The sequence below is a fragment of the Streptomyces sp. SudanB182_2057 genome (assembly GCF_964272715.1).
GTDB classification, from domain to species: domain Bacteria; phylum Actinomycetota; class Actinomycetes; order Streptomycetales; family Streptomycetaceae; genus Streptomyces; species Streptomyces rubradiris.
In genome coordinates this window covers 2,638,515-3,554,504 of the sequence record NZ_OZ186798.1, presented here as the reverse complement: position 1 = coordinate 3,554,504, position 915,990 = coordinate 2,638,515, and the positions used below count along the sequence as shown (strand labels likewise).

Genomic DNA, 915,990 nt, shown 5'->3' with positions numbered 1-915,990 from the left:
TGGCAACTACACCTTCGGTCTCACGGAGCAGGTCATGTTCCACGAGATCGACCAGGACAAGATCGACCGCGTCCGGGGTATGGACATCACCGTGGTCACCACGGCGACCAACGACGAAGAGGGCCGTGCCCTTCTCCGTCACCTCGGCTTCCCGTTCAAGGAGGCGTGAGCGAGATGGCGAAGAAGGCTCTCATCGCGAAGGCTGCTCGCAAGCCCAAGTTCGGTGTGCGTGGCTACACCCGCTGCCAGCGCTGCGGTCGTCCGCACTCCGTGTACCGCAAGTTCGGCCTGTGCCGCGTGTGCCTCCGTGAGATGGCTCACCGTGGCGAGCTGCCGGGCGTGACCAAGAGCTCCTGGTAATCCCCTCATTTAGGGATTCCTGGACCTCTCGGTAAGCAACCGGGACGGCAGGGCCCTAACTCCGCATGCCGTAGGCTGGTGGGGTTGGGCTCTGCCGCCCTGAACGACTTACTACGCCGTAGGTCCCCGCGCCGCACCCGTCCCGTCTGCACAAGTACGGGGAGAGGGATGGCGCATATAGGAAACCCCGGCGAGAAAGGCCACAGGCCAATTCATGACCATGACTGATCCGATCGCAGACATGCTGACGCGTCTGCGGAACGCGAACTCGGCGTACCACGACTCGGTGTCGATGCCGCACTCCAAGATCAAGTCTCACATCGCGGAGATCCTCCAGCAGGAGGGCTTCATCACGGGCTGGAAGGTCGAGGACGCCGAGGTCGGCAAGAACCTCGTTCTCGAGCTGAAGTTCGGCCCGAACCGTGAGCGCTCCATCGCGGGCATCAAGCGGATCTCGAAGCCCGGCCTCCGGGTCTACGCGAAGTCCACCAACCTGCCGAAGGTGCTCGGCGGCCTGGGCGTGGCGATCATCTCCACGTCGCACGGGCTCCTCACCGACAAGCAGGCCGGCAAGAAGGGCGTGGGTGGGGAAGTCCTCGCCTACGTCTGGTAGCAGAAGGGAACGGAGGAAACAGCTATGTCGCGCATCGGCAAGCTCCCCATCGCGGTTCCCGCCGGCGTGGACGTCACCATCGACGGCCGTACGGTCTCGGTCAAGGGCCCCAAGGGCTCGCTGACCCACACCGTTGCCGCGCCGATCGACATCGCTAAGGGCGAGGACGGCACCCTGCAGGTGCTGCGCCCGAACGACGAGCGTCAGAGCAAGGCCCTGCACGGCCTCTCCCGCACGCTGGTGGCGAACATGATCACCGGCGTGACCCAGGGTTACGTGAAGAAGCTCGAGATCAGCGGTGTCGGTTACCGAGTGACCGCCAAGGGTTCCAACCTGGAGTTCGCTCTCGGTTACAGCCACCCGATCGTGGTCGAGGCCCCCGAGGGCATCACCTTCAAGGTGGAGTCCCCGACCCGTTTCTCGGTCGAGGGCATCGACAAGCAGAAGGTCGGCGAGGTTGCGGCCAACATCCGCAAGCTGCGCAAGCCCGACCCGTACAAGGCCAAGGGTGTCAAGTACGAGGGCGAAGTCATCCGCCGCAAGGTCGGAAAGGCGGGTAAGTAAGCCATGGCATACGGGCAGAAGATCCTCAAGGGCGACGCCTACAAGCGCGCCGCGATCAAGCGCCGTCACATCCGGATCCGCAAGCGGATCTCCGGGACGGCGGAGCGCCCCCGTCTGGTCGTGACCCGCTCCAACCGCCACATCGTGGCGCAGGTGATCGACGACCTGAAGGGCCACACCCTGGCGTCGGCGTCCACGCTGGACGCGTCGATCCGCGGTGCCGAGGGCGACAAGTCCGCGCAGGCCAAGCAGGTCGGCGCCCTGGTCGCCGAGCGTGCCAAGGCCGCCGGTGTCGAGGCCGTCGTGTTCGACCGTGGTGGCAACCAGTACGCCGGCCGCATCGCGGCCCTGGCGGACGCCGCCCGCGAAGCCGGGCTCAAGTTCTGAGCCGCTTGTAGCTAGCGGAAAGAGAGAGGTAATCCAATGGCTGGACCCCAGCGCCGCGGAAGCGGTGCCGGTGGCGGCGAGCGGCGGGACCGGAAGGGCCGTGACGGCGGCGCTGCTGCCGCCGAGAAGACCGCGTACGTTGAGCGCGTCGTCGCGATCAACCGCGTCGCCAAGGTTGTGAAGGGTGGTCGTCGCTTCAGCTTCACCGCGCTGGTCGTGGTGGGCGACGGTGACGGCACCGTGGGTGTCGGTTACGGCAAGGCCAAGGAGGTGCCGGCCGCCATCGCCAAGGGCGTTGAGGAGGCCAAGAAGCACTTCTTCAAGGTCCCCCGTATCCAGGGCACCATCCCGCACCCGATCCAGGGTGAGAAGGCTGCCGGCGTCGTGCTGCTCAAGCCCGCGTCGCCCGGTACCGGTGTTATCGCCGGTGGCCCGGTGCGTGCCGTGCTCGAGTGCGCCGGTATCCACGACGTGCTGTCGAAGTCGCTCGGCTCCGACAACGCCATCAACATCGTGCACGCGACCGTGGAGGCCCTGAAGGGCCTGCAGCGTCCCGAGGAGATCGCGGCCCGCCGTGGTCTGCCGCTCGAGGACGTCGCCCCCGCGGCTCTTCTCCGTGCGCGTGCCGGGGCGGGTGCGTAATCATGGCGCAGCTCAAGATCACGCAGGTCAAGTCCTACATCGGCAGCAAGCAGAACCACCGTGACACCCTTCGGTCGCTTGGTCTCAAGGGGATCAACACCGTGGTCGTCAAGGAGGACCGCCCCGAGTTCCGCGGCATGGTGCACACCGTCCGCCACCTCGTGACGGTCGAGGAGGTCGACTGATCATGGCGGAGAACAACCCGCTGAAGATCCACAACCTCCGTCCGGCCCCCGGCGCCAAGACCGCCAAGACCCGTGTCGGTCGTGGTGAGGCGTCGAAGGGTAAGACGGCCGGTCGTGGTACCAAGGGCACCAAGGCCCGCTACCAGGTTCCGGAGCGCTTCGAGGGTGGCCAGATGCCGCTCCACATGCGCCTCCCGAAGCTGAAGGGCTTCAAGAACCCGTTCAAGACCGAGTACCAGGTCGTGAACCTCGACAAGCTGGCCGCGCTGTACCCGGAGGGTGGCGAGGTCACCGTCGAGTCGCTGGTGGCCAAGGGCGCCGTTCGCAAGAACAGCCTCGTCAAGGTCCTCGGCCAGGGCGAGATCTCCGTGGCGCTGCAGGTGACGGTCGACGCCGTCTCCGGCTCCGCCAAGGAGAAGATCACCGCCGCCGGCGGCACGGTCACCGAGCTCGTCTGAGTCCCTCAGGCGGAGCGTCGATGACGTAAACGAACCCGACCGGGGATACCTCACAATGAGGTATCCCCGGTTGGTCGTTCCTAGGGGGGCATGGTCGCCGGTAAGGTGGCCTGCACTGTTCTTTTTCGTATTCGTCGAACCTCAGACCGTCACCCTTGACGCAGTTGCGCGGGGGTCGCAGGAGGCACCGTGCTCACCGCGTTCGCCCGGGCGTTCAGGACGCCCGACCTGCGCAAGAAGCTGCTCTTCACGCTGGGCATCATCGTGGTCTACCGGGTCGGTACCCACGTTCCGATCCCCAACGTCAACTACCAGGCCGTCCAGCAGTGCGTGAAGGAGGCCGGCGCCAACCAGGGCCTGTTCGGCCTCGTGAACATGTTCAGCGGCGGCGCGCTGCTCCAGATCACGGTCTTCGCGCTCGGCATCATGCCGTACATCACCGCGAGCATCATCCTTCAGCTGCTGACCGTGGTGATCCCGCGTCTGGAGGCCCTGAAGAAGGAGGGCCAGGCCGGCACGGCGAAGATCACGCAGTACACCCGCTACCTGACCGTGGCGCTCGCCATCCTCCAGGGCACCGGCCTCGTGGCCACCGCCCGCAGCGGCGCGCTCTTCAACGGCTGTTCGGTCGCCACGAGCATCGTCTCGGACCAGGCGATCTTCGCGACCATCACGATGGTCATCTGCATGACCGCCGGTACGGCCCTGGTGATGTGGCTCGGCGAGCTGATCACCGACCGGGGCATCGGCAACGGCATGTCGATCCTGATGTTCATCTCGATCGCCGCGACCTTCCCGTCCGCGCTGTGGGCCATCAAGAAGCAGGGCTCGCTGGCCGGCGGCTGGATCGAGTTCGGCACCGTCATCGCGGTCGGCCTGGTCATGGTCGCGCTCGTCGTCTTCGTCGAGCAGGCCCAGCGCCGCATCCCGGTGCAGTACGCGAAGCGGATGATCGGACGCCGGTCCTACGGCGGTACGTCCACGTACATCCCGCTCAAGGTGAACCAGGCGGGTGTGATCCCCGTCATCTTCGCCTCGTCGCTGCTCTACATCCCGGCGCTGATCGCGCAGTTCGCGGGGGGCAACTCGGGCTGGAAGACCTGGATCGAGCAGAACCTCACCAAGGGCGACCACCCGATTTACATCACTTCGTACTTCTTGCTCATCGTTTTCTTCGCGTTCTTCTACGTCGCTATCTCCTTCAACCCCGAGGAAGTAGCCGACAACATGAAGAAGTATGGTGGCTTCATCCCGGGCATCCGGGCTGGCCGACCGACCGCTGAGTACCTGAGCTACGTGCTCAACCGGATCACCTGGCCGGGTTCGCTGTATCTGGGTCTGATCGCTCTCGTACCGACAATGGCGTTGGTGGGCTTTGGGGCAAGCCAGAACTTCCCCTTCGGCGGGACCAGCATCCTCATCATCGTGGGTGTCGGCCTCGAGACGGTGAAGCAGATCGAGAGCCAGCTCCAGCAGCGCAATTACGAAGGGTTCCTCCGCTGATGCGTATCGTCCTCGTCGGGCCGCCGGGTGCCGGTAAGGGAACGCAGGCCGTCCGGCTCGCAGAGAAGCTGGGCATCCCGCACATCTCCACGGGCGACCTGTTCCGCGCCAACATCAGCCGGCAGACGGAGCTGGGCAAGCTCGCCAAGTCCTACATGGACGCCGGCAACCTCGTCCCCGACGAGGTGACCATCGCGATGGCCAAGGACCGCATGGAGCAGCCGGACGCGGAGAAGGGCTTCCTGCTGGACGGCTTCCCGCGCAACGTCTCGCAGGCGAAGGCCCTGGACCAGCTGCTCCAGGACGAGCACATGACGCTGGACGCCGTCCTCGACCTGGAGGTCCCCGAGGACGAGGTCGTCAAGCGGATCGCCGGCCGGCGCATCTGCCGCAACGACTCCTCGCACGTCTTCCACGTGACCTACAGCCCGGCCAAGCAGGAGGGCGTCTGCGACGTCTGCGGCGGCGAGCTGTACCAGCGCGACGACGACTCCGAGGACACCGTCCGCAAGCGGCTGGAGGTCTACCACACGCAGACCGAGCCGATCATCGACTACTACAAGGCGCAGGAGCTGGTCGTGACGATCTCCTCCCTGGGTCCGGTGGACGAGATCACGCAGCGGGCGCTGGAGGCCCTCAAGCGCGAGAAGGCCGAGAAGTAGATCCCGGCCCTTCCGGCCGCGGTGCCCTCCCCGGGCGCCGCGGCCGTACTGTTGTACAGGTACCCCAGTCGACGTGAGTGACGGAGAGCGCAGGCCCCCCATGGTGCAGATCAAGACCCCCGAGCAGATCGCGAAGATGCGGGCGGCGGGCCTGGTCGTAGCCGCCATCCACGCGGCCACGCGTGAGGCCGCGGTGCCCGGCGCGACCACCCGGGACCTGGACGAGGTGGCCCGCAAGGTCCTCGCCGAGCACGGTGCGAAGTCGAACTTCCTCGGCTACGGCGGCTTCCCGGCCACCATCTGCACCTCCGTGAACGACGTGGTCGTGCACGGCATCCCCTCCGACGACGTCGTCCTGAAGGACGGCGACATCATCTCCATCGACTGCGGCGCGATCATCGACGGCTGGCACGGTGACGCGGCCTACACGGCCTTCGTCGGCTCCGGTCACTCCCCGGAGCTGATCGAGCTGTCCCGGGTGACCGAGGAGTCGATGTGGGCCGGCATCGCGGCCATGAAGCAGGGCAACCGCCTGGTCGACATCTCCCGGGCGATCGAGACGTACATCCGCCGCCAGCCGAAGCCGGGCGGCGGTCGCTACGGCATCATCGAGGACTACGGCGGCCACGGCATCGGCACCGAGATGCACATGGACCCGCACCTGCTGAACTACGTCGACCGGCGCCGCGGCAAGGGCCCCAAGCTGGTCCCCGGCTTCTGCCTGGCCATCGAGCCGATGGTCTCCCTCGGCACCCCGAAGACCGAGGTGCTCTCTGACGACTGGACGGTCATCACGACCGACGGCACGTGGTCCTCGCACTGGGAGCACTCGGTGGCCCTGACCGAGCAGGGGCCGCTGGTGCTCACCGCCCCCGACGGCGGCAGGGCGAAGCTCGCCGAGTTCGGCATCACGGCGGCGCCGGACCCGCTGGCGTAAGCGTTCGCCGTTCGTTCTTTCGCCGGCCGGCCGCCCCGCGCGGCCGGTCCGCGCCGTTGTGCCGCCCCGGGTCGCGTAAGGATCACCCCCATGGGGCAGACTTCCTCGATTCGCCTTTCCGGGTGCGCCGACGTAGACTGACTCGTCGGCTCTTGTGCACCCGCATGCCTGCATGCTCACAATCGGTGCACGGCGGAGTCGATCAAGGTAGTCGATTCGAAGGGCGAAGCGTGGCCAAGAAGCAAGGTGCCATCGAGATCGAGGGCACTGTCGTCGAGTCTCTGCCGAACGCCATGTTCAAGGTCGAGCTCCAGAACGGCCACCAGGTCCTGGCACACATCAGCGGCAAGATGCGTATGCACTACATCCGCATCCTCCCTGACGACCGGGTCGTGGTGGAGCTGTCTCCGTACGACCTGACGCGTGGCCGGATCGTCTACCGGTACAAGTAGATCTTGCCCGCGCCCCGGGCCCGCCCGGAGCGATGGCACTGACCCGGAGAACCTCACCCCATGAAGGTCAAGCCGAGCGTCAAGAAGATCTGCGACAAGTGCAGGGTGATCCGCCGTCACGGCCGGGTCATGGTCATCTGCGAGAACCCGCGCCACAAGCAGCGCCAGGGCTGACGCACGACCGTTTCCCTCTGCACCTCTATCGCAGAGTTTCGCGCGACGCGAGCTGAATATGTTCATACGCAGAGCCCGAGCCATCCAGCTCGACACCCCCGGTTCGGAGGCCGGGGACCCGGTTCGTACCTGGTACGGCGGCCGGGAGCCGGTTCTGCGGAAGACCTCCGAAGATTCACCAGGAGCCATTGAATGGCACGCGTTTCCGGTGTTGACATCCCGCGCGAAAAGCGCGTGGAGGTCGCCCTCACCTACGTGTTCGGCATCGGCCGGACCCTCTCCAAGGAGACGCTGGCTGCGACCGGCGTCGACCCGAACACCCGCGTCCGCGATCTGACGGAAGAGCAGCTCGTCGCGATCCGCGAGTACGTCGACAACAACATCAAGACCGAGGGTGACCTCCGTCGCGAGATCCAGGCCGACATCCGCCGCAAGGTCGAGATCGGCTGCTACCAGGGTCTCCGTCACCGTCGCGGTCTGCCCGTCCGCGGTCAGCGCACCAGCACCAACGCCCGTACCCGCAAGGGCCCGCGTCGCGCCATCGCCGGCAAGAAGAAGCCGGGCAAGAAGTAGTCCGCAGCGGACGCCTGTCCACGGTCTTCGCTGTAGGACCGACCACCTCCCGTAGGAGTTAATAGATGCCCCCCAAGGGTCGTCAGGGCGCTGCCAAGAAGGTGCGCCGCAAGGAAAAGAAGAACGTCGCTCACGGCCACGCGCACATCAAGAGCACGTTCAACAACACGATCGTCTCGATCACGGACCCGTCCGGCAACGTGATCTCCTGGGCCTCCGCCGGCCACGTCGGCTTCAAGGGCTCCCGGAAGTCCACGCCGTTCGCCGCGCAGATGGCCGCCGAGTCGGCTGCCCGCCGCGCCCAGGAGCACGGCATGCGCAAGGTCGACGTGTTCGTGAAGGGTCCGGGTTCCGGTCGCGAGACCGCGATCCGTTCCCTCCAGGCCACGGGCCTCGAGGTCGGCTCCATCCAGGACGTCACCCCGACCCCGCACAACGGCTGCCGCCCGCCGAAGCGTCGTCGCGTCTGACGCACGCCTTCGACTGGCTGGGGTTCCGGGCGGTACGGCTCTTTCGGGTCGTGCCGCCCGTACCCTTGCAGTACCCGCGCTTTTCCCGGGCGCGGTCTCCGTCGGACGTCAAATAGCGGGCGTCCACGAAAGAAGGATCTGATCCACACATGCTGATCGCTCAGCGTCCCTCGTTGACCGAAGAGGTCGTCGACGAGTTCCGCTCCCGGTTCGTGATCGAGCCGCTGGAGCCGGGCTTCGGCTACACCCTCGGCAACTCCCTGCGCCGTACGCTCCTCTCGTCGATCCCGGGTGCCGCCGTCACCTCGATCCGGATCGACGGTGTCCTGCACGAGTTCACCACCGTGCCGGGCGTCAAGGAGGACGTCACCGACCTGATCCTCAACATCAAGCAGCTGGTCGTCTCCTCGGAGCACGACGAGCCGGTCGTGATGTACCTGCGCAAGCAGGGCCCGGGTCTGGTCACCGCCGCCGACATCGCGCCCCCGGCCGGTGTCGAGGTGCACAACCCCGACCTCGTCCTCGCCACGCTCAACGGCAAGGGCAAGCTGGAGATGGAGCTGACCGTCGAGCGCGGTCGCGGCTACGTCTCCGCCGTGCAGAACAAGCAGGTGGGCCAGGAGATCGGCCGTATCCCGGTCGACTCGATCTACTCGCCGGTGCTGAAGGTCACGTACAAGGTCGAGGCCACGCGTGTCGAGCAGCGCACCGACTTCGACAAGCTGATCGTCGACGTCGAGACCAAGCAGGCGATGCGTCCGCGTGACGCCATGGCCTCCGCCGGCAAGACCCTGGTCGAGCTGTTCGGTCTCGCCCGCGAGCTGAACATCGACGCCGAGGGCATCGACATGGGCCCGTCCCCGACGGACGCCGCCCTGGCCGCGGACCTGGCGCTGCCGATCGAGGAGCTGGAGCTCACCGTTCGGTCGTACAACTGCCTCAAGCGCGAGGGCATCCACTCCGTGGGTGAGCTGGTCGCGCGCAGCGAGGCCGACCTGCTGGACATCCGCAACTTCGGTGCGAAGTCCATCGACGAGGTCAAGGCGAAGCTGGCCGGCATGGGCCTGGCCCTGAAGGACAGCCCGCCCGGATTCGACCCCACGGCCGCTGCGGACGCCTTCGGCGCGGACGACGACGCGGACGCGGGTTTCGTGGAGACCGAGCAGTACTGAGTGCTCCGCGGGGAGGCCGTACTGCGTCTGCGGACCGGCTGTGGCCGGTCGCGCAGTTCCCCGCGCCCCTTCCAGGCCCTTCGGGGCCTGGATCTCCGACGGGCAACCGCTCGCTCGGATACTGACCCCGGTACCTGATACGGCCGGGGCAGAGACACAGGAGAGACAACATGCCGAAGCCCACCAAGGGTGCCCGTCTGGGCGGCAGCGCCGCGCACGAGAAGCTGCTCCTCGCGAACCTCGCGAAGAGCCTCTTCGAGCACGGCAAGATCACGACCACCGAGGCGAAGGCCCGCCGCCTGCGCCCGTACGCCGAGCGTCTGATCACCAAGGCGAAGAAGGGTGACCTTCACAACCGCCGCCAGGTGCTTCAGGTGATCACGGACAAGAGCGTCGTCCACACGCTCTTCACCGAGATCGGCCCGCGCTACGAGAACCGTCCCGGTGGCTACACCCGCATCACCAAGATCGGTAACCGCCGTGGCGACAACGCGCCCATGGCCGTCATCGAGCTGGTCGAGGCGCTGACGGTGCAGCAGAACGCCGTGGGCGAGGCCGAGGCCGCGACCAAGCGCGCGGTCAAGGAGGCCGAGGAGGCCAAGGCCGAGGAGACGAAGGCCGAGGAGACCGAGGCCGTCGAGGCTCCCGCCGAGGAGTCCAAGGACGCCTGAGGCTCTGCCTGAACGCGGGAAGCGGGTCCGCCCTTGAGGGGCGGGCCCGCTTTCGCGTTTTTCCCCACGGCACAGCCCTGAGAGGATCTGCACGTGAGTGACGAAGTGCAGCCCGGTTACGTCCGTGTCCGTCTTGATCTGTCCTACGACGGCTCCGCCTTCCACGGCTGGGCCAAGCAGGCCGGCGGGAGGCGGACCGTGCAGGGGGAGATCGAGGACGCGCTGCGGACGGTCACGCGGTCCCAGGAGACCTACGAGCTGACCGTGGCCGGCCGCACGGACGCCGGGGTGCACGCCCGGGGGCAGGTGGCGCACGTCGACCTGCCCGAGGAGCTGTGGCGCGAGCACCACCAGAAGCTGCTGAAGCGGCTGGCCGGCCGGCTGCCGAAGGACGTGCGGGTGTGGGCGCTGCGCGAGGCGCCGAGCGGGTTCAACGCGCGGTTCTCGGCGGTGTGGCGGCGCTACGCCTACCGGGTCACCGACAATCCCGGGGGAGTGGACCCGCTGCTGCGGGGTCACGTGCTGTGGCACGACTGGCCGCTCGACGTGGACGCCATGAACGAGGCCGCGCGGGCGCTGCTCGGGGAGCACGACTTCGCCGCCTACTGCAAGAAGCGCGAGGGCGCGACCACGATCCGTACGCTCCAGGAGCTGAGCCTGGTGCGGGGCGAGGACGGGATCATCACCGCGACCGTGCGGGCGGACGCCTTCTGCCACAACATGGTGCGCTCGCTGATCGGCGCGCTGCTGTTCGTCGGGGACGGGCACCGCGGGCCGGAGTGGCCGGGGAAGGTGCTGGCCGCGGGCGTACGGGACTCCGCCGTGCATGTCGTACGGCCGCACGGGCTGACGCTGGAGGAGGTCGGCTATCCGGCCGACGAGCTGCTGGCGGCTCGGAGCAGGGAGGCCCGGAATAAGCGCTCGCTTCCCGGACTTCCGGGATGCGAAACCTGTTAGTTACGTCGCATTTCGCGTCGCTTACGCCCCATATCCGGACTTGCAGGGCCTATTCGCCCTTACCGACTCTTACGCGTTTCATACCTCTCGGATACAGTTGCGCGTCCCGGCCACACGTTCGATCACGAGGCCGGGTTTGGCTGGGGGGTCGACGGGCCGGTAGGGCCCGGGGTGGGACAACGGAATGACTTCAGTGGATTCCGTGCGGGCCGGGGGGCGTCGTGCGGCACGGCAAAGTGGTGGGCGGCGACGGGCCGGGCGGGGCGGAACGGCCGCGCTGGGGCTGCTGCCGCTCCCGCCGACGGACAAGGAGAAGTACTCCTACGCGCGACGGCACCTGTGGATCCTGACGATCAGCTCGCTGATCAGCTTCTGCTGCCTGGTGCTGAGCCAGTTCAAGCTGGCGGCCTCCACCCCGGTGCTGTGGATCTACACGCCGCTGCTCGCCTTCACGGTGATCTACTACCTGGTGTCGCTGCGGGTGAACGGCTTCACCCGGGACTTCGACATCGCCCACCACCGGCGGCTGGTGCAGAACTGGCGGCCCGAGGTGTACCCGACCGTGGACGTGTTCCTGCCGGTGTGCGGTGAGCCCATCGAGGTGCTGCACAACACCTGGCGGCATGTGCGCGCGATGGCCGACCGGTACCCCGGGGTCTGTGTGCCGTTCGTGCTGGACGACGGCGCGAGCCCCGAACTGGCGGCGATGGCCCGGGACTTCGGCTTCCGCTACGGCACCCGGGAGAACCGGGGCTGGTTCAAGAAGGCCGGCAACCTCCACTTCGGCTTCGCCCAGTCCGACGGCGAGTACATCCTCATCCTGGACGCCGACTTCACCCCGCGCGCCGATCTGCTGGAGGAACTGCTGCCGTACATGGACGACGATCCGCGGATCGGCATCGTCCAGTCCCCGCAGTACTTCCGGGTGCTCGACTCGCAGAACTGGATCGAGCGCGGCGCGGGCGCGGTGCAGGAGCTGTTCTACCGCTCCGTGCAGGTCTCCCGGCAGGGCAGCGACGGCGCCATCTGCGTCGGCTCCTGCGCGATCTACCGGCGGGCGGCGCTGGAGACCAACGGCGGCACGACGCTGATCGAGCACTCCGAGGACGTGCACACCGGGTTCGACCTGCGCGGGCTCGGCTGGGACCTCAGATATGTGCCGGTCGCGGTGTCCACCGGGGTCTGCCCGGACAACGCGGGCGCCTTCTTCAACCAGCAGTACCGCTGGTGCTCCGGCTCGATGAGCCTGCTCGGCAGCCGCAAGTTCTGGCAGGCGAAGATCAAGCTGTCCAGCCGGCTGTGCTACATGTCCGGCTTCTTCTACTACATCCACACCGCGCTGTTCACCTTCGCGGCCCCGGTCATCCCGGTCGTGCTGCTGCTGGTGATGCCGGAGAAGCTCAAGGTCGAGCACCTGCTGCTGGTGCTGCCCAGCATCCTCTACACCACGATCATCTTCCCGATGTGGCACCGGGCGCCCTACCGCCTGGAGGCCTGGGCGACCCGCATGATGTACGGCTGGGCGCACGTCTTCGCCATCTGGGACATCCTGCGCAAGAACCGCATGGGCTGGCAGCCGACGGGCTCCTCCGGAGCCAAGAAGAACAAGACGCGGCGGTTCTGGATCGGCATGTGGGTCTGGAGCGGCGGCACGGCGCTGGTATGGGTCACCGCGGCGGTGTACCGGACGTTCACCATGAACGCCCCGGACTTCGCCCTGATCCTGTCCTCGGGGTTGTTCTACGCGCTGGTCGTCGGCCGCGTGCTGGTGCAGCCGCGGTCCGGGGCGGAGGCCGCCTGATGCGACTGACGGAACGATTCCGCATGACCGGTGCGGCCCTGGCCTGCGCCCTGGCCGGCGTCCTCGCGCTCGGCGGCTGCTCGCTCCTCGGCGACGACTCCGGGGGTTCCTCGGAGTCCGGCGGCGCGGGTGCCCCGCGCTCCTCGGCGAGCCCCCAGGACATCCCCTACGACGTCACGCCCCTGATCAAGCCGGCGAAGAAGTACTACGGGGCGGCCGTGCCGGGCGCGCCGATCTCCATGAAGAACATCGACGTGTACACGTCGAGGACCGGCAAGCAGCCCAACCTGATCGAGTACTACGCCGCCTGGGGCGACGGCTTCGACGCCACCGGTGTGCGCAACGCCTGGGCCGAGGGCGCCCTGACGCTGGTGTCCTGGGAGCCCTTCGACACCCCGCTCGCCGACATCGCGGCGGGCAGGTCGGACGCGTACATCAAGGAGTACGCGACCGCGGTGCGCAAGCTGAACCTGCCCGTGGTGATCGACTTCGCGGACGAGTTCAACGGCCACTGGGAGAAGTGGGGCACGAAGCACGCGACCCCGGCCCAGTACGTGGCCGCCTGGCGCCACATCCACCAGACCTTCGTCGACGTCGGCGCCACCAACGTCATCTGGGCCTGGACGCCCAACATCGTCAACCCGGTGAAGAACGTACGGCTCAAGCCGTACTACCCGGGTGACGCCTATGTGGACTGGATCGGTCTGGTCGGCTACTTCACCACCGGCCAGGACAACGCCTTCGACAGCGTCTTCGGGCCGACCCGCGACGAGATCCGCACCTTCACCAAGAAGCCGATGCTGCTGCTGGAGACCGCGGCCATGCCCGGCGAGCGGCGGCGGGCCGATGTCCGCAACCTGTTCGCGGGCGTCGCGGCGGACGACGACATGCTCGGGTTCATCTGGTTCGACTACAAAAAGCGCGCCGACTGGCGGCTGGAGGCGAGCCCGCTGGCGCTGAACGAGTTCAAGCGCCTGGCCGCCGACGACCGTTTCGGCTTCGACGTACGGAAGCCGTCATGACCTCTCGTCCCGAGTACTACACCCCGCAGCCCTACGATCCGTACGCCGAGGAGGAGCAGCAGGGCGGCTGGTTCAACTCCGACGGCTACCTCCCGCGCCGGCCGCAGGGCCACGACATCCCGCAGGGCTACGAGGTCCCGCAGGGGTACGACACTCCGCAGGGCTACCACCAGGTCCCCCAGGAGTACGACACCCCGCAGGACTACGGGGTCGCCCAGGGGCACCCGGTCCCGCAGGGGTACGACACCCCGCAGGGCTACCACCAGGTCCCCCAGGAGTACGACGCCCCGCAGGGCTACCAGCAGGTCCCCCAGGGGTACGACCTGCCCGAGGGATACGGGTACGACCCCGGGGTCCAGGCGTACCAGCAGCCGGCCGACCCGTCGGCGTACCTCACGCAGCCCGCCGAGGAGGAGCCGGCCGCACCCGCCGAGCCCGGGTACCACGTGCCCGACACGCCCGAGGTCGGCTGGGACATGGCCGCCAGCCGGCGGCGCGCCTGGGTCAGCCGGGCCGTGCTGCTGTGCGTGCTGGCCGTCCAGGCGGTGCTCTCGCTGCGCCTGGCCAACACCGCGTTCCAGGACGAGGCCCTCTACCTCGCGGCCGGCCACGCCGAGCTCCAGCACCTGCTGCACGGCACCCCGCTGCCCATCGACTACGCGGCCTACTTCTCCGGCTCGCCGCAGCTGTACCCGGTGCTCGCCGCCGCCGTGGACGACGTGCTCGGACTCACCGGGGCGCGCCTGCTGAGCCTGGCGTTCATGCTGGGCACCACCGGACTGCTGTACTCCTTCACCCGGCGGCTGTTCAACGAGCGGGCCGCGCTGGCCGGCGCCGCCCTGTTCGCCGTGGTGCAGTCCACGGTCGTCATGGGCTACTTCGCCACCTACGACGCCGCCGCGGTGTTCCTGCTGGCCCTGGCCACCTGGATCGTCGTACGCACCGACCGGGCGCCGGTGGCCGCCGTGCTGCTCGCCGTCCCCGTCGCCGTCCTCGCCGTCGGCGTGAAGTACGCGGCCGGCCTGTACCTGCCGACCATCGTCGTGCTCGCGCTGCTCACCGGCTGGCCGCACCAGGGGCGCAAGGCGTTCCTCCGGATGCTGCTGCTCGCGCTCGGCATCGGCGCGGTGCTGGGGGCCGGCATGTACGGCACCGACCTGATGGACGGTGTGCGGCAGACCACCACCGACCGCGACCACGGCTCCGACAGCACCGCCTTCCTGCTCCAGCGCTCCGGCGAGTGGGGCGGGCTGATGTTCCTCACCGCCGTCGGCGGCGCGGTCTCCTACGTGCGGCGCAGCCGGATGAACGAGTCCCCGGCCGCCCAGCGGCTCGGCAACCCCGGATGGCGCTGGCGGGCGCTGCTCGGCCTGCTGCTGTGCGGCACCGCGCTGCTCGCGCCCGCCTACCAGATGCACCTGGGCACCGTCGTCTCGCTGTTCAAGCACGTCGGCTTCGGCCTGCTGTTCGCCGCCCCGATGGCCGGGGTGGGCGTCACCCGGCTGATCGGCGCCCACTTCCGCTACCCCCAGCTCGGCATCATGCTGTGGACCGCGACGCTCTGCCTCGGCATCTCGCAGGCGGACTGGCGCTTCGGCGTCTGGCCCGACTCCTCGAAGATGATCCGGGTCATCGACTCCCACGTGGACCGCGAGGGCCACTACCTCGCCTCCACCCCCGAGGTGCCCGTCTACTACCTGCGGGACAAGACCACCCACCGGCAGTGGCAGGGCGTGTTCGCCCTGGAGTACACGGACAAGAAGGGCACGTACCACCAGGGCGACGACGCCTACCGGGCGGCGCTGCGCGACGGCGAGTTCGACCTGATCGTCCTGGACGGCCTCACCAACCCCCGGGTGGACGCCATCGTCACGGACGCGGTCAAGGGCAACCCGCACTACCGGCTCCTGGCCGACCTGCCCTTCCGCAACTCCAGCGGCACCGGTCACTACCGCATCTGGACCAAGACCTCCTGACAGCGGGTCCGAAGCGAGAAAGGCCGTCCTCATGCGGCTCACCGTCATCGGCACCGGCTATCTCGGTGCCACCCACGCCGCCTGCATGGCCGAACTGGGCCACGAGGTGCTCGGCGTCGACGTCGACCCGGAGAAGGCCGCCGCGCTCGGCGCCGGGCGGGTGCCCTTCCACGAGCCGGGCCTGCCCGAGCTGATCGCGCGGCACACCGCGAGCGGCAGGCTGCGGTTCACCACCTCCTACGCGGAGGCCGGGGCCTTCGGCGAGGTCCACTTCGTGTGCGTGGGCACCCCGCAGCGGGCCGGTAGCGACGCCGCCGACCTGAGCCAGGTGGACGCGGCCTTCGCCGCCCTGGTCGCGCACGCCGCGCCGGACGCGCTGCTCGTCGGCAAGTCGACCGTGCCCGTCGGCACGGCCGGGCGGCTGGCCCGGACGTACGACGCGGAGATCGCCTGGAACCCGGAGTTCCTGCGCGAGGGCTTCGCCGTCCAGGACACGCTGCGCCCGGACCGGCTGGTGTTCGGCGTCGCGTCACAGCGCGCCGAGGCCGTGCTGCGCGAGGTGTACGCGCCGGTCCTCGCCGCCGGCACCCCGCTGGTCACCGCCGACTTCCCGACCGCCGAGCTGGTCAAGACGGCCGCCAACGCCTTCCTCGCCACCAAGATCTCCTTCATCAACGCGATGGCCGAGGTCTGCGAGGCGGCCGGCGGCGACGTGCGCACGCTCGCCGAGGCCCTCGGCCACGACGACCGGATCGGGGCGAAGTTCCTGCGCGCCGGCGTGGGCTTCGGCGGCGGCTGTCTGCCCAAGGACATCCGCGCCTTCGCGCACCGGGCCGGCGAGCTGGGCGTCCCGCTCGGGCTGCTGCGCGAGGTGGACGCGATCAACATGCGGCGCCGGGACCGGGTGGTGGAGCTGGCCCGCGAGCTGTGCGGGGGAGCGGTGCTCGGCGCCCGGGTAGCCGTCCTCGGCGCCGCCTTCAAGCCCGGCTCGGACGACATCCGCGACTCGCCCGCGCTGGCCGTGGCCGCCCGGCTGCGGCTGGAGGGCGCCGACGTCACCGTCTTCGACCCCCAGGCCGCGGACAACGCGCGCAAGGCGTTCCCGCTGCTGGGATACGCGGACACCGTCGAGGACGCGCTGCGCGGGGCCGACCTGGTCCTGCATCTGACCGAGTGGCCGCAGTTCCGGGAGATCGATCCGGAGCGGGCGGCGACGCTGGTGGCCCGGCCGCGGATCGTGGACGGGCGAGGGGGGCTCGACGCGGACCGCTGGGCCGCGGCGGGCTGGTGGTTCCGGGCACCGGGCAGGCCGGTGCCCGCAGGGGAGGGACAGTGATGGCACAGAGCGAGGCGGCCCGGATCACCGTGGTGATGCCGACCTACAACGAGGCGGCGAACCTGCCGGGCGTGGCCGAGGCCGTGCTCGGGCTGGAGCTGGACGGGCTCCAGTTGAAGATCGTCGACGACTCCAGCCCGGACGGCACCGGGCGGATCGCCGAGGAACTGGCCGAGAAGTACAACGGCGACGGCCGCACCCGGATGAGCGTGCTGCACCGCACCGAGAAGGACGGGCTGGGCCGGGCGTACACCGCCGGGATGTCGGCGGCGCTGGACGAGGGCGCCGAGTACGTCGTCCAGATGGACGCCGACGGCAGCCACCCGGTGGAGGCGGTGCCCCGCATGCTGCGGGCGGCCCTCGACTCCGGCGCCGGGCTGGTGGTCGGCAGCCGTTACGTCGAGGGCGGCTCGCTGGACGAGGAGTGGGCCGCCCACCGGGTGCTGCTGTCCCGGTTCGCCAACCGGTACGCGCGCGCCGTCCTCGGCACCGACATCCAGGACATCACGGCCGGGTTCAACCTGTGGTCGGCGCGGACCCTGCGGGACGTCGGCCTGGCGTCCCTGGACAGCGCCGGCTACAGCTTCCAGGTGGAGCTGAAGTACCGGGCCGTCCGGGCCGGGCACACGGCCGTGGAGGTCCCCATCCGGTTCGCCGAGCGCACCGAGGGCGAGTCCAAGATGACGCTGCGCACCCAGCTGGAGTCGGCGGTGCTGCCGCTGCGGCTGCGGCTGAAGCGGTACTAGCGTTCCGGGCGGTTACCGGGCGGCGGCTTCGGCCTGCTGCTGGCCGCGGCGGTGGATCTGGTTCACGGTGAACTGGGCCAGGCTGTTGCCGGCGCCGAAGACGGCGGTGTCCTTCTTGGTGACGTCCTTGCCGGTGGTGAAGCCGGAGATGGTGAAGTAGGCGTAGCGGCCGTAGGCATTGCGCGTGGAGCGGCAGAAGGCCCCGTCGCAGAACGGCTTGACGCCGCCCTTGCCGTACAGCGAGCGGACGATGGACCGGTCGTCGGTCTGCGCCTTGGCCCGGCCGGCCCGCGCCGCGTCGTCGAAGACGGCGACGCCCACGGTGACCGCGATGTCGCCGTGGGTGTAGGTGGCGCGCAGCAGGCGGGTGCAGCCGTTGGCGGTGAGGATGGGCGGCAGGGTGCCGCCGGCGACGGAGGCGCAGCCGGAGGTGTCGTCCGTGGCGCCCTTCGTGTACACGGTGTCGCCGAGGGTGAGCTGCTTGCCGGGGAAGAGCGTGTCGGGGCCGAGCGGAGCGGTGTCCTTCCCGGCGCTGGATATGAAGTCCGCGGGGTTCAGCGGCGGTGGCGCGCTGGTCGGCTCGAAGGACGGCGTCGCGGTGCCGGTGCCGGGTATGGAGGCGGTGGCGGGCAGGTTGCTCGGGCCGGCCTCGGGGTCACCGCCGTTCGCGGAGACCACGGCCACGGCGACCGCGGTGCCTATCGCGACCGTGGCCAGCGCCCCGCCGGCTATGAACAGCAGCTTGCGGCGCTTGTTCCGGGTCTCGGAGGCCTCGGCGAGCGCGGCCCAGTCGGGCGTCCCGTCGTCTTCTCCGCTGTTCCACGGCTGCTGGGAATGCGGTTTCCAGGGATCCCACTGAGACTGGGGTCCCCCCTGCCCGTAACTCATGGGGCGCATCTTAGACGGGGGCCCGGGGACACGGGGGCCGTCCGGCGGCCCGCCTCGTTTTGACCCGCCCGGGGGCCAGCCGGTAACCTGCTTCTTCGTTGTGTATTGGCTTGCTCATTCTCACGGGACGGGCCCTTACACCGGTCCACCGGGCCGATGACCAGCGACCCCACGCACGCGGTTTGCGTCGCCGCCGTGGGTCAAGGCTGTCGTGATCGTTTCGGTGACCTTGTTTAGGACCATTCACTCGAAGCGAAGGCTACGAACCGTGCGTACGTACAGCCCCAAGCCCGGCGATGTGACGCGCCAGTGGCACGTCATCGACGCTCAGGACGTTGTCCTGGGCCGTCTCGCCACCACTGCCGCGACCCTCCTCCGGGGCAAGCACAAGCCGATCTACGCGCCGCACGTCGACGCTGGTGACTTCGTCATCATCATCAACGCCGACAAGGTGCACCTGTCCGGCAACAAGCGGACCCAGAAGATGGCCTACCGCCACTCCGGCTACCCGGGTGGTCTGCGCTCCGTCCGTTACGACGAGCTGCTGGACAAGAACCCGGAGAAGGCCATCGAAAAGGCCGTCAAGGGCATGCTCCCCAAGAACTCCCTGGGCCGTCAGATGCTCTCGAAGCTGAAGGTCTACAAGGGTGACCAGCACCCGCACGCGGCCCAGCAGCCGGTGCCGTTCGAGATCACCCAGGTCGCGCAGTAAGTCCGGCCACCCCCTAAGACTGAAGAGAATCTGAGGAGAATCGTGGCCGAGACCACTGCCGAGCAGCCGCTCGAAGAGCTTGACATCGACAGCTACACCACCGAGTCCGAGGTCCCCGTCGAGGGCGAGTACACCTCGGAGTCCCTGGCCTCCCGCTTCGGCGAGCCGCAGCCGGCCGCCGGCCTGGGCCGCCGCAAGAACGCCATCGCCCGCGTCCGGATCGTCCCGGGCACCGGCAAGTGGAAGATCAACGGTCGCACCCTCGAGGACTACTTCCCGAACAAGGTGCACCAGCAGGAAGTCAACGAGCCGTTCAAGGTCCTGGAGCTCGACGGCCGTTACGACGTCGTCGCCCGCATCGCCGGTGGCGGTGTCTCCGGTCAGGCCGGTGCGCTGCGTCTCGGTGTCGCCCGCGCGCTGAACGAGGCCGACGTCGACAACAACCGCGGCCCGCTGAAGAAGGCCGGCTTCCTCAAGCGCGACGACCGTGCGGTCGAGCGCAAGAAGGCCGGTCTGAAGAAGGCCCGCAAGGCTCCGCAGTACAGCAAGCGCTAAGCTTCGCTGCCTGCTCGTACGTGGTACGGGCTTCGGCCCCGCGTACTCCGAACGCCCCGGCGGCACGCCACATGTGCCCCCGGGGCGTTCGCTTATCCCAGCCAAGGGCGTATAACGGCACAAGACGCTCAAAGGCTTGTGTGATCGGATACCGGGTTCGCCTGCCACCCCGACGCGGCGCGGACCGCTTCCGACAACGATGCTTCCTCAGGAGGACAAGTGGGACGACTCTTCGGCACGGACGGCGTGCGCGGTGTCGCCAACGCGGATCTGACGGCCGAGCTGGCGCTGGGCCTCTCCGTCGCCGCGGCGCATGTGCTGGCCGAGGCGGGCACCTTCGAGGGCCACAAGCCGACGGCGGTGGTCGGACGGGACCCGCGCGCGTCCGGGGAGTTCCTGGAGGCCGCGGTGGTGGCCGGGCTGGCCAGCGCGGGCGTCGACGTCCTGCGGGTCGGCGTGCTGCCGACGCCCGCGGTGGCGCACCTGACCGGCGCGCTCGGCGCCGACCTCGGCGTGATGCTCTCCGCCAGCCACAACGCCATGCCGGACAACGGCATCAAGTTCTTCGCCCGCGGCGGCCACAAACTCGCCGACGAGCTGGAGGACCGGATCGAGGCGGTCTACGACTCCCACCGGCACGGAGAGCCCTGGGAGCGGCCGACCGGGGCCGGCGTCGGCCGCGTACGGTCGTACGACGAGGGCTTCGAGCAGTACATCGCCCACCTGCTGGCGGTGCTGCCCAACCGGCTCGACGGCCTGAAGATCGTCCTGGACGAAGCACACGGCGCGGCCTCGGGGGTCTCGCCGGAGGTGTTCGCCCGCGCGGGCGCCCAGGTCGTCACGATCGGCGCCGAGCCGGACGGGCTCAACATCAACGACGGCTGCGGCTCGACCCACCTGGACCTGCTCAAGGCCGCGGTCGCCGAGCACGGCGCGGACCTCGGCATCGCGCACGACGGCGACGCGGACCGCTGCCTGGCCGTGGACCACACCGGCGAGGAGGTGGACGGGGACCAGATCCTCGCCGTGCTCGCGCTGGCGCTGCGGGAGCGGTCCGCGCTGCCCGCCGACACGGTGGTGGCCACCGTGATGTCCAACCTCGGCTTCAAGCTGGCGATGGAACGCGAGGGCATCCGGCTCGTGCAGACGTCCGTGGGCGACCGGTACGTCCTGGAGGAGATGAAGGAGCACGGCTACGCCCTCGGCGGCGAGCAGTCCGGGCACGTCATCATCCTCGACCACGCCACCACCGGTGACGGCACGCTGACCGGCCTGCTGCTGGCGGCGCGGGTCGCGCAGACCGGCCGTACGCTGCGGGAGCTGGCCTCCGTCATGGAGCGGCTGCCGCAGGTCCTGATCAACGTGCCGGACGTGGACAAGTCGCGGGTGAAGACGTCGGCGGACCTCGCCGCCGCGGTCGCCGAGGCGGAACGCGAACTCGGCGAGACCGGTCGGGTGCTGCTGCGGCCGTCGGGCACGGAGCCGCTGGTGCGGGTGATGGTCGAGGCCGCGGACATCGAGCAGGCCCGGTCGGTCGCGGGCCGGCTGGCCGACGCGGTGAAGGCGGCGCTCGGGTAGTACCGGGTCCGGGGCGGGGGCCCGGACCCGCGCCCCTCACGGGCGTTGGCGCCGGTGCTCCCAGAAGTACTTCTGGGTGAGCAGGGTGACGGTCGCCGCCAGCACGATGCCCAGCAGGTTCAGCAGGAGCTGGACGGTCGAGCCGCTGGTCTGTGACGTGTCGCCGTAGGCCAGCGCCACCGCCGCGTTGGCCGCGGCCGGGACCGTGGTCACCGAGATGGCCACGCCCACCAGGGCGCCCGACTTGGCGGAGGTCAGGGACAGGATGCCGGCGATGCCGGCGAGTACGGCCACGACGAACGAGAACCAGTCGGGGGCGTAGATGAACCCGGTGTTCGGCCGGGCGCCCTCCAACTGGTCCTCGCTGAACAGCCCGACCGCGTCCATGAGCAGGCTGAACGCGGAGGTCAGGGCCATGGCCACCGCGAAGCCCACCAGCAGCGCGAGCAGCGAGCGCCAGGCCAGGCGCGGACGGCGCCGCACCAGGGCCGTGCTGATGCCGGCCAGCGGGCCGAACTCCGGGCCGACCGCCATCGCGCCCACGATCAGGATCGCGTTGTCCAGCACCACACCGCAGGCGGCGATCATCGTGGCCAGGGTGATGAAGGCGAGGTAGGTGACCGAGAGCGTCGACTCCTCGTGGGTCGCCTCGATCAGGCCCTCCCACAGCACCGCGTCCGCGCCCTCGCCGGGGGCCTCCTTCTCGGCCTCCTCGGCCCGCCGGGACAGCGACAGACCGATGTCCTCCACGGCGATGGAACCGGTGTCCTCCAGGCCCAGCCGCCGCAGTCCGGCGATGAGTTCGTCGCCCGCCTCGCGCGCCACGTCGCACAGGACGAGGTCGCCGACGGGGTCGCGGGCGGTGCCGGGCAGGACGACGAGGTGGGTGGTGCCGACCGTCCGCTCGATCAGCCGCACCACCTCCTCCGTCTGCCCGGCCGGGGTGATCAGGCGCAGATGCAGCATGCGCCCATCCAACCGGACGGGCTACAGCTTGCGCAGCCGCAGCCGCTGCACCTTGTGGTCCGGGCCCTTGCGCAGGATGAGGCCGGCCCGGCCGCGGGTCGGGGCGATGTTCTCCACCAGGTTCGGCTGGTTGATGGTCCGCCAGAGCATGCGCGCGTAGTCCAGGGCCTCCTCCTCGGAGACCTGGGTGTACTTGCGGAAGTACGACGACGGGTTCTGGAAGGCGGTCTGCCGCAGCTTCCGGAAGCGGCTGAGGTACCAGCGCTCGATGTCCTCGGTGCTCGCGTCGACGTACACGCTGAAGTCGAAGTAGTCGGCGAGACCGACCCGGGTACGGCCGTCCTTGCCGGGCAGCGCGGGCTGGAGGACGTTCAGGCCCTCGACGATGAGGATGTCCGGGCGGCGGACGACGAGGCGTTCGCCCGGCACGATGTCGTAGATCAGGTGGGAGTAGACCGGCGCGGACACCTCGTCCTTGCCGGCCTTGATGTCGGCGACGAAACGGGTCAGGGCGCGGCGGTCGTAGGACTCGGGGAAACCTTTCCGCGACATCAGGCCGCGGGCCTCCAGCTCCCGGGTGGGCAGCAGGAAGCCGTCCGTCGTGACCAGTTCCACGCGGGGGTGCTCGGGCCAGCGGGAGAGCAGGGCCTGGAGCAGGCGGGCGACGGTGGACTTGCCGACGGCCACGGAACCGGCGACGCCTATCACGAACGGGGTGCCGGACTGGGAGCCCTTTTCCCCGAGGAAGGTGTTCAGCGCGCCGCGCAGACCGTCCGTGGCGCCGACGTAGAGGTTGAGGAGCCGGGAGAGCGGGAGGTAGATGTCCCGCACCTCGTCCAGGTCGATGACGTCACCCAGACCGCGGAGCTTCTCCACCTCCTCGGCGCTGAGCGGCAACGGCGTCTTGTCGCGCAGCCCGCTCCACTCGGCGCGGGTGAGATCGACGTAGGGAGTCGCCTCCGGCCTGTGCCGGTGGGCGCTCCGGGGCATCGAGGAGACCGGTGAGATCACAGTCCATTGTTAACGGAGTTTGAACGGGCTGGGGGGTGGGGTGGGTCACGTGGCCCGTCACGACGAGATCGCCGTACCGGAGAGCCGACCCGGCGGCCTCCAGGAGAGCGTGCCCCGACGACCCTTCGTACGGCGGTGGGAATTTCTGATTTCGGGCAAGGTGCGGCCGTTTCTGATCGGTTGTGGACCTTAGGCTGCCGCTCATGTGCGGAATCGTGGGATACGTAGGGTCACAGTCGGCGCTGGACGTCGTGATGGCCGGGCTGAAGCGGCTGGAGTACCGGGGCTACGACTCGGCCGGGGTCGCCGTGCTCGCGGACGGCGGGCTGGCCGCCGCGAAGAAGGCCGGGAAGCTGGTCAACCTGGAGAAGGAGCTGGCCGAACGGCCGCTGCCGGCCGGCTCGACCGGCATCGGGCACACCCGCTGGGCCACCCACGGCGGCCCCACGGACGCCAACGCGCACCCGCACCTGGACAACGCGGGCCGGGTCGCCGTGGTGCACAACGGCATCATCGAGAACTTCGCCGTGCTGCGCGCCGAACTCGCCGAGCGCGGGCACGAGTTGGCCTCCGAGACGGACACCGAGGTCGTCGCCCACCTGCTCGCCGAGGAGTTCTCGGTCACCGCCGACCTCGCCGAGGCGATGCGGCTGGTGTGCCGCCGCCTGGAAGGCGCGTTCACCCTGGTCGCGGTGCACGCCGACGCACCGGACGTGGTGGTCGGCGCCCGCCGCAACTCCCCGCTGGTGGTGGGCGTCGGCGAGGGCGAGGCGTTCCTGGCCTCCGACGTCGCCGCATTCATCGCCCACACCCGCTCCGCGATCGAGCTGGGCCAGGACCAGGTGGTCGAACTGCGCCGGGACGGCGTCACGGTGACCGGCTTCGACGGCCGCCCCGCCGACGTCCGCTCCTACCACGTGGACTGGGACGCCTCCGCCGCCGAGAAGGGCGGCTACGACTACTTCATGCTCAAGGAGATCGCCGAGCAGCCCAAGGCCGTCGCCGACACCCTGCTCGGCCGCATCGACCCCAGCGGCTCGCTGACCCTGGACGAGGTGCGGATCAGCCCCTCCGAACTGCGCGAGGTCGACAAGGTCGTCATCGTCGCCTGCGGTACGGCCTTCCACGCCGGCCTCATCGCCAAGTACGCCATCGAGCACTGGACCCGCATCCCCTGCGAGGTCGAGCTGGCCAGCGAGTTCCGCTACCGCGACCCGATCCTGGACGGCCGCTCCCTGGTGATCGCCATCTCCCAGTCCGGCGAGACCATGGACACCCTGATGGCGCTGCGCCACGCCCGCGAGCAGGGCTCCAAGGTGCTGGCCATCTGCAACACCAACGGCTCGACCATCCCCCGCGAGTCCGACGCCGTGCTCTACACGCACGCCGGTCCCGAGGTCGCCGTCGCCTCGACCAAGGCGTTCCTCACCCAGCTCGTCGCCTGCTACCTGGTCGCCCTGTACCTCGGCCAGGTGCGCGGCACCAAGTGGGGCGACGAGGTCCACGCGGTCATCAAGGACCTGTCCCGGATCTCGCACGAGGTGGAGCGGGTCCTGGAGACCATGGAGCCGGTCCGGGCGCTGGCCCGCACCCTGGCCGCGAAGAACACCGTCCTCTTCCTCGGCCGGCACGTCGGCTACCCGGTGGCCCTGGAAGGCGCGCTGAAGCTCAAGGAACTCGCCTACATGCACGCCGAGGGCTTCGCCGCCGGCGAGCTGAAGCACGGCCCGATCGCGCTGATCGAGGAGGACCTGCCGGTGGTGGTGGTCGTACCGTCCCCGCGCGGCCGGTCCCTCCTGCACGACAAGATCGTGTCCAACATCCAGGAGATCCGCGCGCGCGGCGCCCGCACCATCGTCATCGCCGAGGAGGGCGACGAGACGGTGGTCCCCTACGCCGACCACCTGATCCGCATCCCGGCCACGCCGACGCTGCTCCAGCCGCTGGTGGCCACCGTGCCGTTGCAGGTCTTCGCCTGCGAGCTGGCCACGGCCCGGGGCAACGAGGTGGACCAGCCCCGGAACCTGGCGAAGTCCGTCACCGTGGAGTGAGGGGGACGGCGCGGGGCGCCCGGCCGGACGCCGTTCGCCCCGCTGCCGTTCCGCCCGGCGGGGCCGGGCCGGTGGTCACCAGTTGATGCAGGTCTTCGGCACCCAGCCGGTCTTCTTCTCGCCGCCGTAGTACCACAGGTTGCTCTTCTTGCCGCAGGCCGTGTACGAGCCGCCCTTGTACGCCTTGCCGTCGTTGCAGATCGTGCCCTTGCGGCCCTTGCCCCAGATGCCGACGGCCGTGGCGGTCGTCTTGGGCGAGGTGCGGACGTTGACGGTCTCCTTGGCCTTGACGTTGACGATGGCCTTGCCGCAGTCCTTCGGCAGGGACGCCGCGGAGGCGGAACCGGCGCCGGCGACGGTCCCGGCGAGGGCCGTGCCGACGAGAACGGCGGTGGTGAGCGCGCTGCCCAGGAACCTCGACTTCAAGGTGCTGTCCTCCCGTTGTGTGCGTCGGCGTCGCGCTGACGTGCGCGACGCCGGTCACCGGGAAGGCTACTGGGCCACCGCCCGGCCGTGATCTTGAGGGCGGTGCGCGCGGCCGCTCAGTGGACGGACAGGCCGCCGTCCACGTGGATCGACTGGCCGGTGACATAGGCGGAGGCACCGCTCGCCAGGAACACGGCCGCGCCCGCGAAGTCCTCGGCCAGGCCGTTGCGGCCGGTCATCGTGCGCGCGGCCAGGGCCGCCACCCGCTCCGGGTCCTCCGACAGCCGCGCGTTGAGCGGGGTCATCACGAAGCCCGGCACCAGGGTGTTGCAGGTGACCCCGTACGGCGACCAGGCCTCGGCCTGGGAGCGGGCCAGCGACTCCAGCCCGCCCTTCGACACGCCGTAGGCACCGCTCTGCACGAACGCCCGGTGCGCCTGCTGGGAGCTGATGTGGATGATCCGGCCGAAGCCCCGCTCCGCCATCCGCGGCCCGAACCGCTGCCCCAGCAGGAACGGCGCCTCCAGGTTCACCGCCATGGTGGCGTCCCACACGTCCTCGCCCAGCTCGCCCAGCGGCGGACGCAGGTTGATCCCGGCGGAGTTGACGAGGATGTCGGGCTCCCCGAACACGGCCGCCGCGTCCTCGGCGGCCGCGCGCACCCCGTCCCGGCTGCCCAGATCACCGCTCACCCAGGCCGCCCGGCAGCCGTCGGCCGTCAACTCCTCCACCGTGTCGGCGAGTTCCCGCTCGCGCCGGGCCACGATCACGACGCTCGCCCCGGCCCGCGCCAGCGCCCCCGCGACGGCCCGGCCGATGCCCGAGCTGCCGCCGGTCACCAGCGCGACCCGGCCGTCCAGCGAGAACAGGCCGGAGAGATAGGCGTTCGATGAGGTCATGTCCGCAGCGTAGGCGACGTGGTGTCGCCGGTACGCCGTCGGCCCGGGCCGTAGGGTGCTCGGCATGAGCATCATCGGGGTGGGCATCGACGTCGCCGAGATCGACCGGTTCCGGGCGTCCCTGGAGCGCACGCCGGGGCTGGCCGACCGCTTGTTCGTACGGCACGAACTGCTGCTGCCCAGCGGCGAACGGCGCGGCATCGCCTCGCTGGCGGCCCGGTTCGCCGCCAAGGAGGCACTGGCCAAGGCGCTGGGGGCACCGCCGGGACTGCACTGGACCGACGCCGAGGTGTACGTGGAGGACAGCGGCCAGCCCCGGCTGCGGGTGACGGGCACGGTGGCCGCGCGCGCGGCCGAGCTGGGCGTGCGCGCCTGGCACGTGTCGCTCAGCCACGACGCCGGGGTGGCCTCGGCCGTGGTGGTCGCCGAGGGCTGACCGGGCCGGCGCCGCGGGTGTGGACGGCCCGGCTCCGGGGGCAGACTCGGTGTCATGCGTACTGCGTACAGCGTGGAGACGGTGAGGGCGGCCGAACGGGCCCTGATGGAGCGGCTGCCGGAAGGCGCGCTGATGCTGCGGGCCGCCGCCGGGCTGGCCGCCGCCTGCGCCGGCCTGCTCGGGCGGGTGTCCGGCAGCCGGGTGGTGCTGCTGGTGGGCAGCGGGGACAACGGCGGGGACGCCCTGTACGCGGGGGCCCGGCTGGCCCGGCGCGGCGCCGGGGTGACCGCCGTCCTGCTCGCGCCCGGACGGACCCACGCCGCGGGGCTCGCCGCGCTGCGCCGGGCGGGCGGCCGGGCGGTCACGGCGGACCGGGGCGAGGCGGCGATCGCGCGGGCCCGCCTGGTCGTGGACGGGATCGTCGGCATCGGCGGCAAGGGCGGGCTGCGGCCGGACGCCGCACGGCTCGCCGAGGCGGTCGCGCGGTCCGGGGCCGCCGTCGTCGCCGTGGACCTGCCCAGCGGCGTCGACGCGGACACCGGGGAGGTGCGCGGGGCCGCGCTGCGCGCCGACCTGACCGTCACCTTCGGCGCGTACAAGCCCGGGCTGCTGGTGGATCCCGCGCGGGAGTACGCCGGAGCGGTACGGTTCGTCGGCATCGGCATCGAACCGCCGCCCGCCGACGCCGTCCTCCAGGCCCTGCAACACGCCGATGTGGCACGGCTGCTGCCGACTCCGGCGGCGGAGAGCGACAAGTACCGGCGCGGGGTGGTCGGGATCGCGGCGGGCTCGGCACGGTACCCGGGCGCGGCCGTGCTGGCGGTGTCCGGGGCGCTGCGCGGCGGGGCCGGGGCCGTACGGTACGTCGGCCCGGCCGGGGACGCGGTCCTCGCGCGCTTCCCGGAGACCCTCGTCTCCGACGCCGGACCCGCCAAGGCCGGCCGGGTGCAGGCGTGGGTGACCGGGCCGGGCGCCGGGGACGACGCGGCGACCGTGGCCGAGGTGCTGGCGACGGACGTGCCCGTACTGCTCGACGCGGACGGGCTGCGGCTGGCCGACCGGGACACCGTACGGGGGCGGACCGCGCCGACCCTGATGACCCCGCACGCGGGCGAGGCCGCCGCGCTGCTGGGGGTGCGGCGCGAGGAGGTCGAGGCCGCCCGGCTGGCCGCGGTGCGCGAACTGGCAGCGGCGTACCGGGCGACGGTCCTGCTGAAGGGCTCCACCACCCTGGTCGCCGGCCCCGACGGCGGACCCGTACGGGTCAACCCCACCGGCACCCCCTGGCTGGCCACGGCCGGCAGCGGCGATGTGCTCTCCGGCCTCGCCGGCTCCCTGCTGGCGGCCGGCCTGGACCCGCTGGACGCCGGGAGCGTGGCCGCGTACCTCCACGGCCTGGCGGGCCGCTTCGCCGCGCGGGACGCACCGGCGGGGGCCCACGACGTGGCGACCCGCATCCCCGAGGCGTGGCGGAACGTACGGGGTTGAGCCGCGCGACGACCCGAAACCGGGGCGCGTCGCGGGTACGGGGTCCCCGGGCGGGCTGGACGTGTTGCGGGTCCGGTTCGCCGGCCCGGTCGGGCGTGCTGTGGATACCGGTCCCTGTGCTCGGTCGGTCGTGCTGCGGGCACGGGGTTTCCGGGGGCCCGGCGTGTTGTGGGTGCCGGGTTCGCGGGCGGGCCGGTCGTGCCGTGGGTACGGCGTTGCCGGGCGAGCGGGTGCGCTGCGGGCACGGGATTCCTGGGCGACCGGGTGCTTGCGGGTACGGGAGTTCTTCGCGGCCGGACGTGCCGTGGGCACCGGGGTTACGGGCGGGCCGGGCGCGTTGCGGGTGCCGGGTCCGTGGGCGGCCGGTGGTGTCGCGGGTCCGGCCTGACGTGCCGCGGATGCCGGACCCCGGCCCGGTCGGGCCTGCCGGGAGGCCGGGTTGGCGTCGGTGGCCCTTGGTGGCCGTCGGCGGGCCGGGTGGTCGTGGGGAGCCCGGTCGTCGGGCCCGGGCCCCGGGGGCCCTCGGCGGCCTCTGAGAGACTGGGGCGCGATGACTGAGACAGCAGCTGAGCCGACCGCCGCCCTGCGCGCCCGCGCCGAGATCGATCTGGGCGCCCTGCGCGCCAACGTGCGCGCCCTGCGCGCCCGGGCGAAGGGCGCCGCCGTGATGGCCGTCGTCAAGTCCGACGCGTACGGCCACGGCGCGGTGCCGTGTGCCCGCGCCGCCCTCGCGGCCGGTGCCACCTGGCTCGGTACGGCCACCGCCGAGGAGGCCCTCGCGCTGCGTGCCGCCGGGCTGTCCGGCCGCCTGCTGTGCTGGCTGTGGGTGCCGGGCGGCCCCTGGCGGGAGGCCGTCGAGGCCGACATCGACGTGTCGTTGAGCGGCATGTGGGCGCTGCGCGAGGTCACCGCCGCCGCCCGCGCGGCGGGCCGCCCCGCGCGCGTGCAGCTCAAGGCGGACACCGGGCTCGGCCGCAACGGCTGCCAGCCCGGCGCCGACTGGGCCGAACTGGTCGGCGAGGCGCTGCGCGCCGAGGCCGAGGGGCTGGTCCGGGTCACCGGGCTGTGGTCGCACTTCGCGTGCGCCGACGAGCCGGGGCACCCCTCCGTCGCCGCCCAGCTCACCCGGTTCCGGGAGATGGTGGCGTACGCCGAGGAGCGGGGCGTACGGCCCGAGGTGCGGCACATCGCCAACTCGCCGGCCACCCTCACCCTGCCCGAGACCCACTTCGACCTGGTCCGCACCGGCATCGCGATGTACGGCGTCTCGCCCAGCCCGGAACTGGGCACCCCGGCGGACTTCGGACTGCGCCCGGTGATGACGCTCAGCGCCTCGCTGGCCCTGGTCAAGCACGCGCCGGGCGGCCACGGCATCAGCTACGGCCACCACTACGTCACCCCCGGCGAGACCACCCTCGGCCTGGTGCCGGTCGGCTACGCGGACGGCATCCCGCGGCACGCCTCGGGCACCGGCCCGGTGCTGGTCGACGGCAAGTGGCGCACGGTCGCCGGGCGGGTCGCCATGGACCAGTTCGTGGTGGACCTCGGCGGCGACGAGCCCCCGGTGGGGACCGAGGCGGTGCTCTTCGGACCGGGCGACCGGGGCGAGCCCACCGCCGAGGACTGGGCGCAGGCCTGCGGCACGATCGCCTACGAGATCGTCACCCGCATCGGCACCCGGGTCCCGCGCGTCCATGTGAACGAGCGGGAAGCCGGGTAACCCGTCCCGGAGCGACGGCTCAGGACCACCGGCCGCACCGGCGGGCGGTCCGGGACCACCGGCGTCACCATCCGTTTCACCCGTCCAGGCGAACTCCAGCAGGGGAAGAGGAGCGGCACGTGAGCGAGAGCAGCGCGGAGACCGTGGCGGACCTCGTCGCCTCGGCCGCCTCCGCCTCCGCCGCGGGGGCGGCCGGGAGCTGGCGCAGGGCGACCGGCATCGCCGGTGCCGCGCTGGGCGTGCTCGCCGCGGGCGCGGCGGCCGGCGTCGCCGTGGAGCGGATGACGGTGGGGCGCGAGGTGCGCCGCAAGGCCCGGCTGGCGCTGGACGCGGCCGGTCCGTACGGCACCCTGCGGGGCACCCCCGGCACGGCCTACGCCGACGACGGCACCGAGCTGTACTACGAGGTCGACGAGGCCGAGCCCGACCAGGGCGCGGACCTCTCCCCGCGCCGGCGCCGGCTGTTCGGCCGCAAGGCGCCCGCCCCGGTCACCGTCGTCTTCTGCCACGGCTACTGCCTCAGCCAGGACTCCTGGCACTTCCAGCGGGCCGCCCTGCGCGGGGTCGTCCGGACCGTGTACTGGGACCAGCGCAGCCACGGCCGGTCCGGGCGGGGCGTGGCCCAGACCCGGGACCGGGTGCCGGTCACCATCGACCAGCTCGGCCGGGACCTGAAGGCCGTGCTGGACGCCGCCGTCCCCGACGGCCCCGTGGTGCTGGTCGGCCACTCGATGGGCGGGATGACGGTGATGGCGCTGGCCGCCCAGTACCCCGAGCTGATCCGGGACCGGGTGGTCGCCACCGCCTTCGTGGGCTCGTCGTCCGGGCGGCTCGGCGAGGTCAACTTCGGGCTCCCGGTGGCCGGCGTCAACGCGGTGCGCCGCATCCTGCCGGGGGTGCTCCGGGCGCTCGGCCGGCAGGTGGAGCTGGTGGAGAAGGGGCGCCGGGCCACCGCCGACCTGTTCGCCGGGATCATCAAGCGGTACTCGTTCGCGGGCGGAGAGGTCGACCCGTCGGTGGAGCGGTTCGCCGAGCGGATGATCGAGTCCACGCCGATCGACGTCGTCGCCGAGTTCTACCCGGCCTTCACCGACCACGACAAGACCGAGGCGCTCGCCCGCTTCCGGGACCTGCCGGTGCTGGTGCTGGCCGGGGTGCAGGACCTGGTCACGCCCAGTGAGCACAGCGAGGCCATCGCCGGCCTGCTGCCCGACGCCGAGCTGGTGCTCGTGCCGGACGCCGGGCACCTGGTGATGCTGGAGCACCCCGAGGTGGTCACCGACCGGCTCGCCGACCTGCTCACCCGCGCGGGAGCGGTGCCCGCAGGGGCTACCGTAAGTGGCTATGGAACGACCAGCAGCACCAGCAGCGCACGCGGCCGCTGAGATCCGGCTGACGATCACCTCCCCCGAGCGGATGCGGGAGCTGGGCCGACGGCTGGCCGGGCTGCTGCGCGCGGGCGACCTGGTGATGCTCAGCGGGGAGCTCGGCGCGGGCAAGACCACCCTGACCCGGGGGCTCGGCGAGGGGCTCGGGGTACGCGGCGCGGTCACCTCGCCGACCTTCGTCATCGCCCGGGTGCACCCGTCCCTCGGCGACGGCCCGCCCCTCGTGCACGTCGACGCCTACCGCCTGGGCGGCGGCCTGGACGAGATGGAGGACCTGGACCTCGATGTCTCGCTGCCCGACTCGGTGATCGTCGTGGAGTGGGGCGAGGGCAAGGTCGAGGAACTGACCGAGGACCGCCTCCAGGTCGTCATCCACCGCGCGGTCGGCGACACGACGGACGAGGTCCGGCACCTGACGCTGACCGGGCTGGGGGAGCGGTGGGCCGGGGCGGGCCTGGAGACGCTGGCGGGCTGAGCGCCCGGCGGGCCGCGCCCGGCCGGCGGCACGGCGCCTTACCGGATCACCACCACCGGCACCCCGATGGTGGCGAACCGCCACAGCGCGTCGCCGTCCGCCCGGCTCTCCCGGATCCCGCCCGTCTTCACGTTCGGGTCGGCCACCGGGCCGGCCTCGCTGTGCACGGCCGCGCTGAACCCGATCACCACCCCGTCCACGCTGGTGAACCGCACCACGTGCTCGACGGGCAGGCCGTCGGTGCCGGTGGCCGTGTTGGAGCGGGAGGTGACCCAGTACGTGCCCGGCGCGGGATCGACGCTGCCCGGACGCACGGTGAAGGTGTGCCGCACCCGGTTGCCGGCGGCGACCAGCCAGACCCGGTCGTCGTCCACCGAGTACACCACCCGTTCACCCGTCCCGGACCCGTCCGGCAGGGCGGTCGGGTGGTGCCGGTCCCGGGGGGCCTTCGCCTTCGCCGCCGCCGACGCGCTCGCCGCCGGCCCGTCGCGCAGCGCGGCCGGCACGGTCGCCTGGGCTCGCAGCGCCAGGAAGCCGACCGTTCCCAGGGCCGCCGCGGTGAGGCCGGCCACGATCACCGAGCTGGTCCCTGCCACCTGCGCCCACCTCTGCTTCGCGTCCGCTACAAGCCTGGTTTGAGGCATATGTCGTATTCGTGGAGACCGTAGCAGCCGGTGGCCGTTCGTCCCGGGCGGCCGTGCGCGAGCCGCGGGCGCCGTAGGCTGTTCGCGTGCTCTTGCTCGCTCTGGATACCGCAACACCCGCCGTCACCGTCGCGCTGCACGACGGCACGGACGTCATCGCCTCGACGAGCCAGGTGGACGCGCGCCGGCACGGAGAGCTGCTGCTGCCGGCCGTCGACCGGGTCCTCGCCCGGGCCGGACTGAAGCTGGAGTCCGTCACCGGCATCGTCGTCGGCACCGGGCCCGGCCCCTACACCGGCCTGCGCGTCGGCCTGATGACCGCGGACACCTTCGGCCTCGCGCTCGGTGTCCCGGTGCACGGCATGTGCACGCTGGACGGCCTCGCCTACGCCGCCGACATCGAGAAGGGCCCCTTCGTCGTGGCGACCGACGCCCGGCGCAAGGAGGTCTACTGGGCGACGTACGCCGACTCCCGCACCCGGCTGACCGACCCGGCCGTGGACCGCCCCGCCGACATCGCCGAGCGGGTCGCGGGCCTGCCCGCGGTCGGCGCGGGCGCGCTGCTCTACCCGGACACGTTCCCGAGCGCCCACGAGCCCGAGCACGTGTCCGCCGCCGCGCTCGCCTCGCTCGCGGCGGAGCGGCTGGCCGCGGGCGGCGAACTGCCCGCGCCCCGGCCGCTGTACCTGCGCCGCCCGGACGCCCAGGTCCCCAAGAACTACAAGGTGGTCACCCCCAAGTGACACAGCCGGCACCTCCCCGACTGCGCGAGATGCGCTGGTGGGACATCGACCCGGTCCTGGAGCTGGAGCGGGACCTGTTCCCCGAGGACGCCTGGTCCCGCGGGATGTTCTGGTCCGAGCTGGCCCACGCCCGGGGCCCCGAGTCCACCCGGTGCTATCTCGTCGCCGAGTCCGCCGACGGCCGGATCGTCGGGTACGGGGGCCTGGCCGCGGCCGGTGACGTGGCCGACGTCCAGACCATCGCCGTCGCCCGCGACCACCAGGGCACCGGCCTCGGCGCCCGCCTGCTGGCGGAACTGCTGCGCGCGGCGACCGCGTTCGAGTGCCCCGACGTGATGCTCGAATGCCGGGTCGACAACGTCCGCGCCCAGAAGCTCTACGAACGCTTCGGCTTCGTCCCCGTCGGTTTCCGGCGCGGCTACTACCAGCCCGGCAACGTGGACGCCCTGGTGATGCGCCTGACCACCGGATCCGACAGCGGTACCGCCGCCGGGTCCGACCCAGTACAAGGAACCGAGATCAATGACTGACGAACCTCTCGTCCTCGGCATCGAGACCTCCTGCGACGAGACCGGCGTCGGCATCGTCCGCGGCACCACCCTGCTGGCGGACGCCGTCGCCTCCAGCGTCGACGAGCACGCCCGCTTCGGCGGTGTCGTACCGGAGGTGGCGTCCCGGGCCCACCTGGAGGCGATGGTCCCCACCATCGACCGCGCGCTGAAGGAGGCGGGGGTCAGCGCCAGGGACCTGGACGGCATCGCGGTCACCGCGGGCCCGGGTCTCGCGGGCGCCCTGCTCGTCGGCGTCTCGGCGGCCAAGGCGTACGCCTACGCCCTGGGCAAGCCCCTGTACGGCGTGAACCACCTCGCCTCGCACATCTGCGTGGACCAGCTGGAGCACGGCCCGCTGCCCGAGCCGACGATGGCCCTGCTGGTCTCCGGCGGCCACTCCTCGCTGCTGCTGTCCGCGGACATCACCTCCGATGTGCGGCCGATGGGCGCGACCATCGACGACGCGGCCGGCGAGGCCTTCGACAAGATCGCCCGCGTGCTGAACCTGGGCTTCCCCGGCGGTCCCGTCATCGACCGCTACGCCAAGGAGGGCGACCCGGCGGCCATCGCCTTCCCGCGCGGCCTGACCGGCCCCCGCGACCCGGCGTACGACTTCTCCTTCTCCGGCCTGAAGACCGCCGTGGCCCGGTGGATCGAGGCCAGGCGCGCGGCCGGCGAGGAGGTCCCGGTCCGCGATGTCGCCGCCTCCTTCCAGGAGGCCGTGGTCGACGTGCTGACCCGCAAGGCCGTCCGCGCCTGCAAGGACGAGGGCGTGGACCACCTGATGATCGGCGGCGGTGTCGCGGCCAACTCCCGGCTGCGCGCCCTCGCCCAGGAGCGCTGCGAGGCGGCCGGCATCCGGCTGCGCGTGCCGCGCCCCAAGCTGTGCACGGACAACGGCGCGATGGTGGCCGCGCTGGGCGCCGAGATGGTCGCCCGCGACCGGGCCGCCTCCAGCTGGGACCTGTCGGCCGACTCCTCCCTGCCGGTGACCGACCCGCACGTCCCCGGGCACGCTCACGACCACGACCATGTGCACGAGGTCAGCAAGGAGAACCTGTACTCGTGACCGTCGCACTGATGTGGGAGGCGCGGGCCGTCGAGGGGCGGGGCGCCGACCTGCTCGCCTGGGCCCGCGCCCAGCGCCTGGCCGCCGATCCGCTGCGCCGCGAGACCTTCCGCGCGCCGCAGGACCGGGTGCTGGTCGTCACCTGGTGGGACGCGCCGTACGACGCCCCGCTCCCGGAGCTGCCCGAGCCGGATCCGGAGCTGGTGACGCGGACCGTGCACCGGTGGCGGTTCGAGTCGGTGGCGGACGACTGACGCCAGGGGGGGGCTGATGCTGGTGAGGCTCCTGTGACTGGAGTTGCGGAGGCACCCCCTTCCTGCGCTATGATCATCACACAGCGAACGGCCGGAACACCGGCCCGGAGCCAGTGCGTTGGTGGTCCAAGGAAAGACGCCCCGCTTCCTGCGGGGAGATGCAGGTGCAAGGCCTGCCCGGCGCTCCACTCGACACCCCGCCCCCGGGACACCGGAGGCGGGGTGTCCGCGTTGTGCGGGCTGCGAAAGTTTCGGCTCAGTTTTCGGACTCGGTTCCGAAAGTTTCGAGGGCTTCGCGGATGCACAGTTCTTCGTCGCGGGCTCCCGCGCCGCTACGATCGCCCGTATGAAGCCTCCGAAGCCCGCAGCAGCACAGACGGCGACCCTCGCCGAGATCGCCCGGGAGGCCGGGGTCTCCGCCCCGACTGTTTCGAAGGTCCTCAACGGCCGTGCCGACGTCGCCCCGGCGACGCGCACCCGGGTGGAGGAACTGCTGCGCTCCCATGGCTACCGGCGCCGACGTGCCGAGGCGTCCCGCTCACCGCTGATCGACCTCGTCTTCCACGAACTGGAGAGCGCCTGGGCGCTGGAGGTCATCCGGGGCGTGGAGAACGTGGCCAGGGACGCCGGGCTGAGCGTGGTGCTGTCCGAGTCGGCCGGCCGGCTCACCCCCGGCCGCACCTGGGCCGACCAGGTCGCCGCCCGCCGCCCGCACGGCGTGGTGCTGGTGCTGTCGGACCTCGACGAGTCCCAGCGGGCCCTGCTGACCAGCCGCTCCGTGCCGTTCGTGGTGATGGACCCGGCCGGCGACCCGGGCCCGGACGTGCCCTCCATCGGCGCCACCAACTGGCAGGGCGGGCTCGCCGCCACCCGGCACCTGGTGGAACTCGGCCACACCCGGATCGGCGCCGTCAGCGGCCCGTCCCGGATGATGGGCAGCCGGGCCCGGATGGACGGCTACCGGGCGGCGCTGGAGACGGCCGGGCTGCCCGTGGATCCCTCGCTGGTGCTCGCCGGAGACTTCCACCACGACGCCGGGTACCGCCTGGGCCTGGAGCTGCTGCGCCGCCCGGACCGGCCCACCGCCGTCTTCGCGGGCAACGACCTCCAGGCCCTCGGCCTGTACGAGGCCGCCCGCGAGCTGGGCCTGCGCATCCCGGAGGACCTCAGCGTGGTCGGCTTCGACGATCTGCCGGTGGCCCGCTGGGTGGGCCCGCCGCTGACCACCGTGCGGCAGCCGCTGACCGAGATGGCCGAGGCCGCGGCCCGGCTGGTGCTGGAGCTGGGGCGGGCCGAGGACGAGCGGGCGACGACCCGGGTCGAGCTGGCGACGAGCCTGGTGGTGCGCTCCAGCACCGCCGCTCCCGCGCGGACCGGAAGCTGACGTACCGAGGCCCCCGGTCCGGCGTGGCCGTCTCCCGCGCCGGCACCTCGTCCAACGGTCCGGCGCCGACCGCAAGATGAGAATTTCACAAGAAAACCGGCTTGCGCCGAAAGCGCTAACAGCCCGTTCATCATTCGGACTTATGTTCCTGTCGTGACGCGACACGAGGAGCAGGACGAGACGGGCAGACGGACGGGCCGGCGGCCCAGGGCGCTCCGGATTGCCGGCCTGACCCTGGCGGGCACCCTGGTGCTGGCCGTGGCGGCGGCGGGCTGGGCGTACTGGCATCTGAACCACAACATCACCAGCGTCGACATCGACAGCGCGCTCGGCGACGACCGGCCCGCCCGCGCGATGTTCACCCCCGCCCCGGCCGCCTCCGCCGACGGCTCCCCGGTGCCCACCGGCTCGCTGAACATCCTGGTCCTCGGCTCGGACTCGCGCAGCGGCGCGGCCAACCGGGAGCTGGGCGGCGGGGACAGCGAGGGCGCCCGGTCCGACACGGCGATGGTCGTGCACCTCGACGCGGGCCGGACGACGGCGACCGTGGTCAGCATCCCGCGCGACACGCTTGTCACCCGCCCGTCCTGCCCGCTCGGCTCGGGCGGCACCTCGGCACCGGCGTACGGCGCGATGTTCAACAGCGCCTACGAGGTGGGCGGTCCGGTGTGCGCGGTGAAGACCGTGGAGACCCTCACCGGTGTCCGCATGGACCACTATCTCGAGATCGACTTCTCCGGCTTCGCCCGGCTGGTCGACGCGCTCGGCGGGGTGGACGTCACCACCGACCAGGACATCGACGACGACCAGAGCCACCTGCGCCTCCCGGCCGGCACCCACCACCTCGACGGCACGCGGGCCCTGGCGCTCGCCCGCACCCGGCACGGCATAGGCGACGGCAGCGACCTGGGCCGCATAGGGCTCCAGCAGACGCTGGTGAAGGCCCTGCTGGAGCAGGTCTCCGACGCCGGACTGCTCACCGACCCGGCCCGGCTGTACCGGGTCGCCGACGCCGCCACCGCCGGCCTGACCACCGACACCGGACTGGACTCCCTGGGCGAGCTGATGAGCCTCGGCCGGAGCCTGGAGGGCCTCACCGCCGACCGGGTGACGACGGTGACGATGCCGGTCGTCACGGCCCCCTCCGACCCCAACCGCGTGATCCCCGAGGAACCCCGGGCGAGCGAACTCTGGGCGTCCCTGCGCTGAACTTCGGCGGTTCTGGGGGTGTTCGGGGTGCACGGAGCGGGCGGCGGAGAAATCTCCCGGGATTTTTTCCGGTCGCGTGTCGATCCTGGCGTCTCCCGTTCGACGTACAGGTGTGCGGCGGGGAACGGCCCCGCCGCCCGACCGAGGGAGACACCATGCCCCGCTACCTGTCGCTCGTGCGCATCGACGAGTCCACCGCGCCCGCCGGGGGCCCCAGCCCGGAGCTGATGCGGCGGATGGGCGAGCTGATCGAGGAGATGACCAAGGCCGGGGTCCTGCTGGACACCTCCGGGCTGACCCCGGCCGCGCAGGCCGTCCGGGTGGCCTGGGACGGCGAGCGGACCTCCGTGACCGACGGGCCGTTCGCCGAGTCCAAGGAGGTCGTCGGCGGCTACGCTTTCATGCAGTGCAAGGACCGCGCCGAGGCCCTGGAATGGACCCGGCGTTTCCTGAGCATCCACGGCCCGGAGTGGACCATCGCCTGCGAGCTGCGGGAAATCGTTGAGCACTGAGTACTGAGCCACTTGGCCGAAAGCCTCGCGCGGTGTTGCATGTGGGCTGTGCGATCACAGCCCACGGCAGACCGGCCGACCCCCGCCCAGGCCATCGAGACCGTCTTCCGGCTCCAGGCGCCGCGAGTGATCGCCGTCGTCACGCGGATCGTGCGGGACGTCGGCATCGCCGAGGAACTGGCGCAGGACGCGCTGGTCGCCGCGCTGGAGCAGTGGCCCCGGGACGGGGTGCCCGACAACCCCGGCGCCTGGCTGACGGCCACCGCCCGGCGCCGGGCGATCGACCTGGTCCGGCGCCGTGAGGTCTACGCCCGCAAACTCGCCGAGATCGGCCGGGACCTGGAGACCACCGCGCCGCCCGAGGAGCCCGCCGACCCCGACGGCATCGACGACGACCTGCTCCGGCTGGTCTTCACCGCCTGCCACCCGGTGCTGACCCCGCAGGCCCGCACCGCGCTCACGCTGCGCCTGCTCGGCGGCCTGACCACGGCCGAGATCGCCCGCGCCTTCCTGCTGCCGGAGCCGACGGTCGCGCAGCGGATCGTCCGCGCCAAACGCACCCTCGCGGCGAAGAACGTCGCCTTCGAGGTGCCGTACGGACCCGACCGCGCCGCCCGCCTCGGCTCCGTCCTGGACGTCGTCTACCTGATCTTCAACGAGGGGTACGCGGCCACCGCAGGCGACGACTGGCTGCGCCCCGGCCTGTGCGAGGACGCCCTGCGGCTGGCCCGGCTGCTGTCCGGGCTGATGCCCGGGGAGCCCGAGGTGCACGGCCTGACCGCGCTGCTGGAGTTCCAGGCGTCCCGCACCCCCGCCCGGACCGCCCCCGACGGCACACCGGTGCTGCTGCGGGACCAGGACCGCCGCCGCTGGAACCGCATGCTCATCGCGCGCGGGGTGCACGCCCTGGAGCGCGCCGGAGCCACCGCGGCGGGACCGCCGGGACCGTACGCCCTCCAGGCGGCCATCGCCGCCTGCCACGCGCGCGCGTACACCTACGAGGAGACCGACTGGCGGGCCATCGCCGCCCTGTACGGACTGCTGGCCGCCCGCGCGCCGTCCCCGGTGGTCGAGCTGAACCGCGCGGTCGCCGTGTCGATGGCCGAGGGCCCGCGGCGGGGCCTGGAACTGGTGGACGCCCTGGCCGCCGAGCCCGCGCTGCGCGGCTACCACCTGCTGCCCAGCGTCCGCGGCGACCTGCTGTCGCGGCTGGGACGCGCCCCCGAGGCCCGCGAGGAGTTCCTGCGGGCGGCCGGGCTGACCCGCAACGAACGCGAACGCGCGCTGCTGCTGCGCCGGGCGGATCAGCCCAGCGGCTGACCGATCAGCATCGTCGGCGCCCCCGCCACCCGAGTGAGGAAGACGGTGGCCGCGTTCGGCCCCTGCGGCCGCACCTTGCGGCGCAGCTCCTCCGGTTCGACGGCCGAGCCGCGCTTCTTCACGGTGAGCGTGCCGACCTCGCGCTCGCGCAGCAGGGCTTTGAGCCGCTTGACGTTGAAGGGCAGCCGGTCGGTGATCTCGTAGCCGGTGGCGTAGGGCGTGGGCCGCGGCTCGTCGGCGGTGACGTAGGCGATGGTCGCGTCCAGCAGCCCGCCGCCGAGTTCCTCGGCCACCTCCGCGACCAGGTGCGCGCGGATGACCGCGCCGTCCGGCTCGTACAGGTACCGCCCCACCGGCCGCACCGCCGGGTCGGGCAGCCCGCGGCCGAGCAGCGTGCGCGGCCCCGGCAGCAGGGTGGCCCGTACGGCGCCCGGTGCCCCGGTGCCGAACCACAGCACGGCCTCCTTCACGTCCCCGCCGTCCGAGATCCACTCGGCCTCGGCCTCGGCCGGAACGATCTCGTGCGGGATGCCGGGCGCGATCTTCAGCGCCGCGCGGGGCGCCCGGCGGGCCGTCTCGACCGCCCAGGACAGCGGCGGCGAGTACGCCTCCGGGTCGAACACCCGGCCCCGCCCGCCGCGCCGGGCCGGGTCCGCGAACACCGCGTCGTACCCGGCGGTGTCCACCTCCGTCACATCGGCCTCGCGCACCTCGATCAGCTCCGCGAGGCCCAGCGCCTCGGCGTTGGCGCGGGCCGCCGCCGCGGTCAGCGGGTCGCGGTCCACGGCCAGCACCCGGATCCCGGCCCGCGCCAGCGCGATGGCGTCCCCGCCGATGCCGCAGCACAGGTCGGCCACGGAGGTCACGCCCAGCTCCGTCAGCCGCCGCGCCCGGTACGCGGCCACGCTCGCCCGGGTGGACTGCTCGACCCCGTTCGGGGTGAAGAACATCCGGCCGGCGTCCTCCGCCCCGAACTTCGCCACCGCCCGCTGCCGCAGCCGGGCCTGGCCCAGCGCGGCCGAGACCAGTTCGGCGGGGTGGTCGCGGCGCAGCCGGGTGGCCACCGCGAGTTCCCGCGCGGGCTCGGTGTCGCGCACCTCGTCGAGGAGGGCGCGGCCTTCGGGGGTGAGGAGCAGAGCGAGGTCGTTCACCGGCTCATTGTGGGCCAGTCGGTGGATGGTGCGCCCGCGGCGGCGGTGTCGGCCCGGCGTGCGGGCCGGGGCCTGGGAGGATCCGGCACCATGCGAGCAGTAGTACAAAATGACAAAATTCGGGCGCGGGTCGCGAAGACGGCCGCGGCCACCACCGCCCTCGCACTGGCCGCCCTCCTGACCGGCTGCGCCAAAGACCCCGCCCCGGCCCCGGCCCAGGGCGGCCCCGCCCGCCCCCTGGACCCCCGCGCCCGCCAGGCCGCCGAACACGCCCGGCTGGCCGCCGCCGCCCGGCGCTGGGGCCTGGAGCGGCCCCCGCTCACCCCTCCGGCTCCGCCCGCCGAAAAACCCCGGATCACCCCCCGGGACGGCTTCGAGGTGGACGGCCAGGAGGAGGAGAACCTCCCCCCGGTCTTCACCACCGTCCCCACCCGGCAGAAGGTCGTCTTCCTCACCATCGACGACGGCGCCGAGAAGGACCCGGCCTTCCTGCGCATGATGAGCGAGCTGAAGGTGCCGTACACCGCGTTCCTCAGCAACTACGTCATCGAGGACGACTACGGCTACTTCCGCCGGATGCGGGACCAGGGCGTCACCCTGAACAACCACACCCTGACCCACCCCTACCTGCCCGGCCTGTCCTACGAGGAGCAGCGCGCCGAGATCTGCGGCATGCAGACCGTCATGAAGAAGCAGTTCGGCAAGGCGCCCACCGTCTTCCGGCCGCCGTACGGCAACTACAACGGCGACACCCTGCGCGCCGCCAAGGAGTGCGGCATCAAGTACGCGCCGATCTGGGACGAGGAGGTCTTCGTCGACCACTGGGAGTACCGCGACTGGGACCGCCGGCTGCACCCCGGCGACATCGTCCTCACCCACTTCCGCGGCCGGGACGACTGGGACGGCACGATGGTGGACGACATGCGGAACTTCCTGGACAAGGTCACCCGCGAGGGCTACGCCGTCGCCCGCCTGGAGGACTACCTGTGAGGCGCCTGCGGGGCCCCGCCGCGGTCCTCGCGTCGGCCCTGCTCCTGACGGGCTGCGCCCAGTCCGTCGACCCCATCGAACGCCTCGGCAAGAAGGCCGCCGAAGGGGTGCACCCGCACGTCGCCCCCGGCCGGGAGCACCGGCACCGGGGGCTGGCCCGCCCGCTCGCCCGTCCCCCCGCCCACCCGGCCCGTCCCTTCCCCCGCCCCCCGGCCCGCCCGCTCGCCGGACACCCGGCGGTCACCGCCCCGCCCCCGGTGGTCGACCGCGTCCCCACCCGCGACCCGGTCGTCTTCCTCACCTACGGCGACGGCGCCGAACGCGACCCCCGCTTCGTCGACATGGTCCGCGCACTGCGCCTGCCGGTCACCCTGTTCCTCACCGGCAGCGCCGCCGCCCCCGGCCACCGCCACTTCGCCCGCCTGCGCGCGCTCGGCGCCGGCATCGGGAACCACACCCTCGGCCGCCGGGCCCCGGCCGGGCTGCCGTACGCCGGTCAGCGCGCCGAGATCTGCGGCCAGCAGGACCGCCTCCGCGCCCGCCTGGGCGTCCGCCCCCGCCTGTTCCGCCCGCCCCACGGCTCCTACGACCCGGCCACCCTGCGCGCCGCGGCCGACTGCGGCATCTCCGCGGTCGTCCTGTGGCGCACCGCCCTCACTCCGGCCGGCCTCACCCGCGGCCTCGCCCCCGGCGACATCGTCCTCGTGGACCCCGACGCGTCGGGCGGCGTCCCCCTGCGCGAGCGCACGGCGCGGGTCCTCAGAGCGGCTCAGGAAAGGGGCCTGACGGTGGCCCGCCTGGAGGACTACCTCTAGGAGAACCGGCTCCCCGGGCCCGCCGGTCAACGCGGGGACGGCCGATTCACCGTCGACGCGCCGCACGGGATTGGCACTCCGCTTGACCGAGTGCTAACCACGGTCATAGTCTCAGGTCTGGCACTCCGCAGGTGAGAGTGCCAACAAACGCGACGGGCAGGTCCGGCACCCGCGACGACGGATCGACCTGGTCGCCACCTCAGACAGTTAACCCCGTGAGATCTCCGAAGGGGGAGGTCGGATCGTGACGACCGCCAGCTCCAAGGTTGCCATCAAGCCGCTTGAGGACCGCATCGTGGTCCAGCCGCTGGACGCCGAGCAGACCACGGCCTCTGGCCTGGTCATTCCGGACACCGCGAAGGAGAAGCCCCAGGAGGGCGCCGTCCTCGCCGTGGGCCCGGGCCGGTTCGAGAACGGTGAGCGCCTTCCGCTCGACGTCAAGGTCGGCGACGTCGTCCTGTACAGCAAGTACGGCGGCACCGAGGTGAAGTACAACGGCGACGAGTACCTCGTCCTCTCGGCTCGCGACGTGCTCGCGATCATCGAGAAGTAATCACCTCAAGCAACTCTCCGCTTGAGCTGCGCCCCTGGCCCCCGCGACAGATAAGAAGCCGGGCGCCCGGGGCGCGGCGTTTTTCACCTACAGATTTCCGAGAGGGCTCCCGCTGTCATGGCGAAGATCCTGAAGTTCGACGAGGACGCCCGTCGCGCCCTTGAGCGCGGCGTCAACAAGCTTGCCGACACCGTCAAGGTGACGATCGGCCCCCGCGGCCGCAACGTCGTCATCGACAAGAAGTTCGGCGCCCCCACCATCACCAACGACGGTGTCACGATCGCCCGCGAGGTCGAGATCGAGGACCCGTACGAGAACCTCGGCGCCCAGCTGGTGAAGGAGGTGGCGACCAAGACCAACGACATCGCTGGTGACGGCACCACCACCGCCACCGTGCTCGCCCAGGCGCTGGTCCGCGAGGGCCTGAAGAACGTCGCCGCCGGCGCCTCCCCGGCCGCCCTGAAGAAGGGCATCGACGCCGCCGTCAAGGCCGTCTCCGAGGACCTGCTCGCCACCGCGCGCCCGATCGACGAGAAGTCCGACATCGCCGCCGTGGCCGCGCTGTCCGCCCAGGACCAGCAGGTCGGCGAGCTGATCGCCGAGGCGATGGACAAGGTCGGCAAGGACGGTGTCATCACCGTCGAGGAGTCCAACACCTTCGGCCTGGAGCTGGACTTCACCGAGGGCATGGCCTTCGACAAGGGCTACCTGTCGCCGTACTTCGTGACGGACCAGGAGCGCATGGAGGCCGTCCTGGAGGACCCCTACATCCTCATCAACCAGGGCAAGATCTCCGCCATCACCGAGCTGCTGCCGCTGCTGGAGAAGGTCATCCAGGCCGGCTCCTCCAAGCCGCTGCTGATCATCGCCGAGGACATCGAGGGCGAGGCCCTGTCGACCCTGGTGGTCAACAAGATCCGCGGCACCTTCAACGCCGTCGCGGTGAAGGCCCCCGGCTTCGGCGACCGCCGCAAGGCGATGCTCCAGGACATGGCCGTCCTCACCGGCGCCACCGTCATCTCCGAGGAGGTCGGCCTCAAGCTCGACCAGGTCGGTGTCGACGTGCTCGGCTCCGCCCGCCGCGTCACCGTCACCAAGGACGACACCACGATCGTCGACGGCGCCGGCAAGTCCGAGGACGTGCAGGGCCGCGTCGCCCAGATCAAGGCCGAGATCGAGAACACCGACTCCGACTGGGACCGCGAGAAGCTCCAGGAGCGCCTCGCGAAGCTGGCCGGCGGCGTGTGCGTGATCAAGGTCGGCGCCGCCACCGAGGTGGAGCTGAAGGAGAAGAAGCACCGTCTGGAGGACGCCATCTCCGCGACCCGCGCCGCGGTCGAGGAGGGCATCGTCTCCGGTGGTGGCTCCGCTCTGGTCCACGCCTCCAAGGTCCTCGAGGGCAACCTCGACAAGACCGGCGACGAGGCCACCGGTGTCGCCGTGGTCCGCAACGCCGTGGTCGAGCCGCTGCGCTGGATCGGCGAGAACGCCGGCCAGGAGGGCTACGTCATCGTGTCCAAGGTCAAGGACCTGGACAAGGGCCAGGGCTACAACGCCGCCACCGGCGAGTACGGCGACCTGATCAAGGCCGGCGTCATCGACCCGGTCAAGGTCACCCGCTCCGCCCTGGAGAACGCCGCCTCCATCGCCTCCCTGCTGCTCACGACCGAGACCCTGGTCGTCGAGAAGAAGGAAGAGGAAGACCCGGCCGCCGCGGGCCACAGCCACGGCCACGGCCACGGCCACTCGCACTGAGGCCGACGCCCGTGAGTGAAGGCCCGGTACCCGCCGAGGGTGCCGGGCCTTCGCCCTGTCCGCCTACCGCTCCAGCTCGTCCAGCGCCCCCAGCTGCTGCATCAGCCCCAGCTGGTCGTGCTGCCACCACAGCTCGGTGATCTTCCCGTCGGGACCGAACCGGAACAGCGTCATCCCGGTCATGGCGACCTGCCGTCCGGTGGGCGCGATCCCCAGGAAGTCGCCCCGGTGCGTGCCGCGCCAGGACCAGCGGGCACAGGCCCGGTCGCCCTCGGCGACCACGTCCTCGACCGTGAACGCGAAGTCGAAGGCGCCGCGCCACATCCGGAACTCGGCGCGCGCGTTGTCCAGCCCGATGGTGTCCTGCGGGTTCATCGGATCGCGGCCGTGGACGTCCTCGTCCAGCAGGTCGTTCAGCGGCGGCAGCCCGCCCGCCGCGCCCAGCGCCCGGAAGAACCGGCGCACGGCACGCTCCGCCGGCCGCTCGTCCCGCACGATGTCCAGACCGGTGAACGTGGGCCGCTCCTCGCACAGCGCGGCCAGCTCCCCGAAGAGCCGCTCCGCCTCCGGGAGCCCGGTGTCCCGCCGCGCCTCCTCGTACGAGGGGAACTCCACGACCTCCACCACGTGCGACGCGTCCGCGCGGTCCCGGCCCACCACCGCGTGCGTCGCCGTCCGTCTCCCGTGGGTCCGCCGGAGCCAGTCGTCCATCAGCCGGTTCATCTCGTCCAGCCGGCTCGTCCTGCACTCGATGAGCTGTACGAAGGTCATGGCGCCGCCTCCGGCCCCCCTGGTCCGGTAACCGTCCCGCCCATTTTCCCACCGGGACGGCGGCGCCACCCGCGCTCGTCAGCCCGTCACCGCGGCCCGTACTTGCGCCCCGTACGGGAGCTGATCCCGCCCAGCAGCCCGCGCGGCGTGACCTTCACCAGCCCCATCAGCGCCTTGTACCGGGGATCCGGGATGGACACCGTCCTGCCGCGGGCCAGGTCGGCCAGGGCCGCCGCCACCAGCTTGTCGGCGTCCAGCCACAGCCAGCCGGGGATGTTGTCCGTGCCCATGCCGGCCCGCTGGTGGAACTCGGTGCGCACGAACCCCGGGCACAGCGCCATCAGCCGGACCCCGCTGCCCGCCAGGTCCCGCGCCGCGCCCTGGGTGAACTGCACGACCCACGCCTTCGACGCGCCGTAGGTGCCGCGCGGCACGAAGGCGGCCACCGAGGCGACGTTCACCACCCCGCCCCGGCCGCGCTCGCGCATCGCCCCGGCCGCCGCGGAGGTCAGCCGCAGCACCGCCTCGCAGTGCACCTTCAGCATCCGCAGCTCGTCCGCCATCGAGACGTCCAGATAGCGGCCCTTGTTGCCGAAGCCGGCGTTGTTGATCAGCAGGTCGACCGGGTTCTTCCGGTCGCCGAGCCGGCCGGCCACCGCCTCGATGCCCTCGTCCAGGGAGAGGTCGGCGGGCAGCACCTCCACCTCGACGCCGTGCCGGTCGTGCAGTTCCGTCGCCTGCTCGCGCAGCCGCCCGGTGTCCCGCGCCACCAGCACCAGGTCCTGCCCGTCCGCCGCCAGCCGCCGCGCGAACGCGGCACCGATCCCCGCGGTCGATCCCGTAATCAGAGCCGTTGTCATGGCCCAAGCGTAGTGACCCGGACCGACAGCCTCCGCCGACCGCGCGGGGCCGTCCCGCGCCGGCCGACGGCCGGTCAGTCCCGCTGCCCGGCCACGTACTCGCGGGCCTTCGCCAGCGTCTCCGAGTGCAGCGCCTCACCCGCCGCGAGCAGCCGGGGCAGCAGCTCGCGCTCGGTGGTGACCGCGCGGAACTGCATCGCCGCCGTCACCCCGTGGTCCGGCCGGTGCACGATCTCCACCGCGTCGCCCGAGCGGATCTCCCCCGGCTCGATCACCCGGAGGTAGGCACCCGTCGCGGCCTTCCGGGTGAACCTCTTGACCCAGCCGCGTTCGCCCATGTGGCCCTGGAACGTGGCGCACGGGATGCGGCCCGCGGTCACCTCCAGCACCACCTGCCGGCCGATCCGCCAGCGCTCGCCGATCAGCGCCCCGGAGACGTCCAGACCCTCCGTCGTCAAATTCTCGCCGAAGCAGCCGTTGGCCAGGGCACGGCCGAGCTCCCGCTCCCACGTATCGAGGTCCTCGCGGGCGTACGCGTACACCGCCTGGTCGTCCCCGCCGTGATGGCGTGTGTCGCACACCGCGTCCCCGGCCAGCCCGCTCGCGCCGACCCCCCGCGGCCCGGGTGCCGCCACCCGCACCGGCCCCTCGGCGGGCTGCTTGTCGATGCCGGTCACGCCGTCCGGCTGGCTCGTGTAGGGCACCGGCCGGGGGCGGCCCACATTGACGGAAAGAAGCTTCATCCCAGCACGCTAAGCGATGGACGCCCAAAGCGGCGAGGCATTATCGGGCGCACCGCCCAAAGCCTGCCTTATGCTCGAAAGGTGATCGAGGCTCGTCATCTCCGCGTCCTGCGCGCCGTCGCCACCACCGGTTCCTTCTCGGCGGCCGGGCGCGAACTGGGCTGCACCCAGCCCGCCGTCAGCCAGCAGATGAAGGCCCTGGAGGCATCGGTCGGCACCCCGCTGCTGGTCCGCAACGGACGCGAGATGCGCCTCACCCAGGCCGGCGAGGCCCTCGTCCGGCACGCCTCCGGCATCCTCGCCGGGCTCACCGCGGCCGAGGAGGAGGTCGCCGCCATCGCCGGCCTGCGCGCGGGCCGGGTCCGGCTGGTCTCCTTCCCCAGCGGCAGCTCCACGCTGGTCCCGACGGCCCTGGCCGCCCTGCGCGCCGCCCACCCCGGCACCCGCGTCTCGCTGGAGGAGGCCGAGCCCCCGAAGTCCGTGGCACTGCTGCGGGAAGGCGACTGCGACCTCGCCCTGGCCTTCCGCTACGAGGGCGCCGCGGTCGCCGAGGACTGGGACGACCTCGTCGTGCGCCCCCTGCTGACGGACCGCCTGGTCGCCCTGGTGCCCGAACGGCACCGGCTCGCGCGCGCGGAGGCCGTCGCCATCGGCGAGCTGGCCCAGGAGCCGTGGATCGCGGGCTGCCCGCGCTGCCGCGGCCAGCTGGTCGAGGTGTGCGAGGGAGCCGGGTTCACCCCGCGCATCGACTTCGCCACCGACGACTATCCCGCCGTGGTCGGCCTGGTCGGCGCGGGTCTCGGGGTCGCGGTGCTGCCCCGGCTGGCCGTGGAGTCGGTACGGCCGCGAGGCGTGCGCGCGGTACGGCTGGAACCGGCGGTACGACGCGAGATCGTCGCCCTGACCCTGCCCGACCTGGCCCAGGTGCCGGCCGTGGCGGCGACGCTGGATCAACTGGCCCGGGCGGCCGGGCGGATGTAGCGCGCCGGGCGCACACGGCGGCCGGGCGCGCTCGGGAACACGAGCGGCGTCGGCCCGTCCTCGGCGTAGGCGGCGGCCGGGCGCGCGCGGGAGCGCGGCGCGCCGTCGGCGCGGCCGGGCGCGTGCGGAGGGAAGGCTCGCGTCGGCACGGGCGCGTGACCCTGCGCGGGGGACGGTGGGTAGCGCCCGGGTGGCGGACCCTGCCTAGAGAAACGTTCCTTCAGTGATCCTGAGCGGTGTCCCCGCTGGTGGTGGAGGCCGTCACCAGCCGGTTGCGCGCCCGCCCCATCAACTCCTCGCGCTCGTCCTCGGTCAGGCCGCCCCAGACGCCGTACGGCTCGCGCACCGCCAGCGCGTGCGCCGCGCACTCCGCGCGGACCGGGCATCTCATGCAGACCTCTTTGGCCGAGTTCTCGCGAGCGCTCCGGGCCGCCCCGCGCTCGCCCTCCGGGTGGAAGAAGAGCGAGCTGTCCACACCGCGGCAGGCAGCCAGCAACTGCCAGTCCCACAGGTCCGCGTTCGGCCCGGGAAGGCGGGAGAAATCTGCCATTACGTGACCCCTTGTCGCCGATCTGGGCGGGTACGGTGCCAACGACCGTACATCTCCGGTCTAAGGAGATGAAAATATGACTCATTGCGAATCTAGCCCCGGACACTGCGAAACGGGAAGAAAAGGGGCCAAATGGGTCATAGGTTGTGATGAAAAGTTGAGAGTCCGACGAGCATGTCTGCACCGTGTCCGTCCCCTCACATAGAGTGCCGAATACGGCACGCGGGCCCGTAACTCTTTCGAGTGACCGTCGTTGAGAGTGCGGAGGCGGTTGAAAGAAGAAGCGCTCGGGCAGGCGTCCGAGACGGTCGACCGCACAGGTGACGATTCCGTACCAGCCTGGAGGCTCAAGGTGACGCGCATCAGCTGCGGAGGGCGGTCATGACTTCCGTCCTCGTCTGCGACGACTCCCCGCTTGCCCGAGAAGCGCTCCGCCGCGCGGTCGCGACCGTGCCCGGTGTCGAGCGTGTGACGACGGCGGCCAACGGCGAGGAAGTCCTCCGCCGCTGGGGCGCCGACCGCTCCGACCTCATCCTGATGGACGTGCGCATGCCCGGACTGGGCGGCGTCGAGACCGTGCGCCGGCTGCTCTCCGCCGACCCGGGCGCGCGCATCATCATGCTCACCGTCGCCGAGGACCTGGACGGCGTGGCCCTCGCGGTCGCCGCCGGCGCCCGTGGCTACCTGCACAAGGACGCCTCGCGCGCGGAGCTGCGGGCCACCGTGACCCAGGCGCTCGCCGACCCGACCTGGCGGCTCGCCCCGCGCCGGCTGCGCTCGGCGGAGATGGGCGCGGCGCCCACGCTCACCGCGCGCGAGATCCAGGTATTGGAGGGGATGAGCCACGGCCGCTCCAACGCCGAGATCGGCCGCGAGCTGTTCCTCTCCGAGGACACGGTCAAGACGCACGCCCGCCGCCTGTTCAAGAAGCTGGGGGCCTCCGACCGCGCCCACGCGGTGGCGCTCGGGTTCCGCTGGGGCCTGGTCCGCTGACACGCGCGACGGGTGTCTGGCCCGGTGACATGCCGGGGCAGGCGCTCGGGGTGACGGGCCGGGCCTGACGCTCGGGTGACGGGCCGGGCCGCGCTCGGGGTGATGGGCCGGGGCCCGGTCACCTCGGCCGAGGTGCCGGCCCGGGCTGCCCGCTGCCTGCCGTCGCTGCTGCTGCCGCGGCTGTCGCCGTCGGCGGTGGCCGTGCCCGAGCCCTCGTCGGCGTACGTCCCCGCCGTACGCGTCGCCGCCGTACGCGCCGTCGTCCACCCCGGCGTGCGGGGCCCGAGGGTGGTGCTCCGGCGCAGGTGGGCGCCCCCGGCGCGGGGCGCGCGGTCGATCGGCGTACGCTCTGCCGGGCCCCCGGAAGGGCGTGCGCGAGGCGGCCCGCCGGACGCGCGACGCTCGTTTCGGCGCGGATGCCGCATCCTTGAGATGTGGAGTCTCTCGGGGACGAGTCGGTCGAGCGGAAGGGGAGGGCGCGGGGAATGAGTGCCGGCGCACCTGCTCATAACGCTTCGGTGCACAACCACGAGCACGATGCGACGGACCGCGCGGCCACAGGGCACCATGGACCGATGCGCGACGACGAGGCGGGCACGGCCCCTGGGGCGATCGGTGCGCTCGTGCATCGTGCCGTCGACGGGGACGAGCAGGCCACGCACGACCTGCTGGCCCGGGTGCACCCGCTGGCGCTGCGCTACTGCCGCACGCGGCTGTCACGGCTCCCCGGTGACGCCCGCCACTTCGTGGAGGACCTCGCCCAGGAGGTCTGCGTCGCGGTCCTGCTCGCGCTGCCGCGCTACCGGGACACCGGCCGGCCCTTCGAGGCGTTCGTCTTCGCCATCGCCTCCCACAAGGTCGCCGACCTCCAGCGCGCCGCCATGCGCCACCCGGGGTCGACGGCGGTGCCGTCCGACGAGATGCCCGAGCGGCCCGACGACTCCCTCGGCCCGGAGGAGCGCGCCCTGCTCAGCAGCGACGCCGAGTGGGCCAAGAAACTGCTGGCCAACCTCCCGGAGAACCAGCGGGAACTGCTGCTGCTGCGCATCGCCGTGGGCTTGACCGCGGAGGAGACCGGGCAGATGTTGGGAATGTCACCCGGCGCGGTCCGCGTGGCCCAGCACCGGGCGCTGAGCCGCCTCAGGGCGCTCGCCGAGCAGTAATACCCCTGGACGGAGCGGCCGTAGCCCCGTCCCCCTACACGCATAGCGATGACTTCGTACGAAGATACGAAGCCTGAAGCAAGCCGTTACCGTGGAATTTGCTAGCGATGCTTCCCGTTAGCATGGACATCCGCACCGATCAAGGCCATTTGGGGAAGGTGTCATGACTGCCAACGTCGACGGAGTGCCCGGTAAATTCGCGACACTCGGGCTGACCTACGACGACGTGCTGTTGCTGCCGGGCCCGTCGGACATGGCGCCCGACGAGATCGACACCACCTCGTACGTCTCCCGCAACGTGCGGGTCAACATCCCGCTGCTGTCCGCCGCCATGGACAAGGTGACCGAGTCCCGCATGGCGATCGCGATGGCCCGCCAGGGCGGTGTCGGTGTCCTGCACCGCAACCTCTCCATCGAGGACCAGGCCAACCAGGTCGACCTGGTGAAGCGCTCCGAGTCCGGCATGGTGACCGACCCGATCACCATCCACCCGGAGGCCACGCTCGCCGAGGCCGACGCGCTGTGCGCCAAGTTCCGCATCAGCGGCGTCCCGGTGACCGACGGCGACAAGCGGCTCCTCGGCATCGTCACCAACCGTGACATGGCCTTCGAGAGCGACCGCAGCCGCCGCGTGCACGAGGTCATGACCCCGATGCCGCTGGTCACCGGCACGGTCGGCATCTCCGGCCCGGAGGCCATGGAGCTGCTGCGCAAGCACAAGATCGAGAAGCTGCCGCTGGTCGACGACGACGGCATCCTCAAGGGTCTGATCACGGTCAAGGACTTCGTCAAGGCGGAGCAGTACCCGAACGCGGCCAAGGACGCCGAGGGCCGTCTGCTGGTCGGCGCGGCGGTCGGTGTGGCCGGTGACGCCTTCGAGCGCGCCCAGGCCCTGATCGAGGCCGGTGTCGACTTCATCGTCGTGGACACCGCGCACGGCCACTCCCGGCTGGTCGGCGACATGATCGCCAAGATCAAGTCGAACTCCTCCGGCGTCGACGTCATCGGCGGCAACGTCGCCACCCGCGACGGCGCCCAGGCCCTGGTCGACGCGGGCGCCGACGGCATCAAGGTCGGCGTCGGCCCCGGCTCCATCTGCACCACCCGCGTCGTCGCCGGCGTCGGCGTGCCGCAGGTCACCGCGATCTACGAGGCCGCGCTCGCCGCCAAGGACGCCGGTGTCCCGGTGATCGGCGACGGCGGTCTGCAGTACTCCGGCGACATCGCCAAGGCCCTGGTCGCGGGCGCCGACACGGTGATGCTCGGCTCGCTGCTCGCGGGCTGCGAGGAGTCCCCGGGCGAGCTGCTGTTCATCAACGGCAAGCAGTTCAAGTCGTACCGCGGCATGGGCTCCCTCGGCGCCATGCAGACCCGTGGCGACCGCCGGTCCTTCTCCAAGGACCGCTACTTCCAGGAGGGTGTCGCCTCCGACGAGCAGCTGATCCCCGAGGGCATCGAGGGCCAGGTGCCCTACCGGGGCCCGCTGTCCTCCGTCGTCCACCAGCTGGTCGGCGGCCTGCGCCAGTCGATGTTCTACGTCGGCGGCAGGACCGTGCCCGAGCTCCAGGCCAACGGCCGGTTCGTGCGGATCACCTCGGCGGGCCTGAAGGAGAGCCACCCGCACGACATCCAGATGACGGTCGAGGCACCGAACTACAGCGGCAAGAAGTGACGCGCGCGCACGCGTGAGGCTCTTCGAGGGCGGCTCCGGAGGAACCCGGGGCCGCCCTCGCCGCATGGGTGGGGGCCGCCGTCACAGCCGTCGGCGATACTGGAAGACGCTGAAACGCATCAGGGAAAGGCCAAGACGTGACTGAGATCGAGATCGGGCGCGGCAAGCGCGGCCGCCGGGCGTACGCCTTCGACGACATCGCCGTCGTCCCCAGCCGCCGTACGCGGGACCCGAAGGAGGTCTCGATCGCCTGGCAGATCGACGCCTACCGCTTCGAGCTGCCGTTCCTGGCCGCCCCCATGGACTCCGTGGTCTCCCCGGCCACCGCGATCCGCATCGGTGAGCTGGGCGGCCTCGGCGTGCTGAACCTCGAGGGCCTGTGGACCCGGTACGAGGACCCGCAGCCGCTGCTGGACGAGATCGCCGAGCTGCCCGCCGAGCAGGCGACCCGCCGCCTCCAGGAGATCTACGCGGCGCCGATCAAGGAGGAGCTGATCGGCGCCCGCATCAAGGAGGTGCGCGACGCCGGTGTGGTCACCGCCGCCGCGCTCTCCCCGCAGCGCACCGCCCAGTTCTCCAAGGCGGTGGTGGACGCGGGCGTGGACATCTTCGTCATCCGGGGCACCACCGTGTCGGCGGAGCACGTGTCGTCCTCGCACGAGCCGCTGAACCTCAAGCAGTTCATCTACGAGCTGGACGTGCCGGTGATCGTCGGCGGCTGCGCCACGTACACCGCCGCGCTGCACCTGATGCGCACCGGTGCGGCCGGTGTGCTGGTCGGCTTCGGCGGCGGCGCCGCGCACACCACGCGCAACGTCCTCGGCATCCAGGTCCCGATGGCGACGGCCGTCGCCGACGTGGCCGCGGCCCGCCGGGACTACATGGACGAGTCCGGCGGCCGGTACGTGCACGTGATCGCGGACGGCGGTGTCGGCTGGTCCGGCGACCTGCCCAAGGCGATCGCCTGCGGCGCCGACGCCGTCATGATGGGCTCCCCGCTGGCCCGCGCCACGGACGCGCCCGGCAAGGGTCACCACTGGGGCATGGAGGCGGTCAACGAGGAGCTGCCCCGCGGCAAGAAGGTGGGCCTCGGCACGGTCGGCACGATCGAGGAGATCCTCACCGGTCCGTCCCACACCCCGGACGGCTCAATGAACTTCTTCGGCGCCCTGCGCCGCGCCATGGCCACCACCGGCTACAGCGAGCTGAAGGAGTTCCAGCGGGTCGAGGTGACGGTGGCGGACAGCCAGCACCGGCGGTAGTCGCCGGACGGTCCCCGCGACGCCCAGAGGGCCGGTCGTTCCTGGTGAACGGCCGGCCCTTTCGCATGCCCCGATCGCTCTGCGCGGGGGCGCACTGCGTGAAAGGGGGCGCACGGTTGTGTTCGGGGCGAATGTGGGCCGAACGGGCGTAGCGGGCCGGTAATGTCCGTGACCGGCGACCCGAGCTCTCTGGGCCGCCCCCTTCCAAGGATCTGGACCGGGCTCCCGCCCTCGGGGCCCGGCCCGAATTCCAACGCACCGCCCACCGGGCCAATGGGCGGCTCGTGGAAGGGGGCGCCCATGGGACGCCACCGCAAGCCCAACCGATGGGACCGCACTCGCCTTTGGCTGGTGAAGTTCCGGAGGAGGTGGATCTTGCGGATCTTCGGATGGTGAGCGGCCACCCCTAAGAGACATAGGGGTGGACATTCCGTGATCCATCCAGGAGCCTGCCGCAGTGGCCGCTGCGGTGGGCTCCGCCCTTTTCGGATGGTGAGCGGCCACCCCTACGAAGCTTAGGGGTGGACACTCCGTGATCCATCCAGGAGCCTGCCGCAGTACCCCCTGCGGTGGGCTCCGTCTGCCCCCAAGGTACCGGCGGGGAATTTCCGACGCCACCAGTCCCCGGCCCCCACACCCCCGCGCGCCCCCTTTCACAACCGGTGCGCCGCCCCCGTGGGTGTGGCGCCCCGGGTGTCGAGCAGCAGCTGAGCCTTCACCGACAGGCCCTGCAAGTCGTACGTGCGGTGGTGCTGGAGCAGGATCGTGAGGTCGGCGTCGGCGGCGGCCTCGTAGAGGGAGTCGGCGCGCGGGACCGGGCGGTCCAGGACGTTCCAGGCGGGCACGTACGGGTCGTGGTAGCTCACGGACGCGCCGAACTCCATCAGCCGGACGGCGATCTCCCGCGCGGGCGTGCCCTGGAGATCGGCGAGGTCGGGCTTGTAGGTGACGCCGAGCAGCAGCACCCGGGCTCCGCGCGCGGACTTGCCGTGCTCGTTCAGGAGCGTGGCGGCGCGCTGGACGACGTACCGGGGCATCCGGCTGTTGACCTGCTGGGCCAGCTCGACCATGCGCAGGGTGCGGGTCGCGTGCCCGGTCAGGTCCTGTGCGGCGCCGTGCCCGCCGACGCCCGGGCCCGGCCGGAACGCCTGGAAGCCGAAGGGCTTGGTCTCCGCGCACCGGATGACGTCCCACAGGTCCACGCCCAGCTCGTGGCAGAGCACGGCCATCTCGTTGACCAGCGCGATGTTCACGTGCCGGTAGTTGGTCTCCAGCAACTGCACGGTCTCCGCCTCGCGCAGCCCGCGGGCACGGACCACCTTGTCGGTGAGCCGGCCGTAGAACGCGGCGGCGGACTCGGTGCAGGCGGGAGTGAGGCCGCCGATGACCCTCGGGGTGCAGGCGGGCGTGTGGGCGCGGCTGCCGGGGTCGACGCGGCTGGGGGAGTAGGCGAGGTGGAAGTCGCGGCCGGCCCGCAGGCCCGAGCCGTCCTCCAGCAGCGGGCGCAGGAACTCCTCCGTGGTCCCGGGCAGTACGGGGGACTCCAGGATGACCGTGGTGTGCGGGCGCAGGTGCGCGGCCAGGGTGCGGGCGGCGGCCTCGACCTGGCCGAGGTCGAGGCCGCCGTCGGCGCCGCGCGGGGTGGGCGCGCAGATCACCGCGGTGCGCACCCGGCCGAGCTGGGCCGGGTCGGTGGCGAGCCGGAAGCCGGCGGAGTGCATCCGGCGCAGCTCGGCGGCGCTGAGCGGGCCCGCCTCGGGGCCGGTGGAGTAGCCGGCGGTGCGGACGCCGGCGGCGACGGCGGCCTGGGCGAGCGGCAGTCCGTAGGGGCCGAGTCCGATGACGGCGAGGTCTGCGGGCATGCGTGGGCCGTCCTTCCCAGTAGCCGAAGCGGGACAGGTGCGCAACCGCTGTGGACAGCGAGAGCGCGCGCACTGACAGACTAGGTACACATATGACCGTTATGTGTGATTGTGTTTGTGTGTCTTCCGATGGTTGTGCGCGAGTTATCCACAGGTGGGAAGTCCGTGGTGGCTGAAGTGGCGCATCGCGGTCATCATTTGGGCATGAGGAGGGCATGACGGGGCTACGCCCACCGGGTGCGGCCGACGCGAGCGAGTCAGCGACAGCGGGAGGCAGCGGTGAGGACAGCGACACTGGGGCCGGCGCAGCGCGCCGAGGCACTGGCGGCGATGGCGGAACGCGAGCTGGACGTGCTGGTGGTCGGCGCCGGTGTGGTCGGCGCCGGCACCGCGCTGGACGCGGTCACCCGCGGTCTGTCGACGGGCCTGGTCGAGGCCCGGGACTGGGCGTCCGGCACCTCCAGCCGGTCCAGCAAGCTAATCCACGGCGGCCTGCGCTATCTGGAGATGCTCGACTTCGCCCTGGTCCGCGAGGCCCTCAAGGAGCGCGGCCTGCTGCTCGAACGCCTCGCCCCGCACCTGGTCAAACCGGTGCCGTTCCTCTACCCGCTCCAGCACAAGGGCTGGGAGCGGCTGTACGCGGGCTCGGGCGTCGCGCTGTACGACGCGATGTCGATGGCCCGCGGCCACGGCCGAGGGCTGCCCATGCACCGCCACCTGACCCGCCGTCACGCCCTGCGCGTGGCCCCCTGCCTGAAGAAGGAAGCGCTCGTCGGCGCCCTGCAGTACTACGACGCCCAGATGGACGACGCCCGCTTCGTCGCCACCCTGGTGCGCACGGCGGCGTCGTACGGCGCGAAAGTGGCCAACCGCGCGCGCGTGACCGGGTTCCTGCGCGAGGGCGAGCGGGTCGTGGGCGCCCGGGTGCGGGACGTGGAGGGCGGCGGGGAGTACGAGATCCGCGCCCAGCAGGTCGTCAACGCCACCGGTGTGTGGACCGACGACACCCAGGCCATGGTGGGCGAGCGCGGGCAGTTCCACGTCCGCGCCTCCAAGGGCATCCACCTGGTCGTGCCCAAGGACCGCATCCACTCCACCACCGGACTGATCCTGCGCACGGAGAAGTCCGTCCTGTTCGTCATCCCCTGGGGCCGGCACTGGATCATCGGCACCACCGACACCGACTGGGACCTGGACAAGGCCCACCCCGCCGCGTCCAGCGCCGACATCGACTACCTGCTGGAACACGTCAACTCGGTACTGGCCGTCCCGCTCGCCCGCGACGACGTGCAGGGGGTGTACGCCGGGCTGCGCCCGCTGCTGGCCGGCGAGTCCGACGCCACCAGCAAGCTGTCCCGTGAGCACACGGTCGCCCATCCGGCACCGGGACTGGTGGTCGTGGCGGGCGGCAAGTACACGACCTACCGGGTGATGGCCAAGGACGCCGTCGACGAGGCGGTGCACGGCCTGGACATGCGCGTCGCCGACTGCGTGACCGAGGAGACCCCGCTGCTCGGCGCGGAGGGCTACCAGGCGCTGTGGAACGCGCGGGCGCGGATCGCCGCCCGCACCGGACTGCACGTGGTCCGCGTGGAGCACCTGCTGAACCGCTACGGCTCGCTGGCCGAGGAACTCCTGGAACTCATCGCCGCCGACCCCGCGCTCGGCGAACCGCTGCAGGCCGCCGACGACTATCTGCGCGCCGAGGTGGTCTACGCAGCCTCGCACGAGGGCGCCCGGCACCTGGACGACGTCCTCACCCGCCGCACCCGCATCTCCATCGAGACCTTCGACCGGGGCACCCGCAGCGCCCGGGAGGCGGCCGAGTTGATGGCGCCGGTCCTCGGCTGGGACGCGGACCGGATAGCGCGCGAGGTCGAGCACTACGAGAAGCGGGTGGAGGCCGAGCGCGAGTCCCAGCTCCAGCCGGACGACCAGACGGCGGACGCGGCCCGGCTGGGGGCACCGGACATCGTGCCGCTGTAGGTCCGGCGGGTGCCGGGGCGGAACCGTGCCTGGGCGCCGGGTCCGAGGGCGGCGGCGAGCCGAGTCTGTGCGGCTGTGCCCCTGGTCGCGGCCCGGACCCCGGTATGGACAGGACTGTCCGAAGCGTCGGCGGACCGGTTCCTCCGCTCTTACGGACCCTCGTCCCGATAAGCGGAACGCCCGCTTCAAGAGGGCTTCCGCAGTGGGGAGGGCGGGGCCCGGCCAGGGGCACCCTGGGCGCCGGGCACTTGCCGGGTGAGAGACAATGGAGGCTCTGTCAGGGCGGGTTGTATGAGGGGACGCATGTCGGAGGCGGAGCGGGCGGGTACATCTCGTCAGGAGACTCGTCAGGACAAGAGCGAGCGGCGTCTCCTCGCCGGGCGGTACCGGCTGGGGGACGTGCTGGGCCGGGGCGGCATGGGCACGGTCTGGCGCGCCGAGGACGAGACCCTCGGCCGGACGGTCGCCGTCAAGGAGCTGCGGTTCCCGTCGAACATCGACGAGGAGGAGAAGCGGCGCCTGATCACGCGCACCCTGCGCGAGGCCAAGGCGATCGCCCGGATCCGCAACAACAGCGCGGTGACGGTCTTCGACGTGGTCGACGAGGACGACCGGCCCTGGATCGTCATGGAGTTGGTCGAGGGCAAGTCCCTGGCCGAGGTCATCCGCGAGGACGGGGTGCTGAAGCCGAGGCGCGCCGCCGAGGTGGGGCTCGCCATCCTGGACGTGCTGCGCTCCGCGCACCGCGAGGGCATCCTGCACCGTGACGTGAAGCCGTCCAACGTGCTCATCGCCGAGGACGGCCGGGTCGTGCTCACCGACTTCGGCATCGCGCAGGTCGAGGGCGATCCGTCCATCACCTCCACCGGCATGCTCGTCGGCGCCCCCTCCTACATCTCCCCGGAGCGCGCCCGCGGCCACAAGCCGGGACCGGCGGCCGACCTGTGGTCGCTCGGCGGCCTGCTGTACGCGGCGGTCGAGGGCACGCCGCCCTACGACAAGGGCTCGGCGATCGCCACGCTCACCGCGGTGATGACCGAGTCGCTGGAGGAGCCCAAGAACGCGGGCCCGCTGCGGGACGTCATCTACGGCCTGCTGACCAAGGACCCGGCCAAGCGGCTCGACGACGCCGGGGCCCGGGCCATGCTCAACGCGGTGATCCACGCGCCCGAGCCGGAGCCGATGGACGCCACCCGGGTGGTTCCGCTGCCGGTCCAGCCCGGCGGGCCGGACGGCAAGCGGGGCGAGGAGGCCGGGGAGAAGCTGCGCGGCGCGCTGCGTTCGGTGCGCAAGGCGGCGGGGGCGGCGACCGGCGCGGCCACCGCGCGGACCAGGAGCGGGAGCGCGTCCTCCACGCCGCCCGCTCCCGGCGCGCCACAGACTCACGGAGCGCTGCCGGGCACCGGCGGAGCGCCCGGGGCCGGGGGGGCCGGCGGGGCGCGGCCCGGTGCCGGTGGTTCCCTCGGCGGGGCGCGGCCGGGTTCCCCCGGTGGGGTGCGGACGGGTGCCATAGGGGCGCCCGGGGGCGCCGCCGGGCCGAACTCCAGCGCGAACAAGCCGGCTTCCGGCTGGCCCGTGGTGCCGCCGCCGGACCTGGACCTGCCGCCGCGGCCGGTGCCGAAGGCTCCGCTGACCGATGTGGTGCCCAAGCGCACGCTGGTGGTCATCGTCGCCGTGGTCCTCCTCGCGGTGCTCGGGACCGTGCTGGCCTTCGCCCTGAGCAATAGCGGCGACGACGGCAAGAGCAGCGGGGCCAAGCCCGCCGCCGGTGCCGGCGCGTCCGCCGAGCGGGACAAGGACGCCACCGAGGACCCGGGCGGCGGGCCGCGGACGGACGGCGCCTCCTCGGCGTCCACCGCCACCGGTGCCGCCACGGACAGCGGCGCGAGCCCGTCCGCCGGCTCCCCGGACGGCTCCGGCTCCGCCGCTTCCAAGGACGAGGACGGCGGGAGCGCGCCGGTCGAGAACACCCGCAAGGGCGACCAGGGTTACTCGATCGGGCTGCCCAAGGGGTGGAAGTACCAGACCACCGGCCGGTCCGGGGACCGCTACACCGGCCCCCGGGGGCAGAAGCTGCTCGTCGCCTGGACCGGTACGCCCAAGGACGACCCGGTGGCCGACTGGCGGAACCAGGAGCGGTACATGGTGCGCCCCGGCTACCACAAGGTCCGCATAGAGAAGGTGGATTACCGCGGCTGGAACACGGCCGACTGGGAGTTCACCTACACCGACGACGGCACCGGGTTCCGCACGATCGACCGGGGTTTCGTGGTGAACGACCACCTCGGCTACGCGCTGATGTACACCGCGCGGGACGCCGACTGGCACGGTGACCTGCGCAAGGACACCTGGAAGACGCTGACGAAGTCCTTCCGGCCCAAGTCGTAGACGGCGCATTCCGGTTCGGTGCCGGGGAACACTCCGGTTCGGTGCCCGAGAATCCGTCATCCGCACCGTACGGGTTGCCTCTGGCACGTATCGTGAAGGGTCGCGGACCGTACGCGGCCGCGGGCGTGTGCGAAACGGGTCGTGAGACGAACGGACATGACCAGCCGGGCGGCCGAGGGAGGCACAGTGGACGACTACGCGGGTCGGGTGCTCGCCGACCGCTACCGCCTGCCGTTGCCGCCCGCCGACGCCTACGAGTTCACCGAGAGCCGCGCCTTCGACACCTACAGCGGTCAGGAAGTCCTCGTCCGGCAGGTGCCGTTGCCGGAGGTCGTCGAGGCCGAGGTGCTCGACGCCGAGGGGCTGCCCGAGGGGTTCACCGCACGTGAGCGCCCGTCCCGCCGGTCGGCCGAGGCCAGGGGCGCCACCCGGCGGCCCGCCGACCCGGCGGTGCGGCGCGCCGTCGAGGCCGCGCAGGCGGCGGCCCGCGTCCCCGATCACCCGCGCCTGGACCAGGTCTTCGACGTGTTCGCCGAGGGTGGCTCGCTGTGGATCGTCAGCGAACTGGTGGCCGCGCGTCCGCTGGCCGCCCTGCTCACCGAGCGGCCGCTGACGCCGTACCGGGCGGCCGAGGTCGCCTCCGACGTGCTCATGGCCCTCCGGGTGCTGCACGCCCACGGCTGGGTGCACCGCAACATCACCGTCCGCACGGTCCTGGTCTGTGACGACGGCCGGGTGGTGCTGACCGGTCTCGCGGCGGGTGCGGCGGAGGAGGCGCTCTGCGGGTACGACCCGGTGCCGGCCACCGAGGACCCGGCGGGAGACGGGGGCTCGGGGGAGGCCCTCGGTACCGGCCCGGCCGGGCACACGGGCTGGGCGGAGCCGGAGGCGGACGCGGGCGGTTCCGGGGGCCTCGCCGGTTCCGGTGGTCCCGGTGACTCCGGTGGTGTGGCGGACGTCGATCCCGAGGTCGCGCGGCGGGCCGCCATCCAGGCGCGGGCCGCCGGAGCGCTGCCGGCGCCCGGTGGGGACGGGCTCCCCGGCGCGGCGGGGCAGCCGGCCCTGGAGACCGGTTCCGACGTCCGAGCCGCGCGGGCCGGGGCCATCGCCGCCTACCGCGCGGGCGCCCGGGCCGCCGCCCGGGTGCACGAGGCGGAGCACAGCGGGCGCCCCGCCCTGCCCGGCGCCCGCCCGCCGGCCGACGCGGCCGCCGGTACCCGCCGGACCGACGACCAGGCGGAGCCGTCGTACCCCTCGGACCCGGGCGGCGCGGTCCCGCCCGGCCGCATAGCCGACCCGTACGGTGTGCGCGGCGCCCCCTGGCACGGCGCCGCGCCGCGCCCCGGGGCCGACGGCACCTCCCAGGGCCTGGAGGGCGGTACGCCTCAGGACGCCGGTACCCCCCACGCCCTGGACGGCGGCACCCGGCGGCTGGGCCTGTCCCCGGCCCAGCCGCAGCCCGGCCGTGTCCCGCCCCAGGCACGCGACAGCCGGCGCCTGCCTGCCGAGGGCCCCGGCGGACTGCCGGTTTCCGGCTCCGCCCGTACGGCGTCGGCTCCCGCCCACCCCGGAGCACTGCCGGCACCCGGCTCCGGTCGCTCCTTCGACCCGTACGGCCCCTCGGAGTCCGGGCCCGTTCCCGGTCACCCCTCCGAGCCCGACGGTCCCTCGGAGTCCGGCCTCGCTCCCGTCCGCCGGTACGGAGCTGACGCCCCCGCACATTCGGCTCCCGTCGCCGGCTGGGACACCCCCGGGGCCGTGCGCCGAGGTCCCGGCAGTGCGCTCGCCGCCGAGCGGGCGCGGCAGGTGCGGATGGCCGTGGTGGGGCCGGTGACCGAGCGGTGGGCGCCGGAGCAGGCCGGGCCCGTGCACGAGAACTGGCAGCTGGCCGCGCCCATCGGCCCCGCCACCGACCTGTGGGCCCTCGGCGCGCTGCTGTTCCGCGCCGTACAGGGACACGCGCCGTACCCGGAGGAGTCCACGGCCGAGCTGGTGCAACTGGTGTGCGCCGAGCCGCCCGCCTTCGCCGAGGAGTGCGGACCGCTGCGCCCGGTCGTGGAGTCGCTGCTGCGCCAGGACCCCACCGAGCGGCCGGACGTGGAGGAGCTGAGCGGCTGGCTGCGCTCCCTGGTGCGGTCCGCGCCGGAGCCGGAGGCCGGTACCCGGGTCGTCCCCGTGCCGCCCGCCGACCCGAGCCGGCTGCCGATCGTGCGGCGCCGGGGCGAGCTGGTGCGCCGCCGCCGCGCGGGCGCGGTCGTGGCGGGCCCGCACGGCCGGCACAAGAGAGCCCCCGAGGGCGCCCGTTCGCCGCGCAGCCTCGGCCGGACCCTGCTCCTGCTGATACTGCTCCTGCTGGCGGGCGGGATCGCCTACGCGATGCTCTTCATGCCCAAGCAGGAGACCGGCGGCGACCGTACCGGCGACACCGGGCGGACCGGCCCGCTGCCCGCGCGCACTTGGGAGCCCTCCGCCGGGCGGAGCACCCCGGACGAGGGCACCTCCGCCCCCGCGACCGAGACCCAGACCGGCGGCGACCCCTCCGTGCCCGACGGGTTCACCCTGAGCAAGGACCCCGACGGCTTCCGGGTCGCCGTCGCCGAGGGCTGGGACCGCAGCCCCAGGAACGGCAGCGGCCAGGTGGTCTACGCCCACGGGGACTTCGAGCTGATCGTCGTACCGGGCCGGGACGGCGCGTCCGCCTACGGCAGCGACCCGATGGCCTACCAGCGGGACAAGGAGCGGGAACTCCAGCCGTACCGCGACTCCAGCTGGTCCACGGCGAGCGGTCTGCGGACCATTGAGGTGGGCGGACGCACCATGGCCGAGGGGCAGTTCACCTGGACCGACGGGCAGGGGCGGGACCGGTTCGTGCGGAACATGGCGCTGCTGCTGAACGGCCGCTACCACATCGTGCAGGTGCGCGGCCCGGAAGCCGAGCGGGACCAGGTGACCCGGCTGTACGAGCAGGCCGTGGCGACGTATCGCTACATGGGCTGAGGCGCGCGCACGCACGGACCGCGGTTCCCGCTGTCGCGTGGAAACGACCATCGTCACAGTGCGGTCACCGGTGCACCCCGCCGGTTCCCCGGGGGGAGGCCGGTCCTTAGTCTGGCCCTGTCAAGAGCATTGCGGGGCAACGTGAATCAGAAGCAGGGTCTGCTCGTAGCAGGCCGCTACCGGCTCGCCGATTCCATCGGCAGCGGCGGCATGGGCCGGGTGTGGCGCGCCCACGACGAGGTGCTGCACCGGATGGTCGCCGTCAAGGAACTGACCGCCGCGCTCTACGCCTCCGACGGCGACCGGGCCGTGCTGCTCGCCCGGACCCGTGCCGAGGCCCGGGCCGCCGCGCGCATCAACCACTCCGCCGTCGTCACCGTGCACGACGTGCTCGAACACGACGGCCGGCCGTGGATCGTGATGGAGCTGGTCGAGGGCGACTCGCTGGCCGACGTGGTCAAGGAGCGGGGCCGCGTGGAGCCGGCGGAGGCCGCCTGGATAGGGCTGTGGGTGCTGCGGGCGCTGCGCGCCGCGCACGCCGCCGGTGTGCTGCACCGGGACGTCAAGCCCGGCAACGTCCTGCTCGGCAAGGACCGCCGGGTGCTGCTGACGGACTTCGGCATCGCCCAGATAGAGGGCGACTCCACCATCACCCGCACCGGGGAGGTCGTCGGCTCCGTCGACTACCTGGCCCCCGAGCGGGTGCGCGGGCACGACCCCGGCCCGGCCTCCGACCTGTGGGCGCTCGGCGCCACGCTGTACACGGCGGTCGAGGGCCGCTCGCCGTTCCGGCGGACCTCGCCGCTGAGCACCATGCAGGCGATCGTCGAGGAGGACACGGACGAGCCGCGGCACGCCGGTCCGCTCGAGCCGGTCATCGCCGCCCTGCTGTGCAAGGACCCGGCCGGGCGGCCCGGCGTCGAGGAGGCGGAGCGGATGCTCGCCGAGGCGGCGGAGGGGCGCACGCCCGGCACCACGCGGGACACGCGGGCGTTCCCGCAGGCCCCGGGCGCGGGCGGGCACATCCCCGGGACGGCCGGTCCGGGCCATGGCACCCTTCCCGGCGGGGGCCCGGGCGGCAGTACGCTCCCCGGCGGCCCGGCGGGCGCGACCGGTGCCGTCACCGGCCCGACGGCCGTGGCCCCCGTGCCGTCCGGCCCGGCAGGCGTACCGGTCCCGGCCCCGGCCCGGCCCCGCCGCCGGCTGCGCACCCTCGCGCTCGTCGTCGTCCTCGCGGCCGTGCTCGGCGCCGGCGCCGCGGTGGCCGTACAGAAGTGGAGCACCACCCGGGACGGCGGCGGGCCGAACGGAGGCCCGGCCACGCCGTCCGCCTCCGCGAGCGGCAGCGCCACGCCCGGCACCGACGGCACGATCCCGGCTTCCTGGCGCCGGTACGACGACGAGTGGGGCTTCGGCCTCTACCTGCCCGAGGGCTGGTCGCGCAGGGTCGTCGGGGAGCCCGGCGACCTCCGGCAGGTCGACTACACGCCCGACGGCGGCGAGCACTTCGTCCGCATCGCCATCGACACCTCGCCCGACTTCAGGGACGGCTACTCCCACCAGCTCGACCTGGACGGCCAGCTCTCCCGGCGGCTGGTCGACTACCGCCGGGTCCGGCTGGAGAAGAACGTCTACCGCGACCTCGGCGGCTCCGTGTGGGAGTACACCTGGACCGCGCTGGCGAAGGACAGCGCCTTCCCGGGGCCGCGGCGCGCCGCGGAGGAGACGTACATCTCGCGCGACGGCACCGAGTACGTGATCTACATATCCTCGCCCGCCGCGGACTGGGACCGCACCAGCAAGCAGTTCAAGGCGGTGCTCCAGGGCTGGCAGGAGCCGCGCTGAGCCCGGCGCCCCGGACTGCGCCGTCCGCGCCGGGAACGGCTGTCCGAGCGGTGATCCGCGTACCCCCGGGCCGCGACCGGATTTCGAGGACACGGGCGCCCGCTGCGGCATGATGGGGCGCATGGGGACCGAGGGAGCCGGCGGCTTCCGGCTGATCGCGGGCCGTTACCGCCTGGAGGAACGCGTCGGGCGCGGCGGCATGGGCGTCGTGTGGCGGGCGAGCGACGAGGTGCTGGGCCGTCAGGTGGCGGTCAAGGAGTTCCTTCCGGACGACTCGCTCCCGGACGACGACGCGCGCCGCCGCCGCGCCCGTACGTTCCGCGAGGCCCGCGCGGTCTGCCAGTTACGGCATCCGCACATCATCGTCGTGCACGACGTGGTGGAGCACGACGACCGGCCGTATCTCGTGATGGAGCTGGTCGACGGCCCGTCGCTCGCCGAACGGATCGCCCGGGACGGCCCGGTCGACGCCGACGAGGCCGCGCGGATCGGCATCGCCCTGCTGAGCGCGGTGCACACCGCGCACGCGGCGGGCGTGCTGCACCGGGACATCAAGCCCGCGAACGTCCTGATCGAGTCCGGCACCGACCGGGTCGTGCTCACCGACTTCGGCATCGCCCAGGTCGAGGGCGCCACCACGCTCACCGAGACCGGTTCCTTCGTGGGCTCGCCCGAATACACCGCGCCGGAGCGGATGTCCGGGTTGCGCACCGGCCCGGAGTCCGACCTGTGGTCGCTGGGCGCGCTGCTGTGCACGGCGCTCAGCGGCGAATCGCCGTTCCGGCGCGACTCGCTGGGCGGCATCCTGCACGCCGTCGTCTCCGCCGACATCCACCCGCCGACCCAGGCCGAGCCGCTGCTGCCCGTCGTCCTGGGGCTGCTGGAGCGCGATCCCGACCGGCGGCTGGGCGCGGCGGACGCCGAGTGGATGCTGCGGACGTACCTGGAGACCGGCCGGACCCCGGCCGCGCCGGGCGGCCCCCGTCCGGCGGGGACGCACGGCGTCGGGCGCCTGCACCGGATCGGCGGCGGCCGGACCCACAAGACGCCGGTGGCCTACTCGCCGACCCGGCCGGACCTGCCCCAGGGCGGGCCGCCGCCCGGCCCGGCCCACTCTCCGACGGCACAGCAGCCCCCGGCCCGCCCGGCCCCGCGCGGGGCGCTGGTGGCGGCGCTGCTCGTCGCCGCGCTGGCCGGGGCGGGCGTGTCGGCCGCCACGCTGCTGCTGCACCAGAGCGGGGACGGAGGCGGCGGCACCCCGGGCGGCACGGCCACCACCCCCGCGACCGGCACCGGCACCACGGGTACGACACCCTCCCCGACCGCGGCCCCAACCCCGGCCACCCCCTCACCCGGGCCGACCACCGCGCCCGGCACCGGCTCGCGCACCGCGCCCTCCGGCTACCGCACGGCCCACGACCCGGCCGGCTTCTCCCTCGCCGTCCCGGAGGGCTTCACCCGCAGCGCGCACGGCGAACGCGTCTACTACCTCTCGCCGGGGCAGACCTTCCGCCTCGGCGTCAAAATCACCGGCCCGCAGCCGGGCGGCCCCCTCGGCGTGCTGGAGCGCTCCGCCGCCGCCGGACCCGAGAACAACCCCGGTTACCACGACGGCCGGGTCACCCTCACCACGCACGCCGGACACCGGGCCGCCTTCTGGGAGTTCACCTGGAACGGCTTCAGCCCGGCGGAGGGCCCGCGGCACACCTACGACCTGTGCTGGGAGGAGAACGGCAGGCTGTACGACGTGTGGGTGTCGGCGCCGGTCGGCAAGGTCCGCGAGGCGCGGGAGTACTTCGACGTGGCCGTGGACACCTTCACGGCCGGCGGGTGAGGGCCCGCCCGCTCCGACGGCGGTGAGGTACGCGGTCGTCCCCGCCGCCGTACCTCCCAAGCCCCCGCCGCCGTACCTACCAAGCCCCCGCCGCCGTACCTCCCGGGCCCCTGGCCCCGTCGCCGTGAAAAAACCCTGTGCCGGCTGATCGTCCCCCGCCAACGCCCTGATCAGCGCATTCTCTGCCAGTGATCACTGGCGGGATGTGAGCGGTCGGTGAATCCGCGTTACCGACGGGTACACAAAGGCCGCGCCGCGGCATACCCTGCGCGTCATGACGGACACGCAGGCCCCGGACATCGCCGGTACCAACCCGCTCGCGCCCGCCCCCGACGGCGCCCGTACCGCCGCCGACGTGGTCACCCCGCAGCTGCTGGCCCGGCTCACCAAGGGCGTCACAGGCTCCGGCCGTACCGCCAGCCACGCCCCCTTCACCGGTGAGAAGCTGGCCGACCTGCCCGAGTCCACCCCGGACGACGTCCGGGACGCCTTCGCGGCGGCCCGCGCCGCGCAGACCGCGTGGGCGGCGACCCCGGTACGGCAGCGCGCCGCCGTGCTGCTGCGCTTCCACGACCTGGTGCTGGAGCGGCAGGCCGAGGTCCTGGACCTGATCCAGCTGGAGACCGGCAAGGCCCGCCTGCACGCGCACGAGGAGGTGCAGGCCGTCGCCGTCGCCGCCCGGCACTACGGCCGCCGCGCCGCCGCCTATCTGCGGCCCAAGCGGCACACCGGCGCCGTCCCGGTCCTGACGAAGGTCACCGAACTGCGCCACCCGCGCGGGGTGGTGGGCCAGATAGCCCCATGGAACTACCCGCTGGAGCTGTCCGTCGGCGACGCCCTGCCCGCCTTCGTCACGGGCAACGCCGTGGTGATGAAGCCGGACACGGAGACCTGCCTCACCGCGCTGTGGGCGCGCGACCTGCTGATCGAGGCCGGGCTGCCCGACGGCGTCTTCCAGGTCGTCCTCGGCGAGGGCCCGGTCGTCGGCCCCGAGCTGGTCAAGCACGCCGACTACGTCTCCTTCACCGGCTCCACCCGCACCGGCCGCGAGGTCGCCGTCGGCGCCGCCTCCCGCCTGGTCGGCGTCTCCCTCGAACTCGGCGGCAAGAACGCCATGCTGGTCCTGGACGACGCCGACATCGAGAAGGCCGCCGCCGGTGCCGTCCGGGCCTGCTTCTCCTCCGCCGGCCAGCTGTGCATCTCCATCGAGCGGCTCTACGTCCACGAGTCCGTCGCCGACGCCTTCCTGGACCGGTTCGCCGCCCGCACCAGGGCCATGCGGCTCGGCAACTTCCTCGCCTACGGCGCCGACATGGGCTCGCTGGTCGGCGAACGCCAGCTGAAGACCGTCCGGCTGCACGTCGAGGAGGCCGTCGCCAAGGGCGCCAAGGTGATCGCGGGCGGTGTGGCCCGCCCCGACATCGGCCCGTACTTCTTCGAACCCACCATCCTCGACGGCGTCGAGCCCGCCATGACGGTCTGCGAGGAGGAGACCTTCGGCCCGGTCGTCTCCGTCTACCGCTTCCGGACCGACGACGAGGCGGTGGAGCGTGCCAACGCCACGCCGTACGGCCTGAACGCCTCCGTGTGGACGACGAACGCCCGCCGCGGCCGGGACCTCGCCGCCCGCCTGCGCACCGGCACCGTGAACGTCAACGAGGGCTACGCGCCCGCCTACGGCAGCGCCCAGTCCCCGATGGGCGGCATGAAGGACTCCGGCCTCGGCCGCCGCCACGGCTCCGAGGGCATCCTCAAGTACACCGAGGCCCAGACCGTCGCCCAGCAGCGGCTGCTGCCGATGGCGCCCTCGCTGGGCATGGACGACGAGGCGTACGCCCGGTTCATGAGCACCAGCCTGCGCCTGATGAAGGCCTTCCGCTTCAGGTAACCGGCCTCAGGGGCGCGGGGAACCGCACGCGAAACCACAGACCGTCCGCACGCACCACTCAACGAGGAGAACACGTGCCCCAGGACGCCTACGATTACGATGTCATCATCGTCGGCTCCGGCTTCGGCGGGTCGGTGTCCGCCCTGCGCCTGACGGAAAAGGGCTACAAAGTCGGTGTACTGGAAGCGGGCCGCCGCTTCACCCGCGCCACCCTCCCGAAGAACTCCTGGGACCTGAAGAACTACCTCTGGGCGCCCCGGCTCGGCATGTACGGCATCCAGCGCATCCACCTGCTGGGCAACGTCATGGTGCTGGCCGGCGCGGGCGTCGGCGGCGGCTCGCTCAACTACGCCAACACCCTCTACGTACCGCCGAAGGCATTCTTCGACGACCCTCAGTGGGGGCACATCACCGACTGGCAGGAGGAGTTGAAGCCGTACTACGACCAGGCCCGGCGCATGCTCGGGGTGCGGCTCAACCCCACCATGACCCCGTCCGACGTCCATCTGAAGGCGGCGGCCGGGCGGATGGGCGTCGGCGACACCTTCCACCCCGCCCCGGTGGGCGTGTTCTTCGGGGACGGCGAGGACGCCGACGGCAGGACGCGGGCCCGGCCCGGCGAACGGGTGGCCGACCCGTACTTCGGCGGGGCCGGGCCCGACCGGCGGGCCTGCACCGAGTGCGGCGAGTGCATGACCGGCTGCCGGCACGGCGCGAAGAACACCCTCAACGAGAACTACCTCCATCTCGCCGAGAAGGCGGGCGCGGTCGTCCACCCCATGACCACGGTGGTGTCCGTCACCGACGACTCGCGCGGCGGCTACGCGGTGGCGACCCTGCCGACGGACCGCAAGCGGAAGGCCGAGGGCCGTATCCTCACCGCCCGCAGGGTCGTCCTGGCGGCCGGCACCTACGGCACCCAGACCCTGCTGCACCGCATGAAGGCGGGCCGCCAACTGCCGTATCTGTCGCCCCGGCTCGGCGACCTGACCCGGACCAACTCCGAGGCGCTGGTGGGCGCGCTGACCGACGACCGCCGCTACCGCCGGGCGACCGGCGAGCCGAGGGCCGACTTCACCCGGGGCGTCGCCATCACCTCCTCGATCCACCCCGACGAGAACACCCACATCGAGCCGGTCCGCTACGGCAAGGGCTCCAACGCGATGGGCGGCCTGTCCATCCTCCAGGTGCCGTACACGGAAGGGCACTCGCGCGTGCTGGCCTGGCTGGCGAACGCGGCCCGGCACCCGGTCCAGGTCGTCCGCTCGCTGTCCAACCGGCGCTGGTCGGAACGGACCATCATCGGCCTGGTCATGCAGTCCCTGGACAACTCCCTGACCACCTACCTGAAACCCGCCGGGCCCGGCAGGGGCCTGCTCACCGCCCGGCAGGGGCACGGCGCGCCCAACCCCAAGCAGATCAGGGCCGCGACCGAGGCCGCCTCCGCGCTCGCCGCCGAGATCAACGGCTTCGCCGGCAGCAACATCGGCGAGCTGATGGGCACCCCGCTCACCGCGCACTTCCTCGGCGGCTGCCCCATCGGCGACTCCCCGGAGACCGGCGTGATCGACCCCTACCACCGGCTCTACGGCCACCCCGGCATCTCGGTCGTGGACGGCGCCGCGGTCTCGGCGAACCTGGGCGTCAACCCGTCGCTCACGATCACCGCGCAGGCGGAGCGGGCGATGTCGTTCTGGCCGAACAAGGGCGAGGAGGATCCGCGTCCGGCGCAGGGAGCGGCGTACGAGCGGCTGGCACCGGTGGAGCCCAAGGCACCGGTGGTCCCGGCGGACGCGTTCGGCGCGCTGCGGCTGCCCTTCCTGGGGATGCCGGCGGTGCCGCCGAAGAAGTGACCGGCACGGTGGGCGGGACCTGCATCCCCCTCCGAAAGCAGGTCCCGGCCGCCGCTTCTTGATCCGGCAGGTTTGATCAGCCAAGAGCCGGAAGGGTTGCCCGCCAGGGCCGCGATTGACCTGTGAGGTCGGTCACATCCGGATGTGCGGGCGGGGCCCGGGCAGGGCGAAGGGCCCCGCGGGACGGAGGGGCCGCGGGGCCCTTGCTCGAATCGGCGCCGATGCCCGGGACCGGCGCCGCGCCACGTACTGTCTGCGGTTCTCCGTGTACTCACTCGCTCGCGGCTTCCGCGTACTGCCCGCGGCTTCCGTGTGCTGTGCGGTTTTCCGCCGGCCGGCCCCGGGCGTCCCCGGAGCCGGCCGTTCTCTTGGATGACCGGGCTGCTGTCCCCTGCCGTCCGGTCATGTCCCGGAGCGAGGTCCCACGGCGTACGGCACGACCCGTACACCTCATCGCTCCGGTGAGCCACGCGTGGTTCTGCCGCCCGCCCCTGGCTGGCGCGGACACACCCCTCAACGAAGCGGCGCGCGGGCCGGTCACGGCGCCGTACGGGTGAGAGCGGGATAGAACTCAGATGCGACCCCGGCACAGCTCCAGCAGGGTCATGGCGAGGCCGGTGCCGGGCTTGCCGAGGGCGTCCCGGTAGCGGGCGAGGATCTCCATCTCGCGGGACAGGTGCACCCGCCGCCCGCCGGAGGCGATCCGGGTCTGCTGGACGACGGCGGAGACGGCCATCCGCTCCTGGATCAGGCCGATGATCCGGTCGTCGAGCGCGTCGATGCGCTCGCGGGCGTCGGCGATGGTGGCTTCCGGGGTGGTGGTGGCTTCCGGAGTGGTGGCGGCTTCCGGGGTGGTGGTGGTCATCCGGTGCTCCTCGAAGGGGTCGGCGGAAGCCCTGGGACGACAGAACCCGGTACACGACAGGCGCCCCGGGCCTTGTCGGCCCGGGGCGCCTGGTAAGTCGCTTGGCGGTTGGCTCAAGCAGCACGACCATGGCAGCCGGCGGGCCGGGTGCCATAGGTAAAGACGAAGGTCGAGTGCTTGCGCATGCGGTCAGTATGCCACGGTGGCTTGCCTCGGAGGTCCGGCGGCCACCCCGTTAGAATCGGAAGCACAGACCCCCGCCCGACCACCAGAAGGCACCCCGTGTCATCAGCGACCCAGTCTGCCGCCACCCCCGACACCGTCCTGGTCGTCGATTTCGGCGCGCAGTACGCCCAGCTCATCGCCCGTCGCGTCCGCGAGGCGCGGGTCTACAGCGAGATCGTGCCGAGCACCATGCCGGTCAGCGAGATGCTCGCCAAGAAGCCCGCGGCGATCATCCTCTCCGGCGGCCCCTCGTCGGTGTACGAGGAGGGCGCTCCCCGCCTCGACCGCGAAATCTTCGAGTCCGGCGTCCCCGTCTTCGGCATGTGCTACGGCTTCCAGCTGATGGCGCAGGCCCTCGGCGGCACCGTCGACAACACCGGCGCCCGCGAGTACGGCCGCACCGACCTGCACGTCTCCAGGGCGTCCTCCACCCTCTTCGAGGGCACCCCGGAGGAGCAGCACGTGTGGATGTCCCACGGTGACGCCTGCTCCGCCGCCCCCGACGGCTTCACGGTCACCGCGTCCACGGACGTCGTCCCGGTCGCCGCGTTCGAGAACGACGCCAAGAAGCTCTACGGCGTCCAGTACCACCCCGAGGTCATGCACTCCACGCACGGCCAGCAGGTGCTGGAGCACTTCCTCTACCGCGGCGCCGGGCTGCGGCCGGACTGGACCACCGGCAACGTCATCGACGAGCAGGTCCAGGCCATCCGCGAGCTGGTCGGCGACAAGCGCGCGATCTGCGGCCTGTCCGGCGGCGTGGACTCCGCCGTCGCCGCCGCCCTCGTGCAGAAGGCCATCGGCTCCCAGCTGACCTGCGTCTACGTCGACCACGGCCTGATGCGCAAGGGCGAGACCGAGCAGGTCGAGAAGGACTTCGTCGCGGCCACCGGCGTCCAGCTGAAGGTCGTCGACGCCGAGGAGCGCTTCCTGAAGGCGCTCGCCGGGGTGACCGACCCCGAGGAGAAGCGCAAGATCATCGGCCGCGAGTTCATCCGCGTCTTCGAGCAGGCGCAGGCCGAGATCATCGCCGACGAGGGCCCGGCCGTGGAGTTCCTCGTCCAGGGCACCCTCTACCCGGACGTGGTGGAGTCCGGCGGCGGCACCGGCGCCGCGAACATCAAGTCGCACCACAACGTCGGCGGTCTGCCCGAGGACCTCGAGTTCAAGCTGATCGAGCCGCTGCGCAAGCTGTTCAAGGACGAGGTCCGCATGGTCGGCAAGGAGCTGGGCCTGCCGGAGGAGATCGTCCAGCGCCAGCCCTTCCCCGGCCCCGGCCTCGGCATCCGGATCGTCGGCGAGGTCACCAAGGAGCGGCTGGACCTGCTGCGCGAGGCCGACGCCATCGCCCGCGAGGAGCTGACCGCGGCCGGCCTGGACCGCGACATCTGGCAGTGCCCGGTGGTCCTGCTCGCCGACGTCCGCAGCGTGGGTGTCCAGGGCGACGGCCGCACCTACGGCCACCCGGTCGTGCTGCGCCCGGTCTCCTCCGAGGACGCCATGACCGCCGACTGGTCCCGGCTGCCCTACGACGTCCTGGCCCGCATCTCGACCCGGATCACCAACGAGGTCCGGGACGTCAACCGGGTCGTCCTCGACGTGACGAGCAAGCCGCCGGGCACGATCGAGTGGGAGTAGGCCCTAGGCGCGCTTGAACGTGCGCAGGGGCTCACCGGGCTGCCAGACCTGGACGACCAGATACCTGTCGTCCTCGACGTAGGTGCGGACGACCTCCGTCAGCTCGGTACGGAAGAGGTGGAACGGCTGCGGCGGTTCCACCTCTTTCACATAGGCGGCCTTGGCGGCGCTCTCCCCGACCTCGTACGCCCGTCCGCTGACCCGGATGTCGCCGCTGCCCGGGTCCGCGCCGTCGCCGGGGTTGGCCTGGAGGGTGAAGCGCGGGTCGCGGAGCAGGTCCAGGGCCTTCAGGGAGCGTGGCATCATGCCGAGCCACAGCTCCCCGTCCAGGAACCTGACCTCCAGGCCGGAGGTGCGGGGCGAGCCGTCCCTGCGGAGGGTCGCGAGGACGTGGTGCCGGTGGGCGCCGAAGCGCTCCTCGGCGATCCCCGCCAGTTCGGGTACGGCGGTACGGAAGGCTGTCCAGTTCATGCGCGCCAGCCTGCCGCCCAATCCCGACATCCTCTGTCGGGTATGCAGCGCGCACGTCATCTTTACCGGACGGCCCTGCCTTTTTGCACCGGCCGGCGGTACCTTCCGGCCGTACGGCAATTCCCCCGCTGGAGGATCCATGCACGGGCCCACCCCGCCCCTGCCGCTGCCCACCGACCGGTTGCACTTCGCCATGCCGCCCCTGCACGAGTCGGCCGAGGACGAACGCGGGCACCGCAAGGAGCGGCTCGCGGGCGCCCTGCGGATCTTCGGACGGGCGGGGTTCGAGGACGGGGTGTCCGGGCACATAACGGCTCGCGACCCGGAGTACACCGACTGCTTCTGGGTCAACCCGTTCGGCGTGCCCTTCAAGCACGTCACCGTCGGCGACCTGGTCCTCGCCAACCAGGACGGACAGGTGATCGAGGGCCGCTACCACGTCAACCAGGCCGCGTTCACCGTGCACGCCCAGGTGCACGCCGCCCGCCCCGACGTGGTCGCCGTCGCCCACTGCCACTCCGTGCACGGCCGCGCCCTCGCCGCCCTCGGCGACCTGATCGACCCCATCACCCAGGAGAGCTGCGCCTTCTACGAGGACATCGCCCTCTACGATGCCTACACCGGCGTCACCGTCGACGCCGAGGAGGGCCGCCGGATCGCCGCCGCGCTGGGCTCCCGCAAGGCACTGGTGCTGCGGAACCACGGGCTGCTCACCGTCGGCGACTCGGTGGACGCCGCCGCCTGGTGGTTCCTGTCCCTGGAACGGTGCTGCCAGGTGCAGCTGACGGCCAAGGCGGCGGGCCGGCCGGTGCTCATCGACCACAAGGCGGCCGTCGCCACCCGCGAACAGCTCGGCGGCGACCTGGTGGCCTGGATCAACTACCAGCCGCTGTGGCAGGACATCAGCCGCGCCGAACCGGATCTGCTCGGCTGAGCCGTCCGCAGGGCGGGATTCCCGCGACCGGGTCAACGCGGCGGTCCCGGGTTCACCCGCACTGACCCGGACCGGCCGCCTCACCGGCCCCCTGGTACGGCACAATTCGCTGTCGTCACAAGGGAGTTGCCGGACCGTCGCGTGTACCACGTGTGACCTGTGTGCCGCCTGTGGCACGCGGGACGCCGACGAGGCCGGCGGGGTCGGCAGGACGTGGGGAAGGCGGGCGTCGGACGTGACGGTGCGGGAGGCGGGAGCGGACACGGGTGCCGGGGGCGCCCACGAGGGCGGCTGCGTCTGCGGGGACTGCCCGCACGGCGCCCGGGAGGGACACCGGCGCGCCGTCGCCGCGTTCCTGCGCCGGCGCGACGAGCTCGCCGCCGGGCGGGGGCTGCCGGCGGCCGTGGCGCACTCGGCCTCGGCGACCCGCCAGTGGGTGTCCGAGGAACTCACCCAGCGGGCCGAGGCCGTCGCCGAACAGGGCCGCGCCGAGGGCGCGGTGCGACTCGCCGGGCTGTGGCTGCGCACGGTGTGCGTCGTGTGGGGCGCCGTCACCGCGCTGCTGCTGGCCGAGGCGCTCACCGCGACCGGCGCGGGCTGGACCGGTGCCCGCACCGCGGCCCTGCTCGCCGCGCTCGCCGTCGCCGGCGCGCTGACCGCCGCCTGCCTCCTCCACCGGGCGCGCGGCGGAGCGCTCGCCCCGGTGATCGGCGAGGACAACCGCATCTCCACCTCCCGTACCGTCGCCGCCTGCTGGGTGCTGTTCATCGGCTATGCCGTCCTGCTCCTCTCCTTCCGCCTGGCCGCCGCCTCCGGCCACGCCGAACGCGACGCGCTGATCAACGGCCTCGCCCTGGCGCATGGCGCCGGCGCGGTGACCGTCCTCGCCGTCGTGTGCGCCGTCGCCGTCCTGGTCCGCCGGATCGTGGCCTCGCGCGTCCACGCCCAGCGGCTGCAGAAGGTGCCGGCCCACCGGCCGCGCGCCGCCGACCTGCTCACCGACGACTCCGGCCGGGGCGCCTTCACCGACATCCAGTACATCGCCATCACCGCCGTCGCCCTGCTGTTCGCCGCTGTACGGCTGGCCCGCCGCCCCGACCGGCTGCCCGACCTGCCCTGGGGTCTGGGCGCGGTCGTCCTGATCTCGGCGGCGACCTACCTGGCCGGCAAGTACGCCGAGGGCGGCCGTCCGGTGATCCATTCGGTGGTCCGCGCCCGGGAGCCCGGCGACCTCGACGGTCCGGTCCGCACCGGCGACGACATCGAGATCCGCGGCAGCGGCTTCGTCCCGCCCGGCGCCCAGAGCGCCGACCGGCTTTCCCGGACGGTCGTCCGCATCGGCGCGGTCGACGTCCATGTCCCCCTGATCCCCGTCACCGGCGGCTTCCGCAATCCCACGGACACCACCCTGACCGTGCCCGTACCGGCGGACGTGGAGCCCGGAGCGGTGGACGTCCAGGTGGTGACGGCGGCCGGCGTGACGACGAACCGGTATCCGCTCCTGGTGTCGGAGTGAGGGGCGGGCTCGCCGCGGGGGGCCGAAATCCGGAAAATCATCCAGGACAGGATTGAACGCGCTCCCTTCGTCATACGTATCGTCACATCAGGGGGCACGGCGGGTGAAAGGCGGCTTGTAGCGATGACTCACGGCATGCGGACGGATACGCGCATTCCCCGGCTGAGCGAGCCCCGCAGCCTCCGGGACACCGCCACCCACTACGCCCTGCTGCCCCTGCGCCTCTTCCTGGGTGCCACCTTCGTCTACGCCGGCCTGGACAAGCTCACCGACAACGCCTTCATGCAGTCCGCCGGTGTCGGTTCGATCGGCGACACCATGCGCGCCGCCCGCGGCTCCGCCGCCTTCCCGGCCCTGATCGACCTGGCCCTGAAGAGCCCGGTCGGCTTCGGCTACGCCATCGCGCTCGGTGAGCTGGCCGTCGGCATCGCCACCCTGCTCGGCCTCCTCGGCCGCCTCGCCGCGCTCGGCGGCGCGCTGATCTCGCTCAGCCTCTGGCTGACGGTGAGCTGGGCCACCACCCCCTACTACTACGGCAACGACCTCGCCTACCTCATGGCCTGGCTCCCCCTGATCCTCGCCGGCGCGCCCTACTTCTCCGTGGACGCCGCCTGGCGGGCCCGGCGGTGGCCCGGCGGCTACCGCTGACCTTCCTCTGTGCCGCCCCGTCCGCGTATCGCCCGGGCCAGCACGGACGTGGCGCCGGCCAGACACAGGCCGCCCACCACCAGCGGAACCACCAGGAACCACGGGGCGTCCCACAGCCCGCAAGCGTCCCCCCCGTAGGCCACGGCGGTGGCGGTCAGGAAGAGCCCGGCCACCAGCTTCCCGGGCTGGAACTCATGACGCGGCACGGCTGACCTCCACCTGTCCCACTCCAACGCCGAGCGTGAGTTCCAGCGTGCCCGGCTTCCCGGACACCCCGGCCGTGCCCTTGTCCGGTGCCAGCGTCACGTTTCGATGCCTGCCGGGCCGCACGTCCACGTCGTCTCCACGGTCTCCGGGCAACCGGATGTCGCCCACGCCCACGTCCAGATCCATCCGCACGGTCACATCCGCCGGCACGATCACCTTCAGGTGTCCCGCGCCCACCCGGGCGTCCGTGGCGACCGTCCGCCCGGGGGACGGGTGCACCCGGGTCAGGTCCAGCGTGCCCCGCCCCGTGCCGAGGTCGTACTCGGACCGCACCTGGGCCGCTGCGGCCGGCTTCCAGCTGGCTTCCCTCCAGTCGGTGGTGATGTCCCGGGGCAGCGCCGCCGCCCCGGCGAGCAGGGCCGCCGTGACCAGCGCCCAGAACACCGTCCCGGCTCCCGTCCGGCCCAGGAACGCGCTGAGCGCTATGCCCAGTCCGAACACCGCCAGCGCGCAGGCCAGGCCGGTCTGGAGGCTGGTGCCGAGCGGGTGGCCGTGCCAGCCGGACCAGGTGCCCAGGCCGCCCGCCAGCAGGGCGAGCAGGAACACCCAGCCGCCGATCCAGCGCGGGCCGCGCGGTCTCGGGGGCTCGGCCGCCGGCACGGGTATCGCCCCGGGGTGTGTCCATGGGGTGGCGAGGCCGACGTCCAGGACCGAGGCGAGGTCCCGTCCGCGGGCGTCGCCGGGCCCCCACAGATAGCCGGTGCCGCCGTCATGGGTGCCGTCCTTGACGATCGGGTCCCGCCACCAGGAGGGGTAGGAGGTGACGACCGGCGGCGCCTGGGCCTCCGGCGGCGCGTCGGCGGCGGCCTGCGCCGCCAGCGGATCGTGGTCGGCGGCGTCACGGCGTCTCGACCAGTACCCCGCGCCCGCGAGCAGCAGCGAGAGCACCGTCCCGAACGCCAGCACCCCGCCGTTCCTCAGCATCGTCAGGAAGATCCCGCAGCCGACCAGCGCGAACAGGACCGCGGCCAGCGCCTGGCCGTCGACCCGGCCCGTAAACAGCTTGCGGACCTCGTTCTCCTCCTCGTCCTCGTACGGCACCAGCAGCCAGGCGAAGCCGTAGAAGATGAGGCCCAGGCCGCCCGCCGCGGACAGCACGGCCAGCGTGATCCGGTAGATCACCGGGTCCATGTCGGTCTGCCGTCCCAGACCCGCGCACACGCCCGCGATCATCTTGTGCCCCCGGTCCCGCCGGAACCGCTCGGGAAGCCGGGGGCTCTCCTGCCGCTCCGGTTCCTGCGCGGGGGAAGGGCCGCCGCCCCTGGAACGGGGGCGGAAGCCGGGGTGGGCGGGGGAGCCGGGGCCGGCCGCTCCGCTCTCTCCCGTCGCGGCGGGCGCGGCATCCGTCGGCCCGGTGCCCGGGGCCGGGCGTGGGCCGGGGCCGGGTCCCGGACCCGTCGCGGCGTGCTCGTGATCGGTCATGCGTCCATGGTGACCGCCCGGCCGCGCCGGCGGCAGTCGGGATGACCCTGGGCCAACCCTGAAATCGCCCCTGAGGCGGGGCGGGGAAGCGTTCGAACGGCACGGGCCGCCGGGAGACTTCGCACGAGCCGCCTACCCGGACCGGCCCCGACGGAAGATCAGGGGTGTCTCCGGGGCCGACCCTGATGCTCCGCCCTGCCGCCCATGTGAACATCGATGGCATGCCGGAAGCCGCAAGCCTGCCACTCGACGATCCGCGGCCCCCGCGCAAGCTCTACCGCAGCAGCGACGGACGCTGGCTCGGCGGAGTGGCGCGAGGGCTCGCCGGGCATCTCGGGCTGCCCGTCATCTGGGTGCGGCTCGTCTTCGTCGGCCTGCTCATGGCCGACGGGCTCGGAGCGCTGCTCTACGCCGCGTTCTGGTTCTTCGTCCCGCTCGGCGTCGGCGGCGTCGGCGACCAGAAACACTCGCTGGTGGGAGCGGAGACCACACCGGACGGCCGGCGCAGACTGATGGCCCGCAGACCGGACCGGGGGCAGATCGCCGCCCTGCTCCTCATGGTCATCGTCTCCATGATCTTCGTGCGCAGCGTCAACCTCGGCAGCGCGACCAAGGCGTATCTGGTGCCCACCGTGCTCGTCGCGGCCGGTGTCGCCCTCGTCTGGCGCCAGGCGGACAACGCCCGCCGGGCCCGCTGGGTCGAGGCCGGCCGGCGGCGCCGCACCCTCACCCTGCTGCGCTCGGCCGGTGGCGTCCTGCTCGTCACGGCCGGGGTCACGGCCGTCTTCGTCCTCCAGGGATCGACCGCGCACCTGGGCGCGGTCCTGCAGGCCGCGCTCGCCGTGCTCGTCGGCATCACCCTCCTCGCCGGTCCCTACCTGGTCCGCATGACCCAGGACCTCTCCGAGGAGCGCCTGATGCGCATCCGCGCCCAGGAGCGCGCCGAGGTGGCCGCCCACGTCCACGACTCCGTGCTGCACACCCTCACCCTGATCCAGCGCAACGCCGAGAACGCGGGCGAGGTGCGCCGCCTCGCCCGCGCCCAGGAACGCGACCTGCGCACCTGGCTGTACAAGCCGGAGGGCACCGGCAAGGACGAGGACGACGAGCCGGACACGGTCGCCGAGGCGGTGCGGCGCAACGCCGCCGAGGTGGAGGACAAGCACGGCGTGCCCATCGAAGTCGTCATCGTCGGCGACTGCCCGCTGGACGAGAGGACCGGAGCACAGATGCAGGCCGCGCGCGAAGCCATGGTGAACGCCGCCAAGTACGGTGGCGAGGGCGGTGCCGTACAGGTCTACGCCGAAGTCGAGGGGAAATCGGTCTTCGTGTCCGTGCGGGACCGAGGTCCCGGCTTCGACCTCGACGCGATACCCGCCGACCGCATGGGTGTCAGAGAATCGATCATCGGCCGCATGGAGCGCCACGGCGGCACGGCCCGGCTGCGGGCGGTGCCCGGCGGCGGCACCGAGGTCGAGCTGGAGATGGAGAGGGCGGAGAAGACGTCATGAGCGACGCGACCGAGGCGAACGGCACGGTGGGGGCGGCGGAGGATCTGTCCGGTGCCGGCGCGGACGGGCGGCACGTGCGGGTGGTGCTCGTGGACGACCACCGGATGTTCCGCACCGGCGTCCAGGCCGAGATCGGCCAGACCGCCGAGACCGGCGTCGAGGTGGTCGGCGAGGCGGCGGACGTCGACCAGGCGGTCGCGGTCATCACCGCCACCCGGCCCGAGGTCGTCCTCCTCGACGTACACCTCCCGGGCGGTGGCGGGGTCGAGGTGCTGCGCCGGTGCGCGGCGCTGACGGCCGACGCCGAGCGACCCGTCCGCTTCCTCGCGCTGTCCGTGTCGGACGCCGCCGAGGACGTGATCGGGGTGATCCGCGGCGGCGCCCGCGGTTATGTCACCAAGACCATCACCGGCGCCGACCTGATCGACTCGATCTTCCGCGTCCAGGAGGGGGACGCCGTCTTCTCCCCGCGGCTGGCCGGGTTCGTCCTGGACGCCTTCGCCTCCACCGACGCCCCGCCCGTGGACGAGGACCTGGACCGCCTCACCCAGCGGGAGCGCGAGGTGCTGCGCCTGATCGCCCGGGGCTACGCCTACAAGGAGATCGCCAAGCAGCTGTTCATCTCGGTGAAGACGGTCGAGTCCCATGTCTCGGCGGTCCTGCGCAAGCTCCAGCTGTCCAACCGCCACGAGCTGACCCGCTGGGCGGCCGCGCGCCGGCTGGTCTGACCCCTACGGGCCCGCCCGCACCCGTCCCTCACATCACCCTGGTCGCCCCCGCGAAGGGCATCTGGTCGATGGGGTCCAGGCGGACCGGAGCCGACGGGTTCGGGGCGTGGATCATCCGGCCGCCGCCCACGTAGATGCCGACGTGGCTGATGCCCGGGTAGAAGAACACCAGGTCGCCCGGGCGCAGTTCCGAGCGGGAGACCCGCCGGCCCGCGCCGATCTGGGCGTAGGAGGTGCGCGGCAGGGAGAGACCGGCGGCGCGGTAGGCGGCCTGGACCAGGCCCGAGCAGTCGAAGGCGTTCGGGCCGGTGGCACCCCACACATAGGGGCTGCCGAGCTTGCCGTAGGCGTAGGCGACGGCCACCGCCGCGCGCCCGCTGGGGGCCGGGACGGATCCGGCCCGTGCCAGTGGCTCCCGCGGATCGGCGGCCGACCGGGAGACGCGGTCCGCCGGGGCGTCGGCGCCGGTGATCTCGCCGCGTTGGCGCGGAGCCAGCCGGGCGAGCAGCCGTCGGGCCTCGTCCAGCTTGCCGGTGACGGTCTTCTTGTGCCGGCGCAGTTCGGCCTGCCGGGACCGCAGTGACTTCACCTCGACGCGCGCGGCGCCGCGCAGCCGCTCGATCTCCCGCAACTGCCGGCGGACCCGCGACACGGCGGCGGCCTGCCGGTCGCCGGCCCGCTCGGCGAGGGCGGCACCGTCCAGGTACCGGTCGGGGTCGCTGGAGAGGGCCAGTTGCCAGGCCGGGTCGATGGCGCCGTCCCGGTACTGCGCCGCCGCGATCGAGCCCAGGGCGTTTTGGGCCGTGCTCAGCCGCTGCTGCCTGCGGGCGGTCTCGTCCTGCAGCGCGCTCAGCCGCCGCTGGGCCGCGTCCGCCTCCTCCTTCGTGCCGTTGTACTTCTCGGTCGCGGCCTCGGCCTCCCGGTACAACGCCGCCACCCTGGTCTTCACCTGTGACGGAGTCGGCTGGGGTTCGGCGTGTCCCGTCCCGTCGAAGCAGGTCACGGCGGCCGCGCCCGCCAGGGCGAGAGTGGCGGCCGTCCGGACCGTATGGCCGGTGAGCGGGTGTTGTGGGGGCTTGCGGTGGGCTGCCACCTGGAACCGTCACGTCCTTCCTGCGACTCGTACGACCGAGTGGTCGTACGTGCCCCGCGGCGGCCCGTACAGGGGGAGTGGCCGCCGCCGGGCCCTTCTCGGCGGTGGTGGCCGGTTGCCGCGGGCGGCAATGGGGAGCCGGTCACCTGGGGGAGGACGCTAAAACGGTGGTGACGGGTGGGTAACGCGGTGTGCGGAACTGGCCCCCGTCGACCGCTGCGTGTCCGTATGCGATCACATGGCTGCTCCGGAGTCGTCGCCTTCACGGAGCGTGGTGATCAAAGAGGGGAAACGGTTACTGGGGCGGGTGGTGGGGTGCTATGGGACGCATTTATGCAGGATCAGTGCGGGGCTTGGGAGGCGGGGGAGGGGGTTGGCGGCGGGCCGTCGGCAAGATCGCTCAGGGACGGCAGTAGGGGTGGAACCGGGCGTATCGGCAAGCCGGGTCGGTGTGTTTCGGTGTGTCGCCAGGGCGCTGGTCGGGGTTGTCGGCAGGGGTCGGTGACGGGACAGTGGGTGGGCGCTCGTTAGGCTCCGGCTCCATGGACGTACTCATCCATCTCTTCGTCGGCCTGCACATCATCGGAATCGCCGCGCTGCTCGGCGGTTTCCTCACCCAGATGAAGGCGATGGGCCAGGGCACGGCCCGGTTCGTGCCCGGGATGCTGCACGGCGCGCTCACCATGCTGGTCACCGGCGTGGTGCTGATCGGGCTCAACCAGGCCGACGACCACCACCTCAACAACATCAAGCTCGGGGTGAAGCTGGCCCTGCTGATCGTGATCCTGGGCCTGGTCTATGTGAAGCGCGACGAGGAGCGGATCGACAAGGGTGTCTTCGGGCTGGTCGGCCTGCTGACCATGGCCAACATCTTCATCGCCGTCCTCTGGACCTGATCTCCGGCACGCCCTGTCGCGACTCCGGCGTCCGGGTGGCGGCCGTGGGCTGGTCAGACGTCCAGGAGACCGCGGACGTCCTTGACGAGGGCGGCCTTGTCGAGGGGCCGGCTGGTGTCGATGGTCAGCAGTGGGCCGCCCAGGCGTAGGGGGCCCGGGTAGGTGGCGCGGATGGCGGCGACGCGCTCGGCGACTTGCCCGGGGGTGAGCCGCGGGTCGAGGTGGCCCGGGTGGCGGCTGCGTCGCAGGAAGCGCTCCGCGGCGAGCGCTGGATCGCAGTCGCAGAAGATCTCGATCAGGCGGGCATCGAGCTGACGCAGGCGTTCGGGCGCGGTGTCGTGGTGCCACCAGTTGTCGAGAACGGCGCGTTTGGCCTGGCCGGCGAGGGTGATGAGGATGTCGTCGCTGGCCCGGCTGAGTCGGTGCCGCCATGTGTGGTCGCCGACGCCGAGGGAGTCGAAGAGGGTTTCGAGGATTGCGTCCTTGGCGATGACGGGCCAGCCCAGTTGATCGGCGAGGCGGTAGGAGACGGTGCTCTTTCCGCTGGCGGGAAGGCCGGACACGATCATCAAGACGTTGTCGGTCACAAGGTCAGTGTGGCGTGAGGCTGCGTCTGGCCGCCCCGGGCCGTGGGGAGCGTCACGGCGTCTGATGTCGAACCCGCGTCGGCGTCAGCCCGGCCGGACCACGCTGTGCACGGCCGCATCGCCGAGGGCGGAGACCGGTTGCTCGCGGACGTACGCGCCTGGCCTCGGCGCGTGGATCATCATGCCGTCGCCCGTGCAGAGTCCTACGTGGTCGGCGTCGTCGTGGAAGAAGACCAGGTCACCGGGGCGGGCCTCGGCGGGCGGTACCGGGATGCCGACGCCGGCCTGCGCGGACGCCGTGCGCGGGAGGGTGACACCGGCGGACTTCCAGGCGGCCCGGGTGAGCCCGGCGCAGTCGTAGGAGCCGGGGCCGGCGGCGCCCCACACACATGGTTTGCCGAGCTGGGCTCGGGCGAAGGCGACGGCCTTGCCGGCCTTGGTCGCGTACGTTCCCGGGGGCGTGCCGAGGGTCTGGATGATCCGCTGATGCCGATACAGCAGCACGCGCGCGTGGGTGAGCTTTTCCCTCGTGACGACCTTGACGGCCTTCGGCCCGCTGGCGGGGGCGCCCGACCGGGGGGTGGTGGCGTCCGACCGACGGGCGGTGGGCGTGGGCTCCAGCCGACGATTGATGGGCTCCAGCCTGCTGCCCGTCGGTGCTGCCACGCTGACGGTTTCCTGAGCGGTCGGCGGGTTCTGCATGGCTTGACAGGGCGCCGTGGGCTGGAGAGGTGGGGCGAGGGCCGCCGGGCTTCCGGCGGGGAGGGGGGCGCGTTCGACTTCGCCGGTACGGCGGCTGACTTGGCCGGTGACTTGAGCGGTGCGGCCGGTCCCGTGCGTGACGTGGCCACTCCCGAGCGGTACCTGGCTGGGGCCGGGCTCGGCCTGTGTGGTGCCGGGCTCGGCCTGTGCAGTGTCAAATCCGGCCTGGCCCATGCCCGGCCCGGACTGCCTGGTGCCGCGCTGCGCCGGGACCATGCCGCGCGCGCCGGGCAGACTCCGCTGCCGGGCCCGCCGCGCGATCTCGTCACGGAGCCGCTGGAGGCTGCCCTCCGCAGTAAGCGAAATCCCGGCACGTTCGGCCGGCACGGCCCACTCGGCCGGTTCCCGACGCCCCTTCTGTCCGACGTCTCCGCCCTGTCCGCCGCCCCCGCCCTGTCCGCGGCTCTCGCCCTGCTCGGCATCCCCGTCCCGCCCGGCGCTTCCGTCTCGTGGCCCGCCCCCGGCCGTGTCGGCGCGCCGGGCCCACTCGCCCCGCTCACTGCCGTAGGCCCTCCCGCCCCGCTCCCCAGGCACGTCCTGCGCCGCGTATGTCCCCGACTTCCCACGCCCGTCCCCATCCGCGAACCGCGCCCGCTCAGCCTCACTCCCCCCGACCCGTTGCGCCCCAGGTCCACCCTGCGCCGCGCGCACCCCCTGCTGCCCCCGCCCACCCCGTGCCGTACGCACCCCCCGATCCCCCCGCCCCCACCGCTCCCCAACCCCGTTCCCCTCAGCGGAGGCGGCGAGCGCCGACTCCGCCTGGCGGTAGAAGTCGTCGACCTTGCGGGCGATCTCCTCCGGAGTCGGGACGCCCTGGCCGGGCGTGGGGGCGGTTTCGGTGGGGCGGGAGAACACCGCCATGGAGGTCATGGTGGGGGTGGGGACGACTGCCGGCCGGCTGCCGCCGGGGCGCGGCTTGCGGTGCGACGCCAAGGGGGGCCACTCCTTCCGTGCTGCCGCCGGCACAGGGCGCCCCACGGCTTCGACCCGGGCGGGAGTCGGCCGATTCGGCCCGGGATCGGTGGGGCCCCGGCTCCGGGCACCGCGCGGGGCGCGCCGGGCTCGGCGGAGGCCGTACGGCCCGGCGAGGTTCGCCGGAGGGCGGTCGTGCGGCCTGACGGCAACCTAGCCAACTCGTGAGGCTTGTGTGAAGGTTGGCGCACACCATGTCCGATACCTTTCCGTAACCTGGGGGCCGGCCGCGCATGGGTGACCAGGTGTTTCCGCTGGGTGACGCGGTGCGCAGGGAAGATCAACCGCCCCGGGAACGGGCCATGTTCCGGGGACGGCGACCGGTTGTCGGTGGGGCGCCCTAGACTCGGAGAGCGATGAGCAGCCTCTTTGACGACAGCTTCCTGGCGGACCTCCGGCCCCCTCGCGGGCACGAGGAGGAGCCCCCGCCGCCGCCCGAGGACGATCACGCTCCGGAGTCGATTCCGGACGATCTGTTCGGCGGGAAGTTCGACACGCCGCCGGACCGGGACACCCACTACCGCGACGGCGCCCCGCGCCCCGCGCTGGACCCGGCGGCCCTTCTGGAGGGGCTGAACGAGAACCAGCGCGCCGCTGTCGTGCACGCCGGCTCCCCGCTGCTCATCGTCGCCGGCGCCGGCTCCGGCAAGACCCGGGTGCTCACCCACCGCATCGCCCACCTGCTGGCCGAGCGGAACGTCCACCCGGGCCAGATCCTCGCGATCACCTTCACCAACAAGGCCGCGGGCGAGATGAAGGAGCGCGTCGAGCAACTCGTTGGCCCGCGCGCGAACGCGATGTGGGTGATGACCTTCCACAGCGCGTGCGTGCGCATCCTGCGCCGGGAGAGCAAGAAGCTCGGCTTCACCTCGTCGTTCTCGATCTACGACGCCGCCGACAGCAAGCGCCTGATGGCCCTCGTCTGCCGCGACCTGGACCTCGACCCCAAGCGCTTCCCGCCCAAGTCCTTCAGCGCCAAGATCAGCAACCTGAAGAACGAGCTGATCGACGAGGAGGACTTCGCCGCCCAGGCCGCCGACGGCTTCGAGAAGACCCTGGCGCAGGCGTACGCGCTCTACCAGTCGCGGCTGCGCGAGGCCAACGCGCTGGACTTCGACGACCTGATCATGACGACGGTCAACCTGCTGCGCGCCTTCCCGGATGTCGCCGAGCACTACCGCCGCCGCTTCCGGCACGTCCTGGTCGACGAGTACCAGGACACCAACCACGCCCAGTACGCCCTTGTCCGGGAACTCGTGGGCACGGGGGAGCGCGCCGCCGGCGAGGGGGAGACCCCGCCGGGCGAGTACGATGTCCCGCCGGCCGAGCTGTGCGTCGTGGGTGACGCGGACCAGTCGATCTACGCCTTCCGGGGCGCGACGATCCGCAACATCCTCCAGTTCGAGGAGGACTACCCGGACGCGACGACGATCCTGCTGGAGCAGAACTACCGCTCCACGCAGACCATCCTGTCCGCCGCCAACGCGGTCATCGAGCGCAACGAGTCCCGCCGCCCGAAGAACCTGTGGACCAACGCGGGCCAGGGCTCCCGGATCGTCGGGTACGTCGCCGACACCGAGCACGACGAGGCCCAGTTCGTCGCCGACGAGATAGACCGCCTGGTCGACGCGGGCGAGGCGCGCGCCTCGGACGTCGCCGTCTTCTACCGCACCAACGCCCAGTCCCGTGTCTTCGAAGAGGTCTTCATCCGGGTCGGCCTGCCCTACAAGGTCGTCGGCGGGGTCCGCTTCTACGAGCGCAAGGAGGTCCGGGACGTCCTCGCCTACCTGCGCGTCCTCGCCAACCCCGAGGACTCGGTACCGCTGCGCCGCATCCTCAACGTGCCCAAGCGGGGCATCGGCGAGCGCGCGGAGGCGATGATCGACGCCCTCGCCCAGCGCGAGAAGATCAGCTTCCCGCAGGCCCTGAAGCGGGTGGACGAGGCGTACGGCATGGCCGCGCGCTCCACCAACGCGGTCAAGCGGTTCAACACGCTGATGGAGGAGCTGCGCACGATCGTCGAGTCCGGTGCCGGACCGGCCACCGTCCTCGAAGCGATCCTGGAACGCACCGGATACCTGGCCGAACTCCAGTCCTCCACCGACCCGCAGGACGAGACCCGGATCGAGAACCTCCAGGAACTCGCGGCCGTCGCCCTGGAGTTCGAGCAGGAGCGCGGGGAGGGGGAGCAGGGGACGCTGGCCGACTTCCTGGAGCAGGTCGCCCTGGTCGCCGACTCCGACCAGATCCCCGACGAGGAGGACGGCGGCGGCGTCATCACGCTGATGACCCTGCACACCGCCAAGGGCCTGGAGTTCCCGGTGGTGTTCCTGACCGGCATGGAGGACGGCGTCTTCCCGCACATGCGGGCCCTCGGCCAGACCAAGGAGCTGGAGGAGGAGCGGCGCCTGGCGTACGTCGGCATCACGCGCGCGCGGGAGCGGCTGTACCTCACGCGCGCGGCGCTGCGCAGCGCCTGGGGCCAGCCGTCGTACAACCCGCCCTCCCGCTTCCTGGAGGAGATCCCGCCCGCCCACGTGGAGTGGAAGCGGACCGGCGCCACGGCGCCGGCGTCCGGGGTCGCGGCCTCGCTGTCCTCGTCCCGTTCGCGTTCCTCGGCTTCGGGGGCGTCCGGCTTCGCCACCCGGCGCACGGCGGAGAAGCCGGTGGCCGCGCTGGCCGTCGGGGACCGGGTCACGCACGACCAGTTCGGGCTCGGCACGGTCGTCGCGGTGAAGGGCACGGGCGCCAACGCGGAGGCGACGATCGACTTCGGCGACGCCAAGCCCAAGCGGCTGCTGCTGCGGTACGCGCCGGTGGAGAAGCTGTAGCCCGCGAGAAGAAGGGCCCCGCCGGGAAGCGGGGCCCTGTCGGCTAGGTGGGGTCCAGGCCGTGGCTGCGCAGCCACGACAGGGGGTCGATGGCCGATCCGCCCGCCGGCCGTACCTCGAAGTGCAGGTGCGGGCCGGTGGAGTTGCCCGAGTCGCCGGAGTAGGCGATGGGCTCGCCGGCCTTGACGGTCGTACCGGGGGCGACGCGGTAGCTGGACAGGTGGCAGTACCAGGTCTCCGTGCCGTCCTTCGCCGTCACGATCATCATGTTGCCGTAGGCGCTGTTCAGCTTGGTGGTGACGGTGCCGTCGGTGGCGGCCAGGACCGGGGTGCCGTAGGCGACCGGGAAGTCGATGCCGGTGTGCACCGACATCCAGTTGATGCCGGCTTGGCCGTAGTAGGCGCTGAGCCCGTGCTGCGCGACCGGCAGCGCGAACTTGGGGCGCAACCGCTCCTTGAGCGCGGCCGCTGCCGCCGCCTTCTTCTTCTCCAGTTCCTGCTGTGCCTTGAGGTCGATCCGCTCCTGGGTGCGGCTCGCCCGGTCGGCGAAGTCGTCGGCACCGGCGGAGAGGGTCTGGAGCTGGGAGTCCAGCTTGCTGTTGGCGACCGCGGGCTTGACCGGCTGCGCGTCCGCGGCGGTGGTGGAGGTGTCCTTGGGGTCGTCGCTGAGCGCGCCGACCGAGGCGGCGGCGATCCCCGCGACCCCCATCACGCAGGCCGAGGGCACGGCGACGGTCAGCAGCGCCGAGCGCTTGGCGGGCGTACGGCGCCGGGAGCGGGCCGCGCCGCGTGAGCCCGTGCGGGCCGCCGGCACCGGGGTGATCTCCTCCTGGCCGTCCAGCAGGTCGCCCAGGGCGGGCAGTTCGCCGGTGGCGTCCGCTTCGCCGGAGGCGGACGGCGGCTCGGTGAGCCCGGCGTCGCCGTACGGCTCCCGCGCGAAGGCCGTGGGCGTGGCCGGTCCGCCCGGGGCGGGGACGCCGACCGCCTCGAACGTCGCGGTGGGCTGCTGGTCGAACGGCTCCCCGTCCTGCTCGGGTTCGGCCGGCGCGGTCTGTCCGGCGGAGTTCCACTGCGTGGCGTCGTACGCGCCCGTGTCGAAGGACTGGGTGCCCCACGTCCACTGCTGGGTGGTGTCGGCGGTGCCCGAGGGACCGGTCTGCTGCCAGGTGCTCGTGTCCCACTGGCCGCTGACATCGTTTCCGGTGGCCTGCGCGGGGACGCTCCAGGCGGTGCTGTCGTAGACACCGGAGTCGTAGGCGCCGGCGTGTCCGGCCGCGTACGCGTCGTAGGCCGGGAACTCGCCGGTGCCGGTCTGCCACTGGCCGGTGCCGTACGCGCCGGTGGTCGGCTCGCTGCCCGGGAGGCTGCCGAAGAGCGGGTCCGTGTGGAAGGCCGTGCTGCCGGAACCGTCGGTAAAACCGGTGGCGTCGTAGCCGCCGTACGTGGTGAGGTCGTCGTAGGAGGCTTCCTGTGCTCCGTACGGCGCGTAGTGCCCGGTGGAGGCGTCGGAAGCCGGGGCCGGGGTGGTCATCGTCCCCGACGGGTGACGGTCGTTCACCAACTTCTCTTTCGCCTCGACAACAGGGGCTGCCAGAGCAGTGCGGCGACTGTACCCGGCGGTACCTGGGCGCGACAATCTTCGGACGGTTTCGCGTGGGCCGTAAACGGGCATTCGGCCGTGTTTCGGGGGCTCCCAACGCGACTTTGGCCTTGCGTTCGAAGAATGTTCGATGTCGAGCGGCGATTTGTGCCGACTGTGTACGTCCTGTGAGGCGCCCGTGCGCGTCTCCGCGCGGCCTGCCCCAGGTCGTCGTCAGGCCACCGTCAGGCCGCCGGTGGACCGGTCCCCGGGACGCGGGGCGTCGAGTGCCTCGCGTATGACGGCGGCCACGGCCGGGTGCACGGGCAGGGCGAGATGACCGATGCCGCTGACCCGGACGTTGTGCGCGTCCAGGTCGGGATGGTCCAGGCAGGCCGTCTCCAGCGGGTCCATGAGCGAGTCCAGGTCGCTCCAGAAGCTCACGAACCGGGTCCGGCAGCCGGGCGCGGGCCGGGCCAGTTCCTCGATCACCGCCGAGCCCGGCCGCATCTGCCGCACGATCGGATGCGCGTCCGCCAGCGGTGCCACCCGGGTCCCCGAGTGCGGGGTGCCCAGCGTGACCAGCGTGCGCACCCGCAGGTCACCGCCGAGGCACTGGGCGTAATAGCGGGCGATCAGGCCCCCGAGGCTGTGCCCCACGATGTCGACGCGCGGGCTGCCGGTGCGCGCGCAGATCTCCTCGACGTGCCGGCCGAGCAGCTCCGCGGCGGTGCGTATGTCGCAGGTGAGCGGAGAGTAGTTCAGTGACTCGACGCGCTGCCGGCCGTGCTGGGCGAGGGCGCGGCGCAGCAGGACGAACACCGAGCGGTTGTCGATGAAGCCGTGCAGCAGCACGACCGGCGGGGCCGGCCGGACCGGCAGCCGGGCGGTGCCGTCGCCGGGGGCGGGCAGGGCGGCGGGGTGGCGTTCCCGGATCAGGCCGGTCGGATAGAGCAGGAGGTGGCCCGCCAGGATCGCGGCCTCCAGGGCCGTCGCCCGGAGCAGCGTCAGGGACAGTCCGGCCAGTCTGCCCGGCCACAGGCGGCGGCAGGACGGGAAAAAGAGCGGCAGTACCCCGGTGACCTTCATTGGCCGACCTCCTGTCGGCACGCGAGAGTCGTCCTCGACCCCCGTGTGCCTCATGTCCCACCATGTGATTTCCCCCTCGCCGCGCACCGTAAAACCGCCCGGTGCGGGATGCTGGGGATAACGTTCGTTCACTTCGACGATGGCGGGACGCGCCAAAAGTGCGGTACTTGTCGGTACGAACGGAAGCCATCGCTTCCGTGGTCGCTTGATGGAGGCAGTGATGGGTGTGGCAGCCGGTCCGATCCGCGTGGTGGTCGCCAAGCCGGGGCTCGACGGTCACGATCGCGGGGCCAAGGTCATCGCGCGGGCGCTGCGCGACGCCGGTATGGAGGTCATCTACACCGGGCTCCACCAGACGCCGGAGCAGATCGTCGACACCGCCATCCAGGAGGACGCCGACGCGATCGGCCTGTCCATCCTCTCCGGCGCCCACAACACGCTGTTCGCCGCGGTCATCGACCTGCTCAGGGAGCGCGACGCCCAGGACATCCTCGTCTTCGGCGGGGGCATCATCCCGGAGGAGGACATCGCGCCGCTGAAGGAGAAGGGCGTCGCGGAGATCTTCACCCCGGGCGCGACGACCTCGGCGATCGTGGAGTGGGTGCGGGAGAACGTCCGTCAGCCGGCCGCGTCCGGCGGCTGAGCGACCTCCTCCCGCGGCCCGGCGGGCGGCATGAGCTCCCGCGTCATCTCCGCCCGCAGCCGCAGCGTGGTGACCAGCCGCTGGAACGCCTCCGCCCAGTACCCGCCGGCGCCCGGCGCGGCGTCCTCCGGTTCGTCGGGCACCGCCAGAAGCGTCTCCAGGCGCGTGGCCTCGGCCGGGTCCAGGCAGCGCTCGGCCAGCCCCATCACCCCGCTGAAGCTCCATGGGTAACTGCCCGCGTCCCGGGCGATGTCGAGGGCGTCCACCACCGCCCGGCCCAGCGGCGGGGCCCACGGCACCGCGCACACCCCGAGCAGCTGGAACGCCTCCGACAGGCCGTGCGTGGCGATGAACCCGGCCACCCACGCGGCCCGTTCGCCCGGGTCCAGCGCGGCAAGCAGCTTCGCCCGCTCCGCCAGGGACACCGCGCCCGGACCGCCCGCCTCCGGTGCCGACGGCGAGCCGAGCAGCGCCCGCGACCACGCGGCGTCCCGCTGCCGGACCGCCGCCCGGCACCAGGCCGCGTGCAGTTCGCCCTGCCAGCCGTCCGTCACCGGCAGCGCCACGATCTCCTCGGGCGTCCGCCCGCCCAGCCGCCGGGGCCAGGTGCCGAGCGGAGCGGACTCCACCAACTGCCCCAGCCACCAGGACCGTTCCCCCCGGCCCGCCGGGGGTGTGGCCACCACGCCGTCGCGTTCCATGTCCGCGTCGCACTCGGGCGGCGCCTCCACCACGATCGCCGGCGCGTCCCCGGTACGGTCCAGGGCCACGCACGCCGTGGCGCGTACGGCCATCCGCGCGGCGAGCGCCGAGCCCGGCAGCGCCGACAGCAGGTCCGCCGCCGTGGCCCGGACATTGCGGCTGCGGTCGCCCAACGCCTGTTCCAGGAACGGCTCGTCCGCGTCCGACAGGCCCGTGCGCAGCGAGTCCAGGAACATCAGCCGGTCCTCCGCCCGCTCCGTCGCCCATGTCGACGCCAGCAGCTCCCGCCCCCGCGCGGGCGTACGGGCGCGCAGGGCGCCGAGCAGCGCCGCCCGCTCCGCGAACAGCCCCTCCTGCCACAGCCGGCGCACCGCCTCCGCGTCCTCGGTGTCCGGCAGCGCCGCCCCGCCGCCAGGGGCCGCGCGCAGGGCGAACCGCCAGTCCGGGTTCAGCCGGGCCAGCCACAGCGCGCGCGGGCCCGCGAACGCCAGCGCCGCCGGACGCAGGTCGGTGCGGCCACGGGCCGCGTCCAGCAGGGCGGGCAGCGCCTGCGGGGGCGCCGCGTACCCGTGCGCGTTGGCCGCCGCGAGCCACTGCGGAAGCAGCTCGATCAGGTCCGGGGAGCTGCCCCGGCGTCCGCCGCCCGCGCCGCCGGACCGGTCCGCCAGCAGGGTGGTGAGCCGGCGTGCCGCCGGGGCGGGCAGCGGCGGGCGCGGGTCGGCGGGCGCGCGCTCGGGCCGACGGGCCGCCCGCCCCGGGCGCAGCCCGGCCCGTCGCCGTACGGTGGCCACGGCCGCCGCGTCGAGCAGCGCCGCCGGTGCCGTACGACCGGGCGGGAGGTGCGCCGGGGCGCGCCGGTCGGTGCCGAGGAGCGCGGTGGTGACCAGGTCCTCCCAGGTGTCCTCCGGTATCGCCGTGTCCCCGCCGCTCGGTGTCCCGTTCATCGCGCTCCCTTCCCTTCGCCCGCCTGCCCTCGTGTCCCGCATACCGCCGGTCAGCACAGCGGCACCGCCTCGCCCGTCCCCTCCGGCCAGGCCGTGAGCGGGGTGAACCCGCGGTGGCCGCACTCCCCGAACACGGTGACGGGGGCGCCGCCGGACAGCGCGACCAGCCGCCACAGGCCGGGCCGGGAGCGGGCCTGCCCGGTCAGCGGCAGCGCCGTGTCCGTGTCCGCGTCGGCCAGCTGCCACCGGTCGCCGTCCGGGACCGGTATCACCCGGTCCAGGGTCACCGGGACCGACTCCAGCCAGGGGTCGTCGCACAGCGCCTCGCCGTAGCGGGCCGCCGCCTCGGCGGTGGTCGTCCCCGGCGGGCGGAACGCGGCCGGTGCCGGCGCGGCGAACCGCTCGCCCAGGGCGGCCCGGGCCCGGCCCCCGCCCGGATACGCCGTCAGTTCCGCCTCCAGCGCCAGCCCGACCGGCAGGGACAGCTCCGGGGCCCGGCCCGCCGCGCCGTAGGACAGCAGCTGCCGGGTCCGGCCGGAGGCGGCGCCGTGCAGCCATATCCGGCGGATCGTCAGTTTCGGGTCCACCGTGTCGTACTGCGCGAGGACCAGCCAGCGGTCGCGCAGCGGCGGGCCCTCCGGCGCCGTGGGCAGGCCGATCCGGGAGCGCACCGTGGCCGCGAGACCGTCCGGCAGCCGGGCCTGGCGCAGCCAGCCCTGGCCGAGCAGGTGCAGCAGCGCGCACTCCTCCAGCAGCCGCGCCGGCCAGCCCGCGCCGGACGCCGGGACGGCCCCCAGCTCCCGGACGCGTGCGGCCAGGCCCGGCGCCTGGGCGTCGACCATGCGGGCCGCCGTCTCGTCCCACCATCCGTACCCCGCCTGCTCGGCCGCGGCCAGGCCGCCGCGCAGCAGGTCCGCCAGGCGCTGCTCCAGCTCGGTGGTGCCCGCCGTGACCCGCCCGGCCCGGCGCTCGGCCCGCCGCCGGGCCGCCTCCGGATCGGCGGGACCACCGGCCGCACCCCCCTCGCCCCCGGTTTCCTTGGCCTCCTCCCGGCCCCGGCGGCCCGCGAGCCACTGCCCGGCCCAGTCCGGCGGCCGCTCGCCGGCCGGCACCGCGTCCTCGTCGCCCGCCCACAGCAGGAGCAGGCCGAGCGCGTGCTTGCACGGGAACTTACGGCTCGGGCAACCGCACCTGTATCCCGGACCGGCCGCGCCGGCCAGGTCCACCACCGTCTGGTACGGCCTGCTGCCGCTGCCCTTGCACCGCCCCCACACCGCCCCCTCTCCGCTCCCGGTCCCGGACCACGGCCCGGCCACCCCGAGCTTGCTCCCCGCCTTGCGTGACGCGGCGTCAGGCGCCAGTGCCAGCACCTGCTCCGCGGTCCAGCGCACCCCCTGCTCAGTCATGCCACCGACGGTAGGCCCCACCACTGACAATCGCCCCGGCGAGTGCGTTTGCGCAGGTCACAGTGATTGTCAGTGGCGTGGTGCACGGTGGATGCCAGAACCGAACCGGCCGAGCTGGAGGGGGCCTCAGCCATGACTGTGTCCGTGGAACCGACGACCGCCACACCCCACCGCGACCAGACCGAGCAGGCGCTGCGACCGCACGCCGAGGACGCCTTCGCGGCCGAACTCGCCGCGCTCGCCGCGCAGGACGACCGCCCGCGCCCGGCCCGCTGGAAGCTGTCGCCGTGGGCGGTGGCGACCTATCTGCTCGGCGGCACCCTGCCGGACGGCACGGTGATCACACCCAAGTACGTGGGCCCGCGCCGCATCGTCGAGGTCGCCGTCACCACGCTCGCCACCGACCGCGCCCTGCTCCTGCTCGGCGTCCCCGGCACCGCCAAGACCTGGGTGTCCGAGCACCTGGCCGCCGCCGTCAGCGGGGACTCGACGCTGCTGGTGCAGGGCACCGCCGGCACCCCGGAGGAGGCCATCCGCTACGGCTGGAACTACGCGCGGCTCCTCGCCCACGGCCCCAGCCGCGACGCCCTCGTGCCCAGCCCCGTCATGCGGGCCATGGCCGAGGGCATGACGGCCCGGGTGGAGGAGCTGACCCGGATCCCGGCCGACGTGCAGGACACGCTGATCACGATCCTGTCCGAGAAGACCCTGCCCATCCCCGAACTCGGCGAGGAGGTCCAGGCGGTCCGCGGCTTCAACCTCATCGCCACCGCCAACGACCGCGACCGCGGGGTCAACGACCTCTCCAGCGCCCTGCGCCGCCGCTTCAACACCGTCGTGCTGCCGCTGCCCGAGAGCGCCGACGCCGAGGTGGACATCGTCACCCGCCGGGTCGAACAGCTCGGCCGCTCCCTGGACCTGCCTGCCGCGCCCGACGGCATCGAGGAGATCCGCCGGGTCGTCACCGTCTTCCGCGAGCTGCGCGACGGCGTCACCGCCGACGGCCGCACGAAACTCAAGTCCCCCAGCGGCACGCTGTCCACGGCGGAGGCCATCTCCGTCGTCACCAACGGCCTCGCCCTCGCCACCCACTTCGGCGACGGCGTGCTGCGCGCGGGCGATGTCGCCGCCGGCATCCTCGGCGCCGTCGTCCGCGACCCGGCGGCCGACCGAGTCGTCTGGCAGGAGTACCTGGAGACGGTCGTGCGCGAGCGCGAGGGCTGGACCGACTTCTACCGCGCCTGCCGCGAGGTGAGCGCGTGACCGGCGCCCGGGAGAGCGCGGCCTACGAGGCCGGGCCGCTGCTGCTGGGCGTACGGCACCACGGACCCGGTTCCGCGCGCGCGGTGCGGGCCGCGCTCCAGGCCGCCCGGCCCGCCGTCGTCCTCATCGAGGGCCCGCCCGAGGCCGATCCGCTGATCCCGCTCGCCGCCGACCCCGGTTTGCGGCCCCCGGTCGCCCTGCTCGCGCACGCCGTGGACGAGCCCGGCCGCTCGGCGTTCTGGCCGTTCGCCGAGTTCAGCCCCGAGTGGGTGGCCATCCGCTGGGCCCTGGAGCACGACGTCCCGGCCCGCTTCATCGACCTGCCGGCCACGCACACGCTGGCGTGGGCGGGGGGAGCGGGGGAATCCGGGGCCGGTGGGGGTGAGGCGGGTGGCGGCGACCACCACCCAACCGGCGCCGCCGACGACGCGACCGACGTTGACGACGCGACCGGTCCCGACGACCACGTCTCCGGTCGCGACGGCCACGCGCCCGGCCCCGACGGCCACGCGCCCGGCCCCGACGGCCAGGGTTCGGGCCCCGACGGCCAGGCGTCCGGTCCCGGCGGCCGTCCGTTCGGTCCCGACGACGTCGGGGAAGTCCGCGTCGATCCGCTCGCCGTGCTCGCCGAGGCGGCCGGGTACGACGATCCGGAGCGCTGGTGGGAAGACATCGTCGAGCACCGGGGACCGGGCGCCGACGACCCCTTCGCGCCGTTCACGGCGGTGGGGGAGGCCATGACGGCACTGCGCGAGCGGTACGGCGCCGGCGGGCACCGGGACCTCGTCCGCGAGGCACACATGCGACTGCGGCTGCGGGCGGCGCGCAAAGAGTTCGGGCACGCCGTGGCCGTGGTGTGCGGGGCCTGGCACGTACCCGCGCTGCGCGAGAAGACCACCGCCACCGCCGACCGGTCCCTGCTCCGGGGCCTGCCCAAGGTCAAGACCGACATGACCTGGGTGCCGTGGACGCACCGCAGGCTCGCCCGGTCCGGCGGGTACGGCGCGGGCATCGACTCGCCCGGCTGGTACGGGCACCTCTTCCAGGCCCCCGACCGGCCGGTGGAGCGGTGGCTGACCAAGGTGGCGGGACTGCTGCGCGAGGAGGACCGGATCGTGTCCTCCGCGCACGTCATCGAGGCCGTCAGACTCGCGGAGACGCTGGCCGCGCTGCGAGGGCGCCCGCTGCCCGGCCTCGGCGAGACCACGGACGCCGTGCGCGCGGTGCTGTGCGAAGGCTCGGACGTGCCGCTGGCGCTGGTCCACGACCGCCTGGTGGTCGGGGACGCGCTGGGGGAGGTGCCCGAGTCGGCGCCCGCGGTGCCGTTGCAGCGCGACCTTGCCCGGCGGCAGCGCTCGCTGCGGCTCAAGCCCGAGGCGCTGGAGCGCGACCTGGAGCTTGACCTGCGCGGCGACACCGACGCCGGGCGCAGCAGGCTGCTGCACCGGCTGCGGCTGCTCGGCGTCGACTGGGGCGAGCCGGCCCGGTCCCGGGGCGGCACGGGCACCTTCCGGGAGACGTGGCGGCTGCGCTGGGAACCGGAGCTGTCGGTGCGGGTCGCCGAGGCGGGCGTGTGGGGGACGACCGTACAGGCGGCGGCCCGGGCCAAGGCCGAGGCGGACGCGGCGGCGGCCCGCACCTTGGCCGACGTCACCGCGCTCGCCGAGCGGTGCCTGCTGGCGGGGCTGCCGGAGGCGCTGCCGGTGGTGATGCGGGTGCTCGCCGACCGGGCCGCCCTGGACACGGACGTCGGCCACCTGGCCCAGGCCCTGCCCGCCCTGGTCCGCTCGCTGCGCTACGGCGACGTGCGCGGCACCGACACCGGGGCGCTGGCTGAGGTCGCCGCAGGGCTCGCCGAGCGCGTCTTCGTCGGCCTGCCCCCGGCCTGCGCCGCCCTCGACGCGGACGCCGCGGACGAGATGCGCGCCCACGTGGACGCCGTACACACGGCGGTGGGCCTGCTGACGGAGAGCCTGGCCGCGACGAGCGGGCCGGCCGGCGGCGCAGCCACTGGAGACCGGCCCGCGGACGGAACCGGCGGGGATGAAGGCGCCGGTCAGGAGGGGGATGTCCAGGCCCCCGGCAGGAGGGGGCTTCGCGGGGGCGGGCCGGGGCGTGCGGTCGGCGGTGGGCTGCGGGAGCGCTGGCGGGGGGTGTTGCGGGCGCTGTCGCAGCGGGACACCGCGCCCGGTGTCATCCGGGGGCGGGCCGCGCGGCTGTTGCTGGACGACGGCGCGTCGCGGCCCGAGGAGGCGGCCCGGCTGATGGGGCTCGCGCTGTCGCCGGGCACGCCGCCCGCCGCTGCCGCCGCCTGGATCGAGGGCTTCGCCGGCGGCGGGGGCGGACTGCTGCTGGTCCACGACGAGCGGCTGCTGGGTCTGCTCGACGCCTGGCTGACCGGGGTGCCGGCGGACGCCTTCACCTACGTGCTGCCCCTGCTGCGGCGCACCTTCGCGGCGTACGAGCCGGGGGTGCGCAGAACCCTCGGCGAACTGGTCCGGCGCGGCCCCGGTGACCGTCCGGGCGGTGCCGCCCAGGCGGCCGCGGTCCCCGGCTTCGCCGCCGAACCGGACACCGCGCGCGCCGACGCCGTGCTGCCCGTGCTGCGGCTGCTGCTCGGCCTGGCGCCGGACGACGGCACGCACCCGACGGACCCGACGCACCCGACGGACCTGACAGACCACGAGAGCCTCGCGGGGGTGGGCACATGACGGACACGACGGCCGGACAGGCACCGGCACTGGTACAGGCACCGGCACCGGCACCGGCACCGGTACCGGCATCGGCCGACCCCGCGCGGGAGCGGTTGCGGCGCTGGCGGCTGGTGCTCGGCGGGGACCAGGCCGACGGCACCGGATGCACGCTGTCCGGCCGGGACGCGGCGATGGACGGCGCACTGGCCGCGCTCTACGGCAAGGGGGACAAGGCGCAGGCGGGGCGGGAGCGTTCGGCCGGGCTCGGCGCGTCGGCGCCGTCCGTGGCGCGCTGGCTCGGGGACATCCGCGACTACTTCCCGTCGTCCGTCGTCCAGGTCATGCAGCGCGACGCCATCGACCGGCTCGGCCTGGCCTCCCTGCTGCTGGAGCCGGAGATGCTCCAGGCGGTGGAGCCCGACGTGCACTTGGTCGGCACGCTGCTCTCGCTGCACAAGGCGATGCCCGAGACGACCCGGGAGACGGCCCGCGCGGTGGTGCGCAAGGTGGTCGAGGAGCTGGAGAAGCGGCTCGCCACCCGCACCCGGGCCACCCTCACCGGCGCCCTGGACCGCAGCGCGCGCGTCCAGCGCCCGCGCCACCATGACATCGACTGGAACCGCACCATCGCGGCCAACCTCAAGCACTACCTGCCGGAGTACCGCACGGTGGTACCCGAGCGGCTGATCGGTTACGGGCGGGCCGCGCGGTCGGTGAAGAAGGAGGTCGTGCTCTGCGTCGACCAGTCCGGGTCGATGGCGGCGTCCGTGGTCCACGCGTCGGTGTTCGGCGCGGTCCTCGCCTCCATGCGGTCGATCAGCACCCGGCTCGTCGTCTTCGACACGGCGGTCGTCGACCTCACCGACCAGCTGGACGACCCCGTCGACGTGCTCTTCGGCACCCAGCTCGGCGGCGGCACGGACATCAACCGGGCGCTCGCCTACTGCCAGGAGCGGATCACCCGGCCGGCCGAGACCGTCGTCGTGCTGATCAGCGACCTCTACGAGGGCGGCATCCGCGACGAGATGCTCAAGCGGGTCGCCGCGATGAAGGCGTCCGGGGTGCAGTTCGTGGCGCTGCTCGCGCTGTCGGACGAGGGCGCGCCCGCGTACGACCGGGAGCACGCGGCGGCGCTCGCCGCGCTCGGCGCACCGGCCTTCGCCTGCACCCCCGACCTGTTCCCCGAGGTGATGGCGGCGGCCCTGGAGAAGCGCCCGCTGCCCATACCCGACCCGGCCTGACCCCGGACGGCCGCCCGCTCTCACCGGGCCTGCCCCCGCCCGGTGAGAGCGCGCAGACCGCGCAGACCACCCGTGGGTACGCATCCGCACCCATACGGCGGCACCCCGTGCCAGTGAACGCGGCATCATGTGACAGGTATCACCGCGCGTGTGTGACCCTCGATTTAGGGAGCCCCCTCCAGCGGCGATAACCTGCGAGACGGACATGCCGCGCGCTCGGACACCGTGTGCGCCTCCCTTGTGACAAGCGGACGTCACGTTGCCCTTCGCGGCACGCCCACGCATCCAACGAACCGCGAGATCACTGATAGGGACGGAAGCGCGTGGACCTGTTCGAGTACCAGGCGAGGGACCTCTTCGCCAAGCACGATGTACCGGTGCTGGCCGGTGAAGTCATCGACACGCCTGAGGCGGCGCGCGAGATCACCGAGCGGCTCGGCGGCAAGTCCGTCGTCAAGGCGCAGGTGAAGGTCGGTGGCCGCGGTAAGGCCGGTGGCGTGAAGCTGGCCGCCACCCCGGACGAGGCCGTCGCCCGTGCGACGGACATCCTCGGCATGGACATCAAGGGCCACACGGTCCACAAGGTCATGATCGCCGAGACCGCGCCGGAGATCCTCGAGGAGTACTACGTCTCCTTCCTCCTCGACCGCGCCAACCGCACCTTCCTCTCCATCGCGTCCGTCGAGGGCGGCATGGAGATCGAGGAGGTGGCGGCCACCCGCCCCGACGCCGTCGCCAAGATCGCGATCGACGCCATCGACGGCGTGGACGAGGCCAAGGCCCGCGAGATCGTCGAGGCCGCCAAGTTCCCGGCCGAGGTCGCGGACAAGGTCGCGAACGTCCTGGTCAAGCTGTGGGACACCTTCATCAAGTCGGACGCCCTCCTGGTCGAGGTGAACCCGCTGGCCAAGGTCGCCTCCGGCGAGGTCATCGCCCTCGACGGCAAGGTGTCGCTGGACGACAACGCCGAGTTCCGCCACGACTGGGACGAGCTCCACGACAAGGCCGCCGCCAACCCGCTCGAGGCGGCCGCCAAGGAGAAGGGCCTCAACTACGTCAAGCTGGACGGCGAGGTCGGCATCATCGGCAACGGCGCCGGTCTCGTCATGAGCACCCTGGACGTCGTCGCGTACGCCGGTGAGAAGCACGGCGGCGTCAAGCCCGCCAACTTCCTGGACATCGGTGGCGGCGCCTCCGCCCAGGTCATGGCGAACGGCCTGGAGATCATCCTGGGCGACCCGGACGTGAAGTCCGTCTTCGTGAACGTCTTCGGTGGCATCACCGCCTGCGACGAGGTCGCCAACGGCATCGTGCAGGCCCTGAAGCTCCTGGAGGACCGCGGCGAGAAGGTCGAGAAGCCGCTCGTCGTCCGCCTCGACGGCAACAACGCCGAGCTGGGCCGGAAGATCCTCACGGACGCCGCCCACCCGCTGGTGCAGCGCGTCGACACCATGGACGGCGCGGCCGACAAGGCCGCCGAGCTGGCCGCCGCCAAGTAAGCACGAGGACGAGGACTCAAACCACCATGGCTATCTGGCTCAACAAGGACAGCAAGGTCATCGTCCAGGGCATGACCGGCGCCACCGGCATGAAGCACACCAAGCTCATGCTCGGTGACGGCACGAACGTCGTGGGCGGCGTGAACCCGCGCAAGGCGGGTCAGACCGTGGACTTCGACGGCACCGAGGTACCCGTCTTCGGCACCGTCAAGGAGGCCATCGAGGCCACCGGCGCCAACGTCTCCGTCATCTTCGTGCCGGAGAAGTTCACCAAGGACGCGGTCGTCGAGGCCATCGACGCCGAGATCCCGCTGGCCGTCGTCATCACCGAGGGCATCGCCGTGCACGACTCGGCCGCGTTCTGGGCGTACGCCGGCAAGAAGGGCAACAAGACCCGCATCATCGGCCCGAACTGCCCCGGCATCATCACCCCGGGCCAGTCGAACGTCGGCATCATCCCGGGCGACATCACCAAGCCGGGCCGCATCGGCCTGGTGTCGAAGTCCGGCACGCTGACGTACCAGATGATGTACGAGCTGCGCGACATCGGCTTCACCACCGCCGTCGGCATCGGTGGCGACCCGATCATCGGCACCACGCACATCGACGCCCTGGCCGCGTTCCAGGACGACCCCGAGACCGACCTCATCGTGATGATCGGTGAGATCGGTGGTGACGCCGAGGAGCGTGCCGCGGCGTTCATCAAGGAGAACGTGACGAAGCCGGTCGTCGGTTACGTCGCGGGCTTCACCGCGCCGGAGGGCAAGACCATGGGTCACGCCGGCGCCATCGTCTCCGGCTCCTCCGGCACCGCACAGGCCAAGAAGGAGGCCCTGGAGGCCGCCGGCGTCAAGGTCGGCAAGACCCCGACCGAGACGGCGAAGCTGGCCCGGGAGATCCTCTCGGCCTGACCCGCCCGGTCGACCATCGGCAGGCCCGCCCCGTCGCCCGGGGCGGGCCTGCCGACGTTTCACCGGACGCCCCGAAGGGGCCGCCCGGCCGTACAGCCCGCCACCCCGCCGTACCCCGCCGCCCGGCCGTACCCCGCCGCCCGGCCGTACCCCGTGCCCGGCAGTACAGCCGGACGCCCGGCCCGGCCCGGCGCCCGGGCGGCCCGTGTTCACCGTGGCTCCGGGAACACCCTCTCCGGGCCGCTGGTCTCCGCCCGCCTCAGCTTCTCGCGCAGTTCCCGCTCCTCCCGCGACAGCGGACCCATTCCGCTGACCGCCGGCACCCCCCGCACCGCCTGCGCCGGGGCGATCGGCGGTTCGTAGCGCGTCGGCGCCGTCCGCAGCGTGAGCGTCGTCGCGCCGACGATCGTCACCGTGAAGGCGATGGCCGCCCGGGTCCAGAAGACGATCCGGCGCTCGGAGCCGGTGCGCACATGCGTCGGCCGGGCCGAGCTCAGCCGCTCGGCCGAGGCCAGTTCGAGCAGCCTGCGGTGGAGCGTGGCCGGATCGGCCAGCTCCGGCACCCGCGCGGCCACCGCCTCGCGCGCATGGGTCAGCCGGCTGGCGGCGGCCGGGGTGCTGGCCTCCGTCTCCGCCGCCGTCTCCGGCAGATCGAGCCCCACACCGTCGTACAGGACGAGCGTGCGCCGGTACGCCGACGGCAGCGTGAGCAGCGCGTGCAGCAGCTCCCGGTCGGCCGGGTCGGCGGGCGGGGGCTCCGGGGACCGGTGGCGGGGGCGGAAGCGGTGCCAGGGCGAGAGCGCCCAGTCGTACGCCACCGCCCGCACCCAGCCGGCCGGATCCCGGTCCCGGGCCACGTCCGGCCAGCGTTGCCAGGCCAGCTGGAAGGCCCGTTCCACCGCCTCGCGGGCCAGTTCGCGGCGCCCGGTGAGCAGATAGGTCTGGCGTACGAGGGCGGGGGCGCAGAAGGCGTAGAGGGCGTCGAAGGCTTGATCGGGCGTCAACTGCCGTGAGGACTCGGACGGGACGTCGGGCGGGTCGGCCCGTCGGTCCGGTTCCGGGTCCGCGGTGGCGGGGGCCGTCCGTCCGGAGGGCTTCTGAACCGGCGTCAGCGGCCGGGACCGGCGCGGGCGTCGGCGGCTGCCCGACGGTGGCGGGCCGGCAGGGTTCTGCGTCGTCACCATGCACCCTTTCGTACGAAAAAGAACATAAACATATATTGAGCGACACATCGGTGGTTCGCCTGTTACACCGGGAAAGCGCGTGTCGTTGGGAGCATGGCGTGCGTGATCCGGATGACCGTGCGCCCCTCGTCGTCACCCGCCCTCTCCCGGCTGCGCGACCGCTCGCCCGGACTCGCCGCGAGTCTGCTGGCCGGAGCCGTCGCGGCCGGTCTGGGCCTCGGTGCCATGGCGGTCCTCGTCATGGCGCTGTGGGTCAGCTCGCCGTACCCCGACAGCGGACCGGCCGGCGCGCTGCACGTCACCGCCGCCCTGTGGCTGCTGGGGCACGGCGTCGAACTGATCCGCGCCGACACGCTCTCCGGCACCCCCATGCCCGTCGGCGTCACCCCGCTGCTGCTCCTCGTCCTGCCCGTGTGGCTGCTGTACCGGGCGGCGCGGGACGCCACCGACGCGCCCGCCGAACCGGACGGCCCGCCACCGGTGCCCGCGCGCACGGCGTGGACCGGCGTGGTCCTCGGCTATCTGGGCGTCGGCGTCGCCGCGGCGCTGTACTGCTCCGGCGGCGAACTGCGCCCTCACTGGGGCTGGCTGACGGTGTGTCTCCCGGCCGTGGTGGCGGGCGCGGCCGGTGCCGGGGTGTGGGCGGGCCACGGCTGCCCGGCCGAGCCCCTGCTGCGGGTCCTCGCGGTGCTGCCGGAACGGGTGCGGCGACCGTTGTTCGGCACGGACGAGCGGGCCCGGCTGAGCGCGGCGGCACGGGCCGCCGGTGCCGCCACCACCGTGCTGCTCGGCGGTGGCGCCCTGCTGGTCGGGGTGTCGCTGGTGTGGCACGGCGCGGCGGCGCGGGCGTCGTTCCTCCAGCTGACCGAGGGCTGGACGGGCCGGTTCGCCGTGCTGCTGCTCGGCATCGCGCTGATCCCCAACGCCGCGCTGTGGGCCGCCTCCTACGCCCTCGGCCCCGGGTTCGCCCTCGGCGCCGGGCACCTGGTCGACCCGTTCGCCTCCGACCCCGCCCCGCTGCTGCCGCCGTTCCCGCTGCTGGCCGCGGTGCCGGAACCGGGTGCCGGTACGCCGCAGCACTGGGTGGTGGGCGTGGTGCCGGCGGTGGCCGGGATGACGGCGGGGTGGTTCGTGGCGCGGGCGGCGGTACGGCCACCGGGGCCCGGGGAGCCGGCCCGGGCCCGCTGGTCGGTCGGCCAGACCGCCGGGGTGGTGCTGCTGACGGGGGCGGTCTGCGCGGTGGCCGTCGCCCTGCTCACCGCGCTGGCCGGCGGCCCCCTGGGCGTGTCCGCGCTGTCCCGCCTCGGCCCGCCGTGGCCGCGCGCCGGGGGAGCGGCCGGGCTCTGGACGCCGGTGTTCGCGCTGCCCGTGGCCCTGCTCGTGCGCGCCTGGCGGCTGCTGCGCGGCCGGCGCCCGGGTGCCGTCGGGGGACCGGCGCAGGGGGCGGAGAGTACGGCGCCGAAGGGGACGCGAGGGCACGAGGGCGGCGGCACGACGGTGGCCGTCGTGCCGCCCGGTCCGGTGAAGGCGGGGGCGGCCGAAGAGACGCCGGACCCGGACCCCGGCCGGACGGCGGAGGCGGGCACGGGCGCCGCCGGGGCACCCGCTCGGGCCGGTGCGGTGCCGGAGCCGGGCGGCCGTGGGAGTGGCGCGGGCAGCGGACGGTGGGGCTGGGGCAGGAGGAAGGTTCCCGTGCAGGCGGAGGCCGCGGCCGAGGCCGCCGAGGAGGACCTCTACGACTTCCTGCCCGCCGAGGACCCGTTCCCCACGCCGTTCACCGAGTCCCGCGCCGGGGACTGGCACGACGACGTGGCCCGCGCCTCCCGCTGGGCGGCCTTGAGACAGGCGGCGTCCGGCCCCGCAGCTACCGACCAGCCCGCCGACGGGCCGTCACCTGCCGGCCGGCCCCTCACCGGGCAGCCGTCCGCCGACCCCGAACCACCGGAGCACCGCCCCGGCTCCTCCGGGTGAGCGGCCCCGGGCGCGAGGCGGCCTCAGCCGTCCTGGTCGCCCAGTACGCCCCGCAGCTGGCTCGGCAGCAGGGTCTCGCAGGACTGCTTGGCCTCGTGGGTGAGGGCGTCGCCGACGCACGTGTAGTAGTCGCGGTAGACCAGCTGCACCGTGAACGTGGAGGCCACCAGGACCAGCGCCAGGGACGCCGTGATCAGGCCGCCGACGGCCGCCGTCGTCTGCGGCCGGCCGGGCGGGGCCGCCGGGGCGTCCGGGGCCTGGGAGCGCGGCTTGGCGCGCAGCGCGCTGCTGCCCCAGTACAGGGACAGCGCGCCCAGCAGCAGCGCCACGTACGGCCAGCTGAACAGGACGAAGAAGACGGCCCACATGCCGGACAGCAGGGCGTACCGCGCGCGGCGCTGGGTGGGGTCGCTCGGGTCCCAGCGCATGCCGGGGCCGGTCGGTCCGCCGGGCCGCTGCGGTCCGCCGCCGGGCCGCTGGCCGAAGCCGTCGGGGGAGCGGCCGGGCTGCCGGTCGCTCCACTGACTGCCCCAGGGCGCCCCGCCCCCGGGACCCTGGCCCTGGCCCTGATCGGGACCCTGACCCGCACCGGCCCCCGGCCACGGGGCGTACCCGTGACCCTGACCCCGCTGGTCCGTGCCGGAACCCTGCCCCGGCCCGTACCCGGGGCCGCCCGCGCCCCCCGGATCTCCCGCGTTCCCCGGGGTCCGGGGCCGCCAGGGCCGGTCCGGAGTGCCCTCCGGCGGCGGCGCGAACGGATTGTCGTCCTGCCGCTCGCCGCCCTGCCCGGAGCCACCGTGCCCCGAGCCGTCGTACCCGCCCTGCCCGGAGCCGCCGTGGCCCGAGCCGCCGGAACCGCCCTGGCCGAAACCGCCCCGCCCGGAGCCGTCGCCCCCGCCTCCCGGGGTGGGGGCCGGCGGCGAGGACGGGCGCTCGCGCAGCAGTGCGGCGCCCCGCTCGCCTCCCTGGGCCGGGCGCGGCGGGAACGTGAGGTGTCGCAGGCTGCGATCGGGCATCAAAAGAGCGTCTTCCCCTAGGTGACTACGGCAGTTCCGTCGTGAGCTTCCTCTTCCGTGAACGCACCGCACGACGACCGCGTTCCCGAGGTTGCTCTTTCGTGATTCCCCGCGAACGCTACCGTCCGGCCGGACACCCGTCCCGGGGGGCCCGTCCGGAGTGCCGGTATCGTTGCTGACGGCCGGCCGCTTCGTAGACTTCCCCGTATCCGGGGGCGTGAAGCATTCGTACGACCGTACAAACCGGCCGAACACGGATCGCACCCCCGAGAAAGGGCCCCATCGTGGCCGCCACCTCCGCCGGCCCGGCAGTCAAGCGCCTCGTCGTGCTGGTCTCCGGCTCCGGCACCAATCTGCAGGCGCTGCTGGACGAGATCGCCGCCGTCGGCCCCGAGGCGTACGGGGCCCGGGTCGTGGCCGTGGGCGCCGACCGCGAAGGCATCGAGGGGCTCGCCCGGGCCGAGCGCGCCGGCATCGCCACCTTCGTGCGAAAGGTCAAGGACCACGGCACCCGCGAGGAGTGGGACGCCGCCCTCGCCGAGGCCGTCGCCGCCCACGAGCCCGACCTCGTGGTCTCCGCCGGGTTCATGAAGATCGTCGGCAAGGAGTTCCTGGCCCGGTTCGGCGGACGCTTCGTCAACACCCACCCCGCCCTGCTCCCCAGTTTTCCCGGAGCCCACGGCGTCCGCGACGCGCTCGCGTACGGCGCCAAGGTGACCGGCTGCACCGTCCACTTCGTCGACGACGGCGTCGACACCGGGCCGATCATCGCCCAGGGCGTGGTCGAGATCCGCGACGAGGACGACGAGAGCGCGCTGCACGAGCGCATCAAGGAAGTCGAGCGAAGGCTGCTCGTAGAGGTCGTGGGACGGCTCGCCCGCCACGGCTATCGCATTGAGGGACGAAAGGTAGTTATCCAGTGACCGCCGAGAGCAACGCCAAGCGGGCCATCCGCCGTGCGCTTGTCAGCGTCTATGACAAGGCCGGGCTCGAAGAGCTGGCCCGCGGGCTGCACGAGGCCGGTGTGGAGCTGGTCTCCACCGGCTCCACGGCCGGCCGGATCGCCGCCGCCGGCGTCCCCGTCACCAAGGTCGAGGAGCTGACCGGCTTCCCCGAGTGCCTGGACGGCCGGGTGAAGACCCTGCACCCCAAGGTGCACGCGGGCATCCTCGCCGACCTGCGCCTGGACAGCCACCGGGAGCAGCTCGCCGAGCTGGGCGTGGAGCCGTTCGACCTGGTCGTGGTGAACCTCTACCCGTTCCGCGAGACCGTCGACTCCGGCGCGTCGCCCGACGAGTGCGTGGAGCAGATCGACATCGGCGGCCCCTCGATGGTCCGCGCCGCCGCCAAGAACCACCCGTCCGTGGCCGTGGTCACCAGCCCGGAGCGGTACGCCGACGTCCTGGCCGCCGTCAAGGACGGCGGCTTCGACCTCGCCGCGCGCAAGCGGCTGGCCGCCGAGGCGTTCCGGCACACCGCGGAGTACGACCTCGCCGTCTCCTCCTGGTTCGCCGCGTCCTACGCCCCCGCCGACGACTCCCGCTTCCCGGACTTCACCGGCACCACCTTCACGCGCAAGGCCACCCTGCGCTACGGCGAGAACCCGCACCAGGACGCCGCCCTGTACGTGGACGGCACCGGCGGTCTCGCCGAGGCCGAGCAGCTGCACGGCAAGGAGATGTCGTACAACAACTACACGGACACGGACGCCGCCCGCCGTGCCGCGTACGACCACGACGAGCCCTGTGTCGCGATCATCAAGCACGCCAACCCCTGCGGCATCGCGGTCGGCGCGGATGTCGCTGAGGCGCACCGCAAGGCGCACGCCTGCGACCCGCTGTCCGCGTTCGGCGGTGTGATCGCGGTGAACCGGCCGGTCAGCAAGGAGATGGCCGAGCAGGTCGCCGAGATCTTCACCGAGGTCATCGTGGCCCCGGACTACGAGGAGGGCGCGCTGGAGGCCCTCGCCAAGAAGAAGAACATCCGCGTGCTGAAGGCCCCGGGCGCCCCCGCGAACGCGGGCGAGGCCAAGCACATCGACGGCGGTGTGCTGCTCCAGGTCACCGACCGGCTCCAGGCCGACGGCGACGACCCCGCCAACTGGACGCTGGCCAGCGGCGAGGCGCTGTCCGCGGCGGAGCTGAGGGAACTCGCCTTCGCCTGGCGGGCCTGCCGCGCGGTGAAGTCCAACGCGATCCTGCTCGCCAAGGACGGCGCCTCGGTCGGCGTCGGCATGGGGCAGGTCAACCGCGTCGACTCCTGCAAGCTGGCCGTCGAGCGGGCCGGTGAGGAGCGGGCCCGGGGTGCCTACGCGGCCTCCGACGCCTTCTTCCCCTTCCCCGACGGCCCGCAGATCCTGATCGACGCCGGCGTCCGGGCGATCGTCCAGCCGGGCGGCTCGATCCGCGACGAGCAGGTCGTGGAGGCCGCCAAGAAGGCGGGCGTGACGATGTACTTCACGGGCACGCGCCACTTCTTCCACTGATCCCCACGCCCGAGCGTGCTCCTGCCCTGCCGGTCGGGGGCGGGAGCACGCCTGCGTTCGCACACGGGACTTCGCCGTCCGGGACGGGGACCGTACGGCACAGGCCGCGTTCCGCCCGGTGGACGGAACGCGGCCTGTGGAGTTCGTGCCGGTGTGTTGTCGCGGCTCAGTACCGCGGGCGGTTGAACCAGGCCGAGCCCTTGGAACCGCCGACGAAGCAGGCGATCAGGATGGCGAGCACGGTGTGCACCAGGCCGACGACGATGAACGGGTAGATGCCGAGGATCGCGGTGATGATGCCGTAGACCAGCGTCGTGACGCGGATGCCGTTGCCGCCGTTGCCGAACTTGAGCGCCAGCACGATGGTGAGCACCGCCCAGGCCACGGCGAACAGCGTGAGCCCCCACAGCAGGCCCGAGGAGTAGTCGGCGAGCTGCTGGAAGGCGGCGTCGTCCTTGAGTTCGTCGTCGTTCTTCGCGGCGTTCACGCTGATGGCGCTGAACGCGAACAGGGCGACGCCGATGATCTGCAGGGCGGCGATCACCCACATCATCACCCGGGCCGCGCTGACGGTGCCGGGCATGGTCTCGGGCGCCGGCGGCATGCCGTACGCGCCGACGGGCGGCGCCTGCGGGTAGCCGTAACCGGGCTGCTGGCCCTGCTGCGGATAGCCGTAGCCCGGCTGCTGCGCCTGCGGGGCGCCGTAAGGGTTGTTCGGGTCGCCGAAACTCATGGCGGACTTCCTCCGTCGTGTTGCTCAAGTGCGGGGACGACGCGCGGCACGGTGCGGAGGAGAGTTCTACAGAAATGCGGTCCGTCCCCCCGGTACTGCCCGCGGCACTGTCTGCTCATCGTTCTTTAACAGCGTCTTACTTGTCCAGCCGGGTCAGGAGGCGTTGTGCAAGTGCAACATCAACGCGCGGGCCGTGGCACCCGGATTGGAACCGGGGGCGGGTCATCCGCGAGGATGGGGACATGACCGCCCAGATTCTCGATGGCAAGGCCACCGCAGCCGAGATCAAGTCCGATCTGACCGCCCGCGTGGCGGCGCTGAAGGAGAAGGGCGTCACGCCCGGCCTCGGCACGATCCTGGTCGGGGACGACCCCGGCAGCCAGAAGTACGTCGCCGGCAAGCACCGCGACTGCGCCCAGGTGGGCATCGCCTCCATCCAGCGCGAGCTGCCGGCCACCGCCACCCAGGAGGAGATCGAGGCGGTCGTCCGCGAGCTGAACGACGACCCGGCCTGCACCGGCTACATCGTCCAGCTCCCGCTGCCCCAGGGCATCGACGAGAACCGCGTCCTGGAGCTGATGGACCCGGCCAAGGACGCCGACGGCCTGCACCCGATGAACCTCGGCCGGCTGGTCCTGAACGAGCCCGCCCCGCTGCCCTGCACCCCCAACGGCATCCTCACCCTGCTGCGCCGCCACGGCGTGGAGATCAAGGGCGCGGAGGTCGTGGTCGTCGGCCGCGGTGTCACCATCGGGCGCCCGATGCCGCTGCTGCTCACCCGGCGCAGCGAGAACGCCACCGTCACCCAGTGCCACACCGGCACCCGTGACCTGTCCGCCCACCTCAAGCGCGCCGACATCGTCATCGCGGCGGCCGGTTCCCCGCACCTGATCCGCGCCGAGGACGTCAAGCCCGGCGCGGCCGTCCTGGACGTCGGCGTCTCCCGCAACGCCGAGGGCAAGATCGTCGGCGACGTCCACCCCGACGTGACCGAGGTGGCCGGCTGGATCTCCCCGAACCCCGGCGGTGTCGGCCCGATGACCCGGGCCCAGCTGCTGGTCAACGTGGTCGAGGCGGCGGAGCGCAGTGCCGGCTGAGAACGCCCGCGGGCACGCGGAACCGGCCCCGCGGGAGAGGGGCGCCGGTCCGGGCCGCGCGCGCCGCTTCCCGCGCGGCGGCGCCGGGCGGATACCGCCCAGGCGATGGCGTACGAAGGACACCGCCCGGCCCGAGGGCGGCGGCCGGGCCGCGCCCGGCGACGCCCCGGCGCCCGCCCGGCAGTGGCCGCTGCTCGCGGTCGTCGGCCTGGTCGCGCTCGGCCTGCTGGTGACCGCGCTGGACGCGTTCCGCGCGGGCACCCTGATCATCGGACTCGCGCTGCTGGGCGGCGCGGTGCTGCGCTGGCTGCTGCCCGACGTCGGCATGCTCGCCGTACGCTCCCGCTTCACGGACATCGCCACGTACGGTTTCCTGGGCCTGGCGATCGTCCTGCTGGCGCTGATGATCCAGCCCGACCCGCTGCTGAAGCTGCCCTTCCTGAAGGACATCCTGCACTTCACGCTCACCAAGTAGCGCCCGTCGTACGGCCGGTGGCCCGTGTCTCCCCGCCCGGGGGCGCGGGCCACCCGCCGTATCTCCCCGTTCCCGCACGGCCGTCGGCCTTCGCGGGTGTGCGTCCGGCTCCGGGAACTGGGATCCTTGGTCAGCGCATCCCTGTGGGTGGCCGGGATGCGCGGGATCGACAGCACGACCGGGGGAAGAGGGGGAACCCATGCCTCGATGGAAAGCCTTGCCGGACGATCTGGACCCGCAGATCAGGGAGTTCACCGACGAACTGCGGCAACTCGTGGACCGCAGCGGTCTGGGCGTCGCGGCACTGGCCGACCGGACGGGCTATGGCGCGACGTCCTGGGAGCGGTACCTGGGCGGCCGGCTGCTGGCGCCCAAGGGCGCGGTCATCGCCCTCGCCGAGGTCACCGGCACCCCTACGGGGCCGCTTACCACCCTGTGGGAACTGGCCGAACGCGCTTGGCGACAGGCGGAGTTGCGGGACGGCAGCACGTTGCAGGCGCTGCGGATCGCGGAGGGGCAGAGCGACCGGAAGAGCGCCGGCCAGGGCGCTGGTCCGGGTCTCGGCAAGGCCGTGGGCCAGAGTGCCGGCGTCAGCGCCGGTCAGGGTGTCGGCAAGGGGCTCGGCAAGGGCTCGGGGAAAGGTTTCGGTACGGGGGGCGCCGGTACCGGCGTGGTGCCGGGGAGCGCCGGCCCCGGCTGGGTGAAGCCCGCCATCCCGGCCCAGCCGTCGGCCCGGGACGCCGACACCGGCGGGGGCACGGCCGGCGGCGAGGGTTCCGGTGGACGTACGGCCGGTGGCGAAGGGTCCGGTGGGCGTACGGCCGGTGCCGACGCGGGCACGGCCTCCCGGGACGGGTCCGGCTCCGGCGGAGGCACGGCCGGTGACGGCGGCACCGGTGCGCGTACGGCCGTCGGCGGCGCGGCCGGCGGTGCGGACAAACCCGTCAAGAACTCCTGGGGCGTGGCCGGTTACCGGGGCCCCTCCCCGGCGAGCGCCCGACCGGGTGCCCGGTCCCCGGGCCTGCCGAACGCGGCCGCGGCCGCCACCCCGGCCCCGTCCGGTGCCGTCGGCGGTCCGGCCGGACTCGACGCCACCCGCGCCTTGGACGCCCCGCCCGCCGGTGCCGTGCCCGGGCCCGCCCGTACCTCCGAGGGGCGTCCCGTGCCGGGGGAGCGGTGGGCCGCGCGCCGTCAGCAGGTGGTGATGTTCTTCGCGGGGCTGGTCGGCGTGCTCGCCCTCATCGGCGGGGTCTTCTACCTCACCCACCGCGACGGCGACGGCTCGGCCGCCTCGGACGGGTCGCCCTCCCCGTCGGCCTCCGCCCCGGCCACCCCGCCGCCCGGCGTCAAGTGCGCCGGGTCCGCCTGCACCGGCAAGGACGCCGAGGCCATGGGGTGCGGCGGCGACCTGGTGTCCACCGCCAAGACCGCCACCGTCGGCACCACCACCCTGGAGGTCCGCTACAGCAAGGTGTGCGGCACGGTGTGGGGCCGGATCACCAGCGGCGAGCCGGGCGACACCGTCCGGGTCACCGCGGGCAAGGACCGGCAGAAGGGCGACATCACCGCCGCGGGGGACACCATCGGGTACACCCCGATGGTCGCCGTACGGAACCCGGCCCAGGCCAGGGCGTGCGCCACGCTCGCGTCGGGCCAGACCGGCTGCACGGAGTGAGAAATTCCGGTAGGCGCGCATAGTCGGCCGGATCCCGGGCACGCGAACCGTACCCCCACGGGAGTCCGGAACTCCGGCCCCCACCGGCGGCCGCCGTCGTCCTGCCTCTCCCGGACGGCGGACGGCCGCCGTTCGTACGTGCGACCGCACCGCCGGCCGGGCGTTACGCCCCACTGGTCCCCTTGTGGGGTGAGCCACACGGCCCTGGGGGTCTCACATGCCGGATGCGCGATAGCCTGACCGCTGATCTCTCTTGATACCAAGAGATCGATCATCCGCCCGGGGCAGGGACGCCCCACCGCCAGCTGTCATACGGAGAACGCCATGACCCGCACTCCCGTGAACGTCACCGTCACCGGCGCGGCCGGCCAGATCGGTTACGCCCTGCTCTTCCGCATCGCCTCGGGCCAGCTGCTCGGCGCGGACGTTCCGGTCCGGCTGCGCCTCCTGGAGATCACCCCGGCGCTCAAGGCCGCCGAGGGCACCGCGATGGAGCTGGACGACTGCGCCTTCCCGCTGCTGCAGGGCATCGACATCACCGACGACCCGAACGTGGCGTTCGACGGCGCCAACGTGGCCCTGCTGGTGGGCGCCCGCCCGCGCACCAAGGGCATGGAGCGCGGTGACCTGCTGGAGGCCAACGGCGGCATCTTCAAGCCGCAGGGCAAGGCCATCAACGACCACGCGGCGGACGACATCAAGGTGCTCGTCGTCGGCAACCCGGCCAACACCAACGCGCTCATCGCGCAGGCCGCCGCGCCGGACGTCCCGGCCGAGCGCTTCACCGCGATGACCCGCCTGGACCACAACCGCGCGCTGACCCAGCTCGCGAAGAAGACGGGCACCTCGGTCGCCGACATCAAGCGCCTGACCATCTGGGGCAACCACTCCGCCACCCAGTACCCGGACATCTTCCACGCCACGGTCGCCGGCAAGAACGCCGCCGAGGTCGTGAACGACGAGCAGTGGCTGGCCGACGACTTCATCCCGACCGTCGCCAAGCGCGGTGCCGCGATCATCGAGGCCCGTGGCGCCTCGTCGGCCGCCTCCGCCGCCAACGCCGCCATCGACCACGTCCACACCTGGGTCAACGGCACCGCCGAGGGCGACTGGACCTCCATGGGCATCCCGTCGGACGGCTCCTACGGCGTCCCGGAGGGCCTGATCTCCTCCTTCCCGGTCACCTGCAAGGACGGCAAGTACGAGATCGTCCAGGGCCTGGAGATCAACGAGTTCTCCCGCACCCGCATCGACGCCTCCGTCAAGGAGCTGGCGGAGGAGCGCGAGGCGGTCCGCGGCCTCGGCCTCATCTGAGCGTCCGGATGTGACTCCGGCGGCCGGTGTGGGCTATAGTTGATCACACACCGGCCACCGGAACTCCCGGAAGCCGACTGTGCGTTGGTGGTCCAAGGAAAGACGCCCCGCTTCCTGCGGGGAGATGCAGGTGCAAGGCCTGCCCGGCGCTCCACACACGAAGCCCCTTCCGCTGCGGCGGGAGGGGCTTCGTGGTTCCCGGCCCCGCTGACTGGGGCCCTACGCCCGCCTCAGCAGCGCGATCCCGGCCCGGTCGGTGTCGTCCGGCCGCCCGTTCAGCCGGTGCACCACGGCCCACCGCCCGTCCGCCATCGCGCCCGCGAACACGGATGCGTCCCGGGTCGCGCCGTTGTGCCAGTACAGCGGCCCCGCCGTCTGCCACCCCGGGCCCGGCTCGCCCAGCCGCCGTTCCACCAGCAGCGCCACGACGAGCGCGGCGACCGCGCGCGGTGTCGCCCACAGGCCGCCCGCCGGGAGGATCGCCCCGTCCATCGTCCAGGGCTCGCGCCGCGTCCCCGGCAGCAGGCCGGGTGCCGTCAACCGCCGTGCGGGGGCCGGGCGGACGGTCACCTCGGTGACGCCCGCCGGGCGCAGGACGTGCTCCTCCAGCAGTTCCCCGTAGGCGGCGCCGCCCGCGGCGGCCAGGGCGGCACCGAGGACGGCGTACCCGAGATTGGAGTACTCCTCGTCCCCCGGCGGGCGCACGGCGACGGCGTCCAGGCGGCGGACCAGCCGCTCCAGCTCCGCGTGGCCGAAAGTCGCGTACGGGTCCCGGCGGCCGAGGCCGGGCGGCAGCCGGGGGAGGCCCGAGGTGTGCCGGGCCAGGTGCAGCAGGGTGATCCCGGTGCCGGGCGGGGCCGGGAGCCACCGCTCGACCGGGTCGCCGGGTGCGACCACGCCCGCCTCCGCCAGCCGGGCCAGCAGGGTGCCGGTCAGCGCCTTGGTGAGGGAACCGATCTGTACGAAGCGGTCCACCGCGTGTCCGCCGCTCACCCGGGGCGGGGCCGCGTCGGTCAGCACACAGGTCGGGATACGGCGCACGGCGGGTCCTCTCGGTCGGGTCCCGCATTGTGTGCCGCCGACCGCGGCCCCCTGTACGTTTCAGGCCACCGGCTCCCGTGCCGCCGGGGCCGCCGGAGCCGTACGGGACGGGCGGCCGGAGGAGCGGTGGCCGATGACGACCAGGGTCGTCGCCGCCAGGACCGTCAGCCCCACCACCCGCAGCGCCGGGCCCATGCCGCTCGCGAAGTCGGCGTGGCCCGCCAGGGCGGTACCGGCGACGGCGACGCCCAGGGCGGCGCCGGTCTCGCGGGCCGAGGTGCCGAGGCCGGAGCCGAGGCCCGCCTGGTGCGCGGGCAGGGACACCACCACGCCCAGGGTGAGCGCCGGCATGGCCAGGCCCGTGCCCGCCGAGATGACCAGCAGCCAGCAGGCGTACAGCGGATAGGGGGTGTGGGCGTCCGCCGTGGACGCGGCCAGCAGGCCGAGGCCGATCAGCGCCAGCCCCGTACCGACCACCGGACGCGGACGCGCCGACCAGCGGGCCGCGAACCTCGGGACCAGGGCCATGCCGACGATCAGCGGCACGATCGCGACCCCGGTCACGGCCGGGCCGTAGCCCTTGACCTGTTGCAGGTACTGCGAGTTGACGAAGAACAGCGCGAACAGGCCGAAGAAACCCGTGGCCAGGCCCAGCACGGTCGCCCGCAGTCCGGCGGAGCGGAACACCCGCGGGTCGAACAGCGGGGCGCGCGCCCGCAGGGCGTGCCCGGTGAACGCGGCCAGCAGCAGGGCGCCCGCCGTGAACGCGGTCAGGATGCGCGCCGAGGTCCAGCCGTGGCCGGGCCCCTCGATGATGCCGAACAGCACCGCGACCAGCCCTGCGGTGAGCAGCAGGGTGCCGGCCGGGTCCGGGCTGCCCTGCGCCGAGCGGGCGGTGCGCGGGGTGGTCACCGCCACCGCGGCGGCGAGCACGGCCGCCAGCGGCACCATCGCGGCGAACAGCGCCCGCCAGGACAGGTACTGGCCGGCCAGCCCGCCTCCGAGGTTGCCCGCCATGCCGCCCAGCCCGATGGCCAGCGTCCAGGACGCCATCGCCCGGGCGCGGCGCTCCGGCCCGGCCAGGTGCACCAGGATCGACATCGTCGCCGGGGTGATCAGCGCGGCCCCGGCCCCGGACAGGCCCCGGCCCGCGATCAGCAGCGCCGGGCCGGGGGCCAGCGCGCTGGTCGCGGAGCCCGCGGCGAACAGGGCGAGGCCCGCCAGCAGCGCGCCCTTGCGGCCGTGGCGGTCGCCGAGCGCGCCGGCCGGGACGAGCAGGCCCGCGAAGACGATGACGTAGGCGTCGACCGTCCACAGGATTTCGGTGTGCGAGGGGTGCAGGCCGGACGAACTCAGTTGCGGTATCAGCAGGTTGACGGCCGCGACCATGCTCTGCGCGACCAGGACGCAGGCGCACAGGGTGAGCAGGACGGGGCGGGTCAGGGCGTGCGCGGGCACGGCTCCTCCCGGGAGCTGGTGGGTGGTGTGGGATGCGTCCTCACCGTAGGCTCGCCGGCGTCATTACTTCCAGTGCAACCTTCGCAAGGAATACCTGCACATGACGCAATCCACCGACCTGGACCTGAACCTGCTGGTCGCGCTGGACGTGCTGCTGGAGGAGGAGAGCGTGCAGGGCGCCGCCCGCCGGCTGCACCTGTCCGAACCGGCCATGAGCCGCACCCTCGGCCGGATCCGCAAGGCGCTCGGCGACCCGGTGCTGGTCCGCGCCGGCCGCCGGATGGTGCCGACGCCGCACGCGCTCGCGGTGCGCGCCGAGGTCGGCGCGGTGGTCGAGCGGGCCCGCGCCCTGTTCGCGCCGGGCCGGGACACCGACCTGCGCACGGTGACCCGCACCTTCACCGTCCTCGGCCACGACATGATCGCCGCCACCCACGGCGCCGTCCTCCTCGACCGCGCCGCCCGCGAGGCCCCCGGCATCCGCCTGCGCTTCCTGAGCGAGAGCCACACCGACGCCCCGTACCTGCGGCAGGGCATCGCCGACCTGGAGGTCGGGGTGATCGACTCGGCCGCGCCCGAGGTGCACGTGGAGACCGTGCACGAGGACCGCATGCTCGGCGCCGTACGGGCCGGACACCCGCTGCTGGAGGGCGAGGTGACACCCGAGCGGTTCGCCGGGGCGGCGGGGCACCTCGTCGTCTCCCGGCGCGGCAGACAGCGCGGCCCCGTCGACGACGTCCTGGCCGGACTCGGCCTCCAGCGCCGGGTGGTGGGCAGCGTCGGCAGCTACCCGGCCTCCCTGTTCGTGCTGCGCGACACCGACCTCATCGGGCTGCTCCCCGAGTGGGGCCGGCCGCTGGCCGACGCCCTCGGACTGGTCGCCTTCGAGATCCCGCTGCCGCTGCCCACGATGCCGGTGGGCTTCGCCTGGCACCCGCGCCACGACGCCGACCCGGCCCACGCCTGGCTGCGCGGCTGCGTACGGGACCTGCTGGCACCGGGGCCGGTGAACGGGTAGCCGGCGTCGGCCTTCCGTTTTCGTCCGTTATCACCCCCGTTTTTCGTGACCCCGAGCACGTTCGGCCACGGATTCCGCATGCCGGACCGAGGCCCTGGGCAGGCGGCGACGGTCCCCGAGCGTGACACGCGTGTGACACAGGGGTACCGAACAGGAACGGAAGGCAACACCGATCATGGCGGACAGAACGGAACGACAGCCCCAGGCGACCATCCACGCGGACGGCGCGTGGCTGGCAGCGGTCTCCGGCGCGACCCGGGAGATCCTCGACCCCGCGGACGCCCGGCCGTTCGCCGTGGTCGCCGAAGGGGACGAGAAGGACACCGACCGCGCGGTGGCCGCCGCCCGGCGGGCCTTCGACGACGGCCCCTGGCCCGGCACCCCGGTCGCCGAACGCGCCGCGCTGCTGCGCCGCGTCGCCGACCTCCTCGTGCGCGACCGCGAGGAACTCGGCCTGCTGGAGAGCCGGGACGCGGGCAAGACCGTCGAGGAGGGCCGCGTCGACATCGACTGCGTCGCCGACGCCTTCCGGTACTTCGCCGACCTGGCCGCCGCCGAGGCCCCCGGCCGGGTGGTCGACGCGGGCTCACCCGACATCCACAGCGTGGTCGTCCACGAACCGGTCGGCGTCTGCGCCCTGATCACTCCCTGGAACTACCCCCTCCTCCAGGCCAGTTGGAAGATCGCCCCGGCGCTCGCGGCCGGCAACACCTTCGTGATCAAGCCCAGCGAGATCACCCCGATGACCACCATCGCGCTGATCGAGCTGCTCACCGAGGCCGGTCTGCCCGCCGGTGTCGCCAACCTCGTCACCGGCCCCGGCCACACCGTCGGCGCCCGGCTCGCCGAGCACCCCGACGTCGACCTGGTCTCCTTCACCGGCGGCCTGGCCAGCGGGACCAAGGTCGCCCGGGCCGCCGCGCCCACCGTCAAGAAGGTCGCCCTGGAACTCGGCGGCAAGAACCCCAACGTGGTCTTCGCCGACGCCTGCGCCACCGAGGAGGGCTTCGACACCGCCGTGGACCAGGCCCTCAACGCGGCCTTCATCCACAGCGGCCAGGTCTGCTCGGCCGGCGCCCGGCTCATCGTCGAGGAGTCCGTCCGCGAGCGCTTCGTCGCCGAACTCGCCCGCCGCGCCCAGCGGATCAGGCTCGGCCGCGGCACGGCGGACGGCGTCGAGTGCGGTCCGCTCGTCTCCGAGCAGCAGCGCGCCAAGGTCGAGGCGTACGTCGCCTCCGCCCTCGAGGAGGGTGCCGTCCTGCGCTGCGGCGGCAAGCGGCCCGAACCGTCCCCCGAGCGCCCCGCGACCGGCTGGTTCTACGAGCCCACCGTCCTCGACGCCTGCCACCGCGCGATGCGCGTCGTCCGCGAGGAGGTCTTCGGCCCGGTCCTCACCGTCGAGACCTTCCGCACCGAGGAGGAGGCCGTCCGCCTCGCCAACGACACCGAGTACGGCCTGGCCGGCGCGGTCTGGAGCGCGGACACCGCGAAGGCCCGCCGAGTGGCGTCCCGGCTGCGGCACGGCACCGTCTGGATCAACGACTTCCACCCCTACCTGCCGCAGGCGGAGTGGGGCGGCTTCGGCAGGAGCGGCACCGGCCGCGAGCTGGGCCCCGCCGGGCTCGCCGAGTACCGCGAGACCAAGCACGTCTACGAGAACCTCGCGCCGAAGCCGGTGCGCTGGTTCGCGGGCTGACCCCCGGCCCGCCGGCTGGACCCCGGCGCACCGGCTGACCCCCTTCAGCCCGTGCGGCCCGCCGGCCGACCCCCCGCCCCCTCAGCCCACCGCTGGCCCTCCTTCAACTCCCCTTCAGCTCACCGCTGTACCGAGTCCCTGGAGTAGTACCCCCATGTCCGACAGCACCCCCCACGTCTACGACTACGTCGTCATCGGCGGCGGCACGGCGGGCTCCGTCATCGCCTCCCGCCTCACCGAGAACCCGGATGTCACCGTCGCCGTCATCGAGGGCGGCCCGAGCGATGTCGGCCGCGACGACGTCCTCACCCTGCGCCGCTGGATGGGCCTGCTCGGCGGCGAACTCGACTACGACTACCCGACGGTGGAGCAGCCCCGCGGCAACTCCCACATCCGGCACAGCCGTGCCCGCGTCCTCGGCGGCTGCTCCTCGCACAACACCCTCATCTCCTTCAAGCCCCTGCCCTCCGACTGGGACGAGTGGGAGGCCGCCGGCGCCAAGGGCTGGGGCGCCGTCCCCATGGAGGCCTACTTCGCCCGCCTGAAGAACAACATCGTCTCCGTCGACGAGAAGGACCGGAACGCCATCGCCCGCGACTTCGTCGACGCCGCCCAGGCCGCACTCGGGGTACCCCGGGTCGAGGGCTTCAACCGCGCGCCGTTCACCGAGGGCGTCGGCTTCTTCGACCTCGCCTACCACCCCGAGAACAACAAGCGGTCCTCGGCGTCGGTGGCGTACCTCCACCCGGTGATGGACGAGCGCCCCAACCTGACGATCCTGCTGGAGACCTGGGCGTACAAGCTCCAGCTGGACGGCACCCGCGCCGAGGGCGTGCACGTGCGCACCAAGGACGGCACGGAGCTGCTGATCCGGGCCCGCGAGGAAGTCGTGCTGTGCGCGGGCGCCGTCGACTCCCCGCGCCTGCTGCTCCACTCCGGCATCGGCCCCCGGGCCGACCTGGAAGCGCTCGGCATCCCCGTCGTGCACGACCTGCCGGGCGTCGGCGAGAACCTGCTCGACCACCCCGAGTCGGTCATCGTCTGGGAGACCCACGGCCCGATCCCGGAGAACTCGGCGATGGACTCCGACGCGGGCCTGTTCGTGCGCCGCGACCCGGAGCACGCCGGACCGGACCTGATGTTCCACTTCTACCAGATCCCGTTCACCGACAACCCGGAGCGCCTCGGCTACCGGCGGCCCGAGTTCGGCGTCTCGATGACCCCCAACATCCCCAAGCCGAAGAGCCGCGGCCGGCTGTACCTGACCAGCGCGGACCCCGCCGTCAAGCCGGCCCTGGACTTCCGCTACTTCACCGACGAGGACGACTACGACGCCCGGACCCTGGTCGACGGCATCCGCGTCGCCCGTGAGATCGCCAGGACCGAGCCGCTGGCCGGCTGGCTCAAGCGCGAGGTGTGCCCCGGCCCGGAGGTCACCGGGGACGCCGAGCTGAGCGAGTACGCCCGCAAGGCGGCCCACACCGTCTACCACCCGGCCGGGACCTGCAAGATGGGCGCGGTCGACGACGAACTCGCCGTGGTCGACCCGGAGTTGCGCATCCGCGGGCTCGACGGCATCCGCATCGCCGACGCGTCCGTCTTCCCGGCCATGCCCGCCGTCAACCCGATGATCGGGGTGCTCATGGTCGGGGAGAAGGCCGTCGACCTGATCGGAGGTGACCTGCGATGACCCTCACCGTCCCCACCCGCAAGCCGCCCACCACGGCCGAGCCCGTCTTCTCGGTCTCCGGCCTGTGGAAGGTCTTCGGCCCGAAGCCCGAGCGCGTCCCCGCCGACCCGGAGCTGAGCGCGCTGACCCCCGCCGAGCTGCGCTCCCGCACCGGCTGCACGGCCGCCGTCCGGGACGTCTCCTTCGACGTCCGCAAGGGCGAGGTCTTCGTCGTCATGGGCCTGTCCGGCTCCGGCAAGTCCACCCTGGTGCGCTGCCTGACCCGGCTGATCGAGCCGACGGCGGGCACCATCGCCATCGACGGCGAGGACGTCCGCGCGATGGACCGGGCCCGGCTGCGCGAACTGCGCCGGCACCGGGCCGCGATGGTCTTCCAGCACTTCGGGCTGCTGCCGCACCGCACGGTCCTCGACAACGTCGCCTACGGCCTGGAGATCCAGGGCGTCGGCCGCTCCGAACGCCGGGAGCGGGCCGCCGAGTTCGTCGCCAAGGTCGGTCTGGCCGGCATGGAGAAGCGCCGCCCCGGCCAGCTGTCCGGCGGCCAGCGCCAGCGGGTGGGGCTGGCCCGGGCCCTGGTGGTGGACCCCGAGGTGCTGCTCTTCGACGAGCCGTTCAGCGCCCTGGACCCCCTCATCCGCCGGGACATGCAGGACGAGGTGGCCCGGCTGCACCGGGAGGAGGGCCGCACGATGGTCTTCATCACCCACGACCTGAGCGAGGCCCTGAAACTCGGCGACCGCATCGCCCTGATGCGCGACGGCCGCGTGGTGCAGCTCGGCACCCCCGAGGAGATCGTCGGCGCCCCGGCCGACGACTACGTCCGCGAGTTCGTCCGGGACGTCCCCCGCGAGCAGGTGCTGACCTGCCGTACCGCCATGCGCCCGGCGTCCGCCGAGGACGCCGCGCACGGCCCGGCGCTGCGCCCCGAGGCCACGGTCGCCGAGGCCATCGAGGCGGTGGCCCGGGCGGGCGCCCCGGCCCGGGTGATGGACCAGGGCCGCTGCCTGGGCGTGGTCGACCACGACCGGCTGCTGGGCGTCGTGGCGGGCGTCACCCCCGAAACCCCGGCCACAACCGCCCCGGCACCCGCCACTGCGGCGGGCGACGCTCCCGCCCCGGCTGTGGACGCTCGTGCCGCCGGGAACGCACCCACCCAGGCCACCGGGAACGCTCCCGCCCCCGGAACCGCCCCCGCCCCGCCCGGAACCGCCCCCGGCGAGCACCCCCCGGCGTCCGAGGACCCGGCCGGCAGCACCCGGGAGGCCGTCTGATGGCAACGCTCAGTCTCCCGACCGCCCGGGCCAAGGCCCCCCGCCTGCTCAGGAACCGGGCCGCCGCGAAGCTCCTCCTGCTCGCCCTGCTGACCGCCGTCCTCCTCCCCGTGCTGAACCGCTGGGGCAACGGCACCTGGCCGCACGCCCTGACCGTCAGCCTCGACCGGCCCCTCGCCTCCGCCAGCGACTGGGTCATCGACAACCGGGACAGCCACCCCCTGTTCCTGTACTTCCTCGGCCACCTCAGCAACGCGGTCGTCATCGCCGTACGCGCCGTCTACCTCACCCTCCTCGCGGCGGGCTGGGCCGGCGTCACGGTCTTCGGGGCCCTGCTCGCCTGGCGTCTCGCCGGTCTCCGCCTGGCCGCCGGCACCGCCCTGGCCTTCCTGGCCTGCGGAGCCCTCGGCATGTGGGTGCCGACCATGCAGACCCTCGCCCTGATGGTCGTGGCGGTCCTCGCCTCCGTAGCCGTCGGCATGCTCCTCGGCCTCGCCGCCGGTCTCTCCGACCGGCTCGACCGCGCCCTGCGCCCGGTCCTGGACACCATGCAGGTGCTCCCGGCCTTCGCCTACCTCCTCCCCGTCGTCCTGGTCTTCGGCATCGGCGTGCCCGCGGCCGTCCTCGCCACCGTCGTCTACGCCGCCCCGCCGATGGCCCGCCTCACCGCGCTCGGCCTGCGCGGGGCCGACCCCGAAGTCCTGGAGGCCGTGGAGTCGCTCGGCGCCACCCGCCGCCAGCGGCTGCTGACCGCCCGCCTCCCGCTGGCCCGCCAGGAACTGCTGCTCGGCCTCAACCAGACGATCATGATGGCGCTGTCCATGGCCGTCATCGCCGCCGTCATCGGCGCGGGCGGCCTCGGCGACCGCGTCTACCAGGCGCTCGCCTCGGTCGACGTCGGCGCGGCCCTCGCCGCCGGCATCCCCCTGGTGCTGCTCGCGATCGTGCTGGACCGGCTCACCGGAGCGGCGGGCGACGGCACCGCCCGCCCTGGGACCGGCGGCCGGCCGAGGCTCCTCGCCTGGGCCCTCACCCTGGCCGGCACCTCCGTTGCTGCCGTCGCCGCCCGGCTGCTCGGCGCGACCGACTGGCCGGCCGGCTGGACCGCGGACATCGCCGCTCCGGTCAACCGGGCCGTCGACTGGATGACCGACCACCTCTACTCCGGCGTCCCGGTCGTCGGCGGCACCGCCGACTGGGCGGGGCACTTCACCACCTGGGTCCTGGACCCGGTCCGCGCCGGACTGCAGGGGATGCCCTGGTGGTCGGTGCTGCTCGTGGTCGCCGCCCTGGCCTGGCCGATCGGCACCTGGCGCACCGCGCTGACCGCCGTCCTCGCCATGGCCGCGATCGGCGTGCTCGGCGTGTGGGAGCCGTCGCTCGACACCCTCTCCCAGGTGCTGGCCGCCGTCGCCGTCACCCTCGTGCTGGGCCTGGCCACCGGCATCGCCGCGGCCCGCAGCGCCCGCGTCGACCGCGCCCTGCGCCCGGTCCTGGACGTCTTCCAGACCATGCCGCAGTTCGTGTATCTGATCCCGGTCGTCGCCCTGTTCGGCGTCGGCCGCGCCCCCGCCGTCGCCGCGGCCGTCGTCTACGCCCTCCCGGCCGTCGTCCGGATCACCGCGCAGGGCCTGCGCCAGGTCGACGAGGCCGCGCTGGAGTCCGCGCGCTCGCTCGGCGCGACCGGACGGCAGCAGCTGTGGCAGGTGCAGCTCCCGCTCGCCCGGCGCGCGCTGCTGCTCGCCGTCAACCAGGGCGTGGTCCTGGTGCTCGCCGTCGTCATCATCGGCGGCCTGGTCGGCGGCGGCGCCCTCGGCTACGACGTCGCCTTCGGCCTCGCCCAGGGCGACCTGGCCACCGGTCTGGTGGCCGGTGCCGCCATCGTCTGCCTGGGCCTGATGCTCGACCGGGTGACCCAGCCGGCCCGGCGCCGCCCGGGGAAGGGAGCCTGACATGCGCCGTACCGCGATCACGGCCGCCGTGGCCGCCCTGGCCCTGACCACCGGCTGCGGCGCCGCCGACATGACCAAGCAGGCCAGCCCGTTCGCCAACGCCCGGGGCGCGAAGACGGTCACCCTGTCCGTGCAGTCCTGGGTGGGCGCGCAGGCCGACGCGGCCGTCGCCCAGTACATCCTGGAGCACAAGCTCGGCTACCGCGTCGACACCGTCCAGGTCGACGAGGTGCCCGCCTGGGACGCGCTCAGCCAGGGCCGGGTCGACGCCCTGCTGGAGGACTGGGGCCACCCGGAGCAGGAGGAGCGCTACGTCCGCCAGAAGGGGACGGTCGTGTCCGGCGGCGGTCTCGGGGTGACCGGCCACATCGGCTGGTTCGTGCCGACGTACCTCGCGAAGCGGCACCCGGACATCACCGACTGGCGGAACCTGGACAAGTACGCCCCGCTGTTCCGCACCGCGGAGAGCGGCGGCAAGGGACAGCTGATGGACGGCTCCCCGTCCTACGTCACCAACGACAGGGCCCTGGTGAAGAACCTGAAGCTGGACTACCAGGTCGTCTTCGCCGGCTCCGAGGCCGCGCAGATCACCCAGATCAAACGGTTCGCCAAGGAGAAGAAGCCCTTCCTGACGTACTGGTACGCGCCCCAGTGGCTGTTCGAGAAGGTCCCGATGACGGAGGTGAGGCTGCCGCCGCACAAGGAGGGCTGCGACGCGGACCCGGACAAGGTCGCCTGCGGCTATCCGCACACCCCGCTGAAGAAGTACCTCAACGCGGACTTCGCGAAGTCCGGCGGCGAGGCGGCGGCCTTCCTGAAGAAGTTCCGGTGGACCACCGAGGACCAGAACGAGGTGTCGCTGATGATCGCCGAACAGAAGCTGTCCCCGGCCGAGGCGGCGAAGAAGTGGGTGGACAGCCACCCGTCCGTCTGGAAGAAGTGGCTGTCCTGACCGGACGTCCCCGGCCCGCGGCGGCGGGCCCGGCCGGCTCCGCCGCGCCAGGGCCTACGGCAGCAGCCCGGCCGCGATCTCCCGCAGCGCGGCCGTCGCCCGCCGCTGGAGGCCCGGCCCGAACGTGACCCGGGTGGCCCCGAGTTCGCCGAGCGCGGCGGGCGCGGGGCCGTCCGGCCGGGCCAGCAGGTTCAGCGGGCCCTCGATCCCCGACCGCAGCAGCGGTACCGACTCCAGCGGGGCGAGGATCGGGTACACGCAGTCGGCGCCCGCCGCGCGGTACAGCGCGGCCCGCTCGATGACCCGTTCCGGGTCGCCGTCGCCGTGCGCGAACACGTCGACGCGGGCGTTGACGAACAGCCGGTCGGCGGCGGCCTGCCGCACCCCGGCGAGGAACTCGGCGTGCGCGTGCGGGTCCTTGAGGACACCCCCGTCGGAGTCCTCGATGTTGCAGCCCACGGCACCGGCCTCCAGCAGCCGTTCGACCAGTTCCTCGGGCGCGAGCCCGTAACCGCCCTCCACGTCCGCCGAGACCGGCACGTCCACCGCACGCGCGATCCGGGCGACGGCCGCGAACATCTCGTCGGCCGGGGTGGCCCCGTCCTCGTACCCCAGGGAGGCGGCCACCCCGGCGCTCGGCGTGGCCAGCGCCGGGAACCCGGCCTCCGCGAAGACCCGCGCGGCGGCGGCGTCCCAGGGCCCGGGCAGCACCAGCGGGTCGCCCGGGGCGCGCCCCCGGTGCAGGGCGCGGAACTCCTCGGCCTTGCTCATGGCTGCCGGCCTCCCGGTGGCACCCGGCGGCTGACCATCAGGCGGTTCCAGCCGTTGATGACGGTGATCAGGGCGATGAGGTGGGCGAGGGCCGCCTCGTCGAAGTGCTTGGCGGCCCGCTCGTAGACCTCGTCCGGCACGAAGCCTTCCGTCAGCACGGTGACCGCCTCGGTCAGCGCCAGCGCGGCCCGCTCCCGCTCGCTGTAGAGGTCCTCGGTCTCCTCCCAGGCGCTGAGGAAGTGGATACGGTCCTCGGTCTCCCCGTGCTTGCGGGCCAGGCCCAGGTGCATGTCGAGGCAGAACGCGCAGTGGTTGATCTGCGAGGCGCGGATCATCACCAGTTCGGCCAGGACCGGATCGCCGAGGCCCTTCTTGGCCGCCGCGCTGACCGCGGCCATCGCCCGGAAGACCTCCGGGTCCAGCAACTGGGTACGGTTCACTTGTGCTGCCCCGGGTGGTAGTGGCCCGCGGGCGTCCGGGTGGACACGCCGAACCGGTTCCAGGCGTTGATCACGGCGATGGCGGCGATCAGCTGGGAGAGCTCGGCCTCGTCGAAGTGCTCGGCGGCCCGCTCGTAGACCTCGTCCGGCACGAACCCGTCCGTCAGGACGGTGATCGCGTCGGTCAGCTCCAGCGCCGCCAGCTCCTTCTCGGTGTAGAAGTGCCGGGACTCCTCCCACGCGCCGAGCTGGATGATCCGCTCCACGCTCTCGCCGGCCGCGAGGGCGTCCTTGGAGTGCATGTCGAGGCAGCGCGCGCAGTGGTTGACCTGGGAGGCGCGGATCTTGACCAGCTCGCGCAGCCGGGGGTCCAGGCCCTGGTTGGCGACGGCGTCCAGCTGGATCATCGCCTTGTAGACCTCGGGCGCGTGCTGGGCCCAGCGCAGCCGCGCCGGCTCCTCGGGGGCGTAGGTGACGGGTTCTTCCTGAGTGCTCATGTCCTCGACCCTAGAACTGAGGCAGCCCAGGGGTATGGTCCATTCCCATGGCAGAATCCTGGGCCACTTTGGGCGTCGACCTGCATCTCGAACCGGCTCTCGCGGGGGGCCTGCGCCGGGGCCTGACCGACGCCCTGCGGGACGCGGTGCGCACCGGCCGGCTCGCCCCCGGCACCCGGCTGCCGTCCTCCCGGACCCTCGCCGCCGACCTCGGCATCGCCCGCAACACCGTCGCCGAGGCGTACGCCGACCTGGTCGCGGAGGGCTGGCTCACCGCCCGGCAGGGCTCCGGCACCCGGGTCGCGGACCGGGTGGTGGCCCCGCCGCCCGCCGCGGCCGGGCCGGGCCGCCGGGAGCCCGGCCGCCCCGCCCACAGCCTGGTGCCCGGCACCCCCGACCTCGCCGCCTTCCCGCGCGCCGAGTGGCTCAGGGCCGCCCGCCGGGCGCTGGCCACCGCCCCCTCCGACGCCCTCGGCTACGGCGACCCGCGCGGCCGGCGCGAGCTGCGCACCGCCCTCGCCGGATACCTCGCCCGGGTCCGGGGCGTGCGCGCCACCCCGGACACCGTCGTCGTCACCGCCGGTACCTCGCACGCCCTGCGCGTCCTCGGCACCATGCTGCGGGCGCGCGGGGCGGACACGGTCGCCGTGGAGTCCTACGGCCTCGACGTCCACTGGCGGCTGCTGCGCGCGGCGGGCCTGGCCACCCCCGCGCTGCCCTACGACGCGCGCGGCACCGACCCGCGCGCGCCGGACGGCGCCGCGGCCGTCCTGCTCACCCCGGCCCACCAGTTCCCGACGGGCACCCCGCTGCACCCGGACCGGCGGGCCGCCGTCGTGGACTGGGCGCGGCGCACCGGCGGTCTGGTGCTGGAGGACGACTACGACGGCGAGTTCCGCTACGACCGCCAGCCCGTCGGCGCCCTCCAGGGCCTGGACCCCGACCGGGTGGTGTACCTGGGCACCGCCAGCAAGTCCCTCGCGCCCGGGCTGCGGCTGGGCTGGATGGTGCTGCCGCCGGCCCTGGCGGAGGAGGCGGTGGCGGCCAAGGGCCACGTCGACACCTGCGGGTCGCTGGACCAGCTGACGCTGGCCGAGTTCCTCACCTCCGGCGCCTACGACCGGCACGTCCGCTCCGCCCGCCTGCGCTACCGGCGCCGCCGGGACGCCCTCGCCGCGGCCGTGGCGGACCGGGCGCCGTCGGTGCGGGTGACGGGCATCGCGGCCGGACTGCACGCGGTGCTGCGGCTCCCGCCGGGCCTGGAACAGCCGGTGGTCCAGGCGGCGGACCTCCAGGGCCTGGCCCTGCACGGCCTGACCTACTACCGCCACCCCGACGCCCCGGCCGACCCCTCGGACGCCCTGGTGGTCGGCTACGGCACCCCGTCGGACAGCGCGTGGACAGGCACCCTGGAGGCACTGTGCCGGGTGCTGCCGTAAGGCGGCGGGGGCGGCCGGAAGTCACCCCCGGTTGGGCGCGGGCGCGCCCTTTCTCTAGGCTGACCGCCGAACAGTCGTTTGACGGGGGAGACACACCATGGCGCACACCGGCAGGCAACTCCGCTCCACAACGGTCGTCCTGGGCGGTGTGGGCCTGCTGGCCGCCGCCCTCACGGCCTGCTCGTCCGACCCGGACAAACGCTGTGTGGACCGGGACAGTTACGACGTCTCCAAGGGCTACAAGGTCGTCTCCGACAAGAGCTGCAAAACGACGAGCGGGAGCGGGGGCTCCTCCTCGGGCCGGAAGAAGCCCGTCAAGAAGGGCGCCAAGCGGCCGGTCGACGCCGCCTGGTACTACGACGGCAAGGAGAGGAACGGCTGGGTCGACGGCGGGTCCTTCACCAAGTCCGGCGGATCGGGTGGTGGTTCGGGCGGCTCGGGCGGAAGTTCGGGCGGTTCGTCGTACAACGACGGGACGAGCGCGGGGAGTCACGGCGGGGTCAGCCGCGGCGGCTTCGGCGGCGGCTCGGGCAGCTCCGGCGGCTGACCGGACGACGCGCATGGAACGCCGCACCACGACCCCCCGCCCCGGCTGGCAGCAGACCGTCGAGGCCCAGGGCCTGATCTACCCCCTCACCCGCCACCCCGACGGCTCCCTGCGGCCGTACTGGGACGAGAGCGCCTACTACGTCTTCTCCCTGGAGGAGGTCGAGGCGCTGGAGGAGACCGTCGCGGAACTGCACCGCATGTGCCTCGCGGCGGCGGACCACATCGTGGCGGAGGACCGGCTGGCCGATCTCGGCATCACCGACGCGCGGGTGGCCGCCGCGGTCACCGAGTCCTGGCACCGCCGCGCCGAACTGCCGTCTCTCTACGGCCGTTTCGACCTGCGCTACGACGGCACCGGCCCGGCGAAGCTGCTGGAGTACAACGCCGACACGCCCACCTCGCTGGTGGAGGCGGCCTCCCCGCAGTGGTTCTGGATGGAGGAACGTTTTCCCGGCGCCGACCAGTGGAACTCCCTGCACGAACGCCTGGTGGACGCCTGGCGCGCCCAGGCCGCGCTGCTGCCGCCCGGCGCCCCCCTGCACTTCGCGCACTCCGCCGCCGACGAACTCGGCGAGGACCTGATGACGGTCGCCTACCTGAAGGAGACGGCGGAGCAGGCCGGCCTCGCCACCGACTGGCTCGCCATGGAGGAGATCGGCTGGGACTCCCTCTCCGGCCGCTTCGTGGACAACCGGCTCCGCTTCATCCGGGCCATCTTCAAGCTCTACCCCTGGGAGTGGCTGACCACGGACGCCTTCGGTCCCCAGGTCCTGGACACCCTGGACAACGGCGGCGGCACCGGCAGCACCCTGTGGATCGAGCCGGCCTGGAAGATGCTGCTGAGCAACAAGGCCCTGCTGGCGGTCCTCTGGGAGCTGTACCCCGGCCACCCCAGCCTCCTGCCCGCCTACCTGGACGGCCCCCGCGAGCTGGCCGCCACCACCGGCTACGTCGCCAAGCCCCTGCTCGGCCGCGAGGGCGCCGGCATCACCGTCCACGAGCCCGGCACCCCGCCCGCCCCCCGCGAGGACCCCTGCTGCTACCAGCGGCTGGCCCCCCTGCCCGCCTTCGACGGCAACCACGTCGTCCTCGGCGCCTGGGTCGTCGCCGGCGAACCGGCGGGCCTCGGGATCCGCGAATCCACCGGCCTGATCACCGACGAGTACGCCCGCTTCCTGCCGCACGTCATCCTCTAGCCGTCCGCGCCCCGAGCAGCGCCTCCACCGCCTCCCGCGCGTGCCCCGCCGCGGCCGGGTCGCCCGTGATGCCCGCCGTGACCATGGCCCCCTCGGCCAGCAGGTGCACGGGTTCGGCGAGCGGGAGTCCCGTGGCCCGGACCCAGACCGCCAACTGGGCGCGGAAGGCTTCCTTGTGGGCGCGTACCTCCCGCAGCACCGCCTCCGAGGACGCGCCCAGTTCCCCGTGGGCGTTGATCCAGGCACAGCCGCGGAAACCGGGCTCGGCGAACCACGCGGCGAGCCAGTCGAAGACCGCCAGCACCCGTTCGCGCGGGTCGGCGACGCGCTCCACGTGCGCGGCCAGGCTCTCCCGCCAGCGCCGGTCGCGCCGCCGGAGCACGGCGACGACCAGGTCCTCCTTGGTCGCGAACAGCCGGTAGATCCGCTTCAGGGGCAGCCCGGACGCCTCCCGGACCCGGTCCATGCCGACCGCCTGGACGCCGTGTGCGTAGAAGAGCGTCTCGGCGGTGTCCAGCAGGGTCTCGCGGTCCAGGCGGTCGCGTTCCTCGGTGGCGGGGGCGGGCATCCGGGCTCCTCATGTCTCCTTGACGCCGAGAACGGTCGTTCTCTACCTTAGTCGCAGCGATGGAGAACGACCGTTCTCGACCTGGCCCGTCCCCGAGGAGGCCGCCGTGCCCGAAGCCCGCCCGCCCTACCCGCCGTTCACCCTGGAGACCGCCCGGCAGAAGGTCCAGGCGGCCGAGGACGCCTGGAACACCCGCGACCCCCACCGGGTGGCCCTCGCCTACACCGAGGACTCCGTCTGGCGCAACCGCGACCGGTTCCTCACCGGCCGGGAGGAGATCGTCGCCTTCCTCACCGACAAGTGGCGCCGCGAACTGGACTACGCGCTGCGCAAGAGCCTGTGGAGCTTCCACGAGGACCGCATCGCCGTCCGCTTCCAGTACGAGCACCGCGACACCGACGGCCAGTGGTGGCGCTCCTACGGCAACGAACTGTGGGAGTTCGACGCGCACGGCCTGATGCGCCGCCGCGAGGCGAGCATCAACGACGTGGCCATCGAGGAATCCGACCGGCGCATCCTCGGCCCCCGGCCCGCCGGCGAGCACGGCACCGACATCCCCCTGCGCTGATCAGGCCCCGAGCAGCACCGCCCGCAACTGCTCCACGCCCCAGTCCAGATCCTCCTCGCCGATCACCAGCGGCGGAGCGATCCGGATCGTCGCCCCGTGGGTCTCCTTGACCAGGACCCCACGGGCCAGCAGCCGCTCGGCGACCTCCCGCCCGGTACCCACCGCCGGGGCGACGTCCACCCCGGCCCACAGCCCCCGCCCGCGCACCGCCGTCACCCGGCCCGTCCCCGCCAGCTCGCCCAGCAGCCGGTGCAGCCGCTCGCCCAGCCGCGCCGCCCGCTCCTGGTACTCCCCGGTCCGCAGCATCGCGATCACCTCCAGCGCCACCGCGCAGGCCAGCGGATTCCCGCCGAACGTCGACCCGTGCTCACCCGGCCGGAACACCCCGAGCACCGCCGCGCTCGACACCACCGCCGACACCGGCACGATCCCGCCGCCCAGTGCCTTGCCCAGCACGTACACGTCCGGCACGACCCCCTCGTTCTCGCACGCGAAGGTCCGCCCGGTCCGGCCCAGCCCCGACTGGACCTCGTCGGCGACGAAGAGCACATTCCGCTCCCGGGTCAGCTCCCGCACCCCCGCCAGATAACCCGCCGGCGGCACGATCACCCCCGACTCGCCCTGCACCGGCTCCAGCAGCACCGCCACCGTGTTCTCCGTCAGCGCCCCCCGCAGCGCGGTCAGGTCGCCGTACGGCACGATCTCGAACCCCGGCGTGTACGGCCCGAAGTCCGCCCGCGCCTCGGGATCCGTGGAGAAGCTGATGACGGTCGTCGTACGGCCGTGGAAGTTGCCGCCCGCCACGACGATCTTCGCCATCTCCGCGGGCACCCCCTTCACCCGGTAGCCCCACTTCCGGGCCGTCTTGACCGCGCCCTCCACCGCCTCCGCGCCGGTGTTCGCCGGCAGCACCATCTCCATCCCGCACAGCCCCGCCAGCTCGGCGCAGAACGCCGCGAACCGGTCGTGGTGGAAGGCGCGGGAGGTCAGCGTCAGCCGCTCGAGCTGCCGCCGGGCCGCCTCCACCAGCCGGGGATGGCCGTGCCCGAAGTTCAGCGCCGAGTAACCGGCCAGCAGGTCCAGGTACCGCCGCCCCGACACGTCCGTCAGCCACGCCCCCGCACCGGTGGCGAGCACCACCGGCAGCGGATCGTAGGTGGGCGCGCAGTGCGCCCCGGCGAGGGCGATGAGGTCTTCTTCGGCAGCGGTCACGGACACTCCCGGCTCGGCCCGGATACGACGACGACCTCCTTCTTAACCCCGCTCGCACGGTGGGCGCGGGATCTTCCGCCCGGCGCGCCCGGTACGCTGACACCCGGGCCGTGACTGGCGCGCTGGGATGGGACAGACCATCAGGGAGCGGCCCGAGCGGTAAGAGTGCCGTGCGCCTGGGCCGAACGTGAACGCTGTACGCACACCGTCCGGAGGTCCCCATGCCAGAGAACGCCGCCCCCCTCTCCACCGAGTCCACCGCCTTCCGCGCGGCCCTCGACGTCATCCGCGCCGTGGAGCCGCGCGTCGCCGACGCCATCGGCCAGGAGGTCGCCGACCAGCGCGGCATGCTCAAGCTGATCGCGTCCGAGAACTACGCCTCCCCGGCGACCCTGCTCGCGATGGGCAACTGGTTCAGCGACAAGTACGCCGAGGGCACCATCGGCCGCCGCTTCTACGCCGGCTGCCGCAACGTCGACACCGTCGAGGCCCTCGCCGCCGAACACGCCCGCGAACTGTTCGGCGCCCGCCACGCCTACGTCCAGCCGCACTCCGGCATCGACGCCAACCTCGTCGCCTTCTGGGCCGTCCTCGCCGACCGCGTCGAGGTGCCCTTCCTGGAGAAGGCCGGCGCCCGCCAGATCAACGACCTCACCGACGCCGACTGGGCCGAGCTGCGCCAGGCCTTCGGCAACCAGCGCATGCTCGGCATGTCCCTGGACGCCGGCGGCCACCTCACCCACGGCTTCCGCCCGAACATCTCCGGCAAGATGTTCGACCAGCGCTCCTACGGCACCGACCCGGCCACCGGCCTGATCGACTACGACGCCCTGCGCGCCCAGGCCCGCGAGTTCAAGCCGCTGATCATCGTCGCGGGCTACTCCGCGTACCCCCGGCTGGTGAACTTCCGGATCATGCGGGAGATCGCCGACGAGGTCGGCGCCACCCTCATGGTCGACATGGCCCACTTCGCCGGGCTGGTCGCCGGCAAGGTGCTCACCGGCGACTTCGACCCGGTCCCGCACGCCCAGATCGTCACCACCACCACCCACAAGTCGCTGCGCGGCCCGCGCGGCGGCATGGTGCTGTGCGACGACTCCCTCAAGGACCAGGTGGACCGCGGCTGCCCGATGGTCCTCGGCGGCCCGCTCCCGCACGTCATGGCCGCCAAGGCCGTCGCCCTCGCCGAGGCCCGGCAGCCCGCCTTCCAGGACTACGCCCAGCGCATCGTGGACAACTCCCGCGCCCTCGCCGAGGGCCTGACGCGGCGCGGCGCCACCCTCGTCACCGGCGGCACCGACAACCACCTCAACCTGATCGACGTCGCCACCTCCTACGGCCTCACCGGCCGCCAGGCCGAGGCCGCCCTGCTCGACTCGGGCATCGTCACCAACCGCAACGCCATCCCGGCCGACCCGAACGGCGCCTGGTACACCTCCGGCATCCGCGTCGGCACCCCCGCGCTGACCACCCGCGGCCTCGGCACGGCGGAGATGGACGAGGTCGCGGCCCTGATCGACCGCGTCCTGACCACCACCGAGCCGGGCACCACCAAGTCCGGCGCCCCCTCCAAGGCGAGCCACGTCCTGGACGAGAAGGTCGCCGACGAGATCGCCCGCCGCGCCACGGACCTGGTGGCGGGCTTCCCGCTCTACCCGCAGGTCGACCTCGGCTGACACACCCCGTAGGGAGCGCGGGGCCGCACGCGCCGTGCGGCCCCGCCGCGCGGGCGCGCCCGGCCGCGGCGGGCCCGCGGTTCCCCACCCGCCCGACCCGCCCCGTGCCTCTGCGACAATGAGGGGTATGGCAGACCGACCTCGCGTGCTCTCCGGCATCCAGCCCACCGCCGGCTCGTTCCACCTCGGCAACTACCTCGGCGCCGTCCGCCAGTGGGTTGCCCTCCAGGAGTCCCACGACGCCTTCTACATGGTGGTCGACCTGCACGCGATCACGGTCCCGCAGGACCCGGCGGAACTGCGCGCCAACACCCGCCTGGCCGCGGCCCAGCTGCTGGCCGCGGGCCTGGACCCCGACCGCTGCACCCTCTTCGTGCAGAGCCACGTCCCCGAGCACGCCCAGCTGGCCTGGGTCATGAACTGCCTCACCGGCTTCGGCGAGGCCTCCCGCATGACCCAGTTCAAGGACAAGTCCGCCAAGCAGGGCGCCGACCGGGCCTCCGTCGGCCTGTTCACCTACCCGATCCTCCAGGTCGCGGACATCCTGCTGTACCAGGCCCACGAGGTGCCGGTCGGCGAGGACCAGCGCCAGCACATCGAGCTGACCCGGGACCTCGCCGAGCGCTTCAACGGCCGCTTCGGCGACACCTTCACGATCCCGAAGCCGTACATCCTCAAGGAGACGGCGAAGATCTACGACCTCCAGGACCCGGCGGTCAAGATGAGCAAGTCGGCGTCCACGCCGAAGGGCCTGATCAACCTCCTGGACGAGCCGAAGGCCACGGCCAAGAAGGTCAAGAGCGCCGTCACCGACACCGACACGGTGATCCGCTACGACGCCGAGAACAAGCCGGGCGTCTCCAACCTCCTCACCATCTACTCCACGCTCACCGGCAAGACCGTCGCCGAGCTGGAGCAGGAGTACGAGGGCAAGATGTACGGCGCGCTCAAGACCGACCTCGCCGAGGTCATGGTCGACTTCGTCACCCCGTTCCGCGAGCGCACCCACCAGTACCTGGACGACGCCGAGACGCTGGACTCGATCCTCGCCAAGGGCGCCGAGAAGGCGCGGACCGTCGCCGCCGAGACCCTCGCGCAGGCGTACGACCGCGTGGGCTTCCTCCCGGCCAAGCACTGAGGCGTACGACCGCACGGGCCCACGCGGGCAGAGCGCTGCACATCACTTCCGCCGCGCCTGCCCACGGGGCACCCGTGGCCTTACAGTCGATGCCAACGGCCGGGCCAGGCGGCCGAGACGACGACAGACGCGACGACAGGAGACGACGTGGGGACCGTAACGATCGGCGTGTCGATCGCGGTCCCGGAGCCTCACGGCAGCCTGCTCCAGGAGCGGCGCGCGGGCTTCGGCGACGCCGCGGCTCATGGCATCCCCACCCACGTCACACTGCTGCCGCCGACCGAGGTGGACGAGGCCGACCTGCCCGCGGTCGACAAGCACCTGACCGAGGTCGCCGCGGCGGGCCGGCCGTTCCCGATGCGGCTGTCCGGCACCGGCACCTTCCGCCCGCTGTCGCCGGTGGTCTACGTCCGCGTGGCGGCGGGCGCCGAGGCGTGCACCCGGCTCCAGCAGCGGATCCGGGAGGCGTCCGGGCCGGTGGCGCGCGAGCTGCTCTTCCCGTACCACCCGCACGTCACCGTCGCGCACGGCATCGAGGAGGCGGCGATGGACCGCGCCTTCGAGGAACTCGCGGACTACGAGGCGGAGTGGTCGTGCACCGGCTTCGCGCTGTACGAACAGGGCGCCGACAGCGTCTGGCGCAAGCTGCGCGAGTACACCTTCGGGGGACCGGTCGTCCCGGTCCAGCCGGGGCACGCGCAGGTGTACGCCCCGCGCGTCGCGCCGTGACGCGCCCCCGGCGGGGCGCTACAGCGGCAGGCGCCTGAACAGCGCCCGGGGCGCGTGCCGCAGGACCGTCGTCAGCAGGCGGAGCGAGCCCGGCACCCACACCGTCTCCGCGTCGCGGCGCAGGCCCAGTTCGACGGCCGTGGCCACCGCCTCCGGGGTGGTGGCGAGCGGGGTGCGCGGGCGGCCCGCCGTGGCGCGGGTGCGGACGAAGCCGGGGCGCACGACCATGACCCGTGCGCCCGTCCCGTACAGGGCGTCCCCGAGGCCCTGGGCGAACGCGTCCAGCCCGGCCTTGCTGGAGCCGTAGATGAAGTCGGCGCGGCGGGCGCGTTCGGCGGCGGCGGAGGACAGCACGACGAGCCGGCCGTGGCCCTGGGTCTGCAGGGCGCGGCCGGCGACCAGACCCGCCGAGACGGCCCCGGTGTAGTTGGTCTGGGCGACCCGGACCGCGCGGACCGGGTCCCGTTCGTCGTGCGCCTGGTCGCCGAGGATGCCGAAGGCGAGCAGCACCATGTCGACCGGCCCCTCGGCGAACACCTTGCCGAGGGCGCCCTCGTGGGACTCGGGGGCGAGCGCGTCGAAGGCGACGGTGTGGACGTCCGCGCCCAGCGCCCGCAGGCTCCCGGCCGCGTTCTCCAGCGCGAGGGAGGGGCGCCCGGCCAGCCAGACCGTGCGGGTGCGACGGGCGATCAGACGGCGCGCGGTGGCCAGCGCGATCTCGGACGTGCCGCCGAGGACGAGCAGGGACCGGGGCAGTTCGGTGGCATCCTTCATGACAGATGACCGTATCGCCCACATATGACCCTTCCGGCGGCGAAACGCGGTGTTGACATCCCCGCGCAGCGGGCAGAGACGGATCATGGACTGGCTGAAGAGGCTGCCCGGCATCGGGCCGTTCGTCACCCGCCTGACGATCACCCACGCGTGGCGGTGCTACGAGCGGCTGGACCGGGTGAAGTGGGCCCGGCTGGCCGCCGCCATGACGTTCGTCAGCTTCGTGGCGCTGTTCCCGCTGCTGACCGTGGCCGCCGCGGTCACCGCCGCCACCCTCAGCCCGGCCCGCCAGAAGACCGTCGAACAGCGGATCGCCGACCAGTTCCCGGGCCTGTCCGACCAGTTGGACCTGACCTCGCTGGTGCAGAACGCGGGCACCGTCGGGGTCATCGCGGGCGCGGCGCTGCTGTTCACGGGCATCGGCTGGGTCGGCCAGGTGCGGGACTGCCTGCGCGCGGTGTGGGAGCTGCCGGACCAGGGGGACAACCCGGTGCTGGCCAAGGTGAAGGACACCGTGATCCTGCTCGGCCTCGGCGGCGCCCTGCTGCTCACGCTCGCCGCCTCCACCCTCGCCTCGGCCGCCGTCGGCCTGCTGTCCAGGCAGTTCGGCCTGGACGAGCACGGCTGGGGCACCGCGCTGCTGCAGGTCGCCGCGTTCGCCGTCGCCGTGCTCGCCGACTTCCTGGTCCTGCTCTACGTCCTGACCCTGCTGCCCGGGGTCGAGCCGCCGCGCCGCCGCCTGCTGATCGCCGCCCTGCTCGGCGCGGTCGGCTTCGAACTGCTGAAACTGCTGCTCAGCGGCTATGTCCAGGGCGTTGCCGCGAAGAGCGTGTACGGCGCCTTCGGGGTCCCCGTCGCCCTGCTGCTGTGGATCAACTTCACCGCGAAACTCGTGCTGTTCTGTGCCGCCTGGACGGCGACGGGCAGCAAGGAGACCGAGGTCGCCGGGGTCAGGGACGGGACCGGCGGCGCATCAGGTCCGGCAGCGGCCACCGGCGGTTGACCAGGAACGCCCCGCCGCCGAGCAGCACCAGCAGCCCGCCCGCGATGGCCAGGGCGGTCCCGACGCCGCTGGAGCCGGAGACGGCGGGGACGCTCGCCGCCGCCTTCGACCCCGCCCCGCCGCCCGTGCCGGGCGACTGCCGGGGGCTCGCCCCGGAGGTGGACCCGGCCGGCGCGGCGCTCCTCGGCGGCACCAGCTCGCCCACCGGGTTCACCTTGCCGACCGCCTGGAAGCCCCAGTCGAACAGCTTCGCGGTCTCCTTGTAGACCTCGTTGTGGTCGTGCTTCTCCGGGTTCATCACCGTGACCAGCAGCACCTTGCCGCCCCGCTCGGCCACCCCGGTGAAGGTGGCGCCCGCGTGGGTGGTGTTGCCGTTCTTCACGCCCGCGATGCCCGGGTAGACCGGCACGTCGCTGTCGCCGGCCAGCAACCGGTTGGTGTTGCGGATCTCGGCCGTGCCGATCTTGGCGCTGACCGTCGCGCAGTAGTCGCGGAAGTCCTTCTTCTGCAGGCCCGAGCGGGCGATCAGCGTCAGGTCGTACGCCGAGGAGACCTGGCCCGGCGCGTCGTAACCGTCGGGCGAGACCACCCGGGTGTCCAGCGCCTGGAGTTCCTCGGCGTGCTTCTGCATGTCCTCGACGGTGCGCCGCACCCCGCCGTTCATCGCGGACAGCACGTGCACCGCGTCGTTGCCCGACTTCAGGAACACCCCGAGCCACAGGTCGCGGACGGAGTAGGTGACCCCCTCCTTGATCCCGGCCACGCTGGAGCCGTCACCCACCCCCTTGAGGTCGGCCGGGGCCACCTTGTACCGGGTGTCCTTGGGGAACCGGGGCAGTACGGTGTCCGCGAACAGCATCTTCAGCGTGCTCGCCGGGGGCAGCGCCCAGTGCGCGTTGTGCGCGGCCAGGACCTGGCCCGACTCGGCGTCGGACACGATCCACGAGCGGGCCGTCACCCCCTTGGGCAGCACCGGGACCCCGGGCGCGAGGTTGACCTGCGTACCGGGCATCCCGAGCCGGGCGCCGCCGAGGGTGGACATCTGCGCCGGGGGCGTGGCCGTGGGGCTCGTGGTGGGGGAGGGGGCGGCGAGGGCGGCGGGCGCGGTGACGGAGAGGGAGAGCGCGGCGGCGGAGACGACCAGCAGGGACCGCCGGGGGAGCGTGCCGGCCCCACCCCCGGCACGGACCCGGGCCCCGGACGGCGATACTGGACTCATGAAGCTCAGCCGCCCTGTCTCCTGGTTCCTGCTCGCCTTCGGGGTGTGGAGCTGGGTCATCTGGGTCACTTTCGTCAAGAATCTCGTCAAGGACAGCAGCGGTCTGGCCTTCGACGACGGTCACCCGACCGCGTACTTCTGGGTGCACCTGCTGCTGGCGGTCGTTTCCTTCGTATTGGGGACGGTCATCGGCGTCATCGGGTTGCGCGGACTGCGCGCACTGCGCCGAAACTCATAGCGGACACACGGAAACCCCCGCGTCCGGATGGGGCGCGGGGGTGTTCGGGCTGGGGCTGATCCGCTCAGTCGGACTTCTTCTGACCGGCCCTGATGATCTGCTCCACGTCGAGGGCGACCTCGGCACCGACCGAGTCGGGCAGCGTGACCGACTCGCCGGGGGCGTGCACGCGGTGGCTGGTGTACTCACTGCCGTCGGGTTCGGTGAGCACGTGGAGTCGCTGGTGCTTGCGGTCGACCACCATGTACACGGGCACCTTGGCCTCGGCGTACGCGCCGACCTTCGTCTTCAGATCGTCCCGCCAGTTGCTGGAGGTGACCTCCAGGACGAGGCGGAAGCAGACCGGGTCGTAGGCGTTGTTCTCGATGAAGTGATCGTCGATGTCGGCGTCCACGACCACCAGGTCGGGGATGCAGTAGTCCTCGGCGCCGGTGGGAATCTTGATCGCGACGCTCTGGAGAACCTCGGTCTCCTCACCGTGCAATCCGGCGGCGAGGAAGGGGATCATGAGGCCGGTCAGGGCGCGGGCGTGCGGGGCATCCGGTGAAGGGGTCACGAGGAGGTGGCCTCCGATGATCTCGACGCGGTAGCCCGGATGGCGCTCCATGATCTCGTCGGCGATGGCCGTCAGGGAGAACGGCTCGTCGGCGTCGAAGGGCTGCTCGACGGATGCAGCGGACATCGCGTGCCTCCTAGGGGCTGGTGTCGAGAGCATCATCGTAGGCAGTCCCCAGACCATGTGTCGCGTTTCCGCGCCTTCACCCGAAAGTGATCACCCGCTCTCCCGCCCCCCGCGCCCCGGGTCCGGCAGGACCCTCGTCATGCCCGGCAGGAAGTCCGTGAACAGCTCGTGGACCTCCATGACCAGCGGCCGCAGCACCCGGAAGCGGGCCAGGGCCACCCCGCGCGCGGTCAGCCGGGCCCCGCGCCGGGCCAGCCGGTAGCTGCGCTCGCGGTCCTCCGTGCGGTCGAAGATCCAGTACAGCACCAGGCCCATCTGCGAGAGCCACATCAACTCCGGCAGGACGTCCCGCAGTTCCGGGGCCACCTTGGCCTTGGAACCGGCCAGCACCTCCCGGTGCACGCTGATGGCCTGCTCGCGGGCGTGCTCGCTCTCCGGGGAGAAGGGGCTGAGCGGGCTGTCGGGGTCGGCGGCGTTCTTGAAGAACTGCACCGCGAACTCGTGGTACGGCCGGGCGATGTCCAGCCAGGCGGTCAGCACCCCCGCGAGCCGCGCCTCCAGGTCGGTCTCCCGCTCCAGCACCGACCGGACCGCCGCCTGGTGCTCGGCGGCGATCCGGTCGTAGAAGCCCTGGATCAGGTGTTCCTTGCCCTCGAAGTAGTAGTAGGCGTTGCCGACGGAGACCCCGGCCTCCTTGGCGATGGCCCGCATCGTCGTCTTGTCGTAGCCGCGCTCCTGGAACATCCGCATCGCGGTCTCCAGGATCAGCGCGCGGGTCTGCTCGGACTTGCTGCTGTGGGGGCCGGCCGCCTCGGGGCCGTCGTTCTTCGCGGGCACGGTAGAAGAGCCTAACGACTGGCCGGGACGGTGCCCGCCCGGGACGGCGGCGCGTGGGTCCAGCCCGTGACCGGGTGGTAGGACCAGCCGTCGGCCCGCTGGTGGACCAGCCCGCCCCACGGGGCGCCGGGCCGCCGCGGGCCCCGCCATCCCGCCGCGGTGAGGACGGCGTCGCGGGCCGCCCCGGCGCCGGCCGGGCCGGCGAGCCGGTGGGCGAGCGGGCGGTGCTCGCGCAGGGCCCACAGGAGGACGATCCAGGCGGGCGAGCCCCGGTAGACCTGTCCGGAGTCGCCGACCACGGTGATCTCGTCCAGGGGGTCGCGGGGGCCGAGTCCGGGACAGCGGGCGCGGGCCGCGGCCGAGCCGGCCGGCAGCACGTCCAGCGGCACCAGCCGGGGCCGGCGCGCCAGCCAGTCGCGCAGGTGGCGGCCCACGGGGGACCGGTCGTCGTACAGGACGGTCAGCGCGCGGACCGGGATGCCGGCGGCGTCCCGGTCCGGTGCGGGGGCCGGGCCGGTCACGCCCCGGCCCTCGGCGCGATCCACTCCTGCGGGCGGACCGGGGGCACCTGCTCGCGCTCCAGCATCCCGCGCCGGCGGATCCGGTTGAGGACGTACACGTTGCCCAGGTGCATCGCGCCGAGGACGAGGAGGACCACGCCCAGGTTGGCGGACAGGGCCTCGAAGACGCCCCGGGTGTCCGAGATCGTGTCGTCATCGCTCAGGTACAGCGCCACGAAGCCGAGGTTGACGAGGTAGAAGCCGACCACCAGGAGGTGGTTGACGGCGTCCGCGAGCCTCTCGTCGCCGCGCAGGACGTCGGCCAGGAAGATCCGTCCGTTGCGGCTGAGCGTGCGGGCCACCCAGACGGTCAGCGCGATGCTGACCACCAGGTAGATGACGTAGGCGATGACGGTGCGGTCCATGCCCCACCCCTTCTTGAACGCGTTCAAAACGCTGACAGGGACGACTGTAGACCTGTTTTTGAACGCGTTCAACCGAGGGGATGGAGGGCTCAGCCCCTGCGGGCCAGGGCCGGGCGCTTGGTGTAGTCCGTGAAGCCCAGGAGGTTGCCCCAGGGGTCGGCGATCTCCACCGTCCAGCCGGTGACGCCCTGGGCGATCTCGTCCAGTGGCGGGATCCCGGCGGCGGCCAGCTCCCGCGCCGCCGCCCGCGCGTCCGGCACCTCCAGCCAGACCCGCGGCGAGGGCCAGTGCGGCGGCCGGCGGCCCAGCCCCTCCTCGGCGCGCAGCAGGATGCCGGGCGTCTCCGCGCCGATCTTCAGCAGTGCGATGCCGGCCTCGTCCAGCCGGAAGCCCACGGTGAACCCGGCCCGCTCGTAGAAGGCGACGGCCTCGCCGAGGTCGCCGACGGGGAGCAGCACGTTGTCGAAGCCGAGCAGTTCGTACGACTCTTCGTCTGACATGTCGTCAGATTAGGATCCCGGCACCCGGGAAGCGAGGAGCCCCACCGGACCGCACGCACAAGGGCCCCCGCTTCCCGGAGGAAGCGGGGGCCCTTGGCGGTGCCTCGGCAGGTCAGTAGCGGCGCGTGATGAGGGCGCGCTTGACTTCCTGGATGGCCTTGGTGACCTCGATACCGCGCGGGCAGGCGTCCGTGCAGTTGAAGGTCGTACGGCAGCGCCACACGCCGTCGCGGTCGTTGAGGATCTCCAGGCGCTGCTCGCCCGCCTCGTCACGGCTGTCGAAGATGAAGCGGTGGGCGTTCACGATCGCGGCCGGACCGAAGTACTGGCCGTCGTTCCAGAACACCGGGCAGGAGGAGGTGCAGGCCGCGCAGAGGATGCACTTCGTCGTGTCGTCGAAGCGCTCGCGGTCCTCCGGGGACTGGAAACGCTCCCGGGTGGGCTCGTTCGTCTCGTCGACGACCAGGAACGGCATGACGTCCCGGTACGCCTGGAAGAACGGCTCCATGTCCACGACCAGGTCCTTCAGGACCGTCAGGCCCTTGATGGGCTCGACCGTGATCGGCTTCTCGGGGTTGATGTCCTTGATCAGCGTCTTGCAGGCGAGGCGGTTCTTGCCGTTGATCCGCATCGCGTCCGAGCCGCAGATGCCGTGCGCGCACGACCGGCGGAAGGTGAGGGAGCCGTCGATGTCCCACTTGATCTTGTGCAGACCGTCGAGGACCCGCTCCTTGGGGTCGATCTCCAGCTGGAAGTCTTCCCAGGTCGCCTCGGCCGAGACCTCCGGGTTGAACCGGCGGACGCGGAAGGTGACCGTGATGTAGGGGGAGTCGGCGAAACCGGGCTCGGGCCGGCCGGCCGCGTCCGCCTTGTCCAGAACAGGGGTAGCCATCAGTACTTACGCTCCATCGGCTGGTAGCGGGTCTGGACGACCGGCTTGTAGTCGAGACGGACGGTTTCCGAGCCGTCGGCGCCGACCTCGCGGTACGCCATGGTGTGGCGCATGAAGTTGACGTCGTCGCGGTTCGGGTAGTCCTCGCGGTAGTGACCGCCGCGGGACTCCTTGCGGGCGAGGGCCGAGACGGCCATGACCTCGGCCAGGTCGAGCAGGTTGCCCAGCTCGATCGCCTCAAGGAGGTCCGTGTTGAAACGCTTGCCCTTGTCCTGGATCGCCACGTTCTTGTAGCGCTCCCTGAGCTCGGCGATCTTCTCGACCGCCGTCTTGATCGTCTGCTCGGTGCGGAACACCATGACGTTGGCGTCCATGGTCTCCTGCAGCTCGCGGCGCAGCGTCGCCACCCGCTCGTTGCCGGTGGAGGTGCGCAGCCGCTCGATCTGCTCGACCACGAAGGACTCCGGGTTCTCCGGCAGCTCGACGTAGTCGGCCTTGGCCGAGTACTCGGCGGCGGCGATGCCCGCGCGGCGGCCGAAGACGTTGATGTCCAGCAGCGAGTTGGTGCCGAGCCGGTTGGCGCCGTGCACGGAGACACAGGCGACCTCGCCGGCCGCGTACAGGCCCGGGACGACCGTGGTGTTGTCCGCCAGGACCTCACCCTCGACGTTCGTCGGGATGCCGCCCATCGCGTAGTGCGCGGTCGGCTGGATCGGGATCGGGTCCGTGTACGGCTCGATGCCCAGGTAGGTCCGCGCGAACTCGGTGATGTCCGGCAGCTTGGCGTCCAGCTGCTCCGGCGGCAGGTGGGTCAGGTCCAGGTACACGTGGTCGCCCTCGGGACCGCAGCCGCGGCCCTCGCGGATCTCCGTGTAGATGGAGCGGGACACGACGTCACGGGACGCCAGGTCCTTCATGACGGGAGCGTACTTCTCCATGAAGCGCTCGCCGTCCTTGTTGCGCAGGATGCCACCCTCGCCGCGGGCGCCCTCGGTGAGCAGGATGCCCATGCGCCAGATGCCGGTCGGGTGGAACTGGAAGAACTCCATGTCCTCCAGCGGGAGCCCGCGCCGGTAGACCGCCGCCTGGCCGTCACCGGTCAGGGTGTGGGCGTTCGACGTCACCTTGAAGAACTTGCCGCAGCCGCCGGAGGCGTAGATGACGGCCTTCGCCTGGAAGACGTGGATCTCGCCGGTGGCCAGCTCGTACGCCACCACACCGGCGGACTTCTTGACGCCGTCGACCTCGGTGATCAGCTGGTCCAGGACGTAGAACTCGTTGAAGAACTCCACGCCCTCCTTGACGCAGTTCTGGTACAGCGTCTGGAGGATCATGTGGCCGGTGCGGTCCGCGGCGTAGCAGGACCGGCGGACCGGGGCCTCGCCGTGGTTGCGGGAGTGACCGCCGAAGCGGCGCTGGTCGATGGTGCCGTTCGGGGTCCGGTTGAACGGCAGGCCCATCTTCTCCAGGTCGAGGACGGCGTCGATGGCCTCTTTCGCCAGGATCTCGGCGGCGTCCTGGTCGACCAGGTAGTCACCGCCCTTGACCGTGTCGAAGGTGTGCCACTCCCAGTTGTCCTCCTCCACGTTGGCGAGCGCGGCGGCCATGCCGCCCTGCGCGGCGCCCGTGTGGGAGCGGGTGGGGTAGAGCTTGGTCAGGACCGCGGTGCGGCTGCGCTTCGTCGCCTCGATGGCGGCGCGCATGCCCGCGCCACCGGCGCCGACGATGACGGTGTCGTACTTGTGGATCTTCATGATTCTCGCAGCCCCGTGCCTAGCGGATGTTCGGGTCGAAGGTGAAGATCACCAGCGTGCCCAGCAGGATGGTGAACACCGTGGCGGTGTAGAGCAGTGCCTTCAGCCACAACCGGCTGGTCGGCCGCTCGGCGTAGTCGTTGATGACCGTGCGCAGGCCGTTGGCGCCGTGCAGCATCGCCAGCCACAGCATCACCAGGTCCCAGACCTGCCAGAACGGCGACGCCCAGCGGCCGGCCACGAAGGCGAAGCCGATCTTGGAGACACCGCCGTCCAGCACCAGCTGGATCAGCAGGTGACCGAGGACGAGGACGACCAGCACGATGCCGGACAGGCGCATGAACAGCCACGCCGCCAGCTCGAAGTTGCCCCGGGTCGACTTCGGGGTCTTCTTGGTGCGCTTGCGCGGGGCCTCGATCAGCGGGGCCGGGTGGTCGACGGTGTAGACGGGGGCGCCCTCCACGGGGCCGACTCCGGAAGCGGGGGTTTCAGTCGTGGACATCGGCGTCAGCTCCCAAAGAGTGCGCGGTACGCGTGGCCGAGGACCGGGTAGATCGCGCCTGCCATCAGGACGATCCAGACACCCATCACGGTCCAGAACATCTGCTTCTGGTAGCGCGGGCCCTTCGACCAGAAGTCGACGGCGATCACCCGCAGGCCGTTGAGCGCGTGGAAGAGGATGGCGGCGACGAGGCCGTACTCCAGCAGCGCGACGATCGGCGTCTTGTACGTGGCTACGACCTTGTCGTAGGCCTCGGGGGAGACACGCACGAGAGCGGTGTCCAGCACGTGAACGAACAGGAAGAAGAAAATGAGGACGCCGGTGACTCGGTGAGCCACCCAGGACCACATTCCTTCCCGGCCGCGGTACAGCGTTCCAGCCGGCACGGAAGAACCCTCCGGGAGCGGGGACTAGGGCCGCGCCGGCTTCTCTGTCGGTCGGGCCCGGCCGGGTACGGTCCACCGGCCCCCAGCATCGTAGCGAGGCGACGCGCTGTGCCTTACGGGGGGCCTACCGGTGTGATCAAAGTGGCACGCGGTTGGGCTAGCCCGGCGTGGTGTGTCCGGTTATCTGCCGGGTGCGGACGCGTTGGTGCTGGTCGCGCGGTTCCTCGCGCCTCGGAGAAATGCCGCGATTCTCCCTTTCGCGAGGCGCCGGAGCTGCTCCGCCGCCACCACCCGCTCGTCCTCCGGATCGTTCGCCAATCGTGATCGGATCGCCTGGAGGAGGTGGTCGATGACCTCGTCGGCGGGGACGTCGCCCAGGTAGATGATGAACGTGTGGCCGAAACGGGCCTCGTAGGCGGCGTGGGCGGCGCCGAGGGCCATGTGGGCCGCCGAGTACGTGTCCTCGGGCAGTTCGGGGAGGCACTCGCCGGCCAGGGCCTCGGCGAGGTCGGCGGGGGAGAGGTCGTACGTCGCCTCGTCCGCCGCGGCCAGCAGGGAGTCCAGGTCGGGGTAGGGGCGGTGCGCGGCGATCCGGTCGGACCAGCGCGGGCTGCGCAGACAGCGCAGCAGGAGGGCGCGCGCCTCGTCGGCGGACGCGGTGTTGAAGGCGTCGAGCGGCTTGGGGAGATACGGCAGAGGGTGGGCGGGCAGCGTCGGACCTCGCGTCACGTGTGGTGCGGCAGGGGATTCTGTGAAGGATGTGAGTGTCGTCAGGTTATCGAGAGTGGTCATACGGTGTCCGAGCGATAACGGAATTTCACTCGAACGGCAGAGTTTCGCTTCGTCCGGCTGACCGCTGATCCGGGGAACGGTCGTACGTTGGCAGGGTGACCCAGCACAGGCGCAGGCGCCGGGGACCGGCGCGACAGGTGATACGGAAGCGGGCGGTGACGGTCGCCGCGTTCGCCGGGACGGTGGCGCTCGGCACGGGCGTCGGCCTGTGGGCAGCGGCGGACGGCGGCAGCGCACCGCCGGGCACCGGCACGCGCCAGTCCGCCTCCGGCCGGGTGGCCGGTACCGGCACCGGTGAGGGGCCCAAGGCACCGGACACCCCATCGGCGGCGCCGAGCCCGAGCCGGACGTACCCGCTGTCGAAGGCGCCGCGCACGATACCCGCGGTCCGCTCGCACACCCCGGAGCGCGGCCCCGGCTGGCGGCCCCGGCCCGGCGCGCGGGTGGTGGTGGCCGACCCGGCGCTGGCCGACGAGGGCCGGCTGACAGCCGGGGAGCTGGGGCTGTCGTACGCGGGGGAGCGGAACGACGCGCGGCCCGGCGACGTACGGCTCGCGCTCGGCGGGGGCGGGAACCGGGAGTCGTACACGCTGACCGTCCGGGACGGACGGGTCGACATCACCGGGCCCGGCGAGGCCGGGGTCTTCTACGGCACCCGCACCCTGAAGCAGGAGATCCGCGGCGGCGGCACGGCAGCGGAGGGCGTCGTGCGCGACCAGCCGGCCAAGCCGGTGCGCGGGTTCATGCTGGACATCGCGCGCAAACCGTTCACCGCGTCCTGGATCGAGGACCGGATACGCGAGCTGGGGGACCTGAAGTTCAACGAGCTGGGCCTGCACTTCTCCGACGACCAGGCCTTCCGGATCGAGTCCGACAGCCACCCCGAGATCGTCTCCCCGGACCACCTGACCAAGGCGCAGGTCAAGAAGATCGTGGCGCTGGCGAACAGCCGGCACATCACCGTCGTCCCCGAGATCGACTCCCCGGGACACCTGGGCGCGGTCCTCGCCGCCCACCCCGACCTGCGGCTGCGCAAGGCGAACGGGGTGGTGCTGCGCGGCGCCGTCGACATCTCCAAGGACGCCTCGGCCCGGCTCGTGGACGACCTGCTGAACGAGTACGCGGGCCTGTTCACCGGCGGCCGGTGGCACCTCGGCGGGGACGAGTACCAGGCGCTGATGGCGCGCGACCCGCAGACGTCGTACCCGCAGCTGGCCGCCGCGGCCAAGCGCAAGTATGGCCCCGGCGGCACGGTCGCCGACCTCACCACCGGCTGGCTGGACGACCGCGCCGCCACCGTCCGCGCCCACGGCAGGACCGTACGGGCCTGGAACGACGGCTTCTTCCGGGGCACCTCCGTACAGCCCGACCCCTCGCTCCAGGTCGCCTACTGGACCGGCAAGGAGATCGGCGCCCGGCCGCCGGCCGAGTACCTGAGCGCCGGCCGGCAGCTGCTCAACTACAACGACGAGTTCCTCTACTACGTGCTCGGCCAGCCGCAGACCTTCGTCTACCCGACCGGACGGCGCATCTACGAGCAGTGGACCCCGAGGGTGGTGCGCGGCACGACCGCCGTGCCCGCGCGCTACGACGGGCAGATCCTCGGCGGGTCGTTCGCCGTGTGGTGCGACTTCCCGCACGCGCAGACCGAGGCGCAGGTCGCCGCCGGGATCCGGATGCCGCTGAAGGCCACCGTGCAGAAACTGTGGGACCCGCGCCGGCCCGCGCTGTCCTGGACGGACTTCCGGAAACTGGCGGACCGGCTGGGCTGAGGTCCGCGCGGCGGAGCGGCTGAGCCGAGGTCCGCGCGGTGGAGCGGGCGGGCGCCGTAACCGGGTGGACGCGCGCGGGCGTCCGGCCGTATGTTCCGGTGTCCGCGCACGTCGGCGACGTATGTTCCGGTGTCCGCGCACGTCGGCACGTGTGTGCCGGTGCCGTCGGCGGCGCTCCGGTTCGGGGAGGACCAAGCGCCGTCCCGCCTCTCTCTTCTCTTCTCTTCTCGGGGGAACCTCGTCATGACCTCGCCCATGCCCGTGCCGCCGTACCCGCACCCGGCCCCGCCCGGCGCCTGGCCGCGCTCACCGGCCGCGCTCGCCCGGGCCACCGCCGTGCTGCTCGGCCTGGTCATCGCCACCGACCTGTTCGCCTGCTACGCGGACCTGCTGGAGATGGACGTCACCAAGGACGTCGTCCACGGCACCGTGGGCGGTGACATCGTGGACCGGGCCGACCGCGCGGACGCCCTCTACGGTCTCTCCGGCATCCTGCAGGGCGTGGCGCTGCTGGCCACGATCGTCGTCTATCTGTGCTGGCTGTGGCGGGTGCGGGTGAACGCCGAGGTGTTCGACGCCTCCCGGCACCGCATGAGGCGCGGCTGGACGATCGGCGGCTGGTTCTGCCCGGTCGTGAACCTGTGGTTCCCGCGCCGGATCGTCGCGGACGCCTGGGACGCCAGCGGGCCCTGGGGCGCGCGGTCCGGGCACGCGCTGGTCAACGCCTGGTGGACGCTGTGGCTCGTCGATCTCCTGCTGGGCCGGTTCGCCGACACGAGTTCCCGGCGCGCCGAGACGGCCGAGGAACTGTACGAGGCCGCCAAGGCGATGCTGCTCTCCCACGCGCTCGACATCGTGGCCGCGGTCCTCGCCGTCCTGGTGGTGGTCCGGCTGTCCCGGATGCAGGAGTGGAAGCTGCGCTCGGGCGAGATGCCGTTCCCGGCCCCGCCGCCGGCTCCGGCGCTCGGCTGAGAACCGACCGCTCGCGCGCGGGCGGGCGGGCCTGTGACCTTCGTGCGATGGTCGTAAGGCGGTCCTGCGGCGGTTGGCGAAACGTTTGGCGAAACAGGCCGGAACCCGGTGACGCGACCCCGCCCCGGAGCGCTCTTCCCTATGTGACAGCCCACGTGACAGCCGAAGCGACAGCCCATGTGACCGCCTGCGCCACCGGCCCGGTGCCGGCCGGTGCGACAACCCGCCCGATGGCCCCGTACGGGCCGGCCCGGCCGGAGACCAGGCCGCGCGCCGCGGTGAAACCCGCGCGCTGGGCGGCGGACGCGGTGGCGACGATGCGCGAGGGCGCCCGGGTGCGGCTCGACTACTCGGCGCGGAGCCTGTGGCGGGTGGACCGGATGATCGAGGAGATACGCCGGGAGCGGGCACCGTACGCGGCCGTCCGCAGCGTCCTGCGCGGCTTCGGCGCCTACGCCGGCGAGGTCATCGTCCGCCGGACCGGCGCCGAGTGGTGGGCGACGGGCGGCGAGCACTGGGTGCGCACCCCCGACGGCCGGCTGTGGGACCCCATCGACGAGGCCCGCCGCTGCTACGGCGGCCACGGCTCACTCCGGCTGCTGTGCCGGGACGCGACGGCGGAGGGGTGAGGCGGGCACCGAGGCTCGGAGCCGGCCGGGCCGATCGGGGACCGGGTCGGACCGGTAGGTGACGGTATCGGACCGGTCGGTGACCGTTTCCGGGTCAATCCCGGGCCGATCGCGTGCCGTTCGGGGGCTGCTCCCCGGCCGTCTCATACCCGCCCCCGGTCGCCGTCCGGCTGTGACACTTCCGTCGGGGCCGACGCTGATGAGCGTGGAGGGCGACCGACACGGCCGGAGCGTGTCGCAACCGTGAGGTCAGGCGCCACGCAGTGGCCAGGAACCCGGCACGAACGAGGACGGTCTTGGGCCAGGGAGTCGGACCCCGCCGCCCGCAGCCGCGGGACGGGGAGCTGGGCGCGGCCGTGGCGCGGGCCCAGGACGGCGACGAGACCGCCTTCGCGGTGGCCTACCGGATCGTGCACCCCGGACTGCTGGGCTATCTGCGGGGCCTGGTCGGCGAGGAGGCGGAGGACGTCGCCTCCGAGGCATGGCTGGAGATCGCCCGTGACCTCGACCGGTTCCGGGGCGACGGGGCCGGCTTCCGCGCCTGGACCGCGGCCATCGCCCGGCACCGCGCGCTGGACCACCTGCGCCGGCAGCGGGCCCGGCCCCGGCCCGTGCCGCTGGAACAGGACGCTCTGGAACTGCCCGGCCGGCACAGCACCGACGACCAGGCCCTGGAGTCGCTGTCCACCGAGCGGGCGCTGGAGCTGGTGCGCGCGCTGCCCCGGGACCAGGCCGAGGCGGTGCTGCTACGGGTGATCGTCGGCCTCGACGGCCCGGCCGCCGCCCGCCTCCTCGGCAAACGCCCCGGCGCCGTCCGCACGGCCACCCACCGGGGCCTGCGCCGCCTGGCCCGGCACCTGGGGGACACCGGTACCGGGAATGGGGAGGACAGGTGCGGACGTGGCTGACCGGGGCGGCGGCCGTCGGCGGGGGTACGGGGTCGTCGGGCAGGGAGCCGTCGGGCTGGACGGCGCGCGGGCAAGGGGGGAGGGGGTGATTCAGTGGCCGGTAAGGGGCTCCCGCTCAGCCGTGGGCGGAGCGATGAATTCCTGCAGTCGTGCCGTGAGGTCACGGTAGGAGCGACGAGCCGACACCAGCTTCTCGAACGCTTGGGTGAGCACGGTCTCCTTGCCGTATTCCATGCCGTGCAGACACATGGTTCCTCCTTCGTAGGCGTCTTCGGTCAGGTTCGTCCATAGAGTGTCGAGCGCGGGGATACCCGGGCCCGGGAATTCTCGCGCCTTTCGGCCATGGGAAGCCCAGCTCTCGCACATATCGTGCACAGCGACCGGATCCAGGTGTTCACCGCCGCGCCCGAGGTCTGCGTAAGCCGATACCAACTCGTCCGCATCGTTGCGGAAGTTGTCCATGAGCAGGGTGCCGCCATCGGCGAGCCACCTCCTGGCGACCTGTTGTCCGTGAGGGATCTCGCCCGGCGGCTTCGTCGGCTCCGACGGCTGGAACCAGTTCTGCCAAGCCGAGAGCATCAGGACCGACGTGCTGACGGCCAGCGCGATGTAGATCCGTCGGAGCAGGAGCCTGTTCCGCGGCCGGGGTGCGGGTGCGCTCGGCCGGGGCTTCCCGCCCCGGCACCTCCGGCGCGGGGCTTGGGCGCGAAATGCGCGGACCTGGACGCCCACGGCGGTGCCGACCGACGCGAAGACCAGTGCGACGAAGGGCCCGACCCCTACCGCGGGGGCCGCTATCTGCTCGTACGCCCCGCTCCACGCCGTCGCGGGGTCCACGCGACACTCGCGCGGCACGATCTCGATCCCTGACAGGCATCCCTGCGTGGCGAGGACGGCGAAAGTGCCGGCCAGCCCGATGAACAGGCTCGTTCCGGCCGCGACCAGCGCCAGCGGGAGCGGGAAGCGGCGACCTGTCAGGCCTGCCACGAACGCGGTGACGGACGCGGTCGCGAACAGGCAATAGGTGGTGGCCACCCAGAGGAGAGCGAGTAGCGTCGTGAGTTCCTCCAACCGCGTCGGGGGCTCGCCGCGCAGCAACCACATCCACGTCGCCATGATCGCGCCGCACCCCAGCGTGCCACCCGCGGCGGCCACGGCAAGCGCCCGGCGCAGTCGCGGGAGCGAGTCCGTGGCGACCGGCCACGCACCGTGTGGATGTGCCATGAGTTTCCACGGTGGCGGTCCGTCGCCCGGTTCCGCCGGCCTTCTCGCCCACACCAGCAGCGGGAACAGCCATAACAGCACCCCACCGACCAATAAGGCCGGGTCGTCCAAGAGAATGATCGCCTTGAAGGCGGTGCGGAATTCGGGATACTCATCCGCAGCCCCCGGAAAGGCGAGGTCGACTTTCTCGTCGATCGACACACCGGCCACGATGTTGCCCGCCTGGAACAAAAAACCCGTCGAATTCCACCACGCGAACCATGCGCCGAATACGAGGAGCAGCGCTGCCAGTCCCGCGAGATGACTCACCAGCAGTGAGCGGCCGCGGCATGTCACGATCCACGCCTCGGCACACCGCGCGACCCACTCCATGAGTACGGCACATCCGGCCACCACGAGCAGCAGGAGGTGCGGTTCCGCCGGGAGCCAGCCCCGTCCGGCGAGGCGGAACGACAGCAGCTCACCGCTCGCGACACCGATCCCCAGCCACAGCCCGGCGCGCAGACCTGAAGGGGCCTGTTGGCCGGTGAGAGCGGCATAGGCGGTGGCCCGCCAGAGGGCGGTTCCGGTGATTCCGGTGATCAGGACCGCCACCGCCCACTCGGGGGCGCCCAGTTCCAGGACGGCCATTCCCTGAGCCGTCATGGCGGCGATTCCGGTGAGGAAAAGGGTGAGGGCGCTGACACCGAAGAGTGGGCCGGGCGAGAGCAGGGACTCGGCACGTCGTGCCCACACAGGATGCGTCCGCCAGAGCGCGCCGAGACGGCGCAGGCCTCGGCCCGGCCTGTTCGGGCCGGGCTCGTCGGCCAGGGTGCGCAGCCCCCGGTCGCTCCCGCTCCACCGGGCGGCGTCCAGATCCGCGTACAGCTCACGCACCCGCAGCACATCGGCCCTGATGAGCAGTATCAGGATCAGGAGCACGGAGACCCGGACCAGTTCCGCCAGCAGTTGTTGCCCGTCGGTACGCCACTGGTCGAGCAGGCCGGAGAACGACGGCGGCCAAGGACGCGGTATGAGAACCAGCACGGTGTAGGGCAGGAGGACCAGCGCCGCGAAGACCCGCCACAGTGCCTCTGTGGCGTATGCGATGTCTACGTCGCGGTTCCGGATGTGCGCCAGTTCGTGCAGGATCACGAAGCCGAACCCTTCGGGGTCCCGGGCTCGTCGGGCGATGAGGCCACCGTGCAGACTGACCGTGGGACGGCGCCAGCGGCCGAAGACCGCCGCGCTGGGGGTGGCCGCCGCCCAGTCGAGGACATAGTGCGGCTGTCGGGTGAGTCCGGCCCGTGCGGTCAGGTGGGCCAGCTCCGAGGACAGTTCACCGGGCGGAACGGGAATGAGCCGGCCCCGCCACGTCTTCCACGCCGGCTGCAACCAGTAGATGAGGAACGCCACAAGGAAGAGGGCCGCCGTCCCGGCGATACCCCAGGGGCCGGACCCTGTCGCGTAGTGCTCGGTGCACGAGTCGAATGCCTCCCGCTGCCGTGCGGTGAAGCGGGCCAACGGTTCGATGGAATCAGACGGTGCGCCATTCACCACGGCCAGGCAGTGAGCGGTCGCGCCGTTCCCGTCCTTGCCCGCGAGGTGGGGCAGCAGCACTCCCAACAGACCCAAGGAGCTTGTCGCGATCAGCGTGACCAGCAACAGGAAGCGCGGCGTCGTCCCGGCGTTCAGTATCCGGCGGTCGACGTCCCGGCCGCTGTCGTTCACTGGACCGCGGGAGCAGGGGGCTCGGCGTTGCCTTCGTCCGCCGAAGTCCCCAGCGCCAGCTCCACGGCGACCGCGTCGGCGAGCGCTTGCGCCCGGTCCTCGGTGATCCCCGCTCGCAGGCACTCGGTCCGGACGCGTAGGCGTACGTCGGCGATCTGCTCTGTCGTGAGCGGCGGAACGGCCCGCTCGACCGCCGGTACGGTGGCTCTCCGCTCCCGCCAGCGCCGCAGACGGCTCGTGGCACCGTCGAGCACGGTCTCGGTGGCTCTGCGGGCGAGGTCATTGAGGATCAGCAGCAGGACAGGGGTGGCGAGGGCCACCACGTCCTCCAGCCCGTAGCCGAGGGGTTCCCGCGCCCCGGATCTGCGGTCCAGCACCCTGACCACCTGGTGCTCGCTCAACCCCGCCAGCCCATCCAACAGCGGTAATTCTTCCGGAGCCGCTCTGGTGATCGCTCTCCGGAGGATGTCGGCCACGGTCATCGTCATAGGGGTGCCCTCGCAGACGGGAGACGGGAGCGGGCGACTCACAGGGGCTTGAGCCGGGGCAACGCGCCGGCCGGCCGAGGAGCCACCAGCAGGTTGTAGCAACACCTCGCCGACTCGCACCCGGATCGGGGGCACTCTGGCCGATCTCGCGCTCTTGACTGACCGGTATCGGCATCCGCGGCTTCATCCACAGTGCGGAGTGATCCTGGACAAGTGGGGTGCGCCGAATTCTGTCGAAGTAGAGTTGAACGTAACCCCCGCACAGTGTGAAGGAGCTCCTGGTGACGCGGAACCCGCTGGCGAAGCCGGACGACGTGGTCGATCGGGACCGGGAGTGGGGTCTGCTCACGGAGTTCCTCACTGATCCGGATCCGGCGATGCGGCTCGGCATCGTGTCCGGGCGGCGGCGGCACGGGAAGTCGTACCTTCTTCAGGCCCTGTCCCAGCAGGTCGGCGGCTTGTACGTCACAGCGGTCCGGGAAGAGGGACGGTTGCCCGCGATCCAGCGGTTCAGTGACGCCGTCGCCGCCCACGCCGGCCTGCGGCCAGGGAGTCTACGGCTGACCGACTGGCGTGACGTCCTGTCCAACGCCCTTGATGTGACCGCACGTTCGCCGCACCCGCTCCTGGTGATCGACGAGTTGCCGTACTTGCTCCAGCACTCGCCCGAGATCCCGGGGCTGCTGCAACAGCTCTACGACGAGCGCCAGCGCGGCGCTCAGCCCGGTGCCGGGCCGGGGCCCCGGCTGATCCTGTGCGGTTCCGCGATGAGTGTCATGCACGAACTGCTCTCGGGGACCAAACCGTTGCGGGGCCGTGCCGTGGTCGATCTACGGCTGGGTGCCTTCGACTACCGCGACAGCCGGGCCTTCTGGCAGATCGCCGACCCGGTGACCGCACTGAAGGTGCACGCGGTCCTGGGCGGAGCCCCCGGATACCGGCCGGTGGCCGGCCGGCCGCATCCGGACGACGGCTTCGACACCTGGCTCACCCGGACGCTGCTCGACCCGGGGCGTGCGGTGTACTCGCGTACCGAGACCGAGTACCTGCTGCGCGAGGACCCGAGGATCACGCAGCACACGCTGTACTACGACATCCTCACTGCGATCGCGCAGGGCGCCACCACCCCCAGCAAGATCGGTGCCGCCCTGGAACGCCCGCGCAACGCCGTCGCTCACCCGCTTGGGGTGCTGGAATCCACCAGTTACATCCGGCGGGAACAGGACATCCTCCGCTCCAGGCACCCCGTCATCACGCTCGCCGATCCAGTCATCCGTTTCAACCAGCTCATCACCCTCCCGCAAGCCGCCGCTGTGGAGCAGGGCTTCGCCGAGCAGGTGTGGCAGCAGGCCGCTCCGACGTTCAACTCCAAGATCCTCGGGCCGCACTTCGAGGACTTGGCCCGCGACTTCACCCGGCGTTACGCCCACGCCCTGCTGCCCGGTGGACTGCCCGGCCCAGTCGGTACCACCGAGGTCGCCGACCGGGCCGCCCGGACGAAGTACGAGGTCGATGTCATCGCCCTGGCCGCCGGCGAGCGCCCGCAGGCTGCCCGTGCGAAGATCGCGCTGCTGGGCGAGGCCAAGGCAACCGCCGCCCGCCGTGGGACCGGTGACCTGGAGCGCCTGGAACGTATCCGTGCCCTGCTCGCGGATCAGGGGTACGACACCGCTGCCACCACCCTGGCCCTGTACTCCCTGCACGGCTTCTACCCTGACCTGCTCGACCTGGCCGACCGCCGTGACGACCTCCTCCTGGTCGATCTGCCCACCCTCTACGGCCGCTGACCCGAAGAGCCGCCAGTCTTCGGGGCCGATCACACGAGGCGTTTGGCATGTTGTTCACGCGTTGGTCACGTCGGCCGCCAAGTCCGTGCATCGCCCCAGCTCAGAGCGGTAGACAGCAGGGCAACGACCGGGGCCGCCACCCCCCACAGGAGAGGCCCCGGCCGTCGCGTGTACGGGTCGCGTGCGGCCCGTACTCTCTTCAGCGCCGTGCGTGCCGTTTCTGTCACACCCGGCCACATCGGGTCCTCACCGTGCGCACACCCGCACCCGGTCACGAGTTAGTTGCATCTTCTATGGACATGGACGAGCGGCCCTTTCACGCCGTAACGTGCCTTTCGCGCCGACCGGAGGACAGGCGTAAAGGGAGTGCGGTGCTGGGGGACGACGCGGAGCTGACCGCCGCGGTGCGCGCGGCACAGGGCGGGGACGAGACCGCGTTCCGCACGATGTACCGCGCGGTGCACCCCCGGCTGCTCGGGTATGTCCGCACCCTCGTCGGCGACCCGGACGCCGAGGACGTCGCCTCCGAGGCATGGCTTCAGATCGCCCGTGACCTGGACCGCTTCAGCGGCGACGCCGACCGGTTCCGCGGCTGGGCCGCCCGGATAGCCCGCAACCGCGCCCTGGACCACATCCGCATGCGCGGCCGGCGTCCCGCCATAGGCGGCGACGAGACGGAGCTGGCCGGCCGGCCCGCCGAGTCCGACACGGCCGGCGAGGCCATCGAGGCCCTGGCCACCGACAGCACCCTCTCCCTGATCGCCCGGCTCCCGCAGGACCAGGCCGAGGCCGTCGTCCTGCGCGTGGTCGTGGGCCTGGACGCCAAGACCGCGGCCGAGACGCTCGGCAAACGCGCGGGCGCGGTCCGCACCGCGGCGCACCGCGGTCTAAAACGGCTCGCGGAGCTGATCGGCGCGGATCCGGAATCGGCGGGCGGACTCGACGCCCTCCCGCCACAGCGAGAACCGCGCCGCGGCGCGGTGACGTCCGCAACAGTGACGCATACGCGTACGCGGACGCAGAAGGACATGTGATGGCCGACGAGCAGGACAAGTGGCTGGACCGTGGGACGGCGGAACGTCTGCTGCGCGGCGAGTCGCTGGAAGCCGTCGACCCCGCCGCCCGTGACCAGGCCGAACGCCTCTCCCGGGCGCTCGACGCGCTGTCCGCCCAGGCGGCCCCGGCCACCGGTGAACTCCCCGGCGAGCAGGCCGCGCTGGCCGCGTTCCGCAAGGCCCGCGAGGCCGCCGGGGCGGAGCGCACCGCCGCCGCGCACGCCCCCTCCGCCGCCCGCGCACCGGCGTCCGGCACCGACACGGGCCTGATCCGCATCGCAGCGCCGCCCCGTACCGGAATCCCGGCCCGGCGCCCCCGCCGGGCACGCCCGGCGCGCCTCGCGCTCGCCGCCGCGCTGACCGTCGGCACGCTCGGCGGGGTCGCCGTGGCCGCGGGCGGCGGAGCGCTCCCGACGCCGTTCGGCGACGCCCGGCCCCGCCCCGCCGCCACCGCCGGTACGACCACCGGACGGCCGCTCGCCTCCCCGTCCGCGCGGGCCGCGCCGGACACCGGCAAGGGGACCGGCGCCCCCGGTACGGCGGGGACTCCGGGCGGCCGGGCCGAGGGCGACCGTGGCACCGGTCCAGGCGGGACCGGCGGGCAGGGTGCCGATACCGGTCGCGACACCGCGCCCGGCACCCCCACCGCGAGCCCCGGCACCGGACGTCTCCGCGACGCCGACGCCTGCCGCGTCCTGCGGGACGGCGAGAACCTGGACACCGGCCGCCGCCGCGCCCTGGAGCACCTGGCCGGCGGGGCCGCCCGCGTGACCCGGTACTGCGAAGTCCTGCTGTCCGCCCGTGGCCCTGCCCCCGGTACCGGGTACGGGGAGGGCAGGAACAGCGGTAGGGGCAAGGGGGGCGCAGAGGGCAACGGGGGTAATGGGGGTAACGGGGGTAAAGGGGACAGGGGGCGGGGCACGCCCGGCCGTCCGGACCCCGGTCACGGCGGCGGGCGCCGCGACGGTGTCGTGCGCGCCCCCTCCGCCGCCGCCCCGGACCCCGGCGGACGGGACGGCGGGCAGCAACCGGACCGTGCGGAGCCGGACCGCGCGGAGCCGGGCGGGCAGCGGGACCGTGGGCAGCGGGACCTCGCGCCGAGCCCGGCGCACTCCGCCCACTCCGCCCACTCCGCCCGCTCCGCACTCTGACCGCCCCACCCGCACACCCCTCTGACCTGCGGTTTCGGCAGAGCGAGAAAATTTTTCCGCGTCAGGTGTGACGTTTTCGGAGCCCGTGACGCAGTACTAGGTGAGCCGACTGGTCATCGGCCGTCGCACAGAGCCGGGGTTCCCCCCGTACCCAGGGCTCGTGCACCTGGCGCGGGCGGGACACGTTCCCCCGGTCCCGCCCGCGCCCCGCAGCCTCACCGGGAGACGACGACCTTGTCGCCGACCTTCACCTGTGCGAACAGCCGCGCGATCGCCGCCTCGTCCCGCACGTTGACGCAGCCGTGCGAACCGCCCGCGTACCCGCGCGCCGCGAAGTCGGCCGAGTAGTGCACCGCCTGGCCGCCGCTGAAGAACATCGCGTACGGCATCGGGGAGTGGTAGAGCGTCGACACATGGTGCCGTGACTTCCAGTAGACCTTGAACACACCTTCCCGGGTGGGCGTGTACTGGGTGCCGAACCGGACGGACAGCGTGTCGGCCGTGTGCCCGTCGATCATCCAGCGCAGTGTCCGGCTGGTCTTGTCGATGCACAGCACCCGGCCGGTCATGCAGCGCGCGTCGGGCGCGGCGGCCGGCTGCCCGCCCATCAGGTACAGCTCCCACCGCGTCGGCCGGTGCGTCATGGCGAGCAGCCGCTGCCAGGTGACGGTGTCCAGCCTGCCGGTCGCCGGCAGTCCGCGCTTGCCCTGGAAGCCGAGGACGGCCCGTACGGTCTGCGGGCCGTACGTGCCCGTCGGCGCGGCGGACAGCCAGCCCACCTGGCGCAGCCGCGCCTGGAGTTCCCGTACGGCCGGTCCGCTGCTCCCGTGCGCCCACAGCACCCGGGGCGGGGGCGCGGGGGGTGCCGGGGGTGTGGCCGGGGCGGTGGGTGTGACCGGTGTGAGGGTGGTGGCCCGCGGGGGTGGAGTGGCCGGTGTGGTCCCCGCCGTCCCGGTGGGCGCGGTAGCGGGGCTGGAGGGGAACTGGATGTGGACCGGCAGGCCGCGCTTGCCGTCGGTGCCCTGCGGCTGCACGGTACAGCCGACAAGGGCGGCGAGCGCGGTGACCGCGGCGGCCGACGCGAGCAGGGCGGCGGGTCTCCCCGTAATCCTCATGCCCGGGATGCTTCCCCGCCTGACCGCCGCCGAACTCCGTCCGTCCGCGCGCCCCCCGCCAGAGGCCGTTTCCGGCCCAACTCCCCAGCCGCCCGACCGCCCAGCCACCCAGCCGCCCGACCGCCTAGCCATCCAGCCGTCCGACCGCCAAGCCGCCCAGCCGCGCGACCGCCCAGCCGCCCAGCCGCGCGACCGCCCAGCCGCCCGACCGTTCGCCAGACGACATCCTTTGTGACAGGGCATGGCCGAATGGGTACGCGTCGTACCGCGGAGGCGGTCATGGCACGTGAGTCGGAATCGGGTCTGCCCATCGAGCCGGTCTACGGTCCGGACGACCTGGCCGGGTGGGACCCGGGGCGGAAACTGGGCGAACCGGGCGCGTACCCGTTCACCAGGGGTGTGTACCCCACCATGTACACCGGCCGCCCCTGGACCGTGCGCCAGTACGCCGGGTTCGGCACGGCGGCCGAGTCGAACGCCCGCTACCGGCGGCTGATCGCCCACGGCACCACCGGCCTGTCCGTGGCCTTCGACCTGCCCACCCAGATGGGCCACGACTCCGACGCCCCCTTGGCGCACGGCGAGGTCGGCAAGGTGGGCGTGGCCGTCGACTCGCTGGAGGACATGCGGGCGCTGTTCGACGGCATCCCGCTGGACCGGGTCTCCACCTCGATGACGATCAACGCCCCGGCGGCCCTGCTGCTGCTCCTCTACCAACTGGTCGCCGAGGAGCAGGGCGTCGCCGCGGACCGGCTCACCGGCACCGTCCAGAACGACGTGCTGAAGGAGTACATCGCGCGCGGCACGTACATCTTCCCGCCCAAGCCGTCCCTGCGGCTGACGGCGGACATCTTCCGCTACTGCACCGCGGAGACCCCGAGGTGGAACACGATCTCGATCTCCGGCTACCACATGGCCGAGGCGGGCGCGTCCCCCGCGCAGGAGGTCGCCTTCACCCTCGCCGACGGCATCGAGTACGTCCATACGGCGATCGCGGCCGGCCTGGACGTGGACGACTTCGCGCCCCGCCTGTCCTTCTTCTTCGTGGCCCGTACGACGCTGCTGGAGGAGGTCGCCAAGTTCCGCGCGGCGCGCCGGATCTGGGCGCGGGTGATGCGGGAGGAGTTCGGCGCGCGCGACCCCAGGTCGTGGATGCTGCGCTTCCACACCCAGACGGCCGGGGTCCAGCTGACGGCACAGCAGCCGGAGGTGAACCTGGTCCGGGTCGCCGTGCAGGCCCTGGCGGCCGTCCTCGGCGGCACCCAGTCCCTGCACACCAACTCCTTCGACGAGGCGATCGCGCTGCCCACGGAGAGGAGCGCGCGGCTGGCGCTGCGGACCCAGCAGGTGCTGGCCCACGAGACGGACGTGCCGGCGACGGTGGATCCGTTCGCGGGTTCGTACGCGGTCGAGCGGATGACGGACGGCCTGGAGGAGGCCGCGCTGGACCTGATGCGGAGGATCGAGGAGACCGGCGGGGCGGTCGCGGCGATCGAACGGGGCTTCCAGAAGGCCGAGATCGAACGGAACGCGTACCGGATCGCGCGGGAGACCGAGTCCGGTGACCGGGTGGTCGTCGGCGTCAACCGGTTCCGGCTCGACGAGGAGGAGCCGTACGTGCCCCTGCGGGTGGACCCGGCGATCGAGTCCCGGCAGTGCGAGCGCCTGGCCCGGCTGCGGGCCGGCCGGGACCGGCGGGCGGTGGAGGCGGCACTGGGCGCGCTGCGGACGGCCGCCGAGGGGGAGGACAACGTGCTGTACCCGATGAAGGAGGCGCTGCGGGCCCGGGCGACGGTGGGGGAGGTGTGCGGGGCACTGCGGGAGGTCTGGGGGAGCCACGTCCCGTCGGAAACGTTCTGAGCGGGGTGGTGCGCGTCCTGCCGACGTACCCCGCGTACCGTCCTTTGGACCGTCCGGGTCCGTTGTCGTACCCGCGTGCGACACTCCCCCCATGTTCGGTGTCATCGACCTCCCCACGTACCTCGCGGGCCTGATCCTGATCATTCTGCTGCCCGGCCCCAACTCCCTCTACGTCCTGTCCGTCGCCGCCCGCCGTGGCGTACGGGCGGGGTACACCGCGGCGGCGGGCGTGTGGTGCGGGGACACCGTGCTGATGACCCTGTCCGCCGCCGGGGTGGCCTCCCTGCTCCAGGCCAACGCCGTGCTGTTCGGCATCGTGAAGTACGCCGGTGCCGGCTATCTGACCTGGCTGGCGATAGGCATGCTGCGGGCGGCCTGGCAGATGTGGCGGACCCGCCGCGCACCGGCCGCCGAGGACATGGCGCCCGCGAAGGCCGCCGACGAGCGCCCCTTCCGCCGTGCCTTCGTCGTCAGCCTCTTCAACCCCAAGGCGACCCTGTTCTTCGTCGCCTTCTTCGTGCAGTTCGTGGACCGGGACTACGCCTACCCGGCCCTCTCCTTCGTCGTCCTCGGCACCCTCGCCCAGGTGGCGAGCTGCCTCTACCTCAGCGCCCTGATATTCGGCGGCACCCGCCTCTCCGCCGCCTTCCGCCGCCGCAAGCGCCTCTCGGCGACGGCCACGTCGGCGGCGGGCGCGCTGTTCCTGGGCTTCGCGGTGAAGCTGTCACTGGCGAGCGCGTGACGCTACGGCGCCGTCAGGCCGCCCACGCGTGAGGCGTACTCCGTCAGGCCCCCGGTCGTCTCGCCCGCCCAGCCCACGTACCCGTCCGGCCTGATCAGGAAGATGCCCGGGCCGTAGGAGTCCGGAGCCGACGGGAGGGAGCGGACGCCCGGCACCGACGCGCCGAGCAGGGTCCAGTGCGGCCCGCGGAACACGTCGAACAGCCGGGCGCCGGCCACTCGGCCGTCCGGGGCCCGGTCGCCCGCCCGCGGCCCCGCCGGGGCCGGGCGACCCTCCACGCTGAGCGACGACTCCCGGTAGCCCAGGCCCAGCTGCACCGTCGCCGCTCCGCGCCGCACCTCCCCGCGGTGCACCGCCGTGGACAGGCCGAGCACGCCGGCCGCGGCGGCCCGGCGCTCCTCCTCGTAGGTGTCCAGCAGCGCCCGCGGCGCCCCGCCGCGCAGCACCGCGCCCAGCTTCCACGCCAGGTTGTAGGCGTCCTGGACGCTGGTGTTCAGGCCCTGGCCGCCCGCCGGCGAGTGCACATGGGCCGCGTCACCGGCGAGGAGGACCCGGCCCACCCGGAACCGGTCCGCGAGCCCGGTGCGCGGCCGGAAACCGGAGATCCACCGCAGCCCGGTGACGCTGTCGGCGTCCAGATGGGTGAAGGCGGCCACCAGCGACCGGACGCCGTCCAGGGTGGACTCCGGCTCGGTGCCCTCCGGCAGGCGTGCCTGCAACTGGAAGTCGTCCGTTCCGGCCAGCGGGCACAGTGCGAGGCCGGTCTCCCCGGCTCCCCGGAACATGTGCCAGTGGTCGCGGTCGAGGCCCTTGACCTGGACGTCCGCCACCAGGAACGAGGCCGGGTCCACCGTCTCCCCGGCCATCCCCACGCCCAGCGCGCGCCGGATCGTGGAGCGTCCGCCGTCGGCCGCGACCACGTACGCCGCGCGGAGCGCCGTACCGTCCGAGAGTTCCACGGTCACGCCGTCCGCGTCCTGCCGCAGTCCGGTCACCTCGTGGCCGAAGGCGACCTCGCCGCCCAGTGCGGTCAGCCGGGCGTGCAGGATCTGCTGCGTCCGCCACTGCGGGATCATCAACGGCTCGGTGTACGGCGTGCCCTCGTCCGCCGGGACCGGGTCGAACATGGGCGCCGCGCCAAGGGGGTCGCCGTCCTGCCAGACCAGCCGGGGCGGGTAGGGGCCGCCGGCCGCGCGGACCTCGGCCAGGACGCCGAGGTCGTCGAAGACCTCCTGGGTGCGGGGCTGGATCCCCTTGCCGCGGGAGCCGGGGAACAGCCCGTCCGCCCGCTCCACGACCAGCGCGTCGACCCCGCGCCGGGCGAGGTCGATGCCGAGGGCCAGACCCGTCGGACCCGCCCCCACGATCAAGACATCCATCTCATATCTCCTTAACGTCGTTAAGTTCCGCCCGTCCGCGAGCATGTCCTTAACGGCGTTAAGCTGTCAAGTGTGAAGCCGGAGAAACGCGCACCCCTGGACCGTGGACGAGTCGCCGGTACGGCGCTGCGGCTGCTGAACGAGGTCGGCCTGGAAGGGCTGACCCTGCGGGCCATCGCACGGGAACTGGACGTGAAGGCGCCCGCGCTGTACTGGCACTTCAAGGACAAGCAGGCGCTGCTGGACGAGATGGCCACCGAGATGTACCGGCGGATGGCCGCCGGGGCCGCGCTCGACCCCGCCGACACCTGGCGGGAGCGGCTGCTGAAGACCAACCGCGGACTGCGCGGCGCGCTGCTCGGCTACCGCGACGGCGCCCGGGTCTTCGGCGGCTCGCGCTTCACCGGCACGGAGCACGCCCGCGAACTGGAGGCGAACCTGCGGCTGCTCACGGAGTCCGGCTTCACCCTCGCCCAGGCCGTGCACGCGGGCCGCACGACGCACCTGTACACCCTCGGCTTCGTCGCCGAGGAGCAGGGGGTGCGGCCGCTCCCGGACGAGCGCCGCGAGGGGTACGACCTCGGGGAGCGCGCCCGGCGGCTGGCCGGGTACCCGCTGGCCGCCGAGGCCGGGAAGCTGCTCTTCGCCGACTTCGACGAGCAGTTCGAGGAGGGACTGGCGCTGCTGATCGAGGGGATCGCGGCACGGTACGGGGTCGGCTGAAGGGAACACCGCCACCTCGCGTTCACCCGGTGTTCCGGCGGAAGTCGCCCCCTGGCGTCGAGCGCTTTCTACGGTCGCTCCGACCCGCCCCTGAGAGAGCCCAGGTGTCCGTGTGACCAACCGTTCCCCGCGACTGTCGGTGATCATCCCCTGCTTCAATGTCGAGGGCTATATCCCGGAGACCGTCGCCAGCTGCGTCAACAACGCCCGCGGTGACTTCGAGTTCCTGTTCGTCGAGGACCGCTCGACCAAGGACCACACGTACGAGGCGTTGCTGGAACTGACCAAGCGGCTGCCGAACAGCAGAGTGATCCGGCACGAGCAGAACGGCGGGCTGGCCACCGCGCGCAACACCGGCATCGACGCCGCGGAAGGCCGTTACCTCACCTTCCTCGACGGCGACGACTGGCTCGCCCCCGGCTACCTGGCCGACCTGGTGGAGTGGATCGAACGGCTGGACGTCGACTTCGTGCGCACCGACCACGTTCAGGTGACCGGCGTCAACCGCATGGTCCACCGGGCCCCGGAAGGACGCCGGCACACCCCGCTCGACCCCCGTACCTCCATCCTCCCGGTGGACGACACGACGATGGTCGACTACCCCTACGCCTGGGCCGGCGTCTACCACCGCCGCCTCCTCGACCGCGGGATGCTGCGCTTCCACGACGGGCTGCGCACCGCCGAGGACCGGCCCTGGATCTGGGAGCTGCACCGCAGGGCCGAGTCCTACGCCGTCGCCAGCCTGCGCGGCGTCTTCTACCGCAGGGGCGTGGCGAGTTCGCTGACCCAGATCGGGGACGTACGCCAGCTGGACTTCTTCCGCTCCTTCGACCTGGTCCTCGGCGAACTCGCCGACGACCCGGAGGCGCACCGGCTGCGCAAGAAGGCGCTGCGCAACTACTGCGTCGTCATCGCCCACCAGCTCCTGCAGCGCGACCGGTTCGAGCGGAACGTCGCCGCCGAGCTGCGCCGCCGGGCCGCCGAGGTGCTGGGCCGGATGACGGAGGAGGAACTGAACGAGGCCCTCCTCGGCATGGGCGAGGAGCGGGTCGACGTCCTGCGGCGCATACGCGGCGGAATGAAGGGAGTCGCGGCATGAGCGGCACCACCCAGATCTTCTTCTCGGCCACCCAGTACGCGGCCGCCACCGTCACCGCCGCCCTGCGCGCCGGACTCTTCGGCCCCCGCTCCGAGCACCGCCGGATCCTCGTCGTCAGCAACACCGCGGCCGTGCCCGAGGTCGGCACCCCACTGGACCGGATGGCCGGATTCGAGCGGATACGACCGGAGTTCGACGAGGTCCGCTCCTGGAACGAGTTCATAGCGCCGCACCACCCGGCGGGCTGGTCACCGCGCGGCCAGGACCTGGTGATGTGGGAGAAGGCCGTACGCCTCGCCTGGAACCTCGGTGACGAGCCGGTCGAGATAGCCTGCGAGTCCATCCAGGCCAACCCCTCCCGCGCGGTCGCCGACATCTTCGCTGACAGCCCGATCCATGTGTACGCCGACGGCCTGATGAGCTACGGCCCCACCCGCAATCGCATCCCGCACGGCATGAGCAGCCGCATCGCGCGTGTGCTGCACCTGGACCTGATACCCGGGCTGCGCCCGATGCTCCTGGCCGAGTACGGGGTCCGGCCCGAACCCGTGCCGAACGAGGCCATCGTGGACGTGCTCGCCCGGATCGGGGAGGAGGGCGCCGGAATCCTCGCCGACCGCGTCCCCGCCGAGGGCCGCCCCACCGCCGTACTGCTCGGCCAGTACCTCTCGGCCATCAACCTGATCACCCAGGACGAGGAGGAGGAACTCCACGTCCGCATGGTGCGCGCCGCCGCCCGCGCCGGGCACCGCGCCGTGCTCTTCAAGCCCCACCCCAGCGCACCCGCCGTCTACAACACCTCGCTGGAGGCGGCGGCGAGGGAACTCGGGATCCGGCTGACCGTCCTGAGCGAACCCGTGCTCGCCGAGACCGTCTTCGCCCACCTGAAGCCGGAACTGGTCATCGGCTGCTTCTCCACCGCGCTGATGACGGCCGCCGCCTTCTACGGCATCCCGGTCGCCCGGGTCGGCACCGAACTGCTCCTGGAACGCATCACGCCCTACGAGAACAGCAACCGCGTTCCGCTCACCATCATCGACGCCGCCCTGCCCGACGCCGAACGCGACACGATCGGGACCCCGCTGCCGCTGGACACGCTGGGCGAGGAACTGGGCCCGCTGGTGCGCGCCGTCGGCTACTGCATGCAGTCCCGGAAGCACCCGGGCCTGCGCGAGGAGGCGGCCGCCTGGCTCGCCGCCCACCTCGCCGGGCATCACCGGTACTTCAAGAAGCGCCGCCTGACCAGCCTGCGCCTGCCCGGCGGCAGCCCCGTGCGGGCCGAGGCACTGCGCCGCCACCCCGCCGTGCGCAAGGCCGTGAAGCAGATCCGCGCACGCCGCCGGTAGGCTGGAGAGGGACCCCGGTGCGGGCGCCGGCCGACGGCGCGGACAGCGCCCGCTTCAGCCACGGCCCCACCGGCCGTTCCACGAACCGGTGCAGCAGCCAGGCCAGTGCCAGCAGCCCGGCCACCGTCACACCGAGCGTCGGCCACGGGCCGAGGCCCAGGTCCTGGCGCACCACCCGGATGACGAACCAGCCCAGGTGCTCGTGGATCAGGTAGAAGGGGTACGTCAGCGCCCCCGCCACCGTCAGCCAGCGCCGGTCCGCCCACCGTGCCCAGCCCAGGGCCACCACCGCCACGGCCGCGAAGGCCAGCGTGACGACCGCCTGGATGACGTACGGGTCCCGGTGGAGGTCACCGCCCTGGGCGCCGGGGTGCCACAGGCCCGTCACGCTGTAACGCTGGCCGAGCAGCCAGGACACCGCGACGATCCCCCACAGCAGCGGGTCGCCGCCGTGACGGTGGACGAGGTACAGCGCGAGACCGCCGATGAAGAAGGGGGCGTGCTCCGGCATCACCAGCTCGTCGACGAGGGGAGCGTGGGCGGCCCGGGCCAGCACCCCGGCCAGGGTCCACAGGCCGCAGAACAGCACCACCCTGCGGTAGGTGACTCCGCGCCAGACCACGCACAGGGCGAACAGCACGTAGAAACGGGCCTCGGCCCACAGGGTCCAGCACACGCCCAGCACCCGGGGAGCGCCCAGGGGCTGTTGCAGCATCGTCAGGTTGACCAGGAACTCGTCCGGCCGCGGCGGCCGCACGACGGCCGGCAGCAGCAGACAGGCGCCGGTGACCAGCAGCAGCGCGGCCCAGTACGCCGGGTACAGCCGGGCGGCCCGGGACCGGAAGAACTGGCCGGGGGTCCGGCCCCAGCTGCTCATGCAGATCACGAAGCCGCTGATGACGAAGAAGAACTGCACGCCCAGGCAGCCGTAGACGGCGGCCCGGGAGAGCGCGGGGAAGAGCCGGCCGGGGGACTCCTGCCACGCGTCGGCCACCGGGCCGTTGCGCCCGGCGAGGTGGTAGAGGCAGACCATCAGCGCGGCCAGCAGCCGCAGACCGTCCAGCGCCCGCAGCCGGGAGGCGGGCCGGTGCGGCCCGGCGCCGGCCGCGTCGGCGGGAGCGGGGTCCTTCGGGGTGGCGGACAGGGCGAGGTCGGGCGCGTTCATCGCGGGACCCTCCGCGTGGGGGACGGGCGGGGCCTCGTACCGCGCGGGTACGAGGGCGCCGGACCTCTACCCGGCTACGCGCGGTCCCTCTCGCCGACCGCACACCTGTCGCCGGGATGACGTAACGCGCCCGGCGGTGACGCGGGACCGGAAAGCCCCGGCCCCCGGGTGTCCGGGGGCCGGGGCTCGGCTCAGCGTTTGGTGCGCGGGGTGAGCGCGCGGGCCCGGCGGGCGAGCCTGCGCACGGTCGCGTTGCGCGGGATGAACGCCAGCTGGGCGGGCACCGCACCCGGCAGGGCCAGCGCGGTCAGCCGGCGGCGCTTGAAGTACCGCCAGGTGTCCGTGTCCAGGTTCCGGGCGAGGTAGCTCTCGGCGGCACCCCGAAGCCCCGGGTAGATCTTGGGCTGCATGGCGAAGCCCACCGCCCCGAGCAGCGCGGCCAGTTCGTCCACCCGCTTCCCCGAGGGCGGGCGCCAGCCGGACACGGCGGCGGCGTCACCGAGGTCGGGCAGCAGCGCGTCGGCGATGGTGACCGGGACCCGGTTGCTGTTCTGGTAGGGAGCGAGCCGGGCGAGGACGGTGTCCGTGCCGACCCGGGCGACGGGCAGGCCGTAGAACGTGGCCGCCGTGAACAGCGCGGTGGAGAAGCAGCCGACGACCAGCGCGGGACGCAGCCGCTGGAACGCCACCTCGGCGAGCACCGGCACGTTCAGCAGGGTCAGTTCGGCGCCGAGCCGGTCCGCCTCCTGCTGGAGCATCCGGGACCAGCGGGCGGGCGCCACCGGGTGCGGCTTGAAGACCAGCCTGCGGTGGCCGAGCGCGACCGCGCCGCGCACCATCCTCAGGTGCAGCTCCTCCTCCTCGGCGGCGCCGAGGATGTCCAGCGCGGAGAGGTACTGGCCGAGGAGCAGGGCGGGCCGTGGCTCCCCGGTGCCCGGCAACTCGGTGCCATCGTCCGCGAGTTCGCCCAGCACCTTCAGGAATGCCTCGGTGGGCACCAGTTCCGGGGGCACCCCGAACTCGGTGAGCAGCAAGGGGGTCAGCCCGGGGACCAGGTCCAGGTGGAGCAGGCGTTCGATGCGCGTGCCGACCAGCGGGTCGATCTTGTCGCGCGTGGGGCCATAGCTTATGAGGCCGTCCGCGTAGACGTCGACGGGGGCGCCGGTGAACAACTGGCACAGCGCGAGCGCCGGGTTGACCTGCACCGACTCCACGGTGAGCCGGACCTGGTCGTCGCCGAGCCCCCACAGCAGCCGTACGTACCGCTCCCACATGGGGATGTCGTTGGCGCGCGGGCCCCATCCGCTGGGGTGCAGGGGCGCGATGGCCTCGTTCCAGGACAGCACCCCGTCGAAGCGGTCGCCGATGCCCGCGAAGCCCGGCATCCGGTCCACGGACGGCGTGGTCTCGGGATTCGCCGCGTTGTTGGTGATCAGCAGCAGCCGGCGGTCGGCCGGCCCGAACAGGCCGGCGTCGAGGGCGGCGGCCAGGGTGGCCGCGCCGTACAGCGTCGACGCGCAGAAGATGTGGGTGGTACGGGGCATCAGACGGTCACCGTCCGGGCGGTGGCCGTGGGCCGGCGTCGCAGCCGCCGCAACCGGCCCGCGCGCTGCGCGTCCATCGAGTCCATGACCTGCGCCAGCACGTCCTGCGGGAGTCTCTTCAGCGCGGCGGCGCTCAGCGACCGCAATTGTCGGGCCACGGCGGGTTCGAACCTCTCGATCGATCCGAGGTGATGGGCCATGATGGCGCAATAGGTGCGCACGGCCTTCGGCAGCAGCTTATCGGCCTCGGGATCGCGCGCCGTTTCCTCGATCACCTGGTCGAACGCGCGAATGAAATCCAATTGCCGGACGTCGCCGATCTGGGTGAGCGACGAGGCGACGCCGCGCCGGTAGTACACGCCGAGCAGACCGAGCGCGGCGAAGGAATCCGCCTCGCGGTGCAACTTCCAGATCCACGGCCGGTCCTCGGCCGTGCGCAGCCCGTGGGTGAAGTGCAGCAGGCCCCGGTCGACCAGCCGGCGGTGGTAGATGCCCGCCCAGGCGTACGCGTAGTCGACGGAGGTGGAGCGGTCGGCGGGCAGGATCGCCTCCCGCGGGTTCAGCACCACACCGCGGCGGCCCTGCGGCACCCGGTGGATGGCGCGGGCCCGGCCGGTGCACTGGACGTGGTCGGTGCGGACGAAGTCGCATCCCAGCTCGTCCATGGCCGCGACCAGTTGGGGGTAGTAGCCGGGGGCGAGCCAGTCGTCGCCGTCGAGGAATGTCAGGTACTCCCCGCGGGCCCGGTCGATGCCGGTGTTGCGCGCGGTGGCCAGCCCTCCGTTCTGCTCGTGTCTGACCAGGACCGCGCCGGGGAGCTCGCGTTCCGCGCGCGCGAGGATCTCCGGTGTCTCGTCGCGCGAACAGTCGTCGACGAGCACGAATTCGAAATCCTCACGTGCGTTCGCACGCAGACTCTTCAGCGTGTCTGGCGCGTAGTGCTGGACGTTGTAGAAGGGCACGATCACCGAGAGCTTCACCACGCGGACGACGGTAGAGGGAAGCCCGGCCCGCATTCTGGCTGACTGCTTGATTTCTGGTGAACTGCGCGTGGCAATGCCGTGAACCACGCTGTTTTTTCACCCGATCGCGCGCCGGTTCGCCTTTCGGCGATGTGCTGTTAACCGTTTGTTGTATTCCGGTTGGGCGGTTCCTCTCCCATGCTTCCTAGCGTCTTCGACGTGCCAGCAAGTACTCCGAAGTCCCTGCGGGTCGCCGTCCTCGCGGACTCCGACACCCGGTGGAAGTGGGGCGCGCTCACCGCGCGCCGGCTCACTCCCCCGGCTGCCGAGGTCCGGCTCGACGGCTACCTCCTGCGCGGACGCGCCACGCCGACCGCCCGCCAGCTGGAGGAGGTCGGCGTCCGCGCCGACTCCCTGCGCGAGGTCACCGGCGTCGAGTTCCTGCGCGAGATGGGCGAGACCGCGCCCGACGTCCTCGTCCTCGCCCTGGTCGGCGGCGGCGTCCAGGCGATGCTGCACGGGCTGCGCGCCGCCTGGGGCACCGGGAAGCGGCCCGTGGTCGTCACCGGCTACGTCGGCGTCGTCTACGAGAAGCTCGCCGACGGACTGCTGCTGCGGCACGGCGCGGACCTCGTCCTCGCCAACTCCCGCCACGACGCGGACCGGTTCAGGGCCGTGTACGAGGGCGTGGGCGCCGACGCCTCCGCGGTCACCGAGGTCGCGCTGCCCTTCCTCGGCGGGGCGCCGTACACCGGCGAGCACGACCCGTACACCGTGGTGTTCGCCGCCCAGCCGTCCGTGCCGGACAACCGCCGGGACCGCACCTACCTGCTGGACCGCCTCGTCGAGCACGCCCGCCGCCACCCCGAGCGGGAGGTGCTGCTCAAGCTGCGCTCCAAGCCCGGCGAACACACCACCCACATCGAGGAACTGCCGTACCAGAAGCTGGCCCAGGGCAAGGACCTGCCCGCCAACTTCCGGCTGGTCTACGGTCACATGGGCGAGGTCCTCGACCGTACCGACCTGCTGGTCACGGTCAGCTCCACCGCCGCCCTGGAGGCCCTGCACCGCCGTGTCCCCACCGCGGTCCTCACCGACCTCGGGGTGCGCGAGGTGCTCGGCAACCACCACTTCACCGGCTCCGGCTGCCTCGCCTCCTGGGACCAGCTGGACGCCGGGCACCGGCCGGTGCCCGACGAGGAGTGGGTGGCCCGGCAGGGGGTGGCGGCTGGGGGTACCCCCTCTGGGGGAGGGTCGTACGCCACCGCCTTCGACGCGGCCCGCGAACGCATCGCCAAGCTGCTCGTGCGGCCCGGCGGACTGCCGCCCCTCGCCCCCTACTACACCCCCGAGACCGCGCCCGGCTATCTGCCCGGCATCCTCGCCCGCCACCACCTCGGCCCCGACGGCGTCCCGCTGCCCGGCGCGCCCGCCGCCGACAAGTCGCCCGGCCCCGTCCGGCAGATCGTGCGCCGCGCCGCCCGCGGCGCCTACCGGCACGGCGTCCAGCGGGTCGCCCCCGTGATCCGGCGGATGGGTGAGCTGTGACCTCATCGCAAGGAGTAGAGCCCATGTCCCACTCGGAAGCGGACCCGGGCGCCTCGGTCCGCCGGGTGCTCGCCGTCATCCCCGCGCGCGGCGGCTCCAAGGGCGTGCCCGCGAAGAACCTCGCCCCCGTCGGCGGTGTCCCGCTGGTGGCCCGCGCGGTCCGCGAGTGCCGGGCCGCCCGGCTGGTGACCGACGTCGTCGTGTCCACCGACGACCAGGCCATCGCCGCCGCCGCCCGGGAGGCCGGCGCCGAGGTCGTGCTGCGGCCCGCCGCGATCGCCGGGGACACCGCCACCTCGGAGGCCGCGGTCCGGCACGCCATGGACACCCACGAGGCGCTGCACGGCTCGGCCGTCGACGCGGTCCTGCTCGTGCAGTGCACCAGCCCCTTCCTGCTCCGGGAGGACATCGACGGGGTGGCCGCCGCGGTCGTCGAGCACGGCGCCGACACCGCCGTCACCGTCGCCCCCTTCCACGGCTTCGTCTGGCGCGACGGCGACACCGAGGCCGAGGGCGGGGCGGGCGTCAACCACGACAAGTCCTACCGCCCGCGCCGCCAGGACCGCCCCCAGGACTTTCTGGAGACCGGCGCCGCCTACGCCATGGACGCGGCCGGCTTCCGCGCCCACGGCCACCGCTTCTTCGGCCGCACCGAGCTGGTCCGCACCGACCCCGCCCGGGTGCTGGAGATCGACGACCCGCACGACCTCGCCCGGGCCCGGGCCCTCGCGCCGCTCTTCGACGCGGACCGCCCCGGCGCGCTGCCGACCGCCGCCGACGTGGACGCGGTCGTACTGGACTTCGACGGCACCCAGACCGACGACCGGGTGCTGATCGACTCCGAGGGACGGGAGTTCGTCGCCGTGCACCGCGGTGACGGCCTCGGCGTCGCGGCCCTCCGCAGGAGCGGCCTGAAGCTGCTCATCCTGTCCACGGAACAGAACCCGGTCGTCGCCGCCCGCGCACGCAAACTGAAGATCCCCGTGCTGCACGGCATCGACCGCAAGGACCTCGCACTGAAGCAGTGGTGCGAGGAGCAGGGCATCGCGCCGGAGCGCGTGCTCTACGTCGGCAACGACGTCAACGACCTGCCCTGCTTCGCCCTCGTGGGCTGGCCCGTGGCGGTCGCGAGCGCTCACGACGTCGTACGCGGCGCCGCACGCGCGGTCACCACCGTCCCCGGCGGTGACGGCGCGATCCGGGAGATCGCCAGCTGGATCCTCGGCCCTTCTCTCGATTCCCTTCCCAAGTAAGGACACCCCCTCATGAGCACCCACTCCCGTCTGCGCACCTTCGGTACGCGCGAGGTCGGCCCCGGCAAGCCCGTCTACATCTGCGGCGAGATCGGCATCAACCACAACGGTGAGCTGGAGAACGCCTTCAAGCTGATCGACGTGGCCGCCGAGGCCGGCTGCGACGCCGTGAAGTTCCAGAAGCGCACCCCCGAGATCTGCACCCCCCGCGACCAGTGGGACATCGAGCGCGACACCCCCTGGGGCCGGATGACCTACATCGACTACCGCCACCGGGTGGAGTTCGGCGAGGACGAGTACCGGCGGATCGACGCCTACTGCAAGGAGAAGGGGATCGACTGGTTCGCCTCCCCGTGGGACACCGAGGCCGTCGCCTTCCTGGAGAAGTTCGACCTGCCCGCCCACAAGGTGGCGTCCGCCTCCCTGACCGACGACGAGCTGCTGCGCGCCCTGCGCGCCACCGGCCGCACGGTCATCCTCTCCACCGGCATGTCCACCCCGAAGCAGATCCGCCACGCGGTGGAGGTCCTGGGCAGCGACAACATCCTGCTCTGCCACGCCACCTCCACCTACCCGGCCAAGGCCGAGGAGCTGAACCTCCGCGTGATCAACACGCTGGAGAAGGAGTACCCGAACGTCCCGATCGGCTACTCCGGCCACGAGACCGGCCTGCAGACCACCCTCGCCGCGGTCGCGCTCGGGGCGACCTTCGTCGAGCGCCACATCACCCTGGACCGCGCCATGTGGGGCTCCGACCAGGCCGCCTCCGTGGAGCCGCAGGGCCTGCAGCGCCTGGTCCGCGACATCCGCACCATCGAGGCCTCCCTCGGCGACGGCGTCAAGAAGGTCTACGACTCCGAGCTGGGCCCGATGAAGAAGCTGCGCCGGGTCCCCGGTGTGGTCGCGGACGCCGAGATCGCCGCGGCGGCCGGCGAGCCGGTCACGGTGTGAATCCAGGTCACTGACGACGGGACGGTCGTACGCCGATGAGCCCCCGCGCCGGTCAGTCCGGCCACCCCGCCCGCACGCTCGCCTTCGTGGAGAGCCCGGTGCAGCTGCTGAACGTACTGGAGTGGGCCCACCTGCGCGCCGCCCGGATACCGGCCGAGGCGCGGGAAGCGGTAGGAGCGGAAGCGGCGGAGGGAGCGTACCGCGCGGGGCCACCGGGCGTCGGCGGCACCGGCCCGGCCACGGCGGCCGGGCCGAGCGGTGCGGGCGGTACGGACGCGGCTACGGCGGCTGAGGCGGGCGCTGCGGAGGGGGCTGAGGCGCCCCGTCCCCTCGGCGCAGATCCGGCCACCGCCCCTCGTCCCGCCGGCACGGATCCGGCCCGCGCCCCTCGTCCCGTCGGCGCGGATCCGGCCGCGGCGGGCCGGCCGCCGGGCGACGCCGATCCGGCCACCGCCTTGATGCCGGGGCAGGCCGTCCCCGCACCGGCCCTGCCCGCACCCGCCGCGCTCGGTGCCGTGCCCCCGCAGTCCCGGCGGGCCGCGGTCCGCCGGGCGCTGGGCCGGCGGGCGGCGGGGGACCGGGCGCCGGCGGCCGGCGCGGAGCTCACCATCGTCGTGCTGGCCCCGACCGACCCCATGACCCGGGGCCAGTTGCGCCGCATGGCCGACCTGGCCCGGGAGGAGGGGCACCGGGTGCGCTGGGAGGAGGCGCGGGGCGGCACGACCGCGCCCTTCCACACCATCGGCGGACTGGCCGGGGTGCTGCGCCGGGCCGACCGCATCGTCATGGGGGACCCGTTCTCCCGCTACGTACAACTGCTGCTGACGATCACCCGGGCCAAGGACCTGGTCGTGGTCGACGACGGCACCGCGACGATGGAGTTCGTCGCCCAGCTGGCCCGCGGCGAACGCCTGGTCCGCTGGCACCGCAAGGGCGGCCGGCCCGGCGCCCGCGACCTGCTCTTCGCGCCGGTCTCCTCCTCCGCCCGGCGCCGCCTCACCCCCAGCGCCCGGCGGCGCGTCGAGGTGTTCTCCTCCATGCCGGTGTCGGAGATCCCGGACGGCGTCACCGTCACCGCCAACGACTTCGGCTGGACCCGGGCCCGCTTCGGCCCGCCCGCCGTCACCGCCGGCGCCGACATGGTCGGCACCTCGCTGGTGGAGACGGGGGTGGTGGACGGCGAGCGCTATCTGGAGGCCGTCCGCACCCTGGCCAAGGCGCACGGTGCCACCCGCTACTTCGCCCACCGCCGCGAGCACCCCGACAAGCTGCGCCGGCTGGCCGCCGAGACGGGTCTGGAGATAGTGCGCCCGGAGCTCCCGCTGGAGCTGATCGCCCGGCGCGGACCGGTCGGCCGGACGATCCTGAGCTTCCCCTCCACGGTCGTCCACACCCTCCCGCTGGCCCTGGCCGGCACGGGGGTGCGCGTGGCGGTGTGCGACATCGACCCGTCCTGGCTCACGGACACCGCCTCCCCACGCGCCCAGGGCTTCCTGTCCGGAGTAACCGGAACGGCCCGCGACGTGCACCGCCTGACGTCGGTGACGAGCCCGGCGTAGTACTCCCCACTCCCCGGCATTCGGTCACGAGTTTCATTTGATTCCCGCCTCGGCCTCAGGGAGCATGGCGTGCACCGGTGATCGCTGCCGGTGCAACGGGGTAGCGGGGTAACGGGGAGGACTACACCCATGTCCTGGGACGAGTGGGAGCGGTCGAAGGCGGACGCCGCCGATCGCGGGTCCTCCAGGAGCGCTTCGACTCGACCGGCATGGCCGACGACAAGGATCACAAGGGCCTGCCGGAGGCGTACCTGCTGGGGTCTGACCCGGAGGGAATCGGCCGGGCGATCGTCGCGACGGCAACTCGGAAGTGCACCCGTTGGGCAGAGCGAGGCCCGACCATTGTGAAACGCCACCTGAGCGCCTCCGCGCTCCTCGTGTCCACCGTTCTCACCACTCTCACCGGATGCAGCATGACTTCCAGCACGGAATCCGGCGACGTCCCCTCCGCCGGCACCAGCACGTCCCAGGACGCGGCCGCCGAGGTGCAGAAGGTGTCCAGTCGGCTGTACGACCTGATCGGCGTCAAGGGGAAGGCCTCCGAGGGCAGCCCCGGCGTCCAGGACTGCGGGGACAAGGACCGGGAGACATACTTCCGGGTCTTCCACAAGTGGAGCTTCTATCCCGCGTCGGCGGACGACCTCGACGTCGCCATGCGGAACCTCAGGGAGGGGCTGCCCAAGCAGGGCTGGAAGATCGTCGAGTACGGCCCCGACAGCAGCGCCAACAAGAACCTCACCCTGGTCGCCGACAACGACGAGCGGAAGGCAGGTGTCCACATCACCCAGATGAAGAAGAGGAACCCGCCCAAGCTCAGCCTGATGCTCGTCTCCGGCTGCTACCAGGTCCCGGACGGGCAGCAGGTCGAGCGCTTCTAGCACCGCGACGGCGTCACGCCGCCGCGGGCCAGGTCCCCCGGGCAGCCGGTTTGTGGATATGGCGCGCGTGATCGCTGTGATGCGTGGTATCCGTGGAGGAGGAAAACAAAAGGTTTACCCATCACAGTCCGCCGCCATGCGCCCGCCGGTCAGATTTTCGTCCCCTAACGGGCTGAACTTTTGTTGTTCCGGGGGCAGTTGATCAGTGGGCGTCCTACCCTTCAGAGGGTGAAGCAATTGATGTCCCTAGAGTCCGGGTCCGGCCTTCCGGGGGATGTGCTCCCCGGCGTGCTCAGCGAGTCGCTGCACGCCGAACTCGTCGCGTTCCGGCGCGACTTGCACATGCACCCCGAGCTGGGCAACCAGGAGTTCCGTACGACCGCCGCGATCAAGGAACGGCTGGAGCTGGCCGGGCTCAGGCCCCGGGTGCTCGGCAGCGGCACCGGACTCGTCTGTGACATCGGGCTCGCGGAGGGTGAGCGGCCCGAGGAGCCGCTGCTCGCGCTGCGCGCCGACATCGACGCGCTGCCCATCCCGGACACCAAGGACGGCTGCGCGTACCGCTCGACCGTGCCGGACCGGGCGCACGCCTGCGGTCACGACGTGCACACCACCGTCGTCCTCGGCGCCGGGCTGGTCCTCGCCGACCTGCACGCCAAGGGCCTGCTGCCGCGCCCGGTACGGCTGGTCTTCCAGCCCGCCGAGGAGGTGCTGCCCGGCGGCGCCCTGTCCTCCATCGCCGACGGCGTGCTGACCGATGTCGGCCGGATCCTCGCCGTGCACTGCGACCCGAGGGTGGAGGCCGGGAAGATCGGGCTGCGGCACGGGCCGATCACCAGCGCCTGCGACTGCCTGGAGGTCGCGCTCGACGGCCCCGGCGGGCACACCGCCCGCCCGCACCTGACCACCGACCTGGTCACCGCCGCCGCCCGGGTCGCCGTCGACGTGCCCGCGCTGATCGCCCGCCGGGTCGACACCCGCGTCGGCCTGGCCCTGACCTGGGGCCGGATCGAGTCCGGGCACGCGCCGAACGTGGTCCCGCAGCACGCGGAGCTGTCCGGGACCGTGCGCTGCCTCGACCTGGAGACCTGGCGGGAGGCCCCCGACATCGTGCACGCGGCCATCGACGAGGTCGCCACCCTGCACCGGGCCAAGTCCGAGATCACCTATGTGCGCGGGGTGCCGCCGGTCGTCAACGACCGGGCGTCCACCGAGCTGCTGCACCGGGCCATGGTCGCCCGGCGCGGCACCAAGTCGGTGGAGACCACCCAGCAGAGCCTCGGCGGCGAGGACTTCTCCTGGTACCTGGAGCACGTGCCGGGCGCGCTGGCCCGGCTCGGCGTGCGGCGGCCCGGCGAGCACCGGGTGCGCGACCTGCACCAGGGCGACTTCGACGCCGACGAGCACGCGATCACGGTGGGCGTGGAGATGTTCACCGCCGCCGCCTTCCTGGACGCGACCACGGCGGAGAGGTGACGGACGGCTCCTGAGGGACGGCCCCTGAGGAACGGCCCCGACGGGCAGGTCGTACGGGGTCCGGCGGGCCGGCCGGACGGCCCCCCGGGGCCGTTCCCCCCTCCGGCGCAACACGGACGCGAGCCATTCGCACGCGGACCGCGGCACGGCCCGTATACGACCCGGAGACCGAGTTCAGACGGTGTTTGCCTCGAATCGATAACGGCTTCGCGAGAGGGTTTTTTGCGACATCTACGCGCGTTACGATGCCGCGAAGCCGACGCCGAAGGGGCGACTCGGCCGGAGCACTGACATGGTGCTCCCATCAAGCGCCGACATGGCGCTCAGGTCAGGTGAAGGAGCCTTCCCGTGCGCCGGGTAGCCAAGCTTTCTGCTGCGTGTATCGCGTCCGCAGCTCTCGCCGTGACTGCCACTGCCTGTGGCAGCACCTCCTCCGAGAAGGAGACCTCCTCGTCCTCCGGTGGCAAGGGGGCCGTCAAGGTCGGCCTCGCCTTCGACGTCGGCGGCCGCGGCGACCGCTCCTTCAACGACTCCGCCGCGCGCGGCGCCGACAAGGCGAAGGCCGAGTTCGGCGGCGAGATCAAGGAGCTGACCGCCAAGACCTCGGACACCGAGGCCGACCGCGAGCAGCGCCTGTCGGACCTGGCGGAGGCCGGCTACAACCCGATCGTCGGCATCGGCTACGCCTACGCCGCCTCCATGACCAAGGTCGCCGCGCGGTACCCGAAGACCAGCTTCGGCATCGTCGACTCGGTGGTGGACGGCAAGAACGTCAACAGCATCACCTTCACCGAGGAGCAGGGCTCCTACCTGGCCGGTGTCGCCGCCGCGCTGAAGAGCAAGTCGAAGCACGTCGGCTTCATCGGCGGTGTCGACGTCCCGCTGATCAAGAAGTTCGAGGCGGGTTACCTCCAGGGCGTCAAGGACACCGACCCGAAGATCAAGGTCGACACCCAGTACCTGTCGCACGGCTCGGACACCTCCGGCTTCGCCAGCCCCGACAAGGGCAAGGAGGCCGCGCAGGGCATGCTGGACAACGGCGCCGACGTCGTCTACACGGCGGCCGGCTCCTCCGGCAACGGCGCCATCGAGGCCGTCGCGGGCAAGAAGGGCGCCTGGGCGATAGGCGTGGACTCGGACCAGTACAACGTCCCGGGCCTGGCCAAGTACAAGAACTCGATCCTGACCTCGATGGTCAAGAACGTCGACCTCGGCGTGTACGACTTCGTCAAGTCGGTCCACGACGGCAAGCCGCTGAGCGGCACCCACACCTACGCGCTCGCCCAGGACGGCGTGAAGCTGTCCCCGAGCGGCGGCTTCATCGACGACATCCAGGCCAAGCTGGACGCGGCGAAGAAGAAGATCGTCGACGGCTCCATCAAGGTCAAGTCCACCCCGTGACCTGATGGGTCCGCTCGGACCCCGGCTCGGCGCGGGGGCCTCCCCAGCCCCCCGCCGAGCCATAACAATGTGTCAACTCTACGCGTGTAGCGCGGAGTTGCCGCGCTAGCGTCGCCGACGCCTGCCCCCTCCCCGCAGCCTCTTTCCCCGAGGAGAGTGCGCCATCAACGCGTCCAGCCCGCCCGCTGCCGTCGAACTGCGCGGCATCACCAAGCGTTTCCCCGGCGTCGTCGCCAACCGCGACATCGACATCACCGTACGCTCGGGCACCGTCCACGCCCTGTGCGGCGAGAACGGCGCCGGCAAGTCCACCCTGATGAAGATCCTCTACGGCATGCAGCAGCCGGACGAGGGCACCATCACGGTCAACGGCGAGCAGGTCGTCCTGCACAACCCCGGCGACGCCATCGCCCGCGGCATCGGCATGGTGCACCAGCACTTCATGCTCGCCGACAACCTCACCGTGCTGGAGAACGTCGTCCTCGGCGCGGAGAAGCTGCACGGCATCGGGGGCCGGGCCCGCGCCAGGATCAAGGAGATCTCGGACGCGTACAGCCTGAACGTCCGGCCCGACGTCCTCGTGGAGGAACTGGGCGTCGCCGACCGCCAGCGCGTGGAGATCCTCAAGGTCCTCTACCGCGGCGCCCGCACCCTCATCCTCGACGAGCCGACCGCCGTGCTCGTGCCGCAGGAGGTCGACGCGCTCTTCGACAACCTGCGCGAGCTGAAGGCCGAGGGCCTCACCGTCATCTTCATCTCCCACAAGCTGGGCGAGGTGCTGTCGGTCGCCGACGAGATCACCGTCATCCGGCGCGGCACCACCGTCGGCACCGCCGACCCGCGCACCACCACCCCCAAGCAACTGGCCGAGCTGATGGTCGGCAGCGAGCTGCCCAGCCCGGACACCGAGGAGTCCACCGTCACGGACGTCCCGATGCTGGAGCTGGCGGGCCTGCACCTGACGCAGACCGGCCTCGACGGCATCGAGCGGGTCATCCTCGACGAGATCTCCTTCACCATCCACAAGGGCGAGGTCCTCGGCATCGCCGGTGTGGAGGGCAACGGCCAGTCCGAGCTGGTCGAGGCGATCATGGGCATGCGGCACCCCGACGCCGGCGTCATCACGCTCGACGGCGCCGACATCTCGCACGCCGCCACCCGCGACCGCCGCCTGGCCGGCATCGGCTACGTCCCCGAGGACCGCCACCGCCACGGCCTGCTGCTGGAAGCGCCGCTGTGGGAGAACCGCATCCTCGGCCACGTCAGCGAGCGGCCCAACTCGCGCGGCGCGCTGCTCGACATCAAGGCGGCCCGCGCCGACACCGAGCGGATCGTCACGTCGTACGACGTCCGCACCCCCGGCATCGACGTGACCGCGGCCTCGCTGTCCGGCGGCAACCAGCAGAAGCTGATCGTCGGCCGCGAGATGAGCCACCACCCCAAGCTGCTCATCGCCGCCCACCCCACCCGCGGTGTGGACGTCGGCGCCCAAGCGGCCATCTGGGACTACATCCGCGAGGCCCGCCGCGAGGGCCTGGCCGTCCTGCTGATCTCCGCCGACCTGGACGAGCTGATCGGCCTGTCCGACACCCTGCGGGTGATGTACCGGGGCCGTCTGGTCGCCGACGCCGACCCCGCCACCATCACCCCCGAAGAACTGGGCTCCGCCATGACGGGTGCGGCCACCGGCCACCTGGAGCACACAGAGGACGACGAGCGATGAACAAGCTGACCTCACGCATCGACAAGGAGCGGCTGGCCCTCGGCATCGCCGCACCGCTGCTGGCGGTCGTCGCCGCGCTCGTCGTCACCGCCCTGGTGATCCTCGCGACCGGCAAGAACCCCGGCGCCGCGTTCAGCGACATGATGAGCTACGGCTTCGCCAGCGACAGCCAGGTCTACATCCTGAACAAGGCCACCACGTACTACCTCGCCGGTATCGCGGTCGCCGTCGGTTTCCGGATGAACCTGTTCAACATCGGTGTGGACGGCCAGTACCGGCTCGCCGCGTTCATCGCCGCCGTCCTCGGCGGCGCGCTGGCCGTGCCCGGCTGGATCGCCATCCCGCTGATCATGATCTGCGCCATGGCGACCGGCGCCCTGTGGGCGGCCATCGCCGGTGTGCTGAAGGTGACCCGGGGCGTCAGCGAGGTCATCGCGACCATCATGCTGAACTCCATCGCCACCGCCGTCATCGGCTATCTGCTCCAGCCCGAGCGGCTCGGCGAACTCCAGCAGGGCGGCACCCTGGTCTCCACCGAGCCGCTGCCGTCGTCCTCGTTCTTCTTCAGCATCGACACCGGCCCGGCCGGTGTGCTGGACGGCTTCATCGTCGTCGCCGTGATCGTCGGCCTCGCCTACTGGTTCGTGCTCGGCCGCACCCGGTTCGGCTTCGACCTGCGCACCGTCGGCCAGTCCGAGAGCGCCGCCGCCGCGAGCGGTGTGTCGGTGAAGCGGATGGTCGCCACCAGCATGATCATCTCCGGTGCGGTGGCCGGTCTGATCGGCATGCCCACGCTGCTGAACGAGAGCCACCAGTACGACAACAGCTTCCCCACCGGGATCGGCTTCACCGGCATCGCCATCGCGCTGCTCGGCCGCAACAACCCGATCGGCATCGCGCTCGGCGCCCTGCTCTGGGGCTTCCTGGAGCGCACCACCAACCACCTGGAGTTCCAGGGCTACGACAAGGAGATCCTCGGCGTGATCCAGGGCGTCATCGTCCTGTGCGTCGTGATCGCCTACGAGGTCGTCCGGCGCTACGGCCTCAAGCGCCAGCAGCAGCGGGTCGGCGCGGAACTCGCCGCCCAGGCCGCCGCCCCGACGAAGAAGCAGGAGGTGGCGTGATGACTGCCACGATGACCGACACGCCGCCGCCCGCGGCGCCCAAGGCACCCGGCGCGCCCCAGCGCTCGGGCCGCTCCCTCGGCCAGGTCCTCATGATCGTCGCCGGCGCCCTGCTGCTCCTCGCGGCCGTCCGGATGATCACCGACTCCAACCAGCTGGACTCCTCCGGCCAGGTCGCCGCCGCGCTCGGCCTCGCCGTGCCGATCGGCCTCGCCGGACTCGCCGGCCTGTGGTCCGAGCGGGCCGGCGTGGTCAACATCGGCCTCGAAGGCATGATGATCCTCGGCACCTTCGGCGCCGGCTGGGTCGGCTGGCAGTCCAGCCCCTGGCTCGGCCTGCTGTGTGGCGTCGGCTTCGGCGTCCTCGGCGGCCTGGTGCACGCCGTCGCCACCATCACCTTCGGCGTCGACCACATCGTCTCCGGTGTCGCCGTCAACCTGCTCGCGCTCGGTGCCACCCAGTACCTCGCCAAGCTGTTCTTCGCCGACGGCGGTGCCGCGGAGGCGGGCGGCAACCCCAAGCAGTCCCCGCCCGCGGACTCGCTGCCCGACTTCACCGTCCCCGGCCTGTCCGACGGCCTCGCCTCCATCGAGAAGCACCACTGGTTCCTGGTCTCCGACCTCGCCGGCATCGTCGGCGGCCTGGTCACCAACCTGTCCGTGATCACGATCGTGGCCGTGCTGCTGTTCGTCGGCAGCTGGTGGCTGCTGTGGCGCACCCCGTTCGGGCTGCGGCTGCGCTCCTGCGGTGAGAACCCGGTCGCCGCGGAGTCCCTCGGCGTCAACGTCTACCAGTACAAGTACGCGGCCGTCGCCGTCTCCGGCGGTCTGGCCGGCCTCGGCGGCGCGTTCCTCGCGCTGGTCACCTCGCACACCTACCTGGAGGGCCAGACCGCGGGCCGCGGCTACATCGGTCTCGCCGCCATGATCTTCGGCAACTGGCGGCCCGGCGGGCTGGCCATGGGCGCGGGCCTGTTCGGCTACTCCGACGCCCTCCAGCTGCGCAACGGCGGCGTCACCGTGCACGCGCTGCTGCTGCTCCTGGTCGTCCTGCTCGCGCTGCTGGCCGGCTGGAAGCTGTACAAGAAGGCCGTGGTCCAGGGCGTGGTCAGCGCCGTCATGGCCGCGCTGGTGCTGGTCTGGTACCTGCTCACCGACGAGGTCCCGAGCGACTTCGTGGGCGCCACCCCGTACGTCGTCACCCTGCTGGTGCTCTCGCTGTCCGCGCAGCGGCTGCGGATGCCCAAGGCGGACGGCATGCGCTACCGGAAGGGCCAGGGCAAGTGACCCGGGACGACACCGCCTTCGACTGGGAGCCGCTGCGCGCCCGGGCGCGGGAGGCCATGTCCCACGCCTACGCCCCCTACTCGGGCTACCCGGTCGGGGTCGCGGCCCTGGTCGACGACGGCCGCACGGTCACCGGCTGCAACGTGGAGAACGCCTCCTACGGCCTCGGCCTGTGCGCCGAGTGCGGCCTGGTCTCCGAGCTCCAGCGCACCGGCGGCGGCCGGCTGACGCACTTCACCTGCGTCGACCGGGCCGGCGCCCTGCTGGTCCCGTGCGGGCGCTGCCGCCAGCTGCTGTACGAGTTCGGCGGCCCCGACCTGCTGCTGGACACCCCCGCGGGCGTCCTGACGCTCGCCGAGATGCTGCCGCAGGCCTTCGGCCCGGACCATCTCACCCAGTAACGCCGTACGGCCCCCCTGCACCCTCCGCAGGGGGGCCGCACACTTCGCACCTCCCGGAAGGAAGCCCCAGCCATGGCCATGGACGCCATCTCCGTCATCCGTACCAAGCGGGACCGCGGCGAGCTGACCGACCAGCAGATCGACTGGGTCATCGACGCGTACACCCGCGGCGAGGTCGCCGACGAGCAGATGTCCGCGCTCGCCATGGCGATCCTGCTGAACGGCATGAACCGCCGCGAGATCGCCCGCTGGACGGCGGCCATGATCGCCTCCGGCGAGCGCATGGACTTCTCCTCGCTGTCCCGTCCGACGGCCGACAAGCACTCCACGGGCGGTGTCGGCGACAAGATCACCCTGCCGCTGGCCCCGCTCGTCGCGGCCTGCGGTGCGGCCGTCCCCCAGCTCTCCGGCCGGGGCCTCGGCCACACCGGCGGCACCCTGGACAAGCTGGAGTCCGTCCCCGGCTGGCGTGCCCTGCTCTCCAACGAGGAGATGCTGAACGTCCTCGACACCACCGGCGCGGTGATCTGCGCGGCGGGCGACGGCCTGGCCCCCGCCGACAAGAAGCTCTACGCGCTGCGGGACGTGACCGGCACGGTCGAGGCCATCCCGCTGATCGCCTCCTCGATCATGTCCAAGAAGATCGCCGAGGGCACCGGCTCGCTGGTGCTGGACGTCAAGGTGGGCTCCGGCGCCTTCATGAAGACGATCGAGGACGCCCGTGAACTGGCGTCCACGATGGTCGGCCTCGGCACCGACCACGGGGTGAAGACGGTCGCGCTGCTCACGGACATGTCCACCCCGCTGGGCCTGACGGCGGGCAACGCGCTGGAGGTCCGCGAGTCCGTGGAGGTCCTGGCGGGCGGCGGCCCGGCGGACGTCGTGGAACTGACGCTCGCGCTGGCCCGGGAGATGCTGGACGCCGCCGGGCTGAAGGACGCCGACCCGGCGCGGGCGCTGGCCGACGGCTCGGCGATGGACGTCTGGCGCCGGATGATCGCGGCCCAGGGCGGCGACCCGGACGCCTCGCTGCCCACGTCGAAGGAACAGCACGTGGTGAAGGCCCCCGCCGCCGGTGTCCTGAGCCGTCTCGACGCCTACGACATCGGCATCGCCGCCTGGCGCCTGGGCGCCGGCCGCGCCCGCAAGGAGGACCCGGTGCAGGCGGCGGCGGGCGTCGAACTCCACGCCAAGCCCGGCGACCGGGTGACCGAGGGCCAGCCCCTCCTCACCCTCCACACCGACACCCCGGAACGCTTCGAGTACGCCCTCCAGGCACTCACGGACGCCTACGACATCGCGACCCCGGACACCACCTTCCAGCCCACCCCGGTGGTCCTGGAACGCATCGCCTGACCTGCGGTTTCCCCATTCGGGTGAACGGGACCGGTGGACCCGCACCGGTCCCGTTCGGCATGCTGGGATCGGTGACGCACCGATAGGAGACCGCCATGAGCGCACTCACCGTCAGCCACGACGCCGAGCAGAGCTGGGACGACCTCGTCCGGTTCTGGGAGGAGATGGAATGGCCTGAGGGCAGCAAGGTGGAGATCATCGAGGGGATCGTCACCGTGTCACCTTCTCCAGCGCCACGTCACAACGTGATCGCGGAACTAATTCAGCGTCGCCTCTACCCCACGATTCCCGACGATCTGGGGATCTACCAGACCGTGGCCATCGCCGTGCCCTCGCGGCTGGGCATGCTCATCCCGGACCTGTTGGTGGTGCCGGTGCAGGCTTGCCGGGAGGCGGATTCCCATGTCCCCGCCGCCCTCGCCGAACTCGTCGTCGAGGTCACCTCCAAGTCCAACGCCCGCCACGACCGCGTCAGCAAGCCGGCCGCCTACGCCACCGCGGGCATCCCGCTCTACCTCCTCGTCGACCGCTGGGCCCCCGGCGGCCCGACCGCCACGCTGTACGGCGAGCCGAAGGGTGAGGTCTACCGGGTGCTGTCCGCCGTGAAGTTCGGCGACCCGATCAAGCTGCCGGAGCCGTTCGGGGTCGTCATCGACACCGGGGAGTTCCCCGTGGACTGACGGTCTTCAGCCGGGGCGGCGATGAGTTCCGGCCGTCCCGGCGGTCTACCCGCACGTGGATGCCAAGTCGCCCGTCGTCGTGCTCGTGCTGAGCGGTCCCGTTCGTCCCGATGCGGTGGCGGGGTGGTGTGGCGCCGTGCGGGAAGCGCTCGCGGGTGGCGCGGGCGGGGTGGTCGTGTGTGACGTGGGCGGGCTCGGGCCGCCGGGGTTGGCGGCCGTCGAGCTGCTCGCCCGGCTGGAGCTGACCGCCCGCCGGGCCGGCGGGCGGATACGGCTGCGGGACGCCGGTCCCGCGCTAGTCGCCCTGCTGGACCTGGTCGGCCTCCGCTTCCAGACGGAGGGGCAGGCCGAAGAGCGGGAACCACCGCTGGGTGTCGAGGAAGCAGTGGAAACCGGTGATCCGGCCGGCTGAGAGCTCCAGCACCTGCACCGCCCACGGCACGAACCCGCCGTTCTCCGGGTCCGGCTTGTAGTGCGCGAACGCCGGCAGGCCGTTGGCCTGGACCGGCACCAGCCGGGACCCGGCGCAGGAGGCGCCGATGGTGGTCATGAAGCCGGTGATGTCGGCCGTGCCGCGCAGCCACAGGTCGAACGGCGGCATCGTCATGATGGCGTCCTCGTGCAGCAGCGCCGTCAGCGCCGTCATGTCGTAGCCCTCGAATGCCTTGACGTACCGCTCCAGCAGCTTGCGCTGCTCCTCGTCCAGCGGATCGGACACCGCCCCCTCGGGCCCCGCGTCCGACCGCTCCGCGAGCGTGGCCCGGGCCCGCTGCAACGCGCTGTTCACCGAGGCCACCGAGGTCTCCAGCAGCTCGGCCACCTCGCTCGCCCGCCACGCGAGCACCTCGCGCAGGATCAGCACCGCCCGCTGCTTGGGCGGCAGTTGCTGGAGCGCCGCCATGAAGGCGAGCCGCACCGACTCCTTGGCGACGGCCGCCTCCGCCGGGTCCGCCACGGCCGGCAGCACCCGCGCGTCCGGCATCGGCTCCAGCCAGGTGTGGTCCGGCCGCGGGTTGAGCGCCGCCTGCGCGAGCGGGGTGGCCTCGGACAGATCCATCGGCCGGGCCCTCTTGTTGCCCGCCGACAGCATGTCCAGGCACACGTTCGTCGCGATCCGGTACAGCCACGACCTGAGCGAGGAACGGCCCTCGAACTTCTCGTAGTTGCGCCAGGCCCGGACCAGGGTGTCCTGCACCGCGTCCTCGGCCTCGAAGGAGGAGCCGAGCATCCGGTAGCAGTACCCGGTCAGCTCGGTCCGGTGCTTCTCCAGTGCGACATCGAGGTCCGCCGTCGCCGTTCCGTTGCCCATCGTCCACCCACCCCTGTGGCCGTCGAAGTGGCGCACCGTCGCGCCCCAGCACCTCGGAAGCTACCGCAGCCCACCGACAATGACCGCCGGAGTCGGAAAATGCCCGGTGCGAGGGGGCGCCGCCCCCGGCGCGGACGCCTCAGTGCGCCGTGGCCCGTACCGAAGCCCGCGCGGGGTTCGCCACCGCCCGCCGTGCCGCCACGGAACCGAGCACGGTGATCGCCACCACGCCCAGCACCGCCAGCAGGCCGACGCCGACCGTGCCCGCCCAGCCGCCCGTGCGGAAGGCCAGCGCGCCGACCGTGCTGCCCACGCTGGAGCCGATGTAGTACGCCGACTGGTACAGCGCCGACGCCTGGGCGCGGCCGTGCGTGGCCGTCTTGCCGACCGCCGAGGAGGCCACCGCGTGCCCGGCGAAGAAGCCCGCCGTGATCAGCACCAGGCCCAGCAGGACCAGCGGCAGTGACGCGGCCAGTGACAGCAGCAGCCCCGCCGCCGTCGTACCGCCCGCCAGGTACAGCGCGCCCCGGCGGCCGAACCGGCCCACCAGCCGGCCCGCGGCCGAGGCCGACACCGTGCCCACCAGGTACACCAGGAAGATCGAGCCCACGATGCCCTGCGGCAGCCCGAACGGCGCCGCCGTCAGCCGGTAGCCGATCACCGTGTAGACCCCGCCGAACACCGTCATGAACAGCGCGCCGATCGCGTACAGCCGGCGCAGCAGCGGATCCGCGAGGTGGCCGCGGACCGTGCCGAGCAGGACCCGGGGCCGCAGCGAGCCGGGCGTGAAGTGGCGCGGGGCGGGCAGCAGCAGCCGGAACGCCACCGCGCACGCGACCGCGAGGGCGCCGATGACGCCGACCGAGACCCGCCAGCCCCACTCCTGCGCGACCCAGCCGGTGATCACCCGGCCGCTCATGCCGCCGACGCTGTTGCCCGCCACGAACAGCCCGATGGCGGTCACCAGCGCCTTCGGCCGGACCTCCTCGGCCAGGTAGGCCGTGGCCGAGGCCGGCAGACCGGCCAGCGCCGCGCCCTGCACGCCCCGCAGCACGACCAGCGCGCCGATCGACGGCGCGAAGGGCACCAGCAGACCGACGGCGACGGCGACGGCCAGCGAGGCCGTCATCACCGTACGGCGGCCGAACCGCTCCGACAGGGCGCTCATCGGCAGCACGAACAGGGCCAGCCCGCCGGTCGCCGCCGCCACCGTCCAGCTCGCCTCGCTCGCCGCGACCCCGAACTCCCCGGAGATCAGCGGCAGCAGCGCCTGGGTGGAGTACAGCAGCGCGAAGGTCGCGACCCCGGCGAGGAAGAGGGCGAGGCTCATCCGGCGGTAGCCGGGGCCGCCCGGAGTCATACGGGAGTCGGAGCCGGTGACGTCGGAGCCGGAGGAGTCGGGGACGGGAACGGACGGTACGGCGTCCACACGGGTGGACGCCCCGGTACTGGCGGGAGACATGCCTCGACCGTAAGGACGACACGGCTCATGCGTCCAATGCATGGAACGGCCATAATCGTTCCCATGGCGCATCAGCGAAGCTCACAGGCTCGGCTGTCACCGTTCAGTGACACAGAAGACACGGCGCTGTTGCTCGCGCCCCGCCTCGCCTACTTCGCCGGGGTGGCCCGCACGGAGCACGTCACCCGGGCCGCGCAGGAGCTGAACGTCCCCCAGTCCACCCTCTCGCGCGCGATGGCCCGCCTGGAACGGGACCTGGGCGTCGAGCTGTTCGCCCGGCACGGCCGCACGGTCTCCCTGACCACCGCCGGGCGCACCTTCCTCGCCTCCGTGGAGCGGGCCCTCGCCGAGGTCGAACGGGCCGCCGAGGAGGTCCGCGCGGACGCCGACCCGGCCACCGGCAAGGTCGCCTTCGGCTTCCTGCACACCATGGGCGCGGAGACCGTACCCGGTCTGCTGCACGCCTTCCGCGCCGACCATCCGCGCGTCCGCTTCAGCCTGGTCCAGAACTACGGCGAGGCGATGCTGGAGCGGCTGCGCGCCGGCGAGCTGGACCTCTGCCTCACCTCGCCGGTCCCCGACGCCCCCGACCTGGTCGCCCGCCGCCTGGACGAGCAGAAGCTGCGCCTGGTCGTCCCCGCGGAGCACCGGCTGGCCGCCCGCCGCCGCATCCGCCTGGCCGAGGCGGCCGAGGAGACCTTCGTGACCCTGGAGCCCGGCTACGGCCTGCGCCGCATCACGGACGACCTGTGCCGCCAGGCGGGCTTCCGGCCCAGGGTCGCGTTCGAGGGCGAGGAGGCCGAGACCCTGCGGGGCCTGGTCGCGGCCGGTCTCGGCGTGGCGCTGCTGCCCCCGCCGACGGTCCCCCGCCCCGGCGTGGTCGAACTGACGGTGACGGCCCCGCGAGCGGCCCGGGAGATCGGCGTGGCCTGGCTGGCCGGCCGCCCGGACACCCCGCCGGTGGCGGCGTTCAAGAAGTTCCTGCTGTCGAGGAGGGGCAACCTCCTGCCCTGAGGGCTCTCCCGCTCCCGGGGGCCGGAGGAAACCCGGTGGCCGCCGCGCGTCGGCCGTCGGTACCGTCGGCCCCGGCCGGCCGTACGACCGGTCGCCGTGACGAGGAGCGATTGCCATGACCAGCCCGCGAGCGACGACGACCCTGTGGCGCCCCACCGGCCCCAGGGAACTGGAGCTGGTGCGCGAGCTGGACTGGCGTGCCTGGCCGCCCCGGCTTCCCGAGCAGCCGATCTTCTACCCGGTGCTCGACGAGCAGTACGCCGTGAAGATCGCGCGCGACTGGAACGTCAAGCACGACGGCGCCGGCTTCGTCACCCGCTTCGACGTCGACTCCGGCTTCCTGCGCAGGTACCCGGTCCGCCAGGCCGGCGGACGCACGATTCTCGAACTGTGGGTCCCGGCCGAGGAACTGGACGGGTTCAACGCCCATATCGTCGGCCGGATCCGGCTGGTCCACGAGTTCCGCTGAGCCCCCTGCGGCGCTACCGCCGCAACGACCGCCCGAACCCCGCCGCCAGCGGCATCCGCAGGCCGATCGGCGGGGGAGCGGCCAGGGCGTCCTCCACCGGGCGGGAGACGGGGTGCCCGAACAGGGCACCCAGGACGAAGTCGGTGGTCAGGGCGAGGACTTCGGAGCGGTGGCCGTGCAGCGCGTGGCCGTCGGAGTGGACCTCGAAGCGGCACACCTCGCGGTTCGCCTTCTTCGCCCGCGCCGCGTAGCGGAAGGACAGCTCCGGGTCGGTGCGCTCGTCGTTCGTGCCGTGGGCGATCAGGACCCGGCGGCCCGCCAACTGCTTCACCGGTTCGGCGGGAGCGGCCACGTCCTCCTCGGGCAGCCAAGGCGCCAGCGCCACCACGGAGTTGACGGCCTCGTGACCGCCGGAGCGCAGCGCCGCCCGGCCGCCCATGTCGACGCCGACCAGGCACACGGGGACGTCGCCGTAGCGGCGTACGACCTCCTCGGTGGCCCACTCGGCGTCCGCCGCCAGGTGCGCCTCGCCGCCGTTCCAGCCGCGGTAGCGGTAGCGGACGCGGTGCACCGCCAGCCCCTCGGCGCGGCCCGAGCGGGCGAGGGCGCGGCCCAGGGAGCGGATCAGGGAGAGGGGCCGCACGGGCGATGGCCGGCGGGTGGAGACCTCCTGGCCGTCGGGGAGCAGCAGCACCGCTCCGCACACCGGTGTCGGCGCCGGGCCGACCGCCTTTCCCAGCCCGGCCGTTCGCACCGGCGTCGCTTGCTGTCCCATGACAGAACAGTGTCAGAAGGGACGGTGGACGAAACCCGTACGACGGGTCACCGTTGCGTATCGACGGAAAAGCGCCGGTCGGCCTTCCCACACCGGTTTCCGTCAATGCGATGAAATCGGCGTTCATCCCTTTCGATGAAAGACTCGCGGTGATCGACGGTGTCACCGAACCCGGAACTGCCGAGCCGAAATCCGAATGGCTGTTCCGGCGGACCGCGTCTACCAGCGGTTCCGGCCGCTCGCAGGACCGACCGCCGCGAGCCGGACGGTGGGGGACGCGGGCGCGCTTTCCCGTGGTGTCCGTATTTCGGTGTTTGCGGTGGATGGTGTGTGGTGTTTACGGTCGTGGACCGCTCAGATCGTTTGTGATCCCCCGTCTCCGCACGCAAGGACGCATGCACCATGAAGCAGTCTGCTGCCAAGACCCTCGGTGTCGCCGCCCTGGGCGCCGCCGTCGCCGCCGTCGGCGCGGGCGCGGCCAACGCGGCGCCGGCCGCCCCGGACGCCGCCCACACCCTGGACACCGTCACGAAGCTGCTGCCGCCCGAGCAGGTCGTGGACGCGCTGCCCGACAGCGGTGCGGTGAAGACGCTCAAGCCCCTGGCCAAGCGCGGTGTCGCCGCCGCGGTGCCGGTCGCCCGCAAGGGGCTGGTCGCCGCGCAGCCCGTCGCCGAGCGCGCCGTGGCCGAGAGCCCGACCAAGCCGGTCGCCGGCCTGCTCGGTGGACTGCCGGTCAAGGGCCTGCCCACGAAGGGCACGCCGGTCAACGGGCTTCCGCTCGGCTGACCCCCGTCGCGGGACACGCGGGGCGCTCCGGCAGGTCCGGACGCGCCCCCGTGGTGTGCCCGGGCCGCCATCGCTCACCGGGCGGGGCCGCGCGTCACCAGGCGGTGCGGGCCTTGTCCTCGGACGGCAGCAGCAGCCACAGCGCTATGTACAGCAGGAACTGCGGGCCCGGCAGCAGGCAGGACACCAGGAAGATCACCCGCATCGTCGTGGCCGACGTGCCGAAGCGCCGGGCCAGTCCGGCGCAGACTCCGCCGATCACGCGGCCTTGGGTGGGGCGGGAAAGGGCGGTCATGTCGGCTCCTCCGTGGTCGTCGGCTCGCTCCCGAGCCGGTGGCGGGGCCCTGGGCGAGCCCCTCAACTGCCATCCACGGTAGGCGGACGAAGAGGACGAAGCATCACTCTAAGGGGCGATACCGACCCTGGGAATCGTCGGGGTACGGCCCTGAGACAGCTCCTCCGTGACGCTGACGGCCGGCCCGGCCGCGGCCACCGGTTCCCGCTCCGCCCGCCGACGCAGCCAGGAGCGGCCCGCCGGTACGACGGCCAGGTGGGCCAGCACGACCCCCGTCGTGTTCAGCAGCAGCGAGTCGACGTCCACCACCCGGCCCGGCACCCCGGTCTGCAACAGGGCGATGCCCAGGGAGATCAGCGCGCCGGCGGCGGCCGTCCTGAGCAGCGAGGCGAGCGGGGAGACGGTGAGCCTGCCGTGCGCCGCCGGCAGCAGCACGCCCAGCGGGGCGAGCAGCCCGAGACCCTCGCCGAGCGGCCGGGCGGCCCCGGGCCAGCCCAGCGCCAGATCGGCCCGGATGCCGGCCAGCGGGCGCAGATTCGGGGGCGTCACCCAGGGGACGTCCAGGGGGCGCAGCATCAGCCAGGCGACGAGGGCGAGGTGCGTGGCGAGGAGGACACCCCCCGTCACACGGATGCGGATCGCGGCGTTGCCGCCGATGGAGCCTTGACGCTGCACGCCCCCCTAGACGCGGCCACGGTGCGGAACGGTTCCGGGGTGAAAACGTTTCGCCTCCGCCACGACGCCGTTCCGTCACGCCACGCCACGCCACGGCATGTCACGTCACACCACGCCACGGCACACGACGGCACATCACGCTCGGCACGCCACGCGCATCACGCCCACGGCACGCCGACGACCGGCCGACGTGGCCACCGCCGTCGCACACCCGTAGGGGAGCACCCGTAGGGGAACCCCCGTAGAGGTCACCGGGCGGGCCGCCCCGTCTACCCCGTGACCTCGCTGGACGGTGGCCGGGTGCCGGCCGGGCGGTCGCGGACTTCGTCCGTGCACTCGTACCGCCGCGGCGGGCCCGCGTCCGGGCCGCCCAGGATGACCGAGCCGTCGCCCTCCGTGGCCGCCGAGTCGGACAGCGTGCACACGAGCTGGGCCAGGGCGTAGGAGGTCAGGCGCGAGGGCGCCGTGCTCAGCCGGAGCGCGTCCTCGGGGTCCTTGGGGCCGGGCCCGCGCACACCGAGCGCACCCGGGACGTACGTCGTATAGCCCGCGGAGCGCTCCGCGGCCGACGGCGACGCGGCGAGCTGGTCCAGCAGCCCCTGCGCCACGATCACCCGGCGCTTGGCGTCCGGGGTGCCCTCCGGGACCGGCACCGTGCGGTCCACCGCGACCAGGGACGCCCCGCACAGCAGGAAGACCTGCACCGGCACCCCGCGCGAGGACTGCGTGGACCGGTCCGGCCCGGTCAGCGAGCACGGCACCCGGGACGGCGCCGCCCCGAAGTCGGTCGGCACCTCCGTGGCCCGGATGCCGCAGCCGGTGAGCAGTACGGCGAGGAGGGGCAGCGCCACCAGGCGTCGTATCGTCATGCCCGCTCCTTCCCCGCGCCGTCCCGCTCGGCCCTCGCGTCCTTGCCGCCCGAGCCTTCCTCGCCGTTTCCGCCGCCCTCGCCGTCCTCGCCGTCCCGCTCGGTCAGCAGCGAGGCGTCCCGGGGCAGCCGGAGCGTGAACACCGCGCCGCCCTCCGCGGAGTTGGCGGCGGTGATCTCGCCGCCGTGGATGTGGGCGTTCTCCAGGGCGATGGACAGGCCGAGCCCGCTGCCCTCGGAGCGCGGCCGGGAGGCGCTCGCCTTGTAGAAGCGGTCGAAGACGTGCGGCAGGACGTCCTGAGGGATGCCCGGCCCGTGGTCGCGGACCCGGATCTCGACCGAGTCCTCCGCCTCCCGCACCGACACCCGCACCGGCGACCCGCCGTGCTTGAGCGCGTTGCCGATCAGGTTGGCGAGGATCACGTCCAGCCGGCGCGGGTCCAGCCGGGCGTGGATGCCGCGCTCGGCGTCCAGCTCGACCGCGTCCAGCCAGGCCCGGGCGTCGATGCAGGCGGTGATCTGGTCGGCGACGTCGACGTCGTCCAGGACCAGCCGGGCGGTGCCCGCGTCGAAGCGGGTGACCTCCATCAGGTTCTCGACCAGGTCGTTCAGCCGCCGGGTCTCGCTGACCACCAGCCGGACCGCGGGCTCGATCATCGGGTCCATGCTGCCGGTCTCCGCCTCCAGCTCCTCCTCCAGCACCTCCGTGACGGCGGTGATGGCGGTGAGCGGGGTGCGCAGCTCGTGCGACATGTCGGCGACGAACCGGCGGGACGCCTCGTCCCGCGCGGCCATCTCCGCGACCCGTTTCTCCAGCGCCTCGGCCGCGTTGTTGAACGTCCGCGACAGATCGGCGAGTTCGTCGGTGCCGGAGACCCGCAGCCGGGTGTCCAGCCTGCCCTCGCCGAGCCGCCGCGCGGCCACCCCGAGCCGGTGCACCGGCTTCAGCACGGTCGTGGCGGCGGCCTGCGCGAGCAGCGCGGCGCCGATCAGCGCGAGCCCGGTGGCGATGCCCAGCGACCAGGCCAGCGAGTTGAGGTCCTTGGCCTCCGGCTCCAGCGACTTCGCCATGTAGCCGGTCGGACCACCGCCGATGACGCGCGTCCCGGCCACCAGGAACGGCGTGCCGTGGTCCACGACCCGCTGCCAGTACAGGTGGTACGGCTCCTTGTTCTGGTCGGTCACCCGCTGCCGCTCGGCCACGGCCGCGCGCAGCGACGACGGCACGTCCTCCAGCGCGAAGCCGTTGATGCCGCCCGAATTGCCGTACACCGTCTTGCCGTCGGCGTCCGTGGCGACCAGCAGCACGCTGAAGCGCTGGCTGCTCGCGGCCATCTGGCCGGCCGCGCGCTGGAGTTGGTCCTGGCTCGGGTGCTCGGGCAGCGCGCCCGCCCGGTTCTGCATCTCCTGCCGGAAGTCGCGCAGCACCGCGTCCTGGGCGCGGGTGAGCACCGCCTCCCGGTTGAGCCAGTAGGCGATGCCCGACGCCGACACCGCGGCGGTGAGCGCGACCAGCGCGAACACCACCACCAGCCGCAGCCGCAGACTGGTGAACCTCAGCCGCGACAGACCTCCGCCACGCCCCGCGGCCCAGCCGCGCAGCCTCCCACGCGTACCGGTCACTGAGGGGCGTCCAGGCGGTAGCCGACACCACGGACGGTACGGATCAGCGTCGGGGACGACGGGACGTCCTCGACCTTGGCGCGCAGCCGCTGCACGCACGCGTCGACCAGGCGCGAGTCGCCCAGGTAGTCGTGCTCCCACACCAGCCGCAGCAACTGCTGCCGGGACAGCGCCTGACCGGGCCGCCGGCTCAGCTCCAGCAGCAGCCGCAGCTCGGTCGGGGTCAGCTGGAGGTCCTCGCCGTTCTTCGTGACCGTCATCGCCGAACGGTCGATGACGAGGTTGCCGAAGGTCGCCGAGTCGCTGGACTCGCGCTCGCCGCGCCGCAGCACGGCCCGGATCCGGGCGTCCAGCACCCGGCCCTGCACCGGCTTGACGACGTAGTCGTCCGCCCCCGACTCCAGTCCGACCACGACGTCGATGTCGTCGCTGCGCGCGGTCAGCAGGATGATCGGGAGCTGGTCGGTGCGCCGGATGCGGCGGCAGACCTCGAACCCGTCGATGCCGGGCAGCATCACGTCCAGCACGATCAGGTCCGGCCGCTGCTCGCGCAGCAGCTTCAGACCGTCCTCGCCGCTGGCAGCGGTGGCCACCCGGTGTCCCTGGCGCGTCAGGGAGAGCTCCAGGGCCGTACGGATGGCGTCGTCGTCCTCGATCAGCAACAGGGAAGGCACGGCCTCATTCTGGCCCATGGACGGGGTGTCGTACGACCGGCCCGCACCGTCGCTCGCGCACCGCCACGCAGTGTGCGCGACGGGTGACGGGCCCGGCCGGGGCCCCGCCGCGCCCCTGTGACAGGTCTGTGACAGTCGGCGGACACGGCCATGAAGTCGCCCCGGCAGGCTTTTCGTCACGGGCCGGACGGGGAGCCGAGCCGGTCCGGCAAGACCGATTCACCGGAAGTCCACGACGGGGAGCGCGAGATGAACACGCTGCACAGCATCAGCACCAGCGCAGTGGTCACGCGTCTGCACGACGTGCACCGGGGATCAGAGAAGTCCGGTGCCGCGGGCATGCGGGGGTGCGCTCGCGGCACCGGGCGTCAGCATCCGGCCTACATGTCGGTGGTCGACGCGCACACGGGGGAAACGCACGGGGGAACCGCGTACCGGGAGGTCCCGGGGGAGCGCCGTTCGCTGACGGAGGCGGAGTTCACCGCCTACGTCCAGGAGCGCCGCGCCTCCCTGTACGCCACCGCCTACCACCTGACCGGCGACCGCCACGAGGCCGAGGACCTGCTGCAGAGCGCGCTGTTCTCGACGTACCGGGCGTGGGACCGGATCAGCGACAAGGCCGCGGTCGGCGGATACCTGCGCCGCACCATGACGAACCTGCACATCAGCGCCTGGCGGCGGCGCAAGCTCAACGAGTACCCGACCGAGGAACTGCCGGAGACGCCCGGCGAGACGGACGCGATGCGCGGCACCGAGCTGCGCGCGGTCCTGTGGCAGGCGCTGGCCCGGCTGCCCGAACTCCAGCGCACCATGCTGGTCCTGCGCTACTACGAGGGCCGCACGGACCCGGAGATCGCCGACATCCTCGGCATCAGCGTCGGCACGGTGAAGTCCAGCATCTGGCGCTCGCTGCGCCGCCTGCGCGACGACGAGGTCCTCAGCTTCGGCCGGGACGAGGAGACTGCCTTCGGCGAACTGGTCGCCTGAAGGCAGGGCCACCTGGGGAGTGGCCCGATGGGGGGGGAACACGGGGGATACCGGGGGACCACTGGGGGGTGGGCCCACGGGAGAACACGGGGGAACACGGGGAGAAACAGGAACGGGACTGGCGGACCGGGGGGACCGGCCAGTCCCGTTTCGCATGCCCGCCACCCGGCTCTTCCGTGCCCGGTACGACGCTCAGGCCGGCGTCTGCTGCCGCGCCTGACGGCCCGCCGCCGCTGCCGCCAGCCGGCCCAGAGCCTCGTCCCGGTCGCAGCGGTGCGCGCCGAGGGACACCTGGCGGGCGACGATCGACCGCTCCGCGCGCATCAGCCGCCAGCCGCGGCGCAGCAGGAACGGCACCGACTTGCGGCCCTCCTTCAGATCGCGCAGGAAGCGCCGCCGGAAGGTGGTGAACGCGCCGCGCGACAGGCACAGCGCGTCCGCCAGCACCCCCAGCTCCCGGCAGCGCCCGACGATCTCCGCGGCGAAGATGCCCTCCGCGATGAACAGCGGGGTACGGCCGATGCGCAGCGTCTCCTCGCCGGTACGGGCGCTCAGCGCGATGTCGTACACCGGCACCGGCGTCGATCCCGTGGCGCACAGCCGGGCGATGGCCTCGACCGCGACGTCCGCGTCCCAGGACCGCGGGTGGTCCCAGTCGATGTCCGAACTCCCCTCCACCAGCGGCAGAGTCGGGTCGTCGCCCTCCTTGTAGAAGTCGTCCAGGCGCAGCACGGGGAGCCCGGAGCGGGCGGCGACGAGGGACTTGCCCGAGCCCGAGGGGCCGCACAGCAGCACGACACGGGCGGGAGACGGGGGATGAATGCTCACGGAACACCAGTTTGACGCATGCCGGGCCGCCTGCCGACCCTGCGGGTCGGCTTTTGAGCGTGGGCCCCGCCTCAACTACCCTTCGTGCCGACACGGTTACCCAGTGCAGCAGAAGGTGGCATCAATGAAGGACCGACACGCCTCTCCCCAGCACTCCGCCGCGCAGCGCGCCCTGGTCGTCCTCGCCGCCGCCGGCGCGGCCCTGGGCGCGGGAGCGGCCACGGCGTCCGCCGCGACGGTCCCCGGCACCGGAGTGACCTACCGACCGGTCGACGCCGGCAATATCGACCCCGAGGCCGGCCTGCGTGCCGTGACGGGCATCGTCGGCTACGTCACCGGCCCGGTCACCGGCCTCAAGCCCAACCCGCTGGCGGGCACGGGCGTCGACCCGCTGGACAACGGCGTCGGCACCCAGGTGGCCGACTTCCAGCCGGTCGGCACCCAGACACTGACCCGCCCGCTGGCCCAGGCCCGGTCGCTGGGGAGCATCCCCGTGCTGGGCCAGCTCCTGGGAGCCCTGGGGCACTGAGAGCGCCCCCGAAGGGGCGCGGGGAACCACGCGACGAGCCACGGACAACCCGCGCCCGGCGACCGGCCGCGGTTCCCCGCCGTGGCCCGTCAGTAGGAAGACCCTCCGGCACCCAGCGACCCCGTCGGGTGCCACACCGTCTTCGTCTCCAGGAACGCCGTCATCCGGTCGATGCCGGGCGTCTCGAAGTAGTCCACAGGCTGTGGACGCAGCACCCGCTTGAGGTTGTCGGCCGCCGCGATCTCCAGCTCCTTCGCCAGCACCTCGTCCGCCCCCGCGAGGTCGATCGCGTTGACGTCCTGGTGCGCGGCCAGGGGTGCCGCGAGCTCCGCCGTACGGCCGGACAGGACGTTGACGACACCGCCCGGGACGTCGGACGTGGCGAGCACCTCGCCCAGGGACAGGGCCGGCAGGGGGGACTTCTCGGAGGCGATCACGACCGCCGTGTTGCCGGTGGCGATCACCGGGGCCACGACCGACACCAGACCGAGGAAGGACGACTCCTGCGGGGCCACGACGGCGACCACACCGGTCGGCTCCGGGGAGGAGAGGTTGAAGTACGGGCCCGCGACCGGGTTGGCGCCGCCGGTCACCTGGGCGATCTTGTCGGTCCAGCCCGCGTACCAGACCCAGCGGTCGATCGTCGCGTCCACGACGGCCGCCGCCTTCGACTTCGACAGGCCCTCCGCGTCGGCCACCTCGCGCGTGAACTGCTCGCGCCGGCCCTCCAGCATCTCCGCGACGCGGTAGAGGACCTGACCGCGGTTGTAGGCGGTCGCGCCGGACCAGCCGCCGAACGCCTTGCGCGCGGCGACCACCGCGTCCCGGGCGTCCTTGCGGGACGAGAGGGGGGCGTTGGCCAGCCAGTTGTCCTTCGAGTCCGTCACCTCGTACACCCGGCCGCTCTCGGAACGCGGGAACTTCCCGCCGACGTACAGCTTGTAGGTCTTGAAGACACTCAAACGGTCAGACATCGAGGTACGCCTCCAGGCCGTGGCGGCCGCCCTCGCGGCCGAAGCCCGACTCCTTGTAACCGCCGAACGGCGAGGTCGGGTCGAACTTGTTGAACGTGTTGGACCAGACGACACCGGCGCGCAGCTTGTTCGCGACGGCCAGGATGCGCGAGCCCTTCTCGGACCAGATGCCGGCCGACAGGCCGTACTGGGTGTTGTTGGCCTTGGCGACGGCCTCGTCGGGCGTACGGAAGGTGAGGACCGACAGCACCGGGCCGAAGATCTCCTCGCGGGCGATGGTGTGCGCCTGGGTGACGTTCGTGAACAGCGTCGGGGCGAACCAGTAGCCGGAGGCGGGCAGTTCGCAGGCCGGGGACCAGCGCTCGGCGCCCTCCGCCTCGCCCCGCTCGGCCAGCGCGGTGATCCGGGCCAGCTGCTCGGCGGAGTTGATCGCGCCGATGTCGGTGTTCTTGTCCAGCGGGTCGCCGAGGCGGAGCGTGGACAGCCGGCGCTTGAGGGCGTCCAGCAGCTCCTCCTGGACCGACTCCTGCACCAGCAGGCGGGAGCCCGCGCAGCAGACCTGGCCCTGGTTGAAGAAGATGCCGTTGACGATGCCCTCGACGGCCTGGTCCAGCGGCGCGTCGTCGAAGACGATGTTGGCGCCCTTGCCGCCCAGTTCGAGCGTCAGCTTCTTCGCCGTACCGGCGACCGTGCGGGCGATCTCCTTGCCCACCGCCGTCGAGCCGGTGAAGGCGACCTTGTTCACGTCCGGGTGGGCGACCAGCGCGGCGCCCGTCCGGCCGTCACCGGTCACGATGTTGACCACGCCCTTGGGCAGGCCGGCCTGACGGCAGATGTCCGCGAAGAACAGGGCCGACAGCGGGGTGGTCTCGGCCGGCTTCAGGACGACCGTGTTGCCGGTCGCCAGTGCCGGGGCGATCTTCCACGCCAGCATGAGGAGGGGGAAGTTCCAGGGGATGACCTGGCCCGCGACGCCCAGCGGCCGCGGAGCGGCGCCGAAACCGGCGTGGTCGAGCTTGTCGGCCCAGCCCGCGTAGTAGAAGAAGTGCGCGGCGACCAGCGGGAGGTCCGCGTCGCGGGTCTCCTTGATCGGCTTGCCGTTGTCCAGCGTCTCCAGGACGGCCAGCTCGCGGCTGCGCTCCTGGATGATGCGGGCGATGCGGAACAGGTACTTGGCGCGCTCGGAGCCGGGCAGCGCCGACCACTTCTCGAACGCCTTGCGGGCCGCCTTGACCGCCCGGTCGACGTCTTCCGCGTTGGCCTGGCTGTACTCGGCGAGTACTTCCTCGGTGGCCGGAGAGACCGTCTTGTTGAGATCCCCACCCGAGCTTTCGACGAACTCCCCATCGATGAACAGGCCGTACGACGGGGCGATGTCGACGATCGCGCGCGATTCGGGCGCGGGAGCGTACTCGAATGCCATGTTTCAGTCCACCGTTACGTAGTCGGGGCCGGAGTAGCGGCCCGTGGCCAGCTTCTGGCGCTGCATCAGCAGGTCGTTGAGGAGCGAGGAGGCACCGAAGCGGAACCAGTGGTTGTCCAGCCAGTCCGCGCCCGCGGTCTCGTTGACCAGCACCAGGAACTTGATCGCGTCCTTGCTGGTGCGGATGCCGCCGGCCGGCTTCACACCGACCTGGACGCCGGTCTGCGCCCGGAAGTCGCGCACCGCCTCCAGCATGAGCAGGGTGTTCGCGGGGGTGGCGTTGACGGCCACCTTGCCGGTGGAGGTCTTGATGAAGTCGGCGCCGGCCAGCATGCCGAGCCAGGAGGCGCGGCGGATGTTGTCGTACGTCGACAGCTCGCCGGTCTCGAAGATGACCTTCAGCCGGGCGCTCGTCCCGCAGGCCTCCTTCACGGCGACGATCTCGTCGTACACCTTCAGGTACCGGCCGGCCAGGAAGGCGCCCCGGTCGATGACCATGTCGATCTCGTCGGCGCCGGCGGCGACGGCCTCGCGCACGTCGGCCAGCTTCACGTCGAGCGCGGCCCGGCCGGCCGGGAAGGCGGTGGCCACCGAGGCGACCTTCACGCCGGAGCCGGCGACGGCCTCCTTGGCGACGGCCACCATGTCGGGGTAGACGCAGACCGCGGCCGTCGTGGGGGTCGTGCGGTCGGTGGGATCGGGGTGGACCGCCTTGGCGCCGAGCGCCCGGACCTTGCCCGGGGTGTCCGCGCCTTCCAGCGTCGTCAGATCGACCATCGAGATGGCGAGGTCGATGGCGTACGCCTTCGCGGTGGTCTTGATGGAGCGGGTGCCGAGGGACGCGGCGCGCGCCTCCAGGCCGACCGCGTCGACGCCGGGCAGCCCGTGCAGGAAGCGGCGCAGCGTGCTGTCGGACGCGGCGACGTCCGAGAGAACGTGGGCTGAGGATGCGGTAGTGGGCATGGTCACCAGACGAGCATATCTACGCGCGTAGCGGATGGGAAGCCCCGGGACGGCGCACACGGGGCGGGGCCCGTCACAGGGGGACGGCGGCGGCTGCCGCGCGGGGAACGGCGGCGTTCGCGACACGGGTGACACCGGGCGCCGGACGAGTCGCGTGGGGCGCGGGGGCGGAGGATCCCGGGCCGGGCGGGGGCGTCCGGGCGAGGCCGGGGCGTGCCGTGGAGGGGGCGGTGGTGTCCGGGCGAGGCCGGGGTGTGCCGTGGAGGGGGCGGTGGTGTCCGGGCGAGGCCGGGGTGTGCCGTGGAGGGGGCGGTGGTGTCCGGGCGAGGCCGGGGTGTGCCGTGGAGGGGGCGGTGGTGTCCGGGCGGGGCCGGGTGCCGTCGGCGGAGGCGGAGGATCCCGGGCGGGGCTGGGGCCCGCCGTGGGTGTGGGGCAGAATCGGCCCATGACCACCCCGGATCACCCGTCACCCGCGTCACAGCCCCCGGTGCCCGCCGGCAAGGACCGGATCTACCGCTCACCCCTGGGGCTCGCGGGGGGCGTGCTGCTGCTCCTGGTCGTGCTCTGGCTGGGCTTCGACGCGCTGTTCAAGGGCCACGGCCGCACCCCGTGGCTGGCGCTGGCCGGCCTGATCCTGGTCGTGCCGCTGATCTGCGCCTTCACGCTCCGCCCGGCGGTCTTCGCCAACGAGGAGCGGCTGCGCGTGCGCAATCCGTTCCGGGTGATCAGCCTGCCCTGGGGGGAGGTCGCCGGCCTGCGCTCCGGCTACACCAACGAGGTCCTCGCCAGGTCCGGCACCAGGTACCAGCTGTGGGCGATCCCCGTCTCGCTGCGCGCCCGCAAGAAGGCGGCCCGCCGGCAGCAGCGGGCGGCGGCGGACGCGGCCCGGGGCGGGACGCCGGGCGGCCGGGGCGGCGGGCTCGGGCCGAGCGGCCTGGGCCTCGGCGGGTTCGCCCTGCGCGGCCCGGACACGGGGCCGACCCGCGCCGACACCGACAAGGTGATGGACGACCTGCGCGACCTCCTGGAACGGCACGGCGCGGCCGAGCCCGCCGAGGGCGGGGTCGGCGTGCGGTGGGCCTACGAGGTGGTGGCGCCGGCGGTCGCGGGAGCGGTACTGCTGGCGATCCTGCTGGCGACCGGCTGAGCGGGACGGACCACCGGGTCCGCCGGGACGCGCCGGAGGGTGCCCACGGCCGGAGCCATGGGCACCCTCGGAACTCGCGGCTCAGATGCCGGCGGCCGCCGACAGGTCGCGCTTGACGGCCGTCAGGAGTTCGGCCGCGCGGGCGCGGGCGGACGGGAGGCCGGCTTGGGCGGAGACCGGTACGACGACTTCCAGATAGCACTTGAGCTTGGGCTCGGTGCCGCTGGGGCGGACGATGACCCGGGCGCCCTCCAGGGTGTAGCGCAGGCCGTCGGTGGGCGGCAGCTCGGCCGTGCCCCGCGCCAGGTCCTCGGCGTTCGTGACGGGCAGGCCGGCCAGCTCGGCCGGCGGGTGCTCGCGCAGCCGGCGCATCGCGTCCGCGATCAGCGACAGGTCCTGGACCCGGACCGACAACTGGTCGGTGGCGTGCAGGCCGTGCTCCACGGCGAGGTCGTCCAGGAGGTCGAGGAGGGTGCGGCCCTGTTCCTTGAGGACCGAGGCCAGCTCCGTGATCAGGAGCGCCGCCGTGATGCCGTCCTTGTCGCGCACGCCCTCGGGGTCCACGCAGTAGCCGAGGGCCTCCTCGTAGCCGTAGCGCAGGCCGTCCACGCGGGCGATCCACTTGAAGCCGGTCAGGGTCTCCTCGTACGGCAGCCCCGCCTTGCCGGCGATCCGGCCGAGCAGGGAGGAGGAGACGATCGACTCCGCGAAGGTGCCGGTCGCGCCGCGGCGGACCAGGTGGGCGGCGAGCAGGGCGCCGACCTCGTCGCCGCGCAGCATCCGCCAGTCGGCGCCGTCCTTGACGGCCACCGCGCACCGGTCGGCGTCGGGGTCGTTGGCGATGACCAGGTCCGGCCCGGTGGCCCGGGCCCGGGCGAACGCCAGGTCCATCGCGCCCGGCTCCTCCGGGTTCGGGAAGGCGACCGTCGGGAAGTCCGGGTCCGGCTCGGCCTGCTCGGCGACCAGCACCGGCTCGGGGAACCCGGCCCGGGCGAAGGCGGCCAGCAGCACGTCCTTGCCGACGCCGTGCATGGCCGTGTAGACCGTGCGGGCGGTGCGCGGGGAGTCCGCCGCGAGGACGGCGTCCGTACGGGCCAGATAGGCGTCCAGGACCGAGTCGTCCAGGACCTCCCAGCCGGCGTCCGGGCGCGGTACGTCGTGCAGGGAGGCGATGGCGTCGATCTCGGCGGCGATCTCCGCGTCCGCGGGCGGCACGATCTGGGAGCCGTCGCCCAGGTAGACCTTGTAGCCGTTGTCCCGGGGCGGGTTGTGGCTGGCGGTGACCTCCACGCCGGCCACCGCGCCGAGGTGGCGGATCGCGAAGGCCAGCACGGGGGTGGGCAGCGGGCGGGGCAGCACGGCGGCGCGCAGACCGGCGCCGGTCATCACGGCGGCGGTGTCCCGGGCGAAGTCGGCCGACTTGTGCCGGGCGTCGTAGCCGATGACCACCAGTCCGTCGCCCTGTCCCCGCTTCCTCAGGTACGCGGCGAGGCCGGCGGCGGCGCGGATCACGACGCCGCGGTTCATGCGCATGGGGCCGGCCCCGAGTTCGCCGCGCAGGCCGGCCGTGCCGAACTGGAGCGTGCCGGCGAAGCGGTCCGACAGCTCCGCCGTGTCACCGGCGTCGATCAGCCCGGCCAGTTCGTCGCGGGTCTCCTGGTCGGGATCCTCAGCGAGCCAGGCCTTGGCCCGGGCGATGAGATCGTCGTGCACCTTGGGATCAACCTCTCCTAGTCGTCGCTCGGGGCTTCGCCCCCGGACCGCGTCCGTCCGCCCGCCCGTCCGGAACCGTCGGACGGGCGGACGGACGGGGGTCCCGTCACCGGCGCCGCGGCGCCCGCGTCCGCTTACAGCTTGCCCAGCACCTGCGCCAGCAGCTGGCCCATCCGGGCCGCCGAGTCACGGCCGGCCTGGAGGACCTCCTCGTGGTTGAGGGGCTCGCCGGTCATGCCCGCGGCCAGGTTGGTGACCAGGGAGATGCCCAGCACCTCGGCGCCCGCCTCGCGCGCGGCGATGGCCTCCAGGACGGTGGACATGCCGACCAGGTCCGCGCCGATGACGCGGGCCATGCGGATCTCGGCCGGGGTCTCGTAGTGCGGGCCGGGGAACTGGGCGTAGACGCCCTCCTCCAGCGTGGAGTCGATCTCCTTGCACAGGGCGCGCAGGCGCGGCGAGTACAGGTCCGTCAGGTCGACGAAGTTCGCGCCGACGATCGGGGACGTCGCCGTGAGGTTGATGTGGTCGCTGATCAGCACCGGCTGGCCGGGGCGCATGCCCTCGCGCAGACCGCCGCAGCCGTTGGTGAGCACCACGGTCTTGCAGCCGGCCGCCACCGCGGTGCGCACGCCGTGCGCGACCGCCGCGACGCCACGGCCCTCGTAGTAGTGGGTGCGGCCCAGGAAGACCAGGGCGCGCTTGTCACCGAAGGAGTACGAGCGGACCTTGCCGCCGTGGCCCTCGACGGCCGGCGGCGGGAAGCCGGGCAGCTCGGTGACCTGGAACTCGGCGTCGGGGGCGCCCAGCGCGTCGACGGCCGGAGCCCAGCCGGAGCCCATCACGAGGGCGACGTCGTGGGTCTCGGCGCCGGTGAGGGCGCGCAGGCGCGCGGCGGCGGCGTCGGCGGCGGCGTAGGGGTCGCCCTGGATGTCGTCCGGAAGAAGAGATGCGTTCACGCCGATGAGGGTAACCGCTCTTCGCCTACGCGCGTAGATGACAGAGCGCACGGGATTGGGTTCGTTGCTTTGTCGTTTTCCACAAAGGACGGACGAAACGGGAGGTAAGGGGCGGGGTGCCGGACTCAGCAGGGGCGCTTGCGGAGTTCCATCACATAGTCGTGCGGGGCGCCCGCCGACTCCGCCGCGTCGGCGATCTCGCCCAGATAGCGCGCCGACGGCAGCCCGCCCTCGTAGCCGTTGAGGACGTAGGCCCAGGCCGGCTCCTCGCCGTCCAGGGTGTGCGCGCGCACCCGGACCCGGCGGTACAGATCCAGCCCCACCCCTTCCCACCGGTCGAGCGACTCCTCGTCCATCGGCGCGATCTCGTACAGGCCGACGAACACCTGGGCCAGCGGGTCCTCGACGATCGTCGCCAGCGCGCCCTCCCAGCCGAGCTGCTCGCCGCCGAAGGTCAGCCGCCAGCCGCCCAGCCAGCCGGTGGCGCGCAGCGGGGAGTGCGGGGCGCGGCGGGACATCAGACGCGCGTCGAGGTTGCCGGCGTAGGCGGCATAGAGCGACATGGGGAGAGGGTACGGCAGACGTCCCGGGCGCCCCGCGCGTCACAGGAGCGACCCGGCGGCGCCCCCGGGCAGTAGCACTTTGAAGCGTGCGGGACAATGGAGTACGTGACTCGGATCGTGATCATCGGTGGCGGACCCGGCGGATACGAGGCGGCCCTGGTGGCCGCCCAGCTCGGCGCGGAGGTGACCGTCGTCGACTGCGACGGTCTGGGCGGAGCGTCGGTGCTGACCGACTGCGTGCCGTCGAAGACCCTTATCGCTACGGCCGAGGTGATGACCACCTTCGACTCCTCCTACGAGGAGCTGGGGATCATCGTGGCCGACGACACCCCGCCGCTGGAGCGGTCGGCGCGGGTGGTCGGGGTGGACCTCGGCAAGGTCAACCGCCGGGTCAAGCGCCTCGCGCTCGCCCAGTCCCACGACATCACCGCGTCCGTCACGCGCGCCGGCGCCCGGGTCATGCGCGGGCGCGGCCGGCTGGAGGGCATGCAGGCCCTGGACGGGTCCCGCAAGGTCGTCGTCACCGCCGCCGACGGCACCGAGGAGACCCTCACCGCCGACGCCGTCCTCATCGCCACCGGCGGCCACCCCCGCGAGCTGTCCGACGCCCGCCCCGACGGCGAGCGCATCCTGAACTGGACCCAGGTCTACGACCTCACCGAGCTGCCGGAAGAGCTGATCGTGGTCGGCTCCGGCGTCACCGGCGCCGAGTTCGCCGGCGCCTACCAGGCCCTCGGCTCCGAGGTCACCCTGGTCTCCTCCCGCGACCGCGTGCTGCCCGGCGAGGACCCGGACGCCGCCGCCGTGCTGGAGGACGTCTTCCGGCGCCGCGGCATGAACGTCATGGCCCGCTCCCGCGCGCAGTCCGCCAAGCGCGTCGGCGACCGGGTCGAGGTGGCGCTGGCCGACGGCCGGGTCATCACCGGCACCCACTGCCTGATGGCCGTCGGCGCCATTCCGAACAGCGCGGGCCTGGGCCTGGAGGAGGCCGGCGTCAAGCTGCGCGAGTCCGGGCACATCTGGACCGACAAGGTCTCGCGCACCACCGCCCCCGGCGTCTACGCGGCCGGCGACGTGACCGGCGTCTTCGCCCTCGCCTCCGTGGCCGCCATGCAGGGGCGGATCGCCATGTACCACTTCCTGGGCGACGCGGTGGCCCCGCTGGACCTGAAGGCGGTCTCCTCCAACGTCTTCACGGACCCCGAGATCGCGACCGTCGGCTACACGCAGGCGGACGTGGACGCGGGCAAGATCGACGCGCGCGTGGTCAAGCTGCCGCTGCTGCGCAACCCGCGCGCCAAGATGCAGGGCATCCGGGACGGCTTCGTGAAGATCTTCTCCCGGCCGGGCACCGGGATCGTTGTCGGCGGTGTCGTGGTGGCGCCGCGCGCCTCGGAACTGATCCACCCCATCTCGATCGCCGTCGACAACAATATGACGGTCGAACAGATCGCGAACGCCTTCACCGTGTACCCCTCTCTTTCGGGGTCGATCGCGGAGGTCGCCCGGCAGCTGCACACCCGCAAGGCGAGCGCGGAGGGCTGACGGCACCGGCCGGCTTCCCGCTGGTCACACGCGCCGGGGCGCCGACAGGTGGCGAAACCGCACCGATCGGCGCCCTATACCACTTCGCGTCCCACACTGCGAACAACTTCTGCTATTCGCCGCAAACTGCTGAAAGCAGACGGTCGCTGGGGTTACTGTCAGTTTCGTGTTCGCTGCTGAACGTCGCCAATTGATCCTCGAAATGGTGCGAGCGAACGGTGCCGTGTCGCTCCGTGAGCTCGCCCGCGTCGTCCAGACCTCCGAAGTGACCGTACGGCGGGACGTGCGCGCGCTGGAGGCAGAAGGACTCCTCGACCGCCGCCACGGCGGTGCGGTACTGCCGGGCGGGTTCACGCGGGAGTCCGGCTTCCCGCAGAAGTCGCACCTCGCGACCGCCGAGAAGACGGCCATCGCCGACCTCGCCGCGGGCCTCGTCGACGAGGGCGAGGCCATCGTGGTCGGGGCGGGTACGACCACGCAGGAGCTGGCCCGCCGCCTCGCGCGCGTGCCGGGCCTGACGGTCGTCACCAACTCCCTGCTGGTGGCCCAGGCGCTCGCCCACGCCAACCGGGTGGAGGTCGTGATGACCGGGGGCACCCTGCGCGGCTCCAACTACGCCCTCGTCGGCTCCGGCGCCGAGCAGTCCCTCCAGGGGCTGCGCGTCTCCAGGGCCTTCCTCTCCGGGAGCGGCCTGACCGCCGAACGCGGCCTGTCCACCTCCAACATGCTCTCGGCGTCCGTCGACCGGGCCCTCGTGCAGGCCGCCGCGGAGGTCGTGGTCCTCGCCGACCACACCAAGCTCGGCACGGACACGATGTTCCAGACCGTGCCGACGGACCTGATCACCCGCCTGGTCACCGACGAGCCCCCGCCCCACGACGACCGCGCGGTCACCGAACTGCAGGCCCTCGCCGACCAGGGCGTCCAGATCGCCGTTGCGGGGGCGAGCGGGAACCCGGGGGGTGACCAGGTCCCGGCGGGCCGCCGCACCTCCCTGCCGGGACCCCGCAGGAGCCACGTACCGGGCGCCTCCCCCCTCCGCTCCACTACGGCGCTGCCCGAACCGGCCCCGGCCGAACGCGGACGCGTGGCGGACCTCCGGCGGCGCTGACCGGCCCGCACGGCGCTGCCGTGGACGACGGCGGCCCTGGTGGTGTGCGGCCGCCGAGCCGGGCGGAGCGCCCCCGGAACGCGGCCGGCCCCCGGCGACGTGCGCCAGGGGCCGACTCGGTTCGGTGCCGTACGGCTGCGGTTCAGTCCTTGATCTCGCAGATGGCGGCGCCGGAGGTGAGGGAGGCGCCGACCTCGGCGGTCAGGCCCTTGATGGTGCCCGCCTTGTGAGCGTTGAGGGGCTGCTCCATCTTCATGGCCTCCAGGACGACGACCAGGTCGCCCTCCTTGACTTCCTGTCCCTCTTCGACGGCGATCTTGACGATGGTGCCCTGCATCGGGGAGGTCAGGGTGTCGCCGGAGGCGACCGGGCCGGACTTCTTCGCCGCGCGCCGCTTGGGCTTGGCCCCGGCCGCGAGTCCGGTACGGGCCAGGCTCATGCCCAGCGAGGAGGGCAGGGAGACCTCCAGGCGCTTGCCGCCGACCTCGACCACGACCGTCTCACGGGCCGTCTCGTCCTCCTCCGCGTCCGCGGGGGCGGTGAAGGGCTTGATGTCGTTGGTGAACTCGGTCTCGATCCACCGGGTGTGGACCGTGAACGGCTCGTTGGAGCCGGTGAGTTCGGGGGCGAAAGCGGGGTCGGTGACGACCTTGCGGTGGAAGGGGATCGCGGTGGCCATGCCCTCGACGCGGAACTCCTCCAGGGCACGGGCGGCCCGCTGGAGGGCTTCCTTGCGGGTGCGGCCGGTGACGATCAGCTTGGCCAGCAGGGAGTCCCAGGCCGGGCCGATCACACTGCCGGCCTCCACGCCCGCGTCCAGGCGCACGCCGGGGCCGGTGGGGGCGTCGAAGACGGTGACGGTGCCGGGGGCGGGCAGGAAGTTGCGGCCCGGGTCCTCGCCGTTGATACGGAACTCGAAGGAGTGACCCCGCAGCACCGGGTCGTCGTAGCCGAGAGGTTCACCGTCGGCGATGCGGAACATCTCGCGGACGAGGTCGATGCCGGCGACCTCCTCGGTGACCGGGTGCTCGACCTGGAGGCGGGTGTTGACCTCCAGGAAGGAGATCGTGCCGTCCTGCCCGACCAGGAACTCACAGGTGCCCGCGCCCTCGTAACCGGCCTCCTTCAGGATGGCCTTCGACGCCCGGTACAGCTCGGCCATCTGCTCCTCGGACAGGAACGGGGCGGGGGCTTCCTCGACCAGTTTCTGGTGGCGGCGCTGGAGGGAGCAGTCGCGGGTGGAGACCACGACGACGTTGCCGTGCTTGTCGGCCAGGCACTGCGTCTCGACGTGCCGGGGCCGGTCGAGGTAGCGCTCGACGAAGCACTCGCCGCGTCCGAATGCGGCGACGGCCTCGCGGACGGCCGAGTCGTAGAGTTCGGGGACTTCTTCCAGGGTGCGGGCGACCTTGAGGCCGCGTCCGCCGCCGCCGAAGGCGGCCTTGATCGCGATGGGCAGGCCGTGCTCCTTGGCGAAGGCCACGACCTCGTCCGCACCCGACACGGGGTCGGGGGTGCCGGCGACCAGGGGGGCGCCGGCGCGCTGGGCGATGTGGCGGGCGGCGACCTTGTCGCCGAGGTCGCGGATGGCCTGCGGGGGCGGGCCGATCCAGATCAGCCCGGCGTCCAGGACGGCCTGGGCGAACTCGGCGTTCTCGGACAGGAAGCCGTAGCCGGGGTGGATCGCGTCCGCGCCGGACTCGCGGGCGGCGTTCAGGATCTTGTCGATGACGAGATAGCTGGTGGCCGGGGTGTCACCGCCCAGGGCGAACGCCTCATCCGCGGCGCGGACATGCAGAGCGTCCCGGTCCGGGTCGGCGTAGACGGCCACGCTCGCGATCCCGGCGTCCCGGCAGGCCCGGGCCACGCGGACAGCGATTTCGCCACGGTTGGCGATGAGCACCTTGCGCACGATTGAGGCTCCCTCCTTGAAACAAGCCGAGTTTAGGGACTGCCGACACGGCACTTCGACCCGTCCCCAATGGTGAGCTTGCCCACACGGAGCGTGATCCGAGGCTCGCCCGACCAGAGAAAGCCCATGTCGCACCTGGGTACGCAGGACTCCTGGGGAAAACCCTAGCCCTGCCATGTGGTCAAGGTCTCTGTGCGGGCGTGCTGCGGCCCACTCCGTTTCTTTGTCGAGTCCCTACGAATGGCCCAATGATTCTTTGCTTCGGTCGGAACCCTTGTCCCGTGGTTTACCCGTTAGTAGCGTGCCCGATGTCTCGGACGTACCTGGGGTAACAGGCTGTCGGCGTGAGAGTGGGTGGGGCCCGGTGGTACGCAGACCGGTGGCATGGGTCGTGGCGGTCGTCCTCCTCGTGGAGGCGTTCTCCGTCGTGGCGGTGAACTGGTTGCTCGGGGTCGTCGTCGACCGGCAGAAGATGTCCCTGGCCGGCCTCGACCCCGACGTCATGGCGATGTCTTCGAAGGCGGGCGGAGTCGTCTTCGGGCTCTACTTCGCGCTGTGCGCGCTGGTGGCCGCGCTCGTCGCGGTGCGCGACCGCGCCCCGGCCGGCTTCGGCCGCGTGGTGCTGATCAGCGCGGCCGTGGTGCACGCCCTGCTCGGCGCGTTCGCCTGGGGACTGTTCGGCGTGGCGGCGTTCGTGTTCATGATCGCCGTCCTCGGGCTGATCGTGCTGCTCCTGATGACGTACGACCGTGCGGCCGGCCCGCAGGGCGCGGTCCCCGGCGGTACGCCCGGGCAGGGGGCCGGGCCGGCGGCGGGCCCTGAGCCGGGTGCGGAACCGGAACCCGTCGACGGGGACGCGCCGGCGGGCCGTACGCACGAACCTCAGGACAGCGACGAGGAACCCCAGGACTCCATCCCGTCCCAGGGCTCCGCCCACGCCCGGGTCAGCGCTCCGGCGCCCACAATTCCGTGATGCCGACGCCCAGTTCCGCCAGCAGCCGGCGGATCAGGGGCAGGCTGATGCCGATCACGTTGCCGTGGTCGCCGTCGATGCCGTCGATGAACGGTGCCGAACGGCCGTCCAGGGTGAAGGCGCCGGCCACGTGGAGGGGCTCCCCGGAGGCCACGTAGGCGGCGATCTCGGCGTCGCTGGGTTCACCGAACCGGACGACGGTGGAGGCGGTCGCCGACACGTACCGCTTGGCCTCCGTGTCCCACACGCAGTGGCCCGTCTGGAGCACCCCCGCCCGGCCGCGCATGTTCTTCCAGCGGGCGGTGGCCTCCTCGGCGTCGGCCGGCTTGCCGAGCGCCTTGCCGTCCAGCTCCAGCACCGAGTCGCAGCCGATCACCAGGGCGCCCTGCACCTCGGGCCGCGCCGCCACCACCGACGCCTTCGCCTCGGCCAGGGCGAGCGCGAGCTCCGCCGGGGTGGGCGCGGTGACGGCGTCCTCGTCGACGCCGCTCACGATGACCTCGGGGTCGAATCCGGCCTGCCGGAGCAGGCCCAGCCGGGCGGGGGACTGGGAGGCGAGCACGAGTCGCCTGCGGCGATTGGCAGTCATGCGGTCAGGTTAGCCACGGTGCGCCGGGCGGCTCACCTCAGGCCGATCACGATCATCGCCAGGATCATGGCCAGCGCCATGAGGAGACCGAGCCGCCGGAGCATGTTCTGCGCCTCGCGCAGTTCCTCGGGCGGCTCGTTCTCCGGATCTGACCACAGCATGCCTCCCAGCGTGCGGCCGGACCGGGTGCGGGTGCCTGAGTAGGCGTACTCAATTCGGCACGCGGGGTTCCGGTCGGCGGACGGTCAGCCCCGGCCCGGCCAGTAGGTGCGCGTCCACGACGCCGGACCCGGCGCCGGGACGTGCCGGGCGGCGACGCGGGCCGGGTCGGACCACGCGTCCCGCGGGCCCCGCGCGCCGGACGGCGCGGTGGCCGCCGCCGCGGCGCGGGCGCGGACCACCGCCAGGGCGGCGGCCAGCTCCTCCGGGGTCGGGTTGCCTCGTACGACCTTGATGTTCATGACCGCTCCCGGGGTCGGCGGGGCCTACAGGGGGATGTTGCCGTGCTTCTTCGGAGGCAGGGATTCCCGCTTGGTGCGCAGCTGACGCAGGCCGCGGACGATGTGCGCGCGGGTGTCGGACGGCATGATCACCGCGTCGACGTAACCGCGCTCGGCCGCGACGTAGGGGTTGAGGAGGGTGTCCTCGTACTCCTGGATCAGGCGGGCCCGGGTGGCCTCGGCGTCGTCCGCCTCGGCGATGGTGCGGCGGTGCAGGATGTTGACCGCGCCCTGGGCGCCCATGACGGCGATCTGGGCGGTGGGCCACGCCAGGTTGAGGTCGGCGCCCAGGTGCTTGGAGCCCATGACGTCGTAGGCGCCGCCGAAGGCCTTGCGGGTGATGACGGTGATCAGCGGGACGGTGGCCTCGGCGTAGGCGTAGATCAGCTTGGCGCCGCGCCGGATGATGCCCTCGTGTTCCTGGCCGACGCCGGGCAGGAAGCCGGGGACGTCCACGAAGGTCAGCACCGGGATGTTGAAGGCGTCGCAGGTGCGTACGAAGCGGGCGGCCTTCTCGGAGGCGGCGATGTCCAGGCAGCCGGCGAACTGCATCGGCTGGTTGGCGACGACGCCGACCGGGTGCCCCTCGACCCGGCCGAAGCCGGTGAGGATGTTCGGCGCGAACAGGGCCTGGGTCTCGAAGAACTCGGCGTCGTCCAGGACGTGCTCGATCACCGTGTGCATGTCGTACGGCTGGTTGGCGCTGTCGGGGACGACCGTGTCCAGCTCGCGGTCCTCGTCGGTGACGGAGAGGTCCGCCTCCTCGGGGAAGACCGGGGGCTCGGAGAGGTTGTTGGACGGCAGGTACGACAGCAGCTGCTTGACGTACTCGACGGCGTCCTTCTCGTCGCCGGCCATGTGGTGGGCCACGCCGGAGGCGGTGTTGTGGGTGCGGGCGCCGCCCAGCTCCTCGAAGCCGACGTCCTCGCCGGTGACGGTCTTGATGACGTCCGGGCCGGTGATGAACATGTGCGAGGTCTGGTCGACCATGACGGTGAAGTCGGTGATGGCCGGGGAGTAGACCGCGCCGCCCGCGCAGGGGCCGACGACCAGGCTGATCTGCGGGATGACGCCGGAGGCGTGGGTGTTGCGGCGGAAGATCTCGCCGTAGGCGCCGAGGGAGGCGACGCCTTCCTGGATGCGGGCGCCGCCGGAGTCGTTGATGCCGATGACGGGGCAGCCGGTCTTCAGGGCGAAGTCCATCACCTTGACGATCTTCTGGCCGTAGACCTCGCCGAGGGCGCCGCCGAAGACGGTGAAGTCCTGGGAGAAGACGGCGACCGGGCGGCCGTCGACGGTGCCGTAGCCGGTGACCACGCCGTCGCCGTAGGGGCGGTTGGCGTCCAGGCCGAAGTTCGTGGAGCGGTGCCGGGCGAACTCGTCCAGCTCGACGAACGATCCCTCGTCCAGCAGCAGCTCGATCCGCTCACGGGCCGTCAGCTTGCCCTTGGCGTGCTGCTTTTCGACGGCGCGTTCCGAACCGGCGTGCGTCGCCTCGTGGATGCGCCGCTGGAGATCCGCGAGCTTCCCCGCGGTCGTGTGAATGTCGATCCCTTGGATCTCGTGACGCTCTTCCGGCTCGGACATCGGGATGCGGCTCCCTGCCTGCTCAAAAGGGGGGACGGTTACTCATTCGTAGAGTAGTGGTGGGGCTACCGATCAGCAGTGCGTCGTTTACCACACCTAGGGTGGCTTGCATGACGCCGCAGAATCCATCAGACGACAGCCGCTGGTCCGACCTCGAACGCCCGCCCCTGAACGCCGCCGCGCTGCGGCGCGGGCTGGTCCGGGACGGGGGCCTGTACCGGGACATCGAGGTGGTGCCGCGCACCGGTTCCACCAACTCCGACCTCGTGGCGCGGGCCGCCGCCGGGGATGTCGAGGAGGGGGTGGTGCTGGTCGCGGAGGAGCAGTCGGACGCCCGGGGGCGGCTGGACCGGCGGTGGAGCGCGCCGCCGCGGTCCGGGCTGTTCTTCTCCGTGCTGCTCAGGCCCCGTGAGGTGCCGGTGGCACGGTGGGGGTGGCTGCCGCTGCTCACCGGGGTCGCGGTGGCGACCGGGCTGGCGCGGGCGGCGGGCGTCGACACGGCGCTCAAGTGGCCGAACGACCTGCTGGTGACCGTCGGCGGCGAGGAGCGCAAGGCCGGGGGGATCCTCGTGGAGCGGGCCGGGGACGACGGCGTCGTCGTCGGCGTCGGCATCAACGTCAGCCTGCGGGCGGACGAGCTGCCGGTTCCGCGGGCGGGGTCGCTGGCGCTGGCCGGGGCGGTGGGGACGGACCGGGATCCGCTGCTGCGGGCGGTGCTGCGGGGGCTGGAGGACTGGTACGGGCGGTGGCGGGCGGCGGGGGGCGATCCCTCGGTGTGCGGGTTGCAGGAGGCGTACACGGCCGGGTGCGCCACGCTCGGGCGGGCCGTCCGGGCGGAGTTGCCCGGGGACCGTTCGGTGGTGGGGGAGGCCGTGGCGCTGGACGGGGACGGGCGGTTGGTCATCGCCACGGGGGAAGGGGCGCGGGAGGCTGTGGGGGCGGGGGACATCGTTCATCTGCGTCCCGCGTGACCCTGGCCGGGGGTTTGGCGGGGGGCTTCGGGTGTGGTGCGGCGCCGTGTCGGGGTGCGGGTGCCTGCGGCGCTTGTGCGGGGTGTGTTGTGGTCTCTTCGCGTGGTGATCCGGGTGCGGGTTGTGTTGGGTGCCTGTGGTTCCCTCGCGTGGTGTCTCGGGTGCGGGTTGGGGGCCCGATGCCTGCGGCGCCTCTGCGGCTTTGTGGGGGTGCGCGTCGCGCACCACGTGCGGGGGAGTCGGGGCCGCGCCGGGGGGGGTGTCCGTCCTCGGAACGGCGCGGAATCGGTTGGCCGTAGAGGTCCTCGGGTTGACGCGCCAACCGCTGCGGGCGGACACCCCCCGACACGTCCCCTTCCCGCCGTGCGCGGCCTCACCGCCGTCTCGCGTCGAGGCCCGTCGGCCCAACCCGACGGAGTGAGCTGGCGCACACCTGCCGTAGAGTTGAGGCCGGTCGATACCTGACCGCGGCAGATCGGAAGGGCAGCAGGCGTGACCGTCGACGACACGGGCTCCGGCGCTGGCGGGGACGGCCGGGTGGATCCCCACGCCCCCGACAGCGGCGAGGACCCGCTGGCCCTGCGGCTCGAACAGCTCATTCTGGGTGCCGAGCGCCGTTACACCCCGTTCCAGGCGGCCCGTAGCGCCGGTGTCTCCATGGAGCTGGCGTCCCGGTTCTGGCGGGCCATGGGGTTCGCGGACATAGGGCAGGCGAAGGCGCTCACCGAGGCCGACGTGCTGGCCCTGCGGCGGCTCGCCGGTCTGGTGGAGGCGGGGCTGCTCAGCGAGGCCATGGCGGTGCAGGTGGCCCGGTCCACCGGGCAGACCACGGCCCGGTTGGCCGAGTGGCAGATCGACTCGTTCCTGGAGGGGCTGACCGAGCCCCCGGAGCCGGGCATGACCCGTACCGAGGTGACGTACCCGCTGGTCGAGCTGCTGTTGCCGGAGCTGGAGGAGTTCCTGGTCTACGTCTGGCGGCGCCAGCTCGCCGCCGCCACCGGCCGGGTCGTGCAGGCCGCCGATGACGAGGAGATGGTCGACCGCCGGCTCGCCGTCGGCTTCGCCGACCTCGTCGGTTTCACCCGGCTCACCCGCCGGATGGAGGAAGAGGAGCTGGGCGAGCTGGTCGAGGCATTCGAGACCACCGCCGCCGACCTGGTCGCCGCCCGTGGCGGCCGGCTGATCAAGACCCTCGGTGACGAGGTGCTGTACGCGGCGGACGACGCCGGTGTGGCCGCGGACATCGCGCTGCGCCTGGTGGAGACGCTGGCGAACGACGAGACGATGCCCGAGCTGCGGGTCGGTATGGCCTTCGGCACGGTGACCACCCGGATGGGTGATGTGTTCGGTACGACGGTCAACCTGGCCTCCCGGCTGACCTCGATAGCGCCCCGGGACGCCGTCCTGGTGGACAGTGCCTTCGCCGAGGAACTGATCCGCACCGGCGAGGCGCCCGTCTCCGAGGCGGAGGCCGCGGCCGCCGAGAAGGAGGGCGAGGAGACGCCGTCGTACCGCTTCGCGCTCCAGCCGATGTGGCAGCGGCCGGTGCGCGGGCTCGGTGTCGTCGAGCCGTGGCTGCTCACCCGTCGTGAGGGGCAGTCCTCCTAGCCGCGCTCGCCGGGTCGCCCAGTACGTCCACGCAGAGGGCGATCACGGGCAGGCACATCCCGGTCGGGGTCGGGGCCGTCCTGTTCGGGGTGGTGGTGGGCGTGGGCGTGGTCGCTGTCGGGGGTGGCGGTGGCGGCTCGGGGGGCCTGGAGGTGGGTGCCTTCGGCCTGGGGTGTGGGGTGATGCTGGTGGTGGGCCGGGGTGTCGGGGGCGTCGTCCGGTGTGCGCGGGGGGTGGCCGGGGGAGTCGATCGGCGTGTGGTGGCGGGCCGGGGGGTCGGCGGTGCCGTCTCGGTGGCCGGGGCCGGACGGGGGGCTGCCCTCGTCGTACCGGGGGTGTGCGGGGTCTCCGGTGTGCCGCGGGCCAGGGCGAGGAGGGTCGCGGCCAGGGTCAGGGCGGTGGCGGTGAGCAGCAGGCGGCGGGGGCGGGGCTTGCGGTGGCGGCCGCGGTGTGCGCCCGGCGTGCGCTCCCTCTGCGTACCGGACCGTAAAGGTGTCGATGGCATGGTTCCCTCCCCGCCGCGCGCCATGGCCGGCGCACGCTACGCGCCGGCGTGGGCGGTGCGCGGGGGGACGGCCGGGATGTCACTCGAACGGGCGTGGCCCCCCGGTCTTTTCCCGGATCGGGTACGGCTGCGATGATCGGACCCACAGTGTGTTAACCCGCGTTAACCGGAGGGTGTCATGAGCGAGGAGCGGTACGGGGAGTTCGTGCTGGTGCGGCGGCACGGGCATGTCGCGGAGCTGGTGCTGGACCGGCCCAAGGCGATGAACGCCGTCTCCACGGAGATGGCCCGCTCCCTCGCGGGCGCGTGCGCCGCGCTCGCCGGTGACCCCGCCGCGCGGGTGGTCGTGCTGACCTCGTCGCACGAACGGGCGTTCTGTGTCGGGGCGGACCTGAAGGAGCGGAACTCCTTCACCGACGCCGACCTGGTCCGGCAGCGGCCGGTGGCCCGGGCCGCGTACACCGGGGTGCTGGAGCTGCCGATGCCGACGATCGCCGCGGTGCACGGCTTCGCCTTGGGTGGCGGATTCGAACTGGCCCTCTCCTGTGACCTGATCGTGGCCGACCGTACGGCCGTGGTGGGGCTGCCGGAGGTGTCCGTGGGCGTGATCCCGGGCGGCGGTGGTACGCAGCTGCTGCCCCGGCGGGTCGGGGCCGCGCGCGCCGCCGAGCTGATCTTCTCGGCCCGCCGGGTGGAGGCGGAGGAGGCCGCCCGGCTGGGGCTGGTGGACCGGTTGACGGAGGAGGGCCGGGACCGCGAGGAGGCCCTGGCGCTCGGGGAGCGGATCGCCGGGAACTCGCCGGTGGGGCTGCGGGCCGCCAAGCGGGCGCTGCGGCTGGGCCACGGGCTGGATCTGCGGGCCGGCCTGGAGGTCGAGGACGCGGCGTGGCGCTCGGTGGCCTTCTCGGGCGACCGCGCGGAGGGCGTCGCCGCCTTCAACGAGAAGCGCAAGCCGGAGTGGCCTGGGGAGTAAGGGGAGGCGGGCGGATCGGGGCCCGGGGGGTGCGCCGGCCACCTGATCGCCGCATCGATGTCCCTTGTGTCCCCATTACTCCCTAACCTGGAGTAATGGGTGAGGACAAGCGGCTCGCCGCGGTCGTGGCGCTGGCGCAGGGCATGGCGGCGGCGCACACCCCCCAGGAGTGCTGGCAGGCCGCCGCCCTCGGCGCCTGTGGTGCGCTGGACGGCAGCTTCGCCGCGCTGTCGGTCTGGGAGCGCGAGCTGGGCCGGCTCCGGGTCCTCGTGAACGTGGGGGACCGGGCCGCGGACGAGGAGGAGTTCCCGGAGGCCGAGACCTATCCGGTGCACCAGTTCCCGGAGATCACCGAGTTCCTGCACGAGCGGTGGGCCGGCGGAGGGGGGCCCAACGCCTGGGTGGAGACCGCCGAGGGCGCCGCCGCCGGCAGCGCCGGGTACTTCCACCAGCGGGTCACGGCCCTGCGCCGCCGGGGGCGCGGGTGCTGTGTCGTCGCCCCCGTCGTGCTGCACGGCCGGGCCTGGGGCGAGCTGTACGTGGCCCGCGCGGCCGGTGCGCCGGTGTTCGCGCGGGCCGACTCCGACTTCGCCACCGTGCTCGCCGCCGTCGTGGCCGCCGGTATCGCGCAGACCGAGCGGCTGGAGGAGGCCCGCCGGCTCGCGTACACCGACGCCCTCACCGGCCTGGCCAACCGCCGGGCCGTGGACGTGTGCCTGGAGGAGGCCGTCGAGCGGCACCGCGCGGAGGGCGCGGTGGTCAGCCTGGTCGTCTGCGACCTCAACGGGCTCAAGCGGGTCAACGACACCCTCGGGCACGCCGTCGGCGACAGGCTGCTGGAGAGGTTCGGCTCGGTGCTGTCGCTGTGCGGGGCGATGGTGCCGGGCGCGCTGGTCGCGCGGCTGGGCGGGGACGAGTTCTGTCTGGTCGCGGTGGGGCCGCCCGCCGACGACGTGGTCAAGGCGGCGGACGAACTGTGCCGCCGGGCCGGCGAGCTGGAGCCGGGGGAGGGGGTGGCGTGCGGGGTCGCCTCGACCGCGGAGGCGATCGGCGAGGTGCGTGACGCCCGGCGGCTGTTCCGGCTCGCGGACGCCGCCCAGTACCGGGCCAAGGCGCTGCGCCTGGACCGGCCGGTGGTGGCCGGCCGGGAGGGTGCCGCCGATCCGGTCGTGCGGCTGGCCGACGCGCCGCCGCCCTCGCGCGCCGAGCGGCGCCGGTTCCGGGGGCGCCGGCCGTGACACCCGAAAGCGGCACCGATCGTGAGGCGAAACCCACACCCTGAGGTAAGGGGTGACTCCGGCGCCCACTAGTGACACCACCGCATTCAATGCGTACGCTCCTGAATATGGATATGCACACTGTGGTGGTGGGGACGTCCGGGGTCACGGCGTCCGACGTTCTCGCCGTGGCGCGCGGCGGTGCCCGCATAGAGCTGTCGGCGGAGGCGGTGGCGGCCCTCGCGGCGGCCCGGGAGATCGTGGACGCGCTGGCGGCCAAGCCCGACCCGGTCTACGGCGTCTCCACCGGCTTCGGCGCCCTGGCGACCCGGCACATCAGCCCGGAGCTGCGCGCCCAGTTGCAGCGCAACATCGTCCGCTCGCACGCCGCCGGCATGGGCCCCCGGGTGGAGCGCGAGGTCGTCCGGGCCCTGATGTTCCTGCGGCTGAAGACCGTCTGCTCGGGGCACACCGGAGTGCGGCCCGAGGTCGCGCAGACCATGGCCGACGTGCTGAACGCCGGGATCACCCCGGTCGTGCACGAGTACGGCTCCCTGGGCTGCTCCGGCGACCTGGCCCCGCTGTCCCACTGCGCGCTCACCCTCATGGGCGAGGGCGAGGCGGAGGGTCCCGACGGGAGCGTCCGGCCCGCGGGCGAGCTGCTCGCCGAGCACGGCATCCGGCCCGTCGAGCTGCGCGAGAAGGAGGGCCTGGCGCTGCTCAACGGCACCGACGGCATGCTCGGCATGCTGGTCATGGCCCTCGCCGACCTGGACACCCTCTACAAGTCCGCCGACGTCACCGCCGCCCTCACCCTGGAGGCGCTGCTCGGCAGCGACAAGGTCCTCGCGCCCGAGCTGCACGCCATCCGCCCGCACCCCGGACAGGGCGCCAGCGCCGCCAACATGCTCGCCGTGCTGAAGGGCTCCGGGCTCACCGGGCACCACCAGGACGACGCCCCGCGCGTCCAGGACGCCTACTCCGTGCGCTGCGCCCCGCAGGTCGCCGGCGCCGGACGCGACACCGTCGCGCACGCCCGCCTGGTCGCCGACCGGGAGCTGGCCTCCGCCGTGGACAACCCCGTGGTGCTGCCCGACGGCCGCGTGGAGTCCAACGGCAACTTCCACGGCGCGCCCGTGGCCTATGTGCTGGACTTCCTCGCCATCGCCGCCGCCGACCTCGGCTCCATCGCCGAGCGCCGCACCGACCGGCTGCTGGACAAGAACCGCAGCCACGGCCTGCCGCCGTTCCTCGCCGACGACGCCGGTGTGGACTCCGGGCTGATGATCGCCCAGTACACGCAGGCCGCGCTGGTCAGCGAGCTGAAGCGGCTCGCCGTACCGGCCTCCGCGGACTCCATCCCGTCCTCCGCCATGCAGGAGGACCACGTCTCCATGGGCTGGTCGGCCGCGCGCAAGCTGCGCACCGCCGTGGACAACCTCACCCGGATCATCGCCATCGAGCTCTACGCGGCCACCCGCGCCATCGAGCTGCGCGAGGGACTCACCCCGGCGCCCGCCACGCGGGCCGTGATCGACGCCGTGCGCGCCGCGGGCGTGCGGGGCCCGGGCCCGGACCGGTTCCTGGCGCCCGACCTGGCCGCCGCCGACGCCTTCGTGCGCGGCGGGGAGCTGGTGGCGGCCGTGGAGAAGGTCACCGGCCCGCTCCAATGAACGACGGCGGGGCCCCGGCCGGGGCCCCGCCGCATGGGTGACCAAACGTCACTTCAGCTTGGCGGCCTGCGCCTTCATGACCGGAGCGGAGACCGTGTAGGGCTTCTTGGTCATCATCGCGCCGATGTTGACCGTGGTGTACACCGCGAGGGTCCTGCCGTGCCGCACCACCTCGGAGTGCAACGGCAGGGCGCCGTCCTCGCCCTCCTCGTCGGTCGCGGTGAAGGCCACCGACGCGTCACCCGCGCCGGACGACTTCTCCTCGGCGACCTTGGTGAACTTGCCCTTCTCGCCGTCCTGTTCGCCAGAGAAGCCGCCCGCGCACGCCTTGACCGCGTCCTTGACCGAGGCCAGGGCCCGCTCGGCGCCGTCCCCGTCGTACGAGGCCAGGGTGACCACGGTGACGTCCAGGTCCATGGCCTTGGTGAACTCGTCCTTGAGGGCGCCCTCGGACAGGTCCTCCGGGGAGCTGGGCTGAGCCGTGGGGACCTTCTTCTCCTGCGTGGCCATGCGGCTGGTGTTCGCCGCCGGGGCGCCGGGCGCGATGCCGGTGAAGGCCTGGAGCACCGGCTCGCACTTGGCGTCCCCGGCCTTGACCTTGGAGCGGTCCGGGACGCCGCCCTCGACCGGCCCGACCTCGTGCCCGGGCACGTCACCCTTGGCGATGACCAGCTTCTGCAACTCCGCCGCGCTCAGCGTCTTCGCGGCCGGCTTGGCGGCGTCCTTGCCCGAGGCGTTCCCCGAGCCCTTCGACTTCTCGTCGCCACAACCCGTGACGAGGGCGAGCGACAGCACGCTCACAGCTGCGGTGGCGCACAGCCGCACGCCCGATGATCTCTTCATGGGCGAACTATGTGCGGACTGTCAAGACATAGTCAAGACAAATCAAAAACCCGTACGTTCGCGACGCACCGAATACACGACGAAACCGGCGCCCACCGTGAGGAACAGGCTGCCGCCGATGACGTACGGGGTGGTGTCGAAGCCGCCGGTGTCGGCCAGTTCGGCCTCCACGGCCGCCCGGTCCGTGCCCGCGGCGGGCGCCGACACCGCTCTGACCTGTGCGACGTGTGTGACCTGGGTGACGCGGGTGGGCGTCGAGGCGGTCGCCGTCTCTCTCGCCGGGGCGTTCTGCGAGGCGTTCGCGGACGGGACGAACCACAGTGCGCACAGCAGGGTGCCCGCGGCGGCGGCGGTCAGCAACGGGCGGCGAGCGGATGACACGGAATATCGATCCCCTTGTGACGCTGGCGAATTGGCCGTGTGGGGCGATGTTAGTGAAAGGCGCGGGTCACAGGAAAGTCACGGGAGGTTTCGGCCGTACGCTCCCCCCATGAGCACAGAAGAGACATCACGTTTTGTGCGGCTTCGGGTGGAACTGGTGCTGGAGGTGCTGGACGAGGACGAGGTGGCCAAGGCCGCACTGGGCCGCCTCGCCGGGGACACCGCGCTGCCGGAGGCGGAGCGGGCGCACGCCGAGGCCGCTGTGACGGAAGACACCGCGGAGGCCCTGGCCTATCTCGTGGATCCGTTCGACCTGGTCAGCGAGGTGCCCGGGGTGGAGCTCCAGCAGGCGTCCTGGTCCAGTGAGCGCGTCGACTACGACCCCGATTCGCCCGAGTGGGACCTGGACGAGGATGATGGGGAGGACGACGAGGAAGAGGACGGCATCGGCTGAGCGTCCCGGGGCACCCAGGGCCCCGGACGGCACCCGCCGTCCGGGGCCTTCGTCGTCCCGGGGGACGCGGGGACGGGCGTCCGGCCCCGTCCGTGACCAAGGAGCGCGCCACGGACGTGGGATGCCCCACAGATCCACGGGGCGGGAACGGGACGAACCGGCCGTAGCGTTGATGGTTCTTGACGGGGGACTCGGGGTTTTCGCGACTCGGCAACGATGGAGAAGCTTGTGATGACGGTCAGTAAGCGGCGCGGGCGCCTGGCGGCCGCTTCCGCTCTGCTCGGCGGTGTGCTGGTGCTCACGGCGTGTTCCGGCGGCGACGCCGACGCCTCCGGCAGCGGCGACGGCGACACCTCGCAGGCCAAGGTCGACGAGGCGGCGGCCAAGAAGTCCTCCGAGGCGCAGATCACGATCACGCCGAAGGACGGCTCCGCCAACGCGTCGATCAACAACTCCGCCGCCGTCACGGTGAGCAAGGGCACCCTCACCGGCGTCACCATGACCACCCAGGACGGCAAGCCCGTCGCCGGGCAGCTGTCCGCCGACAGCAAGAGCTGGAAGCCCGGCACCGCGCTGGAGCGTTCCACCACCTACAAGGTCGCCGCGGAGGCCAAGGACTCCGAGGGCCGCATAGCCCACGAGAACGCCTCCTTCACCACGGTCTCCCCGGCCAACAGCTTCATCGGCACCTTCACCCCGGACAACGGCTCCACGGTCGGCGTCGGCATGCCCGTGTCGATCAACTTCGACAAGGCGATCACCAACAAGGCGGCCGTGCAGAAGGGCATCACGGTCAGCTCCAGCAGCGGCCAGGAGGTCGCCTGCCACTGGTTCAGCGCCAACCGCATGGACTGCCGCCCCGAGGAGTACTGGAAGGAAGGCTCCACCGTCACCCTGAAGCTGGCGCTCGACGGCGTCCAGGGCGCGAGCGGTGTCTACGGCGTCCAGCAGAAGACGGTCACCTTCCACATCGGCCGCAACCAGGTCTCCTACGTCGACGCGAAGACCAAGCAGATGAAGGTCACGCAGGACGGCAAGGTCGTCAAGACCATCCCGATCTCCGCCGGCTCCCCCGACAACAAGACGTACGAGGGGCAGATGGTGATCTCCGAGAAGTTCAAGCAGACCCGCATGAACGGCGCCACGGTCGGCTTCACCGACGACGACGGCAAGGGCGAGTACGACATCAAGGACGTGCCGCACGCCATGCGCCTGACCACCTCGGGCACCTTCATCCACGGCAACTACTGGGGCGCGCCGTCGGTGTTCGGCAGCGCCAACACCAGCCACGGCTGCGTCGGCCTGCGGGACGCGAAGGGCGCGAACGACCCGAGCACGCCTGCGGCCTGGTTCTACAACGGCACGCTGATCGGTGACGTCGTGGTCGTCCAGAACACCGGCGACAAGACGGTCTCGCCGGACAACGGCCTCAACGGCTGGAACATGGACTGGGCGCAGTGGAAGGCCGGTTCGGCCGTCTGACGCTCCGTCATCACTTCGCGCGATGCCGCTCCTCCGGGGGCGGCATCGTTCGTTGACGGTCCATAACACCCCCTGGTTCCAAGGGACTTCGCGGTTGTGTAACGGTGTCCCGGACGGCACGTAACAGTTTCCTGTCGTGCTTTCTCACCGTTCTCTCATCTATTGAGCGCCTGATCGCCTCCCGGAATACTTCGGTGCCCGGGAGGCCGACGCGCACGTGTGCGAGTCCGCCCCCGGCCGGGTGAACGGGGAATTCACCCGGTACCTCGTCTCCAGGGGGAGAACTTGCGCGCACAAGTGAAAAGAGCGGCTGCGGCCACCGTGGCAACGGCCGCGGCAGTCGCCCTCGCAGCGGGTATGACCAGCCCCGCGTCGGCGAAGCCCGCCCGCACCTCCGCGGGCGCCTCCGCGCTCACCGCCCGGCACCACGTCACCCTGATCACCGGTGACCGCGTCGCCCTCGACGCCAAGGGCCGGGTCGTCGGCCTGGAGCGGGCCAAGGGCCGCGAGCACATACCCTTCCAGGTCCGCAAGGCGGCCGGACACACCCTGGTGATCCCCGCGGACGCGGGCCGCCTGGTGGCCTCCGGCACGCTGGACCAGCGCCTCTTCGACGTCACCGAGCTGAACAAGGCCGCCACCCGCAAGGCCCAGAAGAACGGCCTGAAGGTCATCGTCGGCTACCGCGGCACCGCGGGCGCCGCCAAGGCCGGGGTCCGCGACGCGGGCACCCTGCGCCGCAGCCTGACCGCGCTCAACGCGGACGCCGTGCAGACCCCGGCCGAGGACACCGCCGGGCTGTGGGACGCCGTGACCAACGACGGCAGGACCGCCTCCGGCATCGCGCACGTCTGGCTCGACGGCGTCCGCGAGGCCAGCCTCGACAAGTCCGTACCGCAGATCGGCGCCCCCACCGCCTGGAAGGCCGGTTACACCGGCAAGGGCGTCAAGGTCGCCGTCCTCGACACCGGCGTGGCCACCGATCACGCGGACCTGAAGAACCAGGTGATCGCCTCCCGGAACTTCACCCCCGCCGCCGACGCCGTCGACCGCTTCGGCCACGGCACGCACGTCGCCTCCATCGTGGCGGGCACCGGCGCCAAGTCGGGCGGCAAGTACAAGGGAGTGGCCCCGGACGCCAAGCTCCTCAACGGCAAGGTCCTGGACGACAGCGGCTTCGGCGACGACTCCGGCATCCTCGCCGGCATGGAGTGGGCGGCCGGCCAGGGCGCCGATGTCGTCAACCTCAGCCTCGGCGGCTACGACACCCCCGGCATCGACCCGCTCGAGGCCGAGGTCAACAAGCTCTCTGCCGAGAAGGGCATCCTGTTCGCGATCGCCGCGGGCAACGACGGCCCCCAGTCGGTCGGTTCGCCGGGCAGCGCGGACGCCGCGCTCACCGTCGGCGCCGTCGACGACAAGGACACGCTGGCGGACTTCTCCTCCACCGGCCCGCGCGCCGGCGACGGCGCCGTCAAGCCGGACGTCACCGCGCCGGGCGTCGACATCACCGCCGCCGCAGCCGCCGGCAGCGTCATCGGCGAGGAGGTCGGCGAGAAGCCCGAGGGCTACCTCACGATCTCCGGCACCTCGATGGCCACCCCGCACGTCGCGGGCGCCGCGGCCATCCTGAAGCAGCGGCACCCCGACTGGGGCTACGCCGAGCTGAAGGGCGCCCTGACCGGCTCCGCCAAGGGCGGCAAGTACACCCCCTTCGAGCAGGGCTCGGGCCGTATCCAGGTCGACAAGGCCATCGGCCAGTCGGTCGTCGCCGACCCGGTCTCGCTGAACTTCGGTGTGCAGCAGTGGCCGCACACCGACGACACACCGGTCACCAAGAAGCTGACGTACCGCAACCTCGGTGACAAGGACGTCACGCTCAGCCTGGCGAGCACCGCCACCGGCCCCAAGGGCGCGGCGGCCCCGGCCGGCTTCTTCAAGCTCGGCGCGGACCAGGTCACCGTCCCGGCGCACGGCACGGCCGCGGTCGACCTCACCGTGAACACCAGGCTCGGCGGCACCGTCGACGGCGCCTACTCCGCGTACGTCACGGCGACGGGCGAAGGCCAGAGCGTCCGCACGGCCGCCGCGGTGCACCGCGAGGTGGAGTCCTACGACGTCACGCTGAAGTTCATCGGCCGTGACGGCAAACCGGCCCCGTACTACGACGCCGGCCTCACCGGCGTGACGGGCCTGGCCACCGGCACCTCGGTGACCCCGTACGACAAGTCCGGCACGGTGAAGGCGCGCGCGCCCAAGGGCACGTACATCCTCGACACCACCGTCTACGGCGACCCGGAGAACTCCGCCAAGGGCACCGACTGGCTCGTGCAGCCGAAGCTGACCGTCGACAAGAAGCAGACGATCACCCTCGACGCGCGCAAGGCCAAGCCGGTGGACATCACCGTCCCCGGCTCGGGCCTGAAGTCCGCGTTCGCCGCGCCGAGCTTCGGCATCACGGTCGGCGACAGCGAGTACGCCTACATGATGTTCCTGGACTCGTACAAGAACTTCCGCACCGCTCACCTCGGCCCGCAGCCGCCCGCCGGCTCGCTGACCCAGCAGTGGGACGGCCACTGGACCAAGGGCGCGACCGAGGAGTACGCCGTCACCTCCGGCGGCCCGGTCAAGCAGCTCGCCACCGGCTACACCCGGCACTACAAGGCCGGCGAACTCGCCACGGTGAAGGTCCGGATGGGCGCGGCTGCCCGCGGCAAGACGGGCACCGTCGACGCCCTCGGCTGGCTGCCCGGCGGCTCCGGCGCCTCCTCCATCAGCGTCCCGCAGAAGCTGCCCGGCACCCGCACCCTGCACCTGTCCACCACGGGCGGTGTGCGCTGGGGCCTGGAATTCGGCCAGCTCGGCGGGGACGAGTACGACGCCGGCTACTCGCTCGGCGAGTTCACCTTCAAGGGCGGCAAGACCTACACCAAGACGGTCAACACCGCCGTCTTCGGCCCGCACCTGACCAAGGACACGGGCCTGTTCCGGGAGGGTGACGAGATCTTCGGCGCGCTGCCGCTGTTCGCCGACTCGGCCGGGCACGCCGGGTACTCGGAGTTCGACGCGGTGAGCACCACGCTGTACCGCAACGGCACCAAGATCGGCAGCAACAAGGACCCGCTGTTCGGCGGCGAGACCTTCAAGGTCCCGGCCGGTGACGCGGCGTACAGGCTGACCACCTCGGTCAAGCGCAAGGCGACGGTGTCCGAGGCATCCACCCGGATCGACGCGGCCTGGACCTTCCGCTCCAAGAAGCCGTCCGGCGACATGGTCCAGCTGCCTGCCTCCACCTTGCGCTTCGGTGCCACCACCGGCCTGGACAGCCGGGTCGCGGCGGGCAAGAAGGCCACCTTCCCGGTCACCGTGGAGGGCGCCGCCGCCGGCCGCAACCTGAAGTCCCTCGCCGTCTACGTCTCCTACGACGGCAAGAACTTCAAGAAGACCGAGGTCAGGAACGGCAAGATCACCGTGAAGAACCCGGCGAAGAACAAGGCGGTCTCGTTCCGCGCCAAGATCACCGACAAGAAGGGCAACACGTCGGAGATCACGATCTACAACGCGTACTTCGGCAAGTGATCCCTCGCTAGCCGACCGTCCGCACGAGCGGCCCGCGGCGGGTACCCACCCGCCGCGGGCCGCTCGCCCGTTTCCGGGCTACGCCGAGGGAACCGCCCGGGTGGCGTCCGCGCCCCAGCTGGCCAGCAGGCGCAGGGACTCGGCGGTGGGGGAGTCCGGCTCGGCGTGATAGGTGACCAGGGACTGCTCCGAGCCGTCCGTCAGACGGAAGCTCTCGAAGTGCAGCGCGAGGTCGCCCACCAAGGGGTGGTGCAGGTGCTTGACGCCATGGCTCTTCTCCTTGACGTCGTGCGTGGCCCACAGCCGGCGGAACTCCTCGCTCTTCACCGACAACTCGCCCACCAGCGCCGACAGCTTCGGATCGTCCGGATGGCAGCCCGCGTCCATGCGCAGGGCGCACACGATGTCGATCGCCTTCTGCTCCCAGTCGACGAACAGCTCCCGGTACTCCGGGCGCAGGAACACCAGCCGGGCCCAGTTCCGCTCGGCCGGCGGCACCTCGCCCCAGTCGCCGAAGAGGGCCGCCGCCATCCGGTTCCAGGCGAGGATCTCCGAGCGCCGGCCCACGATGTACGCCGGCACGGACTCCATGGTCCCCAGCAGCTGCCGCAGCGCCGGGCGCACCTGCTGCTGGCGCGCCCCCTGCTTCTTCTTCAGCGCCTTCGGCTTGGCCAGGTGCGTCAGATGGGCGTGCTCGGCGTCCGTCAGCCGCAGGGCCCGCGCGATCGCGTCCAGCACCTCCGCGGACACGTTCCGTCCGTTGCCCTGTTCGAGCCGGGTGTAGTACGCCACCGACACCCCGGCCAGCTGTGCCAGCTCCTCCCGGCGCAGCCCCGGCACCCGGCGGTGCCGTCCGAAGCCGGAGAGCCCCACGTCCTCGGGCTTCAGCCGGGCCCGCCGGCTGCGCAGGAACTCGCTCAGCTCCGCCCGCCGGTCCAGGGCCCGGCCCGTGGTGGCTGTGGTGTCCGGCTGCTCGTCCCTGCTGTCCATACGTCCAGTATTCCTGGTCGTATGCCGGCGAGCCTGACCTCGCTGGTGGTACGCACAGCGGTCGTACGCAAAGGCGTGGTCTGGGTAGGCCGCCCGGCGTGCGGCAGGCTGGACGCCGTGCCCGGCACCAGGACCCGGGCGCGCGAACGACCGCTAGGAGAACCCCGGCATGACCACTGTTGCCGCATACGCCGCGCCCGCCGCGAAGGCTCCGCTGGAGCGCACGACCATCGAGCGACGCGCGGTCGGCGAGTCCGACGTCCTGATCGACATCAAGTTCGCCGGTATCTGCCACTCCGACATCCACCAGGCCCGGGAGGGCTGGGGCGAGGCGATCTTCCCGATGGTCCCCGGCCACGAGATCGCCGGCGTCGTGTCGGAGGTCGGCCCCGGCGTGACGAAGTTCAAGGTCGGCGACCGGGTGGGCGTCGGCTGCCTGGTCGACTCCTGCCGCGAGTGCGAGAACTGCCGGGCCGGGCAGGAGCAGTACTGCCTGAACGGCGGCTTCGGCTCCACGTACAACGCCATCGGCCGGGACGGCACGCCCAACCACGGCGGCTACTCGGAGAAGATCGTCGTCGACGAGAACTTCGTCGTCCGCATCCCCGACGGGCTGTCCCTGGACGTGGCCGCGCCGCTGCTGTGCGCCGGCATCACCACGTACTCCCCGCTGAAGCGCTGGAACGCCGGCCCCGGCAAGAAGGTCGCGATCCTCGGCATGGGCGGCCTCGGCCACATGGGCGTGAAGATCGCGCACGCGCTCGGCGCCGAGGTGACCGTGCTGTCGCAGTCCCTGCGCAAGAAGGACGACGGCCTCAAGCTGGGCGCCGACCACTACTACGCCACCAGCGACCCGAAGACCTTCGAGGAGCTGCGGGGCTCGTTCGACCTGATCCTGTCCACGGTGTCGGCCCCGCTGGACTTCAACGCCTACCTGTCGCTGCTGAAGACGGAGGGCGCGCTGGTGAACGTGGGCGCCCCCGAGGAGCCGGTCTCGCTCAACCTCTTCTCGGTGATCGGCGGCGGCAAGACCCTCGCGGGCTCCATGATCGGCGGCATCCGCGAGACCCAGGAGATGCTGGACTTCTGCGCGGGGCACGGGATCGGCGCCGAGATAGAGCTGATCGCCGCGTCCGAGGTCAACGAGGCGTACGAGCGGGTGCTGGCCAGTGACGTCCGCTACCGCTTCGTGATCGACACCGCCACGATCTGACCTGCGGTCCGCTTGGCCGTCGTCCTCGCCGGCCGTAGTCCTTGCCGGGCTACGGCCGGCGGCGGGTCGGCTGCCGGGGGTTGTCTGTCGGCTGCGGGTTCGTCGTGGTTGCTCGCGCAGTTCCCCGCGCCCCTTTGGGGGCGCTGGCCTTCGGCCTGCTGGGGGTTGTCTGCCGGCCGCGGGTTTGTCGTGGCTGGTCGCGCAGTTCCCCGCGCCCCTTACGGGGCGCTGCCCTTCCCTCTACTGGAGGGCGAAGCTCTCCCCGGGGCTGTACGGCCGTACCGTCACGCTTCCGTCCGGGGCGGGACGCACCACGTGTACCCGGCCGGCACCGGACACCCGGGCCTCGCCGTCATGGACGCCGAGCAGCGTGTTCTCGTCCACGGCGACCCCGTACGGCGCCTGCCGCCGCCCGACCGCCGCGACCAGCCGGGCCAGCGTCCCCCACTGGGCGGCGTGTACGTCCACCGCGAACGGCACCAGTCCGAGCCCCGCCCGGACCTCGACCTCCGCCAGATCCTCCCCGGTCTCCTCCGGGCATACCGGCGCCCCGTCCACCAGCCAGCCGCCGACCACGGCCCGCCGCGCGGCCACGGCGGCACCGGCGGAGAATCCCGCGTACGGCAGCCCGCGCTCGGCCAGCAGCCCCGGCAGCCGCTCCAGGCACTCCGCGAGCGCCTCCTGGTACGCGGGCGTGAGCCCCCCGCACACCAGCAGCCCGTCGATCCCGTCCAGCGCGGACTCCGGCGCGAACCGGCCGCCCAGCGGTATGAGCAGCGGCACCGGCACGCACGCAGGCCCGGCCTTCCCGAGCGCCTCCGCGTACCGCGCGAACTGCGCCGCCCCGTCCCCCTCGTCGACGATCAGACACCCGATCCGCCGCGCGCCGCGCGCCCGGCGCAGGAACGGTTCGTACACCTCGGCGCGGTCCCAGCCGCCACCGATCAGAAACACCGGACTGCCCATGCCCTCCCCTTCAACAGACACAAGGGGCGAATGTACGGGCCGCGAGCCGGGGCCGTCGCCCGATTTACCGCTCCCGGCCGGCGACCGGTGCGGGGCGGGAGCCGTCAGCTCCCGGTGCGGGCGATGCCGACCGGGCAGGACACGCCGGTGCCGCCCAGGCCGCAGTAGCCCGCCGGGTTCTTGTCCAGGTACTGCTGGTGGTACGCCTCGGCCGGATAGAAGGCGCGGCCCTCGGCCGGGAGGATCTCCGTGGTGATCATGCCGTAGCCGGAGGAGGTCAGGACCTTCTGGTAGGCGTCGCGGGAGGCCTCCGCCGCTGCGGCCTGCTCCGGGGTGTGCGTGTAGATCGCCGAACGGTACTGCGTACCGACGTCATTGCCCTGCCGGAAGCCCTGCGTCGGGTCGTGCGACTCCCAGAACGTCTTCAGCAGGCCGTCGTACGAGATCTGCCGCGGGTCGTAGACCACCCGGACCGCCTCCGTGTGACCGGTCAGGCCCGAGCAGACCTCCTCGTACGTCGGGTTCTCCGTGTAACCGCCCTGGTATCCGACCAGGGTCGTGAACACGCCCGCCGGGAGCTGCCAGAACTTGCGCTCGGCGCCCCAGAAGCAGCCCAGGCCGAAGTCGGCGATCTCCAGGCCCTCGGGGTAGGGGCCGAGCAGCGGCGTGCCGAGCACGGTGTGGCGTTCCGGGACCGCGAAGGCGAGCGCGGGGCGGCCCTTGAGCGCCTGCTCGGGGGTGGGCAGCTGGGGTGTGCGGCCGAAGAGCATCGGGTCTCCCTGTCGGTCGGGGCTGGGCGCCGGCCGCCTCGGCGGCGCCGGCACCCGTACAACGTCCCTCACACCTCGCGCATTCCGGTCAGACTCCCGCCGCGGCCGATTCCTCCGCCAGCTGGACCGCCGTGTTGCGGACCCGGCAGTAGTAGTCGGCCATGTCGCCGCGGTAGCGCCACGGCAGCGCGTTCACATGCCCGTCGACCAGCCGGAACTGCTCCAGCGCCGCCTCGTTGCGGCCCTGGAGGTGCAGGTAGTACGCCAGCAGGTGACGCAGTTCCGGCAGCCGCGGGTGGGACGGGTCGGCCGCCGCCGCGTCCGCGAGCGCCGCCTCGACCCGGGCCCGCATCTCCGGCGTGTTGTCGGCCTCGGTGTCGTCCGACTCGTCGTGCTCGAAGTGCGCGATCAGCGGCAGCGCGGTCAGCAGGCCGCCCAGCGGCGCGCCGGCCGCCGCCCGCTCGGCGAACTCGCGGGCCAGCCGCTCGGAGCCGCGCCACTTCGCGCACCAGTACTGCAGCGCCGAGAAGTGCGCCTCGTAGTGGTGCGGGGCACGCGAGGTGATCTCCGTCCACAGCTCGTCCATCCGCGCGTTCGGGTAGCCGAGGCCCAGCGCCACCCAGATCTCCGCGACGAACGGGGTCGGGTCGTCGGGGTTCAGCGCCGCCGCCCGCGCGATCTCCTCGCGCGCGGAGACCAGCGTGCGGTGGAAGCCCTCGGCCTGCTCCTGGGTCGTGTACTTCGCCGTCTTCGCGCCCCTGATCTTCCAGGCCAGGATCACCGTGCTGCGCGCGCGGACCACGGCCGCGTCGGGGTCGTCGGGCCGGGCCGCCTCCCAGGCCAGCAGCCACGCGTCCTCCTCGGCCGCGCGGTCGGCCAGCAGATAGGCGAGCGCCGAGCGGCGCTCCCAGTCCCGGCCCACCGCCGCGAGCAGGTCGGCGGCGGGCCGCCAGTCACCGCCGCGCACGGCGGCCAGCGCGGCCGTCCACGGCTCCGGCAGCGGCGCGGCGAGGTCGGTGTCCTGCCGCTCGGCGGGCAGCAGACCGAGCTTCGCGGCGGCCTCGGCGGCCTGCGCTGCCTCGGCGTCGGTGTCCCCGTCGTCGTCGGGGCTCGGCGAGAAGAGTTCCTTCAGGAACACCCAGAGCAGCCACAGCAGGAAGATCGCCGTGGGGACGGCCAGGGTCCCGAGGATCCAGAAGAGGACGGTCATGCGGGTCGGTCCGTTCGTGTCGAAAGGGGCTTGCGGGGCCGGTGGGTCCGGCGAGACCGGCGGGCCGTGGGGGTGTGGTGGGTCCGGCGGGTCGTGCAGGGCAGGTGGGCCTTGTGGTCCTGCCGGGTCTGGTGACGGGCCACGCGGGTCTGGCGGGCGGTGCGGGCCGCGCGGGCCAGGCGGGCGGTGCGGGCCGCGCGGGTCGGGCGGTCAGGCGTTCTGGACCGCCGGCGGCAGCAGCGCGCGCAGCCGGCCGGTGTCGGGGTGGTCGGCGACCGCCGCCTCCAGGGCCGCGTCCAGCTCGGCCTCGGGGCTGTCGTCCCCGGCGCCCGCCTCCCAGCCGGGCAGCCGTACCGCCGCCGGGCCGGTCCAGGAGAACTCCCAGCTCAGCAGCGAACAGGCGCTGAACTCGGCCAGCACCATCGTGCGCAGTGAGCGGAGCAGCGCCGGGCGTACGAACTCGCGGAACGCCCGCCCCTTCGCTGCCGCCGCCTCCTCCGACAGCGGCAGCCGCTCCGCCAGCCGCCACAGCCGGCCGTCGTCGATGACGTCCAGCAGCGCGGGCAGGGAGGCCGGCTGTCCCGTGTACGCGGTCAGCGCCCGGTGCAGCGGGGTCCGCGTGGCGGACAGGCCCGCGGCCATCGAGGCGTTCAGCAGCTCCTCCCAGCCGGCGGCGCGCGGGCAGGCGAGCAGCTCGTCCAGGAGGACGGCGTCCTCCAGCGCGCCCAGGGTGCGCTCCGGGTCGGTCAGCAGCGTCAGCGCCGCGCCCCGGGCCTCGTCGGTGCGACCGTCGGCGGGAAGTGCCTCGATCCGGCGTACCCGGTCGGCGATCGGCGGGTGGGAGTCGTACGGTCCCGTCGGCGTCTCCGGCAGCTCCGCGCGCAGCCCCGCCAGGTCCGGCTCCCGGGCGGTCAGCAGCCGGCCGAAGCCGCCGAAGAACTCGCCGCGCGGCGGCAGCAGCCGGGCGTGCACCCCCAGCGTGGCGTAGGAGTCCAGGTAGAAGTCGTGGGAGGCGGACAGCGCCGGGATCTCGCGCAGCGCCGACGCGGTCGCGTCCCGCCCGGCGATCCGGGCGGCGGTCAGGTCGGCGGCGTACTCCTGGCCGCGCGCGGTGGTCAGGGAGGCACGCAGGTAGAGCTTGCCGTAGGCGGTGTAGATCCGCGCCATCGTCCGGTACGTCGCCCCGACACCGGTGGTGTCGATCTCCTTGGCCTTCCGGCCCTTGGCGACCCGCTTGGCGGAGGCCCGCTCCTGCCGGGCCCGGTCGGCGGCCACCTTGCCGTCCGCCTTGGCGTGGAACTGCCCGATGACCCGGCCGATCTGCACGCGCCCGCGCACCACCAGCGCGGACAGCCGGGTGTCGCCGCCGGTGAAGTGACCGAACTCGTGGGCGAGCACGGAGCGCAGCTGGGCCTCGGTCAGGCCGATCAGCAGCGGTACGCCGAGCGTGAGGCGGCGCGGGCCGGGCAGCAGGCCGAGCAGCCGCGGCTCCTCGCTGACCGAGGCGTTGACCTCGCCGGTGAGCAGGATGCGGTCGGGAGCGCGGGTGCCGGCCGCCTCGGCCAGCTCGCGCACCAGCGCCCACAGCCGGGGTTCATCGGCGGCGGTGACCGGGAGGCCGGGCGGGTCCTCGCCCTTCGGGGTGCGCAGCATCAGCATGCCCCGGACCACGGGGATGGCCAGCAGCACGGTGACGAAGCCGACCTTCGCCGTGAGCGCGCCGTGTCCCCAGCTGAAGACGAGGACGTCGACGCCGGCCAGCGCGGCGAGCAGGACGAGGCTCAGCGCGTAGAAGCCGAGCAGCAGAACGAGAGCGCGCAGTGCGCGCAGCGTTGCGCCCATCGGGCAGATCCCCCCACAGGACCCCGGAAAAGGGACATGACGAAGCGGTGAAAAAGGACAGGAAGGTCGCACCGGGCCGATGGCCGGCCGGTACCGGTGGTGCCGGTGGCGCCACTGGCGCCGACGGTGCTGGTGGTGCTGGTGGTGTTTTTGAGGGTGGTGCTGCTGTGTGGGGGGAAGCGGAGTATGCCTTACCGCAGGTCAGGAGGGCAATGTGAGCGGCGCGTAAAGGGTGGACGCGAGGGGGTACGGCCGCGGGGAAGCGGGGCGACCGCCGGACGACTCAGGGTGGCGACCCGGTGTTCCCCCGCTCGGGCCGGCCCCGTGCCTCCCTGTGCCTCCCCGTGCCTCCTCAGCCGGGTAGGCCCGCCGGGCTGCCGCCGTTGGCCTCGTAGCCCGCGACCGCCAGTGCGCGGTGGAGGGCGAACGCGGCGGCCGGGTCCTCGGACAGCGTCCACGGCAGGGCGCCCACATGGCCGTCGACGTGTATGAGCTGGTCCATGGCCTCCGCCCAGCGCTCCGCGCGGACCAGGAAGAAGACCAGCAGATGCCGGACGTGGGGGAGGGTCGGGTCGTCGTGGGCGGCCGAGTGCACCGCGTGCAGCGCGCCGTGGATCGCCTTGGCGACGACCTCGCTCTGGTAGAAGCTCGCGACCAGGTTCACCTCCGGGAGGTGCTCGAACACCGCGAACAGCGGCAGCGCGGCGAGCGGCGAGCCCTCCGGGGCGCGGGCCGCCGCGCTCTGCGCGAAGGAGTACGCCTGCTCACGGGAGCCGTGCCACTTCTCGCACCAGTAGTGCAGCGCGGCCAGATGCGCGCCCATGTGATACGGCGCCCGGTCGAGGACCTTGCCCCACAGCTGCTCGAACTCAGGGTGGGGATAGGCCAGCCCGCGTGCGACGGACAGCTCTATGACGTACGGCACCGGGTCACCGGGCGCCAGCAGGGCGGCCTCCGCACAGGTCTTGCGGGCCTCCTCCATGATGATCCGGAACTCGTCCGTGCCCGGCGTCGCCGTCCGCCATGCCTGCTGCACCAGGAACTCCGCGTGCACGGCGGCACCGCCCGCGTCCTTGGGCTGCTCGGCCCGCCACACCCGCAGCCACTGGCCGCCCGGCGTCTCGTGCACCCCGCCCGGCCGCTGCCGTAGCTCCAGCGAGGCGGCGCCGGCGAAGGCCTGCACCCGCTGCCAGCGCAGCTCGCCCTCGGCCTCGGTGCCGGCCAGCAACTGGGCGGCCGCCCGGTAGTCCTGCGTGCGCTGCACCAGCTCCAGGGTCCGCAGCAGATCCTCGTCCGGACCGGGCAGGCGCACGTCCAGTTCTTCCTCGCGCAGGAAGCCGTAGGCCGCCGGGTCGGCGGCGTCCGGGTGTCCCGCCGGAACGCGCTGGATCCCGCCGCGCCCGCGCCGCAGCACCAGGAGCAGGACGAGGCTCAGCATGAGCAGCGCCATCAGCAGCCAGAGAATCGCCATGTCTCAAGCGAACCAGACCCCGCCGACAATTGGCCAACCCCGCCGCGAGCCTGTGGAAAACTCTCGATCAGAGCATGACAGCAACTCCGATCACAGCGTGACAGCAGCATTGCAGAACCTGGCGAACTCCTCTCGCCGGGCGCCAGGAACCGGCCGGGCGCATTACGCTCGATGCACATGAGCGACAGGCACATCAGCGACCACTTCGAGACCCTCGCAATCCACGCGGGCAACACCGCCGACCCCCTCACCGGCGCGGTCGTCCCGCCGATCTACCAGGTGTCGACCTACAAGCAGGACGGCGTCGGCGGGCTGCGCGGCGGCTACGAGTACAGCCGCAGCGCCAACCCGACCCGGACCGCGCTGGAGGAGAACCTCGCCGCGCTGGACGGCGGTCGCCGCGGCCTCGCCTTCGCCTCCGGCCTGGCGGCCGAGGACACGCTGCTGCGTACGCTCCTCGGCCCCGGTGACCACGTGGTGATCCCGGACGACGCCTACGGCGGCACCTTCCGGCTGTTCGCCAAGGTGGCCACCCGCTGGGGCGTGGAGTGGTCCGTCGCCGACACCGCCGACCCGGCCGCCGTACGGGCCGCGATCACCCCGAAGACGAAGGCCGTCTGGGTGGAGACCCCCTCCAACCCGCTGCTCGGCATCACCGACATCGCCGCCGTCGCCCAGGTCGCCCACGACGCGGGCGCGAAGCTCGTCGTCGACAACACCTTCGCCACCCCCTACCTCCAGCAGCCGCTGGCGCTCGGCGCGGACGTCGTCGTGTACTCGCTCACGAAGTACATGGGCGGCCACTCGGACGTGGTCGGCGGTGCGCTGGTCGTCGCCGACCAGGCGCTGGGCGAGGAGCTGGCCTACCACCAGAACGCGATGGGCGCCGTGGCCGGCCCCTTCGACTCCTGGCTGGTGCTGCGCGGCACCAAGACCCTCGCGGTGCGCATGGACCGGCACGGCGAGAACGCCACGAAGGTCGCCGACATGCTGACCCGGCACCCGCGCGTGACGCAGGTGTACTACCCGGGCCTGCCCGACCACCCCGGCCACGAGGTCGCCGCCAAGCAGATGAGGTCGTTCGGCGGCATGGTGTCGTTCCGCGTCGCGGGCGGCGAGGAGGCCGCGCTGGAGGTGTGCGCCCGTACCAAGGTGTTCACCCTCGGCGAGTCCCTCGGCGGTGTCGAGTCCCTGATCGAGCACCCCGGCCGGATGACCCACGCCTCCGTGGCCGGCTCCCAGCTTGAGGTCCCCGCCGACCTGGTGCGTCTGTCCGTCGGCATCGAGAACGTCGAGGACCTGCTGGAGGACCTCAAGCAGGCCCTCGGCTAGTCACCGGGGTCACCAGCCGGTGACCGGTGGAGTCGTCCGCGGGGGCGGCTCCGCCCAGGGGCGGGCATGCGCCGCCCACACGGTGAACGCGAGGACCGCCGCGCACACCAGCAGCCACAGCGCCCGGCGCGCGAGCCGCCTGCGCCGCAGCAGACGGTCCCCGCGGAGCACCGCTTCCGCGTACAGCTCGGGCGGCACCGGCGCCCCGCCCCGCTCCATGACCGCGCGCACGGCGGCCTCCCGCTCCGCCCGCCTCACCGGGACCTCCGGCCCCGGCCGGGCGGCGACGACGTTGACACCACACCGTCGGCCGGTCCGGGCGACGGTACGGCACCGTGTGCGGCCCCGGGTGGTACGGCACCGTGCGCGGGTCTGGGAGGCAGGGCACCCTTCGCGGGTCTGGACGGCGACGTGGCTCTGGGCGCGGGTCCGGGCGGCGGTAGGGCATCGTCGGCCCGGCCGGACGGCCGTACGGCACCGTCCACGGTTTCGGGTGGCAGCACCGCACCGACCACCGGCCCGGGCGGCAGCACGGCCGCGCCGCCCCTGGGCCTTCCCGCGCCCGGGCACGCGCGCCTGGGGCAGCGGTGCGTCGAGGGGCTGCGCGACCGCATCCAGCAGCCCGGGCACGCGCGCGTGGGGCGGCGATGAGCCCGCTCCGCCGCGCCTCGCACGCCCCGCGCGACGGCGCGTTCCCCCACCGGCCCCAAGGGGCACCCACATGCCCGTCCGTTCCCTGCGGACCGGCCGGGCAGGCGGTGGCGGCCGGTTCCGGCGGAGCCGGTCATGACGGGGCCAGTCATGACGGAGCCGGTCATGACGAGGCCGCCTTCGTGGCCGCCCGGCCCGCCGAGGCAGGCCGAGCGGGGTGCAGCACGGTCGCCGTCGCGCGGTCGCAGATGGCGTGGACGCGTTCCGCCGGCAGACCGAGCAGCGCCGCCGTCTGCTCCTCGGTCACTTCCTCGTAGATCCGCAGGACCAGCACCAGCCGCTCTCGCGGGGTGAGTCCGGCGAGCGGCCCGCGCGGACCGGACCGGGCGGGGCCGAAGGCGCCGTGGCGGTGCCAGGTGGTGTGCGCGAAGCGGGTGGCGAGGTACTGGCGGGCACAGTCGTACGGGTCCTCGCCGCGCAGCCCGTCCCAGCGGGCGTAGGTGTGGGCCAGGGCGAGCGTCAGCAGACGCCGCGCGCGCGGGTTGGCGTCCGGCGCCTCCGCGGTGAGCAGCGTGGCCGCGTGCAGCAGGCGTCCCGCCGCGCCCGCCACGAACGCCTCGAACTCCCGGGCCCGGCGCTCACCGCGGGCCGGCTGCCGATCACGCACCGCGCTTCCCCCTGACGGGGCCCGTCCGGACCCGGTCTCATATCAAGCCAGGGGCGGCCCGGGGTCAAGACGTCGGACCCTCCGGGTGCGATGCGCGGCTCAGGAGGCCGAAGGCTGCTCCGCCACCGGAACGCCCTGTACCGCCATCCGCGCGGAGAGCGCGTCATTGAAGCGGGTCAGGAGCGCGCAGAACTGCTCGCGCTCCTCCGGCGCCCAGTCGTGTGTCAGCTCGGCCATGAGCTGACGCCGGGACGAGCGCACCTCCTCCAGCCTGGCGGCGCCGCGCGGCGACAGCTGGAGCACCACCGCCCGCCCGTCCTCCGGGTGCGAGGTGCGCTTGACCAGGCCGGTGTCGACCAGGGGCGCCACCTGCCGGGTGACCGTGGAGGAGTCGATGCCCATGCTCGCCGCGAGCGCCTTGACCCCCATGGGGCCTTCCTTGTCGAGGCGGTTGAGCAGCAGATACGCGGCTCGGTCCATGGAGTTGCGCACCTGGCCCAGGCCGCCGAGCCGCGTCTGCTCGGCACGGCGGGCGAACAGCGCCACCTCGTGCTGAAGGGTGTCGAGAAGACCGGTGTCACCGACGGTCGTCATGTCCATCGACATTCCTGGTGTTGTGGGCATGGCCGGAGGCTCACTTCATGAGGGCTGCTGGGGTTGGGGGACAGGGTACGCGGCCGGGAGCCGGGCCGTACCGGCGCTGGGCGAACCGGTCTCGCAGCTTGGTCACATCCGTCGTGCGCGAATGTGAACTGCGATGCTGGTGATATGAGCTACCGCACGGCCGATTCCTTGCGTTCCGTCACCCTCGACGATGTACGCGGTGCCCGGAAGATGCTGTCGGGCGTGGCCCGGGTGACCGCGCTGGAGGGCAGCCGGTACCTGTCCCGGCTGGTCGGCGCGCCGGTGCACCTGAAGTGCGAGAACCTCCAGCGGACCGGCTCGTTCAAGCTGCGCGGCGCCTATGTGCGGATCGCCGGGCTGCTGCCGGAGGAGCGGGCCGCCGGGGTGGTGGCCGCGAGCGCCGGCAACCACGCGCAGGGCGTGGCGCTGGCCTCCTCGCTGCTGGGCGTGCACGCCACGGTGTTCATGCCGCAGGGCGCGCCGCTGCCGAAGGTGAGCGCGACCCGGGACTACGGCGCCGAGGTGCGCCTGCACGGCCAGGTGGTCGACGAGACGCTGGCCGCCGCCGAGGAATACGCGGCCCGGACCGGCGCGGTGTTCATCCACCCCTTCGACCACCCGGACGTGATCGCCGGTCAGGGCACGGTCGGCCTGGAGATCCTGGAGCAGTGCCCCGAGGTGCGCACGATAGTCGTCGGCATGGGCGGCGGCGGGCTCGCGGCGGGCATCGCGGTGGCGGTGAAGGCGCTGCGGCCGGACGTCCGGATCGTCGGCGTGCAGGCGGAGGGCGCCGCCTGCTACCCGCCCTCGCTGGCCGCCGGGCGCCCGGTGTCGCTGCGGAACCCGGCGACGATGGCCGACGGCATCAGGGTGGGACGGCCCGGCGCGGTGCCGTTCGGGATCGTCGGCGAGCTGGTCGACGAGGTGCGCACGGTCAGCGAGGACGAGCTGTCGGCGGCACTGCTGCTGTGCCTGGAGCGGGCCAAGCTGGTCGTGGAGCCGGCCGGGGCGAGCCCGGTCGCCGCGCTGCTGGCAGCTCCGGAGAGCTTCGAGGGACCGGTCGTGTCGGTGCTCTCCGGCGGCAACGTCGATCCGGTGCTGATGCAGCGCGTGCTGCGGCACGGCATGGCCGCGCAGGGTCGCTACCTGGCCGTACGGCTGCGGCTGACGGACCGGCCGGGCGCCCTCGCCACGCTCCTCGGAGTGCTGTCGGCGGCCGACGCCAACGTCCTCGACGTGAGCCACGTCCGCACCGACCCGCGCCTCGGGCTCACCGAGGCGGAGGTGGAGCTGCACCTGGAGACCAAGGGCCCGGCGCACTGCGCGGAGCTCGGCCGGGCCCTGCGGGACGCCGGCTACCCGGTCATCGCCTGACACCCGGGCGGCCGGCCACGACGGCCGATCACCGACGGCATCACGACGGCCGATCACGACGGCGGCTCTGACGGCCAACCACCCTTTCGGGTGAGGTCTCTTGAGAGTCGCGATACATCGCGTTACGGTATCTCGTGTGGTCGCCGGGCTGCCTGCCTGTACCCGAGCCGGGGGTGCCCGCGCCGGTAAGGGAAAAGGGGGCGCGCGTCCGGGCGAACACGCCTAGCTTTTGCGAAGAGTCCGTCCCGAAAATCCCCGACGAGGTGGAGACACACATGCCAGGGGCCATCTATGCCGAGGGCCTGGTGAAGACCTTCGGCGACGTAAGGGCGCTGGACGGCGTCGACCTGGACGTGCCCGAGGGCACCGTCCTCGGCCTGCTCGGGCCGAACGGCGCCGGGAAGACGACGACGGTCCGCTGCCTGACGACACTGCTGCGTCCCGACAGCGGCAAGGCGGTCGTCGCGGGCGTGGACGTGCTGCGCCACCCCGACACCGTGCGCCGCTCCATAGGCCTGTCCGGCCAGTTCGCGGCGGTGGACGAGTACCTGACCGGCCGGGAGAACCTGCAGATGGTCGGTCAGCTGTACCAGATGAGGGCGAAGGCGGCCAAGGCCCGCGCGGCGGAGCTGCTGGAGCAGTTCCACCTCGCGGACGCCGCCGACCGCCCCGCCAAGACCTACTCCGGAGGCATGCGCCGCCGGCTGGACCTCGCCGCCGCCCTCGTGGTCTCCCCGCCGGTGATGTTCATGGACGAACCGACGACGGGCCTCGACCCGCGCAACCGCCAGCAGCTGTGGGAGGTCATCAAGCAGCTGGTCTCCGGGGGCACGACCCTGCTGCTCACCACGCAGTACCTGGAGGAGGCCGACCACCTGGCCCATGACATCGCGGTCGTCGACCACGGCCGGGTGATCGCCCAGGGCACCTCCGACCAGCTCAAGGCCCGCACCGGCGGAGAGCGCGTCGAGGTCGTGGTGCAGGACCGCGAGCGGATGGCGACCGCGGCGGAGGTGCTGCGGGGCTTCGGCAAGGGTGAGACCGCGGTCGAGGAGCACACCCGCCGGCTCACGGTGCCCGTCACCGGCGGCGCCAAGCTGCTCGCCGAGATCATCCGCGAGCTGGACATCCGCGGGATCGGGATCGACGACATCGGGCTGCGCCGCCCGACCCTTGACGACGTCTTCCTGTCCCTGACGGGACACGCGGCCCAGGGTGTCGACGAGGACCGGCCGGACGCGCCGGACGAGCGGAAAACCCGCGATGAGCGAAGCGAACGGAACGAACCGAACGGCAAGGAGGCCGTGAAATGAGCGCCGTCACCGAGGCCGCGCCCGCCGCCGCACCCGGCAACGCCGTCGGCCGGTCCGTCAGGGACTCGCTGATCGTCGCCCGGCGCAACCTGATCCGCATGTCCAGAATCCCGGAAATGTTAATTTTCGGGCTGATCCAGCCGATCATGTTCGTGGTGCTGTTCACCTATGTGTTCGGCGGCTCCATGAAGATCGGCGCCAGCACCAGCGCGCTCGACTACAAGAACTTCCTGATGGCCGGCATCTTCGCGCAGACCGTCACCTTCGCCACCGCGGGCTCCGGCGCCGGCATCGCCGACGACATGCACAAGGGGCTCATCGACCGCTTCCGCTCCCTGCCCATGGCGCGCGGCGCGGTGCTGACCGGCCGCACCCTCGCCGACCTGGTGCAGACGGCGCTCACCGTGCTGGTCCTCGCGATCGTCGCCCTGCTGGTCGGCTGGCGGACCGGCTCCGACGGCGGCACGAACCCCGGCCGCGTCCTCGCCGCGTTCGGACTGTTCCTCCTGCTCGGCTACGCCTTCACCTGGATCGGCGCGCTGATCGGCCTGAGCGTGCGCACCCCGGAGGCGGCCACCTCCGGCGGGCTCGTCTGGCTCTTCCCGGTCACCTTCATCTCCAACGCGTTCGTGGACACCGCCAACATGACGCCCTGGCTGCGCCACATAGCCGAGTGGAACCCGTTCAGCGCCACCGTCCAGGCGGCCCGCGTGCTCTTCGCCAACCCCGGGCAGTCCACCTCGGGCGCCTGGCCGATGCAGCACCCGGTGTGGGCCTCGCTGATCTACTCGGTCCTGATCGTCGTCGTCTTCCGCACCCTCGCGGTGCGCAAGTACCGCTCCGCGACCGCCTGACCACCTGCCCGGCGGCGGCCACGGGTCCGCTTGACGGGCCCGCACATGACAAAGCCCCCGGCCGCCCCGAAGGGCGCCGGGGGCCCGAAGCGGACCGAGTGGCCGGGTCAGCCGGTGTAGGGCTCGGCCCTCAGGATCCGCACGGAGGCCTTCTTGCCGTTGGGCAGCTCGTACTCCGCGTCGTCACCGACCTTGTGGCCGATGACGCCCGCACCCAGCGGGGACTGCGGGGAGTAGGTCTCGATGTCGGCGCTCGCGTACTCGCGGGAGGCGAGCAGGAACGTCAGCGTGTCGTCCTCGTCACCGTCGAAGGCGATCGTGACGACCATGCCCGGCGCGACGGCACCGTTCGCGGCCGGCGGCTCACCGACCTTGGCGTTCTCGAGGAGCTGGGTCAGCTGGCGCACGCGCAGCTCCTGCTTGCCCTGCTCCTCCTTGGCCGCGTGGTACCCGCCGTTCTCGCGCAGGTCGCCCTCCTCACGCGCAGCCGCGATCTTGGCGGCGATCTCCGTGCGCGCAGGACCAGTAAGGTACTCAAGCTCGTCCTTGAGCTTGTTGTACGCCTCCTGGGTCAGCCAGGTGACGTTCTCGCTGGTCTGGGTCACAGGGTGCTCCTCGTCGGTACTGGGAATACAAAGCATCGCCCTACCCAGAAGAATGTTCCCTCATGGATGGGCGAAACCACGAGCCTAACAATTCGTGGGCGAAAGGGGGAGGACATAAGCCGTATAAATCTCGTCAACGCAGGTCAGGGGCTGCGTATTCCGGGTGGCGCCGGGGAGTGTCCGCCGGCCGGCCGTCAGTCGGCGTGGCAGCCCAGCAGCTCGGCCGTCGTTCCCCGGGCGGTCGTACGGAGCGTGACGACCTTGTCGATGCTCGTGTCCGACCCGGAGAACCGGAAGTCGGCCCGGCCCACCTCGGCGCCGTCCTCCGACTGGGACCGCACGGTGCAGTAGCCGGACATGCCGGCGTCCTTGTGGACCTCCAGGTGGACCTTCACCGCGTCGTCGGACGCCTGGAAGGTGATGACCTGGGCGCTGATCTCGCTGCGCGCCACGTAGTGGTAGGCGAAGTAGCCGACCAGGGCCAGCAGGGCCACCCCCAGCACCGAGGCGGCGATCCTGAGCTTGCGGTCGGCGCGCTCGTCCGAGGAGCGGCCGTAGCGGCCCTCGGGCAGCCGCGTGCTCGCGGTACTCATGATCGTCCTCTCCGCGGAATTATTCGCCCCCCGATTGAGTCACTATAGAAGCCGCCGACTGCGCCCGGAGCCACGGGGGCGCCGAGTTACCGAGGATTGAGTCTTGACTGACCAGTTGCGACTGATGGCCGTTCACGCGCACCCCGACGACGAGTCGAGCAAGGGCGCGGCCACCATGGCGAAGTACGTGTCCGAGGGGGTGGACGTGCTGGTGGTGACGTGCACCGGCGGAGAGCGCGGTTCCATTCTCAACCCCAAGCTGCAAGGTGACGCGTACATCGAGGAGCACATCCACGAGGTGCGCAAGAAGGAGATGGACGAGGCCCGCGAGATCCTCGGCGTCAAGCAGGAGTGGCTGGGGTTCGTGGACTCCGGACTGCCGGAGGGCGACCCGCTGCCGCCGCTGCCCGAGGGCTGCTTCGCCCTGGAGGACGTCGACAAGGCGGCCGGCGAGCTGGTGCGGAAGATCCGTTCCTTCCGCCCGCAGGTGATCACCACCTACGACGAGAACGGCGGCTACCCCCACCCCGACCACATCATGACGCACAAGATCTCCATGGTGGCGTTCGAGGGCGCGGCGGACACCCGGAAGTACCCCGAGGACGAGTACGGGCCCGCCTACCAGCCGCTGAAGCTGTACTACAACCAGGGCTTCAACCGCCCCCGCACCGAGGCCCTGCACCAGGCCATGCTCGACCGCGGCCTGGAGTCGCCGTACGGGGACTGGCTCAAGCGCTGGGACGAGATGGAGCGCACCGAACGCACGCTGACCACGCACGTTCCGTGCGCGGACTTCTTCGAGATCCGCGACAAGGCGCTGATCGCCCACGCCACGCAGATCGACCCGGACGGCGGCTGGTTCAAGGTGCCGCTGGAGCTCCAGAGGGAGGTCTGGCCCACCGAGGAGTACGAACTCGCGAAGTCTCTGGTCGATACCTCCCTCCCCGAGGACGACCTCTTCGCGGGCATCCGGGACAATGCCTGACATGAGCGCAAGCGTGAGCCTCGCAATGACGCACCTGGTCCCCCTCGCCAAGGAGGTGGACCAGAACAAGGTCACCCCCGGTGTCCTCGGTTTCATCGTCTTCGCGGTGATGGCCGTGGCCGTCTGGGGGCTGATGAAGTCGATGAACAAGCACATGCAGAAGGTCGACTTCAAGGAGGCCCCGGACACCGGGGCGGAGCCGACCGCAAAGCAGGCCGGCTCCCCGGCACAGTAGGTCCGGCGGGCTCACCGCCACACCGGCACCGCCACCCCGCCGCCGCACGGCAGTGGCGGTCCGGTCCTCCCCGCGCGCCGGTCGCCGTGGGCGCTACGCGCCGCCGGAGCCCGTGGGAGAGTGGAACGGTGAACCGACTGGCCCATGAGACGTCCCCGTATCTGCTCCAGCACGCCGACAACCCCGTCGACTGGTGGCCGTGGTCGGCCGAGGCCTTCGCCGAGGCCCGCCGGACGAACAGACCCGTCCTGCTGAGCGTCGGGTACAGCAGCTGTCACTGGTGCCACGTCATGGCCCACGAGTCCTTCGAGGACCAGGGCACCGCCGACTACCTCAACGAGCACTTCGTCAGTGTCAAGGTCGACCGTGAGGAGCGGCCGGACGTGGACGCCGTGTACATGGAGGCGGTGCAGGCGGCGACCGGGCACGGCGGCTGGCCCATGACCGTGTTCCTCACGCCCGACGCCGAACCCTTCTACTTCGGCACCTACTACCCGCCCGCCCCGCGTCACGGCATGCCCTCCTTCCGGCAGGTGCTGGAGGGCGTCCAGCAGGCCTGGACCACCCGGCGCGACGAGGTCAGCGAGGTCGCCGGGAAGATCGTCCGGGACCTCGCCCAGCGGGAGATCGTCCGGCAGGCCGCCGAGGCGCCCGGGGAGCAGGAGCTCGCCCAGGCCCTGCTCGGCCTCACCCGCGAGTACGACCCGCAGCGCGGCGGATTCGGCGGCGCGCCCAAGTTCCCGCCGTCCATGGTGCTGGAGTTCCTGCTGCGCCACCACGCCCGCACGGGCGCCGAGGGCGCGTTGCAGATGGCCGTGGACACCTGCGAGCGGATGGCGCGGGGCGGGATCTACGACCAGCTCGGCGGCGGGTTCGCCCGGTACTCCGTCGACCGCGACTGGATCGTGCCGCACTTCGAGAAAATGCTGTACGACAACGCCCTGCTGTGCCGGGTCTACGCCCATCTGTGGCGGGCCACCGGTTCGGACCTCGCCCGGCGGGTCGCGCTGGAGACCGCGGACTTCCTCGTCCGCGAACTGCGCACGCCCGAAGGCGGGTTCGCCTCCGCCCTCGACGCCGACAGCGACGACGGCACCGGACGGCACGTGGAGGGGGCGTACTACGTGTGGACGCCCGCGCAGCTGCGCGATGTCCTCGGTGACGACGCCGAGCTCGCCGCCCAGTACTTCGGCGTGACCGGGGAGGGCACCTTCGAGCACGGCCAGTCGGTGCTGCGGCTCCCGCAGACGGAGGGCGTGTTCGACGCGGAGCGGATCGCGTCCGTCCGGCGCCGGCTGTTCGACGCCCGTGCCCGGCGGCCCGCTCCCGGCCGGGACGACAAGGTCGTCGCCGCCTGGAACGGGCTCGCCGTCGCCGCGCTCGCCGAGACCGGCGCCTACTTCGGCCGGCCTGACCTGGTCGAGGCCGCGCTCGGTGCCGCCGACCTGCTCGTCCGTGTCCACCTGGACGAGCACGCCCGGCTCGCGCGCACCAGCAAGGACGGCCGGGTCGGTCCCAACGCGGGCGTGCTGGAGGACTACGGCGACGTGGCCGAGGGCTTCCTGGCGCTCGCGTCGGTCACCGGCGAGGGTGTCTGGCTCGACTTCGCGGGTCTGCTGCTCGACCAGGTCCTGGTCCGGTTCACCGACCCGGAGACCGGCGCCCTGTTCGACACCGCCTCCGACGCCGAACGACTGATCCGCCGGCCCCAGGACCCCACCGACAACGCGGCCCCCTCCGGCTGGACCGCCGCGGCCGGGGCCCTGCTCGGCTATGCCGCCCACACCGGTTCCGAGGCCCACCGGGTGGCCGCCGAGCGGGCGCTGAGGGTCGTGAAGACCCTCGGGCCGCGGGTGCCGCGGTTCATCGGGTGGGGGCTGGCCGTCGCCGAGGCGCTGCTCGACGGGCCGCGCGAGGTGGCCGTCGTGGGACCCGGCCCGGACGACGAGCGGACGGCCGCCCTGCACCGTACGGCCCTGCTGGGCGCCGCCCCGGGCGCCGTCGTCGCCTGCGGCATCCCGGACGGCGACGAGTTCCCGCTGCTGGCCGGCCGCACCCTCATCGACGGCGCCCCGGCCGCGTACGTCTGCCGGGGCTTCGTCTGCGACCTGCCGGTGACCGATCCGGAGGCGCTGCGGGCGAAGCTGGCCTGAGCCCCGCCGGGGGGAGCGGGCGTCGGCGCCGTACCGCTGCGCCGGGCTGAGCGGGCGTCAGCGCCGTACGGCTCCGCGCCGGTTCAGGGCGCGTGCCACGATGGCCTCCAGCTGATCGTGGTGCGCGCCCTTCCAGTACGCCCGACCGCACTCCGCGCACTGGGCGAACACGTCGTACGTGCGCCGGGTGCCGCCTTCGAGCTGGTCGGCGACCTCGTCCTTGGCGGCTTCCCGCAGCAGGCCGTTGCACGCGGTGCAGCGGGTCCAGGGCCGCAGCCCGGGGGCGAAGCGGTCCAGGACGTCGTCGAGCTGGTCGTCGGGGCGGGTGCTGTAGACGAACGCGCCGGCCCACAGCTCCCGACGGCGCAGCAGGCCCCGGTCGCGGCTGAGCAGGACCCGCTTCTCGGCCGCCGAGCGGGCGGCGAGCGCGGGGTCGCCGATGTCCGTCGACTCGTACGCCGTGTCCACGCCGAGCAGCCGCAGCCGGCGGGCGAGCGTGCCGAGATGGACGTCGAGGAGGAAGCGCAGGGGCGCGCCCGGCACCCGCTGGGGGCGCTCCACCGGGCGGACGGCGACCCGCTCGGCCGCGCCCGGGATGTGTCCGGGCGGGACCGGGCGGCCGTCCACGATCAGGGTGCCGACCTCGGTGAGCGGGATGCCGAGGGACTCGATGACGTGGCCGAGTGTCGAGACGCCGTCGGTGGCCAGCACCGTGGCCCCGCGCCGGCGGGCGGCGGGTACGAACAGGTGCAGCGCGGGGTCGACTTCGACGTGGATCTCGGTTGCGTTCACCCGGCCAGCATCGCACGGGACCTCGCGTGGACCTCGGCGTTTTTTCCCGGGGGGCGGCTCACGCGTGCTGGTAGGCGACCAGCGAGATGCCGACGTAGTGGACCACGAACGCGGCGAGGGTGAGGGAGTGGAAGACCTCGTGGAAGCCGAACCAGCGGGGTGACGGGTTCGGGCGCTTGATGCCGTAGATCACGCCGCCGGCGCTGTACAGCAGGCCGCCGACCACCACCAGGACCAGGACGGCGATGCCGCCGGCGCGCAGGAAGTCGGGCAGGAAGAACACGGCCGCCCAGCCCATCGCGATGTAGCAGGGCGTGTACAGCCAGCGAGGGGCGCCGACCCAGAAGACGCGGAAGACGATGCCGGCCGCAGCGGCGGCCCAGATGCCCCACAGCAGCCAGCGGCCCTTCCCGTCGGGCAGGAGCAGCAGGGTCAGCGGGGTGTAGGTGCCCGCGATGATCAGGAAGATGTTGGCGTGATCCAGGCGGCGCAGCACGCCGTCCATGCGGGGGCTCCAGTTGCCCCGGTGGTACAGCGCGCTGACACCGAAGAGCAGACACGCCGTCAGGACGTAGATGCCGCAGGCTATGCGGCCTCTGGTCGAGTCGGCGAGGGCGGTGAGGACGAGGCCCGCGATGAGTACGGCCGGGAACATGCCGAGATGCAGCCAGCCGCGGAGGCGGGGCTTGACCGGATGCGGCAGGGAAAGCGCGACGGGACCGCGGCCGGCGGCCGGCGTGTCCGTGGGCGCGTCGGGGACGGACGCAGTCATGCGGGGCATGGTACCGACGGCTTCGTAAATCAAACGTCAATGCGTACGCATCCAGGTCACTCCCGCGTGGTTGGCAAAAAGTCCTTCAGCTGAACCCAACGTGGACGCAAAACAACCTGGACACCGTGGGATTCCTCACGCCGCTCACCTGTGATGCCCTCTGGACAGATGGGCACTAGACTCGGATGATCAAATGAGTGCGGTCGGCACCGGATGAGCGGCTACGAAGCGTCCGGGTCGCGGCCCCCACGGGGCGAACACACCTGAAAACCCTCACTTAGGAGCAATCGTGGCGCGCGACAACGCGGCTCCCACCGTCGTCCCCACCAACCACCGGGAACTGATCTCGTGGGTCAACGAGATCGCCGAACTGACGCAGCCGGACAGGGTGGTCTGGTGCGACGGCTCCGAGGCCGAATACGAGCGGCTGTGCGAGGAACTGGTCGCCAAGGGAACGTTCAAGAAGCTGGATCCGGTCAAGCGCCCGCACTCCTACTACGCCGCCTCGGACCCGACCGACGTCGCGCGGGTCGAGGACCGCACCTTCATCTGCTCCGAGAAGGAGGAGGACGCGGGCCCGACCAACCACTGGAAGGCCCCCGCCGAGATGCGGGAGATCTTCACCGGAGACCAGGGCCTGTTCCGCGGCTCCATGCGGGGGCGCACGATGTACGTCGTCCCGTTCTGCATGGGCCCGCTCGGCTCCCCGCTGTCCGCGCTGGGCGTGGAGATCACCGACTCCGCGTACGTGGCCGTCTCCATGCGCACGATGACGCGCATGGGCCAGGCCGTCCTCGACGAGCTGGGCGAGGAGGGCTTCTTCGTCAAGGCCGTGCACACGCTGGGCGCCCCGCTGGAGCCGGGCCAGGAGGACGTCCCCTGGCCCTGCAACCAGACCAAGTACATCTCGCACTTCCCCGAGACCCGCGAGATCTGGTCCTACGGCTCCGGCTACGGCGGCAACGCCCTGCTCGGCAAGAAGTGCTACGCGCTGCGTATCGCCTCGGTCATGGCGCGTGACGAGGGCTGGCTGGCCGAGCACATGCTGATCCTGAAGCTCACCCCGCCGCAGGGCGAGGCCAAGTACGTCGCCGCCGCCTTCCCCTCCGCCTGCGGCAAGACCAACCTCGCCATGCTGGAGCCCACGATCTCCGGCTGGACGGTGGAGACCGTCGGCGACGACATCGCCTGGATGCGGTTCGGCGAGGACGGCCGCCTGTACGCGATCAACCCCGAGGCGGGCTTCTTCGGCGTCGCGCCCGGCACCGGCGAGCACACCAACGCCAACGCGATGAAGACCCTGTGGGGCAACGCGGTCTTCACCAACGTCGCGCTCACCGACGACGGCGACGTGTGGTGGGAGGGCATGACCGAGGAGCCCCCGGCCCACCTGACCGACTGGAAGGGCAACGACTGGACGCCGGAGTCCGCGACCCCGGCCGCCCACCCCAACGCCCGCTTCACCGTGCCCGCCTCGCAGTGCCCGATCATCGCGCCCGAGTGGGAGAACCCCAAGGGCGTGCCGATCTCGGCGATCCTGTTCGGTGGCCGCCGGGCCTCGGCCGTGCCGCTGGTCACGGAGTCCTTCGACTGGAACCACGGCGTCTTCCTCGGCGCCAACGTGGCCTCCGAGAAGACCGCGGCGGCCGAGGGCAAGGTCGGCGAGCTGCGCCGCGACCCGTTCGCCATGCTCCCGTTCTGCGGCTACAACATGGGCGACTACATGGCCCACTGGATCGACGTGGCCAAGGACAAGGACCAGTCCAAGCTGCCCAAGATCTACTACGTCAACTGGTTCCGCAAGGACGACGAGGGCCGGTTCGTCTGGCCGGGCTTCGGCGAGAACTCCCGTGTCCTGAAGTGGATCGTGGAGCGGCTGGAGGGCAGGGCGGAGGGCGTCGAGACCCCGATCGGCATCCTGCCGGCCAAGGGGGCGCTGGACACCGACGGGCTCGAACTGCCCGAGGCGGACCTGGACTTCCTGCTCACCGTGGACAAGGACGTCTGGCGCGAGGAGGCCGCCCTGGTCCCCGAGCACCTGAACACCTTCGGCGCCCACACCCCGAAGGAGCTGTGGGACCAGTACCACGCGCTGCTGGACCGCCTGGGCTGAGCCCCGTACCCGAAAGACTCCGCGGCCGGTCCGGATGTGCCCTGACCAGCGATCGTCACGACCGGCCGCGGTGACCACCCGCCCGGGGCCCCGCACAACGGCGTGCGGGGCCCCGGGTCTTCGGCGGCGGTGCCGGCCGGAGCCGGCGAGATGGATGGCGCCCGGTCCGCGCGTCGCTGCGGGTGCGCGCGGACCGGGGCCGACTGGGGACCCCTCGGCGGGGTCAGTGGGCCGGGCTGAGCGTCTTCGGGTCGGTCCCGGCGCCGGCGTGCGCGTCCATCCGCTCGGCCGCGAGGATCGCCACCGCGGTGTCCGCGCGGGAGGCGGCGACCACGAGGGCGCGTCCGGCGAGCGTGTGCGCCCGCCGGTGCAGCGCGGCCGGATCGCCCGCCGCGGCCGGTGCCGCGCGCAGCGGCGTACGGCCGCCGCGCAGCCGGGCCACCTGGGCCGCGAGGCGTTCCGCGGCGGTGTCCAGGTCGGCGGACGGGGTCAGGGCGCGCAGTTCGTCGGTGACCGCGAGCAGCGCGGCGAGGTGTCCGGCGAGCTGGATGTCCAGCTCCTCCTCGCGCGACCGGTGGGGGAAGTCGCAGGGGGCGCCGGCCATCGTGCTGTGGACCGACTTGGAGCGGATCGGTTCGTACATGGGGGATGGCCTCCTGTGCTCTGACAGGAAACCATCCTACATTGGATTTCGTCTAAAGTTGAGTCGAGTACGGAACGCGGTCCGCCGGCTACGGCTGGCCGTATCCGTCCAGGAAGGTGCCGATGCGGGTGACGGCGTCCCGGAGATCGCCGACCGTCGGCAGGGTCACCACCCGGAAGTGATCGGGCTCCGGCCAGTTGAAGCCGGTGCCGTGGACGACCATGATCTTCTCCTGCCGCAGCAGGTCCAGGACCATCTGCCGGTCGTCCTTGACCTTGAAGACCTTGGGGTCCAGCCGGGGGAAGAGGTACAGCGCGCCCTTGGGGCGTACGCAGCTGACGCCCGGGATCGAGGTGAGCAGGTCGTAGGCGACGTCCATCTGCTCCTTCAGCCGCCCGCCCGGCAGCACCAGGTCGTTGATCGACTGACGTCCGCCGAGCGCGGCGACCACCCCGTGCTGCCCCGGCATGTTGGCGCACAGCCGCATGTTCGCCAGGATCGTCAGGCCCTCGATGTAGGAGTCGGCGTGGGCGCGCGGGCCGGAGACCGACATCCAGCCGACGCGGTAGCCGGCCACCCGGTACGCCTTCGACATGCCGTTGAAGGTGAGGGTGAGCAGATCGGGGGCGACCTTCGCGGTCGGGGTGTGCGTGGTGCCGTCGTAGAGGATCTTGTCGTAGATCTCGTCCGAGCAGACCAGCAGGTTGTGCCGGCGGGCCAGGTCCGTCAGCCCCTTGAGCACCTCCTCGTCGTACACCGCGCCCGTGGGGTTGTTCGGGTTGATGACGACGATCGCCTTGGTGCGGTCGGTGACCTTGCGCTCCATGTCGGCCAGGTCGGGCATCCAGTCGGACTGCTCGTCGCAGCGGTAGTGCACCGCCGTGCCCCCGGACAGGGAGACGGCCGCCGTCCACAGCGGATAGTCCGGGGCCGGCACCAGGACCTCGTCGCCGTCGTCCAGCAGGGCCTGCATCGCCATCACGATCAGCTCGGAGACGCCGTTGCCGATGAAGACGTGCTCGACGTCCGTCTCGATGCCGATGGTCTGGTTGTGCATCACGACCGCGCGGCGGGCGGCGAGCAGGCCCTTGGCGTCGCCGTAGCCGTGCGCGGTGGAGACGTTGCGGAGGATGTCCTCCAGGATCTCCGGGGGGCACTCGAAGCCGAAGGCGGCCGGGTTGCCGGTGTTGAGCTTGAGGATGCGGTGGCCCGCCGCCTCCAGCCGCATGGCCTCTTCGAGAACCGGGCCCCGGATCTCGTAACAGACGTTGGCGAGCTTGGCCGACTGGATCACCTGCATGCCCGTGAGCTTACGGCCCCCTCGCGCCTCATGGGCGGTGTTTTCCACCACCCGGTACCCGGGGTTGCCCGGAAAGGGCCGCCGAATGTCTTCCGGGAGCCTTGCGTCCCTAGAATCCGCTGACATGTCCACGGAACGGGAGTACGAGGCGGAGGCGCACGTGCCGCAGGGAGCGGACGGCACGCCCGGTGTCCGGCCGAACGTGTACCACCCGCTGCCGGCTCCGGCCCCCGCGTACGAGCAGTACGCCGACCCGGCCGCCGCGCACGGCTGGCAGAACGACTACGACGCGACACGCGAGCTGCCTCCGGTGGCCGGGGCGCCCGACGGGCCGGCCGCGCCCGCGCCGCCGGAACGTCCGGGGGCCGGGGCGCGCCGGGCCGGGCGCGGGCGGACGCGGCGCCGCGCGGGCGGACGCCGTCGGGTGGTGGTCGGCGGCGGTGCCCTCGCGGCGGTGGCCGGCACCGTCGCGGTGATCGCCGCGCTGTCCGGCTCCGGCTCCCCGGACGGGTCCCGCCCCGCCGGCGGCGGCCGGACCGCCGACGCCCCCACCACGCACGGCGAGGGCGAGGGCGCGGGCACGGGCGGCGAGGGCGCCGGTGACGCCGTGCCGTCCCCGTCGGCCCCGGCCGCCGCGACCCGGCCCGCCGCGGCCGTGCCGTCGAGCGCGCCCGCCCGTCCCGCCGCCCCGCGCCCGAGCGCCACCGCGAGCGGCCCGGACAGCGGTCGGCCGGCCGCCACCACGTCGCCCCCTGTCTCCCGGCCCGCCGCCCCCGCTCCCACGACCTCGCCCACCACCTCACCCACCGCCTCGCGGACCTACCGCCCGGGCGGCCCCCACCACGGCCACGGCCCGAGATGGCCTCGCTGGACGGAGTGAGCGGAGGCGGCCCCGGGTCTCTGCGCGGGGTACGGCGTCCGGCACGGAACCGCCCCGACACGCCCAACCGCTGTTCCTCCTAGGGGAGTTGCCCGCCATGGAAGAGTGTTCCCATGGGTGAACAGACGTACGGCACCGACCGTGCCGGGCAGGCGGGACCCGGTCGCGACGTGCTCGTCTCCGAGGAGGAGCGGGAGCGGGTCGTCGAGCGGGTGCGGGACGCCGTGGCGGACGGTCGGCTGCCGCTGGACGAGCTGGACGGCCGACTGGACCGGATCTACGCCGCCCGGACGCACGGCGAACTGCGGGCGGCCGGGAGCGGGTTGCCCGTGCCCGGGCCCAGGGACGCGCCGGTGGTGGACGACGCGCCGGCGTCCGGGTTCGCGCTCGGCGTGTTCGGCGGGTTCCGGCGGGACGGCGGGTGGGTCGTGCCGCCCCGGTTCACCGCCTGGTCGATGTGGGGCGGCGGCCGGCTCGACCTCACCGAGGCCCGTTTCGCCGCGCGGGAGACGGTGATCCGGGCCGTGGCGCTGTGGGGCGGCACCGAGATCGTGGTGCCGGACGACATCGACCTCGAGGTCAGGGGGTTCGGCCTGTTCGGGGTGTTCGGTGGACGCGAGGCACGGGCGCGGCGTGGCACGGCCGGCCCGGCCGCCCCGCGTGTCGTCGTCAAGGGCCTCGCCCTGTTCGGAGCCGTCGTCACGAAGCCGCACCGGAAGTGAACCCTCTCCCGGTCAGCGCACCCGCCGCCGGGGGCCACGCACCTCAGGCGGCGGTGAACTTGAACTGGCCGAACTCCCGGAAGTTGGGAAGGACCGAGGCGAACATCTTGATCCAGCCCTTTCCGCCCACGGGGTAGGTCGCGTAGTTGGCACCGCCGGAGACGGGCTGGCCGATGTAGTAGCTGCCGTCGCCGCGGGCCTTGAGCGTGAAGTGGGTGGCGCAGCTGCTCGGCTTGTCCAGCTTCACGCCATCGCCGACCGCGCACCAGGTGGTGTAGCCGCCCCAGTTGGAGCTGGTGGACCTGATCGTGTAGGTGCCGTCGCTCTGCTTGTCGAAGACCAGGGGCGTGCCGCGGCCCGGGGAGTTCGTCAGCAGGACGTAGTCCCAGTTCATGTACGGCTCGAAGGTCAGGCCCCGGTCGGTCCTGGTGTCGACCGTGTAGTACGGCTTCCCGGACTCGACCGGATCCGCGGCGACGGTCCGGGCGGCCGCGGTGCTCGGGGCGGGGGAGGCGGACGCCGGGAGGCAGAGGGCCAGCAGCGCGCCGCAGCCGGCGGCGGCGACGGACAGGGCGCGGACCGGGCGGCGGAACAGCCTGGGCTTCATGCGTTCTCCTCCTGCGGTGACAGGTCCATCGGTCTTGTGTACAAGATCAGGGTTCCTGTCATGCATCACCCGCGACCAGCCTCCCGCGACGGAAGCACTCCGAAGGGCGACCAGTCGAACAGGCGGGCCAAGTCGTCCTGCCGGTCGATGGCCACCCGTGACACCCGGCACGCCCCACGCGGCGGCGGCAAACCTCCGGTGGGCGGCCCGAGGGAAACCCCTATGACCTGTCGTGGCTTCTTGTCGGCTCCCCTCCGCGCTGTCGACAATGCGCATGACAACCGTGTGGGCGGCCGGACGAACCTCCGGTCGCCCCCGTCGTAAGAGGGGACCCCCACGTGAACAAGCCTCTCCTTGCCGTGCTCGCGGCCGTGGCGACCGTCGGCCTGGGCGCCACCCCGGCGCTGGCCGCCCCGCAGACCACCGCCCCACAGTCCACCGCCCCGCACTCCGCCAAGGCCGCCGCGGTCACCGTCGACTTCGCCGGCACCGTCTCGCTCAGCAACTGCTCCGGCTCCGTCATCCGCTTCCCCGGCTCCGCCGACACCGACCCGGCCCTCGTGCTGACCAACGGACACTGCCTGGAGACCGGCATGCCGAGCGCCGGCCAGGTCATCACCGGCCAGTCCTCCAGCCGTACCTTCGGCCTGCTGAACTCCGCCGGCACCAAGATCGCCACCCTCCGTGCCAACCAGATCGTCTACTCGACCATGACCGACACGGACGTCACGATCTACCGCACCACCACCACGTACTCGGCGATCAAGAGCTCGTACGGCATCAGCCCGCTCACCGTGCAGGACACCCACCCGGTGGCCGGCACCGCCATCAAGGTGGTCTCCGGCTACTGGAAGCGGATCTACAGCTGCAACATCGACGGGTTCGTGTACCGGCTGAAGGAGGGCGACTGGACCTTCAAGGACTCGGTCCGCTACACCTCCGCCTGCAACACCATCGGCGGCACCTCGGGGTCCCCGGTCATAGACGCCACCACCGGCAAGGTGGTCGCCGTCAACAACACCGGCAACGAGGACGGCGCGCGGTGCACGGTGAACAATCCGTGCGAGGTCGACGCGAGCGGCAACGTCACCGTCCGCCAGGGCATCAACTACGCCCAGCAGACCTACAACATCCCGGCCTGCTTCACCACCGGCAACAGGCTCAACCTGAGCGCCGCCGGTTGCACGCTGCCCAAGCCGTAAACACGGCTCACAGCGGTGTACGGCGGACGGACCGGCCCGGCAGGGCATCCGTCCGCCGGCCGTCCTCGATGACGAACCGGCCGTCGACCAGCACGTACGGGATCCCGGTCGGCAGCCGGCGCGGCTCGGCGAAGGTGGCGCCGGGCGCGACCGTCCGCGGGTCGAACAGCACCAGGTCGGCCCGGTACCCCTCGCGCACCAGCCCGCGGTCCGGCAGCCGCAGCCGCGCGGCCGGCCGGGAGGTGAGGTGGGCCACGCACTCCTCCAGCGTCAGCACGCCCAACTCCCGCACGTAGTGCCCGAGATAGCGCGGGAACGTGCCGTACGCCCGCGGGTGCGGCTTGCTGCCGCGCAGGATGCCGTCGGAGCCGCCGGTGTGCGCGCGGTGCCGCATGATCGCGCGGACGTTCTCCTCGTGGCCGACGTGCTGGAGGATCGTCGTGCCGAGCCGGTCCCGCACCAGCAGCCGGCGGGCCGTGTCCCAGGGGGCCTCGCCGCGCAGGTCCGCCGACTCCCGGACGGTACGGCCCACGAGGTCGCCGAGGGCCGGGTCGGCCACCCCGGAGATCTCGATCGTCTCCCACTCCACGGGCACGCCGTGGCAGCCGTCCGAGCCGGTGACCTCCAGGTCGTGCCGGATCCGCCCGGCCGTCGCCGGGTCGGTGAGCCGGGCCAGGATCTCCTCCGGGCCGCCCTCGCTCGCCCAGCTCGGCAGCAGCGCGGCGAGGGTGGTGCAGCCGGGGGTGTAGGGATAGGTGTCCAGGGTGATGTCGGCGCCCGCCTCCAGGGCCCCGTCCAGCAGCGCCAGCAGCTCGGGCGCCCGGCCCTTGTTCACCCCGAAGTTCATCGTCGCGTGCGCCAGGTGCAGCGGGCAGTCCGCCTCCCGGGTGAGGGCGACCATCTCGGCGTACGCCTCCAGCGCGCCGGCGCCGTAGGAGCGGTGGTGCGGGCAGTAGTAGCCGCCGTAGGAGCCCACCACCCGGCACAGCTCGGTCAGTTCGGCGTCGCGCGCGTACATCCCCGGGGTGTACGTCAGCCCCGAGGACAGGCCCACCGCGCCCTGCTCCAGCCCCTCTGCGACCAGCCGGCGCATCCGGTCCAGCTCGCCGGGGGTGGCCGCGCGGTCCTCCCAGCCGACCACGAGCGCCCGGACCGTGCCCTGGGGGATCAGGTAGGCCGCGTTCACGGCGATGCCGCGGTCCAGCCGGTCCAGGTACCCGCCCACCGACCGCCAGTCGAAGTCGATGTCGTCGCCGTACCCGTTCCACCCGGTGATCGCCCGCCGCACCTCCTCCAGCGTGCGGTCGTCCACCGGGGCGTACGACAGTCCGTCCTGGCCGAGGACCTCCAGCGTGACCCCCTGCGCGGCCTTCGCGCTGTGGTCGGGGTCGCGCAGCAGGGCCAGGTCGGAGTGGGCGTGCATGTCGATGAAGCCGGGGGAGAGGACCAGGCCCTCCGCGTCGATCTCCCGCCGGGCGCGCGGGCGCTGGCAGCCCGCGGCGGCGGCCTCCTTGACGATCGAGACGATGCGCCCGGCGTCGATCACGACATCGGCGCGGTAGGCGTCCGCCCCGCTGCCGTCGACGACGTCGGCGTCCCGGATGACCAGGTCCTCCACGTGGGCCTCCTAGAAGAACGTACGGATGTAGTCCACGACCGTGCCGTCCGCCTCGGCCACCGGGATCAGCTGCCACTTGTCGAACGACGTGCACGGGTGGGACAGGCCGAAGCCGATCCAGTCGCCCACCTCGACGTCCGCGCCCGGGTCCGTGCGCAGCCAGGTGTGCTGGTCGGACAGCCCGGTGACGGTGATTCCGGCGGCCGGGCGCTCCGCGCCGTCCCGGCGTACCACCTGGGCGGCCGGCAGGTCCAGGTCGTAGGCGGCGTCGCGCTTGCCCGCGTTGGCGAAGGCCTGCTCGGCGGTCGGCCGGGAGACGACCTGCGCCCACAGCCGGAAGGCGGGCTCCAGCGCGCCCTCCTCGGGGACCCGGCCGAACGGGGTGAGCCTGCGGTAGTGCCCGTCGTCGTGCGAGACGTACGCGCCCGAGCGCAGCAGTTTCAGCACGGGCTTCGACAGCTCCGGAATGTCGGCGAAGACGTCGGCGACCGCGTCGAACCAGGCGCTGCCGCCCGCGCTCACCACGATCTCGTCGGCCTCGCCGAACCGTCCCGCCCGGTCCAGCCCTGCGGCCAGCGCCACCAGCCGCCGCAGATACGACCGCACCCGCTCGGGGTCGGCCTCGGGCACCTCGCCCTCGTACCCCGCCACGCCGACCAGGCGCAGGGTCTCTACGGCGGCCACGGCGGCGGCGACCCGCTCGGCCTCCGCCTCCGTACGCACCCCCGTGCGCGCCCCGTCGCCCGCGCCCAGCTCGATCACGACGTCCACCGGGCGGGCCGCGCCGCGCAGGGCCGCGTCCATCAGCTCCACGCCGCGCACCGAGTCGACGTAGGCGACGAGCCGGAAGTCCGGGTCGGCGGCCAGTTCGGCGGCGATCCAGCGCAGGGCGGGGGCGTCCACCAGCTCGTTGGCGAGGAAGACCCGTCGGATGCCGAACGCCCGGGCCACGCGCACCTGGTGGGGCACCGCGAGCGTGATCCCCCAGGCGCCGTGCTCGAGCTGGCGGTGGAAGAGCTGCGGGGCCATGGAGGTCTTGCCGTGCGGCGCGAAGGCCAGGCCGTGCCGGGTGGTGTACGTCTCCATCAGCGCCAGGTTGTGCTCCAGGCGCTCGGCGGACAGCGCGAGGACCGGGGTGGTGAAGCCGTCGGCCTCCCGGAAGAGATTGCGGCGCTGGGCGGCCAGCTCGGCGACCGTCAGCCCGTAGGCGTCCGGCGGGAGGCCCTTGAAGCGGTGGTCGACGTGTTCCTCGGCGAGGCGGGTGAGCGCTTCGGTGCCCATGAAGCCCCTCTCAGGCGTTGCGTATTCTGCAACGACCATTGCGTCTAGTGCTTACTGGTGTCTAGCATCTCGCCGAACACCGGGTCAACGGATCCGCCGTCCTGGCGATCGACAGGAGTCATCATCAACGACGCTGCTTACGCCTCGGTCGTCGCGCCCACGCGGCCCGTCCCGGACGTGGACGTGGCGGCGCTCGGCGAGTCCATGGTCACCTTCCTTCCCGCCCGCCCCGGCCGCCTCGCCGACGTCCCCTCCTTCCACCGGGCCATCGGCGGCGCCGAGTCCAACGTGGCCTGCGCCCTGGCCGCCTTCGGGCACCCGGCCCGCTGGGTCAGCCGGGTCGGCGCGGACGGCTTCGGCGACCACCTGGTGGAACGGATCGCCGGGTACGGCGTCGACGTCACCGCCGTCCGCCGGGACCCCGGCCGGCCCACCGGCGTGTACTTCCGCACCGCCGGCGACCGGGGCACGGGCGCGCACGAGGTGGCGTACTACCGGGCCGGATCGGCCGCCTCCGCCATGTCCGTGCGGAACGTGGACCTGGCGGCGGCCCGCGCGGCGCGGGTGCTGCACCTGTCCGGGATCACGGCCGCGCTGTCGGCTCAGTGCCGGGAGCTGCTGTACGAGCTGACGGCCCCCGGCCCCGGACGCCCGCTGGTGTCCTTCGACGTCAACCACCGGCCGGGGCTGTGGCGGGACGGCGCGGGCGCCGAGGTCCTGCTGGAGCTGGCCCGGCGCGCGGACCTCGTGTTCGTGGGCGAGGACGAGGCGGACCACGCCTGGGGGATCACCGGCGGACCGGCCGCCGTCCGCCGGCTGCTGCCCGAGCCGCGCGTCCTGGTCGTGAAGGAGGGGGCGCGCGGCGCCACGGCCTTCACCCCGGAACGGCCCGAGGGCACCTTCCAGCCCGCCCTGCACACCGCCGTCGTGGCCACCACCGGCGCCGGAGACGCCTTCGCCGCCGGCTTCCTCTCCGCCACCCTGCGCGGACTCCCCGACCGGGCCCGCCTGAAGTACGGCCACCTCTTCGCCGCCGCCGCCCTCACCGCCCCCGGCGACCTGGCCGCACCCCCCGCCCGCGACCACGCCGACCGCCTGGCCGCCCTGAACGACGGCGCATGGGAGAGACTTCGACTCGGCCCCGGCTGGACACGAGCCGAGCAGGCCGAGGAGGAGGCGAACATCCCATGAGTCAGACCGTCGACCGCGCCCTGAGCATCCTGCCGCTGCTCGCGGAGGGCCCCGCCGACCTGGGGCAGGTCGCCGACCGCCTCGGCGTGCACAAGTCCACCGCCCTGCGCCTGCTGCGCACCCTGCACGAACACGGCCTGGTCTACCGCCAGTCCGACCAGCGCTACCGCCTCGGCGCCCGCCTCTTCGCGCTCGCCCAGGAGGCGATGGAGAACCTCGACATCCGCGAGATCGCCCACCCCCACCTCGTACGGCTCAACGAACAGTGCGGCCACACCGTCCACCTCGCCGTGTACGAGGAGAACGAGGTGCTGTACATCGACAAGGTGGAGAGCCGCTACCCGGTCCGCATGTACTCCCGGATCGGCAAGCCGGTGGCCATCACCGTCGCCGCCGTCGCCAAGCTGCTCCTCGCCGACCTGCCCGAACCCGAGCGCCGCGCCCTCGCCGAGCAGCTCGACTACCCGCTGTACACGGCCCGTTCGACCCCCCATGCCGAGGCGTTCCTGAAGGAACTGGCCACGGTGCGCGAACAGGGCTGGGCCACCGACCTCGGTGGCCACGAGGAGTCCATCAACTGCGTCGCCGCCCCCGTGCGCGGCGCGGACGGCCGGGTGGTCGCCGCCATGTCGGTCTCCGCGCCGAACGTGGTCGTCACCGCCGAGGAACTCCTCAGTCTGCTCCCGCTGGTCCGCCGCACGGCGGACGCCATCAGCGGCGAGTACTCCGGAAGAACGCCAGTGAAGGGCACCCCCGCATGACCGAGAAGACCGCGCTCACCCCGAAGACCCACACCACCCCGCCCGCGAAGTTCTCGCACGGCGTGAAGAAGGGCAACATCCTCCAGGTCGCCGGCCAGGTCGGCTTCCTGCCCGCCGAGGAGGGCAAGCCTCCGACGCCGGCCGGCCCCACCCTGCGCGAGCAGACCCTCCAGACCCTCGCCAACGTCAAGGCGATCCTGGAGGAGGGCGGCGCGACCTGGGACGACGTGATGATGATCCGCGTCTACCTCACGGACGTGGACCACTTCGCCGAGATGAACGACATCTACAACGCCTACTTCGAGGAACAGGGCCTCACCCAGCCGCCCGCCGCCCGCACGACGGTCTACGTCGGCCTGCCGGCCGGCCTCCTCATCGAGATCGACGCGCTCGCCGTACTGGGCTGACGCCCGCCGCGCACCGCTGCCCGCCTCCCGTACGTCCACACGGCACGGCACCCTCCGGGGTGCCGTGCCGCGCTCCCCCCTGCCCGAAAGCACCATGCATTTACGAAGAGGACCCCCGTATGTCCTTTCCGCTCGCCGCGCCCACTCCCACCGCGCCACCCCACACCGGGGGCCTGCTCCTCCTGATCGACGGCACGCCCGGCCTGCTCACGGTCGCCGCCCTCGGCATGGCCCTCCTGCTCTTCCTGATCATCAAGGTCCGGCTCCAGCCCTTCGTGGCCCTCCTCGCCGTCTCCATAGCCGTCGGCCTGCTGGCCGGCCTCTCGGTCACCGAACTCTTCGGCACCGTCCAGCGCTCCGACGCCGTCTCCACCATCGAGTCCGGCATGGGCGGCATCCTCGGCCACGTCGCCATCATCATCGGCCTCGGCACGATGCTCGGCGCGATCCTCGAAGTCAGCGGCGGCGCCGAGGTGCTGGCCGCGCGCCTGCTGGCCCTGTTCGGCGAACGCCGGGCCCCGCTCGCCATGGGCCTGACCGGCCTGCTGTTCGGCATCCCGGTCTTCTTCGACGTGGGCATCTTCGTCCTCGCGCCCATCGTCTACGCGGCGGCGAAGCGGTCCGGCAAGTCGGTGCTGCTCTACTGCCTCCCGCTGCTCGCCGGCCTGTCCATGACCCACGCCTTCCTGCCGCCGCACCCCGGCCCGGTCGCCGCCGCCGGTCTGCTGCACGTCCAGCTCGGCTGGGTCGTCCTCATGGGCATCGTCTGCGGCCTGCCCGCCGTACTGGCCGCGTGGGCGTACGCCGCCTGGGCCGGAAAGCGGATCTTCGTCCCCGTACCGCAGGACATGGCGGAGGCCGCGGAGGAGGCGAAGCGGGCGGTGGCCGCCGAGCAGCGCGCGCAGGGCGTGACACCGAAGGAGACGCCGGTGCCCCTGGCCACGGTCCTGACCATCATCGGCACACCACTGCTGCTGATCCTGGCGGCCACGTTCTCCTCGATCGCCCTGGATCCCTCTCCGACGCGCTCGGTCCTGGAGTTCTTCGGCAACCCCTTCGTGGCCCTCACCCTCGCGCTGCTGCTCGCCTACTACCTCCTCGGCGTCCGCCGCGGCTGGTCGCGCAAGTCGCTGGAGACGGTGTCGACCGCCTCCCTGAAGCCGGTCGGCAACATCCTGCTGGTGGTCGGCGCGGGCGGGATCTTCGGCGCCGTGCTGAAGGCCGGGGGCGTCGCCCAGGCCCTGTCGGACACCTTCCACGACGTCGGCCTGCCGGTGATCGTCCTGTCGTACCTGATCGCGCTCGTCCTGCGGGTGGCCCAGGGCTCGGCGACGGTGGCGATCGTGACGACGGCGGGCATCGTCGCCCCGCTGCTGGCGGAGGGCGGGCACTCGCAGGCGTTCTCCGCGCTCGTCATCATGGCCATCTCGGCGGGCTCCATCTTCGCCTCGCACGTCAACGACGGCGGCTTCTGGATGGTGGCCAAGTACTTCGGCATCAGCGAGCGGGACACGCTGCGCAGCTGGACGGTGCTGGAGTCGGTGTTGTCGCTGGCGGGGTTCGCGGTGGCGGTGGTGGCCGGGGTGTTCGTGAGCTGACCGGTTCCACGGCGTGTTCGTGAGCTGACTGGTTACGGCACAGGGAAGTCGTCCATACTGCCGCCGTGGAGCAGCGCATAGGATCGAGCAGCAAGCCGACCGGGGCCGGGGAGCCGTCGAAGGCTGAGCCGGTGAAGGCCGAGCCCGTGTTGGGCGCCGGTTTCGACCCGGCCTTCGTGCCGGGGATCACGGGACCGACGCCGACCGAGGCGGGCCCGGTGTCCAAGGAGCCGCCGGGCCCGGAGGCCACCGAGGAGGCCCTCGGGGAGGCTTCCGGGGAAACCGTCGCGGAGACGCCCGAGGAGTCCGTCGGGGAATCACTGGAAGCCGCGGACGGCGACGGTCCGGACTCCGGCGAGCCGGACCCCGACGGGCCGGTCTTCGAGGCGGCGGACCGCCGGGCGCGGATCGTGGCCGACCGCAGGGGCGTCCGCCTCAGCCTGGACGAGGAGGCCTGCGACTTCCGCTGGGACGAGATCGCCGCGGTGGAGACGGAGACGCCCCGCTTCGGCAAGCGGTACACCGTCACCGTGCACACCCCTGACCGCCGCTGGTTCCCGATCGAGATCGAGGCGCCGGCCAGGGCGCGCTTCAAGGAGTGGGACGAGCGACTGGACGCGGTGCTCGACGCCTACTTCGAGGAGGCGTAGCCGCTAGGAGCAGTACTGGGCGGCCTTGCCGATCGACCGGTACATACAGTCGGCGTTCTCCAGCAGCTGCAACACCGCGTCCTTGTTCCGGGAGGTCTCCCGCTCGATGACTTCGTCGGGCGGGTAGAACCCGCCCCCGGAGGACGACGCCGGGTACATCTCGAAGGTGTAGCTGAAGATCTTCTGCGTACCCCACAGATAGTCGTCGATCGTGCCGTCGGTGATGTACAGGTCGCTGGACTGCTCGGCGGTGTACCCGTTGCTGGCGGCCATCTTCCGCCCGACGGCCTGGAACGCGGCGGCGTCGTCTGCGGTCATCCCGGTGGCGGTGTCCGCGTAGGTGTACCCGAACGGCCACAGCACCAGCTCGCTGTAGGTGTGGAAGTCGATCCCGGCCGTGATCTGCTGCTTGCCGCCGACGACCCGGCCGCGCACGAAGTCGGCGACCACCTTCACCTCGGGCGCCGACTCGGCGGCGGACCCGCGGTAGGTCTCGGAGGACGTGGACCCCGACGACCCGCCGCAGCAGCCCCACTTGTAGTTCCAGTTCCGGTTCAGGTCCGTACCCACGTTCGTGGAGCCGGAGTTGGGCTGCCGGTTCTTCCGCCACGACCGGTACGACCCGCTGGCGATGTCGTACTCGCCGCCGTCCGGGTTCAGATCGGGCACGATCCAGATCTCACGGCTGTTGACGAGGCCGGTGACGCGTGAGTCCGACCCGTATCCCGCGCCGAGTTCGCGCAGCAGGTAGAGGGCCATCTCCACGGTGAGGTGCTCCCGGGCGTGCTGGTGCGCGGTGAACAGCACCTCGGGCTCGTTCTCGTCGGTGCCGACGTTGTCGCTGACCTTGATGGCGACGATGTCCCGCCCTTGGTACGACTTCCCGATCACCCGCTTGTTCATGATGCCCGGGTAGGCGGCGAGCCGCTGGTCGATCTCGGCGTTCGCCTCGGCGTAGTTGTGGTACTTCGCGTCGGCGCTCGGGAAGTCGTAGAGCCGGGCCTGCCCGCGCTGCGGAGCGGCGCCCAGGGGCTGGACGTCGTACCCCATCCGGCGGAGCTTCTCGGCCTGCTCCGCCCGCCCGGAGACGACGACGCTCTCCTCGTCGGCCTCGTCGACGGTCACACCGGCCGACTGGATGGCCGTACGGGTCACGGGCGTGGTGCGCTGATGGATCTCGTACTGCCGGATGTCGTCGTCGGCCGCCTGGGCCCTGCGCGCACTGTCGGCGCCGGCCTGGTCGAGCCCGGCCGAGACCGGCGCGGCCAGCGCGAGGGCCAGCAGCGCACCGAGCGCGGCGGTCCGTCTGCGAAGTCGCATGAACGCTCCCTGTGGGGGTCGGAGTGGGTGTTCCCGTGCGACGTGCGATCACGAACCTCCGGGGGCCGTTCGTGGGGCTCCCTGCGGGCTCGCTGTGCGGGTGGCGCTCATGGTGCGGGCCGGGCATGCACAGGTCAAGTACACCGACGGGTACCTGACGGAAACCGGCCGGACCGCTTCACCCTTTGGGGGAGCGGCCCTTCAGCGCCTCGACGAAGGGGACGGATGACTCCTGCCAGGTGTCAGGGGTCAGCATGCTCACAGCTCCTTCGCCGGCCTGTGGATGAAGTCACGCGACCGGTCGGGTTCGAGTGACACCGCTTCTACCGCGGGTGATCCTGACGATGCGTTGGGGCGGTCGGTGGAGGCGGAGGGAGGGGCGGGGTCTGGGGCCGGTCGTGGCGTGCGCGGAGTACTGGGGGTGGCAGCCGTCGGCGAGGTTCGGGGACCGGGGGGAAGTACGTGTGGTGCGTGTTGTCCGCCCGCTGAGCGGAGGGCCATCAGCGGAACGGGATCGTGAGCCACGGGCTGCCGGGGTCGGACATCAGGATGCGATGCGCCGAGACCATGTTCTGGTACCAGTCGCCGAACTCCTCGTCGTCGAAGTGGAGGCAGCGGCCCAGGATGTAGCCGGCGGAGAAGTCCTGCCAGGACTTGTAGGACAGGGCGGCGGCCCGGCCGGCCTGGAGGACGGCGGACTCGGCCTCCTGGAGCGTGCCGAGGCGGGCTCCGAGCCCCCACCGGGCCATCTTCGAGGCGCGGCCGAGATCCCAGGCGTCGACGGACGAGACGTACTGGTTGCCGTCGAGCACACCGTCGGCACGCATCCGGGCCTCGTAGCGGGTCATGCGCCCGATGAGCCGCTGTACGCCCTCGATGTGCGCCTCGACCTCGGACGCGGGCCGGGGTTCGGTCTTGGTGACCCCGTCCTCCCCGACCACGACCGACCCCTCGGACCGGGCGCGGATGACGTTGGCGGCGGCCTGGCGCCAGTAGCCCGCGTCGACGTGGCCGCCGAAGTCGCGGGCGATGGTGCGGCGCAGGCCGAGGGCGAAGTCCCAGACGGAGCTGTGCTGTTCGCAGGCGAGGAGGTCGCGGAGGTAGTACTGCCACTGCTCGCGGGTGGTGATGCCCCACCACTCGTTCAGCCGCTTCCGCTCGTCCGGGTAGCCGGTGCCGTGCCAGGCCATGCTGTTCCAGAAGGAGCCGTTGTTGACGCAGAGGAGGGCACCGCAGGCGAGGCCGTGGGCGACGGGGCCGTGCAGGGGGCCGCCGACGCGGAGGGTGCGCAGCCGCATCGACCGGTCGCGCGGCGGGGCTTGTTCTCCGTACTGTGCCCAGGCCGCGGAATGCGGTGGCGCGGAGGGGAGAAACGCCTCGCACGGGCTGCCCGGATTGACGACGATCATCGGCGGATCGGTCGGCTGCCAGACCTTGGCGAACCACTCCAGGTGGTTCCAGTCGAACACGCGATGGGGCTCCGGGACGGGCAGCATGCCCTCGGTGTACACGGCCCAGATCCGCCCGCCGGCGACGCGCGGGTCATACCCGAACACGGCGTACGTAGCCCTGGGCGAGGCATCCGCCCCGCCCTTCTCTATCTCGAAGAACAACCGAGCCTGAGCAAGCGTCCCGAAGTACGCGACCCAGTCCCCCCGCCCCTTGGCCTCGAACAGGGCCTGCTCGACCTCCGACGGAGGAGTCCAGACGGGACCGGCAACAGGAGGAAAACCGGCAGGTGGCGGCCCGAACGACATGAAAACTTCCGCTCCTCTTTCCAGCTGTGGCGAGCCCAGGGTACTGACTGGAGACCTGGGTCGAGCGGGCCGTACACGTTCGTTGACGACGACGCGCGACCCAGTCCCGATGGATGGGCAGGGTAACGGGTGGGGATCGGCGCGAAGACCTGATGGCCCGGGTCTCATAGCACGTCCGACAACGCGGTTCGAAAGTCGTCCACCTCCCGCTGAATGTACGGTGATAGGTCGGTAAGCATGCGCACCGTCCCATCGAGATGGCGCGCCAGTTGTGGTGCGTTCCTCCAAACCGATTCCCGTCGAGTCAGCACCGCCGAGAGCAAGTCGTCGTCATACCAGCCGGCAGCCGCTTCCTGTGGTGCCGTTTCACGCAGGAAGTCCAAAGCAATAGGAAGCAGCCAATGAAGGCCGATATCTTGAGCGATCAGCCGACGTAGGTCCTCTACGGTGAGATCTTCGATGGCTCGCCGCCTCAGGTCGTGCACGTTGCGCACCATGGTCGTACTGTCTGCTGGAGGGGCAGGCCATCGATTGCCCTCCAGTTCTTCGATGGATCTGTTTCTGTCCACAAAATCCGAGAGCATGTGAACTCCAATCTCGGCCAGCTTAACGATGTCCAATCGAATGCAAGAAGCCGTTGAGGCGGTCGAGCTCTCCAATTACCTCTTTCCGTTTGGCGATCAGGACGTCGACTCCTCGGTCCGTCAACGTTTCAGGAGGACTATCAATTTCACGTTCAAGGACTCTTCTCACCCGATCCAAGCCGTCCCGCGCCTGCTTCAATTCCGCTATGTGATCGAACGGCGTTCCGTCGGCTTTCCGGGCGACCACCTCTCCGTTTGCCTCTCGCCTGGCCGCATCATAGTGGTTATGATTCGGTTGCGAGTTCACATCGCCAAGGGGGTCCTTCCTTATATTCTCGTATTTTTCAATGGCTCGCTGCGCAGCCGGTGACAGCCCCAACTTACGGCATTCATCAGGTGCGAGGCCCAGGGAGTCGGCCCAGCTGTGCGGGTTATGGACGTATGTGGCGGGGTTGCGCGCCGGGCCAAGACCGAGGGGGTCCGGCGTCAGATATCGGGCCGTTTCGGGGTCGTAGTGGCGGAAGTAGTTGTAGTGGAGGCCGGTTTCGGGGTCGTAGTACTGGCCTGGGAAGCGTAGGGGGGTGTAGGTCGTGCTGTTTGTTGACCACGCTGTTGTGCCCCAGAGGGTGCTGCGGGTGTGCCAGGCGATCTTGCCCTGTTCGTCCAGCAACTCGGTTGGGGTGCCGACGAGGTCGGTGATGATGGCGAAGAAGCGGGAGTCGATCTCCTCTTGGGATGCTTCCGCTGCGGTGATGCGTTCCGTTTGGGCGAGGGGGCGTAGGCCCTGGTGGTCCCAGGTCAGGGTGATCGGGTGGGGGAAGGCTTCAGAGGTTGTGGTTTGTTCGCAGAGGGTGGTGCCGTCCCAGGTGAAGTCCACCCGTTCCACGACCGTTTCGCCGTCCTCCGCCAGGCGGAGTTTGGCTGTGCGGCGGCCCAGGGGGTCGTAGGTGTAGCGCCAGCGGGTGCCGTCGGGGGTCACCACTGAGGTGAGGCGGTCTTCGGCGTCCCATTCGTAGTGCCAGGTGTCCGGCTTGCGGGACAGGCGGGTTTTCTGGCGCAGGGTGATGCGGCCGAGGGCGTCGTGTTCGTAGCGGACGTTGCCGGCCCGGGTGATGCGGGTGCCGGTGTAGGTGCGGGGGCCCGTCGACTCAGCTCCCGGGTGGGTCGCCGGCCAGGCGGCTTCGGTTTGGTTGCCTGCTTCGTCGTAGGCGTAGCGTTCCGTCCAGCCTGCCGCGTGGACCGCCGTCACCCTGCCCGTCGCGTCGAGGTCGAAGCGGCGGGTGCCCGACAGGTCGTCCTCGATGCCGGTGACGTTGCCGTCGGCCCGGTAGGTGTACGCCCGGTGCTGGACCCTCTGGCCCTGTGTGCCGGTCACCGACTGGGTCGTCAGGCGGCCCAGTGGGTCGAAGGTGTGGTGCAGGGTGATGGCCCCGGCGACCAGGCGCCTCAGTTCGTGTCCGGCCTCGTCGTAGGTGAAGTCGATCGGGCGCCCCGATGCCTGCATGCCTGTGACGCGGCCTGCCGCGTCGTAGGACCAGGTGGTCTTCGCTCCGGTCGGGGTGACCCGGCTGGTGCGGCGGCCCATCGTGTCGTAGGTGTACGTCACCGTTCGGCCGTCGACCGTTTCCGAGCGCAGGTTGCCGTGGCGGTCGCGGAGCAGGGTCAGGGTGGTGCCGTCGGGGCCGGTCGCGTGGGCGAGTTGGTCGGTCAGGTCGTAGGCGTACGTCGTGGTGCCGCCCGGCGTGGTCTTGCGGATCACCTGGCCCAGCGCGTTGCGGCTGAACGACGTCACTTCGCCGAGGGTGTTCCGCCTTGCCGTCAAGCGGCCTGCCGGGTCGTGCTCGTACGTCAGGGTGCGGTCGTCGAAGTCCGTCTCGGAGAGCAGGCAGCCGGCCGGGTCGTAGGTGTACTCCCAGGTCAGGCCCTGTGGGTTGGTGACCTTGGTCAGGCGTAGTTCGGTGTCGTGGGTGAATTCGTAGCGGTCGCCGTCCGGGCCGGTGCGGGCGGTCAGCAGGTCGAAGTGGGTGTATTCGAAGCGGGTGACGCCGCCGAGGGGGTCGGTGTGGGTGGTGCAGTTGCCCTCGCCGTCGTACGTCCAGGACTCCGTGGTGCCGTCGGGGGCCGTGCGGCGGGTCAGCCGGCCTTCGAGCGTCCACTCCAGGCGGGTGATGCCACCGAGTGGGTCCGTGATGGCGGTCGGGAGGCCGAGGGCGTTGCGTGCGTAGTGGGTGGTTGCGCCGAGTGGGTCCGTGACCCGCACGGGGAGGCCCGCGCGGTCGCAGACGACCGTGGTCGTGTTGCCCAGGGGGTCCGTTACGGAGGTCAGGTGGCCGGCCTGTGTGTAGGTGAAGCGGGTCGTCCGGCCGGCCGGGTCCGTCACCGACGTGCGGTTGCCCCGGGTGTCGTAGGTCTGGTGGATCGCCGTGCCGTCCGGGTGCACGACCTTCACCGGCAGGCCGAGGGTGTTGTACTCGGCTCTCGTCTCGCGGCCGTCCGGGCGGAGCACCCGCGTGGGGTTGCCCGTCTCGTCGTACTCGAACGCCGTCGTGTGGCCCAACGGGTCCGTCGTGGACAGCAGGCGGTTGTAGCGGTCGCGGGTGTAGCGGGTGGTCGCGCCGAGTGCGTCGGTCTCGGCGATCACTTGGCAGCGGTGGTTGATCAGGTAGTGGGTGGTGTGGCCGTGTGAGTCGGTGATGGTCGTGGTGTGTTCGCCGGTGTCGGGGTCCACCGGCGAGTAGGTGAAGGTGGAGGCCAGGTGGCCGGCGGCGCCGGACTGGTGGGTGCAGCGGTCCTGGTCGTCGTAGGCGTAGGTGAAGTGGCTGTCGTTGGTGTCGGTCCAGGAGGTCAGGCGGCCCTGGTCGTCGTAGCCGAAGACGGTGGGGCGGCCAGAGGAGTTGACGACCTCGGTGAGATGGCCGTCGGTGTAGCCGTAGCGGACGAGTACCTGGTCGGTGCCGTCGGTTGCCGCGCCCGCCAGGTGCAGCGCGGTGATTCTGCCCTCCGAGCTCGACAGCAGCAGCCGGTGACCGGCCGAGGAGGCGATCGCCAGCGGGGTGCCCCCGGTGTCGTACTCGAAGGTCAGCCAGTTGCCGTTGCGGTCGTCCAGTTGCTCCAGTACCGCCAGGTCCTCGGAGCGGTCGGCGAAGTGCCGTACCCGGCCCGACTCGGGGTCTGTGAGGGTGTAGCCGTCGTCCACCCGGTCCAGCGGCCAGCGCGGGCCGTGGCTGGGCAGGGTCGGCACGCCCGGGGCGGGGTGCGGGTAGGCGAGCGTCACCCCGTCCTCGCCCACGAAGACGACACCCGCCGCGTCGATCTCCAGGCGCTGGTCGAGCGTGGAGGACCACGTTGGGCCGAACCAGCCACCGAGCCGGTACGAGGACTCGAACTGGCGCTTGACGACCAGGGGCAGAATGCCGGGAAGCGAGACGTCGGTCTGCGGCAGCACCATCCGGCCGGTGGCGACATCGACGGGGTCCTTCTCACAGACCTTGTCGACCGGGCGCCGGGAGACATCCTCCGCGTTCTCCTCGACCGCGTTCCGGGCACCTTTGCGTGCCCCCTGCTCAGCGGCTTCCTCCATGCCCTTCTTCAACCCGAGGCGCAGCCCGCCGCGCGCCAGTCCCGCGCCCTTGCTCCCGACGAGTTCGGGAACGAGACGGCCGAGGAACTCGGCAGGGTCCTTGCGGAAGCTGTCCCACATGGCCTTCGCCGCCTGGTCCGGGTGGGCGGCGGTGGTGACCAGGCCGGTGAGCGTCATGCTGACGTTCTGCAGGTAGGCGGCGGGGTGGGTGAGGTTGTAGGGGTCGAGGGGATTCACGCCGCGGACGAAAGTGACCACACCGGCCGTGCCCTTGATCATGCCCCCGGCGAAGTGGGACAGCTCCAGGCTCGTGGCCACGGCCCCGTCCACCACCTCGGTTTTCAGCCGTTCCAGCGGCGGGGGCTCGGCCGGAGCGTGCGCCATAGCCGAGCGGACCTTGCCCTGCGCCTCGGTGGCGACGGTGTTGCGCTGCTCGCGGGCCTGGGCCAGCTTGTGCCGCGCGGCCTGGACATCGGCCTTGCCCGGGTCCTGGAATTCGGCGGGCCTGGACCCGGGGTCCTCGCCCGCCTCCGCCTTCGCGTTGTAGGCGGCGACCTTCTCCTTGTGGGCCTCGTACGCGTCCTTGGACGCCTTCACGCCCTTCTTGTAGAGGCGGACCGCTTCCTCGGCCTGGCCTTGCGCCCACTTCACCGTGTCGGCGTACGACTCCAGCGCGGCCGCCGCCGTCTCACATGCCTCCGCGGCCTGCGCCCACTTCGCGGGGTGCACGGCGAACTTCTCCCGGAACGCGTCCCCGCCCTCACCCCGCCAGCCGGAGGAGTCGACCTTCTTCAGCCCCTGGCCGACCTTGTCGAAGGCGCTGTGGAAGTCCCGCAGGTGCTTCGCGGCCTCACGGATCTTCGCCGGGCTGCCGTGGACGAGCTCGTTCGCCTCTTCACTCTCACCGAGCTGCTGCTCACCCGGCGTCGCTCCCAGGTCGGAGGCGACCCCGTCGCCCCAGTCCTCCACGACATCGGCCCACTCGTGCACCCCGAGCCGGTCGAGGCCGTCACCGATCTTGTCCGTGGTGTAGTCGACCCCTTTGCCCAGCAGCTTCTTCCCGCCGTCGACCAGGTCCTCCCCGCCGTCGAGGAGCTTGTTGGTGAGGTCTCCCAAGCCCATCAGCCCTCACCCCCCGGCTGGCCGGCAGCACGGGCACGAGCCTCGGGGGACGCGTCGAAGGCCTCGGCCAGCATCTCCTCGTACCGCTCACCCGAGATGCCGAACTTCTCCTGCATACCGGCCCGGTCCAGGCCCGGCAGGGCGGCCTGGTCCGAGGTCAGCATCTCGTACGAGGCGTCCTTCCAGCCCTGCCCGCTGTTCGCCCACGCCTGCCGGAACGACTCCTCGCTGTAATCCACACCCGAACCGGAGTCCACGATCTGATCCCAGCTCCTCTTCTGCACCTCTTCCTCGGAGGCGTAGGGATCGCCCACCACCGCGTTCCCGGCGACCTTGAAGGCACCCTTCACGTACTGGTCCGTCTCGTGGTACGTGCCCGCGGCCAGACCCGTCCCGGCCGCGAAATCGTTCCCCTCATTCACCAGCGCCCGAACCCCCCACTCCCAGCGCTCGCAGAACGACTGGAACTCATCCGTCAGACCCTGATGACCCAGCTCCAGACCCGACAACGCCAGCCCGGAAAAACCACGGCCGGCCCCCGCCCGGCTGTCCAAGCCCAGCTCCCGCAACTCCCCCAGCGCCTCGGTCAGCCCCTTCGCGATCAGATCCAGCCCCTGCGTCGTCAGGTCCTTGCCGCCGCCACCGGTCACCGCACGCCCCCCGTCCCGCCGTCGACGTCCACCGCCACCGCATCCGGCACGATCCCCCGCACCGGGGGAAAGAGCACCCCGTCCGCACCGTCCGCACAGTCCAGCGCCACCCCGCACGGCACCCCCACCGCCGGCACCGCCGCGTCCAGCAACCGCGCCCCCAGCCACCGCTGGTACACCCACTCACGCGCGCCCTCACCCCGCGCCAGGGCGAATCGCGCCAACGCCCCCTCGTCCGAGAACGCGTAGAACCAGCGCACGCCGCCGAAATCCGCCGTCAAAGGCGCGCCGTCCTCATCCACCGGAACGAGCACCGCCGTACGCCGGAACTCGCCCAGCAGCACCGCGAACCCACGCTTGCCGCGTGCGGTCCCCTCGGTCCGCTCCGGCCGGCCGGGCCCGGGCGTGTCCATGTAGTCGTACAGGCGTGACCTGCGAGCATGCTTCGCCGAGACGGCTTCTCCCCCGTGTTCGGACATGACCGGGATCATCACACCCGTCCCGTGGCGGGTCCAACGCGACAGCCGGCCGAGGGATCGAGTCCGGCCACCCCAGGGCACGCGACGGCGCCCGGACCGTGGGGTGGTCCGGGCGCCGGGGGAGGGGCAGGGCTGGTTACGGGAGGGCGTGGACGTGGGCTCCCACGCTGTTGGACCAGGCGTTGCCCGAGGTCGCGTCCCAGTTGGTGGACCAGGTCATCGCGCCGCGCAGGTCGGGGTAGGTCTTGGACGGCTTGAAGGTGCCGCAGTTGACGGCCTTCGTCAGGCAGTCCAGGGCGTTGTTGACGACCGCCGGGGCGACGTAGCCGCCGCCGGCCGCGCGGGTGGAGGCGGGGAGGCCGAGGCCGACCTGGGACGGGGACAGGCCGCCCTCCAGCTGGATGCAGGCCAGCGCGGTGAGGAAGTCGACCGTGCCCTGGCTGTAGACCTTGCCGTCACAGCCCAGCATCGAACCGCTGTTGTAGTACTGCATGTTGACGACCGTCAGGATGTCCTTGACGTTCAGGGCCGTCTGGAAGTACGAGTTCGACGTCGACTGCATGTCGATCGTCTGCGGGGCCATCGTGATGATCAGGGACGGGCCCGCCTTCGCCGACAGCGACCGCAGGGCCTGCGTCATGTACGTCGCGTTCAGGCCGTTCTCCAGGTCGATGTCGACGCCGTCGAAGCCGTACGTCTGCATCAGGCCGTACACGGAGTTCGCGAAGTTCGTGGCCGAGGCGGCGTCGTTGACGGACACCGAGCCCTTCTCGCCGCCGACCGAGATGATGACCTTCTTGCCGGCCGCCTGCTTGGCCTTGAGGTCCGCCTTGAACTGGTCGACCGTGTAGCCGCCGAGGCCGGCCGAGTCCAGGTTGAAGGTCACCGCGCCCGGCGTGGACGTGGCGTCCGCGAAGGACACCGCGATGATGTCGTAGGCCGACGGGACGTCCGACAGCTTCTGGACCGTGGCCCCGTTGTTGAAGTTCTGCCAGTAGCCGGTCACCGCGTGCTTGGGCAGGGAGCCGCCGCCCCCGCCGCCCGGGCCGGCGGTCGTCGCGCCCTTGACCGCCGCCGACTTCGCCGACTCGCCCGCCGCGTTGGTCGCCGTCACCTGGAAGGAGTACGACGTCGAGGCCGCGAGGCCGGTCACCGTCGCCGACGTGCCCGACACCGCCGTCACCTTCGTGCCGTCGCGGTAGACGTTGTAGCCCGTCGCACCGGACACCGCCGACCAGGACAGGGAGACCGAGGAGGACGTCGAGGAGGACACGGCGAGGCCGGACGGGGCCGCCGGGATCGTCGGGTTCGGGTTGCCGCTCCCGCCGCCGTCGGGGCCGTAGACGGAGAGGTCGTCGGCGTAGTAGGCCGCCTGGCCGTACCAGCCGTGGGTGTAGACCGTGACCGAGGTGGTGGAGGAGCCGGTGGTGAACGACGTCTGGAGCTGCTTCCAGGACGGTGTGTCCGGGGTCCAGGTGGAGACGTCCGTGGTGCCCGTGCCCGTCACGCCCAGGTAGGAGTAGCCGCCCTGGACCCACGCGCTCAGCGTGTACGTCGAACCGGGCTTGACCGCGACCGTCTGCGAGCACTTGGCGGTGTCCTGGCCTGCCGGGGTCGCCTTCAGGGCGCTGCTGCCGCCGTGCACGGGGGAGGTGACCGTCGCGCCGCTGCCGGCCGTGCACGTCCAGTCGGCGAGGCCCGACTCGAAGCCCGCGTTCCGCACGTTGTTCACGTCCGCCGCCGAGGCGGGGGAGGCCGCGGCGAGGCCCGCGACCGAGAGGGCCAGGGCGGTGGCGGCGGACCATGCCGCGAGGCGTCGTCCGGTGGGTCTGGGTATGCCTGGTGCGCGGTCCACTGAAGCCTCCGGTGGGGAGTCGGACGGGGAGAGAAGGGGGAGAGAGAGGACGGTGGCCACCGCTTGCCCTACAAGTTGGTCCAGACCAATCGGGGTGTCAAGAGGTCCAGACCAAGTTGGTTCCGGGTCGGCCGCTCAACCTGTCCTGGTTTGGCGGGGCTTGCGGCGGGAGAGTTCCCCACCGGCTTCCCTCACGCTGTTCTCCCGGTCATACGGCCGTGGATACAGTGCTCGGGTAGTCACGCAATGAAGTCGTCCCGGCGCACCGGAGTGACCCCCGGTGGGCCGACGGATGTGAAGAGCGGAGAGCTGCGCGTGCCAACAGCCATTGCCGTGACCAGCGCCGACATGGCGCTGCCGGCGCAGGACGAGCGGACCGTGCCCGCCGTCGTGCTGACCGGACTCGACCGCGGGCCGCTCGACGAGGGCCTCGCCGGACTCCACCGGCTCACCGAGCAGCACGGATACGTGGTCGTCGTCTGTTCCGAGGCCACCCCGGAACCGGTCGTCCGGCGGCTGCACACCCTGCGCGCGCTGCTGGAGAGCGACCGCGTCGCCCTGTTCCGGCCCGCCCTGCCCCCGCTCGGCGTCGCCGTCCTGGCCCGGCAGTTGCGCCAGCTCGCCTCCTGCGACCTGAGTCCGGGCGTGCTCGCCTGCGCCGGACGGCTGCTCACCCACTACATCCACGCCGGCGCCGTCCTCGGCTCGGTCGCCCGGCTGGACCGGGTCCCGGTCGGGCTGAAGGCACACGCCAGGTCCTGGGTGCCCGGCAGCCAGTTCGCCGTCCTCGCCCACCCCGAACCGCAGGTGGTCAGGGTCGGCCCGGAAGCCACCCTGAAGGGGCCGGACTTCGGCACCTGGATGCTGGTCGCCAAGGGGCAGGCGCACAGCGACTGGGTCGCCGGCCTCGGCACCCGGTGGGGCGTGCACGGGCTGCGCGAGGCCCCGCTGCCCGCCGAGTCCCCGGTGTGGTGGGGGACCGGCCGCCTGGTCGAGTTCTGCGGCTACCTCGCCGACCTGTCCGTCCTCTACCAACTGGTCACCTCCGTACGGCAAACCCGCTGTCACTGGTGCGGCCTCGACGTCATCGGTGACCGCTGCGTCTTCTGCCGCGCCACCGCCCGAGCCCCTGCGACACCCCGCGCCCTGGAATCGCGAACGCCCGCCTGACCCGCGCGAACCCGTCCCGTCCCGCCAGAGCCGATTCCCCCGATGAGGTTGCACGGTCCATGAACTCCCGTCAGCGCCGCGGCGTGTTACTGCTGATCCTGTCGGCCCTGTGCGCGCTGGGCGCGTTCGCCGGCGTGCTCTCCTTCGTCCACGACGTCAACACCAAGGTCGGGCCCGAGACCACCGCCTACCGGGTCAGGTCCGAGGTGAAGCCGTACACCACCCTGGACGCGGACCAGTTCGAGAAGGTCGAGATGCCCCGGCGGTGGCTGTCCGGCAACGCCGTCACCGACCTGGCGCAGATCCGCGGCAAGATAGCCGTGACCACCCTGCGCGCGGGCTCCCTGCTCCAGACCGACATGATCGTGGACCGGCCCGCCCTCCAGCCCGGCCAGCAGGAGGTCGCCATCATGGTCGACGCGGCGACCGGCGTGGCCGGGAAGATCACCCCCGGCTCGCGCGTCAACGTCTACGCCACCTTCGAGGGACGCAAGGAGGGCGACCCCGACCAGTCGAAGATCATCGTCACCAACGCCCGGGTCCTCGACGTCGGCCGGATCACCGTCCTCGACCCCGACGACGACAGCCGCCGCCGGCCCACCGACGCCGTCCCCATCACCTTCGCGCTGTCCACCCTCGACGCCCAGCGCATCACCTACGCCGAGTCCTTCGCCCAGCGCGTCCGGCTCGCGCTCGTCGCCCCCGGCAGCGAGACCAGCGTCCCCGACCAGGACCGCACCTACGAACTCGCGACGGACAAGTGAGAGGCGGCCATGCCCACCAGGATCCTCCCGGCCGGCGCGGACCCGGACGCCGTCCGCTCCCTCACCACCCTGCTCGGCCAGCTCCCCGACGCCGAACCGCAGCCCCCGGTCACCGACTCCACCCAGCTCGTGGACACCCTCGCCCGGCTGGCCGCCGAGTCGGTCGAGGAACTGCCCGAGGTCGTCGTCGTCCACGAACGCATCGGCCCCGTACCGGCACTGGAGCTGATCCGCGAGGTCGCCCTGCGCTTCCCGGCCGCCGGCGTCGTCCTCGTCACCAGCGACGCGAGCCCCGGCCTGTTCGCCGCCGCCATGGACTCCGGCGCCCGCGGCCTGGTCGGGCTCCCGCTGTCGTACGAGGAACTGGCCGGCCGGGTGCAGGCCGTCGCCCAGTGGTCGGCGGGGGTACGCCGCCACCTCGGGCACGGCGCCGAGACGCCCGCCGGGCCCGGCGGCACCGTCGTCACGGTCAGCGGCGCCAAGGGCGGCACCGGCGCCACGCTGACCGCCGTCCAGCTGGCCCTCGCCGCCCAGGCGTCCGGCCGCGCCACCGCGCTGGTCGACCTGGACCTGCAGAGCGGTGACATCGCCTCCTACCTGGACGTGCAGTTCCGCCGGTCGGTGGCCGACCTCGCCGCCATCACCGACATCTCGCCGCGGGTCCTGGCCGACGCCGTCTTCCGCCACGACACCGGGCTCGCCCTGCTCCTCGCGCCCGCCGAGGGCGAACGCGGCGAGGAGGTCACCGAGCGGGCCGCCCGGCAGCTGGTCGGCGCCCTGCGCTCGCGCTACCAGGCCGTCGTCGTGGACTGCGGCGCCCAGCTGAGCGGGGCCGGCGCGGCGGCCGTCGAGACGGCCGACACCGCGCTGCTGGTCACCACCCCCGACGTGATCGCCGTACGCGCCGCCAAACGCGCCGTACGGATGTGGGACCGGCTCCAGATCCGCAAGGCCGAGGAGACCACGGTCGTCGTCAACCGGCACACCCGCGGTACGGAGATCCAGCCCGCGCTGGTGCAGCGCATCACCGGCACCGCGCTCGCCCGGACCGCCGTACCCGCGGCCTACAAGGAGCTGCAAGGGGTCGTGGACGCCGGACGGCTGCACGATCTCGACGGCAGGAGCACGGTGAGGCAGGCGCTGTGGGCGCTCGCGGCGGAGCTGGGGCTGGCCGAGCCGGGGCAGCAGCCCTCCCACCGGGGAACCGGCCGGGCGGCGGTGACCTTCAGGCGGCGGAAGGAATGAGCGGCGCCATGAGGAGACCGGACGGGGACCGGGGGCAGGTCAGCGTCGAATTGCTCGGCATGACCCCGCTGATCCTGCTGACGCTGGTGCTGATGTGGCAGGCCGTGCTGGTGGGCTACACCTTCACGCTCGCCGGGAACGCCGCCGACGAGGCGGCGCGGGCCGCCACGGCGGCACCCCGGGGCGGCGCCCGGCAGGCCGCCTGCGCCGAGGCCGGGCTGAGACACCTGCCGGGGGCCTGGCGCGGGGCCGCGTCGGTGCGGTGCGGCACCTCCGGGTACGTCACCGCCGACGTCTCCGTGAAGGTCCCGGTCCTCTTCCCGGGCGTGATCTCCTTCCCCGCCACCGTGCACGGCCACGCCGGGGCCGTGGAGGAGGTGACGCGCTGAGATGCCGTACCGCCGGGCAGACACCGGGAGACGGCCCCGCGACCGGGGTCAAGTCGCCCTCGAGTACCTCGGGTTCATCCCCGTCCTGCTGATCGTCGGGCTCGCCGGTGTCCAGCTCGGAGCCGTCGCCTACGCCGCCGAACAGGCCGGCACGGCGGCCCGGGCCGGGGCCCGCGCCGCGTCCCTGGACCAGCCCTACGCCCGGGCCTGCGCCGACGCGGTGAGCGGCGTGCTGGACGTGTCCTGCTCGGCCGCCGAGGGCGCCGGCACGGTGACCGTCACCGCCACCGTCCACATCCCCGCCCTCGTGTGGGACCTGGGCGATGCCACCAAGACCGCGACCATGCCGCTCGACCACTGACAAAAGGAGGCGACGAACCCATGAGCCTGCGGGCACGCATCAGCGCTCCGGAGGAGCACGGCAGCCGGGGCGAGGACGGACGCCTGGTCGCCTCCTACCGGGCCAAGCTGCTGGAGGAGATCGACCTCGCGGAGATGGGCGCGCTGGCCGCCGCCGAACGCCGGGCGCGGCTGGAGCGGGTGCTCGGGCACATCATCAGCCGCGAGGGACCGGTCCTGTCGACCGTCGAACGGGCCCAGTTGATCCGCCGGGTGGTGGACGAGGCGCTGGGCCTCGGCATCCTGGAACCCCTCCTGGAGGACGCGTCCATCACGGAGATCATGGTCAACGGCCCCGACGCGATCTTCGTGGAGCGCGGCGGCCGGGTCGAGCAGCTGCCCCTGCGGTTCGTCTCCGCCGACCAGCTGATGCAGACCATCGAGCGGATCGTGTCGACCGTCAACCGCCGCGTGGACGAGACCCACCCGATGGTGGACGCCCGGCTGCCCTCCGGCGAGCGGGTCAACGTCATCATCCCGCCGCTGTCCCTGACCGGCCCGGTGCTCACCATCCGCCGCTTCCCGCGCTCCTTCACCCTCCAGGAGCTGATCGGCTTCGGCTCGCTGGACGAGCACATGGTGTACCTGCTGGCCGGCCTGGTGCAGGCCAAGTTCAACATCATCGTCTCGGGTGCCACCGGCACCGGCAAGACCACGCTGCTGAACGCCCTGTCCGGGCTGATCCCGCCGCACGAACGCATCATCACCATCGAGGACTCCGCCGAACTCCAGCTCCAGCAGAGCCATGTGGTCCGCCTGGAGTCCCGGCCGCCGAACGTGGAGGGCAAGGGCCAGGTCACCATCCGCGACCTGGTCCGCAACTCGCTGCGCATGCGGCCCGACCGGATCGTGGTCGGCGAGGTCCGCGGCGGCGAGTCCCTGGACATGCTCCAGGCCATGTCCACCGGCCACGACGGCTCGCTGGCCACCGTGCACGCCAACAGCGCCGAGGACGCCCTCACCCGGCTCCAGACCCTCGCCTCCATGTCCGACGTCGAGGTGCCCTTCGTCGCCCTGCACGACCAGATCAACAGCGCCGTCGACGTCATCGTCCAGCTCACCCGGTTCGCCGACGGCGCCCGCCGCATCACCGAGATCGCGCTGCTCGACAGCCACGGCGGGGAGCCGTACCGGCTGGCCACCGTCGCCCGCTTCGAGGCCCGGCCGATGACCCCGGACGGCCGGGTGCACGGCGCCTTCCGGTACTTCCCGCTCCCGCGCCGCACCGCCGACCGCCTCTACATGGCGAGCCAGCCCGTCCCGCAGGCCTTCGGCGTGGCCCGCTCCGCCGACCAGCTCGCCACCAGAGAAGCCAGGTAGGACCCCCACCATGTCACCGAGCACCCTCGCCCAGCTCGCCACCGGCACGACCCTGCTGGCCTGCGCCCTGGCCGTGGCCGGCGTGCACGCCTACGCCTCCGGCCGGGCCCGGCGCGCCGCCCTCGTCGACCGCCTCGCGCACACCGGCCCGCCCCCCGCGACCGGCCGTGGACACCGCTTCGCCGCCCTGGACCGGCGGCTGCGCCGCACCCGCTTCGGCCGCTGGCTGGAGCGGCGCCTGGCGGCCACCGGCCTGGGCGTCACCCCCGGTGAGTTCTTCGCCGCCATGCTCGCCGCCGTCGCCGCGCTCTGGCTGATCGGCCAGGCCGCCCTGGCGCCGTTCTTCGGTCCGCTCGCCGGGCTCCTCGGCGTCGGCGCGGCCCTCCAGTTCCTCAACTGGCAGCGGCAGAAGCGGATCGAACGCTTCATCGGCCAACTCCCCGAGCTGGCCCGCATCCTGGCCAACGCCACCCACGCCGGCCTCGCCCTGCGCACCGCGATCGGCATGGCCGCGGAGGAGCTGGAGGCCCCGGCCGGCGAGGAACTGGCCAAGGTCGCAGACCAGTTGGCCGTCGGCCAGTCCCTGGAGGACGCCCTCGGCGAGCTGGCCGACCGGCTGCCCTCCCGGGAACTCGTCGTCCTGGTCACCACGCTGGTGCTGTCCAACCGGGCGGGCGGACAGGTGGTCTCGGCGCTGCGCAACCTGACCGAGACGCTGGAGGAGCGCAAGGAGACCCGGCGCGAGATCCGCACCCAGCTCTCCCAGGTGACCATGACCTCGTACGCCGTACCCGTTCTCGGGGTCGGCGCGTTGTTCCTGATGAACGGCGTCAAGGACGGCGCGCTCGACCGCATGACCGGCTCCCCCGTCGGCCAGGCGTGCGTGCTCGTCGCGTTCGTCATGTACGCCGTCGGCTTCGTCCTGATCCGCCGGCTCAGCCGGATCGACGTCTGAGGGAGGTGACCCGTGGAGTTCCTGCTCGCCCTGCTGACGGGCGCCGGCGTCTGGGGCGTCTTCGCCGGCCTGCGCATGTACCGCGCGGACGCCCGGCTCCCCGCCGACCTCGCCGTCGCCCTGGAGGTCGGCGCCACCCGCACCGGCGTGGTCGGCTCGGTCGTCGACCGCCTCGGCATGCGCTGGGCGCCGCTGGTGCTGCGCCTGATGGGCCCGCGGCTGGTCGCCCGCTACCGCCGCAGGATCGACCTCGCCGGCAACCCCGGCGGGCTGACCATCGACCGCTACGCCGCCCGCCGCGCGGTCTACGGCGTGCTGGGCGGCGTCGGCTTCCTGGTGTTCCTGCTGCGCGGCCAGTGGTTCGTGGCGCTGCTCCTGCTGGCCTTCGGGGCGCTGTGGACCGAGGTCGGCCTCTGGTCGGCGATCCGGGTCCGCAGACAGGTCATCGAACGCACCCTGCCCGACTTCCTGGACGTGCTGGCCGTGGTGGTCAGCGCGGGCCTCGGCTTCCGGCAGGCCCTGGACCGCGTCGCCGCCCGCTACGAGGGCCCCTGGGCCGACGAACTGCGCATCACCCTGCGCCAGATGGACCTCGGCATGAGCCGCCGCCAGGCCTTCGCGGAGCTGCGCCGGCGCAACGACTCCGAGCAGGTGGCGATGTTCGTGACGGCGTTGCAGCAGGGCGAGGAGCTGGGCGCGCCCATCGTGGACACCCTGGTCTCCCTGGCCAAGGACATGCGCCGCACCGACGCCCAGAACGCCCGCCGCAAGGCCGCGCGGGCGGTGCCCAAGGCCACGCTGATGATCACCACGTTCATGGTCCCGGCGACGATGCTGCTGCTGGGCGCGGGCCTGCTGCTCGGCTCCGGCGTCGACTTCGGCTCGCTCACCGGGAAGTGAGGACGGACGTGACGACGATGGGGGCGACGGGCAGGGGGGCGCGCTTACTGGAGCGGTTACGAGGAACGGGCCGCGGCCACCCCCGGGGAGGGCCGGGGTGCCCTGGGGGCGAGGGCGCCGGAGCGCGGCCGGAGGGCCTGGGCGGCGGCCTTCCGGGGGAGCGGCGGGGGGAACGGCCGGGAAGGCGCGGCGCCGGAGCTTCCGGAACGCGGCCGGGGCGTCCGGGTGGCGGAGGCCTTTGGGCGGGGCGGGGGCGTCCGGGCATCGGTGGCCTTTCGGCGCGGCCGTGGCGGCTCGGTGTCAGCGGCCTCTTCGCGGGTCTCCTGGTCCGGCCGTGGCGCGCGGCGCGCCAGGGCGCCGCGTCGGCCGAGCCCTCCGAGAAGCTCCAGGTCAGTGCCCTTCAGGCGATGTGCCGGCAGGTCTTCGGGTTCCGGCTGGCCATGATCGTCGTATCGGCGCCCGCCGCCCTGCTCAACGCGGCCCCCGGCCTCGGCGTGCGCCTGGCCGGCGCGGCCGTGGTCGTCACCGTCATGGTGTCCTACGTCCTGTTCCGCGACTGGGAGCGCTTCGGCCCCCTGCTGCTGCGCCACCCCAGCCTGCTGGCCGCCGACACCCTCTTCGGCTCCTTCCTCCTGGTCTCGGCGGGCCCGGACACCACCCTCGCCTATGTCAGCGTCTGCACCCCGCTGCTGGCCGGCCTGGTCTACAGCTGGCGCGGCGCGGCCTGCTTCGCCTCGCTGCAGGCCCTGATCCTGCTCCTGGTCCACACCACCCTGAAGGCCGGCCGGCCCGAGCCTGTCGCCGAGGCCCTGCTGCTGCCCGGCCTGTGCGTCGTCGCGGGCGCCATGGGCTCGACCCTGCGCAACCTGATGCTCCGCTTCGGCGCCGCGACCGAGGCCCTGACCACGGCGCGGGCCCGGCTCGCGGCGGCGGAGGCGGTGAGCGCCGAACGCGCCCGGCTGGCACGGGAGATGCACGACTCCGTGGCCAAGACCCTGTACGGCGTGGCCCTCGCCGCCGACGGACTGGCGGCGACCGCGTCGGCCGGCGCCCCGGACCCCGCCCGCATCCGGCAGCAGGCGGAGCTGGTGTCCCGCTCGGCGCGGCGGGCGGCGGCGGAGTCCCGGGAGCTGCTGGCCGACCTGCGCCGGGAGCCCGCCCGGGCGCCGGAGGAGATCCCGTTCTGGCGGCTCCTGGCCCACCGCGCCGAGGAGTTCACCCGGCGCACCGGCCTGACGGTCACCTGCCACTGGCCGGCGGACCACCCCGCCCGCTTCCCGCCCCTGCCCCCGCCCGTGGCCCGGCACGTCCTCGCCATCGTCACCGAGGCCCTGGAGAACGCCCACCGCCACGCGTCCGCCGGCCGGGTGGACGTACGGGCGACGCTCGACGGACACCTGCTCGGCCTCGTGATCCACGACGACGGCACCGGCCTGCCGCCCGGCACCACCCTGGAACAGCTGCGCGACCGGGGCCACTTCGGGCTGCTCGGCATGGTCGAGCGGGCCGCGCAGGCAGGCGCCCGCATCCGGATCGGCAGGGGCGCGCACGACCGGGGCACGGAGGTACGCCTGGACATCCCCCTGCCCCGGCCCGCGCCCCGGACCCCCGTCACCCCCTGAGAGGAGGCACCATGCGGCCCTTGCCCGGCACGTCCCGGACCGGCTTCCCGCCGCCGGCCCCGGCCGCCCCGCCGCTGCGGCTGCTGATCGCCGACGACAACCCCGTGGTCCGGGCCGGCCTCGCGGCCCTGCTCTCGGACGGCACCGGGACCACGGTGGTGGCCGAGGCCCGGGACGGCCGCGAGGCGTACGAGGCGGCGCTGCGGCACCGGCCGGACGTCATCCTGCTCGATGTCCGCATGCCCGGTGTGGACGGGATCTCGGCGCTGCCCCATCTGGTGCGGCTGGCCCCCGTCATGATGCTCACCTACAGCCACGAGACCCGGACCGTACGGGAGGCGCTGCGGCTCGGGGCGGGGGGATACCTGGTGCACGGCGAGTTCACGACGGAGCAGCTGGTGCGGGCGGTGCGGGACGTGCGAGAGGGGCGCCCGCAGGTGACGCCCGGGGCGACCAAGGCGCTACTGGAGGCGATCCGGTCCGATGCGTCTGCACACACCGATCCCAACTTCCTTGACACGACACCGATTTCCGAACCCCAAACTCTTTCGCAGTTGCAATCACCTGTGGGACAGTCGTTCCGCGCGCGGTTCCGGCTGAGCGAGAGGGAGGCGGAGATCATGGACCTCATCGCGTCCGGCATGACCAACCAGCAGATCGCCGCCGCCTGCTTCATCACCGAGAAGACGGTCAAGAACCACATCAACCGCATCTTCGCCAAGCTCCACAGCGCCACCAGGTCCCAGGCGACCGCGAAGTGGCTGGGGGTGGCGTGAGATGACGGCGTGGCGGAGCGAATGGGTCCGCGGTTGGGCCCGGGGACCCTTCGGGGGCGGGAGCGCCCGGCCGTACGGTGCCCGGACCGGAGGCGAAGCTGGAGGGGAAGACCGTGAGCAAATGGTTCCGCACCACCGTCGCGTATCTGCAGTCCCGGGCCGCGCGCGGCGACAGGGGACAGACCGCGGTGGAGTACCTCGGCATCATCGCGGTGGTCGTCGCGATCGTCCTGGCGATCACCGGCACGAGCATCGGCCAGTCGATCTACGACGCGATCACCAACAAGATCGCCGAGGTCACCGGCGGCTGATCCGCGCACGGCACGACACGGGGCAGGCCTTCCCCATCTACCTCACGGTGGTGGCGGGCCTGCTCTTTCTCGCGTTGGCGTACCTCGCGGTCGGCCAGGCGGCCGTGAACCGCGGCGGCGCCCAGACCGCGGCGGACGCGGCGGCCCTGGCGGCGGCGCAGGAGACCCGCGACCAACTCGCGGACCTGTGGCGGGAGAACCTGGACGACCCGGCGAGCTGGCAGGCCATCTTCGAGGGGGCGGGCGCCGGCGACTCCTGCTGGCGCGCCGACCAGCTCGCCGCGCTGAACGACGCGGCGGTGCGCTGCGCGTTCGACGCGCCGCTGAGCTATGTCGTCGACGCCCGGACGAACAAGTCCGTGGGCGACTCCGTCGTGCCCGGCACCGAGAACGTGCACGCGACGGCGCACGCCAGGGCCGTCATAGAACCGCTCTGCACGCCGCCCGAGACGTGGCCCGGGCCGCCCGGGGAGCCGACGGCGCCCCCGGGAGAGGGCTCCGCGCCACCCGGAGAGGGGTCCCCGCCACCCGCGGAGGGCTCCCCGCCGCCCGGGGACGGGCAGCGGCCCCCCGCCCCCGACGACACCCCGCTGCCCCCGCTCACCTGCGAGGACAAGGTCTGGCATCCCGAGCCGGACGACACCACGGAGCTGCCGGGGCCCGAGGACCTCTTCGACGTCCACCTGGCCGACGCCCCGGCGAACGACCGATGACGAAGGAAGCGACAGTGATGAGCATGCGGTTCGCTGCGAACGCCCGCAGAGGGCTGACCGCCTTGACCGTTGCGGCCGGACTGGCCGTCGCGGTCTCCGGCTGCGGGGGAGGCGGGGGCGGGGACGGCAAGCCGAGCGGACCGGCGTCCGCCGCCTCCGCCGACGACCTGGGCCCGAGCACCCAGGAGGGCGACTCCGAGCAGCCGCTGGCCGAGCTGCGCGGGTCGGACGGCCTGCTCCTGCGGATCACCTCCGCCCAGCGCGACTCGGGCGGCTTCGTCACGGTCGACGGCACGCTGAAGAACGACGGGGCCCGGTCCGCCGTCATCCCCTCCGCGCTCAGCGGCAACGAGACCGAGATCATCAAGAACGGCAGATCGCTCGGCGGGGCCACGCTGGTCGACCCGAAGGGCAAGAAGCGGTACTACGTGCTGCGGGACACCGAGGGCCGGCCGCTGACGACGACCGGCTTCAGCACCCTGAAGTCCGGCGCCACCCTGGCCGTCTTCATGCAGTTCCCGGCGCCCCCCGCCGACGTGACCGAGGTGGACTTCCAGCTGCCGACGTTCACCTCCGCCGGCATCAAGGTCTCCGGGTGAGGCACACGTGACCACCACGCCCCGCCTCGCCCTCGCCGGCGCCCTGCTGCTGTGCGTCCTGAACCTGCCCGCCGCCCCGGCCGCCGCCGACGGCACCGGCCCCGGCGAGCCGCCCCTCACCGAACCCACCGCCGCCGCCCCCGTCGACGTCGACCCCACCGACCCCGACCTCAAGCTCCCCGAGGGCGCCACGCTCGCCGAGGCCAAGGTGCTGGACATCAAGCTGGTCGTGGAGGAGCAGAGCGGGGACGAGCGGCGCGAGGACACCAACGCCGACGTGACCTTCGCCCTCCAGTCCGAGGTGCTGTTCGGCAAGGACAGCGCCAGTGTCGGCGAGGAGGCCAGGACCCGCATCGCCGCCATCGCCGAGGAGATCAGGAAGCAGCGCGCCACCCGGGTCCGCGTCTTCGGCTTCACCGACAGCCTCGGCACCACCACCCACGGCGTCGCCCTGTCCAAGCGGCGCGCCAACGCCGTACAGGCCGTGCTGGACCAGGACCTGAACACCCCGTCCGTCACCTTCGACGTCCGCGGCTACGGCGAGCAGTACCCGATCGCCGACAACGCCACCGAGGCCGGCCGGAAGAAGAACCGCCGCGTCGAGGTGTCCTTCCCCCGCACCGGCCAGTGACGTGACCGGCGGCCACCGGTCACCCCTCCGCCGCCACCTCCACCCGTACGCCCGCCCGTAGCCCCCACCCCGCCATCGCCCCGGCCGCCGCCTCCAGCACGTGCCGGGCGCGCGGGCGCGGCAGGCCCAGGCGGCCCGGGGGCATCGTGCGCACGGCGATGACGGTGAGGCGGCGGTCCAGGTACGCCACGTCGATCGGGATCCGCATCCCGAACGTGTGCACCCCGCTCGCCGGCGACAGCAGCATCGCCCCGTCCACCGCGTCCCGGCCCAACAGGCCCCTGGTGCGCGCCCGGTAGGAGGCCGAGATCTCCAGGGGCACGGACGCGGCAGGCACCTCCCCGGTGTCCGTCCGTACGGTCAGCAGCCCCCGCCCGTCCCGCCAGCGCCCCATGACCCGCCCTCCGCCTTCCGTGGCCGCCAACCACCCACGCCGGTAATTGTGTTGTCCTTTCCCGTCCTCCCCACTAGGAAGGGCGCTATGACAGGACTCGGCGCCGTATTCCGCCCCCAGCTTCCTCCCGAGCGCCTCCGGGCCGTCGCCCGCGTCGCGGACGGGGCGGGGCTCGACGAACTGTGGCTGTGGGAGGACTGCTTCCTGGAGGGCGGCGTGTCCACGGCCGCCGCCGCGCTCGCCTGGACCGAGCGGGTACGGGTCGGCATCGGGCTGCTGCCCGTGCCGCTGCGGAACGTGGCCGTCACCGCGATGGAGGCGGCCTCGCTGGAGCGCATGTTCCCCGGGCGGGCCGTCCTGACGGTGGGACACGGCGTGCAGGACTGGATGGGCCAGGTCGGCACCCGGGCCGCCTCGCCGCTCGGCCTCCTCGGCGAACACCTGGACGCCCTGCGCGCCCTGCTGCGCGGGGAGCGCCTCAGCGTGCGCGGGCGGTACGTGCGGCTGGACGACGTCGCCCTCGACTGGCCGCCGCCGCACCCGGTCGACGTCCTCGCGGGCGCCACCGGACCCCGTACGCTCCGGCTCTCCGGCGAGAAGGCCGACGGCACCCTCCTCACCTCCGCCACCCCGCCGGACGGCGTACGGCGGGCCCGGGAGCTGATCGAGGAGGGGCGCCGGTCGGCCGGCCGCACCGGCGCGCACCGGGTCGTCGTCTACCTCCTGACCGCCACGGGCCCCGACGCCGGGTCCCGGCTGCGCGCCGAGCTCGCCGCCGAGGGCCTGACGTCGGTGCCGGACCTGGGCGTCGCCGGGGACGCGGAAGCGGTGGCCGACGCGGTACGGCGCCTGGCCGAGGCCGGTGCGGACACCGTCGTCCTCCAGCCGACGGCCGACGAACCCGACCCGGAGGGCTTCGTACGCTTCGCGGCGGAGCAGGTCGCCCCGCTGATCCGCTGATCCGCTGATCCGCTGATCCGCTGGTCCGGGCCGGCCCACGCAGGTCGCCGGCGCGGGAAACCCGCGGGTCCCCGCGCCGCCTCCCTGGGATCATGACCGTATGAGTACCGAACGTTCCTTCGAGGACCTCGTGGCCGAGGGTGCCGCCGTGCCCACCGAGGGGTGGGACTTCTCGTGGTTCGAGGGGCGGGCCGGTGAGGCCCGGCCGTCGTGGGGGTACGCCCGGTCGGCGGGGGAGCGGCTGGCGGAGGCCGAGGCCGCGCTGGACATCCAGACCGGGGGCGGGGAGGTGCTGGACTTCGCGTTGGGGCGGGCGGAGCCGGCCTGGCCGGTGCTGGTGGCGGCGACCGAGGGCTGGCCGCCGAACGTGGCCAAGGCCACCGCCCTGCTGCGGCCCCGCGGTGTCGTCGTGGTCGCCGCCCCGGACGACGCGCCGCTGCCCTTCGCCGACGAGGCGTTCGACCTGGTGCTCAGCCGGCACCCGGTGCGCCCGCACTGGGCCGAGATCGCCCGGGTGCTGCGGCCCGGCGGGACGTACTTCGCCCAGCACGTGGGGCCCGCCAGCGTCTTCGAACTGGTCGAGTACTTCCTCGGCCCCCAGCCGGAGGAGGTGCGCCGCGCCCGTGACCCCGAGCGGGAGCGGGCCGACGCCGAGGCGGCGGGGCTGGAGGTGGCCGGCCTGCGGGCGGAGCGGCTGCGGATGGAGTTCCACGACATCGCCGCCGTCGTCCACTTCCTGCGCAAGGTCGTCTGGATGGTCCCGGGCTTCACGGTCGAGGCCCATGAGCCACGGCTGAGGGAATTGCACGAGCGGATCCGGCACGAGGGGCCGTTCGTCGCGCACAGCGCCCGGCACCTCTTCGACGTGCGCAAGCCGGAACGCCGACCCGTACGCAAGCCGTGACGCCCGGGGAACCGGGTTTCCACATTGTTATCGCCCGGGGTTCACACGCGCCCCACCGGTCACGTAAGTTCAGACCAAGGTAATTCGCGTCGGCAAAGCCGCGCGGTGGGCACCGCGCGGTGGAGGGGGCCGCGCGGTGCCGCGAAGCAGCCCCGGGCCGCCGCCGGGCACCGGCCCCGGCGCCGTAGCGGAACGGTCAAGTCCGCCCCTCGCCGGCGGGGTCGCCCGTCGGAGGGACCCGGGGCGACATCCCGCTGATTCCCCCGGGACGGCCTAATCCCTGCGAAACCATTTGCACCCGGCCGAATTTTCCTGGGAATCCACTGTGAACCGCCCCCGCAGCACCCCGGAAACCCGCATTCCGTGACCGCCCCGGTGTCGTCGAGCGATTCCGGAGAGTAGTTGTTGGGCGCCGATGCACCCACCAGCCCTTACGAAGGGTTATGGTGGAAACCCCCCCTCGGGCCGGTCCGTCTCCCCCCCACGGACCGGCCCGTTTTTTCATGGCGGAGGACGGCCGGGTTCCGGAACCGTCCGGCCCCGGCCCGGCGTCCCCCCGAAGGGGCGCGCCCCCGGCGGTGTACGACACCGCCGCGCGGCCAAACCCCGGGCCGGACCGGGCCTCCGACGGCGGTAGGCTCAACGACTCCGGCTCCCCCTACGGCTCCGGCACCCCCCTACTCCGCGCCCAACCCCCGGAGGGTCACGTGAACCTGCGCGACAAGCTGCGCAGTCTGCTCGTCAGGCTCTACGCACGCCGGGTGGAAGGTCACCTGGATCACAGCCAGGTGCCCAAGCACATCGGCGTCATCGTGGACGGCAACCGCCGCTGGGCGAAGGCGTCCGGCTCCAGCACCGAGCACGGGCACCGGGCCGGCGCCGACAAGATCACGGAGTTCCTCGGCTGGTGCTCCGAGACCGACGTCGAGGTGGTCACGCTGTGGCTGCTGTCCACCGACAACTTCGAACGGCCGCAGGCGGAACTGGTCCCCCTGCTCGGCATCATCGAGGACGTCGTGCGCACCCTCGCCACCGACGGCCGCTGGCGGGTGCACCACGTCGGCGCGATGGACCTGCTGCCCGCCGGCATGCAGCGCACGCTGAAGGAGGCCGAGGAGGCCACCGCCCACAACGACGGCATACTCGTCAACGTGGCCATCGGCTACGGCGGCCGGCAGGAGATCGCCGACGCCGTGCGCTCCATGCTGCACGAGGCGCAGGACCGGGGCCTGTCGATGGAGGACCTCGCCGAGTCCGTCGACATCGACATGATCGGCCGTCACCTCTACACCGGCGACCAGCCCGATCCGGACCTGGTCATCCGCACCAGCGGCGAACAGCGGTTGTCCGGATTCATGCTCTGGCAGACCGCTCACTCCGAGTACTACTTCTGCGAGGTCTTCTGGCCGGCCTTCCGGAAGGTCGACTTCCTGCGCGCCCTGCGCGACTACGCCGCACGTCACCGCCGTTACGGCGGCTGACCGGCCCGCACCGCCCCGTCGCCGCCCGGTGACGGGGCGTCGTCGTGTCCCCCCGATTGGCACGGACGTAACAAGGAGTTCACCGGTCCGCCGGTGGCCGCATTTGCATGGCGGCGCTCGTTCGAGGGCATAAACCCAACAGGTCGACACCCGAACCACGGGCGTCGGTTCTCAGCGGGCGGCTCGGGGCCGTCCGCCCGGGAGGCCCTTTGCACCAGCCCGACCGTGCGGTCACGGCACGGAATCAGCCGCGGCGGGCCGGTTCACGGCCCGCCGTGCGCGGGGGCCAGACACCGGTCCAGCAACTCCTCGTCGCTCCCCGACCACATCCGAGGGGGTACGTCCTTCCGTGGTGACCAGCACAAAGCGCCACAAGCCCGACCGGCGCACCTATGTTCTCGACACCAGCGTCCTGCTGGCCGACCCGAACGCCCTGACCCGCTTCGAGGAGCACGAGGTCGTGCTCCCCGTCGTGGTGGTCACGGAGTTGGAGGCCAAGCGGCACCACCCCGAACTCGGTTACTTCGCCCGGCAGGCCCTGCGCCTGCTGGACGACTACCGGGTCCGGCACGGCCGCCTCGACGCCCCCATCCCGACCGGGGACCTCGGCGGAACGCTCCGGGTCGAGCTCAACCACTCGGACCCCAGCGTGCTGCCCACGGGCTACCGACTGGGCGACAACGACTCCCGCATCCTCGCGGTGGCCCGCAACCTCCAGGCCGAGGGGTACGACGTCACCGTCGTGTCGAAGGACCTGCCGCTGAGGATCAAGGCGTCCTCCGTCGGCCTCCTCGCCGAGGAGTACCGGGCCGAACTCGCCATCACGGAGAACTCCGGCTGGACGGGGATGTCGGAGCTCACCCTGCCCGGCGAACAGGTGGACGTCCTCTTCGAGGAAGGACACGTGTACGTCCCGGAGGCGGCCGGGCTGCCCGTGCACACCGGCCTGACCATCCAGTCCGAGCGCGGCAAGGCCCTCGGCCGGGTCACCGCCGAGGGCAACGTCCGCCTGGTGCGCGGCGACCGGGAGGCGTTCGGCATCAAGGGCCGCAGCGCCGAGCAGCGCATCGCGCTCGACCTGCTGCTGGACCCGGACGTCGGGATCGTCTCGATGGGCGGCCGGGCCGGCACCGGCAAGTCGGCGCTGGCGCTGTGCGCGGGCCTGGAGGCGGTGCTGGAGCGCCGTCAGCACCAGAAGGTGATGGTCTTCCGGCCGCTGTACGCCGTCGGCGGGCAGGACCTGGGCTATCTGCCGGGCACCGAGGCGGAGAAGATGAGCCCGTGGGCGCAGGCCGTCTTCGACACCCTCTCCGCGGTCACCAGCCGCGAGGTCATCGAGGAGGTCACCGCGCGCGGGATGCTGGAGGTGCTCCCGCTGACCCACATCCGCGGCCGCTCGCTGCACGACGCGTTCGTGATCGTGGACGAGGCGCAGTCGCTGGAGAAGAACGTCCTGCTGACCGTGCTGTCCCGGATCGGCGCGGGCTCCCGGGTGGTCCTCACCCATGACGTGGCCCAGCGGGACAACCTGCGCGTGGGCCGCTACGACGGAGTGGTCGCCGTGGTGGAGAAGCTGAAGGGGCATCCGCTGTTCGCCCACGTCACGCTGACCCGGTCCGAGAGGTCCCAGATCGCCGCACTGGTGACCGAGATGCTGGAGGACGGCCACATCTGATCCGGCCCCGGCCCCGGTTGGCGCCGCCCGGCAAAGGCTCAAGAGCCTAGCCGGGCGGCGCCGTCGTGCGTGGGACTTTCCTGAAATCCCCAGGGCCAAACGGGATGTGAGCTTTCACACGCAACACAGAATTGCCACGCGGCGTCCGGTTACGGCAGAGTCTCGTTCCTGTCAGGCCCCGCATACGACACAGTCGTGCCCCCAGCGGCACGGCGCCCCGCAGGCCCCACCAACTCCATAGAGTCGTCGTATGCCGCCCGAGCACCACGCGGCGCTCCCCGCAGGGGAGTTGCCCACCGGGCCCGTGCCTCCCGTGACCCCGCAGTTGGGAGGCCTGTGTCAGGGGCACGATCGCGTCCGCCAGGGTCACCGAAGCGGGCGATGCTGGAAGGAAACCGTGTGAGCCGGATTTCGGTCCGGGGACTCGCAGTGGCCTCGGCCACCGCGGTCACCGCTGTCGGAAGCGTCGTCGGCGTTGCCTCGGGCAGCACCGCGCAGAACAACGACGCCGCCGAGGCGACGGCAGCCGACACCACGCTTCTCGCGGACATACCCGCGGGTCAGCAGGCGCAGGTGCAGACCGCGTCCCTCACGCAGCAGGCCGACGCACAGGCCATCGCCGCGGACGCGAGCGCCAAGAAGGACGCCGAGGAGGCGGCCCGCAAGGCAGCCGCCGACACCGCGTTCGCGAAGAAGGAGGCCGCCGAGAAGAAGGCCGCCGAAGCCGCTGAGGCCGCCAAGGAGGCCAAGGAGCGCCTCGAGGCCAAGGCCACGGCCAGCCGTGGCGGCATCGACGTCCGCGACTCCTCCAGCTTCCCGGTCCAGAGCAGCTACAGCGTGGCGCAGATCCAGGCGATGGCGCGTCAGATGGTGGCCGGCAGCCAGTTCCAGTGCTTCAGCAACATCGTGGACCACGAGTCCAGCTGGAACTACCAGGCGGTCAACGCCTCCTCCGGTGCCTACGGTCTCTTCCAGGCCCTGCCCGCCGGCAAGTACGCCTCGGCCGGCGCCGACTGGCGGACCAACCCGGCGACCCAGATCAAGTGGGGCCTCAACTACATGAACGAGCGGTACGGCAGCCCCTGCGAGGCCTGGACGTTCTGGCAGGGCAACCACTGGTATTAAGCCGCCAGCCGGTCCGTCCGGCCCCGGCTCGGTCTCGCGCAGCCCTTCCCCGTCCCAAGGGGAAGGGCTTTCGCCCTGTACGGTCTTACGCGGACGACTCCACGGGGGAGTGGTGAGCACGCGGGGACGCGGGGGAAGAGGACGGAGCATGGCGCGAGTGCCACGATGGCTGGGCCGGATCGGACGTGGTCTGGCCGAGATGAGCGAGCGGCTGGACGAGCGGCGCGCGGAGGCGGAGAAGGAGCGGGACGATCCCGCTCCCGGGCCGGCGGCCGGTGTGTCCGCCGCCGAGTCGGCGGACCCGCCCGCCCGTCGGACCGCGCCGCCCGCCCGCCGGGCCACGCCCGGCCGCCGCCCGGATCCCGCCGAGGCCGTGCCCTGGGGCGTCCGGGTCGCCGCCGAGGCGGGCTGGCGGCTGCTGGTGCTGGCCGGCACCCTGTGGGTGCTGATGCGGGTCATCAGCGCGGTCCAGCTGGTGGTGTTCGCCTTCGTCATCGCCCTGCTGGTCACCGCCCTGCTCCAGCCGACGGTCGCCCGGCTCACCCGGCGCGGCGTGCCGCGCGGCCCGGCCACCGCGCTCACCGCCATCAGCGGCTTCGTCGTCATCGGCCTCATGGGCTGGTTCGTGACCTGGCAGGTCATGGAGAACATCGACACGCTCTCCAACCAGATCCAGTCCGGCATCGACGACCTGCGCAACTGGCTGCTGAAGAGCCCCTTCCACGTCACCGACAAGCAGATCAACCAGATCGCCAAGAACCTCCGTGAGGCGATCGGCGCCAACGCCGACCAGATAACGTCCGCGGGCCTGGAGGGCGTCCAGGTCATCGTGGAGGCCCTCACCGGCATACTGCTGGTGTTCTTCTCGACGCTCTTCCTGCTCTACGACGGCAAGCGCATCTGGGAGTGGTTCCTGAAGCTGGTGCCCGCCGCCGCCCGCCCGGGCGTGGCCGGCGCCGGCCCGCGGGCCTGGAGCACGCTGACGGCCTATGTGCGCGGCACGGTGCTGGTCGCCCTCATCGACGCGATCTTCATCGGTATCGGCATCTACTTCCTGGACGTGCCGATGGCCGTCCCGCTGGCCGTGTTCATCTTCCTGTTCTCGTTCATCCCGCTGGTCGGCGCGGTGGCCTCCGGCGCGCTCGCGGTGATCGTCGCACTGGTCACCCAGGGCGTGTTCACGGCCCTGATGACGCTGGTGGTGGTGCTCGCGGTGCAGCAGATCGAGGGCCATGTGCTGCAGCCGTTCATCCTCGGCCGCGCGGTCCGGGTGCATCCGCTGGCGGTGGTCCTGACCGTGGCCGCCGGCGGCATGGTGGCCGGCATCGGCGGCGCCGTGGTGGCCGTACCGCTGGTGGCGGTGACGAACACGGTGGTGGGGTATCTGCGGACGTACGCGCAGCAGCAGTCCGGCGTGCCCGTGGAGGACGGGGCCGCCGGGGAGGAGGGTGCTCCGGCCCCCGGCGAGGGTCCCGGGAAGACCGTCGGCAAGGACGACGGGGATGCCGAGGACACCGGGGACGCCGAGGGCAAGGGTGCCAAGGACGCCGAGGGCAAGGGCGCCGGAGACGACGAAGACCCCGCCCACAAGGAGTGAGCGGGGTCTTCGACAGGGGTCCTACTCGGCCAGGACGGCCTCGGTGTCCACGGTGACGGCGATCGCCTGCACCACGGAGGCGATCTTGAACGCCTCCTGGACGGTCTCGCGCTCCACGCCGGCCTTGCGCAGTACCTGCTCGTGCGAGTCCAGGCACATGCCACAGCCGTTGATCGCGGAGACCGCGAACGACCACAGCTCGAAGTCGACCTTCTCCACGCCCGGGTTGCCGATGACGTTCATCCGCAGGCCCGCGCGCAGGGTGCCGTACTCGTGGTCGGACAGCAGGTGCCGGGTGCGGTAGAAGACGTTGTTCATCGCCATGATGGCGGCGGCGGCCTTGGCGGCCTGGTACGCCTCCGGCGACAGGTTCGCCTTCGCCTCCGGCTCCAGCTCACGCAGCACGATCGGGGAGCGGGAGGCGATCGCGGTCGCCAGCACCGTGCCCCACAGCTGCTGCGCCGGCAGCTCCGAGTTGCCGATGACCGAGCCCAGGTTGAGCTTCAGGTCCTTGGCGTAGTCCGGGATACGGGACTTCAGGGAGTCGAGCGACATGGGTCACTCACCAGCCAGCAGCGCGACCGGGTCGAGGGTCTCGTCGCCCTTGGACCAGTTGCACGGGCACAGCTCGTCGGTCTGCAGGGCGTCCAGCACCCGCAGGACCTCCTTGGGGTTACGGCCCACGGAACCGGCGGTGACCATCGTGAACTGGATCTCGTGGTTCGGGTCGACGATGAAGACGGCGCGCTGGGCGTAGCCGTCCTCGCCCTCGATGCCGAGGTCGCGCATCAGCTCGTGCTTGGGGTCCGCCATCATCGGGAACGGCAGGTCGGTCAGGTCCGGGTGGTCCTTGCGCCAGGCGTGGTGCACGAACTCGGAGTCACCGGAGAAGCCGAGGATCTGGGCGTCGCGGTCGGCGAACTCGTCGTTCAGCTTCCCGAACGCGGCGATCTCGGTCGGGCACACGAACGTGAAGTCCTTGGGCCACGCGAAGACCACGAGCCACTTGCCCTCGTAGGACTTGTGGTTGATCTGCTCGAACTCCTTGCCCTTCTCGAGCGAGACGCAGGCGGCCAGATCGAACTCGGGGAACTTGTCACCGACAGTGAGCACAGGCTCTCCTTGCAGCGAAGAAACTTCCCTTTTAGGGCGTTTCCCATGGGGTTGGACTCTGTCGATGGTGGCACAGGGTGCATTGATTAGGGAAATAGCTACACTCGGTCGTGTTGATTGGAGGTGCTTATCAGTGACGATGGGCAACGGGAAGCGACGGCAGCCGACCCTGTCGCAGCTGCGGGCGTTCGTCGCCGTCGCCGAGCATCTGCACTTCCGGGACGCGGCGGCGGCCATCGGAATGAGCCAGCCCGCCCTGTCCGGCGCCGTCTCCGCGCTGGAGGAGACCCTCGGGGTGACCCTCCTCGAGCGTACGACGCGCAAAGTACTGCTCTCGTCCGCGGGGGAGCGGCTGGCCGTGCGGGCCAAGGCGGTGCTGGACGAGGTCGGCGCGCTGCTGGAGGAGGCCGAGGCGGTCCGGGCGCCGTTCACGGGCGCGCTGCGCCTCGGGGTGATCCCGACCGTCGCGCCGTATCTGCTGCCGGCCGTGCTCCGGCTGGTGCACGAGCGCTACCCGCAGCTCGACCTCCAGGTGCACGAGGAGCAGACCGCCAGCCTGCTCGACGGCCTGCACTCCGGCCGGCTCGACCTGCTGCTGCTCGCGGTGCCGCTCGGTGTCCCCGGCGTGGTCGAACTCCCGCTGTTCGACGAGGACTTCGTGCTCGTCACCCCGCTCGACCACTGGCTCGGCGGCCGGGAGGGCATACCCCGCGAGGCCCTGAAGGAGCTGCATCTGCTGCTCCTGGACGAGGGCCACTGCCTGCGCGATCAGGCCCTCGACATCTGCCGGGAGGCGGGCCGCGAGGACGCGCCGGTCACCACCACGGCCGCCGGACTGTCCACGCTGGTGCAGCTGGTGGCGGGCGGCCTCGGCTGCACACTGCTGCCGCGCACCGCGCTGAAGCTGGAGACCTCCCGCAGCAGCCAGTTGCTCACCGGTTACTTCGCCGACCCCGCCCCGAGCCGCCGGGTCGCCTTCGCCATGCGCGCGGGCGCGGCCCGCGCGGCGGAGTACGCGGAACTGGCGGCGGCACTGCGGGACGCGCTGCGGGCTTTGCCGGTACGGGTGCTGGACGGTTCCTACGAGCAGACCCGCGCCCCTTAGGGGCGCGGGTCCGTATCGGCATGCGGCTCCGCCGCGCGGGCGCGGCCGGCGACCACGGAGCCGCGCCCGGCCGACGGCGGATTCACTCGGTGCGCAGGCCCTCCGGCCGCATCATGCGCAGCAGCGGCGGCAGGCTGAGCAAGGTGACCACCAGGACCACTCCGGCTCCCGCGCCCGCCATCGACAGCACGCTCGCCCAGTCGACGGTCACCGTCGTGGCTGTCATCCGCAGCAGCACCGAGCCGAGGGCCAGGCCCACCGCCGAGGCCAGCAGCAGGCCGAGCGCGATCGGTACCGCCGTCTGCCACAGCACCGACAGCCCCAGCGTGCGGCGCCGGGTGCCGAAGGCAACCAGTGACGACAGCAGCTTGCGCCGCTCGCGCAACTGCTCCAGCTGGGAGACCAGCAGGCTCGCCCCGATCAGCGCGAGCACACAGACCGCGCCGAGGAACAGGCCGTTGCGCAGGGAGGTGTACTTGCGGGACTGGGTGGTCGCCGCCCAGTGCCAGACGGACGAGAGCCGGTCCACCCGCGCCGCCGTGTTGCGCACGTACTGCTCGGCTTCCGGCACCGACAGGTCCAGACGGGCGTAGACCTGGTGGTACAGCGTCGGCGCGGCCGCGGCGGGCAGCGCGGACGGGGTGACCAGCAGGCCGTTGACGTACGACTGGAGCGCGTCCTTGCGCGCGCTGACCTGGCGCACTCCGGCCGGTACCGTCCAGGGGATCTCGCGCCCGCGCACGCCGTCCGAGTAGGTGGCGTCGATGAAGCCGTGCCGGCCCGGCCGGGTGAGGGTCAGGTCGTCGGGCTCGTCGCGCGCGTCCGGGACGACGAACACGTCACCCTCCCGGCAGGACGGCAGCTTGGCCAGTTCGCGCAGCGCGGCGCAGGTGCCGACGGTGAGGCCCACCGTGCTGTCGGGGTCGCGGCGCCGGTCGCCCATCGAGCCGGAGGAGATCGCCACCGCCGCCTGTACGCCCTTGGTCCGGGGGAACTCGCGGGCCGCTGCGGACAGCGCGGACCCGTCCGAGAGGTTGATCTCCACCGACGCCCGCTGCGGATCCTTGCCGGTGTCCTTGGTGTACTGCCCTTCCACACCGGCGAACAGCATCTGCAGCGCGATCGCCCCGGCCACCGCCACGGCGATGCCGTTGACCATGCGGGCCGCCGTGCCGCTGCTCAGCTGGAGCCGGCGTACGGCCAGCTGCCAGGAGACCGGGCCCGTGCCGAGCCGGGCCACGACCGCCTCCACCAGCCAGGGCAGCAGCGCGGTGATGCCGACCAGGAGCAGCAGCACGCCACCGACGACGAGGTACTTGTTGAAGTCGCCGTTGGACCGGCCCTTGCCGATCATCGGGTACAGCAGCGCGAGACCCACCAGGGGCAGCAGCAGCCGCCACCACAGGCGCCGCCGGGCCTGCCTGGCCGTGCGCACCACGCCGAGCGGCTCGACAGCCACCTGGCGCATCGCGAACAGCGTCACCCCGACCGCGGCGGCCGGGACCGCCACCGCGACCAGGACGACCAGCGCGGGCGAGGGGTTCAGATAGCTGGGGAAGAAGCTCTCGCCGAGCACCTCCACCGAGCCCACCGCCTGCCGTCCGGCGAGGAAGAACACCGTACCGACGGCCAGGCCGAGCACGGCTCCGGCCAGCGCCTCGCCCGCCGCGATCCGGCGGGTCATCCGGCGGTCGGAGCCGACCAGCCGCAGCGCGGCCAGCCGGCGGTCGCGCCGCTCGCCGCCGAACCGCACGGCCGCGGCGATGAACACGGCGACCGGGGTGAGCAGGGCGACGAACACCACCAGCGTCATCATGATGAGCACCGGGTCGGTGCGTTCGGTCGTCGGGTGCCGGTCCCCGAACGCGGTCAGCCGCACCACGTTCGCGCTGTCCTTCTTGACCACCAGACGGTCGGTGCCCGCGTAGTAGGCCAGTTCGTGCGAGCCGATCAGCCCGGGCTCGCCGATCGTGCCGGTGATCCGCTCCGTCAGCCGCTCCCGCAGCAGCCTGCCCTCGTCGGAGGTGAGCAGCCTCTTCAGCGCGGGGGAGACCACCATCTCGCCCGGCGCGGGGAAGCGGTCCACGCCCGGCGGCAGCGGCGCCCGCGGGCCCTCGGGCTGGAGGAAGCGGCCCCGGACGTCCTTGTCGTGCCACCTGGTGTCGGCCATGCCGACCAGCACGGTGTTCTCGCCCTTCGACGGCACGGCCGCGCTGTAGGTGAGGTCCAGGCGGGCCTCTTCGCGCTGGTGCCGTGCCGTCAGCACGTTCGGCACCGCGGTCGTCAGCAGCAGCAGCGCCACGCCCAGGCCGACGCCGACCGCCGTCAGCACCATCCGGACCCAGCCCTCGCGCCCGCCGGTGACGGCGAACCGGACGCCCATGCCCAGGTCCCTGGACCACTGCCGGAGGTTCATATGGCGCGCTCCATGTCCCGGGACCTGCCGTCGCGTACGACGATCTCCCGGTCGGAGTAGGCGGCCACCCGGGCCTCGTGGGTGACCAGGACGACGGCCGCGTTGGTGGAGCGGGCCGCGTCGGTCAGCAGCTCCATCACCCGTTCGCCGTTGAGGGAGTCGAGCGCGCCGGTCGGCTCGTCGGCGAACACCACCCGGGGGCCGGTGACCAGTGCCCGCGCCACGGCGACCCGCTGGCCCTGGCCGCCGGAGACCTCGCCGGGCCGCTTGCCCTTGAGGTCGTCCACCTCCAGGCGCTCCATCCAGGTGAGCGCGGCCCGCTCGGCCTCCTTGCGGGGGCTGCCGTTCAGCCTCAGCGGCAGGGCCACGTTCTCCACACAGGTCAGCTCCGGGACCAGCTGGCCGAACTGGAAGACGAACCCGAAGTCGCTGCGGCGCAGCGCGCTGCGTTCGGTGTCGCTCAGGCCGGAGAGTTCGCGGCCGTCGTAGGTGATGGAGCCGGAGTCGGGCGGCACGATGCCGGCCAGGCAGTGCAGCAGCGTCGACTTGCCGGAGCCGGAGGGGCCCATCACGGCGACGACCTCGCCGGGGTGGATGGAGAAGCCGGCGCCGTCGAGCGCGACCGTGGGGCCGAAGCTCTTGCGCAGGTCCTCGGCGACGAGCAGGGAGCCGGGGGGAGGGGTCATCGGGTCACCGCCGCACGGAGCTTGTCGAGGCGCGCCGCGGTGAGTTCCAGCCAGCGCAGGTCGGCCTCCAGGTGGAACAGGGCGTGGTCGCAGATCAGCTGGTCGGCGAGGTCGCCCTTGCGCTTGCGGTCGGTGAGGATGCGCATGCTGCGCAGGTGCTCGGACCGCTGCGTGTCGAGGACGTCGGCGGCGTCGCGGTGGGTGAGGAGGGCGAGGACGACCTTGGTGTAGAGGGTCGACTGGAGGTACTCCTCCGGCTTCTCCGGGGTGGCGAGCCAGCGTTCGACGTCGGTGATGCCGGCGTCGGTGATGGCGTACCGCTTGCGCTCGGGGCCGCCGCCGGCCTCGATGCCGTCGACCTCCACGAGGCCGTTCTTCAGCAGCCGGGACATCGTGGAGTAGACCTGGCCGTAGTGCAGCGGCCGGTCGTGACCGAACTTCTCGTCGAAGGCGCGCTTGAGGTCGTAGCCGTGGCGCGGGCCGGACTCCAGGAGTCCGAGGAGGGTGTGACCGATGGACATGGCGGCACTCTACACAGCGTGTATACCCACCATGTATACACCCGGTGCAGAGTAGGCCCACAGGAGTGTGTCGGCGCAGGTGAAGCGCCATTGTCAGGGTTTCGTAACAGCCATGGGCGCCAGGTACGCCGTCACGACCCCGGGTGCTGGGTACGACGACGGCCGGGCCCCTGTGCGGGAGCCCGGCTCAGGCCGGCGGGGTGCCGGGGCCGGAGTCGCCGGGCGGCCGGCCCCGGCGGGGCAGCGGACCCGCGTCCCCCGGCAGCCGCCCCGCCTCCGCGAGGGCGCGCCGCAGCAGGAACTCGATCTGCGCGTTCGCCGACCGCAGCTCGTCCCCGGCCCACCGGGCCAGCGCCTCGTACACCGCCGGGTCCAGCCGCAGCAGCACCTGCTTGCGCTGCCGCGGCCGGTTCCCGGGGGTCTGTGCCGGGTCGGTCACTGGTAGAGGGTTCCGGTGTTCAGGACCGGCTGCGGGGCCCGGTCACCGCACAGCACCACCATCAGGTTCGACACCATCGCCGCCCTCCGCTCCTCGTCCAGGTCCACGATGTCCGCCTCCGAGATCCGGGCCAGTGCCGCCTCCACCATGCCCACGGCGCCGTCGACGATCTGCCGCCGGGCCGCGACGACCGCGCCCGCCTGCTGCCGCTGGAGCATCGCCGAGGCGATCTCGGGAGCGTACGCGAGATGCGTGAACCGCGACTCGACGATCTCCACTCCGGCCGTCTCCACCCGTGCCTGGAGCTCGCGGGCCAGCTTCTCGGTGATCTCCTCGGCGTTGCCGCGCAGCGAGAGGCCGTCCTCGTCGTGCGAGTCGTAGGGGTACTCGATGGCGATGTGCCGCACGGCCGTCTCGGTCTGCGTGGCGACGAACTCGGCGAAGTCGTCCACCTCGAAGGTGGCCTGGGCGGTGTCGCGCACCTTCCACACCACGACCGCGGCCAGCTCGATCGGGTTGCCGTAGGCGTCGTTGACCTTCAGTACGGCGGTCTCGTGGTTGCGCACCCGGGTGGAGATCCGGGTCCGGGAGGTGAAGGGGTTCACCCAGCGCAGGCCGTCCTGCCGGATCGTGCCCCGGTAGCGCCCGAAGAGCTGGACCACCCGGGCCTCGCCCGGCGCCACGGTGTTCAGGCCGCGCATCGCGATGAGGGCGGCGAGCAGTACGACGGCACCGGCGGCGATGAGCCCGCCCCGGACGCCGGCCGAGGAGACGGCCCCGGCGGACGCGAACAGGGCGGCCGCGACGCCGAGCCCGAGCAGGCCGAGCAGCAGCGCGAGCCCGCCGCCGATGCTGTGGGCCTGGAACTCGCGCACGCGCGGGGTGGGCATCTCGGGTATGTCGGACATGGGTGTTCCCCGTTCGTTGGAGCGTCTAGCGTTGGTCTAGCTAAGTGATATCACTTTTTGCGGCGCAGGCAACCCTGAACTCCCCTCGAACGTCGGTTCCTTAGGGGCGGGTGCTGATTGTCACGTCCGTAAAAGACCGGATCGGTCGCCCTTTGTCATATAGACGGGTGTTAGCTTTCGGAGCTGACCCCGAGACGGAAGCGAGCGTAGGGACCCATGGGACGAGCGGAAGAGAGACGAGCGCGACAGCGCGGCGGTCACCGCGCGGCGTCCAAGCGCCGCCGCTCCGAACCCGCGGCGGCCGGCAAGCCCACCAAGAGCCTCCTGCGCCGGATGTTCACCTGGAAGAAGATCCTCGGCACCGTCTTCGGAGTGTGCCTGCTCGCCATCCTCGGCTTCATCGGCCTGTACCTGTACGTCGACATCCCCGAGGGCAATGCCGCCGCCCGGCAGCAGAGCAACGTCTACAAGTTCAGCGACGGGACGCTGCTGGCCCGCAGCGGCAAGGTCAACCGCGAGATCGTCGACCTGTCCAAGGTGCCCCGCAAGGTCCAGCTGACCTTCGTCGCCGCCGAGAACAAGAGCTTCTACAGCGACTCCGGCGTCGACTTCAAGGGCACCGCCCGCGGCCTGCTCAACACCCTGCGCGGCCGGGGCAAGCAGGGCGGCTCCACGATCACCCAGCAGTACGTCAAGAACTACTACCTCAACCAGGACCAGACCGTCACGCGCAAGCTGAAGGAGCTGGTCATCTCGTTGAAGGTGGACCGCGAGAAGTCCAAGGACGACATCCTCGCCGGCTACATCAACACCAGCTACTACGGCCGCAACGCCTACGGCATCCAGGCCGCCGCCCAGGCCTACTTCGGCGTCGACGCCGAGGACCTGACGGTCGAGCAGGGCGCCTATCTGGCCGCGCTGCTCCAGGCGCCGAGCCAGTACGACTGGGCGGTGGCGACCGACACCGGCAAGCGGCTGGTCACCGAGCGCTGGAACTACGTCCTGGACAACATGGTCGAGGAGGACTGGCTCACCAAGGCCCAGCGCACGGCCATGCGCTTCCCCAAGATCAAGGAGCCCAAGCGCGCCCCCGGCCTCGACGGGCAGAAGGGTTATCTGGTCGAGCTGGCCAACCAGCAGCTCGAACAGCAGCTCATGGCGCAGGAGGGCCTGACCCAGTCGCAGGCGGAGAACGCGGTCGAGGGGAAGGGCTGGACCATCACCCTCAACATCGACCGCAAGAAGCAGGCCGCGCTGGAGCGGGCCGTCCGCAGCGAGCTGACCAGCAAGCTCGACAAGACCAAGCGCAAGGTCGACGGCGACATCCAGCCCGGTGCCGTCTCCGTGGACCCCGAGACCGGCAAGATCGTCGCGCTCTACGGCGGCCAGAACTACTACGAGCACTGGACGAGCAACGCGACCCGCAGGGACTACCAGCCGGCCTCCACCTTCAAGCCGGTCATCCTCGCCGCCGCCCTGGAGCGCGAGGCCACCACGCAGGCCGGCAAGCCCATCACCGCCAACACCCTCTACGACGGGGGCAACCGGCGCCCGGTGGTGGACCACGGCCGCCCGGTCGGCTTCGCCCCGCCCAACGAGGACGAGGCCGACTACGACGAGATCACCGTCCAGGAGGCGATGAACAAGTCCGTCAACTCCGTCTTCGCGCAGATGGGCGTGGACGTCGGCATGGACGACGTCATGAGCACCGCGAGCAACCTCGGCATGGACACCAAGGGCATGCCGGCGGTACCCGCCCAGACGCTCGGCTCGATGGGCGCGAGCCCCCTGGAGATGGCCGGCATCTACGCCACCTTCGCCAACCACGGCCACAAGGTGACCCCGACCATCATCAAGTCGGCGGAGAGCCAGGGCCGCTCGGTCGACATACCGGACCCCGTCGGCGGCACGGTGCTCAGCCGCACGGTCGCCGACACGGTCACCTCGGTGCTCACCGGCGTGGTGGACGACGGTACGGCCAAGACGTCCGTGGCCGCCAACCCGCTGCGCGACGGCCAGCAGGTGGCGGGCAAGACCGGCACCTCCGACGAGAACAAGTCGGCCTGGTTCACCGGCTACACCCCCGACCTGGTCACCTCCGTCGGCCTGTTCGGCGAGGACCCGAAGACCCACGGCCATGTGTCCATGGAGGGCGCGACCGGACTGATTCCGGGGCGCGGCCGGATCAACGGCGGCGGCTACCCGGCGGAGATCTGGGCCGCCTACACCTTCGGCGTCACCGACCGGTCCGCGTTCGACCTGGACACCACGCAGGGCGCGGCCGTCGCGCCGCCCCCGCCGCCGACCCGCAGCGCGCCGCCGACCCCGTCCACGACGCCGTCGCAGACGCCGTCCGAGACCCCGAGCGAGACGCCGTCCCGCACGCCGTCGCAGACGCCGTCCGAGACGCCTAGCCAGACGCCGTCCCGCACGCCGTCGCAGACGCCGTCCGGGACGCCCAGCACCGGGCTGCCGACGGAGCCCACCACCGAGGACTCGCCCGACCCGGACGACGACGAGGGCGGCGGCTTCCACTTCGGCCAGTAGGGCCCGTACACGCAAAGGGGCGCCCGGAGGAGACTCCGGGCGCCCCTTTGCGTCACAGCGGCTGACGGCTCAGCGGTTCAGCTCGAACCAGACCACCTTGCCGGTGCTCAGCCGGGTCGCGCCCCAGCGCCGGGCCAGCTTGTTGACCAGGTACAGGCCGCGTCCGCCCTCGTCGGTGGCCCGGGCCTGCCTGAGCCGCGGCAACTGCGGCACGTCGTCGCCGACCTCGCAGCGCAGCACGTCCGTGCGCAGCAGCCGCAGCGTCACCGGCCGCGACGCGTACCGCACCGCGTTCGTCACCACCTCGCTGACCAGCAGCTCCACCGAGTCCGACAGGTCCTCCAGGTCCCACCGGGCGAGCGCCCGGCGGGCCAGCCGGCGGGCCTGGCCGGGGGCGGTGCGCTCCGGCTCCAGCGTCCAGTACGCGACATCGCTCGGCGCGATCCCGTCGAACCGGGCCGCCAGCAGCGCGATGTCGTCGTCCCGGTCGCCCGGGCCGAGCATGTCCAGCACCTCGTCGCAGAGCGCTTCCAGCGGCGGCGGATGGTCCGGCCCGGTCAGCCGGGCGGTCGCGGCCAGCCGCTCCCGCAGCTGCTCTATGCCGGTCCACACGTCCCGCAGCCGGGACTCCACCAGCCCGTCGGTGTACAGCAGCAGGGTCGCCCCGGCGGGCGCGTCCAGCTCCACCGCCTCGAAGTCCACCCCGCCGACCCCGATCGGCGCGCCCGGCGGCACCCGCAGCACCTCGGCCCGGCCGCCCAGGTGCAGCAGCACGGGCGGCGGATGGCCGGCGTTGGCGATCGTGATGCGGTGCGTCACCGGGTCGTAGACCGCGTACAGGCAGGTCGCCATGCGGTCGGTGCCCAGGCGCTGCGCCTGCTCGTCCAGGTGGTGCAGCACCTCCTGCGGCGGCAGATCGAGCCCGGCCAGCGTCTGCGCGGTGGTGCGCAGCTGGCCCATGATCGCCGCCGAGGTCATCGAGTGGCCCATCACATCGCCGACGACCAGGGCGACCCGGCTGCCCGGCAGCGGGATCGCGTCGTACCAGTCGCCGCCGACCCGCGCGGTCTCCGCCGCCGGCAGGTACCGCGAGGCCAGCCGGACGCCGGTGGGCCGGGGCAGGGTCTCGGGCAGCATGGTGCGCTGCAACTCGTCGGCGATGTACGCCTCCCGGCCGTACAGCACCGCCTTGTCGATGCCCAGCGCGCTGTGCGTGGCCAGTTGCGCGGCCACCAGCAGGTCGTCCGCCTCGAACGCCGGCTGGTCCGGGCGGCGCAGGAACAGCGCCGCGCCGATCACCCGGCGCCGGCCGCGCAGCGGCGCGAGGATCGCGTGCTGCCCGCCCGGTACGACGCCCTCCCCGCTCTCGCCGAGCAGTTCGGGCAGCGCGGCCCGGGCGGCGGGCGCGTCGGCGAACACCGGGCGCACCCCGCGCAGCACCTCGTTCAGCGCGCCGCCCGGCCGTACCTCGCACAGCTCGGTGGTCAGCGCCGACAGGTCCGCCAGCACCGACGGCTCGGGCTCCGGCTCGAACGCCGCCGGCAGCAGCACTCCCTCGGTGTCCCGCTCGTCCGGTATCCGGTCGGTGCGGCGCAGCCGCAGCACCACCGGGCCGGTGGGCCGCTCGTCGCCGACCGGCAGCGGATCGCGCAGGTAGACCAGGATCGCGTCGGAGAACGTCGGCACGGTGGCCCGGCACAGGCCCATCACGATCTCGTCCAGGTCGAGCCCGCGGGCGATGCGCCGGGTGGCCGCGCCGACGAACCTGAGCCGGTCGCCGTCCCGCCGCATCGGCATCGGCCGCCCCGACGGCACCGCCCGCCCGGTACGGCGCTCGGAACCGCCCGGCGCGCGCTCCGGATCGGTGCCGGGCTGCGCCGGGATGCCGTCCGGCGCGGGCCGCGGGCGCAGCGCGTCGGGTTCGGTGACGGCGGGCTGGGAGTGTTCGGGGCCGCCCACCGGGTGCTCCTTCCCCATGCCGTCCTCTCCCTTGCCACGGGACGTGGCCGTGCCCGGGCCGGCGGGCGTGATGTCGGCGCGGGCCTGCGCGGGTAAGGCCGGCTCGACGGGGTGCCGCGCGGACTGCTCCGGGGCACACAGGAACGCCCCGCGGGCCTCCGCGGGGTCGGCGCCCGGCTGGGGGCGCTCGATGGAGGTGGGCTGCTCCGTCACGCGTGTCGCATCCGTCCGTCCGGGGCTGCGCGCCGGATGCGCCGGGCGCGCAGTTGGTCCCGCCGAAGTCCCGATACCCGCAATACGTGCCCAGGGAACGGAATTCCCGCGGGGCCGGCTTTCGTGGTGGTGCCCTGGTACCCCTCGCTCACGTCCTGCCGTCCCTCGGTGACGATCGGTCAGCCCCGGCGCATGCTCCGGTGGTTGCGTTCACGCGCCCTTGCGGAGGACGATCCTACGTTTGCCGTCCGGGGGCGCATCAAGGGTCTCATGAGGACACATGCGCGGGCGTGCGGTCCCAGTCCTCGGGTAGAGAAGGTACTCCCCAGGAGGGATCCGGGCGCCAGTTCTGCCAGCCGTCCGGGAACGGCGGTCCCCACGCCCGGATCACGTCGACCGCCTCCCGGCCCGCCGCCCGCACCCGTTCGGCGGTCGCCGGGTCCATCAGCCCGTCCCGCTGGGCCTGCGCGAACTCGTCCTCGTCCCGCCAGCGCCAACTGCGGTCCGGGCCCACGGTGATGTCCAGGAAATGGTCCTCGGAGTCCACCCCGCCCGCCCAACGCGCGAGCGGCTGCTCCAGATTGACGTACCAGTTCTTGAACCGCCAGCCCGGCTCCCAGAACAGCCACACCGACCAGGGCCGGCCGGGCTGGGCCAGCTTCAGCACGCCGGTGCCGAACCAGCGGTCCCGCTGCACCGTGCGCGGCTTGGTGTAGCGGGACTCCAGCGGCTCCAGGTGCACGGGCGTGCCGTCGGCCAGGACCGGTCTCACGCACTCGGTGCCGGGGGCCAGCCACACCGCCAGCAGGTCGGCGTCGTCGCGTACGACGGTGACGGGCCGGGCGATGTGGAACTGCTCGCCCCCGTTCTCCCGGTAGCGCCACAGGATGTGCGTCCCCGGGGTCCAGTGCGCCGCCGCTCCCGCCGTCACTCGTGCCATCGCTCCGTCGTCCGTCATGGACAGATTTTAGGTGCCGTCGGCATGCGTCGCTGCGGCGCGCGTCACGGCCGCCCCGGGTGGCCGGAAACGTTCGCCGCCGTCAGGGGCGCGTCATCCGCAGGACGTCCAGCGCCTCGTCGAGCTGCTCCAGCGTCAGGTCGCCGCGCTCCACGTACCCGCTCTCCAGGACGACTTCGCGGATGGTCTTGCGCTCGGCGAGGGACTTCTTGGCGACCTTCGCGGCTTCCTCGTAACCGATGTACTTGTTCAGCGGGGTGACGACGGACGGGGACGACTCGGCGTACTCGCGGGCGCGTTCGCGGTCGGCGGTGATGCCGTCGACGGTCCGGTCGGCCAGCAGCCGGGAGACGTTGGCGAGCAGCCTGATCGACTCCAGGACGTTCTTGGCGAGGACCGGGAGCATCACGTTCAGCTCGAAGTTGCCGGCGGCACCGGCGGTGGTGATGGTGGCGTCGTTGCCGATGACCTGCGCGGCGACCATCAGCACGGCCTCGGGGACGACCGGGTTGACCTTGCCCGGCATGATCGAGGAGCCGGGCTGGAGGTCGGGCAGCCGGATCTCGGCCAGCCCGGTGCGCGGGCCGGAGGACATCCAGCGCAGATCGTTGGCGATCTTCGTCAGGCCGACCGCGATGGTCCGCAGCTGCCCGCTGGTCTCCACGATGCCGTCGCGGGCGCCCTGGGCCTCGAAGTGGTCGCGGGCCTCGGTGAGCGGCAGCCCGGTGACCCGGGCGACCTCCTCGATGACGGCGGCGGAGAACCCGGGCGGGGTGTTGATGCCGGTGCCCACCGCCGTGCCGCCCAGCGGCAGCTCGGCCAGGCGGGGCAGGGAGGCGTGCAGGCGCTCGACGCCGTGGCGGACCTGCGCCGCGTACCCGCCGAACTCCTGGCCGAGGGTCACCGGGGTGGCGTCCATCAGGTGGGTCCGTCCGGACTTCACCACGTCCGCGAACTCGGCGGACTTGCGCTCCAGGGCCGCGGCCAGGTGCTCCAGGGCCGGGATCAGGTCGTGGGTGACGGCCGCGGTGGCCGCGATGTGGATCGAGGACGGGAAGACGTCGTTGGACGACTGCGAGGCGTTGACGTGGTCGTTGGGGTGCACGGCACGCCCGAGCCGCTCGGTGGCCAGCGTCGCGATGACCTCGTTGGTGTTCATGTTGGACGAGGTGCCGGAGCCGGTCTGGAAGACATCCACCGGGAAGTGCTCGTCCCAGCGGCCGGCGGCGACCTCTCCGGCCGCCTCCTGGATCGCCCCCGCGATGTCCTCGTCCAGCACTCCCAGCTCGGCGTTCACCTTGGCCGCCGCGGCCTTGACGCGGGCCAGGGCCTCGATGTGGGCCCGTTCGAGGCGCTGTCCGGAGACGGGGAAGTTCTCGACGGCGCGCTGGGTCTGCGCGCGCCACTTGGCATGGGCCGGGACCCGGACCTCGCCCATCGAGTCGTGCTCGATCCGGTACTGCGGCTCTTCGGTCGTCATCGTCGTACCTCCGAAAACATGAGCACGTGTCGCGTCACGCGTATTCCCTATCTGACTACCCGCCAGTAAAAACCGTGGGTAACACCTGCATCGGGGAGGCGTCATGAAACGCGTCGGATCCATCGGGTCCAGGATCAGAGGTACGGCCGCCGCTGTCGCGACGGCCGCCACCGTGTTCGCGGGCCTCGCGGCCCCCACCGCCCACGCGGCCCCCGCCGCCGCGGCGGCCACCCCGCTCCCGCCCGACCTGGAACGCGTCCGGGCCGCCGAGGCCACCGCACTCTACGGCGACCCGGCCGAGCGGCCCCTCGCCGACCGCAAGACCTCGCTCATCTCCCTGGGTGACAGCGAGATCTCCGGCGAGGGCGTCGGCTCGTACGAAGCGGGCACCAACGGCCCGGACAACTGGTGCCACCGCTCGCCCCAGGCCGCCATCCACCGCACCGGCATCCCGGCCGACGTCACCTACAACGTCGCCTGCTCGGGCGCCTACTCCGGCAACATCCGCATCGGCGGCGCCAAGCAGTACGCCGACGAACTCGTCCAGAGCGACAGCCTCGCGGTCAAGGCCCGCACCACCCGGATCAAGATGATCGTCCTCGTCGCCGGCGCCAACGACGACCTCCAGTTCGGGCCCGTGATGACCGACTGCGTCACCCGCTACCTCACCCTCCAGGGTGCCTGCGAGCCGAAGTACGCGCCCGGCTGGCAGGCCCGGGTGGACGCCCTCGTGCCCAAGGTGGAGGCCACCGTCGCCGACCTGAGGACGGTGATGCGGGACGCCGGCTACGCCGACGGCGACTACAAGCTGGTCCTCATGGGCTACCCCAGCCCCATCGGCCCCGACATCCACGACAACCCCGATTTCCCGGGCAAGCTCCCGGGCGGCTGCACCGGCTACGACTCCGACAGCGCCTGGGGCCGCGACAGCGCCGTCCCGCTCTTCGAACGCGGCATGCGCGAGGCGGCCCGGCGCAGCGGCGCCTCCTTCCTGGACAACTCCCGGCTCTTCCACGGCCACGAGGTCTGCATGGAGGACACCTGGGCGCGGGGCCTGTCCGTCGACCTGGCCAACCCCTTCCCGCCGGACGCCAACTCGGTCCGGCAGTCCTTCCACCCCAACGCCCGCGGCCACGCCGCCTTCGCCGCGTGCCTGACCCGGTTCTACGGCTCCGGACTGCGCGAGGCGGGCTGCGCCGACCCGGCGAGCACCGGCACCCCCGAGCTGTACCCGGGCGCCTGGGACGACGCGTTCCGCCCGCTGACCGGCCAGGCCACCGGCGCCTGCCTCGACGCCTCGGGCGGAGCCAGCGCCGACGGCACCGAAATCCTCGGCTGGGACTGCCACGGGGGCCGCAACCAGGGCTGGTGGTACGACACCGGGCGGGGCGCGCTGCACCTGGAGCTGACCCACGACCGCTGCCTGGACGTGCCGGACGGCTCCTACAGCGCCGGTACGGGCCTGGTCCTGTGGAACTGCCACGGCGGCGCCAACCAGCGGTTCGTCCGCCAGGCGGGCACCCTGCGCCCGGCGGCGGCACCGGGCCTGTGCGTGACCCTGACGGCGGCGAAGGAGCGGGCCAGGCTCCAGACCTGCGACGGCTCGGCGGCCCAGCGCTTCAGCTGACCGCAGGCCCGGGGCGGGCACCCCTCGTACGGCGCCCGCCCCGGGTTCTCGCGTGCGGACCGGGCCGGCCCGGTGCGTGACTAGGCCAGGCCGGGACCCCGTACCGGGATGGTGGTGAACGTCGGCTGGGGGGCCGGGTCCTGGAAGAAGTCGTTGCCCTTGTCGTCCACCACGATGAACGCCGGGAAGTCCTCGACCTCGATCTTCCAGACGGCCTCCATGCCCAGCTCCTCGTACTCCAGGACCTCCACCTTCTTGATGCAGTCCTGGGCCAGGCGGGCGGCCGGGCCGCCGATGGAGCCGAGGTAGAAGCCGCCGTGCGCGGCGCACGCGTCGGTGACCTGCTTGCTGCGGTTGCCCTTGGCGAGCATCACCTTCGAGCCACCCGCCGCCTGGAACTGCTCCACGTAGGAGTCCATGCGGCCGGCCGTGGTCGGGCCGAAGGAACCGGAGGCGTAGCCCTCGGGGGTCTTGGCCGGACCGGCGTAGTACACCGGGTGGTCCTTCAGGTACTGCGGCATCTCCTCGCCCGCGTCCAGCCGCTCCTTGATCTTGGCGTGCGCGATGTCACGGGCCACGACCAGCGGGCCGGTCAGCGACAGCCGGGTCTTGACCGGGTACTTGGTCAGCTCGGCGAGGATCGTGTCCATCGGCTGGTTCAGGTCGATCCTCACCACGTCGGACGACTCGTCCAGGTGCTCGTCCGTGGTCTCGGGCAGGAAGCGCGCCGGGTCGGTCTCCAGCTGCTCCAGGAAGACGCCCTCGGCGGTGATCTTCGCGACGGCCTGGCGGTCGGCGGAGCAGGAGACGGCGATGGCGACCGGGCAGGACGCGCCGTGCCGGGGCAGCCGGACCACGCGGACGTCGTGGCAGAAGTACTTGCCGCCGAACTGCGCGCCGATGCCGATCTTCTGCGTCAGCTCGAAGACCTTCTCCTCCAGCTCCTTGTCCCGGAAGCCGTGGCCGAGCGGCGAGCCCTCGGCCGGCATGTTGTCCAGGTAGTGCGCGGAGGCGTACTTCGCGGTCTTCAGCGCGTACTCCGCGCTGGTGCCGCCGACGACGATCGCCAGGTGGTACGGCGGGCAGGCGGCCGTACCGAGCGAACGGATCTTCTCCTCCAGGAACTTCATCATGGAGGACTCGTTCAGGACGGCCTTGGTCTCCTGGTACAGGAAGGACTTGTTGGCCGAGCCGCCGCCCTTGGCCATGAACAGGAACTTGTAGGCACCGCCGTCGGTCGCGTACAGCTCGATCTGGGCCGGCAGGTTGGAGCCGGTGTTCTTCTCCTCCCACATGGTGAGCGGAGCCATCTGCGAGTAGCGCAGATTGAGCTTGGTGTAGGCGTCGAAGATGCCGTGCGAGAGGTGCTTCTCGTCCTCGCCGGCCGTCAGCACGTTCTGGCCGCGCTTGCCCATGACGATCGCGGTGCCGGTGTCCTGGCACATGGGCAGCACGCCGGCCGCCGCGATGTTCGCGTTCTTCAGCAGGTCGAGCGCCACGAACTTGTCGTTCGCCGACGCCTCGGGGTCGTCGATGATGCGGCGCAGCTGCGCCAGGTGGGCCGGGCGCAGGTAGTGCTGGATGTCGTGGATGGCCTCCTCGGCCAGCTTGCGCAGCGCCTCCGGCTCCACCTTGAGGAACGTCCGGCCGTCCGGGCCCTCCACGGTGGACACGCCTTCGGAGGTCACCAGCCGGTACGGGGTGGTGTCCTCGCCCTGGGGGAGCAGATCGGTGTACGCGAACTCAGGCATCTCAGCCCATTCCTCACTCTGACGGACGGCGGCCCGCCGACGCTGGCGAGCCTCCCCAGCGTAGAACCTGCCGCCGGACGTGAATCTGTGAGGTGGCGCTCAGTCAGGGCTGTCGCGATCTATCGCGTTTCGGTACGCTGCCGTCGTGGACCTACACAAGCAGACCGCACCCACACCCGCGACCGGCCTGCGCGCCTCGGACGCCGACCGCGACCGGATCGCCGACATACTGCGCGAGGCCCTGGCCGAGGGCCGGCTGACCGCCGACGAGCACGCCGAGCGCGTGGACGGAGTGCTGCGCGCCAGGACGGTGGGCGAACTGGAGGACTTCATCCGGGACCTGCCCGCCGCCCATCAGCCACCCGCCGCTCCCGTTCCGCCCCGCCCCGGGCCGGGCGCGATACCGGCGGCGGCCGACGCCAACGTGGTGGCGGTGTTCAGCGGCGCCGTGCGCCGGGGCCGCTGGCGCGCCGGGCGCAGGCTGCACGCGTACGCGGTCTTCGGCAGCGTGGAGATCGACCTCAGCGAGGCGATCTTCGAATACCAGCACGTGGTCATCAAGGCCGTCTCCGTCTTCGGCGAGGTCCGGATCCGGGTCCCGGAGAACATCGCGCTGCGCGGCACCGGGGGCGGGGTGCTCGGCAGGTTCGAGGTGAGCACGCTGGACTCCGCCGACCCCGCGGCGCCGGTCGTCCACGTCGACGGCTGGGCGGTCCTCGGCGCCGTGGAGGCGCGGCCCCGGCGCGGCCGGACCGTCTCGGACATCCTGGAGCGCGTCCAGGACAAGGTCGACCGCAAGCTGAGCGGCTACCTGGGCCGTTGACGGTCGTGAATCCGCCGGTGACCGGAACGTTCCGGTCCGTCGGTGCCGCCGGGGCGGGGGCGGGAACGAGCCGCCGCGCGCTCGCCGGCGCCAACGCTGTGCATAGGCGTACGCACAGCGGGTAGGCCTTGCTGCATCGTCTCTCGCTCGCGAAGCCGTCGTCAGGAGTAGACCGTGCTGCAACCGCCGCATTCGTCCCTGCAGGTAGCTGGCGTTCCGGTCCAGCGGGTGCCAGCGCGAGACAGGGACCAAGACGCACCCTGGCACACCGAGGCGGTGTGCCGGCGCGACGAGGCCGGGCTGTTCTTCGCCCCGTCGAAGGAGCCGACCGCCGCCCGGCTGTCCCGCGAGGAGGCGGCCAAGCGGGTCTGCGCCCGCTGCCCGGTCATGGTCGAGTGCCGCGAGCACGCCCTGCTCCAGCCCGAGCCCTACGGCGTCTGGGGCGGGCTGACGGCGGCCGAGCGCCGGGTGGTCCTGGCGCGCCGGCGCCGCCGCGAGGTGGAGCTGAAGAAGGCGGCGCGGGCGGCGGCGAACCGCATGGCGGGCTGAGACGGCCGAAGAAGGGGCACCCTCCGCGCGGGAGGGTGCCCCTTCTCTCGGGTGCGGCGTTCCCTACTTGGCCCGGTCGAAGTCGATCGCGCTGTAGGCCCGCAGCTTCCGCAGCCGGTGCTCGGAGTCGATCCGGCGGACCGTCCCCGACTTCGACCGCATCACGATGGACTCGGTCAGCGCCGTCTCCGAGCGGTACCGGACCCCGCGCAGCAGCTCCCCGTCGGTGATGCCGGTCGCGACGAAGAAGACGTTCTCCCCGGCGACCAGGTCGTCCGTGGTGAGCACCCGGTCCAGGTCGTGCCCGGCGTCGATCGCCCGCTGCCGCTCCTCGTCGTCCTTCGGCCACAGCTTGCCCTGGATGGTCCCGCCGAGGCACTTCACGGCACAGGCCGAGATGATGCCCTCGGGGGTGCCGCCGACGCCGAGCAGCAGGTCGACGCCGGTGCCCTCGCGCAGCGCGTACACCGAACCGGCCACATCGCCGTCGGAGATGAGCTTGATGCGCGCGCCGGCCTCCCGGACCTCCCGGATCAGACCCTCGTGCCGGGGCCGGTCGAGGATGACGACGGTGACGTCCTCCGGCGCGGACCGCTTGGCCTTGGCGATCCGGCGGATGTTCACCTCGACGGGCGCGTTGATGTCGACGAAGTCGGCCGCCTCTGGTCCGGTGACCAGCTTGTCCATGTAGAACACGGCGGACGGGTCGAACATCGCGCCGCGCTCGGCGGCGGCGAGGACGGCGATCGCGTTCGGCATGCCCTTGGCGGTCAGCGTGGTGCCGTCGATCGGGTCGACGGCGATGTCCACCTCGGGGCCGGTGCCGTCGCCCACGTGCTCCCCGTTGAAGAGCATCGGGGCCTCGTCCTTCTCGCCCTCGCCGATGACGACCACGCCGTTCATCGACACGGTGGAGACGAGGGTCCGCATGGCGCGCACCGCGGCACCGTCGGCGCCGTTCTTGTCGCCGCGCCCCACCCAACGGCCCGCGGCCATGGCGGCGGCCTCGGTCACCCGGACCAGCTCCAGGGCGAGGTTGCGGTCGGGAGCCTCCGAGGGAACATCGAGCTCGGACGGCAGGTGATGGTGTTCGGTCATCGGAGCGCACCTTTCTGATACGACGACGGCCGGATGAGGGTCTTGGCCTCGACTCTATCGTTAGGCATACAAAATGAGCAGGGGACCCCACGGATGAGCGCTTGGGACACCTGCGACGATAGGGGGCGTGGCAGGTTCGAACCGCAAGCAGAAGACGGCCCGGGACATGGTGCTCTCCCTGGCCCTGATCGTCATCGCGTCGCTGGTCGTGTACTTCTTCACCATCCCGCACGACGATCACGCTCCCGAGATCCAGCGGGTCGACTACCGGGTCGAGCTGCTCACGGCCCGTCGCGCGGCGAGCTACCCGGTGGCCGCGCCCGAGGGCCTGCCGAGTACCTGGAAGCCGACCTCCGTACGCTCCGAGGGCAAGGACGCCAACCGCTGGCACCTCGGCTTCCGGACCCCGGACGGCGAGTACGCCCAGGTCGAGCAGTCCACGCGCAAGCGCACCGACTTCATCGCCACCGCCACGCAGGGCGGCTCGGCCACCGAGCGGACCGAGCGGATCGACGGCCGCACCTGGACCCGCTACACCGGCGGCCGGTACGACGCCCTGGTCCTGGAGGACACCCCCGGCTCCACCACGGTGGTGGCCGGCACCGCCTCCTTCAAGGAACTGACGACCCTGGCGGCGGCCCTGAAGGCGGAGTGACCGCAGGCGCGCTCCGGTAGCATCGCCGCGAACTTTGACGCCGGGGGTAGTGGCGACGGAGGGGGAAGGCCGTGTCCGACGAGGTGACGCGTTGGCTGGCCAGGGCCGCCTTGCCTCTGAGCGGTCTGACCGCAGGTGTGTCCACCGCCGACCTCCAGCCGCTGAAGAGCATCCTCGACGGCGTGCGGATCGTGGGCATGGGAGAGGCCACCCACGGGACGAGCGAGTTCTTCCGGCTCAAGCACCGCCTGCTGGAGTTCCTCGTCGAAGAGATGGGGTTCTCGGTTCTGGCCATGGAGGCCAGCGCATCGGCCGGTCCGGCCGTGGACGCCTACGTCCGCCGAGGCGTCGGTGACGCCGCGGAAGTGCTCGCCGGGCTGCGGTTCTGGACCTGGCGCACCCGTGAGGTGCTCGGGATGATCGAGTGGATGCGCGCGTACAACCGGGGGCGCCCGGAAGGCCAGAAGGTGCGTTTCGTAGGTATCGACCCGCAAAAGTGCGGCGGATCCCTGGCCGTAGTCGGCTCCTTCCTGCGCGAGGTGGCGCCGGATCGCGAGGCCGGTCTTCTCTCCCCGCTCCGCGTGCTCGCCGAGGCATACCCGGGATCGCACCCCGATCCCCGGCGGCGCCTGGTGCGCGATGCGGAAGAACTGCTGGTGTTCCTCCGCGGACACGGCCCTGAAGCGGCCGACGCCCTCCGGCACGCCCGCATCCTGGTGCGGGCCGCCGACCTGGTGACGGGCGCCAGGCAGCACACGAACCCCGAGCAGACCGTGTTCGCCGCACGCGACCGGTACATGGCCGAGGCCGTCGGGGAACTTCTCGCCGATCCCTCCGTCAAGATCGCCCTCTGGGCTCACAACGGGCACATCACCAAAAGCCGCTACGGCGGCGCGGTACCGGCGATGGGGCGGCACCTGCGCACACGGTTCGGCGACGCCTACTACGCGCTCGGTCTGCTGTTCGGCAGCGGCTCCTTCCGCGCCCGCCGGATGTGGCCCGGCCCTTGGTCCCGCCCCGGAGCCGGCGCCCTCGGCACCCACCGGATCGGTCCCGCCCACCCGGGCACCGTGGAAGCCCGGCTCGCCACGGCCAGCCCGGGCGACCATCTCGTGGACCTGCGCGGTGCGGCCACCGCGCCGACGGCGGTACGGGAGTGGCTCGACGGCCGGCACCACATGCGGAGTTTCGGCGCCGTGGTGCCGCGCTGGACGTACCGCTTCCACCTGAGCCCCGTCTCCCCGGCCGAGGAGTACGACGGACTGGCCTACGTCGCGGTGTCGACCGGCTCCCGGCCTCTGCCGGCCTAGAGGGGCGGAGCCGGCATCGGCCGGCAGGCACTCGTGTGCGGCGACACCGACGGCCCCCGAACACGACGCCGGCCTCCACGACCACAACGGGTCATGAAGGCCGGTGTCACGTTCGCCCCGGGACGCACCGACGGTGTCGCTTCGGCGCCGGGGCCTCCTCGTGCGTACGGGAGCGTCAGACGCTGGTGACGACGTCCTCGTAGGCCAGGCGCGGGGAGCGCGGGAACCAGGCGTCCGGGCCCGGCTTGCCGATGTTGACGACCATCAGCGGGGTGTGGTCGTCGTCCAGGAACTCCTTGCGGACGCCCTCGAAGTCGAGGCCGGTCATCGGGCCGGCGGCCAGGCCCGCGGCGCGGACGCCGATGATGAAGTACGCGGCCTGGAGGGTGGCGTTCATCGCGGCGGCGCCCTCCCGGACCGCACGCTCGCTGAAGAAGGCGTCCTTGGCCTGCGGGAAGTGCGGGAAGAGGGCCGGCAGCTCCTCGTGGAACTCGTTGTCCGCGGACAGGATCGCGACCAGCGGGGCGGCGGCGGTCTTGGGCTGGTTGCCCTCGGCCATGAGCCGGACCAGGCGCTCGCGGGCCTCGGGGGAGCGGACCAGGGTGATGCGCAGCGGGCTCTGGTTGAAGGCGGTGGGGCCGTACTTGACCAGGTCGTAGATCGCCTGCACCTGCTCCTCGGTCACCGGCTCGTCGGTGAAGGAGTTGGCGGTACGGGCCTCGCGGAACAGCAGGTCCTGGGCGGCGGCGTCAAGAACGAGAGACATGCGTGTACTTCCTGGGGTGCGCGTCCGGTCCGGCGGGAGGCCGGATTGGCTGACGCGGTCGACCCTACGCCAGTGAGGTTTAACGTTCAACTAAGAGGGGGGCGCGGTGACCCGCCTCACAGCCCGCACCGCACGTACCGCCTACTCGTCCGACCCCTCGGAGCCCTCCTCCTCGGCCAGCGCCGCGTCCAGCCGGGCCCGGGCCCCCTCCAGCCAGCGCCGGCACACCTTGGCCAGCTCCTCGCCGCGCTCCCACAGCGCCAGGGACTCCTCCAGCGTCGTACCGCCCGCCTCCAGCCGCCGTACGACCTCGATCAGCTCGTCCCGGGCCTGCTCGTAGGAGAGCGCCTCGTCCACCTTGCTCGTCATCCGTCCACCTTCACCGTCAGTTCACCGTCGGCGACGCGGGCCCGCAGCGCCTCGCCCGCCGTCACCTCGGCCGGATCGCGCACCACGTGCCCGTCCGCCCGTTGCAGCACCGCGTAGCCGCGCCGCAGCGTCGCCGCGGGGGAGAGGGCCACCACGCGCGCGTGCGTGTGCGTCAGCTCCGAGTCCGCGCGGTCCAGCAGATGCCCCAGCGTCCGCCGGCCGCGCTCCAGCAGGGACAGCACGTGGTCGCCGCGCTCGTCGAGCATCCGGTGCGGATCCTGTATCGCCGGCCGGGCCAGGGCGTGCGCCAGCCCGCGCTCCTCCCGCTCGACGAACGCCGCCGCGCAGCGCCGGGCCCGGTCGCGCAGCATCCGCACCCGCTCCAGCTCCTCGCCCACGTCGGGCACGACCTTCTTGGCCGCGTCCGTCGGCGTGGAGGCGCGCAGGTCGGCGACGTAGTCCAGCAGCGGGGTGTCCGGCTCGTGCCCGATCGCCGACACCACGGGCGTACGGCAGCCGGCCACCGCCCGCACCAGCTGCTCGTCGGAGAACGGCAGCAGATCCTCCACGCTGCCGCCGCCCCGCGCGACGATGATCACGTCCACCTCGTCCATCGCGTCGAGCTCCTTGACCGCCTGCACGACCTGCGGGACGGCGTGCACGCCCTGCACGGGGACGTTGCGCACCTCGAAGCGGACGGCGGGCCAGCGGTGCCGGGCGTTCTCCAGCACGTCCCGCTCCGCGGCGGAGGCCCGGCCGCACACCAGCCCGATCAGCTGCGGCAGAAACGGCGGCGCCGTCTTCCGCTCCGGCGCGAAGAGCCCCTCCGCCGCCAGGGACTTCTTCAGCTGCTCCAGCCGGGCCAGCAGCTCACCGACGCCGACGGGCCTTATCTCGGCGGCGCGCAGGGACAGCTGGCCGCGGGGCGCGTACCACTCGGGCTTCGCCAGTACGACGACACGGGCGCCCTCGCCGACGACGTCCGCGACCGCGTCGAAGACCTGGCGGTAGCAGGTCACGCTCACGGAGATGTCGTGCGACGGGTCGCGCAGCGTGAGGAACACGACACCGGCGCCGGGGCGGCGCGACAACTGCGTGATCTGCCCTTCGACCCACACCGCGCCGAGCCGGTCGATCCATCGCCCGATCAGCCGCGACACCTCGCCTACGGGCAAGGGGGACTCCGGGGACGTGTTCACAGCCATGCGGTCGAGAGTAACGGCCGGTACTGACAGCGGGGTGGCCGTGCGGGTCCGGCTGCCCGCGTCCTTCGGGGCGCACAGGCCGCCTATCCGGGAATCCGTCGCCGCTGCGTCACCAGCACCCCCAGGCCGATCACCAGCCACACCGCCCCCACCACCTGGGCCACCCCGGACGCCGCCACGATGACGGCCACCGTGATGCCGGCCCCGGCCACCGGCACCAGCACGTGCCGCCACCAGCTCACCTCCCCCCGGCGCCGTACGAAATAGCCCACCACGCTCGCGTGCAGCAGCGTGAACGCCGACAGGGCGCCGATGTCGACCACCGAGACCAGCTTGTCCAGCCCGTCGTCCCGCCGTGCCGCCCACCCCGCCGCGACCAGCGTGACCACCGCCGCGCACACCAGCGCGACCCGCGGTACGCCCCCGTCCGTCCGGGACAGCCCGCGCGGCAGCCGCCGGTCGCGGCCCATCGCGAACAGCAGCCGTCCGGCCGCCGCCTGCCCCGCCAGCGCCGCGAACGCCGCTCCGAGCGCCTTGCTCGCGGCCACCAGGTCGTGCAGCCACGTGCCGACCGAGGAGTCCACCGCGTCGTAGAAGGCCGACCCCTGCCGCCCCGGGTCGCGCGCGAGCTCCGCGGAGGACACCGGCTCCAGCAGCGCCACCAGATACGTCTGCGCGACGAACAGCACCCCCGCCAGCGCCAGACAGAACAGCAGCGCCCGCGCCACCCGCGCCGAGCCTCCGGTGACCTCCTCGGCGAACGTCGCGATGGCGTCGAAACCCAGGTAGGACAGGACCGCCACGGACACCGCGCCGAGCACCGCGGCCGCCGCGAAACCCCCCTGCGTACCGTCCCCCGTCAGCGGCGACAGCGGCCCCCGCTCCGCCCCGTCCCGGGCCAGTACGACGACGGCCGAGACCACGAACACCAGCAGGACCGCGATCTCCAGGGCCAGCACGGCGAAGCCCACGCGCGCGGCGGCCCGTACGCCCCACAGGTTCAGCAGGGTCGTCAGCACCACGGCCAGCGCCGTCCACACCCACCGGGACACCTCCGGGACCAGCGCGTTCATCGCGATCCCGGAGAAGAGGTAGGCCACCGCGGGGATGAGCACGTAGTCCAGCATCGCCATCCAGCCGGCGACGAACCCGGCCCCCTTACCGAGCCCCACGCGCGCGTAGGCGTACACCGACCCCGCCTGAGGTACGACCCGCACCATCTGCGCGTAGCTGAACGCCGTGAACCCCATGGCGACCGTCGCCACCGCGTACACCAGCGCCACCGCGCCGTGCGATCTGGCGTCCAGCGCCCCGAACACACCGACCGGCGCCATGGGGGCGATGAACAGCAGCCCGTAGACCACGAGGTCCCGCAGGCCCAGGCTGCGCCGGAGGCGATGGCCCGCGTCGGCCTCGGAGGTTGTCGTTCCGGTGTCGGACATACACACAAGTCTTCCCCGCGCGGTGTGGGGAAGCGATCTCTGCGCTTGTGAACGCGGCCTTACGATGGGACGCATGACCGCTTCGTCTGGCCGCCGTGTCCTGCTCGCCGCCCCCCGGGGCTACTGCGCCGGCGTGGACCGCGCCGTGATCGCCGTCGAGAAAGCCCTGGAACAGTACGGGGCCCCGATCTACGTCCGGCACGAGATCGTCCACAACAAGTACGTGGTGCAGACCCTGGAGAAGAAGGGCGCCATCTTCGTAGAGCGCACGGAGGAAGTGCCGCCCGGCAACATCGTCATGTTCTCGGCGCACGGCGTCGCGCCCGTGGTGCACGACGAGGCCCGCCGCGGCCGGCTCGCCACCATCGACGCCACCTGCCCCCTTGTCACCAAGGTCCACAAGGAGGCCGTCCGGTACGCCGCGGAGGACTACGACATCCTCCTGATCGGACACGAGGGCCACGAGGAGGTCATCGGCACCTCCGGCGAGGCCCCCGACCACATCCAGCTGGTCGACGGCCCCGAGGACGTCGAGAAGGTCGAGGTCCGCGACCCCTCCAAGGTCGTCTGGCTCTCCCAGACCACCCTCTCCGTCGACGAGACCATGGAGACCGTCGACGCCCTGAAGACCAAGTTCCCGGGCCTCGTCTCCCCGCCCAGCGACGACATCTGCTACGCCACCCAGAACCGTCAGCTCGCGGTGAAGCAGATGGGCGCCGAGGCCGAGCTGGTCATCGTCGTCGGCTCGCGCAACTCCTCCAACTCCAAGCGGCTGGTCGAGGTCGCCAAGCTGGCCGGCGCCCGCGACGCCCACCTGGTCGACTTCGCCGACGAGATCGACGAGTCCTGGCTGGAGGGCGTGACCACCGTCGGCGTCACCTCCGGCGCCTCCGTGCCCGAGGTGCTGGTCGAGCAGGTCCTGGAGTGGCTCGCCGAGCGCGGCTACGGCGACGTGGAGCTGGTCAGGGCGGCCGAGGAGACCATCACCTTCTCGCTGCCCAAGGAACTGCGCCGCGACCTGCGCGAGGAGGCGGCGGCACTGGTGGCCGAGCGCGGCGGGAGCGGCACACCCGCGGCGTGACTGTCAGTGGTCCGTCGTAACGTGGAGCCATGCAGATCTTCGGCGTGGACATCGGCGGATCCGGGATCAAGGGCGCTCCCGTGGATCTCGGCCGGGGCGACCTGGCACAGGAGCGCCACAAGGTGCTCACCCCGCATCCGGCGACGCCCGGCGCCGTCGCCGACGGGGTCAAGCAGGTGGTGGACCACTTCGGGTGGACCGGGCCGGTCGGCCTGACCTTCCCCGGAGTGGTCACCGGCGGCGCCACGGTGCGTACGGCCGCGAACGTGGACCCGAGCTGGATCGACACGGACGCGCGCGCGTTGTTCGCCGACCGGCTCGGCGGCCTGCCGGTGACCGTGGTGAACGACGCGGACGCGGCGGGCGTCGCCGAGATGGAGTTCGGCGCCGGCCGGGGCCGCCGCGGCACGGTCGTCCTGCTCACCTTCGGCACCGGCATCGGCAGCGCCGTCTTCGTGGACGGCGTCCTGCTCCCCAACACGGAACTGGGCCACCTGGAGCTCAACGGCCACGAGGCCGAGAAGCGCGCCTCCAGCAAGGCCAAGGAGGACCACGACCTCAGCTGGGAGCGGTGGGCGCGCCGCGTCCAGCGGTATCTCCGGCACGTGGAGATGCTGTTCTCACCGGAACTGTTCATCATCGGCGGCGGCGTCAGCCGCAAGGCGGACAAGTTCCTGCACCTCATCGAGGACGTCAAGGCCGAGATCGTCCCGGCCCGGCTCCAGAACAACGCGGGCATCGTGGGGGCGGCGATGAGAGCGGCGCAGTCGGCCTGAGCCGGAGGGCGAAGGCCGGAGGGCAGAGGGCGCAGGGCGGAGCCGTTGGCGGCTTGCGGTCCCTTCGGGAGGGTCGCTGCCTGCCGGGCCAGGGTTGACGGGTGCCGGCCGGCGACAGTCACAGTCCGGGCCGGCCTCCGGGCTCCGGCTCCGGCGGTGGGTGCCTCTGGGCTCCGGCTCTGGCGGGGGGGCCTCTGGGCTGGCTCCGGCGGGGCGGCTGCGGGGTGCGGGCTGGCTGCGGACTGCGGCTCCGGCGTCCGGTGGGGGAGCGCTCCTTGGTTCTGCTGGGGAGCGGCTCGCCCGGCTGACCGGGAATACAGGCTTCCGGGGGCGTCAGCCGCACCGGGAGCGGGGAGGGGGCATCAGCCGCGCCGCTGTCGTCCCCGTACCCACCGCACCCGGCGGACGAGCACGATCGCCGCGGCCAGCACCGTCCCCCCGTACAGCCACCCGGCCTGGGTGGCGAGCCCGGTGACCAGCCCCATCAGCCGCCCGAGCAGCCCCCCGCCGCCCTCCGCGACCGGCAGCAGCCCCACCGCGAACGCGATCGGCAGGACCACGGGCGCGCTCAGCACGTCCCCGCCGCGCACCCACAGCGCGGTCAGCACGCACACCGGGAGGAACAGCACGCCGTAGACCGCCGGGGAGGCGCCGAACAGCAGCTGGTCCAGGCAGCCGAGCAGAAACATGGCCACGGCGCAGAACAGACCGCTGCCGAGCCCGGTCAGCCGGGGATTGGGCAGCCGGGGCCCTGGGGCCGCGGTCGCGGGCGCCACCCGGGGCCGCCGCCCGGAGCGACCGGCACCCGCACCACCCCCGCTGCCGCCGCCGCTCGCACGGGCGCCCCCCGGCCGTCGTCGGCCCTGGGAGGGCGTCGGAGAGGAAGGACCCGGCGGAGCCGTAGGAGGGACAGGAGCCTCCGAGGCCCTGGGACCCGGCGACGACGCGGGGGCCGACGACGGCGGGGGCTGCCGCAGGCCTCTGGGGCGCTGGGGCGGCATGCCGCGTCGCGGTCCGTCGTTCGGGGGTCGCTGCCTGTGTTGCTCCACAGGGACCAACCTAGGTCTGTTTATGTGCTGAATCAGCCCCCAGACACGCCGGGCGGGGGAGCTTGGCCGGGCGTCCGGCACTCTCGCGAGGCGGGCGCGCGGGACGCCGTAAACTGGTGGATCGGCCAGTGTCGGTCTCTGGCCCCTGGCAGCCCCTGGCCCACTCAACTACGGGAAGTCGCAACGTGTCGCTCACGATCGGAATCGTCGGCCTGCCCAACGTCGGCAAGTCGACCCTGTTCAACGCCCTGACCAAGAACGACGTGCTGGCGGCCAACTACCCGTTCGCCACGATCGAGCCGAACGTGGGCGTGGTCGGCGTGCCCGACGCCCGCCTCGCCAAGCTGGCCTCGATCTTCAAGTCGGAGCGCATCCTTCCGGCCACGGTGGACTTCGTCGACATCGCCGGCATCGTGCGCGGCGCCTCCGAGGGTGAGGGCCTGGGCAACAAGTTCCTGGCGAACATCCGCGAGTCGGACGCGATCTGCCAGGTCATCCGCGCCTTCAAGGACGAGAACGTCGTCCACGTCGACGGCAAGGTCTCGCCGAAGGACGACATCGAGACGATCAACACCGAGCTGATCCTCGCCGACCTCCAGACCATCGAGAAGGTCCTGCCCCGCCTCCAGAAGGAGTCGCGGATCAAGAAGGACATCGCGCCGAAGGTCAAGGCCGTCGAGGAGGCCAAGGAGATCCTGGAGAAGGGCGAGACGCTCTTCGCCCACGGCATCGTCCAGGGCAGCGAGCGCGCGGAGCTCCTCCACGACCTGCACCTGCTGACGACGAAGCCCTTCCTCTACGTCTTCAATGTCGACGAGGACGAGCTGGTGGACGAGGACTTCAAGAACGAGCAGCGCGCCCTGGTCGCCCCCGCCGAAGCGATCTTCCTCAACGCCAAGCTGGAGGCGGACCTCGCCGAGCTGGACGAGGAGGAGGCCCTGGAACTCCTCCAGTCCGTCGGCCAGGACGAGCCGGGCCTCGCGACCCTGGCCCGTGTCGGCTTCGACACCCTGGGCCTGCAGACGTACCTGACGGCCGGCCCCAAGGAGTCCCGCGCCTGGACGATCAAGAAGGGCGCCACGGCCCCCGAGGCGGCCGGTGTCATCCACACCGACTTCCAGAAGGGCTTCATCAAGGCCGAGGTCATCTCCTTCGACGACCTGGTGGAAACCGGCTCCGTCACCGAGGCCCGAGCCAAGGGCAAGGCCCGCATGGAGGGCAAGGACTACGTGATGCAGGACGGGGATGTGGTGGAGTTCCGCTTCAATGTGTAGCGGGTGACTTACCACTACTTCGCTGATCTGGCAAATGTGCAGGTCAGATGGGGTCCGATCCTCCGGGGTCGGGCCCCTGGTTTTTTCCCGTGCTGGGATGGTGCTGGGAAATCTGACCCGCCGTCACCTGATATCGCCCCTGCTCATCCCTACCGTGCTGGGATCGTGCTGGGATGCCGGTGGGGTTCCGTGCTGAATCATGGGCTGCGGCTCGGAGAGGCGTGAGGTGGTTACTGTCTATCCGTCGGACCGGGTGATGAAGCCGTGCGCGGCCAGAGCAGCGATGACCTCTTACTGATCCATGTCTATGCGCAGCGGCCCCAGGGGGGCGCCTGGGGACGTAGTCCCACTGAACCCGTTCTACGTCCGGTGGTACCGGCCACATGCCTGTATCCATCACACGGTGATTGAGACTGCAGCAACCGCCCGCTCCTGCACGACACCCCGCATCTGATTGGCGTGGAAGAGGGCCGGAAGGGCGAGCTCTCGCACTGCGGAAGAGAGTTGCGAGGACACCGGCTCGTACGCGGCACCACTAGTACCTAAGCATTACACCGGCTCCCAGCGCCGCAGCGACTGTCAGTGCTGTGTGCCACGCTCTACCTCATGACCACTACACGGATGGAGGGCTCCTGCCTGCCCTCGTACCGAACCCTGGCCACGCTCGCGTTATCCGAGCCTGAGGACCATGTCCGTGAACTCACCGACTGGGTGGAGCATGCCTCCGTCGTCACCGGAGTTCCCGGGGCGCAGAAGGTCTGGAACACGGCCTACAAGTGGCTGCGCCTCGCTCAGGGCCTGCGCGCAATGACGTTCGACATGTCGTACGACGATGGCGGTATGTGCTCAGCGGGCCTCGCCTTTGATGCCGTCTGGACCGAGATGATGGAGGAGTCGCAGCAGCACCAGGTCCGCCTCGGCTACCTGCGTGCGGCACTTGAAGGATTCGTTCGGCTGCTGCACCCGGACGCCACGGAACCCGGGATGGCCGTCGAGGCCGCCGAACGACGGCTGCGTCACCCCGCTGAGGAATGGCTCGTCCATGCTCGTGCGGTTGCCGACCATCTGCGGGCGCATGCCCCGGACGGCGTGCCGGGTGCCAGCACGCCGGTGGCGGCAGCGGTGGCCCAGGTGATTACCCTGCACGAGATGGTCGTCCGAGGTCGTGCCGCCATCCCTGAGCCGGACAGTGACGCGGATGGGAACGTCTTTCCCACCGGGCGCGCCGAGGTTTGCACGCTGAGGGAAGCCTCCACGGTGCTGCTGCTGGGAATCCAACTGCTGATGGCGGCAGCGGTGCAGGAGGGCTGCGTCGCCGTCTTCGATGACAAGTACCTTCTCGACGGCATGTGGATCCCCGATCCCTCGGGCAGTCGCTGGGTGGACGAGGAGATGCCCTACGGCGAGTACCTCGCCGTCCTCCACCTTCAGCCCGGTGAGCCGCCCGAGCTCTGATTTGTCACCGGCAGCGCCCTGCGGCGGCCACGTCGGCAGGGGCAAACGATGGGTGGGCCCGAAGCCATGACTTTCGGGCTCCACCGCTCGCGGCCTGCTCGGCACGTATCAGGTCATGCACCAGCCGGAGTCGCAAGCCCCCTCATCCTCATCGGCGTCACCTACCCCCGGGCTCTGGTCGGGGATGGCCTGGGTGAGCGGGACGCCGTACCTCGTGAGATACACGGCATCCCGCCCCAGTGCGGCCCGTCGACGGTTGATCATCTCCTCCAGCAGGACCGACTGAGCGAACAACTCGGGCTCGTGCCGGCGCTGGTGGCGCCAGGCGTCGACGGTGCGGAAGGGGCAGAAGAAGCAGGAGCTCTTGGGCGGAACCGGCAGGCCGGCCTCGACGATGATGCGCTCGCAGTCGTCCCGGCGCAGCCCGAGGTCGAGCAGTGGGTACTCGATGATCTCGTGGGCTTCCCTCCGCCGGCGGTTGGCGCGATGGATTTCGTCGAGCGATATGCCAATGCCGACCGCAGCCGGGGCCTCGGCGGTGGCGCCATGCTCCCGGAGCCACCGTCCGACCACCTTGATCTTGAAGTCGGCTGTGCAGTTGCGGCGGCCAGGAGCACCGTTGGCCATGCGGACCGGGATGGGGATCGACCGGGTGTCTGGCCGGTTCAGCCGCTGCATGAGCGTTTCGGCGGCCCCATCGCGTCGACGCCGCCTGAGCTCGTGGACATCTAGTCCCGCACGTGCGGCGTACGGGATGGCGATCTCGCGAACGTAGGTGAGCGTTGCCGGGTGCTCGCTGTCGTCACCGACGTTGGCGAAGAGGAAGGTACGGAAGCCGATCTCTCCACGGGCGGCCAGCACTAGCAGCGCCGTTGATTGCACGCCGCCTCCGTAGGAGACGACCTTCATCGGGTTGTGGTTCGGCTGGCAGAAGGCGGCCTGTGGGCCGGTGTCGGTTGAGTCGGTGTTATGGGCGCCACTGGTGCGCTGCAAGATCGACATGTGAGAGAGAGTATGGATGATCCATCCACTCATCAAGTGTTTCTCTCACGGCTGTCAGCGAACGGGGGTGCAGCCAAGCGGCGTTGGACGCTTGGGATCGTTAGTAGAGAGGGTCAGTTGAGTCAGGTCTGCGGCTTGATCACGACGGCGTAGCCGTGGGCCAGTATCGATTCCAGGAACTCCACGGCGGTATCCTGCTCGTCGCTCGTGAAGGTTCGTGCTGCTGGCGCCACCGCCTTTGGCGTGCGCACGGTGGGGTTGCCTGACCTGCGACCGCGCGGCTTCTGCGGGGCACGCTGTCCTGCGCGGACCAGGGCGATTTCGGCGGGGACGACGGATCGCTGCCGCTGATACGCATCCGCGGTGATCGTTTCCAAGAGCCAGAGCGGAGAACCAGAGAGAACGAGGTCTGGCTCGGCGATACGTCGACGGTTACGCCACCGGGAGACGGCCTGGGCATCTCGACCTAGGACGCGAGCCACCTCCTGGATGCCGATGATCACGGGTAGTTGTTCATCCTCCCGCGGGACGTAGCCGTGGGAGATGGCGCCCTTGTAGGCGTCGAGTTGGCGCTCATCAACCTGCCGGTCTCCGATGCCGCCCAAGCCCAACACTGTCGTCAACAACCAGTACGGATTACCAGAAGCGACCAGGTCGGGCTCGGGAAGCGTGCCCTCCGTACGCCACTTCTGAGATGTCTGGCGTTCGATTCGGAAGAGAGAAGCGATCTCAGCATGCCCGAGCAGGTAGGGGACCCGCGCTTGAGCCATGAGAACCTTCCCGCACCTGACTTCCTGGCTTGAGACCGCCAGGTAGGGCGCTGCCGCCACAGCTGGCTATCCGAACAGATCCTAGGCGAGTCCGCGGTTCATGTTGGCGGGTCCGGCGGCAGCTCGCCGGCGATCAGATTCCGGTGCGGGCCGGCCTCGGTACCGAGGCCAGCGTCACGTCAGGCGAGCGGTTACGACAGTTCTTGTCCGTGCCTGATTTCCCATGTTCCCACGTCGGTGTAGAAGCGGCCGAAGTGTCGAAGCCACGCGGCGATGGTTTCGGTCGCTCTCTTGGCCTGCTCATCGGTCAAGCCCGCCTGCTCCTGCAGTGCGTGCTGCAGCTCGACGTTGGTCAGGCGATCACCCTGCACCAGCGTTTGGAGGGCAGGAATCTGGCGCAGGCGGCTTTCGACCCAGTCCGTGAACTCGGCCTCGTCCAAGCCCGCCGGTACGCCCAGGAACGCAAGGTCACGGAGGATGGCTGCTTCCACGGATCGCCCGAATTGGGACCTTCCGCAGTAGTACGGGTACACAGTCTCCGGACGTCGCGTGACCGGGTACCAGCCCTGCTGTGCTTCTCCTCGTGGCTGGTCGGAGGCAGCAGGGCGATGCGCTTTCAGCAGCTCCGCTTGTTGTCTCACCAGGGCGGCCATGTGGGGCGTCGCCTCGATCGCACGAGCCTCGATCTCGCTGAGCACTCGTGAGACTTCGGGATGGGCTGCTGACGCCTCGACCAGGATCTCGATATTCGAGTTCGGGACCCGCCCGGTGGCCTTGCCTGTCAGGTTGGCCGACCCAATCAGGCAGCGTTCACCGGTGAGGTAGAGCTTGGCGTGCAGGCTCGAGCACAGGGCAACGCGCAGCCGCTTGTCGTCCTCCGCGAGGGTAATGATCTCAGGGTCCGAAACCCCCGCCGCCACCTCCTCGGGGACCCACCGCGTGATGCAGTCGATGGTCTCCACTGAGTCGGAGACAGCGGCGAGGGCGGCTGCCAGCACCTCGCGCTTGATGAAGGGCGCCACAACGGTTACGCGTCCATGAGCGCCCGCCATCAGTTCTTCGATCTGCCGCCAAATGTGGGCGGGCTCGGTCACGCGCCGCCAGCCTTTCCATCCACGAAGTCACGGGCGTAGCGGCCCCACTCCCGACGCGCGTCGGCGATGCGTTCGCGCTCGCGGTCGGGGTAGGTCTCGTCCTCCATGCGTGCCCAGGAGAAGAGCAGCAGCTTGAAGGTCTCGGCGGCCTGGTTGAGCCGGTCACGCAGTGCGTCCGCGTCCGCGTCTTCCGGTACGTCCTCGAGAACGGTCATCAGCTGAGAGTGCAGGGGATGCCTCTCGTTGAAGATCACCTGCAACATGCCGGCCATGAGGTCGATGCTGAAGAAGGCGGAGGTGTCCTGGAAGCTGGAGATCCACCGCGCGCGGAGTTCCTTCTCCAGAGCCTCCTCGACCATGGTCTGCGCGGTGTCCTCGTCCAGGTTGTGCCGCTGGGTGAGGGCTTCGACCTGTTCCTGCCGCTTGGCCTCGGTGGTAGCGCCTTCGTCGAGCTCGTCGGTCTTGCCGGTGTAGCCCTCCTCGCTGCGGCGCTTGACGGTGTCCGTGACCTTGGAGGCGACGTCATCGTCATGCCGTTTCTTGCTCTTTCGGGTTCCGATCGTCTGCTGCTTGAGCTGACGCCGGATGGCTGGCAGCAGCTTCTCTTCCAGGTAGAGCACAAGGTCGATCAGAGGAAGTCGCGGATCGCCGAGTTCGGCCAGACGCTCCTTGAAACCCTTGAAGGATTCGCCGGCCTCGGCGTGGGCCTTCCAGTCGAAGTGGGCGAGAGACGAGAAGACGGTGGCGCTCTGCTTGTTGTTGGTCACGCCGAAGATGGGGTCGAGGTCCGGCGGGAACTCCACCTCGACGCCCCACCACCGCTCCGTCGGGTCGTACCCGATGGCCCAGGAGGCGTCGAGGTCCAGTTCCCTGCCCTGGCGTACGAGCGAGATACCGACATTTCGCCGGGCGTGCTTGCCCCACGGCAGGATGCCGGAGTCAGTCGTACGGCTGATGCCGTCCGGCCACGGATGGCCCTCGACGTCGGCACGACGGGCCTCCGGGCGGGCGATGGAGGCCCGGACCGTGATGTTGTGCCGCTTACCCTCGTGGACCACGGGGAAGTGCATCACACCAGGCTCGGATTCGCTGCCCATGGAGAAGGGCATGAACATTGGCTTGTCCGAGAACGGCTCCGGCGTGGAGGTCGGCGCCATCAGATAGAGCGGATCGTTGGGCACCGCGTGGTACTCGCCGTCAACGACCTTGCCCTCGCGGACCGGGGCCATTCGGATGTCGACGCGTCCCTTGTCGAGGTAGTGCCGGTAGACCCGGCCGATCAGGTCGGCGGTGTTCTTCAGGGTGGCCGCGGCCCCGTACCAATTGACCTTGTCCAGGTTGGTCCAGACAACGAGCGTGCCGGTGTCGCCGAGCCCGTCACTGAGGTCCCGCCAGTACTCGGGCAGCGGGTCGTGTGTGGGATCGGGGACGTCGTCGATCAGCCCCTTTTCGATCTCTTCGAGGCTGAGGTAGGTGTGCATGGCGTTGCCCGCGCCGTTGGTCCAGGACCAGACGTCGAGCCGCGTGCACTGCGACATGCTCGAATTGGGCAGGCCCATGCCGAAACGCCCAATGCGGCCCGGGTCGGCGCCCTGCCCATCACCGTACTTCAGGGCACGTCGCAGCTGCGGAGGTTCCATGCCATGACCGTTGTCGAGGACGGCGATGGTCTCCACCCGGTGGCTGGTCCGGGAACCGACCTGCACGGGGTTCTCGCACGCGAAGACCTCCACGAGCGTGGCCTTGGCGTCGATGCTGTTGTCGATCAGTTCGGCAAGGGCGTAGGCGGTGTTCTTGTAGCCGCTGTCCCGCATGGCCTTGACGGTCAGCGAAGGGCTGACGATCCGGTAGTTGCTGCCGTCGCTGGTCACGCTGTCTCCCATACGTCTTCCCAGTTGGTGAATGCTTCTGCCACATCGCCGAACCCGGGGAGGTCCGGGTTGACGACGGTGACAATCTCGCAGGTGGGGGTACCGCCAGCCTTGGGGCCGCGGATAACTCGGCCGACCATCTGGCTGTAGAGCACCAGTGACTTGGTCGGGCGGGCGATGACCGCCGCACTGGCGGCCGGGGCGTCGAAGCCGGTGGTCAGGACGCCGAAATTACACAGAACCATGGGGCGTCGACCGGACCCCTTGAACCGAGCGATAATCTGGCTGCGGTGCCGGGGGGAGGACTCGCCGGTGACGAACTCGGCATCGATGCCTGCGGCGGACAGCACGGCCGCGATCAGCCGGCAGTGGTCGACGGACGCGGCGAAGACCAAAATCCGGCGGTGCTGCTGCTCGAGCAGCTCCATGATCGTCTGGACAACTTTCAGGTTCCATTGCTCGTCCCCCGCGAGCTCGGCCATCAGCGTGGCCGGAATGTCGAATGACCGTGCAAGGAGCTGCTGGTCGCGGGCCGACAGTTGTACGCCCGGCTCGGAGGCCACGGTCCGCATGAGCGGCTTTGCCAGGTAGCCCTGTTCGATCAAGGCCGTCACCGGGTTGGTGTAGCCCTCGATCTCCAGCATGACCTTCTGCCGGGAGAAGTAGTCGGAAAGCTCCTCGTCCTTCGAGATGTCGGCCCACGTGCGCCCGGGCGTGGCCGTCAGCCCGAGGAGGCTTGCGTCATGACGAATCGTCAACTGATCGACGACTCTCTGGAAGGTGGGAGCGATGATCTGATGAGCCTCGTCGAACACGGTCAGGGTGCTACGTGCCGCGAGGGTGGCCAGGAACTGAGGGTCCGACTTCGCTGTCGACACGGCCTTCTCCAGGCCGAGGACGACCAGCCCGTCAGTCATGCCTGCGAGTTCCACCGGGGCACTGCCCCATGCCCTGAGAACGGGAAGTGGACGGTCACCGACTTTGGCCCAGGCGCGCTCGAACTCGGCAGCGGCCTGCTCCAACAGTTCCTGCCCGTGTGCCAGCCACACCACCATGGTCGGTTCGTGCTGCCGCAGGTGATCACAGATTAGGCTCATGCCCGTTCGGGTCTTGCCGACGCCGGTGGGCAGATGGAGAACTGTTCGCCGCGTGCCCTCGTACAACAGTTCCTTGACCCGGGCCGCAGCGTGTCGCTGATGCGGGAACAAGCCGTACTCGGGCGCCGCCTCCTGCTTAAACGCCAGCGGGAGGGACGGCGCCCGATCGATTGTGAAGCCCAAGAACTCCAGCAGCTCGCGCCGCTCGTCCGCCGTCCACTTCAGGTTCTGCAGGTAGTTCAGCGGGGCCGGTTCATCACCTACGGAGCCGAGTCGCTGCGCCAGCTCGGCCTGCTTGGGGCCCGGAAGCAGGGCTATGAGAGCGGAGCGCTCGGTCTCCTCGGCGACCAGGCGCTCGGCGTCAATGGCGATGGGCGCTACGGCACGCAGCCGGTCATCTGCCGCCGTGCCCCCCTCGATCAGATCAAGCAGGGAGCACAGCTGCTCGCCCAGATGTGCACGGATGTACGACATGGACGCATCGGCCAGAAGCGCCTTGAAGGACATCCCCGGTGACCACGTCATCACGGCACCACCTGCCCGATGCGTTGTGGGCAAGAGCCCGCACGCGCCTCGGTCAGCACAGTCGTCATGAACCCACCCCCAGCTCGAGCACGCCAAGCACCGCTCCAACGGACAGGTACTGCCACGTCGCAGCGTTCGAACCACCCTAATCGGGGGCACTGACAGTCAGCGCATCATCAGACGAAAACCGCAGTCAGAGCCGGGATTTGTCGCCTCATGATCAGGTTCCGACTCCTCGTGCGGATCGTGCGAAGGGCGAGTTGCGCGCCCTTCGCACGAGATAGAACATTCGTTCGGTGGGCGGTCTGCGACACCACGCTTCTGAGTGATTCGGCTAGTGGATCTCGCTGCGTGACTAGGATCGCTTTGTGCTCCTGGTGGAACCCCGGATGCGGGAGGAGCTTTCCACCAGCAGTACATTGGTGTGCGACACGAGCGAGACGGGGTGGCAGATGGTGAATGAGTCCGATGGGTCATTTATGTCCTATTTTGACTACAATGCCACCGCTCCGATCCGGCCGGAGGCTGCTGCGGCCGTCATCGAAGCCATGCAGTCCGTCGGAAACGCCTCAAGCATGCATCAACCGGGACGTCAGGCGGCGCACCGGGTCGACCTTGCTCGTCGACAGCTAGCCGACCTGCTCAACTGCTCACCCGGCGAGATCATCTTCACGTCCGGGGCGACGGAGGCGAACAATCTAGCCCTACGTGCTGCCTACACGGCTGGAAGTCCCCTCATTACGAGCCCCGTGGAGCATCCTGCTGTGCTGGAGACGGCCCGGATGGTGACCGCCGAGCGGCCCGAGGATCTTGTGCTGTTGCCGGTTGGTGCCGACGGCCTGGTGGATCTGGACAATTTGGAGCAGGTCTTCTCCGCCCGCAGCGGGGGCTTGGTCTCCTTGATGGCAGCTAACAATGAGACCGGCGTCCTGACCGACCTTCGAGTTGCGGCGAAGGCGGCCCGCGAGGCCGGTGCCCTCCTTCATACAGACGCCACGCAGATCGTCGGCCGGCTGCCCGTAGACGTTTCCGAGCTTGATGTCGACCTGCTGTCCTTGTCGGCCCACAAGTTCGGCGGCCCGCAGGGCGTTGGTGCGCTGTACGTGCGGCGCGGGACGTCGCTGCCACACAGACCGCTCCTGGTGGGTGGTGGACAGGAGCGTGGCTGGCGTGCCGGCACTTTGAACGTGGCGGGGATCATCGGTCTCGGTGCCGCGGCCGACGCCGCGCGACGCCGCCTCGGTGAAGAAGCCAAGCGTGTTGCAACGCTGCGTAATCGCCTCGAAAGCCTACTGACCGACGCTCTGCCTGAGTGCCGTATCAACGGCAGAAGGGACCAACGACTCCCTGGGGTGACCAGTATCACTTTCCCGGGAGTGCCTGCCGATGCTGTCCTGGCCGCCATGCCCGATGTCGCCGCTTCGGAGGGAAGCGCCTGCGCGTCCGGTGCCCCGACGCCGAGCCACGTGCTCCTGGCCATGGGGCTGACTCGGGACGATGCCGACAGCACGATCCGCTTCTCGCTGGGCTACGCGACTACGGACGCCGAAATTGAGTACGCGGCACAGGCTGTCGTACGGGCCGTGACGCAGGTTGGTTCCGCGTTGGCCGCAGCCGATGGTCCTCGTTGACCGTTACCCCGTTTAACACCTCGTTAGAGCAATCGCATAGGACACAGAGAGGTCCCTGATGTCAGACAGCCGGCTTGGGGAAGCCGCCCATTTTTCTTTCGCGCGACATGAGACCTTCGCGCCCCGCTTCGGCTGGCTGCACAAGGCGTACATGCAGGTCAAAGACGACCCGAGTGCCTTCCTCGCGGATGACGCGCCAGTGCTGTTCGGCGTGGGCAAAAACATGGTCAACGCCATGCGTTACTGGTCGCGGGCCTTCAAGCTGACGCGCGAGCACTACCCGACGACCGGGGCGCGCTCCAAGTACTCCTATCCGGCGTGGGAGGCTCGCTGGCTGCTCGACGAGGACGGCGCAGACCCCTATCTAGAGGAGAACGGCAGCCTGTGGCTGCTGCACTGGTGGCTCGTCTCTTCCCGTCCCGGGGCCAAATGCTGGGCGCCGACCTGGTACACGGCCTTCCACCTCGCGCCGTTCTCCCGGTTCACGGTGGCCGACATGACCCAGGTCGTCACCCGGCACGTGAACTTCTCCTACAAGGAAAGTCCGGTCGAAGCGTCGATCGTGCGCGATATCGACTGCTTGACCAAGATGTACGCGCGTAGCGCTCCGGAGAAGGCCGGCTCCCCGGGTAGCTATGAGGATCTGCTCGCCTGCCCCTTCCGTGAGCTTGACCTGCTGACCTTCGTCGGCACCCGTGGCAAGCCGGAGTGGCAGTTCACCAGCGGACACCGCACCACGCTGCCAGCGCGCGTCCTGGCCTACGCCTGCCTCGATTACGCCGCTAAGTTCTCCCGCCAGGCGAACTCGATCTCTGTTGCCCGGCTCGCCAACGAGCCAGGTTCCCCGGGGCGCGCATTCCGGGTTCGGGAAAACGAGATCGTCACGGCGCTGCAGAAGGTCGCCGCGGACCACCCACAGCTCAGCCTGACCGAGGCCGTGGGACAGCGCAGCCTCGCCTTCACCGCCGACCCCTTCGACCTGGCCTGGGAGGTACTTGACGAGCAGTACGACTTCGTCACCCGCCGCCCGGGCTTCCCGACCCGCGAGGAATGGGCCAGCAAGTTCCCCAGGCTCGCCGAGGCCGAGCAGAAGGAACTCACCGCCAACACCGCCGAAACCACCGAGCCACTCTTTGAGGAGACCGCGTGACCACCGCAACCCCCACGCGGACCCTCAGCAGCGCCGCGAACTCCGCCCCGCAGTACCCCGCCGGCATCGAACTCGTCGGCTCCCAGATGCGCTCGACGAACCTCGAACGCGACGTCACAGACGCCCTGCACGACCCCTACGTCGGCGCCCGGGCAGTCGACGTTTTGGAACGCATCGCCAGCGCCCTTGCCGACCAACGCCGCACCCGCGCCTGGTCCTTCACTGGCCCATACGGATCCGGCAAGTCAACTCTGTCCAACTTCATCGACGCCCTGCTTGGGCGGGACGCCAAGCGACGCAGCGAAGCCGAGCGCATCCTCGACGAGGCCAGCCCTGCCCTCGCCCAGCGCCTGGCCGCAGCGCGCGACGCCATCGCCCCCGAAGGATTCCTCGGCGGCGTAGCCACCGCACGCCGTGAACACCTCGTCGCCACACTCGCCCGGTCCCTGCACACGGCGGCGGAGCGACGCTGGGGCAAGCGCGTCCCGAAGGCCATCGCCGCGGCTCTCGCTGCATGCGCCGATCCGGACAGCGCCGGCGCCAAGAACATCCTCGACGCCGTTACGGCACTGACGGCGGATGGCCAGCAGCCCCTGCTGCTCGTCATCGACGAGTTCGGCAAGACCCTCGAACACCTCGCCAGTCACAACGAGTTCGCCGACGCTCAGAACGACCTGTTCCTTCTGCAGGAACTCGCCGAGAAGTCGGCCGGCCCAAATGGCCTGCCCGTCTACGTGATGACCCTGCAGCACCTCTCGTTCATGGACTACGCCTCACGGTCCAGCGAACTGAAGACCCGCGAATGGGCCAAGATTCAGGGCCGTTTCGAAGACATCACCTTTGTGCCCCACCACGGTGACTCTCTGCACCTGCTGCGTCGCCGACTCGATCATTCAGCCGTCAGCCCCGCGGGCAAAGACTTGATTGCCGCATCGGCCCACGCCTCTGCGGAGATTTGGTCAGAGCATGGTCTCGGGGTCTTGGCTGAGCTTGGTGCCGAACACTTCGCCGACCTGTATCCGCTGCATCCGATCACGGCCCTCGCTGCACCGATTCTCGCTGCCCAGATCGGCCAACACGATCGCAGTCTCTCAGGCTTCCTCAACAGCGGCGAACCCAATACCGTCCGTCACTCGCTGGCGCGGCACAGCAAAGAGGAAGTCGACCATGCCAGCACGGTTCGGCTGCCGCAGCTGTACGACTACTTCCTCAACTCCGGACGCACCACCCTGCTCGCTTCCGCCAACGCGAGCCGGTGGATCGAGGTCGATGCGCGCATCCGGGACGCCAACGGCCTCCCGGACACCGATCAAGACATTCTGAAGACGATCGGTGTCCTCAACCTGATCGACTCCGACGGGGCCCTCAGCGCCACCGCCCCGATGATCCACTTTGCTCTCCACGACCCCACCGACGTCGCCGACCCCGACGCCTTCACGGCGCTCGAAGAACGGCTCGCCGACCTCGTCCGCCGGGGTTTCGTGGTCCATCGCGAGTTCAGTGGCGAGTACCGGGTCTGGCAGGGCACGGACATCGACATCGACGGCCGACTCAAGGAAATCATCAGCCACTTCGATGACGCCTCGGTCATCGACCGTCTCGGCGGGTTGGTCCCGCAGGCATTCGTGGCCGGCCGTCACAGCCAGGTCACCGGCATGATGCGCGTGTTCTACACCGCGGTCAGTGGTCCGGAGACCAAGACAGTCGCTGCCCCAGACGAGCTGAGGGAGCCTGCCGACGGTCTCGTCGTCTTGCACCTTGGCACCGACGCCAACCGGCCGAACGTCGATTCGCCCCTGCCCGTGCTCGTCGGCACCACGCCGCAGCCCGACGTGGTGCTCACGACGGCCACTTACCTGGTCGCGCTCAAGGAACTGAGCAACGACCAGGGCCTCGACCACGTCGCCCGGCGCGAAGTCACCGAGCGGATCGTGCAGGCCGAAGCGGAGCTGCTGGAGCTGATGCAGGACGCCTTCTATCCGCCGTCCTCCGACGCATCGTGGAGCCTGTGGCACAGCGGCATCGCCCCGGGTGAAGAACCCGCAGCCTCCAACCTGACGGCCCGGAGCCTCAGTGGACTGGTCTCCCTGGCCTGCGAGTCGGTGTACCCGCACACGCCTCACATTCGCAACGAGATGCTCGGTCGCCACGTCCTGACCAGCCAGGCGGCCCAGGCCCGCGGCATACTGCTGACGGCCATGCTCTCGGCGTCCGGTCAAAAGAACCTTGGCTTCAAAGACGGTTACAAGCCCGAGCGCGCCATGTATAGCGGCGTGCTTGCCTACCTCGGACTGCACCGCGAAAACGGCGTGGCCCAGGCCGAGAGCCAGCAGGAAAGCTTGCTTCCGTACGGCTTCTCGTCGCCTGGCGAGGGCCACGAGCACGCCCAGCCCGCCTGGAACGCGCTGAACGAGGTACTCACCGGCGCCACCGAACGACTGAGTATCGAGGAGGTCATTCGGTCTCTGATGAGCCCGCCCTTCGGGCTCAAGGCCGGAGTCGTCCCGGTGTTCCTAGTGCCGGCGCTCGTCATCCGCCGGCACGATGTCGCCTTGTTTGAGGAAGGTACCTACCTGCCCCGGCTGACCATTAACGTGGTCGAGCGCCTCGTCAAGGGCCCGGGACGCTTCTCCGTGAAGTACACGCCGGCCGGAGACGGCCAGCGCGGCACCATCATCAAGAAGCTGATGGTCTCCCTCGGCGTGGAAGCGCCACGCTCCAAGGCTCTGCGCAACCCCGACCTGCTCGCGGTTGCAAGCGCCTTGATCACCCGGGTGGCCGACCTCAACAAGTACGCGCGCACCACCAAGAACATCTCCGCCGATGCCCGCGCCGTTCGTGCCACCATCGCCAAGGCTGTAGACCCCGACGAGCTGGTCTTCCACGCACTGCCCAAGGCTCTTGGACTACCCGAGGTCCCGGCACGCACGCGCACCAGCGCAGAAGCGGCGATCACCTATGTGGAACGCCTCACTGCGGCAGTGGACGAGCTCGTCGCGATCGAGAGCCAGCTGCGCGCGGAAGTCGTCGGCGTCCTGGCCAAGGAGTTCCGCCTGCCGGCTGAACTGTCCGAGCTGCGCACTCAGCTGGCGGCCAGGCTGCGAGGCTTCGCGGAGGCTGTACTGACACCGGAACTGCGGGGGTTCGTCGACTTCGTCCTCAGCGACAGCCTCGAAGACGACGACTGGCTTGAACCCATCGTCGTACGCCTCACCAACTCCGCTCTCGGAGACTGGGACGACCACGAAGCCAAGGTCTTCCCCCAGAAGGCCCGGGCGATGGCTGCAGCTCTCGATCGCGTAGGACACCTGCACCACGCCGGACATGAAGTCCGGAGCCGGGAAGAGAAGCTCGACGCCCAGTTGTTGACCTTGACCGACAGCGCCGGCGTGGAGCAGCGCACGCTGATCTACGTACCCGAGCAGACACGCGGCGAGGCCGACACGCTTGCTGCGGACGTCCTGAGGCGGGCAGAGAAGGCACTCGGGCCGGACGGGGCACGGATCCTTCTCGCTGCCCTCGCCCAGCGCGTTACCGAAGCCGCGACAGCGGCGAGTGAAAGGAAGGCACAGGGATGACCGACGAAGCCGACACCAAGAAGGTCCGGCACGTGCTCGGCATCTCCGGCGGCAAGGACTCGTCTGCGCTGGCCGTATACATGCGCGACCGAGTCCCGGAGATGGAGTACTTCTTCTGCGACACCGGCGCCGAGCTGCCTGAGACCTACGAGTACCTCAACCGGCTCGAGGCCGCGCTGGGCAAGTCGATTGTGCGGCTCAACGCCGACCGCGACTTCGACCACTGGATGGAGGTCTACCAGGGCACCCTTCCCAGCCCGCAGATGCGCTGGTGCACCAAGAACCTCAAGATCAAGCCTCTCGAGGACTGGGTCGGCGACGACAAGGTCATCTCCTACGTCGCCATCCGCGCCGACGAGAACCGCCTCGGCTACGTCAGCACAAAGCCGAACATCGAAGCCGTCTTCCCCTTCCGAGAGGACGGCATCGACAAGGACGGCGTCATGCGGATCCTGGACGAGGCCGGCATCGGCCTGCCCGACTACTACGAGTGGCGCACCCGGTCTGGCTGCTACTTCTGCTTCTTCCAGCGCAAGCACGAGTGGGTCGGCCTCAAGGAGCGCCACCCCGACCTGTTCGAACGGGCCATAGAGTACGAGGAGAAGGTCCGGTACCGGCACACCGCCATGAAGGGCCGCAACTACACCTGGTCGCAAGGCGAATCCCTCCAGGAGCTGATCGAGCGCAAGGAAGAGATCGAGGCCAAGCACCAGGCGGCCTTGGACCGCGCTGCCAAGCGCGTCAAGCCCAACCGGCCCCTCCTGGAAGTCCTCACCGACGCGCTCGACTCCGACGATGACGAGGCTGGCTGCTCTGTCTGCCACCTTTAGCCAGATCACTCCGGCCGCTTGACCGACCTGGGCCCGCCCTGCGGACGCGCACCGCAAGGCGGGCCTCTGTCGCAGCTCCATGAACGACCGTCAGCCTTACCTGTCACACTGGAGGTGCCACAGTCGCAGAGTCGTGTACGGGGGGCTGCCTGCATGTCGGTATCGAGTATGACCGGTCGAGACGCGCTGACCCGCATGGTGCAGAGGCACCGTGAGGAGGACAGCCCGGGGTTGCCTATCGAGGTCGGTCTGCTGCGGATGCTGGACGGGGAGAGCTGTCGACAGCTTGATCAGGACCTCCGTGAGTTCGCCTCGCCGTGGGAGGTCCACCAGGCCACCGATAACCTCGCGCCTGCACTCCCTGACGAACCGGGCCTGTACATGTTCGTCTGGCGGCCTCAGTTCCAGTTCACGGTCGATAGCCGTCCTTCCTACGGAAGCTTCCCGCAACTCCTCTATGTTGGGCAGGCGGGAGCCTCCAAGTCCGACTCCGGGAACACGATCCGGCAGCGCTACAAGGAGTACCGCAGGTACCTGCGCGCCAACCCTGAAAGCCTGTGGACCGACAGCGATCCGAAGACCCGCGAGCAGCGGCTGAGCCGCTACCTTCCGCTGCGTCCCATGGAGTTCTGGTGCACCACGGTGATGGACCGAAACCGGATCCGGGGACTGGAGAAGAGACTCATCCGTTTGTGGAACCCCCCTCTTACTGATCTTTTCGTAAGTTCGGTGGGCAGATGGTCAGGCCGGTATGGGCGAGGAAAGACCATGGCAGTCGGGGGTCGGCGGTGATGCGGTGGATGCCTTGCTCGGTGGCGTCGGCGACATCGGCGAGGTGGTCGCCGGCGAGGTTGGCGAGTTCACGCTTCTTGAGCGAGGACCACAGCAGTTCCACCGGGTTCAGCTCGGGAGCGTAGGCGGGTAATCGTTCCAGGGTGAGCCAGTCCTGTTCGGCGACCCAGGCCCGCATCGCCCGGCTCCAGTGGGCGGACAGGCCGTCCCAGACCAGGACCACTCGCTCGCCGCAATAGAACACCTTCACCTGCTCCAGGACTTCGATGAGCCCGGCGGTGTCGTAGCTGCCGGGCTTGAGGTGGAAGCACAGGCGGGCCCCGCGATCGGGATCGGCGGAGTGGTAGCCCAAGGCTCCGGCCATCGACGCGCGCTTCCAGTTCAGACGGTGCCGCAGGAGCGGAGTCCGCCCTCGGGGCGAGTAGGTGCGGCGGATCTGGGGGAGCAGGGAGACGCCTGATTCGTCGAGGAAGACGATCCAGGCACGTGTGTTCACGGCCCCTTTTTGATGCGCGGCCACTCGTGCGCGATCCACCGGGCGATCTCCGACTCGTCCCGCTCGACCGCCCGCCGCTCGGGCCGTTGCAGGCTCCATCCGAGCCGGCCGGTCAGCAGCCGCCACACCGACGCCCTCGACAACACCACCCCCGTTGCCCGGGTGACGACCGCGCCCACTCGTTCCAGGGTCCACAGATCAGCCTCGAAACCATGAGCCTGGGCACCTTGCTCCAACGCGGCCCGGACCATCTCGACCTGGGTGTCGTCCAGCTTGGGCGGGCGTCCGGTGGCCGCCCGTCTCCGCAGGCCCGAAGCACCGTCTTGCTCCCACACCCGCCGCCAGCGCCGCACACTCTCGGCACATACCCCCACCGCCCTCGCGATCTCCGCATTCGAGACGCCGCCCTCGAACAACTCGACTGCCCGAACACGACGCGCCTCCGCCAACTGAGGCCGCGACAAGGGAGGAAGGGAGGAGCCGACAACCGAAGGGGAAGGTTGATATGCCACCCCAACAGCCTCCCACTCACACGGCCACCACACCCACCGAACTTACGAAAAGATCAGTAACGACTCTGATCGCCCCAAACTGCGTGGGCGGCTCGGTGCTCCACGAGCCGCCTGGACGTCCTGATCGCCGCAGCGCAAGAAGAGGTACCTATGCCCTCCAAAACGTTCGTTCCTGCCTTCGAGGCGAAGGTAGGAAACTGGAAGTACTACTCGTGCCTCATGAGCTACGCAGCGGTGGCGCGTGAGATCAGCTTCGCGCATGAGCTAGGCGGCAATCAGGATCTGGGGACGATGATTCAGCGTGGCGTTGGAGCACGTACAACTGAAATTACCGATTACCTATTGACGAACGAGAATCGCTTCCTCGGTGCCATCATTGTCGCGGCCTGGGGAGGGGCTCCGGAATACATCCCTCTGGAGATGGAGAAGAACTCCGAATACGGTGATGTCCTAGCTGGTGTGGACCGTAACTTCGGAGTTCTCACCTTCGACGGTACTCATCAATTCTTCGCTCTGGACGGCCAGCATCGGTTGAAGGCCATTAAGGATGCTGTCAAGCGGAACCCGGAGTTGGGCCGCGAAGATATTAGTGTAATTGTAGTGCCGCATTTTGATGACGAAGCGGGACGTCGTAGAACTCGCCGCCTATTCACTAACATCAACCGCAACGCCGTCAAGACCACCGCGCAAGAGAACATCGCCCTCGATGAGGACGATGGTTTTGCGATCCTGACTCGCCGCCTGCTTGACGATCACGAGTTCCTCGGGCGTAAGGGCGTGGTTCAGGTCTTCAGTAAAGTCGGCAGCGAGGGTGAACTCAAGCTCGCCACTCGTCAGGTCGGTGTGACCGGCACCGCCTGGACAACGATCGGCGTTCTGTACGACTTGCTCACCGACCTGGGGTTTGGTCTGCATGAGAGCATGAACAAGACGTCTCAGCGAGCTACGGACGACATCCTTGATGAGAGTTACGAGGTACTTGCCAAGCGTATTGATGAGCTGCTCGCCGCCTGCGGCAACATGCGCGAGCGCTATGAGGCGCATGCAGCGCCGAAGGATCTCCGCGCGCCTAAGGGGCGAGATGGGGACGGGCATCCGTTCATGCGTCCTGCTGTACAGGTTCAGGTTGTCCGGGCTGCCCGCCACATCATCGAACAGGACCTCCTGGAATGGCCGGAGCTCCTGCGCCGCTTGAGTGAGCTGGAGTGGAAGATGACTGCTGCGCCGTTCTCTGCGGTGTGGCAGGACACTCCGGATGGAAGCCGGAAAGGGAAAATGATTCCGGCCAAGGATAACAATCAGGCTCTTTACGAACTGCTGCTCGCCCATCTTGCGCCAGCATCTCGTGCGCAGATCGACCGTGCCATCCGTGCGTACCGTACGGTGAAGAACGAGCGTTATGACGTGTCGGCTGATGAGCTGGCACGGCGGCTGCCCCTGGCTGAGTAGGTAGTCAACCCTTGGAGGCAAGCTGGAGGGCTGCCTGCTTGCCTCCGTCAGGCGTGCTCTGCTCCGAGGGTTCGCTGGTTTGTCCAAACGGTTGTTCTCCGGTGCGCCTCTCCCCGGCCGTTCTGGTCACAACCGGCCGCGTCCGGATCCGGTCCGGGTATGTGCCTGGCCGGTGGTGCGGCCGGCTGTGCGCTCGGTCCGGCGGTCGATGACCACCGTGTTGCTGGTGTCGGCGGGCAGGTCGGCGCTGCGGCGCAGGCGCCACACCAGCACGTCGCTGACGGACTCGGCGGTATCGAGTTCCCTGCGCCCAGCGGCGTCGGTGAGGAGCGCGACGGGATCACGGCCGGCGGCTTGGATGTCGGCGAGGGTCGCGGCGAGCGCGTACCAGCCGGGCTCGGCCAGGACCTGCTCCGCCAGCTCCGGCACGGCCTGACGCAGCACGGCCGTCTGCTGTTGCAGGAGCGGGCGGCCCAGGCGCCGGCCGCGCCGGTAGAGGGCACCCAGGGGCTGGGCGGCGGCGGCCTGGTAGGCGGCACAAATGTGCTCGGCCGCCTGGCGGGCGGCGGCGGCCTGCTGAGCGTGGCCCTTCTTCGCGTGCCAGTGGAGGGCGGCGGTGACGAGGAAGAACAGCATGTCGATCGCCATCGCGGTGGTCGCGCCGTCCTCCCCGCGGCCGAGCGCGAGACCGCCCTGGACGAGGTCACGGGCGGCCTGCCGCAACGCCCGGCCGTGACCACGCTCGGCCCGCACATGCGACCTGGAAGCCCGCTCGAAGGCGATGGCAGCCTCCCGCAGCTCAGCGCGGGTGTGCGCGGCGGATGTCTTCGCGAGCGCGTCCAGGACCTCACCGGCAGAAGCGATGTACGCGGCGGCAACCGCGTCGTCCTCCTGCTCGATGACGAGCAGCGCCTGCCACGCCGCCGAAGCCGTCTGGCGGCGTGCGGCGGACGGACCGCCTGGCCCCGTAGGCGAGGGCGGCTCGACGGGCGTAACGCTCTGGCCGTCATCGAGGGCGCTGGTGAAGCGCTCCCGGATCCGGGGCAGGGAAAGGTCCGGAGCCAGACGTGCGCCCGGGTAGAAGACCGGCTCGCCATCCTTGTTGCGGTCATCGGGCAGGGCTGCCTTGTAGCCGAGCAGGTCACCCGAGGGCGCGGTGCGCTTGCGGACGAGCAGGCCGGCGGCGGCCAGCCGGTCGAAGAACTCCTCCTCGCCCGCCGCGCCGGCCACCGCGCGCCGTACGGTTTCGCGCAGTTCCTCGCGGGCGGTGCGTTCGCGGCCCTGCTGGGCGGCCTTGTGCCGCTCAGCGCTGGTGGGTCGCTGGGCGGCGGTTCCGTCGCCGGGCGCGACCTGGTGCAGGCCCAGCTCCTGTTCGATCAGGCGGCACTCGGCCTGGGCGCGCTTGCCGGAGCGGTAGTCGTCGGGGCTGCTGCCGTCCTCGCACACCAGGGTGGCGACGATGTGGATGTGATCGTCGGCGTGGCGTACGGCGGCCCAGCGGCAGCCGGGCCGGCCGCCACCGGGATCGATACCGGTGGCGGCCACGATCCGGCGGGCGATCTCGCCCCACTCCTCGTCGGTGAGGATCCGGTCGTCCGCAGCCGCGCGCACGGAGGTGTGCCACACGTGCTTGGCGGGACGGGCATGCCGGGGGAGGGCCATCACGGGCTGGTCGAGGAGCTGCTGGAGGTCTTTGAGGGTGGCGGCTGGGTCGCGGCCGGGGTCGGGGGACATGCCGTCGGACGAGGCCACGAGGTGCGGGTCGGTGTATTCCTCGTGCCTGCCTGGCCCGTAGAGGTAGGCCAGCAGGCCGATCGTCCGGGAGCCGGACTCGTTGACGCTGGGGATCACGACGTGCGCTGCTCGATCAGCTGTGTGGCGGCGGCGTGGACGGTCTCGGCGGCCCGGCGGACGGCGGCGATGGCCGCTTGGAGCTGAGGGGCTTCGGCGCCGGAGTTGAGAGTTTTGACCGCTTGGTTGAGGTTGCTGCCGGCCCAGCCGAGCTTGCGCCGGCTGTCGAACAGGGCGGTGATCACTTCGCGTTCGTCGGCGATCTCGGCGCTGGTGCGGTCGAGATCACGGGCGGCGGCGAGCGCGGAACGGGCGAGGAACCCGGCGACGGACAGGTTGCACCGGGCGGCGGCGGACTTGATCAGGTCGAACTCTTCGTCGTTGAAACGGGTGTTGGGCTGGTGCAGGCGCTTTTTCTCGGGCGGCTGACGCGGACGCTGACGGGCGCGGACAGCGCGGTCACGGCGGCTCTGGTGGTCGGGCGGTTTCTCCTCCTGCCCCGGCTTCGACCCGCCCCCGGTCGAAGCCTCCAGGACCTGCGCCCCCTGGTGCAGGTCCCCTCGCGCCCCCTCGGGGGCGGGTTCGGCGGAAGCTACGCTTCCGCCCCAACTTGCTCGCCCCGAGACCGGGGTGGGGTTGGGAGAGTGCGTCGGGGTGTTGTCGTTGTGCTTCAGGTTCGTCATTGGGATTCGGGTCTCGTGAAGCGGTCATGGGCTGGGTAGTCGCGGCAGTTCGACGGCATTGGTCTAACTCGCGAGGGTCGAGATGGGCCCGTCGGGTTGGACGAGCCACTGGCTGGTCGACGCGGCGTGCTTCGCGGTGGATGCCGCCTGCGGGTGGGCCTCGTGCCGCTCGGGGCGCGGGATCTGAGCTGATCTCCCACGTGAACTCCGCACGGATGGCGTCGAACTCGCTGCATGTCTTGTCGGCGGGCGCTCCTTGTCTCGGTGACGTCCTCGTTCCGCAGTTTCTGCGGAACGAGGCTCAGTGGTCGTCCCGACCGCCTGGCAGCCCCTCACAGGATGATCGGTTGGACGAATTGGTCTGCGGACTGTGCCGGCTCGCGGGGCGGATGCTGTGCCGATGGGCTTTTGGCCGGGACCAGCCGCTTGCTTCCTCTTGCCCTCTGGACTCGGCGTTCGAGGTCGGCCCCGTGTCGGTGGTAGTTGGTCCCCGGTCCCCGTGGGTGATGGTCCCCGGATGGGGGTCCCCGGTCCCCGACTGGTCGGTCCCCAAATACGGTCCCCGTCGGTCCCCTGTCCCCGGTCCCCTGTCCCCTGTCCCCTGTCCCCGTCGGTCCCCGGTCCCCGTCGGTCCCCGGTCCGGTCCCCGTCGGTCCCCGGTCCGGTCCCCGGTCCCCGGGTGGGGTCGGTCCCCGACTTGGTGCCTCTCGGTCCCCGGTACGGTTCAGGCCCCTGAGCAGCCACTTCCGCGGTAAGGCAGCGGTTCGTCGCGCTGGCATCGTCTCGCTCGGCAGCATCCGGCTTAACGGCTCGGTCCCCGCGCCGGTCCCCACTTCGGGGACGTCGGTCCCCATATCGCTGCTCTCGGTCCCCGTGACTTCCTGCGCGCCGCGGTCCGGTCCTGGGGACCAGACCCTGGCTTACGCGGTCGCCGGTCCCCGATCAGGTCGACGTGGCCGCGGGGACCGATCGCGCGCTCGCCACGGTCCCGCTGCCCTCTCCCCACCACACGACAGTGAGGTGATCAGCCGTGTCCCCCTGTCGAGGACGTGACCGGGACGGTCCCCGTCTCCCGCAGCTTGCCGCCCGCTCCGGGCCCCATCCCTCGTGACCGCCGGTGATCATCTGGGACCCGGAAGAGTCGGCCGGGGTGCGTGCCCGGAGCACGGTGCGCACGCCACTTCGAGTCGGTGACGCGCAGACCGTCCTCGCCGAGGTGGTCGAGGTGACCGTGCTGGCGGGCCGAGGCGTGGCTGGCTGGGTCGACCCTGCCAGTCGGTAGCCGAGCGACGGCGGCACCACACTACTGCCTTTACGGTTCAACTTAGGTTCTCTACGGTTCTGGGGGTCGGATTCCGTACCGTGCTGGGGTCGGATTCCGGCACGTCGAGGGGTCGGATTCCGTTACGAGGGGTCGGATTCCGTACCGGTCGGATTCCGGCGAGAGGGGTCGGATTCCGTACCTTCCCAGGGTTAGATTTCGTACCGTCGCAAGTCGCCTTCTCGGCTTCCCGGGCGTCGACACTCATGGTCCCCTGGACGCAAGGATCGACCGGCACCTCGTGGACGACAGTGGTTCATGCAGAGTGGAAGGCATGTAATAACTCCTTCGCAGTGTTGCCATGCTGACGCGGCCGGTGGACTGGGATCAGTGTGGTGGTGGCTGGCGGACGGCGCCTTACCGGGGCGGGTCATGCCGTTCACTAACTCGACGCCCGGGGCAACGAGCATACGCACGGAACCGCGTCAAGATCCAGAGTTGACTCTCAAACTCTGTACTAGTCGCAGAGAGTGATGCGGGGGTGCCCCGGGTTCGACGCTGAGGTGTGCCGATTTGGGCCACCGGACAAGCGTTGTCGCAATCATCCAGAGCAGTCGGCGGGTGCCTATCGGAAGGGGGCGCGTGAGGCAGGGTGCGTCTCTCCTGGCATTCGCTCACGGCAGACAAGAAAGAACCCCGAAAGACTGGACCCTCGGCCGGGATCATGTCAACGTACAACACCTCGGCACGCACCAAGCCAGATGGTGCAGTTACTGCGTCGGGGCCAGGGGGGCGACAGGGTGCGAGGTTCCGCACACCGAGGCAGTTCTGCTGTCGTGGACTTGATAGGCTCGTTCGTCTGATTCCGCTACTCGATCCCCCTCCCTTCATTCCGCTCGCTCTCTCTGCCCTTGGCCCTCCTCCAAGTGGTGGCCACTACGGTGTCGTCTCCACCAGGCTGCCCTTCCGACTCTGCGTCACCGGCCTGTCAGTGACGGCGATCCCAGCTCTGTGCTCATTCCGGCTGGCTCCCTGGTTGCCGGCCCGTGACGCTCGGGTCCGTCCGGCGCGGCGCGCAACATAGACCATGATCGCCGGTTAGCCAAACCGGCGATCACCGCGACCATTGATGTGTTCGCGCTCGGTCGCGCTCGGCGGCGGAGTTATGGCGAACGCAGTGAGTTACGCGTCAACTCCCATGGGGAGAAGGACGCGCCCTCTGCTGCACAGATGACCGTGGTGCCCGTCGCTGAATTGCAACGGTACCTCAGCCGTTGGAGGGTGATGCAAATACTCTTTGGGACCCGGGGGTTCGCCGAGCGAGCGGGCAGGTGGTGAATTGACCGCTGGAGGGAGCAATCGACTGCTGACCCCGGAAGAGGTGGCCGAGTGGCTTAGGGTCAGTGAGATCACCGTCAAGAACAAGTACCGGACGTGGGGACTCAAGGCTCAGAAGGTCGGACGTCTCCTGAGATTCCGTGAGCGCGACATCATCGCCTACCTCGATGACAACTACAGGTAACGGCTGCCCGGCCGTGCCTCAGAACACGAAAGGCTGCGTTTGGCTACCGTCTTCCAGCGCTGCAAGTCCGACCCCAAGGTCTCCACCTATCCGTGCACGAAACCCCGGTGCGGTCATCCGTGGACCGTGCGGTATCGCGAGCCCGGCGGCAGGACCGCGCGTCAGCGGGAGAAGACCTTCGACAAGAAGACCGGGCCGAACGGAGCCGACGCCTTCGCCGCAAGGGTCGAGGCCGACAAGGACGAGGGTCTCTATATCGACCCCAACGCGGGAAAGATCACGGTCCGCGCCTACGCCGAGGACTGGCTCGCCCGCCGAATCGTCGCGGAGTCCACGTACGCGAATTACAAGGGCTTCATCGACAACCACCTCATACCGAGACTCGGCCGCAAGACGATCGCAGGGGTCACGAAGAGGGACATCGAGCACTTCAAGGCGGCCATCGCCAAGGAACTGGCGGCCAGCACGGTCTATGACCGGATGAAGATGGTGAAGCACATCTTCTGGTCCGCGAAGGAGGAGAAGCGGATCCGGGAAGACCCGACCAAGGAGGTGAAGAACGCCCCCGGAAACCATGCGGTGGACGAGGACGAGATCCCCACCCTGGCCGAGGTCCGCCTCCTGCACGAGCACATGTCTCCGCAGTACAAGCTGACCGTCTGGCTCCAGGCAGGGGCCGGTCTTCGAGTCAGCGAGACCCTGGCCTTCCACGTCGGCTGCCTGCGGAACGACGTGATCCGCATCCGCTGGCAGATCAGCTCGAAGGCTCACCGCGAGGACTGCAAGACCCGCCTCGTCCCCCTCAAGCACCGTGAGGAGGGCGAGTACCGCGATGTGCCCGCCGCAGGTTTCCTCTGTGCCGAGATCGACGCCCACGAGGAACTGTGGAAGCCGGTTCCGCTCACCTTCCAGACCGCAGCGGGGAAGACGCGGCAGGTCGAAGTGTTCTTCGCGCCCCGCGAGCGCGGGAAGGGCATCATGCCCACAGCCAACACCTACACGTACCACTTCAGGAAGGCGTGCGTGGCGGCCGGGCTGGTGGACGCCGAGGGCAAACCGAAGTACCACCCCCACTCGTTGCGGCACTTCTTCGCCTCGACCGCGTTGGCGGCCGGTATCCCGATCCACGAGGTCTCGCGCTGGCTCGGCCACAAGTCGATCAAGACCACGGTCGACATCTACGGGCACCTGGTCCCGGAGTCATGGGACCGATGCCGCGACATCATGCAATCCGCCTTCGCGTCCGCAGCCTGAGCGATCGCCCGTGCCGGGTCCGGCCCCCGCCCGCCCCCTCGCCGCCGACTCAGTAGCGCGCTCCCAGAGCGGCACTGAGCATTCTGCGGGCGGGTTGTGCCTGAGCGCCGGCCTTGCCGGGCACCGTCATCCTCCCTTGCGCCGGTGCGGCGGTGCGACGAGGGATGTAGACGCGTGTGACCTCGATGGTCATCGCGCGGGGCAGAACGTAGGTGTTGCCGTCCTCGAATCGAAGGAGCTTGCGCCGACCGTTGACCTCGCGTACGTCGGCCACGACATGAGGGATGCCGCCCACGCTGATCACATCACCACGGCGGACGCTGTCGCCAGTGATGTTGACGGTCTGCACGATCTCTTGCGACATGTCGAGCTCCCGGTCTAGATGAGGTGGTTGGGGTGTGGAAGCCGCTTCCTGCTTGGGGCCGCGATCGCGACAGGTGGCCATCGGTCGGCCCTCTGGGCGGCCGGCGAAGCCGTCCAACGGCTGACTCGCCGCTGTCACGCCGTAACTCCGCCAGACGCCATGAACGGCAGGCAGGAAGGAGGCGGCTGGAGGAGGAGAGGGTAGTGGTGCTTGCGGCTGACGAACGCGGTGACGGTGATCCTCCTCGGCGCGTCCGAGAGTGACGTCGAGGGGGCGAGTCCCCCTTGTCGCGTTGGTCAGCATCCGATCACCACCGACGTCTCGACCAACCCGGTTACGCTGTCGGCCTTCTCCAGGCGATCGGCCAGTTCGAGGGTGACCTCGCCCAGCCGCCGGAGGAACCCCAGTGCCTGCCGCGGGTCAGTGGGCAACCGTTCTGATTGCAGTGTGCGCGCCCGTTCGATCAACCCGGTGATGTCCGGATGCTTTCGTTCGACCTCGTCTCGTCGGCCCCGGTGTACGAGCTGGGTGATTGCCGCGCGGAAGCGCTGGGCGAGTTCGACAGGGTCCTCGTAATCAGGCGCCGCGACGCTGCACTTCCTCCGTCTGAGAACGCCGACGGCGTGATGGCTGACCTCGTCGCCGAAGATCGTGTCGAGGCCGTCGAACACGGAGTCCCAGTCCACCGGGGTCCAGCCACGCATCTTTTCCAGTACCTGCTGGTAGCCCTGCACACCGAGCGATGGCTCGGCAGGGGCAGCGGGGACGGTGGGGTCCTTCTCCCGTACCGGCAGGGGTGAGCGGCATCCGGCCTGGTCCCGTAGAGCGGCGTGCGTCATCGGCTCACCGCCACGCTCAGCTCACACCAGGTGGCGGTGCCGTCGCAGCTGACTCCCCAGGTCCCCTGTCGGTTGTCCGCGATCGCCTTCACAAGCAGCAGGCCACGGCCGTGCTCGTCGTCATCGCGGGGCCTGCGGAGAATGGGCCGGTGCCTGGTTACTTGGTGACGGACGTCAATCCGGAGGACGCCGTCCTGGACCGCCATGGACAAGGTGATCACGTCGGTGCCGCTGTGCAGGAAGGCGTTGGTGACCAGTTCGGACACGACGAGCCGGACGTCGCCGGTCAAGAGCGAGGGGACAGCCCACTTCCGCATCAACGCATCGGCGATACGCCTTGCCTGGCCGGCGCATGTCGGAGACGGGGGCATGGCGACCTGGAACTCGGCCGGAGACTGGGCGCCGTGTTCGCCAGTAGAGAGGTGCATGCGGGTGCTCCGCTCGTTCGAGTAGCTGGCTCTACAAGAGCGAACCGCTTAACCCGGGAGCCCGGCATGGGGCCAAGGGGTCGGGGGTGGTCAACGTGGTCAAAGATCGTCTACGGGGGTCCTGCAGACGGTCCCCGCCGGAAACCGGCACGGGATCAGGCGGAAAGTGCCGACGTCGGCCGGGACGCGTCGCGCGGAGGTGTCCGTTCCCGGTACGGCGGCCGAGGACCGTCTCGGTGCTGGCCCTGCCCATCCGAAGCCACCACTGAGTGACGTTCCGCGGTCTTACGCATACCCAACGGCAGGCCCGCATCTACGGTGGACGCGTATCTGGTCCCGCCTTGCCACTGTTGAGCGGGCCGGACAACCTGGTCGGAGATCGCTTTCAATGCTGGGGGCGCAGGATGGCGCGCGAGAGGAACGAGCGGTTAGCCGCGCTCTTGCTGGAAGCCGGTTGGACACGGGCGCAGACGGCCACCGCGTACAACCGTGTCGCCGCCGAGACGCTGAACGGCGAGGTACGGGAGAACTCCAGGATCGGGCGCTCGCACGTGAGCATGTGGGTGGGAGGAGCGCGCCCGTCGGGCATCGCGCCCGCTATCTTGTGCGAGGCGCTGTCCCGTCGTCTGAAGCGTGAGATCACGCCCCAGGAGGCCGGGTTAGCGGCCTCCACCTCACCGGCGCACGGAGCACTGGACTGGCACGTCGACCCTTTGACCGCGCTGAAGGATTTGGGGAGCGGATTGGACACGGACCGGCGTCGGCTGCTGAGGAACGGGGTCTACTCCGCCGCGGCATTGGTCCTTCCGGACGAGACCTGGTGGGAGGCGATGTCCCGACCGCCGGCGGACGCGGGAGCCGGGGGTAGACGTGTCGGTCAGGGAGACGTCGAGACCGTTCGGGAGCTGACTCTCGCGTTCTCGCGCATGGACCAGCGGCGCGGTGGCGGCCACGGGCGCCGGGCGGTTGACGAGTACCTGCGTCATGAGGCCCTGGGCTTCCTTCGCGGGCGGTTCACCGACGAGCAGAGCCGGCGTGCCATGTTCTCCGCTACCGCGGAACTGGCCTACGTGTCGGGCTGGATGGCCTTCGACAACAGCGAACACGCCGTGGCACTCCAGCGCTTCAACACCGCGGTGAAACTGGCGGCGCGGGCCGGCGACGCTCCCTTGAGCGGGCACATCCTGCGGGCGATGGCGCACCAAGCGCTCGACCTGGGGTTCCGCCGCGAAGCCCTCCAGATCGCCCAGGCGTCGGTGCACGGCCAGCGGTACGCGGCTGCCACCCCGCGCGAGCGAGCCCTGCTCGGTGTGGTGCACGCCCGCACGCTGGCCGCCAACGACCGCCGTCAGGAAGCCGCCCAGGCGCTGCTGCGGGCCGAGGATGATCTTTCGGGCGCGCACGACGGTATCCGGGAGCCGGACCGGACGTTCTTCTTCGGCGAGGCTTCCCTGGCCCATGAAACCGCCTGCACCCTGCGAGACCTTGGCGACCATCAGCGTGCGGTCAAGCAGTTCCGGCGGTCTGTGCGGACGCGCGGAGCGGCGTTCCGGCGCACCCACGCCGTCACCCTCGGGTACATGGGTGCGACCCAGATCGCCCAAGGTGCCGTCGAGGAGGCGTGTGCGACCTGGACCAGCGTCCTGGACGCTATGGAAGACGGCATCTACTCCGGCCGGGCCCGGCAGACGGTGGTCGACATGCGGCACCTGCTGTCGCCCTACCGCAAGCGCGGGATCCGCGCGGTCAGCGCTCTCGACGCCCGCGCGGCCACGTATCTCGCCCAAGTAGATTGATCAGGCGCGTCGTTCAGGGCGAGTCGGAGGGTTGGTGCCGTGGTGCTGGAGATCAGGCCGATCGGAACGGTGGTCGAAGGGCGCACCGAGGTGGCGGACGACTACTGGGGTGGCGTCGAGTCCGTGATCCAGCTCGATGAGTCGGAGTTCCCTCTCGACTCCGTGCAGGGACTGGACGAGTTCTCGCACCTGGTGGTCGTGTGGCACTTCGACAAGGCATCGCCCAGTGACGTCGAGTACCACGCGCGCAGTCCGAGGGGGAACCCGGACTGGCCGGCCACGGGAACGTTCGCGCACCGCAATCACCGCCGCCCCAACCAGCTCGCGCAGAGCTTCCCCCGGCTCCTCAGGGTCGACGGGCTCAGGCTGCATGTGACCGACCTGGACGCCGTCGTCGGCACGAAGATCTACGACCTGTCGCCGTACTTCGAGGAGATGGGACCGCGGGGACCCGTGCGGGAGCCGGCCTGGCCTGGGGAGATGCTGAAAGACTACTGGGCCGACAAGTCCTCTTGAGCGCCCTGGGCAAGGCTTCGGGCGCCGGGACCGTCACGTTCTCCACCCGGCACCCGGAGTGCACTGCCCGGAGTGGAACTGGTTCTGGGCCGGCTGTCCGATCGTGTAGCGGACGGTGTTGTCCAGGCGGGTGGTGAAGTTGCCCGCCGGGTCCCGAGTGAGCAGGAGCAGGGGCTCGGTGGCGGCCAGGTCGGGGGTGTCGGTGATGCCGCCGACTTTGCGGGTGGCGGTGACGGCGACGAGGTCATCGCCGGATGCTGCGGTGTCGAGGTACGCGGTGTTGCGACGGCCGCGCTCCCCGTTGAGCAGGCACTTGGCGGCGCCGAGGACGCCGAGGGTGAGGCAGCCGCCGATCAGGACCACGGTGGTGCCCTGGTCGAGGGTGAGGCGGGTGATCACGCTCAGGTCGGCCAGCAGTTCGCCCTCGGGTGCCCACAGAGGGGCCAGGCGGATCTCCTGACCGTCGGGAAAGGTGATGGCCGGATCCGGGGGCGGGGCGAAGCGGTAGGGCAGGTGGGGTCCGAACTCGGCGTACGCGGAGTTGCGGTCCGGGGCGCCCAGGATGATCAGGCTGTCGGGTTCGGCGTTGTAGTACTCGCCGGGGCGGAAGTCGCGGATGGTGGCCGCAGGGAATCTCTGGGCCAGGTGGACGCGGACGTAGAACAGCGCGTCCAGGTCGGCGAAGCCGGCGTATCTGGCGTACAGCGGGTCGCTGGGGTGTTGCCTGGGCCGGTCGGTGGCGGGGAGGGCGGAGCAGATCACGTCCACGCGGGAGCCGGTGGTGATGCCGAAGAACCGGCTCGTCCCGTCGTCCGGGGTTGTCCCGGTGGCGGGGGAGGCGCTGGCCGGTGCGGGTGTCTCGGTGACGTAGCTGCCGTCGGAGATGAACAGGGCGAGCGTGTCCAGTGCCTGTCCAGCGTGACGGCGTACGGTCTTGGCCGAGCAGCCCAGCACCCGGGCGAGGGATTCCTGCCGCTCGGTCAGCGTCGGCCAGGAGTGCTCACCCAGCAGGTTGAAGTCCGCGGCGGCATAGCGGCGCTCGTGCGGGGTCAGCGCGTCGATCGCCCTGCGCAATGCGGCCACCAGACGTGTGGTCTCGCTCGCTGTGTGAGACAGCGTCGGGGTCCGGGCGAGCAGCAGCGTCTTCAGAGGAACGCTGAGCGCGGTGACGGCTCCGGGGTGGCCGAGAGCGGGGCCTTGGCGGAGCCGCAACAACTCAGCACGGACTTCCTCCGGGGAGAGCCGGGTCGGGGGAGTGGCCATGTGTCCAACAGACGGCCAGCGGCCGGAATCTGCCTTGTTTTTGGGGCAGTTGGCGGGATGTCCCGTCAAAGGGGTGCGTGGGGATGGTAGGGGCCTTCCTTCTCACCGCTGGAGGTGAAGATGCACGCCGCCGTCATTCCGGCCCCCGCTCGGGGGCCGCAGCCCCCGCCCCCTCCACCACCCCCTCCTCCGTCTCCGCCGGCCCCGCCGCCTCCGGGCGGTGGCAACTGAGGTCGCCGCTGGCTGACAGCTCCTGAGCGCCCGGTGCCGGACGGAAGAACGCCGGCACCGGGCCTCCCCCCCATGCCACCGAAGGAGATGACGGTTGTGAACCGAACGCCGGCCAACATCCTCGTGCTCAACCCCGACGAACTCGGCCCCGACCCGGTGCCGGGCATGGACCTGGCGGTGAAGCTGGGCATAGGGCATCTGGAGATCCGCTCGGCCGCGGGCGCCAACGCCGTGACGCTGCCCGCCGACCAGCTGCGGCACATCCGAGCCCTGGCCGACGAGCGCGGCCTGAAGGTGGCGGCGCTTGCCTCACCGCTGTGGAAGTGGTGCCGTCCCGAAGCCACGCCAGGGAGAGTCGACACCTTCGGCTTCCCCACCCAGGTCCCGCCCGAGGACCGGCTGGGCTGGATCGAGCGGACCATTGAGGCAGCGCGCATCCTCGGCGCCCCGGTCGTGCGGATCTTCTCCCACCTGCACGTCGAGCCGGAGCTGACCGAGCAGCTGCTCGGTGACCCGCTGCTGGCGAAGGCCCTGGAAGCGGCAGCCACGGCCGGGGTGCGGTTGCTGCTGGAGAACGAGCCGGTGTGCACCGTCGCCCACACCGAACCGCTCCTTCAGGTCTTGGACCGATACAGCGGGCAGGGACTGGGTCTGTGGCTGGACGTGGCCAACCTCCATGAAGTCGGCCAGGCCACCCGCGGCACGGTGAAGGCCCTGGCCCCCTACGTGGGATACGTGCACGTCAAGGACTACCAACCCACCGACGGCGGCGGCCGGTCCTTCTGCCCGGCCGGGGAGGGCGTGGTGCCGTACGACCAGGTGCTCCCGTTGCTGCACGCCGTTCACCCGGCGCTGCCGTACGCGCTGGAGACCCACGTGCGCGACGCCCCCGCCAAGGCGCTCACAGCGGGTGCCGCGTTCTTGCGCTCGGCCGTCCCGGGCGGCGTCGCGTGAAGCGGGTGCTGCTGGCCGGGGCGGGGGAGGTCGGTGCCAAGCACCTCGCTGCCTTCGCCGGCACGCCTGGCGTGATGGTCGCGGGGGTCGCCGACCCTGCCCCGCGCACCGACGTCCCGAGGGGCGTTCCGGTGTTCGCCTCCTGGCGGGCGGCACTGAAGTCGCTGGAGCCGGACCTCGTAGTGGTGGCGACCCCACCCGGGACCGCCCTGACCGTAGCCCGGAACGCCGCCCAGGCCGGGGCCATGGTGCTCGTGGAGAAGCCCGCCACCACCGACCCCGCTGCCCTGACATCCCGGCCGGGCGACGAACGGATCTTCGTCGCGTTCCAGCCGCACTTCGCCCCCGGCCTCGATCACCTGCTCACCTCGCCTCCGGCCGTCCTACGCGCGGACGTGATGCTGGCCGTGCGACGCGATCCCGGCTACTTCCGCGGCTGGCGCCGTACCTACGCCACCGCCGGCGGAGTGCTGCACCAGCAGGCCATCCACGGCCTGGCACTCGCCCTGCGGATCGTCCCCGGCGACATCGAGACGGTCGACGCCGAGGTCGCGCACCGCCGGGGCCTGGCCGAGACCGAGGACCGAGTCACAGCCGTTGTCACCCTGACCGGCGGGACCACGGTGCGCATCGACGCACGCGTGGACCACTCCGGCCCGGCGGCCCACGAACTCACCCTGTACCTCGCCGACGGACGCCTCCTTCAGGTACGCGGCCGGAACCTCGAAGCCGGACTCGGCACCCCGGCCACCGCTCTCAGCCATGAGGAACTGCGGCGCGCGATGTACGCCGCAGTGCTGGACGCCGCCGACGGGCGTCCAACCCATCTCTGCCTGTTCCCGCTGACGGCGCTGCGGCGCCCACTGGAGGTGATCGACCGTGTCTACCGTGACGCCCGCGTCGTACGGGTTACGGACTCCGCTGCCGCATGAACTGCCCGTCGAGGTCGTCGAACGCAAGGGCATCGGCCACCCCGACACCCTCGCCGACGGCATCGCCGAACTCGCCTCCATCCGCTACAGCCGGCACTGTCTGGACGTGGCGGGGGCGGTACTGCACCACAACCTGGACAAGGTCGCCGTGCTCGGCGGCCGGGCCGCGTTCACCGACACCGACGGCGTCTACGACCGGCCGCTGCGGGTCGTGTTCGGCGGCCGGATCTCCACCACCTTCGCCGGGCGCCCACTGCCGGTGCGGGACATCCTGGAACAGGCGGCCGTCGACCACCTGCGCACCGCGCTGCCGGGCTTCGACCGCGTGAGGCTGGAGGTCCGGCACGAGACGACCGACTCCTCCAAGTTCCCGCACTGGTTCGCCCCACGATCGCTGGAGGATCTGCCGGAGCGGCCTCGGGCGTTCTCCAACGACACCGCCTACCTCGTCGGCTCCGCCCCGCGCACGGCCACCGAGACAGTGGTGCTGCTGACCGAGGCGTGGTTCCGCCGCCTGCCCTGGGCGGGCAGCGACATCAAGGCCCTCGCCGTCCGCGACGGCGCGACCTGGACGGTGACCGTGTGCGTGCCCGCTCTGGCCGGACAGCTGACCAGCGCGGCCGAATTCGACGACGCGGTCACCGCCGCGGCCGGCGAACTGACCGAGCTGCTGGCCGAACGGCTGCCGGGCAGGGCGACGGTGGTGTGCAACACCCGCGGCAGCCGCACCGGCCCGATCTCCGGCCAGTACTTCACGCTCTCCGGATCGGCCGTCGACTACGGCGAGGACGGGCTGGTCGGCCGGGGAAACGCCCGTACGGGAGTGATCAGCGGCGCCCACCTCGCGGGCAACGAGGCCACCGCCGGGAAGAACCCGGCCTACCACGTCGGCAAGGTGGGCGGATGGCTCGCCGATACCGCCGCCCGCACGGTGGCCGCCGAGTTCGGCCCGTGCCGCATCGGGCTGCTGTGGCGCAACGGCGCCGCGTACGACGACCCGGCCTCGATCGAGATCACCACCGGCCACCAGGCACCGCCCGGGGCGACGGAGGAACTGGTGCGGGCCACGCTGTCCCGGACCGACTGGATGGATGACCTGCTGGCCGGCCGCTACCTGCCCACCATCGAACCGGTCGAGCATCTGCTCGTTGAACTGGAACGGGCTGCCGGATGACCACGCACCGACTCACCACCGGCCACGTCTCGGCCCTCCTATTACTGCCCGAGGAACTGGACACCGCGCCCGCGCAGGCCGCCGACCGGTCCCTGCCCGGCGGCTGGACCCTGAAGGCCACCCCGGACACCAAGACGGCGGCCGACATCGAGATCACCACAGGAGCGGCGGCCGTCACCATCGGGAAGGACACCGTGCGCCTGCGACTTCCCACCGCCGTGGCCGCCTCGGACACCCTGGCCTACGCCACCTACACCGCGACCGAACGCATCCGCCAGCAGCAGCGCAGGGCCACCGTGCACGCCACCGCCCTGATCGCGCCCGACGGCCAGGCGGTACTGCTGATCGGAACGAAGGGCGCCGGCAAGACCTCCACCGCGATCGCCCTGGCGGGCCGCGGCTGGACCCACGCCGGTGACGACCTGATCGTCCTCGGCGAGTGGGGCGACGGCGGCCTTGCGGTGTGGCCGGGGAAGCCCACCGCAGCCATCCGCGACCCGACCCGGCCCCTCGCGCCCAAGACCCACTACCTTCTAGAGCCGTTCGCCACCGGCCCGGCGTCACTGGCGAGGGTCGTGCGCGTGGCCGTCCACCCGACTCTTGCCCAAGCGTCGATGACGCCCGCAGTGCCGCTCTCGGTGAACGAGCGGCTGCGGCTGCACGAGATGCTGGCCCGCTACATCTCCGGCCTGCCCACTCCGGTGACCGGCGTCTCCGGAGTGCCGTACGGACCGGTGTGGCCGCTGGACACCCCCGACCTGGCCTGCTGGCGCAGTCACCTCATTACCGCGCTCGCGGGCTGCCGGTTCGACTACCTGCACGCCCCCGACCCCGAGACGGCCGCCGACCTGCTGACCGAAGAGGGGACCACATGAAGGCTGCCGCGATCCTGCCCAGCCGCTACGAGCCGGCCACCATCAGCGCCGTCACTGCCGCCGTCGACACCGCCCTCGGCAACGTGCCGGCGGTCATCGTCAACGCCGACTCCTCCGACACCCCGACCACCACCAAGAACTTCGCCGCGACCGGCACCCGGGCGAAGAAGGCGCCGCTGGCCAGCCTGACGCGGGGCAAGGGCGCCCAGATCCTGGCCGCCGCCCGCCGTCCAGAACTCGCCGACGCCGAGGTGGTACTGATCGCGGACACCGACACCCGCAACCCCGACCCGGCCGTCTACGCCGCCCTGCTGCACCACGTACGGGCCGGAGCCGCCCTGGCGATCGCCGACTACCCGAGACACTGGGACGAAGCCAACCTCACCAATCACCTCGCCCGGCCGTTGATCGCCGCCACCACTGGCCACGACGTCCCCCAGCCTCTCGCAGGCGACCTGGCCCTCTCCCGCCAGGCACTCGCTGCTGTCCTCCGCGCCGTCGAAGCCCTGCCACGGGAACTGTCGGAATGCGTGGACGGCTACGGCATCGACGCGTTCCTCCTGCTCACCGCCACTGCCATCGGGCCCCTCGCCTCCGTACGGATCGACAGGCCCAAGCAGCACGCCGGCTCCTTCCCCCACCTCCCGGCCATCTACCACCAGGCCGTCCCCGTCCTGCTGCACCTGACCGCGACGCGGACGCCACCGCCCGTACCGCCGGGCGGTGAAGCGACCGCGTACCGCGCTTCCCACCGCGCGGTCGAGCCCGCCCGCCTCCAGACCATGCTCACCACGCTGGAGAGCCTTGGCCAACACCCAGACGGATACGATGAACACCCGTGGCCGCAGCCCGCCGTAGACGCCTGGCACGCCGTCCGCTCCGGGGTTCCAGTGGTGGAAGCGGCCCGCCGGCTGTGGCCGCATTACCTCCGCCGCGTGGCCGACTGGCTCACCACCGGACAGTACGCCGCGCCCCGGCAGCGGGCCGAGATACTCGCCACCGCGCACACCCGCCTGCACACCGCCGTCCTCACCGCCGCAGGAGCCCGCCGATGACCGCCGCCCCGACCTCCAGTTTCTCCGCCTTCGCCCTGGAGCCCTTCCCCGAACTCCAGCCGGGCGACGATCTCGCCGGCACCATCATCGGCGTCCTCAGCCGCACCGGCACCGAACTGCAGGACGGGGACATCGTCGTCGTCGCCAGCAAGGCCGTGTCCGTGGCGGAGAAGCGGTACGTCGACCTGGCCGACGTCACCCCCGGCCCCGAGGCACTCGCCCTGTCCGCCAAGACGGGCAAGCCAGCCGAGATCGTGCAACTGATCCTCGACTCCTCCACCGAGCACTTCCTGGCCACCGACAAGGGGCCGATCATCGCCCGCCACACGCTCGGCTACCAGCTCACCTCCGCCGGGATCGACCGGGCCGGCACCGAAGGCGCCTGGCTGCTACCCGCAGACCCCGACGCCTCCGCCCGCTCCCTGCGCGACGCCCTGCACACCTACTCCGGTACCACCGTCGCCGTGGTCATCGCCGACTCCGACGGCCGCGCCGACCGGCACGGCGCCACCGTCATCTCCATCGGCGCGGCAGGCGTGGCGCCCCTCCGGGTGACGGAGCACGGCGGCAAACGGCAGGAGGAGACCTTCACGGACCTCATCGCCGCGGCAGCCGGCATCATCCTCGGCCAGCGCGGCCGTGGCGCCCCGGTCGCGGTCCTGCGCGGCATCGCGTACGACCCCAGTGATGACGGTGTGGCCGCGATGCTCCATCACCGGCCGTAAGCTCGCCGTCCTCGGCTCGCCACCGGACAGATCTCGTGTGCGTGCTACACCAAGCTGCGTACACCGAGTTCTGCTTTAGACGTTGGCGGCGGTCCCGGAGCCAACGCCCACTGGCTCGCCGCAGACGGATACACAGCGCAGGTTGTGGGCCCCGTACCCAAGTACGTTAGCCAGGACGGCGCGTGAGTCGGCGACTCACCGGGGGGCGGTGGTGAAGCGCTGGAACACGCGGAAGTAGTCGTTTTGTTCCACGACCAAGGTCTCAGACCCGGATCGCTCAAAGAGGGTGTTCTCGAAAAAATAGGGTTGCGTGCCCGACGACACGTGTAGAAGTGCAACCATGCGGCCTCGGTAGTTGACCAGCTTGGATTCTGCGGTCACCCTTCCTGCGAGATCAGGATCGAGACCGCTGCTTTTCAGGAGCTGGCACAACCACATCCAGTAGTCGTTAAGGGACTTGGATACAAGCGGGGCTTCCCTCTCGATGCCGACTACGTGAAACCCTCGAAATCTCTCGGATTGAACAGAGTCGAGTTCCTTCACTCTTTCCGCGTGTTGCTCGTTGTCTGCGATCCCGACCGCTACGTAGCCGGTCACTCTGGGGCCAGTATTGGCGATCGCCGTGATAGTGCGACAGATTTTAGTGAAGGACTTCTCGTCGAATTGGCGCGAGGTGTCAAGCCTGAGGAAACCCTGCTTGCAGTCGAACGACTGCTGTTCGACAATCGCGTTTCCCATCAATTTTTCGAGCTGGCTGGCCCACCCGTATCTGCCGAGGTTGTGTGCGGTCGCCTCCCTCATTTCGAACGCGTTGCGGAGTATTCCCTTTATGGCGTCGATCGTTCGCCTCTTCGGGGCCGGCTGCCAGTCGTCGTCATGCATCGGAAGAGCTGTGGCTGTCATAAGTGCTCCGATTCCGCTCAGATGTCCCCAAGCGGTGCGCGGAGAGCTGAGGCGCATCCCTTCCTTGTAAGTGAGCTCATAGATCGCCAGGAAGGTGGCGTGGAAGCATCTTCGCGAACCGGACTCAGTCGCGCAGTTGACGAGGCTCGCGAAGGTACTGGAGTCCTGCGCCAGTATGGACCGCACGATGTCGTACACGTGCATGAAGTGGTCCTCGACGGCCCGTGGATCGTATGCCTCGATGGCCGAGTTGATTTCTGTGTATGACGGTGTGGTGGGATGCTCGTGATCAATGCTGGTGTAACCGTAGTACTGGTCCCGCATCCTGGTGCTGGTTTCAGTCAGGGGATCCATCAAGAAGTCGGCGATGATGTCTAGGACGAGCTGTTCATCGGCGGACTCGCGGACTTCTGTGGGTTGCAGCAAGTCTTCGCGAATCCAGAAGATATCGTCAACTTGGACGCCATAGTCGAGACCGCGGTTTGTGATGCTTAGCTGAGGCATCACCCGAAAGGCGACAGCGTCCCCGGGGGATATGTCACCCCGGATCCGCGAGGAAATGACACGGACGAGGTCAGCCAGTGGGGAGAGTGTCCCGGCTTGTCGAATATTCTGGCGTGAGAGCCGACGTCCGCCAGAATTGATCCTTCGGAAGACCTCGGTTACGGCTGCGTATTCTTTCGAGCGGAATACGGAAAGAGCGAGCGTATAGTCGAGAAGTCGCGTGCAAGCCTCTTCGGGCATGATTGGCTCGCGCTGCTGAACCTTTGAGGTTCGAGCAACTCTTGTGGCGGATGCTCCAAGGGAGGTGAGATTGAAATAGGCCCCGTTGGTTGAGAATTTATTCTCGATGAAGGAAAATATGGCGTCTAGTCGCTGCATCCCGTCGATGAGTTCAAGTTCGATAGCCCCGTCCGTCGACTCAGTCGACGCCATCAAGAACAAGGGAACCGGGAGATTCTCCAGCAGTGAGTCAACCAGACGCTGTTTCTCCTCCACATTCCATACCAGCTTCCGCTGGTAGCGGCGGTTGACGCGAATTCGGTCGGAGAGGTACAGATCGTACAAGTGCCGAACGCTCGCGCCCGAAACGGTGAGCTCTCCGGCCGATGGGGTCGTCATGCCCTGACGGTACTGCAGCCTGCCGTAACCTAGTGGCCATTTGTCGCACGTAGTTGTATCAGTGAGCGTTTTCAGCGTGGCCGCTGATGGGATCACGCCGGTGAGGTTGAGGTGAGGGCCGTAACGCACGAGGCCCCCCTGCCGTTGGGGGAGGTGTTCGAAGTCTCAGCTGTCGGCGCAGGAGCCCTGTTGCTTCCCTACCCTGCCGCACTCGACCTCCCGCATGCCCTTGTCGGGTGGGTCACGATGCTCGTCGTCACCCGTGAGGGTGACCGACGGTGCAAGCTCCCGTCGCACCAGCGTGCGCTCGTCGCTCTGGTGTTCCTGCGCCGCCACGACACCCTCACTCGGATCGCGGCCGACTTCGGGATATCCGGTCGGCACTGCCCACACGTATGTCACCGCTGTGACCGCCTTGCTCGCCGACCGGGCCCCGAGCCTGCTCAAGACTCTGCGCGAGCGTGATCCGGAGTTCGTCCCACTGGATGGGACGTTGGCCGAGTGCGACCGCGTCGGCGACAGCCGGGCCGAGCACTCGGCCAAGCATCGCCGTCACGGCGTGAATGTGCAGGTCGTCACTGATCCGCCGGTGAGGTGCTGTGGATCTCGCCCGCGCTGCCGGGCCGCACCACGACCTGACGGCGGCCCGCACCCACCGCCTAATCCGGCTCTGTGAATGCCAGGGCGTCCCAGTTCTCGCCGACCGCGCCTACCAGGGCGCCGACCCCTGGGCGACCACCGGACTCAAACGCCCCCCAGGCGGTGAGCTCGCCCTCACCCAGCGCACCGTCAACCGGGCCCTGGCCGCGGTGAGGGCACCAGTCGAACGCGGCACGGCACGGCTGAGGTCCTGGCAGATTCTTTGCAGATCCCGCATCAGCCCCGATCGCGTGACCGTCGTCGCCAAAGCTGTCCTCACCCTGGAGAGGCAACGCTGAAAACGCCTCACTCCGTCGCGGGTCCGGGGTTGGCGGTACGTGTCCGCCTTGCTACCCCCCGTGCGTTTGGCTGTTGCCCGCAGTCCCCGACGCTTCCGCCCGCTCCCTGCGCGACGCCCTGAAAACCTACTCCGGCGCCACCGTAGTCGTGGTCATCGCCGGCTCCGACGGCGGCGCCGACCGACGCGGAGCCACCGTCATCTGCATCGGGGGCAGGCGTAACGCTCCTCCGACTGACGGAACGCGGCGGTAAACGGCAGGAGGAGACCTTCACCGACCTTATCGCCGCGGCAGCGGGATGGTGCTGGGTCGGGGCTCCCGTGCTGGGATGGTGCTGGGATGACCGGCTCGAAGGAGTCGTTTCCGCAGGTCACAGCACTGTGCTAGACGTTCCAGTTCAACGTGTAGTCATGCACATACTCCACGCTGGGTGCTGAGTCGAACGTGCACGTCAAAAGGGGTCGGGCTCTGTCGAGTCCGACCCCTTCGGCGTCGCCGCGCTGGACGGACGCTGGACGTTCTGACGTGTGGTCTGCAACTGATCAGGTGTCGTCGGCGGCGGACCGGTACCCCAGTTGAACGACCCGGATCACCAGTTGCTCAGGAGGTGGTCGTGGCGAGGGCCGCCGAGGAGGCGATCTGCTGGGCGAAGGTTGCCACGGCCGTCCTGTCAAGGTGGGGGAGGACCTTGACGAGGTGCTCCTCCCAGTCCGGGCGGAAGTCGTACACCAGCAGGTACCGCCCGCGGGGAGTGGTCGGACGGAAGGCGAACAGGGAGTCCACATCGGGTGCGGGGAAGACCACGGGACGCAGGAAGACCTCCCGCTCGTCGGTGCCCGCAGGGAACCGGACCTGGGCGAGCAGCAGGACCGGGTCCACCAAGCGGCCGGCCTCCTCGCACCAGAGGGTGATGTGTCCGCGGACCTCGCCGGTGGGCGTGAGCGTCGGCTCGGCCGCCTGATCTGGGAGGTCGAGGGGCATGCCGTCGAGCATTACCTGGAGCGTGGTGGGGATCATGCGGCACGTCAGGCCCAGGGTGCGCGCCGCGGCGGTGACCGCCAGGGCGACGAAGGCGGGTGAGGGTGCCGTTCGCTCACCAAGGTGGTAGGAGGTGGCTCCGAGCAGGGCGTACAGCGAACGCGCGTCCGGCGGTGCAGCCCGGACCCAGGCCAGGGCGTTCTTCCAGGGGAACGCGGAGATCGGGTGCGCCCCCTTGCCCCCCGATGGTCCAGGGGCGGAGCGAGGAGGCCCGTCCGTGACCGTCCGATCCACAGGGTCGTCGTCCTCCTCCCCGTCGCTCGCCAGGAACTTGCGTGTGGTGACCGCCAGCGGCACGTGGACCTGCCCGGCCGCCTCGAACATCTCCAGGCTCTCGTGCATGAGGGCCCGCGATAGTTCCGGGTCGCCGCCGGGGTGCCCGAGCGTGTGCCGGGTCCAGGCCAGTACTGCGAACCGTTGCCGAACGTGGGCCAGTACGTCCGGTCCTGCTTCGGTGTGTGCTTCGAGTAGGGCCTCGGCCCTGTCGAGCAGGGACTCGACGGCGTTCAGAATCCAGACGTCGGTCGGTATCCCCTCCTCGTGCCGCTGGAGGCTGCCAGTCATCACGGCGTGGGCCATGTCCACCATCTGGTCCGCGTGATGACGCATGATCGTCACGGCTGTGTGTTCCGTGGGCTCTGGGATGCCCGCGGTGATGGCCAGGGCCTCCTCCAGACGTCCCGTGGACGCCTTCACCATGGCGTCCAGGAACAGCAGCTCCGCGTTCGGCTCGTCGTCGGGGCCGATGAGCCCCTTGGCTACGTCGACCGTCATCGCAGCGGTGTCCCAGTTTTTGATCCACACGAGCGCCTGCGCCTGTTCCAGCCGAACCTTCAACTCGACCGGTGCGGCCACATGCTCGCGCCTCAGTACCGCCTCCAACCTCAGGGCCGCCCGGGCCACATCGGCGAAGCGGTCCGTCGCCACGGCCGCGCGCATGTCGGTGGCGTGGGCCAGAAGCAGGTGCTCCACCCCGTCGGGGCTGAGCATGTCCAAGCCTTCAAACAGGGACCAGGCGGTCTGTGCCGCCTCCGCCGCCTCGTCGAACCTCTGCTGGTTCTGCAGGCACTGGGCCAGCGTGGTGGTCGTCGCCGCCCTCCGATACACGGCGTCGTCCATCACGGCGTCGTCGAATAAGTCCACGACGGCCAACGCCTCGCGCAACAGGCCCTCACTGCGCGCCAGGTCACCGTGCACATTGGCGATAGCCCCGGCGGTGTTGGCCAGCAACGCGACGGTACTGCCATCCACGCGGCCGCCCTCGCGCACATGGTGCGCCACATGCACCGCGTGTTCGACCAGCGTCGCAGCCTCGGCCCACCGGTTCTGCCTTTGGCAGGCGACCAGCCGTGTCACCAGCTCGTACTGGAAACGGCCGTACATCGACTCGACGGCCTCGCCGTCCATCAGGGCCCGGACGACCGCCTGCACGATCCGGTGGATGGCCAGCATGCCGTCCTGGGGAGCGGCCAGAGAGAATCTGCGCAGCTCCGCCACGGCACCGTAGACGGCGGTACCGATCGGCATGTCGAGTGCCGCGAGGTGCAGAGGGATGAAGTCCGGGGCGAGCAGGGCGCAGCGAGCGAGCAGTTCGGCGGCGAGCTGTTGTTCGGACCCTTCGGGTGAGCGCAGGGCGTGGGACAGCACCCGTCCCACACTGAGGGTCACTGCCGCCGTCAGCGTCACTCCCGCAAGGTAATCGAAGGGGACGAAACCGGGGTTGTCGAGCAGGCGGGCCCGGCACTCCGAGAGCTCCGCCAGATAGACGTCCACCGGGCATTCGGTCGCGGCGATGTAACCGGTGGCCTGGGCGATCCCGAGCGGGATGCGTTCCACCGCGTCGACCAGCGCGGACACTTCGGGCTCGGACACCCGAGGCAGCCGTTCCGCTGCCCAGCGGGTGGCCTCCTCCATGTCCATCTGCCCCACGACCAGCCCGCCTTCCGCTGTGGCCCAGGTCGAGTCGCGGGTGGTGACCAGCACGTGAGCGCCCTCGGCGGGCAGAAGTCCCCGGAGCTGGTCGCGGTTCGAGACGTTGTCGTAGACCAGCAGGAGTCTGTTGCCCAGGTGCCCCAGACGTCGGCCGACACGCTCGATGATCTCCGCCTCGGTGGCGGGCTCGGCCTCCTGCTGTTCCTCTGCCACCAACTGCCGGTACGCAGCAATCACGTCCTCCCGGGTGTCGGACGGGATCCACCAGGCGAATTCGTACGCTTCCCGGTTCCGGTGGGCGTACAGGCGGGCGACGCTCGACTTGCCGATGCCGCCGAGCCCGGACACCACGACCCGTGCCGTCCCGGTATCGGCCCCCTCGTCGAACAGCTTTTTGAGCGCGGCCAGTTCCGCGGTCCGCCCGCGCAGACCGGTGGCTGAGGGGATTCCTCGGAACAGGGCGCGGCGGGGCCCCAGGGAAACGTCTGCCCCGTGCCCGGACGTGGTGCGGCGCCCGCGCAGGAGCCCTGGGAGCTCGTCCAGCCGGATCGTACGCCGGTCGATCCGCCGTTCCCCGGACCACTGGAACATTTTCACGAACAGCGCGTCGATGGTGGCGTCGATCTCGGCCGACGCCATGGCGGTGGGGGAGAGCCGCAGCAGCTCGAGTCTGGCTTCATCGAGGATCTGTTCCCACGGGCCGGTACGGGTGTTGATCTCCAGCCTGCGCATCAGCGCGTGATCCTTGGCGGTGAGTTCGATCGAGGTTCCCAGACCTGCACACCCGGCCAGCCACTGCTCGGGATCGGGAAGGGCGCGGGCGCGTTCCGCCGCGTCCCGCACGGCCTGCCCCGACGCCTGAACCGGTCCGTCGGAGAGGAACCGCAGCACGGCCGTACCGCCGGGGTCGGCCTCGCCCCAGCGGCGGGCGAGCCGCACCAGCTCGGGTCCCGACCAGGTGCGCGGTTCCACCCGGGTCTTCGCCTGAGCGAGCAGCAGCGGTTTTCCCCGCGCGTCCCTCACCTCGAAGTCGATGGCCTCGTCGGCGCCCTCCACCCGGAAGGTCTCTGCCTCCGGATACTGGTCCGGGGTGCGGATCAGCTGGAGAATGGCGCACGCCGTCTGGAACCCCATGCCCCGTGCCGTGTCGACTCCACCCATGTGGTGCATCCTCCTTGGCCTCGTCTCGCCCCCTAGCATGCAGGGCAACACTGACAGTCTCCGTAATGGGCCATCAAACGCGTGCTATAGCAGATGACTTGATGTACGCGCGTTCCGGGTCATAACAGCACCAGGAGTCACGAGATCGTCCCGCGTCTTCCAGGGGGACACCTGGGCGTGGTCGGCGAGGTCGCCAATGATCTCGGTGAAGTGGGCTGAGGCCAGCCAGGGGCGTCCTCTGCGGCGGTGGCCCGTAGGTGCGCGGTGGGGGGTGGGACGACAAGGCTGCGGGCGCCGAGGTTGCTCAGGGCACATCGGGTCGACGGACTCGTTCCAGTCCGGTGGGATCGCCCGTCCCACGCAGGCGGGGTAGGCGCGGCCAGGGCCTCGACCGCGCCCTCGATCTCCAGGCTCGCCAGGTCCATGGCCGCCCATTCGCGGAGGGTCGGGCTATCGCTGTCCAGCAGGCCGATGAGAGTGGGGCCGCAACGGGGATGCCCACCTCCTCGAAGACCTCAATGACGGTCGGCCGGCCGAAGCCGCCGAGGGGGCAGGCCGTTGACCACGGCGGGTATGGCGTCGGCGCCGATCCAGATCAGCTCCGCACGGGCGTCGTAGGACTCGTCGGCCTTGCCGTCGAGCTGCTGGACGAGTGTCTCGATGTGGGAGGTCATGACGGGGAGTAGTCCCGGCGCCAGGAAGTGGGGAGCCACCAGCAGAGCACCGAGCTGTCGTCGGGACACGGGGCGCGGTCCTCGGCTGCCCAGTCCTCGAAGGAGCCCCGGATCAGATCGATGGGGCGCCAGACGGGGGCGAGCGGCTCGTCGTCGGCCGGCGGGCGGACGAACCGGCGGCCGTGCTCGTCGCAGGCGCCGGAGTCCTGGTAGTTGCGCTGGGCCTCGAACAGGGAGACCTTGTTGGTCCCGCCGGCCATGGTCGGCCAGCGGAACTGGATCCCGTCGTCCCCCCAGAAGCAGACGGGGCAGATCTCGTGCGAGCCGGGCATCTCGCCCAGCACGCGGTGCCCGCAGCATGGGCAGGGGTAGCGGTCGCTCACCTGGGCAGTCTCCTTGCCGGTCCCGCCGGTGCGCCATGGATTTCTCGGCCTCCGCCTGCCCGGCCGGTCCGCAGCCAGTCCGCAGGGACACTCGTAAACGGCCGTCGGGAGCCAACGCATGCCAACGAGGAAACCCCAGGTCAGGGCCCTGTGTGGGACTCCGCCGCAGGTCAGGATCAGACCATAGACATTCCGCTTCAACTTGTAGTCATCTCATTACCGTTTGTGAGATCTTCGGTCGCCATGCGGTTCCGGAGAGGCCGGACTCCCGCGAGTCCGGCCGCTTCCACGTTCAGGCGCTGACCTGGTGCTGATTCTTCAGCCGCTCCGGGGAGGTGTGAGCTTGTCGAGGTCGACACTGATCTCGAAGGGCACCGGGCGCCGGAGGGCGCCCCGGAAGATGCCGGCGGGCGCGTAGGCGCCCGTTGGTTCGTCGAGCTCGTACACGTGGACGACGGGTGCGCCGTCCTCGTTCTCGATGCACCAGTAGTGCGGGATGCCGGCCTCCGCGTATTTGCGGAGCTTGACCGTGCGGTCGCGGTGGGCGGACTCAGGAGAGACGACTTCCACGACGAGGTGCACGTGATCGGGGGCGTACCAGGTGCGGTCGGGGTCGTAGGGCAGGTCCGCCAGCAAGAGGTCCGGCTCGATGCGGTTGCGGGCATCGAGGCAGATCGTCATCTCCCGCTCGACCTCAACGCCGGCCGGCGCCTGCGCCATGAGCGTGGTGGTCAGGGCAGTGAGGAGGCGGCCGTGCCAGGACCGCTGGGGCGACATCATGAATACGAGGGCTCCGTCGATCAGCTCCGTGTGGCGCGGTGCCTCGGGGAGGTGATCCAAATCCTCCGCGAACCAGCCTTCCGCGCGGGGCGGGCGCATCCAGTCGGGTAGTGCGGTCATGGCTTCACGGTAGCGGCTGTGGCGGCGGCGAGCCGGGTGCTCCTCCGGAGCCGCCGATCCACGCCTCGCCACGGCCGCGAGTTCCTACGGCGTGGGGAGGATGCCTCCGTCCAGCGCGTCATGACGGATGCGTTGCGTCAGGGCGAGCTGTTCGCGCAGCAGGCGCTCGTGTTCGTCCAGTCGCTTCATCGTGTCGGCGATCGCCTGCTGGGTGGCAAGGCCGGGCAGTACCACGGGCAGCTCGCGGAGCACGTCGAGGGAGATGGTCTTCATCTTCATGCTCCCGGTGGAGTGGGCCTTCAGCCACGTACGTGCCTCCAGACCCCGCAAGTACGCGGCGAAGTAGTCGGCGTCGAGCCCGGCGGGGGGACGCAGCAGGAAGCACCCTGTGCCGCACAGCCAGCCATTCTGTTCCTCACGGACGACGGCGGCTCGTCCCAGCTCTCCCCGGCGCGCCATGACGACATCGCCAGGGCGGAGACGGAAGCGCTCCAGCCCCATGGCCTGTCGCTCGCTGATGCACCGGATGCTCGCGGTGCTGAAGCCACTTCCGGTCAGGTCTTTGGGCATCACCACGGGTACACCGCCGACGTCGACGTAGTGGTCGGCGCGGATCAGGCTTCCCGACGGTCCCGCGAGCAGCAGGCCCGGGGCCTCGAGTAGCCCTTCTGCGGAGCCCTCCACCAGGTGCCGGAGCGGCACGCGCGGGGCTTCCGTCTCGCCGCGCGCCACCCGCTCGCTCCGGTCGAAGCTCTTGCAGAGGTGGGCCGTCGCGCCCGCGGTCGATTCGGCGCGACTCACTAGCTCGTCGAGCAGGCGGCGTGTGTCCAGCGCCGCGGTTGGCTGCTCCCGCGCAGGTGCCACGTACAGCCGGGGGTCGAGGGGGCAGCCGTCGTTCTCCAGGATCTCGTCGTAGGAGACCGAGCAGGAGAATCCGGGCTCGTCGGGAGTCGCGCGGGGAGACCGCAGCCAGGCGTGGAACCGGCTGCTGATGCGGTCCCTGTCCGCCGGGCCGAGCTCACAGGCTCGGCGCGGAGCCTGCATGCCGAGTTGGCTCGCGTCGATGAAGAGGACGGACTCGGTTTCACCGACGGGGACGTGGCGGGATTTGTCACGGGCGAGTAGCCAGAGGTGCACAGGAACCGTCGTGTGCGAGAAGAGATCGGCCGGTAGTGCGACCACGGCGAGAAGCGCGCCTTCGGCCAGTATCGCCTTGCGGATCTCCGCTTCGCGACCGCGTACGGAGGCAGCGCCCGACGGCATGATCAGGGCGGCCTTCCCCTTTTCGCTGAGCCGGGTCAAGGCGAGTTGAATCCAGGCGAAGTTCGCGTTCGACTCGGGGGGCGGGCCGAAGGGCCAGTCGAGGTGTTCCAGACCCTGGACGCGCTGGTTGAACGGCGGGTTGCAGAGCACGAGTTCGGCCATGCCGTTGCCCGGACTCCGGAAGAGTGACTTGGGATCGGAGGCACGTACCAGGGGCCGGTCGATCCCGTGCAGGGCCAGGTTCAGCATGGCCAGCTGGGGGTTGCGGTGATCCATGGCGTAACCCTCGAACGAGGCGCCGCCAATATGACCCTGCTGTGCGAGGTGCCGCGCGGCGGCGGCGAGGAACCCCCCGGTGCCGCAGGCGGGGTCGAGTACACGATCGCCGGGCTGGGGGGACAGGCATTCCGAGATCAGTCGCGTGAGCGTGTGCGGGGTGTGGTACTCGCCCGTCTGAGCGGTGCTCTCCGCGACGTACCGTTCCAGGAGCAGGTCGGCGACCTCTTCGACTCCGGCCTCGGCGGCTGTAGGGGGCTGTTGGAGCGCGGCGAGGAAGGCCGCCACCCATGGCAGGTCCTCCGCCCCGCCTTCGCCGGCGAACACATTCCTCGGATTCCAAGGCGCGAGCACGGGAAAGCGGTCGTGCCTGGAGGCTAGGAAGAGCGCGTCATTCAGGTCCCTCAGCGGTGGGTACCCGGTCTGTGCCTCCGCAACGGCTCTGGACCACCGTTTGACCAGTTCGTCACCCGGGTCGTTCGCAGAGTCGATGAACCTTGCGAGCACCAGGACGGCGAGCATCGCGGTGAGGTCGCGCTCCGTGCTCCGGCCCCGCTGAAAGGGTGCATACGCTCGCCACAGGCGGTCGACGACCTCTGCGGCGGGGCCATGCGCATCCGTGCTCTCCACTGGGAACTCCTCGCTAGGGCATTTCACTTCGGTCGGCTGATCGCAGACGTGGCTGCTGGTATCAGCGTGAGCAGCCATGCGCAGTGTGGCTGCGCAGTGGACACGGTGCTGATGTGGCGTGCCTCCTCCGGCGTCCTCTTCTGTCGAGGCGTCATAAACCTAGCAGCTCGCCGAGGTTGATATGGCGCGCCAATCGTTCTTATCGCCGAACGAACGACAAGTGCGCAGTCAGACTGCGCGACTGAGTTGTCGCGTTTTTGCTGCTGGAGTGGTTCGGTGACGAGTCGCCGTGTGGGGGAGGTCGCCGCACGGAAGGTCTGGGTAGTGACTCATGTCACCATCGCCCTGACGTGCCGACCCTGTAAGCGTGGTCGGCGACGCCGGCGGCTTTGGGGCGCGTCTGCCCGTCGCCTCGCCGTGCGCTGGCGCCACGCCCCCGGGCTGTCTCCCCGTCAGAAAGCGCACCGGGACCTTGTCGTGCCGCCCGTGCGCCTTCTTCACGGCACCGCCGAGAACCGGCCAGTTTCGCCGCATTGGCCGGGTGTTGAGGCGCGGCGCTCAAGGCCGGGCGCGGGAATCACCCTGAAGGGTGGTGTGAGTGACACGAACGGGTGACGGAAGCTCTCAGGGCGTCCGGGGTCGCCTCGCGGTTGGTGGACTCGCCGTTGTCAGGTTTTTGTCACTCGCACGGGACTCCGATGGAACGGGGAACGTATGACGGTCCTGCCCGACGGCGTGCAACAGATCGCCTGCGCGTCCGCGAGCGGTAGCGAACCCCGTGGTTCGACGCGCTGTGCCGCGGCGCGGCGCTGTGGCTGGTGATCGGTCCTGACGGCCTCCCGGCCGCTTCATGCCTGGGCCGCTCAAGGAGCCGCGGTTGGCCGTGATGCCCTGTCCGCGTGCCTCACGCCATTTCGCGGCCCAGCGCTTATGTGAGGTTCGGAATCCATTGACAGCCGCCCGTAGTGGGCGGCCGGTGAACGGTGAAGGGACGAATGATGAGCACTGCCCCCGCAGGCGCGAACAACGAGAATTCCGTGCCGCCGATCAGTACGGTCGCGGGTACCGGAGTCGCGGGGTTCAAGGGAGACGGCGAGGCCGCCGTTTCGGCTCAGTTATACCGCCCGTACGGAATCGTGGTGGACAGCACCGGAACTCTCTACTTCTCCGATTTCCAGAACCACCGGGTCCGGAAAATCGCGACCGACGGCAAAATCAGCACGGTCGCCGGCACCGGGGTCGCGGGGTTCGGCGGGGACGGTGGTCCTGCCGTCTCGGCCCAGCTGAGCTGGCCGCGTGAGCTGGCGCTGGACAATGAAGGCGCTCTCTACGTCGCCGATTCCAACAACCATCGCGTCCGGAAGATCACGGCCGACGGGAAGATCAGTACGGTCGCGGGCGCGGGCGTCGCTGGGTTCAGCGGTGACGGCGGTCCCGCCACCGCCGCCCGGTTGAACCTCCCGATGGGGGTAGCGGTGGACAGTACCGGCACTCTCTATGTCAGCGAGTACCACAACAACCGGGTTCGGAAGATCACGACGGACGGGAAGATCAGCACGGTCGCGGGGAACGGGGCCGCGGCGTTCGGGGGAGACGGCGGGCCGGCGGTTTCGGCCCCGCTGAACCGCCCCCACGCGGTGCTGGTGGACGGTGCGGGCGTCCTCTACATCGCGGACGGCGAGAACCACCGGGTCCGGAAAGTCACGGCCGATGGGAAGATCAGCACGATCGCGGGCACCGGGGTCGCGGGCTTCGGCGGCGACAACGGCCCGGCGGCCTCGTCGCAGTTGTATCTCCCCGTGGGGATGGTGCTGGACAGCGCGGGAAACCTCTACGTCTCCGAGTTCCGCAACCACCGGATCCGGAAGATCACGACGGACGGGAAGATCGGCTCGGTCGCCGGCACCGGGGTCGCGGGCTTCGGCGGAGACGGCGGTGCGGCTGCTCCGGCCCAGCTGAACCACCCGTTCGGGCTCGCCGTGGACTGCGTCGACACCCTCTACATCGCCGACTACAACAACAACCGCATTCGCAAGATCGCTTCGGCGAGGCTGGCCGGGCTGCCGGATGCGGGCACGGTGGTCTCCTGGGCCAATGTCCGCAGCAGGCTGCGGATGGGGGTCCACCAGGAGTCGACCAGGGACGGGGCCGAGATCCACCAGGTCCTGGCCGGCCCGAGGGATCACCAGCGGTGGCGGCTGATCCCGACGGGTCAGCACGACGGTGCGGTGCTGTACCGGATCGAGAACGTGCGCAGCGGCAAGGTCCTGGAGGTCGCCGGCGCGCAGGAGAGGGCAGGTGCGGCGGTCGCGCAGCGGGCCTATGAAGGCGTCGACGCACACCACCAGCACTGGCGGCTGATCCCGGTCGGCTCCGCGACCGACACACCTCGGGTCTTCGAGATCGCCAACCACAACAGCGGTCTGCTGCTGAGGGTCGACACCAACGCCCGTACACCGGTCAAGCAGCACGGGGCGGAGGGCGACCACCGGGGCCGCCAGTGGCAGTTGCTTCCCGTATGACGGAAGGGAGGGGGAGGAAGGAGTGATCTCCTTCCTCCCCCTCCCGCGAGTCCGGCCCTACTCGGACCGGGACGGCTTCTCCGTGGTCGCCTTGGGTGCCTTGGGCGCCTCCGGGGCTGTGGGTGCCTCCGGTGTCTTGGGAGCCTTCGCGTAGTCGCTCTTCTTCGGCCTGCTCTCCAGGTCCTCGTCCTTCTGGAGGTCGCCGTGCTCCTTCACCGTCGTACTGGCCTCCCGCATCCCGGCGGACGCCGCCTTGGTGACCGAGCCGGGATCCTGGTTGTACCGGGCCTGTGTGTCGGCCGACGCCTGGGTGGTCTGGACGAAGGAGCCGAGGAAGCCCAGGACGGCCCGCGCTTCGGGCGACGTCTCCTGTACGACCTTCGCGCGGGAGGAGGCCCCGTGGATCGCGTTGTTGAACAGGCTGCCGCTCGTGTCGTCGTACGTACCGTCGTCGGCGTCCTCGAAGTCGACGTCCGCTCCGGGCTGTGGTTTGGAGCTGTCGGTGGTCACGGAGAAGAGCCCGGCGCTCTTGCCCGCGGAGTTGAAGATGTTGTCGAACACCATGGTCGTCACCTCTGGTCGTCGTCGTGGCGGTGGTGCCGCGCGGTCAGGGCTGCTTGTAGAGCGTCTGCTGCCTCAGGGTCAGGCCTTCGACATCGAGCATGGTGTGGTCGACCTCCAGGGCGGAGACGACCTCGGCCAGTCCCTTCATGCGGAAGCCGCCGGGCGCCAGGTCGATGTCGCCGATGTCGCGGGCGACGACCTGGTCGAGACCGGGGTAACCCCCTGGCTGCGGAGGGGACAGGACCGCCACCGGCACGGCGTACTGCACCGCGATCAGACCGGAGAAGGTCACAGGGATCTCGTAGGTGTACTGCTTGCGGGTGCGCCGCTGCGTGACGAGGGTCTGCACGCGGGAGTTCGCCGGCACCGTGCCCGAGATCTGCGACTTCGAGGCCCAGCTGGTGGTCAGGGAACCCCCGACGGTGGCCGCGATGCCCAGAGCCAGCGATGCGTTGAGCGACGCGTTGCCGGTGGCGCTGCCCGATGTCGTGAAACCCACCGAGTTGGTCATTCCGTTCGTCGAGGAGCTCGTCGCCGAGCTGCTCGCGGACGTCTCGCCGGTGTTGGCGTTGTCGACCCCGATGTTGTCCTTGCTGTTCTTGTTGGTCACCGTGTTCGCGTTCTTGTTCGCCGTCCCGGTCTGGCTCGACGCCTGCAGCTGGGACTGGAGGTCCAGGCGGAGCTGGTTCTGCAACTGCAACTGGAGCGAGGCACCGATGCTGCCGCCGAAGGTGAGCTTGGCATCCCCGTGGAGCGACCACGTGACCCCGTTGGAAACGGTGAAATCGACCGAATCGGTGAAGGTCATGTCGGACTGGCTGCGGTTGACGTAGGAACGCGAGGAGAACGTGTCGGGCGGGGGCTGGCCGATGTCGCCCCGCTCCTCGATCAGCGGCTCCCCGAGTGTCATGTAGGCGAGCCAGCCCCGCTCGAACGCGGTCCCGGAGAACGTCCCGAAGCTCGACTTGTTCACCGAGAAACCGACGGGCTTGTGCTTGACGCCGTTGTTGTCGACATAGACCAGATTGGGGTGGTTCAGGACAACCTGCCAGGTCTGCTCGATATCGAGTTCCCGCAGGTTCTTCTTCGTCAGCGGCTGGCGCTTGGCGCGTTCCAGGATGTACGCGGTGGAAGGCATTCCCCGTCCTCGACTGATTCCGGCCGAACCATGCCGGATGAAATGGAAGCAGGTATCTGCGCGCGGTCTGACAATCGAAGCTAGCACGGGCTCGATTCACCGGTACGGCGTCTTCCCTCATCCCGCTCAATCGGGTGATGAGTGTTCCCTTTCGATACTCAACTCGTCGCTCGATACGGTAACTTGAGATTCGGTCGGCCACTCGGTCGGCGGCATCCGGACGCCCTGTCCGGGAATTCCGTGACCTCGGATGTCTGCCGTAGAAGACCTGACTCATTTCAGCCGTTCACATTTCCGGTGAGGGCTGGCAAGCCCGGCGGAATTCGACGTGACAGGCCAGGGCGCTGAGTGTCCGACGCGTTTTTCACCACTTCCAGAACAGGTGAGGTTTCCGCTATGTACACCCAAGAACGCACGGCGATGACGAACCTGGTGGTCGGCGGTCCGGTCGCGGTGAACAGTTATGACAACGCGATCGTGGCGGCGTTGGTCGAGAACCGGCCGGTCATGCTGGTCCACGCCTTCAACGGCGGCTACCTGCGGCCCGTCGAACTGAAGGAGGAGAGTCACGACAAGGGGGTCCAGTTGGCCACCGCACTCGATTCGGCCACCAAGGAGGCGAAGGGGCACCTCTGGCACATCACCCCCGCCGGCTTCTTCGGACAGCGACCGCTGTACTTCATCGAGAGCGCCGCGGGCCAGGTGACGCCCAAGCCGCCCGCCGCGGGGCAGGCCGACGCCGGGCGCGGCGACGACGGCACGCCCAAGCCGCGGCGCAGGCGCATCACCGTCCACCGGGACGCGCCCAAGAGCACGTGCGACACCGTTCAGGTGGGCCTGCCGGACAAGGTCGGGGACAACTGGCGCGGGAAGAACGGCGCGCCCGAGGACACCCAGCTCTGGGTCGTCACGGTGACGCCGTGGGGCGGCATCACCTTCGTGCCGATCACCCACCCCGACGCCATCCTCGGGTTCAAGGACCACGCGGTGACGGCCAACGGCGAGGTTCGGGTCACCTACAACTGGGGCGGGGACTTCACCGGCACGGTGATCAACACCTTCTACCCGCGGCTGCCCAACGAGTGGGACGTCCCGTACCACCACGTCTTCACGTGATCCGCGGCCGCCATCCCGCCGCGACCGTCCCGAGCCAACACCCCCACCGCCTGGAAGAGGCATCGCGATGCCCGTACCCACGGAAGAACTGAAACTTCACATCGTCAACGCCGCCACCGGCAAGACCCTCGGCGCCAGGGCCGCGCCGAGCGCGGACGGGGCGCTCGTCGTCCGCGACTTCCCCGACGAGGGCCCGCGCCCGGAACAGTGGCAGCTCACGCCCGTGCAGAGCGGGCAGGCACAAGCGGACCAGACCTACGTGATCCGCAACGCGGCCAACGGCAAGGTCTTCGACAACCCCGCCGCCGCGGACCAGGGCGTCCGCCAGTGGGACGCCACCGCCGGGAGGAAGGGCCAGCAGTGGCACGTCGTCCCCGTCGTGGGCGAAGCGGGCCTGTTCTTCATCGAGGCCGCCACCGGCGGGGCCGTTCTCGACCTCGCCGACCCCGGCGCGGAGGAAGCCCGTGTCGTCCTGCGTGAGTACGACGACAACTCGGAAAGCCAGCGGTGGCGGTTCGTCACGGCCGCTCCCGAGCGGACCAGCGATCCCGTGCTGCGCTGGGCGTCCCTGAGCCACTGGAACGGCCGCCGGTCCTGGCGGCTGGCCCGCTCGGCCGCGCTGCGGCCGGCACCCGACGCGACGCCGTCCTTCAGCGACATGCTGCTGGTCCTCGAACGGTTCGGGAGCGACCAGGCCGCCGGCGGGTGGAGGAGCGACGGGCCCAGCCCCTCGGCCGGCGGACGAACGGGCTGGTGGGCCGGGCTCGGTGCGCGGTTCCTCGCCGACACCTCCGGAACAGGGCGGGCGGACGTCGTCGGGCTCAAACCCGCGAAGGGGGCCGTGACCTCGTCCGGCAGGGGCGACGGTACCTTCGACGACGAAGAGCGCGTTCTGCACCCCTCCGCGCCCTCCTCGAACCCGGCGGACCTGTGGACCCTCGCGGACCTGACGGGAGACGGCAGGCCCGATGTCGTCGTGCTCGCCTCCGACGGCGTCCGGGTGTCCGCCCGGGACCAGACGGGGGCGTTCGCGCCGGCCGGCGGCAAGCAGGTGCTCAAGGCGTTCGGGCACGGCCAGCAGGCCGGCGGCTGGCTGGCCGACGAGCATCCCCGTTTCCTCGTGGACACCACCGGTGACGGACGCGTCGACATCGTCGGCTGTCACGAGGACGGCGTGTGGATCTCGCTCCAGGGCGAGGACGGCACGTTCGCACCCCTCGCCGACCAGCCGGTGCTCAGGGCGTTCGGGCACGGCGAGAAGGCGGGTGCCTGGCTGGCCGGCAAGCATCCCCGTTTCCTCGTGGACACCACCGGTGACGGACGCGTCGACATTGTCGGCTGTCACGAGGACGGCGTGTGGATCTCGCTCCAGGGCGAGGACGGCGCGTTCGCCGAGCCCCTGTACATCCTCGACGACTTCGGCGTCGACCAAGGATGGATCTCGGTCGAGGAACACCCCCGCTTCCTGCTCGCGACCACCGACGGCGGAGCGGCGGACCTCGTCGGCTTCGGCCCGCAGGGCGTCGTCGTGGCACGCGGTCGCGGCGACGGCACGTTCGAGCCCGCCCACCTCGTCCTGAACGACTTCGGGCACGCCCAGGGGTGGACGAGCGAGAAGCACCTCCGCTTCCTCGCCGACGTCACCGGCGACGGCACCCCGGACATCGTCGCCTTCGGTGACGAGGGAGTCTGGGTGTCGCACAACCGCGGCGACGGCCGGTTCGAGCACGCCCAGCTGGTGTGCCGCGGGTTCGGGTACGACGACGACGCCGGCGCCTGGCGGGTCGACCGCCACCCCCGGTTCCTCGCCGACGTCACCGGTGACGGACGCGTCGACATCGTCGGCTTCGGCGGCCCGGGGGTCTACGTGGCCCGGAACCTCTACCGACGCTTCCGCACCCGGTAACCCTTACGGCTTTCTGCCGTGACTCCCGCAGACGGTCCGGTGGGCACGGGCGGCGAAGCACCGGTACGCGCTCGACCGTGGTCCCGCCGACCGGCTGTGGGAGTACGCCGGAGCCGGCTCTGACCGGCGCCGACCTGTCGGGGACTTCTCCGGGTGGTCGCGCGGGGAGGGCGGGCCGGACGGAAACGGGCCGCGGCCCGGGCACGCGTGGGGCGTGGCCGGGCCGCTTGGCCGGGCTCCGTGTTGGCCTTGGTGTCAGGCGGCGAGGGCCTTGTGGAGGGCATCGAGGCCGTCGCGGTAGATGCCGGTGAACAGGTCGACGACCTCGTCCTCGCTGGCGCCGTTCGGGTTGAAACGGCCGGACCACTGGACCTCCGCGGCGTTCTCCTGGCCCGGGACGGCGTGGACCCGGAGGGTGGAGACGTAGCCGTCGACGGGGAACGGGGCCTGGAGGATGGCGTAGCTGTAGTGGCGCTCGGCCTCGTTGAAGTCCACGAGGCGTTCGATGATGACCTCTCCCTCGGGGTTCGTCAGCCGGCGCACCCGGCCGCCTTCGAGCGCGGTGCTCTCGGGGATGTAGGGGAGCCAGTCGGGCAGGGCGTCGAAGCCGCCTATGAGGCTCCAGACCTTCTCGGGCGAGGCGGGGACTATGCGGCTGACGGAAGTCGAAGCCATGGTCTTGCTCCTGGGTCTTGCTGTGGGGGGAGGGTGGGGGTGCCGGGGTGTGGTCAGGCGGCGTCGGGCAGCGGGGCGGCGGGGCTGACCAGGTCGGCGGCGCGCAGGTCGTGCCAGAACGCGGCCGGGACGGTCTCGTTCAGGGCGGCGAGGTCCTCGGCGATCCGGCTCGGGCGGGTGGCGCCGGGAATGACCGCGGCGGTGACCGGGTGGGCGAGGGAGAACTGGAGGGCGGCGGCCTTGATGCTGATGCCGTGCTTCTCGGCGAGGGCCTTGAGCTTGCCGACGCGCTCGATGATCTCCGGCGGGGCCTGCTGGTACTCGAAGTGGCTGCCGCCCGCGAGGATGCCGGAGCTGTAGGGGCCGCCGACGACCATCTCGACGCCCTGCTCCTGGGCCATGGGCAGCAGTCGCTGGAGGGCGTGCTCGTGGTCGAGGAGGGTGTAGCGGCCGGCGAGGAGGAAGCCGTCGGGCCGCGGCTCGTCCAGGGCGAGGGTCAGCTCGATGGGCTCGGTCTTGTTGACGCCCAGGCCCCACGCCTTGATGACGCCCTCGTCGCGCAGGCGGGACAGGACGCGGAAGGCGCCGGTGCGGGCCTCCTCGAACTTCTGGATCCAGGCGTCACCGTGGAAGTCCTGGGCGATGTCGTGCACCCAGACGATGTCGAGCCGGTCGACGCCCAGGCGCTTCAGGCTGCCCTCGATGGAGCGCTCGGTGGCCTCGGCGGTCCACTCGTGGAGGATCTTGTTGGGGTTGCCGTGCTCGAAGAGGCCGCCCTTCTCGCCGAAGTCGGGGACATCGGTCTCGATCTCGTCGAGGATGACGCGGCCGACCTTGGTGGACAGCACGTAGGCGTCGCGGGGCTTGTCGGCGAGGACCTGGCCCAGGCGTTCCTCGGCGAGGCCGGCGCCGTAGAAGGGGGCGGTGTCGTAGTAGCGGATGCCCTGGTCCCAGGCGGCCTCGACGGTGGCGCGGGCCTCGTCGTCGGGGATCGCGCGGAACATGTTGCCCAGCGGGGCGGTGCCGAAGCCGAGACGGCCGGGAAGGAGGTTCTTCAGTGACATGGTGGTGCCTTTTTCGATCAGTTTTCGATCAGTGTCTCCGCGCCGGGGGTTTCCCTGGCGCGGATCGGGTGAGGCGTCGTCGGTGGACAGGCGCCTCGGTGGGCTGCCGGCTCTGCCGACGGGGCCGCGGCACTCGGTGCACGGCCGCGCCCTGCGAAGCCGGACGCACGTCCCAGGTAATTGCAGACGCGCTTTGTTGTCAACGACGATAGTTGCAGGCGCGGGGTAATGCAAGTGGTGGTCCTGTGGCGCCGAGAACGAGGGCCCGGGACACGGTCACTGGCCATCGCGAGCCGCGCGGTTCTCCGCCGGACGACGCCGCTCCTGCTCGTCCGGGTCGAGGGGCCCGTCACCCCAGTACCTGAGACCGCCTGGGCCATGCCACGCGACACGGCGAGCTGCGCCGTCTTGGTCTTCCCGTGGCGGACCATGTCCGCCGGTGTCTGCACGCCGGCCTCTCTGCTGACGAGGGTCGGGCGGCTTCGAAGGGGTCGGTTTCCTTCGGAGCCCGGTCCCTTTGTCGCGGGGCTATCGGGCTGCGTGGAGGGTGCGCGAGCGGGTCAGTGGGGTGAGGGCGGCCATGAGGACGAGGGCTGCCAGGGGGAGCAGGTCGAGGTTGACGGTTATCAGGAGGAAGAACGCGAACACCAGGGCCGGGCTCCAGATCGGGAGCTGCCTGGGGCGTGTGGTCACCAGCATGATCAGGAGAGTGAGCAGGCCCAGTTGGAAGACCAGGGGGCCTGCCAGTTCCAGTGGGGTGGGGAGCGGGGCCGTGTCGGAGAGGGCGGGGAACAGGTCACCCAGGATCACCCACACGAAGCAGGCCGCGCCGAACAGGCCCGCGGCCGTCGCGGCACCGGCTGCGGTTCTCATCCGGGCCGTGGACGTGGGGATCAGGGCGCGTAGTTCCCACAACAAGGCGCCTAGCAGCAGGAACGCGGCCAGGAAGCATAAGTGGCCCGCGTTCCAGGCCGGGCCTGGGCCGTGGTGGCCGTCCATTCCGTCGATCAGGCGCAGCACGCCGTACGACAGCAGGAGGAGGGGCGCGAGGGTGCAGCACAGTCGGGACAGCCGGGACGCGGTGGATGTCGAGGTCATGTTTCCACGGTGCCGGTCCGGGGCGCGTACGGATATCCGGACCGTCCCCCAGCGGCCCCCAGCAGGCCCCCTAAGGGGTGAGCGGGTAGAGCGCCGGGATGGTCGGGGGTGCGTGGGCGCGGGGCCGATGGGCGCACTGTCTGGAAGGCGGCCCGGTGCTCACCGGTCGCTGGGCACCAAGCGGGGTACCGCGCCGCGACCGGTGGTCGAAGGGGCCTTGCGCCGCATTGAGTTGGGGCCAGTCCCCCCGTCCGCCGGTCCCCAGCTCTCCGGTAGCACTCAGAGAGTCGGCGGAATGCCTGGACTCAGGTCCAAGCCCAGGCCCAGGCCCGTCGCCGGGTACGGGGCCGGGTCCGTGACCCAGCCCGCCGCCAGCACCAGGCGGGAGTCGCGGTCGGCGGCGAGGAAGCCGAAGGGGCGGTCGAAGGCGACCCGGACGACGGTGGTCTCGTAGCGGAACTCCGGAAGGCCGCCCGGCGTCATCGGCACCGCCGTCACCGCCGCCGCCCGGAAGCCCAGCGCGCCGAACTGGGCCACCGCCGACTGCCGGGCCTCGCCGACGGCCAGCGGACGGTCGCTCACCCCCGGGAAGTGCCCGGTCCCGGCGTTCATCGCCGTGGTGAGCCCGAACAGGCCGGACAGGGCGGACAGATCGTGGTCGGCCCGGACCTCGTACGCCACCGTCCGCACGTCCAGCGTCCTCGGCTCCGGTGTGACGGCCGGCTCCTGCTCCACATGCAGGCCGGGGCCGACATGCCCGTGCGGCAGGGCGCCGCCCGCGGTCAGCGGCAGGCCGCGCTCCACGATGCCGACCCCGGCCGCCAGCACCTGGCCCGGTGCCATCCGCTCCTCGCCGAGGACCAGATGGACGTCGACGCCGTTGTCCCCGGGCACCGTCAGCGCGGTGACGAAGCCGTCCGGGGTGCCCGTCACCCCCACCCGGTCCGGCCGCACGCTGCGCCGGTGCAGTCCGCGCAGGGTACGGCCCTGCCAGGGCCCGGAGTCCGGCAGCAACCGCAGCTCCGTGAACGGCTGGCGCCACCGGGTCCGCAGCGCCAGCGCGCCCGCCAGCACCATGCGGGAGTCGCGGGCCAGCGTCACCGGCATCCGCTCGACCAGCCCGCCGGTCCGCTCGGCCGCCCACGCGTCCAGCCGCTCCTGCGCGGTGACCAGGTCGTCCCCGAACCGGCCGTGGGCGCCGGCGGGCAGCCCGGCCCGCCACTCCTCGCGCAGCACCAGCCCGTCGTGCGTCCACAGGCCGAGCGCCGCGTCCAGCCCGGGCACCGACGCGAGCGCCGCCAGCAACTCCCGCGCGGCCCCGGCCGCCTGGTCCGCCGGCACCCCCAGGGCGCCGGCCAGCTCCGCGCGCGCCGGGCCCGCCGCGCCGTCGGCCAGGAAGGCCAGCAGGGGCCACACACCCGGCGCCGAGAACACCGTCTGCCCGGTCAGGGCCTGCGCCCAGCGGGCCGTCAGTCCGTTGACCCGCCGGACCGTCTCCTCGGCCACCCCGCTCACTCGTGCCCCTCCCGGCCCGCCCTGCTCATTCCCACCCGGCCCCCCGGCTCGTCCCGTGCCTGTCCGGGGCCGTGTTCCGCCCCCGCGCGGGCCCCGCTTACGATGCGGCCAGTCGTACGTCAGTCCAGCCGCCGGCCGCCCGCCGGTCCTGTGCTGCCGCCGCCCGACCCAGGAGCACGGTACCGGTGTCCATACCCCCGCCTTCCGGCCCCCACCAGCCAGAAGGGTCTGTTCCGCCGCCCCAGGGGCCGTACGGCCCGCTGGCTCATCCCCAGCCTCCAGGAGTTTCCCCGGGGTTCCCCGCGTATCAACCGTGGGCTCAGGGCTACCGCCCGCACAACGCACCGGCCCCGGTCAACGGTCTCGCCATCGCCTCCCTGGTGCTCGGGGCGCTGTGCTTCGTGCCCGGCGTGGGACTGGTGCTCGGGCTGGCCGGGCTGCGGCAGATCCGCCGGCGCGGCGAGCGCGGCACCGGGCTGGCCGTGGGCGGCGCGGTGCTCTCCGGGGTGGGACTGCTGCTCTGGGCGCTGCTGTTCGCCACGGGCGGCGCCTCGGCCCTGTGGCACGGAATCAGAGAGGGCGCACGCGACGAGGCCACCGTCTCACTGACGGAAGGCCAGTGCTTCAACGCGCCGGGCGGTGCGCTCACCGGTGTCACCTACGACGTGGACACGGTCTCGTGCTCCGGCACGCACGACGGTGAGGTCTTCGGGACCTTCCGGCTGCCGGGCGGCGGCCCGTACCCGGGGGACGACGCGGTCGGCGACACCGCCGACGAGCGCTGCCAGGCCCTGCGGGACGGCTACGCGATGGACGGCTGGGCCGTGCCGGAGTACGTCGAGGTGTACTTCCTGACGCCGACCGAGGAGAGCTGGGCCGCCGGGGACCACGAGGTCACCTGCGTGTTCGGGCACACCGACGAGGGCGGCGACCTCACCGGTTCGCTGCGCAACGACGAGACCGACCTGGACGCCGACCAGGTCGCCTACCTGAAGGCCGCGCACCTGCTGAACGCGGCGCTGGAGACCGCCCCCGGCGAGGAGTACGTGGAGGACGACCTGCCGGGTCACAAGGCGTGGGCCGGCCGGGTGGCGGCCGCGCTCGGCGAGCAGGCCCGGACGCTGCGCGCGCACTCCTGGCCGGCCGACGCCGCCGGGCCGGTGGAGGGGCTCGCCGCCGGCCTGGACAGGGCACGCGCGGAGTGGACGAAGGCGGCCGGGGCCAAGGACGCGGACACCTTCTCCGCGCACTACGAGAACGGCCTGGACCTGATCGACCCGGTCCGTGCGGTCATCGTCCGGTCGGTCCTGGGGCTGGCCACCACGCCGCCCACGGCGGGGGACGACGAGGGAAGCGGCACCCGCATGCAGGTGTGAGCCGGTGCGGACCGAGGGCACCTATACGTGAGGAAAAGTGCCTGCGTAAAGGCCTACCCGCCGCCACGTCATCACATCGAGTGATTCTCTGGCCTCTGCTTGCACCGCTGAACCCACGGTTGCCAGGCTGTTGCTGTCTGTACAACCTGAGGGGAGTGGCCAGTGGCTTTCGGTGAGCAGCCGGCGTATCTGCGTGTCGCGGGTGATCTCCGCAAGAAGATCGTCGACGGCTTGCTGCCGCCCCACACCCGGCTGCCCTCGCAGGCCCGCATCCGCGAGGAGTACGGCGTCTCGGACACGGTCGCGCTGGAGGCCCGCAAGGTGCTGATGGCCGAGGGGCTGGTCGAGGGCCGCTCCGGCTCGGGCACCTATGTGCGCGAGCGGCCCGTGCCCCGGCGGGTGGCCCGCTCCGGATACCGCCCGGCCGGCGGCGCCACGCCGTTCCGGCAGGAGCAGGCCGACACCGCGGTGCGCGGCACCTGGGAGTCCAGCAGCGAGCGGACCGAGGCCGGCGCGGACGTCGCCGAGCGGCTCGCGATCCAGGTCGGCGACCGGGTCATGCGCACCCGGTACGTCTTCCGGGAGGCCGGTGAGCCGATGATGCTCTCCACCTCCTGGGAGCCCCTCGCGGTCACCGGCCGCACGCCCGTGATGCTGCCCGAGGAGGGTCCGCTCGGCGGGATGGGCGTGGTCGAGCGGATGCGGGCCATCGACGTCATCGTGGACAACGTCACCGAGGAGGTCGGTGCCCGCCCGGGCCTCGCCGAGGAACTGCACCTGCTCGGCGGCGTCCCCGGCCATGTGGTGCTGGTCGTCCAGCGCACCTACTTCGCCTCCGGCCGCCCGGTCGAGACCGCCGACGTGGTCATCCCGGCGGACCGTTACCGGGTCGCGTACCACCTGCCGGTGAAGTGACCCCCGCCCTGCCCCGGCCGTACCCGTGACATGGGCCGGCCCGGCCCGTCCGACTGCCTCGACCGGTCCGGTCGGAGGGCGGCCCGCACGGAACGCCATGCTCCGCTCGGAGTGAGCTAGCGCACACCCCCGCGCGCCGCCGGGCCGGGCCGACGGCTCCCGCCGGTCGTCGCCGCCCTCTCCCGGGGTCCGCTGATCCGCCCGTCTCCCCAGGTGGGCGCCCGGTGGTCCCGGCGGACCCGCGTGGCGGGGCGGTGGCGTCCCCGGCGGCGCGTTCGGCGGCGCGCGCCCCCTACGTTCCGGCCGGTTGCGTACCTCTTTGTGAAAAGCCGTATGCGCAGCGTGAAGGTAGGGCGTACGCTCGGGCATATGCGGAGTGCGGTTTCCTTGTCCGCGGAAGGCGGGTGGAACGGTGCGGGAAGGGGCACGGGCGGTGGGGGCGATGAGTGAGGGGGCGGTTTCCCTGCCCTGGATCGTGATACGGCAGGACGACAACGGCAATCGCTACCGCGTCGGCCGGTACGCGACCCGCGCGGAGGCGCAGAAGACCGCCGACAGCCTCGGCGGCCAAGGCCGGGAACAGCTCTACTGGGTGGAGCGCATCGGTCAGAACGGGGACAGCGCGCAGAACTGACCGGGCGCGCGCTCCCGTAGGCTCCCCTCCATGACGCGCACGACTGCCCAGGCGGAACCGATCGTGGTGGTGGGAGCCGCCCTGCTCGACGGCGGCCGGCTGCTCGCCGCGCGCCGTAGCGCGCCCGCCGACCTGGCCGGGCGCTGGGAACTGCCCGGCGGCAAGGTCGAGCCCGGTGAGCGGCCCGAGGACGCCCTGGTGCGCGAGCTGCGCGAGGAGCTGGGTGTCCACGCCGAGCCGGTCGAACGGGTGCCGGGGCAGTGGCCGCTGCGCACGCCGTACGTCCTGAGGGTGTGGACCGTCCGCCTGCGCCCCGGCTCGCCGGCCCCCCGGCCCCTCCAGGACCACGACGAGCTGCGCTGGCTCACCCCGGACCAGGTCTGGGAGGTCGACTGGCTCGACCAGGACGTCCCGGCGGTACGCGAGGTCGCCACCCGCTGGACCAAGAGCCCCGACCACCCCTGACGAGGCCGACGACCACGCGCGGACCCGCCCTCCGGGCTCCCGGCACTTCGGGACCCACGGCCTCCGCACCGAACCCGCTCTAGGGCCCCTGCGCCCCCGGGTTGACCTGGTCCCCGGGGTGTCCGTGGGCTCGGCGTCGAACCGGCCCCAGGCCCTGCGGCGTCCGCACCGGTCTGGCATACCGGGCTTCCGTGGCCTCCGTGTCGGCTCCGCCCCAGGGGTCTCTGTCGCCTCGGTGCCGATTCGCGCCGATGTGGGCCTCCATGGCCTCGGTGTCAAGCCGGGCCCCTGCCCCTTGCGTCCCCGCGCCGCCCCGGCCCCCGGGCTCCTGCGGTCTTGGTACCGGCCTGGCCCCAGGGGGTTCCGTGGCCTCCGTGTGGACTGGCACCGATCCGGGCCTCCATGGCCCCGGTGCCGAGCCGGGCTCCTGTCCTCCGCGAACCCGCGCCGCCCCCCCGGAGTCCCCGTGCCGCCCCACCCCCGGCCCCCGCCACGCCCCGTGGAGCACCCCGTACGCCGTTCGTGCCACAGTGCGCCGTCTCTTGCGGTACTGGCTGCTGGATATCGGGTATGTCCCCATTAACCCCACGAAACCGGACATGGTGGGCTCCGCTGGCCTGGGAAGTGATCGGCGTGATCGACACCGATGGCGGCTGCGCCGAGTGGACCTTTCCCGCGGAGCCGGGCGCCGTGCGCTCCGCCCGTGCGGTGGTCCGGGGCCAGTTGCACGGCTGGGACCTGGACTCCGTCGCCGACCTCGCCGCGCTGCTCGTCAGCGAGCTCGTGACCAACTCGCTGCGGCACGCCACCGGCCCCATCGGGGTACGGCTGTTGCGCCCCGCCACACTGGGCGACACCCTGCGGGTGGAGGTCTCCGACCCGCTCCCCGACCCCCCGAGGGAACGCGTCGCCCACCCCGAGGACGAGAGCGGACGCGGCCTCCAGTTGGTCGCCGGCTCCTCCCGCCGCTGGGGCACCCGGCCCGGGGCCGAGGGAAAGACGGTCTGGTTCGAGCTGGCGGTACCCGGGTAGGCGGGGCACCCATGGGGCACGGGGGTGTACGGCCGTCGACGTGCCGTACGACGTGCGCGCCGGGGGCGCACATGGTTCGGCGGCGTGTGGTTCGGCGGTGTGTTCCCTGGTTAGAAGAGTGGGAGTGTTGTCACGGACCGGTCCGAAAAACATCTGGACCGACCTGTGATCGTGAACACCGTGTCCTGTGGCGCCGTAGTGCTGGATACTGCGGGCAGCCGCCCCCGGTGACCGGTGCCGGACGCGGTGAGCTGGAGGGGACGGTTCGCGTGAGCGAGATACCAGCGAAGGCCACGGAGTCCGAGGACCCGTCGGACGGCGCGAGGAGTCAGGCCGCACAGGCAGAGGCGGCGGCCGGCGACGCCATGTGGCAGAGCAGTCCGCCCGGTTCCATCTACGACTACATCCGGGTGGCGTCCTTCTCCATCAGCCCCGGCGGCCTCGTCGACCAGTGGAGCCTGCGCGCCGAGCAGCTGTTCGGCATCCCCGCCGACCGCGCCGTCGGCACGGATCCGATAGAGGCCTTCGTCGATCCCGACCTGCGCGAGCGCGGCCAGCGGAAGATGGCCGAGATCCTCGACGGGCGCGAGTGGACCGGGGTGGTGCCGTTCCGGATGCCGGACCGGCCGGACGGCACCCGCGGCGAGGAGGGCCTGGCCGAGGTGTACGTCATGCCGACGCGCACCGCCGAGGGCGAGAAGGCCGCCGTCTGCATCGTCGTGGACGTACGCACCCTGCGCAGCATCGAGACCGATCTCGCCGCCTCCCAGGCCATATTCGGCCAGTCGCCCTTCGGCTTCCTGCTGATCGACACCGACCTGCGGGTCCGCCGCGCCAACGAGCGCTTCGCCTCCATCTTCGGCGGCACCCCCGACGACCACCGCGGCAAGGGTGTGCACGACTATCTGCCGCGCCCCGAGGCCGAGCGGGTCTCGGCCACCCTGCGGCGGGTGCTGGAGACCGGCGAGTCCATCACCGACATGCACGTCACCGGGTACGTGCCCGGCTCCGAGGAACGCCGCCACTGGTCCATCAACCTCTACCGCGTGCACAGCGGCAGCGGCCGGCCCATCGGCGTCGCCTGGCTCGGCACGGACATCACGGCCCGCCGGGCCGCCGCCCGCGAGGCCGCCGCCGCCCGCCGCAACCTCGCGCTGCTCAACGAGGCCGGCGCCCGCATCGGCAACTCCCTGGACCTGGAGACCACCGCCCGGGAACTCCTCGACGTGGTCGTCCCCGGCTTCTGTGACCTGGCCACCGTCGACCTCTACCAGGGTCTGCTGGCCGGTGACGAGACCCCGCCCGGCCACGCCGACGGCAGCGCGGAACTGCGCCGCGTCGCCTTCGCCAGCGCCGTCTCCGGCGCGCCCTTCAGCAGCGCCGGGAAGCCCGTCGACGTCGGCGCGGTCCACCACTTCCCGTTCCACTCGCCCTCCGCCGAGGCCCTGCGCACCGCCCGCCCGCAGCGGGTGCCCGCCGAGGAGGGGGGCCTGGTGCAGTCCACGCTGGCCGTGCCGATGGTCGCCCACGACACGGTCGTGGGACTCGCCCAGTTCGCCCGCACCAAGGGCAGCGAGCCGTTCGGCGACCGGGACCGGGACCTCGCCGTCGAACTCGCCGCGCGCGCCGCCGTCTGCATCGACAACGCGCGCCTGTACCGCCGGGAACACGAACGGGCGCTGATACTGCAACGGTCCCTGCTCCCGCCCGGCGACCCCGAGGCGTCCGGCCTGGACATCGCCTGCCGCTATCTGCCCGGCAACGCGGCGACCGAGGTGGGCGGCGACTGGTTCGACGTCATCGAACTGCCCGGCCACCGCACGGCGCTGGTCGTCGGCGACGTGATGGGCCGGGGCCTGCGCGCGGCCGTCGCGATGGGTGAACTGCGCACCGCCGTCCGCACCCTGGCACTGCTGGACCTGGAACCGGCGGAAGTGCTCTCCGCGCTGGACGAGATCGCCCGCGGCCTCGGCACGCCGGGCGGGGTCCAGCAGGCCACCCGCACGGCCCGCCAGCCCCGGGACGCCGACCTGTCCGAGGTGTACCTCGCGACCTGCGTCTACGCCGTCTACGACTCCGTCACCAGACGATGTACGTTCGCCAACGCGGGCCATCTGCCGCCGGTGCTGGTCGAGCCCGGCGAGCCGGCGCTGATGCTCGACGTGCCGCCGGGCATGCCGCTCGGCGTGGGCGGCGAGCCGTTCGAGGAGGTCGAGGTCGAACTGCCGGAGGGCGCGCTGCTCGCCCTGTACACGGACGGCCTGGTCGAGTCCCGGGACCATCCGCTGGACGAGGGCCTCCAGGCGTTCATCGGGGCGCTCACGGATCCCTGCCGGCCGCTGGAGGACGTCTGCGACCACGTCCTCAGCACCCTCGACACCCACCACGGCGAGGACGACATCGCCCTGCTGATGGCCCGGGTGCAGGGGCTGCCCGAGGACTCCGTCGGGGACTGGACGCTGCCCCGCGAGCCGCGCAGCGTGGGCCGGGCCCGCGAGTACGCCCGCAACCGGCTCCAGTCCTGGGACCTGGAGCCGCTGATCGACACGACCGAGCTGCTGGTCAGCGAGCTGGTGACGAACGCCCTGCGGTACGGCGAGGGGGAGATCCGGCTACGGCTGCTGCTGGACCGCACGCTGGTGTGCGAGGTCTGGGACTCCGGCCTGGTCCAGCCGCGCCGGCGCCGGGCCCGGGACACCGACGAGGGCGGCCGGGGCCTGCAACTGGTCGGGCTGCTCAGCGCGGCGTGGGGGTCACGGCGTACGCCGCGTGGCAAGACGGTGTGGTTCGAGCTGCCGCTGCCCGGCGGAGAGGGCGGCCTTACCGACCCGGCGGAGGCCCTGCTGAGCCTTTTCTGACCCCCCTCGCCCGACCGCCCAGCGGCCGCCGGGCGCCGCCACCCCGGCGGTCGACGTCCCCTCCGGTCGCGGGAACCGGATCGGGGGCCTCGACCGTCATCAGCGGCAACACCAGCCACGCGGTCCCCGACAGGACGCCCGGCAAGGCATGGACATCACTTGCGGAGCGGAGGAGTGGAGGAGCGGGGCGACGGCCCGGCGAGCGGGGCGGACACGGGTGGGGACCCAGCCACACGAGGGGGCGGAATGGGCGAGAGACGGACGGACGGAACCCGGGGCGACGACGGCCACGCGGACGGAAACCCGGCCGGGCAGAACCACACACCGGCCGAGCGAACCCCCGAAAGCCGACCACCCGAAACGCCCACGGACCACAGCGACACGACCACACCGCCCCCACCCCCCGAGCCCGCCCCGGTCCCTGGCCCCGACCCCGACCCCACCTCGGACCCCGAGCCCCAGCCCGCCTCCGACCCGGCCCCCTCCCGCCCCCGCAAGCGCCGCGTCCTTCGGCGTTTGGTCGGGGCCCTTCTCGCGCTGCTCCTGATTCCGTTGCTCACCGCCGAGGCGGCGTTGTGGGTCAACTACACCGGTGATCCGGCGTCCGGCACCCGTACCCGGGGCCGGGACGCGCTCTGGCTGGGGCATGCCTGGGTGGACGGGCGGAAGGGCGAGCGGGACGTGCGGGACCTCGCGCGGCGGCTGCGCGGCACCGGTATCCGGGACCTCTACGTCCACTCCGGCCCCTTGGAGCACGACGGCACCCTGCCCGCGTCGGCGTACCGGAAGGCCCGCTGGTTCACCGCGGCCGTGCACCGGGAACTCCCCGGCGTCCGGGTGCAGGCATGGCTCGGTGACGTGCTGGCCACCGAGACCCCCGACGGGCTGCGCCTGGAACGCGCGGCCACCCGGACCGCGATCCTCGCCTCCACCCGGGCCGTCCTCGACGCCGGATTCCAGGGCGCGCACTTCGACCTGGAGCCCCTGCACTCCGGCGACCGGAACTACCTCGCCCTCCTCGACGACCTGCGCGACCTCACCCGCGCCCGGGGCGCGGCCCTGTCCGTCGCCGCCCACCAGATCGACCCGCTGCCCGCCTTCCACTCCCTCGCGGGTACGGCCACCGGCCACCCCAAGTGGTGGTCGCAGGCGTACTTCGCGCAGGTGGCCCGCCGGGTGGACCAGATCGCCGTCATGTCGTACGACACCATGCAGCCGTCGCAGAGCCTGTACGGCGGCTATGTGGCCCAGCAGACGAGCCTGGCCCTGGAGGTCACCCCGGACGGCACCGACCTGCTGATGGGCCTGCCCTTCTACCACGAGAACCGGTTCGGCCACTGGGGCCACGCCGAGACCGTCCCGGCCGCCGTGCGCGGGGTCCGGCTCGGCCTGAGCCGCACCGACGCCGGCCGCGCCCGCTTCGGCGTCGCCCTCTACGTCGACTTCGCGGCCACCGAGGCGGACTGGCGGGCGTACCGGGACGGCTGGGCGGCTACGCCCCCGACCGCCTCCTGATCTTCGAACCGAGCCACACCAGCGGGTCGTACTTGCGGTCCACGGCCCGCTCCTTCAGCGGGATCAGGGCGTTGTCGGTGATCTTGATGCCCTCGGGGCACACCTCCGTGCAGCACTTGGTGATGTTGCAGTAGCCCAGGCCGTGTTCGTCCTGCGCGGCGCGCCCGCGGTCCAGTCCGGCCCCGGCCGCCGCGTCCAGCGGGTGCATGTCGAGCTCGGCGACGCGCATCAGGAAGCGCGGGCCGGCGAACGCCCGCTTGTTCTCCTCGTGGTCGCGCACCACATGGCAGGTGTCCTGGCACAGGAAGCACTCGATGCACTTGCGGAACTCCTGCGAGCGGTCCACGTCCTCCTGGAACATGCGGTACTCGCCCGGCCCCAGCCCGGCCGGCGGCACGAAGGCCGGGACCTCCCGCGCCTTCTGGTAGTTGAATCCGACGTCCGTCACCAGATCGCGGATCACCGGGAAGGCGCGCAGCGGGGTGATCGTGATCGTCTCGGCGCGGTCGAAGACCGACATCCGGGTCATGCACAGCAGCCGCGGGCGGCCGTTGACCTCCGCCGAGCAGGAACCGCACTTGCCCGCCTTGCAGTTCCAGCGCACGGCCAGGTCGGGTGCCTGGGTGGCCTGGAGGCGGTGGACGATGTCCAGCACCACCTCGCCGTCGTTGACCTCGACGGTGAAGTCCTCCAGACCGCCGCCGTCGGCGTCACCCCGCCACACCTGGAAACGGGCCTCGTAGCCGCTCACTCGTACAGCTCCTCTTCGGCGAGGTACTTGACCAGCTCCTCCTTCTCGAAGAGGGCGAGCAGGTCCGGGCGGATGGGTTCGGTTCTCTCACGGGTGAGCCGGATCTGCGCCCGCGCGGGGTCGGCCGCCGCGAGGGTGCCGGAGGGGTCGGCGAGGGCGCACAGCAGGTTCACGTTGCGCCAGGCGCGGTCCATCGCCGGGTGGTCCTCGCGGGTGTGCCCGCCGCGCGACTCGGTGCGCTCCAGCGCTGCCCGCGCCACGCACTCGCTGACCAGCAGCATGTTCCTGAGGTCCAGGGCGAGGTGCCAGCCGGGGTTGAACTGGCGGTGGCCCTCCACCCCGGCCCGCCGGGCCCGTACCCGCAGCTCGGCCAGCCTGCGCAGGGCCTGCTCCATCTCGTCCTCCCGGCGGATGATGCCGGCGAGGTCGTTCATGGTCTGCTGGAGTTCCTGGTGCAGGGTGTACGGGTTCTCCGGCGGACCCGCCTCGCCCCCGGCCCCGGCGGAGCCCCCGGCACCCGCGGGACCCCCCGCCCCCACGGCGGCCCCGGCGGCGAACGGGCGCAGCGCCTCCGCCGCCGCCGTGTCCACCTGGGCCTCGTCCACCGGCGGGCGCCGGTCCGCGAGCCCGTGCGCGTACTCGGCCGCGTGCCGGCCCGCGCGGCGGCCGAACACCAGTAGGTCGGACAGCGAGTTGCCGCCCAGCCGGTTGGAGCCGTGCATGCCGCCGGCCACCTCGCCGGCCGCGTACAGCCCCGGCACCCCGCGCGCCGCCGCCGAGTCGGAGTCGACCGCGACCCCGCCCATCACGTAGTGGCAGGTCGGCCCGACCTCCATCGGCTCCGCCGTGATATCGACGTCCGCCAGCTCCTTGAACTGGTGGTACATCGACGGCAGCCGGCGCCGGACCACCTCGGCGGGCATCCGGGTGGAGACGTCGAGGAAGACCCCGCCGTGCGGGGAGCCCCGGCCCGCCTTCACCTCGGAGTTGATCGCGCGGGCCACCTCGTCGCGGGGGAGCAGTTCCGGCGGGCGGCGGTTGTGGTCCGGGTCCTCGTACCACCGGTCGGCCTCCTCCTCCGACTCGGCGTACTTGTCCTTGAAGACGTCCGGGACGTAGCCGAACATGAACCGCTCGCCCTCGGAGTTCCGGAGCACCCCGCCGTCCCCGCGCACCGACTCGGTGACCAGGATGCCCTTCACCGACGGCGGCCAGACCATGCCGGTCGGGTGGAACTGCACGAACTCCATGTTCACCAGGGGAGCGCCCGCCAGCAGTGCCAGCGCGTGGCCGTCCCCGGTGTACTCCCAGGAGTTGGAGGTGACCTTGAAGGACTTGCCGATGCCGCCGGTCGCCAGCACCACGGCCGGCGCCTCGAGCACCAGGAAGCGGCCGGTCTCGCGCTCGTAGCCGAAGACGCCCGAGACCCGCTCGCCGTCCTTGAGGACGCGGGTGACCGTGCACTCCTGGAAGACCTTCAGCCGGGACTCGTAGTCACCGGTCTCCCGGTGGTCCTCCTGCTGGAGCGCGACCACCTTCTGCTGGAGGGTGCGGATCAGCTCCAGCCCGGTGCGGTCGCCGACGTGCGCCAGCCGCGGGTACTCGTGGCCGCCGAAGTTGCGCTGGGAGATCCGGCCGTCCCGGGTCCGGTCGAACAGCGCCCCCCAGGTCTCCAGCTCCCACACCCGCTCCGGGGCCTCCCGGGCGTGCAGCTCGGCCATCCGCCACTGGTTCAGGAACTTGCCGCCGCGCATGGTGTCGCGGAAGTGGACCTGCCAGGTGTCGTTCTCGTTGGCGTTGGCCATCGCCGCCGCGATGCCGCCCTCGGCCATCACCGTGTGCGCCTTGCCGAACAGCGACTTGCAGATCACGGCCGTACGGGCACCCCGCTCCCGGGCCTCGATCGCGGCCCGCAGCCCGGCGCCGCCGGCACCGACGACCACGACGTCCCACTGCTGCCGTTCCACCGCTGCCATCAGAAGAACCTCGGATCGTCGAAGACACCGGACGCGACCAGGTAGACGTAGAAGTCCGCGAGCGCCACGCTCAGCAGCGAGGCCCAGGCCAGCTGCATGTGGCGGGCGTTGAGCCGCCCGACGAACTGCCAGGCCCGGTAGCGCGCCGGGTGCTTGGAGAAGTGCTTGAGCTTGCCGCCGACGATGTGCCGGCAGGAGTGGCAGGAGAGGGTGTACGCCCAGATCAGCACGATGTTGGCCAGGAACACCAGGGTGCCCAGGCCCATGTGCCCCCACCGGTAGTGCTCGTCCCGGAAGGCCAGCACGGTGTCGTAGGTGAGCACCCCGGCCACCAGCAGGGCGGCGTAGAAGAAGTACCGGTGGACGTTCTGCAGGATCAGCGGGAAGCGGGTCTCGCCGGTGTACGACCGGTGCGGCTCGGCCACCGCGCAGGCGGGCGGGGACGCCCAGAAGGCGCGGTAGTACGCCTTGCGGTAGTAGTAGCAGGTCAGGCGGAAGCCGAGCGGGAAGATCAGGATGATGATCGCGGGCGAGATGCCCCACCAGCCGCCGAACAGGTCGGCGTTGGGACCGGCGCGCATGGCCCGGCAGTTCTCCGCCAGGCACGGCGAGTAGAACGGCGAGACGTACGGCGCCGCGTAGTAGTGCGCGTCGGCGAAGGCCCGCCAGGTCGAGTAGACGACGAAGGCGAGCAGACCGGCCGCGGTGCAGGCGGGCGCCAGCCACCAGCGGTCGGTCCGCAGATGCGGGGCGGTGATCGCGGCGCGCGTACCGGTGCGTACGCCGCCGCGCTGCTGGGGGGATTCCGTACCAGTGGCCAAGTCGGGACTCCGGTCGGTAGCGGGTTCAGGGGGCGCGGCGGTCGCGGGCGCCCAGGCCCTCGTCGTCCGAGTCCGTCCACAGGCTGATGTCGTAGGGCGCGTCGGAGATGGTGACGAGGTCGGGCCGGTGGGGCGCGGCCGGGGCGGTGGCGGTCTCCCGCAGCAGGGCCACGCTCTCGCGCAGGTGTGCGGCGTCCAGCCGGACCCGCCGTATCTCCAGGCCGCCGCGGCCCAGCTGGTGCTCCAGGCGGCTCAGCGACCGGTTGAGGTCGTCCAGACAGCGCTGGACGGCGGTGATGTCGTCGTGCACGGACATGACTTGCCCTCGCTTCCACGGGACCGGCGGGCCATGGGCGGCAACGTTCATGCGCCTTGGAGTGTCGCGCCTCGGCCTGCCGGTGTGAAGGGATGTGCGGCGATTGGCCGGGGCGTACGGATGCATCGTCCGGGCGGTGTGCGCCGCATGGGTGGGCTTACCGGCTGTCGCCGCCGTGTCGCCCGCCGTTGCCGGATCCTTTCCTCTTCAGTGGCGGCATAGATCTGATCAGCTCCATATACCGCCAAATGCGAGCATAAGGCCCGTGGCTCCCCGGAGGTAGCAGAGATGTCCTACGACGGCGACGCCCCCCACGCGGTCGCGGCGGGGCAGCGCCCCACCGGCGCGCGGCCGGCCACGACCCGCCCCCGGCCGCACCGCACCGCGTCCCGGTCCCTGCGGCGGGGCGCCCTGCGCTCGGCCGCCTTCCTCACCGCCGGCACCCTCGCCGTGCCGCTGCTCGCCGGCTGCGGTGAGGACGAGAAGCCCTCCGCCCCCCTCGCCGGGCAGGACATCGCCCCGGTCGCCCGGAGCCTGGTCGCCGAGGGCTCCACCCTGAAGTGGGCCGTGGACGCCCTGCCGGAGACGCTCAACACGTTCCAGGCCGACGCCGACGCCGGCACCGGCCGGGTCGCCCAGGCCGTGCTGCCCTCGATGTTCCGGCTCGACGCGAACGGCCGCCCGGTGCCCAACCCGGCCTACCTGGAATCGGCCGAGGTCATCGAGACCGAGCCGCGCCAGGTGGTGCTGTACAAGCTGAACCAGCAGGCCGTGTGGAGCGACGGCCGGGAGATCGGCGCCGCCGACTTCGTCGCCCAGTGGCGGGCCCTGTCCGGCCGGAACAGCGCCTACTGGACCGCCCGCAACGCCGGCTACGAGCGCATCGCCAAGATCGAGCGCGGCGACAGCGACCTCCAGGTCCGGGTCACCTTCTCGCGTCCCTACGCCGACTGGAAGTCGCTGTTCTCCCCGCTGTACCCGAAGGACGTCACGGGCACCCCGGACGCCTTCAACGACGGCGCCCGCCGCAAGCTGAAGGTCACCGCCGGCCCGTTCCGGGTGGAGCGGGTCGACACCGCGAACAAGGACGTGGTGCTCACCCGCAACCCCCGCTGGTGGGGCAGGCCGGCCAAGCTGGAGCGGATCGTGCTGCACGCCGTGCCCCGCGACCAGCGGGCCGCCGCGCTCGCCGACGGCAGCGTGGACCTGGCCGAGGTCGACCCCGCCGACGCCCGGCGGATCGGGCTCGCACACCGCCCGGGGGGCACCGGCACCCCGCTCCAGGGCGGCGGCCGCACCTCGGTGAAGAAGCTGCGCGACTGGGCGCTCGCCCACGGCCTGGACGCCGGGGAGGACGCCGGCCGGGGGCAGCTCGGCCGGACCATCGGCCGCTACCTGGAGCAGCAGCAGGCGCTGCGGGGCGTGGAGCTCCGCAAGTCGCTGGAGCCCGCCTACACCCAGCTCGCCCTCAACGGCGCCGGCGGCCCCCTGGCCGACGAACGGGTGCGCCGGGCCGTCGCCCGCGCCCTGGACCGGGTGGAGCTGGCCCGGCTGGTGCTCACCCCGCTGGGGCTGCCCGCCGTGCCCGTCGGCAGCCACCTGGCACTGTCCGGGCAGGCCGCCTACGCCGACAGCAGCGGCGCGCTCGGCGCCCCGGACGCCAAGGAGGCCCAGGCGCTGCTCGCCGACGCCGGCTGGGTGCGCGGCGGCCCGCTGAAGGAGCAGCACAAGACCCAGAAGGCGGCGGGCTCCGAGCGCCATGGCGAGGACGTCTCCGAGGGCGGCGAGGACGGCGCGTACATCGTCGGCGAGGACGACAAGGGCCACCGCCAGGAGACCGCCGGCGACCAGCGCGAGCACACCGACCCGCACCTCGCCCGGGAGGGCCGGTCCGGCGGCGCCCCCGGCGCCTACGCGCCCAAGGGCACGGCCGCCCCGGCCGCCGCGCCGGCCGGGCCGCTCGCCAAGGACGGCAAGCCGCTCGCGCTGCGCTTCGTGCTGCCCTCCGGCCCCGGCTCGGACACCCTGAACTCGGTCGCCGAGCGGATCTCCGCGATGCTGGAGCAGGTCGGCATCCGCGCGACGATCACCAAGGTCTCCGACGAGAGCTACTTCAAGGACCACATCGCCGCCGGCGACTACGACCTCGCCCTGTACTCCTGGCCCGCCACCGCCTTCCCGGCGACCGACGCCCGGCCCGTCTACGCCAAGCCGCTGCCGGCGGCGGACGGCTCGGTGAACGTCGAGCAGAACTACACCCGGGTCGGCACCGACCAGGTGGACCAGCTCTTCGAACAGGCCGCCACCACCCTGGACGAGGACGAGGCGCGGGACCTGATCAAGAAGGCCGACTCCCGGATCTGGGCGGCGGCCGGCTCCATCCCGCTCTACCAGCGCCCGCAGCTGGTGGGAGTGCGCGAGAACGTCGTCAACGCGGGGGCCTTCGGGTTCGGGACGCCGGTCTACGAGGACATGGGCTTCCTGAAGAAGGGGGCGAAGGTCTCGCCCGCCCCGGACAAGGGGTAGGACGGGCCGGGCGAGCCCCTTCGGCGGGGGCCACGTACCATGGGGTGAGGCCGTGGCGTGTCCAGCCCGGCAGGACCCGCGCGGCACGGACGTACGCGCAGGGCAGACCGCACACTCCGGGAGTACGCCACAATATGGCCACGCGCCACGACATCCGCAACGTCGCCATCGTCGCCCACGTCGACCACGGCAAGACCACCATCGTCGACGGCATGCTGAAGCAGGCCGGTGCCTTCGCCGCCCACCAGCTCGACCAGGTCGACGACCGGGTGATGGACTCGAACGACCTGGAGCGTGAGAAGGGCATCACGATCCTCGCCAAGAACACGGCGGTCAAGTACCACCCGAAGGACGGCGGGGACCCGATCACCATCAACATCATCGACACCCCCGGCCACGCCGACTTCGGCGGCGAGGTCGAGCGTGGTCTGTCGATGGTCGACGGTGTCGTCCTGCTCGTCGACGCCTCCGAGGGCCCGCTGCCGCAGACCCGCTTCGTGCTGCGCAAGGCGCTCCAGCAGCGGCTGCCGATCATCCTCTGCATCAACAAGACGGACCGGCCGGACTCCCGGATCGACGAGGTCGTCAACGAGACCTACGACCTCTTCCTCGACCTGGACGCCGACGAGGAGCAGATCGAGTTCCCGATCGTCTACGCCTGCGGCCGGGACGGCGTCGCCTCCCTGACCAAGCCGGAGGACGGCACGGTCCCCGCCGACTCCACCAACCTGGAGCCCTTCTTCTCCACCATCCTGGAGCACATCCCGGCCCCGACCTACGACGAGGACGCCCCGCTCCAGGCGCACGTCACCAACCTGGACGCCGACAACTTCCTCGGCCGTATCGCGCTGCTCCGCGTGCACCAGGGCGAGCTGAAGAAGGGCCAGACCGTGGCCTGGATGAAGCGCGACGGGTCCGTGAGCAACGTGCGCATCTCCGAGCTGATGATGACCGAGGCGCTCACCCGCAAGCCCGCCGAGAAGGCCGGCCCCGGTGACATCTGCGCGGTCGCCGGTATCCCGGACATCATGATCGGCGAGACCCTGGCCGACCAGGAGAACCCGGTCCCGCTGCCGCTGATCACGGTGGACGAGCCCGCGATCTCCATGGTGATCGGCACCAACACCTCCCCGCTGGTCGGCCGCGGCGCCACCGGCAAGGGCGCCGACAACAAGGCGGCCGTCAAGGACCGCAAGGTCACCGCCCGCCAGGTCAAGGACCGCCTGGACCGCGAGCTGATCGGCAACGTCTCGCTCCGCGTCCTGGACACCGAGCGCCCGGACGCCTGGGAGGTGCAGGGCCGCGGTGAGCTGGCGCTGGCCATCCTGGTCGAGCAGATGCGCCGCGAGGGCTTCGAGCTGACCATCGGCAAGCCGCAGGTCGTCACCAAGGAGGTCGACGGCAAGACGTACGAGCCCGTCGAGCGCATGACGATCGACGTGCCCGAGGAGCACATGGGCGCGGTCACGCAGCTCATGGGCGTCCGCAAGGGCCGCATGGACAACATGTCCAACCACGGCTCCGGCTGGGTCCGCATGGAGTTCGTCGTGCCGTCCCGCGGTCTGATCGGGTTCCGTACCGAGTTCCTGACCCAGACCCGCGGCACCGGTATCGCCCACTCCATCCACGAGGGCCACGAGCCCTGGTTCGGCACCCTGCAGACCCGGAACAACGGCTCCCTGGTCGCCGACCGCTCCGGTGCCGTCACCGCGTTCGCGATGACGAACCTCCAGGAGCGCGGCGTGCTCTTCGTGGAGCCGGGCACCGAGGTGTACGAGGGCATGATCGTCGGCGAGAACTCCCGCTCCGACGACATGGACGTCAACATCACCAAGGAGAAGAAGCTCACCAACATGCGGTCCTCGACGGCCGATGTGACCGAGTCGATCGTGCCGCCGCGCAAGCTGTCGCTGGAGCAGTCGCTGGAGTTCTGCCGCGACGACGAGTGCGTCGAGGTGACGCCGGAGGCCGTTCGCATCCGCAAGGTCGTGCTCGACCAGCGGGACCGCGCCCGCGCCGCGAGCCGCGCCAAGCACGGCTGATCTCCCGGCCCCCTGAGCCCGGGTGCCCCCGTCATGGGGGCACCCGGGCTTTTCGCAACCCTTTTTTCGGGGCCCGATGTCCGACATGCGGTGATCGGTGCCCGATAGCCATGTAACAAGTCCGTTTCGTGCCTTCTTCCGGCGAACAGTTTGTCCAGATTTTGGAAGGTCTACGCGCGAGCCGTGACTGAATTGAGATCTACGAGCGGTGGTCGGTAGTCGGCCCATGGCAGATAGTTAGCGGCGTAGCGCTCGGGTCAATGGGTCTCGCGCTGTGGGGACGGCGCCCGACTCACGAGCACCAGGGGGTGTCTGACCCTCCGTCAGGGGTGTCGGAGGGTGGACGGGAACCCCCTCCTGTTGGTGGACACGTGAAGTCATGAGGAGGGAACCCCAGTCGTCACGCGCGTCCGGCCGCGGTCACGCGCGTCCTCGGAGTACCCGGGTATCTCTCACACTCATACCTGTTGAAACGGACGAACCGTGACAAGTCCTATCGATACAGAGGGCGGCGGGGCGTCGGCCGTCGTCTCCGGCGCGTTACGGCCGGGGCCGGGGAGCCAGGCCGCCGAACTCGCGGGCCGGTCGCCCGGCCGGCTGATGTGGCTGCGCTTCAGGCGCGACCGCACGGGCGTGATCTGCGCCGCGGTGGTGATCGGCTACTTCGTCGTCGCGCTGCTCGCGCCGCTGCTGGTGAAGCTGCCCGGCACCGATCCGTACACCCTCTACGGCCAGGATCCCACCTACGCCGACCGTCCCGTGCTCGACGAATTCGGGCTTCCGCTCGGCTACTTGGGGGGTGTCTCGGGCGAGCACTGGTTCGGCGTCGAGCCGCAGTACGGCCGCGATCTCTTCGCCATGCTGGTGTACGGCATGCGCACCTCCCTGTACATGGCGCTCGGCATCACCCTCCTCATCATGCTCACCGGGGTCGTCATCGGCCTGGTCGGCGGGTACTTCGGCGGGCGCACGGACTACTGGATCGGCCGCGGCACCGACTTCTTCCTCTCCTTTCCGCAGCAGCTGTTCTTCATCGCGTTCATGCCCGTCGTGACGTCGTTCTTCGTGGACCCGCGCGAGGAGACGCCGACCTACTTCCGCGCCATGGCGATGCTGATCGTGCTGTGGCTGCTGGGCTGGATGGGCATGGCCCGGCTGGTGCGCTCCACCGTACTTTCCCTGCGCGAACGGGAGTTCGTGGAGGCGGCCCGGGTCTCGGGCGCCTCGCCGTGGCGGATCGTCCGCAAGGAGATCCTGCCCAACGTCGTCACCCCGATCCTGGTGCAGTTCACGTACCAGTTGCCCAGCACCATCCTCGGCATCGCCTTCCTGTCCTTCGCCGGGGTCGGCTTCGTCGAGCCGACGCCCGACTGGGGACGCCTCTTCGCCGCCGGCGCCCGGTACGCCGAACAGGACCCGGCGTTCATGTTCTTCCCCGGGGTGGCGCTGGTGATCTTCGTCCTGTGCTTCAACCTCCTCGGGGACTCCGTACGGGACGCGTTCGACCCCAAGTCCGGGCGCTAGCACGTCCGTTGGGTGGGGGGTGGCTGCCGCCCCCGCCGGCCCGACCGGCCGGCGCCCGGCAGATCTCACGGATAACAGACCCGACAGGTAGGTGGACAGCCCACATGATGTCTCAGCGTGCCCGCGCAGCGCGTGCCGTCGTGATCGCCCTCGCGGCCGGCTCCCTCGCTCTCACGGCCTGCTCGAAGAACGAGGGCGGCAAGTCCGGGAAGGACACCGACGAGGACCAGAAGGAGGCGGCGGTCCAGTCCCAGCCGGTCACCTACGCCGACGCCGCGGGATCGACCGGACCCGCCGAGGACGTGCCCGGCGCCAGGCGCGGCGGCACGATCACCGTCTACCAGGAACAGGGCCTGTCCCACCTGGACCCCGGCCAGATCTACGTCAACGACTCCGGCCAGGTCGCCAACCTGCTCTTCCGCCGCCTGACCCAGTTCAAGGAGGACGACAAGGGCAACGTCTCGGTCGTCGGCGACCTCGCCACCGACTCCGGCAAGTCCTCCGACGGCGGCAAGACCTGGACGTACACGCTGAAGGACGGCGTCAAGGACGAGAACGGCAACGCCCTCACCTCGGCCGACGTCCGGCACACCGTGGAGCGCCAGTACGCGAAGTTCATCTTCGACGGCCCCACCTATCTGCAGACCTGGCTGAGCGGCACCGACTACCGCAAGGCCCTGCCCGGCGGCGGCTTCGACGGCAAGCACCTGCCGGCCTCGGTGCTCGACACCCCCGACGACAAGACGGTGGTCTTCCACTTCGACCAGCCGCGCCCGGACCTGCCGCAGACGCTCGCCATGCACGGCTACGCCGTCGTCCCCGAGAAGGGCGACACCAAGGAGCGGTACGAGAAGAAGCCGGTCGCCACCGGACCGTACAAGATCGCGGAGAACAAGGCGGGAAAGACGCTGAAGCTGGTGCGGAACACCGGCTGGGACCCGAAGACCGACTCCGTGCGCCTCCAGTACGTCGACGGCTTCACCATCCAGTTCGGCGTCACCGAGTCCACCCAGACCAAGCGGCTGCTCGCCGACGAGGGCGACAACAAGAACGCCATCCAGCTCACCGGCGGCATCGACGCCACCCAGATCCAGGACGTCATCAAGAACCCGGAGGCCAACAAGCGCACCGTCAGGGGCTACCAGCCCTTCGTCATGGCGCTGACCTTCAACCTCGACCGGGTCAAGAACAAGAAGGTCCGTGAGGCCGCCGCCTACGCGGTCAACTCCAAGTCCCTCATCGCCGGCGAGGGCGGCGCCTACGGCGGTGAGGTCGCGCCGAACCTCTTCGCGCCGACGCTGCCCGGCTACGAGCCCTCCTACGACCCCTACGGCCGGCTGAAGACCCCGCAGGGCAACCTCGCCAAGGCCAAGGAGCTCCTCGCCGAGATCCCGGCCGCCGAGAAGAAGCTGGTCCTCGCCTACACCAACAGCGAGCAGGGCCAGCGGCGCAAGGTCGCCCTGGAGGACGCGCTGAGCAAGGCCGGGTTCGACATCGTGGCCAAGGAGATCGACGCGGCCAGCTACTACGAGCAGATCGGCAAGCTCGACAACCCCTACGACATGTACATCACCGGCTGGGGCCAGGACTGGCCGTCCCCGGGCACGGTCGTCACCCCGATCTACGACGGCTCGCAGGTCTTCGACGGCTCCTCCAACTACTCGCACGTGAAGGACCCGACGGTCGACGCCCTCATCAAGAAGGCGCTGACCCAGCAGCCGGCCGAGGCGGCCAAGACCTGGAAGGAAGCCCACCACCACCTGCTGGAGAACGTCCTCCCGGCGGCCCCGCTGTGGTACGCGAAGCAGTTCCAGCTCTCCGGCTCGAACGTGGGCGGCGCCCGCTACGGCACGGTGTCCAGCCTCATCGACATCAACCGGCTGTACCTGAAGTCGTGACGTCCGGCCGGGGCGGCGGAGCGCGCCGCGCGGCGGGCGCCCCGCCGCCCCGGCCCCGGTCCGCCCACCGTCTCCCACCGACTCCGCAGAGAGCAGCCAGCCCGCCATGGTCCAGTTCATCCTCCGGCGCACGGTCGGCGCCTTCGTCACGCTGTTCCTCATCGGGGCGGCGACGTTCTTCCTCTTCGTGGCCGCACCCTCCGACTACGCCTCCCTGGCCTGCGGCAAGGACTGCTCGCCCCAGCGGCTGGCGGACATCAGGGAGGCGCTGGGGCTCGACCTGCCCCTGGCCCGGCAGTTCTGGGACTTCATGTCCGGCATCGTGACGGGCCGGGACTTCCCGACCGGTCACTGCTCGGCGCCCTGCCTGGGCGTGTCGTTCTACTCCGGGGACATGGTCTGGAGCACCATCATGGACCGGTTCCCGCTGACCCTCACCCTGACCGCCGGCGGCGCCGTCGTCTTCCTCCTCGTCGGGATCGGCGCCGGCATGATCGCCGCCTACCGGCGCGGCACCCTGGTGGACAAGGTCGCCACCGGCACCTCCATGGTGCTCAGCTCCTTCCAGATCTACTTCCTCGGCCCGGTCGTGCTGACGATCCTCGTCTACAGCACCGGCTGGATGGAGGACCCGAAGTACGTGCCCCTCACCCGGGACCCGGTCGGCTGGTTCGTCGGGATGTCGATCCCGGTCTGCGTGCTGGCCACGATCTTCACCGCGCAGTACACCCGTATGGCCCGCTCGTCGATGATCGAGCAGCTCGCCGAGGACCACGTACGCACCGCGCGCGCCAAGGGCATGTCCCGCAGATACGTCTTCCTGCGCTACGCCTGGCGCGGCTCGCTCATCCCCATCGTCACCATCCTCGGCATCGACGTCAGCTCCATGCTGGGCGGCGCCGTCGTCACCGAACTGACCTTCTCCCTCCAGGGCATCGGCCGGCTCGCCGTGGACGGCGCGGTCAACAAGGACCTGCCGCTGACCATGGGAGTGATGCTGTTCGGCGCCTTCTTCATCCTGCTCATCAACATCCTCACCGACATCACGTACGCGTGGATCGACCCCCGCATCCGGCTCTCCTAGGAAGACCAGCCATTGTGACCACAGTGACCAAGGCCGGGGGCGCACCGGCCCCGGCCGGGCCGGGCGGATTCCTCTCGGTGCGCGATCTCCGGGTGACGTTCTCCACCGAGGACGGGCCGGTCCGGGCCGTCGACGGGCTCTCCTTCGACGTCGACCGCGGCCGGACCCTCGGCATCGTGGGCGAGTCGGGCTCGGGCAAGTCGGTCACCAACCTGACCGTCCTCGGGCTGCACGACCCGCTGTTCACGACCGTCGACGGGGAGATCGTCCTGGACGGCAAGGAGCTGATCACCGCCGGCGAGAAGGAGCTGGAGCGGCTCCGCGGCAACCGGGTGGCGATGATCTTCCAGGACCCGCTCACCGCGCTGTCGCCCTTCTACACCATCGGCCGGCAGATCGCCGAGCCGTACATGAAGCACACCGGCGCCTCGAAGAAGGCCGCCTGGGCACGTGCCGTGGAGATGCTCGGCAAGGTCGGCATCCCGAACCCCGCGGAGCGCGCCCGGGACTATCCGCACCAGTTCTCCGGCGGCATGCGCCAGCGCGCGATGATCGCCATGGCGCTGGTGTGCGACCCGGACCTGCTGATCGCGGACGAGCCGACCACCGCGCTGGACGTGACCGTGCAGGCCCAGATCCTGGATCTGCTGAAGGACCTCCAGCGGGAGTTCGGCACCGCGATCGTCTTCATCACCCACGACCTCGGGGTCATCGCCGACATGGCCGACGACATCATGGTGATGTACGCCGGGCGGGCGGTGGAGCGGGGCACGGTCGACGAGGTGCTCCGCGCGCCGCGGCACCCGTACACCTGGGGCCTGCTGAACTCCATGCCCCGGCTGGACTCCGACCTCGCCACCCCGCTGGCGCCGATCCCCGGGACACCGCCGAGCCTGCTCCACCCGCCGTCCGGCTGCCGCTTCCATCCCCGGTGCGCCTTCCGGGACCGGGTCGGCGGCGACCGTTGCGTCACCGAGAGCCCCGCGCTGGCGCCGGGCCGCTCCTCGGCGTGCCATCTGGGCGCCGAACAGAAACGCACCATCTTCGCCGAAGAGATCAGGCCCCGACTGGGCTAGGAGGACAACCGCCATGAAAGAGGACCTGGTCCTCCCCGCCGCCCGCGAGGCCGCCGCGGACGCGCCGCCGGAACCCCTGCTGGAGGTCTCCGGGCTGGTCAAGCACTTCCCGGTGAAGGGCGGCTTCCCCATCAAGCGAACTGTCGGCGCCGTGCAGGCCGTCGACGGGCTGGACTTCCGGGTCGCGCCGGGCGAGAGCTTCGGCCTGGTCGGCGAGTCCGGCTGTGGCAAGTCGACCACCGGCCGGCTGATCACCCGCCTGCTGGAACCGACCGGCGGGACGATCACCTACCGCGGCCGGGACATCAGCCACGCCACGCGCAGGCAGCTCGCCCCCGTCCGCTCCGAGATCCAGATGATCTTCCAGGACCCGTACTCGTCACTGAACCCGCGGCAGACGGTCGGCAAGATCATCTCCGGGCCGATGGAGATCAACGGCATCGACCCGGAAGGCGGCCGGGAGAAGCGGGTCCGCGAGCTCCTGGAGATCGTCGGCCTGAACCCCGAGCACTACAACCGGTTCCCGCACGAGTTCTCCGGCGGCCAGCGCCAGCGCATCGGCGTCGCCCGGGCGTTGGCCCTGGAGCCGAAGCTGATCGTCGCCGACGAGCCGGTCTCCGCCCTGGACGTCTCCATCCAGGCCCAGGTCGTCAACCTGCTCCAGAAGGTGCAGAGGGAACTCGGCATCGCGTTCGTGTTCATCGCCCACGACCTCGCCATCGTCCGGCACTTCTCCCAGCGCGTCGCCGTGATGTACCTCGGCAAGATCATCGAGATGGGGGACCGCGACTCCATCTACACCCGCCCCCGCCACCCCTACACCCACGCCCTGCTCTCCGCCGTCCCCGAGGTGACCCTGACGGAGGGCGAGGCGCCCCGGCGCGAGCGGATCCGGCTGGCCGGTGACGTGCCGTCGCCCATCTCCCCGCCCTCCGGCTGCCGCTTCCGCACCCGCTGCTGGAAGGCCCAGGACAAGTGCGCCGCCGAGGAACCGCCCCTGCTCCGGCTCTCCGGCAACCGCGACGGCCACCTCACGGCCTGCCACTTCCCGGAGGAGCCGACCACCGGCGCCCGGGCCGAGGACATCGTGCTGGACCCGGCACTGACGGCGCTGGAGGAGGAGCGGACCGACCGGGCCTAGGGACCGCCGCCCCGTCCGGGGAGCGGTGCGCGGCGCCCCGCCGGGACGTCCGGACGGCGGCGGGGAACCGGCACGGCCGTGCGGCCGGCGCCGGGTCGAGCGGTCGACGCCCGGCCGCTGCCGCCGCACGGGCCGTCGGCAGCGGGCGTCCCCGCCGCGCGGGGCTCAGGCGGCCAGTGTCTCCATCGCCCGGTCCAGGAGGACGGAGACGGGGGTGGCCCCGTCGCACGCCAGCCACGCGGCACCGGCCGCGTCCAGGCACGCGAGCGCGGCGCCGACGAGCGCGTGCGCCCGGGAGTCCCGGGTGTCGGCCGGGTCCACGCCCAGCCGCCGGGAGACCTCGGGCACCAGCAGGGTCTGCCAGCGCAGCTGCTTCTCCCAGTGCCGGGCCCTCAGCGACGGGGTCTCGCAGAGCATGCGGAGCAGCTTCAGGGTCCGCTCGGGCGACTCTTCCTCGTCCCGGATGATCACGTCGAAGGCGCGGCGCAGTGCCTTCCAGGGCGGCTCCTCCTCCGGCCGGGCGGCGAGCGCCTCCGCGAGCGCGTGGCCGTACTCCTCGAGGTGGCCGAGGACGATGTCCTCCTTCGTGCCGAAGTGGCGGAAGAGGCTGGCCCGCGAGAGCCCCGCCTCGGCGGCGATCCGGTCCACGGTCGTGCCGTCGAACCCGTGCTCGGCGAAGAGCCGGATCGCCACCTCTGCGACCTCGGCGCGCATCGCCTGCCGCATGCGGTCACGCAGGGCGGGCGGCCGGGGACCGGCGTCACCGGGAGTCGTCAAGGCCAAGACCTGGTTCATCACGGCCTCGTCCCGCGGCTTCGGCCGCCGGTTCGCGGAAGCGGCCCTCTCCCGGGGCGACAGGGTCGCGGCCACCGCCCGTGACACCACCGCGCTCGCGGACCTCGTCACCGCCTACGGGGACGCCGTACTGCCGATAGCCCTGGACGTGCGGGACAAGGGCGCCGTCGGCACCGCGGTCGAGGAACTGGGCGAGGAGCAGGTCCGGGACCAGTTCGAGACCAACTTCTTCGGCGCGCTGTGGGTGACGCAGGCCGCCCTGCCGTTCCTGCGCGCCCAGGGCGGCGGCCACATCGTCCAGATCTCCTCGTTCGGCGGAGTCACGACCTGGCCGAACATGGGCGGCTACCACGCCTCGAAGTGGGCCCTGGAAGGGCTGACCGACACCCTGGCCCGGGAAGTGGCCGGGTTCGGCGTCAAGGTCACGCTGGTCGAGCCCGACAACTTCGCCACCGACGCGGCGGGCCCCTCCGGTGTCCACGCCCGGCCCCTGTCCGTCTATGACGGGATGCGAGCCGCAGTGGCCGCCGCTTTCAGCGGTGCCCCGGCCGGCGACCCCGCCGCGGCCGGCCGGGCGCTGCTGGAGATCGTCGACGCGGAGAACCCGCCGCTGCGGGTCTTCTTCGGCGCCTCCTCCCTCCCGGCCGTCGCCCAGGTCTACGCCGAGCGGCTGAAGACCTGGGAGGACTGGGCCGACGTGTCCGCGCTGGCCGAGGGCGGGCGGCGGTGACGAGAGGGCCGTACGTGTCCCAGGGGCCCTCGGGCCGCCCCCGGGGCACGGCACCTCCGGGACCGGCGGGCCTCCGTGACGGTCTCCGGGGCCGCGACCGGACCACGTGAGGGTTCGCCGTCCGAACCGGTGGGGTACGAAGGAGGGCCCGCGCCTGGGCAGGCGCGGGCCCTCGTCCCCTGGACCGGACGTTCATGGGCTCGGGTCAATGGGCCGGTGAAAGTCCGTTCCGCGAAGGGGCGGCCGACGGAAAGGGGTGTGTCAGGCCGCCGCCTCGGGGTCCTTGGAGAGGCGCGGGGCGGGCACGGTGTCCGCCGTCTCCGGGTAGTGGCAGGCCGTCAGGTGGCCCGGCTTGTTGCCCTCCACCCGCACCAGCGGCGGCGCCTCCGACGCGCACTTCTCGGTCGCCTTCCAGCAGCGGGTGCGGAAGCGGCAGCCGGAGGGCGGGTTGATCGGCGACGGCACGTCACCGGTCAGCCGGATGCGCTCGCGCGGCTCCTCGTCCACCGTCGCCTCGGGCACGGCGGACAGCAGGGCCCGCGTGTAGGGGTGGCGCGGGTTGCCGTACAGGTCCTCGCGGTCGGCGATCTCCACGATCTTGCCGAGGTACATCACGGCGACGCGCTGGGAGAAGTGCCGGACGATGGCCAGGTCGTGGGCGATGAACACGAACGCGATGCCGAGTTCCCTCTGCACCTTCTGGAGCAGGTTGACGACCTGGGCCTGGATGGAGACGTCCAGGGCGGAGACCGGCTCGTCGGCGACGATCAGCTTCGGCTCCAGGGCCAACGCCCGGGCGACGCCGATGCGCTGGCGCTGGCCGCCGGAGAACTCGTGCGGGAACCGGTTGTAGTGCTCGGGGTTCAGGCCGACGATCTCCAGGAGCTCGCGGACCCGCTTCTCCCGGCCGCCTTCCGGATTGATGCCGTTGATCTCCATCGGCCCGGAGATGATCTTGCCGACCGTCTGCCGCGGGTTCAGCGAGGCGTACGGGTCCTGGAAGATCATCTGGATCTCGGAGCGGATCGGCGCCAGTTCCCTGCGGCCGGCGTGCGTGATGTCCTGACCCTGGTAGGTGATCTTGCCGGCGGTCGGTTCCAGCAGGCGGGTGATCAGCCGGCCGGTGGTCGACTTGCCGCAGCCGGACTCGCCGACCAGGCCCAGGCTCTCGCCCGGGGCGACCTGGAAGTCCAGCCCGTCGACGGCCTGCACGGCGCCGACGGTCCGCTTGATGGGGAAGCCGCCCTTGATCGGGAAGTGCTTGGTGAGCCCGGAGACGTCCAGGAGGGGGGTGGTGCTGCTCATGGTGGTGAAGTCCCGTCTGAAGACCGTCAGTGGGTGCGGGCCGCGGCGTGGTCGGAGAACAACTCGCGCTTCTGCTCCGGCGTCAGATGGCAGGCGGCGGCCCGCCCGTCCACGAACTCCAGCGCGGGCCGCTCACTGGAGCACCGCCCGCCGGCCACCTGATCGGCGAACGCGCACCGGGGGTGGAAGCGGCAGCCGGACGGCGGGTTGAGCAGGGAGGGCGGCGAGCCGGGGATCGGCGACAGCGGTACGTCGACCGGCCCGTCCAGGCTCGGCATGGAGCCGAGCAGCCCCAGCGTGTACGGGTGCTGCGGGGTCTGGAGCACTTCCTTCTTGGTGCCGCGCTCCACGCACCGGCCGCCGTACATCACCAGCACGTCGTCCGCGATGTCCGCGATGACGCCCAGGTCGTGCGTGATGAAGATGATCGCGGTGCCGAACTCCTGCTGGAGGTCCTTCAGCAGGTCCATGATCTGCGCCTGGACCGTCACGTCGAGGGCCGTGGTCGGCTCGTCGGCGATCAGCAGCTCGGGGTCGCACACCAGCGCCATGGCGATCATCGCGCGCTGGCGCATACCGCCGGAGAACTGGTGCGGGTAGTCGTCCACCCGGACGTCGGGCTGCGGGATGCCGACCCGGCGGAGCATCTCGACCGCGCGCTCCCGGGCCTCCTTCTTGGAGCAGCCGGTGTGCTTGCGGTACGTCTCGCCGATCTGCGCGCCGATGGTGTGGTACGGCGACAGCGAGGCCAGCGCGTCCTGGAAGATCATCGACATCTTGTTGCCGCGGAGCTGTTCCAGCTCCTTCTCGGTGGCGGTGACCAGCTCCTTGCCGTCGAGCAGGATCTCGCCGTCGAGGGCGGTGTTGCGCGGGTCGTGCAGGCCCAGGATCGCCATGTTGGTGACGGACTTGCCGGAGCCGGACTCGCCGACGATGCCGAGGGTCTTGCCCTTCTCCAGGTCGAAGGAGAGCCCGTCGACGGCCTTGACGACGCCGTCCTCGGTGGAGAAGTGCACCTTGAGGTCGCGGACGGAGAGGAAGGGGGTGCTCATGGGTCTCTCCTTAGGCGAGGCGCACGCGCGGGTCGATCAGGGCGTACACGGCGTCCACGAGGATGTTGAAGACGATGATCGCGGCGGCGGCGACCATGATGACGCCCAGCAGGATCGGCAGGTCGTTGGTGCCGACCGCCTTCACCGAGAGCATGCCGAGGCCCTGGAGGCTGAAGGTCGACTCGGTGATGATCGCGCCGCCGAGCAGCACACCGAGGTCGAGACCGAAGATGGTGATGATCGGGCCCATGGCACCGCGCCAGGCGAACCGGAAGAACACCGTGCGGCGGGACAGGCCCTTGGCGCGGGCCGTGCGCACGTAGTCCTGCGTGAGCGATTCGACCATCTGCGAACGGGTCATACGGGTGTAGTTCGCGGTGAAGATCAGCGACAGCACCAGCCACGGCACCAGCAGGCCGGAGAACCACTTGCCGGGGTTGTCGGTGAACGGCGTGTAGCTGGCCCGGTCCAGCAGGTGCAGCTGGTCGACCAGGAGGTAGGTGGCGAACACACCGACCACGTAGATCTGCATCGAGGAGGCGATCAGCGAGGCCGAGCTGGCGATCTTGTCCAGCGCCTTGCCCTGCTTGACGGCGGCCAGCATGCCGGTGCCGACACCGAAGATCAGGAAGACCACGGCCGCGCCGAGGGACAGGGAGATGGTGGTGGGGAAGCGGTCCAGGATGGTGTCCAGCACCGGCTCACGGCTCTGGAACGAGTACCCCAGGCAGGGCGCGTCGCAGTGCCCGTACGAGGTGTAGTCCCGCCCCACGAACAGGCCCTTGAGCCATTCCCAGTACTGCATGGGGAGCGGATCGGAGATCCCCAGGTTCTTCTTCACCAACTCCAGGGTCTCCGGGGTGCAGACCTTGCCGCAGGCGATGCGGGCGGGGTCGCGCGGAGCGGCGTAGAACAGGACGAACACCAGGGCGCTGATGATCAGCAGAATCACCGCGGCGCCGAGGATCCGGCGGACGAGGAAGCGGAACATGGCAGTTGGGATTTCCTGACGGATGCCGTAGGGGGGAGAGACGGCGGGGCGGCACCGGGGCCGCCCCGCCTAGGGGGCCGTACGTCAGGCCTTGACGAAGGTCTTGTACAGCAGCGTGGCGGAGAAGTTCGGGTCGAACTGCGCGCCGCCGACCTTGTTTCCGTAGACGTAGAAGCGGCGGGTGAACGTCTCGGGGATGACCGGGGCGACCTCCTCCATGATCCGCTTGTCGAGGGCCATCCAGGCCTTGCCGGCCTCGTTCTGGTCGCTGATGACCGCGTTCTTCTTGATGCCCTCGTTGATCCAGTCCACGTTGGTCTGCGAGACGTTGTTCTTGCCGTCGCCGATGGCATCGCCGTCGTACAGCGGCTGGAGCATCGTGTAGGCGGTCGGCCAGTCCGGGGACCAGCCGCCCCACATCACGTCGTAGCTGTTGTCGACCTGCTGGACCTGGTCGTAGTAGGACGTGGAGTCGATCGGCTTGATGACCGGGGAGAAGCCGGCCGCCTTGAGCGCGTTCTCGATGACGACCTTGGTCTTGTTGTAGGTCGGGTCGTTCGGGAAGGCGTAGACGATCTTCTGGCCTTCCTTCCCGGCCTCCTTCAGCAGCTTCTTCGCGGCCTCCGGGTCGCCCTGCGGCTTCTTCAGCTTGCCGTACACATCGGACTTCTCGTAGCCGATGATGTCGGGGCTGAGGGTCGTCGTGGCGATGTCACCGGCGGACGGGCCGCCGTAGATCTGCCGGATCTGCTGGAGCGGCCAGGCGTGGATCAGGGCCTGGCGGACCTTCAGGTCGGTGACCCGCTTGGTGTTGATCCAGTAGAAGTAGGTGCCGCCGATCAGGCCGTTGAAGGTGCGCTTCTTCAGCTCCGGGTCGGTCAGGACCTTCTGGATGCGCTCGGCCGGGACGCCCTTGTAGATGGAGACCGCGTAGGCGTCGTTGCCCTGGGAGGCGATGAGGCGGTCGGTGGAGTCGAGGATCTCCACGCCGAAGCGGAACTCGAAGCCGTCCGGGTAGGCGTTGCGGATCGGGTCCGTCTTCGGGTCCCAGTGCTTGTTGCGGGTCAGCACCATCGACTTGTCGGTGGTGTGCGCCTTCACCATGTACGGGCCGGAGGCGACCGGCTTCTTGTCGTACTTCTCCTTGGTGTCCAGCTTCGCCGGCACCGGGGCGTAGGAGTGCATCGCCAGGGTGAAGTTGAAGTCCGGCTTGGACTCGGCCAGCTTGAAGGTGATCGTCCGCTTCGCCTTGTCGGTGACGATCGAGTCGAGGTGCTTGCCCTTGTACGGGCCCTCGTAGGCGTCACGCCACTTGCCGGCCTTGCCGGTCAGCGCGCGCTGGACGTAGTCGGCGCCCTCGGTGACGAACGTGGCCCAGGAGCGCTCGATGCCGTGGCGGACGTCCTCGACGGTCAGCTCGCTGCCGTCCTCCCACTTCAGACCCTCCTTCAGCGTGAAGGTCCAGGTCTTGTTGTCGGCGGAGGAGGTGCCGGTGTCGGTGGCCAGGTCGCCGACCAGCTTCTGCCGGCCGTTGGCGTCGATCTTGTAGCCGGTCAGGCAGCGGTGCAGCACGTTCGCGACGGTGGAGTTGTACGCGTAGTAGATGCGCTGCGGGTCCAGGTGCGAGAAGTCGTCCGGGGCCAGGCCGTAGATCGTCCCGCCCTTCTTCGCGCCGGGGACCTCCGGGGCCGGGCCGGTGGAGTCGGCCTGGGTGCCGATGGTGACCTGGGCGCCGGTGTACTCCGTGGCGCCGGCGCTCGGGGTGCCGCCGCCGCCCGCGTCACCGCTGCTGCACGCGGACAGCACCGTGGAGCCCGCGGCCGCGACGGACGTGGCGATCAGGAAGTTTCTGCGGGAAAAGGACATGGCTGGCCTGTTCTGCTGGAGGAACGAAGTGGTGCTGGGACCCCGGCCGGGCCCCGTCGCCGTGGCCGGGGATGGAGCTCAGCGCTTGGTCTTGGGGTCCAGGGCGTCGCGGACCGAGTCACCGAGGAGGTTGAAGGCGACCACGAAGACCACCATCGACAGGCCCGGGAAGAGCATGAAGGTGATGTCGTCCTGGTACACCTTGGCGCCGTTCTGGATCATCACGCCCCAGTCGGGGGTGGGGTCCGTCAGACCGACGCCGAGGAAGGCGAGGCCCGCTTCCGCCGTGACGTACGCGGGCAGCAGCAGCGTCGACTGGATGAGGATCGGTGTCCACAGGTTCGGCAGCAGTTCCTTGAAGATGATGCGTGCCGGGGACGCGCCGGTGACCTTGGCCGCCTCCACGAACTCCCGCTCGCGCAGCGCGAGCACCTCGCCGCGCAGCAGCCGGGCGATGGAGGCCCAGCCGAAGGCCGTCATCACGAGGATGAGGCTGGTGACGGTCAGCCAGACCGGGGTGTTCTCCTCCGGCGAGACGAAGATGGCCATCACCACGGGCCAGAAGGCGATGAAGAAGAGGGTCTGCGGGAAGGCCAGCAGGATGTCGATCACCCGGCCGACGAAGTAGTCCGTCTTGCCGCCGAGGTAACCGGCGGTGATGCCGACGACGACACCGAGCAGGGTCGTCAGCAGGGCGGCCGCGGTCGCGATGAGCAGCGAGTTGCGGATGCCGTAGAGCAGGAAGGTGAAGACGTCCCGCCCGAGTTGCGGCTCGATGCCGAACCAGAAGTCGGAGCTGATGCCGCCGTTGGGCTTGACCGGGTAGTTGAACTCGTTCAGCAGGCCCGGGATGTTCATGCCGTAGGTGGTGTACGGGTCCTTGCCGTACAGCTTGGCTATGAGCGGGGCGAGGATGCCGACGACGAAGAAGAGGATCACCACGAAGGCGGATATGACGCCCGTCCGGTCCCGCTTGAAGCGGATCCAGGCCAGCCGTCCCGGAGAGCGGCTTTCGGTGCCCTTGGGGGTGCCGGGCTTCGCCGATGCGGCGCTGTCTTCGTCGGTCACCTCGAGCGAGGCGGCCGGGGAAGGGGTTGCGGGGGTCATGATGCTCCGTGCCTTGTGGGTCAAGGCTCCGCAGGGCGCTCCCCTACGGGCTACGCCGGACTTTTTCAACGCAATTCATTCAAGGTCAATAAATTCTCGGACGCCTTGGTGTTCTCTTTACCTTCTTTACGTTTACTTGACCGTTCCGTAGCTACGCGGGTAGCGCGCCGTAATCAATCCGTGCTTCACATCGGACCAACTACGCAAAACAGGCAAGAAGTTCGATATGCGGACGGTGGAGTGTCGACATGCGTACATCGCCCCGTCCCAATCCAACGTTTCGGCATCGTTACGCGGAGATCTATTGCGCTGGACGGTCAAGATCATCAGTGGCCGGGCGCCGGGTGCCTGCAATCGGATGACGCGTCCCCCTAAAGGCCGTCTTTTCGGGCGGTACGCGGCAGTCGCACGCGGTATGTGTCCCTCGACCCGTACTCGTTTTCCCGCTCACGAGGAGGCATGCCATGCGGCGCAGCACGCACGCCCGACGGGCCGCCGGCGCGGCGGCGGTCCTGGCGCTCACCGCCGTGGGCTGCGCGGGCGCGGGCGCCGGCGGCAACGGCGGCGCGGTGCTCAGCTCCTCCTGGGCCGACCCGCAGAACCCGCTGGAGCCGGCCAACACCAACGAGGTGCAGGGCGGCAAGGTCCTCGACATGATCTTCCGGGGCCTGAAGCGGTACGACCCGAAAACGGGCAAGGCCCACGACTTTCTGGCCCGGTCCATCGAGACCCGCGACTCGCGCACCTTCACCGTCCGCCTGAAAAACGGCTGGATCTTCTCCAACGGCGAGAAGGTGACCGCCCGCTCCTTCGTGGACGCCTGGAACTACGGAGCGAGCCTGCGCAACAACCAGAAGAACGCCTACTTCTTCGGCTACATCGACGGCTACGACGAGGTCCACCCCGCGAGCGGACGGCAGCGCGCCGACACCCTGAGCGGACTGAGGGTGGTGGACGACCACACCTTCACCGTCCGGCTCAACCAGAAGTTCTCCGGCTTCCCCGACACCCTCGGCTACGCCGCCTTCGCTCCGTTGCCCCGCGTCTTCTTCACCGACCACGCGGCCTGGATGCGCAAGCCGGTCGGCAACGGCCCGTACACCATCGCGTCCTATACAAAGGGCGCGCAGATGTACCTGAAGAGGTGGGACGGCTACCCCGGCCCGGACAAGGCGCGCAACGACGGTGTGACCCTGCTCGTCTACACCGACAGCAACACCGCCTACACCGACCTCCTGGCCGGCAACCTCGACCTCGCCGACGACATCCCCGCCGCCCAGCTGAAGAACGTGCGGAGCGATCTCGGCGAGCGCTACCTCAACACCCCCGCGGGCATCATCCAGACCCTCGCCTTCCCCTACTACGACGAGGCCTGGAGCAGACCCGGCGCGGAGAAGGTCCGCACCGGGCTGTCCATGGCGATCAACCGACGGCAGATCACCGACACCATCTTCCGCGGCACCCGCACCCCGGCCACCGACTGGACCTCCCCGGTGCTCGGCGCGGCCGGCGGCTACAAGAAGGGCCTGTGCGGCAGGGCGTGCGAGTACGACCCCGGCCGGGCGCGCGAGCTGATCGAGGAGGGCGGCGGCATCCCCGGCGGCCGGCTCACCGTCACCTACAACGCGGACTCCGGCTCGCACCGGCAGTGGGTCGACGCGGTGTGCAACTCCATCAACAACGCGCTCGGCGACGACCGGGCCTGCGTCGGCAACCCGGTCGGCACCTTCGCCGACTTCCGCAACCGGCTCGGCAGGCACCGGATGACCGGCCCGTTCCGGGCGGGCTGGCAGATGGACTACCCGCTCATCCAGAACTTCCTCCAGCCCCTCTACTACACCGGCGCCTCCTCCAACGACGGCGCCTGGTCCAACGAGGAGTTCGACCGGCTGGTGGACCGGGCCAACGCCGAGACCGACCCCGCCCGGTCCGTCGCCCTCTTCCAGCGGGCCGAGGAGGTCGTCCGGGACCACATGGCCGCGATCCCCCTGTGGTACCAGAACGGCAACGCCGGCTACTCCGAGCGGCTGTCCCACGTGGCGCTCAACCCCTTCAGCGTGCCCGTCTACCACGAGATCAGGGTCGGCTGAGGCATGGGACGCCATGTCCTGCGGCGGCTGCTCCAGATGGTCCCGGTGTTCGTCGGGGCCACGCTGCTGATCTTCCTGATGGTCAACGTGATGGGCGATCCCGTCGCCGGCCTGTGCGGCGAACGGGCCTGCGACCCGGCGACCGCCGCCCAGCTCAGACGGGAGTTCGGCCTCGACCAGCCGGTGTGGCGGCAGTACCTCACCTATATGGGGAAGGTCTTCACCGGCGACTTCGGCACGGCGTTCAACGGACAGCCGGTCACCGAGCTGATGGCGACGGCGTTCCCGGTCACCGTCCGGCTGACCGTCGTGGCCGTCCTCTTCGAGGTCGTCGTCGGCGTCACCCTGGGCGTGGTGACCGGGCTCAGGCGCGGCCGGCCCGTGGACACCGCGGTGCTGCTGGCCACCCTGGTGGTCATCTCCGTGCCGACCTTCGTCACCGGCCTGCTGCTGCAACTGCTGCTCGGCATCAAGTGGCAGTGGATCAGGCCCTCGGTGCGCGCCGGCGGTTTCGACGAGCTGATCGTGCCCGGGCTGGTCCTCGCCTCCGTCTCGCTCGCCTACGTCACCCGGTTGACCCGCACCTCGCTCGCGGAGAACCGGCGCTCCGACTACGTCCGCACCGCCGTCGCCAAGGGCCTGCCCCGCCGCCGCGTCGTCACCCGGCACCTGCTGCGCAACTCGCTCATCCCCGTGGTCACCTTCATCGGCACCGACATCGGCGCGCTGATGGGCGGCGCCATCGTCACCGAGCGGATCTTCAACATCCACGGCGTCGGCTACCAGCTCTACCAGGGCATCCTGCGCCAGAACAGCCAGACCGTCGTCGGCTTCGTGACCGTGCTGGTCCTCGTCTTCCTGGTGGCCAACCTGCTCGTCGACCTGCTGTACGCCGTACTCGACCCGAGGATCCGCCATGCCTGAACAGCCCTACGAGCCCGAAGGCGCGATCGCCGGCACCGGCATGGGCGGCGCGATGGACCTCGGCGCGAGCGAGGCCGTCACGCTGGAGGGGACACCGGGCGGACCACCGGCGCCCGGACCGGCCGGCCGGCCCTGCTCGCTGTGGTCCGACGCCTGGCACGACCTGCGCCGCAACCCCGTCTTCCTGCTGTCGGCCCTGGTCATCTGCTTCCTGGTGCTGATCTCCCTGTGGCCCTCGCTGATCGCCCCCGGCTCCCCGCTGAGCTGTGACCTGGCCAGATCCCAGGACGGCCCGGCCCCGGGCGCCCCCTTCGGCTACGACGGCCAGGGCTGCAACGTCTACACCCGCACCGTCCACGGCGCCCGCACGTCCGTCACGGTCGGCCTGTGCGCCACGCTCGGGGTGGCGCTGCTCGGCTCGGTGCTCGGCGGACTCGCGGGCTACTTCGGCGGGATCTGGGACGCGCTGCTGTCCCGGCTCACCGACATCTTCTTCGCCATCCCGGTCGTCCTCGGCGGCCTGGTCCTGCTCTCCATGGTCACCTCCACCACGGTCTGGCCGGTCGTCGGCTTCATGGTGCTGCTGGGGTGGCCGCAGATCTCCCGGATCGCGCGCGGCTCGGTCATCACCGTCAAGCAGAACGACTACGTCCAGGCCGCCCGCGCCCTCGGCGCCTCCGACGCCCGCGTCCTGCTGCGGCACATCGCCCCCAACGCGGTGGCGCCCGTCATCGTCGTCGCCACCATCGCGCTCGGCACCTACATCGCCCTGGAGGCGACCCTGTCCTACCTCGGCGTCGGCCTCAGACCGCCCAGCGTCTCCTGGGGCATCGACATCTCCGCGGCCTCCCCCTTCATCCGCAACGCCCCGCACGCCCTGCTGTGGCCCTCGGGCGCGCTGGCCGTGACGGTGCTGGCCTTCATCATGCTCGGCGACGCGGTCCGCGACGCCCTCGACCCGAAGCTGAGGTGACGGCGCCGTGCTGCTCGAAGTGCGGGACCTGCACGTGGAGTTCCGGACCCGGGACGGCGTCGCCCGGGCCGTCGACGGGGTCGGCTACGCGGTGGACGAGGGCGAGACCCTGGCCGTGCTCGGCGAGTCCGGCTCCGGCAAGTCCGTCACCGCGCAGGCCGTGATGGGCATCCTGGACACCCCGCCCGGCCGGATCACCGGCGGGCGCGTCCTGTTCCAGGGCCGGGACCTGCTCGCCCTCAAGGAGAAGGAGCGGCGCCGGATCCGGGGCGCCGCGATGGCGATGATCTTCCAGGACGCGCTGTCCGCCCTGAACCCGGTGCTCACCGTGGGGGACCAGCTCGGGGAGATGTTCGTCGTGCACCGGGGGATGTCCCGCAAGGACGCCCGGGCCCGGGCGGTGGAGCTGATGGAGCGGGTGCGCATCCCGGCGGCGGCCCAGCGGGTGCGGGACTACCCCCACCAGTTCTCCGGCGGGATGCGCCAGCGCATCATGATCGCGATGGCGCTGGCCCTGCGCCCGGCCCTCGTCATCGCCGACGAGCCCACCACCGCCCTGGACGTCACGGTCCAGGCCCAGGTCATGGACCTGCTGGCGGAGCTGCGGCGCGAGTACCGCATGGGGCTGATCCTGATCACCCACGACCTGGGCGTGGTCGCGGACGTCGCCGACCGGATCGCGGTGATGTACGCCGGGAGGATCGTCGAGTCCGCGCCCGTGCGCGACCTCTACCGGGCCCCGGCCCACCCCTACACCCGGGGACTGCTGGACTCGGTGCCCCGCCTGGACCGGAAGGGCCGGGAGCTGTACGCCATCAAGGGCCTGCCGCCGAACCTGACGCGCGTCCCGCCCGGCTGCTCCTTCCACCCGCGCTGCCCGATGGCCCAGGACGTGTGCCGCACCGACGAGCCCCCGCTGTACGAGGTGCCCGGCGGCCGGGGCAGCGCCTGCCACTTCTGGAGGGAGTGCCTGCGTGGCTGAGCCGATCCTGGAGGTGACCGGACTGGTCAAGCACTACCCCCTCACCCGGGGCGGGCCGCTGCGCGGGCGGACCGGCGCGGTGAAGGCGGTCGACGGCGTCGACTTCGCGCTCGGCCGGGGCGAGACCCTCGGCCTGGTCGGCGAGTCGGGCTGCGGCAAGTCGACGGTGGCCCGGCTGCTGTGCCACCTGGAGCGTCCGACGGCCGGCACCGTCCGGTTCAAGGGCGAGGACGTCACCGGGCTGTCCGGCCGGGCGCTGAAGGCCGTGCGCCGCGCCGTCCAGATGGTCTTCCAGGACCCCTACACCTCGCTCAACCCCCGGATGACGGTCGGGGACATCGTCGGGGAGCCGTACGAGATCCACCCCGAGGCGGCCCCCAAGGGCGACCGGCGCCGCAGGGTGCGGGAGCTGCTGGACGTGGTCGGCCTGGACCCGGAGTACGCGGGCCGCTACCCCCACCAGTTCTCCGGCGGCCAGCGCCAGCGCATCGGCATCGCCCGGGCGCTGGCGCTGCGTCCCGAGGTCGTGGTCGCCGACGAGCCGGTGTCCGCCCTGGACGTCTCGGTGCAGGCCCAGGTGGTCAACCTGCTGGCCCGGCTCCAGGCGGAGTTCGGCCTGTCGTACGTCTTCATCGCGCACGACCTGTCGGTGGTCCGGCACATCTCGGACCGGGTCGGGGTGATGTACCTGGGCCGGATCGTGGAGAGCGGCCCGGCCGACGCGATCTACGACCACCCGACGCACCCCTATACCCAGGCCCTGCTCTCCGCGGTGCCCGTGCCCGACCCGGCGGCCCGCGACCGGCGCGAGCGGATCATCCTCACCGGGGACGTGCCCTCGCCGGCGGCGGTCCCGTCCGGGTGCCGCTTCCGCACCCGCTGCTGGAAGGCGCGCGAGCGGTGCGCGCGGGAGGTCCCGGCGCTGGCGGTGCCGGCCGTCTTCCGGGACGCCGCCGGCCCCGCGGCCCACCCGTCGGCCTGTCACTTCGCCGAGGAGCGGCGGCCCGTCCCCTCGGGGGAGTCCGGGGACGACGGGAACGGGCCGGGGTGACATGGCGCACCCCGGCCCGTTTACGGCACCCGCACGGCCGTACGCGATTCAGGCTGCCTTGTCCGTATATCGGTACCGCTTCCGTGAAGTTGCCTGCGTGTTAACGGAGTTCACGGGCGTTTCACCGGGGGCAGGGAGCGCCGCAGGAAGTCCAGCTGGAGGCGGAGCAGGTTCTCCGCGACCGTCTCCTGCGGGGTCATGTGGGTGACCCCGGACAGCGGCAGGACCTCGTGCGGGCGGCCGGCGGCCAGCAGGGCGGAGGACAGCCGCAGCGAGTGGGCGACCACCACGTTGTCGTCCGCGAGCCCGTGGATCACCATCATCGGGCGGTGCGGCGTGGTTGCGTCGACCAGCCCCGCGTCGTCGATCAGCGAGTTGCGGCGGTAGACCTCCGGCCGCTCGCCCGGGTCGCCGAGGTAGCGCTCCTGATAGTGGGTGTCGTAGAGCCGGAGGTCGGTGACGGGCGCGCCGACCACCGCCGCGTGGAAGACGTCCGGGCGGCGCAGCACCGCCAGCGCCGCCAGATAGCCGCCGAAGGACCAGCCCCGGATCGCCACCCGGTCCAGGTCCAGCGGGTACCGCTCGGCGAGCGCGTGCAGCGCGTCCACCTGGTCCTGGAGCACCACGGCCGCCACGTCGTCCCGGATCGCCTTCTCCCAGGCGGGGGAGCGGCCCGGGGTTCCCCGGCCGTCGGCGACGAGCACCGCGAAACCCTGGTCGGCGAACCACTGGGAGGTGAGGTGGGCGTTGTGCGCGGCCACCACCCGCTGGCCGTGCGGGCCGCCGTAGGGGTCCAGCAGGACCGGCAGAGGAGTGTCACCGGGGTAGTCCCGTGGCATAAGCACGGCGCATGGAATTCGGCGTGCGCCCCCTTCGGTGAGCGTGACCCGCGGACGCAGCCCCGGATCCTCGGCGTACGACCGGATCGTGGCCGCCGGCTCCCCGTCGCACAGCACCCGGGCCCGGGTGCCCGGCCGGTCCAGGGCGGCGGACACCAGGACGGTCACGCCTCCGGCGCGCACCGCGGAGTGCACACCGGGCCCGTCCGACACGCGTTCCACACCCAACTCGTTCACCCTGTACACATGAACTTCGCAATTTCCGGCACCGGGGCCTCCGGACCGGAAGAGGCGGAAACCAGTACGTCCCGCGAACCGACGTCCAGAACCGCACGAATGTGCAACTGTGCGCTGGTCAGCGGCCGTTCTCCGACCGTGAGCACCCGGGCGCCGCCTTCGTCCGCGATGCGGACAAGCCGCCCCGAGGGGCTCCAGCAGGGCACACCGGCGAAAAGTTCAAGCCAATCTGGATCTTCATCGGCGTGCACCATCCGGGTGGCCCCGGTATCGGGGTCCACGGCCAGGAAGAGCTGGCCGCGCTGGTCCCGCGCCTGCACCAGCAGCAGCGGCGCACCCGCCGCTGACCAGTGCACACGTGCCAGGTAGGGGTAGCGGGCCCGGTCCCAGACCACCTCCGTGCGACTGCCGTCCAGCCCGAGGACGAACAGGTGTACGTCCGCGTTCGGGGTGCCCGCCGCCGGGTACCGGATGTTGAGTGGCTCACGTTCCGGACGGGCCGGATCCGCGATCCACCACCGCCGCACCGGCGTGTCGTCCACGCGCGCGACGAGCAGCCGGTCCGAGGAAGGAGCCCACCAGAAGCCCCGCGAGCGCCCCATCTCCTCGGCCGCGACGAACTCCGCGAGCCCGTAGGAGACGCCCTCCGACTCCGGCTCGGCCAGCGCCCGGTCGCCGTCCCCCTCGGCGCCCACCACCCGCAGCGCGCCCCGCGCGACGTAGGCGACGTGCCGCCCGTCGGGGGCCGGACGGGGGTCGATCACGGGCCCCGGGACGGGGAGTTCACGTGCCGTCCCGGCCCGTAGCTCCGCCGTGAAAAGCCGCCCTGACAAGGCGAAGGACGCCAACTCCACGGAAGTGTCGGTGGCATAACCGACGATGCCGCCGCCCCCCTCCCGGCTGCGTTCGCGGCGGGCCCGCTCCTCGGGCGGCAGCTCTTCCGGGGAGCCCTGGAGCAGCACCCCGGGGTCGGCCGCCAGGCGCTCGGTGCCGTCCGGAAGATCCATGACCCACAGGGAGTTGGCCCGGTCGGTGCCCGAGCCGGAGCGCAGGAACGCGACGCGCGTGCCGTCGGGCGCCACGGTGAACGAACGCGGCGCGCCGAGCGTGAACCGCTGGGTCCGGGCGTGCCGGCGGGGGAAGGAGTCAGCCTCGGTCGTCATACCCCGACCATATTGGCCATGCGCCCCCTTGTGCGGCTGTGCGCCGAGCGATGCGCGCACACGGATAGTTATGATCACTACCGCTGTGTGGGTATCAACCTGCTGACATCCGCATGGATTTGCTCAACTGATCTAGAACCCGCGTCCCTGGGATCTTTGGAGGTGAGCCGCCGTGGCACTCTCGATTTCGGCGGTGGTGCTGCTGGCGATCATCGTCTTCCTGTTGATCAAGAAGTCAGGACTGAAGGGCGGCCACGCGGTCGTCTGCATCCTGCTCGGCTTCTATCTCTCCTCCTCGACCATCGCGCCCACGATCAGAGAGCTGACGACCAACGTCGCCGGCATGATCGGCAGCATCAAGTTCTGAGGGCCGGTGTCGCCGGGGGCGGTGCGCGGGACCTCGTAGGGTGGTGCCATGACGGAACTGCCCGCGCGGCGTCTGCTGCTGGTGCACGCGCACCCGGACGACGAGTCGATCAACAACGGCGCGACCATGGCCAGGTACGCGGCCGAGGGTGCCCACGTGACCCTGGTCACCTGCACCCTGGGCGAGCGCGGCGAGGTCATCCCGCCGGAGCTGCGGCACCTGACGGGTCCCGCGCTGGGCACCCACCGGCGCGGTGAGCTGGGCGCGGCCCTGGCCGCGCTCGGCGTCACCGACGGCCGGCTGCTCGGCGGCGCCGGGCGCTACGGCGACTCCGGGATGACCGGCACCGCCGACAACGACGACCCCGGCTGCTTCTGGCAGGCCGACGTCGACGAGGCCGCCGGCCACCTCGCCGAGGTGATCCTCGAGGTCCGCCCGCAGGTCCTCGTGACCTACGACGACAACGGCGGCTACGGCCACCCCGACCACGTCCAGGCCCACCGCGTCGCCATGCGCGCCGTCGACCTCGCGGCCGAACGCGGCCACGGCATCGCCAAGGTGTACTGGAACCGCGTACCGCGCTCCGTCGCCGAGGCCGCCTTCGCCCGCCTCCGGGACGAGCTGGACACCCTGCCGTTCGACAAGAGCGCGGCCGTGGACGACGTACCGGGCGTGGTCGACGACGAGCGGATCACCACTGCGGTCGACGGCACGACGCACGCCGCCGCCAAGGCCGCCGCGATGCGCGCCCACGCCACCCAGATCGACGTGGCCGGGCCGTACTTCGCGCTCTCCAACGCCCTCGCCCAGCCGCTGTTCACCACCGAGTACTACGAGCTGGTGCGCGGCACGGCCGAGCCCGGGGAGACCGACCTCTTCGCGGGTGTCGAGGGGGCCTCATGAGCGACGGCGGACCGGGCCCGCTGCTCGCCCAGCCGCTGCGCCCGCCCTCTCCCGGCCGGGCCGCCGCCCTCGTCGGCCTGTTCGTGCTCGGCGCGCTCGTGGGCGCGGCCGGCGCCCTGGTGCAGGCCGCCTGGTTCCCCGGCGGGCTGCTGCTCGCCCTCGCAGGCGCCGCGGGGGCCTTCCTCGGCGGCTCCTACGCCACGCGCAGCCGCGGCGGGGCGGTCGCGCCGGCCGTGGGCTGGCTCGTCGCCGTGGTCCTGCTCACCACCACCCGCGCGGAAGGCGACTTCCTGTTCGGCGCGGGCGGCGGCTCCTACCTCTTCCTGCTCGGCGGCATGGTGCTGGCTGTGATCTGCGCCACCGTTGGCGCCGGACGGCAACCCGGCGGCGGCCCCGCCCGACTTGGCAAGTGACGTACCACTTCGCCGTGCGGCGCACGTGCGAGTCCCGTGTGGGTTTCCCCAGCGGTCATGGGATGCGCGTCGGAAGTGGCCAGTATGGTGGTGCGCGCCGCCGAGCCGCCCGAGCAGTCAGGTCGTAAGGGCGGCGGAGCCAACCGGGAGAACCTGCCTTGAGTCGTGAAACTGACACTCCGTCCTCCGGGCCCAACGGGCGCGGCGGAGCCGCATACCCCTCCGGCACACCGCCGTACGGGACCCCCCTGGCTTCCGACGACGGTACGGGCGCGGGCCGTTCGGGCACGCGGCCGGACGAGAAGAAGACCGAGACCACGCTGACGACCCGGATCCGGATCAACATCCCCGGATCCCGGCCCATCCCGCCGGTCGTCGTGCGCAAGCCCGTCGCGGACGGCGAGGGCGGCGACGAGACGCCCGCCGCCGAGGAGCGGCCCGCGGACCGCGCGCCCGCCGCCGACGGCGGCGCCGAGGTCCCGGCCGGGCCCGCCGGCCAGGCGGAGGAGAAGGCCAGCGACTGGTTCGCGCCCCGCAAGGCCGGGGCCCCGAAGGGCGGTCCGGGCGGCGGTGGCACCAACGGCGCCGGAATCCAGGGCGGTTCGGCCGCCCCGGCTCCCGCCTCCGGCGCGGCGGGCCCCCGTAAGGGTGGTCCGGGCGCGTCCGGCGCGTCCGGTGCCACCGGCGCGCGCTCCGGCGGACGTCCCGGCGGTGTGGTCGGCGCCATGAGCGCGCCGGGCGGCTCCCGCTCCGGCGGCCGCAAGGGCGGCGCCGCGAACGGCAAGGGCCTGCCCGGCGCCACCGGCGGCCCGGTCGCCCCGGGCCACGGCGGCGGCACCGGCTCCTTCGACGTGACCGAGGCGCTGGCCGCGGGCCCCCTGGGCGGCGGCTCCCGCCCCGGCACCCCCGAGTCCGGCGCGCCCGGCTCCGACGAACACCGCCGCGACGACCTGCCGTACTTCTCGGCCCACGACGGCCGGGACGGCTACGGCGCCGGTGCGAGCGCCCCCGACGGTTACGGAGCCGGTGCCGGCGGTTACGGCGCCGCGGCCGGTGCCCCCGGGCAGGGCGGCGCCGGTGACTTCACCGGGCACGGCGGCCCCGGCGGCCCGAACGGCCACGGCGGCGCCAGCGGCTTCGACGGGCGCGGCGGATCCGGCGGCCCGCAGGGCCCGGCCGGCCCCACCGGCGGCCCGGTCACCGGCGACGGCACCCTCGTGCCGCCCGGCCCCGGCGCGGGCGGCCCCTTCGACGGCCCCTCGGGCACGGGCGCCGGCCACCCCGGCCAGGGCACCCCGCGCAGCGCCCTGACCGACCTCGCCGACCTCGACGGCCCCGGCGCCGGACCCGCCGGTGCGGGCACCCGCCCGGCCGGCCGCGGTCCCGGCGGCGGGCTCAGCGACGACACCGCGATCCTCACCCCGCAGAAGCCGGCCCCCGAGCCCGGCACGCCCGGCTACCGCTCGCCGGCCGCAGGCAACGTCTCCGGGCAGACCGTGACCAGCGGCATGCCGGTCGTCCCCGGCGCGGGCGGCGGCACCCCGTTCGGCACCACCGGCGGCGGCCCGGCGGCACCCGCCGCGCCCGCGCCCAAGCCCGAGCCGGCCCCCGCCCCCAAGGCGGCCAAGCCGAAGAAGAAGGGCCGCAGCAAGCTGGTGCTGCTCGCCGCCGCCGTGATCGTCGTCGCGGGCGGTGCCTACGGCGCCGGACTGCTGATGAACCACACCGACGTGCCCAAGGGCACCACCGTGCTCGGCGTCGACATCGGCGGCGGCACCCGCGACGACGCGGTCAAGAAGCTGGACGACGCCTTCGGCAAGCGGATCGACAAGCCGCTGAAGCTCTCCGTCGGCGGCAAGACCGTCACCCTCACCCCGGAGAACGCGGGCCTCCAGTTCGACTACCAGGCCACCGTCAGCGAGGCCGCGCACAGCGACTACAACCCGGTCCACGTCGTCGGCTCCCTGTTCGGGCAGAAGCGCGTGGTCGCCCCGGTCATGCCGGTGGACGAGGAGAAGCTGCACGCCGCCCTCCAGCAGGCCGGCGGCGGCTCGGAGGCGGGCGCGGGCGTGGCCACCGACGGCACCATCGAGTTCAAGTCCGGCAAGGCCGTGCCCGTCTACGGCAAGGCGGGCAAGGCCGTCGACGCCGAGCACTCCGCCCAGGCGGTCGAACAGGCCTACCGGGCGCTGGTGGAGACGGGCAGTGCCACCCCGGTCGCCGTGCCGACCACCACCCGGCAGCCGACGGTCTCCGACGCCGAGGTCGACCGGATGATGAAGGCGTTCGCCGAGCCCGCGATGTCGGGCCGGGTGACGGTCCAGGTGGACCCGGCCCACTCGGTGCCGTTCAGCCCGCAGAACTCGCTGTGGAAGTTCCTCCGGGTCACGGCCGTGGACGGCAAGCTGGTCGACAAGCCCGACCTGGCCGCCCTGAAGGAGCTGTACGGCCAGGCCTTCGACGGGGTGCTCATCACCCGGGGCAACGGCAAGAAGACGGCCGTCACCCCCGAGGACGTCTACGCCGCGCTGCGTCCGGCGCTGATGAGCAGGACCAACCGGGTCGGGATCATCGAGACGAACCCGAGCTAGGTACCACCGCGAGCGGGGGCGTCTCCACCACGGGGGCGCCCCTCGCCGTACCGTCACCCGCTGGGCATGACATCTGTCATCCGGCGTTCAGGACCCACGGCACTGCCGGGCCGCCACCCCCCGCGGCCAGCATGGACGCCATGACGACGACAGCGGTGCCGGCCACCACCACCCCGGTGGTCGGGTTCGACCAGGTGACCAAGACGTACGGGAGCGTGCGGGCCGTGGACGGCCTGTCGCTGCGGCTGTACCCGGGCGAGACCGTCGCCCTCCTCGGCCCGAACGGGGCCGGCAAGTCCACCACCCTCGACCTGCTCCTCGGGCTGAGGCAGCCCGACAGCGGCTCGGTCGGCCTGTTCGGCACCAGCCCGCGCGAGGCCGTCGTGGCCGGCCGGGTCGGCGCCATGCTCCAGAGCGGCGGACTGATGGAGGGGGTCACCGTCGCCGAACTGGTGGGGCTGGCCTGCTCGCTGCACCCGCGGCCGTACCCAGCCGCCGACGTGCTCGCGCGTGCGGGCCTCACCCGGATCGCCGACCGCAAGGCAGGCAAGCTGTCCGGCGGGCAGACCCAGCGGGTTCGGTTCGCCCTCGCCACCGTGGGCGACAGCGACCTGATCGTCCTGGACGAGCCGACCACCGGCATGGACGTCTCCGCCCGCCAGGCCTTCTGGGCCACCATGCGCGAGCAGGCCGACCAGGGCCGCACGGTGCTGTTCGCCACCCACTACCTCGAAGAGGCGGACGCCGTCGCCGACCGCGTCCTGGTGCTGCACCGGGGCCGCCTCCTCGCCGACGGCACCGCCGCCGGGATCAAGGCCAGGGCGGGCGCCCGCCGCGTCTCCTTCGACCTGACCGGCGACATCGACGCGCGCGCCCTCGGCGCCCTGCCGTCCGTCACCCGGATCGACGTCTCGGGCCGGACCGTCCGCATCCGGTCCGCCGACGCCGACGCCACCGTCCACGCTCTGTACGGCCTCGGCCTCCACCCCCGCAACCTCGAAGTCGCCGGCCTCGGCCTGGAGGAGGCCTTCGTCGCCCTCACCGCCGCCGAGGAGGCGAAGCAGCGGTGAACAGCCTGATCAAGCTGGAACTCGTACGGGCCCTGCGCAACCGCAAGTTCCTGTTCTTCACCGTGATCCACCCCTCGGTCCTGTTCCTGCTGATCGCGGGCAACGCCGACAGCCGCACCGAACTCGACGGCACGGGGCTGACCCTGCCGACGTACATGATGGTCTCCATGGCCTCCTTCGGCGCCCTGACCGCCACGCTCATGGGCAACAGCGAGCGCATCGCCAAGGAACGCGAGAGCGGGTGGGTACGGCAGCTGCGGCTGACCCCGCTGCCCGGGCGCGGCTATGTCCTCGCCAAGACCGCGGGCGCGGCCGTGGTCAGCCTGCCGTCCATCGTCATCGTGTTCGCGGTCGCCGCCGCGGTGAAGGACGTACGGCTCGACGCCTGGCAGTGGCTCGCGCTGAGCGGCGCCGTCTGGGCCGGCAGCCTGGTCTTCGCCGCGCTCGGCGTCGCCCTCGGCTACCTGGCCACCGGCGACGCGGTCCGGCCCCTCACCATGATCGTCTACTTCGGGATGTCCATGCTGGGCGGCCTGTGGATGCCCACCACCACCTTCCCGCAGTGGCTCCAGGACATCGCCCGGTGGCTGCCCACCCACGCGTACGCTGCCCTGGGACGGGCCATCGAACAGAGCCGGGCCCCGCACGCCCAGGACATCGCCGTGCTCGTCGCCTCCTTCGTCCTGTTCGCGGGCGGCGCGGCCTGGCTGTACCGGAAGGACACGCTGAAGGCGTGAGCAGCACGACGACGGAAGACCGGCACACCGCGGTGCCGCGGCAGATCCCCGTGGGCCGGCCGCCCACCAGCCGGCGCGGCCTGCTGGCCAAGTCGCTGTGGATCGGGGTCTGGCTGGTCTTCCTCAGCTCACCGGTCGAGGACCTGGCCCTCGGCAACCACTCCACCGCCGCCACCGCGGCGGGCTCCTGCGGCCTCGCCGTCTTCGTCGGGATCTATCTGGCGTTGGTCTTCCGCAACATCGGCCGCCCGTTCTCCCGGGGCGTCGTGTTCGGCCTGGGCGGGGTCCTCGGCATCCTCGCCCCCGTCCTGGCCTACACCCTCGGCAGCGCCTGGCTGGGCCTGTTCGTCTACCTCGCGGTCGCCTACGGCGCCACCCTGCCGCTGCGCGCCACCTACTGGGCCGTCCCGGCCTCCGCCCTGGTGATGTACCTGATTGGCCTGCGCTCCGACGAGCAGGAGGCGCGCGGACTGGTCGTCCTCGTCGTGCTCATCGGGTTCGCGATGACCGGCGTCGGCCAGCTCGTGCGCACCACCATCGAACTGCGCAAGGCCCGGGCCACCGTCGCCCAGCTCGCCGCCAACGAGGAGCGCCTGCGCCTCGCCCGCGACCTGCACGACCTGCTCGGCCACTCGCTCTCCCTGATCACGCTGAAGAGCGAGCTGGCCGGCCGGATGCTGCCCGGCGACCCGGAGCGGGCGGCCCGGCAGGTCGCCGACATCGAACAGGTCAGCCGGCAGGCCCTGGTCGACGTACGGGAGGCCGTCACCGGCTACCGGCGGCCCCGGCTGGCCGCCGAACTCGCCGGCGCCCAGGTCGCCCTGACCGCCGCCGGGGTGGTCGCGGAGGTGCCCGCCGAGCCCGACCTCACCGGCGTCCCCGAGGAGGCCGAGTCCGCGCTCGCCTGGGCGCTGCGGGAGGCGGTCACCAACGTGGTCCGGCACAGCGGCGCCGACCGCTGCGCGGTACGCCTGCTGCGCCAGGAGACCCTGGACGGCCCGGTGCTGGAACTCACCGTCGAGGACGACGGCTCCGGCGGCTCCGGCACGGGCCCCGGCAACGGTCTGACCGGCCTGACCGAGCGGCTCCAGAAGGCCGGCGGCACCCTGTGGGCAGGGCGGGTCAGGCGGGGATTCCGGCTGGTCGCCCGCGTGCCGGCGGCCCGCCCGGCGGACGTAGGATCCGGGGCATGACGCGCACGATCAAGGTCCTGCTGGCCGAGGACCAGTCGATGGTCCGCGAGGCGCTGGCCGCGCTGCTCGGCCTGGAGGACGACATCGAGGTCGTCGCCCAGGCCGCGCGCGGTGACGAGGTGGCCGACGCCGTCGGCGCGCACGGCGTGGACGTGGCGCTGCTCGACATCGAGATGCCCGGCTGCACCGGCATCGAGGCCGCGGCCCGGGTGCGTCGCGCGTACCCGGACGTGAAGCTGGTCGTGCTCACCACCTTCGGCCGGCCCGGCTATCTGCGCAGCGCCATGGAGGCCGGCGCCGACGCCTTCCTCGTCAAGGACGCCCCCGCCGCCCAGCTCGCCGAGGCGATCCGCAAGGTGCTGGCCGGCGAGCGGGTCATCGACCCCACGCTGGCCGCCGCCGCGCTCGCCGAGGGCGCCAATCCGCTCACCGGGCGCGAACGCGAGGTGCTCCGCGCGGCGGCCGACGGCTCCACCAACGCCGAACTGGCCCAAACCCTGCACCTGTCCCCGGGCACGGTCCGCAACTACCTGTCGACGGCGATCCAGAAACTGGCGGCCCGCAACCGGGCGGAGGCGGTGCTGATCGCCCGCGAGAAGGGGTGGCTGTAGGGGCGCGCTCGGTCAGTTGAGCCGGGCGCGGGCGGTGCCCGCCTCCCGCCGGATCCCGCGCGCCGCCGCCTCGTCCACCACCTCGATCAGGTCGGCGTAGTGCTCCAGCTCCTCGGCGCCCTCCGTGAACCGCCCGCTCCGGACCAGCAGTTGCCCGCGCTCGTAGCGCAGCCGCGCCGGATGCGCGGGGATGAGCAGCGCCAGCTCCACGGCCCGCAGTCCCACGTCCGACCGCTCCGGCCGCGCCGCCGCCCACGCCCGCATGTTGTTCAGCACCCGCTGCACGACCTCCAGCGGCGGCGCCGGCTCCAGCATCGAGGGGTCCGGCGGCGCGCCCGTGGCGCCCACCACCAGCAGCTCGGCGTCCGTCCCGGTCAGCATCCGCCCGCCCTCGAACGGATCGGCCAGCACCCTCTCCTCCGCCGGTCCGAAGCCGACCACGAAGTGCCCCGGCAGCGCGACCCCGTACACCGGCGCCCCGGCCCGGCGCGCGACCTCCAGCCACACCACCGACAGCAGGATGGGCAGCCCGCGCCGCCGCCGGAGCACCTCGTGCAGCAGGGAGGACTCCACCCGCTGGTAGTCGCCGGGCGTGCCGTGGAAGCCGTGGCGGTCGCCGAGCAGCCGGCGCACCGCCTCCGCCCACGCGCGCGGCCCGCCCGGCCGGTACGGCAGCTCGCCCGCCAGCCGGTCCAGCTCCGCCTGCGCGGCGTCGATGCCGGCGTCGTCCAGCGAGCCGTCCGTCTCGGCGCCGATCAGCAGGCACAGCGCCGACAGATCCGGCCCCTCGGCCCGCACCTCCTCGGCGAACCGCCGCCGCACCTCGGCGGAGCGTTCCGGCGGCGGCGGATACGGCGGCGGCAGATACGGCTGACGCATGACGGTCTCAGCCCCTTCCACGACGGCCGGGGGACACGGCCGGCTCTTCCGGTTCGGCGTCCGGCGCGACCGGGTCTCGCGGCGCGTGGTCGGGAGTGGCGGGCGCGGCCGGTTGTTCCGGTACGTCGAGGACGGCGGGCGCGGCCGGTCCTCCCGGCGTGCGGACCGGGGCGGTGGGCGGGACGGGGGCTCGCGGTGTGCGGGCAGGCGCGGCCGGGGCCTGCGGTGCGTCGCCGGGTGTGGCGGGTGCGGCCGGGTCTTCCGGCGCGGGGCCGGGCGGGGCGGGTTCTTCCGGTGTGCGGTCCGGGGTGGCGGGTGCGGCCGGGTCTTCCGGCGCGGGGCCGGGCGGGGCGGGTTCTTCCGGTGTGCGGTCCGGGGTGGCGGCCGCGGCCGCGTCCTCCGGTACGGCGTTCCGCGCGGACGGGTCTTCCGGGGCGCGGTAGTGGTGGTAGGCGTGGTGCGGCTGGAAGCCGAGGGCGCGGTAGAGCGCCCGGGCGCCCTCGTTGTCCGTCTCCACCTGGAGCCACGCCGCCGAGGCGCCCTCGTCCAGGGCGCGCCGGGCCAGCGCGGCCATCACCTCGGTGGCCAGCCCCTCCCGGCGCCGGGCGGGGTCCACCTCGACGGCGGCGAACCCGGCCCAGCGGCCGTCCACGACACACCGTCCGATCGCCGCCGGCGGCTCGCCGCCCCCGGCACCGGGCACGGCCGCGAACCACACCGACGGTCCGCCGTGCAGCACCCGCAGGGCCGCCCCGGTCATCCCCTTGCGCCGGTACCGGGCGAGCCACGCCTCGTCCGCCGTCCGGGACAGCACCACACCCTCGCCGCCGGCCCGGTCCGCGACCGGCGCCAGCGCCCCGGTCCACAGTTCCGCGGTCACCTCCCGCACCCAGCCGCGTCGCTCCAGCTCCGCGCACAGCAACTCCTGCGTGCCCTCGGCGCCGGTCGCGGTCTGCACCCGCGCCGGCAGGCCGCGCGCGCCGTACCAGCGTCGTACGGCGTCCAGGGCCGCGTCGAGCCCGAGCCCGGGGTCGCCCAGCGGCAGCACGCTGTTGGCGCGCCGGGTGAACCCGGCGGCGGCCCGCAGCTCCCAGGCGCCCAGCGGCTCGCTCTCCACCGGCGGCCAGGCGCGCGCGGTGATGCGCGCGAGTTCTGGGTAGGAAGCGGCGGGGCCCCGGCGGCGCGCCGGTGCGGCGGGAATCACTTTGCCCGCGACCAGCGCGGATTCGGGAATCCGGACACTTTCGCCGTCCCGGCGTGTGATCATGAGCACGCCACCGTCCCAGGATGTGAGAACACCCACCGTGTCAGTGAACTTCTCCGGTCCGGCACCGGGTTCGCCCAACCGCCGTACAGAGACCCGTTTCCCCACGTCAGCAGGGGTGATTCGGACCTCCAGGCGTCCTGTCGCCGAGATTTCCACTGGTCAGTTCACCCCTCCTGTTCGGATCATGCTCCGGAACGGAGATACTAGGGGCGGGCATCGACGACGCCGCGCTCCCGCGCGCCAGGCGGCGGGCCTGAGGAGGCTCGCCAGCGCCCTATCGAGGAGGAACGACAGCGTGACCTACGTCATCGCGCAGCCTTGTGTCGACGTCAAGGACAAGGCGTGCATCGAGGAGTGCCCGGTCGACTGCATCTACGAGGGCCAGCGGTCCTTGTACATCCACCCGGACGAATGCGTCGACTGTGGTGCCTGTGAGCCGGTCTGCCCGGTCGAGGCGATCTTCTACGAGGACGACGTCCCGGAGGAGTGGAAGGACTACTACAAGGCGAACGTCGAGTTCTTCGACGAGCTGGGCTCGCCCGGCGGCGCCAGCAAGCTGGGGCTGATCGAGCGCGACCACCCCTTCGTCGCCGAGCTGCCGAAGCAGGGCTGACCGCCCGCCTGAGCGCCAAGCGGCCGCAGCCGCGCCGCCTCGGTCCCGTACGGCCCGATCCCCCGGATCAGCGCCGCACGGGACCGAGGCGTTTGCCGCACCGTACGAAAGTGAGCCACTGATCGTGTCCGCAGTCTCCGACCGGCTCCCGGTCTTCCCGTGGGACAAGCTGGAGCCGTACAAGCAGACGGCCGCCGCCCACCCGGACGGCATCGTCGACCTCTCGGTGGGCACCCCGGTCGACCCGGTGCCCGAGCTGATCCGCAAGGCCCTGGTCGACGCGGCCGACTCGCCGGGCTACCCGACCGTCTGGGGCACCCCCGCCCTGCGCGACGCGATCACGGGCTGGCTGGAGCGCCGGCTGGGCGCCCGCGGGATCACCCACCGGCACGTCCTGCCGGTCGTCGGCTCCAAGGAACTGGTGGCCTGGCTGCCCACCCAGCTCGGCCTCGGCCCCGGTGACAAGGTCGCCTACCCGCGCCTGGCCTACCCCACCTACGAGGTCGGCGCCCGCCTCGCCCGCGCCGAGTACGAGGTCTACGACGACCCGCGCGACCTGGACCCGGCGAACCTGCGGCTGCTCTGGCTGAACTCCCCGTCCAACCCGACGGGCCGGGTCCTGACCAAGCGGGAGCTGACGGACATCGTCGCCTGGGCCCGCGCCCACGACGTCCTGCTCTTCTCCGACGAGTGCTACCTGGAGCTGGGCTGGGAGGCCGACCCGGTCTCGGTCCTGCACCCGGACGTCAACGGCGGCTCCTACGACGGCATCGTCGCCGTGCACTCCCTGTCCAAGCGGTCCAACCTGGCGGGCTACCGCGCGGCCTTCGTCGCCGGTGACCCGGAGGTCCTCGGCCCGCTGCTCCAGATCCGCAAGCACGGCGGCATGATGACCTCCGCTCCGACGCAGGCCGCGGTCGTGGCCGCGCTCGGCGACGACGACCACGTGCGGGAACAGCGCGAGCGCTACGCGGCCCGCCGCGAGGCGCTGCGCTCGGCCCTGCTCGCCCACGGCTTCCGCATCGAGCACAGCGAGGCGAGCCTCTACCTCTGGGCCACCCGGGACGAGTCCTGCTGGACCACGGTCGCGCACCTGGCCGAGCAGGGCATCCTGGTGGCCCCGGGCGACTTCTACGGCGAGGCGGGCGCCCGCCACGTGCGGGTGGCCTTCACGGCGACGGACGAACGCGTCCAGGCGGCCGTCTCCCGCCTGACCCGCTGACCGGCCCCTTGCCGACGCGGGCACGAGACGGCGAACGGGGTCCAGGGAACTCCCTGGACCCCGTTCACCGGTGAAGGCGGTCTCAGCCGAGCGGCAGGCCCTTCGTCGGCAGGGAGTCCGTCGGCAGACCGCCCTTGGTGAGCGAGTCCGTCGGCAGGCCGCCCTTCGTCGCGCCGACCGCGGCCTCGCCGAGGACGCCCCCCGCGGCCCCGGCCGCGTCGCCCACGGCCTTCTGCGCCACCGGAGTCGTCCGCTTCACGGCGCTGCCGCCGGTCTTGCCCGCGGCCGGCACCGCCTGCCCGACCGCCTTGCCGCCCGCGTGGCCCGCGACCGAGGTCACCTGCCGCGCGGCACTGTCGACGGCGTCACCGGCGTGCGCCCCGTCCAGCGCGGTCAGCCCGCTCAGGTTGGGGCCGACGTCGGGCAGGTTCGTGGCCGCACCGGCGGAGCCGGCCGCACCGACCCCGGCGGCCGCTCCCGCTGCGACGAGCAGCGCGGCACGGGCGATCCGGCGGGTCAGAGGGAGGGACATGATGCTCCATTCGACGGGAGAGAACGGTGTCTGCGTCCGAGCCCGTCTCCGGCTCGGACGCCGTGACTACCGCTCGAAGCCCGCGAAGGTTGCGGACGCCCCGGGTAAAGAATGGATAACGCATCGCATTATCGGGTGTGGATAAAAACGGGCAAAGGACGTTCGGCGCACGCCGCGCGGAAACCTTCCAGCCCCTGGTTTCCCAAGGGTTTCCGCGCCCGGAGGCCCACCCGCGCCGACCGCCCCGTCACTCCGGCGGAGTACAACCCGCGGGAGTGACCGGCCGTACGGCTGTGCGCCCTGCCGCGCGACCGGGTGTGCGGCTCACCGCGCGGCTCACCGCGCGGCCTACTGCGCGGCGACGATCCTGACGGCCCCGCCGGACCGCTCCGCCCCGGCGGCCCCCTCGGAGGCGACGGGACGCCACTCGTCGGAGTCGCTCCCCACGGTCCACTGCCGCCCCGCGTACGTCACCCGCTCGATGCGCAGCGCCGAGGAGTTGGCGACCGCCCAGTGCGCCAGCTGCCAGCCCCGCTGGAGCTCGTCGCGCCCGGCGGCGTCCTTCTTCGCGCCCTCGGGCACCGGAACCGTCACCGTCCGCCCGCGCGCGGTCGCGGTCACGCTCGGCGAAGGGGACGGCGACGGCACGGGCGTCCCGCCCACCACCGCGCCGGTCTCCTGGAGCGCGTCGCGCCCGAAGTCCCGTACCAGCGCGGCCCGTACCGCGTCCGGGCCGGTCTCGGGCGCCGTGTGCTGCGGGCGCCCGTCACAGGTCAGCGTGGCCGCCGCGCGCCCGGTCAGGGCCGCCGCCAGCAGCGTGGCGTCCGACTCGTGCTTGGCGTACGCCTCCGGATAGCCGCTGCGCTGCACCCGCTGCGCGGCCACCGTCAGCGGCAGGTCCGTGTAGTGCGGCACCTTGGCCAGGTGCGCGTAGAAGATGCCCGCCGCGTACGACGGGTCCATGATCTGCCGCTCGCTGCCCCAGCCCTGCGAGGGGCGCTGCTGGAACAGGCCCAGCGAATCCCGGTCGCCGTGCCGGATGTTGCGCAGCCCCGACTCCTGGATGGCGGTGGCCAGCGCGATCGTCACGGCCCGCTCCGGCATCCCGCGCCCGGTGCCCACGGCCGCGATCGTGGCCGCGTTCTCCGCCTGTTCGGGCGTGAACTCGTAGGCGGCCCCGTCACCGGAGGCCGGGACCACCGCGCAGCCGCGCGCCCCGCCGCCTCCGGCGACGTACTGGACCACGAGGTACGCGGCGACACCGCACAGGACCAACAGGGCGGCCGTGAAACGGAAACGGCGGCCACGGCGCTCGGGAGAGGTGGGGGACGGCTCTGGCACGCGTACAAGGTACTGGAGCCGGGGCGGTGCCCCGCGCGGGGTCCGCGCCGTCGGTCCGGCGGTGTTCCGGCAGGTGGCGCGCTAGGGTCGAGGGCATGCCCGACACCTCCCTTGACCTCACGCTGGACGCCGCCACGCTCACCGCGCGGCTCGTGGACTTCCCGTCGGTCAGCGGCACCGAGAAGCCGCTCGCGGACGCCATCGAGACCGCCCTGCGCGCCCTGCCGCACCTGACCGTGGACCGGTACGGCAACAACGTGATCGCCCGGACGGACCTGGGCCGGGCCGAGCGCGTCATCCTGGCCGGCCACATCGACACCGTCCCGATCGCGGACAACGTGCCCTCGCGGCTCGACGACGACGGCGTGCTGTGGGGCTGCGGCACCTGCGACATGAAGTCGGGCGTGGCGGTGCAGTTGCGCATCGCGGCCACGGTCCCCGCCCCCAACCGCGACCTGACCTTCGTGTTCTACGACAACGAGGAGGTCGAGGCCGAGCGCAACGGCCTCCGGCATGTCGCCGGGGCTCATCCGGAGTGGCTCCAGGGCGACTTCGCGGTGCTGCTGGAGCCGTCCGACGGCGAGGTGGAGGGCGGCTGCCAGGGCACGCTGCGGGTGCTGCTGAAGACCGCGGGCGAGCGGGCGCACTCGGCGCGCGGCTGGATGGGCTCCAACGCCATCCACGCGGCGGCGCCCATCCTGGCCCGCCTGGCGTCCTACGAGCCGCGCCGGCCGGTCATCGACGGGCTGGAGTACCGCGAGGGCCTGAACGCGGTGCGCATCGGCGGGGGAGTGGCGGGCAACGTCATCCCCGACGAGTGCGTGGTGACGGTCAACTTCCGCTACGCCCCCGACCGCACCGAGGAGGAGGCGATCGCGCACGTCCACGAGGTGTTCGCGGACTGCGGCGTGACGGAGTTCGTCGTCGACGACCACAGCGGGGGCGCGCTGCCCGGGCTGTCCCACCCGGCCGCCGCGGCCTTCATCGAGGCGGTGGGTGGCACCCCGCGCCCCAAGTACGGCTGGACGGACGTGTCCCGGTTCTCCGCGCTCGGCATCCCGGCGGTCAACTACGGCCCCGGCAACCCGCACTTGGCGCACAAGCGGGACGAGCGGGTGGAGACCGCGAAGATCCTCGCGGGCGAGGAGCGGCTGCGGAACTGGCTCACCGCGTGAGGGCGCCCGGGGTGCCGGTGCCTGCCGGACACGCCGGGGTCCCCCTTACGTAACCCGGATGGATCTAGGCTGAGAAGGAACTACCGGCAAGCGGAGGGAGCGCACATGGCGACCGGAAACCCCGAGGGGAAGAAGCAGCCGCCGGACGAGCAGCGGCTCGGCCCGGTCCTCCGGCGGCGGGGCCAGGTCACCGCCAGCACGACCGACCAGCGGCTGCTGGACGAGCGCGCTCCCACCGACTGGGTCCACACCGACCCCTGGCGGGTGCTGCGGATCCAGTCGGAGTTCATCGAGGGCTTCGGCACGCTGGCCGAACTCCCGCCCGCCATCAGTGTCTTCGGCTCGGCGCGGACACCGGCGGACTCACCCGAGTACGACGCGGGGGTGCGGCTCGGCCGGGGGCTGGTGGAGGCCGGCTTCGCGGTCATCACCGGCGGCGGCCCGGGCGCGATGGAGGCGGCCAACAAGGGGGCGTGCGAGGCGGGCGGCATCTCGGTGGGCCTCGGCATCGAGTTGCCCTTCGAGCAGGGCCTCAACCCCTACGTCGACATCGGCCTGAACTTCCGCTACTTCTTCGTCCGCAAGATGATGTTCGTGAAGTACGCGCAGGGGTTCGTGGTCCTCCCCGGCGGCCTCGGCACCCTGGACGAACTCTTCGAGGCCCTCACCCTCGTCCAGACCCAGAAGGTCACCCGCTTCCCGATCGTCCTCTTCGGCAGCGAGTACTGGGGCGGCCTGGTGTCCTGGCTGAGAAACACCCTGGTCGCCCAGGGCAAGGCCGCCGAGAAGGACCTCCTCCTGTTCCACGTCACGGACGAGGTGGAGGAGGCTGTGGCCCTGGTGTCGAAGGAGGCGGGACGCTAGGAGCCCCCGGACCCACCGGCCGCACCCGCGAGTGACCGGCGGCAAGCACCGTCGCAGTACTAGGCCAGGCCCCGCCGGGCCACCGTGGGTGGCCGGTGACCGGCGATGGCGGTCACCATGTCGAGCACCTGCCGGGTCTCGGCGACCTCGTGCACCCGGTACACCTGCGCCCCGAGCCACGCGGAGACGGCCGTCGTGGCCAGCGTGCCGATCAGCCGCTCCTTCACCGGCCGGTCCAGGCTCTCGCCCACGAAGTCCTTGTTGGACAGCGACACCAGCACCGGCCACCCCGTGGCCACCATCTCGCCCAGCCGCCGCGTCGCCTCCAGGCTGTGCCGGGTGTTCTTCCCGAAGTCGTGCCCCGGATCGATCAGCACCGACTCCCGCGGCACCCCCAGCGAGACCGCACGCTCGGCCAGCCCGAGGGTCACGTTCAGGATGTCGGCCATGACGTCGTCGTACGTCACCCGGTGCGGCCGGGTCCGCGGCTGCGCCCCGCCCGCGTGCGTGCACACCAGCCCCACCCCGTACCGCGCCGCGACCTGGGCGAGCCCGGGGTCGACGCCGCCCCACGCGTCGTTCAGCAGGTCCGCGCCCGCCTCGCACACGGCCTCGCCGACCTCCGCCCGCCAGGTGTCCACGCTGATGACCACATCGGGGAACCGGCGCCGTACCTCCGCGACGAAGCCGACCGTCCGACGCGCCTCCTCCTCGGCCGAGACCTCCTCGCCGGGCCCGGCCTTGACCCCGCCGATGTCCACGATCGCGGCGCCCTCGGCCACCGCCCGCTCCACCCGCTCGAGGGCCGGCTCGTCGCGGAACGTGGCCCCTTGGTCGTAGAAGGAATCCGGCGTCCGGTTCACGATCGCCATGATCACCGGCTCGTGCGGCCCGAATTCCCGCTTGCCCAGCCTGAGCATCCGCCCTGCCCTCTCCTAGTACGTCCCGCTGTACGGCCGCCTGTGACCCTAACTGTCAGACTCGCATGGCACGATCGGAGCCTGACAGATACCGCTGCCGGCACAGCGTCCGGTACGAGCGTGGGGACCCTGAGGCGATGGTGATGTTCTTGTTCCTGGTCGTCGCGCTGGCCATCGTGGTCGCCGCGGTGACCCTGGCCGTGGTCGGCGGCGGGGAGAGCGCCCCGCTGCCGGAGGCGGCGCCGGAGCGGCTCCAGGACCCGCTGCCCCCGGACCGCCCGGTGGACCGCGCGGACGTGGAGAGCCTGCGCTTCCCCCTCGCGCCGCGCGGCTACCGCATGGCCGACGTGGACGACGCGCTCGGCCGGCTCGCCGCCGAACTGGCCGAGCGGGACGCCCGCATCGCCGACCTGGAGACCGCGCTGGCCGGCGCCCGGGCCGCCGCGCGGCAACAGCCGGCCGAGCACCCGCGGACGGGCCCGGACCAGGGCCGGGAGGAGCAGCGATGACCAGCCGAACCGCCGTCGCCGGGCCGGACGGCGCCCCGCGCTGCCCCTGGGCCCTGTCCACCGACGACTACGTGGCGTACCACGACGAGGAGTGGGGCCGCCCGGTCCACGGCGACGACGCCCTCTTCGAACGGCTCAGCCTGGAGGCATTCCAGTCGGGCCTGTCCTGGATCACCATCCTGCGCCGCCGCCCCGGCTTCCGCGCCGCCTTCGCCGGCTTCCGCATCGAGAAGGTCGCCGCGTTCACCGACACCGACCGCGAACGCCTGCTGGCCGACCCGGGCATCATCCGCAACCGCGCCAAGATCGACGCCACGCTCGCCAACGCGCGCCTGCTCGCCGACTGGGCCGAGGGCGAGCTGGACGAGCTGATCTGGTCCCACGCCCCGGACCCGACGGACCGCCCGGCCCCGAAGACCCTGGACGACGTCCCGGCGGTGACTCCCGAGTCCACGGCCCTGTCCAAGGCCCTGAAGAAGCGGGGCCTGCGGTTCGTCGGCCCGACGACGGCGTACGCCCTGATGCAGGCGTGCGGCCTGGTCGACGACCACCTGGAGACCTGCGTGGCCCGCTCCACCCCGTAGCGGACGAACCCGCCGGCCCCGCGGCGCGCTACCGCCCCAGGTACTTCGGCTTCTCCTTGGCGACGAACGCCTGGACGGCGATGTGGTGGTCCTCGGACCGCCCGGCCCGCGTCTGCAGCTCGTCCTCCTTCTCCAGCGTCTCCTCCAGGGAGTGCGTCAGCCCGTAGGCCACCGCCTCCTTGATCGCCGCGTACGCCACCGTCGGCCCCTCGGCCAGTGCCCGCGCCACCTTCGCGGCCTCGGCGCGCAGTTCGCCCGCCGGTACGACCCGGTTGGCGATGCCCAGCTCCAGAGCGTCCTGGGCGTCGATGCTGCGCGGGAAGAGCAGCAGGTCGGCGGCGCGGCCCGGGCCGACCACCCGGGGCAGCGTCCAGGAGATGCCGGAGTCGGCGGTCAGGGCGACGCCCGCGAAGGAGGTGTTGAACTTGGCGGTGTCGGCCACCAGCCGGTAGTCCGCGGCGAGCGCGAAGCCGAACCCGGCGCCGGCCGCGACGCCGTTCACCGCCGCGACCACCGGCTTCGGCGCCCCGGTCAGGGCCCGCACGATCGGGTTGTAGTGCTCCTTGACCGTGCTCATCGTCTGCCCGGCGCCGGTCTCCCGGTCGCCGGCCAGCAGCCCGATGTGCTCCTTGAGGTCCTGGCCCACGCAGAAGGCCCGGTCCCCGGCGGCGGTCAGCAGGATCGCCCGGACGGCCGTGTCCCCGGCCGCCGATTCCGCCGCCTCCCGCAGGGCCGCCTTCGTCGCGATGTTCAGCGCGTTCATCGCCTCGGGGCGGTTCAGCGTGATCGTCGCGAGCCCGTCGCTCACCTCGTAGAGCACGGTGTCGGCCATGGCGTGTCCCCTCCGGAGTAACCGCTGGTGACGTACCGCTCAGTACGTCCATGTCTGAGGACAGCATGGCGGAGATCACCGTCCGGCGGCCGGAGCGGACGTGTGACCTGCGTCAAAGAAATCCGGGACGGAGTCGGCCGACGGGGCCTGGCGGGGTGGCGAAGTATCGCAGGCACATCGCCGAATTGGGTGGTTTTGCTCGCGCGCGTTGCCCAAGCGATGCCGACCGATGTTGGTCATCGGGTCCTGCCATGCGGGATAATGGCCAGGAAGCAATGTGTTCGATGCCGGTGTCGCGTGTCCGTTTCGGATGGCGGGTGCCCCCTGCCCGGGGGTACCGGCAGAGACGATGAGCTGGTTTCAGGAAGGGGAACGAGCATGGCGGCCATGAAGCCGCGGACGGGTGATGGCCCGCTCGAGGTGACCAAGGAGGGGCGGGGCATCGTCATGCGCGTTCCGCTCGAAGGCGGCGGTCGACTCGTCGTCGAGCTGACCCCTGACGAGGCGGCGGCGCTCGCCGACGCCCTCAAGAACGTCGTCGTCTGACGTTCCGATTCTGTCCTCGCAGCTGCCCCGGCATCGTACGCGGTGCCGGGGCAGCCGCGTCTCCGGGGGCGGCCGGCGCCGTCCGTCCCGCCTGTTCCGCCGTCATCGCTTGACGGCGCACAGCAGTCCGTCGCCCACCGGCAGCAGCGACGACACCAGCTCCTGGCTCTCCCGCACGGTGCGCAGCAGCTCCCGCAGCCGCAGCACCTCGGCGGGCTGGGGCCCCGAGTCGACCGTACGGCCGTCCGCGAAGACGCCCTCGAAGACCACCAGGCCGCCCGGCCGCAGCAGGCGCAACGATTCGGCGAGATAGTCCGGGTACTCCAGCCGGTCGCCGTCGCAGAACACGAGGTCATAGCCCGCGTCGGCGAGGCGCGGCAGGACCTCCAGGGCGCGGCCGGGGATGAACCGGGCCCGGTTGCTGGCGAAGCCGCAGCCGCGGAAGGCCTGCCGGGCGAACTGCTGGTGGTCCGGCTCCGGGTCCACCGTCGTGAGCACCCCGTCCGGCCGCATCCCGTGCAGCAGATGAATGCCGGACACCCCGCAGCCGGTGCCGATCTCCGCGACCGCCTTCGCGTCCACGGAGGCGGCGAGCAGTCGCAGCGCGGCGCCCGTGCTGGGCGCCACCGAGCGCAGCCCTGCCTCGCGGGCCCGGTCGCGGGCCCAGCGCAGCGCTTCGTCCTCGGCGACAAAGGCGTCGGCGAACGCCCAGCTCGTCTGCCGGTTGGCGGTAATGACCCTCTCCTGTCCCCGTGGTTGCCTGGGCGTGACTGTATCCGTTGGCGGCGGGAACCCGCAGATGAGCCCGTGCGTTTACAGGGATGAGACGGTGACCGGCGACGCGACGGGGGGCGAGCGGTGGGGCAGGACGCCGAGCAACTGCTGACGCAGCCGGACGAGCCGGATCAGCGAGTATCAAATTCTCGTAAAACCGCTTATCCGGAGCTAACGGGCGAGGTGGCTATGGTAGGGGCTCCACTGGACACCACCAGAGCCGACAGGGGAGGTGCGGCTGCGCCCGGGGACCGGGGCGGAGTGCTGCGGCGCTTCCTCGGGTCGGCGGGCAGGCCGAAATCCGTGACCGACACCGCTGCTGACAGCCACGCCGCCGGGATCGCCGCGGGCGAGACCCCGACCGCGACCTTCACCACCGACGCGGACGGGCAGGCGTGGACTCCGCCCACGTGGGACGAGATCGTCAGCACGCACAGCGGCCGGGTCTACCGACTGGCGTACCGCCTGACGGGCAACCAGCACGACGCCGAGGACCTCACCCAGGAAGTCTTCGTCCGCGTCTTCCGCTCCCTGTCGACGTACTCGCCGGGCACCTTCGAGGGCTGGCTGCACCGCATCACCACCAACCTCTTCCTGGACATGGTCCGGCGCAAGCAGCGCATCCGCTTCGACGCCCTCGGCGACGACGCGGCCGAGCGGCTGGCCAGCCGGGAGCCCACCCCGCAACAGCTGTTCAACGACGCGCACTTCGACGCCGACGTGCAGCAGGCCCTGGACACCCTGGCGCCCGAGTTCCGCGCCGCCGTCGTCCTGTGCGACATCGAGGGACTGTCGTACGAGGAGATCGCCGCCACCCTCGGCGTGAAGCTCGGCACGGTCCGCTCCCGTATCCACCGCGGCCGGTCCCAGCTCCGCAAGGCGCTCGCGCACCGCTCCCCGGAGGCCCGCGCGGCCGAGCGGCGCTCCTTCCTGGCCCGGGTCCCCGCGCTGGGAGGAGGGGGCGCGACCGCGTGAGTGGATCTCGGTCGAAACCTGCCGAGGAGGCACACCTCGCAGAGCAGCACCTGGGAGACCGGCTCTCCGCCCTGGTGGACGGGGAACTCGGTCATGAGACGCGTGAGCGGGTCCTCGCGCACCTGGCCACCTGCGCCCGGTGCAAGGCCGAGGCGGACGCCCAGCGCGCGCTGAAGAACGTCTTCGCGGAGGCCGCCCCGCCCCCGCCCTCGGCGAGCCTCCTGGCCCGCCTCCAGGGCCTTCCCGGGGGAGACCCGGACGGCGGCGGCAGCACGCCGTCACCCGGGCCCGGGCCCGGCACCTCCGGCGGCCTCGGGCCCTTCGGGTCGCGGCGCGGCGACCGCCTGCCGTTCGGGTACGTCCCGGCCCGCCCGCACGGCCTGCTCCCGGCCGGCGCGGACGGCGCCGACGGCCCCCGCGGCGACGGCTTCCGCATCCATCCCGTCGGCCGCCCGGACGACGCCCGCACCGCCTCGCGCGGCCGGCGGTTCGCGTTCGCCGCCGCCGGCGCGGTGTCACTGGCCGCGCTGGCCCTCGGCGGCGTGACCACCGGCTTCCCCGGCGATCCGGCCACGGACGCCCGCAGCGGCTCCGGGGTCGTCCCGGTGCGCTCGGCCGGCTCCGGCACGGGCGGCGGCGCGGCCACGCCGGACAGCCAGCGCCGACGGCCCGTGGGACCGCTGCTCGCCCAGGGCGGCGCGCTGCTCGGCTCCGCACCGGTGGCGCCGACCTCGCTCTCCGCGCCGCTGCTGCCCGGGGTTCCCGCCCCGGCCTCCGGGCACGACCGAGCGGAGGCGGTACGCGCGCTGACCGCGCCGGTGTTCGCCGGTGCGGCCGCCATCTCCCCGCTGATACGCCCGCTGGACGAGACGGTGGCCCTCCCGCTCACCGACTGGCCCATGCCCCCCGGGGCCACCGGCTCAGGCCGCCTGTCCGCCCCCGTCCCCGACACCACGCCCTCCCCGCGTCCCTCGCCCTGACCGTCACCGCGCCACGGCCCGCGGACCTGGTTGAATCCTGGGAGCCGCGCCCGTGGCGCCGACCCGGGGCGGCGGCCGATGTCCCGTGACCAGCCGTGGGGGGAGCATGAACGAGGGGAACGGCGTGCCGCCGACGGAGCCGCCGACGGACGGACCGCAGGGCACGACGGGGACACCACCGACCGCTCCGACCCCCGACGGCGACTTCGAACTGCCCAAGCCGACACCGACCACGCCGTCCGGCACCTCTGGGGAGACCGGGGGAGAGGCTGGGAGGGAGACCGGGGAGATGGGCGCGGGTCCTGCGCGGCCCGTGGCGACGGTGAACGCGCCGGAGGGGGCGGGAGCCGCCGGGCGGCGCGAGGTGGCGTCACCCGAGTCGGGCGCGGTGGCCGGTTCGGCCGGTGTGCCCGAGGCGGTCGCCGTGTCTGCCGGGGGTTCCGGTGGTCCGGGCGGGGAGGCCGTCGTACCGGACTCCGGTGAGCGGGCCGGGGCCGAGCGGATCACGCCCCTGCACGATCCCGACCCCTACAGCACCCCGCCGTACGGTGAACCGGGCCCTTGGGCGCCCGCGCCACCGGTCCAGCATCCGGCGTTCCCCCCGGCGTACGGCACGGCCCTACCCGCGCCCCCGGCCCCGCCGATACCCACGGCCCCCGGAGCGCCCGCACCCCCCGTACCGCAGGACGCGCCCGCGCCGCAGGCACCGGGCCCAGCCGTGGCCCCCGCGCCGCAGACGCCCGCGCCGGTCATGGCCCCCGCACCCCCGGCGCCGGCTCCCGCCACGGCCCTCGCCCCCCAGGCGCCGCACCCCACACCGTCCGCAGACCCCGCGTTCCCCCCACCCCACGGCACCCCCGCCCCGCAGCCGCAGGGACCGGAGCCCACAACGATGCCCGGGGCCGCCGTACTCCCCGGCCCGGAGCCCGTGCCGGTGCCCGATGTCGCCGCACTCTCCGGCCCGGCGCCCGAGGCCGCCCCACCCCCCAGCCCGCAAGGCGGTGCCGGTGCCGATCCCTGGGCCGGTTATGACCCCTGGGTCGCGGCTCAGGAGCGGGAGCCGTTGCAGCAGACGGGGGCCAAGGTGCTGACGCGGGCGCAGCGCAGGCGGCGGGCCTGGCGGTGGGTCATCGGGTGGACCCTCGCCGTCGCCGTGGTCTCCGGCGGCATCGGCGGAGCCGTCGGCGCCTACGTCGAACACGAGCGACTCGGCGGCGTACGGCTGCCGCGGCCCGGCAGCGTGCCGGCCGGCCGCGCGCCGGACAGCGTGGCCGGGATCGCCGCCCGCGCCCTGCCCGGCGTGGTCACCCTGCACGTGCGGGGCGACGACGGGGCGGGCACCGGCACCGGCTTCGTCCTCGACACCGAGGGGCACATCCTCACCAACAACCACGTGGTCGAGCCCGCCGGGCCCGACGGCGAGATAACCGTGACGTTCGACAGCGGCGACACCGTGGAGGCCGAGGTGGTCGGCCGCGACGGCGGCTACGACCTCGCCGTCGTCCGGGTGCACGGCGTCCACGACCTCACCCCGCTGCCCCTCGGCGACTCCGACGACGTGCGGGTGGGCGACCCCGTCGTGGCCATCGGCGCCCCCTTCGACCTCGCGGGCACGGTGACCTCCGGCGTCATCAGCGCCAAGGAGCGGCCCATCACGGCCGGCGGCGAGAAGAGCGACGGCAGCGACACCAGCTACGTCGACGCGCTCCAGACCGACGCCCCCATCAACCCGGGCAACTCCGGCGGCCCGCTGCTCGACTCCCACGCCCGGGTCATCGGCGTCAACACCGCCATCCGCTCGGCCGGCGGCGGCTCCGACCCCGACGGCGACCGGTCCGGCTCCATCGGCCTCGGCTTCGCCATACCCGTCAACCAGGCCGAGCGGGTCGCCGGGGAACTGATCGACCACGGCCACGCCACCCACCCGGTGATCGGCGTCACGCTCGACATGGGCCACCCCGGCGACGGCGCCCGCATCGGCGGCAAGGGCGCCGACGGCGGCCCCGCCGTCACCCCGGGCGGGCCCGGCGACCGCGCCGGACTGAAGGCGGGCGACGTCATCACCGAGGCCGACGGCGCGCGCGTGCGCACCGGCCGGGAGCTGATCGTCAGGATCCGCGCCCACCGGCCCGGCGACCGGCTGCGCCTGACGGTCGAACGGGGCGGTACGGAGCGGGAGGTGTCACTCGTGCTGGGCGCCTCCGAGCAGAACTGACAGAAGTCTCACCTCGGGACGGTACCGGTCGGACGGGATGGCCGGGTACCGTTGAGCGACCGAGGACATCGCAAGGAGCGTCAGGTGTTCAATGACATAGGGCCACTGGAGCTGGTGACCATCATCGTGCTCGCCGTGCTCGTCTTCGGTCCGGACAAGCTCCCCAAGGTCATCCAGGACGTCACGCGCACGATCCGGAAGATCCGTGAGTTCTCGGAGAGCGCCAAGCAGGACATCCGTGAGGAACTGGGCCCGGAGTTCAAGGACTTCGAGTTCGAGGATCTCAATCCCAAGACCTTCATCCGCAAGCAGCTGGACAACGAAGATCTGGGCCTGAAGGAGATCCGCAACGGCTTCGACCTGAAGAAGGAGATGGCCGAGGTCACGGACGCCGTCCACGGCCGCGACAGCGAGGCGCCGTCCTCCCCGCCCCCGGCCTCCGGCGGACGCGTCGACATGACCAAGAAGCCCGAAGGCCCCGGCGACGACCGCCCGCCCTTCGACATGGACGCCACATAAGCCACGCCCTCTCCTCCCGACACGCAGGCGGGCGTACGCCGCACACGTGACGTGTTTCATAGCGCGCACCCGTCGCGCACGGCGTGAACAGGCCGTTCGCGCGACCCACGCATCCAGCGCCTGCCCTGCCGCTGTCAGCGGTGTGGATATGCTGCCGAGTTGTTGTGCGGACCTGGCGCGTACGCCCGAAGGGGGGCGGGCCGGCCGGTCCGACGAGAGCGAGGAGGCGTCCGGGCAGATGGAGACGACGAGTCGGGTGGGCGCGCAGGCGCCGGCCGCGGAGGGCGGACAACAGCTCCCCTCCGCCCGGCGTACGGTCGACGGTTATCTGCGGGCGCCCTTCCCCTGGTACGGGCTCGACGAGGCGTTCACCGGGCCGCGCTGGCTGATGCAGGTCGGCATGACGTCCGACGGTGCCGTGGAGCACGGCTCGATCGGGCACGGGGACGAGCCCTCGCTGCGGGGCGAGACCGGTTCCGGCGAGCCGCGGGAGAAGTTCGCGGTGGTGGTGACCGTCGCCGAGCAGCCCTCCCGGCGGAGCGCCGACGGCACCGGGCTGCTGGAGGCCACGTCGGTGTCCTCCGCGGCGTGGCTGGCCGGGGTCGGGCTGCTGTCGTTCACCTGGCCCGGGCAGATGGACCACAGCCTGCGGGACGACTGGCTGGAGCAGCAGACGGAGACGGCGTGGGCCCTGGCCGACGACCTGGACGGGCCGGAGTGGTCCCGGCTCTCCCTGCCGGTCGACGGGGTCGCCGCCTCGTTCCATTACCGGGAGTCCGAGTTCGGGTGGGTGCTCGCCGGTACGACCGGCGCGGGGGTCCATCTGGGCGCGTACGGGCGGGGGATGAGCGCGTACGGGCTCGGGTTCGCTGTGGTGAAGGACATCGCCGCTTACGCGTGAGCGAGGGGGCGCCGGGTGATTCCGGCGCCCCCTCGTCGCAGGGCCCTGAGCCGTCCGGCGGGTGCGGCGCCCCTTCCGGGACGCGGCCCCGTCGCCCGCTGAGAACCCCTCAGAACTTGTTCTTCGGCGTCAGGCCCAGCGACAGGCCCGACAGACCGCGCTGCCTGCCGCCCAGCTTGCCGGCGATGGCGCGCAGGGCCGAGCCCGCCGGGGAGCCCGGGTCGGTGAGCACCACCGGCTTGCCCTCGTCGCCGCCCTCGCGGAGGCGGACGTCGATGGGGATGCTGCCGAGGACCGGGACCGTCGTGCCCGTGGTGCGGGTGAGGCCGTCGGCGACCAGCTGGCCGCCGCCCGTGCCGAAGACGTCGACCATCTCGCCGCAGTGCGGGCAGGGCAGGCCGGACATGTTCTCGACCACGCCGACGATCTTCTGGTGGGTCTGCACGGCGATGGAACCGGCGCGCTCGGCGACCTCGGCCGCCGCCTGCTGCGGGGTCGTCACGACCAGGATCTCGGCGTTCGGGACGAGCTGGGCCACGGAGATCGCGATGTCACCCGTGCCGGGCGGCAGGTCCAGCAGCAGCACGTCCAGGTCGCCCCAGTAGACGTCGGCGAGGAACTGCTGGAGAGCGCGGTGCAGCATCGGGCCGCGCCACACGACCGGGGCGTTGCCCGGCGTGAACATGCCGATGGAGATGACCTTCACGCCGTTCGCGGACGGCGGCATGATCATGTTCTCGACCTGGGTGGGCCGGCCGTCGGCGCCCAGCATGCGCGGCACGCTGTGACCGTAGATGTCGGCGTCCACGACACCGACCTTCAGGCCGTCGGCCGCCATCGCCGCCGCCAGGTTGACCGTCACCGAGGACTTGCCGACCCCGCCCTTGCCGGACGCGACCGCGTAGACGCGGGTGAGGTTGCCCGGCTTGGCGAAGGGGACCTCGCGCTCGGCCTGGCCGCCGCGCAGCGCCGCCGCCAGCTCCTTGCGCTGCTCGTCGCTCATCACGTCCAGGGTGACGTCGACCCGGGTGACGCCCTCGACCCGGGAGACCGCCTCGGTGACGCGTTGCGTGATGGTGTCCCGCATCGGGCAGCCGGACACCGTCAGATACACGGTGACCGCGACCGCTCCGTCCGGGCCGATCTCCACGGACTTGACCATCCCGAGTTCGGTGATCGGGCGGTTGATCTCGGGGTCGTTCACCGTCGCCAGTGCCTCGCGCACCGCGTCTTCCGTAGCCATAAGGACGATGGTACGGCCCGCCGAGGGGCCTGCGGGATGCCCTTCAGCGGTCGTCTGTGTCACGTCCCGGCGGGCGTTCCGCCCGTTCCGCCGGGAATACGACATGACCTGCGCGTCCGTCGGGACGGCGGTGCTCCTCCAGCTCCTTCAGCAGGTCCTGGAGCTCGGAGCGGATCCAGTCGCGGGTGGCCACCTCGCCCAGCCCGGTGCGCAGCGCGGCCACCTCCCGGGTCAGGTACTCGGTGTCGGCGATGGACCGCTCGTTCTGCTTTCGGTCCTGCTCCAGGTTGACCCGGTCCCGGTCGTCCTGCCGGTTCTGCGCGAGCAGGATCAGCGGGGCCGCGTAGGACGCCTGGAGGGACAGCATCAGGGTGAGGAAGATGAACGGGTACTCGTCGAACCGCAGATGGCGGGGCGCGGCGATGTTCCACAGCACCCACACGATGATGACGACCGTCATCCAGACGATGAAGCGCCCCGTGCCCAGGAACCGGGCGATCTTCTCCGACAGCCGGCCGAAGGCCTCCGGGTCCCACTCGGGCAGGAACCGGCGCCGGGGCGGGCGCGGCTGGTCCAGCCGGGGCATCCGGGGCCGGCCGGCGGCCGTGGCGCCCGCCGGGTGGCGCTCGCGGGTCACGGACTCGCGCTCAGGAACCATGCGGGGGCGCCTCCTCGCCGTTGTCCAGGTGGAACTCCGTCTCCCGCCAGTCGTCGGGCAGCATGTGGTCCAGTACGTCGTCCACGGTCACCGCGCCGAGCAGCGACCCCGACTCGTCCACCACGGGCGCCGCCACCATGTCGTAGGCGGCGAAGAACCCGGCGACGACGGGCAGCGCCGCGTCCGGGTCCAGGGGCTGCAGATCGTGGTCGACCAGCGAGCTGACCAGGGTGTACGGAGGGTCCCGCAGCAGCCGTTGGAAGTGCACGGTGCCCAGGTACTTGCCGGTCGGGGTCTCGTCGGGCGGGCGGCAGACGTAGACCTGCGCGGCGAGGGCGGGGGAGAGGTCCGGGTTGCGGACCCGGGCGAGCGCGTCGGCGACGGTGGCGTCCGGGCGCAGCACGATCGGCTCGGTGGTCATCAGACCGCCGGCCGTGTGCTCCTCGTACGCCATCAGCCGGCGCATGTCGGCCGCGTCGGCGGGCTGCATCAGGCTCAGCAGCCGCTCCTTGTCCTCCTCGGGCAGCTCGCCCAGCAGGTCGGCCGCGTCGTCCGGGTCCATCGCCTCCAGCACGTCCGCCGCGCGCTCCTCCTTCAGCTTGCCGAGGATCTCGATCTGGTCGTCCTCCGGCAGCTCTTCGAGGACGTCGGCGAGCCGGTCGTCGTCCAGGGCGGCGGCCACCTCGGCGCGCCGCTTGGGGGACAGGTGGTGCAGGACGTTGGCGAGGTCGGCGGGGCGCAGCTGCTCGAAGGTGGCGAGCAGGCTCTCGGCGCCCTGCCCGTGCTCCTCCAGGGAGAAGCCGGTGACGGCCGACCACTCGGCGGTCAGCGTCTCCCCCTTGGCCCGCCGGAAGGCGCCGCCCTTGCGCCCCTTGCGCAGGAAGACCCGGTCGACCTCCCAGTCCCGGCGGGCGGGCAGCTGCTGCACGGACACGTCGAGGACGGTGACCTCCTCGCCGGTCTCCACCAGCGTCACCCGCCGGTCCAGCAGTTCGCCGAAGACCAGCCGCTCGGTGGGCCGCTGCTCGAAGCGCCGGACGTTGAGCACGCCGGTGGTGATGACCTGGCCCGACTCGATGCCGGTCACCCGGGTCATGGGCAGGAAGATGCGGCGCCGGGTGGACAGCTCCACGACCAGTCCGAGGACCCGCGGGGGCCGCCGCCCGACGCGCAGCATGACGACCACGTCGCGGACGCGGCCCACCTGGTCGCCGGCCGGGTCGAAGACGGGCACCCCGGCGAGGTGCGAGACGAAGATCCGGGGAGCGCCGGCTGCCATGACTGTGCTTCCTTTGCGTGAGGATCGTGGGATTTGCTCGGACATGCCCGCACGTGTGCGCTTCAGGCTAGCCCGTCCCGGTCGGATACGCCCTGGTGGGCGGTCCGGACGGACCGGCTCCGCCGGGTGGGCGGCGCCCCGGTACCCTGCGGTACGCCGCTCAGGAACCGTCAGAAAGGCAGCTCCCTTGGTGACTGCGATTCCCCGGGGCCGTACCCGCCGCACCGCTTGGGTGACCGCGGCCCGCGCACTGGCCGTGACGGGAGCGCTGGTGCTGTCGGGGTGCGGCGGCAACGACGATCCCGACGCCGGGACCAACGGGGTGGGCAAGCTGACCCCCGACCGGATCCAGGCCAGGACGCGGGCCGCGGCGGACGCGGCGAGCGCGGTACGGCTGTCCGGGACCGTGGTCACCAGCGGCCGTACGTACCGGCTGGACATGCGGCTCAAGGACGACGGCGGCACCGGGTCGGTGACCGCGCAGGGCACGACGTTCCAGCTGCTGCGGGTCGGCGAGGACCTGTACCTCAAGGCGGGCGCGGACTTCTGGAACCACGCCGACGGCGGCGACGGCGCCTCCGGCAAGCTGGACGACAAGTACGTGAAGGTGCCGCGGCAGGATCCCGCGTACCGGAAGTTCAGCGGCTTCACGGACAAGGACGACCTCCTCGACGGTCTGCTGACGCTGCACGGCACGCTGGCGACGGACGGCCGGCACGCCGACGGATCGGGTACCCGCACGATCCGGATCACCGGCGACCGCGGTTCCGGCGGCACGCTGGACGTGTCCCTCCAGGGCACGCCGTACCCGCTGCGCCTGGTCCGGGGCGGGCAGGCGGGGACGCTCCGCTTCTCCGACTGGGGCAGGAACTTCACCGTCGAGGAGCCGGCGAAGTCGGAGACGGTGGACTACGGCAGACAGCTGCCGGCGTCGTAGCGAGCGGGCCGGACCGGGGGCGGCGCGACACCGCGCACGGACGGTCAACCGCGGGTGTCCGCCGCGACCGCGCTCAGCCCTTGTCGTTACTTCTTCTTCCGCTTCACCAGCAGCTTCGGTAGGCCCGCCGGTACCGGACCGCGCGTGGTCACCGGAGTCGGCACCGGGCGCTCCGCGAGATTGCCGTCCGGCAGCGGGGTCACCGGGCCGGCCGGCACCAGGCGCAGCACCCGGCACTCGCGCGCCCAGCGGGCCGGCATCCGCTCGCCGTCGGGGGCGTTCAGCCGCTTGCCCTTCAGCTCGGCGACCGCCGACTCCCACTCCTCGGACCCGGACGCCAGTTCGCTCACGGCGGCCGGGAACGTCACCAGCCGGCCGCCCTTGTCCTTGCTGCGCACGCTCACCTCGGCGAGGCCCCCGTCGGCCAGCCCCGCCAGCGGCTGCTCGCCCGGCCCGTCGCCGACCACGCACACCGCGCCCTCGTGCCACACGTGCCACAGCGCCCGCGCGGCCGGGGCACCGGCGCCCCTGACCCAGATGAGGCCGGACTTCTTCGCGGCCTCCTCGATGAGGGCCCGGTCGAGCAGCTCGCTTGTCATGGGCCCCAGCCTAACCAGGCCGCACCGGGCCGCCGACCGGCCCGCACCGGCCGCTCACAGCCAGCCGTTGCGCTTCAGCGTGCGGTGGATGCCCAGACAGATCGCGGCGGTGATGCCCATGATCACCGGATAGCCGTACCGCCAGTGCAGCTCCGGCATGTGCTCGAAGTTCATGCCGTACACCCCGCACACCATCGTCGGTACGGCGATGATGGCCGCCCATGCGGTGATCTTGCGCATGTCCTCGTTCTGCGCGACGGACGCCTGGGCGAGATTGGCCTGGAGGATGGAGTTGAGCAGTTCGTCGAAGCCCATGACCTGCTCCTGGACCCGGGCCAGGTGGTCGGCCACGTCCCGGAAGTACTTCTGGATGTCCGGGTCGATCAGCCGCATCGGCCGCTCGCTCAGCAGCTGCATGGGCCGCAGCAGCGGCGCCACCGCGCGCTTGAACTCCAGTACCTCGCGCTTGAGTTGGTAGATCCGGGCGGAGTCCACACCGCGCGAGACCCCGCCCTTGCGGCCGGGCGAGAAGACCTCGGTCTCCACCTCGTCGATGTCGTCCTGCACCGCGTGGGCGACCGCGATGTAGCCGTCCACCACATGGTCGGCGATGGCGTGCAGCACGGCCGAGGGGCCCTTGGCCAGCAGCTCCGGGTCGTCCTGGAGGCGGTGGCGCAGGGCGCGCAGCGAACCCTGGCCGCCGTGCCGGACGGTGATGAAGAAGTCCCGTCCGGTGAAGCACATGACCTCGCCGGTCTCCACGACCTCGCTGTTGGCGGTCAGCCGGTCGTGCTCGACGTAGTGGATGGTCTTGAAGACCGTGAACAGCGAGTCGTCGTAGCGCTCCAGCTTGGGCCGCTGGTGCGCCTGCACGGCGTCCTCCACGGCCAGCGGGTGCAGCCCGAACTCACCGGCGATCCCGGCGAATTCCTCCTCGGTCGGCTCGTGCAGGCCGATCCAGACGAACCCGCCGTCGCGGCGCACCTGCCGCATCGCCTCCTGCGGGCTCAGCGGCCCGGCGCTGGGCACGCGGGCGCCGTCGCGGTAGACGGCGCAGTCGACGACGGCCGAGGGCGTCGACGGGTCGCGCGTGGTGTCGTACGACGTCGTCCCGGAATCCTTGCGCAGCGAGACGCGGGACGAGGGGCGGACCACGGCGCGCAGGTCGCGGATCATCGACATGGGCAGACTCCTTCGCGGGCGGGCGGCGAAAACGCGCGCGGCGACGGGTGGAACTACCCGGAATGGGGACGTCCTGGCTGTGCGTGCGTGGCACGTCCACAAAGCGGGGAGCACCGCACCGTCGCGGTGGCGGCTTCACTGCCGATGCAGAACTGATTCAGATCAGACAGATCAGGCAAAGCGAAACGAGATGCTCTTCCGAACGACGACGCGCAAAGGAAGACGGCGGCCAGCCGGTAACGGGATTCAGCGGCCGGAAGAGCGAGTGGTACTGCACGGTCGACTTCGATCCATGGCAGCCCCACCTCCTCCGGCCGGTCCCTCGTAAGGGAGTCTCAACGGTGTCGGGACTTGACAGCGACGCTTCCGCGTGTCGCCCCGAACCCCCGGCTCAGAGTACCAGCCGCCGATACTGTCAAGGTGCCCCTTTGCCCGCTACTGACGAGTTCTATGCTCGCCGCATGGCTGATGTTCTTCCTCTGGTCGAGGCCCGGTTGACCACCGCGCTGGGCGAGCCGGACGCGCGCGCCGCCGTCACCTTCCTCGGCACGGACCGCATCGAGGTGCTCCGCTTCCACGAGGGGGACGTCGTCCGGTACGCCACCCTCGGGATGTCCCGGCAGCCCATGACGGACCCCACGGCGGTGCTCGCCGACCCGGTGAAGGGACCCCGCGCCGAACTGGTGCTGTCCGTCCGCGCGGGCCTCGCCGACACCGACAAGCTGCTCCGTCCGCTCGCCGTCCTGGCCGCCAGCCCGCAGGTGGAGGGCCTGGTGGTGGCCCCCGGAGCCTCCTTGGACGTGGGCGGGCCGCTGTGGCCCGGCGCCCCCTTCACCTCGGTCCTGGTGGGCGAGCCCGGCGGGCTGGTCGAGGACCTGGAGCTGGACGCCCCGCTGGACCCCGTACGGTTCCTGCCGCTGCTGCCGATGACCCCGAACGAGGCCGCCTGGAAGCGGGTGCACGGCGCCCAGGCCCTCCAGGAGCGCTGGCTGGCGAACGGGACGGACCTCAGGGACCCGGCCCGGAGATCCGTCCCGCTGGATTGACCCGCCACGGCCGCCGGGAGTGACCGATCTCACCAACACAAGGCGGGATCCGGTCAGTTGGCGAAGACCCCGACGCCGTCCTCGGTCGCGTGCCCGGGCCGGAGCTCCTCGGCTTCGTGGACGAGGGCCCGGCGCCGGACGAGGACCACGAGCGCGCCCAGCAGCGCGGTGACGGCCGCCACCACGAACGGGATGTGGATGTCGGTCCACTCCTCGATCTTGGGCGCGAAGTAGGGCGCCGCGGCGGCGGCGAACCAGCGCACGAAGTTGTAGCCCGCGCTCGCCACCGGGCGCGGGGCGTCCGACACGCCCAGGGCCAGCTCGGTGTAGACGGTGTTGTTCACGCCGATGAAGGCGCCGGACAGGATCGTGCACACGACGGCCGCGGTGTGGTCGCCGTAGCCGAGCACGAGCACGTCCGCCGCGAGCAGCACCAGCGAGCCGCCGAGCACCTTCAGCGAGCCGAACCGCTCCTGCATGCGCGGGGCCACGATCACCGAGAAGACGGCGAGCAGCAGGCCCCAGGCGAAGAACACCGCGCCCGACCGGTACGGCGTCATGTCCAGCACGAACGGCGTGAAGGCCAGCACCGTGAAGAACGTGTAGTTGTAGAAGAACGCGGAGACCGCCGCCGAGGCCAGACCGCCGTGGCCGAGCGCCTTGAGCGGGTCCAGGACCGAGGTCTTGCGGGCCGGCCTGGGCTGCTCCTTCAGGAACCCCGCGATGCACAGGAAGCCGACCGCCATCAGCGTGGCCGTGCCGAAGAACGGGTAGCGCCAGCTGGCGTTGCCGAGGACCGCGCCGAGCAGCGGGCCGCAGGCCATGCCGAGGCCGAGCGCGGACTCGTAGAGCAGGATCGCCGCCGCGCTGCCGCCGGCCGCCGCGCCGACGATGACCGCGAGGGCGGTGGAGACGAACAGCGCGTTGCCGAGGCCCCAGCCGGCCCGGTACCCCACGAGCTGGCCGACCGAGCCGGAGGTGCCGGCCAGACCGGCGAACACCACCACGAAGGCGAGGCCGAGCAGCAGCGTCCTCTTCCCGCCGATCCGGCTGGAGACGAAGCCGGTCAGCAGCATCGCGACGGCCGTGATCAGGAAGTACGAGGTGAAGAGCAGGGACACCTGGCTGGGGGTGGCGTCCAGGCCCCGGGCGATCGACGGCAGGATCGGGTCGACGAGGCCGATGCCCATGAAGGCGACGACGGAGGCGCCTGCCGTGGCCCAGACCGCCTTGGGCTGCCGCAGGATGCCGCCGGCTCCCGCGTCTAGGGGGTCCATGTGCTTCTCCCGTCCTAGATAGTTGGGTTATGCACATAGTAAGTTAGTGCACCTAATTAATGCAAGCTACATCTATCTCGGTGTGCCGGGCACATGGTCGGCTCTTCCGTCCGGACGGGTGATCATCCTTGACGTGGGCGGTCGGGGGTAGGACCGTGGAGCCCTATGAGGGGCGAACCCAGTTGCCCGAGATGCGGTGGCCGGGTCAGGGCTCCCGGACTCTTCGCCGATGCGTGGCAGTGCGATGTGCACGGCACGGTGTATCCGCTGCAGCCCGTGATCCCGCCCAGCGTCGAGGCGCTCAACGTCGTCGTGCACCGCACACAGGTACCGGTGTGGATGCCGTGGCCGCTGCCGGTCGGCTGGCTCTTCACGGGCGTGGCGTACGCCGGGGACGACCGCAGCGGCGGCCGTGCGACCGCGGTGGCCTGCTCGGGCCCCGGACCGCTCGGCGGACCCGGCGAGCTGATCCTGATCGCCGAGGAGCTGGGCGTCGGCCTGGGCGCGCGCTACGCCGGCATCGACGGCCCGGACCCGGGCTCGTACATGAACGTGGAGAAGCCGCCGCAGACCAAGGTGCTGGCCGCCGGCCGCCCGACCCCGCTCTGGCATGTCTACCGCACCCCCGACGACCGCGCCGTCTTCGCCGGGGAGGCGCTCGGCATGTGGTTGTGGGCGGTGATCTGGCCCGAGCAGTCCGGGCTTCTGATGTACGACGAACTGGTGCTGACGGATCTGCGGGACGCGGGGGCGGAGATAGACCTGGTGCCGTGCGGAGCGCTTTCGCCGCGCTTGCTTCGGCCGTGACGCCCACGAGGGTGCCGGGTTCTGCGCGTCGGCGGGTGCGGGTTCGTTGTGGCTGGTCGCGCCCGCGCGGTGGAGCCGCATATTCGGGACAGCCCCGCGCCCCTGGGGTCGGCTGCCGTAGGGGGCGCTAGGCGTGTGCGGGTATGACGGTCGGGGTGGAAAACACCGGTATCCTTAGGTGTCCGTGTCCCTTACGTCCGTCTGGCTGGAGTCGTCGTGCGCATCGATCTGCACTGTCACTCCACGGCCTCCGACGGTACGGACACCCCGGCCGAGCTGGTGCGCAACGCCGCCGCGGCCGGACTGGACGTCGTCGCGCTGACCGATCACGACACCACCCGGGGCTACGGCGAGGCCCTCGCCGCGCTGCCCGAGGGGCTGACCCTGGTCACCGGCGCCGAGCTGTCCTGCCGGATCGACGGCATCTCCATGCACCTGCTGGCCTACCTCTTCGACCCCGAGGACCCCGCCCTGCTCGCCGAGCGGGAGCTGGTCCGGGACGACCGGGTGCCGCGGGCCAAGGGCATGATCGCCAGGCTCAACATGCTGGGCGTGCCGGTCACCTGGGAGCAGGTCGAGCGGATCGCCGCCGGCGGCTCCGTCGGGCGCCCGCACATCGCCAGCGCGCTGGTGGAGCTGGGGGTCGTGCCGACGGTGAGCGACGCGTTCACCGAGGAGTGGCTCGCCGACGGCGGGCGGGCCTTCGTGGAGAAGCACGAGACCGACCCCTTTGAAGCGATCCGGCTGGTCAAGGCCGCGGGCGGCGTCTGTGTGTTCGCCCATCCGGCCGCGTCCAAGCGGGGCCGCACCGTGCCGGACTCCCGGATCGCCCAGCTGGCGGAGGCCGGACTGGACGGCATCGAGGTCGACCACATGGACCACGACCTCGACGCCCGGGCGCGGCTGCGCGGCCTGGCGAAGGAGCTGGGCCTGCTGGTCACGGGCTCCTCGGACTATCACGGCAGCCGCAAGACCGTGACGCTGGGCGCGTACACGACCGACCCCGAGGTGTACGGGGAGATCATCCGGCGGGCGACGGGCGCGTTCCCGGTGCCGGGCGCCGGCGGAGCCTGAGGCCCTCCGGGGCCGGTCCGCCGCATCCCCTCACGCCCGTACTTCCTCTTCGCGCAAGGCCTGCACTTCCCTCATGTTCGACATCGCCGTCTTCGGCTCCCTGTTCCTGACCCTTTTTGTCATCATGGATCCCCCTGGGATCACCCCGATCTTCCTCGCCCTGACCGCCGGACGGCCGGCCAAGGTACAGAAGCGGATGGCCTTCCAGGCCGTCTGCGTGGCGGGCGGGGTCATCGCCGTCTTCGGTGTCCTGGGCCACCAGATCCTGAACTACCTGCACGTCTCCGTGCCCGCGCTGATGATCGCGGGCGGACTGCTGCTCCTGCTGATCGCGCTGGACCTGCTCACCGGCAAGACCGACGAGCCGAAGCAGACCAAGGACGTCAACGTGGCCCTGGTGCCGCTGGGCATGCCGCTGCTGGCGGGGCCCGGCGCGATCGTGTCCGTGATCCTGGCCGTGCAGAAGGCCCACAGCGTGACCACGCAGATCTCGGTGTGGTCCGCGATCCTCGCGATCCATGTCGTGCTGTGGCTCGTGATGCGCTACTCGCTGCTGATCATCCGGGTCATCAAGGACGGCGGCGTCGTGCTGGTGACGCGGCTCGCGGGCATGATGCTCTCCGCGATCGCCGTCCAGCAGATCATCAACGGTGTCACTCAGGTGATCCGGGGGAGCTGACCCTCGTCGGCTCGGCTCCCCCGGAAAGCTTGAGTGGCGAACGCCCGCGCGCGGGCTACGAGGCCTGGGCCTCGGCCGGGCGGATCCACAGGCGCTGCCCGACGGCGGCGGCCTGCTGAACGATCCGGTTGACGGAGGCGGCGTCCACGACGGTGCTGTCCACGGCGGTGCCGTCGACCTCGTCGAGTCGCATGATCTCGAAGCGCATGGGCTTCTCCCTTCGTCTGGTCATCCTCCTGCGGAGAACTACTGGTGTGACTGCCGGTGTCCCCGGTGTCGTACCTAGCCAACGCTCCCTTTGTTACGAACATTCCCTACGCTAAGGAAATTTTTCGAACGACTAACAACTGACCGGAAGACAGAGCGGGAGGGACCGACCGGGACCGGTTGTGTCCGCATTGTGACCACCGGGACAATGAAGGCAATGAACGACGACCTGGCCGCCGCCCTCGAGGCCCGCATCGACCGCACGAACGAGCTGCTGGAACGCATGCTCGCCGAGGTGGCGAAGACGCCCTCGACCCACGCGATCTTCGTGGACGCCGGCTATCTGTACGCCGCCGTCGGCCGGCTGGCCGCCGGAACCGAGGACCGCCGCGCCTTCGACCTGGACGCCGAGGGCCTGATCGAGGCGCTGATCGACCGGGCCCGCGTGATCTTCGCGGACAGCCGGCTGCTGCGCGTCTACTGGTACGACGGCGCCCGGCGTCGTATACACACCGCCGAACAACAGGTCATCGCCGAGCTGCCCGACGTCAAGGTCCGCCTCGGCAACCTCAACGCCAACAACCAGCAGAAGGGCGTCGACTCGCTGATCCGCACGGACCTGGAGTCACTGGCGAGGCACCGCGCGATCAGCGACGCGGCCCTCCTGGGCGGCGACGAGGACCTGGTCTCGGCGGTCGAGGCGGCCCAGGGCTACGGCGCCCGCGTCCACCTCTGGGGCATCGAGGCACCCGAGGGCCGCAACCAGGCCGAACCGCTGCTCTGGGAGGTCGACAGCCAGCGCACCTTCGACCTGGACTTCTTCAAGCCGTACGTCTCCCGGCGCACGGCCGCCGCCTACGACGCCACCGGCACCGCCCGCCCCACCCGCGAGGACGTCCGCTTCGTCGGCGCCCGGATCGCGGCCAAGTGGCTCGCCTCCCGGGGCCGCGAAGCCCTGGTGGAGCTGTTCCCCGGCCACCCCTACCTGCCCGGTTCCGTCGACCAGGACCTGCTGGTCGAGGCCGAGGAACTGCTCCAGTACTCCCTGCGCGGCCAGGCGGAGCTGCGCCGCGCGCTCAGGGACGGCTTCTGGGAACACCTGCGGACCCAGTACTAGGCCGGTATCAAGCCCGGTTCCGGCGGGCGTCCGCGGTGTCGTCCCAGAAGGCGGCGAGCGCCCGGGCCGTCTCCAGGGGCCGGTCGGTGTTCGGGGAGTGCTCGGCCCCCTCGACGACCGTGCGCCGGGCCCTCAGCCGTACGGCCATGTCGTCCAGGAGCGGCAGCGGCCAGGTGTCGTCCCGCGCGCCCGACAGCACATGGAACGGCAGCGGCACGGCCGCCAGTTCGGCGACCCGGTCCGGTTCCGTGCACAACTGGCGCCCGGTGGCGAGTAGTTGGGCGGGCTTGGTGGACAGCCAGCGGCGCCGCAGGTCGGCCCGGTCGTCCAGCCCGGCGTCGAGCGCCGGCGCCTCCGTCTCCTCCGGCGGCTCCATCGCCTGGAGCGCCTCCCACACCTCGGCCATGCCGAGCACCGCCAGCGCGTCCCGGAGCAGCTTCACGCGCTCCTGCTGGGGTGCCGAGATCTGCGCCGGGCCCGAGGCCATCAGGGTGAGCGACAGAAAGGGCGAGCGGTCGAGCAGCACGGCCGCGCGCGCGATCTGGCCGCCCAGCGAGTGGCCCAGCAGATGCACCGGGCCGCCGATCGCCTCCGCCTGCGCGAGGACGTCCCGCGCCAGCTCCTCCTGCGCGTAGGCCGACTCGTCCGTCTCCGGGCCGTCCGACTCGAACTGGCCCCGGCCGTCGACGGCGACGGTCCGGTAGCCGCGCTCGGCCAGCGGCACGTGCAGCGGATTGAAGTCCTCCTTGCTCCCGGTGAACCCCGGCAGCAGCAGCGCCACCCCCCTGGGCTCGACACCGGCGGCCACCGGAGCGTCGACCACGGCGAACTCCCCACGCGCCGTCCGCAGGGGGTAGGCGCGGGCACCGGGAGGCGGGACGAAGGTGGCGGGCCTGCTCATGGGGGAGAGGCTATCGGGAGGGGGCGGGGAAGGGAGCGTGCGGGTTCGGGCCACCGGAGCGGAGGCCCGGGCGGCGCGCCTCGCCGGGAGAAGGGGGCGAGGGGCCCGGCCCGGGCTGCGGAAACGCCGATGGCCGGGCCCACTGTCGTGGACCCGGCCATCGGACCGGAGCTGATGCCCTGCCGTCGCCGCGCGTGCGGCCCCGGCTCAGGCCTCGGGCGCCTCCGCGGCGGCCGTGGCCTTACGGGTCCGGCGCGGCTTGGGCGCCGTCGTACCGGCGCTCTCACCGGCCGCCTCGACGGCGGGCTCCGCCGCCTTGCGGGTCCGGCGCCGCGGCTTGACCTCCGGCTCCTCGGTGGACTGCGCCGGAATCTCCGGAGCGGTCGCCTCGGCGGCGGTGGCCTTACGGGCCCGCCGCGCCTTCGGAGCGGCCGCCGCTTCCCCGTCACCGGCGTCGGCGGCAGCGGCCGTCTTGCGGGTACGGCGAGGCTTGGCCTCGGCCTCCGCCTCGGCGGTTTCCGGTGCCGCAGCGGCGGTCTTCCGGGTCCGGCGGGGCTTGGCCTCGGCTTCGGCCTCGGGGGCTTCCGGCGCGGTGGCGGCCGTCTTGCGCGTCCGGCGCGGCTTGGTCTCCGCCTCGGCCGCAGGGGCCTCGGCAGCAGCCGCGGTCTTCCGGGTGCGGCGCGGCTTGGCCTCGACCTCGACCCCGGCCTCGGCGGGCTCCGGCGCGGTGGCGGCCGTCTTGCGGGTCCGGCGCGGCTTGGCCTCGGCTTCGGCCTCGGCGGGCTCCGGCGTGGTCGCGGCCGTCTTGCGGGTGCGTCGCGGCTTCGCTTCGACCTCGGCCTCGGCGACTTCCGGTGCCGCAGCCGCGGTCTTCCGGGTCCGGCGGGGCTTGGTCTCCGCTTCGGCCTCGGGGGCCTCTGCGGCGACCGCGGCCTTGCGGGTCCGGCGCGGCTTCGTCTCCGTGCCTTCCGCGGTGTCCGTGGCGGCCTCGGCGGCAGCGGCGGTCTTGCGGGTGCGGCGCGGCTTGGCTTCGACCTCGGCCTCGGCGGTTTCCGGTGCCGCAGCCGCCGTCTTCCGGGTCCGGCGCGGCTTGGTCTCCGCCTCCGCCTCGGGGGCGTCGGGCGTGGCCGGCTCCGCGGTCTTGCGGGTGCGGCGACGGGGCTTGGGCTCCTCCGTGGCCTCGGTCGCGTCCACGACCGCTGCCACCTCGGCGGCCGGCTCGGCCGTCTTCCGCGTACGGCGGCGCGGCTTGGCCTCCGTCGCCGGCGCGGCCTCGGGCGCGGGCTCCGCCACCGGAGTGGCCGCGACCACAGGCTCGGTCACGGGCTCGGCCACCGGAGCCGTAGCTTCCACAGCCTCCGTCGTCACCGGCGCGGTCGCCGTCGACTTCCGCGTGCGGCGGCGGCGCGGCTTCTCCGGCGCCTCCTCCACGACCGCAGGAGCCTCCACCTCAGCCACCGGCTCGGCGGCGGGCGTCTCCTCGGCCGTCGTGACCGTCGTGGTCGCCGTCGCGGCCGTCACCGGCTGCGGGGCCGCTCCGCCGCGCGTGCGGCGACGACGGCGCGGGGTACGGGCGGCGGCCTGGGCCTCCTCCGTCCCGGCGACCTCGGCGGTCGGCGCCGACGCGGCCGAGGCCGCGTCCACCGGCGCTCCGCCGCGCGTACGGCGGCGTCGGCGCGGCGTACGGGCCGGACGCTCGCGCTCGGCCGGCTGGGGTCGGTCGTCGCGGCCACCGCGGCCACGGCCGCGCGCACCCCGTCCGCCGGTCTCGCCCAGGTCCTCCAGCTCCTCCGCGTCCAGACCGGCACGGGTCCGCTCGGAGCGCGGCAGGACACCCTTGGTGCCCGCGGGGATGCCCAGGTCGGTGAAGAGGTGCGGGGAGCTGGAGTACGTCTCCACCGGGTCGTTGAAGTCCAGCTCCAGCGCCTTGTTGATCAGCTGCCAGCGCGGGATGTCGTCCCAGTCGACGAACGTGATCGCCGTACCCTTGGCACCCGCCCGGCCCGTACGGCCCACGCGGTGCAGGTAGGTCTTCTCGTCCTCGGGGGACTGGTAGTTGATGACGTGGGTGACGCCCTCGACGTCGATGCCGCGCGCGGCGACGTCGGTGCAGACGAGGACATCGACCTTGCCGTTGCGGAAGGCGCGCAGCGCCTGCTCGCGGGCGCCCTGGCCGAGGTCGCCGTGGACCGCGCCGGAGGCGAACCCGCGCCGCTGGAGCTGCTCGGCGATGTCGGCGGCCGTCCGCTTGGTACGGCAGAAGATCATCGCCAGTCCGCGGCCCTCGGCCTGCAGGATGCGGGCGACCATCTCCGGCTTGTCCATGTTGTGCGCGCGGTAGACGAACTGCTTGATGTTCGCGACCGTCACGCCCTCGTCGTCCGGCGCGGTGGCGCGGATGTGGACGGGCTGCGACATGTAGCGGCGCGCGAGGCCGATGACCGCGCCCGGCATGGTCGCCGAGAACAGCATCGTCTGGCGCTTGGCCGGCAGCATGTCGATGATCTTCTCGACGTCGGGCAGGAAGCCCAGGTCGAGCATCTCGTCGGCCTCGTCGAGGACCAGGCTCTTGACGTGCTTGAGGTTCAGCTTCTTCTGGCCCGCGAGGTCCAGCAGCCGGCCCGGGGTGCCGACGACCACGTCGACGCCCTGCTTCAGGGCCTCGACCTGGGGCTCGTACGCCCGGCCGCCGTAGATCGCGAGCACCCGGACGTTACGGACCTTGCCCGCCGTCAGCAGGTCGTTGGTGACCTGGGTGCACAGCTCGCGCGTGGGGACGACGACGAGGGCCTGCGGGGCGTCGGTGAGGTCTTCGGGGGTGGCGCGTCCGGCCTCGACGTCGGCGGGGACGGTGACGCGCTCGAGGAGCGGAAGGCCGAAGCCCAGCGTCTTGCCGGTGCCGGTCTTGGCCTGGCCGATGACGTCCGTGCCGGACAGGGCTACGGGGAGCGTCATCTCCTGGATGGGGAAGGGGTTGATGATGCCGACGGCTTCCAGGGCTTCGGCGGTCTCGGGAAGGATCCCGAGGTCTCGGAACGTCGTAGTCAGGGTGCTGCCTCTTCTGTGTGCGCGGTGCGAGGCGAGCGCGGGGGTCATGTCTGACCGTGCCGGGGACGTCGGCTGCCGTACGGACGAACCACTCGGGCAAGCCGTAAGACACGGGACCTCTGCCGACGCTCTAGCGCTCGTACCGCTGAGGGTCTCTCCCGTTGTCGTACGGTCTGAGCCGTACGGTCGTGGAGAGCTGTCGGGTCGGAGCCGATCGGGCCACCGACCGGGCATCCTCATGCGTGCGGCCCGTCGGGACACGTCGAACACCGTCGACGCACTCAGCAGGCGCATTACCACCATACCCCGGATCGGCGCACATGCGATGGCCGATTCGGTCACGTAGTGGTGGTCACACTGATCGGCCGGGGTTTCACGGTGATCGGCCGAGGGCTTGAGCGAGCCGCCGAGCGGGCTATTGTGCGCCTCATGACTAGCTCTGACAAGCCTGAGAACGCGTCCGCCGCACCTTCCGGTCCCACCGGTGTCGCCGCCCAGGACTGGGCGCAGGCGTCCGCCGACCCGCAGTACCGCGCCGCCGTCGTGGACCTGCTCGGCGCGCTCGCCTACGGAGAGCTGGCGGCGTTCGAGCGGCTCGCGGAGGACGCCAAGCTGGCGCCGACGCTCGCGGACAAGGCGGAGCTGGCGAAGATGGCCTCGGCCGAGTTCCACCACTTCGAGCGGCTGCGGGACCGGCTGACCGGGATCGGCGAGGAGCCGACGGCCGCCATGGACCCGTTCGTGGCCGCGCTCGACGGCTTCCACCGGCAGACCGCGCCCTCGGACTGGCTCGAGGGCCTGGTCAAGGCCTACGTCGGCGACTCGATCGCCAGCGACTTCTACCGGGAGGTCGCCGCGCGCCTCGACTCCGACACGCGGGAGCTGGTGCTCGCCGTGCTGGACGACACCGGGCACGCCGACTTCGCGGTGGAGAAGGTGCGGGCCGCCATCGACGCCGACCCGCGGGTGGGCGGCCGGCTGGCGCTGTGGGCGCGGCGGCTGATGGGCGAGGCGCTGTCGCAGTCGCAACGGGTGGTCGCCGAGCGGGACGCGCTGTCCACGATGCTCGTGGGGGGCGTGGCCGACGGCTTCGACCTCGCCGAGGTCGGCAGGATGTTCTCGCGGATCACCGAGGCGCACACGAAGCGGATGGCCGCGCTGGGTCTCGCGGCCTGAACCGGATGAGCCTGGTGAGCCCCGGTACGGCGCCGGGCCCGCGGCCCGGGCTCCGGGGTGCCGGGCACCGGGGCGCCGGGACCCTCAGGCCGGTGCCGATCGCCGGCGCAGGTGGCCCGCCGGGCGCAGCAGCAGGGACAGCGACGCCACCGAGATGACCGCGGCGCCCAGCAGGCTCAGCAGAGCGGTGCCGGGACCCAGGGCGGTACGGGTGACGAAGTCGCCGAACAGGGCTCCGGCGACGCCTGTCGAGTACAGCAGGGGGCGGGCCGGCAGCCGGTGGGCGAGCCGGTGCGCCCCCGCCCAGGCGAGGATCAGACCGAGCACGGCGGAGCCGAGTACTTCCAAGATCATGTAGGGGTCCCTCCCACGGCCGGTCCGGCTCGACGGTCGTAGCCCGTCATACCCGTGACCTGCGAATTGCAATCATCGGCTGTGGAGAAGTTGTGCTCCGTATGTGTGTACGGACGCGTGTGCGCGGCGCGGGCGGACCACGCGAAGGGCCCGGCGGCAACGGCCGCCGGGCCCTTTCGACGATTCCGGCTTCAAGCGCGAGGCTTTCCGCCCGGATTCATCCGGTTCGAACGCGAAGCTTTCCGTTCAGAGCGCGCCGAAACCCACCTTGCGCACGGTCGGCTCGCCGATCTCCACGTACGCCAGCCGGTCCGTCGGCACCAGGACCTTGCGGCCCTTCTCGTCCTGGAGGCTGAGCAGCCCCGTCTTGCCGGCCAGCGCCTCGGCCACGATGGCCTCGACTTCCTCGACGCTCTGACCGCTCTCCAGAACGATCTCGCGGGGCGCGTGCTGCACGCCGATCTTGACCTCCACGGCTATGTCCCTCCGACGGTCAGTGATGTGCGCGATCAACCGCGCCGTACCCAGCACACATTAGCCCGGTGAGGGGATCCGCACGCCGCGGGAGGGAACGCCAGGAGCGAACACCGGGCGGGAACAAACCGGGACCGGACCCGGAAGGACCGGGAAGGGCCCGCGAGGGCGTCCTCAGTGGTGCTCGGTGCCGTGCAGCGGGAAGCCGGCGATGCCCCGCCAGGCCAGCGAGGCCAGCAGCTGCACCGCCTGGTCGCGCGGGACGCTGCGGTCGCTGTGCAGCCAGGAGCGGGCGACCACCTGGGCGAGCCCGCCGAGGCCGGAGGCGAGCAGCATCGACTCCGCGCGCGACAGACCGGTGTCCTCGGCGATCACGTCGCAGATCGCCTCGGCGCACTCGTTGGTGACCTTGTCCACGCGTTCGCGCACCGCGGGCTCGTTGGTCAGGTCGGACTCGAAGACCAGCCGGAAGGCCCCGCCGTCGTCCTCCACATAGGCGAAGTAGGCGTCCATGGTCGCCCGGACGCGCTGCTTGTTGTCGGTGGTCGACGCCAGCGCGCCGCGCACGGACTGGATCAGCGACTCGCAGTGCTGGTCCAGCAGGGCGAGGTAGAGGTCGAGCTTGCCGGGGAAGTGCTGGTAGAGCACCGGCTTGCTCACCCCGGCCCGCTCGGCGATGTCGTCCATCGCCGCCGCGTGGTAGCCCTGCGCGACGAAAACCTCCTGAGCGGCGCCCAGCAGCTGGTTCCGCCGGGCTCGGCGCGGCAGACGGGTGCCGCGCGGGCGTGCCGCCTCAGTTTGCTCGATGGCTGTCACGCCGCCTCCCAAAGTCGTCCACATGCGGTCTCGGCCGCGCGGCCATCGTACTTTTCGGTAACCGTGGTGTGCGCGGTGCGAGCGCAGAATTTCACGTACCGGACGGCGGCGAAAGCCGTGCGGCACCCCGAGGCGGTCGGCGGGGGCCCGCGAGGTCAGCGGTAGTCGTCCTCGTCGAGCGCGACGACGCGCGCCTGCTCCATGAGATCGGCCTCGTTCCCATGGGCGGGGTCCAGACCCGTCAGCGGGTCGTCGCGGTCCGGCGCGATGTCCGCGTGCTGCTCGGCGGCGTCCCCTTCGGGCGCCTCGACGCCGAACTCCGGGACCGCTTCGGTCTCCAGCTCGTCGATGTCCTCGATCGCGTCGGGCTCTGTGGGGTCATAGGCCATGGTGGGCTCCCTTCCTACGAACGTCCCTGGAAACAGCAGGGGCCACACGCGGGTGCCCTCTGTACGAGCCTAGGAGACTGCTGATCCGGACGCCATGCCGTCAGGCCCGTCCGCTGACCGGTTCTCCGTCCGGATCCGGTTCACTCTGTGATGGCGAACACATGAATCCGGACGTGATCACCTCGTAACATTGCCGCATGTCTTCGACCGAGTCGCCGTCCGTGCCGGCCGCCAGTGTTCTTCCCCGAGTGGCGCCCGTCCGGGTCGGTGAGGGCGAGCGACTGCGGTCCGTGGGCCTGCCCGGCGTCACGCTGACGATCCGTTCCCGCCGTCCCGCGCGCGAGGGCCTGCCGCCCGCGCTGTTCGTCCACGGACTCGGCGGTTCCTCGCAGAACTGGTCGTCGCTGATGGCCGAGCTGGCCGACGCCGTGGACAGCGAGGCCGTCGACCTGCCGGGCTTCGGCGACTCCCCGCCCCCGGACGACGGCGACTACTCCGTCACCGGGCACGCGCGCGCGGTCATCCGCTACCTCGACTCCTCGGGCCGCGGCCCGGTGCACCTCTTCGGCAACTCGCTCGGCGGCGCGGTCGCCACGCGCGTGGCCGCCGTGCGCCCCGACCTCGTCCGCACCCTCACGCTCGTCTCGCCCGCCCTGCCGGAGCTGCGCATCCAGCGCACGGCGGTGCCGACCGGGCTGCTCGGCGTGCCCGGGATCGCCGCCCTGTTCACCCGGCTCACCAAGGAGTGGACCGCCGAGCAGCGGGTCCGCGGGGTCATGGGGCTGTGCTACGGCGACCCCGGCCGGGTGACGCCGGAGGCGTTCCAGCTCGCCGTGGAGGAGCTGGAGCGGCGGCTGCGACTGCCGTACTTCTGGGACGCGATGGCCCGCTCGGCGCGCGGCATCGTCAACGCCTACACGCTCGGCGGACAGCACGGGCTGTGGCGCCAGGCCGAACGGGTGCTGGCCCCCACCCTGCTGATCTACGGCGGCCGGGACCAGCTCGTCGGCTTCCGCATGGCCGCCAAGGCCGCCCGCGCCTTCCGCCACTCCCGGCTGGTGACCCTGCCGGACGCCGGGCACGTGGCGATGATGGAGTACCCCGACGTCGTCGCCGGCGCGTTCCGTGAGCTGCTCGCGCGGCCGGCCGACGCCGACGGCACCGCCCCGGACCCGAGGAGCTGAGGGCCAGGGTGGGACGCCACAGCCGCCGCGGACCGGCCCCCAGGACCGAGACGACGGACATAACACCGGAACGCACCGGCAGACACGGCAACCCTGCCGACGGCCGGCAGCACACCGCCCCCGGGGCCCCGGCCGACGGCATGCCCGGACCGGGGGCCCACGGGCTGCCCGACGGCACTCCGGCCAGGGGCGCGCGGAGGCGCGCGGAGGGCTCCCGGACCCAGGGCGCGCCCGGGTTCCCCGGTGACGGCTCCGCGCAGGGCCAGCCGGGGGTCACCGGCGGTGCCTGGGCACCCGACGGGTCCCGGCAGACCGACGGGAGCCCCGTACAGGGCACGTCCGGCTTTCCTGCCGGTTCGCGGGCGCAGGGCACCGCCGGGTCCCCTGCCGGTGCCCGCGCGCAGGGCGCACCCGGGTTCCCCGCCGGTACTCCCGGGCACGGCATGCCCGGGTTCGGCGCCAGCGCTCCCGCGCACGGCGTGGCCGGTGGCAGCGGTGGCGCTTCCGCGCATGGCCTGGGCGGCGGCCACGGCGCCGCTTCCCCTCACGGCGCGCCCAGGGTTGTCGACGGCACCCCCGCGCGCGGTGTGCCGCGTTCTGCCGAGGGCGGTTCCGCGCGGGGCGGGCACCCCGAGCAGCGGGAAGCCGGGGGTGGCTGGGGCGAGTTGGGCGGCCGTCCGGCCGGGGACGGCGGGCCCGGTGTGGTGCTGCCGCGGCAGCGGCAGGCGGAGCCGGCCGATACGCGGCGCGGCTCCGGGCCGGGTCCCCGCCAGGAGTACCTCGAAGCCTTCGACGGCGCCGGCGCCGGCCGGCGCGCCGGTCGGCGCGGTGCCGGGCCCGAGAGCGCCGGCGGCTCCGCGTCCGGCAACGGCGCCGGTACTGGTGAAGGCACCGGTACCGGCAAGGGCCCAGGCGACGACCCCACGCCCCCTACGGCCGGACAGCCGGCCGAGGCGCCGCAGGCGTCCGGTACCGGTGTGCCCGGACCGCGCGCCGGCGGCAAGGGGCGGACCTTCACCGGCATCGCGGCGGCCGCCGTCACCACCGTGCTCGCGGTGATGGTCGCCGGTCAGGTGACCAAGGCGCGGGACGACGGCGACGTACGGTCGCAGTCCGCCACCGGCCACGCCCACGACACCCGGACCTCCGGCGACTCGGCGCCCTCCGCGGTGCCGAGCGCGACGCCCCTGACGTACGACCAGAAGATGAGCCGTACGTACCCGCTCGGCGCCACGCTGAGCGGACCGGGGAAGTTCGACGTCGTGCCCGGGTTCGACAAGGCGCCCGGCACCGGGCAGAAGTACCGCTACCGCGTCGATGTCGAGCAGGGGCTCGGACTGGACGGCGCGCTGTTCGCCGAGGCCGTGCAGAAGACGCTCAACGACCAGCGAAGCTGGGCCCACGGCGGTGCCCGCACCTTCGAGCGCGTCTCCTCCGGCACGCCGGACTTCGTGATCACGCTGGCCAGCCCCGGCACCACCGCCACGTGGTGCGCCAAGTCGGGCCTGGACACGACCGAGGACAACGTTTCCTGCGACTCGGCCGCGACCGAACGCGTCATGATCAACGCGTACCGGTGGGCTCAAGGAAGCACGACCTACGGTGACCGGATCCACGCGTACCGGCAAATGCTGATCAACCATGAGGTCGGCCACCGGCTCGGCCACGGACACGTCACCTGCCAGAAGGACGGCGAACTGGCGCCGGTGATGCAGCAGCAGACCAAGTTCCTGGACCACGACGGGATCCACTGCCGGGCCAACGCCTGGCCGTTCCCGGGGAGTTGACAGGCGGCGCTTATGTCACATTGACATAAGCCCGTATGGTCATCCATATTGCTGCGCATGTGGTCCCGTCATGCCGCCCCTGCGAGCGCCGCCATCGAGCTGGCGCTCATCGGCGTGACCGCACTCTGCGTGGCCGACATCCACTGTCGCTGACGCCGCCTGCCCGGCGTTCGCGTCGCGACTGTTCACCCTTCTCTCCGTGACCGCGTCACGGATTTTTCGACGACCCGACGCCGGGGCCGACGTCTGTCCGCAGTCGTCTCACTCCTCGTCCACATGTCTCACGTGTCGAGAGAATCCTCGATTCACTCGCCGAGAAACGTCGATCAACCCTTGATCAACCCTGATTGGCTCTCGGTCAACCATGGATCAACTCGACTCGGTTCCGACTCGTCATCCCGAGAGGTCGTCATTCCGATGCGTCAACCGTCCGTCAGAGCGCGCCGCGTGGCAGCGGCATCCGTCAGCCTGGTCGTGGCAGCGGGCGTCGCCGCCTGCGGCCCCGAGGACAGCGATGCCAAGGGCTCCGGTGGCGACTCCGCGCCCCACAAGGGCGGCACGCTCACGATCCTGAACTCCCAGCCGCAGAGCGACTTCGACCCCGCGCGCCTGTACACCTCCGGCGGCGGAAACGTCCCTTCGCTGGTCTTCCGCACCCTCACCACGCGCAACCGCGAGAACGGCGAGGCCGGCGCGAAGGTCGTCCCGGACCTCGCCACCGACACCGGGCGCCCCAACAAGGACGCGACCGTGTGGACGTACACCTTGAAGGAGGGCCTCAAGTACGAGGACGGCACGCCGATCACCTCGGCCGACATCAAGTACGGCATCGAGCGCTCCTTCGCCCCCGAACTCTCCGGCGGCGCCCCCTATCTGCGGGACTGGCTGGCCGGCGCCGCCGACTACCAGGGGCCGTACAAGGACAAGAAGGGCCTCGCCGCGATCGAGACGCCCGACGAGCGGACCATCGTCTTCCATCTGGACAAGCCCGAGGGCGAGTTCCCGTACCTCGCCACGCAGACGCAGTTCACCCCGGTGCCCAAGGGCAAGGACACCGGCACCAAGTACGAGTCGCACCCGGTCTCCTCCGGCCCGTACAAGGTCGTCAAGAACGAGAACGACGGCGAGCACCTGGTCCTGGAGCGCAACCCGCACTGGTCGGCGGCGACCGACGCCGAGCGCAAGGCGTACCCGGACACCATCGACGTGCGCTCCGGGCTCGATTCCTCGGTGATCAACCAGCGGCTGTCCGCGTCCCAGGGCGCGGACGCCGCCGCCGTCACCACGGACACCAACCTCGGCCCCGCCGAACTCGCCAAGGTGAGCGGCGACAAGCAGCTGGCCGCCCGGGTGGGGACCGGTCACTTCGGCTACACCAACTACCTCGCGTTCAACCCGAAGGTGAAGCCGTTCGACGACCCGAAGGTGCGCCAGGCGATCGCGTACGCCGTCGACCGCTCCTCCGTGGTCAACGCGGCCGGCGGCAGCGCCCTCGCCGAGCCCGCCACCACCTTCCTGCCGAACCAGAAGTCCTTCGGCTACACGCCGTACGACCCGTTCCCGGCCGGCGCCTCCGGCAACCCGGAGAAGGCCAGGGAGCTGCTCGCGCAGGCCGGTCACAAGAACGGCCTCACCGTCACGCTGACCCATTCCAACAGCAAGGACTTCGAGACCAGCCCGGAGATCGCCACCGCCGTCCAGGACGCGCTCAAGAAGGCCGGCATCACGGTCAAGCTCCAGGGCCTGGAGGAGAACGACTACCGGGACAAGATCCACAGCGTGAAGACCGAGCCGGGCCTCTTCCTCTCCCGCTGGGGCGCGGACTGGCCGTCCGGCGGCCCCTTCCTCGCGCCCATCTTCGACGGCCGGCAGATCGTCAAGGATGGAGCGAACTTCAACACGGGCCTGCTGGACGACAAGTCGGTCAATGACGAGATTGACGCGATCAACAAGTTGACCGACCTTGACGCCGCCGCCCGGCGCTGGGGTGCGCTGGACAAGAAGATCGGCGAGAAGGCCCTGGTCGTGCCGCTGTTCCACCCGGTGTACAAGCGCCTGTACGGCTCGGACGTCAAGAACATCGTCATCAGCGACTGGACCGGTGTCCTGGACGTCTCCCAGGTCGCGGTGAAGTAGCACCGTGAGCGAGGCACTTGCCGCCGTCGGGACCGCCGGGACGGACACCACCGTCCCGGCGGTCCCGGGGGCCCGTCAGTTCTGGCGGCGGCTGCGGGCGCAGCGCGCCGCCCTCGTCGCCGCCGTCGTGGTCGCGCTGCTCTTCCTGGTCGCGCTCGCCGCGCCGCTGCTCACCGCCCTGGAGGGACAGGACCCCACCACCTACCACCCCGCCCTGATCGACTCCGCCCGCGGCGGCGTGCCCATCGGCTCCTTCGGCGGCGCGAGCGCCGACCACTGGCTGGGCGTCGAGCCGCAGACCGGACGCGACATGTTCGCCCGGCTCGTCTACGGCGCGCGGGTCTCCCTGGGCGTGTCGCTGGCGGCCATGCTGGTCCAGGTCGTCCTCGGCGTGGCCGTGGGCGTGGCCGCGGGGCTCGGCAACCGCTGGGTCGACCTGGTCCTGAGCCGGATCACCGACATCTTCGTGTCGCTCCCACTGATGATCATGGCGCTGGCCCTGCTGGCCGTCGTGCCCGACGGCTTCCCGCGGCCGGTCCTGGTCGCGCTGATCCTCTCGCTGGTCGCCGGATGGTCCACGATGGCGAAGATGGTGCGCGCGCAGACACTGGCCCTGAAGAACCTCGACTACGTCTCCGCCTCCCGGCTCAGCGGCTGGAGCACCTGGCGGACCGCCGTACGCGAACTCCTCCCGGGCCTCGCCGCACCGGTCATCACCTACGCCGCGCTGATGGTCCCGGCGAACATCAGCGCCGAGGCGGCCCTGTCCTTCCTCGGCGTCGGCGTGAAGCCGCCCACCCCCTCCTGGGGCCAGATGCTCACCAGCGCCGACGTCTGGTACCAGGCGGCCCCGCAGTACCTGCTGCTGCCCGCCCTCGCCCTGTTCGTCACCGTCTTCGCGATGACCGTCCTCGGCGACGGCGTCCGCGTCGCCCTCGACCCGCGCGCCGCCTCCCGGCTGCGCGTCGGCACCGGCCGCAAGCGGGAGGCCCGCGCCCAGGCGGCCGTACCGGCCACCGCGCCGCGGACCGCGCCGAAGAAGGAGGAGGGAGCGTGAACGGCTTCCCCGGTTTCGTCCTGCGCCGGCTCGCCGGTGCCGTGGTCACCCTGCTCGTGCTCTCGGTGATCATCTACGTGGTCTTCTACGTCACCCCCGGCAACGTCGCCCAGATCACCTGCGGCCCGCGCTGCTCCCCGGCCCAGGTCCACCAGGTGGCCCAGCAACTCCACCTCGACGACCCGCTGTACGTGCGCTACTGGCACTTCCTCCAGGGCGTCTTCGTGGGCCAGGACTACTCCACGGGCACCTCCGTGGAGCACTGCGCGGCGCCCTGCCTGGGCCAGTCGTACCAGACCGGCCGGGAGGTCACCGACATCATCTGGGCCAAGCTGCCGGTGAGCTTCTCGCTGGTGCTCGGCGCGATGGTGATCTGGCTGCTGCTCGGCGTCGGCACCGGCGTGCTGTCCGCCTGGCGGCGCGGCCGGCTCTCCGAGCGCGTGCTGACCGCGGTCACCCTCGCGGGCGTCGCCACCCCCGTCTTCGTCATCGGGCTGATCCTGATGATCGTCGTCTGCGGCGAACTCCGACTGCTGCCCTTCCCGCAGTACGTGGACTTCACCGACGACCCCGAACAGTGGGCGTGGAACCTGCTGCTGCCCTGGCTGTCCCTCGCCCTCATCGAGGCGGCCGGCTTCGCCCGGCTGACCCGGGCGTCGATGCTGGAGACGCTGGCCGAGGACCACATCCGCACCTTCCGCGCCTACGGCGTCGGCGAACGCGCGGTGATCGTCCGGCACGCGCTGCGCGGCGCGACGGCCTCCGTCATCGCGCTCAACGCGGTCACCGTCGGCTCGGCCGTCGGCGGCGCCGTCCTCACCGAGACCCTGTTCGGCCTGCCCGGCATCGGCCAGGAACTGGTGCGCGCGGTCAAGGTCGTCGACCTGCCGGTGGTCGTCGGCATGGTCCTGGTGACCGGCTTCTTCGTGGTCCTCGCCAACGCCGTCGCGGACGTCCTGTACGCGGTGGCCGACCGACGGGTGGTGCTCGCATGAGCCTGGTGGAAGTGACGGACCTGACCGTCGAGTTCGGGGCCCTGCGCGCCGTCGACGGGCTCTCCTTCAGCCTGGCGGAGGGCGCCGCCCTCGCCCTGGTCGGCGAGTCCGGCTCCGGCAAGTCCACGGTCGCGGGCGCCCTGCTGGGCCTGCACCGGGGCACCGGCGCCCGGGTCGGCGGCTCGGTCCGGGTGGCCGGCACCGACGTCCAGGCGGCCTCCGACGAGGAGCTGCGCCGGCTGCGCGGCGCCAAGGCGGCCATGGTCTTCCAGGACCCGCTGTCCTCGCTCGACCCGTACTACGCGATCGGCGACCAGATCGCCGAGGTCCACCGCGTGCACGCGCGCGTGACGCGCCGCGCCGCACGCGCGCGTGCCGTCGAGGTACTGGACCGGGTCGGCATCCCGGACGCGGCCCGGCGGGCCCGGTCCCGGCCGCACGAGTTCAGCGGCGGCATGCGCCAGCGCGCCCTCATCGCGATGGCCCTGGCCGGCGAGCCGGACCTGCTGATCGCCGACGAGCCGACCACCGCCCTCGACGTCACCGTCCAAGCCCAGATCCTCGACCTGGTGCACGCCCTGCGCGCGGAGACCGGCATGGGCCTGCTGCTCGTCACCCACGACGTGGGCGTGGCCGCCGAGAGCGCGGACGACATCCTCGTCATGCGGCACGGCAGAGCCGTCGAGCGCGGCCCGGTCGGCGCCGTCCTCGCCGCGCCCGCCGAGCCGTACACCCGCGAGCTGCTCGACGCCGTCCCGCGCGTGGACGCCCGCCGGACCGCTTCCCCGGCCACCGGCGAGGTCGTGCTGGAGGCGAACGGGGTGCGGCGCGAATTCGGGCGCGGCAAGCGGGCGTTCGCGGCCGTGGACGACGTCTCGGTGACCGTCCGGCGCGGGGAAACCCTCGGCGTGGTCGGCGAGAGCGGCAGCGGCAAGACCACGCTCGGCCGCATGCTGGTCGGGCTGCTGGCGCCGACCGCCGGCGGGATCCGCTACGAGGGGCGCCCGCACACCGGGGTGAACCCGGCCGTCCAGATGGTCTTCCAGGACCCCGTCTCCTCCCTCAACCCCCGACGCAGCGTCGGCGAGTCCATCGCCGACCCGCTCCGCGCGCGGGGCGAACGCGACGAGGAACGCATCCGGGGGCGCGTGTCGGACCTGCTGGAGCGCGTGGGGCTCGACCGGGCGCACTACGACCGCTACCCGCACGAGTTCAGCGGCGGCCAGCGCCAGCGCGTCGGCATCGCCCGCGCCCTCGCCGCCGAGCCGCGCGTCCTCGTCTGCGACGAGCCGGTCTCCGCGCTCGACGTCACCACCCAGGCCCAGGTGGTCGCCCTGCTCGGCGAACTCCAGCGGGAACTCGGCCTGGCGCTGGTCTTCATCGCGCACGACCTCGCCGTGGTCCGCCAGGTCAGCGACCGGGTCGCGGTGATGCGGCGCGGCCGACTCGTCGAGTACGGGCCCGCCGACCAGGTCTACGACAGCCCGCGCGAGCCGTACACCCAGCAGCTGCTGGCCGCCGTACCGGCGCTCGACCCGGAGCTGGCGGCCCGGCGGCGCGCCGCCCGGCGCGAACCGGCGGCGGCCTAGCGCCCGCTTTCGCGTCCGCTCGACGCTGTAACGTTTCGCGCTCGCGCGGTCACCCTGTGACGCATTAGCGCGGCCGAACGCGACCCGCACGCGAAAGTTACGAGCGTTCACCCCTTTTGGTGGTGCGACGGACAACCGTCCGTCGCACCACCGCCTCGTCCCCTTACGTTCGTCCCGCTGCGAGCCGCCGGCCCGACGGCGGCTCCCCAGACGGGAGACCGGGGGTGCACACGTGCGCATAGCGCTGCTTACCGAGGGTGGTCATCCGTATGTGAGCGGTGACGCCCGGCTCTGGTGCGAACGGCTGGTGCGCGGACTGGAGCAGCACGAGTTCGACCTCTACGCGCTCGGCCCCGGCCCGCACCAGGAGGCCGGTGGCCTCCCTGTCCCGCTGCCGCCGCAGGTGCGCCGGGTCCGTACGGCGCCGCCATGGCCGGCCGAGGGCCCCGGGTACGGCCGACGCGCCCGCCGACGCTTCGCCGAGTGCTACGAGGAGCTGGCCGGGGCGGTGTGCACGCGCGCCGGAGCCGCCGGGGCCCTGCCCGGGGCGGAGGCGCCGGGCACGCCCGGGAGCCTGACGGACCGTTTCGGCAGCGCGCTGTACGGACTCGCCGAACTCGCCCGGGAGAAGGGCGGACTGGCCGGCGCCCTGCGCTCGGACATCGCCGTACGCGCCCTGGAGCGAGCCTGCCGCGCTCCCCGCGCGCTGTGCGCGGCGCATGAGGCGCGGGTATCCGACCTGCTCACCATCGCCGCACACCTCGAACGCGCCCTGCGCCCCCTCTCGCTCGACTGGTACGACGACGACACCCTCGGCGCGGCCGACCTCTGCCACGCCACCACGGGCGGCCCGCCCGCCCTCTGCGGGCTGCTCGCCCGGCACTTCCGCGGTGTGCCGCTGCTCGTCACCGAGTACGCCGTGCACCTGCGCACGCACTACCTGACATCCGGCCCGCACACCGCCGCCCCCGCCGTACGCGCCGTCCTCGCCGCCTTCCACGGCCGGCTCACGGCCGAGGTCTACCGCGCGGCCGAACTCATCACCGCGGGCGACGCGCACGCGCGCCGCTGGCAGGAACGGTGCGGCGCCGACCGCGCCCGCATCCGCACGGTGTACCCCGGCACGGCGGCCGGACCATTCGCGGAGGCGGCCGAGCCGGCGCTCCGGACCGACCCGGGCACGCTGGTCTGGGCCGGGCCCGTCGGCCCGGGCAAGGACCTGGAGAACCTGCTGTACGCCTTCGCCGTGGTCCGCCGGGAGGAGCCCGAGGCACGCCTGCGCGTCCTGGGCACGCCGACCGGCCCCGAGGGCGCCGCCTGCCTCGGCCGCTGCCGGACGCTGGCCGCGCGGCTCTTCCCGGAAGCGGCGGAGGGAGACCACCCCGTCTCCTTCGAGGAGCCCGGCCCCCTGGAGGAGACGGCGGTGTCCGACGCGTACGCCGCCGGCGCGGTCGTCGTCCTCTCCGGAGGCGCGGAGGGCTTCCCGGCCGGCCTTGTCGAGGCCATGCTCAGCGGCCGGGCCACGGTGTCGACGGACGTCGGAGCGGTCGCGGAGGTCATCGGCGGCACGGGACTGGTCGTACCACCGCATGACTCCGAGGCGCTCGCGGAGGCGTGCGTGGCGTTGCTGCGCGACCCGGAGCGCCGTGCGCGCCTTGGTGCCGCCGCGCGCGCCCGGGCGCTGGAACTGTTCACCGTGGAGCGCAACACCATGGCTTTCCACGGCCTCTACCTGGAGATCGCCTCGCGCTGCCCGGTCCGCCGGGCAGCGCCGGACGAGCCCCGTCCCTTCGCGGCCCCCGCCGAGTCCCTCGTCCCCGGCCACTGGACCGGTCCGGAGGACCGCGCCCTGCCCCGCGGTGTCCCCGCGTGGGCCGCGGACAGCACCCAGCCATCGGCGGAGGAGGCACGATGAGAGACCCGGAGGGCCGGAGGCCCGGCAACGGACCGGGCCCGGACTCGGGCCTGACCGCCGAGTCCGCCGCCGGGCCTCAGGAGGGGCGCGGCACGCCGAGCACACCGGCCGCCGCGACGACGGACGACCCGGGTGAGGGCGCCCTGGCGGGGAGAGGGAGCGCGGGGAGAGACCTGGGGTGGACGGATCCGGCGTGGGCGGACGCGGCCCGGAGAGACCCAGACTTGGCGGGCCCGGCCTGGAGAGACCTGAACTCGGCGGGCCCGGCCTGGGCGGGTCCGGTCGGGAGCGGCTCGGCCTGGACGGACCCGGTGGGTTCGGACCGGCCGGGGATGCCGGGTGGCGCGGACCCGTGGGACGCGCGGTCGGGGGAGTGGGTGCCGACGGGGGAACTGTCGGGAGGCGGACGGTCGCGACGGTCGCCACGGGAGCGGCTGCCCGAAGGTCCGCCGCCCGTGGGCTCGGTGTCTGCGGGAGCGCTGTCTGAGGGTCTGCCGTCCGCGGGCTTGCTGTCCGAGGGTCCGCCGGCCGCGGGGCCGTCGCCTGCCGTGGGTCCGCCGTCCGTCGGTCCGCAGGGGACCGGGCCCGCCTTCGGCCCGTTGGCCGGTCCGGCCGGGACGGGTCCTGGGAGCGGTCCCTCGCCCTCGCCCTCGCCGTCACCCTTGCTGTCGGCGTCGGTGCCGTGGGCCGGGCTCGGTGGGCCGTCGCAGGGCGGGCGCGTTCCGTACGAGTCAGGGGACCCGGTGAAAGCCCTGCTGCACCGGCACCGGGAGCTGTGCGAGCGGGCCGTGGACCCGTTGGAGATCGCCGTGGGGCTGGAGGCGCAGGGCGTCACCGACCGGACCGCCGCCCGCTGCCGCCACCGTGACGTCTTCTCGCTCGCCGAGGAACTGCACGCGCGCGTGCCGCGCGACACCGAGCGGCCCTCCCCGGAACCCCAGCCGCTGCCGGTGCCCCGCGTCCGCGCCGGTTGGCTCCTGCTCACCCTCCTGCCCGGAGCGCTCGGCGCGGCCACGGTGGCCGGGCTGGGCCTCACCCACGGGACCCCCCGCCTGCTGGTGGCACTCGGCGGCCTTCTCGCCGTCGCCCTCGCCACCCGCGCGGCACTGCGCCACAGCCCGCTCGCCGGCCCGCCCGGCACGCGCGCGGGGAGTACCGCGCCGAATGCGCGCGTGGGGCGCATCCCGCCCGGCGCGCACGCGGGGCGCACCACCATCGGCACGCGCGTCTGGACGCTCTGGCTGCTCGGGTACGCCCTCCTCGGCGACGGCCTCCTGCACGCCGTACTGGCGGGCGGCCCCGACGCCCCGCCCACCGGCGCACCGGAAGGCCCCTGGCCCACGGCCACCGCGCCCGCCCTGGCCCTCCTGCTGGCCTGCGCTCCCGGGGCCTGGTGCGCCCACGTCCTCGCCGTCGGCGCCTACCGGGGGCTCACCGGCAGCCGGACCCTGAGGCAGTTCACGGCCGCCGTGACACCGCCGCTGCTCGGCGGGTACGCCCTCTTCCTGGCCGCCCTCGCCGCACTCCTCGGACTGTGCGGCACCGTCCTGCACCAGCCCGCGGCCTATCCGCAGGCCCTCACCCTGGGCGCCCTGCTGCTGTCCGCCCGCCTGCTGACCGCGCACCGCCACCGGCGCGCCCCCGCCCGCGCGCTGGGAGCCGCCGTGTTCCTGGAGGCGCTGGCGCTCGCGCTGCCGACGGTCGGACGGCTGCCGGGCTGCGCGTTCCTGGCGGTCCCGGTCCAGACCCTCGTGGACGCCGGGGGCGAGGCCGCCGTGCCGGTTCTCGCCTGCGGCACCGCGGCCACGGCCCTGCTGTGGCACGCCGGCCGCGCCCTCACCCGGGCCTCGGCCCACGCTCCCACGGGAGCACCCGAGTGAATCTCCCGCCCGCCGGCCCGACCCACTCGCCGCAGGCATTCGCACCATCCCTCTGAAGGAGAACACCAGATGACCACCTCCCGACCCGGAGCGTCCGGAGCCGCCGGAGCCGCCGGAGCGTCCGGAGCAGCCGCACGAGCCGTCGAAACGTCCGGTACCACCGGCGCGCACGCCCCGGGAGCCGCCCGATGAGGGTCCTGCTGATCGGAGCCAACGGATTCATCGGCCGCTTCGTCGCCGACCGCCTGCTCGCCGACCCGGCTGTCCAGCTCACCGCGCTCGGCCGCGGCGACGACGCCGACGTCCGCTTCGACCTCGCCACCGGCAGCCCGGGCGCGCTCACCCGCTTCCTGGACGCGGTGCACCCCGGGGTCGTCATCAACTGCGCCGGCGCGACCCGTGGCGGGGCCCGCGAACTCACCCGGCACAACACCGTCGCCGTGGCCACCGTCTGCGAGGCGCTGCGCCGCAGCGGCTGCGGCGCCCGCCTGGTGCAGATCGGCTGCGGCTCCGAGTACGGCCCCAGCCAGCCCGGCTCCTCCACGCCCGAGGACGCCGTGCCGCGCCCCGGCGGCCCCTACGGCGTCAGCAAGCTCGCCGCGACCGAACTGGTCCTCGGCTCCGGACTGGACGCGGTCGTCCTGCGCGTCTTCTCGCCGGCCGGTCCCGGCACCCCGGCCGGCTCCCCGCTCGGCCGGCTCGCCGAGGCCATGCGCCGCGCCATGCAGTCCGGCGACGGTGAGCTCAAGCTCGGCGGCCTCGGCGTCCAGCGCGACTTCGTGGACGTACGCGATGTCGCCCGGGCCGTGCACGCCGCCTCGCTCTCCGCCGCGCAAGGCGTGATCAACATCGGCTCCGGCCGTGCTGTCCGCCTCAGAGACGCCGCCGCCGTGCTCGCGCGCGTGGCCGGGTACGGCGGTGCCCTCCACGAACTGGACGCCCCGCCCGGGCCGCTGCGTACCGCCCTCGGGCACCCCCGCGCCGACGCCGACCACGCGCCCCCGGTGGCCTACCCCTACCCGGACGGCTGCGGCAGCTGGCAGCAGGCCGACGTACGCACCGCTCGCGACCGCCTCGGCTGGCGGCCCCGCATCAACCTCGAGGAGTCCCTGGCCGACATCTGGATGGAAGCGGCCTGCCGCATCTGACCACGGCCGGCGCCCGCGCGGACCGGCCCCTCGGGGACGGTGCCCGGCTGCTGGGACGCATCCGTCTCGCGCCTCGGAACGGGTGTCTCGGAATGAAGAAGGGCGTGGCAGTGTTACGAGGAGAACAACTGTAGTGATTGACCGACCAACGGAGTCCCCGTGTCGCTGCCACCCCTGGTCGAGCCGGCTTCCGAGCTCACCGTAGACGAGGTTCGCAGGTACTCCCGCCACCTGATCATCCCCGATGTGGGCATGGACGGGCAGAAGCGGCTGAAGAACGCCAAGGTGCTCTGTGTGGGCGCCGGCGGCCTGGGCTCGCCGGCGCTGATGTACCTGGCCGCCGCGGGCGTGGGCACCCTCGGCATCGTGGAGTTCGACGAGGTCGACGAGTCGAACCTGCAGCGCCAGATCATCCACAGCCAGTCGGACATCGGCCGCTCCAAGGCCGAGTCGGCCCGTGACACCGTCAAGGGCATCAACCCGTACGTGAACGTGGTCCTTCACGAGGAGCGGCTCGAAGCCGACAACGTGATGGACATCTTCAGTCAGTACGACCTGATCATCGACGGCACCGACAACTTCGCGACCCGCTACCTGGTCAACGACGCGTGCGTGCTGCTGAACAAGCCGTACGTGTGGGGCTCGATCTACCGCTTCGACGGCCAGGCGTCCGTCTTCTGGTCCGAGCACGGCCCCTGCTACCGCTGCCTGTACCCGGAGCCGCCGCCCCCCGGCATGGTCCCCTCCTGCGCCGAGGGCGGCGTGCTGGGCGTGCTGTGCGCGTCCGTCGGCTCCATCCAGGTCAACGAGGCGATCAAGCTCCTCGCCGGCATCGGTGACCCGCTGGTCGGCCGCCTGATGATCTACGACGCCCTGGAGATGCAGTACCGCCAGGTCAAGGTCCGCAAGGACCCGAACTGCGCGGTCTGCGGCGAGAACCCGACCGTCACCGAGCTGATCGACTACGAGGCCTTCTGCGGCGTCGTCTCCGAGGAGGCCCAGGCGGCGGCGATCGACTCCACGATCACTCCCAAGCAGCTCAAGGAGTGGATCGACGACGGCGAGAACATCCAGATCATCGATGTCCGCGAGCCGAACGAGTTCGAGATCGTCTCCATCCCGGGCGCCACGCTGATCCCGAAGAACGAGTTCCTCATGGGCACCGCCCTGGAGAGCCTCCCGCAGGACAAGAAGATCGTCTTGAACTGCAAGACGGGCGTCCGCAGTGCGGAAGTCCTCGCCGTCCTGAAGTCCGCCGGCTTCGCCGACGCGGTCCACGTCGGCGGCGGAGTCATCGGCTGGGTCAACCAGATCGAGCCGCAGAAGCCGGTCTACTGATCACCGCTTCCGCTTACCAGCGGGCCTGAGAAGCCCACGGCTCCGACCTGACCGGAGCCGTGGGCTTCTGTCGTCACCAGTCGTGTCGACGGCAGGTATGGCCCTGGCCCGAGGTTCGGGCCGTCGTGGGAAGGGCTGGAAGAGGCAGTAGTCGGTGCGGTACGGCGTTATGAGCAGACCTTGTTGTCCTTCGGTGGCGTTCCCTTCAGCAGATACGTGTTCACCGTCGTGTCGACGCAGTCGCTGCCGTTGCCGTACGCTCCGTGGCCCTCGCCCTTCCAGGTGAGTTGGATGCCTACTCCGCGGCCCAGTTCGTCGGCCATGTTGCGGGTGCCCTCGTAGGGGGTGGCCGGGTCGCCGGTGTTGCCGATCAGCAGGATGGGGGCAGCGCCGGGAGCGGCGACCTCTGGGGTGTCGTACTGGCCCGGCACCGGCCAGTCGTGGCACCAGCCCGCCGTGTCCCAGCCGAGGTAGGTCCCGAACACCGGGGAGATCCGCTCGAAGCGGGCCAGTCGGCGCTTGGCCTCGGCGGGTGCCGGCCGCTGCTTGTCGTCCAGGCACGAGATGACCCGCTGGGAGTGGGACGTGGTGCCGTATCGCCCGGAGGCGTTCCGCTCGTTGTACTCGTCGGCGAGCGCCAGCAGTCCGGAACCGTCGCCCTGCCGGACCGACTTGAGCGCGCTGGTCAGTTCGGGCCAGCTCGACTCGCTGTAGAGCGGGAGGATGATCCCGGTGGTCGCGAGGGTCTGGGTCAGTTTCCGCCCGGACGAGGCCGGCAGTGGTGCGGCGTCGAGCCGCTTCAGCAGGTCGGCTATCTCCCGCGCACCCCGCGCCGGGTCCTGGCCGGTGGACTCGAGGTAGTCGTCCAGGGCTCGCTGGAAGCCACGGGCCTGGTTCTCGGCGTGCCCGATCATGTCCGCGGCCGGGTCGACCACCGCGTCCAGGACCAGCCGGCCCACTCGCTTGGGGAACAGGTGGGCGTAGACACCGCCGAGTTCGGTGCCGTAGGACATGCCGAAGTAGTGCAGTCTGTCGTCGCCGAGGACCTGGCGCATCAGGTCCATGTCGCGTGCCGTGTCGGTGGTGGACACATGGGCCAGCAGCGCGCCGGCGGCCTTCTGGCAGCCCTTGCCGAAGTCGGCGGCATCCCGGAAGAACGCCTGCTCCTCGGCCGGGGTGTCCGGCGTGGCGTCCACGGTCTCGGCGGCCTGTATACCCCGGTCGTCGCGGCAGCGCACGCCCGCGCTCGCGCCCACGCCGCGCGGGTCCCAGCTCACCAGGTCGTAGCGCTCGTGGAGTTCGGAGACGGCGGAGGCGAAGTACGGCATCGCCGACACTCCCGAGCCGCCGGGGCCGCCGAAGTTGAACAGCAGCGAGCCGATGCGGTCGCCGCCGGTCGCCCGGGAGCGGATGAGGGAGACACCGATCGTCTTGCCGTCCGGATCGGACCAGTCCAGTGGCACCTTGAGCGTCGCGCACCGCCAGGCGCCGCCCGGTGCGGGGGAGCTACCGGTGGCCTCGCACCGGTGCCAGTCGAGCCGCTGGGAAGTGAGCGAGGCGGGAAGGGCCGTGGCGGACGGCGTGGCCGGGGAACCCGGTGCCGACGGGGGAGCGGAGCCGGTCGCCTTGCCCCCGTCGCCCTTTCCGTCCCCGCCGGACGAGCCGCCGCAGCCGGCCAGCAGCAGTCCTGCCGCCACCGCGGCCGTCCACCGTAGAAAACGCCTCATACGCACCCCCCGTAACAGGCCCGCCGCGTCGTGCCGCGCCGGTCGTCCAAGCCATGGTAGGCGTCTTGGGCCCGGTCCGTGGCGGCCTGTGGATAACGTTCTGACCTGTGGTTTCTCTCCGGTTCGGGGAGATGTCAGGAACAGACCAGGCCGGCTTTCGGCACCTTCCCGTCCAGCAGGTAGCCGTTCACCGCCCGCTGCACGCACTTGTTCTTGCTGTCGTAGGCCCCGTGCCCCTGGCCCTTGTATGTCAGCTCGACGCCGACGCCCTTGCCGAGCGCGTTCACCATCTTCTTCGCGCCCTCGTACGGGGTGGCCGGGTCGCCGGTGTTGCCGACGACGAGGATGGGCGCCGACCCCCGCGCGCTCACGTCGGGATGGTCGGCGGCGCCGGGCACCGGCCAGTCCGTACAGCTGATCATGCCCCAGGCCAGGTAGTCCCCGAACAGCTCGGACGCGGCGCGGAACCGGGGGAGTCGCCGCTGGACGTGGTCCACGGTGTACCGCGCCTTGTCGTCGGAGCAGTTGATGGCGGCGTTCGCCGCGGTCAGATTGCTGTACTCCCCGTTGTCGCTGCGGCCGTTCATCGAGTCGGACAGCAGCATGAGGATCCTGCCGTCGCCGTCGTATGCCTCCTCCAGCCCCTCGGTCAGGTACTCCCAGAAGTCCTTCGAGTACAGGGACTGCGCGATGCCGTTGGTGGCGGCGGTCTGGGTCAGCTCGCGCGGGGAGATGCCCGGGATGGGCTTCTTCTCCAGGTCGGCGAGCAGTCGCGCGATGCGTTCCTTCACCTCCTGCGGGGTGTCGCCGATCGGGCATTCCGTGGTCTTGGAGGTGCAGTCCTCGGCGAAGTTGTCCAGGGCGAGCTGGAAGCCCTTCGCCTGGCCCAGCGCGCTCTGTTCGGCGTTCTGGGTGGGGTCGACGACGGCGTCGAAGACGGCCCGGCCGACGTTCTTGGGGAACAGGTGGGCGTAGACGCCGCCGAGTTCGGTGCCGTAGGAGATGCCGAAGTAGTGCAGTTTGCGGTCGCCGAGGATCTGGCGCATCAGGTCCATGTCGCGGGCCGCGTCGGTGGTGCGTACATGCGGCAGGATCTTCCGGGAGTTCCGCTCGCAGGCCGCGTTGAACTGCCGGGTGCGCCGCAGCAGCTCGGTGCGTTCGGCGCCGTCGTCCGGGGTGGCGTCCTGCTGGAAGAACTCGTCCAGCCGGGCGTCGCTCTCGCACTTCACCGGCGCGCTGCGGCCGACTCCGCGCGGGTCGAAGCTGACCAGGTCGTAGCGGGTGCCCAGGGTCGCGTAGTCCGGGCCGAACGCGGGCAGCGTGGTGACGCCGCTGCCGCCGGGGCCGCCGAAGTTGAACACCAGCGAGCCGATCCGGCGGTCTGCGGGGCCGTCGGCCCGGGCGCGGATCAGGGCGATGCCGATCGTGTCGCCCTCGGGCTCGGCCCAGTCCAGCGGCGCCTTCATGGTGGCGCACTGCCACTCGGTGCCGTTCGGCAGCGGCGAGGGGGCGCTGCCGCCGCCCTCCGCCTCGGACGGGGCCGGGCAGTCCTTCCAGTCCAGCCGCTGGTGGGTGAGATCCCCGTCCTCGGAGTCGTCGCCGCAGCCGGTGAGCGCGGCGAAGAGCAGCACAGCGGAGGTGGTCAGCGCGGTGGCGCGCAGCCGGGAGGGGTTCGCCATGCTCCCCATCGTGAGCGTGCGCACGCCGGCTCGCGCGGGGCGCGGGCCGTCCGGGCTACATCACCGGGCGCTCAAAGGACTCCCTCTCGGGCCTCAGAGCTGCTTCCTCTCGGGCCTCAGAGCCGCTCCCTCACGGATCTCAGACGCTCCCTCGCGGGGCTCGGAGAGCCGCCCTTCTATGGGTCACAGAAGGCTCCCCCTACGGGTCTCAGAGCGCTCCCTTGCGGGTGAGGTGGTTGAAGGCCAGCCAGCCCGGCAGCACCGGCAGCCACAGGGTCAGCAGCCGGAACAGCAGGACGGCCGGGGCGGCGACCTCCTTGGGCAGGCCCACGGCGATCAGACCGACCGTCAGGGTCGCCTCGACCGCGCCGACGCCACCGGGGGTGGGGGCCGCGGAACCGAGCGCGTTGCCGGCGAGGAAGACGACGGCGACGCTGGCGATGCTCAGCGACACCGAGCCGTCGCCGAACGCCCGGATGGAGGCGTCCAGGCACATCACGAAGCAGGCGGTCAGCAGCAGCATGCCGCCGATGCCGGTGATGAGCTTCTGGGGCCGCTGGAGCACGTCGAGCATGCGCGGTACGACACCGGCGAACAGCGACCTCACGCGCGTGACGACGAATTTCCGCATGAACGGCACCGACGTGACCACGAGGACCAGGACGGCCACGGTCAGCAGGCCCGCGATGACCGTGCGGGACGGCGACAGCGACGGCGTCTTCTCGGTGCCCGTCAGATAGCCGAAGGACAGCAACATCAGGATGTGGCAGCCGAGCCCGAACAGCTGCGAGGCGCCGACACTCGCCACCGCGAGCCCCGGGCGCACGCCCGCGCGCTGGAGGAACCGCGTGTTGAGGGCCACCCCGCCGACCGCGGCCGGTGCCACGATCTTCACGAACGATCCGGCGACCTGCGCCGCCACGGTCCGCGGGAACGGCACCCGTTCCGGTACGAACCCCAGCAGCGACATCGCCGCGGCGACGTAACTGAGCGCGGAGAACAGCACCGCGGCGGCCACCCAGCCCCACTGGGCCTTCGCGAACAGCGTGCCGAACTCGATGTGGGTCAGCTGCGACAGCAGGAAGTACGCGCCGATCGCGCCGGCGATGAAGCTGATCAGCGTGCGCGGCCGGATCCGCTCCAGGCGGGCCGGCTCCACGGGTGCCTGGGGCCTGATCCGCAACACCTGGTGCCGGATCTGGGTGAGCAGGTCCTCCTCGCGGGCTTCCTCCAGGGCCTCGTCGATGGCGCGTTTCTCCGCGCGCTGCTCGGCCCGTACCGCCTTCTTGTCAGGCTTTTCGGCGGCTGTCCCGGCCGTCCCGGACGCTTCTTCCAGACGGGCCAGCTTGGCCTGGCGGGAGGCTTCCAGTACCGCCTCGCGCTCGCGCTGGGCCCGCTCCCGGGCCAGCCGGCGCAGTGTCGCGCGCGTGGAGCGCGTCAGCGCGATCGGCTGGAGCATCGGCAGGCAGTCGGCGACCGCGTCCGGCCCGAGCACGCCGACCGCCGAGGCCACGGCGCGCTCGGCGCCGACCCGCAGGCCGAGCGTGGTGACCAGCTGGGCGACGTCCATGCGCAGCAGCAGTTCCCCGGCCGCGATCTCGCCGCCGCGCAGGTCGGTGAGGATCACCCTGCCGGAACGATCCACCAGAATCGCGTCACCGGCCAGCCTGCGGTGCGCGATGCGGCGGGACTGGAGCGCCCGTACCTGGTGCCAGGTGTTGCGCAGCAGCTCGTCGGTGATCTCCTCGCCGGCCAGCGAGTCGAGGGTGCGGCCCCCGGTGTGCTCGTAGACGAGCATCACCGCGTCGGGGCCGAGTTCGGAGGTGGCGATCAGCTTCGGCGCGTTGGCGCCGGCCGCGATCGCCGCGTACGCCAGCAGCGCCTCCTGCTCCAGCGCCTGGCGCAGCGACTGGAGACTGGAGCGGGTGGCGAAGCCGCGCAGGGTCAGATTGCGCCACGCGCGGTAGAAGAACCCCTGCGCCTGCTGTTCCCGGTCGACGACCGTGACGTCCAGCGGCGGGCCGTCCTCCAGGGCGACGAAATAGCGCCGGCCCCGGTCACCGCTCTCGGACTCCGAGGCGTCCTCCCGGGAGGCGCTGACGGGGCGGAAGCCGACGTGCCGGAGGCCCGCCATCAGGGTCTGGCCGGTGGGGCGGACGTTGGGGGAGCCGACCGCGTAGAGGGTGCCGTAGGCGACGGACCAGCCGATCAGCACCGTGAGGAAGATCGAGAAGGGCGTCGTGTAGCCCGTGACCAGCATCGAGAACGCGTCGAGCAGCAGCACGATCCACAGCACCGCGCGCCATCTGGGCCTGCGGGACATGCCGACGGCCGACATGTAGGCGATCACGGGCGCCAGATAACCGTGCACCGGGTCGGTCAGGGCGTGGACGTCGCCCGGCGAGGGCTGGGTGAGCGCCTCCTGGATCGAGTCCGGGGCGGCCCGGGCGACCCACAGGTCGGTGGCGAGGGTCACTCCGTGGGCCAGGACGGCGGCCAGGACGCCGTCGGCGATCCGCAGGCCGTCGCGTTTGACCAGCCGTTCGATGGCGAAGGCGACCGGCACCAGCAGGATCGCGATGCTGGACGCCAGCCCCGCGATCTTGATCAGCAGGTCCGGGGCCTGTCCGGTGCCCTTGTTGATGTCCTGTTCGAAGCCCGAGGTGGTGCCGTGCGCGAACGCGGCGATCGCGAGGAGCACCACGATGGCCAGGACGCCCACCAGGAGCCGCATGAGGTCGGAGGGGCGGTGCACGCGCGCGGGGAGCAGCGGTTCGTCGACCGCCACCCGCTCGGCGTGCGGGTCGTCGTCGTACGGCGGGTGATCCGGGGGGGTGTGCTCCGCGCCGGGCGCCCCCTCGGGGGTCATGTCGCCTTCGCGCGCGCGTGTGACGGAGTCCTCACCGACTGCGGACGCGCCCGCACGCGCGCGCGTGCCGTCGTTTTCCTCGCTTGAGGCGTCGTCGCCTGTGCCGTCGTCCTCGCCTGAGGCGTCGTCGGGCGTGCCGCCGGCCTGGGGCGCGCTGTCGTCCTCACGCGCGCCGTCGTTCCCAGGCGGGCCGGTGTCCTTGGCCGCGCTGTCGTCGCCGCGTACGGCGTCGTCAGCCGCGCCGGCGCCCTCGCGTACGGCGTTGTTCTCGGGCGGACCGGTGTCCTCGCGCCGCGCGCCGGTGCCGGCGTCGCCCGTGCGGGACGCGTCCGGGTGCGCGGAGGCGTCAGGGGTGCCCGCCGCTCTTTCGGGGTGCGCGCCCTGCTCGTTCATGGTCTCTTCTTGGTCTCGTATCACCAGTCACCGCCCGCACGATGGTGGCATGCCCCACCGGCACACCGGGGCATCAGGGTGCGGATGCGCGGGCGCACAGTCTGCCCGAAGCGCCGCCCGGGGGCGAGGGCGCCGTGCGCCCCGCACCCCGCCGGGGTGCCGGAGCGGTGCGGCAGGATGGGGTGGATGAGCGAGCAGAGCCCTCCCGAAGACGCCCGCGCCGGGCACCCGGACGCACTGCCCGAGTACGCCGAGCGGGTCCTGGAGGTCGCCGAGGGGATCCCGCCGGGCCGGGTCATGACCTACGGCGACGTCGCCGAGTGGCTGGAGGAGGGCGGCCCGCGCCAGGTCGGCCGGGTGATGGCCCTCTACGGGGGCGCCGTTCCGTGGTGGCGGGTCGTACGCGCCGACGGCGTGCTGCTGCCCGGACACGAACTGCGCGCGCTGGCGCACTACCGCGCGGAGGGCACCCCGCTGAAGGAGGCGGGCAGAACCACACAGGGTCATCTGCCGCGGCTCGACATGCGACGGGCCCGCTGGGACGGTGGCGCGGACGCGGAGGGTCACACCTGACAGCTTCCGCCATCGGATGCCGCCAGGGCAGACCCGTGGCCCGTTCGGGTGACATCGGGGACGTCTGTGGCATGCCGTACGTTCGTGAGGGGTGGGATACGCGTGGCCCGAGCGTCCGGCGGGGTGACCCAAGCACCCAGCGGCACGACTCGAGCACCCAGCCGGATGACCCGAGTGCCCGCCGGGACGGATCGGAAGCCCTGCTTCCGCCCGGAGCGGCACCCTGGCGCCGGCGCCACGTGTCCCCCTCACCCCGCGGTCACTGCCACGCGCGCGTGACCGCCCGCCCGCCAGCACAACCACCAGGACCGGCCGATCACGTGAGCTCCTCTTCGTCCACCAGGCGCCTGTCGTACCCCTCGGTGCGACAGGGGAGGCGTGGCGCCTACCGACTGGTCCGTACCCCGCCGCCCGTCGCGGATCCCCCTCGTCTGGACGCGGCCCAGCGCGCCGTGGTTGACCACTGCGGCGGCCCGCTGCTCGTCCTGGCCGGTCCCGGCACCGGAAAGACCACCACCCTCGTGGAGTCCGTGGCGGCCCGGATCGCCCGGGGCGGCGACCCCGCGCGGATCCTGGTGCTCACGTTCAGCCGCAAGGCCGCCGTCGACCTGCGCGACCGCATGGCCCTGCGCATGGGCGCCGCCCGCGCGCCCAGGGCGACCACGTTCCACTCCTACTGCTACGCCCTGGTCCGCGCCCACCAGGACAGCGACCGGTTCACCACGCCGCTGCGCCTGCTGTCCGGCCCCGAGCAGGACGTCACCGTCCGCGAGCTGCTCGCCGGGCAGCCGGACCTGGAGCGGCTCGGCCTGACCCATGTGCGCTGGCCGGACGAACTGCGCGCCTGCCTGACCACGCGGGGCTTCGCCGACGAGGTCCGCGCCGTCCTCGCCCGCACCCGCGAGCTGGGCCTCGGCCCGGAGGCCCTGGACGCCTTCGCGGGCCGCATCGGCCGCCCCGACTGGCGGGCCGCCGCCGCGTTCCTCGCCGAGTACCTCGACACCCTCGACCTCCAGGGCGTGATCGACTACGCGGAACTGGTCCACCGCGCGGTCCTGCTCGCCCGCCGCCCGGAGACCGCCGCCCGGCTCGCGGCCCAGTACGACGCGGTGTACGTCGACGAGTACCAGGACACCGACCCCGCGCAGGTCCGGCTCCTGCACGCGCTGGCCGGCCAGGGGCGCACCCTCGTCGCGTTCGGCGACCCCGACCAGTCGATCTACGCCTTCCGGGGCGCCGACGTGAACGGCATCCTCGACTTCCCGGCCGCCTTCCCGCGCGCGGACGGCCGTCCGGCCCCCGTCGAGGTGCTGCGCACGTCCCGCCGCTCCGGCGCCGCCCTGCTGGCCGCGACCCGCCTGATCACCCGGCGCATGCCGCTGACCCGGCTGCCCGCGGACAAGGTCCGCGCCCACCGCGAACCGGCCCCCGTACGGGAGGGCGGCCGGGTCGAGGTCCACACGTACCCGACAGCCGGCGCCGAACTGGACAACATCGCCGACATCCTGCGCCGCGCGCACCTGGAGGACGGCGTCCCCTGGAGCGACATGGCCGTCCTGGTACGTGCCGGTTCCCGCAGCCTGCCGAGCCTCCGCCGGGCCCTCACCGCGGCCGGTGTCCCCGTGGACATCGACGGTGACGACCTGCCGCTGCGGCACGAACCGGCGGTGGCGCCGCTGCTCACGGCCCTGCGCGCGGTCGCCACGGCGGAGGCGCGGCAGCGGGCGGAGCGGCCGGCCGACGGCTTGCCGGAGAGCGGACGTACGGGGGAGGACGAGCGTACGGACGGGAGCGCGTCGGCCACTGAAGAGGAGGAAGCCGGCGAGAGCGCGGCGGCGGCCGGACGCACCGGAGAACAGGGCACCGACGCCGCCGAACCGGCCCAGGGCGCCCCCTGGCTCGACACCGAGACCGCCCTCACCCTGCTCACCTCCCCGCTCGGCGGCATGGACGCGGCCGACCTGCGCCGCCTGGGCCGGGCCCTGCGCGAGGAGGAGCGCGCCGCCGGCAACCCGCTGCCGCCGCCCTCCGACGAGCTGCTCACGCGGGCGCTCGCCGAGCCCGAGCGCCTGGCCGTGCACGACCCGGCGTACGCGCGCGGGGCGCAGCGACTCGGCGCGCTGCTGCGCAAGGCCCGCGAACGCCTCGCGGGCGGCGGCACCGCCGAGGAGGCGCTGTGGGTCCTGTGGGAGGGCACGCCGTGGCCCGGGCGCCTGGAGCGGGCCGCCCGGCGTGGCGGCGCGGCCGGCCGGAACGCCGACCGGGACCTGGACGCCGTGTGCGCGCTGTTCGCCACCGCCGCGCGCGCGGAGGAGCGCACCGGCGGCCGGGGCGCCCTGAACTTCCTGGCGGAGATCGAGGCCGAGGACATCGCCGCCGACACGCTCACGCGCCGCGCGATACGCCCCGACGCCGTCCGCGTGATGACCGCGCACCGCTCCAAGGGCCTGGAGTGGCGGCTGGTCGTCGTCGCCGGCGTCCAGGAGGGCCTGTGGCCCGACCTGCGGCGCCGCGGCTCGCTGCTGGAAGCCGACCGCATCGGCCGCGACGGCCTCGCCGAGCCGCTGCCCCCGGGCGCGCTGCTCGCCGAGGAGCGCCGGCTGTTCTACGTCGCCGCCACGCGCGCGCGTGACCGACTCGTCGTCACCGCCGTGAAGGCCCCGGCCGACGACGGCGACCAGCCGTCCCGGTTCCTGACCGAGCTGGGCGTCGAGCCCAAGGACGTCACCGGGCGCCCCCGCCGCCCGCTGTCCGTCGCCGCGCTCGTCGCCGAGCTGCGCGCCACCACGGTCGACCCGCGCGCGTCCGCCGCGCTGCGCGAGGCCGCCGCCCGCCGCCTGGCCCGGCTCGCCGCGCTCGCCGACGAGGACGGCCGTCCGCTGGTGCCGTCCGCGCACCCCTACCGCTGGTGGGGCATGTACGAGCCGACCGAGAGCAAGGTGCCGCTGCGCCACCGGGACCAGCCCGTGGTGCTCTCCGGCAGCGCCCTCGACCAGCTCGCCAACACCTGCGCGCTCCAGTGGTTCCTCGGCCGCGAGGTGAAGGCCGACGCCCCCGCCACCACCGCGCAGGGCTTCGGAAACGTCATGCACGTCCTCGCCGACGAGGTCGCCTCCGGCCGTACCCCCGCCGACCTCGACGTCCTCATGGAGCGCCTGGACTCGGTGTGGAACGCGCTCGCCTTCGACGCGCCCTGGAAGTCGCGGCAGGAGAAGGAGCACGCGCGCGTGGCGCTCGAACGCTTCCTGAGCTGGCATGTGCTGGACCGGGCCGGCCGTACCCCGGTGGCCAGCGAACAGGACTTCGACGTCACCCTCGAAGCGGGCGACTACCAGGTCCGCATCCGCGGTCAGATGGACCGCGTGGAGAAGGACGCCGCGGGCCGGGCCTACGTCGTCGACTTCAAGACCGGCAAGCAGGCGCCCACCGCGCGCGAGGTGGAGCACCACCCCCAGCTCGCCGTCTACCAGCTCGCGATCCGGGAAGGCGCCGTCGACACCGCCTTCGACGGCGCCCGCCCCGAACCGGGCGGCGCCGAACTGGTCCACCTCCGCCAGGGCGCCGCCAAGCGCGACGGAGGCGACAGCCTGCCCAAGGTGCAGACGCAGGAGCCGACGGCGCAGGAGTGGGTCGGCGAGCTGCTGGCCACGGCCGCCGGCAAGGTCCTCGACGAGCGGTTCACCCCCAGCGCCGGCCAGCACTGCGCACACTGCGCCTTCCGCGCCTCGTGCAGCGCGCGCCCGGAGGGCCGGCACGTCGTGGAGTGAGCCGCCGCGGCAGGAGTGACGCACCCCACCACCCGCGCTGACCTGCGCTTCTTCCACCCCGGGCGGCCGATCGGCGCCCGATTGTCAGTCCCCGCCGCTAGCCTCTTTCGACATGTCCGCCCCTCTCACCGACCCCGAGCAGCTCAAGGAGCTCCTCGGCATCCCGTTCACCCCGGAGCAGACGGCCTGCATCACCGCGCCGCCCGCCCCGCAGGTGATCGTGGCCGGCGCCGGGTCGGGCAAGACCACCGTGATGGCGGCCCGCGTGGTCTGGCTGGTCGGCACCGGACAGGTCGCCCCCGAGCAGGTCCTCGGCCTGACCTTCACCAACAAGGCCGCGGGCGAGCTGGCCGAGCGCGTCCGCAAGGCGCTGATCAAGGCCGGGGTCACCGACGCCGACTCCGTGGACCCCGACAACCCGCCGGGCGAGCCGGTCATCTCGACGTACCACGCCTTCGCCTGCCGGCTGCTCACCGACCACGGCCTGCGCATCGGCCTGGAGCCCAGCTCCCGGCTGCTCGCCGACGCCACCCGCTACCAGCTCGCCGCGCGCGTGCTGCGCGAGGCCCCGGGACCGTACCCGGCACTGACCCGCTCCTTCGCCGACCTGGTCAGCGACCTGCTCGCCCTCGACTCCGAACTCGCCGAACACCTCGTCGACCCCGAGGAACTGCGCGCCTGGGACGCCGGTCTGCTGCGCACCCTGGAGGGCGCCAAGCTCACCAACGCCGACCTGCGCAAGGTTCCGGAGACGGCCGCCGCCCGCCGGGAGCTCGCCGACCTCGTCCAGCGCTACCGAGCCGAGAAACGACGGCGGGACCTGCTCGACTTCGGCGACCAGATCGCCCTGTCGGCCCGCCTCGCCCGCGTCCCCGAGGTGGGCCGCCTGCTGCGCGAGGAGTTCCGCGTGGTCCTCCTGGACGAGTACCAGGACACCTCCGTGGCCCAGCGCGTCCTGCTGGCCGGCCTGTTCGGCGGCGGCACCGGCCACCCGGTCACCGCCGTCGGCGACCCCTGCCAGGCCATCTACGGCTGGCGCGGCGCCTCCGTCGCCAACCTGGACGACTTCCCCGACCACTTCCCGGGCGCCGACGGCCGGCCCGCCGCCCGGCAGGCGCTCAGCGAGAACCGCCGCAGCGGCGGGCGCCTGCTCGACCTCGCCAACGGCCTCGCCGCGCCCCTGCGCGCCATGCACGCGGGCGTGGAGGCCCTCCGCCCTGCGCCCGGCGCCGAGTACGACGGCACGGTCCGCTGCGCCCTGCTGCCCACCCACGCCGAGGAGATCGACTGGATCGCCGACTCCCTCGCCCACCTGGTGCGCACCGGCACGCCACCCGGCGAGATCGCCGTCCTGTGCCGGACCGCGACCGACTTCGCCGAGATCCAGGGGGCCCTCGTCGCCCGGGACATCCCCGTCGAGGTGGTCGGCCTGTCCGGGCTGCTGCACCTGCCCGAGATCGCCGACCTCGTCGCCGTCTGCGAGGTCCTGCAGGACCCCGGCGCCAACGCCGCCCTGGTGCGCCTGCTGACCGGGCCGCGCTGGCGCATCGGCCCCCGCGACCTCGCCCTGCTGGGCCGCCGGGCCCGCCTGCTGGTCGCCCACGCGCGCGTGGACGCCGCCGACGACCCCGACCGCCGGCTCGCGGCGGCCGTCGAGGGCGTCGACCCGGCCGAGGTGATATCGCTCGCCGACGCCCTGGACACCTTCCTGGAAACCCCGGCCGAGGACTACGGGGACGACGACGGCCTGCCGTTCTCGGCGGACGCGCGCGTGCGCTTCGCCCATCTCGCCGCCGAGCTGCGCGACCTGCGCCGCTCGCTGTCCGACCCGCTGATGGACGTCCTGCACCGCGTCCTCGCGGTCACCGGCCTCGAAGTGGAGCTGTCGGCGTCACCGCACGCGCTGGCCGCCCGGCGCCGCGAGACCCTGTCCAACTTCCTGGACGTCGCCGCGTCCTTCGCCGCGAGCGACGGCGAGGCCACCCTGCTGGCCTTCCTCGGCTTCCTGCGCACCGCCGCCCAGTACGAGAAGGGCCTCGACAACGCGCTGCCCGGCGGCGAGAACACCGTCAAGGTGCTCACCGCGCACAAGTCCAAGGGCCTGGAGTGGGACGTCGTGGCCGTCCCCGGACTCGTCACCGGCACCTTCCCCAGCGCCCAGGGCCGCGAGAAGTGGACCGCACAGGCCAAGGTGCTGCCGCACGCCCTGCGCGGCGACACCGACACCTTGCCCGACGTCGACAGCTGGGACGCGCGCGGCATGAAGTCCTTCCACGAGGCCATGAAGGACCACCAGCACACCGAGGAACTGCGTCTCGGCTACGTCACCTTCACCCGCCCCCGCTCGCTCCTGCTCGGCTCCGGCCACTGGTGGGGACCCAGCCAGAAGAAGAAGCGCGGCCCCTCCGACTTCCTGACGGCCCTGTACGACCACTGCGCCGCCGGGTACGGCGAGATCGAGGCGTGGGCGGAGGAGCCCGCCGAGGACGCGGAGAACCCGGCCCTGCACACGGCCGGCACCGACCAGGTGTGGCCGCTCCCGCTGGACGCCGACGCGCTGGCCCGCCGTCACGCCGCCGCCCGGACCGTCCGCGCCCACCTGGACGCCCTCGCGGCCGGCCCCGAGGGCCCCGGCCCGGCCCGGCACGACCCCGCGGGCGACGAACACCCGGACTGGCCCGCACCACCGGACGACGACCCGTACGACGACCTGTACGGCGAGGAGCCGTACGAGGACCCCTACGGCGACCCTTACGACAGTGATCCGTACGAGGACACTCCCCACGAAGAGGACCTGCCGCCGTACGGTCGCGAGCCCGACGGCGAAGAGCCCTACGGTCACGAGCCCGACGGCGAAGGGCCCTACGGCCACGAGCCCGCCGACGGGAGGCGCGAGGCACTCCCGGCCGGCACCCCCGCCCAAGCCGACGCCCCCGCCCACGCCCCGGACCGCCCCACCGGTCTGGTCCCGCACCAGGTGTCCGCCCCGCAGGACGGACCCCGCACCGCCGCGCCGCGGCCCGGCACCGGGCTCACCCCGGAGGAGGCCCGCACCGTCGCCTCCTGGGACCGTGACCTGGACGCGCTCACCGGAGAGCTGCTGCGCGCCCGGCAGGCCGTCACCGAGGTCCCCCTGCCCGCCGCGCTCACCGCGTCCCAGCTGCTGCGGCTCGCCGAGGACCCCGACGGGCTCGCACAGGAACTCGCGCGCCCCATGCCGCGCCCCCCGCAACCCGCCGCACGCCGGGGCACCCGGTTCCACGCCTGGGTCGAGTCCCGTTTCGAGGAGCTGACCCTGCCCCTGCTGGAACCGGACGAGTTGCCCGGCGGCGACGCCGAGATCGCCGACGAACGCGACCTCGAAGCCCTGAAGGAGGCATTCGAACGCACCGAGTACGCCCGGCGCACGCCCTACCGGGTGGAAGCCCCCTTCCAGATCACCCTGGCCGGCCGCGTCATCCGGGGCCGCATCGACGCCGTCTACAGAGACGGCGACGGCGACGAGGCGACGTACGAGATCCTCGACTGGAAGACCGGCCGCACCCGCACCGCCGACCCGCTCCAGCTCGCCGTGTACCGCCTCGGCTGGGCCGAGCAGCAGGGCGTCCCGCCCGAGTCGGTCACGGCCGCCTTCCTGTACGTGCGCACCGGCGAGGTCGTACGCCCCGAGGGCCTGCCGGACCGGGCCGCGCTGGAGCGCTTGCTCACGGGTGAGACGGAGAGCACACGGGAGGCGACCTGAGTGTGACGAACCGCCCGCCGAGGTTGTCGGTGCGGGCCGATAGGCTCGGAGCATGAGCCAGACCCCGGACAGCGCCGTCCGCACGTACATCGAGCGGCACCGCGCCGCCTTCCTCGACGACCTCGCCGCGTGGCTGCGCATCCCCTCGGTGTCGGCCCGGCCCGACCACGCGCCCGACGTACGGCGCAGCGCCGACTGGCTCGCCGGCAAGCTCAAGGACACGGGCTTCCCCACCGTGGAGGTCTGGCAGACCCCGGGCGCCCCCGCCGTCTTCGCCGAGTGGCCCTCGGACGACCCGCAGGCCCCCACGGTCCTGGTCTACGGCCACCACGACGTGCAGCCCGCCGCCCGCGAGGACGGCTGGGACAGCGACCCCTTCGAGCCGGTCGTGCGCGACGGCCGCCTCTACGCGCGCGGCGCGGCCGACGACAAGGGCCAGGTGTTCTTCCACACACTCGGCGTCCGCGCCCACCTCGCCGCGACCGGCCGCAGCACGCCGGCCGTCGGCCTCAAGCTGCTGATCGAGGGCGAGGAGGAGTCCGGCTCCCCGCACTTCCGGGCGCTGGTGGAGGAGCGGGCCGGTCGGCTCGCCGCCGACGCCGTGATCGTCTCCGACACCGGCATGTGGGCCGAGGACACCCCGACCGTCTGCACCGGCATGCGCGGCCTCGCGGAGTGCGAGATCCGGTTCCACGGGCCGGACCAGGACATCCACTCCGGCTCCTTCGGCGGGGCCGTGCCCAACCCGGCCACCGCCGCCGCCCGCCTGGTCGCCACCCTGCACGACGAGCACGGGCGCGTGGCGGTACCCGGCTTCTACGACGGCGTCGTGGAGCTGACCGACCGCGAGCGCGAGCTGTTCGCCGAGCTGCCCTTCGACGAGGAGCGCTGGCTGCGCACGGCCAAGTCGTACGCCCCGCACGGCGAGGCCGGTTACACCACCCTGGAGCGCGTCTGGGCCCGGCCCACCGCCGAGGTCAACGGCATCGGCGGCGGCTACCAGGGCCCCGGCAGCAAGACGATCATCCCGTCCACGGCCATGGTGAAGCTGTCGTTCCGGCTGGTCGCCGGCCAGGACCGCGACCACATCGAGAAGGCCGTGCGCGCGTGGGCCGCCGAGCAGGTGCCCCCCGGGATCCGGTGCGAGACCGTCTTCGGCTCGGCCACGCGCCCGTGCCTGACCCCGCTCGACCACCCCGCGCTGCGGTCCGTGGTCCGCGCCATGGGCCGTGCCTTCGAGAAGCCGGTCCGCTTCACCCGCGAGGGCGGCTCCGGACCCGCCGCCGACCTCCAGGAAGTCCTCGGCGCGCCGGTGCTCTTCCTGGGCATCTCCGTCCCGTCCGACGGCTGGCACGCCCCCAACGAGAAGGTCGAGTTGGACCTCCTCCTCAAGGGCGTCGAGACCAGCGCCTACCTATGGGACGACCTGGCCCGGAACTGGCGTACCGCGCCCTGACCGGCCGGCGCCGTACGGAAGGGCACCGCGCGCGGGGCACACTGGAAGGACCGTCCCGCCCGCCCCGCCCGCGCCCGACCCGGTGCCCTCCCGCCCACGTCCCGCCGAACCGCCCGCCGCTAACCGCTGTACTGGGGGAGTTGGAAGCACACGTGACCACCTGGACCGACCACACAGCCGACCGACCCATCTCGCTGACCGCTCCGAGCGGCATCGACCGCGCCGCCCACCACCGGCTGGACGAGGCCTGGCTCGCGGCGGCGTGGAGCCACCCCACGACCCGCTGTTTCGTGGTCTCCGGCGGCCAGGTGCTCATCGACGAGACGCCGGACGGCCGGACCGAACTCGTCATGACGCCGTCCTTCGAGGCGCCGCTCACCGAGGCACACCGCTACTTCCTCGGCATCGACGAGGAGGGCGTCAGCTACTTCGCGCTCCAGAAGGACTCGCTGCCCGGCCGGATCGACCAGTCCGCGCGCCCGGCGGGGCTGCGGGAGGCCGGGCTGCTGCTGTCGGCGCGTGACGCCGGGCTCATGGTGCACGCCGTCGGCCTGGAGAACTGGCAGCGCACCCACCGCTTCTGCTCCCGCTGCGGTGAGCGCACGGTCATCGCGGCGGCCGGCCACATCCGCCGCTGCCCGGCGTGCGGCGCCGAGCACTACCCGCGCACCGACCCGGCGGTGATCATGGCGGTGACGGACGAGGAGGACCGCATCCTGCTCGGCCGGCAGGTGCACTGGCCCGAGGGCCGCTTCTCCACGCTCGCCGGGTTCGTGGAGCCGGGCGAGTCCATCGAGCAGGCGGTGCGCCGCGAGGTGTCCGAGGAGGTCGGCGTCACCGTCGGCCCGGTCGAGTACGTCGCCAGCCAGCCCTGGCCCTTCCCGTCCAGCCTGATGCTGGGCTTCATGGCCCGCGCCACGACCACCGAGATCGATGTCGACGGCGACGAGATCCACGAGGCCCGCTGGTTCTCCCGCGAGGAACTGCACGCGGCCTTCGAGTCCGGCGAGGTGCAGCCGCCCTACGGCATCTCCATCGCGGCCCGGCTGATCGAGATGTGGTACGGCAAGCCCCTGCCGACCCGCGGTTTCATGTGACGCGTGAAGGGCCGCCCCGGTCGTGCCGGGGCGGCCCTTCACCTCGATCGCGGCGCGAGCCGCGAAGCGTCACACGGAGAGCTTCTGCTTCACCTGGGCCAGCGACGGGTTCGTCAGCGTGGAGCCGTCGGGGAAGAGCACGGTCGGGACCGTCTGGTTGCCGCCGTTCGCCTTCTCCACGAAAGCGGCGGACTCGGGGTCCTGCTCGATGTTGATCTCGCTGTACGCGATGCCCTCCCGGTCCATCTGGCTCTTCAGCCGCCGGCAGTAGCCGCACCACGTCGTGCTGTACATCGTCACAGTGCCCTGCATGTCTCTCGCTCTCCTCGCACGGCTCGGAAAATCCCGTCGCGAAGGAGAACACGGGCGGGCGGGGCCTCATTCCCGGGCGGGGTGCGTTCCCTTCCCTTCCCCCGTTCCTCCCTACGCCTTTGGTGTGATGCCTGCCGCATCGGTACGACGATCAGCCTGTAATCAGTACGACTATGCGCCCCCGCCTGTGGACAACTCGTACAGCCGTCCCGGGCGACCTGGCAGCATGGCGGTGTGACAGCAGCAACGCATTCCACCCTCTTCCCGCGGGTCCCGGAGTCGCCCGACGCGGTGCTCGAAGGGCTCGACCCCGAGCAGCGCGAAGTGGCCACCGCCCTGCACGGTCCGGTGTGCGTGCTGGCCGGAGCGGGCACGGGCAAGACCCGGGCGATCACCCACCGCATCGCCTACGGGGTACGGGCCGGCATCCTGCACCCGTCCAGCGTGCTCGCCGTCACCTTCACCAACCGCGCCGCCGGAGAGATGCGCGGCCGGCTGCGCCAGCTCGGCGCCCAGGGCGTCCAGGCCCGCACCTTCCACTCCGCGGCCCTGCGCCAGCTCCAGTACTTCTGGCCGAAAGCGATCGGCGGCTCCATGCCCCGGCTGGTGGACCGCAAGATCCAGCTGGTGGCCGACGCCGCCGCGTCCTTGGGCACCCGCCTCGACCGCAACGAGCTGCGGGACGTGACCGCCGAGATCGAATGGTCCAAGGTCACCCAGACCGTCCCCGCCGACTACCCGTACGCGGCTGTGAAGGCCGGCCGCGAGACCCCCCGAGATCCGGCCGAGATCGCCCACCTCTACGCCGCCTACGAGGACCTCAAGCGCGACCGCGCGGTGATCGACTTCGAGGACGTCCTGCTGCTGACCGTCGCCGTCCTCCAGGACCGGCACGACATCGCCGAACAGGTCCGCGCGCAGTACCAGCACTTCGTCGTGGACGAGTACCAGGACGTCAGCCCCCTCCAGCAGCGGCTGCTGGACCTGTGGCTCGGCGACCGGGACAACCTGTGCGTCGTCGGTGACGCCAGCCAGACGATCTATTCGTTCACGGGAGCAACCCCCGACCATCTGCTCGACTTCCGCGTCCGGCACCCCGGGGCCACGGTCGTGAAGCTGGTCCGTGACTACCGCTCGACCCCCCAGGTGGTGCGCCTCGCCAACGGCCTGCTCGCCCAGGCGAAGGGCCGCGCCGCCGGACACCGGCTGGAACTCGTCTCCCAGCGCCCCCCGGGACCCGAGCCCGTCTACACCGAGTACACCGACGAGCCCGCCGAGGCCGAGGGCGCCGCCCGGCGCATCCGTGAGCTGATCGACGCCGGTGTCCCCGCCGCCGAGATCGCCGTGCTGTTCCGCACGAACTCACAGTCCGAGACCTACGAGCAGGCGCTCGCCGACGCCGGGGTCCCCTACCAGCTGCGCGGAGCCGAGCGCTTCTTCGACCGGCCCGAGGTCCGCAAGGCCGGCCTCGCCCTGCGCGGCGCGGCCCGCTTCGGCGGCAACGACTCCCTGCTGGACGACGTCGTGGACCTGCCCTCGCAGGTGCGGGCGGTGCTGTCCGGCGAGGGCTGGACCACCGAGCCACCGGCCGGCTCCGGTGCCGTCCGGGAGCGCTGGGAATCCCTGGCCGCCCTGGTCGGTCTCGCCCACGACCTCGCCGCCGCCCGGCCCACGGCCACCCTCGCCGACTTCGTGGCCGAACTGGACGAGCGGGCGAACGCCCAGCACGCCCCGACCGTCCAGGGCGTCACCCTCGCCTCCCTGCACGCCGCCAAGGGCCTGGAGTGGGACGTCGTCTTCCTGGTCGGCGTCGCCGAGGGCATGATGCCCATCACCTACGCCCGCACGGACGAGCAGATCGAGGAGGAGCGCCGGCTGCTCTACGTCGGCGTCACCCGCGCCCGGGAACGCCTCCATGTCTCCTGGGCCCTGTCCCGCTCGCCCGGCGGGCGCCCCAACCGCAGACCGAGCCGCTTCCTGGACGGCCTGCGTCCCGGCACCACCCCCACCGTCGGACACACCGGCTCCGGCACGGGCGGCGGAGTCGAGCGCGGGTTCACCGGCGGTGCCGTCGCAGCCCCCCGGCGCACCCAGCGCACCCCCGCCCGCTGCCGGGTCTGCGGCCGCACGCTCACCGACGCGGGCGAGATGAAGCTGATGCGCTGCGCCGACTGCCCCTCGGACATGGACGAGGGGCTCTACGAGCGGCTGCGCGAGTGGCGGGCGGTCCAGGCCGAGCGCAGCGGCCAGCCGGACTTCTGCGTCTTCACGGACCGGACGCTCATGGCCATCGCGGAAGCCTGCCCGGAGACCTCCGCGGAACTCGCCCGCATCCCTGGTGTCCTCAGCCGCAAGCTGCGCAGCTACGGCGCCGATGTTCTGGCCATCTGCGCAGGTCAAGAGCCTGATGAAGCCGACGGGGACGAGTGAGGGGAACTCGTCGAAAAAATAGTTTGCGCATGCCCCGGCAATCCCCATAGGTTCTAGGCACGGAAGCAGCGGCCTTCTCGAAGGCCCCGGTTCCGTGTTGTACTTGCATATCCGAGCGGACTGGTTCACTCCAGTCCCTGAGACGCCGAGAGGAGGCGAGTCCAGTGATCAGCATCAACTTCAACACCATCAGCACGGCCAAACTGACCGATCGCTCGACCGTCTCCACGTGCATGCTCGGCGCCTCGAACCAGGGCACCGGTCTGTCCGGCATCTCTGCCGTGCGTCCGGCGTCCCCCGTTGCCCTCGCGGTCCTTCCCGTCCGCGAGCGCGATGAGCGACCGAGCAAGGCACTGGAAGCGGCAGCGGCACAGGCGCACGCCTATGCCTTTGCGGCGGCCGGTGCCGGATTCCGGAAGCAGACGACGCAGCACCACCTGATGTGGGCCTTCCGTGGGCCAGAACCCTGGAGTGATCCAGCCTGATCGCCGATCAGGCCGGCGCCTTCAGGGCCGCGGAACCCCATCCGGGATCCGCGGCCCTTCTGTTTGTCCCGAACGGGACGGCGGAGTGAAGGGGCCTCGGGACAAGAAAAGAACCCGGTACCCAGCCGACACCCGGTCAACCGGCCGGATTGAACAGACGAGGAAGACAGATCGTGCAACTCGAAGCGCACGCCCCGTCCGTACCGCCTTCCCAAACGATCCCCCCGCCCGGCCTCACGGAGGACTCCACCTTGACCCCCCTCACCACGCTCACCGCGCTCGACGACGCCATCGAGAACCTCGGCGTAGCCGTTCCCTGCCGCTCCTACGACCCGGAGGTCTTCTTCGCCGAGTCGCCCGCGGACGTGGAGTACGCCAAGTCCCTGTGCCGCACCTGCCCGCTGATCGAGGCCTGCCTCGCCGGAGCCAAGGAGCGGCGCGAGCCCTGGGGCGTCTGGGGTGGAGAGCTGTTCGTGCAGGGTGTCGTCGTCGCCCGGAAGCGGCCGCGTGGCCGCCCGCGGAAGAACCCGGTCACGGCATGAACACCGCAGGAACCATCGATCGCCCCCTCACGCACGACCCCAAGAAGCAGGCCCCGATGAAGCCGTCCACCAGCGAGCCCGCCGGCTCCGTGACCCCAGACTCCACCAACATCGGCGCGACCGAAGCGCGCCAGAACAGGAACCACGAGATGCAACTCATGCAAGAAGCCCTGGCTCGTGCGCATATGCACGACCGGCTTCATGACGCCGTGCGGGAACGCCGGGCCATGCGCCTGGCGGTCGCCCAGCGGATGCAGCGCCGGGCCGAGCGCGCCTCGCTGCGCGCGCGCCGCGCGCTCGCCATGGCCGTCATGCAGTGACGAACGCCTGAACAGCGGTGGCCTCCCGGACCCGGGAGGCGAAGCTCCCCGCGGGGGCCGGTCCGGCCGAACGGACCGGCCTCCGCGCCGCGTTGTGCCCCGGCGGCAAGCCCGTTCCGAAGCCCGGGGCGCGCCGGATCATGCCCCCGCCGCGGCTTCCTCCTCGTCCGGGCCGGCCTCGGCCGCGCCGGTCACGAAGCCCGGCAGCCATTCCTCCAGTTCGTCCCGCAGCCGGACCGTGGCGCCCAGCTGGCACAGGACCCCGATGGTGCTGAGGGTCACCCGGTGTATCAGCAGATAGGCCGGCGGCAGATTGAGCCGCTTGCCGAGCTGGTAGGCGGGGGAGCGGGGGTCGGCGATGCGGGCGGCCTGGCCGCGCATCCAGGAACGGGTGAAGGTGAACGCGTCCACCCGGGCCGGCTCGATGATCGGCAGCAGGTAGTCCAGGACCGCCTCCGGGTCCAGCTCGATGGTCTCCTTCACGAACCCCTCCGCGCAGAGCAGTTCGTAGACCGTCTCCGCCTCCCCGTCCAGGGTCATCCGCAGGGAGACGCCGATCGGGGTCGGCAGGCCGCCGGGGAGCCGGTCGACCGTGCCGAAGTCCAGCACGCCCAGGCGCCAGTCGTCCTCCCCTCCCGGGCCGCCGGGCAGCAGCCGGAAGTTGCCCGGATGCGGATCGGCGTGCAGCAGGCCGGTGCGCGCCGGTCCCGAGAAGAGGAAGCGGGCCAGCAGCTGACCGGCCCGGTCGCGCTGTTCCTCGGTGCCGTCCGCGATGATCTCCGACAGCGGGATGCCGTCGATCCACTCGGTCACCAGGACCTGCTCGCACTGGTGCACCACCGCCGGGACGACCACGTCCGGGTCACCGGCGAACTCCCGCGCGTGCGCGGACTGGGCCTCGGCCTCCAGGCCGTAGTCCAGTTCCTCGGACACCCGGTCCCGCAACTCCGCGATCAGCGGCTTGATGTCCATGCCCGGGATGAGCGGGCCCAGCAGCCGGGCGAAGCGGCTCAGTTGGCCGAGATCGGACAGGAGGGCCTCACCGGCGCCCGGATACTGCACCTTGACCGCCACCTCGCGGCCGTCGTGCCACACCGCCCGGTGGACCTGGCCGATCGAGGCCGCGGCGGCCGGCTTGTCCTCGAACTCCTCGAACAGCTCCCGCCAGTCCGGTCCCAGCCGCTCCTCGAGCACCGTGTGCACCGTGCGGGTCGGCATGGGCGGGGCAGCCTCCTGGAGCTTGGTCAGGGCCGCCCGGTAGGGGCCGGCGACCTCCTCCGGCAGCGCCGACTCGAAGACGGACAGGGCCTGCCCGAACTTCATCGCACCGCCCTTCAGCTCGCCGAGCACCTTGAACAGCTGCTCCGCCGTGCGCTGTTGCAGCTCGCGGCCGACCAGCTCCGCGGACTCGCCCACGATCCGCTTGCCCAGCCCCCAGGTCGCCCGGCCGGCGAAGCCGAGCGGGAGCGCGGCGAGCTTGGCGGTACGGGTGACCGCCTTCCGGGGAAGATCAGACATGCGCCCTCCAGGTCCCAGTCGGCCGTGCCGCGCCTGCTTGGCGTTGTCGCTCCGTCGACGGCCGTTGCACCGCCATTGTCTCGCGCCGCCCGCCGTCGGTTGAGGAGCGCTCCCGTTTACTTCTCCTCGCCGCCCCGCAGCCGCACTCCGGATGCGGCCGGACCGGGCGGGCGCGCCAGTCCAGGCCGGGCAGACAGACCTCCCAGCGGGTGCCCGCGCCGGCCGGTGACCGCCCGTCGAGGAAGGCCAGGGCATGGGTCGCCGCGAGACCGGCCACCGTCGTGGCCAGGGCCAGGTCGCAGGCCCCGACCCGGCGGACCCGGCCGGAACGCCACTGGGTGACCAGCCGGGGCCAGACCGGGTCCCGGTCCCGGCGGTCCAGGTCCAGGCATCCGGCGCAGCCCGACTCACCGGGCAGGACCAGCGGCCCGACGACGCCCGTGCCCTCCACCACACCGGCGTACAGATGGGGGGTGCCGGAGGCCAGGAGCGGTTCGGCGGCGCACGGGTCCGGGGCGTGCACGGCGATGTCCTCCCGGGGCGCGAGGATCACCAGGGAGAAGCCCGGGTCCCCGGCGCCCGACCCCGGGCGGTGGGCATGGCGCGGCGGGCGCTCGGGCGCGGCGCGGCGGACGGCGGCCCGCGCCGCCGCGTCCCGGCGGTCGCCGAGCGACTCGGCGGTCAGCCCGCCCGGCGCCAGGTCCCACGGCTCCACGCGGCCCACGTCGTGCACGTCGACCTCGCCCACGCCGGCGCCCGCCAGCACCGACGCCAGCAGGGCGCCGACCCGGCCCGCGCCGAGCACCCGGACCCGCAGCGCGCGCCGGGCGGCGAGCCGGGCCGGTGCGCCGCCCGGCTCGGGTGTGACGAGGGACAGCGAGGCCAGGTCGGGGCGCAGCCGGTCGAGGACGTCCGTCTTCTCCCGCAGCGCGTGCGCGGCCGGACCGCCGCCGCGGGCGTCGTCGACGAGACCCGCCCGGGCCAGCCGGGCCACCAGGGTGTCGACCCGGGCGGCCGGCACGCCCGCCCGGCTGCCCTCCGCGCGCAGCGAGGCCAGCCCGCGGGTGCCGTCGAGCAGCTGCAGCAGGCCCTCCGTCGCCGGGTCCACCGGGCCCAGTGTCACCGCGTGCGCCGGGGTCATCCCGAACTGCACGGTGCCGCGGTCGCGCCAGCCGCGCCGCAGCGCGGGCTTCACCATCGGATGCATGACAGACCCCCGTACTCGCCGGAAACGCCCGGAACGGAAAAGCGGAGAAGAGCGGAAGGGAGACGCGGACTGCGCCTTCGCCGGTGGAACCGGTCGCGTTCCGCCGACGCCTGCCAGCATGCCCGGGCCCGCCGCCGGGCGCCGAAAGTTATCCACAGGCGGACCGGTTAGTCGTACAAATCAGGCGCGTCGCCGGCCGGTAGTGGGATGAACATGGGCAAACAAGATCGGTGGAGCGATCGTACGAATCAAACACATGGTGGGGGATCGGCGGCGAACCCTCCCGGAGCCGGGACTTTGCCGCCGCCCACCGGGTAACGTCGGGGCGTGCCCGCCGACCCTCTGTACCGCGCCGGTGAACCACAGCGCAGCACGACGACCCAGCCGCCCGGCGGCCCGGGGGCGAGCGCGATCGAGGTCCGCAGGAGCGCCCGGCGCCGTCGCACGGTCTCCGCGTACCGCGAGGGCGATCGCACCGTCGTACTGATCCCCGCCCGGATGTCCAAGGCGGAGGAGCAGCGCTGGGTGACCGTCATGCTCGACAAACTCGCCGCCCAGGAGAGCAGGAAACTGCTGGGCGACGCCGAGCTGGCCGAGCGCGCCGAGCGGCTGTCGGCTCAGTACTTCGCCGGCCGCGCCCGGCCCGCCTCCGTGCGCTGGGTCACCAACCAGAACACCCGCTGGGGTTCGTGCACCCCGGCCGAGGGCAGCATCCGGCTCTCGCACCGCCTCCAGGGGATGCCGGAGTACGTGGTGGACTACGTGCTCTGCCACGAGCTGGCCCATCTGCTGGTCCCCGGGCACGGCCCCGACTTCTGGCGGCTGCTGGAGGCATACCCGCGGACCGAGCGGGCGCGCGGCTATCTGGAAGGGGTCGTCGCCGCCGCACGGCTGCCGCATGTGCCGGGCGCGCGCGGCGAACGGGACGACGCCTGACGCCCTGACTGCCGGCGCCCTCGCGTGCTGACGCCCCTGCGTGCTGATGCCCCCGACGCGCCGGCCACCTCGGCGGATCCACTCCCCGCCCTGTCCCCGACCCCGGAGTGTCCGTGGTCGGGTGTGATCGTGTACCGGCTCTGTACCGACCAGGACCCTTCGGGGGCGCTGCCGGTCTTTGCCGTTAGCCTGGCGCGACGCACTCACACTCGGGATGGGGGACGGTCGTAACGCATGGCCAGGGAATTCCAACGCGGCCACAAGGCCAGGATCAGTGACCTCACGCTGGGCACGGATCTGTACGTAGGCGTGCAGATCTCGGCTCCCGGTCTCACCTTCGACATCAGCTGCTTCGGCCTGGACGCCGACGAACGGCTCTCGGACGACCGGTACTTCGTCTTCTTCAACCAGCCGAAGTCGCCCGAGGAGTCGATCCAGCTGCTGGGCGCGCAGGCGGGCGACACCGAGTCCTTCCGGGTCACCCTCGACCGGATCCCCTCCCAGATCCGCAAGCTGTCCTTCACGGCGACCATAGACGGCGCCGGCCAGATGTCGCGGATAGCCCCCGGGTACCTGCGCATCGTGGCGGGCGGCGAGGAGGTCGCGCGGTACTCCTTCGACGGCTCCGAGTTCTCCACCGAGCGGGCCGTGATGCTCGGTGACTTCTACTTCAAGGACGGATGGCGGTTCGCCGCGGTCGGACAGGGCTTCGACGGCGGCCTGGAGGCGCTGCTGAAGAACTTCGGCGGCGAGGTGATGGAGGAGGCCCCCGCCGCCCCGCAGCAGCCGCAGCCCGGCGCGGTCCCCGGATTCGCCCCGCCCGCCCAGGCCACGCCGCCCGCGTTCGCCGCCCCGCCGGCCCAGGCAGCCCCGCAGCCCGCGCCCGCCCCGCAGCCCGCGCCCGCCCCGCAGCCCGCCCCCGTCCCGCAGGGCTTCGCCCCGCCGCCCGGCCACACCCCGCCCCCGGCCCCGGCGCCCGCGCCGAACGTGCATGTCGCTCCCACGGTCGTCGCCCCCCTCGCCCCGCCCGACGGCACCGTTCCCCCGCCGGCCGCCCCCACGGCCCCCGCGCCCTACGGCCAGCCACCCCAGCAGCCGTCGTACGGCGGACAGCCGAGCGCGCCGATGCCCCCCGGGTACGGCGGGCAGCCCGCCCCCTACGGCGGCGGTGGCCAGCCCGCCCCGCCCATGCCGCCGGGCTACGGGCAGGCGCCCGGCCGGCCCGCCGCCTACGAGGTGCCGCAGGGCGCGCCCCAGGGCGGTGCCGGGGTGACGGCCGCGCTCCAGGCGTACAAGGAGACGCCGACCGGGCAGCGCTGGACGCAGCAGAACCAGACGCTCGTCCGCGTCGACCTCGGCATCGGCGGGCAGCCGGTGCTGGCCCGGCAGGGCAGCATGGTGCTCTACCAGGGCAAGGTCGACTTCGGCTACAAGGGCGCCGGATTCATGGGCCGCGTCGTGGGCAACGCCACCGGCCAGGAAATGCAGCTCATGCGCTGTTCCGGCCAGGGCCAGGTGTTCCTCGCCGAGAACTCCGCCCACCTGCACCCCGTCGAGCTCCAGGGCGACGCGATCTGCGTGTCCGCGGAGAACGTCCTCGCCTTCGACGAGAGCCTGAGCTACGAGGTCCGCCGGATCGAGGGCCATGGCATCCCCGGCGGCGCGCTGTTCACGATGCAGTTCCAGGGCACCGGCACGATCGTCGTCAAGACGCACGGCACGCCCGTGGTGCTGCCGGTCACGCCGACCACCTTCGCCGACTGCAACGCCGTGGTCGCCTGGTCGGCCGGCTCCCAGGTGATCGTCTCCAGCCAGGTCCGCATGCGTCGCAACGCCTACCCGGGCGACACCGGTGAGAGCGTCAACCTCCAGTTCCGGGGCGCGCCCGGCAACTTCATCGTCGTCCAGCCGTACGAGGTCTGAGGGAGCCCGTCATGAACCAGCCGCTCGCGGGCTTCGCCCCCGCGCCCGTCACCGCCCGCATGGAGAACCACGGCAGCCACATGCTGAAGGTCGCCATGCAGACCGGAAACGACCTCCTCGCGCGCGTGGGGTCGATGGTCGCCTACGAGGGCTTCATCCAGTACGAGCCCAACCCGCCGGCCGTCCGCCAGATCGCCCGCGACTGGGCCACCGGCGAGGGCGCACCGCTGATGAAGTGCTCCGGTGACGGCCTGCTCTACCTCGCCGACTACGGCGCCGACGTCGTCGTGATCAACCTCAATGGCGACGGCATCTCCGTCAACGCCACCAACCTCCTCGCCTTCGATGCCCATCTGACCTGGGGCGTGGAGCGCGTGAAGGGGCTCGCGAAGTTCGCCGGGCAGGGCCTGTGGAACACCAGGATCTCCGGCCAGGGCTGGGTCGCGCTGACCTCCCGGGGCACGCCGATCGTCGTGGACTGCGGGGGCGGTGAGGACGAGACGTACGTCGACCCGGACGCGCTGGTCGCCTGGTCGCCGAACCTGAAGGTGAAGGGCAAGCGCAGCTTCAAGGCGCAGTCGCTGATCGGCCGGGGCAGCGGCGAGGCCTACCAGATGGCCTTCTCCGGACAGGGCATCGTCGTCGTCCAGCCCAGCGAGGACAGCACCGACCGCCTCCGGATCCGGGGCTGAGGGGGAGCCAGAACACCATGCAGAGCCCGCTTTTCGCGCACAACGATCTCCAGACCCAGGAGCGCTGGAGCCTGCAGAACGCGCAGCTGCTCCGGATCGCCCTGGACGGCCACGACGACCTCCTCGCCCGCAAGGGCACCATGGTCGCCTACCAGGGGCTGGTCGAGTTCGACGCCGAGCACCAGGGAAACCGGCAGGCACGCGCGCGTGCGCACACCGGCGAGGGCCTGGACCTGATGCGCTGCCACGGCCAGGGCACGGTCTACCTCGCCAACCTCGCCCAGCACGTGCACATCGTGGACATCGAGCAGGACGGGCTGACCGTCGACAGCTCCTACGTCCTCGCCATGGACTCCGCACTGCACTACGAGGTCGTCGCCGTCGACAGCCTGTACGGCATTTCCGGCTCCGGGAAGTACCAGCTCAACATCACCGGGCGCGGCAGGGTCGCCTTGATGACCTCGGGCGCCCCGCTGCTGATGCGGGTCACGCCCGACAGGTACGTCAACTGCGACGCCGACGCGATCGTCGCCTGGTCCACCGGGCTGCGCGTGCAGATGCAGGCCCAGACGCACGCCTCCGGGGTGTGGCGCCGGCGTGGCAGCACCGGTGAGGGCTGGGAGCTGAGCTTCATGGGCTCCGGGTTCGCGCTCGTCCAGCCCAGCGAGCTGCTGCCGCCGCAGAACGCCGTGATCGGGCAGGGCCTCGCCGCCCAGTTCGGCATGGGCCAGCAGGGGGCGCGCGGCCAGAACCAGGGCAACGTCTGGAGCTGAGCCGGACACGGGTAAGGGGCGACCGCCGAGGCGATCGCCCCTTACATCGCGTAGGACACCCGTCAGAGCCGGGCGCGCGTGGCCTCCACCAGTCGCACGACCGACTCGTCGGCCACCCCGGCCACCTCGTCGTAGCCGAACCAGCGCAGGTCCAGGGACTCCTCGCTGATCTCCCACGCCGCTCCGGGCGGGGCCAGGACCGCGTACTGCACGTCGAAGTGCCAGTTGCAGGGCGCCGGGATCGGATGCCGGTCCAGCCGCACCGGGCCGCCGGGCAGCAGGGTCAGCCCCGCGATCCCGGACTCCTCCGTCGCCTCCCGCAGGGCCGCCGCCTCGAGCGTCGGGTCGCCCGGCTCGCAGTGACCGCCCATCTGGAGCCACATCCGCAGCTTCCGGTGCAGCGTGAGCAGCACCCGGCCGCGCCCGGGGTCGACGACCAGGGCACTGGCCGTGACATGACCGGCGTCACAGGCCTTCCACATGCCGTCCGGGCGGGTCGCCAGGTGGTCCAGGTACGACTGGCGCAGCTCCTCCTGGCCCTCGTACCCCTTCAGGACCAGGACCGCGTCGTCGTACAGGCTCACTCGGTGTCGTCGCCCTTGGTCTCGTCGTCGTCCTTCTTGCGCAGGTCGGGCTTGCCATGGTCGCCGCCCGCCGCCTCGCCGAGCATTTTGTCCAGCTCGGAGAAGTCCAGCTGCTCGCGGTGCACGAAACCGTCCGGGTCGTCCAGGTCGGTCGCGGTCGGCAGCATGTCCGGGTGGGCCCACAGGCCGTCCCGGCCGTCGACGCCGCGCGCGTCCGTGAGCGAGGCCCACAGCCGGGAGGCGTCACGCAGCCGGCGCGGACGCAGCTCCAGGCCGATCAGCGTGGCGAACGTCTGCTCCGCGGGGCCGCCGGTGGCGCGCCGCCGGCGCAGCGTCTCGCGCAGCGCGTCGGCGGAGCCCAGACGCGGCTTCGCGGCGGCGTGCACCACCGCGTCCACCCAGCCCTCCACGAGCGCCAGAGCCGTCTCCAGACGGGCCAGGGCCGCCTTCTGCTCGGGCGTGTCCTCCGGCTGGAACATGCCCTGCTGGAGCGCGTCCTGCAGCTGCTCGGGGTTCTGCGGGTCGAACTGGCCGACCACGTCCTCCAGCTTGGCCGTGTCGACCTTGATGCCGCGCGCGTAGCCGTCGACCGCGCCGAACAGGTGCGAGCGCAGCCACGGCACGTGCGCGAACAGCCGCTGGTGGGCGGCCTCGCGCAGGGCGAGATAGAGCCGCACCTCCTCCTGCGGCACGCCCAGGTCCTTGCCGAACGCCTCCACGTTGGCCGGGAGCAGGGCGGCCTTGCGGGCCGGGCCCAGTGGCAGGCCGATGTCGGTGGAGCCGACGACCTCGCCCGCGAGCACGCCCACGGCCTGCCCGATCTGCGTGCCGAACATGGCGCCGCCCATCGAGCGCATCATGCCGATCAGCGGGCCCGCCATGGCCTGCATCTCCTCCGGCAGCACGTCGCCCATCGCCGCGCCGACCCGCTCGGCGACCGGGTCGACCAGCTCCTGCCAGGCGGGCAGGGTCGCCTCGACCCACTCCGCCCGCGACCAGGCCACCGCTGAGGCGGAACCGGACGGCAGGGACGTCGCGTCGTCCAGCCACAGGTCGGCCAGGCGGACGGCCTCCTCCACGGCCCGGCGCTCGGCCGCGCCGACGCTGGCGTCCTTCGTGCCGTTCGGCGCGCCCTGGGCGACCGTCTGGCGGGCGATCTGCTTGGCCATGTCCCAGTTCACCGGCCCGCCCTCGTACGAGAGCATCTGCCCGAGCTGCTGGAAGGCCGCACCCAGGTCGCTGGGGTTCAGGGAGCCGAACATGGCGGCGAACGGATTGTCCGCGCCGGGGCCGCCGAAGCCGCCGGCTCCGGGCAGGCCGCCGAAACCGAACGGGTTCGCCGGTCCCTGCCCACCACCGCTCTGCTGGTCCTTCTTCTTGCCCTCGTCGCCGTCCTCCGGCTCCTCCGGCGGAAGGCCGAAACCGAATGGGGTGTCACTCACGGGATTCCTCGGCTGGTAAGGCCACCGGTTCTTCCGGCGGCGCGGCTGCCCGACAACACCACCCAGCGTAGACACCCGGGCCCGATCGGGCCTCGGTGCTTCGCCTGCGGAAGGCCTGCGGCAGGATGGATGCACCTGGTACGTACGCGTCACTCGCGCGCGTACTGAAGACAACCGCTGGAGACGCCCGGTGAGTTCCCCAGATCCGCAGGTTCGCGCAGCGCGAAACCGTTCAACCTCTTCCGCCGTGCGCGGACCCGTCGTCGCGGTGACCGGCGCGGCCGGCGGGGTCGGCGCCCTGCTCACCGAGCGGCTCGCCGCCTCCGACGAGATCAAGGAGGTCGTCGCCATCGACGAGCGGCGCGGTGAGTGCGCCGAGGCCCGGTGGCACATCCTCGACGTGCGCGACCCGGCGATCGCGGACAAGCTGCGCGGCACCGACGTGGTCGTCCACCTCGCCCTCGACCTCGATCTGGAGACCGACCCGGCGGCGCGCACGGCCTACAACGTGCGGGGCACCCAGACCGTGCTGACGGCCGCCGCGGCGGCCGGTGTGCGCCGGGTGGTGCTGTGCACCTCGGCGATGGTCTACGGCGCGCTGCCGGACAACGAGCTGCCCCTGTCGGAGGAGGCCGAGCTGCGCGCCACCGCCGAGGCGACCGGGGTCGGGGACCTGCTGGAGATCGAGCGGCTGGCGCGGCGCGCCCCGCGCGCGCATCCGGGGCTGAACGTCACCGTGGTCCGGCCGGCCGTCCTGGTCGGCGGCACCGACACCGCGCTGACCAGGTACTTCGAGTCGCCGCGGCTGCTGGTCGTGGCCGGATCGCGGCCCGCGTGGCAGTTCTGCCACGTCGAGGACCTGTGCAGTGCCCTGGAGTACGCCGTGCTGGAGAAGGCCGACGGGGAACTGGCCGTCGGCTGCGACGGGTGGCTGGAGCAGGAGGAGGTCGAGGAGCTCAGCGGGATCCGGCGCATGGAGCTGCCGTCGGCGGTCGCCCTCGGCGCGGCGGCCCGGCTGCACCGGATCGGGCTCACTCCCTCCCCGGCGGGGGACCTGGCGTACACGATGTACCCCTGGGTGGTCAGCGGCAGCCGGCTGCACGACGCGGGCTGGCGGCCGAAGTGGACCAACGAGGAGGTGCTGGCCGAGCTGCTGGAGGAGGTGTCCGGGCGGCGCACGGTCGCCGGGCGGCGGCTGGGCCGCAAGGACGCGACGGCGGCCGGTGCGGCGGGGGCGACCGTCGCCCTGCTGGGCGCGGCGGCCGTCGTACGGCGGGCCCGGAAGGCGCGGCGGCGGGTCTGAGGCGCGGCGGCACGGCCCTGGTCCGCGAGGGCCGGCGGCAAGCCCTGTAGAAGTCTCCAAGCCGGGCACGCGTGCGTGCTGCTGAAAGCCGTATTCCCCGATGTCGGACCCGTGGGGCACGATGGGCGCATGGCACTCACGAACGACCACCCGGGTGAGCGGACGGCCGAGAACCCCGTCAAACTGATCGCCGTCCGGGAGACACCGCTCTCCGTGGACGAGGTCTTCCGCGCCGTCGGGGACGCCGCGGCCGGGGGCATCGCGCTGTTCGTGGGCACCGTGCGCAACCACGACGGCGGCGCCGACGTGGACGCCCTCGGCTATTCCTGTCACCCCAGCGCCGAGGCCGAGATGCGGCGGATCGCCGAGAAGATCGTCGCCGATCACCCCGTGCGGGCGCTGGCCGCCGTCCACCGGGTGGGTGATCTGCGGGTCGGGGACCTCGCCGTGGTCGTCGCCGTGGCCTGCCCGCACCGCGCGGAGGCCTTCGACGCCTGCCGCAAGCTGATCGACGACCTCAAGCACGAGGTGCCCATCTGGAAGCACCAGCAGTTCTCCGACGGCACCGAGGAATGGGTCGGCGCGTAGCGCCGTCGTTGAGGGGTGGTGGTCGGGCGACGGGAGGGCGGGTCGGCGCGTAGCGCCGTCGTTGAGGGGTGGTGGTCGGGCGACGGGAGGGTGGGTCGGCGCGTAGCGACACACCCCCCTCTCCGGTTGCGTAACCGGCACCCTCGCGTGAGCGTTGTCCGTGCGGATGGTTAATCTGCTGATCAGTCAGTTGCGGACGCTCATGGCGTAGGAGGTCGGCATGGGGGTGCTTGTCTGGCTGCTGATCCCGCTGGTGGCCGCGGTCGGCGGCGGACTGTGGGGCAGTTGGGCCAACCGGACCCGCAAGGTGCGCGCCGACGGCCCCGAGCTGGACGGATACGCCCGGTTCCGCGAGGCCATGGAGAAGCCCCGGCCGGGCGCGCGCGGCGCCTGAGGAGGGTGCCCTGACGGCGCGCCGACAGCGTCGTCCCGTACTGTCGAGGCATGCCACGCCGCACCGTGACGATGCTCGCCTCGACCCTGATGCTGATCGCGCTCCTGTGCGCGGGAGTGCTCATCCCCGTGCCGTACGCGGAGATGTCCCCCGGCCCGACCGTGAACACGCTCGGGAAGCACGACGGCGAGCCGGTGCTGCGGATCTCCGGACACAAGACGTACCCGGCCGACGGCCACCTGAACATGACCACCGTCCGGGTCACCGGCGCCGACTACCGGATGAACCTCGTCGAGGCCGTCTACGGCTGGCTGGCCCACGACAGCAAGATCGTCCCGCACGACACGCTCTACCCGGACGGCAAGACGGAGGAGCAGTCCAGCCAGGAGAACGCCGAGGAGTTCAGCCAGTCCCAGGAGAGCGCCAAGGTCGCCGCCCTGAAGGCGCTGCACATCCCCGTGAAGTCCTGGGTGATCGTCTCCACGGTCGTCAAGGGCTCCCCGGCCGAGGGCCGGCTGCACGCGGGCGACGTGATCAAGGCCGTCGACGGCACGGCGGTCAAGCAGCCCGCCGACGTCGCCAAACTGGTGACCAAGCACAAGCCGGGCCAGGACGTCGTCTTCACGATCGTCCCGGCCAAGGACCAGGCGGCCGCCGAGAAGGCCCACAAGGAGGCGACCGGCACGCGGGACGTCACGATCACGACCCGGGCCGCCGACGACGGCGGCGCCGAGCGGGCGATCGTCGGCATCTCCGCCGGGACCGACCACACCTTTCCGTTCGACATCGACATCAAGCTCGCCGATGTCGGCGGGCCCAGCGCGGGCCTGATGTTCGCGCTCGGCATCTACGACAAGCTCACCCCGGGCAGCCTCACCGGCGGCACGTTCGTCGCGGGCACCGGCACCATCGACGACGACGGCACGGTCGGGCCGATCGGCGGCATCGAGATGAAGACCGTCGGCGCGCGGGACAAGGGCGCCCGGTACTTCCTCACCCCGGCCGACAACTGCGCGGCGGCGGCCAAGGACACCCCGGACGGGCTCACCCTGGTCAAGGTCAAGACCATCGGCGACGCGCTCGGCGCGCTCGAGGACATCCGCGGCGGGGACGTCGCCGCCCTGCCGAAGTGCACCGCCAAGAGCTGAGCGGCCGTGGCGCGGCCGGGGGCGCCCCATGGACAGGGGCGCCCCCGGCGCCGTACCGCGCCGCGGACCGAAGCGCGTCCCGCGGCGCCCGAGCGAGACGCCGTACCGAGGCGCCGTGCCGGAACGCCGTGCCGAGGCGCGTCCCCCGGCGGACGGGCGGATCAGTCCGCGAACGTGGCCACCAACGCGTCCGCCAGGCCCGGCACCAGGTCGGGGCCGGTCAGGACCTCCGTCGGGGTGTCCTTCTCGCGCAGCCGCAGCGCCGACTCGCGGCTGCCGTCACGCAGCACGGCCACCGTCATGCGGACCTCCTGGCGCTCGGGATGCCGGGCGACCCACTCGGCCAGCCGGGCCTCGTCCAGGTCGGAGGGCACCTGGGCCTCGGCGGACGGCGGCAGCATCAGCCGCTCCACGGTGAGGGCGCAGCCGGTGACCGCGTTGGGCCAGGCGATGGTGGCGAGGAACTCGTCCAGCGGCTTGCCGGACGGGACCTCGTCCTGCTCGATCGGGGTGAGACCGGCGGTCTCGGACTCGTCCTCGAGGCCCAGCTGGGCCGCGAGCGAAGGTTCCTGAGCCCGCAGCCGTGCGGTGTCTACAAGGGCGAAAAGGCGAGCGGGCTGGTCCCAGCCGAGGCCGGAGACGTACTCGTCGATCTCGAGTACGGCCCGGGTGAGCGGGCTCGCTGCCATGGGAGTGTTGGACATGGTCACAATCCTGCCTCGTTCCCGGCCGGAATCGGGAACCGAGTAAACGGTGAGTAAGTTGCATAGGTGTGGGCCCGCGGACACGGGGGGCCACGGCGGGCCCGCGAACCCGGGGGCCTGACGGAACGACAGCGAACTTCGAGGGGCGCACCTTGGCTTTCCAGATGCCGGACCGCGGCGGAGGCCCGACGGGGCCACGGATCAGGGCGGGCCGCCCCTCCAGGAAGGTGCGGGCCCTGCTCGTGACCCTGGGGGTCCTGGCCGCCCTGGGCATGGTGTTCACCATGTTCGCGGGCTTCTGGACCGATTGGCTCTGGTACCGGTCGGTGCACTACTCGTCCGTGTTCACCACCACCCTGTCCACGAAGATCGGGCTGTTCTTCGTCTTCGGACTGCTGATGGCGGTCGCGGTAGGCGTCAACATCTGGCTCGCGCACCGGCTGCGGCCCCCGCTCAGCGCCATGTCCATGGAGCAGCAGAGCCTGGACCGCTACCGCATGAGCATCGCGCCGTACAAGAGGTGGCTGCTGCTCGTCGTCACCTGCCTGGTCGGGCTGATCGCGGGCGCCTCGGCCGCGGGCCAGTGGCGGACGTGGCTGATGTGGGTGAACGGCGTGCCCTTCCACCAGAAGGACCCGCAGTTCCACCTCGACGTCGCCTTCTACGCCTTCGACCTGCCCTGGTACCGGTTCCTGCTGGGCTTCGGCTTCGCCGCCACCATCCTGTGCCTGATCGCCGCCGCGCTCACCCACTACCTGTACGGCGGGCTGCGCGTGACCAGCCCGGGTGCCCGGGCCACCGCCGCCGCGACCGGCCACCTGTCGGTGCTGCTCGGCGTCTTCGTCGCCCTGAAGGCGGTCGCCTACTGGCTCGACAGGTACGGCCTCGCGGTCAAGTCCAGCGACTTCAAGGCCACCGACAACTGGACCGGCCTGCGCTATGTCGACGCCAACGCCTATCTGCCGGCCAAGACCATCCTGTTCTGCATCGCCGTCATCTGCGCCCTGCTGTTCTTCGCCACGCTGTGGCGGCGCACCTGGCAGCTGCCCGTCATCGGCTTCGGCCTGATGGTGCTCTCGGCGATCCTGATCGGCGGCCTGTACCCGGCCATCGTGCAGAAGTTCCAGGTGCAGCCGAACGAGCAGGCCAAGGAGGCGCCGTACGTCCAGAAGAACCTGAACGCCACCCGCGAGGCGTACGGCATCGACGACACCGACGTCACCGGCTACGACGGCGAGTCCAAGACCAAGGACAAGAGCACGCTGCGCGGCAAGGTCGACGACGCGGCGAGCTTCCGGGTGATCGACCCGAACATCGTCTCCCCGACGTTCCAGCAGCGTCAGGAGATGAAGGACTACTACGGCTTCCCGGACAACCTGGACGTCGACCGGTACCCCGGCAAGGACGGCAAGGAACAGGACACGGTCATCGGGCTGCGCGAGCTGGACCTGGCCGGCGTCCCGAAGCACAACTGGATCAACGACCACTTCCGCTACACGCACGGTTTCGGCGTGGTCGCCGCCAAGGGCACCGAGGCCAAGGGCGGCGAGCCGGTGTTCACCGAGTACGACCTGCCGTCCAAGGGCGACCTCGGCACCTACGAGCAGCGGATCTACTACGGCGAGAAGACCACCACCTACTCGATCGTCGGCGGTCCCCAGGAGGAGATCGACTACTCCGACAACGACGGTGAGAAGCCGACCAGGTACCGGGGCGGCAGCGGCGTCAACCTCGACAACCCGGTCAACCGGGCCGCGTACGCGCTGACCTTCAACGAGCCGCAGATCCTGTACTCGGGCGCGATCGGCAAGGGTTCGCGGATCCTGTACAACCGCACCCCCAAGGAGCGCGTGGAGGCGGTCGCCCCCTGGCTGACCATCGACGGCGACGCGTACCCGGCGGTCGTCGGCGGCCGCATCCAGTGGATCGTCGACGCCTACACGACCACCAACGGCTACCCGTACGCCTCCCGTACGACCCTGGGCGATACGACGGCCGACTCGCTGACCGCGACGAACAACAACCGCGCGGTGGTCGCCCAGCAGAACCAGGTCAACTACATCCGCAACTCGGTGAAGGCGACGGTCGACGCCTACACCGGCGAGGTCGAGCTGTACCAGTGGGACACCCAGGACCCGGTGCTGAAGACCTGGATGAAGGCGTTCCCGGACACGGTGCAGCCCAGGAGCGCGATCTCCGACGACCTGATGGACCATCTGCGCTATCCGCAGGACCTGTTCAAGGTGCAGCGCGAACTGCTCACCCGCTATCACGTGACGGACGCCGAGACCTACCTGACCGGCAGCGAGGTGTGGCAGGTGCCCGACGACCCGACCAACAAGTCGGGCAACGCGGTGCCGCCGTACTACCTGAGCATGAAGATGCCGGACCAGAAGCAGCAGGCGTTCTCCCTGTCGACGACGTTCACGCCCACCGGGCGGGACAACCTGGCCGCGTTCATGACCGTGGACGCGGAGGCCGGCAGCAAGGACTACGGCAAGATCAGGATTCTGAAACTGCCGACCAGGACGACGGTCGACGGCCCCAAACAGGTACAGAGCGCGTTCAACTCGGACGAGAGGATCGCCTCCACAATCAAGCTCCTGAGGGGCGATGACTCCGACATCGAGTACGGCAACCTGCTGACTGTGCCGCTGGACGGCGGACTGCTCTACGTGGAGCCCGTCTACGTCCGCGGCGGCGGACTCAAACTGCCGCTGCTGCGCAAGGTCTTGGTCACCTACGGGAGTGATACCGCCTTCGAGAACACCCTCGACGAGGCGCTCGACAAGATCTTCGGCGCCAAGGGTCCGGCCACCAAGCCGCCGGGGACCGGCACCGACACCCGGCCCGGCACCAGCGACCCGACGGTCCGGCAGGCGCTCCAGGACGCCCAGAAGGCCTTCGAGGCAGGGCAGCAGGCGCTCAAGGACGGGCCGGACTGGGCCGCGTACGCCAAGGCGCAGAAGCAGCTCCAGGAGGCGCTGAAGCAGGCCGAGGAGGCCCAGGCGAAGGCCCAGTCCAAGGCCGGTGACAAGGCCGACGACAAGGCCGGTGACAAGGCCGGCGGGCAGACCGGCGACAAGGCCGGTGGCGAGACCGGCGAAAAGGCCGACGAGAAGGACGTCGGGAAGGACGGCGGCGAAAACCAGAGTTGATCAGGGTGCCCCCGCGCCGTGGTACGGTTGACACGCAACGGCGCGGGGTGGAGCAGCTCGGTAGCTCGCTGGGCTCATAACCCAGAGGTCGCAGGTTCAAATCCTGTCCCCGCTACTCATGTCGAAGGCCCGGATCCGGAAAAGGGATCCGGGCCTTCGTGGTGTGCGAACTCACATACCGGGGAGAGTGACGGCCGCGCCGCCGTGGGGAGTTGGGGGGTGTGTGTTTGACTTGTCACTCTGTGGGCATGTCGACAAAACGCCGAAGTGACCTTACGGGCTGCTGCGGTATACCGGGTGTACCCAGGTTGCGGGTGGTGCGACGATGGACGTTATGGGGGAGAAGGCAACTCTGTTCGAGTCAGGGCGATTTGCGCAGTCTTCCGGTACGGAGTCGGCCCGCGACGAGCTGGTGGACATGGGGGAGGCCGCCGAGGAGACGCGTCTCGCGCTCGCCGCGCAGAGCGGGGACGCCGAGGCGGCCAGTGTCCTGGGGGCGATGCTGCTGCGCCGCGGCGAGCTGGACGCGGCCGAACCCCATCTGCGCGCCGCCACCGCGGCCGGTGACCGGGCCGCCGCCAACAACCTGGGCGTCCTGCTGCACCAGCGCGGTTACCCCGAGGAGGCGGCCGGCTGGTGGCGGGTCGCCGCCGTGGCCGGGTCCGCCGCCGCGGCGCACGCCCTCGGCCGCTACCACCGCGAGCGCGGGGACGAGCCGGCCGCCGAGTACTGGCTGCGCCAGTCCGCCGAGCAGGGCCATGTCCTCGGCGCCTACGCCCTGGCCGACCTGCTGGAGCACCGCGGCGACGCCGGTGCCGAGGACTGGCTGCGCTCCGCCGCCGAGCGCGGGCACCGCGAGGCCGCCTACCGGCTGGCCCGGGCGCTCGACCGCGCCGCCGGGCACGGGGAGGAGTGGCCCGGGGAGGGGAACGGCCCGGACAACGGTGCCGCGGAGGCCGAGCAGTGGTACCGGCAGGCCGCCGCGCGCGGGCACCGGAAGGCCGCGCTCCAGCTCGGGGCGATCCTGGAGCGGCGCGGCGAGCTGAAGGAGGCCGGGCGCTGGTACCTGACCTCCGCCAAGGACGGCGAGCCGCGGGCCGCCTGCGCCCTCGGCTTCCTGCTGCGCGACGCGGGCGACACCCGGAGTGCCGCCGTGTGGTGGCTGCGCGCCGCCCAGGAGGGCGACGGCAACGCGGCCAACGCGCTGGGCGCGCTGCACGCCGAGCGCGGCGAGACCCAGACCGCCGAGCGCTGGTACCGGGCCGCGCTGGACGCCGGTGACGACAACGGCGCCTACAACCTCGGGCTGCTCTGCGCCGAGCAGGGCCGCACCGCGCAGGCCGAACAGTGGTACCGGCGGGCCGCCTACGCCGGGCACCGGGAGGCCGCCAACGCGCTGGCCATCCTGCTGCTCCAAGGCGGCGACGCGGCCGGGGCCGAGCCGTGGTTCTCCAAGGCCGCCGAGGCGGGAAGCGTGGACGCCGCGTTCAACCTCGGCATCCTCTACGCCGGACGCGGCGAGGAGCGGATGGCGCTGCGCTGGTACGAGCGGGCCGCCGCCGCCGGGCACGCCGAGGCCGCCCTCCAGGTGGGGATCGCCCGGCTGCGCGAGGGCGACGAGCGGGAGGCCGAGCGCCATCTGCGCTGCGCCGCGGGGGGCGGCAGCGCAGAGGGCGCATACCGGCTGGCCACCCTGCTCGACGCGCGCCGGCCGCCCGAGCCCGCGCACGAGCTGGGCGAGATCGTGCACGAGAAGACCGAGTGCGAGGAGTGGTACGAGCGGGCCGCCACCCAGGGGCACCGGCGGGCGCAGGTCCGGGTCGGGATGCTGGCCGCCGCCCGGGGGGACGTGGTGGAGGCGGCGCGGTGGTACCGGACGGCGGCCGAGGCCGGCTCGCGCAACGGCGCCTTCAACCTCGGGCTGTTGCTCGCCCGTGAGGGCAGCGAGCCGGAGGCGGCGGTGTGGTGGACCCGGGCCGCCGACGCCGGCCACGGGCGGGCCGCGCTGCGGCTGGCCCTGGTCTACGCGCGTCGTGGCGAGCTGGCCGAGGGGCAGCGCTGGGCCGACGCGCGGTGGAGCTGGGTCCGGCGGAGGTGGCCGAGCGGGCGGGCCGGCTGCGGGACGCGCTGCGCGAGGAGCTGTCGGCGTGACCCCGGCCACTCACCCGCCAAGGGATTTGCATCCCGGCTCAAGAGTCACGTAGTGTCTTGTTCATCGACGCGGGGTGGAGCAGCTCGGTAGCTCGCTGGGCTCATAACCCAGAGGTCGCAGGTTCAAATCCTGTCCCCGCTACTGAAGGCCGAGGGCCGGAATCCAGAAATGGGTTCCGGCCCTCGGTCGTTGTGTCCTCCGCTCGTTCCGGCGTCCGCCCGGTCCGGGCGGCGGAACCGGGCAGCAAAAAAGGGGGCTCTCGCCCCCTTCCGCCGCGTGTCACGCGATGAGCCGCTCAGGTCACGCGCCCGCGCAGTCCGGGCAGAGCCCCCGGTAGGTCACCTCGACGTCCGACACCGTGAAGCCGAAGCGCTCGGTGTCGGGGAGGTCGGCGAGCGGGTTCCCGTTGGGGTGGACGTCGCGGATCGCGCCGCAGCGGGCGCACACCAGGTGGTGGTGCGGCCGGTGCGCGTTCGGGTCGTACCGCTTGGCGCGCTTGTCCGTCGCGACTTCCAGCACCTCGCCGAGCGAGACCAGCTCGCCCAGGGTGTTGTAGACGGTCGCCCGGGAGATCTCGGGCAGTCTCGCGACGGCGCGCGCGTGGACCTCGTCGGCGGTCAGATGGACGTGCTCGCCGTTCAGGACCTCGGCCACCACGCGCCGCTGCGCGGTCATCCGCCATCCGCGTCCACGCAGCCGTTCCAGAAGGTCGCTCATGGCCACCAGCCTAACAGGAAGGTTCCCCAGATCGGGAATAGGTGTGACTTTGGATCATCACTTGACTTAGACAAAGTCCATTGTAGGATCGAGAACGGCTTTGGCCACAGGACAGGACAAGTCAGTGATGACGCAGGAGGCGCACGTGTCGCAGGGACCGCTCACCACGGAGGCCGGAGCTCCGGTCGCCGACAACCAGAACAGCGAGACGGCGGGCGTCGGCGGGCCGGTCCTCGTCCAGGACCAGCTGCTGCTGGAGAAGCTGGCCCACTTCAACCGGGAGCGGATCCCGGAGCGCGTCGTGCACGCCCGCGGTGCCGGTGCCTACGGCACCTTCACCGTGACCGCGGACGTCACCCCGTACACGCGTGCCGCCTTCCTGTCGGAGGTCGGCAAGGAGACCGAGGTCTTCCTGCGGTTCTCGACCGTGGCCGGCAACCTCGGCGCGGCGGACGCGGTGCGTGACCCGCGGGGCTTCGCGGTGAAGTTCTACACCGAGGAGGGCAACTACGACCTCGTCGGCAACAACACCCCGGTCTTCTTCATCCGGGACGCGATCAAGTTCCCGGACTTCATCCACACCCAGAAGCGCGACCCGTACACCGGCAGCCAGGAAGCCGACAACGTGTGGGACTTCTGGTCGCTGTCGCCGGAGTCCACGCACCAGGTGACCTGGCTGTTCGGCGACCGCGGCATCCCGGCGTCGTACCGGCACATGGACGGCTTCGGCTCGCACACCTTCCAGTGGAGCAACGAGGCCGGCGAGGTCTTCTGGGTCAAGTACCACTTCAAGACCGACCAGGGGATCAAGAACCTCACCGCCGAGGAGGCGGAGGTCCTCGCGGGCAAGGACCCCGACTCCCACCAGCGCGACCTGCGCGAGGCGATCGAGCGCGGCGAGTTCCCGAGCTGGACCGTGGGCGTGCAGATCATGCCGGCGGCCGACGCGGCGACCTACCGCTTCAACCCGTTCGACCTGACCAAGGTGTGGCCGCACGCGGACTACCCGGTCATCACGATCGGCAAGCTGGAGCTGAACCGCAACCCGCGCAACATCTTCGCCGAGGTCGAGCAGTCGATCTTCTCCCCGGCGCACTTCGTGCCCGGCATCGGCCCCTCGCCCGACAAGATGCTCCAGGGCCGGCTGTTCGCCTACGGCGACGCGCACCGCTACCGCGTCGGCATCAACGCCGACCACCTGCCGGTCAACCGCCCGCACGCCACCGAGGCGCGCACCCACTCCCGTGACGGCTTCCTCTACGACGGCCGGCACGGCGGCGAGAAGAACTACGAGCCGAACAGCTTCGGCGGGCCGCAGCAGACCGGCCGCCCGCTGTGGCAGCCGCTCGACAGCCTCACCGGCGGCACGGGCAACCACCCGACGCCGGTCCACGCCGAGGACAACGACTTCGTCCAGGCGGGCAACCTGTACCGGCTGATGACCGAGGCGGAGAAGGAGCGGCTGATCGCCAACCTGGCCGGCTTCATCGCCAAGGTCACGCGCCAGGACATCGTCGAGCGCGCGATCGGCAACTTCCGCAACGCCGACGCCGACTTCGGCAAGCGGCTGGAGAGCGCGGTGCAGGAGCTGCGCGGCTGAGCCGGCCGCCCTCGCGGCTGGGCGGGCCGGACCCATGGTGCTCTGGGTCCGGCCCGTTCGTGCGTTCGGGGCAGGAGGGCGGGATGCCGGGACGGGGGCCCGGCGGCCCGCCCGTTCCCGCGTTCAGGAGGCGGGCACGGGCTCCCGGGCCGGGACCCAGCGGCGGACGATGTCGCGGACCGAGACGATCCCGGCCACCTCGCCGCGGTCGAGCACGACCAGGTGCCGGAAGCCGCCGTGCGCCATGGCGCGGGCCGCCTCCTCCAGGGTCCAGGTCGGGGCGGCGAAGACGATGTCGGTGGTGGTGTGGGCGTGCAGGGGTTCGGCGTCCGGGTTCTGGCCCAGGCCGACGGAGTCGAGGATGTCGCGTTCGGTGAGGATGCCGATGCCGCCGGCGTCCGGGTCGAGGACCACGGCGGCGCCGACGCGGCGGGACGACATCAGGGTGGCTGCCTGGCGGAGGGTGTGGGCGGGGCCGAGGGTGAGGATCACCGTGCTCATGGCGTCACGGACGAGCATGAAGGGGCCACCTCCTGGGAATCCCGTGAAACCCCGGGATTCACTTGTTCACAAGTGGGGTGGGCCCAGGGTGACAGGGACAGGAAGGGTCAACAAGGGGGCGCGCGCCGCTCGTCGACGGCGCGCGCGGAGCGTGCCGGCGCTCAGGGGCGCGGGCCGAGATGCCCCAGCAGCTCGTCGTGCAGCAGGCCGTTGGACGCCGCCGCGTCGCCGCTGTGCGGGCCCGGACGGCCGTCGAGGCCGGTGAAGGTGCCGCCCGCCTCGGTGACGATGATCGCGTTGGCGGCCATGTCCCACAGGGACAGCTCCGGTTCGGCGCAGATGTCCACGGAACCCTCCGCGACCATCATGTACGGCCAGAAGTCGCCGTACGCGCGCGTGCGCCACACCTGACGGGTGAGGTCCAGGAAGCCGTCCAGGCGGTCCCGCTCCTCCCAGCCGGAGAGCGAGGAGTACGCGAAGGAGGCGTCCGCGAGCCTGCCGACGCGGGAGACGCGGAGGGGGGTGCCGGCGGCCAGGTCGCGGCCGGTGAAGGCGCCGTGGCCCTTCGCCGCCCACCAGCGGCGGCCGAGGGCGGGGGCGGAGACGACGCCGACGACCGGCTGGTAGCCGTCCTCCCCCTCCTCCATCAGGGCGATGAGGGTGGCCCACACCGGGACGCCGCGGACGTAGTTCTTGGTGCCGTCGATCGGGTCGACCACCCAGCGGCGCGGGCCGCTGCCCTCGACGCCGTACTCCTCGCCGAGGACGGCGTCCTCAGGGCGGTCGCGCTGGAGCCGGTCGCGGATCAGTTCTTCCGCCGCCTTGTCCGCTTCGCTCACCGGGGTCATGTCCGGCTTGGTCTCCACCTTCAGGTCGAGGGCCTGGAAGCGGGCCGTGGTGGCGGCGTCGGCCGCGTCCGCGAGGGCGTGGGCGAGGCGCAGGTCGTCGAGGTAGTCGGGCATGTGACGAACGGTATCCGCCAGGCTCGGCGCGGGGCCACAGGGGGCGGCGGGCGGTGGGTTCCGGACACGGCGGTACGGCCGCCCGCGGCCCGTGTACCGGCGGTCACCACCCCCGTACCTCACCGCACGCCCCCCACACCCCTCGCGAACCCTTGACAGTGCTCACAGGCCCGTCAAATCTGGGCGCTAAGTCACTGTGGCCCAGGGAGGCGCGGATGCCTGCTGCCCGGGAATCGTTGTTGGACGCCGCCTACGCGGCGCTGGCGCGCCGGCCGTGGGCCGCGGTGCGCATGGTCGACGTGGCCGCGCGGGCCGGGGTGTCCCGGCAGACCCTGTACAACGAGTTCGGGAGCAAGGACGGCCTGGCGCGGGCGCTGGTGCGGCGGGAGGCCGACGGCTACCTCGCCGGGGTCGAGCGGGCCCTCGCCGGGCCCGCCGAGGCCTGCGACCGGCTCACCGCGACCGCCGAGTGGACGGCCGCCGCGGCCCGGGACAACGTGCTGGTGCGGGCCCTGCTCACCGGCTGCTGGACCGAGCGGCTGCCGAGCCCGCCGCTCACCGCCGCCTACTCCACCGCGATGGTGCCGGCCCAGCGCCGGGCGGACGGGCCGCTGCCGGCGCCCCGCGACTTCGTACGGATCGTCCGGGACCGCGCGGCGACCGCGCTGGCCGCCCCCGGCACCGCCCCGGCCGAACTGGTGCTCTCCTGCGAACTGGTCGTCCGCCTCGCCCTGTCCTGTGTGGCGGCCCCACCCGGGGAGGGCGGCGTCGCGGAACTGGTGCGGGCGGTGCTCCCGCGCCACCTGACCGGGCCGGCGCGGCCTTCTAGTGCGCCGACCCCGACAGCTGGAGCCCGATCACCCCGACGATGACCAGGCTGATGGAGACGATCTTCAAGGTGGACACCAGATCGCCGAGGAAGACCATGCCGTAGATCGCGGTGCCCGCCGCGCCGATCCCGGTCCACACGGCGTACGCCGGGCCGACGTCGAGCTTCTTCAGGGACAGGGTCAGCAGACCGAAGCTGCCCAGCGCGAACGACGCGAAAGCGATCGTCGGCCACAGGCGCGTGAACCCGTGTGAGAGTTTCAGGCACACGGCGAAACCGGTCTCCAATATTCCGGCCACTATGACCAGCAGCCACGCCATGTGCTGTCCTCCCGTTGGGTCCGGATCTCCGGCTCGGTGTGATTATGCACTCACCGGACTGATGCCCGGGCAAACAACGCGGGACTCAGTCGCCTTCCCGGCGCTCCCGCGTGGCCAGCAGCCGGCGCAGCGAGTACAGCCGCGCCGGGTCGGCGTGCCCGTCCGCCACCCACGCGTCCAGCGCGCAGTCCGGCTCGTCGTGGCTGCACGCGCGCGGGCAGCCCGCGGTGCCGGGTTCCAGGTCCGGGAAGGCGTGGATCACCCGGGACGGATCGATGTGGGCGAGCCCGAAGGACCGCACGCCAGGAGTGTCGATCACCCAGCCGTCCGCACCGTCCAGCGGCAGCGCGAGCGCGGAGGTGGTGGTGTGCCGGCCCCGGCCCGTCACCGCGTTGACCAGTCCCGTCGTCCGCCGGCGCTCCTTTGGCACCAGCGCGTTGACCAGGGTGGTCTTGCCGACGCCCGAGTGCCCCACGAACGCCGTGACCTTGCCGCTCAGGTGGGCGCGCACCCGGTCCGCCGCCCCGCCGTTCTCCAGCTCCTCCCGGCTGGTGACGACGTACGGGATGTCCAGGTCGCCGTAGAGCTCCAGCAGTTTGTCCGGCGGGGCCAGGTCCGACTTGGTCAGCACCAGCAGCGGATCCAGACCGCCGTCGTAGGCCGCGACCAGGCAGCGGTCGACGAGGCGGGGGCGGGGCTCGGGGTCGGCCAGGGCGGTGACGATGGCCAGCTGGTCGGCGTTGGCGACCACCACGCGCTCGTAGGGATCGTCGTCGTCGGCCGTGCGCCGCAGCACCGAGGAGCGCTCCTCGATGCGGACGATCCGGGCGAGGGTGTCCTTCTTGCCGGACAGATCGCCGACCAGCGCCACCCGGTCACCCACGACGGCGGCCTTGCGGCCCAGCTCGCGGGCCTTCATCGCCAGCACGGGCCGGTCGTCCACCAGGCAGGTCAGCCGGCCCCGGTCGACGGTGAGGACCATGCCCTCGGCGGCGTCCTCGTGCTTGGGCCGGATGTTCGTGCGCGGCCGGTTGCCCTTGCGGTTGGGGCGGCTGCGGATGTCGTCCTCGTCGGTGTGCTTGCCGTAGCGGCGCATGGCGTACGTCCCTACTGCCCGAGCATCCCGGTCCACAGCTCGGGGAAGTCCGGCAGGGTCTTCGCCGTCGTCGCCACGTTCTCGATCCGCACGCCCGGCACCGCCAGGCCGATGATCGCACCGGCGGTGGCCATGCGGTGGTCCTCGTAGGTGTGGAACGTGCCGCCGTGCAGCGGTCGCGGGCGGATGTGCAGGCCGTCGGCGGTCTCCGTGACGTCGCCGCCCAGCTCGTTGATCTCCTTGGTGAGCGCGGCCAGCCGGTCCGTCTCGTGCAGCCGCAGATGGGCCACGCCCCGCAGGGTGGACGGCGAGTCGGCGAGCGCGGCCACCGCCGCGATGCCCGGGGTCAGCTCGCCCACGTCACCCAGGTCCACGTCGATGCCGTGGATCGCGCCCGACCCGGTGAACACCAGCCCGAACTCGGTGAGTTCGCAGGAACCGCCCATCTCGGTGAAGATCTCCCGCAGCCGGTCACCCGGCTGGGTGGTGCGGGCCGGCCAGTCCGGGATCAGCACCTTGCCGCCGGTCACCAGGGCCGCCGCCAGGAACGGCTGCGCGTTGGACAGGTCCGGCTCGATGGTCAGGTCCCGGCCGAGCAGCGCGCCCGGCGTCACCCGCCACACGTTCGGCTCGCCGCCCGACTCCGGGGTGTCCACCTGGGCGCCGACCGCGCGCAGCATGTCCACCGTCATCCGGATGTGCGGCATCGAGGGCAGGGTCGCGCCGGTGTGGCGGACCTCCACGCCCTGGTTGAAGCGCGGGCCGGACAGCAGCAGCGCCGAGACGAACTGGGACGAGGAGGAGGCGTCGACCGACACCGGGCCGCCGTCCAGGGCCCCGCCGCCGTGCACGGTCAGCGGCAGCGCGCCCCGGCCGTCGTCGTCGATCCGGGCGCCCAGCAGGCGCAGCGCGTCGATCACACCGTTCAGGGGGCGCTCGTAGGACCGGGGGTCCCCGTCGAACCGGATCGGGCCGTCGGCCAGCGCGGCCACCGGCGGCAGGAACCGCATCACCGTGCCCGCGTTGCCGACGTCCACCGTGGCCGGGCCGCGCAGCCCCGTGGGCAGCACCCGCCATGCCTCGCCGGTGCCGTCGGGGCCGACGCCCTCCTCGATCTCCACGCCCATGGCCCGCAGCGCGCCGGCCATCAGCAGGGTGTCGCGGGACCGCAGCGGGCGGCGCAGCCAGCCCGGCTCGGAGGCCAGGGCGGCGAGGACCAGGGCACGGTTGGTGACCGACTTGGACCCCGGCACGTGGACCGTCGCGTCGACGGCTCCGCTCGCGTGCGGGGCGGGCCAGAGGGCGGTGGAGGAGGTGTTCGGGGCCATGGGGCCACTTTATAAGGAGGGCCCGGGGTCAACCTTCCAGCAGCCAGCGGCCGCCGCCGATGAGCGAGCACAGCGACACCGCGTGGAACAGCAGCAGCCACAGGCCCGCCGGTACGTGCGTCAGCCGGGACAGCTGGTCGGCGTCCGAGTCGCCCGCGCCGCCCCGGGACCGCCTGGCCTGGAGCTCGAACGCCGGCCGGACCCCGCCGAGCAGCAGGAACCACACCACCGCGTACCCGAACGCCGCCTGCACCTGCGGCTGCGCCAGCCAGGACACCAGCAGGAACGTGCCGCCGGCGAGCACCACGGTCAGCACGCCGTAGGCGTTGCGGATCATCACCAGCATCGCCAGCAGCAGCGCGGTCGCCGCCCACAGCAGCAGGGTGACGCGGTCGGCCGCGAGCAGCGCGGCTCCGCCGAGGCCCAGCAGGGAGGGGGCCGGGTAGCCGGCGGCGGCGGTCAGGATCATGCCGGCCCCGTACGGCTTGCCCCGGCTCACGGTGAGCCCGCTGGTGTCGGAGTGCAGCCGGATGCCGGTGAGCTGCCGGCCGGTGAGCAGCGCGAGCAGACCGTGGCCGCCCTCGTGCGCGATGGTGACCGCGTTGCGGGATATCCGCCACACCGGGTGCGGGACCACGACGGCCAGCGCGGCGGCGAGCGTGGTCAGCACCACCCACAGGGCCGGGGCGGGCTGGGTGCCGGTGAGCCGGTCCCAGAGGTCGGGCAGCGCGGTGGCGGCGAGGCTGGCCATGTCCGGTGACGGCTCCCTGTTGTCGTGACGGGTCTGGCAGTGTGGCACTTATGTGCGGACGGTATGCATCGAGTCGTGGGCCCGAGGATCTCGCGGGTGTCTTCGGGATAGAGAAGTGGGAGCCCGAGGAGACCTTGGAGCCGGACTACAACGTGGCGCCGACCAAGGAGGTCTACGCCGTCCTGGACCGTCCTCTGAAAGACGCGGAATCGCCCCGTCCGGTTCGCCAGCTGCGCAAGCTCAAGTGGGGACTGGTGCCGTCCTGGGCGAAGAGCCCCGAGGGCGGCGCCCGGATGATCAACGCCCGCGCGGAGACCGTGCACGAGAAGCCCTCCTACCGCCGCGCCTTCGCCGCCCGCCGCTGCATCGTGCCCGCCGACGGCTACTACGAGTGGGTCACCGGCGAGCAGGAGCGCGAGCTGGAGGTCGAGGGCAGGAAGAAGCGGCCCCGCAAGCAGCCGTACTTCGTGCTGCCCGCCGACGGCTCGGTGTTCGCGATGGCCGGACTGTACGAGTTCTGGCGCGACCGGACCCTGCCCGACGACCACCCCAGCGCCTGGTGGGTCACCTGCTCGGTGATCACCACCGAGGCCGAACGGACCCCGCTGGCCGTCGCCCCCGCCGAGGGCCCCCGCTCCCTCGCCGACATCCACCCCCGGATGCCGCTGATGCTCACCCCCGACCGCTGGGACGCCTGGCTCGACCCCGCCCGCACCGACCCCGGCGCCCTGCGCGACCTGCTCGCCCCGCCCCCGCCCGGCCTGATGCGCGCCTACCCGGTCTCCACGGCCGTCAGCAACGTCCGCAACAACGGCCCGGAGCTGCTGAAGGAGCTGGAGGCCCCGGAAGAGGGCACACTCTTCTGACGTGACGGATGACGTGACGCTGACGGATGTGACCGACGTGACCACCGAGACGGTCGGTACGGAGGCCGGGGACGCCCGGATCACCTGGCACCCGGCGCGGAAGGCGCGGCTGGTGCTGGCCGTGAGCCATGGCGCGGGCGGCGGCATCGAGGCCCGCGACCTCCAGGCGCTCGCCGGCGCGCTGCCCGGGCACGGCGTGACCGTCGCCCTGGTCGAGCAGCCCTGGCGGGTGGCCGGCAAGAAGGTCGCGCCCGCTCCGAAGACCCTGGACACCGGGTGGCGCGGGGTGTGGCCCGCGCTGGCCCGGCCCGGCCTGCCGGTGATCTCCGGCGGCCGCAGCGCGGGCGCCCGGGTCGCCTGCCGCACGGCGGCCGGGCTGGGCGCGCGCGCCGTGCTCGCGCTGAGCTTCCCGCTGCACCCGCCGGGCAAGCCGGAGAAGTCCCGCGCCGAGGAGCTGCTGGGCGCCGGGGTGCCCACGCTGGTCGTACAGGGCGGCAAAGACCCCTTCGGGAAGCCGGCCGAGTTCCCCGCGGGAGATTTCGACCTGGCCGAGGTACCGGAGGCCGATCACGGCCTCGCCGTGCCCAAGCGCGCCGGCCTCACCCAGGAGCGGGCGCTGGAGATCGTCACCGGCGCGGTGCTGAAGTGGGTCGCGGCACTCGGGTGACCCGGGAATGCCGGGCGGCGGCCCGCTGTTGAGAGCGTCAGAAGTGCCGACGGTTTCGGCACCGAGGTCGTAGCACGAGAGGAAGTCCGCCGCATGGGTTCGACCATCTGCCCGGCCCGCAGCAGCCGCACTGACCTGGACTGGTCGGTGCTGCACGCGGCCAAGACGGCTCCTATTCGAGCGGCGGCGGGTACGGGTGGTGTTCTATCCTCCGAAACGAGTGGGATCGGTTTCGGTCCCGCCCGGGATCTTGAGGAGGTGGGTCCGGTCACTGGGACCGACGCAGGGACCGACAACGGCCAGGCGGAGCTGCCCGAGGGCCAGGGCATCGGCGCGTCCGAGACGAGCACGGAGCGCAGCGCGCGCTTCGAGCGGGACGCGCTCGAGTTCCTCGACCAGATGTACTCGGCCGCGCTGCGCATGACGCGCAACCCGGCCGACGCCGAGGATCTGGTGCAGGAGACCTACGCCAAGGCGTACGCGTCGTTCCACCAGTTCCGTGAGGGCACCAACCTCAAGGCGTGGCTGTACCGGATTCTCACCAACACCTTCATCAACTCGTACCGCAAGAAGCAGCGCGAACCCCAGCGCAGCGCGGCCGAGGAGATCGAGGACTGGCAGCTCGCGCGCGCCGAGTCGCACATGTCGACGGGGCTGCGCTCCGCCGAGTCGCAGGCGCTCGACCACCTGCCCGACTCGGACGTGAAGGAAGCGCTGCAGGCGATCCCCGAGGAGTTCCGCATCGCCGTCTATCTGGCGGACGTGGAGGGCTTTGCCTACAAGGAGATCGCCGACATCATGGGGACACCCATCGGCACGGTGATGTCCCGGCTGCACCGGGGCCGCCGTCAGCTGCGCGGCATGCTGGAGGACTACGCCCGTGAGCGCGGGCTGGTCCCGGCGGGCGCCGGAGAGTCGAACGAAGCGAAAGGCTCGGGCTCATGAGCTGCGGAGAGCCGCACGAGACGGACTGCAGTGAGGTCCTCGACCACCTGTACGAGTTCCTCGACAGCGAGGTGCCGGACATCGATCGCGACAAGTTCCAGCACCACTTCGAGGAATGCTCTCCGTGCCTGGAGAAGTACGGGCTGGAGCAGGCCGTGAAGAAGCTGGTCAAGCGGTGCTGCGGGCATGACGACGTGCCGGCCGACCTGCGCGCCAAGGTCATGGGGCGGATCGAGCTGATCCGCTCCGGGCAGACCGTGCCGGAACACGACGTGACCCAGGCGCCGACCGCGCCCCAGGAGACCTGACACGCCGGGTCAAATCACCCGTACGTGCTAATCCTCAGGTCATAAGCCCCACACCCCCCGATTGCCGTCCTAGGCTCCGAGCCTGGACAGACGCGGTCGGGGAGGGGCGTGATGGACGCGGTACCGGCGAGGGCACGCGGCTATGTGGCCGCCGTCGCCCTGCTGGCCGTCCCCTGTCTGTCCCGGCCGCCGGACACCCCCGGCTCCTGGCTGGCACCGACCCTGCTCGCCGCACTCTACGCGGCCTGTGAGCACGCCGTGCACCGGCGCTTCGGCGGCACCTTCTACCCCGTGCTGCTCGCCGGGGCGTTCCTGCTGCCCCCGTCGGCCGCCGCGCTCGTCCCGGTCCCGGCCGCCCTGCTCTGCCCGGTCGGCCAGCGGCCCGCCCTGCCCCGCCGGGTGTGGCGGGCCGCGCGGCCCGCGCTCGCCGTATGGGCCGCCGCCCGGGTGCACGAGGCGCTCGGCGGCCGGGACGCCGTCGCCGGCTCCGACTTCCCGTACGCCCTGCTGCCCGTCGGCGCGGCCGTGCTCGCCTTCTGCCTGGTGCTCACCGCGCTCGACGGCGGCCTGCGCGCGGCGGCCGGACTGGTGCCGCCGTGCCGGACCTGGCGCGCCCTGCTGGCCCGCTCGCTCGCCCCGGTCGCGGCGCACGGGCTCGCCGGCCTGATGATGGCCGTGCTGTGGCGCAGCCCCTACGGACCGGTGTCCGCGCTGCTGGTGCTGCTGCCCATGTGCGTCTCCTGGTGGGTCTTCGCCCAGTACCACCGCGAGCGCGCCGCCCACCAGGCCACCATCCGCGCCCTCGTCCAGGCCGTCGACATCAAGGACGGCTACACCCGCGGCCACAGCGAACGCGTCGGCCATGCCTCGGTGCTGATCGCCCGCGAACTCGGCCTGGACGACGACCGGGTGGAGGTGCTGCGCTTCGCGGGCATCCTGCACGACGTCGGCAAGCTGGGCGTGCCCACCCGGCTGCTGCGCAAGGACGGGCCGCTCACCCCCGAGGAGCGGCGGATCATCGAGCTGCACCCCGAGTACGGCCACGAGATGGTCCGCGGGATCTCCTTCCTCGGCGAGGCCCGCACCGCCATCCTCCACCACCACGAACGGCTCGACGGCACCGGCTACCCCTACGGCCTGGCCGGCGACCGGATCCCCGAATGCGCCCGGATCGTCGCCGTCGCGGACGCCTTCGACGCCATGACCTCCGCCCGCTGCTACAGCCGGGCCCGCCCGGTCGAGGCCGCCGTCGCCGAGCTGGAGCGCTGCGCCGGGGCGCACTTCGACCCCCGCATGGTCCGCGCGCTGGTCCGCGCCCTGCGCCGCGAGGGCTGGCGCCCGGCGGTCACCGCCGACGAACCGGCGTACGGCACCGCGCCCGCCGAGCGGACCCCGCGCACCGGGGCCCACCGATGACCGTGCTGCGGCTCATCCACACCGCCGCCGCCCTCGTCGCGGCCGGCGCCGTCGCCGAGACCCTGTGGACCGGCCTCGCCGACCGGGGCGACGCGCTCGCCTTCGGCCTGCTCATCACCGTCGGCGAGCTGACCCGGTGGAGCGACGACCGGGCCCGTCAGGCAGCGCCGCTCGGCGCCGCCGGCTCGCTGTCGTACGCGCTGCTGGGCGCCGTCGCCGGGCGGCCCAGCCAGCACGACGCCGCCCAGGTCGTCACCGTCGTGCTCGTCGCCGCGCTGCTCGGTGCCGTCCCGCACATCTGGTCCGGCCGCGCCCCCACCGCCGACCACCTGGCCCGCCGGGTCCTCACCGTCGGCTTCGCCGCCCTGTGCTTCCAACCCCTGTACAACAAGGGCGTCTTCGCTGCCTGGGACGGCCCCGCCTACGCCCTGCTGCTGCTCACCCTGCTCGTCCTGACCTCCCTGTGCGGCACGGCTCTGGCCGCCGCGCTGGCCCACTGCCGCACCGGCCGGCCGTTCGGCCCGCTGCTGCGCGAGGAGGTGCGCGGGCTGCTCGGCATCGGCTCCGCCGTCGTCGCGACCGGTGCGGTGATGGCGCTCGCGGTCGCCGTCGCCGGGCTGTGGGCGCTGCCCGTGTTCTGCCTGCCCCTGCTGCTCGTCCAGCTGTCCGTGCGCCGGTACGCGGCGGTCCGCGCCACCTACCGGCAGACCATCGCCTCCCTGGCCCGCGCCACCGAGATCGCCGGCTGCACCCCCGCCGGGCACGCCCGCCGGGTGGCCGCGCTCAGCGTCGCCGTCGGCCGGGACCTCAGGCTGACCGGCCCGGAACTGACCGTGCTGGAGTACGCGGCCCTGATGCACGACATCGGGCAGCTCAGCCTGGTCGACCCGGTCCCGGCCGGCGCCACCGCCGCCCTGCCTGCGGCGGAGCAGCGGCGCATCGCCCTGCTCGGCGGGGCCGTCGTCCGGCAGACCGGGGTCGACCCGGCCGTCGCCGTCGTCGTCGAGCGGCAGGCCGACCCCTACCCCGAGCAGCCGCTCGCCGCCCGTATCGTCCGCGCCGTCAACGCCTACGAGGAGAAGAGCCGGGACGCCGGCCCCCGGGGCGCCCTGCGCGCGCTGGAGGAGCTGCGGCTCGGCACCGCCGGGGACTACGCCCCCGAGGTGGTGGAGTCGCTCGCCCGGGTACTGGCCCAGCCCCAGACGGCGCGGGAACGCGTGCCGGTGAGACGGCCGGGATGGTCTGATCCCGCGCCCGGCTGGGTAACCCATGGGTAATGAGCGCCTTTCCCGCCGTACGTGGTTGGATGCGAGGGAGAGGGTGTCCGGGGGCACAAGCCAGCCCACTGTGCGGAACTGGAACTGGCAGGCGGGAATCGTGAGGATCTTCGGCAAGGGACGGCACCGGCCCTCCGCCTCCTGGCGGCAGGCCACCGACCGCGCGTTCACACTCATCGGCGACGGCCGGTACGAGGACGCGGGCGAACTGCTGACACGCGCCGCCGATCTCGAACCCTGGCTGTCGGAGTCCTGGTTCAACCTCGCGCTGCTGCACAAGTTCCGGCACGACTGGGAGCAGGCCCGCGCCGCCGGACTGCGCGCGGTCGCCCTGCTCGACAAGGACACCGGGGCGCCCGACTGGTGGAACGTCGGCATCGCCGCCACCGCCCTGCAGGACTGGCCGCTGGCCCGCCGCGCCTGGCAGGCGTACGGGCTGAAGGTGCCCGGGGGATCGCTGGCCACCGCCGAACCGCTCGGCATGGAGCTGGGCAGCGCGGCCGTACGGCTCTCCCCGGAGGGCGAGGCCGAGGTGGTCTGGGGCCGCCGGCTGGACCCGGCCCGGCTGGAGGTGCTGTCCATCCCGCTTCCCTCGTCCGGGCGACGCTGGGGCGAGGTCGTGCTGCACGACGGCGTCCCGCACGGCGAGCGCACCACCTCCACCGGGCACTCCTACCCGGTCTTCGACGAGATCGAGTTGTGGGCGCCGTCCCCCGTGCCGACCTGGGTGGTCCTGCTGGAGGCGGCCACCGAGGCCGACCGGGACGCGCTGGAGCAGCTGGCCGCCGACGCGGGGTTCGCCGCGGAGGACTGGTCGTCCTCGGTGCGGCTGCTGTGCCGGATGTGCAGCGAGTCCCGGATGCCCTCCGACGAGGGGGAGGGGGTGCACCTGGACCCGCACGACCACAGCGAGCCGGGGCATCCCGGGCCGCTGGGGCACCGGACGGACGGGCAGCTGTGGGTGCCCGAGCGGGAGTGCGGGGTGGCCGCGCCGGCCTCGCTGGTCCGGGGGCTGCTCGACGGCTGGGTCGCCGACAGTCCGGACTCGCGTGACTGGCGGGATCTCGAAGAGGTGTGCTGAGGACCGCGCCCGGCCGTGCGGTTCCCCGCGCCCCTCAGGGGGGCGGACACGTAACCTGTACCAGCAACATCTCCCCCTGTTCTTTGAGGAAGGCGTACGTCGGTCATGGCGCAGCAGGACACCGATCAGCAGCACGCGGGCGTGCTCCCCGTCGATGACGAGGGCTATGTCGTCGACACGGAGAACTGCGAGGAGCGCGAGAATGCCTGGCGTGAGCGCGGCACCTCGCGGCCGATCACGGTCGTCGGCAATCCGGTCCTGCACAAGGAGTGCCAGGACGTCACCGAGTTCGGCGAGGAGCTCCAGCAGCTGGTCGCCGACATGTTCGCCAGCCAGCGCACCGCCGAGGGCGTGGGCCTGGCCGCCAACCAGATCGGTGTCGACCTGAAGGTCTTCGTCTACGACTGCCAGGACGACGAGGGCGTCCGGCACGTCGGCGTGGTGTGCAACCCGAAGCTGGTCGACCTGCCCGCCGAGCGGCGCCGGCTCGACGACAGCAACGAGGGCTGCCTGTCCGTCCCCACGGCGTACGCCTCGCTCGCGCGTCCCGACTACGCCGAGGTGACCGGCCAGGACGAGCGGGGCAACCCGATCAAGGTCCGGGGCACCGGCTACTTCGCGCGCTGCCTCCAGCACGAGACCGACCACCTCTACGGCTACCTGTACATCGACCGGCTCTCCAAGCGGGACCGCAAGGACGCGCTGCGGCAGATGGCCGAGAACGAGCCGCGCTACCCCGTGGTCGCCAACGACTGACCCGCACGGTCCGCCGGGGCGCCCGGCCGGGAATCTCCCGGCCGGGCGCCTTCGTGTTGCCCCGGACCACCGGTCCGTCCGCCGTACAACCCGTCTCCCCGACGCCGGTGATGACCCGCAACCAGTCAGACAAGAGGGCTGTCCAGACATGTTGGGGTAGTGAATGGAGCAAATCCATTCCCTCAACGGTCACTTGTGGTGCTGAATGTAAGTACGGGGATACATACGGCGCACGCCCTGCGGGGGAGGGGTGTGCGCTCCTGGCGGCTGAGAGGGGTTTGTTCTGTGCAAGCTTTCCCACGCAGCACCACGGCGACGGCGACAGCGGTCGTAGTCCCACCGTCACTGGCACTCCCGGTGATCGAGTCCTCCTTTCCACGGCAACTGCACCCGTATTGGCCAAAGCTTCAGGAGAAGACGCGGCTGTGGCTGCTGGAAAAGCGGCTGATGCCGGCGGACAAGGTCGCGGAATATGCCGACGGACTGTGCTACACCGACCTCATGGCGGGCTACTACCTGGGGGCGCCGGACGAGGTCCTGCAGGCCATAGCCGACTACAGCGCCTGGTTCTTCGTCTGGGACGACCGCCACGACCGCGACATCGTCCACGGCCGGGCCGCCGACTGGCAGCGGCTGCGGCACCGGCTGCACACGGCCCTGGACGCGCCCCGGTCCCATCTGCGCCACCCCGACCCCCTCGTGGCGGGCTTCGCGGAGAGCGTGCTGCGGCTGTACGGCTTCCTGCCGCACACCTGGAACCAGCGGTTCGCCCGGCACTTCCACGCCGTGATCGAGGCTTACGACCGGGAGTTCCGCAATCGCGTCGAAGGGCGCGTCCCCGGCGTCGAGGAATACCTCTCCCTGCGCCGCCTCACCTTCGCCCACTGGATATGGACGGATCTGCTGGAGCCCAGCGCCGGATGTGAACTTCCGGACACCGTAAGGAGAAATCCCGCGTACCGCCGGGCGGCGCTGCTCAGCCAGGAATTCGCCGCCTGGTACAACGACCTCTGCTCGCTGCCGAAGGAAATCGCGGGCGACGAGGTGCACAATCTCGGCATCAGCCTCATCACCCACGCCGGGCTCACCCTGGAAGAAGCGGTGGAGGAAATCACACGGCGCGTCGAGGCATGCGTCGGTGAATTCTCCGAAGCCGAGCGCAACGCCCTCGCACTGGCCCGGCAGATCGACGACGGAACGGCACGCGGCCGGGAACTGAGCGCCGCGGTCCGGACCTGTGTCGGCAATATGCGCAACTGGTTCAGCTCCGTCTACTGGTTCCACCACGAGTCCGGCCGGTACATGGTCGACAGCTGGGACGACCGTGCCACGCCCCCGTACGTCACGAACGAAGCGGCAGGTGAGAAATGACCGTAGAGTCGGCGCGACCCCAGAGCCCCGCCACCCCCGGGACGTCCGTACTGCGCGAACCGCCCCTGGCCCAAGGGGCCCTGCCGGTCCTCGGGCACGGCCTGAGACTGGTCCGCGACCCGCTCGCCTTCATGTCCGCGCTGCGCGACCACGGAGACGTCGTACGCCTGCGGCTCGGCCCCAAGACGGTGTACGCCGTCACCACCCCGGAGCTGACCGGCGCGCTGGCCCTCAACCCGGACTTCACGATCGACGGCCCGCTGTGGGAGTCCCTGGAGGGACTGCTCGGCAAGGAGGGCGTGGCCACCGCGAACGGACCCCGGCACCGCCGGCAGCGGCGCACCATCCAGCCCGCGTTCCGGCTCGACGCGATTCCGGGCTACGGCCCCGTCATGGAGGAGGAGGCGCACGCGCTGACCGAGCGCTGGCGGCCCGGCGAGACCATCGACTGCACCTCCGAGTCCTTCCGGGTCGCCGTCCGCATCGCCGCCCGCTGCCTGCTGCGCGGCGACTTCATGGACGAGCGCGCGGAACGGCTCAGCGTCGACCTCGCCACCGTCTTCCGGGGCATGTACCGCCGGATGGTGATCCCGCTCGGGCCGCTGTACCGGCTGCCGTTCCCGGCCAACCGCGAATTCAACCGGGCCCTGGCCGATCTGCATCTGCTGGTGGACGAGATCGTCGCCGAACGCAGGGCCTCCGGTCAAAGGCCGGACGATTTGCTGACGGCATTGCTGGAGGCGAAGGACGACAATGGGGACCCCATCGGGGAACAGGAGATCCACGACCAGGTCGTGGCGATACTGACGCCCGGCAGCGAAACAGTGGCCTCCACCGTCATGTGGCTGCTCCAGGTCCTCGCCGAACACCCGGAACACGCGGAGAAGGTACGGACCGAGGTCGAATCCGTGACCGGTGGCCGACCGGTCGGATTCGAGCATGTCCGCTCACTGGCGCACACCAACAATGTCGTCGTCGAGGCCATGCGGCTGCGGCCCGCCGTGTGGATTCTGACGCGGCGCGCGGTGACCGACACCGCACTCGGCGGCTATCGCATTCCGGCCGGTGCGGACATCGTCTACAGCCCGTACGCGATCCAGCGCGACCACCGCTCCTACGACCGCCACCTCGACTTCGACCCCGACCGCTGGCTGCCCGAGCGGGCCAAGAACGTACCCAAGTACGCCATGAGCCCGTTCAGCGTGGGCAACCGCAAGTGCCCGAGCGACCACTTCTCCATGACCCAGCTGAGCCTGATCACCGCGGCCGTCTCGGCGAAGTACCGCTTCGAACCGGCCGACGGGTCGGACGACAGCACCCGCGTGGGCATCACGCTCCGCCCGCACAACCTGCTGCTGCGCGCGAGGCCCTGGTAGACCGCCGGTGCCGGCGCGCGCTCAGGCGGCCCGCGGGCCCCGGAACGCGCGCCGGTAGGCGTTCGGCGTGGTACCCAGCGCCCGGAGGAACTGATGGCGCAGCGCGGCGGCCGTACCGAACCCGGTACGCCAGGCGATCGCGTCCATCGTCTCGTCCGTGCCCTCCAGCAACTCCTGTGCCAGCAGCACGCGTTGCCGCAGAAGCCAGCGGTAGGGCGTGGTGCCGGTCTCCTGCCGGAAGCGCCGGGCGAAGGTGCGCGGCGCCATATGGGCGCGGGCCGCGAGCTGTTCGACGGTGACCTCCTGGTCGAGGTGGGTCTCCATCCACGCCAGCACCTCCCCGACCGTGTCGGCCGGAGCCTTCGGCAGCGGCCGCTCGATGAACTGCGCCTGCCCGCCGTCCCGGTGCGGCGGCACCACCATGCGGCGGGCCAGCTTGTTGGCCACCTCCGGGCCCTGCTCCTTGCGCACCAGGTGCAGACAGGCGTCGATCCCGGCGGCGGTACCGGCGGAGGTGATCACCGGGTCCTCGTCCACGTACAGCACGTCCGGCTCGACCTGGAGCCGGGGATGGCGCCGGGCGAGCTGCTCGGCATGGTGCCAGTGCACCGCGCACCGCCGCCCGTCCAGCAGCCCCGCGGCGGCCAGGACGAACACCCCGGAGCAGACGCTGAGCACCCGGGCGCCTCGGTCGACCGCCCGGCGCAGCGCCGCCAGCAGCTCCGGCGGGAACTCGCGCACGGTGAAGTCCTCGCCCGCCGGCACGGCGATCAGATCGGCCTCCTCCAGCCGCTCCAGGCCGTGCGGCGTGGACACCGTGAACCCGCAGTGGGTGGTGAGACCCGGTCCCTCCGCCGACACCACGGCGAAGTCGTACACCGGCAGCCCGTCGTCGCTGCGGTCCATGCCGAACACTTCGCAGACGACGCCCAGTTCGAAAGGATGCACGCCGTCCAGCAGCACGGCGGCCACGTTCTTCAGCATGCTGCCAGTCTGCCTCGGCGGTGGCAGTAATTCGAGGGTCTACGGCAGTCCTGCCCCTGCCGGTCAGGAGTGTCCGGCGCGACAGTGGTGTCCATGAACGAGAACCAGCTAGAAGGCCTGATCGGAATCGGACTGACCTTCGGGATCCTGGCCCTCCTGGCCCTCCCCTCCCTGCTCGGGCACCTGCGCGACAGGCGCATCGACCGGCAGATCAGGGAGGCCCAGGAGGCCCGGGACGGCGAGAGGGATCAGAAGTCCTCGTCCAGGTCGACCGTGCCCTCGACGGCGACCTGGTACGCGGACGGGCGGCGCTCGAAGAAGTTCGTCAGTTCCTGAACGCCCTGGAGCTCCATGAAGGAGAAGGGGTTCTCCGAGCCGTACACCGGGGCGAAGCCGAGGCGGGTGAGGCGCTGGTCGGCGACGCACTCCAGGTACTGGCGCATCGATTCGGTGTTCATGCCCGGGAGGCCGTCGCCGCACAGGTCGCGCGCGAACTGCAGCTCGGCCTCGACGGCCTCCTCCAGCATGTCGGTCACCTGCTGCTGGAGCTGGTCGTCGAAGAGCTCCGGCTCTTCCTTGCGGACGGTGTCGACGACGTCGAAGGCGAAGCTCATGTGCATGGTCTCGTCGCGGAAGACCCAGTTGGTGCCGGTGGCCAGGCCGTGCAGGAGGCCGCGGCTGCGGAACCAGTAGACGTAGGCGAAGGCGCCGTAGAAGAACAGGCCCTCGATGCAGGCGGCGAAGCAGATGAGGTTGAGCAGGAAGCGGCGGCGGTCGGCCTTGGATTCCAGGCGGTCGATCTTCTCGACCTCGTCGATCCACTTGAAGCAGAACTCGGCCTTCTCGCGGATGGAGGGGATGTTCTCCACCGCGGCGAAGGCGGCCGCCCGGTCCTCCGGATCGGGGAGGTAGGTGTCCAGCAGCGTCAGATAGAACTGGACGTGGACGGCCTCCTCGAAGAGCTGGCGCGACAGGTACAGGCGCGCTTCCGGGGAGTTGATGTGCTTGTACAGCGTCAGCACGAGGTTGTTGGCGACGATGGAGTCGCCGGTGGCGAAGAAGGCGACGAGCCGGCCGATGAGGTGCTGTTCCTCGGGGGTGAGTTTGGCGAGGTCGGCGACGTCGGAGTGGAGGTCGACCTCTTCGACGGTCCAGGTGTTCTTGATGGCGTCCCGGTAGCGTTCGTAGAAGTCGGGGTAGCGCATGGGGCGCAGGGTGAGTTCGAAGCCGGGGTCGAGCAGGTTGGTGTTCCGGGACATTACTGGCAGGCCTCGCAGGACTCGGGGTTTTCCAGGGAACAGGCGACCGCTTCGGGATCCGCGGTGACCTGTGCGGGGAGGGTGGGCTGCGCCTGGGCGGCGCGGGCGATGCGCGTCGCGGGGCGCGAGCGCAGGTAGTACGTGGTCTTCAGCCCGCACTTCCAGGCGTAGGCGTACATCGAGGAGAGCTTGCCGATGGTCGGCGTCTCCAGGAACAGGTTCAGCGACTGCGCCTGGTCGAGGTAGGGGGTGCGGGCGGCGGCCATGTCGATCAGGCCGCGCTGGGGGATCTCCCAGGCCGTGCGGTACAGGGCGCGGACGTCCTCGGGGATCCACTGGAAGTCCTGCACCGAGCCGTTGGCCTCACGCAGCGCCTCGCGGGTGCGGGCGTCCCAGACCCCGAGGTCCTTCAGGTCCTGCACCAGGTAGGAGTTGACCTGGAGGAACTCGCCGGACAGCGTCTCGCGCTTGAACAGGTTCGACACCTGCGGCTCGATGCACTCGTACACACCCGCGATCGACGCGATGGTGGCCGTCGGCGCGATCGCCAGCAGCAGTGAGTTCCGCATGCCCGTCCTGGCGATGCGCGCGCGCAGCGCGGCCCAGCGCTCGGGCCAGGTGAACTCGACACCGTAGTGGTCCGGGTGCAGCACGCCCCGGGCGGTGCGGGTCTTCTCCCAGGCGGGCAGCGGGCCGTTGCGCTCGGCGAGGTCGGCGGACGTCTCGTACGCGGCGAGCATGATCCGCTCGGCGATCCGCGTGGACAGCACCTTGGCCTCGGCCGAGTCGAACGGCAGCCGCAGCTTGAAGAACACGTCCTGCAGGCCCATGGCACCCAGCCCGACCGGCCGCCACTTGGCGTTGGAACGCCCCGCCTGTTCGGTGGGGTAGTAGTTGATGTCGACGACGCGGTCGAGGAAGGTGACGGCGGTGCGGACGGTGGTGTCCAGGCGGTCCCAGTCGATGTCGCCGTCGCGGACGAAGGCGCCGAGGTTGACCGAGCCGAGGTTGCAGACGGCCGTCTCGCCGTCGTTGGTGACCTCCAGGATCTCGGTGCAGAGGTTGGAGGAGTGGATGACGTTGCCGGGTTCGGCGGTCTGGTTGGCGGTGCGGTTGGCGGCGTCCTTGAAGGTCATCCAGCCGTTGCCGGTCTGCGCCAGGGTGCGCATCATCCGGCCGTACAGCTCCCGGGCCGGGAGGGTCTTCTTGGCCAGGCCCGCGGCTTCGGCCTCGCGGTAGGCGGTATCGAAGTCCTCGCCCCACAGGTCGACGAGTTCGGGGACGTCGGCGGGGGAGAACAGGGACCACTGGGCGTCGGCGTTGACCCGGCGCATGAACTCGTCCGGGATCCAGTGCGCGAGGTTGAGGTTGTGGGTGCGGCGGGCGTCCTCGCCCGTGTTGTCGCGCAGCTCCAGGAATTCCTCGATGTCGGAGTGCCAGGTCTCCAGGTAGACGGCGGCGGCGCCCTTGCGGCGGCCGCCCTGGTTCACGGCGGCGACCGAGGCGTCCAGGGTCTTCAGGAACGGCACGATCCCGTTGGAGTGCCCGTTCGTCCCCCGGATCAGCGAACCGCGCGAGCGGATGCGCGAGTACGACAGCCCGATGCCGCCGGCGTGCTTCGACAGCCGGGCGACCTGGTGGTAGCGGCCGTAGATGGAGTCCAGCTCGTCCAGCGGGGAGTCCAGCAGGTAGCAGGACGACATCTGGGGGTGGCGGGTGCCGGAGTTGAACAGGGTGGGGGAGGAGGGCAGGTAGTCCAGGCGGCTCATCAGGCCGTAGAGCGAGGCGACCTCGTCCACCGAGCGGGCCGTGTCGTCCTCGGCCAGGCCGCTGGCCACGCGCAGCATGAAGTGCTGGGGCGTCTCGATGACCTTGCGGGTGATCGGGTGGCGCAGGAGGTAGCGGCTGTGCAGGGTGCGCAGGCCGAAGTAGCCGAAGCGGTCGTCGGCGCCCTCCGCCACGGCCGAGTCCACCAGCGCGTCCAGCCGTCCGGCGTGGACGCGCACGAACTCGGCGGTGCGGTCGGCCACCAGGCCCTCGCGATGGCCCACTGCGATCGACCCGGTGAAGGAGGTCACGCCCTGCGAGGCGGCCTCGGCCCGGATGGCGAGGGTCAGCAGCCTGGCGGCCAGCTTCGAGTAGGCGGGGTCCTCGGCGATCAGGCCGGCGGCGGCCTCCGTGGCCAGCTCGCGCAGCTCCGCCTCGTCGGCCCGCGCGGACCGGCCGCGCAGCGCGGCGGCGGCGACCCGTCCGGGGTCGGCGTCGGGCAGGTCGGCCGTCAGCTCGGACAGCGTCCGCAGCAGCGCGGTACCGGGAGCGTCGGTCTCCGGTCCGCTGACCGAAGCCGGGTCGGCTGGCGCGATGGTCACGTGGGGGTCTCCCTCGCTCGGCACGGGGCCTGGCGGAGGGCAGGGGGCAGCACGAGCGCGCGAGGGCTCTCGCGTCCACCGGCCCATTCCACGAGGCCCGGACGTCGGGCACACCGGCCGGATGGCCGGGTGCGCTGTCGGCAGGTCCTCGGACTGACGCTCGTACGCGGATACGCACAAGTACACCGTTGCGGGACAGTTCCGGATTCGCACCGGATTCCCCTGCGGCGACAGCGAGCATGAGCATACATCTTGTGCCGGGCTGTCGTGTCACCCCCAGATGTTGTGTCCCGGTGATGTCAGAGTGTCAACTCGTAGGTGAGCAGCGTGACGTCGTCCAACTCCGGCACGGGATTCCAGTCCCGTTCGGGTGTGCGGACGAAACCCAGACGTTCGTAGATGCGGTGGGCGGCGCGCATGGTGCGCTGGGTGGACAGGACGACGGCCGCGCAGCCCTCGGTGGCCCTCGCGCGCTCGACGCAGGCCCGGACGAGCGCCTCGCCGGCACCCCGGCCGCGGGCCGCGCGGTCCACCGCGAGCATGCGGATCTCCGCCTCGCCGGGACGGGCTATGTCCGCCATGGGGCCGCCGGACGGGACGAAGGTGACTCCGCCGAGCGGCCGGTCGTCCGCGACGGCGACGAGGACCTCGGCGGCGGCGGCGCGTTTCGCCACGTCCCTCAGCTCGCCCAGGTACTCGTCGCTCTCGCCGAAGTCCAGGAGGCCGTCTCCTAGGTAGGCCCGGGCGGTGATCTCGCCGAGGGCGGCGTACTCGGAGGGGGCGGCGGGCCGGATGACGATGTCCATGGGCCGAGTGTGCCGGAGGGGTACGACAAGGCGCCGGAGTTTTCCACAGGGCGCCCGGCCGGAGAGGGCCGTGCGTCAGCCGCCCGTACCGGCGCACGGCGGCGGGTCGTGCCGGCGACGGCACCGGCCCGGGCAGGCAACGGCAGCGGGCCGCCGACGCGTGTGCTGTCGGCGGCCCGCTGCGGATGCCGCGTGGGTCAGTGCGCGCTGCCCGCGGTGGCCGGCGGAAGCTCCACCTGGACATCGGGGTCGCCGGAGTCCGCCGTGTAGTCCTCCGGCTTGGTCTCGTCGATGCCCTCGGGAGCCTTCACGGCCTTCAGGACGACCGTCAGGACCACGGTGACCAGTACGTTCAGCACGAACGCCGTCAGGCCGATGTAACCGATCTCGCCGATGCCGGGGATCTCCTTCGAGGAGCCGCCGAAGTGCTTCTGCGTGGGCGAGGCCACCCCGTACGCGGCGGCCGTGCCGTAGACCATGCCGACCGCCCAGCCGGCCAGCAGCGCCCAGCGGTGGAACCAGCGGGTGAACAGGCCGCCGACCAGGGACGGGAAGGTCTGCATGATCCAGATGCCGCCCAGCAGCTGGAAGTTGATGGCGACGGTCTTGTCCATGGTGAGGACGAAGACCAGGGCGCCGACCTTCACCAGCAGGGAGACCAGCTTCGAGACCTTGGTCTCCTCCGCGGGCGTCGCGTCGGGCTTGATGAAGTCCTTGTAGATGTTGCGGGTGAAGAGGTTGGCCGCCGCGATGGACATGATCGCCGCCGGGACCAGGGCGCCGATGCCGATCGCCGCGAACGCCACGCCCGTGAACCAGTCCGGGAACATGTCCTCGAACAACTGCGGGATGGCCAGCTGGCCGTTGGAGACCTTCACCCCGGCCGCGATCGCCATGAAGCCCAGCAGCGCCAGCAGACCCAGCATCAGGGAGTACAGCGGCAGGATCGTGGTGTTGCGGCGGATCACCTCACGGCTGCGGGACGACAGGGTCGCGGTGATCGAGTGCGGGTACATGAACAGCGCGAGCGCCGAGCCGAGCGCCAGCGTGGCGTACGTCCACTGGCCCGCCTCCGGTGGTGTGACCGCCCCGCGCGGTTTGCCGGTGGCCGGGTTGTCCTGGCCGAGAGCCTGGCCGGCCTTGGCGAAGACGTCGTCGAAGCCGCCCAGCTTGATCGGGATGTAGATGATCGCCACCACGATGACGATGTAGATCAGCGTGTCCTTGACGAACGCGATCAGCGCGGGGGCGCGCAGCCCGGAGGAGTAGGTGTAGGCCGCCAGCACACCGAAGGCGATGAGCAGCGGAAGGTCCTTGACGAACCAGTTGGTGTCCTCGCCGCCGCCGACGCCCATCACGTCCAGCACCGCCTGGATGCCGACCAGCTGGAGCGCGATGTACGGCATCGTCGCCAGGATGCCGGTCACCGCCACCGCCAGGGACAGGCCCTTGGAACCGAACCGGCCGCGCACGAAGTCGGAGGTGGTGACGTATCCGTGGCGGTGCGAGACCGACCACAGGCGGGGCAGGAAGGTGAAGATCAGCGGGTACATCAGGATCGTGTACGGCACCGCGAAGAAGCCGGACGCGCCCGCCGCGTAGACCGCCGCCGGTACGGCGACGAAGGTGTACGCCGTGTACAGGTCACCGCCGAGCAGGAACCACGTGACCCAGGTGCCGAAGGACCGTCCGCCCAGGCCCCATTCGTCCAGGGAGTGCTCGTTCTCGGCCCTGCGCCAGCGTGCGGCCAGGAAGCCGAGGACCGTGACGACCAGGAAGAAGAAGATGAAGACGCCGAGCGCGACGCCGTTGACGCCGTCCTTCACTTCGCCGCACCCCCGCTCGCTTCCTTGCGGGCACGCTGGTCACGCTGCCAGAGCTTGTACGCCAGCATGGTGAGGCCGGCGGAGATCAGCACCCAGAGCATCTGGTACCAGTAGAAGAACGGGACCCCGATGAGCGCGGGGTCGGCCTTGGCGTACGAGCCGACCCACAGCATCGCCACGAAGGGCGCTACGAGACACAAGGCGATGATCACCCTGACCGGTGTCACCACCGGTGGTCTCACGTCAGGCGTTTCGGGCATGCCACGGCTCCGTCCCCTCGTTGATCACCTGTGTGATGAGCAGGAAATCTAGGTGACTGTGTCATGACAGCGGAAGCCCTCGTCCGCATATCGGTATAGCGATTCGGCGAACGCGTCCTGCCGTTATCCGGCCGTTACTCCACCGGGCGCTTCAGCCGGGCGACGAACTTGTAGCGGTCCCCGCGGTAGACCGAGCGCACCCACTCCACCGGCTTGCCCTCGCGGTCCAGGGAATGGCGGGAGAGCATCAGCATCGGCAGACCCACGTCGGTGCCGAGCAGACCGGCCTCGCGGGGCGTGGCCAGGGAGGTCTCGATGGTCTCCTCGGCCTCGGCGAGGTGCACGTCGTAGACCTCGGCGAGCGCGGTGTACAGCGAGGTGTACTTCACCAGGGAGCGCCGCAGGGCGGGGAAGCGCTTGGCCGACAGATGGGTGGTCTCGATCGCCATCGGCTCGCCGTTGGCCATGCGCAGCCGCTCGATGCGCAGCACCCGGCCGCCGGCGGTGATGTCGAGCAGCTCGGCGAGCCGGTCGTCGGCGGTGATGTACCCGATGTCCAGCAGCTGCGAGGTCGGCTCCAGGCCCTGGGCCCGCATGTCCTCGGTGTAGGAGGTGAGCTGCAGCGCCTGGGAGACCTTGGGCTTGGCCACGAAGGTGCCCTTGCCCTGGATGCGTTCGAGCCGGCCCTCCACGACCAGTTCCTGCAGGGCCTGGCGCACCGTGGTGCGGGACGTGTCGAACTCGGCGGCCAGCGTGCGCTCGGGCGGGACCGGCGTACCCGGTGCCTGCGTCTCCGTCATGTCGAGCAGGTGCTTCTTCAAGCGGTAGTACTTGGGCACGCGCGCGGTACGGGTGGTGCCTGTCTCGTTCTCCGCACTGCTGACGTCGGTGCTCATGCTCTGCCTTCCCGGCTCCGGATGCCGAAAGCGACCGACATCCCATCGGCCACGGCTCACATCGTGGCACGGGCTGCTCTGCCAGCACTCCACCCGCACGCTCCGTGATCCCCTCTGTATACCGCCGCACCCGCTGTTGGTCTAGTCCATCGGGCGGGTGAGCGGGGAGGACACGGGGGAGAGGGGCGGGGTCCGGCGGGCGGGAGACGACAGGGACCCGGCGGCCGGGCGGCCGCCCCCGCCGGCCCGTCGCCCGCCCCGCCTGCGCGGCGAGCCGTCGCCCCCTGCCGACGCTGAAGCCCGCCGACGGCGGGCCTTCCTAAAGACCCTGCCACTCCGGCTTGTTGGCGTAGGTGTGGCGGAAGTAGCCGGCCAGCTTCAGCTTGGACGCGGCGGCCTCGTCGACCACCACCGTGGCGTGGGGGTGCAGCTGGAGCGCGGAGGCGGGGCAGACCGCGGCCACCGGGCCCTCGACCGTCGCGGCGACCGCGTCCGCCTTGCCCTCACCCGTCGCCAGCAGCACCAGGTGCCGGGCCTCCAGGATCGTCCCGATGCCCTGGGTGATGACGTGGTGCGGGACCTGCTCGATGTCACCGTCGAAGAAACGGGCGTTGTCGATCCGGGTCTGCTCGGTCAGCGTCTTGATCCGGGTGCGCGAGGCGAGCGAGGAGCACGGCTCGTTGAACCCGATGTGCCCGTCGGTCCCGATGCCGAGCAGCTGGAGGTCCACCCCGCCGGCCTCGGTGAGTGCCCGGTCGTACGCCTCGCACGCCGCCTGGACGTCCCGCGCCGTGCCGTCCGGGCCCATGAACGCGTCCATCGCTATGCCCAGCGGCTCCAGCACCTCACGGCGCAGCACCGAGCGGTAGGACTCGGGGTGGTCCGCGGGCAGCCCCACATACTCGTCGAGCTGCGCGATCCGCGCCCGGGAGGCGTCCACGGCGCCGGAGCGCACCTTGGCGGTCAGCGCCTGGTAGATGGGCAGCGGGGTGGAACCGGTGGCCACGCCGAGCAGCGCGTCGGGCTTGCGTCGCAGCAGCTGGGCCATGGCCTCGGCGATGAGCTCGCCGCCCGCCGCGGCGTCCGGAACGATGACAACTTCCACGCTGGGCCTGCCGTTCTGAAGTGGGCTCTGTGCGTCTATGTGGTTTAGACCAATCTAACAGAGCCGACGTTCGAGGGCGTGGGAACGAAGCGGGGAAGAGCCGGGAAATTCTCAGCTGAGGGAACCTCCCGTCGCGTCCAGCCAGTGACCGGTCACCCACCGGCCGTCGTCCGAGGCCAGGAAGGCCACCACGTCGGCGACGTCGGCCGGCGTTCCCACCCGTCCCAGCGCCGAGAACGCGGCGGCCCGGGCCCGGCCGTCCTCCGTGCCGTCCAGGAGTTCCGCGGTGTTGTCGGTGTCGATGATGCCGGGCGCCACTGAGTTCACCGTGATCCCGCGGGGGCCGAGCAGCTTGGACAGGTCCCGGGTGAGGACGTCCAGCGCCGCCTTGGTCATGGAGTAGGCCAGGAGGTCGGGCATCACGGCGCTCCGCGCCAGCCCGGACGATATGTTCACCACCCGCCCGCCGTCGCGCAGCCGGTCCACGCCGAGCCGGGTCACGAAGAAGGGGGCCTTGGCGTTCACCGCGAACAGCCGGTCGTACTCCTCCTTCTCGATCTCCTCGAAGGGGCGCGCGGTGCCGATGCCCGCGTTGTTCACCAGGATGTCCACCCCGTCCGCGTGCCGGTCGAACTCCGCCCACAGCCGCTCGGCGTCCCCGGGCGTGCCCAGCTCCACCCCGACCGCGAACGCGGAGCCGCCCGCCGACTCGATCGCGGCCACCGTCTCCTTGGCCGCCTCCTCATGGGTGCCGTAGTGCACCGCCACCCGGGCGCCGTCACGCCCGAGCCGCTCGGCGATGCCCCGCCCGATGCCGCGGCTCGCACCCGTCACCAGTGCCGTCTTCCCTGTCAGCGCGCCCATGGCCGCCCCCTCTGATTTGTCTAACGGTCGCTATAGAAAGACCGTACACCACCCCGCCGACAATTTTCTAGGGGTCGCTATAAAATGGTGCGCATGGCCACCGGGCAGGACACACAGGCGAAGAGCGGCGGCGCGGGCCGGACGCGGGGCAGGCCGCGCTCCTTCGACCGCGCCACGGCACTGGAGAAGGCGCTCCTGGCCTTCTGGCAGCACGGGTACGAAGCCACCTCGGTCTCCGAGCTCACCCGCGTCATGGGCATCGGCGCCCCCAGTCTGTACGCCGCCTTCGGCGACAAGCGGTCCCTCTTCGACGAGGTCGTCCGCGTCTACAGCGGCACCCACGGCGCCTTCGGCGTGCGCGCCCTCGAAGAGGAACCCACGGCCCGTGAGGGCATCGCCCGCATGCTCCGCGAGGCCGCCGCCGAGTACACCGACCCGTCCCATCCGCAGGGCTGCATGATCATCCACGCCGCCATCAACTGCACCAACCCGGAGGTGGAGGCGTTGCTGCGGGACCGGCGCAACGCCAACATCGCCGCCATCGAGTCCCGGATCCGGGCGGACGTCGCGGCCGGGCTGCTGCCGGCCGGCACCGACGCCGCGGCCCTCGCCCGGCACACCGGCGCCGTGATCCAGGGCATGTCCCAGCAGGCACGTGACGGCGCACGCCGGGAGGAACTGGAAGCACTCGCGGAAATTGCCATGGCCATCTGGCCCCACGACTGACCCGGGCGGGCTAGGCTGCGTGGCATCGCGGGCCGACGCCTGTCACGGCGCGGACGCTTCCGCACCATGGACACGCCGACGTGGTCTAGTCCAGAATCGAACAACAGCAAGCCTCCGTCTTCCCCGCACAGGAAGGCGGACCGAGGATCCGGTGCTCTCTGCCCTGACTGCCCGGTTCCTCGACCTTCGGCCGACCGGGACCGCACACCCCACGGCCGTTGATGCTCCGGGCTGCGGTGCCGGGAGGGTTGAGGGTCCCTTCCAGGCGCCGCGGCCCGCGGGTGTTTTTCCGGCCACCGTCAGGCCCCGGGTACGCTCGCACACGTGCCCTCCATGAACGAACTCGTACGCCAGCACACCGCCCTGGACGACTCCGACCTCGAGTGGCTCCACCTGCTGGTCTCGGAGTGGCAACTGCTCTCCGACCTCTCCTTCGCCGACCTGGTGCTCTGGGTGCCCACCCGGGACGGCACCCGGTACGTCTCGGTCGCCCAGATGCGGCCCAACACCGGCCCGACCTCCTACCAGGACGACATGGTCGGCCACCTGGTCCCGCGCGGCCGGCGGCCGATGCTGGACGTGGCGCTGGACGAGGGCCGGATCGTGCGTGAGGGCGACCCGGAGTGGCGCGAAGAGGTCCCCGTACGGGTCGAGTCCATCCCGGTACGGCGTGAGGGACGCGTCCTCGGCGTGATCGCCCGGAACACCAATCTGCTCACCGTGCGCACCCCGAGCCGTCTGGAGCTGACCTACCTCCAGAGCGCCTCCGACCTCGCGCAGATGATCGCCGCCGGTTCCTTCCCGTTCCCCGGCCAGCAGGTCGACATGGACGCCTCCCCGCGCGTCGGCGACGGCCTGATCCGGCTGGACGCGGACGGTGTCGTCCAGTACGCCTCCCCGAACGCCCTGTCTGCCTACCACCGGCTCGGCCTCGCCGCCGACCTGGTCGGTCACCACCTCGGGCAGACCACCGCCGAACTCGCCCCCACCCGGGGCCCGGTGGACGAGGCGCTGGCCAAGGTGGCCAGCGGCTGGGCGCCGCGCGAGTTCGAGATCGAGGCGCACGACGGTGTCATTCAGTTCCGGGCCATCCCGCTCAAGCCCAAGGGCACCCGCATCGGTTCGCTGGTGCTGCTCCGCGACGTGACCGAACTGCGTCGGCGGGAACGGGAGTTGATCACCAAGGACGCCACCATCCGGGAGATCCACCACCGGGTGAAGAACAACCTCCAGACGGTCGCGGCCCTGCTCCGGCTCCAGGCCCGGCGCATCGAGTCCGAGCGCGGCCGGGAGGCGCTGGAGGAGGCGGTCCGCCGGGTCGGCTCCATCGCGATCGTGCACGAGACGCTGTCGCAGAACCTGGACGAACGGGTCGAGTTCGACGACATCGCGGACCGGGTGCTGGCCATGGTCGCCGAGATCTCCCCGGGCAAGGTCACCGGCCGGCGCACCGGACGGTTCGGCATACTCGACGCCGAAGTGGCCACCCCGCTGTCCATGGTCCTCACCGAGGTCCTGCAGAACGCCCTGGAACACGGCTTTCGCGAGGGCGACACCGGCACGGTCGAGGTCTCCGCGGTGCGCGGCGGCACCACCAAGGAGGCCCGGCTGCTGGTCACCGTCCAGGACGACGGCGTCGGCCTGCCCGAGGGCTTCGACCCGCACCGCTCGGGCAACCTCGGTCTGCAGATCGTACGGACGCTGGTGGAGGGGGAACTGGGCGGATCCTTCGACATGGTGCCGGCGTCCGGGCGCGGGACCCGGGTGATCCTCGACATCCCGGTGCGGGCCCAGAAGTAGGCGCCTTTCTCGCGGAGGCGCCCTGGGGAGCGGCGACGGAGGTGGCGCCTCCCTCGCCCTTCAACCGACAACTCCCTTGTCCTTCAACGTGTTTACCGGAGAAGGTGCCGCCAAGGCGCTGCCGGTGACCCGTTCGAGCACAGCAAAAAGCCCCGGACCGCCATTGGTCCGAGGCTGATGCTCGTTGCTGCTCTGCTTTATCGCTAAGCGCTCCGGGGGAACTGCGCGCTGCGGCTCGGGGGCGGGAGATGCGTACGTGCTGTGCGCGCCGCCAAGCTCAGGCTGTCAGCAGGGGTGGGTATGTCAGGCGGAGGCCTGACGGGCCCGGTTGCGGGCGGCGCGGCGCTTCATGGCGCGGCGCTCGTCCTCGCTGAGACCACCCCAGACGCCGGAGTCCTGACCGGACTCGAGCGCCCACTGCAGACACTGCTCGATCACCGGGCAGCGACGGCAGACGGCCTTGGCTTCCTCGATCTGCAGCAGCGCAGGACCGGTGTTGCCGATGGGGAAGAAGAGCTCGGGGTCTTCCTCGCGGCAAACGGCGTTGTGACGCCAGTCCATGGCTGCTACCTCTCCTTGGTATTACGTGCAGGTTGCTTGTGAATGTGAACGCTTTCACGAATCCCTCAACAAGTGAAGGGCCGACCGCCGAGTTCACACCCGGCGTGGTCCTTGGTTTGAAGAGGGGTTCCGGTGATCAGTGGAGGCCGATGTTGCGGGCCGTCCCGATCGCCACGTAGAGACTCGCAAACCTCGGCGACGGATACAACCCCTTCCGGGAAGTTTTTTTTGATTCCTCGGTGTCGACTAGGTCACAGCCGTACTTCCATGGGGTGGATCCTGGCCTAAACGTTCGAGTGAAAGGACTTTTGCCCGTTCCGCTCACACAATCACACGCAGTGCACGGCGTACGCCTGTGAACGTCACGCTCGTACGCAGCCCGAGGTGGTCACCGTCCATCTGCAGAGGCAGCGGCACCTTCGAATGCAAGGTGAACTGATCCAGATCATGCAGGGAGACCGCGTGCTTGCCGTGCGGTCCGCGCTCGGGGGACGAAGTGAGCAACTGGGTGCCATACCGGGCAACCGCGGCCGTCGAGAGACGGCTGAGACCCAGCACGTCGATGCCGGTGTCGAACGACGCCTTGGGCGAGGTGTACATGGGGCGATTGCCGAGATACGTCCACGGCGACGTGTTCGAGACTATGGCGACGACGAGATCCTCGACGGGATCCGCGCCGGGCCGCTCCAGGGTGATCGTGCCGTTGCGGCGGTTCGGCTCGCCCAGGAACTGCCGGACCACCTGCCGGACGTAGAGCGCGTGGGTCGACTTCTTCCCGCGCTCGCGCTGCTGCTCGACCCGCCCCACCACGCCCGCGTCGAAGCCGAGCCCGGCGTTGAAGGTGAACCAGCGGGCCGGCACCGCCTCGTCCTCGGTGCCCGGCGGGCCCGACGTCAGCCCGAGGCCGACGATCCGCTCGGTACCGTCGCGCAGCGCGTCCAGCAGCGCGCCGGTGGCCTCGACGGGATCGTTGGGCAGGCCCAGCGCCCGGGCGAAGACGTTCGTGGAGCCGCCGGGGACGACGGCCAGGCCGGGGAGGTGCTCCGGGTCCGGTCCGGCGTGCAGGAGGCCGTTGACGACCTCGTTGACCGTGCCGTCGCCGCCGAGCGCCACCACCAGGTCGATGTCGTCGCTCTCCGCCGCCTGCCGGCCGAGGTCGCGGGCGTGGCCGCGGTACTCGGTGGTGACCGCCTCCAGCTTCATCTCGCTCGCCAGCGCGTGGATGAGCACATCACGTCTGCGTGCGCTTGTGGTGGTAGCCGCCGGATTGACCACGAGAAGTGCACGCATGCATGGCAGCGTACCTACTGGGGGGTATCGGGCCCAGCCCGAGGTAGGGATCCGGTAAGAGGCGGGGCGTGAGCCTGAACACGCTCCGCCGGGCGGGCCCCGGGTACCCGGCCGCGACCGGGGCGCGACGGCTACCCTTCAGGGGTGAGCAGTCAGCAGAACCCCGCCTCCGAGACCGCCGGGACAGCCGCGACCGAGGGACCCCGTCCGCGCCGGCTGACGTACGCGGCGGTGCTGGCCGCACTGGAGGGCGCCGCGCTTGCGGCCGGCGGCCTGTGGGTGCTCGTCCGCGGGGTCACCGGTGAACCGGACGACCGGCAGCAGGCCGTGACCCTCGGCATCACACTGATCGTGCTCGCGCTGCTGCCGCTGCTCGCCGCGCGCGGGCTGCTGCTGCGGCGCGGCTGGAGCCGGGGCCCTGCGGTGATCACCCAGCTCATGGCGCTCCCGGTCGCCTACAGCCTGCTCCAGGCCGACAGCATGGCCATCCCGGCCGGTATCGCCCTCGCCGCGATCGCCATCGCCGCCCTCGTCCTCCTCGTCAACGGCGAGACGACCCGGGCCCTCGGCATCAAGGGACCCGGCCGGGCGGAGTAGGGCCCGCCGGGCGGAACGCACGGGGGTGGAGCGCCGGGCCGGTCACCGACCCGGGCCACACCGGGGCCCGGCACTCACGGGGCCGGCCCGGGCGGCCGCGCGTCACTCCTCCACGAGGAGCTTCTCCCGCAGCTGGGCCAGGGTGCGGGCCAGCAGCCGGGAGACGTGCATCTGGGAGATGCCGACCTCCTGCGCGATCTGCGACTGGGTCATGTTCCCGAAGAAGCGCAGCAGCAGGATCCGCTTCTCGCGCGGCGGCAGGTCCTCCAGCAGCGGCTTGAGGGACTCGCGGTACTCCACTCCCTCCAGCGCCTCGTCCTCGGCGCCCAGGGTGTCGGCGACCGCCGGCGACTCGTCGTCCGTGTCGGGGACGTCCAGGGACAGCGTGGAGTACGCGTTCGCCGACTCCAGGCCCTCCAGGACCTCCTCCTCCGAGATGGCCAGCTTCTCGGCCAGCTCGTGGACCGTCGGCGACCGGCCGTGCAGCTGGGACAGCTCGGCCGTCGCGGTGGTCAGCGAGAGCCGCAGTTCCTGGAGCCGGCGCGGCACCCGGACCGCCCAGCCCTTGTCGCGGAAGTGCCGCTTGATCTCGCCCACGACCGTCGGGGTGGCGTACGTGGAGAACTCCACCCCGCGCTCGGGGTCGAACCGGTCGACGGACTTGATCAGACCGATCGTGGCGACCTGGGTGAGGTCGTCCAGCGGCTCGCCCCGGTTGCGGAACCGGCGCGCCAGGTGCTCCACGAGCGGCAGGTGCATGCGGACGAGCTGGTTGCGCAGTTCCGCGTACTGCGGGCTGCCGTCGGGCAGCGAGCGCAGCTCGACGAACATCGCCCGCGCCCCACTGCGGTCCTGGACGTCGTGCTGTACGGCCTGCGCGGTCTCCGTGTCCGGCGCGTCGTCCTCGGGGTTTCGCTCGTGCTCGCTCATCGTCCCGCCCGTAGCCCTTCCCCGAGCCCTGGCCCCCGCGCGGACGGCGGACGCGGCGCCGTCGCCCGCCGTCGGCGGCGTGCCCCGTCCGGCGCCGTCGCCGTCGGCCCGCGCGGAGCCGTCCTCCGGGTGCGGCCTGGCCTGCTCGGGGATGCCGTCGATGCCGTCCGCCATGCGCCGGGAACCGTCCCGGGTCTCCGCCCCGGAGGTCTCGGCGTCACCCGACCAGGAGGCACCCCCGTCCCCGGTCGGCAGCTCCCGTGTGCCGCGCTCTTCGTCCCGCACCGGCCCGTCCCCGTTCCTCAGGCCGGCCCTGGGCCGACACCACGCTGTTTGTAGAGGCTGATCGAGACCGTCTTGTCCTCGTCCACGGCGGACGAGACCTTGCCCGCGAGGGCCGACAGCACGGTCCAGGCGAAGGTGTCCCGCGAGGGGGCGTGGCCGTCCGTCGTCGGCGCGGACACCGTGACCTCCAGCGAGTCGTCGACAAGACGGAAGACACAGCTGAGCACCGAGCCGGGCACGGCTTGCTGGAGGAGGATCGCGCAGGCCTCGTCCACGGCGATGCGCAGATCCTCGATTTCGTCCAGGGTGAAGTCCAAGCGGGCCGCCAGACCGGCCGTGGCCGTCCGCAGCACCGACAGGTAGGCACCCGCGGCCGGCAGCCGGACTTCCACGAAGTCCTGGTTCGCCACGGGCTCGCCTGCGATCTGGGACACCCTCACCTCCATGGTGGTACAAGCTTTACGGGGCCGAGGGTCGCCCCCCCGGGGTAACGCGTACATGGTTCAAGCGGTGACGCTATCGCGCTCCGAACGTTCCTGTCCCCGGGACCCCAACCCCCTGGCGTCACTCACAGTAAAGCTCCGGATACGCTCCGTGTCTAGGGGGTGGGCGGGCCCAAATGGGAAGAGCGCGCGCCGGATTGACGTACCCAGACGTCAGACGCTCGAACCGTCGTGCGGAAGCCGCCACAAGCAGTGTCACACGAGAACGTGGTCGGACGAGCGGTTCCGTTCGCACGAACGCGGGTCAGACGAGCACGTGGTCGACGAAGCACCACCGCCAGTCCTCGCCGGGCTCGAAGGTCCGCATCACCGGGTGCCCCGTCCGCGCGTAATGCTCCGTCGCGTGCCGCCCCGGCGAGGAGTCGCAGCAGCCGACGTGACCGCAGCTGAGGCAGAGCCGGAGCTGCACCGGGTGCGTGCCGTCCCGCAGGCACTCCGGGCAGGTCGCGGCGAGCGGCGCCGGTTCCGGGTGCGGCAGCGCTTCGGCGTGCGTGCACTGTTTCATGATTGCCAGATTACGACGGGTGTGCGGACGACCGCGCGGAACAAGAGGGTGGGCGAGGACCTTGGACGTGATGCCCCTGCTGTTGCTGGTGGCGGGCAGTGCGGCGGTGGCCGCGGCGGCCCGGCGCACGCCCGTGCCGGCCCCGCTGCTGCTGGTCGCCGTGGGCCTGGCGGTCTCGTACCTCCCCGGTGTGCCGTCGTACACCCTCGACCCGCACGTGGTCCTGCCGCTGCTGCTGCCCCCGCTGCTGTACACCTCGGCGAGCGACAGCTCCTACCTGGACCTGCGCGCGCAACTGCGGCCGGTGGCGCTGCTCTCGGTCGGGTACGTCCTCTTCGCGACCGTCGTCGTCGGCTGGGCCGCCTATGCGATCGTCCCCGGGCTGCCGCTGCCCGCCGCGCTGGTGCTGGGCGCGGTGGTGGCCCCGCCGGACGCGGTGGCCGCCGCGGCCGTCGCGCGCCGGGTCGGCCTGCCCTCCCGGATCACCACCATCCTCCAGGGCGAGTCCCTGGTGAACGACGCCACCGCGATCACCGCGTACAAGGTGGCGCTCGGCGCCGCCGTCGGCGCGGGCGCCACCTGGGCCGGCGGCATCGGCGAGTTCGCGCTCGCCGCGGTCGGCGGGGTCGGGATCGGGCTGGTCCTCATGGCACCCCTGCACTGGCTGCGCACCCACCTGAACGAGCCGCTGCTGCAGAACACGCTCTCGCTGCTGATCCCGTTCGTCGCCTACGGGGTCGCCGAGCAGGCGCACGCCTCCGGGGTGCTCGCCGTCGTGGTCGTCGCCCTCTACCTCGGCCACCGCGCGTGGGAGGTCGACTTCGCCACCCGGCTCCAGGAGGAGGCGGTGTGGAAGATGGTCGCCTTCGTGCTGGAGTCCGCGGTGTTCGCCCTGATCGGGCTGCAGCTGCCGATCGTCCTCAAGCGGCTCGGGGAGTACCAGGGCCCCGCCGCGGTCTGGTACGCGGTCGCCGTCTTCCTGGTCGTCGTGGTGGCCCGGTTCGTCTGGGTCTACCCGGCCACCTTCCTGCCCCGGCTGCTGTCGAAGCGCGTCCGCGCGCGCGAGGAGAACCCCACCTGGCGGGGCGCGATGGTCACCTCGTGGGCCGGCATGCGCGGGGTCGTCTCCCTGGCCATCGCCTTCGCCATCCCGCCGACCATGGCCGACGGCCCGCGCAACCTGATCCTCTTCCTGACCTTCACCACCGTCATCGGCACGCTCGTCGTGCAGGGCGTGACGCTGCCGCCGCTGATCCGGCTGCTGCGCTTCCCCGGCCGCGACCGGCGGGCCGAGACCCTCGCCGAGGCCAACGCCCAGGCACAGGCCTCGCGGGCCGCCGAGGCCCGGCTCGACGACCTGCTCTCCGACGAGCGCAACGCCCTGCCGCCGCCGCTCGTCGACCGGCTGCGCACCGTCCTTGAGCGCCGCCGCAACGCCGTCTGGGAGCGGCTCGGCCAGGTCAACCCGGTCACCGGCGAGTCCGTGGACGACACCTACCGCCGGCTGTCCCGGGAGATGATCAGCGCCGAACGCGAGGTCTTCGTCAGGCTCCGCGACCACCGCCACATCGACGACGAGATGCTGCGCGCCCTGCTCAGACGCCTGGACCTGGAGGAGGCGGCGGCCTTCAGGGAGGCCGGTTAGCGCTCCGGAGCGGCGGTAGGGGGCTCCGGGAACGGCCGCCCGGTGACGACGGCGGCGATCGTGCTCCCGCGCGCGAACGCGCCCTCTTCCGCGAGGGTGACAAGTCCGTAGAGCAACTTGGCGACATAGAGACGTTCCACGGGCAGTCCGTGCCGCTGCTCGAAGTCGCGTGCGAACGCCTCCAGTTCGGGAGTCGTACGGGCGTACCCGCCGCAGTGGAAGCGGTCGTCCAGGGACCAGGCGCCGGTACGGGCGCCGAAGGCACGTTCCTGCAGGGCCTGTATGCCGGCTTCCAGGAAGCCGCCCTTCAGGACCGGTATGCCGAGCGCGCGCTCGTCCGCCGCGAGACCGGCGGCGAGTCCGGCGAGGGTGCCGCCGGTGCCGCAGGCGACCGCGGCGACCTCGGCGTGGCCGCGCAGTTCCGCGCCCAGGGCCCGGCAGCCGCGCACCGCCTCGGCGTTGCTGCCGCCCTCCGGGACGACGTACGCGCTCTCGGCGCCGGCCGCGCGCAGGATCCCGGCCAGGGTCTCCGGCTCGGTCTTGCGGCGGTACGTCGACCTGTCGACGAAGTGCAGCCGCATGCCGTCGGCCGCGCACCGGGCCAGGGACGGGTTGAGGGGGCGGTCGGCCAGCTCCTGGCCGCGCACCACGCCCGTGGTGGGCAGGCCCAGCAGCCGGCCGGCGGCGGCGGTGGCCCGCAGGTGGTTGGAGTAGGCCCCGCCGAAGGTGACCAGGGGCCGGCCGCCGGCCGCCGCGATGTTCGGCACCAGCTTGCGCCACTTGTTGCCGACGAGATGGGGGTGGACGAGGTCGTCCCGCTTGAGCAGCAGCCGGAGCCCGTGGCGCTCGAACCGAGGGTCCCGCGTCTCCTGGAGCGGCGAGGGAAGGCGTGGGGCGAGCGGTCCGGTGCTGGTCACGGCTCCATTGTCGCCCGGGGCGGGGCGTCCGGGCGCGGCTGCCGGCCGGGCCGTGACCGCGACCGGCCGGGGACGCGGGAACGCGTGACCGGCGACAGCGCGGACCGCGGCCGGCGCGCCACGGCACTACTCCTTCAGCCGCTCCCGCACCCGCTGCCTCAGGGAGCGCATCGAGACACCTCGCGGATCCACCTTTCCCGGCTGCCACTCCAGGTGGCCGATGACCGACCGCTCCGTCCAGCCGTGCCGGCGGCACAGGGCCGCGGCTGCCCGGACGACCGCCTCCAGCTGCTCGTCCGGCCACGGGTCCTTCCCGTCGCCGAGGTTCTCGCACTCGAAACCGTAGAAGTGCCGGTTGCCGTCGGTGTTCGCCTCGTTGTCCGGCGGCAGCCCCTTCTCGGCGATCACCGCCCGCAGTACCTCGTCGTCGCCGAACCCGGCGTGGTTGGCGCGGCCGTAGCCGACCAGGTGGACCCTGCCGTCCTTGGTGATCACGCCGTGGCACAACGGGCCCGGCAGGTCCGGGTGGCCGTCGCGGCACAGGTCCACCGTCCGCTCGCTGCCCCGGGTCACCGTGTGGTGGATCATCACCCCGTGGACCGGCCCCCAGGGGCCCTTGTGATTGCGGTGGTGATCCTGCCAGTCGCCGACCTCGACGACCGTGACGCCCTCGGCCCGGAGCGCGTCCAGGAATTCGCTCGCCGACATGGGTGGGGCCATGCCCGACTCCTTCGTGCCGTGCCCGTCCGGCCACGGAACCGGCCGGATGTCCTGCCTGCTTCTACCGAAACCGGACGTCCCGGAACACATCGTTCGTACGGTGTGCGAGCCGATCCGGACAGCGGACGGTGCCGTGCGGACCTGGACAAAAACCTTCCCTCTGCCCACTAATCCGATGATCCATTCCCGCTCTTTCGGGTAATGGCGCCGGCATACCCCGTGCTGGGAGGCTCGGACGCGAGACCGGTGCCCGGTGCACTGCGGGCGCCGGGCATACATGGGAGGGCGTTTCTTTATGTCGGTAGGCGAAGAGGTCCGTACCGATCAGGACAGGCCGCAGCAGTCCCTCGGGACCGCGGCGGCGCGTAACTTGGCCACCACCACCAAGTCCGTACCGCAGATGCAGGAGATCAGCTCCCGCTGGCTGCTGCGCACGCTTCCCTGGGTCGACGTCCAGGGTGGCACCTACCGGGTGAACCGACGGCTGACCTACGCCGTCGGCGACGGCCGCATCACCTTTGTGAAGACCGGTGACCAGGTGGAGGTCATCCCGAACGAACTGAGCGAACTGCCGGCCCTGCGGTCGTACGCGGACGAGGAGGTGCTGGGCGAGCTGGCCCGGCGCTGCCGTCAGCGCGAGGTCGCGCCCGGCGAGGTGATCGCCGACTTCGGCCACCGGACCGACGAGGTGTACCTGCTCGCCCACGGCCGGGTGGAGAAGATCGGCACGGGCCCCTACGGCGACGACGCTGTCCTCCAAGTCCTGGCCGACGGCGCCTACTTCGGCGACCAGGCGCTGCTCGACCCGGACGCGATCTGGGAGTACACCGTCCGCGCGCACACCGCGACCACCGTGCTGGTGCTCAGCCGCCAGGACTTCCAGCAGGTCGCCGAGCGCTCCGACACCCTGCGCGCCCACCTCGAACGGCTGCGCTCGATCCCCCGGCAGCGGACCAACAAGTACGGTGAGAAGGAGGTCGAGCTGGCGGCCGGCCACTCCGGCGAGCCCGACATCCCGCACACCTTCGTGGACTACGAGCCGCGGCCCCGCGAATACGAACTCAGCATCGCCCAGACCGTCCTGCGCATTCACTCGCGCGTGGCCGACCTCTACAACCAGCCGATGAACCAGACCGAGCAGCAGTTGCGGCTCACGGTCGAGGCGCTGAAGGAGCGTCAGGAGCACGAGCTGGTCAACAACCCGGAGTTCGGCCTGCTCAGCAACTGCGAGTACGACCAGCGGATCCAGCCGCACGACGGCGCGCCGAGCCCGGACGACATGGACGAGCTGCTCAGCCGCCGCCGGGGCACCAAGCTCTTCCTGGCCCACCCGCGCGCGATCGCCGCGTTCGGCCGCGAGCTGAACCAGCGGGGCCTGGTCCCGGAGACCATCGACATCGGCGGCAACCGCATCCCCACCTGGCGGGGGGTGCCGATCTACCCCTGCAACAAGATCCCGATCAGCGAAGCCCGTACGACCTCCATCATCGCCATGCGTACCGGCGAGTCCGAGCAGGGCGTCATCGGGCTGCGGCAGTCCGGCATCCCGGACGAGATCGAACCGAGCCTGTCCGTGAGGTTCATGGGCATCAACGAGCAGGCCATCATCAAATACCTGGTGACGGCCTACTACTCGGCCGCCGTGCTGGTGCCCGACGCGCTCGGTGTCCTGGAGAACGTCGAGATCGGCCGGTGGAGGTGACGTTTCCGCACGTAGTCGCCGTGTTCCCGGCCGTCGGGAGGGGTAGGCCCTCGGGGAACGCGTCCGGGCGGTCCGGTGGCACCGGCTCGCGCGGACCTGGCGAGGGGGAGGCATGGCCGAGTACATGACGGAGACCGACGAGCGTTCCCCCGCGGTGCCGCATTCCGGCACCGCGGGGGAGCCCCGGGAGACCACCGGGACCGCCACCGCCGCACTCGACGGGCAGGAAGCCCTGGCGCAGCTGGAGCGCACCCGGACCCTGGTCTACCCGGAGCTGCGCGCGGCCGTGGAGTCGCTGCCCGACGCCATGCGCCGGATCGGGCTCTACCACTTCGGCTGGCAGCACGCCGACGGCACACCGGCGGCGGGCAACGCGGGCAAGGCGATCCGGCCGGCGCTCGTACTGGCGGCGGCCGCGGCGCTCGGCGGTCCGATGGCCCGGGCGGCCGCGGTCCGCGCCGCGGCGGCGGTCGAACTGGTCCACAACTTCACGTTGTTGCACGACGACGTGATGGACCGGGACACCACCCGCCGGCATCGGCCGACCGCCTGGACCGTGTTCGGGGACACCGACGCGATCCTCGCCGGGGACGCCCTCCAGGCACTGGCCCTGCGGCTGCTCGTCGAGGATCCGCACCCCGCCTCCGTCCCGGCCGCGGCCCGGCTCGCGTCCTGCGTGGTGGAGCTGTGCGAGGGGCAGCACGCGGACACCGACCTGGAGCAGCGTGCCCCGGACGCGGTGACGCTGGACGAGGTGCTCGCCATGGCCGAGGCCAAGACCGGCGCGCTGCTGGGCTGCGCGTGCGCGCTCGGCGCGCTGTACGCGGGAGCCGGAGCGGAGGAGGTGGCCGCTCTGGACGGCTTCGGCCGCCAGGCCGGGCTCGCCTTCCAGCTGATCGACGATGTGATCGGCATATGGGGAGACCCGCGGCACACCGGCAAGCCGGCCGGCGCGGACCTCGCCGCCCGCAAGAAGTCCCTGCCGGTGGTGGCGGCGCTCACCTCCGGCACGCCGGGGGCGTCCGAGCTGGCCGCGCTGTACGGGAAGCCGTACCTCGCCGAGGAGGCGGAGGCCGGGGAGATCGCGCGTACGGCACTGGCGGTGGAGCGGGCCGGCGGCCGGGACTGGGCGCAGGCCGAGGCGGCCGACCGGATGGCCCGGGCCATGCAGGAACTGGCCCGCGCGGTCCCCGACCCGGAGGCGGCGGGCGGCCTGCTGGCGCTCGCCGAGTTCGTCACCCGGCGCAGCAACTGAGCGTCCCCGGCGGCCGAGGAGGACCCGGAGGCTCCGGGCCCGTGCGGCTCCTGACCCCGCACGGCCGGCGCAGACTCCGGCCAGGGGCCCCGCACACCCCCACAGCGTGCGGGGCCGCCGCTCTCCGCCCCTGCCCCGGGCGGCGGGATGCGACGAGGGGGCCGGGGCGGCCGGGAACGCCGTGATCGGGTCGGCCGGCGGCCGGTGGACGCCGTAGCGTGGGCGGATGCCGAAACTGCCGTACATCCTGCACATCACCGAGCGCTCCCTGTGGGAGGCGGCGCGTGAGCGCGGTGCCTACGAGCTGTCCACCCGGGGCCGCACCCTCCAGGAGGAGGGCTTCATCCACTTCTCCAGCCGCGAGCAGCTCCCGCGCGTCGCCGGATTCCTCTACGGCGGGTACGACGGACCGGACGAGCTGGTCGTCCTGGTCGTGGACCCGGCGAAGGCCGGTGCGCCGGTGCGCTGGGAGTCCGCCGAGCCGGGCGGGGAGGAGTTCCCGCACCTGTACGGGCCCCTGCCGGCCGAGGCCGTGGTGGACGTGGAGCCCTGGGGCTGAACCGGTCCGGCGCACTGCCCGGCCGGTCGCGTCAGGGCGCCGGGCGTTCGAGGAAGCGGAGCTGGTTGCCCGCCGGGTCCCGGAAGGCGCAGTCCCGGACCCCGTAGGGCTGGTCCATCGGCTCCTGGAGGACGTCGGCGCCGGACTCCCGCACCCGCTCGTACAGCGCGTCGCAGTCGGGCGTGGTGAAGATGACCCCGCGCAACAGGCCCTTGGCGAGGAGTTCGTTGAGGGCCTGCTTGTCCGCGGGCGAGGCGTCCGGGCTCGCGTCCGGCGGCTCCAGCACGATCTCCACGTCCGGCTGGAGCGGGGAGCCCACGGTCACCCAGCGCATCCCCTCGAAGCCCACGTCGTTGCGGATCTCCATGCCCAGCACATCGCGGTAGAAGGCGATGGCCTTGTCATGGTCGTCCACCGCGAGGAAACACTGCGCGAGTCTCACGTCCATGGGCTCACCCTAGATCCACTCGGCAGCCCGCGCCTCAGTACGGGCGGCGGCGCGGCCGGGTCAGCCGGCGGGCCACGCACGGCGGGATCGCGGCGCTCTCCTCGTGGTCGCGGGCGCGGTACGCGCTCGGCGTCTCGCCGACCAGCTCGGTGAAGCGGGAACTGAAGGAGCCGAGAGAGGTGCAGCCGACGGCGAGGCACACCTCGGTCACGGTGAGGTCGCCCCGGCGCAGCAGGGTCTTGGCCCGCTCGATCCGGCGGGTCATGAGATAGCCGTACGGGGTCTCGCCGAACGCCTTGCGGAAGCTGCGCTGGAAGTGGCCCGGGGACATCAGGGCGTCGCGGGCCAGCTCGGTCATGTCGAGCGGTTCGGCGTACTCCCGGTCCATGCGGTCCCGCACGCGCCGCAGTCGCCTCAGATCCTCCAGTACGGTCACCGGCCCAGCCTCCCACAGCCGCTCCGGGGTCCGCCCCGGAGAAGAAACCGCACCCGGTCCGCGGGTGCGCCGTGGTGGGCGCGGGTCCGCGGGCCGGGTGCGGTCAGGAGGTGCTCAGGCGGTCAGGCCTGCTTGGTCTCCCAGAAGATCTTGGCGATCTGCTCGATGTAGTCGAGAGCCTTCTGGCCCGTCGCCGGGTCCGTGGAGGCCTTGGCCGCCGAGAGGGCCTTCAGGGTGTCGTTGACCAGCTGGTGCAGCTCCGGGTACTTCTCGAAGTGCGGCGCCTTGAAGTAGTCGCTCCACAGGACGGAGACGTGGTGCTTCGCGAGCTCCGCGCGCTGCTCCTTGATGACGGTGGCGCGAGCCTGGAAGTGGGGGTCGTCATTGCCGGCCATCTTCTCCTGGACGGCCTTCACCGACTCCGCCTCGATGCGGGCCTGGGCCGGGTCGTACACGCCGCAGGGCAGGTCGCAGTGGGCGCTGACCTTGACCTTGGGGGCAAACAGGCGGGAAAGCATGGAGCATTCCTTCCTCGTGATCGTCTTCTCAGGTGCGACATTACTCCCTGAGGTACGCGATTTCTCGGCTGCCCCCTAGGGCTTAGGGCAAAAGTCCAGGGTGAGACTGAGACTGGTGGAGGAACGGACCGGGGAGGTGCCGGGGATGCCGGAACTGTCGCAGGAGACCGAGCGGGGAAGGGGGGCGGCGCCCTTCGGGCTGGCCGAGGTGACCGGCCCGTCCATGGTGCCCACGCTGCACCACGGCGACCAGCTGCTGGTGCGGTACGGGGGTGTGGTGCGGCCCGGTGACGTGGTGGTCCTGCGCCATCCCTTCCAGCAGGACCTGCTGGTGGTCAAGCGGGCGGTGGAGCGGCGCGACGGCGGCTGGTGGGTGCTCGGGGACAACCCGTACGCGGGCGGGGACAGCACAGACTACGGGGTGGTGCCCGAGGAACTGATCCTCGGCAAGGCGCTGTTGCGGTTCCGGCCGGCCGGAACCGGTCAGCGCTCGCCGCTCGCGCTGGTGCGCTGGGCGCTCTCGGCGGTCCGGCCACTGCTGCCCGACCGGTCGGCCTCCAGGCGTTTGCGGGCCCGGTAGGCGGCCACGTTGGCGCGGGTGGCGCAGCGGTCCGAGCAGTAGCGGCGGGAGCGGTTGGTGGAGGTGTCCAGGTAGGCGTTGCGGCACGGGGGCGCCTGGCACAGGCCGAGGCGGTCGACGCCGTACTCGGTGAGGTGGAAGGCGAGGCCCATCGCCGCGATCGCCGCGTAGCCGGCGGTGGCGTTGGAGGGGTGGTCGGCCAGGTGCATGTGCCACAGCGGCCGGCCGTCGTCGTCCCGGTGGTCGTGCCCGGAGATCTGCGGGCTGACCGGGAACTCCAGCAGCAGTGAGTTCAGCAGGTCCACGGCCAGGGTCTCGTCGCCCTGGTCGGCGGCCTCGAAGACCGCGCGCAGCCGCCCCCGGACCGAGCGGAAGCGGGTCACGTCGGCGTCCGTGGCGCGGCGGGCGGCCGACGCGTTGACGCCGAAGAGCTCGCGGACGGCGTCGACCGTGGTCAGGGTGTCCTTGCCCCGGGCCGGCTCCTCGCTGTTGACGAGGCGTACGGCGTAATCCGAGTAATAGGCCAGTTCCACTTGTAGTCCTTACGCGGGCGTCTTAGGGTCGTGTCTGCGGTCGGGTAAGAGCCGGTCGTGCTTCCAGGGTATTACGTGGGATGAGGGGAATCGGGTTTCATGACGACGAGTACCGGAACCGACTGGGCGGCCTGGCAGGAGAGCTGGGACCGGCAGCAGGAGTGGTACATGCCGGACCGCGAGGAACGGTTCCGGATCATGCTCGACATGGTCGAGGCGCTGGTGGGCACGGCGCCCCGCGTGCTCGACCTGGCCTGCGGCACCGGCAGCATCACCGCCCGGCTGCTCCGCCGCTTCCCCGAGGCCACCAGCACCGGCGTCGACCTGGACCCGGCGCTGCTCGCCATCGCGCACGGCACCTTCGACGGCGACGACCGCGTCCGGCTCGTCACCGCCGACCTCAAGGACCCCGACTGGCCGGCCAGGCTGCCGTACGACTCCTACGACGCGGTGCTCACCGCGACCGCCCTGCACTGGCTGCACGCCGAACCCCTCGCGGCCCTCTACGGCCGGATCGCGGGACTGGTCCGCGACGGCGGTGTCTTCATGAACGCGGACCACATGATCGACGAGACCACGCCCCGGATCAACGCGGCCGAGCGCGCCCAGCGGCACGCCCGCATGGAACAGGCCAAGCGGGACGGCGCCCTGGACTGGGCGGACTGGTGGCAGCTGGCGGCGCAGGACCCGGTCCTCGCCGAGCCGACCGCCCGCCGCTTCGAGATCTACGGCGAGCACGCGGACGGGGACATGCCCTCGGCCCAGTGGCACGCGCGCGTGCTGCGCGAGAAGGGATTCGCCGAGGCCCGCCCGGTGTGGTGCTCCCCGTCGGACACGCTGCTGCTCGCGCTGAAGTAGGCGGGCAGGCGTGAGGGGCGGTACGGCCGGGCCGTACCGCCCCTCACGCGCGGGTCACAGGACCTTGGACAGGAACGACTGGGTCCGCTCGTGGCGCGGGTTGGTCAGGACGTCCCTGGGGTGGCCGGATTCGACCACCACGCCGCCGTCCATGAAGACCAGGCTGTCGCCGACCTCGCGGGCGAAGCCCATCTCGTGGGTCACGACGACCATGGTCATGCCGGACTCGGCGAGGTCCCGCATGACGTCCAGGACGTCGCCGACCAGCTCGGGATCCAGGGCCGAGGTCGGCTCGTCGAACAGCATCAGCTTCGGCTCCATCGCCAGCGCCCGGGCGATCGCCACCCGCTGCTGCTGGCCGCCGGAGAGCTGGGAGGGGTAGTGCCCGGCCCGGTCGGCCAGGCCCACGCGCTCCAGCAGCCGCATGGCCCGCTCCCGGGCCTCGCCGCGGCTGACGCCCTTCACCTGGACCGGCGCCTCCATGACGTTCTCCACGGCCGTCATGTGCGGGAACAGGTTGAAGCGCTGGAAGACCATGCCGATGTCGCGCCGCTTCATGGCGACCTCGCGGTCCCGCAGCTCGTACAGCTTGTCGCCCTGCTGGCGGTAGCCGACCAGCTCGCCGTCCACGTACAGCCGCCCGGCGTTGATCTTCTCCAGGTGGTTGATGCAGCGCAGGAAGGTCGACTTCCCGGAGCCGGAGGGGCCGATCAGGCAGAACACCTCACCCGGCTTCACCTCCAGGTCGATGCCCTTGAGCACCTCCACCTGGCCGAAGGACTTGTGCACGCCCTCCGCCTTGACCATGGCGACCGCGTCCCGCGGCCGGGTGTCCTGCGTCTTGCTCAGCTTGTCGGTCATGCCGTGACCTTCCTGCTGGAGAAGGTCGTCAGATTCTTCTTCACCTTCTGCCACGGGGTCGGGGGGAGGGTGCGGCTGGAGCCGCGGGCGTAGTACCGCTCCAGGTAGTACTGGCCTACGCTCAGCACCGAGGTCATGATCAGGTACCAGGCCGCGGCGAGGAAGTACATCTCCACCGGGGCGCCGGAGTTCTGGCCGATGTCCTGGGCGTAGCGGAAGAGTTCCGAGAACTGGACGGCCGCCACGAGCGAGGTCGTCTTCAGCATGTTGATCACTTCGTTGCCCGTCGGCGGCACGATCACCCGCATCGCCTGCGGGATCACCACCCGGCGCAGGGTCTTGCCGTGGCTCATGCCGAGCGCGTGGGCCGCCTCGGTCTGGCCCTCGTCCACCGCGAGCAGGCCGGCCCGGCAGATCTCGGCCATGTACGCCGCCTCGTTCAGACCCAGGCCGAGCAGCGCCGTCAGCAGCGGCGTCATGAAGCTCGACCAGTAGTCCTTGTAGATCGGCATCAGGTTGATGTACTCGAAGACCAGGCCCAGGTTGAACCAGAGGAACAGCTGGACCAGGACCGGGGTGCCGCGGAAGAACCAGATGTAGAACCAGGCGATCGACGAGGTCACCGGGTTCTTCGACAGCCGCATCACCGCCAGGACGACGCCGCCGACGATGCCGATCAGCATCGACAGGACCGTCAGCAGGAGGGTCTTGCCGACACCGGTCATGATCCGGTCGTCGAAGAAGTAGTCGGGGACCGCATGCCAGTTGATCTTGCCCTGGGCGAACGCGTAGACGATCGCGAAGAGGACCGCGATCGCGATGACGGCGGTGACGTACCGTCCGTAGTGCCGGACCGGGATGGCCCTGATGGCCTCGGCGCCGGCCGGGGGCGTGTCCTTCGGACCCGCCGTCTTGTCGATGTCAGTCACGGGGAGTGCCTCTCGGTGGCCGCTGCTTGCAGGTCGCGGGTCACTTGCCGCCGTTGACGACGGACTCCTTGACGGCGCCGTCCTGGGCGCCCCACTTCTCGAGGATCTTCTGGTACTCGCCGTTCTTGATGAGCGCGTTCATCGCCGCCTGGAGGGCGTCCCGCAGCTGGGTCTCCTGCTTGGAGACCGCGATGCCGTACGGGGCCGCCTCGACCTGCTCGCCGACCAGCTCGAAGTCCTTGCCGCCGCCGGAGGTCTTCACGGCGTACGCGGCCACCGGGAAGTCGGCGGACACGGCGTCCACACCGCCCGAGCGCAGCCGGGTCTGGGCCTGCTGGTTGTCGTCGAACGCCTCGATGGAGAGCTTCTTGCCCTTCGGACACTTCTCCGCCTGCTGCTTGGCCAGGTCGTCGGAGGTGGTGCCGCGCTGCACGGCCAGCTTCTTGCCGCACAGGTCGTCCCAGGTCTTTATGCCCTCGGTGTCTCCCTTGCGGGTGTATATGGAGACACCGGCGGTCAGGTAGTCGACGAAGTCGACGCCCTCGCCGACGCGCTTGCCGGTCTCGGGGTCGACGCCCTCCTGACGGTTCTTGTTGTCCGTCATCGCCGACATCGCGATGTCGTACCGGTCCGAACGCAGACCGGTGAGCAGGGCGTCGAAGGTGCCGTTCTGGAACTCGAACGTCACCCCGAGCTGCTTGCCCAGGGCCTCCGCCAGGTCCGGGTCCAGGCCGACCACCTTGCCGCTGGAGTCCTTGTACTCCACGGGCGCGTACGCGATGTCCGCACCGACCCGGATCTTGCCCTTGCCCCGGATGTCCTGCGGGAGCTTGTCGGCGAGCGGGGCGCTGGCGGCGGACGCGCTGCCGGAGTCCTTGTTCTTGTCCTTCGTCTGGTCACCGCAGCCGGTGAGCAGCAGGGCGCCTGCGACCGCGATCGCACCGACCGCGGCAAGACGGGAGCGCGCGGCGGTGGTACGACGGGTGGAGCTTGCGGTCATCGTGGTTCCTCCGGCGGATGGGAAGAGTTGCCGATGGGTCGACGGAAACACACACCTTCGGGTGTCGCGACCTCGTGGGTTTACGGCATCTTGCCATTCGGACTACGCCATTCAGGGGCGTCGCTATGTCAAAATCGGATAACGGGTGACCCCCGAATCGGATCAGGTCGGTACAACCTCGGTCCTTAGCCGCAGGACCATCTGCGGTAATCCGCTCCGCCGGCCGGAGAATCTTCGGCGTGTCTCACTATGTGGTCGGCCGGGCCCCTGTGCGGCCTGCGCGATTTCCAGCCATTTCGGTCCGTCGGCGGCGCGTCATCTGACCGTCGCCCGCCCGTTCCGGGATGTGACCTTGGACCTATTGGACTCGTCGTGGGCCCCGTCCGTCCGGTAAGAAGGTTCTTTACACCCCTCATCCGGGGCTCAGGGCGCGTGTGCGGCGCGCCCGTCGCGTATGGCCTCGTACGTATCAGCAATCGGGCCGTACGCGGTGCCCGCCCACCCCTCACCAGGAGTGGACGACCCTCAAACCATGCATACCTAAGGGGTAAGACAAAGTGGCAGCGGAGATCGTCAATCCTCGCAGCGACAGCACAACGGACCAGGACGGCGGGGCCGAGCCCCTCGATTCCTTCGATCCGGTGTTCGCGCTGCACCGCGGCGGCAAGATGGCAGTGCAGGCCACCGTGCCGGTCCGCGACAAGGACGACCTTTCCCTCGCGTACACGCCCGGCGTCGCGCGCGTGTGCACCGCGATCGCGGAACAGCCGGAGCTGGTCAACGACTACACGTGGAAATCCAGTGTGGTCGCCGTCGTCACCGACGGTACGGCCGTGCTCGGGCTCGGGGACATCGGTCCCCAGGCATCCCTCCCCGTGATGGAGGGCAAGGCCATCCTGTTCAAGCAGTTCGGTGGCGTGGACGCGGTCCCGATCGCCCTCGACTGCACCGACGTCGACGACATCGTGGAGACCGTCGTCCGGCTCGCTCCCTCGTTCGGCGGAGTGAACCTGGAGGACATCTCGGCCCCCCGGTGCTTCGAGATCGAGCGCCGGCTCCAGGAGCGGCTGGACATCCCGGTCTTCCACGACGACCAGCACGGCACGGCCGTCGTGACGCTCGCGGCACTGCGTAACGCGGCGCGGCTGAGCGGACGCGAGATCGGGCAGCTGCGGGCCGTCATTTCGGGCGCCGGCGCGGCCGGTGTCGCCATCGCCAAGATGCTGGTCGAGGCCGGCATCGGGGACGTGGCGGTGACGGACCGCAAGGGCGTGGTGTCGGCCGACCGGGACGACCTGACCCCGGTCAAGCGCGAGCTGGCCGGCTTCACCAACAAGGCCGGACTCACCGGTTCGCTGGAGAACGCCCTGGCGGGTGCGGACGTCTTCATCGGCGTCTCCGGCGGTACGGTCCCGGAGGAGGCCGTGGCCTCCATGGCGGAGGGCGCCTTCGTGTTCGCGATGGCCAACCCGAACCCCGAGGTGCACCCCGAGGTCGCGCACAAGTACGCGGCGGTCGTCGCCACCGGGCGCTCGGACTTCCCCAACCAGATCAACAACGTGCTGGCCTTCCCCGGCATCTTCGCCGGCGCGCTCCAGGTGCGGGCCACGCGGATCACGGAGGGGATGAAGATCGCCGCCGCGGAGGCGCTGGCCGCGGTGGTCGGCGACGACCTCGCCGCCGACTACGTGATCCCGTCGCCGTTCGACGAGCGGGTCGCTCCCGCCGTCACCGCGGCGGTCGCGGCCGCCGCGCGCGCGGAGGGCGTCGCCCGCCGGTGACCTGGCACTGAACGGCCCCGCCCGCCCGGGCGGGGCCGTTTTCCGTTGCCGGGGCACGTACCCGTCGCGGGGGCCGGGCGCGGGCGGCGGTGGTCCTGCGTCGTACGGGTGCCGTTGCGCAAGAGGGCATGTGTCACAGGGGGGACCGGTTCCGCCGGGTGCGTCACACCCCTATCGTCGGCTGCATGTTCGCTGTCTACGCTGCCCGAATCGACCGCGACCAGCCGCTCACCGGCCTCGAGTTGGGGGAGCGTCCGGCTCCCGAGGCCCGTCCCGGCTGGAGCACGATCACCGTGCGCGCCGCCTCCCTCAACCACCACGACCTCTGGTCCCTGCGGGGCGTCGGCCTCCCGGAGGACCGGCTGCCGATGATCCTCGGCTGCGATGCCGCCGGTGTCGACGAGGACGGCAACGAGGTCGTCCTGCACTCCGTCATCGGCCAGAGCGGCCACGGCGTCGGCCCGCGCGAGCCGCGCTCCATCCTCACCGAGCGCTACCAGGGCACCTTCGCCGAACAGGTCGCCGTACCGACCTGGAACGTGCTGCCCAAGCCGAAGGAGCTGTCCTTCGCCGAGGCCGCCTGTCTGCCGACGGCCTGGCTGACGGCGTACCGGATGCTGTTCACCAACGCCGGGGTACGACCCGGGGACTCGGTCCTCGTGCAGGGCGCGGGCGGGGGTGTCGCCACGGCCGCGATCGTCCTCGGCAAGGCGGCCGGACTGCGGGTCTTCGCCACCAGCCGGGACGAGGCGAAGCGGAAACGGGCCGTGGAACTGGGCGCCGTGGAGGCGGTGGAGCCGGGGGCCCGGCTGCCGCAGCGGGTGGACGCCGTCATCGAGACCGTGGGCGCCGCGACCTGGTCCCACTCGGTGAAGTCGCTGCGGCCCGGTGGCACGCTGGTCATCTCCGGGGCGACCAGTGGGGACCGGCCCTCGCATGCCGAGCTGACCCGGATCTTCTTCCTGGAGCTGAAGGTCGTCGGGTCCACGATGGGCACCAAGGACGAGCTGGAGGACCTGCTCTCCTTCTGCGCCACGACCGGTGTACGGCCCGTGATCGACGAGGAGCTTCCGCTGGACCGGGCACGCGAGGGCTTCGAACGGCTCGCGTCCGGAGACCAGTTCGGCAAGATCGTGCTGACCAACTCCTAGGGTCTGGGGGACCTGCTCGCCCCGGCGGGGTTCCGGTCAGGGCTTGTGGGGGTGGAGGATCGCTGCGATATGGGCCGCCGCCTTGGTGAGGTGGTGGCGGGTCTCCTGGAGTTGGGCCGGGGTGATGCCGTTGTCGCGGGCCGTGTCGCGGATGCCGTCGCGGAAGCGGTCCAGCAGGCGGTCCAGGTCGCGGGCCGGGTCGCCGGTGGGCGTCTCGTGGGCCCAGGCCGGCTCGTACTCGGCGGGGAAGTCCTCCGTGGCCGGCGTGTAGTGCGGCTCCGAGGGCGCGGCGGGGCGGGGCGTCTCCTCCGTGGTGCGGGGGACGCCCCAGTCCTTGCCCGCCTCCTTGGTCCAGTCCCTGGTCCAGTCCTTGCCGAAGTCGCCGAATTCCTGCGCCAGTTCGGACAGGCCCTCGCGGAGGCCCGTGGGCCAGTCGCCGCGCGTGAAGTGGTCCTGGACGCGTTCCTGGACGCGCCGGGCGATGCGCTGTACCTCTTCCTGCGCCTGGACCCGTGCCCGGGCCTGCGCCTCCTGGGCCTGGCGGCGGGCGCGCTCGGCCTCCTCGCGGGCCCGGCGGCTCTCGTCCTTCGCGCGCCGGGCCTGCTCCTTCCACTCCTGCCTGACCCGGCGCATCTCCTCCTTGGCGGCCCGCCACGCGTCCTGGCCGCCCAGGTCGTCGTACTCCCCGTGGGCGGAGTCGCCCCCGGACGTCCGTGCGCGGCGGGCCTCGGACGCGGCGGCGCGCACCTCACGGCGCAGGTCGCCGGCCGCGCCGCGCACGTCGGCCCTCATCTCGGCGGCCAGTTCCGCGACCGACTCGCGGATCTCCAGTTCCAGGTCGGCCAGTTCACCGCCGCGGTCGGCCAGTTCGGCGCGGCCCGCGTCCGTGATGGCGTACACCTTGCGGCCGCCCTCGGTGGTGTGCCGGACCAGGCCCTCCGCCTCCAGCTTGGCCAGGCGCGGGTAGACCGTGCCCGCCGAGGGGGCGTAGAGGCCCTGGAAGCGCTCTTCCAGGAGCCTGATCACCTCGTAGCCGTGGCGCGGGGCCTCGTCGAGCAGCTTGAGCAGGTACAGGCGGAGGCGGCCGTGGGCGAAGACGGGGGGCATGTCAGAGCACCTTCTTGTCGGTCGTGCCGTCGGCCGGGGCGCCGGTGGCGGCGGCGTCCTGGCCGGAGACGGAATTGTCCCCCGGCGCGGCCGGCGGGTGATCGGCCGGGTGGGGTGCCGTGCGGGCGTCCGGGTCGGCCGGGGCCTCCGAGGGGGTGCCGGGTGCCTCCGGTGCGGTGAAGGAGCCGCAGGATGCCGGGCCGGTGACGGTCGTGGTGTCGGGGTCCGGCGGGCCGGCCTGCCGGGACGGGTCCTCCTCCTCGTCCCGGGGCGGCCGGCGCAGCAGGGCTATCGAGCCCGAGACCGTGGTGGCCCGCAGCCTGCCCGTGCCCGCGCCGAGCCGGCCGGTGATCCTGTGCGCGCCCCACCGGCCCCGCACCCGCAGCCCCTCGAAGGCGTTGGACACCATGCCGCTCGTGGTGTTCGCCTCCACCTCGGCGTCCGCCGGGTGCGGCAGGCGGACGGCGATCTCACCGGAGACGCTGGTCAGGCCGACGTCCGTGGGGCCGTCCGGATCCAGGTCGACGATCAGCGAGCCGCTGACGGTGTCGGCGCGCACGGAGGGGCCGGAACCCGCCACGACGGTGAGGTCCCCGGAGACCGAGTGGAACGTCAGGTCCCCGGTGACCGCCTGGGCCTCCAGGCTTCCCGAGACGGTCTCCGCGCGGACCGGGCCCGAGACGCCGACCAGGGTGGTGTCGCCGTTCAGCCCTTTGATCACCGCGGAGCCGCGGATGCCCGAGACGACCGCGCCGGCGCCCACCACGCCCACCTCCACGCGCGTGCCGGCCGGGACCGCGAGCGAGACCACCGTGCTGCGCCGCCGGCCCTTGCGGTCGAGCCACTTGAGGAAGCCCTTCCAGGGCAGGTCCTCGTAGGCCACGGTCAGCGTGGAGCCGTCCCGGGTGACCACCAAGGGCGGGCCCTTCAACTCCGAGACCTCCAGCCGGGCCGAGTCCTCCTCCGTGCCGACGACGTTCACCGTGCCGTGGACGATGCGGACCTGGAGGTCGCGCACCGGGCTGTCGAAGGTCAGCTTCTGGGGCTCGGTGACGGACCACTCGGGCATGGGACCTCCTCGGCCGGGGCGCGTTCGTGACACGCCATATCGCGTCCTCTGTGAAACACGATATATCGCGGCTGAGCGAAGTCAAGACACCTTTCGAAGGAGGGCCCCGGCGTGTGGGTGACCCCTGCCCGTAGCTGCCCCGGACCGGGGCGCCTCGGCGGCGGCATACGCTGGTGGGGAGAGTTGCCGGCTGGATGTTTACGCAGGAGACGTAGCCCCTATGTACTTCACCGACCGCGGTATCGAGGAGCTGGAGAAGCGGCGTGGCGAGGAAGAGGTCACCTTCGAGTGGCTCGCCGAGCAGTTGCGCACGTTCGTGGACCTGAACCCGGACTTCGAGGTGCCCGTGGAGCGGCTGGCCACCTGGCTCGCCCGGCTCGACGACGAGGACGACGAGTAGGCCGGCGGACGCGAGGACCCCGCCGGGCGGACGTAAGGACTCTGCCGGGCAGACGTAAGGGCCACGCCGGGCAGGCGAAAGGGCCCGGTGCCGAGCGAGAACTCGGTACCGGGCCCTGTCCGGGAGGCTTGCGCCCCGGGCGCCTCGGGCTTACGCCTCGAACACCTCACTCACCAGCTGCTCCTGCTCGGCCTGGTGCCGCTTCGCGGAACCCACCGCCGGGGACGAGGAGTGCGGGCGCGAGATGCGCCGCAGCCGCTCGCCGGCCGGGATGTCCGCGCCGACCGCCAGGTCCAGGTGGTCGATCAGGTTGAGCGCGATGAACGGCCAGGCACCCTGGTTCGCCGGCTCCTCCTGCGCCCACAGGTACTTCTCGGCGTTCGGGTACTTGTTGACCTCCGCCTGGAGCTCGTCACCCGGCAGCGGGTAGAGCCGCTCGATGCGGATGATCGCCGTGTCCGTGACGCCCCGCTTCTGCCGCTCGGCCTCCAGGTCGTAGTAGACCTTGCCGGCGCAGAAGACGACCTTGCGGACCGCGGCCGGGTCGACCGTGCTGTCGCCGATGACCGGGCGGAACTGGCCGCTCGTGAACTCGTCCGCCTTCGACGCGGCGGCCTTCAGGCGCAGCATCGACTTCGGGGTGAAGACGACCAGCGGCTTGTGGTGCGGGTTGTGCACCTGCCACCGCAGGAGGTGGAAGTAGTTCGACGGCGAGGTCGGCATGGCGACCGTCATGTTGTTCTGCGCGCACAGCTGGAGGAACCGCTCGGGGCGCGCGGACGAGTGGTCCGGGCCCTGGCCCTCGTAGCCGTGCGGGAGCAGCAGGACGACGCCGGAGGTCTGGCTCCACTTCTGCTCCGCCGACGAGATGAACTCGTCGACGACCGTCTGGGCGCCGTTGACGAAGTCGCCGAACTGGGCCTCCCACATCACCAGCGCGTCCGGGCGGGCCAGCGAGTAGCCGTACTCGAAGCCCATCGCCGCGTACTCGGACAGCAGCGAGTTGTAGACGTTCAGCCGCGCCTGGTCCTCGGCGAGGTACTGCAGCGGGGTGTACTCCTCGCCGGTCTCCCGGTCGATCAGCACCGCGTGGCGCTGGCCGAAGGTGCCGCGCTGGGAGTCCTGGCCGGCCAGCCGGACCGGGGTGCCCTCCAGCAGCAGGGAGCCGATGGCGAGGGTCTCGCCCATGCCCCAGTCGATCGTGCCGTCCTCCACCATCGCCGCCCGGCGCTGGAGCTGCGGGAGCAGCCGCGGGTGGACGGTGATGGTGTCCGGGATGTTGACCTGGGACTCGGCGATCCGCTTGACGACCTCGGTGGAGACCGCGGTCGGGACCGCGACCGGGAAGCCGTCCTGGGGCGCCTGGACGTCCCCGGTGGCCGGCTGCGAGGTGGCCTCGCGGACCTCGGTGAAGACCTTCTCCAGCTGGCCCTGGTAGTCCTGCAGGGCCTGCTCGGCCTCTTCCAGGGTGATGTCGCCGCGACCGATCAGGGACTCGGTGTACAGCTTGCGCACCGAGCGCTTCTTGTCGATCAGGTCGTACATCAGCGGCTGGGTGAAGGCCGGGTTGTCCGACTCGTTGTGACCGCGGCGGCGGTAGCAGATGAGGTCGATCACCACGTCCTTGTTGAACGCCTGGCGGAACTCGAAGGCCAGCCGCGCGACGCGGACCACGGCCTCCGGGTCGTCGCCGTTCACGTGGAAGATCGGGGCCTCGATCATGCGGGCCACGTCCGTCGCGTACATGGAGGAACGCGAGGACTCGGGGGCCGCGGTGAAGCCGACCTGGTTGTTGATGACGATGTGGACCGTGCCGCCGGTGCGGTAGCCGCGCAGCTGCGACATGTTCAGGGTCTCGGCCACCACGCCCTGGCCCGCGAAGGCCGCGTCGCCGTGGATCGCCACCGGCAGCACCGTGAAGTCCGTGCCGCCCTTGTTGATGATGTCCTGCTTGGCGCGGGCGACGCCCTCCAGGACCGGGTCGACGGCCTCCAGGTGGGAGGGGTTGGCGACCAGCGAAACCTTGATCTGCTCGCCGTCCAGGCCGGTGAAGGTGCCCTCGGCGCCCAGGTGGTACTTCACGTCGCCGGAGCCGTGCATCGACTTCGGGTCGAGGTTGCCCTCGAACTCGCGGAAGATCTGCGCGTACGACTTGCCGACGATGTTGGCCAGCACGTTGAGGCGGCCGCGGTGGGCCATGCCGATGACGACCTCGTCCAGGCGGGACTCGGCCGCGGAGTCGATCACCGCGTCCAGCAGCGGGATGACGGACTCGCCGCCCTCCAGGGAGAAGCGCTTCTGGCCGACGTACTTCGTCTGCAGGAAGGTTTCGAACGCCTCGGCGGCGTTCAGCCGGCGCAGGATGCGCAGCTGCTCCTCGCGCTCCATCTTGGAGTGCGGGCGCTCCACCCGGTCCTGGATCCACTTGCGCTGCTTGGGGTCCTGGATGTGCATGAACTCGATGCCGGTGGTGCGGCAGTACGAGTCGCGCAGCACGCCGAGGATGTCGCGCAGCTTCATCATCGACTTGCCGGCGAAGCCGCCGACGGCGAACTCGCGCTCCAGGTCCCACAGGGTGAGGCCGTGCTCGACGATGTCCAGGTCGGGGTGCTTGCGCTGCTTGTACTCCAGCGGGTCGGTGTCGGCCATGACGTGGCCGCGGACCCGGTAGGAGTGGATCAGCTCGAAGACGCGGGCGGCCTTGGTGACGTCGTCGTCGTGGCTGGCGTCGATGTCCTTGAGCCAGCGGACCGGCTCGTAGGGGATGCGCAGCGCCTCGAAGATGTCGTCGTAGAAGCCGTTCTCGCCGAGCAGCAGGTTGGCGACCTGGCGCAGGAACTCGCCGGAGGCGGCGCCCTGGATCACCCGGTGGTCGTAGGTCGACGTGAGCGTCATGACCTTCGAGACGCCGAGCTTGTTCAGGGTGTCCTGGCTGGTGCCCTGGAACTCCGCCGGGTAGTCCATGGAGCCGACGCCCATGATCACGGACTGGCCGGGCATCAGGCGCGGCACGGAGTGGACGGTGCCGAGGCCGCCGGGGTTGGTCAGGGAGACCGTGACGCCGGTGAAGTCGTCCATCGTCAGCTTGCCGTCGCGGGCGCGGCGGACGATGTCCTCGTAGGCCTGCCAGAACTCGAAGAAGTTCAGCGTCTCGGCCTTCTTGATGGCGGCCACGACGAGCTGGCGGTCACCGTTGGGCTTGACCAGGTCGATGGCCAGGCCGAGGTTGACGTGCGCCGGCTTGATCAGGGTCGGCTTGCCGTCCTTGACGGCGTAGGACCAGTTCATCGACGGCATGGCCTTGATGGCCTGCACCATCGCGTACCCGATGATGTGCGTGAAGGAGATCTTCCCGCCGCGGGCGCGCTTGAGGTGGTTGTTGATGACGATCCGGTTGTCGAACAGCAGCTTCACCGGGACGGCGCGGACCGAGGTGGCGGTCGGCATCTCCAGCGAGGCGTCCATGTTCTTCGCCACGGCCGCGGACGGGCCGCGCAGCGTGACCAGCTCGGGGCCCTCGGGGGCCTCCTTCGCCGGTTCGGCCTTGGGCTTCGGCTGAGCGGGCGCCTGTGCGGGTTGCGCCGGCTTGGCCGGGGCGGCCTTCGCCGCGGGAGCGGCGGGAGCCGCGGGGGCCGGGGCCTGAGCGGGGGCCGCGGCGGGCTTCGGGGCCGGGGCGGCGGCCTGGGGGGCCGGGGCCGCGGGTGCCTGCGGGGCCGTGGTGGCCTGTGCGGACCCGGTGGCCGCGGCACCCGCCGGGGCCGGGGTGGCAGGAGCCCCCGGCTTGTAATCGGCGAAGAAGTCCCACCAGGCGCGGTCTACGGAGTTCGGGTCCTGGAGGTACTGCTGATAGATCTCGTCGACGAGCCATTCGTTCGCACCGAACGCGGCCGCGGGGTTCTTCCCGGCTTGGTCGTCGGTGGAGAGACTCGATGAGTTACTGGGGGACTGTGGCGACACGGCGGCAACCGCCCTCTTCCGCTTCACAAGGTGATGGACAGCGGGAATAAAGGCTACGCCTCCATGGCCGGGAAGGTCAGGTCGGGCAAGGTCATCGTCGCGTAAGTCACATCGGAAATCTTGTTTCGGGGCTTGATATGGCGGGAAACAAGCGTGGTTCCGCAGGTGAAAGGGTGCACCGGCGCGGCCCGCCGCCGCCGTCGTCAGGCGGGTGCCCGGGCCTGCGCCGATCACACGCGTCCTGCCGCGCGAACCCGCCGCGGACCGTCGTGGATCTTGTGCTTCCGGTCCGGACCCTACGTCAACTCGCCGGGGAAGTCAGTCCCGGAAGAGTGACGATGATCCGGCAGCCACGCTCGGATTCGGCCACCCCGATCCGGCCCCCGTGCAGATCCACCGCCCACCGGGCGATCGCCAGTCCGAGCCCGGTGCCGCCGTCGCTGCCCGGGCCGTGCGGCCGGGTGACCGCGCCCCGGTTGAACCGCTCGAACACCCGGTGCCACTCGGACCGGGGGATGCCGGGGCCCTCGTCCAGGACCTCCAGCACCAGCGACTCCGGCTGCGGCCCGCGCCGCGCCTTCACGGTCACCCGGCCGTGCGGCGGGCTGTGCTTGACCGCGTTGTCGATCAGGTTGGCGACGACCTGGTGGATGCGCTCGGGGTCCGCGTGCGCGGTCAGCTCCGGCGGCGAGACGTCCAGGTGCAGATGGACGTCGGTGCGGGTGTGGCGGCCCGAGCCGGAGGCGATGTCCGCGCGCACGGAGGCGACCATGTTGGCCTCCTTCAGCACGCCCGAGAGGTACGGCCACACCTCGAACCGGCGCGCCTTCAGCGGCACCACGCCGTTGTCCAGCCGGGACAGGTCCAGCAGGGTCTCCACCAGGCGGCCCAGCCGCTCGGTCTGCTTCAGCGCCGTCCGCATGGTCTCCGGGTCGGCCTCGGTGACCCCGTCGACGATGTTCTCCAGCACCGCGCGCAGCCCGGCGATCGGGGTGCGCAGCTCGTGCGAGACGTTCGCCACCAGCTCCTTGCGCTGGTTGTCCTGGGCCTCCAGCTCGTCGGCCATGACGTTGATCGTCTGGGCCAGGTCGCCGAGTTCGTCGCGGCGGTTCTCCCGCACCCGGCGCGTGTAGTCGCCCTGCGAGATGGAGCGGGCCACCGTGTTCATCTCGTCCAGCGGCATGGTCAGCGAGTGCGCCACGAACTGGGTGATGAGCAGGGTGGCGATCATCGAGAAGACCGTGATGAAGCGCAGCTCCGTCCGGGTGTGCACCGCGACGAGCGACAGGCCGGTGGTGATGAGCACCGCGATGACGACCAGCGCGCCCAGCTTGGTCTTGATCGAGAACGGGCGTATGCCGCCCCAGGGTTCCTCGCCGAGGGCCCCGGGGCTCCTCCGTGCGGCCTGGCGCCCGCTGCCGCTCACGGGGCCGGTGTCTCCAGCGCGTAGCCCACGCCGTGCACGGTCCGGATCCGCTCGGCGCCGATCTTGCGGCGCAGCGCCTTGATGTGGCTGTCGACCGTGCGGGTGCCGGAGGCGTCCGCCCAGTCCCACACCTCGGCCAGCAGCTGCTCCCGGGAGAGCACCGCGCGCGGGGTGTTCGCCAGGCACACCAGCAGGTCGAACTCGGTCGGCGTCAGGTGGACGTCCTCGGACTTCACCCGCACCCGGCGCTGGGCGTGGTCGATCTCCAGCTCGCCGAGGCGCAGGATGCCGGTGCGGGGCGTGGCGGCGGCCAGCGCGGCCCGCTCCACCCGGCGCAGCAGCACGTGCACCCGGGCCGCCAGCTCACGCATGGAGAACGGCTTGGTCATGTAGTCGTCGGCGCCCACGCCGAGTCCGACCAGCATGTCCGTCTCGTCGTCCCGCGCGGTCAGCATCAGCACCGGCACCGGCCGTTGCGCCTGCACCCGCCGACACACCTCCAGCCCGTCGAAGCCGGGCAGCATGATGTCGAGGATCAGCAGGTCGGGCTGCCATGCCTCGGCCGTGTCGACGGCGGCCGGACCGTCGGCCGCCGTCTGCACCAGAAATCCCTCGGCACGGAGCCGGGCCGCGATGGCGTCGACGATCGTCGGGTCGTCCTCGACGACCAGCACCCGGCGCTGTGCGCCCGGGGTGGTCGTCGCCGCGCCGCTCTGGGAGGTGTGTGTCTGCTCCATCGCCCGCCCCTGTTGTGTTGCTTTCCGGAATCCGTGGGGTGATCCCATGTCTGCGTCCGACGCTTGCCCGATCGGCTGAATGATCCGCGTCAGGGCAGCACATTACGGGGACTCGCCGCGCTGTCGCTATCCAGGTCGGACGGCGAGGTGGACGGCGTCGGGAACGCCCCGGGCAACCGGCACCTCTTCGGTACGCACCTGCTGGAACCCGGCATTCCGCAAGGTTCCTTCAAATTCCGGAGAGGGTCGGGCGGACCATACGGCGAGTACTCCGCCGGGCCTCAACACCCTTGCGCAGGCCGCCAGTCCGGCCGGTGAGTAGAGGCTGTCGTTGTCCTCGGTGACGGTCCAGCCGGGGCCGTTGTCGATGTCGAGGCAGAGCGCGTCGAACGTGTCGCATGTCTCATTGACGTACGCGACGAGGTCGGCGCGGACGATCGTGGTACGGGGGTCGGCGAGGGCGTCGGCGGAGATCTCGGCGAGCGGGCCGTCCCGGTGCCAGTCGACGACGGCGGGCTCGCGCTCCACCACGGTGATCCGGCCCCACCGCGGATCGGCGGCCGCGTGTGCGAGCGAGAAGCCCACGCCGAGACCGCCGATCAGCACCGCCGGGGCCGCGCGCCCGTCCAGCGCGTCACGGGCGGCGTCGACCAGCAGCCGCTCCGAGCGGCCGTCGGAGGTGTCCATCAGGAAGCAGCCGTTGGCGATGATCTGCAGGAGCGCACCGTGCCTGCGCAGCACCACCTCGCCGTACGGGCCTTCGCGTCGATCCAGGACCACGGGGGTGTCGTACACGGCAGTCATGCCCCCCATCCTGCTCGAACGGGGCCGGTCGGTCACGGGAATTGCACAGGACCCCCACGGACGAGTGGTACGGAACGGGGGCGGGGCGGCCTGCGGGTGCGAGGCCGACGTGCGCCGGTCCTCGCCGCCGCGGCCCCGGGTACGCCGGCGGGAGCAACTGATCGCTCAGAGCGAACAAATACCCGGGAACAATCGGCCCCGCCAGAACATTGAGTCGGCATAGCTCAAGTTGACTGCCTAAGGGGAGATCATGGCTGCTGAGTCACCGGCGTTCACACTGACCCTGCCCGTGCTGCCGCTCGACGACGAGGTGGTACTGCCCGGCATGGTGGTTCCGCTGGACCTGAGCGACGCCGAGGTGCGGGCCGCGGTGGAGGCCGCGCAGGCCGCCGCCCGCTCCGAACCCGGCAAGCCCAAGGTGCTGCTGGTGCCGCGGGTCGACGGCACGTACGCCAGGACCGGCGTCCTCGGCACGGTGGAGCAGGTGGGCCGGCTCGCCGACGGTGACCCCGGGGCCCTGATCCGCGGCCGGAGCCGGGTCCGCATCGGCGCCGGCACCACCGGGCCGGGCGCCGCGCTCTGGGTCGAGGGCGCCGGCGTCGAGGAGGGCGTGCCGGAGCCGCTGCCGGGCCAGGTCGCCGAACTGGTCAAGGAGTACAAGGCGCTCGCCACCAGCTGGCTGCGCAAGCGCGGCGCCTGGCAGGTCGTGGACCGCGTCCAGGCCATCGACGACGTCTCCGCGCTGGCCGACAACTCCGGCTACTCGCCCTTCCTGTCCACCGAGCAGAAGCTCGAACTGCTGGAGACCGCCGACCCGGTGGCCCGACTCCGCCTCGCCGCCCAGCAGCTGCGCGACCACCTCGCCGAGCAGGAGGTGGCCGAGACCATCGCCAAGGACGTCCAGGAAGGCGTCGACAAGCAGCAGCGCGAGTTCCTGCTGCGCCGTCAGCTGGAGGCCGTGCGCAAGGAACTGCGCGAGCTGAACGGCGAGAACTCCAAGGACGCGGCCGAGGAGTCCGACGACTACCGCGCCCGCGTGGAGGCCGCCGACCTGCCGGAGAAGGTCCGCGAGGCCGCCCTGAAGGAGGTCGACAAGCTGGAGCGCGCCTCCGACCAGTCGCCCGAGGGCTCCTGGATCCGCACCTGGCTGGACACCGTCCTGGAGATGCCGTGGAACGAGCGGACCGATGACAGCGCTTCCGCGTACGACATCCGGGGCGCCAGGGCCGTGCTCGACGCCGAGCACGCGGGCCTGGAGGACGTCAAGGAGCGCATCACCGAGTACCTGGCCGTGCGCAAGCGGCGCGCCGACCGCGGCCTGGGCGTCGTCGGCGGGCGGCGCGGCGGCGCGGTGCTGGCCCTCGTCGGCCCGCCCGGCGTCGGCAAGACCAGCCTCGGCGAGTCCGTCGCGCACGCCATGGGCCGCAAGTTCGTCCGGGTCGCCCTCGGCGGCGTCCGCGACGAGGCCGAGATCCGCGGCCACCGCCGCACCTACGTCGGCGCGCTGCCCGGCCGGATCGTGCGCGCCGTCAAGGAGGCCGGGTCGATGAACCCGGTGATCCTGCTGGACGAGATCGACAAGGTGGGCTCCGACTTCCGGGGCGACCCGGCCGCCGCCCTGCTCGAAGTCCTCGACCCGGCGCAGAACCACACCTTCCGCGACCACTACCTGGAGGTCGAGCTGGACCTCTCCGACGTGGTCTTCCTCGCCACCGCCAACGTGCTGGAGGCCATCCCGGAGGCGCTCGCCGACCGCATGGAGATCGTCCGCCTGGACGGCTACACCGAGGACGAGAAGGTCGTCATCGCCCGCGACCACCTGCTCCCGCGCCAGCTGGAGCGGGCCGGCCTGGACCGGGACGAGGTCACCCTGGAGGAGAGCGCCCTGCGCAAGCTGGCCGGCGAGTACACGCGCGAGGCGGGCGTGCGCACCCTGGAACGCTCGATCGCGCGCCTGCTCCGCAAGGTCGCCGCCCGGCACGAACTGGGCGAGCGGGAGCTGCCGTTCACCGTCACCGACGGCGACCTGCGCGACCTGATCGGCCGGCCGCACCACGTGCCCGAGTCCGCCCAGGACCCGGCCGAGCGCCGTACGGCGGTGCCCGGCGTGGCCACCGGTCTCGCGGTCACCGGCGCCGGCGGCGACGTGCTCTACGTGGAGGCGTCCCTGGCCGACCCGGAGACGGGCGCGGCGGGCCTGACCCTGACCGGCCAGCTGGGTGACGTGATGAAGGAGTCGGCGCAGATCGCGCTGAGCTTCCTGCGCAGCCACGGCGCCGAACTGGAGCTGCCGGTGGCCGACCTGAGGGACCGGGGCGTGCACATCCACTTCCCGGCGGGCGCGGTGCCCAAGGACGGCCCCAGCGCGGGCATCACGATGACCACGGCCCTCGCCTCGCTGCTGTCGGGCCGGCTGGTCCGCACGGACGTGGCGATGACCGGCGAGGTCTCGCTGACCGGCCGGGTCCTGCCCATCGGCGGCGTGAAGCAGAAGCTGCTCGCCGCCCACCGCGCCGGGGTGACCACCGTGATCATCCCCAAGCGCAACGAGCCCGACCTGGACGACGTGCCGGCCGAGGTGCTGGACAAGCTCGACGTCCACACCGTCACCGATGTCCGCCAGGTCCTGGAGCTGGCGCTCGCGCCGGCCGAGGACGGTGTGGAGCCGGCGGTTCCCGTGGCGGCGTGACGGACGCCGCGGGAAGGGCGGGGCCCGGGTTCCGCGCAGGCGGCCCGGGTCTCCGCCGCACCCCGTCGCCCGCTCAGAGCGCGGCCGGGGTCTGCTCCGCCCACACCGTCTTGCCGGTCCGCTCGTGCCGGGTGCCCCAGCGCTCGGCGAGCTGCGCGACCAGCAGCAGGCCCCGGCCGCCCTCGTCGAAGATCCGGGCCCGGCGCATGTGCGGAGTGCTGCCGCTGGCGTCGTACACCTCGCAGATCAGGGCGGCGCCCGGGCGCAGCAGCCGGAGCCGGACGGGCGGGCGGCCGTAGCGGATGGCGTTGGTGACCAGTTCGCTGACGATCAGCTCGGTGGTGAACGCCGCCTCCTGGAGCCCCCAGGCGGACAGCTGCTCCTCCACGTACCGCCGGGCCAGGGAGACGACGGTCGGCTCGTGGTCCAGCTCCCAGCAGGCCACCCGGTCCTCGGGCAGGGCCCGGGTGCGGGCCAGCAGCAGGGAGACGTGGTCGTCCGGGCCGTGGCCGGCCAGCTCGGTGAGGACCCGGTCGCACACCGAGTCCAGCGACGGCGCCGGACCCTCCGGCCCGCCGTACACCCCGTCCAGGGCCCGGCCGACGGCCCGGCCGTGGGGCTCGGGCGGGCCGTTCGCGCACAGCGCCAGCAGGCTGCCCTCGGGCAGCTCCGTCTCGACCGCCTCGAACGGCGGTCCGCCCATTCCCAGCGGCGGCCCGGCGGGCACGTCGAGGACGCGGACGGCGCCGTCGGGGGTGACCACGGCGGGCGGCGGATGCCCGGCCCGGGCCGCCGCGCACCGGCGCGACACGGGGTCGTAGACGGCGTACAGGCAGGTGGTGCCGATGCCGCCGGCGGTCTCGGCGGCCGGGTCCGCGCTGCTCTCGTCGGCGGCCAGCCGCAGCACCAGGTCGTCCAGGTGGGCGAGCAGCTCGTCGGCGGGCAGGTCCACGTCGGCCAGGGTGCGCACCGCCGTGCGCAGCCGGCCCACGGTGGCCGAGGCGCGGATGCCGCGGCCCGCCGCGTCGCCCGCGACGAGCGCCACCCGCGCCCCGGACAGCGGGATCACGTCGAACCAGTCGCCGCCCGGACCGGTCCCGCTCGCGGCCGGCAGACAGCGGGTGGTGATCTCCAGGGCGGCCTGGTCGGGCAGCGGGTGGGGCAGCAGGCCGTGCCGCAGGGGCTCGGTGCCGGGTGCCGGGGCCTCGGCGCGGGCCTGCTCGACGCAGGCGGCGGCCTTGGCGGTGAACTCCTCGGCGAGCCGTACGTCCTCCGGCCCGAACCGCTCCCGTCGCGGGGTGCGGCCGAACAGGGCCACGCCGAGCGTGCCGCCCGCGCCGACCAGCGGCACCGCCAGCAGGGACCGGACGCCGGAGGCGCGCAGCCACCCGGCGCACGGGTCCAGCGCCGCCCACTCGGCGATGCCCGGTTCCGCCGTGTCGTACAGCAGCGGGCGGGCCGTCGCCAGGCAGCGGGCGGGCGGCGAGCCGGCCGGGCAGACCACCGCCTCGCCGACGCAGGTGCCCCGGGCGGTCCCCGCGCCGTCCGGGACCGCGCGCAGGGCGGCCCGGCGCAGCACGACCTGCCCCGGCTGCGGGCCGCCGGTCCCGCCGGCGCCGGAGCGCGGACGGTCCAGCAGGTCGACCGCCATGACGTCGGCCAGCCGGGGGACCGTGACCTTGCCGAGTTCCTGGGCGGCGAGGATCTGGCCCGCCGCCGTCGCGCCGCGCGGGCCGGTCTCGTCCGCCGGGGGCGGGCCGCCGGGGGCGTCCGGGGCCGGCCGCGACACGGACAGGCAGACGGCCCGTACCCGGCCGTCGGCGTCCTTCAGCGGGGTGAGGACGGCGGTCCGGCCGAAGTCCGGGCCGAGCCGGCCGTGCGCCTCCTGCGGCCTGCCGGACTCCAGCGCCGCCCGCATGGACCGCTCGGCCTCCTCGCTCGCGGCGCCGGGCACGATGTGGGTCAGGCGCAGCCCGCGCATGGCGGCCTCGGGCAGCGCGAGGACGTGCTCCAGCCGGCGGTTGGCCCGCAGCAGGCGCAGGTCCGGGCCGAAGACGGCCAGCGGAAAGGGCGACTGGAGAAAGGTCCACTCCTCCAGGGGATCGCCGCGGGGCGGCTGCGGCCGGGCCGACACCGCGCTCACCACGAGCCAGTCGGTGCGCCCGGCCGGGGAGGTGCGGCGGTGGGCGAGGACGTCCAGCTCCAGGCGCCGGCCGTCCTGGTGGCGCAGCGGGACGGTGCCGTGCCAGCGGCCGCGCCCGGCCAGGGTGCGGCGGGCGCCGGCGGCGTCGGTGGCGAGCAGCGCGGCGGCGGGCCGGCCGACCACCGCCGGGGAGTCGTAGCCGAGCAGCCGCCGCGCGCCGTCGCTCCAGCCGGTCAGGATGCCCCGCTCATCGATGGTGGCCGTGGCCGTGTACGTCGCTGGTCGCTCCATCGCCGCTCATCTCGCCCTTGCTCGGCAGGCTCTCCTGACCAGCATGATCCCGGGCGGCGCGGAGCACCAACGCAGGGCGCGGGCCGGGCAGAACGGCCCGCGCCCCGGCACCCGCGGGCCGGAGCCGTCCCCGCTCACGGCACGGCCCGCGGCCGGCCGCCGCCGTCAGCCGTTGGCCAGGGCCTGGACCCGGTCCAGGGCGCCGTTGAACTTGTTGTGGTCCCCGACCGTCGGGCCGGAGGAGGTGTACTGCCACATCGTGTAGAACGACCACCCGGCCGGCAGTGTCCCCGGGTCCGCGGCGTAGCGGGCGATCCACAGCGGGTTGTTCACCGCGAAGCCGCCGTAGTTGCCGGTGCACTGGGTCCACCAGGTGGTGGCGGTGTAGATCACGGCGTACCGCCCGGTGCGCGCCTTGTAGGTGTTGAGGAAGTCGGCGATCCAGCTGACCATCTGGCTCGCGGTCTTGCCGTAGCAGGCGGCGCCGTAGGGGTTCCACTCGATGTCGAGGGCGCCGGGCAGGGTCTTGCCGTCCCGCGACCAGCCGCCGCCGTGGTCGACGAAGTAGTTGGCCTGGGCGGCGCCGCTGGTGGTGTCCGGGGTGGCGAAGTGGTAGGAGCCGCGGATCATGCCCACGTTGTACGAGCCGTTGTACTGCTGGGCGAAGTAGGGGTTCGTGTAGTACGTGCCTTCCGTCGCCTTCGTGTACGCCCAGCGGACGCCGCTGTTCCACAGCGTGGACCAGGCGACGTTGCCCTGGTGGCTGGAGACGTCCACGCCCTCGGTCAGGGTGGCGTCGCCGGTGCTGGGGGTGCCGTGCTGTCCGTCGTGGGCGAGGACGCCCATGCCCATGTGGGCGGAGCCGCGGGCGGGCACATCCGCGGCCCGGGCGGAGGTGAGGGGGAGGGCGAGGGAGAGCGCCGCGAGCAGGGCCGTGACCAGGACGGCGAGGGGGCGCGGGCGGAGCGGACGGGTACGACGGGTGGGACCGGGTCTGAGCACGGTCATGGCGTGCCTCCGGGATGGGGAGTGGGGGAGCGATGTGGGGATCGTGGGGGGTGACCGCCGGCCCACTGGGCGTGGGCATGCCATTAATGGCGTGGTAAAGAAGCTACGCACGTAGATGACGGTGTGGAAGAGGGTCCGGACGACGCCGTTGGTCTATGCCTGCGAAATACTGACGGAGCTGCGGCAATGACGACGTGTGACAGAAACTTTCAGGACTGCGAAACCGATCAGGGGTGCTGACGTGCACGAGGACAGAAACAGCGGCGGACCGGGCGTCGCCTGCCGGGTGACGCCCAGTGGTGCAGACCAGGAATTCCTGTCGCTGGAACGCGAGTTGACCGTGCTGCTGCGGCGCGCCCGGGCCAACCAGGCCGAGATGGCCCGGGAGGTCCACCCCGATCTGGAGTCCTCGGCCTACGGCCTGCTGATCCGGCTGGACGAACAGGGCGGCCAGCGGGCCACCGAACTGGCCGCCTACATCGGGGTCGGCAAGGCCACCATGTCCCGGCAGCTGCGCGCCCTGGAGGAACTGGGCCTGATCGCCCGCGAACCCGACCCGGCCGACGGCCGCGCCTGGCTGGTCACCCTCACCGACGAGGGCAGCCGCCGCGTCGGCACGGTCCGCGAGGCCCGCCGCGCCCGCTACGTCCGCGAGCTGGCCCACTGGGACCGCCGCGAGGTCGCGGAGCTGGCCAGGCTGCTGCACGAGCTGAACGACGTCATGGCCAAATAGCGGCCCACACCCGCCTACACCGCGGCTCGCCACCGCTCGTACACCGGAGGCTCACAGCCGCGCGTACACCACCGTCGCGTCGTCGTGCGTCTTGCCCCGCCCCAGGAAGGCCCGCCGCTCCCGGTCCGCCGCCTCCAGCTCCCGTACCCGCTCGACCAGCGACCGGGCGCCCTCCTTGGCGACCACGTCGAACAGGGCCGTCCAGTCCCCCTCGCGGAACATCTCCGTCCAGCGGGTCGCGCCGTCCGTCAGCGCGGCCAGCTCCCGCACCTCGCGCCGGGGCAGCACACCGGTGACCGCGCGGGCGGCCACGGCGGGGTCGGCGGCGGCCGTGAAGAACCCGCCCTCCTTGTTGCGCAGGCGGGCGTCGACCAGGGCGGCCGAGACCAGCGCGGAGCGGGGGAGCCGGGCGAGCCGGTCGTCCAGCACCGGGGTCACGGTCCCGTCGGGCCCCCGCAGCAGGAGTGCCGCGTCCGACAGCACCAGGTACTCGACCTCGGCGGCGGACCAGCGGGCCACGGCGACGGTTGCCTGGGGCGTTCGCGGGTGAGAAAGGTCACAGGTGCCCGCGTGCGCCTCGGCCGTGCGCCGGATGGCCCGCGCGAGAATCTCCGGCAGCGTCAGATCTCGGCTGGAAACGGTCAGTTCGGTCAGCGCGCCGCCCAGCCGCGCGGTGAACCAGGGCACGGAGTGCAGACAGCCCGTCCCGCCGCTCGGCGGCGTCACCCCGTCCAGGACGATCGCGCAACCTCCCTGTCCGCAGGCGGGTAGCCCGACACCGGCGAAGTCCTCGTTGGGGCGGGCCGCGTCGCCGGGTTCCGAGGCGAGATCAGTACGCACCCGGTCAGTCTGCACGACCCCTTCACACGGTGCGCCACGGACCGGGCCGCCTCCGGGAATTCCCGCGACCTCGCAGGTCAGCGCCTGGTTTGGGACGGAATGAGGCGCTCCGGGAAGACGTGGTGGCGAATATTGCCAAAGCCTGCCGCGCGCGTCCAACCGGCCCGCCGCGTCCGAGCCGGGCACGCGCCGGAGGAACTTGCCCGCCAACTCCCCTCCGATGTTCACTCCTTCGGGTGGCGGGTCAGGTGATGCGCGACCACTGCCCACCGGCGCTGGGAGGGTCGGGAACCGTACGAACCGGGTGTACGCACCACTTGGCCCCGAAGTGACGGGGTACCACCCGGGCCCCTGGGTAGACGAGTTCGAGAATGCGAGCACCGGTGCAGAAGAAGCGGCCTCGGCGCACAGGCAGTCAGCCGGCCCCCGCGGGGACCGTCCCGCAGACCCCCGTGGGCACCGGCCGCCCGACCCATGTGCGCACCCGGCTCATCGTCGCCGTCGCGGTGGTGGCCGCCGCCGTGGCCGGGGCCGGCGTGCCCGCGCTGCTCACCGCCTCCCAGGACGTCGGCGACTCCCAGGAACTGGTGACGCTCGCCGCCCGCACCCAGGACGCGCTCACCCTCGCCCACTCCCTGGCCGACGAACGCGACGAGGTCACCCCTTATGTCGCGGCCGGCCGCCCCCGCTCCAAGGCGCCCTCCGAGGACCGCAGCGCCCGCGTGGACCGCCAGGTAGCGGAGTTGCGCGCGGACACCGACACCCCGGCCCGCCTGCGCACCGCCCTCGCCGGGATCGACACGTTCCGCCGGGCCGCCCTCACCGGCAAGACCGACGCCCTGCGGACCCACCAGGCCTACTCGGCGGCCATCACCGAACTGCACCGGCTCGCCGAACAGCTGGCCGAGCGGCTGCCCCCGCGGGCCGGCTCCGGCACCCACGCCCTCGCCGAGCTGGACGACGCCGTACAGCAGTCCGCCGCCGCCCGCGGCCTGCTGCTGGCCGCGCTGAACATCCCCGCCCCCACCCGGACGGTCATCGACCCCGTCACCGGCCTGCCCACCACCTCCGGCGGCGACGACGCCGACCGCCGGCAGCGCGACGCGCTCACCACCGCCGCCCAGCAGGCCCGGCTGCGCGCCGACGCGGCCCTCGCCGGCTTCCGTGCCACCGCCCCCGAGACGGCCGTCGACTCCTACGACTCCACGGTCACCGGCGCCGAGGTCAACTCGGCCGAGAAGTTCCTGGCCACGCTCACCGACCAGCCGACCCTGGCCGACAGCGAGCTGACCACCAGCACCAAGAAGCTGGACGCGGCCCTGTCCGCCCGCGTCGACCTGATGCGCGGCGCCGAGTCCGCGCTCTACGATCGCCGCACCAAGGACCTGGAGAAACTCCGGGACGACGACGTCACCGCCCTGGAGATCCGCGTCGCCGTCCTCGGCGTACTGCTGCTGGTCGCGGTCGGCGTCGCCACCGCCATGGCGCGCAGCCTGACCCGCCCGCTGTCGGTGCTGCGCCGCGGCTCGGCCCGCCTGGCCGAGGCCGAGGACCCGGCGGCGCAGGACCCGATCGCCTTCACCGGCCGCAACGACGAGTTCGCCCAGGTCGTCCGCTCGGTCAACGCCCTGCACGCGCACGCCGCCGCCCTGCACGAGCGGGTGGCCACCCTGGAGACCGACCGCAAGCACCTGGTGGGCCAGCGCCAGAAGATGGCCGACGCCCGCGAGGAACTGCGCGCCGAACTCGCCGACTCCGCCACCCAGCTGGAGCGGCTGCGCACCAGCATCGGCTCCACCTTCGTCAACCTGGCGCTGCGCACCCTGGGCCTGGTCGAACGCCAGCTGGCGGTCATCGAGGGCCTGGAGGACCGCGAGCAGGACCCCGAGCGCCTCGCGACCCTCTTCAAGCTGGACCACTTCGCCACGGTCATGCGCCGGCACAGCGAGAACCTGCTGGTCCTCGCCGGCACCGAGCACGTCCAGCAGCACCCCGGCCCGGTCCCGCTGGTGGACGTGGTCCGGGCGGCGGTCAGCGAGATCGAGCGCTACGAACGCGTCCGCATCGCCTCCCTGCCGCCGCACGCGCACGTGGCCGGGTTCGCCGCCGACGACCTGTCCCACCTGCTGGCCGAACTGATGGAGAACGCCACATCGTTCTCCCCGCCGGAGCAGCCGGTGGAGGTCTCCGGCTGGCTCCTGGAGTCGGGCGAGGTCATGCTCTCCGTCCAGGACGAGGGCATCGGCGTGGCCAAGGAGCGCCTGACCCGCCTCAACGCCCGCCTCACCGACTTCGACCCGCAGTCCCTCTACGACCAGAACGACGCCGACACCGACGGCCTCGGCCTCGGTCTCTACGTCGTCGCGCGCCTCGCCCACCGGCACGGTGTGCGGGTCCAGCTGCGCGACCAGAAGCAGGGCGGCACCGCGGCGGTCGTGGTCCTGCCGGCCCAGCTCCTCGCCGAGGCCCCGCCGACGCCCCTCGCGCCGGCGACCGCGTCCGGCAGCACCACGGGCACGTACACCCTGCCGGGCGCCGACGCGGAGGCCAACTCCAACGTCCTGCGCGCCCGCACCAAGGACCCGCTGGTGGCCCTCGCCGAACGGGCCGTACAGGACACCCACGAGCAGGCCACCCACGAGCAGGCCACCCACGAGCAGGCCACCCCGCCCGCCGACCCCACGGAGACCCGCCCCAAGCCGACGGAGACCCCCGCCGAGACCACGATGGAACTCCTCCTGCCGACACCGCAGGAGGATCCGGCGGAACCGGACGAGCCGGGGGCATCGGAGGAGCCGGGAGCATCGGCCGAGCCGGGAGCGCCGGAGCGGCCGACGGCACGGACCGGCCTCCCGGCGACCCCGCCCACGGCCCCGGAAGCCGACGGCGAAGCCGAGGCGGAGCCACCGGCCGAGACGGCGGAGCCGCTCACCAGCAAGGGTCTCCCCAAGCGCACGCCCAAGATCACCGCCCCCGCCGCCCCGCCCCGCCAGCGCAACACCCGCGTCGACGCCGACGCCCTGCGCCGCAGGCTCGGCGGCTTCCGCAGCGGCGCCGAGGCCGGCTACCGCGACGCGGAGACGGAGATCGCCGAGAAGACGGCAGGCCACCGACGGCCGGCCGGCTACGCACACGCCGAAGAAGCCACGGGGGGCACAGCCGAGGAGGCAAGCAGTTGACCGCGCCCACTACCTACGGACTGAGCAGTGAAGCCCGTAACCTGCACTGGCTGCTGACCAACCTGGTCGAGGAAGTACCCGGCATCCAGTCCGTCGCCGTGGTCTCCTCGGACGGACTGCTGCTGCTGTCGTCCGACCCGGCCCACACGGAGCAGTCCCGTGCGGCCCGCCCGGCGAAGGGCCCGCGCGGGTCCGCCGCCGACCTCGCCACCATCGTCTCCGGCATCGGCAGCCTCACCGTGGGCGCCGCCCGGCTGCTGGAGCACGGCGGGGTCAAGCACACCATGGTCGCGATGGACGAGGGCAGCCTGTTCGTGATGTCGATCAGCGACGGCTCGCTGCTCGGCGTGCACGGTTCCGCCGAGTGCGACATGAGCGTGGTGGCGTACCACATGGCGCTGTTCGTGGGCCGCGCCGGGCACGTCCTGACGCCCGAACTCCGCAGCGAGCTGCGCAAGACCATGGAGGCCGAGTCGGCGGGGAGCACCCGGTGAGCGGCCCCGCGAACAAGCCCGGCAAGCAGCGGCTCCCGGTACGCGGCGGCGACCGCAAACCCGCCCGCGTGCGCCCCTACTCGCTCACCGGCGGCCGTACCCGCTTCGGCCACGTCCTCCTCGTGGAGACGTTCGTGGCCGCGCTGGAGGCCCCCGAGGAGCGCAAGGAACTGACGAACGGCTCGCAGGCAGGCCGGGGCATGCCGGAGATGCTGGCCATCGTCGAGTTGTGCCGCCGTATGCGCACGGTGGCCGAGATCGCCGCGCTGCTGAAGATGCCGCTCGGTGTGGTCCGCGTCCTCCTGAGCGACCTCGCGGACCAGGGAAAGATCCGTGTGTACGGCACCGGAACCGGTCACGGCACCGGCCGACCGGACCGCGCGCTGCTGGAAAGGGTGCTGAGTGGACTCCGCCGTCTCTGACGCCACCGCCGCCTTCGGGGGCGCTCCCCTCGCCGCCTCCTACGGCGAGCCGGACGAGGACCTGAGGTCCTGGCAGACCGACCGGACGCGGGCTCCCATCGCGACGAAGATCGTGGTGGCGGGCGGCTTCGGCGTCGGCAAGACCACGTTGGTCACCTCCGTCTCGGAGATCACGCCCCTGCAGACCGAGGCGCTGATGACCGAGGCCAGCGAGGACACCGACGACCTGTCCGCCACCCCGGGCAAGCTCACCACCACCGTGGCCATGGACTTCGGCCGCATCACGCTCGACGACGACCTGGTGCTCTACCTGTTCGGCACGCCGGGCCAGCAGCGGTTCTGGTTCATGTGGGACGACCTGGTGCGCGGCGCGATCGGCGCCGTCGTCATGGCCGACACCCGCCGCCTGAAGGACTGCTTCCCCGCGCTGGACTACTTCGAGAGCTGCGGACTGCCCTACGTCGTGGCCGTCAACCACTTCGACGGCAGCGAGCGGTTCGAGCCGGAGGACGTGCGGGAGGCGCTGACCATACCCGCGCACATCCCTGTCATGATCATGGACGCGCGGCGGCGGTTCTCGGTCATCGAGACCCTTCTGGCCCTCGTCGGCCACGCGCTGGACGAAACCCCCGAGTAGTCCTGATAGGAGTCCCCACCCGCATGCGGAAGATACTCGTCGTCGGAGCCGGCCAGTCCGGCCTCCAGCTCGCCCTCGGCCTGCAGTCGCACGGCTACGAGGTCACCCTGATGTCGAACCGGACCGCGGACGAGATCCGCTCCGGCCGGGTCATGTCGACGCAGTGCATGTTCCACACGGCACTCCAGCACGAGCGGGACCTGCAGCTGAACTTCTGGGAGTCCCAGGCTCCGAAGATCGAGGGACTCGGCGTCTCGGTCGCCGCGCCCGGCTCGCACGACCCGGGCCCCACCCAGCGGGCCATCGACTGGGTGGGCAAGCTGGACGGGTACGCGCAGTCGGTCGACCAGCGGGTGAAGATGGCCGGCTGGATGGAGACCTTCGCGCAGCGCGGCGGCCAGCTGGTCATCCACGGCGCCGCCGTCGGCGACCTGGACTACTTCTCCCGCACCTACGACCTCGTCCTGGTCGCGGCCGGCAAGGGCGAGCTGGTGTCGATGTTCGCCCGCGACCCCGAGCGCTCCCCGTACGCCGAGCCGCAGCGGGCGCTGGCGGTGGCGTACGTGCACGGGCTCGGCCCGCGCCCGGAGCACCCGGAGTTCGACGCGGTCCGCTGCAACCTGGTCCCCGGGGTCGGCGAGCTGTTCGTCATGCCGACCCTGACCACCTCCGGCCGCGCCGACATCCTGTTCTGGGAGGGCATACCCGGCGGCCCGCTCGACGTCTTCCGGGGCGTCAAGGACCCGGCGGAGCACCTCTCCCTGACCCTGGAACTCATGGAGCGGTTCACGCCCTGGGAGTACGCGCGGGCCACCAAGGTCGAACTGACCGACGCGGGCGGCACGCTGGCCGGGCGCTACGCCCCGACCGTGCGCAACCCCGTCGGCCGGCTGCCCTCGGGCGGTCTGGTCCTGGGCGTGGCCGACGTGGTCGTGGCCAACGACCCGGTCACCGGGCAGGGCTCCAACTCGGCGTCCAAGTGCGCGGCGGCGTACCTGGCCTCGATCCTGGAGCACGGCGACAAGCCGTTCGACGAGGAGTGGATGCGGGCCACCTTCGACCGCTACTGGGCCACCGCGCAGCACGTCACCAAGTGGACCAACGCCATGCTGGCGCCGCCGCCGGAGCACGTGCTGAACCTCATCGGCGCGGCCGGGTCGCTCCAGCCCGTGGCGGACCGTTTCGCCAACGGGTTCAACGACCCGGCCGACTTCGACGACTTCTTCTTCGACCCCGACAAGGCGGCCGCCTACCTGGGCTCGCTCACCGGGGCCTGAGGCCCGTACCGGGGCGTACGGCGCCCAGGATCGGATGGGCGGCGATCGGCGAGACCGTGACCCGCCCGCCCGGTCGCGGCGCCTGGACGACCTTTCCGTCCCCCACGTACATCGCCACGTGCGTCGCCTCGGGGAAGTACACCACCAGGTCCCCCGGGCGCAGCCGGGGCAGCGGCACCTTGCCGAGCCGGTCCCACTGCTCCTGGCTGGTGCGCGGGACCGGGACGCCCGCCTGGGCCCAGGCCCGCGAGGTCAGCCCGGAGCAGTCGTAGGCGTCCGGGCCCGCCGCGCCCCACGCGTACGGCTTGCCGACCTGGTCCAGGGCGTAGCGGACCGCGCGGTCGGCGGCCGGTGCGGCGGGGCCGGCGGCGGGCGGTGCCGCCGGGCGGTCGGCGGGCAGGGCGCCCGCGGTGGTGAGTTCGCGCTGGGCCTTCGCGACCCCCTGTTCCTCCAGCCGGGCCACGGCCGCGAGCTGGTCCGGGGTGAGGCCGGCCAGCATGCGCTCCACGCCGGCCAGTCGCCTCCGGACGTCGTCCCGCTGCCGTTTCTGCCGGGCGGCCAGGCCGAGTTGGGTGTCCAGGGCCTTGCGGGCCGCGCGGGCCAGGGCGTCCTGGCGGCGCTCCGCGTCGGCCAGCCGGGTCACCGCACGGGCCCGTTCGCGCGCCAGCTCGCCGATGACGTGCCCCTCGTCCAGCGCGGCCTGCGGATCGGGGGCGAGGAGGAGGCGGACGTAGGGGCCGAGGCCGCCGCCGCTCTGGTACTGCTGCCGGGCCAGCCGGCCGGCGTCCAGCCGCTGGGACCGCAGGGCGAGCCGGGCGCGGGCGAGTTCGTCGTCCAGCCGGGCCACCTCGGCGCGCTGCCGCTCCAGTTTCTCCGTGGTGGCGTTGTAGGTCTCGGTGGCCCGCTCGGTCTGCCGGTACAGCCGCTGAAGATCCGTCAGCAGCCGAGCCACCGACGGTGGTTGGTCGGCCGGGGCCGCGGGCGGCTGTGCGTCCGGTGCGGACACGGACGGCCGTGGATCCGGCACGGCTGCGGCGGGTACGGGCGCGAGGACGGCCTGGGCCGCGACCGCGGCCGTACCGGCCAGACGCCGGAGCACTGCTGACACGTCATCACCTCCGGGGCGCGGAGGGCGGGCTCTCCGCCGTCCGTCGCACGGTGATAATCAGACGTGTCGGCACACAATATGCGGGAAGGCTGCGCGGTTCGGCGCACCGCTTTCACTCGTTCGTGTCACCCGGCTTGCCGGATCGCGGGGCATCGGGCGGGGGAGCGGCCGGCTTGGACCAGGGCCACCTGAGCCGTCCGCCGGTGGTGTCGTCCGGGTCGTACCGGTACTTCCAGCCCTGGACCAGCCCGAGCCGTCTGCTGTGCCCGCGCGGTGCGCGCCGGTAGACCAGCACCGTGGGCGGGCCGCCGTCCGGGTCCGGGACGGGGATGCGGTACGTCTTCGGGGGGTGCCCGGTGGGGCCGAGCAGGACGGGCAGCACCCTGCCGTCCATGGGGCCGCCCTCGAAGGGGGTGTCCTGGCTCTTCACGCGCTCGGTACCGGGCCGGCCTCGGCGAGCGCGGCGACGAGCGCCGCCGTCTGCGGGTCGCGGCCCGCGGTGACCTTGAGCACGGCCACGAACTGCTCCACCAGCCAGTCGCGCAGCTCCGCGGGCGGCGGCTGCTTGTCGTTGTCCAGCCAGATCAGCGAGGCCGCCTCCACGGCCGCGATCCACATCCGCACGGTCATGCGCAGCGGCGCGCCGGGCTCGCTGACCTCCATGTGCTGGTAGATGTGCTCGGCGGCGGACCGGCGCACTCCGTCCACGATGGAGGTGGTGCGCTTGGTCTCCACCACGCTGCCGCCCTGGAGCAGCGCGGCGAAACCGGTGTCGTGCTGGTCGACGAATTCCAGGTAGCGGTCCAGGACGCGGGAGAGGCGGGACAGCGGGGCCGTCTCGTTGGGCTCGTCGAAGCACTGGTTCAGCTGCTCGGCGGCCGACCCGAGCGCGGCCTCGTAGAGCTGCTGCTTGCCGCCCGGGAAGTAGCGGTACACCAGGGGACGCGAGACTCCGGCCGCCTCCGCCACGTCATCGAGGGACACGTCCTCGGGCGCGTGGTGCGCGAAGAGCGAGAGCGCGGCGGCGAGGAGCTGGGTCCGTCGCTCCTCGACGCTCAGGCGGCGGTATGCGGGGGTGGCCGACTGGGTCATGCCGGTCAGCCTAACCGCCGTCGCGAGACCGTCACGCGGCGCTCGCGGGTGGCCGGGGCGCACGCGCGCCGCGCCCGCGCCCCCCGAAGGGCCCGCGGGCCTACGCCAGCAGACCCGACGCCCTCCACAGCCGCCGCCCCACACCCCGCAGGACACCGATGTCGTCCAGGAAATCGGTCAGGCGCTTCGCACCCGTCTGCATGACTTCCCGCCGGTGCCCGCTGGCCTTCACCTGGGCCATCGCCTCCCGCTTGTCCAGCCCCACGTTCGTGTACACCTCCGGGTTGACGAAGGCGACCGAGAAGACCCGGGCGAACTCACCGGAGGTGACCCGGGTGAACTCCTGGGACCACTTCGGGGCGGTCACCATCTGGCGCCGCAACTCCTCACGGGCGTACCGGACGTGCCGGGCCTCCTCCACCACGTGGATCCGCGTGACGCCCCGGATCAGCGGCTGCACCCGCTCGTCCGGGAAGGTCAGCCGCTGCATCCAGTCCAGGACCTCCTCGCCGAGCAGCGTGGCGGTGAACGAACCGGGCGTCGTGGAGATGGTCTTGAACAGGCGGCCGAGGTTCTGGTGGGCCCGGCTCACCGGGTACCAGGGCGTGTCGCCGCGCGAGATCAGGCGCGCGAACATCTTCGAGTGCCGGCACTCGTCCTCGATCTCGGTGAGGGCGTAGCGCACGTGCGCGCTCGTCGCCGCCTTGTCGTAGACGTGCCGGACCAGCAGCTGCATCAGGATGAGCTCGAACCAGATGCCGAGCGAGGCCAGTGCCGCGGCCTCGTGCCGGGAGAGCAGGATGCGCTGTTCCTCGCTCATCCGCCGCCACATCGGGGTGTCGTAGAGCGAGACCAGCTCCGGCGGCCAGAACCACTTGCCCTCCTCGAAGGGCGCGTCCCAGTCCAGCTCCTTGTCCGGGTCGAAGGAGTGTTTGGCGGAAGAGGCGAGCAGCCGTTCGGCCACTTGTTCCCGGTCCTTGAGCAGGCCCAGCGCGTCGCGCAGGCCGTCCAGCGCGTCCGCTTCCGTCAGGGTCGTCATGGCTCCCTCACCTCGTTACCCGGGGGTAGTCGCTTCTGCTCTTATAAGACTCCTTGTCAGTAAGGCCGTCAATCCCTTGCGCAGGACTTGTTGACCCGGCGAGTACCCGTGAGCCTGGTTCGTATGGGGACCTACGACCTGTACGCCAACGACCCCGCGGCCCCCCTCTGGCGGGTGCCCGCCACCGGCGCGGCCCGGTTCACCTGGGAGTACGACGACGGCCGCGACCGTCTGCTCGCCCTCTACCAGAAGGGCAAGGACAAGCAGTGGGACGGGCGGACCCGCATCGACTGGGACCTGGAGGTGGATCCGTACGACGCCCTCGGCACGCCCGAGGAGGCCATGTCCCTCTACAGCACCCGCCATTGGGACAAGCTCTCCGACCGGGACAAGGGCGAACTGCGCCGGCACTACGCCTCCTGGCAGTTCAGCCAGTTCCTGCACGGCGAGCAGGGCGCGATGATCTGCGCGGCGCGGATCGTGGAGTCGGCGCCCGACCTGGACGCCAAGTTCTACTCCGCGACCCAGACCATGGACGAGGCCCGGCACGCCGAGATCTACGGCCGGTTCCTGCACGAGAAGATGGGCCTGCTCTACCCGGTCAACGACGACCTCCAGTCGCTGCTCGGCGACACCCTGCGCGACAGCCGCTGGGACATGCCCTACCTCGGCATGCAGGTGCTGATCGAGGGCCTGGCGCTGGCCGCGTTCGGCATGATCCGGGACACCACGAACAAGCCGCTGCCGCACCAGATCCTGACCTACGTCATGCAGGACGAGGCCCGGCACGTGGCCTTCGGCCGGATGGCGCTGCGCGACTACTACCGGCAGCTCACCGACGCCGAACTGCGCGAGCGCGAGGAGTTCGTCATCGAGGGCTGCCACCTGATGCGCGACCGGCTGCGCGGGGTGGAGGTGCTGGAGAACTTCGGCATCCCGAAGGCCGAGGCGGAGGAGATCAGCGAACAGTCCGAGTTCCTCCGGCTGTTCCGCAAGCTGCTGTTCAGCCGCATCGTCCCTTGCGTCAAGGACATCGGCCTGTGGGGCGAACGCCTCCAGCGGGCCTACGCCGACATGGGCGTCTTCGAACTGGGCGATTCCGACCTGGACCAGCTCATGGCCCAGGACGAGGAACTGGCCGACCGGCTGGACGCCGAACGCTTCGCCGCGGAGGAGCGGGAGCGGGTGGCGGAGGTGGAGGCGACGATCGAGTCGGGCGCGACGGAGGACTGACGGACCGCGCGGCCGGCGGACGCGGCATGCCGTCGGGCCGCGCGTACGCGGCGGCGGGGCCGACGGGGTGCGCGGGGCGCGGTGGCGGGGGTGTCGGCGCGGTGCAGTAGCGTGCTGGCGTGTCCATGCCTCCGCCGCCGCCGCAGCCGTCGTACCCGGGTCCCTACGGGCAGCGGCCCCCGCAGCCCGCCCCCGGCCCGTACGGCTCGCCGTACCCCCAGCAGGCGCCCTACCCGCAGCAGCAGCCGTACCCGCCGCAGCCGTACCCCGGAGGGCAGCCCTACCCGCCGCAGCCCTACCCCGGCTGGGGCGTGCCGCCCATGGCGCCGCCGCCCAGGAGGCGCCGGGTCGGGCTGGTGCTCGGCATCGTGGGCGGAGTCGTCACCGTCCTCGTCGCCGGTCTCGTGGTGCTCGGCGCGGTGGCCGGCAGCGGCTTCCCGGCGGCGGAGCACAAGCTGGTCCTGCCGCACAGCCTGCTCGACGGCGAGTACACCCTCGCCGAGGACCTCTCCGGCACCGAGGGCAAGAAGGTCGAGGACGAGGCCGACGGCGCCTGGGACGTGCGGGACGTCCACGCCACCGTCGGCCGCTACGGCCCGCCCGGCGACGACTCCCGGGCCATGCTGCTCGTCTCCGGCATGTACGGCCGGTTCAAGCACACCCCCGCGATCCGCCGGGGCCTGCTCAAGGGCGCCGCCGAGGCCGACGGCGTGACCGTGGAGCGGCCCGCGCGGGACGTCACCCCGCCCGGCGCCGCCACCTCCGTCAGCTGCCAGGTGCTCACCCAGAAGAGCGCCGCGGTGACCCTGACCTACGGCGTCTGCGCCTGGGCGGACGGCAACACCGCGGCCGCCGTCGGCGAGGTCGATCTCTCCGTGCGGGACCCCGCCGACGTGGACCTGGAGGAGGCCGCGCGCACCGCCCTGCGGGTCCGCTCCGAGCTGCTCCGGCCCGTCGGCTGACCGGCGTTCAGCGGCCGAGCACCGCCCGCATCACCTCCTTGGCGATCGGCGCCGCGGTGCCGCCGCCGCTGATCTCGCCCCGGTCCGCCGCCGCGTCCTCCACCACCACCGCGACCGCCACCTCGGGCTCGGGCGCGTCCTCGGACTTCGCCCAGGAGACGAACCAGGCGTACGGCACCCCCGTGTTGCCGACCCCGTGCTGGGCCGTGCCGGTCTTGCCGCCGACCAGCACGCCCGGGATGGCCGCGTTGGTGCCGGTGCCCTCCTCGACCACCCCGGCCATCAGCTCCGCCAGCCGCGCCGCGGTGGCCGGCCGCATCACCTGCCGGCCGGGCCGGGCCCCGCTCCCGGACAGGGGCGCGCCGCCGTGCCGGGTGGTCCGCTCCACCAGGTACGGCGGCCGCAGCACCCCGCCGTCCGCGACCGCCGCCGCGACCATCGCCATCTGCAGGGGCGTGGCCCGCGTGTTGTACTGCCCGATCGACGACAGCGCCAGCTGCGCCCGGTCCACCCGCGTGTCGAAGGTGCTGGGTGCCACGGAGAAGGGGATGCGCACCTCGGTGTCGTTGAACCCGAACGCCTGCGCCGTGGCCACCATGTCCCGCACCCCCACGGCCACGCCCAGCTTGGCGAACACCGTGTTGCACGACCACTCGAAGGCGTCCCGCACCGAGGCGTCCGCGCAGCCCTCGCCCTCGTTGGTCAACCGGGTGGTGGTGCCGGGCAGCCGGTAGGGGTCCGGGGAGTCGGTCCGCTCGTCCAGGTCCGTGACCACGCCCGCGTCCAGCGCCGCCGCCGCGGTGACCACCTTGAACGTCGACCCCGGCGGATACGTCTGCCGCACCGCCCGGTTGAGCATCGGTTTCTCCGGGTCGTGGTTGAGCCGGGCCCACGCGGACACCACCGCCTCGCTGTTGCCCGACAGCTCCGACGGGTCGTACGACGGGCTGGTCACCAGCGCCAGGATCCGCCCGGTGGCCGGCTCCACCGCGGCCACCGCGCCCTTGCGCCCGGCCAGCCCCCGGTACGCGGCCTCCTGCGCCCGCCGGTGCAGGGTCGTCACCACGTCCCCGCCGCGACCGCGGGCCCGGCTCACGTCGCTCCACAGCGGCAGCGGCCTCAGCAGCGGATCGGTCCCGGACAGCACCCCGTCCTCGGCGTGCTCCAGGAACGTGGTGCCGTACCGCTGCGAGGCGAAGCCGGTGACCGGGGCGTACAACGGGCCGTCCGGATAGGAGCGTTCGTAGCGCAGCTGCTCGCCGGTGTCCACCGAGCCGGTGACCGGACGGCCGTCCACCAGGATGTTCCCGCGCGGCTGCTGGTAACGGGCGATCGTGGCCCGCCGGTTGGCCGGGTTGCCGTCGTACTCCCCGGACCGCACCACCTGCACCCGGGCCGCGTTGGCCAGCAGCGCCGCCAGCAGCAGGGCGCAGAACGCGCGGGCGTGCCGGATGTACCGGGCCGTCGGCCGCCCGCCCTCGGGCAGCGGGCCGTACTCGGTCACGGCGCCTCCCGGCCGTCGTACTGGCTGCGCGCCGAGTCGCTCACCCGGACCAGCAGCGCCACGATCGCCCAGTTGGTGACCACCGAGGAGCCGCCCTGGGCGAGGAACGGCATCGCCATGCCGGTCAGCGGGATCAGCCCGGTCACCCCGCCCGCGATCACGAACACCTGGAGCGCCACGATCGAGGCCAGCCCGACCGCGAGGAGCCGGCCGAACGGCTCGCGCAGCGCCAGCCCCGCCCGGTAGCCGCGCTCCACCAGCAGCGCGTACAGCAGCACGATCGCCGCGAGCCCGGCCAGGCCCAGCTCCTCCCCGGCCGTCGCCAGGATGAAGTCGGACTTGGTGGCGAAGCCGATCAGGATGGAGTGCCCGAGCCCCAGCCCGGTGCCCAGGATGCCGCCCGCCGCGAAGGCGAACAGGGACTGGGCGAGCTGGTTGGGGCCCCGCCCGGCCTCGATGGTGGCGAACGGGTGCAGCCAGTCCTCGATCCGCCCGCCCACATGCGGCTCCAGCCGTCCCACGGCGACGGCGCCGAGCACGGCGAGCAGCAGCCCGACCGCGATCCAGCCGGTGCGCCCGGTGGCCACGTACAGGAGCACCACGAACAGCCCGAAGAACAGCAGCGAGGTCCCGAGGTCCCGCTCCAGCACCAGGACGCCGACGCTCACCAGCCAGATCGTCAGGATCGGCCCCAGCACCCGCCCGGTCGGGAACTGCAGCCGCCACAGCCGGCGCCCGCTGTACGCCAGCGCGCTGCGGTTGGCGGCCAGATAGGCGGCGAAGAACACCGCGAGCAGCACCTTCGCGAACTCGCCGGGCTGGATGGAGAACCCGGCGATCCGGATCCAGATCCGGGCCCCGTTGACCGCCGGGAACAGGATCGGCAGCGCCAGCAGCACGAGGGCGGCCACCACGCACACGTACGCGTACCGCTGGAGCACCCGGTGGTCGCGCAGCACCAGCACCACCCCGATGAACAGCCCCACCCCCAGCGTGGACCACACCAGCTGGGTCGGGGCCGCCCGGTCGCCCGGTGTCTCCAGGTCCAGCCGGTAGATCAGCACCAGCCCCAGCCCGTTGAGCAGCACCCCGATGGGCAGCGGCAGCGGATCGGCGTACGGCGCCCGGATCCGCACCGCGATGTGGGCGAACAGGGCGAGCACCCCGAGCCCGGCGCCGTACCCGACGGCACCCGGCGGCACGGTCCCGGTCCGGGCCAGCCCCACCGCGCAGTAGCCGTACACGGACAGCAGCACGGCCAGCACGAGCAGGGACAGCTCGACGCCCCGGCGCCGGGGAAGACGCACGGCGCGCACGGGAGCGTCGACCGCCGCCAGAGTGCTTCCGGCCTTCGTCATGCCCGGAACTTACCGAAATGGCACAGTCTGGCCGGGCAGGCGCCCCGGGGCGCGAAGCGCCTCAAGGGGCGCGGGGCTGTATCGATATGCGGCTCCGCCGCGTGAGCGCGAGCAACCACGACGCACCCGCACCCCGCGACGCAGGGAAGCCCCCGCCCCCTATTCGCCCCCAGGCAACCGCAACGTAGCCACCGCGCCCCCATCGACCGCGTTGTCGAAGCTCAGCGCAGCGCCCAGCACCTCCGCCTGCCCCGCCGCGATGGTCAGCCCCAGCCCGTGCCCGGTCGCCCCGCCCTCCGTGCGGAACCGCTGCGGCCCGTGCGCCACCAGGTACTCCGGATAGCCGGGCCCGTGATCCCGTACGGTCACCACCGGCCCGTCCACGGTCAGCACCACCGGAGGCGCACCGTGCCGGTGCGCGTTGGCCACCAGGTTCCCCAGCACCCGCTCCAGCCGCCGCCGGTCGGTCTCCACCCGCACGTCCCGCAGGACGCGCACCTCGGTGTCGGTGCCCGAGGCCCGCACCACCCGTTCGGCCAGCGCGCCCAGCGCCTCCGTGCCCAGCTCCAGCCGCTCCCGCCCGGTGTCCAGCCGGGAGATCTCCAGCAGGTCCTCCGTCAGCGTGCGCAGCGCCGCCACCCGGTCCCGCACCAGCTCCGTCGGCCGGCCCGGCGGCAGCAGCTCGGCCGCCGCGTGCAGCCCGGTCAGCGGGGTGCGCAGCTCGTGCGCCACATCCGCGGTGAACCGCTGCTCGCTCAGCAGCTTGCCCTGCAACGAGGACGCCATCGAGTCCAGCGCGGCGGCCACCGCGGCCACCTCGTCCTGCGGCCGGGCCGGATCCCTGGTACGGGGATCGTTCACCCGGGCGTCCAGGTCGCCGGCGCTGATCCGGCGGGCCACCCGCGCCGTGCCGTGCAGCCGCCGGGTCACCCGGGTCACCGCGAACACCCCGACCAGCACCGTCGCCCCGATCGCCAGGGCCGACGACCACACGATCGACTCGTCCAGGCCGGCGATGGTGCGGGACTGCTGCGAGTAGTCCACCGCCACGCCCAGCGCCCGGTGCCCGGCCACCGGCCCCGCCGCCCACATGGCGGGCCGCCCCCGGTACGGCGCGACCATCGTGCCGCGCTGCCCGGACACCGCCAGCGCGCGCAGCGCCGGGGGCAGCTCCGCGGGGTCCACCCGGGCGCCCGGCAGCAGCCGGTCCCCGGCCTCGTACGCCTCGGTGGCGTCGGCGAGCCGGGACAGCGCCAGGTCACGGGCCTGGCCCACGGTCTGGTCGGTCACCGACACGTGCACCAGCACGCCGAGCAGCGCGGCCAGCGCGCAGCACATCACCGTCATGAACGCGGCGGCCCTGACCGCGAGCGCCCCGGACCAGTGCGGCAGCGTCAGCCTCATCGCGCGTCCGGGGAGGCCGAGGGGGACGGCGTGCGCCGGGCGTGCGGGCCGTCGCCGACGTGCAGGTACTCGTCGCGGGAGAACACCATCGCGCGCTGGCCGGGGTCCCACACCCAGGTGGTGCGGTACTCGTAGCCGGAGGTGTCGGCCGGGGAGCGTTCGATCAGCGCCCGCCCGGCCAGCTCCACTCCGAGGAGGGCGTCGTTGTCGGCCAGCACCCGCACCAGCCGCCGCCCCTCGGCGGTGTAGACCCGCACCGCCGTCTGGTTGGTCGGGTACAGCCGGAAGCCCAGCGTCAGGTCCGCCCGGCCGTCCCCGGTCAGGTCCCGGTGGTATGGCTCGAGCAGCGGGCAGCGGTCCCGCTCGCCGCCCGGCCGGCACTGCCTCATCCGGTCCACGGTCGCGTGGTACGGCCCCTTGGGGCCGTAGTCGCCGGGGTGCGCCGACAGCTCCGCCTCCACGACGTCCACCGGATCGACCTTCCGGACGTCGCCGCCGGGGACCGTGACGCCCTTGACGGTCTCCCGGGTCGCCACGGCGTACGGGTAGGCCGGGCTGGACGCGGGCCTGAGGTCGGGCCACAGCCGGGTGGGGCTGACGGCGGTCGTGGTCGGCCCGGCGCCGCGCAGGCCGCCGGTGTCCCCGCAGGCCGTCGCCGTCGCCGACAGCAGGGCGACGGCGGCCAGGGCGAGGGCGGTACGGGCGGGTCGACGGGCCGGCATCCCTACATTCTGACCGAAGTCTGCTTTGTACCGCTTCGTGCGCGGTGGGTGAGGTGGCGGCGGGCGCTCCGGCTCGCGTGCGGGTGCGGCGGGCTACTCGGCCAGCTCCTCCACGGGCTACTCGGCCAGCTCCTCCAGCAGCCGCACGGTCGCCAGGCCCGTCCGCAGGTACTCCACGAACAGGTCGTTGTGCAGCGCCCACGCCGAACGCCGGGCCCGGATCAGCTGGATCGCCTGGTCCGCGGTGTCGCCCCGCTGGACCAGCGCGTGCGCGACGACCAGCCCCGACCGGTTGTACCCGTGGAAGCAGCGCACGAGCACCCGGCGCCCGGCGTCCAGCGCGTCGTTCGCCGCGCGGGCCAGCCGGATCACCCCGGCCAGCTGCGTGCCGTCCAGCGGCCCGTCCGGCACCGGCCACACGTGGTGCTCCACGCCCGGACCGGGCCCGTACCCCGGCAGCCGCAGCAGCGACTGCACCACGTCGAACTCGTCGCGTACGACGGCGAGCTCCAGCCGCCCGGACCGGTCCCGGAACTCGTGGCCGCCCATCCACAGACCGGGCACGATCTCGTTCCACGGGCTCCTCGGAGCCGGTACGTCGGGCTGCTTTCCGAGGGTCCGCAACGGTGCCTCCCCAACTCCCGCACAGGGCCGCCCACCACGGTAACCGGTCTTGCCCCGGGAGCGCCCCGCCTGTTCCCATGGTCGAGGGGTGATGGCATGAGCGGACTGCGCGTGGTGCCGGCCTTCCGGCACGGTCGTGAGCGGCTGTACGTCTGCCGCGCGGACGGAGCGGGCGTGGCCTGGTACGACCGCGAGGCGGGCCGGGTCGATCTGCTCGCCGAGGACGAACGGGACGCCGTGCTCCGGGCGCTGCACCCCTTCCTCACCGGCCCGGTCACCGTGGGCCCGCCCCCGGTACCGACCCCCGCCGAACTCGCCCGGCTGACCCTGCACCCGGACGACGACCTGGCCCCCAACCGCCCCGGGGAGGCCCTGCTCGTCGCCCTGGACCGCCACCCCGGCCCCGCGCACCGGCTGCGCCCCGACCCCCGGCGGCGCGCCCTGACCGCCGAGCAGGCCGTGGGGCGGGCGCTGGACGGGCTGGAGGGCGCCGGCTGGCACACCCTGCACTCCGTCCCGCTGCCCGGCGGCGACCGCATCCACCACCTGGTGATCGGCCCCGGCGGGCTGTTCGCCGTGCACGCCCTGTACGCCCGCCGGGCCCGGGTCCGGGTCGCGGAGCCGATGGTCGCCCTGGGCCGCCGCGAGGCCGGGCCGCTGCTGCGCCCGCTGCGCTCCGCCGCCGACCGCGCCTCCTACGCGCTGACCGCCGAGGTCCGCCCGGTACTGGCCCTGGTGGGCCCCGCCGAGGTGACCGTGACGGCCGAGCCGCGCGGGGTGCGCATCCTGTGCGACCCGGAACCGGCCGACCTGGCCCGGCTGGGCGGGGTCCTCAAGCCGGCCGACGTGGAGGCACTGCACGGCATGGCACGGGACCGGAACGTCTGGCTGAGAGTCTGAACCCGGGCCGCCCGGGACGGGCACGCCACGGCAGGGGAGTGCTCGGCGGCGGCGCGGCGGCCGGGCTCTGATCCGGCGCGGCTCACGGCAGCGCGGTGGCCGGACCGGGGTCAGGTGCGGGGTACGGCACCGGGGCGGTCGACTCCGGGGCAGGCGCGGCGTGCGCCAGTGCGGCGGCCGGCTCCGAATGCGGCGTGGCTCACGGCGGTGCGGTGGCCGGCTCCGGATCCGGCGCGGCTCACGGCGGTGCGGCGGCCGGCTCCGGATCCGGCGTGGCTCACGGCAGCCGGGCGGCCGACTCCGGATCCAGCAGGGGCGCCATCAGGTCGCCGTGGTCCGACAGGCGCGGGGCGATGTCGTCGGCCCGGAACTCCAGCTGCGCGGGGCTGCGGCAGTCGGCGACCTCCTGCCAGGTCACCGGCGCGGACACCAGCGGGGCCGGGCGGGCGCGCACGGTGTAGGGGGTGGCCGTGGTCTTGCGGGCCGCGTTCTGGCTCCAGTCGACGAACACCTTCCCCGGCCTCAGGCTCTTCGTCATCCGGTGCACCACCAGCCGGGGCAGCGCCCGCTCGGCCTCCACCGCCAGCGCCTTCGCGTACTCGGACGTCCGCTCGGAGGAACTCCCGCGCACCGCCGCCAGCAGGTGCAGCCCCTTCGACCCGGCGGTCTTCGGGTACGCCTCGATCCCGTCCGCCGCGAGCCGCTCGCGCAGCCACAGGGCGACCTCGCAGCAGTGCACGACGTGCGCGGGCGGCCCCGGGTCGAGGTCGAAGACCAGCCGGTCCGCCTCCCCGGGACGCTGCACCAGCCACTGGTGGGTGTGGAACTCGGCGACCAGGTTGGCCGCCCAGACCAGGCTCGGCAGGTCCTGGACGACCACCATCCGGGCCGGGCTGTCCGGGGAGGAGCGGGGGACCTCGGCGGTGGTGACCCACTCGGGCGTACCCGGCGGCACGTTCTTGGTGAAGAACCGCTGGCCCCCGGGGCCGTCCGGGTAGCGCAGGAAGGACACCGCACGGTCGCGCAGGTGGGGCAGCAGGGCGGTGGCGGTGGTCGCGTAGTAGTGCAGCAGCTCCGCTTTGGTGAAGCCGGTCTCCGGATAGAGCACCTTCTCCAGGTTGCTGAGCGCGACCCGGCGCCCCTCCACCTCTGTGATAGGCGTCATAGGATGACAATCCCAGACAAACCGGAGAAAACGGCAATGGAAGGGTGCGGCACGTGCGATCGATATGGAACGGCGCGATCTCCTTCGGCCTGGTCAGCATCCCGATCAAGCTGGTGAACGCCACGGAGAGCCACGCGATCTCCTTCCGCCAGATCCACACCGAGGACAACGGCCGCATCCGTTACCGCAAGGTGTGCGAGCTGGAGGACCGCGAGGTCAGCCAGGCCGAGATCGGCAAGGCGTACGAGGACGCCGACGGCACGATGATCCCGATCAGTGACGAGGACCTCTCCCACCTGCCCATCCCCACCGCCCGCACCATCGAGATCGTGGCCTTCGTGCCGGACGACCGGATCGACCCGCTCCAGATGGGCGCGGCGTACTACCTGGCGGCCGGCGGGGCCCAGGCCGCCAAGCCGTACACGCTGCTGCGCGAGGCCCTCAAGCGCAGCAACAAGGTCGCCATCGCCAAGTACGCGCTGCGCGGGCGGGAGCGGCTCGGCATGCTGCGGGTGGTCGGCGACGCCATCGCCATGCACGGGCTGCTGTGGCCGGACGAGGTCCGGGCCCCGGAGGGCGTCGCGCCGGACGAGCCCGTCACCATCCGCGACAAGGAGCTGGACCTCGCGGACGCCCTGATGGACACCCTCGGCGAGGTCGACCTGGAGGACCTGCACGACGAGTACCGGGAGGCGCTGGAGGAGGTCATCGCCGCGAAGGCCTCCGGCGAGGCCCCGCCCGAGTCCCCGGCCCCCGCCGCCGGGGGCAAGGTGCTCGACCTGATGGCCGCCCTGGAGAACAGCGTCCGGGCGGCCCGCGAGTCCCGGGGCGCGGAGGAGGAGGCGGAGGTCAGACAACTGCGCCGGGGCACGCCGGCACCGAAGGAGACGGGCGCCAAGAAGTCCACGTCGACGACGAAGAAGACCCCGGCCGCGAAGAAGGCCGCCCCCGCCCGCAAGTCGACGTCCAAGGCGGGGGAGGGGGCGGCGAAGAAGACGGCGACGGCGAAGAGCACGGCGACGGCGAAGAGCACGGCCGGGAAGAAGACGGCGACGAAGAAGACGGCGTCCCGGAAGCGGACGGCGTGACCCGTGCGGTGGGGTGCCGCGGCGGCACAGCCCGCCCCCCGGCCCCCGCCCCCGCCGGTCGTCAGGTGGCGGACGGCACCCGCCCCCGCCCCTCGCCCCCGCCCGCGCCGGTCGTCAGGCGGCGGACGGCACCCGCCGCCGTCCCAGCAGCACCACCCCGCCCCCCGCCACGGCCAGCCCCGCCAGCGCCGTGCCGAAGACCGTCGCACCCGTGGTGAGGCCCACCGCGTCGCTCAGGTATCCCGCGCTCACCGGGAGGAGCCCGGCGGGCAGGTAACCCCCGACGTTCAGCGCCGCGTTGGCCTCGGCGAGCCGCGCCCCCGGCACGGCCGAGTTCAGCAGCGACAGCCCCCCGAGCTGCCCCATCCCCTGCCCGGCCCCCGCCAGCAGCGCCGCCCCGGCCAGCGCGGCGACCGACCCGGTGTGCACGGCCGTGAGGAGCGCGGCCATGCCGAGGGCGGTGGCACCGGCGCCGCAGGCCAGCACCGCGCGCCGCCCCAGCCTCCGTACCGCGAACTGCACCCCCGTGGCGGACAGGAACATCGCGAACGCCAGCGCCCCGGAGACGATCCGGCTCCCCGTGCCGAGGAGTCCCGCGAGCAACGACGGACCGAGCGACAGCACGAAGGAGGTGGCGGTGATGCCGGGCGCGAACACGGCGATCCCGAGGGCGAGGTGCCATCCGGCACCGCGCGGCACCCCGGGCACCCGCACCCACCCCCCGGCATTCCGGCCGCCCCCGCCGTGACCCCCGTGCGCACCGCGCACCGGCATCCGGACCACGACCACCACGGCCGACGCCAGCAGCACCGCCTCCACCGCGAACACGGTGACCGTGGGGCCGGGCAGCGTCTCGGACAGCACCCCGGCCAGCAGCGGCCCCAGTCCCGCCCCGAACACCATCGCGCAGGAGGCGAGCAGCGCGGCGGTCCGCCGCCGGGCGGGCCCCGCCACGTCCGTCACCGCGGCCATCCCGGCCGAGACCACGGCGCCGACCGCGATGCCGGTGCACAGCCGGGCCGCGATCAGCGCGCCCACGCCGCCCGCGGTCGCGAAGACCAGGCAGGCGACGAGGGCGAGGCCCAGCGCGGGCAGCAGCACCGGCTTGCGCCCGATCCGGTCGGAGACGACCCCGCAGACCAGCAGGGACCCGAGCAGCCCGGCGATGTAACAGGCGAAGACCACGGTCAGCGTGCCCCTGCCGAACCCCATCTCGCGCTGCCACAGCACGTACAGCGGGGTGGCCGCGTTGGACAGCACGAACACCGCCGTCACGGGCCAGGCGGCGAGCCAGACCCACCGCACGGGCGCCTCACCCCCGCCCACCGCCTCCCGGGCACGCTCACCGGCGGTCGCCGTCGTCATGGCACAGTCCTCCCCTGGACCTCGGTACGAGTTGAGTCGTACTTGTACGAGCGGAGTCGAACTTAGCATGCAGTACGATCGGAGTCGTACAGGAAGTCCGCGCGAGGGGAGCCGCAGTTGACCGGGCAGAGGACCGAAGCGACCCAGCCGGCCGTGGGCGTGGAGGAGCGGCCGGAACCCCCCGGCCTGCCCGACCCGCTGCCCGAACCGGCCGCCGCCGACATCCGGCTGGAAACCGTGCTGAGCGCGCTCAGCGACCCGCTCAGGCTGCGGATCGTCCGCAAACTCCTCCTGGAGTCCGAGGAGTTCGACCACACCTGCGGCTGGTTCGGCCTGGACCGCCCCAAGTCCTCGCTGACCCACCACTTCCGGGCCCTGCGCGAGGCGGGCGTCACCCGGCAGCGCCAGTACGGCCTGGAGCGCCGCAGCCAGGTCCGGGTGGCCGACCTGAACGCCCGCTTCCCCGGCCTGCTGGACCTCGTGGCCGCCTGGACCCCGCCGGACGGCGACTGAGGCGTCCCGGGATGCGGACCGCGGGCCGGTCCCCGACCATGGAAGTCGTCGCTGGGGGAGGGACAGTCAGGGCCGGGGCCGACCTCCTGGGAGTGTGACGATGACCGGTGACAGACCCTCCGCGGCGGCCTGGCGCAACCTGGTCATGGCCACCGTCGGCTTCACCCTCACCTTCTGGGCCTGGAATCTGATCGCCCCGCTCGCCGCCGACTTCGACCAGCGGCTGCACATGGGCGCCTCGGCCCAGTCCCTCCTGGTCGCGGTCCCGGTCCTGGTCGGCTCGCTCGGCCGGGTCCCCATCGGCGCGCTCACCGACCGCTACGGCGCCCGCCTGATGTTCCCGCTGACCAGCGCTTTGACGATCATCCCGGTGCTGCTGCTGATCCCGGCCCGGTCGTCGTACGCCGCCCTGCTCCTCGTGGGCTTCGTCCTCGGCCTCGGCGGCACGACGTTCGCGATCGGCGTGCCGCTGGTCAACTCCTGGTTCCCGCCCGCCCACCGGGGCGCGGCCCTCGGCGTCTTCGGCATGGGCATGGGCGGGGTGGCGCTGTCCGGCTTCCTCACCCCGCGCATGTACCACCGGGGCGAGAACCTGCCGTTCCTGGTCATGGCGGTCGCCCTGGCGGTGTACGCCGTCCTGGCCGCCTTCCTGATCAACGACCGCCCCGGCCGCCAGATCCCCTCGACCCCCCTGACGACGCGCCTCACCCAGGCGGCCCGGCTCCGCGTCACCTGGGAACTGTCGGCGCTCTACGCGATCGGCTTCGGCGGCATCGTCGCGTTCGGCGTCTACCTCCCCACCTACCTGCGCACCTGGTACGGCCTCAGCCCCACCGACGCCGGCACCCGGGCGGCCGGCTTCGCCCTGGTCACGGTGGTCTTCCGCCCCATCGGCGGCTGGCTGGCGGACCGCGTCCACCCGGCCACCGTCACGGCCTGGGCACTGGGCCTGGTGGCGGTCCTGGCGGTCGTCCAGTCCTTCGACCCGGCCCTGTTCCCCACCGCCACGGTCTGCCTGCTGCTGATGGCGGCGGGCCTCGGCACGGCCAGCGGCTCGGTCTTCGCCCTGGTCTCCCGGGTCACCCCCCAGCCCCAGGTGGGCAGCGTCACCGGCATCGTCGGCGCGACGGGCGGCCTGGGCGGCTTCGTCCCGCCCCTGGTCATGGGCGCCGTCTACAGCGCCAAGTCCTCGTACTCCATCGGCTACATGCTCCTGTCCGACCTGGCCCTGGCCGGCTGCGTCTACGCCTACGGGCGCATGCGCACGGCCGGGTCGACCCCGGAACCGGCGCCGACCCGGGCCCACGCACCCGAGACCCCGACCCGCGGCGGCGCTACATGACCCCCATCCCCCGCTTGGCGAGGCGCTTGAACTCCTGGGTGTACGTCTCGATGAGTTCCTTGGTGTCCTGATACAGCTCGCGTATGGCTGCCTGCGCCTCGGGGAGCAGCAGCTCGGCCGAGCGGGACTGGTGGAGCCGTATCTCGTCGTCGACGTAGTCGGCCTTGCGGCGCACGATCCCGGGCATCTCCCACAGCCGGAGCGGATCCGCGACCATGGACGTCCAGCGCGGCGCGGCCCGGGACATCGGGGGAGCCAGGTCCCGCCACGGTTCGGCGGGCGTCCGACCGGTGAGAGCCGGGGACAACTGGACCCTCGCCTCGACGAACGGGGCACAGAACGCGGTCAGCTCGTCCTGAAGGCCGTCCACCTTCGCGACCAGCGCCGCCTGCACACTCTGCCGCCCGGTGAGCCGCCCCACCGCGACGGTGGCCACCGCCCCGGCGATCGCACCGCCCAGACCGATCAGAGCCACCGGTATCTCCGACTGAGCCACCCGCCCCCCTCTGCGCGTGCCGCCGCAATCAACACGATTGTCGCGGTGGCGCAGCCACGGAGAAACCTCTGTCCCATAACAGACGAAAAGACCCCACCACCAGCGACTCGCTGGTGACGGGGTCTTCAGACACCTCATACAAGGTGCCCCCGGCAGGATTCGAACCTGCGCACACGGCTCCGGAGGGCGCGTGTGCTTGATGCATCGCGCCTGGTCACAGCGTACAAGCGGTGCAACGGGCGTGCATCTGTCCACGAATGGGCCACAGACGCCAGGCTATCCAGCCTAAAGTGATCTCTGTGACTGATGAGGCTGTGAGCACTGCTCAAACCTACGTGCTACGCACGGACGTTGTGCGTTGGGCCATCGACGCTCTGACTACCCAGAGGATCCACCCGTTCTTCCTGGCCTACTTGCACCTACACAGCTTGACCCCTGACGAAGACAGCCCCACGCCGGTGGCGCCTTCGTGGAAAAGCTTTGGCCGTAGATATCTCTCCATGCCGGGCGGTCCGGTCAATAAGCCGTATTATCGCCCATTCTTCAATGAAGTGAGCAAACCTGGGCGATACTGGATGAATCAGAACCTTGCTGGCAGTTGGGCCCCGGGTTCACTTCGAGATGTGCCACTGACAGTGGTCGACATATCGAGCGAAGGCACCTTTACGCTTAAAAGGGAAAGCGGCAAGTTGGCGCTCGAGAACCTGCTTTACGGTGACCCGATACCTGTCTTGGCTCTCAGTGTATTCATGCTACGCAATTTTGGATTCAAATCCGATAGCGGAACGCCTGTTGAGCATGATGTCGAGGGGCTTTTTCTGCTGGACTTCAACTTCCGCCACGCAAGCGACGGGAATCCGGTGGGGGATGCGGCCAGCATCTTTACGACGCGCCATCCAACATTGCCAGTGTCTGACATCTTCGAAGCCCACAAGAACTAGATCGAGAAAGTCGACCAATCGTGTCAGTGACGATGAGCCACGGTCCGGTGCGTGAGCTAACGGCAGATCAGCTCGGCATAGGGGTGGAAGCGGCAACTGCTTCCCATGCTTCAAATCGACCGGATGAGCCGGAGATCAAACTCGATGATCCGCTGGTTATTGAGGCCTTGTGGTTGCTGGATAGATTCGGCGGCGTTATCTACACCGGTCCGCCTGGTACTGGGAAGAGCTGGCAAGCAAGCAAGGTGGCTAACGCTGTCACCAACGGCGACACGACCCGAGTCAGGTACGTCCAGTTTCACCCGTCTTATCAGTACGAAGATTTCATGCAAGGATTCAGACCACTCAAAGACGGAAGTGGGTTCAGACTAGAAGACGGCCACTTCATAGAAATGTGCGATAAGGCTGCCGGCGATCCAGGTAATAAATATGTCCTCGTCATTGACGAGCTGAGTCGTGGTGATGCGGCCAGGGTTTTCGGAGAGGCCCTTACGTACCTAGAAAAATCGAAGCGGGGTCTCCCTTTCAGGTTGGCGTCAGGAGAGGAGAAAAGGGTTCCCGACAATTTGCTTATCTTGGCTACGATGAATCCCCTCGACCGAGGGGTCGATGAGGTCGACGCGGCTTTCGGGCGCAGGTTCGCCCAAGTAGCCGTCGAGCCTAACAGAAACACGCTTCAAGAATTTATGGAAGAGAACGGACTTGCGGCACCGTTGGCTGACGGGTTGCTTCGTTTCTTCGACTTCATCAATAAGCGGGCACTTACTACGCCGCAAGCCGCGGTAGGACACGTCTTCTTCCGGGATGCAAGTGACGAGGATTCACTGCGCGCTGTCTGGGACTACCAGCTTCGTTTCCATCTCAAGAAAGCCTTTCAACTCGAAGAGCAGGAATATCGCGAAGTGCAGGGGCGCTGGCAGTCGATTTTTTCGTACCAGCGGACGAAGGACGGGGAGTCGGAAGCCCTTCCGGTGGGTGAAGAAGAAGAGTCGGAACAGGCATGACCCCGCACCCATCGCCGCGGGTAATTCCCTGCTCTGAACAAGGTCAGATAGATCTTCCCCTTAGTGAGCTCATCGACGGAGCTGGCACCCTCCTGCTAAACCCTGAGATCAGTAAGAAGGACTTTCTGACCGTTACCTTGCGCGGCGGAAAACTTCGCTTGCAAGCGCGTGGTTTTATTGGGCTTATCCCTCTCAACGAGCGACTGGCAATCTTTGTTGAACCGCGTGTCCCCGTGTCGAACCTCACGCGGATGGCAGAGATTTCGGGTTCGAACCGACTTCCCCTGCCAGTGATTCGTGCATATGAGACGGGGGAGGCCAAGGAAGGAGTGTTGCGAGACCTGTATGCCGCCGCACTCGTGCACCATGTCGAGAGAGTGGTCGAGAGGGGACTTCTTCGGGAATATCGAAGGGTCGAGGAGGAGTCCAGCTTCCCTGCCGGCGGACTGCTGGTGAATCAGACCGTTCGCATGCAGGCGCGCGGAGTGAAGCACAGGGTCTGGTCTAGCCGCTACGAACGGACAGCTGACAACGCAGTGAACCGGTGCCTTAAGTATGCTCTATGGAGGGTCGGTCGACAGGGCAACGAGTCGGCGGCTCTCGGAAAGCAGATCCGTCGGCAACTGAATCGACTCTATGCCTCATTCGAGGGTGTCTCGTTGGATCGTTCGCTGGCATTTCTGAACGACGACCTGGTTACTGGGCGACAAGGTTTGCCGCCCGTTCGTGCGTACTATCGCGATGCCTTGGATGTCGCTAGGGCCGCTCTCCTGCAGAGAAAAATCTTCTTGGATCGCTCCGCGACTGGAGTGCAGCTTCCGTCCATTGTGTTCGATATGAATGACTTGTTTGAGAGATACGTTCGAAGAACACTAGAGATGCACGGAGCCAGCGCTGGTTGGACGGAGATCGTGGCCGACGGAAATACCACGTCTAGGCGTCTTCTGTTCATGAAGCACAGAGCCGTAGGCTCCGGTTTCCATCAACTGCAGTACAGTGACGCCTTTGCCACCCCAGACATAGTCGTCCTTCGCGAGAACGGAGATGACGTTGCCTGCGTGATGGACGTGAAAAACAAGCTCGTCAAGCGCCGCTCGGATCGGGATGGCGAAGATCAAGTCATCGCATATGCGCTACGCTACGCTACGGATCGGGTCGTCCTTGTTCATCCTGCTCAAGAAGGCCAGAAGCCGGGGATGTATAAGGTGGGAGACGTCGGTGAAGTTAGTCTGTTTCAGTACCGCATGAACTTGGCTGCAGATGACCCAGAAGTTGAGGAACGGAACTTCGGAGACGCTGTCGCCAAGCTCATCGCTTCATGAATGCAGGCTAGTCCTTGATCGGGACAGGGTTGAGGTCCACGCCGATAACACTGCGCCTCATGTCGTGGGCAGCGTTCAGCGTTGTGCCTGTCCCCAGAAACGGGTCCAGCACTGTGCCGTGGGTCCAACTGTCGTGACCGCAGTCCGTCCAGGCCACCGTTCGCTTCGGGGCGAAGGTGAACTCTCGGAAGTAGCCCCCCAGTGCCGCCTTCGCCTCCGCTGCTAGCTGGCGTACATGTTCGGCATTACGACCAGTTCCCGTCTGTACATGTAGTGCTTTGCCAGCGTCAGAGATACCGGTGGCCTGAATCGCTGCGATGTGTGCTGCCGTGAGCCGCTTCTCTCGGGCAAGTTCCATCGCACGCTTGGCCTGAGGGCGCGACGCATCGAGTTCAGCCGTTTTCTCCACGACCCTCTCACGGGGGCGTCCACATTCAGTACAGACCACGAGAGGGCAGGCCAGGGTCACTGCTCGTTGGACGATCTCACTGGGGAACGGTGCCAGATGACGAGCCATGTTGCGCTCAAGATCGATGTCCCAGATGTCCCCAGGGTTGTCCAAGTCCCAATCGACCTTGGAAATGGGGCTCTCTTCGTCCCAGAGCGAGCTACCTTCCTCGTAAGGAACGTTGCGAAAGTCCCACACATCTCCGGGGTTCGCGGTGCTGCCCGCTCGTCCGTACTTGCGGGCGTATGCGAAGAGGTCGTAGTAGTAGGAGCGCTGCGGGGTCAGGTGAATGATGTACTCGTGCCGACTGGCCAAGCGCGTCTGTACAGGGTCGGGCATGCCACGGGTCTTTGCCCAGATGATGCGATTGCGGATGAGCCAGCCGGCGTCTGCAGCTGCGGCCTCAATCCGCCCCGGAATTCCTGCAAGTGACTGGTTCTTCCAGGTGTCGCCCACATTCAGGAACACGGAACCAGTAGGACGTAGGACACGCCGCCACTCAGTGAGGCAATCCATCATCGCTGCCACGTAGCCCGCAGGGTCGGGTTCCTGACCGATCTGGCCGGCGACCTTGTAGTCGCGCTTCTGCCAGTACGGGGGAGACGTGACTACGAGATCAACTGTGTTGTCTTCCAGGGGGATGGACCGAGCGTCGCCTTGGATCACTCGGCGCTCGGGCGATCCTGGCGCCTCGGGGTCGTCGACGGCTGGCCGGGCGGTCAGGGTGCCTACTTGGTCCACGGCGGGAGTCTCGACCTCAAAAAGTGCCTCACTGCTCGCCGTTCGGCTGGTCCGCGGCAGCACGACTCGGGCAGCCGTGCGCGTGGCGTCCCCGTCCGTAGCCGAGGCGTCCTGAGAGGCCATGCGGGCACCCTTCCTTGCTTCTACCTAGATCCCGACTCGAGAGGATACCAAGCGGCGCACGCACCGGGTGGTGTGGTCCATGGTTCTCATGGGCGGCCAAACACGCATCGGTGGGGTGCCACACGTTCGCTCTTCCTTTGCTGCCCTTTCCTCTGGCAAGCAGCCACTTCGAACGAGGCCGACCGAAGCCAGAGTGATGGGCCTTACCTAGTCAGTGGGCTATGCAGCTCGGTTTTGGCAGCACGGACGAAGCGTGCTTCTGCCTCGCTGAATCGGTGAACGGCATCCTGGAATGAGCTGCTAGAAGTTGGAGGATGAGACCGCCATCCCTCTAGGAGAGCGTTGAACTCCTCGTCATCCAGGGCGTTGGATGGCAGGGCGCTCCGAGCCTCACGGCAAGACCATTCTGCCGTGGGGACATCCTGACCATGCGGTTCATGAGGTCCTGAGGAGCTAGTGGAGCTGAGACGGTTCAGGTCAGCGAGCGCCTGCATGAGTCCTAGAGCAGCAGCGCTCACGCTTGGCGATTGATCATTTGTTATTCGGCCGAGCTTTCCCCACGCTCTCTCGTAAATTGCCTGCTTGCTGAGGTAGTAGCCCATCACCTCAGCGGCGTCGGTCATTCCCACAGCAGGACCGGCTACCTCGTCAGGTCCTTCTAGCTCTGGCCGTCCTCGCCCGGCACGGCGACCTCGGCTCCTACGCCCGGCAGATCCAGCGCCTCGGGGGCTGCGAGCGGCCCGTACGAATGGAGGGTCACCGGCTCGACGTCCACGCGGCCACCGGTGAAATCGTCCGGGAGATCACCGACCGCGACCTTCCGGCGGGGCAGCTCCTCATCCGCTGCAACAACCGTCGCGCCACCCGGTGTGCCACCTGCGCGGAGACGTACCGCGAAGACACCTTCCACCTCGTCACGGCCGGGCTGAGCGGCGGCAAGGGCATCGGCCCGGCGGTCGCCCGGCACCCCCGCGTCTTCGCCACCTTCACCGCGCCGTCCTTCGGCCCGGTCCACAACCGCCCGGCCGGCGGCCGGTGCCGCTGCGGACGCTCGCATGCGCAGGACGACCCCGCTCTGGGCACGCCGCTCGACCCGGAGTGCTACGACTACCGTGCGGCCGTCCTCTGGAACGCGCACGCCGGTGCCCTCTGGGATCGGTTCACCACATACCTCCGCCAGCAGATCGCCACCCGCGCGGGCCTCACCCGCTCCGCGTCACGCGACTGCGTCCGGGTGTCGTACGCCAAGGTCGCCGAATACCAGCGGCGCGGCGCCGTCCACTTCCACGCCGTCATCCGCCTCGACGGTCCGGGAGGCGCGGAGGACGACCCACCCGCCTGGGCGACGACCGAACTCCTCACCGACGCGATCCGCTCGGCCGCCCGCCTCGCCGAGACACCCGGCCCGGTCATCGGCGGCCACGCCTACGCCTTCCGCTTCGGCGACCAGCTCGACATCCGCCCCATCCGCTCGGCGGACTTCGCGGGCACCTCGGAGCTGTCCAGCCGGGCCGTGGCCGCCTACATCGCCAAGTACGCCACCAAAGGCGCCGAGACGGCCGGCACCCTCGACCGGCCCATCCGCAACCCGATCACCGACCTGATCGGCTCCGGTGTCACCGACCACGCCCGCCGGATGATCCTCACCTGCTGGCACCTCGGCGCGCTCCCCGAACTCGAACCGCTGCGCCTGCGCAAGTGGGCCCACATGCTCGGCTTCCGCGGCCACTTCTCCACCAAGTCCCGCACCTACTCCGTCACCCTCGGCGCCCTACGCCAGGAACGCGCCGACCACAACGAAGCCCTGGCCCGCGCCCGCGCGGCCGAAGCGGGCCACCCCTTGCCCGACCCGGACACCGTCCTCGTCCTCTCCCACTGGCGCTTCGCCGGAACCGGGTGGACGAACGCAGAACACCTCATCGCTCACGGCATCGCCCCTCGCTCAACCGATCCGCAGACGGAAGGAGAACCGACATGGCCCAGCGTGTTCCCGACGAGCTGATGACCGTCCGCCAAGTGCTCGATGAGCTGGGTGGTGTCTCGCGCCGGACCTTCTACCGATGGCGCGAGCTCGGTCAAGGGCCCGCGGCATTCAAGCTCCCTAATGGAGAGCTTCGCGTGTGGCGCAGCGACTACACAATGTGGTTGCGGCAGCTGGAGGCAGCGGCGTGAAGTCTCTCGACGTGAAGGTGTGGGGCGTACGGAAGAGGAACACCAAGAAGTCGTCCTATGACGTCCGATGGACCGTTGCCGGGAACGTCTTCTCCGAACAGTTCCGTACCAAGGCGCTCGCGGATCACTACCGTTCCAAGTTGCTCCGCGCCACTCATAACGGTGAAGAATTCGACACGGCGACGGGGCTGCCCGACTCGATGGTCGAGAAAGCGGCCTCGATGACCTGGTACGCCTTCGCTTTGAAGTACCTGGCCATGAAGTGGCCTCACGCGGCACCGAACACGCGCAACGGGATCAATGAGGCTCTGACCGCCGTGACGATGGCCCTTCTCGGCGATCGCCCTGGGCAGCCGCCCGAGGAACTGATCAGGAAGGCACTCCGCAACTGGGCCTTCGTCCTTCCCGGTCCGGACGAGCGCGAATTGCCGACCGATATTGCGAACACCTTGCACTGGGTGGCCAAGGCGTCGCGCCCGCTCTCGGACCTCGGTGATGCCGTGATGGGCAGGGCTGTCCTGGACTCGCTCAAGCTGAAGCTCGACGGGACGGCGGCGGCTGCGGAGACCGTTCGGCGCAAGCGTCGGACACTCGTCAATGCGATGCACTACGCGGTAGACCTCGGCGAGTTCAAAGAGAACCCCATCACTGGCATCCGTTGGAAGAAGCCAAAGGTTGCCGGAGAGGTCGACCCCCGTGTTGTCGCCAACCCTGAGCAGGCTCGTTCCCTGCTGACTGCGGTCTCGTACGTCGGCGGGTACGGCCGCGCGCGTGGTCGCCGACTCGTCGGCCTGTTCGCCTGCATGTACTACGGCGGCATGCGCCCGGCTGAGGCCGTCGGCCTCACCAGTGCAGACCTGAAGCTGCCCGAGGTCGGCTGGGGGACGGCACTGCTGAACCGGACGCGCCCGAGTGTCGGCAAGCAGTGGACGGACTCCGGTGAGACCCACGACGACCGGGGGCTGAAGAACCGACCGGCGGAGGAGGTCCGGCTCGTACCGATCCCGCCCCAGCTCGTCTCTATCCTCCGGCAGCACATCGACACGTTCGGGACTGCTGCGGACGGGCGGTTGTTCACCAATGAACGCGGGGGAGTGGTTGGCTCCTCGACGTACTACCGCGTCTGGCTGGAGGCCCGTGCGCTGGCGCTTCCGTCGGCCGCGGTTGCCTCACCGCTTGCAGCTCGCCCGTATGACCTCCGGCACTCGGCGCTGTCGACCTGGCTCAACTCCGGGGTGGACCCGACCGAGGTCGCCGAACGCGCGGGCAACAGCGTGGAGGTCCTGCTGAGCCGCTACGCCAAGTGCATCGACGGAAGGCAGGAGATCGCCAACCGCAAGATCGAGGACCTGTTGCGCGAATACGAATGATCAAGTGCGTACGTCGGGGCCCTCTGCCTTACGAGCGGAGGGCTTCGTCGTGTATCAGCCGCACACTGGCGGCCGGTAGATGCTGAGTGCACCCGCCGCATTGCGTTTCGTATCACTGACGGCCGGGCGTCTCAGGGACTACGTCCAATTCTTCTCTACGAATATGCCGTCGGTCTGTCGACTCTCACCGTATGGGGCTTTTGGAAGAGGAGCCGCGCCGGCTGCACGGCGGCCAGTCACGATGCCCGCACTGTGGTCTGTTGCAGGACCGGGTAGCGACGCTTGAGCAGGACTGGGTGCTGCTGGAACCGGACATGAATCCGTTGGCTCACACGGTGCCAGCGGAGCATCGGTGGATCGAGCTGTCAGACGGACGAGTGGCCGTCTACGGGGTGGGTCCGCCGGATCCGTATCAGCGATGCCGTATCGAGCACCGGTTGGCCTGTTCGGCGCAGCCGCTCCCGGATCTCTGGCCGTGGCTGACGACGCTTCGCGGTGAGAACGCGCGGCGAGCGGAGCGACAGGCCGCTCCCGAGGTGCCTGAGCTCCCTGAGCAATGGCCGGATGCCGGGTGACGCCCCCCTGGCTCATAAGCGGTGGCTGACCTGGGTAGATGCCTCAAGATCCTGTCCACGAATAGTCCACAGACCCCGGCATACGGCCGCTCCGGGCCGCACATGCCTGCATACACGCGAAGACCCCGCCTCAGCGTTTCCGCTGGTGACGGGGTCTTCAGGCACTTTCTGCGAAGTGCCCCCGGCAGGATTCGAACCTGCGCACACGGCTCCGGAGGCCGTTGCTCTATCCCCTGAGCTACGGGGGCGTGTCGGGCGCTGAGCTTCTCGCTCGCGGCGACGGGTAGAACATTAGCAGGTCTGGAGGGGTGATCAGGAACCCGGTTCGCGGCGCGGGGACCAGCGGGTCCCCTGGAGGGGGTGGAAGTGGGGAAAACCCGGACGCGGTGGCCGGTCCGCACCTACTCTCGACTTGTGCCAGGCGCTCCGGGCCGGGTGCTTGTTGTGGACGACAACAAGGTCATCCGGCAGCTGATCAGGGTCAACCTCGAACTGGAAGGGCTAGAGGTCGTGACCGCGGCCGATGGTGCCGAGTGTCTGGATGTGGTCCATGAGGTGCGGCCCGATGTCGTGACGCTCGACGTCGTCATGCCCCGGCTGGACGGGATCCGCACCGCCGCCAGGCTCCGCGCCGATCCCCGTACGCACCACCTGCCCGTCGCCATCATCAGCGCCTGCACGCAGTACGAGGTCCAGGCCGGCCTCGACCTCGGCGTGGACGCCTTCCTCGCCAAGCCCTTCGAACCCGCCGAGCTGGTCCGGATCGTGATGGACCTCATCGAGCGCAACAGCAGCCGCACCGCCGCCGGGGGAGAGGGGGTCGGCGTGGACGCGCATCGGGGAGACGGGGATCCGGCTAATGCCGCTGGTGCCAGTGATGACCCTGGCGATGGAGAGACGGTCGAGCGGGACTCGGCCGGGCAAGCTCCCGAGGGGATCGACCCCCTCCCCAGGCAGGACGGTCTCCCCGGGCACGACGGTCTCCCCGGGCACGACGGTCTCCCCGGGCACGACGGTCTCCCCAGCCATGACGGCATCCATCCCTGACGCTCCGTCGCCGGAGACATGACCCTCCGTCCTCGGAGACATGACCCTCGGCCGTCGCAGACATGACCGTCGGTCGTCGGAGGCGTGACCGTAAGCCGTCGCAGGCATGACCGTCGGTCATCGCAGGGTTGCCGGAGGTCGTGGAACGGATAACCGGCTCACCCACCCGGCCTCTCCTCCCCTACGCTTGTCCCGTGACCCCCGCCGACCTCTCCCGCACCGTGCTGGACGCGGTGTGCCGTGCTGTCGGTGAGGGGCGACTGAGCGTGGCCGTGCCCGAGCGGGTCGTGGTGACCGAGCCGGGGCCCGGGGGGTGCGGGGACTTCGCCACCGCCGTCGCGCTGCGGCTCGCGCACGCCGCCGGGCAGCCGCCGCGGCACGTCGCGGAGATCCTGCGGGAACGTCTCGTCGGGGCCGACGGGGTCGAGGACGTCGTCGTCACCGGGCCCGGTTTCCTCAACTTCCGGCTCGCGGAGCGGGTCGACCCCGTGGCCGCGCTGGTCGCGGAGATCCAGGACCAGGGCGCCCGGTACGGACACGGTGACGCCCTCGCCGGGCAGGTCGTCGCGCTCCGGGTGCCGTACGAGGTGCGCGCCGAGACCGTCGCCGAGGCCGTCGTACGCATCGTGCGGACCCAGGGCGGGTGGGCCACCGTGGAGCACGGCGAGCCCGTCAATCTGCGGCCCGTGCCCGCCCCGGAGGACCCCGCGCCGCTCGGACCCGACGCCGCCCGGTGGGCCCTGCTCCACCCCGCCCCGCACGACCGGCCCCGGATCACCGCCGACCACCTGGTGCAGCGCGAGGGCAATCCGCTGTTCCGGGTGCGTTACGCCCACGCCCGTGTCCGCTCCCTCGGCCGCAACGCCGCCCGGCTGGGCTTCGCCGCCGAGCCCGGCCCCCCGCGCACCGGGACCGCTGCCCCCCTTCTCACCCCCCTCGCCGACCACCCCCGCATCCTCACCGCGGCCGCCACCCACCGCGCCCCGGACCGGCTCGCCCGGCATCTCGTCACCGTCGCCGATGCCGTGCTGCCCCTGTTGCCTTCCGTGCTTCCCGTCGGCGAGGAAAAACCCTCGGCCGCCCACCGCGCCCGGCTGGCCCTCGCCGAAGCAGCCGGGACGGTGCTGGCCGGCGGCCTGTCCCTGCTCGGCATCGACGCACCCGAACATCTCTGAGGCGCGTGAGCAGATGCGTCCCGGAGTAAGACAGAGAGCCTGAGAATCACGTCATGAGCCGTTCCGCCCATCCCGCAGGGCCCCGCCACGCCGACGTCCTGCCCGAGGGCCACCACCCCGCGCCGCCCGCCGACCTCAACGCCCTGGACCGGAAGGTGTGGTCGCAGACCGTCACGCGCGGCGACGACGGCGTGGTCGGTGTCGCGGGGATCCCCGTCACCCGGCTCGCCGAGGAGTTCGGCACGCCCGCCTACATCCTGGACGAGGACGACTTCCGTACCCGCGCGCGTGCCTGGCGCACCGCGTTCGGTCCGGACGCCGACGTGTTCTACGCCGGCAAGGCGTTCCTCTCCCGGGCCGTCGTGCGGTGGCTGGACGAGGAGGGGCTGAACCTGGACGTGTGCACCGGTGGCGAGCTGGCCACCGCGCTGTCCGCGGGGATGCCCGCCGAGCGCATCGCCTTCCACGGCAACAACAAGTCCGTCGAGGAGATCCGCCGGGCCGTGGAGGCCGGTGTCGGGCGGATCGTGCTCGACTCCTTCCAGGAGATCGTGCGGGTCGCCCACACCGCCCAGTCCCTCGGCAAGCGGCAGAAGGTCCAGATCCGGATCACCGTGGGCGTCGAGGCGCACACCCACGAGTTCATCGCCACCGCCCACGAGGACCAGAAGTTCGGCATCCCGCTGGCCGGCGGGCAGGCGGCGGAAGCCGTGCGCCGGGCGCTCCAGCTCGACGGGCTGGAGCTGATCGGCATCCACTCGCACATCGGGTCGCAGATCTTCGACATGTCCGGCTTCGAGGTCGCCGCCCACCGGGTCGTCGGCCTGCTGAAGGACATCCGCGACGAGCACGGCGTAGAACTGCCCGAGATCGACCTCGGCGGCGGGCTCGGCATCGCCTACACCAGCGCCGACGACCCCCGCGAGCCGCACGAGATCGCCAAGGCGCTCACCGAGATCGTCACCCGCGAGTGCGAGGCCGCCCGGCTGCGCACGCCCCGCATCTCCGTCGAGCCGGGGCGGGCCATCGTCGGCCCCACCGCCTTCACCCTGTACGAGGTCGGCACGGTCAAGCCGCTGGACGGGCTGCGGACCTACGTCTCCGTGGACGGCGGCATGTCGGACAACATCCGCACCGCGCTGTACGACGCGCAGTACACCGTCGCGCTCGTCTCCCGCGCCTCCGACGCCGAGCCGATGCTCGCCCGGGTCGTCGGCAAGCACTGCGAGAGCGGGGACATCGTGGTCAGGGACGCGTTCCTGCCGGCCGACCTGGCACCGGGCGACCTCGTCGCCGTGCCGGCCACCGGCGCGTACTGCCGGTCCATGGCCAGCAACTACAACCACGTCCTGCGGCCGCCCGTCGTCGCCGTGCGGGACGGCGAGGCCCGGGTGATCGTCCGGCGCGAGACGGAGGACGACCTCCTGCGTCTCGACGTCGGGTGACGCCCGCCCCGAGAACGACGGGGGCCGGGAGAACGGAAGATCTCCGGTCTTCCACCCCCGTACAAATGAAATAGATGTCTCACGATCCGGACGAAGGGTAGAAACTCCCGTCCGGTGAGTGAGACTGGTTCAACCGTAGACGGTATGAGGAAACGAGGTCGGATGATGCGTACGCGTCCGCTGAAGGTGGCGCTGCTGGGCTGTGGAGTGGTCGGCTCAGAGGTGGCGCGCATCATGACGACGCACGCCGACGACCTCGCCGCCCGGATCGGGGCCCCCGTCGAGCTCGCCGGCGTGGCCGTGCGGCGTACCGGCAAGGCCCGCGAGGGCATCGACCCCGCGCTCGTCACCACCGACGCCACCGCCTTGGTCAAACGCGGGGACATCGACGTGGTGGTCGAGGTCATCGGCGGGATCGAGCCGGCCCGGACGCTCATCACCACCGCCTTCGAGCACGGCGCCTCCGTCGTGTCCGCCAACAAGGCCCTGCTCGCCCAGGACGGGGCCGCCCTGCACGCGGCGGCGGAGGCGAACGGCAAGGACCTCTACTACGAGGCCGCCGTCGCCGGCGCCATCCCGCTGATCCGGCCGCTGCGCGAGTCGCTCGCCGGCGACAAGGTCAACCGGGTGCTCGGCATCGTCAACGGCACGACCAACTTCATCCTCGACAAGATGGACTCCACCGGCGCCGGCTACCAGGAGGCCCTGGACGAGGCCACCGCCCTGGGGTACGCCGAAGCCGACCCGACCGCCGACGTCGAGGGCTTCGACGCCGCCGCCAAGGCCGCCATCCTCGCCGGCATCGCCTTCCACACGCGCGTCCGCCTGGACGACGTCTACCGCGAGGGCATGACCGAGGTCACCGCCGCCGACTTCCGCTCCGCCAAGGAGATGGGCTGCACCATCAAGCTGCTCGCCATCTGCGAGCGCTCCAAGGACGGGACGTCGGTCACCGCGCGGGTGCACCCCGCCATGATCCCGCTCAGCCACCCGCTGGCCTCCGTGCGCGGCGCGTACAACGCCGTGTTCGTGGAGAGCGACGCCGCCGGGCAGCTGATGTTCTACGGCCCCGGCGCCGGCGGCTCGCCCACGGCCTCCGCCGTCCTCGGCGACCTCGTCGCCGTCTGCCGCAACCGGCTCAACGGCGCCACCGGCCCCGGCGAGTCGGCCTACGCCGACCTGACCGTCTCCCCGATGGGCGACGTCGTCACCCGGTACCACATCAGCCTCGACGTGGCCGACAAGCCGGGCGTGCTCGCCCAGGTCGCCACCGTTTTCGCCGAGCACGGCGTGTCGATCGACACCGTTCGGCAGCAGGGCAAGGACGGCGAGGCCTCTCTCGTCGTCGTCACCCACCGGGCCTCCGACGCCTCCCTGTCCGGGACCGTCGAGGCCCTGCGCAAGCTCGACACCGTGCGGGGTGTCGCCAGCATCATGCGGGTTGAAGGAGAGTAACCAGCAATGACCCACCAGTGGCGCGGAATCATCGAGGAGTACCGGGACCGGCTTCCCGTCTCCGACACCACGCCGGTCGTGACGCTCCGTGAGGGCGGCACGCCCCTCGTGCCCGCGCAGGTGCTCTCCGAGCGCACGGGCTGCGAGGTCCACCTGAAGGTGGAGGGGGCCAACCCCACCGGGTCCTTCAAGGACCGCGGCATGACCATGGCGATCAGCAAGGCCAAGGAGGAGGGGGCGAAGGCCGTCATCTGCGCCTCCACCGGCAACACCTCCGCCTCCGCCGCCGCGTACGCGGTGCGGGCGGGCATGGTCTCGGCCGTCCTGGTGCCGCAGGGCAAGATCGCCCTCGGCAAGATGGGCCAGGCCCTCGTGCACGGCGCGAAGATCCTCCAGGTCGACGGCAACTTCGACGACTGCCTCACCCTCGCCCGCTCGCTCAGCGAGAACTACCCCGTGGCGCTGGTGAATTCGGTCAACCCGGTGCGGATCGAGGGCCAGAAGACGGCCGCCTTCGAGATCGTGGACATGCTCGGCGACGCACCCGACATCCACGTCCTCCCGGTCGGCAACGCGGGCAACATCACCGCCTACTGGAAGGGCTACAAGGAGTACGCCGCCGACGGCGTCTCCAGCCGCACCCCCCGGATGTGGGGCTTCCAGGCGTCCGGCAGCGCCCCGATCGTGCGCGGCGAGGTCGTCAAGGACCCGTCGACCATCGCCACCGCCATCCGCATCGGCAACCCCGCCTCCTGGAACCACGCGCTGGCCGCCCGGGACGAGTCCGGCGGCGCCATCGACGACGTGACGGACCGTGAGATCCTGCGCGCCTACCGCCTGTTGGCCGCGCAGGAGGGCGTCTTCGTGGAGCCCGCCTCCGCCGCCTCGGTGGCCGGTCTGCTCAAGGCCGCCGAACAGGGCAAGGTCGACCCGGGCCAGCGCATCGTGTGCACGGTCACCGGCAACGGCCTGAAGGACCCGGACTGGGCCGTCGCCGGCGCGCCGCAGCCGGTCACCGTCCCGGTCGACGCCGCCACCGCGGCCGAGCGCCTCGGCCTCGCCTGAGCGCCCCCGAACCGGGTAATCCCTGACAAGGTGCACAGGGGGCTTACGACACGCATCGTGCGCCTCCTGTGCGCCCTATGTCGCCACAGAACCTTCCTTCGATAGGCTGTAGCGAACCCGCCTGCCGCATATGCCCTCGCGCATGGCAGGCGCCGCGCCGTCTCCGCGGCCCGACGGGTCTTCGTACGTCAGTCATCGGCAGTCCACCGGGTGACCATCGAATCCATCGAGCGTCATTCGACCGTAAACGCAGCTCAAGGAGAGTCTTCGAGCGATGGCCGGTCCAGCGTTCCGCGCCGCCGCCGTCCGGGTGCGCGTTCCCGCCACCAGCGCCAACCTCGGCCCGGGCTTCGACGCCCTCGGCCTCGCGCTGGGGCTCTACGACGACGTGGTCGTCAGGGTCGCCGACTCCGGGCTGCACATCGACATCGCGGGTGAGGGCGGCGAGACCCTGCCGCGGGACGAGAGCCACCTCCTCGTCCGCTCCCTGCGGACCGCCTTCGACCTGCTGGGCGGACAGCCCCGCGGGCTGGAGATCGTCTGCGCCAACCGCATTCCGCACGGCCGGGGCCTCGGCTCCTCCTCCGCCGCCATCTGCGCCGGCATCGTGGCCGCCCGCGCCGTGACCATAGGCGGCGAGGCCCGCCTGGACGACGCCGCGCTGCTGGAACTGGCCACCGAGATCGAGGGCCACCCGGACAACGTGGCCGCGTGTCTGCTCGGCGGTTTCACGCTGTCCTGGATGGAGGCCGGCAACGCCCGCGCCATCAGGATGGAGCCCCACGATTCCATCGTTCCGGTGGTTTTCGTGCCCGGAAAGCCGGTACTGACCGAAACCGCCCGCGGCCTGCTCCCGCGCACCGTGCCGCATGTGGACGCCGCCGCCAACGCGGGCCGCGCCGCCCTGCTGGTCGAGGCCCTCACCAGGCGCCCCGAGCTGCTGCTGCCCGCCACCGAGGACCGCCTCCACCAGGAGTACCGGGCCCCGGCCATGCCCGAGAGCGCCGCGCTCGTGGAGCGGCTGCGCGCCGACGGCATCCCGGCCGTCATCTCGGGTGCCGGGCCCACCGTCATGGCCCTCGCCGACGCCGACAGCGCCGACAAGGTCTCCCACCTCGCGGGGGAGGGCTGGGCCGCCAACCGGCTGGACCTGGATGTCCAGGGAGCGAGCGTGCTGCCGCTTGCGACCTGACACACGGTTGCCGGATTTGGAGAGGGGGAATGTTTGTTGGATCCGGTAGTGTTAACCTCAAGTCTGCACCCGACCCCACCATGGCGAGGTGCCTTGTGTCCCCGTCCGGGACAGACATTCTTCCGGGAGCCTCCCGGGCCACTCCGTGTTCCGTGCGCCGTACCTGGGCAGTACGACGTATGCGGACACTGAGCGGGCCGCCGGTAGGGGTACCCCCTCTGGGGGAGCTTCGGAATCGGTGCTACCACGCCACGTGACACTGGGTGCCACGGCTCGCGGAAGCGCCATCACCGCACATTTCTTCCGCCGCTTTGGCGGACCACCGCCCCGGCACGGTTCACAGAAGACAGGACCGTAGCCGGACAGCACAACCGGTCGCCGAGCCAGACAGGCCGACGTCCGCTCCAGGGAAGGACCCTTCGTGAGCGACACCACCGATCTGATGGGCGCACGTGTCGAGGAGACCGCTGCCGCGCCCGCCACGGACGCCTCCGCGCCTGCCACCGGTGCCGGCTCCCGGCGGCGCCGCGGTACCGGCCTCGAGGGCATGGTGCTGGCCGAGCTGCAGCAGGTCGCCTCGGGCCTCGGGATCAGGGGCACCGCGCGGATGCGCAAGAGCCAGCTGATCGAGGTCATCAAGGAGGCGCAGGCCGCCGGGGGAGCCCCCGCCGCCAAGGCCGACACCGCCACCGAGACCAAGCCGAAGCGCCGGGCCACCTCCCGCGCGCGCACCGGTGAGGAGGCCGCCGAGAAGAAGGCGGCCAAGGCCGCCGAGGCCCCTGCCGAGAAGGCCGCGGCCCAGCAGCAGATCGAGATCCCGGGCCAGCCGGCCGGGGACACCTCCCGCGCGGGCGCCACCGAGCGCGGGGAGGACACCGCGCCGACCGAGCGCCGGCGCCGCCGCGCCACCGCCGAGGCGGGCAGCCCGGCCCAGAACGGCGCCGAGACCGTCGCCGCCGAGGCCCGGACCGAGTCCAAGGCCGAGACGCCCCAGCAGGGCGAGGCCAAGGGCGACGCCGGTGACGGCGAGGGCCGTGGCCGCCGGGACCGCCGCGAGCGCGGCCGGGACCGGGACCGGGACCGCCGCAACAAGGGCGACGAGCAGCAGGGCGGCCAGCAGCGTCAGCAGCAGGGCCAGCAGCAGGGCGGCCGCCAGGACAGCCGGCAGGACGACGACGACTTCGAGGGCGGCCGCCGTGGCCGTCGTGGCCGCTACCGCGACCGCCGTGGCCGTCGCGGCCGTGACGAGATCGCCGAGCCGCAGGTCGCCGAGGACGACGTCCTGATCCCGGTCGCGGGCATCCTGGACATCCTCGACAACTACGCCTTCATCCGGACCTCCGGCTACCTGCCGGGCCCGAACGACGTCTACGTCTCCCTCGCCCAGGTCCGCAAGAACGGCCTGCGCAAGGGCGACCACGTCACGGGCGCGGTCCGCCAGCCCAAGGAGGGCGAGCGCCGCGAGAAGTTCAACGCGCTGGTCCGCCTGGACTCCGTCAACGGCATGGCGCCCGAACACGGTCGCGGCCGCCCGGAGTTCAACAAGCTGACCCCGCTCTACCCGCAGGACCGGCTCCGTCTGGAGACCGACCCGGGCGTGCTCACCACCCGGATCATCGACCTGGTCTCGCCGATCGGCAAGGGCCAGCGCGGTCTGATCGTGGCCCCGCCGAAGACCGGCAAGACCATGATCATGCAGGCGATCGCCAACGCGATCACGCACAACAACCCCGAGTGCCACCTGATGGTCGTCCTCGTCGACGAGCGTCCGGAAGAGGTCACCGACATGCAGCGGTCGGTCAAGGGCGAGGTCATCTCCTCGACCTTCGACCGTCCGGCCGAGGACCACACCACGGTCGCCGAGCTGGCCATCGAGCGCGCCAAGCGGCTGGTCGAGCTGGGCCACGACGTGGTCGTGCTGCTGGACTCGATCACCCGTCTGGGCCGCGCCTACAACCTGGCGGCGCCGGCCTCCGGCCGCATCCTGTCCGGTGGTGTCGACTCGACCGCGCTCTACCCGCCGAAGCGGTTCTTCGGCGCGGCGCGCAACATCGAGGACGGCGGCTCGCTGACCATCCTCGCCACCGCCCTGGTGGACACCGGGTCCCGCATGGACGAGGTGATCTTCGAGGAGTTCAAGGGCACCGGCAACATGGAGCTGAAGCTCGACCGGAAGCTCGCGGACAAGCGGATCTTCCCGGCGGTGGACGTGGACGCGTCCGGCACCCGTAAGGAGGAGATCCTGCTCGGTGCCGAGGAGCTGGCCATCGTCTGGAAGCTCCGCCGGGTGCTGCACGCGCTGGACCAGCAGCAGGCGATCGAGCTGCTTCTCGACAAGATGAAGCAGACCAAGTCGAACGTCGAGTTCCTGATGCAGATCCAGAAGACGACGCCGACGCCGGGCAACGGCGACTGAGCGTCGGTACACCGCTGAGAAGGGCCGCCTCCCGTCCGGGGAGGCGGCCCTTTCGCCTCTCACCCGCTGTACCGGTGGCGAGATCTTTGCCACAGAGTTCCCGGCGGCCACCGGTCGCCCGGCACACCGCCGGTGGCCCCGTATCCGCAGGTGAGCGCCGTCCGCTCGGCCTGCCCGACTACGTAGCGTGTCCGTTTCCGTACCCGTCGGCCACTGTGTGTTGTGCAACCCTGTCCCGAGTTTCTCCGTCTGACCAGGCGGAGCGACGATGGAGCGGTGACGACCGCACCCGACCCTGACCGCAGGGGGTACCTGACCGCCGAGACCTAGGAGCGATGTGGCCGCCGAGAGCACGCCCGCCATAACCGAGCCGGGCACGACCGCGCCTCGCCGCCGGGGCAAGGGGCGCCGCCGCAAGGCCCCCAGCACGGGCCGCAAGGCCCTGCGCGCGACGGCCTGGACGGCCGCGGGCGTCGTCGTGCTGGGCGGCGCGGGCGCCGGGTTCGTCTTCTTCAAGCTCAACGGCAACCTGCACAGCGTCGACCTGAACCAGGCCCTCGGCACCGACCGGCCAGAGAAGGTCGACAACGGCTCCGAGAACATCCTGGTCCTCGGCTCGGACACGCGCGCCGGGACGAACAAGAAGCTCGGCGGCGGCGAGGACGACGGCAGCGCCCGCTCCGACACCGCGATGATCGTCCATGTGTACGAGGGTCACAAACAGGCCAGCGTGGTCTCGATCCCCCGGGACACCCTCGTCGACCGCCCCGAGTGCACCGACACCAAGGGCACCACGCACCCGGCCGCCACCGACGTGATGTTCAACGAGGCGTACTCCACCGGCGGCGCGGCCTGCGCGGTCAAGACCGTCGAGTCGATCACCGGCATCCGCATGGACCACTACCTGGAGGTCGACTTCCAGGGCTTCCAGCAGCTCATCGACGACCTCGGCGGCGTGCGGATCACCACCCGCGAGGACATCCACGACAAGCAGAGCCACCTCGACCTCAAGGCCGGCCCGCACACCCTCGACGGCGAGCAGGCCCTCGGCCTGGTCCGCACCCGGCACGGCGTGGGCGACGGCTCGGACCTCGGCCGCATCCAGCTCCAGCAGGCGTTCATCAAGGCCCTCATCGACCAGGTCAAGCACGTGGGCGTCTTCACCAACCCCAAGAAGCTCTACGACCTCGCCGACACCGCCACCAAGGCCGTCACGACCGACTCGGACCTCGGCTCGGTCAACTCCCTGATCGACTTCGCGGGCGGCCTGAAGGGCATCGGCTCCTCGGACATGAAGATGGTCACGATGCCGGTCCAGTACGACCCGGCCAATCCCAACCGGGTGCTGCTGGACACCGCCAAGGCCCAGCTGGTCTGGAACGCCCTGCGGAACGACCAGCAGATCCCGGAGGCGGCCACGGAGGGCACGGCGACGGGCGAGGCCAAGGGCGTGGTCAGCGCCCCGTAGGGCGCCCCGCGCACCCCCTGGAATAGAACGACCGCACCCCCGGTTTGGGTGGATGGCGCCAGTCCTGGCAGACTGGTACGTCGGCTCCGGTTCACGCCTCCGCATCCCGCGGCAGCGACCCGGCGCCCTCCCGAAACCTAGGAGACACCTTGAAGCGCGACATCCACCCCGCGTACGTCGAGACGCAGGTCAGCTGCACCTGCGGCGCGTCGTTCACCACCCGCAGCACCATCGACTCCGGCACCATCCGGGCCGAGGTCTGCTCCGAGTGCCACCCGTTCTACACGGGCAAGCAGAAGATCCTCGACACCGGTGGCCGTGTGGCCCGCTTCGAGGCCCGCTTCGGCAAGGCCGCCGGCTCCAAGAAGTAGCGAGCCCCATTTCGCCGGTCCACGGCCACACCCGCTCACCGGCGGGTGTGCCCGGGACCGGCGTTTTTGGTCGCCGCCCTTCCCCTCACCGCAGTACAGGAGCCCAAGATGTTCGAGGCCGTCGAGGAACTCGTCGCCGAGCACGCCGACCTGGAGAAGAAGCTCGCCGATCCGTCGGTCCACGCCGACCAGGCGAACGCGCGCAAGCTGAACAAGCGCTACGCCGAGCTGACCCCGATCGTCGCCACGTACCGCTCCTGGAAGCAGACCGGCGACGACATCGAGACCGCCCGCGAGCTGGCCGCCGACGACCCCGACTTCGCCGCCGAGGTCAAGGACCTGGAGAAGCAGCGCGAGGAGCTCACCGAGAAGCTGCGCCTGCTGCTCGTCCCGCGCGACCCGAGCGACGACAAGGACGTCATCCTGGAGATCAAGGCGGGCGCGGGCGGCGACGAGTCGGCGCTCTTCGCCGGCGACCTGCTGCGGATGTACCTGCGCTACGCCGAGCGCGTCGGCTGGAAGACCGAGATCATCGACTCCACCGAGTCCGAGCTGGGCGGCTACAAGGACGTCCAGGTCGCGGTGAAGACCCGCGGCCAGACCGAGCCCGGCCAGGGCGTCTGGGCCCGGCTGAAGTACGAGGGCGGCGTGCACCGCGTCCAGCGGGTCCCGGCCACCGAGTCCCAGGGCCGCATCCACACCTCCGCCGCCGGCGTGCTCGTCACCCCGGAGGCCGAGGAGGTGGACGTCGAGATCAACCCCAACGACCTGCGCATCGACGTCTACCGGTCCTCCGGCCCCGGCGGCCAGTCCGTGAACACCACCGACTCCGCCGTGCGCATCACGCACCTGCCGACCGGCGTCGTCGCCTCCTGCCAGAACGAGAAGAGCCAGCTGCAGAACAAGGAGCAGGCGCTGCGCATCCTGCGCTCCAGGCTGCTCGCCATGGCCCAGGAGGAGGCGGAGCGGGAGGCCGCCGACGCCCGCCGCAGCCAGGTCCGCACCGTCGACCGCTCCGAGAAGATCCGCACCTACAACTTCCCGGAGAACCGCATCTCGGACCACCGCGTCGGCTTCAAGGCGTACAACCTGGACCAGGTCCTGGACGGCGACCTCGACGCGGTCATCCAGGCGTGCGTCGACGCCGACTCGGCGGCGAAGCTCGCCGCCGCGTAACACCCGTACGCACCAGTTCGACACGGAGGAGACGCGTGAACCTGCTGCTCGCCGAGGTGGCCCAGGCCACCCAGCGGCTGGCCGACGCCGGTGTGCCCTCGCCGCGCAACGACGCGGAGGAGCTGGCCGCGTTCGTGCACGGCGTGAAGCGCGGCCAGCTGCACTCCGTGAAGGACGCCGACTTCGACGCCCGGTACTGGGAGGTCATCGCCCGGCGCGAGCAGCGCGAGCCGCTGCAGCACATCACCGGGCGGGCCTACTTCCGCTACCTGGAGCTCCAGGTCGGGCCGGGCGTGTTCGTGCCCCGGCCGGAGACCGAGTCCGTGGTCGGCTGGGCCATAGACGCGGTACGCGCCATGGACGTCGTCGAGCCGTGCATCGTCGACCTGTGCACCGGCTCCGGCGCCATCGCGCTCGCCCTCGCCCAGGAGGTGCCGCGCTCGCGCGTGCACGCCGTGGAGCTGTCCGAGGACGCCCTCGTGTGGACCCGGAAGAACGTGGCCGGCTCCCGCGTCGACCTGCGCCAGGGCGACGCGCTGACCGCCTTCCCGGACCTCGACGGCCAGGTGGACCTGGTCATCTCCAACCCGCCGTACATCCCGCTCACCGAATGGGAGTACGTCGCCCCGGAGGCTCGCGACTACGACCCGGAGCTGGCGCTGTTCTCCGGCGAGGACGGACTCGACCTCATCCGGGGCCTCGAACGCACCGCGCACCGCCTGCTGCGCCCCGGCGGGGTCGTCGTCATCGAGCACGCCGACACCCAGGGCGGCCAGGTGCCGTGGATCTTCACCGAGGAGCGGGGCTGGGCCGACGCGGCCGACCACCCCGACCTCAACAACCGGCCGCGCTTCGCCACCGCCCGCAAGGCGCTGCCGTGACCACTGAGACGACTTCCATCCCGCAGTACGTGTACGAGGAGGCCCGCTAGCCATGGCACGGCGATACGACACCAACGACGCGACCGACCGCGTGACGGGTCTGCGCGAGGCCGCGTCCGCCGTCCGCCGCGGCGAGCTGGTGGTGCTGCCGACCGACACGGTCTACGGCATCGGCGCCGACGCGTTCTCCTCGCAGGCGGTCGCCGACCTGCTCGACGCCAAGGGCCGGGGCCGGGGCATGCCCACTCCTGTCCTCATCGGCTCCCCGAACACCCTGCACGGCCTGGTCACGGACTTCTCCGAGCTGGCCTGGGAACTGGTCGACGCGTTCTGGCCGGGCGCGCTGACGCTCGTCGCCAAGCACCAGCCGTCCCTCCAGTGGGACCTCGGCGACAGCCGGGGCACGGTCGCCGTGCGCATGCCGCTGCACCCGGTCGCCATCGAACTGCTCACCGAGGTCGGGCCCATGGCCGTCTCCTCGGCGAACCTCTCCGGCCACCCGGCGCCGGAGGACTGCGACGCCGCCCAGGACATGCTCGGCGACTCCGTCTCCGTCTACCTCGACGGCGGCCCCACCCCCGGCAACGTGCCGTCGTCCATCGTGGATGTCACCCGCCGGGTGCCGGTGCTGCTGCGCGAGGGCGCGCTCTCCCCGGAGGAGCTGCGCAAGGTCGTACCCGACCTCGAGGTGGCGAATTGACGGCCCCTGGGACGGGGCGCGGCATAGGCGGCGGGAGCTGGAGCGCGGAGGAGACGACGACGTTCGGGTTCCCCCGCGACACCTTCCGCATCCTCCACGTCAGCACCGGCAATGTGTGCCGCTCGCCCATCACCGAACGGCTGACCCGCCACTTCGTCGCGGAGCGGCTCGGTGTGCTCGGCGGCGGGCTGATCGTGGAGAGCGCGGGCACCTGGGGCCACGAGGGCGCGCCCATGGAGGCCCACGCGGAGACGGTGCTGGCCGAGTTCGGCGCGGATGCCTCCGGGTTCGTCGGCCGGGAACTGCTGGACGAGCATGTGATCCGGGCCGACCTGGTGCTGACCGCCACCCGTGACCACCGCGCCCAGGTCATCTCCATGGGCCATTCGGCGGGCCTGCGCACCTTCACCCTGAAGGAGTTCACCCGCCTGGTCCGGGCGATAGATCCGGCCACCCTGCCGCCGCTGGAGGACGGCGTGGTCATGCGGGCCCGGGCGCTGGTGCGCGCCGCGGCGGCGCTGCGCGGCTGGCTGCTCGCCCCGAACGCCGAGGCGGACGAGGTGTACGACCCCTACGGCGCGCCGCTGACGTTCTTCCGTTCCATCGGCGACGAGATACGGGACGCCCTGGACCCGGTGGTCACGGCGCTGACGGGGGTCCCGGCGCGGACGTAGGGCGGGTGCGCGCCCCTTGAGGCGCGACACCGGGCGGCCCCTGGGGGACCGGCCTACATTGGACGTACGTCACCGCCGACCGCCCGGGAGCCCGCCATGTCGGTCACCCACACCCTCGAGACCGACGTCCTGCGCCGGCAGGACCCGGCGATGGCCGAACTCCTGCTCGGCGAACTGGCACGGCAGTCGACCACCCTCCAGCTGATCGCCGCCGAGAACTTCTGCTCCCCGGCCGTCCTCGCCGCCCTCGGCTCCGCGTTCGCCAACAAGTACGCCGAGGGCTATCCCGGCGCCCGCCACCACGGCGGCTGCGAGATCGTCGACGTCGCCGAACGCGCCGCCGTCGACCGCGCCAGGGCCCTGTTCGGCGCCGAGCACGCCAACGTCCAGCCGCACTCCGGCTCCTCGGCCGTGCTGGCCGCCTACGCGGCCCTGCTGCGCCCCGGCGACACCGTCCTCGCCCTCGGCCTGCCCCACGGCGGCCACCTCACCCACGGCTCGCCGGCCAACTTCTCCGGCCGCTGGTTCGACTTCGTCGGCTACGGCGTCGACGCCGAGACCGGTCTGATCGACCACGACCAGGTGCGCCACCTGGCGCGCAACCACCGGCCCAAGGCCATCGTGTGCGGCTCCATCGCCTATCCCCGCCACCCGGACTACGCCTTCTTCCGGGAGGTCGCCGACGAGGTCGGGGCCTATCTGATCGCGGACGCCGGCCACCCCATCGGGCTGGTCGCCGGGGGAGCGGCGCCGAACCCGGTGCCGTACGCGGACATCGTGTGCGCGACCACCCACAAGGTGCTGCGCGGCCCGCGCGGCGGGATGCTCCTGTGCGGCGCCGAGCTGGCCCGGCGGGTGGACCGGGCCGTGTTCCCGTTCACCCAGGGCGGCGCCCAGATGCACACCATCGCCGCGAAGGCGGTCGCGTTCGGCGAGGCGGCGACACCCGCGTTCGGGGCGTACGCCCATCGGGTGGTCGACAACGCCCGGGTGCTGGCCGGTCACCTGGCCGCGGAAGGGCTGGTCGTCACCACCGGGGGCACGGACACCCACCTGATCACCGCGGACCCGGCCCCGCTCGGCGTGGACGGCCGCGGTGCGCGCGGCCGGCTGCTCGCGGCCGGGCTGGTGCTGGACTGCTGTGTGCTGCCGCACGGCGACGGCCGCGGCCTGCGCCTGGGTACGGCGGCGGTGACCACCCAGGGCATGGGGGAGCCGGAGATGGTGCGGATCGCGGCGCTGCTCGCGGCCGTGCTGCGCGGCGAGACCGAGCCGGTCCGGGCCCGGGAGGAGGTGCGCGCGCTCACCGGCCGGTTCCCGCCCTATCCCGGCTGAACGGGGGTAGACGGGGTCCCGTACCTCCCGGTGTGGACGGGTCCGGACCGTGGCGTACGGCACGGTGTGCAACCCCCGTCGCTACCCGGCCGTCCTCATCCATATGCATCCGTCGCTAGGGTGTGAGGCTGTGATGGCCAGCGAGACCTGTGGGGAAGCCCGTGCGTGAATACCTGCTGACGCTCTGCATCACGGCCGCGGTGACGTATCTGCTGACGGGGCCGGTACGGAAGTTCGCGATCGTGGCCGGGGCGATGCCGGAGATCCGGGCCCGGGACGTGCACCGGGAACCCACTCCGCGCCTCGGCGGTATCGCCATGTTCTTCGGACTGTGCGCGGGCCTGCTGGTCGCGGACCACCTGACGAACCTCAACGAGGTCTTCGCCAAGTCCAACGAGCCGCGGGCGCTGCTCTCGGGGGCCGCGCTGATCTGGCTGATCGGCGTCCTGGACGACAAGTTCGAGATCGACGCGCTGATCAAGCTGGGCGGCCAGATGATCGCCGCGGGCGTGATGGTCATGCAGGGTCTGACCATCCTGTGGCTGCCCATCCCGGGCGTCGGCAACGTCGCGCTGACCCAGTGGCAGGGCACGCTGCTGACGGTGGCCCTGGTGGTCATCACGATCAACGCGGTGAACTTCGTGGACGGTCTGGACGGTCTCGCGGCCGGCATGGTGTGCATCGCGGCGGGCTCGTTCTTCCTGTACGCCTACCGGATCTGGTACTCGTACGGCATCGAGGCCGCCGCCCCCGGCACCCTGTTCGCGGCCATCCTGATGGGCATGTGCCTGGGCTTCCTGCCGCACAACATGCACCCGGCGCGGATCTTCATGGGCGACTCGGGCTCGATGCTGATCGGCCTGGTGCTGTCGGCGGGCGCGATCTCGATCACCGGTCAGGTGGATCCGGACGCCCTCGCGCTGTTCACCGGTTCGGAGAAGGCGGCGGTGCACCAGACGGTGCCGGTCTACATCCCGCTGCTGCTCCCGCTGACCATCATCGCCGTACCGGCCGCCGACCTGGTGCTCGCGATCGTCCGGCGCACCTGGCGCGGCCAGTCCCCGTTCGCCGCCGACCGCGGCCATCTGCACCACCGCCTGCTGGAGATCGGCCACTCGCACAGCCGGGCCGTGCTGATCATGTACTTCTGGTCGGCGCTGATCGGTTTCGGGGCGCTGGCGTACTCGGTCAACTCGGCGTCGATGTGGATCGTGCTGGGTGTGGTCTTCCTCAGCGCGGTCGGCCTGGTCCTGCTGCTGCTCCCGCGCTTCACGCCGCGGGTGCCGCTGTGGGCCCAGCGCTTCGTCCCGCCGCGCTACCGCCGCCGTGGTGTCCCCGGGGCCGCCGCGGGGTCCGCCGCCCCGGAGGTCACGGAGAGCGACGAGCGGTCCCCGGTCGCGGCCGGGGTCTCCGGCGTCAACGGAGCGACCGCGATCGGCGCCCGATCGCGTTCCCTCGACCGTCGCTGATACGCCCAAGGTAAGAATCTGACTAGAGCATTGCCAAGTCGTGGGGGAGCAAAGCGCCCTAATACCAGACAAGTGGGCGGCGTTTCTGCACAGACGGGCACCTTCACTCTCATGTGTGACAGCCAGCACACCCAACAGGTAAAGACCTCATCAAATAGTTTGTGATACGGTTCACGAGAACCCCGGATAGGACCGACTGAGCTGAGTGCGACGGTCCGTAGGTGTGAGATCTCGATCACTCGGTCCGGGACTACGCTCGTCCATGACGACACCCTGCCCCCTGTGAAAGCGGAGTTGCCGCCATGCCGTCCAATGACGCCCGGATCCTGGCCCAGGCCGCAGTGCCCACGGCTGCCGTCGGTGTGATCGCCGCCGTCGTCAGCGCCGTGGTCGCCGGCGGCAAGGGGGCCATCGGGGCCGTCGTGGGGACGCTGGTGGTGATCGTCTTCATGGGGCTCGGCCTCTACGTGCTCCAGCGCACCGCCAAATCCTTTCCCCAGCTGTTCCAGATGATGGGCCTGATGCTGTACGCGGCCCAGCTTCTGCTGCTGGTCATCTTCGTCGCGCTGTTCAAGAACACGACGCTGTTCAACCCGCGTGCCTTCGCCATCACGCTCGTGGTCGCCACCCTCGCGTGGATCGCCGCGCAGACGCGTGCCCACATGAAGGCGAAGATCCTCTACGTCGATCCCGATGCCTCGTCGAAGGGCGACAAGCCCGAGAAGACAGGGCATTCGTCGTGAGAAGTAGGGCCGGGATAAAGGCGCACGAGAGATGCTGCTATCGTCCGGTGCCAACTGCGGCATCGCGGGCGCGGGCATTTGAGCTGACGCCTGCTCGAACGCGAGGCGAGATGCCCCACAGCCGCCCCCACATCCGTAACACCAGTCCCGTGCCGACCCGCGGCCGTGCGCCGCGCCGACACAACGAGGTTGCCGTACCTATGCGCCACGATGAAGGAGCCCGCGGTGAGTGCTGACCCGACGCAGACGCTCGCTTTCGACACGAGCTGCCACCTGTTCGACGGGTGCGGCTTCCCGGCTCCGGGCCTGCACTCGTTCCTGTTCAAGCCGCTCTGGGGCGACGCGGACAGCAACTTGTACTTCAACAAGACGATGCTGCTGGCGCTCCTCGGTTCCATCATCATCGTGGGCTTCTTCTGGGCCGCCTTCGCCAAGCCGAAGGTTGTCCCGGGCAAGCTCCAGATGATCGCCGAGTCCGGTTACGACTTCATCCGCCGCGGCGTCGTCTACGAGACCATCGGCAAGAAGGAAGGCGAGAAGTACGTCCCGCTGGTCGTCTCGCTGTTCTTCTTCGTCTGGATGATGAACCTCTGGTCGGTCATCCCGGTGGCGCAGTTCCCGGTGACCTCGATCATCTCGTACCCCGCCATCCTGGCCGCGATCGTCTACATCCTCTGGGTGGGGCTGACCTTCAAGCGGCACGGCTTCGTGGGCGCCTTCAAGAACTTCACCGGCTACGACAAGTCCCTCGGCGCGGTCCTCCCGCTGTCGATGACGATCGAGCTGTTCTCGAACCTCCTCGTGCGGCCCTTCACCCACGCCGTCCGACTCTTCGCGAACATGTTCGCCGGTCACACGCTGCTGCTGCTCTTCACGATCGCCAGCTGGTACATGCTGAACGGCATCGGCATCGCCTACTCCGCCGTCTCGTTCGTGATGGTCATCGTGATGACCGCCTTCGAGCTCTTCATCCAGGCTGTCCAGGCGTACGTCTTCGTACTGCTGACCTGCAGCTTCATCCAGGGCGCGCTCGCCGAGCACCACTGAGCGACCCGACCACCCACCCAGACATCCGGTGGCCAACCCCCACCGGTCATTGAAAGAGAAGGAAGAACCGGCATGTCCGCTCTCCAGACCCTTGCCGCCGGCGTCGAGATCAAGGGCAACCTCGGCTCCATCGGTTACGGCCTCGCCGCCATCGGCCCGGGCGTCGGCGTCGGCATCATCTTCGGTAACGGCACCCAGGCCCTCGCCCGCCAGCCCGAGGCGGCCGGTCTGATCCGCGCCAACCAGATCCTGGGCTTCGCCTTCTGTGAGGCGCTCGCCCTGATCGGTCTGGTCATGCCGTTCGTCTACCCGAGCGCCTGATCCGACCGTCGCCCTTTAGACGAAAGGCACTGATATGAGCCCCCTGGTTCAGCTTGCGGCTGAGGAGGCCGAGAACCCCCTCATCCCGCCGATCCCAGAGCTCGTCATCGGCCTGATCGCCTTCGTCATCGTCTTCGGCTTCCTCGCCAAGAAGCTCCTCCCGAACATCAACAAGGTTCTGGAAGAGCGCCGCGAGGCCATCGAGGGCGGTATCGAAAAGGCCGAGGCCGCGCAGACCGAGGCCCAGAGCGTCCTTGAGCAGTACAAGGCCCAGCTCGCCGAGGCCCGGCACGAGGCCGCGCGCCTGCGCCAGGAGGCGCAGGAGCAGGGTGCCGCGCTCATCGCGGAGATGCGGGCCGAGGGTCAGCGCCAGCGCGAGGAGATCGTCGCCGCCGGTCACGCCCAGATCGAGGCCGACCGCAAGGCCGCCGCGTCCGCGCTGCGCCAGGATGTCGGCCGGCTCGCCACCGAACTGGCCGGCAAGCTCGTCGGCGAGTCCCTTGAGGACCACGCCCGTCAGAGCCGTGTGATCGACCGCTTCCTCGACGAGCTCGAGGAGAAGGCCGAGGCCACGCGATGAACGGAGCGAGCCGCGAGGCACTGGCAGCCGCACGGGAGCGTCTGGACGCGCTGACGGACTCCACGTCCGTGGACGCCGCGCAGCTCGCCGACGAGCTGGCGGCCGTCACCGCGCTGCTCGACCGCGAGGCCGGCCTGCGCCGGGTCCTCACCGACCCGGCGCAGCCCGGAGAGGCGAAGGCCCAGCTGGTCCAGCGTCTGATCGGCGGCCAGGTCAGCAGTCCGACCGCCGACCTGCTGTCCGGGCTGGTCCGGTCCCGCTGGTCGCAGCCGCGCGACCTGGTGGACGCGCTGGAGGAGCTGGCGGACATCGCCGACCTCACGGCCGCGGAGAAGACGGGCACGCTCGACGACGTCGAGGACGAGCTCTTCCGGTTCGGCCGGATCGTCGCCTCCAGCACCGGGCTGCGCGCCGCGCTCACCGACCGCGCCGCCGGCACCTCGGCCAAGACCGAGCTGCTGCACCGGCTGCTGGGCGGACGGGCCAAGCCGGCCACCGAGCGACTGGTGACGCGCCTGGCCACCGCGCCGCGGGGACGTAGCCTGGAAGCGGGACTGGAGTCCCTGTCCAAGCTCGCCGCCGAGCGCCGGAACCGCGTGGTCGCCGTCGTCACCTCGGCGGTGCCGCTGAGCGACGGGCAGAAGCAGCGCCTCGGCGCCGCCCTGACCAAGCTCTACGGCCGTCGGATGCACCTCAACCTGGACGTCGACCCCGAGGTCATCGGCGGCATCCGGGTGCAGGTCGGTGACGAGGTCATCAACGGCTCCCTCGCGGACCGGCTCGACGAAGCCGCCCGCCGCATGGCGAGCTAGCAGCAACTCGACAGCTCGGTCTTTCGAGAAAGTCCGAGAGACGCAGTACGTACTTACGGCCCTGGTTGGGCCGTGCAGAGGATTCACCTCCTGTTGGGGGGAGTCCCCATCCCCCCAAAGTGAAACTTCGGGCCCAACAAGGAGAGCAGGGAACCCAGATGGCGGAGCTCACGATCCGGCCGGAGGAGATCCGGGACGCGCTGGAGAACTTCGTCCAGTCGTACAAGCCGGACGCGGCCTCGCGCGAGGAGGTCGGTACGGTCACCCTTGCCGGCGACGGCATCGCGAAGGTCGAGGGTCTTCCCTCGGCCATGGCCAACGAACTGCTGAAGTTCGAGGACGGCACCCTCGGCCTCGCGCTGAACCTGGAAGAGCGCGAGATCGGCGCCATCGTCCTCGGTGAGTTCAGCGGCATCGAGGAGGGTCAGCCGGTCACCCGTACCGGTGAGGTCCTCTCCGTCGCGGTCGGCGAGGGCTACCTCGGCCGTGTCGTCGACCCGCTCGGCAACCCGATCGACGGCCTCGGCGAGATCGAGACCGACGGCCGCCGCGCCCTCGAGCTGCAGGCCCCCACGGTCATGCAGCGCAAGTCGGTGCACGAGCCGATGGAGACGGGCTACAAGGCCGTCGACGCGATGACCCCGATCGGCCGTGGTCAGCGTCAGCTGATCATCGGTGACCGCCAGACCGGCAAGACCGCCCTGGCCGTCGACACGATCATCAACCAGCGCGACAACTGGCGCTCGGGCGACCCCAAGAAGCAGGTCCGCTGCATCTACGTCGCCATCGGCCAGAAGGGCTCCACCATCGCCGGCGTGCGCCGCGCGCTGGAGGAGAACGGCGCCCTGGAGTACACGACCATCGTCGCCGCCCCGGCGTCCGACCCGGCCGGCTTCAAGTACCTGGCGCCGTACACCGGTTCGGCCATCGGTCAGCACTGGATGTACCAGGGCAAGCACGTCCTGATCATCTTCGACGACCTGTCGAAGCAGGCCGACGCCTACCGCGCCGTGTCGCTGCTGCTGCGCCGCCCGCCGGGCCGTGAGGCCTACCCGGGTGACGTCTTCTACCTGCACTCCCGGCTGCTGGAGCGCTGCGCCAAGCTCTCCGACGACATGGGTGCGGGTTCGATGACCGGTCTGCCGATCGTCGAGACGAAGGCCAACGACGTCTCGGCGTTCATCCCGACCAACGTCATCTCCATCACCGACGGCCAGTGCTTCCTGGAGTCGGACCTGTTCAACGCCGGTCAGCGTCCCGCGCTGAACGTCGGTATCTCCGTCTCCCGAGTCGGTGGTTCCGCCCAGCACAAGGCGATGAAGCAGGTCTCCGGCCGCCTCCGCGTCGACCTCGCCCAGTTCCGTGAGCTGGAGGCCTTCGCCGCCTTCGGTTCCGACCTGGACGCCGCCTCCAAGGCCCAGCTGGAGCGCGGTCAGCGCATGGTCGAGCTGCTGAAGCAGGACCAGTACCAGCCGATGTCCACCGAGGACCAGGTCGTCTCCGTCTGGGCCGGCACCACCGGCAAGATGGACGACGTTCCGGTCGCCGACATCCGCCGCTTCGAGAAGGAGCTGCTGGAGTACCTGCACCGCAGCGAGCAGGGCCTCATGACCTCCATCCGCGAGGGCGGCAAGATGTCCGACGACACGCTCACGGCCGTCGCCGACGCGATCGCGGCCTTCAAGAAGCAGTTCGAGACCTCGGACGGCAAGCTGCTCGGCGAGGACACTCCTGCCGCTGCTTCCAAGTGACGTAAGGAAGGGACCTGACTCATGGGAGCCCAGCTCCGGGTCTACAAGCGTCGCATCCGATCCGTCAGCGCGACCAAGAAGATCACCAAGGCGATGGAGATGATCGCCGCCTCGCGCGTCGTCAAGGCGCAGCGCAAGGTGGCGGCCTCCACGCCGTACGCGACCGAGCTGACGCGCGCGGTCACGGCGGTGGGCACGGGTTCGAACACCAAGCACCCGCTCACCACGGAGGCGGAGAACCCGACCCGCGCCGCGGTCCTGCTCCTGACGAGCGACCGCGGTCTGGCCGGCGCCTTCAACTCCAACGCCATCAAGGCGGCGGAGCAGCTGACCGAGCGCCTGGAGCGCGAGGGCAAGCAGGTCGACACGTACATCGTCGGCCGGCGCGGTGTCGCGCACTACAACTTCCGTGAGCGCAAGGTCGCGGAGTCGTGGAGCGGCTTCACCGACGAGCCGACGTACGCGGACGCCAAGAAGGTGGCGGCGCCGCTGATCGAGGCCGTCCAGAAGGACACGGCCGAGGGCGGTGTGGACGAGCTCCACATGGTCTTCACCGAGTTCGTCTCGATGATGACGCAGACGGCGCTCGACGCCCGGCTGCTGCCGCTGCGCCTCGACGAGGTCGCCGAGGAGGTCAAGCCGCAGGGCGAGATCCTCCCGCTGTACGACTTCGAGCCCTCGGCGGAGGACGTCCTCGACGCCCTGCTGCCGCGCTATGTGGAGAGCCGCGTGTACAACGCGCTGCTCCAGTCGGCCGCTTCGAAGCACGCCGCCACGCGGCGCGCGATGAAGTCGGCCACCGACAACGCGGGCGAGCTGATCAACACGCTCTCCCGTCTTGCCAACGCGGCCCGCCAGGCCGAAATCACCCAGGAAATCAGCGAGATCGTCGGTGGCGCGAGCGCCCTGGCCGACGCGACCGCGGGGAGTGACCGATAAATGACCACCACTGTTGAGACCGCGACGGCTACGGGCCGCGTCGCCCGGGTCATCGGCCCGGTCGTCGACGTGGAGTTCCCCGTCGACGCGATGCCGGACATCTACAACGCCCTCCACGTCGAGGTCGCCGACCCGGCGAACGAGGGTCAGAAGAAGACCCTGACCCTGGAGGTCGCCCAGCACCTGGGTGACGGCCTGGTCCGCACCATCTCGATGCAGCCGACCGACGGTCTGGTCCGCCAGGCCCCGGTCATCGACACCGGCGACGGCATCACCGTCCCGGTCGGCGACTTCACCAAGGGCAAGGTGTTCAACACCCTCGGTGAGGTGCTGAACGTCGACGAGCGGTACGAGGGCGAGCGCTGGTCCATCCACCGCAAGGCCCCGAACTTCGACGAGCTCGAGTCGAAGACCGAGATGTTCGAGACCGGCGTCAAGGTCATCGACCTGCTGACCCCGTACGTCAAGGGCGGCAAGATCGGTCTGTTCGGCGGCGCCGGCGTCGGCAAGACGGTGCTCATCCAGGAGATGATCTACCGTGTCGCCAACAACCACGACGGTGTCTCCGTGTTCGCCGGTGTCGGCGAGCGCACCCGTGAGGGCAACGACCTGATCGAGGAGATGTCCGACTCGGGCGTCATCGACAAGACCGCGCTGGTCTTCGGTCAGATGGACGAGCCCCCGGGCACCCGTCTGCGCGTCGCGCTGGCCGGCCTCACCATGGCCGAGTACTTCCGTGACGTCCAGAAGCAGGACGTGCTGTTCTTCATCGACAACATCTTCCGCTTCACGCAGGCCGGTTCCGAGGTCTCCACGCTGCTCGGCCGCATGCCGTCCGCGGTGGGTTACCAGCCGAACCTGGCCGACGAGATGGGCCTCCTCCAGGAGCGCATCACCTCGACCCGCGGTCACTCGATCACCTCGATGCAGGCGATCTACGTCCCCGCCGACGACCTGACCGACCCGGCCCCGGCCACCACCTTCGCCCACCTCGACGCGACGACGGTTCTCTCCCGTCCGATCTCCGAGAAGGGCATCTACCCGGCCGTGGACCCGCTGGACTCCACGTCCCGGATCCTGGACCCGCGCTACATCTCGCAGGACCACTACAGCGCGGCCATGCGCGTGAAGACGATCCTGCAGAAGTACAAGGACCTCCAGGACATCATCGCGATCCTCGGTATCGACGAGCTGGGCGAGGAGGACAAGCTGGTCGTCCACCGTGCCCGTCGGGTGGAGCGCTTCCTGTCCCAGAACACCCACGTCGCCAAGCAGTTCACCGGCGTGGACGGCTCGGACGTGCCGCTGGACGAGTCGATCGCCGCGTTCAACGCGATCTGCGACGGTGAGTACGACCACTTCCCCGAGCAGGCCTTCTTCATGTGCGGTGGTCTCGACGACCTCAAGAAGAACGCCAAGGAGCTGGGCGTCTCCTGAGCCCCGTGCTCATCGAGGGGGCGGGCGCGTCCCGCCCCCTCACCCACGCCCACTAGAATTGACCCCAACACCCGGCGCCCCTGCCGGGTGGTGACCCGAGGAGCCACTCTTGGCTGCTGAGCTGCACGTCGAGCTGGTCGCCGCCGACCGCCAGGTCTGGTCCGGCGAGGCCACCCTGGTCGTCGCGCGCACCACGTCCGGCGACATCGGCGTCATGCCCGGTCACCAGCCGCTGCTCGGTGTGCTGGAGTCGGGCCCGGTGACCATCCGTACGAGTGAAGGTGGAACGGTCGTCGCCGCGGTGCACGGCGGTTTCATCTCGTTCGCGGACAACAAGCTGTCCCTGCTGGCCGAGATCGCCGAGCTGTCGGACGAGATCGACGTCCAGCGCACGGAGCGGGAGCTGGAGCAGGCGAAGGCGGAGGGCGACGCCGCCGCCGAGCGCCGCGCGGACGTCCGACTGCGTGCTGCGGCGGCGCGCTGAACCAGCCGCGCGGTACGTTGACGTCACTCAGCCGCGGCCGGCCCGGAGCAATCCGGTGCCGGTCGCGGCTGAGGCAGATGTGGGTGTTTTTTCCGTTTCGTTACTCAACTAGAGAAGCAGTTCCACCAACTAGGAGACGAGGAGGTCGGTGCCGATGGTCCTCGCTCTGACTGTGTGCGGAATCGTGGTCGCGCTCGTGGTGGTGGGGCTGTTCCTGTTCGGGCTGCGGCGCCGGCTCATCCAGCGTTCCGGCGGGACCTTCGACTGCTCGCTGCGCTGGGACGTCCCGGAGAAACCGGACACGGGCGGCAAGGGCTGGTCCTACGGCGTCGCCCGCTACAACGGCGACCGCATCGAGTGGTACCGGGTCTTCTCCTACGCCGTCCGTCCCCGCCGGGTCCTGGAGCGGGCGCAGATCGAGGTGGCCGGGCGCCGGCTGCCCGAGGGCGAGGAGGAGCTGGCGCTGCTCTCCGACGCGGTGGTACTCGCCTGTACGCATCGGGGCACGCGCCTCGAACTCGCCATGAGCGAAGACGCGCTGACCGGATTCCTCGCGTGGCTGGAGGCAGCCCCGCCCGGTCAGCGCGTCAATGTCGCTTGAGAGCTTTTCTTACGGGTCTTACAGGTTGTCGCTGATGGCGCTCACCAGTTCACCATTGGCGGTGTCACCGGTGAAGTCCCAGAAGAACGCGCCGCCGAGGCCCTGGGTGTTGGCCCAGGCCATCTTCGTCTTGATGGTGGCGGGAGTGTCGTAGGACCACCAGTTGGTGCCGCAGTGCGCGTACGCGGTGCCGGCGACGGTGCCGGTGACCGGGCAGGACGTCTTGAGGACCTTGTAGTCCTCGATGCCCTGCTCGTAGGTGCCGGCCGCCGGGCCGGTGGCCGTGCCGCCCGGGGCGGACTGGGTGACGCCGGTCCAGCCGCGGCCGTAGAAGCCGATGCCGACGAGCAGCTTCTTGGCGGGCACGCCGATCGACTTGAACTTGGCGATGGCGTCGGCGGTGGTGTAGCCCGCCTTCGGGATGCCGTCGTACGAGGTGAGCGGGGAGTGCGGGGCGGTCGGGCCCTTGGCGTCCCAGGCACCGAAGAAGTCGTACGTCATCACGTTGTACCAGTCGAGGTACTGGGCGGCGCCCGCGTAGTCCGCGGCGTCGATCTTGCCGCCGGTCGTGCCGTCGGCGGTGGTGGCGGCGGTGACCAGGTAGTCGGGGCCGAACTTGGCGCGCAGCCCGGCCATCAGGTTCTTGTAGGCCGCGGGCCCGCTGGTGTCACAGGTCAGACCGCAGGCGTTCGGGTACTCCCAGTCGATGTCGATGCCGTCGAAGACATCGGCCCAGCGCGGGTCCTCGACCAGGTCGTAGCAGGACTGCGCGAAGGCCGCCGGGTTCTTGGCCGCGTCCGCGAAGCCGCCGGACCAGGTCCAGCCGCCGAACGACCACAGCACCTTGATGTGCGGGTACTTGGCCTTCAGCTGGCGCAGCTGGTTGAAGTTGCCGCGCAGCGGCTGGTCCCAGGTGTCGGCGACGCCGCTGACCGAGTTCTCGGCGGTGAACGCCTTGTCGTAGTCGGCGTAGGAGTCGCCGATCGCGCACTTGCCGCCGGTGACGTTGCCGAAGGCGTAGTTGATGTGCGTGATCTTGGCCGCCGAGCCGGACGTCACCAGGTTCTTGACGTTGTAGTTGCGGCCGTAGATGCCCCACTCGGTGAAGTAGCCCATCTTCACCTTGTCACTGGTGGGCGGCTCGGTGCTGCCGCCTCCGGTGGTGTGCACCTTGACGGCGCCGCTGACCGGGCCGGTCTGGTCGGCCGTGTCGCGGGCCTGCACGCTGTAGGAGTAGTCGGTGCCGGCGGTCAGGCCGGTGTCCGTGTACGAGGTGGTGGTGACGGTGGCGACCTTCTTGCCGTCGCGCAGCACGTCGTAGTTCTTGATGCCCTTGTCGTCGGTGGCCGCGCTCCAGCCGAGCTTCACCGAGGTGTCGGTGACGGAGGAGGCGGTCGGGGTGCCGGGGGCGGACGGGGCGGCGTCGCCCGGCTGCGTGGAACCGTCGCAGCTGTCACCGTTCAGCTTGCAGTTGGCCGGGGAGCCGGGGCCCGAGCCGTTGAATCCGAAGGAGACGGAGGCGCCGGGGGCGATGGTGCCGTTCCAGCCGACGTTCTTGGCGGTCCAGTGGTCACCGGAGTTGGTGACGGTGGCGTCCCAGGCCGAGGCGACCTTGGTGCCCGAGGGGAAGTCCCACTCGATGGTCCAGGAGCTGATGCTGCTGGTGCCGGTGTTCTTGACGGTCCACTGACCGCCGAAGCCGGAGCCCCAGTCACTCGTCTTGGTGAAGGTGGCCGTGGCGTTGCCGGCGGCCTGGGCGGGGCTCGCGAGGCCGACCGCGCCGGCCAGGGGGAGCAGCAGGGACGCGAACCCTGCCGCGGCTCTGTGTCTGAAGCGCATGCTGCGCCTCCCTCGTCATAGAGGTGTCAGGGGCATGACTGAGCCTTCATGCCCCACGGTGCTGCGAGGGTAGAAAGGTCTGGACCACAGGTCAATAGGTCTGGACCATTCTGGGAGCCATTCCGGCGGGCGCCCGGCTACAGACCCAACTCCCTCGCCAGCACCGCCGCTTGCACCCGGCTGCGCAGCCCCAGCTTGGCCAGCAACCGGCTGACGTGCGTCTTCACCGTGCCCTCCGCCATGTCCAGGCGCCCGGCGATCTCCGCGTTCGACAGCCCCTCGCCGACACAGCCGAGCACCTCCCGCTCCCGCCGGGTCAGGTCCTCCAGCACCGCCGGGTCGGCCGCCGTACCCCGGTCCGGGGCCGGCCCCGCGGCGAACTCGGCGATCAGCCGCCGGGTCACGGCCGGAGCCACCACCCCCTCCCCGCGCGCCACCGTCCGCACCGCCTCCAGCAGCTCCCGCGCCTCCGCGTGCTTCAGCAGGAACCCCGCCGCCCCGGCCCGCAACGCCCCGAACACGTACTCGTCCAGGTCGAACGTGGTCAGCACCAAGACGTCGGCGAGCTGCTCGGCCACGATCCGCCGGGTCGCCGACACCCCGTCCAGCACCGGCATCTGCACGTCCATCAGCACCACGTCCGGGCGCAGCCGGCGGGCCAGTTCGACGGCCTGCTCCCCGTCCGCCGCCTCCCCGGCCACCTCGATGTCGGGCGCGCTGCCCAGGATCAGCGCCAGCCCGGCGCGGACGGCGGACTGGTCCTCGGCGACCAGGACACGGATCATGCGGAGTCTCCTTCGGTGAGCGGAAGCGCGGCCCGTACGGACCACAGACCGCCTTGCGGCCCGGCCTCGAACGCGCCGCCGAGCAGCGCCACCCGCTCCCGCATCCCGGTCAGACCGGCCCCGGAGCCCGGCGCGCGGGGGGCGCCGCCCGGCCGGTACGGGCTGGTCACCCGGATGTCCAGCAGGCCGTCCCGCTGCCGCAGCACCACCCGCACGCTCCCCTCGGCCGCGTGCTTCAGGGCGTTGGTCAGCGACTCCTGCACGATCCGGTAGGCGGCCAGCTCCACGGGCGCCGGCACCTCGCCGTGCCCGGCGTCGAGCGTGACGTCCAGGCCGCCCGCCCGGGCGGTGCCGACCAGCGCGCCGAGGCCCGCCAGGGTCGGGGAGGCGGCGGGCTCGCGGTCCCCGGAGCGGTCCCGCAGGATGCCGATCAGCCGGCGCATCTCGGCCAGCCCCGCCACGCTGTTCTCCCGGATGACGGCCAGCGCCTCCCGGGAGGTTCTGTCGTCCTCCAGGGAGAGGGCCGCCGTGGAGTGAATGGCGATGGCCGACAGGTGGTTGGCGACCATGTCGTGCAACTCGCGCGCCACCCGGGCCCGTTCCGCGGTGACCGCCTGGACCCGGTCCATCTCGGCGAGCAGCGCGGTCTGTTCGGCCCGCAGCCGGGCGGCCTCGGCGGCGTCCCGGTGGTCGCGCACCAGGGCGCCGGTCGCGGCGGGGGCCAGCGCCACCACTCCGACGCCCAGCCCGATCAGCAGGCCCTGCGGGTCGTGCCAGAGCGCCACCGGCACCACCCCGCCGAGGACCGTGAGCATCCCGGCGATCCACGGGATGCGGCGGGCCGAGGCCGGGGTGCCGTACAGGACGGCCGCGTACATGAGGTCGGTGTACAGCACGATCGTGACCATGCTGCCGAGGGTCACGGTGTCCAGCACCAGCATGAGGGTGCCGATCAGCAGGCCGGCGCGCGGGCGGACCCGGCGCAGCGGCTCGCACGCGGCGGTCAGCGCCAGCGGGACCAGGGCCGCCCAGGGCGCGTGCCACAGCACCAGGTCGTCCGAGTGGTCCCGGGGGCTGATGCCGAGCGCCCACAGCAGCAGCCCGCCGAGCAGCCCGCCCACGGCGATCCACCAGTCGTCTCGGTGCGGGCGGGTGAACGTGCGGGCCATGCCCCCATCCAACACGGCCGCGGCCCGCCGCGCGTGCTCCCCCGGAAGGGTGCGGGACTGCGACTTTCGCTTACGGCACTCTCCTCAGCGCCGACGACGCGACCGCCCGGCCCGGCCGGGACCCTGGGAGGGTGAACGAGGGGAGCGAACCGTGATCGTCGGCCTGGTCATCGCCTGCGAGGTGGCGTTCTGGGTGCTGCTGGCGGCCGGGCTGGCCTTCCGGTACGCGCTGCGGATGCCGCGCACCGGACTGGCGCTGCTGCTGTGCGAACCGCTGCTGGAGGTCGTGCTCTTCGTCGTCACGGCGATCGACCTGAAGAACGGCGCGCAGCCGGACTGGCGGCACGGGCTCGCCGCGGTCTACATCGGCTTCACCGTGGGCCTCGGCCACTCCACCATCAAGTGGGTCGACGCTCGGGTGGCCCACCGCTTCGCCGACGGCCCGCCCCCGGTGAGGCCGCCCAAGTACGGCACCGCCCGCGCCGTCCACGAGTGGAAGGTCGCCGGCCGCTGGATCCTGGCCGCGGTCGTGGCACTCGCCCTGCTCCAGGCCGCCGTCTGGTACGTCGGCGACGGCGGCGACACCGGCTCGCTGCGTATGTGGCAGGAGCGCATGCTGTGGGTGATCGGCATCAACGTGTTCGTCGCGGGGTGCTACACGGTGTTCCCGAAGCGGGAACCGCGGCGGGCCGACGACCGGGAACCGGCCGGGCGGTGCTGACGCTCACCGCCCGCGCCCCCTCGCGCGGCGGCTAACGCTCCCCGCCCGGTACCCACAGCACGTCGCCGGTCTTCTGGTTGGCGGTGCGGGCCAGGATGAAGAGCAGGTCGGAGAGGCGGTTGAGGTAGGTCGCGGTGAGCGGGTTCATCGTCTCGCCGTGCGCCTCCAGGGCCGTCCAGGTGGAGCGCTCGGCCCGGCGGACGACCGTGCAGGCCTGGTGCAGCAGGGCCGCGCCCGGGGTGCCGCCCGGCAGGATGAAGGAGCGCAGCTTCTCCAGCCGCTCGTTGAACCGGTCGCAGTCCGCCTCCAGCCGGTCGACGTAGAACTGCTCGACCCGCAGCGGGGGGTACTCGGGGTTCTCCACGACCGGCGTCGACAGGTCCGCGCCCACGTCGAACAGGTCGTTCTGGACGCGGGTGAGGACCGTGACGATCTCCTCCGCCAGCCCGCCCAGCGCGATGGCCGTGCCGATCACCGCGTTGGCCTCGTTGGCGTCGGCGTACGCGGCGATCCTTAGGTCCGTCTTGGGCACCCGGCTCATGTCACCGAGGCTGGTGGTGCCCTGGTCGCCGGTCCTGGTGTAGATACGCGTCAGATTGACCATGTGGCCAGCGTAGTTACGATCCGGCGGTGCGGAACACCCGTGTGCCCGCCGTCACGGCCAGCGCCGTGAAGCCCACGGCGACCAGGACGCCGTAGAGCATGTGCGCGCTCGTGTAGTCGCCGACGTAGGCGTCCCGGACCGCGTCCACCAGATAGCGGAACGGGACGAAGTGCGACAGCACGTCCAGCCAGGTGGGCGCCAGGGTCATCGGGAGCATCAGGCCGGACAGCAGCATCGACGGCATCGACACCGCGTTGATCAGCGGGCCGAACTCCTGCGGGCTGCGCACCTTCATGCCGAGCGCGTACGACACCGAGGCCAGCGAGACCGTGAGCAGGGCCACGAAGGCGAAGCCGACCAGCACGCCGGCCAGCGGCGCCCGCAGGCCCAGCACCAGCGCGGCCAGCACCAGCAGCACCGCCTGGAAGACGAACACGGTGGCGTCCCGCAGCACCCGGCCGAGCAGCAGGGCGAGCCGGCTGACCGGGGTCACCCGCATCCGCTCCACCACCCCCTGCCCCTGCTCGATGATGATCGTGAACCCGGCGAACAGGGCGCCGAACAGCCCCAGCTGGAGCAGCAGCCCGGGGACCAGCACCTGCCAGGAACTGCCCCGCCCGCCCAGCGGCAGGTCGGTGAGCAGCGGGCCGAAGAAGAGCAGGTACAGCAGCGGCGTCAGCACGCCGAAGAGCAGGGCGAAGCGGGAGCGCAGGGACTGGCGGAGATAGCGGCCGTAGACGAGGGCCGTGTCGTGGAGCAGCATCGTTTCCGGGTCTCTCAGACGGCGACGGGAGTGGTGTCGGCCGGGGCGGGGCCGCGGCCGGTGATCGCGAGGAAGGTGTCCTGGAGGGTGGCGTCGAGCGAGCCGCCGTAGCGGAGCTTGAGCGCGCCGGGGGTGCCCTCGGCGGCGACCGTGCCCCGGTCGACGATCACCAGGCGGTCGGCGAGGGCGTCGGCCTCGTCCAGGTAGTGGGTGGTCAGGAAGACGGTCGTGCCGTGCTCGTCGCGCAACCGGCGGACCAGTGCCCACAGGTCGGCGCGGCTGCCGGGGTCGAGGCCGGTCGTCGGCTCGTCCAGGAAGAGCACCGTCGGGCCGTGGGTGAGCGCCATCGCGATGTCCAGGCGCCGCCGCTGGCCGCCGGAGAGCGCGCCGGTCTTGCGGTCCAGGAACTCGGTGAGGTCCAGCTCGGCGGCCAGTTCGGCGGCGCGGGCGACGGCCCGCGCCTTCGGCAGGCGGTACAGCCGGCCCTGGGTGACCAGTTCCTCCCGCACGGTGATCTGCGGGTCGACCCCGCCGGACTGGGCGACGTAGCCGCTGACCCGGCGCACCCCGGCGGGGTCGGCCACGAGGTCGCGGCCGGCCACGGTGGCCGCGCCGCCGGTCGGCTTCAGCAGGGTGGTGAGCATCCGCAGGGTGGTCGTCTTGCCGGCGCCGTTGGGGCCGAGGAAGCCGAGGATCTCGCCCTCGTGGACGGTGAGGTCGATGCCGCGGACGGCCTCGACGGGGCCGGATTTCGTCTGGAAGGTGCGGGCCAGGCCCGCCGTGCTGATGACTGCTGCCATGCCCCCAGAAAAACAGAGTCCCTGAAAATTTGCAATGACCCCAAACTTTCAGTGAGGCCAGTGAAGCTAGGATGAGGGCATGGCTGAGGGGCTCAGGGAGCGGAAGAAGAGGCAGACCCGGCAGTACATCTCGGATGTCGCCACGGGGCTGTTCCTGGAGCGCGGCTTCGAGGCGGTGACCGTCGCGGAGATCGCCGAGGCGGCGAACGTGTCCGTCAACACCGTCTACAACTACTTCCCCGCCAAGGAGGACCTCTTCTTCGACCGCTCGGCCGGCGTGGCCGACCGGCTCGCCCGCTGGGTCCGCGGCCGGGACGTGGGGGAGTCCGCCGCGCGCGCCGTCCTGCGCGAACTGCGCTCGGAGGTCGAGGCCGTCTCGCCCCGGGTCGGCCTGATGGCGGGCTACGACCGCTTCATGCGGGTCATCCACGAGGCCCCGGCGCTGCGTTCGCGGTTGTGGAGCCTGCAACAGGAGACCCACGACATCCTGGAGACGGCCCTGCGCGAGGAGACCGGCGCCGCCCCCGACGACCCGCTGCCGGATCTGATGGCCGGTCAGATCTGCTGGGTCCACCAGGCCGTCTTCGTCACCATCGGCCGCGAGATGGTCGCCGGCCGCAAACCGGCCGAAGTGTCACGAGAGGTACTCGTCCTGATGGACGACATCGAGGACCTGTTGAGCGAGAAGGTCCTCAACTACGCCGTCCGAGGCGCGGCCTGACCCCTGCCGGTGTGATGTCCGTCAATTGAGACGTGACGCGCGTTACTTACCGGTCACACGGCGCCTCCGGAGCGCTATGGTCCGCCGGAGAGGCAGACGTTCAGGGCGTTCAAAGGGGAGTCGGAGTGGCACGGAAGCTTGCCGTCATCGGGGCCGGGCTCATGGGATCCGGTATCGCTCAGGTCTCCGCGCAGGCGGGCTGGGACGTCGTGCTGCGGGACGTCACCGACGAGGCGCTGCGGCGCGGCACCGACGGCATCAGGGCCTCGTACGACAAGTTCGTGGCCAAGGGCAAGCTGGCCGCCGAGGACGCCGAGGCCGCCCTCGCGCGCATCACCCCCACCACCGACCTCGACGCCGCCGCCGACGCGGACGTCGTGGTGGAGGCCGTCTTCGAGAAGCTGGAGGTCAAGCACGAGATCTTCCGCGCGCTCGACAAGCTCGTGCGCGAGGACACCGTGCTCGCCTCCAACACCTCCGCCATCCCGATCACCAAGATCGCGGCGGCCACCGAGCACCCCGAACGGGTCGTCGGCGTCCACTTCTTCTCGCCGGTGCCGATGATGCGGCTTGTCGAGCTGGTCCGCGGCTACAAGACCAGCGACGAGACCCTCGCCACCGCCCGGGAGTTCGCCGAGTCCGTCGGCAAGACCTGCATCGTCGTCAACCGCGACGTGGCCGGCTTCGTCACCACCCGGCTGATCTCCGCCCTCGTGGTGGAGGCGACCAAGCTCTACGAGTCCGGCGTCGCCACCGCCGAGGACATCGACCTCGCCTGCAAGCTGGGCTTCGGCCACGCCATGGGCCCGCTCGCCACCGCCGACCTCACCGGCGTGGACATCCTGCTGCACGCCACGAGCAACATCTACACCGAGTCCCAGGACGAGAAGTTCGCCCCGCCGGAGCTGATGCGCCGGATGGTGGACGCCGGTGACATCGGCCGCAAGAGCGGGCAGGGCTTCTACAAGTACTGAGCCCCACCCCGCCACACAGTCCCCGGGAGTATCACTCCCGGGGGTGAATTCGGTATCGGTTCGCCGACAAGCAGCAACCGCACCGCCACCCGCACAGTCAGACGGGGCACAGCATCCGTCACACAGACGCCAACCGCACTCAACGGGGAGCGCATATGCACATCAGGGGCGACCACGCCGAGCTGGTCGTCGGGGGCCGCCTCGACGTCCGCAGCGCGGCGGACGCCCGTACGGCCCTGCACTCGGCCGTCGACACCGGAGTCGGCGACCTGGTGCTCGACCTGTCCGAACTGGATTCCTGGGACGCCACCGGACTCGGCGTGATCATGGGTGCCCACCGGCGGGCCGGCCGCTGCGGGCGCCGGCTGGTGCTGCGGGGCGTGCCCCCGCAGATGCAGCGCCTGCTGGTGGCCACCCGGCTGCACCGCATCCTCGCCATCGAGGGCGGCATCGGCGTGGAGTCGCTGCCCCGGGTGTGAGGCACCCGCGGGGACCCGGCGCCACCGGGCGGGATCCGGCCGGACCGGGCGCGACCGCCGAACCGTACGACGGGGGCAATCCTCCCGAGACCGTGACGTCTCGGACCGCGGGGCACCCTGCCCTGTCGCCCGGACCCGGTGACGGTTTAAGGTGCGGTCGCCCGCCGTCTCGCGACCCTCGACCGAGCGGGCCCGGACCAGAAGCGACAGCGCGGTGTGCGACGAGGCCGGGAGGGCCACAACACGGGCACACGACGCTTTTGGGGAGCTTGAACCCATGGACCCGATCAACCCGGGACCCGAGGACCACGGCCAGGCGCACCACCGCCGCCCGTCCCGGGATCCCCTCGCCTCCGACCTCGCCCCGGCCGCACCCGCGCCCGCCCGCATGGAACGGCTGGTCTGCGGCGACCTCCAGCTGACCGTCAATCCGGTCGACGGCAGCGAGATCGAGCCGTGCCCGCCGGCCGAGCGCCCCGGCCGGGCCACCAAGCGCACCGCCGTCGAGCGTGCCGAGGTCGAGCGCGCCGCCCGTCCGCCCGCCCCGGCCGGCGCCGCCCCCGCCGCGCCCGAGGTGCCGGAGCGTCAGGAGGAACGCGAGCGCCTGGCCCGGCTCCTGGCCCGCGGGCGCTCCGTCCGCCTCACCGGCCCGGCCGGCTCCGGCCGCACCGCGCTGCTCGACGCGGTCGCCGAGGACTGCCGCGACCTCGCCCCCGACGGCGTGGTCCGGCTGAACGGCTTCCGCCGGGCGCCCGGCGACCTGCTGCACGACCTGTTCCACACCGTCCACGACGCCCCCGGCTACCGTCCCGATCCGGAAGAACTCCGCACGCTCGTCGGGGAGATCGGCGCGGTCGTCGTCGTGGACGACCTGGAGTTCGGCGGCGCCGCCCTGGACGAACTGCTCGACGCCACCCCCGAGTGCGCGTTCCTGTTCGCCGTCACGCCCGACGTGCCCGCGCCCTCCGCCGAGGCGGACGTGGAGGAGGTCTTCCTCGGCGGTCTCGACCGGGCCGCCGGACTGGCGGTCCTGGAGCGGACCGCCGGCCGGGCGCTCACCGAGGAAGAGGTCAACTGGGCCGGCGACCTGTGGTTCGAGTCCGAGGGGCTGCCGCTGCGCTTCGTGCAGGCCGGTGCCCTGCTCCGGCAGCGCGACCGACTGCGGGCCAGCACCGGCGCGGTGGACGAGTACGGGGTCTTCGAGGACGTACGCCTGCCCGCCGAACCGTCGGTGGAGCCGGTGGAGCCGGGGGAGGAGGTACCGCTGCCCTCCCTCGGCGAGGCGGCGGCGCCCGCCCCGCTGCTCGCCTCCCGGCTCAGCCCCTCCGCCCGGGCCGCCCTGCGCTTCGCGGTGGCCCTCGGCGGCGAACTGCCGCACCAGGCGCACCTGCCCGCCCTGGTCGGCGACACCCACGCCGACGCGGCCATCGGTGAGTTGGTGAGCTGCGGGCTGGTCTCCCCGGTCGGCTCCCGCTACCGGCTCGCTGCCGGTGTGCGGACCCAGCTGGAGGCCGCCGGATACGCCGACGACGCGGCCGGGCACGCCCTCACCGCCGCCCGGCACTACGCCTGGTGGGCCGGGCATCCCTCGGTCACCCCGGAACGGGTGTGCGCGGAGGCCGACGCGCTGCTGGCCGCGCTGGCCGCCGTCGTCCCGCGCGCGTCGTCGTCCGCCGCCGACGACGACGAGGGCGGCGCGGTACGGCTGGCGCGTACGGCGGCGCCCGCCTTCGCCGCGGGACCGCACTGGAGCGCCTGGGAACGGGCCCTGCGGTCCGGCGCGGAGGCCGCCCGGCTGAGCGGCGAGGTGGCCGAACAAGCCTACTTCCACCACGAGTTGGGCATCCTCGCGCTGTGCTCCGGGCAGTTCGGCCGGGCCCGTGCGGAGCTGGAGGCGTCGAGCGGGCTGCGCGGTGCGCTCGCGGACAAGCGGGGCGCGGTGGCCGGCCGCCGGGCACTGGCGCTGCTCGCCGACCGCGCCGGCGACGTACCGGGGCGGTCGGCGCCGGGGCCGTCCGGGCCGCCGCCGTCCGTTCCGGTGCGCGAGGAGCCGGCGGAGGCGCGCCGGGACGAGCCGGCGCCGGCGCCCTACGGCGCCCCGGGCGAGACCCGGTTCACCCGGCAGCTGACCCAGCCCGTGCCGCGGCCGGTGGCCCCGCCGGTGGCGGAACCCGCGGCGCGGACAGCGGCGCGGGGCGGCGGCCTGCGGCGGCTGGCCCGGCGCAACCTGGTGGCGGCCGGTGCCGGGGCCCTGCTCGCGGCCGTGCTCGGTACGGTCGTCACGCTCGGCATGACGTCCTCCGGCAGCGCCGGCCAGGACCCGGGAAGCAAGGTCGACGCCAATCCGTCGGCGAGCCCCGGGGTGGACGACGGGGACCCGGGCGTGGCGCCGGCGGACACCGGGGACACCGGCGCGGTCGGCGGCCGGCCCACGTCACCGGGTCCGGACGGCACGTACGGCACGGCCGACGACCCCGCGCCGCCGAGGGCCACGTTCCGCCCCTCGGAGAGCGGCGAGCCGTCCCGGCCCGGCACGTCCCCCGGTTCGCCGTCGACATCGCCGAGGCCCGGCGGGTCGGGCGGGTCGGGCGGTTCGTCCACGGGCGGTACGACGGGCGGCACGCCCGGCGGCTCTACCGGGAGCGGCGGCGGAGACTCCACCGGCTCCACGGGGGGTACGCCGACGGGCGGCACGACGACCGGCGGCTCGACGGACGGCTCGTCCACGGGCGGTACGACGGGCACCGAGACGGGCGGCACCACCGGTACGACGGGGGAGACCACCGGCGGCTCGACGGACGGCACGTCCGCGGGCGGGACGACGGGCGGCACCACCGACACCGGCGGCACCACGTCCGGCGACACCACCGGCACGACGACCTCCGGCTCCACCGGCGCCACCACCGCCTCGGCGACCCAGCCGGGCCCGTCCACGACCACCCCGGTGATCTGACCCCACGACGGCGACGCACGCCTCCCGACGGCGGACCGGGAGGCGTGCGGTGGGCGACGGGCGAAGCGGTACGCCCGCGAAGGGCGCCGACGACCCGTCAGAACAGGCGGAGCTTGTCGTCCTCGATGCCCCGGAGGGCGTCGTAGTCCAGGATGTGGCAGTCGATGCCGCGGTCGGTGGCGAGGACGCGGGCCTGGGGCTTGATCTCCTGCGCGGCGAAGACACCGCGGACCGGCGCCAGATGCGGATCGCGGTTCAGCAGGTCCAGGTAACGGGTGAGCTGTTCGACGCCGTCGATCTCGCCCCGCCGCTTGATCTCCACCGCCACCGTCCGGCCGTCGGCGTCCCGGCACAGGATGTCCACCGGACCGATCGCGGTCATGTACTCGCGGCGGATCAGGGTGTACCCCTCGCCCAGGGTCTCGATGCGGTCGGCGAGCAGTTCCTGGAGGTGTGCTTCCACGCCGTCCTTGATCAGGCCCGGGTCCACGCCGAGTTCGTGCGAGGAGTCGTGGAGGACCTCCTCCATCGTGATGATCAGTTTCTCGCCCGCCTTGTTGACGACGGTCCACACCCCGGCCTCCTCGCCGGTGCCCTCCTTCAGCGTGCAGGGCGGCGACATCCAGTTGAGCGGCTTGTAGGCCCGGTCGTCGGCGTGGATGGAGACGCTGCCGTCCGCCTTGACCAGGATCAGTCGCGGTGCCGAGGGCAGATGGGCGGTGAGCCGGCCGGCGTAGTCGACCGAGCATCGGGCAATGACGAGACGCATGGTCGGCAACGCTACTCGACGCGCGCCGGTGCACGCGATCCGCCCATCCCGCTCCCTGTGGAACGTCCCAATTGTCCCTGGAACCTCTTGTTCATCCCTGGCCGATAGTGAGCATGAGCCGACCGTTCCATATACGCATTCTGCTGGTGTGGTCACCGACCGTTGCCTACCGTAGGGAACGGGAGGTTGCGGCCTCTGTACCGAGCGTGTTCGAAATCGCGAACTCCCCCATCTGTCCGCCAACCCCTGCGCTTCGGGGGTGCGAGAGGAGAACCCATGTCGCTCGACGTCTCACCGGCCCTACTCGAACAGGCCGAGCGAGGCGAGGTCGACGAAGCAGCATTCGTCGACTGCGTCCGGACCTCCCTGCCCTACGCATGGGAGATGATCAGCTCCCTGGTGGCCCAGCTGAAGGTGGACGGCGGACCCTTCGCCGACAACCAGACGCCCCCGCCGGACGAGCAGGCGCGTGGTCAGCTGCTGCGCGCGCTCGCGAGTGACGCGATACGCGGCGCGCTGCAGCGGCACTTCGGTGTGCGGCTGGCCTTCCAGAACTGCCACCGTGTGGCGGTGTTCCCGCTGGACGCCTCGGTGGACGAGAGGCTGGCCCGCTTCACGTCGGTGCGCGCCCAGCTGCTGAACCAGTCCCCGGAGCTCCGGGACTGCTGACGCGGCCGGGTACGGCCGGGACCGGGTCGCCGAAGCGGTCGGCTTGCCGCTCCACCCCGCGGGAGGTGCATGCGTCGTCGGGGCGGCAAGCCGCCGGGCGGTGCCGCGCCGGGGACGGCCGGCGGGGCCCCGGGGACCGGGACCGGCTGTCCGGGAGACCGGCGCGGTACGGGGCGCACGGCGCCGTCAGCGCAGTTGGGGCAGTACCTCCGAGCCGAGCCGCCGCAGGTTCTCCTCGGTGGCCGCGAGCTGGCCCGAGCCCTCGACCATGAGGGCGAAGCGGGAGATACCGGTGCGCTCCGAGGTGGCCGCGAGCCGGTCGGCGGCGAGCCGCGGGGTGCCCACGGGATGCAGCCCGCAGAGCAGTTCGGTGTAGGCGTGCGGGTCGCGCATCACGCGCTCCCGTCCGTCCACCGTCATATGGGCCGCGAGCCCCTGCCGCAGCCAGCCCGGCATCGCCTTCAGCAGGGTTTCGGCCGCGTCGCTGCGCCGGTCGGCGAGCTGGCAGACGCCTGCCGAGACATGGGCGGCGCCCGCGATCTCCTCGGCCGGCCGGCCCGCCGCACGGGCGAGGTCCCGCCACAGGGCGACCATCTCGGCCTTCTCCTCGTCCCCGACGTGCATGCCGAGCAGCATCGGCAGCCCGCGCTCGGCGGCCAGCCGCACGCTCGCCGGCGAGGTGCAGGCCAGCACGACCTCCGGGCCGGGGGCGTCGGTCAGGACGTCCGACGGGCGGGGTACGACCGGCACCTCGCGGAAGGAGTACCGCTCGCCGTCGGCCGCCACCGCCGGTTCGCGCAGCCAGCGCAGCAGCAGATCGAGTGACTCCGGGAACCCGTGTTCGTACGCCTTCAGGCCCGCGCCGAACACCTCCAGGTCCACCCAGGGGCCGCCGCGCCCGACGCCCAGCGTGAACCGTCCGCCGCTGGTGACGTGGAGCAGCGCGGCCTGCTCGCCGAGGGCGACCGGGTGCGCGGTGGGCAGGACGCTGACCGCCGTGCCGACCCGGATGCGGTGGGTGCGGCCCAGCAGCAGCGCGGCCAGGGTGACCGCCGAGGGGCATGTGCCGTAGGGCACGAAGTGGTGCTCGGCCAGCCATACGGCGTCCAGCCCGGCCTGCTCGGCGACCTCCGCCGAGCGGACCGCCCGGTGCAGCGCCTCTCCCGGACCCTGGCCGGGGAACTGGGCGGCCAGCACAAAAGTTCCTACGCGCATCGCATTCCTGCTTCCTTGGCTCCGACCCGGAGCTCCCCCACCCGGCATAACCGTCTGACACGTGCCAAGGACACGGTCCCGCAGGGAGATTTGCCGATTGTCTGCAGAATAGGTCGCCCAGGAGGGGGACTTGTGGGGGTTGGTTCCGTACCCGTACCCCGCTCGGCGCCGCGTAGGCTGGATGGCGCCCGTGCTTCCTGTATAGCCCCGAGAGGTGTCCCGTGTCCCCGCGTCGCAACCGACCGAAGGCAGCCGGATCGTCGGGCCGGAGCGCCGAGGACGACCCTGCGGGCCGGTACGGCGGCTGGCAGTCCACCGAGAACTGGCAGGGCGAGGACTGGAGCGTGCGGCACGTCGCCGGGGCGAGCGCGCAGGGCAAGACCTACCGCTGCCCGGGCTGCGACCAGGTCATCCCCTCCGGCGTCCCGCACGTGGTGGCCTGGCCCGAGTACGCGGGCGTCGACGACCGCCGGCACTGGCACAAGGCCTGCTGGAACGCGAAGGACCGCCGCACCACGCGGGTGCAGCGGTCCCGTAACGCGCCGAGGTTCTGAGCCGTACGGCTCACACGTCCCGGCTCCGCAGCAGCGCGTACGTGCCCGCGTACACCGCCGCCGTCAGGCCCAGCATGATCCACAGCGGGTCCCAGCCGGACGGGCCGGAGTCGGTCAGGGAACTGGCGTAGAAGACGCTCAGCTGGTTCGGGATCGAGTACTCGAACAGCCAGTCGCGCAGCTTCTCCATCGACTGCGCGACCATGAACATCGCGATCACCAGCGGTGCCAGCACCACGCCGATCATGATGGTGATGGCGCCCGCGGAGTGCCGGATGACCGAGCCGATGAGCAGCGAGAGCAGGCCGAGCAGCGCGATGTAGAGGCTGATGCCGACGGTGGCCTTGAACCACTCCGAGCCGCTCGGGGTGCGGGCCCCGGCGTCCTCCAGCATGGACACCTGGACCATCGCCACGAAGGCGGACGCGACCAGGGTGAACACGAAGGCGACGGCGAAGAACACGATCGACTTGGCGGCGAGCACCCGGGCCCGGCTGGGGCACGCGGTCATCGTCGTGCGGATCATGCCCGTGCCGTACTCGGAGGCCGTGGTCAGCACGCCGAGCGTGATGATGCAGATGGAGCCGAGCAGCAGGCCGAAGAAGCCGAGCGTCAGCGGGTTCTCGCCGTCCATGTCGGCGGAGCTGGAGTTGGCCGCGACCAGCGCGCCGGCGGCGAGACCGATGCCGACGACGAGCAGCACGAACACGCCGAGCGTCCACATCGTGGAGCGCACCGACCTGATCTTCGTCCACTCGGAGGCCAGCGCGTGCCCGAGGTGGGTGCGCACGACCGGGATGGGCGAGGTGTAACCGGCGTACGACCCACCAGGCGCCTGCCACTCGGGCGCGGCGGCCGGGGCCTGCGGCATCGGGGGCTGGGGGGTGCTCATCGGGCGTCCTCGGGCTGGGTCGTCGGGGCGGCGGAGGCGGGGGTGTCGGCCGGGCCGGGAGCCGGGGCCGCGCCGGAAGCGGCGGCCGGGCTCGTGGCGGGGGCCGGGGGAGCGGCGGGCGCCTGCTGCGGCGCGGGCGGGGCCGCGGGGGCCTGCGGGGCGGCCGGCTTGGTCAGCAGCGTCGGCTGGTCCTGCGCGACCGGGGCGGCCGAAGGAGCCGGGGCGGCCGGCTGCGCCGGGGCCGCCTGGGCCGGGGCCGCGGGATGGGCCGCGGGCTGGGCCGCAGGGGCCGGCTGGGCGTAGGGGTTGGCCGTACCGGGCGCCGCGCCCGCGCCGCCGTAGCCGGGCGCCGGGGCGCCCTGACCGTTGCCCGGCGCGCCGCCGTACGGGCCGCCCGGGGCCATCGCGAAGGGCTGGCCGCCCTGCTGCGGCGGCGGTGGGGCGTACCAGCCGGGCTGGCCCTGGCCGGGGACCGGCACGGGCGGCTGGGCGCCGGGCGGCAGCGGCTGCTGGAGGCCCGCCTTCTGGTCCACGGTCGAGCGGTAGTCCACGGCGGCCTGGGTCATCCGCATGTACGCCTCCTCCAGCGAGGCCTGGTGCGGGGACAGCTCCCACAGCCGGACGCCCGCCTCGTGCGCGAGGTCGCTGATGCGCGGCAGCGGCAGCCCGGTCACGCGCAGCGCGCCGTCCTGCTCGGGCAGCACGTGGCCGCCCGCCTCGGCGAGCGCGGCGGCGAGCTTCTCCCGCAGCTGCGGCTCGGTGTCGGGGGTGCGCACGCGCGCGAAGTCGGCGGAGTTCGCGGAGATGAAGTCCGTCACGCTCATGTCGGCGAGCAGCTGCCCGCGCCCGATCACGATGAGGTGGTCGGCGGTCAGCGCCATCTCGCTCATCAGGTGGGAGGAGACGAAGACCGTACGGCCCTCCGCCGCCAGCGCCTTCATCAGGTTGCGGACCCAGAGGATGCCCTCGGGGTCGAGGCCGTTGACCGGCTCGTCGAAGAGCAGCACCTGCGGGTCGCCGAGCAGCGCGGCGGCGATGCCGAGGCGCTGGCCCATGCCGAGCGAGAAGCCCTTGGAGCGCTTCTTCGCCACGTCCTGGAGGCCGACCACGCCGAGCACCTCGTCCACGCGGCGGGCCGGGATGCCCGACAGCTGGGCGAGGCTCAGCAGGTGGTTGCGGGCGGACCGGCCGCCGTGCACGGCCTTGGCGTCGAGCAGCGCGCCGACCTGCCGGGGTGCGTTGGGCAGCTTGCGGTACGGATAGCCGCCGATGGTGACCGACCCGGACGTGGGGTTGTCCAGCCCGAGGATCATCCGCATCGTCGTGGACTTGCCCGAGCCGTTCGGCCCGAGGAAGCCGGTCACGGCTCCTGGCCGTACCTGGAAGGAAAGGTTGTACACGGCGGTCTTGTCGCCGTAGCGCTTGGTCAGGCCGACAGCCTCGATCATGCTCCGCACCCATCGAAAAGGTTCAGGAAGGCGGGGCACACGCCCCCGTAAGGGTTAGGAGGATATCCAGGCGCTGACGGTTCCGCCCAAGAGAGAGTAAAGCCGCAAGCCCCGTGGATCACCCGGCTCCCGGCATTCGGGGAGGCGGACACGGTGAAGGGGCGGCGGGACCGGGCCCGCCGCCCCTTCACCGTGTCGGCCGTGTGTGACGGCTACCGGGACTGCTGCGCCGGAACGCTCCGGGAGATCGGCTCGTCGTCGCTGGACGTGCCGGCCGCGGCCACCGCGGCGCCGGTCAGCGTGGCGAGCATCTCGCGGACGTTCGTCAGCTGGGCGTTGATGCTGTCGCGGCGGTTGGTGAGCGCCGCCAGCTCCCGCTCGGACTCCGAGCGGATCCGGTCCGCCTTGGCGTTGGCGTCGGCCACGATGTCCTCGGCCTGCCGCTGGGCGGTCTCCACGGTCTGCCGGGCCCGGCGCTCGGCGTCGGTGCGCAGCTTCTCCGCCTCCAGGCGCAGCTGCTCGGCCCGGTGCTCGATCTCGGCGAGCCGCTTCTCGGCCTTCTGCTGGCGCGAGGCCAGGTCCCGCTCGGACTGCTCGCGCCGCTTGGCCAGGTTGGTCTCGAAGTCGGCGGCTGCCTGCGCGGCCTTGGCGCGGGTCTCCTCGAAGAGGGCGTCCGCCTCCTCCCGCTTGGACTGCGCGTCCTTCTGCGCCTCGGCACGCAGCTGGGCCGCGTCGGCCTTGGCCTTCTCGACGATCCGGACGCCCTCGTCCTCGGCCTTGGCCTTGCGCTCGGCCGCGTACGCCTCGGCGTCGTTGCGGACCTGCTGGGCCGCCGACTCGGCGAGGTCGCGGTGCTGCTCGGCCGCCCGGCGGGCCTCCTCACGCAGCTCCTTGGCCTCTTCCTCGGCCAGCCGCAGGATCTTCTCGACCCGCGCGCCGAGACCCGCGTACGACGGCTCGGCGTCGGTGATCTGGGCCTGGGCGTTCTGCGTTTCGAGGTGCAACTCCTCGATGCGCTTCTCCAGGGCGGTGATCCGGGCGAGAGCGCTGTCACGGTCGGAGACGAGCTTGGAGATGCGTTCGTCCACCTGAGCGCGGTCGTATCCACGCCGCACAAGCTCGAAGCCGTAGGGGGAAGTGTCGCTCATGGGGTTCCTGTCGAATGAGACCGGTGAGTGAGGTGATAAAAGGAATCCTAGGGGCCACAGCGGTGTGTCATCGAGCGGATACGGTTTTGATCTGGAGAATGGCACCTCTTTCGGGTGGCCGGCCGGCGGACCGCTTGCCACGGAGCCGGGCAAAGCACCCAGAAGACACCACAACGCCCCCTGTCCGCTAGCTCTCTGACGTCTTGCCACCCGATCGGGGGGCGCCCACGGCGGCACCCGCCTTGACCCCGCCGTCCTTCCCGGGCGCGGGCGCCTCGAGGGACCCCAGCGCCTCCAGGACGTCCTGCACCCGGGAGATCTCGGCGTTGATGTCCTCGCGTCGGCGCATCAGGATCTCCAGTTCCCGCTTGCCCTCGTCGACGGTGCGCCGCGTCTCGCGGACCGCCTCCGCCTTCAGTTCCTCCGCCTCTTCCACCGTACGCCGTGCCTCGCGGACCGCCTCGGCCTTCAGCTCCTCGGCCTCCTTGACCAGCCGCGCCTTCTTCTGCTCGGCCTCCTTGAGCAGGCCCTCCGCCTTCTTCACGGCGGCGATCCGCACCTTGCCCGCCTCGGAACCGGCCTCCGACACCAGCTCCTTGGCCTTCGCCTCGGCCTTCGCCAGCTGCTCCTCGGCGGCCTTGATGAGCGCGTCGCAGCGGTCACCGGTGGACTTCATCGTCTCGGCCGCCTCGCGGCGGGCCCGCTCGTGCAGCTCCTCGATCTCGGTGGTGACCCGGCTCTGCAGCTCCTCCGCGCGCTCCCTTATCGCGGTGGCGTCCCGGCGCGCGCCGACCAGCAGCTCGTCGGCGTCCGTACGGGCCTTCTCCACCAGCGAGTTGCCCTCGATGGTCGCCTCGGTGACGATCCGCTCGGCCTCGCTGCGGGCCGCGCCCACCATCGTGTCGGCCTGCGCCTCGGCATCCGCCGTGGTCTTCAGGGCCTGCGCCTGCGCCTCGGCGAGCAGCTTGTCGGCCTCCGCCGTGGTCTCCGTGATGAGCTTGTCGACCTGCTCGGCCGCCTCCGAACGCCGCTTGTTTGCGTCCTTGCGGGCCTCGTCCAGGGTCCGCTCGGCCTCCTCGCGCGCGGAGTTGACGAGCCGTTCGGCCTCGGCCCGCGCGTCCGTCTTCGTCCGCTCGGCCTCCGCCCGCACCCGCTCGGCGTGCGCCTGCGCGGAACCGACCGTCTCGGCGGCCTCCGCGCGCAGCCGCTCGGCCTCGCCCGTGGCGTCCCCGATCAGCTGCTCGGCGTTCGCGACGGCCTCCGCGCGCACCCGGTCCGCCTCGGTCAGCGCCTCCGTGCGCACCCGCTCGGCCTCGGCGGCGGTCTCGGTCTGGAGGAGTTCGGCTTCCTTGCGGGCCTCGGTGATGAGGGTGTCGGCCTGGGTGGCTGCGTCGGAGCGGATGCGGTTGGCGTCCTCGCGGGCGTCCGCCCGGGTACGGGCCGCCGCCTCGTTGGCCTCGGTGAGCGTCTCGGACGCCTCGGTGCGGACCCGCTCCGCCTCGGCCGCGGCCTCGCCGCGCAGCCGCTCGGCCTCCGTGGCCGCCTCGGTGCGCACCCGTTCGGCCTCGGCGGCGGTCTCGGTCTGGAGGAGTTCGGCTTCCTTGCGGGCCTCGGTGATGAGGGTGTCGGCCTGGGTGGCTGCGTCGGAGCGGATGCGGTTGGCGTCCTCGCGGGCGTCCGCCCGGGTACGGGCCGCCGCCTGGTCCGCCTCGGCGAGCGCGTCCGACGCCTCGGTGCGCACCCGCTGCGCGTACTCGCCCGCGTCCGCGCGCAGCCGCTCGGCCTCGGCGATCGCCTCCGCCGTCGTCCGCTCGGCCAGCGCCTTCGCGGCCTCCGACTCCTCGTGCGCCTCGCGCCGCACCCGGGCGGCGTCCTCGCCGGCCCGCTCCCGCTCGGCGTAGGCGTCGGAGCGGACCCGGTCCGCCTCCTCCTCGGCCTCCCGCCGGGTACGGTCCGCCGCGTGCTCGGCGGCCGAGCGCAGCCCGGCGATCTCCTCCTGCGCCTGCTCGTGCAGCCCGGCGACGGAGTCCCGGACCTGCTGGGCGTGCTGCTCGGCGGCGGTGACCATCTCGCCGGCCCGCCGGTCGGCCTCCTCCACCAGCCGGGTCGCCTCGGCCTGCGCCTCCTCGACCCGCTTGCGGGCGGCGGCCAGCAGCTCCTCGCTCTGCTCCCGGGCCCGCTGCCGCTCCTGGCCGGCCTCCTCGCGGGCGGCACCGAGCAGCTCCTCGGCCTCGCGGCGGCGCCGGGCGGCCTCCTCCTGCGCGGCGGCCAGCGTCTCGGACGCCTCGGCGGCCAGCCGCTCGGCGGCGGCCTGCGCCTCCGCGCGCACCCGGTCCGCGGTGTCCTGCGCCTCCGTCTTCAGCCGCTCGGCCTCCGCGGCGGCCTCCGACCGCAGCCGTACGGCGACGGCCTCGCCCTCGGCACGGGAGGTGGACGCGTCGGAGGCGGCCTCGGTGCGCAGCCGTTCGGCCTCGGCCTCGGCCTGCTCCTGGAGCGTACGGATCCGCTCGGCGGACTCCGCGCGCAGCCGCTCGGCCTCCTCGGCGCTCTCCCGGCGGACCCGGGCGGCCTCCTCGCGGGCCTCGGTCAGCGCCCGCTCGGCCGACGTCAGCCGCTCCTGCGCCTCGGCCTGCAGCCGGGACAGCTCCTCGGCGGTCTCCGCCCGGCGGGCCTCGACCGCCTTCTCGGTCTCCTCGCGCAGCTCCCGCGCGGCCTTCTCGGCGTCCGTCCGGGCCGCCTCGGCCTGCTCGGCGGCCTCGGCGCGCAGCCGCTCGGCCTCCTCGCGGGCGCGCTCCAGGGCCTCCTCGGCCTGCCGGCGCAGCGCGGTGGCGCGCTCGGCGGCCTCGGCGCGGACCTTCTCGCTGTCGGCCGTCGCGGTCTGCCGCAGCTCCTCGGCGTCCGCCTTGGCCTTGCCCAGCAGCTCCTCGGCGGACTTGGCCGCCTCCTCGATCTTGGCGACGGCCTCCCGACGGGCCTCGGCACGGATCGACTCGCCCTCGGCGACCGCGTCGGCGCGCAGCTGCTCCGCCTCGCCGCGCAGCCGGCGCGCCTCCTCCTGGAGTTCGACCGTCTTGGCCCGGTACTCCTTGGTGTCGTCCTTGGCCGCGCCCTTGAGCTGCTCGGCGATGTCGTGCGCCTCGGCCCGCAGCCGGTCCGCCTCCGCCTCGGCCTCCGAACGGATCCGCTCGGCCTCCTCGGCGGCGGCCCGGGTGGTCTTCCGGGCGTCCTCCGACGCCTTGTTGAGCACGTCCTCGGCGGTCTTGGCCGCCTTGGACAGCTGGGTGGCCGTCTCCTCCGCGGTGATCGTGCGGGCCTTCTCGGCGGCCTCGGCGACGAGCTTCTCGGCCTCGGCGCGGGCGTCCGCGACCAGCTGTTCGGCCTCGGACCGGGTGTGCTCGGCCTCCTTGGTGGCCTCCTCGACCAGCCGGGCGACCTGCTCCTTGGCGGTGCGCGTACGCGTCTCGTTGGCGGCCTCGGCGCCCGCCAGCGCCTTGGCGGCGGCCTCCTTCGCCTCGGTGACCACCTTCTCGGCCTCGGCCTGCGCCTTGCGCAGCGCCTCCTCGGCCGCCGCCATCCGCTCCTCGGCGGCCCGGCTCAGCTCGGCGGCCTGCCGGCGGGCCGCGTCCGACTCGGTGACCGTGGTGGTGCGCAGCCGCTCGGCGTGCTCGGTGGCCTCCTGCGCCTGCGTGGAGGCCGCGTTCAGCAGCCGCTCGGCGTCCGCGCGGGCCCGGCGCAGGATCTGGTCGGCCTCGGCGCGGGCGGACTCGGCCTCGTCGCGCAGCCGTTCCCGGGCCTCCCGGGTCAGCCGCTCGGCCTCCGCGCGGGCGGCGGCCATCGCCTGCTCGGCCTCCGCGCGGGACTCCTCCAGCAGCCGGCGGGCCTGCTGCTCGGTGCGGGCGCGCAACTGCTCCGCCCACGCCACGTTCTCGTTGACGTGCGACTCGACGGTGGCGCGGCGCTCGGCCAGCTCCTGGTCGAGCTGCTGGCGCCGGGTCACCGCCTCCTGGTGCAGTTCCGCCTGGAGCCGGGCGGCCTGCTCGGCGTGCTCCTGGAGGATGCGCTGGGTCTGCGCGCGGGCCTGGCTCAGCTCCCGCTCGGCGTCCTGGCGCAGCTGCTCGGCCTGCATCTGGGCGTTACGGAGCAACTGCTCGGCCTGGTAACCGATGTCGCCGCCGTCGTAGGCGGGCCGGGTCATGAGCGTGCGGCGCGCCTCGTGCAGCTTGGCGCGCAGCACCTCGACCTGGTAGCCGAGGTCCTCGGCGTGCTGGATCGCCTTCTCCCGCTCGGTCCTCAGCCGCTTCATCTCGGCCTCGAACCGAGAGAGGTGGTCGACGTCAGCCGCCGGCTCTCGCTCCTGGCTCTCGTAGCCCCGCACTGCGCGGTCCCATCCGTCCCCTGGTCAGCTTCTCCAACGAGCTCCGTCCATCCGCCGAACGGGGCCCCCGGGGAAGGGTGTCGGACAGAGGGCGGAGCACGGGCTGCTGCCCCGACGCTCGTCCCGCGAAACCCGGACCCCGGCTCGGTCCCGCCCGCAACGGCAGGACCCGGTCGCCCCGGTTGGCGGGACGACCGCCCCCAACCCTACCGGCCCTTATGTACGGGGGTCAGTGCTCGGGCGTCTCAACAGGGGCCGAAGTGACCAGTTCTGTGAGGACGCCATGGCAGTCCTTGGGGTGCAGGAAGGTGATCCGCGAGCCCATGGAGCCGCGCCGGGGCTCGTCGTAGAGCACGCGCACGCCCTTGCCGCGGATCTCCTCGGAGTCGGCGTCCACGTCCGCGGTGCCGAAGGCGATGTGGTGGACGCCCTCCCCGTTCTTCGCGAGCCACTTGGCGACCGTGGAGTCCTCGCGGACCGGTTCCAGCAGCTGGAGGTAGGAGGCGCCGCCGTCGGAGGTGCCGTTGATGCGGAGCATGGCCTCGCGCACGCCCTGCTCCTCGTTGACCTCGGTGTGGAACACCTCGAAGCCGTACGTGGCCCGGTAGAACTCGACGGTCGCGTCGAGGTCGTGGCAGGCGATCCCGATGTGGTCGATTCGCGTCAGCATGGATTCAGTGCAGCGCTCCCGGGGTGGTTACGCAACGTGCGCGCGATCACACCGACAGGCCGGTGACGACCTGTCCAACCGCTCAGTACATTCGAAGTAAACCCTCGTTCACTCCTCGGCTGCGCGCAGCTGGAAGGGGATCGCACCTCATGTCTTCTGGAACGACCAGCTCGGTGATCGTCGCGGGCGCCCGGACGCCCATGGGGCGGCTGCTGGGCTCCCTGAAGTCCTTCTCCGGAGCCGACCTCGGCGGCTTCGCGATCAAGGCCGCCCTCGACCGTGCGGGGATCGGCGGCGACCAGGTGCAGTACGTGATCATGGGCCAGGTGCTCCAGGCCGGGGCGGGCCAGATCCCGGCCCGCCAGGCCGCCGTCAAGGCCGGCATCCCGATGAACGTCCCCGCGCTCACCATCAACAAGGTGTGCCTCTCCGGCCTCGACGCCATCGCCCTCGCCGACCAGCTGATCCGCGCCGGCGAGTTCGACATCGTCGTGGCGGGCGGCCAGGAGTCCATGACCAACGCCCCGCACCTGCTGCCCGGCTCCCGCGAGGGCTACAAGTACGGCGCGCTCGAGATGCTCGACGCGATGGCCTACGACGGCCTGACCGACCCGTGGGAGAACATCCCGATGGGCGAGTCCACCGAGAAGCACAACACCCGCCTCGGCATCAAGCGCCCCGAGCAGGACGAGATCGCCGCCCTGTCCCACCAGCGGGCCGCCGCCGCCCAGAAGAACGGCCTGTTCGAGGCCGAGATCACCCCGGTGGAGATCCCGCAGCGCAAGGGCGACCCGGTGCTGTTCAGCAAGGACGAGGGCATCCGCGCCGACACCACCGCGGAGTCCCTGGCCAAGCTGCGCCCGGCCTTCACCAAGGACGGCACGATCACCGCCGGCACCTCCTCGCAGATCTCCGACGGCGCCGCCGCCGTGGTCGTGATGAGCAAGGCCAAGGCCCAGGAGCTCGGCCTCGACTGGCTCGCCGAGATCGGCGCGCACGGCAATGTGGCCGGCCCCGACAACTCCCTCCAGTCGCAGCCGTCCAACGCCATCCGGCACGCGCTGGAGAAGGAGGGCCTGAACGTCTCCGACCTGGACCTCATCGAGATCAACGAGGCGTTCGCCGCGGTCGCCGTGCAGTCAATGAAGGACCTCGGCGTGTCCACGGAAAAGGTGAACGTCAACGGCGGCGCCATCGCGCTCGGCCACCCGATCGGCATGTCCGGCGCCCGCCTCGTGCTGCACTTGGCGCTGGAGCTCAAGCGTCGGGGCGGCGGGACCGGCGCCGCCGCGCTGTGCGGCGGCGGCGGCCAGGGCGACGCGCTGATCGTGCGGGTGCCGAAGGCCTGAGACCCCGTAGGTGTCGATCCCGGTACGTCGGTGAAGTGAACGGAGCTGTGATGCAGGACGTCTCCTCTCTGGTGGCCCAGGCCAGGGAAGGCCGGCCGCGGGCCGTGGCCCGGCTGATCTCCCTGGTGGAGGGGGCGTCACCGCAGCTGAGGGAGGTCATGGCGGCCCTGGCGCCGCTGACCGGCAACGCCTATGTGGTGGGCCTGACCGGCTCGCCCGGCGTCGGCAAGTCGACCTCCACCTCCGCGCTGGTCACCGCCTACCGCAAGCAGGGCAGGAGGGTCGGCGTCCTGGCCGTCGACCCGTCCTCCCCGTTCTCGGGCGGCGCCCTGCTCGGCGACCGGGTCCGGATGTCCGACCACGCCTCCGACCCCGGTGTCTACATCCGCTCCATGGCCACCCGCGGCCACCTCGGCGGGCTGGCCTGGGCCGCCCCGCAGGCCATCCGGGTGCTGGACGCGGCGGGCTGCGACGTGATCCTGGTCGAGACGGTCGGCGTCGGCCAGTCCGAGGTCGAGATCGCCTCCCAGGCCGACACCAGCGTGGTGCTGCTCGCCCCGGGCATGGGCGACGGCATCCAGGCGGCGAAGGCCGGGATCCTGGAGATCGGCGACGTGTACGTGGTCAACAAGGCCGACCGGGACGGCGCCGACGCCACCGCCCGCGAGCTGAACCACATGCTGGGGCTGGGCGAGGCCCGCGGCCCCGGCGACTGGCGCCCGCCCATCGTCAAGACGGTCGCGGCCCGCGCCGAGGGCGTCGACGAGGTGGTGGAGGCCCTGGAGAAGCACCGGGCCTGGATGGAGGAGCGGGGCGTCCTCGCCGAGCGCCGCACGGCCCGCGCGGCCCGCGAGGTGGAGACCATCGCCGTCACCGCGCTGCGGGAACGCATCGGCGACCTGCACGGCGACCGCCGGCTCGGCGCCCTCGCCGAACGCATCGTCGCCGGCGAGCTGGACCCCTACCGCGCCGCGGACGAACTGGTCGCGGAACTGACCCGGGGCTGAACCCGGGCCGGTCCGGTGATCACCCCGCTGCCGTGACCGGCACGCTGTCCTTCGTCCTGGCGTAGAGCCACCCCGGCAACCGGGGCCGCGCAGACGGCCACCGCGCCTCAGGTGCCCCTTCTTGCGCTTCGCCAGAGGAACGTCCCCGTGTCCACGCCCCTGCCGCGGCCCTCGTACGCCACCGTCGCGCGCGTGCCCCGGGCCTGCCGCGCCCGCACGCCGCCCTGACGGGCCGTCCGCCCTGCGCCACGGCGGCCCCGCGGTACCGCCGTCCGTCACCGCCGCCACCGGCTCCCGGGCCGTCTTTGGCGTCGTACCGTCCCTGCGGCGCCACCAGGGTCCTCGCGATGCCGCTGCCTGCCGCCCTGGCCGACCGCCACGGGCCGCTCCGGGTGCCACTGCCCATGTCGCTGCCGTACGGCGCCCGGCCGGCCCTCCTGACCGCGCCGACCCGGCGTCCGCGCGTACCCGAGGCGGTCGCTGCCGGCATGGGCACGGGCACGCGCTCGCGGGCTGCCGCGCGCCACCGCCCGGCCCGGCCATGCGCGCCAGTGGGCCGCGCTGACGCCGGACGGGGGCATGGCGCGGTGTGCCTGGCCGGGCGGGCTCACGCGGGCGGGTGAACGAGAACGCCGTCACCGCCTGACCGCCGAGGGCCACCGGTGCGCCGTGCGCCGTGCGCCGTTCTCCGGCGCCGGTGGTGGCCGCCGCCGTGCGGGCGGCGTGGCCGCGGGCGTTCCGGGCCCGTGCCCGGCGGGTGCCGGTGGCGGTGCCGGACGTGCTCACGGGGGCCGGGGTGAGCGGTGCCGGAAGGACACACATGGGTGCCGGTCAGTGTGCCGGGCGGCTTGCGCGGGCGGCGGTGTGTGGTGTGCCGCCGCCCGCACATGCGGCAGGATCAGGGACGTCCCCGCTGCCCTCGCAGGTGCTCGGCGACCGGCTTGAGCGCCTTGTCCAGTTCCATCAGCGCGTCCGCCGACAGCAGGTCGATGAAGTGCCGGCGCACCGATGCCACGTGGTGCGGGGCGACCTTCCGCATCATCTCCATGCCGTGGTCCGTGAGCACGGCGTACAGACCCCGCCGGTCGGTGTCACAGTTCTCGCGGCGGACCAGGTTGGCGTTCTCCATGCGCGTGATCTGGTGCGAGAGCCGGCTCTTGGACTGAAGGGTCGCGGAGGCCAGGTCGCTCATCCGCATCCGTACGTCCTCCGACTCGGACAGGTTCACCAGGATCTCGTAGTCGTTCATTGTCAGGCCGAACGGCTGCAGATCCTTCTCGAGCTGGTACGTCAACAGCCTGTTGACCTCCAGGTGGGTGCGCCAGGCGCACTGCTCCGCATCGGTCAGCCAGCGCGTGGCCGTCTCGGTCTCCATGAATGAAGTCTACCTAAGAAGTTGAATGGCGAACTAACTTGGGTGGTGTGACGTGCGCACGCGTTCGACGTCACACTCCGCAGACTACCGCTCACAGCCCGAAGCGACGCTGGAGGTCTCCCAGCTGTCCGGGAAGGCGCGGTGGACCCGACGATTGCGGACCGTGCCCGCCCGGTGTCATTCCGCCACCCCCCGGCACCCCGGGCTCCGGCGGAACCGCCCCCGTCGCCGCCTCGGCCATGAGCGTCTCGGTCGACTGCAGCAGGACCGTCCCCGCGCCGACGAACTCGAACTGGTGCTCCTCCCCGGAGACCCCGCCGAGGCCCGTCACCGCACGTAGACCGCCCAGTACACCCGTCAGGTACCCATGGTCGTAGTGATGGCACGGGGACGGGCAGTCGGCCCACCCGACGAGCGCCTGCGGGTCCACCCGGATCGGAGGTTCCACGAACACCACCGGTCCGTTTGATGCGGCTACGAACTTTCCGGTTCCGAGCAGGGTCAGAAAGCCGGGGACGATCGACTGTTTCAGCGCGAGACTTGGCTGAAAAGCGAGCAGATTGCCCGCGCGAATGGTCAAGTTCCCGTCGTCCAGGTCGTAGGAGTTGACGTCGAACGCCCGGTCGGCCAGCAGCATCTTCCCCGAGCCCTCCGCCACGACCCAGTCGCTCGCGTGCAGTGGCGAATGAAACGACGTACGGACAAGCCGGTCGAGTCGCCCATGCCCGATGCCGTTGAACTCGATCGACCCGTAGTAGGCGATCATCTTGCCCTTCTGCAGGAACCACTGCCCGTTCTTCAGCTCCACACAGAAGGTGTACGGGGTGACGTTGTCGTCGGCGGGCAGCGACAGCGGATCGTGCACGACCGGCCCGGCGCCCGGGGTTCCGTAGGTGCTCACAGCTTCTCCTCCGACGCCTGGACGTACACCGTGCCGTCGCCGCTCAGCTCCAGCTGGAACGCCTCGCCGGAGCCGCGGCCCACCATCTCGCGCCAGCCGAGCGCGGTGGACAGCCTGTTGCGGATCTCGCCGTGGTGGGCGACGTACGCCTGCGGGTCGACGTGGACCGGGCGCTGCGGGGTGACCGGGACCTCGAAGACGCCGCCGTGCGCCATCACCGCCACCGAGCCGTGCCCCTGGAGCGTGGTCGTGAACAGCCCCTGCCCGGTGACCTGCCCGCGCACCATGCCCATCACCCCGCCCTGGGCACCCATGAACATCGTGCCCTGCCGCAGGGTGCCCTCGAAGGCGAGCAGCCGGTCGGCCTCCACATAGAGCGTGTCGCCGGAGAGGGTGATCACGTGGACGTGGTGGCCGCCGTGCCCGAAGAACACCGTGCCGCTGCCCTCGACCGTCATCAGCGGGGTCGCCTCGCCGGCCACCCGGCGCCCGATCATGGACATCAGCCCGCCCTGGCCGCCCTGGACGTTGGGCGTGAAGGACACGTCCCCGCGGTAGGCGAGCATCGCGCCGCGCTGGCTGAACAGCCGCTGCCCCGGCGCCACGGTCGCCTCCACCATCTTGGAGTTGATCTCCCGGAAGGTCATCACACGTCCCCCGCGATCGTGGTCCGCTCGCTCGGCTGCACGTACACCAGCCCGTCGCCCTCGAAGCGGATCTGGAAGGCTTCGCCGCCGCCCTCCCCGAGGAGCGTGCGGAACGTCACACCGGACTGGAAGGACTGCCGGACATCACCCTGGTGGGCGACATAGGCGCCCGGGTCGACGGTCAGCGGGTACTGCGGGGTCACCCGGAGGACGACCGCCGGGCCGTCGGAGAGGATCGCCGCCTGCCCGTGCCCCTCCACGGTCGTCGTGAACAGGCCGTTGCCCTGGGAGGCGCCGCGCACCCCGGTGAACGTCGTGCCCGTGCGCAGCCCCGCGTCCGTCACCAGCAGATTGCCCGCCTCGACGTAGAGCTTGTCGCCCTGGAGGGCGACCAGGTTGATCTCGGACGCCCGGTCCGCGAACCAGCACGTCCCATGCCCTTTCACCTCCATCACCGTCATCTGCTCGCCGGTGAGCCGCCGGGTCACCATTCCCCGCAGCCCCTCGCCGCCGCCGCTCAGCTTCTTGAAGGCCATCTGCCCGTCGTACGCGACCATCGAGCCGTTCTTCGCCTTCACGGCATCCCCGGTCATGTCGACGGCGAGCACCTTGCTGCCCTGGAGTCGGAACATCGCCACGCTGCGAAACTAGCGGCGGCACGGGTGGACGGAACAGGGCCCACGGGTGGAAACCCACCCTGAGCCGACCCCTAGGGGCGAGGTTTGCCACAATGGGGGAACGCTTGTGCGTGCGTTCACAAAGCGGCACCGCCGTCGGCTGACGCCGGCACGCACCGGCACGCACAAACCGGCAGTCCGTAACCGGCAGACCGTCGTCGACCCTCCCACCGAAGGTGACCCGTGGACATCAAGACCGCCACCGCCCTCCGCCGCCTCCGCCTGGTCTCGGCCCCGGAGGCCGTGTCCTTCCTGATCCTGCTCGTCTGCTCGGTGCTGAAGCGGACCACGGACTTCGACGCGGTCCCCGTGATGGGAGCGATCCACGGCGTCCTCTTCATCCTGTACGTGATCTTCTGGGCGGACGCCTGGAACCGCACCAAGTGGTCCCTGAAGACGGCCGCCCTCTACTTCGTCCTGTCGGTGCTGCCCACCGGCGGCTTCTTCGCCGAGCGCAAGCTGCGCCGGGAGGCCGAGGACGCCGTCATCGCCGCCCGCGCCCGCCAGGAAGGGGTCGTGAACGCATGATCGTCGCCTTCTCCGTGACGCCCCTCGGCGTCGGTGAGGACGTGGGGGAGTACGTCGCCGACGCCGTGCGCGTGGTCCGCGAGTCGGGCCTGCCCCACCGCACCGACGCCATGTTCACCTCGATCGAGGGCGAGTGGGACGAGGTCATGGACGTCGTCAAGCGCGCCGTCGCCGCCGTGGAGGCCCGCGCCCCGCGCGTGTCGCTCGTCCTCAAGGCCGACATCCGCCCCGGGGTGACCGACGGGCTCACCAGCAAGGTGGAGACCGTCGAGCGGTACCTCGCCCAGTAGCGCGGCCCCTTCCCGAAAACCCCGGTCCTCTGGGCCGGGGTTTTCCCGTCCCCCCTGTTTGAGCGATCGCTCAAAGCGGTGTACGTTCGGCGCCAGATGATTTGAGCGGTCGCTCAAACACGGTGCTCACGTGGGGGAACACATGGGTCTCTACATAGAGACGCACATCCGCGCCGACCTCGACGAACTGTGGGCGCGCACCCAGGACCCCGCCCGGCACCAACGCTGGGACCTGCGCTTCACCGAGATCGCCTACCTCCCGCGCGCGGAAGGCGAACCGCAGCGCTTCCGCTACGCCACGCGCGTGCTGCCGTTCCTCACCGTCTCCGGCACCGGCGTCGCCGCCGGCGAGAAGGAGCGCGCCGACGGCACCCGCACCTCCGCCCTGCGCTTCGCCTCCCCGCACCCCCTCTCCCTCATCGCCGAGGGCAGCGGCTACTGGCGTTACGTGCCCGACGCCCACGGCGTCCGCTTCCTCACCGGCTACGACTACCGCCCACGCTGGGGCCCCGTCGGCGCCGTCGCCGACCGCTTGCTGTTCCGCCCCCTCATGGGCTGGGCGACCGCCTGGTCCTTCGACCGGCTCCGGCTCTGGCTGGAGCGGGGCATCACCCCCGAGCGGGCCCGCCGCAACTGGCTCGCCGAACTCACCGTCCGGGCCCTGGTCCTCGCCCTCTGCCTGACCGTGCTCGGCAACGGCTCGCCCCTCGGCCTGCCCGGCCCCCTCGCCGACGCCACGGCCTACCTGTGCCCGCTGCTGCTCGTACCCGGCGCCTTCCTCGCCCTGTTCAAGGCGCCCCTCGCCGGCACCCCGGCCGCCCGCCGCTGCCGGCGCACGCCGGCCACCCGCACCCGGGCGCCCCGCCTGCTGGAGACGCTGGAGAAACACGGATGACGGGCCTCGGAGAACCGCGACGACGTTCCCCGAGGGCCACGGGGGGCGTTCCCGCAGAACCACCGATGACGCCCCCGGCGAGGCGCCTCCCAGGACAACAGGCACGCACCGACGACACCCCTGGACAGGCACGCACCGACGACGCCCCTAGAGAAGTACCGATGACCTCGATCTTCCGGACCGCGATGGGCCCCGCCTTCGACCGCCTCCACCCCGCCCTGCGCCGCCGCTTCTCCGTCGGCCTGGCCGGCGGAGAGGCGTGCACCGGACGCGGCGTGATGGACCGCATCTGGCACGGACCGGCGTTCGTGAGGCCGTTCCTCGCCCTCGGCGGCACCCGCAACATCCTCGTCCCGCGGGCCGGCCGGAACGTTCCCTTCGTGATCGAGAACGTGCCGTACACCGACGGCTTCGGCCGTGAGACGGTGAGTTTCGTGCGCACTTTCGACCTGCCCGGCCGGCCCCGCCGCTTCGACGCGCAGATGGTCCTCGGCCCCCGAGGCGACCGTGTCGTGGACTACCTAGGCACCCACCAGCACCTCGCCACCGACCTGCGCTTCCACGCCGAACCCGACGGCTCCCTGCTCATCCGCTCCGGGACGCACCGGTTCCGGGAGGGCCCGGTGGACCTCCGCGTCCCCGACCTCGTCGGCGCCACCGCGGAGGTGCGCGAGTCCTACGACGACACCACCGGCCGCTTCCGGATCCGGGTGCGCGTGGTGAACCGGTACTTCGGGCCGCTCTTCGGCTACGAGGGCTCCTTCACGGCCTCGTACACCGACATCCGCGCCCGCGGCGTACGGCCCGGGCTGCGCCCGGTGCGGGAGGAGGCGCGCGCATGAGCCCGGAGACCGCGAGGTCCCAGGAGACCAAGACCAGACTGCTGGAGGGCGCCCTGCGCACCCTCACCGAACAGGGCATCGCCAAGACCTCGGCCCGTACGGTGGCCGCGGCGGCCGGCGTCAACCAGGCGCTGGTCTTCTACCACTTCGGATCCGTGGACGAGCTGCTCGCCGCGGCCTGCCGGTACGGGGCGGAGAAGGCGGTGGCCCGCTACCGGGAGCGGCTCGCCGGGGTCGGCACGCTGTCCGAGCTCCTGACCGTCGGCCGCGAGATCCACGAGGGCGAGCGGGCCGGGGGCCATGTCGCCCTGCTCGGCCAGTTGCTGGCCGGCGCCCCGACCCACCCCGGCCTGGGCCCGGCCACCGCCGCCGGGCTCGACCTGTGGATCACCGAGATCGAGCAGGTCCTGCGCCGCGTCCTGGCGGCGACACCGTTCGGCGAGTTCACCGACCCGGCGGGGCTGGCGCGCGCGGTCGCCGCGTCCTTCGTCGGGATCGAACTGTACGAAGGGGTGGACGAGGCCGGGGCCGGGGCGGCGCTGGACGCGCTGGAGCAGCTGGGAGCCCTGGTCGCCGCGGTGGAGTCCCTGGGCCCGGTCGCCCAGCGCGCCGTACGGCACCAGCTGCGGCGGCGGACCCAGTGACGGGGGGCGTGCGCGGGCGTGCCACGCCGGTTGCCCGCACCCCTTCCGCCCGAGCCGGGCGGGCCGCCGCACTCCCGACGCCATAGCCACCCCCGGCGACGTCCGCTCGTACAGCGCCTGGTGGCCGTAGCGGCGGGAGGCCGGCAGGTCGGCGTCGCATGGGATCGTCAGGTGCGCCGGCACCGAGGACGCGGCGGGGCCCGGCCGGTGGGCGAGGGCGTTGGTGGTCGCCGGTTCCGCCAGGGCCGCGAGGACGGCGGCGCGGTCGCGGCCCGGCGGCCGCGCCAGGAGAAGGCGCTCGGCAGCGGCACCAGGCCCTGCCCGACGCGAGTGCGGGCGTACGCGACGCGCAGCGCGAGTGGCGGCCTCCGGCCGTTCCAGGACAGCCGGGGGTCCAGCTCCGGCAGCGGCCGGTCCGGTGCGGGCAGGGAGCGTGTTCGGCGCCCTGTGCTGCCGCGCGATCGCCCCGCGCGCCCGGGTGGGAACGGCCGGTGACCGAAAGCCGAGACAGAGCTGACCGGCATATGACCGGCCGGTAGGGTCTGATGACGTGCCCAAGCCTCTCAGTCTTCCGTTCGACCCCATCGCCCGCGCCGACGAGCTGTGGAAGCAGCGATGGGGAAACGTGCCCTCCATGGCCGCGATCACCTCCATCATGCGGGCCCAGCAGATCCTGCTCGCGGAGGTCGACGCGGTGGTCAAGCCGTACGGGCTGACGTTCGCCCGCTACGAGGCGCTCGTCCTGCTCACCTTCTCCAAGGCCGGTGAGCTGCCGATGTCCAAGATCGGTGAGCGGTTGATGGTGCATCCCACGTCCGTGACGAACACCGTGGACCGGCTGGTGAAGTCCGGGCTGGTGGCCAAGCGTCCCAACCCCAACGACGGCCGGGGCACCCTCGCCGTCATCACCGACAAGGGCCGCGAGGTGGTCGACGCGGCCACCCGCGACCTGATGGCCATGGACTTCGGACTCGGTGTGTACGACGCGGAGGAGTGCCGCGAGATCTTCGCGATGTTCCGCCCCCTGCGGATCGCGGCACACGACTTCACGGAGGAGTGACCCGGGGCAAGATCTCCCGGAACGGGTGGTTACGCTCGACTCCATGAAAAAAAGCGTGCTGACCCGCTACCGCGTCCTGGCCTACACCACGGGTGTCCTGCTGGTGCTGCTGTGCCTGAGCATGATCGCGAAGTACGGGCTGGACATGGACGGCGCCGCCGACTTCACGCGGGTCGTCGCCATCGCCCACGGCTGGCTGTACGTGGTCTACCTGGTCTTCGCCTTCGACCTGGGCTCCAAGGCGAAGTGGCCGGTCGGCAAGCAGCTGTGGGTGCTGATCGCGGGCACGATTCCCACGGCCGCGTTCTTCGTCGAGCGCAAGATCAGCCGCGAGCTCGAGGCCAAGGCCGCAGGGCAGACTCCGGCCGTCGCCGAGGCGTAGCCACACCGCCGTACGGATGCCGTACGGCGGTCTGCCATCGACATTTACTAGGACGTCCAAGTAAATTCGGAGGTATGGACGCTCACGCCATAGAGGAGGGCCGCCGCCGCTGGCAGGCCCGTTACGACGCCGCGCGCAAGCGGGACGCGGACTTCACGACGCTCTCCGGTGACCCCGTGGAACCGGTGTACGGGCCCCGGCCGGGTGACACGTACGAGGGATTCGAGCGGATCGGCTGGCCCGGGGAGTACCCCTTCACGCGCGGGCTCCATCCGACCGGCTACCGCGGGCGCACCTGGACCATCCGCCAGTTCGCCGGCTTCGGCAACGCCGAGCAGACCAACGAGCGGTACAAGATGATCCTCGCGGCGGGCGGCGGAGGGCTGTCCGTCGCCTTCGACATGCCGACGCTCATGGGGCGCGACTCCGACGACCCGCGCTCGCTCGGCGAGGTCGGGCACTGCGGGGTCGCCATCGACTCGGCCGCCGACATGGAGGTGCTGTTCAAGGACATCCCGCTGGGGGATGTGACGACCTCCATGACCATCAGCGGTCCGGCCGTGCCCGTCTTCTGCATGTACCTGGTCGCCGCCGAGCGCCAGGGCGTCGACCCGCGGGTGCTCAACGGGACGCTGCAGACGGACATCTTCAAGGAGTACATCGCGCAGAAGGAGTGGCTCTTCCAGCCGGAGCCCCATCTGCGGCTGATCGGCGACCTGATGGAGTACTGCGCGGCGGGCATCCCCGCGTACAAGCCGCTGTCGGTCTCCGGCTACCACATCCGGGAGGCCGGGGCCACGGCCGCGCAGGAGCTGGCGTACACCCTGGCCGACGGGTTCGGGTACGTCGAGCTGGGGCTCAGCCGCGGCCTGGACGTGGACGTCTTCGCGCCGGGGCTGTCCTTCTTCTTCGACGCGCACGTGGACTTCTTCGAGGAGATCGCCAAGTTCCGCGCGGCCCGGCGCATCTGGGCGCGGTGGATGCGGGACGTGTACGGGGCGAAGAGCGACAAGGCGCAGTGGCTCCGCTTCCACACCCAGACGGCCGGCGTGTCGCTGACCGCGCAGCAGCCGTACAACAACGTGGTGCGCACGGCCGTGGAGGCGCTGGCCGCCGTGCTCGGCGGGACGAACTCGCTGCACACCAACGCCCTGGACGAGACCCTCGCGCTGCCCAGCGAGCAGGCCGCGGAGATCGCGCTGCGCACCCAGCAGGTGCTGATGGAGGAGACCGGGGTCGCCAATGTGGCCGACCCGCTGGGCGGCTCCTGGTACATCGAGCAGCTGACGGACCGGATCGAGGCGGACGCGGAGAAGGTCTTCGAACAGATCAAGGAGCGGGGCCTGCGGGCTCACCCGGACGGCCGTCACCCGATCGGGCCGATCACCTCCGGGATCCTGCGCGGTATAGAGGACGGCTGGTTCACCGGCGAGATAGCCGAGTCCGCCTTCCGCTACCAGCAGGCGCTGGAGAAGGGCGACAAGAAGGTGGTGGGCGTCAACGTCCACACCGGGTCGGTGACCGGAGACCTGGAGATCCTGCGGGTCAGCCACGAGGTGGAGCGGGAGCAGGTCCGGGCCCTCGCCGGGCGCCGGGCCGCCCGCGACGAGGCGGCCGTGCGGGCCGCCCTCGACGGCATGCTGGCGGCGGCCCGCTCCGGGGCCAACATGATCGAGCCGATGCTGGACGCCGTACGCGCCGAGGCCACCCTGGGCGAGATCTGCGGGGTGCTGCGGGACGAGTGGGGGGTCTACACCGAGCCGGCCGGCTTCTGACCGGACCACGGACGCGCCGCCCGCCGGGGACCGCCCCGGCGGGCGGCGCGCATGCGCGGGGCCCTGTCCCCTGCGCGGGGCCCTGTCCCCGGGGGTCGTCCCTAGGGGGTGCGGGCCGCTCCCGTCAGGCCCAGCAGGAGGACGCGGATGAAGCTGTGGACCCACTCCTCGTCGGCCGGTTTGCCGCTGACCAGGGTGCGGTGGACCACCGCGCCCGCGACCATGTCGAAGATCAGGTCGACCGTGCGGGCGGCCTGCCCGGGGTCCGGCTCCGGGGGCAGTTCGCCGCGCCGCTGGGCGCGGGCGCGGCCCTGGAGGACCAGGCGCATCTGCCGGTCCACGATGGAGGCGCGGATGCGTTCGCGCAGCGCGTCGTCGCGGGTGGACTCGGCGACCACCGCCATCAGCCCGCTGCGGGCCTCCGGGCGCGCGAGGATGGCCGCGAACTGAAGGACCACGCCCTCGATGTCGGCGGCGAGGCTGCCGAGGTCGGGGAGTTCCAGCTCGTCGAAGAGTTCCGCGACGGCGTCCACGACCAGTTCGTTCTTGCCGGCCCAGCGGCGGTACAGGGTCGTCTTGGCAACCCCGGCCCGCACCGCGACGTCTGACAGGGTGAGCTTGGACCAGCCCAGCTCGACCAGAGCTTCCCGGGTCGCGGCCAGGATCGCGGCGTCCGCGGCGGCACTGCGCGGGCGTCCGGTACGGCTGACGGGGGTGCGGCTCTGCATTCCCCGACCATAACCGGCGGGTCCCGGGCGGCCGTGAGGGAGATCACCGGGGTGCGGTGCCACGCGATGCCCTCATGGCATTACGCTACGACTCGTAGCGAAAGCGCGTGAGGGACGTACACGGGCGATTGCCGCAAGGCGCGGGTGGGGACCCGGCGCCGCACAATGCTTTTTCGTTCAGGCGCCGGATCGGGGGAGGATAGACGCATGCAGCCACGGAACATGTCCATGAGCGGTGTCGTCGACCTCGCCGCGGTGAAGGCGGCCCAGGAGGCCAAGGCCAAGGCCGAGCAGGCGCGCGCCGAAGCCGCCCGACAGGGCGGGACGGGGGCCGTCTCCCCGGCAGATCTCGTCATCGACGTCGATGAGGCGGGGTTCGAGCGGGACGTCCTGCAGCGCTCCACCGAAGTCCCCGTCGTCATCGACTTCTGGGCCGAGTGGTGTCAGCCCTGCAAGCAGCTGAGCCCGGTCCTGGAGCGGCTGGCCGTCGAGTACAACGGGCGCTTCCTCCTCGCCAAGATCGACGTCGACGCCAACCAGATGCTGATGCAGCAGTTCGGGGTCCAGGGCATCCCGGCCGTCTTCGCCGTCGTCGCGGGCCAGGCGCTCCCGCTGTTCCAGGGCGCGGCCGGCGAGCAGCAGATCCGGGAGACCCTGGACCAGTTGGTGGCGGTGGCCGAGCAGCGCTTCGGGCTGACCGGTCTGACCGTCGACCCGGAGGCCGAGCCGGGCGGCGCGCCGGCGGCCGCGCCGGCCGAGGGCCCGTACGACGCGGCGCTGAACGCCGCCGCGCAGGCGCTGGACGCGGGCGACCTGGACGGAGCCGTGCGGGCGTACCAGAACGTGCTGGCCGACGACCCGGGCCACCCGGAGGCCAAGCTGGGCCTGGCGCAGGCGGAGTTGCTCCGCCGGGTGCAGGGCATGGACCCGCAGAAGGTGCGTCAGGAAGCCGCCGAGAAGCCCAAGGACGCCGACGCGCAGATCGCCGCCGCCGACCTGGATCTGGTGGGCGGTCACGTCGAGGACGCGTTCGGCCGGCTGATCGACACCGTGCAGCGCACGGCGGGTGACGTCCGGGACGCCGTACGGCGCCGGCTGCTGGAGCTGTTCGAGGTCGTGGGTCCGGAGGACCCGCGGGTCGTGGCGGCTCGCCGGGCCCTCGCGCGCGCCCTTTTCTGAGGGGCGGTACCCGGCCACGGCTTGTGATGCCGTGGTGAAAGATTCTCCGTCAGGGCATCACGGCGGCCGCGCTTTACCAAATCTTGGGAAACGCGGCCGCTGTTACTCCGAGTAAGCCGAGGCCGTTGGTCTGTCTGGATTCGTCCAGGGATCAACGGCTTTGCTCTGCCCAGCGATGCGACCGTATGTCGCGCTCCGAGACCGGTCGGTCGTCCTCCGGTTATCCCGCCGTTACTAGCCAGTAACGAACCCCCTTGTGTCCAGGCCGAGAATGCACCACGATCGGCGACGCTCGGTCCCTTCCCGTACCCCGGCAGCCGGCCGGGTCGCGGGGCAGTCGGGGTCCCCACCGAGCGGGGCCGGCGGCAGTGGCGCCGGGTCCAGGGCAGGGGGGTCTTCGCCACCCCGGCGAAGCCTGTCCAGCAAGGTTGTGCGTGATGTGTGTCAGGCGCGACCCAGTGGTTGTCGCTCGGGGGTGATCGCCGGTGATTCGGGCGCGCGGTGCGCCGCCGAGTGCGGGCGCTCTCCTTTCCGAGGACGTAGCACTTCTCCCATCCCTGCCCGGCTGTGCCGCCGTCCGAGGGCGAGTCCGGGCCAGGAGATGTACGTCCGAGAAGGAGGAAATATGGAGTCCCAAGTGCGTGGCGGGACCAGATGGAAGCGGTTCGCTGTGGTCATGGTGCCCAGCGTGGCCGCTACAGCCGCGATAGGTGTCGCCCTCGCGCAGGGCGCTCTCGCGGCTTCGTTCAGTGTGTCGGGGCAGGAGTTCAAGGTCCGCGCCGGTCTGCTCGAAGGCACGGGCTTCACTCAGTACGGCGCGATCGACACAGGCAAGTCCCTCGATGGCAAGAAGGACGAGGCCCACCCGGTGGCGGTCTCGGCGTTCGAATCGGCCAAGATCACCGACCTTTGCCAGTCCGTGGTCACTCCGATTCCGCTCCTGGGCAAGGATGTCACCCTCAAGCTGACCGCAGGTGACCAGGGCAAGAAGGTCGAGGCGTCGCAGCTCTACATCGACGTCGCCAACCTCGACGCCAAAGATGCCGTGTTCAAGCAGATGGACATCGGCGTCGCGGCCGGCAGCGTGAAGGGCCCCAAGCCCAAGCCCGAGGAGTACGACCAGAAGAAGGCCAGCCCCTTCGGGTTCGCGCAGCAGGCCGACACGGCCACGCTGACCGACGTGAGGCAGACGGCGTGGGCGACCACCGCCGGCACGTTCAGGCTGTCCAACCTGCACATGGGGCTGAGCTGGGGCAGCGGCGCGAAGTACGAGTGCTACTAGGCACACGCTGAGGGGCGGGGGAGCCGCTGGTTTCCCCGTCCTCCCCTCACTCCCGGCCTTCCCAGCCGGTACCACATCACCAGAGCAACGCCGTACCAGGGAGCTGTTGTCCATGAGCGCCGAGACTTCTGCCGCCGTATCCGGTCAGTTCACCCGCCGGAGGCTGCAGTTCCGCGCCTGGCGGGGCCACCGCCCGTTCTGGGCTGGTCTGTACGTCATGCTCGGCGGCTTTCCGATCATGTACTTCCCGTACGCGCACATCAAGTTCGGTCAGCTCACGGTGGCGATGGCGACCACCGCCGGAGCGGGGTCCCTGATCATCGGTGTGCTCCTTGTCGTCCTGGGACTGACCCTGTGGTTCCAGCAGCACGTACGGGTCTTCGCCGGCGTGGCCGCGATCCTGCTGGCGCTGGTGTCCCTCCCGGTCTCCAACTTCGGTGGCTTCATCATCGGCTTCCTGCTGTCGCTGTTGGGCGGCGCCATGGCGGTCGCCTGGGCGCCGGACAAGTCGGCGGGGCGGGCGGCGGCGGCTCCGGCCGACGGCGGCGACGCTCCCGGGGACGCGGGATCCGGGACGGCCCCGGGGGTGCGGGAATCGAACGACCTGTCAGGAACGATCCCGGTCAACGGGGTGAACGGGAGGCACAGTGCCGGCTGACGAGGTGACCCGCGGGAGCGACGTGGACGGGCCCCGCGGGAGATCCGGGCCCCGTCACGCGGCCCCCAGGAAGTCACTGTTCACCAGGTTCCACATGCCGGCCGGCAAGGCCATAGCCTCCGTGGCGATGCCCACGGCCGTGTTCATGGGCATGGGCTTCACGTCCACGCTGGCCCTCGCCGACAACAACGGCAACTCCTCTTCCCCGTCCCCGCACCCGTCCGCGTCCACCTCCGCGTCGGCCAAGGACCTGACGCGCGAGGAGTACGAAGCCTGCGTCAAGGCGCTGGACGAGGACAAGGGGCAGGACCAGGACAAGGACAAGGACCCGTCTCAGTCGCCGTCGCCGTCCGCCTCCGAGAAGGCGTCGGACGCGCCGTCACTGGAGAAAACCACCGCGAGCGGGAAAGCGGGCGAGCGCGAGAAGGCGCAGGACAAGGGCGGTGCCTCTTCGTCGGATTCAGGTTCCGACGACAAGGCCACGCCCGGACCGACCGCGACAGCGACCGCGACCTCGGACTCCGCTTCCGCCGGGCGGGACACAGGCAACTCCGGCTCGTCCGGCACGAGTTCGGACTCCTCCGGGGCGGACTCCGTCGCGGCGGGCTCGGGTTCGGGCTCCGGCACTGACACGGACGCGTCGGCCAGGACCCGGGACGGGAACCTCCTGGACACCATCGGCGACACGATCGGTGACATCCTCTCCGGCGGCCGGGACAAGGACACCGGCACCTCCGAGGACGCTCCGGACCCGGCACCTACGGCGTCCCAGTCGCCGAAGACCGAGGATGCCGGGGACACGGCCGGGGGCACGGCCAAGACGGCCGACGACACCGCCGGCACCGGTATGAAGTCCGGCGGGAAGGACACCACCGAGCCGGCCGGGAAGGACACCACCGGGCCGGCCGGGGAGGCGACCCCCACCCCGTCGACCAGTCCTTCGTCCACCCCTTCGGACGTCCCGTCCTCCAGCCCTTCGGGCACACCGAGCCCCTCCGGGAGCGAATCCGCCGCCCCGGAGGACTGCCCGGTGGCCACGGACGACGAGGGCGGCGTCGACAACACGGTGGCGGTGGCGGACGACCCCTGGTACCTGGACGCCAGCTCCCTGTACCTCAAGGGCGCCGACTACCAGGGCATCGTGGAGGTCAGGAGGGCGAACGGCACCACGAAGAAGGTGCTGAAGTACGTCATCTCCGACGGCACCGAGATCGGTGACCTGCACCAGACGGTCAAGGACAAGCAGGCGGGCAAGACCTACCACGTCCAGGCCGCCAAGGGCTCGACGTCCACCATCACCGGCGGCGACACGGTGATGTACACCGAGAGCATCTCCGGGAACCTGTTCGGGCTGCTCCCGGTGACCTTCAGCCCCGACAGCCCGCCCCCGCTGAACATCCCGCTGATCTACTTCACCCACGTCAAGGTCGTCCAGGCGGCCCAGTTCGGCGGGAACCTGAACATTCCGGGGATGCGGATGTACACGACCGACTGAGCGGTCGCACAAGCCGGTCCGGGAGCCGCACAAGGCCGAGGGCGCCCCCTGTCGCAGGGGGCGCCCTCGGTGTGTCACGGGACCGGCGGGTCAGTTGCTCTGGTCGCCCAGGTGGTGGACGCGGAGCATGTTGGTGGTGCCGGGGACGCCGGGGGGCGAGCCGGCGGTGATGATCACGGTGTCGCCCGCGTCGAACCGGCTCAGCTTGGCGACCTCCTGGTCCACCAGGTCGACCATCTCGTCCGTGGTGTTCACGAACGGCACGACGTGGGACTCGACGCCCCAGCTCAGGGTGAGCTGGTTGCGGGTCGACTCCTCCGTGGTGAAGGCGATGATCGGCTGGGTGGCGCGGTAGCGGGACAGCCGGCGCGCGGTGTCACCGGACTTGGTGAACGCGACCAGGCCCTTGCCGCCGAGGAAGTCGGCGATCTCGCAGGCCGCGCGGGCCACCGAACCGCCCTGGGTGCGCGGCTTCTTGCCCGGCACCAGCGGCTGCAGGCCCTTGGACAGCAGCTCCTGCTCGGCGGCGGTGACGATCTTCGACATGGTCTTGACCGTCTCGACCGGGTACGCGCCCACCGAGGACTCGGCCGACAGCATGACCGCGTCCGCGCCGTCCAGGATCGCGTTGGCCACGTCCGAGGCCTCGGCGCGGGTCGGCCGGGAGTTGGTGATCATCGACTCCATCATCTGGGTCGCGACGATCACCGGCTTGGCGTTGCGCCGGCACAGCTCGATCAGGCGCTTCTGCACCATGGGGACCTTCTCGAGCGGGTACTCGACGGCGAGGTCGCCACGGGCGACCATCACGGCGTCGAACGCCGCGACGACGTCCTCCATGTTCTCCACCGCCTGCGGCTTCTCCACCTTGGCGATGACGGGGACGCGGCGCCCCTCCTCGTCCATGACGCGGTGCACGTCCTGGATGTCCTTGGCGTCCCGGACGAAGGACAGCGCGACCATGTCGCAGCCCATGCGGAGGGCGAAGCGCAGGTCCTCGACGTCCTTCTCGCTCAGCGCGGGGACGTTCACGGCCGCGCCGGGCAGGTTGATGCCCTTGTGGTCGGAGACGACACCGCCCTCGATGACGATCGTCCGCACCCGCGGGCCCTCGACGTCCAGGACCTTCAGCTCGACGTTGCCGTCGTTGATCAGGACCTGGTCGCCGCGCGAGACGTCGCCCGGCAGCCCCTTGTACGTCGTACCGCAGATGTGCTTGTCGCCCGGCACGTCCTCGGTCGTGATGACGAACTCGTCACCGCGCTCCAGCTCGACCGGACCCTCGGCGAAGGTCTCCAGACGGATCTTCGGGCCCTGGAGGTCGGCGAGGACGCCGATGGGGCGGCCGGTCTCCTTGGACGCGGCCCGGACGCGGTCGTACCGCGCCTGGTGCTCGGCGTGGGTGCCGTGGCTGAAGTTGAAGCGGGCTACGTTCATGCCCGCCTCGATCATGGCGACGAGCATCTCGTGGGAGTCGACCGCGGGGCCGAGAGTACAGACGATTTTCGAACGGCGCATGGGGCGATCCTATCGGTTTGTTTCGCTACGGAATATTCCGTCTGGCGGAAGATACAAATGAGTGCCGCACCGCTCAGGTGCTATTCAGTTGTTCTTTCCGACCAGTGCGTAGGTCTGCGTCGCGATCTCCAGTTCTTCATCCGTCGGCACCACGGCGACCGCCACCCGGGCGGACTCCGGCGAAATCAGCCGCGCCCCGCCGCCGCGCACGGCGTTGCGCTCCGGGTCGACCGCCAGGCCCAGGCCCTCCAGGCCCGCGACCGCCGCCTCCCGTACCGGTGCCGCGTTCTCCCCGACCCCGGCCGTGAAGGCCACCGCGTCCACGGTGCCGAGCACCGCGTAATAGGCGCCGATGTACTTCCTGATCCGGTGAATGTAAATGTCGAAGGCGAGCGCGGCCTCTTCGTCGCCCTCGTCGATCCGGCGGCGGATCTCCCGCATGTCGTTGTCCCCGCACAGACCGAACAGGCCGCTCCTCTTGTTGAGAAGAGTGTCGATCTCGTCCATGGACATATCGCCAACCCGGGCCAAATGGAAGATGACGGCCGGATCCAGATCACCGGACCGCGTACCCATCACGAGCCCCTCCAAGGGGGTCAGCCCCATGGAGGTGTCCACGCAGCGGCCCTTCTCCACCGCGGAGGCGGAGGCGCCGTTGCCCAGGTGCAGCACGATCACGTTGACCTCGGACGGGTCCTTGCCCAGCAGCCGCGCGGTCTCGCGGGAGACGTAGGCGTGCGAGGTGCCGTGGAAGCCGTAGCGGCGGATCCGGTGGCGGTCGGCGATCTTCGGGTCGATGGCGTAGCGCGCCGCGGACTCCGGCATCGTCGTGTGGAACGCGGTGTCGAAGACGGCGACCTGGGGCAGGTCCGGGCGCAGCGCCTGGGCGGTGCGGATGCCGGTGAGGTTGGCCGGGTTGTGCAGCGGGGCGACCGGGATCAGCCGCTCGATCTCGGTGAGCACCTCGTCGTCGATGACGGTGGGCTCGGTGAAGAACATCCCGCCGTGCACCACCCGGTGCCCGATGGCGGCCAGTTCGGGGGAGTCCAGGCCGAGGCCGTCGCGGCCCAGCTCCTCGGCGACGGCCTTGAGGGCGGCCTCGTGGTCGGCGATGGGGCCGGTGTGCTCGCGGGTGTCGCCGCCGGCGAGGCAGGTGTGCTCGATCCGGGAGGTCTGCTCGCCGATCCGCTCGACCAGGCCCACCGCGAGGCGGCTGCTGTCCCGCATGTCCAGCAGCTGGTACTTCAGCGACGAGGAGCCGGAGTTGAGGACGAGGACACGGGTGGGGGAGGTCACTGCTGGGACGCCTTCTCGGTGGGGGTGTGGGCGGGGGTCTGGGCCTGGATCGCCGTGATGGCGACCGTGTTGACGATGTCCTGGACGAGGGCGCCGCGGGACAGGTCGTTGACCGGCTTGCGCAGGCCCTGGAGGACCGGGCCGACGGCGATCGCGCCGGCCGAGCGCTGCACGGCCTTGTAGGTGTTGTTGCCTGTGTTGAGGTCCGGGAAGATCAGCACCGTCGCCTGCCCGGCCACGTCCGAGTCGGGCAGCTTGGTCGCCGCGACGGACGGCTCCACGGCCGCGTCGTACTGGATCGGGCCCTCGATCTTCAGGTCCGGCCGGCGCGAGCGGGCCAGCTCGGTGGCCTCGCGCACCTTGTCCACGTCGGCGCCCGAGCCGGAGGTGCCGGTGGAGTACGACAGCATCGCGATCCGCGGCTCCACGCCGAACCGGGCGGCGGTGGCCGCCGACTGGATGGCGATGTCCGCGAGCTGCTCGGCGTTCGGGTCCGGGTTGACCGCGCAGTCGCCGTAGACCAGCACCTTGTCGGCCAGGCACATGAAGAACACCGACGAGACGATGGAGGCGTCTGGCCGGGTCTTGATGATCTCGAAGGCGGGCCGGATGGTGGCGGCCGTGGAGTGCACCGAGCCGGAGACCATGCCGTCGGCCAGGCCCTCCTGGACCATCAGGGTGCCGAAGTAGTTCACGTCGGAGACGACGTCGTAGGCCAGCTCGACCGTGACGCCCTTGTGGGCGCGCAGGGCCGCGTACTTCTCGGCGAAGGCGTCGCGCAGCCCGGAGGTGGCCGGGTCGATCAGCTGGGTGTCGCCGAGGTCGATGCCGAGGTCCGCGGCCTTCTTGCGGATCCGGTCCTCGGGGCCGAGCAGGGTCAGGTCGCACACGCCCCGGCGCAGCAGCACCTCGGCCGCGTGCAGCACCCGCTCCTCGGTGCCCTCCGGGAGCACCACCCGCCGCTTGTCGGAGCGGGCCTGCTCCAGCAGCTTGTGCTCGAACATCATCGGGGTGACCCGGTCGCTGCTCGGCGCCGAGACCCGGCGGGCCAGCTCGGCGGTGTCGACGTGGCGCTCGAACAGGCCGAGGGCGGTCTCCGCCTTGCGCGGGGTGGCCGCGTTCAGCTTGCCCTCCAGCGAGAACAGCTGCTCGGCGGTGGGGAAGCTGTTGCCGGACACCGACAGCACCGGGGTGCCCGGGGCGAGCCGGGCGGCCAGGGTCAGGATCTCGTCGCGCGGCACCTCGTTGAGCGTCAGCAGCACACCGGCGATCGGCGGGGTGCCGGCGCTGTGCGCGGCCAGCGAGCCCACGACCAGGTCGGCCCGGTCGCCCGGGGTGACCACCAGGCAGCCCGGGGTCAGGGCGCCCAGCAGGTTGGGCAGCATGGCGCCGCCGAAGACGAAGTCCAGCGCGTCCCGGGCGAGGCCGGAGTCGTCGCCGAGCAGCACCCTGGCGTTCAGGGTGTGGGCGATCTGGGCGACCGTCGGCGCGGAGAGCGCGGGCTCGTCGGGGACCACGTAGCAGGGCACCGGCAGCCGGTCGGCCAGCCGCCCGGCGATCTTGTCGCGGTCCTCGCGGGCCACCCGGTTGGTGACCATGGCCAGCACGTCGCAGCCGAGCCCGTCGTAGGCGCGGTAGGCGTTGCGGGTCTCGGCCAGCACCGACTCGGCGGTCTGCTTGCGGCCGCCCACCACGGGGATGACCGAGGCGCCGAACTCGTTGGCGAGCCGGGCGTTCAGGGACAGCTCGTCCGGCAGCTGGGTGCCGGCGAAGTCGGTGCCGAGGACCAGGACCACGTCGTAGTCCCGGGCCACCAGGTGGAAGCGGTCGACGAGGGCGGAGACCAGCTCGTCCGTGCCCTGCTCGGCCTGGAGCGCGGACGCCTCCTGGTAGTCCATGCCGTAGACCGTCGCCGGGTCCTGCGCGAGGCGGTACCGGGCCCGCAGCAGCTCGAACAGCCGATCGGGTCCGTCGTGGACGAGTGGACGGAACACGCCCACCCGGTCGACCTGCCGGGTGAGGAGTTCCATGACCCCCAGCTCCACGACCTGGCGGCCGTCACCGCGGTCGATCCCGGTCACGTACACGCTGCGCGTCACGTGTCCACTCCGTTCCTCATGTCGCTTCTGTCGCCTCTTCGGCATAAAAATCGCCCACCAAGGTGAGCCGAACCCTCTTGACAATACCCCTGCTGACGGATAAGGCGCCCGTCAGGACTTCACCGCTCCGGCGGACGTGAAAGAATCGGCACTGGCTCACCGGCACACGACAGCGAGCAGGAGACACAGCACGATGCGCATCGGAGTTCTCACCGCAGGCGGCGACTGCCCCGGCCTGAACGCCGTGATCCGCTCGGTCGTGCACCGGGCGGTCGCCCAGTACGGGGACGAGGTCATCGGCTTCGAGGACGGCTACCGCGGCCTGCTCGACCGCCACTACCGGCCCCTCGACCTGGACGCGGTCAGCGGCATCCTGGCCCGCGGCGGCACCATCCTCGGCTCCTCCCGCCTGGAGCGCGACCGGCTGCGCGAAGCCTGCGAGGGCGCCGCGGACATGGTCGAGGAGTTCGGCATCGACGCGCTGATCCCGATCGGCGGCGAGGGCACCCTCACCGCGGCCCGCATGCTCTCCGACGCGGGTCTGCCGGTCGTCGGCGTACCGAAGACCATCGACAACGACATCTCCTCCACCGACCGCACCTTCGGCTTCGACACGGCCGTGGGCGTGGCCACCGAGGCGATGGACCGTCTGAAGACCACCGCCGAGTCCCACCAGCGGGTGATGGTCGTCGAGGTCATGGGCCGGCACGCCGGCTGGATCGCCCTGGAGTCCGGCATGGCCGCCGGCGCCCACGGCATCTGCCTGCCCGAGCGGCCCTTCGACCCCGCCGACCTGGTCAAGATGGTCGAGGAGCGGTTCGCCCGCGGCAAGAAGTTCGCCGTCATCTGCGTCGCCGAGGGCGCCCACCCCGCCGAGGGCACCATGGACTACGGCAAGGGCGAGATCGACCAGTACGGCCACGAGCGCTTCCAGGGCATCGGCACCGCCCTCGCCTACGAGCTGGAGCGGCGCCTGGGCAAGGAGGCCAAGCCGGTCATTCTCGGCCACGTCCAGCGCGGCGGCGTCCCCACCGCCTACGACCGCGTCCTCGCCACCCGCTTCGGCTGGCACGCCGTCGAGGCCGCGCACCGCGGCGAGTTCGGCAAGATGACCGCGCTGCGCGGCACCGACATCGTGATGGTGCCGCTCGCGGAGGCCGTCACCGAGCTGAAGACGGTGCCGAAGGACCGCATGGACGAGGCCGAGTCGGTCTTCTAGGACCGGTCTTCCGGATCCTCGCGCGGTCGCCGTCCGTCAGGCGGTCCGGTCCGTCACGGACCGCCAGAAGGCCTCCACGACCGTGTCCAGGAACCGCTGTCCCGGTTCGCCGGCGCTCCGGCTGCCGCCGCCCCAGCCGAGGGTGGCGGCCATGTGCCCCTGGTAGTCCTGGTGCAGCTCCCGCAGGACCGGCTCCAGGACGTCCCTGTCCAGGGGGACGAGCTTCAGCAGCGGCCGCACATACGCCTGCCAGCGGGTCGTCACCGCGCTGCGCAGCAGCTCCGCCAGCTTCGCCTCGCGGCCGGTGACGCCGACGAAGTCGGGCAGCGCCAGCCGCAGGATCCGCGCGAGCGCGGCCGACTGGCGTTCGCTGCCCCGCCACACCCCGCTCTCCTCCGCCCTCAGATACGCGCGCAGGTCCATGCCGACGGCGTGGGCGACGTCCTCGGGCGCCACGTTCCGGGCGACGCGGTGCTCGCGCAGGGTCCGCGGCCGGCTGATCAGCTCACCCGGAGAACACCACAACACGCCCGCCAGCGCGGTGAGTTCGGGGTTGCCGGGGGAGAGCGTGCCGCGCTCCCACGCGACTACGAGGTCGGCGGTGACGTACGGCAGCCCGTACGAGACGCGCATTCCGTATGCGACGTGCTCGGGCCCCATGCCGAGCGCGGCGCGGAGCCGGCGGGCGGCCGGGGCGTCGAACGGGGGAGCCGGGGGGTTCGGTCGGGCTGAGGGTGGGCGCACCCCGCACAACGTAGGGGCGCGCGGGAGCCCTGACCACGGTCGGTTCCGCCGAGATCACGGATCGTAGGAACGTACGGGGTGATCACCGGGACCACCCCGGCACCCGGTGTCACCCGGCCGCACGGCATCACCCCTTCACGGCCCCGCCCAGCGCGAACCCGCCGCCCAGCCGCCGGGCCACCAGGACGTACAGCAGGATCACGGGCGTCGAGTAGAGCACGGAGAACGCGGCGAGCTGGCCGTAGGCCACCATGCCCCGGTTGCCGAAGAAGTCGTTGACGCTCACCGAGGCCGGCATCCGGTCCGGGCTGAGCAGCAGCATGAACGGGACGAAGAAGTTCCCCCACATCATCACGAACGAGAACACGGTCACCACGGCCAGCCCCGGCCCCATCAGCGGCAGCACGATCCGGATGAGCGACTGCGCGGCCGAGGCCCCGTCCGTCCAGGCCGCCTCCTCCAGCTCCCTCGGTACGCCGTCCATGAAGTTCTTCATCAGCCAGATGGCGAAGGGGAGTTGGGAGGCGGCGAAGAAGAAGACGGTGCCCTGGAGGGTGTCGATCAGGTTCACCCGGACGAACAGGGCGTACACCGGCACCATGATCGCCGTGATGGGCAGGCTGGTCGCGAACAGGACGGTCAGCAGGAACGGCCGGTTCAGCCGGGAGGAGAACCGGGACAGCGGGTACGCGGCGAGGGCGGCGCAGCCGACGGTCAGCGCCGTGCCGCCCCCGCACAGCAGCAGGCTGTTGAGCAGCGGCGTGTAGGTGATGTCGGGGGTGAGGACCGCGCGGAAGTTGTCCAGGGTGAGCCCGTCCGGGATCCGCACCCGCAGGCCGGCGCCCGGGTCCACGGCGGACAGCAGCACCCAGGCCAGCGGCAGCGCGAAGGCGGCGGCCAGGGCGAGCAGCGCGAGGTCGGCGGCGATCCGCCGGGTGGCGCGCCGACGGGACGGACGACGGGGGGAGACGCGTCTGCGGGTGGTGTGTCCGTGGGAGGCGTGTCCGGGGGAGCCGCGTCTGCGGGAGGCGTGTTGGCGGGAAGCGTGCTGGCGGGGCATCAGACCTCCGTCCGCAGCAGCCGCAGATAGACCACGGAGAACAGGGAGCCGACCAGCAGCAGGAGCAGCGCGACCGCCGTGCCGTACCCGATCATGCTGTTCTGGAACGCCTGCTCGTACATGAACAGCGGCAGGGTCTGGCTGCGGTCGCCGGGCCCGCCCCGCGTCATCACCCAGATCAGCCCGAAGACGGAGAGCGTCTGCAGGGTGTTGAGCATCAGGTTGGTGCCGATGGAGCGGCGGATCATCGGCAGCGTGATGTGCCACAGCCGCCGCCAGCCGCCGGCCCCGTCCACCTCGGCGGCCTCGGTGATCTCGGCGGGGATCTCGTCCAGCGCGGCGGAGTACACCAGCATCGAGAACGCCGTTCCGCGCCAGACGTTGGCGAAGGACACGGCGAGGATGGGCAGCGTGAACAGCCAGTTCTGCCGGGGCAGGTGCAGCCAGTCCAGGACGGCGTTCAGCGTGCCCTCGCGGCGGAAGAACGCGTACAGCAGGAACCCGGCCACCACTTCCGGCAGCACCCACGCGGTGATCACCACCCCGCCGGTGAGGGTGCGGACGGGTTTCGAGGCGCGCTTCATCAGCGCGGCCAGCGCGAGCCCGAGGGTGTTCTGCCCGACGAGCGAGGACAGCACCGTGAACACCAGGGTCAGCCAGACGGCGTTCAGGAACGCGTCGTCCTTCAAGGCCCGGCGGAAGTTGGCGAGGCCGGTGAAGGAGGAGTGGGCCTGGCCGGTGAGCTGGAGGTCGGTGAAGGCGATCCAGACGCAGTAGGCGATCGGCCCGGCGAGGAAGAGCAGCAGCACGGCCAGCGCGGGAACGAGCGGGAGGGCCCGGACGGCCGGGTGCCCGCGCCTCACTTGCGGACCACTCGGCCGCCGGTGACGTCCTCGACGGTGGCGTCGTAGCCGCTCGCCGCCTGAGCCACGGACAGGTCACCGGTCGTGACGCCCTCCATGGCCTCCTGGATCGCGGTCGACACCTTCGGGTAGGCCGGGTACGCGGGCCGGTAGTGCGTGTGGGCCACCAGGCCGGTGAAGAACCGCAGGCCGGGCTGGGCGCCGGTGTAGGCGGGGTCGGCGGCGACGTCCTCGCGTACGGCGATGCCCGAGTTGGCGATGTACCACTTACGGGCGTTGTCCTTCGTCTGGAGCGTCTTGACGAACTCGAAGGCGAGGCCGGGGTTGGCCGCCTTCGCCGGGACGGCCCAGGTCCAGCCGCCGGACATGCTCACCTTGCCGGGCGCCTGGCCGTGCTGGGTGGGCATGGCGGCGAGCCCCAGTTGCCGGGACCAGTCGGGCCAGGGGTGCCCGCTGCCCGGCTGCCAGGTCTGCGGCAGCCAGGAGCCGTCGAGGGCGATGCCGAGCTTGCCCTGGGGGAGGAGTTCGCCGTTGACGGTGGTGTTGAAGTTCGGATCGAGGGCGTCGGAGACGTCGGGGCCGAGCTTCTCCCGGTAGACGGTCTCCACGAACGTCAGCGCGTCCCTGAAGCCCCGGGACCCGACGACCCACTTGCCGGCGGTGTCGTCGTACAGCGGGTCGAAGGAGCCGTCGCCCGTGCCGTACAGGAGCATCTGGAACCCCTGCATCGTGGCCCGTTCGCCCGCCGGTTTGCCGGTGTAGACGTTGAGCGGGACGACGCCGGGGACCTTCCGCTTGATGGTGCGGGCGGCGGACAGGACGTCCTCCCAGTTCCGCGGCTGCCAGTCCGGTGGCAGGCCCGCCTTCCTGAACACCCTTTTGTCGAACCAGAGTCCGCGGGTGTCCGTGCCGTCCGGCACCCCGTACGTCTTCCCGTCCCGGCCCTTCGCCGCCGCCTTCGCACTGCCGATGAACCGCTTCCAGTCCGGCCACTTGGCCAGATAGGCGTCGAGCGGTCTCAAGTACCCGCTGGTGATGTCGGAGTTGATGAGGAAGGTGTCCTCGTAGACCAGGTCGGGGGCGGTGCGCGGGGAGCGCAGCATCTGCTGGAGCTTGGTGTAGTACTCCGCGTCCGGCGCCTTGATCGGCACGAACTCCACCTTCTTGCCGGGGTGTTCGCGCTCGAACTGTCTCTTCACGGCGGCCAGGTAGGTGTCCGCCACCTTGACGGAGTTGTCGGTGGACTGCTTGTACGACACCTTGACCGTGTCCGGGCCGCGGCCGGAACCGCTGCCGCAGGCGGCGAGCGCGGTGACGGAGAGAGCGGCGGAGAGGAGGGCGGAGAGGGCGGCGGTGGGGCGCACGGGCATGACCTCCTGAGCGCACGTGGGGGTGGCGCGGAGATGACTGCCGTGTGAAGGTAAGAGCGCTGGTCCGGTCAGGTCAATGCGTCTGCGGGGTGATAGCGCCCCGGCCGGGCCGCCCTGAGCACCGCCCGGCCCGCCGCACCCGAGCGGAGGGAGCCGGGGCCCGCACCCGCGCCGCGGCCCTCAACGCCCCTCAACGCCCCTCAACGCCCTGCGGAACCCACCGGTACACCAGCTCCGGCCGGCCCACCTGCCCGTACAGCGGGCTCCGGGCGGCGCGGCCCGTGTCCACCAGGTGTTCCAGGTAGCGGCGGGCCGTGATCCGGGAGATGCCCACCGCCTCGGCCAGCCCGGCCGCCGTGAGCCCGTCCGGCGCCTCCCGCAGCGCGCCCGTCACCCGTTGCAGCGTCGGTGCGCTCAGGCCCTTCGGCAGGGCGGCCGGCGTGGGGGCGCGCAGGGCCGCCAGGGCCCGGTCCACCTCGTCCTGGCCGCTCGCCTCGCCCGCCGCCGCGTGGAACTCGGCGTAGCGCGTCAGCCGGTCCCGCAGCGTCGCGAACGTGAACGGTTTCAGGACGTACTGGACGACGCCCAGCGAGACGCCCTCCCGCACCACCGCCAGGTCCCGTGCCGAGGTCACCGCGATCACGTCCGCGTGGTGTCCGCCCGCCCGCAGCGACCTGGCCAGCTGCAAGCCGTGCACGTCCGGCAGGTGCAGGTCCAGCAGGAGCAGGTCCACCGGGGTGCGGTCCAGGATCCGCCGGGCCTCCGCGCCCGTGTGCGCCTTCCCGACCGCGACGAACCCCGGCACCCGGCCGACGTACATCACGTGCGCGTCGGCGGCCACCGGGTCGTCCTCGACGACGAGGACGCGGATGGGCTGCCGTTCGTCCGTCATCCGCCGCCGCCAAGGCGTCCGCCGTCGGCCGGGGATACGGCTCCGTCACCGAGGGATGCGCGACCGCCGTCGCCCGGGGACACGGCTCCGTAGCCAGGCGAGGAGTGTCCGCCGCCCGGAGATGCGGACCCGTCGCCCGAAGGCGTGTGTCCGCCACCGGCAAGAGGCACGGACCTGTCACTCGTAGACGCGGATCCGTGGCCCGGGGACGCGTATCCATCGCCGTCCGAGGACGCGGAACCGTCACCGCCCGCAGGCGCGGAACCGTCGTCCGCGGGCGCGCGTCCACCGCCCGGCGACGCGCACCCCCCGCCGCTCACGGACGCCCGCAGCGGCAACCGCACCTCGAACACCGCTCCGTCCTCGCCGTCCTCGCCGGGCCCCGTCACCGTCAGCGTGCCCTCCTGGCGGGTCACCGCCTGCCGGGCCAGGGCCAGCCCGAGTCCCCGCCCGCCCGGTCCGGCCGGTTTGGTGGAGAACCCCCGCTGGAATACCAGGCCGGCGTGCGCGGGGTCGACACCGGGGCCGGTGTCCGACACCCGGAGCACCAGCTCGGCGCCCGAAGCGTACGCCGTCACGGTCACCCGGGCCCGGACGCTGCCCTGGGCCGCGTCCACCGCGTTGTCGATCAGGTTGCCGAGGATGGTGACCAGGTCCCGCGCCGGCAGCTCGGCCGGCAGCAGGCCGTCGTCCAGGCGGCTGTCCGGGGAGACCACCAGCTCCACGCCCCGTTCGTGCGCCTGGGCGGTCTTGCCCAGCAGCAGCGCGGCCAGCACCGGCTCGCTCACCGCCGCCACCACCTGGTCGGTGAGGGCCTGGGCCAGCTCCAGCTCGGCCGTGGCGAACTCCACCGCCTCCTCGGCCCGGCCCAGCTCGATCAGCGACACCACCGTGTGCAGCCGGTTCGCGGCCTCGTGCGCCTGCGAGCGCAGCGCCTGCGTGAAGCCCCGCTCCGAGTCCAGCTCGCCCATCAGGGACTGGAGTTCGGTCACGTCCCGGAGCGTCACGACCGTGCCCCGGCGTTCGCCCCCGGACACCGGGGAGGTGTTCACCACCAGTACCCGGGACGCGGTCAGGTGCACCTCGTCCACCCGGGGCTCGGAGGACAGCAGCGCGCCGGTCAGCGGGGCCGGCAGGCCGAGCCCGGCCACCGAGCGGCCGATCAGGTCCGCGTCCGGGGTGCCGCCGAGCCCGAGCAGCTCCCGGCCGCCGTCGTTGACCAGCGCGACCCGGTACTGGCCGTCGAGCATCAGCAGCCCCTCCCGGACCGCGTGCAGCGCGGCCTGGTGGTAGTCGTGCATCCGGCTCAGCTCGGTGGCGTTCATGTTGTGGGTGTGGCGGCGCAGCCGGGCGTTGATCACATAGGTGCCGACCGCGCCCAGCACCAGCGCCCCGCCGGCCACCCCGAGCAGCGCCGTGACCTGGTCCTGGATCCGGGCGCTGATCGTCTCGACCTTGATGCCGGCGCTCACCAGCCCGACGACCCGGCCGCCGTCCGTGACCGGGGTGACCGCGCGGACGGACGGGCCGAGCGTGCCGGTGTAGGTCTCGGTGAAGGTACGGCCCTGCCGGGCGGGCCCGATGGTGCCGAGGAAGCGTCTGCCGATCTGCGCGCGGTCCGGGTGGGTCCAGCGGATGCCGGACGGGTCCATGATCGTCACGAAGTCGACGTTGGCGTCCCGGGTGACCTGGAGGGCGTACGGCTCCAGCCGGGCCGTGGGGTCCGGTTCGCGGATCGCCGCGCGGACCGAGGGGGCGTCGGCGACCGACCGGGCCACCGCCGTGGCCTGCCGGGCGGCGGAGTCCTCGGCCTGCCGCCGGTCGCTGACGTAGGTGAAGAGCGCGTACCCGGCCACGACCACCGCGATCAGCACGGCCTGCATGGCGAACAGCTGGCCGGCCAGGCTGCGGGGTCGGGGGAGGGCGGGCAGACGCATGCCAGCAGTGTGCCTCTCCGTCCGATCGTGAACTAAATGAACGGAAGGGTGACCGCCCTCACAGGCCGGGAGATAGTCACGGCGTTCCCAACAACGCCCGGACGTGAGCCGCACGCCGGTTGTTCACCGACGAAGACGTCAAGGAGGGCAGTCGTGGCCGCCAGCCCCGCCGATACGGCATCTGCCGCACCCCGCGCCCAGCGGGATCGGACCCATTACCTGTACATCGCCGTCATCGCGGCGGTCGCGCTCGGTATCGCCGTGGGCCTGATCTGGCCCGACGCGGCGGTGGAGCTGAAGCCGCTGGGCACCGGCTTCGTGAACCTGATCAAGATGATGATCTCGCCGATCATCTTCTGCACGATCGTGCTCGGTATCGGTTCGGTGCGGAAAGCCGCGAAGGTCGGTGCCGTCGGCGGCATCGCCCTCGGCTACTTCCTGGTGATGTCGGTCGTCGCGCTCGCCATCGGTCTCGTGGTCGGCAATGTGCTGCACCCCGGCGACGGGCTGCACCTGACCGAGGCGCTCCGCAAGAGCGGCCACGCCCAGGTGGAGAGCGACGCGCTGCCGCCGGTGGACTTCGTGCTGTCGATCATCCCGGACACGTTCGTGTCCGCGTTCACCCAGGGCGAGGTGCTCCAGACGCTGCTGGTGGCGCTGCTCGCCGGGTTCGCGCTCCAGGCCATGGGCCGGGCCGGGCAGCCGGTGCTGCGCGGGATCGAGCACCTCCAGCGGCTCGTCTTCCGCATCCTGTCGATGGTGATGTGGGCGGCGCCCCTCGGCGCGTTCGGCGCGATCGCGGCCGTGGTCGGCTCCGCCGGCGTCGACGCGCTCAAGAGCCTGGCCGTGCTGATGCTCGGTTTCTACGTCACCTGCTTCCTGTTCGTCTTCCTGGTGCTGGGCGCGCTGCTGCGGATCGTCGCGGGGCTGAACGTCTTCTCGCTGTTCAAGTACCTCGCCCGCGAGTTCCTGCTGATCCTGTCCACGTCCTCCTCGGAGTCCGCGCTGCCCCGGCTGATCGCGAAGATGGAGCACCTGGGCGTCAGCCGGCCGGTGGTCGGCATCACCGTGCCGACGGGCTACTCGTTCAACCTCGACGGCACGATGATCTACATGACCATGGCGTCGCTGTACATCGCGGACGCGCTGGGGACGCCGATGTCGGTCGGCGAGCAGATCCCGCTGCTGCTGTTCCTGCTGCTGGCGTCGAAGGGCGCGGCCGGGGTCAGCGGCGCGGGCCTCGCCACGCTGGCCGGCGGCCTGCAGTCGCACAAGCCGGCCCTGGTCGACGGCGTCGGGCTGATCGTGGGCATCGACCGCTTCATGAGCGAGGCGCGGGCCCTGACGAACTTCGCGGGCAACGCGGTGGCGACGGTCCTCGTCGGGACGTGGACCAAGGAGATCGACAAGGGCCGGGTGCGCCGGGTGCTGGCCGGCGAGCTGCCGTTCGACGAGACCACGCTGCTGGACGAGGGGCGGTCGTCGGGGGACGAGACCCCGTCGGCCCGGAAGGAGGGGCTGGTCAAGGCCTGAGCGCCCGCCGCCGTACTCCGGCCGTCCGGCCCCGCCTGAACCGGGGCCGGACGGCCGGTTCTCCGTCGGACCACGGCGTTTCCACGGCATTCCCCACGGCACGTGACGGCGCTCCCGCGGCACGTGAAGGCATTCCTACGGCACTCGTGCGGCGCTTCCGAGGCGCTTCCGCGACGTTCCCCGGGCGTTCCTACGACACCTCGGCCACCAGCTCCATGGCTCGGGGCGCGGGTACGCCCGCCGAGGTCAGGACGGCGACCGTGGCCGAGCGGCCCGCCTGCGCCGCCGCCAGCAGGCCGTCGTTCACCGCCTCCATCAGGGCGAACAGCATCTGCTCGTGGACGTACGCCAGCGCGGGCGCGGGCAGCGGCGACTGGAACACGCCCGTGTCGAGCCCGCGCTGGAGCAGCCGTACCTTCGACTCGCGCAGGGGGGCGAGGCGGTCGCGGATGCCCTGGACGGTGACCGTCCGCTGGGCCAGCGCGATCAGCAGCCGGTAGCGGTCGGCGGTCTGCCAGATCGCGAGCACCGACCGGGCCACCGCCTCCGCCGGGTCCGTCACCCCCGCCCGGCCCGCCGCGTCGGCGTCCGCCAGCGCCTGCACCGCCTCGTCCACGAGGGTGCTGATCAGCGCCTCGCGGCTCGGGAAATGGCCGTACACCGTCCGTCGTACGACGCCTGCCGCGCGGGCGATCTGGTCCATGGAGGCGTCGGGGTCGCGCAGCAGCTCCGCGAGGGCGACGTCGAGGATGCGGCGCCGGTTTGCGTCGGCGCGGCTGGTGTTACCCGTGGTCATGGCGGTCATTGTGCCTTCCCGCCCCTTTCCGACTGGACTTGCACAGTCCTGTGCAACGTCGTACATTGCACATTGTTGTGCAATTGCACGTTACTGTGCAAGTCCGTCGCGTACCCGAGGAAGGCGACCCCTGCCATGCGACTCGTCATGACCGAACCGGTCGAGAGGATGGAGCGCCCCTACGCCCGGCGATGGTGGGCGCTGCTGGTGCTCTGCCTGAGCCTGCTGATCATCGTGATGGCGAACACCGCCCTCACGGTCGCCGCGCCCGACATGACGAAGGACCTTGGGCTCTCCAGCGCCGACCTGCAGTGGGTGATCGACGGCTACACGGTGCCGTACGCGGCGCTGATGCTGCTGCTCGGCGCGATCGGCGACAAGTACAGCCGGCGCGGCGCGCTCGTCCTCGGCCTGGTGGTGTTCGGCGGCGGAGCCGTCTTCGGCTACCTCGCCGACAGCGCGGCGACCGTCATCGCGGCCCGTGCCGTGATGGGCGTCGGCGCGGCGCTGATCATGCCGGCCACGCTGTCGCTGCTCGCCGCGACCTTCCCGCGCGCCGAGCGGGCCAAGGCCATCACCCTGTGGACCGCCACCGCCGGGCTCGCCATCGCCGCCGGTCCCGTGGTGGCCGGTGCCCTGCTGCGCGACCACGGCTGGTCCTCCACCTTCCTGATCAACGTGCCGGTCGCGGCCGTCGCGCTGATCGCCGCCTTCGTCCTCGTCCCGCCGTCCAAGGCGGGCCACCACGACCGCATCGACTACGTCGGCGGCGTGCTGTCGGTGATCTGGACCGCCGCGCTCGTCTACATGATCATCGAGGGCCCGCACTTCGGCTGGGGCGCCAAGGCGATCGGCGCGGCCGTCGTCGCCGGCGTGGGCCTGGTCGTCTTCGTGCTGTGGGAGCTGCGCCACCCGCGCCCGATCCTGGACGTGCGCCGCTTCACCGCCCGCCGCTTCGCGGGCTCCAACCTCGCCGTCGCCCTGTTCTTCCTGGCCGTCTTCGGCGCCTTCTACTACCTGACCCAGCACCTGCAGTTCGTCCTCGGCTACGACGCCCTGCAGACCGGTGTGCGCATGCTGCCGCTGGCCGGCGCGGTCTTCGTCGGCTCGGCCCTGACCGCCCTGCTCACCCCGCGCGTCGGCATGAAGTGGACCGTCGGCGCGGGCATGGCCGGCGGCACGGTCGCCCTCGCGCTGCTCACCCGGGTGGACGCGGGCTCCGGGTACGGCGACTTCGTGGCGCCCCTGATCATCCTGGGCCTCGCGATAGGCCTGGCGCTCTCGCCCTGCACCGACGCGATCATGGGCGCGTTCCCCGAGTCGGAACTGGGCGTCGGCGGCGCCGTCAACGACACCTCGCTGGAGCTGGGCGGCTCGCTCGGCATCGCCATCCTCGGCTCCCTGCTGGCCACCTCCTACAGCGACCACCTGTCCGACGCCACCCAGGGCAGCAAGCTCCCGGCGAGCGCCCTGGACACCGCGCAGGACTCGGTCGGCGCCGGGTACGCCGTCGCGCAGGGCATCGGCGAGAAGGCGCACGAGGCCGCCGCGCGGGCCCAGCAGGCGACCGACCCGCAGCAGGCCGCGCAGCTCAAGCAGCAGGCCGGCGAGCTGGCCTCCGGTGCCCGGCAGATGGCCGACGCGGTCGGCTCCGCCTTCTCCGACGCGGTCGCCCACACCAGCCTGGTCGGCGCGGTGATCCTGGGCGTGGGCACGGTCCTGGTGGCCGTCCTGCTGCCGCGCCGCGAGGCCGCGGGCCCGCAGCGGCAGGACGCCGAGAAGGAGCTGGCGGACAGCCGGACCGCCTGACCTTCCGGCGCGGAGGAGCGCGAGACCGGCCGGGACCGCCGTCCCGGCCGGTCTTGCGTTGACGCCGACGTCAACCCGTACCGTCGGGGACATGCGAATCGGCGAGCTGGCCGCACGGGCCGGAACCACGACCCGCACCCTGCGCTACTACGAGCCCCGGGGGCTGCTGCCGGCCCGGCGCGACGCCCACGGACACCGGACGTACGACGAGGGCGATCTGCGGCTGCTGGCGCAGATCCGCACCCTGCGGGACTTCGGCTTCGACCTGGAGGAGACCCGGCCGTTCGTGGAGTGTCTGCGGGCCGGGCATCCGCAGGGCGACTCCTGCCCGGCCTCGCTGGTCGTCTACCGGAGCAAGCTGGCCGAGCTGGACGCGCTCATCGGGCAGCTGACGGCCGTGCGGGAGACGGTCGCGGGGCAGCTGGCGCGGGCCGAACGGGCCCGTGACGAGCTGGCCGCCGAGGCGCTGGTTCCGGGAGGTCCGGAACCCGTGTGCCAACTGGGAGGGCAGCGATGAGCAAAGCGGTGGGTGTGGCCGAAGTGGGGGACGCGGACTTCGCGACGGAGGTCCTGGAGGCGGGACTGCCGGTGCTGGTGGAGTTCACGGCCGACTGGTGTCCGCCGTGCCGGCAGATGGCGCCGGTGCTCAGCCGGCTCGCGGCCGAGGAGGGCGAGCGGCTCAAGGTCGTCCAGCTGGACGTGGACCACAACCCGGAGACCACGAACGCCTACAAGGTGCTGTCGATGCCGACGTTCATGGTGTTCCGGGACGGTGAGCCGGTGAAGGCGATGGTGGGCGCACGCCCCCAGCGGCGGCTGCTGGAGGAGCTGGCCGACGTGCTGTGAAGCAGTCGCAGACCGCGAAAAAATCCCCCGGGCAATTGCGCTCGGGGGATTTCTCTGCGTATATTCGGTGGTTCGCGACTTCTATTTCAAGAGATCGCGAAGAAGTCCAGTGACCACAGTATATGCGGGCGGGAGCGGAATTGTCAAACGCGGATCTGTCGAACAGCGAATTCACCGACGATGAATTGCGGGGCGAGCAGGAATTCATCGACGGACTGTACGCGCGCGTGGACGTCCTGCGCGGCGAGACCGAGACCTCCGTCACGGACGCGCTCGCCCAGGGCGACAAGCCCATGCAGGCCCGGCTGGAGCGGGACATCCTGGTCGCCGAGCGCTCCGGGCTGCTCGCCGCGCTGAACGCCGTGGACGGCTCGCTGTGCTTCGGCCGGATCGACCTGGCCGGCGGCACCACACACCACATCGGCCGCATCGGGCTGCGCGAGGACGACGCCGAGCGCACCCCGGTCCTGATCGACTGGCGGGCCGACGTCGCCCGCCCCTTCTACCTGGCCACCGGCCACACCCCGATGGGCCTGCGCCGCCGCCGGCACATCGCCACCGAGGGCCGGACGGTCACCTCCCTGCACGACGAGATCCTGGACCTCGGCGACGCCACCCGCACCGGCCACGAGGACCACAACGGCGACGCCGTGCTGCTGGCCGCGCTGAACTCGGCGCGCACCGGCCGGATGAGCGACATCGTGCAGACCATCCAGGCCGAGCAGGACCGGATCATCCGGGCGCCGCACCGCGGGGTGCTGGTCGTGGAGGGCGGCCCCGGCACCGGCAAGACCGCGGTGGCCCTGCACCGGGCGGCGTACCTGCTCTACGAGCACCGGGAGCTGCTGGCCCGCCGCGCGGTCCTCATCGTCGGCCCCAACCCCGCCTTCCTCGGCTACATCGGCGAGGTGCTGCCCTCGCTCGGCGAGACAGGGGTGCTGCTGGCCACGGTCGGCGAGCTGTTCCCCGGGGTCAAGGCCACCGCTGCCGACACCCCCGAGGCCGCCGCCGTCAAGGGCCGCGCCGACATGGCCGAGGTGCTGGCCGCCGTCGTCCGCGACCGGCAGGCCCTGCCGGACCCGGTGATCGCGATCGAGCACGACCGGGAGGTGCTGATGCTGGACGACGGCCTGGTGAACGTCGCCCGCGAACGCACCCGCGCCGCCAAGCTGCCGCACAACGCGGCCCGCGAGCACTTCGAGGGCTACATCCTCAACACGCTCACCGAGCTGTACGCCGAGCGCGTGGGCACCGACCCCTACGACGGCAGCAGCCTGCTCGACGCCTCCGACATCACCCAGATCCGCGACGAACTCGCCGAGAACCCCGAGGTCTGGGACGCCGTCGACCGGCTGTGGCCGCGGCTCACCCCGCGGCGGCTGGTCGCCGACTTCCTCGCCGAGCCCGACGGCTATCTGCCGGAGGAGGACGCCGACGCGATCCGCCGCCCGGTGACCCGCGCCTGGACCGTCGCCGACGTGCCGCTGCTGGACGAGGCGGCCGAACTCCTCGGCGAGGACGACCGGTCGGCCCGCGCCCGCGCCGAACGCGAACGCGAGACCCAGGTGGCCTACGCGCAGGGCGTGCTCGACGTGTCGTACGCCTCCCGGACCTACGAGTTCGAGGACAAGGAGGACAGCGACCCGGAGGCGAGCGAGGTCCTGTCCGCGCACGACATCATCGACGCCGAGCGCTTCGCCGAACGGCACGAGGAGGCCGACCACCGCAGCGCCGCCGAACGGGCCGCCGCCGACCGCACCTGGGCGTTCGGGCACATCATCGTGGACGAGGCGCAGGAACTGTCGCCGATGGCCTGGCGGCTGCTGATGCGGCGCAGCCCGACCCGCTCGATGACCCTGGTCGGCGACCCCGCCCAGACCGCCGAGGCGGCCGGCGTCGGCTCCTGGGCGGACATCCTCGCCCCCTACGTCGAGGACCGCTGGGAGCACACCCGGCTGGGCGTCAACTACCGCACCCCGGCCGAGATCATGGACCTGGCGGCGGCCGTGGTCCGCGCCGAGCACCCGGACTTCGAGCCGCCCAGCTCGGTCCGCTCCACCGGCGTACGGCCCTGGGTGCGGCAGGCCCTGGACGACCTGCCCGGCGCGGTCGCCGAGGCGGTCGCCGAACTCACCCCCGAGGAGGGCAGGCTGGCGGTGATCGCCCCGCGCGAGCTCCACCGTGCCCTGGCCGCGCGCCTGGACGGGATCACGGCGGGCGCGGAACCCGACCTGACCCGCACGGTCGTCCTCCTCGACCCCCGCCAGGCCAAGGGCCTCGAATTCGACTCGGTCCTGGTCGTGGAACCCGCCACCTACGGCACGAGCGACCTGTACGTGGCCCTGACCCGCGCCACCCAACGCCTGGGCGTCCTGCACACGGGGTCGCTCCCGGCCGGGCTCACGCCGGCCGCAGCCACACCGTAGCCAGTGGGGGCAGGGTCAGGTGGAGGCTTGTGGGGCGGCCGTGGGCGGGGTGGGGGTCCGGCTTGAGGGGGTCCGGGTGGGTGATGCCGCTGCCGCCGTACCGCGTGGCGTCGGTGTTCAGGACCTCCACCCAGGCCGGGACGTCCTCCGGCACCCCGACGCGGTAGCCGGGGCGGACCACCGGGGCCAGGTGGGAGACCGCGAGCAGCGGGGTGCCGTCGGCGGCGCGGCGCAGGAACACGAAGACGTTGTCGTCCGCCGCGTCCCCGGCGATCCACTCGAACCCCGCCGGATCGGTGTCCCGCTGCCACAGCGCCGGGGTCGCCCGGTACACCGTGTTCAGGTCCCGGACGAGGTCCTGTACGCCCCGGTGGTCCGCCGCCGCGCCGTACCCCGGATCCAGCAGCCACCAGTCCGGGCCGCGTGCCTCCGACCACTCGGCGCCCTGTGCGAACTCCTGCCCCATGAACAGCAGTTGCTTGCCGGGGTGGGCCCACATGAAGCCCAGGTACGCCCGGTGGTTCGCGCGCCGCTGCCACCAGTCGCCCGGCATCTTCGACACCAGGGACCCCTTGCCGTGCACCACCTCGTCGTGCGAGATCGGCAGGACGTAGTTCTCGCTGTAGGCGTACACCATCGAGAACGTCATCTCGTGGTGGTGGTACTTGCGGTGCACGGGGTCGTGGCTCATGTACTGGAGAGAGTCGTGCATCCAGCCCATGTTCCACTTCAGGCCGAAGCCGAGCCCGCCGAAGCCGCTCGGGCCCCGGTGGTGGGTGGGGCGGGTGACGCCGTCCCAGGCGGTGGACTCCTCGGCGATGGTCACCACGCCCGGGCAGCGCCGGTAGACGGTGGCGTTCATCTCCTGGAGGAAGGCCACCGCGTCCAGGTTCTCCCGGCCGCCGTGCTCGTTGGGCGTCCACTGCCCGGAGTCCCGTGAGTAGTCCAGGTAGAGCATGGAGGCGACGGCGTCCACCCGCAGCCCGTCGATGTGGAACTCCTCGCACCAGTACACGGCGTTCGCCACCAGGAAGTTGCGCACCTCCCGCCGGCCGAGGTCGAACTCCAGCGTGCCCCAGTCCGGATGGGCGGCCCGCGCCGGGTCCTGGGGCTCGTACAGCGGGTGCCCGTCGAAGGCGGCCAGCGCCCAGTCGTCGCGCGGGAAGTGTGCCGGCACCCAGTCCATCAGCACCCCGATGCCGGCCTGGTGCAGCCGGTCCACCAGGTACTTGAAGTCGTCGGGCGTGCCGAGGCGGGCCGTCGGGGCGTAGTACCCGGTGACCTGGTACCCCCACGAGCCGCCGAAGGGGTGCTCGGCGACCGGCATCAGCTCCACGTGGGTGAAGCCCATGTCCCGTACATACGCGGTGAGTTCGTCGGCCAGTTCGCGGTACGTCAGTCCGGGCCGCCAGGAGGGCAGGTGGACCTCGTAGACGGAGAACGGCGCCTCGTGCACCGGGGTGTCCGCGCGGTGCGCCAGCCACTCGGCGTCGCCCCACTCGTGGTGCGAGACGTCCACGACGGACGACGTCGCGGGCGGGACCTCGGTGCGGCGGGCCAGCGGATCGATGCGCAGCGTGCGCGACCCGTCCGGCCGGGTGATCTCGAACTTGTACAGTTCCCCCTCGCCGATCCCCGGCACGAACAGCTCCCAGACCCCGGTGCCGCCCAGCGAGCGCATCGGGAAGCCGGTGCCGTCCCAGTAATTGAATCCGCCGCAGACCCGCACGCCCCGCGCGTTCGGCGCCCACACCGCGAACCGGGTGCCGGTGACGCCCTGGTGGGTGCCGACGTGGGCGCCGAGCGCCTGCCACAGCTGCTCGTGCCGGCCCTCGCCGATCAGGTGCAGGTCCAGCTCGCCGAGGGTGGGCAGGAAGCGGTAGGGGTCCTCGGTCTCCAGGACCGTGCCGTCGTACGTCACGAGCAGCCGGTAGGCGGGGACCGAGGCGAGCGGGAGCAGGCCGGAGAAGAACCCGTCGCCGTCGTCGTGCAGCCGCGCGCGCAGCTCGCCGCAGTCCACGGTGACGGCCCGCGCGTACGGGCGGAAGACGCGGAAGGCGACCCCGCCGGGGACCGGGTGGGCGCCGAGGACGGCGTGCGGATCGTGGTGGGTGCCGTGCAGCAGCCGCACCCGGTCATCGGCGTCCACGGCGGCGGAGACCGCGGAGACGACGGGGGCGGGCGCGGGGGCGGGCGCCACCGGGGCGGGGGCGCCCTCCGGCCCGGACGGCGCCGGCTGCGCGGGCACCCGCGCGGACCGCGCCCGCGCGGCTTGGGCCCGCGCCGCTTCGGCCTGCGCGGCTCGGGCCTGCCCGGTCTGTGCCTGCGCGGCTCGGTGTTGTCCGCCGGTGTTCCCGGCGGCTGGCTTCTTGGACGTCACGAGCGAGTCTCCCGGACGAGGAACGGGTCGGTCAGGTCGGGTCGGACGTGGCGAGGCGGCGGATCGCCGACATCGGTACGGGGAGCCATTCGGGCCGGTGCCGGGCCTCGTAGACGACCTCGTAGACCGCCTTGTCGGTCTCGTAGGCCCGCAGCAGCACTGGATCGGTGCGCGGGTCGCGGCCGGATGCCTCCGCGTACCCGGAGCAGTAGGCCGCCCGGCAGGCGTGCGCCCAGTTCCGGGCGGGCGGGCGGACCGAGTGGGCCGCGTAGTCGAAGGAGCGGAGCATCCCGGCGACGTCCCGCACCGCCGGCTGCGGCATGCGCCGCTCCGCCAGCGGCCGGGCCGGCTCGCCCTCGAAGTCGATCAGGGACCAGCCGCCGGCCGGCGCCCGCAGGCACTGCCCCAGGTGCAGGTCGCCGTGCACCCGCTGGGCGGTCCAGGTGCGGCCCTCGGCGGCGAGTGTGGCCAGCGCGGTGTAGGCCGAGCGCAGCCCGGGTTCGTACGGCGTCAGGGCCGGCACCGCCCGCACGGCCGCCGCCAGCCGCTCGGTCATGCCGTCCGCCAGCAGCTCCAGCCGGCTGCGGCCGAGGGTGACGGTGGGCAGGGCACGGGCGAGCGCGGTGTGCACCTCGGCGGTGGCCCGGCCCAGGGCGTGCGCCTCCGCCACGAAGTCCTCGCCCTTGGCCAGCTCGCGCAGGGCCAGCTCCCAGCCGTCGCTCGCCCCGCTGACATAGGGCTGGAGCACGGCGAGCACATACGGCTCCCCGCCCGGCTCGGCCCGCAGCCAGCCCGTCGGCGCGGGCACCCGGGGGCAGCCCTCGCGGGCCAGGGCGAGCGGCAGCTCCAGGTCGGGGTTGACGCCGGGCACCACGCGGCGCAGCACCTTGAGAATGAACGTATCTCCGTAAACGACCGACGAGTTGGACTGCTCGGCGGTCATCAGCCGGGCCACGAGACCGGGCCGGATCTCCTGACGGGCGTCCCGCTCGAAGCGGAGCACGCCGATCCGGGTCCGGCGGCGCAGGGCCTCCAGGAGCAGTTCGGCGGGCCGGGGGTCGTACAGCGCGTCGTACACCGTGCACCCGGCGAGCGGCCCCTTGGTGACGTGCCCGATCAGCGCGGGCGCCAGCCGGGGCGGCAGCGCCCGGCGCACGCCGACGAGGAGCTGGTAGCAGTCGCCGGGGTGCGGTTCGCCGCCCGGCGCGGACGGCTGGTGGACCCGCAGCAGCAGGTGGTACAGGCCCAGCCGGCCGGCGGACGGCAGCAGTTCGGTGACGGTCACCGGGGAGAAGTCGGTGACCGGGCGCCCCTTGCCCGCGAACCAGCGCTGCCGGGGCAGCCAGGTGCGCAGCAGGGGGTCGAGCGAGGCGAGGAGTGAACCTGTGGTGCCGGAGGGGGTGACCGTTTCCGCCATGGCGTCACGTCCTTTCCCCGGGGAGTAGTCGGGGTGTTACTGAGGGGTGCCCCGGGTGGGACGGCGGAAACCGCCCCACCGGGCGCCGGGTTACGCGGCCTCGGGGCGCAGCCGGAACCAGTAGAAGCCGTGCCCCGCGAGGGTGAGCAGGTAGGGCAGTTCGCCGATGGCGGGGAACCGCACCCCGCCGAACAGTTCGACGGGATGCCGCCCGCCGAACCGGCTGAGGTCCAGCTCCGTCGGCTGGGCGAAACGCGAGAAGTTGTGCACGCACAGCACGAGGTCGTCCTCGTACTCCCGCAGGAAGGCGAGCACCGCCGGGTTGGACGAGGGCAGTTCGGTGTAGGAGCCGAGTCCGAAGGCGGGGTTCTGTTTGCGGATCTCGATCATCCGGCGGGTCCAGTGCAGCAGTGACGAGGGGGAGGACATGGACGCCTCGACGTTGGTGACCTGGTAGCCGTGGACGGGGTCCATGATCGTGGGGAGGAAGAGGCGTCCGGGGTCGCAGGAGGAGAAGCCGGCGTTGCGGTCGGGGGTCCATTGCATGGGGGTGCGGACGGCGTCGCGGTCGCCGAGCCAGATGTTGTCGCCCATGCCGATCTCGTCGCCGTAGTAGAGGATCGGTGAGCCGGGCAGGGACAGCAGCAGGGCGGTGAACAGCTCGATCTGGTTGCGGTCGTTGTCGAGGAGGGGGGCGAGGCGGCGGCGGATGCCGATGTTGGCGCGCATGCGGGGGTCTTTGGCGTACTCGGCCCACATGTAGTCGCGTTCCTCGTCGGTGACCATTTCGAGGGTGAGCTCGTCGTGGTTGCGCAGGAAGATGCCCCACTGGCAGTTCGAGGGGATGGCGGGGGTCTTGGCGAGGATCTCGGAGACCGGGTAGCGGGACTCGCGCCGGACGGCCATGAAGATGCGGGGCATGACGGGGAAGTGGAAGGCCATGTGGCACTCGTCGCCGCCGACGGAGTAGTCGCCGAAGTAGTCGACCACGTCCTCCGGCCACTGATTGGCCTCCGCCAGCAGCACCTTGTCCGGGTACTGGGCGTCGATCTCCCTGCGCACCCGCTTCAGGAACTCGTGGGTGGCGGGCAGGTTCTCGCAGTTGGTGCCCTCCCGCTGGTACAGGTACGGCACGGCGTCCAGCCGGAACCCGTCGATGCCGAGGTCCAGCCAGAACCGCAGCGCGGAGAGGATCTCCTCTTGGACGGCCGGGTTCTCGTAGTTGAGGTCCGGCTGGTGCGAGAAGAAGCGGTGCCAGTAGTACTGCTTGCGCACCGGGTCGTACGTCCAGTTGGAGACCTCGGTGTCGACGAAGATGATCCGCGCGTCCTGGTACTGCTTGTCGTCGTCGGCCCAGACGTAGTACTCCCCGTACGGCCCGTGCGGATCCCGCCTCGACTCCTGGAACCACGGGTGCTGGTCGCTGGTGTGGTTCATGACGAAGTCGATGATCACCCGCATGCCGCGCTGGTGGGCGGCGTCCACGAACTCCACGAAGTCGGCGAGGTCGCCGAACTCCGGGAGGACGGCGGTGTAGTCGGAGACGTCGTAACCGCCGTCCCGCAGCGGTGACTTGAAGAACGGCGGCAGCCACAGGCAGTCCACGCCGAGCCACTGGAGGTAGTCCAGCTTGGCGGTCAGACCCTTCAGGTCACCGATGCCGTCGCCGTTGCTGTCCTGGAAGGAGCGGACCAGGACCTCGTAGAAGACGGCGCGTTTGAACCACTCGGGGTCCCGGTCCTTGGCCGGAGTGTCCTCGAAGGTGTCCGGTACGGGCTCGTTGACGGTCATATCGTGGGTGACCCTCCGATCTGCGGGTTGGACGGTCGCAGGACGGTGAAGACATGCGCGGGCCGGTGACCCGGTTCGAGGCGCACGTAGTTGGCCCTGCCCCAGTGGTAGGTCTCACCGGTGAGCTCGTCGCGCACCGGCACGGACTCGTGCCAGTCGAGGCCGAGTCGCGGCATGTCCAACGAGACCGTGGCCTCCTGGGTGTGGTGCGGGTCGAGGTTGACGACCACGACGACCGTGTCCGTCCCCGCGTGCTTCGAGTAGACGAGCACCGCGTCCTGATCCGCGTGGTGGAAGTGGAGGTTGCGCAGCCGCTGGAGTGCGGGGTGGTGGCGGCGGATGGTGTTCAGGCGGGTGATGAGCGGGGCGATGCTGCGGCCCGCGCGCTCGGCGGCTTCCCAGTCGCGGGGCCTGAGCTGGTACTTCTCCGAGTCCAGGTACTCCTCCCCGCCCTCTCGCAGCGGGGTGTTCTCGCACAGTTCGTAGCCGGAGTAGATGCCCCAGGCGGGGGAGAGGGTGGCGGCCAGCACGGCACGGACCTCGAACGCCGGGCGCCCGCCGTGCTGGAGGTAGGCGTGCAGGATGTCGGGGGTGTTGGCGAAGAGGTTCGGCCGCATGTAGGCCGCCGCCTCACCCGTCAGCTCCGTCAGGTACTCCGTCAGCTCCTGCTTGGTGGTGCGCCAGGTGAAGTAGGTGTAGGACTGCTGGAAGCCGATCTGGGCCAGGGTGTGCATCATCGCCGGGCGGGTGAACGCCTCCGCCAGGAAGATCACGTCCGGGTCGCTCCGGTTGATCCCGTCGATGACCCGTTCCCAGAAGACGACGGGTTTGGTGTGCGGGTTGTCCACCCGGAAGACGCGCACGCCGTGGGCCATCCAGTGCCGCAGGATCCGCAGGGTCTCGGCGACCAGGCCGTCCATGTCGGCGTCGAAGGCGATGGGGTAGATGTCCTGGTACTTCTTCGGCGGGTTCTCCGCGTAGGCGATCGAGCCGTCCGGGCGGTGGTGGAACCACTCGGGGTGCTTCTCCACCCAGGGGTGGTCCGGGGAGCACTGGAGGGCGAAGTCGAGCGCGATCTCCAGGCCGAGCCGGCGGGCCTCGGCGACGAAGAAGTCGAAGTCCTCCAGGGTGCCCAGGCCGGGGTGGACGGCGTCGTGGCCGCCCTCGGGGGAACCGATCGCCCAGGGCACCCCGACGTCGTCGGGACCGGCGCTCAGGGAGTTGTTGGGGCCCTTGCGGTGGGTGGTGCCGATGGGGTGGATCGGGGGCAGGTAGACGACGTCGAAGCCCATGTCCGCGATCGCCCTCAGCCGGCGCGCGGCGGTACGGAACGTGCCGTGGGGGTGCTCGGCGGTCCCCTCGGAACGGGGGAAGAACTCGTACCACGACCCGTACAGCGCGCGCTCCCGCTCCACCAGCAACGGCATCGCATCCGAGGCCGTGACCAGCTCCCGCAGCGGATACCGGGCCAGCACCTCCGCCACCTCCGGGGACAGCGCCGACGCCAGCCGCCAGGCGGCCGGGCGGTCGCGGTCCCGCAGGGCCGCCACCGCGTCCAGGACGGGCCCGCGCTCCGCCTCCGGCACCCCGGCGGCGGCCCGCTCGTACAGCTGCGCGCCCTCCGTCAGGACCAGTTCGGTGTCGATCCCGGCCGGGATCTTGATCCGGGCGTGCTCGCGCCAGGTGGCGAGCGGATCCGACCACGCCTCCACCGTGTAGGTCCAGTGGCCCGGTTCGCCCGGCGTGACGGTGGCACCCCAGCGGTCGGTGCCCGGGGCGAGCTCCCGCATCGGCGTCCAGGGCCCGGGCCGGCCCGCCGGGTCCCGCAGCACGACGTTCGCCGCGACGGCGTCGTGGCCCTCCCGGAACACGGTCGCCGTGACCTCGAAGGACTCGCCGGTCACGGCCTTGGCGGGCCTGCGGCCGTGCTGGACCACGGGGCGTACGTCGAGGACGGGGATGCGGCCCAGGGCGGTGGCGGGCCGTCCTCCGGTGCCGGGCCGTTCCGCGGCGCCGGACGGTTTCGTGGCGTCGGACGGTTCCGCGGGGGTGGGCGTGGGCGCCGGGGCGGAACGTTTCCCGGGGGCCGGCGCGTGGTCCGGGGTGGGCCCTTCGGCGGCGGGCGCGTGGGCGGGCGTCGTCCCGCCCTTCCCGCCCGTCGGCTTCCTTCCTGCTGCCTTGGCCTTGCTGCTTGTCGGGGGTGGTGACGAGTGGTGCCTGGCGGGCATGACCGCTCCTGTCCGCTGCAACGTGGGTATGGGCGGATGGACGTGGGGAGGTGGGTCCTGCGTTGTGCTGAGGTACGCCTGTGGGGTGGATACCGAAGAGCCTTCCCCCTGGGGTCGGGTGGGCAATCCGGCACTGTGTTAACTACTCATGCGTACGTCCGCACACAAGACCGGTTCCCCCTTTTTCCGGGTGCCCGCTGACCGGCGCCTGACGCACCGACACCCCCGGCCGGTACGTCCCCACCGACCGCGCGGTAACCACTACCGTCGAAGGAGACGACGAGGCGCACGGCTCCGTGCGGCTCACCCCGCGACGCGTCCCGAGGTGGAATGTGAAGGCGATCCGTCGGTTCACCGTCCGTCCCGTTCTCCCCGACCCCCTGCGGCCACTGAGCGACCTCGCGCGCAATCTGCGCTGGTCATGGCATGCGGAGACGCGCGATCTGTTCCAGTCCGCCGACCCCGAGGCATGGGCCGCGGCCGGTGGCGACCCGGTGCGGCTGCTGGGCCGGCTGCGCCCCGCCCGGCTGGCCGAACTCGCCGGTGACCGGCGGTTCCTGCGCCGTCTGACCGCCGCCGCCGACGACCTCGACGACTATCTGACCGGTGACCGCTGGTACCAGAACCAGGCGGACGGCCTGCCCGCCGCCATCGCCTACTTCTCCCCGGAGTTCGGCATCACGGCCGCCCTCCCGCAGTACTCCGGCGGCCTCGGCATCCTGGCCGGCGACCACCTGAAGGCGGCCAGCGACCTGGGCGTCCCCCTGATCGGTGTCGGACTCCTCTACCGGCACGGCTACTTCCGCCAGACCCTCTCCCGGGACGGCTGGCAGCAGGAGCACTATCCGGTGCTCGACCCCAACGAACTGCCGCTCACCCAGCTGAAAGAGCCCGACGCCACCCCCGCGCACGTCCGTCTCGCCCTGCCCGGCGGCAAGGAACTGCGCGCCCGGATCTGGCTGGCGCAGGTGGGCCGGGTGCCGCTGCTGCTGCTCGACTCCGACGTGGAGGAGAACGACCTCGGCGAACGCGGGGTCACCGACCGGCTCTACGGCGGTGGCAGCGAACACCGGCTGCTCCAGGAGATGCTGCTCGGCATAGGAGGGGTGCGGGCGGTGCGGACGTACTGCCGGCTCACCGGGCACCCGGTGCCGGAGGTGTTCCACACCAACGAGGGGCACGCCGGGTTCCTCGGCCTGGAGCGGATCGCCGAACTGTGCACGGACGGGCTGGACTTCGACGCGGCGCTGGAGGCGGTGCGGGCCGGCACGGTGTTCACCACGCACACCCCGGTCCCGGCCGGCATCGACCGCTTCGACCGGGACCTGGTCGCCCGGCACTTCGGCCCCGACGCCGAACTGCCCGGCATCGACGTGCACCGGGTGCTGGAACTGGGCCGGGAGACCTACCCGGGAGGTGAGCCGAACCTGTTCAACATGGCGGTGATGGGACTGCGGCTGGCCCAGCGCGCCAACGGGGTCTCGCTGCTGCACGGCCGGGTCAGCCGGGAGATGTTCGCGGGCCTGTGGCCGGGGTTCGACGCCGAGGAGGTGCCGATCACCTCGGTGACCAACGGGGTGCACGCCCCGACCTGGGTGGCACCGGAGGTGCTGCGGCTGGCCACCCGGCAGGTCGGCGCCCAGCGGGCCGAGGACGCGCTGAGCGTCGGCGGCGCCGAGCGCTGGGACTCGGTCGCGGACATCCCGGACCAGGACGTCTGGGAGCTGCGCCGCGCCCTGCGGGAACGGCTGGTGCTGGAGGTGCGGGAGCGGCTGCGTGCGTCGTGGCGGCAACGCGGGGCCGGAGACGCCGAGTTGGGCTGGATCGACGACGTCCTGGACCCGGACGTGCTCACGATCGGCTTCGCCCGCCGGGTCCCGTCGTACAAGCGGCTGACGCTGATGCTCCGGGACCGCGACCGGCTGACGGAGCTGCTCCTGCACCCCGACCGTCCGGTGCAGATCGTGGTCGCGGGCAAGGCGCACCCGGCGGACGACGGCGGCAAGCGGCTGGTGCAGGAGCTGGTCCGGTTCACCGACGACCCGCGGGTGCGCCACCGCATCGTGTTCCTCCCCGACTACGGCATGGCGATGGCGCAGCGGCTCTACCCCGGCTGCGACGTCTGGCTGAACAACCCGCTGCGCCCGCTGGAGGCGTGCGGCACGTCGGGCATGAAGGCGGCCCTGAACGGCTGCCTGAACCTGTCGGTGCTGGACGGCTGGTGGGACGAGTGGTTCCAGCCGGACTTCGGCTGGGCGATCCCGACGGCGGACGGCGCCGGGACCGACCCCGACCGGCGGGACGACATCGAGGCGGCGGCCCTGTACGACCTGCTGGAACAGCGGATCGCGCCCCGCTTCTACGAACGCGGGCGGGCGGGCCTGCCCGACCGCTGGATCCAGATGGTCCGACAGACCCTCTCCCTGCTCGGCCCGAAGGTGCTGGCCGGCCGCATGGTCCGCGAGTACGTGGACCGCCTGTACGCCCCCGCCGCCCGGTCCCACCGCGCGCTGACCCCGGACACCGCCCGGGACCTGGCCGGCTGGAAGACCCGGGTGCGGGCCGCCTGGCCCGGGGTGAGCGTGGACCACGTGGAGACGACGGCGACGGCGCCCACGGCGGAACTGGGGGCGACGGTGGGCCTGCGGGTCCGGGTGGCCCTCGGCGAGCTGACCCCCGACGACGTGGAGGTCCAGGCGGTGTCGGGCCGGGTGGACGAACAGGACCGCATCACGGACGCCGCCGTCGTCCCGCTGAAGCCGGCCGGCACGGCCGACCTGGAGGGCCGCGTGCTCTACGAGGGTCCCCTGTCCCTGGACCGCACCGGCCCCTACGGCTACACGATCCGCATCCTCCCCACCCACCCCCTCCTCGCCTCCCCCGCCGAAACGGGCCTGGTGACGATCCCGTCGGAGGAGGTGGTGGAGGGGGCGGGGATGGTGTTGCGGTGAGCCGAGACGGGGACAGCCGGCCGCTGAACCGGTGGGTCCCCGGCTCACGCCGTCAGCGGCCGGGTCACGGCTCCGGATGTTCCTCGCACAGGCGTTTCAGGACTGCTCCGCAGCGGCGGGCGTAGGCGTGCTGGAAGCCTCTGGTGGCCGGGCCGCCCGCCTTCGCGTACCACTTGGCCGGCTTGCTGAAGGCGGACACCGTGAGCCAGACCGTGCCGTCGCCGGTGCGGTCGACGACGAAGGCCTCCTCGCCGCACTCGGGGTGGCCCTCGAGGGTGCCGTAGGCCCAGCCGGCGCGGCGGGGCTCCTCGGTGGTCCATATGACGCGGCAGGGTGCCTTGACGACACCGGCCAGGGTGACCGTGACGTCGACGCCGGGGGCCGCGCGGTCGGCGGTGGCGTCGATGCCGACGCCCAGCGTGCGGTGCATCTCCCAGGTCAGGACCGCCTCGGCGGCCCGCCGGAACACCGCGTGGCCCTCACCGAGGCGGGTGCGCACGAGCATGGGACGGAAGCCGGGCGGGCAGAACGTCAGGTCGTCGCGGGTCGCACCGACCGGCTCATAGGTGAAGGGCGCCGAGGACATGGGTCACAAGCGTAGGGCGGCACCCGGGACGCGCTGGTCCCGGGTGCCGCCCTGATGTGCCGGTCCGGCGGGTGCTAGTTGACGTTGACGGCGGACCACGCCGCCGCGACCGCCTTGTACTCGGTGCTGGTGGAGCCGTACAGCGCGGACGCCGCGTTCAGGGTCGCCGTGCGGGCGGCCTTGTAGTTGGTCGTCGACGTCATGTACGTGGTCAGCGCCTTGTACCAGATCTGCAGCGCCTTGGCGCGGCCGATACCGGTGACGGTGGAGCCGTTGTACGTCGGCGAGTTGTAGGTGACGCCGTTGATGGTCTTCGAACCGCTGCCCTCCGCGAGGAGGTAGAAGAAGTGGTTCGCGACGCCGGACGAGTAGTGGACGTCCTTGTTGCCGACCGTGGAGGACCAGTAGTCCGCCGAGCCGCCGTCCTTGCTGGGCTTGTCCATGTAGCGCAGCGGGGTGCCGTCGCCGTTGATGTCGATCTCCTCGCCGATGAGGTAGTCACCGGTGTCGGAGGCGTTGTTGGCGAAGAACTCCACGCCCGTGCCGAAGATATCGCTGGTGGCCTCGTTCAGGCCGCCGGACTCGCCGGAGTAGTTGAGGCCCGCGGTGTTCGAGGTGACGCCGTGGCTCATCTCGTGGCCGGCCACGTCGATCGAGGTCAGCGGGTTGGCGTTGCCGGAGCCGTCGCCGTAGGTCATGCAGAAGCAGCTGTCGTCCCAGAACGCGTTGACGTACGCGTTGCCGTAGTGGACGCGGGAGTAGGCGCCGACGCCGTTGTTCTTGATGCCGTTGCGGCCGAAGGTGCTCTTGTAGAAGTCCCACGTCAGGCCGGCGCCGTAGGCGGCGTCGGCGGCGGCCGTCTGGTCCGAGGAGGACGTGGAGGCGGTGCCGGTGCCGAAGACGTTGGTCGAGTTGGCCACCAGGGTGCCCGTGCCGGACGTCTTGCGGGCCAGGTTGTACGTCTTGTGGTTGCCCCGCGCGCTGTCGGTGAGCTGGTACGTCGAGCCCGACTGCACGGAGTTGAGGGTGACCGTGCCGGAGTACAGCGTCTTGCCGGTCGCGTTCTCGATGCCCTGGTACTCGTACAGCTTCTTGCCGGTGGCCGCGTCGGTGATGACGTGCAGCTGGTTCGGGGTGCCGTCGTCCTGGAAGCCGCCGACGATCGTCTCGTAGGCGAGGACGGGCTTGCCGGAGCCGGCCCAGACGACCTTGCGGGCGCCGTCCGCGGTGGTCTTGGCGGAGCCGAGCGACTTGGCGGCGGACACGGCCTGCTGCTCGGCCTTGGCGGCGGTGATCTTCGGCGTGAGCGAGGCCGGCTTCAGGGCCGCCGGGTTGGCCTTGGTGACGCCCTGGCTCTTGCCGGACGCGGCCGTGTGGACGATCAGGTCGCCGCCCAGCACCGGAAGGCCCGCGTAGGTGCGCTCGTAGCGGGTGTGCAGCGTGCCGTCGGCGTCCTTGACGACGTCCTTGGCGACCAGCTTCTCCTGGGCGCCGAGGCCTATGTGCCGCGCGGTCTCGGTGGCGTCGGCCTGGGCCTGCTGGATCAGGGAGCTGCGGGCCGCGGCGGTCAGCGCGGTCGGGGCGGCGGCCAGGGGCTTGGCAGCGGCGGCTCCGGTCGGGGCCTGCGCGTTCGCACTGGTGGTCAGACCGGTGGAGAGCAGGGCTCCGGCGGCGACAGCGGTGGCGATGGCCAGGGTGGTGCGCTTGTGACGCGCGTAGAGGGGGCTCACGAAAGCTCCTTCTCGTGGGGGAGTCCGGTCAGTGTGGGGTTACTGGCCGGCGTGTGTGGCGTTGTGAAGTTGCTGTGCTGCTGCGGCGGGTGGAGAGAGAGTGACATCAAGGACGCGTACATGTCAGGACCCTGAAGTGATGTTGGCCGAAAATCGACCAACCGGTGAACGTTTCCGGGGTGTTAACCGGCGCCGCCCGAGGGGGTCCGACCCCCGGGCGGCGCCGTCAAATCAAGCCGTTCGCCTTGTGGTTTACGGGAAGGTCAGCTTCCAGCCGTTGATCGTTCCCGTGTCGTAGGTGGCTTGATCCTGTACCCGCAGTTTCCAGGTCCCGTTGGCCGTTTCCGCCGCCGCGTTGACCGTGTAGGTCTCGTTGACGCCGTCCGCCGAGTCCGAGGAGCTGTAGCTCTTCAGCCGGTAGGCGGTGCCCGACGGGCCGACGAGATCGATCACCAGGTCACCCCGGTAGGTGTGCGCGATGTCCACGCTCACCTGGAGGTTGGCCGGCGCGTTCCCGGTCCGGCCGGTGACGGCGATGTCCGAGGTGACGGCCGCTCCGTTGTCCGGGATGGCCACCGGCGTGGAGCTCTCGTACGAGGTGCCGCCGCCCCCGCCGCCGCCGGAGCGGGCCCCGACCCCGATGCCCGCCCAGGCGTCCTGCACAGCCTTGTACTCGGCACTGGTGGTGCCGTACAGCTCGCCGGCCGCCGCCAGGGTGCCGGTGCGGGCGCCCGCGTAGTTGGTGGTGGACGTCCACTTGGTGGTCAGCGCCCGGTACCAGATCTGCAGCGCCTTGTCCCGGCCGATGCCGGTGACCGGAAGGTTGTCCGCGGTGGGCGAGTTGTAGCTGACGCCGTTGACGACCTTGGCGCCGCTGCCCTCGCTCAGCAGGTAGAAGAAGTGGTTCGCCGGGCCGGACGAGTAGTGCACGTCCACGCCGCCGATGCCCGAGTACCAGTTGTCCTTGGACGCGCCGTCCTTGCTGGGCTTGTCCATGTAGCGCAGCGGGGTGCCGTTGCCGTTGATGTCGATCTTCTCGCCGACCAGGTAGTCCCCGACGTCGGTGGAGTTGTTCGCGTAGAACTCCACGCCCGCGGCCATGATGTCGCTGGTCGCCTCGTTCAGACCGCCGGACTCGCCGCTGTAGTTGAGGTTCGCGGTGGCAGAGGTGACGCCGTGGCTCATCTCGTGGGCGGCGACGTCGATCGAGGTCAGCGGCTTGGTGTTGCCGGAGCCGTCGCCGTAGGTCATGCAGAAGCAGCTGTCGGTCCAGAACGCGTTGACGTACGCGTTGCCGTAGTGGACGCGGGAGTAGGCGCCGACGCCGTTGTTCTTGATGCCGTTGCGGCCGAAGGCGCTCTTGTAGAAGTCCCAGGTGAGCGCGGCGCCGTAGTGGGCGTCCGCGCCCGCGGTGGCCGCGTTGGAGCTGGTGCCGTTGCCCCAGGTGTCCGAGGACTGCGAGAACAGCGTGCCGGTGCCGGAGGTGCCGCGGTTGAGGTTGTACGTCTTGTGGTTGCCCCGCGCCCCGTCGGTGAGGTTGTACGTGGAGCCCGACTGGGTCGTGGTCAGCGTGACCTGCCCGCTGTACTGGGTGTTGCCCACGCCGTTCTTGACGCCCTGGTACTCGTACAGCTTCTCGCCGGTGGCCGCGTCGGTGATGACGTGCAGCTCGTTGGGGGTGCCGTCCTCCTGGAGCCCGCCGACCACCGTCTCGTACGCCAGCACCGGCTTGCCGGTCGCGGCCCAGATCACCCGGCGGACGCTGTCCGCGGCCGGCTTCGTCCCGCCGAGCGCCTTGGCCCGCCCCACGGCCTGCCGCTCGGCCGCCGCCTCCGACACCGCCGGGGTGAGGCCGGCGACCTTCAGCGTGGCGTTGGTGGCCCGCGCCACCTCCATGGTCTTGCCGGCGGTGTCGGTGGCCACGACCAGGTCGCCGCCGAGCACCGGCAGGCCCGCGTACGTCCGCTCGTACCGGGTGTGCACGGTGCCGTCGGCGTCCTTCACCACGTCCTTGACGACCAGTTTCTCCTGGTCGCCGAGGCCGAGTTGGCGGGCGGTGGCGGCCTGGCCCGCGTCGGCGTGCCGGATCAGTTCGGCCCGCTGCGAGGGGGTCAGCTGGACCGCCGTGTGCGCCGGGTTCGCCTGGCCCGGCCGCGGTGCCTGCGGGGCGGCGGTGGCGGCCCCGGCCTGGACGGCGGCGGCGATCAGGGCGGCGACGCCGGCGAGGGCGACGGTGGCGGTGCGGTGGTGCGCCGAGCGGCGCCGTGCCGTGTGGGAGGTGCGTCCGCGAGAGGAACTGCTTCTCAACACTGACTCCTTCTGCGGGACCGCGGGTCGCGCGGCCGGGGGAGACCGGACGGTGGGTTCGGGCGTCCGGGCAGAACAGGGCGGTACGCGGAACCAGGTGCGGGTGCTCGGCCGACCCATGCGTACGGGAGGGCTGTGGGGTCGCTGTGAGTCGGCCTGGGAAGAGTGGCAGGAGATCTCATCGCCTGTCAGGAGCGCATCACAAACTTGGCCGGAAATGGTTCGTTGACCGGATGTTCATGTTCGGTATGCGAACTGTTGGGGTGCGGTGTTCTGGGGCCGCCCCCATCTCCGCCCACCGTCCTAGGTCCGATGTCCCGGCGAGGTACGGCCAAAACTCGATGGGCCTCGCCGGTGGCGGTCCGTACGCTCGCGATGATGTCCACTACACGTTCGACCGCCGACCGTTCCGCCGTACGCACCCTGCTGCGCCTGTGGCCGTACGTGCGCCCCGTGCGCGCCCGGCTGTTCACCGCGGCGGCCGTCGCGGTCGTCGCCTCCTGCACCGGGCTGGTGATCCCGCTCGTGCTGAAGTGGCTGGTGGACGGGCCGGTCGCCGACCACGACCCGGCGGGCGTCTGGCTCGGCGCGCTCTACCTGCTGCTGCTCGGCGTCGCCGAGGCGGTCCTGTTCGGCATCCGGCGCTGGCTCGTGGCCCGGCCGCTGTCCCACGTCGAGGCGGAGATGCGGGCGGGTCTGTACCGCCGGCTGCAACGCCTGCCGGTGGCCTTCCACGACCGCTGGGCGTCCGGCCAGCTGCTCTCGCGCGGCACCACCGATCTGATGCTGCTGCGCATGTTCCTCGCCTTTCCGCTGACCTTCCTGCTGGTCAACGGCGTGACGATCCTGGTCGGCGTGGCCATCATGCTGGCGCAGGACTGGATGCTGGGCCTGGTCATCCTCGGCCCGGCCGTGCCCGTGATGTGGACCTGTGTGGTCTTCGAACGGCGGTACGCGCGGGTGGCCCGGCGCGCCCAGGACCAGGTCGGGGACCTGACCACCGTGGTCGAGGAGAGCGTGCTCGGCATCCGCGTCGTCAAGGGCTTCGGCCGGCACCGCAGCCAGGCGCGCGCCTTCCGGGAACTCGCCGGCCGGCTGCGGGGCACGGAACTGCGCAAGGCGCGGCTGCTCGCCACCATCTGGGGCGTCATCGTGGCCCTGCCCGAGGTGGCCATCGGGGCGGCCCTGGTCCTCGGCGCCGTCCGCGTCGCCGACGGCGAGCTGTCCGCGGGCACGCTGGTCGCCTTCCTCAGCACCGCCCTCGCGCTGCGCTGGCCCGTCGACTCCATCGGCTTCCTGCTGGCCATGACCCAGGAGGCGGCGACCGCCACGGAACGCTACTTCGAGGTGATGGACGAGGCACCGGAGGGGAGCGGCGAGGGCTCCGCGCCGGGAGACGCGGGGGTGGGTGAGGAACAGCCCGAGTCCGAAGCCCGTACCGCGCCCGCCCCCGCGGCGCGCCCGGCGTCCCGGGCCGGGGCGGGCACCGGGTCCGGGATCCGGTTCGAGGGGGTGCGGTTCCGGTATCCCGACGCGCCGCCCGGCTCCCCGCCCCTCCTCGACGGCATCGACCTGCACATACGGGCCGGGGAGTCCATGGCCCTGGTCGGCGCCACCGGCAGCGGGAAGACCACGCTCACCGCCCTCGTCCCGCGCCTGTACGAGGTCACCTCCGGCCGGATCACGCTGAACGGCGTGGACATCGCCGCGATCCCCCGCGAGGAACTGCGTGCCAGGGTCGCCGTGGCCTTCGAGGAACCCACCCTGTTCTCGGCGAGCGTCGGCGAGAACGTGCTGATGGGCGCCCCGGACGGGGCCGGGAAGCCCGAACTCGACCGGGCCCTCGCCATCGCCCGGGCCGACTTCGCGCACGCGCTGCCGCAGGGCACCGACACCCGCGTGGGCGAGCAGGGCCTCAGCCTGTCCGGCGGCCAGCGCCAGCGTCTCGCGCTGGCCCGCGCGGTGGTCGGCCGGCCGGAGTTCCTCGTGCTGGACGACCCGCTGTCCGCCCTGGACGTGCACACCGAGGCCGCCGTGGAGGCCGCGCTGCGGCAGGTCCTCGCCGACACCACCGCGCTGATCGTCGCCCACCGCCCGTCCACGGTGCTGCTCGCCGACCGGGTGGCGCTGCTCTCGGGCGGCCGGATCGCGGCCGTCGGCACCCACCGGCAACTGCTGCGCGACAACGCCGAGTACGCCCATCTGATGTCCGGGGAACGGGAGGAGTCCCGATGACCACCACATCCGCCGCCACCCCCGTCGCCGCCGACGACCCCGGCCGCACCCGGGACCCGGACGGCGACGGCGGCGCGGGCGGCCCGGGCGACGCCTTCGACCGGGACGTCCTGCCCGCCCCGCCCGGCGCCACCGCCGCCCTGCTGCGCTCGCTGCTCGCGCCGATGAAGGCCCGGGTCGCGGTCACCACGCTCCTGCTGCTGCTCCAGCAGGCGGCGGTGCAGGCGGGCCCGCTGCTGGTGGCGTACGCCATCGACACCGCCGTACCGGCCGTCCGGCACGACCGCGACGGCCCGCTGATCGCGGTCGCCGCCGGCTATCTGCTGTGCGCCCTCGCCTCGGGCGCTTTGCAGTTCGCGTTCATCCAGGTCTCCGCGCGGGTCAGCCAGGACGTGCTGCTGGACCTCAGGGGCCGGATCTTCCGGCACGCGCAGGCGCTGAGCGTCGACTTCCACGAGCGGTACACCTCGGGCCGGCTGATCTCCCGGGCCACCACGGACGTGGAGTCGCTGCGCGAACTCCTCGACGAGGGGCTCCAGGAACTGGTGACCGTCATCCTGTCCTTCATCTCCGTCTCGGCCCTGCTGCTCTGGCTCGACCCCGGCCTCGGCGCGGTCGCGGTGGCGTCCTTCGGGCCGCTGTACCTGCTCGTCCGGCTCTACCGGCGGCGCGCCGGGCGGGTGTACGGCGCCAAGTCCACGGCGATGGCGGCGGTGATCGTGAAGTTCACGGAGACGATGAACGGCATCCGCCCGGTGCGCGCCTTCCGCCGAGAGGCCGCGAACGACGCCGGGTTCGCGATCCTGAACGCCCGGCACGAGCGCAGGAACGGGGACGCGCTGCTGGAGATGGCCCGCTATGTGGTCGGCTCCCGGCTGGTGGCCAACACGGCGGTCGCGGGCATCGTGCTGTGGGGCGCCCACCGGGTGGCCTCCGGCTCGCTGGAGCTGGGTGTGCTGGCGGCGGCGGTGCTGTACCTGCGCCGCCTGTACGACCCGATCGACCGGCTCGGCATGTTCCTGAACTCCTACCAGTCGGCCGCCGCGTCCCTGGAGAAGATCGCCGGGTTGCTGGCCCAGGAGCCGACCGTGCCGGAACCGGAGGTGTCACGCGAACTCCCGCCCCGGGACAGTGACTTCCCGGGCCGTGAGGTGGTGTTCGAGGGGGTCCGGTTCGGCTACCGCACCGGCGGTGAGGTGCTGCCCCGCTTCGACCTCGCCCTGCCCGCCGGACAGACCGTCGCGGTGGTCGGCTCCACCGGCGCGGGCAAGTCCACCCTGGCCAAGGTGCTCGCCCGGTTCTACGACCCCTCCGCCGGGCGGGTGCTGCTGGACGGCGTGGACCTGCGCGAGCTGTCCACGGCCGAACTGCGGCGCGGGGTGGTCATGGTGACGCAGGAGGCGTTCCTCTTCTCCGGCACGGTCGCCGACAACATCGCCCTCGGCCGGCCCGACGCCGGCCGGGAGGAGATCGAGCGGGCGGCGAAGGCCATCGGCGCGCACGAGTTCATCAGCGCGCTGCCCGACGGCTACGACACCGACGTCCGCAAGCGCGGCGGCCGCATCTCCGCCGGGCAGCGCCAACTGGTCGGTTTCGCACGGGCGTTGCTCGCGGACCCGGGGGTGCTGATCCTGGACGAGGCGACCAGTTCGCTGGACGTGCCGGGGGAGCGGGCGGTGCAGCGGGCGATGGCGACGGTGCTGCGGGGCCGCACCGCCGTGGTCATCGCCCACCGGCTGTCCACCGTGGAGATCGCGGACCGGGTCCTGGTGATGGAGGGCGGCCGGATCGTCGAGGACGGCACCCCGGCCGACCTCGTCGCGGGCACCGGCCGCTTCGCCGACCTCCACCGGGCGTGGCGGGACAGTCTGGCCTGACGGGCTCACCGACCGCCGGCCGGGGTCATCCCCGGCCGGGGTACGGCAGCAGGCCGCCCGCTATGCGCTCCCACGCCCCCTTCAGGTCGGCCAGCAGGTCCGGGCGGGCCGGGGCCAGGTCGGCCTGTTCGCGCAGGTCGGCGGCCAGGTGGTAGAGGTGGTCGGTGCCGGTGGCGTCCTGGTAGTACTTCCAGTCGCCCCGGCGCAGCGCCCGGTTGCCCCGGACCCGCCAGAACAGGTCCCGCTCGGGCAGGCGTTCGCCGCGCAGCAGGTAGCCCGCGAGGCTGGTGCCGTCCAGTGGATGGGCGGGGTCGGGGCGGGCGCCGCCGAGTTCGAGGAGGGTCGCGGTCCAGTCGGGGGAGAAGTTCGGTTCGTGGCTGACCTGGTGGCCGTCGATCCGGGCCGGCCAGCGCAGGATGGCCGGCACCCGGATGCCGCCTTCCTGGAGACCGGCCTTCTGACCGCTCAGCGGCCACTGGTACGACCAGCGCTCACCGCCGTTGTCGCTGGCGAACAGCACCAGCGTGTTCTCCTCCTGCCCGGAGCGGCGCAGCGCGGCCAGCACCTCGCCGACGGCCGCGTCCAGGCTCTGCACCATCTCGGTGTACTTGGCGACCGAGCCCCCGTCATGGTGGCCCAGGGCCGCCGTGGCCTGGGCCGGTGTCGTGGCGGCCCGGACCCGCGCGGCGATCTCCGCGCCGGTCGCCGCGTCGCCCTCGGCCAGCCACGGCCAGTGCGGGGTGGTGAAGTTGAGGTTGAGCAGCCAGGGCCGGTGGTGTCTCCGCCCGACGTACTCGACGGCCCGCTCGGTCAGCACGGTGGTGTAGTAGCGCAGGTCGTGGTACTCGGCGTCGCCCTCGTACAGGTCGTAGTCGCCGAGCTGGCCCAGCTTGGAGAAGTACTCCAGGACCCCGCCGAAGTTGCCGAAGAACTCGTCCCAGCCGGACTTGGTGGGGCTGTAGTCGGGCAGCCAGCCGCAGTGCCACTTGCCGATCAGGGCCGTGTCGTAGCCGGCCTTCTTCAGCAGGGAGGCGAGCGTGGGATGGCTCGGGTCCAGGCCCTGGGACCGGTCGGCCACCGGTTCGGCGAGGCCGCCCTCGGTGCGGCCCGGGTAGCGGCCGGTGTAGAGGCTGAAGCGGGTCGGCGAGCAGGTCGCCGAGCCGGAGTAGGCGTCGGTGAAGCGCACACCCTGGCGGGCCAGCCGGTCCAGGTTCGGGGTCTTGATGTGCGGTGCGCCGTACGAGGAGAGGTCGGCCCAGCCCAGGTCGTCACCGAGGATGACCAGGAAGTTGGGGCGGGGTCCGGGAGCGGCGGTGGGGCGGGAGCGGAAGGGGCGTTCGGCGGGGGCGGCCTGGGCGGGCGACGCGGCACCGGTGACGGTGGAGACCGCGCCGCCGCCGAGCAGACCGCCGAAGGCACGGCGGGACATGTCGGACATGCGGGATCCTCGGAACGGCCGTGCCCCGGCACGGGGCACGGCGAGGTGAAGGAGGGAAGGAGAAGGGGTGCGAGGGTGCGGGTCAGCGACACAGGGCGCTGGACTGCCGGCACAGATCCACATGCCGCCGTGCCACGAGCGCGATGCGCGCGTGTGTGTGTTCCGTGGCGGGCCTCATGATCACAGGACGGTGCCAGGAAGCCGCATCCGCCGTCAAGACACCGTCCGGCAGGCGGGATCACGGCACCCCCAGCTCGAACAGGGCGTAACCGGCGTACGAGCCGGAGGCCAGCGCCGCGATCCCCAGCAGCGTGCACAGCACCGGCAGGCTCAGCCGGCGCAGCGCGACCGCGAGCGGCACGAACAGCGGGAAGCAGGGCAGCAGATAGCGGGAGATGTTGGCGACGATCTGCTGGCTGCCGAGGACCAGGGCCAGCGTGATCACGGTGTACAGGACCAGCACCGCCGGCGGGCGCAGCCGCAGCAGCAGCGGAAGCAGCGCGCACACCAGCAGGATGACGCCGACCGAGATGACGTCCGTGAACGGGTACGCGAAGAGGTAGTCGAACTTGCCGACGGGCACGGACGTCAGCACGTCCAGGGTCTGCTTGCCGTAGTCGAAGCTGTGCGCCCAGGCGCCCGACTGGAGCTTGAAGTAGCCGCCCAGGTCGCCCATGCGGTTGCCGACCCACAGCAGATAGCCGAGGAGGCCGAGCGGGGCCAGGGCCATGGCCAGCACCGGGCGCAGCACCCCGTCCTCGCGGCGGCGCAGGGACAGCAGCGCGGACACGCAGAGCGCGGCGATCAGCGCGCCGGCGGTGGGCCGGTTCAGCCCGGCCGCGAAGGTGAGCACCCCGGCGGTGAGCCAGCGCCGGGTGAGCACGGCATGGCAGGCCCAGGCCGCCAGGGCCACGTACAGGGAGTCGGAGTAGACCGCCCACTCCACGCCCGAGCCCGGCCACACCGCCCACAGCCCGGCCGCCGCGAGCCCGGCCCGCCGGCCGCCGAACCGCTCGGCGACGGCGTAGATGCCGAGGGCGGCGGCGAAGGAGGCGACGATGGAGACCAGCAGCCCGGCACCGTAGGAGCCGAGGCCGGTGACCGCCGAGGTCATCCGCATCAGCGCCGGGTAGAGCGGGAAGAACGCCGCCGAGTTGCCCTCCAGCGTGATCAGGCCGGTGGCACCCGGGACGGGGACGAGCTTCGGATCGTAGCCGTGCAGCGCGATCTGCTGGTACCACCAGCCGTCCCAGGTGGCCAGCACGTCCCAGGCGTGCGCGCCGCCGCCGAACCGGGGGTGCTTGGTGCGGTAGTCCCCGGTGGAGGACAGCAGGTACATGAAGGAGCAGAAGCCGGCCAGCTTCAGGGTGCCGAACAGGGCGAGGACCGGGCCGTGGCGGCGGGCGGCGGCCCGCAGCCGGGAGTCCGGCGCGGCCTCGGTGTCCGGCGTTCCTATGCCGGGCAGGGTCGCGGTCACCGGACCACCGGCCCCGGGCGGCGGGCCAGGGTGCGCCGCATCCGGACGATCCCGCGCAGGTCCGCCAGCGCGGTGGCGACCAGGTTCACGCTGCTGTCCGGGTCGTCGACCCAGTCCACCGGCACCTCGTGGATCCTCAGGCCCGCCCGCTCGGCGAGCACCAGCAGCTCGGTGTCGAAGAACCACTCCCCGTCCCGCACCAGCGGCAGCAGCCGCTCGGCCGTCTCGCGCCGGACCGCCTTGAAACCGCACTGGGCGTCGGAGAAGCCCACGGCGAGCGTGCAGCGCAGCAGGACGTTGTAGCAGCGGGAGATGACCTCGCGCTTGGTCCCGCGCACCACCCGCGACCCCGGCGCCAGCCGGGTGCCGATCGCCAGGTCGGAGTGGCCCGAGATCAGCGGGGCGACCAGCGGCAGCAGCGCGGCCAGCCCGGTGGACAGGTCCACGTCGAGGTACGCCAGCACGGGCGCCCGGGAACCGGACCAGGCGGCCCGCAGGGCCCGGCCCCGGCCCTTCTCCGGCAGCCGCAGCGAGGTCACCTCGGCCAGCTCGGCGGCCAGCCGGGCGGCGATGTCCGGGGTGCCGTCGGTGCTCGCGTTGTCGGCGATGGTGATCCGGAACGGATAGGGGAAGGTGTCCCGCAGATGCGTGTGCAGCCGCCGGACGTTGGGCTCCAGGTCCTTCTGTTCGTTGTAGACCGGTACGGCCACGTCCAGGACCGGCTCGGCCGCCTCGTGGGCCGCCGGCAGCGGGGCGGGCCGGGGTATCCGGCGGAAGGCCGGCGTGCCGGCGGGCTGCCGGCTCGGCCGGCTCGGTCGGATGTGCGTCACATGAACCCCGTTTGTCTCTGTTCGGTCGGGTGCGCCGGGGCACACCGGGGCGGGCGGCGGGTCGAGGGCTAGCCGGTGGCCTTGGCGAGCGGCGGCCGGTGGGTGGCCGTGGGCGTACGGGAAGCGCTCCAGGTGTCCTCCGGGGTCGCGGAGCCGGCGGTGTCCGTCGGCGTCACGGTCGGCGCGGACGGCGTGTGGTCCGGCCACCGGGACGGCGGCTCGGACACCGAGGCACTGGGCGCCGGTGTCGTGGTCGGTGCCGGTGTCGGCGCCGGACTGGTCGCGGGCCGCGGCGGCGCGGCCGGGCGGTCGTCGGTGGGGCCGTGCGGCCACAGCACCAGCACCAGGCCGAGCCCGGCCCCCGCCAGCACACACCCGGCGGTCCGGCGCGCCGCGCGCGCCCGGCGCCGGGCCCGCACCCCGGCGCGCAGCGCCTCCCGGTGCCGGGGCTCGAAGGGCACCGGCTCCGGGTCCTGCCGGAGCAGTCCGGCCAACCGCCGCTCGAAGTGGTCCATGCTTCTCCCTCACCCCACCGGCTCGATGACGTCGGCCAGCAGCCGGCGCAGCCGGGCCACCCCGCGCGCGGCATGGGACCGGGCGGTGCCCACCGGGCAGCCCAGGGCCTCGGCGACCTGCCGGTCGGGCAGGTCCTGGTAGTAGCGCAGCACCACGGCGGCCCGCTGGCGCGGGGTCAGCCGGGCGAGCGCCGCCTCCAGCCGGGACCGTTCGGCGACGGTCGCCGACAGGTCCCCGGCCGCCGCCGTCTCCGGCAGCTCCTCCACGGGGCGCTCGCCCCACCAGCGACGGCGGGCCGAGCGGGCCGCGGCCCGCGCGAGCACCTTGCGCACATAGGCCTCCGGCGCCTCGTCGGCGACCTTCGGCCAGGCGAACCACAGCTTGACCAAGGACTCCTGCAACAGGTCCTCGGCCCGGTGCCGGTCGCCCCCGGTGAGCAGACGGGCCAGATGGAACAGCACCGGCCAGCGGGCCGCCACGAACGCGTCGTACTCACCGGCCCTGGCCTGCTCCATCCCCACGGTCCCCGTTCTCGCCGGCTGTCTACACCAGGAGAAAGGCCCTGGACCCCGGCCCGCGCTGCACTCGGCGGGCGTGATCCGCGTCACGCACAGCCGGCACACAGGCCCCGCGCAGTGTCACACAGGCCCCTGACCGGCTCGGGCGACCGGTCATGGCACAGCGTCCCCGCACCGGCTCGGGCGACCGGTGCTGCCACAGGGCCCCGGTCCCGCTTCAGGCGACCCGCAGCAGCAGCACCGTCCGCTCCGGCACCGTGATCCGCTCGCCCGCCCGGTGGACCGTGCCCGGCTCCCCGGCCTGCTCCTCCGCCGAGGTGTCCACGACCACCTCGTACCGCTCCGCCCATGGCGGCCCCGGCAGCACGAACCCGGCCGGCCGCTCGCCCGCGTGCAGCACCGCGAGGAAGCTGTCGTCCACCACCGGCGCGCCCCGCTCGTCCCGGCCCGGGATGTCCCGCCCGGACAGGTACATGCCGAGCGTGGCGGTGGGCGTGTACCAGTCGCCCTCGGTCATCTCCGTGCCCCGCGCGGTGAACCAGGCCAGGTCCCGCAGCCCGTCCGCGGTCTGCGCGCGGCCGGAGAAGAAGGCCCGCCGGCGCAGCACCGGGTGCCGGTGGCGCAGCGCGATCAGCCGCGCGGTCAGCTCCGACAGGGCCCGCCAGCCGGGCTCCCGGAGCAGCGACCAGTCCACCCAGCCGATCTCGTTGTCCTGGCAGTAGGCGTTGTTGTTGCCGTGCTGGGTGCGGCCGAACTCGTCGCCCGCGACCAGCATGGGCACACCGGTGGACAGCAGCAGGGTGGTGAGCAGGTTGCGCAGCTGCCGGCGGCGCAGCGCCCGTACGCCCTCGTCGTCGGTCTCGCCCTCCGTCCCGCAGTTCCAGGAGCGGTTGTCGTCGGTGCCGTCCCGGTTGTCCTCGCCGTTGGCCTCGTTGTGCTTGGTCCGGTACGACACCAGGTCGCGCAGGGTGAAGCCGTCGTGCGCGGTGACGAAGTTGACCGAGGCGTACGGGCGCCGGCCGCCCCAGGCGTACAGGTCGCTGGAGCCGGACAGCCGGTAGCCCATCTCCCGTACGTCGGGCAGGGCGCCCCGCCAGAAGTCCCGCACGGCGCCCCGGTACCGGTCGTTCCACTCGGTCCACAGCGGCGGGAAGGCGCCCACCTGGTAGCCGCCGGAGCCGATGTCCCACGGCTCGGCGATCAGCTTCACCCGGCGCAGCACCGGGTCCTGGGCGATCACCGCCAGGAACGGCGAGAGCATGTCGACGTCGTGCATGGAACGGGCCAGCGCCGCCGCGAGGTCGAAGCGGAAGCCGTCCACGCCCATCTCGGTCACCCAGTAGCGCAGCGAGTCGGTGATCAGCCGCAGCACCTGGGGCTGGACCACGTGCAGGGTGTTGCCGCAGCCGGTGTAGTCGGCGTAGCGCCGGGCGTCGTCCTGGAGCCGGTAGTAGCCGCGGTTGTCGATGCCCTTCAGGGACAGTGTCGGGCCCAGCTCGCCCGCCTCCGCGGTGTGGTTGTAGACCACGTCGAGGATGACCTCGATGCCGGCCGCGTGCAGCGCGCGCACCATCCGCTTGAACTCGCCGACCTGCTCGCCCCTCGTGCCGGAGGCGGCGTAGCCGGCGTGCGGGGCGAAGTAGCCGATGGAGTTGTAGCCCCAGTAGTTGGTCAGGCCCCGGCGCAGCAGATGGTCCTCGTGCGCGAACTGGTGCACCGGCAGCAGCTCCACGGCCGTGACGCCCAGCTTCACCAGGTGCTCGAGGGCGGCCGGGTGGGCGAGTCCCGCGTAGGTGCCGCGCAGTTCCTCGGGGACGGCCGGGTGTTGCTTGGTGAAGCCGCGCACGTGCAGTTCGTAGATCACCGAGTCGGCCCACGGCGTCTTGGGGCGGCGGTCGTCGGACCAGTCGTCGTCATCGTGCACGACGACCCCCTTCGGGACGTGCGGCGCCGAGTCCCGTTCGTCGCGCACGGTGTCGGCCACCGACTGGTCCGGCCAGTCCCGCACGTGCCCGTACACCTCCGGCGGCAGCGCGAACTCGCCGTCCACCGCCCGCGCGTACGGGTCGAGCAGCAGCTTGGCCGGGTTCCAGCGGGCGCCGGTCCACGGGTCCCAGCGGCCGTCGACCCGGTAGCCGTACCGCTGTCCGGGCATCACCCCGGGCACGAAGCCGTGCCATATCTCGTGCGTCAGCTCGGTCAGCGGGATCCGGGTCTCCCGCCCGGCCTCGTCGAACAGGCACAGCCGGACCGCCTCCGCGCCCGCCGCCCACAGCGCGAAGTTGGTGCCGGCGACCCCGTCCGGGCCGGTCCGGAACCGGGCCCCCAGCGGGGTGGGCGTACCCGGCCACACGACCGGGGTGGGCGGTACGGGCCGCCGGGCGCCGTTCACCGCCGCCGGTTGCCCGCTCCCGGCGGCCGGCTCCCCGGCCGGTGCCCGCTGCTCGGCTGCGCTCGTCACTGTCGGCCCCTCTTCCCGGCGGCTCGTCCGTGGCCCCGACGCGGGCGCCGGGGTGTCCGCTCGCGTCCGCGGCACCCCAGCGTGGTCGTCCTTGCCTCTGTTCTGCCCAGTGGGTGGCTCGCACTCACGTTTCCCCGGGGCGTGCCCGGTCGTTGAGACCCGTGTGAGGCACGCAACTGGACGCGCACGGCGCGCGGGGGCCGCGCTGGCCGCCGTACTGACATGGGCGGGGCTGCTCGCGGGCTGCTCCGTCGACGGCCCGGGAGCACTGGGCATGGGCGGGGCACGGGGGGAATCCCCGGCCCCCGAGGACGTCATCCGGGTGACCCCCGACGACGGGAGCCGGGCCGTACGCCCGGACGAGCGGCTGCGGATCCGGGTGCCCGGCGGGCGCCTGGAGAAGGTGACCGTCGTCAAGGAGCAGGACGCGCGGGTGTCGCCGGTCCCCGGGCGGATCGGCGCCGACGGGCTGACCTGGCGCCCCGACGAGGAAAAGCTGGCGCTCGCCGCCCGGTACACCGTCGACGTGGTGGCGCTGGACCCCCGGGGCCGCCGCTCGGCCCGGCACACCACCTTCACCACCTACGTCCCCGACGAACGGTTCATCGCCTACGTCACCCCGGAGAACCGCGCCACCGTCGGCACCGGGATGATCGTCTCGCTCTCCTTCAGCCGGGAGATCGCCGACCGGGCCGCCGTCGAGCGCGCCGTGAAGGTCACCGCCCGGCCGCCCGTCGAGATCCGCCCGCACTGGTTCGGCAAGAACCGCCTGGACTTCCGCCCGGAGCGGTACTGGAAGCCCGGCACCGAGGTCACCGTGGACCTGCGCCTGCGGGACGTGGAGGGCGCGCGGGGCGTGTACGGCCTCCAGGAGAAGACGGTGGCCTTCACCGTCGGCCGCGGCCAGGTCTCACTGGTCGACGCGGCCCGGCACATGATGGAGGTGCGGCGCGACGGAGTGCTGCTGGCCACCGTCCCCATCACCGCGGGCGCCCCCAAACACCCCACCTACAACGGCAAGATGGTGGTGATGGACATGCTGGAGGTCACCCGCATGAACAGCCGCACGGTCGGCTTCGGCGGCGAGTACGACATCCCCGACGTCCCGCACGCCATGAAGCTCACCGACTCCGGCACCTTCCTGCACGGCAACTACTGGGCCACGGACGCCCCCGGGACGGCCAACGTCAGCCACGGCTGCGTCGGGCTCAGGGACGTCAAGGGCGGCGGCTCGGACACCCCGGCGGGCTGGTTCTTCGACCGCAGCCTCGTCGGCGACGTCATCGAGGTCGTCAACAGTAAGGACAAGACGGTCGCCCCGGACAACGGGCTCGGCGGCTGGAACATGGACTGGAAGGACTGGACGGCGGGCACCGCGGTGAAGTGACGGCGCGGTGAGGGGGACCCGGCGGCCGAGGTGCAGGTCGCGGGGGGAATCTGCGACGGAACGGTGACGTTCACCCCGCGCCTGGCGCGCATTCAGGCAGTTAATATGCGCGCACATAAGTGGTGGGGAGCGGGCCGGGTCATGCCTGGTCCGGCGAGGGGAGAACAACTTGAACATACGGCCTGTACCGGGGGCGTCGGCACGGGGGCGGCGGGGCCGTAGGGGGCTGGCGCTGATAGCCGGGGCCCTGGCGCTGTCGCTCGCCGCGTGCGGCGGAGGCGGAGACTCCGGGGCCGGTTCCGGCAAGGGGAAGGGCAAGGGGGACGGGAAGGACGCGCAGTCCACGGCCGCGGTGAGCATCGCGCCCAAGGCCGGCGCCACCGGCGTGGACACCAGCGGTGTCCTGAAGGTCGGCGTCACCGGGGGCAAGCTGACCGAGGTCACCGTCAAGGACGAGAAGGGCACGAAGATCGAGGGCGCCATCGGCGCGGGCGGCGCGGCCTGGACGCCGTCGACCCATCTGGCCGCCGGCACCAAGTACTCGGTGCACGCGGTCGCCGAGGACTCCGCGGGCCGCCGGGCCGCCGAGGACTCCACGTTCACCACGCTGACGCCGAAGAACACCTTCATGGGCTACTTCACGCCCGAGGACGGCTCCACCGTCGGCGTCGGCATGCCGTTCTCCATACGCTTCACCCGGGGCATCACGCACCCCGAGGACGTCGAGAAGGCCATCCGCATCAAGACCGAGCCCGCCGTGCGGGTCGAGGGCCACTGGTTCGGCAACGACCGCCTGGACTTCCGCCCCGAGAAGTACTGGAAGCCCGGAACCAAGGTCACCGTCGACCTCGGCCTGGACGGCGTCGAGGGCCGCGACGGCGTCTACGGCAAGCAGCGCAAGACCGTGAAGTTCACCATCGGCCGCAACCAGGTCTCCATCGTGGACGCGGCCAAGCACACGATGAAGGTCACCCAGGACGGCAAGGTCGTCAAGACCATCCCGGTCACCACCGGCAAGCCCGGCTACGACACCTGGAACGGCCAGATGGTCATGAGCGAGAAGCTCACCGTCACCCGCATGAACGGCGAGACCGTCGGCTACGGCGGCGAGTACGACATCAAGGACGTCCCACACGCCATCCGCCTGACCACCTCCGGCACCTTCCTGCACGGCAACTACTGGGGCGGCGGCGCCTTCGGCAACTACAACGCCAGCCACGGCTGCGTGGGCCTGCGCGACGTGCGCGGCGGCTACGACAGCTCCGTCCCGGCGGCCTGGTTCTTCAACCACTCGATCATCGGTGACGTGGTGATCGTCAAGAACTCCCACGACCGCACGGTGGCCCCGGACAACGGCCTCAACGGCTGGAACATGCCCTGGGCGGAATGGACGAAGTGACCCCTGAGTGACGCGACGGGCCCGGTGCTGTGACCTACGGCACCGGGTCCGTCCGCGTTAGTGCCCGTTAACCTGAGCCCCATGACCGTCACTCTCGAAGTCGCCGAAGGCGTCGGCACCCTGCGGCTGGACCGGCCGCCGATGAACGCGCTGGACATCGCCACCCAGGACCGGCTGAAGGAACTGGCCGAGGAGGCCGGCCGCCGGGACGAGGTGCGCGCCGTGGTCATCTACGGCGGCGAGCGGGTGTTCGCGGCCGGCGCGGACATCAAGGAGATGCGGGACATGGACCACGCCGGGATGATCCGGCGCGCCCGTGCCCTCCAGGACGCGTTCACCGCCGTCGCCCGCATCCCCAAGCCCGTCGTCGCCGCCGTCACCGGCTACGCGCTCGGCGGCGGCTGCGAACTGGCCCTGTGCGCGGACTACCGCATCGCCGCCGACAACGCCAAGCTCGGCCAGCCCGAGATCCTGCTCGGGCTGATCCCGGGCGCCGGCGGCACCCAGCGGCTGCCCCGGCTGATCGGCCCGTCCCGGGCCAAGGACCTGATTTTCACGGGGCGTCAGGTCAAGGCCGACGAAGCCCTGGCGCTCGGCCTGGTGGACCGGGTCGTCCCGGCCGCCGAGGTGTACGAGCAGGCGCACGCCTGGGCCGCCCGGCTCGCCAAGGGCCCGGCGATCGCGCTGCGCGCGGCCAAGGAGTCGGTCGACACCGGCCTGGAGACCGACATCGACACCGGGCTCGCCGTGGAACGGAACTGGTTCGCGGGCCTGTTCGCCACCGAGGACCGCGAGCGGGGCATGCGCAGTTTCGTGGAGGAGGGCCCCGGCAAGGCGAAGTTCGTCTGACGGTTCGGTGAACGGCCGGTGGGACGGGCGTGTCCCGCCCCGCCGGCCCGGCCGGACGCCGGTCGATTGACGGGTTGTCTGATTCCCGGGTCCCCCGTTGGGGCGGTTTGTGCAAGCCTTGGGGCAGCCCTGGAACCGCGCCGCCGAGGGAGTCCGACGCTTGCCGGAAAGTGAGCCGTCGCCGCAGGTCAGCGGGGCCCTGTCAGACCTTTCCATGCCCCCGGCATATGCTCCCGGACAGGGCCGGATCGAGGATGCCCGGCGGGGGTATTCCCCCGGAACGCCCCCCAAGACGGCTCCGGACGGCCATCATGGGGGCATGGCGGGGCTGGAGGGCAACGAACAGCCGCGGGGACACGGCCGCGCAGCCGCGGCACGCTGGTCGCCCGCGGTCGCGGACGAACAAGCGCTCAAAGTGCTGGAACTGCTCGGCGACCCGACGGAGGCGGAGGTCCCGCTGCCGTCCCGCCCGGAATCCGCCGCCAGCGCCCGCCGGCTCGCCCAGGTCGTGGTCCTGGACACCTGGCGGCTCAGCCCCAGACTGTCCGAGGACGCCGTGCTCCTGGTGTCGGAACTCGTCGGCAACGCCGTACGGCACACCGGCGCCCGTGTCTTCGGCCTGCGCATGCGGCGCCGCCCCGGCTGGATCCGGGTGGAGGTCCGCGACCCCTCGCGCGCCCTGCCCTGCCTGCTGCCGGTCCAGGAGACCGACGTCAGCGGCCGCGGCCTGTTCCTCGTGGACAAACTGTCCGACCGGTGGGGCGTGGACCTGCTGCCACGCGGCAAGACCACCTGGTTCGAGATGCGCGTCGCCGACCGGTAGCCGCCATGCCCTCCGGTGGCTGACCGGTAGCCGCCACGCTCTCCGGTGGCCGACCGGCGGCGAGCCCGCCGCTTCCCGCACCGACGGCAAGGCGCTGCGGCTGCCCGTCCACTACGACTCCGAGCCCAACGCCCGCACCCTCCGCCCCGGCACCGAGCCCAACGCCGTCGGCCCCGCTCCGGTGTGGCACTGAGGCCGTCGGCCCCTGCTCCGGTGTGGCACCGTGCGCTGTCGGCCCCCGCTCCGGCACGGAACTGAACGCCGTCGTCCCCGCATCGGCGTCGAGCCGGCCCGTGTCAAGGTCGGCGACGGACCGTACGGTCCGGCCGTCCACCCCAGCCGGTCCGCGGCTCACCCGGTCACGCCGGTGTCTCGCGCTGAAGCAGCAGCTCCGCGCCCACCGGCCGGTACCCCGCCGCCTGGAACACCCGCAGACCACGGGCGTTGCCCGGGGCGACCTGCGCCCACAGCGGCTCCCCGGCCAGCTGCCGGGCGGCGGTCACCAGCAGCCGCCCGAGCCCCCGGTGCCGGGCGGCCTCGTCCACCTCGACCGACACCTCCAGCCGCCCGGCGACCCCGCGCCCCAGCGCCAGTACCCCGCCGTCGGCGGCCCAGGCCCGTACCCCGTCCCGGCGTCGGCGGGCGTAGGCGATCCGGGGATGCGCCGGGTCGTCGATCTCGCGCAGCGCGCACGCCGGCCCGCCCGGCAGCGGGTCGGCCACCAGCACCGCGTCGATCGTCTCCGCCGTACGCCCGGTCCGGTCCAGCAGGGCCGTCAGGAAGCGGGGGTGGAGCGACGCGGCGAGCGGATCACAGTCCGTCGCGCGCAGCGCCCGCTCCACCCACCCGGGGTCCTCGTCGGTGAAGACCACCGTGTGCGCGGTGAAGGACAGCACTCCGGCGTCCCGGGGCGAGGGCTGCGGCAGCACCCTCGTGGTGCCGTCCGCCGGCGGGAAGCGCCCCGCTGCCGCCGCGTCGAGAACGTCCCGCAAGGTTTCGACGGCCCCGCACCCCCTTGAGTCTCCACCCGCTGGAGGGCCCAGACTCCCAGGCATGAACGACGACGGCACCAGGCTGTTCACCATCGGCGAGCTGGCCCGGGCCACCGGGATGAGCGTGCGCACCATCCGCTACTGGTCCGACGAGGGCGTGCTCACCCCGGTGACCCGCTCGTCCGGCGGATACCGGCTCTACGACGCCGGGAGCGCGGCCCGGCTGGAACTGGTGCGCACCCTGCGCGAACTCGGGCTCGGCCTGGACGAGGTGCGCACGGTGCTGGCCGGCGAGCGGACCGTGGCGGAGGTCGCGGCCACGCACGTGGCGGCGCTGGACGCGCGGATCCGGTCGCTGAAGGTGACCCGCGCGGTGCTGTCGACCGTGGCCCGCCGGGGCTCCGAAGCAGAGGAGATGACGCTCGTGAACAAGCTCGCGCGGCTGTCCGCCGCCGAACGGCAGCGGATCATGGAGGAGTTCGTGGCGGAGACGCTGCACGGACTGGACACCGTGGACCCCGACATCCGGGAGCGGATCCGGCGCACCGCCGTCGACCTGGCCGAGGACCCCACGCCCGAGGAGGCCGACGCCTGGGTGGAGCTGGCCGAGATGCTCCAGGACCCGGAGTTCCGGGCGCAGATGCGCCGGGCCGTCGAGTTCAACGCGGCCGACCGAAGGCCCGGCGAGCCGGGCGGGCGGTCCCTGTGGTTCGCCAAGCGGCTCGTGGAACTCGTGGGGCCGGCCCGGGAACGCGGCGTCGACCCCGCGGGCCCCGGCGCCGAGGAGGTGCTGGACGACCTGTTCGGCGACGCCGACCGGGCCGGGGTGCTGGAGCGCATGACGGCCGGCTTCGACGAGCGCGTGGCCCGCTACCGGCACCTGCTCGCCGTGGTGAACCGGCAGCCCGCCCCACCGCACACCGAGGACTTCGCGTGGGTGGTCGACGCACTCCGCGCTCGTGCGGGCCGTTAACCTGACCAGCGTCAGTACGCCAGCACGGCATGAGAAACACGAGCAAAAAGGGGCGGATCGGTGGCGGACATCGAGGAAGCACGCAAGCAGTTCCAGCGGATGGACGCGGACGGTGACGGTTTCATAACCGCCGCGGAGTTCAAGTCCGCCCTGGCGCAGGAAGGCGACTGGAACGTCACCGAGACGGTCGCGGAGGCCATCATCAAGTCCCGTGACCTCGACGGCGACAAGGTCCTGTCGTTCGACGAGTTCTGGGCCTACCTGAACAAGTGACCCCGGGACGGTGAAGGGGTGCCCGTCCCGCACGGACCGGACACCCCCTCCGTCACCCCGTCACCGCCTGATCCGCACGCTCCAGCGGCCCTCGTGCCGCTGGAGCGTCAGCGGCAGCCCGAAGCACGCGCCGACCTGGTCGCCGGTGAGCACCGAGCCCACCGGACCCGAGGCCAGCACCCGCCCCTCACGCAGCAGCACGGCGTGCGTGGTGCCCGCGGGCAGCTCCTCCAGATGGTGCGTGACCAGCACCGTCGCCAGCTCCGGACGCTCCGCCCGCAGCTTCTCCAGGGCCTCGATCAGCAGCTCCCGGCCGGGCAGGTCCAGACCGGTCGCCGGCTCGTCCAGGAGCAGCAGCCGCGGCTCGGGCATCAGCGCCCGCGCGATCAGCGTCCGGCCGCGCTGCCCCTGCGACAGCGTCGGCCACCGCGCGTCCCGCAGCGCGCCCAGCCCCAGCGTGGCCAGCAGCGCCTCGGCCCGCTCCCGCTGCTCGGGGGTGGGCCGCCACCGGGGGACCGGCTCCACGGAGTTCGTCGCCCCGGTCAGCACCACGTCCCGCACCCGCAGCGGCGAGGTCAGCGGATGGCGCGGGTCGACATGTCCGACCAGCGTCCGCAGCTGCCGCAGATCCACCCGGCCCAGCCGGTGCCCGAGCACCTCCACCGTGCCCCGGGTCGGATGCACCACCGCGCCGAGCAGCCCGAGCAGCGTGGACTTGCCCGCGCCGTTGGCGCCGAGCAGCGCCCAGTGCTCACCGGCCCGCACGGTCAGCGACACCTCCTCCAGCAGGGCCCGCCCGTCCCGGACGACATGGACGTCCTCGGCGCGCAGTACCTCGCTCACCGCACCGCCCGGTTCACCGCGGACAGCACCGCCCGCACCGTGGCCGACGGTCCCGTGCCCGCGCCCCAGGCCGTGACCCCGTCGACCCGGCACTTGGCGAAGGCCGCCGCCGGGCCCTGGGCGAAGTCCAGGATCTCCACCGTCAGCCCGGCCCCGGCCAGCGCGTCGGCGAACGCGGTCGCCACTCCGGAGCCCGTGCCCTCGTGGTCGCCGACGCGGTCGCCGGCCTCCAGCGTGCCCACGAAGCGGTGGACGCCGGGCGCCTCCTCGTGCGCGGACCAGGCGTGCAGCCGTACCGCGCCCTCGGCCAGATAGGCCGCCCGGAACAGCTCGTACAGCTCCTTCGGGGTGGCCTCCCGCCCGCTGTCGTCGGTCGCCTCCTGCACGATCCGGGCGAACTCCGGCCGCATGTCCGGTGGCAGGTCGATCCCCGCGTGCCGGCTCAGCAGGTACGCCATCCCGCCCTTGCCGGACTGGGAGTTGACGCGGATCACCGCCTCGTAGGACCGCCCGAGGTCGGCCGGGTCGACGGGCAGGTACGGCACCTCCCACGGCGCCTCCCGCTCGCTCAGCCCCGCCTCGGCCGCCCGCCGGGCGTGGTGGGCCAGCCCCTTGCTGATGGCGTCCTGGTGGGTGCCGGAGAAGGCGGTGTGGACCAGCTCGCCGGCGTACGGGTGCCGGGGGTGCACGGGCAGCCGGTTGCAGTGCTCCACCGTCTCCCGTACCGCGTCGATGTCACCGAAGTCGACCATCGGGTCGACCCCTTGGGTGTAGACGTTGAGGGCCAGGGTCACCAGGTCGACGTTGCCGGTGCGCTCGCCGTTGCCGAAGAGGCAGCCCTCCACCCGCTGCGCCCCGGCCAGCACGGCGAGTTCGGCGCAGGCCACGCCCGTGCCGCGGTCGTTGTGCGGGTGGACGGAGAGGATGACGGACCCTCGGCGGGACAGGTTGCGGTGGATGTACTCGACCTGGTCGGCGTAGACGTTCGGGGTGGCGATCTCCACCGTCGCCGGCAGATTGTGGATCACCGGCCGGTCCGGGCTCGCGTCCCACAACTCGGTGAGGCCGTCGCACAGTTCGAGCACGAAATCGGGTTCGGTCAGGTTGAAGGTCTCGGGGGAGAACTGGAAGCGGACGCCGGGGGTGTCGCCGGCCCGCCGGGCCATGTGCGCGGCCGCCTCCCGCACGGTGCGCCACACCTCGTCCCGGCCCCGCCCGAGCACCACGTCCCGCCACACCGGCGAGGTCGCGATGTACAGGTGCACGACCGCCCGGGGCAGCCCGGCGATCGCGTCGAAGGTCCGGTCGATCAGGTCGGTGCGGGCGGGCGTGAACACCACGGGCGTCACATCGTCCGGTACGGCCCCGTCCGCCACGAGGTGCCGTACGAAGTCGAAGTCCGTCCGGCTCGCGGAGGGATAGCCGACCTCGATCTCCTTGAAGCCGGTCGCCACCAGCAGATCGAAGAAGCGGCGCTTGCGGGGGGTGTCCATCGGTTCGGCGAGCGCCTGGTTGCCGTCGCGCAGGTCGACGGGGACCCACAGCGGGGCGCGCTCGAGGCGGGCGGAGGGCCAGCGGCGGTCCCCGGCGGGGACGTGCACGCGGTCCTGGTAGGGGCGGTAACGGTGGTACGGCATGCGGCTGGGCCGCTGCGGGTTCCAGACGTCGGGGGCGGTGGTCATCGTCGGCTGTGGCTTCGGCTCGGTCGGAAGGTGACCGGCAGCACCAAGCCCCGCGGCGGGGCGCCGGTCGCGTCAGACCCCGCCGCGGCAGCCGAGAAGAAGCAGACCGCGGAACATGCGGGGTACGCTATCCACTCCTCAGCTCCTCAGACAAGTGAGAATCGGCGGGCAAGACCCGCACCCCTCGGACAAGTTGGTGACCCCCATGCCGCTCGGCGCCCTCCGCCCCAGCCCGTTGGCCGAACAGGCCGCGCAGCGCCTGCGCGAACAGATCGCGGCCGGACACTGGCCGGTCGGCGGCAAGCTGCCCGGCGAGACCACGCTGGCCAAGGAGCTGGGGGTGGGGCGCTCCACGGTCCGCGAGGCCCTGCGCGCCCTCGCCGGCGCCGGCCTGGTCCGGTCCCGGCACGGCGCCGGGGTGTTCGTCATCGCCACCGAGCCCGCCGAGGACTGGCCCGCCCGGCTGCGCCGGGCCGCGGTCACCGACGTGTACGAGGTCCGCATGGGCGTCGAGGTCCAGGCGGCCCGGCTCGCCGCGCGCCGCCGCACCCCGGAGGACATCGCCGCGCTGCGGGCCGCGCTCGAGGGCCGCCGCGCGGCCGTCGCGGCCGACGACGCGGCCTTCGTGGAGGCCGACATCGCCCTGCACGCGGCCGTGGTCACCGCCGCCCACAACCCGGTCCTGTCCGATCTGTTCACCGAGTTCGTCCCCGTCCTGCGCGAGGGTCTGATCGCCGTCCTGGACCTCACCAGCCTCCGCGAGACCGACCCCGGCACCGGCGACCGCACCCACACGGGCCTGGTCGAAGCAGTCGTCGCCGGTGAGCCGGAGGCGGCGGCGGCCGTCCTGCACGCCGAGCTGGAGTCGACGCTCGGCCTGTTGCGGGCGGGGGGCGAGGAGGCGCCGTAGCCGGTACGGGCGTTCCCCGCCGGCGCCGGTCCCGCGGGGCGGCCGCCGACCGGCCACGGCTACGGCGGCCTGGGGTTTTCCGGTGGCGGAATAGGGCGGCCGCCCGCGAGGTTGCCCAGGACGACAGAAGCATGCACGTGCATCAACCGGCGGAAGGTCGGCCATGAAGATCGGCATCATCGGCGCGGGGAACATCGGCGGCAACCTCACCCGGCGGCTCACCGCCCTCGGCCACGACGTCTCCGTCGCCAACTCCCGCGGCCCCGAGACCCTGAAGGACCTGGCGCGGGAGACCGGCGCCACCCCGGTGCGCGCCGAGGACGCGGCCGAGGGCGCCGAGATCGTCGTCGTCACCGTCCCCCTGAAGGCGGTCCCGGACCTCCCCGCGGGCCTGCTGGACGGAGCGGCCGAGGGGGCCGCGGTGATCGACACGAACAACTACTACCCCAAGCAGCGCGACGGCCGGATCGACGCCATCGAGGACGGGGGCCTGACCGAGAGCCGCTGGGTCGAGCAGCACCTCGGCCACCCCGTGATCAAGGCGTTCAACGGCACCTACGCCGAGGACATCCTGGACCGCCCGCTGCCCGCCGGCCACCCCGACCGCATGGCGCTGCCCGTCGCCGGGGACGACGAGGCCGCCAAGGCGAAGGTGCGCGCCCTGATCGACGAGATCGGCTTCGACACGGTCGACGCCGGCGGCATCGACGAGTCCTGGCGCCAGCAGCCGGACACTCCGGTCTACGCCCTGCGGGCGGGCGCGGACGCGGTACGGGAGGCCCTGAGCAAGGCGTCCCCGCAGCGCCCGGCGGACTTCCGGTACTGAGAAGACCGCCGCCCGGCCGCTAGGGCGTGGCCCAGTCGCGCAGCTCGTCCTTGTCCGCGAACCGGGCCACGTTCTTGTCGAGGGGCTCGCTGGTGTACTGGTGGAACCGCCACTTTGCCTTGATCCGGGGCTTGCCCTTGGTGACGTAGTCGGCGATCCACAGCCCGTCCCCGGCGTAGGACGTGGTGTCGATGTTCAGCCAGAAGTGGCGGTTGCAGTAGAGCACGACCCGGTTGTCCGGCCGCAGCTCCTTCAGCCTGCGGATGAAGCGGTCCTTCTCCGCGTTGCTCGCGTGGGTCCCCTCGCCGGTGTTCTCCCAGTCGACGGCGAGGACATCGCCGGGGCGGTCCGGGGCGTGCCGCAGGAAGTACTCGGCCTGGGCGGTGATGTGGCCCGGCCACAGGAAGTGGTAGAAGCCGACGACCAGGCCCGCGTCACGCCCTCGCTTGGTCTGGGCCGCGAGCCTGGGATTGACGTACGAACGGCCCTCCGTCGCCTTGACGAAGACGAAGGAGAGGCCGTCCGTGGCATAGGAGGAGGACTGGAAGGCGCTGACGTCGATGCCATGGAGCATGCAGGGGTTGTGCCCTGTCGGCCCGTGGCCGGAACATTCAGCCCCGGGCCGTCACCGAACCGAGTACGGACGCGGACTTCGCCGACCAGTCCGAAGTGATCAGGCTCGCATGGCCCTTGGCCAACAACGCGATCCGGGCGGCGACTTCGGCGTCCGTCGGGTTGGTGGAGGAGATCGCCGGGGACACGTTGTGGGCGTCGGTGGCGATCAGTATGTAGTGGTTCGCGGCGTAGAACGAGGTGTCGTAGCCGTTGTCGGCGTAGGTCGCCGCGTCGCCGTCGAAGAACACGAACCAGGGCCGGATCGAGGCGTCGTAGCGGCTGGTGCGCGGGTCGCCGTTCGCCGCGCCCAGCACGGCGGGGAAGGCCTGGGCAGCGGAGATGTTCCCGGCCGCGGACAGGTCGCGCAGACGGTCGCCGTACTCCTCGTCCGTCCAGTAGCTGTCGAACGGGTTGGCCTGCTCCACCGTGCCGGGGATCAGATCGAAGAGGAACTTGCCCTTCAGCGCGTCCCGGGCCGGCCAGGCGTCGGCCTTCGCCGCCGCGTCCAGCGTGGCATAGGTGCCGCCGAGCAGATCCGCCGGTTTGTAGACGTCGCCGCCCAGCTTCTGTGCGACGAGCGTGTCGAACTCGTCCGGGCCCATGCCCGCCTTGTCGTTGAAGCCGACCTTCATCTCCACCTTGACGACGATCGGCGGATGGTCGGGGTGCAGCCGGTTCCAGGCGGCCATGTTGTCCAGACAGCTGCCGAGGTCCTGGTTACGGCTCTTGCTGTACAGCTCGCTCGGCGTCTTGGCGGCCTCGCAGTTGTTGTCGTTGCCCAGCGGGTTGCTGTGGCTGACCCGCCAGCGGTGGCTGATGCTGTCGACGTACACGTCCAGCTCCAGCAGCGCGGCGCCGGAGTCCAACGCCTGCGCGAAGTACGGGTACTTGTCCTTCTCGTACGCGTTGTGCGTGCCGATGGCCGTCGTCCCGGAGAACTTCGGTGACGCCGCCTGGGCGTTCACCGGCGCCACCGCCAGCACCGCGGCGGCCCCCGCGAGCGCCACCAGTCGTCTCACCCCACGCATGACCGAACTCCCCTTGGCCGACGCCGAGTTGGCGGCAGCCTAGGGGTGATCGGTTACCGCGTGGTAGCCCCTGGAGGAACATCGGCCTCCGTAACCGGCGAGCGCCACCACAGGCTGGCCGTCCCGTCGGCCCCCACGGTGGCCACCAGCCGGGCGTCCGGGCTGAAGGCGAGCGCGGTGACGCGCTCGGCCCCGTCACCGAGCGGACGGCCCAGCGGGCGGGGCCGCGCGCGGTCGGTGACGTCCCACAGCCGCACGGTCCGCGCGGAATCGACGGTCGCCAGCAGCCGGGCGTCGGGACTGAAGGCGAGCGCGGTCGTGCGCCCCCCCGGGCCGCCGAAGGCGGGACCCGCCGCCTCGGGGCGCCGGGGATCCGACACGTCCCACAGCCGCACCGACCCCTCGGCACCGGCGACGGCGAGGGTGCGGCCGTCGGCGGAGAACTGGGCGGCGGCGACCGCCTGGCGCAGCCGGCTCAGGGTGGTCGGCCGCGGCGGCCGGCCCGTGTCCAGGCGCAGCTCCGCCAGCCGGGCCGGGCCGGTCGTGCCCGAGTCGGCGAGGACGACCCGGTCCCGGCCCGCCGCCACCGCCTTCACCTCCATCGGGGCACCGTCGACGGACCACCGGGTCACCCCCGAGCCGACGGCGAGCGCCCGCACGTCCGCCCCCCCGGCCGCCACCAGCGTGCGGCCGTCCGGACTCGTCGTGACGGCCGTCACCCGGCGCACGCCCGCCGGGACCGGGACGCGTTCGGGGCGTCCGGGGTCCGCCACGTCCCAGGTACTGGCCGAGGTCCGGGTGACCGTCACCAGCAGCCGCCCGTCCGGGGTGAACGCCAGCGCCTCGGCCCGCCCGCGCGGACCGAGCCGCCCGGCGGCGGTCAGGCTCCAGTGCTCCGGGCCGGGCGGCTGGACCTGCCCCGGCGCCACCCCCCGCCAGGGGCCGGGCAGCACGGCGGCGGCCGTCAGACACGTCAGGGCGACCAGCCAGGCGGTGAGCAGGCCCGGAAACCACCGGCCCCGGGACCCCAGCCGGTGCCGTGCCGGGACCGGCGCCGTCCCCGGCGGCACCGGGCGCGTCCCCAGGGCGGCGACCAGCCGCGTGCCGGGGCCCGCGTGCCGCACCGGCGGCAGGTCGGCAGGGCGGACGGCCAGCGCCAGTACCAAACGACCGAGCGCGCTGTCAGCTCGCGGCACTGGACCCCCTCGGCTGCGACAGCGCCTCTTCGGCATCCGCGCCGGCCTGCCGGGCGGTGGGCAGCGGGGGCTCGGGCTGCTGACCCGCGCCCGCGCCGGTGATCGGGATCGCCTGGAAGAACTTCGCCACGACCAGCGGGGTGGTCACCCCCACGGCGAACGCGGCGGTCGCGTTCGGCAGCTGACCGGAGTTCCCCAGCGCCGCGGTGAGACCGAACCCGGCGAACAGCCGCAGCCCGATGGCCACCAGCATCACCGGCCGGTCGGCACGGGTGCGCCAGGGCCAGCGCCAGCGGCTGCGCGGACCCGTCGGACGCATCAGCGCCGAGAGGTTGAGCGCTTCGGCCACACTGCTGCCGAGCAGTCCCCACAGCGCGGGGTACAGGTCGATCACGCTACGGATGTTAGCTCTCGGTGACGCGAAAAAAGCTATTTGTGACGGCGTGGTCGGAAATCGTACCGGTTCAGCACTCGATGATGTTGACCGCCAGGCCGCCCCGGGCCGTCTCCTTGTACTTCACGCTCATGTCGGCGCCGGTGTCCTTCATGGTCTTGATGACCTTGTCCAGGGACACCTTGTGGGAGCCGTCGCCGCGCATCGCCATCTTCGCGGCCGTGACCGCCTTCACCGCGGCCATGCCGTTGCGCTCGATGCACGGGATCTGGACCAGGCCGCCGACCGGGTCGCAGGTCAGGCCCAGGTTGTGCTCCATGCCGATCTCGGCCGCGTTCTCCACCTGCTCGGGGGAGCCGCCGAGCACCTCGGCGAGCGCGCCCGCCGCCATGGAGCAGGCGGAGCCCACCTCGCCCTGGCAGCCGACCTCGGCGCCGGAGATGGAGGCGTTCTCCTTGAAGAGCATGCCGATCGCCCCGGCGGCGAGCAGGAAGCGGACCACGCCGTCCTCGTCCGCGCCCGGCACGAAGTCGATGTAGTAGTGCAGCACCGCCGGGATGATGCCGGCCGCGCCGTTGGTGGGGGCCGTCACCACCCGGCCGCCGGCCGCGTTCTCCTCGTTCACCGCCATGGCGTAGAGCGTGATCCACTCCATGGCGTGCGCCAGCGGGTCGCCCTCGGCGCGCAGCTGGCGGGCCGAGACGGCCGCGCGGCGGCGCACCTTCAGCCCGCCGGGCAGGATGCCCTCCCGGGACATGCCGCGCTGGACGCACTCGCGCATCACCCGCCAGATCTCCAGCAGGCCCGCGCGGATCTCCTCCTCGGTGCGCCAGGCCCGCTCGTTCTCCAGCATCAGCGAGGAGATCGACAGGCCGGTCTCCTTGGTCAGGCGCAGCAGCTCGTCGCCCGTGCGGAACGGGTACTTCAGGACCGTGTCGTCCAGCACGATCCGGTCCGCGCCCACCGCGTCCTCGTCGACCACGAAACCGCCGCCGACCGAGTAGTACGTCTTCGTCACCAGCTCGGTGCCCGAGGCGTCGTACGCCCACAGGGTCATGCCGTTCGCGTGGTACGGCAGCGCCTTGCGGCGGTGCAGGACCAGGTCGTCGTCGTAGGAGAACGGGATCTCGTGCTCGCCGAGCAGCGCTATCCGGCCCGCCTGCCGGATCTTCTCCACCCGCTCGTCGGCCGTCTCCACGTCCACCGTGCGCGGCGAGGCGCCCTCCAGGCCGAGCAGCACCGCCTTCGGGGTGCCGTGGCCGTGGCCGGTCGCGCCGAGCGAGCCGTACAGCTCGCAGCGCAGGGAGGCGACGGAGCCGAGCAGGCCCTCGTTGCGCAGCCGGCGGGCGAACATGCGCGCCGCGCGCATCGGGCCGACCGTGTGGGAGCTGGACGGGCCGATGCCGATCGAGAACAGGTCGAAGACCGAGATGGCCACGGAGGACTCCTCAATACGGGGGTGGTGCGAAAGGGTCGGTACAGGGGCGCGGGCACCGCGCACGCCGGTACTCCCAGTGTGCGCGGTGCCCCGCGAAACGTGACTTACTTGCTCAGACCCGGGTACAGCGGGTGCTTGTCGGCGAGCGCCTTGACGCGCGCCTTGAGCGCCTCGGCGTCGTACGACGGCTTCAGCGTCTCCGCGATCACGTCCGCGACCTCGGCGAAGTCCTCGGCCGTGAAACCGCGCGTGGCCAGCGCCGGGGTGCCGATGCGCAGCCCCGAGGTGACCATCGGCGGGCGCGGGTCGTTCGGGACGGCGTTGCGGTTGACCGTGATGCCGACCTCGTGCAGCCGGTCCTCGGCCTGCTGCCCGTCCAGCTCGCTCTCGCGCAGGTCCACCAGGACCAGGTGCACGTCCGTGCCGCCGGACAGCACGTTCACCCCGGCCTCGCGCACATCGGCCGCGGTCAGCCGCTCGGCGAGGACGCGGGCGCCGTCCACCGTACGGCGCTGGCGCTCCTTGAAGTCCTCGCCCGCCGCGACCTTGAAGGACACCGCCTTGGCCGCGATCACGTGCTCCAGCGGACCGCCCTGGAAGCCTGGGAAGACGGAGGAGTTCAGCTTCTTCGCGAAGTCCTTCTTCGCGAGGATGATGCCGCCGCGCGGGCCGCCGAGCGTCTTGTGGGTCGTGGAGGTGACCACGTCGGCGTACTCCACCGGGTTCGGGTGCAGACCGGCGGCGACCAGGCCGGCGAAGTGCGCCATGTCGACCCACAGGTACGCGCCGGTCTCGTCGGCGATCCGGCGGAACTCCGCGAAGTCCAGCTGCCGGGGGTACGCCGACCAGCCCGCGATGATCACCTTGGGGCGGTGCTCCTTGGCGAGCCGCTCCACCTCGGCCATGTCGACCAGGCCGGTCTCGGCGTCCACGTGGTAGGCGACCACGTCGAACTGCTTGCCGGAGAAGTTCAGCCGCATGCCGTGGGTGAGGTGGCCGCCGTGCGCCAGGTCCAGGCCGAGGATGGTGTCCCCGGGCTGGGCCAGCGCGAACAGGGCCGCCTGGTTCGCGGAGGCGCCGGAGTGGGGCTGCACATTGGCGTACTCGGCGCCGAACAGCTCCTTGACCCGGTCGATGGCGATCTGCTCGGCCACGTCGACGTGCTCGCAGCCGCCGTAGTAGCGACGGCCCGGGTAGCCCTCGGCGTACTTGTTGGTGAGGACCGAACCCTGCGCCTCCATGACCGCGAGCGGCGCGAAGTTCTCGGAGGCGATCATCTCCAGCGTCGACTGCTGGCGGCTCAGCTCGGCGTCGACCGCGGCGGCGATCTCCGGGTCCAGCTCGTGCAGGGGCGTGTTCAGAACAGTCATGGGGTACGACTCCTCAGCCGGCGGTGAAGGCGGTGTACTCGTCGGCGGAGAGCAGCTCGGCCGGCTCCTCCGTGACGCGTACCTTGAACAGCCAGCCGCCCTCGAAGGGGGCCGAGTTCACCAGCGACGGGTCGTTGACGACGTCCTCGTTGATCTCGGTGACCTCACCCGTGACCGGCGAGTACAGGTCGGAGACCGACTTGGTGGACTCCAGCTCGCCGCAGGACTCGCCCGCGGTCACCGTGGAGCCGGCCTCGGGGAGCTGGACGAAGACGACATCGCCGAGCGCGTTGGCCGCGTGCTCCGTGATGCCGACCGTCGAGACGCCCTCCTGGGCGTCCGACAGCCACTCGTGCTCCTTGCTGTAGCGCAGCTGCTGGGGGTTGCTCATGGCCTGAATTCTCCTGTACGCGCGGGAGTGATGGTGACGGGGGGACTGAGGAAACCGCTGGTGAGCGGGCGAATGTGCGCAGGCTCACGCGCCGCCCTCGGGCCGGTGCCCCGGGCCGGAGCGGGCGCGGGCGGCGGTTACTTCTGGCGCTTGTAGAACGGCAGCGCCACGACCTGGTACGGCTCGTGGGTGCCCCGGATGTCCACGCCGACGCCCTCGGTGCCCGGCGCCGCGTGCGCCGCGTCGACGTAGGCCATGGCGATCGGCTTGCCCAGGGTGGGGGAGGGGGCGCCCGAGGTGACCTCGCCGATCACCTGGCCGCCGGCCACCACGGCGTACCCGGCGCGCGGCACCCGGCGGCCCTCGGCGACCAGCCCGACCAGCACCCGGGGCGGGTTCTGCCCGGCCCGCTCGGCGGCCTCGGCCAGCGCCGCGCGGCCCACGAAGTCGCCCTCCTTGTCGAACTTGACCACGCGGCCCAGCCCGGCGTCGAAGGGGGTCAGGGAGGTGGTCAGCTCGTGCCCGTACAGCGGCATGCCCGCCTCCAGGCGCAGCGTGTCCCGGCAGGACAGCCCGCACGGGACCAGGCCGACGCCCGCGCCGGCCTCGGTGAGCGCCTGCCACAGGCCGACGGCGTGCTCCGGCTTCACGAACAGCTCGAAGCCGTCCTCGCCGGTGTACCCCGTGCGGGCGATCAGCGCCGGGACGCCGGCGACCGTGCCGGGCAGCCCGGCGTAGTACTTCAGGCCGTCCAGGTCGGCGTCGGTGAGCGACTTCAGGATGCCGGGGGACTCGGGGCCCTGCACGGCGATCAGCGCGTAGGCGTCCCGGTCGTCGCGGACCTCGGCGGCGAAGCCGGCCGCGCGCTCGGTGAGGGCGTCCAGCACCACCTGGGCGTTGGAGGCGTTGGCCACGACCATGTACTCGGTCTCGGCCAGCCGGTAGACGATCAGGTCGTCCAGGATGCCGCCGTCGGCCTGGCAGATCATGGTGTAGCGGGCACGGCCGACCCCGACCGAGGCGATGTTGCCGACCAGGGCGTGGTTCAGGAAGGCGGCGGCCTCGGCGCCGGTGACGGTGATCTCGCCCATGTGGGAGAGGTCGAACAGACCGGCCCGGGTGCGCACGGCGAGGTGCTCGTCGCGCTCGGAGCCGTAGCGCAGGGGCATGTCCCAGCCGGCGAAGTCGGTCATCGTCGCGCCCAGCGAGCGGTGCACGGCGTCGAGCGCGGTATGACGGGGTTCGGTACTGCTCATCGGTCGGTCGTCTCCCAGGGCAAAGGACGGGCGAGGAACGTTCCTCCCCATCTGTCATCGGAACCTGAGAGGTTCGCCGCCACCGCCACGAGGACGATCACGGCTTGCACCTTGGGTGGAGCCGCCGGCGACGGCGGCCCGCTTTTCAGATGTGCCTCGCCCGCGCGGTAACGGGGCCTGAGAGATTCAAGGGAGGGACTTGCTCCTTCGGCGCCCCAGGCGGCCCCGAGGGGGGCCCGGGAACTCTCCCGCGCGGATTCAAACGGCCGGTATGCAGTTGGCGGGCTCATCATTGCACGCCACACCCCGGCCATCCAGAGCGTGCCGCTCGTGACCGACCTGTGGCCGTACGCACACGAACCGCCGACCGTTCTCCATTACCTTTCCTTTACACGAAACGGGCATGGGATCGATCGAGCCCTCGGGAGGACGATCACGGTGAACAGGACCTCGGCCTACGCCGCCCACGCCGGCCTCGCGGTGCCGGGACAGCCCTCCGCGGCGGTCCGCGAACGCGGCGCGGACCGCCCCGCGCCGGTCGTCCGCGATCTGCGCGACCGCGCCGGCCGCAGCCCGCACGCCCTGCTCTTCGGCCCCCGTGACCTGGTGGTCGTCACCGGCCTGCCCGGCAGCGGCAAGTCCACCCTGATGCGCCGCGCGGTCCCCGGCCGCCGCGTCGACTCCCAGGACACCCGGGACCGCTGGCAGGCCCGCGTCCCCGGCTTCCTGCCGTACGCGCTCTACCGCCCCCTGGTCCGCCTCGCCCACTACGCCGGACTGCGCCGCGCCCTGCGCACCGGGGAGGGGCTCGTCGTGCACGACTGCGGCACCCAGCCGTGGGTGCGCGCCTGGCTGGCCCGCGCGGCCCGGCGCCGGGGCGGCACCCTGCACCTGCTCCTCCTCGACGTCAGCCCCGAGACCGCCCGGCGGGGCCAGCGCGAGCGCGGCCGGGGCGTCTCCCGCTACGCCTTCCGCCGCCACCGCCGCGCCACCGCCCGGCTGCTGCGCGCGGTGGAGAAGGGGCAGTTGCCGGCCGGCTGCGGCGCGGCGGTGCTGCTGGACCGGGACGCGGCGGACGTCCTCGCCCGCGTCGGCTTCACTCGGTGAGGCACTGTCACAGCCACCCGCTAGCCTTCATGGTCACAGCAGTGGTTCCCAGCAGGCGGTAGGCACATGGACTTCCCGGCGGACTTCCCGGCACAGGCGCACCCGCACCCGCACGGCGGTTGGCCCGGCAACGAGCTGGAGGAGGTGTTGTCGGCCTCCCTCGGCATCCCCGCGGCGGGCGGCCGGATCGTCGAGGTCCTCGGCCGCAGCTTCCTGTGGATCCCGCTGCCCAATGGCGGGGGCCCGGACAGCGTCCCGCTGGACCTGCCGACGCTCGACATCGACGGCCAGACGTACGTCCCGGTGTTCAGCTCCGAGGAACAGCTCCGCCAGGTGGCCGGCTCCCACATGGCGTACACCATCGCCCCGGCGGTGGAGTTCGCCCGCGGCCTGCCCCCGCAGGTCGGCATCGCCGTCAACCCCGAGGGCGTGGTCGGCATACCGCTGCCGCCCCAGGCCGTGGCCGAGCTGTGCCGGGTGGGCCGCACCCCGCTCGACGGCCCCGGCACCGGCGGCCGGGTCCGCCTCTTCGAGCCCGACTGGCAGGACGACCCGGTGGACTTCCTCGCCGCCGCCTCCGCCGAGTTCGCCAACACCGGCGTGGTCCTCACCGCCCGCCGCTGCCTGGCCGCCGTCGAGACGGACGATCCGGCGATGTTCGTGGGCGTCGAACTCTCCCAGTGGGAAGGCGACCTGCGCGCCCTCCCCCTCCAGGCCCTCGGCAAGGCCCTGGCCGAGGTCCCCGTCAAGTGGCCGGTCAACCTGGTCCTGCTGGACGTGACGGACGACCCGGTGGCGACGTGGCTGAAGACGAACGTCCGCCCGTTCTACACCTACGCCCACTGAACCGAGCCCCGAAGGGGCGCGGGGCTGTGTCCGATATGCGGCTCCGCCGCGGGGCGCGAGCAACTCCCACGCACCCGCACACGCGATCGAACAAAAGGCCCCGAGCTACTAGGCGCATAAGCTGTGCTCAAACGCCGGGACACACAAAAGAAGGGGCACACCAGGTGAGCGCGAGCCACAGCGGCAGCGTCGAGCACATGCTGCGCCAGGTCACGCCCGGACGCTACGACGCCTACGAGGCCTTGCTGCGCGCTCTCGCCACTCCCACCTCCGGCCAGGTCTTCATGCTCCTGTGGCACGGCCAGGCCGGCGCCCCGGACGCCCAGTACGGGAACATGGAGGTGGACGGCTTCCCCTACGCCCCCTGCGTGACCTCCGCCCAGGAGCTGTCGGCCAGCGGCTGGAACCGCTCCTACGAGGTGGCCGACGGCCTGGACGTGGCCCGCACCCTCTACCCCGACCACTACGGCCTCTGGCTCAATCCGCACGCGCCGGGCGGCGGCGTCGGCATCCCCTGGGCGGACCTGCGCCGCATCGCCACCGGCCTGGACCGCCAGCCCGCCGGCCCGCTGCGGCTGTCCGAACCCGGCATCGAGATCCCGCAGTTCTACGCCCTGCTCGCGCAGAACGCGCACCGCACCCCCGCGCTGCGCTCGCTGCGCCGCGCCTGGGTGCAGCCCGCGCTCGGGGCGCCCTACCTCGCCATCGGCCTGGACGTGTACGACACCTCGCCCGCCGCGGTCGACTCGGTGCGCGCCATGATGCAGCAGTCCATCGGCGCGGTCCCGGAGGGCCTGCCGGTCTCGACGGTCGCCATGACCGACGACCACGACCCGGTGGTGATGTGGCTGCGGGTCAACGCCCGCCCCTTCTACGACCGCGAGGCGCACGCCCCGGTGCCCCCGCAGCAGCCCCCGCTCCAGGTGCCGGCCCCGCCGCAGGCCCCGGCCGGCGGCTACGGCTATCCGCCGGCGCACGGCGGCTACTGAGCAACTGGGCGCGGTGACAGGTTTGTTGACCGGCCCGCACAATGCACGGGAGAAGAACTCCTCTGCGCGCGTAGACATCGGTCGAACCTCCCGAACCGCGTAGATTCGCCGATCTGCCCCAACTGGCCCGCGTCCGGGGGCCGTTACCCACTGTTCGGATAACGGAATCCCCCGTACTGCATCACGGTTGCGCATACTTTCGCCGCCAGCTCTGGCGGGTGATCACAACGACGCTGAAGACTCGCGACTCAGACACCAGGCCGACGGCCTTGTGATCGATGGCAAGTCGACAAAGCCGCAATCCGCGGCAGGCGCAGGCCGGTCACCACCGGCGAGAGGGGTCGCTCACCGTGACCGCACCGATCGAGACCACCGGGGCGGCAGCCGAGGCGCAGCCGGAGGCTGTGCTGGAGGGTGCCGGTAAGGGGCAGATCGAGGGTCGTTCCCTGGGCCAGATCGCCTGGACCCGGTTCAAGAAGGACAAGGCCGCCGTCGCCGGCGGCGTCATCGTGATCCTGCTGATCCTCCTCGCCGTCCTCTCGCGCCCCATCCAGGCCCTGTTCGGCCTCGACCCCAACGCCTTCCACCAGGACCTGATCACCCCGGACACCTCGCTGCCCACGGGCAGTTGGGGCGGCATGAGCGCGGACCACCCGCTCGGTGTGGACCCGAAGTTCGGCCGGGACATCGCCACCCGCATCCTCGAGGGCTCCTGGGTGTCGCTGGTGGTCGCCTTCGGCGCCACCGTCCTGTCCAACGTCATCGGCGCGATCATGGGTGTCGTCGCGGGCTACTACGGCGGCCGGGTGGACTCGATCATCAGCCGGCTGATGGACACCTTCCTCGCCTTCCCCCTCCTGCTCTTCGCGATCGCCATCTCCGCCACCCTCCAGGGCGGCGCCTTCGGCCTCAACGGCCTGCCGCTCCACCTGAGCGTGCTCATCTTCGTCATCGGCTTCTTCAACTGGCCCTATCTGGGCCGGATCGTGCGCGGCCAGACCCTCGCCCTGCGCGAGCGCGAGTTCGTCGACGCGGCCCGGGGCATGGGCGCCAAGGCGCCGTACATCCTCTTCCGGGAACTGATGCCGAACCTGGTCGGCCCGATCATCGTCTACTCGACGCTGCTGATCCCGACCAACATCATCTTCGAGGCGTCGCTGAGCTTCCTCGGCGTCGGCATCCAGCCCCCGCAGGCGTCCTGGGGCGGCATGCTGCGCGAGGCGGTCACCTATTACCAGGTCGACCCCCAGTACATGATCGTCCCCGGCCTCGCCATCTTCATCACCGTGCTGGCGTTCAACCTGCTCGGCGACGGTCTCCGCGACGCTCTCGACCCGCGCAGCCGCTGACGCCTGCTGCCGAGAGCCCGACAAGTTTTCAATCAATGGAGGGGAAAGCGCCCATCATGCGAAGGTCAGCGCTGGCCGCGATCGCGGCCATCGGCTCCGCCAGCCTGCTTCTTGCGGGTTGCAGCAAGGCCGATGACAACACCAATGAGAACGGCACCAAGTCGGCCGGGGCCAACGCCGCGACCAAGGGCGTCGTGAACGCGTCGGACAAGAAGGGTGGCACGGTCACCTACGAGATGTCCGACGTCCCGGACTCCTTCGACCCGGGCAACACGTACTACGCGTACATGTACAACCTCAGCCGGCTGTACGCCCGTCCGCTGATGACCTTCAAGCCCGGCCCCGGCGACGAGGGCAACACCCTGGTCCCGGACCTCGCGGCGAGCAAGGGTCAGCCGAGCGACGGCGGCAAGACCTGGACGTACAAGCTGCGTCCGGGCCTGAAGTACGAGGACGGCACGCCGATCACCGCGAAGGACGTCAAGTACGCGGTCGAGCGTTCCAACTTCGCGCGTGACGTGCTCTCCCTCGGCCCGAACTACTTCCAGCAGTTCATGGCCGACGGCGACAAGTACAAGGGCCCGTACAAGGACAAGAGCGACAAGGGCCTGTCCTCCATCGAGACCCCGGACGACACCACGATCGTCTTCCACCTGAAGCAGGCCTTCCAGGAGTTCGACTACCTGGTCGCCACCCCGCAGACGGCCCCGGTCCCGAAGGCCAAGGACACCGGCGTCGACTACATCAAGCACATCGTGTCCTCCGGCTCGTACAAGTTCCAGAGCTACGAGGACGGCAAGCAGGCCGTGCTCGTGCGCAACGAGAACTGGGACCCGAAGACCGACCCGCTGCGCAAGCAGCTCCCGGACAAGATCGTCGTCAAGCTGAAGGTCAACCCGGAGACCATCGACCAGGACGTCATGGCGGGCAACGCCATCGACCTGGTCGGCGGCGGTGTCCAGGCCTCCACCCAGGCCGATGTGCTCACCGACCCCGCCAAGAAGGCCAACACGGACAACACCTACGGCGGCCGTCTCGTCTACCTGGCGATCAACACCAAGCTGAAGCCGTTCGACAAGCCCGAGTGCCGCAAGGCCGTGCAGTACGCCATCGACAAGGTCTCGGTGCAGACCGCCGAGGGCGGCCCGGTCCGCGGTGAGATCGCCTCCACCGTCCTGCCCCCGGACATCCCGGGCTACACCAAGGCCGACGCCTACGCCACCAAGGACAACAAGGGCGACATCGCCAAGGCCAAGGACCTGCTGAAGGCCTGCGGCCAGACCTCGATCTCCACCAACATCACGGCCCGTTCGGACCGTCCGCAGGAGATCGACGCCGCCACGGCGATCATCAACTCGCTGAAGAAGGTCGGCATCAACGCCAGCCTCAAGCAGTACCCGTCGGGCAAGTACCTGACCGACTACGCGGGCGTGCCCAACTTCATCAAGAAGCAGAACGTCGGTCTGATCATGATGCAGTGGGGCGCCGACTGGCCCTCCGGCTACGGCTTCCTCCAGCAGATCCTGAACGGCAAGGCGATCAGCCAGTCCGGCAACACCAACCTGTCGCTGTACGACAGCAAGGAAGTCAACGACCTGCTGAGCAAGGCGATCGGCACGCAGGACACCGGCGAGCGCAACAGCCTCTACACCCAGATCGACAAGAAGACCATGGACGACTCCGTCCTCGTCCCGCTGACCTACTTCAAGGTCCTGCTGGGCCGTCCGCAGAACTACACCAACCTGGTTTCCACGGCGGCCTTCAGCGGTCAGTACGACTACCTCAACATCGGCGTCGCGTCGAAGTAGCAGCCCCGGAAGGCAGGTGAAGGCATTGGTGCCCGCGGGCCCCCCGGCCCGCGGGCACCAGCGCCGGCCCCCGTGATCTCGTACATCCTCCGCCGGACGTTCGCGGCAGTGATCCTGCTGCTGGTCGTCTCCGCGGTCACCTTCGCCATCTTCTTCCTGCTGCCGCGACTCGCCGGCCAGACGGCGGACCAGCTGGCACAGCAGTACATCGGCAAGAGCCCGTCGAAGGCGGACATCGCCGCGGTCAAGCACAACCTCGGTCTGGACCAGCCCGTCTACGTCCAGTACTGGCACTTCATCAAGGGGATCGTGGCCGGCGCCACGTACGACCTCGGCCCGACCACGGTGCGCTGCGACGCGCCGTGCTTCGGCTACTCCTTCAAGAACCACCAGGCGGTCTGGCCGGAGCTGACCTCCCGCATCCCGGTCACGGCCTCGCTGGCCGGAGGCGCCGCCGTGCTGTGGCTCCTCTCCGGTGTGGTGGTCGGCGTGATCTCCGCCCTGAAGCCGCGCTCGTTCTTCGACCGCCTCTTCATGGGCGTCGCGCTCGCCGGTGTCTCGCTGCCCATGTTCTTCACGGGCAAGCTGGCGCAGCTGCTCTTCACCGTCCAGATCCCGATCTTCGGGCGCACCTACGTCCCGTTCACGGAGAACCCGGCGCAGTGGGCCAACACCCTCTTCCTGGCCTGGTGCTCGCTCGCCCTGCTGTACTCCGCCATCTACGCCCGGCTGACCCGCTCGGGGATGCTGGAGACGATGAACGAGGACTTCATCCGCACGGCCCGGGCCAAGGGCCTGGTCGAGCGCAGAGTGGTGGTCAAGCACGGACTGCGCTCCGCGCTCACCCCGATCATCACCGTCTTCGGCATGGACCTCGGTCTGCTGCTCGGCGGCGCCGTGATCACCGAGTCCGTGTTCTCGCTGCACGGCATCGGCGAGTACGCGGTGCAGGGCATCACCGACAACGACCTGCCTAAGATTCTGGGCGTGACCCTGCTCGCCGCCTTCTTCGTCGTGATCGCAAACCTTGTGGTGGACGTGCTCTACGCCGCCGCCGACCCGCGGGTGAGGCTCTCGTGACCGAACTCTCCAAGACCGGTGCCGCGACGGGCGAGCCCGCAGCCGACCGGCGTTCCGAAGCCTTCCTGGAGGTCCGCGACCTCAAGGTGCACTTCCCGACCGACGACGGCCTGGTCAAGTCGGTCGACGGGGTCAGCTTCTCGCTGGAGAAGGGCAAGACCCTCGCCATCGTGGGCGAGTCCGGCTCCGGCAAGTCGGTGACCTCGCTGGCCATCATGGGCCTGCACCGGCTCGGCCCGCGCGGCAAGAACGTGCGGATGTCCGGCGAGATCCGGCTGGCCGGCAAGGAACTGGTCTCCGCCTCCCCGGACGAGGTGCGCAAGCTGCGCGGCCGGGAGATGGCGATGATCTTCCAGGACCCGCTGTCCGCGATGCACCCCTACTACAAGGTCGGCGACCAGATCGTCGAGGCGTACCGGGTGCACCACGACGTCAGCAAGAAGGTCGCCCGCGCCCGGGCCATCGAGATGCTCGACCGGGTCGGCATCCCCGAGCCCGCCAAGCGGGTCGACGGCTACCCGCACGAGTTCTCCGGCGGTATGCGCCAGCGCGCCATGATCGCCATGGCCCTGGTCAACAACCCCGAGCTGCTCATCGCGGACGAGCCGACCACCGCCCTCGACGTGACCGTCCAGGCGCAGATCCTCGACCTGATCCGCGACCTGCAGAAGGAGTTCGGCTCCGCGGTCATCATGATCACCCACGACCTGGGTGTGGTCGCCGAGATCGCCGACGAGGTCCTGGTGATGTACGGCGGCCGGTGCGTGGAGCGCGGTCCGGCCGGCGAGGTCTTCGAGGAGCCGCAGCACCCCTACACCTGGGGCCTGCTCGGCTCGATGCCCCGGATCGACCGTGAGACCTCCGAACGGCTCATCCCGGTCAAGGGCCAGCCGCCGAGCCTCATCAACGTTCCCTCGGGCTGCGCCTTCCACCCGCGCTGCCCGTACGCGGACATCCCGAAGGGGAACGTCACCCGCACGGTGCGCCCCGAGCTGGAGCAGGTGAGCGCCGGGCACTGGTCCGCCTGTCACCTCCCGACCGAGGACCGCCAGCGGATCTGGACCGAAGAGATTGCGCCGAAGCTGTGAGTGAGACCAAGAAGACGGACGAGGCCGCGATCCCTCAGCAGGCGTCGGCTTCCCAGGGCTCGGCGGACCGCGAGGTGCTGCTCAGGGTCGAGGGCCTGACGAAGCACTTCCCGATCAAGAAGGGCATCCTGCGGCGCCAGGTCGGCGCCGTGAAGGCCGTCGACGGCATCGACTTCGAGGTGCGCAAGGGCGAGACCCTGGGCGTGGTCGGCGAGTCGGGCTGCGGCAAGTCGACCATGGGCCGGGTCATCACCCGCCTCCAGGACCCGACCGGCGGGAAGATCACCTTCGAGGGCCAGGACATCACCCGGCTGAGCACCGGGCAGCTGCGCCCGCTGCGCCGCGACATCCAGATGATCTTCCAGGACCCGTACGGCTCCCTGAACCCCCGCCACACCATCGGCTCGATCGTCTCGGCGCCCTTCCGGCTCCAGGGCGTGGAGCCGGAGGGCGGGGTGAAGAAGGAGGTCCAGCGGCTCCTGTCCCTGGTCGGCCTCAGCCCCGAGCACTACAACCGCTACCCGCACGAGTTCTCCGGCGGCCAGCGCCAGCGCATCGGCATCGCCCGCGCGCTCGCCCTGAAGCCGAAGCTGGTGGTGGCGGACGAGCCGGTCTCCGCGCTGGACGTGTCGATCCAGGCGCAGGTCGTGAACCTGATGGACGACCTCCAGCAGGAGCTGGGCCTGACCTACGTGATCATCGCCCACGACCTCTCGGTGGTCCGGCACGTCTCCGACCGGATCGCGGTGATGTACCTCGGCAAGATCGTGGAGCTGGCCGACCGCACCTCGCTGTACGAGACGCCGATGCACCCGTACACCAAGGCGCTGATGTCGGCGGTGCCGGTGCCGGACCCGAAGCGCCGGGGGCAGAAGAACGAGCGCATCCTGCTGCGCGGCGACGTCCCGTCCCCGATCGCCCCGCCCTCCGGCTGCCGGTTCCACACCCGCTGCTGGAAGGCGACGGAGATCTGCCGGACGACCGAGCCGCAGCTCGTCGAGCTGAAGCCGGGCCAGCGGGTCGCCTGCCACCACCCGGAGAACTTCGCCGACCAGGCCCCGCAGGACACGGTCCTGCTGTCGGCGGCGAAGGCGGCGTCGGAACTGGTCCCGGACGCGGTCGTCTCCGACGGTTCTGCGGAGACGAAGCCGGCGGCCGCGAAGGCCGTCGCCGAGGCCGCCGACACCGCCCCGGCTCCCGAAGCCGCCGAGGCCGCAGCGGCGGCGGAGGCCACCGAGGAGAAGACCGGCCCCGGCGCGAAGTCCACGGCCGAGAAGGCGACGAAGAAGGCGCCCGGCAAGCCCGCCACCGGGAGCGGCGCGGAGGAGTCGTCCGGCGCGTAGCGCGTGACGACTCGGCCACGTCGCGTACATGCCTGAACGGGAGAGTGCTCATGGCACTCTCCCGTTCGGCATCCGGCTGTCCACACCAGGGAAACCCGCACTCCGACCTGGCTTTGTAAGGTTCAGCCGGTCCTGCGGTAGAGAATGTCGGGGTGCAGCTCCAGCAACTCTTCAGTCCCTCCGTCCAGCACACGCTCGATGTGATCGGGATCTTCGTGTTCGCGATCTCCGGCGCCCTGCTGGCCGTCCGGAAGAACTTCGACGTGTTCGGCATCGCCGTGCTCGCCGAGGTCACCGCGCTGGGCGGCGGGCTGTTCCGGGACCTGGTCATCGGGGCCGTCCCGCCGGCGGCCTTCACGGACCTCGGGTACTTCGTCACCCCGCTGGTGGCCACGCTCGTCGTCTTCTTCCTGCACCCGCACGTGGAGCGCATCCAGGCGGCGGTGCTCGTCTTCGACGCGGCCGGCCTCGGCCTGTTCTGCGTCAGCGGCACGACGAAGGCGTACAGCTACGGCCTCGGCCTGACCGCGTCGGCGACGCTGGGCCTGGCCACCGCCGTCGGCGGCGGTGTGCTGCGGGACGTGCTGGCCAACGAGGTGCCCTCGCTGCTGCGCTGGGACCGCGACCTGTACGCGGTCCCGGCGATCGTGGGCTCCGCGATGGTGGTGCTGTGCATCCGGTACGACATCCTCACCCCGCTCACCAGCGGATTCGCGGCGCTCACGGCGTTCGCGCTGCGGCTGCTCGCGATGCGGTTCCACTGGCGGGCGCCGCGTGCGTGGAACCGGCGCTCGACGGTGACGGAGGAGTAGCGGCGGCCCCGGTGGCGGAGGGGTCCCGCCCCGTGGCGTGGCCCTGGCCCATCTGCTGGGTCAGCCAGCGGAAGACGGTGGTGACCTGCGGGCGCCACAGCGCCATGGTGTGCCCGCCCGCGCCGCGCGGAAGGTGGACCACGCGCACGGTGGTGGGCGCCGCGGCGGCCGACTCCAGCGCCCGGCCCGCCTGGTAGCCGTCGCCGGACTGGCCGGAGAGGTACAGCGCGACCGGCGGCGGGGTGGCCGCCTCGCGCAGCAGCGAACAGGGATTGTTCGCGGCGCGCAGGGCCGGGGTCCGGGCGGTGAGGGAGTCGCGCTCGCCGATCGGGTCGTTGTAGCCGGACATGCTCACCGCGGCCCGGTACCGGTCGGGGTGCGCCACGGCCAGCTTGACCGCACAGTGCCCGCCCGCCGAGTACCCGGCCACCGCCCAGCCGCGCGGGGCCGGCTGGACCCGGAAGTTGTCCTTGACCATCTTGGGCACGTCGATGCTGAGCCAGCTGTCGGCGTTGACCCGGCCGGGGATGTTGGCGCAGCCGGTGTCCACGCCGGCCAGCAGATTGGTGCGCGGGGCGACCAGGACGAACGGTGCCACCCGGCCGTCGCGCATCAGCGGCAGCAGCTGCTCGGCGGCGCGCAGCGAGCCGAACCACGCCTTGGCCGAGCCCGGGTAGCCCGGCAGCAGCTCCACCACCGGGAACGCGTGGTGCCGGTAGGCCGGGTCGTCGTACTGCGGCGGCAGCCAGACGTAGACCTCGGCGTTCACCCCGGAGACGCGGCCCTCGAGCTGGGTGACGCGCACGGGGCCGGCCGCGCGCATGCCGGGTCCGCCGACGGGCCGGAAGCTCTGCCGGACCCTGGGCAGCCGCTGCACCGCGATGCCTCCGGTGCCGTCCCGGCCGAGGTCGGCGGCCCGCCGCACATGGTCGCCGGTGCCGAGCAGGTCGCCCCAGTTGTCGTACAGGTTGTTCTGGTTGTTGACCAGCACGAAGACCAGCGTGACGGCCGTGCCCTGGGCGAACAGCAGCATCAGTACGCGGGCCGCCGCCCGCAGCGGTCTGGGCCCGCGCATCCGTGACCACAGCGCGAGCGGCAGTACCAGGGCGACCACGGACAGCAGGACGGTGGTGCAGAGGAACGGAGTCCCGGTGAGGCTCATGTCCTCATAGAGGGGAATCCGGGGCGGTGGGTTGTGGACGTGTCCGGACACTTGCCGAGAAATTGCCCGATCTTCACCCGGGGAGGAGATCATCGCCGCACCCAAGAAAAGCTACCGCTTAGTATTTACATGTTGTACCGTTCGCGCATGGCAGAAGCAGCTACCGTCCCCGCCTCGCCGGCCGCGATCGGCGACAGCGAGTTCGACCGCGACACCGCGGTCACCCGGCGCGAGCCCGGCGTCTACGACATCGACCTCTCGGCCGGCTGGACCATCATCAGCGCCGTCAACGGCGGCTATCTGCTGGCCGTGCTCGGCCGGGCGCTCGCGGACACCCTCCCGCACCCGGACCCCTTCTCCGTCACCGCCCACTACCTGACCGCCTCGCGGCCCGGCCCGGCGGTCGTCCGCACCGAGACCGTCCGCACCGGCCGCACCCTCTCCACCGGCCAGGCCTCGCTCTTCCAGTACGACGACGAGGGCAACGAGGTCGAACGCATCCGCGTCCTCGCCTCCTACGGCGACCTCGCCGCCCTCCCCGACGACGTCCGTACGACGGCCACCCCGCCGCCGATCCCCCCGCTTCAGCGGTGCTTCGGCCCCGAGGACGGCCCGGCCCCGATCGACGGCAGCAACGCCATCGCCGACCGGCTGATGATCAAGCTGGACCCCGCCACCACCGGCTGGGCCCTCGGCACCCCCTCCGGCAAGGGCGAGATGCGCGCCTGGTTCGGCCTCGCCGACGGCCGCGACGCCGACCCGCTCTCGCTGCTCCTCGCCGTGGACGCCCTGCCGCCCACCGCCTTCGAGCTGGGCCTGAAGGGCTGGGTGCCGACCGTGGAACTCACCGTCCACGTGCGTCAGCGCCCGGCCCCCGGCCCGCTGCGGATCTCGATCACCACCCGCAACCTGGCCGGCGGTTTCCTGGAGGAGGACGCCGAGGTCTGGGACAGCGCCGACCGGCTGGTCGCGCAGTCCCGCCAGCTGGCCAGGGTCAGGCTCGGCTGAGCGGCCGCCGCCCCAGCCAGGCCGCCAGCCGCTCGTAGGCGCCGGCCCCCTCGGGGGCCGGCACCGGCGCGTCGAAGGGGCGGCCCTCCCTGGGCCCCTCCGGCAGCGCCTGCCGCGCGGTGGCCAGCGAGAACTCGGCCAGCTCGGGATCGAGCGCGACGGGCCTGCCGATCGCCTCGGACAGGTCCCAGGTGTGCGCCACGATCTCCATGACGAACGCCGACAGGGCGACCCGCCCGGGGACCTCCCCCCAGGGCACCGTCACCGTCGACGCCATCCGCTCGTCGCTCTCCCACGCCTTCAGCGCCCGCTCCCGGACCTCGTCGTAGGCCCGGGCCCACCCGTCGTCGGGCACGTCGGGGGCGGTCACCGGCTCGCCCCGCTCCGTACCGGCCTCGCCGACGGCGGCGACCCCGCGGGTGCCGCCGACGATGTGGCCGAGCAGCGCGCGCACGTCGTACTCGGCGCACGGGGTGGGCGCGGTCAGCCGCTCGGGGCGCACGGCCGCGATGAGCCGGGCCGCCTGGTCGGTGGCACGGGTGTACAGCGGGCGGGGATCGGTGGTCATGGCGGCCTTCCTTCACACGGGTTGCGGGTGCCCGCGGTGGCGGCCCGGGCGCCTGCGCGCCGGGTCCGCCGCACCGGGGCGGCTCGGGAGTACGCTCCCGCCGAAACCTGACATCCGCCGTCAGGTTTGCCACGGTGGCCCGCCCGGCGGGACCCTGGCGCGGTGAAGTCCGACCGGTTGCTGTCCATCCTGCTGCTCCTGCAGACCCGGGGCCGGGTGCCCGCGCCCGAACTCGCCGAGCGGCTGGAGGTGTCGGTCCGCACCATCTACCGGGACGTCGAGGCGCTGTCCGCCGCCGGGGTCCCGGTCTACGCCGAGCGCGGCCGGCACGGCGGCATCGGGCTCCTCGCCGGCTTCCGCACCGACGTCACCGGGCTGACCGCCGACGAGTCCCGGGCCCTGTTCGTGCTGGCCGCGCAGGGCGCGCACGCCGCGCTCGGCCTGGACGCGGCCCTCGCCTCGGCCCTGCGCAAGGTCATGGCCGCGCTGCCGGCACCGCACCGCCCCGCCGCCGAGGTGACCAGCCGCCGGGTCCTGGTCGACGCCACCCGCTGGAAGAGCGGCCCGGAGCAGGCCGCCGACCTCGCGGTGCTCCAGGACGCGGTCTTCTCCGACCGGCGGCTGAGGCTGCGCTACCGGCACAGCGGGGAGCGGGAGGTGCGGACGTACACCGTCGATCCCTACGGCCTCGTGGCCAAGGCGGGCGTCTGGTACCTGGTCGCCGACCGCCGTGGCCGGCCCCGGCTGTTCCGGGCCGACCGGGTGCGCCGGGCGCGGCTGCTGGACGAGCCCGTACGGCGCCGGCCCGGCGTGGAACTCGCCGTCGTCTGGGAGGAGTTGCGGCGGCGGGTGGAGGAACGGGAGGCCGGGGTCGAGGTCACCGTGCGGGTCCGGCGCGAACGGGCCGACCTGTTCCGGCGGATGGCCGCCGCCGAGCTGACGGCGGAGCCCGAGGACGACGGCGAGAGCCCGTGGGTCACCGCGCGGCTGGCCTACCCGGCGCTCCGGGCGGTACGCCAACTCCTCGCGTTCTCCGACCGGGTGGAGGTCCTGGACCCGCCCGAGGCGCGTGCGGAGCTGGTGGCGGGGGCGCGTGCGGTGCTGGCGCTGTACGGGGAGGCGGGGCCGGGGGAGGACTGAGCGGGGCGGTGCGCGCGGGCGGGGCCGGGTGCCGGGAAGGGCCGAACGGGCCCGGCGCGCGGGGCGGTTCAGTCCAGCCAGTGGGCGCGGCCGAGGGTGATGAGCCGCAGCTGGCGGGTGGCGAGCCGGGTCACCCGCTCCCGCTCGTCCGCGGGGGCCTCCAGCGCCTCCAGGAACAGCGAGGCGGTGATGAGCATCTGGTCGACGTAGAGGTGCGCGAGCATCAGCAGATCGTCCTCGCTCCAGCCCTCGGCCTCCCGGTCCTTGGCCAGTTCGGCCCGCACCTCCTCGGCGAACCGGTGCAGCTGGGCCCGGATGGCCTCCCGCACGGGCTGCACGCCGCCGTGCCGTTCGCGGGCGATGAACCTCACGTGTGCGGGGTACTCGGCCACATGACGGGCGATCAGCTCGACGGCGCGCGCGATGCGTTCCTCGCTGTCTCCCGTGGTGGACACCGTCGTCCGCACCATCGGATGCAGGCTGCCCAGCGCCTCGTCGACCAGGGCCACCCCGAGGTCGGCGGTCGAGCGGAAGTGCCGGTAGAAGGCGGTCGGGGCGACCCCGACGGCCCGGGTGACCTCGCGCAGGCCCAGACTGCTCAGGCTCTGCTCCTCCAGCAGCGCGAGCGCCGCGTCGAGGAACGCCTGCCGGGTCTTCTGCTTCTGGGCCTGCCGGATGCCGAGGGTGTGACTCATGTCATCCAGTTAACAACTGTTCTCCGGAATTGGAAAGCCGCGAGAAGCGCTAGACTCGAACTCAGTGAACAACTGTTACTACAACTGTTCACCCAAACTTCACACCGGCTGAACACGAGGCATACCGGAGGGGGGATTCGATCCCATGCTGTTCCTCGTCGCCGCGCTCATGCTGCTCGGAGTGGTGCTGGGCACCGTGGCCCACGTGCCGCCGGCCGTCAGCGCCGTCCTGGCCGCCGTCATCGCCGTCTGGCTCGGCGTCTTCGCGCTCCGCGAGCGCCACGGCCGCCGCCGCACGTCGTCCGATTGACCGTCACGCCGTCCGACCGACCGTCGCGCAGTCTTTCCGGGAGCTGAGCACCATGCACCTCACCGCACCGGCCCGCACCGGCCGCAGCGACACGCGTCCGCGCGTCAGGGACGCCGACGGCATGGCCGTCGCGTCCTTCATCCTCGGCCTCCTCGGTCTGCTCGTCCTCAACCTCTTCCTCGGCCCGATCGCCATCGCCCTCGCCGCGGCCGCCCTCTGGCGCGGCACGGCCCGCCGGGGCCGCGCCTGCCTGGGCCTCACCCTGGGCATCGCCGACCTGGTGGTCCTGGTGGTGTCGATGGAGGCGACGGGGACGGTGTCCTGGAGCCTGTGAGGAGCGGGACCCCGCCCCGCCGGCCGAGCCGCCCGCCGGGTCCGCGGGACCCGGAGCGGGGCGCGTCCCGGCCAACCCCCCTCGCGGCCCGGCCCGGCCGCGGGGGAGCCGTAGAATCGGCCTCACCATGGCTTACCTCGACCACGCCGCGACCACCCCGATGCTCCCGGAGGCGGCAGAGGCGCTCACCGCCCAGCTGAGCATCACGGGCAACGCCTCCTCCCTCCACGCGTCCGGCCGGCAGGCCCGCCGCACGGTCGAGGAAGCCCGCGAAACCCTCGCGGAAGCGCTCGGCGCCCGCCCCAGCGAGGTCGTGTTCACCTCGGGCGGCACCGAGGCGGACAACCTCGCCGTCAAGGGCCTGTACTGGTCCCGCGTCGCCGCCGACCCCGCCCGCACCCGCGTCCTCGCCAGCCCCGTCGAGCACCACGCCGTCCTCGACGCCGTGCACTGGCTCGGCGAGCACGAGGGCGCCACCGTCGAGTACCTCCCCGTCGACGCCCACGGCCGCGTCCACCCCGAGGCGCTGCGCGAGGCCATCGCCCGCGACCCCGGCGACGTCGCCCTGGCCACCGTGATGTGGGCCAACAACGAGATCGGCACCATCATGCCGGTCCGTGAACTCGCCGACGTCGCGGCCGAGTTCGGCGTCCCGCTGCACGCCGACGCGGTGCAGGCGTTCGGGCAGGTCCCCGTCGACTTCGCCGCCTCCGGCCTCGCCGCCATGACCGTCTCCGGCCACAAGATCGGCGGCCCGTACGGCATCGGCGCCCTGCTGCTCGGCCGTGAGCACACCCCCGTACCCGTCCTGCACGGCGGCGGCCAGGAGCGGCACGTCCGCTCCGGCACCCTCGACGTGCCCGCCGTCGCCTCCTTCGCCGTCGCCGGGCGGCTCGCCGCCGAGCGGCGGGAGCGGTTCGCGCGGGAGGTCGGCGGCCTGCGCGACCGGCTGGTCGACGCCGTGCGCGGCGCCGTACCGGACGCGATCCTCGGCGGCGACCCGGCCCCCGGCGGCCGGCTCCCCGCCAACGCGCACTTCACCTTCCCCGGCTGCGAGGGCGACTCCCTGCTGCTCCTGCTGGACGCCCAGGGCATCGAGTGCTCCACCGGCTCCGCCTGCACCGCGGGCGTCGCCCAGCCCAGCCACGTCCTCCTCGCCACCGGCACCGACCCGGACCTGGCTCGCGGCACCCTGCGCTTCTCCCTCGGCCACACCTCCACCGAGGCGGACGTCGAGGCCGTGGCGAAGGCGATCGGCCCTGCGGTGGAACGCGCCCGCGCGGCCGGCCTCACCTAGCCGTATCGCCCCGCGAGGCCGGGGACGCGGCCGGCGGGGGCTCGGCGCGCTCGTCGCCGACCAGGCGTATGTACCGCTCCCAGTCCCACAGCGGCCCCGGGTCCGTGTGGTCCGTGCCCGGCACCTGGTGGTGCCCGATGATGTGCTCCCGGTCCACGGGGATGCCGTACCGCCCGCATATCGCGGCCGCGAGCCGGGCCGAGGCCGCGTACAGGGCGTCCGTGAAGGACGCGGGATCCTCCACGAAGCCCTCGTGCTCGATGCCGACGCTGCGTTCGTTGTACTGCCGGTTGCCCGCGTGGAAGGCCACGTCCAGCTCGCGGACCAGCTGGGTGATCCGCCCGTCCCGGCGCACGATGTAGTGCGCCGCCGCGCCGTGCCCGGGGTCCTTGAAGGCCCGCACCGCCGACGCGTACCCGCCCTGGGTGACATGGACGACCACCCGGTCCACCGGATAGTCGGCCGGCCGGTCCGCCCGCCGGTAGTTCGCCGCCGAGGCCGCCACCCAGCGCGCGCCCCGGAAGTCCACCGCGCCAGCCGGCCGCGGCTTGTCCACCCCGGGCAGCCGCCACCACGACCGGGACAGCTCCTCGCGGGCCAGCAGCGCCGTGCCCACGGCCGCCGCGACCCCGCCGACCAGCAACGCCCGCCGCCCCAGCCGCCGGTCCCCGTCGCCCGCCGGAGGTCCCGTGCCCGCCCCCGCCGCCGAACCCGAAGTCGCCCCCATGTGACCGTCAACGGACAACCGGCCGGCCGGGTTCCCGCACCCCCGCACGCTCGTTCCCGCGCCCCCGTACCCTGGAAGGGTTATGACTGACACCCCGCAGCGCACCCGCCCCCTCCGCGTCCTCGCCGCCATGTCCGGCGGAGTGGACTCCGCCGTCGCCGCCGCGCGTGCCGCGGAGGCCGGCCACGACGTCACCGGCGTCCACCTCGCGCTCTCCGCGAACCCGCAGTCCTTCCGAACCGGCGCGCGGGGCTGTTGCACCATCGAGGACTCGCGCGACGCCCGCCGCGCGGCCGACGTCATCGGCATCCCGTTCTACGTCTGGGACCTCGCCGACCGCTTCCGCGAGGACGTCGTGGAGGACTTCGTCGCCGAGTACGAGGCCGGCCGCACCCCGAACCCGTGCCTGCGCTGCAACGAGAAGATCAAGTTCGCGGCGCTGCTGGACAAGGCGCTGGCCCTCGGCTTCGACGCGGTGTGCACCGGCCACTACGCCAAGGTGATCGTCAAGGAGGACGGCTCCCGCGAGCTGCACCGCGCCTCCGACATGGCCAAGGACCAGTCGTACGTCCTCGGCGTGCTGGACGACAAGCAGCTCGCGCACGCGATGTTCCCGCTCGGCGACACGGCCACCACCAAGGAGGAGATCCGCGCGGAGGCCGAGCGCCGGGGGCTGGCCGTGGCCAAGAAGCCCGACTCGCACGACATCTGCTTCATCGCCGACGGCGACACCCAGGGCTTCCTGGCCAAGCGGCTCGGCAAGGCCGAGGGCGACATCGTGGACGAGTCCGGCAGCAAGCTGGGCACCCACGAGGGCGCGTACGGCTTCACCATCGGCCAGCGCAAGGGCCTGAGGATCGGCACCCCGGCCCCGGACGGCAAGCCGCGCTACGTCCTGGACATCTCCCCGGTCACCAACACGGTCACCGTCGGCCCGGCCGAGGCGCTGGACGTCACCGCCCTCACCGCGATCCGGCCCCGCTGGTGCGGCACCGCCCCCACCGGTCCCGGCACCTACACCGCTCAGCTCCGCGCGCACGGCGGCGAGACCGAGGTCACCGCCGAATCCGTGGACGGCGAGCTGCGCGTCACCTTCGCCGAGCCGGTCCGCGGCGTCGCCCCCGGCCAGGCGATCGTGCTCTACGACGGCACGCGCGTGGTGGGCTCGGCGACGATCGCGTCCACCACGCGCGCGACGGCGTCGGCGGCGGTCTGAGCCGCACGGGCCGCCCTGTCCTTCCCGGCGGGGCTGCCCGTGTCCTTCTCGGCAGGGCTGCCCCGTGTCCTTCCTGGCGGGGCTACCCCGCGAAGAACTCCGCCAGCACCGGCCCCAGCACATCCGACTCCACCATGTGGGTCTGGCCCGGCAGGACCCGGTACGTGCCCTGCGGCACGGCCTCCGCGACCGCCTGGCCCGCGCGGCGCATCCACTCCGGGCTCGCCCCGCCGGCGAGCGCGAGGACGGGTACGGGGACGCGGGCCAGCAGGTCCCGGGGGAGCAGGCCGTCGGCCATGACGGCGTCGTCGTGGGCGAGGCTGGGCGCGAGCGTCTCCATCCCGGCCCACATCGGGGACTGGCGGGCGCGCTGGATCATCTCCTCGCCGAGACCGGTCTGGCGCAGGAACAGCTCCACCGCGTCCCCGCGCCGGCCCTCGGCCAGCGCCTCGGTCAGCCGCTCCTTGTAGGCCGCCTCGCGCGCGGCGCCGTCCGCCAGGTGGTCGGCGTACGGCACCTCATACACCGCCGCCCTGGTCGCCGGCACCCCCTCGGCCGCCGCGCGCAGCACCAGCGCGCCGCCCGAGGAGACCCCGAACAGCGCCGCGTCGCCGCCCACGGCGTCGACGAGCGCGGCCAGGTCCTCCACCTCGCGGTCGACCGCGTAGGGCGCCGTGCCGCCGCTTTCGCCGCGGCCCCGGCGGTCGTAGACGACGGCCGTGCAGCGCCGCCCGAGGCGCTCGGCCAGGGGCAGCAGGGTGCCGCCGGTGGACATCGCTCCGCTCACCAGGATCACCGTGGGCCCGTGGCCGGTCACGTGGTACGCGAGGGAGGTGCCGTCGCGGGAAGTCGTCTTCTTGTCCATGGCCGTGCAGACTGCCGCACGGCACCCCGCTCACCGGTCACGACACGGCGGTGCCGGGCAGGGTCATGCGACCTCGGTGTCGTAGAAGCAGTAGTGGTCCTTGAGCTCGGCCATCTCGGGCTTGGGCTCGGGGTACGCCCAGACGACGTCGGCCGCGTCCGGCAGCGACCAGTAGGACGCCGTGCCCTTGTAGGGGCAGACGGTGTGCGTGTCGGAGGGGGTCAGCAGATCGAGGCGCACGTCCTCGGCGGGGATGTAGTACCGCACCGGACAGCCCGTCTCGCGCAGTTCCAGCGGACGGTCGGTCTCCGCCAGCACCTGGCCGTCGCGCACCGCGCGCACGTGCCGCTCGCTCTTCTGGATCGTGATCGTGTGTCCATCGGTCATACCGGAACAGCGCCGGACGGGCCGCGCTTCTTCCCGCACGGCGCGGGCACCGTACGGTATAGGCCATGAACATCTGCGTCTTCCTGTCCGCCGCCGACCTCGACGAGCGTTACACGCGTCCCGCGCGCGAGTTCGCGGAACTGATCGGCAAGGCCGGTCACACCCTGGTCTGGGGCGGTTCCGACACCGGTCTGATGAAGGTGGTCGCCGACGGCGTGCAGGAGGCGGGCGGCCGGCTGCTGGGCGTCTCCGTGGAGTTCCTGGCGAACAAGGCGCGGCCCGGCGCCGACGAGATGATCATCGCGGCCGACCTCGCCGAGCGCAAGAAGCTGCTGCTGGAGAAGGCCGACGCCGTGGTGATCATGGTGGGCGGCACCGGCACCCTGGACGAGGCCACGGAGATCCTGGAGCTGAAGAAGCACGGCCGCACCCACAAGCCGGTCGTGCTGCTGAACACGGCCGGGTTCTACGACGGCCTGCGCGAGCAGTTCCGCCGCATGGAGGCCGAGCGCTTCCTGCCCCGCCCGCTGGCCGAGCTGGTCTTCTTCGCCGACGAGCCCGCCGCTGCCCTGGCTTACCTGGAGGAGCAGGCCGCCGGGCACTGATGCGAGCATGGGCCCCATGGCTACTCATGTGATCACCGGGGCCGGTTCCGGCATCGGCGCGGCCGTGGCGCGCCGGCTGCACGCGCGCGGGGACGACCTCGTGCTGCACGCGCGCGACGCGGCCCGCGCCAAGGAGCTGGCGGCGGACTTCCCCGGCGCCCGCACCCTGGTCGGCGACCTCGCGGACCCGGACAGGCTCTCCTGGGCGTTCTCCCACCAGTCGCTCCCGGACCGGGTGGACTCCCTGCTGCACATCGCCGGGGTCGTCGAGCTGGGCGGGGTCGGCGACCTCACCCCGAAGGCATGGCACCACCAGCTGAACGTCAACCTGATCGCCCCGGCCGAGCTGACCCGGCACTTCCTGCCGCAGCTGCGGGCAACCCGCGGCCACGTGGTCTTCGTCAACTCCGGGGCCGGACTGAACGCCCATGCCGGCTGGTCCGGTTACGCCGCCTCCAAGCACGGCCTGAAGGCCCTCGCCGACGCCCTGCGCCAGGAGGAGCACGCGAACGGCGTCCGCGTCACCTCGGTCTACCCCGGCCGCACCGCCAGCCGCATGCAGGCCAAGGTGCACCAGCAGGAGGGCAAGGAGTACGACCCGGAGAAGTGGATGGACCCCGAGTCGGTCGCCACGACGATCCTGATGGCCCTGGACCTGCCGAGGGACGCCGAGGTCAACGACCTGTCGGTGCGCCCCGGCCGCTGACCGGGGGCCCGGCCCGTACCGCTGGGCGCACCGGGCGTACCACTGGGCGTCCCGGGTTCCGTAGGCTTCCCTGGTGAGCGAAAACAGCCAGTTCAGGTTCCCGGGAGCCACCGGCGTCGGCTCCCTGCCCGGCACCGACGCGCGGGAGGCCGCCAAGACCGTCACCGGCAGCTTCGAGGACTTCCCGTTCCTCGCGGAGCTGCCCGCGCGCGGTCCGGGCGCCGACATGATCGGCCGGACCGCCGGGATGCTGGTCGAGCTGTACGCGCGCGTGGAGCCCAGCGGCTGGCGGATCGGGGACCGGCCCGGCCGGGACACCAGGCGGGCGCGGTCCTGGCTGGTGGAGGACCTGGACGCCCTGGAGGAGTTCACCCAGGGCTACGAGGGCGATCTGAAGGTGCAGGCCGTCGGGCCGTGGACACTGGCCGCCGCGCTGGAGCTGAGGAACGGCGAGGCCGCCCTGTCGGACGCCGGTGCCTGCCGGGACCTCGCCGCCTCGCTCGCCGAGGGGCTGCGGCTGCACCTGGCCGAGGTGCGGCGGCGCGTCCCGGGCGCCCGGCTCGTCCTCCAGCTCGACGAGCCCTCCCTGACCTCCGTGCTGCGCGGGCAGGTCCGCACGGCCAGCGGCTACCGCACCCACCGCGCCGTGGACCGGCAGGTCGTGGAGGCCACGCTGCGGGACGTCGTCGCGGCGGCCGGCGGCGGGCCGGTGACCGTGCACTCCTGTGCCCCGGACGTGCCGTTCGCGCTGCTGCGGCGGGCCGGCGCGGCGGCCGTCTCCTTCGACGCCGCGCTGCTCACCGAGCGTGACGACGAGCTGATCGGCGAGGCCGTCGAGGCGGGCACCCGGCTGTTCGCCGGTGTCGTGCCGGGCACGGACGGCCCGTTGTCAGACCCGGCCGGTAGCGTCATGGGTGTCAGGACGCTGTGGCGCAGGCTGGGGCTGCATCCGGGGTTGCTCGCGGAGGCGGTCACGGTGACCCCGGCGTGCGGTCTGGCGGGGGCGTCCCCCGCCTACGCGCGCCGGGCGCTCGCCCACTGCGTCCGGGCGGCGAGATCCCTCGCGGACAACCCTGAGTAACGGAGGACAACACGGTGGCCGGCGACAAGCAAGCGGAGACGACAGCGGTGCCCGCCGAGGCCCGCGAGACCCACGCGCGCCTGGCGGAGCAGATCGAGGAGCACCGCTTCCGGTACTACGTGAAGGACGCTCCCGTCGTCAGCGACGCGGAGTTCGACCGGCTCCTGAAGTCCCTGGAGGACCTGGAGGAGCGCTACCCCGAGCTGCGCACCCCGGACTCGCCCACCCAGAAGGTCGCGGGGTCCTACGAGACGGAGTTCACCGCCGTCGAGCACCGCCAGCGGATGCTGTCGCTGGACAACACGTTCAACGACGAGGAGCTGGCCGCCTGGGCCGACCGCATCGCGCGGGAACTGGGCGACCAGACGTACCACTTCCTGTGCGAGCTGAAGGTGGACGGCCTCGCGGTCAACCTCACCTACGAGAAGGGCCGGCTGACCCGCGCGGCCACCCGCGGCGACGGCCGCACCGGCGAGGACATCACGCCGAACGTGCGCACCATCGCGGAGATCCCGGACCGCCTGGGCGGCGCGGAGGTGCCCGACCTGGTGGAGATCCGCGGCGAGGTCTACTTCCCGATGGAGAAGTTCCTCGAACTGAACGAACGCCTGGTCGCCGCCGGTGACAAGCCGTTCGCCAACCCCCGCAACGCCGCCGCCGGTTCGCTGCGCCAGAAGGACCCGAGAGTCACCGCGACCCGCCCGCTGCACATGGTGGTGCACGGCATCGGCGCCCTGGAGGGCTTCACCGGCCTGACCCGGCTCTCCCAGGCGTACGACCTGCTGAAGACCTGGGGCCTGCCCACCTCGCCGCACAACCGCGTGGTCGACGGCCTGGACGGGGTGCGCGAGTTCATCGCGTACTACGGCGAGAACCGGCACTCCGTCGAGCACGAGATCGACGGTGTCGTGGTCAAGCTGGACGAGATCCGCCTCCAGGGGCGGCTCGGCTCCACCGCGCGGGCGCCGCGCTGGGCGATCGCCTACAAGTACGCGCCGGAGGAGGTCAACACCAAGCTGGTCGACATCAAGGTGGGTGTCGGCCGCACCGGCCGGGTCACGCCGTACGCCCAGGTGGAGCCGGTCACGGTGGCGGGCAGCGAGGTGGAGTTCGCCACCCTGCACAACCAGGAGGTCGTCAAGGCCAAGGGCGTCCTCATCGGGGACACCGTCGTGCTGCGCAAGGCCGGTGACGTCATCCCGGAGATCCTCGGCCCGGTGGTGGACCTGCGGGACGGCGGCGAGCGGGAGTTCGTGATGCCGGGCACGTGCCCGGAGTGCGGCACGCCGCTGCGGCCGATGAAGGAGGGCGACGTCGACCTGCGCTGCCCGAACGCCCGTACCTGTCCGGCCCAGTTGCGCGAGCGGGTGTCGTATCTGGCGGGCCGCGAGTGCCTGGACATCGAGCACTTCGGCGCGGTGGCCGCCGCCGCGCTGACCCGGCCGCTGGAGCCCGCCGACCCGCCGCTGGTGGACGAGGGCGACCTGTTCGACCTCACGGTGGAGAAGCTGCTGCCCATCAAGGCCCATGTGCTGGACCCGGACAGCGGACTGCCCAAGCGCGACCCCAAGACCGGTGAGGAGAAGGTCGTCACGGTCTTCGCCAACCAGAAGGGCGAGCCGAAGAAGAACACCCTCGCCCTGCTGGCGAACATCGAGGCGGCCAAGTCCCGTCCGCTGGCCCGCTTTCTGAACGGGCTGTCCATCCGGCACGTGGGGCCGGTCGCCGCGCAGGCCCTCGCGCGCGAGTTCCGCTCCGTCGACCGCATCGAGCAGGCGACCGAGGAGGAGCTGGCGGCCACCGACGGCGTCGGCCCGATCATCGCCGCCGCGCTCAAGGAGTGGTTCGCCGAGGACTGGCACCGCGAGATCGTCCGCAAGTGGAAGGCCGCCGGGGTGCCGCTGGAGGACGAGGCGTCCGGCGAGGACGAGGGGCCGCGCCCGCTGGAGGGGCTCACGGTCGTCGTCACCGGCACGCTGGAGCACCACACCCGGGACGGCGCCAAGGAGGCACTGCAGAGCCGGGGCGCGAAGGTGACCGGTTCCGTTTCGAAAAAGACATCTTTCGTCGTTGTGGGCGACAACCCCGGATCGAAATATGACAAGGCCATGCAGCTGAAGGTCCCTGTTCTGAACGAGGACGGTTTCGGCGTCCTGTTGGAGCAGGGCCCCGAAGCCGCGGCCGAAGTCGCGCTTCCGACCGAGGAGTAGCGGTTGAAGGCCACCCGATCGGCGCATATCAGTTGCATACGGGTGGCCCGGGCACATTCGGGCAACCGTCGGAGACCGCTGCCCGTGGAAGCCTTCCGCGGCCTACTGTTGAGGTGTGCGCCCGCCGTGCCCGGCTGCGGCTGGGGCAGCTCCGTGCCCTCGACAGGCCCGGGGAGGGTTTCTTCGACGCGGAGCCGCTGATGGTTGACGGGCATCGGGCCGCGTGGCGTGGGCACCGCCGGCTGTGAGAGGGACGGGAATGGAACCGACCGAGAGCGCCGCCCCCGACGCACGGCTGCGCCCGCGCCGCCGCGCCGGGGCCTGGCGCGAGAACCGGTGGACCGGGTGGACCGAGGGCCGTACGGGAGTGCGGCCGCGCCCCGTCACCCCGCGCCCCGCCGGCCCGCTCGCGGCCCCCGCGCCCGCCGCCCCGCTGCCACCGGCCGCCGGACCCGCTTCCGGCCTGGCCGGCGCCGGCACCGACCGGCACCCGTCCTGGCCGGCGCTGCCCGCCGCCGTCGTCGCCGCCGCGGGCTTCGCCCTGGGCGCCGGGTTCTACCGCGCCTGCGTCGGCCACCACGCCCTCTTCCCGAACGGCACGGTCGGCTGGGCGCTGGCCCTGCTCACCGGCGTCATCGTCGGCCACCTCGTCATGCTGGGCCGCGCCCGCTGGTGGGGCGGCACCGGCTCGGGCGCCGCCCTCACCCTCGCCGTCCTGCTGCTGTACGGCTGGGTGCCGGCCGGACTGGTCAGCCTCACCGTCGTCGTCCTGGTCGGCATCGCCCGCCGGCACCGCTGGCGCCAAGGGGTGCTGCACGGCGCGGTGGACATCCTCGGCATCGGCGTCGGCGCCCTGCTGCTCGGCGCGTTCGGCCGGGTCCCGAGCGTGGAGGCCCCCTGGCGGCCCGACAACTGGAGCATCGCCACCGCCCCCGAGGTCGTCCTGGTCGCGGTCGCCTACCTGGCCGTCAGCCGCGGCCTGCTGTGGTACCTGAACGCGCCGCGCGACGGCGGGCTGCCCACCATCGCCCGCACCGCCGTGGTCAGACAGGGCCTGGTCGCCGTCGCGCTGCTCGGCATCGCACCGCTGCTGTGCGTCGTCGCCGACGCCGAGCCGATCCTGCTCCCGCTCTTCGCCATCCCGCTCATCGCCCTGGACTCCACGCTGTGGATGGCCCGCGCCCGCGCCGAGGAGCAGCTGCGCGACCCGCTGACCGGGCTGCCCAACCGCCAGTGGCTGCTGGACCGCATCTGGACCGCGCTGGACGACGCCGACCGCATCGGGGCGCGCGCCGCGCTCATGCTGATCGACCTCGACCGTTTCCGCTCGGTGAACGACACGCTCGGTCATCTGGCCGGTGACCGGCTGCTGCTCCAGATCGCCGACCGGCTGCGGCTCGCCCTGCCGCGCGGGGCCGAGGCCGCCCGGCTCGGCGGTGACGAGTTTGCTGTGTTACTCCCCGTCGCCGACTCCACCACGTCGGCGACGCGCGTTGCCCGCGGTCTCGTCACCGCCCTCAGCTCCCCGCTCGACCTGGACGGCCTCACCCTCGTCCTGGAGGCCAGCGCCGGAGTGGCCGTCTTCCCCGATCACGCCCTCGACGCCGAGGGGATGCTGCGCCGCGCCGACGTCGCCATGTACCAGGCGAAGCGGGACCGCACCGGCGTCGAGGTCTACGAGTCCAAGCGGGACTCCAACACCCCCGACCGCCTCGGCCTCCTCGGCGATCTGCGCCGGGCCCTCGACGCGCACGAGGTTCAGCTGCACTACCAGCCCAAGGTCCGCTTCGACGGACAGGTGGCGGGCCTGGAGGCGCTGGTCCGCTGGGTCCACCCCGAGCGCGGCAAGGTGCCGCCGGACGAGTTCATAGCGATAGCCGAGTCCTCCGGGCTGATGCCCCACCTCACCGAGTACGTCCTGGAGACCGCCCTCGGCCAGGTCGCCCGGTGGCGCGCCCAGGGCCTGCGGGTCCCGGTCGCGGTCAACGTCTCCCCGCGCGACGTCCACACCCCCGGCTTCGCCGGCTCCGTCGCCGCCCGGCTGGCCCGGCACGGGGTCCCGGCCGGGGCGCTCCAGCTGGAGATCACGGAACACGTGCTGCTGGAGGACCCGCAGCGGGCCGCCGACACCCTCGCCGGGCTCACCGGGCACGGCGTGAAGATGTCCCTGGACGACTTCGGCACCGGGTACTCGTCCCTGGTGCACCTGCGGCGGCTGCCGGTCAGCGAGCTGAAGATCGACCGCTCCTTCGTGGCCCGGCTCGCCGTCGACACCGAGGACGCCGAGATCGTCCGCTGCACGGTGGACCTGGCCCATTCGCTGGGCCTGCTGGTCGTCGCCGAGGGCGTGGAGGACGACGAGACCTGGGAGCGGCTGCGGGACCTGGGCTGCGACGCGGTGCAGGGCTGGCTGGTCGCCGCGGCGATGCCGCCCGACGAGACCACGGCCTGGCTGCGGGCCCGCGGCTCCCGGGGCTGGCAGCGCCCGACCCCGGCCCTGCCGGCTGCGGAGTAGCCCCCCCCGCGGGCCCCGGCCCGGGCGCGTGTCACCGCGCGGAATCCGGGCTCTCCGGCGCGGCCTCGCCCCGGCGGACGCGCCGGAGGCGGCGGCAGTGGCCGGAGGTAGGAGCTGGACGACAACCACCTCCTGAAGGGCGCGGCCTGGGGCGGCCGGCGCCGCTGAGGCGGGCCCCGCAGGAAACCGTTTCACGGGCACGGTGCCCCGCCCCATAGGATTGGGCCCAAACCACACACACTCACCCCAGAGGATCGCTGCATGCCTGGCATCACGCGCGAGGAGGTCGCCCACCTCGCCCGGCTGGCGCGTCTGGAGCTGAAGCCCGAAGAACTCGATCACTTCGCAGGCCAGCTTGACGACATCATCGGCGCGGTCGCCCGCGTCAGCGAGGTCGCCGACCAAGACGTACCGCCGACCTCGCACCCGCTCCCGCTGACGAACGTCATGCGGCCGGACGAGGTCCGTCCCTCGCTCACCCCCGAGCAGGCGCTCTCCGGCGCCCCGGCCCAGGAGCAGCAGCGTTTCAAGGTGCCGCAGATCCTGGGGGAGGAGTGACCACCATGACGGACAGCAACATCATCAAGCTCACGGCCGCGCAGATCGCCGAGAAGATCGCCTCCGGCGAACTGACGGCGGTCCAGGTCACCGAGGCCCACCTCGCCCGGATCGAGGCCGTGGACGAGAAGGTCCACGCCTTCCTGCACGTCGACCGCGAGGGCGCCCTCGCCCAGGCGCGTGCCGTGGACGCCAAGCGCGAGCGCGGCGAGAAGCTCGGCCCGCTGGCCGGCGTCCCGCTCGCGCTCAAGGACATCTTCACCACCGAGGGCGTGCCCACGACCGTCGGCTCGAAGATCCTCGAAGGCTGGATCCCGCCGTACGACGCGACGCTCACCAAGCGGCTGAAGGCCGCCGACGTCGTCATCCTCGGCAAGACCAACATGGACGAGTTCGCCATGGGGTCCTCCACCGAGAACAGCGCCTACGGTCCGACCGGCAACCCCTGGGACCTCACCCGGATCCCCGGCGGTTCCGGCGGCGGTTCGTCCGCCGCGCTCGCCGCCTACGAGGCCCCGCTCGCCATCGGCACCGACACCGGCGGCTCCATCCGCCAGCCGGCCGCCGTCACCGGCACGGTCGGCGTGAAGCCGACCTACGGCGCGGTGTCCCGGTACGGCATGGTGGCCTTCTCCTCCTCCCTCGACCAGGGCGGCCCCTGCGCCCGTACGGTCCTGGACGCGGCCCTGCTGCACGAGGTGATCGCCGGCCACGACCCGCTGGACTCCACGTCCATCGACGCCCCGGTCCCGCCGGTGGTCGAGGCCGCCCGCAACGGCAGCGTCCAGGGCATGCGCGTCGGCGTGGTCAAGCAGTTCCGCGGCGAGGGCTACCAGGCCGGCGTCATCCAGCGCTTCGACGAGTCGGTGGAGCTGCTCAAGGAGCTGGGCGCCGAGATCGTCGAGCTGGACTGCCCGTCCTTCGACCTCGCCCTGTCGGCGTACTACCTGATCGCCCCGTCCGAGTGCTCCTCCAACCTGGCCCGCTTCGACGGCCTGCGCTACGGCGCGCGGACCGGCGACGACGGCACGCACTCCGCCGAGGAGGTCACCTCCCTGACCCGCGAGGCCGGCTTCGGCCCCGAGGTCAAGCGCCGGATCATGCTCGGCACGTACGCGCTGTCGAGCGGCTACTACGACGCGTACTACGGCTCCGCGCAGAAGGTCCGCACGCTCATCACGCGGGACTTCGAGAAGGCCTTCGAGCAGGTCGACGTCATCGTCTCCCCGACGACCCCGACCACCGCCTTCCCGATCGGCGAGCGCGCCGACGACCCGATGGCGATGTACCTCGCGGACCTGTGCACCATCCCGACCAACCTGGCGGGCAACGCGGCCATGTCCCTGCCCTGCGGTCTCGCCCCGGAGGACAACCTCCCGGTGGGCCTGCAGATCATCGCCCCGGCGCTGAAGGACGACCGGCTGTACAAGGTGGGCGCCGCCGTCGAGGCCGCCTTCGTGGAAAAGTGGGGTCACCCGCTGCTGGAGGAGGCACCGTCGCTGTGAGCAAGCTGTCGAAGGCCAAGGACTTCAAGAAGTCCAAGTCCGGTACGTACCTGTCCATGGCCGCCACCGCGTTCGGCGCGGTCGGCGCCGCGAAGCAGATCAAGAAGGCCCGCGCCGAGAACGACACGCTGAGGCTCGTCGACGCCGTCGTCACCGCCGCAGGCATCGTCACCGGCCTCGCCATCCTCTACCGCGAGCTGAAGCGGTTGGGCGACGACGACGTCCTGCTGGGCTGAGAGGGAAGTTTTCACCGTGACCACCACGACCGACCTGGTGTCGTACGAGGACGCGCTGGCGGCGTACGACCCCGTCATGGGCCTTGAGGTCCATGTCGAACTCGGCACCAAGACCAAGATGTTCTGCGGCTGTTCGACGGCGCTCGGCGCCGACCCGAACTCCCAGACCTGCCCCGTCTGCCTCGGCCTGCCCGGCGCGCTCCCGGTCGTCAACGCGACCGGCGTCGAGTCCGCCATCAAGATCGGTCTCGCGCTGAACTGCGAGATCGCCGAATGGTGCCGCTTCGCCCGGAAGAACTACTTCTATCCGGACATGCCGAAGAACTTCCAGACCTCCCAGTACGACGAGCCGATCGCCTTCAACGGCTACCTCGACGTGCAGCTGGAGGACGGCGAGGTCTTCCGCGTGGAGATCGAGCGCGCCCACATGGAGGAGGACACCGGCAAGTCGACGCACGTCGGCGGCGCCACCGGCCGTATCCACGGCGCGTCCCACTCCCTGCTGGACTACAACCGCGCCGGCATCCCGCTCATCGAGATCGTCACCAAGCCGATCGTGGGCGCCGGCGAGCGCGCCCCCGAGGTGGCGAAGGCGTACGTCCGCGAGCTGCGCGAGGTCATCCGCGCCCTCGGCGTGTCCGAGGCCCGCATGGAGATGGGCCAGATGCGCTGCGACGTGAACCTGTCGCTGATGCCCAAGGGCGCCGACAAGTTCGGCACGCGCTCGGAGACGAAGAACGTCAACTCCCTGCGCTCGGTGGAGCGTGCGGCCCGCTACGAGATCATGCGCCACGCGGCCGTGCTCTCCGGCGGCGGCACGATCGTCCAGGAGACCCGCCACTTCCACGAGGACACCGGGTCCACGACCTCGGGCCGCGTGAAGGAGGAGGCCGAGGACTACCGGTACTTCCCGGAGCCCGACCTGGTCCCCGTCGCGCCCTCGCGCGAGTGGGTCGAGGAGATCCGCGCGGCCCTGCCCGAGCTGCCGCTGGCCCGCCGTACCCGGCTGCTGGCGGAGTGGGGCATCTCCGCCACCGACATGCAGGCGATCCTGAACGCCGGCGCGCTGGACCCGATCGTCGCCACGATCGACGCCGGTGCCGACGCGGCCGCCGCCCGCAAGTGGTGGATGGGCGAACTCGCGCGCAGCGCCAACGAGTCCGGCACGGCGCTGGACGAGCTGGCGATCACCCCGCGGCAGGTGGCCCGGGTCACCGAGCTGGTCGCCAAGGGTGACCTGAACGACAAGCTGGCCCGCCAGGTCATCGAGGGCGTCCTCGCGGGCGAGGGCACCCCGGACGAGGTGGTGGACAAGCGCGGTCTGAAGGTCGTCTCGGACGAGGGCGCGCTGACCACCGCCGTCGAGGAGGCCATCGCCGGCAACCCGGCCATCGCGGACAAGATCCGCGGCGGCAAGGTGGCCGCGGCCGGCGCCCTGGTCGGCGCGGTCATGAAGGCCACCCGCGGCCAGGCCGACGCGGCCCGCGTCAAGGAGCTGATCCTGGAGAAGCTCGGCGTCACCGAGGGCTGACCCCGCCCGCGCACGGCCCCGGAGGCACGCCCGCCTCCGGGGCCGTACGCATGCCCGCGTCGGCCTACGCCCGGCGTCCCACGACCCGTACGAATCCCAGCGCGTGCCCCTGGTCCGCGCGGAGCATCTCGGCGGACCGGCCCGCCATGCGGACATGGAGGTCGTCGGCGCTCTCCTCGGTGACCACGTCGCACCACAGCAGCCAGTCCCGCCAGCCGTGCTCCAGCCAGTCGGCCGCCTCCACTTCCACGGCGCCACTGCGGGTCCAGTGGCGCCGCCACCAGTCCGCGGTGTGGAAGCACCAGAAGGCGGGCTCCCACCAGGGCCTCAGGTGCTCCGGCGGCTCGACGCCCGCCGGCTCCTCGCGCAGCGCCGGGACGACGACCCCGATCCGCCCGCCCGGCTTCAACAGCCGGGTCAGGGACGGCAGATACAGGTCGTCGGTGCCGAAGTACTGGTAGGCGTCGATGGAGACGATCGCGTCGAAGGACCCTTCGGCGAACGGCAGGTCGTGGGCCTCGGCGCGCACGGGCAGCACCCGGTCGGCGACACCCGCCTCGGCGAGCCGTACGGCGTTGTCGTCGGGGTTCACCCACAGGTCGGCGGCGGTGACCTGGAGGCCGTACTCGCGGGCCAGGAAGACGGAGGTCATCGCCCGCCCGCAGCCCAGGTCGAGCACGCGCGCGCCGGGCGGCAGCGCGTCCAGCCCCAGCGCGGGGGCCAGCCACTCCAGCAGCCACAGCGCGTGCGGGCCCATCTGGTTCTCGATGGTCCAGCGGGCGTCGTAGCCGTTGCTGCGGGGGTAGCGCGGGTGGGTGACGCGGCGGGTGAGCGCGTCCGGCGTGGTCGGTGTGTTGGTCACAAGCAACCATCCCTAGCAGCCGGGAAGGCCGCCCCGCACCGGGTTTTCGCCGCCGCGGCGGGTACGCTCGCCCGCCATGAGGGGAAGCACCGAATCCGAAGTCGGGCCCGCGGCGACGGAGGCCGCCGGAGCGCCCGGAACCGCCGGGGGCGCCGAGGAGCGGGCCGGGGGTGCCGAGGAACGGGCCGGGGACGCGGAGGAGTACGCGGGGGTGCCCGGGGACCATGCCGGGGATGCCGGGGACGGCGAGGAGTACGTGGGGGACGCCAGGCGGGCCCGCTGGGCCGCCGTCGCGACCGGGGCGCTGCTGACCTGCGCGGGGCTGGCTGCCGCGCTGCTGAGGTCCGCCGGGGCCGCCCCGGCGTTCGTGCCCGTCGCCTACGCCCTCGGCGCCGCCGTGTGCGCGTCGGCCGCGGTGCTGGGCGCCAGGGGCCGTACCCGCAGGGCCTTGTGGATGCTGATCGCGGGGACGATGATCATGGCGCTCGGGGACCAGTCCGACTGACGTGTTTTCGCCGTACCGGCCGGGTCCCGGCGGACGAACTGCGGGAAGGAACTACGGCTTCATGTACGCGACATCACTCGGTGACGACGGTGCCGAACTGCGGCCCCTGGAGGTGTGGCACGCCGGTGAGCTGCTGGAGAACATCGACCGGGGACGGGAGTTCATCGGCCGGCACATAGGACTCGCGGACGCGGTGTCCGATCTCGACGGGGCCCGCGCGTGGCTGAAGTCGTACGCCGACAAGCGCGCCGCCGACGCCGGCGGCCTGCACGGGATCTGGCTGGACGGCAAGCTCGTCGGAGGGCTGCTGTTCCGCGTCTGGGACACCCCGAGCGGGGTCTGCGAGGCCGGCTGCTGGCTGGAGCCGGGCGCGGCCGGGCGCGGGCTGGTCACGCGGGGCATGCGGATCCTGCTCGACTGGGCCTTCGAGGAGCGCGGCATGCACCGGGTGGAGTGGCAGGTGTCCTCGGCCAACCAGGCCAGCATCAACGTGGCCCGGCGGCTCGGCATGACCCGCGAGGGCGTGCTCCGCGAGAACTTCCCGCACCGGGGTGTGCGCACCAGCACGGAGATCTGGGCGGTGCTGGCACCCGAGTGGCGTGCGGCACGCGCGCGTACCGAACGAAACGATCATTAAGAGACCTCTCAGACAGCGTCCGTACGGTGCCGGGCATGGCAACGAAGACAGCGGAAGGCGCCGAGACCGCCGGCACCGGGTCCGGCACCGAGGCGCGCAAGGACGACGAGACGACGACGGCCGCCCCCGGGGCCGTGGCGGAGACCGAGGAGACCGGGAAGACCGAGCCGGCGGACGCGGCCGGTGAGGAAGACGGAGAAGACGGGGAAGCCGGGGTTCGGGAGGACGGCGAGGCGGACGGCGCCGGTGGCAAGGCGGCCTCCGGGGTCGGCCAGGGCGCCGGTGCCGTCGTCTCCGCCGCGCTGGGCCTGGTCTCCCTCACCGGCGGCTGGATCGGCACCGTCGCCTCCGCCCGGGAGCAGCTCATCGGCCAGCTGCGGACGTCGACCAGCGCGAGCGTCGGCACCCAGCTCAAGGAGGTCTACGGCGACGCCTGGCACACCACCGCCCTGTGGGCCGGGCTGTTCGCGCTGGCCGCGCTGGTCACCGCCGTGGTGGTGCTGGTCCGGCCCGCGTTCGGTACCCCGGGCCGCCCGCAGGCCGCCTGGATCAGGTCGGTGGCCTGGGCGGGCCTGTCGCTCGGTGTCATCGGCCTGCTGCTGGCCGTCCTGAAGTACTCCGACGCCCTGCTGGCCGTGCCCTCCGCCGGCTGACCGGACGCGGATCCCAGGGGCCTTAGGGCGTCCCCGCCTGGTGCGCGGACCCTAAGGCCCCTTACGCGCGCGTGCGGCCCGCCGGACGCGTGAAGATGCGGAACTATCCCGATGCGGCGGACCCGGCCGCGGGACGAGGGTGGGAGGCGTCGCGGAAAGCGGCACCCGCCACCGGATCCGGGAGGAACCCGCCATGTACGAGCTCGAACTGCACCGCCTCCGCTCCGCCGAACTGCGCCGCACGGCGCGGGAGGAGCGCCTGGCCCGCGAGGCCGTCCGCGCCCGCCGCGCCGCCCGCCGCGGGCGGTCCGGCCACGCCGCCCCGGCCGCCGAGTCGCATACCGACGGCTCCCGGCGGCACGGGCTGCCACGCACCGCGTGACGCCGGGGGCGCGGAGCGGCCGGACGGGGGACGGCCGCTCACGGCACCAGGGCCGGGGGGCTTCCCGGCGGAGCCGCACGGCCTTTCCGGCCGTCGGCCCCACCTCTCCGGTCGCCGGTGAGGCCGTCCCGGCTGTCGATACGGCCCTTCCGGCCATCAGTACGACCATCACACGGGCCCTGTGGAAAACCAGTGCCGGGCCCTCGGAACCTCGTGCGATGCTCGGGCCCGTGGAGACCAGGTCCGTCAGTCCCGTGTTCGTCGGCCGCACCGCCGAGTTGGCCACGCTGCGCGACGCGCTCGCCCGCGCCGGCGCCGCCGAGCCGCAGGCGCTGCTGCTCGGCGGCGAGGCGGGCGTGGGCAAGACCCGCCTCGTGGAGGAGTTCGCCACGGACGCCGCCGGCCGCGGCGCGGTCGTCGCCGTCGGCGGCTGCGTCGAGATCGGCGCCGACGGGCTGCCGTTCGCCCCCTTCTCCGCCGCGCTGCGGGCCCTGCGCGACGCCCTGCCCGAGGCGTTCGCCGCCGCCGCGGCCGGTCAGGAGGAGGAACTGGCCCGGCTGCTGCCCGACCTCGGCGAGGCCGGTGCCGGCCGCCACGACGAACAGGGCATGGCCCGCCTGTTCGAACTCACCGCCAGGCTGCTGGAGCGGGTCGCCGCCGACCACACCGTCGCCCTGGTCCTGGAGGACCTGCACTGGGCCGACGCCTCCACCCGCCACCTGCTCGCCTACCTGCTGCGCACCCTGCGCGCCGGCCGCCTCCTCGTCCTGGCCAGCTACCGCAGCGACGACATCCACCGCCGTCACCCGCTGCGCCCCCTGCTCGCCGAACTGGACCGGCTGCGCACCGTCCGCCGGATCGAGCTGGCCCGCTTCACCCGCGAGGAGGCCTGCCGCCAGATCGCCGGCATCCTCGCCGCCGAACCCGACCCCGCCGAGGTCGACGAGATCTACGCACGCTCCGACGGCAACGCCTTCTTCATCGAGGAACTCGCCGTCGCCGCCCGCCGGGGCGACTGCGCCGGGCTCACCGACTCCCTGCGCGACCTGCTCCTCGTCCGGGTCGAGGCGCTGCCCGAGAGCGCCCAGCGGGTCGCCCGGATCGTCGCCGAGGGCGGTTCCACGGTGGAGTACCGGCTGATCGCCGCCGTGGCCCGGCTGGCCGAGGACGACCTCATCGAGGCGCTGCGGGCCGCCGTCGGCGCCAACATCCTCACCGTCACCCCCGCCGGCGACGGCTACCGCTTCCGGCACTCCCTGGTCCGCGAGGCCGTCGCCGACGACCTGCTGCCCGGCGAACGCTCCCGGCTCAACCGCCGCTACGCCGAGGCCCTGGAGGCCGATCCCACGCTCGTCCCCGCCGACGCCCGGGTGATGCGCCTGGCCAGCTACTGGTACCACGCGCACGACGCGGCCAAGGCCCTGCCCGCCGTCCTCGCCGCCGCCGTCGTCGCCCGCCGCCGGCACGCCTACACCGAACAACTCGGGCTGCTGGAACGGGCGATGGAGCTGTGGGACGACGCCCCCGCCGAGGTGCGCGCCGCCCTGCGCCCGGTCGACTACGCGGAGGTGTACCCGCCGTGCGGCTGCGACCCGGCCACCACCCCGCTGCGCTACCTCGACCTGATGGCCGAGGCCGCGGTGGCGGGCCGCTTCGGCGGCGAACGGGAACGCGCCCTGAAGATCACCAAGCGGGCCCTGCGCCTGCTGGAGGAGGACCCGGACCCGCTGCGCGCCGCCTGGTTCTGGGTGCAGCGCTCCCGGCTGGTGCAGGCCCAGGCCCGCGGCGACGGCTGGCGGGAACTGGCCACCGCGCAGGAGCTGGTGCGCGGACTGCCGCCGTCCGAGGTGCACGCCGAGGTGCTGGCGGTCGTCGCCAACTGGTCCATGCAGCACCGGCCCGGCCCCGAGGCGCTGGCCGCCGCCGAACGGGCCGTGGAGTACGCGCGCATGGTGGGCGCCCGCGAGACCGAGCTGCACGCCCTGCTCACCCTGGGCGGGCTGACGGTGGAGTCCGGCGACCCGGAGACGGGCCTGGCGCAGATGCGGCAGGTGCTGCGGGACACCCTGGCGGAGGGCGTGCACCCGGTCGCCGGCCGGGCCTACGTCAACCTGCCGTCCGCGCTGCGCAGCGTCGGCCGGGACCGGGAGGCCGTCCCGCTGCTGCGCGAGGGCATCGAGTTCTGCCGCCGGTACGGACTGCTGGACTCCGGGGCCTGGGCCTGGGGCAACCTCTCCGAGGCGCTCTACGCGCTCGGCCGGTGGGAGGAGGCCGCCGAGGCCGCCGCGCACGCCACCCGGGTCGGCCACAGCGCCAAGCCCCGGGCCGGGGGCGCCCTGCGCCTGGCCCACCTCGCCCTGGCCCACGGCGACCTCGCCGAGGCCGCCCGGCAGCTCGCCACCGCCCGCTCCTGGTACGGCACCCACGACCCGCGGCCCCAGCAGTCCTTGCCGCTGGTCCGCACCGCCATCGGCATAGCCGCCGCCGAGGGCAGGACCGACGACGTCCGCGCGCTCCTCCTGCCGGTCCTGGACGCCGGTTTCCCGCCCGGCACCCACCGGTACGGCTGGCCGCTGCTGCTGGCCGCCGCCACCGCCGAGGCCGACGCCCGCGCCGTGCCCGCCGCCCGGCCCGGCCGCGCCGAGATCCTCGACCGCCTCGCCAGGGCCGTACGGACGCTGACCACCGGTGTCCCCCTGTGGCAGGCCCACAGCCGGTGGGCCCGGGCCGAACTGCTGCGCGCCGAGGGCCGGGACACCGCCGGGACCTGGTCCCCGGTCGTCGCCGCCTTCGAGTGCCTGGACCGCCCCTACGACCTCGCCCGGGTCCGGCACCGCCTGGCCGGGGCGCTGCTGGCCGAGGGCGGCGACGACGAGCGCGACCGCGCCGTGGAACTGCTCAGGCTGGCCACGGCGGTCGCCGACCACCTGAAGGCCCGGCCGCTCGCCGACGCCGTCGCCCGGCTCGCCCAGCGGGCCCGGCTCACCCTCGGCGGCGGCAAGCGGCGGGACCCGGCCGCCGATCCGGCCGCCGCGTTCGGTCTCACCAGCCGGGAGCGGGACGTCCTCGGCCTGGTCGCGGCCGGCCGGACCAACCGGCAGATCGCCGAGGAGCTGTTCATCTCGCCGAAGACCGCGAGCGTCCACGTCTCCAACATCCTCGGCAAGCTCGGTGTCTCCGGCCGGGGCGAGGCGGCGGCGGTGGCGCACCGGCTCGGCCTGCCCGTGGCCGGGACACTCGCTGCCGAATCGCCCGGGTGAGACCTACGCTGGAGAAAACCGGCAATGGGGGGGGAGCCGTGTTCAACGTCTTCGAGGAACTGTTCGCACCCGGCCGCAAACACACCCGGGACGAACAGAAGCGGCTGGAGTTGTCCCGGGAGGACGTCGGCGACAACGACCCCGGTCGCGGTCCCATAGACCTGGCCTCCGGCAAGGCGGTCATACGGCTGTCCGCGCCGGAAGCGCCGGCACCGGCCGACGAGGAACCCGGGCCCGACCCCGGCTGACCTCGGCCGGAGGGGCGGTGGGGCCGGCGGCCGGCTCAGCGGACCCGGAGCTCCAGCACCCGGTCGTCCCCCTTCTCCGGCGTGCCCCGGCCGTCCGTGTTGCCGGTCACCAGCCACAGCCGGCCGTCGCCCGCCGGGGCCACCGTGCGCAGCCGGCCGTAGGTGCCGGTGAGGAACGCCTGCGGAGCGGCCGAGGCCGAGGTGCCGTCCAGCGGGAGGCGCCACAGCCGCTCGCCGCGCAGTCCCGCCAGCCAGATCGCGCCATTCACCTGGACGATGCCGCTGGGGGATGCCTCGTCGGTGTGCCACTGGGCCACCGGGTCCTGGAAACCGGCGCCGGAGGAGCGGCCCTCCGCTTCGGGCCAGCCGTAGTCGCCGCCGGGCTTGATCGCGTTCAGCTCGTCCCAGGTGTCCTGCCCGAACTCCGAGGCGAACAGCCGCTGCTGCCCGTCCCAGGCCAGCCCCTGGACGTTGCGGTGGCCGTAGGAGTACACGACCGAACCGGGGAAGGGGTTGCCGGGCGCCGGTTCGCCGTCCGGGGTCATCCTGAGGATCTTGCCGCCGAGCGAGGACCGGTCCCGCGCCAGGCCGCGCCGCCCGGTCTCGCCGGTGCCCGCGTACAGCATGCCGTCCGGCCCGAACGCGATCCGGCCGCCGTTGTGGACGGTGCCCTTGGGGATGCCCTTGAACACCGTGTCGGGAGCGCCCAGTCGCGCACCGGCCGGTTCCCGCTCGTCGTAGCGGACGCGGACGATCCGGTTGTCCGAGGCCGAGGTGAAATAGGCGTAGATCATATGGTCCGTGGCGTAGCCGGGGGACAGGGCGATGCCCAGCAGTCCGCCCTCGCCGGCCGGGGCCACCCCGGAGACCGTGCCCAGCACCGTCGTCCGGCCGGTCCTGGCGTCGATCCGGCTGATCGTGGCCTCGTCCCGGGAGGAGACCAGCAGATCACCGCCCGGCAGTTCGGCCAGCCCCCACGGCGACTTCAGCCCCTCGGTCACCGTGCGCAGCACCGTCGCCGACCCCTTGGCGGGCGCGGCCGGCCCGGCGCCGCGGGAGGCGGTGGGCCCGCCGGAGACCGTGGCGGCCGGCGTCCGGCCCGGCGCGTCCCCGCCTTTCGAGGAGCAGCCGGCCGTGAGCAGCAGTGCGGTCACGGCCAGCACGGCCGGTACGGCTCGACGTCGCACGATCACGGTTCCCTTCCGGCCGGCGGACACCACGGCGGCCCCACGCCGCACGCTACTCCGCGCCACGGACCACGGACACCGGCCGTCCGCGCCCGGCCGGGTTCCCGCTCACCGGGTCCTGACCCACGGTCACCGAATCCCGGTCCCGGTGGCCGGATATCGCGGTGACGGGATCCGGCCCCAGGAAAACCCTGTCCCAGGAACTCGGTCCCAGGCGCCGATCCCACCCCCGGGCCTCAGCCCCAGGCACGATTCCGCCCTTGGGCCTCAGTCCCAGGAACCCCGCGCCGCCGGCAGCCCGGCCACCTCCGCCAAGTCCTGCGCGGTCAGCCGGAGCTCCGCCGCCCCCGCGTTCTCCGCGGCCCAGCGCTCCCGCTTGGTGCCCGGCAGCGCGATCACATGACGGCCCTGCGCCAGCACCCAGGCCAGCGCCACCTGGGCCGGGGTGACCCCCTCGCCGTGCCGCCGGGCTATGCGCCGCAGCCCCGCGACGATCGGCTGGTTGGCCGCCATCATCTCGGCCGTGAACCGGGGATGCCGGGCGCGCACGTCGTCCGGTTCGAAACCCTCGCCCGGCGTCAGCGTGCCGGTCAGGAAGCCGTTGCCCAGCGGCATCGCCGCGAGGAAACCGACCCCGCGCGCCTCGCACCACGGCAGCAGCGCCCGGACCGCCTCCGGCGACCACACCGACAGCTCCGCCTGCACCGCGCTCACCGGGAACACCTGCTGGATCCGCTGCAACCGGCGCAGCGTCGTGTCGTACAACCCGGCGCCCGAGCGGCGCCCGCCGCGCGCCCCCAGCGCGCACAGGCCCAGCGCGCGCACCTTCCCGGCCCGCACCAGGTCCGCCATCGCGCCCCACGTCTCCTCGACGGGCACCTCGGGGTCGGGGCGGTGCAGCTGGTACAGGTCGATCACGTCCGTCTGGAGCCGCCGCAGCGAGGCGTCGCAGGCCCGCCGCACATAGCCGGGGCGGCCGTTGGCCACGATGTGCTGCTCGCCCACCAGCAGCCCCACCTTCGTGGCCACGAAGGCGTCCCGGCGCCGCTCCCTGAGCACCCGGCCCAGCAGCAGCTCGTTGGTGAACGGGCCGTACATGTCCGCGGTGTCCAGCAGGTCCGAGCCGAGGTCCAGCGCCCGGTGCACGGCTTTGACCGACTCCTCGCCCCGCCGCCGGGAGGCGGTGTACGCCCAGCTCATCGGCATGCATCCGAGTCCGACGGCCCCCACCGCGAGTCCCCCCGCGCCGATCGTCCTGCGCTCCACCTGCTCGTGAACCTCCCTCTGCCCGGCCACCAACCTAACCTCTGCGCCCGCGCGGCCCTGACATAGCCTCCTGGCATGAGTGCTGAGGTCTGGCTTCCCATTCCGCCCGAGGAGATCGAGGGGCTGCCCGCCGGGCCCCGTTACCTGTTCTGGGACGGTGGCGCGGACGGCGACCAGCCGTTTCCCGGCGACCCGGCGCGGTGCGCGGTCTACGTGGTGCCGTACATGAAGCGGCTGTCGGTCCGGGTGGGCCCGCTGCCGCACCTGACGAACGTCCGGGTCGTGCAGACGCTCACCGCCGGCGTCGACGACATCACCGCACGGCTTTCGGACATCCCGCCGGGCGTACGCCTGTGCAACGCGCGGGGCGTGCACGAGACCAGCACGGCCGAGCTGGCGCTCACCTTGACCCTCGCCGCGCTGCGCGGCATCCCGGAATTCGTCCGCGCCCAGCGGCAGGAGCGCTGGGCCGGCGGATTCCACCCCGCCCTCGCCGACAAGAGCGTGCTGATCGTCGGCTACGGGTCCATCGGCGCCGCCATCGAGGACCGGCTCGTGCCCTTCGAGGTCGCGCGGGTCGCACGGGTCGCACGCTCCGGTCGCACGGTAGCGCGCGGTCCCGTGCATCCGATCACCGATGTGCCCTCCCTGCTTCCGCACGCGGACGTCGTGATCCTGTGCACCCCTCTTACGGAGGACACCCGGGGACTCGTGGACGCGGACTTCCTCGCCCGGATGAAAGACGGCGCGCTGCTCGTCAACGTCGCGCGCGGAGCCGTCGTGGACACCAAGGCGCTCCTGGCCGAACTGGAAAGAGGCCGGATCACGGCGGCCCTGGACGTGACGGACCCCGAGCCGCTGCCCCCCGGCCACCCCCTGTGGCAGGCGCCGGGCGTGCTGATCAGCCCGCATGTCGGCGGGCCCTCCTCGGCCTTCCTGCCGCGCGCCAAGCGGCTGATCGCCGACCAGTTGACCCGGTTCGTGAACCGCGAACCCCTGCGGAACGTGATCCTTACGACCGGACCCGAAACGGCGGGAGCAACCGGGCGCTAGGCGCCTTCCGGCACCCTCCGCAATCTTTCGGACGCGCCCCGTACCGGTATACGCCCTGGTCGTCACGGAGCGTAGAGACGCTATGTCCCTGAGTGACGATCCTGGTGTATCGTCCCGGGCAGGGGCAGCGCCGCTGACGTTTCGGCGCCGGGGATGGACATTTCTGATCTGTGAGGGGGGCGACGGGCGATGCACGGCCTATGGACGAACGATCCGACGCGGCGGAGCCGCCGACGGCGACCCTGGCGCACGGCCGCGGGCGGACGCGGCCATCACACCAGCCACCACAACCACCACCAGCGCAGGTACAGCGGCCGTCGCCGGCCGGCGTATCCGGTGCAGCGGGACCGTCAGGACCGGGGAACGGCACGCACCGGGAGGCCCCGGTGAGCGCCCCGACCTCGGTGACGACCCCTATGGGCAGTGCGGTGCGCGCACCGCACCCGCACGAGGCGCCGCCGTCGCGCCGGCCGGTGGCCGGCGAGAACCGGCGCCTGGTGGAGCAGCTCGTCCTCGCCCTGGTCTGCGCGGCCTACGCCGGAGGGTCCGCCTTCGGCTGGGGCTCGGACCGGGTCGCGGACGTGATGGGCGACTTCGGGCTGAGCGCGGCGGCGGCCGCGGCCGCCGTCTCCTGCTTCCTGTACGCCCGCGGCCCGCGGGTGCGCTTCCGGTCCGCCTGGCTGCTGTTCGCCCTCTCGGCGACGATGAGCTCGCTGGGCAACGCGGTCTGGGGGTGGTACGAGGTCGCGCTGAGCGCGCCGGTGCCCAGCCCCAGCTACGCCGACCTGTTCTTCCTGTGCTTCGCGCCGCCCGCCATCGTGGGCCTGCTGGTCCTCGCCAAGCGGCCGGCGAGCAGAGCGGGCTGGATCTGCCTGGGGCTGGACGCCTGGCTGATCGGCGGCTCGCTGCTCACCCTCTCGTGGAGCCTCGCGCTCGCCCAGGCGGCCCGCATCGACGGGTCGAGCGTGGCGCACGCCGCGCTGTCGCTGGCGTACCCGCTGCTCGACATCGCCCTGGTCAGCATGGTGCTGGCGCTGCACTTCCGGCGCGCCCCGGGCAACCGCACGGCGGTGAACACCGCGATCGGCGCGCTCGCGCTGACCGTACTGTGCGACGCGCTGTTCACCTCGCCGCTGCTGCACAGCAGTTACCGCTCCGGGCGGCTGCTGGACGCCGGCTGGTTCGCCGGTTCCCTGCTGCTCGCCTACGCGCCCTGGGCCGCGCCCCGGCGCCAGGGCGGGCCGGAGGCGCACGCGCCCGACGGGCACACGCGCGTGGTCCACGAACACGTGCCGGGCCAGCGCGGCACCGGCCAGTGGAGCACGGGCCAGTGGAGCACGGGGCACCACCCCGCGCCCCCGCTGCCCGCGCCGGGCGGCGACCACCTCCGGTACCCGGCCGGCCGGCCGCTCACCGGCTCCCTCGCCGCGCTCACCCCGTATCTCGCCGCGGCCGTGTGCACCCTGGGGATCCTGTACAACGTCCTCAACGGCCGCAGGCCCGACCACGTCGTGCTGATCACGGCGGGCGCCGTGGTGCTGGCGCTCGTCATCCGGCAGGGCATCATGCTGCTGGACAACATCACCCTCACCCAGGAACTGGCGCAGAAGGAGAACCACTTCCGCTCCCTGGTGCAGGGCTCCAGCGACGTCATCATGATCGCCGCGCCCAACGGCGTCCTGCGCTACGTCTCCCCGGCCGCCGCCGGGGTGTACGGCCGGCCCGCCGAGGAACTGGTGGGCACCGAGCTGGCCGCCCTCATCCACCCGGAGGACCTGGGCTGCGTGGTGCACGAGGTGCGCCGCTTCCTGGCCGCGAGCCCGGTGGAGGAGCCCACCACGCGCATCGAGTGCCGGTTCCGCTCCGGCGACGGGGGCTGGCTCAACGTCGAGTCGACCGTCAACCGCCACCACGGCGGGCTGATCTTCAACAGCCGGGACGTCACCGAGCGGGTCCGCCTCCAGGCGCAGTTGCAGCACAACGCCGAGCACGACCCGCTGACCGACCTGCCCAACCGCGCGCTGTTCACCCGGCGGGTGCAGCAGGCCCTGGCCGGCCGCCGGGCCACCGACCGGGGCGCCGCGCTGCGCGGTACGGCGGTGCTCTTCATCGACCTCGACGGGTTCAAGGCGGTCAACGACACGATCGGGCACCAGGCCGGCGACGAGCTGCTCATCCAGGCCGCCCGCAGACTCCAGGAGGCGGTCCGGCAGGGCGACACCGCCTCCCGGCTCGGCGGTGACGAGTTCGCGGCCCTGATCGTCGGCGACGGCACCCGGGACCGGGCCGCCCGGGAGCGCAACATCCTGGAACTGGCCGACCGGCTGCGGGTGACCCTCTCCCAGCCGTACGCCATCGACGGCAACGACGTCCGGGTCGCCGCCTCCATCGGCGTCGCCTTCGCCGAACCCGGCCTGGGCGCGGGCGAGCTGCTGAGAAACGCCGACCTGGCGATGTACCGCGCGAAGTCGGCCGGAAAGGGCCGGGTCGAGCTGTACAAGCCGCAGATGCAGCAGGACGTCGTCCGCAAGGCGGAGCTGGCCACGCGCCTGCGCGCCGCGCTGCACGACGGCGAGTTCACGCTGCTGCACCAGCCGGTGGTGTGCCTGGAGAGCGGCCGGATCACGACCGTCTCCGCGCAGGCCCGCTGGCGCTCCTCCCAGGGGGTGCTGTTCACCCCGGCGGAGTTCCTGCGGGTGGCCGACGACGCCGACAAGACCGCCGAGCTGGACCGCTGGATCCTCCAGCAGGCCGTCCAGCAGGCGGCCGAGCGGGCCGCCGCCGGGGTCGCCGTACCGGTCACGGTCCGGATGAGCGCCCGGCGGCTGCTGGACCGCTCGTCCCCGCTGGGCTCGGTGGAGGCGCTGCTGAACCGGCACGGGCTGCCGCCCGGGGCGCTGGTCGTGGAGCTGTCCGACACCGACCCCCGCGTCTCGCTGGACGAGCTGGAACGGCGGCTGACCGCGCTCAGCCGGCTCGGGGTGCGGATCGCCCTGGACGGCTTCGGCAGCGGCTACGCGGCCATCACGGCGCTGCGGCGGCTGCCCGTGGACATCCTCAAGCTCGACCGCGGTCTGGTCGAGGGCGTGGTGGAGTCCACGCGGCTGCACAAGATCACCAGTGGTCTGCTGCGGATCGCCGGTGACTTGGGCCTGCAGACGGTGGCCGAGGGCGTCGACCTGCCCGAGCAGGCGATCGCGCTGCGCGCCATGGGCTGCGCCCACGGCCAGGGCATGGCGTTCGCCGGTCCGCTGGACGAGTACCGGCTGCGCCGGGCGCTCGGTTCCGGTCACTACCCGGTGCCGCACGCCTCGGTCGAACCCGCGTTCGCGGGCAGTGCGAGGGAGCCCAACGGGGTGTACACAGGGGGTGTTCCCGCTGTCTTCGGAGGCGGCAGTGCCCTTCGCTCACATTCTGAGACTCCCGTCCCACCCACTTGACACGTGGTGCGTGCCGGGGGGAGGGTCAGTTCCATGCGCACCCGAATTCTCGTACTTGGACAGCGCGTCGGCTGAGCTGGGACCCACCGGAGGACGATCCGGAATCCCCAGCGACCTCACCGGCGCGCTCCCCTCGCTTGCCTTGTGGCACGAGGGGTTTTTTGTTGCACGAGCGCCTTTCGTGCAGCGCCCCAGATCCGCCCGAACCTCGCAAAAACCCTCAGCATCGAGAAGAGAATGCCGATGACCGAGCAGGCCACCGGGGCCCACCATCCGCAGCCGCGGCCCCGTTCCGGAGGACAGCAGTCCGCCCCCGTCGAGCACGTCACGGGTGCGCAGTCCCTCATCCGCTCCCTCGAGGAGGTCGGCGCGGACACGGTATTCGGCATTCCCGGCGGCACGATCCTCCCGGCGTACGACCCGCTGATGGACTCCACCCGGGTGCGGCACGTCCTGGTCCGGCACGAGCAGGGCGCCGGCCACGCCGCCACCGGCTACGCGCAGGCCACCGGCAAGGTCGGCGTCTGCATGGCCACCTCGGGACCCGGTGCCACCAACCTGGTCACCCCGATCGCCGACGCCAACATGGACTCCGTCCCGCTGGTCGCGATCACCGGGCAGGTGGTGTCCTCCGCGATCGGCACGGACGCCTTCCAGGAGGCGGACATCGTCGGCATCACCATGCCGATCACCAAGCACAGCTTCCTGGTCACCAAGGGCGAGGACATCCCGCGGGTGATCGCGGAGGCGTTCCACATCGCCTCCACCGGCCGCCCCGGACCGGTCCTGGTCGACATCCCCAAGGACATCCTCCAGAAGAAGACCACCTTCTCCTGGCCGCCGGTGATGGACCTGCCCGGCTACCGCCCGGTGACCAAGCCGCACGCCAAGCAGATCCGCGAGGCGGCCAAGCTCATCACCGCCGCGAAGCGCCCCGTCCTCTACGTCGGCGGCGGCGTCCTCAAGGCACAGGCCACGGCCGAGCTGAAGGTCCTCGCCGAGCTGACCGGCGCCCCGGTCACCACCACGCTGATGGCGCTCGGCGCGTTCCCCGACAGCCACCCGCTGCACGTCGGCATGCCCGGCATGCACGGCAGCGTCGCCGCGGTCACCGCGCTGCAGAAGGCCGACCTGATCGTGGCCCTCGGCGCCCGCTTCGACGACCGCGTCACCGGCAAGCTGGACAGCTTCGCGCCCTACGCCAAGATCGTCCACGCGGACATCGACCCGGCCGAGATCGGCAAGAACCGGGCGGCGGACGTGCCGATCGTCGGCGACGCCCGCGAGGTCATCGCCGACCTGGTCCAGGCCGTGCAGAAGGAGCACAGCGAGGGCCACACGGGCGACTACACCGCCTGGTGGAGCGACCTGAACCGGTGGCGCGAGACCTACCCGCTCGGCTACGACCTGCCCGAGGACGGCTCGCTCTCCCCGCAGCAGGTCATCGAGCGCATCGGCAGGCTGGCCCCCGAGGGCACGATCTTCGCCGCGGGCGTCGGCCAGCACCAGATGTGGTCCGCGCACTTCATCCAGTACGACCAGCCCGCCACCTGGCTGAACTCCGGCGGCGCCGGGACGATGGGCTACGCGGTCCCCGCCGCCATGGGCGCCAAGGCCGGCCGCCCGGAGCGGACGGTGTGGGCGATCGACGGCGACGGCTGCTTCCAGATGACCAATCAGGAGCTGACCACCTGCGCCCTGAACAACATCCCGATCAAGGTCGCCATCATCAACAACGGCGCCCTCGGGATGGTCCGCCAGTGGCAGACCCTCTTCTACAACCAGCGCTACTCCAACACCGTGCTGCACAGCGGCCCGGACGACGTCAACCCGGACGCCCGCGGCACCCGGGTGCCGGACTTCGTGAAGCTGTCCGAGGCGATGGGCTGCGTGGCCCTGCGCTGCGAGCGCCCCGAGGACCTGGACAAGGTCATCGAGGAGGCCAACTCCATCAACGACCGCCCGGTGGTGGTCGACTTCATCGTCCACGAGGACGCCATGGTCTGGCCGATGGTCGCCGCCGGCACCTCCAACGACGAGATCATGGCCGCCCGGGACGTCCGCCCCGACTTCGGCGACAACGAAGACGACTGACCGTCAACAGGCAAGGAAGAGCAGAACACCCATGTCCAAGCACACGCTCTCCGTCCTGGTGGAGAACACGCCGGGCATCCTCGCCCGGATCGCCGCCCTGTTCTCCCGGCGCGGCTTCAACATCGACTCCCTCGCGGTCGGCGTCACCGAGCACCCCGACATCTCCCGCATCACCATCGTGGTGAACGTCGAGGACCTGCCGCTGGAGCAGGTGACCAAGCAGCTCAACAAGCTCGTCAACGTGCTGAAGATCGTCGAGCTGGAGCCGGGTCAGGCCGTGCAGCGCGAACTCGTCCTGGTGAAGGTCCGCGCCGACAACGAGACCCGCTCCCAGATCGTGGAGATCGTCCAGCTGTTCCGCGCCAAGACCGTGGACGTCTCCCCGGAGGCCGTGACCATCGAGGCCACCGGTTCCAGCGACAAGCTGTCCGCCATGCTCAAGATGCTGGAGCCGTACGGCATCAAGGAGCTGGTCCAGTCCGGCACGATCGCGATCGGCCGCGGCGCCCGTTCGATCACGGACCGCTCACTGCGCGCCCTCGACCGGACGGCATAAGACCCGTCGCGGGCGGCCGGCGATCAACGGCCGCCCGTATCCCGAGACCCCCGAACTTCCTTCCCGCCCGCCGTCATACGGTGGGACGCACCACCTGCACACAAGGAGAACCCAAAGTGGCCGAGCTGTTCTACGACGCTGACGCCGACCTGTCCATCATCCAGGGCCGCAAGGTCGCGGTCATCGGCTACGGCAGCCAGGGCCACGCCCACGCGCTGTCGCTGCGCGACTCCGGTGTCGACGTGCGTGTCGGTCTGCACGAGGGCTCGAAGTCCAAGGCCAAGGCCGAGGAGCAGGGCCTGCGCGTGGTGACCCCTGCCGAGGCCGCCGCCGAGGCCGACGTCATCATGATCCTGGTCCCGGACCCGATCCAGGCCCAGGTCTACGAGGAGTCCATCAAGGACAACCTCAAGGACGGCGACGCGCTGTTCTTCGGCCACGGCTTCAACATCCGCTTCGGCTTCATCAAGCCCCCGGCCGGCGTGGACGTCTGCATGGTCGCCCCGAAGGGCCCGGGCCACCTGGTCCGCCGTCAGTACGAGGAGGGCCGCGGCGTTCCGTGCATCGCGGCCGTGGAGCAGGACGCCTCGGGCAACGCCTTCGCGCTCGCCCTGTCCTACGCCAAGGGCATCGGCGGCACCCGCGCCGGCGTCATCAAGACCACCTTCACCGAGGAGACCGAGACCGACCTCTTCGGCGAGCAGGCCGTGCTGTGCGGTGGCACCTCGGCGCTGGTCAAGGCGGGCTTCGAGACCCTGGTCGAGGCCGGCTACCAGCCGGAGATCGCCTACTTCGAATGCCTGCACGAGCTGAAGCTGATCGTCGACCTCATGTACGAGGGCGGCCTGGAGAAGATGCGCTGGTCCGTCTCCGAGACGGCCGAGTGGGGCGACTACGTCACCGGCCCGCGCATCATCACCGACGCCACCAAGGCGGAGATGAAGAAGGTCCTCGCCGAGATCCAGGACGGCACCTTCGCCCAGAACTGGATGGACGAGTACCACGGCGGCCTGAAGAAGTACGACGAGTACAAGAAGCAGGACTCCGAGCACCTGCTGGAGACCACCGGCAAGCAGCTGCGCAAGCTGATGTCGTGGGTCGACGAGGAGGCCTGACCTCCGCTCCGCGTGGCGGTGTTCCCCGGCCGGGGGGCACCGCCACGCGGCTTCCCGCGCGGGCTCCGTACAAAGTGGAGCCTCTCATCCGGGTGATCCTTCCGCTCAGGCGTAATACAGAACGCGCCGCGCCACTACACTTCTGCACAACACGCGTCAGGCCCACAGCGTCGTGCGTCTTCCGCGGCTAGCCCCCCTCCACCGCCTGCGGCCGTCGGGACGGCCGTCCGCATCGCACATGTGAGGACTCACGTGAGCTCGAAACCCGTCGTACTCATCGCTGAAGAGCTGTCGCCCGCCACCGTCGACGCACTCGGTCCGGACTTCGAGATCCGGCACTGCAACGGAGCGGACCGCTCCGAGCTGCTGCCGGCCATCGCCGAGGTGGACGCGATCCTGATCCGCTCGGCCACCAAGGTCGACGCCGAGGCCATCGCCGCCGCGAAGAAGCTCAAGGTCGTCGCACGAGCCGGCGTCGGCCTGGACAACGTCGACGTCTCCGCCGCCACCAAGGCCGGCGTGATGGTCGTCAACGCCCCCACCTCCAACATCGTGACCGCCGCCGAGCTGGCCTGCGGTCTCCTCCTCTCCACCGCCCGCAACATCCCGCAGGCCAACGCCGCGCTGAAGAACGGCGAGTGGAAGCGCAGCAAGTACACGGGCGTGGAGCTGGCCGAGAAGACGCTGGGCGTCGTGGGCCTGGGCCGCATCGGTGCCCTCGTCGCGCAGCGCATGTCCGCGTTCGGCATGAAGGTCGTCGCCTACGACCCCTATGTGCAGCCCGCGCGGGCCGCACAGATGGGCGTCAAGGTGCTGTCCCTGGACGAGCTGCTGGAGGTCTCCGACTTCATCACCGTCCACCTGCCCAAGACCCCCGAGACCCTCGGCCTGATCGGCGACGAGGCGCTGCGCAAGGTCAAGCCGAGCGTGCGCATCGTCAACGCCGCGCGCGGCGGCATCGTGGACGAGGCGGCGCTGTACGCGGCGCTGAAGGAGGGCCGGGTCGCCGGCGCGGGCCTGGACGTGTACGCGAAGGAGCCGTGCACCGACTCCCCGCTGTTTGAGCTGGACCAGGTCGTCTGCACCCCGCACCTGGGCGCGTCGACCGACGAGGCGCAGGAGAAGGCCGGCATCGCCGTCGCCAAGTCCGTCCGCCTCGCGCTCGCCGGCGAGCTGGTGCCGGACGCGGTCAACGTCCAGGGCGGCGTCATCGCCGAGGACGTCAAGCCGGGCCTGCCGCTGGCCGAGCACCTGGGCCGGATCTTCACCGCGCTGGCCGGTGAGGTCGCGGTCCGCCTCGACGTCGAGGTCTACGGCGAGATCACCCAGCACGACGTGAAGGTGCTGGAGCTGTCGGCGCTCAAGGGCGTCTTCGAGGACGTCGTGGACGAGACCGTGTCCTACGTCAACGCGCCGCTGTTCGCCCAGGAGCGCGGGGTCGAGGTGCGCCTGACCACCAGCTCGGAGTCGTCCGACCACCGCAACGTGGTGACCGTGCGCGGCACGCTGGGCACCGGCGAGGAGATCTCGGTCTCCGGCACGCTGGCCGGCCCGAAGCACGTCCAGAAGATCGTCGCGGTCGGCGAGTACGACGTCGACCTCGCGCTCGCCGACCACATGCTGGTGCTGCGCTACGAGGACCGCCCGGGTGTCGTCGGCACCGTCGGCCGCATCCTCGGCGAGGCGGGCATCAACATCGCCGGTATGCAGGTGGCCCGCGCGGCGGTGGGCGGCGAGGCGCTGGCCGTACTGACCGTCGACGACACGGTGGGCTCCACCGTACTGGCCGAACTCTCCGCGGAGATCGGGGCCGCGTCGGCCCGCTCGGTCAACCTCGTCTGACCACCACATAAAACGCCGGACGGACCGAGAACCCCTCGGCCCGCCCGGCGTTTTCCGTATCCGCTCGGTCGCCCCGCCCCGCCGCCCCCCGCCGGGACCGCACCCGGCCGGGCCACGCTCACAGCCGGGCCCGCTTCAGTGCCATGTGCAACAGGAGGCGGTCCTCGCCGTCGTCCAGGTCCAGGCCGGTGAGCTGTTCGACGCGGGAGAGGCGGTAGTACAGGGTCTGGCGGTGGATGCCCAGCTCGGACGCCGTGCGCCCGGCCTGGCCCGCGCAGTCCAGGTAGATCTCCGCCGTGCGGGCGAGTTCCGCGTGGGCGGGGGAGAGGAGCGCGCCGACCACCCTGTCGTGCGCGGTCTCCGGCGGCAGCGCGGTCAGCAGCCGGTACGCCCCGATCCGCGCCCACTGGGCGACCGGCCCTAGCCGTGGTTCGGCCAGCGCGGCGCGCGCCGCGTCGAACGCCTGCTGCCACATCGTGCCCAGGTCCGCGAGGCCCGCGCCGGGCTCCCCGATGCCGGCGGCGTGACCGGTGGCCCGGGCGGCGAGCCCGGCCGCCCCGCCGGGCCGCGCCGCCACGGCCGCCGCCGTGCGCGCCCCGGCGCCGCGCGCCCGCGCGCCCCGGGACTCCTCGGCCTCCTTCAGCAGCCGGGTGGCGGCGGCCACCGCGGGGGCTGTCGTGTCCGGGGTGCGCAGCCGCACCAGGACCGCGAGGCTCAGGCCGGCCGCTCCCCAGGGCAGGGTGCACAGGGCCGTGGCGTGCGGGACCGTGCGCGGCGCGGGGACGTCGTCCGGGTCGGCCGACGGCCAGGGCGCGACACAGACCAGCGTGTGCGGGCCGTCGGCGCGGGGGCCGAGCGCGGTGCGCAGCTCGGCCACCGCCATGTCCCGCTGCCAGCCCCGGTCCGCGGTGAGCACCGCCCGCAGCTCCCGGCTCAGCCCCGCCCCGGCCTCCGCCTCGTCGGCGAGCAGCGCGCCGATCCGGTCCGCCACCCGCATGGCGGCGGTCAGCTGGGCGTCGGTCGGCCCCGGGTCGCCGTCCAGCAGCCAGACGTAGCCGAGGACGACGTTCCGGTGGCGGACGGGCAGGCAGATCCGGCCCCGGTAGACACCGGCCTGAGGGCTCGGCGGGATGCGCACCGGCGCGGTCGCCCGGGTGATGCCGAACCCCTCGAACCAGGCCCGGACGGTCGCCGTGGAGCGCCGGGTCAGGATCGAGCGGGTGCGCACCGGGTCCAGCGCGGAGGGATCCAGCTCGTCCTCGCTGTCGTAGGCCCCGAAGGCGATCAGCTCGAAGTCGCGGTTCTCCAGGGTCGCGGGCACGCCCAGCAACTCGGAGATCTCGTCCACCAGCTCCTGGTAGTCCGCCTTGAACGCCTTGAAATCCGCCGCCACCCGGGCATTCTCCCCCATTCCCCGGCCGCCTTCATACATCTGTCTGAGATCTCGGGCACGGATGCGTGACAGCTGTCGATGGCCCAGGATCGGAGAGATCCTTAGGTTTCACGGTGGTTCTCCGTGCCGTACCCGAATCGTCGGGTGTCGGCCTCTTTGGTGCTTGTCTGTGGAGGTGCCCCGTGCTGGGTCCCGTGATTCTCGCCGCGTCGCGCAGCGACCGGATGCGACGCCTGATCTCGGCGGCCCCGGTGACCAAGCAGGTCGTCGACCGCTTCATACCCGGCGAGACCGTCGCCGACATCGTCCCGATCGTCGAGGATCTGACGGCCAAGGGGCTGGAGCTGACGATGGACGTCGTCGGCGAGGACATCACCACCCCGGAGCAGGCCACCGCCGCCCGGGACGCCTACCTGGCGCTGATCGACCACCTCAAGGGCCTGGAACTGGGCGAGAAGGTCGAGATGTCGGTCAAGCTCTCCATGTTCGGCCAAGCCCTCCCGTCGCCCACCACCACCCTGAAGGAAGGGCCCTCCGGGCCCGCCCCTACATTCCACGGCGGCCACGAGCTGGCCCTCGCCAACGTCCGCCCGGTCGTCGAGGCCGCCGCCGCCATCGGGACGACGGTCACCCTGGACGCCGAGGACCACACCACCCTCGACTCGATGTTCGCCATCCACGAGGAGCTGCGGAAGGACTTCCCGCAGACCGGCTGCGTCATCCAGGCCTACCTGTTCCGCACCGAGGCCGACGCCCGCCGCCTCGCCGAGTCCGGCAGCCGGGTCCGCCTGGTCAAGGGCGCCTACAAGGAGCCCGCCGAGGTCGCCTACCAGCAGAAGCACGAGATCGACAAGGCCTACGTGCGGATCCTGCGGATCCTGATGGAGGGCGAGGGCTACCCGATGATCGGGTCCCACGACCCGCGCCTGATCGCCATCGCCCAGGAGCTGGCCCACAAGGCCGGCCGTAAGCTCGACGAGTACGAGTTCCAGATGCTGTACGGCATCCGGAGCGAGGAGCACCTGCGGCTGGCCGCCGAGGGTCACCGCATGCGCGTCTACACGGCCTACGGCACCGACTGGTACGGCTACTTCATGCGCCGTCTCGCGGAGAAGCCGGCGAACCTCCGGTTCTTCCTCCGTTCCATGGTCAGCAAGGGCTGAGCCCACCACCCGCTCACGTACAAGGAGTTACGGATCTCATGGACGCTGTGACCCAGGTCCCCACCCCCGTCAACGAGCCGGTGCACGGCTACGCCCCCGGCTCGCCCGAGCGCCTCCGCCTGGAGGCCAAGCTCAAGGAGCTGGCCGAGAACCCGATCGAGCTGCCGATGACCATCGGCGGCGAGAAGCGGCTGGGCGGCGGCGAGCCGTTCCAGGTGGTCCAGCCGCACAACCACAAGGCCGTCATCGGCACCGGCCGGCACGCCACCCAGCAGGACGCCCGCGACGCCATCGACGCGGCCCTGGCCGCCGCCCCCGCCTGGCGCGCGATGTCCTTCGACGACCGCGCCGCGATCATCCTGCGCGCCGCCGAGCTGCTGGCCGGCCCGTGGCGCGAGACGATCGCCGCGTCCACCATGCTGGGCCAGTCCAAGACCGCCCAGCAGGCCGAGATCGACTCGCCCTGTGAGCTGGTGGACTTCTGGCGCTTCAACGTCCACTACGCCCGCCAGATCATCGCCGAGCAGCCCCCGGCGAACTCCCCGGGCGTGTGGAACCGTCTGGACCACCGCCCGCTGGAGGGCTTCGTCTACGCGATCACGCCGTTCAACTTCTCGGCGATCGCGGCCAACCTGCCCACCGCCCCCGCCCTGATGGGCAACGTGGTGGTCTGGAAACCGTCCCCGACGCAGACCCACGCCGCCGTGCTGCTCATGCGGCTGCTGGAGGAGGCGGGCCTGCCCAAGGGCGTCATCAACCTCGTCACCGGCGACGGCATCGCGGTCTCCGAGGTCGCCCTGGAGCACCGGGACCTCGCGGGTATCCACTTCACCGGCTCGACCAAGACCTTCCAGTACCTGTGGAAGACGGTCGGCAACAACATCGAGAAGTACCGCTCCTACCCGCGTCTGGTCGGCGAGACCGGCGGCAAGGACTTCCTGGTCGCCCACCCCTCGGCCGACCGCGCGGTGCTGAAGACCGCCCTGACCCGCGGTGCCTTCGAGTACCAGGGCCAGAAGTGCAGCGCCACCTCCCGCGCCTACATCCCGGCCTCCATCTGGAACTCGGGCTTCAAGGAGGAGTTCGCGGCCGAGGTCGACTACCTGACCATGGGTGACGTCACCGACCTGTCGAACTTCATGGGCGCCGTCATCGACGACCGCGCGTTCGCCAAGAACAAGGCCGCCATCGACCGTGCCAAGGCCGACCCCGCGTGCACCATCGTCGCGGGCGGCTCCTACGACGACTCGGTGGGCTACTTCGTCCGCCCGACCGTCATCGAGTGCACCGACCCGGAGAACGAGGTCTTCACCACCGAGTACTTCGGCCCGATCCTCGCGGTGTACGTCTACGAGGACGACCAGTACGACGAGATGCTGACCCAGATGGAGTCGGTGTCGGACTACGCCCTCACCGGCTCGGTCATCGCCAACGACCGCGCGGCGGCGGCGTACACGATGGAGAAGCTCCGCTTCGCCGCGGGCAACTTCTACATCAACGACAAGTCGACCGGCGCCGTCGTCGGCCAGCAGCCCTTCGGCGGCGGCCGCGCCTCCGGCACCAACGACAAGGCCGGCGCCCCCCAGAACCTCCTGCGCTGGACCCTGACCCGCGCCATCAAGGAGACCCTGGTCCCGCCGACCGACTACGGGTACCCGCACATGGGCTGACCGCCCCCGCGATCCCGGCCCGGGACGCCCGCTCTCGCAGCGGGCCTCCCGGGCCGTCGCCATGTCCGGCGGGGCATACTGCCGTCATGACTCCTCGGCCCCGGCTCGTCCACACCGCCGACCTCGGACCCGGCGAACTCAGGGAGATACGCGCGCTGTTGGACCACGCCTTCGACGGGGACTGCTCCGACGACGACGAGGACCACTGGCTGGGCGGGACGCACGCGCTGATCGAGGACGGCGCGGGGCTCGCCGCGCACGGGGCCCTCGTGATGCGCCGGGTGCGGCACGGGGGGCGGTGGCTGCGCACCGGGTACGTCGAGGGCGTGGCCGTACGGGCCGACGTGCGGCGCACCGGGCTCGGCGGGCGGGTGATGGCCGAGCTGGAGCGGATGATCGACCGGGCCTACGACCTCGGCGCGCTGTCGGCGAGCGACGAGGGTGCCCTGCTGTACGCCGCCCGGGGCTGGCAGTGCTGGCCCGGACCGGTGCACGCCCTCTCCCCGGAGGGCATCGTCCGGCTGCCGGACGAGGAGGGCGGGGTGTACGTGTGGCCCGGCCCCGCCGTTCCGCTCGAGCCGTCCGGCGAACTCGTCTTCGACTGGCGGGACGGCGACGTCGTCTGACGGCGCGTCGCGCGGCTGGATGAAAGCCCAGCTCAGCGGCTTCTTCGTCTCAGATAGTAGGAAGTCCGAGTAATTGTGCAGACAGGCGCGGGCCGCTCCCTTAACGTGAGAGAAGCCGAACGTCTCGCTCCATCCAGCGAATGGCGGTCGTGAGCCGGCCCGCGCAGGCAATCCCTGCGGCCAAGCGCTCCCCGCCCCTTCCGGCGTCTCGCATTCCCCAATGCCGTGCTCCACGCATGCCGAAGGAGTCGATTGCCATGGCCGAGACCACCGTCCGCCGCCGAGTCCGTCACGTGTCCCGTACGAGCGAGTCCGACCGCAAGAACGCCGCCGCCGCCCTCCAGCGCGCCCTCGACCGCCGGGACAACGGCGGCCAGACCGGGCACTGAGCCGGGCCGGCGCGTGCGGACCGACGCCCGCCGTCCGCATCGCGGACAGGTCGTGTCATCACCTGGGACGAGGGGTAGGGTGCCGACATGTCTCGCAGCATCAATCTCGCAGTGATCCCCGGTGACGGCATCGGCCAGGAGGTCGTGGCCGAGGGTCTGAAGGTCCTCTCCGCCGTCCTTCCGCAGGATGTGAAGCTGGAGACCAAGGAGTACGACTTCGGCGCCCAGCGCTACCACGCCACCGGTGAGACCCTCACCGACGCCGACCTGGAGCAGCTCAAGGGCCACGACGCCATCCTGCTCGGCGCGATCGGCGACCCGTCCGTGCCGTCCGGCGTCCTGGAGCGCGGCTTCCTGCTGAAGCTCCGCTTCGCCTTCGACCACCACGTCAACCTGCGCCCGTCCAAGCTGCTCCCCGGTGTCGCCACCCCGCTGGCCGGCCAGCCGGAGATCGACTTCGTCGTGGTCCGCGAGGGCACCGAGGGCCCGTACACGGGCAACGGCGGCACCATCCGCAAGGGCACCGCGCACGAGGTCGCCACCGAGGTGTCCGTCAACACGGCCTACGGCGTCGAGCGCGTCGTCCGCGACGCCTTCGAGCGCGCCCAGGCCCGCCCGCGCAAGAAGCTCACGCTGGTCCACAAGAACAACGTGCTGACCTTCGCCGGGCACCTGTGGACGAACATCTTCACCAAGGTGGCCGAGGAGTACCCCGAGGTCACCACCGACTACATCCACGTCGACGCCGCGACGATCTACCTCGTCACCGACCCCGGCCGCTTCGACGTCATCGTCACCGACAACCTCTTCGGCGACATCATCACCGACCTCGCCGCGGCCGTCTCCGGCGGCATCGGCGTGGCCGCCTCCGGCAACATCAACCCCAGCCGCGAGTTCCCGTCCATGTTCGAGCCGGTCCACGGCTCGGCCCCGGACATCGCCGGCCAGGGCAAGGCCGACCCCACCGCCACCGTCCTGTCCGTCGCCCTGCTGCTGCGTCACCTGGGCTACGAGGCGGAGGCCGACCGCATCGACGCGGCGGTGACCGCCGACCTGACCGAGCGCGCCGGGAAGCCGGCCCGCTCCACCTCCGAGATCGGCGACGCGCTCGCCGTACGCGTAGCCGGCTGACCCGCCGAGCTACACCCAGCCGCCGGGTCGCGCATCGCACCCGGCGGCTTCTGCCATGTCCCGCCGGGTGTCACCATCGACCCCTGGGCCGCCTCACCCCGATTCCGTCTGCCGTCGGCCGCGCGCGATAATCGAACGCGGAGCCGCGATATGAGGGAATGCTCGGACGTCCGATCACCGACGACCGGCAGTGCAGGCGTGAGCGCGGCCCGTCACTACAACCGGTGAAGGACAACCACTGATGACGACGCCCACGATCGAGCTCAAGCCGTCCGCCAGCCCGCTCGCCGCCGCAGAGCGCGAGGCGATCCTGGCCGACCCCGGCTTCGGCCGCCACTTCACCGACCACATGGTGACGATCAAGTGGACCGAGGGCCGCGGCTGGCACGACGCCCAGCTCGTGCCGTACGGCCCGATCTCCCTGGACCCCTCCACGGCCGTCCTGCACTACGGCCAGGAGATCTTCGAGGGGCTGAAGGCCTACCGCCAGCCGGACGGCTCGGTCGCGCTGTTCCGTCCCGAGGCCAACGCCCGCCGGTTCCGCAGCTCCGCCCGCCGCATGGCCATGGCCGAGCTGCCCGAGGAGCTGTTCATCGCCGCGCTGGACGCGCTGCTCACCCAGGACGCCGACTGGGTCCCGCCGCACGGCGGCGAGGCATCCCTCTACCTGCGGCCGTTCATGTTCGCCACGGAGGCCGCGCTCGGCGTCCACCCGGCCAACGAGTACCTGTTCATGCTGATCGCCTCCCCGTCCGGCGCCTACTTCTCCGGCGGCGTGAAGCCGGTCACCATCTGGGTCGCCGAGGACCACGTCCGCGCGGTCCCGGGCGGCACCGGCGACGCCAAGACCGGCGGCAACTACGCGGCGTCCCTGCTGCCGCAGGCCGAGGCCGCCGCGCACGGCTGCGACCAGGTCGTCTACCTCGACGCGGTGACCCGCACCAAGGTCGAGGAGTCCGGCAGCATGAACGTCGCCTTCGTCTACGGCGACCGGATCGTCACCCCCGCGCTCAGCGGCTCCATCCTGGAGGGCATCACCCGCGACTCCATCCTCCAGGTCGCCCGCGACCTCGGCTACACGGCCGAGGAGGGCACGGTCACCCTCCAGCAGTGGCGTGAGGACGCGGCGTCCGGCGCGCTGACCGAGGTCTTCGCATGCGGCACCGCGGCGGTGGTCACGCCCATCGGCCACGTCAAGACCAAGACCGACCAGTGGTCCCACGGCGACGGTGCCACCGGGCCGGTGACCATGCGGCTGCGGGAAGCGCTGCTGTCCGTCCAGCGGGGCCTCACGGAGGACAAGCACGGATGGATGCACCGGGTCGGTTAGGCGCTCGGTCCGTCGCGCCGCTCAAGGGGCGTCGGGCGACCGCGGGATCGTAGGGATCGCGCGGTCGCCCGGCGCCCCTTTCGCATACCCTCCGGGACCGGCCGTCGCAGCATTAGAGCGACGCTCAATGAAATGCGACACGGATCGCCTGGCCGGTCTTCGATTCCACGACTCCTCTGTTTAGAGTGGTGCTCTAATCTGTGGACGTGGTGGAGGACAAGGAGGTGCCGCGTCGTGCGACTGACCCCCACGGAACGTGACCGGCTGCTGCTCTTCGGTGCCGCGGAGCTGGCCCGGGCCCGCCGGGCGCGGGGCCTCAGGCTGAACGTGCCGGAGGCCACCGCGCTGATCGCGGACACCGTCTGCGAGGCGGCCCGGGACGGCAAGCGGCTCGCCGAGGCCATCGAGGCCGCCCGGTCGGTGCTCGGCCCCGAGGACGTGCTGCCGGGCGTCGCCGACGTCGTCAGCGAGGTGATGGTCGAGGCCGTCTTCGACGACGGCTCCCGGCTCGCGGTCGTCTCCGACCCGATCGGCGGGGGCCTCGGCGCGGACGCCCCGGGCGCGCTGCTGCCCGGCCCCGAGCACGCCGACCCCGAGCCCGCCGTCCGGCTGCGCGTCACCAACACCGCCGGCGTGCCGGTCTCCGTCACCTCCCACTTCCACTTCTTCGAGGCCAACCCCCGCCTCGACTTCGACCGCCACGCCGCCTACGGCATGCGGCTGGCCGTACCCGCGGGCTCCTCGGTCCGCTTCGGGCCCGGCGAGAGCGCGGAGGTCCCGCTCGTGCCGATCGGCGGCGAGCGGATCGCGATCGGCTTCGCCGGCCTGGTGGACGGGCCGCTGGACGCGCCCGGCGCGAAGGAAGAGGCCCTGCGCAGGGCCGCCGCCTGTGGCTATCTGGGAGTGACCCCGGAAGGAGACGAGGAGCGATGAGCCGCTCGAAGGGACGAGAGGTGAGCCGGTCGATCCACGTCGACCCGCACGCCTACGCGGCCACCCACGGCCCGCGCGCCAGCGACCGCGTCCGCCTCGGCGACTCCGGGCTGACCATCCGTGTCGAGTCCGACGCCCAGAAGTACGGCGACGAGTTCCTGGCCGGGTTCGGCAAGACCGCCCGGGACGGACTGCACCTGAAGGCCGCCGCCGTCCGCGAGACCTGCGACGTGGTGATCAGCAACGTCGTCGTGATCGACGCCGTGCAGGGCATCCGCAAGGTGTCCATCGGCATCCGCGAGGGCCGCATCGCGGCCGTCGGGCGGGCCGGCAACCCGGACACCCTGGACGGTGTGGACGTCGTCGTCGGCACCGGCACCTCCATCGTCTCCGGCGAGGGCCTGATCGCCACCGCCGGCGCCGTCGACACCCATGTGCACCTGCTGTCGCCGCGCATCATGGAGGCGTCCCTCGCCTCCGGCGTGACCACGATCATCGGGCAGGAGTTCGGCCCCGTCTGGGGCGTCGGCGTCAACTCGCCCTGGGCGCTGCGCCACGCCTTCAACGCCTTCGACGCCTGGCCGGTCAACATCGGCTTCCTGGGCCGGGGTTCGTCCTCCCACCCGGCGCCGCTGATCGAGGCGCTGGCCGAGGGCGGGGCGAGCGGCTTCAAGGTGCACGAGGACATGGGCGCCCACACCCGCGCGCTGGACACCGCGCTGCGGGTCGCCGAGGAGCACGACGTCCAAGTGGCCCTGCACAGCGACGGGCTGAACGAGTGCCTGTCGGTCGAGGACACCCTGCGGGTGCTGGAGGGCCGCACGATCCACGCCTTCCACATCGAGGGCTGCGGCGGCGGACACGTGCCCAACGTGCTGAAGATGGCCGGAGTCCCGAACGTCATCGGTTCCTCCACCAACCCCACCCTGCCCTTCGGCCGGGACGCGGTCGCCGAGCACTACGGCATGATCGTCTCCGTCCACGACCTCAAGCCCGACCTGCCCGGCGACGCCGCCATGGCCCGCGACCGCATCCGGGCCGGCACCATGGGCGCCGAGGACGTGCTGCACGACCTGGGCGCGATCGGCATCACCTCCTCCGACGCGCAGGGCATGGGCCGGGCCGGGGAGACGGTCCGCCGCACCTTCGCCATGGCCGGCAAGATGAAGGCCGAGCTGGGCCCGCTGGAGGGCGACGGCGAGGGCGACGACAACGCCCGCGTGCTGCGCTACATGGCCAAGCTGACCATCAACCCGGCCATCGCGCACGGCCTTTCGCACGAGGTCGGCTCGATCGAGGCCGGCAAGCTCGCGGACATCGTGCTGTGGCGCCCGGAGTACTTCGGTGCCAAGCCGCAGCTCGTGCTGAAGGCCGGCTTCCCGGCGTACGGCGTGGTCGGCGACCCCAACGCGGCCACCGACACCTGCGAACCCCTCGTCCTCGGCCCGCAGTTCGGGGCGTACGGTGCCACGGCCGCGGACATCTCCGTGGCGTTCGTCGCCCGGGCCGCCGTCGACCAGGGCAACGACACGATGCCCACCCGGCGCCGCCGGGTCGCCGTGCGCGGCACCCGCGGCATCGGCCCCGCCGACCTGCGCCTGAACGCCCGTACCGGCGCGGTGGACGTCGACCAGCGCACCGGCCTGGTCACCCTCGACGGCGAGCCACTGCGCTCGGAACCGGCCGAGTCCGTCTCCCTCAACCGCCTCTACTTCCTCTAAGGACCTCCTCGCATGAGCACCCCCGCCGCCGACGGCTTCCGCATGCCCGCCGAGTGGGCCCCGCACGAGCGCACCTGGATGGCGTGGCCGGGCCCCAACCCCACCTTCGACGACCCGGCCGACCTGGCCGCCGCCCGCACCGCCTGGGCCTGCGTCGCCCGCGCGATCCGCCGCTTCGAACCGGTGACGGTCGTGTGCGGCCCCGGCCAGTCCGCCGAGGCCCGGGAACTGCTCGGCCCCGGCATCGACACCGTCGAACGGCCGCTGGACGACGCCTGGATGCGGGACATCGGCCCCACCTTCCTCACCGACGGCAAGGGCGGCCTGGCCGCCGTCGACTGGACCTTCAACGGCTGGGGCGCCCAGCACTGGGCCCGCTGGGAGCACGACTCCAAGATCGGCGCGTACGTCGCCGGCCTCACGGACGCCAAGACGTACGCCTCGAAGCTGGTCAACGAGGGCGGCGCGATCCACGTCGACGGCGAGGGCACCGTCCTGCTCACCGAGACCGTGCAGCTCGGCCCCGAGCGCAACCCGCACTGGTCCAGGGCGGAGGTCGAGGCGGAGATCCACGCCCACCTCGGCACCGAGAAGGCGATCTGGCTGCCGCGCGGCCTGACCGGCGACTACCCCCCGCACGGCTTCGGCACCCTCGGCCACGTCGACATCGTCGCCGCCTTCGCCCGCCCCGGCGTCGTCGTCGCCCACCACCAGCCCGACCCCGCCCACCCCGACCACGAGGTCACCAAGGAGGTCATCGGCCTGCTGAGGTCGGCGACCGACGCCCGGGGCCGCGCCCTGGAGGTGGTCGAGGTGCCCGCCCCGACCGTGCTGGAGGCCGACGGCCACTGGGCCGACTACTCCTACATCAACCACTACATCTGCAACGGCGGCCTGGTCCTGTGCGGCTTCGACGACCCGCGCGACGAGATCGCCGCCGGGATCTTCCGCCGCCTGTTCCCGGAGCGGACGGTGACCCTGGTGGACGCCCGTACGATCTTCTCCGGTGGCGGTGGCATCCACTGCATCACCCAGCAGCAGCCGAAGGTCTGACACACACAGGAGCGGGAGCAGCAGATGGCCGGTGCGGGCCGGGCGCGCCGAAACGCGCCGCCGCGCGAGGTGGTCCTCGCCGCCGCCATGGGCATGATCGCCGAGCGCGGTCTGGAGAAGCTCACCATGGCGGGGCTCGGCCGCGAGGTCGGGATGAGCAGCGGCCATCTGCTGTACTACTTCCGCTCCAAGGACGAGCTGCTGCTCCAGACCCTGGAGTGGAGCGAGGGCCGGCTCGGCGCGGAACGCGGCCGGCTGCTCGCCGGGCCCGGGTCCGCGCGCGAGCGGCTGGAGGCGTACGTCGACCTGTACGTCCCCGAGGGCCACCGGGACCCGCACTGGACGCTGTGGCTGGAGGTCTGGAACCGCTCGCAGAACGCCGACGACGACGCGCGCGCCCGGCAGGCCGCGATCGAGGGGGCCTGGCACCGGGACCTGGTCGCGCTGATCGCGGAGGGGGTGTCGCGGGGGGAGTTCCGGGGGGTGGACGCGGACCGCTTCGCCACGAGGACGCGTGCGCTGCTTGACGGGTTCTCGATTCATGTTGCTATCGGGTTGCGCGGTACCGATCGCGACCAAGTCCTCCGTCATGTGCGGGAGTTCTTCGAGGATGCGTTGCTGGTCGTCTAGCCGCGGGTCCGTCGTGGCTGGTCGCGCCCGCGCGGCGGAGCCGCATATCGATACAGCCCCGCGCCCCTTCGGGGCGCCGCACAGGAATCGTTCACTCCCGCTCCGGGCATGTACCGGCCCATGGGACGTCAACACTGGAAGAAGATCTGGGTCGGCTCGGCGGGGAACATGGTCGAGTGGTTCGACTGGTTCGTGTACGCGAGCTTCGCCACCTATTTCGCCGGCGCGTTCTTCCCGAGCGGCAACCCCACCGCGCAGCTGATGAACACCGCCGGCATCTTCGCCGTCGGCTTCTTCATGCGCCCCGTGGGCGGCTGGCTGCTGGGCAGGGTCGGCGACCGCAAGGGCCGCAAGGCGGCACTCACCCTGACCGTCACCCTCATGTCGGCCTCGGCGGTGCTCATCGCCGTGGCCCCCACCTACTCCGTCGCCGGGTACGGCGGCGCGCTGGTGCTGCTCGTCGCCCGGCTGCTCCAGGGCCTGTCCGTGGGCGGCGAGTACGCGGCCAGCGCCACCTATCTCACCGAGGCGTCCGACCCGTCCCGGCGCGGCTTCGCCTCCAGTTTCCAGTACGTGTCCATGACGGCCGGCCAGATCGCGGGCCTCGGCCTCCTGATCATCCTGCAGCGGACCATGTCCGACGACGCCCTGCACAGCTACGGCTGGCGCATCCCGTTCATCGTGGGCGCGCTCGGCGCGGCCGTCGTCTTCTACCTGCGCCGCACCATGCTGGAGACCGAGGTGTACGCGGAGGACACCTCGCACAGCGCCGAGCGCGGCACCCTGCGCGCCCTGTGGCGGCACAAGCGGGAGGCGTTCCTGGTCGTCGCCCTCACCATGGGCGGCACGGTGGCCTACTACACGTACACCACCTATCTGACCAAGTACCTGTCCAACTCGGCGGGCCTGTCCAAGCAGACGGCGACCCTGGTCTCCTTCACCGCGCTGATCGTCTTCGCCTGCCTCCAGCCGCTGGCCGGTGCCCTGTCCGACCGCGTCGGCCGCCGCCCGCTGCTGATCACGTTCGCCGTCGGCTCCACCCTCCTCACCGTGCCGATCATGACGCTGCTCAGGCGCGTGGACGGCTACTGGCCCGCCCTCGGCCTCGCCCTGCTCGCGCTGGTCGTGGTCACCGGCTACACCTCGATCAACGCCTGCGTGAAGGCCGAGCTGTTCCCGACCGGCGTCCGCGCGCTCGGCGTGGCCCTGCCGTACGCCATCGCCAACGCCCTCTTCGGCGGCACCGCCGAATACGTCGCCCTGTGGTTCAAGAAGGGCGGCATCGAGTCCGGCTTCTACTGGTACGTGGCCGCCTGCGCCGCCGTCTCCCTCGTGGTGTACGTGACCATGCGCGAGACGAAGGACCTGGACCTGGCCCGGGTGAAGGCCGGCGAGGGAACCGGGGCGGGCGACGGGGAGTCCACCCTGACGACCGCATCCTGAGACGGTGGGCGAGCCGGGGGCGGGGCTGTGCCAGACTGCCCCCGTGCTCTCGTTCGCCATGATTATTGGCAGCAGGCGCGCCGGTCCGCAGTGACCACCTCGTACGACCAGGTGCGGGTGGCCACCGTCGTCCTCGACCCGCGCGCAGACCTCTCGCACCCGCGAGGGGTTTTTTCGTTTTCCGGCCCACCTTCAGCCGGGGGCGGAGCGCGCGGGAGGATTGGGGGGATGGTGGAGCCGGTCATTCCGGTAAGACCGAAGATCCATAACAGGAGCCTTGAGACCATGACCGAGACGGCAACCAGCGAGCTCGACGACTCGTTCCACGTCTTCGACACCACGCTGCGCGACGGAGCGCAGCGCGAGGGCATCAACCTCACCGTCGCGGACAAGCTCGCGATCGCCCGGCACCTGGACGACTTCGGCGTGGGCTTCATCGAGGGCGGCTGGCCCGGCGCCAACCCCCGGGACACCGAGTTCTTCGCCCGCGCCCGCCAAGAGATCGACTTCCGTCACGCCCAGTTGGTCGCCTTCGGCGCCACCCGCCGCGCCGGCACCACGGCCGCCGAGGACCCGCAGGTGAGGGCGCTGCTGGAGTCCGGCGCCCCGGTGATCACCCTGGTCGCCAAGTCGCACGACCGCCACGTGGAGCTGGCGCTGCGCACCACCCTGGACGAGAACCTGGAGATGGTCCGCGACACCGTGTCGTACCTGAAGGGCCAGGGCCGCCGGGTCTTCGTGGACTGCGAGCACTTCTTCGACGGCTACCGCGCCAACCCCGACTACGCCAAGGCCGTCGTCCGCGCCGCCGCCGAGGCCGGCGCCGACGTCGTCGTCCTGTGCGACACCAACGGCGGCATGCTGCCCGCCCAGGTCCACGCGGTCGTCTCCACCGTCCTCGCCGACACCGGCGCCCGGCTCGGCGTCCACGCCCAGGACGACACCGGCTGCGCGGTCGCCAACACCCTGGCCGCCGTGGACGCGGGCGCCACCCACGTGCAGTGCACGGCCAACGGCTACGGCGAGCGCGTCGGCAACGCCAACCTGTTCCCGGTGGTCGCCGCCCTGGAGCTGAAGTACGGCAAGAAGGTGCTGCCCGACGGCAAGCTGCGCGAGACCACCCGCATCTCCCACGCCATCGCCGAGGTCGTCAACCTCACCCCGTCCACCCACCAGCCGTACGTGGGCGTCTCCGCGTTCGCGCACAAGGCCGGGCTGCACGCCTCCGCCATCAAGGTCGACCCCGACCTGTACCAGCACATCGACCCCGAACTGGTCGGCAACACCATGCGCATGCTGGTCTCCGACATGGCGGGCCGCGCCTCCATCGAGCTGAAGGGCAAGGAGCTCGGCATCGACCTGGGCGGCGACCGGGAGCTGGTCGGGCGCGTGGTCGAGCGCGTGAAGGAGCGCGAACTCAAGGGCTACACCTACGAGGCCGCCGACGCCTCCTTCGAACTCCTGCTGCGCGCCGAGGTCGAGGGCCGGCCGCTGAAGTACTTCGACGTGGAGTCCTGGCGGGCCATCGTGGAGGACCGCCCCGACGGCACCCACGCCAACGAGGCCACGGTCAAGCTGTGGGCCAAGGCCGAGCGGATCGTCGCCACGGCCGAGGGCAACGGCCCCGTCAACGCCCTGGACCGGGCACTGCGGGTGGCGCTGGAGCGGATCTACCCGCAGCTCGCCAAGCTGGAGCTGGTCGACTACAAGGTCCGCATCCTGGAGGGCAAGCACGGCACCTCCTCCACCACCCGCGTCCTGATCTCCACCTCCGACGGCTCCGGCGAGTGGGCCACGGTCGGCGTGGCGGAGAACGTCATCGCCGCGTCCTGGCAGGCCCTGGAGGACGCCTACACCTACGGCCTCCTCCGCGCGGGCGTGGAACCGGCGGAGTAGCCCCGCCGGGCGCTCAGGGCGCCCGCCAGATGTTGTCGAAGGCCACGTTCTCGATGCGGCGGCGTTCGCGGACGGCCTCCAGTTCGGTGACCGCGTCGCCGACCGCGATCAGTACGGTGACGACCGCCTCGTCCTCGGGTGCCTCCCGGGCCGGGCGGTCGGCGCCGATGCCGAGGGGGGCCGCGAGCCCGGTGAGGACCGGGTCGAGGGACTCCCAGCGGTCGGTGGCGTGACGCCGGGCGGCGGTGTCGGCCGGCGCCGTGGCCTTGCCCCGGCGCCGGGGCAGCCAGTGGTGGCGCCGCTCCCCGCTGAGCTGCCCGGCCGCCTCCAGCACGTCGTAGTAGGCCACGGCCAGTCCCTCGCCGCGGCGCCACAGCCAGTCGGCGACCGTCTCGTACGGCTGCTCGCGCCGGAGCCGGGCCCCCGCCTCGTCCAGCATCCGGTCACCGGTGGTCAGCGGCGGCCCCGGCACGACGAGCTCGCCGTCCAGGGTGAGCGCCCGCGCGCCGAGCAGGTCGACCAGCTCGGCCCCGGCCAGCGCCAGTGACAGGTCGCCCTGTTCGACGGGGTGTTCCCCGGGGACGTCCATACTGACGAGGAAAAGATCCTGCGGTGTGGTCATGCCCTCCACCTTGGTCCGCTCCCGCCCGATCCGCAGCACGGCACACCGGCACGGCGTCAGCAGGAGTCCTCGGCGAGCCGCTCGAACTCCCGCCCGCTCATCACGCGCCCGTCGGCCCACACCTGCCCCGGCCTCAGCCGCCCCACCTGCTCGGTGGTGAACTCGACCGTCCCGTTGTGGGCGTCGTCGCCGGTGTACTGCCCGAACCTCAGGAGGTAGTGGTGCCGGGGCAGCAGCCGCTGCGGGCCCCGGTGCCGGGCGGCCCAGCCGGCGGGCGGGGCGAAGAGGGGGAAGCCGGCGTCACCGCGCAGCCCCTCCTTCTCCACGTCCCAGCCGGTGGTGACGGGCCCGTCCTCGCCGCCGTGCGGCCGCCCGTCCAGGGACGGGTTCTGGTAGCCGTTGTCGCCGCACGGACGGAACACCGCGTACGGCGTCCCGTCCGGCGCGGCCCGCACCCCGGCGAGCGGCAGATCGAGGGCCGCACAGCCGCTCAGCACCAGCATCCCGACGCCGATCCCCGCCGCCACGGCCCCCGTGTGTCGCATGTTCCGCCTAACGCAGTGTCCACTTCTGGTTGGCGGCCCCGGTGCACGACCAGATCTGAGCCCGGGCCCCGTTCGCCGACGAGTTGTCGGTGACGTCCAGGCACTTGTCGGCCGCCGCGTTCACCACATCACCGGTGGCCGCGTCGTACGACCACCGTTGGGCACCGGTTCCGTTGCAGTCGTACAACTGGACCTTGGCCCCGTCGGCCGTCGAACCCGAGGTCACGTCCAGGCACTTGCCGAGCGCCCGGACCGATCCGTCGGCCTGTACGGTCCACTGCTGGGCGGCGCTGCCGTTGCAGTCGTAGAGCTGCACCGCCGTCCCGTCGGCGCTCGAACCACCCGCCACGTCCAGGCACTTGCCGGCCAGTCCGACGAATGCGCCGGTCCGGTCGCCGCCCCCGGACTGGGTGCCGGACCAGGTGAAGGTCGCCGAGGTCTTGCCCGGCAGCGAGTAAGTGGCGTGTTGCGCACCCCAGTTGATGGTGACCGTGCGTGCCGAGGCGGAGTCGTTGTACGCGATCAGCGCCTTGCTCCCGTCCGGGTTGCGCCAGGCCACGTTCGGCACGGCGGTGGACGCGGTGGAGGCGATCCGCTGGGCGCCGGGGCGGACGAACTTGGTCAGGTGGCCCATGTCGTAGTACTCGACGGTGTAGTCCACGGTGCCGCTCGCGACGTCGCCGTTGTGCACGGTGACCAGCCCGGTGCAGGTGCCGCACCCGCCGTTGTGCGGCCCCATGTTCTGATCCACGGCCAGCGACCACTTGGTCACCGACTTCGCCCAGTTGCGCGTGTAGTTGATGATGTCGAACATGTCCTCGCGCTGCTGGTTCGCGATCCAGGTGCCGCCGGAGTGCTCGGTGCCGAAGGCGTCCAGCGCCGGATACTGGTTGTGCACGGCCGTCTGCTTGCCGACGTCACCGCCGTAGCCGTGCCAGGCGATGCCGCCGAAGTTGGGGTGGCTGCGCACGGCCGGGTCGTCCACGGTCTGCGCCGCGTAGGAGTCGTACACGTCCCAGTTCCAGTCGTGCGCCAGCACCTTGGTGCCGAGCCCCGCCGCCTGGAGCTTGGGCAGCAGCTCGTTCTTCGTGAAGTAGGCGAGTCCGCTCGCGTTCCAGCTCATCGACGGATAGCCGGAACAACAGGTCGGCTCGTTCTGCGCGGTGACGTACCGGACGTCGACGCCCTGCGCCCTGTACGCCTGGAGGTACTTCACGAAGTACGAGGCGTACGCGCCGTAGTACTCCGCCTTCAGCCAGCCGCCGTTGAGGGAGCCGCTGTCCTTCATCCAGGCCGGTGCCGTCCACGGCGAGGCCATCACGGTCAGGGACGGGTTCAGCTGGAGCGCCTGCTTGGTCAGCGGGACGACGTCCGCCAGGTCGTGCGCTATGGAGAACTTCGCCAGCGAGGGGTCGCTCTGCCCGGCGGGCACGTCGTCGTAGGTGTAGCCGTAGCGGGCGAGGTCGGAGGCGCCCATCGGGTTGCGCAGGAACGACAGGCCGATGCCGTCGGTGGGCGAGAACAGCTTGCGCATGGCCGTGTCCCGGGCCGCGGGCGTGAGCGCCCCGCTGCCGTTCATCAGCCAGGCGGCGGTGTCGGTGAAGGACGCGCCGCCGCCGGTGAAGGTCTGGTAGCGGGTGTTCTCGTCCACGGTGATGTTCTCGCCGCTCCCGCCCGCGCCGGACTGGAAGGCGAACGGGGTCTGCGGCTGAAGGCCGCGTACGACATGCCGGCCGGCGGAGTCGTCGGTGGTGGTGAGCCAGGCGGTGACCTGCTCGCCGGCCGCGTGCGCGGGGACCGCGGCCATGCCGTACCCGGTGACGGAGAGCAGTCCGGCCAGCAGCAGCCGGACCGCGCGGGGGGTTCTCCTCATGGTGCGTCGCCCTTTCTGCGGGGTGGGGGAGGGCTGACGGGTCGTCTTGACGGGCGTGTGAGGCCCTAGTTAACTCACGGCGTGAGCTAAGCCATGAGTGAACCACGAGAGTCCATGAGTGAACCGTGAGAGTCAAGGGAAGGTCCATGCGAAGAACCGCCCTGCTCGCCTCCGCCGCGCTCCTCGCCGGTCTGCTGCCCTGGGCGGCCACCGCCCGCGCCGCCGACGAGCCGCCGCCCACCGCCGTCGACCGCTTCGAGGGCGAGGTGCCCTTCGCCAAGCAGCCCGCCGAGGGCATCTTCACCTGGGGCGGCGACACCGACGACCCGCCCGCGCTCCGCCTGGCCGACCGCGCCGACGCTCCCGAGGGCGCCAAGGTCCTGACCGGCACCTACGAGATCAGCGGCTACGGCGGCTTCACCCACGACTACGCCGCCACCGCCCCCGCCCACGACTGGTCCGCGCACCGGGGCATCCGCTTCTGGTGGGACGGCCGGAACGACGGCCGGGAGATCACCGTCGAGATCAAGGACGGCGGCGCCCACGGCGAGGCATCCGAACTCTGGACGACCTCCTTCACCGACGACTTCACCGGCTGGAAGCGGGTCGAACTCCCCTTCACCGACTTCGCCTACCGCACCGACTACCAGCCCGTCGGCGGCATCGACCACGTCCTCGGCCTGAAGGAGATGTGGGGCTACTCCGTCACCCTCCCGACCGGCGCCAAGGGCGACTTCGCCATGGACGGCGTGGAGCTGTACGGCACGGCGGACCCCGCCCTGCGCGCCTCCGTCACCACCGGCGCGCCCGTCCACCCGGTCGAGGAGGGCGGAACGGCGAAGGTGAAGGTGTCGGTCGCCACCACCGGCGCGGCCCCCCTCACCGACCCCGTGACGGTCACCTACACCACGACCGGCGGCACCGCCGCCTCCGGCACCGACTACACCCCCGTCTCCGGCACCCTCACCTTCCCGGCCGGCACCGCCTCCGGCGCCACCCGGACCGTCGAGGTGCCCACCCGCCGCGACCGCGCGGCCGAACCCGCCGAGACGATCCCGCTGAAGCTCACCGTCACCGGCGCCAAGGCCCCCGCGGAGACCCCGCAGGTCGTGATCGACGCGCACGGACTGCCGTACCTGGACGCCAAGCTGCCCGTCCGCGAGCGGGTCGCCGACCTGCTCGGCCGGATGTCCCTGGCGGAGAAGGCCGGCCAGATGACCCAGGCCGAGCGCGGCGCCGTCGGCCAGGGCGCCGACATCACCGCCTACGCCCTCGGCTCACTGCTGTCCGGCGGCGGCTCCACCCCCACGCCCAACACCCCCGAGGCGTGGGCGAAGATGATCGACGCCTTCCAGCTGCGAGCCCAGGCCACCCGCTTCCAGATCCCGCTGATCTACGGGGTGGACGCGGTCCACGGCCACAACAACCTCACCGGCGCCACGATCCTGCCGCACAACATCGGCATCGGCGCCGCCCGCGACCCCCGACTCGCCTACGAGACGGGCGCGGTGACGGCCGCCGAGGTCCGCGCGACCGGCGTGCCCTGGGACTTCGCGCCCTGCCTGTGCGTGAGCCGCGACGAACGCTGGGGCCGCGCCTACGAGTCCTACGGCGAGGATCCGGCCCTCGTGGAGTCCATGGAGACGGTGATCCAGGGCCTCCAGGGCCGCGCCAACGGCAAGGACCTGAGCCGGAACGACAAGGTACTGGCCACGGCCAAGCACTTCGTCGCCGACGGCGGCACCGCGTACGGCTCCTCCACCACCGGCACGTACACCATCGACCAGGGCGTCACCACGGTCACCCGGAAGCAGCTGGAGGGCATCCACCTCGCGCCGTACCAGGAGGCCGTGGACCGGGGCGTCGGCACGGTCATGCCGTCGTACTCCTCCCTGGACCTCGGCGACGGCAAGGGCGCGGTGAAGATGCACGCCCGCGGCGACATGATCAACGGCGTGCTCAAGGGCCGGATGGGCTTCGACGGCTTCGTGATCAGCGACTACAACGCCACCGACCAGCTCCCCGGCGACCGGGCCGCCCAGGTCCGCGCGGCGGTGAACGCGGGCGTGGACATGATGATGGTGCCGTACTCGTACAAGGAGTTCAGCACCACGCTCGCCGACGAGGCCAGGGCGGGCCGGGTCACGGGCAAGCGGATCGACGACGCGGTCACCCGCATCCTCACCGAGAAGATGAAGCTGGGCCTGTTCGAGCACCCCTACGCCGACACCACCCACGCGGCCGCCATCGGCTCCCCGGAGCACCGGAAGGTCGCCCGCCGGGCCGCCGCCGAGTCGCAGGTGCTGCTGAAGAACACCGGCGGGCTGCTGCCGCTCAAGAAGAGCCAGAAGGTGTACGTCGCCGGGTCCAACGCCGACGACATCGGCAACCAGACCGGCGGCTGGACCGTCACCTGGCAGGGCTCCTCCGGGAACATCGTCCCCGGCACCACAATCCTCCAGGGCCTGCGCAAGGCGGGCGGCCAGGTCACCTACTCCAAGGATGCCTCCGCCCCGACCGGCGGCCACGATGTGGGCGTGGTCGTCGTCGGCGAGACCCCGTACGCCGAGGGCGCCGGAGACGTGGGCAACGGCCACGACCTCACCCTGTCCGCCGCCGACCGGGCCGCCGTGGACAAGGTCTGCGCGGCCATGGAGTGCGCGGTGCTGATCGTCTCCGGCCGCCCCCAGCTCATCGGGGACCGCCTGGACGAGATCGACGCCCTGGTGGCCTCCTGGCTGCCCGGCACCGAGGGCGACGGCGTCGCGGACGTGCTGTACGGCAAGCGCCCCTTCACCGGACAGCTCCCGGTGAGCTGGCCGAAGTCCGAGGCGCAGCTCCCGATCAACGTGGGCGACACGGCGTACGACCCGCAGTTCCCGTACGGCTGGGGCCTGACCACCCTCGCCGAGCCCCCGCAGGGCGGCGCGTCCACCCTGCGCGCCCTGGCCACCCGGGCCACGGCGGCCGAACGCCACGGGGACGCACGGACCGGCCGCGCCCTGGTCACCCGGGCCCGCCTCCTGGTCCAGCAGAAGGCGGCCGGCCACCTCACCCAGGCGGTGTCCAAGCCCTTCGCCGACGCAGACCACCTGCTGCTGACCGGACGGTACGGAAAGGCGGTGGAAAAGCTGGCCGAGGCGTACCGCGCCGCCTGATCCAGGAGCAGGCGAACGCCCCCTTTGGGGAGGTTTCGGGTAATTTTTAGATATGAAGGCCGTTCCGCGGACCCGAAGCCTCCCCGCACTGCTGCTGGCCGCCCTGGCACTGGTGCTGGCGACCCTGTACGCGCCCCCGGCGAGCGCGGAGACCAGCGTCTCCACGATCGCCCAGGCCCTGCGCAAGAGCCCCGTCTACGTCGACCCGGCGGCCCGGGACCAGCTGCCCGCCAACACCGCCGAGGCGCTCGAAGCCCGGATCAAACGCGCGGACAAACCCCTGTTCATCGCGGTCCTCCCGGCCGGCTACCCCACCGCCGACCTCTTCGCCGACCTGCGCGCGGCCACCGGCGTCACCGGCCTGTACGGGATCCGCCTAGGCGACCGCTTCGACGCCCGCGCCGACGCCTCCGTCATGTCGCCCACGGCCCGGCAGAACCTCGTCCGCAGCGTCCAGGGCGAGGACGCCAAGACCCAGCTGGCCGACTTCACCGACCGCGCCCTGCTCAACATGCGCGGCCACGCCCCCGACAGCTGGGGCGGCACGGGCGACGGCGTGTCCGGCACGGCCCTGATCACGACGGCGGCGGTCCTGGTGATCGCCGGCGCGGGCGCGTACACCCTCGTCCGGCGCAACCGCCGCCGCCGCGAGGAGGAGCAGCGGGCCGCGCTGGACCGGCTGCGGGTGGTCGTGGACGAGGACATCACCGCGTTCGGCGAGGAACTCGACCGCCTCGACTTCCAGCCCCGGGCACCCGGCGCGGACGACGCCATGCGCGCCGACTACGAGCACGCGCTGGACGCCTACGACACCGCCAAGCAGCGCATGGCCATGGCCGAGCGCCCCGAGGACGTCCGCGGGGTCACCCAGGCACTGGAGGACGGCCGCTTCTCCCTGGCCAGCTTGGCTGCCCGCCGCGAGGGCCGCCCGCTCCCGGAGCGCCGCCCGCCCTGCTTCTTCGACCCCCGCCACGGCCCCTCGGTCTCCGACGCCACCTGGACGCCGCCCGGCGGCGCCCCCCGCCAGGTCCCGGTCTGCGCGGCGGACGCCACCCGTCTGGCCGACGGCCGGGACCCGGTGATCCGCGAGGTCGACACCGACTACGGCCGCCGCCCCTACTGGGACGCGGGCCCCGCCTACGGCCCCTGGGCAGGCGGCTACTTCGGCGGCGGCCTCCTGCCCGGCCTCCTCGTCGGCACCATGCTGGGCGGCCTGATGGCGACGCCCACGTACGCCGCCGACTACGGAGCCGGGTACGGCGACTTCGGTGACCAGGCGGGTTACGGCGGCGGCTACGAGGGCGGAGACGTCTCCGGCACCGACTTCGACCCCGGGGACTTCGGGGGTGGCTTCGGTGACGGGGGCGGCTTCGGCGGGGGCGGCGACTTCGGCGGCGGGGGCGGCGGGGACTTCGGCGGGAGCTACTGACCCCGCCGGGTGGCGTAGCGCTCGCCGGCCGCGTGCCACCAGGCGGGCGGGGAGGTCCCGGCCACGGCCGAGGTCGGCTGGCCGGGATGCAGCCCGAGCCGCCACAGCGCGGAGGCGTCGACGTTCACCACGACGGTCCCGTGCCAGTGCCCGTCGTCGCCTCGCCCGCACATCAGGTCGATCCGGATCTCCTCCGGCGCGAACGGCATCCAGTCGATGCCGCGCTCACGCAGTCAACCGAGCAGCGCGTGCACGGCGTGCGGCCGGCCGGGCACGTTCGCGTACGAGGCTATGTGGACCCATTCCGCGTCAGCGCGTTCAGCGCGCGATGCCGTCAAGGAACTCACTCCAGGTGGTGGGGGAGAGGTTGAGGACGGGGCCGGTGGGGGTTTTGGAGTCGCGGATGTGGATGGTGGAGGTGTGGGCGGCTACCTCTACGCAGTTGCCGCCTTCGTCACTGCTGTAGCTGGACTTACGCCACGTGTAGGCGAGTTCCAAGCAGTCACCACCCTGGCTGCCGCTGTAGCTGGACTTGAACCATGCGAGTGCCGCTGCGGTCTTCATGACTCTCCTAGCAGTTCCTTCAGCAGACCCACGCTCTTGTCGGGTGTGAGGGCCTGTGACCGCAGCATTCCATACTGAAGGTGGTAGTCGCTGACCTCGTTGGGATCATCGACAAGAAAACTTGCCCGCTGAACCTCCAGGTAGACCAAGCGCTCGAACTCGGGGGTTTCCAGCAGCACCATGGGGCCGTCCAGGCATGCATGTGGTGTCCGGCTCGCAGGCATGATCTGGAAGCTCATGTGGGCCGGTTCGGTGTACTCCAGGATCTGCCGAATCTGTGCACGCATCACATCCGGGCCACCCACCTGCCGCCGCAGGATGCTCTCCTCGAGAACGAAGTGTCCGACGGGCGGCCGATCCCTCTGCCAGATCAACTGCCGATCCATGCGAGCCTGAACCCATTGCTCGGCCTTTTCGCTTACGAGCGCCGGGTAGCGATAGTTGAATACTGCGCGGCAGTACTCAGGGGTCTGGAGCAGTCCAGGAACCACCAGGCTCTGGTACGAGAGGATGCTCACCGCCTCCTGCTCGTGATCCACCAGCCCCTGTGCGAACTGGACGATGCGATCCCGTACAGGCAGCCTCGCTACCAGGACCGACAACGCACCCCCCGTGTCGAGGAGTTCATCGAACTGTTCTGCTCGATCGGGCTGTAGGGCGAGCCTCCCTTGCTCGATGGACCTCACTGTGTCGACGGAGATGTTGGCCATCTCGGCCAACTGCTCCTGGGTGAGGCGTGCTTTCTTGCGGTAGTGGGCGACGAGCGCGCCGACCGCGTACCACGAACCGACCTTCTTGGGCCTTGGTGCCTCGTGCATGGCCGTTCCTTTCCCCCATATGCACGCCGATCTGTCGTAGTGGACTCGTAGTAATGAGAACTACGACTTCACTCACTGCCCCACTGTAGTGACGCACAGTGACAGTGACCTCGTGAATGCACAGACCCAACACCCCCACACACGCCAGGTGTTCTACCGTCGGGACCGCAGGTCGGTATGGCTCGCACGGAAGTTCGCATGGCAGACGTTGACCGACTGGGCGGCGGCCGAGCGCGGAGACGATGTCCTGCTCTGCGTGAGCGAGTTGGCGACGAACGCCCTTCTCCACGGGGTTCCCGCAGGCCGTGGCTTCCTCCTCCGACTGGTGCTGCATGCGGAGGGCGCTCTACGGGTGGAGGTGCACGACAGTGGGCCGGGTGAGGTGGGCTGCCCGGACCCGGCGCCGGACGCTGACGCGGAACATGGGAGGGGGCTGCTTCTCGTTGCTGCCCTTGCTGACAAGTGGGGCGTAGGGGAACGGAACCCAGGAAAGATCGTGTGGTGTGAGTTCCTCGTGAAGTGACCGTGGGGCCGCCCGCTTCTTGGTCAGTGTCGTGCTTCCACGAGGTGAGTCAAGGGCGCGTTCCGCGTCGCCTTCGGCGATGGGCCTGCGGCCCACCCTTGACACACCTCGCTCCAGCACGGGGAAGAAGCGAGCGGGCAGCCCGGGGAAAGTGGCCGGCTGAACCTGGTCGGGCCCTACCGTCGGCTGCGTACGCATCGTGGGTCGGGGATGCGCGCTCGCGCCTCGCCAGCACGCCGGGCGGGTTAAGCGGCTTCCGGCCCGGTGGCGGGTGGTGCGCGACGGCGCCTCGCATGGACGCCGGGCCGGTTCGGCGTCCGACGCCCGGGGCCGGATCGTTGGCCGGTGGTCCACCGGGTGGGTAGTTTTGGAATACCTGTCCATAACTAACCCCCCCACCCCCTGGCCCTGGACCGCCGGTGGTCGCGTAGGGCTCGCCGGAACCCGCTCGGGAGTCGTCGGGCGAGGCGGAGGCGACGTGTCCGGTGGGTGGTTTTGGACTGCGTGTCCATAACTAACCCCCTGCCCGCCAGCCCCGCCAGCGCCGCCAGGGTGGTGGCGGCCGTCATGGCACCAGTGCCCGCCCCTGGATCCGCCGAGGTGGGGCCGCGAAAGCCACCCCCGATGCGGGGCAAGGTGGCAGCAGCACTCACCGCCCACTCGCCCGCAGCCGCCGACCCCACCCGGCGTGCAGGCGAGACGCGACCGCGCCCCACCCCACCGGGCCGGTAGCCGCTTTGCCGACCCGGCGTGCTGGCGAGGCGAGGACGCGCACCCGCTACCGGGCCGGTAGCCGCCAAGCTCACCCGGCGTGCTGGCGAGGCGAGAACGCGTCCCTTGCCGACGGGGCGTCGTAGCTCACCCATGGGTCCGGTACCGGGCTGGGCCACTGTTCCTTCGGCCGCTCGCTCGCTTCTATCCCGGGCTGGAGCGAGGTGTGTCAAGGGTGGGCCGCAGGCCCATCGCCGAAGGCGACGCGGAACGCGCCCTTGACTCACCTCGCGGAAGCCCGACACTGACCAAGAAGCGAGCGGCCCAACGGCCACTGACGAACACCGACCCCCACACCCACGGCGGCGCCCCCCAACCCCCTCACGCCTGCTTGATCGCGGACACGTCGAACGCCAGCTTCACCTTGTCGGAGATCAGCACGCCCCCCGTCTCCAGTGCCGCGTTCCACGTCAGACCCCACTCGGACCGCAGGATCTCCGCCTTGCCGGTGAAGCCCACCCGCTCGTTGCCGAACGGGTCCTTGGCGAAGCCGTTGAACTCCACGTCGATGGTCAGCGGCTTGGTGACGCCGAGCAGGGACAGCTCACCGGTGACGCGGTACTCCTCCCCGCCCAGCACCTCCACCCCGCTGGTCCGGAACGTCATCGTCGGGAACTCGTCCGTCTTGAAGAAGTCCGCCGACTTCAGATGGGTGTCACGGTCCGCGTTGCCCGTGTCGATGCTCTCCATCCGGACGTCCAGCGAGGCCGTGGACTTCACCGGCTCGGCCCCGTCCAGACGCAGCGTGCCGGTGAAGTCACCGAAGCCGCCCCTGACGTTGGTGACCATCGCGTGCCGGGCGACGAACCCGATCGTGCTGTGTGCCGGGTCGATGACGTACTCACCGGTCAGCGCGGTCAGATCGGGACCGGCGACGGCCGGCGCGGCGGGGGCGGACGGGGTGGTGTTCTTGCGGCTGAAGATGCCCATGACGTGCTCCTGGTTGAACGTTGAACTAAGTTCAGGCTCCGACCATAGCCCCATTCTGTTTAGCGTTCAACTAAAGCCGCATCGTGTCACCACAACCACCCACAGTCACCCGTTCGTGCCTCTGGTGCACCACCCTCTCCCTCGGGCACCATCTGGCCTGCACCACCTGCACAGCCGCCCCGAAACGTCCGGCCCACCGCAGGAAGGCCCCCCATGAAGATCCGCTCCCTGGTGACCACCCTCGCCCTCGTCGCCGCCCCCGGCCTCGCCGTCGTAGGCACCGCCCCCGCCGCCTCCGCCTCCGCCGCCGTCACCAAGATCAGCCACGCCACCGCCACCTCGATGTTCCGCCAGTCCGGCATCACCTGGTCGTCCTCCGGCAACTGCTCCGACCGGAACAACCCCACCTGCACGTCCTTCGAGCAGCTCAACCTCGCCACCGCCCAGGGCGCCCAGACCCTCAAGAGCGCCAGCGGCTGCGCGCTGAACATCACCGGCGGCACCGAGACCGGCCACGCCTCCGGCACGTACTCCCACTGGAACGGCTACAAGCTCGACTACGGCAAGAACACGTGCGTGACCTCGTACGTCAAGAACACCTTCACGTACATCGGCCTGCGCGGTGACGGCGCCCCGCAGTACAAGTCCGGCTCCGGCAACATCTACGCCGACGAGGGCAACCACTGGGACGTCCTCTACTACAACTGCGGCGGCTGCTGACCGGGCGGCGACGGCGGTGACCGGGCCCCTCCGCATGACCCGACGCGCACTGCTGCTGGCCGCCGCCCTCGCCGCCACCCCCGGGTGGCGCGCGCGGGCGGCCGGCACCGACCCGTACGAGACGCTGCGCGGGCGCTGGCTCGGCATCGCGCTCGGCACCGGCTACGACCCGGCCGCCGAACCGTACGCCTCCCGTCTCGCCCAACTCGGGGAGAGCGCAAGGGAGTACCGGGCCGCCATGCTTCCCGGACCCGCCTCCCTCTGGCCGGGCCACCCCTTCGACCCGCCGTCCGGCATCACCTTCAGCTACAACCGCCTGTGGACCATGACCCAGGCATACGTCCAGACCGGCACCGGCGTCACCGGCGACCCCGGCCTGCTCACGGACGTGTTACGCGGCCTCGACCACCTCTCCGCCACCGTCTACAACCCCGCCACCACCCGCTACGGCAACTGGTGGGAGTGGCAGATCGGCAGCCCCCGCCCGCTGATGGACATCACCGCCGCGCTGTACGCGCACGCGGGCCCGGACCGGATCGCGGCGGCCTGCGCGGCCGTCGACCACTTCATACCGGACACGGCGCTCACCGACTACTCCGGCACCAGCACCGGCGCCAACCGCGTCGACCTGTGCCGCTCGGTCGCCCTGCGCGGCATCCTCGGCCGCGACGCTCAGAAGATCGCCCTCGCCCGCGACGCCCTCTCGCCCGTCTTCCCGTACGTCACCCGGGGCGACGGCCTCTACGCCGACGGCTCCTTCGTCCAGCACACCTGGGTCGCCTACTCGGGCACCTACGGCCAGGTCCTCCTCGACGGCCTCGGGCGGCTGTTCGCGCTGCTCGCCGGGTCGCCGTGGGAGATCACCGACCCCGGCCGGCAGCACATCCTGGACAGCGTCGAGCAGGCCTACGCCCCGCTGATCCACGACGGACTGGTCATGGACTGCGTCAACGGCCGTGCCATCAGCCGGGGTCACCTGCGCTCCGACGACCAGGGGGTGATGCGGGGCGACCACTACCACGGCCACGCTCTGATCGCCGCCATCACCCTCCTCGCCGACGGCGCGAGCCCGGAGGAGCGGGAGCGGTGGTACGGACGTATCAAGGGGTGGATCGAACGGGACACCGCAGAACCAATGTTGACGTCCCGTCAGTTCAATGTCGGTGATCTCGCCCGGCTGCACGCCGTCGCCGCCTCGCCCGTGCCCGCCGCCCCAGAACCCCTCGGGCACCGGCTCTTCCCGGCCATGGACCGCGCCGTCCACCGCACCCCCCGGTTCACCGCCGCCCTCGCCATGGCCAGCGACCGCATCGCCCACTACGAATGCGGCAACGGCGAGAACCCGCGCGGCTGGCACACCGGCTCCGGCATGCTCTCCTGGTGGCCGCGGGGGAGCGGCGACCAGTACACCGACTGGTACTGGCCCACCGTCGACTGGTACCGGCTGCCCGGCACCACCGTCTCCACCCGGCGGCTCGCCGACCGGGCCGGCGGCGAGTGGGGCGCCCCCAAACCGGCGGTGCGCTGGGTCGGCGGTACCACCGACGGCACCTACGCGGCCGTCGGCCAGCACCTCAAGGGCCTCGGTTCCACCCTCCAGGCCCGCAAGTCCTGGTTCTTCCTCGACGACGCCGTGGTCTGCCTCGGCGCCGGGATCACCTGCGCCGACGGCATACCCGTCGAGACGGTCGTGGACAACCGCAACCTGGGCGAGAACGGCACCCAGCCCCTCGTACGCGGCCGGAACTGGGCCCACCTGGAGGGGCACGGCGGCTGGGTCCTGCCCCACGGCGGCGAGCTGCGCACCCTGCGCGAGGACCGCACCGGCGCCTGGGCCGACATCAACACCACCAGCAGCCCCGAGCGGCGCACCCGGCGCTGGCAGACCCTGTGGCTCGACCACGGCACCGACCCGGCCGACGCCGGCTACGCCTACGTCCTGCTGCCCGGCGCCACCCGCGCCGAGACCGCCGCCCGGGCCGGCGACCGGAACTGGCTGACCGTCCTCGCCAACGACACCACCGCCCAGGCCGTCGCCGTACCCCGGCCGGGGGTGACGGCGTGCACCTTCTGGGGGGCGGGTACGGTGGGGGAGCTGACCGTCTCGGCCGGCGCGAGCGTGCTCGTCGTGCGCCGGGGCCGTACGGCCTCCCTCCGGATCAGCGAGCCACCGCGCACCGGAGCCCCCCTGGAACTGGTCTGGGACCGTCCCGTGCGCGCGGTCACCCGGGCCGGCGACGGCGTCGAGGTACTGGAGGCAGGCCGCCGTCTGAGGGTCCTTGTCACTCCGGGGATGGCATGTGCCGCACACGAATGTGAGGTGGCTCTCGGCTGATCGGTTTGTGGCCTCCCTACAACGAGATGCCCCATTGAGCAGTCGGAACGCCTGCATCGCCCGGTGGTTCTGTTCACTCGTACCAGGAAAACGGGCCCGAGACTGTACAGAGTCGACGGCTCGCTTTTCTTGGTGTCCTTCGTAAGGTCGCTACATGACCGTTTTGGAAGAGACGACGGGTGAGCCGACCGGCGAGCCGACGGACGCGCGCGGACGGGTCGCCGAGCTGCACGAGATCCGTGCGCGGGCCGTGGCGGGTCCGAGTGAGAAGGCGACCGAGGCGCAGCACGCCAAGGGCAAGCTGACGGCGCGGGAGCGGATCGAGCTGCTCCTCGACCCCGGGTCCTTCCAGGAGGTCGAGCAGCTGCGCCGGCACCGGGCGACCGGATTCGGCCTGGAGGCGAAGAAGCCGTACACCGACGGTGTCATCACCGGCTGGGGCACGGTGGAGGGCCGGACGGTCTTCGTCTACGCCCACGACTTCCGGATCTTCGGCGGCGCGCTGGGCGAGGCCCACGCCACCAAGATCCACAAGATCATGGACATGGCCATCGCGGCCGGCGCGCCGCTGGTCTCCCTGAACGACGGCGCCGGCGCCCGCATCCAGGAGGGCGTCTCCGCCCTCGCCGGCTACGGCGGCATCTTCCAGCGCAACACCAAGGCCAGCGGTGTCATCCCGCAGATCTCGGTGATGCTCGGCCCGTGCGCGGGCGGCGCCGCGTACTCCCCGGCCCTGACGGACTTCGTCTTCATGGTCCGCGAGACCTCGCAGATGTTCATCACCGGCCCGGACGTGGTCAAGGCCGTCACCGGCGAGGAGATCACCCAGAACGGCCTGGGCGGCGCCGACGTGCACGCCGAGACCTCCGGCGTGTGCCACTTCGCCTACGACGACGAGGAGACGTGCATCGCCGAGGTGCGCTACCTCCTCTCCCTGCTCCCGCAGAACAACCGCGAGAACCCCCCGCGCGTCGAGTCCACCGACCCGGTCGACCGCCGCAGCGACGTACTGCTGGACCTGGTCCCGGCCGACGGCAACCGGCCCTACGACATGGCCAAGGTCATCGAGGAGATCGTCGACGACGGCGAGTACCTGGAAGTCCACGAGCGCTGGGCGCGCAACATCATCTGCGCCCTGGGCCGCCTGGACGGCCAGGTCGTCGGCATCATCGCCAACCAGCCCCAGGTCCTCGCGGGCGTCCTGGACATCGAGGCCAGTGAAAAGGCAGCACGCTTCGTCCAGATGTGTGACGCCTTCAACATCCCCATCGTCACCCTCCTGGACGTCCCCGGGTTCCTCCCCGGCGTCGACCAGGAACACGGCGGCATCATCCGCCACGGCGCGAAGCTGCTGTACGCCTACTGCAACGCGACCGTGCCGCGGATCTCGCTCATCCTGCGCAAGGCGTACGGAGGTGCCTACATCGTCATGGACTCCCAGTCCATCGGCGCCGACCTCACCTACGCCTGGCCGACCAACGAGATCGCCGTGATGGGCGCGGAGGGCGCGGCCAACGTCATCTTCCGCCGGCAGATCGCCTCCGCGCAGGACCCCGAGGCCATGCGGCAGAAGATGGTCAAGGAGTACAAGGCCGAGCTGATGCACCCGTACTACGCGGCCGAGCGCGGCCTCGTGGACGACGTCATCGACCCCGCCGGGACCCGCGAGGTGCTGATCAAGTCGCTGGCGATGCTCCACACCAAGCACGCCGACCTGCCCTCCCGCAAGCACGGCAACCCGCCGCAGTAACCCTCACGGAGACCGACACCCATGAGTACTCCTGACATCCGCGTCGAAAAGGGTCACGCCGAGCCCGAGGAGGTCGCCGCCCTCACGGCCCTCCTCCTCGCCCGAGCCGCCGCCCAGCCCCTCCCGGCCTCCCCCCACCGAGTCCGCGCCCGCGCGGGCTGGCGCCGCCTGGAGCGAGAGCCCGGCTTCCGGGCACCGCACAGCTGGCACTGAGACCTGTACGCCACGACCCCGCCACTCCTTCGGAGGGCGGGGTCGTGCGCGTTCGGGGGCTCACCCGTCGCGCCGGCTCTCGTCCCGCTTTCGCAGCCACGGTTCCAGCGGCAGGGACAGCGTGGCCACGCAGACCGCCGGCCACAGGGAGTTCAGGCGCAGGCCCGGGGTCCACAGCGGCAGCAGGACGGCGGTCAGGAACGTGGTCAGCCAGCCGAGGAGCAGCGGGCTGCGCAGCCGCGCCCGCAGTGGGAACAGCAGCGCCGAGGACACCAGCGCGCTCGGCACCAGCAGCAGCGCCGCCCACAGCAGCGCACTCCAGCCGTCGACCTCGATCACATGCATCCCGGACCCACCCGTACGTATCACGACAAAGGCTCCTGTCCTCAGAGAAGAGTGACAGGAGCCCGCGTCGGTTGCCCGCGGGGCGAGTTACCGCAGCCGTGCCATGAGGGCGTGTTCGACGAGGGTGATGAGGGCGCTCTTGGCGTCGGCGCGGTGGCGTGCGTCGGTGGTGATGATGGGGGTGTCGGGGCCGATCTGGAGTGCTTCGCGTACTTCGTCGGGGCTGTAGGGCTGTTGTCCGTCGAAGCCGTTGAGGGCGATGACGAAGGGGAGGCCGGAGTTCTCGAAGTAGTCGACGGCGGGGAAGCAGTCGGCGAGGCGGCGGGTGTCGACGAGGACGATGGCGCCGATGGCGCCGCGGACGAGGTCGTCCCACATGAACCAGAAGCGGTCCTGTCCGGGGGTGCCGAACAGGTAGAGGATGAGGTCCTGGTCCAGGGTGATGCGGCCGAAGTCCATGGCCACGGTGGTGGTGGTCTTGTCCCCGGTGTGGGTGAGGTCGTCGATGCCGGCCGACGCGGACGTCATGACGGCCTCTGTGCGCAGCGGGTTGATCTCCGAGACGGCGCCGACGAACGTGGTCTTGCCCACGCCGAAGCCGCCCGCCACCACGATCTTCGCGGAGGTGGTGGAGCGGGAAGGACCGCCGCTAGAGCTTGCGAAGTCCACTGAGCACCCTTTCGAGCAGTGTCACGTCTGGCTGGCCACCGGCGTTCTCGTCGCCGCCGGGCTGATGGATGGCGACCAGGCCCGCCTCCGCCAAGTCGGCGACGAGGATCCTGGCCACGCCGAGGGGGATCGTCAGCAGGGCCGAGATCTCGGCCACCGACTTGATCTCCCGGCACAGGTTGCAGATCCGCTGATGCTCGGGCAGCTGGCCCTGCATCTGGTGCGGAGCGGCGGTGGTGTGCACCAGTGCCTCGATGGCGAGCTGGTAGCGCGGGCGGGTCCGGCCGCCGGTCATGGCGTACGGACGCACCAGGGGGTTGTTCGCCGCCGCGGCCGGGGCCGGCTCGGGACGGCGCTGCGGCTGGACCGGCTGGATGCGCGGCGCCTGCGGCTGGTCGTACGGCGGCTGGTTGTAGGGTCCGGGACCCTGCGGGGTGTAGGGCCGGCTGGGGGCGGAGGGGAAGTTGTACGGGTTCGCCGAGCCGTCGTGCTGGCCCTGGGCAGGTCCGTACGACCAGTTGCCCGAAGACGAATCGCCTGGGGGTGTTGCCACTTTCTCCTCCTCCGAACCGCGCGGGGCACCCATCCCTGTGGAAGCCGCGTCCCGAAACCTTACGGCCCCGGGACACGTATACGCATCGTCCGATTACTAGTTGAGAAGGCTTCCCTGGAGCTCCGCGCGGAGATCCGGGGTCAGAACCGTGCCCGCGCGGTCCACCAGAAGGGCCATCTCGTACCCGATGAGGCCGATGTCCGCCTCCGGGTGGGCCAGTACCGCGAGGGACGAGCCGTCGGAGATGGACATGATGAAGAGGAATCCTCGCTCCATCTCCACAACCGTCTGGTTCACGTTGCCGCCCTCGAAGATGCGCGAGGCACCGGCGGTCAGCGAGGTCAGACCGGAGGCGACGGCCGCGAGCTGGTCGGCGCGGTCGCGGGGGAAGCCTTCGGACATCGCCAGAAGGAGTCCGTCGGCGGAGACCACCACCGTGTGGGACACCCCCGGGGTGTTGTCCACGAAGTTGGTGATCAACCAGTTCAGGTTCTGTGCCGCCTGGCTCATCGGGCTCACACTAACGCTCCTGGTCGTAGGTGCTGTCAGGACCGAAGCCCTGGCCGTTCGTATCACTGCCTGCGCTGCGCCCGCGCTGGACGCCCCGACGCAGGTTGCTCAGCCTGCCCCGGACGTCCTCCGGGGCGCGGGAGACCTGTGGGCCTCCCTGGGGGGTGGATTCGGCGGAACCCTCGACCAGGTTGGCCTTGGGCACCCGCCGCGGCAGACCGGAGGCGGTGACCCCGCCTGCCTTGGGCTTCCTGAGCTGCGCGGCCTGCTGCCACCGCTCGTCGTTCGCCGACCGCCAGCCGCTGTCGCCGCTCGTGCCCTGGGTGTTCCCCGGTGCCGGGGACGCCGCATCCTGCCCCACGCGTGCCGTGCCGTTCGCGTTCGGGGAGCCGGCGCCGGAACCGCTCGCGGCGGAGCCACGGCGGGGCAGCCCGGCGTCGGTCAGCGCGTGCGCGGCGGGAGAGGCCGTACCCGGACGGTCGAAGCCTACGCCGTTCCGCTCATCCGCGTCAGCGGCCCGCGGGGTTTCCGTTTCCGGAGCGTACTGGGCCGGATAGCCGTTCTGGTAACCGTCCTGCTGCGGCCAGTCGTCCTGGTAGGACGGCTGCTGGGCGGGCTCCGCGTACGGCGCCCCGGACTCAGGGTAACCGCCGTCGGCGGAGAACCCCTCGGGCTGCGGCACCTCACCGGTCGGCGCGTAGTACTGCTCGTCGTACGCCTGCTCGTACGGCCGCTCGTACGACCCGGAGTGCTGCTCCTGGTACGAGCCCGTGTGCTGCTCCGGGTATGAGCCGGTGTGCTGCTCCTCGTACGGCGCGGCGTGCTGGCCGGTGTGCTGCTCCTCGTACGCCGGCGCCTCGAACGCCTGCTGCGGCTGCTGCGCGTCGTACGCCTGCTGCTCCTGGTACGCCTGCTGCGGCTGTTCCCGGTAGGCCTGCTGCCCGCCGGTGAACGGGTCCTGGTACCCGGCGGTCTCGTGCTGCGGCTCGGCGTGCTGCCGGCCCTCCAGCGCGGCCCGGCGCTCCTCGCGCATCCGGGTGCGGCCGATGGGGTCCAGGCCGCGGGCGCCGTCAGGGCCCTCGGCGTACTGGCTGTCGTCGAAGCCCAGCTCGGCGGCGGTGCGCAGGGGCTGCTGCTGACCGCCGGTGTCCGCACCCTGGAACTGCTGCTCCGGGATGATCTGCGAGACGGTGAACTCCTCGCGCTCCAGCGGGGCTTCGCCGCCACCGCCGTGCGTGATCGCGTCCGGCAGCATGACCAGGGACGTCGTACCGGCCTGCTCGCCCGAGGGGCGCAGCTGGACCCGGATGCCGTGCCGGTCGGACAGCCGGCCGACCACGAACAGGCCCATGCGCTGGGAGATCGCGGCGTCCACGGTCGGCGGGTTGGCCAGCTTGTGGTTGATGTCCGCGAAGTCCTCGGCGGTCAGACCGATGCCCTTGTCGTGGATCTCGACCATCACGCGGCCGTCGGGCAGCCGGGTCGCGGTGACGCGGACCTTGGTCTGCGGGGAGGAGAACGTGGTGGCGTTCTCCAGCAGCTCGGCCAGCAGGTGCACGAGGTCGGTGACCGCGCGGCCGTGGATCTCGGCCTCCGGCACACCGGACAGCTCGATGCGCTCGTACTGCTCCACCTCGGAGGAGGCGGCACGCAGCACGTCGATCAGCGGCACCGGCTGGTCCCAGCGGCGGCCGGGCTCCTCGCCGGCGAGGACCAGCAGGTTCTCGCCGTTGCGGCGCATACGGGTGGCCAGGTGGTCCAGCTTGAAGAGGTTCTCCAGCTGGTCGGGGTCGGCCTCGTTGTTCTCCAGGTCGGTGATCAGGGTCAACTGGCCCTCGATCAGCGACTGGTTGCGGCGCGAGAGGTTGGTGAAGATCGCGTTGATGTTGCCCCGCAGCAGCGCCTGCTCGGAGGCGAGCCGGACCGCCTCGCGGTGCACCTGGTCGAAGGCGCGGGCGACCTCGCCGATCTCGTCCTTGGTGGTGATCGGGATCGGCTCGACCCGGGTGTCGACCCGGCCGGGGTCGGTGCGGGAGAGCTGGTCGACCAGCATCGGCAGCCGCTGCTCGGCGATGCCGAAGGCGGCGTTGCGCAGCCGGCGCATCGAGCGGCTCATCTGGCGGGCCACCATGCCGGCCAGGATGAACGCGGCCAGCAGACCGATGACGACGACGGCGCCGGTGATCAGTGCGGAGGTCTTGGCGTCGTCGGCGATGCCGGACGCCTCGCTCACCGCCCTGTCGGCCATGTCCGCCTCGATCTGGCGGTAGGCCTTGTACTTCAGCGTGTTGACCGCCCACCAGTTGTCGGTGGTGATGCCCTTGGCGGCCAGCCCCTCACGGGTGAGCGTGCTGGTGTCCTTCATGGTGGCCAGCGCCGTCACCATGTCGGTCGGGTCCGACGGCGGGGCGACGTACTTCGGGTCCTGCGCCTTGGCCTTGCGGGCGAGCGCGGCGGCGTCCGCCTGGATCTTCCCCTTGGCTTCTTCCAGCTTCTGCGCGTCGGCCTCGGTGCCACCGCCCTTGTACTCCTCCAGCGCGATGCGCTCCAGGTAGGCGTACGAGGACAGGGAGATCTGCTGGGACGCCAGGTTCGGGGCGTCCGGGCCGGGCTTGACCAGCAGGTGCGTGCCGATCGACCGCTCCAGCGACAGTGCCGCCTTGGTCAGCGACATGGCGTAGACGGTACGGCCGTAGGAGGTGATGTTTCCGGTGCCCAGACCGAGTTCGTTGGCGAACTCCATCAGGGGGTGGATGACCTCGACGTAGCCTTCCTCGGTCTTCACGCCGGTCATCCGGGAGGTGAAGGCGGCCTGCCGCAGCCGTGCCAGCTGGGGCTCGGCCTCGTGGAACAGGGTCAGGCGGCGCTTGATGCCCGAGGTGCCCGGGGCGCTCTCCGCTGCGTCGTCGAACACCCGGGCGGCCTGGTCGGTGGCCTTGCGGGCGTTGTCGACGGCCGCCTTGCTCTCGGCGTCCTTCTTGTTCAGCAGCAACGGTTCGGCGCTGACGTCGCGCTCGTTCTCCAGGGCGTCGGCGTAGGAGAGGGCGGCGCGCACCAGACGGGCGGTGTTCTCGGCGTCGCGCGCCTCCTGCCAGGTGTCGATCGAGCTCTTCACCTGGAAGCCACCCATGACGAGACCCACCATCACGGGTATGAGCAGGATCGCGTTCAGCCGGGTCGGCACCCGCCAGTTCCGCGGGGAGAGACGGCCGCCGGACGCCGGAGCCGCCGCCGGCTCCGCGCCGGGAACGGGGGTGGGCGCCGCAGCGCGCGGCGGCGGGGTGAAGTTGCCCCGCGCCGACGGCTCGGGACCGTTCTTGCTTCGCCTCACTCGACCAACAACCTCTCGGCGGTCGGCACCTACGTCGTGCCGCAGTCTCTCAGAGCCCGGTTCACCACAGACCACTACGGGGTACGTCTTGGACCATTGGGCAGTTCAGGCATTCCAGCACGTGGACCAGCGCGATTCCAAACAGCGGGACCCTGTGATGGAGCGGTTGTAAACGCCAGATAAAACGGTCATAAAGAGCGAGACTTGCCAAAAGGCCGGGGGATCGTGCGCGCAGCGGTACCGTTCGAACGCGTCGCGTGGTGATGCCCGGCCATTCCTCTGCCGAACTGTTATGAACACCGGAGCCGACCGTGTCTAAGGCCACAGCCGGCTCCGAAACCTTTACGACAACTGCCGTATTCCCCGTCGTACTTGGGTGTTACTTCAAGCGGGCCATGAGGGCGTGTTCGACGAGGGTGATGAGGGCGCTCTTGGCGTCGGCGCGGTGGCGTGCGTCGGTGGTGATGATGGGGGTGTCGGGGCCGATCTGGAGTGCTTCGCGTACTTCGTCGGGGCTGTAGGGCTGTTGTCCGTCGAAGCCGTTGAGGGCGATGACGAAGGGGAGGCCGGAGTTCTCGAAGTAGTCGACGGCGGGGAAGCAGTCGGCGAGGCGGCGGGTGTCGACGAGGACGATGGCGCCGATGGCGCCGCGGACGAGGTCGTCCCACATGAACCAGAAGCGGTCCTGTCCGGGGGTGCCGAACAGGTAGAGGATGAGGTCCTGGTCCAGGGTGATGCGGCCGAAGTCCATGGCCACGGTGGTGGTGGTCTTGTCCCCGGTGTGGGTGAGGTCGTCGATGCCGGCCGACGCGGACGTCATGACGGCCTCTGTGCGCAGCGGGTTGATCTCCGAGACGGCGCCGACGAACGTGGTCTTGCCCACGCCGAAGCCGCCCGCCACCACGATCTTCGCGGAAGTGGTGGCCCGGCCCGCGTCAGAGCTTGCGAAGTCCACTGAGCACCCTTTCGAGCAGCGTCACATCCGGAGCGCCGCCGTTGTTCTCGTCGCCACCAGGCTGGTGGATGGCGACCATGCCGGCCTCGGCGAGGTCGGCCACCAGGATCCGGGCCACGCCGAGCGGCATGTTCAGCAGCGCCGACACCTCCGCGACCGACTTGACCTCGCGGCACAGGTGGCAGATGCGCTGGTGCTCGGGGAGCAGCCCCATGAGCACGGCCGGGTCGGCCGTGGTGCTGATCAGCGCCTCGATGGCGAGCTGGTAGCGGGGCCGGGTCCGGCCGCCGGTCATGGCGTAGGGCCTCACCAGCGGCTGGTCGCCCTCGTCCCCGTACGGCTCCGCGTACGGATCATGATGGGCGGTGGGCGGGGTCATGAATCCTCCGGGCGGGACAGCAAGTCGGTCAGTCAAGCCGTCTGACGGGGCCGGTGGGGGGATTGTGGCGGCCGGACGGTGTTTTCGTGAGGTGGGTGGTGCCGGGGCCGGTCAGTGAAGCAGACTGCCCTGGAGTTCGGCGCGCAGGTCCGGGGTGAGTACCGCACCCGCGCGGTCCACGAGCAGCGCCATCTCGTAGCCGACGAGGCCGATGTCCGCCTCGGGATGGGCCAGCACCGCGAGGGACGACCCGTCCGAGATGGACATCAGGAAGAGGAACCCGCGCTCCATCTCGACGACCGTCTGTGCCACGGTGCCGCCCTCGAAGATCCGGGACGCCCCGGCCGTCAGCGAGGTCAGCCCGGAGGCGACGGCCGCCAACTGGTCGGCGCGGTCTCTCGGGAAGCCTTCGGACATCGCCAGCAGAAGGCCGTCGGCGGAGACCACCACCGTGTGGGACACCCCGGGGGTGTTGTCCACGAAGTTGGTGATCAACCAGTTCAGGTTCTGTGCCGCCTGGCTCATCGGACTCAACTAACGCTCCTGCTGGTGAGTGGGGCTCGGGAAGCTGCCGGTCTGGCCGCTGCCGGCCTGACGGCCCTGAGCGATGCCCCGACGGAGATTGGTCAGCCGGCCGCGTACGTCATCGGGCGCACGCGAGACCTGCGGACCGCTTTGGTGCTGTTGCTGCTGGGCGGTGCCGGGCACGAGGTTCGCCCGGGGCACGCGGCGCGGCAGGCCGGAGGTGGTGACCCCGCCCGCGGCGGGCTGCCGTACGCGCTCGGCCTGCCGGACGAGTTCGTCGTTCGGCGAGGTGCGCCAGGAGCCGGTGTTCGACCCGGACCGCTGCGGAGCGGACGCGGGCGACTGCGGCTGCGCCTGGGACTGCTGCGGCGCGGGCTCGTTCTCCTGCTGCTGCTGGAACCAGTTGGTCTCCAGCGTGTCGAACAGCGGGGTACGACCGTCTCCTGGGCCACTGGCCGGCGGCAGGGCCTCCGGTTCGGTCCGGGCCGGACGCCGCTGTCGCGGGGCGTCCGGGCGCGGCGCGCCGAAGTCGTCGTGGCCGGCCGGCCGCGGACGCTCGAACTGCCCGGTGTGGCCGGAGTCCGGCCGGCCGGGAAGGGCGTGCTGTCCGGTGGAGCCGGCGTCGTAACCGCCGTCGTACGCCTGCGGGGCCTGCGGTGCCGGGAACTGGCCCGGGTGCCGGCCGTCGTTGTCCGGCCGGCCGGAGCCCGGCGCGCCGAACACGTCGGAGCGGGCGAACGAACCGCTGTCCTGCCGGGCGCCGGGAGCGTCGAAGGGCCCCGCCTGCCGGGCGTTGTCGAGCTGCGGGAAGCCGCCGGTCTGCTGGGGGTCGTCCAGCTGCGGGAAGCCGCCGGTCTGCTGCGCGTTGTCCAGCTGCGGGAACTGCCCGGTCTGCTGGGTGTGGTCGAGCTGCGGGAACTGCCCCGTCTGCTGCGCGTTGTCCGGCTGCGGGAAGCCGCCGGTCTGCCGGCCGTCGTCGGGCCGCGCGAACCGGCCCGCCTGCTGGAGGTCGTCCGGGCGGGCGAACTGGCCCGTGTGCTGGGCGGAGTCGCCCGCGCCGGGCAGCTCCGGGCGCTGGAACCCGCCCGTCGCGGCCGGATCCCGGTCGTCGACGCGGGGCATCTCCGCGGTCGAGCCCGGACCCTGCCGGTCGTCCACGCGCGGCATGTGCGCGGTCCGCGCCGGGTCCTGCTCGTCGTGGCCGCGCGGGGTGTCCAGCGAGGCACGGGACAGCGGGCCCTGGTCGGCCCAGCCCGGGGTGCGGGACTGCGGCTCGCCGCCGGGCAGTTCGGCCCGCGGGCCGCCGCGCGGCGGCAGCTGGGGCCGGCGTCCCTGGTCCGCCGGGCCGTCGGAACGCTTGCGGCCGCGGCCGCCACGGCTTCCACCGCCGTTACCGCCGTTGCCGCCGAACAGGTCCTGCTGCGGACCGTTCGGGTGGGCGGTCTGCAGGCCCTGCGGCGCGCCGGGCGCCTGAGCGCCGCGGCCGCCCGCGCCGGAACCGGCCGGGACCGGGCCGCCCTGCCGCGGTGCGGCGCCTGGACCGCCCTGCGGACCGCGCGCTCCGCCCGGCGCACCGGGACGGCGGCCCTGGGCGGGGTCGGGCAGTGCGGCCCGGGGGCCCTGGCCGGGTCCGGCCTGGCCGCGCGGGGCGGGACCGCCGCCGAGCAGACCGCCGCCGGCCGGGCCGCCACCGGCGTTCCCGGTCTGCCGCCTGGCCGCGGCCGCACCGGCTGCGGCCTGCGCGGCGGCGGGGCCACCGGACGACACGGGCGCGCCGGGCTTGCCCGGAACCGGCTTCCGGTCGCCCTGGGCGACGTCCACCGGCAGCATGACCAGCGCGGTCGTACCACCGGAGTCGGACGGGCGCAGCTGGATGCGGATGCCGTGCCGCTGGGAGAGCCGGCCGACCACGAACAGACCCATGCGGCGGGACACCGACACGTCCACGGTGGGCGGCGAGGCGAGCCGCTCGTTGATCGCCGCGAGGTCCTCGGGGGACAGGCCGATACCGGTGTCGTGGATCTCGATCAGGACGCGGCCGTCGGGCAGCGCGTGACCGGTGACCTTGACCTTGGTCTGCGGCGAGGAGAACGAGGTCGCGTTCTCCAGCAGCTCGGCGAGCAGGTGCACGAGGTCGTTGACGACCCGGCCGGCGACCTGGGTGGTGGGGACGGCGGCCAGCTCGATGCGCTCGTACTGCTCCACCTCGGACGCGGCGGCACGCAGCACGTCGACCAGCGGGACCGGGCGGGTCCAGCGGCGGCCCGGCTCCTCACCGGCGAGCACGAGGAGGTTTTCGCCGTTACGGCGCATACGGGTGGCGAGGTGGTCCAGCTTGAACAGCGAGGACAGCTGGTCCGGGTCGGCCTCGCGGGACTCCAGCTCGGAGATCAGCGACAGCTGGCGCTGGATCAGACCCTGGGAGCGGCGCGAGAGGTTGGTGAACATCGCGTTGACGTTGCCCCGCAGCAGGGCCTGCTCGGCGGCGAGCCGGACCGCCTCGCGGTGCACGTCGTCGAAGGCCGCGGCCACCTGGCCGATCTCGTCCCGGGAGTGCACACCGACCGACTCCACGGAGGTGTCCACGTCCTGCGGGTCGGACTCGGAGAGCTGCTTGACCAGCTCGGGCAGGCGGTCCTGGGCGACCTTGGTCGCGGTCTCCTGGAGCCGGCGCAGCGAGCGGATCATGGAGCGGGCCACGACGAACGCGCCGACCAGCGAGACGCCGAGCACGAGCAGGATCAGCACACCGGAGAAGATGGCGTCACGCTCGGTGGCGCTCTTCAGCTCGCGGGCCTTCTGCTCCATCTCCTCCAGGAGCGTGTGCTCGATCTTCTTCATCTGCTCGATCTTGGTCGAGCTGTCGTCCACCCAGTCCTTGTAGGAGCGCGCCGGCAGCTGCTGGAGGCCGTCGGGGGACTCGAAGGAGCGCTTGGCGTAGGTGTCGGCCGCCTCGATCGTCGGGTTGCCCTCGTCGATCGGCTTCAGCAGCTCCTCGGCGTTCTGGTCGGCGTAGATCTTCCGGAAGATCGCCAGCTCGGAGTTCTCGCTCTCGTACGCCGACTGGCCGTAGAGGCGGTCGTTCTCGGCGAGGTCGCCCTTGGTCGCGGGGGTCGCCGGCAGCGCGGCGGCGATCATGGCCCGCTGCACGGAGGCGTACTCCTTGGCGGTGGAGAAGGCCGCCAGGGCGCGGGTACGGGAGATCATCTCCGGGTTGCTGGACGCCTCGGCCATGTCCTGGGAGAGGCCGATCAGCTGGGTGATGAGCCGGTGGTACGACTCGATCGTCTGGGAGGCGTTCTGCTTCGACCCGTACGCCTTCTGGCGGATCTTGGCCAGGTCGTCCAGCTGGTTGGCGAGGCCGACGAGCGCGTCACGCACGCCCTGGAGCTTGCCGTCCTTGCTCGCCGCGTCGATCTTCTCGGAGTCGTCCAGGAAGTCGTCGCGGGCCCGGTCGGTCTTCTGCTGGTAGGCCTTGATCTGGTAGTCGCTCGAGGTCAGACCGCCGTGCGCCAGCGGGCCGGCGGACTGGTCGCGCTCCTCCTGGAGCGCCGCGGCCAGCTCGGTGGCCTGCTTGGTCATCTCCGTCAGCAGCTTCATGTTGTCGAGCTGCTGGATGTCGTTCAGGTTCTCGTTGATACGCAGGGCGCCCAGCGTGGTGGCCGCCACCACGGGGAGCGCGAGCAGCGACACCAGGCGGGTGGAGATGCGCCAGTTGCGCAGGGCCAGCCGGGAGCCGGGGCCGGCGGGGCCGCCCGGGGCGGGCTTCACGGTCGGCGTGGGGGAGCCGGAGGGGGCCGTCTTCGCGGGGGCCGACAGAGCGGGGGCGCCGGGCCGTCCGCCGCCGTCCTTGGCCGGGGCCGGGCCCTGGGCGTGCTGGGGCGTTGAACCGCGGTCGGTCCCGCCGTGCGGCTCCGGCTCCGCCGAAGCGCTGCCATCCCTCTTGAAACGTCCCTGCACTAGCGTCGCAACCTCTGGACCAGGCGCCCCTCCGCGTGAACGGAGGGACACGGTGTCGGCGTTGTGGGGAGCGCCCTGAATACGCCCCCCGGGTGGTCTTGAGTGACCGGCGCTGGCTTCCCCCTGTCTCGCCGCCACTCGGCGCTGTGTCGCGCCCCCTGTGCGCCGGCTCGATCCCGCGGCGGTCCGTGGAATTCCAGCACAGTGCAGGATCTCCAACAAGGGCGGCGGGCCGAGCTGTGACCTCTGTGACAACCTGTGAGGGGTGAATTACCAGCCGTTGAGTCATATTCGGTCTAAAACGGGCATACGTCGGCGAGTTGCCGGTGGATGCCAGGTGTCCCAGTCGCCATGATCAGGAGCGGAATGGTCGCTTCAGGGGTCCAATGTCCGTTTCATCAGGGCCGATTGACGGCCGGAATTGACCGATTTGCCCATGAGTTGGTGAGCAAACTCACACACTTCTCGGTGACACTTGGCGACTTCGCCGGGGAATCGGATGTTTAGCCTGACGCTTTACAAGACGGGCGACTCTGCCGACCCACTCCACCAGAGGGCACAGGACGACAACGGTGAAGACGACGATGATGTTCCGCAAGATAGCCAATCCGCGACGCACGACCCTGGCGCACCTGACGGACGCCGGCGAGCTGCACACGCCCGAGCTGCCGGAGCACCCCGTCGACCTCCCCGCCCAGACCGCCAACCCCCGGCGCACCGTCCTCATGGAGGTCCCGGTGGGCTCGGGAGCCCCGGCGGGCGAGTGACCGACGGCTTCACCGGGCGCGGCCGGAAGGATCATGCGACGATCCTTCCGGCCGCGCTCGCGTGTAGGTGTACGTGTCCGGCAGGCGCCCGGAGGCGTAGGCGGTCGGCAGGCGCCTGGACGAGTACGCGGCCGGCAGGCGCCTGAACGCGCACGCGTCACGCCTCCGGCACGGCACCGGCCGAGCCGCCCAGAATCCCGGTGACCCGCCTTTGACCTGCGGCGACACCCCCAGCAGCGGTGAGTGTCCTATAGCTCCGATAACCTGGGGCGTCAATACGCCGGTTCTCAGTGAGGGGCGCGAGCATCCCGTGCGCATCGCCAGGTTCTCCATCGACGGGAACGTAGCCTTCGGCGCGGTCGAGGGCGACAAGCAGGACGAACTCGTCCTCGACATCATCAAGGGCATCCCGTTCGCGGACTTCGAGCTGTCCGGGACGAAGGTGCCGCTCAGCAAGGTCAGGCTGCTGCCGCCGGTGCTCCCCAACAAGGTCGTGGCCTTCGGCCGCAACTACTCCGAGCACGCCCGCGAGCTGGGCAACGAGGTGCCCGAGGCGCCATTCGCCTTCTTCAAGCCGTCCACCTCGGTGATCGGCCCGGGCGACGAGATCCAGTACCCGTCGTTCTCCCAGGAGCTGCACCACGAGGCCGAGCTGGCCGTCGTCATCGGCCGCATGTGCCGCGAGGTCCCGCGCGACCGCGTGAAGGACGTCGTCCTCGGCTACACCTGCGCCATCGACGTCACCGCCCGTGATGTGCAGCGGCGCGAGAAGCAGTGGGCCCGGGCCAAGGGCTTCGACGGCTCCTGCCCGCTCGGCCCCTGGGTGGAGACGGACCTGGACCTCGCCCGCGCGAACGACCTGACCATCCAGCTCACCGTCAACGGCGAACAGCGCCAGCTGGGCCGCACGAGCGAGATGATCCACCCGATCGAGGACTTGGTCGTCAACATCTCGGAGGCCATGACGCTGCTCCCCGGCGACGTCATCCTCACCGGGACCCCCGCGGGGGTCGGCCCCCTGAACGTCGGCGACGAGGTCGCCGTCACCATCGAAGGCATCGGCACTCTCACCAACAAGGTTGTCAAGCGTGGCTAGCGCACCTGTACGCGTCCGTTTCTGCCCCTCGCCCACCGGTAACCCGCACGTGGGCCTGGTGCGCACCGCCCTGTTCAACTGGGCCTTCGCCCGGCACCACCAGGGCACCTTGGTCTTCCGCATCGAGGACACCGACGCGGCCCGCGACTCCGAGGAGTCTTACAACCAGCTCCTCGACGCGATGCGCTGGCTCGGCTTCGACTGGGACGGGGCCCGGAGGTCGGCGGCCCGCACGCGCCGTACCGCCAGTCGCAGCGGATGGACATCTACCAGGATGTCGCCCGCAAGCTCCTGGACGGCGGCTACGCCTACCACTGCTACTGCTCCCAGGAGGAGCTGGACACCCGCCGCGAGGCCGCCCGGGCCGCGGGCCGGCCCTCCGGCTACGACGGCCACTGCCGGGACCTGAGCGCCGAGCAGGTCGAGCAGTACAAGGCGCAGGGCCGCGAGCCCATCGTGCGCTTCCGGATGCCGGACGAGACGATCACGTTCACCGACCTGGTCCGCGGCGAGCTGACCTTCACCCCGGAGAACGTGCCCGACTACGGCATCGTCCGCGCCAACGGCGCCCCGCTGTACACGCTGGTCAACCCGGTCGACGACGCGCTGATGGAGATCACCCACGTGCTGCGCGGCGAGGACCTGCTCTCCTCCACCCCGCGCCAGATCGCGCTGTACAAGGCGCTGATCGAACTGGGCGTCGCCCAGCGCGTCCCGGAGTTCGGCCACCTGCCGTACGTGATGGGCGAGGGCAACAAGAAGCTGTCCAAGCGCGACCCGCAGGCGTCGCTGAACCTCTACCGCGAGCAGGGCTTCCTGCCCGAGGGCCTGCTCAACTACCTGTCCCTGCTGGGCTGGTCGCTCTCCGCGGACCAGGACATCTTCACGATCGAGGAGATGGTCCGGGCCTTCGACATCTCCGACGTGAACCCCAACCCGGCCCGCTTCGACCTGAAGAAGTGCGAGGCGATCAACGGCGACCACATCCGCATGCTGGACGCCAAGGAGTTCGCCGAGCGCTGCCGGCCGTGGCTGAGGGCCCCGTTCGCGCCGTGGGCGCCGGAGGACTTCGACGAGGCCAAGTGGCAGGCGATCGCTCCGCACGCCCAGACCCGTCTGAAGGTCCTGTCGGAGATCACCGCCAACGTCGACTTCCTGTTCCTGCCGGAGCCGGTCGAGGACGAGGCGTCGTGGGCGAAGGCGATGAAGGAGGGCAGCGACGCCCTCCTGCGCACCGCGCGCGAGAAGCTGGAGGCGGCGGACTGGACCTCGGCCGAGTCCCTGAAGGAAGCCGTCCTGGCCGCCGGCGAGGCCCACGGCCTCAAGCTCGGCAAGGCCCAGGCCCCGGTCCGCGTGGCCGTCACCGGCCGCACCGTCGGCCTCCCCCTCTTCGAGTCCCTGGAAATCCTGGGCAAGGAGAAGACGCTGGCCAGGATCGACGCGGCCCTGGCCAAGCTGACCGCGTAACCGGCGCCACACACGCCTGAGGGGCGGCCCCCGGACTTCCGGGCGCCGCCCCTCACGCATGGGTCACTGTCACTGTGCGTCGGCTTCTTCGATCAGATAGTGACTCTCGTCGAAGATCTCCAGCGCGACGACGACCATGACCGCGCCGGCCACCATGTACTCCAGCATGACGCCGGGAGCCACATCGCCTTGCGCAGGTGTTCAACGGCCCTGTCCGACTGCGCCCGGCGTTCCGCGGGCAGCGCGTCGTACGTGGCACGGGCCTCGACGGTGAACTGGACGCGGTACTCGGTCATGACCCTCTATGTGCCAGCCGTATGGCGGTACCGTCGGTCGCATGACGATCAGAGCCGTCGTCTGGGACGTGGACGACACCCTCTTCGACTACACGAGCGCGGACCGGGAGGGCATGCGGGCCCATCTGCTGGCCGAGGGGCTGCTCGCCGCGTACGGCGGCGTGGAGGGGGCCCTGTCGCGCTGGCGGGAGATCACCGACGCCCAGTGGGCCCGGTTCTCCGCCGGCGAGGTGGACTTCGTCACGCAGCGTCGCGACCGCACCCGGGTCTTCCTGGGCCGGGACCTGACCGACGGCGAGGCCGACGCCTGGTTCCAGCGCTATTTCGCCCACTACGAGGCCGCCTGGAGCCTGTTCCCGGACGTCCTGCCCGCCCTGGACGCCCTCGCGACCGGCTACCGGCACGCGGTGCTCTCCAACTCCAGCCTCACGGTCCAGGAGCACAAGCTGCGCACCCTCGGCCTCCTCGACCGCTTCGAATCCGTCCTCTGTGCCGCAGAGCTGGGCGTCTCCAAACCGGAGGCCGGAGCCTTCCACGCGGCCTGCGAGGCGTTGGGGCTGCCCCCGCGCGAGGTGGCCTACGTCGGCGACCACCCGGAGATCGACGGCCGGGGCGCCGCCGAGGCCGGGCTGCTGTCCGTGTGGATCGACCGCGGGACCGTCCTCGTGCGGCCCGCCGGACAGCCCGTCGCGCACCGGATCTCGACCCTCGCCGAACTCCCCGCCCTCGTCCGCGCCGGTACCCGTTTTGGAGCCCCGTCCACCTTCGGGTAATGTTCTTTCTGCGCCGAGGGGAGCGGGCCGGAAGGCCGGAGCCCCGAGGAGCAAGCTAGAACGAGATCCCCCCGCAGGGGCTTGAGTTCCAGTGGCCTATGGTGTAATTGGCAGCACGACTGATTCTGGTTCAGTTAGTCTTGGTTCGAGTCCAGGTAGGCCAGCTCGCAGAGCTTATCTGCAAAGCCCCCGTTGTGTAGCGGCCTAGCACGCTGCCCTCTCAAGGCAGTAGCGCCGGTTCGAATCCGGTCGGGGGTACTGATCTCGATCTTGTCGGGATCGCTAGGGCCCCCGTTGTGTAGCGGCCTAGCACGCCGCCCTCTCAAGGCGGTAGCGCCGGTTCGAATCCGGTCGGGGGTACTGACTGGTCTAAACCATCATTGGTCTATGGTGTAATTGGCAGCACGACTGATTCTGGTTCAGTTAGTCTTGGTTCGAGTCCAGGTAGACCAGCTCGGATCTGCGGCGTTGTCCATCAAACGCTTCAAGATCCACGCCCCCGTTGTGTAGCGGCCTAGCACGCCGCCCTCTCAAGGCGGTAGCGCCGGTTCGAATCCGGTCGGGGGTACGCACAGGGAAGGCCCTCCACCTCGGTGGGGGGCCTTCGCCGTGTCTCCGGCCCGCCGGCTCACTCGAAGCCGTACCGCCGTGCCGTCTCCTCCTCCTGGGCCAGCCGGTGCAGGGCCCGGAGCAGCGGCTCGTTGAGGACCGCCCCGAGGACCGCGGTCTCGATCCGCTCCGCCTCCGACGGCTCGGCCTCCAGGTTGTCCAGGTCCAGGACGGCCGTGCGGTGCATCAACTCGGCGTAGGGCGCGAGCCGTTCCGCCCCCCAGTCGTAACCGAGCCGGCGGAACGCGGCCACCGCCACCACCAGCGAGCGGTACGCGGGGGAGATGGTCGCGAGCAGCTTGGCGTTCTGCCAGCCCAGCCGGTCCAGGAGCGCGGCGACCTCCTGGTGCGCGGCCTGCACGTACTCGTCGTTCTCGTCCGGCTCCGGCACCTGCGGCAGCGCCCACAGGGCCGCGCCCAGCCGGATGGAGCGGCCCAGGGAGTCGTCGTCCACGTGCCCCAGCACCTCGCGCACGGTCGACACCGGCAGCCGGCCCACCTGGATCATCGCCCGCACCAGGCGCAGCCGGCGCAGGTGCTCCTCGCCGTACTCGGCCGTCGTGGCGTTGATCTCGCGGCCGGGCGGCAACAGCCCTTCGCGCAGGTAGTACTTGATCGTCGCGGTGGACACACCGCTGTGTCTGCTCAGCTCGGCAAGCCGCATCCCTTGCGCCCCTTCTTGGATAGCGGCACTATCTAAACATAGCCATTGGATAGCGCCGCTCACCAATGAGGGGAAAGTCATGGTGTCCCGTACCACCGCCGACGCGCGGGGCGAGGTCGTCGTCCTGCTGATCGGCATGCGTGTCAACCGTTTCCCGGCCGTGCGGCTGTGGCTGCCCGTGCTGCTGGGCATGTTCCGCATGCTGCGGGAGCTGGAGAAGGATCCCGCGCGGGGCCTGCTGGCCAAGGTCCTGCTGACGGCGTCGCCGCGGACGTACTACGTCGTGCAGTACTGGGAGTCGAAGGAGAAGCTGTACGCCTACGCGACGGCACCCGACGCGTTCCACCACAAGGCGTGGGCGCGGCTCAACCGCCTGGAACGGGCCGGGAAGCTGCGCGGGCAGGTGGGGATATGGCACGAGACGTACGTCGTGCCGGAGGGGTCCTACGAGGCGGTCTACGGCGACATGCCGGCGTTCGGGCTGGCCGCCGCGCACGGTCAGGTTCCGCTGGAGAGGCGGGGCCGTTACGCCAGGGACCGGTTCGCCCACCGGTCGGGGGAGGGGGCGGGCGTCCAGTCCTCCGGGGGAGCGCCTTCGAGGTGAAGGGTTCGCCCCGCCCTGGGGAGGGCCTGCCGCGGCGTTGAGGCGGCCTTCCCGGGGCGGGGCCTTGTCGTGCTGTCGGTGCTGTCAGCCGGAGCGGCGCAGGGCCTCCGAGAGGCGGGCCGCCGCGTCGATGACCGCTTGGGCGTGCATGCGGCCCGGGTGGCGGGTCAGGCGCTCGATGGGGCCGGAGACGGACACGGCGGCCACCACGCGGTTGGAGGGCCCGCGCACGGGCGCCGAGACGGACGCGACGCCCGGCTCGCGCTCGCCGATGGACTGGGCCCAGCCGCGCCGCCGTACGCCGGACAGGGCCGTCGCCGTGAAGCGGGCGCCCTGCAGGCCCCGGTGCAGCCGCTCCGGCTCCTCCCAGGCGAGCAGGATCTGCGCCGAGGAGCCCGCCTTCATGGTGAGCGTGGAGCCGACCGGGACCGTGTCCCGCAGGCCGGAGAGACGTTCCGCCGCGGCCACACAGATCCGCATGTCACCCTGGCGCCGGTAGAGCTGGGCGCTCTCGCCGGTGACATCACGGAGGTGGGTGAGCACGGGGCCCGCCGTGGCCAGCAGGCGGTCCTCGCCCGCGGCCGCCGCGAGTTCGGCCAGGCGCGGGCCGAGGATGAACCGGCCCTGCATGTCGCGTGCCACCATGCGGTGGTGTTCCAGGGCCACGGCCAGGCGGTGGGCCGTGGGTCGTGCCAGTCCGGTGGCCCCGACCAGACCCGCGAGGGTGGCCGGACCGGACTCCAGGGCGCTCAGGACGAGGGCCGCCTTGTCCAGAACGCCGACGCCGCTACTGTTGTCCATGCAACGATACTCACGTCTCACTCTGTGAAACGCAAGTTCAATTTTCCGTGGAACGCGCCACCCTGGAACCACACGGCGGCCCGAGGACCAACGGGCCTGGCGGTGGACGCCCGGAATCACGACGTTCAGGGGCCCGGTACCGGGCAGCCACCGCCCCTCAAGATCTCTAGTTGGGCCGGTGGACGCTTGCCGGCCGGAGGGAAAGCGATGGGTAGGACACTCGCGGAGAAGGTCTGGGACGACCACGTCGTCCGGCGCGCCGAGGGCGAGCCCGACCTCCTCTACATCGATCTGCACCTGCTGCACGAGGTGACCAGCCCCCAGGCCTTCGACGGTCTGCGCAAGAGCGGCCGGAAGGTCCGCCGCCTCGACCTCACCATCGCGACCGAGGACCACAACACCCCGACCCTCGACATCGACAAGCCGATCGCCGACCCGGTCTCCCGCGCCCAGCTGGAGACCCTGCGCAAGAACTGCGCCGAGTTCGGTGTGCGGCTGCACCCGCTGGGCGACGTCGAGCAGGGCGTCGTCCACGTCGTCGGCCCGCAGCTCGGCCTGACCCAGCCCGGCACCACGGTCGTCTGCGGCGACTCGCACACCTCCACGCACGGCGCCTTCGGCGCGCTGGCGTTCGGCATCGGCACCTCTCAGGTCGAGCACGTGCTGGCCACCCAGACGCTGCCCATGGCCCGCCCGAAGACCATGGCCATCACCGTCGAGGGCGAGCTGCCCGACGGCGTCACCGCCAAGGACCTGATCCTGGCGATCATCGCGCGGATCGGCACCGGCGGCGGCCAGGGCTACGTCCTGGAGTACCGCGGCCCCGCCATCGAGAAGCTCTCGATGGAGGCCCGGATGACCATCTGCAACATGTCGATCGAGGCCGGTGCCCGGGCCGGCATGATCGCCCCGGACGAGACCACCTTCGAGTACCTCAAGGGCCGCCCGCACGCCCCCGAGGGCGCCGACTGGGACGCGGCCGTGGCGTACTGGAAGACCCTGCGCACCGACGACGACGCCGTCTTCGACGCCGAGGTGGTCATCGACGCCGCCGAGCTGTCGCCGTTCGTCACCTGGGGCACCAACCCCGGCCAGGGCGCGCCGCTTTCGGCGTCCGTCCCCGACCCGGCTTCGTACGAAGACGCTTCGGAGCGCCTGGCCGCCGAAAAGGCCCTGGAATACATGGGGTTGGCGGCCGGACAGCCGCTGCGCTCCATCAACGTGGACACCGTCTTCGTAGGCTCGTGCACCAACGGCCGCATCGAGGACCTGCGTGCCGCCGCCGGCATCCTGCGCGGCCGCAAAGTCGCCGACGGCGTACGGATGCTGGTCGTGCCCGGCTCCGCGCGGGTCGGTCTGCAGGCCGTCTCCGAGGGCCTGGACGTGGTCTTCAAGGAGGCCGGCGCCGAATGGCGGCACGCGGGCTGCTCGATGTGCCTCGGCATGAACCCCGACCAGCTGGCCCCGGGCGAGCGTTCCGCCTCCACCTCCAACCGCAACTTCGAGGGCCGGCAGGGCAAGGGCGGCCGTACGCACCTGGTGTCGCCGCAGGTCGCGGCGGCCACCGCCGTCCTGGGCCACCTGGCCTCGCCCGCCGACCTGACCGACGCCCCCGCGCCCGCTGGAGTCTGAGAATCATGGAAGCCTTCACCACCCACACCGGCCGGGCCGTCCCGCTGCGCCGCAGCAACGTCGACACCGACCAGATCATCCCCGCCCACTGGCTCAAGAAGGTCACCCGCGACGGCTTCGAGGACGGACTGTTCGAGGCCTGGCGCAAGGACCCCGAGTTCGTGCTCAACCGGCCCGAGCGGCAGGGCGCCACGGTCCTGGTCGCCGGCCCCGACTTCGGCACCGGCTCCTCGCGCGAGCACGCCGTGTGGGCGCTGCAGAACTACGGCTTCAAGGCCGTGATCTCCGCCCGCTTCGCCGACATCTTCCGCGGCAACTCGCTGAAGAACGGCCTGCTCACGGTGGTCCTGGACCAGAAGATCGTGGACGACCTGTGGGAGCTGACGGAGGCCGACCCGACCGCCGAGGTCACGGTGGACCTCCAGGCGCGTGAGGTGCGCGCCGAAGGCATCACCGCCTCCTTCGAGCTGGACGAGAACTCCCGCTGGCGGCTGCTGAACGGCCTGGACGACATCTCCATCACGCTGCGGAACGAGTCCGACATCGCCACCTACGAGGCCGGGCGTCCCGCCTACAAGCCGCGCACGCTCCAGGTCTGATCCGGCGGTCGGCCAGACCCGCTCAGGGTTGGGTTTCGGCCACCTCGACACCCCGTCCGTACCCCCGGTCGCCACGATCGGGGGTACAGCCATGTCTGCCCCCGGCCGCACCGGCAGCACCCTGCGGATTCTCTCAACTTCCCGTTTTACGAAGGGCGTTGATGGGGTACGTGAGTGCTGTGTTCGGCTCCTTCGCAAGTGCCTGGAAGGCCAATTGAGGCGGTAGTTGCCCCCCTGCGCAGGCGACAACTCGCCCCAGATGGCACAATCTGTGCATGGAACACGACGGCCAACTCCAGCTCTATACGGCGGTCGCGAACCAACTCAAGGAAGCGCACGCAAGGGTGCGCGCACTGCAAGTCCCGGAGGGCGTACGGGTGGCGCTGACCCGGAAGCTGCTGGTCATTACGGCCGCGGCCAAGCACGACCTCGCCGACGCGGCAAGGCGGCTCGATCGGTTCACGGCGGATCTCGACGCGGGGCGGATCCCCGAAGAGGACCGTTGAAACCGTCCGAGACGGCCGAGTCCGTTGCGGCACAAGGGTGATAAGCCCGTTTCGTGTTTGATTTGCGGTATATATCTGCCTAACGTGCGAAAAAGCTTGAACACTTTCGTTCTGGCGATGTCTCCGAAGGGGAAGACGTGAACAAGGCGCAGCTCGTAGAAGCGATTGCCGACAAGTTGGGCGGCCGCCAGCAGGCCGCCGATGCTGTCGATCATGTCCTGGACGCCATCGTCCGCGCGGTCGTCGCGGGCGAGCGGGTCTCGGTCACCGGCTTCGGGTCCTTCGAGAAGGTGGACCGCCCCGCCCGTTACGCCCGCAACCCTCAGACGGGCGAGCGGGTTCGGGTCAAGAAGACCTCCGTGCCGCGTTTCCGCGCCGGTCAGGGCTTCAAGGACCTGGTGAGCGGCTCGAAGAAGCTCCCGCGTGGTGGCGAGGTAGCCGTCAAGAAGGCGCCGAAGGGCAGCCTGTCCGGCCCGCCGCCCACCATCGCCAAGGCCGCCGGCAAGAAGGCCGCCGCCAAGAAGACGACGGGTGCGGCGAAGAAGACCACGGCGAAGAAGGCGACGCCGGCGAAGAAGGCGACGACCGCCGCCGCCGCGAAGAAGACCACGGCGAAGAAGGCGCCCGCCAAGAAGACCACGGCGACCGCCAAGACCACCGCGGCCAAGAAGACCACCGCCAAGAAGGCCCCGGCGAAGAAGGTCACCGCGAAGAAGGCCCCGGCCAAGAAGTCGACGGCCCGCAAGACCACCGCCAAGAAGACGACCGCCCGCAAGGCGACGTCGTAAGGCCGCCAGGGCACTCACGCGCCGGGCCGGACTCCCCAGGGGAGCCCGGCCCGCGGCGTGTGCGAGGGCGGTTACAGCGTCTGAAGGGTCACGAGGGTGATCCGCGCCGCGTCCCCCTCGCCCTCCGTCTCGATCCGCACCCGCTGCCCGGGGCGGAGCAGCAGCAGACCGCCGGCGTCGAACGCGGCGGCGTCGAAGGGCACGGGAGTGCCGTCGTCGAGGAGCACCTGTCCGCTGCGGGTCTGCGGGTCGTAGGTGTATGCGGTGGCCTGCATGGCCGTCAGCCTAGTGGGGATCCCCGGAGCCCGGGATCAGCAGCCCCGCCGCCACCGCCGCCGTGAACCGGCCCACCCCCAGTGCCAGTGCCGCGCGCAGGTCCGCACCGGTGTCCACGTCCTGCCGTACCGAATCGACGCCCGCCGGCGCCAGTTCCACGGCGCCGGAGGCCCGGTGCCGGGCGCGGGAATCCACGCCGAACGCCGGGCGCAATTCCCGGCCGCGGGTTGCCGCCAGCAAAGTCGTGCCCACCCCGGCCGCATCCGGCAGAAAAGCCCGGGGGAATTCCGCGGCGGCGGCCAGCACCCGGGACAGTTCCGCCGGGCGCAGGGCCGGCAGATCGGCGTTCAGGGCCGCGACCGCGGCACCGGGACGGTGCCGCCGCACGACCGCCGCGCCATGGGCCAGCGCGGCGTTCAGACCGCCGCCGGGGACGTCCGGGACGATCCGCGCGCCGAGCGCCGCCAGTTCCCGGCCGGCCAGCTCGTCGTCCGTGACGACCGCCACATCCGGCACCTCCGCGCAGGCCAGCGCCGCACCCACCGTGTCCTGCGCGAACGCGAGCGCCAGCCCCGGGCGTACGCCGTCACCGGCGGTGTCCGCGAGCCTGCTCTTGGCCCGGGCCAGGGGCTTCAACGGGATGACCAAGGTCCACTGCACCGGCGTACCGTCCCTCCCTCGTCCCGTTCATTGTCACCTGGGCTCTCCGGTGTGCCGGGAGGCGGGGCGTACGGTGTTCTCGACAGACCGGCGGCCCGGGGCCACACTTGTGCGACCCCCGCCGGGGTGGCAGTCCTAGAGGAAGGTGTCCTTGTGCCCCGCCGCAGAATCGGCTTCTGGTACCGCTTCGCCGCGGTGATCTGCAAACCGCCGCTGGTGGTTCTGATCAAGCGGGACTGGCGTGGAATGGAGCACATTCCGGCCGAGGGCGGATTTATCACCGTGGTGAACCACAATTCCCACGTGGACCCCTTCGCATACGCGCACTATCAGTACAACACCGGACGGGTTCCGCGATTCCTGGCGAAGAGCGGCCTTTTCAAGAAGGGATTGGTCGGCGCCGCCATGCGCGGCACCGGACAGATCCCCGTCTACCGCGAGTCCACGGACGCGCTCAGCGCCTTCCGGGCCGCCATCGACGCCGTAGAGCGGGGCGAGTGCGTCGCCTTCTACCCCGAGGGCACCCTCACCCGGGACCCGGACGGCTGGCCCATGACCGGCAAGACCGGCGCCGCCCGGGTCGCCCTGCAGACCAGGTGCCCGGTCATCCCGGTCGCCCAGTGGGGCGCCAACGAACTGCTGCCGCCTTACGCCAAGAAGCCGAACCTCTTCCCGCGCAAGACGCACCGCGTCTTGGCCGGCCCGCCCGTGGACCTCTCCCGTTTCTACGGCAAGGAGATGACCCCGGAGGTGCTGAAGGAGGCCACCGAGGTCATCATGGCGGCGATCACCCGGCTGCTGGAGGACATCCGCGGCGAGAAGGCTCCCGAGACGCCGTACGACCCGCGCCGCGAGCGGATCGAGCAGCGGCGCCGCACCCAGGCGCAGGCACAGGCACAGGCGCGGAGCAGGCAGACGGAAGGGCAGACCAAGTGAGCAAGCCTGTGCGGGCGGCCGTCATGGGCACCGGTTCGTGGGGCACCGCCTTCGGCATGGTGCTCGCCGACGCCGGCTGTGACGTGACCCTGTGGGCCCGCCGGCCCCGGCTGGCCGAGGCGGTCAACTCCACCCGGACCAACCCCGACTACCTGCCCGGCGTGGAACTCCCGGAGAACCTGCGCGCCACCGCCGACGCCGCCGAGGCGCTCGCCGGCGCGGACTTCACCGTGCTCGCGATCCCCTCCCAGACGCTGCGCGAGAACCTCGCCGAATGGTCCCCGCGGCTGGCCCCGGACACCGTCCTCGTCTCCCTGATGAAGGGCGTCGAACTCGGCTCCACCATGCGGATGAGCGAGGTCGTCGAGGACGTCGCCAAGGTCGGCGCCGACCGGATCGCGGTCGTCACCGGACCCAACCTGGCCCGCGAGATCGCCGCCCGCATGCCCGCCCTGGCCGTCGTGGCCTGCACCGACGAGCGGGTCGCCCAGCGGCTCCAGGCCGCCTGCCACACGCCGTACTTCCGGCCGTACACCAACACCGACGTGGTCGGCTGCGAACTCGCCGGCGCGGTCAAGAACGTCATCGGTCTCGCGGTCGGCATCGCCGACGGCATGGGGCTCGGCGACAACGCCAAGGGCTCGCTCATCACCCGCGGCCTCGCCGAGACCACCCGGCTCGGCCTGGCGATGGGCGCCGACCCGCTGACCTTCTCCGGACTCGCGGGCCTGGGCGACCTGGTGGCCACCTGCTCCTCGCCGCTGTCCCGCAACCACACCTTCGGCACCAACCTCGGCAAGGGCATGACCCTCCAGGAGACCATCGCCGTCACCAAGCAGACCGCCGAGGGCGTCAAGTCCTGCGAGTCCGTGCTGGATCTGGCCCGCCGGCACGGTGTCGACATGCCCATCACCGAGACGGTCGTGGAGATCGTGCACGAGGGCAAGTCGCCGGTCGCCGCGCTCAAGGAGCTGATGGCGCGCAGCGCCAAGCCCGAACGGCGCTGAAACCGGCCCGCCACGCCCCCCGCCGGGCCGTCCGCGACGCTCCGCGACCATCCGTGCGACGCTGAGCGACGGCCCGGGAGCGCGCGCTGACTTGCCGTCTACCTCCAGGTACTCTCAACGCGATATGAGCACCGAGAACCTTCCCCAGAGCCCCGAGCAGCCGGCGCGCAAGCCGCGCGTGGCCGTCGTGTTCGGCGGGCGCAGCTCCGAACACGGGATCTCCATGGTCACCGCCGGCGCGGTCCTCACCGCCATCGACCGGACGAAGTACGACGTCCTGCCGATCGGCATCACGCGGGAGGGCCGTTGGGTGCTCACCGCCGACGAACCGGAGCGGATGGCCATCGCCGACCGCCGCACCCCCGAGGTCGCCGACCTCGCGGAGGAGCACGAGGGCGGCGTGGTGCTCCCCGTCGACCCCACCAGCCGCGAGGTCGTCTACAGCGAGCCCGGCTCGGTGCCCAAGGCGCTCGGCGAGGTCGACGTCGTCTTCCCGGTGCTGCACGGCCCCTACGGCGAGGACGGCACCCTCCAGGGCCTGCTGGAGTTGTCCGGGGTGCCCTACGTCGGCTCGGGCGTGCTCGCCTCGGCCGTCGGCCAGGACAAGGAGTACATGAAGCGGATCCTCGCCTCCTACGGGCTCAAGGTCGGCCCGTACCTGGTGATCCGCCCCCGCGAGTGGGCCCTGGACGAGTCCGCCGCCCGCAAGCGGATCGTCGACTTCGCCGGCGAGCACGGCTGGCCGCTGTTCGTGAAACCGGCCCGCGCGGGCTCCTCCATCGGCATCACCAAGGTCGACGGCCTGGCCGGGCTGGACGAGGCCATCGCGGAGGCGCAGCGCCACGACCCGAAGATCCTGGTCGAGGCCGCCGTACGGGGCCGGGAGATCGAGTGCGGCGTCCTGGAGTTCGAGGACGGCCCGCGCGCCTCCGTCCCGGCCGAGATCCCGCCGCCGGACGCGCACGCCTACTACGACTTCGAGGCCAAGTACATCGACTCCACGCCCGGCGTCGTCCCGGCCCCGCTCACCGAGGAGCAGACCGCCGAGGTGCGGCGGCTCGCGGTCGAGGCGTTCGAGGCGACCTCCTGCGAGGGCCTGGTCCGCGCGGACTTCTTCCTCACCGAGGACGGCGAGTTCGTGATCAACGAGATCAACACCATGCCCGGTTTCACGCCGATCTCGATGTACCCGCAGATGTGGCAGGCGACGGGCGTGAGCTACCCGGAGCTGGTCGACCGCCTGGTGCGGGCGGCGCTGCGCCGCCCGACCGGACTGCGCTGAGCCCGCCGCCGGATCAGTGCCGCATGGAGGCGATCCCCTTCGGGATCGCCTTCTTCACGGCCGCCGCCAGGTCCGTCAGCACCCGCGCGCTGTCGTCCGGCCCGGACTGCTTCTCCGGCAGGGTCACCTGCACATAGGCGCGCCGCTCGGACGTGGTGAACCGCCACGTCCCGTCGTCCTGCTTCTCCATCAGCCAGTCGACGCCGTCGACCCCGCCGGCGATCGCGTTCGGATCCTGCCCGAGGGCCACCTTCGGATCGACCATCTTGGGCGGCCGGGGAACGCCGCAGCGCAGTATGATCGCCGGGCTTCCCCAGGCCGCCGTGTAGGCGGACGGGGGCTCCGGGTCCCGGCGGGGCTGTCCGCCCACCTTCCGTGGCAGCGCCTTGTCCAGGTCCCGGCAGAGCGGGGCGGTCCGCGCGTCCGGGGTGGGCACCGCCACGGTGCCGCTGTCGTCCGCCGCGGAGCAGCCCGCGACCGCGACGAGCAGGGCCACTGCGAGCAGGCCGGGAGGCCGGTGACGGAAGATGTTCACCGGCCAAGCGTAGACGGGGGCTACAGATGTACGACCGGGCAGGTCAGGGTGCGCGTGATGCCGTCCACTTGCTGGACTTTCGCGACCACCATGCGGCCGAGTTCGTCGACCGTGTCGGCCTGGGCGCGCACGATCACGTCGTACGGACCCGTCACGTCCTCGGCCTGGATCACTCCAGGGAGCTTGCTGATCGTCTCGGCGACGGTCGACGCCTTGCCGACCTCCGTCTGGATCAGGATGTACGCCTGTACCACGGAACCTCCAGGGCGGCCACGAGGATCATGTGGGGAAAAGGAACGCCACGGTATCGCGTCACCGCGTCCCGCGGGGAGACCTCCGGAACGCGGGCTCGCGCGGTGAGGCGCGGCCATGGCGGACGTTGACGGTCACCTGGACCGTACCGACGGTCACCGCGGCCGCGTCGGCGGCCGGGGCGACCGCGACGACGGACACCTCGACCGTATCGGGGACACTGAAGACGCGCGACCGGGCACGGCATGGGAGAGAAGGGGACCAGGGACATGAAGGGCACTGTTGGTGAGCTCGGGGAGTTCGGGCTCATCAGGGAGCTCACCTCCCGTCTCACCAGTACACCGGCGGTCCGGGTCGGCCCCGGCGACGACGCCGCGGTGGTCGCCGCGCCCGACCGCCGGGTGGTGGCGAGCACCGACATCCTGCTGGAGGGCCGGCACTTCCGCCGCGACTGGTCCACCGCCTACGACGTGGGCCGCAAGGCCGCCGCGCAGAACCTCGCCGACATCGCCGCGATGGGCGCCGTCCCCACCGCGCTGCTGCTCGGCCTGGTCGTCCCCGCCGAACTGCCGGTCACCTGGCCCACCGAGCTGATGGACGGCCTGCGCGACGAGTGCCAGGTCGCCGGCGCCTCCGTGGTCGGCGGGGACGTCGTACGCGGCGACACCATCATGGTGTCGATCACCGCGCTCGGCGACCTGCGCAACCACGAGCCCGTCACCCGGGCCGGCGCCCAGCCCGGTGACCTGGTGGCCGTCACCGGCTGGCTGGGCTGGTCCGCGGCCGGGTACGCGGTGCTCGTCCGCGGCTTCCGCTCCCCGCGCGCCTTCGTGGAGGCGCACCGGCGCCCCGAACCGCCGTACCACGCGGGCCCGGCCGCCGCCGCGCTCGGCGCCACCGCGATGTGCGACGTGAGCGACGGCCTGATCGCCGACCTCGGGCACATCGCCGAGGCCAGCAAGGTCCGCATCGACATCCGCTCCGGCGCGATCGACATGCCCACGCAGATGCACGACATCGGCCAGGCCGTGGGCGTGGACCCGCTGCAATGGGTGCTGACCGGGGGAGAGGACCACGCGATCGTCGCCACCTTCCCGCCCGACGTCAAGCTCCCGGCCCGCTGGAAGGTCATCGGCGAGGTCCTCAACCCCTCCGCGCTGCCCCAGGTGACGGTCGACGGGGCGCCCTGGACCAGCAAGGGCGGCTGGGACCACTTCGGGGACATCGAGTCATGATCACCAGGGTGCTCACGGTGGCGGGCTCCGACTCCGGCGGCGGGGCGGGGATCCAGGCCGACCTGAAGACGATGATGGCGCACGGCGTGCACGGCATGAGCGTGCTCACCGCGGTGACCGCGCAGAACTCGCTGGGCGTCCAGGGTGCCTGGGAACTGCCCGCGGCGGCGGTCCGGGCCCAGTACCGCAGTGTCGTGGACGACATCGGAGTCCAGGCCGTGAAGACCGGCATGCTGGCCTCCGCGGAACTGGTCGAGACGGTCGCCGAGTTGATCTCCGGCACGGACGCGCCGGCCGTGGTGGACCCGGTGGGCGTCTCCAAGCACGGCGACGCGCTGCTCGCCGCCTCCGCGCTGGACGCCGTCCGCACCAAGCTGCTGCCCGCGGCGACCGTGGCCACGCCCAACCTGGACGAGGTGGCGCAACTCACGGGGGTGCGGGTGGAGTCCGAGGCGGATCTGCGCCGGGCCGCGGCCGCCGTGCTGGCCCACGGGCCGCGCTGGGTGCTGATCAAGGGCGGGCACCTGCCCGGGGACGCCGTGGACCTGCTCACCGACGGCTCCGAGGAGCACCTGCTGCGTGCTCCCCGGCACGACAACCGGCACACCCACGGCACCGGCTGCACCCTCGCCTCCGCGATCGCCTGCGGGCTGGCCCTGGGGAAGTCCGTACCGGAGGCGGTCATGGCGGCCAAGGAGTACGTCACCGGGGCGATCGCCGCCGGGTTCGCCCTCGGCGCCGGGATCGGGCCGGTGGATCACGGGTGGCGGTTCAGGAGCTGAGCTCGCACGCGGGGAGCGCACGGGTACGGCAAAAAGCCGGCCCACCGTGAGGTGGACCGGCTCCGTGCAGCGAACCAGGCAGTGGCCGCGCGCTCAGCTGTAGCGTCAGCGCGAGACCTTGCCGGCCTTGATGCACGAGGTGCAAGCGTTCACGCGCTTCGGCGTCCCGCCGACCACGGTACGCACACGCTGGATGTTCGGGTTCCAGCGGCGGGACGTACGGCGGTGCGAGTGCGAGATGTTGTTGCCGAAGCCCGGCCCCTTGCCGCAGACGTCGCAGTTGGCAGCCACGGGTCACTCCAAAGACTTCAGATGCACTTACGGTTGATCCCGGCATGCCGGGATCAAGATCCCAGGAATTGAGATCTGAGTGGCGTTGCCAGGGGAATGGCCCGATCAGGATCGGGCAACCGGAGCAGCATACAACGGCTGCGCCAGTACAACGAAACTACCATGGCTGATCAGGCTCCCGCTCCCGGCCCGCTTCCGGAGGACACCGGTCCGGGGTCTACGCTGCGTCCGACGTACGGCCGGGTCAGGGAGGCGCAGGTGGCGCAGGTGCCGCAGACATTCTTCGATGCTCTCGCGGTGCGTACCTGGTGTTCCCTGGCGCTGCGGGCGCTGGGCCGGGCCCGGGAGGAGATCGACGCGATCAACGTCTACCCGGTGGCCGACGGCGACACCGGGACCAATCTGTACCTCACCCTGGAGTCGGCGGCCACGGCCGTGGAGGCGGTGTTCGCCGGGTACGAGACCGGCCGCGCGGAGCCGTCCCTCGGCGACGCGGCCCGCGCGATGGCCCACGGCGCGCTGATCGGGGCCCGGGGCAACTCCGGCACGATCCTGGCGCAGCTGCTGCGGGGCATGGCCCAGGTGCTCGCCGAGGCCGGTGAGGACTCCGCCGCCGCCCGCGCCGACGGCCCCGCGCTGCGGTTGGCCCTGCGCCGGGCCGCCGACTCCGCCCGGCAGGCCGTGGCGCACCCCGTCGAGGGCACGGTGCTGACGGTCGCCTCGGCCGCCGCCGACGCGGCCGAGGGGGCCGGGGACGACTGCCGGAGGGTCGCGCGCGCCGCCTACGAGGGCGCGCGGGCGGCCCTGGCGGCGACCCCGGACCAGTTGGGCGTGCTGCGGCGGGCCGGGGTGGTCGACGCGGGCGGCCGGGGCCTGGTGACGGTGCTCGGGGCGCTGGTGGAGGCGGTCACGGGGGAGGCGGTACGGGAGACCAAGGGGAGCGCGGGGGGTGCTTCCGGTGCCGGGACCGCCGGGGCGGGCGCCGCCGGTCGTGACACGGAACCGGCCTGCCCGGGTGAGGCCGAAGGCGACCGGGGCGGGAACGGGGGACCCGCCTTCGAGGTGATCTACCTGCTGGAGGCCGACGACACGGCCGTGGCCCGGCTGCGCGCGCGGCTCGACGCCCTCGGGGACTCCCTGGTCGTGGTCGGCGGCGACGGACTGTGGAACGTCCATGTGCACGTCGACGACGCCGGCGCCGCCGTGGAGGCCGGCGTGGAGGCCGGGCGGCCCTACCGGATCCGGATCACGCACTTCGGGCACGGCGAGCCGCACCCCGGCCGGGAACGCCCGTCCGGCGCACCTGTCCAGCGGGCGGTCGTCGCCGTCGTACCAGGGGAGGGGCTGGCCGGGCTGTACGGCGAGGCCGGCGCGACCACCGTCCTCGCGCGCCCCGGGGAGCCGCCCGCCAGCGGGGAGCTGGTGCAGGCGGTACGGCGGGCCCACGCCCACGAGGTCGTCCTGCTGCCCAACGACGCCGAGCTGCGCCACACGGCCGCCGTCGCGGCCGAGCAGGCCCGTACCGAGGGCGTCCGGGTGGCCCTGATCCCGACCCGCTCGGCGGTCCAGGGCATCGCCGCGCTCGCGGTGCACGAGCCGCGGCGCCGGTTCGACGAGGACGTGGTCCAGATGACCGCGGCGGCGGGCGCCACCCGGTACGCCGAGGTCGTCGTGGCCGAACGCCAGTCCTGGACCACGGCCGGCATCTGCCAGGCCGGAGACGTGCTCGGCCTCATCGACGGCGACGTCGCGGTGATCGGCACGGACGTCACCGCCACCGCCCGCACCGTCCTGGACCGCATGCTCCAGTCCGGCGGCGAACTGGTCACCCTGGTCGTCGGCGACGAGGCCCCGGAGACCGTCGCCGCGCACCTGGAGGCTCGGGTACGGGAGTCCTACCTGGCCGTGGACACGGTGGTGTACCACGGCGGCCGGCAAGGGGCGCTGCTGCTCATCGGCGTGGAGTGAGCGGTGGGTGCCGGCGCGGCGGCGTGGCGTGAGCGGTGGGCGGCCGAGGGCCGGGTGGTGGGGGCTCAGTCCTGTTCCGTGACCGGTCCCTCGCGGCCCACCTGTCCCTCCTGTCCCTCCTGTCCTTCCTGTCCCTCCCGTGCCGCCTGGAGCATCTGGGCCGCCTCCGCACGCCGTGCCCGGACCGTCTCGTCCCCGTCGTCGGCGCCCTCGTAGACCGCGAGCACCGCACGCGCGCGTGCGGCCGCCCGCTCCGGACGGCCGAGGTCGGCCTCCAGCCAGCCCGCGCCCAGTTCGGCGCCGGTACGGCCGTGCAGCCCGGCGGCACCGAGCGTGGTGAACACCGCCACGGCCCGGGTCATCTGCTCCAGCGCCGCCTCGAACGCGGCCCGGATCGCCGCGTCCTCGGCCTCCTCGGACGCCGAGCGGGCCAGCAGCTCCGCGAACTGCCGGTACGTGCCGCCCAGTTCCGTGGCCAGTTCCGTCCGGTCCGCGCCCCGGGCCGCCGCCAGCGCCGTCTCGCACTCGCGCACCGCCTCCGTCATCAGCGCCCGGGCCGGTGCCGCCCCGGCCTCCCCGCCGAGCGCCAGCCAGGCGCGGGCGCGCAGCGAGCGGACCAGGAACGGGGCGTTGCCGAGCGCCCGCCACAGGCCGCCCGCGCGCGCGTAGGCCCGGTCCGCCTCCGCCGCGAGACCGGCGTTGCCCAGCGACTCGGCGGCGAGGTGGGCGAGCGTGGCGTGGTCCTGCTGATCGGGCCAGTGCCGGGCCAGCTCGGCGGCCCCGAGCCGCTCCTCGGCGGCGGCCCGGTGCTCGCCCAGCTCGCCCAGGCAGTCCCCGAGCCACCAGCGGGCCTGGACCACCGCCTCGTCGCCGTGCGTGCCGGGGCTCAGGTCGGCCAGCGCGGACCGAAGCACCTCGGCGGCCTCGGCGTACCGGCCCCGGCGCAGCAGGAACCCGCCCAGCTGCTGCCGGGCCCAGGCGCCCAGGGCGGCGCCCTCGCCCGCCTCGTCGGCCCAGTGCGCGGACTCCAGCGCGTGCCCGGCGGCCTCGGCGGGCGCGTCCAGGGCGCCGAGCACCTCGGCGAGCTGGAGGTGCAGCTGGGCCCGCCCGACCGGCTCCACGTACGGGCCGCCGTGGTCCAGCGCCGAGCGCAGCGCGCGTTCGGCGCCGGTGAGGTCACCGGCCTGGTGGGCGAGGGCGGCGACCTGGACCTCGTACTCCACGGCGAACCACGGCAGCCCGGCGGCCACGTACTCGTCGGCGGACCGCCGGAACAGCTCGGCCGCCCGACGCGCGTCCCCGGTCATCCCGGCCAGCTCGGCGAGCATTCCCCGCGCCTCGGCGGCCCGCGCCGCCAGCCGTACGTCGCCCTCGTCGCGCCCCTCGACGAGCGCCAGCACCTCCCGCACGGCCGCCTCGGCGTCGGCGGCCGTCCGCGCGAGATCCGTACGGGGACGGCGGACACCGGCACCGGTACCGGCCCCGGCGCCACGACCGTCCGCACCGCCCGCCCACGTGCCGGCCCCGTCCTGCGCACCGTCACCGGGCATCCAGGCTTCCGCCGCCTCCCGCCGGTCGTCCGTGCCGGGGGTCCGGGCGTCCGCGGTGTCCTGCCCGCCGTCCGCGCCGGTCTCCACGGCGCCCAGGGCGGGCCCGCCGGTGTTCCCCTCGGCACCCCTGGCACCCCCGGCGCCCTCGGCACCGAGACCTTCCGCGTCCCCGAGGTCCAAGCCCCCGGTGCCCCCCTCGGCCGTCGCGTGGACGCGGCGCATCAGGACGCGGGCCCGGCTCATCGCCACCGACGCCGTCTGCCGTACTCCCGTGCCCTCGTCGGCGTACAGGGCGAGCACCTCGTCGTACAGCCGGGTCACCGTGGTCAGGGCCGGCTCGACCTCGCCCGCGAGGGCGCGGACGTACGCCGCACGCGCGCGTGCCGCCAATGCCTCGCCGGGGTCGCCCGCCTCCGCGTACAGCCGTGCCGCACGCTCGAAGAGGGGGAGCCCCTCGGGGCCGCGGGCCATCGCCTCGTGGTCGGCGATCTCCGCTCGGTCGCGGGGCTCCAGCTCGGCGTCCCGGGCGGCCCGGGCCACCGCCGCCCACGCCTGGAGCGCGTGCGGGCGCAGGGTCCCCGACTGCCGCCGTGCCTCGGCGAGCAGCGCGGGCAGTCCGAGGGCCTCCGGGGCCTCGGTGGCCGGGGGCACGGCCGGTGGCGCCACGGCGGGCCGTGCCGCGCGTACGCCCAGCGGCAGCCGGTCCACCAGCGGGCGCTGGTCCATCCGCGCCCGGACCCGGTCGCCGACGGCGAACGTGCCGTTGCGGCGGTCGAACCGCGCGGCGAGCTCCGTCGCCTCCACGCGCGCGTGCGCGCCGAGTTCCCGCGCGGTCCAGCTCCGCCCGGCCGGCCCCGGCACCGGCTGCCCGCCCAGCCCCCGCTCGGTCAGCCGGTCCATCAGCAGCGCCACCACGGCCAGGAAGTCGAGCCTGCTGCGCGGATGCCCGCTGTCGGTGAAGTACGCCGGCCGCCCGGCCAGCAGCTCCAGGCCGCGTGCCTCGTTCCCGCTCAGCGCGCAGAACTCGACGTGGTCGGCGTACGCGCCCCGCATGCTCTCCATCGGGCGCACCAGCCGGAAACCGCGCAGATGGTGTGCGCGGGCCTCGTCCACCCGGCCGAGCCGCAGCAGCGGGGCCAGCGAGGAGGCCAGCACGGAGTGCGGCTCGTGCGCGCAGGCGAACTCGCCCTCCAGCACCGGCCGCCACAGCCGCAGCGCCTCGGCGTCCCGGCCGCACCGGACCTGCCAGACGCCCTGCGCGCGCAGCTCGCAGGCGGGGCAGTCGGCCATCCGGTCCCGGTCGGCGGCCAGCCACGCGGCGTACGCCCGCCGCGCGCGCGGAATGTCCCCGACGTGCGCGGCCACGCTGAACTCGGCGGCGCGGACCGCCCGTTCGGAGTGCCCGGCGAGCCGGTAGCGGCGCTCCATCTCGCCCAGCCACTTCTCGATCGAGGCGAGCGGGACGTGCGGCTGGTCCAGCATGCCCGCCGACATCCACTTGAAGGCCCAGTGCAGCGAATGCGTCTCGGACGCGTCGAAGTCCTCGGGCCGTTCGTCCCACATGCGCAGCAGCCGCGCGAACGGGGCGAACATCTTGTCCTTCTCGGAGCTGTGGTTGCAGACCTTCAGCTGGTGTCCGAGCGCCTCGATCACGGCGAGCGGGACGTCCAGCCGCTCCGCCTCGGCGAGCAGCTCCTCCGCGCGCGCGTTGCGGGCCGGACCCTCCGGCCGCTCGGAGTTCTCCGCCAGCGCCTGACGCAGCGCGTCGATGTCCGTGATCTCACTCATCGTCCGTCCCCCTCCCCGCGGGTCGCCCGTCCGAGCAGCCCGATGAACGCCCGGTCGAGCGGCGCCGAGCCGGCCGGCCGCAGCGGGCGCCGCGCCCTCGGCGGCGCCTGCCCGTACAGCGCCCCGGTCGCGGTGCCGCCCGGCTCCGGACCGCCGGGTGAACCGGTGTTCCGTACCAGCGGGTTCGGCCGGTTCGGCACCGGACGCGTGCGCGGGGCGCTGCCGCGCGGTGAGTCCAGCATGCCTGCCCGCGGGCCGTCGGCGCGTTCCCCGGCCGCGCACGGCCGCACCCGGGCCGGGGCGACCGGCCCGGCGGCCCGCCGGGCGGTGACGGCGGCCACGGCGTTCGTCAGGGGGTCGCGGGGCGGCTGGGGTGCTGGGGATGCCTGTGGGCTGTGGGAATCCATCGTCACTGCGCCGCGAGGGGCGTACGGGGCGGCGCGGGGTCGGGCGGTCCCGGCGGGGCGGTGACCGCGAAGGATGGCCTTGAGCGCGCCATCCTAGGCCCCGATCAGCGCGCCTGACCAGGAGTTTCCCCGACGTTTACGGCATCCCGGCCGGGCGGCGCGGGGTGTGGTCTACGGCATTGTCAGTGCCGTGGTGTGCAATTGATGGCGTGCCCGCACTGCAAGAACCGCTCAAGAAGGTGCTCGGCCCCGCCACCGCGAAGGTGATGGCCGAGCACCTCGGCCTGCACACCGTCGGCGATCTGCTGCACCACTACCCGCGCAGATACGAGGAGCGCGGCCAGCTCACCCACCTCGCCGACCTCCCCATGGACGAGCACGTCACGGTGGTCGCCCAGGTCGCCGACGCCCGGCTGCACAGCTTCGCCTCGGCCAAGGCCCCCCGGGGCAAGGGCCAGCGCCTGGAGGTCACGATCACGGACGGCAGCGGCCGGCTCCAGCTCGTCTTCTTCGGCAACGGCGTGCACAAGCCCCACAAGGAACTGCTGCCAGGCACCCGCGCGCTGTTCGCCGGCAAGGTCTCCGTCTTCAACCGCCGCCTCCAGCTCGCCCACCCGGCCTACGAGTTGCTGCGCGGCGACGGTGACGAGGCCGTCGAGTCCTGGGCCGGCGCCCTGATCCCGATCTACCCCGCGACCGCCAAACTGGAGTCCTGGAAGATCGGCAAGGCGGTCCAGACGGTACTGCCCAGCGCCCAGGAGGCCCTCGACCCGCTCCCGGACCCGCTGCGCGCCGGCCGCGGCCTGCTCCCGCTCCCCGAGGCCCTCCTCAAGATCCACCAGCCGCACACCAAGGCCGACATCGCCGACGCCCGCGCCCGCCTGAAGTGGGACGAGGCGTTCGTCCTCCAGGTCGCCCTGGCCCGCCGCCGGCACGCCGAGACCCACCTGCCCGCCGTGCCCCGCGTCGCCGGTCCGGACGGCCTCCTCGCGGCCTTCGACGACCGCCTGCCCTTCACCCTCACCGAGGGCCAGCGCAAGGTCTCCCGCGAGATCTTCGACGACCTCGCCACCCCCCACCCCATGCACCGCCTGCTCCAGGGCGAGGTCGGCTCGGGGAAGACTTTGGTGGCCCTGCGCGCCATGCTCGCCGTCGTCGACGCGGGCGGGCAGGCGGCCATGCTCGCGCCCACCGAGGTGCTCGCCCAGCAGCACCACCGCTCCGTCACCGAGATGATGGGCGAACTGGCCGAAGGGGGCACGCTGGGCGGCGCCGAGCACGCCACCAAGGTGGTGCTGCTCACCGGCTCGATGGGCGCGGCGGCGCGCCGCCGCGCCCTGCTCGACCTGGCCACCGGCGAGGCCGGCATCGTCATCGGCACCCACGCCCTGATCGAGGACAAGGTGCGGTTCCACGACCTCGGCCTGGTCGTGGTGGACGAACAGCACCGCTTCGGCGTGGAACAGCGCGACGCCCTGCGCGGCAAGGGCAAGCAGCCCCCGCACCTGCTCGTCATGACGGCCACCCCCATCCCGCGCACGGTCGCCATGACGGTCTTCGGCGACCTGGAGACCTCCGTGCTGGACCAGCTCCCGGCCGGCCGCTCCCCGATCGCCAGCCACGTCGTCCCGGCCGCCGACAAACCGCACTTCCTCGCCCGCGCCTGGGAGCGGGTCCGCGAGGAGGTCGAGACCGGCCACCAGGCGTACGTGGTCTGTCCGCGCATCGGCGACGAGGAGGACGACCCGAAGAAGGCCGGCAAGAAGCCCGCCGAGGGCGAGGAGAAGCGGCCCCCGCTGGCCGTGCTCGACGTGGCCGGGGAACTGGGCCGCGGCCCCCTCGAGGGCCTCAAGGTGGAGGTCCTGCACGGCCGTATGCACCCCGACGACAAGGACGCCGTGATGCGCCGCTTCGCGGCCGGCGAGACCGACGTCCTGGTGGCCACCACCGTCATCGAGGTCGGCGTCAACGTCCCGAACGCCACGGCCATGGTCATCATGGACGCCGACCGCTTCGGCGTCTCCCAGCTCCACCAGCTGCGCGGCCGGGTCGGCCGCGGCTCCGCCCCCGGCCTGTGCCTGCTGGTCACCGAGATGCCCGAGGCGAGCCCGGCCCGCCAGCGGCTGAACGCGGTCGCCGCCACGCTCGACGGCTTCGAGCTGTCCCGCATCGACCTCGAACAGCGCCGCGAGGGCGACGTCCTGGGCCAGGCCCAGTCCGGCGCCCGCTCCAGCCTGCGGGTCCTGGCGGTCATCGAGGACGAGGAGGTCATCGCGGAGGCGAGGGCGGAGGCCGCGGCGGTCGTGGCGGCCGACCCGGAACTGGAGCGCCTTCCGGGCCTGCGCACGGCCCTGGACGCCCTGCTGGACGAGGAGCGGGAGCAGTACCTGGAAAAGGGGTGAGCCACACTGGACCTGAACCGACCCACGACCAAGGACCGAAGATGACCCGCGTGATCGCCGGCGCAGCCGGCGGACGTCGCCTGGCGGTGCCCCCGGGCACCGGCACTCGCCCCACCTCCGACCGCGCCCGCGAAGGTCTCTTCTCCACCTGGCAGTCCCTGCTCGGCGGACCCCTCGACGGCGAACGCGTCCTCGACCTCTACGCCGGCTCGGGCGCCGTGGGCCTGGAGGCCCTGTCCCGGGGCGCGGGCCACACCCTGCTGGTCGAGGCCGACGCCCGCGCGGCGCGGACCGTCCGTGAGAACGTGCGGAACCTGGGCCTGCCCGGCGCCGAGGTGCGGGCGGGCAAAGCGGAGCAAGTCATCCGCACCGCACCCCCCGCCGAGCCGTACGACCTCGTCTTCCTCGACCCGCCGTACGCCGTCACGGATCGCGATCTTCGGGAGATTCTGCTCACACTCCACTCGGAGGGCTGGCTCGCCGAGCAAGCGCTCGTCACCGTGGAGCGCAGCACCAGAGGCGGCGAATTCCACTGGCCGGACGGCTTCGAGGCGATCCGGTCCCGTCGCTACGGCGAGGGAACGTTTTGGTACGGTCGCGCCGCCTCTACGTGCGAAGACGCACGATGACCGGACCGGAGAGCGAGGGATCACAAGTGCGCCGCGCCGTCTGTCCCGGGTCGTTCGACCCGATCACCAACGGACATCTCGACATCATCGCCCGAGCCTCCCGTCTGTACGACGAGGTGTACGTCGCGGTGATGATCAACAAGTCCAAGAAGGGCCTGTTCGAGATCGACCAGCGGATCCGGCTGATCCGCGAGGTCACCGCCGAATACGCCAACGTCCGCGTCGAGTCCTTCCACGGCCTCCTCGTGGACTTCTGCAAGCAGCGCGACATCCCCGCCATCGTCAAGGGCCTGCGCGCCGTCAGCGACTTCGACTACGAACTCCAGATGGCCCAGATGAACAACGGCCTCACCGGCGTCGAGACGCTGTTCGTGCCCACCAACCCCACCTACAGCTTCCTGTCCTCCTCCCTCGTCAAGGAGGTCGCCGCCTGGGGCGGGGACGTCTCCCACCTGGTGCCCCCGCAGGTGCTGGAGGCGCTGAACGAGCGCCTCGCCAGGGACTGATGGGGCTACAGTCGTCCCGTCCGTCTCCGAACCGGCTGTAGAGAGTGGCGAGCACAGGTGGACGTGCAGAAGAAGCTCGACGAGATCGTCTCCACGGTCTCCGGCGCCCGGTCCATGCCCATGTCGGCGTCCTGCGTGGTCAACCGCGCCGAGCTGCTCGCGCTGCTCGAAGAGGTGCGCCAGGCGCTGCCCGGCTCCCTCGCCCAGGCGCGGGAACTGATCGGCGACCGTGAGCAGCTGGTCGAGCAGGCCCGGCAGGAGGCCGAGCGGATCATCGAGAGCGCGCACGCCGAGCGCGGCTCGCTCGTCTCCGGGACCGAGATCGCCCGCCGAGCCCAGGCCGAGGCCGACCGGATCCTGGCCGAGGCCCGCAAGGACGCCGAGGAGATCCGCGCCGAGGCCGACGACTACGTGGACTCCAAGCTCGCCAACTTCGAGGTCGTCCTCACCAAGACCCTCGGCTCCGTCGGCCGGGGCCGCGAGAAGCTCCTCGGCACCGGTCCCGGCCTGGACGAGCAGGGCTACGCCGACGAGGACGCCCCCGAGCGCAGCCACGACCCGGAGACCCTGCGCCGCGACGCCGACGCCTACGTGGACGCCAAGCTCGGCGCCTTCGAGGCGGTCCTCGCCAAGACCCTGGAGGCCGTCGGCCGGGGCCGGCAGAAGCTGCACGGCCGGATCGCCACCGACGACCTCGGCGCGCTCGCCGACGACACCACGACCTTCCAGCACTCCAGCGACGCCGACTACCTCGCCGACCTCGCGGCCCTCGCGGACGACGACCGCGCGGACCGGCGGCAGCCCGCGCCGGCCCGGCCCGCCTACGATCCCCGGCCCGCCTACGCCCCCGCCGCCGGCTACGGCCCGGCGGAAGGCGCCCCCGCCGAGCAGCCGGACCCGTACGGGGGCTTCCCGCAGCAGCCGGAGTACCCGCCGGCCCAGGACCCGTACGGCTATGGACAGGCCGATCCCTACGGCTACCAGGGCTACGGCGCCCAGCAGACCCACCACCAGCCCCAGCAGACCCACCAGCCGCAGGGCCACTCCCGGCAGGACCAGCCCCAGCAGGGCTACGCCCTGGACGAGACCAGCCTCTTCGACACCAGCATGATCAGCGCGGAGCAGCTGCGGGCGTACGAGCAGGGCCGGGGCCTGTAGCCGGGGACCGGATTGGGCGCTGAGCGAAAGGTCCAGTATCCTGGCTGTTCGGTCGCGCATGCCCGCGATCAACGCTGCCCGGGGACACCGCCGGGCCGCGTCCCTCCGAGTTCGCAGATCGAAAGCAGGAATGGCTCCCAACGCCCGCCTCGACCACCGCAACCCCCTCGTGATCGACACGCACGAGCTGGGTCGGCGTCCTGGCGCGCTGCAGCGCCTGACCCGCGAGATCGACGCTCCCCGGGATCTCGGCATCCAGGGAGTCATCGGAGTGCCGGAAGGCAGCCCGGTGGAACTCGACCTCCGCCTGGAGTCGGTCATGGAAGGGGTGCTTGTCACAGGCACCGCCCGTGCAACGGCCGAGGGGGAGTGCGTAAGGTGTCTGGAGCCGGTCGGGCTGGAGCTCGAAGCGGACTTCCAGGAGATGTTCTCGTACCCTGACGCCGACGACCGGGGCCGTGTGATCGCGGAACCGGGCGACGACGCCGAGGACGACGAGGGCAGGCTCTTCATCGAGGACGGCTTGATCGACCTCGAACCTCTGCTGCGCGATGCGGTGGTGCTCGCACTGCCGATGCAGCCGGTGTGCCAGGACGACTGCCCGGGCCTGTGCTCCGAGTGCGGAGTGCGGCTCGCGGACGACCCGGACCACCACCATGACGCCGTCGACATCCGTTGGGCGGCTTTGCAGGGACTCGCCGGCACCATGACGGACGGCGAGAAGGACGAGATGAGCGGCGCCGAAGCGGGCGTCGACGAGAAGCAGGAGAAGTAGCCGTGGCTGTTCCGAAGCGGAAGATGTCGCGCAGCAACACGCGCCACCGCCGGTCGCAGTGGAAGGCTGCGGTCCCCACCCTGGTTGCGTGCGAGCGCTGCCACGAGCCCAAGCAGCAGCACATCGCGTGCCCGTCTTGCGGCACCTACAACAAGCGCCAGGTCCTCGAAGTCTGAGCGGCTGGTGAGAGGCCCGATGACTGACGCGAAAGCAGCTAGTCCCCGCCAGCGCGGGGGTAGTCCGCAGGCCTCGTCCCACACGCTTCTGGAAGGGCGGCTCGGCTACCAGGTCGAGTCCGCCCTTCTGGTGCGTGCGCTGACCCACCGTTCCTACGCGTACGAGAACGGCGGTCTGCCGACGAACGAGCGGCTGGAGTTCCTCGGGGACTCCGTGCTCGGCCTCGTCGTCACGGACACGCTGTACCGCACCCACCCCGACCTGCCCGAAGGCCAGCTGGCCAAGTTGCGGGCCGCGGTGGTCAACTCGCGTGCGCTGGCGGAGGTCGGCCGTGGTCTGGACCTGGGCGCCTTCATCCGGCTCGGCCGGGGTGAAGAGGGCACGGGCGGCCGGGACAAGGCGTCCATCCTCGCCGACACCCTTGAAGCGGTGATCGGCGCGGTCTATCTCGACCAGGGCCTCGACGCGGCCTCCGAACTGGTGCACCGCCTGTTCGACCCGCTGATCGAGAAGTCCTCCAACCTCGGAGCCGGCCTGGACTGGAAGACCTCCCTCCAGGAGCTCACCGCGACCGAAGGACTCGGCGTGCCCGAGTACCTGGTCACGGAGACCGGCCCCGACCACGAGAAGACCTTCACTGCTGCCGCCCGCGTCGGAGGCGTCTCGTACGGCACCGGCACCGGCCGCAGCAAGAAGGAGGCGGAGCAGCAGGCCGCCGAGTCCGCCTGGCGGTCCATCCGGGCCGCCGCGGACGAACGCGCCAAGGCGGCCGAGGAAGCCGCCGAGGAGCCCGTCCGCGAGACGGCCGACGAAGCCGGCAAGCCGGCCGGGGAACCGGTCCGCGAGACGGCCGACGCGGCCGTGAAGGCGGCCGGGGAGTCCGTCAAGGACGCCGACCCGTCCTCCGCCACCGCCTGACCGAGCAGTACCAGCAGCACCCGAGCGCCCGCCCGGCCGTCCACGCCGGTGCGGGCGCTCGTACCGTCCACCGGTCCGTACGGTTCTCACGGGGGGTCACGATGCCCGAGTTGCCCGAGGTCGAGGTCGTCCGGCGCGGCCTGGAGCGCTGGGTCGCCCACCGCACCGTCGCCGACACCGAGGTGCTGCACCCGCGCGCCGTCCGCCGGCACCTCGCCGGCCCCGACGACTTCGCGCACCGGCTCAAGGGCCACCACATCGGCACGCCCCGGCGGCGCGGCAAGTACCTGTGGCTGCCGCTGGAGGAGACCGACCAGTCCGTCCTGGCCCACCTCGGCATGAGCGGGCAGCTGCTGGTGCAGCCCCATGACGCGCCGGACGAGAAGCACCTGCGCATCCGGGTCCGGTTCGCCGACCGGCTCGGCACCGAACTCCGCTTCGTGGACCAGCGCACCTTCGGCGGGCTGTCGCTGCACGACAACACCGCCGACGGCCTGCCCGACGTCATCGCGCACATCGCCCGCGACCCGCTGGACCCGCTCTTCGATGACGAGGCATTCCACCAGGCGCTGCGCCGCAAGCGGACCACGATCAAGCGGGCCCTGCTGGACCAGTCGCTGATCAGCGGCGTCGGCAACATCTACGCGGACGAGGCCCTGTGGCGCGCCCGCGTCCACTACGAACGCCCGACGGCGAACTTCACCCGCCCTGTCACGGCGGAACTCCTCGGCCACGTCCGCGACGTGATGAACGCGGCCCTCGCCGTCGGCGGCACCAGCTTCGACAGCCTGTACGTCAACGTCAACGGCGAGTCCGGCTACTTCGACCGGTCCCTGGACGCGTACGGCCGCGAGGGACTGCCGTGCAAGCGGTGCGGCACCCCCATGCGGCGCCGCCCCTGGATGAACCGGTCCAGCTATTTCTGCCCCAAGTGTCAGAGGGCGCCGCGCGTCTCGTCGTAGCGCGCGCGGGCGGCGAGGACATCGTCCATCGCGCCCTCCACACAGTGGATGAGCGCCAGCAGCCGCTCGGCGACCCGGCGGCCCAGCGGCGTCAGCTCGTAGTCCACGCGCGGCGGGTTCGTCGGCTGCGCCTCGCGGTGCACCAGGCCGTCCCGCTCCAGCGCGTGCAGGGTCTGGGAGAGCATCTTCTCGCTCACCCCGTCGACGCGCCGGCGCAGCTCGTTGAAGCGCAGCGACCCCTCGTACAGCGCGCCGAGCGTCAGCCCGCCCCAGCGGCCCGTGACGTGCTCCAGCGTGCCGCGCGACGGGCAGGCCTTGGCGAAGACGTTGTACGCGAGGTCGTCGTGGTCCTGGGTGGTGGCCGTCATGACCCAAGGGTACGTCCGCGCAGCGCTTACCACCAGATTGCACTAACTGATGGTTAGTGCTCAGGTTCCGAACTCCAGCGTCCACCAAGGGCCGCCCGGACCGAGGTGGACACCCGCGCCGACGGCCGTGAAGCCGGGGTTCAGGATGTTGGCGCGATTCTCGGGGCTGTCCATCCAGGCCGCCAGCACGGCCGCCGCGTCCGCCTGGCCGCGGCCGATGTTCTCCGCGCCGAGACCGGTGACCCCGGCCCGCGCCGCCCGGTCCCACGGCGTCCTGCCGTCCGGGTCGGTGTGCGCGAAGAAGCCCCGCGCCGCCATGTCGTCGCTGAACGCCTCGGCCAGCCCGGTCAGCGCGGAGTTCGCCGCGAGCGCGCCGAGCCCGGCCTTCGCCCGCTCGTCGTTGACCAGCTTCAGCACCTCCGCCTCGACGGCGGCCTCCCGCGCCACGGTGTCCGCGGGGGAGGAGGGAGCAGGGGCCGGGGTTCCGGGCGTACGAGAGGGAGTCGCCGAAGGAGTCGCCGTGCGGGACGGGGTGGTCTTCGGCTCGGTGGGCTTGGCGCTGGACTCGGGCCTACTCGGCTGGGGTTCGGGCGCGGGCTCGGCCGGGGTGCCGGACGCGGACGGCTTGGCCGACCCGGGCGTTCGGTCCGGCCCGGCAGGCTTGGTCCGCCCGGGTCCTTGTGTCTTGTGGGGACCGGACTGCGGTGACGGCTTCCCGGTGGCCGTCCGCGCCGGGGCCGGTGCGGCGGGCGCCGGCTCCGAGTCGGAAACGGTGCGGGAGGGGGACGGCTCCGAGGCGGAGACGGTGCCGGAGGGGGACGGGCTCGACGACCGGGCGGGCCGGTCGCCGCCGCCGTCGCCGGAACCCACCGAGGCACCGCCGCCGTCGCCGACACCGCCCGAGGTGCCGCCCTGCCCGCTCGCCGTGTTCCGCGGGGAGGGCCCGGCCCCCGTCCGCTCGCCGCCGGTGGCGTGCGTACCGCCGCCGAGCCGGTAGTGCTCCAGACCCGGCACCGCGCCGGAGCCCACGGCGGCCGTACCGAGGACGACGGCCACGGACACCCCGAGCAGAGCGGCGCGCACCGGACGTACGGCCTTGCTCCACCGGCGGTCGCCACCGGTCCCCTTGTCTTCCGCGTCCCCGGAGCCGGGCGCGGCCGGTGCCGGCTCGTCGTCCGTGGCGAACAGATAGGCCTGCGCCTTCTGGGTGGCCTCGGCGTAGGCGTCCGGGGCCGGGTACGGCCCGATGTCCGAGGGGACCGGGCGTTCCCCGGAGGGCGGGTGCGCGGGCGCGTGCCGAGGGTCGTCGCTTCCGGCGGCGGAGCGTCGGTGGCGTCCCATGATCCTTGCTCTCTTCCTCGTACGCGTGCCTCGTACGTGTGGCCGGTTCACTCCACTCCTTCGAGTGGGTTTCAGCCACGATTCACCGGGTTCGGACGGTACCCGATGTCGCCGGGGCGCGATGTGTCCCGAGCGGTACCGGCCGGTTAGGTTGCACCCATGAGCGAGGACGTACGACTGGTCGCCTGGGTGCGTGGGCACGTGCAGGGCGTGGGATTCCGCTGGTTCACGCGGGCCAGGGCGCTGGAGATCGGCGGGTTGAGTGGTTTTGCTCTCAATCTGGCCGACGGACGGGTCCAGGTGGTCGCGGAGGGGCCGCGCGAGGGCTGCGAGGGCCTGCTGGACTGGCTCCAGGGCGCCGACACGCCCGGCCGTGTGGACGGTGTGACAGAGATCTGGGACACACCGCGCGGCGGCTACGACGGCTTCGCCATCCGCTGATCCGACCCCGCCGCGCCCCTCGGCCGGGCCGCCGGGGGGCGCCGCTGGCGCCCGTCGGGAGTGAAAACGCCCTGGTGGTTGCCAAGGCGGGCGGGGCATGGCAGGCTCCGCAGGTACTGCTGGTCGCCACGCCCTGAGGGCCCCGGAGAGCCGCAGCACCGCCGTGTCCACGGCCGTGCGCCCCGGGTTGCCCTCCAATACGGGGCGTGATCGTGTTGACCGTCAAACTTTTTGGTGAGACGCTGAAAGCCCCGCGCACCTTAGCTGTTTGGCATGGAACAACAGCAGAGCAACACCCGGATGTGCCAAGCACGCGGGTGCGAATCCCTCACGACCCACACCGCATCGGTCGGTCACTCATTGTGGAGGACCATCCATCATGGCAAAGGCGCTTCTCGGTTACGTCGGCGGCTCCGACCCTCGACTCCTCGCCGAGATGCGACGGCTGCAGCAGCGTGTACAGGACCTGGAGTCCGAGCTCGGACGGATCCAGGCCGAGAACGAAGCGCTGACGGCTGCCGCCTCTCAGGAGAGGATCATGGAGAGCATCGACGCACACCAGGCGGAGCCTGCGCTCACCTGATCGCTGCATCAGCTCCACAACAGCAGAGACAGCGATCGGGTTGCCCGTATCAACCGCTCAGTTGATCGGACGGCTGCGATCCAGTCGTCAGAGTTGCAAGGGACGCTTCGGCGTCCCTTCGTTCTTTACCCCCGCATCCTTTCACCTTCTTTAACACCTGGTGTGCCCTGCGTGGTCAATGACGAAACCGCGCGGCGGCGGGGGTTCGTCGGCCGGGCCGGGAGCGGCGGGTAGAGTCCAGGGGCGTGCACCTCAAGGCCCTGACCCTGCGCGGCTTCAAGTCGTTCGCCTCGGCGACCACGCTCCGGTTCGAACCGGGGATCACGTGTGTCGTCGGCCCGAACGGCTCGGGCAAGTCCAATGTCGTGGACGCGCTCAGCTGGGTCATGGGCGAACAGGGCGCCAAGTCGCTGCGCGGCGGCAAGATGGAGGACGTCATCTTCGCCGGCACCACCGGCCGCCCGCCGCTCGGCCGCGCCGAGGTGTCCCTGACCATCGACAACTCCGACGGCGCCCTGCCCATCGAGTACGCCGAGGTCACCATCACGCGGACGATGTTCCGCAACGGCGGCAGCGAGTACCAGATCAACGGCGACACCTGCCGTCTGCTGGACATCCAGGAACTTCTCTCCGACTCCGGCATCGGCCGCGAGATGCACGTCATCGTCGGCCAGGGCCAGCTCGACTCCGTCCTGCACGCCGACCCCATGGGCCGCCGCGCCTTCATCGAGGAGGCGGCCGGCGTCCTCAAGCACCGCAAGCGCAAGGAGAAGGCGCTCCGCAAGCTGGACGCGATGCGGGCCAACCTCGCGCGCGTGCAGGACCTCACCGACGAACTGCGCCGCCAGCTCAAGCCCCTGGGCCGGCAGGCGGCGGTGGCCCGCCGGGCCGCCGTCATCCAGGCCGACCTCCGCGACGCCCGGCTGCGGTTGCTCGCCGACGACCTGGTACGGCTGCGCGCGGCCCTCCAGGCGGAGATCGCCGACGAGGCGGCGCTGAAGGAACGCAAGGACACCGCCGAGCGGGAACTGAAGCAGGCCCTGCACCGGGAGGCCCTGCTGGAGGACGAGGTGCGCCGGCTCACCCCGCGCCTGGCCCGCGCCCAGCAGACCTGGTACGAGCTGTCCCAGCTCGCCGAACGCGTCCGCGGGACGATCTCGCTGGCCGACGCCCGGGTCAAGAGCGCCACCTCCGCCCCGCCCGAGGAACGGCACGGCCGGGACCCCGAGGACCTGGAGCGCGAGGCCGCCCGCGTCCGGGACCAGGAGGCCGAGCTGGAGGCCGCCCTCGAAGCGGCACGGCGGGCACTTGACGACACGGTCGCGCACCGCGCCGAGTTGGAGCGCGAGCTGGCCGTGGAGGAGCGTCGGCTGAAGGATGTCGCCCGCGCCATCGCGGACCGCCGCGAGGGCCTGGCCCGCCTCTCCGGGCAGGTCAACGCGGCCCGCTCGCGCGTCGCCTCCGCCGAGGCCGAGATCGACCGGCTCGGCACGGCCCGCGACGAGGCGCGGGAGCGGGCGGAGCGCGCGCAGGAGGAGTACGAGGCCCTGCGCGCGGAGGTCGACGGCCTGGACGCGGGCGACGCCGACCTGGCCGAGCGGCACGAGGCCGCGAAGCGGGAGCTGGCCGACGCGGAAGCGGCCCTGGGCACGGCCCGCGACGCCCTCACCGCCGCCGAGCGCACCCGCGCGGCGACCCAGGCCCGCCACGAGGCGCTGGCGCTCGGCCTGCGCCGCAAGGACGGCACCGGCATACTGCTCGGCGCGCGCGACCGCCTCACCGGCATCCTCGGCCCCGCGGCGGAACTCCTGAGGATCACCCCGGGCTACGAGACCCCCCTGGCGGCGGCCTTCGGCACGGCGGCCGACGCCCTCGCCGTCACCACCCCCGCGGCAGCGACCGAGGCCCTCACCCTCCTCCGCAAACAGGACGCCGGCCGAGCCACCCTCCTCTTGACGAGCGCCCCGGAAGAAGCGCCCCAAAGGGGCGCGGGGAACGGCGCGAGCAACCACGAGGCTCCCGCACCCGACAACGGTGACCCGGCCCCCCGAACCGCGGCGCCCAGCCACGACGCTCCCGCACTCGACCACGGTGGGACAGCGCCCCGAAGGGGCGCGGGGAACGGCGCGCCCAGCCACGACGCTCCCGCACCCGACAACGGCGACCCGGCCCCCCGAACCGCGGCGCCCAGCCACGACGCACCCGAAAACGGCGACCCGGCCCCCCGCCCCGGCGGCCCCCTCTTCGCCGCCACCCTCGTCCACGGCCCCGCCGACCTCATGCCCGCCGTCCGCCGCGTCCTGCGTGACATCGTCGTGGTCGACACCCTGGCCGACGCCGAGACCCTGGTCCGCGCCCACCCCGGCCTGACCGCCGTCACCGCCGAAGGCGACCTCCTTGGCGCGCACCTCGCGCACGGCGGCTCCGCGGGCGCCCCCAGCCTGCTGGAGGTACAAGCCTCCGTGGACGAGGCCGCTGCCGAACTGGCCGAGCTGGAGGTCCGCTGCCGGGAGCTGGCCGAGGCACAGCGCGCGGCGGCCGAGCGCCGTACCGAGTCCGCCACCCTCTTGGAGGAGCTCGGCGAGCGGCGCCGCGCCGCCGACCGGGAGAAGTCGGCCGTCGCCCAGCGGCTCGGCCGCCTGGCCGGCCAGGCCCGCGGCGCCGCCGGCGAGGCCGAGCGGTCGGCCGCGGCGGCGGCCCGCGCGCAGGAGGCGCTGGAGGCGGCCGTGCGGGAGGCCGAGGAGCTGGCCGAGCGGCTGGCCGTGGCCGAGGAGACACCGGCGGAGGAGGAGCCGGACACCTCGGTCCGGGACCGGCTCGCCGCCGACGGCGCCAACGCCCGGCAGACCGAGATGGAGGCCCGCCTCCAGGTCCGTACCCACGAGGAGCGGGTCAAGGGACTCGCCGGACGCGCCGACGCGCTCGACCGGGCGGCCCGCGCCGAACGCGAGGCACGCGCGCGTGCCGAGCGGCGCCGGGCCCGGCTGCGCCACGAGGCGGCCGTGGCCGGGGCCGTCGCCTCCGGCGCCCGGCAGCTGCTCGCCCACGTGGAGGTGTCCCTCGCCCGCGCCGAGGAGGAGCGCGCCGCCGCCGAGGCCGCCAGGACCCGGGGCGAGCGGGAGCTCGCCGCCGCCCGCACGGCCGGCCGCGAACTCAAGGCCGAACTCGACAAGTTGACGGATTCGGTCCACCGGGGCGAGGTACTCGGCGCCGAGAAACGGCTGCGCATCGAGCAGCTGGAGGCGAAGGCGCTGGAGGAACTGGGTGTCGAACCGGAGGGACTGGTGGCCGAGTACGGGCCGCACCAGCCGGTGCCGCCCTCGCCCCCCGCCGACGGCGAACGGCTGCCCGAGGACCCCGGGCACCCGCGCAACCGGCCCCGTCCCTTCGACCGTGCCGAGCAGGAGAAGCGGCTCAAGGCGGCCGAGCGGGCGTACCAGCAGCTGGGCAAGGTCAACCCGCTGGCGCTGGAGGAGTTCGCCGCGCTGGAGGAACGGCACAAGTTCCTCGGCGAGCAGCTGGAGGACCTGAAGAAGACCCGCGCCGACCTGCTCCAGGTGGTGAAGGAGGTCGACGAGCGCGTCGAGCAGGTCTTCACCGAGGCCTTCCGGGACACCGCCCGTGAGTTCGAGGGCGTCTTCGCCCGGCTGTTCCCCGGCGGCGAGGGCCGTCTGGTGCTGACCGACCCCGCGGACATGCTCGCCACGGGCGTGGACGTGGAGGCGCGTCCGCCGGGCAAGAAGGTCAAGCGGCTCTCCCTGCTGTCGGGCGGCGAGCGCTCGCTGACCGCGGTGGCGCTGCTGGTGTCGATCTTCAAGGCCCGGCCGAGCCCGTTCTACGTGATGGACGAGGTCGAGGCCGCGCTGGACGACACCAACCTCCAGCGGCTGATCGGGATCATGCGCGAGCTCCAGGAGAGTTCGCAGCTGATCGTGATCACGCACCAGAAGCGCACGATGGAGGTCGCCGACGCGCTCTACGGCGTGTCCATGCAGGGCGACGGCGTCTCCAAGGTCATCTCCCAGCGGTTGCGCTAGCCCCTTTTCCCGGGTTCACCAGGGATCCCTTCAAGATCATCTCGGCGAGTGTTCAGTTCTTGAACGCAAGATCGTCAGGCATATCTGAAAACTCACAGTCGTTGAACTATTGACTTCGAAACTTGAAGGCATAGTCTCTGCAACGTTGCTTTTACCTTCAGGTGTGAGTGGCCCACCCGTATGCGCCACTGGAGACCTGTAAGGGCTCGCCCCCACCCGGCAGCGTTGCCGTGGCCCGAGGAGTTACACCGTGACCAGCACAGCGCAGGCACCTCAGTCAGGAGCCAGGTCGGCTCACCCCGAACATCTCGGGCACGTCATCTTCATCGCGGCGGCTGCCGCCATGGGCGGCTTCCTCTTCGGCTACGACAGCTCCGTGATCAACGGCGCCGTCGAGGCCATCCGGGACCGCTACGACGTCGGCTCCGCCGCCCTCGCCCAGGTCATCGCGATCGCGCTGATCGGCTGCGCCATCGGCGCCGCCACCGCCGGCCGCATAGCCGACCGCATCGGCCGCATCCGCTGCATGCAGATCGCCGCCGTCCTGTTCACCGTCAGCGCCGTCGGTTCCGCGCTGCCGTTCGCGCTGTGGGACCTCGCCTTCTGGCGCGTCATCGGCGGCTTCGCCATCGGCATGGCCTCCGTGATCGGCCCCGCCTACATCGCCGAGGTCGCCCCGCCCGCCTACCGCGGCCGGCTCGGCTCCTTCCAGCAGGCCGCGATCGTCGTCGGCATCGCCGTCTCCCAGCTGGTCAACTGGGGTCTGCTCAACGCCGCCGGCGGCGACCAGCGCGGCAAGCTGATGGGCCTGGAGGCCTGGCAGGTCATGCTCGGCGTGATGGTCGTCCCGGCCGTCCTCTACGGCCTGCTCTCCTTCGCGATCCCCGAGTCCCCCCGCTTCCTGCTCTCCGTGGGCAAGCGCGAGCGCGCCCGTGAGATCCTCGCCGAGGTCGAGGGCAAGGACGTCGACCTGGACGCCCGCGTCGCCGAGATCGAGCACGCGATGAAGAGCGAGCACAAGTCCTCCTTCAAGGACCTGCTCGGCGGCTCCTTCTTCTTCAAGCCGATCGTCTGGATCGGTATCGGCCTGTCGGTCTTCCAGCAGTTCGTCGGCATCAACGTCGCGTTCTACTACTCCTCGACGCTGTGGCAGTCGGTCGGCGTCGACCCGTCGGACTCGTTCTTCTACTCCTTCACCACCTCGATCATCAACATCGTCGGCACCGTGATCGCGATGATCTTCGTGGACCGCGTCGGCCGCAAGCCGCTCGCCCTCATCGGCTCGGTCGGCATGGTCGTCGGCCTGGCGCTGGAGGCCTGGGCGTTCAGCTACCACCTGGTCGACGGCAAGCTGCCGGCCACCCAGGGCTGGGTCGCCCTGATCGCCGCCCACCTGTTCGTCCTCTTCTTCGCCCTCTCCTGGGGCGTGGTGGTCTGGGTGTTCCTCGGCGAGATGTTCCCGAACAAGCTCCGCGCCGCCGCCCTCGGTGTCGCCGCCTCCGCGCAGTGGATCGCCAACTGGGCCATCACCGCGAGCTTCCCGTCGCTGGCCGAGTGGAACCTCTCCGGCACCTACGTGATCTACACCATCTTCGCGGCCCTCTCCATCCCGTTCGTCCTGAAGTTCGTCAAGGAGACGAAGGGCAAGTCCCTGGAGGAGATGGGCTGAGCCTCGTAGCGAGGCCCCCGAACTCGGGGGGAAGGGCCAAGACCCCGCTGCCCTCTCCTCGAACCGTCCGCCGCCCCCGGTCCCGGCCACCCGCCAGGACCGGGGGCGGCGGTGTTTCCGCGCTCCCGGCGGCCCGGCTCAGCCCTCCAGCGCCGGGACGACCCGCTCCGCGAACAGCCGCAGGCTGCGCCAGCCCTCCTCCACCGGCATGCCGCCCGCCAGCGGGTGCAGCACCAGGCTGTCCAGGCCCCGTGCCAGACACTGTTCCGGGGTGAGGATCCGGTACACGCCCTCCGCGCGCAGCTCCGCCACCGTCGTGGCCGCTGACCGTACCGCCGAGCGGATCCCGCCCGACTGCCAGGAGGCGTAGGTCCGGGCCTCGTGCAGCAGGTGCCCGCCGTACTCGGCCCACGCCCGGTCCGGGTCCTCGGCGAGATGCAGCAGCGGCGTCTCGGTGGCCGGCATCATCGTCCAGCCCTCGGTGCCGTACTCGGCGAGCCGGTCCTTGTAGTACGCCTCCAGCTCCGGCAGATGCGCGCTCGGGAAGAACGGCAGGCCGAACCGGGCGGCCCGGCGCGCGGCGGCCCTGGAGGAGCCGCCGACCAGCAGCAGGGGGTGCGGCCGGGTGTACGGGCGGGGGGTGAGCCGTACCCTGCGGCCCCGGTACGCGAACTCCTCGCCGGTCCACGCCGTCAGCAGCGTTTCGAGCAGCTCGTCCTGGAGCCGGCCGCGCCGGTCCCAGTCGACGCCGAACATCGCGTACTCCTCGGGCCGGTAGCCGATCCCGGCCACGGTCACCAGCCGGCCGCCGCTCAGCAGGTCCAGCACGGCGATGTCCTCCGCCAGCCGCAGCGGGTCGTGCAGCGGGCCGATCACCGCCGACACCGTCACCGCGATCCGGCGGGTGGCCCCGAGCACCGCGCCCGCGAAGACGAACGGCGACGGCAGCCAGTTGTTCTCCGCGCCGTGGTGCTCCTCGGTCTGCACGGTGGCGATCCCGTGCTCGTCCGCGTAGCAGGCCATCTCCACCGCGGCCCGGTAACGGGCGGACAGGGCGTCGGGAGAGGCGCCGGGCGCGACGAGGTTGAAGCGTACGACCGTGACGGGCATGCGAAGTCCCCCTCCGGTACGGCTCGGTGGAGGGGGACGTTAGCTGACGGTACGTCAGTTGGCCAGGGGGCCGGCCGGGGTCAGGCGCCGGTGGGCGCGGGCTGCCCGGCGGCCTCCTCGGCCGCGGGCCCGGTGACCGGCGCCGGCTTCGGCAGCACCACGTACAGCACGCCGGAGATCACGATCGTGGCGACCCAGCCGAGGCCGTACTCGCCGATCACGTTGTTCGTCGCCAGCGGGCCGGTGAACCAGTCGGAGGTGGTGAACATCAGTCCCGACACCAGGCCGACCGCCCAGGCGGCCACGGCCGCGGGGGAGAAGCCGCCCTTGTACCAGTAGGCGCTGGTGCGGGTGGTGTCGGCCATGGCCCGGCCGTCGTACTCGGTACGGCGCAGCATGTCCGCGCCGAACACGCCGACCCACGCGGAGAAGGCGACCGCCAGCAGCGACAGGAAGGCGATGAAGGAGCCCATGAAGCTGGTCGCCACCAGCATCAGCACCCCGCCGAACACCAGCGAGATCACCGCGTTCACCGAGACCGCCCAGTGCCGCGGCACCTTGATGCCGAGGGTCTGCGCGGTGAAGCCCGCCGAGTACATCGACATCGAGTTGATCAGCAGCATGCCGATCAGCGCGATGAACAGGTACGGCACCGCGATCCACGTCGGCAGGATCTCGCCCAGGAAGGACACCGGGTCGCTGGCCGAGGCCAGGTCCGGGGTGGACACCGCCATCACCGCGCCCATCAGCACCATCGGCAGCACGACGACACCGGCGCCGCCCACCGCCGTCCCCACGATCGCCTTCGAGGACGCCGTACGCGGCAGATAGCGGGTGAAGTCCGGGGCCGAGGGGATCCAGCTGACACCGCCCGCCGCGATCATGCCGACGCCGGTGATCACCGAGGCCGTGGAACCGGCGCCGTGGTCCATCACCTTCGACCAGTCGGTGTCCACCACCAGGTAGCCGAGCACCAGCACCGAGAAGACGGCGAAGAAATAGGTCGCGTACTTGTTGCACTTCTGCACGGCGTTGATGCCGAGCCCGGAGATCGCGAAGGTCGCCACGACGAACGCCAGCAGCATCACCATGTCCAGCACGTTGTTCGCCTTGATGCCGAACAGGATGTCCAGGATGGTGAGCATCGCGTACGCGCCGGTGACCGCGTTGATCGTCTCCCAGCCCCAGCGCGCGACCCAGATCAGCGAACCGGGCAGCAGATTGCCGCGCTGCCCGAAGACCGCGCGCGACAGCGCCATGCCGGGCGCGCCGCCCCGCTTGCCCGCGATGCCGATCAGGCCGACCAGGCCGTACGACACGATCGGCGCGGCCACGGCGACGATCAGGGCCTGCCAGAAGTTCAGGTGGTAGGCGACGACGAGGCTCGCGCCCATCGTCAGCAGCAGGACGCTGATGTTCGCGCCGACCCAGGTGGGGAACAGCTGCCCCGGACGCGCCGTGCGCTCGTGGTCGGGGACCTGCTCGATACCGCGGGTTTCGAGAGCGCCTTCGGTCTCGGCGGATTTGCTCATGGAAGAGGTGCCTGACATGGGGGGACAAGGTGACGAGGGGACTCTACGCGCGTGGATAGAGGTGTCACCATCGTACTTTGCTCCGAGTCCTCGTGTTAAGTGGCCTTTGTCTCTCGGAGAAAGCCACAAACGGGGTTCTCGAGGACCCCATGGCCGATACTGGTCGGGTTATGGAAATCGTCATCCTTGCTGTAGTCATCGCCGTGGTCGTGCTCGGCGCACTCGGCGGGCTGATCGTGGGCAGCCGGCGCCGGAAGCCGCTGCCCCCGCCGCCCCCGAAGGCGCCCGACATCACCGCGCCCCCGGCCGAGCCGCACGTCGGCGAAGAGGCCGAGACGCCGCGCGACGAACCGCGCCGGACCATCGAGGAGGTGGATCTCCCGGGCGGCCCCGCGCCGGTCGTCGTCGAGGAGCCCCCCGTCGCCGAGGCTCCCGGGATCGAGATCGAGGTCCCGGAGCCCACCGCGGGCCGGCTCGTCCGGCTGCGCGCCCGCCTGTCCCGCTCGCAGAACGCCCTGGGCCAGGGCCTGCTCACCCTGCTCTCCCGCGAGCACCTCGACGAGGACACCTGGGAGGAGATCGAGGACACGCTGCTCACCGCCGACGTCGGCGTGCAGCCCACCCAGGAACTGGTCGAGCGCTTGCGCGAACGCGTCAAGGTGCTCGGCACCCGCACCCCGGAGGAACTGCGCGGCCTGCTCCGCGAGGAGCTCCTCAAGCTGGTCGGCACCGACCTCGACCGCACGGTGAAGACCGAGCCCGAGGGCCGCAAGCCCGGCATCGTGATGGTCGTCGGCGTCAACGGCACCGGCAAGACCACCACCACCGGCAAGCTCGCCCGGGTCCTGGTCGCCGACGGCCGCACCGTCGTGCTCGGCGCCGCCGACACCTTCCGTGCCGCCGCCGCCGACCAGCTCCAGACCTGGGGCGAGCGCGTCGGCGCCCACACCGTGCGCGGCCCCGAGGCCGGCGACCCCGCCTCCGTCGCCTTCGACGCGGTGAAGGAGGGCAAGGAGATGGGCGTCGACGTGGTGCTGATCGACACCGCCGGACGCCTGCACACCAAGACCGGCCTCATGGACGAGCTGGGCAAGGTCAAGCGCGTGGTGGAGAAGCACGCGCCGCTGGACGAGGTACTGCTCGTCCTGGACGCCACCACCGGCCAGAACGGCCTGGTGCAGGCCCGGGTGTTCGCCGAGGTGGTGGACATCACCGGCATCGTGCTGACCAAGCTGGACGGCACGGCCAAGGGCGGCATCGTGGTCGCCGTCCAGCGCGAGCTGGGCGTGCCGGTCAAGCTGGTCGGGCTCGGTGAGGGCGCGGACGACCTCGCGCCGTTCGAGCCGGAGGCGTTCGTCGACGCGTTGATCGGCGACTGAGTCGTCCTGGGAACATTCCTGGCATGAGAAGCGTGAGCGCCCGTCCCCGAAGCGCAAGGGGGGCGGGCGCCGCTTTTTCCCGCCGTCCTACCCCCGCCTTTTCCCCGCCGTCCTACCCCCGCGACCGATGCGCCACATAGGCCAGCGCACCCAGCAGCAGCCGGGCCGCCGGAGGCCGGGTCGCGGAGTCCAGCGCGGGCGGGCGCAGCCAGCGCACCGGGCCCAGGCCGCCCCGGTCGGAGGGCGGGGCGGTGATGTGCGTCCCCGGGCCGAGGCCGCGCAGGTCCAGCGCGGCCGGGTCGTCCCAGCCCAGGCGGTACAGCAGCCGGGGCAGGTCGACGGCGGCGCCGGGCGCGACGAAGAAGTGGGCGCGGCCGTCCGGGGTGGCGGTGACCGGGCCCAGGGGTAATCCCATCCGCTCCAGGCGGACCAGGGCGCGGCGGCCGGCCGGCTCCGACACCTCCAGGACGTCGAACGCCTGGCCGACCGGCAGCATCAGGGAGGCGCCCGGGAACTCGGACCAGGCCTTGCTCACCTCGTCCAGCGTGGCCCCGGCCGGGACCGGGGGCGCGAACTCCAGCGGGTGCGCGCCCGGCGCCGCGCAGTCGCGCCGCCCGCACGAACAGGCGCCCCCGGCGGCCCGTGCTCCCGGCACCACGTCCCAGCCCCACAGTCCGGTGAATTCGGCGACGGTGGTGCACTCCGCCAGGCGCCCGCGCCGACGTGCGCCGGAGCGGATCTCGCGGATGCCGCCGATCGTGAAGCCCATGCCCCCTCCAACGGGTCCTGCGCGCCGGTGGTTACGACACGGAGCGAGACGGAAGCGGAACGTAACGCTACGGCTCCGCCTGCCCGAGTGGTGATGGGGCCAATGCGGCGCCTTGAAGCGCGCTGGGTGGCACATCAGGCTCCGTGCGCCCCTGGGTGCATCACTCCGCCGGCTTCCGCCCGTCCCCCGTAAGTACAACGCGCGGAGAGGATCGTGTGCGCATTCGAAGGGGTGGCGAATGGTGGCGTTTCCGGTACGCCCGGGGCGGGAGGGTGATCACGAGATTACTCTGTGTGCGCGAGTTCACGGGGGGCGCATGCGCGCGCGGGTATGCCGGAGGCAAGCCGCCAGCCCGTTCGAAGGGTGAGAATCACCGGACAGGAGGCGTTATTTACCGGCATTCTGATAAGGCTTGGCGCACCAGGTGACAAGTGGTCTCAGGAAATGGGGGCATCCCAGTGGGCGGCAACGGCGGTAGCGGTACGAGCGCTGAAAAGCGCCCCAACGAGCTGCTCGGCTCGTGGTTCGTGCGCAGCGGCTGGTCCAAGGGCGAGCTGGCCCGGCAGGTGAACCGCAGGGCACGCCAGTTGGGCGCCAACCACATCTCGACCGACACCTCGCGGGTGCGCCGCTGGCTCGACGGGGAGAATCCCCGGGAACCGATCCCGCGCATCCTGTCCGAGCTGTTCTCCGAACGCTTCGGCTGCGTCGTCTCCGTCGAGGACCTCGGGCTGCGCACCGCCCGGCAGTCGCCCGCCGCCTCCGGTGTCGACCTGCCCTGGACCGGCGCCCAGACGGTCGCCCTGCTCGGCGAGTTCTCCCGCAGCGACCTGATGCTCGCCCGGCGCGGCTTCCTCGGCACCTCCCTCGCCCTGTCCGCCGGCCCCTCCCTGATCGAGCCCATGCAGCGCTGGCTCGTGCCCACCCCCGGCTCCCCGGCCCCCGCCGAGCCCGCCCCCGCGCTCGACGCCCGCCGGCCGGGCCGGCTCTCCCAGCCCGAGCTGGAGCTGCTGGAGTCCACCACCCGCATGTTCCGCAAGTGGGACGCCCAGTGCGGCGGCGGACTGCGCCGCAAGGCGGTCGTCGGCCAGCTGCACGAGGTCACCGACCTGCTCCAGGAACCCCAGCCCGAGGCCACCACCCGCAAGCTGTTCCAGGTCGCCGCCGAACTGTCCCAGCTCGCCGGCTGGATGTCGTACGACGTCGGCCTCCAGCCCACCGCGCAGAAGTACTTCGTGCTCGCCCTGCACGCCGCCAAGGAGGCCGGCGACAAGCCGCTCGGCTCCTACGTCCTGTCCAGCATGAGCCGCCAGATGATCCACCTCGGCCGGCCCGACGACGCCCTGGAACTGATCCACCTCGCCCAGTACGGCAGCCGCGACTGCGCCGGCCCGCGCACCCAGGCCATGCTGTATGCGATGGAGGCCCGCGCCTACGCCAACATGGGCCAGCCCGGGAAGACCAAGCGCGCCGTCCGCCTCGCCGAGGACACCTTCGCCGAGATCGACGAGTGGGACGAGCCGGACCCCGACTGGATCCGCTTCTTCTCCGAGGCCGAGCTGTACGCGGAGAACTCCCACTCCTTCCGCGACCTCGCCTACAACGCCGGGCGCAGCCCCAGCTACGCCTCCCTCGCCGAACCGCTCATGCGGCGCGCCGTGGAACTGTTCGCCGACGACTCCGAGCACCAGCGGTCGTACGCGCTCAACCTCATCGGCATGGCCTCCGTGCACCTGCTCCAGCGCGAGCCCGAGCGCAGCACGGAGTACGCGGCGAAGGCCCTGGACGTCGCCAAGAAGGTCCGTTCCGAACGGGTGAACACCCGTATCCGCAAGACGGTCGGCACGGCCGTGCGCGACTACGGCGAGCTGGCCGCCGTGGTCGACCTCTCCGAGAAACTCGCCGCCGACCTGCCGGAAGCCGCCGAGGCGGGCTGACCCCGGCACCCCCAGCCCCGGCCGCGGCCGGTCCTCACGAACCGCCCGACTCGGCTCCCCCATGCCAGGTCGTCGAGAGGACCGCCGCGGCCGGTCCGTTCCTCCCCGCGGATCACCCGGGAGAAGGTTGCGCCACGATAACGACCGGCGCGGCCCGGCATCTCCCGCTTCACCGACGCGTAACACACAGGGCGCCTTCGTCACCCCGGCGAAACAACGAGGGGCTTCCACCGAAACCGCGCTGCGCGAGTCTCGTGGCGCACAACCGGCCCACCCCTCACCCGACCGGACCGCTCAGGCACCGCCCGCACGGGGCCGTACCAATCGACGAGGAGACGCCGATGGCACCAGCCATCATGCTCGCGGCGGACACGCCCACACTGTCCTCCGCCAACACAGGCTTCATGCTCATCTGTTCCGCCCTGGTGATGCTCATGACCCCGGCCCTCGCCTTCTTCTACGGAGGCATGGTCCGCGTCAAGAGCACCCTGAACATGCTGATGATGAGCTTCATCAGCCTCGGGATCGTCACCATCCTGTGGGTGCTCTACGGCTTCTCCCTCGCCTTCGGCAACGGCAACCGCCTGATCGGCTACAACGCCGACTGGATCGGCCTCAGCGACATCGGCCTCACCGAACTCTGGGACGGCTACACCATCCCGGTCTTCGTCTTCATGGTCTTCCAGCTGATGTTCGCCATCCTCACCCCCGCCCTGATCAGCGGCGCCCTCGCCGACCGGGTCAAGTTCTCCGCCTGGGCCCTCTTCGTCGCCCTGTGGGCCACCGTCGTCTACATCCCCGTCGCCCACTGGGTCTGGGCCGCCGACGGCTGGGCCTTCAAGCTGGGCGTGATCGACTTCGCGGGCGGTACGGCGGTCCACATCAACGCCGGTGCGGCGGCGCTCGGGGTCATCCTCGTCATCGGCAAGCGCGTCGGCTTCAAGCGGGACCCCATGCGCCCGCACAGCCTCCCGCTGGTCATGCTCGGCGCCGGGCTGCTCTGGTTCGGCTGGTTCGGCTTCAACGCCGGCTCCTGGCTCGGCAACGACGACGGCGTGGGCGCGCTGATGTTCGTCAACACGCAGGTCGCCACCGCCGCCGCCATGCTGGCCTGGCTCGGCTACGAGAAGCTCCGGCACGGCGCCTGCACCACCCTCGGCGCCGCCTCCGGCGCGGTCGCCGGCCTGGTCGCCATCACCCCCTCCGGCGGCGCGGTCTCCCCGCTCGGCGCGATCGCCGTCGGCGCCATCGCCGGTGTCGCCTGCGCCGCGGCCGTCGGCCTGAAGTTCAGGTTCGGCTACGACGACTCCCTCGACGTCGTCGGCGTCCACCTGGTCGGCGGCATCCTCGGCTCCCTGCTCGTCGGCTTCTTCGCCACCGGCAAGGGCCAGTCCACCGCCACCGGCGTCTTCTACGGCGACCACGGCTTCGACCAGCTGTGGAAGCAGTGCGCGGGCGTCTTCGCGGTCCTCGCCTACTCCCTGATCGCCTCCGCCGTCCTCGCCTTCCTCCTCGACAAGACCCTCGGCATGCGGGTCACCGAGGACGCGGAGGTCTCCGGCATCGACCAGGCCGAACACGCCGAGACCGCATACGACTTCAGCGGAGCGGGCGGCGGCGTCGCCGGAACCGCCGCCGCTGCCCTGGCCGCCGTGCACACCCGGAAGGTGGACGCGTGAAGCTCATCACCGCAGTCGTCAAGCCCCACCGGCTCGACGAGATCAAGGAAGCCCTCCAGGCCTTCGGCGTGCACGGACTCACCGTCACCGAGGCCAGCGGCTACGGCCGGCAGCGCGGCCACACCGAGGTCTACCGAGGCGCCGAGTACACCGTCGACCTCGTCCCCAAGGTCCGCGTGGAGGTACTGGCCGAGGACGACGACGCCGAACAGCTGATCGAGGTCATCGTCAAGGCCGCCCGCACCGGCAAGATCGGGGACGGCAAGGTGTGGTCCCTGCCGGTGGAGACCGCCGTCCGCGTCCGCACCGGCGAACGCGGCCCGGACGCGCTCTGACCAGGACCGACAGAAGAGGAGTCGCCGGGTGACGGGCACGGACACGCACACGGACACAGGTACCGAGGACCCGGGGACCGGCGGCTACGCGGCGGCCCGGCTGCGCCTCCTCACCGAGGACGCGCGGTCCGGGCCGCCGCGCCGTTCCGCCCTCGCCTCACTGACCGACGACTGGCTCGCCGGACTGTTCGGCGCGGCGGCCGGCCCGGCCCGGGGCGTCTCCCTCGTCGCCGTCGGCGGCTACGGCCGCGGCGAGCTGTCCCCGCGCAGCGACCTCGACCTCGTCCTGCTGCACGACGGCTCCGCCCCCGGCACCGTCGCCGCCCTCGCCGACCGGATCTGGTACCCCGTCTGGGACCTCGGCCTCTCCCTCGACCACTCCGTGCGCACTCCCGCCGAGGCCCGCGCCACCGCGGCCGAGGACCTGAAGGTCCAGCTCGGCCTGCTGGACGCCCGCCACCTGGCCGGCGACACCACCCTGACCGCCGGCCTGCGCACCGCCGTCCTCACCGACTGGCGCAACCAGGCCCCGAAGCGCCTGCCCGAACTCCGCGAACTGTGCGCCGAGCGCGCCGCCCGCCAGGGCGAACTGCGCTACCTGCTCGAACCCGACCTCAAGGAGGCCCGCGGCGGCCTCCGCGACGCCACCGCGCTGCGCGCCGTGGCCGCCTCCTGGCTCGCCGACGCCCCCCGCGAGGGACTGGCCGACGCCCGCCGCCGGCTGCTCGACGTCCGCGACGCCCTCCACCTGGCCACCGGCCGCGCCACCGACCGGCTCGCCCTCCAGGAACAGGACCAGGTGGCCGCCGGGCTGGGCCTGCTCGACGCCGACACCCTGCTGCGGCAGGTCTACGAAGCCGCCCGCGTCATCGCGTACGCCGCCGATGTCACCTGGCGCGAGGTGGGCCGCGTCCTGCGCGCCCGCGCCGTACGGCCCCGCCTGCGCGCCATGCTGGGCGGCGGCCGCCCGGCCGCCGAACGCTCGCCGCTGGCCGAGGGCGTCGTGGAACAGGACGGCGAAGTGGTGCTCGCCCGCGCCGCCCGCCCCGACCGCGACCCCGTCCTGCCGCTGCGCGCCGCTGCCGCCGCCGCGCAGGCCGGCCTCCCGCTCTCCCCGCACGCCGCCCGGCACATGGCCGCCACCGCGCGCCCCCTGCCCACCCCCTGGCCCGCCGAGGCCCGCGAACAACTGGTCACCCTGCTCGGCTCCGGCCGCCCGACCGTCGAGGTCTGGGAGGCGCTGGAGGCCGAGGGGCTGATCGCCCGCCTGCTGCCCGACTGGGAACGGGTCCGCTGCCGCCCCCAGCGCAACGCCGTCCACGTCTGGACCGTCGACCGGCACCTCATCGAGACCGCCGTACGCGCCTCCGCCCTCACCCGCCGGGTCGGCCGCCCCGACCTGCTCCTCGTCGCCGCCCTGCTGCACGACATCGGCAAGGGCTGGCCCGGCGACCACTCGGCGGCCGGCGAGATCATCACCAAGGACGTCGCCGCGCGGATCGGCTTCGACCGCGCCGACACCGCCGTGCTGGCCACACTCGTCCGCCACCACCTGCTGCTCGTCGAGACCGCCACCCGCCGCGACCTGGACGACCCCGCCACCGTCCGCTCCGTCGCCGACGCGGTCGGCACCCAGAACACCCTGGAACTGCTGCACGCCCTCACCGAGGCGGACGCCCTCGCCACCGGCCCGGCCGCCTGGTCCTCCTGGCGCGGCAAGCTCGTCGCCGACCTGGTCCGGCGTGTCTCCGGGGTCCTCGCCGGGGCCGCCCCCGACGAGCCCGAGCCCGCCGCGCCCACCGCCGAGCAGGAGCGCCTCGCCATCGAGGCGTTCCGCACCGGCGGCCCGGTCCTCGCCCTGCGCGCCCAGACCGAAGCCGTGTCCGGCGAGCCCTCGCCCGGCGAACCGGAACCCCTCGGCGTCGAGCTGCTCATCGCCGTCCCCGACCAGCCCGGCGTCCTGCCCGCGGTCGCCGGGGTCCTCGCCGTGCACCGCCTCACCGTCCGCACGGCGGAACTGCGCGCCCTGCGGCTGCCGGACGACGTGGACGACGACGGCACGGTCCTCCTGCTCGACTGGCGGGTCGCCGCCGAGTACGGCTCCCTGCCCCAGGCGGCCCGGCTGCGCACCGACCTCGTCCGTGCCCTGGACGGCACCCTGGACATCGCCGGCCGGCTGGCCGAACGCGACGCCGCCTACCCGCGCCGGCGCGGCTGGACCGCCCCGCCGCCCCGGGTCGCCGTGGCCCCGGCCGCCTCCCGCCACGCCACGGTGATCGAGGTCCGCGCCCAGGACGCGCCCGGCCTGCTCCACCGCATCGGCACGGCCCTGGAGAAGGCGGGCGTACGGGTGCGGAGCATGCACGTGTCGACGCTGGGCGCGAACGCCGTGGACGCGTTCTACGTCACGACGGGCACGGGGGCGCCACTGCCCCCCGCGGACGCGGCGTCGCTGGCGGGGGTGCTGGAGGAGACGCTGCGGGCCTGACCTTCTCGGCCAGGGCCGATCCGCTTGCGGAGCCAGATACTCTTGAGGGCGACCCAGCTTCCGACTCTGAGGACCGACGCCGCCGTGTTCGATACTCTCTCCGACCGTCTCTCAGCCACCTTCAAGTCCCTCCGGGGCAAGGGCAGGCTCAGCGAGGCGGACATCGACGCCACGGCACGTGAGATCCGCATCGCGCTCCTCGAAGCCGACGTGGCCCTCCCTGTCGTCCGCGCGTTCGTCAAGAAGGTCAAGGAGCGGGCGCTCGGGGTCGAGATCTCCAAGGCGCTCAACCCGGCGCAGCAGTTCATCAAGATCGTCAACGACGAGCTGGTGGAGATCCTCGGCGGCGAGACCCGCCGCCTCCGCTTCGCCAAGCAGCCGCCCACCGTGATCATGCTGGCCGGTCTCCAGGGTGCCGGTAAGACCACCCTCGCGGGCAAGCTCGGCCGGTGGCTCAAGGAGCAGGGCCACTCCCCGCTGCTGGTCGCCTGTGACCTCCAGCGCCCGAACGCCGTGAACCAGCTCAGCGTCGTCGCCGAGCGCGCCGGTGTCGCGGTGTACGCGCCGGAGCCGGGCAACGGCGTCGGCGACCCGGTGAAGGTCGCCAAGGACTCCGTCGAGTTCGCGAAGTCCAGGGTCCACGACATCGTGATCGTGGACACCGCCGGCCGCCTCGGTATCGACGCCGAGATGATGCGGCAGGCCGCCGACATCCGGGACGCGGTCAGCCCCGACGAGATCCTCTTCGTCGTGGACGCCATGATCGGCCAGGACGCCGTCAACACCGCCGAGGCCTTCCGCGACGGCGTCGGCTTCGACGGCGTGGTGCTCTCCAAGCTCGACGGCGACGCCCGCGGTGGTGCCGCGCTGTCCATCCGGCAGATCACCGGCAAGCCGATCATGTTCGCGTCGAACGGCGAGAAGCTGGACGACTTCGACGCCTTCCACCCGGACCGGATGGCCTCCCGCATCCTCGACATGGGTGACCTGCTCACCCTGATCGAGCAGGCGGAGAAGACCTTCAGCCAGGAAGAGGCCGCCAAGATGGCCTCCAAGCTGGCGTCCAAGAAGGGCCAGGACTTCACCCTGGACGACTTCCTGTCCCAGATGGAGCAGGTCAGGAAGATGGGCAGCATCAGCAAGCTGCTCGGCATGCTCCCGGGCATGGGCCAGATCAAGGACCAGATCGCGAACCTGGACGAGCGGGACGTCGACCGCACCGCCGCGATCATCAAGTCCATGACCCCGGCCGAGCGCCAGGACCCGACGATCATCAACGGCTCCCGCCGCGCCCGTATCGCCAAGGGCTCCGGCGTCGACGTCAGCGCGGTCAAGGGTTTGGTCGAGCGGTTCTTCGAGGCCCGCAAGATGATGTCCCGCATGGCCCAGGGCGGCGGCATGCCGGGCATGCCGGGGATCCCAGGCATGGGCGGCGGCCCGGGCCGGCAGAAGAAGCAGCAGAAGAAGGCCAAGGGCAAGCAGCGCTCCGGCAACCCGATGAAGCGCAAGCAGCAGGAGCTGGAGGAGGCCCAGCGCCGCGAGGCCGCCGCGCAGGCGGGCGGCGCGTTCGGCCTGCCGGGCCAGCAGGGCGGCCAGGACTTCGAGCTGCCGGACGAGTTCAAGAAGTTCATGGGCTGACCGGGCACCGGTCGAGGACCGGCCCGTACGTCGCGAGGGGCGCCCTTCCGCCGGAAGGGCGCCCCTCGCGCACGCCGGTGGCGCCCCGTGCGCATGCCGGTGCCCGGACGGTGTCGTACCGTCCCGGTATGAGCAACCCCGCTCCGTCCCGCAAGTCGCCGGACCAGCCCTGGCGCACCGAGGGCGCCCCGGAGGAGCCGTCGCGGCAGCCTCCCGGCGGGCGCGGGATGCGCGGCGGCTGGTGGCGGCTGGTCCTCACCGCGCTGATCGTGTACCTGATCGCCAACCTGGTGCTGTCGTACGTCGACCAGGCGAACGAGCCGACGATCTCGTACACCGAGTTCAGCAGGCAGGTGAACGCGGGCAACGTCGACAAGATCTACGCCAAGGGCGACTCCATCCAGGGCCAGCTCAAGAAGGAGCGGAAGAACCCGGAGGGCGGCGGGTACACCAAGTTCAACACCGAGCGGCCGGCGTTCGCGGACGACGACCTGTGGGCGAACCTGACCCGGCACAAGGTCACCGTCACGGCCGAGCCGGTCGTCCAGCACCGCAGCTTTCTCGCCAACCTGCTGATCTCGCTGGCGCCCATGCTGCTGCTGATCGCCGTGTGGGTGTTCATCGCGCGCCGGATGAGCGCGGGGCTCGGCGGTGCGGGCGGGATGCTCGGCCGCAAGGCGCCGCCGAAGCCGGTGGAGCTGGTGCCGGGGGAGAAGCGCACCACGTTCGCCGACGTGGCCGGCATCGACGAGGTCGAGGCCGAGCTGAACGACGTGGTCGACTTCCTGAAGAACCCCGACGCCTACCGCCGGATGGGCGCCAAGATGCCCCGGGGCGTGCTGCTCGCGGGTCCGCCCGGCACCGGCAAGACGCTGCTGGCGCGGGCGGTGGCCGGCGAGGCGGGCGTGCCGTTCTTCTCCGCCTCGGCCTCGGAGTTCATCGAGATGATCGTGGGCGTGGGCGCCTCCCGGGTGCGGGAGCTGTTCGCGGAGGCGCGCAAGGTGGCGCCGTCGATCATCTTCATCGACGAGATCGACACCATCGGGCGGGCGCGCGGCGGCGGCGCGTCGATGGGCGGGCACGACGAGCGCGAGCAGACGCTGAACCAGATCCTCACCGAGATGGACGGCTTCTCCGGCTCGGAGGGCGTGATCGTGATCGCGGCCACCAACCGCGCCGACATCCTCGACCCGGCCCTGACCCGCCCGGGCCGCTTCGACCGGGTGGTGCAGGTCTCGCCGCCGGACCGGGGCGGACGCGAGGCCATCCTGCGGATCCACACCCGGGACATCCCGCTCACCGACGACGTCGACCTCGTCCAGGTGGCCCGTACGACACCGGGCATGACGGGCGCGGAGCTGGCGAACCTGGCCAACGAGGCCGCGCTGCTCGCGGTCAAGCGGGGGCAGCGGCAGGTGACCGGCGCCGACCTGTCCGAGGCGCTGGAGAAGGTGCAGCTGGGGGCGGAGCGTTCGCTGGTGATGCCGGAGGAGGAGCGCCGGCGCACCGCGTACCACGAGAGCGGGCACGCGCTGCTGGGCATGCTGCAACCGGGCGCCGACCCGGTCCGCAAGATCACGATCGTGCCGCGCGGCCGGGCGCTGGGCGTCACGCTGTCGACACCGGAGTCGGACAAGTACGCGTTCACCGAGGAGTACCTGCGCGGCCGGATCATCGGCGCGCTGGGCGGGATGGCGGCCGAGCGGGTGGTCTACGGCGTGATCACCACGGGATCCGAGAGCGACCTGGAGCAGGTCACCAGCATCGCCCGGGGCATGGTGTCGCGCTGGGGCATGAGCGAGCGGGTCGGCAGGCTGTCCGCGCTGCCGAACGACGCCCAGCAGGCCTACGGCCTCGCCGCCGCGCCGCAGACCCTCGACGTGATCGACGCGGAGATGCGGCGGATCGTGGACGAGTGCTACGCGGAGGCGTGCCGCAAGCTCGTCGACCACCGCGGGCAGCTCGACGCGCTCGCGCACGCCCTCCTGGAGAACGAGACGCTGGAGGAGGCGGACGCCTACCGCATCGCCGGCATCACCCGCCTGCGCAAGGACACCGACGTCTAGGGCACCCGGGCGACCAGGTAGCGGAAGACGTTCGGCATCCACACGGTGCCGTCCGGGCGGCGGTGCGGGTGCAGGGCCTCGGTCAGCTCCTTGTCGACCTGCCGGGCGTCGGTCGCCGCGATCGCCGCGTCGAACAGGCCGGTCGACAGCAGTCCCCGTACGGCGCTGTCGAGGTCGGCGTAGCCGAACGGGCAGGCGACCCGGCCGGAGCCGTCGGGCCGCAGCCCGGCCCGGGCGGCGGCCTCCTCCAGGTCGTCGCGGCGGGCGGGCCGCCAGCCGCGGGCGCCGGGCAGCGGGTCGGCGAGGCCGGCGGCCGCGCGCAGCACCGCGGAGGTGGCGCAGCGCTCGGGCGGTCCCCAGCCGGCCAGCACCACGGCGGCCCCGCGCGCGGCCAGCGGCAGGGCGGCGGCGAGCAGCTCGCCGAGCCCGTCCCCGTCGCCCGGGTCGAAGACGGTCACCAGGGTGTACGGCTCGCCGCCGGCCGGCGCGGCGGGGGGTTCGCCGAGGAGTCGCGGGGCGGTACGCGCGCGTGCGGCCCGGGGCGGGCCGTCCGGCAGCAGGCGGGCGCGCGCGAGGGCGAGCCGTTCCGGGAAGGCGGAGTCGACGCCGGTGACCGCGGCGCCCCGGGAGGCCGCCAGCAGCAGGGCGAGCCCGGCCCCGCACCGCAGGTCCAGCAGCCGGCTCCCGGGACCCACGTCGAGCCGGTCGTAGACGGCTTCGTAGAGCGGTACGAGCATTCGCTCCTGGATCTCGGACCAGTCACGCGCGCGTGCGCTCAAGTCCACGCGGGGTGCCGGGTCCGCGTGAGCCACGTGCTGCCGCACGAGCGTAGGTGTCATGAAAGCGCCCCAATCCGCCGACGGTTCGTCGCTGTATTCGGTCGCGTGGCCCCCGTGCCGTGCGCGCGCACTTCCCACGTATGCCAGGTAACTCCGGGCCCGCGGTGTCGTCCAGGGGTCTCGGGGTCCGGCTTGGGCCCTGTACGCGCGTGTGGCGAGAATTCACATCCCGGCAACCTGACGGGCCGTACGGTGGCCGCGCACGCGGGGGCGGCCGGCGCGGGTGGGGGCGGGCCGGTGGCGGGCGGTGCGGCGGCAGGCGGTAACGTCGCGAGGGCGGGGGCGCCGGCCGGGACGGCACGGCGGGCCGCGAACGGCCGGATGCGTCTCCCGTCGCCGACGGCCCGTGTCGGCTCCGGGCCCACCGGCGGTGCGTAGCGCGGACTACGCACCAGCTTGGGCGGAGCTGTGACGCTTCTCCGCAGATCAGCGCACCCGCCCTCGTCAGGACGCATCAGCGGCAACTGACGGGTACGTGCAAATTATTTGGGATGCCCCGGAATAGGAACACAGAGGCACCCCCGCTCGTTGTCATTACGTGAGCACGACACAGACACAGACACCACCTGTTCTCGCCGCAGAGCTGGCGCAGGCGTGGGCCGACATTCAGCGGCACCACCCCGAGCTGCCGGACCTGGCCGCACCGGAGTCCCTGATCGGAGAGTCGTCGTCCGCGTGTGGTCACGAACTCTCCTTCGAACGACTTCTCCATGAGGCGGTGCACGGCATCGCCGCCGCCCGGGGCATCCGGGACACCTCCCGGGCCGGCCGCTACCACAACCGTCGTTTCCTCGCGATCGCCGAGGAGCTGGGCCTGGACCACCCCGAGGAGCCGCACCCGAGCAGCGGTTTCTCCCTGGTCACGCTCAACGCCGAGGCGAAGCGGCGCTACCGCCCGACCATGGAGCGACTCCAGCGCGCGCTGAAGGCCCACCTGGCCGCCACCTCCGCCGACACCTCCCGCACCTTCCGCGGCCCGGCCGCCCGGCACGGTTCCTCCGGCGGCGGTGTCCGGGTCAAGGCGGTGTGCGACTGCGGGCGCAACGTCCGGGTCGTCCCGTCGGTCCTCGCCCAGGCGCCCATCGTCTGCGGCGGCTGCGGCAAGCCGTTCAGAATCCCGGAGGTCATGGGGGCGGCGTAGGCGCGGCGCGCGGACACCGGCATCTCGTGGCTGCCGGGCCGCGGGCGGCGACCCCACAGCACGCGCGGCGCACCCGACGTGCCCCTCACCTCCACGCCGGGTGCCGCCGAACCCTGCCCCGCACCCGGCTCACCCACCCTCGGCCGGAAGCGGCCCGCGGGGTGTGGCAGAATGGCTAGCTGTACTCGACAGCCGCACAGGACCCCTCTCTCCTCCGGCTGACGCGTCCATCGGGCACTCGGGTACCGCAACCCCACGCGGCGTCTCGCCGTGCCCAACCACGTCAATTCCAGGAGAACCCACTCCCGTGGCAGTCAAGATCAAGCTGAAGCGTCTGGGCAAGATCCGTTCGCCTCACTACCGCATCGTCGTCGCCGACTCCCGTACCCGCCGTGACGGCCGGGCCATCGAGGAGATCGGCAAGTACCACCCGACCTACAACCCGTCGGTCATCGAGGTGGACGCCGAGCGTGTGGCGTACTGGCTCGGTGTCGGCGCGCAGCCGACCGAGCCCGTGCTCGCCATCCTGAAGAAGACCGGCGACTGGCAGAAGTTCAAGGGCGAGCCGGCTCCCGCGCCGCTGCTCGTCGCCGAGCCCAAGCCGGCCCGTCCGTCGTTCGAGGCTCTCGGTGGTGACGACGAGGGCAAGGGTGAGGCGATCACCCAGAAGAAGAAGGCTGAGAAGAAGGACGAGGCCGCGGCTGAGTCCGAGTCGACCGAGGCCTGAGCAGCATGCTCGAAGAGGCGCTTGAGCACCTCGTGAAGGGCATCGTCGACAACCCTGACGATGTGCAGGTCGCCTCGCGCAACCTGCGCCGCGGACGCGTGCTGGAGGTCCGGGTCCACCCGGACGACCTCGGCAAGGTGATCGGCCGCAACGGCCGCACCGCGCGCGCCCTGCGTACCGTCGTGGGCGCCATCGGCGGTCGCGGTGTCCGCGTCGACCTGGTCGACGTGGACGACGTCCGCTGACGCTTCATCGCAACCGGCTCGGGCCGGGGAGGGCCACTGGGCCGTCCCCGGCCCGCAGTCGTATGACAGGAGATTTGGACAGGTGCAGCTGGTAGTCGCACGGATCGGCCGTGCCCATGGCATCAAGGGCGAGGTCACCGTCGAGGTACGTACCGACGAGCCGGAACTCAGGCTCGGCCCCGGCGCCGTACTCGCCACGGATCCCGCCTCCGCGGGACCGCTGACCATCGAGACGGGGCGGGTGCACAGCGGCCGCCTCCTGCTGCGCTTCGAGGGCGTCACCGACCGCACCGCGGCCGAGGCCCTGCGCAACACCCTGCTGATCGCCGAGGTGGACCCGGAGGAACTGCCCGAAGGCGAGGACGAGTACTACGACCATCAGCTGATCGACCTGGACGTGGTCACCGAGGACGGCACGGAGGTCGGCCGGATCACCGAGATCTCCCACCTGCCCTCGCAGGACCTGTTCATCGTGGAGCGCCCGGACGGCAGCGAGGTGCTGATCCCGTTCGTGGAGGAGATCGTCACCGAGATCGACCTGGACGAGCAGCGCGCGGTCATCGCGCCGCCGCCGGGCCTGATCGACGACCGCGCCGAGATCGCCTCGTCGAGGGACGAGGACGCATGAGGCTCGACGTCGTCACGATCTTCCCCGAGTACCTCGAACCGCTGAACGTCTCCCTCGTCGGCAAGGCACGCGCGCGCGGACAGCTGGACGTCCACGTGCACGACCTGCGCGGCTGGACCTACGACCGGCACAACACGGTGGACGACACCCCGTACGGCGGCGGCCCCGGCATGGTCATGAAGACCGACCCCTGGGGCGACGCCCTCGACACCGTCCTCGCCGACGGCTACGAGTCCGGCGCCCACGCCCCCGCGCTGATCGTGCCCACGCCCAGCGGCCGTCCCTTCACCCAGGAACTGGCCGTCGAACTGTCCGAACGCCCCTGGCTGATCTTCACACCGGCCCGCTACGAGGGCATCGACCGGCGCGTCATGGACGAGTACGCCACCCGGCTGCCGGTCTACGAGGTCTCCATCGGCGACTACGTCCTGGCCGGCGGCGAGGCGGCCGTCCTGGTCGTCACGGAGGCCGTCGCCCGGCTGCTGCCCGGCGTCCTCGGCAACGCCGAGTCCCACCGCGACGACTCCTTCGCCCCCGGTGCGATGGCGAACCTCCTCGAAGGCCCCGTCTACACCAAGCCGCCCGTCTGGCGCGGCCGGGACATCCCCGAGGTGCTGCTCAGCGGCCACCACGGGAAGATCGCCCGCTGGCGCCGCGACGAGGCGTTGAAGCGGACGACCGCCAACCGGCCCGACCTGATCGAGCACTGCGACCCCAAGGCCTTCGACAAGAAGGACCGCGAGATGCTCTCCATCCTGGGCTGGGAACCGGACCCGGACGGGGAGCCGTACGGCCGATTTTGGCGCCGCGCCGAGGGCGTGGAAGAATAGGCCGCTGTTGTGCGTCCGGGCGAGCGCCCCTGCCACAGGGGGACACGACGCCCGCCCCGCTCCGCACGGCAGTCCTCCTGGAACCCCTAGTTTCCGTTGATGACCTGTGGCATCAGCGAAGAAAGCAGACGAAATGTCTCACCTGCTCGACACCGTCGACTCCGCGTCGCTGCGCAGCGACATCCCGGCCTTCCGCCCGGGTGACACCGTCAACGTCCACGTCCGCGTCATCGAGGGCAACCGCTCCCGTGTGCAGCAGTTCAAGGGCGTTGTGATCCGCCGCCAGGGCTCCGGTGTCCGCGAGACCTTCACGGTCCGCAAGGTCTCGTTCTCCGTCGGCGTCGAGCGCACCTTCCCGGTGCACACCCCGATCGTCGAGAAGATCGAGCTGGTCACCAAGGGTGACGTGCGCCGCGCCAAGCTGTACTACCTCCGTGAGCTGCGCGGCAAGGCCGCGAAGATCAAGGAGAAGCGCGAGAACTGAGCGCTCTGACGGTTCACAGCGGGGCCGGATAGCATCTGGCCCCGATGGACACCGAAGCACAGCCGACGCGACGCGACCGCTCCTCCCACCCCGGTTCCCCGGGGGCGGAGGGCCGGTCGCGTTTCGCGTGGGCGGCCCGGCTCGCCGACTGGCTCCCGGGCGGCCGGTTCACCCTCACCCTCCTCACCGGCCTGGCGTTCCTGCTGCTCCTCAACGCCTTCGTGGTGCAGCCGTTCCAGATCCCGAGCGGATCCATGGAGCAGGGGCTGCGGATCGGGGACCGGGTCCTCGTGAACAAGCTCGCGTACCGTTTCGGCGCCCAGCCGCGCCGCGGTGACGTGATCGTGTTCGACGGAACCGGGTATTTCGGGGACGCCGACTACGTCAAGCGGGTCGTCGGGGTGGGGGGAGACCACGTGGTCTGCTGCGACAGGCAGGGGAGGATCGAGGTGAACGGCCGGCCGGTCGACGAGACCGCGTTCCTCTATCCGGGGGACAGCGCCTCCAGCGTGCCCTTCGACGTCGCCGTACCCCCGGGCCGGCTGTTCGTCCTCGGCGACCACCGCGGCGACTCCAGCGACTCCCGCGACCACCTCGGCTCGCCCGGCGGCGGCATGATCCCCGTCGAGGACGTCATCGGCCGGGCCGACTGGATCCTGTGGCCGTACCGCCACTGGACGCACCTGACCCGGCCGTCCGCCTACGCGCGCGTGCCCGACGCCCCGGCGGAGGGCGGCCATGGGTAACCGCGGCAAGCCCCGCCGGGTGCCCGCCGGCCCCGCCGACAGCCCGCTGCCCACCGGGACCCGCCGCACCACCGCGCCCGGCGGCGGACGCACCCGCGCGGAGCGCCGCAGACTCCAGCGCAAGGTCAAGCGCAAGCGCAGACGCTCGGCCGTCCGGGAGATCCCCCTCCTGGTGGGCGTCGCCGTCCTCATCGCGCTCGTCCTGAAGACCTTCCTCGTCCAGGCGTTCGTGATCCCGTCCGGGTCCATGGAGGAGACGATCCGGATCGGCGACCGGGTACTGGTCGACAAGCTCACCCCCTGGTTCGGCGCCGAACCGGAGCGCGGGGACGTCGTCGTCTTCCACGACCCGGGCGGCTGGCTCCAGGACGAGCAGACCGCCAAGAAGAGCGACCCGGTCGTCCTCAAGCAGCTCAAGGAAGGGCTCGGCTTCATCGGCCTGCTGCCCTCCGACAACGAGAAAGACCTGATCAAACGGGTCATCGGGGTCGGCGGCGACCGTGTGAGGTGCTGTGACGCCCAGGGCCGCGTCACCGTCAACGGCGTACCGCTCACCGAGGGCGACTACCTCTATCCGGGGGACCAGCCGTCCGCCACGCCCTTCGACATCACCGTCCCCGAGGGCCGGCTGTGGGTCATGGGCGACCACCGGGGCAGCTCCGCGGACTCCCGCTCCCACCAGGACACCCCCTACGGCGGCACGGTCTCCGTGGACTCGGTGGTCGGCCGGGCCATGGTCATCGGCTGGCCGGTCGGCCACTGGACGCGCCTGACGGAACCTAAAACCTTCGCAAGCGTCACCGACTCGGCGTCGGGGACGGCCGCCGTTCCCCAGGTGTCGCATAGGGTTGCCCCGGAGAATCGGAACGGAATGACACGGCTTGCGACCCCTGCGGAACTCCCGCTCGTTATGGGAGTGGTGGGCCTGCGCAGTGTGTGGGGCAGGCAGCGGCACAGAGTGAGGAGTTGGCGTGGGGGATGTGGCGGTTGGCGCACGGTCGGGGCACGACGGCGAAGAGCACCGCGGGCACCCCGGGGAACGGGACGTTCCCGCACCGGACGGCGCCGTGAACTCCGGTGACGGCCGGGCGGACGGTGACGCGGGCACGCCGGAGGGCGAGCCGCGCGCCGGGACCGCGGCGCCGGCCACGGGGACGCGGCGGCCCGGTCAGTCGCGCTCCTTCTGGAAGGAGCTGCCGATCCTGATCGGCATCGCGCTGGTCCTGGCGCTGCTGATCAAGACGTTCCTGGTGCAGGCGTTCTCGATCCCGTCCGACTCGATGCAGAACACTCTCCAGCAGGGTGACCGCGTCCTGGTCGACAAGCTCACCCCGTGGTTCGGCTCCGAGCCCGAGCGCGGCGAGGTCGTCGTCTTCCACGACCCGGACAACTGGCTGGCGGGCGAGCCCACGCCGACCCCGAACCCGGTGCAGAAGGTCCTGAGCTGGATCGGCCTGATGCCCTCGGCGGAGGAGAAGGACCTCATCAAGCGGGTGATCGGAGTCGGCGGCGACACGGTCGAGTGCAAGAACAGCGGCCCGCTCAAGGTCAACGGCAAGGCGCTGGACGAGCCGTACGTCTACCCGGGCAACACGCCGTGCAGCGTGGACGACCAGGGCGGCCAGTTCACGGTGAAGGTGCCCAAGGGCTACATCTGGGTGATGGGCGACCACCGCCAGAACTCCCGCGACTCGCGCTACAACCAGTCCGACAAGAACCACGGCATGGTTCCCGTGGACGAGGTCGTCGGCCGCGCGATCGTCAAGGCATGGCCCATCAACCGCTGGGGCACCCTGCCCGTCCCCGACACCTTCGACCAGCCCGGCCTGGACCGGCAGTCCTCCGCCGCCGCGTCCCTGACGGCGGCCCCGCAGGGCCTGGCCGCGGCGGCGGTGCTGCCGGCGGCGCTGTGGCGCCGCCGGCGCAACGACCGCGAGGCGGCGGGCGCGGGGCGGCCGACGGCGACCGGGGGGATGTCCGCCGGCGAGCTGTGACACCGGGCCGGACGGGCCTGGGCCGACCGGGCCCGAGGTCACGGAGGGGCTGCCTCCGCTCGGTACCGCCGGGTAGGGTGCGGGTCCATGGGTGGCGAGAGCATGACGCGTACGGCCCCGTCGGGCGGCGGCACCGGCACGGTACGGGCCGGTGGCGGCCGGCTCGGGCAGCGGCTGTCCGGACTGGCGGTGGCGCTGGGACTGGTGATGTTCCTCGGCGGCTTCGCGTGGGCGGCGCTGGTCTACCGCCCGTACACCGTCCCGACCGGCTCCATGTCGCCCACCATCGCCGTCGGCGACCGGGTGCTGGCCCAGCGGGTCGACGGTGACGAGGTCCGGCGCGGTGACGTGGTCGTCTTCGAGGACAAGGACTGGGTCGCCAACTCCAAGGTGGTCAAGCGCGTGGTCGCGGTCGGCGGGGACACCGTCTCCTGCTGCACCGACGGCAGGCTGACCGTCGACGGCAAGCCGATCGAGGAGCCCTATCTGCCCAAGGGCGGCGTGGCCGAGCTCAAGGGCTTCGGCACGGTGACCGTCCCCGAGGGCCGGCTCTTCCTCCTCGGCGACGAACGCCAGAGCTCCCTGGACTCCACGGCCCACCTCAGCGAGGCGGCGCGGGGCACCGTCTCCCGCGACGCGGTCTCGGCCCGCGTCGACGCCGTGGTCTGGCCCTGGAAGGGCATGCTCGACCGCCCCACCGGCTTCGAGACGCTGGGCGCCCTCTCCGAGCCGGGCCCGCTGCGCACGATCCAGGTGCTGATCGTGGCGGGCGCGGTCCTGGTCCTCGGCGGTGGCGCCTACGGCCCGGTCGCGGCCCGCCTCGGCCGCTCCCGCACCGCCCCGGCCCGTACGGAGACGGCCGGTGCCCGCTGAGACGACGCGGCCGACGGAGGAGCCGCACGAGGACGACCGGCCGTACGAGGACGCGGGCGGCCCCCGCAAGGTGGCCCGGGTGGTGCTGCTCGACCCCCAGGACCGCATCCTGCTCCTGCACGGACACGAGCCGGACGACCCGGACGACGACTGGTGGTTCACGCCCGGCGGGGGACTGGAGGGCGTCGAGACACGCGAGGAGGCCGCGCTGCGGGAACTCGCGGAGGAGACCGGCATCACCGACGTCGAACTGGGCCCCGTGCTCTGGCGGCGGCGCTGCTCGTTCCCGTTCGCGGGCCGCCGCTGGGACCAGGACGAGTGGTACTACCTGGCCCGCACCAGCCAGACGGCCACCGCGGCGACGGGGCTGACGGAGCTGGAGCGGCGCAGCGTCGCCGGAGCGCGCTGGTGGACGTGTGGGGAACTGGCCCGGGCGCATGAGACGGTGTATCCGACCAGACTCGCCGAGCTGCTGCGCACGCTGCTCGTCGAAGGTCCCCCCGCCAGGCCCGTGACCCTCGACACGGAAATCGTCTGAGGGATCCTCGGACTGGCGCACAATGGTGGGATCGCACGGCTGAAGGGGAACATGCCATGAGCGCCGAGGACCTCGAAAAGTACGAGACCGAGATGGAGCTGAAGCTCTACCGGGAGTACCGAGATGTCGTCGGTCTGTTCAAATACGTGATCGAGACCGAGCGGCGTTTCTATCTCACCAACGACTACGAGATGCAGGTGCACTCGGTGCAGGGCGAGGTGTTCTTCGAGGTCACCATGGCCGATGCCTGGGTCTGGGACATGTACCGCCCGGCCCGCTTCGTCAAGCAGGTGCGCGTCCTGACGTTCAAGGACGTGAACATCGAGGAGCTG

At 71.9% G+C, this 915,990-nt stretch carries 808 protein-coding genes, 9 tRNA genes, 10 pseudogenes and 4 riboswitches (2 of these 831 running past the window's edge); of the genes and pseudogenes, 498 read left to right on the top strand and 329 right to left on the bottom strand.

Annotated features, from left to right (window positions below):
• From rplE to ACSURM_RS15105, 23 genes are all read left to right on the top strand, one after another.
• On the top strand, positions 1–169 hold the end of the coding sequence (gene rplE / locus ACSURM_RS15215; RefSeq protein WP_030345436.1) for a 50S ribosomal protein L5. Its footprint begins 389 nt before the window's first position; 169 of the gene's 558 nt are visible here — the last part of the coding sequence; its start codon lies off the left edge, out of view; its stop codon occupies positions 167–169.
• A 5-nt stretch (positions 170–174) separates the two neighbouring features.
• The gene (locus ACSURM_RS15210) at positions 175–360 is read left to right on the top strand and encodes a type Z 30S ribosomal protein S14 (RefSeq protein WP_003948630.1); all 186 of its coding nucleotides are present in this window, start codon (positions 175–177) and stop codon (positions 358–360) included.
• A gap of 214 nt (positions 361–574) precedes the next feature.
• Complete coding sequence (rpsH, locus tag ACSURM_RS15205) at positions 575–973, top strand: 30S ribosomal protein S8 (RefSeq protein WP_014674378.1); 399 nt, start codon at positions 575–577, stop codon at positions 971–973.
• A gap of 24 nt (positions 974–997) precedes the next feature.
• Entirely contained in the window at positions 998–1,537 is a 540-nt protein-coding gene (rplF, locus tag ACSURM_RS15200; protein ID WP_030641195.1) for a 50S ribosomal protein L6, read from the top strand.
• Positions 1,538–1,540: 3 nt separating this feature from the next.
• Positions 1,541–1,924: a 50S ribosomal protein L18 gene (gene rplR, locus ACSURM_RS15195; protein WP_189994126.1), complete on the top strand. Its 384-nt coding sequence runs from the start codon at positions 1,541–1,543 to the stop codon at positions 1,922–1,924.
• Positions 1,925–1,960: 36 nt separating this feature from the next.
• Positions 1,961–2,566, top strand: a complete 606-nt coding sequence (rpsE, locus tag ACSURM_RS15190; protein WP_019753099.1) for a 30S ribosomal protein S5 — start codon at positions 1,961–1,963, stop codon at positions 2,564–2,566.
• Between the two features lie 2 nt (positions 2,567–2,568).
• Positions 2,569–2,751 (top strand): 50S ribosomal protein L30, encoded by a 183-nt coding sequence (gene rpmD, locus ACSURM_RS15185; protein WP_003998814.1) that lies wholly within the window; start codon positions 2,569–2,571, stop codon positions 2,749–2,751.
• Positions 2,752–2,753: 2 nt separating this feature from the next.
• Positions 2,754–3,209: a 50S ribosomal protein L15 gene (gene rplO, locus ACSURM_RS15180; RefSeq protein WP_030601181.1), complete on the top strand. Its 456-nt coding sequence runs from the start codon at positions 2,754–2,756 to the stop codon at positions 3,207–3,209.
• A 189-nt stretch (positions 3,210–3,398) separates the two neighbouring features.
• Positions 3,399–4,712 (top strand): preprotein translocase subunit SecY, encoded by a 1,314-nt coding sequence (gene secY / locus ACSURM_RS15175; RefSeq protein ID WP_189994124.1) that lies wholly within the window; start codon positions 3,399–3,401, stop codon positions 4,710–4,712.
• Positions 4,712–5,374, top strand: coding sequence for an adenylate kinase (locus ACSURM_RS15170; protein WP_436955520.1), 663 nt, complete (start codon positions 4,712–4,714; stop codon positions 5,372–5,374). The genes secY and ACSURM_RS15170 overlap by 1 nt, the downstream gene beginning before the upstream one ends.
• A gap of 100 nt (positions 5,375–5,474) precedes the next feature.
• Positions 5,475–6,311: a type I methionyl aminopeptidase gene (gene map, locus ACSURM_RS15165; RefSeq protein WP_436961107.1), complete on the top strand. Its 837-nt coding sequence runs from the start codon at positions 5,475–5,477 to the stop codon at positions 6,309–6,311.
• Positions 6,312–6,541: 230 nt separating this feature from the next.
• Complete coding sequence (gene infA / locus ACSURM_RS15160; RefSeq protein WP_003948620.1) at positions 6,542–6,763, top strand: translation initiation factor IF-1; 222 nt, start codon at positions 6,542–6,544, stop codon at positions 6,761–6,763.
• Between the two features lie 60 nt (positions 6,764–6,823).
• A complete protein-coding gene (gene rpmJ, locus ACSURM_RS15155) occupies positions 6,824–6,937 on the top strand; it encodes a 50S ribosomal protein L36 (protein ID WP_003998809.1) in 114 nt (37 codons plus the stop codon).
• 192 nt (positions 6,938–7,129) lie between these two features.
• The gene (gene rpsM / locus ACSURM_RS15150) at positions 7,130–7,510 is read left to right on the top strand and encodes a 30S ribosomal protein S13 (RefSeq protein ID WP_023547369.1); all 381 of its coding nucleotides are present in this window, start codon (positions 7,130–7,132) and stop codon (positions 7,508–7,510) included.
• 65 nt (positions 7,511–7,575) lie between these two features.
• On the top strand, positions 7,576–7,980 hold the full coding sequence (gene rpsK, locus ACSURM_RS15145; RefSeq protein WP_003956432.1) for a 30S ribosomal protein S11: 405 nt from the start codon (positions 7,576–7,578) through the stop codon (positions 7,978–7,980).
• A 149-nt stretch (positions 7,981–8,129) separates the two neighbouring features.
• Complete coding sequence (locus ACSURM_RS15140) at positions 8,130–9,152, top strand: DNA-directed RNA polymerase subunit alpha (RefSeq protein ID WP_003966937.1); 1,023 nt, start codon at positions 8,130–8,132, stop codon at positions 9,150–9,152.
• 170 nt (positions 9,153–9,322) lie between these two features.
• Positions 9,323–9,823, top strand: coding sequence for a 50S ribosomal protein L17 (gene rplQ, locus ACSURM_RS15135; RefSeq protein WP_436955518.1), 501 nt, complete (start codon positions 9,323–9,325; stop codon positions 9,821–9,823).
• A gap of 93 nt (positions 9,824–9,916) precedes the next feature.
• Positions 9,917–10,780, top strand: coding sequence for a tRNA pseudouridine(38-40) synthase TruA (gene truA, locus ACSURM_RS15130; protein ID WP_436955516.1), 864 nt, complete (start codon positions 9,917–9,919; stop codon positions 10,778–10,780).
• Positions 10,781–11,162: 382 nt separating this feature from the next.
• Entirely contained in the window at positions 11,163–12,581 is a 1,419-nt protein-coding gene (locus tag ACSURM_RS15125) for a glycosyltransferase family 2 protein (protein WP_436961105.1), read from the top strand.
• The gene (locus ACSURM_RS15120) at positions 12,581–13,603 is read left to right on the top strand and encodes a glycoside hydrolase family 26 protein (RefSeq protein ID WP_436955515.1); all 1,023 of its coding nucleotides are present in this window, start codon (positions 12,581–12,583) and stop codon (positions 13,601–13,603) included. Before ACSURM_RS15125 ends, ACSURM_RS15120 begins: the two co-directional genes overlap by 1 nt.
• The gene (locus ACSURM_RS15115) at positions 13,600–15,579 is read left to right on the top strand and encodes a glycosyltransferase family 39 protein (protein ID WP_436955513.1); all 1,980 of its coding nucleotides are present in this window, start codon (positions 13,600–13,602) and stop codon (positions 15,577–15,579) included. Before ACSURM_RS15120 ends, ACSURM_RS15115 begins: the two co-directional genes overlap by 4 nt.
• Positions 15,580–15,610: 31 nt before the next feature.
• On the top strand, positions 15,611–16,915 hold the full coding sequence (locus ACSURM_RS15110; protein ID WP_436955511.1) for a UDP-glucose dehydrogenase family protein: 1,305 nt from the start codon (positions 15,611–15,613) through the stop codon (positions 16,913–16,915).
• Positions 16,915–17,661: a polyprenol monophosphomannose synthase gene (locus tag ACSURM_RS15105; RefSeq protein WP_436955509.1), complete on the top strand. Its 747-nt coding sequence runs from the start codon at positions 16,915–16,917 to the stop codon at positions 17,659–17,661. Before ACSURM_RS15110 ends, ACSURM_RS15105 begins: the two co-directional genes overlap by 1 nt.
• 12 nt (positions 17,662–17,673) lie before the next feature.
• Here the strand turns inward: ACSURM_RS15105 and ACSURM_RS15100 are convergent, their stop codons facing one another.
• A complete protein-coding gene (locus ACSURM_RS15100; protein ID WP_436955507.1) occupies positions 17,674–18,549 on the bottom strand; it encodes a hypothetical protein in 876 nt (291 codons plus the stop codon).
• A gap of 268 nt (positions 18,550–18,817) precedes the next feature.
• Between ACSURM_RS15100 and rplM the strand changes: the two genes are divergently transcribed.
• From rplM to glmM, 3 genes are all read left to right on the top strand, one after another.
• Positions 18,818–19,261, top strand: coding sequence for a 50S ribosomal protein L13 (gene rplM, locus ACSURM_RS15095; protein ID WP_014674395.1), 444 nt, complete (start codon positions 18,818–18,820; stop codon positions 19,259–19,261).
• A 42-nt stretch (positions 19,262–19,303) separates the two neighbouring features.
• Positions 19,304–19,816 carry a 30S ribosomal protein S9 gene (gene rpsI, locus ACSURM_RS15090; RefSeq protein ID WP_359047574.1) on the top strand — a complete coding sequence of 171 codons (513 nt, stop codon included), beginning with the start codon at positions 19,304–19,306 and terminating at the stop codon, positions 19,814–19,816.
• Positions 19,817–20,035: 219 nt separating this feature from the next.
• The gene (glmM, locus tag ACSURM_RS15085) at positions 20,036–21,394 is read left to right on the top strand and encodes a phosphoglucosamine mutase (protein ID WP_436955505.1); all 1,359 of its coding nucleotides are present in this window, start codon (positions 20,036–20,038) and stop codon (positions 21,392–21,394) included.
• A gap of 36 nt (positions 21,395–21,430) precedes the next feature.
• On the opposite strand, the gene ACSURM_RS15080 is transcribed toward glmM, so the two are convergent.
• Positions 21,431–22,360 carry a DUF389 domain-containing protein gene (locus tag ACSURM_RS15080; protein WP_436955503.1) on the bottom strand — a complete coding sequence of 310 codons (930 nt, stop codon included), beginning with the start codon at positions 22,358–22,360 and terminating at the stop codon, positions 21,431–21,433.
• Positions 22,361–22,381: 21 nt separating this feature from the next.
• Positions 22,382–23,350: a type I pantothenate kinase gene (gene coaA, locus ACSURM_RS15075; RefSeq protein ID WP_436961103.1), complete on the bottom strand. Its 969-nt coding sequence runs from the start codon at positions 23,348–23,350 to the stop codon at positions 22,382–22,384.
• A gap of 224 nt (positions 23,351–23,574) precedes the next feature.
• Between coaA and glmS the strand changes: the two genes are divergently transcribed.
• Positions 23,575–25,422 (top strand): glutamine--fructose-6-phosphate transaminase (isomerizing), encoded by a 1,848-nt coding sequence (glmS, locus tag ACSURM_RS15070; RefSeq protein WP_436955502.1) that lies wholly within the window; start codon positions 23,575–23,577, stop codon positions 25,420–25,422.
• A gap of 75 nt (positions 25,423–25,497) precedes the next feature.
• Here the strand turns inward: glmS and ACSURM_RS15065 are convergent, their stop codons facing one another.
• Both ACSURM_RS15065 and ACSURM_RS15060 read right to left on the bottom strand, forming a co-directional pair.
• On the bottom strand, positions 25,498–25,848 hold the full coding sequence (locus ACSURM_RS15065) for a hypothetical protein (protein ID WP_436955500.1): 351 nt from the start codon (positions 25,846–25,848) through the stop codon (positions 25,498–25,500).
• Positions 25,849–25,964: 116 nt separating this feature from the next.
• The gene (locus ACSURM_RS15060) at positions 25,965–26,747 is read right to left on the bottom strand and encodes an SDR family NAD(P)-dependent oxidoreductase (protein WP_436955499.1); all 783 of its coding nucleotides are present in this window, start codon (positions 26,745–26,747) and stop codon (positions 25,965–25,967) included.
• Positions 26,748–26,811: 64 nt separating this feature from the next.
• Between ACSURM_RS15060 and ACSURM_RS15055 the strand changes: the two genes are divergently transcribed.
• From ACSURM_RS15055 to tsaE, 5 genes are all read left to right on the top strand, one after another.
• Positions 26,812–27,183 (top strand): holo-ACP synthase, encoded by a 372-nt coding sequence (locus ACSURM_RS15055; protein ID WP_436955498.1) that lies wholly within the window; start codon positions 26,812–26,814, stop codon positions 27,181–27,183.
• A 54-nt stretch (positions 27,184–27,237) separates the two neighbouring features.
• Positions 27,238–28,671: an NAD(P)H-hydrate dehydratase gene (locus ACSURM_RS15050; RefSeq protein ID WP_436955496.1), complete on the top strand. Its 1,434-nt coding sequence runs from the start codon at positions 27,238–27,240 to the stop codon at positions 28,669–28,671.
• 550 nt (positions 28,672–29,221) lie between these two features.
• On the top strand, positions 29,222–30,391 hold the full coding sequence (alr, locus tag ACSURM_RS15045) for an alanine racemase (RefSeq protein ID WP_436955494.1): 1,170 nt from the start codon (positions 29,222–29,224) through the stop codon (positions 30,389–30,391).
• A 119-nt stretch (positions 30,392–30,510) separates the two neighbouring features.
• Entirely contained in the window at positions 30,511–31,776 is a 1,266-nt protein-coding gene (locus tag ACSURM_RS15040; protein WP_436955492.1) for an alpha/beta fold hydrolase, read from the top strand.
• Positions 31,736–32,254 carry a tRNA (adenosine(37)-N6)-threonylcarbamoyltransferase complex ATPase subunit type 1 TsaE gene (gene tsaE, locus ACSURM_RS15035; RefSeq protein ID WP_436955491.1) on the top strand — a complete coding sequence of 173 codons (519 nt, stop codon included), beginning with the start codon at positions 31,736–31,738 and terminating at the stop codon, positions 32,252–32,254. Before ACSURM_RS15040 ends, tsaE begins: the two co-directional genes overlap by 41 nt.
• A gap of 38 nt (positions 32,255–32,292) precedes the next feature.
• Here the strand turns inward: tsaE and ACSURM_RS15030 are convergent, their stop codons facing one another.
• Positions 32,293–32,850, bottom strand: a complete 558-nt coding sequence (locus ACSURM_RS15030) for a hypothetical protein (RefSeq protein WP_436955490.1) — start codon at positions 32,848–32,850, stop codon at positions 32,293–32,295.
• Positions 32,851–32,984: 134 nt separating this feature from the next.
• On the opposite strand from ACSURM_RS15030, the gene tsaB reads away from it, so the two are divergent.
• The 9 genes from tsaB (at position 32,985) to ACSURM_RS14985 (ending at position 39,940) form a co-directional block, all read left to right on the top strand.
• Entirely contained in the window at positions 32,985–33,641 is a 657-nt protein-coding gene (tsaB, locus tag ACSURM_RS15025; protein ID WP_436955488.1) for a tRNA (adenosine(37)-N6)-threonylcarbamoyltransferase complex dimerization subunit type 1 TsaB, read from the top strand.
• Positions 33,642–33,670: 29 nt separating this feature from the next.
• Positions 33,671–34,171 (top strand): ribosomal protein S18-alanine N-acetyltransferase, encoded by a 501-nt coding sequence (rimI, locus tag ACSURM_RS15020; RefSeq protein WP_181795647.1) that lies wholly within the window; start codon positions 33,671–33,673, stop codon positions 34,169–34,171.
• Complete coding sequence (gene tsaD / locus ACSURM_RS15015) at positions 34,164–35,261, top strand: tRNA (adenosine(37)-N6)-threonylcarbamoyltransferase complex transferase subunit TsaD (RefSeq protein ID WP_436955487.1); 1,098 nt, start codon at positions 34,164–34,166, stop codon at positions 35,259–35,261. Before rimI ends, tsaD begins: the two co-directional genes overlap by 8 nt.
• Positions 35,258–35,515, top strand: a complete 258-nt coding sequence (locus tag ACSURM_RS15010) for a hypothetical protein (RefSeq protein WP_436955485.1) — start codon at positions 35,258–35,260, stop codon at positions 35,513–35,515. Before tsaD ends, ACSURM_RS15010 begins: the two co-directional genes overlap by 4 nt.
• A 115-nt stretch (positions 35,516–35,630) precedes the next feature.
• A tRNA-Gly gene (locus tag ACSURM_RS15005) sits at positions 35,631–35,703 on the top strand.
• A 158-nt stretch (positions 35,704–35,861) separates the two neighbouring features.
• Positions 35,862–36,899, top strand: coding sequence for a LacI family DNA-binding transcriptional regulator (locus tag ACSURM_RS15000; RefSeq protein WP_436955484.1), 1,038 nt, complete (start codon positions 35,862–35,864; stop codon positions 36,897–36,899).
• 153 nt (positions 36,900–37,052) lie between these two features.
• Positions 37,053–38,108 carry an LCP family protein gene (locus ACSURM_RS14995; RefSeq protein ID WP_436955482.1) on the top strand — a complete coding sequence of 352 codons (1,056 nt, stop codon included), beginning with the start codon at positions 37,053–37,055 and terminating at the stop codon, positions 38,106–38,108.
• Between the two features lie 155 nt (positions 38,109–38,263).
• A complete protein-coding gene (locus ACSURM_RS14990) occupies positions 38,264–38,620 on the top strand; it encodes a YciI family protein (protein WP_436955480.1) in 357 nt (118 codons plus the stop codon).
• A gap of 39 nt (positions 38,621–38,659) precedes the next feature.
• Complete coding sequence (locus ACSURM_RS14985; protein WP_436955478.1) at positions 38,660–39,940, top strand: RNA polymerase sigma factor; 1,281 nt, start codon at positions 38,660–38,662, stop codon at positions 39,938–39,940.
• Here ACSURM_RS14985 and ACSURM_RS14980 read toward each other — a convergent pair.
• On the bottom strand, positions 39,925–41,091 hold the full coding sequence (locus ACSURM_RS14980) for a THUMP-like domain-containing protein (protein WP_229926628.1): 1,167 nt from the start codon (positions 41,089–41,091) through the stop codon (positions 39,925–39,927). The two genes, ACSURM_RS14985 and ACSURM_RS14980, sit on opposite strands and share 16 nt — an antisense overlap.
• 90 nt (positions 41,092–41,181) lie before the next feature.
• Between ACSURM_RS14980 and ACSURM_RS14975 the strand changes: the two genes are divergently transcribed.
• The 4 genes from ACSURM_RS14975 to groL all read left to right on the top strand — a co-directional run bounded on the left by ACSURM_RS14975 (position 41,182) and on the right by groL (position 45,204).
• Positions 41,182–42,081 carry a polysaccharide deacetylase family protein gene (locus ACSURM_RS14975; RefSeq protein WP_436955476.1) on the top strand — a complete coding sequence of 300 codons (900 nt, stop codon included), beginning with the start codon at positions 41,182–41,184 and terminating at the stop codon, positions 42,079–42,081.
• Entirely contained in the window at positions 42,078–42,896 is an 819-nt protein-coding gene (locus ACSURM_RS14970; RefSeq protein ID WP_436955475.1) for a polysaccharide deacetylase family protein, read from the top strand. The genes ACSURM_RS14975 and ACSURM_RS14970 overlap by 4 nt, the downstream gene beginning before the upstream one ends.
• A 244-nt stretch (positions 42,897–43,140) precedes the next feature.
• On the top strand, positions 43,141–43,449 hold the full coding sequence (groES, locus tag ACSURM_RS14965; RefSeq protein WP_004955293.1) for a co-chaperone GroES: 309 nt from the start codon (positions 43,141–43,143) through the stop codon (positions 43,447–43,449).
• A gap of 117 nt (positions 43,450–43,566) precedes the next feature.
• On the top strand, positions 43,567–45,204 hold the full coding sequence (gene groL, locus ACSURM_RS14960; protein ID WP_436955473.1) for a chaperonin GroEL: 1,638 nt from the start codon (positions 43,567–43,569) through the stop codon (positions 45,202–45,204).
• A gap of 63 nt (positions 45,205–45,267) precedes the next feature.
• Here groL and ACSURM_RS14955 read toward each other — a convergent pair whose 3' ends face one another.
• The 3 genes from ACSURM_RS14955 to ACSURM_RS14945 all read right to left on the bottom strand — a co-directional run bounded on the left by ACSURM_RS14955 (position 45,268) and on the right by ACSURM_RS14945 (position 47,578).
• Entirely contained in the window at positions 45,268–45,975 is a 708-nt protein-coding gene (locus tag ACSURM_RS14955; protein WP_436955472.1) for an ester cyclase, read from the bottom strand.
• Between the two features lie 86 nt (positions 45,976–46,061).
• Entirely contained in the window at positions 46,062–46,835 is a 774-nt protein-coding gene (locus tag ACSURM_RS14950) for an SDR family NAD(P)-dependent oxidoreductase (protein ID WP_189994056.1), read from the bottom strand.
• Positions 46,836–46,909: 74 nt separating this feature from the next.
• The gene (locus tag ACSURM_RS14945) at positions 46,910–47,578 is read right to left on the bottom strand and encodes an MOSC domain-containing protein (RefSeq protein WP_436955470.1); all 669 of its coding nucleotides are present in this window, start codon (positions 47,576–47,578) and stop codon (positions 46,910–46,912) included.
• An 81-nt stretch (positions 47,579–47,659) separates the two neighbouring features.
• Between ACSURM_RS14945 and ACSURM_RS14940 the strand changes: the two genes are divergently transcribed.
• On the top strand, positions 47,660–48,559 hold the full coding sequence (locus ACSURM_RS14940) for a LysR family transcriptional regulator (protein WP_359047627.1): 900 nt from the start codon (positions 47,660–47,662) through the stop codon (positions 48,557–48,559).
• 220 nt (positions 48,560–48,779) lie between these two features.
• On the opposite strand, the gene ACSURM_RS14935 is transcribed toward ACSURM_RS14940, so the two are convergent.
• Positions 48,780–49,109, bottom strand: coding sequence for a WhiB family transcriptional regulator (locus ACSURM_RS14935; protein WP_030794380.1), 330 nt, complete (start codon positions 49,107–49,109; stop codon positions 48,780–48,782).
• A gap of 381 nt (positions 49,110–49,490) precedes the next feature.
• Between ACSURM_RS14935 and ACSURM_RS14930 the strand changes: the two genes are divergently transcribed.
• The 4 genes from ACSURM_RS14930 to ACSURM_RS14915 all read left to right on the top strand — a co-directional run bounded on the left by ACSURM_RS14930 (position 49,491) and on the right by ACSURM_RS14915 (position 54,199).
• Complete coding sequence (locus ACSURM_RS14930; protein ID WP_003948568.1) at positions 49,491–50,102, top strand: response regulator transcription factor; 612 nt, start codon at positions 49,491–49,493, stop codon at positions 50,100–50,102.
• Between the two features lie 575 nt (positions 50,103–50,677).
• Positions 50,678–51,265: a sigma-70 family RNA polymerase sigma factor gene (locus tag ACSURM_RS14925; RefSeq protein ID WP_030601058.1), complete on the top strand. Its 588-nt coding sequence runs from the start codon at positions 50,678–50,680 to the stop codon at positions 51,263–51,265.
• A gap of 163 nt (positions 51,266–51,428) precedes the next feature.
• Positions 51,429–52,937, top strand: coding sequence for an IMP dehydrogenase (guaB, locus tag ACSURM_RS14920; protein WP_436955467.1), 1,509 nt, complete (start codon positions 51,429–51,431; stop codon positions 52,935–52,937).
• Positions 52,938–53,074: 137 nt separating this feature from the next.
• A complete protein-coding gene (locus tag ACSURM_RS14915; RefSeq protein ID WP_030601053.1) occupies positions 53,075–54,199 on the top strand; it encodes a GuaB3 family IMP dehydrogenase-related protein in 1,125 nt (374 codons plus the stop codon).
• 653 nt (positions 54,200–54,852) lie between these two features.
• Here the strand turns inward: ACSURM_RS14915 and ACSURM_RS14910 are convergent.
• Positions 54,853–56,061 (bottom strand): nucleotide sugar dehydrogenase, encoded by a 1,209-nt coding sequence (locus ACSURM_RS14910; RefSeq protein WP_189750949.1) that lies wholly within the window; start codon positions 56,059–56,061, stop codon positions 54,853–54,855.
• A gap of 279 nt (positions 56,062–56,340) precedes the next feature.
• On the opposite strand from ACSURM_RS14910, the gene ACSURM_RS14905 reads away from it, so the two are divergent.
• The 7 genes from ACSURM_RS14905 to ACSURM_RS14875 all read left to right on the top strand — a co-directional run bounded on the left by ACSURM_RS14905 (position 56,341) and on the right by ACSURM_RS14875 (position 70,852).
• Positions 56,341–58,047 carry a glycerol-3-phosphate dehydrogenase/oxidase gene (locus tag ACSURM_RS14905; RefSeq protein ID WP_436955465.1) on the top strand — a complete coding sequence of 569 codons (1,707 nt, stop codon included), beginning with the start codon at positions 56,341–56,343 and terminating at the stop codon, positions 58,045–58,047.
• 303 nt (positions 58,048–58,350) lie between these two features.
• Positions 58,351–60,435, top strand: coding sequence for a serine/threonine-protein kinase (locus ACSURM_RS14900; protein WP_436955463.1), 2,085 nt, complete (start codon positions 58,351–58,353; stop codon positions 60,433–60,435).
• 186 nt (positions 60,436–60,621) lie between these two features.
• Positions 60,622–63,432 carry a protein kinase gene (locus ACSURM_RS14895; protein WP_436955461.1) on the top strand — a complete coding sequence of 937 codons (2,811 nt, stop codon included), beginning with the start codon at positions 60,622–60,624 and terminating at the stop codon, positions 63,430–63,432.
• Between the two features lie 210 nt (positions 63,433–63,642).
• Positions 63,643–65,277 carry a serine/threonine-protein kinase gene (locus ACSURM_RS14890; RefSeq protein ID WP_436961101.1) on the top strand — a complete coding sequence of 545 codons (1,635 nt, stop codon included), beginning with the start codon at positions 63,643–63,645 and terminating at the stop codon, positions 65,275–65,277.
• 121 nt (positions 65,278–65,398) lie between these two features.
• A complete protein-coding gene (locus tag ACSURM_RS14885; protein ID WP_436955460.1) occupies positions 65,399–67,111 on the top strand; it encodes a protein kinase domain-containing protein in 1,713 nt (570 codons plus the stop codon).
• Positions 67,112–67,385: 274 nt separating this feature from the next.
• Positions 67,386–68,999 carry a succinic semialdehyde dehydrogenase gene (locus tag ACSURM_RS14880; protein WP_436955458.1) on the top strand — a complete coding sequence of 538 codons (1,614 nt, stop codon included), beginning with the start codon at positions 67,386–67,388 and terminating at the stop codon, positions 68,997–68,999.
• 74 nt (positions 69,000–69,073) lie between these two features.
• On the top strand, positions 69,074–70,852 hold the full coding sequence (locus ACSURM_RS14875; protein ID WP_436955456.1) for a GMC family oxidoreductase N-terminal domain-containing protein: 1,779 nt from the start codon (positions 69,074–69,076) through the stop codon (positions 70,850–70,852).
• Between the two features lie 571 nt (positions 70,853–71,423).
• Here ACSURM_RS14875 and ACSURM_RS14870 read toward each other — a convergent pair.
• Positions 71,424–71,717: a chorismate mutase gene (locus ACSURM_RS14870; RefSeq protein WP_436955455.1), complete on the bottom strand. Its 294-nt coding sequence runs from the start codon at positions 71,715–71,717 to the stop codon at positions 71,424–71,426.
• 282 nt (positions 71,718–71,999) lie between these two features.
• Here ACSURM_RS14870 and guaA point away from each other — a divergent pair, with 282 nt between their 5' ends.
• Entirely contained in the window at positions 72,000–73,580 is a 1,581-nt protein-coding gene (gene guaA, locus ACSURM_RS14865) for a glutamine-hydrolyzing GMP synthase (protein WP_436955454.1), read from the top strand.
• 3 nt (positions 73,581–73,583) lie between these two features.
• Here guaA and ACSURM_RS14860 read toward each other — a convergent pair whose 3' ends face one another.
• Positions 73,584–74,051: a pyridoxamine 5'-phosphate oxidase family protein gene (locus tag ACSURM_RS14860; protein WP_436955452.1), complete on the bottom strand. Its 468-nt coding sequence runs from the start codon at positions 74,049–74,051 to the stop codon at positions 73,584–73,586.
• A 139-nt stretch (positions 74,052–74,190) separates the two neighbouring features.
• On the opposite strand from ACSURM_RS14860, the gene ACSURM_RS14855 reads away from it, so the two are divergent.
• The 3 genes from ACSURM_RS14855 to ACSURM_RS14845 all read left to right on the top strand — a co-directional run bounded on the left by ACSURM_RS14855 (position 74,191) and on the right by ACSURM_RS14845 (position 77,149).
• Positions 74,191–74,985: a class II aldolase/adducin family protein gene (locus ACSURM_RS14855; RefSeq protein ID WP_436955451.1), complete on the top strand. Its 795-nt coding sequence runs from the start codon at positions 74,191–74,193 to the stop codon at positions 74,983–74,985.
• Between the two features lie 235 nt (positions 74,986–75,220).
• The gene (locus tag ACSURM_RS14850; RefSeq protein WP_436955449.1) at positions 75,221–76,501 is read left to right on the top strand and encodes a hypothetical protein; all 1,281 of its coding nucleotides are present in this window, start codon (positions 75,221–75,223) and stop codon (positions 76,499–76,501) included.
• A gap of 123 nt (positions 76,502–76,624) precedes the next feature.
• On the top strand, positions 76,625–77,149 hold the full coding sequence (locus tag ACSURM_RS14845; RefSeq protein ID WP_436955447.1) for a DoxX family membrane protein: 525 nt from the start codon (positions 76,625–76,627) through the stop codon (positions 77,147–77,149).
• Here the strand turns inward: ACSURM_RS14845 and ACSURM_RS14840 are convergent.
• Positions 77,140–77,355, bottom strand: a complete 216-nt coding sequence (locus tag ACSURM_RS14840) for a hypothetical protein (RefSeq protein ID WP_436955446.1) — start codon at positions 77,353–77,355, stop codon at positions 77,140–77,142. The genes ACSURM_RS14845 and ACSURM_RS14840 overlap by 10 nt on opposite strands.
• Complete coding sequence (locus ACSURM_RS14835) at positions 77,342–78,838, bottom strand: PspC domain-containing protein (RefSeq protein ID WP_436955445.1); 1,497 nt, start codon at positions 78,836–78,838, stop codon at positions 77,342–77,344. Before ACSURM_RS14835 ends, ACSURM_RS14840 begins: the two co-directional genes overlap by 14 nt.
• Before the next feature lie 221 nt (positions 78,839–79,059).
• Here ACSURM_RS14835 and ACSURM_RS14830 point away from each other — a divergent pair, with 221 nt between their 5' ends.
• Together ACSURM_RS14830 and ACSURM_RS14825 are read left to right on the top strand one after the other, a co-directional pair.
• The gene (locus tag ACSURM_RS14830) at positions 79,060–80,349 is read left to right on the top strand and encodes an ATP-binding protein (protein WP_436955444.1); all 1,290 of its coding nucleotides are present in this window, start codon (positions 79,060–79,062) and stop codon (positions 80,347–80,349) included.
• Positions 80,346–81,077, top strand: a complete 732-nt coding sequence (locus tag ACSURM_RS14825; RefSeq protein WP_436955443.1) for a LuxR C-terminal-related transcriptional regulator — start codon at positions 80,346–80,348, stop codon at positions 81,075–81,077. The genes ACSURM_RS14830 and ACSURM_RS14825 overlap by 4 nt, the downstream gene beginning before the upstream one ends.
• Before the next feature lie 28 nt (positions 81,078–81,105).
• On the opposite strand, the gene ACSURM_RS14820 is transcribed toward ACSURM_RS14825, so the two are convergent.
• A complete protein-coding gene (locus tag ACSURM_RS14820) occupies positions 81,106–82,170 on the bottom strand; it encodes an NlpC/P60 family protein (protein ID WP_436955442.1) in 1,065 nt (354 codons plus the stop codon).
• Between the two features lie 542 nt (positions 82,171–82,712).
• Between ACSURM_RS14820 and ACSURM_RS14815 the strand changes: the two genes are divergently transcribed.
• The gene (locus tag ACSURM_RS14815; protein WP_289971914.1) at positions 82,713–83,066 is read left to right on the top strand and encodes a hypothetical protein; all 354 of its coding nucleotides are present in this window, start codon (positions 82,713–82,715) and stop codon (positions 83,064–83,066) included.
• A 53-nt stretch (positions 83,067–83,119) separates the two neighbouring features.
• Here the strand turns inward: ACSURM_RS14815 and ACSURM_RS14810 are convergent, their stop codons facing one another.
• Both ACSURM_RS14810 and ACSURM_RS14805 read right to left on the bottom strand, forming a co-directional pair.
• Positions 83,120–83,653 (bottom strand): AAA family ATPase, encoded by a 534-nt coding sequence (locus ACSURM_RS14810; RefSeq protein ID WP_436955441.1) that lies wholly within the window; start codon positions 83,651–83,653, stop codon positions 83,120–83,122.
• Between the two features lie 84 nt (positions 83,654–83,737).
• Positions 83,738–84,112, bottom strand: a pseudogene (locus ACSURM_RS14805) (C40 family peptidase); the annotation flags it as partial.
• Positions 84,113–85,743: 1,631 nt separating this feature from the next.
• Here ACSURM_RS14805 and pcrA point away from each other — a divergent pair.
• Positions 85,744–88,218, top strand: a complete 2,475-nt coding sequence (pcrA, locus tag ACSURM_RS14800; protein ID WP_436955440.1) for a DNA helicase PcrA — start codon at positions 85,744–85,746, stop codon at positions 88,216–88,218.
• A gap of 43 nt (positions 88,219–88,261) precedes the next feature.
• On the opposite strand, the gene ACSURM_RS14795 is transcribed toward pcrA, so the two are convergent.
• Together ACSURM_RS14795 and ACSURM_RS14790 are read right to left on the bottom strand one after the other, a co-directional pair.
• A complete protein-coding gene (locus tag ACSURM_RS14795; protein WP_436955439.1) occupies positions 88,262–89,776 on the bottom strand; it encodes a peptidoglycan DD-metalloendopeptidase family protein in 1,515 nt (504 codons plus the stop codon).
• 255 nt (positions 89,777–90,031) lie between these two features.
• A complete protein-coding gene (locus ACSURM_RS14790; RefSeq protein WP_436955438.1) occupies positions 90,032–90,886 on the bottom strand; it encodes an esterase/lipase family protein in 855 nt (284 codons plus the stop codon).
• A gap of 220 nt (positions 90,887–91,106) precedes the next feature.
• Between ACSURM_RS14790 and ACSURM_RS14785 the strand changes: the two genes are divergently transcribed.
• Positions 91,107–91,529: a cobalamin B12-binding domain-containing protein gene (locus ACSURM_RS14785; protein WP_436955437.1), complete on the top strand. Its 423-nt coding sequence runs from the start codon at positions 91,107–91,109 to the stop codon at positions 91,527–91,529.
• Here the strand turns inward: ACSURM_RS14785 and ACSURM_RS14780 are convergent.
• Both ACSURM_RS14780 and ACSURM_RS14775 read right to left on the bottom strand, forming a co-directional pair.
• A complete protein-coding gene (locus ACSURM_RS14780) occupies positions 91,505–93,175 on the bottom strand; it encodes a DUF5691 domain-containing protein (protein WP_436955436.1) in 1,671 nt (556 codons plus the stop codon). The two genes, ACSURM_RS14785 and ACSURM_RS14780, sit on opposite strands and share 25 nt — an antisense overlap.
• A gap of 50 nt (positions 93,176–93,225) precedes the next feature.
• Complete coding sequence (locus tag ACSURM_RS14775) at positions 93,226–94,581, bottom strand: SWIM zinc finger family protein (RefSeq protein ID WP_436955435.1); 1,356 nt, start codon at positions 94,579–94,581, stop codon at positions 93,226–93,228.
• Positions 94,582–94,713: 132 nt separating this feature from the next.
• Between ACSURM_RS14775 and ACSURM_RS14770 the strand changes: the two genes are divergently transcribed.
• The 5 genes from ACSURM_RS14770 (at position 94,714) to sucD (ending at position 102,188) form a co-directional block, all read left to right on the top strand.
• Positions 94,714–95,844, top strand: coding sequence for an ATP-binding protein (locus ACSURM_RS14770; protein WP_436955434.1), 1,131 nt, complete (start codon positions 94,714–94,716; stop codon positions 95,842–95,844).
• Positions 95,841–98,555: a DUF5682 family protein gene (locus ACSURM_RS14765; protein ID WP_436955433.1), complete on the top strand. Its 2,715-nt coding sequence runs from the start codon at positions 95,841–95,843 to the stop codon at positions 98,553–98,555. The genes ACSURM_RS14770 and ACSURM_RS14765 overlap by 4 nt, the downstream gene beginning before the upstream one ends.
• A complete protein-coding gene (locus ACSURM_RS14760) occupies positions 98,552–99,778 on the top strand; it encodes a VWA domain-containing protein (protein ID WP_436955432.1) in 1,227 nt (408 codons plus the stop codon). The genes ACSURM_RS14765 and ACSURM_RS14760 overlap by 4 nt, the downstream gene beginning before the upstream one ends.
• 323 nt (positions 99,779–100,101) lie before the next feature.
• A complete protein-coding gene (gene sucC, locus ACSURM_RS14755; protein ID WP_436955431.1) occupies positions 100,102–101,277 on the top strand; it encodes an ADP-forming succinate--CoA ligase subunit beta in 1,176 nt (391 codons plus the stop codon).
• Between the two features lie 26 nt (positions 101,278–101,303).
• Positions 101,304–102,188: a succinate--CoA ligase subunit alpha gene (sucD, locus tag ACSURM_RS14750; protein WP_436955430.1), complete on the top strand. Its 885-nt coding sequence runs from the start codon at positions 101,304–101,306 to the stop codon at positions 102,186–102,188.
• A 209-nt stretch (positions 102,189–102,397) separates the two neighbouring features.
• Here sucD and ACSURM_RS14745 read toward each other — a convergent pair whose 3' ends face one another.
• Positions 102,398–103,372, bottom strand: a complete 975-nt coding sequence (locus ACSURM_RS14745; protein ID WP_436955429.1) for an RNA polymerase sigma factor — start codon at positions 103,370–103,372, stop codon at positions 102,398–102,400.
• A gap of 93 nt (positions 103,373–103,465) precedes the next feature.
• Between ACSURM_RS14745 and ACSURM_RS14740 the strand changes: the two genes are divergently transcribed.
• On the top strand, positions 103,466–105,343 hold the full coding sequence (locus ACSURM_RS14740) for a cell division protein PerM (RefSeq protein ID WP_436955428.1): 1,878 nt from the start codon (positions 103,466–103,468) through the stop codon (positions 105,341–105,343).
• A 23-nt stretch (positions 105,344–105,366) separates the two neighbouring features.
• Here the strand turns inward: ACSURM_RS14740 and ACSURM_RS14735 are convergent, their stop codons facing one another.
• A complete protein-coding gene (locus ACSURM_RS14735; protein ID WP_436955427.1) occupies positions 105,367–106,359 on the bottom strand; it encodes a hypothetical protein in 993 nt (330 codons plus the stop codon).
• A gap of 284 nt (positions 106,360–106,643) precedes the next feature.
• Here ACSURM_RS14735 and purN point away from each other — a divergent pair, with 284 nt between their 5' ends.
• Positions 106,644–107,282: a phosphoribosylglycinamide formyltransferase gene (gene purN / locus ACSURM_RS14730; RefSeq protein WP_436955426.1), complete on the top strand. Its 639-nt coding sequence runs from the start codon at positions 106,644–106,646 to the stop codon at positions 107,280–107,282.
• Positions 107,279–108,844: a bifunctional phosphoribosylaminoimidazolecarboxamide formyltransferase/IMP cyclohydrolase gene (purH, locus tag ACSURM_RS14725; protein ID WP_436955425.1), complete on the top strand. Its 1,566-nt coding sequence runs from the start codon at positions 107,279–107,281 to the stop codon at positions 108,842–108,844. The genes purN and purH overlap by 4 nt, the downstream gene beginning before the upstream one ends.
• Positions 108,845–109,010: 166 nt before the next feature.
• On the opposite strand, the gene ACSURM_RS14720 is transcribed toward purH, so the two are convergent.
• Positions 109,011–109,577, bottom strand: coding sequence for a hypothetical protein (locus ACSURM_RS14720; RefSeq protein ID WP_436955424.1), 567 nt, complete (start codon positions 109,575–109,577; stop codon positions 109,011–109,013).
• Positions 109,578–109,819: 242 nt separating this feature from the next.
• Here ACSURM_RS14720 and ACSURM_RS14715 point away from each other — a divergent pair, with 242 nt between their 5' ends.
• The 4 genes from ACSURM_RS14715 to ACSURM_RS14700 all read left to right on the top strand — a co-directional run bounded on the left by ACSURM_RS14715 (position 109,820) and on the right by ACSURM_RS14700 (position 114,138).
• Positions 109,820–110,674, top strand: coding sequence for a bifunctional methylenetetrahydrofolate dehydrogenase/methenyltetrahydrofolate cyclohydrolase (locus ACSURM_RS14715; protein ID WP_436955423.1), 855 nt, complete (start codon positions 109,820–109,822; stop codon positions 110,672–110,674).
• Entirely contained in the window at positions 110,664–111,149 is a 486-nt protein-coding gene (locus tag ACSURM_RS14710; protein ID WP_436955422.1) for a DUF3017 domain-containing protein, read from the top strand. The genes ACSURM_RS14715 and ACSURM_RS14710 overlap by 11 nt, the downstream gene beginning before the upstream one ends.
• 199 nt (positions 111,150–111,348) lie before the next feature.
• Positions 111,349–112,824: a DUF2690 domain-containing protein gene (locus ACSURM_RS14705; RefSeq protein ID WP_436955421.1), complete on the top strand. Its 1,476-nt coding sequence runs from the start codon at positions 111,349–111,351 to the stop codon at positions 112,822–112,824.
• Between the two features lie 324 nt (positions 112,825–113,148).
• Positions 113,149–114,138, top strand: a complete 990-nt coding sequence (locus tag ACSURM_RS14700) for a malate dehydrogenase (RefSeq protein ID WP_436955420.1) — start codon at positions 113,149–113,151, stop codon at positions 114,136–114,138.
• Positions 114,139–114,357: 219 nt separating this feature from the next.
• Here the strand turns inward: ACSURM_RS14700 and ACSURM_RS14695 are convergent, their stop codons facing one another.
• Both ACSURM_RS14695 and ACSURM_RS14690 read right to left on the bottom strand, forming a co-directional pair.
• On the bottom strand, positions 114,358–115,179 hold the full coding sequence (locus tag ACSURM_RS14695; protein WP_436955419.1) for a serine hydrolase domain-containing protein: 822 nt from the start codon (positions 115,177–115,179) through the stop codon (positions 114,358–114,360).
• A gap of 60 nt (positions 115,180–115,239) precedes the next feature.
• Complete coding sequence (locus ACSURM_RS14690; RefSeq protein ID WP_436955418.1) at positions 115,240–116,637, bottom strand: MFS transporter; 1,398 nt, start codon at positions 116,635–116,637, stop codon at positions 115,240–115,242.
• Positions 116,638–116,737: 100 nt separating this feature from the next.
• On the opposite strand from ACSURM_RS14690, the gene ACSURM_RS14685 reads away from it, so the two are divergent.
• The 6 genes from ACSURM_RS14685 (at position 116,738) to ACSURM_RS14660 (ending at position 125,216) form a co-directional block, all read left to right on the top strand.
• Positions 116,738–117,655 (top strand): LysR family transcriptional regulator, encoded by a 918-nt coding sequence (locus tag ACSURM_RS14685; protein WP_436955417.1) that lies wholly within the window; start codon positions 116,738–116,740, stop codon positions 117,653–117,655.
• A 175-nt stretch (positions 117,656–117,830) separates the two neighbouring features.
• The gene (locus ACSURM_RS14680) at positions 117,831–119,351 is read left to right on the top strand and encodes an aldehyde dehydrogenase family protein (protein WP_436955416.1); all 1,521 of its coding nucleotides are present in this window, start codon (positions 117,831–117,833) and stop codon (positions 119,349–119,351) included.
• Between the two features lie 154 nt (positions 119,352–119,505).
• On the top strand, positions 119,506–121,041 hold the full coding sequence (locus ACSURM_RS14675) for a GMC family oxidoreductase (RefSeq protein WP_436955415.1): 1,536 nt from the start codon (positions 119,506–119,508) through the stop codon (positions 121,039–121,041).
• Entirely contained in the window at positions 121,038–122,312 is a 1,275-nt protein-coding gene (locus ACSURM_RS14670) for a quaternary amine ABC transporter ATP-binding protein (protein WP_436955414.1), read from the top strand. The genes ACSURM_RS14675 and ACSURM_RS14670 overlap by 4 nt, the downstream gene beginning before the upstream one ends.
• A complete protein-coding gene (locus ACSURM_RS14665) occupies positions 122,312–124,264 on the top strand; it encodes an ABC transporter permease (protein WP_436955413.1) in 1,953 nt (650 codons plus the stop codon). The genes ACSURM_RS14670 and ACSURM_RS14665 overlap by 1 nt, the downstream gene beginning before the upstream one ends.
• A 1-nt stretch (position 124,265) precedes the next feature.
• Positions 124,266–125,216, top strand: coding sequence for an ABC transporter substrate-binding protein (locus ACSURM_RS14660; protein ID WP_436955412.1), 951 nt, complete (start codon positions 124,266–124,268; stop codon positions 125,214–125,216).
• A gap of 54 nt (positions 125,217–125,270) precedes the next feature.
• Here the strand turns inward: ACSURM_RS14660 and ACSURM_RS14655 are convergent, their stop codons facing one another.
• The 3 genes from ACSURM_RS14655 to ACSURM_RS14645 are packed head-to-tail and all read right to left on the bottom strand — an operon-like array spanning position 125,271 to position 126,924.
• The gene (locus ACSURM_RS14655) at positions 125,271–125,987 is read right to left on the bottom strand and encodes an isocitrate lyase/PEP mutase family protein (RefSeq protein WP_436955411.1); all 717 of its coding nucleotides are present in this window, start codon (positions 125,985–125,987) and stop codon (positions 125,271–125,273) included.
• The gene (locus tag ACSURM_RS14650) at positions 125,984–126,427 is read right to left on the bottom strand and encodes a carboxymuconolactone decarboxylase family protein (RefSeq protein WP_436955410.1); all 444 of its coding nucleotides are present in this window, start codon (positions 126,425–126,427) and stop codon (positions 125,984–125,986) included. Before ACSURM_RS14650 ends, ACSURM_RS14655 begins: the two co-directional genes overlap by 4 nt.
• Positions 126,424–126,924 (bottom strand): carboxymuconolactone decarboxylase family protein, encoded by a 501-nt coding sequence (locus ACSURM_RS14645; protein ID WP_436955409.1) that lies wholly within the window; start codon positions 126,922–126,924, stop codon positions 126,424–126,426. The genes ACSURM_RS14650 and ACSURM_RS14645 overlap by 4 nt, the downstream gene beginning before the upstream one ends.
• Before the next feature lie 47 nt (positions 126,925–126,971).
• Here ACSURM_RS14645 and ACSURM_RS14640 point away from each other — a divergent pair, with 47 nt between their 5' ends.
• The 3 genes from ACSURM_RS14640 (at position 126,972) to ACSURM_RS14630 (ending at position 130,108) form a co-directional block, all read left to right on the top strand.
• Entirely contained in the window at positions 126,972–128,363 is a 1,392-nt protein-coding gene (locus ACSURM_RS14640) for a PLP-dependent aminotransferase family protein (protein ID WP_436955408.1), read from the top strand.
• A gap of 97 nt (positions 128,364–128,460) precedes the next feature.
• Entirely contained in the window at positions 128,461–128,910 is a 450-nt protein-coding gene (locus ACSURM_RS14635) for a hypothetical protein (protein ID WP_436955407.1), read from the top strand.
• Between the two features lie 13 nt (positions 128,911–128,923).
• Positions 128,924–130,108, top strand: coding sequence for a glutathionylspermidine synthase family protein (locus ACSURM_RS14630; RefSeq protein WP_436955406.1), 1,185 nt, complete (start codon positions 128,924–128,926; stop codon positions 130,106–130,108).
• Here ACSURM_RS14630 and ACSURM_RS14625 read toward each other — a convergent pair.
• Entirely contained in the window at positions 130,098–130,676 is a 579-nt protein-coding gene (locus ACSURM_RS14625) for a TetR/AcrR family transcriptional regulator (protein WP_436955405.1), read from the bottom strand. The two genes, ACSURM_RS14630 and ACSURM_RS14625, sit on opposite strands and share 11 nt — an antisense overlap.
• A 106-nt stretch (positions 130,677–130,782) precedes the next feature.
• Here ACSURM_RS14625 and ACSURM_RS14620 point away from each other — a divergent pair, with 106 nt between their 5' ends.
• Positions 130,783–131,244: a nuclear transport factor 2 family protein gene (locus ACSURM_RS14620; protein ID WP_436955404.1), complete on the top strand. Its 462-nt coding sequence runs from the start codon at positions 130,783–130,785 to the stop codon at positions 131,242–131,244.
• On the opposite strand, the gene rocD is transcribed toward ACSURM_RS14620, so the two are convergent.
• A complete protein-coding gene (rocD, locus tag ACSURM_RS14615; RefSeq protein WP_436955403.1) occupies positions 131,245–132,456 on the bottom strand; it encodes an ornithine--oxo-acid transaminase in 1,212 nt (403 codons plus the stop codon).
• A gap of 100 nt (positions 132,457–132,556) precedes the next feature.
• A riboswitch (ZMP/ZTP riboswitch) is annotated at positions 132,557–132,645 on the top strand.
• Between the two features lie 32 nt (positions 132,646–132,677).
• On the opposite strand from rocD, the gene ACSURM_RS14610 reads away from it, so the two are divergent.
• The 3 genes from ACSURM_RS14610 (at position 132,678) to ACSURM_RS14600 (ending at position 135,999) form a co-directional block, all read left to right on the top strand.
• On the top strand, positions 132,678–134,132 hold the full coding sequence (locus tag ACSURM_RS14610) for a glycine hydroxymethyltransferase (protein WP_436955402.1): 1,455 nt from the start codon (positions 132,678–132,680) through the stop codon (positions 134,130–134,132).
• Positions 134,133–134,259: 127 nt separating this feature from the next.
• Entirely contained in the window at positions 134,260–135,270 is a 1,011-nt protein-coding gene (gene trpS / locus ACSURM_RS14605; RefSeq protein ID WP_436955401.1) for a tryptophan--tRNA ligase, read from the top strand.
• 147 nt (positions 135,271–135,417) lie between these two features.
• Positions 135,418–135,999: a 2'-5' RNA ligase family protein gene (locus ACSURM_RS14600; RefSeq protein ID WP_436955400.1), complete on the top strand. Its 582-nt coding sequence runs from the start codon at positions 135,418–135,420 to the stop codon at positions 135,997–135,999.
• Between the two features lie 18 nt (positions 136,000–136,017).
• On the opposite strand, the gene ACSURM_RS14595 is transcribed toward ACSURM_RS14600, so the two are convergent.
• Positions 136,018–136,773, bottom strand: a complete 756-nt coding sequence (locus ACSURM_RS14595; protein WP_436955399.1) for an SDR family NAD(P)-dependent oxidoreductase — start codon at positions 136,771–136,773, stop codon at positions 136,018–136,020.
• Positions 136,774–136,858: 85 nt separating this feature from the next.
• Here ACSURM_RS14595 and ACSURM_RS14590 point away from each other — a divergent pair, with 85 nt between their 5' ends.
• Positions 136,859–137,776 (top strand): YihY/virulence factor BrkB family protein, encoded by a 918-nt coding sequence (locus ACSURM_RS14590; protein WP_436955398.1) that lies wholly within the window; start codon positions 136,859–136,861, stop codon positions 137,774–137,776.
• On the opposite strand, the gene ACSURM_RS14585 is transcribed toward ACSURM_RS14590, so the two are convergent.
• Positions 137,724–138,995 carry a D-alanyl-D-alanine carboxypeptidase family protein gene (locus tag ACSURM_RS14585; protein WP_436955397.1) on the bottom strand — a complete coding sequence of 424 codons (1,272 nt, stop codon included), beginning with the start codon at positions 138,993–138,995 and terminating at the stop codon, positions 137,724–137,726. The two genes, ACSURM_RS14590 and ACSURM_RS14585, sit on opposite strands and share 53 nt — an antisense overlap.
• On the opposite strand from ACSURM_RS14585, the gene ACSURM_RS14580 reads away from it, so the two are divergent.
• Positions 138,994–139,233 carry an SCO4848 family membrane protein gene (locus ACSURM_RS14580; RefSeq protein WP_030641438.1) on the top strand — a complete coding sequence of 80 codons (240 nt, stop codon included), beginning with the start codon at positions 138,994–138,996 and terminating at the stop codon, positions 139,231–139,233. The two genes, ACSURM_RS14585 and ACSURM_RS14580, sit on opposite strands and share 2 nt — an antisense overlap.
• 64 nt (positions 139,234–139,297) lie before the next feature.
• On the opposite strand, the gene ACSURM_RS14575 is transcribed toward ACSURM_RS14580, so the two are convergent.
• The 10 genes from ACSURM_RS14575 to ACSURM_RS14530 all read right to left on the bottom strand — a co-directional run bounded on the left by ACSURM_RS14575 (position 139,298) and on the right by ACSURM_RS14530 (position 146,440).
• Complete coding sequence (locus ACSURM_RS14575; protein ID WP_436955396.1) at positions 139,298–139,915, bottom strand: Uma2 family endonuclease; 618 nt, start codon at positions 139,913–139,915, stop codon at positions 139,298–139,300.
• A gap of 90 nt (positions 139,916–140,005) precedes the next feature.
• On the bottom strand, positions 140,006–140,752 hold the full coding sequence (locus ACSURM_RS14570; RefSeq protein ID WP_436955395.1) for a TetR/AcrR family transcriptional regulator: 747 nt from the start codon (positions 140,750–140,752) through the stop codon (positions 140,006–140,008).
• Positions 140,753–140,763: 11 nt separating this feature from the next.
• Positions 140,764–141,273, bottom strand: coding sequence for a DUF393 domain-containing protein (locus ACSURM_RS14565; RefSeq protein WP_436955394.1), 510 nt, complete (start codon positions 141,271–141,273; stop codon positions 140,764–140,766).
• Complete coding sequence (locus tag ACSURM_RS14560) at positions 141,270–141,677, bottom strand: hypothetical protein (RefSeq protein WP_436955393.1); 408 nt, start codon at positions 141,675–141,677, stop codon at positions 141,270–141,272. The genes ACSURM_RS14565 and ACSURM_RS14560 overlap by 4 nt, the downstream gene beginning before the upstream one ends.
• An 89-nt stretch (positions 141,678–141,766) precedes the next feature.
• Positions 141,767–142,177: a VOC family protein gene (locus tag ACSURM_RS14555; protein WP_436955392.1), complete on the bottom strand. Its 411-nt coding sequence runs from the start codon at positions 142,175–142,177 to the stop codon at positions 141,767–141,769.
• A 112-nt stretch (positions 142,178–142,289) separates the two neighbouring features.
• A complete protein-coding gene (locus tag ACSURM_RS14550) occupies positions 142,290–143,069 on the bottom strand; it encodes a succinate dehydrogenase iron-sulfur subunit (RefSeq protein WP_359047764.1) in 780 nt (259 codons plus the stop codon).
• Positions 143,069–144,823, bottom strand: coding sequence for a succinate dehydrogenase flavoprotein subunit (gene sdhA, locus ACSURM_RS14545; RefSeq protein ID WP_359047766.1), 1,755 nt, complete (start codon positions 144,821–144,823; stop codon positions 143,069–143,071). Before sdhA ends, ACSURM_RS14550 begins: the two co-directional genes overlap by 1 nt.
• Before the next feature lie 19 nt (positions 144,824–144,842).
• Positions 144,843–145,325: a succinate dehydrogenase hydrophobic membrane anchor subunit gene (locus tag ACSURM_RS14540; protein WP_030789512.1), complete on the bottom strand. Its 483-nt coding sequence runs from the start codon at positions 145,323–145,325 to the stop codon at positions 144,843–144,845.
• Between the two features lie 5 nt (positions 145,326–145,330).
• On the bottom strand, positions 145,331–145,711 hold the full coding sequence (gene sdhC / locus ACSURM_RS14535; RefSeq protein ID WP_189993920.1) for a succinate dehydrogenase, cytochrome b556 subunit: 381 nt from the start codon (positions 145,709–145,711) through the stop codon (positions 145,331–145,333).
• Positions 145,712–145,891: 180 nt separating this feature from the next.
• Positions 145,892–146,440 carry a 2-oxo-4-hydroxy-4-carboxy-5-ureidoimidazoline decarboxylase gene (locus tag ACSURM_RS14530; protein ID WP_436955391.1) on the bottom strand — a complete coding sequence of 183 codons (549 nt, stop codon included), beginning with the start codon at positions 146,438–146,440 and terminating at the stop codon, positions 145,892–145,894.
• Positions 146,441–146,598: 158 nt separating this feature from the next.
• Between ACSURM_RS14530 and ACSURM_RS14525 the strand changes: the two genes are divergently transcribed.
• The 4 genes from ACSURM_RS14525 (at position 146,599) to ACSURM_RS14510 (ending at position 150,784) form a co-directional block, all read left to right on the top strand.
• Positions 146,599–148,275, top strand: coding sequence for a family 20 glycosylhydrolase (locus ACSURM_RS14525; protein ID WP_436955390.1), 1,677 nt, complete (start codon positions 146,599–146,601; stop codon positions 148,273–148,275).
• Positions 148,276–148,518: 243 nt separating this feature from the next.
• Positions 148,519–149,247, top strand: a complete 729-nt coding sequence (locus tag ACSURM_RS14520; protein ID WP_436955389.1) for a DUF4328 domain-containing protein — start codon at positions 148,519–148,521, stop codon at positions 149,245–149,247.
• A gap of 230 nt (positions 149,248–149,477) precedes the next feature.
• Entirely contained in the window at positions 149,478–149,876 is a 399-nt protein-coding gene (locus ACSURM_RS14515; RefSeq protein ID WP_436955388.1) for a hypothetical protein, read from the top strand.
• Between the two features lie 296 nt (positions 149,877–150,172).
• Entirely contained in the window at positions 150,173–150,784 is a 612-nt protein-coding gene (locus ACSURM_RS14510) for an RNA polymerase sigma factor (protein WP_436955387.1), read from the top strand.
• A gap of 90 nt (positions 150,785–150,874) precedes the next feature.
• Here the strand turns inward: ACSURM_RS14510 and ACSURM_RS14505 are convergent, their stop codons facing one another.
• Both ACSURM_RS14505 and ACSURM_RS14500 read right to left on the bottom strand, forming a co-directional pair.
• Positions 150,875–153,718 (bottom strand): M48 family metalloprotease, encoded by a 2,844-nt coding sequence (locus ACSURM_RS14505; protein WP_436955386.1) that lies wholly within the window; start codon positions 153,716–153,718, stop codon positions 150,875–150,877.
• The gene (locus ACSURM_RS14500) at positions 153,715–154,119 is read right to left on the bottom strand and encodes a hypothetical protein (protein WP_436955385.1); all 405 of its coding nucleotides are present in this window, start codon (positions 154,117–154,119) and stop codon (positions 153,715–153,717) included. Before ACSURM_RS14500 ends, ACSURM_RS14505 begins: the two co-directional genes overlap by 4 nt.
• 464 nt (positions 154,120–154,583) lie before the next feature.
• Between ACSURM_RS14500 and ACSURM_RS14495 the strand changes: the two genes are divergently transcribed.
• The 3 genes from ACSURM_RS14495 to ACSURM_RS14485 all read left to right on the top strand — a co-directional run bounded on the left by ACSURM_RS14495 (position 154,584) and on the right by ACSURM_RS14485 (position 158,199).
• Positions 154,584–155,993, top strand: a complete 1,410-nt coding sequence (locus tag ACSURM_RS14495; RefSeq protein ID WP_436961099.1) for an AAA family ATPase — start codon at positions 154,584–154,586, stop codon at positions 155,991–155,993.
• Between the two features lie 371 nt (positions 155,994–156,364).
• Positions 156,365–157,027 carry an RNA polymerase sigma factor gene (locus tag ACSURM_RS14490; RefSeq protein WP_359051465.1) on the top strand — a complete coding sequence of 221 codons (663 nt, stop codon included), beginning with the start codon at positions 156,365–156,367 and terminating at the stop codon, positions 157,025–157,027.
• Positions 157,027–158,199: a hypothetical protein gene (locus ACSURM_RS14485; protein ID WP_436955384.1), complete on the top strand. Its 1,173-nt coding sequence runs from the start codon at positions 157,027–157,029 to the stop codon at positions 158,197–158,199. Before ACSURM_RS14490 ends, ACSURM_RS14485 begins: the two co-directional genes overlap by 1 nt.
• A gap of 215 nt (positions 158,200–158,414) precedes the next feature.
• On the opposite strand, the gene ACSURM_RS14480 is transcribed toward ACSURM_RS14485, so the two are convergent.
• The gene (locus tag ACSURM_RS14480) at positions 158,415–159,314 is read right to left on the bottom strand and encodes a L,D-transpeptidase family protein (protein ID WP_436955383.1); all 900 of its coding nucleotides are present in this window, start codon (positions 159,312–159,314) and stop codon (positions 158,415–158,417) included.
• 279 nt (positions 159,315–159,593) lie between these two features.
• Here ACSURM_RS14480 and ACSURM_RS14475 point away from each other — a divergent pair, with 279 nt between their 5' ends.
• Together ACSURM_RS14475 and leuE are read left to right on the top strand one after the other, a co-directional pair.
• Positions 159,594–161,174, top strand: a complete 1,581-nt coding sequence (locus ACSURM_RS14475; RefSeq protein ID WP_436955382.1) for an acyl-CoA mutase large subunit family protein — start codon at positions 159,594–159,596, stop codon at positions 161,172–161,174.
• Positions 161,175–161,265: 91 nt separating this feature from the next.
• Positions 161,266–161,916, top strand: coding sequence for a leucine efflux protein LeuE (gene leuE, locus ACSURM_RS14470; RefSeq protein WP_436955381.1), 651 nt, complete (start codon positions 161,266–161,268; stop codon positions 161,914–161,916).
• A gap of 2 nt (positions 161,917–161,918) precedes the next feature.
• On the opposite strand, the gene ACSURM_RS14465 is transcribed toward leuE, so the two are convergent.
• Positions 161,919–163,295, bottom strand: coding sequence for an FAD-dependent monooxygenase (locus ACSURM_RS14465; protein WP_436955380.1), 1,377 nt, complete (start codon positions 163,293–163,295; stop codon positions 161,919–161,921).
• Between the two features lie 72 nt (positions 163,296–163,367).
• On the opposite strand from ACSURM_RS14465, the gene ACSURM_RS14460 reads away from it, so the two are divergent.
• The 3 genes from ACSURM_RS14460 to ACSURM_RS14450 all read left to right on the top strand — a co-directional run bounded on the left by ACSURM_RS14460 (position 163,368) and on the right by ACSURM_RS14450 (position 166,463).
• The gene (locus tag ACSURM_RS14460) at positions 163,368–164,018 is read left to right on the top strand and encodes a TetR/AcrR family transcriptional regulator C-terminal domain-containing protein (RefSeq protein WP_436955379.1); all 651 of its coding nucleotides are present in this window, start codon (positions 163,368–163,370) and stop codon (positions 164,016–164,018) included.
• A gap of 112 nt (positions 164,019–164,130) precedes the next feature.
• The gene (locus tag ACSURM_RS14455; RefSeq protein ID WP_391341686.1) at positions 164,131–165,117 is read left to right on the top strand and encodes a glycosyltransferase family 2 protein; all 987 of its coding nucleotides are present in this window, start codon (positions 164,131–164,133) and stop codon (positions 165,115–165,117) included.
• Positions 165,114–166,463 carry a polysialyltransferase family glycosyltransferase gene (locus ACSURM_RS14450; protein WP_436955378.1) on the top strand — a complete coding sequence of 450 codons (1,350 nt, stop codon included), beginning with the start codon at positions 165,114–165,116 and terminating at the stop codon, positions 166,461–166,463. Before ACSURM_RS14455 ends, ACSURM_RS14450 begins: the two co-directional genes overlap by 4 nt.
• Positions 166,464–166,491: 28 nt before the next feature.
• Here the strand turns inward: ACSURM_RS14450 and ACSURM_RS14445 are convergent.
• The 3 genes and pseudogenes from ACSURM_RS14445 to ACSURM_RS14435 form a co-directional block, all read right to left on the bottom strand.
• Positions 166,492–167,628 (bottom strand): annotated as a pseudogene (locus ACSURM_RS14445) (acyltransferase family protein); the annotation flags it as partial.
• Between the two features lie 191 nt (positions 167,629–167,819).
• Positions 167,820–169,172 (bottom strand): polysialyltransferase family glycosyltransferase, encoded by a 1,353-nt coding sequence (locus ACSURM_RS14440; RefSeq protein ID WP_436955377.1) that lies wholly within the window; start codon positions 169,170–169,172, stop codon positions 167,820–167,822.
• Positions 169,172–170,155, bottom strand: coding sequence for a glycosyltransferase family 2 protein (locus tag ACSURM_RS14435; RefSeq protein ID WP_436955376.1), 984 nt, complete (start codon positions 170,153–170,155; stop codon positions 169,172–169,174). The genes ACSURM_RS14440 and ACSURM_RS14435 overlap by 1 nt, the downstream gene beginning before the upstream one ends.
• 198 nt (positions 170,156–170,353) lie before the next feature.
• On the opposite strand from ACSURM_RS14435, the gene ACSURM_RS14430 reads away from it, so the two are divergent.
• From ACSURM_RS14430 to ACSURM_RS14365, 14 genes are all read left to right on the top strand, one after another.
• On the top strand, positions 170,354–171,682 hold the full coding sequence (locus ACSURM_RS14430) for a DUF6716 putative glycosyltransferase (protein ID WP_436955375.1): 1,329 nt from the start codon (positions 170,354–170,356) through the stop codon (positions 171,680–171,682).
• Between the two features lie 23 nt (positions 171,683–171,705).
• On the top strand, positions 171,706–172,935 hold the full coding sequence (locus ACSURM_RS14425; protein WP_391341694.1) for a cytidylyltransferase domain-containing protein: 1,230 nt from the start codon (positions 171,706–171,708) through the stop codon (positions 172,933–172,935).
• 12 nt (positions 172,936–172,947) lie between these two features.
• On the top strand, positions 172,948–173,886 hold the full coding sequence (locus ACSURM_RS14420; protein WP_436955374.1) for an N-acetylneuraminate synthase family protein: 939 nt from the start codon (positions 172,948–172,950) through the stop codon (positions 173,884–173,886).
• A 458-nt stretch (positions 173,887–174,344) separates the two neighbouring features.
• Complete coding sequence (locus ACSURM_RS14415) at positions 174,345–175,445, top strand: hypothetical protein (protein ID WP_436961097.1); 1,101 nt, start codon at positions 174,345–174,347, stop codon at positions 175,443–175,445.
• A 413-nt stretch (positions 175,446–175,858) separates the two neighbouring features.
• Positions 175,859–176,323, top strand: coding sequence for a hypothetical protein (locus ACSURM_RS14410; protein WP_436955373.1), 465 nt, complete (start codon positions 175,859–175,861; stop codon positions 176,321–176,323).
• A 240-nt stretch (positions 176,324–176,563) separates the two neighbouring features.
• Positions 176,564–177,799 (top strand): amidohydrolase, encoded by a 1,236-nt coding sequence (locus tag ACSURM_RS14405; RefSeq protein ID WP_436961095.1) that lies wholly within the window; start codon positions 176,564–176,566, stop codon positions 177,797–177,799.
• Between the two features lie 348 nt (positions 177,800–178,147).
• On the top strand, positions 178,148–179,200 hold the full coding sequence (locus ACSURM_RS14400) for a BMP family lipoprotein (RefSeq protein ID WP_436955372.1): 1,053 nt from the start codon (positions 178,148–178,150) through the stop codon (positions 179,198–179,200).
• 196 nt (positions 179,201–179,396) lie between these two features.
• Positions 179,397–180,923 (top strand): ABC transporter ATP-binding protein, encoded by a 1,527-nt coding sequence (locus ACSURM_RS14395; protein WP_436961093.1) that lies wholly within the window; start codon positions 179,397–179,399, stop codon positions 180,921–180,923.
• Positions 180,920–182,047 carry an ABC transporter permease gene (locus ACSURM_RS14390; protein WP_030789598.1) on the top strand — a complete coding sequence of 376 codons (1,128 nt, stop codon included), beginning with the start codon at positions 180,920–180,922 and terminating at the stop codon, positions 182,045–182,047. Before ACSURM_RS14395 ends, ACSURM_RS14390 begins: the two co-directional genes overlap by 4 nt.
• Complete coding sequence (locus ACSURM_RS14385) at positions 182,047–183,333, top strand: ABC transporter permease (RefSeq protein ID WP_436955371.1); 1,287 nt, start codon at positions 182,047–182,049, stop codon at positions 183,331–183,333. Before ACSURM_RS14390 ends, ACSURM_RS14385 begins: the two co-directional genes overlap by 1 nt.
• Positions 183,330–183,734: a cytidine deaminase gene (locus ACSURM_RS14380; RefSeq protein ID WP_436955370.1), complete on the top strand. Its 405-nt coding sequence runs from the start codon at positions 183,330–183,332 to the stop codon at positions 183,732–183,734. The genes ACSURM_RS14385 and ACSURM_RS14380 overlap by 4 nt, the downstream gene beginning before the upstream one ends.
• Positions 183,735–183,806: 72 nt before the next feature.
• On the top strand, positions 183,807–185,090 hold the full coding sequence (locus ACSURM_RS14375) for a thymidine phosphorylase (RefSeq protein ID WP_436955369.1): 1,284 nt from the start codon (positions 183,807–183,809) through the stop codon (positions 185,088–185,090).
• 95 nt (positions 185,091–185,185) lie between these two features.
• Positions 185,186–185,770, top strand: a complete 585-nt coding sequence (locus ACSURM_RS14370) for a Uma2 family endonuclease (RefSeq protein ID WP_436955368.1) — start codon at positions 185,186–185,188, stop codon at positions 185,768–185,770.
• Between the two features lie 55 nt (positions 185,771–185,825).
• The gene (locus ACSURM_RS14365) at positions 185,826–186,182 is read left to right on the top strand and encodes an STAS domain-containing protein (protein ID WP_436955367.1); all 357 of its coding nucleotides are present in this window, start codon (positions 185,826–185,828) and stop codon (positions 186,180–186,182) included.
• Here the strand turns inward: ACSURM_RS14365 and ACSURM_RS14360 are convergent.
• Both ACSURM_RS14360 and ACSURM_RS14355 read right to left on the bottom strand, forming a co-directional pair.
• Complete coding sequence (locus ACSURM_RS14360; RefSeq protein ID WP_436955366.1) at positions 186,066–187,079, bottom strand: sigma-70 family RNA polymerase sigma factor; 1,014 nt, start codon at positions 187,077–187,079, stop codon at positions 186,066–186,068. The genes ACSURM_RS14365 and ACSURM_RS14360 overlap by 117 nt on opposite strands.
• Positions 187,080–187,218: 139 nt before the next feature.
• Entirely contained in the window at positions 187,219–188,541 is a 1,323-nt protein-coding gene (locus ACSURM_RS14355) for an MFS transporter (protein WP_436955365.1), read from the bottom strand.
• A 63-nt stretch (positions 188,542–188,604) separates the two neighbouring features.
• Here ACSURM_RS14355 and ACSURM_RS14350 point away from each other — a divergent pair, with 63 nt between their 5' ends.
• Entirely contained in the window at positions 188,605–189,555 is a 951-nt protein-coding gene (locus tag ACSURM_RS14350; RefSeq protein ID WP_436955364.1) for a LysR substrate-binding domain-containing protein, read from the top strand.
• A 115-nt stretch (positions 189,556–189,670) separates the two neighbouring features.
• Positions 189,671–190,024 carry a hypothetical protein gene (locus tag ACSURM_RS14345; RefSeq protein WP_436955363.1) on the top strand — a complete coding sequence of 118 codons (354 nt, stop codon included), beginning with the start codon at positions 189,671–189,673 and terminating at the stop codon, positions 190,022–190,024.
• 13 nt (positions 190,025–190,037) lie between these two features.
• On the opposite strand, the gene ACSURM_RS14340 is transcribed toward ACSURM_RS14345, so the two are convergent.
• Positions 190,038–190,799 carry an alpha/beta hydrolase gene (locus tag ACSURM_RS14340; RefSeq protein WP_436955362.1) on the bottom strand — a complete coding sequence of 254 codons (762 nt, stop codon included), beginning with the start codon at positions 190,797–190,799 and terminating at the stop codon, positions 190,038–190,040.
• A 98-nt stretch (positions 190,800–190,897) separates the two neighbouring features.
• Here ACSURM_RS14340 and ACSURM_RS14335 point away from each other — a divergent pair.
• A pseudogene (locus tag ACSURM_RS14335) lies at positions 190,898–191,041 on the top strand (adenosine deaminase); the annotation flags it as partial.
• A 160-nt stretch (positions 191,042–191,201) separates the two neighbouring features.
• Positions 191,202–191,585 (top strand): ATP-binding protein, encoded by a 384-nt coding sequence (locus ACSURM_RS14330; RefSeq protein WP_436955361.1) that lies wholly within the window; start codon positions 191,202–191,204, stop codon positions 191,583–191,585.
• 94 nt (positions 191,586–191,679) lie between these two features.
• On the opposite strand, the gene ACSURM_RS14325 is transcribed toward ACSURM_RS14330, so the two are convergent.
• The 5 genes from ACSURM_RS14325 to afsQ1 form a co-directional block, all read right to left on the bottom strand.
• On the bottom strand, positions 191,680–191,880 hold the full coding sequence (locus tag ACSURM_RS14325) for a PspC domain-containing protein (RefSeq protein WP_391342472.1): 201 nt from the start codon (positions 191,878–191,880) through the stop codon (positions 191,680–191,682).
• A gap of 108 nt (positions 191,881–191,988) precedes the next feature.
• Positions 191,989–192,555, bottom strand: coding sequence for a VanZ family protein (locus ACSURM_RS14320; RefSeq protein ID WP_436955360.1), 567 nt, complete (start codon positions 192,553–192,555; stop codon positions 191,989–191,991).
• A 269-nt stretch (positions 192,556–192,824) separates the two neighbouring features.
• Positions 192,825–193,424 (bottom strand): hypothetical protein, encoded by a 600-nt coding sequence (locus ACSURM_RS14315; RefSeq protein WP_436955359.1) that lies wholly within the window; start codon positions 193,422–193,424, stop codon positions 192,825–192,827.
• Positions 193,421–195,046, bottom strand: coding sequence for an ATP-binding protein (locus ACSURM_RS14310; RefSeq protein ID WP_436955358.1), 1,626 nt, complete (start codon positions 195,044–195,046; stop codon positions 193,421–193,423). The genes ACSURM_RS14315 and ACSURM_RS14310 overlap by 4 nt, the downstream gene beginning before the upstream one ends.
• The gene (gene afsQ1, locus ACSURM_RS14305; RefSeq protein ID WP_106980762.1) at positions 195,043–195,720 is read right to left on the bottom strand and encodes a two-component system response regulator AfsQ1; all 678 of its coding nucleotides are present in this window, start codon (positions 195,718–195,720) and stop codon (positions 195,043–195,045) included. Before afsQ1 ends, ACSURM_RS14310 begins: the two co-directional genes overlap by 4 nt.
• A gap of 249 nt (positions 195,721–195,969) precedes the next feature.
• Between afsQ1 and ACSURM_RS14300 the strand changes: the two genes are divergently transcribed.
• Positions 195,970–196,707 (top strand): SigE family RNA polymerase sigma factor, encoded by a 738-nt coding sequence (locus ACSURM_RS14300; protein ID WP_436955357.1) that lies wholly within the window; start codon positions 195,970–195,972, stop codon positions 196,705–196,707.
• Positions 196,708–196,899: 192 nt separating this feature from the next.
• On the opposite strand, the gene ACSURM_RS14295 is transcribed toward ACSURM_RS14300, so the two are convergent.
• A complete protein-coding gene (locus ACSURM_RS14295; RefSeq protein WP_359052093.1) occupies positions 196,900–197,535 on the bottom strand; it encodes a uridine kinase family protein in 636 nt (211 codons plus the stop codon).
• 124 nt (positions 197,536–197,659) lie between these two features.
• On the opposite strand from ACSURM_RS14295, the gene ACSURM_RS14290 reads away from it, so the two are divergent.
• Complete coding sequence (locus ACSURM_RS14290) at positions 197,660–198,064, top strand: hypothetical protein (RefSeq protein ID WP_436955356.1); 405 nt, start codon at positions 197,660–197,662, stop codon at positions 198,062–198,064.
• 89 nt (positions 198,065–198,153) lie between these two features.
• Here ACSURM_RS14290 and ACSURM_RS14285 read toward each other — a convergent pair whose 3' ends face one another.
• Genes ACSURM_RS14285 through deoC form a run of 3 tightly spaced genes read right to left on the bottom strand, consistent with a single transcriptional unit; the run spans position 198,154 to position 201,424 of the window.
• The gene (locus ACSURM_RS14285) at positions 198,154–199,038 is read right to left on the bottom strand and encodes an aldehyde dehydrogenase family protein (RefSeq protein WP_436955355.1); all 885 of its coding nucleotides are present in this window, start codon (positions 199,036–199,038) and stop codon (positions 198,154–198,156) included.
• A complete protein-coding gene (locus tag ACSURM_RS14280; protein WP_436955354.1) occupies positions 199,031–200,461 on the bottom strand; it encodes an aldehyde dehydrogenase family protein in 1,431 nt (476 codons plus the stop codon). The genes ACSURM_RS14285 and ACSURM_RS14280 overlap by 8 nt, the downstream gene beginning before the upstream one ends.
• 3 nt (positions 200,462–200,464) lie before the next feature.
• Positions 200,465–201,424: a deoxyribose-phosphate aldolase gene (gene deoC, locus ACSURM_RS14275; RefSeq protein WP_030789653.1), complete on the bottom strand. Its 960-nt coding sequence runs from the start codon at positions 201,422–201,424 to the stop codon at positions 200,465–200,467.
• Between the two features lie 445 nt (positions 201,425–201,869).
• Between deoC and ACSURM_RS14270 the strand changes: the two genes are divergently transcribed.
• Positions 201,870–202,571 (top strand): PH domain-containing protein, encoded by a 702-nt coding sequence (locus tag ACSURM_RS14270; RefSeq protein WP_436955353.1) that lies wholly within the window; start codon positions 201,870–201,872, stop codon positions 202,569–202,571.
• A gap of 81 nt (positions 202,572–202,652) precedes the next feature.
• On the opposite strand, the gene ACSURM_RS14265 is transcribed toward ACSURM_RS14270, so the two are convergent.
• The 3 genes from ACSURM_RS14265 to ACSURM_RS14255 form a co-directional block, all read right to left on the bottom strand.
• The gene (locus ACSURM_RS14265) at positions 202,653–204,284 is read right to left on the bottom strand and encodes a phospho-sugar mutase (protein ID WP_436955352.1); all 1,632 of its coding nucleotides are present in this window, start codon (positions 204,282–204,284) and stop codon (positions 202,653–202,655) included.
• A gap of 134 nt (positions 204,285–204,418) precedes the next feature.
• Positions 204,419–205,243 carry a purine-nucleoside phosphorylase gene (locus ACSURM_RS14260; protein WP_359052081.1) on the bottom strand — a complete coding sequence of 275 codons (825 nt, stop codon included), beginning with the start codon at positions 205,241–205,243 and terminating at the stop codon, positions 204,419–204,421.
• Between the two features lie 125 nt (positions 205,244–205,368).
• A complete protein-coding gene (locus ACSURM_RS14255) occupies positions 205,369–205,806 on the bottom strand; it encodes a gamma-glutamylcyclotransferase (RefSeq protein WP_436955351.1) in 438 nt (145 codons plus the stop codon).
• Between the two features lie 96 nt (positions 205,807–205,902).
• On the opposite strand from ACSURM_RS14255, the gene ACSURM_RS14250 reads away from it, so the two are divergent.
• Together ACSURM_RS14250 and ACSURM_RS14245 are read left to right on the top strand one after the other, a co-directional pair.
• Positions 205,903–207,351: an NAD(P)H-quinone dehydrogenase gene (locus tag ACSURM_RS14250; protein ID WP_436955350.1), complete on the top strand. Its 1,449-nt coding sequence runs from the start codon at positions 205,903–205,905 to the stop codon at positions 207,349–207,351.
• A gap of 190 nt (positions 207,352–207,541) precedes the next feature.
• A complete protein-coding gene (locus tag ACSURM_RS14245; RefSeq protein ID WP_436961091.1) occupies positions 207,542–208,462 on the top strand; it encodes a DeoR/GlpR family DNA-binding transcription regulator in 921 nt (306 codons plus the stop codon).
• A 142-nt stretch (positions 208,463–208,604) separates the two neighbouring features.
• Here the strand turns inward: ACSURM_RS14245 and ACSURM_RS14240 are convergent, their stop codons facing one another.
• Positions 208,605–210,374 carry an acetyl/propionyl/methylcrotonyl-CoA carboxylase subunit alpha gene (locus ACSURM_RS14240; RefSeq protein ID WP_436955349.1) on the bottom strand — a complete coding sequence of 590 codons (1,770 nt, stop codon included), beginning with the start codon at positions 210,372–210,374 and terminating at the stop codon, positions 208,605–208,607.
• 379 nt (positions 210,375–210,753) lie between these two features.
• Here ACSURM_RS14240 and ACSURM_RS14235 point away from each other — a divergent pair, with 379 nt between their 5' ends.
• A complete protein-coding gene (locus ACSURM_RS14235; RefSeq protein ID WP_436955348.1) occupies positions 210,754–211,347 on the top strand; it encodes a hypothetical protein in 594 nt (197 codons plus the stop codon).
• Here the strand turns inward: ACSURM_RS14235 and ACSURM_RS14230 are convergent.
• The 4 genes from ACSURM_RS14230 to ACSURM_RS14215 form a co-directional block, all read right to left on the bottom strand.
• A complete protein-coding gene (locus ACSURM_RS14230) occupies positions 211,319–211,936 on the bottom strand; it encodes a Maf family protein (RefSeq protein ID WP_189993821.1) in 618 nt (205 codons plus the stop codon). The genes ACSURM_RS14235 and ACSURM_RS14230 overlap by 29 nt on opposite strands.
• Positions 211,937–211,968: 32 nt before the next feature.
• On the bottom strand, positions 211,969–212,097 hold the full coding sequence (mmpB, locus tag ACSURM_RS14225; RefSeq protein ID WP_268257578.1) for a morphogenic membrane protein MmpB: 129 nt from the start codon (positions 212,095–212,097) through the stop codon (positions 211,969–211,971).
• Between the two features lie 84 nt (positions 212,098–212,181).
• Positions 212,182–212,397 (bottom strand): acyl-CoA carboxylase epsilon subunit, encoded by a 216-nt coding sequence (locus ACSURM_RS14220; RefSeq protein ID WP_359052396.1) that lies wholly within the window; start codon positions 212,395–212,397, stop codon positions 212,182–212,184.
• A gap of 24 nt (positions 212,398–212,421) precedes the next feature.
• Positions 212,422–214,023: an acyl-CoA carboxylase subunit beta gene (locus tag ACSURM_RS14215; protein WP_289969632.1), complete on the bottom strand. Its 1,602-nt coding sequence runs from the start codon at positions 214,021–214,023 to the stop codon at positions 212,422–212,424.
• A gap of 110 nt (positions 214,024–214,133) precedes the next feature.
• Between ACSURM_RS14215 and ACSURM_RS14210 the strand changes: the two genes are divergently transcribed.
• The 5 genes from ACSURM_RS14210 to hutH all read left to right on the top strand — a co-directional run bounded on the left by ACSURM_RS14210 (position 214,134) and on the right by hutH (position 220,970).
• Complete coding sequence (locus ACSURM_RS14210; protein ID WP_436955347.1) at positions 214,134–214,994, top strand: biotin--[acetyl-CoA-carboxylase] ligase; 861 nt, start codon at positions 214,134–214,136, stop codon at positions 214,992–214,994.
• 492 nt (positions 214,995–215,486) lie between these two features.
• On the top strand, positions 215,487–216,602 hold the full coding sequence (locus ACSURM_RS14205; RefSeq protein WP_436955346.1) for an adenylate/guanylate cyclase domain-containing protein: 1,116 nt from the start codon (positions 215,487–215,489) through the stop codon (positions 216,600–216,602).
• Positions 216,603–217,285: 683 nt separating this feature from the next.
• The gene (locus tag ACSURM_RS14200; protein ID WP_391342493.1) at positions 217,286–218,080 is read left to right on the top strand and encodes an enoyl-CoA hydratase/isomerase family protein; all 795 of its coding nucleotides are present in this window, start codon (positions 217,286–217,288) and stop codon (positions 218,078–218,080) included.
• 95 nt (positions 218,081–218,175) lie between these two features.
• Positions 218,176–219,318 (top strand): diguanylate cyclase domain-containing protein, encoded by a 1,143-nt coding sequence (locus tag ACSURM_RS14195; RefSeq protein WP_436955345.1) that lies wholly within the window; start codon positions 218,176–218,178, stop codon positions 219,316–219,318.
• Positions 219,319–219,431: 113 nt separating this feature from the next.
• Complete coding sequence (gene hutH, locus ACSURM_RS14190; RefSeq protein WP_436961089.1) at positions 219,432–220,970, top strand: histidine ammonia-lyase; 1,539 nt, start codon at positions 219,432–219,434, stop codon at positions 220,968–220,970.
• 48 nt (positions 220,971–221,018) lie between these two features.
• Here the strand turns inward: hutH and ACSURM_RS14185 are convergent, their stop codons facing one another.
• Both ACSURM_RS14185 and ACSURM_RS14180 read right to left on the bottom strand, forming a co-directional pair.
• Positions 221,019–221,813 (bottom strand): hypothetical protein, encoded by a 795-nt coding sequence (locus tag ACSURM_RS14185; RefSeq protein ID WP_436955344.1) that lies wholly within the window; start codon positions 221,811–221,813, stop codon positions 221,019–221,021.
• Between the two features lie 42 nt (positions 221,814–221,855).
• On the bottom strand, positions 221,856–222,194 hold the full coding sequence (locus ACSURM_RS14180; protein WP_436955343.1) for a hypothetical protein: 339 nt from the start codon (positions 222,192–222,194) through the stop codon (positions 221,856–221,858).
• A 109-nt stretch (positions 222,195–222,303) separates the two neighbouring features.
• On the opposite strand from ACSURM_RS14180, the gene ACSURM_RS14175 reads away from it, so the two are divergent.
• The 3 genes from ACSURM_RS14175 to ACSURM_RS14165 all read left to right on the top strand — a co-directional run bounded on the left by ACSURM_RS14175 (position 222,304) and on the right by ACSURM_RS14165 (position 227,709).
• Positions 222,304–222,648: a hypothetical protein gene (locus ACSURM_RS14175; RefSeq protein WP_436955342.1), complete on the top strand. Its 345-nt coding sequence runs from the start codon at positions 222,304–222,306 to the stop codon at positions 222,646–222,648.
• Between the two features lie 231 nt (positions 222,649–222,879).
• Complete coding sequence (locus ACSURM_RS14170; RefSeq protein WP_436955341.1) at positions 222,880–224,130, top strand: L,D-transpeptidase; 1,251 nt, start codon at positions 222,880–222,882, stop codon at positions 224,128–224,130.
• 297 nt (positions 224,131–224,427) lie between these two features.
• Entirely contained in the window at positions 224,428–227,709 is a 3,282-nt protein-coding gene (locus tag ACSURM_RS14165; protein WP_436961087.1) for a S8 family peptidase, read from the top strand.
• A 78-nt stretch (positions 227,710–227,787) separates the two neighbouring features.
• On the opposite strand, the gene ACSURM_RS14160 is transcribed toward ACSURM_RS14165, so the two are convergent.
• On the bottom strand, positions 227,788–228,699 hold the full coding sequence (locus ACSURM_RS14160) for a helix-turn-helix domain-containing protein (protein WP_436955340.1): 912 nt from the start codon (positions 228,697–228,699) through the stop codon (positions 227,788–227,790).
• A gap of 169 nt (positions 228,700–228,868) precedes the next feature.
• On the opposite strand from ACSURM_RS14160, the gene ACSURM_RS14155 reads away from it, so the two are divergent.
• Positions 228,869–229,912: an NAD(P)-dependent alcohol dehydrogenase gene (locus tag ACSURM_RS14155; RefSeq protein ID WP_436955339.1), complete on the top strand. Its 1,044-nt coding sequence runs from the start codon at positions 228,869–228,871 to the stop codon at positions 229,910–229,912.
• 240 nt (positions 229,913–230,152) lie between these two features.
• Here the strand turns inward: ACSURM_RS14155 and ACSURM_RS14150 are convergent, their stop codons facing one another.
• The 5 genes from ACSURM_RS14150 to ACSURM_RS14130 form a co-directional block, all read right to left on the bottom strand.
• A complete protein-coding gene (locus ACSURM_RS14150; protein WP_436955338.1) occupies positions 230,153–230,878 on the bottom strand; it encodes a Type 1 glutamine amidotransferase-like domain-containing protein in 726 nt (241 codons plus the stop codon).
• A 104-nt stretch (positions 230,879–230,982) separates the two neighbouring features.
• Positions 230,983–231,648 carry a peptide-methionine (S)-S-oxide reductase MsrA gene (gene msrA, locus ACSURM_RS14145; protein ID WP_436955337.1) on the bottom strand — a complete coding sequence of 222 codons (666 nt, stop codon included), beginning with the start codon at positions 231,646–231,648 and terminating at the stop codon, positions 230,983–230,985.
• A gap of 88 nt (positions 231,649–231,736) precedes the next feature.
• On the bottom strand, positions 231,737–232,858 hold the full coding sequence (locus tag ACSURM_RS14140) for a hypothetical protein (protein WP_436955336.1): 1,122 nt from the start codon (positions 232,856–232,858) through the stop codon (positions 231,737–231,739).
• 210 nt (positions 232,859–233,068) lie between these two features.
• Positions 233,069–234,700: a M48 family metalloprotease gene (locus ACSURM_RS14135; RefSeq protein ID WP_436955335.1), complete on the bottom strand. Its 1,632-nt coding sequence runs from the start codon at positions 234,698–234,700 to the stop codon at positions 233,069–233,071.
• A gap of 352 nt (positions 234,701–235,052) precedes the next feature.
• Positions 235,053–236,171: a hypothetical protein gene (locus tag ACSURM_RS14130; RefSeq protein ID WP_436955334.1), complete on the bottom strand. Its 1,119-nt coding sequence runs from the start codon at positions 236,169–236,171 to the stop codon at positions 235,053–235,055.
• A gap of 177 nt (positions 236,172–236,348) precedes the next feature.
• On the opposite strand from ACSURM_RS14130, the gene ACSURM_RS14125 reads away from it, so the two are divergent.
• Positions 236,349–237,503: a cystathionine gamma-synthase gene (locus ACSURM_RS14125; RefSeq protein ID WP_189993785.1), complete on the top strand. Its 1,155-nt coding sequence runs from the start codon at positions 236,349–236,351 to the stop codon at positions 237,501–237,503.
• Between the two features lie 9 nt (positions 237,504–237,512).
• On the opposite strand, the gene ACSURM_RS14120 is transcribed toward ACSURM_RS14125, so the two are convergent.
• The 3 genes from ACSURM_RS14120 to ACSURM_RS14110 form a co-directional block, all read right to left on the bottom strand.
• Positions 237,513–237,761 carry a hypothetical protein gene (locus ACSURM_RS14120; RefSeq protein WP_436955333.1) on the bottom strand — a complete coding sequence of 83 codons (249 nt, stop codon included), beginning with the start codon at positions 237,759–237,761 and terminating at the stop codon, positions 237,513–237,515.
• A gap of 556 nt (positions 237,762–238,317) precedes the next feature.
• On the bottom strand, positions 238,318–238,821 hold the full coding sequence (locus ACSURM_RS14115) for a sigma factor-like helix-turn-helix DNA-binding protein (RefSeq protein WP_436955332.1): 504 nt from the start codon (positions 238,819–238,821) through the stop codon (positions 238,318–238,320).
• Positions 238,822–238,920: 99 nt separating this feature from the next.
• Positions 238,921–239,427, bottom strand: coding sequence for a MarR family winged helix-turn-helix transcriptional regulator (locus ACSURM_RS14110; protein WP_436961085.1), 507 nt, complete (start codon positions 239,425–239,427; stop codon positions 238,921–238,923).
• Positions 239,428–239,589: 162 nt separating this feature from the next.
• Between ACSURM_RS14110 and ilvA the strand changes: the two genes are divergently transcribed.
• From ilvA to ACSURM_RS14095, 3 genes are all read left to right on the top strand, one after another.
• Positions 239,590–240,819 carry a threonine ammonia-lyase gene (gene ilvA, locus ACSURM_RS14105; RefSeq protein ID WP_436955331.1) on the top strand — a complete coding sequence of 410 codons (1,230 nt, stop codon included), beginning with the start codon at positions 239,590–239,592 and terminating at the stop codon, positions 240,817–240,819.
• A 275-nt stretch (positions 240,820–241,094) separates the two neighbouring features.
• Positions 241,095–242,132, top strand: a complete 1,038-nt coding sequence (locus tag ACSURM_RS14100) for an ATP-binding cassette domain-containing protein (protein ID WP_436955330.1) — start codon at positions 241,095–241,097, stop codon at positions 242,130–242,132.
• A complete protein-coding gene (locus ACSURM_RS14095) occupies positions 242,129–242,986 on the top strand; it encodes an ABC transporter permease (RefSeq protein WP_359041026.1) in 858 nt (285 codons plus the stop codon). Before ACSURM_RS14100 ends, ACSURM_RS14095 begins: the two co-directional genes overlap by 4 nt.
• 107 nt (positions 242,987–243,093) lie before the next feature.
• On the opposite strand, the gene greA is transcribed toward ACSURM_RS14095, so the two are convergent.
• Positions 243,094–243,591, bottom strand: a complete 498-nt coding sequence (gene greA / locus ACSURM_RS14090) for a transcription elongation factor GreA (protein WP_436955329.1) — start codon at positions 243,589–243,591, stop codon at positions 243,094–243,096.
• Positions 243,592–243,785: 194 nt separating this feature from the next.
• Entirely contained in the window at positions 243,786–244,184 is a 399-nt protein-coding gene (locus tag ACSURM_RS14085) for a DUF4307 domain-containing protein (RefSeq protein ID WP_436955328.1), read from the bottom strand.
• A gap of 124 nt (positions 244,185–244,308) precedes the next feature.
• Between ACSURM_RS14085 and mca the strand changes: the two genes are divergently transcribed.
• From mca to ACSURM_RS14070, 3 genes are all read left to right on the top strand, one after another.
• Positions 244,309–245,169 (top strand): mycothiol conjugate amidase Mca, encoded by an 861-nt coding sequence (mca, locus tag ACSURM_RS14080; protein WP_436961084.1) that lies wholly within the window; start codon positions 244,309–244,311, stop codon positions 245,167–245,169.
• Entirely contained in the window at positions 245,162–245,404 is a 243-nt protein-coding gene (locus ACSURM_RS14075; protein ID WP_436955327.1) for a hypothetical protein, read from the top strand. The genes mca and ACSURM_RS14075 overlap by 8 nt, the downstream gene beginning before the upstream one ends.
• Positions 245,405–245,532: 128 nt before the next feature.
• Entirely contained in the window at positions 245,533–247,557 is a 2,025-nt protein-coding gene (locus ACSURM_RS14070; protein ID WP_436955326.1) for a thioredoxin domain-containing protein, read from the top strand.
• Between the two features lie 57 nt (positions 247,558–247,614).
• Here ACSURM_RS14070 and ACSURM_RS14065 read toward each other — a convergent pair whose 3' ends face one another.
• On the bottom strand, positions 247,615–248,349 hold the full coding sequence (locus ACSURM_RS14065; RefSeq protein WP_436955325.1) for a Mut7-C RNAse domain-containing protein: 735 nt from the start codon (positions 248,347–248,349) through the stop codon (positions 247,615–247,617).
• Positions 248,350–248,407: 58 nt separating this feature from the next.
• A complete protein-coding gene (gene trhA / locus ACSURM_RS14060) occupies positions 248,408–249,121 on the bottom strand; it encodes a PAQR family membrane homeostasis protein TrhA (protein ID WP_436955324.1) in 714 nt (237 codons plus the stop codon).
• Between the two features lie 289 nt (positions 249,122–249,410).
• Between trhA and ACSURM_RS14055 the strand changes: the two genes are divergently transcribed.
• Positions 249,411–251,234: a phosphoenolpyruvate carboxykinase (GTP) gene (locus ACSURM_RS14055; RefSeq protein ID WP_436955323.1), complete on the top strand. Its 1,824-nt coding sequence runs from the start codon at positions 249,411–249,413 to the stop codon at positions 251,232–251,234.
• A gap of 223 nt (positions 251,235–251,457) precedes the next feature.
• On the opposite strand, the gene ACSURM_RS14050 is transcribed toward ACSURM_RS14055, so the two are convergent.
• Both ACSURM_RS14050 and ACSURM_RS14045 read right to left on the bottom strand, forming a co-directional pair.
• Positions 251,458–251,877, bottom strand: a complete 420-nt coding sequence (locus tag ACSURM_RS14050; RefSeq protein WP_436955322.1) for a hypothetical protein — start codon at positions 251,875–251,877, stop codon at positions 251,458–251,460.
• Between the two features lie 88 nt (positions 251,878–251,965).
• Positions 251,966–253,177 (bottom strand): pyridoxal phosphate-dependent aminotransferase, encoded by a 1,212-nt coding sequence (locus ACSURM_RS14045; RefSeq protein ID WP_436955321.1) that lies wholly within the window; start codon positions 253,175–253,177, stop codon positions 251,966–251,968.
• 124 nt (positions 253,178–253,301) lie between these two features.
• Between ACSURM_RS14045 and ACSURM_RS14040 the strand changes: the two genes are divergently transcribed.
• Positions 253,302–254,057 (top strand): hypothetical protein, encoded by a 756-nt coding sequence (locus tag ACSURM_RS14040; RefSeq protein ID WP_436955320.1) that lies wholly within the window; start codon positions 253,302–253,304, stop codon positions 254,055–254,057.
• A 113-nt stretch (positions 254,058–254,170) separates the two neighbouring features.
• Positions 254,171–254,779, top strand: coding sequence for a DUF1707 SHOCT-like domain-containing protein (locus ACSURM_RS14035; RefSeq protein WP_436955319.1), 609 nt, complete (start codon positions 254,171–254,173; stop codon positions 254,777–254,779).
• A gap of 43 nt (positions 254,780–254,822) precedes the next feature.
• On the opposite strand, the gene ACSURM_RS14030 is transcribed toward ACSURM_RS14035, so the two are convergent.
• Complete coding sequence (locus tag ACSURM_RS14030) at positions 254,823–255,386, bottom strand: hypothetical protein (RefSeq protein WP_436955318.1); 564 nt, start codon at positions 255,384–255,386, stop codon at positions 254,823–254,825.
• Positions 255,387–255,724: 338 nt separating this feature from the next.
• Between ACSURM_RS14030 and ACSURM_RS14025 the strand changes: the two genes are divergently transcribed.
• Positions 255,725–256,588, top strand: coding sequence for a trypsin-like peptidase domain-containing protein (locus ACSURM_RS14025; RefSeq protein WP_436955317.1), 864 nt, complete (start codon positions 255,725–255,727; stop codon positions 256,586–256,588).
• 7 nt (positions 256,589–256,595) lie between these two features.
• Here ACSURM_RS14025 and ACSURM_RS14020 read toward each other — a convergent pair whose 3' ends face one another.
• Together ACSURM_RS14020 and ACSURM_RS14015 are read right to left on the bottom strand one after the other, a co-directional pair.
• A complete protein-coding gene (locus ACSURM_RS14020) occupies positions 256,596–258,206 on the bottom strand; it encodes an N-acyl-D-amino-acid deacylase family protein (RefSeq protein WP_436955316.1) in 1,611 nt (536 codons plus the stop codon).
• Between the two features lie 9 nt (positions 258,207–258,215).
• Positions 258,216–259,487, bottom strand: a complete 1,272-nt coding sequence (locus ACSURM_RS14015) for an amino acid deaminase (protein WP_436955315.1) — start codon at positions 259,485–259,487, stop codon at positions 258,216–258,218.
• A gap of 123 nt (positions 259,488–259,610) precedes the next feature.
• On the opposite strand from ACSURM_RS14015, the gene ACSURM_RS14010 reads away from it, so the two are divergent.
• The 5 genes from ACSURM_RS14010 to ACSURM_RS13990 all read left to right on the top strand — a co-directional run bounded on the left by ACSURM_RS14010 (position 259,611) and on the right by ACSURM_RS13990 (position 264,094).
• Positions 259,611–260,678 (top strand): sugar kinase, encoded by a 1,068-nt coding sequence (locus ACSURM_RS14010; RefSeq protein WP_436961082.1) that lies wholly within the window; start codon positions 259,611–259,613, stop codon positions 260,676–260,678.
• On the top strand, positions 260,675–261,439 hold the full coding sequence (locus ACSURM_RS14005; protein WP_189751084.1) for an IclR family transcriptional regulator: 765 nt from the start codon (positions 260,675–260,677) through the stop codon (positions 261,437–261,439). Before ACSURM_RS14010 ends, ACSURM_RS14005 begins: the two co-directional genes overlap by 4 nt.
• A complete protein-coding gene (locus tag ACSURM_RS14000; protein WP_249491295.1) occupies positions 261,436–261,846 on the top strand; it encodes a RidA family protein in 411 nt (136 codons plus the stop codon). Before ACSURM_RS14005 ends, ACSURM_RS14000 begins: the two co-directional genes overlap by 4 nt.
• 119 nt (positions 261,847–261,965) lie before the next feature.
• The gene (locus tag ACSURM_RS13995; protein WP_436955314.1) at positions 261,966–263,444 is read left to right on the top strand and encodes a GntP family permease; all 1,479 of its coding nucleotides are present in this window, start codon (positions 261,966–261,968) and stop codon (positions 263,442–263,444) included.
• 65 nt (positions 263,445–263,509) lie between these two features.
• Positions 263,510–264,094, top strand: a complete 585-nt coding sequence (locus ACSURM_RS13990) for a hypothetical protein (RefSeq protein ID WP_436955313.1) — start codon at positions 263,510–263,512, stop codon at positions 264,092–264,094.
• A 3-nt stretch (positions 264,095–264,097) separates the two neighbouring features.
• On the opposite strand, the gene ACSURM_RS13985 is transcribed toward ACSURM_RS13990, so the two are convergent.
• The 7 genes from ACSURM_RS13985 to ACSURM_RS13955 all read right to left on the bottom strand — a co-directional run bounded on the left by ACSURM_RS13985 (position 264,098) and on the right by ACSURM_RS13955 (position 275,441).
• Positions 264,098–265,414: a M14 family metallopeptidase gene (locus ACSURM_RS13985; protein WP_436955312.1), complete on the bottom strand. Its 1,317-nt coding sequence runs from the start codon at positions 265,412–265,414 to the stop codon at positions 264,098–264,100.
• Positions 265,415–265,914: 500 nt separating this feature from the next.
• Positions 265,915–267,171, bottom strand: a complete 1,257-nt coding sequence (locus ACSURM_RS13980; protein ID WP_436955311.1) for a DUF1266 domain-containing protein — start codon at positions 267,169–267,171, stop codon at positions 265,915–265,917.
• A gap of 164 nt (positions 267,172–267,335) precedes the next feature.
• The gene (locus tag ACSURM_RS13975; RefSeq protein WP_436961080.1) at positions 267,336–267,755 is read right to left on the bottom strand and encodes a contact-dependent growth inhibition system immunity protein; all 420 of its coding nucleotides are present in this window, start codon (positions 267,753–267,755) and stop codon (positions 267,336–267,338) included.
• 22 nt (positions 267,756–267,777) lie between these two features.
• Positions 267,778–272,457, bottom strand: coding sequence for a putative T7SS-secreted protein (locus ACSURM_RS13970; protein ID WP_436955310.1), 4,680 nt, complete (start codon positions 272,455–272,457; stop codon positions 267,778–267,780).
• The gene (locus ACSURM_RS13965; RefSeq protein WP_436955309.1) at positions 272,457–273,107 is read right to left on the bottom strand and encodes a hypothetical protein; all 651 of its coding nucleotides are present in this window, start codon (positions 273,105–273,107) and stop codon (positions 272,457–272,459) included. Before ACSURM_RS13965 ends, ACSURM_RS13970 begins: the two co-directional genes overlap by 1 nt.
• Positions 273,104–273,586: a hypothetical protein gene (locus ACSURM_RS13960; protein WP_436955308.1), complete on the bottom strand. Its 483-nt coding sequence runs from the start codon at positions 273,584–273,586 to the stop codon at positions 273,104–273,106. Before ACSURM_RS13960 ends, ACSURM_RS13965 begins: the two co-directional genes overlap by 4 nt.
• A 136-nt stretch (positions 273,587–273,722) precedes the next feature.
• Positions 273,723–275,441, bottom strand: coding sequence for a chitinase (locus tag ACSURM_RS13955; protein ID WP_436955307.1), 1,719 nt, complete (start codon positions 275,439–275,441; stop codon positions 273,723–273,725).
• 315 nt (positions 275,442–275,756) lie between these two features.
• Between ACSURM_RS13955 and ACSURM_RS13950 the strand changes: the two genes are divergently transcribed.
• From ACSURM_RS13950 to ACSURM_RS13885, 14 genes are all read left to right on the top strand, one after another.
• Positions 275,757–276,611: a hypothetical protein gene (locus ACSURM_RS13950; RefSeq protein ID WP_436955306.1), complete on the top strand. Its 855-nt coding sequence runs from the start codon at positions 275,757–275,759 to the stop codon at positions 276,609–276,611.
• Between the two features lie 59 nt (positions 276,612–276,670).
• Positions 276,671–277,375 carry a Flp pilus assembly protein CpaB gene (cpaB, locus tag ACSURM_RS13945; protein WP_436955305.1) on the top strand — a complete coding sequence of 235 codons (705 nt, stop codon included), beginning with the start codon at positions 276,671–276,673 and terminating at the stop codon, positions 277,373–277,375.
• 9 nt (positions 277,376–277,384) lie between these two features.
• Positions 277,385–278,620, top strand: coding sequence for an AAA family ATPase (locus tag ACSURM_RS13940; RefSeq protein WP_436955304.1), 1,236 nt, complete (start codon positions 277,385–277,387; stop codon positions 278,618–278,620).
• Positions 278,621–278,628: 8 nt separating this feature from the next.
• Entirely contained in the window at positions 278,629–279,009 is a 381-nt protein-coding gene (locus ACSURM_RS13935; protein WP_436955303.1) for a TadE/TadG family type IV pilus assembly protein, read from the top strand.
• Position 279,010: 1 nt separating this feature from the next.
• Complete coding sequence (locus ACSURM_RS13930; RefSeq protein WP_436955302.1) at positions 279,011–279,370, top strand: TadE/TadG family type IV pilus assembly protein; 360 nt, start codon at positions 279,011–279,013, stop codon at positions 279,368–279,370.
• Positions 279,371–279,390: 20 nt separating this feature from the next.
• The gene (locus ACSURM_RS13925; RefSeq protein ID WP_436955301.1) at positions 279,391–280,728 is read left to right on the top strand and encodes a CpaF family protein; all 1,338 of its coding nucleotides are present in this window, start codon (positions 279,391–279,393) and stop codon (positions 280,726–280,728) included.
• Positions 280,729–280,738: 10 nt separating this feature from the next.
• Positions 280,739–281,683 (top strand): type II secretion system F family protein, encoded by a 945-nt coding sequence (locus tag ACSURM_RS13920; protein ID WP_436955300.1) that lies wholly within the window; start codon positions 280,739–280,741, stop codon positions 281,681–281,683.
• A 12-nt stretch (positions 281,684–281,695) separates the two neighbouring features.
• A complete protein-coding gene (locus ACSURM_RS13915; protein WP_436955299.1) occupies positions 281,696–282,583 on the top strand; it encodes a DUF5936 domain-containing protein in 888 nt (295 codons plus the stop codon).
• A 323-nt stretch (positions 282,584–282,906) separates the two neighbouring features.
• A complete protein-coding gene (locus tag ACSURM_RS13910; protein ID WP_436961078.1) occupies positions 282,907–284,205 on the top strand; it encodes a sensor histidine kinase in 1,299 nt (432 codons plus the stop codon).
• Between the two features lie 11 nt (positions 284,206–284,216).
• A complete protein-coding gene (locus tag ACSURM_RS13905; RefSeq protein ID WP_436955298.1) occupies positions 284,217–284,981 on the top strand; it encodes a response regulator in 765 nt (254 codons plus the stop codon).
• Positions 284,982–285,094: 113 nt separating this feature from the next.
• On the top strand, positions 285,095–285,292 hold the full coding sequence (locus tag ACSURM_RS13900; protein WP_436961076.1) for a Flp family type IVb pilin: 198 nt from the start codon (positions 285,095–285,097) through the stop codon (positions 285,290–285,292).
• The gene (locus tag ACSURM_RS13895; RefSeq protein WP_436961074.1) at positions 285,289–286,005 is read left to right on the top strand and encodes a pilus assembly protein TadG-related protein; all 717 of its coding nucleotides are present in this window, start codon (positions 285,289–285,291) and stop codon (positions 286,003–286,005) included. The genes ACSURM_RS13900 and ACSURM_RS13895 overlap by 4 nt, the downstream gene beginning before the upstream one ends.
• A 17-nt stretch (positions 286,006–286,022) precedes the next feature.
• Entirely contained in the window at positions 286,023–286,604 is a 582-nt protein-coding gene (locus ACSURM_RS13890; RefSeq protein ID WP_436955297.1) for a hypothetical protein, read from the top strand.
• A gap of 7 nt (positions 286,605–286,611) precedes the next feature.
• Entirely contained in the window at positions 286,612–287,235 is a 624-nt protein-coding gene (locus ACSURM_RS13885; RefSeq protein ID WP_436955296.1) for an OmpA family protein, read from the top strand.
• A 19-nt stretch (positions 287,236–287,254) separates the two neighbouring features.
• Here the strand turns inward: ACSURM_RS13885 and ACSURM_RS13880 are convergent, their stop codons facing one another.
• Positions 287,255–287,629 carry a DUF192 domain-containing protein gene (locus tag ACSURM_RS13880; protein ID WP_436955295.1) on the bottom strand — a complete coding sequence of 125 codons (375 nt, stop codon included), beginning with the start codon at positions 287,627–287,629 and terminating at the stop codon, positions 287,255–287,257.
• 87 nt (positions 287,630–287,716) lie between these two features.
• Here ACSURM_RS13880 and ACSURM_RS13875 point away from each other — a divergent pair, with 87 nt between their 5' ends.
• The 6 genes from ACSURM_RS13875 to ACSURM_RS13850 all read left to right on the top strand — a co-directional run bounded on the left by ACSURM_RS13875 (position 287,717) and on the right by ACSURM_RS13850 (position 295,371).
• Positions 287,717–288,589 carry an LLM class flavin-dependent oxidoreductase gene (locus ACSURM_RS13875; protein WP_436955294.1) on the top strand — a complete coding sequence of 291 codons (873 nt, stop codon included), beginning with the start codon at positions 287,717–287,719 and terminating at the stop codon, positions 288,587–288,589.
• A 100-nt stretch (positions 288,590–288,689) separates the two neighbouring features.
• Positions 288,690–289,493, top strand: a complete 804-nt coding sequence (locus ACSURM_RS13870; protein WP_436955293.1) for a class I SAM-dependent methyltransferase — start codon at positions 288,690–288,692, stop codon at positions 289,491–289,493.
• A 707-nt stretch (positions 289,494–290,200) separates the two neighbouring features.
• Positions 290,201–290,974, top strand: a complete 774-nt coding sequence (locus ACSURM_RS13865) for an isoprenyl transferase (protein ID WP_436955292.1) — start codon at positions 290,201–290,203, stop codon at positions 290,972–290,974.
• Positions 290,975–291,323: 349 nt separating this feature from the next.
• Positions 291,324–292,649 (top strand): PhoH family protein, encoded by a 1,326-nt coding sequence (locus ACSURM_RS13860; protein ID WP_436955291.1) that lies wholly within the window; start codon positions 291,324–291,326, stop codon positions 292,647–292,649.
• A gap of 399 nt (positions 292,650–293,048) precedes the next feature.
• Positions 293,049–293,774 (top strand): transglycosylase SLT domain-containing protein, encoded by a 726-nt coding sequence (locus ACSURM_RS13855; protein ID WP_436955290.1) that lies wholly within the window; start codon positions 293,049–293,051, stop codon positions 293,772–293,774.
• Between the two features lie 148 nt (positions 293,775–293,922).
• Entirely contained in the window at positions 293,923–295,371 is a 1,449-nt protein-coding gene (locus ACSURM_RS13850) for an AI-2E family transporter (RefSeq protein WP_436955289.1), read from the top strand.
• Between the two features lie 21 nt (positions 295,372–295,392).
• Here ACSURM_RS13850 and ACSURM_RS13845 read toward each other — a convergent pair whose 3' ends face one another.
• Together ACSURM_RS13845 and ACSURM_RS13840 are read right to left on the bottom strand one after the other, a co-directional pair.
• Positions 295,393–295,926, bottom strand: coding sequence for an alkyl hydroperoxide reductase (locus tag ACSURM_RS13845; protein WP_436955288.1), 534 nt, complete (start codon positions 295,924–295,926; stop codon positions 295,393–295,395).
• Between the two features lie 3 nt (positions 295,927–295,929).
• On the bottom strand, positions 295,930–296,484 hold the full coding sequence (locus tag ACSURM_RS13840; protein ID WP_436955287.1) for a peroxiredoxin: 555 nt from the start codon (positions 296,482–296,484) through the stop codon (positions 295,930–295,932).
• A 139-nt stretch (positions 296,485–296,623) separates the two neighbouring features.
• On the opposite strand from ACSURM_RS13840, the gene ACSURM_RS13835 reads away from it, so the two are divergent.
• The gene (locus tag ACSURM_RS13835; protein ID WP_436961072.1) at positions 296,624–297,589 is read left to right on the top strand and encodes a LysR substrate-binding domain-containing protein; all 966 of its coding nucleotides are present in this window, start codon (positions 296,624–296,626) and stop codon (positions 297,587–297,589) included.
• A gap of 82 nt (positions 297,590–297,671) precedes the next feature.
• On the opposite strand, the gene ACSURM_RS13830 is transcribed toward ACSURM_RS13835, so the two are convergent.
• The 5 genes from ACSURM_RS13830 to ACSURM_RS13810 all read right to left on the bottom strand — a co-directional run bounded on the left by ACSURM_RS13830 (position 297,672) and on the right by ACSURM_RS13810 (position 302,559).
• The gene (locus ACSURM_RS13830; RefSeq protein WP_436955286.1) at positions 297,672–300,005 is read right to left on the bottom strand and encodes an ABC transporter permease; all 2,334 of its coding nucleotides are present in this window, start codon (positions 300,003–300,005) and stop codon (positions 297,672–297,674) included.
• Complete coding sequence (locus ACSURM_RS13825; RefSeq protein WP_289971406.1) at positions 300,002–300,691, bottom strand: ABC transporter ATP-binding protein; 690 nt, start codon at positions 300,689–300,691, stop codon at positions 300,002–300,004. The genes ACSURM_RS13830 and ACSURM_RS13825 overlap by 4 nt, the downstream gene beginning before the upstream one ends.
• Complete coding sequence (locus tag ACSURM_RS13820) at positions 300,688–301,212, bottom strand: PadR family transcriptional regulator (protein ID WP_344348408.1); 525 nt, start codon at positions 301,210–301,212, stop codon at positions 300,688–300,690. The genes ACSURM_RS13825 and ACSURM_RS13820 overlap by 4 nt, the downstream gene beginning before the upstream one ends.
• Before the next feature lie 187 nt (positions 301,213–301,399).
• Positions 301,400–301,651, bottom strand: a complete 252-nt coding sequence (locus tag ACSURM_RS13815; RefSeq protein WP_436955285.1) for a hypothetical protein — start codon at positions 301,649–301,651, stop codon at positions 301,400–301,402.
• Positions 301,648–302,559 carry an SPFH domain-containing protein gene (locus ACSURM_RS13810; protein WP_436955284.1) on the bottom strand — a complete coding sequence of 304 codons (912 nt, stop codon included), beginning with the start codon at positions 302,557–302,559 and terminating at the stop codon, positions 301,648–301,650. Before ACSURM_RS13810 ends, ACSURM_RS13815 begins: the two co-directional genes overlap by 4 nt.
• A gap of 216 nt (positions 302,560–302,775) precedes the next feature.
• Here ACSURM_RS13810 and ACSURM_RS13805 point away from each other — a divergent pair, with 216 nt between their 5' ends.
• Positions 302,776–305,106 carry a transglycosylase domain-containing protein gene (locus ACSURM_RS13805; protein WP_436955283.1) on the top strand — a complete coding sequence of 777 codons (2,331 nt, stop codon included), beginning with the start codon at positions 302,776–302,778 and terminating at the stop codon, positions 305,104–305,106.
• Between the two features lie 69 nt (positions 305,107–305,175).
• On the opposite strand, the gene ACSURM_RS13800 is transcribed toward ACSURM_RS13805, so the two are convergent.
• From ACSURM_RS13800 to ACSURM_RS13790, 3 genes are all read right to left on the bottom strand, one after another.
• A complete protein-coding gene (locus tag ACSURM_RS13800) occupies positions 305,176–307,278 on the bottom strand; it encodes a SpoIIE family protein phosphatase (RefSeq protein ID WP_436955282.1) in 2,103 nt (700 codons plus the stop codon).
• Between the two features lie 268 nt (positions 307,279–307,546).
• Positions 307,547–308,236 (bottom strand): cytidylyl-2-hydroxypropylphosphonate hydrolase, encoded by a 690-nt coding sequence (gene fomD / locus ACSURM_RS13795; RefSeq protein ID WP_436955281.1) that lies wholly within the window; start codon positions 308,234–308,236, stop codon positions 307,547–307,549.
• An 82-nt stretch (positions 308,237–308,318) separates the two neighbouring features.
• Positions 308,319–309,716 (bottom strand): class II fumarate hydratase, encoded by a 1,398-nt coding sequence (locus ACSURM_RS13790; protein WP_359040968.1) that lies wholly within the window; start codon positions 309,714–309,716, stop codon positions 308,319–308,321.
• A 103-nt stretch (positions 309,717–309,819) separates the two neighbouring features.
• On the opposite strand from ACSURM_RS13790, the gene ACSURM_RS13785 reads away from it, so the two are divergent.
• Positions 309,820–311,343 (top strand): ricin-type beta-trefoil lectin domain protein, encoded by a 1,524-nt coding sequence (locus ACSURM_RS13785; RefSeq protein ID WP_436955280.1) that lies wholly within the window; start codon positions 309,820–309,822, stop codon positions 311,341–311,343.
• Positions 311,344–311,423: 80 nt separating this feature from the next.
• Here the strand turns inward: ACSURM_RS13785 and ACSURM_RS13780 are convergent, their stop codons facing one another.
• Positions 311,424–313,094, bottom strand: coding sequence for a fumarate hydratase (locus ACSURM_RS13780; RefSeq protein WP_436955279.1), 1,671 nt, complete (start codon positions 313,092–313,094; stop codon positions 311,424–311,426).
• Between the two features lie 145 nt (positions 313,095–313,239).
• On the opposite strand from ACSURM_RS13780, the gene ACSURM_RS13775 reads away from it, so the two are divergent.
• Complete coding sequence (locus tag ACSURM_RS13775) at positions 313,240–313,917, top strand: DUF1707 SHOCT-like domain-containing protein (RefSeq protein ID WP_436955278.1); 678 nt, start codon at positions 313,240–313,242, stop codon at positions 313,915–313,917.
• A gap of 174 nt (positions 313,918–314,091) precedes the next feature.
• On the top strand, positions 314,092–314,466 hold the full coding sequence (locus tag ACSURM_RS13770; RefSeq protein ID WP_189997456.1) for a WhiB family transcriptional regulator: 375 nt from the start codon (positions 314,092–314,094) through the stop codon (positions 314,464–314,466).
• Between the two features lie 63 nt (positions 314,467–314,529).
• On the opposite strand, the gene glpX is transcribed toward ACSURM_RS13770, so the two are convergent.
• Entirely contained in the window at positions 314,530–315,564 is a 1,035-nt protein-coding gene (gene glpX / locus ACSURM_RS13765; protein WP_436955277.1) for a class II fructose-bisphosphatase, read from the bottom strand.
• Between the two features lie 127 nt (positions 315,565–315,691).
• Here glpX and ACSURM_RS13760 point away from each other — a divergent pair, with 127 nt between their 5' ends.
• Positions 315,692–316,219: a DUF4245 domain-containing protein gene (locus tag ACSURM_RS13760; RefSeq protein WP_436955276.1), complete on the top strand. Its 528-nt coding sequence runs from the start codon at positions 315,692–315,694 to the stop codon at positions 316,217–316,219.
• A 71-nt stretch (positions 316,220–316,290) separates the two neighbouring features.
• Entirely contained in the window at positions 316,291–317,529 is a 1,239-nt protein-coding gene (locus ACSURM_RS13755; RefSeq protein ID WP_436955275.1) for an erythromycin esterase family protein, read from the top strand.
• Positions 317,530–317,704: 175 nt separating this feature from the next.
• Here ACSURM_RS13755 and ACSURM_RS13750 read toward each other — a convergent pair whose 3' ends face one another.
• The 4 genes from ACSURM_RS13750 to ACSURM_RS13735 all read right to left on the bottom strand — a co-directional run bounded on the left by ACSURM_RS13750 (position 317,705) and on the right by ACSURM_RS13735 (position 321,311).
• Positions 317,705–318,295 carry a malonic semialdehyde reductase gene (locus ACSURM_RS13750; protein WP_436955274.1) on the bottom strand — a complete coding sequence of 197 codons (591 nt, stop codon included), beginning with the start codon at positions 318,293–318,295 and terminating at the stop codon, positions 317,705–317,707.
• 141 nt (positions 318,296–318,436) lie between these two features.
• Complete coding sequence (locus ACSURM_RS13745) at positions 318,437–318,664, bottom strand: exodeoxyribonuclease VII small subunit (RefSeq protein ID WP_436955273.1); 228 nt, start codon at positions 318,662–318,664, stop codon at positions 318,437–318,439.
• A complete protein-coding gene (gene xseA / locus ACSURM_RS13740) occupies positions 318,661–319,869 on the bottom strand; it encodes an exodeoxyribonuclease VII large subunit (RefSeq protein WP_436955272.1) in 1,209 nt (402 codons plus the stop codon). Before xseA ends, ACSURM_RS13745 begins: the two co-directional genes overlap by 4 nt.
• Before the next feature lie 83 nt (positions 319,870–319,952).
• Complete coding sequence (locus tag ACSURM_RS13735; RefSeq protein ID WP_436955271.1) at positions 319,953–321,311, bottom strand: APC family permease; 1,359 nt, start codon at positions 321,309–321,311, stop codon at positions 319,953–319,955.
• Positions 321,312–321,375: 64 nt separating this feature from the next.
• On the opposite strand from ACSURM_RS13735, the gene ACSURM_RS13730 reads away from it, so the two are divergent.
• The gene (locus ACSURM_RS13730; protein ID WP_391342948.1) at positions 321,376–322,392 is read left to right on the top strand and encodes a 4-hydroxy-3-methylbut-2-enyl diphosphate reductase; all 1,017 of its coding nucleotides are present in this window, start codon (positions 321,376–321,378) and stop codon (positions 322,390–322,392) included.
• Between the two features lie 29 nt (positions 322,393–322,421).
• Positions 322,422–323,168 carry a polyphosphate--glucose phosphotransferase gene (gene ppgK, locus ACSURM_RS13725; protein ID WP_436955270.1) on the top strand — a complete coding sequence of 249 codons (747 nt, stop codon included), beginning with the start codon at positions 322,422–322,424 and terminating at the stop codon, positions 323,166–323,168.
• Between the two features lie 362 nt (positions 323,169–323,530).
• Here the strand turns inward: ppgK and ACSURM_RS13720 are convergent, their stop codons facing one another.
• Positions 323,531–323,944 carry a DUF6542 domain-containing protein gene (locus ACSURM_RS13720; protein WP_436955269.1) on the bottom strand — a complete coding sequence of 138 codons (414 nt, stop codon included), beginning with the start codon at positions 323,942–323,944 and terminating at the stop codon, positions 323,531–323,533.
• A 458-nt stretch (positions 323,945–324,402) separates the two neighbouring features.
• Between ACSURM_RS13720 and ychF the strand changes: the two genes are divergently transcribed.
• Together ychF and ACSURM_RS13710 are read left to right on the top strand one after the other, a co-directional pair.
• The gene (gene ychF, locus ACSURM_RS13715) at positions 324,403–325,491 is read left to right on the top strand and encodes a redox-regulated ATPase YchF (protein ID WP_189997445.1); all 1,089 of its coding nucleotides are present in this window, start codon (positions 324,403–324,405) and stop codon (positions 325,489–325,491) included.
• Positions 325,492–326,097: 606 nt separating this feature from the next.
• The gene (locus ACSURM_RS13710) at positions 326,098–326,946 is read left to right on the top strand and encodes a hypothetical protein (RefSeq protein ID WP_436955268.1); all 849 of its coding nucleotides are present in this window, start codon (positions 326,098–326,100) and stop codon (positions 326,944–326,946) included.
• Positions 326,947–327,054: 108 nt separating this feature from the next.
• Here ACSURM_RS13710 and ACSURM_RS13705 read toward each other — a convergent pair whose 3' ends face one another.
• From ACSURM_RS13705 to ACSURM_RS13685, 5 genes are all read right to left on the bottom strand, one after another.
• Positions 327,055–327,855 carry a phosphoadenosine phosphosulfate reductase gene (locus ACSURM_RS13705; protein ID WP_436961070.1) on the bottom strand — a complete coding sequence of 267 codons (801 nt, stop codon included), beginning with the start codon at positions 327,853–327,855 and terminating at the stop codon, positions 327,055–327,057.
• Positions 327,856–328,070: 215 nt separating this feature from the next.
• Complete coding sequence (locus ACSURM_RS13700) at positions 328,071–328,718, bottom strand: hypothetical protein (protein ID WP_436955267.1); 648 nt, start codon at positions 328,716–328,718, stop codon at positions 328,071–328,073.
• A gap of 191 nt (positions 328,719–328,909) precedes the next feature.
• Positions 328,910–329,812, bottom strand: a complete 903-nt coding sequence (locus tag ACSURM_RS13695; RefSeq protein WP_436955266.1) for a phospholipase D family protein — start codon at positions 329,810–329,812, stop codon at positions 328,910–328,912.
• Positions 329,809–331,683 carry an ATP-binding protein gene (locus ACSURM_RS13690; protein WP_436955265.1) on the bottom strand — a complete coding sequence of 625 codons (1,875 nt, stop codon included), beginning with the start codon at positions 331,681–331,683 and terminating at the stop codon, positions 329,809–329,811. Before ACSURM_RS13690 ends, ACSURM_RS13695 begins: the two co-directional genes overlap by 4 nt.
• The gene (locus ACSURM_RS13685; protein WP_436955264.1) at positions 331,680–333,287 is read right to left on the bottom strand and encodes a DEAD/DEAH box helicase; all 1,608 of its coding nucleotides are present in this window, start codon (positions 333,285–333,287) and stop codon (positions 331,680–331,682) included. Before ACSURM_RS13685 ends, ACSURM_RS13690 begins: the two co-directional genes overlap by 4 nt.
• A 386-nt stretch (positions 333,288–333,673) precedes the next feature.
• Here ACSURM_RS13685 and ACSURM_RS13680 point away from each other — a divergent pair, with 386 nt between their 5' ends.
• Genes ACSURM_RS13680 through ACSURM_RS13665 form a run of 4 tightly spaced genes read left to right on the top strand, consistent with a single transcriptional unit; the run spans position 333,674 to position 340,494 of the window.
• Positions 333,674–334,936, top strand: a complete 1,263-nt coding sequence (locus ACSURM_RS13680; RefSeq protein ID WP_436955263.1) for a cysteine desulfurase family protein — start codon at positions 333,674–333,676, stop codon at positions 334,934–334,936.
• Positions 334,937–334,994: 58 nt separating this feature from the next.
• Complete coding sequence (locus ACSURM_RS13675; protein ID WP_436955262.1) at positions 334,995–336,086, top strand: DUF4007 family protein; 1,092 nt, start codon at positions 334,995–334,997, stop codon at positions 336,084–336,086.
• Positions 336,083–339,664 carry an ATP-binding protein gene (locus tag ACSURM_RS13670; protein WP_436955261.1) on the top strand — a complete coding sequence of 1,194 codons (3,582 nt, stop codon included), beginning with the start codon at positions 336,083–336,085 and terminating at the stop codon, positions 339,662–339,664. Before ACSURM_RS13675 ends, ACSURM_RS13670 begins: the two co-directional genes overlap by 4 nt.
• A complete protein-coding gene (locus ACSURM_RS13665; protein ID WP_436955260.1) occupies positions 339,661–340,494 on the top strand; it encodes a phosphoadenosine phosphosulfate reductase domain-containing protein in 834 nt (277 codons plus the stop codon). The genes ACSURM_RS13670 and ACSURM_RS13665 overlap by 4 nt, the downstream gene beginning before the upstream one ends.
• A gap of 706 nt (positions 340,495–341,200) precedes the next feature.
• On the opposite strand, the gene ACSURM_RS13660 is transcribed toward ACSURM_RS13665, so the two are convergent.
• Entirely contained in the window at positions 341,201–341,782 is a 582-nt protein-coding gene (locus tag ACSURM_RS13660; protein ID WP_436955259.1) for an IS630 family transposase, read from the bottom strand.
• Positions 341,779–342,294: a winged helix-turn-helix domain-containing protein gene (locus ACSURM_RS13655; RefSeq protein WP_436955258.1), complete on the bottom strand. Its 516-nt coding sequence runs from the start codon at positions 342,292–342,294 to the stop codon at positions 341,779–341,781. Before ACSURM_RS13655 ends, ACSURM_RS13660 begins: the two co-directional genes overlap by 4 nt.
• A 150-nt stretch (positions 342,295–342,444) precedes the next feature.
• Here ACSURM_RS13655 and ACSURM_RS13650 point away from each other — a divergent pair, with 150 nt between their 5' ends.
• On the top strand, positions 342,445–343,743 hold the full coding sequence (locus tag ACSURM_RS13650; RefSeq protein ID WP_436955257.1) for a DGQHR domain-containing protein: 1,299 nt from the start codon (positions 342,445–342,447) through the stop codon (positions 343,741–343,743).
• 126 nt (positions 343,744–343,869) lie between these two features.
• On the opposite strand, the gene ACSURM_RS13645 is transcribed toward ACSURM_RS13650, so the two are convergent.
• On the bottom strand, positions 343,870–345,594 hold the full coding sequence (locus ACSURM_RS13645; protein WP_436955256.1) for a relaxase/mobilization nuclease domain-containing protein: 1,725 nt from the start codon (positions 345,592–345,594) through the stop codon (positions 343,870–343,872).
• Complete coding sequence (locus ACSURM_RS13640; RefSeq protein WP_436955255.1) at positions 345,591–346,217, bottom strand: plasmid mobilization protein; 627 nt, start codon at positions 346,215–346,217, stop codon at positions 345,591–345,593. The genes ACSURM_RS13645 and ACSURM_RS13640 overlap by 4 nt, the downstream gene beginning before the upstream one ends.
• Positions 346,218–348,775: 2,558 nt before the next feature.
• Here ACSURM_RS13640 and ACSURM_RS13635 point away from each other — a divergent pair.
• Together ACSURM_RS13635 and ACSURM_RS13630 are read left to right on the top strand one after the other, a co-directional pair.
• Positions 348,776–349,000 carry a helix-turn-helix domain-containing protein gene (locus ACSURM_RS13635; protein WP_436955254.1) on the top strand — a complete coding sequence of 75 codons (225 nt, stop codon included), beginning with the start codon at positions 348,776–348,778 and terminating at the stop codon, positions 348,998–349,000.
• A gap of 126 nt (positions 349,001–349,126) precedes the next feature.
• On the top strand, positions 349,127–350,254 hold the full coding sequence (locus ACSURM_RS13630) for a tyrosine-type recombinase/integrase (protein ID WP_436955253.1): 1,128 nt from the start codon (positions 349,127–349,129) through the stop codon (positions 350,252–350,254).
• A 49-nt stretch (positions 350,255–350,303) separates the two neighbouring features.
• Here ACSURM_RS13630 and ACSURM_RS13625 read toward each other — a convergent pair whose 3' ends face one another.
• From ACSURM_RS13625 to ACSURM_RS13615, 3 genes are all read right to left on the bottom strand, one after another.
• The gene (locus tag ACSURM_RS13625) at positions 350,304–350,618 is read right to left on the bottom strand and encodes a hypothetical protein (protein ID WP_436955252.1); all 315 of its coding nucleotides are present in this window, start codon (positions 350,616–350,618) and stop codon (positions 350,304–350,306) included.
• A 296-nt stretch (positions 350,619–350,914) separates the two neighbouring features.
• Complete coding sequence (locus ACSURM_RS13620) at positions 350,915–351,457, bottom strand: DUF6415 family natural product biosynthesis protein (RefSeq protein WP_436955251.1); 543 nt, start codon at positions 351,455–351,457, stop codon at positions 350,915–350,917.
• Entirely contained in the window at positions 351,454–351,885 is a 432-nt protein-coding gene (locus ACSURM_RS13615; RefSeq protein ID WP_436955250.1) for an ATP-binding protein, read from the bottom strand. Before ACSURM_RS13615 ends, ACSURM_RS13620 begins: the two co-directional genes overlap by 4 nt.
• 404 nt (positions 351,886–352,289) lie before the next feature.
• Between ACSURM_RS13615 and ACSURM_RS13610 the strand changes: the two genes are divergently transcribed.
• Both ACSURM_RS13610 and ACSURM_RS13605 read left to right on the top strand, forming a co-directional pair.
• The gene (locus ACSURM_RS13610) at positions 352,290–353,681 is read left to right on the top strand and encodes a Tat pathway signal protein (protein WP_436955249.1); all 1,392 of its coding nucleotides are present in this window, start codon (positions 352,290–352,292) and stop codon (positions 353,679–353,681) included.
• 39 nt (positions 353,682–353,720) lie between these two features.
• Positions 353,721–354,197, top strand: a complete 477-nt coding sequence (locus tag ACSURM_RS13605) for a TrmO family methyltransferase domain-containing protein (protein ID WP_436955248.1) — start codon at positions 353,721–353,723, stop codon at positions 354,195–354,197.
• A 33-nt stretch (positions 354,198–354,230) separates the two neighbouring features.
• Here ACSURM_RS13605 and ACSURM_RS13600 read toward each other — a convergent pair whose 3' ends face one another.
• Positions 354,231–355,460 (bottom strand): hypothetical protein, encoded by a 1,230-nt coding sequence (locus ACSURM_RS13600; protein WP_436955247.1) that lies wholly within the window; start codon positions 355,458–355,460, stop codon positions 354,231–354,233.
• Positions 355,461–355,787: 327 nt separating this feature from the next.
• On the opposite strand from ACSURM_RS13600, the gene ACSURM_RS13595 reads away from it, so the two are divergent.
• Genes ACSURM_RS13595 through ACSURM_RS13570 form a run of 6 tightly spaced genes read left to right on the top strand, consistent with a single transcriptional unit; the run spans position 355,788 to position 361,406 of the window.
• A complete protein-coding gene (locus ACSURM_RS13595) occupies positions 355,788–356,645 on the top strand; it encodes a sugar phosphate isomerase/epimerase family protein (protein ID WP_436955246.1) in 858 nt (285 codons plus the stop codon).
• Positions 356,642–357,577, top strand: coding sequence for a Gfo/Idh/MocA family protein (locus ACSURM_RS13590; protein WP_436955245.1), 936 nt, complete (start codon positions 356,642–356,644; stop codon positions 357,575–357,577). The genes ACSURM_RS13595 and ACSURM_RS13590 overlap by 4 nt, the downstream gene beginning before the upstream one ends.
• Positions 357,525–358,751, top strand: a complete 1,227-nt coding sequence (locus ACSURM_RS13585; RefSeq protein WP_436955244.1) for a methionine adenosyltransferase — start codon at positions 357,525–357,527, stop codon at positions 358,749–358,751. The genes ACSURM_RS13590 and ACSURM_RS13585 overlap by 53 nt, the downstream gene beginning before the upstream one ends.
• Positions 358,748–359,626 carry a hypothetical protein gene (locus tag ACSURM_RS13580; protein ID WP_436955243.1) on the top strand — a complete coding sequence of 293 codons (879 nt, stop codon included), beginning with the start codon at positions 358,748–358,750 and terminating at the stop codon, positions 359,624–359,626. Before ACSURM_RS13585 ends, ACSURM_RS13580 begins: the two co-directional genes overlap by 4 nt.
• Entirely contained in the window at positions 359,623–360,681 is a 1,059-nt protein-coding gene (locus tag ACSURM_RS13575) for a hypothetical protein (protein WP_436955242.1), read from the top strand. The genes ACSURM_RS13580 and ACSURM_RS13575 overlap by 4 nt, the downstream gene beginning before the upstream one ends.
• Complete coding sequence (locus ACSURM_RS13570) at positions 360,678–361,406, top strand: coenzyme F420-0:L-glutamate ligase (RefSeq protein WP_436955241.1); 729 nt, start codon at positions 360,678–360,680, stop codon at positions 361,404–361,406. The genes ACSURM_RS13575 and ACSURM_RS13570 overlap by 4 nt, the downstream gene beginning before the upstream one ends.
• A gap of 195 nt (positions 361,407–361,601) precedes the next feature.
• On the opposite strand, the gene ACSURM_RS13565 is transcribed toward ACSURM_RS13570, so the two are convergent.
• The gene (locus tag ACSURM_RS13565; RefSeq protein WP_436955240.1) at positions 361,602–363,431 is read right to left on the bottom strand and encodes a DUF262 domain-containing protein; all 1,830 of its coding nucleotides are present in this window, start codon (positions 363,429–363,431) and stop codon (positions 361,602–361,604) included.
• Positions 363,432–363,620: 189 nt separating this feature from the next.
• Between ACSURM_RS13565 and ACSURM_RS13560 the strand changes: the two are divergent.
• Both ACSURM_RS13560 and ACSURM_RS13555 read left to right on the top strand, forming a co-directional pair.
• Positions 363,621–364,369 (top strand): annotated as a pseudogene (locus tag ACSURM_RS13560) (transposase).
• A gap of 73 nt (positions 364,370–364,442) precedes the next feature.
• Positions 364,443–364,622: a coenzyme F420-0:L-glutamate ligase gene (locus tag ACSURM_RS13555; RefSeq protein WP_436955239.1), complete on the top strand. Its 180-nt coding sequence runs from the start codon at positions 364,443–364,445 to the stop codon at positions 364,620–364,622.
• A gap of 347 nt (positions 364,623–364,969) precedes the next feature.
• Here ACSURM_RS13555 and ACSURM_RS13550 read toward each other — a convergent pair whose 3' ends face one another.
• The 5 genes from ACSURM_RS13550 to ACSURM_RS13530 form a co-directional block, all read right to left on the bottom strand.
• The gene (locus ACSURM_RS13550; protein WP_436955238.1) at positions 364,970–368,500 is read right to left on the bottom strand and encodes an AAA family ATPase; all 3,531 of its coding nucleotides are present in this window, start codon (positions 368,498–368,500) and stop codon (positions 364,970–364,972) included.
• Between the two features lie 515 nt (positions 368,501–369,015).
• Entirely contained in the window at positions 369,016–369,174 is a 159-nt protein-coding gene (locus ACSURM_RS13545; protein ID WP_436955237.1) for a hypothetical protein, read from the bottom strand.
• Entirely contained in the window at positions 369,171–369,557 is a 387-nt protein-coding gene (locus ACSURM_RS13540; RefSeq protein WP_436955236.1) for a CPCC family cysteine-rich protein, read from the bottom strand. The genes ACSURM_RS13545 and ACSURM_RS13540 overlap by 4 nt, the downstream gene beginning before the upstream one ends.
• 318 nt (positions 369,558–369,875) lie before the next feature.
• On the bottom strand, positions 369,876–370,457 hold the full coding sequence (locus ACSURM_RS13535) for a Uma2 family endonuclease (RefSeq protein ID WP_436955235.1): 582 nt from the start codon (positions 370,455–370,457) through the stop codon (positions 369,876–369,878).
• Between the two features lie 84 nt (positions 370,458–370,541).
• Positions 370,542–372,626 carry an N-6 DNA methylase gene (locus ACSURM_RS13530; protein ID WP_436955234.1) on the bottom strand — a complete coding sequence of 695 codons (2,085 nt, stop codon included), beginning with the start codon at positions 372,624–372,626 and terminating at the stop codon, positions 370,542–370,544.
• A gap of 998 nt (positions 372,627–373,624) precedes the next feature.
• Here ACSURM_RS13530 and ACSURM_RS13525 point away from each other — a divergent pair.
• Positions 373,625–375,148: an RICIN domain-containing protein gene (locus ACSURM_RS13525; RefSeq protein ID WP_436955233.1), complete on the top strand. Its 1,524-nt coding sequence runs from the start codon at positions 373,625–373,627 to the stop codon at positions 375,146–375,148.
• Positions 375,149–375,205: 57 nt separating this feature from the next.
• Here the strand turns inward: ACSURM_RS13525 and ACSURM_RS13520 are convergent, their stop codons facing one another.
• Together ACSURM_RS13520 and ACSURM_RS13515 are read right to left on the bottom strand one after the other, a co-directional pair.
• Positions 375,206–375,712 carry a hypothetical protein gene (locus ACSURM_RS13520; protein ID WP_436955232.1) on the bottom strand — a complete coding sequence of 169 codons (507 nt, stop codon included), beginning with the start codon at positions 375,710–375,712 and terminating at the stop codon, positions 375,206–375,208.
• Positions 375,713–375,755: 43 nt separating this feature from the next.
• Entirely contained in the window at positions 375,756–376,850 is a 1,095-nt protein-coding gene (locus tag ACSURM_RS13515; RefSeq protein ID WP_436955231.1) for a hypothetical protein, read from the bottom strand.
• Between the two features lie 396 nt (positions 376,851–377,246).
• On the opposite strand from ACSURM_RS13515, the gene ACSURM_RS13510 reads away from it, so the two are divergent.
• Together ACSURM_RS13510 and ACSURM_RS13505 are read left to right on the top strand one after the other, a co-directional pair.
• The gene (locus ACSURM_RS13510; RefSeq protein WP_189997425.1) at positions 377,247–377,966 is read left to right on the top strand and encodes a hypothetical protein; all 720 of its coding nucleotides are present in this window, start codon (positions 377,247–377,249) and stop codon (positions 377,964–377,966) included.
• 67 nt (positions 377,967–378,033) lie between these two features.
• Positions 378,034–379,872 carry an FG-GAP-like repeat-containing protein gene (locus ACSURM_RS13505; RefSeq protein ID WP_436955230.1) on the top strand — a complete coding sequence of 613 codons (1,839 nt, stop codon included), beginning with the start codon at positions 378,034–378,036 and terminating at the stop codon, positions 379,870–379,872.
• 255 nt (positions 379,873–380,127) lie between these two features.
• Here the strand turns inward: ACSURM_RS13505 and ACSURM_RS13500 are convergent, their stop codons facing one another.
• From ACSURM_RS13500 to ACSURM_RS13485, 4 genes are all read right to left on the bottom strand, one after another.
• Entirely contained in the window at positions 380,128–380,547 is a 420-nt protein-coding gene (locus ACSURM_RS13500) for an SRPBCC family protein (protein WP_436955229.1), read from the bottom strand.
• Positions 380,548–380,600: 53 nt separating this feature from the next.
• Positions 380,601–381,611 (bottom strand): aldo/keto reductase, encoded by a 1,011-nt coding sequence (locus ACSURM_RS13495; RefSeq protein WP_436955228.1) that lies wholly within the window; start codon positions 381,609–381,611, stop codon positions 380,601–380,603.
• Positions 381,612–382,139: 528 nt separating this feature from the next.
• Positions 382,140–382,709: a hypothetical protein gene (locus ACSURM_RS13490; RefSeq protein ID WP_436955227.1), complete on the bottom strand. Its 570-nt coding sequence runs from the start codon at positions 382,707–382,709 to the stop codon at positions 382,140–382,142.
• 279 nt (positions 382,710–382,988) lie between these two features.
• Positions 382,989–384,224, bottom strand: a complete 1,236-nt coding sequence (locus ACSURM_RS13485) for a serpin family protein (RefSeq protein WP_436955226.1) — start codon at positions 384,222–384,224, stop codon at positions 382,989–382,991.
• A gap of 185 nt (positions 384,225–384,409) precedes the next feature.
• Between ACSURM_RS13485 and ACSURM_RS13480 the strand changes: the two genes are divergently transcribed.
• The 7 genes from ACSURM_RS13480 to ACSURM_RS13450 all read left to right on the top strand — a co-directional run bounded on the left by ACSURM_RS13480 (position 384,410) and on the right by ACSURM_RS13450 (position 393,019).
• Entirely contained in the window at positions 384,410–385,600 is a 1,191-nt protein-coding gene (locus ACSURM_RS13480) for a DUF4190 domain-containing protein (RefSeq protein WP_436955225.1), read from the top strand.
• A 162-nt stretch (positions 385,601–385,762) separates the two neighbouring features.
• Positions 385,763–386,515, top strand: coding sequence for a GntR family transcriptional regulator (locus ACSURM_RS13475; RefSeq protein ID WP_436955224.1), 753 nt, complete (start codon positions 385,763–385,765; stop codon positions 386,513–386,515).
• Between the two features lie 442 nt (positions 386,516–386,957).
• Positions 386,958–387,149: an SPOR domain-containing protein gene (locus ACSURM_RS13470; RefSeq protein ID WP_359040943.1), complete on the top strand. Its 192-nt coding sequence runs from the start codon at positions 386,958–386,960 to the stop codon at positions 387,147–387,149.
• 30 nt (positions 387,150–387,179) lie between these two features.
• Positions 387,180–387,614 carry a (deoxy)nucleoside triphosphate pyrophosphohydrolase gene (locus tag ACSURM_RS13465; RefSeq protein ID WP_436955223.1) on the top strand — a complete coding sequence of 145 codons (435 nt, stop codon included), beginning with the start codon at positions 387,180–387,182 and terminating at the stop codon, positions 387,612–387,614.
• A gap of 570 nt (positions 387,615–388,184) precedes the next feature.
• Positions 388,185–388,646: an ATP-binding protein gene (locus ACSURM_RS13460; RefSeq protein ID WP_436955222.1), complete on the top strand. Its 462-nt coding sequence runs from the start codon at positions 388,185–388,187 to the stop codon at positions 388,644–388,646.
• 269 nt (positions 388,647–388,915) lie between these two features.
• Positions 388,916–391,504 (top strand): SpoIIE family protein phosphatase, encoded by a 2,589-nt coding sequence (locus tag ACSURM_RS13455; RefSeq protein WP_436955221.1) that lies wholly within the window; start codon positions 388,916–388,918, stop codon positions 391,502–391,504.
• Positions 391,505–391,663: 159 nt separating this feature from the next.
• Positions 391,664–393,019 carry a hypothetical protein gene (locus ACSURM_RS13450; RefSeq protein ID WP_436955220.1) on the top strand — a complete coding sequence of 452 codons (1,356 nt, stop codon included), beginning with the start codon at positions 391,664–391,666 and terminating at the stop codon, positions 393,017–393,019.
• Here the strand turns inward: ACSURM_RS13450 and ACSURM_RS13445 are convergent.
• From ACSURM_RS13445 to ACSURM_RS13430, 4 genes are read right to left on the bottom strand one after another with little or no spacing between them, the layout of a single operon-like run.
• Positions 392,997–393,770 (bottom strand): succinate dehydrogenase/fumarate reductase iron-sulfur subunit, encoded by a 774-nt coding sequence (locus ACSURM_RS13445; RefSeq protein ID WP_436955219.1) that lies wholly within the window; start codon positions 393,768–393,770, stop codon positions 392,997–392,999. The two genes, ACSURM_RS13450 and ACSURM_RS13445, sit on opposite strands and share 23 nt — an antisense overlap.
• Entirely contained in the window at positions 393,767–395,746 is a 1,980-nt protein-coding gene (locus ACSURM_RS13440) for a fumarate reductase/succinate dehydrogenase flavoprotein subunit (protein ID WP_436955218.1), read from the bottom strand. Before ACSURM_RS13440 ends, ACSURM_RS13445 begins: the two co-directional genes overlap by 4 nt.
• The gene (locus tag ACSURM_RS13435; RefSeq protein ID WP_289970141.1) at positions 395,746–396,567 is read right to left on the bottom strand and encodes a hypothetical protein; all 822 of its coding nucleotides are present in this window, start codon (positions 396,565–396,567) and stop codon (positions 395,746–395,748) included. Before ACSURM_RS13435 ends, ACSURM_RS13440 begins: the two co-directional genes overlap by 1 nt.
• Positions 396,568–396,592: 25 nt before the next feature.
• Positions 396,593–396,883: a hypothetical protein gene (locus ACSURM_RS13430; RefSeq protein WP_436955217.1), complete on the bottom strand. Its 291-nt coding sequence runs from the start codon at positions 396,881–396,883 to the stop codon at positions 396,593–396,595.
• Between the two features lie 288 nt (positions 396,884–397,171).
• Between ACSURM_RS13430 and ACSURM_RS13425 the strand changes: the two genes are divergently transcribed.
• The 7 genes from ACSURM_RS13425 to ACSURM_RS13395 all read left to right on the top strand — a co-directional run bounded on the left by ACSURM_RS13425 (position 397,172) and on the right by ACSURM_RS13395 (position 408,174).
• Entirely contained in the window at positions 397,172–399,409 is a 2,238-nt protein-coding gene (locus ACSURM_RS13425; RefSeq protein ID WP_436955216.1) for an ABC transporter family substrate-binding protein, read from the top strand.
• A 134-nt stretch (positions 399,410–399,543) separates the two neighbouring features.
• Positions 399,544–401,451 carry a translational GTPase TypA gene (gene typA, locus ACSURM_RS13420; RefSeq protein WP_436955215.1) on the top strand — a complete coding sequence of 636 codons (1,908 nt, stop codon included), beginning with the start codon at positions 399,544–399,546 and terminating at the stop codon, positions 401,449–401,451.
• A 483-nt stretch (positions 401,452–401,934) separates the two neighbouring features.
• The gene (locus ACSURM_RS13415) at positions 401,935–402,975 is read left to right on the top strand and encodes an ABC transporter permease (RefSeq protein WP_436955214.1); all 1,041 of its coding nucleotides are present in this window, start codon (positions 401,935–401,937) and stop codon (positions 402,973–402,975) included.
• 104 nt (positions 402,976–403,079) lie between these two features.
• A complete protein-coding gene (locus ACSURM_RS13410; protein WP_436955213.1) occupies positions 403,080–404,873 on the top strand; it encodes an ABC transporter substrate-binding protein in 1,794 nt (597 codons plus the stop codon).
• Positions 404,874–404,979: 106 nt separating this feature from the next.
• On the top strand, positions 404,980–405,957 hold the full coding sequence (locus tag ACSURM_RS13405) for an ABC transporter permease (RefSeq protein ID WP_436955212.1): 978 nt from the start codon (positions 404,980–404,982) through the stop codon (positions 405,955–405,957).
• Between the two features lie 14 nt (positions 405,958–405,971).
• The gene (locus ACSURM_RS13400; protein ID WP_436955211.1) at positions 405,972–407,033 is read left to right on the top strand and encodes an ABC transporter ATP-binding protein; all 1,062 of its coding nucleotides are present in this window, start codon (positions 405,972–405,974) and stop codon (positions 407,031–407,033) included.
• A gap of 13 nt (positions 407,034–407,046) precedes the next feature.
• A complete protein-coding gene (locus tag ACSURM_RS13395; RefSeq protein WP_436955210.1) occupies positions 407,047–408,174 on the top strand; it encodes an ABC transporter ATP-binding protein in 1,128 nt (375 codons plus the stop codon).
• A 165-nt stretch (positions 408,175–408,339) separates the two neighbouring features.
• On the opposite strand, the gene ACSURM_RS13390 is transcribed toward ACSURM_RS13395, so the two are convergent.
• Positions 408,340–408,900, bottom strand: coding sequence for a TetR/AcrR family transcriptional regulator (locus ACSURM_RS13390; RefSeq protein WP_436955209.1), 561 nt, complete (start codon positions 408,898–408,900; stop codon positions 408,340–408,342).
• On the opposite strand from ACSURM_RS13390, the gene ACSURM_RS13385 reads away from it, so the two are divergent.
• Positions 408,899–409,699: an SDR family NAD(P)-dependent oxidoreductase gene (locus tag ACSURM_RS13385; RefSeq protein WP_436955208.1), complete on the top strand. Its 801-nt coding sequence runs from the start codon at positions 408,899–408,901 to the stop codon at positions 409,697–409,699. The genes ACSURM_RS13390 and ACSURM_RS13385 overlap by 2 nt on opposite strands.
• Positions 409,700–409,960: 261 nt before the next feature.
• Here ACSURM_RS13385 and ACSURM_RS13380 read toward each other — a convergent pair whose 3' ends face one another.
• The 5 genes from ACSURM_RS13380 to ACSURM_RS13360 form a co-directional block, all read right to left on the bottom strand.
• Entirely contained in the window at positions 409,961–411,004 is a 1,044-nt protein-coding gene (locus ACSURM_RS13380; protein ID WP_436955207.1) for an ABC transporter ATP-binding protein, read from the bottom strand.
• A gap of 26 nt (positions 411,005–411,030) precedes the next feature.
• The gene (locus ACSURM_RS13375) at positions 411,031–412,056 is read right to left on the bottom strand and encodes an ABC transporter ATP-binding protein (protein ID WP_436955206.1); all 1,026 of its coding nucleotides are present in this window, start codon (positions 412,054–412,056) and stop codon (positions 411,031–411,033) included.
• A gap of 10 nt (positions 412,057–412,066) precedes the next feature.
• Entirely contained in the window at positions 412,067–413,047 is a 981-nt protein-coding gene (locus ACSURM_RS13370; protein ID WP_436955205.1) for an ABC transporter permease, read from the bottom strand.
• A gap of 84 nt (positions 413,048–413,131) precedes the next feature.
• On the bottom strand, positions 413,132–414,913 hold the full coding sequence (locus tag ACSURM_RS13365; protein ID WP_436955204.1) for an ABC transporter substrate-binding protein: 1,782 nt from the start codon (positions 414,911–414,913) through the stop codon (positions 413,132–413,134).
• Positions 414,914–414,991: 78 nt separating this feature from the next.
• Entirely contained in the window at positions 414,992–416,020 is a 1,029-nt protein-coding gene (locus tag ACSURM_RS13360; RefSeq protein ID WP_436955203.1) for an ABC transporter permease, read from the bottom strand.
• Between the two features lie 464 nt (positions 416,021–416,484).
• Between ACSURM_RS13360 and ACSURM_RS13355 the strand changes: the two genes are divergently transcribed.
• The 5 genes from ACSURM_RS13355 to ACSURM_RS13335 are packed head-to-tail and all read left to right on the top strand — an operon-like array spanning position 416,485 to position 422,040.
• Complete coding sequence (locus tag ACSURM_RS13355) at positions 416,485–418,110, top strand: peptide ABC transporter substrate-binding protein (protein ID WP_436955202.1); 1,626 nt, start codon at positions 416,485–416,487, stop codon at positions 418,108–418,110.
• Positions 418,111–418,113: 3 nt separating this feature from the next.
• The gene (locus tag ACSURM_RS13350) at positions 418,114–419,034 is read left to right on the top strand and encodes an ABC transporter permease (protein ID WP_359040917.1); all 921 of its coding nucleotides are present in this window, start codon (positions 418,114–418,116) and stop codon (positions 419,032–419,034) included.
• Entirely contained in the window at positions 419,027–420,007 is a 981-nt protein-coding gene (locus ACSURM_RS13345; protein WP_436955201.1) for an ABC transporter permease, read from the top strand. The genes ACSURM_RS13350 and ACSURM_RS13345 overlap by 8 nt, the downstream gene beginning before the upstream one ends.
• Positions 420,008–420,014: 7 nt before the next feature.
• Entirely contained in the window at positions 420,015–420,989 is a 975-nt protein-coding gene (locus ACSURM_RS13340; RefSeq protein ID WP_436955200.1) for an ABC transporter ATP-binding protein, read from the top strand.
• Entirely contained in the window at positions 420,982–422,040 is a 1,059-nt protein-coding gene (locus ACSURM_RS13335; RefSeq protein WP_436955199.1) for an ABC transporter ATP-binding protein, read from the top strand. The genes ACSURM_RS13340 and ACSURM_RS13335 overlap by 8 nt, the downstream gene beginning before the upstream one ends.
• A 110-nt stretch (positions 422,041–422,150) precedes the next feature.
• Here the strand turns inward: ACSURM_RS13335 and ACSURM_RS13330 are convergent.
• Positions 422,151–424,279: pseudogene (locus tag ACSURM_RS13330) on the bottom strand (prolyl oligopeptidase family serine peptidase).
• 172 nt (positions 424,280–424,451) lie between these two features.
• Here ACSURM_RS13330 and ACSURM_RS13325 point away from each other — a divergent pair.
• The 8 genes from ACSURM_RS13325 (at position 424,452) to ACSURM_RS13290 (ending at position 432,164) form a co-directional block, all read left to right on the top strand.
• Positions 424,452–424,646, top strand: coding sequence for a hypothetical protein (locus tag ACSURM_RS13325; protein WP_436955198.1), 195 nt, complete (start codon positions 424,452–424,454; stop codon positions 424,644–424,646).
• Positions 424,647–424,694: 48 nt separating this feature from the next.
• Positions 424,695–425,549 carry an N-acetyl-1-D-myo-inositol-2-amino-2-deoxy-alpha-D-glucopyranoside deacetylase gene (gene mshB / locus ACSURM_RS13320; RefSeq protein WP_436955197.1) on the top strand — a complete coding sequence of 285 codons (855 nt, stop codon included), beginning with the start codon at positions 424,695–424,697 and terminating at the stop codon, positions 425,547–425,549.
• The gene (locus tag ACSURM_RS13315) at positions 425,546–425,962 is read left to right on the top strand and encodes a DUF6113 family protein (protein WP_436955196.1); all 417 of its coding nucleotides are present in this window, start codon (positions 425,546–425,548) and stop codon (positions 425,960–425,962) included. Before mshB ends, ACSURM_RS13315 begins: the two co-directional genes overlap by 4 nt.
• 158 nt (positions 425,963–426,120) lie before the next feature.
• Positions 426,121–428,553, top strand: coding sequence for a hypothetical protein (locus ACSURM_RS13310; protein ID WP_436955195.1), 2,433 nt, complete (start codon positions 426,121–426,123; stop codon positions 428,551–428,553).
• Positions 428,554–428,693: 140 nt separating this feature from the next.
• Positions 428,694–429,623, top strand: coding sequence for an ABC transporter ATP-binding protein (locus tag ACSURM_RS13305; protein WP_436955194.1), 930 nt, complete (start codon positions 428,694–428,696; stop codon positions 429,621–429,623).
• On the top strand, positions 429,620–430,360 hold the full coding sequence (locus tag ACSURM_RS13300) for an ABC transporter permease (protein ID WP_436955193.1): 741 nt from the start codon (positions 429,620–429,622) through the stop codon (positions 430,358–430,360). Before ACSURM_RS13305 ends, ACSURM_RS13300 begins: the two co-directional genes overlap by 4 nt.
• 32 nt (positions 430,361–430,392) lie before the next feature.
• A complete protein-coding gene (locus tag ACSURM_RS13295; RefSeq protein ID WP_436961068.1) occupies positions 430,393–431,553 on the top strand; it encodes a sensor histidine kinase in 1,161 nt (386 codons plus the stop codon).
• Entirely contained in the window at positions 431,550–432,164 is a 615-nt protein-coding gene (locus tag ACSURM_RS13290) for a response regulator (RefSeq protein WP_436955192.1), read from the top strand. Before ACSURM_RS13295 ends, ACSURM_RS13290 begins: the two co-directional genes overlap by 4 nt.
• Before the next feature lie 12 nt (positions 432,165–432,176).
• Here the strand turns inward: ACSURM_RS13290 and ACSURM_RS13285 are convergent, their stop codons facing one another.
• Together ACSURM_RS13285 and ACSURM_RS13280 are read right to left on the bottom strand one after the other, a co-directional pair.
• A complete protein-coding gene (locus ACSURM_RS13285; RefSeq protein WP_436955191.1) occupies positions 432,177–433,043 on the bottom strand; it encodes a transglutaminase family protein in 867 nt (288 codons plus the stop codon).
• A 430-nt stretch (positions 433,044–433,473) separates the two neighbouring features.
• Positions 433,474–434,466: pseudogene (locus ACSURM_RS13280) on the bottom strand (GNAT family N-acetyltransferase); the annotation flags it as partial.
• Between the two features lie 139 nt (positions 434,467–434,605).
• Between ACSURM_RS13280 and fdxA the strand changes: the two are divergent.
• Positions 434,606–434,923, top strand: a complete 318-nt coding sequence (gene fdxA, locus ACSURM_RS13275) for a ferredoxin (RefSeq protein WP_030614838.1) — start codon at positions 434,606–434,608, stop codon at positions 434,921–434,923.
• Between the two features lie 124 nt (positions 434,924–435,047).
• Positions 435,048–436,145: a bifunctional succinyldiaminopimelate transaminase/glutamate-prephenate aminotransferase gene (locus ACSURM_RS13270; protein ID WP_436955190.1), complete on the top strand. Its 1,098-nt coding sequence runs from the start codon at positions 435,048–435,050 to the stop codon at positions 436,143–436,145.
• An 82-nt stretch (positions 436,146–436,227) separates the two neighbouring features.
• Here ACSURM_RS13270 and ACSURM_RS13265 read toward each other — a convergent pair whose 3' ends face one another.
• Positions 436,228–436,677, bottom strand: a complete 450-nt coding sequence (locus ACSURM_RS13265) for an ATP-binding protein (RefSeq protein ID WP_391343013.1) — start codon at positions 436,675–436,677, stop codon at positions 436,228–436,230.
• A 348-nt stretch (positions 436,678–437,025) separates the two neighbouring features.
• Positions 437,026–438,018, bottom strand: a complete 993-nt coding sequence (locus tag ACSURM_RS13260) for a heavy metal transporter (RefSeq protein WP_436955189.1) — start codon at positions 438,016–438,018, stop codon at positions 437,026–437,028.
• Positions 438,019–438,113: 95 nt separating this feature from the next.
• On the opposite strand from ACSURM_RS13260, the gene dapE reads away from it, so the two are divergent.
• Both dapE and ACSURM_RS13250 read left to right on the top strand, forming a co-directional pair.
• Positions 438,114–439,193, top strand: coding sequence for a succinyl-diaminopimelate desuccinylase (gene dapE, locus ACSURM_RS13255; protein ID WP_436955188.1), 1,080 nt, complete (start codon positions 438,114–438,116; stop codon positions 439,191–439,193).
• Positions 439,194–439,298: 105 nt separating this feature from the next.
• Positions 439,299–440,057: a TIGR00730 family Rossman fold protein gene (locus ACSURM_RS13250; RefSeq protein WP_436955187.1), complete on the top strand. Its 759-nt coding sequence runs from the start codon at positions 439,299–439,301 to the stop codon at positions 440,055–440,057.
• Positions 440,058–440,116: 59 nt separating this feature from the next.
• On the opposite strand, the gene folP is transcribed toward ACSURM_RS13250, so the two are convergent.
• Positions 440,117–440,977: a dihydropteroate synthase gene (gene folP, locus ACSURM_RS13245; RefSeq protein WP_436955186.1), complete on the bottom strand. Its 861-nt coding sequence runs from the start codon at positions 440,975–440,977 to the stop codon at positions 440,117–440,119.
• Positions 440,978–441,114: 137 nt separating this feature from the next.
• Between folP and ACSURM_RS13240 the strand changes: the two genes are divergently transcribed.
• Together ACSURM_RS13240 and ACSURM_RS13235 are read left to right on the top strand one after the other, a co-directional pair.
• Positions 441,115–441,486, top strand: a complete 372-nt coding sequence (locus ACSURM_RS13240) for a DivIVA domain-containing protein (RefSeq protein WP_436955185.1) — start codon at positions 441,115–441,117, stop codon at positions 441,484–441,486.
• Positions 441,483–442,070, top strand: a complete 588-nt coding sequence (locus ACSURM_RS13235; protein WP_436955184.1) for a DNA-3-methyladenine glycosylase I — start codon at positions 441,483–441,485, stop codon at positions 442,068–442,070. The genes ACSURM_RS13240 and ACSURM_RS13235 overlap by 4 nt, the downstream gene beginning before the upstream one ends.
• Before the next feature lie 28 nt (positions 442,071–442,098).
• Here ACSURM_RS13235 and ACSURM_RS13230 read toward each other — a convergent pair whose 3' ends face one another.
• Positions 442,099–442,902 carry an enoyl-CoA hydratase/isomerase family protein gene (locus ACSURM_RS13230; protein ID WP_436955183.1) on the bottom strand — a complete coding sequence of 268 codons (804 nt, stop codon included), beginning with the start codon at positions 442,900–442,902 and terminating at the stop codon, positions 442,099–442,101.
• A 378-nt stretch (positions 442,903–443,280) separates the two neighbouring features.
• On the opposite strand from ACSURM_RS13230, the gene ACSURM_RS13225 reads away from it, so the two are divergent.
• On the top strand, positions 443,281–443,448 hold the full coding sequence (locus ACSURM_RS13225; protein WP_004950282.1) for a DUF3117 domain-containing protein: 168 nt from the start codon (positions 443,281–443,283) through the stop codon (positions 443,446–443,448).
• A gap of 102 nt (positions 443,449–443,550) precedes the next feature.
• Here the strand turns inward: ACSURM_RS13225 and ACSURM_RS13220 are convergent, their stop codons facing one another.
• Entirely contained in the window at positions 443,551–444,249 is a 699-nt protein-coding gene (locus ACSURM_RS13220; RefSeq protein ID WP_436961066.1) for an O-methyltransferase, read from the bottom strand.
• 234 nt (positions 444,250–444,483) lie between these two features.
• On the opposite strand from ACSURM_RS13220, the gene sigE reads away from it, so the two are divergent.
• The 5 genes from sigE (at position 444,484) to ACSURM_RS13195 (ending at position 449,812) form a co-directional block, all read left to right on the top strand.
• Complete coding sequence (gene sigE / locus ACSURM_RS13215) at positions 444,484–445,197, top strand: RNA polymerase sigma factor SigE (RefSeq protein ID WP_391343021.1); 714 nt, start codon at positions 444,484–444,486, stop codon at positions 445,195–445,197.
• Positions 445,194–446,177, top strand: coding sequence for a zf-HC2 domain-containing protein (locus tag ACSURM_RS13210; protein WP_436955182.1), 984 nt, complete (start codon positions 445,194–445,196; stop codon positions 446,175–446,177). Before sigE ends, ACSURM_RS13210 begins: the two co-directional genes overlap by 4 nt.
• A gap of 106 nt (positions 446,178–446,283) precedes the next feature.
• Positions 446,284–448,392, top strand: a complete 2,109-nt coding sequence (locus ACSURM_RS13205; protein ID WP_436955181.1) for a trypsin-like peptidase domain-containing protein — start codon at positions 446,284–446,286, stop codon at positions 448,390–448,392.
• Between the two features lie 84 nt (positions 448,393–448,476).
• The gene (locus tag ACSURM_RS13200) at positions 448,477–448,911 is read left to right on the top strand and encodes a sec-independent translocase (RefSeq protein ID WP_436955180.1); all 435 of its coding nucleotides are present in this window, start codon (positions 448,477–448,479) and stop codon (positions 448,909–448,911) included.
• 238 nt (positions 448,912–449,149) lie between these two features.
• Positions 449,150–449,812, top strand: a complete 663-nt coding sequence (locus tag ACSURM_RS13195; RefSeq protein WP_436955179.1) for a hypothetical protein — start codon at positions 449,150–449,152, stop codon at positions 449,810–449,812.
• 109 nt (positions 449,813–449,921) lie between these two features.
• On the opposite strand, the gene ACSURM_RS13190 is transcribed toward ACSURM_RS13195, so the two are convergent.
• The 3 genes from ACSURM_RS13190 to ACSURM_RS13180 are packed head-to-tail and all read right to left on the bottom strand — an operon-like array spanning position 449,922 to position 452,992.
• Positions 449,922–451,055 carry an Mrp/NBP35 family ATP-binding protein gene (locus tag ACSURM_RS13190; protein ID WP_436955178.1) on the bottom strand — a complete coding sequence of 378 codons (1,134 nt, stop codon included), beginning with the start codon at positions 451,053–451,055 and terminating at the stop codon, positions 449,922–449,924.
• 43 nt (positions 451,056–451,098) lie between these two features.
• Complete coding sequence (locus ACSURM_RS13185; protein WP_436955177.1) at positions 451,099–451,713, bottom strand: DUF1003 domain-containing protein; 615 nt, start codon at positions 451,711–451,713, stop codon at positions 451,099–451,101.
• The gene (locus ACSURM_RS13180; RefSeq protein ID WP_189997366.1) at positions 451,703–452,992 is read right to left on the bottom strand and encodes a magnesium transporter MgtE N-terminal domain-containing protein; all 1,290 of its coding nucleotides are present in this window, start codon (positions 452,990–452,992) and stop codon (positions 451,703–451,705) included. The genes ACSURM_RS13185 and ACSURM_RS13180 overlap by 11 nt, the downstream gene beginning before the upstream one ends.
• A gap of 190 nt (positions 452,993–453,182) precedes the next feature.
• Between ACSURM_RS13180 and ACSURM_RS13175 the strand changes: the two genes are divergently transcribed.
• On the top strand, positions 453,183–453,929 hold the full coding sequence (locus tag ACSURM_RS13175) for a hypothetical protein (RefSeq protein ID WP_436955176.1): 747 nt from the start codon (positions 453,183–453,185) through the stop codon (positions 453,927–453,929).
• Between the two features lie 86 nt (positions 453,930–454,015).
• Here ACSURM_RS13175 and ACSURM_RS13170 read toward each other — a convergent pair whose 3' ends face one another.
• Complete coding sequence (locus tag ACSURM_RS13170) at positions 454,016–454,528, bottom strand: hypothetical protein (protein ID WP_436955175.1); 513 nt, start codon at positions 454,526–454,528, stop codon at positions 454,016–454,018.
• Positions 454,529–454,582: 54 nt separating this feature from the next.
• A complete protein-coding gene (locus ACSURM_RS13165) occupies positions 454,583–455,710 on the bottom strand; it encodes a magnesium and cobalt transport protein CorA (protein ID WP_436955174.1) in 1,128 nt (375 codons plus the stop codon).
• Between the two features lie 461 nt (positions 455,711–456,171).
• On the opposite strand from ACSURM_RS13165, the gene ACSURM_RS13160 reads away from it, so the two are divergent.
• Complete coding sequence (locus tag ACSURM_RS13160) at positions 456,172–456,756, top strand: suppressor of fused domain protein (RefSeq protein WP_436955173.1); 585 nt, start codon at positions 456,172–456,174, stop codon at positions 456,754–456,756.
• Positions 456,757–456,809: 53 nt separating this feature from the next.
• Here the strand turns inward: ACSURM_RS13160 and ACSURM_RS13155 are convergent, their stop codons facing one another.
• A complete protein-coding gene (locus ACSURM_RS13155) occupies positions 456,810–458,033 on the bottom strand; it encodes an MFS transporter (RefSeq protein ID WP_436955172.1) in 1,224 nt (407 codons plus the stop codon).
• A 165-nt stretch (positions 458,034–458,198) separates the two neighbouring features.
• Between ACSURM_RS13155 and ACSURM_RS13150 the strand changes: the two genes are divergently transcribed.
• The 3 genes from ACSURM_RS13150 (at position 458,199) to ACSURM_RS13140 (ending at position 460,593) form a co-directional block, all read left to right on the top strand.
• Positions 458,199–458,840, top strand: coding sequence for a DUF6758 family protein (locus ACSURM_RS13150; protein WP_030614772.1), 642 nt, complete (start codon positions 458,199–458,201; stop codon positions 458,838–458,840).
• A 216-nt stretch (positions 458,841–459,056) separates the two neighbouring features.
• Positions 459,057–459,914: a PHP domain-containing protein gene (locus ACSURM_RS13145; RefSeq protein WP_436955171.1), complete on the top strand. Its 858-nt coding sequence runs from the start codon at positions 459,057–459,059 to the stop codon at positions 459,912–459,914.
• Between the two features lie 73 nt (positions 459,915–459,987).
• Positions 459,988–460,593, top strand: coding sequence for a MarC family protein (locus ACSURM_RS13140; RefSeq protein ID WP_189997359.1), 606 nt, complete (start codon positions 459,988–459,990; stop codon positions 460,591–460,593).
• A gap of 55 nt (positions 460,594–460,648) precedes the next feature.
• Here the strand turns inward: ACSURM_RS13140 and ACSURM_RS13135 are convergent, their stop codons facing one another.
• On the bottom strand, positions 460,649–460,801 hold the full coding sequence (locus ACSURM_RS13135) for a hypothetical protein (protein ID WP_167346048.1): 153 nt from the start codon (positions 460,799–460,801) through the stop codon (positions 460,649–460,651).
• A gap of 207 nt (positions 460,802–461,008) precedes the next feature.
• Here ACSURM_RS13135 and ACSURM_RS13130 point away from each other — a divergent pair, with 207 nt between their 5' ends.
• Positions 461,009–461,917, top strand: a complete 909-nt coding sequence (locus tag ACSURM_RS13130) for an NYN domain-containing protein (RefSeq protein ID WP_436955170.1) — start codon at positions 461,009–461,011, stop codon at positions 461,915–461,917.
• 7 nt (positions 461,918–461,924) lie between these two features.
• Here ACSURM_RS13130 and ACSURM_RS13125 read toward each other — a convergent pair whose 3' ends face one another.
• Both ACSURM_RS13125 and ACSURM_RS13120 read right to left on the bottom strand, forming a co-directional pair.
• Entirely contained in the window at positions 461,925–462,818 is an 894-nt protein-coding gene (locus ACSURM_RS13125) for an alpha/beta fold hydrolase (protein WP_436955169.1), read from the bottom strand.
• Between the two features lie 207 nt (positions 462,819–463,025).
• The gene (locus ACSURM_RS13120; RefSeq protein ID WP_436961064.1) at positions 463,026–465,773 is read right to left on the bottom strand and encodes a DEAD/DEAH box helicase; all 2,748 of its coding nucleotides are present in this window, start codon (positions 465,771–465,773) and stop codon (positions 463,026–463,028) included.
• A gap of 522 nt (positions 465,774–466,295) precedes the next feature.
• Between ACSURM_RS13120 and ACSURM_RS13115 the strand changes: the two genes are divergently transcribed.
• The gene (locus tag ACSURM_RS13115) at positions 466,296–467,042 is read left to right on the top strand and encodes a ferritin-like fold-containing protein (protein WP_030787904.1); all 747 of its coding nucleotides are present in this window, start codon (positions 466,296–466,298) and stop codon (positions 467,040–467,042) included.
• Between the two features lie 84 nt (positions 467,043–467,126).
• Here ACSURM_RS13115 and ACSURM_RS13110 read toward each other — a convergent pair whose 3' ends face one another.
• The 4 genes from ACSURM_RS13110 to ACSURM_RS13095 form a co-directional block, all read right to left on the bottom strand.
• Entirely contained in the window at positions 467,127–467,396 is a 270-nt protein-coding gene (locus ACSURM_RS13110; protein ID WP_436955168.1) for a hypothetical protein, read from the bottom strand.
• A gap of 246 nt (positions 467,397–467,642) precedes the next feature.
• Positions 467,643–467,870: a DUF3107 domain-containing protein gene (locus ACSURM_RS13105; protein ID WP_030787899.1), complete on the bottom strand. Its 228-nt coding sequence runs from the start codon at positions 467,868–467,870 to the stop codon at positions 467,643–467,645.
• 174 nt (positions 467,871–468,044) lie between these two features.
• A complete protein-coding gene (locus ACSURM_RS13100; protein ID WP_030614744.1) occupies positions 468,045–468,686 on the bottom strand; it encodes a TetR/AcrR family transcriptional regulator in 642 nt (213 codons plus the stop codon).
• 155 nt (positions 468,687–468,841) lie between these two features.
• Positions 468,842–469,075 (bottom strand): hypothetical protein, encoded by a 234-nt coding sequence (locus tag ACSURM_RS13095; protein ID WP_436955167.1) that lies wholly within the window; start codon positions 469,073–469,075, stop codon positions 468,842–468,844.
• A 197-nt stretch (positions 469,076–469,272) separates the two neighbouring features.
• Here ACSURM_RS13095 and ACSURM_RS13090 point away from each other — a divergent pair, with 197 nt between their 5' ends.
• The 11 genes from ACSURM_RS13090 to moeZ all read left to right on the top strand — a co-directional run bounded on the left by ACSURM_RS13090 (position 469,273) and on the right by moeZ (position 484,104).
• Positions 469,273–470,259, top strand: coding sequence for an alpha/beta fold hydrolase (locus tag ACSURM_RS13090; protein ID WP_436955166.1), 987 nt, complete (start codon positions 469,273–469,275; stop codon positions 470,257–470,259).
• An 8-nt stretch (positions 470,260–470,267) separates the two neighbouring features.
• A complete protein-coding gene (locus ACSURM_RS13085) occupies positions 470,268–472,046 on the top strand; it encodes a DUF3152 domain-containing protein (RefSeq protein ID WP_436955165.1) in 1,779 nt (592 codons plus the stop codon).
• A 57-nt stretch (positions 472,047–472,103) separates the two neighbouring features.
• Positions 472,104–472,199: an Ms4533A family Cys-rich leader peptide gene (locus ACSURM_RS13080; protein ID WP_436955164.1), complete on the top strand. Its 96-nt coding sequence runs from the start codon at positions 472,104–472,106 to the stop codon at positions 472,197–472,199.
• 264 nt (positions 472,200–472,463) lie between these two features.
• Complete coding sequence (locus tag ACSURM_RS13075; protein WP_436955163.1) at positions 472,464–474,182, top strand: ABC transporter substrate-binding protein; 1,719 nt, start codon at positions 472,464–472,466, stop codon at positions 474,180–474,182.
• Between the two features lie 4 nt (positions 474,183–474,186).
• Positions 474,187–475,239, top strand: a complete 1,053-nt coding sequence (locus ACSURM_RS13070; protein WP_436955162.1) for an ABC transporter permease — start codon at positions 474,187–474,189, stop codon at positions 475,237–475,239.
• Positions 475,236–476,234 (top strand): ABC transporter permease, encoded by a 999-nt coding sequence (locus ACSURM_RS13065; RefSeq protein ID WP_436955161.1) that lies wholly within the window; start codon positions 475,236–475,238, stop codon positions 476,232–476,234. The genes ACSURM_RS13070 and ACSURM_RS13065 overlap by 4 nt, the downstream gene beginning before the upstream one ends.
• Positions 476,231–477,823: a dipeptide ABC transporter ATP-binding protein gene (locus tag ACSURM_RS13060; protein WP_436955160.1), complete on the top strand. Its 1,593-nt coding sequence runs from the start codon at positions 476,231–476,233 to the stop codon at positions 477,821–477,823. The genes ACSURM_RS13065 and ACSURM_RS13060 overlap by 4 nt, the downstream gene beginning before the upstream one ends.
• Positions 477,824–478,055: 232 nt before the next feature.
• Positions 478,056–479,738, top strand: coding sequence for a DUF3492 domain-containing protein (locus ACSURM_RS13055; protein ID WP_436955159.1), 1,683 nt, complete (start codon positions 478,056–478,058; stop codon positions 479,736–479,738).
• Between the two features lie 743 nt (positions 479,739–480,481).
• A complete protein-coding gene (locus ACSURM_RS13050; protein ID WP_436955158.1) occupies positions 480,482–481,618 on the top strand; it encodes a hypothetical protein in 1,137 nt (378 codons plus the stop codon).
• Between the two features lie 188 nt (positions 481,619–481,806).
• Positions 481,807–482,766, top strand: coding sequence for an NAD-dependent epimerase/dehydratase family protein (locus tag ACSURM_RS13045; protein ID WP_359040869.1), 960 nt, complete (start codon positions 481,807–481,809; stop codon positions 482,764–482,766).
• Positions 482,767–482,925: 159 nt separating this feature from the next.
• On the top strand, positions 482,926–484,104 hold the full coding sequence (gene moeZ / locus ACSURM_RS13040) for an adenylyltransferase/sulfurtransferase MoeZ (protein WP_436955157.1): 1,179 nt from the start codon (positions 482,926–482,928) through the stop codon (positions 484,102–484,104).
• Positions 484,105–484,271: 167 nt separating this feature from the next.
• Here moeZ and ACSURM_RS13035 read toward each other — a convergent pair whose 3' ends face one another.
• The 3 genes from ACSURM_RS13035 to ACSURM_RS13025 form a co-directional block, all read right to left on the bottom strand.
• Positions 484,272–485,831 carry an alpha/beta hydrolase gene (locus ACSURM_RS13035; RefSeq protein WP_436955156.1) on the bottom strand — a complete coding sequence of 520 codons (1,560 nt, stop codon included), beginning with the start codon at positions 485,829–485,831 and terminating at the stop codon, positions 484,272–484,274.
• A gap of 134 nt (positions 485,832–485,965) precedes the next feature.
• Positions 485,966–487,510 carry an alpha/beta hydrolase gene (locus tag ACSURM_RS13030; RefSeq protein ID WP_436955155.1) on the bottom strand — a complete coding sequence of 515 codons (1,545 nt, stop codon included), beginning with the start codon at positions 487,508–487,510 and terminating at the stop codon, positions 485,966–485,968.
• 208 nt (positions 487,511–487,718) lie between these two features.
• The gene (locus ACSURM_RS13025; RefSeq protein ID WP_436961062.1) at positions 487,719–490,379 is read right to left on the bottom strand and encodes a lysylphosphatidylglycerol synthase domain-containing protein; all 2,661 of its coding nucleotides are present in this window, start codon (positions 490,377–490,379) and stop codon (positions 487,719–487,721) included.
• A gap of 579 nt (positions 490,380–490,958) precedes the next feature.
• Here ACSURM_RS13025 and ACSURM_RS13020 point away from each other — a divergent pair.
• The 5 genes from ACSURM_RS13020 (at position 490,959) to nudC (ending at position 501,407) form a co-directional block, all read left to right on the top strand.
• Entirely contained in the window at positions 490,959–491,345 is a 387-nt protein-coding gene (locus tag ACSURM_RS13020) for an MGMT family protein (protein ID WP_436955154.1), read from the top strand.
• A 320-nt stretch (positions 491,346–491,665) separates the two neighbouring features.
• Positions 491,666–495,112: an ATP-dependent helicase gene (locus ACSURM_RS13015; RefSeq protein ID WP_436955153.1), complete on the top strand. Its 3,447-nt coding sequence runs from the start codon at positions 491,666–491,668 to the stop codon at positions 495,110–495,112.
• Between the two features lie 112 nt (positions 495,113–495,224).
• The gene (locus ACSURM_RS13010) at positions 495,225–498,854 is read left to right on the top strand and encodes a UvrD-helicase domain-containing protein (protein ID WP_436955152.1); all 3,630 of its coding nucleotides are present in this window, start codon (positions 495,225–495,227) and stop codon (positions 498,852–498,854) included.
• A gap of 52 nt (positions 498,855–498,906) precedes the next feature.
• Positions 498,907–500,310, top strand: a complete 1,404-nt coding sequence (locus tag ACSURM_RS13005) for a dipeptidase (protein ID WP_436955151.1) — start codon at positions 498,907–498,909, stop codon at positions 500,308–500,310.
• A 152-nt stretch (positions 500,311–500,462) separates the two neighbouring features.
• Positions 500,463–501,407 carry an NAD(+) diphosphatase gene (gene nudC / locus ACSURM_RS13000; protein ID WP_436955150.1) on the top strand — a complete coding sequence of 315 codons (945 nt, stop codon included), beginning with the start codon at positions 500,463–500,465 and terminating at the stop codon, positions 501,405–501,407.
• 69 nt (positions 501,408–501,476) lie between these two features.
• Here nudC and ACSURM_RS12995 read toward each other — a convergent pair whose 3' ends face one another.
• Positions 501,477–501,719, bottom strand: coding sequence for a mycoredoxin (locus ACSURM_RS12995; RefSeq protein WP_436955149.1), 243 nt, complete (start codon positions 501,717–501,719; stop codon positions 501,477–501,479).
• A gap of 234 nt (positions 501,720–501,953) precedes the next feature.
• On the opposite strand from ACSURM_RS12995, the gene ACSURM_RS12990 reads away from it, so the two are divergent.
• The 4 genes from ACSURM_RS12990 to ACSURM_RS12975 all read left to right on the top strand — a co-directional run bounded on the left by ACSURM_RS12990 (position 501,954) and on the right by ACSURM_RS12975 (position 505,496).
• Entirely contained in the window at positions 501,954–504,149 is a 2,196-nt protein-coding gene (locus ACSURM_RS12990; RefSeq protein ID WP_436955148.1) for an ATP-dependent DNA helicase UvrD2, read from the top strand.
• A gap of 164 nt (positions 504,150–504,313) precedes the next feature.
• Positions 504,314–504,634, top strand: coding sequence for a hypothetical protein (locus ACSURM_RS12985; protein WP_436955147.1), 321 nt, complete (start codon positions 504,314–504,316; stop codon positions 504,632–504,634).
• A 173-nt stretch (positions 504,635–504,807) separates the two neighbouring features.
• Positions 504,808–505,176 (top strand): WhiB family transcriptional regulator, encoded by a 369-nt coding sequence (locus tag ACSURM_RS12980; RefSeq protein WP_381554710.1) that lies wholly within the window; start codon positions 504,808–504,810, stop codon positions 505,174–505,176.
• The gene (locus tag ACSURM_RS12975) at positions 505,173–505,496 is read left to right on the top strand and encodes a hypothetical protein (RefSeq protein WP_436955146.1); all 324 of its coding nucleotides are present in this window, start codon (positions 505,173–505,175) and stop codon (positions 505,494–505,496) included. Before ACSURM_RS12980 ends, ACSURM_RS12975 begins: the two co-directional genes overlap by 4 nt.
• 138 nt (positions 505,497–505,634) lie before the next feature.
• Here the strand turns inward: ACSURM_RS12975 and ACSURM_RS12970 are convergent, their stop codons facing one another.
• Together ACSURM_RS12970 and ACSURM_RS12965 are read right to left on the bottom strand one after the other, a co-directional pair.
• Complete coding sequence (locus ACSURM_RS12970) at positions 505,635–507,014, bottom strand: ABC1 kinase family protein (RefSeq protein WP_436955145.1); 1,380 nt, start codon at positions 507,012–507,014, stop codon at positions 505,635–505,637.
• A complete protein-coding gene (locus ACSURM_RS12965; RefSeq protein WP_436955144.1) occupies positions 507,007–508,221 on the bottom strand; it encodes a TOMM precursor leader peptide-binding protein in 1,215 nt (404 codons plus the stop codon). The genes ACSURM_RS12970 and ACSURM_RS12965 overlap by 8 nt, the downstream gene beginning before the upstream one ends.
• Positions 508,222–508,548: 327 nt before the next feature.
• Between ACSURM_RS12965 and ACSURM_RS12960 the strand changes: the two genes are divergently transcribed.
• The 4 genes from ACSURM_RS12960 to ACSURM_RS12945 all read left to right on the top strand — a co-directional run bounded on the left by ACSURM_RS12960 (position 508,549) and on the right by ACSURM_RS12945 (position 512,545).
• Complete coding sequence (locus ACSURM_RS12960; protein WP_436955143.1) at positions 508,549–509,157, top strand: M48 metallopeptidase family protein; 609 nt, start codon at positions 508,549–508,551, stop codon at positions 509,155–509,157.
• A 234-nt stretch (positions 509,158–509,391) separates the two neighbouring features.
• Positions 509,392–511,080 (top strand): TerD family protein, encoded by a 1,689-nt coding sequence (locus ACSURM_RS12955; RefSeq protein WP_436955142.1) that lies wholly within the window; start codon positions 509,392–509,394, stop codon positions 511,078–511,080.
• A gap of 11 nt (positions 511,081–511,091) precedes the next feature.
• The gene (locus ACSURM_RS12950; RefSeq protein ID WP_436955141.1) at positions 511,092–511,772 is read left to right on the top strand and encodes an AIM24 family protein; all 681 of its coding nucleotides are present in this window, start codon (positions 511,092–511,094) and stop codon (positions 511,770–511,772) included.
• A gap of 17 nt (positions 511,773–511,789) precedes the next feature.
• Positions 511,790–512,545, top strand: coding sequence for an AIM24 family protein (locus ACSURM_RS12945; RefSeq protein WP_436955140.1), 756 nt, complete (start codon positions 511,790–511,792; stop codon positions 512,543–512,545).
• Positions 512,546–512,607: 62 nt separating this feature from the next.
• On the opposite strand, the gene ACSURM_RS12940 is transcribed toward ACSURM_RS12945, so the two are convergent.
• Together ACSURM_RS12940 and ACSURM_RS12935 are read right to left on the bottom strand one after the other, a co-directional pair.
• The gene (locus ACSURM_RS12940; protein WP_436955139.1) at positions 512,608–513,129 is read right to left on the bottom strand and encodes an NUDIX hydrolase; all 522 of its coding nucleotides are present in this window, start codon (positions 513,127–513,129) and stop codon (positions 512,608–512,610) included.
• Positions 513,126–514,571 (bottom strand): zinc-dependent metalloprotease, encoded by a 1,446-nt coding sequence (locus ACSURM_RS12935; RefSeq protein WP_436955138.1) that lies wholly within the window; start codon positions 514,569–514,571, stop codon positions 513,126–513,128. Before ACSURM_RS12935 ends, ACSURM_RS12940 begins: the two co-directional genes overlap by 4 nt.
• A 190-nt stretch (positions 514,572–514,761) precedes the next feature.
• On the opposite strand from ACSURM_RS12935, the gene ACSURM_RS12930 reads away from it, so the two are divergent.
• From ACSURM_RS12930 to ACSURM_RS12915, 4 genes are all read left to right on the top strand, one after another.
• Positions 514,762–515,874 carry an SDR family oxidoreductase gene (locus tag ACSURM_RS12930; RefSeq protein ID WP_436955137.1) on the top strand — a complete coding sequence of 371 codons (1,113 nt, stop codon included), beginning with the start codon at positions 514,762–514,764 and terminating at the stop codon, positions 515,872–515,874.
• A gap of 129 nt (positions 515,875–516,003) precedes the next feature.
• On the top strand, positions 516,004–516,462 hold the full coding sequence (locus ACSURM_RS12925) for a molybdenum cofactor biosynthesis protein MoaE (protein ID WP_436955136.1): 459 nt from the start codon (positions 516,004–516,006) through the stop codon (positions 516,460–516,462).
• A gap of 220 nt (positions 516,463–516,682) precedes the next feature.
• Entirely contained in the window at positions 516,683–516,856 is a 174-nt protein-coding gene (locus tag ACSURM_RS12920) for a hypothetical protein (RefSeq protein ID WP_436955135.1), read from the top strand.
• Positions 516,857–516,906: 50 nt separating this feature from the next.
• Positions 516,907–518,004 (top strand): YlbL family protein, encoded by a 1,098-nt coding sequence (locus ACSURM_RS12915; RefSeq protein ID WP_436955134.1) that lies wholly within the window; start codon positions 516,907–516,909, stop codon positions 518,002–518,004.
• Positions 518,005–518,165: 161 nt separating this feature from the next.
• On the opposite strand, the gene ACSURM_RS12910 is transcribed toward ACSURM_RS12915, so the two are convergent.
• A complete protein-coding gene (locus tag ACSURM_RS12910) occupies positions 518,166–518,708 on the bottom strand; it encodes a PPA1309 family protein (protein ID WP_436955133.1) in 543 nt (180 codons plus the stop codon).
• Between the two features lie 164 nt (positions 518,709–518,872).
• Between ACSURM_RS12910 and ACSURM_RS12905 the strand changes: the two genes are divergently transcribed.
• From ACSURM_RS12905 to ACSURM_RS12890, 4 genes and pseudogenes are all read left to right on the top strand, one after another.
• Complete coding sequence (locus tag ACSURM_RS12905; protein WP_436961060.1) at positions 518,873–521,866, top strand: UPF0182 family protein; 2,994 nt, start codon at positions 518,873–518,875, stop codon at positions 521,864–521,866.
• 41 nt (positions 521,867–521,907) lie between these two features.
• A tRNA-Met gene (locus ACSURM_RS12900) sits at positions 521,908–521,981 on the top strand.
• Positions 521,982–522,191: 210 nt separating this feature from the next.
• Positions 522,192–524,017: pseudogene (locus ACSURM_RS12895) on the top strand (sel1 repeat family protein).
• 68 nt (positions 524,018–524,085) lie between these two features.
• Positions 524,086–524,159 (top strand) — tRNA-Met (locus ACSURM_RS12890).
• A gap of 159 nt (positions 524,160–524,318) precedes the next feature.
• Here the strand turns inward: ACSURM_RS12890 and ACSURM_RS12885 are convergent.
• The gene (locus ACSURM_RS12885) at positions 524,319–524,735 is read right to left on the bottom strand and encodes a Fur family transcriptional regulator (RefSeq protein WP_436955132.1); all 417 of its coding nucleotides are present in this window, start codon (positions 524,733–524,735) and stop codon (positions 524,319–524,321) included.
• A 145-nt stretch (positions 524,736–524,880) separates the two neighbouring features.
• Here ACSURM_RS12885 and ACSURM_RS12880 point away from each other — a divergent pair, with 145 nt between their 5' ends.
• Positions 524,881–526,335, top strand: coding sequence for a catalase (locus ACSURM_RS12880; RefSeq protein ID WP_436955131.1), 1,455 nt, complete (start codon positions 524,881–524,883; stop codon positions 526,333–526,335).
• 123 nt (positions 526,336–526,458) lie between these two features.
• Here ACSURM_RS12880 and ACSURM_RS12875 read toward each other — a convergent pair whose 3' ends face one another.
• Together ACSURM_RS12875 and hisN are read right to left on the bottom strand one after the other, a co-directional pair.
• Complete coding sequence (locus ACSURM_RS12875) at positions 526,459–526,854, bottom strand: CBS domain-containing protein (protein WP_436955130.1); 396 nt, start codon at positions 526,852–526,854, stop codon at positions 526,459–526,461.
• Positions 526,855–526,997: 143 nt separating this feature from the next.
• Complete coding sequence (gene hisN, locus ACSURM_RS12870) at positions 526,998–527,798, bottom strand: histidinol-phosphatase (protein WP_436955129.1); 801 nt, start codon at positions 527,796–527,798, stop codon at positions 526,998–527,000.
• A gap of 215 nt (positions 527,799–528,013) precedes the next feature.
• Between hisN and ACSURM_RS12865 the strand changes: the two genes are divergently transcribed.
• Complete coding sequence (locus ACSURM_RS12865; RefSeq protein WP_436955128.1) at positions 528,014–528,670, top strand: TetR/AcrR family transcriptional regulator; 657 nt, start codon at positions 528,014–528,016, stop codon at positions 528,668–528,670.
• Here the strand turns inward: ACSURM_RS12865 and ACSURM_RS12860 are convergent.
• The 4 genes from ACSURM_RS12860 to ACSURM_RS12845 all read right to left on the bottom strand — a co-directional run bounded on the left by ACSURM_RS12860 (position 528,624) and on the right by ACSURM_RS12845 (position 532,122).
• On the bottom strand, positions 528,624–528,947 hold the full coding sequence (locus ACSURM_RS12860; protein WP_030787784.1) for a DMT family transporter: 324 nt from the start codon (positions 528,945–528,947) through the stop codon (positions 528,624–528,626). The genes ACSURM_RS12865 and ACSURM_RS12860 overlap by 47 nt on opposite strands.
• Positions 528,948–529,032: 85 nt before the next feature.
• On the bottom strand, positions 529,033–530,043 hold the full coding sequence (gene rsgA / locus ACSURM_RS12855) for a ribosome small subunit-dependent GTPase A (protein WP_436955127.1): 1,011 nt from the start codon (positions 530,041–530,043) through the stop codon (positions 529,033–529,035).
• An 11-nt stretch (positions 530,044–530,054) separates the two neighbouring features.
• Positions 530,055–531,371 (bottom strand): 3-phosphoshikimate 1-carboxyvinyltransferase, encoded by a 1,317-nt coding sequence (gene aroA, locus ACSURM_RS12850; protein ID WP_436955126.1) that lies wholly within the window; start codon positions 531,369–531,371, stop codon positions 530,055–530,057.
• A 28-nt stretch (positions 531,372–531,399) separates the two neighbouring features.
• Positions 531,400–532,122, bottom strand: a complete 723-nt coding sequence (locus ACSURM_RS12845; RefSeq protein WP_436955125.1) for a M50 family metallopeptidase — start codon at positions 532,120–532,122, stop codon at positions 531,400–531,402.
• 50 nt (positions 532,123–532,172) lie between these two features.
• On the opposite strand from ACSURM_RS12845, the gene ACSURM_RS12840 reads away from it, so the two are divergent.
• From ACSURM_RS12840 to ACSURM_RS12795, 10 genes are all read left to right on the top strand, one after another.
• On the top strand, positions 532,173–532,988 hold the full coding sequence (locus tag ACSURM_RS12840; RefSeq protein WP_436955124.1) for an SOS response-associated peptidase: 816 nt from the start codon (positions 532,173–532,175) through the stop codon (positions 532,986–532,988).
• Position 532,989: 1 nt separating this feature from the next.
• Positions 532,990–533,655, top strand: a complete 666-nt coding sequence (locus ACSURM_RS12835; protein WP_436955123.1) for an alpha/beta hydrolase family protein — start codon at positions 532,990–532,992, stop codon at positions 533,653–533,655.
• Positions 533,656–533,913: 258 nt separating this feature from the next.
• On the top strand, positions 533,914–534,600 hold the full coding sequence (sigR, locus tag ACSURM_RS12830; protein ID WP_436955122.1) for an RNA polymerase sigma factor SigR: 687 nt from the start codon (positions 533,914–533,916) through the stop codon (positions 534,598–534,600).
• On the top strand, positions 534,597–534,908 hold the full coding sequence (gene rsrA / locus ACSURM_RS12825; RefSeq protein ID WP_436955121.1) for a mycothiol system anti-sigma-R factor: 312 nt from the start codon (positions 534,597–534,599) through the stop codon (positions 534,906–534,908). Before sigR ends, rsrA begins: the two co-directional genes overlap by 4 nt.
• 111 nt (positions 534,909–535,019) lie before the next feature.
• Complete coding sequence (locus ACSURM_RS12820; protein ID WP_436955120.1) at positions 535,020–536,324, top strand: HD-GYP domain-containing protein; 1,305 nt, start codon at positions 535,020–535,022, stop codon at positions 536,322–536,324.
• Complete coding sequence (locus ACSURM_RS12815; RefSeq protein WP_436955119.1) at positions 536,321–537,601, top strand: HD-GYP domain-containing protein; 1,281 nt, start codon at positions 536,321–536,323, stop codon at positions 537,599–537,601. The genes ACSURM_RS12820 and ACSURM_RS12815 overlap by 4 nt, the downstream gene beginning before the upstream one ends.
• Positions 537,602–537,701: 100 nt before the next feature.
• Complete coding sequence (locus tag ACSURM_RS12810; protein ID WP_189999396.1) at positions 537,702–538,682, top strand: hypothetical protein; 981 nt, start codon at positions 537,702–537,704, stop codon at positions 538,680–538,682.
• 105 nt (positions 538,683–538,787) lie between these two features.
• A complete protein-coding gene (gene def / locus ACSURM_RS12805; protein WP_189751270.1) occupies positions 538,788–539,438 on the top strand; it encodes a peptide deformylase in 651 nt (216 codons plus the stop codon).
• Positions 539,439–539,723: 285 nt separating this feature from the next.
• On the top strand, positions 539,724–540,809 hold the full coding sequence (gene cyc1, locus ACSURM_RS12800) for an epi-isozizaene synthase (RefSeq protein ID WP_436955118.1): 1,086 nt from the start codon (positions 539,724–539,726) through the stop codon (positions 540,807–540,809).
• Positions 540,806–542,185, top strand: a complete 1,380-nt coding sequence (locus ACSURM_RS12795; RefSeq protein WP_436955117.1) for a bifunctional albaflavenone monooxygenase/terpene synthase — start codon at positions 540,806–540,808, stop codon at positions 542,183–542,185. The genes cyc1 and ACSURM_RS12795 overlap by 4 nt, the downstream gene beginning before the upstream one ends.
• A 21-nt stretch (positions 542,186–542,206) precedes the next feature.
• Here the strand turns inward: ACSURM_RS12795 and ACSURM_RS12790 are convergent, their stop codons facing one another.
• The gene (locus ACSURM_RS12790; RefSeq protein WP_436955116.1) at positions 542,207–543,169 is read right to left on the bottom strand and encodes a GlxA family transcriptional regulator; all 963 of its coding nucleotides are present in this window, start codon (positions 543,167–543,169) and stop codon (positions 542,207–542,209) included.
• A gap of 93 nt (positions 543,170–543,262) precedes the next feature.
• Between ACSURM_RS12790 and ACSURM_RS12785 the strand changes: the two genes are divergently transcribed.
• The gene (locus ACSURM_RS12785; RefSeq protein ID WP_436955115.1) at positions 543,263–543,505 is read left to right on the top strand and encodes a hypothetical protein; all 243 of its coding nucleotides are present in this window, start codon (positions 543,263–543,265) and stop codon (positions 543,503–543,505) included.
• Here ACSURM_RS12785 and ACSURM_RS12780 read toward each other — a convergent pair.
• The 8 genes from ACSURM_RS12780 to ACSURM_RS12745 form a co-directional block, all read right to left on the bottom strand.
• Positions 543,418–544,428, bottom strand: coding sequence for a ribonucleotide-diphosphate reductase subunit beta (locus tag ACSURM_RS12780; protein WP_436955114.1), 1,011 nt, complete (start codon positions 544,426–544,428; stop codon positions 543,418–543,420). The genes ACSURM_RS12785 and ACSURM_RS12780 overlap by 88 nt on opposite strands.
• Entirely contained in the window at positions 544,428–546,797 is a 2,370-nt protein-coding gene (locus ACSURM_RS12775) for a ribonucleoside-diphosphate reductase subunit alpha (protein ID WP_436955113.1), read from the bottom strand. The genes ACSURM_RS12780 and ACSURM_RS12775 overlap by 1 nt, the downstream gene beginning before the upstream one ends.
• A 122-nt stretch (positions 546,798–546,919) precedes the next feature.
• A riboswitch (cobalamin riboswitch) is annotated at positions 546,920–547,044 on the bottom strand.
• Between the two features lie 52 nt (positions 547,045–547,096).
• Positions 547,097–547,603: a GNAT family N-acetyltransferase gene (locus ACSURM_RS12770; RefSeq protein WP_436955112.1), complete on the bottom strand. Its 507-nt coding sequence runs from the start codon at positions 547,601–547,603 to the stop codon at positions 547,097–547,099.
• 197 nt (positions 547,604–547,800) lie between these two features.
• Positions 547,801–549,429 (bottom strand): monocarboxylate uptake permease MctP, encoded by a 1,629-nt coding sequence (mctP, locus tag ACSURM_RS12765; protein WP_436955111.1) that lies wholly within the window; start codon positions 549,427–549,429, stop codon positions 547,801–547,803.
• Entirely contained in the window at positions 549,426–549,689 is a 264-nt protein-coding gene (locus tag ACSURM_RS12760; protein WP_436955110.1) for a DUF3311 domain-containing protein, read from the bottom strand. Before ACSURM_RS12760 ends, mctP begins: the two co-directional genes overlap by 4 nt.
• A gap of 134 nt (positions 549,690–549,823) precedes the next feature.
• Positions 549,824–550,585 carry a GntR family transcriptional regulator gene (locus tag ACSURM_RS12755; protein WP_359040822.1) on the bottom strand — a complete coding sequence of 254 codons (762 nt, stop codon included), beginning with the start codon at positions 550,583–550,585 and terminating at the stop codon, positions 549,824–549,826.
• 319 nt (positions 550,586–550,904) lie between these two features.
• The gene (gene nagB / locus ACSURM_RS12750) at positions 550,905–551,690 is read right to left on the bottom strand and encodes a glucosamine-6-phosphate deaminase (RefSeq protein WP_436955109.1); all 786 of its coding nucleotides are present in this window, start codon (positions 551,688–551,690) and stop codon (positions 550,905–550,907) included.
• Positions 551,691–551,801: 111 nt separating this feature from the next.
• Positions 551,802–552,554, bottom strand: a complete 753-nt coding sequence (locus ACSURM_RS12745) for an SDR family oxidoreductase (RefSeq protein ID WP_436955108.1) — start codon at positions 552,552–552,554, stop codon at positions 551,802–551,804.
• Positions 552,555–552,647: 93 nt separating this feature from the next.
• On the opposite strand from ACSURM_RS12745, the gene ACSURM_RS12740 reads away from it, so the two are divergent.
• On the top strand, positions 552,648–553,280 hold the full coding sequence (locus tag ACSURM_RS12740; protein WP_436955107.1) for a TetR/AcrR family transcriptional regulator: 633 nt from the start codon (positions 552,648–552,650) through the stop codon (positions 553,278–553,280).
• A 324-nt stretch (positions 553,281–553,604) separates the two neighbouring features.
• Entirely contained in the window at positions 553,605–555,080 is a 1,476-nt protein-coding gene (locus ACSURM_RS12735; RefSeq protein WP_387822673.1) for a sensor histidine kinase, read from the top strand.
• A gap of 303 nt (positions 555,081–555,383) precedes the next feature.
• Here the strand turns inward: ACSURM_RS12735 and ACSURM_RS12730 are convergent, their stop codons facing one another.
• Together ACSURM_RS12730 and ACSURM_RS12725 are read right to left on the bottom strand one after the other, a co-directional pair.
• Entirely contained in the window at positions 555,384–555,641 is a 258-nt protein-coding gene (locus ACSURM_RS12730; RefSeq protein WP_003992873.1) for a WhiB family transcriptional regulator, read from the bottom strand.
• Between the two features lie 321 nt (positions 555,642–555,962).
• Positions 555,963–556,931 (bottom strand): diacylglycerol/lipid kinase family protein, encoded by a 969-nt coding sequence (locus ACSURM_RS12725; RefSeq protein ID WP_030609816.1) that lies wholly within the window; start codon positions 556,929–556,931, stop codon positions 555,963–555,965.
• Between the two features lie 144 nt (positions 556,932–557,075).
• Between ACSURM_RS12725 and ACSURM_RS12720 the strand changes: the two genes are divergently transcribed.
• On the top strand, positions 557,076–557,528 hold the full coding sequence (locus ACSURM_RS12720; RefSeq protein ID WP_436955106.1) for a hypothetical protein: 453 nt from the start codon (positions 557,076–557,078) through the stop codon (positions 557,526–557,528).
• A gap of 102 nt (positions 557,529–557,630) precedes the next feature.
• On the opposite strand, the gene ACSURM_RS12715 is transcribed toward ACSURM_RS12720, so the two are convergent.
• The 3 genes from ACSURM_RS12715 to ACSURM_RS12705 all read right to left on the bottom strand — a co-directional run bounded on the left by ACSURM_RS12715 (position 557,631) and on the right by ACSURM_RS12705 (position 559,751).
• Positions 557,631–558,743 carry an RNA polymerase sigma factor SigF gene (locus ACSURM_RS12715; protein ID WP_436955105.1) on the bottom strand — a complete coding sequence of 371 codons (1,113 nt, stop codon included), beginning with the start codon at positions 558,741–558,743 and terminating at the stop codon, positions 557,631–557,633.
• Positions 558,744–558,760: 17 nt separating this feature from the next.
• Positions 558,761–559,177 carry an anti-sigma regulatory factor gene (locus tag ACSURM_RS12710; RefSeq protein ID WP_345059669.1) on the bottom strand — a complete coding sequence of 139 codons (417 nt, stop codon included), beginning with the start codon at positions 559,175–559,177 and terminating at the stop codon, positions 558,761–558,763.
• Between the two features lie 313 nt (positions 559,178–559,490).
• Positions 559,491–559,751, bottom strand: a complete 261-nt coding sequence (locus ACSURM_RS12705; RefSeq protein ID WP_189999803.1) for a UBP-type zinc finger domain-containing protein — start codon at positions 559,749–559,751, stop codon at positions 559,491–559,493.
• A gap of 61 nt (positions 559,752–559,812) precedes the next feature.
• Here ACSURM_RS12705 and ACSURM_RS12700 point away from each other — a divergent pair, with 61 nt between their 5' ends.
• Positions 559,813–561,396, top strand: coding sequence for a Na+/H+ antiporter (locus tag ACSURM_RS12700; RefSeq protein ID WP_436955104.1), 1,584 nt, complete (start codon positions 559,813–559,815; stop codon positions 561,394–561,396).
• Here the strand turns inward: ACSURM_RS12700 and ACSURM_RS12695 are convergent.
• Both ACSURM_RS12695 and ACSURM_RS12690 read right to left on the bottom strand, forming a co-directional pair.
• Complete coding sequence (locus ACSURM_RS12695) at positions 561,393–562,313, bottom strand: 1-aminocyclopropane-1-carboxylate deaminase/D-cysteine desulfhydrase (RefSeq protein ID WP_436955103.1); 921 nt, start codon at positions 562,311–562,313, stop codon at positions 561,393–561,395. The two genes, ACSURM_RS12700 and ACSURM_RS12695, sit on opposite strands and share 4 nt — an antisense overlap.
• 126 nt (positions 562,314–562,439) lie before the next feature.
• Positions 562,440–563,033, bottom strand: coding sequence for an N-acetylmuramoyl-L-alanine amidase (locus ACSURM_RS12690; protein WP_436955102.1), 594 nt, complete (start codon positions 563,031–563,033; stop codon positions 562,440–562,442).
• 295 nt (positions 563,034–563,328) lie between these two features.
• Here ACSURM_RS12690 and ACSURM_RS12685 point away from each other — a divergent pair, with 295 nt between their 5' ends.
• The 3 genes from ACSURM_RS12685 to ACSURM_RS12675 all read left to right on the top strand — a co-directional run bounded on the left by ACSURM_RS12685 (position 563,329) and on the right by ACSURM_RS12675 (position 566,549).
• Positions 563,329–564,735, top strand: a complete 1,407-nt coding sequence (locus tag ACSURM_RS12685) for a family 2B encapsulin nanocompartment shell protein (protein WP_436955101.1) — start codon at positions 563,329–563,331, stop codon at positions 564,733–564,735.
• Between the two features lie 112 nt (positions 564,736–564,847).
• Positions 564,848–565,990: a family 2 encapsulin nanocompartment cargo protein polyprenyl transferase gene (locus ACSURM_RS12680; protein ID WP_436955100.1), complete on the top strand. Its 1,143-nt coding sequence runs from the start codon at positions 564,848–564,850 to the stop codon at positions 565,988–565,990.
• Between the two features lie 226 nt (positions 565,991–566,216).
• Positions 566,217–566,549: a DUF952 domain-containing protein gene (locus ACSURM_RS12675; protein ID WP_391340536.1), complete on the top strand. Its 333-nt coding sequence runs from the start codon at positions 566,217–566,219 to the stop codon at positions 566,547–566,549.
• A gap of 31 nt (positions 566,550–566,580) precedes the next feature.
• On the opposite strand, the gene ACSURM_RS12670 is transcribed toward ACSURM_RS12675, so the two are convergent.
• From ACSURM_RS12670 to sodN, 3 genes are all read right to left on the bottom strand, one after another.
• Positions 566,581–566,997: a VOC family protein gene (locus ACSURM_RS12670; protein ID WP_436955099.1), complete on the bottom strand. Its 417-nt coding sequence runs from the start codon at positions 566,995–566,997 to the stop codon at positions 566,581–566,583.
• Between the two features lie 34 nt (positions 566,998–567,031).
• Positions 567,032–567,433, bottom strand: a complete 402-nt coding sequence (locus tag ACSURM_RS12665; protein ID WP_391340537.1) for a helix-turn-helix transcriptional regulator — start codon at positions 567,431–567,433, stop codon at positions 567,032–567,034.
• Positions 567,434–567,555: 122 nt separating this feature from the next.
• Positions 567,556–567,951 (bottom strand): superoxide dismutase, Ni, encoded by a 396-nt coding sequence (gene sodN, locus ACSURM_RS12660; RefSeq protein WP_030794683.1) that lies wholly within the window; start codon positions 567,949–567,951, stop codon positions 567,556–567,558.
• A gap of 145 nt (positions 567,952–568,096) precedes the next feature.
• Here sodN and sodX point away from each other — a divergent pair, with 145 nt between their 5' ends.
• Positions 568,097–568,531 (top strand): nickel-type superoxide dismutase maturation protease, encoded by a 435-nt coding sequence (gene sodX, locus ACSURM_RS12655; RefSeq protein WP_381567829.1) that lies wholly within the window; start codon positions 568,097–568,099, stop codon positions 568,529–568,531.
• On the opposite strand, the gene ACSURM_RS12650 is transcribed toward sodX, so the two are convergent.
• Positions 568,435–569,064, bottom strand: coding sequence for a CGNR zinc finger domain-containing protein (locus ACSURM_RS12650; protein ID WP_436955098.1), 630 nt, complete (start codon positions 569,062–569,064; stop codon positions 568,435–568,437). The genes sodX and ACSURM_RS12650 overlap by 97 nt on opposite strands.
• A gap of 99 nt (positions 569,065–569,163) precedes the next feature.
• On the opposite strand from ACSURM_RS12650, the gene ACSURM_RS12645 reads away from it, so the two are divergent.
• Positions 569,164–569,922: a class I SAM-dependent methyltransferase gene (locus ACSURM_RS12645; protein ID WP_436955097.1), complete on the top strand. Its 759-nt coding sequence runs from the start codon at positions 569,164–569,166 to the stop codon at positions 569,920–569,922.
• Between the two features lie 54 nt (positions 569,923–569,976).
• Here ACSURM_RS12645 and ACSURM_RS12640 read toward each other — a convergent pair whose 3' ends face one another.
• From ACSURM_RS12640 to ACSURM_RS12630, 3 genes are read right to left on the bottom strand one after another with little or no spacing between them, the layout of a single operon-like run.
• Positions 569,977–570,729: an amino acid ABC transporter ATP-binding protein gene (locus tag ACSURM_RS12640; protein WP_436961058.1), complete on the bottom strand. Its 753-nt coding sequence runs from the start codon at positions 570,727–570,729 to the stop codon at positions 569,977–569,979.
• 50 nt (positions 570,730–570,779) lie between these two features.
• Positions 570,780–571,712 carry an amino acid ABC transporter permease gene (locus ACSURM_RS12635; RefSeq protein ID WP_436955096.1) on the bottom strand — a complete coding sequence of 311 codons (933 nt, stop codon included), beginning with the start codon at positions 571,710–571,712 and terminating at the stop codon, positions 570,780–570,782.
• A 40-nt stretch (positions 571,713–571,752) separates the two neighbouring features.
• The gene (locus ACSURM_RS12630) at positions 571,753–572,712 is read right to left on the bottom strand and encodes an ABC transporter substrate-binding protein (RefSeq protein ID WP_436955095.1); all 960 of its coding nucleotides are present in this window, start codon (positions 572,710–572,712) and stop codon (positions 571,753–571,755) included.
• Positions 572,713–573,269: 557 nt separating this feature from the next.
• On the opposite strand from ACSURM_RS12630, the gene ACSURM_RS12625 reads away from it, so the two are divergent.
• Both ACSURM_RS12625 and ACSURM_RS12620 read left to right on the top strand, forming a co-directional pair.
• Positions 573,270–574,493 carry an NAD(P)-dependent malic enzyme gene (locus ACSURM_RS12625; protein ID WP_436955094.1) on the top strand — a complete coding sequence of 408 codons (1,224 nt, stop codon included), beginning with the start codon at positions 573,270–573,272 and terminating at the stop codon, positions 574,491–574,493.
• Between the two features lie 185 nt (positions 574,494–574,678).
• Positions 574,679–575,644, top strand: a complete 966-nt coding sequence (locus ACSURM_RS12620; RefSeq protein WP_436955093.1) for a zinc-binding dehydrogenase — start codon at positions 574,679–574,681, stop codon at positions 575,642–575,644.
• A 36-nt stretch (positions 575,645–575,680) separates the two neighbouring features.
• On the opposite strand, the gene ACSURM_RS12615 is transcribed toward ACSURM_RS12620, so the two are convergent.
• Both ACSURM_RS12615 and ACSURM_RS12610 read right to left on the bottom strand, forming a co-directional pair.
• The gene (locus ACSURM_RS12615) at positions 575,681–576,751 is read right to left on the bottom strand and encodes a PadR family transcriptional regulator (RefSeq protein ID WP_436955092.1); all 1,071 of its coding nucleotides are present in this window, start codon (positions 576,749–576,751) and stop codon (positions 575,681–575,683) included.
• Between the two features lies 1 nt (position 576,752).
• A complete protein-coding gene (locus ACSURM_RS12610) occupies positions 576,753–577,820 on the bottom strand; it encodes a DUF4097 family beta strand repeat-containing protein (protein ID WP_436955091.1) in 1,068 nt (355 codons plus the stop codon).
• 220 nt (positions 577,821–578,040) lie between these two features.
• Between ACSURM_RS12610 and ACSURM_RS12605 the strand changes: the two genes are divergently transcribed.
• Positions 578,041–578,220 carry a DUF6104 family protein gene (locus ACSURM_RS12605; RefSeq protein ID WP_003992906.1) on the top strand — a complete coding sequence of 60 codons (180 nt, stop codon included), beginning with the start codon at positions 578,041–578,043 and terminating at the stop codon, positions 578,218–578,220.
• 150 nt (positions 578,221–578,370) lie between these two features.
• Here ACSURM_RS12605 and ACSURM_RS12600 read toward each other — a convergent pair whose 3' ends face one another.
• The 4 genes from ACSURM_RS12600 to ACSURM_RS12585 all read right to left on the bottom strand — a co-directional run bounded on the left by ACSURM_RS12600 (position 578,371) and on the right by ACSURM_RS12585 (position 585,144).
• Complete coding sequence (locus ACSURM_RS12600; RefSeq protein ID WP_436955090.1) at positions 578,371–582,177, bottom strand: multifunctional oxoglutarate decarboxylase/oxoglutarate dehydrogenase thiamine pyrophosphate-binding subunit/dihydrolipoyllysine-residue succinyltransferase subunit; 3,807 nt, start codon at positions 582,175–582,177, stop codon at positions 578,371–578,373.
• A gap of 301 nt (positions 582,178–582,478) precedes the next feature.
• A complete protein-coding gene (locus ACSURM_RS12595; protein WP_436955089.1) occupies positions 582,479–583,603 on the bottom strand; it encodes a HAMP domain-containing sensor histidine kinase in 1,125 nt (374 codons plus the stop codon).
• Positions 583,600–584,340 carry a response regulator transcription factor gene (locus ACSURM_RS12590; protein ID WP_030789897.1) on the bottom strand — a complete coding sequence of 247 codons (741 nt, stop codon included), beginning with the start codon at positions 584,338–584,340 and terminating at the stop codon, positions 583,600–583,602. The genes ACSURM_RS12595 and ACSURM_RS12590 overlap by 4 nt, the downstream gene beginning before the upstream one ends.
• Before the next feature lie 126 nt (positions 584,341–584,466).
• Positions 584,467–585,144: a spermidine synthase gene (locus tag ACSURM_RS12585; RefSeq protein ID WP_436955088.1), complete on the bottom strand. Its 678-nt coding sequence runs from the start codon at positions 585,142–585,144 to the stop codon at positions 584,467–584,469.
• A gap of 250 nt (positions 585,145–585,394) precedes the next feature.
• On the opposite strand from ACSURM_RS12585, the gene lon reads away from it, so the two are divergent.
• On the top strand, positions 585,395–587,833 hold the full coding sequence (gene lon / locus ACSURM_RS12580) for an endopeptidase La (RefSeq protein ID WP_436955087.1): 2,439 nt from the start codon (positions 585,395–585,397) through the stop codon (positions 587,831–587,833).
• 73 nt (positions 587,834–587,906) lie between these two features.
• Here the strand turns inward: lon and ACSURM_RS12575 are convergent, their stop codons facing one another.
• Positions 587,907–590,267, bottom strand: a complete 2,361-nt coding sequence (locus tag ACSURM_RS12575; protein ID WP_436955086.1) for a SpoIIE family protein phosphatase — start codon at positions 590,265–590,267, stop codon at positions 587,907–587,909.
• A 165-nt stretch (positions 590,268–590,432) separates the two neighbouring features.
• Entirely contained in the window at positions 590,433–591,275 is an 843-nt protein-coding gene (locus ACSURM_RS12570; RefSeq protein ID WP_436955085.1) for a lysozyme, read from the bottom strand.
• 241 nt (positions 591,276–591,516) lie between these two features.
• On the opposite strand from ACSURM_RS12570, the gene ACSURM_RS12565 reads away from it, so the two are divergent.
• Positions 591,517–592,008: a MarR family winged helix-turn-helix transcriptional regulator gene (locus ACSURM_RS12565; RefSeq protein WP_436955084.1), complete on the top strand. Its 492-nt coding sequence runs from the start codon at positions 591,517–591,519 to the stop codon at positions 592,006–592,008.
• Between the two features lie 51 nt (positions 592,009–592,059).
• On the opposite strand, the gene ACSURM_RS12560 is transcribed toward ACSURM_RS12565, so the two are convergent.
• Complete coding sequence (locus ACSURM_RS12560) at positions 592,060–592,848, bottom strand: protein phosphatase 2C domain-containing protein (protein WP_436955083.1); 789 nt, start codon at positions 592,846–592,848, stop codon at positions 592,060–592,062.
• A 371-nt stretch (positions 592,849–593,219) separates the two neighbouring features.
• On the opposite strand from ACSURM_RS12560, the gene ACSURM_RS12555 reads away from it, so the two are divergent.
• Genes ACSURM_RS12555 through ACSURM_RS12535 form a run of 5 tightly spaced genes read left to right on the top strand, consistent with a single transcriptional unit; the run spans position 593,220 to position 598,857 of the window.
• Complete coding sequence (locus tag ACSURM_RS12555; protein WP_436955082.1) at positions 593,220–596,027, top strand: nitrate- and nitrite sensing domain-containing protein; 2,808 nt, start codon at positions 593,220–593,222, stop codon at positions 596,025–596,027.
• Positions 596,024–596,521 carry a roadblock/LC7 domain-containing protein gene (locus ACSURM_RS12550; protein ID WP_436955081.1) on the top strand — a complete coding sequence of 166 codons (498 nt, stop codon included), beginning with the start codon at positions 596,024–596,026 and terminating at the stop codon, positions 596,519–596,521. The genes ACSURM_RS12555 and ACSURM_RS12550 overlap by 4 nt, the downstream gene beginning before the upstream one ends.
• Positions 596,518–596,943, top strand: coding sequence for a DUF742 domain-containing protein (locus tag ACSURM_RS12545; protein ID WP_030789923.1), 426 nt, complete (start codon positions 596,518–596,520; stop codon positions 596,941–596,943). Before ACSURM_RS12550 ends, ACSURM_RS12545 begins: the two co-directional genes overlap by 4 nt.
• Positions 596,924–597,580, top strand: coding sequence for a GTP-binding protein (locus ACSURM_RS12540; protein WP_189999776.1), 657 nt, complete (start codon positions 596,924–596,926; stop codon positions 597,578–597,580). The genes ACSURM_RS12545 and ACSURM_RS12540 overlap by 20 nt, the downstream gene beginning before the upstream one ends.
• Positions 597,581–597,603: 23 nt before the next feature.
• A complete protein-coding gene (locus ACSURM_RS12535; RefSeq protein ID WP_436955080.1) occupies positions 597,604–598,857 on the top strand; it encodes a styrene monooxygenase/indole monooxygenase family protein in 1,254 nt (417 codons plus the stop codon).
• On the opposite strand, the gene ACSURM_RS12530 is transcribed toward ACSURM_RS12535, so the two are convergent.
• The 4 genes from ACSURM_RS12530 to ACSURM_RS12515 all read right to left on the bottom strand — a co-directional run bounded on the left by ACSURM_RS12530 (position 598,844) and on the right by ACSURM_RS12515 (position 602,096).
• Positions 598,844–599,965: an NlpC/P60 family protein gene (locus ACSURM_RS12530; protein WP_436955079.1), complete on the bottom strand. Its 1,122-nt coding sequence runs from the start codon at positions 599,963–599,965 to the stop codon at positions 598,844–598,846. The two genes, ACSURM_RS12535 and ACSURM_RS12530, sit on opposite strands and share 14 nt — an antisense overlap.
• 112 nt (positions 599,966–600,077) lie before the next feature.
• Entirely contained in the window at positions 600,078–600,395 is a 318-nt protein-coding gene (locus ACSURM_RS12525; protein WP_436955078.1) for a hypothetical protein, read from the bottom strand.
• On the bottom strand, positions 600,392–601,057 hold the full coding sequence (locus ACSURM_RS12520) for a TetR/AcrR family transcriptional regulator (RefSeq protein ID WP_436955077.1): 666 nt from the start codon (positions 601,055–601,057) through the stop codon (positions 600,392–600,394). Before ACSURM_RS12520 ends, ACSURM_RS12525 begins: the two co-directional genes overlap by 4 nt.
• Before the next feature lie 100 nt (positions 601,058–601,157).
• Positions 601,158–602,096 carry an AurF N-oxygenase family protein gene (locus ACSURM_RS12515; protein WP_289968032.1) on the bottom strand — a complete coding sequence of 313 codons (939 nt, stop codon included), beginning with the start codon at positions 602,094–602,096 and terminating at the stop codon, positions 601,158–601,160.
• Positions 602,097–602,219: 123 nt separating this feature from the next.
• Here ACSURM_RS12515 and ACSURM_RS12510 point away from each other — a divergent pair, with 123 nt between their 5' ends.
• Together ACSURM_RS12510 and ACSURM_RS12505 are read left to right on the top strand one after the other, a co-directional pair.
• Complete coding sequence (locus ACSURM_RS12510) at positions 602,220–603,329, top strand: ferritin-like domain-containing protein (RefSeq protein ID WP_436955076.1); 1,110 nt, start codon at positions 602,220–602,222, stop codon at positions 603,327–603,329.
• Positions 603,330–603,454: 125 nt separating this feature from the next.
• On the top strand, positions 603,455–604,291 hold the full coding sequence (locus ACSURM_RS12505) for a hypothetical protein (RefSeq protein WP_436961056.1): 837 nt from the start codon (positions 603,455–603,457) through the stop codon (positions 604,289–604,291).
• A 7-nt stretch (positions 604,292–604,298) separates the two neighbouring features.
• Here the strand turns inward: ACSURM_RS12505 and ACSURM_RS12500 are convergent, their stop codons facing one another.
• The 5 genes from ACSURM_RS12500 to ACSURM_RS12480 all read right to left on the bottom strand — a co-directional run bounded on the left by ACSURM_RS12500 (position 604,299) and on the right by ACSURM_RS12480 (position 609,903).
• Positions 604,299–605,795 carry a penicillin-binding transpeptidase domain-containing protein gene (locus ACSURM_RS12500; RefSeq protein WP_436955075.1) on the bottom strand — a complete coding sequence of 499 codons (1,497 nt, stop codon included), beginning with the start codon at positions 605,793–605,795 and terminating at the stop codon, positions 604,299–604,301.
• Positions 605,792–607,153 (bottom strand): FtsW/RodA/SpoVE family cell cycle protein, encoded by a 1,362-nt coding sequence (locus ACSURM_RS12495; protein WP_436955074.1) that lies wholly within the window; start codon positions 607,151–607,153, stop codon positions 605,792–605,794. Before ACSURM_RS12495 ends, ACSURM_RS12500 begins: the two co-directional genes overlap by 4 nt.
• Before the next feature lie 159 nt (positions 607,154–607,312).
• Positions 607,313–608,557 (bottom strand): ATP-binding protein, encoded by a 1,245-nt coding sequence (locus ACSURM_RS12490; protein WP_436955073.1) that lies wholly within the window; start codon positions 608,555–608,557, stop codon positions 607,313–607,315.
• The gene (locus ACSURM_RS12485; protein WP_436955072.1) at positions 608,554–609,279 is read right to left on the bottom strand and encodes a hypothetical protein; all 726 of its coding nucleotides are present in this window, start codon (positions 609,277–609,279) and stop codon (positions 608,554–608,556) included. Before ACSURM_RS12485 ends, ACSURM_RS12490 begins: the two co-directional genes overlap by 4 nt.
• Positions 609,280–609,396: 117 nt before the next feature.
• Entirely contained in the window at positions 609,397–609,903 is a 507-nt protein-coding gene (locus tag ACSURM_RS12480; protein WP_436955071.1) for a protein-tyrosine phosphatase family protein, read from the bottom strand.
• A 96-nt stretch (positions 609,904–609,999) separates the two neighbouring features.
• Between ACSURM_RS12480 and ACSURM_RS12475 the strand changes: the two genes are divergently transcribed.
• Positions 610,000–610,803, top strand: a complete 804-nt coding sequence (locus ACSURM_RS12475; protein ID WP_436955070.1) for a nuclease-related domain-containing protein — start codon at positions 610,000–610,002, stop codon at positions 610,801–610,803.
• 277 nt (positions 610,804–611,080) lie between these two features.
• On the opposite strand, the gene ligD is transcribed toward ACSURM_RS12475, so the two are convergent.
• A complete protein-coding gene (gene ligD / locus ACSURM_RS12470) occupies positions 611,081–611,968 on the bottom strand; it encodes a non-homologous end-joining DNA ligase (protein ID WP_436955069.1) in 888 nt (295 codons plus the stop codon).
• Positions 611,969–612,021: 53 nt separating this feature from the next.
• Here ligD and ACSURM_RS12465 point away from each other — a divergent pair, with 53 nt between their 5' ends.
• A complete protein-coding gene (locus ACSURM_RS12465) occupies positions 612,022–613,056 on the top strand; it encodes a Ku protein (protein ID WP_436955068.1) in 1,035 nt (344 codons plus the stop codon).
• Positions 613,057–613,170: 114 nt separating this feature from the next.
• Here ACSURM_RS12465 and ACSURM_RS12460 read toward each other — a convergent pair whose 3' ends face one another.
• Entirely contained in the window at positions 613,171–614,421 is a 1,251-nt protein-coding gene (locus ACSURM_RS12460) for an MFS transporter (RefSeq protein WP_436955067.1), read from the bottom strand.
• A gap of 117 nt (positions 614,422–614,538) precedes the next feature.
• Here ACSURM_RS12460 and ACSURM_RS12455 point away from each other — a divergent pair, with 117 nt between their 5' ends.
• On the top strand, positions 614,539–614,934 hold the full coding sequence (locus ACSURM_RS12455; protein WP_436955066.1) for an ArsR/SmtB family transcription factor: 396 nt from the start codon (positions 614,539–614,541) through the stop codon (positions 614,932–614,934).
• Positions 614,935–615,034: 100 nt separating this feature from the next.
• Positions 615,035–616,276, top strand: a complete 1,242-nt coding sequence (locus ACSURM_RS12450) for an MFS transporter (RefSeq protein ID WP_436955065.1) — start codon at positions 615,035–615,037, stop codon at positions 616,274–616,276.
• Here ACSURM_RS12450 and ACSURM_RS12445 read toward each other — a convergent pair.
• Positions 616,269–616,751: a hypothetical protein gene (locus tag ACSURM_RS12445; RefSeq protein ID WP_436955064.1), complete on the bottom strand. Its 483-nt coding sequence runs from the start codon at positions 616,749–616,751 to the stop codon at positions 616,269–616,271. The genes ACSURM_RS12450 and ACSURM_RS12445 overlap by 8 nt on opposite strands.
• Before the next feature lie 320 nt (positions 616,752–617,071).
• On the opposite strand from ACSURM_RS12445, the gene ACSURM_RS12440 reads away from it, so the two are divergent.
• The 3 genes from ACSURM_RS12440 to ACSURM_RS12430 are packed head-to-tail and all read left to right on the top strand — an operon-like array spanning position 617,072 to position 620,039.
• Positions 617,072–617,713 (top strand): hypothetical protein, encoded by a 642-nt coding sequence (locus tag ACSURM_RS12440; RefSeq protein ID WP_436955063.1) that lies wholly within the window; start codon positions 617,072–617,074, stop codon positions 617,711–617,713.
• Between the two features lie 32 nt (positions 617,714–617,745).
• Entirely contained in the window at positions 617,746–618,717 is a 972-nt protein-coding gene (locus ACSURM_RS12435; RefSeq protein ID WP_436961054.1) for an McrB family protein, read from the top strand.
• On the top strand, positions 618,714–620,039 hold the full coding sequence (locus tag ACSURM_RS12430) for an McrC family protein (RefSeq protein WP_436955062.1): 1,326 nt from the start codon (positions 618,714–618,716) through the stop codon (positions 620,037–620,039). The genes ACSURM_RS12435 and ACSURM_RS12430 overlap by 4 nt, the downstream gene beginning before the upstream one ends.
• 7 nt (positions 620,040–620,046) lie before the next feature.
• On the opposite strand, the gene ACSURM_RS12425 is transcribed toward ACSURM_RS12430, so the two are convergent.
• Positions 620,047–621,351, bottom strand: coding sequence for a DNA-methyltransferase (locus ACSURM_RS12425; RefSeq protein WP_436955061.1), 1,305 nt, complete (start codon positions 621,349–621,351; stop codon positions 620,047–620,049).
• Between the two features lie 748 nt (positions 621,352–622,099).
• On the opposite strand from ACSURM_RS12425, the gene ACSURM_RS12420 reads away from it, so the two are divergent.
• The 4 genes from ACSURM_RS12420 (at position 622,100) to ACSURM_RS12405 (ending at position 625,468) form a co-directional block, all read left to right on the top strand.
• Positions 622,100–623,353, top strand: a complete 1,254-nt coding sequence (locus tag ACSURM_RS12420; protein ID WP_436955060.1) for a replication initiator — start codon at positions 622,100–622,102, stop codon at positions 623,351–623,353.
• Positions 623,353–623,523: a helix-turn-helix transcriptional regulator gene (locus ACSURM_RS12415; protein WP_436961052.1), complete on the top strand. Its 171-nt coding sequence runs from the start codon at positions 623,353–623,355 to the stop codon at positions 623,521–623,523. Before ACSURM_RS12420 ends, ACSURM_RS12415 begins: the two co-directional genes overlap by 1 nt.
• The gene (locus ACSURM_RS12410; RefSeq protein WP_436955059.1) at positions 623,520–624,893 is read left to right on the top strand and encodes a tyrosine-type recombinase/integrase; all 1,374 of its coding nucleotides are present in this window, start codon (positions 623,520–623,522) and stop codon (positions 624,891–624,893) included. The genes ACSURM_RS12415 and ACSURM_RS12410 overlap by 4 nt, the downstream gene beginning before the upstream one ends.
• A 191-nt stretch (positions 624,894–625,084) precedes the next feature.
• The gene (locus ACSURM_RS12405; RefSeq protein ID WP_436955058.1) at positions 625,085–625,468 is read left to right on the top strand and encodes a DUF6083 domain-containing protein; all 384 of its coding nucleotides are present in this window, start codon (positions 625,085–625,087) and stop codon (positions 625,466–625,468) included.
• A 176-nt stretch (positions 625,469–625,644) separates the two neighbouring features.
• On the opposite strand, the gene ACSURM_RS12400 is transcribed toward ACSURM_RS12405, so the two are convergent.
• Positions 625,645–625,716 (bottom strand) — tRNA-Arg (locus tag ACSURM_RS12400).
• Between the two features lie 118 nt (positions 625,717–625,834).
• On the opposite strand from ACSURM_RS12400, the pseudogene ACSURM_RS12395 reads away from it, so the two are divergent.
• The 25 genes and pseudogenes from ACSURM_RS12395 to ACSURM_RS12275 form a co-directional block, all read left to right on the top strand.
• A pseudogene (locus ACSURM_RS12395) lies at positions 625,835–626,356 on the top strand (response regulator); the annotation flags it as partial.
• Positions 626,357–626,709: 353 nt separating this feature from the next.
• Positions 626,710–627,690 (top strand): ArgS-related anticodon-binding protein NrtL, encoded by a 981-nt coding sequence (nrtL, locus tag ACSURM_RS12390; protein WP_436955057.1) that lies wholly within the window; start codon positions 626,710–626,712, stop codon positions 627,688–627,690.
• A 53-nt stretch (positions 627,691–627,743) separates the two neighbouring features.
• Entirely contained in the window at positions 627,744–629,135 is a 1,392-nt protein-coding gene (gene lysA, locus ACSURM_RS12385; protein WP_359040768.1) for a diaminopimelate decarboxylase, read from the top strand.
• A 165-nt stretch (positions 629,136–629,300) separates the two neighbouring features.
• Entirely contained in the window at positions 629,301–630,590 is a 1,290-nt protein-coding gene (locus tag ACSURM_RS12380; RefSeq protein WP_381567840.1) for a homoserine dehydrogenase, read from the top strand.
• 6 nt (positions 630,591–630,596) lie between these two features.
• The gene (gene thrC, locus ACSURM_RS12375; protein ID WP_436955056.1) at positions 630,597–631,655 is read left to right on the top strand and encodes a threonine synthase; all 1,059 of its coding nucleotides are present in this window, start codon (positions 630,597–630,599) and stop codon (positions 631,653–631,655) included.
• A 274-nt stretch (positions 631,656–631,929) separates the two neighbouring features.
• Positions 631,930–632,847: a homoserine kinase gene (gene thrB, locus ACSURM_RS12370; protein ID WP_436955055.1), complete on the top strand. Its 918-nt coding sequence runs from the start codon at positions 631,930–631,932 to the stop codon at positions 632,845–632,847.
• Positions 632,848–633,268: 421 nt separating this feature from the next.
• Positions 633,269–635,263 (top strand): transcription termination factor Rho, encoded by a 1,995-nt coding sequence (gene rho, locus ACSURM_RS12365; protein ID WP_436955054.1) that lies wholly within the window; start codon positions 633,269–633,271, stop codon positions 635,261–635,263.
• 337 nt (positions 635,264–635,600) lie between these two features.
• Positions 635,601–636,731: an LCP family protein gene (locus ACSURM_RS12360; protein WP_436955053.1), complete on the top strand. Its 1,131-nt coding sequence runs from the start codon at positions 635,601–635,603 to the stop codon at positions 636,729–636,731.
• Positions 636,732–636,880: 149 nt separating this feature from the next.
• Positions 636,881–637,102: a 50S ribosomal protein L31 gene (gene rpmE, locus ACSURM_RS12355; protein ID WP_190013247.1), complete on the top strand. Its 222-nt coding sequence runs from the start codon at positions 636,881–636,883 to the stop codon at positions 637,100–637,102.
• Positions 637,103–637,210: 108 nt separating this feature from the next.
• On the top strand, positions 637,211–638,278 hold the full coding sequence (gene prfA / locus ACSURM_RS12350) for a peptide chain release factor 1 (RefSeq protein ID WP_436955052.1): 1,068 nt from the start codon (positions 637,211–637,213) through the stop codon (positions 638,276–638,278).
• A gap of 35 nt (positions 638,279–638,313) precedes the next feature.
• On the top strand, positions 638,314–639,159 hold the full coding sequence (gene prmC, locus ACSURM_RS12345) for a peptide chain release factor N(5)-glutamine methyltransferase (RefSeq protein ID WP_030610076.1): 846 nt from the start codon (positions 638,314–638,316) through the stop codon (positions 639,157–639,159).
• A gap of 52 nt (positions 639,160–639,211) precedes the next feature.
• Positions 639,212–639,859, top strand: a complete 648-nt coding sequence (locus ACSURM_RS12340) for an L-threonylcarbamoyladenylate synthase (RefSeq protein WP_436955051.1) — start codon at positions 639,212–639,214, stop codon at positions 639,857–639,859.
• Positions 639,856–640,533: a protein-tyrosine-phosphatase gene (locus tag ACSURM_RS12335; RefSeq protein WP_359040761.1), complete on the top strand. Its 678-nt coding sequence runs from the start codon at positions 639,856–639,858 to the stop codon at positions 640,531–640,533. Before ACSURM_RS12340 ends, ACSURM_RS12335 begins: the two co-directional genes overlap by 4 nt.
• 96 nt (positions 640,534–640,629) lie before the next feature.
• On the top strand, positions 640,630–641,868 hold the full coding sequence (glyA, locus tag ACSURM_RS12330) for a serine hydroxymethyltransferase (RefSeq protein WP_436955050.1): 1,239 nt from the start codon (positions 640,630–640,632) through the stop codon (positions 641,866–641,868).
• A gap of 161 nt (positions 641,869–642,029) precedes the next feature.
• On the top strand, positions 642,030–643,337 hold the full coding sequence (locus ACSURM_RS12325; protein ID WP_436955049.1) for an MraY family glycosyltransferase: 1,308 nt from the start codon (positions 642,030–642,032) through the stop codon (positions 643,335–643,337).
• 302 nt (positions 643,338–643,639) lie between these two features.
• Positions 643,640–644,080 carry a hypothetical protein gene (locus tag ACSURM_RS12320; RefSeq protein ID WP_030610083.1) on the top strand — a complete coding sequence of 147 codons (441 nt, stop codon included), beginning with the start codon at positions 643,640–643,642 and terminating at the stop codon, positions 644,078–644,080.
• A gap of 210 nt (positions 644,081–644,290) precedes the next feature.
• Positions 644,291–645,127: a F0F1 ATP synthase subunit A gene (gene atpB, locus ACSURM_RS12315; protein WP_189998799.1), complete on the top strand. Its 837-nt coding sequence runs from the start codon at positions 644,291–644,293 to the stop codon at positions 645,125–645,127.
• Positions 645,128–645,199: 72 nt separating this feature from the next.
• Positions 645,200–645,448, top strand: coding sequence for an ATP synthase subunit C (locus ACSURM_RS12310; protein WP_010357477.1), 249 nt, complete (start codon positions 645,200–645,202; stop codon positions 645,446–645,448).
• Between the two features lie 34 nt (positions 645,449–645,482).
• Positions 645,483–646,028: a F0F1 ATP synthase subunit B gene (locus ACSURM_RS12305; RefSeq protein WP_030610091.1), complete on the top strand. Its 546-nt coding sequence runs from the start codon at positions 645,483–645,485 to the stop codon at positions 646,026–646,028.
• A complete protein-coding gene (locus ACSURM_RS12300) occupies positions 646,025–646,840 on the top strand; it encodes a F0F1 ATP synthase subunit delta (RefSeq protein ID WP_436955048.1) in 816 nt (271 codons plus the stop codon). Before ACSURM_RS12305 ends, ACSURM_RS12300 begins: the two co-directional genes overlap by 4 nt.
• Before the next feature lie 158 nt (positions 646,841–646,998).
• Positions 646,999–648,591, top strand: coding sequence for a F0F1 ATP synthase subunit alpha (gene atpA, locus ACSURM_RS12295; protein ID WP_189998793.1), 1,593 nt, complete (start codon positions 646,999–647,001; stop codon positions 648,589–648,591).
• Positions 648,592–648,612: 21 nt separating this feature from the next.
• Positions 648,613–649,530: a F0F1 ATP synthase subunit gamma gene (locus tag ACSURM_RS12290; RefSeq protein WP_436955047.1), complete on the top strand. Its 918-nt coding sequence runs from the start codon at positions 648,613–648,615 to the stop codon at positions 649,528–649,530.
• Positions 649,531–650,967, top strand: coding sequence for a F0F1 ATP synthase subunit beta (atpD, locus tag ACSURM_RS12285; RefSeq protein ID WP_436955046.1), 1,437 nt, complete (start codon positions 649,531–649,533; stop codon positions 650,965–650,967).
• Positions 650,968–651,076: 109 nt separating this feature from the next.
• Positions 651,077–651,451, top strand: a complete 375-nt coding sequence (locus ACSURM_RS12280) for a F0F1 ATP synthase subunit epsilon (RefSeq protein ID WP_436955045.1) — start codon at positions 651,077–651,079, stop codon at positions 651,449–651,451.
• A 154-nt stretch (positions 651,452–651,605) separates the two neighbouring features.
• Positions 651,606–652,052, top strand: a complete 447-nt coding sequence (locus ACSURM_RS12275) for a DUF2550 domain-containing protein (protein ID WP_189998786.1) — start codon at positions 651,606–651,608, stop codon at positions 652,050–652,052.
• Between the two features lie 18 nt (positions 652,053–652,070).
• Here ACSURM_RS12275 and ACSURM_RS12270 read toward each other — a convergent pair whose 3' ends face one another.
• The 3 genes from ACSURM_RS12270 to ACSURM_RS12260 all read right to left on the bottom strand — a co-directional run bounded on the left by ACSURM_RS12270 (position 652,071) and on the right by ACSURM_RS12260 (position 655,845).
• The gene (locus ACSURM_RS12270) at positions 652,071–653,891 is read right to left on the bottom strand and encodes a glycosyl hydrolase family 18 protein (protein ID WP_436955044.1); all 1,821 of its coding nucleotides are present in this window, start codon (positions 653,889–653,891) and stop codon (positions 652,071–652,073) included.
• Between the two features lie 137 nt (positions 653,892–654,028).
• Positions 654,029–654,676 (bottom strand): response regulator, encoded by a 648-nt coding sequence (locus ACSURM_RS12265; protein WP_436955043.1) that lies wholly within the window; start codon positions 654,674–654,676, stop codon positions 654,029–654,031.
• Positions 654,673–655,845 carry a sensor histidine kinase gene (locus ACSURM_RS12260; RefSeq protein WP_436955042.1) on the bottom strand — a complete coding sequence of 391 codons (1,173 nt, stop codon included), beginning with the start codon at positions 655,843–655,845 and terminating at the stop codon, positions 654,673–654,675. The genes ACSURM_RS12265 and ACSURM_RS12260 overlap by 4 nt, the downstream gene beginning before the upstream one ends.
• 151 nt (positions 655,846–655,996) lie before the next feature.
• Between ACSURM_RS12260 and ACSURM_RS12255 the strand changes: the two genes are divergently transcribed.
• A complete protein-coding gene (locus tag ACSURM_RS12255) occupies positions 655,997–656,566 on the top strand; it encodes a hypothetical protein (RefSeq protein WP_436955041.1) in 570 nt (189 codons plus the stop codon).
• Positions 656,567–656,597: 31 nt separating this feature from the next.
• On the opposite strand, the gene ACSURM_RS12250 is transcribed toward ACSURM_RS12255, so the two are convergent.
• Genes ACSURM_RS12250 through ACSURM_RS12240 form a run of 3 tightly spaced genes read right to left on the bottom strand, consistent with a single transcriptional unit; the run spans position 656,598 to position 658,733 of the window.
• The gene (locus tag ACSURM_RS12250; protein WP_436955040.1) at positions 656,598–657,170 is read right to left on the bottom strand and encodes a cob(I)yrinic acid a,c-diamide adenosyltransferase; all 573 of its coding nucleotides are present in this window, start codon (positions 657,168–657,170) and stop codon (positions 656,598–656,600) included.
• Positions 657,171–657,183: 13 nt separating this feature from the next.
• Positions 657,184–657,933 carry an ABC transporter permease gene (locus tag ACSURM_RS12245; RefSeq protein WP_436955039.1) on the bottom strand — a complete coding sequence of 250 codons (750 nt, stop codon included), beginning with the start codon at positions 657,931–657,933 and terminating at the stop codon, positions 657,184–657,186.
• A 14-nt stretch (positions 657,934–657,947) separates the two neighbouring features.
• Positions 657,948–658,733, bottom strand: coding sequence for an ATP-binding cassette domain-containing protein (locus ACSURM_RS12240; RefSeq protein WP_436955038.1), 786 nt, complete (start codon positions 658,731–658,733; stop codon positions 657,948–657,950).
• Between the two features lie 79 nt (positions 658,734–658,812).
• On the opposite strand from ACSURM_RS12240, the gene ACSURM_RS12235 reads away from it, so the two are divergent.
• The 4 genes from ACSURM_RS12235 to ACSURM_RS12220 all read left to right on the top strand — a co-directional run bounded on the left by ACSURM_RS12235 (position 658,813) and on the right by ACSURM_RS12220 (position 663,860).
• The gene (locus tag ACSURM_RS12235; RefSeq protein ID WP_436955037.1) at positions 658,813–659,454 is read left to right on the top strand and encodes a TetR/AcrR family transcriptional regulator; all 642 of its coding nucleotides are present in this window, start codon (positions 658,813–658,815) and stop codon (positions 659,452–659,454) included.
• A gap of 125 nt (positions 659,455–659,579) precedes the next feature.
• Positions 659,580–660,428, top strand: coding sequence for a 3-hydroxyacyl-CoA dehydrogenase family protein (locus ACSURM_RS12230; RefSeq protein WP_436955036.1), 849 nt, complete (start codon positions 659,580–659,582; stop codon positions 660,426–660,428).
• A 155-nt stretch (positions 660,429–660,583) separates the two neighbouring features.
• A complete protein-coding gene (locus ACSURM_RS12225) occupies positions 660,584–660,907 on the top strand; it encodes an STAS domain-containing protein (protein WP_014675024.1) in 324 nt (107 codons plus the stop codon).
• A gap of 277 nt (positions 660,908–661,184) precedes the next feature.
• Positions 661,185–663,860 (top strand): ATP-binding protein, encoded by a 2,676-nt coding sequence (locus tag ACSURM_RS12220; RefSeq protein WP_436955035.1) that lies wholly within the window; start codon positions 661,185–661,187, stop codon positions 663,858–663,860.
• 97 nt (positions 663,861–663,957) lie between these two features.
• On the opposite strand, the gene nucS is transcribed toward ACSURM_RS12220, so the two are convergent.
• A complete protein-coding gene (gene nucS, locus ACSURM_RS12215; RefSeq protein ID WP_436955034.1) occupies positions 663,958–664,629 on the bottom strand; it encodes an endonuclease NucS in 672 nt (223 codons plus the stop codon).
• A gap of 276 nt (positions 664,630–664,905) precedes the next feature.
• Here nucS and ACSURM_RS12210 point away from each other — a divergent pair, with 276 nt between their 5' ends.
• Positions 664,906–665,298: an SCO5389 family protein gene (locus ACSURM_RS12210; protein WP_030610147.1), complete on the top strand. Its 393-nt coding sequence runs from the start codon at positions 664,906–664,908 to the stop codon at positions 665,296–665,298.
• A 186-nt stretch (positions 665,299–665,484) separates the two neighbouring features.
• Here the strand turns inward: ACSURM_RS12210 and ACSURM_RS12205 are convergent, their stop codons facing one another.
• A complete protein-coding gene (locus ACSURM_RS12205; protein WP_436955033.1) occupies positions 665,485–666,513 on the bottom strand; it encodes an LLM class flavin-dependent oxidoreductase in 1,029 nt (342 codons plus the stop codon).
• A gap of 221 nt (positions 666,514–666,734) precedes the next feature.
• On the opposite strand from ACSURM_RS12205, the gene ACSURM_RS12200 reads away from it, so the two are divergent.
• Positions 666,735–667,067 carry an ATP/GTP-binding protein gene (locus tag ACSURM_RS12200; RefSeq protein WP_436955032.1) on the top strand — a complete coding sequence of 111 codons (333 nt, stop codon included), beginning with the start codon at positions 666,735–666,737 and terminating at the stop codon, positions 667,065–667,067.
• Between the two features lie 10 nt (positions 667,068–667,077).
• Here the strand turns inward: ACSURM_RS12200 and ACSURM_RS12195 are convergent, their stop codons facing one another.
• From ACSURM_RS12195 to mce, 5 genes are all read right to left on the bottom strand, one after another.
• Positions 667,078–667,959 (bottom strand): ABC transporter permease, encoded by an 882-nt coding sequence (locus tag ACSURM_RS12195; RefSeq protein WP_436955031.1) that lies wholly within the window; start codon positions 667,957–667,959, stop codon positions 667,078–667,080.
• Positions 667,956–669,407 carry an ABC transporter ATP-binding protein gene (locus tag ACSURM_RS12190; protein ID WP_436955030.1) on the bottom strand — a complete coding sequence of 484 codons (1,452 nt, stop codon included), beginning with the start codon at positions 669,405–669,407 and terminating at the stop codon, positions 667,956–667,958. Before ACSURM_RS12190 ends, ACSURM_RS12195 begins: the two co-directional genes overlap by 4 nt.
• Before the next feature lie 212 nt (positions 669,408–669,619).
• The gene (locus ACSURM_RS12185; RefSeq protein ID WP_181796020.1) at positions 669,620–670,555 is read right to left on the bottom strand and encodes a cellulose-binding protein; all 936 of its coding nucleotides are present in this window, start codon (positions 670,553–670,555) and stop codon (positions 669,620–669,622) included.
• Positions 670,556–670,742: 187 nt separating this feature from the next.
• A complete protein-coding gene (scy, locus tag ACSURM_RS12180; RefSeq protein WP_436955029.1) occupies positions 670,743–674,930 on the bottom strand; it encodes a polarized growth protein Scy in 4,188 nt (1,395 codons plus the stop codon).
• Positions 674,931–675,159: 229 nt separating this feature from the next.
• Positions 675,160–675,600, bottom strand: coding sequence for a methylmalonyl-CoA epimerase (mce, locus tag ACSURM_RS12175; RefSeq protein WP_030790098.1), 441 nt, complete (start codon positions 675,598–675,600; stop codon positions 675,160–675,162).
• A gap of 149 nt (positions 675,601–675,749) precedes the next feature.
• Between mce and ACSURM_RS12170 the strand changes: the two genes are divergently transcribed.
• Positions 675,750–676,949 (top strand): acetyl-CoA C-acetyltransferase, encoded by a 1,200-nt coding sequence (locus ACSURM_RS12170; protein WP_436955028.1) that lies wholly within the window; start codon positions 675,750–675,752, stop codon positions 676,947–676,949.
• 50 nt (positions 676,950–676,999) lie between these two features.
• Positions 677,000–677,956, top strand: a complete 957-nt coding sequence (gene meaB / locus ACSURM_RS12165) for a methylmalonyl Co-A mutase-associated GTPase MeaB (protein ID WP_436955027.1) — start codon at positions 677,000–677,002, stop codon at positions 677,954–677,956.
• Positions 677,957–678,854: 898 nt separating this feature from the next.
• Here the strand turns inward: meaB and ACSURM_RS12160 are convergent.
• From ACSURM_RS12160 to ACSURM_RS12145, 4 genes are all read right to left on the bottom strand, one after another.
• A complete protein-coding gene (locus ACSURM_RS12160; protein ID WP_436955026.1) occupies positions 678,855–679,331 on the bottom strand; it encodes a MarR family winged helix-turn-helix transcriptional regulator in 477 nt (158 codons plus the stop codon).
• 91 nt (positions 679,332–679,422) lie between these two features.
• Positions 679,423–680,232 carry an AIM24 family protein gene (locus ACSURM_RS12155; RefSeq protein ID WP_436955025.1) on the bottom strand — a complete coding sequence of 270 codons (810 nt, stop codon included), beginning with the start codon at positions 680,230–680,232 and terminating at the stop codon, positions 679,423–679,425.
• Positions 680,229–680,879: an AIM24 family protein gene (locus tag ACSURM_RS12150; RefSeq protein ID WP_436955024.1), complete on the bottom strand. Its 651-nt coding sequence runs from the start codon at positions 680,877–680,879 to the stop codon at positions 680,229–680,231. The genes ACSURM_RS12155 and ACSURM_RS12150 overlap by 4 nt, the downstream gene beginning before the upstream one ends.
• Positions 680,879–681,511, bottom strand: a complete 633-nt coding sequence (locus tag ACSURM_RS12145) for an AIM24 family protein (protein WP_436961049.1) — start codon at positions 681,509–681,511, stop codon at positions 680,879–680,881. Before ACSURM_RS12145 ends, ACSURM_RS12150 begins: the two co-directional genes overlap by 1 nt.
• A gap of 228 nt (positions 681,512–681,739) precedes the next feature.
• Between ACSURM_RS12145 and ACSURM_RS12140 the strand changes: the two genes are divergently transcribed.
• The 8 genes from ACSURM_RS12140 (at position 681,740) to ACSURM_RS12105 (ending at position 687,972) form a co-directional block, all read left to right on the top strand.
• Positions 681,740–682,084, top strand: coding sequence for a DUF3817 domain-containing protein (locus tag ACSURM_RS12140; RefSeq protein ID WP_436955023.1), 345 nt, complete (start codon positions 681,740–681,742; stop codon positions 682,082–682,084).
• On the top strand, positions 682,081–682,374 hold the full coding sequence (locus ACSURM_RS12135) for an MTH1187 family thiamine-binding protein (protein WP_030790126.1): 294 nt from the start codon (positions 682,081–682,083) through the stop codon (positions 682,372–682,374). Before ACSURM_RS12140 ends, ACSURM_RS12135 begins: the two co-directional genes overlap by 4 nt.
• 142 nt (positions 682,375–682,516) lie before the next feature.
• Entirely contained in the window at positions 682,517–683,269 is a 753-nt protein-coding gene (locus ACSURM_RS12130; RefSeq protein ID WP_436955022.1) for a hypothetical protein, read from the top strand.
• Positions 683,270–683,430: 161 nt separating this feature from the next.
• The gene (locus tag ACSURM_RS12125) at positions 683,431–684,111 is read left to right on the top strand and encodes a DUF4166 domain-containing protein (protein ID WP_436955021.1); all 681 of its coding nucleotides are present in this window, start codon (positions 683,431–683,433) and stop codon (positions 684,109–684,111) included.
• Positions 684,108–684,755, top strand: coding sequence for a TetR/AcrR family transcriptional regulator (locus tag ACSURM_RS12120; protein WP_436955020.1), 648 nt, complete (start codon positions 684,108–684,110; stop codon positions 684,753–684,755). The genes ACSURM_RS12125 and ACSURM_RS12120 overlap by 4 nt, the downstream gene beginning before the upstream one ends.
• 550 nt (positions 684,756–685,305) lie before the next feature.
• Positions 685,306–685,815 (top strand): MarR family winged helix-turn-helix transcriptional regulator, encoded by a 510-nt coding sequence (locus tag ACSURM_RS12115; protein ID WP_030610206.1) that lies wholly within the window; start codon positions 685,306–685,308, stop codon positions 685,813–685,815.
• Positions 685,816–685,858: 43 nt separating this feature from the next.
• Entirely contained in the window at positions 685,859–686,197 is a 339-nt protein-coding gene (locus ACSURM_RS12110; protein ID WP_436955019.1) for a DUF3817 domain-containing protein, read from the top strand.
• A gap of 74 nt (positions 686,198–686,271) precedes the next feature.
• On the top strand, positions 686,272–687,972 hold the full coding sequence (locus tag ACSURM_RS12105; RefSeq protein ID WP_436955018.1) for an acyl-CoA mutase large subunit family protein: 1,701 nt from the start codon (positions 686,272–686,274) through the stop codon (positions 687,970–687,972).
• Positions 687,973–688,073: 101 nt separating this feature from the next.
• Here the strand turns inward: ACSURM_RS12105 and ACSURM_RS12100 are convergent, their stop codons facing one another.
• Positions 688,074–688,700, bottom strand: a complete 627-nt coding sequence (locus tag ACSURM_RS12100) for a TetR/AcrR family transcriptional regulator (protein ID WP_436955017.1) — start codon at positions 688,698–688,700, stop codon at positions 688,074–688,076.
• A gap of 207 nt (positions 688,701–688,907) precedes the next feature.
• On the opposite strand from ACSURM_RS12100, the gene ACSURM_RS12095 reads away from it, so the two are divergent.
• The 4 genes from ACSURM_RS12095 (at position 688,908) to ACSURM_RS12080 (ending at position 693,314) form a co-directional block, all read left to right on the top strand.
• Positions 688,908–689,879 carry a tetratricopeptide repeat protein gene (locus ACSURM_RS12095; protein WP_436955016.1) on the top strand — a complete coding sequence of 324 codons (972 nt, stop codon included), beginning with the start codon at positions 688,908–688,910 and terminating at the stop codon, positions 689,877–689,879.
• Positions 689,880–690,504: 625 nt separating this feature from the next.
• The gene (locus ACSURM_RS12090; protein ID WP_436955015.1) at positions 690,505–691,161 is read left to right on the top strand and encodes a DUF6230 family protein; all 657 of its coding nucleotides are present in this window, start codon (positions 690,505–690,507) and stop codon (positions 691,159–691,161) included.
• A gap of 112 nt (positions 691,162–691,273) precedes the next feature.
• On the top strand, positions 691,274–691,819 hold the full coding sequence (locus tag ACSURM_RS12085; protein ID WP_436955014.1) for a DUF6114 domain-containing protein: 546 nt from the start codon (positions 691,274–691,276) through the stop codon (positions 691,817–691,819).
• A gap of 127 nt (positions 691,820–691,946) precedes the next feature.
• A complete protein-coding gene (locus tag ACSURM_RS12080) occupies positions 691,947–693,314 on the top strand; it encodes a hypothetical protein (RefSeq protein ID WP_436955013.1) in 1,368 nt (455 codons plus the stop codon).
• 90 nt (positions 693,315–693,404) lie between these two features.
• Here ACSURM_RS12080 and pyk read toward each other — a convergent pair whose 3' ends face one another.
• The 3 genes from pyk to pta form a co-directional block, all read right to left on the bottom strand.
• Positions 693,405–694,832, bottom strand: coding sequence for a pyruvate kinase (gene pyk, locus ACSURM_RS12075; RefSeq protein WP_436955012.1), 1,428 nt, complete (start codon positions 694,830–694,832; stop codon positions 693,405–693,407).
• An 84-nt stretch (positions 694,833–694,916) separates the two neighbouring features.
• On the bottom strand, positions 694,917–696,128 hold the full coding sequence (locus ACSURM_RS12070; protein ID WP_436955011.1) for an acetate kinase: 1,212 nt from the start codon (positions 696,126–696,128) through the stop codon (positions 694,917–694,919).
• Positions 696,125–698,227 (bottom strand): phosphate acetyltransferase, encoded by a 2,103-nt coding sequence (gene pta, locus ACSURM_RS12065; RefSeq protein ID WP_436955010.1) that lies wholly within the window; start codon positions 698,225–698,227, stop codon positions 696,125–696,127. The genes ACSURM_RS12070 and pta overlap by 4 nt, the downstream gene beginning before the upstream one ends.
• A 193-nt stretch (positions 698,228–698,420) precedes the next feature.
• Between pta and ACSURM_RS12060 the strand changes: the two genes are divergently transcribed.
• On the top strand, positions 698,421–699,446 hold the full coding sequence (locus ACSURM_RS12060) for an ATP-dependent 6-phosphofructokinase (RefSeq protein WP_181794792.1): 1,026 nt from the start codon (positions 698,421–698,423) through the stop codon (positions 699,444–699,446).
• A gap of 36 nt (positions 699,447–699,482) precedes the next feature.
• Here the strand turns inward: ACSURM_RS12060 and ACSURM_RS12055 are convergent, their stop codons facing one another.
• From ACSURM_RS12055 to ACSURM_RS12030, 6 genes are all read right to left on the bottom strand, one after another.
• On the bottom strand, positions 699,483–700,190 hold the full coding sequence (locus ACSURM_RS12055) for a helix-turn-helix domain-containing protein (RefSeq protein WP_436955009.1): 708 nt from the start codon (positions 700,188–700,190) through the stop codon (positions 699,483–699,485).
• Positions 700,191–700,317: 127 nt separating this feature from the next.
• Positions 700,318–701,250, bottom strand: coding sequence for a carbohydrate ABC transporter permease (locus tag ACSURM_RS12050; protein ID WP_436955008.1), 933 nt, complete (start codon positions 701,248–701,250; stop codon positions 700,318–700,320).
• Positions 701,250–702,113 carry a carbohydrate ABC transporter permease gene (locus ACSURM_RS12045; protein WP_436955007.1) on the bottom strand — a complete coding sequence of 288 codons (864 nt, stop codon included), beginning with the start codon at positions 702,111–702,113 and terminating at the stop codon, positions 701,250–701,252. Before ACSURM_RS12045 ends, ACSURM_RS12050 begins: the two co-directional genes overlap by 1 nt.
• The gene (locus ACSURM_RS12040; RefSeq protein WP_436955006.1) at positions 702,110–703,483 is read right to left on the bottom strand and encodes an extracellular solute-binding protein; all 1,374 of its coding nucleotides are present in this window, start codon (positions 703,481–703,483) and stop codon (positions 702,110–702,112) included. Before ACSURM_RS12040 ends, ACSURM_RS12045 begins: the two co-directional genes overlap by 4 nt.
• 190 nt (positions 703,484–703,673) lie before the next feature.
• Positions 703,674–704,375, bottom strand: coding sequence for a response regulator (locus tag ACSURM_RS12035; protein WP_436955005.1), 702 nt, complete (start codon positions 704,373–704,375; stop codon positions 703,674–703,676).
• Complete coding sequence (locus tag ACSURM_RS12030) at positions 704,372–706,312, bottom strand: sensor histidine kinase (protein WP_436955004.1); 1,941 nt, start codon at positions 706,310–706,312, stop codon at positions 704,372–704,374. Before ACSURM_RS12030 ends, ACSURM_RS12035 begins: the two co-directional genes overlap by 4 nt.
• A 153-nt stretch (positions 706,313–706,465) precedes the next feature.
• On the opposite strand from ACSURM_RS12030, the gene ACSURM_RS12025 reads away from it, so the two are divergent.
• Entirely contained in the window at positions 706,466–707,845 is a 1,380-nt protein-coding gene (locus ACSURM_RS12025; protein ID WP_436955003.1) for a cation:dicarboxylate symporter family transporter, read from the top strand.
• Between the two features lie 190 nt (positions 707,846–708,035).
• On the opposite strand, the gene ACSURM_RS12020 is transcribed toward ACSURM_RS12025, so the two are convergent.
• Entirely contained in the window at positions 708,036–708,650 is a 615-nt protein-coding gene (locus ACSURM_RS12020; protein WP_436955002.1) for a TetR/AcrR family transcriptional regulator, read from the bottom strand.
• A 126-nt stretch (positions 708,651–708,776) separates the two neighbouring features.
• On the opposite strand from ACSURM_RS12020, the gene ACSURM_RS12015 reads away from it, so the two are divergent.
• From ACSURM_RS12015 to ACSURM_RS12000, 4 genes are all read left to right on the top strand, one after another.
• The gene (locus ACSURM_RS12015; RefSeq protein WP_436955001.1) at positions 708,777–710,450 is read left to right on the top strand and encodes an MFS transporter; all 1,674 of its coding nucleotides are present in this window, start codon (positions 708,777–708,779) and stop codon (positions 710,448–710,450) included.
• Between the two features lie 91 nt (positions 710,451–710,541).
• A complete protein-coding gene (locus ACSURM_RS12010) occupies positions 710,542–710,967 on the top strand; it encodes a MerR family transcriptional regulator (protein WP_436955000.1) in 426 nt (141 codons plus the stop codon).
• Entirely contained in the window at positions 710,964–711,296 is a 333-nt protein-coding gene (locus tag ACSURM_RS12005) for a thioredoxin family protein (protein ID WP_436954999.1), read from the top strand. The genes ACSURM_RS12010 and ACSURM_RS12005 overlap by 4 nt, the downstream gene beginning before the upstream one ends.
• A 122-nt stretch (positions 711,297–711,418) precedes the next feature.
• Positions 711,419–713,722 (top strand): HelD family protein, encoded by a 2,304-nt coding sequence (locus tag ACSURM_RS12000; protein ID WP_436954998.1) that lies wholly within the window; start codon positions 711,419–711,421, stop codon positions 713,720–713,722.
• Here ACSURM_RS12000 and glgB read toward each other — a convergent pair.
• The 4 genes from glgB to ACSURM_RS11980 all read right to left on the bottom strand — a co-directional run bounded on the left by glgB (position 713,697) and on the right by ACSURM_RS11980 (position 721,538).
• A complete protein-coding gene (gene glgB / locus ACSURM_RS11995) occupies positions 713,697–716,102 on the bottom strand; it encodes a 1,4-alpha-glucan branching enzyme (protein ID WP_436954997.1) in 2,406 nt (801 codons plus the stop codon). The two genes, ACSURM_RS12000 and glgB, sit on opposite strands and share 26 nt — an antisense overlap.
• A gap of 31 nt (positions 716,103–716,133) precedes the next feature.
• On the bottom strand, positions 716,134–717,519 hold the full coding sequence (locus tag ACSURM_RS11990) for a maltokinase N-terminal cap-like domain-containing protein (RefSeq protein WP_436954996.1): 1,386 nt from the start codon (positions 717,517–717,519) through the stop codon (positions 716,134–716,136).
• Between the two features lie 90 nt (positions 717,520–717,609).
• Positions 717,610–719,310, bottom strand: a complete 1,701-nt coding sequence (gene treS, locus ACSURM_RS11985) for a maltose alpha-D-glucosyltransferase (protein WP_436954995.1) — start codon at positions 719,308–719,310, stop codon at positions 717,610–717,612.
• Positions 719,307–721,538 (bottom strand): alpha-1,4-glucan--maltose-1-phosphate maltosyltransferase, encoded by a 2,232-nt coding sequence (locus ACSURM_RS11980; protein WP_436954994.1) that lies wholly within the window; start codon positions 721,536–721,538, stop codon positions 719,307–719,309. Before ACSURM_RS11980 ends, treS begins: the two co-directional genes overlap by 4 nt.
• 332 nt (positions 721,539–721,870) lie before the next feature.
• On the opposite strand from ACSURM_RS11980, the gene ACSURM_RS11975 reads away from it, so the two are divergent.
• Positions 721,871–724,489, top strand: coding sequence for a glycosyltransferase family 1 protein (locus tag ACSURM_RS11975; protein ID WP_436954993.1), 2,619 nt, complete (start codon positions 721,871–721,873; stop codon positions 724,487–724,489).
• Between the two features lie 64 nt (positions 724,490–724,553).
• On the opposite strand, the gene ACSURM_RS11970 is transcribed toward ACSURM_RS11975, so the two are convergent.
• The 3 genes from ACSURM_RS11970 to ACSURM_RS11960 all read right to left on the bottom strand — a co-directional run bounded on the left by ACSURM_RS11970 (position 724,554) and on the right by ACSURM_RS11960 (position 729,112).
• Positions 724,554–725,075, bottom strand: a complete 522-nt coding sequence (locus ACSURM_RS11970; protein WP_436954992.1) for a DUF1990 domain-containing protein — start codon at positions 725,073–725,075, stop codon at positions 724,554–724,556.
• Positions 725,076–725,149: 74 nt separating this feature from the next.
• Positions 725,150–726,805 carry a M4 family metallopeptidase gene (locus tag ACSURM_RS11965; RefSeq protein ID WP_436954991.1) on the bottom strand — a complete coding sequence of 552 codons (1,656 nt, stop codon included), beginning with the start codon at positions 726,803–726,805 and terminating at the stop codon, positions 725,150–725,152.
• A gap of 252 nt (positions 726,806–727,057) precedes the next feature.
• A complete protein-coding gene (locus ACSURM_RS11960) occupies positions 727,058–729,112 on the bottom strand; it encodes a M4 family metallopeptidase (protein ID WP_436954990.1) in 2,055 nt (684 codons plus the stop codon).
• A 378-nt stretch (positions 729,113–729,490) separates the two neighbouring features.
• On the opposite strand from ACSURM_RS11960, the gene ACSURM_RS11955 reads away from it, so the two are divergent.
• Both ACSURM_RS11955 and ACSURM_RS11950 read left to right on the top strand, forming a co-directional pair.
• Positions 729,491–731,347: an ABC transporter ATP-binding protein gene (locus ACSURM_RS11955; protein WP_436954989.1), complete on the top strand. Its 1,857-nt coding sequence runs from the start codon at positions 729,491–729,493 to the stop codon at positions 731,345–731,347.
• Positions 731,344–733,224, top strand: coding sequence for an ABC transporter ATP-binding protein (locus ACSURM_RS11950; protein ID WP_436954988.1), 1,881 nt, complete (start codon positions 731,344–731,346; stop codon positions 733,222–733,224). Before ACSURM_RS11955 ends, ACSURM_RS11950 begins: the two co-directional genes overlap by 4 nt.
• A 25-nt stretch (positions 733,225–733,249) precedes the next feature.
• Here ACSURM_RS11950 and ACSURM_RS11945 read toward each other — a convergent pair whose 3' ends face one another.
• The 7 genes and pseudogenes from ACSURM_RS11945 to glgX form a co-directional block, all read right to left on the bottom strand.
• On the bottom strand, positions 733,250–734,662 hold the full coding sequence (locus ACSURM_RS11945) for a sulfatase family protein (protein ID WP_436954987.1): 1,413 nt from the start codon (positions 734,660–734,662) through the stop codon (positions 733,250–733,252).
• 82 nt (positions 734,663–734,744) lie between these two features.
• Positions 734,745–734,840: a putative leader peptide gene (locus tag ACSURM_RS11940; protein WP_342447375.1), complete on the bottom strand. Its 96-nt coding sequence runs from the start codon at positions 734,838–734,840 to the stop codon at positions 734,745–734,747.
• Positions 734,841–734,900: 60 nt separating this feature from the next.
• A complete protein-coding gene (locus ACSURM_RS11935) occupies positions 734,901–736,139 on the bottom strand; it encodes a hypothetical protein (RefSeq protein ID WP_436954986.1) in 1,239 nt (412 codons plus the stop codon).
• A 20-nt stretch (positions 736,140–736,159) separates the two neighbouring features.
• A pseudogene (locus tag ACSURM_RS11930) lies at positions 736,160–736,906 on the bottom strand (dolichyl-phosphate beta-glucosyltransferase); the annotation flags it as partial.
• Between the two features lie 131 nt (positions 736,907–737,037).
• Positions 737,038–737,484, bottom strand: coding sequence for a hypothetical protein (locus ACSURM_RS11925; RefSeq protein WP_436954985.1), 447 nt, complete (start codon positions 737,482–737,484; stop codon positions 737,038–737,040).
• A gap of 9 nt (positions 737,485–737,493) precedes the next feature.
• Positions 737,494–738,000 (bottom strand): SigE family RNA polymerase sigma factor, encoded by a 507-nt coding sequence (locus tag ACSURM_RS11920; protein ID WP_436954984.1) that lies wholly within the window; start codon positions 737,998–738,000, stop codon positions 737,494–737,496.
• A 220-nt stretch (positions 738,001–738,220) separates the two neighbouring features.
• Positions 738,221–740,464, bottom strand: a complete 2,244-nt coding sequence (glgX, locus tag ACSURM_RS11915; RefSeq protein WP_436954983.1) for a glycogen debranching protein GlgX — start codon at positions 740,462–740,464, stop codon at positions 738,221–738,223.
• A gap of 163 nt (positions 740,465–740,627) precedes the next feature.
• Here glgX and ACSURM_RS11910 point away from each other — a divergent pair, with 163 nt between their 5' ends.
• The 4 genes from ACSURM_RS11910 (at position 740,628) to ACSURM_RS11895 (ending at position 744,922) form a co-directional block, all read left to right on the top strand.
• Positions 740,628–741,851 carry an Ig-like domain-containing protein gene (locus ACSURM_RS11910; protein WP_436954982.1) on the top strand — a complete coding sequence of 408 codons (1,224 nt, stop codon included), beginning with the start codon at positions 740,628–740,630 and terminating at the stop codon, positions 741,849–741,851.
• A gap of 169 nt (positions 741,852–742,020) precedes the next feature.
• Positions 742,021–743,250: a L,D-transpeptidase gene (locus ACSURM_RS11905; RefSeq protein ID WP_436954981.1), complete on the top strand. Its 1,230-nt coding sequence runs from the start codon at positions 742,021–742,023 to the stop codon at positions 743,248–743,250.
• An 81-nt stretch (positions 743,251–743,331) separates the two neighbouring features.
• Positions 743,332–744,099, top strand: coding sequence for an enoyl-CoA hydratase/isomerase family protein (locus tag ACSURM_RS11900; protein WP_436954980.1), 768 nt, complete (start codon positions 743,332–743,334; stop codon positions 744,097–744,099).
• Positions 744,100–744,313: 214 nt separating this feature from the next.
• On the top strand, positions 744,314–744,922 hold the full coding sequence (locus tag ACSURM_RS11895; RefSeq protein ID WP_436954979.1) for an ATP-binding protein: 609 nt from the start codon (positions 744,314–744,316) through the stop codon (positions 744,920–744,922).
• A gap of 359 nt (positions 744,923–745,281) precedes the next feature.
• Here the strand turns inward: ACSURM_RS11895 and ACSURM_RS11890 are convergent, their stop codons facing one another.
• Positions 745,282–745,977: an N-acetyltransferase family protein gene (locus ACSURM_RS11890; protein ID WP_436954978.1), complete on the bottom strand. Its 696-nt coding sequence runs from the start codon at positions 745,975–745,977 to the stop codon at positions 745,282–745,284.
• Here ACSURM_RS11890 and ACSURM_RS11885 point away from each other — a divergent pair.
• Positions 745,976–746,887, top strand: a complete 912-nt coding sequence (locus ACSURM_RS11885) for a MerR family transcriptional regulator (protein ID WP_436954977.1) — start codon at positions 745,976–745,978, stop codon at positions 746,885–746,887. The two genes, ACSURM_RS11890 and ACSURM_RS11885, sit on opposite strands and share 2 nt — an antisense overlap.
• 60 nt (positions 746,888–746,947) lie before the next feature.
• Positions 746,948–747,160, top strand: coding sequence for an EF-hand domain-containing protein (locus tag ACSURM_RS11880; protein ID WP_189998490.1), 213 nt, complete (start codon positions 746,948–746,950; stop codon positions 747,158–747,160).
• Between the two features lie 60 nt (positions 747,161–747,220).
• Here ACSURM_RS11880 and ACSURM_RS11875 read toward each other — a convergent pair whose 3' ends face one another.
• Complete coding sequence (locus tag ACSURM_RS11875) at positions 747,221–748,003, bottom strand: ABC transporter ATP-binding protein (protein ID WP_436954976.1); 783 nt, start codon at positions 748,001–748,003, stop codon at positions 747,221–747,223.
• Positions 748,000–749,685: a 2-isopropylmalate synthase gene (locus tag ACSURM_RS11870; protein ID WP_436954975.1), complete on the bottom strand. Its 1,686-nt coding sequence runs from the start codon at positions 749,683–749,685 to the stop codon at positions 748,000–748,002. Before ACSURM_RS11870 ends, ACSURM_RS11875 begins: the two co-directional genes overlap by 4 nt.
• Before the next feature lie 205 nt (positions 749,686–749,890).
• On the opposite strand from ACSURM_RS11870, the gene ACSURM_RS11865 reads away from it, so the two are divergent.
• Positions 749,891–750,595, top strand: coding sequence for a FadR/GntR family transcriptional regulator (locus tag ACSURM_RS11865; RefSeq protein ID WP_436961047.1), 705 nt, complete (start codon positions 749,891–749,893; stop codon positions 750,593–750,595).
• 163 nt (positions 750,596–750,758) lie between these two features.
• On the top strand, positions 750,759–751,421 hold the full coding sequence (locus tag ACSURM_RS11860) for an NADPH-dependent F420 reductase (RefSeq protein WP_436954974.1): 663 nt from the start codon (positions 750,759–750,761) through the stop codon (positions 751,419–751,421).
• 19 nt (positions 751,422–751,440) lie between these two features.
• Here ACSURM_RS11860 and ACSURM_RS11855 read toward each other — a convergent pair whose 3' ends face one another.
• From ACSURM_RS11855 to gcvT, 8 genes are all read right to left on the bottom strand, one after another.
• On the bottom strand, positions 751,441–751,995 hold the full coding sequence (locus ACSURM_RS11855; RefSeq protein ID WP_436954972.1) for a glycoside hydrolase family 25 protein: 555 nt from the start codon (positions 751,993–751,995) through the stop codon (positions 751,441–751,443).
• Between the two features lie 37 nt (positions 751,996–752,032).
• Entirely contained in the window at positions 752,033–753,064 is a 1,032-nt protein-coding gene (locus tag ACSURM_RS11850) for a phosphatidylinositol-specific phospholipase C domain-containing protein (protein WP_436954970.1), read from the bottom strand.
• 53 nt (positions 753,065–753,117) lie between these two features.
• On the bottom strand, positions 753,118–754,260 hold the full coding sequence (locus ACSURM_RS11845; RefSeq protein WP_436954968.1) for a WD40 repeat domain-containing protein: 1,143 nt from the start codon (positions 754,258–754,260) through the stop codon (positions 753,118–753,120).
• Positions 754,247–754,654 (bottom strand): hypothetical protein, encoded by a 408-nt coding sequence (locus ACSURM_RS11840; protein ID WP_189756669.1) that lies wholly within the window; start codon positions 754,652–754,654, stop codon positions 754,247–754,249. Before ACSURM_RS11840 ends, ACSURM_RS11845 begins: the two co-directional genes overlap by 14 nt.
• 70 nt (positions 754,655–754,724) lie before the next feature.
• The gene (locus ACSURM_RS11835; protein WP_359048657.1) at positions 754,725–756,092 is read right to left on the bottom strand and encodes an L-serine ammonia-lyase; all 1,368 of its coding nucleotides are present in this window, start codon (positions 756,090–756,092) and stop codon (positions 754,725–754,727) included.
• 104 nt (positions 756,093–756,196) lie between these two features.
• Positions 756,197–757,462: a serine hydroxymethyltransferase gene (gene glyA, locus ACSURM_RS11830; protein WP_436954966.1), complete on the bottom strand. Its 1,266-nt coding sequence runs from the start codon at positions 757,460–757,462 to the stop codon at positions 756,197–756,199.
• Positions 757,463–757,475: 13 nt separating this feature from the next.
• Positions 757,476–757,853 carry a glycine cleavage system protein GcvH gene (gene gcvH / locus ACSURM_RS11825; RefSeq protein WP_436954964.1) on the bottom strand — a complete coding sequence of 126 codons (378 nt, stop codon included), beginning with the start codon at positions 757,851–757,853 and terminating at the stop codon, positions 757,476–757,478.
• Between the two features lie 137 nt (positions 757,854–757,990).
• Positions 757,991–759,109 carry a glycine cleavage system aminomethyltransferase GcvT gene (gene gcvT, locus ACSURM_RS11820; protein ID WP_436954962.1) on the bottom strand — a complete coding sequence of 373 codons (1,119 nt, stop codon included), beginning with the start codon at positions 759,107–759,109 and terminating at the stop codon, positions 757,991–757,993.
• A gap of 41 nt (positions 759,110–759,150) precedes the next feature.
• Positions 759,151–759,264, bottom strand: a riboswitch (glycine riboswitch).
• A riboswitch (glycine riboswitch) is annotated at positions 759,265–759,370 on the bottom strand. It abuts the riboswitch before it with no gap.
• Between the two features lie 177 nt (positions 759,371–759,547).
• On the opposite strand from gcvT, the gene ACSURM_RS11815 reads away from it, so the two are divergent.
• From ACSURM_RS11815 to ACSURM_RS11775, 9 genes are all read left to right on the top strand, one after another.
• Entirely contained in the window at positions 759,548–760,216 is a 669-nt protein-coding gene (locus ACSURM_RS11815) for an AAA family ATPase (protein WP_436954960.1), read from the top strand.
• A gap of 66 nt (positions 760,217–760,282) precedes the next feature.
• Entirely contained in the window at positions 760,283–761,062 is a 780-nt protein-coding gene (locus ACSURM_RS11810) for an enhanced serine sensitivity protein SseB (RefSeq protein ID WP_436954958.1), read from the top strand.
• 197 nt (positions 761,063–761,259) lie between these two features.
• Complete coding sequence (locus tag ACSURM_RS11805) at positions 761,260–762,051, top strand: enhanced serine sensitivity protein SseB C-terminal domain-containing protein (protein ID WP_436961045.1); 792 nt, start codon at positions 761,260–761,262, stop codon at positions 762,049–762,051.
• A gap of 350 nt (positions 762,052–762,401) precedes the next feature.
• Entirely contained in the window at positions 762,402–763,400 is a 999-nt protein-coding gene (locus tag ACSURM_RS11800; RefSeq protein WP_436954956.1) for an ABC transporter permease, read from the top strand.
• A gap of 35 nt (positions 763,401–763,435) precedes the next feature.
• On the top strand, positions 763,436–765,208 hold the full coding sequence (locus ACSURM_RS11795; RefSeq protein WP_436954955.1) for an ABC transporter substrate-binding protein: 1,773 nt from the start codon (positions 763,436–763,438) through the stop codon (positions 765,206–765,208).
• Positions 765,209–765,280: 72 nt separating this feature from the next.
• Positions 765,281–766,288, top strand: a complete 1,008-nt coding sequence (locus ACSURM_RS11790; RefSeq protein ID WP_436954953.1) for an ABC transporter permease — start codon at positions 765,281–765,283, stop codon at positions 766,286–766,288.
• Complete coding sequence (locus ACSURM_RS11785) at positions 766,285–767,376, top strand: ABC transporter ATP-binding protein (RefSeq protein WP_436954952.1); 1,092 nt, start codon at positions 766,285–766,287, stop codon at positions 767,374–767,376. Before ACSURM_RS11790 ends, ACSURM_RS11785 begins: the two co-directional genes overlap by 4 nt.
• A complete protein-coding gene (locus ACSURM_RS11780; protein WP_436954951.1) occupies positions 767,373–768,719 on the top strand; it encodes an ABC transporter ATP-binding protein in 1,347 nt (448 codons plus the stop codon). Before ACSURM_RS11785 ends, ACSURM_RS11780 begins: the two co-directional genes overlap by 4 nt.
• 152 nt (positions 768,720–768,871) lie before the next feature.
• Positions 768,872–769,531, top strand: a complete 660-nt coding sequence (locus tag ACSURM_RS11775) for a trimeric intracellular cation channel family protein (protein ID WP_436954950.1) — start codon at positions 768,872–768,874, stop codon at positions 769,529–769,531.
• Here the strand turns inward: ACSURM_RS11775 and ACSURM_RS11770 are convergent.
• Positions 769,440–770,693: an alpha/beta hydrolase gene (locus tag ACSURM_RS11770; RefSeq protein ID WP_436954949.1), complete on the bottom strand. Its 1,254-nt coding sequence runs from the start codon at positions 770,691–770,693 to the stop codon at positions 769,440–769,442. The genes ACSURM_RS11775 and ACSURM_RS11770 overlap by 92 nt on opposite strands.
• 147 nt (positions 770,694–770,840) lie before the next feature.
• On the opposite strand from ACSURM_RS11770, the gene ACSURM_RS11765 reads away from it, so the two are divergent.
• The gene (locus ACSURM_RS11765) at positions 770,841–771,701 is read left to right on the top strand and encodes a thioesterase family protein (protein ID WP_436954948.1); all 861 of its coding nucleotides are present in this window, start codon (positions 770,841–770,843) and stop codon (positions 771,699–771,701) included.
• On the opposite strand, the gene ACSURM_RS11760 is transcribed toward ACSURM_RS11765, so the two are convergent.
• Positions 771,688–772,269: a TIGR03086 family metal-binding protein gene (locus ACSURM_RS11760; RefSeq protein ID WP_436954947.1), complete on the bottom strand. Its 582-nt coding sequence runs from the start codon at positions 772,267–772,269 to the stop codon at positions 771,688–771,690. The two genes, ACSURM_RS11765 and ACSURM_RS11760, sit on opposite strands and share 14 nt — an antisense overlap.
• A gap of 162 nt (positions 772,270–772,431) precedes the next feature.
• Here ACSURM_RS11760 and ACSURM_RS11755 point away from each other — a divergent pair, with 162 nt between their 5' ends.
• On the top strand, positions 772,432–773,409 hold the full coding sequence (locus tag ACSURM_RS11755; protein ID WP_436954946.1) for a helix-turn-helix transcriptional regulator: 978 nt from the start codon (positions 772,432–772,434) through the stop codon (positions 773,407–773,409).
• 68 nt (positions 773,410–773,477) lie between these two features.
• Here the strand turns inward: ACSURM_RS11755 and ACSURM_RS11750 are convergent, their stop codons facing one another.
• Positions 773,478–774,104, bottom strand: a complete 627-nt coding sequence (locus ACSURM_RS11750) for a TetR family transcriptional regulator (protein WP_436954944.1) — start codon at positions 774,102–774,104, stop codon at positions 773,478–773,480.
• Between the two features lie 145 nt (positions 774,105–774,249).
• On the opposite strand from ACSURM_RS11750, the gene ACSURM_RS11745 reads away from it, so the two are divergent.
• The 3 genes from ACSURM_RS11745 (at position 774,250) to ACSURM_RS11735 (ending at position 776,045) form a co-directional block, all read left to right on the top strand.
• Positions 774,250–774,414 carry a hypothetical protein gene (locus tag ACSURM_RS11745; RefSeq protein ID WP_189998400.1) on the top strand — a complete coding sequence of 55 codons (165 nt, stop codon included), beginning with the start codon at positions 774,250–774,252 and terminating at the stop codon, positions 774,412–774,414.
• A 52-nt stretch (positions 774,415–774,466) separates the two neighbouring features.
• Positions 774,467–774,748, top strand: coding sequence for a DUF4190 domain-containing protein (locus ACSURM_RS11740; RefSeq protein ID WP_436954942.1), 282 nt, complete (start codon positions 774,467–774,469; stop codon positions 774,746–774,748).
• A 127-nt stretch (positions 774,749–774,875) separates the two neighbouring features.
• Positions 774,876–776,045, top strand: a complete 1,170-nt coding sequence (locus ACSURM_RS11735) for a cysteine desulfurase family protein (protein WP_436954941.1) — start codon at positions 774,876–774,878, stop codon at positions 776,043–776,045.
• Here the strand turns inward: ACSURM_RS11735 and ACSURM_RS11730 are convergent.
• Positions 776,038–776,772, bottom strand: a complete 735-nt coding sequence (locus ACSURM_RS11730) for an N-acetylmuramoyl-L-alanine amidase (RefSeq protein ID WP_436954940.1) — start codon at positions 776,770–776,772, stop codon at positions 776,038–776,040. The genes ACSURM_RS11735 and ACSURM_RS11730 overlap by 8 nt on opposite strands.
• 82 nt (positions 776,773–776,854) lie before the next feature.
• Between ACSURM_RS11730 and mnmA the strand changes: the two genes are divergently transcribed.
• Complete coding sequence (mnmA, locus tag ACSURM_RS11725; RefSeq protein ID WP_436954939.1) at positions 776,855–777,988, top strand: tRNA 2-thiouridine(34) synthase MnmA; 1,134 nt, start codon at positions 776,855–776,857, stop codon at positions 777,986–777,988.
• A gap of 82 nt (positions 777,989–778,070) precedes the next feature.
• Here the strand turns inward: mnmA and ACSURM_RS11720 are convergent, their stop codons facing one another.
• Together ACSURM_RS11720 and ACSURM_RS11715 are read right to left on the bottom strand one after the other, a co-directional pair.
• Positions 778,071–778,853 (bottom strand): alpha/beta fold hydrolase, encoded by a 783-nt coding sequence (locus ACSURM_RS11720; RefSeq protein WP_436954937.1) that lies wholly within the window; start codon positions 778,851–778,853, stop codon positions 778,071–778,073.
• A gap of 63 nt (positions 778,854–778,916) precedes the next feature.
• A complete protein-coding gene (locus ACSURM_RS11715; protein ID WP_436954936.1) occupies positions 778,917–779,240 on the bottom strand; it encodes a DUF427 domain-containing protein in 324 nt (107 codons plus the stop codon).
• Between the two features lie 65 nt (positions 779,241–779,305).
• On the opposite strand from ACSURM_RS11715, the gene ACSURM_RS11710 reads away from it, so the two are divergent.
• The 9 genes from ACSURM_RS11710 (at position 779,306) to gatB (ending at position 790,187) form a co-directional block, all read left to right on the top strand.
• Positions 779,306–779,845 (top strand): TIGR00730 family Rossman fold protein, encoded by a 540-nt coding sequence (locus tag ACSURM_RS11710; RefSeq protein WP_436954935.1) that lies wholly within the window; start codon positions 779,306–779,308, stop codon positions 779,843–779,845.
• 7 nt (positions 779,846–779,852) lie between these two features.
• The gene (locus ACSURM_RS11705) at positions 779,853–780,551 is read left to right on the top strand and encodes an SDR family oxidoreductase (RefSeq protein WP_436954934.1); all 699 of its coding nucleotides are present in this window, start codon (positions 779,853–779,855) and stop codon (positions 780,549–780,551) included.
• 73 nt (positions 780,552–780,624) lie between these two features.
• Positions 780,625–781,632, top strand: a complete 1,008-nt coding sequence (locus ACSURM_RS11700; RefSeq protein WP_436954933.1) for a methionine synthase — start codon at positions 780,625–780,627, stop codon at positions 781,630–781,632.
• Between the two features lie 14 nt (positions 781,633–781,646).
• Positions 781,647–783,842, top strand: coding sequence for an NAD-dependent DNA ligase LigA (gene ligA, locus ACSURM_RS11695; protein ID WP_436954932.1), 2,196 nt, complete (start codon positions 781,647–781,649; stop codon positions 783,840–783,842).
• 259 nt (positions 783,843–784,101) lie between these two features.
• Entirely contained in the window at positions 784,102–786,357 is a 2,256-nt protein-coding gene (locus tag ACSURM_RS11690; RefSeq protein ID WP_436954931.1) for a putative bifunctional diguanylate cyclase/phosphodiesterase, read from the top strand.
• A 261-nt stretch (positions 786,358–786,618) separates the two neighbouring features.
• On the top strand, positions 786,619–786,915 hold the full coding sequence (gene gatC, locus ACSURM_RS11685) for an Asp-tRNA(Asn)/Glu-tRNA(Gln) amidotransferase subunit GatC (RefSeq protein WP_004925108.1): 297 nt from the start codon (positions 786,619–786,621) through the stop codon (positions 786,913–786,915).
• A gap of 5 nt (positions 786,916–786,920) precedes the next feature.
• Positions 786,921–788,420: an Asp-tRNA(Asn)/Glu-tRNA(Gln) amidotransferase subunit GatA gene (gatA, locus tag ACSURM_RS11680; RefSeq protein WP_289969082.1), complete on the top strand. Its 1,500-nt coding sequence runs from the start codon at positions 786,921–786,923 to the stop codon at positions 788,418–788,420.
• Complete coding sequence (locus ACSURM_RS11675) at positions 788,417–788,656, top strand: hypothetical protein (RefSeq protein ID WP_030614455.1); 240 nt, start codon at positions 788,417–788,419, stop codon at positions 788,654–788,656. The genes gatA and ACSURM_RS11675 overlap by 4 nt, the downstream gene beginning before the upstream one ends.
• A gap of 16 nt (positions 788,657–788,672) precedes the next feature.
• A complete protein-coding gene (gatB, locus tag ACSURM_RS11670; protein ID WP_436954930.1) occupies positions 788,673–790,187 on the top strand; it encodes an Asp-tRNA(Asn)/Glu-tRNA(Gln) amidotransferase subunit GatB in 1,515 nt (504 codons plus the stop codon).
• Between the two features lie 64 nt (positions 790,188–790,251).
• Here the strand turns inward: gatB and ACSURM_RS11665 are convergent, their stop codons facing one another.
• Complete coding sequence (locus ACSURM_RS11665; protein WP_436954929.1) at positions 790,252–791,049, bottom strand: methyltransferase domain-containing protein; 798 nt, start codon at positions 791,047–791,049, stop codon at positions 790,252–790,254.
• 211 nt (positions 791,050–791,260) lie between these two features.
• Here ACSURM_RS11665 and ACSURM_RS11660 point away from each other — a divergent pair, with 211 nt between their 5' ends.
• The 6 genes from ACSURM_RS11660 (at position 791,261) to ACSURM_RS11635 (ending at position 796,734) form a co-directional block, all read left to right on the top strand.
• Positions 791,261–791,554: a hypothetical protein gene (locus ACSURM_RS11660; protein ID WP_436961043.1), complete on the top strand. Its 294-nt coding sequence runs from the start codon at positions 791,261–791,263 to the stop codon at positions 791,552–791,554.
• Positions 791,555–791,615: 61 nt separating this feature from the next.
• Positions 791,616–792,191: a GNAT family N-acetyltransferase gene (locus ACSURM_RS11655; protein ID WP_436954928.1), complete on the top strand. Its 576-nt coding sequence runs from the start codon at positions 791,616–791,618 to the stop codon at positions 792,189–792,191.
• A gap of 35 nt (positions 792,192–792,226) precedes the next feature.
• Positions 792,227–792,844 carry a hypothetical protein gene (locus ACSURM_RS11650; RefSeq protein ID WP_436954927.1) on the top strand — a complete coding sequence of 206 codons (618 nt, stop codon included), beginning with the start codon at positions 792,227–792,229 and terminating at the stop codon, positions 792,842–792,844.
• A 193-nt stretch (positions 792,845–793,037) separates the two neighbouring features.
• On the top strand, positions 793,038–793,226 hold the full coding sequence (locus ACSURM_RS11645) for a hypothetical protein (RefSeq protein ID WP_436954926.1): 189 nt from the start codon (positions 793,038–793,040) through the stop codon (positions 793,224–793,226).
• A gap of 218 nt (positions 793,227–793,444) precedes the next feature.
• Complete coding sequence (locus tag ACSURM_RS11640; protein WP_436954925.1) at positions 793,445–796,486, top strand: helix-turn-helix transcriptional regulator; 3,042 nt, start codon at positions 793,445–793,447, stop codon at positions 796,484–796,486.
• 38 nt (positions 796,487–796,524) lie between these two features.
• Positions 796,525–796,734, top strand: coding sequence for a DUF6191 domain-containing protein (locus ACSURM_RS11635; RefSeq protein ID WP_436954923.1), 210 nt, complete (start codon positions 796,525–796,527; stop codon positions 796,732–796,734).
• A gap of 35 nt (positions 796,735–796,769) precedes the next feature.
• Here ACSURM_RS11635 and ACSURM_RS11630 read toward each other — a convergent pair whose 3' ends face one another.
• On the bottom strand, positions 796,770–797,921 hold the full coding sequence (locus tag ACSURM_RS11630) for a PQQ-dependent sugar dehydrogenase (RefSeq protein WP_436954921.1): 1,152 nt from the start codon (positions 797,919–797,921) through the stop codon (positions 796,770–796,772).
• Positions 797,922–798,188: 267 nt separating this feature from the next.
• The gene (locus ACSURM_RS11625; protein ID WP_436954920.1) at positions 798,189–799,187 is read right to left on the bottom strand and encodes an aldo/keto reductase; all 999 of its coding nucleotides are present in this window, start codon (positions 799,185–799,187) and stop codon (positions 798,189–798,191) included.
• 75 nt (positions 799,188–799,262) lie between these two features.
• On the opposite strand from ACSURM_RS11625, the gene ACSURM_RS11620 reads away from it, so the two are divergent.
• From ACSURM_RS11620 to serA, 6 genes are all read left to right on the top strand, one after another.
• Positions 799,263–800,240, top strand: a complete 978-nt coding sequence (locus ACSURM_RS11620) for a 2-hydroxyacid dehydrogenase (protein ID WP_436954919.1) — start codon at positions 799,263–799,265, stop codon at positions 800,238–800,240.
• Positions 800,241–800,626: 386 nt separating this feature from the next.
• Positions 800,627–803,680, top strand: coding sequence for a putative bifunctional diguanylate cyclase/phosphodiesterase (locus ACSURM_RS11615; RefSeq protein WP_436954918.1), 3,054 nt, complete (start codon positions 800,627–800,629; stop codon positions 803,678–803,680).
• 243 nt (positions 803,681–803,923) lie between these two features.
• A complete protein-coding gene (locus ACSURM_RS11610) occupies positions 803,924–805,774 on the top strand; it encodes an acetolactate synthase large subunit (RefSeq protein ID WP_436954917.1) in 1,851 nt (616 codons plus the stop codon).
• Positions 805,775–805,805: 31 nt separating this feature from the next.
• The gene (ilvN, locus tag ACSURM_RS11605; protein ID WP_030793132.1) at positions 805,806–806,330 is read left to right on the top strand and encodes an acetolactate synthase small subunit; all 525 of its coding nucleotides are present in this window, start codon (positions 805,806–805,808) and stop codon (positions 806,328–806,330) included.
• Between the two features lie 116 nt (positions 806,331–806,446).
• The gene (gene ilvC / locus ACSURM_RS11600) at positions 806,447–807,445 is read left to right on the top strand and encodes a ketol-acid reductoisomerase (RefSeq protein WP_030793129.1); all 999 of its coding nucleotides are present in this window, start codon (positions 806,447–806,449) and stop codon (positions 807,443–807,445) included.
• Positions 807,446–807,697: 252 nt separating this feature from the next.
• Positions 807,698–809,287 carry a phosphoglycerate dehydrogenase gene (gene serA / locus ACSURM_RS11595; RefSeq protein ID WP_436954916.1) on the top strand — a complete coding sequence of 530 codons (1,590 nt, stop codon included), beginning with the start codon at positions 807,698–807,700 and terminating at the stop codon, positions 809,285–809,287.
• A gap of 118 nt (positions 809,288–809,405) precedes the next feature.
• Here the strand turns inward: serA and ACSURM_RS11590 are convergent, their stop codons facing one another.
• Positions 809,406–810,698, bottom strand: a complete 1,293-nt coding sequence (locus ACSURM_RS11590; protein ID WP_436954915.1) for a PucR family transcriptional regulator — start codon at positions 810,696–810,698, stop codon at positions 809,406–809,408.
• A gap of 164 nt (positions 810,699–810,862) precedes the next feature.
• Here ACSURM_RS11590 and ACSURM_RS11585 point away from each other — a divergent pair, with 164 nt between their 5' ends.
• The 12 genes from ACSURM_RS11585 to cimA all read left to right on the top strand — a co-directional run bounded on the left by ACSURM_RS11585 (position 810,863) and on the right by cimA (position 824,665).
• Positions 810,863–811,843: a proline dehydrogenase family protein gene (locus ACSURM_RS11585; RefSeq protein ID WP_436954914.1), complete on the top strand. Its 981-nt coding sequence runs from the start codon at positions 810,863–810,865 to the stop codon at positions 811,841–811,843.
• 38 nt (positions 811,844–811,881) lie between these two features.
• Positions 811,882–813,513 (top strand): L-glutamate gamma-semialdehyde dehydrogenase, encoded by a 1,632-nt coding sequence (pruA, locus tag ACSURM_RS11580; protein ID WP_436954913.1) that lies wholly within the window; start codon positions 811,882–811,884, stop codon positions 813,511–813,513.
• Positions 813,514–813,599: 86 nt separating this feature from the next.
• Entirely contained in the window at positions 813,600–814,139 is a 540-nt protein-coding gene (locus ACSURM_RS11575; RefSeq protein WP_436954912.1) for a GNAT family N-acetyltransferase, read from the top strand.
• A 257-nt stretch (positions 814,140–814,396) separates the two neighbouring features.
• On the top strand, positions 814,397–814,528 hold the full coding sequence (locus ACSURM_RS11570) for a hypothetical protein (RefSeq protein WP_086025501.1): 132 nt from the start codon (positions 814,397–814,399) through the stop codon (positions 814,526–814,528).
• 87 nt (positions 814,529–814,615) lie between these two features.
• The gene (locus ACSURM_RS11565; protein WP_436954911.1) at positions 814,616–815,659 is read left to right on the top strand and encodes a 3-isopropylmalate dehydrogenase; all 1,044 of its coding nucleotides are present in this window, start codon (positions 814,616–814,618) and stop codon (positions 815,657–815,659) included.
• Positions 815,660–815,900: 241 nt separating this feature from the next.
• Positions 815,901–816,989 (top strand): branched-chain amino acid aminotransferase, encoded by a 1,089-nt coding sequence (locus ACSURM_RS11560; protein WP_436954910.1) that lies wholly within the window; start codon positions 815,901–815,903, stop codon positions 816,987–816,989.
• Between the two features lie 234 nt (positions 816,990–817,223).
• Positions 817,224–817,922, top strand: coding sequence for an urease subunit gamma (ureA, locus tag ACSURM_RS11555; RefSeq protein ID WP_436954909.1), 699 nt, complete (start codon positions 817,224–817,226; stop codon positions 817,920–817,922).
• Positions 817,919–819,643 (top strand): urease subunit alpha, encoded by a 1,725-nt coding sequence (locus ACSURM_RS11550; protein ID WP_436954908.1) that lies wholly within the window; start codon positions 817,919–817,921, stop codon positions 819,641–819,643. Before ureA ends, ACSURM_RS11550 begins: the two co-directional genes overlap by 4 nt.
• A 12-nt stretch (positions 819,644–819,655) precedes the next feature.
• Positions 819,656–820,696 (top strand): agmatine deiminase family protein, encoded by a 1,041-nt coding sequence (locus ACSURM_RS11545; RefSeq protein ID WP_436954907.1) that lies wholly within the window; start codon positions 819,656–819,658, stop codon positions 820,694–820,696.
• A 24-nt stretch (positions 820,697–820,720) separates the two neighbouring features.
• Positions 820,721–821,326 carry a TetR/AcrR family transcriptional regulator gene (locus tag ACSURM_RS11540; protein ID WP_436954906.1) on the top strand — a complete coding sequence of 202 codons (606 nt, stop codon included), beginning with the start codon at positions 820,721–820,723 and terminating at the stop codon, positions 821,324–821,326.
• Between the two features lie 120 nt (positions 821,327–821,446).
• Complete coding sequence (locus ACSURM_RS11535; protein ID WP_436954905.1) at positions 821,447–822,769, top strand: MFS transporter; 1,323 nt, start codon at positions 821,447–821,449, stop codon at positions 822,767–822,769.
• A gap of 285 nt (positions 822,770–823,054) precedes the next feature.
• Positions 823,055–824,665, top strand: a complete 1,611-nt coding sequence (gene cimA, locus ACSURM_RS11530) for a citramalate synthase (RefSeq protein WP_436954904.1) — start codon at positions 823,055–823,057, stop codon at positions 824,663–824,665.
• Between the two features lie 13 nt (positions 824,666–824,678).
• On the opposite strand, the gene ACSURM_RS11525 is transcribed toward cimA, so the two are convergent.
• Genes ACSURM_RS11525 through ACSURM_RS11515 form a run of 3 tightly spaced genes read right to left on the bottom strand, consistent with a single transcriptional unit; the run spans position 824,679 to position 827,705 of the window.
• A complete protein-coding gene (locus ACSURM_RS11525; protein ID WP_436954902.1) occupies positions 824,679–825,287 on the bottom strand; it encodes a GOLPH3/VPS74 family protein in 609 nt (202 codons plus the stop codon).
• A 56-nt stretch (positions 825,288–825,343) separates the two neighbouring features.
• The gene (locus tag ACSURM_RS11520; RefSeq protein WP_436954901.1) at positions 825,344–825,832 is read right to left on the bottom strand and encodes a hypothetical protein; all 489 of its coding nucleotides are present in this window, start codon (positions 825,830–825,832) and stop codon (positions 825,344–825,346) included.
• A 7-nt stretch (positions 825,833–825,839) separates the two neighbouring features.
• Positions 825,840–827,705 carry a lectin gene (locus ACSURM_RS11515; protein ID WP_436954900.1) on the bottom strand — a complete coding sequence of 622 codons (1,866 nt, stop codon included), beginning with the start codon at positions 827,703–827,705 and terminating at the stop codon, positions 825,840–825,842.
• A gap of 146 nt (positions 827,706–827,851) precedes the next feature.
• Between ACSURM_RS11515 and ACSURM_RS11510 the strand changes: the two genes are divergently transcribed.
• Positions 827,852–830,863 (top strand): glycoside hydrolase family 3 N-terminal domain-containing protein, encoded by a 3,012-nt coding sequence (locus tag ACSURM_RS11510; protein WP_436954899.1) that lies wholly within the window; start codon positions 827,852–827,854, stop codon positions 830,861–830,863.
• A 52-nt stretch (positions 830,864–830,915) separates the two neighbouring features.
• Complete coding sequence (locus ACSURM_RS11505) at positions 830,916–832,292, top strand: hypothetical protein (protein ID WP_436954898.1); 1,377 nt, start codon at positions 830,916–830,918, stop codon at positions 832,290–832,292.
• On the opposite strand, the gene ACSURM_RS11500 is transcribed toward ACSURM_RS11505, so the two are convergent.
• The 3 genes from ACSURM_RS11500 to ACSURM_RS11490 all read right to left on the bottom strand — a co-directional run bounded on the left by ACSURM_RS11500 (position 832,286) and on the right by ACSURM_RS11490 (position 833,674).
• Positions 832,286–832,501 (bottom strand): hypothetical protein, encoded by a 216-nt coding sequence (locus ACSURM_RS11500; protein WP_289970047.1) that lies wholly within the window; start codon positions 832,499–832,501, stop codon positions 832,286–832,288. The two genes, ACSURM_RS11505 and ACSURM_RS11500, sit on opposite strands and share 7 nt — an antisense overlap.
• 109 nt (positions 832,502–832,610) lie before the next feature.
• A complete protein-coding gene (locus ACSURM_RS11495) occupies positions 832,611–832,856 on the bottom strand; it encodes a DUF397 domain-containing protein (protein WP_436954897.1) in 246 nt (81 codons plus the stop codon).
• The gene (locus tag ACSURM_RS11490; RefSeq protein ID WP_359480252.1) at positions 832,853–833,674 is read right to left on the bottom strand and encodes a helix-turn-helix domain-containing protein; all 822 of its coding nucleotides are present in this window, start codon (positions 833,672–833,674) and stop codon (positions 832,853–832,855) included. The genes ACSURM_RS11495 and ACSURM_RS11490 overlap by 4 nt, the downstream gene beginning before the upstream one ends.
• A 112-nt stretch (positions 833,675–833,786) precedes the next feature.
• Between ACSURM_RS11490 and ACSURM_RS11485 the strand changes: the two genes are divergently transcribed.
• The gene (locus tag ACSURM_RS11485) at positions 833,787–834,197 is read left to right on the top strand and encodes an ATP-binding protein (RefSeq protein WP_436954895.1); all 411 of its coding nucleotides are present in this window, start codon (positions 833,787–833,789) and stop codon (positions 834,195–834,197) included.
• 1,092 nt (positions 834,198–835,289) lie between these two features.
• On the opposite strand, the gene ACSURM_RS11480 is transcribed toward ACSURM_RS11485, so the two are convergent.
• Positions 835,290–835,898 (bottom strand): YceI family protein, encoded by a 609-nt coding sequence (locus ACSURM_RS11480; RefSeq protein ID WP_436954894.1) that lies wholly within the window; start codon positions 835,896–835,898, stop codon positions 835,290–835,292.
• A 213-nt stretch (positions 835,899–836,111) separates the two neighbouring features.
• Between ACSURM_RS11480 and ACSURM_RS11475 the strand changes: the two genes are divergently transcribed.
• The 4 genes from ACSURM_RS11475 (at position 836,112) to ACSURM_RS11460 (ending at position 840,916) form a co-directional block, all read left to right on the top strand.
• Positions 836,112–836,618 carry a hypothetical protein gene (locus ACSURM_RS11475; protein WP_359048525.1) on the top strand — a complete coding sequence of 169 codons (507 nt, stop codon included), beginning with the start codon at positions 836,112–836,114 and terminating at the stop codon, positions 836,616–836,618.
• Positions 836,619–836,652: 34 nt separating this feature from the next.
• Positions 836,653–838,953, top strand: coding sequence for a polysaccharide lyase 8 family protein (locus ACSURM_RS11470; protein WP_436954892.1), 2,301 nt, complete (start codon positions 836,653–836,655; stop codon positions 838,951–838,953).
• A gap of 154 nt (positions 838,954–839,107) precedes the next feature.
• Positions 839,108–840,703, top strand: a complete 1,596-nt coding sequence (locus tag ACSURM_RS11465) for an acyl-CoA carboxylase subunit beta (RefSeq protein ID WP_436954891.1) — start codon at positions 839,108–839,110, stop codon at positions 840,701–840,703.
• 21 nt (positions 840,704–840,724) lie between these two features.
• Positions 840,725–840,916, top strand: coding sequence for an acyl-CoA carboxylase epsilon subunit (locus tag ACSURM_RS11460; RefSeq protein WP_436954890.1), 192 nt, complete (start codon positions 840,725–840,727; stop codon positions 840,914–840,916).
• A gap of 60 nt (positions 840,917–840,976) precedes the next feature.
• On the opposite strand, the gene ACSURM_RS11455 is transcribed toward ACSURM_RS11460, so the two are convergent.
• The 9 genes from ACSURM_RS11455 to ACSURM_RS11415 all read right to left on the bottom strand — a co-directional run bounded on the left by ACSURM_RS11455 (position 840,977) and on the right by ACSURM_RS11415 (position 852,143).
• Entirely contained in the window at positions 840,977–841,261 is a 285-nt protein-coding gene (locus ACSURM_RS11455; protein WP_436954889.1) for a hypothetical protein, read from the bottom strand.
• A gap of 87 nt (positions 841,262–841,348) precedes the next feature.
• Entirely contained in the window at positions 841,349–841,930 is a 582-nt protein-coding gene (locus ACSURM_RS11450) for a GTP-binding protein (protein ID WP_093769009.1), read from the bottom strand.
• Positions 841,911–842,483, bottom strand: a complete 573-nt coding sequence (locus tag ACSURM_RS11445; protein WP_436954887.1) for a DUF742 domain-containing protein — start codon at positions 842,481–842,483, stop codon at positions 841,911–841,913. Before ACSURM_RS11445 ends, ACSURM_RS11450 begins: the two co-directional genes overlap by 20 nt.
• Before the next feature lie 96 nt (positions 842,484–842,579).
• The gene (locus ACSURM_RS11440; protein ID WP_029385896.1) at positions 842,580–842,993 is read right to left on the bottom strand and encodes a roadblock/LC7 domain-containing protein; all 414 of its coding nucleotides are present in this window, start codon (positions 842,991–842,993) and stop codon (positions 842,580–842,582) included.
• Positions 842,994–843,003: 10 nt separating this feature from the next.
• Positions 843,004–846,324 (bottom strand): nitrate- and nitrite sensing domain-containing protein, encoded by a 3,321-nt coding sequence (locus tag ACSURM_RS11435; protein WP_436954884.1) that lies wholly within the window; start codon positions 846,322–846,324, stop codon positions 843,004–843,006.
• A gap of 379 nt (positions 846,325–846,703) precedes the next feature.
• The gene (locus ACSURM_RS11430) at positions 846,704–847,279 is read right to left on the bottom strand and encodes a GTP-binding protein (protein WP_181793988.1); all 576 of its coding nucleotides are present in this window, start codon (positions 847,277–847,279) and stop codon (positions 846,704–846,706) included.
• Positions 847,260–847,658, bottom strand: a complete 399-nt coding sequence (locus ACSURM_RS11425) for a DUF742 domain-containing protein (RefSeq protein ID WP_030612634.1) — start codon at positions 847,656–847,658, stop codon at positions 847,260–847,262. Before ACSURM_RS11425 ends, ACSURM_RS11430 begins: the two co-directional genes overlap by 20 nt.
• 111 nt (positions 847,659–847,769) lie before the next feature.
• The gene (locus ACSURM_RS11420; RefSeq protein ID WP_014675212.1) at positions 847,770–848,183 is read right to left on the bottom strand and encodes a roadblock/LC7 domain-containing protein; all 414 of its coding nucleotides are present in this window, start codon (positions 848,181–848,183) and stop codon (positions 847,770–847,772) included.
• A gap of 9 nt (positions 848,184–848,192) precedes the next feature.
• Positions 848,193–852,143 carry a nitrate- and nitrite sensing domain-containing protein gene (locus ACSURM_RS11415; protein ID WP_436954883.1) on the bottom strand — a complete coding sequence of 1,317 codons (3,951 nt, stop codon included), beginning with the start codon at positions 852,141–852,143 and terminating at the stop codon, positions 848,193–848,195.
• A 572-nt stretch (positions 852,144–852,715) separates the two neighbouring features.
• On the opposite strand from ACSURM_RS11415, the gene ACSURM_RS11410 reads away from it, so the two are divergent.
• From ACSURM_RS11410 to ACSURM_RS11370, 9 genes and pseudogenes are all read left to right on the top strand, one after another.
• On the top strand, positions 852,716–852,910 hold the full coding sequence (locus ACSURM_RS11410; RefSeq protein WP_436954882.1) for a hypothetical protein: 195 nt from the start codon (positions 852,716–852,718) through the stop codon (positions 852,908–852,910).
• 310 nt (positions 852,911–853,220) lie between these two features.
• Positions 853,221–854,006 (top strand): fumarylacetoacetate hydrolase family protein, encoded by a 786-nt coding sequence (locus tag ACSURM_RS11405; protein ID WP_436954881.1) that lies wholly within the window; start codon positions 853,221–853,223, stop codon positions 854,004–854,006.
• Positions 853,999–855,473 (top strand): annotated as a pseudogene (gene gltX / locus ACSURM_RS11400) (glutamate--tRNA ligase). Before ACSURM_RS11405 ends, gltX begins: the two are co-directional and overlap by 8 nt.
• 337 nt (positions 855,474–855,810) lie before the next feature.
• Entirely contained in the window at positions 855,811–856,542 is a 732-nt protein-coding gene (locus ACSURM_RS11395; RefSeq protein WP_436954880.1) for an HAD family hydrolase, read from the top strand.
• A gap of 92 nt (positions 856,543–856,634) precedes the next feature.
• A tRNA-Gln gene (locus ACSURM_RS11390) sits at positions 856,635–856,706 on the top strand.
• Between the two features lie 21 nt (positions 856,707–856,727).
• Positions 856,728–856,800, top strand: a tRNA-Glu gene (locus tag ACSURM_RS11385).
• A 29-nt stretch (positions 856,801–856,829) separates the two neighbouring features.
• Positions 856,830–856,902: transfer RNA gene (locus tag ACSURM_RS11380), tRNA-Glu, on the top strand.
• A gap of 21 nt (positions 856,903–856,923) precedes the next feature.
• Positions 856,924–856,995, top strand: a tRNA-Gln gene (locus ACSURM_RS11375).
• A gap of 42 nt (positions 856,996–857,037) precedes the next feature.
• A tRNA-Glu gene (locus ACSURM_RS11370) sits at positions 857,038–857,110 on the top strand.
• 60 nt (positions 857,111–857,170) lie between these two features.
• Here ACSURM_RS11370 and ACSURM_RS11365 read toward each other — a convergent pair.
• Positions 857,171–857,815, bottom strand: coding sequence for a MerR family transcriptional regulator (locus ACSURM_RS11365; RefSeq protein ID WP_436954879.1), 645 nt, complete (start codon positions 857,813–857,815; stop codon positions 857,171–857,173).
• A gap of 79 nt (positions 857,816–857,894) precedes the next feature.
• On the opposite strand from ACSURM_RS11365, the gene ACSURM_RS11360 reads away from it, so the two are divergent.
• Complete coding sequence (locus tag ACSURM_RS11360) at positions 857,895–858,419, top strand: DUF4188 domain-containing protein (RefSeq protein ID WP_436954878.1); 525 nt, start codon at positions 857,895–857,897, stop codon at positions 858,417–858,419.
• Positions 858,420–858,503: 84 nt separating this feature from the next.
• On the opposite strand, the gene ndgR is transcribed toward ACSURM_RS11360, so the two are convergent.
• Positions 858,504–859,220 (bottom strand): IclR family transcriptional regulator NdgR, encoded by a 717-nt coding sequence (ndgR, locus tag ACSURM_RS11355; protein WP_023546516.1) that lies wholly within the window; start codon positions 859,218–859,220, stop codon positions 858,504–858,506.
• Positions 859,221–859,427: 207 nt separating this feature from the next.
• Here ndgR and leuC point away from each other — a divergent pair, with 207 nt between their 5' ends.
• The 4 genes from leuC (at position 859,428) to ACSURM_RS11335 (ending at position 862,745) form a co-directional block, all read left to right on the top strand.
• Positions 859,428–860,852, top strand: coding sequence for a 3-isopropylmalate dehydratase large subunit (gene leuC / locus ACSURM_RS11350; protein WP_391340663.1), 1,425 nt, complete (start codon positions 859,428–859,430; stop codon positions 860,850–860,852).
• Positions 860,853–860,857: 5 nt separating this feature from the next.
• Positions 860,858–861,451, top strand: coding sequence for a 3-isopropylmalate dehydratase small subunit (gene leuD, locus ACSURM_RS11345; protein WP_436954877.1), 594 nt, complete (start codon positions 860,858–860,860; stop codon positions 861,449–861,451).
• A 275-nt stretch (positions 861,452–861,726) separates the two neighbouring features.
• The gene (locus ACSURM_RS11340) at positions 861,727–861,957 is read left to right on the top strand and encodes a hypothetical protein (protein ID WP_030785228.1); all 231 of its coding nucleotides are present in this window, start codon (positions 861,727–861,729) and stop codon (positions 861,955–861,957) included.
• Positions 861,958–862,094: 137 nt separating this feature from the next.
• Positions 862,095–862,745 (top strand): HU family DNA-binding protein, encoded by a 651-nt coding sequence (locus tag ACSURM_RS11335; RefSeq protein ID WP_436954876.1) that lies wholly within the window; start codon positions 862,095–862,097, stop codon positions 862,743–862,745.
• Positions 862,746–862,816: 71 nt separating this feature from the next.
• Here ACSURM_RS11335 and ACSURM_RS11330 read toward each other — a convergent pair whose 3' ends face one another.
• The gene (locus ACSURM_RS11330; protein ID WP_030612670.1) at positions 862,817–863,020 is read right to left on the bottom strand and encodes a hypothetical protein; all 204 of its coding nucleotides are present in this window, start codon (positions 863,018–863,020) and stop codon (positions 862,817–862,819) included.
• A gap of 10 nt (positions 863,021–863,030) precedes the next feature.
• Positions 863,031–863,681 (bottom strand): 2-phospho-L-lactate guanylyltransferase, encoded by a 651-nt coding sequence (gene cofC / locus ACSURM_RS11325; RefSeq protein ID WP_436954875.1) that lies wholly within the window; start codon positions 863,679–863,681, stop codon positions 863,031–863,033.
• Positions 863,682–863,834: 153 nt separating this feature from the next.
• Here cofC and ACSURM_RS11320 point away from each other — a divergent pair, with 153 nt between their 5' ends.
• The 3 genes from ACSURM_RS11320 to ACSURM_RS11310 all read left to right on the top strand — a co-directional run bounded on the left by ACSURM_RS11320 (position 863,835) and on the right by ACSURM_RS11310 (position 866,906).
• Entirely contained in the window at positions 863,835–864,617 is a 783-nt protein-coding gene (locus ACSURM_RS11320; protein WP_436954874.1) for a lysophospholipid acyltransferase family protein, read from the top strand.
• Positions 864,614–865,624, top strand: coding sequence for an NAD(P)H-dependent glycerol-3-phosphate dehydrogenase (locus ACSURM_RS11315; RefSeq protein ID WP_359046076.1), 1,011 nt, complete (start codon positions 864,614–864,616; stop codon positions 865,622–865,624). Before ACSURM_RS11320 ends, ACSURM_RS11315 begins: the two co-directional genes overlap by 4 nt.
• Positions 865,625–865,748: 124 nt before the next feature.
• Positions 865,749–866,906, top strand: coding sequence for a D-alanine--D-alanine ligase family protein (locus ACSURM_RS11310; protein ID WP_359046078.1), 1,158 nt, complete (start codon positions 865,749–865,751; stop codon positions 866,904–866,906).
• A gap of 13 nt (positions 866,907–866,919) precedes the next feature.
• On the opposite strand, the gene ACSURM_RS11305 is transcribed toward ACSURM_RS11310, so the two are convergent.
• Both ACSURM_RS11305 and ACSURM_RS11300 read right to left on the bottom strand, forming a co-directional pair.
• Positions 866,920–867,441 (bottom strand): DUF3515 domain-containing protein, encoded by a 522-nt coding sequence (locus tag ACSURM_RS11305; protein WP_436954873.1) that lies wholly within the window; start codon positions 867,439–867,441, stop codon positions 866,920–866,922.
• A 20-nt stretch (positions 867,442–867,461) separates the two neighbouring features.
• Positions 867,462–867,695, bottom strand: coding sequence for an Lrp/AsnC family transcriptional regulator (locus tag ACSURM_RS11300; RefSeq protein WP_030612688.1), 234 nt, complete (start codon positions 867,693–867,695; stop codon positions 867,462–867,464).
• A gap of 267 nt (positions 867,696–867,962) precedes the next feature.
• On the opposite strand from ACSURM_RS11300, the gene ACSURM_RS11295 reads away from it, so the two are divergent.
• Together ACSURM_RS11295 and thiD are read left to right on the top strand one after the other, a co-directional pair.
• A complete protein-coding gene (locus ACSURM_RS11295) occupies positions 867,963–868,928 on the top strand; it encodes a thiamine-phosphate kinase (protein WP_436954872.1) in 966 nt (321 codons plus the stop codon).
• Complete coding sequence (thiD, locus tag ACSURM_RS11290; RefSeq protein ID WP_436954871.1) at positions 868,925–869,710, top strand: bifunctional hydroxymethylpyrimidine kinase/phosphomethylpyrimidine kinase; 786 nt, start codon at positions 868,925–868,927, stop codon at positions 869,708–869,710. The genes ACSURM_RS11295 and thiD overlap by 4 nt, the downstream gene beginning before the upstream one ends.
• Before the next feature lie 105 nt (positions 869,711–869,815).
• On the opposite strand, the gene rpmB is transcribed toward thiD, so the two are convergent.
• A complete protein-coding gene (gene rpmB, locus ACSURM_RS11285) occupies positions 869,816–870,001 on the bottom strand; it encodes a 50S ribosomal protein L28 (protein WP_003993230.1) in 186 nt (61 codons plus the stop codon).
• Between the two features lie 258 nt (positions 870,002–870,259).
• On the opposite strand from rpmB, the gene ACSURM_RS11280 reads away from it, so the two are divergent.
• Positions 870,260–871,969: a DAK2 domain-containing protein gene (locus ACSURM_RS11280; RefSeq protein ID WP_436954870.1), complete on the top strand. Its 1,710-nt coding sequence runs from the start codon at positions 870,260–870,262 to the stop codon at positions 871,967–871,969.
• Between the two features lie 65 nt (positions 871,970–872,034).
• Here the strand turns inward: ACSURM_RS11280 and ACSURM_RS11275 are convergent, their stop codons facing one another.
• Both ACSURM_RS11275 and ACSURM_RS11270 read right to left on the bottom strand, forming a co-directional pair.
• Complete coding sequence (locus ACSURM_RS11275) at positions 872,035–875,307, bottom strand: tetratricopeptide repeat protein (protein ID WP_436954869.1); 3,273 nt, start codon at positions 875,305–875,307, stop codon at positions 872,035–872,037.
• The gene (locus ACSURM_RS11270) at positions 875,304–875,648 is read right to left on the bottom strand and encodes a hypothetical protein (protein ID WP_436954868.1); all 345 of its coding nucleotides are present in this window, start codon (positions 875,646–875,648) and stop codon (positions 875,304–875,306) included. The genes ACSURM_RS11275 and ACSURM_RS11270 overlap by 4 nt, the downstream gene beginning before the upstream one ends.
• 266 nt (positions 875,649–875,914) lie before the next feature.
• Between ACSURM_RS11270 and recG the strand changes: the two genes are divergently transcribed.
• From recG to mutM, 8 genes are all read left to right on the top strand, one after another.
• Positions 875,915–878,116: an ATP-dependent DNA helicase RecG gene (recG, locus tag ACSURM_RS11265; protein WP_436961041.1), complete on the top strand. Its 2,202-nt coding sequence runs from the start codon at positions 875,915–875,917 to the stop codon at positions 878,114–878,116.
• 41 nt (positions 878,117–878,157) lie between these two features.
• A complete protein-coding gene (gene rsmD, locus ACSURM_RS11260) occupies positions 878,158–878,745 on the top strand; it encodes a 16S rRNA (guanine(966)-N(2))-methyltransferase RsmD (protein ID WP_359046089.1) in 588 nt (195 codons plus the stop codon).
• 26 nt (positions 878,746–878,771) lie between these two features.
• Positions 878,772–879,251, top strand: a complete 480-nt coding sequence (gene coaD / locus ACSURM_RS11255) for a pantetheine-phosphate adenylyltransferase (protein WP_436961039.1) — start codon at positions 878,772–878,774, stop codon at positions 879,249–879,251.
• Between the two features lie 57 nt (positions 879,252–879,308).
• Positions 879,309–880,409: an ATP synthase F0 subunit B gene (locus ACSURM_RS11250; protein WP_436954867.1), complete on the top strand. Its 1,101-nt coding sequence runs from the start codon at positions 879,309–879,311 to the stop codon at positions 880,407–880,409.
• Positions 880,410–880,539: 130 nt separating this feature from the next.
• A complete protein-coding gene (locus ACSURM_RS11245) occupies positions 880,540–881,184 on the top strand; it encodes a YceD family protein (protein ID WP_030612719.1) in 645 nt (214 codons plus the stop codon).
• A gap of 2 nt (positions 881,185–881,186) precedes the next feature.
• Positions 881,187–881,360, top strand: a complete 174-nt coding sequence (rpmF, locus tag ACSURM_RS11240) for a 50S ribosomal protein L32 (protein ID WP_003951102.1) — start codon at positions 881,187–881,189, stop codon at positions 881,358–881,360.
• A 19-nt stretch (positions 881,361–881,379) separates the two neighbouring features.
• Complete coding sequence (rnc, locus tag ACSURM_RS11235) at positions 881,380–882,279, top strand: ribonuclease III (protein ID WP_436954866.1); 900 nt, start codon at positions 881,380–881,382, stop codon at positions 882,277–882,279.
• 101 nt (positions 882,280–882,380) lie between these two features.
• The gene (gene mutM / locus ACSURM_RS11230; RefSeq protein ID WP_436954865.1) at positions 882,381–883,241 is read left to right on the top strand and encodes a bifunctional DNA-formamidopyrimidine glycosylase/DNA-(apurinic or apyrimidinic site) lyase; all 861 of its coding nucleotides are present in this window, start codon (positions 882,381–882,383) and stop codon (positions 883,239–883,241) included.
• On the opposite strand, the gene ACSURM_RS11225 is transcribed toward mutM, so the two are convergent.
• Both ACSURM_RS11225 and ACSURM_RS11220 read right to left on the bottom strand, forming a co-directional pair.
• A complete protein-coding gene (locus tag ACSURM_RS11225; RefSeq protein WP_030612730.1) occupies positions 883,214–883,609 on the bottom strand; it encodes a winged helix-turn-helix transcriptional regulator in 396 nt (131 codons plus the stop codon). The genes mutM and ACSURM_RS11225 overlap by 28 nt on opposite strands.
• A gap of 60 nt (positions 883,610–883,669) precedes the next feature.
• A complete protein-coding gene (locus ACSURM_RS11220) occupies positions 883,670–884,950 on the bottom strand; it encodes a CAP domain-containing protein (protein ID WP_436954864.1) in 1,281 nt (426 codons plus the stop codon).
• 159 nt (positions 884,951–885,109) lie between these two features.
• Between ACSURM_RS11220 and ACSURM_RS11215 the strand changes: the two genes are divergently transcribed.
• From ACSURM_RS11215 to ACSURM_RS11200, 4 genes are all read left to right on the top strand, one after another.
• On the top strand, positions 885,110–885,391 hold the full coding sequence (locus tag ACSURM_RS11215; protein WP_359046102.1) for an acylphosphatase: 282 nt from the start codon (positions 885,110–885,112) through the stop codon (positions 885,389–885,391).
• Positions 885,392–885,770: 379 nt separating this feature from the next.
• Positions 885,771–885,974, top strand: coding sequence for a hypothetical protein (locus ACSURM_RS11210; RefSeq protein WP_030612740.1), 204 nt, complete (start codon positions 885,771–885,773; stop codon positions 885,972–885,974).
• Between the two features lie 245 nt (positions 885,975–886,219).
• Positions 886,220–890,011 (top strand): AAA family ATPase, encoded by a 3,792-nt coding sequence (locus tag ACSURM_RS11205; protein ID WP_436954863.1) that lies wholly within the window; start codon positions 886,220–886,222, stop codon positions 890,009–890,011.
• Positions 890,012–890,261: 250 nt separating this feature from the next.
• Positions 890,262–891,680 carry a sugar porter family MFS transporter gene (locus ACSURM_RS11200; protein WP_436954862.1) on the top strand — a complete coding sequence of 473 codons (1,419 nt, stop codon included), beginning with the start codon at positions 890,262–890,264 and terminating at the stop codon, positions 891,678–891,680.
• A gap of 138 nt (positions 891,681–891,818) precedes the next feature.
• Here the strand turns inward: ACSURM_RS11200 and ACSURM_RS11195 are convergent, their stop codons facing one another.
• Together ACSURM_RS11195 and ACSURM_RS11190 are read right to left on the bottom strand one after the other, a co-directional pair.
• Positions 891,819–892,790 carry an LLM class flavin-dependent oxidoreductase gene (locus ACSURM_RS11195; protein WP_436954860.1) on the bottom strand — a complete coding sequence of 324 codons (972 nt, stop codon included), beginning with the start codon at positions 892,788–892,790 and terminating at the stop codon, positions 891,819–891,821.
• Between the two features lie 80 nt (positions 892,791–892,870).
• Positions 892,871–894,322 carry a cytosine permease gene (locus tag ACSURM_RS11190; RefSeq protein WP_436954859.1) on the bottom strand — a complete coding sequence of 484 codons (1,452 nt, stop codon included), beginning with the start codon at positions 894,320–894,322 and terminating at the stop codon, positions 892,871–892,873.
• Between the two features lie 170 nt (positions 894,323–894,492).
• On the opposite strand from ACSURM_RS11190, the gene ftsY reads away from it, so the two are divergent.
• On the top strand, positions 894,493–895,701 hold the full coding sequence (gene ftsY, locus ACSURM_RS11185; protein ID WP_436954858.1) for a signal recognition particle-docking protein FtsY: 1,209 nt from the start codon (positions 894,493–894,495) through the stop codon (positions 895,699–895,701).
• A 112-nt stretch (positions 895,702–895,813) separates the two neighbouring features.
• Here ftsY and ACSURM_RS11180 read toward each other — a convergent pair whose 3' ends face one another.
• Positions 895,814–896,470: a bifunctional DNA primase/polymerase gene (locus tag ACSURM_RS11180; protein WP_436954857.1), complete on the bottom strand. Its 657-nt coding sequence runs from the start codon at positions 896,468–896,470 to the stop codon at positions 895,814–895,816.
• A gap of 458 nt (positions 896,471–896,928) precedes the next feature.
• Between ACSURM_RS11180 and nsdA the strand changes: the two genes are divergently transcribed.
• From nsdA to ftsH, 6 genes are all read left to right on the top strand, one after another.
• Positions 896,929–898,407, top strand: coding sequence for a transcriptional repressor NsdA (gene nsdA / locus ACSURM_RS11175; RefSeq protein WP_436954856.1), 1,479 nt, complete (start codon positions 896,929–896,931; stop codon positions 898,405–898,407).
• 341 nt (positions 898,408–898,748) lie between these two features.
• Positions 898,749–900,086 carry an ammonium transporter gene (locus ACSURM_RS11170; RefSeq protein WP_436954854.1) on the top strand — a complete coding sequence of 446 codons (1,338 nt, stop codon included), beginning with the start codon at positions 898,749–898,751 and terminating at the stop codon, positions 900,084–900,086.
• Positions 900,083–900,421, top strand: a complete 339-nt coding sequence (locus ACSURM_RS11165) for a P-II family nitrogen regulator (RefSeq protein WP_030612756.1) — start codon at positions 900,083–900,085, stop codon at positions 900,419–900,421. The genes ACSURM_RS11170 and ACSURM_RS11165 overlap by 4 nt, the downstream gene beginning before the upstream one ends.
• Positions 900,422–900,449: 28 nt before the next feature.
• Complete coding sequence (locus tag ACSURM_RS11160) at positions 900,450–902,909, top strand: [protein-PII] uridylyltransferase (RefSeq protein WP_436954853.1); 2,460 nt, start codon at positions 900,450–900,452, stop codon at positions 902,907–902,909.
• 84 nt (positions 902,910–902,993) lie between these two features.
• Positions 902,994–904,547 (top strand): signal recognition particle protein, encoded by a 1,554-nt coding sequence (gene ffh, locus ACSURM_RS11155; RefSeq protein WP_436954852.1) that lies wholly within the window; start codon positions 902,994–902,996, stop codon positions 904,545–904,547.
• 128 nt (positions 904,548–904,675) lie between these two features.
• Entirely contained in the window at positions 904,676–906,613 is a 1,938-nt protein-coding gene (gene ftsH, locus ACSURM_RS11150) for an ATP-dependent zinc metalloprotease FtsH (RefSeq protein ID WP_436954851.1), read from the top strand.
• On the opposite strand, the gene ACSURM_RS11145 is transcribed toward ftsH, so the two are convergent.
• Positions 906,610–907,452: an SAM-dependent methyltransferase gene (locus tag ACSURM_RS11145; protein WP_436954850.1), complete on the bottom strand. Its 843-nt coding sequence runs from the start codon at positions 907,450–907,452 to the stop codon at positions 906,610–906,612. The genes ftsH and ACSURM_RS11145 overlap by 4 nt on opposite strands.
• 538 nt (positions 907,453–907,990) lie before the next feature.
• On the opposite strand from ACSURM_RS11145, the gene ACSURM_RS11140 reads away from it, so the two are divergent.
• From ACSURM_RS11140 to ACSURM_RS11085, 12 genes are all read left to right on the top strand, one after another.
• Positions 907,991–908,593: a hypothetical protein gene (locus tag ACSURM_RS11140; RefSeq protein ID WP_436954849.1), complete on the top strand. Its 603-nt coding sequence runs from the start codon at positions 907,991–907,993 to the stop codon at positions 908,591–908,593.
• A 307-nt stretch (positions 908,594–908,900) separates the two neighbouring features.
• The gene (gene rpsP / locus ACSURM_RS11135; RefSeq protein WP_030785131.1) at positions 908,901–909,320 is read left to right on the top strand and encodes a 30S ribosomal protein S16; all 420 of its coding nucleotides are present in this window, start codon (positions 908,901–908,903) and stop codon (positions 909,318–909,320) included.
• Positions 909,321–909,325: 5 nt separating this feature from the next.
• Positions 909,326–909,565, top strand: a complete 240-nt coding sequence (locus tag ACSURM_RS11130) for an RNA-binding protein (RefSeq protein ID WP_030612780.1) — start codon at positions 909,326–909,328, stop codon at positions 909,563–909,565.
• 82 nt (positions 909,566–909,647) lie between these two features.
• On the top strand, positions 909,648–910,193 hold the full coding sequence (rimM, locus tag ACSURM_RS11125) for a ribosome maturation factor RimM (RefSeq protein ID WP_436954846.1): 546 nt from the start codon (positions 909,648–909,650) through the stop codon (positions 910,191–910,193).
• Positions 910,190–911,023 carry a tRNA (guanosine(37)-N1)-methyltransferase TrmD gene (gene trmD / locus ACSURM_RS11120; RefSeq protein WP_436954845.1) on the top strand — a complete coding sequence of 278 codons (834 nt, stop codon included), beginning with the start codon at positions 910,190–910,192 and terminating at the stop codon, positions 911,021–911,023. Before rimM ends, trmD begins: the two co-directional genes overlap by 4 nt.
• Before the next feature lie 133 nt (positions 911,024–911,156).
• Positions 911,157–911,507, top strand: a complete 351-nt coding sequence (gene rplS / locus ACSURM_RS11115; protein ID WP_383325799.1) for a 50S ribosomal protein L19 — start codon at positions 911,157–911,159, stop codon at positions 911,505–911,507.
• A 44-nt stretch (positions 911,508–911,551) separates the two neighbouring features.
• Positions 911,552–912,253: a signal peptidase I gene (lepB, locus tag ACSURM_RS11110; RefSeq protein ID WP_436954843.1), complete on the top strand. Its 702-nt coding sequence runs from the start codon at positions 911,552–911,554 to the stop codon at positions 912,251–912,253.
• Positions 912,246–913,334 carry a signal peptidase I gene (gene lepB, locus ACSURM_RS11105; RefSeq protein ID WP_436954842.1) on the top strand — a complete coding sequence of 363 codons (1,089 nt, stop codon included), beginning with the start codon at positions 912,246–912,248 and terminating at the stop codon, positions 913,332–913,334. The genes lepB (ACSURM_RS11110) and lepB (ACSURM_RS11105) overlap by 8 nt, the downstream gene beginning before the upstream one ends.
• Positions 913,225–914,247, top strand: a complete 1,023-nt coding sequence (gene lepB, locus ACSURM_RS11100) for a signal peptidase I (protein ID WP_436954841.1) — start codon at positions 913,225–913,227, stop codon at positions 914,245–914,247. Before lepB (ACSURM_RS11105) ends, lepB (ACSURM_RS11100) begins: the two co-directional genes overlap by 110 nt.
• Positions 914,248–914,334: 87 nt before the next feature.
• The gene (gene lepB / locus ACSURM_RS11095; RefSeq protein ID WP_436954840.1) at positions 914,335–915,120 is read left to right on the top strand and encodes a signal peptidase I; all 786 of its coding nucleotides are present in this window, start codon (positions 914,335–914,337) and stop codon (positions 915,118–915,120) included.
• 70 nt (positions 915,121–915,190) lie between these two features.
• Positions 915,191–915,658, top strand: a complete 468-nt coding sequence (locus ACSURM_RS11090; protein WP_436961037.1) for an NUDIX hydrolase — start codon at positions 915,191–915,193, stop codon at positions 915,656–915,658.
• 56 nt (positions 915,659–915,714) lie between these two features.
• Positions 915,715–915,990, top strand: the 5' portion of a protein-coding gene (locus ACSURM_RS11085) for a DUF2469 domain-containing protein (RefSeq protein WP_014675276.1). The gene runs 33 nt beyond the window's last position; only the first 276 of its 309 coding nucleotides appear in the window; the start codon lies at positions 915,715–915,717; its stop codon lies beyond the right edge, outside the window.

Excerpts from the sequence above, each read along its gene's own strand:
- ACSURM_RS12490 (WP_436955073.1), bottom strand. The coding sequence starts at position 608,557 with ATGAGGCTGACGCTGCCGCACTGGTCCGGGGCGCTCGCGGTCAGGGCC.
- ACSURM_RS11645 (WP_436954926.1), top strand. The coding sequence starts at position 793,038 with ATGTACGAGCTCGAACTGCACCGCCTCCGCTCCGCCGAACTGCGCCGC.
- ACSURM_RS15110 (WP_436955511.1), top strand. The coding sequence starts at position 15,611 with ATGCGGCTCACCGTCATCGGCACCGGCTATCTCGGTGCCACCCACGCC.
- ACSURM_RS14465 (WP_436955380.1), bottom strand. The coding sequence starts at position 163,295 with ATGGATGTCTTGATCGTGGGGGCGGGTCCGACGGGTCTGGCCCTCGGC.
- ACSURM_RS13045 (WP_359040869.1), top strand. The coding sequence starts at position 481,807 with ATGAGGGTCCTGCTGATCGGAGCCAACGGATTCATCGGCCGCTTCGTC.
- ACSURM_RS14325 (WP_391342472.1), bottom strand. The coding sequence starts at position 191,880 with ATGACCGCCCTTTCCCGCCCCACCCAAGGCCGCGTGATCGGCGGAGTC.
- ACSURM_RS14835 (WP_436955445.1), bottom strand. The coding sequence starts at position 78,838 with ATGACCGATCACGAGCACGCCGCGACGGGTCCGGGACCCGGCCCCGGC.
- ACSURM_RS13575 (WP_436955242.1), top strand. The coding sequence starts at position 359,623 with ATGAAGGCTGCCGCGATCCTGCCCAGCCGCTACGAGCCGGCCACCATC.
- ACSURM_RS14830 (WP_436955444.1), top strand. The coding sequence starts at position 79,060 with ATGCCGGAAGCCGCAAGCCTGCCACTCGACGATCCGCGGCCCCCGCGC.
- ACSURM_RS13290 (WP_436955192.1), top strand. The coding sequence starts at position 431,550 with ATGACGCGCACGATCAAGGTCCTGCTGGCCGAGGACCAGTCGATGGTC.
- ACSURM_RS14735 (WP_436955427.1), bottom strand. The coding sequence starts at position 106,359 with ATGCCCGATCGCAGCCTGCGACACCTCACGTTCCCGCCGCGCCCGGCC.
- ACSURM_RS15060 (WP_436955499.1), bottom strand. The coding sequence starts at position 26,747 with ATGACCTCATCGAACGCCTATCTCTCCGGCCTGTTCTCGCTGGACGGC.
- ACSURM_RS11540 (WP_436954906.1), top strand. The coding sequence starts at position 820,721 with ATGGCCGGTGCGGGCCGGGCGCGCCGAAACGCGCCGCCGCGCGAGGTG.
- ACSURM_RS11805 (WP_436961045.1), top strand. The coding sequence starts at position 761,260 with ATGCTGCGCCAGGTCACGCCCGGACGCTACGACGCCTACGAGGCCTTG.
- ACSURM_RS14405 (WP_436961095.1), top strand. The coding sequence starts at position 176,564 with ATGTCCCTAGAGTCCGGGTCCGGCCTTCCGGGGGATGTGCTCCCCGGC.
- ACSURM_RS11505 (WP_436954898.1), top strand. The coding sequence starts at position 830,916 with ATGAAGGCCGTTCCGCGGACCCGAAGCCTCCCCGCACTGCTGCTGGCC.
- ACSURM_RS13235 (WP_436955184.1), top strand. The coding sequence starts at position 441,483 with ATGACCAGCCGAACCGCCGTCGCCGGGCCGGACGGCGCCCCGCGCTGC.
- ACSURM_RS13970 (WP_436955310.1), bottom strand. The coding sequence starts at position 272,457 with ATGGGCTTGGGAGACCTCACCAACAAGCTCCTCGACGGCGGGGAGGAC.
- ACSURM_RS11550 (WP_436954908.1), top strand. The coding sequence starts at position 817,919 with ATGAGCCGCTCGAAGGGACGAGAGGTGAGCCGGTCGATCCACGTCGAC.
- ACSURM_RS14175 (WP_436955342.1), top strand. The coding sequence starts at position 222,304 with ATGAGCACAGAAGAGACATCACGTTTTGTGCGGCTTCGGGTGGAACTG.
- ACSURM_RS13170 (WP_436955175.1), bottom strand. The coding sequence starts at position 454,528 with ATGACAAGCGAGCTGCTCGACCGGGCCCTCATCGAGGAGGCCGCGAAG.
- rimI (WP_181795647.1), top strand. The coding sequence starts at position 33,671 with ATGCGCTGGTGGGACATCGACCCGGTCCTGGAGCTGGAGCGGGACCTG.
- ACSURM_RS13205 (WP_436955181.1), top strand. The coding sequence starts at position 446,284 with ATGAACGAGGGGAACGGCGTGCCGCCGACGGAGCCGCCGACGGACGGA.
- ACSURM_RS11865 (WP_436961047.1), top strand. The coding sequence starts at position 749,891 with ATGCCGCTCGGCGCCCTCCGCCCCAGCCCGTTGGCCGAACAGGCCGCG.
- ACSURM_RS13405 (WP_436955212.1), top strand. The coding sequence starts at position 404,980 with ATGGTCCAGTTCATCCTCCGGCGCACGGTCGGCGCCTTCGTCACGCTG.
- ACSURM_RS14300 (WP_436955357.1), top strand. The coding sequence starts at position 195,970 with ATGAACACGCTGCACAGCATCAGCACCAGCGCAGTGGTCACGCGTCTG.
- prfA (WP_436955052.1), top strand. The coding sequence starts at position 637,211 with ATGTTCGAGGCCGTCGAGGAACTCGTCGCCGAGCACGCCGACCTGGAG.
- ACSURM_RS12340 (WP_436955051.1), top strand. The coding sequence starts at position 639,212 with ATGGCACGGCGATACGACACCAACGACGCGACCGACCGCGTGACGGGT.
- ACSURM_RS13005 (WP_436955151.1), top strand. The coding sequence starts at position 498,907 with ATGAGCCAGACCCCGGACAGCGCCGTCCGCACGTACATCGAGCGGCAC.
- ACSURM_RS12820 (WP_436955120.1), top strand. The coding sequence starts at position 535,020 with ATGGACGCGGTACCGGCGAGGGCACGCGGCTATGTGGCCGCCGTCGCC.
- ACSURM_RS13360 (WP_436955203.1), bottom strand. The coding sequence starts at position 416,020 with ATGACCCCCGCAACCCCTTCCCCGGCCGCCTCGCTCGAGGTGACCGAC.
- ACSURM_RS12240 (WP_436955038.1), bottom strand. The coding sequence starts at position 658,733 with ATGGCAGCAGTCATCAGCACGGCGGGCCTGGCCCGCACCTTCCAGACG.
- ACSURM_RS13305 (WP_436955194.1), top strand. The coding sequence starts at position 428,694 with ATGACGACGACAGCGGTGCCGGCCACCACCACCCCGGTGGTCGGGTTC.
- ACSURM_RS13825 (WP_289971406.1), bottom strand. The coding sequence starts at position 300,691 with ATGACCCCTCCCCCCGGCTCCCTGCTCGTCGCCGAGGACCTGCGCAAG.
- ACSURM_RS13535 (WP_436955235.1), bottom strand. The coding sequence starts at position 370,457 with ATGACCGCACTACCCGACTGGATGCGCCCGCCCCGCGCGGAAGGCTGG.
- ACSURM_RS12380 (WP_381567840.1), top strand. The coding sequence starts at position 629,301 with ATGCGTACGCGTCCGCTGAAGGTGGCGCTGCTGGGCTGTGGAGTGGTC.
- ACSURM_RS12630 (WP_436955095.1), bottom strand. The coding sequence starts at position 572,712 with ATGACCGCAAGCTCCACCCGTCGTACCACCGCCGCGCGCTCCCGTCTT.
- ACSURM_RS12590 (WP_030789897.1), bottom strand. The coding sequence starts at position 584,340 with ATGGAGCAGACACACACCTCCCAGAGCGGCGCGGCGACGACCACCCCG.
- ACSURM_RS11225 (WP_030612730.1), bottom strand. The coding sequence starts at position 883,609 with ATGACGGCCACCACCCAGGACCACGACGACCTCGCGTACAACGTCTTC.
- ACSURM_RS13890 (WP_436955297.1), top strand. The coding sequence starts at position 286,023 with ATGAGCATGCGGTTCGCTGCGAACGCCCGCAGAGGGCTGACCGCCTTG.
- ACSURM_RS12250 (WP_436955040.1), bottom strand. The coding sequence starts at position 657,170 with ATGGTCAATCTGACGCGTATCTACACCAGGACCGGCGACCAGGGCACC.
- ACSURM_RS14955 (WP_436955472.1), bottom strand. The coding sequence starts at position 45,975 with ATGACCTTCGTACAGCTCATCGAGTGCAGGACGAGCCGGCTGGACGAG.
- ACSURM_RS11365 (WP_436954879.1), bottom strand. The coding sequence starts at position 857,815 with ATGCGGCTTGCCGAGCTGAGCAGACACAGCGGTGTGTCCACCGCGACG.
- ACSURM_RS12845 (WP_436955125.1), bottom strand. The coding sequence starts at position 532,122 with ATGGCCAGCCTCGCCGCCACCGCGCTGCCCGACCTCTGGGACCGGCTC.
- ACSURM_RS13495 (WP_436955228.1), bottom strand. The coding sequence starts at position 381,611 with ATGTCACTGAAGAACCTCCTTCCCGGCCGTCTCGGCTTCGGCACCGCC.
- ACSURM_RS13410 (WP_436955213.1), top strand. The coding sequence starts at position 403,080 with ATGATGTCTCAGCGTGCCCGCGCAGCGCGTGCCGTCGTGATCGCCCTC.
- ACSURM_RS14085 (WP_436955328.1), bottom strand. The coding sequence starts at position 244,184 with ATGAGTACCGCGAGCACGCGGCTGCCCGAGGGCCGCTACGGCCGCTCC.
- ACSURM_RS13465 (WP_436955223.1), top strand. The coding sequence starts at position 387,180 with ATGACGCGCACGACTGCCCAGGCGGAACCGATCGTGGTGGTGGGAGCC.
- typA (WP_436955215.1), top strand. The coding sequence starts at position 399,544 with ATGGCCACGCGCCACGACATCCGCAACGTCGCCATCGTCGCCCACGTC.
- ACSURM_RS12105 (WP_436955018.1), top strand. The coding sequence starts at position 686,272 with ATGGACGCTCACGCCATAGAGGAGGGCCGCCGCCGCTGGCAGGCCCGT.
- treS (WP_436954995.1), bottom strand. The coding sequence starts at position 719,310 with ATGACCGTCAACGAGCCCGTACCGGACACCTTCGAGGACACTCCGGCC.
- ACSURM_RS11130 (WP_030612780.1), top strand. The coding sequence starts at position 909,326 with ATGCTCGAAGAGGCGCTTGAGCACCTCGTGAAGGGCATCGTCGACAAC.
- ACSURM_RS11900 (WP_436954980.1), top strand. The coding sequence starts at position 743,332 with ATGACCGTCACTCTCGAAGTCGCCGAAGGCGTCGGCACCCTGCGGCTG.
- ACSURM_RS14250 (WP_436955350.1), top strand. The coding sequence starts at position 205,903 with ATGGAGTACGTGACTCGGATCGTGATCATCGGTGGCGGACCCGGCGGA.
- ACSURM_RS14610 (WP_436955402.1), top strand. The coding sequence starts at position 132,678 with ATGCCAGAGAACGCCGCCCCCCTCTCCACCGAGTCCACCGCCTTCCGC.
- ACSURM_RS14005 (WP_189751084.1), top strand. The coding sequence starts at position 260,675 with ATGAGTCAGACCGTCGACCGCGCCCTGAGCATCCTGCCGCTGCTCGCG.
- ACSURM_RS13190 (WP_436955178.1), bottom strand. The coding sequence starts at position 451,055 with ATGGCTACGGAAGACGCGGTGCGCGAGGCACTGGCGACGGTGAACGAC.
- ACSURM_RS13390 (WP_436955209.1), bottom strand. The coding sequence starts at position 408,900 with ATGCGGCAGGCGATGCGCGCCGAGGTCGCAGAGGTGGCGATCCGGCTC.
- ACSURM_RS14560 (WP_436955393.1), bottom strand. The coding sequence starts at position 141,677 with ATGGACCGCACCGTCATCGCCTACGTCATCTACCTGGTGGTCAGCATC.
- ACSURM_RS14715 (WP_436955423.1), top strand. The coding sequence starts at position 109,820 with ATGACCGCCCAGATTCTCGATGGCAAGGCCACCGCAGCCGAGATCAAG.
- ACSURM_RS11480 (WP_436954894.1), bottom strand. The coding sequence starts at position 835,898 with ATGGGCATCTTCAGCCGCAAGAACACCACCCCGTCCGCCCCCGCCGCG.
- ACSURM_RS12970 (WP_436955145.1), bottom strand. The coding sequence starts at position 507,014 with ATGTCTGATCTTCCCCGGAAGGCGGTCACCCGTACCGCCAAGCTCGCC.
- pyk (WP_436955012.1), bottom strand. The coding sequence starts at position 694,832 with ATGCGCCGTTCGAAAATCGTCTGTACTCTCGGCCCCGCGGTCGACTCC.
- ACSURM_RS13710 (WP_436955268.1), top strand. The coding sequence starts at position 326,098 with ATGACCACTACACGGATGGAGGGCTCCTGCCTGCCCTCGTACCGAACC.
- ftsY (WP_436954858.1), top strand. The coding sequence starts at position 894,493 with ATGGAAATCGTCATCCTTGCTGTAGTCATCGCCGTGGTCGTGCTCGGC.
- ACSURM_RS14200 (WP_391342493.1), top strand. The coding sequence starts at position 217,286 with ATGAGCGAGGAGCGGTACGGGGAGTTCGTGCTGGTGCGGCGGCACGGG.
- ACSURM_RS12555 (WP_436955082.1), top strand. The coding sequence starts at position 593,220 with ATGCGAGCACCGGTGCAGAAGAAGCGGCCTCGGCGCACAGGCAGTCAG.
- folP (WP_436955186.1), bottom strand. The coding sequence starts at position 440,977 with ATGCTCAGGCTGGGCAAGCGGGAATTCGGGCCGCACGAGCCGGTGATC.
- ACSURM_RS14160 (WP_436955340.1), bottom strand. The coding sequence starts at position 228,699 with ATGGACAGCAGGGACGAGCAGCCGGACACCACAGCCACCACGGGCCGG.
- ACSURM_RS12730 (WP_003992873.1), bottom strand. The coding sequence starts at position 555,641 with ATGGACTGGCGTCACAACGCCGTTTGCCGCGAGGAAGACCCCGAGCTC.
- map (WP_436961107.1), top strand. The coding sequence starts at position 5,475 with ATGGTGCAGATCAAGACCCCCGAGCAGATCGCGAAGATGCGGGCGGCG.
- ACSURM_RS13460 (WP_436955222.1), top strand. The coding sequence starts at position 388,185 with ATGTCCCCATTAACCCCACGAAACCGGACATGGTGGGCTCCGCTGGCC.
- ACSURM_RS13960 (WP_436955308.1), bottom strand. The coding sequence starts at position 273,586 with ATGTCCGAACACGGGGGAGAAGCCGTCTCGGCGAAGCATGCTCGCAGG.
- cimA (WP_436954904.1), top strand. The coding sequence starts at position 823,055 with ATGACCGAGACGGCAACCAGCGAGCTCGACGACTCGTTCCACGTCTTC.
- rplR (WP_189994126.1), top strand. The coding sequence starts at position 1,541 with ATGGCATACGGGCAGAAGATCCTCAAGGGCGACGCCTACAAGCGCGCC.
- ACSURM_RS13610 (WP_436955249.1), top strand. The coding sequence starts at position 352,290 with ATGGCGCGCGAGAGGAACGAGCGGTTAGCCGCGCTCTTGCTGGAAGCC.
- ACSURM_RS13160 (WP_436955173.1), top strand. The coding sequence starts at position 456,172 with ATGGCTGATGTTCTTCCTCTGGTCGAGGCCCGGTTGACCACCGCGCTG.
- ACSURM_RS12040 (WP_436955006.1), bottom strand. The coding sequence starts at position 703,483 with ATGCCCGTGCGCCCCACCGCCGCCCTCTCCGCCCTCCTCTCCGCCGCT.
- ACSURM_RS12420 (WP_436955060.1), top strand. The coding sequence starts at position 622,100 with ATGGAGGGTCACCGGCTCGACGTCCACGCGGCCACCGGTGAAATCGTC.
- tsaE (WP_436955491.1), top strand. The coding sequence starts at position 31,736 with ATGGAACGACCAGCAGCACCAGCAGCGCACGCGGCCGCTGAGATCCGG.
- ACSURM_RS12110 (WP_436955019.1), top strand. The coding sequence starts at position 685,859 with ATGAAAAAAAGCGTGCTGACCCGCTACCGCGTCCTGGCCTACACCACG.
- rpsE (WP_019753099.1), top strand. The coding sequence starts at position 1,961 with ATGGCTGGACCCCAGCGCCGCGGAAGCGGTGCCGGTGGCGGCGAGCGG.
- ACSURM_RS12430 (WP_436955062.1), top strand. The coding sequence starts at position 618,714 with ATGACCCCGCACCCATCGCCGCGGGTAATTCCCTGCTCTGAACAAGGT.
- ACSURM_RS13155 (WP_436955172.1), bottom strand. The coding sequence starts at position 458,033 with ATGGACCCCCTAGACGCGGGAGCCGGCGGCATCCTGCGGCAGCCCAAG.
- groL (WP_436955473.1), top strand. The coding sequence starts at position 43,567 with ATGGCGAAGATCCTGAAGTTCGACGAGGACGCCCGTCGCGCCCTTGAG.
- ACSURM_RS15210 (WP_003948630.1), top strand. The coding sequence starts at position 175 with ATGGCGAAGAAGGCTCTCATCGCGAAGGCTGCTCGCAAGCCCAAGTTC.
- ACSURM_RS14030 (WP_436955318.1), bottom strand. The coding sequence starts at position 255,386 with ATGAAGCCCAGGCTGTTCCGCCGCCCGGTCCGCGCCCTGTCCGTCGCC.
- ACSURM_RS12265 (WP_436955043.1), bottom strand. The coding sequence starts at position 654,676 with ATGATCCGTGTCCTGGTCGCCGAGGACCAGTCCGCCGTCCGCGCCGGG.
- ACSURM_RS14890 (WP_436961101.1), top strand. The coding sequence starts at position 63,643 with ATGGGCCGGGTGTGGCGCGCCCACGACGAGGTGCTGCACCGGATGGTC.
- ACSURM_RS13315 (WP_436955196.1), top strand. The coding sequence starts at position 425,546 with ATGAGCGACGGCGGACCGGGCCCGCTGCTCGCCCAGCCGCTGCGCCCG.
- ACSURM_RS14540 (WP_030789512.1), bottom strand. The coding sequence starts at position 145,325 with ATGTCCACGACTGAAACCCCCGCTTCCGGAGTCGGCCCCGTGGAGGGC.
- ACSURM_RS11620 (WP_436954919.1), top strand. The coding sequence starts at position 799,263 with ATGAGTGCTGAGGTCTGGCTTCCCATTCCGCCCGAGGAGATCGAGGGG.
- lepB (WP_436954843.1), top strand. The coding sequence starts at position 911,552 with ATGGACACCGAAGCACAGCCGACGCGACGCGACCGCTCCTCCCACCCC.
- ACSURM_RS13125 (WP_436955169.1), bottom strand. The coding sequence starts at position 462,818 with ATGAGCAGGCCCGCCACCTTCGTCCCGCCTCCCGGTGCCCGCGCCTAC.
- ACSURM_RS11295 (WP_436954872.1), top strand. The coding sequence starts at position 867,963 with ATGAAGGGCACTGTTGGTGAGCTCGGGGAGTTCGGGCTCATCAGGGAG.
- ACSURM_RS12150 (WP_436955024.1), bottom strand. The coding sequence starts at position 680,879 with ATGACCTTCCGGGAGATCAACTCCAAGATGGTGGAGGCGACCGTGGCG.
- ACSURM_RS13985 (WP_436955312.1), bottom strand. The coding sequence starts at position 265,414 with ATGCGACTTCGCAGACGGACCGCCGCGCTCGGTGCGCTGCTGGCCCTC.
- ACSURM_RS12705 (WP_189999803.1), bottom strand. The coding sequence starts at position 559,751 with ATGAAACAGTGCACGCACGCCGAAGCGCTGCCGCACCCGGAACCGGCG.
- ACSURM_RS14870 (WP_436955455.1), bottom strand. The coding sequence starts at position 71,717 with ATGACCACCACCACCCCGGAAGCCGCCACCACTCCGGAAGCCACCACC.
- ACSURM_RS13075 (WP_436955163.1), top strand. The coding sequence starts at position 472,464 with ATGCGTCAACCGTCCGTCAGAGCGCGCCGCGTGGCAGCGGCATCCGTC.
- ACSURM_RS14760 (WP_436955432.1), top strand. The coding sequence starts at position 98,552 with ATGACGGACACGACGGCCGGACAGGCACCGGCACTGGTACAGGCACCG.
- lepB (WP_436954842.1), top strand. The coding sequence starts at position 912,246 with ATGGGTAACCGCGGCAAGCCCCGCCGGGTGCCCGCCGGCCCCGCCGAC.
- ACSURM_RS11215 (WP_359046102.1), top strand. The coding sequence starts at position 885,110 with ATGAGCGAGGACGTACGACTGGTCGCCTGGGTGCGTGGGCACGTGCAG.
- ACSURM_RS15115 (WP_436955513.1), top strand. The coding sequence starts at position 13,600 with ATGACCTCTCGTCCCGAGTACTACACCCCGCAGCCCTACGATCCGTAC.
- ACSURM_RS11440 (WP_029385896.1), bottom strand. The coding sequence starts at position 842,993 with ATGAGCCAGGCGGCACAGAACCTGAACTGGTTGATCACCAACTTCGTG.
- ACSURM_RS14660 (WP_436955412.1), top strand. The coding sequence starts at position 124,266 with ATGCGCCGTACCGCGATCACGGCCGCCGTGGCCGCCCTGGCCCTGACC.
- ACSURM_RS11590 (WP_436954915.1), bottom strand. The coding sequence starts at position 810,698 with ATGGGGGAGAATGCCCGGGTGGCGGCGGATTTCAAGGCGTTCAAGGCG.
- ACSURM_RS12620 (WP_436955093.1), top strand. The coding sequence starts at position 574,679 with ATGTTCGCTGTCTACGCTGCCCGAATCGACCGCGACCAGCCGCTCACC.
- rsgA (WP_436955127.1), bottom strand. The coding sequence starts at position 530,043 with ATGCGCCGCTACGGCAAGCACACCGACGAGGACGACATCCGCAGCCGC.
- ACSURM_RS12015 (WP_436955001.1), top strand. The coding sequence starts at position 708,777 with ATGCGACTCGTCATGACCGAACCGGTCGAGAGGATGGAGCGCCCCTAC.
- ACSURM_RS11245 (WP_030612719.1), top strand. The coding sequence starts at position 880,540 with ATGGCTCCCAACGCCCGCCTCGACCACCGCAACCCCCTCGTGATCGAC.
- ACSURM_RS13975 (WP_436961080.1), bottom strand. The coding sequence starts at position 267,755 with ATGCTCTCGGATTTTGTGGACAGAAACAGATCCATCGAAGAACTGGAG.
- ACSURM_RS14110 (WP_436961085.1), bottom strand. The coding sequence starts at position 239,427 with ATGTCGATGGACATGACGACCGTCGGTGACACCGGTCTTCTCGACACC.
- ACSURM_RS11460 (WP_436954890.1), top strand. The coding sequence starts at position 840,725 with ATGAGTACTCCTGACATCCGCGTCGAAAAGGGTCACGCCGAGCCCGAG.
- ACSURM_RS14555 (WP_436955392.1), bottom strand. The coding sequence starts at position 142,177 with ATGTCAGACGAAGAGTCGTACGAACTGCTCGGCTTCGACAACGTGCTG.
- ACSURM_RS11425 (WP_030612634.1), bottom strand. The coding sequence starts at position 847,658 with ATGACCCCGCCCACCGCCCATCATGATCCGTACGCGGAGCCGTACGGG.
- ACSURM_RS12090 (WP_436955015.1), top strand. The coding sequence starts at position 690,505 with ATGGAGTCCCAAGTGCGTGGCGGGACCAGATGGAAGCGGTTCGCTGTG.
- rpsH (WP_014674378.1), top strand. The coding sequence starts at position 575 with ATGACCATGACTGATCCGATCGCAGACATGCTGACGCGTCTGCGGAAC.
- lepB (WP_436954840.1), top strand. The coding sequence starts at position 914,335 with ATGGGTGGCGAGAGCATGACGCGTACGGCCCCGTCGGGCGGCGGCACC.
- lon (WP_436955087.1), top strand. The coding sequence starts at position 585,395 with ATGGCTGCTGAGTCACCGGCGTTCACACTGACCCTGCCCGTGCTGCCG.
- ACSURM_RS12205 (WP_436955033.1), bottom strand. The coding sequence starts at position 666,513 with ATGCGCGTAGGAACTTTTGTGCTGGCCGCCCAGTTCCCCGGCCAGGGT.
- ACSURM_RS14945 (WP_436955470.1), bottom strand. The coding sequence starts at position 47,578 with ATGAAGCTTCTTTCCGTCAATGTGGGCCGCCCCCGGCCGGTGCCCTAC.
- ACSURM_RS12925 (WP_436955136.1), top strand. The coding sequence starts at position 516,004 with ATGGCACTCACGAACGACCACCCGGGTGAGCGGACGGCCGAGAACCCC.
- ACSURM_RS12535 (WP_436955080.1), top strand. The coding sequence starts at position 597,604 with ATGCGGAAGATACTCGTCGTCGGAGCCGGCCAGTCCGGCCTCCAGCTC.
- ACSURM_RS13520 (WP_436955232.1), bottom strand. The coding sequence starts at position 375,712 with ATGGTGTTCGACAACATCTTCAACTCCGCGGGCAAGAGCGCCGGGCTC.
- ACSURM_RS12505 (WP_436961056.1), top strand. The coding sequence starts at position 603,455 with ATGCCTCCGCCGCCGCCGCAGCCGTCGTACCCGGGTCCCTACGGGCAG.
- ACSURM_RS12725 (WP_030609816.1), bottom strand. The coding sequence starts at position 556,931 with ATGCGTGCACTTCTCGTGGTCAATCCGGCGGCTACCACCACAAGCGCA.
- leuC (WP_391340663.1), top strand. The coding sequence starts at position 859,428 with ATGGGTAGGACACTCGCGGAGAAGGTCTGGGACGACCACGTCGTCCGG.
- ACSURM_RS11560 (WP_436954910.1), top strand. The coding sequence starts at position 815,901 with ATGACGACGCCCACGATCGAGCTCAAGCCGTCCGCCAGCCCGCTCGCC.
- glpX (WP_436955277.1), bottom strand. The coding sequence starts at position 315,564 with ATGACCGAACACCATCACCTGCCGTCCGAGCTCGATGTTCCCTCGGAG.
- ACSURM_RS14375 (WP_436955369.1), top strand. The coding sequence starts at position 183,807 with ATGGCCATGGACGCCATCTCCGTCATCCGTACCAAGCGGGACCGCGGC.
- ACSURM_RS12950 (WP_436955141.1), top strand. The coding sequence starts at position 511,092 with ATGAACCAGCCGCTCGCGGGCTTCGCCCCCGCGCCCGTCACCGCCCGC.
- ACSURM_RS14140 (WP_436955336.1), bottom strand. The coding sequence starts at position 232,858 with ATGACCGTCCTCTTCTGGATCCTCGGGACCCTGGCCGTCCCCACGGCG.
- ACSURM_RS12570 (WP_436955085.1), bottom strand. The coding sequence starts at position 591,275 with ATGACCGTGCTCAGACCCGGTCCCACCCGTCGTACCCGTCCGCTCCGC.
- ACSURM_RS14330 (WP_436955361.1), top strand. The coding sequence starts at position 191,202 with ATGAAGCAGTCTGCTGCCAAGACCCTCGGTGTCGCCGCCCTGGGCGCC.
- ACSURM_RS14370 (WP_436955368.1), top strand. The coding sequence starts at position 185,186 with ATGAGCGCACTCACCGTCAGCCACGACGCCGAGCAGAGCTGGGACGAC.
- ACSURM_RS14035 (WP_436955319.1), top strand. The coding sequence starts at position 254,171 with ATGGGTGAACAGACGTACGGCACCGACCGTGCCGGGCAGGCGGGACCC.
- rplF (WP_030641195.1), top strand. The coding sequence starts at position 998 with ATGTCGCGCATCGGCAAGCTCCCCATCGCGGTTCCCGCCGGCGTGGAC.
- ACSURM_RS12965 (WP_436955144.1), bottom strand. The coding sequence starts at position 508,221 with ATGCATCCGATGGTGAAGCCCGCGCTGCGGCGCGGCTGGCGCGACCGC.
- ACSURM_RS12920 (WP_436955135.1), top strand. The coding sequence starts at position 516,683 with ATGGGGGTGCTTGTCTGGCTGCTGATCCCGCTGGTGGCCGCGGTCGGC.
- ACSURM_RS12670 (WP_436955099.1), bottom strand. The coding sequence starts at position 566,997 with ATGGACGTGAGACTCGCGCAGTGTTTCCTCGCGGTGGACGACCATGAC.
- ACSURM_RS12190 (WP_436955030.1), bottom strand. The coding sequence starts at position 669,407 with ATGATCGAGGCTGTCGGCCTGACCAAGCGCTACGGCGACAAGACCGCC.
- ACSURM_RS14635 (WP_436955407.1), top strand. The coding sequence starts at position 128,461 with ATGGCGCACACCGGCAGGCAACTCCGCTCCACAACGGTCGTCCTGGGC.
- ACSURM_RS12905 (WP_436961060.1), top strand. The coding sequence starts at position 518,873 with ATGCCGGACCGCGGCGGAGGCCCGACGGGGCCACGGATCAGGGCGGGC.
- ACSURM_RS13750 (WP_436955274.1), bottom strand. The coding sequence starts at position 318,295 with ATGTCTCTCGTTCTTGACGCCGCCGCCCAGGACCTGCTGTTCCGCGAG.
- ACSURM_RS13150 (WP_030614772.1), top strand. The coding sequence starts at position 458,199 with ATGAGGGGCGAACCCAGTTGCCCGAGATGCGGTGGCCGGGTCAGGGCT.
- gcvH (WP_436954964.1), bottom strand. The coding sequence starts at position 757,853 with ATGAGCAACCCCCAGCAGCTGCGCTACAGCAAGGAGCACGAGTGGCTG.
- ACSURM_RS14100 (WP_436955330.1), top strand. The coding sequence starts at position 241,095 with ATGCCAGGGGCCATCTATGCCGAGGGCCTGGTGAAGACCTTCGGCGAC.
- ACSURM_RS12585 (WP_436955088.1), bottom strand. The coding sequence starts at position 585,144 with ATGACTGCCGTGTACGACACCCCCGTGGTCCTGGATCGACGCGAAGGC.
- ACSURM_RS11570 (WP_086025501.1), top strand. The coding sequence starts at position 814,397 with ATGGCCGAGACCACCGTCCGCCGCCGAGTCCGTCACGTGTCCCGTACG.
- ACSURM_RS14450 (WP_436955378.1), top strand. The coding sequence starts at position 165,114 with ATGAGCGGCACCACCCAGATCTTCTTCTCGGCCACCCAGTACGCGGCC.
- ACSURM_RS13525 (WP_436955233.1), top strand. The coding sequence starts at position 373,625 with ATGAGCACTGCCCCCGCAGGCGCGAACAACGAGAATTCCGTGCCGCCG.
- ACSURM_RS13370 (WP_436955205.1), bottom strand. The coding sequence starts at position 413,047 with ATGTTCCGCTTCCTCGTCCGCCGGATCCTCGGCGCCGCGGTGATTCTG.
- ACSURM_RS13185 (WP_436955177.1), bottom strand. The coding sequence starts at position 451,713 with ATGGTTCCTGAGCGCGAGTCCGTGACCCGCGAGCGCCACCCGGCGGGC.
- ACSURM_RS11455 (WP_436954889.1), bottom strand. The coding sequence starts at position 841,261 with ATGCATGTGATCGAGGTCGACGGCTGGAGTGCGCTGCTGTGGGCGGCG.
- ACSURM_RS14815 (WP_289971914.1), top strand. The coding sequence starts at position 82,713 with ATGGACGTACTCATCCATCTCTTCGTCGGCCTGCACATCATCGGAATC.
- ACSURM_RS14785 (WP_436955437.1), top strand. The coding sequence starts at position 91,107 with ATGGGTGTGGCAGCCGGTCCGATCCGCGTGGTGGTCGCCAAGCCGGGG.
- ACSURM_RS14680 (WP_436955416.1), top strand. The coding sequence starts at position 117,831 with ATGGCGGACAGAACGGAACGACAGCCCCAGGCGACCATCCACGCGGAC.
- ACSURM_RS12495 (WP_436955074.1), bottom strand. The coding sequence starts at position 607,153 with ATGACGAAGGCCGGAAGCACTCTGGCGGCGGTCGACGCTCCCGTGCGC.
- ACSURM_RS14475 (WP_436955382.1), top strand. The coding sequence starts at position 159,594 with ATGGCACGTGAGTCGGAATCGGGTCTGCCCATCGAGCCGGTCTACGGT.
- ACSURM_RS14670 (WP_436955414.1), top strand. The coding sequence starts at position 121,038 with ATGACCCTCACCGTCCCCACCCGCAAGCCGCCCACCACGGCCGAGCCC.
- ACSURM_RS14015 (WP_436955315.1), bottom strand. The coding sequence starts at position 259,487 with ATGGGCACCGAAGCGCTCACCCGCCTCGCCGAGGAACACGTCGACCAC.
- ACSURM_RS14880 (WP_436955458.1), top strand. The coding sequence starts at position 67,386 with ATGACGGACACGCAGGCCCCGGACATCGCCGGTACCAACCCGCTCGCG.
- ACSURM_RS12305 (WP_030610091.1), top strand. The coding sequence starts at position 645,483 with ATGAGCCCCCTGGTTCAGCTTGCGGCTGAGGAGGCCGAGAACCCCCTC.
- ACSURM_RS13995 (WP_436955314.1), top strand. The coding sequence starts at position 261,966 with ATGTCCTTTCCGCTCGCCGCGCCCACTCCCACCGCGCCACCCCACACC.
- ACSURM_RS11640 (WP_436954925.1), top strand. The coding sequence starts at position 793,445 with ATGCTCGGGCCCGTGGAGACCAGGTCCGTCAGTCCCGTGTTCGTCGGC.
- ACSURM_RS14625 (WP_436955405.1), bottom strand. The coding sequence starts at position 130,676 with ATGCCCGCCCCCGCCACCGAGGAACGCGACCGCCTGGACCGCGAGACC.
- ACSURM_RS13395 (WP_436955210.1), top strand. The coding sequence starts at position 407,047 with ATGAAAGAGGACCTGGTCCTCCCCGCCGCCCGCGAGGCCGCCGCGGAC.
- ftsH (WP_436954851.1), top strand. The coding sequence starts at position 904,676 with ATGAGCAACCCCGCTCCGTCCCGCAAGTCGCCGGACCAGCCCTGGCGC.
- tsaD (WP_436955487.1), top strand. The coding sequence starts at position 34,164 with ATGACTGACGAACCTCTCGTCCTCGGCATCGAGACCTCCTGCGACGAG.
- ACSURM_RS12485 (WP_436955072.1), bottom strand. The coding sequence starts at position 609,279 with ATGCCGGCCCGTCGACCCGCCCGTACCGCCCTCGCCCTGGCCGCCGTC.
- ACSURM_RS12475 (WP_436955070.1), top strand. The coding sequence starts at position 610,000 with ATGAGCGGACTGCGCGTGGTGCCGGCCTTCCGGCACGGTCGTGAGCGG.
- ACSURM_RS13545 (WP_436955237.1), bottom strand. The coding sequence starts at position 369,174 with ATGACCTCCCACATCGAGACACTCGTCCAGCAGCTCGACGGCAAGGCC.
- trmD (WP_436954845.1), top strand. The coding sequence starts at position 910,190 with ATGAGGCTCGACGTCGTCACGATCTTCCCCGAGTACCTCGAACCGCTG.
- ACSURM_RS11750 (WP_436954944.1), bottom strand. The coding sequence starts at position 774,104 with ATGAGTCACACCCTCGGCATCCGGCAGGCCCAGAAGCAGAAGACCCGG.
- xseA (WP_436955272.1), bottom strand. The coding sequence starts at position 319,869 with ATGGCTGTGAACACGTCCCCGGAGTCCCCCTTGCCCGTAGGCGAGGTG.
- ACSURM_RS13730 (WP_391342948.1), top strand. The coding sequence starts at position 321,376 with ATGGGACGCATGACCGCTTCGTCTGGCCGCCGTGTCCTGCTCGCCGCC.
- ACSURM_RS11535 (WP_436954905.1), top strand. The coding sequence starts at position 821,447 with ATGGGACGTCAACACTGGAAGAAGATCTGGGTCGGCTCGGCGGGGAAC.
- ACSURM_RS14520 (WP_436955389.1), top strand. The coding sequence starts at position 148,519 with ATGACCTCGCCCATGCCCGTGCCGCCGTACCCGCACCCGGCCCCGCCC.
- ACSURM_RS11735 (WP_436954941.1), top strand. The coding sequence starts at position 774,876 with ATGGCTTACCTCGACCACGCCGCGACCACCCCGATGCTCCCGGAGGCG.
- ACSURM_RS12450 (WP_436955065.1), top strand. The coding sequence starts at position 615,035 with ATGACCGGTGACAGACCCTCCGCGGCGGCCTGGCGCAACCTGGTCATG.
- ACSURM_RS14150 (WP_436955338.1), bottom strand. The coding sequence starts at position 230,878 with ATGGGCAGTCCGGTGTTTCTGATCGGTGGCGGCTGGGACCGCGCCGAG.
- ACSURM_RS12875 (WP_436955130.1), bottom strand. The coding sequence starts at position 526,854 with ATGCTCGTCCGTGACGCCATGAGCACGGTGATCCTCACCCTCGGCCCC.
- ACSURM_RS11895 (WP_436954979.1), top strand. The coding sequence starts at position 744,314 with ATGCCCCCGGCATATGCTCCCGGACAGGGCCGGATCGAGGATGCCCGG.
- ACSURM_RS13135 (WP_167346048.1), bottom strand. The coding sequence starts at position 460,801 with ATGCGCTTCGAGATCATGCGACTCGACGAGGTCGACGGCACCGCCGTG.
- ACSURM_RS12270 (WP_436955044.1), bottom strand. The coding sequence starts at position 653,891 with ATGCGCTTCAGACACAGAGCCGCGGCAGGGTTCGCGTCCCTGCTGCTC.
- ACSURM_RS14340 (WP_436955362.1), bottom strand. The coding sequence starts at position 190,799 with ATGGGACAGCAAGCGACGCCGGTGCGAACGGCCGGGCTGGGAAAGGCG.
- ACSURM_RS13705 (WP_436961070.1), bottom strand. The coding sequence starts at position 327,855 with ATGAAGGTCGTCTCCTACGGAGGCGGCGTGCAATCAACGGCGCTGCTA.
- rpsK (WP_003956432.1), top strand. The coding sequence starts at position 7,576 with ATGCCCCCCAAGGGTCGTCAGGGCGCTGCCAAGAAGGTGCGCCGCAAG.
- ACSURM_RS12405 (WP_436955058.1), top strand. The coding sequence starts at position 625,085 with ATGGGGCTTTTGGAAGAGGAGCCGCGCCGGCTGCACGGCGGCCAGTCA.
- ACSURM_RS14855 (WP_436955451.1), top strand. The coding sequence starts at position 74,191 with ATGCACGGGCCCACCCCGCCCCTGCCGCTGCCCACCGACCGGTTGCAC.
- ACSURM_RS11495 (WP_436954897.1), bottom strand. The coding sequence starts at position 832,856 with ATGAAGACCGCAGCGGCACTCGCATGGTTCAAGTCCAGCTACAGCGGC.
- ACSURM_RS14775 (WP_436955435.1), bottom strand. The coding sequence starts at position 94,581 with ATGACTGAGCAGGGGGTGCGCTGGACCGCGGAGCAGGTGCTGGCACTG.
- ACSURM_RS12310 (WP_010357477.1), top strand. The coding sequence starts at position 645,200 with ATGTCCGCTCTCCAGACCCTTGCCGCCGGCGTCGAGATCAAGGGCAAC.
- glyA (WP_436954966.1), bottom strand. The coding sequence starts at position 757,462 with ATGACTGTTCTGAACACGCCCCTGCACGAGCTGGACCCGGAGATCGCC.
- ACSURM_RS12120 (WP_436955020.1), top strand. The coding sequence starts at position 684,108 with ATGAGCCCGGAGACCGCGAGGTCCCAGGAGACCAAGACCAGACTGCTG.
- ilvN (WP_030793132.1), top strand. The coding sequence starts at position 805,806 with ATGTCCAAGCACACGCTCTCCGTCCTGGTGGAGAACACGCCGGGCATC.
- ACSURM_RS14095 (WP_359041026.1), top strand. The coding sequence starts at position 242,129 with ATGAGCGCCGTCACCGAGGCCGCGCCCGCCGCCGCACCCGGCAACGCC.
- ACSURM_RS13225 (WP_004950282.1), top strand. The coding sequence starts at position 443,281 with ATGGCGGCCATGAAGCCGCGGACGGGTGATGGCCCGCTCGAGGTGACC.
- ACSURM_RS13570 (WP_436955241.1), top strand. The coding sequence starts at position 360,678 with ATGACCGCCGCCCCGACCTCCAGTTTCTCCGCCTTCGCCCTGGAGCCC.
- ACSURM_RS12245 (WP_436955039.1), bottom strand. The coding sequence starts at position 657,933 with ATGCTGCTCCACGACACGGCCCTCGTCTACGGCCGCTATCTCCGCCAG.
- ACSURM_RS12915 (WP_436955134.1), top strand. The coding sequence starts at position 516,907 with ATGCCACGCCGCACCGTGACGATGCTCGCCTCGACCCTGATGCTGATC.
- ndgR (WP_023546516.1), bottom strand. The coding sequence starts at position 859,220 with ATGGACAACAGTAGCGGCGTCGGCGTTCTGGACAAGGCGGCCCTCGTC.
- ACSURM_RS14630 (WP_436955406.1), top strand. The coding sequence starts at position 128,924 with ATGGAACGCCGCACCACGACCCCCCGCCCCGGCTGGCAGCAGACCGTC.
- ACSURM_RS12005 (WP_436954999.1), top strand. The coding sequence starts at position 710,964 with ATGAGCAAAGCGGTGGGTGTGGCCGAAGTGGGGGACGCGGACTTCGCG.
- ACSURM_RS11360 (WP_436954878.1), top strand. The coding sequence starts at position 857,895 with ATGGTGTCCCGTACCACCGCCGACGCGCGGGGCGAGGTCGTCGTCCTG.
- ACSURM_RS14420 (WP_436955374.1), top strand. The coding sequence starts at position 172,948 with ATGAGCACCCACTCCCGTCTGCGCACCTTCGGTACGCGCGAGGTCGGC.
- ACSURM_RS11795 (WP_436954955.1), top strand. The coding sequence starts at position 763,436 with ATGGAGGGGAAAGCGCCCATCATGCGAAGGTCAGCGCTGGCCGCGATC.
- ACSURM_RS13785 (WP_436955280.1), top strand. The coding sequence starts at position 309,820 with ATGAAACGCGTCGGATCCATCGGGTCCAGGATCAGAGGTACGGCCGCC.
- ACSURM_RS13675 (WP_436955262.1), top strand. The coding sequence starts at position 334,995 with ATGTCAGACAGCCGGCTTGGGGAAGCCGCCCATTTTTCTTTCGCGCGA.
- sdhA (WP_359047766.1), bottom strand. The coding sequence starts at position 144,823 with ATGAAGATCCACAAGTACGACACCGTCATCGTCGGCGCCGGTGGCGCG.
- ACSURM_RS13195 (WP_436955179.1), top strand. The coding sequence starts at position 449,150 with ATGGAGACGACGAGTCGGGTGGGCGCGCAGGCGCCGGCCGCGGAGGGC.
- ACSURM_RS13345 (WP_436955201.1), top strand. The coding sequence starts at position 419,027 with ATGCCTGAACAGCCCTACGAGCCCGAAGGCGCGATCGCCGGCACCGGC.
- ACSURM_RS13580 (WP_436955243.1), top strand. The coding sequence starts at position 358,748 with ATGACCACGCACCGACTCACCACCGGCCACGTCTCGGCCCTCCTATTA.
- thrC (WP_436955056.1), top strand. The coding sequence starts at position 630,597 with ATGACCCACCAGTGGCGCGGAATCATCGAGGAGTACCGGGACCGGCTT.
- ACSURM_RS13430 (WP_436955217.1), bottom strand. The coding sequence starts at position 396,883 with ATGTCCGTGCACGACGACATCACCGCCGTCCAGCGCTGTCTGGACGAC.
- ACSURM_RS12030 (WP_436955004.1), bottom strand. The coding sequence starts at position 706,312 with ATGCGTCTGCCCGCCCTCCCCCGACCCCGCAGCCTGGCCGGCCAGCTG.
- ACSURM_RS14575 (WP_436955396.1), bottom strand. The coding sequence starts at position 139,915 with ATGTCCGCTGCATCCGTCGAGCAGCCCTTCGACGCCGACGAGCCGTTC.
- ACSURM_RS15120 (WP_436955515.1), top strand. The coding sequence starts at position 12,581 with ATGCGACTGACGGAACGATTCCGCATGACCGGTGCGGCCCTGGCCTGC.
- ACSURM_RS14495 (WP_436961099.1), top strand. The coding sequence starts at position 154,584 with ATGCGGCTCGGCATCGTGTCCGGGCGGCGGCGGCACGGGAAGTCGTAC.
- ACSURM_RS13875 (WP_436955294.1), top strand. The coding sequence starts at position 287,717 with ATGACAGGACTCGGCGCCGTATTCCGCCCCCAGCTTCCTCCCGAGCGC.
- hisN (WP_436955129.1), bottom strand. The coding sequence starts at position 527,798 with ATGCCCGACTACCTCGACGACCTGCGCCTCGCCCACGCCCTCGCGGAC.
- ACSURM_RS11850 (WP_436954970.1), bottom strand. The coding sequence starts at position 753,064 with ATGCGTGGGGTGAGACGACTGGTGGCGCTCGCGGGGGCCGCCGCGGTG.
- ACSURM_RS13010 (WP_436955152.1), top strand. The coding sequence starts at position 495,225 with ATGTCCGCCCCTCTCACCGACCCCGAGCAGCTCAAGGAGCTCCTCGGC.
- ACSURM_RS15170 (WP_436955520.1), top strand. The coding sequence starts at position 4,712 with ATGCGTATCGTCCTCGTCGGGCCGCCGGGTGCCGGTAAGGGAACGCAG.
- mshB (WP_436955197.1), top strand. The coding sequence starts at position 424,695 with ATGACGGAACTGCCCGCGCGGCGTCTGCTGCTGGTGCACGCGCACCCG.
- ACSURM_RS12160 (WP_436955026.1), bottom strand. The coding sequence starts at position 679,331 with ATGGAGACCGAGACGGCCACGCGCTGGCTGACCGATGCGGAGCAGTGC.
- ACSURM_RS11765 (WP_436954948.1), top strand. The coding sequence starts at position 770,841 with ATGGCAGAAGCAGCTACCGTCCCCGCCTCGCCGGCCGCGATCGGCGAC.
- ACSURM_RS13735 (WP_436955271.1), bottom strand. The coding sequence starts at position 321,311 with ATGTCCGACACCGGAACGACAACCTCCGAGGCCGACGCGGGCCATCGC.
- ACSURM_RS13780 (WP_436955279.1), bottom strand. The coding sequence starts at position 313,094 with ATGCCTGAGTTCGCGTACACCGATCTGCTCCCCCAGGGCGAGGACACC.
- ACSURM_RS11885 (WP_436954977.1), top strand. The coding sequence starts at position 745,976 with ATGAACGACGACGGCACCAGGCTGTTCACCATCGGCGAGCTGGCCCGG.
- ACSURM_RS14935 (WP_030794380.1), bottom strand. The coding sequence starts at position 49,109 with ATGGCAGATTTCTCCCGCCTTCCCGGGCCGAACGCGGACCTGTGGGAC.
- meaB (WP_436955027.1), top strand. The coding sequence starts at position 677,000 with ATGCAGGACGTCTCCTCTCTGGTGGCCCAGGCCAGGGAAGGCCGGCCG.
- dapE (WP_436955188.1), top strand. The coding sequence starts at position 438,114 with ATGCCCGACACCTCCCTTGACCTCACGCTGGACGCCGCCACGCTCACC.
- ACSURM_RS13510 (WP_189997425.1), top strand. The coding sequence starts at position 377,247 with ATGTACACCCAAGAACGCACGGCGATGACGAACCTGGTGGTCGGCGGT.
- ACSURM_RS11475 (WP_359048525.1), top strand. The coding sequence starts at position 836,112 with ATGAAGATCCGCTCCCTGGTGACCACCCTCGCCCTCGTCGCCGCCCCC.
- ACSURM_RS11890 (WP_436954978.1), bottom strand. The coding sequence starts at position 745,977 with ATGCCTGGGAGTCTGGGCCCTCCAGCGGGTGGAGACTCAAGGGGGTGC.
- ACSURM_RS12860 (WP_030787784.1), bottom strand. The coding sequence starts at position 528,947 with ATGGCGTGGCTGCTGGTCATAGTGGCCGGAATATTGGAGACCGGTTTC.
- ACSURM_RS14860 (WP_436955452.1), bottom strand. The coding sequence starts at position 74,051 with ATGAACTGGACAGCCTTCCGTACCGCCGTACCCGAACTGGCGGGGATC.
- ACSURM_RS11730 (WP_436954940.1), bottom strand. The coding sequence starts at position 776,772 with ATGGGGGCGACTTCGGGTTCGGCGGCGGGGGCGGGCACGGGACCTCCG.
- rpmD (WP_003998814.1), top strand. The coding sequence starts at position 2,569 with ATGGCGCAGCTCAAGATCACGCAGGTCAAGTCCTACATCGGCAGCAAG.
- ACSURM_RS13830 (WP_436955286.1), bottom strand. The coding sequence starts at position 300,005 with ATGAACCTCCGGCAGTGGTCCAGGGACCTGGGCATGGGCGTCCGGTTC.
- ACSURM_RS11170 (WP_436954854.1), top strand. The coding sequence starts at position 898,749 with ATGGCACCAGCCATCATGCTCGCGGCGGACACGCCCACACTGTCCTCC.
- lysA (WP_359040768.1), top strand. The coding sequence starts at position 627,744 with ATGAGCCGTTCCGCCCATCCCGCAGGGCCCCGCCACGCCGACGTCCTG.
- ACSURM_RS12770 (WP_436955112.1), bottom strand. The coding sequence starts at position 547,603 with ATGGACATCGTCATCCGGCCCGCCGCCCCCTCCGAGTACGCCGCCCTC.
- ACSURM_RS14485 (WP_436955384.1), top strand. The coding sequence starts at position 157,027 with ATGGCCGACGAGCAGGACAAGTGGCTGGACCGTGGGACGGCGGAACGT.
- ACSURM_RS12185 (WP_181796020.1), bottom strand. The coding sequence starts at position 670,555 with ATGAGCGACACTTCCCCCTACGGCTTCGAGCTTGTGCGGCGTGGATAC.
- ACSURM_RS14705 (WP_436955421.1), top strand. The coding sequence starts at position 111,349 with ATGCCTCGATGGAAAGCCTTGCCGGACGATCTGGACCCGCAGATCAGG.
- ACSURM_RS11940 (WP_342447375.1), bottom strand. The coding sequence starts at position 734,840 with ATGAGGCCCGCCACGGAACACACACACGCGCGCATCGCGCTCGTGGCA.
- ACSURM_RS11575 (WP_436954912.1), top strand. The coding sequence starts at position 813,600 with ATGACTCCTCGGCCCCGGCTCGTCCACACCGCCGACCTCGGACCCGGC.
- ACSURM_RS15080 (WP_436955503.1), bottom strand. The coding sequence starts at position 22,360 with ATGCTGCATCTGCGCCTGATCACCCCGGCCGGGCAGACGGAGGAGGTG.
- ACSURM_RS14355 (WP_436955365.1), bottom strand. The coding sequence starts at position 188,541 with ATGTCTCCCGCCAGTACCGGGGCGTCCACCCGTGTGGACGCCGTACCG.
- coaA (WP_436961103.1), bottom strand. The coding sequence starts at position 23,350 with ATGCCCCGGAGCGCCCACCGGCACAGGCCGGAGGCGACTCCCTACGTC.
- ACSURM_RS11510 (WP_436954899.1), top strand. The coding sequence starts at position 827,852 with ATGCGAAGAACCGCCCTGCTCGCCTCCGCCGCGCTCCTCGCCGGTCTG.
- ligD (WP_436955069.1), bottom strand. The coding sequence starts at position 611,968 with ATGACGCCTATCACAGAGGTGGAGGGGCGCCGGGTCGCGCTCAGCAAC.
- ACSURM_RS14990 (WP_436955480.1), top strand. The coding sequence starts at position 38,264 with ATGCCCCGCTACCTGTCGCTCGTGCGCATCGACGAGTCCACCGCGCCC.
- ACSURM_RS12235 (WP_436955037.1), top strand. The coding sequence starts at position 658,813 with ATGGCTGAGGGGCTCAGGGAGCGGAAGAAGAGGCAGACCCGGCAGTAC.
- deoC (WP_030789653.1), bottom strand. The coding sequence starts at position 201,424 with ATGCCCACTACCGCATCCTCAGCCCACGTTCTCTCGGACGTCGCCGCG.
- atpB (WP_189998799.1), top strand. The coding sequence starts at position 644,291 with ATGAAGGAGCCCGCGGTGAGTGCTGACCCGACGCAGACGCTCGCTTTC.
- ACSURM_RS11690 (WP_436954931.1), top strand. The coding sequence starts at position 784,102 with ATGGAACCGACCGAGAGCGCCGCCCCCGACGCACGGCTGCGCCCGCGC.
- ACSURM_RS14640 (WP_436955408.1), top strand. The coding sequence starts at position 126,972 with ATGGCAGAATCCTGGGCCACTTTGGGCGTCGACCTGCATCTCGAACCG.
- ACSURM_RS12435 (WP_436961054.1), top strand. The coding sequence starts at position 617,746 with ATGAGCCACGGTCCGGTGCGTGAGCTAACGGCAGATCAGCTCGGCATA.
- pcrA (WP_436955440.1), top strand. The coding sequence starts at position 85,744 with ATGAGCAGCCTCTTTGACGACAGCTTCCTGGCGGACCTCCGGCCCCCT.
- ACSURM_RS11340 (WP_030785228.1), top strand. The coding sequence starts at position 861,727 with ATGGAACACGACGGCCAACTCCAGCTCTATACGGCGGTCGCGAACCAA.
- ACSURM_RS12745 (WP_436955108.1), bottom strand. The coding sequence starts at position 552,554 with ATGGGCGCGCTGACAGGGAAGACGGCACTGGTGACGGGTGCGAGCCGC.
- ACSURM_RS12135 (WP_030790126.1), top strand. The coding sequence starts at position 682,081 with ATGATCGTCGCCTTCTCCGTGACGCCCCTCGGCGTCGGTGAGGACGTG.
- ACSURM_RS13230 (WP_436955183.1), bottom strand. The coding sequence starts at position 442,902 with ATGGCCGACACCGTGCTCTACGAGGTGAGCGACGGGCTCGCGACGATC.
- ACSURM_RS11920 (WP_436954984.1), bottom strand. The coding sequence starts at position 738,000 with ATGGAGCAGGCCAGGGCCGGTGAGTACGACGCGTTCGTGGCGGCCCGC.
- ACSURM_RS12260 (WP_436955042.1), bottom strand. The coding sequence starts at position 655,845 with ATGGCCCGCACGTTCACCCGCCCGCACCGAGACGACTGGTGGATCGCC.
- ACSURM_RS14045 (WP_436955321.1), bottom strand. The coding sequence starts at position 253,177 with ATGCAGGTGATCCAGTCGGCCAAGCTCGCCAACGTCTGTTACGAGATC.
- ACSURM_RS13490 (WP_436955227.1), bottom strand. The coding sequence starts at position 382,709 with ATGACCTCGACATCCACCGCGTCCCGGCTGTCCCGACTGTGCTGCACC.
- mce (WP_030790098.1), bottom strand. The coding sequence starts at position 675,600 with ATGCTGACGCGAATCGACCACATCGGGATCGCCTGCCACGACCTCGAC.
- ACSURM_RS13805 (WP_436955283.1), top strand. The coding sequence starts at position 302,776 with ATGGGACGAGCGGAAGAGAGACGAGCGCGACAGCGCGGCGGTCACCGC.
- def (WP_189751270.1), top strand. The coding sequence starts at position 538,788 with ATGGCGCAGCAGGACACCGATCAGCAGCACGCGGGCGTGCTCCCCGTC.
- ACSURM_RS11980 (WP_436954994.1), bottom strand. The coding sequence starts at position 721,538 with ATGCCCGCCAGGCACCACTCGTCACCACCCCCGACAAGCAGCAAGGCC.
- ACSURM_RS13505 (WP_436955230.1), top strand. The coding sequence starts at position 378,034 with ATGCCCGTACCCACGGAAGAACTGAAACTTCACATCGTCAACGCCGCC.
- ACSURM_RS14130 (WP_436955334.1), bottom strand. The coding sequence starts at position 236,171 with ATGGCGATTCTCTGGCTGCTGATGGCGCTGCTCATGCTGAGCCTCGTC.
- glmS (WP_436955502.1), top strand. The coding sequence starts at position 23,575 with ATGTGCGGAATCGTGGGATACGTAGGGTCACAGTCGGCGCTGGACGTC.
- gatC (WP_004925108.1), top strand. The coding sequence starts at position 786,619 with ATGCCTGGCATCACGCGCGAGGAGGTCGCCCACCTCGCCCGGCTGGCG.
- ACSURM_RS14930 (WP_003948568.1), top strand. The coding sequence starts at position 49,491 with ATGACTTCCGTCCTCGTCTGCGACGACTCCCCGCTTGCCCGAGAAGCG.
- ACSURM_RS14685 (WP_436955417.1), top strand. The coding sequence starts at position 116,738 with ATGACGCAATCCACCGACCTGGACCTGAACCTGCTGGTCGCGCTGGAC.
- ACSURM_RS13095 (WP_436955167.1), bottom strand. The coding sequence starts at position 469,075 with ATGGCCTATGACCCCACAGAGCCCGACGCGATCGAGGACATCGACGAG.
- ACSURM_RS14285 (WP_436955355.1), bottom strand. The coding sequence starts at position 199,038 with ATGTCTGACCGTTTGAGTGTCTTCAAGACCTACAAGCTGTACGTCGGC.
- leuD (WP_436954877.1), top strand. The coding sequence starts at position 860,858 with ATGGAAGCCTTCACCACCCACACCGGCCGGGCCGTCCCGCTGCGCCGC.
- ACSURM_RS14975 (WP_436955476.1), top strand. The coding sequence starts at position 41,182 with ATGCGAGCAGTAGTACAAAATGACAAAATTCGGGCGCGGGTCGCGAAG.
- ACSURM_RS13130 (WP_436955170.1), top strand. The coding sequence starts at position 461,009 with ATGAAGGCAATGAACGACGACCTGGCCGCCGCCCTCGAGGCCCGCATC.
- ACSURM_RS14790 (WP_436955438.1), bottom strand. The coding sequence starts at position 90,886 with ATGAAGGTCACCGGGGTACTGCCGCTCTTTTTCCCGTCCTGCCGCCGC.
- ACSURM_RS12010 (WP_436955000.1), top strand. The coding sequence starts at position 710,542 with ATGCGAATCGGCGAGCTGGCCGCACGGGCCGGAACCACGACCCGCACC.
- ACSURM_RS13700 (WP_436955267.1), bottom strand. The coding sequence starts at position 328,718 with ATGGCTCAAGCGCGGGTCCCCTACCTGCTCGGGCATGCTGAGATCGCT.
- ACSURM_RS15050 (WP_436955496.1), top strand. The coding sequence starts at position 27,238 with ATGCGTACTGCGTACAGCGTGGAGACGGTGAGGGCGGCCGAACGGGCC.
- ACSURM_RS14050 (WP_436955322.1), bottom strand. The coding sequence starts at position 251,877 with ATGTACGAACCGATCCGCTCCAAGTCGGTCCACAGCACGATGGCCGGC.
- ACSURM_RS13940 (WP_436955304.1), top strand. The coding sequence starts at position 277,385 with ATGCCCACCAGGATCCTCCCGGCCGGCGCGGACCCGGACGCCGTCCGC.
- ACSURM_RS12095 (WP_436955016.1), top strand. The coding sequence starts at position 688,908 with ATGCAGCCACGGAACATGTCCATGAGCGGTGTCGTCGACCTCGCCGCG.
- ACSURM_RS11925 (WP_436954985.1), bottom strand. The coding sequence starts at position 737,484 with ATGGACCACTTCGAGCGGCGGTTGGCCGGACTGCTCCGGCAGGACCCG.
- ACSURM_RS11145 (WP_436954850.1), bottom strand. The coding sequence starts at position 907,452 with ATGACACCTACGCTCGTGCGGCAGCACGTGGCTCACGCGGACCCGGCA.
- ACSURM_RS12755 (WP_359040822.1), bottom strand. The coding sequence starts at position 550,585 with ATGAGCACCGACGTCAGCAGTGCGGAGAACGAGACAGGCACCACCCGT.
- ACSURM_RS13615 (WP_436955250.1), bottom strand. The coding sequence starts at position 351,885 with ATGCACCTCTCTACTGGCGAACACGGCGCCCAGTCTCCGGCCGAGTTC.
- rplO (WP_030601181.1), top strand. The coding sequence starts at position 2,754 with ATGGCGGAGAACAACCCGCTGAAGATCCACAACCTCCGTCCGGCCCCC.
- ACSURM_RS11310 (WP_359046078.1), top strand. The coding sequence starts at position 865,749 with ATGAGCACCGAGAACCTTCCCCAGAGCCCCGAGCAGCCGGCGCGCAAG.
- rplS (WP_383325799.1), top strand. The coding sequence starts at position 911,157 with ATGTCTCACCTGCTCGACACCGTCGACTCCGCGTCGCTGCGCAGCGAC.
- cpaB (WP_436955305.1), top strand. The coding sequence starts at position 276,671 with ATGAACTCCCGTCAGCGCCGCGGCGTGTTACTGCTGATCCTGTCGGCC.
- ACSURM_RS13850 (WP_436955289.1), top strand. The coding sequence starts at position 293,923 with ATGGCGCGAGTGCCACGATGGCTGGGCCGGATCGGACGTGGTCTGGCC.
- ACSURM_RS13385 (WP_436955208.1), top strand. The coding sequence starts at position 408,899 with ATGCGGTCACGCAGGGCGGGCGGCCGGGGACCGGCGTCACCGGGAGTC.
- ACSURM_RS11760 (WP_436954947.1), bottom strand. The coding sequence starts at position 772,269 with ATGACCACCGATCCCCGCCCGCTGTACACCCGTGCCACCGACCAGGCG.
- ACSURM_RS14825 (WP_436955443.1), top strand. The coding sequence starts at position 80,346 with ATGAGCGACGCGACCGAGGCGAACGGCACGGTGGGGGCGGCGGAGGAT.
- ACSURM_RS11220 (WP_436954864.1), bottom strand. The coding sequence starts at position 884,950 with ATGGGACGCCACCGACGCTCCGCCGCCGGAAGCGACGACCCTCGGCAC.
- ACSURM_RS14740 (WP_436955428.1), top strand. The coding sequence starts at position 103,466 with ATGGCGTGCGTGATCCGGATGACCGTGCGCCCCTCGTCGTCACCCGCC.
- ACSURM_RS11955 (WP_436954989.1), top strand. The coding sequence starts at position 729,491 with ATGTCCACTACACGTTCGACCGCCGACCGTTCCGCCGTACGCACCCTG.
- trpS (WP_436955401.1), top strand. The coding sequence starts at position 134,260 with ATGGCAGACCGACCTCGCGTGCTCTCCGGCATCCAGCCCACCGCCGGC.
- ACSURM_RS13165 (WP_436955174.1), bottom strand. The coding sequence starts at position 455,710 with ATGTCGATGATCCGCGACCTGCGCGCCGTGGTCCGCCCCTCGTCCCGC.
- ACSURM_RS13920 (WP_436955300.1), top strand. The coding sequence starts at position 280,739 with ATGTCACCGAGCACCCTCGCCCAGCTCGCCACCGGCACGACCCTGCTG.
- ACSURM_RS11180 (WP_436954857.1), bottom strand. The coding sequence starts at position 896,470 with ATGGGCTTCACGATCGGCGGCATCCGCGAGATCCGCTCCGGCGCACGT.
- ACSURM_RS11545 (WP_436954907.1), top strand. The coding sequence starts at position 819,656 with ATGAGCACCCCCGCCGCCGACGGCTTCCGCATGCCCGCCGAGTGGGCC.
- rpmJ (WP_003998809.1), top strand. The coding sequence starts at position 6,824 with ATGAAGGTCAAGCCGAGCGTCAAGAAGATCTGCGACAAGTGCAGGGTG.
- ACSURM_RS13090 (WP_436955166.1), top strand. The coding sequence starts at position 469,273 with ATGTCTTCGACCGAGTCGCCGTCCGTGCCGGCCGCCAGTGTTCTTCCC.
- ACSURM_RS12210 (WP_030610147.1), top strand. The coding sequence starts at position 664,906 with ATGTCGCTCGACGTCTCACCGGCCCTACTCGAACAGGCCGAGCGAGGC.
- ACSURM_RS12085 (WP_436955014.1), top strand. The coding sequence starts at position 691,274 with ATGAGCGCCGAGACTTCTGCCGCCGTATCCGGTCAGTTCACCCGCCGG.
- ACSURM_RS12780 (WP_436955114.1), bottom strand. The coding sequence starts at position 544,428 with ATGTCCCGGAACACCAACCTGCTCGACCCCGGCTTCGAACTCACCCTG.
- ACSURM_RS12515 (WP_289968032.1), bottom strand. The coding sequence starts at position 602,096 with ATGACGACCCTGACGGAAGCGGACGCGCTGGACGGCCTGCGCGACGCG.
- nucS (WP_436955034.1), bottom strand. The coding sequence starts at position 664,629 with ATGCGTCTCGTCATTGCCCGATGCTCGGTCGACTACGCCGGCCGGCTC.
- ACSURM_RS14270 (WP_436955353.1), top strand. The coding sequence starts at position 201,870 with ATGACCACCCCGGATCACCCGTCACCCGCGTCACAGCCCCCGGTGCCC.
- ACSURM_RS12460 (WP_436955067.1), bottom strand. The coding sequence starts at position 614,421 with ATGACGACGGCGACCGCCGGTGAGCGTGCCCGGGAGGCGGTGGGCGGG.
- ACSURM_RS14885 (WP_436955460.1), top strand. The coding sequence starts at position 65,399 with ATGGGGACCGAGGGAGCCGGCGGCTTCCGGCTGATCGCGGGCCGTTAC.
- ACSURM_RS14950 (WP_189994056.1), bottom strand. The coding sequence starts at position 46,835 with ATGACAACGGCTCTGATTACGGGATCGACCGCGGGGATCGGTGCCGCG.
- ACSURM_RS13685 (WP_436955264.1), bottom strand. The coding sequence starts at position 333,287 with ATGTCCTTCAAGGCGCTTCTGGCCGATGCGTCCATGTCGTACATCCGT.
- ACSURM_RS13550 (WP_436955238.1), bottom strand. The coding sequence starts at position 368,500 with ATGGGTGGAGTCGACACGGCACGGGGCATGGGGTTCCAGACGGCGTGC.
- ACSURM_RS12020 (WP_436955002.1), bottom strand. The coding sequence starts at position 708,650 with ATGACCGCCATGACCACGGGTAACACCAGCCGCGCCGACGCAAACCGG.
- ACSURM_RS13025 (WP_436961062.1), bottom strand. The coding sequence starts at position 490,379 with ATGACCCCCGAGGGGGCGCCCGGCGCGGAGCACACCCCCCCGGATCAC.
- mnmA (WP_436954939.1), top strand. The coding sequence starts at position 776,855 with ATGACTGACACCCCGCAGCGCACCCGCCCCCTCCGCGTCCTCGCCGCC.
- ACSURM_RS12945 (WP_436955140.1), top strand. The coding sequence starts at position 511,790 with ATGCAGAGCCCGCTTTTCGCGCACAACGATCTCCAGACCCAGGAGCGC.
- ACSURM_RS13110 (WP_436955168.1), bottom strand. The coding sequence starts at position 467,396 with ATGATCTTGGAAGTACTCGGCTCCGCCGTGCTCGGTCTGATCCTCGCC.
- ACSURM_RS11950 (WP_436954988.1), top strand. The coding sequence starts at position 731,344 with ATGACCACCACATCCGCCGCCACCCCCGTCGCCGCCGACGACCCCGGC.
- ACSURM_RS12100 (WP_436955017.1), bottom strand. The coding sequence starts at position 688,700 with ATGCAGAGCCGCACCCCCGTCAGCCGTACCGGACGCCCGCGCAGTGCC.
- ACSURM_RS13515 (WP_436955231.1), bottom strand. The coding sequence starts at position 376,850 with ATGCCTTCCACCGCGTACATCCTGGAACGCGCCAAGCGCCAGCCGCTG.
- ACSURM_RS11870 (WP_436954975.1), bottom strand. The coding sequence starts at position 749,685 with ATGACCACCGCCCCCGACGTCTGGAACCCGCAGCGGCCCAGCCGCATG.
- aroA (WP_436955126.1), bottom strand. The coding sequence starts at position 531,371 with ATGGCCCCGAACACCTCCTCCACCGCCCTCTGGCCCGCCCCGCACGCG.
- ACSURM_RS12050 (WP_436955008.1), bottom strand. The coding sequence starts at position 701,250 with ATGCCCCGCCAGCACGCTTCCCGCCAACACGCCTCCCGCAGACGCGGC.
- ACSURM_RS12125 (WP_436955021.1), top strand. The coding sequence starts at position 683,431 with ATGACCTCGATCTTCCGGACCGCGATGGGCCCCGCCTTCGACCGCCTC.
- ACSURM_RS13565 (WP_436955240.1), bottom strand. The coding sequence starts at position 363,431 with ATGACGACCCCATCGGCCGGAGAGCTCACCGTTTCGGGCGCGAGCGTT.
- ACSURM_RS14125 (WP_189993785.1), top strand. The coding sequence starts at position 236,349 with ATGAGCGACAGGCACATCAGCGACCACTTCGAGACCCTCGCAATCCAC.
- sucD (WP_436955430.1), top strand. The coding sequence starts at position 101,304 with ATGGCTATCTGGCTCAACAAGGACAGCAAGGTCATCGTCCAGGGCATG.
- ACSURM_RS11745 (WP_189998400.1), top strand. The coding sequence starts at position 774,250 with ATGCTGTTCCTCGTCGCCGCGCTCATGCTGCTCGGAGTGGTGCTGGGC.
- ACSURM_RS14195 (WP_436955345.1), top strand. The coding sequence starts at position 218,176 with ATGGGTGAGGACAAGCGGCTCGCCGCGGTCGTGGCGCTGGCGCAGGGC.
- ACSURM_RS11770 (WP_436954949.1), bottom strand. The coding sequence starts at position 770,693 with ATGAGCCTCACCGGGACTCCGTTCCTCTGCACCACCGTCCTGCTGTCC.
- ACSURM_RS11860 (WP_436954974.1), top strand. The coding sequence starts at position 750,759 with ATGAAGATCGGCATCATCGGCGCGGGGAACATCGGCGGCAACCTCACC.
- rpsM (WP_023547369.1), top strand. The coding sequence starts at position 7,130 with ATGGCACGCGTTTCCGGTGTTGACATCCCGCGCGAAAAGCGCGTGGAG.
- ACSURM_RS14350 (WP_436955364.1), top strand. The coding sequence starts at position 188,605 with ATGGCGCATCAGCGAAGCTCACAGGCTCGGCTGTCACCGTTCAGTGAC.
- ACSURM_RS14745 (WP_436955429.1), bottom strand. The coding sequence starts at position 103,372 with ATGGTGACGACGCAGAACCCTGCCGGCCCGCCACCGTCGGGCAGCCGC.
- ACSURM_RS13375 (WP_436955206.1), bottom strand. The coding sequence starts at position 412,056 with ATGAGCACCCCCTTCCTCTCCGTCCGCGACCTCAAGGTGCACTTCTCC.
- ACSURM_RS12740 (WP_436955107.1), top strand. The coding sequence starts at position 552,648 with ATGGCCACCGGGCAGGACACACAGGCGAAGAGCGGCGGCGCGGGCCGG.
- rnc (WP_436954866.1), top strand. The coding sequence starts at position 881,380 with ATGACTGACGCGAAAGCAGCTAGTCCCCGCCAGCGCGGGGGTAGTCCG.
- ACSURM_RS13880 (WP_436955295.1), bottom strand. The coding sequence starts at position 287,629 with ATGGGGCGCTGGCGGGACGGGCGGGGGCTGCTGACCGTACGGACGGAC.
- ACSURM_RS11720 (WP_436954937.1), bottom strand. The coding sequence starts at position 778,853 with ATGGACAAGAAGACGACTTCCCGCGACGGCACCTCCCTCGCGTACCAC.
- rsmD (WP_359046089.1), top strand. The coding sequence starts at position 878,158 with ATGACCCGCGTGATCGCCGGCGCAGCCGGCGGACGTCGCCTGGCGGTG.
- ppgK (WP_436955270.1), top strand. The coding sequence starts at position 322,422 with ATGCAGATCTTCGGCGTGGACATCGGCGGATCCGGGATCAAGGGCGCT.
- ACSURM_RS14410 (WP_436955373.1), top strand. The coding sequence starts at position 175,859 with ATGACTTCCAGCACGGAATCCGGCGACGTCCCCTCCGCCGGCACCAGC.
- ACSURM_RS12645 (WP_436955097.1), top strand. The coding sequence starts at position 569,164 with ATGACGACGAGTACCGGAACCGACTGGGCGGCCTGGCAGGAGAGCTGG.
- ACSURM_RS14720 (WP_436955424.1), bottom strand. The coding sequence starts at position 109,577 with ATGAGTTTCGGCGACCCGAACAACCCTTACGGCGCCCCGCAGGCGCAG.
- ACSURM_RS13440 (WP_436955218.1), bottom strand. The coding sequence starts at position 395,746 with ATGGCAGCGGTGGAACGGCAGCAGTGGGACGTCGTGGTCGTCGGTGCC.
- ACSURM_RS14280 (WP_436955354.1), bottom strand. The coding sequence starts at position 200,461 with ATGGCATTCGAGTACGCTCCCGCGCCCGAATCGCGCGCGATCGTCGAC.
- ACSURM_RS13020 (WP_436955154.1), top strand. The coding sequence starts at position 490,959 with ATGAGCGAGCAGAGCCCTCCCGAAGACGCCCGCGCCGGGCACCCGGAC.
- ACSURM_RS14135 (WP_436955335.1), bottom strand. The coding sequence starts at position 234,700 with ATGGGCGCAACGCTGCGCGCACTGCGCGCTCTCGTTCTGCTGCTCGGC.
- ACSURM_RS11395 (WP_436954880.1), top strand. The coding sequence starts at position 855,811 with ATGACGATCAGAGCCGTCGTCTGGGACGTGGACGACACCCTCTTCGAC.
- ACSURM_RS14345 (WP_436955363.1), top strand. The coding sequence starts at position 189,671 with ATGACCAGCCCGCGAGCGACGACGACCCTGTGGCGCCCCACCGGCCCC.
- ACSURM_RS15140 (WP_003966937.1), top strand. The coding sequence starts at position 8,130 with ATGCTGATCGCTCAGCGTCCCTCGTTGACCGAAGAGGTCGTCGACGAG.
- ACSURM_RS12975 (WP_436955146.1), top strand. The coding sequence starts at position 505,173 with ATGAACACCGCAGGAACCATCGATCGCCCCCTCACGCACGACCCCAAG.
- ACSURM_RS15100 (WP_436955507.1), bottom strand. The coding sequence starts at position 18,549 with ATGAGTTACGGGCAGGGGGGACCCCAGTCTCAGTGGGATCCCTGGAAA.
- ACSURM_RS12910 (WP_436955133.1), bottom strand. The coding sequence starts at position 518,708 with ATGTCCAACACTCCCATGGCAGCGAGCCCGCTCACCCGGGCCGTACTC.
- ACSURM_RS13500 (WP_436955229.1), bottom strand. The coding sequence starts at position 380,547 with ATGGCTTCGACTTCCGTCAGCCGCATAGTCCCCGCCTCGCCCGAGAAG.
- ACSURM_RS11710 (WP_436954935.1), top strand. The coding sequence starts at position 779,306 with ATGAACATCTGCGTCTTCCTGTCCGCCGCCGACCTCGACGAGCGTTAC.
- ACSURM_RS11855 (WP_436954972.1), bottom strand. The coding sequence starts at position 751,995 with ATGCTCCATGGCATCGACGTCAGCGCCTTCCAGTCCTCCTCCTATGCC.
- ACSURM_RS13250 (WP_436955187.1), top strand. The coding sequence starts at position 439,299 with ATGGCGACCGGAAACCCCGAGGGGAAGAAGCAGCCGCCGGACGAGCAG.
- ACSURM_RS13810 (WP_436955284.1), bottom strand. The coding sequence starts at position 302,559 with ATGTCCGACATACCCGAGATGCCCACCCCGCGCGTGCGCGAGTTCCAG.
- ACSURM_RS15105 (WP_436955509.1), top strand. The coding sequence starts at position 16,915 with ATGGCACAGAGCGAGGCGGCCCGGATCACCGTGGTGATGCCGACCTAC.
- ACSURM_RS11945 (WP_436954987.1), bottom strand. The coding sequence starts at position 734,662 with ATGTCCGACATGTCCCGCCGTGCCTTCGGCGGTCTGCTCGGCGGCGGC.
- atpD (WP_436955046.1), top strand. The coding sequence starts at position 649,531 with ATGACCACCACTGTTGAGACCGCGACGGCTACGGGCCGCGTCGCCCGG.
- ACSURM_RS14900 (WP_436955463.1), top strand. The coding sequence starts at position 58,351 with ATGTCGGAGGCGGAGCGGGCGGGTACATCTCGTCAGGAGACTCGTCAG.
- ACSURM_RS13620 (WP_436955251.1), bottom strand. The coding sequence starts at position 351,457 with ATGACGCACGCCGCTCTACGGGACCAGGCCGGATGCCGCTCACCCCTG.
- ACSURM_RS11655 (WP_436954928.1), top strand. The coding sequence starts at position 791,616 with ATGTACGCGACATCACTCGGTGACGACGGTGCCGAACTGCGGCCCCTG.
- ACSURM_RS14255 (WP_436955351.1), bottom strand. The coding sequence starts at position 205,806 with ATGTCGCTCTATGCCGCCTACGCCGGCAACCTCGACGCGCGTCTGATG.
- ACSURM_RS12510 (WP_436955076.1), top strand. The coding sequence starts at position 602,220 with ATGGGGACCTACGACCTGTACGCCAACGACCCCGCGGCCCCCCTCTGG.
- ACSURM_RS14040 (WP_436955320.1), top strand. The coding sequence starts at position 253,302 with ATGTCCACGGAACGGGAGTACGAGGCGGAGGCGCACGTGCCGCAGGGA.
- ACSURM_RS12300 (WP_436955048.1), top strand. The coding sequence starts at position 646,025 with ATGAACGGAGCGAGCCGCGAGGCACTGGCAGCCGCACGGGAGCGTCTG.
- ACSURM_RS13835 (WP_436961072.1), top strand. The coding sequence starts at position 296,624 with ATGGGCAACGGGAAGCGACGGCAGCCGACCCTGTCGCAGCTGCGGGCG.
- ACSURM_RS12995 (WP_436955149.1), bottom strand. The coding sequence starts at position 501,719 with ATGCAGGGCACTGTGACGATGTACAGCACGACGTGGTGCGGCTACTGC.
- ACSURM_RS12865 (WP_436955128.1), top strand. The coding sequence starts at position 528,014 with ATGCCTGCTGCCCGGGAATCGTTGTTGGACGCCGCCTACGCGGCGCTG.
- ACSURM_RS12760 (WP_436955110.1), bottom strand. The coding sequence starts at position 549,689 with ATGCCCGAAACGCCTGACGTGAGACCACCGGTGGTGACACCGGTCAGG.
- ACSURM_RS12610 (WP_436955091.1), bottom strand. The coding sequence starts at position 577,820 with ATGCCCGAGTGGTCCGTCACCGAGCCCCAGAAGCTGACCTTCGACAGC.
- ACSURM_RS13060 (WP_436955160.1), top strand. The coding sequence starts at position 476,231 with ATGAGCCTGGTGGAAGTGACGGACCTGACCGTCGAGTTCGGGGCCCTG.
- ACSURM_RS11490 (WP_359480252.1), bottom strand. The coding sequence starts at position 833,674 with ATGCACGAGGCACCAAGGCCCAAGAAGGTCGGTTCGTGGTACGCGGTC.
- ACSURM_RS13600 (WP_436955247.1), bottom strand. The coding sequence starts at position 355,460 with ATGGCCACTCCCCCGACCCGGCTCTCCCCGGAGGAAGTCCGTGCTGAG.
- ACSURM_RS14215 (WP_289969632.1), bottom strand. The coding sequence starts at position 214,023 with ATGTCCGAGCCGGAAGAGCGTCACGAGATCCAAGGGATCGACATTCAC.
- ACSURM_RS11650 (WP_436954927.1), top strand. The coding sequence starts at position 792,227 with ATGGCAACGAAGACAGCGGAAGGCGCCGAGACCGCCGGCACCGGGTCC.
- ACSURM_RS14360 (WP_436955366.1), bottom strand. The coding sequence starts at position 187,079 with ATGGGCAACGGAACGGCGACGGCGGACCTCGATGTCGCACTGGAGAAG.
- ACSURM_RS13650 (WP_436955257.1), top strand. The coding sequence starts at position 342,445 with ATGCCCTCCAAAACGTTCGTTCCTGCCTTCGAGGCGAAGGTAGGAAAC.
- leuE (WP_436955381.1), top strand. The coding sequence starts at position 161,266 with ATGTTCGGTGTCATCGACCTCCCCACGTACCTCGCGGGCCTGATCCTG.
- ACSURM_RS11330 (WP_030612670.1), bottom strand. The coding sequence starts at position 863,020 with ATGCAGGCCACCGCATACACCTACGACCCGCAGACCCGCAGCGGACAG.
- ACSURM_RS14220 (WP_359052396.1), bottom strand. The coding sequence starts at position 212,397 with ATGAACATCAAGGTCGTACGAGGCAACCCGACCCCGGAGGAGCTGGCC.
- ACSURM_RS14585 (WP_436955397.1), bottom strand. The coding sequence starts at position 138,995 with ATGAGTCCAGTATCGCCGTCCGGGGCCCGGGTCCGTGCCGGGGGTGGG.
- ACSURM_RS14580 (WP_030641438.1), top strand. The coding sequence starts at position 138,994 with ATGAAGCTCAGCCGCCCTGTCTCCTGGTTCCTGCTCGCCTTCGGGGTG.
- ACSURM_RS14230 (WP_189993821.1), bottom strand. The coding sequence starts at position 211,936 with ATGACTGCCAATCGCCGCAGGCGACTCGTGCTCGCCTCCCAGTCCCCC.
- ACSURM_RS12575 (WP_436955086.1), bottom strand. The coding sequence starts at position 590,267 with ATGGAGCGACCAGCGACGTACACGGCCACGGCCACCATCGATGAGCGG.
- ACSURM_RS13425 (WP_436955216.1), top strand. The coding sequence starts at position 397,172 with ATGTCCTACGACGGCGACGCCCCCCACGCGGTCGCGGCGGGGCAGCGC.
- ACSURM_RS12290 (WP_436955047.1), top strand. The coding sequence starts at position 648,613 with ATGGGAGCCCAGCTCCGGGTCTACAAGCGTCGCATCCGATCCGTCAGC.
- sodN (WP_030794683.1), bottom strand. The coding sequence starts at position 567,951 with ATGCTTTCCCGCCTGTTTGCCCCCAAGGTCAAGGTCAGCGCCCACTGC.
- glyA (WP_436955050.1), top strand. The coding sequence starts at position 640,630 with ATGTCGGTCACCCACACCCTCGAGACCGACGTCCTGCGCCGGCAGGAC.
- ACSURM_RS13470 (WP_359040943.1), top strand. The coding sequence starts at position 386,958 with ATGAGTGAGGGGGCGGTTTCCCTGCCCTGGATCGTGATACGGCAGGAC.
- ACSURM_RS11610 (WP_436954917.1), top strand. The coding sequence starts at position 803,924 with ATGACCGAGCAGGCCACCGGGGCCCACCATCCGCAGCCGCGGCCCCGT.
- thrB (WP_436955055.1), top strand. The coding sequence starts at position 631,930 with ATGGCCGGTCCAGCGTTCCGCGCCGCCGCCGTCCGGGTGCGCGTTCCC.
- ACSURM_RS12675 (WP_391340536.1), top strand. The coding sequence starts at position 566,217 with ATGCCGAAACTGCCGTACATCCTGCACATCACCGAGCGCTCCCTGTGG.
- ACSURM_RS13845 (WP_436955288.1), bottom strand. The coding sequence starts at position 295,926 with ATGTCGCTCGACTCCCTGAAGTCCCGTATCCCGGACTACGCCAAGGAC.
- ACSURM_RS13980 (WP_436955311.1), bottom strand. The coding sequence starts at position 267,171 with ATGTCGTTCGGGCCGCCACCTGCCGGTTTTCCTCCTGTTGCCGGTCCC.
- gatA (WP_289969082.1), top strand. The coding sequence starts at position 786,921 with ATGACGGACAGCAACATCATCAAGCTCACGGCCGCGCAGATCGCCGAG.
- ACSURM_RS14645 (WP_436955409.1), bottom strand. The coding sequence starts at position 126,924 with ATGAGCACTCAGGAAGAACCCGTCACCTACGCCCCCGAGGAGCCGGCG.
- ACSURM_RS11275 (WP_436954869.1), bottom strand. The coding sequence starts at position 875,307 with ATGAGTGAGATCACGGACATCGACGCGCTGCGTCAGGCGCTGGCGGAG.
- ACSURM_RS13240 (WP_436955185.1), top strand. The coding sequence starts at position 441,115 with ATGGTGATGTTCTTGTTCCTGGTCGTCGCGCTGGCCATCGTGGTCGCC.
- alr (WP_436955494.1), top strand. The coding sequence starts at position 29,222 with ATGACTGAGACAGCAGCTGAGCCGACCGCCGCCCTGCGCGCCCGCGCC.
- ACSURM_RS13180 (WP_189997366.1), bottom strand. The coding sequence starts at position 452,992 with ATGGCAGCCGGCGCTCCCCGGATCTTCGTCTCGCACCTCGCCGGGGTG.
- ACSURM_RS14515 (WP_436955388.1), top strand. The coding sequence starts at position 149,478 with ATGGCCCCGTACGGGCCGGCCCGGCCGGAGACCAGGCCGCGCGCCGCG.
- ACSURM_RS12080 (WP_436955013.1), top strand. The coding sequence starts at position 691,947 with ATGCCCACGGCCGTGTTCATGGGCATGGGCTTCACGTCCACGCTGGCC.
- rsrA (WP_436955121.1), top strand. The coding sequence starts at position 534,597 with ATGAGCTGCGGAGAGCCGCACGAGACGGACTGCAGTGAGGTCCTCGAC.
- ACSURM_RS13285 (WP_436955191.1), bottom strand. The coding sequence starts at position 433,043 with ATGCGTCAGCCGTATCTGCCGCCGCCGTATCCGCCGCCGCCGGAACGC.
- ACSURM_RS13935 (WP_436955303.1), top strand. The coding sequence starts at position 278,629 with ATGAGGAGACCGGACGGGGACCGGGGGCAGGTCAGCGTCGAATTGCTC.
- ACSURM_RS12000 (WP_436954998.1), top strand. The coding sequence starts at position 711,419 with ATGCGGGCGGGAGCGGAATTGTCAAACGCGGATCTGTCGAACAGCGAA.
- ACSURM_RS14925 (WP_030601058.1), top strand. The coding sequence starts at position 50,678 with ATGCGCGACGACGAGGCGGGCACGGCCCCTGGGGCGATCGGTGCGCTC.
- ACSURM_RS13925 (WP_436955301.1), top strand. The coding sequence starts at position 279,391 with ATGAGCCTGCGGGCACGCATCAGCGCTCCGGAGGAGCACGGCAGCCGG.
- ACSURM_RS14910 (WP_189750949.1), bottom strand. The coding sequence starts at position 56,061 with ATGCCCGCAGACCTCGCCGTCATCGGACTCGGCCCCTACGGACTGCCG.
- ACSURM_RS11470 (WP_436954892.1), top strand. The coding sequence starts at position 836,653 with ATGACCCGACGCGCACTGCTGCTGGCCGCCGCCCTCGCCGCCACCCCC.
- atpA (WP_189998793.1), top strand. The coding sequence starts at position 646,999 with ATGGCGGAGCTCACGATCCGGCCGGAGGAGATCCGGGACGCGCTGGAG.
- mutM (WP_436954865.1), top strand. The coding sequence starts at position 882,381 with ATGCCCGAGTTGCCCGAGGTCGAGGTCGTCCGGCGCGGCCTGGAGCGC.
- ACSURM_RS14700 (WP_436955420.1), top strand. The coding sequence starts at position 113,149 with ATGACCCGCACTCCCGTGAACGTCACCGTCACCGGCGCGGCCGGCCAG.
- ACSURM_RS12955 (WP_436955142.1), top strand. The coding sequence starts at position 509,392 with ATGGCCAGGGAATTCCAACGCGGCCACAAGGCCAGGATCAGTGACCTC.
- ACSURM_RS11970 (WP_436954992.1), bottom strand. The coding sequence starts at position 725,075 with ATGTCCTCGGCGCCCTTCACCTATGAGCCGGTCGGTGCGACCCGCGAC.
- mmpB (WP_268257578.1), bottom strand. The coding sequence starts at position 212,097 with ATGCTGTGGTCAGATCCGGAGAACGAGCCGCCCGAGGAACTGCGCGAG.
- ACSURM_RS14985 (WP_436955478.1), top strand. The coding sequence starts at position 38,660 with ATGTGGGCTGTGCGATCACAGCCCACGGCAGACCGGCCGACCCCCGCC.
- ACSURM_RS13030 (WP_436955155.1), bottom strand. The coding sequence starts at position 487,510 with ATGGCGAACCCCTCCCGGCTGCGCGCCACCGCGCTGACCACCTCCGCT.
- ACSURM_RS13115 (WP_030787904.1), top strand. The coding sequence starts at position 466,296 with ATGACTAGCTCTGACAAGCCTGAGAACGCGTCCGCCGCACCTTCCGGT.
- ACSURM_RS11195 (WP_436954860.1), bottom strand. The coding sequence starts at position 892,790 with ATGCCCGTCACGGTCGTACGCTTCAACCTCGTCGCGCCCGGCGCCTCT.
- ACSURM_RS11705 (WP_436954934.1), top strand. The coding sequence starts at position 779,853 with ATGGGCCCCATGGCTACTCATGTGATCACCGGGGCCGGTTCCGGCATC.
- ACSURM_RS14440 (WP_436955377.1), bottom strand. The coding sequence starts at position 169,172 with ATGCCCCGTACCACCCACATCTTCTGCGCGTCGACGCTGTACGGCGCG.
- ACSURM_RS11525 (WP_436954902.1), bottom strand. The coding sequence starts at position 825,287 with ATGACCACACCGCAGGATCTTTTCCTCGTCAGTATGGACGTCCCCGGG.
- ACSURM_RS11565 (WP_436954911.1), top strand. The coding sequence starts at position 814,616 with ATGTCTCGCAGCATCAATCTCGCAGTGATCCCCGGTGACGGCATCGGC.
- ACSURM_RS14315 (WP_436955359.1), bottom strand. The coding sequence starts at position 193,424 with ATGACGATACGACGCCTGGTGGCGCTGCCCCTCCTCGCCGTACTGCTC.
- ACSURM_RS14655 (WP_436955411.1), bottom strand. The coding sequence starts at position 125,987 with ATGAGCAAGGCCGAGGAGTTCCGCGCCCTGCACCGGGGGCGCGCCCCG.
- hutH (WP_436961089.1), top strand. The coding sequence starts at position 219,432 with ATGCACACTGTGGTGGTGGGGACGTCCGGGGTCACGGCGTCCGACGTT.
- ACSURM_RS11715 (WP_436954936.1), bottom strand. The coding sequence starts at position 779,240 with ATGACCGATGGACACACGATCACGATCCAGAAGAGCGAGCGGCACGTG.
- ACSURM_RS11810 (WP_436954958.1), top strand. The coding sequence starts at position 760,283 with ATGGACTTCCCGGCGGACTTCCCGGCACAGGCGCACCCGCACCCGCAC.
- pruA (WP_436954913.1), top strand. The coding sequence starts at position 811,882 with ATGGACGCTGTGACCCAGGTCCCCACCCCCGTCAACGAGCCGGTGCAC.
- ACSURM_RS14415 (WP_436961097.1), top strand. The coding sequence starts at position 174,345 with ATGCCGGGGCAGGCCGTCCCCGCACCGGCCCTGCCCGCACCCGCCGCG.
- ACSURM_RS11210 (WP_030612740.1), top strand. The coding sequence starts at position 885,771 with ATGGCAAAGGCGCTTCTCGGTTACGTCGGCGGCTCCGACCCTCGACTC.
- ACSURM_RS14590 (WP_436955398.1), top strand. The coding sequence starts at position 136,859 with ATGGACTGGCTGAAGAGGCTGCCCGGCATCGGGCCGTTCGTCACCCGC.
- ACSURM_RS12035 (WP_436955005.1), bottom strand. The coding sequence starts at position 704,375 with ATGACGGACGAACGGCAGCCCATCCGCGTCCTCGTCGTCGAGGACGAC.
- ACSURM_RS13930 (WP_436955302.1), top strand. The coding sequence starts at position 279,011 with ATGCCGTACCGCCGGGCAGACACCGGGAGACGGCCCCGCGACCGGGGT.
- ACSURM_RS14845 (WP_436955447.1), top strand. The coding sequence starts at position 76,625 with ATGACTCACGGCATGCGGACGGATACGCGCATTCCCCGGCTGAGCGAG.
- ACSURM_RS12220 (WP_436955035.1), top strand. The coding sequence starts at position 661,185 with ATGGACCCGATCAACCCGGGACCCGAGGACCACGGCCAGGCGCACCAC.
- ACSURM_RS14390 (WP_030789598.1), top strand. The coding sequence starts at position 180,920 with ATGAACAAGCTGACCTCACGCATCGACAAGGAGCGGCTGGCCCTCGGC.
- ACSURM_RS15000 (WP_436955484.1), top strand. The coding sequence starts at position 35,862 with ATGAAGCCTCCGAAGCCCGCAGCAGCACAGACGGCGACCCTCGCCGAG.
- ACSURM_RS12320 (WP_030610083.1), top strand. The coding sequence starts at position 643,640 with ATGCCGTCCAATGACGCCCGGATCCTGGCCCAGGCCGCAGTGCCCACG.
- ACSURM_RS11520 (WP_436954901.1), bottom strand. The coding sequence starts at position 825,832 with ATGCGACACACGGGGGCCGTGGCGGCGGGGATCGGCGTCGGGATGCTG.
- ACSURM_RS12885 (WP_436955132.1), bottom strand. The coding sequence starts at position 524,735 with ATGAGCGACCTTCTGGAACGGCTGCGTGGACGCGGATGGCGGATGACC.
- ACSURM_RS12170 (WP_436955028.1), top strand. The coding sequence starts at position 675,750 with ATGTCTTCTGGAACGACCAGCTCGGTGATCGTCGCGGGCGCCCGGACG.
- ilvA (WP_436955331.1), top strand. The coding sequence starts at position 239,590 with ATGAGCTACCGCACGGCCGATTCCTTGCGTTCCGTCACCCTCGACGAT.
- ACSURM_RS14210 (WP_436955347.1), top strand. The coding sequence starts at position 214,134 with ATGACGCCGCAGAATCCATCAGACGACAGCCGCTGGTCCGACCTCGAA.
- ACSURM_RS12685 (WP_436955101.1), top strand. The coding sequence starts at position 563,329 with ATGTCGGTAGGCGAAGAGGTCCGTACCGATCAGGACAGGCCGCAGCAG.
- rplQ (WP_436955518.1), top strand. The coding sequence starts at position 9,323 with ATGCCGAAGCCCACCAAGGGTGCCCGTCTGGGCGGCAGCGCCGCGCAC.
- gcvT (WP_436954962.1), bottom strand. The coding sequence starts at position 759,109 with ATGAGCAGTACCGAACCCCGTCATACCGCGCTCGACGCCGTGCACCGC.
- ACSURM_RS12425 (WP_436955061.1), bottom strand. The coding sequence starts at position 621,351 with ATGGCCTCTCAGGACGCCTCGGCTACGGACGGGGACGCCACGCGCACG.
- ACSURM_RS11515 (WP_436954900.1), bottom strand. The coding sequence starts at position 827,705 with ATGAGGAGAACCCCCCGCGCGGTCCGGCTGCTGCTGGCCGGACTGCTC.
- ACSURM_RS12615 (WP_436955092.1), bottom strand. The coding sequence starts at position 576,751 with ATGCCCCCCGTCTTCGCCCACGGCCGCCTCCGCCTGTACCTGCTCAAG.
- ACSURM_RS15055 (WP_436955498.1), top strand. The coding sequence starts at position 26,812 with ATGAGCATCATCGGGGTGGGCATCGACGTCGCCGAGATCGACCGGTTC.
- ACSURM_RS12145 (WP_436961049.1), bottom strand. The coding sequence starts at position 681,511 with ATGTTCCGACTCCAGGGCAGCAAGGTGCTCGCCGTCGACATGACCGGG.
- guaB (WP_436955467.1), top strand. The coding sequence starts at position 51,429 with ATGACTGCCAACGTCGACGGAGTGCCCGGTAAATTCGCGACACTCGGG.
- ACSURM_RS13080 (WP_436955164.1), top strand. The coding sequence starts at position 472,104 with ATGTGGTCCCGTCATGCCGCCCCTGCGAGCGCCGCCATCGAGCTGGCG.
- ACSURM_RS13350 (WP_359040917.1), top strand. The coding sequence starts at position 418,114 with ATGGGACGCCATGTCCTGCGGCGGCTGCTCCAGATGGTCCCGGTGTTC.
- ACSURM_RS12690 (WP_436955102.1), bottom strand. The coding sequence starts at position 563,033 with ATGGCCCCACCCATGTCGGCGAGCGAATTCCTGGACGCGCTCCGGGCC.
- ACSURM_RS12415 (WP_436961052.1), top strand. The coding sequence starts at position 623,353 with ATGACCGTCCGCCAAGTGCTCGATGAGCTGGGTGGTGTCTCGCGCCGG.
- ACSURM_RS13380 (WP_436955207.1), bottom strand. The coding sequence starts at position 411,004 with ATGAGCAGCACCACCCCCCTCCTGGACGTCTCCGGGCTCACCAAGCAC.
- ACSURM_RS14000 (WP_249491295.1), top strand. The coding sequence starts at position 261,436 with ATGACCGAGAAGACCGCGCTCACCCCGAAGACCCACACCACCCCGCCC.
- ACSURM_RS11990 (WP_436954996.1), bottom strand. The coding sequence starts at position 717,519 with ATGGCGGAAACGGTCACCCCCTCCGGCACCACAGGTTCACTCCTCGCC.
- ACSURM_RS13120 (WP_436961064.1), bottom strand. The coding sequence starts at position 465,773 with ATGACGCTCCCCGTAGCCCTGTCCGGCACGGACGTCATCGGCCAGGCC.
- thiD (WP_436954871.1), top strand. The coding sequence starts at position 868,925 with ATGATCACCAGGGTGCTCACGGTGGCGGGCTCCGACTCCGGCGGCGGG.
- ACSURM_RS12680 (WP_436955100.1), top strand. The coding sequence starts at position 564,848 with ATGGCCGAGTACATGACGGAGACCGACGAGCGTTCCCCCGCGGTGCCG.
- trhA (WP_436955324.1), bottom strand. The coding sequence starts at position 249,121 with ATGACTGCGTCCGTCCCCGACGCGCCCACGGACACGCCGGCCGCCGGC.
- ACSURM_RS13820 (WP_344348408.1), bottom strand. The coding sequence starts at position 301,212 with ATGTCCATCGGTCACACCCTCCTCGGACTCCTGGAGTCCGGCCCGCGC.
- ACSURM_RS11740 (WP_436954942.1), top strand. The coding sequence starts at position 774,467 with ATGCACCTCACCGCACCGGCCCGCACCGGCCGCAGCGACACGCGTCCG.
- ACSURM_RS13355 (WP_436955202.1), top strand. The coding sequence starts at position 416,485 with ATGCGGCGCAGCACGCACGCCCGACGGGCCGCCGGCGCGGCGGCGGTC.
- ACSURM_RS13625 (WP_436955252.1), bottom strand. The coding sequence starts at position 350,618 with ATGTCGCAAGAGATCGTGCAGACCGTCAACATCACTGGCGACAGCGTC.
- ACSURM_RS14675 (WP_436955415.1), top strand. The coding sequence starts at position 119,506 with ATGTCCGACAGCACCCCCCACGTCTACGACTACGTCGTCATCGGCGGC.
- msrA (WP_436955337.1), bottom strand. The coding sequence starts at position 231,648 with ATGCTCTTCGGCCGCACACCCCAGCTGCCCACCCCCGAGCAGGCGCTC.
- ACSURM_RS12275 (WP_189998786.1), top strand. The coding sequence starts at position 651,606 with ATGGTCCTCGCTCTGACTGTGTGCGGAATCGTGGTCGCGCTCGTGGTG.
- ACSURM_RS11190 (WP_436954859.1), bottom strand. The coding sequence starts at position 894,322 with ATGAGCAAATCCGCCGAGACCGAAGGCGCTCTCGAAACCCGCGGTATC.
- ACSURM_RS12060 (WP_181794792.1), top strand. The coding sequence starts at position 698,421 with ATGCGCATCGGAGTTCTCACCGCAGGCGGCGACTGCCCCGGCCTGAAC.
- ACSURM_RS13870 (WP_436955293.1), top strand. The coding sequence starts at position 288,690 with ATGAGTACCGAACGTTCCTTCGAGGACCTCGTGGCCGAGGGTGCCGCC.
- ACSURM_RS11420 (WP_014675212.1), bottom strand. The coding sequence starts at position 848,183 with ATGAGCCAGGCGGCACAGAACCTGAACTGGTTGATCACCAACTTCGTG.
- ACSURM_RS14385 (WP_436955371.1), top strand. The coding sequence starts at position 182,047 with ATGACTGCCACGATGACCGACACGCCGCCGCCCGCGGCGCCCAAGGCA.
- mca (WP_436961084.1), top strand. The coding sequence starts at position 244,309 with ATGGCCGTTCACGCGCACCCCGACGACGAGTCGAGCAAGGGCGCGGCC.
- ACSURM_RS13140 (WP_189997359.1), top strand. The coding sequence starts at position 459,988 with ATGTTCGACATCGCCGTCTTCGGCTCCCTGTTCCTGACCCTTTTTGTC.
- ACSURM_RS12520 (WP_436955077.1), bottom strand. The coding sequence starts at position 601,057 with ATGACCCAGTCGGCCACCCCCGCATACCGCCGCCTGAGCGTCGAGGAG.
- ACSURM_RS13905 (WP_436955298.1), top strand. The coding sequence starts at position 284,217 with ATGCGGCCCTTGCCCGGCACGTCCCGGACCGGCTTCCCGCCGCCGGCC.
- ACSURM_RS13035 (WP_436955156.1), bottom strand. The coding sequence starts at position 485,831 with ATGAGGCGTTTTCTACGGTGGACGGCCGCGGTGGCGGCAGGACTGCTG.
- ACSURM_RS13365 (WP_436955204.1), bottom strand. The coding sequence starts at position 414,913 with ATGTCCTTTTCCCGCAGAAACTTCCTGATCGCCACGTCCGTCGCGGCC.
- ACSURM_RS12605 (WP_003992906.1), top strand. The coding sequence starts at position 578,041 with ATGTACTTCACCGACCGCGGTATCGAGGAGCTGGAGAAGCGGCGTGGC.
- sodX (WP_381567829.1), top strand. The coding sequence starts at position 568,097 with ATGCCGGAACTGTCGCAGGAGACCGAGCGGGGAAGGGGGGCGGCGCCC.
- ACSURM_RS12130 (WP_436955022.1), top strand. The coding sequence starts at position 682,517 with ATGGGTCTCTACATAGAGACGCACATCCGCGCCGACCTCGACGAACTG.
- ACSURM_RS12795 (WP_436955117.1), top strand. The coding sequence starts at position 540,806 with ATGACCGTAGAGTCGGCGCGACCCCAGAGCCCCGCCACCCCCGGGACG.
- ACSURM_RS12785 (WP_436955115.1), top strand. The coding sequence starts at position 543,263 with ATGAACGAGAACCAGCTAGAAGGCCTGATCGGAATCGGACTGACCTTC.
- ACSURM_RS14770 (WP_436955434.1), top strand. The coding sequence starts at position 94,714 with ATGACTGTGTCCGTGGAACCGACGACCGCCACACCCCACCGCGACCAG.
- ACSURM_RS14425 (WP_391341694.1), top strand. The coding sequence starts at position 171,706 with ATGTCCCACTCGGAAGCGGACCCGGGCGCCTCGGTCCGCCGGGTGCTC.
- ACSURM_RS14290 (WP_436955356.1), top strand. The coding sequence starts at position 197,660 with ATGAAGGACCGACACGCCTCTCCCCAGCACTCCGCCGCGCAGCGCGCC.
- fomD (WP_436955281.1), bottom strand. The coding sequence starts at position 308,236 with ATGACGGACGACGGAGCGATGGCACGAGTGACGGCGGGAGCGGCGGCG.
- ACSURM_RS13265 (WP_391343013.1), bottom strand. The coding sequence starts at position 436,677 with ATGTCCCTCCCTCTGACCCGCCGGATCGCCCGTGCCGCGCTGCTCGTC.
- ACSURM_RS14665 (WP_436955413.1), top strand. The coding sequence starts at position 122,312 with ATGGCAACGCTCAGTCTCCCGACCGCCCGGGCCAAGGCCCCCCGCCTG.
- ACSURM_RS13640 (WP_436955255.1), bottom strand. The coding sequence starts at position 346,217 with ATGACGAACCTGAAGCACAACGACAACACCCCGACGCACTCTCCCAAC.
- ACSURM_RS12790 (WP_436955116.1), bottom strand. The coding sequence starts at position 543,169 with ATGCTGAAGAACGTGGCCGCCGTGCTGCTGGACGGCGTGCATCCTTTC.
- ACSURM_RS14480 (WP_436955383.1), bottom strand. The coding sequence starts at position 159,314 with ATGAGGATTACGGGGAGACCCGCCGCCCTGCTCGCGTCGGCCGCCGCG.
- ACSURM_RS11465 (WP_436954891.1), top strand. The coding sequence starts at position 839,108 with ATGACCGTTTTGGAAGAGACGACGGGTGAGCCGACCGGCGAGCCGACG.
- ACSURM_RS12195 (WP_436955031.1), bottom strand. The coding sequence starts at position 667,959 with ATGAGCACCCCCCAGCCCCCGATGCCGCAGGCCCCGGCCGCCGCGCCC.
- ACSURM_RS11500 (WP_289970047.1), bottom strand. The coding sequence starts at position 832,501 with ATGCCGTTCGCGCCGGAGGAGATCCGGATCGACCTGATGTGCGGGCGA.
- ACSURM_RS14595 (WP_436955399.1), bottom strand. The coding sequence starts at position 136,773 with ATGAAGGATGCCACCGAACTGCCCCGGTCCCTGCTCGTCCTCGGCGGC.
- ACSURM_RS14185 (WP_436955344.1), bottom strand. The coding sequence starts at position 221,813 with ATGAAGAGATCATCGGGCGTGCGGCTGTGCGCCACCGCAGCTGTGAGC.
- ACSURM_RS13665 (WP_436955260.1), top strand. The coding sequence starts at position 339,661 with ATGACCGACGAAGCCGACACCAAGAAGGTCCGGCACGTGCTCGGCATC.
- ACSURM_RS13790 (WP_359040968.1), bottom strand. The coding sequence starts at position 309,716 with ATGACGACCGAAGAGCCGCAGTACCGGATCGAGCACGACTCGATGGGC.
- ACSURM_RS12640 (WP_436961058.1), bottom strand. The coding sequence starts at position 570,729 with ATGGTCAAGGCGGAGGGCGTGCACAAGTCCTTCGGCCAGGTGGAGGTG.
- ACSURM_RS14780 (WP_436955436.1), bottom strand. The coding sequence starts at position 93,175 with ATGAACGGGACACCGAGCGGCGGGGACACGGCGATACCGGAGGACACC.
- ACSURM_RS14155 (WP_436955339.1), top strand. The coding sequence starts at position 228,869 with ATGACCACTGTTGCCGCATACGCCGCGCCCGCCGCGAAGGCTCCGCTG.
- ACSURM_RS12840 (WP_436955124.1), top strand. The coding sequence starts at position 532,173 with ATGTGCGGACGGTATGCATCGAGTCGTGGGCCCGAGGATCTCGCGGGT.
- ACSURM_RS13745 (WP_436955273.1), bottom strand. The coding sequence starts at position 318,664 with ATGACGAGCAAGGTGGACGAGGCGCTCTCCTACGAGCAGGCCCGGGAC.
- ACSURM_RS14170 (WP_436955341.1), top strand. The coding sequence starts at position 222,880 with ATGACGGTCAGTAAGCGGCGCGGGCGCCTGGCGGCCGCTTCCGCTCTG.
- ACSURM_RS12225 (WP_014675024.1), top strand. The coding sequence starts at position 660,584 with ATGCACATCAGGGGCGACCACGCCGAGCTGGTCGTCGGGGGCCGCCTC.
- ACSURM_RS14550 (WP_359047764.1), bottom strand. The coding sequence starts at position 143,069 with ATGGCTACCCCTGTTCTGGACAAGGCGGACGCGGCCGGCCGGCCCGAG.
- ACSURM_RS12815 (WP_436955119.1), top strand. The coding sequence starts at position 536,321 with ATGACCGTGCTGCGGCTCATCCACACCGCCGCCGCCCTCGTCGCGGCC.
- ACSURM_RS14075 (WP_436955327.1), top strand. The coding sequence starts at position 245,162 with ATGCCTGACATGAGCGCAAGCGTGAGCCTCGCAATGACGCACCTGGTC.